Genomic DNA, 922,746 nt, shown 5'->3' with positions numbered 1-922,746 from the left:
AGCTTCCGCGGTAAGAGTGGCGGAATTTGAAGAAGGCATACTGAACCCTATTGTGGCGTTGTTGCCGGCTGCTGCGCATTGAAAATAAGCAACATGATACTTCCTAAAATCCGTGATAAGCGATTTATCACCGTCCGCCGCGGCGGCACGTTATATCCGCAATGCGGACAGGTAATAACAGACTTCAATTGGATAGACGCGGCAGACATAGTTTTACTTTTATTAAAACGTAACCACCTGGCTCGTTATCTCTCTACAAAGATACTATAAGCGAAAAAAATGACAATTTCTTTGGGATATTTGTATTTAATCGTAATATTGCAATAATACAATTGTTTATGGGAGCAACGAAATCGGATTTATTCACCCGGCAACAGAATGAAATAGCGGCTATGGCCAAAGCGCTGGCACATCCGGCGCGTATAGCCATCCTGCAATATCTTGTGAAGAAGAACGCCTGTGTTTGCGGGGATTTGGTGGAGGAATTGGGCCTTGCACAGGCTACTACTTCCCAGCACCTGAAAGAACTGAAAACAGCCGGTATCATACAGGGCTCTATTGAAGGCGCAAGTGTGTGCTATTGTATCAACCCGAAAACCTGGAAACAATACAAGGAGCTTTTCAATGGCTTCTTTAAAGATGTTGATTTACAAAATACCTGCTGTTAGTATTTTTTGCCTGAATATATCGCAATATTGCAATAATACAATAAAAGAAACACCATGGCTACTGATGAACAAATGAAGGAAATCGTAAAACAACAATATAGCGAGATTGCGTTACAGGACAGGGCTACCAACGCCGCTTCCTGTTGCGGGTCTGGTTGTTGTTCTACCGAAGTATATAATATCATGAGTGATGACTATTCCGCATTGGAAGGTTATAACCCTGATGCCGATCTGGGCCTGGGCTGCGGATTGCCAACGCAATTCGCCAACATAAAGCAAGGGGATACCGTGATCGATCTTGGTTCAGGTGCGGGTAACGATTGTTTCATAGCCCGACAAGCGACAGGGGAGACCGGAAAAGTAATCGGCATCGACTTCACACCGGCCATGATAGAAAAAGCCCGCGCTAATGCTGAAAAACTGCATTTCAATAACGTGGAATTCCGTCAGGGTGATATCGAGCGGATGCCTGTCACTGCTAATGTCGCAGATGTGGTAGTCAGCAACTGTGTGCTGAACCTCGTGCCCAACAAAAACGGTGTCATCAGCGAAATATTCCGGGTACTCAAACCCGGCGGACATTTCAGTATTGCTGATATCGTCTTGCAGGGAACATTGCCCGCCGCTATTCAGCAGGCAGCTGAAATGTACGCCGGCTGCGTGTCTGGGGCGGTACAGAAGCACACCTACCTGGAAATGATCCAAAATAACGGCTTCAAAAATATCACCATTCAGAAAGAAAAGACGATCAGCATTCCGGATGATATTCTTGCCAACTACCTGAGCGCGCCTGAAATAGCGGCATTCCGGTCAGACGATACAGGTATTTACAGCATTACCGTATACGCGGAAAAACCGGCTGATGCGGCTTGTTGTCCTCCGGGTTGCTGCTGATCTGGAACCGCAAGTGAGCATTTAAAAAACACACGACTACATCATGCAAAACTGTAATCCGGCCCGGCGTAAACAGCTGGGCTTCCTGGACCGTTACCTGACATTATGGATTTTTGGGGCCATGGCGGCTGGAGTGGCCATGGGATATTTTCTCCCTTCTTCTGCTGAACTGATTCATTCCTTTTCATCGGGCACTACCAACATCCCGTTGGCAATAGGACTTATTCTTATGATGTACCCGCCACTGGCCAAGGTAAAATATGAGAACATGGGAGAAGTGTTCCGGAATACCAAAGTACTGTCCGTCTCCTTGCTGCTGAACTGGGTGATAGGCCCTGTACTCATGTTTGGCCTGGCAGTGTTATTCCTGCATGGTTATCCGGAATATATGACAGGTCTTATTTTAATAGGCCTTGCGCGGTGCATTGCTATGGTGATTGTATGGAATGAACTCGCCGATGGAAATCGCGAGTATGCGGCAGGGTTAGTGGCATTAAACAGCATCTTTCAGGTGTTATTATATAGTGTTTACGCGTATGTTTTTATCACCTGGCTGCCCACCGTTTTCGGCATGAAGGGTATTACTGTGGCGGTGTCCATCAGGGAAATCGCTGCCAGTGTGGGCATCTACCTGGGTATTCCGTTTGCAGCTGGTATCATCAGTCGCTACAGTCTTATCGCCTGGAAAGGGGAGAAGTGGTTCCAGGAGAAGTTCATTCCCATCATATCCCCCGTCACCCTGATAGCCCTGTTGTTCACGATAGTCGTCATGTTCAGCCTTAAAGGTGAACTAATCGTACAGATACCTTTTGATGTGATCAGGATAGCAGTACCGCTGGTCATATATTTCGCCCTTATGTTTCTCGTCAGTTTCCTGCTGGGTAAAGCCATGGGAGCCGATTATTCCCGCAATGCCGCCATTGCCTTCACCGCTGCAGGCAATAACTTTGAACTGGCCATCGCGGTAGCGATCGGGGTTTTTGGTATCAACTCCGGTCAGGCTTTTGTAGGCGTGATCGGTCCATTGGTGGAAGTGCCGGCACTGATTGCCCTGGTGAATGTCGCCTTCTGGCTCCGCAGAAAATGGTACAGTTCTCCCATCACCGGCGTGAAAGCATAGATAACGTCAACATTTTATACCTCCCATCATATGAAAAGAATATTGGTCCTTTGTACCGGCAACAGCTGCCGTAGCCAAATAGCAGAAGGTTATTTAAGATATTTCGCCGGAGACAAGGCGGAAGTTTACAGCGCCGGCGTGGAAACACATGGCGTCAATCCGCGTGCCATCGCCACCATGGCGGAAGATGGTATTGATATCTCCACACATACCTCTAACAATGTTACAGAATACCGGGATATACCCTTCGATTTTGTGATCACTGTTTGTGATAACGCAAAGGAGAGATGTCCGTTTTTCCCCACCACCGCGCAACTGTTCCATGAAAACTTCCCTGACCCGGCGAAAGCCACCGGCAGCGAAGAAGAGATCATGCAGCAGTTCAGAGTGGTAAGGCAGGTGATTAAAGACTACACCCAGTCATTTGTAAAAGCCAATTTATAAAACGAGGCCGCTCCGTACGAAGGAGCGGCCGCAGGAAAGCCTGTTATGCATTGTTCATTCCGGGGACAGCATTGTCATCAGCCGGGAGGAAGATGTCCTCCATGCGGAGGGCGTCATCCAGGAATTCCCCGCCTTCATCAGTGTTGTGCGGAGCTGTATGCAGCGGTACCAGCGAATGATCATCGTGCAGCTTTAGTTTGAACGGATGCAGAAAAGAGAAATGCATGACTGTTCGTGTTAAAGGTGAAACATAGCGTGAGTGTTGTTAAGCCTTGGCCAACTGGCTGCTCAACCAGTTATCGAAATTGATGGCGCCCAGTTTAGCCTGACCCGCAGGCACCAGTGCTGCATAGCTGATTTTTGCGCCGTAGTATTGCAGGTTTTGGTTGGCCTCCACTTTACGGGGATCGGTGGCTGCTTCGAGGTACCGGGTAATCAGTTCCGGCATCGTGAAGCGGCCGGGACCTGCGATTTCCTGTATGCCGTTGACAGGCGCAGACAGCGCTGCTTCGGTCACAAAGGTGGCTACGTCTTCCGCTGCGATAGGCTGAAACTGCAGATCTGAGATATGCACTATGTTGCCTTCCGTAGCCTGGTTGGCGATGCCGCCAATGAACTCGAAGAACTGCGTGCTGCGCATAATAGTATGTGGCACGCCGGATTGTTTGATCAGATCTTCCTGCACTTTCTTAGCGCGCATGTAGCCGCTTTCCTGCATGAGATCTACTCCTACGATGGAAAGTGCCAGGTGATGTTTAACACCCGCCCTGATCTCCGCTGCCAGCAGATTTCGGCCGGCAGTTTGAAAGAACTCCATGACCGCTTTGTCTTCAAAAGAAGGAGAGTTGGCCAGGTCCACCACAACATCTGTATTGGCCAGCGCTTCATCCAATCCTTCTCCGGTGATGGTATTGATACCGGTTGCCGGTGAAGCGGAAATCACCTCATGGCCTGCCTGACTGAGTTTGGCGACTACTTTGCTCCCGATGAGGCCTGAACCTCCAATGACTACGATTTTCATAAGTTGAAGTTTTTAGTTTGAAGTCAAGAAATCTAGTAAAATGCCGGATTTGCAAAATGCTGATAATCAGTGTGAGGAGGGAATTGGTGGGATGTTTTTTTCACTGTATTTCATGAAAGCACGACGACATTCACGATATTAAGTGAGGCTTTAAAGAAAATAGATACCCGGAGCTGATGAAACAGCCTGAAAAACATCGTAGCCCAGGGCTTCAACCCTGGGTGAAATAATCAGCCTTCGTAATGCCCAGTTTTTTCATTTTAGAATGAAGCGTATTGCCGGGGACCTGTAATATTTCTGCGGCGCCACCGATGCCGGAAATCTTTCCGCTGCAACGTTTCAGTACTTCGATAATATAGCTGCGTTCCACTTCTTCCAGTGAACGGTTGGCAAGGTGGGCCGGACTTTGTTGTTCTGATACGTTTTTTGAGGAGAGATAAACATCTTTCAACACACCATCCGGAGACAGCAGCACGCTGCGTTCTATCAGATGCTCCAGTTCCCGCACATTGCCGGGCCAGCTGTAACTGCGCAGTTGCAGCATAGCCTTGGGCGCAATCTGATTGATTTTCCGGCCGGCATTGCGCGCATATTTTTTAACGAAAAAATTGGCGAGCGGCGCTATATCTTCCGGCCGGTCGCGCAACGGCGGCAGCGTAATAGGAAAGACATTCAACCGGTAGTAGAGGTCCTCACGGAACTGTCCCTTCCTGACTGCCTCTTCGAGCTGGCGGTTGGTGGCGGTAATCAGCCGGACATCTACTTTGATGGTTTGTTTACCACCCACTCTTTCCAGCTCCCGTTCCTGAATAACGCGCAACAATTTGGCCTGGGCTTCCAATGGCAGTTCCCCGATTTCATCGAGAAACAACGTGCTTTGGTTGGCCAGTTCAAATTTACCGATATGCCTGTCGGTAGCACCGGTGAAGGCGCCCCGTTCATGGCCAAACAGCTCACTTTCTATCAGGTTGGCCGGCAGCGCTGCGCAATTGACCTTCACCATCAGTTTATCTTTACGAGGTGAGGCGTTGTGAATGGCGCGGGCAATCAGTTCTTTGCCGGTACCGGTTTCTCCCAGCACCAGCACGGTAGTTCCGGACGTGGCCACGAGAGATATCAGGCGGTAGACTTCCTGCATGGCTGCTCCGTTACCAACGATTTCAGAAAAGTTATAGATGGTCCTGATCTGTTCTTTCAGATAATCATTTTCATCTTCCAGTTGTTTTTTATAGGCCAACAGTTTTTCATTGGCCTGTATATTGGCAATGGCAATTGATATCTGGGCACAGATGCCTTTCAGCAGCAACTTGCTAAGCTTATTGGCCAGCAGCCAGATAGTGCCGATGTTCCGGTTGCCCACCCGCAACGGGAAGCTGTACATGTTTTTCAGACCGGTTGTGGCCCATAATTTTGCATAGTCATTACCGCTCCTGATTTCTTCCGCTACATTGAACACCAGTCCTTCTCTGCTGGCCAGCACCTTCGATGTATAAGGTTCTTCCACGGTGATCCGTGTGCCCGACATCTTTTCAAAAGTAGCTTTGGTGCCGCCAAACAACGTCGGATCACACATGAACATCGACAGATGGACCTCATCGTCATCAAGCAGCCTGATCATGGCCAGTTTGGTACCCATAGTCTTATCCAGCACTTTGAAGATAGCTGCCTGCAGGTCCGTCTTAGATCTTACCTGCGCTATTTCATTGCTGAAATCCAACAGGAATGATTTTTCCCTTTCTGTTTTATGGATCTCTTCATTTTTGATGATATTGGACACAGCCCCCGATAACTGGGGAATAATACCATTGATGACACTTCTGAATTCATTGGTGAAGCTTCCGGGCTTGTCGGTATACATATGGATAAAGCCCATGGGCTTGTCTTCCATCATAATTTTAGTCATGAGGATTTCCCTTACGCCTTTTTCATAATTGACCTTTAGGAAAACCGGGCTTTCCGGTTGCTCCATGATGTCTTCCAACAGAAAGGAGATGGGGCCATCTGCCTGCAATACAGTCTGTATAAAAGGCTCGTTCAACCTGAAATGCGCCTGAATTAATTCCGGGTACATCGGATGTTTCCGAATGGGAGAGGACTCATTGTCCAGCAGGAAAGGAGTGTAAGTTCCGCTCTTTTCATCAATGAGGGTGACGATGGTATGTGTGAAATAAAAATAACGTTTGAGCCGCTTGGAGAAAAGGACCAGCAGATCATTTTTATCCCTGACCCTGGTGATATCATTACCCAAATCAAGCAACATCTTCCTTTCCTGCTCCAACACCGCCTGGGAAAGAACAGGCAGCTGTGGCTCCTGAGATTTGTCTCTTTTCATGAAGTCGCATTAAAGTCAGGTCTAAATATAGTGAATAAGCGGTCACCTTGTGTTCACTCAATGTTGTCCCTGTCCGGCGGTGCTGTGCTGCTCCTTTTATCTTTCAAATAAATACAGGATATGGTCGCTGGTGGTTATCACTCATTGTTATTCCTGTCTGGCGGCGTTGCTTTTAGCAAATGCTGTACAAAGAAGTCGTTGCGCCTGCTCCGGCCATAGGGGCCGCCATCGCTGTGTCCCATGCCTGGTATGGGAAGGAAGTCAAAGGTTTTGTTGCATTTGATCAGCGCGTTGATCACACGATAGGTGGACTCCGGCGGCACGTTGGTATCTGCTTCTCCTACTATCAGCAGCAGATCGCCTTTTAGTTTACCGGCGTTGGTGACGTTGGATTGTTCTTCATAATGTTTGCCAACGGGATACCCCATCCATTGTTCATTCCACCATTGTTTATCCACGCGGTTGTCGTGACAGCCACAGGACGCTACTGCTGCCTTGTAAAACTCCGGATGAAAGAGCAGGCCGCAGAGTGCGTTCTGTCCGCCGGCGGAAGTGCCGTACAGACCCACCCTGGTGGCATCCACGAAAGGGTATTTTTCGGCCAGGGCTTTGATCCAGCGGATGCGGTCAGGGAAACCGGCATCGGCCAGGTTTTTCCAGCACACATCGTGAAATGCTTTGGAGCGGTTGGCGGTACCCATACCGTCAATCTGTACTACGATAAAACCCAGGTCTGCCAGGTGTTGCATGTCGATATAGTAGCTCATGAAACTTTTAGGTACAAAAGCATCATGCGGCCCTGCATAGATGTTCTCGATAACAGGATATAACCTGGTGCTGTCATAGTCTGTAGGGCGGCACATGATCCCCCAGATGTCCGTTTTCCCGTCCCTGCCTTTGGCATGGAACGGTACCGGGAAAGGCACGCCGGTAGCCTGCCAGGCGCTGACATCGGCCCGTTCAAGCACGGTGATGAGCTTCCCGTCGGCGGTACGGCGCAGTTCATTCACCGGGGGAACATTTACCTGGGAATACTTATCAATGTAATATTGCCTGTCGGGGGAAAAATATACCTGGTGATTACCTGCTGCAGGCGTGAGTTTTGTTAGCTTGCTACCGTTAAAGCCTATACGATAATAGTGAATAAAATAGGGATCTTCTCCCGGCTCCATGCCTCCGGCACGGAACCATATCTCCCGTTTTTTGGCGTCTACACTATCGATGCCGCGTACCACCCATTCACCCCGGGTGACTTGATTTTTAATGGCACCGGTGAGGGTGTTAACGAGATAGACATGCCGCCAGCCATCTTTTTCGGAGGTCCACAACATTTCATTGGTCTCCGGCAGATAATGCGTATAGAGGCGGGACTCATAAATAAAAGTAGGAGATTGTTCGTCCAGCACGGTGCGGGTAGTACCAGTAAGTGCATCCGCTTCAATGACACGAAAACGCTGATGGCCCCGGTCTGCTTTCTCATACAAAAAGTAACGGGGCTGGTTGTGCCGCCAGTGCAATACCGGCGGACCGAAGAAGTCCAGCGGCTCCGCATCTGTCTGTATCACTTTTTTATCAGCTACGGAAAAAATGTACATCTGATAGACCGGGAAAGGGTCACCGGGCTGCTTGTAAGGCTGTGAATGCAGCTGTCCGCGGGTAGTGCCGGGAACATCTGTCAGGATGTGGTATACCACGGAATCCGTAACCGGACGGGTGAGATAACCGACAATGTACTTGCTGTCCGGCGACCAGGCCAGTGCTTCATAACGGGCCGCCTGCCCGCTGTCGGCGCCGTTGGTGGTCAGCTGCGTCAGCGTGCTGTCTTTGGTGGATTGAATATAGACGTTACCGTTAATAATGCGGGCTATCCATTGTTTGTCAGCTGATACGGAATCGGCTTCAAAGTCCTGCCACCGGGAAGGGCCGCGCTGCGCTACCTGCGATTGCGGTGTGCTGCCGGCTATCAACCGGTTTATCCTGGTGGTATCTTTGATTGTTTCCTTGTGGCCGGTAACGGCATTGACCAGGTAATAGATTTTCGTAGAGTCCTGGCTGTTATTATTAACGGCATACCAGCATTGTTTGCCACCGGGAAGCCAGCTGGCTTCTACGTTGTGCCGGAATACCTTCCTGCGGGTGAGGCTGTCCTGCAGCTGCACTTTATGGTAGCGCTGCATCACTTCTGCATGATCAGGCAGGTAAGGTTGTTGTGCCGAAAGGGTGGTGCCGGAGAGGCAGCACCAGGAAAGCGCTCCCCAAAATAAGCTGTATTTCATAAATCTATCGTGTGCTAGCGCGTAAATATAATGATCGAAAGGTTCCGTTGTTAGCGGTTATTGATGAATTGTACGCGGATTTTGACCTAAAATCGTTGGCTGCAAAAATATCAAGTGCGAGAATTTTTTTTTGAATAATGATTTAATGACTAGCTTAGGTATGTTACTATTTAGTCGTTAATTTTTTAAACCTGTAGCCCAACTACCCAACATCATCGCTGATCTCATATAACCGTTAACCTGTGTGGCAGTACCCCTGTGCGCCTGTTGTTGTGTTGCCCGTATTGTTCTTGCTGTTAAAAAGATGGCTGTCTGTTAACGCTATCCCCATCAATCATTTATTTCTTCATAAAACCCTCGAAATGCCATGAAATCCACCTTCTTGTTTTGTTTCGCTTTCTTTTTCTCTATGTTAGCTCATGCACAGTTGATCGGTGAGACTACGGTATGTCCGGATACGCAGTATCCTTATTCTTATTTCACCCTCAAACCGTATACGCTGATGAACTATACTGTGATTGATGGGAATGGCAGTGTCCAACCGACGGGCACTACCTGCTATATCAGGTTTTCTCACGATCAGCCCAGAAAACCACGTATCCTTACCCGGATTTCGTGGGCAGACGGAACATCTTCGCAGGACACCTCCGCGCCAATTACAGTATTAAGCGTCGGTAACCCGATAGCATATACGACCATGACGAAGTCGTTTCCCTGTTCTTTCCGGGGAATCACCACGATTACCATTGGTGGCGTTCCAAGAGGGGACTCCTACGACGTGACTAATGATGCCGGATGGCCTGTGACCCGGGTAAGCGCCAATCAGTTCACGATGGATATCAATAGTGAAGCCGCAGGCACCGTAACCCTCAGTGCCCGGAATGACAGTTGCAAAAAGACACGGAGCGAGACGGTAACAATTTCCCGTCCGAAACCTGTACTGGGAGCGATCTCCGGTCCCAATGTTGTTTGCAACGACACCGGACGCACATTCAGCGTGCCAGCCTTTCCCGGTGTTGTCTCTTATACATGGACTGCCAGCAACGCCAACATAAGAATTAACGGACAAGCTCCTCCCATTACCATTGCAGGCGCCAGCGGAAACAGTGTTAAGATATCCTCCGCCAGCGGAAACTATCAGGCCGACATCAGTGTATCAGCTGTCGGTGAATGTGGAAACAGTACGCCTGTTACAAAAAATGTGAGTGTGGGTACACAGCCTATTGATTTTATGATGGGATTCCCCTTTGATGGCGTACATTTTGGTGGTGGACAAAGCTATGAGTTCTCTATCATGCTGCCTACCAACAGCGGAACCGTGTTGGATGTTGCCTGGAAGGCAATCGGAGGTAAAATTACCAGCTACAGCAGTGATAAAACAATGGTCTATGTAACGATGAATAACCCCTCCAGGCCGCAATTCCCCGGCGCTATTTCTATATGGGTAAAATGGAAAAATGAATGTGGCTGGAGCGATGATTTCAGTCGCAGTGGTAAGATTGATGCCGGTGGCGGCGCGACGTTCATGGCCAGCCCTAATCCTGCAAATAATTATCTCAGCATAGAAATGTCCGGCACACCTGCCACGATGCAGAAAACCGGTGGGGTACAGGATGCGAGCGACATCATCCTGTATGATATGCACTATAAGGAAATTAAACGAATGAAACTGTCCCATGGTGCTACCAGAGCCGTTATGGACGTACAGAATGTTAGAGAAGGCACTTATATCTTACAGGTAACAAATGGAAGAGAAAAACAAAGTAAGGTGGTGATCATCTCTCACTCCCTGTAATAACTCAATATAATACATACGGCCTGCGTTCAGTTTAATATTGAACGCAGGCCGTCTCATTTTTAGTCTCTCCCTCACCGCAAATATTTCCCCAGACACCGCGAATATAGATCAGCCCCGCTCAAATATCCATCTGCTTCCAACAACATCTTTCTGCGGCCTACTTTTACTTCAGATTTAAAATTCAACGCACATGAAAAAGTTAGAAAAACTGGTTGCCAAAAAGGTAACATCCCCGGAAAGTATCAAGGGTGGCTTGTATCAGCTCTCCATGGAAATGGCAGATGATCAGGAAAGGACCACGCAGAATTCTGCTACCTGGAACGGTCAGCACTATGTAACTGATTGCCGGAATGACCCTAATAAGTAATCAGTGTTCCCCGAAAAAGTATTGTAAACTATTAAAATTGAAAAACATGAACAAACTCACAAAACTGAACGAAAAAAAAATCGAATCCCTGGAAACTATTAAGGGTGGCCTGATGCAGCTCTCCATGGAAATGGAAGATTCTGGCGAATCCGCTGGCACCACTGTTCACACACCTACGCATTACTCAGGTCCTGATGTTTACCTGTGCGACCACAAACGTGATAAATAATCATCTCCTCCCGTCATTCGTATGACTGGAAACAAAGGGCTGCCGGTGTTTTCCGGCAGCCTTTATCTCCGGGAATCAACTACCTGCCATGTCTCAAAAGATCCTCATATTAAGTCAGTCACATCTCGAAAGCACCACCGATCATGTTTGCCTGTGGATGGATTATCTCCGGATACCATTTCTGCGGGTCAATGGGGAGGACTTTTTCCGGTTTGAAAACCTGGGTGATCTTCCCGGTGATACCGCAACAGCAGCCGTTTGGTACCGGCGTAAGATCAACAGTTTCCCGGTGGAATACAGCCTTAAACAGGCAGACTTCCAGACGCAATACACCCTCAAACGTTTTCTGATAGATGAATTCAACGGCGTGTATTCGTTCCTGTTCCACACCATCAGCCGGCACAAATGGCTGAATGACCCGCTCTCAGAAGACAGGCTGAATAAACTGCATGTATTGGCGCTGGCCCGTCAACACGGCATCCCGACGCCCTTTACAGAAGTGGTGACCACCAGGGCGGCAATAGCCGGGCTGCTGGGGCTGTATCAGGAACTGATCGTAAAACCGCTCAGCGAATGCATTTTCGTGGAAGGCGCCGATGGTGAACAATACAAGATGCTGACCAAAACCATCAACAGCGCTAATCTGCGGATGGTACCGGAGAAATTTTTCCCTTCACTGGTACAGGAAAAAATTATCAAGAAGTTCGAAATACGCAGCTTCTACCTGGATGGCGACTGCTATTCCATGGCCATTTTTTCGCAGAATAACCAAAAAACGAAGGAAGATTTTCGGAACTACGATACGCAACGCCCCAACAGAACAGTGCCCTACAAACTGCCAGCTGAGCTGGAACTGAAGCTGGACCAGCTGATGCGGTCACTGGGATTCCGCACGGGTTCCATCGATCTGATGGTGGACATGGAGGGCCATTACCATTTCCTGGAAATCAATCCCGAAGGGCAGTTTGGCATGGTGTCTTATCCCTGCAACTATTACCTGGAGAAGAAATTAGCCCGATTACTCCAACAAAGCATATCCCATGAAGAAGAAATTCACCAGCAGCCTGAAAGAAAAGAAAGGACTGCCGCTGTCACTGTATTTCCTGGAGAAAGATGAACACCAGGCATCCCGGCCCATCCTGAAGTTTGAAAAAGCCCCAAAAATTAACTCAGCAGGTTTCGAGCTCTTTAACTTTTACAAAGTGATATCCAAATTCTGATGGAATATTTAAACATTTATGCAAACTGCCGGATTGTAAAAGGCGCCGGCATGTCGCTGCTATACGACCTGCAGCTGCGCAGGTATTACCATATCCCCAATGATACGGCGGATGTGTACCTGTTCCTCCAACAACACTCCATTGAGGAGTGTGTGGCGCACTATGGTGAAGACAACCGGGAGACAATTGAAGATTACATTGATTTTGTGATCAGCCGGGAGCTGGGATTTAAAGACCAACAGCTGCTGCCTGAACTGACAACGCTGGACCTGAGCTGGGACCGTTACGCTGACATCACCAATGTCATTATCGAATACAATGAGGCGATAGATTATGACGGGCCTTTCTTCCGGGAACTGTTTGCGTTACATGTGCAGGCGCTGGAGATCAGGTACTATCATGCGGTAACATTGGATAAAATCCGCGCATTCGTGGAGCGGTTTAATGGTACCACCCTGAAATATATCAAACTGGTATTGTCGTATGATAAGGTGCTGGACCTGCAGCTACTGGACAAACTGGTGAAACAGTATCCGCGGGTAAAATCGTTGCTGATACATTCTTCCCCGGTCCTCCGGCAGGAAAAAATATTTGACGGTTCCGTGCCGGTCGTGTTCTTCGACAAGCCTATCAATTCCTGTATGGCCTGCGGTGAAATCCGGGCGAATTATTTTGTGTCCAACCTGGAGCTGTTCACCGAAAGCCAGCATTATAATACCTGCCTCAACAGAAAACTGAGCATTAACCTCAACGGATATATTAAAAACTGCCCTTCCATGCAGGAGGACTACGGGCATGTGGCCACCGCTTCGCTGCGGCAGGTATTGGACAACCCGGTATTTCGTCGTTATGGCAGCATTCGTAAAGATGACATAACAGTATGCAGGGACTGTGAGTTCAGGCATGCCTGCACCGATTGCAGGGCCTATGTGGAGAATCCGGAGGATGTTTATTCCAAACCGCTTAAATGCGGTTACGACCCGTACACCAACAAATGGGAGGATTGGACCCAACATCCCATGAAGCAGGCTGCTATTGCCTGTTATGGGTTGAAAGAGACAAACAACTAATATGAAGCTGAAGACATTCCCTTTTTATACGCAGCCGGACAGGAAGGATTGTGGGCCTACCTGCATAAAAATTGTCAGCAAACACTATGGCCGGTTGACAGATATTCAGGCCATCCGGTCGCTGGCGGAAACCACGCGGGAGGGAAGCTCTTTGCTGGGACTGTCCGCCGCTGCTGAGGGACTGGGATTTAAGACGCTGGCAGTAAAGATAGACTTCAACACATTGGTGGAAGAAGCGCCTGTGCCCTGTATTTGTCATTGGGGACAACAGCATTTTGTGGTGGTCTACAAAGTGAAGAAATCAGCAGGGCGTGTATTCGTTTACGTGTCTGACCCGGCTTACGGATTGATAAAGTACACGCAACAGGAATTTATCGATGGTTGGATGGGACGCGGTAAACAGGCCAGCGACGAAGAGGGTATCGCCTTATTGCTGGAGCCTACGCCGGCATTTTATGAGGCAGAGTCGGAAGCCCCGCGTAGCAGGAAGGATTTCTCTTTCCTGTTCAGTTATTTCCTCAGCTATAAAAAACTGATCGTACAGCTGGTAGTTGGCCTGCTGGCCGGTAGCCTGTTGTCGCTCATTTTCCCTTTCCTGACCCAGAGTATCGTAGATATCGGTATTCAGAACCACGATCTGAATTTCATCTACCTGGTGCTGCTGGCGCAGGTGATGTTGTTTATCGGAAGAACGGGCATAGAGATGGTGCGCAGCTGGATTTTGCTGCACCTTTCCAGCCGGATCAATATTTCCATTGTCTCCAATTTTTTCATCAAGATGATGAAGCTCCCTATCAGCTACTTTGATACCCGGATGACTGGTGACATTATGCAGCGGATCAATGATCACCAGCGGATAGAACAACTGCTGACCAACTCGTCGCTCAATACGCTTTTCTCGCTGGTCAACCTGGTTATTTTCGCCATTGTGTTGTTGTTGTACGATTACCGCCTATTCCTGATCTATCTGTTGGGAGCGGGCTTGTCAGTCGGATGGATAGGCTTCTTCCTGAAAAAGAGGAAGGAACTGGATTACAAACGCTTTTCGCAGGTATCCCAGGAACAGAGCAAGGTGATCGAACTGGTGAACGGGATGCAGGAAATCAAGATGCATAACGCTGAGAAGCAGATGCGTTGGGGCTGGGAGTTCATGCAGGTGAAACTGTTCAAAATCCGGCTTAAAGCCTTATCGCTGGAGCAGTGGCAGATGGTGGGCGCTAATTTCATTAACCAGATGAAAGATATTTTCGTCAGTTTCCTCGCCGCCAAACTGGTGCTGGACGGCAATCTGACACTGGGCATGATGCTGTCGGTGCAGTACATCATCGGACAGTTGAACGGTCCGCTGATCCAGCTGATGGATTTTGTGAAACAGACGCAGGATGCCAAAATATCGCTGGAACGGCTGGGAGAGATCCATGATAAAGCGGATGAAGAACAGGCTGGTATGCAGACAGCCATGGACATACCCGAAGAAGACATTGTGCTGAATGATGTGTCCTTCCGATACGTCGGCGCCGGGGCGCCGGTGTTTGAGCACCTGAGCCTGCGCATACCACACCGCAAAACCACCGCCATTGTGGGGGCCAGCGGCAGCGGCAAAACCACCCTGCTGAAGATGTTGATGAAATTTTATGAGCCGGTTGATGGAGATATTAGAATCGGAAACCTGCAACTACAGCATATTTCGCCGCGTCATTGGCGCGATCAGTGTGGGGTAGTGATGCAGGAGGGATACGTGTTCAATGATACCATCGCTAAAAACATCGCCATCGGGGTGGAAGACATCAACCGCCAACAACTCAGGAAGGCGGTGGAGGTAGCATGTATAAAGGATTTCATTGAAACGCTGCCGTTAAGTTATAACTCAAAGATCGGCAATGAGGGGATCGGTATTAGCGGAGGACAGAAACAACGGCTCTTTATCGCCAGGGCTGTCTATAAATCGCCGGAATACATATTCTTCGATGAGGCCACCAGTGCGCTGGATGCCAATACAGAAAAGGCGATCATGCACAACCTCGGGCATTTCTTAAAAGGAAAAACAGCGGTCATCATCGCCCACCGGTTATCGACCGTAAAAAATGCAGATAAGATCATTGTACTGGACAAAGGCAAGGTAGTGGAAGAAGGTAGTCACGATGAACTGGTAGCACTGAGAAGAGAATATTACAGGCTTGTAAAAAATCAATTGGAACTTGGAAACTAAAAAAGACATACTGGAGACCGTCCACCTGCATTCGGAAGGGGTGCAGGATATCCTGGCGCAACCACCGCACTGGATGGTCCGCTGGGGGAATACCACCATATTCCTCATCCTGCTGCTGGTGCTGCTGATGAGTTATCTGATGAAGTACCCGGAGTTTGTGCCCTCCAAAGTCATTATCTCTTCCCAGAACCCGCCGGAGAAGCTGGAGGCGCGCACCAATACCAAGATTGAAGAGATTTTCGTGGAAGATCATCAACAGGTTTCAAAGGACCAGCTACTGATGGTGTTGCAATCAACAGCCGACTACCGGGATGTGGTCCGTCTCAGGAGTTTGATAGACTCACTGAGCAACAGGGGATTGGAACATTTCCCGCTGGGCGTGGTGGCAGGTTTTAAGCTGGGGGAAATTCAGGCCGATTACAACGCCTTTGCCAAAGCGCTGACAGATGAACAGCTGTACGCGCGCCTGCAACCCTATTCGCCGGACTATGCGGCGGCCGACAGAGGCCTGGTGGAATCGCGTAGCAGGATACGTACGCTGCAACAGCAGAAAATGCTGGAGCAGTCTAAGTATGAAGTCTCCAAAAGAGAATGGGAGCGGTACCAGGAACTGTTTAGGGAAAAGGTGGTGTCAGCGGCGGAACTGAGCCAGGAAAAAATAAAGTTCTTGCAGGCAGAGCAGAACCTTGAAACGATCAATATCTCCATCTCACAGCTGCAGGAAGGCATGTTGGGTATGGAAAAAACGAGAAGCGGGGCAGCCATCAGTGCGCAAAAAGACAAAATTAACCTGTCATCGCAAACCGTGCAGCTGTTTGAACAGTTGCGGAAGTCGCTCAATGCGTGGGAACAGAACTACCTGTTGACTTCTTCTGCTAATGGGACGGTAAGTTTCCAGCAGTTTCTCGGAAAGCACCAGTTTGTGAAAACAGGCGACATATTGTTGTCCGTTATGCCGGATGATAAAGATGTGCTCATCGGTCGTTTGCAGGTACCGGCCACCAATTCAGGAAAGGTGAAAGTGGGACAGAAGGTGTTGTTCAAGCTGGAAAACTACCCGTACCAGGAATTTGGCATGGTGGAAGGCAAGGTGAAGTATATCGCCAATGCACCGGACAAGGACGGCAACTATTATGTGAACGTTGTGCTGACCAATGGCCTGCAAACATCCTTTCACAAAACCCTTACCTTTGACAAAGAGCTGAAGGGCAACGCAGAGATAGTGACGCAGGACCTGCGGCTGATAGAGCGTTTCTTTTATCAGCTGCGGAAGCTGCTGCGGGCTGGCCAGTAAGCAGATATAAATTTTAATAGTATGGACCTTCAGTTGTCAGATAAAAATTTCTGCCTGTTTTTATTAGCCCAATTTCCCTTTGCGTCCGATCATACGTTAGAAATGACGCTGACAGACTATCTGCCGGAAAATTTTGAGATGCCGTCAGGCGAATGGCTGGATGAACTGACGGGCCAGGCAGACGTTCCATGGGACGGCTATACCTATGCACACCGACTTAATGACACGGTCACATTTTATGCGGAGTTCCATCCTCATGCAACCGTTTATTTTTTTAACGATACTTATCTGGGTAATACTGGTGGGCATTTTCATCTTTCGCTATTGAGCTGGGAGGAACTGCAGGCTATCGTGAACAATGATAAGACAGACCCGTCACTATTGTTTTGGATGCTGCTTCCTCTCGCGGCCGGAAATGAATCCGAGCAGCCCGGCATTGAGGCAGCCATCGCCAGGCACCTGAAAATGATGGAGCTGGACTTACAGGCGGACCAGTTGAGTATCATCACAAAATTTTTGACGAGTCATCTCGTTTTTTCGGAAGAGGAAAGAAACACCTTTGAGTACAAGACTGGCGTTGGACTGGTTACCCACCGTAACCACTCAGAAAGAAACTGTAATAATGACGCTGAAACGCTTATAAAGGTCAACGAAGTGATCTATTCCGCGATCAGATAATTTTGCTGTTCACCGCATAAGATAACGCCTCCACCATGTTGGTTACATTCAGGCGCTCAAAGATACGCCGGCGGTAGTATTTAACGGTATCCGGCGCCACATGAAGCCGTTTGGCGATCTGGTTGATCGTAAGCCCCTGCGCATGCAGCCGCAATACTGCTGTTTCTCTTTCCGTAAGCGTTGGTTTGTCTGACTTCCGCCAGATGTTATTCGTCAACCCCAAATCCCATACTTCATCAGACCCTTGCTTGTAAATACGGACGTTGCCGGCTGTCTGGTGATGTGAAATGGAGACAATACACATCGCCTTCCATATCTTCCCGTCGCTATTGAGGAAGAGGGGTGTCAGCTTATGGTTGACCAGGATCTGTTTGCCGTCCCGGTTAATCAGGTGAAAGTCATAGGTGATGCTGTACAGCATCTTTTCTTCCACCGGAAGCTGCTGATAGAAGTTAAATCCTGCTTCATTGAGGGTGGTCAGCAGTTCCAGGTCCTCCGGCGGAACGTGCTTAAAATAGAAGTCATATCCTGCCTGAAGGACTTCCGCTGCGGAACAGCCGCATAAAAACAGGGGATTGTCCGAGACATAATCGAAAGACATGTCCGTATAGTCGATCACGTAAAGGCTTTGATACGTCAGTCGGGCAAATGCTTTCACGACTTCGAGGTAATCTTTTGGTTGATCGGTCTCCGGGATATTACCCAGTTTGTTCTTCGTCAGCAGACCGGAATATAGGTTGTTTTTCATTTGTATACCTGAACAAGACAAATTTACACTAAAGTGTAGGCATTCATAATTTTTTTGTCTTGATTTTTGATGTAAAGATTTTTCTCCTGTATCATACCCACCAGGTGCCCGTTGTGATTAGTACAGATGATGCCGGTGTGCTCCGGACAGATCTTACCCGTCAATATGTACTGCTGGCCACCCGTTATCCTTCCCTGCATTATGCGGATATCAAACAAATGATCAGAAACGGTATTCAATATAGTTTTATACAGCCTGCTGCTCTTAAAAGGCAACAGTTGCGTCAACTGGATGCCGCACTGGCAAGGTTTGAATGGCAGGTGCTCCGGGCTCACCGGCCGGTCATAACGAAATAATGGCTACATTGCCATCCGAATGGATAATAGACTGACCGGTTTTTTTGCTGCCATGGAGCAATATGCTCCGCTTTCGGAGGATGCTAAACAGGCATTCGCCGTAGAGCTGCATTTCAGGGAGCTGAAGAAAAAAGAAGTGTATCTCTCGCAGGGAGAAATTCCGAAGAAAATAGCTTATGTCTGTAGCGGATTACTGTCGTACTATACGATACAGGAAAACGGAGATGTGGTGATCAAACGTTTTTTTGCGGAGCACTCGTTTGTGGCCTCTACAGCGGCACTGGTAAAGCAGACACCGGGTTTGTTTGCTATCGAAGCCCTGGAAGACTCCCTGTTGATAGAATTCCGGTTTGAACAGTTCAAACAGCTGATGCACCACTATACAGACATTGCTTTTTTCTGGATCAACTATCTCGAAGAAAACTGGGTAGCCAGGAAAGAAGAGCAGGAAATAACCCTGAAATACCTCACCGCCAGGGAACGTTACCTTAATTTTATTCAAAACAACCCCACGCTGGTAAACCGTCTTCGTCAACATCACATAGCCGCCTTCCTCGGTGTCACACCTACACAATTAAGCCGTATCCGTAAAGAATTGTAAAAAATTCTGCGGGCATCAACATATGTAAATGTTTATGCTGAGCAACCGTTTTAGTTTTGCCCCATGCTTTTGAGAACAGCCGGAGCCATTGCTTCGGGATGTTGTTCAACGGTACTTTTTTTATCTCTTAAAATAGAATATATGAAACACTCCGTCATCGCCCTGTTGCTGGCGTTGGTACTAACGCCTGTTGTGTATGTGAAGGCTGCTACCGTAGACACCCTTGCTGTTTTTAGTAATGCCATGGGCAAACCGGTACGCACGCTGGTAATATCTCCCAAACAATCAAAGGCGGGACAACGGTTTCCTGCGGTGTATGTGCTGCATGGGTATAGCGGCAATCCCGACCGTACTTTAAAGGAAGATATTCCGTCTTTACCCGAACTGGCTGATCAGTATGGAATCGTCTTTATTCTCCCGGACGGCGGGTTTGACAGCTGGTATATCAACAGTTCTGTTAAAAAGAACAGCCAATATGAAACCTTTGTAGGAGAGGAGTTGGTCAGCTATATCGATCAGCATTATCCTACTATCGCAGTCCGCGATCAGCGTGGTCTGATGGGCTGGAGCATGGGTGGTCACGGTGCCTTGTATGTGGGCCTGAAACACGCCGGTAGTTTTGGGGCACTGGGAAGTATGTGCGGCGCGGTGGACTTTGTTCCGTTGGTGACAGATTTCGGTATCGACAAGGTAGTGGGAGCTGACAGCACTAAATGGAAATACTATAATGTGCTGGACAATGCCAAGTATTTTGTATTCAGCCAGCAACAGCTAATGATCAGTTGCGGCGCCGCAGACCCTTTCCTGGCTTACAACCGCAGGCTGCACGAATACCTGGACCAACATCATGTGGCGCATACCTATATGGAAACAGAAGGCGCACACGATCATGCCTATTGGTCGAAAGCCGCTAAGTACCAGGTTTTATGGTTTAATTTGTTCTTTACATCGCCCCGGTAGTAGTCAGACACCAGTTCCCAAACCAGTAAAAGAAAATGCTGGTTTCCCGGTATTGTCCCGGGTGCCCTGCCAGCCTACCTTTGCTGCATTCATTCTAACCTTCAATACACATAAATGGGAACTAAAAAAGCAAAAAACATTGTTTGGGGATTGTGTCTGGCAGCCGTTGCCACTTTTACATTTACCGGTTGCAGCAAAAAAGACGATCCGCCTGCGGCTAATAAGATAACGATCAAATATACAGTTACCGCGACGGGTGTTACCGCTAATGATAACATTGATGTTATGGCGGCTGCGGGTAACCATGATGCCAGTCAATACGGCGCCTCTGTCTGGAAAATTAATGGTGTAGATCAGGGGAATGCAGACGACGTTATGATAGACGAGCAGAAATTTCTTGGAAATACTACAACCTATGTTTTTGAAACGGTGAAACCTTTTGATTTTGGTAAGTTAAGCGTGTCTGTTACGAATATGGATGGCGCTCCGATTATCTTAAGCTATAAGGCTGAAGTAAATGGCACGGTGCAAACAAATCAGCAGAATGTCTCTATTGCGGCAGGATCAGGTGCTTATACCAAGGATTTTACTTACAAAGGCCAGTAATGTTTTTCAGCGGTGTCAGCTGATCTTTATAATCGCAGATAAGTCAAGCGGTGCACGTCTGTGCACCGCTTGGTTATTTTTAGGCCGGTTGTATAGACAGCGCATGATGAAATATATTCAGCGGGTCCCATTTGGCTTTCACCTGTTGCAGCCTGGGGTAGTTGTCTTTGTAGTAAAGCGTATGCCATGGAATACCAGACTGGTTCCATGCGGGGTCGGCAAGGTCAGCGTCCGGGTGGTTGATCATGGCGCCGTCGGTTTGTTCATTAGGTACCGGTACGCCGCCGGAGCCAGGGAAAAGATCTTTATAAAAATTACGCACCCATGCAAGGCTGGGTGCTGCACCTTTCGGGTCTATCCAGCCGGTATTGCAAGCTACGTCCATAATGCAGCTTCGTTGAGCCGTGGCCGTGGCATCGGGTGCAATGGTATTTACTTTGCCGCCATAGGTGGCCATACCTAAACCGCCGCCGATAGGTACTTCTGCGGTGAGGTACCGGTAAGCCGTTGCCACCTGGCTGTCCGTTAGTGGTTGACGGAAGTAAGCATCCTTCACTTTAGCGGCTACACTGTCCAGCCCCGGCTGAAACAGTTCCGGGAACGGGTTGAGTGCAAAACGTAACCACGGACTTTCTTCTGTCTGTAATGAATATGGAACGCCAACAGGTACCGCAATATCTGCGAGGTGATTGTCTATAAGCTGATGGGCATCTGCTCCGGTAACCAGTCCTTTTATCTCCAGTTTGCCAATATTCCGATGGTTCAGGAAGAGTATACTGAACAACGGAAGGCTGGGGGAGTCCGCACCACTGTTCTGCTGACACCAGGTACCGAAGTTTTTCGTGAGACGGTTAAATGCTCCTTCATCAAACTCTTGCCAGTCCCACGATACCCTGAAGGTGGTAATAGATGCCGGTGCTTTGGGCAGCGCGGTGTAAGGGTCGTTGCCGGTGGCATGCGGGGAGCGCAACCAATAACGGGTAACGATGCCGAAGTTACCACCACCGGCGCCGGTATGTGCCCACCAAAGCTCGCGGTTGGGATCATTGGTTTCCCTGGTGGCAATCATAGCATGGGCCTTCCCCGAAGCATCGACCGTCACCACTTCCACACCATACAGGTAATCAGCTGCCAACCCATATTCCCGGCATAGGAAGCCAAACGCGCCGCCCACAACGTGTCCGCCCATGCCTATGCCCGGATGTTCTCCGGCGGGAAGTACCACGCCCCAGCCGAGGAACAGCCTGCGGTACATTTCTCCGACGGTGGCGCCGGCTTCTACCATAAAAGCAGCCCGCCCGGTATCGTAACTGATATGGGTCATCATCGACATGTCGAGCAATACCTGAACGGCGGGGTCTGACACAAAACCTTCGAGACAATGGCCACCACTGCGTACCACCAGCCGCCGCTTGCTACTCACCGCTTCCTGTACTGCTGCTGTCACTTCTGCCGTAGAAGCGGGCAAAACAATGTAATCGGGCTTTCCTGCAAAACGTTTGTTGAATCTTTTGTCTGCGAGATCGGAATAGCGTATATCCCCCGGAGTGATTTTTTCCATAGAATGAGTTTAACAAAGATATGTTTGACGCGGATGATAGCACATGGTACACATGACCATGAAATAAAGATAACAATTGCCCGAAAATTAACAAACCATTTCCCGGATATGCCCGTGACTACCTATTTTCGGGAATACGAATTATATTGCGGTGGAAAACCAATTCAACAATCCAATCGTAAAATCCAGTCTAAACCTACTTCTATGGCAAAAACCGGCGCAGAAAAAGTCGATGCATTTATGGAGAGATCCGAAAAATGGCGCGATGAGTTTGAAAAACTAAGAGAAATCCTGCTTGATTGTCAATTAACAGAAGAATTAAAATGGGGCGTTCCCTGTTACACTTACAACGACCGTAACATCGTTTTAATGCACGGGTTTAAGGAATACTGTGCTATCCTGTTCTTTAAAGGAGCCCTGATGGCCGATCCGGAAGGTATCCTGGTGATACAGTCGGAGAATGTGCAGGCTACCCGCCAGATTCGTTTTACCAATGTGCGCGAGATCGTGAAGATGACGCGTGCCCTGAAATCGTATGTGTATGAAGCGATAGAAGTAGAGAAGGCTGGCTATAGAGTGGAGTATAAAAAGACGGAAGAGTTTAACATGCCGGAAGAGTTCCAGCAGCTGCTGGATAAGAAGCCTGCGCTGAAAAAAGCGTTTGAAGCCTTAACGCCCGGCCGGCAAAGAGGTTATCTGCTGTTTTTCTCAGCCGCCAAACAATCCAAAACAAGAATATCGAGAATCGAAAAATATGTTGATCATATCCTTGATGGAAAAGGATTAAACGACTAAAGCAAAACAGCCTCCTTTATGGAGGCTGTTTTATTATCATCTTATAAGCCGATTATCTGTGTAAATCAAACCGGTCGAGGTTCATCACTTTGTCCCATGCGGCCACGAAGTCTTTCACAAATTTAGCCTGTGAGTCGGCGCTGCCATATACTTCTGCAACGGCTCTCAGTTCAGCGTTGGCGCCGAATACCAGGTCTGCACGGGTGCCTGTCCACTTCACTTTTCCGGTGCTGCGGTCGCTGCCTTCGTAAACTTCCTTGTCTGGACCGGTGGCTTTCCACACTGTTCCCATATCGAGGAGGTTGACGAAGAAGTCGTTCGTCAGCTGGCCAGGACGAGTGGTGAAGACGCCATGTTTCGAACCATCGTAGTTGATCTCCAGTCCACGCAGGCCACCCAGCAGTACGGTCAGTTCCGGAGCTGTGAGGGTGAGCAGCTGCGCTTTGTCGATCAGCAGTTCTTCTGTGGATACCGGAATTTTAGCTTTGCGGTAGTTGCGGAAGCCATCTGCAAGTGGTTCCAGGAAGCCTACTGATTCCACATCGGTTTGTTCCTGGAGAGCGTCCATGCGGCCGGGAGTAAATGGTACGGTGACTGCCTGTCCGGCGTCTTTGGCTGCTTTTTCAATGCCTGCACAACCAGCCAGTACAATGAGGTCGGCCAGCGATACTTTTTTACCGGTACCGTTGAATTCTTTCTGGATAGTTTCCAGTTTACCCAGTACTTTTTCCAGTTGAGACGGATTGTTGACCTGCCAGTACTTCTGTGGAGCCAGGCGGATGCGGGCGCCGTTAGCGCCGCCGCGTTTGTCGGAGCCACGGAAGGTAGAAGCAGAAGCCCATGCTGTAGACACCAGTTCAGATACGGTGAGGCCGGAAGCCAGGATTTTTGTTTTTAAGGCTGCGATATCTTTCTCGTCAATCAGCGGATGGTCCACTTCGGGAATAGGGTCTTGCCAAAGCAGCGCTTCTGCCGGCACATCGGCGCCGAGGTAGCGGCTGCGTGGCCCCATGTCGCGATGGGTCAGTTTAAACCATGCTCTTGCAAAAGCATCGGCCAATTCATCCGGGTGGGCGAGGAAACGCCTGGATATCTTCTCGTAAGCCGGATCAAACCGCAGGGAGAGGTCGGTGGTGAGCATGGTGGGCAGGTGCTTTTTATTGCCGTCATAAGCATCCGGGATGATGCTGTCGGCGTTTTTAGCTACCCACTGATGTGCGCCGGCCGGGCTTTTGGTGAGTTGCCATTCGTAGGCGAACAGGTTCTCCAGGAAGTTATTGCTCCACTGGGTGGGCGTCTTGGTCCATATTACTTCCAGTCCGCTGGTGATAGCGTCTGCACCTTTACCGGTACCATGACTGTTGGCCCAGCCAAGGCCCTGCAATTCCATATCGGCGGCTTCGGGTTCCTTGCCTACGTTGGTGGCAGGAGCGGCGCCGTGGGTTTTACCAAAGCTGTGGCCACCGGCAATCAGGGCAACGGTTTCTTCGTCATCCATCGCCATTCGGCCGAAAGTATCACGGATATCTTTTGCGGCAGCAATCGGGTCGGGGTTGCCATCTGGTCCTTCCGGGTTTACATAGATAAGCCCCATCTGTACGGCTGCCAGCGGTTTTTCGAGGTTACGCGAGTGAACGTCTCCATCGGGTTTTTCGTCTGTTACGGTAACGCCATGGTTCTCTGCCACGCCGGGTGAACCGTGGGCATAACGGATGTCGCCGCCAAGCCAGTTCCTTTCTGAGCCCCAGTATACGGATTCATCCGGCTCCCATGCATCTTCACGTCCGCCGGCAAAACCAAATGTTTTGAAGCCCATAGACTCCAGCGCTACGTTGCCGGTAAGGATCAGGAGGTCGGCCCATGAAAGTTTACGGCCGTATTTCTGTTTGATGGGCCACAGCAGCCTGCGTGCTTTGTCAAGGCTCACATTGTCGGGCCAGCTGTTCAGCGGCGCAAACCGTTGCAGCCCTGCACCCGCACCGCCACGGCCATCACCTACACGATAGGTGCCGGCACTATGCCATGCCATACGAATGAACAATGGACCATAGTGTCCGAAGTCTGCCGGCCACCAATCCTGAGAATCGGTCATCAGCGCATGAAGGTCTTTTTTTACAGCTTCCAGGTCAAGGCTCTTGAAAGCTTCGGCATAGTTGAAATCCTTATCCATCGGATCGGATAAAGCCGAGTTTTGACGAAGTATGCTTACTTTCAACTGATTGGGCCACCAGTCAGGGTTTCTGGTGCCGCCACCGCCAACATTGTGCTTCATTGTGCCATTATGAAATGGGCATTTACTGATGTCTTTTACTTCATTTTCCATTTGTTTCAATTTTGGGTATGGAAGGAATATGTGCTTACACCGGTAAGGGTGTGGTCTGTAAAAGTAAGGGTAACAGGGATATAGAAAAAATCAATTAGTTCTATAATCTAATAGCTAAAAACTATTCGTAGGACAAGCTGTCGGTAATGGACCATCTATATAAAGTGTATATAAACCGCTCAACGCCACGATTTCCGGGTTCTACTTCTAATATACTAAATTTCAGTTTATTCCCCGCTGTTGTAAAGTAAGGCGCTTCCTCTTTTTGATGCAGCAATGGCTGCTGCGCTATAGGTCAGCATCTGATCTTCATAATTTAATAATGTGTCGATTAATGGTAGTCCACTATCGACAGCCTTTTTCAGGTGTGCGGTCAGCGCGGCGGCATCGCGCAACGCTGTATTGGCGCCCAGTCCGGCGGCAGGACTCATAGTATGAATGGCATCGCCCATTACAGTCACCGGAGCATGGCCTGCCCGCCGCCCCTGTACGGAATGCCTTACAGGAACAATAGCACTGGCGGTAACGGCAGCACCGCTGAACAATGGGCTCAACACGGCAGGAAACGTTTTCGTGGCCTGCGCAATAGCTTCCTGCAGCTCAGGAACAGACAACTTCAGTGACTGGTCTTGTTGCATCCCGAAACTGCTGCGCTGCCCAATCAGCGCCCAGTAGAGATAATCTTCCGGCGGCATCACCACGGTATCATAGACCCGGTTGAACGCCATCACATCAATGATGCCCGCTATATTCTCCCCGAAAATAACACTGGTGCCCTGTTGGAGCAGCTGCCGGCGTTGCTCGTCCCACTGCACTTTGCCATAGATGCACACATTGCCGGTATCATGTAAACCGGTGCCGGGGAAACAGCTGATCGTGAGGGCAGAGGCGGCGCCGTTGGCAATGACCAACAAATCTGCCGTAACGGTTTCTCCGTCTGCAAAAATGCACTGTATGCTCTGGTCCGGCAGCAGGCTGTATCCCGTAAGGTCTTTATCAAACACCACATGATCTTCGATGCCGGTGATCAGCACGCACCGTAAGGTGTGACGGTCCGCTTTCAGGTCGGCGGGTATTTCCCGTTCATCTTTAATCCATTGGTCTACCCACTTGTTCTCCAGTGCCTGCATCCGCGTATCCAGGGTATACACCGGCGCGGGTAGCGCAGCGCTGTTTTCAAATGCGGTATACAGATCGGCCGGGAGACAGGCGGACAGCGACTGCTGGCCGGCATAGTCTATCCGGATACGGTAGCCTTGTGTTCTGCTGTTAAAGGCGGCGTCTTTTTCGTATACTGTAAAGTCGATACCGGCTTTCTTTAAGCCTTGTGCCAGGCAAAGGCCTCCGAGGCCGGCTCCTGCAATTATTACTTTCATTGCCATGGTTGTATATTTTGCCTGCAAAGCTCCGGTACAAACCGGTCGCAAAAAATGGACAAACAGGGGGATGCCTGGTACTATTTTCGGGATTGGGCGCGGAACTGCTGTGGGGTGATGCCCGTTTTTTTCCGGAACAACCGGGAGAAGTAGGCGTGGTCTTCATATCCCAGCCCGTGTGCTATTTCTTTGATGGTGTCATCGGTGTGGTACAGGCGGCGCCTGGCTTCCAGCATCAGTTGCTCGTGTATCCAGTGGTTAACGGTAAAGCCGGATTGTGCGGTGACTGTTTCGCTGAGATAGGTGGCTGAAATATGCAGCGCTGCCGCATAGGCCGACGGCGTTCTTAATGTAAGGTAATTGTTCACCAGCAAAGCCCTGAACTGCCGCATGATAGTTTCCGGCCTGCTGCTATGGCTGTTGGTCTGTTTGCTGTCCCTGAAGGCGCCGGTGAAAATGCCGGTACAGATATCGATGCCACCGTTCAGCAGCTGTTGACGGAAAGGCAGGTGGGCCGGTTGTTCCAGTAACCGTTCCAGCAATTGTAACCCTTGCACGAGTATGCCGGTGGCGGATGTATCAGGGGAGAGCGGCTGCTGCATACCATTTACCGCTTCCAGCGCACTGCTGTAAATAGCTGGTATCAGCTCCGGGGCGAGGGATAACGCTGTCGCCTGTACGTGATCTGCATGAATACAGGCATGTACCTGTCCCGGATATACGTAGATAATTTCTCCCTGTCTGATCTCATACTGCTCAAAGTCGATCATAAAGCGGCAACTGCCGCCTTCCACCAGCAGAAAAAGGTAGTGATCATCCCGGTGGGCTTCAGGTTGATAAATATCTCCTGCACTGGCAGCCCGCAACTGCCGTATGGCAATACCTTCCCCATGGGCCGTTTCCAGTGTATGTATGGGTATGACCGTTTTTTTGCGCCCCATCGCCAAACGTTTTACAGGCGCAAGATCTGCTTTTTTTGTTGACTTCCTTTCGGTGTTTTTTCTATATTTACCGGCAATTCCACCATAATACCTCCCGGACGATGAAAAAGTTGATCCTCTTTTGTTCCCTGATTTTCGTGGCCCGATTGACATGGGCGCAAACCGGCATACAATTCTTTAAAGGCTCCTGGAAAGAAGTACAGGAAGCAGCCCGCCAACAGCAGAAGATGATATTTGTGGATGTATATACCGAATGGTGCGGCCCCTGCAAATACATGGACAAGGAAGTTTTTACCGATGCAGCCGTGGCCCGGAAATACGCGGCCCATTTTATTGCCTACAAACTGGACGCTGAAAAAGGAGAGGGCGTAGAGTTGTCCCGGAAGTATAACGTTGGCGCCTATCCGACTTTTCTGTTCCTGAACAGTGGCGGGTATACCGTGCATAAAGTGACTGGCGAAAGAGAGAAGGACCCTTTCATTGGGCTGGCCGACGCTGCGGTACAGGCGGGCGCTGATAAAAACAATCCCGGGAACCAGGAAAAGTTGTTTGCCGAAGGGGACCGTGATCCACGGTTCCTGCTGCGTTATCTCCATCGCCTTGCGGAGGCTGACCTGGATAATAGCGAAGTGCTGGACGCGTATTTTAAAACCATCCCTTCGCATGTGCTGGAAGATGACAGTACTTTACTGTTTTTAGCCCGGCATGTTAATGGAACACGCACCGCGGCCATGGTATACCTGATGGATCACTATAAACAACTCAGTGATACTTCCAAAGAAAAGGTAACCAGCCGTCTCTTTGAAAAACTGGTGAGAAACGGCGCAGGGCTGGCGTTAAAAGAGAAGCGACTGCTGGAATACAATGCCCTGCGGGCATTCGGACGGCAGTTGACCGGCCTTAATGCTGGGCAACAGGCTTTCCTTAACCGCCTCGATCTCCTGTATAGTGGCCTCACGAGAGATGATGACTTGCTGAAGAAAGCCGGGTACATCATGGCAGCGCGGCCTTTTGCCGTTGCCATTGATTCCATTCGTTCGGAAGATAAACGACGCTATGATAGAATTATGCAGCCTTTTTTAAGCGGCGAGAAAGACAGCACTAAAATGCCGGGCTTTGCAGAAGAGAAAAAAATCATCACCCAGGTGTATTCGAGGGAAATCAGTGAACAGCTGTACATCGCCGCGCAAGCTTTTGCTCAATTGCCATCTTCGGAAAACAAAGCATTGGCAGATGCCCTGCTTTGGGCGAAACGCTGTGAGGCATTGATGCCGGGAACAAAACCATTTGTAGATCTGATAAAGGAATTGGAAAAGAAAAAGAGATAAATTTGAAAAACCGTTATTCAATCATACGACCATGCAAAAAGAGTTAACCACACTGGATCAATACCTGTCACAATTAAGACCGGAGCTTTACACCCACCTGAATGCCCCGCTGACGGAAGAAGCGATAGCGGCATTGGAAAAGACATACGCCATTACATTGCCCGAAGACCTTAAGGCCCTTTATCAATGGAAGAACGGGCAACGGGATGACTGCTACGAGACGTTTATCAATAACTCAGGATTCCTGCCGCTGCAGGAGGCACTGGAAGTGGCAAAAGAAATGACCGGCATGATAGGCTATGATTTTGAGGTGGAGAACTGGTGGCATGCCGCCTGGATTCCCATTTTCCATAACGGAGGCGGTGACTATATCTGTTATGATACCGGCGGGCTTTTCACTGGTACGAAAGGGCAACTGCTGGAGTTCTGGCACCGGGACAGCGACCGGAACGTGATCGCTCCCGGCCTGGAGAGCTTTTTACAGGCCATCAATCAATACTACGCAGAAACGGCCCCTGCCTCTTTTGACGAATTCTTTACGTTGGAAAAATATGCAAAAGGTTATCCCAAAAAGTTTTATGTAAAATAGATGAGCGAAGTTATCCTGCACTGTATGATTTAACATTCCATTAAAGGAGTGGTCTTTAACTTGGGTACAAATCCTCGTTTATGCTTGCACGTTTTACCCGCTGCCTGACGCTGTTTTGTTGTCTCTATGTTCCTGCGTTTTCCCAGCAATTTGAGCCGGTAGTGATAGATTCCACCGCTTCTTCCACAGGTTATTATATCGCATTGCGGCCTGGATTTGGTCCGGTTCAGGGCGTCATGGTGCTGATGCCTGGTTTCAATGATCCTCCGGAAGCGGTATTTGCCGCCAGTAAATTACAGAACATCGCATGGACCAATGATATATTGACCATCGCGGTAGGCGGAGGGCCAAACGCTATACTGACGGAGGAGTTACAGCAACGGCTCAACGCTGTTTTGAAAGATGTGGTACAACGGTTTAAGGTAGACCCGGACCGGTTTGTCATTGGTGGATTCTCCGCCGGAGGCTCACTGGCATTACGGTACACGGAATTGTGCAGGGAGAAGCCGACAGCCTTCCCTGTGCAGCCACAGGCGGTTTTTTCGGTAGATGGCCCGGTTGATATCCTTGATCTTTTACAGCGATACGATAAATTCATCAAAAGAGATTTCAGCGCCAGGAGTACTAATGAAGGAAAGATGATTAAAAAAATGCTGGCGGATCAATTAGGCGAACTGCCCGCCAGCTTACCGCGATACGTGGCGGCTTCCCCGTTTTATATGGGCAGCGAAGCGCCGGGCAATGAACGTTTTCTGCAACAGGTGGCTGTCAGGAGTTACCATGACGTGGACATGCAATGGCAAATAAAAGAAAGACGCAACAGTCTTTATGATATCAACGCAGCCGCAGCTTCTGAAATGATCAGCCGCCTGCAGCAACAGGGCAACGAGGAAGCAGAACTGATACAGGCTAAATACGCTGGTCGCAATGCCAACGGAGAGCGTAATCCCCATTCCTGGTCCATCGTGGATGAAACGGAACTGGTGCAGTGGGTAAGGCGTAAACTACGCTTCCTTCCGGAAAATGTTCCGGGCAACTACCAGATGGGAACACCAGCCGGATGGGCCGTGGAAAGGATGAAGTTTCCCATAGATTTTGCGCCGTCCATCCATTACCAGGGATATGAAGACCTGCGCTTTTTGCCGGGCTGGGGAGACCAGAAAAGTGAAGAATACTGGAGCTATTGTTTCCTGTGGTGGCTGGAAGGAAAACCACAGCTGGACAAAGCTACGCTTGAATCTTATTTAAAAGCATATTACGAAGGACTGGTTGGCCGTAATATTGGTCCCCGGAAGATTCCGGCAGATAAAGTAGTGCCGGTGAAAGTGCAGCTGACGCCCATAAAAAGTACTCCCGGAGAAGCACAAACGTTCAATGGAGAAATTGATATGCTGGACTACATGGCGGTACAACCCATACGGCTACACGTCACGCTGCATGTGAAAGACTGTCCGGCAGCTCAACGGAAGGCGCTGTTCGTGGAACTGTCGCCCCGGCCGGCCGGACATGCGGTATGGCAACAGATGGACCAGTTATGGAAGACATTTGAATGCGGTAAATAGCTATTCAAAATCGTAACCACGATGCCGGGACATCAGACGGTGATTCGTCCGCTGCTGGAAAACTGCCTGTACGCCCTGGTTTTCGGGATAAAAAAGGATAGTGAATTGTATGAGGCCCATGCAGATATCCTGATTGTATGCCACAGCGGAGGAGCTGTTACAGCTCGATCAGGCACTGTATGGGCACAGGTTGTTGGGTAAGGCGGCACTCACGGCCACGTATACACCGGTAAAGGAACCATCATCCTGCGATGCAATACCGATACCGGTGATATGGAGAAAATAGGAGATGATATCCTCCGGGCCCTTTACCGGGAATAATAATTTACAGTTCAATATTATATAAAAAATCCAGTTGACGCTTTGTTGTGCCGGCCGGCATGTTGCGCACCATAAAATTCCTGAATGCTACTGCTATGGCCCCTTGCCAGTTGGTGAGCAGTGCCAGCTGCCAGGATATGCGCACAATCTTATGGGCACGTGCCATCCGCCTGGATGCATAGTGCTGGAAGGCGGCTTCAGGTGCGCTGTGACGGGAGAGGCTGTCGGCTAGTGCGTAAGCGTCTTCGATAGCCTGACTGGCACCCTGGCCCAGATTAGGGGTGGTGGCATGAGCGGCGTCGCCCAGTAATACCACACGTCCTTTGTGCCAGTTTTTGGTTGGCGCCAGGTCATAAAGGTCAGAGCGGATCAGTTTTGAAGCATCGATGCGGGCCACTACTTCCTTCATATGTCCGCTGAAGCTGGCCAGTTCCCGTTGTATTAGTGCTAACGCCTCTTCATTAGTCAGTGGCGTGCCTTCCGGAAATCTCCTGGTGAACCAGAAATATACCTGGTCCCCACCTACATGCATAAACGAAGCCCTGACGCCATTGCCCCGGCCGCCCCATACTTCGGAAGTGACTATACGCTCTGCTGCGGGAAGGTCCATGGTAACAGTCGTGCGCCAGCAGGTTTGGCCGGAGTAGCGGTAACCCTGGCTGCCGATATAATGCTCACGTACGGCAGATCGTATGCCGTCGGCTGCAATCAGGATGTCGCCTTTGGCTTCGCTGCCATCATCAAACCGGGCGATGATACCTCCCTGCGTCTCTGTTACGGCAATACACTTTTTCCCGGTTCTGACAGGCTCGTCCAGGTATCCCAGCAATGCGGCCTGAAGGGTAGCCCGGTGTATAGGCACGCTGCGGGAACCATACTGTTGCTGCAGCAGGTTGTTGTCTATCTGTTGCAGGATTTTCCCTTTGTAATCTTTTATATACAGCTGCTCCAGATGCCCGCCCTGTGATGTCAATGCATCTGCTATGCCCAGCTGTTGATATACTTTCATGGCGTTGGCTCCCAACAGGATGCCGGCACCCACCGCTTTGTATTCCGGGGCAGCTTCATATACCTCATATTGCCAGCCCCGTTGCTGCAAGGCAATGGCGGTCGTGAGGCCGCCTATGCCGCCACCGATGATGATTGCTTTCATAAAATGTAAATTTAGGTCAAATGTACTAATTTTTCTGAAAACAATACAAAGATCAAGTCGAAAAGTTGGGGGATGGAGTAAAAACACATTGCCTGGCGACAGAAATGAGAAAGGAGTGTTTTCCTGGATATATCGCCATGGTACATACAGCACGCCTATAGTAACCCAGGGGTAAAGGTGGACTTGATGCGGGAGTGTTCTTTGGATGTATAGTTTTAATGAAATATAACAGGAAGGATGGAGAAGATGCAGGACATGCATGTAAAGGCAGACCGTAGATTAAGCCTGCGGATAATAGGTTGGAGTAGGTAGTTCAAAGGGAGTTCTGTTTATTCATCAGTATACAGTTGGTAGGCAGGAAAATGGCTTATTCCCGCTGAATGACAGGGAGCAGGAGTGGCACTGATGCAGCGGCAGGTATTTTTTCTGACTGCAGTTTTAACCGGTGGAGTTCCGGACAGATCTGTTTGTGCGGGACCTCCGGCAGGGGTTGTGGCGGATCTGCTGCAATAATATCAGCGGCGAAGTATTTCGTGTTGCAGGAAGGAACATGGTCCTGTATACCTCTTACCTGTAGAACAACGATCAATGTTCCTTTACCCGGTACATCCACATTACATGCTGCTCCTTTAAAATCTTCTCCGGTTTTTACTGTGAGTACAGCGCTTTCTGTACCTGCTACCTGGTGTGTAGCGAAATGGATACGGGCAGCGATCACCTTTATTTCCAGGCTGTTGATGCCTTTGTATGCAGGTAATGCCTGTGGCGGAATGTACAGGATACCGTCATGGGAAAGCCTGGGTGCATGGATGAGAAACCTGTCTGTCCCCGTATGCCGGTTGAACCTGAAGCCGGTAATGCTCCTGATGTTATTACCGGTGGCGGGAATGAGTGCGCTGGTTAACCTGTTGATATGCCCGCTATCGCAACCAGCATCCAACCTGCCGGAGAAAGCACTGCGGATGAGCGCTCCTTTTTTGCTGGCCATGCCAAATCGTTGAGCAGCCCTGCGGGTAGCTGCCGTCTGCCGGACGTATGAAGGCATGCTTCGCAGGAAGTGTTTGCCATTACGCCTGTAACCGATCAGGTTGCCGAGCCTGCCGGTGAAGGTGATGATAGAAATCTGTTTTGCCATAACGAATGATACTGATGATAGCTAAAGATAGCATTATCAGCAAAAGCCATTTGATGGCTATACTGAAAATTATCCAATAGTAGGGCCTGGCTGCAGGGAAAATATTCAGGCGGAGTGCATCAGGCATTAGATATCCGTTAAAGCCGGGTAAACCAGGGTTAGAAAATTTTGAAAATACACAACAAGAAAACAGATACACCGCTTTTCGGCCCCCAACTTTTCAACTAAACTGACAGTAAAAGGGGGAGCATGAATTTCATGCTCCCCCTTTTACTACTAACGACACCTGCCTTATTGGATGGCTTTTAAGCGGTAGTACGGTAATTCTTTTGAGATCTCAAAGCCCAGTTGTTGTGCCAGCTTACGTGAACCGGCATTGCTACCGCGACAGGCCCATATGGGCTCGAGGCCTCTATCAAGGCAGTAGTCGATCAATCCGGCACAGGCGTGGTAAGCCAGGCCTTTTCCCCGGAAGGGCGCACAGGTTTCAATGCCTATCTCCAGCACCTCATGGTTGATAAAAGCCGCGAAGGCGAGAGAAGCGAGGGCGTTATCGTAATACACACTGTAACCAATACTTTGGCTGACAAACTCGTCGGCACTATTCCAGAAATGCGCTGGGATAACGGTCCCGGTCATGCTCTCAAAAGCGGTGCGGGTCACCGTTTTGATCTGTATGGGTGCATCTGCGGGCGCCTGTTTGCGGAGCTCGCGATATTTGTCTGCATTGAATTTGAAATTGAGCCGCGTATCCCGTTCCACATGGGCAACAGGCTGCTGTTGTTCATCTCTGAAAAGCGTGTCCAGTACGAAGTCCCAGCTGCCCGGGAATGCCTGTAACCATTCTTCTCCTTGTCGCGCTCCCTGAACATTGGCTGCATAGTCTTTGAGCCGCTGGTGAAAATCCTCATCGCTGCTGTCTCCCCACAACAGTGACATCCCATAGGGATGCACAATGTAAAAAGCGTTGGGATGCGCGGGGTTGTCCGTATATACTTTCCCGTTAACCTTGCCATCTACTACTGCCTGTGCAAAAAGAGTGTTGATGGGAGCGGATTTCAGCGCTGTTGTCAGCTGATGGTACGCGGTTGGGTCTAATGGTGTCATGGCTTCAAAAACTGGTTCATTGCAAGTATACGGATAAATATACCAGCGGCGGTAGTCCGATGCGAGGAAGCAGGGTAGTCCGGTCAATGGGAGAGGGCAGCCTGTATCTGCGTCAGTACGGCGGCTTGTTGTGTTTTAATGGCAGCGGTGATGCTATTGATATTTTCCGTATATCCTTCAAAGTGATGATCAATATCGAAATACCGGATAGCTGTTTGCTGCGCGGAAACCTCCTGTATCAATAGTTTCAACGGTACCTCCATCACCGCAGCGGCATCCTCTTCCCGGAGCGCATGCAGGTAAGAAGGGTGAAAGAAAAACAGTTGCCGCGTACCGGGGATGTGATAGCCGTGTCCTGCCAATATCTGTTGTGGATTGATTTCGTGCAATAACAGCCAGCCATTATCTGTGATGGCTGTTTTGGCGGTCGCCAGCACGGTGTCGAACGGTTGGTCGAGCAGTAGGGTATGGTATTCGTTTTTCATCTCTCTAAAAAATAATTGTAGATAAAATTATTTGTAATGATAGTAATTTTTTCAACTGTTTAACCACAGTTTGATCAGCTCGAATTTTTTTGTTGTCCGGTTCCGGACAACGGTCGTTCAGATGTGGACAGGCATTAGGCCCCGCGAATGCGGGAAAATGGCGGTAACAGCGTATCTTCAGGAAGCGGCAGTATTCTTGTTGCCCGATAGTTCAAATGATCACCGCCATGTTAAGGAATTATTGCAAGATCGCCTGGCGTAACCTGTTACGCAACCCGGGATATTCCTTTATCAATATCTTCGGCCTGGCCACAGGGCTGGCCTGTTTTATCCTGATACTGCTGTTTGTTCAGCACGAATGGTCATTTGACCGTTTCCATGCCAAGGCCGACGGGATTTTCCGCGTGATACAACAACGCCCCATCTCCAAAGGGCAGGACTACTGGTCCACTACTTCTCCGGCGCTGGCGGGAGCACTGCTCCGGGAGTTTCCGGAAGTGAAGGCGGCTACTACAGTGGAACCTGCCTTTAACCCGCTGCTGAGCGTTGGCGACCGGCATTTTAAGGAACAGGGTATTTTCGCAGACACGGCGTTTCTGGATATATTCACTTTCCCATTCTTACAGGGCGATCCCGCAACAGCGCTGAAAATGCCCAACGGTATTGTACTGACGGCATCTATGGCGCGCAGGATATTCGGGGAGCAGGACCCTATGGGAAAAACACTGTTGTATCAGCATGATCAGGCCCATATCGTCACCGGTATCATGGCCGATGTGCCCGAGGCATCCCATCTTCAGTTTCAATATATCCTTCCTGTCACTGCCGATCCTCATTACGTCGATTGCTCCGTGAAAGACCCCTGGATGAACAACGGCATATACACCTATGCCATACTGGCCAATCCGGCGGACGCGCCGCAACTGGAGCAGAAACTGCGCACCTACATCGATGAGCATCTGTCCCGCTGGCGGCCGGAAGACCGCCTCCGCTTCCTGTTGCAGCCGCTGAAAGACATCCATCTGAAATCACAGCACCTCGATACGTTTGAATTTGAAAAAAGCGGCAGTGATAAATCTGTATACCTGTTTCTGGGCATCGGTTTTATTATCCTGCTGCTGGCTTGTGTAAACTATACCAATCTCGCCGTGGCCCGCTCTGCCCGCAGGGCGCAGGAAATAGGAATGCGCAAGGTGGCAGGTGCTATGCGTGGTCAACTAATGGCCCAGTTCCTGGGTGAATCCCTGATCATGACGGTACTGTCGCTGGTACTGGCATTGGGATTGGTGCATCTGTTGCTGCCATTTTTCAGTCAGCTGATGGACCGTTCCCTTCACATGGATTATTTCGGCAATCCCTTCCTGGTACCGGGATTACTGTTGCTTGTACTGCTGGTAAGCTTGTTGTCCGGCAGTTATCCCGCTTTCCTGATGACAGCATTGCGTCCGGCGCAGGTGCTCAAAGGCAAACAGGGTATCCGCACTGGTGGTTTTTCCCTGCAACGGGTATTGATCGTGGGCCAGTATGCTGTTTCCATCATACTGGTGGCCGGGAGTTTCATTATTTACCGGCAGATGCAGCTGGTGCAACATCAAAACCTGGGATACAACAGGGAGCAGGTATTGGCCATCCGGGTAAACGATGAAATGGTGAGCCGTAACTACAGTACGCTTCGCAAAGAGCTGCTCAGTCATCCCGGCATTCTTTCCATGAGTTATTCGCTGTATCTCCCCACCGCATTCATTACCAACCAGAGCATGCTGAACTGGCCCGGCAACAGCGGGGAAAGACTGGCCACCCGTACCACCGGCATCGATTATGATTTTCTGAATGTATATGGACTCAGTACTGTAGCAGGCCGTGGCTTCTCCCGTGATTTCGGTACGGACACGCTCGGTGCACCCATCGCCCTGATCAATGAAACGGCGGTCAAAGCCCTCGGCTGGACACCGGAAGAGGCGCTGGGCAAATCATTCGATTATTCAGACGGCCACGGAAAAAGAACGATTATCGGCGTGGTGCATGACTTCCATTTTAATTCCATTCACCATGTGCCCGGACCGCTGGTGCTTACGCTCGACCAGGCGCCTACAGGATATATTTCTGCACGAGTACGGCCGGAAGACCTGCCACGCACCATCGCGCTTTTTGAGCAGGCTATCAAACGATATACGCCTTATCCGTTTGAATACCAGTTCCTGGATGACAATTTCGATCAGCTTTATAAAAAAGAAACCCGGCTGGGTAAAATGTTTGGCGGGTTCACGTTACTGGCCATTATGATCGCTTCCCTCGGATTATTCGGACTGGCAGCGTACACCACAGAGCAACGCCGTAAGGAAATCGGTGTGCGGAAAGTGCTGGGCGCCACCGTGACCAACATCGTGGGACTGCTAAGTAAAGACTATATCAAACTGGTTTTCTTTGGCTTTATCATCGCGGTGCCGGCGGCCTGGTACATCATGGACAAGTGGCTGGAAGACTTTGTATACCGCATACAAATACAATGGTGGATGCTGGCGCTCGCGGGTTTGCTGGCGTTGATCATCGCACTGCTGACAGTGAGTTATCAGTCTGTGAAAGCCGCTTTGATGAACCCTGTAAAATCACTGAAAGCAGAATAGTCATCACAATATGATAAACATTTTTTCATCACATTAAAATCGCCAAAGTTGGCGGTAATAAGTTATCTTGGCGGAACAATCTGCAGCCATGAACACGCAACCATTCCTTATCACCGCCCTGTCTAATTTTAAAGAGCGTGGCAAATTTTCTTATTCCGCATATATGGACAGAGGTTTGAACCCTTCTGATGATGAAACCCGAGACGGACTTGAAAGATTCTTTAACCATTTCGCTGATCAGCTGATGATGGCAGCCAAACAAGGCGGCACCGAAAAAGATTACAAAAGACTGTTGATGGATGCGCTTAAAATGCTGAATAAAAATGTTTTCGATACGGAAGACCGCGAATTTATCTGCGACACTTTTGATGAACTGGCTGGTATTGTAAGAGTTGACCTTAAAGATGAGTTGAATAAATGGCTCTACGGCAGTTTTTTAGTCAGCATGATGAAAGTGGTTGATTTTATAAAAGGAAAGAAAAAGGAAAAAGTCCTGGAAATCCGGTCAGAGGCCTGTACTGGCTGTAGTCAGCCACTGGAGGCACTTGTGCTGGAGAAACAACAGGGGATACCGGACACGGACTGGTGGATTGTTCAATGCAATTCCTGCCGGGAATATAACCTGTTTTCTATTGGGCCGAATATAAAAGAACTTCGTTTCAACGGTTTTCACCAGGTGGAAAGTTTGCCCCGGCGTGAGTTCACCGAAGAACAAGCATTCATCAGGCTGGAGCAAATTAAATATTTCAGACAACGATGAAGCCAATGCCTCATCGTTGCCTGGTTTTTTCTTCAAAGAGGACTTCGGCTACCTGCCAGGCGAGTTAAAGCGTTGATATATTTTTGTCAGAATTACCCCTTAAGGAAGGCAATTTAGCAGCTGCTGTGGAATGAACAGGATGGATACCTTTGTATCGTTATCTTTATATCAACTCCAAAAACCGATACTATGGAACATGCTGATTTTACGGTTACCATGCTGGTAGACCAGACGCCCCATGAAGTGTTTAATGCCGTCAATAATGTCCGCGGCTGGTGGTCGGAAACGCTGGAAGGCGACACCCATCACGCGCAGGATGAATTTGTTTACCGCTACAAAGATCTCCATTACAGTAAACATCGGTTGACTGAAGTGGTGCCGGATAAAAAAGTAGTGTGGCTGATAACAGACAGCCGGCTGACTTTCCTCAAGGATAACCCCAACGAATGGACTGGCACTACGGTCAGCTTTGACATCACCCCGAAAAATGGTCAGACGGAGCTCCGGTTTATCCACCACGGACTGGTACCGGAAATTGAATGCTATGATGCCTGTTCCAATGCATGGAGCAGGTACCTGAACAGCCTGCATAGCCTGATCACCACCGGCAAAGGACAACCCGATACAAAAGAATAGTATTTGCAGAAGTACAAAAAATACGATATTCGTTCCTGTTTGTTAACAGGAACAAATGTCATTTATGGAAATAACGATCACTGATAACCGCTTCACCCTGAACGGTGTGGAGATGCACTTCCCACTGGATATCGAACAATTAAAAACACTGTTGGGAGAATCCCGGCATGTGGAAAAAAAATACAATCATATCTACACCTGGGATACGCTGGGCGTTCTGGCCTATTCAAAAAACGGCCGTCAAGTGGAAGGGTTCTCCCTCGACTATATATCCGGTTTCCTGGATTTTTCCCCGGCTTCTGTTTTTGTGGACACCTTTACGATCAACGGGATGGACTACCGGGCCTACATTGATAAAAATATAAAATCAGCCAGGAAGGTCAACAAATGGGATGAAGGTGGAACGCTGACCATTGGTGGTTTGGATGTGTGGGTAGATATGGAAGACAATGGGCTGAAGGGTGTTGTTATCAGTCGAAATGAGCCACCAGCGCCTAAAGTGTACTCCGATAAGTACAAATACCAGCCCATTACGGGAGAGAAAATTGAGTTCACGGATTTTAACTTCAAACTGGCTGTGATACAGGAGTTGATGTACAATAAAGAACTGCTGAAGCCTGCATTTGACCTGTATGATTTTGTGGAGAACCATGCCGGCCGGGAGATAGATGTGGAAGAAGAAGGGTACGAATTTATACCAGAGGTCACTGCTTACTTTGAAGCATTGGAGATCGATAAAAAATATGCTACGGAGATTACAGAGATTTCGCAGGATGGTGGAGATGATATATACCTCCACCTGTTGCGGTTCTGGGATGGGGAAGATGATACCTTCAATATCCGGGATTTTGAAGATGTCAGACATTTCCCCAACCTGAAGCGTATGAATATTTTTCATGCCGATAACCTGGCAGACATACAGGCGCAGCTGGCCGAAAAAGGGATCACGGTGGAATCCATTTAAGTCTCCCTGTTAATCCCGCAATGCTTTTACCGGGTTGATGGTAGCGGTTTTGATGGTCTGATAACCTAAGGTCAGGCATTGTACGTTTCCGGGCAGGGAAATCGCTGCTAGTGCTGCGTTGTCCATTGTTTCAGCCGGGCATCCGCATCAAACCGGAAAGGAGCGTCAGCATGTTCCTGCATGAAAGCCTTGCATTCGTTTAATTCGGCTATGATCCATTGCCGCAGGGGCACTGGTTCCTCAGCTGACCAGGGCCGATACTGGTAATCTTTTCCATCATGGCTGATGATAAACTGCATCCGGTCTTCCTTACTTTGCTGCGTATAGCCTTGTACGGTATAATACGGGAAATCCGGTGTAGGCCTGTCCGTTATTTCGAACTGTAACAGGTGATCTTTCCGGGGGCCGTCTTCATAGTGGTTAACGAGGTTGATATCGTTGATCACATCCAGCTGTTGCAGGCTGTCGACGATTTTTTGCTCGGTGGCATTGTACTGGAATGGGTACGGATAGTATTGGTTGTCGTTTTTGTAATCCTTTGCATGCTGCTGTGCACCGGGGTTTACCCGTTCTCCTTTTTTGTTGATCAGGTAGCTGACAGCTTTACCGGATGCTGCCGATATATACCAGTGTTCTCCACCGGCTTCATATTTTTTTTGCCATCCGCCTTCATATACCGTGGCATAACCATAGTTGAATGGAGTAGCAAAGTCCCACTTTGCCGGAATTATCTTGTGGCCGCTTTTATCCGCAAACCCTACTTTGCCATTCTCCACATAACGGCGCAGTCCTTCTTCCCAGTAGTCGGGGCCATTGTCGTACATCAGCGGGTAATAAAGGAATTTTCCCTTCCTGTTAAATACTTCGCCGCACGGAACAGCCGGTGACAGCTTTGGCGTTTTTACAGGAGTAGATACGTCATAGAACTCTACTGTAGGGCCGGTAATGGGCTGCTCAAAGTCGTAATTGATAGCGCCGGAAAATTTAGCCGGAATGATAATCTTTCCCAGATCGTTTTTTACGCCAACATGAGCACTGTCGGTCGTCGGGAAGTAATACAGTTTATTCTGGGCACAAACAGCTACAGTAGCGCATAACAGGCCGAGGGTCACAACACTCTTTCTCATTTTCTTTTTTCTGGTTTTTCAGTTGAAAAAATAAAGAAAAAAGTGCAAGCTACCTTATTTTTTACCTTAAGATTTTTTTTCGGGTTGAATGATCAGGCCAAATACGCCACGGGGAGGCGTTTGCGCGGTCACTGTTTTTTGCACGCTGAAGCCGGATTTATGAAGATGTTGGATGAATGGCAGCCATTTCTTTTTTTGTTATTTGTTCGATGTTTGGGCATCGTAGATCACCTTTCCCTTTCGGATGGTGTAGGCCACTGCAGCGAAGTTTCGGATATCTGTATGAGGATCTGCTTTCAGCAGTACCAGGTCGGCATCCAACCCTTTGACCACACGCCCGCACTGTTGTGACAGGCCGAAGCGCTTTGCCGGCGCGGTCGTGAGCGAAGTGAGTATCTGGTCAAAAGTGAGACCTGCGGCCGCGAGAAAACGGAATTCATCTTCTGTATTAAAATCAGATATATAACCTACATCAGTGCCAAACAGGATCTCACCGCCTGCTTTGGCAAATATGCCTATTTGTTCTATGGCTGTTTTCACCAGCGGATGATCTTCAGGGGAGGCTACTTTGTTTCTCTCCAGTTCCCATTTGTATAGTTTCAGGGTAGGGATGACAGCCACATGATGCTGCCGCAGCATGTCCACATCCGCCTGTTTCCAGGCCACATAGCCATCCGGCGAAACATGCGCCAGTATGTCCACACCACCGGCGACGGCTACACGCATTCCTGTGTCAGAGGTAGGATGCGCGAATACCGACTTCTGATACTGGTGCGCGGTAGTGGTGGCGGCTTTCACGATATCCACGGGCATGGCCACCACGTTGTTGTTGCCTACAGGAGAGGCGGACCATATCTTGATAGCATCGGCGCCGGCATCGAGCTGTTTTTTGACGTAAGCCACGGCGGCCTCCGGAGTACTGATCTCGGGCAGTTTTATCGGGCGAACGTAAAAAGGACTGCCATTAGGTGGTACAAACGGTTCGCCGGCACTGAGGATGGCAGGCCCGTCTACTTCACCGGACCGTACCCGGTCCCGCAAGGCACGGAGATTACGGAAATTGAGCGTGGCCAGGTCAAATGCATGGGTAAACCCGCGACTGGTCAGCATCTCAGTCAGCTGCGCGGTGAGCTGTGCTGCAGGCAGACTGTCCGCATGTTCCCATACCGGGCTCATAAAATGCACATGCGAATTCCAGAAGCCAGCCATTAATACCAGCCCTTTACCATCTATTACACGCAGATTAGTGGGTACTTTCACCTGCTGTTGGCTGCCTACGGCGGCGATCTTGCCGTTTTTGATAAGCACCACACCCTGCTCTATAGGTGGCGCTCCCGGTGACGGATATATACGGGCGCCCACAAGGGCGAGATCAGACTGCGCATGGGCAGACAGGAAAATACAAGAGAGTACCACTAAGAGATACGTTTTCATATGGGAGTGTTGTGGTCAATTAAGGTACGTTTTTATTCTTTGATTTTCTTAGTTTTGAAATCATGGGAAGAAAGGAAACGATAGCGGCATTTTATGACGACAGAGGTATCCTCGGAGAGGGAAGCCGTTTGTTTAACGTGTTTGAAAACGGCGACCACTGCACGGTGCCACATATTTACAACCGGCGCGATTATTATAAGGTATCCCTGTTACAGGGACAAAGCCGCCTGAGCTGGAACGACCAGGAAATACTGATTGACCGGCCGGCCCTGGTATTTTTTAATCCGCATACGCCCTTTGGCTGGGAACCGGTGTCCGCTGAGCAGCCCGGCTTTTTTTGTATGTTTCAGAAAGCCTTCCTGCAAAATGGAGAACGGAATGAAAGCATGCAACAGGCGCCCCTCTTCAAACCCGGCAGCAACCCGGTATTTTTCCTCGGTCCTGCACAGGAGCAACGTATCAGTGGCATCTTCCAGCATATGCTGGAGGAAATGCAGTCAGACTACCTGTACAAATATGACCTGTTACGCAACTATCTCCAGTTGCTGGTACACGAAGCATTAAAAATAACACCGCATACTGTCAGTATCCGTCAGCAGAATGCTGCGGAGCGCATTACAGCCCACTTTTTTGAACGTATGGAGCGTGAGTTCCCGATAGACGCCCCAGGCCGCCAGCTGGAGCTGCGCGCTGCCGGTGACTATGCCAAGGCATTGGCGGTGCATGTCAACCATCTAAACCATGCAGTGAGGGAGGTGACCGGTAAACCCACTTCAGCGCATATTGCCGGCCGGATATTGCAGGAAGCAAAAGCATTGCTGCGCCATACCGATTGGCCGGTGGCCACCATCGCACACAGTCTTGGATTTGAATCCCCTAATTATTTCTCCAGTTTCTTTAAAAAACAAACCGGTCACGCCCCGAGACGCCTACGCACACACGTCCTTTGATTTTTATACTTTTTCCTTTGATGAGATGACCTTTCCTGCTCGTACGGCCGATAATTTTACGGGCTCAAAAATTCTGTTGTATGACGAAAGTTACCGGCTACGCAGCCAATGCGCCTCATGGGAGGCTGGAAAAATTTGTATATGAATTACCGGAGATCGGCCCGGAGCAAGTGGATATCAAAGTGGCCTATTGTGGGCTCTGTCATTCCGATCTGAGCATGATCAACAATGACTGGGGCGTTTCACGATATCCGCTGGTACCCGGCCACGAAATCGTGGGAGAGGTAATTCGCGCAGGCAGTCACGTGAAAGGCATACGGGTAGGCGATAAGGTGGGCCTTAGCTGGTTCTCGGAGTCGTGTATGCATTGCCGGCATTGCCTGGAAGGCAACCAGCAACTATGTGCGGAAGCCGAGCAGGTGGTAATAGACCGCCACGGCGGATTTGCTGATATCGTGCGAGGTCATTGGTCATGGGTCATTCCACTGCCTAAAAATATCAATATGGCAAAGGCGGGGCCACTGCTGTGTGCGGGACTGACAGTCTTCAATCCGCTGTTATTGGAAGGAGTGAAGCCCACCGACAGGGTAGGTGTGATCGGTATCGGCGGCCTCGGGCACCTGGCATTACGTTTCCTGAAGCACTGGGGCTGCGAGGTGGTGGCCTTCAGCTCCAATCCCTCCAAATACGAGGAAATACGAAACATGGGCGCTTCCCGCGTGATCAATTCTACCGATGCTAATGCACTGAAAACCGTGCAGGGCCAGCTGGATTTTATACTGAGCACGGTGAATGTGCCGCTGGACTGGAATATATTCCTGAATTGCCTCGCACCCAAAGGGAAATTGCATGTAGTGGGTATTGTACAGGAGCCTATCGCTGTTCCTGTTTTTGATATGATTGCCGGACAGAAATCTGTTGCGGGAAGCCCAGGCGGCGGTCCTGCGGTGATCCGTGCCATGCTCGATTTCTGTGTGCGCCACAACATTTATCCGATAGTGGAAGAGTTCCCGATGGAACAGGTGAACGAGGCCATCCGTCACCTGGAAGAAGGGAAGGCGCGCTACCGGATTGTGTTGAAGAACAGTTGATTAACAGAAAAGTAGGTGGGTAATGTGTTTAGTTTTCGTAAATTAACGGCATTAACCACATGCTATGTTAAACCAGTCGGCTGCTGCGCGCAAGGAGGAAATGGAACATTTCCGCAAGTTTTTTCTATTGTCCAATGATCTGTTCTGTCTGGTAGGCAGCAGCGGCACCTTTGAGATGGTGAACCCCGCCTTCTCAAAGGTGCTGGGCTGGAAGCCCGAGGAAATACTGGGCCGTCCGGTGTTTGATATCATTCATCCGGAAGATGCCGACAGCTCCGGTGAGCAACTGAAAGGACTAAACGAAGGGATCGATACTGTCAACTTTGTGAACCGTATGCGTAAAACAGACGGTGAATATGTGTGGTTGCAGTGGATGGCATCTCCCGAAATGGCCAACGGCAATATCTTCGCTGTAGGCAGGGATATTACACAGGAAATACAGCAGGAACGCCAGTTACAGGAAAGCGAACACCAGTTCAGGGTGTTTTTTAATAACTCCAGGGGCATGATGTGTATGCATGACCTCGAAGGAAAACTGCTGGCGGTAAACCGCGCCAGCGCTGAAAGCCTCGGCTATCAGCCGGAAGAAATCATTGGCGGAACGCTCTGGGACATCATACCTGCTGCATTTGCGGAAGGGGTGTACGAATATCTCGATGCTGTTAAAAAAGAAAAGCAGGTCAGTGGGATCATGCATACACGCCATCGCGATGGCAGCATACGGATTTGGCTGTACAACAACGTACTGGAATATTCCATCGATGGGACCCCTTACGTGATCGCTAATGCGCTGGATATAACGTTGAGGCATGCACTGGAGAAAGAATTGAAACTGACCACACATATGCTGGAGCGGACCAATAGCGTGGCCCGGATCGGCTTTTGGCAGTTTGATGTAATAAAACAATTACCTTATTGGTCAGATGTGACCCGCCACATTCATGAGGTGGACGACGACTTTGTGCCCTCATTGGAAGGTGCACTGAACTTTTACAAAGGTGCCAACCGCACCGCTATGGAAGATGCTGTCAACAGGGGGATACAATTTCATGAACCATGGGACATAGAACTGGAGATCGTCACGGCTGAAGGCAGAAATATCTGGGTACGTTCTATCGGCAGCACGGAAGTCAGGGACGGCAAATGCGTCCGGTTGTATGGCACCTTTCAGGACATTGACCGGCAAAAGCGGATGGAAGAAGAAATACAACGGGCACGCAAACTGGTGGAAGACATCCTGCAATCAGCCATCGACGTTAGTATTGTCGCTACGGGACTGGATGGCACCATTACCTTGTTCAATAAAGGGGCGGAGAACCTGCTGGGCTATACTTCCCGGGAAATCGTCGGTAAACAAACACCGGCCACTTTTCATGAACCGGCTGAACTCTCTGAAAGGGCCGGGTCCAAAGGTGTTGCGCCCATGGAAATATTTGCGCTGGAAGCCGCCCGTCACCGGCAGGTGGCACAGCAGGAATGGACGTATATCCGTAAAGACGGTTCTGCTGTGAACGTATCACTCGTGATATCGGCCATTCATAATATGGACAACGAACTGACAGGATACCTGCATATCGCTACTGATATTACCGACCGGAAGAAGGCGGAACAACTGTTGCTCGATGAAAAATCCAAGCTCGCCGCATTTGTGGAACATACCCCTGCGGCGGTAGTGATGCTGGATAAGCGGCTTCGTATTATTGCCTGCAGCAATGCCTGGGCAGAAGACAATGGACTGAAAGGGCAGGCACTTTACGGGAAAACAGTCTATGAGTTGTTGCCCAATGTTCCGGAAGGCTTCAAACAGATCTACCGTGATACAGTCGCCGGGAAAACGGAAAGGAATGGAGAATTCATTTGGCGGCCGCCGGGATGGAAACATGACCAGCATCTGCGCTGGGAGATAAGGCCCTGGTTTCATCATGATAGAGAAGTAGGCGGTATCACCATCCTGACAGAAGATATTACAGCCATCGCGCTGCACCAGGAAGAACTGCGGCAGGCCAAACTGCTGGCGGAACAGGCCAGTGTGGCCAAGTCGGAGTTCCTGGCCAATATGAGCCACGAAATCAGAACGCCGCTGAATGGTATCATCGGGTTTACAGACCTCGTACTGAAAACCCGCCTCAATGATGTACAACACCAGTACCTGTCTATCGTGAACCAGAGCGCAGGTACCCTGCTGAATATTATCAACGATATTCTTGACTTCTCGAAGATAGAGGCGGGTAAACTGGAGCTGGATGTTCAGAAACTGGACATCTATGAAGTGAGCTGCCAGGTGAGCGATATGGTGAAGTTTCAGGCCCAGAGTAAAGGCCTGGAAATGATCTATGACATATCTGCTGAATTGCCGCGTTTCATCTGGACCGACCAGCTACGGCTCAAACAGATACTGGTCAACCTCCTCTCCAATGCGGTCAAGTTCACCGAAAAAGGAGAAGTAGGGCTGAAGATATATCCCGTTTCTCCCGCAAATGCGGCATATCACCGCACCATCCGGTTTGAGGTGTCTGACACGGGTATTGGCATCCGGAAGGAGCGACAGGAAAAAATCTTTGAAGCTTTCTCCCAGGAAGATATATCTATCACCAAAAGATATGGCGGCACAGGCCTGGGCCTCACCATCTCCAATAAGCTACTGGCATTGATGAACAGCCGGCTGCAGTTACAGAGCACTCCCGGAGAAGGCAGCACGTTCTTTTTTGAAGTAACAGTCGAAACAGCTGATGGCCCGCCGGTGACATGGCAGCATATTGAAGCGGTGAAAAAAGTATTGGTGACAGATGATAATGAACACAACCGCACCATCCTGCAACAAATGCTGCTACTGAAAGGAATCGAGACCGACATGGCTAAAAGCGGCTTTGAAGCGTTGCAGTTCCTGATGGAAGGGCGGACCTACGACGCGGTATTGATGGACTACCACATGCCGGTGATGGATGGATTGGAAACACTCCGTAAAATGCGGAAGATGGCCGACCAGCTGGGGACCTGGACACCAGTGGTATTGTTGTACAGTTCTTCAGATGATGAAACGGTACAACGGGTTTGTGAAGAACTGAAGGTGGAACAGCGGTTGGTGAAGCCTGTCAAAATGCAGGACCTGTATAATGCGCTGGCGCATCTGTCATTGAAGAACGCTGATCAGCATGGTTCCGCACAGGCGGCGCAGCAAAAGCGGAAACCAGAACGTACCACTTTAAAAGTGCTGCTGGCAGAAGACAATAATGTCAATATGCTCCTGATTAAAACCATTATCTCCCGATCGATACCCACTTCCACCATTATAGAAGCGAGGACCGGACAGGAAGCAGTGACGCTTTACATTGGCGAACAACCGGACCTCGTATTTATGGATATCCAAATGCCGGGAATGAACGGCTATGATGCTACCCGCCGCATCCGGGAACTGTTTCCGGAGAAACATACTCCCGTGATCGCGCTGACTGCCGGCAATGCTAAAGGAGAGCGCGAAAGATGCATGGCCGCCGGTATGGATGATTTTCTGTCGAAACCCTTTGTGGAGGACGAAATTATGGAGCTGGTCAATAAATGGGTAAGCAGCGAAGAACCTGCTACGCCGCCGCCGGCAGACACGAAGCCGTTAGACCTCTCCGTGCTGATGGGCTACCTCGGCAGCGATACTGAGCAAGACCCGCTGCTCCGTGAAACGCTCTCCCTGCTGCTGGACGATTGTAAATCGGTTAGAAAGGAACTGGCCGAAAAAGACATGACCCAATATCCCAAAAGGATAGGGGAGATATGCCACAGTATGCGGAGCGTCACGACCTACGCTGGTTTGAGCGGACTGGAGAAAGTTTTCCGGGACACGGAAAGTAACGGTCCTACAGCGGAACAGTTGCAGGTGCTGGCAACGGAACTGGACAAGGCAATTGTTGCTGTTCAGCTGGCACTGGACCAGTTGTCCTGATATTACTGTACATAAATTTCATCACAACAGATGGCGGGTCGTTTGCTCTCAGGCGCTTCCCGCCATACGGGTATGTCTGCGGGGCAAACACCGGTAACCCGGATATAGCGTACGGCCTTTCCTGTTAGTTTGAAAGATACCGGTGTGTTTTTTACATCGTAGTCTTCGCCTTGTAGCGGAGTAATGACCTGTTCCCCCACATCCGTGAAATGGATGTTGTCGTCTGATATAGCAATACTAACCCGGGATGGATTAAAAATATAATGGCGCGCGTCTTGTAAGAAGTGCATGAACACGGTATTGACCGGTTTGGCAGTGCCCATATCTATTACCGCTACGAGGTCTTTACCATACAGGTACAGCCAGTTGAGACTGAAGTCTCTGCCGCCTTCCAGTCCGTCGGTAAGGGTCTGCGCGCCTTTGCCCGGAAACTCCGGCGGGGGTGGGTTCACCAGTGATACTTTGGCCCTGAAAGCCAGGCTGTTGGTCCATTTGCGGGCAAACAGGCTATCCCATTCCTGTTGGTAGCCATCGGGGCTAACGCCGCCTTCGGCTAATGTGGTCACGCCTGCCGCTTTGCAGCCGGCGGTAAATTTCCGTACCCTTTCCGGCCAGCGCGGATTGACCGTATATTCTTTTCCGTTAGCATCGAGGTAGCCGTGCGGTTCTGTACCGAAGAAGCGGGACTGCTGCAGGACGGTATATTCCAGTGGTAACCGCGCCGCATATACGCGTTTTAGCAACTCAGGCTGTCCTTCAACGGCAGCTTCGGCTTTGTCGAGCAGTTTGCTGTAGGTGTCAATCGCCAGTGGTGACAGGTAGTCCCGGTGATTGTTGACAGGGTTGCCGTAAATATCAAGCGGAGCATGCGTTTGTTTGAGTGTGTTCACCAGCGCGTCCATATACTGCCGCATGTTTTTACCGGCTTTTCCATAGTATCCCTGTAAAAAATCATCCTGTAATTTATCAGCATCTGTTTTGGGATTCCAGAGGTATTTGGCTTGTACATAGGCGTTGAATTCCGCCATGTCGCTATGGGTATCGCCGCTGCCTTGCGAGAATACGCCGCTTACTTTGTGGTCCGACAGGTATTGCAGGTTGGGCCGCAGATTGGCGTAGTCCGGGAAAGGCGCCAGGTAGTTGGTGAACTGGGTCGTATAATCCCATACAAAGATATGTGACGTGACGGTGCCCCAGGCATCCAGGTTTTTGCGGAAAGCGGCAGCTGATGGAATACTGCCCAGTGGCTCCTGCCGCAGGGCATCGATGGAGCTGAGCATGATGATCACATTAGCGGCCGGTTTGGTGCGTTGCGGTGGCCTGGCGGAATACAGATAAGACAGGGTGGTGAACTGCTGCTCCGGAAACTGCGCGGCCACTTTATTTACAAAACGTATCAGCGAACCGGAGGGACCGCCTTCTTCGGCGTCCACTTTGCGGCAAAGGTCGCAGGTACAGTAGCCGCCGCCATCTTCCTGTGAGATGGACCAGTACATAGCATCGGGATTAGCTTTGATGGCCAGGCGCAACGAATCCACTACGAGACGCCATACATTTTCGTTGCTAAGGCATAGCTGCGTAGGCTGCCGGATACCTTTCACCAGGGCAAAGTATTCCGGATGAACGGCAAACCATGCCCGGGGTGGTACCAGCTTAAAGAAAGAGTGGCCCCACAAGCCCCATAGGTCTTCAAAGCGATGCAGCTTGTGCCACTCGAGGTATTCATTGTCGAACGCCGCAGGATAGTAGGTTTCGCGGTAAGTGAAAGCCGGTTCTTGCAGATCGTGCAATTGTGCTGGTACCCGCACGTCTTTAACCGTGGGCACAGTGGCTGGCGCCTGACTGTATTTGCGGCAGCCGAGGTATTGTTCCAGCAGCGTGTATACGCCGTATACCACCCCTTTGCCACTGCCGCCGATAACGTACACGTCGCGCGCATCGGTAGCGAGCATAAAACCTTCCGGTTTTATTTTCCCGGTATTGATATTGGCTGCATGGTCGGTATGGCCAATAAAAATAGCCGGCTGGTTTTTATCCTTTAAGCTATTCTCTTTGACGATGTTCAACGTGGCGCCGGACATCCGTTTTACATAGTCTTTTAACACATCAGCAGCATGTTGGTCGTTCTTCCCCGCGTCAACGGGCAATACGATCACATAGTTGCTTTTACCGCCCGATACCAACGCGATATCACCGCCGGTAAGGGACTGGCAGCCATAACCGAACAACGTCATAATGTAAAGTAGGTATGTCATCTTCCTGCGCATAAAATTGGTTAGAATTTTCGTTGTACCGTTACAAAGATATCATACTGGTTCTGAAAAATGGTGGGGCTGATCTTCTGGTTGATCCAGGTGCCGTAAAGCCCCAGTGTGGTGCGGTACCTGATGGTTTTCTGATAACCGGTGCCTACGCTGCGGGTAAGCAGTCCTGCCAGTTGCGGGAACTGCACCAGCCGGCTGCGGTCATCGGGCGAGGTGCCCAAACCGGCCACCAACAGCAGATAGTCCTGGTCCCGGTTCATATAATACCGGGTGGTCAGGTTAAAGGAGGTATAAAAATGAGGCTGGTCACTGATGAAGTAGGCACGAAGGTTTACATAAAAGTCGTTAAACCTGTTGGCCACCGATACTACGCCGGAATATACATTGGAGGTATCTGCTTTCAGATAACGGGCGCCCAGCTCACCTTCTATGCTTTTACCAAAAGTATGGAAGATAGAGTAAGCCAGTCGCGCGGTAGGGAACACATCTGAATTGGCATAACTGGCAAGGGCATACGAATACGTGCGGCGGGTATGAGTGTAGTATAATTCTGCCTCACCCATTACGCCGGTGCCTTCCGCCCGTCCGCCATAGTTAAGCCTTGCGGCATAGCTGCCGCGCTTCATAAAATGGCGGTACTCCGCGGTGGCGATGTTATACCAGCGGCTGGTGCCGTAGTCATAACTGGAGCGCAGGAAGAACAGCCCAAATTGATTTTTGAGTGTTTTGCTGCGCAGGTAGTCAGCGTAATCGGTATGGACCGAGGTGTTGCTGTAGCGCAATAACGAATCTGCTGCCAGGGAGGCTGCGCTATAATCTTTTTTATTGTCGAGGGTTATGACGCGTTTTTCAAGGAACGCTGGGTTGTCCGGATAATACCGGAGCCCCTGATCAGTGTATAGGAGCGCACTGTCATAGGCACCTTTCCCGTTATACAGGTTGATGGCATATAACAAGGCAGCGGAGTCTTTCCGGTTGATGGCCAGCACCTGGCGGAAAGTTTGCAGCGCGCTGTCCGGCTGCTGATTACGCTGCGCTGTTGTGCCGGCGGCCAGCAGATTGTCCGTATAGGCGTTACGGTATTTAACGGTAAAAGGATATTGCTGCCGGAGGCTGTCGAGGATGGCGCTGGCGGCTGCATACTGATGTTGTGTGCTAAGGATGCCGGCTTTCTTAAACAGCAGTTCCCGGTTATGCGGGTCTTGTTGCAGTGCCTGGTCCAGCCGGGCCAATGCACTGTCGGGCTGTTGCATGGCGCTCTCGGCGTTGATCAGGTATTGCAGTGCCTCGGGTTGTCCGGGTTGTAAGGCCAGCACTGCCTGAAACTGCCTTTTGGCTTGTTCATATTCTTCATTTTGCATGAGTATCCTGCCGGCACTGAGATGGATGTCCTGTAACAGGGATGAGTATTGCGTATTGACCGGATACTGTTGCAGCAATGTTTCCATGATGGCGGTGGCCTGATCATACTGTCCCATGTCGGCCAGTATGTTGGCCTTTTTCAGCAGGAAGCGGGCATTACCGGGATGTTGTAGTAATGCCTGGTCGAGGACCGTCACTGCCTGTGCGGGTTTTTTCTGAAGCAGGTAGGTGTTGACCAGCAGGTTGGGCGCCGTGGTGTCAGCGGGCGTTATGCGAAGGGCGTTTTCGAATGCCGTGAGGGCTTCCGGGTATTGTTGCTGTACCAGGTATTCGCGGCCGCTGGCGGTATAGAGCCGGCCGAGGCGTTCGCGTTCGGTGGTGTTGCCGGGTTGCCGTTGTAGCAGCCTTTCAGCGAGCATGGCGGCTTCTGCGTATTTACGGTCGCTTTCCAGCATGTCTGCTTTCAGGCTGAGCAGCCGGGCGTCATCAGGGTGGTTTTTCAGGCCGAGGTTGATCCAGGTAAGCGCTTCGCGGTATGCGCCGCGGGACACGCTTAGGCCGATCAGCTTCTGCAGGGCATCCTGGTTACCGGGATTTTTTTCGAGTATGCTGGCATAAAGCGCGTAAGGATCGGTGTTGGTATAATAGGCGGCGGCTTCCATGCGTAAAGGCACCTGCTGGCTGCGGGCCCTGGTGTCTCCCGGAAAACGTTTAATAATATTTTCAAGGAGACTGATGGCTTCAGGATAACGGTGCATCTCGTGCAACATCTCCAGTTTGCTCATCAGCAGGTCGTAGGAGTTAGGATGGTTGGCCAGTTCGGCTTCTATCCGTTCCAGTGCGGCGCTGTAGTTATTATCACGTATATCCATGCCCGTAAGTGCCTGCCTGGCTTCCTGGTTGGAAGGGTCGGTCATCAGCGCTTTTTCGTAGTTGTCGCGGGCGAGGTTATGGTAGTTGTTTTTACGGAAGTAGCCGCCTGCCAGCAGGAAATGGCCTGTGACAGCTCTTTGCACGACGGTGTCGGTACCATGCCTGTCCAGCAGGGTATTAGCGTAATTGCTGCCCTGGTAGAACTTGCGGGCTTCATCCATGACACCTAGTTTCTTCAGCATAAATTCACGGTCGCCGTTGAAATACCCCAGCGCCATATCTGCATAACATTCGGCTTCCTCGTATTGTTTTTGGGCCAGTTCAATATTGATGGCATAGAGGTAGGCATCGCGGTAGCGGGGAGCGGTTAACAGCACCTGCCGGATGTATTTCCGGGCGCTGTCGTTTTGCCCGGTGAGCTGATACAGTCTGCCCAGCAGCAGTTGCTGGTCCACGAAATCGGGCTGCAGGTCCAGCGCCTGGCGGGAAAGACGGATAGCTTCCGGATATTGTTTTGCCCGCATGGCTTTTACGGCGTCGTCATAAACCGACTCGGCAGCCCTGCTTTTATTTTTGTTTTGTGCCATACCCGGCAGAACAGCTACGGTAGCGGTTATCAGGAAAACATATTTCAACACGGATGTCCTCATCTATAAAAAAATTAGTACTAAGCGTTTGCGGTTTTCTTTTTGCCAAAGCCCTGTCGCTGCATATTGCCCCAGGAATGTTTTTTACCGGTCAGGAAATAATAATATCCTCTTAAGGCAAAAAAGACGATCAGCGGGTGATAAAACAACGGCTCCAGGAAAGCCATCAGGGCCAGTCCTATCACTTCCCGCCAGGTTTTATAATAATGATAGGTCATGTGGTCCCACCAGATGGCCAGGGTGGTGATCATCACGGAATACAGGTATACAAAAGCCAGTAATATCAGGGCGTAATGCCAGTTGATCTGGCCGGTAATGATCAGGTAGATATAAAACAGGATACCGGTGAACTCGATGATGGGCGCTAAAAACTCAAATAAGAGATTGTAGGGGAGCACGATCAGCCCCAGTTGTTTGTACCGCGGATGAAAGAGCACCCTGCGGTGCATGGTGATGATCTCAGCAAGGCCACGGCCCCAGCGGGTACGTTGCCGGCTGAAGACTTTCAGGGTAGGAGGCCCTTCTGTCCAGCATTGTGAGGTGGGTATATAGCGGATGGCGTATTTCAGTTTGTTGTCGATCATGTAGGTGCACATACGGGTGACGATGTCCATGTCTTCTGCGAAGGACTGGCTGTCATACCCACCGGCCTTGATGGCTATTTCTTTGTCAAACAGCCCAAGGCCGCCGGACACATTGGGCACGCAATTGATCAGGCTCCAGCCCATTTTTCCCAGTACATAGGCACGGATATACTCCATTTCCTGGAAGCGGGGCAGCCATTGGCGCGGCGGTCTCACACGGGTGATCACGCCTTCGTCCACATCGCAGGAATTGGCCAGCCGCAGGGTGGCACCGGAGGCAATTACCCGCACGCTGTCTTCTGCAAAATGCACGTAACCACATTCGGGACACGGTTCACCTACGGCTTTAATGCGCTGGTGCTCTTCGTCCATAAAGGGTTTGATCAAACGTAACAGGGTATCTTTCTCCAGGATACTATCTACATCGGTACAAAGAAAATAATCATAAGCGGCGGCGTTGATACCGGCATTGGAGGCATCCGCTTTGCTTTTGCCATTCACTTTGTCGATGACCAGCAGTTTGTCGTAAACATTATTGACAGACTTAAAGATACGTTTGACAGGCTGGGACTTGATCCGCTCGTTGTAGGCGAAATCCACTTCCTGTAGCTCAAATTCGTTGATCAGTTTCTCAAGGGTGTCATCGGTACTGCCATCGTTGATGATGATCACTTCGTATTTGGGATACACCAGCGTGAGCAGCGAGCGCACGTTGGAGATGATGGTCACGCCTTCGTTGTAGGCCGGCGCAATAACAGAGATGCCTGGCGCCAGGGGAGAGTCCAGCATTTTCGTATAGTCCACATAGCTATGCGTACGCTGGAAGCGCCGGATGCCCCGCAATGATAGCAGGGCGAGCAAGGCATACATCAGCAGCATCGCGCAGCCGAATGCAAATACGAAACCTTCATAGAAATTTTTGAACCATTCCACGATATCGACAATTTAAAATCTGATCAATGGGCAGTTGCCTGTTGTTTGAAACCGCGGCGTTGCATATTGCCCCAGCTGCTCTTTTTCCCGGTGAGGAAATGGAAGTATCCCCGTAATGAAAAAAACACGATCAGCGGATGGTAGATGAACATCTCCATCAGCGGGGTGGCGCAGAGGTATATCACTTCCCGCCAACTCTTGTAGTACCGGAAGGTAAGCTGGTCCCACAGGATGGCAAGCGTGGTGATCATCACGGAATACGTATATATAAATAACAGCAGCAACAGCGCTGTGGGCCAGTTGATAAGTCCCAGCACGGCGCCGGTGATGTAAAATATAATGCCGATAGCTTCCACCAGGGGTGCCAGCAACTCAAAAAAGAAGTTATAGGGGAAGATGATCATGCCCATGCGGCCATAGCCTGGGTTCAGGAACATGCTGAAGTGCGCGTGCATCAGCTGGGCAAGCCCCCTGGCCCAGCGGGTCCGCTGCCGTCCGAAAATACGGACGGTCACCGGTGCTTCGGTCCAGCAGAGTGTTCGGGGAACATACCGGATCGCATAGTCGATCTTGTTGTCGCTGGCATAGCGGCACATGCGGGTCATCAGCTCCATGTCTTCCCCGAAGGAGCTGAAATCATACCCGCCACTGCGGATGGCCACCTCCTTGTCAAACAGCCCGAGGCCGCCGGACACGTTGGGGACGCAGTTGATCAGGCTCCAGCCCATTTTGCCCAGCACAAAGGCGCGGATATATTCCACTTCCTGGAAGCGGGGCAACAGCTGCCGTGGTGGCCGCATCCTGGTCATCACGCCCTCATCAAATTCGCAGGAGTTGGCGATGCGCAGGGTGGCGCCCGTGGCGATCACCCGTTTGTGCGGTTCCTGCATGACAGGCTTAATGAGCTCCATCAACGTATGTTCGTGCAGGATACAGTCTACATCGGTACACACAAAATAGTCGTAGGACGCGGCATTGATGCCGGCGTTAACGGCATCTGCCTTGCTTTTACCGTTTACTTTATCTATGACGGTAAGCAACGCATACGCCGGATTGGAGGATTTATAAATTTTACGCACCGGCTGCGTAGGGATCTTGACGTTATAGGCGAAGTCTACGGGCACCAGCTCAAAGGCTTCGATCAGTTGCTCCAGGCTGTTATCCGTGCTACCGTCGTTGATAACGATGATTTCATAACGGGGATAGACCAACGTCATGAGGGAGCGGACATTATATATAATGGTCAATCCCTCATTATAAGCGGGTGCCAGCACGGTAATACCCGGCGCCAGGGGTGATTTAAGCAGTATGTCCACCTGTTGGGATTCTCCCTTTTTGGCGTAGGAGCGGACGGCGATAATGGAAAACAGCGCTAACAGGGCATAGGTTCCCAATAGTACCGCACCATAAATAAAAGTACCGGCCTCAAATATATTCCTGAGCATTTCCCAGAATGTACTGTCCATCAGCGACTAAAATTTGATTAATGGGTTCATGCAATGTTTCAGGATGAGTTTGTTCTCCCTGGTGGCGGTATCCACCAGTTCCTGGATAAGGCTGCTGGCGGCCCATTGGTTGTTGATCAGCGATTTGGCTGCGTGTTTACGGATTTCAAAATCGGAGGAATGCAAGAACTCCTGCCGCAGAAAATCTACCTGTTTACCACTACTGATACGCCCAAACGCTTTCAGTATTTCTGTGCGGCAATGATGGGGCTGGCTGTCGTACATGCTCATCAATTTGTCTTCCACGCTTTCAATCCTCAGTTTGCCGAGGCAGTTGATGGCATTGGCCCGCAGGTAGTGGTCGCGGGTATCCAACAGCTTTACCACGGCGGGAACGGCGCTCAGCTGCTGGTAATGTTCTACCAGTTTCAGACAGAAAGCGATGATGCTTTTATTGGAGGAGTAAGTGATCCATTGGGCGAAGTTGGGAATAGAGATCCGGTCGGTGGTGGAAATAATGCGGAATAGTTCCACCTGGTCCCAGAGCAGTAACGGTTCGGTGGCCACGTCAAAAAATTTGAAGGGCTCGTTTTTGCTCAGTTTGATGTAGGCATGCCGGGCGGTGGCACGTAACTCACGGTTACGGCTATTTGTTAACGGCAGGATGATCACATCGGCAATGGGAATGTCCATATTGGTCAGTTCGCCGAGGGCCTGGATTTTATGGTCCCAGCGGCTGGACTTCAGCTTCTTCAGGGAGTCTTTGTCCAGCCCCAGTTGTATGTAGAGGCTGCGCAGCTGGTCGCCCATGGCGCCCTGTACGTTGTCGCGGTATTGCATCAACCGTTGGATCAATACCTGCCGGGCCCATTTTTTTTCAAAAATGGGTTTGTCAAAAACCCCCACAGGCACAGTGGCCTCTACCGGTTCATCGGTATATAGCTCCTCGTTCATAAGGATATGTTCGGTGAGCAGCTCATCGATCAACGGGTGGAGGGCTGCCAGCTTTTTCTCCCGCCGGTGGCTCCGGTAGCGATTTAGCAGGATGGAGATATAAGCGATGGCTGTCATCGATACCGCAACAGCAGTAAAGATGACCGCGATCTGTATCACGAGCGGGGCGTAACGGAACTGGTCTACGGTAGCCGAAATAAAAGCCGGTATGGTTTTCATGGTCGCAGGAAATGGTCTATAAAATAACGCGTGGCACAGGAAATAATTACTGGTACTGCATCAGCAACCGTTTCACGCGGATAAGCAGTTCGCCGGGAATGACCGGTTTTTTGAGGAAGTCGTCCGCCCCCAGCTTAAAACCTTCCAGGATCATGTCTTCATTGCCCGCATTGGAAACAATAATAACGGCAATGGGTTTGCCTTCTTTTCTGCTTTTCACCCGGCTGAGGATTTCAAAACCGTTGGCATACGGCATCATGATGTCGGTAATGATCAGGTCGTATCCGTAGTTGGTCTCTTCCAGCTTCTGAATGGCCTCTTTACCATTCACTACGTGGTCCAGTTGATAGTTCTCCTTATGAAGTATCCGTTGAAAAATTTTTGGCATTACTTCGTCGTCTTCAATAACTAGTATTTTATGCATATACGATATTAGCGGTTACTCATGGCTGTTATGGTCTCACAGTTGACTCTTTAATAAAGATAGGCATTATATGTAAATGTCTGCTTTTTTATGCCCTATATTTGCGATGGAAGCATATAGTTATGACCACGAAGTTTAAGATATTATTGGTAGATGACCACAAAACCAACCTTTTAGTATTGCAGCGTATGCTCGAGGCAGAGGGACGGACATTTGTACTGGCCACCTCCGGCCATGAAGCCCTGGACATAGCCAGGGAACAGGATGATATCGGATTGGTACTGCTCGATGTGCAGATGCCGGACATGGACGGCTACGAGGTGGCCCGCCAGCTGAAAGCCAATCCACAGACTAAAGACATCTCCGTGATTTTTGTGACGGCCACCAACAAAGACGAGGAAGATATGCTGAAAGGTTTTGAGAAAGGAGCGGTAGATTACCTCCCCAAACCGCTGCATAAACACCTGACCCGTGCCAAGGTGGATGTTTTTGAAAGGTTATATTATTATCAGCGGGAGCTGAAAATGGCGTTGAAGGCTAAAGAGCAGGTCAACGGACAGTTGGAGCGTTTTATGCACGTGGTGGCACACGACCTGAAATCGCCGCTCTCCGGTATTACCAGCCTGCTGCTGATTTTACGCGAGGAGGAAGAGCTGCAGCAATCTGCTGAGTTGTTGTCTTTTGTGGACATGGCCGTGGATGCCTCCCACAAATTGGCAGATATGATCTCCGCTATCCTGGATTATAGCCGCGAACACCAGGACAATCAGCCGGAAGAAATGGTGGAGGTGAAAGTGCTGCTGGACCAACTGGTGCAGCTGCTATTCCCGCCGGTCAACGTGCATATCCACGTCGCAGATGACCTCCCGGCTTTGTATACCAGCCGCCAGAAACTGCAACAAGTGTTTCAGAACCTGATCTGCAATGCTATTAAATATGTAGACAAGCCACAGGTGAAAATCGGTATCGGAGGCGAAGACAGGGGTGACTACTACGAATTTTACGTGAAAGATAACGGGCCGGGCATCGCTGAAAAAGACAACGAGCGCATTTTCCGTCTATTCGAGAAAGTAGACAATGACGGCGATAATGGCAAGGGCACCGGTATCGGACTGAATATCCTGAAGCTGCTGGTGGAAACACAGGGCGGCAAGGTGTGGGTGGAGTCGGTGAAAGAAGAAGGGAGCTGTTTTTATTTCCAATGGAGAAAGTAAAACGAGTAAGTCTGAAAAATAATACCCCGGGTTTTAGCCCGGGGTATTGAGCTTCCAATTCAGGTCAGTACGGCGTAAACACCCGCCGCGGCCGCAATACCTGCTTTTTTACCCATGGGCCTGCCACTATAACGGTGATCAATACACTTAAACCGATAATCATCCAGGCATAATAATCCATCGATGCACGTAAACCGGTTTGTTCCTGCATCAGGTGCTGGGCAGCCCCTTCCGCCAGCTGCCGCGCAGTGGCCATGTCCTTGCCGCCAGCCAGGAAATGCTGCCGGAACTGCTCCAGTACATCTTCCCGCATGGGATTGATACCCGTGAAACTCTCCCTGAATTTATTATAGTGAATGCTCTTCGCATACAACTGGAAATAGTTGGCGAAAGCGATGCTGCCGCAAAAACCGGCATAACGGGCGGCGATGCCAATGAAAGACACGGTGCCCGCCATGGTTGCGGGAACAGCAGCAACCACGTACATCACAATGGGCACAAACAAGGCGCCTGTGCCAAACCCCTGTATCCACATAGGCAGCAAAAACTGATTGGTATTGGCCTGCCGGGAGAACAGAAAATACATGCATACATGGAACAACAACAGGGATAGAAAACCACAGCCCAGTATCCAGCGTGTATCCGTCTGGTTTAGCACCAGCCGGGAGGCTACCAGCATGCCCATAACAACCCCGGCGATATTGGATGTCCAAACAGGGGTAAGGTTGAGTGGGTCTATCAGTAATACCCCTTGTAAATAGGCGTAAACATGCCCGGTGGTACCTTTGAAAGTATAGTAGGCGATGAGCAGCAATAACCCGTTTCTGAAGGCGGCAAACCGGAACAGCCGCAGCTGCAGCAAGGGACGTTTTAAAGAAAATTGCCGCAGGCTGAAAAGCAGGCCACTGGCAAGCCCAATCAGCAACAACCAGCGTAGCTGCGGACTGGAAAACCAATTGAGCTGCTGGCCATACACCAGTATGTAACCTGCGATACATAACAATATGGTATATAAAATATAGCTGGCCCAATCCAGCTGGTACAATGGGAATTTCTTCCTGAAACGCACATTGTTGGTGATGGCCAGCATTAATATCAGGCCGGGTATTTCTGCCAGAATGACGAAGTAAAACAGGTGGTTGAACTCAAAGTAATGTAATATCCAGCTGCAAAAGAAGGCGCAGGCAGGGATAGATACCTGCAAGGTGCCGTAAAACACCGAATAGCCGATAACCCGCATTCTGTCTGAGCGTAACTGGGAAAAGATCATATGCAGGCAGATGCTGCAGAACAAAGCACACACTGCTCCCTGTACAAAGCGGCAGATCATGAATACAGACAGGTTGCGGGTGCCGGCGCAGACAAAGCAGGTTAGCGTGTTGAGCGCTACTGCAATAAGAAAATAAGGCCGGGGCTTCACATACTTTACCAACCGGTCGTCTATCGGCAGGAACGTGACAAGTGCGGCATACATCAATACCACGGAATACTGCATGTCTGCCGGCTCCATGCCGTAATAACCCGTGGTTTCAGCACCGTTGCTGAAATACAGGGCGAAGACGCCCAACGCGGGCAACAGCATTAGGAGGATGGTTGTACGGATCAGCCATTCCGGTACCCATGGTTTAAAAAGTGGTAAGTTGATTGATGACATAAACGGTTATTTACTGACAGATACATTGGCATTCATACCGGCCACGAGACGGGCCAGCACGGTCGGGCTCTCTACCAGCCGGATACGTACGGGTATCCGCTGGATGATCTTCACAAAATTGCCGGTCGCATTGTCCGGCGGCAACAACGAATAACGGGACCCGGTAGCAGGAGAGAAGGAGGTGATCTCTCCGCGGAAAGTCTCTCCGGGAAAGGCGTCTACGGTAACAGTCACCGGTTGGCCTGCCCGGAATTGTTGTACCTGTGTTTCTTTAAAGTTGGCCACCACCCACTTGGGGGTTTCATCATTGGAGATGAAAGTGAGCGGTTGTCCTGCCTGAATAAGCTGTCCTTCCTGTATGTTCTTACGGCCTACGCGTCCGTTGTAGGGAGCGCGGATAACGGTATAGCCTACACTGAGTTGGTGCTGCTCTGCCACCGCCTGCCGGCGTTTGATTTCTGCGGTCACGGCGGCCGACTGATGGGAGGCTTCTGTAATACGGGCCTCTGCGGACGCATGGTCACGCAGCGCTGCCTGGTATTCGGAAGCGGCGATGTCCAGCGCGGTTTTCACATTATCGAATCGTTGCTGCGTGGTGGATTCTTCGGCCAGCAGATTGGCGAACCGCTTGTATTCCTGCTGCTGATGCTGCATGCGGGCTTTGGCGGCATCGATGCGGGCGGCGGAAACGGCTGCTTCGTTTTTTAAGGTGCTGATCCTGCTTTCCAGCAGCGTGGTCTGCGCCCGTGCGTTTTCCAGCGCGGCTTCTGCTTCGGAAGCCTGGGCCATATAGTCCCGGTTGTCGATCACCACCAGCGTATCACCGGCTTTCACAGTCTGGTTTTCTTCGAAACGTATCTCATGAATATAGCCTGATACACGAGCGCTCACGGGATTGATATAGGCTTCTACCTGTGCGTCATTGGTTTCTTCATAGCGCATCAGGCGAAGGCAGTACCAAACGCCCCAGCAGCAAAGGCCGCCGGCTAAAAGCAGTGCGAATGCCCGCGTGGCATAGAGAATAAACTGGTCGGTAGCGGTCAGTTGTTTGTTCATATTTTTCCTGTTAATCTGAGTAATTGATAATGTTGTACCTGCACTTTTACCATAGCGGTAGTTAGATTGAATTTGGATTGCAGCAGCTGCGTCTCGGCGTCAAGCAGGTCGCTCAGCAGCGATTGCTGATTAAAGTAGGAGCTGCGCAGGATGCGGAGGCTCTCTGTGGCTTGCAGCATGTTGTTACGCGCCACGGTAGTCTGTTGCAGGGCTTCCTGGTAATGCAGGAAAGCGGCATGTATCTCCTGTCGCAGGTTGTCCTGCACGCTGGCGGCGATGGTCAGCTGCTGTTGCCACGCCATGCGCGCCTCGCGTGTTTTATGCCTGTTTTGATAAAAGGAAGAAACAGGAACACTGACGCTGAAGCCTGCCTGACCGCCGGACCACGGCACACGTGAATAGGGGTAGTAAGCAGTCTGCGGATAGGTGTAGCGGTAATCGGCAAAGAAGCCAAGTTTAGGCAGCGGGTTGGCTTTTACCTGGTCCAGCCGTAAGGCACCGAGACTGGTGTTTTTCAGTGCCAGCTTATATTCGATGGCTTCGTGGCTGCTGGTGTCGGGTGCGGGGCCTGCCACCTCAGGCAGTTCCACGATAGGGTAGATGGCCCCGGTGTCCGGCCGCCCCATCAGGTAATGCAGCCGCTGTGTATGGATGGCAATGTTGTTATTGATTTCCGTCAATGATAACCGCTGGTTGGATATCTTCACCTCTTCCCGCAACACATCGCTTTTTAATACCAACCCGTTTTTATACAGCTGCTTTATCTCCGAGAGCTGCAACTCACTGGAACGGATATCCTGTTCCAGCAATGTCCTGAACTGCTGATAGCGGTAAAGGTCCAGAAAATATACGGCTGCCTGATAGCGGATGTCTGCTACCGAACCTTGCAGCTTCGTGGCGGAAATAGACTGTTCTGCTTTGGCCATGGCTATTTCCCGTGTCGTCTTTCCGCCATTGTACAGGTTGAAGTACAGATTGCCGCCGGCGGTATAATGCTCATGTGAAACGGGGAACTGCGTAGGGGCGTGCAGGATACCATCCGTGTAAAGTGGCATGTTGCTCAGTCTGGAATACGAGCCGTCTACATTAACGGAAGGCAGTCTCGTATCGCGGGCCGCCAGTACCTTCTCAGCGCTGCCGGCCAGTTCCTGCTGTTGCAGGCTGATCTGCCGGTTGCCGGCTTCAGCCTGTTCCCATACCGTTGCCAGCGTAATGGCGCCGGCAGGTGGTTGCTGGCCGCAGACGGGCCATGGGAAAACCGTTGCCAGTAGCAGGGATAAACGTAAAAAATAGTATTTCATCATCTACAAAAAAATGGTTGATGCAAAATTCCTGACTCAGGGTAAGTCTTATTTGATATAATAGGCCAAATATTTACTAATTTTGGCCAAGTATGGACGTGTTCAAAAAATTCAGAAATGAAATTGACAGCCATCCGGATTCTATCTATGTATTAAATGAACCGCTGGAGAACCGCTTCCCGATGCACTGTCATGATAAAAGCCAGATTCTGCTGGTGGAAGGTGGCATTGCCTACCTGAATACACACGACAAACAGTACTATATTCCCGCACAGCATTATGTCTGGATTCCACCGCACGTAGACCATAACATCAAGTTCAACAGCTCTTCCCTGGTGATCCATAATATTTATTTTATGGATGAAGATGATACCCGTCATCCTTTTTATGGCCAGTTGAGTATCTACCCGGTAACAGGCGTGGTGAATGAAATCCTGCAACTGTCGGCGTCCTGGAAAGGAGACATCCTGCCGGGCAACTGGCAGCATGAGTTGTTAACAACGTTGAAGCATATACTGCCGCATACGAGCGGTCAGCCCTTTTCCATCCTGTTGCCTACTACAGATGACAGCCGTATACAGGATATTCTGCGATACCTGCAGGATAATGTCAGTGAACCGCTGATGCTGCCGGAAGTAGCGGCCCGCTTCGGGTACAGTGTACGAAACCTGACACGGCTCTTTAAACAAACACTGAATACTTCTTTCCTGCAATATGTAAAAATGCTGAAGATGATAAGGGCCATGGAGCTGTTATTACAAACAGAGATGAATGTGAGTGAAGTGGCCTATGAAGTGGGTTATTCCGGGATAACGGCCTTCAGTAATACTTTCCAGCAAATGATCAATATGCGGCCCAGTGATTTCAGGCTGCTGAAATAAAACAAAGCCCAATGGAGTTACAGGATGCAATACAACTGATCAAAGCGGATTATACCGCCGGTGCCTGGGCCGATCTGGGCTGTGGCAGCGGGTTGTTTACCTATGCGCTGGCCAATCTGTTGCCCGCCGGCAGCACTATTTATGCGATTGACCAGGAGCCGGTACGGCTTACGACCAGGCCTAATCCGGCGGCGCAAAAAATTGTCCCGCTCCAACTGGATTTTGTACGGGAACCGCTGCCGGTAGAAGGGTTGCAAGGCATCCTGATGGCCAATTCCCTGCACTATGTGAAAGATAAACGCGCATTGGTGCGTCGGTTGGCCAAACAGCTGGCTGCCGGTGCGCAATGGGTGATCGTGGAATATGATACAGATGCTGCCAATACATGGGTGCCTTATCCCATCCGGCGGAATGCGCTACAGCAGCTGCTGGCGGATGAAGGATTTCCGCACGTTGCTTTTCTCGGTGAACGGCCATCTGTATATCGTTCAGGTAGCATGTATGCAGTGAAGGCGGAGGTGTAAACATCGGTACTGGTTTACCATGGTTAAATATTACCAGCTGCCTGCGATTGTTGAACCCAATGGGTACCGGTATTTTTGTAGTAGTTTGATAACACCTTGAAAAAAGTGGAGCATTCCAATAAAGATGGTTTGTTGGCGCAAATCACACAGTATGGTAAAAAGAAAAGCATAGCTGCTAGCGCTATGCTTTCTTTTGTTGTAACAAGTCATCGGTTAACCCTTATCTATCCATGCTGATTCGTCGTTTGTTTGTGCTTCGGTTTTTCCAGGTGTGGTATATGATTATTTCGCACCAGCTCTTTCCAGAATACCGGCAATTTCTTTAAATCCACGTTGCCGCGCATGTGCCAGCGGCGTAACCCCGTCTTTGTCTGCCAGGTTCACTTTGCAGCCGGCATCGATCAGCATTTGTACGATCTGTACATGTGCCGGGCCACCGTCACTGAGAATAATGGCTTCCAGCAGGCCGGTCCAGCCGAGGCGGTTCACATGGTCAATAGGAAACGCCTTATCCTGTAACAGGGTGCGTACCACGTCCACATGTCCGCGTTCGCATGCTGGTATGAGCGCCGTGCCGCCATAGCGGTTGTATACTTTGTAATCAGCGCCAGCCTTCAGGCATAATTGTAGAATGTCGAGGTAACCTTCCGCGCCAGCATAAAGGAACGGGCTGTTAAGGATGTCGTCCTGTGCGTTCACATCTGCGCCGGCTGCAATCAACAGGGCCGCTGTCGCTGTGTGGTGGCTATAGGTAGCCAGCATCAGGGCGGTACGCTGTTTGTTGTCCCGCGCTTCGATATCCGTTTTGCCCGCCAGCAGCTGCCTGATGACGGCGGTGTCATTGGTCGCCGCAGCTTTCAGTAAAAGGCTGCTGTTGCTGCCGGAAGGAGTGGGCGTATGTTTGTCCTGTGCGCATCCAGTCATGGCAATCGTCATTGAAAATATCAGTAATAAAATAAAGTGACAGCTTCGCATGCAGGGATTGTTTATGCTGAGTCAAAATTAAGCCGGACTTCCTTCGTGAAATGGTAATAATTATCACTATCATGGTACTTTTCGTTACTAACCGGCAAAGGCTGTTTTGTGATTTGCTTAAACTTGCCTAACATTGCAACAGCCAACACTACCCAATAAATCCTGTCAATAATGAAGCGATTGAAATATATATCGGGCATTGCCCTCATAGCTGCTTTGCTGCCGTCTCTGACGAAAGCGCAGACAAAAGACGAACCGCTGAAGATCAGTCACCTGGCTGGTAACTGTTACGTATATACGACGAAAGGCACACTCGACGATGGCTCCCGTTTCCCATCCAACAGTATGTACGTTATTACCCGCGAAGGGGCCGTGATGATAGACATTCCCTGGGATACCACCCAGCTTGGTCCGCTGCTGAATGCTATCCGGCAACGGCATGGTAAAAAGGTAATTGCCTGTATCGCTACGCACTTCCACGACGACCGTACAGCGGGATTAAACGCACTGGCAGCGAAGGGAATCAAAACTTATTCCACCGCGCAGACATTGGCGCTGTGTAAAAAAGAGCATAATGATCAGGCGCAGTATATCATTCCGGAAGATACCACGTTCCGCTTCGGCGACCGCCGCGTGGAAGTGTTTTTCCCCGGCGCAGGACATAGCCCGGATAACATCGTGATATGGGTGCCGGAAGACAAAGTGTTGTACGGTGGTTGTTTCGTTAAGAGCACGGATTCCCGCGACCTGGGCAATCTGTCGGACGCCAAACCATATGAATGGAAAAATGCCATGCTGCGACTGAAAGCCCGCTACCCGCACCCGGCGGTCACGGTACCAGGCCATGGCGCGCTGGATAACCGCCGCAGCGCCTGTGATTATACGATAGACCTGATTAAGGCCTACGAAGAAAAGCACCCACAGTGAGGACTGGAAACTATACATTGCAGGAGTACATCCGGGAGCTGAACCCGGACAATGACTTCCTGCCGGCCACCACAGGCGTTCGTCAGTTGGCCGTGTTCAAACGGGAGGACCATGAAACGCGGTGTATTCAGCAAACAGCGGTACACCGTCGTGGGTTTTATAAAGTATCGCTGATTACCGGCGGTGGCGGCACATTTACCATTGATGGTCATACGTTTCCCATACAGCCGCCCATGATCGTTGTGTCGAGGCCGGATGCCGTGATGCAGTGGGATTTGGCGGACGGTCAGCAAACAGGTTTCTATGCACTGTTTGCGGCCGACTTCTATGACGTAGGCCTGTTGCCGTTATATCGCCTCGAAAAGATATTGCCGGCTGCCAACTTCTTCTATCAAACGATCGACGCGGCAGATAGCATACTGCCAGCCTTTCAACAGCTGTACCAGCACCGGGAACAGCCGGAACTGGCACGGCATTGCCTGCGCCTGCTCATGGCCGGTATGTTGGAATTATGCCCGCAGGAAACAGCCGTAAATGTCTCCCGAAGGGAAAATATAGTCCGCGATTTTCAATGGCTCATCAAACAAAAACTGGAAGAAGGAGCGCAGACAGATCAGTTTGACTTATTATCAGTGAAAGCATACGCTGCGTGGCTGCATATCGATGAAAACTATCTGAGCATCCTGTGCCGGGAAGTGACAGGTAAAAATGCTACGGCCATTATCCGCGAGAAAGTGGCCGCTGAAGCGGCTTTCCTGTTGTTGGGCTCCGATGCGGCCATCGGTGAAATTGCCCATCGCCTCTGCTTTTACGATGTGGCCCACTTTTCCAACTGGTTCCGGAAAGCCATGCAGCTGTGGGCGCAAGGTGGCATTTGTACGGATCATTGTATTATTTGTACCGGAACTTTGCGCGATAGGCGGAGGGCCCCGTTTTCAACGGCTTGCCCGATTTCCGGCAACTGACGTTGAAAAACAGTATCCGCTATGATTGCGGCATTGTACTGATGCATTATGATCCCCGCTGAAGCACAACGTATAGTGGTAATGGTTATAGGGTTTTCCTGATAGTTAAAAAAATTGAAAATGCAGGTTATTATGTTTAATATTACGGTGTGTCAACCGTAGCATATAAACCTATATCGAATACCTGCAATCTGTCAACTTAAACCCGCTATATACTGTTACTAATGAAAAAACTATCCCTGGTACTTATCATGAGCGCCCTGGCGTTTGCGGCAAAGGCGCAAGACAAAGAAGCTCCCCGTTTCCGGATTGCGGCACACGGCGGCTACAGCTACCGCATAGGCAAGGTCCCGACTTCTTTTTCCGGCGAAGCCCGCGACTACATGAAGAAACTGAAATCCGGTTTTAATGTGGGCGCAGATGTGCAGTACTACTTTAATGATGAATGGGGCGTGGGGGTCAAATACCTGCGGTTCCAGGCGTCCGGAAGCGGCGTAATACCTGCTGAAACCCCGAATGGCCGCATGCGCACCAATGTACTGGACAATATCGCCATCAGTTTTTACGGTGCTGCTTTCTGTGGCCGCGTATATACGAAAAAGGACTACAGCCAGGCTTTTCTGATCAGCGCTTTATTAGGCTACATGCGCTACCGTGATAATGGCGGCGTATATACGTATCCGGTGATGATAAAAGGTGGTGCTTTGGGTACGGGGCTGGATGTGGGTTATGATATCCGGATTGCCCGTAAATTATACGCAGGCGCCCAGCTTTCTTATCTGGCCGGAACATTAGGCCGCGTAACGATTGAGCAGCCTAACATGACGGAGACAAGAGAGCTGAAAGATGATCAAAAGGAAGACCTGTCGCATCTCAGCTTGTCTGTGGGGCTGCGGTTCCATCTCTGATCAGTCTTTCCAGTTGTATTGGGTTAACTGGTTGGTGAGCCGCTGGCTGACAACTTCCAGTTCACTGAATCCATCTGAATGATGTTCTGTAATCAGCATACATCCTTCCGGTAGAATCCCGCTGGGACCGAATTCCAGCTCACTGACCTTCACGGACTGCGTAATGCCGTTGGGATCAGCTTCCTGCCGGAAGGGTTCTCCTGTATGCCCGTAAAAATGATAATGGACAGGCACATGGTCCAGCACATCGCGGATGGCTTTCATGCCGTAACCCCGCTGGCTGCTGTCGTCTTTGTCATGGGTAATGAGGATATCCAGGTGACCGCTGCTTTTGAGCAGCCTTTTGACTTCCCGCTGTTCATATTCCTGGATGAAACGTTTGTCAGTCCTGCCTTTGGCATCGCCGATACGGCCGATGCCCGCCAGGTGTATCACTTCCTGTCCTTTGCGCAGTTCCTGTTTTACACCGGAACGGCAAACAAATACGCGGTGATATACATCTATCGGAAAGCGGGGCTCAGCATTGGCCTGTTCCAGCTTGTCCAGGAAGTCATGATCTTCATGGTTGCCGCGTACACAGACCATATCTATATCAAGGCGGTCCAGCAGTTGCCGGATGTCTTTTTTCTCCTCCATGAAATCATCATGAAATCCCAGCTCATCGCGGTTCTGCCGCGCATGTTTCAATGTGGCCTTGTCCAGGTTGTGAATATCCGGATAGGCGCCCATGTCGCCGCATTGGAGGATAAAATCAATCTTTCTGCCGGTTTGCTGCTGGTAAAGGTCTACCAGTTTAAAGGGTAACAACAGTTTGCCGTGAACATCGGCGAATATGGCTAGTCTCATCGTGAAAACAAACAAATAAGCTGCGAAGCTACGAAAAATACGGTTTAGCTTGCAGAGAGGGTGCTGCCGTAACAAAGGAGACCGGCTTTGCGGGCCGCGCTGCGGGAGGCATGATTACGCCAGGAGGTGCCATAGGGCGCACTGCAAGTTATCCTAATTAATAATTATCTTCCGGGAAATTACCTCTCCCGATGAACAAAGTAATGTACCTGTCAGCATGCGTCTTGCTAACCGTCACTGCTATAACGGCTCAAAACAGGCCCCAGGACAAAATACCCATCAGGCAGGCCGTTCAGCAAATCAACCGTGACAGCGCCCTGAAGCAAGTTACGCTGACCAACGAGGAATGGATGGAACAGATGACTGATGGTGGTGGCAGCCTGACAGGCTATTATAAAAATAAGCAGCTGGTGAAAGCTGTCCGCTGGATAGGATATTCCAGCGGTGTGGAAGTGGTGGAGTTCTATTTCAAAAACAACGAGCTGATATTTGTATATGAGCAGTATGATATTTTCTATTATGACGAAAAAAAGGGAGTCCTTCGAACGGACTCCCTGGAACGGAATTTTGAGGGAAGGTATTACTTTTCAGGTAAAAAAATGATAGATCAAACGACGTTGGGGCATAACCGTTTTGAGGATGATACGCTGGACCCTGAAAAGGTATGGCCGAAAGAAGCAGCCACCTGCAGGCGTTTGCTGGCCCGCAAGGTGGCGCGGTAATTTATAATAGAATATCGATGTCTGCGGAGGTGAAGTACCGGGGTACTTCATGTCCTGAATAAACGGCGCCATATCGCAGTTTCAGCGGCAGGATATATTGAAGTGGTATGCGTGCCCAGCTTTTCATGTTTTCTACATTGACGTTTAACAGTGATGATAACTGTATACCAATGGATGGCACAAAAATAAAAGTAGTACGGCTGCGGGTGAACTGGGCACCGGTTTCTGCATAAGTGTACAGCCCGATGAACCGTTTGTTGCTCACCCAATAGTCGAAGTTGCCCCTGATGCCTACCCTGACCTGCTGTGCGGCCGTGGTGGGTTTCTCTGCGCCATTGTCTTTCAGGTTGGCGAAACTGCCGGATACCGTATAGCCGAGCCAGTAGTCCATTAGTCCTTTTTTGCCGCCATCGCTGTTGTAGTTAAAGTGTTTGACGAAGTTGCCTGCATTGATCCGTATCTCTGGCCCCAGCAGGTAATGGTCGGTGGCGGCAGAGCCGCTGATAAGGCCTATTACCAGGGAATTGCCAACACGGCTGCGCACAAAGTCGCGGTAGCGCAAGGGTGCGTTCGCCTGCCGCATAGCGCTGGTAATGGTACCGCGGTTGTCAAACAGGGCATCCATATCGGAACGATAAGGAATAGGCACCCACGCCAGGCTGGGGATATGAACGATCAGGTAAAGCGGCTGATCGGCGTGGTTATCGGGGATTTTATCCAGAAAAGCGGTGAAGGTTTTGCCTTCGGCTCCCCGTTGGAAAGCATCACTGAGGTCCTGTAGTGACAAAGATACGGCCTGGATGATCCGTTCTGCTTCCGGCGTAAACGTTTTATAATGTATTGCCTTCAGCGTGGAGTCTTTCTGCCAGCTGTGATGCGGATTGTTGAACTGGCCATCGCCATAGGCGTGCCATATCTCTCCTTTACGGTTAACGACGGTGCAGCCGTTGGCGGAGTAGAAATCGTGCAACGATTTGTTGTTGGTGATAGATTCAAAGATGGTGCGGTTTACAACGAGGTGCCCTGCGGAGAACGCGTCTTCCAGGAAGTGATCTGCGAAAGCGTTAAAGAGCATGGCATAAAAGAACAGTTGCCTGGAGGCATCTTCATTTTTCCCGGACAGCTGTCCGCTTTGTTCTGCCAGATCGATGGCCAGCACATGCAGTGTTACGTACATGTTGATGGCATTGGTGCGTCCCAGCTTTTTAAAGATACTGTCTACTAACGCCGGTTTTTCACAAAGGCGGACAGACGCTTTGCTGAAGTGCCGCAACTGTTCACGGAACCCTTTGCGGTATTCATAAAAATGGGACAGGTTCACCGCTGCTTTCAGGGCATAGCTGAAGTCGATCTTTGATAGCTTGCTGTCAGGGGCGGCAGTGTAGCCCATCTCAATGTAGTGGTCATGCAGCTTGATGATCCTTTCCATGACAGAATGCTGGTAATGTAATTGCTCTTCCAGCAAAAGAGGATTGCGCTCATGATCGCCGCTGAGGCCGTTCAAAACGCCATAAGAGATACGGCTCTGGTCCGGGCCGGAAAAGGTACCGAAATAATAACGGCCCTGATCATCTGACCGGATGTCCAGGTAACGCAACAGCTGTGCTTTGTTGTTCTCCGGTAATGATTGCAGAAACCGCAGAAACGCTGCGTCACCAATCAGTTTGTGTTCTCCGTAGTTGTAGGCAAATAAGCGCCCCGAAAAAATGATTAATGTAATGGCAATAATGAGTCGTCCCTTCATATTTTGGGTTGTAGTTCACAGATAGATATTTGCTGAGACAGTTAGAGGGACAAAACTTAAAATAAAGGTATTTTTGGGGGATGGCAATGAAAAACAAACAACATTTTTGATCCTACGGGAAAAATCCCGGTATCACCCTATGCATCATACGGATTAACCCTGAAATATAGTAGCATGAAAAACAAGTTGAGAAGAATGGTTATCAATGACCGGATTTATCTGTATCGTATTCAAACACGCTATGTCCGGCCATCGCATGGCAAGTTGATCCTCAAAGTATTCCTGGAAGGCTGTCGGAATACCCCGTTGGTCGTCGAATGCCTGGTGGCGGAAGACCTGATAACGGGCAACCCGTTATTCGTGGGGACCAGGTTGTTTAATAAGCATACCCGGGAGCTTTGTGATGTGAACCTGAACTATCCCCGTTATATCCGTGAGTTGATTGAATGCGGTTTCGGCCGGGGCTGGACCGGCACTGAAAAAATCGATAAACAGGATGGACTTGTTTATCTGCAGGAGTTGGGCTATGATATTGCATCGCTGCAAAGCTGATACTTCTTCTTTTAACAGGAAATCTCATGGTTGTTATTTGAAAAATTAGTACATTTGACCTAAATTCAAGGTTATGACCGAATATACCACCATGAACAACGAAGAGGAAGAGGATAAGAAGTCCTTTATTCAACGGTTAAGAGACAGCGTGTTGCCGATCAAACCGGAAGATTCCGGGGTGAAGAAAGTAATGAAGCAGATCGGTTTTGCGGCCTTTCTGGGGGTGGCAGGCGTAGTAACAGCCCTGCTGGCCATTGCGGTATCATTTGCCCTGTAACATGAAGCGTTTGTTTTACATATCCGGTATCAGTGGCTTATTATGGCTGATTGTTCATATGGCCCGATGGAGTGGTCACCCGTTGCCCTGGCTGAACGGGCATCTGACAGACCTGATCGTGGTGCCATTGATAGCGCAGGTGTGCCTGGTAGTGGTACAGCGCTGGATTGTACAGCGCAGCGACTATCTGCTGCCACTCGGATATGTATTGTTTATTGCCTGTTATGTGTCTGTTGTATTTGAATGGGTGATGCCACGTTATTCACCCCGTTATACAGGCGACTGGCTGGATGTTGCGGCCTATTTCGCCGGCGCCGTGAGTTACTACGGTTGGCAGCACTGGCCTGCGGCGATGCAGGCAAGGTAACGGTGAGGGATATAGGTAATCATCGCTGTTCCTTGTTCCGCCCTCCGGAACAAGGAACAGCGCGATCTGTGAGTTAGCTGTGCATGCCCACGGCATAACCGCCAGGCACTGTCCGGAAAGCGATGTTCAATTTGTTCCAGGTACCAATCATCGCTACTGACAACGCGATATCGGCAATCTGTTCTTTACTGAAATGTTTGGCCAGTTCATCAAAAATCCCATCTTCCATATGATTGGCATTCAGCGCTTCTGCAAAAGCTAATGCCGCTCTTTCTGCTTCACTGTAATAAGGCGTTTCTCGCCATGCCGGCAGGGAATATAACCTTTGTTCAGTTTCCCCATTGTGAATGGCATCCTTGAAATGCATGTCCAGACAATAAGCGCAACCATTAATCTGAGACATACGGGTGTTGATCAGTTCATGCAGCTTTTGGTCCAGCCCCTGACGGAGATAAGCGCCTGTTTTAAACAGCCCGTCTGCAAATCCTTTGTTAACATCTCCGAAAGAAATTCTTGCTTCCATTTTTTATCGTTTTAATTTTGAATAATATTTGTTTTGATTAGATAACAACCTGGTATTTCTGTTTAGGACATCATTTTTAAATATTTTTTAATTTTATTTGAAATTGATTGTATTTAAATTTGTTAGGTTGTTTTTGAAATTCGTCGGGTAATTAAAACCAATAAATGAAAGCAGTACATACAGATACACAGGAGTTGCTCTTTGGGCTGGACCAGGAGGAATCGGCGGCTTTGTCCCGTCCGGCACAGTTTGCGGAATATGTCGTTTTATTTGTCCCTGCAGGAAAAGGGGTATTTCATGCCGATTTTTCCACGACGGCCTTCGAAGGACCGGTACTGTTGTTTGCTACGCCGTTTCAGTTGCTACGCCTCGAAGCGGATGAAGCGCTGCCTTACTTTCAGCTGCGTTTCCACGGCGATTTTTATTGTATTGAACATCACCGCGCTGAAGTTGCCTGTAATGGATCTCTCTTTAATAATATCTATCAACAACCGTTTATACCACTTTCCCAAGATGAATCCCTTGGTTTTTTCCAGTTGATCACCCAGCTGGAAGCGGAGTTTAAGCAACAAGCCCCTTCGGACATGGTGCTCAAAGCCTATCTGCAGTTGCTGCTGGCCAAGTCCAGCGCTATCAGGCAGAAAACGCAGGAAAGGCGGGAGGACATTCCTTTGCCGGATGATCAGATGGAACGTTTCCGTCAGTTGCTGGACCAGCACTATCTTACACTGCACAAACCAGCTGATTATGCTGAACTGCTGGCCATTTCTCCCAATCATTTCACTAAAAAATGTAACCGCTATTTTGGTAAATCGCCTTCCCGCCTGATCCAGGACCGCCTGGTGCTGGAGGCCAAGAAACAACTGCATCTTACCCGCAAAAGCATCAAGGAAATTGCCTATGCGCTGCGGTTTGATGATGAGTTCTATTTCAGTCGCTTCTTTAAGAAAAATACCGGCGTGTCGCCACAAACGTTCCGTCAGCGGACGGGCATTTCCATCGTGGCTGATTTGTCCATGCAATAACCTTTTCCCTCCATGGCCCGGCCCCGGCGCCCGGTTTACATTTGTATCGTCATTCACGATTTAAAAAACGAACAAATGAAAACCATGAACAAAGTCTTGCATGCAATAGCCAACCTCGATCAGCTGGGAAAAAAAGTCATACGCTGGGGAATCGTCATTGTTTTTGTCTGGATAGGGGCCTTAAAATTCTTTACCTACGAAGCAGACGGCATCGTTCCCTTCGTGGCCAACAGCCCTTTTATGTCTTTCTTTTATAACACGCCCGGTGAGTATAAGACACATATGAACAAGGAAGGGGAACTGATTGAAGCTAATCATACCTGGCACGAAAACAACAATACATACGGCTTCTCCCGCGGACTGGGTGTTTTCCTGATCATATTGGCGGTACTGGTGGCCATATACCGCATCGCTCCGCTGGCCAGTGTGGCGGGCAGTGTGCTGGTGTTTATCATGACACTGGGCACCCTGTCTTTCCTGATCACCACACCGGAATCCTGGGTGCCGCATCTTACAGACCATCAATGGGGATTTCCATATCTCTCCGGCCGCGGCAGACTGGTGATCAAAGATGTGATGATCATGGGTGGGGCACTGATAACCATGAGTGAATCTGCAGGTATTTATCTTCAGCGCAAAGGCATAAAGTAGTGTAGCCCTGACCGTTTTTTTAATATCTTTAGCAGCTGCAAAAAAAGCAACTACTTATGCAACTCCGGATAATTGACGAACATGTGGAAACGATATCCTGGCGCGGAAAAGACCTCGTAGACTGGGCCACTGGCATAAAAATCGACGGTGAAGGCGAGTGGCCTGCCCAACAGATAAGTTACGCTTATAACTTCGATGCTGCCATCACATCTGCGGACGGGCAATATGCGCTGGTTTTTACTAAACAAGGCACCAAAGGCCTGCTGCTGAAAAACGGTAAAATACTCCGGGAAATTAACCGGTCATACTATCAGGCAGAGGTATACGAATACCCGGCAGCATTTTTTGTGGCGCCTAACGGCAGGACCTATCTTGCCCATTGTCCGGTGGCCTACTGTCAACTGGATTTTGAAGATGTGGAAACAGGAGAGGTGGTCACCCGTGTGGAAGGTCGCGAGCCACAGGACTATTTTTATTCCCGCCTGGAAGTGAGCGCCGATAACAAGTGGTTGATCAGTAAAGGCTGGGTATGGCATCCATGGGATATGGTAGTCGCTTTTAATATCGGGGCATGCCTGCAAAACCCTGCGTTGCTGGATAATGTTAAAAAAAGCCCGGACGTTAACGCAGAAGTAGGCGTGGCGGGCTTCATCAGCAATCATGAGGTGCTGATTGGCGCTATCGGCGACGGTGAATTGATGGATGATGAAGCTGAAAATGTGGAGGCCCTGCAGCCGGGTCAACTTGTTGTCTGGAACCTGGAAACGGATGAACTGTCCGCACCGGTAATGGTCAAGGGGTTCTTTGGCAATATCTTTCCTATAGATGATACATATACCTGGGACCTGGCTGGTTGCGCACGCATTATCAATTATCGCACCGGTGAGGTGGTGGACCAGCTGGAGGAATTCCTCGTCAACCCACAGGTGTCCTCTATTATCCATCACATAGAGGCGCCAAAGATTGCCTATAACCGCGAAACGAAAGCCATGGCGGTTATCACGAAAGACCGGAAAGTGGGCCTACTGACCCGCTGACAGCGGTGATCTGTCGATGATGACCTTATACCGGAATGCCCGCCTGTGGTTGAACGGCACGTCCAGGTAACCAGGGACCGACAGCACATAGGTATAACGTTTAGTGGCTAAACGGGATATTCGTTTTATGACTGTTGCAAGTTACTGGTTTCGCTTGATCACTATGAATTATATTTAGGGTAGATAAAAAAAGCAGCTCCGAGGAGCTGCTTTTCTGTTTTATGTATACAGACTGTTATTGTTTGTAGACAATGCGGTAGATAGTGCCCATCTTATCGTCAGACACGTACAGGGAGCCGTCAGGGCCCTGTGCGAGGCCGCAGGGGCGGTGGGCGGCATCACCGGGCGCAGCAATGTTTTCCTTGCCGGCAAAACCTTTGGCGAATACTTCCCATTTACCGGAAGGCGCTCCGTCTTTAAACGGCACAAAAGCCACAAAGAAACCCTGTTGTGGTTCAGGAGCCCTGTTCCAGGAACCATGGAACGCAATGAACGCACCATTTCTGTAACGCTCAGGGAACATATTGCCGGTATAAAACAGCAGGGCATTAGGAGCAAGGTGACCGGGGAAAGTGGCAACCGGGTCATCGTATTTGTCAGTGACAGCCTTCTTGCCATCGCCGCCGTATTCAGGGCAAACGATTTTTTTCTGCTGTATCTGATCGTAGTAAATATAAGGCCAGCCACAGTTGGAGCCGTCATGCAGCTTGTACATGGTTTCGGCGGGCAGCTCGGCAGACTGTTTGGTATCGTACAGCTCAGGGAAAAAGTCATGCAGGTTGTCGCGGCCATGCTGCATCACAAAGAGGGCGTTCGCCTGGTTGTTCCAGTCGAGGCCCACTACATTACGAAGACCGGTAGCATACCGTTTGCCGTTATGATATCCCTGGTTCAGTTCATTGGCTTTGAATACCCAGATACCGCCGGCAGAATCCAGCAGCGGGCATGGCTGCATGCCGGGAGAACCTTTGGTGCGGTCTTTTTCCTGGCATACGTTGGAAGGCGCCCCGATATTCACATAGAGGTTACCGTTATTGTCCAGCGCAATGGATTTTGAATTGTGCTGTCCCCGGTCTATCAGGCCGCTGACAATAGTATCAGGATGCTGCGGGTCTGCTACTTCCTGCTGGTCATTCAGTTTGTAACGGAACACACTGGTGTTGGAAGAGGCATACAGGTAGCCGTCTTTAATAGCGATACCGGTGCCGCCGTAAGGAGCAAACGCGGAACGTTCATCAGCGCGGCCATCGCCGTTTTTATCTTTCAGCACCACAATGGCGTGGCCATTGACCGGGTTTTCCAGTTTAACATACACCACGCCGTTTTTATTCACGGTCAGGTGACGGGCATTACCGGTGCTGTCGGCAAAACGGAGCGCGCCAAATCCCTGTGGCAGTTCCAGTCCAACGTTACCATTGTCGGTGGCCGGCTCTTTGGGACTCTCCTTAGTGGGATTGTTGTTGCAGCTGTGCAGCACCAGCATGGCAGACGGGAATAAAAGGCTCAGGGCCATTGTCCTGAAAACCCGCTTGTCTGACCGGATAGGCCATAATCCTGTTTTCATAGTATTGTGTTTAGTGCAAAATAAATTGACTTTCGGATGTCCATGACCGTTGAAAGCCATAAAAAGTACGAAATTAATGGAAGATGCTGAAAAAAATATGACACACGGAAAGGCCTCCGATTAATAAATAATCAAATGAATAAATGACTAAATAAATATCAGACCGGTGTCTGGAAGCGCGGCAGGTGTGCGGACAGCGCCTGATAGAGTTCGTTGAAGTGCACCGGCTTGGAGATATAAGCACTGGCGCCCGCCTGTAACAGCTCTTCCTTTACAGAAACAAAAGCATCTCCCGAAACAATCAATACCGGGATGTCTTTCAAAAAGCTGTCACGACGCAACTGCCGGAGCAGTTCTTTGCCACTCATGCCAGACATATGCAGGTCGGTGATAACGATATCCGGTTTCTCCAGCCGTATCCGTTGCAGTGCTGCGGTGCCGTCATGGCAAAGTGTTGGAGCAATACCCATATGGACCAGTATTTTGGTGAGCAGCGCGCTGCTCACCAGATCATCTTCGATGATCAGCGCAGTGGCGCCGGGGAACACATCGCGGCGGTAATGCTGCCGGATGGAAGTGGTGCTGTTCTCCCTGGCTGTTTCCAATGGTAGTGTGAAGGTGATGATGGTATGAGTGCTCATCTCATCCGGCTCCATATATATCCTGCCGCCCAGTAAGGTCACCAGGTGTTTGGTGATGGACAGGCCCAGGCCGGTGGCTTCCGTGATCTGGTTATGCTCGGATACAAACGCCTCAAAGATGTGCCTGGCTTTTTCGGGGTGAATAATGCCCTCGTTGATCACCCGGAAAATGATGTGTTGTCCGTAACGTTCACCAGTGACAGACACGGTACTGTTTCCAGTGGCGAACTTTACGGCATTGGACAACAGGTTGTTGATGATTTTGGTGAGAATGATTTTATCACTGTAGATGATGGCCGGTAGTTGTTTGTCAAAACTCTCCCGGATAATGATGCCTCTTGAATGCGCAATATACCGGCTGATGGCGGCGCAATGTCCCACACATTCCCTGAGGTCCAGCGATTCACGGGTAACGGTATTGAACCTGCCCGCATCAATGCGTGACATGTCCAGCACATTGTTGATGATATTGCGTGCAATATAACAGGCGGAATAGAGATCGTCTATCTCTTTGCGCTCTTCGCTATCCTCATCACTCTTGCGCAGCTGCAGTAACTGCGCGATGCCATAAATAGCGTTGAGGGGTGTCCGTAGTTCATGGTACGTTTCCCGGAGGAACGTGCTCTTGGCCATGGATGCTTCTTTGAGCTTCCTTTCCGAGTGCAGCAAGGCATGGATTTTACCAATGTAAAACGACATCACCAGCACCATCATGGTCACAAAACCGGCAGATGTCAGCACATGCATCATATACACCGCATTTTCGGTGAGTGCCAGCGGCACAATGACCGGGTGCCGGTGATTGATGTGTACCAGCGCCATCAGCGAAAGCGTGATGGCCAGCGTGGACAACAGCACTTTCCGTTCCCTGTTGAGGAAAAAAGTATTGCAAAGATGAAAAACAATCACGGCAAGGAAAGCAATCACCAGGTCCGTCGGAATAGCGTCTTCCAGTAAACAGCTCCAGTATACCGCAAAGATGCCATGTATCAGCAACATCACCAGGCTGGCCCGGAAGTATTGCCGGTAGTGGTTAAGCAGGATCACCGATATAAATCCGGCGGCTTCCATCACTACAGGGGCCAGTATGAATGGTGTAGGATGCAATACATAAAAATAAGCGCCGATAACGAGTACCATCAGCGTAACGATAAGGGCCAACGCATTGGCGAGGACCACGGGTCTTCTTTCTTCCGGACTGGTGAGGCCTGCGGTACCGGCAAACAGCGGCGCTCTTAATAATTTGAGGAGGCGGGGTTGGGTTGATGTGTACATGTGACAGCATTAAATAAGATTTTCAATAGTCATTTGAGGGGTGTTTTCATGTTCGTTGTCATTGCGCTACCAGCGCTTCATAAGCATGTTCTGTCGGGCTTTGGTTCAATGATCTGTTGTAAAGTAAATGTAGCAAAAATCACCCTAAAAATAGGTGAGCAGGAGAGAGGTGAAACAGCAGGCAGGGATCTTTTTTAATATTTTTTTAAATAGTCCAATAACCAAATGACTAAATAATTAAATGTTGTGGTTGTTTCAAATTGTTTTAATTTGTTTTCTTTTATAGTTTTTATTTATTATTTTTCTAACTGTATTCAACCAAAAAGGAAAGCAGGCCGCAGTGGGTCAATATGAATTTTACGTTATGAATCGGCCTGTCAATATGATTTTTGTAATACCAGCTATATTTTCGCCCACTTGAAAATTTCAAAACCATATGAAACCTATCTGTCACTTTCTCTTTCTTTTGTCTTTATTGACATGCCTTTTCCTACAGCCATCGGTAGCGCAGACCACACAGGCGTCTATACTGGGGATGATTACGGACGAAAGCAAACAACCGGTGCCCGGTGCTTCGGTGGTGGTCCGCAATGAATCTACCGGTTTTACCAGCCGTACCATTACCAATGCCAAGGGGGAGTTTACCTTCCGGGAAATGCCACTGGGCGGCCCATATACGGTCAATGTGACCTCGCTGGGCTTCCAGGAACAGAAACGTACCGGCTATTCGCTCAACCAGGGCGATGTGGTAAGGGTCAACATCGCGCTGCAATCAGCCGCAGTAAGCATGCAGGAAATAAAAGTGGTAGGCTCCGGCCTGAAGAACAAAACGGAAAACTTCGGCGCCGCTACTACGGTCTCTGCACGGGATATCGCCCGGCTGCCGGTAAACGGCCGTAACTTCACCTCGCTGATCGACCTGTCGCCACTCAGCAGCGGCAACAACCTGGCCGGTCAGTTGGGCTCGTCAACAAATATTACCATCGATGGTACATCTGCCAAGAACCCGACTTCCAGCAGCGGCACCAACACCAGGATTGGCGGCCCTTACGCCATCTCCATGGAAGCCATCCGGGAGTTTAAAGTGGTGACCAACCAATATGATGTGACCTACGGCCGCAGCGGCGGTGGTACCATCAGCACGGTGACCAAGTCCGGTACCAATACTTTCTCCGGTAGCGCGTTCACCTTTATGCGACATGATAAACTGTCCAGCCAGTACAATATGAGCGGCGCTAAACGCCAGAATGAATTCTCTACTTACCAGTACGGCTTTTCTCTCGGCGGCCCCATCATCCGTAACAAAGCACACTTCTTCATTGCGTGGGACCATCAGCAGGATGCCCGCCCACTGCAACTGGCGGATATCAGAACACCGGAAGATGAAAAGAGACTCAACGTTTCACAGACTACGCTGGATAATTTCCTCCAGATTGCCCGCAACAAATATGGAGTCGCAGAAACGCCGCAGTTCGGCTCCTTCAGCAAAAAAAGAGGCACCGACGCTGCCTTTGCCCGCATTGACTGGCAGCTGAATGAACGCAACCTGCTGACCATCCGCAATAACTATGTCAACGACCGCGCTCCACTGGGCCGCGATGACAATACCCTGCTCAATCTTTACGAAGTATATGCCACCGCTAAAGCTGTTAATAACAGCTTGCTGGCCACGCTGCGCACCACCATCAGCCCTAAAATGACCAACGAGCTGAAAGTACAGCACCTGTATACTTTTGAAGAAAGCTCTCCCGGCGCGCAACTGCCAGCACAGAACATTCCCCGCGGCATCGTGGAAAGAGTAAAGTCCAACGTGAATGGCAAAGATGTGTTCACAGATATCCAGCTCGGCGGACAGCGTTACTCCCCGGAGCACTTCTACAATAACGTGTTCCAGCTGGTCAATAACCTGTATTACAATACCAATAAAGCCAGTTTCACTTTTGGTACTGACATCATGTACAGCCATATGAACTCCCTCTATGGCAGCGAAATGAACGGCCGTTTCTTCTTTACAGGAATGGACGCATTCAACAACATGACGCCGTACCGCTATGCCCGCGAAGTAGCACTGGCAGATGATCCCAGCGTAAAACAGAATATCGTGAGCGCTGCCCTCTATGCGCAGATGCAGACTGAACTGTTCAAAGGTTTTGAAATGATCGCCGGTCTGCGTGCAGACTATACCACCTACCTCAACAAGCCCAATTTCAACGAAACGGTTTACCAGGAACTTGGCCTGCGCACGGATAATTCTCTGCGCACCTTCCAGCTGCAGCCTCGTTTGCAGTTCAACTGGGACATCAACGAAAAGCATCGTGATTACCTGCGTTTCGGCGCCGCCATCTTTGGTTCCGATATCAACAACTACGCGATGATCAACAACATGCTGTTTGACGGAACCAAGGTGCTCACCGTGGACGTACAGGGAGCACAGGTGCCCGCGCCTAATTTTGTGGAGTACCGCAAGAACCCGTCTACTGCGCCTGGTAAGGAACTGTTTGATAAACTCGGATTGCCCCGCATCGGTACCATCAATATGAACGGTAAAGATGCCCGTATCCCGGTAGTATACAAAGCCAACCTGTCCTATAACCACTTCTTCACAGACCGGTTCAAGATGGGATTGACATTCTTCGCTACGATGGCCCGCCATAACTATATGTATGTAGACCGCAACATGGTGGACCAGCCTTATTTCCGCCTGGCCAACGAAGGCAACCGTGGTGTGTATGTGCCAGCCAACAGCATTACCCCCGGAAATGGTTATGCCGACTGGCAGAACGGCCGCAAAAGCACGAAGGTTGGCCGTGTGCTGGAACTGAACAGCGATGGTAAGGTGAATCAGTTTGCCTTTGTGGTAGATGGTACCTACCGCTATTTCAGAGACGGCGAGATCTCTTTCAGCTATACCTGGAATGATGCCAAAGACAATACTTCTTACAATGGTGATGTGGCCAATACCGCTACGCTGAACCTGATGGTGAAAGACGATCCGCGTAATCTCAGCGTAATGTCTTATTCCGATAATCAGTTCCGCCATAAGGTGGTCTTTTATGGTACTGCGCCCAGCTTCTGGGGCATCAACGTGGGAGTGCGTTATTCCGGTATAGGCGGTACCCGTTATTCCCTCGCGGTTAAAGGCAACGTGAACGGTGATTTCGTGAGCACCAACGACCTCGCCTATGTGTTTGATATAAATGACCCCAGCGTGCCCGCTGCCATGCGGAACGGCCTGAAAAGCATTCTCGATAACCCGAACATTGATAATAGCATCAAGGATTACCTGCGCAAAAGCAGCGGCACTGTGGCAGAAAGGAATGGGGGCGTGAATGGCTTCTACGGCGTGTGGGATGTTCGTATAGCCAAGAAGTTTATCTTCGCGAAGTCACAATATGTTGAAGTGTCCGGCGATTTCTTTAACGTAGCCAATATGTTCAACAAAGAATGGGGCGCCAGCAAAGTACTGGGTAAACAGAACCTGTACAATCTCGGAGGGTTCGATCCGGCTACATCTACTTTCAAATACGATGTAAACACCAATGCCGGTACCATTGTACCTTCCGGCAATCCCTGGCAGATACAGCTGGGTGTCAGATACGGATTTTAATCATTTGGTTATTTAATCATTTAGCTATTTTCTTATTTATGGGCTGTCTCTTAGAAAGAACCCATAAATAAGAAAATAGCTAAATGATTAAATAACTAAATTCGTATGGAATCAATACCGTTAACATTGGAAACAACAGATGAACAATTACTGGACAATCCCGTCTGGAACGCGCTGACAACCGTGCAGGCGCCGCTGGCGGAAGGTACGCCCCACACAAAAAGATACCGGAGGGAAATCCTTTCCTTCATTGCCTGTGACCATACAGCAGCGCATCAGCTGGAGGACCTACAGCCATGGATAAACGAAGGGGAATCATTTTACCTGGTAGGGGAGTTGCCTCCGCTGCCGGTTAACTGGCAGATAGTGCTTGAATTGCCCTGTGCACAGATGGTCCTGCGTGAAATGGTGGAACTGCCGGCTAAAACGCCGGTGGAAATCTCCGTACTGACAGCCGCTGATAGGGCTGATATGTATGATCTGGTCAACCGGGTGCAGCCTGGCTACTATAACCTGGATACGCCGTTATTGGGCACTTATTACGGTATCCGCCAGGAGGGCCGGCTCGTGGCCATGGCTGGTGAACGTATGCGCATGGCAGGCTTCACTGAGCTGAGCGCCATTGTTACCGATCCGGCCTGTACCGGCAAGGGGTATGCGCAACAGTTGATTACCCGCCTGTGTCAGCAACACGTCGCTGAAGGTATTACTTCCATGCTGCATGTGTCGGTGGCCAACGAAAGGGCTATCCGGCTTTATGAGCATATGGGTTTCGTTACCCGCAGAGAAATCGTGTTTAGAAAAATCACCCAATCGTAGAAACTATTTTTTCCGCTCTTTAGGATACATCCAATCACTCACCTGGTAAGGATAGGGTTCGTATACTTTATTGTCTTCGGTGAACGTATAGCCTTGCCTGAAATCCTCTGAAGCCTTCTGCATGGCCGCCCGTGCTTCATCTTTCCGTTGTAGCCGCGCCAGGCAGAGGGCTTTGTAATAGCCCGCATCGGAAAACTGCTGATACAGCGACAGGCTGTAATTGAAATGCTCCAAAGCCTCGGCATACTTTCCCTGTTCGTATTCGACAATGCCCAGATAAAAAGGATAGAGGCAATGCAACGGGGCTTCAGTGCCGGATTGCCGCCAGCGGTCTACGCATTGCTGAAAGTACGTCCTGGCGCTGTCGTATTGATTTAGCTGGAGATAACAAAGACCGAGATAAAAACTATAGGGATGGTCCATCACCCCACTATGGCCGCTCGACCGCTGCGCTTCCCTGAAGTCAACGATGGCCGCCACATAGGACTTCTGAAAGATACATTTGATAAAAGCGCGGTAGTCGAGGTATTCCGCCGGATCATACGTTACTGCTTTGTCGAGGTACACCATGCCGGCTTCATACTTCCGCTGCTTGAACAGTGGCATGGCCTTCAGCTGCCACATCTGTGCATCGTGCGGCAGCAATACCAGTCCGCTGTCAAGGTATAGGCCCCATTCCGGCGCAAAATAATGATACCGGGAGGCAGCGTTGACGTAATGTTCGCGAATGGAATCCTGCTGATGTTGGGTAAAGGAGGCAGACTGGGCATTGCTCTCCTGCAGGAACAGGAACATGATAAGCAGGGAACAAAGTATGTATTTCATGAGGTAGTTTTCCGATGGTTGACAGCGGAAGTTATGTAATTTTCTTTAGCCCGTATAACAGCATATGAAAAGGCCTGCCCATGCATCTACATCGGCAGGCCTTCTTATTTTGATATATCCGTGCAGGTTACTTAGCACCAACAGGTGCGCCATAAGCGGCTTCTATCGCTTTCAGGTCCAGTTTTTTCATCTGGAAGATAGCGTTCATGACCCGGCTGAGGCGTTCTTTGTCTTTATCGACAAGCATTTCAGCGATCTGCACCGGGGCTACCTGCCAGGACAGGCCGAATTTGTCTTTCAGCCAGCCGCACTGGTCTGCCTTGGGATCGCCGCCGGCACGCAGTTTCTCCCAGTAGTAGTCTATTTCTTCCTGTGTTTCGCAGTTCACCATAAAAGAAATGGCTTCGTTGAATTTGAAAAGCGGGCCGCCATTGAGCGCAATAAAACTTTGTCCGTCGAGGGTAAACTCAACAGTCAGTACAGAGCCGGCCGGCATTCCGTGTATCTCATGACCAGCCTCGGTGTAATGCGAAATTCTGCCGATGGAAGAATTTTTAAAGATCGATGTATAGAACTTAGCCGCTTCTTCGGCCTGGTCCTTAAACCACAAATGCGGTGAAATTCTTTGTGAGGTGATTCTGTTTGCCATAGTTTTTATATTTTAACAGCCAGTGAAATGGAGTTGTTTGATAACAACCCAAAGATAAAATGACCCGTCCGGTCAGCAGGGGGGATGAGGCGACTTTGTGAAGGGGTGTTTGCGACATCGGGGGGAATTCTTTATTTTCGACGGATGAACTGGCTGCCCACTAACCGCTATACCTTATTGAGTAATCTTTCCTCGGAGGAAGTTCTGTCTGCACTGCAGACGAATTTCGCAACATATGATCCCAAGTTTTATTGGTATACCTACGGGGTGTTGAATCCGGATCTTCGTTTCACGGGAGAGGTCAATGGTAATACTTTTGTCATCAGCAGGCTTAGCCAAAAACTCAGTAAAAGAGAATTTGTAAAGATAAAGGGAACGGTCAGCAAATCCTTATATCAGACAGCCATTGACGTACAGGTGAGTATCATGCCGGAACAAACAATGGTGTTTACGATATTCACGCTGCTGTTGGGAGCTGGCGTGGCTGGTGTATTATCGTGGACGCTGTTTGAATGGATAACCACAGGAGATATTCACCTTGGAAAACTGATCTATGCACTGGTGTTGTTGATCGTGTGTGTAGTGATATTTGGCCGCTTCAGCTATGAAGATGATTTGGCCCGAAAATTTATTAAGCGTATTAGTCAAGCACAATAATCATCCATGAAATTATTACCCATAGAACGTTATAGGTTGTTAACCAAACTATCCCCGGAAGAAATAAAAAAACTGCTGGAGGCCAACGTAGCACCTAAAAGCAGAGGGCTTCAAATTAAAATTGGTTGGAATAAACCAGCCTCTGGCAAGCCTTATGAGGGAGTGGTGAAAAGTAACAGCTTTGAGATCAGCCGTATCATCGACTATAGAAACTCTTTCCTGCCGGTGATCACCGGCGACGTCAGCCATGAAATAGTACATACCGTCGTGAAGATCAAGATGACGTTGTCCATTGTAGTGGCGGTGTTTATGACACTTTGGATGGGAGGCGTAGTTGTCGGGTTGGTGGGGTGTGTGATCGCGATAATCAATGGCATCCTTTCGGGAAGCAAGTTTGAGCCGATGCTACTGATACCTTTCGGTATGTTGATATTCGGGTATCTGCTGGTAACGCTTGCTTTTCAAAACGAAGCGTCCAAGTCCAGGAAGTTCCTGCAAGACTTATTAAAGGGATGGGAAGAGGGTAAAGCCTGAGTTGATCACGAAAGCCCTAAGGCCTCCATGATCAACGGTATTTGTACCAGGAGCCGGTATTGAACAGCAATACCTGTTCATCTTCCTGTACCCAGTCCTTTTCAATCAGCTTTATCAGGCCCATATAGGTGGCGCTGCCTTCCGGGGAAAGCAGGATGCCTTCTGCCGCGGCTATTTCAGAGATGCCGGCTTCCATTTCCTCTTCTGTGACGGTCAGCGCTTTGCCGTCGCTTTGCCGGATCACTTCCTGCATCATGTCTTTTGCAAAAGGCTGTGGAACAGCCAGTCCATAAGCTATGGACGGATAACCGCTGAAGTCATCCGGTAGGTTTCCGTTTTCAATGTACTGTACCATGGGAGCACAATTTTGAGATTGAATAATGATCATTCTGGGCAGCTTGCCGGTGATCCAGCCCAACTGCTGCATTTCGCGGAAGGCTTTCCACATGCCTATCAGGCCGGTGCCGCCGCCGGTAGGATAGATGATCACGTCAGGTAACTGCCAGTGCAGCTGCTCGGCGATTTCATATCCCATCGTTTTTTTGCCTTCCAGGCGGTATGGTTCTTTTAAGGTAGACATATCAAAGCCGCCGGTTTCCTGTACCAGCTGCCGTGCCATGCGGCCGCAGCTGTCTATCAGTCCGTCGGTGAGCAGCAGCTCTGCACCATATAAGCGGCATTCTTCCTGCAATGTGGCAGGGGTATGGCGTGGCATGATCACGGTGGCCTTCATACCAGCTTTGGCGCAATAGGCACTTAAGGCGCCGCCTGCGTTACCGGCAGAAGGGATGATGCAATGCGTAACGCCCAGCTCCTGCGCTTTGGACACCGCTACACTGATGCCCCGGGCCTTAAAGGAACCGGTCGGGTTCACACTTTCGTCTTTTAATAATACCTGTACGCCCGTGCGTGCGCTCAGGGTATGCAGGGTGGTCAACGGCGTGCCGCCTTCTCCCAAACTAACAATATGACGGGGATCAGCTACCGGCAGCATCTCACGGTACCGCCAGATGCTGTGGTCTCGTCCTTTTAAAAAATCCGGTGCAGGCAGGTCGTAGGAGTATACAGCTGTCAACGGCTGCTGGCAGCAGGTGGCGTATGACTGCAATACTGTTGCGTCGTATTGTTTTCCACAACGGGGGCACTGCAAAGCAGTGAGGTGCGATATGTTTTTCCGGGTAAGTGTCATTCCTTGTAAATGTAGGCATGACCTATAACAAACGACTGGTCGATTTTGTTATAACCTATAACTATTGGTTATAGATGCTTCTGGCGTAGCGGATCAGTTTTTTATTCAGATCACTGGTCTCGCCTTTCCGCTGGATGAAGTAAAAGCTTCTTTCTATATGTAGCCCTTCAAAAGAAATCTCGGTCAGGTCGCCCTGCTTCAACTCCTTGAAGACGGAGCGTTTGGGCAGAAAACCAATGCAGTCCGATTCTATCAGGAAGTTCTTCAATGCTTCGGTGCCGCCCAACCGCGCTTTTATCTGTAATGCATCAATACCGGTCTTGTGCTTCTGCAAGGCATCTTTTAAGGCCTCCAGGGTGCCGCTGCCACGTTCCCGCAGTGCTACAGGCATCCGCAGCACCTCTTTCAGCGGATAATGCCGCGCCTTTGAAAAACCGCTCTTCCTGCCGCATACAGCTATGACCTGGTCATTGATGAAAGGATGGTACACCACATTGGTGAGCTTTCCCCGGCCTTCAATGATGCCCAGATTGATCTCCTGATTGAGCAGCGCCTCCAATACAATCTCGGCATTACGGTTCAACAGGTTGATCTCTACCTGCGGATATTCCTGCTGAAAAGCGGAAAGCACCTTGGGCAGGATATACAGCGCTACGGTGGTGCTGGCGCCTAGTTTCAGTAATCCTTTGGCCTGGTGTTTGTCACTGAAGGCGGCCATCTCAAACTCCGTTTCTGCCTGTATATTGGCAACCTGCAATAGACGCTTCAGCAAAAAACTGCCGGCATCAGTCAGCGATATCTGGATGCCTTTACGCTCAAACAACCGGGTCCTATAATATTCTTCCAGGTATTTCACATGCTTGCTGATGGCGGGCTGGGAGATAAACAGGGTTTGGCTGGCCTTGGAGAAACTTTTCTCCCGGGCCACTTCAATAAAAACCTGATGGTGGGTAGAAAGCATAACGGATATGAATTACGAATGAGGAATTGAGGGCTGTATTTGTTATAACAATTTACAGGATTAGTTGCCATTTTCTTCGTCTTTTATTATCACTATCGTATCTTTCCGCATCCGGAATGGCTGGATACGCCGGCCCGCTTTGGATGGACGGGCGTTGACCTGTTTTTTGTGCTTAGCGGCTACCTTATAGCGGGACAGCTATTCAGAGAAGTGGCAGACACAGGAACGGTTAAACTGAAACCGTTTTACATCAAACGTTTTTTCCGGATCATCCCGCCGTACTTGCTGGTACTGGCATTGTATGTATTGCTCCCTGTTTTCCGGGAGAAAGAAATGCTGCCTCCCTTGTGGAAATTTCTCACTTTCACGCAGAACTTCGGGCTGGACCTCAAAACGCACGGGACTTTTTCCCATGCCTGGTCGTTATGTGTGGAGGAACAGTTTTACGTCGTGTTTCCCTGTTTACTTGCCTTGTTGTTATTTGTAAAAGCTGGCCGTAAGGCCTTCTGGCTGATACCGGCGCTTTTTGCCGGAGGATTTTTGTGCCGCTGGTGGATATACACGCAGCGGGTGGCGCCGCTGGACGATAGTCCCAACTTTTGGGTGGTGTGGTACCAGGCTATTTATTATCCGGTGTACAACCGCCTGGATGGCTTGCTGGCTGGTGTGTCTATTGCAGCACTGTTCCAGTTCAGGCCGCCGGTGAAGGAATGGGTCAACCGTTATGCCAACCTGATTTTCATTGTGGGCCTGGCATTGCTGACTGCTGCCTGGTTTATAACCGAAGATAGTTTTTCTCTCATAGCCACCGTATATGGTTTTCCGTTAGTATCTGCCGGGTACGGCCTGGTTGTAGCGGCGGCGGTATGCCCGCATTGTTGGCTATACAGAATCAATTCCCGTGTCACCACATCGATTGCCGCGCTTTCCTATGCTATTTACCTGAGCCATAAAGGAGTGATACATGTGACACAGGACCTGCTGGGTTCCCTCGGCCTCGCCAAAAACAGCGGCTGGACGATGCTGATCTGTACCATTACCTGTATACTGGCTGCGTGGTTGATCCGTATCCTGATCGAGATACCGGCGCTGAAAATGCGGGACCGTGTCCTGGGCCGGACACCCATTGCCTATGATACACGGCAGCCGCAAAAGAAAGTAGCCTGACGGGTATTAATGGGCCACTTTGCCATCTACCAGGTGAATAACCTTATCGGAACGTTTGGCAAAATCATCATCGTGGGTAACGGTGAGGATGGTTTGTCCCCGTTCTGAAGACAACTGGCGGAACAGATCGAATACGATGGCGGCATTTTGGCTGTCCAGGTTGCCTGTCGGCTCGTCACCCATTATAATCAGCGGTTCATTGATCAATGCGCGGGCAATGGCCACCCTTTGCTGCTGGCCCCCGGAAAGCAGGGATGCCCGCTTGGTGGCCTGCACATCTACCCCCAGCAATTTTAACAGGTCCATGGCCCGGTGTTCGACTTCAGCGGGGGAATAACGGGCCAGCTTCAACGCAGGCAGCATCACATTGCGGAGCACACTGAATTCAGGTAACAGGTAGTGAAACTGAAACACGAAACCAATATGATGGTTGCGGAAATCCGCCAGCCACCGGTTGCGTTTGCCCTGCATCTCTTCACCGTTGATACGGATACTGCCTTCAAAAGCAGTGTCCATGGTGGATAAGAGATATAGCAGCGTAGATTTGCCACTCCCTGATTTACCGGTGATGGAAACAAAATGGCCTTTCTCTATATCCAGGCTGACGTCTGTCAGCACCTGCATTTGGGTGGGCTGGTAAAAATATTTATTGATATTCCTTACTTCTATCAGGTTCATGGTCATCCTCTTAAAATAGTGATAGGATCTACCCCGGCGGCCTTACGGGAAGGCAGGTAACCGGCAAGGGTAGTGGTGAGAATACCGAAAGTAAAACCGGTAACATAATACACAGCGCTGAAGCTCACTGGCAGATGGTCCAGCGTGATCATTACATCACTTTTATACGGTACTTTGGAAAGACCATAGGCCGCCAGAAAACCGAACAACAGTCCTATCAGCGCACCGGTAATACCGATGATAAGCGCCTGTATGAGGAATATCCAGCGGATGTCTGTATCGGAAAAGCCCATCGCTTTCAGAATGGCAATGTCTTTCATCTTCTCATAGATCATCATCGTGAGAATATTAAAGATGCCAAAACCTGCTACCAGCAAGATCGTCACGGCTACGCCATATACGATCATTTTACGCAGGGCATCGCCTGCCAGTAGCGCGGCGTTGTCCTGTTTCCAGTCAGAACCATGAAAACCGTATTTGGCCTGCAATTCCTCAGACATCGCCGGCGCCAGTTCCATATTATGCAGTTTTATTTTGATGTCGGTGATGTAGGACATCGGCACTTCGAGGAAACGCTGCACGGTGTTGAGACTGGCGTAACTCTGTTGTTTATCGATATCGGTAAGGCCCGTCTTGAAGATACCGACTACCTTTACGGAGAAGTTGTTGCCCTTTTCAGTGGTCACTTCCAGTGGGTCGCCGGTTTTTACGTTAAGGCGTTTGGCCAGCCCAACGCCCACCACGATGCTGTTGGGTAGGGTAGAAAGCTCTCTGAAACTGCCTTCCACCAATTTTGCCTGTAAATTGAACAAGGCATTCTCCTGTTCAAAACGGATACCGTTGATCGTGCCATTGATACTGCTGGAGCCAAGACGGTAAAACACTTGTGTGTTGACGGAGCCTGAAACGGCTGCTACCCGCGGATCTTGTTGAAGCGCCTGCACTATCTGCGGTCCGTCTTTCAGGTTCAGCAGAATATCTTTGGGTTTCACATGGCTGACCATGTTAATGATGCCGGGTTCGGCCCTGTCCAGTATGTTGGATGGGGCGGTCAGTATTTCGTTGTACAATCGCAGGTGCGGCGACTGCTCAAAAGCTACTGCCTGCATGAAATCATTGGAACCCTGGATGAAGCTGACCATAAAAACAAACACCGTGATACCAAAGGTGACGCCCGCGGTGGCAATGATCGTTTGTTTCAACCGGGCACGCATATGCGTGAAGGCAATGGTCGCTGACAGCTTGATATTGGTGAATGTTTTCATCGTCCTTCTTTTATGGCGATTACATCGCCGGCTTTCAGACCGGATTTTACTTCCACCCAGTCGCCATTGCGGATACCGGTGACTATGGCGGTTTTACGAAGTTCTTTGCCCTGTTGCAGGTATACGCTGTCGCCTTTCATCAGGTAATCGGAAGGCACTACCAGTGCGTTGATGCGTTCCCGTATGAGGATATTGGCTTCTACAGATGACTGCGGATAAAAGAGGGCGGTATCCTGTACCGCCGCTTCTACCTGGAAGCTGCGACTTTCTTTTTGCAGCAACGGAATGATTTTATTGATCGTGCCTGCAAACTGTTTGCCTTTGTAGACGTCGGTTTCAAAGTAAACTTTCTGGCCGGTGCGTATCTTGCTGATATCGCGTTCATCGACCAGCAGCTCCAGTTTAAATTGCCCGGGCAGTCCCACCATCACAACGGGATCATTGAGCTGGGCGAGCTCGCCTGTTTTCAGGTAGACTTTATATACCCGCCCGTTGACAGGGCTTTTCAGCACTTTCCCTTCGCGGCTTTGTGTGGTGGCGGTCAACTGTTGTTTGGCCTGCAGCAGTTTGCCGGAAAGGTCGCTTTGCAATGCCTGATACTGGTCTTGCAACGTTTTGTATTCGGTGGCACTGCTGGCCGCCTGTATACGGGCCTGTTCCGCGTCTTTCCCGGATACGGCTTTGCTTTGTGCCAACTCCGTATACCTGTCGGCGTTAAGCGCGTCCTGTTCCTTTTTCGTTTTGGCCAGCGCAATGCGGCTCTTCAGTTCTGTCAGCGCCGCGGAGTGTTCCTGTGCATTGTTGCCGGCCAGCGCCACCTGCCGTTGCAGGATGTCTACCTGCTCCAGTTGACCCGGAGTGCCCAGTACGGCCAGTACTTCATTTTGGTGCACGGTGTCACCTTCTTTCACCAGTACTTTGAGCAGCAGGTCGGCGGAATTGGCTTTCAGAAAGTAATAAGCTTCAGGCATGATTTCTCCGGAAGCATATACCGCTTCGTTTAGCGTGCGGGATTGCACGGTGTAGGTAGCGGTTTTGGATTTGCAGGCAGTGAGCAGTAGCGCCACTCCTGCGATGGAGAGTAATGTTTTCATGCAGATCTTTATTGACGTTGCAGATAGTTGAGTTCTGTGTAGTGTTTGTAAAAGTCGGTGCGCGCGTCGTTGAGTTTGGCCTGTGCGTCGTAGAGGTCCTGTTGTATCTCTTTCAGTTGTATCATGTCAATGATGCCCTTGTTGATCTTCTGTGTGCTGAGGGCTTCATTTTCCTGTGCCAGCGCAATATTTTCCTTTTGTAGCTGTATGTCGCCGGAAGCTTTTTCCAGCAGTAGTTTTTCCTGGCGGTATTTCCTTTCCTGTTCCGATTCGTATTGTTTGAAACGGCTGGAGGCCGCCAGCCATTGGGCTTTCATGCTGCGTGGCTTGGTAGATAAATTAGACCAGGACAGCGGAAAACGCAGTTCTACGCCTGCGAAGCCCACGGTAAACCATGGTGAACGGGTGATGAAGTTCATTTTGTCACCAAATCCCAGTTGCTGGTAGGAACCTTTAAAATGCAGGCTGGGGTAGTAGTTGGCCCGTGTGTTATGGTATTCTTGCGCTGCCACTGCCACTTTCAGTTGTTCTGTTTCATAATCGGGCAACTGCGAAGTGCGGTAATTGTTGATCTCCAGCGGAGGTAACGGATCAGCGGGTTGTGTGGTCAATTGACTGTCCAGCGGAAAACCCATCCAGAATTTAAGATCGAGATATGCTTCCTGCAAAGACACGCCAGCCTGTTGTACCGCTTGCTGCCTGTTTTTCAGCAGTGTGGCAGACTGGTTAAACGCAATTTTATCTGTCAGCCCTTTATCAAATTGTAGTTTGATCAGGTCGTGGATCTGCTGATAATTGCTGTACAGCTGTTGGGCCACCGTGAGATAATCCTGCTGCAGTTGTGCGCTGTAATAGGCCATGCATACGTTTTTCTGCAGGGAGCGTTGTAAGGACCGGTATTCGCTGGCGCCGGCTTGTTGTTGTAACCTGGCCAGTTTGATGGTTTGCCATGTTTTTACGTCTACCAGTGGCAGGTTGGCTTCAGCGCCGTAGTTGCCCATCCATGGGGTACCCATGCGTATGGGCACAAAGGTGCCGGCCGGCTGATTTACCAGTTCACCGGGAAATACCTGTACCGGTATCTTCCAGTAATTGTTCACGGCGGCTGTAACCGAAATGTCCGGGAGCAGTTTGGCGGTGGCGGCTTTGTGGTCCTGTGCCGCGGCTGCGGCGGATTGCGCTTTACTCAACAATTCCTGATTGTGGGTGCCGGCATAGTCGAGGCACTGTTGCAGACTGAGGGCAGTCGTAGGTTGACCGGTGTCTTTTTCAGGCATGGTCTGTCCGTCTGCCACCCGGAAAGGGATCGCCAGCAACAGTAAAATGATACCTGTTTTCATCTTAAATGATTGTTATTCTTTTAGTTCTGAACTTAGAGAACTAATTGTGGCAAAAAAAAGGCCGCTATGGTTGCGCCTTGTTGAGTGCGATGGTCCGTTTCCACCTTTCCATGATTAAAGGTAACTCCACCAGCATCATTTTATACAGCAGGGATACCTCTTCCAGTTCTTGATTTAGCTCGTCTTTCGTCTGGCGGATGGATTTAATTTCGTCAAGAATACCAAAAAACACTTTGAGCCTTTCTGTTATCGTGTGCTCGTTGAAGATGCTGGTCAGATCGGGAGAAAAATAGCGTTTTCTTTGGCCGCCCATGGTTTTAGAGGAAATCATTTTCGTCGATTCCAACATCTTGATGGCGTTGGATACGGCGCTTTTACTGACCTTGAAGTAATCCACGATCTGCTCAAACGTTGCCTGATGGCCTTCACACAGTAGCAGGTAAATATATGTCCGTGATGCCACAGGAGTAAGGCCAAGGCCTTCCATGGCAGCGCTCAGTTTCTCTATCCTGTCTCTGTTTTTTTCCAAGGCTGTTGTTTTTCGTCTCCACAAAATTGAAAAAATAAAGTTGGTTCTCCAAACAAAGAACCAACTTTATTTTCCCGGAGATAAGATCAGATGGCCTCTACACTGGCCAATCCTTTCTCTACGGCAGTTTCCTTGGTGGCAGACATGCCGGCGCCTTCTATACGGTAGGTGGTAATGTCCGTAATGCCTACAAAGCCCAACACATACCGCAGATAGGGCTCAGCGAAGTCAAAAGGCTGCATGGGGCCTTCGGAGTAGATGCCATTGGACGCAATGGCGAGGTACACCTTTTTACCGGTGAGCTGCCCGGCAAACCCTCCGTCTTTATAGTTCACGGTTTTGCCGGGCCTTACGATGTGGTCTATCCATGCCTTGAGCGGGGCCGGCAGGTTAAAATTATAAAGCGGTACGCCGATCACAATAGTATCAGCCTCCTGCAATTGGGTGATAGTAGCGTCAGATGCTTCCAGCAACACCTGCTGCTCAGTGGTGAGCGCTTCTGAAGGCGTTCTGTAGGCATCTACCAGTTCTTTATGTAACCATTGCCAGGATTGTCCGGTTACGTCGTTAATGACAACTTCCTTGTCCGGGTGCCGTTGTTGCAGCCTTTCCACGATACGGTTGCCCAGCAATATGCTATTGGACGCTTCTCCGCGTGCACTCGATATGATATGCAAGATGTTTCCCATGATCTGTTTTTTTAGATACTTTTGTTGTGTTCTGAAAAAGAACTTTTTTGCGGTACAAAAGTACCTGCCTTTAAAAGCTATACTATCAACATAACCTGTAGGTTACTGCTAACCTGTGGGTTAGTAAAACCGGATATATATGGAAACAGCAACACTTACAGAAGTCCGTGATGGCGTTAAATGTATTGAGATGATGCCGGCGGCGGAAGATGCCTTGTATATTATCGCCGGCAAGTGGAAGGTGCGTATCCTGATGGCCCTGGGAATGGGAGACAAACGTTTTAATGAACTACAACGCGCATTGTCGGGAATTTCCGCCAGGGTATTGTCCAATGAACTGAAAGACCTGGAACTAAACGGCCTCGTTACCAAACAGACATTGGCCAATGGTACGATCCTGTATGTGCGGAATGACTATGCAGATTCTCTGCGGGGCGTGATGAGTGAACTGGCCAAATGGGGACTTCTTCACAAACAGAAAATACGAAACCGGGAAATATGACCGGAAAAAAGCAACTATGATCAGACCTGAAATTATTATCGCGGTAAAAGACGTAGAGAAAAGCTCCGCCTGGTACCAGCAGCTGCTGGGCTGTGAAAGCCGGCATGGTGGTGGTACTTTTGAAATCCTCGCTGACCCGGAAGATGATACGGTGGTATTATGCCTGCACAAGTGGGCCGCACATGGACACCCTACTATGACTGATCCCAAGGTGACACCAGGCAACGGATTGATCCTCTTTTTCCGCGTAACCGCTTTCGAAGAAGCCTGGGACAAAGCCCAACAACTGAAAGCGATCGTCGAAGAACCTCCGCATGTTAACGCCAACTCCGGCAGAAATGAATTCTCGCTTAGAGATCCGGATGGATATTATGTGTCTGTTACGGATTAATATACATTACAAACCCACGGAATCCACGGAACCCACGGAACCCAGGGCTGAAGCCCTGGGCTACGATGTTATTCAGGTTCTTTCGAATTTGGGTACTGTTATTTTATGCACAACAATATCCCGGTCATTCAACATAATAGGTCATTCAACATAAACGATTGAATTCTTAATTTGAAAGAAATTGAATAACATCGTAGCCCAGGACTTTAGTCCTGGGATTATTCGGATTCGGATTCGGATTCGTATTCGAATTCGAATTCGAATTTGGATTTGGATTTGGATTCGGAATGGGAATACGAATACGAATACGATTACAGCTGCGATTGACAATATTGACGATATCTCATCAACGCCTCTACGTAATAATAATCTGCATACGACAAGGGTACATTGATCTCCACACCATGGGGCAGGGAACCTACGCTTTTCATCAGGATAAAATTGTTGTTCTCACCTTCTTTAGCGCGGTAGGTATCGGATGAAAGTCCGGTAATAATTTGTTCTGCTGTTTTCCAATAGGTATCTGCTTGTTTACCTTTTACCAGTGTACTGAGTTCCAGCAGCGCAGAGGCCATGACGGCGGCTGCGGAAGCATCGCGGTACGCGTGAGGGATGTCCGGCGCATTAAAGTCCCAGTAAGGGATATGGTCTTTTGGCATTGCAGGATGATGCAACAGGAAACCGGCTACGGCTACTGCCTGCTGCAAATACCGCGGGTTGCGGGTTTCCTGGTACATCATGGTGTAGCCGTACAGTGCCCAGGTCTGCCCTCTGGCCCAGGCCGACGAATCGGCGTTGCCCTGAAAGGTCTTTTTAGCTACGGGTTGACCGGTCAGCGTATCATAGTCAATGACATGCCAGGTGCTGAAGTCCTTGCGGAAATGATGCTGCAGCGTGGTGTTGGCATGTTTTATGGCGATGTGGTAATAAGAGGAATCACCACTTTCCCGGGTGGCCCATGTGAGCAGTTCCAGGTTCATCATATTGTCGATGATAACGGGAAACTGCCAGTTGCCATGGTCCCACGACCGGATGCAGTTCACTTTGTTGTTAAAGCGTGATGCCAGCGAGCGGGCGCTGTTCAACAGCACCTCACGGTAGCCTGCCTGTGGCGCTATGCGCAGCGCGTTGCCATAGCTGTTGTACATCATAAATCCGAGGTCGTGGGTCTGCCGGTTGAATTGTTCTTTTTCCAGCAGCTGCATGCGTTTGTTGGCTTCAGCCAGTATCTGCGGGTCTTTGCTGTATTCATAGAGATACCACAGCGTGCCCGGATAAAAACCGCTGGTCCACCAGCGGGATTCCGCTGTCATCAATGTTCCGTCTTTAGCGGTGGTGCGGGGCAATCTGTCATCAGGCAGCGTGGCGGCCATGTGTTTGTACTGCCGCACCGAAAAGGACAGTGCATCTTCCACGATCTGTTTCATGGCAGGCGTCATCTTCCTTGTTTTCGTTTGTGCCTCACTGTTATAGGACATGATCGCGCAACAGATCATCAGGCACCAGCCCATTTTTCCCATCTTCATATTGTTGTTATTTCAGGTAGTTGTATACGGAGTCCAGTTTAAATTGTTTCTGTGATTCCACGTTGGGCCGCGGTGTTTTGTCGATCTCTGAGAAATAATCTGTATGGTCCCAGATGAGCTTACCGCCGGTAACGCGCGGATCGCCTGTGGCGATGAGGTGCGCCTGCATCCTGGCGGAGAGGGAATCTTTCAGGCGTGCATAGCGTTGATCTGTGGCGAGGTTGTGCAGTTCATCGGGATCGTTTTTAATATCGAATAATTCTTCTGCCGGCCTTTTAGCGAAGCCCAGTTCAAAGAAGGGCTTGATGGCTGCGCTGTCTTTATGGGCCATGATGTAGCATTTGGCCAGTCCCGGATAATGCAGCATGTAAGGGTCTATGTCGCCATACAGCGGAGGATCGCCGGCAGGCCATCTGTCAGGCTCATAGTTACGGATGTAGAGATAGTCCGGGGTGCGGATAGCTCTGCCAGGATAACCCAGTCCATGCTGCCGTACAAACGCATGCCTTTCCCTGCCCAGCACTACATAATCGCGCGCGGGAGCGGTTTGTCCTTTGGTAACGACGGGTAACAGGCTTTTACCGGTCATCTCTTTGGGGATGGCTACCTGTCCCAGCTCCAGGAACGTAGGGGCGAGATCGTTAAGCGTCACCAGGTGATCGGTAGTTTCATTCTCCCTGAACTTGCCGGGCCATGAAATGATGAGTGGCACATGCGTGCCGAAGTCGTACAGGTTGGCAAGGCCGCGTGGCATCTGCCAACCGTTGTCGCTGCACACAATGATGACGGTATTTTCCAGGTCGCCACTTTCCCGGAGCTGTTGGAGGATGCCGCCCAACTCACGGTCAAAGGTTTCTACGGCGGCGTAGTAATCAGCAATGTCGGTACGCACATCTTTACGGTCGGGGAGGTAACCCGGCACATGAACGCTGTCTGCGTGTATGCCTGCCCGTTCTCCGCTGCCTACCTCATAAGGGCGGTGCGGTTCATGGCTGCTCACCCAATAGCACCAGGGGGCGCCTTTACGGGCGGACAGGAAATCGCCGAAGTTGTGGAATTCATTCCCGGCAGGATTCCGCTTGCGTTGGTTGGCGGTAAAACTGCCCGGTCCCCAGCCTTTTCCCTGAAAACCGATTTCATAGCCGGAAGCCTCCAGCAGGTCGGTATAGAGTTTGAATTTTGTAGGAAGAACACCCCAGAGGTTGGCGCCTTCTTCGATACGCCAGATATCCTGGCCGGTGAGCATAGCGGCCCTGGCTGGGGTGCAGGAAGGAGAGCTACAGAAGGCGTTGGTAAACCGGACGCCCTGGTGGGCTATCAAATCCATGTTGGGTGTTCTGACGGTTTTATCTCCATAACAACCGGCATGGTTCCATGACTGGTTGTCGGACATGATCATCAGGATGTTAGGCCTTTTTTTCTTTGGTGAACAGGCGGCGCCGAGCAGACATAACAGCAAGGCGGCCGCCAGATGACGGAAGGTGTTTATGGTCATATTATCGGGTTTTAATGATGGATGGCAGGACGTCGATCGCTTCGGTGGACTGCCCGTTTTCGGTGAGTACGGTGCTGTGCTGGTATTTGTGCTGTCCCTGCCTGAAATTGCCGCTGCCGTAATGGAGGGCGGTGGACTGGTCGTCGTTGAAAATATAGAGCAACGGCGCTTTGCTGTCGTCCAGCTCGGCTATGATATGCCACGGGCCGATATGCCATTCGCCGTTTTGTTGCGTTACGGCGAGTGTGGCGGCGTTAGGTGGTCCTACCTGCATCACAGTCAGCAGACGGGCCTGTTGTTGTGGCGTCGTGGTAACGCCGCAATGCCATTGTTCGGTAAAGGGTACAATGTTGCCATCGTCGTCTGTTTTACCTTTCCAGTTAATGGCGGGTGCATTAAAACGTTGGTGCACCACCGTATTTAATTGCGTATGTGCGTAGACGTATACGCCGGCTTTTACGCCCGGTTCATTGATGGTGAACATGTTGCCGTTACCCTGCCGGATGGTATAGGGGCTATGCGCCTGCCACGTCCATTTGATGGGCTGTTTGGCGGCCAGTTCATCATACAGCACAATAATGTTGCTGTCGAGCATCAGCATATGCCGGCGGTAGCGGGTAACACCGGGATCGCCGAAGCCATTTTGACGATCGGGTTGCAGCTGATTAAGCTCGAGATGCCCTAACCAGAACGGAGCGGTCACAGCACCATAGGCATTGGAAGCATCCCCCAGCGTGTATTGTATCCGTTTACCTGCAATATGACGGGGCATCCAGCCGTAACCATTTTCCCCGATGCGCTGCCCGAGGCTGTCGGCCAGTATGGTGCAGTAAGCGCGGGAGCTACGGTAGTGCAGCAGGTTATGGGCATCACTGAAATTGCTGTAAAAGCCGCTGCCACCAAAGATCAGTTTGCCGCCGTAGTTGATGTTGAATGCGTTTTGGCTGGCATGACCATGACCGGAAGATCCGAATGGATTAGCACTCAGGGAGGCCATCAGGTCTTTACGGGTATCATCTATATGAGAATGCATCATGGTAAGCCCTACGTCCGGGAAAGTGCGGGAGGCGGGCAAAGCCGCGGGAGAAACAACTTTCGGCTGTCCGGTTTCTTTTACGAGCAACCGGAACAATGCAAAATCTTTATCTCTCCGGAAGTAATCGGGAAACTGCTGCTGTATCGTATGTACGTACCAGTTAAAATACGGATTGTTCACCTTGCGAGACAGCGCTTCCGCAAATACGGCCGGTGTCCGGGCGGTGGTGGACAGGTTCTCATGCATGTCGCCCATGGCCACAGAAGCCGATCCCGGAGGATAAGAGTATAGCAGGTAATAAGGCAGGTTTTGCATCCACGGGGTAGCGAAATAATCCACTCCGCTCAGGTCACCAAACAACAGTGACAGGTAGGCGAGCGATACAAAATGAACGCGGAAGTAACCATTGCCTTCATGCCAGCCTCCGTCAGTAGAGCCGAGCACCGGAAAACGTGCGCTCCATACTTCGTAGGCGTACTGTAACCACTGGTTGGCCGGTGGTGCATCGTGTGCCAGCGCTACGGCCGCAATAGAGAAATTGCGCAGGATATGCTGCCATACGTGGTTATCGCACAGCTGCAGCTCGAAGCGGTTGACCAGGTTGCGATAGATACCGCTTCCCCGGCGGAGGATGGCTTGTTGCAACGCATCCCGCTGCGCAGTGGTGAGCCGGTCGTAGGCCATGTCATAAGCCCAGGCCATGCCTTCCATGACGTTGCCGTTGTTGAAATCATCGCGGGTACCGAAACCGGACAGGTCGAGACTGGCCAGGTGCATGGCACGGCGGACGGCCTCTGTAGCGTAACGGTTATCGCCGTTGAGCCAATAGGCGGTGCAAAGCTGACGAATAGGCTGTGCTACCTTTTCACCGAAACCATGATACATGAATTCGATCATTTTTTCCTGCTGCTGTGCGGTCATACCGGTGGTATCACGGGGCCGCGTAGGTTTTTCTTCTGCCAGCGGAGCGTTGATCAGTTTGTCAGCGGAACGCAGCAGTGCAGTGGCTTCTGCGTCGTTACGGTTGTCGCTGCGGAAAGTATTCAACTGTGCCTGCATGTTCCATAAACGGGGATGCGGCTTGCGGGCCTTCTCCATCATCTGCGGCAGTGTAGGCGTTATCGTTGGATCTGCGATGTAGAAGGACCGTAGCGGCGACCAGGCCCACGCATCTTTGTCCTGTGCACGGGAAGCATATTGCCAGTACCATTTGCCGGATTGCAGCGGGGCATGCAAGGCGTACATGGCCCAGGGAAGGGTATCGCTTTGTTGGGTACGTCCGGCCGGGAAGAGGCTGTCCTGGCTGTAACGGACAAGGTAACGGGTATTTTTACCGGCAACAGCCGGCCATAACAGTGCCTGGGGATCAGTAGCGCCATTGGCCGGAAATGGCCAGCTGCGCTCCCGCATATGCAGGAACGGCGCCGTGACAAATTGATTGGCATCAGGCAACTGTTGCGCGGTAACCTTTAGTGTGAACATAATAGCAAAGCATGCCGGCCAGCGATGGAGAAGACGCATCTTATGGTTTTAAAGGGGTGAAAGGATCATCTGTGGAAAGACACCACTGACGCAGGTAGTGCCGGAATTGCTCCTGTATATGCCGGAAACGTTTGTCGGCAGAGAGAGGGTGCATCTCGCCGGGGTCCTGTTGCAGATCGAACAACTGTTCCCGGATAGGGCCTTTGTCATACACAATGTATTTGTAACGGGCGGTGATAACGGCTCTGCCATCAATATCGAGCGACTTTTCATTGTCGGCGAAGGTGGTGGCGATGACCAGGGTATCGCGCCAGGGCTGCCCGTGGCTACTGAGGAGCGGTCGCAGGCTGCGTCCGGCCAGATAGGCAGGCTTAGGAGCGCCTGCATAGTCGCAAAGGGTAGGGATGATATCAGTACCGTTACACACCAGCTGCTCGCTGGTACTGCCGGCGGGGATACCCGGCCCGGCAATGATCAGGGGCACACTGGCGGATTCTTCATAAAGCACCTGCTTCTGGTTCCAGCGATGCGCCGCATAGCCATCACCGTGATCACTGGTGAAGATGACGATGGTATTATCTTCCAGCTTGTATTTGCGGAGGGTCTCCAATACCATGCCTACATACTGGTCTACCTGTTCAGTCAACCGGTTATAGGCCCAGCGGTAAGCTCGCCATTGGTCTGGTCGCCATTGCAGCGTAGGATAGGTACGGTAGTTGGAGTGTTGCTGTTCCCGTACGACGGGCGGCTCCTGCGCCGGAATGTCGAAATTGGCCGGCAGGGCGGGCCAGTGGCTGCTGTCGGGCAATGGTGGCAGTACGTCCATTTTCATGTCATCGCCACGTGCCCATTCGCAGATATCATGTGGGTTCACAAAGGAGGCCACGAGAAAGAATGGCTGCCGGCTGTTTTGTTTGATGAAAGCCGCACAGTCGGCAGGGGTGGAAGCATCCATCCAGTCACGCATCTGTATGTTTTTCATATACTGGAAACCATGACGGGCACTATCGGATGTCAGCAGAGGGATATGCCATTTACCGACATACCCGGTGCGATACCCGGCGGCTTTCATGAGCCGCCCGGCCATCATCACGGTGTCGGGCCAACGGTTTTCTTTGTCGGATGCATTGGTAGTGATCTGCATTTGATGCGGCATGCGTCCGCTGAACATACTGATACGCGACGGCGTGCAGAGCGGCTGTGCGCAATATGCCCGGGTGAAACGTATGCCTCTGGCGGCAAGACGGTCCATAGCCGGCGTATGCAGTTCCTTGTTGCCTGCAACGCTCATGGCCTGCGCGGTCTGCTGGTCGGTGATGATCCACAAGATGTTAGGGCGTGCAGGCGTCACCGTTTGTGCGGTAGTATGCAGGCTCCAGAGAGCCCCGAGGCACCATAACCATGGTCGGAAGATCCTGTTCATTTTTCTGTGGGATTAGTGTCTTTGTATTGCTGCTGTAAAGCCAGCAGCTGTTGTTTCAGGCTGCCGGTTACCTGGGAATAAGCCGGGTTGCCATACTGATTTTTCATCTCATGCGGGTCCTGCTGTAAATCATAGAGTTCCCATTCATCAAGGTCATTGTAAAAATGTATCAGCTTGTAACGTGCTGTACGGATACCGTAATGCCGTTTTACCATGTGCCACGACGGATATTCGTAATAATGATAGTAGGTAGCGGTGCGCCAGCCGGCAGGAGCCTGACCGTTGCCCGCCAGCAAAGGCTTCAATGATTTTCCCTGCATGTCGGTGGGAATGGGTACGCCTGCATAATCCAGCAGGGTAGGCGCAAAATCCACGTTCATGGCAAAAGCATCGCTGGTACTACCCGGACGGATACCTGGCGGGTATCGTACCAGCAGCGGCATACGGTAACATTCTTCATACATCATCCGCTTGTCAAAGAAGCCATGTTCGCCCAGGAAAAAGCCCTGGTCGGAGGTATACACGATGATAGTGTTGTCCAGCTCGCCGGTTTCTTCAAGATATTTCAACAGCCGGCCTACATTGTCATCAACGGCTTTTACACAGGCGAGATAGTCCCGCATATACTGCTGGTACTTCCAGCGTACGAGGTCTGCACCTTTGGGTTTCAGCCGGTTGTATTCGGCCACACGGCCCGCATAGGCTATGTTCCACTGCGCTTTCTGGGCAGGCGTCAGGCGGTTGTATACCTGGAAGAACCGGTGCAGGTCTTCTGCCTTGTTGTTGGCTTGTTTGTAATCATCTCCTTTGGAGTCTTTGAACGTACGGTGCGCGGGACGTTGTTCCATGGCATGCAACGTATCAGCTGCCGCAATTTTCAGGTCCCAGGCGTCCCACATATCTGTGCTGATGTTCATCAACTGCTCTTTGGATGCCCTTCCGCGGTCACTGAAATCGTCGAGCAGATTGGGCGGCTCGGGAAAGGTAACGCTGTCGTATATCCCCAGGTCTCTGATAGCGGGCATCCAGTTGCGGTGCGGCGCTTTATGCTGATAGATCAGCAGATAAGGTTGCTGTTTGTTGCGATGCTCCAGAAATCGTATAGCCTTGTCTGTGATCACATCTGTCACGTAACCCTGCTCCGGAATAGTATCACCGTTTTCAATGAAGCTGGGCTGGTAGTATTCCCCCTGGTTGGGCAAGATGCTGTAGTAATCAAACCCCACCGGCAGCGAGCCCAGATGCCACTTGCCGATCATCGCAGTTTGATAACCTGCCTGGTGCAACAGCTGCGGATATATCACCTGGCTGCTGTCGAAGCTTTTGGCATTGTCAGTCAGCCCATTGATGTGATTGTATTTCCCGGTGAGGATAGTGGCCCGGGAAGGGCCACACACGGCATTGGTGACAAAACAGTTGCGGAACAACATCCCCTCACGGGCCAACCTGTCCAGGTTAGGCGTACGGACCAGTGAGGTATCATAACAGCTCATCGCACGGGTGGTATGGTCGTCTGTCATGATGAAGATGATATTGGGCCGTTTCTCCGGCTTCTTGGGCGCACAACTGCATAACATGGCAAGTCCTGCACAACAGCCCAGGGCGTTGCGGAAGAGCGTTGATCGCATAGGATTCGTTTATGGTTTCAGGTTATATCCCAGTTCGTATGATTGTTGATCTATCGTAACGGTAGCGCTTACACAGCTTTCATCAGCAGCCTTTATGGCCGCCTTAATAGCAGGTGCTTTGCCGGTCACCGGATAGATGACGGTAATAAAACGCTGCGGTTTATTGTCCTTTTTGGTGGATTGGAAAGCATATGCATCCCGTGGCTCTTTCTGCCGGTACTGATAAGATACGTAGCTGTCTTCCTTGACCATGGTAGCGGCTTGCGCCGGGAAACACTGCAACAGCACATTGTTGTGATCGGTGAAGTCCGTGGTAGCTTTGAACGCTTTCAAATCGGCGGTAGTAGGCCCTTCTTTGAAACCGTAATGCAGCGCTACTTCACCGGTGGCATCTCCGATCGCTTCATCAATGATCACAAAGAAACGTTTGTCTACAAAGTAAACAGAGCGGCGATGGGTAAGTCCTTTGTAGCTCGGATTTTCATATACCAGCTGGTCCAGTTTAGGTGAAGTGCTCCATTGAAGCCTTTTCGCGTTGACTTCCATATCGGCGTTGTTCAGCGTCAGGGTATTGTGTACCCTGGTTTGCCTGAACCAGTTGCGTTCTTTCATCACGGCTTCATCACCGCCGTAAACATAACAACCGGCATCGGGAAAGAAATTGCGGCCGTTGATGTACAGTTCAAAAGTACCGTTGTCCGGCTGGCTGTGCCAGAAAGCGGGCGGACTGGCTTTGAGCACCATCATCGTGGCGTCAGGTGTCCAGCCGTTGCGGAAGATATAGATGCCGCCGTCTTTTAAGGCATTGGACTGATGCGCAGGCGGATTGCCTTTTTTGAAGTCTGAGGCGAAATAACGGATCACTTCATTGTTGGGGAATACTTTGGCCCATCCGCGGAAGCTCTTCAGCAGTCCTGATTTTTTTTCCAGCTTGGCATCGCTGAACATGGGATACGTGTAGTCCGGGAAAGAGAATTCGGTAACGGCCATGATCATGTTTTCCACGGTGGCTTTGTAAGAGGCGGGGAACTGGTCTTCAACACCATTGATCTGTAATATTTCCAGTGCCCGGCAGAATATCTGTATGGCGGCAATATGATAGTTGAAAGACAGTTCAAACTGAAGTCCGTCAGGATATACCTGTATGCCTATTTCCTTGTTGAGGATGCTGATGCCGGAAGCCCGCCATGCTGCTGCATCGCGGAATTCGGGGAAAAACGTGCCGGCGGTTACGATACGCTGTGCTTCAAACAACAGATGGTTGCCTTTTTCAGAATAATGATGCACAATGTAGTCAGCATGCGTGTAGTAGTTGCGCAGGAAAGCCAGCAGGAATTCAGGCGTAAAAGCAGGGGAGTGCAGGAAGTACTGGAACTGTGCAGTTTGACTTTCTACCCGGTGACTGATTTCCAATGGTCTCCAGGCAAAGCGGTCATTGTCTTCGGAAAGGCCTATTGGATTTTTGGCGATCCAGTCGAGATACTGGCTGGTCCATGCTTTGGCATACTGTTCTTCTCCGGTGGCGCGGTACATCTGGCCCATGGGTTCCCACCAGTACATCCGGTGCAGCTGCCAGCGCAGTTCATTGTCTTTCACCGGCCATAGTTGCCAGTTGATGTCATCTCCATAGAAATAAGGTGTATAACCTTTATGGGCAAAGAAAACATGGCGCAGGCCATCTTCTGCTTTTTTACGTTCTTCTGTATTGGGCATGGGCACCGCACCGGTGGCTTCCACCTCCGGATGATGTACGTCCTTACGTTGACGGTAGTACGCTAATAGTTGTACAGCTGCCTGGTGGTAGTCTTTCTTCAGCCAGGAAGCTTTTACCTTTTCCATTCCTTTCCGGTCGAGGTCCAGTTGGGAGAATACGCTGGTATCTGACTGTGCCAGCAGGTGCTGCTGCCCTGCCAGGAGCAGGACAGTCAGCAGCGGAAGGAAAGCCTTTAAGAAACGTGCCATGGTTTAGTATTTTGGATTTTGGGTGAGGGAAGGGTTTTCGTCGCGCTCGCGTTGCGGGATAGGGAATAGTTCGTGTTTATTGTCCTGGAAGTTGTCGCCTGCCACATAAGGGAAGGCGGCCCTGTAGGCTTTCAGTGCAGCCTGCGTGGCGCGTATTTTGGCGCCCAGCATGTTCCAGCGGATGAGGTCCCACTTACGGAAGCCTTCGAAACACAGCTCATGCGCTCTTTCATCCACAAGGGCATTAAAGAAGGCCGTTTGTGAAAGACCGGCTGTCAGGTCCGGCAAGCCTGCACGGCGGCGTACTTCGTTGACGGCGTTGTAGGCTACTGCTGTGGGCCCGTTCACTTCATTTTCCGCTTCGGCCTGCATCAGCAGCACATCGGCGTAACGTAACAGCACCCAGTTGATATCAGTGTTGTTAGGGTCTTTGGGAGCGGTGCCCTGCCAGTTGCGGCGCCATTTCCCGGGCGCCCATTTGGCATCATTGGTACCAGTCAGCTGTACGACGCCTCCATTTTTATCGATCTGGAAAGTGGCTACGGCCACGTCTCTACGGAGATCATTTTTTTCGAATGTTTTTTGAAACAGGGGATGGGTCACATAGAAGGAGTTGGCGCGGCCATAAGGGCTGGCGGCGTCACACAACGGGCTGTTCCAGGTGCCTATCACGCCACTGTTGGCAGCCTGTCCGAGCGGATTAAAGAGCGCCACTTCAAACATGCTTTCTTTCGGCTCCAGCTTCAGCGAACAATAATTGCGGAACACCTGCTCGTAGCTGGGATTCAGGAGATGTTCGCCGGAGGCGATAATCGCCTTCGTCTGCGTCAATGCGCTGTCGTAATACTGACGGTAGTTCTCTGGCCGCTTCATGGTGGCATCCTGCCGCAGGGAGTAGCCTCCGCGGTAAAGATATACACGGGCCAGAATACCTTTTACGGCGCCTTTGCTCACCCGCTCATCCTGTGCTTTGGCAGAATTCCAGGGCACCGTGGCGGCAGCCTCTTTCAGGTCGGTGATAATCTGGTCATATACTTTCTCCCGGTCTGTTCGGGGCAACTGTAGCTGCTCGGAAGGCGATTGGGTAGGCGTGGTTTTCAGGGGCACATCTCCCCATAATCTTACCAGGTCAAAGTAATACAGGCCCCGCAGGAATTTGGCTTCACCCAATAAACGGTCCAGTGTTTTTTTCTGATCTTCTGTCCCGTTTTTGTAAAGGTCCATCTCGGGTATTTTCTGGATCACCAGGTTGGCGCGGTCAATGCCGATATACAAACTACGCCATGTTTCCCGCAGCCACGGATGGGTAGGTGATACGCCGTAGTGCGCCAGTATACGTTTTTCGTCATTCAGCACGTTGCCCTGCACCTGCGCAATATCTGTGTCAATGGCGTAGGCTAGGGAGAGGTAAAAACCATAGGTGCTTTGTTCCCCGAGGATGTCATACACGCCCATGGTGGCCATGGTGGCCTGATTCACATTCTTGAAGAAAGTATTGACAGCATAGTAAGAGGAAGGATCTTCTTCCAGTTGTTTTTCACAGGCAACAGACATCATCATCAGACCGGCGGCCGCGAACGGCGTCAGTTTCCGGCATATGGCACTGCCCATGGCAGTCAGTTTATGGTAAGTCATCGGATGAGTGTTTAATGGTTTTAAAATGCAACATTGGCGCCTACAGTATAGGACCGGCTCCTGGGATAAGCGCCGAAATCAACACCGGGCGTAATACCGCCCTGGTTGCGGGTGCTTACTTCCGGGTCATAGCCGCTGTAGGAAGTGAACGTGTAAATGTTATACGCTGTGAAGTAAAGGCGACAGCTGCTCACTTTCACGCGGCCCAACAAGTTCCTGGGAAGATTATAACCCAGGCTGATATTGTTGATACGCAGGAATGAACCGTCTTCCACCATCTGGTCATAGAATTTCAGATCGCGGCCGCTGCCTTCAAGCGACGGGATAGTTTTGCCTTTGTTGACATCCGCCAATTGTGCCGGGTCGGTGATCTTATTACCACTGCCGTCGATGGTGGTCCAACGGTCTTTGATATAGCCGTAAGCGTTACGATAGGCCAGGTAAGTCTGGCTGTTCACCAGTTTGTTGGCATTGTAAATTTTATTACCATACATCCAGTTAATGAAGATGCTCAGGTCAAACCCTTTATAGGAGAAGGTATTGGTGAGGCCGCCGTAATTTTTCGGAGTGGCGTCGCCAATCACGGTACGGTCGTCGGAGGTGATCAGGCCATCTGCTTTGCCATCCGGACCGGAAACGTCTACCAGTTTCAGATAGCCTGGTTTGGGATAGTCGTTGGGGTTATAAGGGATACCTGGTTTCAGGGTATACTTTTGCGTAGCCGGGTTATAGTCGAAATCGCTGACCTGGTACACGCCATCGGATTTATAACCATACATCAGTCCTACAGGTGATCCCACCTTCACCAGGTAATCGCCTTCTTTCAGTGCGCCATAGCCCGATTCACCATAGAAGAAGCTGGGGCCGGCCAATGCTTTCACCTTGTTTTTATTGAAGGAGATGTTGAAGATGGTCCGCCATTCAAACTGTTTTTTGCTGATGTTGACGGTGTTCAACGTCAGTTCCAGTCCCTGGTTGCTGGTTTCGCCGATATTTTTCAGAACAGAAGTGTAGCCGGAGATATAAGGTACCTGTGCATTCAGCAGCAGGTCGCGGGTATTGTTGCGATAGTAGTCTGCTGTCAGTTGTATCCGTTGATCGAGGAAACCGATGTCTGCGCCTATGTTCTGGGAGATAGTGGTTTCCCATTTCAAGGCCGCGTTAGGCAAGGTGGTAGAACCCACGCCAATCACCGGTTGATCGTTTAACGGGTAGTAGTTGGTGCCCAGCAGCGACAGCGAAAGGTAATTATTGATACGGTTGTTACCGGACTGGCCGTAGGTCAGGCGGAATTTCAGATCAGACAACAGGTGTTGCTCTTTCATGAAATTCTCTTCAATGGCGCGCCAGGCCAGCGCCAGCGATGGGAAGTAGCCGAATTTGTTGCCGGAACCGAATTTGGAAGAGCCGTCGGCACGCATGCTGGCGGTGACGAGGTAACGGTCTTTGTAACTGTAATTGGCCCTGCCGAAGAAAGAGATCAGTTTCTCGTCTTCGCGGAAGGAGCGGGGAATGCCGGCCAGTGCGCCTTGTGAAAGGTCGTCGAGGCCAATGTCGCCATTGGGGAATTTGGCGGCGCTGGCTTCCACGAAGCGGGAGGCGGCATACAACTGTTCCTGTCCGATCAATACGTTCAGTTTATGTTTTCTTTTGAAGGTTTTATCAAAAGTCAGTGTGTTGGAATAGTTCCAGCTGCTGCCTTGTGTGATGCCGATGGAACCGTTGGGGCCACCGGTGCGGCGGGCGTTCACGGAGCGGTCGCCGTTGAATAAGTTGGCGTCGCGGTTATTGGTCTTCAGGCCTACCACGCCTTTATAGGTGAGGTTTTTCAGCAGCTTGTATTCCAGTGAGCCATTGAGGTAGAGTGCTTTGAGATCGGTGCTGCGGTATTCTGCGAACGCGTTGGTGCGCGGGTTCTGCATCACGTTGCCGTTGTCGTCCTGCAGGGCAGGGTCTTCGTCGGAATTAACCAGGTCCTGATCATTACCGCTTTTACCGATAGTGGGGCGGTATTGCAGGATGTTCATCAGTTTATTGAACCGGTTTTCCCCTTCGGAGGTGCCGCTGCCATAAATGTTTTGGGTGGTGTAGGTCACGCTGGCGGATGCTTTCAGCCTGTTGTTATCACTATGGTCCACACTGAGTTTGGCCACGTTCTTTTTCGCGCCGCTGTTGACCATGACACCCTGTTCGTTGTTAAAAGAATAAAACATATTGAACCGGGTGTTCTTGTTGCCGCCACTGGCGCCTATTTTATGGTACTGTGTCGTGGCATTGCCGCCGTACATTTGTTGCTGCCAGTCGATGCCCGGTCTGCCTTCATAGAGCGTTTTCAGGTCACTGAAAGCGCCGTAGCGGGTGGTAAATTTCTGTAACAGGTCAGCATCGCCCATACTTCTTTCGTAATCCATCATCACGTAATCGTAGGGAGTCATCAAATCGATCTTGCTGGTCACCTGTTTGGCGCCGTAGTACATATCGTAGGATACCTGTGTACGGCCGGTGACGCCTTTTTTGGTGGTCACCAGTACTACGCCGTTGGCGCCGCGTGCGCCATAGATGGCAGTAGCAGAGGCATCTTTCAGTACTTCGATATTTTCTATGTCGGTAGGATCGAGGAAGCTAAGGCCGTCTGTCTGCGGGAACCCGTCAATTACATAAAGCGGCTCATTGCTTTGGGTGATGGAGCCACCGCCTCTTATTTTAATGGAGATGCCTGCGCCGGGAGAGCCTTCCGCGGCAGACACCTGTACGCCCGCGGCGCGGCCGGCAAGGGCTTGCGCGACGTTCTGTACCGGTACCTTCGCGAGGTCGCTGCCTTTTACTGAAGCGATAGAGCCGGTGAGGTCGCGGCGTTTAACGGTACCGTAGCCTACTACCACTACTTCGTCCAGCCCTTTCACATCTTCCTGCAGGACCATGTTCACGGGGGCATTGTCGGTAATGGTGAGATGCATCTTACGGTATCCCATCAACGAAAATACCAGTACTTCCCCTTTAGGGGCGATTATCTTAAACTGCCCGTTGGCGGCGGAAGTAATTCCTTTGGAGGTGCCTTGTACATGTACCGCTACGCCGGGCAGGGGATTGCCGGCAGCATCAGTGATTTTGCCGGTGACGGTAATACCGGTGTCGATGGCCAGTGGGATCTCTTTGGAGAGCGCTTCCAGTTCTCCGGCAGGAAGATGTTCCAGGTTGGTGATCTTTGCCCGGGGTTTCAAAATAATGTATTGTTTGCCGAGCGGTTCAAACACCACGCCGGCAGGAGCAAGCACTTTCTCCAGTACGGTGCTGAGTTTTTCATTAATAAAAGTGCCGTCCAGCTCCGGGTAGGACTGAAAAAGATTGGTAGTATAGGAAAAACGAAGGCCGGTAAGGTCTGTGATATGTTCCAGCGCCTGCTCTACCGGTTCATGATGCAGGGTGATGCTGATACGTGCGTTCAGCGACTTCTGCGCGCGGGCATCCCTGCCATACAACAGGCCCGCCCCCAGCATCACGATAAGTAAAGGTAGAATGGTAGTACGCATAATTATAAGCAATAGCTTATTTATACAATCATTTAATTGCATAACTTCGTAATGGTTTGGTTAATAAAATGTAGAGACTAAGCCGTTTGCAGGGATGTTGACGCATCCCTGTTTTTGTTTGGTTACATGTTGACGCTGATCATATGTTAGGTTGATAATTTGTTTTTACCGGCAGCCTTCTCCGCTCCAGGTGATGCTTCCGTCCTGTACCTGGTATCTGCCATTGCTGGTGGCTGCAATGAGTTCCAATGATTGTTGTAATGACTGGTCTGTCAGGTCCACGGTAAGGCTACAGCGCTGCAGTCCCTGGCCGTTTATCTGACAGCTGATGTTAAACTTTTCTTCCAGCCGGTGTATGACTTCCGGGAAAGATGTGCTGTGAAAATTCATGTTGTACTGTGTGCCTGCTTCCAGGAGCGACTGTTCCCGGGGCACTACGGCTTTTACGGTAAACTGGCTGCTGTCTGCCACCAGTTTTTGCCGTGCCGCCAGTACGGTGGCTTGTTTTGGTTGTCCGTTGGCATGGCCGGCCACTGCTACTTTGCCGGTGAGCACACTTAGTTCCACGCCTTTGGTGGCTGACAGTACCCGTAGGTTAAAGCTGGTGCCCAGTACTTTGGCGGTATAGCCGCCAGCTTCTACCACAAAAGGCTGGCGGGGCCTCTGGGTCACTTCAAACAACGCTTCGCCTGTCAGCTGTACCTGCCGCATGTCCTCCCGGAAATGAGCAGGGTATTGCAGTTGACTGTTGGGCTTTAGCCATACGATGCTGCTATCGGGCAGTATGACTTTCTGCATGGCCAGACCGCTGTTCACTTCGTGGATAGCAGTAGTAGTGGACCACCAGTGGTAACGTTGCCCTGCCAGTAGCAGGAGCGCGCCGAGACAGGCTGCTGCTGCGAGGCCATACCAGTTATAACGTTTAGGCGCAGGCGTTGGCAAAGATTGTTCGCTCTGCATCCGCGCGGTAAGCTGTTGCAGGATGCGTTCCCGTATAACGGCCGGCGCATCGCTGTCTGCCGGTAGTATCAGTTTTTCATCATCGAACTGGTTGTACCAGTCGTTGAATTCTTCGAGTTCCGCTGCGGAAATAGTGCCTTGCAGCCATTTCTGCGCCAACTCACGGACCCTTGGTGGTGGATGTTGCATTGGTGGATTTATATATAATGACAAATAAAGAAGATAGATGTCCTAGCGGGTCAGCAAAAAAATTATAATTATTCTGAAAAGCTCTGTGAACGTGCCCCGGAGACTTTTTAACGCCCGGGTGAGATGGTTGGCGACAGTTTTTTCTGAAATATCAAGGGTGGAAGCAATCTCTTTGCGGGAGTAACCGCCTTCGCGGCTCAGCCGGTATACCAGCCGGCATTGTTCCGGCAGGGCTTTGATGGTCTGTTGCAACTGGCGTTGCATATCCGCTACCTGCAGCTGTTCCCCGGCCGACTCGTCGGCAGTGGCCCCGGTATAGGCGGTATATTTTTCATAACAACGGAAACGCTTCTGGCGTGCCAGCGTATTCAGTACTTCGTACTTCACCGCGGTAGCCAGGTAAGCAGGAAGCGAAAGGGTCACCGATATGTCGGCCCTTCGCTTCCAGATATTATAAAAGACTTCCTGTACGGCTTCTTCCGCCTCCGCCGGGTTATTCAGGCGGTTGACGGCAATCACGTACATTTTATCCCAATACCGGTTGTATAACTCAGTAAAGGCTGCTTTATCGTTCTGTTTTAGTTTGTCAAGTAATACGGAATCCCCCAGCTCTTTCATACGCATTGAACATCCCCTTAAAGAAGCAAGATTGGTTGATGAATGCTCTAATGTAAGAAAAACCGGTGCATTATGCAAACGTTTGAATTACTTTCCCAGAAACTCTTCCAATATGCGGTTAAACTGCTCCGGACGCTCCATCATCGGGGCATGGCCACATGCGGATAACATGACCAGTTGCACATCGGGCAACAATTGCTGAAACTCGTGCGCTACATCCGGTGGACTGACACGGTCTTCTTCTCCCCAAATTAACAAGGTGGGGGTAGGTATCTCCGGTAAAATGGAAGCTACATAGTTACGCTGCGCCGATTTGGCTGTTTGTACAATGCGGAGGCATTTGATACGGTTCCGGGTGATCTGGAGCACTTCGTCTACCAGGGCATCGGTGGCAATGGCCGGATCATAGAATGTATAGGCTACCCGCTCCCGGATGTATTCATAATTGCCCCGTTTGGGATAATTGCCCATGATGTTGTTTTCGTGTAAACCGGAACTGCCGGTAAGCACCAGCCGGGACACTTTATCAGGGTGCCGGTGAGTAAAGAGAATGGCCACATGGCCTCCGAGGGAATTGCCGATCAGTACAGGTTTTTCCAGTTTATGTTGCTCGATATATTGTTCCAGGAAACGAACGAGGTATTCAAGATTGTCCTGGTTGTGCTGATCATAAATAGGTAGTGACGGAATGTGAATGTCATAGCGTGATCCAAAATGCTGTATAACACCTTCCCAATTGCTAAGCCCGCCGAAAAGTCCGTGTAATAAAATCATGCTTTGCTTCATATATTATTTTTTGAAGCAAAATTATCAGTTCGTGCTTTCTGCGTCTGTGATCTCAATCACAAAAGTTGCGGGACTGGTCCAGCAGGTACAAACGCGCTCTGCTTAAGGCTTCGCGGCTGGTATAAAGATAACGGGCAATGTTGGTGAGGGATATTTTCTGGATAATGGCCGGGCGTCTTTCCAGCAGGAAACGGTACCGTTGTAAAGGTGTTTTCAGCGAAAGGATGTACTGATGTTCCGACTGCTGTTCTGACAACTCCTGGAACAACTGTAGGTTTACATGCAGCAGGTTCATATGCAGATCGTACAAGGGCTGTAACTTCTTGATATTGATACGTAATATCACGGCGTCTTCCATGGCGGTGATACTGACGGCGGACGGCGCTTTTTTATTATAGCTTTCACAGTTGGCCAGGAAATCATCTGCGAAACCGAACCGCACTATTTTTTCATTGCCTTCGTCGTCCAGGATGGAAAACTTGAACATACCGGAGAGGACAAAAGCAGAATAGCGGGCCACTTTACCATAGCGCAGAAAAGAATCTCCTTTGCGGATATGCTTTACGGAGGCTATTGTATCCAGCAGTTGCCATTCTTCCGGCGTCACCACCGGATATTTTTTCATCAGCCGCTGATACCAGGATGGAAGCTCATAAGTTGTCATGGCGTAAAAATAATGGAAAATTATGGGAATTATCAGCTGTTGCTTTTGGCCAGCCGGATGATGTCTTTTCCGTTGATGATCTGCCGCGGGTAATCCAGCAGCGTAGCATTTACCATGGCTTGTCCCAGTTCCCGCAGCGTACAGAAGTAATTGGGCCGGATTACCCTGCCGATGGGGTACAGCCAGTTGATGAAACGGTAAAAAGTATGCGTGTTTTTGAGCCCTTTGGTAGGCCTGATAAAGCCCGGCCGGAAAGCATATACTTTCCCAAATGGCAGCTTCATCAGATCGTTTTCGGTTTTCCCTTTTACACGTGCCCAGGCGCGACTGCCTTTCTCGGAGCTGTCTGTCCCGGCGCCGGACACATAACAGAAAACCATGTCGTTGTTCTGCTCGCTCAACACGCCGGCTACCCGCATGGTGAGGGTATACGTGAGATGATAATAGGCATCCTGACTGATGCCGAGGGAAGATACGCCAAGACAGAAATAGCAGGCGTCATAGCCCCGGAGCTGCTCCGCAATGGGAGACAGCTCCAGGAAATCCTGATGAATAAGCTCTTTCAGTTTGGGATGGCTGATACCACTGGGCTTGCGGCTGATGATCAGCACGCGCTCCACCTGCGGGTGATGCAGGCATTCATAAAGCACTCCTTCACCCACCATACCGCTGGCACCGGTAACAATCACTTTCAGTTGCCGGAGTTCGTTCATGGTGATGTTTTATACATGGTAAGTTAATTGCTTTTGGCCAGTTGCCCAAATCAGAGCGTCACCCATACTACGCGGGCTTCTTTCTTTTTACCTGTCCTCTCAATCATCATCGTGGCAAATGATTTTCCGTCTTTGCTCCGGGTGATCATTTCCAGCTGTGAAAACCGGGAGGTTCCCGCTTGTGGGGCGCCATACAGATATGTTTTAGTGATCTGTCCGTTGTCATAAACAGCACATACCGTATTGGTCCGGCTGAACCATGATATCCGTTCTTTGGAGCGGTAATCTTCCCGTTTATCTTCTATATTGGCAGTTGCATCATTGTAAAGAATATAGTCCTTTCCGCCTGCGTGAAAGAAATCATATGAACCAAACCCGGATAAGTTCAGCCAGTCGCCATTATCACGGAATGTCCATCCGGATTGATTCCGGTGATTAATATGGAAGATGTCCACATTGGCTTGTGCCATCTGATCTTTGGCAATGGCGTAGCTCTCTGTCTCTCTGCCGGCTGTATCCAGCCTGGAGATGCCGATTTCCCCGAGGCGACTGATATAATTTCCGGAAGCGGTGGTATGGAATCCGCCGGTACTGTCGTTGTGGTTGAAGCTGGTATGCTGCGCTGCTTCCACATTCAGTTCCTCAAACAATATTTGCGTAGTGCCGTCGGCGTTAATGTGGAAGTCCTGCGCAACGCCTTCATAGGCATAACGGTATTGCAGGTGTTCCTTGGCATATTTGTTCAGCAAGGGATGCACTACGAAATAGTGTTGTTTTACAGACAGGTTGCGTGGGTCTATGATATTCATCAGCAACGCATAACGTTCGTAGAAACGCTTACGCATAATGAACTCTTCTCCGCTTTTTTTAAGCAGCTTTTCTTCCGCGCTGGTCAACAGGTAAAGCATTCCGCTTTGCGGATGGTACTTCATGGCCACATCTCTTATTTGCAGCCGGGCAGTATGCTCCAGCAGGGCGGTCTGAAAGGACTGTCTGCCACGCGGCAGCGTACCGATAACAAGCCGGGAGTCCCTGTTTTGAAACACCCCTGCATTGTACGCGAAGGCGGCTACGAACACACTGGTGTCACCCTGTACATACATATCGGCGATGTCAATGTACTTAAAGGGACGGTCAGCGAGGTCAAAAGGAGCATCACTCAGCAGCTCGTGCTGCGGGCTATAGTGGCAGACCCTTAGCTGTTGACCAGGGTTCCGTGTGCCCAGATCACTCATGGCTACTGCATAATAATCGCTGGAAGGATCTTTCCGGACCATGAACACGGGCGAATGCTGGTTGTCATGCACCTCCGGCGTCCGGCTGAGCAGGGCCGGACCAGGCAGACTGGCGATCAGCTTTTCCGATAGTAGAGAGCCATTGTTGCTGTCGAAAATAAAACGGTACAAACGTGGCTTCCATTGGATTTGGTTTTCCAGGAAAACGACGGCCTGACCGTTGATTTCGTATATCCCGCGCAGTTCTGAAAAGCGCATGCGCTGGTTTTTCCATGACTCAATATTAGCATGAGTGACAACACGCTCCCGATGATCGGGGCCGTACACCGTGACATCTATTCCACGGCCGGGGGTGAAGTGAAAGAAAAGCGTATGCCCGTTTTGCATAAGCAGGAGGCGGCTGGCGCCATTTTCCGGTTCCTCAAAGGATTGACTTTGTGCGATGATTTGAGGGGAGTTTTGGGCACTGGCATAGAGTACGCTCAGTGCGCATAAGCAGGTTACCATTAATTTACCAGACATAGGAAATGTGAGTTAAGTAGGTTATACAAAACAACATCTATGCCGTGTCGTTATCAAGTTGTCCAGCGCAAAAAACATTTTTTTATACTTCATTTTATACCATTTTTGCACGCATGGAAAATAAACTGGAATTTATTATAGAAAGACTGCTGGGCCGGAAGCTACAGCCGGAAGACGGCGCCAGCACAGCGGGGATAGCAGCAACAGAACAAAAGCTGGGTGTTCAATTGGCGCCTGTATTGCAATCGTTTTACCGGTTAGCCGGAAAAGAAGAAACGGTGATGGATGTCTTCCAGCATTTTACACCGGTGGAGGAACTTTTCATAGAAGGCGACAAACTGGTTTTTCTGGAAGAAAATCAGGGGGTATGCGTGTGGGGGATAGCGTTAAGTGAAACAGGTAATGATCAGGCAGCAGTGTATCAATGCCCGTATCCGGAAGATAAATGGTATGCGGAAGATGATGCGTTAACTACTTTTCTCGAAACAGTGCTGTACTATCAGTTTGCGCAGGGCGGTTACGAATGGCAGGGGGGCCTCTATCCCGGCATGGATGATAAAGAGATAGCGGCTGTACTGGAAGATGCGCAGCATTGGGAAATAGTGGTAAACCAACCAGGCAATCTCATGATCTACTGGTATCAGGATACCTTAATATGGTATTTTCCCGATAAGCAGGGAGGCGTCAGCGAAACACTCATCGCCACCAGCCGCACAGAGGAGGCCTGGGAGTATATGGAAGACCGTTATGACTTTAAGGAGCTATAGATTTCCCGCAATCCTCCCCAGCTGCTGAAGTTTGCGCTGCAACTGCTCCGACCATGGAAGGCCCATTGATAACCGCAGACAGTTGTCAAACTGCTGTTGCAGCGTAAACATCCGGCCAGGTGAAATGCTTATCTTTTGCCGGATGGCCTGCTCGTAAAGCTCCGTTGTATCGATGTCTTTGTGCAGTTCCACCCAGAGCGACAGCCCGCCTTGCGGCCGCGATATGCGGGTCCCTTCGGGGAAATGGGCGGCTATTGTATTCGTATAGTGGATACAGTTAGTATGCAGCGTGTCCCGCAGTTTGCGCAGGTGCAGGTCGTAGCCGCCGTTCTCCAGGAATGTGGCAATGGCTTCCTGCATAAGGGGAGAGGTGGATAACATATGTACGTATTTCATCCGGAGCAACTGCTCTTTATAACGGCCGGGAGAAACCCATCCCACACGATACCCTGGCGCCAGTGTTTTGGAAACAGAACTACACCACAATACATTCCCGGTTTTATCAAAAGCCTTGCAGGAGGAAGGCCGTGAGGCGCCAAAATATAAGTCGCTATACAAGTCATCTTCTATCAATGGAACATGGTGCTGGTCCAGCAGCTGTACTACTGCCTTTTTGTGCTCATCCGGCATGCAACAGCCCAGTGGCGTACTGAAATTGGATACCAGCAAACACAGGTTGATATTTTTAACGACTGCCTTCAATGCCTTTAGGTCGATACCCGTTTGCGGATCGGTAGGAAGCTCCAGCACCCGTAAACCCATACTCTGCGCCAGTTGCAGAATACCGGAAAACAGCGGGCTCTCGGTGGCAATGGTGTCGCCGGGCTTGGTAAGGGCCAGCATACAAAGGCTGATAGCATTCATGCCGCCGTTGGTGGTGATGATGTCGTCGGGAGATAAACTGCCACCCCACATAAAACTGCGCCTGGCTACGGCATGTCGTAGTTTTTCATTACCCGGTAAGGGTTCATAGCCGGTGCTGCTGTCTTTCAGTTCCCGGGACGCTTTCAGCAGGCATTTGTTGAGCTTGGCCACGGGCAACAGTTCCGGGGCTGGTACACCAACAGAGAAGAATGTCACGCCTTTGCGCTCCGTTCCGCCATATATTTTACTGATCAGCTGGTCTGGTATGGACCGGCTGTCTTTCCCTGACGGCTTGCTGGCTGCGGGCAGAGGCAACTGCCGGTGGCCTGCTTTCGTGACGAAGTAACCGGATTGCGGTTTAGCAGTGATCAATGCTTTGCTTTCCAGGTCAAGATAGATACGTTTGGCGGTATTCATACTAATCCCCTGTTCCTGGCAGATGGTACGGATAGAAGGCAGTTTGTCACCCGGTTTTAATACGCCGTTGCGGATCAACTGCGTAATTTTCTGCGCTATCTGCTGATAGATATAATCCTTCTTCATAAATCCCCGGTTTATTAACTGTGTCTATCAAAAATACAAAAATTGTAACTGTGTCCATGTACTGTTTTTTATCATTTTTGTTGAAACATTTTCAGATGATCAGTCAATTGGAGATTAAGACAGGCATAGCGCGGATGGACCTCGCTGCCATACATCAGTTCCTGCAAAACGATTCCTATTGGGCAAAAGGGATCGATTTTGAAATAGTGAAAGCCTCGCTGGAAAACTCTTTTTGTATCGGTGCATTTCTGGACGACAAACAAATTGGTTTTGCCCGTGTCATTACGGACTATCATACTTTCGGGTGGCTGGCAGATGTATTTGTTTTGCCAGCCTATCGCGGAAAGGGTGTTTCCAAAAGTATGATGCGTTTTCTGACAGATCAGCCATGGGTGGGAAAACTGCGCCGGTTCATGTTAAGTACACTGGACGCACATGAGTTGTACCGGGGCTATGGCTTCAAAAGCCTGGGCAATGCGGCATCGATGATGGAAGTGCACCGGCCGGATGTCTATCTGAAACGTATACACGGAGTAACCCAGGGGTAAAGGTGGACTTGATGCGGGGGTGTTCTTTGGATGTATAGTTTTAATGAAATATAACAGGAAGGATGGAGAAGATGCAGGACATGCACGTAAAGGCAGCAGGCTTCAGGTTAAGCCTGCGGGCAGTAGGTTGAAGTATGTAGTTCAAAGGGAGTTATGTTTGTTCATCAGTATACAGTTGCCAGGCAGGAAATGGCTTATTCCCGCTGAATGACAGGGAGCAGGAGTTGCACTGATGCTGCGGCGGGTATTTTTTCTGACTGCAGTTTTAACGGGGGGAGTTCCGAACAGATCTGTTTGTGCGGGACCTCCGGCAGGGGTTGTGGCGGCTCTGCTGCAATAATATCAGCGGCGAAGTATTTCGTGTTGCAGGAAGGAACATGGTCCTGTATACCTCTTACCTGTAGAACAACGATCAATGTTCCTTTACCCGGTACATCCACATTACATGCTGCCCCTTTAAAATCTTCTCCGGTTTTTACTATGAGCACAGCGCTTTCTGTACCTACTACCTGGTGTGTAGCGAAATCGATACGGGCGGCGATCACCTTTATTTCCAGGCTGTCGATGCCTTTGTATGCAGGTAATGCCTGTGGCGAAATGTACAGGATACCATCATGGGAAAGCCTGGGTGCATGGATGAGAAACCTGTCTGTCCCCGTATGCCGGTTGAACCTGAACCCGGTAATGCTCCTGATGTTATTGCCGGTGGCGGGAATGAGTGCGCTGGTTAACCTGTTGATATGTCCGCTATCGCAACCAGCATCCAACCTGCCGGAAAAAGCACTGCGGATGAGCGCTCCTTTTTTGCTGGCCATGCCAAATCGTTGAGCAGCCCTGCGGGTAGCTGCCGTCTGCCGGACGTATGAAGGCATGCTTCGCAGGAAGTGTTTGCCATTGCGCCTGTAACCGATCAGGTTGCCGAGCCTGCCGGTGAAAGTGATGATAGAAATCTGTTTTGCCATAACGAATGATACTGATGATAGCTAAAGATAACATTATCAGCAAAAGCCATTTGATAGCTATACTGAAGATTATTCAATAGTATGGTCTGGCTGCAGGGAAAATATTCAGGCGGAGTGCATCAGGCATTAGATATCCGTTAAAGCCGGGTGAACCAGGTTTAGAAAATTTTGAAAATGCAAAACAAGAAAACAGATACACCGTCTTTCGGCTCCCAACTTTTCAACTTGATCCGAAGAACCCTGCTAGTCCTGGTAAAAAAAATCCGGGGAAACTGGTGATGCACCAATTTCCCCGGATATCCTATGTGATTAATCTGTGGTTAATCTTTACGCAAGGGTATCAGATTACGGATGCTGTTGTCCTGCAGGTATAATCCCGCCCAGGTGAGTATGCCAAAGACTACAGCAAACCAGAACGGCTGTCCCGCACGGATCATAATGGCTACGGCGCCGCCAAGATATGCTGTGATCAGAATGGCGCCCAGTACCGCTGTACGCGGAATGGCGTAAAGAATGGTGGCGATCAGCAGTACAAAACCAATGAACTGTACCTGTGAAGCGGGCCATCCCAGCGCTACAGAGCCCTCCATGGAATATTTATTCTGGATTATTTTCATAATAGCATCAAACAGTGAAAAGAGAATCACCAGGATGCTGATCACTTTACCAGTGATACGTACAGATTTGGTAGGAGCAGTTATCGTTGTCATGAGTGTAATTGTTTAGTTTAGGTTTAAAAAGATAGTGAATCATTTTTTGTCAACAACCCTCAAACCCTTCCGGAAAGCCTTGTGGTGATTGACTGATACAAAAGTACTGTCAATTGTGATAATGTATGTTGTGCAATTCCGACATTCTTGGGGGGTGTTTGCGGCGAAGTGTAAAAAAGATACAGCAGCAGTTGTGCTGCTGCTGTACCGGACAAAAAAGATAAAAGGGGAAACGCTTAACAGTGGCGCTCTGCCAGTACTGCAGCAATATGCTCGCTGGAAAAAGTAATCTCATCTCCCTGCTGTATGGTTTTTACATGCTGCGTAGGAGAGAGCAATATACCTTTGTACTGGTGGGCTTCCACGGCCGTGACTTTTGCCAGCAGCCGCTCTGCCTTGCGGCCGGAAGTACTGAAACCATAAACAAAAAACAGACAAACGGTGTCTCCGTGGGTCAGACGGGACAACTCTTCTGCGGCTGGCTTACTGAATACGCCGGGATTTTCTGCAAGGATCGCGGATACGTTCTCGAACTGTAATGACGCCATATGGTTAAATTGATTATTGGTTGCTGCGACGAGGAATGCTACTAAGATAAAAATAATTTAGGAATTTTTTGATTTACGATTTTTTGATTGAAAGCGACCTGAGCAAGGTCAAATCAAAAAATCGTAAATCAAAAAATTCCCCAATGTATCATCGGTCTACCGGTGTGGAGGTATGAATATAGAAAAGGCCGTCGAAGGTATCCGGCCAGATGCCTTTCACGGGTATAAAGTCAAACAGGGTAGCCTGTTGTTTTTGCCGTAACCAGCCTTTGGCGGTGCGGTAGTCTGTAAAAGCCTGTGCGTAGCCACTGGCGTCGAGTTGTCCCTCTACACTGGCCGGCACTGCTGGTGGTACGTTAGCGGTTTGACCGTTGTTGAAGTCAATATAGGTACCGGTAGTGCCAGAGAAGCCGATAGCATAAGCTGCTTTGCCGAAATGTTTGCTCACCGTGGTTCCCATGGGGACATATGTTTGCAGGAAGGGTATTGGCTTACCGTTGGTGTCTTCCAGCTTACTGGTGTTTTTGGCGATGTGGATGTTATGCGCCCACACGATAATTTTTTTGCCGGGAAATACTTTCTCTGCCAGCCAGATAAAGTTTTCTGCCATCTGCTTGTCCCGCACACTTAGCTCGTTGCCGGTCACCAGGCCCCAGTAGCGCAGCGCTTGCGATTCGATACTTTCGGTCACCTTTAACCAGAAACCGGGCGACGCGGTGAAGTGCGCCGGTTTGTCCTGCTCTTTGGACAACGTGGCCTTGAGTTTATTCAGCACCTTAAAGAAGGTTTCCTGTTCCGCAGCGGTGGGCCGGTACTGGTTGGAGGCGAAAGTCGCCACCGACACCCGTTGGAATAATTGCCAACTGCTGTCTGGCAGGGAAATATGTTTTTGTTGCAGGAACTGTTCAAAATCAGGGAACAGCTTTGTCTTGGCAAATTCGCCGGAATGTTGGCTTTCGAAACCGGTGACGATCAGCGGCGCAGCGCTTTTCACATTCGCCTGGATGTAATCATGCAGCGGCTGCATCTGTTTACTGGTGGCCCACATGAAAAACAGGCTGCCGATTATTTCTTTGGAGTACTGTCCGCCTTTGATGGTGTTGTCCCAGATGCGGGCACAGTCATACAGGCCGCTTTCAAAAGCCAGCACTTCAAATCCCATCTTTTCGTGTAGGAATTTAATGAGCCGTGTTTTAGCGAGAAATGTAGTTGCTTCTCCGTGCGTCTGTTCTCCGAGCATCACCACCCTGGAACGGCCAATGGCGGCGCGCAGCGGCTCCAGGTCTGCATAGCGGTCGTCCGACGGATCTATGGAACGGATCTCAACAGCATTCGGAATATTGGGCGCCTGTGCGGCGGCTGTCTGACTGTAGAAGGCGAAGGCCAGTAGCAATGGCCTGAGGGATTTGCGTGTAAGCATAACTGTTAGTGCATAAAATGATGTACAGGGAAGTCGGCCTGCTTGCTTAAAAGTACCATCGGTCTGACCTCCTTCCCGGTAATTTAATCATTTTCGCCTGATCAGGTATACTCCCTGTAAAGGCAGGTCTTCCAGCTCGTCCTGTTGACCAGTCTGCCGGAAATTATTTTCCTCAAGATAAGGTAACATCGGATTGCCGGCGTACTCGTGCATCCATAGCGCGTCGTAGGATTGCCCAACTACCAGGCACTTTTTCAACAGTGCCGCTGCGCAGCCACTGTCCGCATATTGTTTTAGCACGCCAAAACCAGCCAACCGTTTTACTTTTTTTTCGGTAGGCATATCCGGCCGTTTACCGGCGGAAGTGATCAGGGCATATCCCGCCGGCTCGTTGTCTGCATAGACCATGAGCCATTGATTGGAGAAATTGTTAATGTCTGATGTGAGTTGTTGCGGCGTAAACTTGCTAAGATAGTCGTCCAGCTGAGCGGCGGACAACAACTGTCCGTATTTCTCCCGGGCTAGTCCGGTGATCAGGGAAAACAGTGCCTGTATGCTGGCTTCGTTGACAACTACAAATTTGGTGGTGATGTTCAGTACGGTCTCCATTTCTTTATTCATTGTTTCACGGCAAAGGTAATCCGGTGATCAGCCTTTCCTGTGGTACACATGGTGTAAAAAGAAGTGGTACAGTTTGGTGCGGCTGTTTTAGACAGTCGCATTTTACCACCATTATTGTCGTTTTTGGACGCTGTGCGGGGCGGAAAATCGATATAAGTTTGCATCAACATTAAGCACAAAAAAAATCTAATTATGGCTACAGCTATCTTCGTTAATCTGCCGGTTAAAGACCTTCAGAAAAGCATTCAGTTTTTTACGCAGCTGGGATACAGCTTTAATCCCCAGTTCACAGATGATAAAGCCGGATGTATGGTAATTTCCGATACCATCTATGTGATGCTGCTCACAGAGCCTTTCTTCCAGACTTTTACCAATAATGAGATCTGTGATACCCGCACACATACAGAATGTCTCAACTGTCTTTCTGCCAATAGCAGGGAGGAAGTGGATGCCATTGTGGCCAAAGCGGTGGCTGCTGGCGCTACTGCACCAAGAGCACCGCAAGATCATGGGATTATGTATGGCCATGGTTTCCGTGACCTCGATGGCCATTTCTGGGAGTACATGTTCATGGAACCAACCGCTGTGAAGTAATGACGAATTAAGGGCTTTCTTATGTAGAGGGTACTAAGTACACTTCCCATAAAAGAGCCCTTAATTCGTAATTTGTAATTGATTATTCTACTTCTATTTCTTTGTTGTACCGGTTCCGGTACTGTACCGGCGACATACCGGTGATCTTCTTGAAGGTGATCCTGAAAGCCTTGGGATCGGTATAACCCACGTTGTACATTACTTCGTTGACATTCTCCCGGGATGATTCAAGGCTCTTTTTAGCGGCTTCTATTTTCACCCGCTGAATATACTCGACCACGGTGTTGGACGTAGCTTTCTTAAATCGCCGCTCCAGGTTTCTCCGGCCAAGCGTAAACATATAGGCCAGCTGATCTACCGTGATCTTTTCAGTGAAATTTTTCTCAATGAACTCCTGCGCTTTGCGGATAGGTTCATCTTCATGGTCTTTCTGGCCACGGAACACCATAAAGGGCGATTGGCTGTCACGCTGAATATCTATCTGGAAAGCCTTGGAGCAGAATACAGCGACCTGCCGGTCGCAATATTTTTCTATCAGGTAAAGAATGAGGTTGAGGTAGGAGAAAGCGCCACCACTGGAATAGATACCATATTCGTCGGTGAGGATTTTATCTTCCACCAGGTCTACCTGCGGGTACATTCTTCGGAAATCGTTGGCGGCCATCCAGTGAGTGGCACACCTGCGACCGTTCACCAGCCCGGTAGCTGCCAGCAGGAAAGCGCCTACACAAAGACTGCCCACTTCAGCGCCGCCTTTGTACTGTTGCACAATCCAGGGAAGGAACTCCCTGTTTTGTTCAATGAGCTTAGGCATATCACCATCCAGCGCCGGGATAATGATAAGGTCTGTTTTGGGGATGTCTTTGGTAGTGGCATCCGCGAAAACAGTGTACATACCCCCGCATGCGGGTACCTCTCGGGTGAGCCCTACCAGCTGCACCTTAAACATGGGGGAGTCGCCATTGTTTTGCAACATCTTGTTTACCTCAGTAAACACCTGACGAGGCCCTTCAATACTGCCTAGTACGGCTCCTCTGGGAACCAGGATAGATATGTGTTTCATATGATAAAGGTAAATGGGGTGTTTGTCGGGATCAACCCCTTCGTTTGGCGTAAATACACCCCCTGGGGACGATATATTAACAATTTTCTTTACACGGACGTAACTCCTTGCCAGCAAGGATTGGGATGGTTAAATGACTGTCATGGGGTTGCATTTTACCATTTTCTGTTATATTTGTCCGATTGAAAGGTCTTTCGATCGGGCGTTCCCGGGTAAACAGACAAACAGGATATATGAGCTTTTTAACGGTCTCCAACATCAGTAAAAATCAACTGGGTGTTCCGGTTGTGAAGGATATCAGCTTCACAGTGGATAAATTTCAAAAAGTGGCTATTGCCGGGGAAACAGGTTCCGGTAAAAGTACGCTGCTGAAGATGATCGGCGGGTTTGCACAGCCCGATGCCGGTAAGGTGTCTTTTGAAGACGTAAGGGTAGAAGGGCCGCTGGAGGTGTTGATTCCCGGACAACCTGGTATCGCTTACCTGTCGCAGCACTTTGAATTGCGCAACAACTACCGCGTGGAGGAAATCCTGTCTTACAACAATAAGCTTACAGAAGATTCGGCAACGGAATTATATGAACTGTGCCAGATCTCCCACCTGCTGAAAAGAAAAACAGACCAGTTGTCCGGCGGCGAAAAACAACGTATTGCACTGGCCAGGCTGCTGGTCACGGCGCCTCGCCTGTTACTGCTGGACGAGCCATTTTCCAACCTTGACCTTATCCATAAAAATAAACTGAAGGAAGTCATCCACGATATCTCGGAAAACCTGGATATCACCTGCATGCTCATTTCCCATGACCCGCTGGACATCCTTTCCTGGGCCGATGAAGTGCTGATCATGAAAGACGGTGAAATTGTCCAGAAGGGCACACCCCGGGAGGTATATGGCCGGCCGGTCAACGAATATGTGGCGGGTTTGCTGGGGACGTATAATCTCTTCAGTCCTGCCAAAGCGAAGAAATTCGCCGGGTTGCAGGGGGTGGAAACCAACGGCAAAAATCTTTTCCTTCGCCCCGAAAGCCTCATGCTGGTGCAGGAAAACGAATCAGCTGTCAAAGGAAAAGTAAAACATATACGTTTCTACGGTAGCTTTTATGAAACGGCGGTGACCATCGCTAAAGACACGGTCCTGATCAGGACCGCCAAATCCGATGTGAAAAAAGGGGATACCGTGTTCCTCTCCGTCCATCCCGACGAAGTTTGGTATCTCTAATCCTGATAAGATAAATGAAGTACGGGGCCGTCAGTATTTAAATACTGACGGCCCCGGCTGTTAATTCCTAATTTTTCTTTACCTTCCCTTCAGAAGCAGCTGAAAGCGCTGACCATATCTTTAACCATTTCCTTTTTTTCTCGTCTCAGTTTAATCGTATTGTTTTAATCGTATCAGTAACCATCAGTACTGTAACCTCCTCATTTACTGTATCGTCTCGTTTATTCATCAACCCAACTATACGTTAACATGCGTCGATCACTTAAAGTATTCTTCGTTGTTTTGGCCCTGGCCGCCTTTGCCATTGGCGTGCTGTTTATCTTCGGATATGATGTTCATCAGCGTAGTGCAGGAAAATTGCTGGCATCAGCAGATACGCTGTCCCGCGACAATCCCGGCATACGCACCATGGACAATGCCTTGCTGACCCTCAGCCGCGCGGAAAATAATTTCCGCATGTTCACCATTACCTACAAAAGAAACTATTTGCAACAGTTCTCTGTCCAGTTGGGAGAAGTACTGTCGTCGGTAGACAGGGTGGCAGGCATGCTTGCTCAAACCCCTAATCATCAACAGTTCGACGGACTGGTAGCAAAAAAAACGGAGGTCTCCGAACGGATTGCCCAGATGAAAAAAACAACGGATTCCATGTTGTCTACCTCCCTCACAGATGACCGTATCGATAAGTTGCTCAGCAGCATCCCTTCCTACAAGGTCACACAGATCAAAAAAGATGATGTGACCATGGACACGGTGAGCAACGTGCAGGCGGCACCGGAGAAAAAGAAAGGCTTTTTCAAACGGCTGGGCAACGCTTTCTCCGGTAAAAACAAAGGAGACACCGTAAAAGCCCAGATGGCTGTGCTGGTAAAAACCAAAAGCGGAAAAGTGATCGACAAGGAGACCTATGACGCACAGCGGATGAAAGATATTATCACAGACGTAAACGGATACTACAAGAAGATACTACGCACGCAGCTGTCCAATCGCCTGAAGATAGACGCCGACGAGCAGTCACTCGCCGGTACCAATATCTCCATGCTGGGAGAACTGGACACGCTGCTTGTGGCATTAAGAGAGAACGCTGCCACAGCCCTGGCACAACAAAAGCAACAAGCCAAACAGTCCGTGTACGCTGATGCCAGTACCATGCGTAGCATTGCGGTATGGGGATTCGTTTCCCTCGTGCTGGCGATAGCGACAGCATTAGGCACGTATTGGCTGCTACGCAAAAAAGAATTGCAACTGGAAGCCAGTGAAGGGGCTGCGCGGGAACAGGCCCGGGTGCGGACAGAGTTCCTGGCCAATATGAGCCATGAAATACGGACGCCGCTGAACGCCGTAGTGGGCTTCAGCGAACAACTGTCGCATTCCGAGCTTTCTGCTAATCAGCGCGACCTGCTGCGTTCCGTGGAAACATCTGCGGATATGTTGATGCAGGTGGTCAATGATGTACTGGACTTCTCCAAGCTGGAAAAGGAATACATTTCCATCCTGCACGAACCCTTCTCCCTGTATGATACTTTTGAAGAGGTGATCAATACCACCCGCATTCTGGCGGTACAAAAGAACCTGGAATTCACGGCTGATTTTAAAGGAGAACAACGCCGGGAAGTTCGTGGCGACGCGTTTCGCCTGAAACAAATTCTGCTCAACCTGATCAGTAATGCTGTCAAATACACGCCCAGCGGCAGTGTAACGGTAACGGGCACACTGGAAGTGCATTCCGATACCCATGGTTTGTTCACCTTTATGGTAAAAGATACCGGAGAAGGCATCAGTAAGGAAGCCCAGGCCAACCTGTTTGAACGTTTTTATCAGGTGGCTCCGGCCCGGGTAACCGTCAAAGGTACCGGCCTTGGTTTGGCGATCACGAAGAAGCTGGTAGAAATGCATGGCGGTAGTATCACCTTTACCAGCGAGGTAGGACAAGGCTCGGAGTTCGTATGCCGGATACCGTATGAACTGACCACTACTGAGGGTCATGGAGCGCCAATTGCAGTGGAAGCTGAACAACCGGTAGGAGCGTTTATGGAAGGCCGTTATATACTGGTGGCTGAAGATCAGGAGATGAACCTGTTACTGATGAAGATGATGCTGACCCGCTGGAAATGCCGTTTTGATATGGCCCGCGATGGAGAAACAGCGGTGCGCATGTTCGGTCAGCAGAAGTATGATCTCGTGTTGCTCGATCTGCATATGCCCAAACTCAGCGGACTGGAAGTGGTGGAACGGATACGTAAGGATGCTGATCCTCAGAAGGCTGGGGTAGTGGTGCTGGCGCTGACGGCTGATATCACTGAACAGGACGTGCGCGATTTCAGGCGTGCCGGCTTCAACGACTGGCTGATGAAGCCTTTCCGGGAAATGGACATCTATCGTGTTATCCGCAGGAACCTGCGCCTTGGTGAGAAAATAATACCGGAGCAGAACTAATTCACGAAAGTTTTTTCAATACTTTTTCTATCCTTTTGATTTTAGATGCCTGTTCCATATCGGACAACCGGCTGTTCAGCGTTTTGCGGAACAGGGGAACGTCTGTCGGCCGGATAAGAGGCGCCATCAGCTCAGCATACATAGGGAGCTGATTCACCGGGCATTGCAGCAGTTGTTCGTTGTAAAGCGAGAACACTGTTGCCGCCTGTGCAGCCACCTGGTAGAGGCTTGCCAGGATGCTCATATAACTGTCGCGGGTAATTACTGAGCCCTTATCAGCGATAGCTGCAAGTTTGCCCAACACAGCGTATATGCCATGGGGTGATTCTGGTGCGATGGTTTTGAGCGCTGTCATAGCGCCCCACTGCATGCGGTTGTTGCGGCTGTCGAGCAGTGTCAGAAAATCGTTCAGATAAGGAGCGACCATTTTGGGTTGTACGGTACCAATTTCATAGAGTACTTTGATGGCGTCCTGTTGAATGTTTCTATCAGGATGATGCAGCAAAGCTACCAATTCCTTTACCGCCCCAAGGTCTTTCCTGTTGGCCACATCAGCAGCCAGGTCCTGGTTAGGGCCCTCATCTCTTCTCCCCAGGGACGTCGCCAATTGATCTATTATACCCATATCATAAAAAAATGAAAAACCCGTGTTGCGGGCCCGGTGAAAAACAATCGCAATATAATTGTTTTCCATCGGCAGCAACACGGGGCCTGCGTTAGCCCTTATTGTAGCCCAGGGCTTCAGCCCTGGGAACGGGGAGGTTATTTTCCGCTGATAACGCTTTCGATGGGGCGGCCTACGCAGCCGTTCGGCATTTGGATATGCAGCATGGCAGCCAATGTGGCGGCGATGTCTGTCATATGCGTGATTTCATTGCTGGCGCCATGCTGAACATGCCATCCCATGAATACGAGGGGAAGGTGGATGTCGTACATATTCCAGTTACCATGAGTGGTGCCTTTTTCGAAGCCCTGATACCATCCTGGTTCGGGGATGATCATCACGGAGCCGGTGCGTTTAGGATTGTAGCCGTTGGCGATCATGCTTTTGATCGGCTGTGGAATGGGACTGTCGCCCAGGTTATCGATATCTGCGGCGAACTGTATACCTGGCTGACGCTGGAGGAATTTTACGGTTTCCTTTTTGATGGCGTCGTAGTCCAGTTTATTGGCTTCTATTTTATTGACGTCGTAGTTCACGTGATAGTTCATACCGGAGCGTACGAGGCCTTTCACGCCAAAACGAACAGCCAGCAGGCTGTCGAGGTTGGCCATCATGGGTTTGTCTTTCACGAAACCGGCAGGCATATTGTATTCGTTCATAAAGCCTACAGAGTGGGCAGCGCCGTGGTCTGCGGTGAGGAATACGAGGTAGTTGCCTTTACCTACTTTTTTGTCGAGATAGCTGAAGAAGCCGGCGAGGTCTTTATCGAGACGGAGATAGGTATCTTCCACTTCAATGGAATTAGGCCCGTATTGATGGCCTACATAGTCAGTAGAAGCGCAGTTGATGGTGAGGAAGTCGGTGGCTTCGCCGTTGCCCAGGTTATAACCTTCTACGGCTGCCATGGCGAATTCCAGTGTGAGGGTGTTGCCGGATGGCGTGGTGCGCAGGCTGCCCGGATTTTTTTTGTAGATCTCTTTCATGTTGTGCGGGAACACAGGTGCCTTTTCGCCACCGAAGGTGCCTTCCCAGGATACGTTGTCAGCGGTGCTCTGTACGTAGCTGTTGATCGGATACAATGGCTCCCATGGTTTGGACATGAGCTGCTCCGGCAGTTTCCTGGCATTGAAACGTTTTACCCATTCCGGCAACTCTTTCATGTAGTAGGTGCTGGTGATAAAGCTGCCGTTGGCATCATCCAGCCAGAAAGCGCCGTTAGGCGTATGCCCGGCAGGCAGGATGGAGGCACGGTCTTTGAGGGACACGCCCACTACTTTAGCGCGGAAATTGGTGGCGAAACGTAATTCATCGGTGATGGTGGATGCCAGCAGGTTGCGCGGCGACATCTGTCCGGCTTTGGAAGTACTGCCTACGGATTGTGCGACGGTATCTTCGGTGCAATACCATTTTCTGCCGGTCAACTGATCGGTCCAGTCATTGCCGGTGATGCCATGGATGGCAGGCACTGACCCGGTATATACGGTGCTGTGTCCTACAGCGGTAAAGGACGGGAGATGGCTGATGGTGGTGTTCTCGCAGGAGAAGCCTTCATTCAGCATTCTTTTGAAGCCACCGGATTCATAACGGTCAGCATAACGGTACAGGTAATCCCAACGCATCTGGTCCACTACAATTCCCACTACTAGTTTGGGCCTTTCCGGTGCTTGTGCCATTGCCGATGGTCCCTGCCCGATGGCTAAGGAGCCCATCATCAGCAGGGCGGAGAGTTTTAGTCTGGTCATTTTTTTTAGATTTCTATATAGCTGTAAATAGTTAGCGGTCCTGGTCCCTCAGGCCAGAACCGCTAAGTTTATTCCGTTTCAGCAATTATGCTGCTTTTTTTTGTATGAACGGACAAATAGCTGGATGAATACTAGTATCCCGGATTCTGCTCCAGATTGGGATTCAGGTCCTTCTCTGTTTGCGGGATAGGCCACCAGTAGTCGCGTTTGGGATTGAATACCCTTTTCTCCATCTCTTTGCCGGCGTAGTTATAGATAGGGCCATTCAGCTCTGTCTCTGCTGTTTTCCAGCGACGGATATCATTGTAATATAGCCCTTCGCAGGCAAATTCCACGCGTCTTTCATGTCTTATTTCCTTACGCATATCGTCTTTTGAGAGATTAGGTGTAATGTGAGGCATGCGCACACGGTCACGGATCAGGTTCAGTGCTGCGTAGACAGTGGCATCCGGACCGGCGGCTTCGTTCTGCGCTTCAGCATACATCATCAGGATATCAGCATAACGCAGCACGATGAAGTTGATCTCAGACTGACCGCCTTTCAGGTCTGCATCTGTAGGTGCAGGTACGATGCTGTCATACACGCTGAATTTTTTTACACCATAGCCGGTAATAGCAAAACGTTTGGTGTCTACTACTTTTCCCTGGTAGATGTCTGTCGGGAAAGTGATGGTGCCCTGTAAGCGCGGATCACGGTTCAGATATGGCTTCTGGGCGTCATAACCGGAGGCAGGATCGGTGATAGGCAGGCCGTTTTTCATGTAATAAGCCTGCGCCAGACCGAGCAAAGGCGCATTGGAATTGTATTGTGAGCAGATCAGATCAAAAGAGTTGCCTTGGTTCGGGAACAGGTACTGCACATCAAAGATTACTTCTTTGTTGTTCTCGTATTGTTTCATGAACAGGTTGCGGTAGTTGTCGAACAGGCCATAACCGGTGCCGCCCAGGTCCATGACTGCTTTGGCAGCGGCTGCTGCTGCAGCCCATTTGTTGGCATCATTGGCAGTATTCAGCAGTGGGCTGGCTTCAAACAACAACACACGAGCCTTGAGGCCCATGGCCGCTCCTTTGGTCGCCCTGCCTCTGTCGGCTGCGCCATAGGTCAGCGGCAACAGCGTGGCAGCAGCATCGAGGTCTTTCAGTACCTGTGCAACAACCTCTTCCCGCTTGTTACGCGGAAGGAGACTTTGTGTTTCCTTATTGGGCGGATCAAGAATCAGCGGCACCCCACCATAGTAGTTTTGCAGCTGGAAGTAATATAAGGCGCGCAGGAAATAGGCCTGGCCTTTCATGACTTGTTTCTGTTTGTCATCCATGCCCGGTACTTCATCTACCTTTTTGATAAAGGTATTGCAACGTCCGATACCGCTGTAACAATCGCTGTAACGGGAGCTGATGATCCCGCCGGAGCTGGCCATTTGGGAACCGGAGGCAATGGAATTGAATTTCATCACGTCCGTCTGGGTCCAGGCATTGGGCGAAAGGGTTTCGTCCCATAAAGCGGTGGCGTTGTTGGAGCCTTTACCACCATAGATACCATCGTTGCGCAGCACGGAGTAACAACCGGTAAGGCCCGCATTGGCAGCTTCGGGAGTAGTCCAGAAGGTTTCCTCTGTGTATTTATCATGCGGAGCGGTGTCCAGCAGGCTTTTGTTGCAGGAGGCTGCCATTATTCCGGCAAAGGCCAGTGCAATATATCTTGTTTTCATTGATGTCATGGTTTGGTGCATTAGAAGGTCACGTTTAAGCCGCCGTTAAATGTTTTCAGCATCGGGTAACGGTACAGTGTCGTTTGGTCCAGGATGGATTCCGGATCGAAATCTTTGTAACGGGAGAAAGTCAACAGGTTTTCACCGTTCACGAATACATTCACCTTGTTGATCTTTACTTTGGACAACCATCTTTCCGGCAGGGAATAACCCAGTTGGATATTCTTCATACGGATGTAGGAGTTGTTACGCAGCCAGAAATCGGAGCCACGGAAGTTGTCGCTGCCGCCGGTGGTAACAATAGGCAGGCGGGCATTGGTGTTTTCTGGTGTCCAGGCGTCTGTCAGCCATTCTTTGGTGGCATTGGCGCCATTGTTGAAAGGAATGGCGAGGTTGCCGGTCGGATAAGCTTTTACGCCACCGATGCCTTGGAAGGAGGCATTCAGGGTAATACCCTTGTAACCGAGATTGAAACCGAAACCAAACGTCCATTTAGGCACAGAGGAAGAGCTGTTCAGTACTACACGGTCATCTCCGTTGATAATGCCATCTCCATTGACATCCTTGTACTTGATATAACCGGCCCTGGTTTTGGTGTTCTGGAACGGACTTTTGGCCACTTCTTCATCACTCTGGAAAATCCCGTCGGACAACAATACGTAGTAGGCATCGATAGGAGAGCCTTTCTGGGTGATGGTGTTACCGCTGTAGATTTTTTCTCCTTTCAGGTCTACGACCATGTTCTTGTTGTATGCTATGTTGCCAAATACGCCATAGTCCAGGTTACCGATGTTGTTGCGGTATTGCAGGACTACTTCTATACCGGTGTTGTCCACGGTGCCCACGTTTTGTTTGGGACCGTTCAGATTGCCTACCTGTGAAGGAATGGCAACGGTGCGCAGGATACCGGTAGTGCGTTTTTTGTACGCGTCTACGGTCAGGGCTATACGGCTTTTCCATACATTAATGTCGGCGCCCACATTGTAGGTGGTGGTAGTTTCCCAGCTGATAGATGGGTCTGCATAGTCTTTGGTGGCGCCACCAGAGCTGAGTACACCCCCAAAGCTGTAGTCTTCTTTTAAGACAACAGACGGAGTATAGCTATAGAGGGCTACTGCCTGATTACCCATCTGGCCGGCGGATGCGCGCAGCTTCAGGAGATCGATGAATTTGGACTGGAAGAAAGATTCCCGGTCAATACGCCAGCCGGCAGATACAGACGGGAAGAAACCCCAGCGGTGGCCATTGCCGAAACGGGAGGAACCATCATAGCGGAAAGTGGCTTCCAGCAGGTATTTACCGTCATAATCATAGTTAGCGCGACCGAAATAAGATTCCAGTACATCACGAGTGGTATTACCGGTAGTGGCATTCCATACGGTACCGGCAGACAATGCGTCGAGGGTGGCATCCAGGTAACCATACATGCTGGCATCAAACTGATCACTGTCAAAGGCATCGTAGCTGGCGCCTACCATGGCGCTCACATTATGTTTGCCGGCAAAAGTCCTTTTCCAGTCCAGCGTATTGTAGAAGTGGATGTTCATATCATTGTAATCCGTCTTGTACGAACGCGGAGCGGTAGTTTGGTTGTTCCAGTTGGTAACCTTGTTGGTTTTTGGATCGTAGGTAGACATACGTGGCGTGAACTGTGTCAGCTGGCCATCGTATTTGTCTACACCAAATTTGATGTTATAGGTGATATCAAAAGGTAATTTATACTCTGCAAAAACGGTAGCGAGGAAACGTTGTACAATTTTGGTCTGCAAACCATTGTAGGACAACATACGGGGATGCTCCCAGTTGTTACGCCCTGCTGTTCTCAGCCAGGAGTTGCCATAGCGGCCATCTGCCAGGGTATCAGTCAGAATAGGGAGGGCCCTGGCCAGGTATTCCCATGAGGAGTTGTAGAACGGTTGGGTATAGTTACGGTAATAACCGTCTAAAGTGATACCAGCTTTTAACCGGTTGGTTACCTGCATGGAGGTGTTGAGGCCTACGGAATATTTTTTCTCATGGTTGCCAGGTCCAAACAGGATACCGTTGCGGTCCAGGTAACCAAGAGACAGGCGGTATTGATACTTGTCACCGCTGCCGGCTACGCTCAGGTCGTGTTTTTGAATAACGCCGTTCTTCAGCGCGATCTTGTACCAGTTGTTGGCGGGGTAGAGGATTGGGTCAGTCGCCATGCCTTTTTCATATTCTGCTATCTCTGCATCGGAGTAGTCGAGCTGGGTAACACCGGTGTTCAGGTTGGCCTGGTTTTTCAACTTCATGTATGAAATCGGATTATCGATGATGTCCGGCAGGTAGGTAGCTTTCTGCGAACCACGATAATAGCTGTAGTTGATTTTGGCAGCACCCTTTCCTTTTTTGGTAGTGACAAGGATAACGCCATTGGCTGCACGGGAACCATAGATGGCGGCAGCAGCATCTTTCAGTACGGTAATGGTCTCGATGTCATTCGGATTCAGTTCATCCAGAGAATATTCAATACCATCTACCATTACCAGTGGAGAAGCGCTGCTGAGCGTACCAACGCCGCGTATACGGATAGTGCTGCGATCTACACCGGGCTGGCTGTTGCTCAGGTTGGCAAATACACCCGGAACACCCTGCAATGCGTTGCTGTGATCGGGCGGCCTTCCTGTTCAGCCATAGATACCGTAGTGATAGCGCCGGTCAGCGTAGCTTTTTTCTGTGTGCCATAACCCACTACCACTACGTCGTTGAGCTTCTGTACATCTTCTTCCAGCGTGATGTGCAGTGGATTGGCATTGGTTACCTTGATCTCTTTGGAGAGGTAACCGATAAAAGAGATCTTTAACGTAGAACCTGTAGGCGCGCTCAGCTTGAACTGGCCATCGGCACCGGTACTGGCGCCTTTGGTGGTGCCGGCCACCTGGATACTAACGCCGGGAAGCGGTGTGCCGCCGGTGCCGGTGATTTTACCGGTGATGTTAACGTCCTGTGCATACAGGGAAGTGACAGAGATAAGGATGATTCCGAGGCATAGCAATAGCATACCAGCCGGACGTAATGCCCGGAATCGTGTTCGCAATTTCATAGCTGTTTTGTGTTTTTTTTGGTTGATATTATTTGATCGCTTGTTCCAGCCTGTTGGGATAATCTGTAATGATACCGTCTACGCCCATGGCTTTTAATTGTTTCATTTCTGTAGGCTCCTGCACTGTCCAGGGAACAATCAGCATATGTTGGTCATGACATTTTTTTATCAATTCCGGTGTTACCAGTGGATAAGCAGGGTTGTAGAAGGTTGGTGTAAAGCCCAGCTGTTGCATGTTCTGTTCAAACGTTACGTGTTTGTCGCCGGTGAGGAAACCCAGTCTGATATGCGGATGCGTTTTATGCAGCACCTGCAGCGGGCGCATATCGAAAGACTGGATCAGCAGGCGGTTGCCCAGTGGTTTCAGTTGTTTTACGGCCATCATGATCTTCATGTATTCTTCCGGAGAAGGCTGTTCGGTGCCATCTGTTTTTTCGGAAGACTTTACTTCCAGCAGGTAATAAACCGGAGGCAGGTGATTTTTCTTCGTATAGTTCTCTACGGAGTCGATCATCTCTCCCAGCAGTGGCGCGTAGGAGCGGAGGCGTTCCTGCTCCGGGAAAGCCGGGTACGGTTTTTCCCCGATGATAAAACGACGGATATCGGCATAGTTCATCTGGTAGAAAATGTACTTGTTGCGTTCTGCGGGGGTGATGTCTTTGCCATCCGGCATAGTGGTGTAAGATGGCGTGAAGGAGGCATCGTGATATACCACTACCTGGCCGTCTTTGGTGATGTGTACATCAAATTCAATAGTGTTGGCGCCAGTCTCAATACCTTTATACATGGCCGGGATGGTGTTTTCCGGCATCAGTCCCCGGGTACCGCGGTGGCCGACTTTAAAGAAAGAAGGCAGGTCTTTGTGCTGTACAGTGGTAGTAGACTTTGATGTTTTACAAGCGGTAAAAACAGTGGCGGCAGCTGCCATGGCACAGGCCATCAGCCGGGCATTCATTTGTTTTTTCATTGTTGATGAATTGTTACAGGTTGTAATCATTTTTTTCAAACGTGTGTTCGCATATCCATTATGGTTACTAAAGACGATTTTTATTTCAACAGCAGGTATAGGGCTGCGGCGAGTACGCCGCCAGCCAGCGGACCGGCAACTGGTATCCAGGCATAGCTCCAGTCGCTATGTCCTTTGCCGTTCATCGGCAGGATGGCGTGCATGATACGCGGGCCCAGGTCTCTGGCCGGATTGATGGCATAACCGGTGGTGCCGCCAAGGGAAAGACCGATGGCCCACACGAGAAACGCTACCGGCACGGCGCCGAGGGAACCCAGTCCTACAGGCGTTTTATCGGTACTTACTTCTGCACCGGTAAAATAGAAGATGGTAAACAACAGTACGAATGTGCCGGTCACTTCGCAGATAAAGTTGCGCAGCGGTTTACGTATAGCCGGCTCCGTGCAGAAGCAGGCACGTTGCAGGCCGTTATCGGGCGTGGCATCCAGGTGGTCCTTGTAATTGTACCATACGAGGGAGGTGCCCAGCATGGCGCCTGCCAGTTGCGCAATGGCAAACATGGGCACTTCCGCCCAGTTGAATTTGCCGGCGGCGGCCAGTGCTACGGTCACGGCCGGATTGAGGTGCGCGCCGCTGTATGGGCCGGCTACTACTACGCCTACATATACGGCCAGTGCCCAGCCGGTGGTAATAACAATCCATCCGCCACTGTTGCCCTTGGTTTTGTTGAGCACCACATTGGCGACTACGCCATTGCCCAGCAGGAGCAGTAATGCGGTGCCTATAAATTCTGCTAAAATCGGAGACATAGAGATTGGTGATTTGTTGGTTTTATATTTGGTTGATAATTACTGTTGTGCCCAGTGCCTGGCGGCATCTACGGCCTTGTGCCAGCCACTGATCCAGGTTTCCCGTTGTTGTTGTTCCGGATCTGGCGTAAAGGTTTTCTCCATCTGCCACTGACTGCGGATATCTTCCAGGTTCTGCCAGTAACCGGTGGCCAGTCCTGCGAGGTAGGCGGCCCCCAGGGCGGTGGTTTCGGTGATGCCTGGACGGACTACTTTTGCCTGCAGGATATCGGCCTGGAACTGCATAAGCAGGTTGTTGCCCGTGGCGCCGCCGTCTACGCGCAATTCCTGTATGCTGATGCCAGCATCGGCTTCCATGGCTTTGAGTACGTCCATGGTCTGATAGGCGATGCTTTCGAGTGCTGCCCGGGCGATGTGGGAGGCATTGGTGCCGCGGGTCATGCCTACGAGCGTGCCACGGGCATGCTGGTCCCAGTAAGGCGCGCCCAGTCCGGCGAAGGCAGGCACCAGGTACACGCCGTCATTCTGCACGGCTTTGGCTGCCAGCGCTTCTACTTCGGAAGAGGAACGGATGATGCCCAGGCCGTCACGCAGCCATTGCACAATAGCGCCGGCAATGAAGATGCTGCCTTCAAGGGCGTAATGTGTTTCACCATTCACTTTCCAGGCTACGGTGGTCAGGAGGTTGTTTTTGCTGAGGATAGGCTTCGGACCGATGTTCATCAGCATGAAACAACCGGTGCCATAAGTATTTTTAACCATGCCCGGTTCGGTACACATCTGGCCGAATAAGGCGGCATGCTGGTCGCCGGCAATACCGGAAATAGGTATCTGTTCAGCGAAAACGCCGGGAGCGGTGTGGCCGCATACTTCGCTGGACTCCTTTACATCCGGCAGCATGGAAGCCGGGATGTCCAGCAGTGCCAGCAGTTCTTCATCCCATGTTTGCGTGTGGATGTTGAACAGCATGGTACGGGAGGCATTGGTGATATCGGTGGCATGTACGGCGCCGTGGGTGAGGTTCCATACCAGCCAGGCATCTACGGTGCCAAAGGCCAGTTTGCCCTGAGCGGCTCTTTCGCGTGCACCACTCACATTGTCAAGTATCCATTTCACTTTGGTGCCGGAGAAGTAGGCATCTATAACGAGACCTGTTTTGGTCCTGATCAGTTCTTCTTTGCCGCTGGCTTTGAGGTTGTCGCAGAACGCAGCAGTGCGGCGGTCCTGCCATACGATGGCATTATGCACGGGCCTGCCGGTCTCACGGTCCCATACAATGGTGGTCTCCCGTTGGTTGGTAATGCCGATAGCGGCAATATTACCGCCTTCGAGGCCTACTTTGGCCATGGCTTCTGTGGCTACGCCTATCTGGCTGCTCCATATTTCAGCAGGGTCGTGTTCTACCCATCCTGGTGCGGGAAACAGCTGCGTGAATTCTTTCTGCGCTACAGAAACAATGGCTCCTGTCTTGTCAAAGATGATGGCTCGTGAGCTGGTAGTACCCTGATCCAGCGCCATTACGTATTTGGTCATGTTTTTCTTTTTCTGCGTGGATAATTTAGTTCGCTATTGTTGATGGTGGAATGCAGTTGTTGGCATTAAGCACCGACCGGCAGTTGTTCACGTGTACGGACATTTTTCAGCAGGTAGTTTTGTGCCACTGCAATAAAGGCGTTTACCTGTTGTTGTTGCCATGCTTCGTCCTTGCCCAGTTCTGCGGCCATCAGGGCGGCTACTTCCGGGGCCATGTCAATGGCTGCCTGTGCATCGAGGAACAGCGCCCTTGTCCTTCTGGCCAGGGTGTCTTCTACGGTGCGTGCCATTTCCTGTCTCACAGCCCATATCACCTGTGCTTTGATATAAGGCAGCCGTGGGTGCAGCGTTTTGGCGAATTCCGGTCGCATGGCGGCCAGCGCCTGTACCTGTGCGGCATCGCTGCCGTATACGTCCAGCGGTACCTGGGCCATAGGCTGTTTCTGATACCCATGGATACGTAAACCTTTGGTGTTGCATTTGGCCGGTGTAATGGTACCCCGACGGATAGCCTCGTCCACCGTGTCTTCAGCCATTTTGCGGAAGGTGGTCCATTTACCGCCGGTGATGGTAATGAGGCCGGAGGGCGCTACGATGATCTTGTGGCTGCGGGAAATCTCCTTGGTGCTGTTGGTGTCTTTCTGTGGCGCTGCCAGCGGGCGCAGTCCTGCAAATACGCTGAGCACGTCGGAGCGTGTAGGCGTGCGCGTGAGGTATTGTGCGGCGGTGGCGAGAATGAAATCTATTTCCTGCTCCAGCGCAACCGGCTCCATGCTGTGTGATTCCAGCGGGGTATCGGTGGTGCCCAGCAATACTTTGTTGTGCCAGGGCACGGCAAAGAGTACACGGCCATCGGAGGTTTTAGGAATCATGATGGCGCTGCTGCTTTGCAGGAAAGAAGAGTCGAGCACCAGGTGCACGCCCTGACTGGGACGTACCATCGGACGGGCGCCGGGATTGTCCAGTTGCAGGATCTCGTCTACAAATACGCCGGTAGCATTGATGACGGTGCGGGCGGCCAGCCGGAAGGATTCGCCGCTTTCCAGGTCGGTGGCGGTAACGCCGCTTACTTTACCATTCTCTTTCAGCAGACCGTCTACTTTGCAGTAGTTGAGCAGTACGGCACCATTCTCAACGGCTGTTTGCGCAATGTTGACCGCCAGGCGGGCGTCGTCGAACTGTCCGTCGTGATACACGATGCCGCCTTTCAGTCCATCGGCTTGTATAGTAGGCAGCCGGTGGGTGACTTCATTTTTACCAATGTGTTTGGACTTGCCCAGGCTTAACCGGCCGGCGAGCAGGTCATATACTTTAAGACCGATGGTGTAAAAAGGACCCTGCCACCAGGAGTAATGTGGAATGATAAACTGCTGGTTATGTGCCAGGTGAGGGGCGTTGTTGAGTAATAACCCCCTTTCATATAATGCTTCTCTCACCAGTGCCACATCGCCTTGTGCCAGGTATCTTACGCCGCCATGTACCAGCTTGGTGGCACGACTGGAAGTTCCTTTGGCGAAGTCCGCCTGTTCCAGCAGGAGGGTTTTATATCCTCTGGAAGCGGCGTCCATAGCTATTCCCAGGCCTGTGGCTCCTCCTCCTATAATGATCATGTCCCAGGTACGGGTGGGCATGGATCGGAGGCTTTTGATTGATTCCGGTCTGTTCATATGATTATAATGTTCCTTTTAATTACTTTCAAATTGTTATATTTGAGTGTAAAATAAAAGAAAATAAAACAATTCGAAACCAAAATAGAAAAATAAACGAGAAAGTGAAATATTTTTTGGATGAAAGGGAAAATGGTTGTGAGCAATGGCGGGCTTTTCAATTTCTTCCAAATGAAACTTTTACTGGATGAAAGTGTAATAATAGAAAATAGATCGAAATAGATCTGCCGTTTTAAGCCTTATACTGCATAAGTATCTCTGCGGAAAAGCCCGCCGGAAAAAACTTGCCAATAGGTTTTAATACGTTATTTTTATGTGATATGTCTATGATCAATATAGCTGAACGTCATAAGTTTATACTGGATAAACTGGCAGAAAAAGGATATGTGAATGTGGTCGACCTCTGTAAAGAGCTCGATGTATCGGGAGTGACTATACGTAAAGACCTGAAACTGCTGGAAGATAAAGCATTGTTGTTCCGCTCGCATGGTGGCGCTTCCGTCAACAATCCTTACACCAACGATAAACCGGTGAATGAAAAGGAGAAACTGCGCAGCGAAGAAAAAAACAACATAGGCCTGGCAGCGGCGGCATTGATAGCGCCAAACGATGCCATCATCATCGCATCCGGTACCTCCGTACTGGCACTGGCTAAAAATATCCATCCCAAAGGACATCTGACGGTGATCACCGGCGCACTTAACGTTGCCCTGGAACTGATCCGCATCCCTGATGTAGAGGTGATACAACTCGGCGGCCAGCTGCGTACCAGCTCTTCATCGGTGACCGGTCCCTATGCGGAAAAAATATTGGAAGACTTCTCCTGTAGTAAACTGTTTCTGGGGGTAGATGGCATCGACCTCGAATTTGGTCTCACTACTTCCAACATCATGGAAGCACATCTCAATCAGAAGATGATCGCCACTGTACAGAAAATTATCGTACTGGCGGACTCCACTAAATTCGGCAAAAGAGGCTTCGGCCGTATCTGCGGCCTGGAAGACGTGGATGAAGTGATCACCGACACCGCCATTTCTCCACACCTGGTGAAAGCCATGGAAGACATGGGCATTAAAGTAACGATAGTATAAACACTTTCGTGTTTTTAAATATCTTTACGGCTCATCTATCTTTATTTTATCAGCACATGATTCTCGACACCCTCACCAACGCCCATCGCTATCACTGCCTGGGCCCCAGATTTGTCAAGGCTTTCGAATACCTCGCACAGACGGATTTCCTGACACTGGAAAAAGGAAAATATGAAATAGACGGTACCAACCTATTCGCCATCGTGAATGAATATGATACCGTAGATCCTTCAGGTGAACAAATGGAAGCGCATAAAAAATACATCGATATACAATATATCGTGAAGGGCGCAGAACTGATCGGGCATGATTTCCTGCAACAACAAACACCTTCCAAAGCATACAGCGAAGCGGAAGATTATATGCTGTTCGCTGAAAAGCCGGCATTCTTCACCCGCCTCGATCAACAACATTTTGCCATCTTCTTTCCCACAGACCTGCATATGCCCAATCTCCGGATCGACCAGCCTGCAGCTGTGAAGAAAGTGGTGATCAAACTGGCCGTTTATTGAATAATTTGATTATTTGGATATTTTGATATTTGGGAACCTCCGAAATATTAAAATATCCAAATGACTAAATATCCAAATGAAAAAGGCGTTCGAGTAAAAGTGCCAACAATGCCGCCATCACTGTTCCCACCGCATAACACACGCAATCACTCCACAAAAAGCCATGCCCCAGCAAAATGCCCAGCGGCGTATTACGCAGCTTCACTGCCCACTCGGCCTGATACAGCTGCTGCACTTCAATGGCAATACACACCAGGAAACTGATCAGGGAAACTTTTGCCATTGACTTCAACGGATACAAAAAACGGATGCCGAAAAAAATACAGGTGGCGGAAAAAACATCACCGCCATAAATGCGGACAAGGGTAGGGAAGTACTGTGGGGCCCATCTGGTGGCTAATCCAAGGGGGATATTCAACATGATCAGTACAAAATACAGCCAGCGCTTCTTTGCTTTCATGCGCTAAAAATACGACGGCAAATATTGCTATAAAAGTTTTATCATTACAAAATAAACGATTACCATTAATCCCAAACATATGGCCAGCTTGAAAAAAATAGCATTGTTCACCGCATTGCCACTGGCGGCAATGATCGGTGGTGCACTGTACCTCACCGGGATGCCGGTAAAGAAGTCCGTCCAACAATCACCGGCAGCACAGGCCGGAGACGTGATCTTTCAGGAGTCCATGTCCGATCTCAGTACGGCCATTAAACTGGCCACCCATTCAAAGTACAGCCACTGCGGTATCATTCTTCCGAAAGACGGGGAATTATATGTGTACGAAGCACTGCAACCGGTGCGCTACACGCCGCTGCAACAATGGATTAACCGTGGGCGCAAAGGACATTATGTTATTAAGCGGCTGAAAAACGCAGACAGCGTTGTCACGCAAACCACCGTGCAAAAGATGGTGGACGCCGGTAAAAAGTATAACGGGAAGAATTACGATTTTTATTTCGGCTGGTCAGATGAACGTATCTATTGTTCTGAACTGGTCTGGAAGATTTATAAGGAGTCTACCGGGCTGGAACTGGGTAAACTGGAGCAGTTGAAAGACTTTGACCTGAACAGCCCCGCGGTAAAAGAACAGATGAAACAGATCTACGGTAATAATATCCCAATGACTGAACAGATCATCTCTCCGGTAAGTATGTTTAATTCTCCGTTGCTCAAAACGGTGGAGGAAAAATAAAAAGGTGCAGGGGCTTATTGGCCCTGCACCTGGTTTAATGCTTTCTCCTTTTCGGCCTGCTCTTTTTTCTCACGCTTGGCCTGTTTTCTGAAATATCCTCTCAAGAGGAAGTTGTGTTTCAACGCTTCCATATTTTGGTCCAGTTTGGATGAACTGGATTCCAGGTTAGTAATGATTTTCTTCAGGGCAGCGGCTGACTCCTGATCGTGTAACAATACACCGGCGGGCGACTGGTCACTGGTAAGATTTTGACTTACGGACTCGCTGGCTTTCTTCAGATCGGCTACCATGCCATTCGCTTTCTGGGCGGCAGCTTCCATCTCGGTTACGGTAGAACGCAGGCGGCTGAATACTACTGTGTCGGTAATAAGGTTATTGGTCAGGGAGCCTTTGGACTGTAACTTGCCGGCGTAATCAGCCAGTCTGTCTGTCAGGCGCTGGGTGTTGGCGGCAGTGATTTTCAGGTTGTTCAGCGTAGCCTGTACATTGGTGTACACAGAATCGTCTTTCAGCAGTTTACCGATAGTGCCTTGTCCTTCTGCAATATGTTTGGTGATCGTTTTCAGGTTGCCGGTGATCTCTACCAGGTTTTCATTGTTGACCTGCAGGGTAGCCATGATATTGTCCGGGCTTAAAGCTGCTTCGGCCACGATCACGTCGTTATTGTCTATCGCCGGCACGGTTTCGGTACCACCGGACAATACAACAATTTTGTTGCCTACCAGGCCGTCAGAGCCAACTTTGGCTTTCACATCTTTATGGATAAACTGACGGGAACTTCTTTCTATATTCATCACCACTTCGATCACATCGTGTTGTACAAACGTGATCTTTTTAACGGTACCAACCTTCACGCCGGAATACCAGACGTTGTTGCCGGGGGCCAGGCCGTTGATATCATGAAACATGGCTTTAACACGGATAGAGGATACAAAAGCCTTGCGCTGTCCGCCGAGGAACAGTATCCCTACAGTAAAAATGACCAGTCCAACAAAAATGAAGATACCTACTGTTACTGTTCGTTTGTTGCTTTCTTTAATCATAGCTTACTGTATGAAGTTGTATTGATAAAAACTTTGGATAAGATCATTTTCTTTCCGGAATACGTCATCGAAGGAACCCTGGGCCACAAACTGCCCTTCCTGCATTACCGCAATGCTGTCGCCGGTTTCCTTGGCGCAGGTCAGGTCATGGGTAATGATAATGGAACTGGTATTGAACCGGCGTTGTACTTCGTTGATGAGGTTATTGATTTCTATGCAGGTGATAGGGTCCAGGCCGGCAGTCGGCTCATCATACAGCATGATCTGTGGTTTCAGGATGAGTGTCCGCGCAATGCCGATACGTTTGCGCTGTCCACCGGAGAGTTCAGCAGGCAGCTGGTTGATGGCCTGCGACAGCCCAACGGCGTCCAGTACAATGTCTACCATCCGGCGTACCTGGTCGTTGCTGATTTGTTTATTATTACGGCGCAAGGGAAAGGCCAGGTTTTCACCAACGGTCATACTATCATAAAGGGCGGCGCTCTGGAAGGAGAAACCTACCTGCATGCGCAGCTCGCGCAGGTCTGCTTCTGTCAGGGCGCTGACGTCTTTTCCCAGTACGTTGACGGTTCCGGCATCCGGGTACAGCAAGCCTACAATGATTTTGATCAAAACGGACTTACCGGTGCCGGAACGTCCCAGCACCACTACGTTTTCGCCTTTGTGAACGTCTAAATTGATACCCCGCAACACATGATTGGAACCGAAGGACTTGTAAAGGTCCCTGATCGAAATCACGACGTCGTTCATGTCTATTTCCGGGTTACGTTGTTTCATCCTACCTGATTGAATTTACTACCTGAACAATGATTACTTCTTCTATAAATATCAGGAACATGGAAATCACCACCGAGATATTAGCGGCTTTACCTACGCCCTGTGTACCCTGAGAGGCATTGTATCCCTGGTAACAGCTAACGATGCCAATCGTAAAACCATATGCCATGGCTTTAAAGGTGGAGGCGAACAGGTCGAGGAAGGTGATGTCACTGAAAGCCTTCAGAAAAAAGAAGGTGATGCTGGTCTGTTCGTTTACATGCACATCAAGATAAGAACCTAAAAGACCTACCAAAGCGGTGTAGGCCATGAGGATCGGCAAACATACGGTGGTAGCCAGTACGCGTGTCACCACCAGGTATTTGAACGGATTGATGGCGGATACCTCCATGGCATCAATCTGTTCCGTTACACGCATGGACCCTAATTCAGCACCAATACTGGAACCAACCTTGCCGGCGCATATCAGTGCGGTCACCAGCGGTGCCAGCGCCCTTATCACGGCTATCGCTATCAGTGAAGGAAGCCAGGAGGTGGCGCCAAATTCTGACAAGGATGGCCTTGATTGTTTGGTGAACACCAATCCGGTGATAAATCCTGTTAAGCTAATGAGCGCCAGTGATTTATAACCAACCATATAACATTGCCGTATAAATTCCCGGGTTTCAAAGGGGAACCTGAATAGTTCCCGAAAGAACCGGGCTACGAAAAGAAAGGTGGTATGTACGTTGATGAAAAAGCGATCAACTCCGGGTGATATGACTGGTTTTTCTGGTTGTCCGTTGCTGGAATCCATTTGCCGATTTTTAACTACATGAAACTAAATCTGAGCCCAATAATATTACAAAAAACGGTCTTTTTTGTTATTCCGGCCACAACTTAATACACATATTTTCAGGCCCATAGCGTCATAAATGGGTGGAAACGGGCAGTGGAGCAGGGAGAGGGGGTAACGGGCAACATTATACGTTTGTGGATTTTTTTCCGCTATTTGCCGGAAAGAAGCAGCAGACAAAGGCAATGGCTCCTCTGTCTGCTGCTGAAAAAACTAACTGTGGTAATGGTAAAACACATCGTCTACCATCATCCTCGGGAAAGCGTTGGGCAACTGATCAACCGCTACCTGGTCAAATCCTTTTTTCTCATAAAAGCGGCGGGCGGCGTGAAGGAAATTCACTGTGCCAAGGTAAATGTCCCGGATGCCGCGGGTAGCGGCGTACCCAAGCAACGTGTCCAGCAACGCGGTGGCGATGCCGTATTCCTTCCCCCGGTATTCCTTGCGGACAAACATTTTGCGGAGCGCGCCTCCATCGGCCGCATAAGCAACAAGCGCAATAGTGCCCACCAGCCTGTCGCCGTCAAATGCACCCCAGAAGCCACCACCGTTCTGATGGTAGTACTGCTCGATGTCCAGCAGGTCCTGCTGCTGTGACAGGTCTATTTGTACATTAAATTCCTCCTGCTGTATCGGCAGGATCAGATTGATTACCTCTTCGGAATAATCATTGCCAATTGGTCTATAGGTAATTGCCATGTGATTACTTTTTTACAAAGATATGTAGTTGACTACATAAATTGAAAAAAATTACGGAAAGGGTGTGGTATAGGGTTTAAACCTGAATAAGAGATGGCAATGAAGGCCGGGAGGAAACAACAAAGGGGCGTCATTTAATATAAAAGCCGAAGGAACGTGTTCCCTAAACAAATCGTAGCCCAGGGCTTCAGCCCTGGGACTGATGACGATGAATTTCCTCCGCCCGTTCAAAAAAGCTTTTCTCCCGGAAACGGGCTTCTACTTCATTGATGGCATGCATAATATTATTGGAGGTATTGGTCAGATCGGTGAGGGCAGCTGTGATCAGCTCCCAGACAGGTTTCATTTCTGTCACCAGCTGCTGGCCTTTTTCGGTGAGGCTGATCAGGCGTTTACGCGTGTCGGTCTTATCTTTCCGGGAGCGCACCAGTTTTTGGGCTTCCAGTTCTTTCAGCAGGCTGATGGTGGAAGGGTGGGTGTAGCCGATTTCATGCGCAATTTCCACTACGCTCAGTACTTCATTGGCATGGAGACTGTACACCACGGGAAACCATTTAGGCTCAAAGTCAATGCCATGGGCTTTGTAGATTTGCTGGCCGTCTTTGCGCAACAGCTCGCCCAGGCGTTGCAGGCGCGTGGAAATAGCTAATATGCCGGATTGATCGATCGCATTAATCATACCGCGAAAATAAGCAGTCGCTTTTAAATAGCCACAGAATCTTGTTGTGTATGGAAGCGGAATGACCGGGAGCCGTCTTTCGCGGTAACAATCGTCACCTGCAGCGATTGCCCGGGTGCGGCAGGCAAAGTCTGTATGCTGTAAAATGCCTGTGCACCGATACGGTACCACGTATAGGCCTGACCGTTAATCTCTCCCTGCAGCCTTTCGGTTACAATGCCCCGGATAATGGCCCTGTGTGTAATGCTTTTGAGATAATGCTGGTATCTCCTGATCATAAAACACAAGCCGGCGCCCACGACGATGGCAGGCGGTGTCCATCCCAGCAGCACTGCAGGTGTGCTGAAGTGGTCCGGCATACCGATCACATAAAACAGTACGGAAAGAATAATGGCAAAAACCAGCGCTACAAGACCGGTGTCTTTCAGCAAAGAAGAACGGGCGGCAGTCAGCACCGGTTGCTCCTGTGATACCTCAGGATGTGCTTCATACAACACGTCAGGCAGTAACCAGGTACGTTCCCCGCTGCGGACCGTTTCCAGCCGCACCGGCTGGTGTATCAATCCGGTTGCCTGCGTCAACTGCGGTAAGACAGCAGTACCATGCATGGACAACAACGGGAAGGCCTGTACGAACTGGCCATCTTCAAAATAATAACGAAGGGTATGGTTTTCGGCGAGTTCCAATCTCACCAGATGCCCGCTACAGACAGTTTTTTCATACGTGCCCGGGATAATCTCCAGGTCTTTCAGCAGTTGAGCGTCGGCAGCAGACAACGGAACTTGTTTCTGTTGCATCTGTTCATTGGAAGCGTTAGGTGGACAAATAGGATGTACGTACTTGTTATTAACAACAAAATACGTAAAAATATTATGAAAAAACTGCCTGTGCCCAATGTTATTTTATTTGCACTGCCTGTATATTACCTTGTAATACCCGTTGCGCTTTACTATGATCACCACCTTCCATAATAATGTTGGCACTCTGATCTCCTTCTACCTGTAAAAATGTATGGGCGGCAGACAACAACCGGGTGGCAGTAAATAATACATCCCGGCTGTTGATGAACCGCAGGGCGGTAGCATCGGGATGCCCTTGTATGTTCAACGCCTGAACAGATGCATCGGAAACATTGTCCAATACCAATGCAGGACGCAGGTCCGCTTCCCGGTAGGTTAGCCGTACATTTTGCAACGTGAGCCCCTTTACATTCCGCGCGTACAATCCGTAAGCTGCGGCGCCGGCAGGAGCGGTGCCCCATACCCCAAAATATTCAACGGAAACGGCAGGTACTTCCTTAGCTGCCATGGCAGCGGTGCCTCCACCGGCGGCGATTACCTGCACATCAGTAAAACTGATATTTTCCAGGTAGCTGTTGCCAACGCCATTGAGGGTGATACAGCTGTACTGCTCTCCTTCAAAGGGTTTTACATCAAAGGGAATATCCGGGTGATTCACCGGCTTAGTGACCAGCGATGCCCGGATGTTACTGAATGCAATATTGCGGACAAACGTATCACTATTGTTGCCGGCATTAAAACCTATGCCCACAGGGCCGGTGACGTTCTCCATCACAATGTTGCTGAAGAGGAGGTTCTCTATTTTCGATTTGCCTGCGCCAATCTTAACAGGGCAACCGTATGTGTCGTAAATGATACAGTTGGATATGGTGATGTTTTTCGCTTCGCCGCTGCCAAAGCGGAAGATAGACCAACGCGTGCTGAACGTGCAGTTGGTGACGGTAACAAACTGGTTGCTGCCAAACAGTGCGCAGCCATCATCCTGACAGGCCACATCACAATCGGAGATGTGGACGTGTTGACTGCTGTTGAAGTGAAACCCGTCATTGTTGCGGTTAACGCGATTGTATATACGAATACCGCGGATGTTCACTTCCCGGCACTCAAGAATACGGAAGCAATGATAGGCACTGCGGGTGAAGAATGCATCCTGTACCCCGATATGGCGGCAACGATAAAAAACCACGAGGTGGGGCCGGTCGAAATTACCGCCTTTCTGTCCGCCCGGACCGGTGCCGTCTCCCTTGCCATTGTTGAAATGAATGCCATCACCGTCGATGGTGCCGCTGCCTTCAATACGCACATTTTCAGCATTGGCAGCAAAGATGAAGACAACATTGCCGTTACCGGGCGGTATGCTGGCCGGCGCCTGGTAGTCTTCCCGGCGGGGACTTCCCAGGATACGCCCGCCAACGGCGAGGTGCAGCGTCACATTGCTTTTAAGTTCCAGTGTGCCACACAGGAAGTCTCCTGCGGGCACCAATACAATGCCGCCCCGTTGCTGATGGCATTCGTCAATAGCCCGTTGAATAGCCTTGGTGTCATTGGCGTTGCCATCACCCCGGGCGCCGTACCGCCTTACATCGTGGATGCCGGCGTGATGGTCTTTTGTGGCGTCGGATGCAGCAAGGGCTACGGATGGGAGAGCAGTGGCCCCGGCAACTGCCAGGGCAGGCATGGAAATCTTTTGAAGCCAGGCACGGCGGGTCAGGCCGGAAGCTTCACCGGTAGGGTAGTTCATCATTGTCGTGGTTTTATGCAAACGATTGCATTTTACACTAAAATAATCATTTTTTGGAGAGAGGGGAGAGAATGTTGATGAACGTTTTTGGGGAAAGAAATGTTGGTCTGATTACCCTTTCAGTGCTGGCTTAAGCCGGTAGAGCAACGGTGTAATAGCATCTTTGATCTCTTGTACTTCGGTTGCGGTGATACCCAGACTGTCGGCCAAACGGAGCGGCGTTTCAGCAGCCTGCTGCTCCAGCGCAGTGCCCTGTGCGGTCAGCTGGATATTGACCACACGCTCATCTTCTTTGCTGCGTACCCGCTTGATCAGCTTCTTGGCTTCCAGTCGTTTCAGTAACGGGGTTAACGTACCGGAATCCAGCATCAGTGTTTCTCCGAGTGTTTTTACGTTCATGGACTGATGCTCCCATAGCAGCAACATCACCAGGTATTGTGGATACGTAAGGTCCAGCTCACCCAGGAATGGCTGATAATGGGAGGTGATCAGTCGCGATAAAGCGTATATCGGAAAACAAAGTTGGTTGGAGAATTTGAGCTGTTTCAATGTTCGCAATTTAACAACACAAAACTACGCTAATGTTTCCAGTAAAATACGGGCTACTTCTTCGGAGGACGCCGGGTTCTGGCCGGTGATCAACAGGCCGTCCCGGATGGCATAGGAATGCCAGTCCTTTTCCTTGCTGTAAATGCCACCATTCTTTTTCAATTCATCTTCCACCAGGAAAGGCACGATCTTCGTCAGCTGCACGGCGTCTTCCTCCGTATTGCTGAACCCTGTTACTTCCTTGCCTTTCACCAACGGCTCGCCGTTAGGTGCTTTGACTTTCTTTAACACGCCCGGCGCATGGCAAACGAAGGCCACGGGCTTGTTCTGCTTGTAAAACGTTTCTATCAGCGCTATAGACACCGGGTCATTGGCAAGGTCCCACAACGGCCCATGGCCACCGGGATAAAACACCGCGTCGTAATCGTCAGCTGCTACCTCATTGAGTTTGGCTGTATGCGCCAGTTTGTTTTGCAATGCCTGGTCGTCATTAAACCGTTGCGTAGCGGGCGTCTGAAAATCAGGAAGCGCGCTTTTCGGATCAATAGGAGGCTGCCCGCCCTTCGGCGATGCGATGGTGACTTCCGCCCCCGCATCTGCCAGTGCGTAATAAGGCGCGGCAAATTCTTCTATCCAGAAGCCGGTTTTTTGCCCGGTGTTACCCAATTCATCATGGGAGGTAAGCACAATTAATACTTTCATAAGAAACAGTTTAAATCACTTCAAGGTCAACGGAAATATTTCCCTGGATAGCCAGCGAATAGGGACATACCTGGTGCGCTTTTTCCACCAGTTCCCGGGCCACCTGCTGGTCTGTTCCCGGAATGTGTACCCTCAGCTTTACAGATAACCCGTAACCGCCTGTATTGTTCTTACCCAGACTAACTTCTGCGGTAACACTGGTCGTGCCGGTCTGTACCCGTTGTGTCCGGATCACCAGATTGAGGGCACTGTCAAAACAGGCGGCATAACCGGCGGCAAATAATTGTTCCGGGTTGGTATAGGCGCCACCATGGCCTCCCATGGAGGTGGGCATCCTTACTTCGAGGTCCAGTGCGCCGTCAGAAGTGCTGACGCGTCCGTTCCTGCCGCCTGTGGCGGTTGCTTGCGCTGTATAAATTGTTTCTGTAATCGTCATGAGCTGAATTTTAATAGTGTAAAATTAAATTGTGTACAATTTAAATCCAAATATTTTTTTCTGGAGATGAATATGTTATTTTTAACCATCATTTATCCTTAACCCTATGTCCAAACTATTCCTTTCCATGCTCCTGCTATGGAGCTGCTATGCCTGTAATACGGCAGACAAGCCACGCATACCGCATGCGGATAAACCGCAGCCGGAGCTTTTTTCAGTCAATACTGACCGGGACACGGTCCTGCTTACCGGCAAAGGCGCCCGCATCCACATTCCGGCCAATGCCATCAGGGCAGAAGGCAATCAGGTACAGCTGGAAGTAACAGAAGTATATGATGTAGGAGAGATGCTGGCCTCCGGCATACAAACGGTCAGCGATCACCAACTGCTCAGTAGCGGCGGCATGATCAATATCCGCCCTGCTGGTAACGCCACAGCCCTGATACTGCAGCCGATACGCGTGGAAGTGCCCACTCCTTTCTGGCAGGAAGGCATGATGCATTATACCGGATCAACAGATGAAGAGGGCAACATCAACTGGACGAACCCGGAACCGCTTCCTCAGCAGAAAATACAGGACCAGTTTGACAAGGGGAGGATGCTACTCGAGCAGAATTGTTATAGCTGCCATAGTATCGACAAGAGATTGACAGGACCGGCTTTGTTGCACGTCACTGCCCGTCGCGACTGGAAATGGCTGTATGCTTTTATTCGCAACAGTGAAGCGGTTATTGCCAGTGGAGATCTTGAAGCCAGTTGCTTATATGTGGATTATAACATGGCAGCCATGACAAAGTATCCGGCATTATCGGACAATGATCTGGAAAGCATCTGTCTTTATATAGACCAGGTAAGCAAACAAAAAGACCTGGCTGGTTATTACCGCGTTCAGAAAGCAAGAGATACCTGCCAGCAGTATTTAGCGGTCCGGGGAGCGTTGTTAGCTAAAAGAAATCAGGCGCTGTACCAGGTAATGGATACTACTTTATTCAAGGGAACGCCGCCATCAAATGTACCTTTGTATAACCAAACACCCGGAGATGATGATGCCCGTAATGTCCCCGGTTATTATAATCCTGTTTACTATGACATGGTCATCAGCGCATTTGGTTGGCATAACCTTGACATGCTGCTGAAAAATATGCCCGGCGTTGGAAAAACGCGTTTAACCGTTACCGTTAAAGGTGCTCACCGGAAGGATGTTCAACTGTTCCTGGTGATACCCGAATTACGGGTAACCGTCGAGGGAGCGCCGCTGGACGGAAAGGCCGACACTTATTCTTTCGATTATGGAGATGAGATACGCCTGCCATTAAACAGGCAGGCTTGGATCGTAGCGATGGGAGAAACAGGAGGTAAAACACTCTTTGCAAAAACAGGTTTCAGTATACAGCTGGCACAGCAGCTAATCATCACCCCGGAAGTCAGCAAGCGAGATGTGTTTAACAAGTGGCTCAAAACCCTGGGGATGAAACTTGTGCAAATTCCTGATGAGGAGAGTTTGAATGTTGTGGATGTAAGCCGGAATGACTCTTTATTGCGTAAGCAGGCTGCAAAGCTGATTGAAGGTAACCCTGATACAAAACGGATAGACGCTATGCTTCGGCTGTTACAGGCGTTAAAACCCGTCGGCATGGACTGTGGTTGCGATATGCCCGCAACTATTCCCGACAAATGACAACGTAAAAGACTATACGTATATTTTTGCAGCCCCGGCCCTGATCAGGCCGGGTTTTTTATGTACGATTCTCTCCAAAAGAAAAAAATGTTGTCTGGTAAAATAAAATTGTTTTACTTTGCGTCAGAATGACGTAAACAAAACATCAGCATAGGAAGCAGTACCCCATTGATGCGCTTTCAATCACCTGGTGTATAAACAATGATAGTATGAAAAAACAAACAAGGGCAAAGATTGCCTGGGAAACATTGGATATCCTTTCCAGTGGCAGTTATGTTAATCCCCACGGAAAAACAATAAACATTCAGCCCGCCCTGCAATATGCCGCCAACAACACAGTATTATACCGCCCGGATGATTTTGAAACGGTTTATCTTCAGCGGGACCACCAACCGTCTCAAGAGGAAGGTCGTATTGAGGTGACAGGCGAAAGCACCTATGCAGCTGCTTATCGATTGGTCGTGAAAGAGAAACAAACCAACGTTTGCTGCCTGAATTTTGCTTCCGCTAAAAATCCCGGTGGTGGCTTTCTCAAAGGTGCCCATGCACAGGAAGAAGCACTGTCGCGGGCCAGCGGTTTGTATACCTGCCTGCAACAACAGAGCGGGATGTACCAGATCAACAGGAACAACGGCAGCTGCCTCTATACGGACCATATGATCTATTCCCCGCTGGTGCCGGTATTCCGCAACGATGCTGATCAGCTGCTGGAGGATTATTACACTGTATCTGTTATCACAGCACCAGCTGTGAATGCAGGGGCCGTGAAAGATAATGAACCGGAAAATGTCAGTCGTATCAAACCAGTGATGCTGGCCAGAATGGAGAAGCTGTTGTCTGTAGCGGTGGCACAGCAACAGACTACGCTGATACTCGGCGCCTGGGGCTGTGGCGTATTCCGTAACGATAAAGAAGAAGTGGCCGGATGGTTTGCATCGCTATTGAACAGTGACACTTTCCGTCACCGCTTTTCAAAAGTGGTGTTTGCCGTGTACGACAATACAGAGAAGCAAGACACGATCCGTACATTTAAAAACAAACTAACAAACCATGTCGTATAACAATCAATGGCTGATCGAAAAGTATCAGCGTAAAGATAAAATCAAGTACCTGTTTTTCTGGGGGCATCAGCCTGCGGCCGACGGAACGGTCACCCAGAGCTGCTTTAGCCAGTGGTGGGTAGCACCTTTTAAGGAAAACGGTATTACCTATCCCACGGCAGAACATTGGATGATGGCAGGAAAAGCGCGTCTGTTCAATGACGACGCAACGCTTCAGCGCATCCTGAAAGCAAGAACTCCCGCCGAAGCAAAGAAGCTTGGCAGATTGGTGCAGCGATTCGATCCGGTGGTATGGGATGAAAACAAATCTGCTATTGTGATCGCTGGCAACCTGTTGAAATTTTCCCAGCATCCGGACTTAAAAACATTTTTATTGAACACCAAAGACCGTGTACTGGTAGAAGCCAGTCCGGTAGATTCCATATGGGGCATCGGTATGAAATCCGATAACGAACACGTGGAGAACCCCCTGCGCTGGAAGGGCCAGAACCTGCTGGGTTATGCGCTGATGGCGGTCAGGGATAAACTATTATTATAATGGACCAGAAAAGAAGAAAAAATATCAGCAAATTCATGAGCCTTGTACTCCGGCATAGCCCGGAAACGATTGGTCTGCAACTGGATGACCAGGGCTGGGCCGATGTACAGGAACTGATGGGCAAAGCTGCCCGCAAAGGCCAGCGATTCAGCATGGAAGAACTGCTGATAGTGGTTGCGGAGTGCGAGAAACAACGTTTTGCGCTGAATGAAGACAACACCCGCATCCGGGCTAACCAGGGACATTCCATCAATGTGTCGCTGGACCTTGAAACGGCCACTCCGCCGGAATATCTGTACCATGGCACTGTCGGTAAATTCATGCAGGCGATCCGGCAGGAGGGACTGCTCAAAATGAGCCGTCACCATGTACACCTTTCTGAACAAAAGGATACGGCCACCGCTGTCGGCGCCCGCAGAGGCCTGCCGGTGATACTCACCATCCATAGTGGCCGGATGTTCCGGGATGGCATTACCTTTTTCCGGTCGGCCAACAATGTGTGGCTGACGGACCATGTACCAGTGAAGTATATTGCGTTTTAAGTGGTGACGACCGTCATCACTTTTGACGGTTTGCGATGCTTTCGCTACCTTTATTATGACCAAAAACAGCAGCTATGTCAATTACATCAGAAGCGGAATTACAAGGAATGAAAAGGATCAGCGAAGTAGTGGCCGTTACGTTGAAGGAAATGCGCAACTACGCCAGGCCCGGTATGTCTGCAAAAGAAGTGGATGAATTTGGCGGGGAAGTATTGCAGCGGTATGGCGCTAAATCTGCACCCAAGCTCACCTACGGTTTTCCCGGATGGACCTGCATCAGCATCAACAACGAAATAGCACATGGTATTCCTCATGCTACCAAGATCCTGCAGGAAGGTGATCTGGTGAATATCGACGTGTCTGCAGAGCTGGATGGATTCTGGGCAGATAATGGCGGTTCGTTTGTATTAGGCAATGACCTGCATCAGCACCTGCCGCTGGTCAACGCTTCCCGCGATATCTTGTACAAAGCGCTCAGCCAGATCCGTGGCGGCGTAAAAATCGCTGACATTGGAAAACTGATAGAAAAGGAAGCCGCTAAAGCCGGTTTTACGGTTATCCGTAATCTCGCGGGCCATGGTGTAGGCAGAGGCCTGCATGAGCCCCCGGAAGATATTCTCAACTGCTACGAAAGACGCAATAAGGAACGTTTCCGTAAAAACAGTGTAGTGGCCGTGGAAACGTTTATCTCCACCCGCTCCAACTATGCTAACCAGGCTAATGATGGCTGGACGCTTATCGGCAATAAAGGCGGATTTGTGGCTCAGCACGAACATACCATCGTCATCACGGATGGCGCCCCCATCATCCTCACAGCAGATAACGAAATTTAGATATTTTGGTATTTAGATATTTGGTTATTGAAGGAACCCCTCAATAATCAAATATCTAAATATCTAAATGATCAAATTCCAAAATGGCTACATTTGCCGGATGATGTCTTTATATACAAAGAAAGCACCGGTAACCGTCACCTGTCATAAGCGGTTGACACCTTACCTCGAACAGGAAATAAAAGAACTGGGTTTTACAGTTGAAGAAACTTTTGTAACAGGTGTACGCCTGTTAGCCTCTGTCAATGAATGTATCCGCTTAAATCTCCACCTGCGCTGCGCCAGCCAGGTACTATACAGTCTCCAGCAGTTTGAAGCCTTTAATGCTGATGATATTTACAGGGAACTGAAATCATATCCCTGGGAAACCATACTCCCGGCTGACGGATACTTCTCCATTACCAGCAATGTACAGAATGAAACCATCAATAACAGCATGTTCGCCAACCTGCGGGTGAAAGATGCGGTGATAGACCGTATGCGCGAAAAGACCGGCAAACGCCCTTCTACAGGGGCTGAGCTGAGCGGCGCCGTGGTCCACCTGTTCTGGAAAAACGAACATGCGGAAATATTCATCGACACCTCCGGTGATTCGCTCGGCCGCCACGGCTATCGTAAAATACCCGGAAAAGCACCGATGCTGGAAGGGCTGGCTGCAGCCACTATCCTGGCTAGCCGCTGGGACCGCCGCTCGCCTTTTATCAACCCGATGTGCGGCTCCGGCACCGTTGCCATTGAAGCGGCGTTGATTGCCACCAACAGCCGTCCGGGCCTGTTCCGTGATAACTACGCCTTTATGCACTTGCTGGGATACGATGAAAAGATATACCTCCAGGAACGCGGCCTGCTGGAAAGCCAGATTGTAGATGTGCCGGAATTGAAGATCATCGCTACAGACCTGAGCCCGCTGGCGGTGGAGAATGCCCGGAAAAACGCCCGTGCAGCAGGTGTGGCGGATATGATCACATTTTCCGTCTGCGATTTTGCAGCTACGCCCGTGCCTGCCGAAGGGGGCGGAGTGGTGTATATGAACCCCGAGTATGGCCTGCGCCTGGGAGAAATCACCGAGCTGGAAGAAACCTACGGCCGTATCGGTGATTTTATGAAACAACGTTGTGGTGGTTATACCGGTTACATCTTCACCGGCAACCTCGATCTGGCCAAGAAAATAGGCCTCAAAGCCAAACGCCGGATAGAGTTTTATAACAGTACGCTCGATTGCCGGCTGTTGGAATACGAGCTGTATGCTGGTACCCGCGATGCCCGGAAACTCGCACAGGAATAATGAAGGCCGGTCGGCATACCATCACGTATGCCGACCGGCCTTTGAGGACTGTTACTATTGTTCCCCTTTCTTCAGAAATGTTTTGATCAAGGCGGCTACTTCATCGCCGTATTCCTCCAGTAAAAAGTGTCCTCCGTCAAATAAATGCAACTCCGCTTCGGGCACGTCGCGGAGATAAGCGGTGGCGCCTTCTCCCGGGAAAATATTGTCATTTTTGCCCCATGTGATCAGTGTACGTGGCTGGTGTTGGCGCAGCCATGCCTGCCATGTTGGATATAACGGAAAGTTGGAACCGTAATTATCAAACAGTACCCGTTGTATGGGTTTGTCGATAACGGCAGCGTCAAAAGTCCAGCTGTCCGGCGAAATGCGGGATGGGTCAGCGGCGCCAATCAGGTTGTCTGTGCGCATCCCTTCAAGGGTGAGCATACGGTCCACCGCCGCCGCCAATGCTACAGGATCGCCTGCCTCCCGTAAACGGCCTATCTCTTGTACGTGCGGGCCCAGTCCTTCCGTATAGGCGTTGGCGTTTTGAATCAGCAGGGAGTCCACCCATTCAGGGTGACGGGTAATGATGCGGAAACCAACAGGGCCGCCATAATCCTGCATATACAAATGGAACTTCGTCAGGCCGAGTTGTATAATAAACTGCTCCATAACCGCCGCTACGTTATCGAAGGTGTAGGTAAATACATCCGTTGATGGTTTGCTGCTGTAGCCAAAGCCGGGATAGTCAGGTGCTATCACGTGATAGTCCTCCGCCAGTGCCGGGATCAGGTGGCGGTACATGTGGGAGGAAGACGGAAAACCGTGCAGTAATAGCACCACCGGGGCGTTCGGGTTACCTGCTTCCCGGTAAAAAATCTCCAGATTGTTGACATTGATGGTACGATAAGATGTTGCGCTCATATGATTTCTTTTAAATTGTACTATTTGGTACAAAATTGATGAAAAAAAATGTATTAGAAGATAGGGGAGAGATTCAATTCAATCAACGCGGACAGTCCATCGGCATGAGGATACATCCGGCGGGTGATATTCAGTCCGTTCCACAGGTTCACCAGGTGCCTGGCCAGTGTGGGCGCCGGCGTTTTGGTTTTTAACCGTCCGCTTTTTTGGCCTTTCTCCATGACAGCGGTGAACAGTTGTTCCATCTCCTGCAGGCGGTGGACCGCTTTCCGTTCCAGTGCCGGTTCGGTATGCGTCAGCTCAGCGATCGCGTTGCCCATAAAACAGCCTTTCATATGCACCGCCCGGCTTTCCTGCGCGATATTCCGGAAGAAATCCAGCACAGCGGACACCGGGTCTTCGTCGTTGGCAACAGTCGCTTTCAGGTCTTTAAACGCACGTGTGCTGAACTGTTCCAGCGTCTTTTCAAAAATCTCCTGTTTGCCGCCGGGAAATGCATTGTAAAAACTGCCTTTCCCGATTCCCATGGCTGTCAGCAAATCCTCGGTAGACGTGGCCTCATAGCCCCGTTCCCAAAACACGGCCGTTGCCTTGCGGATCACTTCCTGTTCGTCAAATATGCGGTTTCTTCCTGCCATGATTAAATTGTACTAATTGGTACAAAAATAATAAAAAATTTGAATCCACAAAATTTCCGGAAGGAACAAAAAGGGTTATCAGGGGAGAAGAAGGAGGTCGAAAAAAAGAATGAAGGCGGTAATGCCTTCATTCACTGTTATGATCGTTAACTTATTTCACTGACGTTGACAGGCCGCGAGAAACTTTCTTCCAGCGAAATAATCGTTTCTGTGCGCTCGATGCCCTTGATATGTTGCAGATCGTCCTGTAATATCTTACGCAGCTCTGCGCTGTCCCGGCAAATAATCTCTGCAAACATGCTATAGGCACCGGTTGTGTAATTTAACCGTACAATCTGCGGTATTTTCAGCAACTGCCTGGCCACATTTTCATACAGGGAACTTTTCTCCAGGTAAATACCAATGAAAGCCAATACATCGTATCCAATCGCACGCAGGTTCACCTGCAACCGGGTACCTTTGATCACGCCCATTTCATGCAGCTTCTTAATACGCACATGGATGGTGCCGCCCGATACAAACAGCTTTTTCCCCAATTCGGCGTAAGAGATACCGGCATCTGTTGACATTTCTGAAATGATCTGTAAGTCTAATTTGTCAATATTTAAAGAGTGACTCATTTTCGCAGGGCGATTTAGATTATTTTCTAAAAATATGCATTTTATTGCAATAATCGCAAAAAAATATGAATTCCAAGTTTTCAGGGAGTGTTTTTTGAAGGAATATGTTTTATATCCGCACACCAATGGCCATTTCTGGACACTAATTTATCACTGGTGGTGTGTATTTTGTTGAAAATCAATACTATCTGCATTTGGCATATTTTTGTTTTCTCCAGTAGAAAATTTTACGCCCGATGAAAGCAATATTATCCCTACTGCTGGCATGCCTCCTTACAGTAACTGGCTTTACGCAGTCCATCAAACGCCTCAATAATACCACCATTACGCCGCAAGCGCTTACGGCAAGGATACAGCAGCTCATGGACACTGCACGTGTAACCGGCATGACGGTTACCGTTTTTAATCATGATAAACCTGTTTATGTACGTGCTTTCGGCTTCGCGGACAAAACAACAGGCACACCTATGGACACTGGTACCATTTTCTGGGCCTGCTCTTATAGCAAAGCGGTATTTGCATACTGTGTGATGAAACTGGTAGACCAACACATCATTGATCTGGACACGCCTTTGGTGAAATATCTTCCGAAATCATTACCAGACTATGTGTTCGACAAAAAATCAAGAGGATACCAGGATATCCGGGAAGATCACCGTTATGAAAAAATTACCGCCCGCATGTGCCTCGACCATACCACCGGATTCCCCAACTATCGCGGGTTTGAAGAAGATGTAAAACTGAAGATCAAATCTGACCCCGGCACGTTGTACGGTTATTCCGGCGAAGGAATGTATCTGCTGCAGTTTGTGTTGGAACAACTGACGGGCAAGGGGTATGAAGCTATCGCACAGGAACAGGTATTCAAGCCATTAGGGATGACCCACAGCAGTTATGTCTGGCAAAATACCTTCGATGCCAACCACTGTCTGGGCCATGATACAGCGCAACATGCCTATGAATTTGATGCCAGGACCCGCGCACACGCGGCTGGTTCACTCTATACCAGCATCACCGACTGGAACCGGTTTCTGACCGCCATGCTCACCGGCGAAGGCCTTAGCCGCAAAAGCGCCGCAGCGATGTTCCAGGCCCAGATACCCATCCTCTCTAAAAAGCAGTTTGGCCCCGAAGCCTGGGTATATGATAAGACTCCAGCTACCACCAATATCTTTTACGGATTGGGTGTTGGGCTGCTGAAAACGCCTGTAGGTACAGCTTTCTTTAAAGAAGGTCACAGCGAAGGCTGGGGGCATTACACGATCGCCTTCCCTGAAAAACAGACGGCCATCGCTATCATGACAAACAGTGATAACGGGGAAGATATCTTTAAAGCATTGCTGGAGACGGCTATCGGTGACGTATATACGCCCTGGTACTGGGAGAACTATATTCCTTACAATTACCCGACAGCAAAGTATTGATAATATCATCCTGATTAAGTAAATTGTCTTTCTCCAAAAAAGACACACTATGAAAGAATCTGCCTCGAGTAAAACCGCGCAGTATATGGCACTATTCCGTGCTATGGAAACCACCCGTTCAGAAAATAAAAGAGTATTCAAAGACAAATATGCCCATCTCTTTTTGTCACCTGGTTTAAGGGTGGCTGCATGGTTGAGTCATCTGCGCGCTTTTCGTAAGGTAGCTGAAAACATTATCCGTAAGAGAATTCCCGGCGCTTATACTTCCGGCATCGCCCGTACCCGGTTGATAGACGAGCTGCTGGAAGAAGCTGTCCGTAAAGGCGCCCGGCAGGTCATGATCCTGGGGGCAGGCTTCGATACCCGAGGTCTTCGGCTACCGTTCCTGCATGGTATGCCTGTCATCGAAATTGACCATCCCAATACGGCCAAATACAAGCTGTCAAGGCTCAGCAGGCAACATATCCCCAGGCATATCCGCTATTATCAGATTGATTTCAACCGGCAGAGCCTCGACCAGCTGGGGGCACAGCATCAATTCGATTTTACGGTGCCTACAGCCATCATCTGGGAAGGAGTGACCAACTACCTCACGGCGGAAGCTATTGACAGTACTTTTACTTTTCTGCAACGGTTCCCACCCGGCTCTCACGTCATCTTTACCTATGTGCATCAGGAAGTGCTGGACAATCCGGCGGCCTTTACCGGCGCAGAGAAGCTGTTGAAAGACGTCGCTAACCTGGAAGAGAAATGGACATTCGGCTTTCAGCCCTCCGCATTGGCTGCCTATCTGCAGCGTTTTGGGTTTACCCTCACCAAAGACCTCGGGGCGGAGGAATACCGGGCACTTTATCTGAATGGAAGGGAGAAAGAAGAGGGGTATGAGTTTTACCGGGTAGCTTTCGCCCACCGGACAGCATAGCGGTCAATGTAAAGAAGCGGTGCCTCCCGCTAATACAATCTGCAATAACTTACAGAGCTCGTCAAACCGCGCTGGTTTGGTGATATAGTCTACGGCGCCCATGGAGCGGGCGGTGGAAATTTCCCTGGGCTCATCACTGGTGCTGTAAATGATCACCGGGATATCTTTCAGGTGATCGATGTCCTTGATCCGCTCCAGAAATACGATCCCATTCATCAAAGGCATGTTCAGGTCCAGGAAAATAAGGTCTGGCAGGTAGGCATGGGTACAAAGATTGTCCAGTGCCTCCTGGCCGTTGCCGGCTGTGAGGCATTTCACGGGATGATTCAGTTCCGCCAGCGCAAGTTTAAAAAGCTCCTGGTCATCTGTATCATCGTCCACCAATAGCAGGGTTTTTAACTCCCCATAATCCTTGTATTGCATATAGCGGTCTCCAGGTTATAAATGTACGGTTTATTCTCCTAATAAAAGGTGCGCAAAATACTATATAATTCATTCACGCTCACGCCTATATGCAGCATTTTCGGCCTGAACATTTTGACGCTGTGGATGTTATCCATATAGATCACAACCCCCTTTTCCGGGGATTGTTAAAAAAAATTTTATGCGTACTCCATTTGCATCCTTTAGCCGCCGCTGCCAGGGATATGTTGCCCTGCTGGCGATAGCGCTTTTTATAGCCGCTTGCGGCACTTCTGTCCGTATGACCGGCACCTGGAAAGATCCGGCAGCCAGGGCGGGCGGATATCATAACATTCTGGTGGCAGGTCTGAGCTCGAACCTGACATCCCGTGGAATTGTGGAAAACAAACTGGCTGAGCAACTACAACAACATGGTGTAGTGGCTGGTAAAAGCACGGACCTGTTTCCCCCCAATTTCGATCCGAAAAAAGAAGAATCTGTAAAAGCTGCCTCCGGTAAAATTGAAGCAGCCGGCTACAAAGCGGTGCTGACGGTGACCCTGGTCAACAAAGAATCTGAAACCCGCTATGTACCTGGTTCCATGATGTATTCGCCTTATCCCGCCTATGGGTGGTACGGCCGGTTCTGGGGCTATTATGGCTATATGTACAACTCGGTGTACTCCCCGGGGTATTATACTACCGACAAGGTATATTTCATGGAAAGCAACTTGTATGACCTGACTCAGGACGGGAAACTGGTATGGTCCGGTCAATCGGAAACTTATAATCCCAACAGCCTGGAATCTTTTGCGGCTGCCTACGCCAAAAAGGTGACAGAAGCATTGCAGAACAACGGGCTGTTACAACGATAGGCTGTTAGTTAGATGACTGGTTGTCGTAATAGGTACAGTCCTGGATAATCCTGCCGTTTTCAACGGTAAAAACCACACAAATGGGGAGTTGCCATTTTTTGCCGTCCGGGCCGGTGGCGCTGGAAACAAATTCAACGACAATGTGGTTTTTATCACCGTAGATTTCTTTTATCTCATCCTGTACATCGGGGAACAACTGATGCAGGTCCTGATATTTTTTAGCCAGTTGGGAACGGGTGAGTTTTACCATTTCCGGACCATATTCAGGGTCCAGGAACAGGGCTGTATCAGCGTAACAAGCTGCCATCTTCTGCCAGTCATGCTCATTAAAAGCGGTGAACATTTCCTTTACAACCTGAACATGAGGGTTGGAGAGGCTGATTTTTCCTCCCGGCTGAACACAGGCTGCTACCAGGAAAAGGGATAAAAGCGTACAGTACGTTTTCATAGCAGGATAATTTGGTGCTGAGAGAAATCAAATTACGAAGAAGAACGATAAAAGCCTAACTTGCCCGTTTTATATTTGATTTTATGGAGATGACACAACCGAACCCGGAGATATTGCAACAGCTGGTGACCATGAAGATGCCCTTCGGGAAATATAAGGACATTGTTTTGTGCGATTTGCCGGTAAGTTATCTGGAGTGGTTTCAGCGCAACGGTTTTCCTAAAGGTAAACTGGGCATGATGCTGGAGACCATGCTGGTCATCAAAATGAATGGCCTCGCCCATCTGCTGACGCCCCTGAAAAGATAACAATAGGCTGAAATGCCCGAAAATAAAAGAGGCTGCCTCGTTTCCGGGCAGCCTCTCCAAATAACGTTCAAGTATATACGTTGTTTAGTCAGGACATGGTTAAAACCAACTGGTGGTTTGTTCTTCTTCTTCGTTGGCGGCTGACGCAGCTGGAGTAGTAGCGGCAGCAGAAACAGGAAGGGCTTCTCCCGTCATAGAAGGATGATGTGGCTCTACAGCGGTGGGTGTTTCAATTTTAGGCGTGGGAAGCACATTTTTACGGATGGCCCCTTCCACTACCGCGCCCTCTTCCAGTTCAAGGACAATGGCGTTCACATCTCCCTTGACGAAGGCCTTGTTGCTAATATGTGCTTTGTTGCTGATATACACGTCTCCATACACTTTTCCGTGTACAACGAGGTCGGTTGCGTAAATATGCCCTTTAATGCTGGCAGTTTCACTCACTACCAGTTTGCCGGTCGTTTTTACGTTGCCCTTTACGTTTCCGTCAATCCGTCCTGAAATAGTAGCATCGATGCTGCCATTTACGGATACTTCTTTAGGGATACGAAATGCTCCCGGTACAATGATGTTTCGGAAAAAATGTCTCACACTTATCACACAAAGAAATTAGAGGGTTATGGGATTATTTGCGACTGGTTGATGATCGTCATCGAACGTAGAGATAATAGAACTGGAGTTGCCGAGGTCGAGGCCTACGCTCCGTTGTGGTTTATTGTCTGATATCCGAAGACTGTTATAAAGGTAACCAATACTCATGAGTTTTTCAGGGTCGGGAGCTACTTCTACCGGAATAAAATCACGGAATTCTTCCTGGAAAGCATCCGTTAATTCTTTATAGTAAGCACCGCCGCCCATCAGGTATATTTTTTCACAGCTTTCAAAGTCCAGATCGGTGAAGTAGCTGCGCATCAGCGGAGATACCACCTCTTTGTAATACTGTGTCAGCACGCCTTTGCGCATTTCCCGCAGGTCAATGCGTTTACGGTTGGTGAAGATAGAGCCTTTCATAAAGGCGTCGTCTACCTGGTGCTCGTTTTTCATCTCCAGGTAATGCTTCTGGTTCAGTTCACGGGTCAGGTTATTGATAGCGTAACGGATACCGTGAGAACTGAAACAGGTACGGTGTACCAGCCCGTCGCCGGTGGCCATGCCGCCTTCTATGGTGCCGAAACCAAAGCTGATAGCGATGAAGTTGTCCAACTGCGGTTCGTTGATCGTCTTTTTCAGACCAATGATACCACCAACGATCTCCGGGATCACTTCATATTTTTCGATGTCGAACATCGCCTTTTTGAAAGACCCTTTGGTGTTGTACGTCTGCGTATCGTAGTCGATCAGGAAATGCCGCTTGCTCAGAAACTGTTCCGCTGCGGTTTTGTAGACATTGTAAGTAGAAAAAGGGAAACCCATGGTCAGCGCAATGGGTTGCTGTACTTTGTCGGCGGTATTGAGCAGTGCCGCTTTGAACAGGATTTCATAGTCTTCTTCGGTGGGAGCAGCATTGGTAATCCTTCCGGGATTGATGCCTCCTCGTTTGGCCATATTGCCTACCAGGTACCAGGTTTCATCTTTTTTGAGCTTCAAGCCGTTAAGCAAATCTTTGCTCGAGTTTTCGGTGTTCCCAAAGGCCGTCTCAAAAACGCTGGGGAAACTGGTTGTAGTTACTTTCATAGTGTTGTATTGATAATAACGGTTGTTTTCTCAATTTAGCCGGGATGAGGGTTTCATCATGATACTAAACAGGGCTTAAATATATAAAATATTAGTAAACAAGGGGATGACAATCACTGAATGCAAGTTAAATTTAATACAGGTTCTCTGAATTACAAAATACTGCCTCATACTAAAAGGACTGGATTCCCGTTTTTTTTATAGTAGTGTCCCCATTATCCCTGCCTGTACTCACCTCTTATCTCATTTTTCATGCGATCCATGCGATATGCCTGGCTGCTTTCAGGGCTGCTATGGGCTTGTAACTCCTCTCAGAAAATTTATACCGCTCCTGCCATCGGCGCGGAAGCACAGTTTGATAAAGGGCTGCGCCCCGAAAAACATCCTGCATACCTGTTCGATAAAAAGACCATGAAAGACCTGGAACGACAGGGCGTAGTATCTGACTACACCAATAAAAGGAAAAATACTGCCCCTACGGCGCCGGTTAAAAAATCCGGCGGAGGTGAACATGCTGCCACAGACTCTACTGCACATACAAAAGACAGCACAGGGGCCATCCTGCCTCATCCGGCCGACAGTGCGCACACACAGTCGGACAGCATTCCCCATGGTTAAAATCCCGGATAACGAAATAGGAAACGTGATACATGTAACATAACCAGGAGGCTATTGGTTCACGTTATAGTCCCCGGGTTGATTATTTATGTAAGAAATCTCACAGCTGGTTCCTGAAAAACATTGCAGCCCTGGGCTAAGATGTTGTTCAGGTTATTTCGTTGCGGGGATTCATAGGTGTCGGTATTAACCTACTAGCCTTATATTATCTCTCAGGGGATCCTCCCTGAAAGAATCTGAAAAACAACGTAGCCCAGGGCTTCAGCCCTGGGACTCCCGGATCAGCGAAAATCCCTATTTTTGAAGAACAAGCCCTTCTGTTTGCAGAGGCACTTTACGAATGATGAATGATGTATGATGACAAAGCGTTTTCTTTTTTTACTGTTGCTGGCAGGCTGGCAACAGGCTACAGCACAATCCCTGTTCATGCCCCGGAACATCCGTCAGGCTTATGAGAAACAAACACGGAACGAAAGTGGCGCCCCTGGCCCCCGGTATTGGCAAAACAAAGCCAACTATGATATCCAGGTGAAATTCGAACCCGCCACTAACCTGGTATCTGGCTCTGAAACGATCGTGTATACCAATAACAGCCCGGACACGCTGCGTTTCCTGAACTTTAAGCTGTTTGCCAACCTCTTTCAGCACGGCGCTGTCCGTAATATGGTGGTAACGGCGGAAGACCTGCACAAAGGCGTGGCCGTCAAAAATTTTAAAGTCAACGGGAAAGCCCGCAATGTGCCAACCACCACTGGAACGAATATGCCGGTGAATGTGGATGACCTCGCACCGGGACAGCAAGCACAGATCTCGCTCGACTTCTCCTATGTGCTGAATGAAAACACGCATATCCGCACTGGTTCTGTAGACACCGGCGCCTACTTTATTGCCTACTTCTTCCCAAGAATAGCGGTATATGACGATATCAACGGATGGGACATGGTACCGTACAACGGCGTGACTGAATTCTACAACGACTTCAGCGATTTTCGTGTGGCAGTCACCGTACCCGGTAATTACCAGGTATGGGCCACCGGCGATCTGAAAAACGGACAGGAAGTGTACACCGATACTTACCTGCAAAGGATTGCCCGTGCCGAAAAGAGCAATGAGGTCATCGACATCATTGACAGCACAGATATCCGGAAGGGAAACATCTCTCCCCGGAACGCCACCAATACCTGGCGGTTTGAAGCTTCCAATGTGGTGGATTTCGCTTTTGCTACCAGCAACCACTATTACTGGAAAGCTGCCAGCGTGGAAGTGGACCCGGCCACCAAACGCCGCACCCGGGTGGATGTGGTCTTCAATCCCGCTCATCTGGATTACTTTGAAGTGATTGATTACGCGAAGACGACCGTTGATAAAATGAGCCATCGTTTTCCGAAATGGCCTTTCCCTTATCCGCATATCACCGTATTCGACGGACTGGACCAGATGGAATATCCCATGATGGTGAATGACAACCCGGTGCCTAGCAAAGCGGGCGCCATAGAGCTGACGGACCATGAGATCTTCCATACCATGTTCCCGTTTTATATGGGCACCAATGAAACCATCTACGCCTGGATGGATGAAGGTTGGGCTACCATAGGGGAGTGGCTGATTTCTCCCATGATAGATTCCGCTATCGTGGACAGTTACGGTATGCCCAATTACAACGCTATTGCAGGCCGGTCGCAGGACCTCCCGATCATGACACCGTCCAATCAGCTGACAGACGCCTACATGACCAATTCCTATCCCAAGCCGGCACTGGGCTATCTCTATGTAAAAGACATGTTGGGCGACAGCCTCTTTCTAAAGGCGTTGCATCATTATATCCGTACATGGAACGGCAAACATCCACAGCCTTATGATTTCTTCAACTGCATGAATACCGGCTCCGGTAAGAACCTGAACTGGTTCTGGAAAAGCTGGTTCTTTGATGACGGCTATCCGGACCTGGCCATAGAGAAGGTAATCCGTAACGGGCAACGTTGTGAAGTGACGGTCCTGTCTAAAGGCACCAAGCCCGTACCGGTAGATGTGACGGTGCTGTTCGATGACCAGACCACATTGCAACTGCATAGGAGCATCGAATGCTGGGAAAAAGGCAATAAGACCGTGACACTGAGCTTCACGTCTCCCAAAAAAATCAGTAAAATAATATTGGGCAGCACCTGGGTGGCGGATGTAAATCCATCGGATAATGTGAAGGAGTTTTAACGCAACATGGCCGTAGGGAAGATGGGGATAATTGCATTAAAAAAATCCGGAAACCCAGGGCTGAAGCCCTGGGCTACGTTGTTGTTCAAGTTCTTTCAGGGTTGGCCCCTAAGCGATGATTTAGGGGCCTGGTGCCAAACGCTTGTGAAGCGTGGCTACAAAATAACCTGGAAAACATCTTAGCCCAGGGTTTCAACCCTGGGATTTCAGGCGTTTCACCAGATCGATGTATTCCTGCATGGCAGCCTCTTTGGATTTACCTTTCAGCGCAGCCCAGGCTTCATGTTTGGCTTTAGCCACAAAGTCGAACGGATTAGCCGGAGGGTCTGTGTCCACATCACCGGTGGAACCTTGTTTGTAAAGGCTGTACAATTGCAGCAGTATCTCATTGGACGGTTTCTCAGAAAGGGTTTTGCTTTCAGCAGTAGCTTGTTCAAATTGTGCGGTCAGGTCCATATCATCAGGTTTTAGATCAAATAATACCCCACAGGGGGATTTATATCTAATATATGAAAAATTGACAATCCGCATGTAGCATGTTTATCAAAACATAATCGCCAGAAACCGCTGACTAATGAACTAATTTTAATACCTTTGCGGCCTGAAAAGGCTTAACGCGGCACTTTAGCCGCCACAGGCCAGTAAATCAACATATGAAGAATATTCGCAATTTTTGTATCATTGCCCATATTGACCACGGTAAGAGTACCCTGGCTGACCGATTATTGGAATTTACCAAAACGATCTCTGATCGTGACATGCAGGCACAGGTGCTGGACGACATGGACCTGGAACGTGAGAAAGGCATCACTATCAAGAGCCATGCTATCCAAATGAACTACACCGCCAAAAACGGCGAAAAATATACGTTTAACCTGATCGATACTCCTGGCCACGTAGACTTTTCCTACGAAGTGTCCCGCGCGCTGGCCGCCTGTGAAGGCGCCTTGCTGCTGGTAGACGCTGCACAGGGTATCCAGGCGCAAACCATCTCCAACCTGTACCTCGCACTGGAGAACGATCTGGAAATCATCCCCGTGATCAACAAAATTGATATGCCGGGCGCCATGATCGAAGAGGTGAAAGACCAGATCATTGAACTGATCGGCGTGAAAGATGAAGACATCCTGCTGGCATCCGGTAAAACCGGTATCGGCATCGAAGAGATCCTTGAGTCCATCGTAACCCGCATCCCGGCGCCTACAGGTAGTCTGGATACACCAACACAGGCACTGATCTTCGACAGCGTGTTCAACTCTTTCCGCGGTATCATCGCGTACTTCCGCGTGTACAACGGTTCCATCAAAAAAGGAGACAAAATCAAATTCGTCAATACCGGAGAAGAATATGAAGCCGATGAAGTAGGTATCCTCAAACTGGGACTGGAGCCCCGTAAAGAGGTATTTGCCGGCGACGTGGGCTATATCATCACCGGTATCAAAAGCGCGAAAGAAGTAAAAGTAGGTGATACCATCACCCTGGCCAGCAGACCTTGTGAAGAAGGCATCAAAGGCTTCCAGGAGGTAAAACCCATGGTATTTGCCGGTATCTTCCCGGTAGTGACTGAAGACTTTGAAGAGTTGCGTGACTGCATGGATAAACTCCAGCTCAACGACGCCTCCCTGACTTACGAACTGGAAACATCACAGGCACTTGGCTTCGGCTTCCGTTGCGGCTTCCTGGGCATGCTCCACATGGAGATCATTCAGGAACGTCTCGAAAGGGAGTTTAACCAGACGGTGATCACCACCGTGCCCAACGTAGGGTTCATCGCTCACACCACCAATGAAGGTACTGTGATCGTAAACAATCCGAGCGAAATGCCGGACCCTACTAAACTGGAAAGGATCGAAGAACCTTTTATCCGGGCACAGATCATCACCAAACCGGAATACATCGGTAACATCATGACCCTCTGCCTTGGCAAACGTGGTATCCTGCTCAATCAGAGCTACCTCACCACGACCCGTGTAGAGCTGATGTTTGAATTACCGCTCACCGAGATCGTATTTGACTTCTACGATAAACTGAAGAGCCAGACCCGCGGATACGCCTCTTTCGACTACTCACCGATCGGCTTCCGTGACAGCGACATCGTGAAAATGGACATCCTGCTCAACGGTGATAAAGTGGATGCGCTTAGTGCACTGATCCACCGCAGCAGAGCACAGGACTTCGGCCGCAAGCTCTGCGAAAAGCTGAAAGACCTGCTGCCACGCCAGCAGTTCCTCATCGCCATTCAGGCGGCCGTAGGCGCCAAAATCCTGGCCCGTGAGAACATCAGCGCCATGCGTAAAGACGTTACCGCAAAATGTTATGGCGGTGACATCTCCCGTAAACGTAAACTGCTGGAGAAACAGAAAGAAGGTAAAAAACGTATGCGCCAGATCGGTAACGTGGAAGTGCCGCAGGAAGCTTTCCTGGCTGTACTTAAGCTGGATGATTAAATTTGTAAATTTCAGAATTTATAAATTTTCAAGTTGTAACGGCGAAGGTTCTACGGAATCTTCGCCATTTTTATTTTCCGTAAAAGCGGAAATTTTCGTAAACTGTTTACGTGTTCGTATGTTATACCCTTTAAAACATCCATTACATGCGTAAATGGCTTAAAGTTGTGTTGATTGCCGGAGGAAGCCTCATCGCCCTGATTATTCTGTTGTCTGTTGGACTGACCCTGTACATTAAAGTCAATAAAGCTGCTTTCCTGAAACAGATTACAGACCAGCTCAATGACAACATCAACGGAAAGTTATCTGTGGAAGATATGGAACCCTCCCTCTTCAAAAGCTTCCCCAACGTGTCTATCGCCCTGAAAAAAGTACAGGTACAGGATAGCCTGTGGCAACAACATCATCATGCATTATTGGACCTGGACTACGTTTTCGTACGGGTGAATACGTTATCACTATTACGCAGGCACGTAGAGGTGAAGGAAGTCTCCCTCGAAAAAGGCAATATCTATCTGTATACTGACAGTACCGGTTATACGAACACCTCAGCGTTCACTACCAGCAAGGGGGGCGGGAAAAATGGTTCCTCCCGGGATGCGAATGTCAATAATATCGCGCTTTCGCAGATCACTTTTACCATAGACAACCGGCAGAAGTTCAAACTTTTTGAGCTGGATATCCAGGAGATGGATGGCAGGCTGAAGAGTACCGATTCAGGTATGCACCTCGATATGCGTTCTAAAATACTGGCCCGGAACTTCTCATTCAATACCAACAAAGGCAGTTATCTTAAAGGCAAAACACTGGGGCTTGACCTGTCCCTGTTTTTTAATAAGACCACCAAACAGTTGATTATACCTGAGCAACAGATAAAGATTGACAAGACACCTTTACAGATAGCCGGTGTATTCGATTTCTCTGAGAAGCCGCCACCATTCAGGCTGAAAATCAATGCTAACCAGGTACTGTTGCAGGAGGCCGCTTCGTGGCTGTCGCCCAATATATCCGGTAAACTATCGACTATTCACCTTACAGCCCCGCTGGATGCCGAGGCTAACCTGCAGGGACATATGAAATTCCGGGACACGCCCCATGTGGTCGTTACCTGGAAAACCACGAAAAACACGCTGGTGACAGCCGTCGGGGAATGGAGCAATTGTAGTTTCTCCGGACGATTCAATAATGAGGTGATACCAGACGCCGGTCACAACGATGAAAACTCTGCCGTGAATATTTTCGGCCTGAAGGCTTCCCTTAATGAGGTGCCGCTGGAGGCCGATACCATCCGCGTGGTGAACCTTAAACATCCCTTGTTGCGCGGACATTTCCGGTCGCAGTTCCCGTTGGCGCACCTCAACACCGCTGCCAGCGATATACCACTGTTGTTTGGTGAAGGGACCGCGGCGGCGGACCTGTATTACACCGGGCCGGTATTGAAAACCGATAACACACCTTCCGCGCTCGAAGGCACGGTACAGGTACAGCGGGGAGGGTTTACCTATCTGCCGCGTGACCTTACTTTCCATGATTGTAGCGCCACGCTGCAATTTACCGGGCAGGACCTGCTTGTACGTAATGTGCGCATACAATCCCGGAAAAGCGCGCTTCAGATGGAAGGTACCATCCATAATATCATGAACCTGTATTTCACCGCGCCTGAGAAGATAGAGCTGGACTGGAAGATCAGAAGCGCGTTGGTAGACCTTAATGAATTCAGGAGTTTCCTGACTACCCGTAAAGGAAAGAAGGCTCCCCGCAAGGCGAAAGCCCAGGCAGCAGGCAGGGTGGGCGAACAACTGGACAAAGTACTGGCTTCCAGTAACGTGAAAATGGACGTGGCACTGGACAAGATCGTATTTGAACATTTCACTGCCCAGAACGTGAAAGCGCTCATCGCTATGACGGAAGCCGACTTGTTGCTTAACAAGATTGCTTTCCAGCATGCAGGAGGCACGGCGCAGGCGTCTGGCACTGTGCATCAGCAGGGTACTTCCAATACTTTTAAAATGAACGCGAATATCACTAATGTGCATATCGGGCAACTGTTTTATGCGTTCAACAACTTTGGGCTGGATGGTTTACAATCGAACAACCTGAAAGGAATCGTGTCTGCTAAGGCCGATATAAAGGGGAATGTATCAGATAACGGCGAGCTGGCAAAAAATTCACTGTATGGTACAGTCAACTTTAACCTGCGCAATGGGGCGCTGGTGAATTTCGGGCCGCTGGAAGACATCGGCAATTTTTTATTCCGTCGCAGGCGACTGGACAGTATTACGTTTGAAAACCTCAGCAATACCTTCCAGATACAGGGAAACAAGATCCTGATACCGCCTATGCGCATCGCTTCCAGCGCGGTGAACATAGACGTGAACGGGGTTTACGGCCTTGCAGGCGGCACTAACATCAACCTCGATGTTCCGCTGCGTAATCCGGCCAAAGACTCCGCGATTACAGATAAAGCCGAGAAACGGCGTAGAAGCAGGAAAGGGATTATCCTGCATCTCCACGCCGTTTCAGGAAAAGATGGAAAAGTAAAGATCAAACTGGGCAAGGGCGACTAAGCGCCAAATGCCAGTTTGATATCTTCCTTGATATCGTCAATATGTTCTACGCCCAGGGATATACGCAGCAGGCCCGGTTCCACGCCGGCAGCCCGTTGTTCCTCTTCACTGAGTTGAGAGTGGGTAGTCGTGGCCGGATGAATGATCAGTGTTTTACTGTCGCCCACATTCGCCAAATGGTATATTAACTGTAACGACTGCACGAACTTGTCAGCTGCTTCCTTACCGCCTTTAATTTTGAAGCTGAGCACGCCACCGAAGCCATTTTGCAGGTACTTCTGTGCTAACCCGTGATATTTGTTGCCTGGCAGCCCGGGGTAATTCACATACTCCACCTGCGGTTGTTGTGCCAACCATTGTGCCAGTTGAAGGGCATTGTCTACCGTGCGTTGCACGCGCAGCGACAGGCTTTCCAGCCCTTGCAGGAACAGGAACGCATTCTGTGGCGCCAGGGCGGGGCCCCAGCTGCGAAGGCCGGTCACACGGGCACGGATGATGTAGGCAATATTGCCGAACGGGCTGTGGGAGCCGAATACTTCCCAGAACTTCATACCATGATAAGCGTCATCCGGCTCGCTGAATTGTTTGAACTTCCCGTTGCCCCAGTTGTAATTGCCGCCATCCACGATGATGCCACCGATACTGGTGCCATGTCCACCAATCCATTTGGTAGCCGCTTCTACTACTACGTTGGCCCCATGTTCCAGCGGACGGCACAGGTAGCCGCCAGCGCCAAAAGTATTGTCTACAATCAGCGGCAGATCATGCTTGCGGGCGATGGCGCCGAGTTTTTCAAAGTCAGGAATAGCAAACCCCGGGTTACCAATGGTTTCCACATAAATGGCTTTGGTATTTTCGTCGATCTGTTTTTCAAAGCTCTCCGGGTTATCGAGGTCAGCGAAACGGGCTTCCACGCCTATTCTTTTGAAGCTAACCTTAAACTGGTTATAAGTGCCGCCATACAGATAGGAAGACGTCACGAAGTTATCACCCGGCAGCAGGATGTTGTGCAGCGCAATGAACTGGGCCGCCTGTCCGGATGCTACGGCAAGTGCGCCTACGCCGCCTTCCAGCGCCGCCACTCTTTTTTCAAACACATCGGTGGTGGGGTTCATGATGCGGGTGTAGATGTTACCGAACTGCTTCAGCTCAAACAGGTCCGCCGCATGTTCCGCGCTGTCAAAAGTATAAGAGGTCGTCTGATAAATAGGTACCGCAGCCGATTTGGTGGTAGGGTCGGGGCTATACCCGGCATGTACCTGCAGGGTCTCAAAGTGTAACTTCCTGGACATAATCTTGGTGTTTTTATATTAACGTAGATAAAAGAACTAGTCCACAAATATAGTAGACTAAATTAGATTTCCAAATGATCGGGGTGATATAAAATAATCATTTATCTTCGGATGATCATTTGACGATTGTTTTAGTGAACCTATGTTATTAACGATTACAACTACACGTTACCCCGCTACAGACCTTGGTTATCTGTTGCACAAACATCCGGCTAAGGTGCAAACATTTCCCTTGACAGCCGGTGATGTACACGTTTTTTATCCAGAAGCTACTGAAGAGAAATGTACAGCAGCCTTACTGCTGGACCTTGACCCGGTAAGGCTTACGCGTAAAACTGGCCCGGGAGGCAATGACTTTGCGCTGGAGCTGTATGTCAACGACCGGCCCTATGTGGCCTCTTCTTTTATGAGCGCCGCTATTTCACAGGCATATTCATCGGCCATGAACGGGCGTTGTAAAGACAAGCCTGAACTGGTGGATGTAGCTTTCCCGCTGGAAGTGACCTTGTCCGTGCTGCCTGTTAATGGTGGAGAACCGCTGTTACGCAGCCTCTTTGAACCGCTCGGTTACGAAGTCAGCGTACAGGCTTTTCCGTTAGATACCCAATATGCCGAATGGGGACAAAGCCGATACTACGAAGTGTCTCTGAAGAATACACTGCCGTTATGGATGCTGTTGTCGCAGTTATATGTGCTGATACCGGTGTGCGATAATGACAAACATTATTTTATCGGTAACCATGAGGTTGAAAAGCTCATGGAAAAGGGGCGTGACTGGCTGGAAAACCATCCGGCGAAAGAACTGATTGTTCGCCGTTACATGAAGCACCTCGGCCCGCTCACCCGCCAGGCGCTGGAGCTGATCATGAAAGAGGACGCAGAGCCGGAAGAGACAGAAGATACGCCGGTGCCGGTAGAAAAAATACGGTTGCACGACCTGCGCCTGCAAACGGTACGTGACCTGTTGCTGGAACAACAGGTAACATCCGTGGCTGATCTGGGCTGCGGCGAAGGTAAGCTGCTGCGGCTTCTGGTGGAGAAACCTGCCTTTACCCGTATTCTGGGTATGGACGTCAGTTACCGCTCACTGGAAATAGCAGGGGAGAAACTCAAACTGGACCGTATGCCCGAAAGACAACGGAAACGGCTGGAATTGATACAGGGCTCCCTGTTGTATAAAGATAAACGCCTGTCCGGTTTCGATGCGGCCACGCTGGTGGAGGTGATCGAACACCTGGACCCGCCACGCCTGGCCGTGCTGGAGAAAGTAGTATTTGAATACGCGCGCCCCTCTCTCGTGATTATCACGACGGTTAACGCGGAATATAACATTAAATACGAATCCCTTACTGCCGGCACTTTCCGGCATAACGATCACCGATTTGAGTGGACCCGGCCGGAATTTGAGGCATGGGCCACAGTAGTGGCGGAACGCTTTGGATATACCGTTACCTTCAGGCCGTTGGGCGAATGGGATGACGCCGTCGGCGCTCCCAGTCAACTGGCACTGTTTACAATTGCTGACACATGATGACCTACGATACATTAAAACAACAAAGAGAATATCTGCTGCTGGAATGTATCAGCGGCAGCAGAGCTTATAACCTGCACGTACCAACGTCGGACACAGACCTGAAGGGCATTTTTATAGTGCCGCAGGCCGAGTTGTATGGTATGAGCTTTACCGATCAGGTAGCAAACGACAGCAATGACGAAGTATACTTTGAGATAAAGCGTTTCCTGGAACTGTTGGAGAAAAACAATCCCAATATCCTGGAGCTGCTGAATACGCAGCGCAAGAATTGCCTGTTCCGTCATCCGCTGATGGATCTGATAAAGCCGGAGGATTTCCTCTCGCGTCTTTGTCTGGATACTTTTGCAGGGTATGCTCAAACCCAGATCAAAAGAGCACGCGGCCTCAATAAAAAGATTAACCAGTCATTTCCGGAAACGAGAAAAGACATCCTTGAGTTTTGTTACGTGGTGCAGGGCAGCCAGAGCATCCCCCTGAAACAATGGCTGGAAGCGCGTCAGCTGCAGCAGGAAGATTGTGGCATCTCCAGGATCGATCATTTCCGGGATGCCTACGCCCTGTTTCACCGGTATCAGTTTCCCCGCCCCGTAAGCCTGAAAGGGCTGTTCTCCGGTCCGCAGGCAAACGATGTACAGTTAAGTGCCATTCCCAAAGGCGTAGAGCCCGTGGCTGTGATGCACTTTAACAAGGACGGCTATACGGTGTATTGTAAAGAGTTCGCGTCCTACTGGGACTGGGTGGAGCATCGCAACGAAGCGAGGTATCAGCATAACCAGCAATTAGGCGCGGACTACGATAGCAAACATATGATGCATACCTTCCGGCTGTTGAGCATGGCGGAAGAGATAGCCCGTTATCGTGAAGTACGCGTGTTCCGGGAGGACCGTGATTTCCTGTTGAGTATCCGTAACGGGGAATTTGCCTATGAAACATTGCTGCAGATGGCAGCGGAAAAATTAACCCATATACAGGAACTGTATGCCCAGTCAGATCTGCCGGAACGCCCGGACCCGTCCTTGACACAGCGACTGTTAATTAAGATCAGAGAAGAATTTTATGGCAAGAAGAAATAACCTGTCCCATATATCCATTCCGGAATTGTCGCTGGTACTGCTGGTTGGGCCGTCAGGCGCCGGTAAGTCCACCTTTGCCCGGAAATATTTTAAATCTACGGAAATCATCTCTTCAGATGTGTGCCGTGGGTTGATCAGTGATGATGAAAACAATCAGGTCGTATCAGCCGATGCTTTTGAGCTGGCGCGCTTTATGGCGGCTAAACGCCTCAAACACGGACTGCTGACGGTAATAGACGCTACCAACGTACAATCTGAAAGCCGTAAAGACTGGATAAAGCTGGCCCGGGAATACCATGTGTTACCGGTAGCTATTGTATTAAACCTGCCGGAAGATGTGTGCCGTAAGAGAAACCAGTCCCGCCCAGACCGTAATTTCGGTGGGCACGTGATTCCGCAACAGATCAGCCAGTTGAAGCGCAACCTGCGTCACCTGAAGGAAGAAGGCTTCCGTCAGATATACGAACTGCGCTCCGAAGAAGACGTGACGATGCTGGATACCATCACCCGTACGCCGTTGTATAACAATAAAAAAGATGAACATGGGCCTTTTGATATTATTGGTGACGTACACGGTTGTTATGATGAACTGTGCATACTGCTGGAACAGTTGGGTTATGGAATAGACCGTGAACATGCAGAGCTGATAAGCGCACCGCAGACTACTAACGGGGATGGCTACACGCGTACGCGTAAGCCCGTATTTGTAGGGGACCTGGTGGACAGGGGACCGGCTTCCCCTCAGGTATTGCGCCTTGTGATGAATATGGTGAACAATGGTTCCGCGTTGTGCGTTCCGGGCAATCACGATGCCAAGCTGCTCAAGTGGCTCAATGGTAAACAGGTGCAGCTGAAACATGGTCTGGATAAGACAGTGGAACAGTTGGGCGCCGAAACACCGGAGTTCCTGGAAGCCGTAAAAACATTCATTGACGGATTAATCAGCCACTATGTGCTGGACGACGGTAAGCTGGTGGTAGCACACGCTGGTCTGAAGGAAAGCATGCAGGGCCGTGGCTCCGGCGCCGTCAGAGAATTTTGTATGTATGGTGAAACCACCGGAGAAATTGACGAATTCGGTCTGCCGGTCCGCTATAACTGGGCACTGGAATACAAAGGCAAGGCCATGGTGGTGTATGGGCATACGCCCGTACCGCAGGCACAGTGGCTGAACCGTACCATCGACATAGACACCGGCTGCGTTTTCGGCGGCAGCCTGACCGCACTCCGTTATCCGGAGAAAGAACTGGTATCTGTACCAGCATTGCAGCAATACGCTGTGCCCGCCCGGCCTATCGGTTACAACGCTGACAGCGGCCTGAGTGTGCAGCAGCAATATGATGGCCTGCTGGACATTGCGGACTTCATTGGCAAAAAAATTGTAGACACCCGCTATAGCCGTAATATCACTATCCGCGAGGAAAACAGCATAGCTGCACTGGAAGTGATGAGCCGTTTTGCTATCAATCCCAAATGGATGATTTACCTGCCACCAACGATGTCGCCGGTAGAAACATCTGACTTGCCGGGCCTGCTGGAGCATCCGGAAGGAGGGTTGCATTATTTCCGGGAGACAGGTGTTCAGCAGGTGGTGTGTGAAGAGAAACATATGGGCTCCCGCGCTATTGTGGTGGTATGCCGTAACGAAGCAGTAGCCCGCGATCGTTTTGGGGTAGATGGAGAAGGTATCGGCGTAGTATATACCCGTACAGGGCGTAGTTTCTTTACTGACAAGGTGCTGGAGCAGGCGTTTCTTGCCCGCGTAAATGCGGCACTGGAAACTTCCGGCTTCTATCATGATTACCAAACCGACTGGGTATGCCTGGACTGTGAACTGATGCCCTGGAGCGCCAAGGCGCAGGCGTTGCTGCAACAACAGTATGCCGCCGTGGGAACCGCTGCAAGTCAGGCGTTGCCAGCAGTGACAGCCGCATTGGAACAGGCCGTCCGCAACAATGTGCCTGCTCAGCTGTTATTGGAAAAGTACAACAGCCGTCAGCAACAGGTCACAGACTATGTGGCTGCATACCGTCAGTATTGCTGGCCGGTCCACAAGCTGGAAGATTATAAACTGGCGCCTTTTCATATCATGGCTACGGAAGGCAAGACATATTTCGACAAGGACCATGAATGGCATATGACCAACATCCGCAAAATCTGTGAGGCGGATGCGGAGTTGCTGCTGGCCACCGCATACCAGGTGGTAAACATCGGAAGCCCGGAAAGCGAACAGGCAGCCATCGCATGGTGGGAAAAGCTCACTGCCACCGGAGGCGAAGGAATGGTAATGAAACCATATAACTTCCTGACCAGCGATGCCAAAGGGATCATACAACCAGCCGTGAAAGTACGGGGCAAAAATTATCTTCGTATTATTTATGGACCGGAATATGATGCACCGGAGAACCTGGCGAGACTGCGTTCCAGAGGGCTGGGAGCCAAACGCTCACTGGCTTTACGGGAATTTGCACTGGGACTGGAAGGACTGGAAAGATTTGTCGGTAAGGAGCCACTGCAAATGGTGCATCAGTGCGTTTTCGGTATCTTAGCGCTCGAAAGTGAACCGGTAGACCCCCGGTTGTAATCTGTTACTATTACATTAAACAAAGAAGCATATGAAAGCCATAGCCGTATCTGAATTTAAGGGAACTCCGACTTTGATGGATTTGCCCGTACCTGCCATCAGGCCCGGTACTGTACTGATCAAAGTACAGGCTGCCGGTATGAACCCGTTCGATTGGAAGATGACTGACGGGATTATGAATAATGGAAAAACACCACACCAGTTTCCGCTGATCATGGGTGTGGACGGCGCCGGTGTGATAGAAGAAGTCGGAGAAGGCGTGACACGCTTTAAAAAAGGTGACCTGGTATATGGACAGTTCATTCACATGCCTATAGGTGAAGGCTCTTACGCTGAATATGCTATTGTGCCGGAGAAATCAGGGCTTACCATGGCGCCGATGAGAATACAGCCGGAAGAAGCGGCAGCAGTGCCTACTTCTGGCATGACAGCGCTGCAACTGGTTGATAAACTCAAATTACAAAAAGGAGATGTGATACTGATCAACGGTGCTACTGGCGGCGTAGGCTCTTTCGCCACGCAGATTGCCGCTGCCAAAGGCCTGAAGGTGATCGCCACTGTGGGTGATGAAGCAGCTGCTAAACGCATGCATGAGTTGGGCGCAGCAGTGACTATCAATTACAAAAAAGCACCGCTGACAGACCAGGTGAAATCAAAGTACCCACAGGGCATCGATGGGTTGCTCGATCTGGTCAGTGATAAAGAGAAGTTTGAACAGAACCTGGACCTGGTAAAAGAAGGAGGAGGGGCGTTTACCACGTTGTTCGTGGCTGATGAAGAAGTGCTGAAAGCAAAGAAGTTGCACGGTGGCAACTTTGAAACAGAAGGAGGCCCGGCTGCGCTGGACCAGCTCTCCCGCCTGATAGATCAGGGACAGATCAAAGTACCGGTAGAAAACAAAATTAGGCTGGAGGATGTGCCGGCAGCGGTCATTGCCAGCCGTGAAGGAAAGGCTACGGGCAAGACCGTAATTATTATGTAATTCTTGACTGGTTACAATAAAAAGAAAAAGCAGTGTAGGGTCCTACACTGCTTTTTCTTTTATGAATGAGATGGTAATTTATTTTACCGGTACAGTCGCCTTGAATATTTCCACAGTGTCTGCCGTAGTGATTTCATAGCTTTCACCGTAGGCTGCCATTACACACTGCCCTTTATGAAGGGGCAGTGTATCGGAACCTTTAACGGTAGCGGTACCACTCATGACGATCATGATTTCAGCGGCTTTCGCAGTGTAAGTATACACCTGTCCTGCGCTGAGATTGATTTTGCTTACCACAAAGTCAGGAGCGGGCGTAGGGTAGATTTTTTCCAGTCCACCTGAGATGCTGTCACCGGAGAGTACGTTCGGGTGTACGGCTTCAAAGCGGGTATGCTTCAGTAATTCCGGTACATCGATGTGTTTAGGTGTAAGACCGCCGCGCAGCACGTTGTCTGAATTAGCCATCAGTTCCACGTTCTGGCCTTCCAGGTAAGCGTGCGGGATGCCTGCGTCCTGAAACACGGCTTGTCCGGGTTGTACGTGCACTATATTGAAGAAGTAGATGGAGAAGATGCCTCTGTCGAGGTTGTCGGCACCGTTCGGATCATTGAGGACCGCGCGTGCTGCCCAGAATGCCGGGTCTGATTTGGAGAGGTTGCCGGCTTTGTAGTCTGGTATGAGGCGATCTGTCAGCGGGCGCAGGATAATATTGACCAGTGCCTGTGGCATTTCCATCACACTTTTATACAGACCGAAATAACCTTCGTTTTCGTATATGCCTACCAGTGAGGTAAATTCAGCGGTGTCCAGCAGTATCTGACGCAGTTTATCTTCCGGCAGAAAGCCGTGCAGCAGCCAGAATTCACTGAGGGCCACCATGATTTCCGGTTTATGGTTGGCATCTTTATAGTTACGGTTAGGTGCGTTGAGTGGTATCCCGGCGGCGTTTTCACGGGCAAATCCTTTTTCAGCTTCTTCCTTGGTAGGGTGTACCTGAATAGACAACATGTCTTTTACATCCAGTATTTTGAGGAGATAAGGCAGTTCCTGGAACTGCTGCCATACCTGTGGTCCTACGATGCCTGCCGGATCTTGTTGTATCAGTTCATTCATAGGCACCGGACCATTGCTGGTGGTAATGGTGGACGGTGCGCTCGGATGCGCGCCCATCCAGTATTCGGCACTGGGTTTTTCCGATGGGGCTATTCCCAGCAAAGAGGGGATGTAAGTAGAACCGCCCCAGGCATAATGCTGAATCTTTCCATCCAGTCTGAATAATTTCATAAAAACGATTTACGGGTTTATGGTTTTAACGGTTTGTTCTCAGGCCGCGCTGTTGCAGCAATGCCGGATCAGCGTGTAATGATAACTAACTGCAAATTACTGTCAAATTATTCAGATTTTTAAGCCTCCGGGTGCTAAATAGCTGAAAAACAAGCGGCTGAAGCCGGAAAAATGTATCTTAGTGATCATTGTTTGTTAAACTACTTCCCCATGAACCGACAGTATACGGGGCGTGAAGGTGAAAGGATCGCGCAGGAATATGTGCGCCGCTTTTGCGCTATCCGCCATACGAACTGGAAATACGGCAAAAAAGAGATTGATATTGTTGCTGAAAATGACGGCATCATTTATTTTATCGAAGTCAAAGCCCGTAATGGCAGCCGTTTCGGCTGGCCTGAGGAAGCGGTAAATAATAAGAAGCGGGAACATATACAACTAGTGGCTGCCGCGTACCTTGAGTGTTTTCATCTCTTTCCGGAAGCCATCCGGTTTGATATCATTGCGGTTACTTTTAGTACTGAAGGTCACGAGCTGCTGCATCTGCGGGATGTGTTCTGATGTTACATGGCTGCAGTGGTCCCTGGCCAGGGTATAGGTTTACATCGATTGCAGAAAAACAAAGCACTATCTATGAATAGCATAGCACGACGTCATGCGCATTGGACGTGTTTTAGCAACGTATTACGTTAACCAATACTTAACAAAATAAACACTTATAATCTATGTTTAATAAAAAGATATTTTATATCTTTGCCGTGCAAAAAAAATGACCCCTGTGATTTATCACAAACCCGTTTAAAAGCGGGTCAGCTATCATAATCATCTTCCTGGAAAAACTCCGTACAACGCCTTTAATGGTATTGTTCATCATATAAAACTATTATTATGAACTTATGGAGCTTGATGGTATTTATTCAACAGACAATGGGAGCGATAGCAATCAACAGCAATAGTTTACCATGCAGGATCATTCAGGAGCAACAGTATAGCGGTCGTCTCTTTGTGCAGATGGAAGCTGTGGGAGCGGAGGAGAACCCGGTATTGACAATATTAGACAATCATCACTCACCCGTGCGCATGATTCCTATTGCGCCAAACAGCATATCAGCGGGGCAACTGGTATGTTTGACCGGACTATCCGCCGGAGAATATATTGCCCGTGTAACCGTGGCCGGAAGGGTCGCAGAAAAAAACATCGAAATAAGACAGTAAAGCTGTCTTAATGCTTTCGGGAGTCATATTTGATTTAGGGATTTTCTGATTTAATAGTAAATCAGAAAATCCCTAAATTATTTTACCAGAGGCCGGTGTAGTTGTGCGGCGTAATGGCTTTCAGTTCCTTTTTCAGTGCTGCACTGATTTTCAGTCCATCAATGAATTTATGCATGCTTTTCTGCGTGATATGCTCTCCGCCACGGGTCAGCTCTTTCAGCGCTTCATATGGTTGCGGGTAGTTCTCACGGCGTAATACGGTCTGAATAGCTTCCGCTACTACAGCCCAGTTGTTTTCCAGGTCTTCTTTCAGCTTCGCTTCATTAAGGATCAGTTTATCCAGGCCTTTCTGAATAGACTTGGTGGCCAGCAATGTATGACCGAAAGGCACGCCCACATTACGGAGCACAGTGGAGTCGGTCAGGTCACGCTGCAAACGGGAAATCGGCAGTTTGGCGCTCAGGTGCTCAAACACCGCGTTGGCGATACCCAGATTACCTTCTGCATTTTCGAAGTCGATCGGGTTTACTTTGTGCGGCATCGCAGAAGAACCTACTTCGTTCTTTTTGATTTTCTGTTTGAAGTAGTCCATGGAGATGTAAGTCCATACGTCGCGGCAGAAGTCGATCAGGATATTATTCACCCGTTTGAGGGCATCAAACTGGGCGGCGATGTTATCGTAGTGTTCAATCTGGGTAGTATACTTCATCCTTTGCAGGCCGAGGGTATTGTTCACAAACTTCTCTCCGAATTTCTCCCAGTTGATTTTAGGGAAAGCCACATTGTGGGCGTTGAAGTTGCCGGTAGCGCCACCAAACTTGGCGGCGAACGGAATTTCACCCAGCAGTTTAATCTGTCCTTCGAGGCGTTCTACAAACACCAGTATTTCCTTGCCCAGGATGGTCGGAGATGCCGGTTGACCGTGAGTACGCGCCAGCATCGGTATTTTCATCCAGGATTCTCCCAGCTTTTTCAGCGCCAGGATCATGTTGGCCAGGGTAGGCATGTACACCTGTTCTACGGCGTCTTTCCACAGCAGGGGGGTAGCCGTGTTGTTCACGTCCTGGGAGGTCAGGCCAAAGTGTACCCATTCCAGCTTGTCTTCCAGGCCGAGGTTCTTCAGCTCATTTTTCAGGAAGTACTCCACTGCCTTCACGTCGTGGTTGGTAATTTTTTCGGTGTCTTTGATCAGTTGCGCATTCTCGATGGTAAACTCCTGGTAGATTTTACGCAAGGCAGGAACTTTGGTCTTGGGCAAAGTAAACAGCTTCTGGTCAGCCAGCGCAATAAAATATTCCACCTCTACCATCACACGGTAACGGATCAACGCAAATTCGGAAAAATAGCCCGCAAGCTCGTCTAATTGCTTGCGATAGCGCCCATCCAGCGGGGAAATGGCAGTTAATGGTTGTAGTTGCATAATATATATGTATTCCAGTTTTTACAAAAAAGCCTGCCGGAAAAACAAGTTCTTTTTTACCTCCTGTTTTCAGGGGGAATTCAGGATTTGGAACTTGGTATCCGGGATTTAGTTACTTTTGCAGCTTCAAAATTACTGAAATTGGAACGGAAAGTAAAAGTTGCGGCTGTAAGTTATTTGAATACGAAGCCTTTGTTATACGGATTCAGGAATCATCCGGTAATGGAACAGATGGAATTGTCAGTGGATTATCCTGCTAAAATCGCCCAGCAGCTGATAGATGGAGAGGTGGATGTGGCCCTGGTCCCAGTGGCTATTATCCCTAAACTGAAAGAACATCATATTATAGCGGACTATGGTATTGGCGCGGAAGGCCCGGTTGCCTCCGTATGCCTGTACAGCGATGTCCCCCTGAACGAGATTAAGCGGATTTACCTGGACTACCAGAGCCGTACTTCTGTGGCCCTGCTGAAAATACTGGTTAAAGAACATTGGAAACTGAATGTGGAGCTGGTACCTACTACCGGCGACTATGAAGATAAAATCAAAGGCACCGATGCCGGTCTTGTTATCGGCGACCGTGCCCTGGCACAACGGAAAGTGTCTCCCTTCATTTTTGACCTCGCGGAACACTGGATGCGCTTTACCAGCCTGCCTTTCGTTTTCGCAGCATGGATCAGCAACAAACAACTGCCTGAGGCATTTATCCGCCAGTTCAACGATGCCACCAGCATCGGCATTAAAGATATACCCGCCGTGGTAGCGGAAAATCCGTACGACCTGTACGACCTTACTACCTACTACGTACACAACCTGAGTTATCCCATCACACCGGCCAAACGCCAGGGTATGCAGAAATTCCTGTCATACATCAGGGACTTAGGTATTTGATGATGGGAAAAAATAGCTAAATTCATAGTTCAACAAATGCTCCCGCGGTCATGAAAATCGGTATCCTCGGTAGTGGTCCTGTTGGACTGACGCTTGGCAAAGGCCTTATTCAAACCGGCCACCATATTACGATTGGTACCCGTAACCCGGCCAGGGAGGGGTTGCAGCAGTGGATTAAACAACAAGGGCAACAAGCTGCCGCCGGGACCTTCCGTCAGGCATCCGAATTCGGAGAGCTGATCATCATCTGCACCAGCTGGATAGGCACTAAAAAAGCCATCGAAGCCGCTGGTATCTGGAATTTCAAAGGAAAAACAGTGGTGGATGTCACCAATCCAGTGGATGATAAAGGTCCGGATGAAAAAGGTCGCCTTAACCTGCTCATCGGACATACCAACTCGGCCGGTGAACAGATCCAGGCCTGGCTGCCCCCCGACGCCAAAGTTGTCAAAGCGCTTAGCTGTATTGGATACAAGCATATGCTCTCCCCGAACTTTGAGGAAGGTTCCCCCACGATGTTTATCGCCGGTAATAACCCCGAAGCTAAACAAACGGTAGTAGACCTGCTCAATGAATTCGGTTGGAATGATGTTGCAGACATGGGCAGCATAGAAATGAGCCGCAGCATAGAACCACTGGCCGTTTTATGGACCGCCTATGGTTATTTAAATAACAGCAGCGGGCATGCGTTTAAGTTGCTGAAGAAATAATATGTACATCAATGATAAAAAAAAAGCGGGTAGCACATCAGGCTACCCGCTTTTATTTTATTAAGTGCCGCTGTATCACTTGTTGTCAGTGGCTTCCCTTCTTTTTACATGGATGTAAAAACCTTTGTCCACCTCAAATTTATTGGGATCGGGCAGGCTGATACTGGCGGTGCGCCAGGTGGTAGCAGGATAGATCAGTTTAAAGCCGTTTTCATTCAGCTTAACGCGCACGGGCATATTAAAATCCTTTACACAGTCGATCCAGCGATACTGTACCTGCTGCCCGATGATACGATATTCCAGGGTGGGGATGACCGTGTCCCGCAGATACTGATCGAAGACACGGCCGAGGTCAAAGCCTGCGGCATTGCTCATATAACGCTCTATGTCCTGTGTGGTCACCGTTTGATGATAGAAGGTTTTATTCATGCCTCTTAACATCTGGCGGAAAGCCTCGTCATTATTCATGATCAGCCGGATGTTGTTGATCATGTTGGCGCCTTTGTAGTACATATCGCCGCTGCCTTCGGTATTTACACCATATGGTCCGATAATGGGTACATCATTTTTGATGTTGTGGCGGATGCCGGCAACATATTCCTCACCAGCCTTAAGTCCATACTGGCATTGGGTGAACAACGTTTCGGAGTAGTTAGTGAACGATTCATGTATCCACATATCGGCAATGTCTTTACTGGTAATGTTGTTACCAAACCATTCGTGACCGCTCTCGTGGATAACGAGGAAGTCCCACTTGAGGCCCCAGCCGGTACCAGAAAGGTCACGGCCCATGTAGCCCATCTTGAATTTATTACCATATGCTACGGCGCTTTGGTGTTCCATGCCGAGAAACGGTGATTCCACCAGCTTATAGGAATCTTTATAGAAAGGGTATTTGCCAAACCAGTACTCAAAACATTTGAGCATGGGCTTTACCACTTTGAAATGTTCTGTAGCCTTGTCAACATTGTAGTCCAGTACCCAGTAGCTCAGGTCCAGTTTACCGCCTTCGCCGGAATAGCTGTCTTTTATTTCAGCGTAGTGGCCCACGTTAACGGCCACGTCATAGTTGTTGATCGGATTGCTGACATACCAGGTATAAGTAGCGGTGCCGTCAGGGTTGTCTGTCTTCTTCTTCAGCCGCCCATTAGACACATCGGTCATTTCAGCGGGTACGGTCACATTGATCGTCATGTTCTCCGGCTCGTCGCTTTGATGGTCTTTGTTAGGCCACCATGCACTGGCGCCGAAACCTTGTACTGCGGTAGCTACCCATGGACGTTGTTGTTCATCCCGCGCCCACACCACGCCACCATCCCAGGGGGCGTTTTTAGCTTTATGCGGTTTACCGTTATAGAATACTGTGATACGTTTGATTTTATCTTTTACCTGAGGCGCTTTTATTTTCACAAACCAGGCGTTACCGTCACGGGTAAAAGTCAGTGATTGTTTGTCCTGTAGTATGCTGTCGATCACCATAGGCTCCTGCAGATCGATTTGCATAACAGAGTCGGGTTTCAGTACTTTATAGGTGATGGTGTTAAATCCGCTGAAGGTGCTGTCTTCCAGGTGTACCTGTACATGGAGATCATAGGAAGTCACATCCCACCAGGCTCTTTCCTTTGTGATAGAACCCCGTAGCGTATCTGCTTTGGTGAAGTGTTGCTGGGCGCTGACGGTACCGGCTGTCAGCAGGGCCATATAAAACATGGTGATGCCACGCATAATTAATGATATATTTTATGCGGAAAGATATTAATTTACCGGCAAATGAAAAGTAGTTATTGTCAGGTGGTTATATCCGTTCTATGCCTTGGAGGACTGTGCAGTTTGTTGCTCGGTTCCTGTGGGCATACGGAAAGCCACGATCAGCAGGTATTCCGGTATAACCAGACGGAGGGGATCAGCAGCCTGGACCCGGCTTTTGCCAAAAGTCAGGCCGTTATCTGGGCGGTAAGTCAGTTGTATAACACACTGGTGGCGCCGGATACCAATCTGACCATTCGCCCTTCTCTGGCTAAACAGTGGCATGTATCAGATGATCACCGCACTTATACCTTCGAGCTGCGGACAGACGTGTATTTCCATGACAACGATATTTTCCCCGGTGGAAAAGGACGACGCATGACGGCGCAGGACGTGGTGTACAGCCTGCAGCGGATCACGGATCCCGTTACCGCTTCTCCGGGAGCCTGGATATTCAACGGCCGTATCGCGGCTGACAGCGGATTCCGGGCACTGAACGACTCCACTTTTCAGCTGACGCTGGTTAGGCCTTTCCACCCTATACTGGGTATCCTGAGCATGCAGTACTGCTCGATAGTGCCGCACGAGGCTGTGGAGAAATATGGGAAAGACTTCCGTAGCCACCCCTGTGGCACAGGCCCATTTAAGTTTTTCTTCTGGGATGAAGGCCAGGGGCTCATCTTTCATCGTAACCCGAATTATTTTGAGCGGGACGCCAAAGGCATGCGACTACCTTACCTGGATGCCGTGCAAATCAGCTTTCTTGATAGTAAAGCCTCTGAGTTCCTGATGTTCCGCCAGGGACAGCTGGACTTTATTAATGATATCGATGCTTCCTTTAAAGATGAAATCCTCAGCAAACAGGGCGCACTGAAGCAGGAGTGGAAGGATAAAATGGTGCTTGACAAAAAGCCGTTCCTCAATACTGAGTACCTGGGTTTCCTGGTGGACAGCAACAATGCACTGGTAAAAAATGCACCTACCCGGATAAAGAAAATACGACAGGCTATTAACTACGGTTTCGACCGTACGAAGATGATCACGTACCTGCGCAACGGAAAAGGCACGCCCGCATCGGCAGGTTTTGTGCCGGCCGGACTGCCGTCGTTTGATACTGCCAAAGTAAAAGGATACTTCTATGACCAGAGCAAGGCCCGGCAGTTACTGGCTGAAGCCGGATTCCCCGGTGGAAAAGGGCTGCCTGCCATCAAGCTCCTGTCTATTCCCATCTACGCGGATATGGCAGATTATGTAGCCAACCAGTTGCAGGAAATTGGTATCCGGATACAGGTGGAAGTAGTGCAGAAGAGTTTGCTGCTGGAGCAAACGGCCAAGTCGCAGGCGCTCTTTTTTCGCGGTAGCTGGATAGCCGACTACCCGGATGCAGAGAGTTACCTGGCGATGTTCTACAGCCGTAATCCAGCACCGCCCAACTATACCCGTTACGCCAACCCGGCCTTTGACAAATTATATGAACAGGCGCTGGAGGAAAACAACGATAGCCTTCGTTATGCGCTCTATCAGCAGATGGACCGCCAGATTATCGCCGACGCACCAGTAGTGCCGCTGTTTTATGACCAGGTGGTACGGCTGGTCCAGCCTCATGTGTCCGGTTTGTATAATAATGGGATGAACCTGTTGGAACTCAGGTATGTTCGCAAGAAATAGTTTTTTAACATTTCATTAGCTATACGAATTTATAAAATCGCATGAAAGCCCGGTATTTAAGTATACCTTTGGTGATTATTTGTCAAATTTTAAAGTATTCTAATGACGGCGATCCTGATATTCTTCTGTGTGCACTGGTTCTTGTCACTGTTCTTCCACACGTTTTATCTGCACCGTTATGCATCTCATCAGATGTATACCACCAATAAATTTTGGGAACGTTTCTTTTATTTCTGTACCTGGTTTTTCCAGGGGTCTTCCTATCTCATCCCGCGTGCTTATGGGGTGATGCACCGGATGCACCATGAATTCAGTGATACGGAACACGATCCGCACTCTCCGCACTTCTTTAAGGATGTGTGGAGCATGATGGTGCAGACCCGTAAGATTTACAATGGCTTTGTAAACAACACCAACACCGTGGATCCTAAATTTTTAGAGGAACCACTTCCGGAATGGGAAGCAATGGATAAGGTTGGTGACAGCAACTTCGTTCGTTTAGCCTGGATGGCGCTTTATGTTGCCTTCTACGTAGCCTTTGTACCGGCTGGCATGTGGTATCTTTACCTGTTGCTGCCGATCCACTTCCTGATGGGCCCTGTACAGGGAGCTATCGTGAACTGGTGTGGTCACAAATACGGTTACAGCAACTTTGATAATGGTGACAAATCCAAAAACACTTCTCCCTGGGGTATTATCCTGCTGGGCGAACTGTTCCAGAACAATCACCACAAATTCAAAGACAGTCCTAACTTCGCCAAAAAATGGTATGAGCTGGACCCGAGCTATCAGGTGATGAAACTGCTGAACGTAGTGGGTATCATCAAACTGAAACCGGCGCTGGTAACACCGGCCCGCATGAAAAAAGCGGCTTAATCAACACCGTACAATCAATCTGTTACAATAGAAAAATGTCTCACCGTCAGGGTGGGACATTTTTTTTATGCCCCGGGGGATGATGGGAAAAAGAATAAAATTGTAATTTGGCGCGTCAACTTTACCCTGATCCCCATCATGAAGTATATCAAATTACTCCGGCCTGCACACTGGGCAAAGAATGCCTTCCTGTTTATCCCGCTGTTTTTCGCCGGAGAGATCTTTAATGTTACCAAGCTACTGGACCTGCTGCTGGCTTTTATCGCCTTTAGCATCACCGCCAGCAGTATTTATATCATCAATGATTATCAGGATATTGAGGCGGACCGGAAACATCCGGTGAAATGTAAACGGCCGCTGGCTTCCGGGGAGATATCCCGGCCGGCGGGACTGGCCATGTTCTTACTGTGCATTGCCATCGGTGGTGGTCTGGCGTTGCTGGTGAGCCCCAAGTTTGCCTTTGTTGTAGGGATTTATTTTGTGATGAACCTGCTTTACAGTTTCGGGTTGAAACATATCTCCATCCTGGACATTATCATCCTGGCCATCGGTTTTGTGTTGAGGGTGAAAGCCGGGGGCATTGCTGGCGGTATCGCCATATCTGAATGGCTGATGGTGATGATCTTCCTGCTGGCGCTGTTCATGGCGATCGCCAAACGCCGCGACGATGTACTGATCCGCCTGGATTCCGGACAGGAAATGCGCAAGGCCGCCAAAGGCTACAATCCCGACTTCCTCAATGTGATGCTCTCACTAGTTTCTGCCGTTATCATTGTATGTTACCTGATGTATACCATGGCCCCTGAAACACAGGTTCGGTTCCATACTTACCGCCTCTATTACACAACGCTTTTTGTAATTGGCGGATTATTACGATATTTGCAAATAACCTACGTGGAGAACAATACTGGTTCTCCCACCAAGATCCTATATAAAGACCGTTTTATTCAATTAACCATACTCCTGTGGGTGCTGAGTTTTTATGTGCTGATTTATTGGCCCACTAATAAAGTTTTTTTTGAATAATGCAAAAGCGGTTAGCTAACTGGGGTAATTACCCCGCGATTACATCTGAAGAAAGTGCGTATACGCAGGAAGAGCAACTACGGTCGTTCGTAGCGGCTAATCATGGGTTTATTGCCCGCGGCAATGGCCGTTGTTATGGAGATGCTTCCCTTGGAAAGCACAGTCTGTCGATGCTTAAGTACGACAAGATCCTCTCTTTCGACACCGCCGCTGGCGTACTTGAAACCCAGGCCGGTGTTACGCTGGACCAGATACTGGACATTATTGTTCCCAAAGGATGGTTCCTGCCGGTAACGCCAGGGACCAAGTTCATTACGGTAGGTGGCGCAGTGGCGTCCGATGTGCATGGTAAGAACCATCACATGGAAGGTGCGTTCTCCGGCCATATTACCGAAATGGACGTGATCATTGGCGACGGAACTATGGTCACCTGTTCACCTGACCAACATACGGACCTGTACTGGGCTACCTGTGGAGGGATGGGACTTACCGGGGTGATCACCCGGGTAAAGTTCGGGCTGAAAAAAATAGAGACGGCCTACATCAAACAGAAACAGATCAAAGCCCGTAACCTCGAAGAGGTAATACGGCTGTTTGACGAATATAAACACTATACCTATTCCATGGCATGGATTGACTGCCTGCAGAAAGGAGACTCCTTTGGCCGCAGTATCCTGATCGTGGGAGAACATGCTACCAAAGCGGAGCTGAATGACAAACAAGGTCAGGCCCCGCTGCTATTGCCGTCCAAGCCCCGGTTGACCGTACCATTTAACCTGCCGTCTTTTATCCTGAACACCTTTACGGTTAAGGCCTTCAACTGGTTGTACTACGGAAAGAACTTCAAAAAGGAGATCAACAACGTGGTGCCTTATGAGCCGTTCTTCTATCCGCTGGACGCTATCCTGCATTGGAACCGCGGTTACGGTAAGGCGGGCTTCATACAATACCAGTTTGTATTGTCCCTGGACCAGAAGGAGGGACTGATTGCCATCCTTCGGCGTATCAGTGAAAAAGGATGGGGGTCTTTCCTCGCCGTACTGAAAGTGTTTGGCCAGCAAGACTCACTTATCTCTTTCCCTATGGAAGGTTATACGCTGGCATTGGATTTCCCGGTGCGGAAAGGGCTTTTCGCATTCCTCGATGAGCTGGATGAGATAGTGCTGCAGTATGGAGGCCGCCTGTATCTGTCCAAAGATGCCCGTATGAAACAAGAGGTGTTCTGGAAAAGTTACCCCAACGCGGAACGTTTTGCAGAGATCGTGAAAACATACAATCCCGGGAAGCGGTTTGAATCACTGCAATCAGAAAGATTATTACTGACAAAATAGTTTCCCCTTATTAACCAAACACCTTAAATGCCTACAGTACTTCTTTTAGGCGCAGGCTCGGATATGGCTGTGGCCATAGCGCGCCGGTTTGCCGCCGCTCAATATAATGTACAACTGGCTGGCCGTCAGGCCGCTGCCCTGCAGCCTTTGCAGCAGGACCTTCAGATACGGTATGGCATTGCTGCCACCGTGCATCATTTTGATGCAACTGCTTACGACACCCATGCCGCTTTTTATGCCACGCTGCCTGTGCAGCCGGATATTACCGTGTGTGCTTTCGGTTACCTGGGAGACCAGGAGCAGGCGCAGCACGATTGGCAGGAAGCTTCCCGTATCCTGCATTCAAATTTCACCGGTGCTGTGTCCATATTAAATGTGGTGGCCAATGCTTATGAAGTAAAGAAAGCCGGGGTGATTGTCGGCATCAGTTCTGTGGCTGGTGAAAGAGGACGGCAAAGCAACTATATATATGGTAGTGCCAAGGCTGGTTTCACCGCCTACCTCAGTGGGCTGCGCAATCGTCTTTTTCGTAGCGGCGTTCACGTGATGAGCGTACAGCCGGGGTTCGTGAATACCCGGATGACCCAGCATCTGACCCTGCCGCCGCTGCTGACAGCGCAGCCGGAACAGGTAGCCAACGCGGTGTTTAAAGCCGTGCAACGAAAGAAAAACGTATTGTTCGTAAAATGGCCATGGAAATATATCATGCTGATTATTAAGCTGATACCCGAGGCCATCTTTAAAAAATTAAAACTGTGACAGGCATCGCTTTCTTCGATTTTGACGGCACCATCACCCATAAAGACACAATGTGGGAGATCATCCGTTTCCAGAAGGGAAGTGCTGCCCTGTATAGGGGCATCGCCCGGCTGGCGCCTGGACTGGTCCGCTTTAAGCTGGGTGGACAAACGGCACAGGAAAGCAAAGAGCAGGTACTGCGCCATTTTTTCGGTGGCATGCTGGAGGAGCAGTTTATCGAAAACTGCCGGCGTTTTTGCCGGGAGCGGTTACCGTTGCTTATACGGGAGCCGGCGTTGACAGCTATCCGTAAGCATCAGCAGGAAGGTCGTCAGGTGGTGGTGGTAACAGCTTCAGCCCGCGACTGGGTTGCACCCTGGTGTGAGACACTGGGCATCGGCTGTATCGCCAGCAAGCTGGAAGTACAAGATGGGCTGATCACAGGACGGCTTTCCGGAACAAATTGTAATGGCCAGGAGAAAGTAGTCCGTATACGGCAGCAGTTTAACCTCCACGACTATACGGATATTTACGCCTATGGCGACACCAACGGCGACCGGCCCATGCTGGCGCTGGCACAATACCCCATATACAAACCTTTCAGAAAATAAAGGGTGATACATCCTTATAATAGATACAGTATGTCTACTTCATTTCCCAATGCCCGCAGATGGGCGGTTATAGAAATCATGATCATCGTGCTGTTGGCACTGGTGCCATTGTTTACTACATTTCCCTATCGCGTGAATATTTTCCTGTCCTGGGAAGGGGCCTACAGGCTGTCATCCGGACAAGTACCCTTTAAAGACTATGGTAGTCCGTTGGGCTATGGCTTCTGGATCATCCCTGCATTGTTTTTCAAAATATTCGGGCCGCAGCTGATCACACTGGTAAAAGCGCAGGTGTTCATCAATATTATCGCCGGTCTCTCATTCCGGTCTATCCTGAAAAGCCTGAACGTGACGCCGGGCGTACGGCTCCTGTCGGTGCTGGTGTTCGTGATGTCTTATTCATTCTTTAACTTCTGGCCATGGTACAATCATACGGTGATTGTATATGAACTGGTGGGCCTCAGTTTCCTGATGCGGTCATTCTTTACAGAAGGCAAGGGGCGCAGATACCTGCTGATGGCGCTGGCTGCCTTGTTTGTCTTTTTATCGCTCTTCACCAAACAGGATGGTGGTGGAATGGCGCTGATGCTGTGTTTGGCATTGTTAGCGTACAACTCTCTGGAAACCCGCCGTTGGCTGGATGTACCAGTTTTTCTTGGATTTTTTGCGGTGATCGCCGTGGCTTTCATTGTGCCGCTGATGCCGGGATTTGCCTATTGGTTTAATCATGGCCAGGCGCCCCACAGCTCACGGTTAGCCCTAAACGATTTTACTGACGAGATCATGGGCGCTTCCAATTGGATCAAGATCTATGTCTTGCTGGTAGCGGTTTGTCTGGCTGCCGGTGTAAAACAATGGGGCAGCTGGATACATGAACGCCGGGAGGTATTGTTTGCGCTGCTGACGCTGGGCATTTTAGGCGAAGCGGCCATCTTTCAGGTTACCAGTTACACGCCACCGGACAACAATATTTTCTTTCATAGTTTCGCTTTCGCATTCATTGCCAGCTGGTTATGCCGCTTGTTGTCAATACCGCTCAACACGGGCAGGTCTTTAATAATGGCTACCGCACTGATTTTGTTCTGGTGGTCCGGTATCTGGTGGAAATACATTGGCCGGTATACAGACAGGTTGTTCCCGGTGAAGGAAGCAGCTTACGCGCCCAATGATACCACCCATGAGAATGCGGTGTCCCGCCGGAACTTTATGATCGATACCGACACCACAGATGTACCGGTGTCTAAGTGGACCTTCTCCAGGCTGCCGGTGTTCCACAAGATCTATATGCCACAACCAACGGTAGCCGGTATCGATCGCGTACTGGCGTTACCGGTAGTGCAACAGAAAAAAGATAGTATCCGGGTATTGAATATGACAGAGCTGACGCCGCTGGCGGAAGCGATGCCTTTTAAACTGGAAACCGGACAGGACTATCCGCTGTGGTACCACCTCGGCGTGGGGATGTTCAACCGTCAGCTGGCAGCTTTTAAAGGGAAAATAAGGGACCATCATTATGATATTGTGCTCTACGAGTATGCGCCAACGTTAAACAACTTCTTCCCGTTTGCCGTAAGAGAGGAACTGCAACAGCACTACCAGTTGGTGGACTCTTTCCTGGCGCCGCGCCGGCCTACGAATGCGATGATCGAAGTATATGTGGCAGAAGGTGCGCAACGTCCGTATACGGACGCCCTTCTTCAGAAAGCGGACACTTTAAAATAATGTAGTATATCTTATCGTTTGTATAGAAATGATGTAGAAAGCGGCACCTTCCTTGGTGCCGCTTTTATTTTATCTTTTCGCTATCCGTAACCACGTTACCATGTTTATCAATTATCTGACCGTAGCCTGGCGTAATCTGGTGAAACACCGGCTGTTTACGTTGCTCAATTTAACCGGTTTGTCTACCGGCCTAGCCTGCACGTTATTGATTTGTCTCTGGATAAGAGACGAATGGCGCATGGACCGCTTTCACGAAAACGGCAGCCGGTTATATACCGTCATGGAAAGCAAACCACATGCGAAGGGATTATTGACAACAGTAGAATCACCTGCACAGTTGGCGGACGTTTTAAAACAGGAAATGCCGGAAGTGGAGGCATCGGTGGTGAGCACCCCCCAGGGCTGGTTCCCGGGCTTTACGGTGACGGCAGCAGGTAAACACCTGAAAAGCGAAGGGCTCTTTGCGGGCAAGGACTTCTTTAACATCTTTAGTTATCCTTTGTTGACAGGGGATAAAAAACAGGTGTTGACAGATAATAATGGTGTAGTGATCTCTGAAAGAATGGCCATGCGCTTATTCGGCACCGTTAATAATATAGTGGGCCGGCAGGTGGACTGGCAGATCGATGTATTCAAAAGGCCGGCCGTAGTGGCAGGTGTCTTTAAAGACGTTCCAGGCATCTCTTCGTTACAGTTCGATTTTATTCTTCCTTTCAGCGCCTTCAAATCGTTGATGCGTATCGGTGACAATCTGGAGCCTGGTGGGCCGTTTGTCACCTGGCTCTTACTGAAGGAGGGAACAGCCATACCTTCCTTTAACGCTAAACTGACCCGGTTCATGCAGGAGCATACCGGTAACAAGATGCGGACGTCATTTGTGGCGCCTTATGCTGATAACTATCTGTATGGCACGTACGAAAATGGTCACCAGGCGGGCGGCAGGATTGCCTATGTAAAACTGTTTGGCCTTATAGGATTGTTTATCGTTTTTATTGCGGCAGTCAATTTTATGAACCTCGCGACCGCCCGGGCGAATATCCGGATGAAGGAAGTCGGCGTGCGTAAAACACTGGGTGCCAGTCGCTGGGCATTGATGAAGCAATTTCTGGGAGAGTCACTGCTGCTGGCGATGCTATCATTGTTATTGGCTATAGCGATGGTATGGCTATTACTGGGACCTTTTAACGTCATCACTGGAAAACAACTGCAGCTGCAGTTCAGTTGGCCGCTGGCGGCATTGTTTATCGGCGTCACATTGTTTACAGGACTACTGGCGGGTAGTTATCCGGCTTTTTTCCTGTCAGCCTTTAAACCGGTGCTGGTGCTGAAGGGAAAGATGATCAACAGTGTCAGTGCGCTGTGGGCCAGGAAAGGACTGGTAGTATTTCAGTTCAGCCTTTCTGTGGTACTGATTGTGGCGGTAATAGTAGTAGAACAACAGTTGACGTATATCCGGGACCGTAATCTTGGTTACCAGAAGGACCACGTGGTATATTTTAATGCGGAGGGAAAGGTGCCGGAGCATATGGATGCTTTTCTGGCAGCTGTCCGGGAAATACCGGGCGTCATGAACGCTTCCAGTATGGTAGGTCATGTTTTCGGCGAGGCCAGTCAACCGGTAAACTGGGAAAGACAGGGCCGTACTGAAAACATTCTCTTCAGACCTTTCCAGATGGGAGAAGGGATGCTGGAGACCCTGGGTATCCAGCTGAAAGAAGGAGCTGGTTTTTCCGGCAACTATGCCGCAGATACTTCCCGCATTATTTTCAATGAGGCGGCTGTAGCCGCCATGGGGCTGGAACAACCGGTTGGTAAAACCATCCTGTTTGGAGGCGCCAGACGTGAGATTGTGGGCGTGGTAAAGGACTTTAATTTTCAATCGTTGCATAGCCGTGTACAACCGCTCTTTTTCACCATAGAGCCGAGAGGCGGTACCGTTATGCTGAAAGTCGGCGCGGGAAAAGAACAGGACGTGCTGAAAAGGCTGGATGATTTTTATCGTGCTTATAATCCGGGGTATGTGCTGGAAAGCCGTTTCCTCGATGAAGACTACCAGGCACTGTACATTGCTGAAAAGCGGGTAGGAAGGCTGGCGGGTTATGCAGCCGCGCTGACCATCGTGATTTCCTGCCTGGGTGTTTTTGGCCTTGCAGCGTTTACCGCCGAAACTCGCCGGCGTGAAATAGGCATCCGAAAAGTGCTGGGCGCAAAGACCGCTCAACTTACCTTGTTGTTGTCAAAGGATTTGTTACGGGCTGTAAGTCTCGCCATCAGTATTGGATTACCGCTCGCCTGGTTTATCATGCATCGCTGGCTGGACCAGTTTGCCTACCAGTCACATTTCGGCTGGGAGATTTTGGCGATGGCGGGGGGAGCTACTTTTGTGGTGACTTTCCTGACAGTCAGCGTCCAAACTGTTCGCGCTTCCATGCGCAATCCGGTGGATGCCCTGAAGGCCGAATAAGCCGGGAATATTGCTCAAATCCGGATTTGAGCAGTACTGGCGGGCATTGGTGTTGAAAATGATCCGGACTTTTAAGGGAAAAAAATGCGGCGTTTTTTTCTCTTTGTGCTGGTATTACTGACTGGCCGTGTCATTGCCCAGGAGGCGACATTTTCCCAAAAAGAACTTCAACAGGACCTCGATTCGCTGGCGTCAGCACTCCGGGAACTACATCCCGGATTGTACCGTTATCAATCCCCTGAACAATTTGACAGCACCGTACAGGCCACCCGTATGGCCCTGAGAGAGAACATGCCCCTACGGGATGCCTATGCGGTGTTCTCCCAATTAGTGTCAGGTATCCGGTGTGGGCATACGGTCATTGTTCCGCGGACCAATTGGGCCGACACCCTGAGCAAAGCCAGTTTCTATTTTCCTTTTCAGGTGTTCTTTGTACAAGGAGTTCCTTACCTGACATTTAACCGGTCAGCCAACCAGGAGATACGTCCGGGAGATAAATTGCTGACAATCAATGGCCGCCCCGTGGAGGACATCAGGCGGGAAATTTTCCGGCATCTCTTTTCAGATGGATATAATGAATCATTGAAGTACCGTCAGACCCATGACTACCTGTTTTTCTATTACTACAACTGTTTCATTGAACAGGCAGATTCCTTTCATATTCAATACGAAAACGCCCGTAAAGAAATTAAGACAGCCACCGTGCCTGCTTTGGGTATGCAGGAAATGGCCCGGAATGTTTCTGCCAATCCGGTCAACCGGGCCTTCCTGAAGGCAATACAGCACGAAAGACCGTATACGCATGAACTGTTACTGGATAAGCAGAAAGATGTAGCGATCATCTTCCTGCGGCAGTTTTATGGAGGCCGGGACGGAGAAACGGCCCGCAAGGCATTGACTCATTTTATGGATGACTGTATCTGGAAAATCAAGCGCAGGGGGATTTCCGATGTTATCATAGACATGCGGTACAATCCCGGAGGCTATGATAATCAGGGGCAGGTATTATTATCTTACTTTATCAATGAGCCGGTGTTGTACTATAACAGTATGCATACTATCATGAATAGTTCACCATTGCTGGAGCATTCTTCCTTATCCAAAGAAGATCTGGTGATGATGAGGGACAACCTGGTTAAACAGCCCGACGGCACGTACCGGATACCGCTTTCATTGAATAAAACGCTGGACAGCGTGTGGCCGGCGGCCAACCATTTTAGCGGACATGTTTATTTCCTGGTGAATGGCGGAACAGGGTCAACAGCCGCGGAGTTCACCGCCGTGGCACAGTATCTTCGCGTAGGGCAGTTCATTGGAGAGGAAACTGCCGGTAACTATACCGGGGGAAACGGTGCCGAATTTGTCGGGCTTTTACTTCCCCATACCCGGATGCATGCGACCATCCCACTTGTCTATTATGAAAATGCCGTGGGCACGCCACAACAAAAAGGGCGCGGTACGCTTCCTGATTATCCGGATAATTATACGATTGATGAAGCATTGAGCGGAAGGGATACTGCCCGTGAGCTGGCTTATCGGCTGATTGAAGACCAGCGCGCCAAAGCGAAGGAATAACTGTCAGGGTGCCGGGAAAGTTGATATTTTGTACTTTACAGCCGGAAACCTAAAGTACTTTATCAAGATGCCATCAAAAGCAGAGAAAGAACGGAGGAAACAACTCCTGGCACCCTTGCTGCAACAGGCCGCAGAAACATTTGAAAAGGGCCTGCCCATGCCCCGTGAACGATTTCATCAACTCTTTGACTACCTGGATGAAGTATTGGGCATCCATGGTTGTGATCATTCTCCCGGATTGACACTAAGTTATCTTCATGCAGCAGGTGTTGAGTACCCGGATGCTATTTTGATCTGGCTGCAGGAGCACGGCGGTCATTGTGATTGCGAGATACTGGCCAATGTGGAGGACCTGTTTGAATAGCCACGTATTAGTTAAATATAAATGTTTTAATGTATGAAAATCCTGATGATCGGTACCACCGGCGCTATTGGTGCGAAGGTGAGACAGGCCCTGTTGGAAAAACATGAAGTCATAGCAGCGGGCCGCAATAGCGGAGATGTTCGTGTAGACATCACCGATGAGGCTTCCATTGACCAGCTGTATAAAACGGTAGGCAATATTGATGCGGTAGTGGTAACAGCCGGATCTTCCGGCATGGAAAGTTTCCAGCGGCTTCAGGCTGCGGATGTTATGGAGGCTATCCACTCCAAGCTAATGGGGCAGGTCAATATTGTTTTAAAGGGGCAGCATTATCTGAACAGCAATGGGTCCTTTACGTTGACATCCGGGATACTGGCAGACGAAGCTGCCCGCGATACAGTAACGGGGGCCATCGTCAGTGGCGCGGTGAACAGCTTTGTGATGGGGGCCGCTACTGAATTACAGCGGGGCATCCGTATCAATGCCGTCAGCCCCGGACTGGCAGAAGATTCCGCAGGGGCTATCGGACATTTGTTCCCCGGGTTTAATCCGGTACCCATGAACAAGCTGGTGAATGCCTATTTGAGGAGTATTGAAGGGGTGGTGACCGGGCAGGTATTCCGGGTTCATGAGTAATTGATGGCCGCCAAATGGAGTGGATTTGTATCCAAAAATAATCCACGGGGGTGCTTGGTTTATTCTCGCTTTTGTTGTCATCCTACGACAAATGTCGCCTATGTCAGCCGGGCTGATTCTTAGCAAATAGGTCATTATGACATTACATCATAAACACGGGAGAGAGCAGTAAACTTTCTCCCGTGTTTATTTTTATTATTTATAAATAGTATTTGTATATTTAATAATATAAAATTATTTTGTATTTGTAAATTTATATAGATACTTCGTTTTTTTAGTGTAATATTGCTCCCGCCCGCTTACCTGAAAGCCAGGGGGCGGGTACATTAAAAAATCAACCTTCTCTTCAGCAACATCTGCCTTAAAATACTATTATTGTCACCTGAAAACAGCCACCGACAGCGGCTGTTTTCTTGTTTTTAGTTATTTGATTTTTAATAGATTATATGATTCTTGCTAAGCGGATGGTTTAGGGTGTATATTTTGCCCCTCCATGCTTGTTTTTTATTAACCACCAAAATTAATTTTACTGGTTAATTTAATGCCTTACATTTGTGTAGAGGACTATCTCAAACAACGATTTATGTCTACAGAAAAAAGCATAGCCACTTTGCGGTTTGATGGCGGAATACTCTGTCTTGATTTCGTGAACACGATCAGTAACCGGATGAAATCAGGTTCACATGATTACCTCTCCGGCTTTAAGGAGTTACTGGAATGGTATGGACGCACTGGCGTGATTACTGCCAAAGTGTCTCATACGCTTGAACGTTTGGCGAAGGGGTATCCGCAAAAAGCAGCTGTCGTTTTTGACAAAAGCATCGGGTTGCGGGAGTTGTTGTTAAGGCTTTTTACAGCTGCTATCCATCGGAAAGCACCTGACCCTTCGGACATACATTTGTTCAATACTTATATAGCCGACGCATATGCCAGTATCGAAGTGGCCTGGAAACCTGCGCAACGTCAGGGGGAGTTATTGTTTAATGCGCCGGCGTTGGAGCAGTTGATCTGGTGGCTGGTGAAATCGGCACTGGAGCTTTATACGGGAAACGGTTTACAGCAGGTGCGCCAATGTCCTTCCTGCGGGTGGCTGTTCATGGACAAGAGCCGTAACGGGTCCCGTAAGTGGTGCAGCATGAGCAGTTGTGGTGATATCAATAAGGTACAGCAATTTAATCAGCGTAATAAAAAGAAAGCGAAATGACCATGTCCATAAAACCTGCCAGCTCCGGTTCAAAGACCTTCCTGTATCTGCTGGCGGTATATATTATCTGGGGATCTACCTACCTGGGCATGAAGATCGCCACGGAAACCGTGCCTCCCTTTTTGTTGTCTGCCCTCCGCTTTTTTGCCGCCGGCGGTATCCTGTTGATCATCGGTTATCTGAAAGAGAGGAGCATTCCTACTAAGCGGCAGCTGTTGTCTGCTATTTTCGTTGGGGTGTTGTTGATAGGTATTGGTAATACCACTGTGGCGCTGGCCGTCCACTATATGCCTTCGGGGCTGGTGGCCCTGCTTGTGGCGGCCATGCCTGCCTGGTTTATGGGACTGGATTGGGCTTTCTTCAGCAAAAAGCGTCCCTCGCTGCTGACCACCATAGGGATTGTACTGGGTTTTTTGGGGCTGTTTTTATTGTTTAATCCGTTCTCCGCAGCACATGCATCACGGAGCTTTCCTTTATGGCCTATTATAGTCGTCGTGGCGGGCAATATTTGCTGGGCCATTGGTTCATTGTTCGTGCAACGCCTGCCCATGCCCTCCCAAATGACCAGCACCGCTATCCAGATGTTGGCAGGAGGTACCTTTTCCTTGTTGGCCAGTGGGTTACTGGAACCTGGTGCATGGGATACACTACCGGGGATGTCTCAACGTAGTTGGCTCGCTTATATTTATCTTGTCATGATCGGCTCACTGGTAGGCTACACCTCTTATAGCTGGCTTACCCGGAATGCGCCGCCCCGCCTCACCGCTACCTATGCTTACGTGAACCCGGTTGTGGCCATGTTTCTGGGATGGGCCATCGGGAATGAAGTCATCGACAGCATGGTGGGCGTATCTGCTACTGTTGTCATTGCCGGCGTAGTGTTGATGACGTTAAAAAAGTAATTTGTATTTTGTCGGTATAATCTGGAAACTATGGACAGGATCAACTGGGGCATCATTGGATGCGGCAATGTGACCGAAGTAAAAAGTGGCCCCGGCTTCCGGCTGGCTGCCAACAGCGATGTTACTGCCGTTATGCGCCGTAACCGGGAGCTGGCACAGGACTATGCGAAACGTCATCAGGTGGACCGCTACTATGACAATGCTGATGACCTGTTGCAGGACCCGCATGTAAATGCGGTGTATATCGCCACGCCTCCGGGTAGTCATGAAGCGTATGCCCTGGCAGCCATTGCGCGGGGCTTACCGGTATATATTGAAAAACCGGTAGGTATTGATCTGCCAGCTGCCCGCCGTATCGCCGCAGCTGTTAGCGCAGCGGGCATTCGTGCCTGTGTAGCACATTACCGCCGCCGGTTGCCCGCATTTGTGGCTGTGAAACAATTGTTGGCAGAAGGACGTATTGGTCGGGTGCATCATGTAGACCTGCGCCTATGGAAAGCGGCACCTAAAGAGAATGCCGGATGGCGCCTGGACCCTGCCTTGTCAGGCGGTGGTTACTTTCACGACCTCGCACCGCACCAGCTCGACATCCTCCTGTATTATTTCGGACAACCGTTGAAAGTGTCAGGTATCAGCACCGGAACAGACCCACGTATAGCCGATCAGGTTAGCGGACAGATATTATTCCCTGATGATGTGTTGTTTAACGGAAGCTGGAACTTTGCAGCTCCTTCAGACAGGGAAGAAGATAACTGCGCCATTACCGGAGACGCCGGTACCATCCGCTTTCATTTCTTCCGGGACTTCCACCTGGCAACACTGGAAACGGCTGCCGGGACCGAATCCTTCCGTTTTGATACGCCCGCAAATGTCCAGGCCCCGCTTATCGCTGAAGTGGTGCAGTATTTCCGGGGGCAGGGAGCTAATCCGTCTTCCGTGGAGGATGCCGTTACCGGTATGCAGATGATGGAACAACTGCTCGCCCAATAAATACCCTTTATTTTTATATGTCCTGAAACCCCTGCGTAGCAAGTATTTCGCAGGAAGGGGAGATATTTCCCTTCCTTTTGCCCTTGAAAACCACTATATTGTGAAGATCACACTGTGCAGGAAAACCCGTTATCCCACTCCGGATAAGCCCTGTTGATGAACCACAGCCGCTTTAGCAGCATTATGTTTATTTATATGTATCGGTTCCGCTCTTTTGGGTGTGCTATTTGTTTTGTTGCTGCTCACAGATTAAGTAATTGATAATTAGAGATATAAACTGACTATGCGAAAGACTATTATTGTATCGAACAGGCTACCGGTAAAAATTACAGAGAAAGACGGTGAATTTGCACTGCAAGCCAGTGAAGGTGGATTGGCTACCGGTTTAGGATCTATCTACAGAGAAGGGAATAATGTCTGGCTGGGATGGCCCGGACAGGAAATCAGCGATCCTAAACATCAGGAGAAAGTCACCAAACAGCTCAGGCAGATGAACCTGATGCCCGTTTTTCTCACCCAGGATGAAATCAATAATTTCTACGAAGGATTCTCCAATGAAACGTTATGGCCGGTGTTTCACTATATGTCCGTGTACGCCCGCTATGACCAGGGTTACTGGGATGCCTACTACCAGGTCAACAAAAAATTCCGCGACATCGTGATGCAGGTGGCAGAACAGGGCGATATCATCTGGATACATGATTACCAGTTGTTGCTGCTACCGGGGATGCTGCGGGCAGAGATGCCGGAAGTATCCATTGGCTTTTTTAATCATATTCCTTTCCCTTCCTACGAATTGTTCCGCCTTATCCCGTGGCGCGCGGAGCTGATAGAAGGATTGCTCGGAGCTGATCTGATGGGTTTTCATACATTTGATGATAGCCGCCATTTCCTCAATGCTGCCAGCCGTATTCTGCCAGTCAATACCAGCGCCAATGTGGTTTCCTATAACGACCGTATTACGGTAGTAGAAACATTCCCTATGGGAATCGACTTCAATAAATTCTCTGCTCTTGGGCAGGACCCTGAGGTAAAACACCAGCTACAAAACCTGAAAAATAATTTCCAGCAGGAGAGGATGGTACTCTCTATCGACCGGCTGGATTACAGCAAAGGCATCCTGCAACGCCTGCAGGCCTTTGAGTTGTTGCTCCAGTTACACCCGGAGTATGTCGGCAAAGTTGTCTTGTATATGATTGTGGTGCCCTCCAGGGACACGGTTCCACAATACAAGGAGCTAAGAGATGAAATCGATAAACTGGTAGGTAATATCAACGCCCGGTTCCGCACGCTCAGCTGGCATCCGGTCCAGTACTTTTACCGTTCCTTCCCGGTGGAGGTACTGTCAGCCCTTTATAATTATGCAGATATATGCCTGGTAACACCCATGCGCGATGGCATGAATCTCGTCAGCAAGGAATATGTGGCCAGCCGTAATAATAATGACGGCGTCCTGATTCTCAGTGAAATGGCCGGCGCATCTAAAGAGCTGATGGATGCCATCATTGTTAATCCCAATAACATCGGGGCCATTACCAGGGCTATCGTGGATGCCTTGAACACGCCTTTGCCGGAACAAGAGCGGCGTATGAAGCAGATGCGGCAGGTGGTATCCAAATTTAATATCAATCACTGGGTGAAATTATTTATGACCCGTCTGGAGGAAGTGAATCAGATACAACAGAATATGCTGGCGCGCCGTGTGAACCAGGAAACCGCGATGATGATACGTCAACAGTACAGGCAATCCAAAAAGCGTATCATTTTCCTGGACTATGATGGCACCCTGGTGGGGTTTCAGACCAATATAGATATGGCTGCCCCAGACCCGGACCTGTACCAGCTGTTGCGGGAACTTGCCAGTTTTCCGGGCAATGATGTTGTCATGATCAGCGGCAGGAAACACGAAACACTGGGAGAGTGGTTTGGCCACTTACCGCTGGACCTGATTGCGGAACATGGCGCCTGGCAAAAGACAAAGGAAGGGGAGTGGTACCAGCTTCCAGGGCTTACCGATAAATGGAAACAGGAAATATTTCCGATGCTGGAACAGACGACAGATCGTACCCCAGGATCTTTTATAGAAGAAAAGAGTTACTCGCTGGTGTGGCATTACCGCAAAGTGGAATCCGGTTTGGGAGAACTGCGCGCCAATGAACTTATGAATACCCTGCGTTACTATACACAGGAGAAAGGTCTCCAGGTACTGCCGGGAGACAAGGTGATTGAAGTAAAAAATATTGAGATCAATAAAGGTAAGGCCGCACTGAGCTGGTTAAACCACAAGAAGTATGATTTTATTATGGCGATGGGGGATGATGTGACAGATGAAGATATTTTCAAGGCCCTGCCGCTGAAGGCTATCACCATCAAAGTAGGAAGCCAGGTGTCTGCGGCACAGTATTATCTCAGGAGCCATCATGAAGTCCGGCATCTGTTGCGCACACTGAAAACGGTTCACGCGGAAAGTTAATAAAGTCGATATTGGTGTCTTTTTATTATGGCATTTTAATATATTAATAACTTATATATTAATGACATAATAACCAGACACCAATAAATATCTAAATATCAAAATCCCTAAATGAATATGGGCTTATCCAGTTTCATAGCAATGCGATAGGCAGCATTCATCAGACCTACGTGGCTATACGCCTGTGGAAAATTGCCCCATTGGCTGCCGGTAGCCGATTCTACGTCCTCACTAAAGAGCAGTAGGTGATTGGAATATTGTAACAGTTTACTAAACTCGCGTTGCGCATCATCGAGGCGCCCCACACAGGCGAGTGCTTCCACATACCAGAACGCACATACGAGGAAAGTGGTTTTAGGTAATCCGAAATCATCGGAATGGCGGTAGCGGTAAAACAATCCCTCCGGTGTTTTTAATTCCCTTTCCAGTCCGGCCAGATGATCACGTGCCCGTTCAGAGGCGGGGTCCAGGTAATTCATCATGATCAGCTGTAAGGTGCTGGCATCCAGGTGCTGGCTGCCTGCTGCGTTGGTATATACTTTCCGGACAGGATCGTAGCAGCTCTCAATATGGGCGGCAGCACGGTTTTTCAGCGCAATAGCCCGGTCAATCAGTTCTTCATTGCCAATGGTGCGGGCCATTTTTTCTGCAGCGTTGCAACCAGCCCACTGAAACAGGTTCGTATAACAGTGTACGTTAGCCATGTTCCGGAACTCCCAGATACCTGCATCCTTTTCGTCAATGGTACGTTCTATCTTCTTCAACAGCAGATTGATCCACCGGTCAGAGTCCTTTCTTTCAGAGAAAATAAAACGATGATCAGTATACAGGGGCAACATGGAGATCAGCACCTGTCCATATATATCATTCTGAATATGCTCATATGCCTGGTTGCCTATTCTCACAGGTTGATTGCCCATATAACCATCCAGATGCGGGAGGATGGTTTCTATCAGGTCTTTCTTCCCGGTAATGCCATATAGTGGCTGGTAGCGGAAATCGCCGGAGAAAGAAATATCTGTGATATAGCCGAAGTACTTTTCCATCTCTTCAAAATGCCCGATATGGTTCAGTGCGGTGATCACATAAAAGGTATCACGCATCCAACAGTAGCGGTAGTCCCAGTTACGGCCGCTATCGGGGAATTCTGGCAGGCTGGTCGTACTGGCGGCAATGATGGCGCCGGTATCTTCATTCTGGTGTATTTTGAGTGCCAGCGCAGCACGGATCACATATGGCTGATGGTAATTGGCGATAGAGGAGTGTTTGATCCAGGTGCGCCAGTAGGCGATCGTTTCACGGAAAAACTGTTCGGCTGTGCTGGTCAACGGTGCTTCCAGCGGCTGGCCGTAGGTGAGTATCAGGTACTTGGTTTCATTCAGTACAAAATATTCTTCCTCAAAAACATAGCTGACAGCAATATTGGTGGTCAGCCTCATTTTATCTTCACATCCGGCAAATTCAATATGGTTGCTGCCACGGACAGGGTGCAACAGCGCAGCGCCGTAATCGCAGGTAGGCGTGCATTTCACGCGCACGCGGGGAGAGCCTTCCAGTGGTTCCACTTTCCTGATCAGCATCAACGGCTTGAAAAAGCGCTCGTATTGCAGGAAGCGGGGAGCAAAGTCGGTCACCCGGTAACTGCCTTCATGCGTGGTGATTTCCGTACAGAGAATGTTGGTGTTCTCCATATAATATTGATGGGAATCAAAATCCCCGGTCGGCAGAATGGAAAAAGTACCGCCTTTTTTACGGTCAAGCAGCCCGCCGAAAACGAAGGAGCTGTCCATCCGGGGCCAGCAGAGCCAGTCTACATTTGTGTCTTTGTTGATATGCGCCAGGAACGCGCAATTACCGATAAGTCCAGTCTGATAGGTATGTCTTTCCATTAAAAATCAATTTATTGGTTCTACATTTTTTTCAGAAAATTGTTCAACCAGGGGCAAATGCTGTTCCAATTTGACTATTTTTAGGAGATAAGTTTACGATGTTATGCAGACGATCAAAAAGCAGCACTATTTGCCAAAGTTTGTAGCACCCGTATATGAGCAGGGGGAAGACTTGTATTTGCTGGCAGGCGACCTGGGTGGGACCAAGACCAATCTGGCATTGTTCAGGTTAACCGAAGGTGATCTGGACCTGGTGCGTGAAGACAAATACGCCTCCCGTGACTACGCCAGTTTCTCAGAGATCATTCAGCATTTTATCAGTCAGGGTGAGCAACAGCCGCAGCGTATATGCATTGGCGTGGCCGGACCGGTAGTAAAGGGAAAAGTGGAGCTGACCAATCTGGCCCGTGAACTAAGTGAAGACGAGATCCGGCAGGCTACAGGCATCCGTGCAGTAGCCCTGATCAATGACCTGGAAGCTACCGCCTATGGCCTGGCCACTTTGTCACCCGGACAACTGACCACGCTGCACCGCGGCACTGCCGATAACAGTGGCAATATGGCCATCATTGCACCCGGTACGGGGCTGGGGATGGCTGGACTATATTGGGATGGGCAGTATCATCATCCATTTCCGACAGAAGGTGGTCATGGGGATTTTGCGCCCCGGACAGAGCTGGACATTGCCCTGTTGCGTTATTTGCAGGAAAAATATGAGATCGCCAGCTGGGAGCGCGTGATTTCCGGACCAGGCATTGTGACCATCTACCAGTTTCTGCGGGATGTGAAAGGTATGGAGATGCCGGCGGCCCTGGCAGCTGAAATGGCGGCTGGCGACGATGCGGCCGTGATCAGTAAAGCAGCCATGGATGGGAAAGCGCCTGTTTGTGTGAAGACCATGGAGCTGTTCGTCCGTTATCTGGCCCGTGAGTCCTGTAACCTGGTATTGAAGATGAAATCCACCGGGGGCCTGTTCCTTGGAGGAGGCATTCCGCCGAAAATAACGCGGTTACTGGAGACCGGTGAATTCTATCATCATTATATGCAGGGCGACCGGATGGCCGAGTTGCTGGGCAGTGTTCCCATACATATTGTCAATAATGATAAGTCAGCCCTCTGGGGCGCAGCATATTATGCAGGATTATTAGCAGATTAGTTTTATTTTTGCGGCACAGGAAATGGTGTCTTCCTGCTCAGAACCGTTTCGGGTCCTCCGAAACTGATGGCGCCTACAAAACGAACCTGACGATACGGAAGTGTCGTTGTAAACTGCTGTTTGTAGGACATGAAACAACACACGAATAAACCGGAACAAATAACAGTAGCGTATCAGCTGCTGAGATGGACAGTATTGGTATTGCCCGTTGCCCTGATTGTAGGCAGCCTGGTTGCCCTCTTTTTATGGTTGCTTGACAAGGCAACAAAAATCCGTTTTGAGCATGGCTGGCTGCTGTACCTGTTGCCAGTGGCGGGAGTATTGATTTACTGGTTGTACCGCTTAGGAGGTAAGAATGCCGAGAAAGGGAACAACCTGATCATGGATGAAATACACCAGCCGGGTGGCGGTGTTCCCGCGAGAATGGCGCCATTAGTATTACTGACGACCGTCATCACGCATCTGTTTGGCGGTTCCGCCGGACGGGAAGGCACAGCGGTACAAATAGGCGGCAGTATGGCTGCCTGGATCGGTAAAACGTTGGGACTAACCCACAGGGATATACGCATATTATTAATGACGGGTATTGCAGCGGGTTTCGGAGCCGTATTTGGTACGCCCATCGCAGGCACCGTGTTCGCGCTGGAAGTACTGGCCATCGGCGCCATGCGGTACGACGCCCTGGTACCTTGCCTGATTGCCGCCGTGCTGGCCGATGTAGTCTGTTCCGCCTGGGGTATTTCCCATACTCATTACGAGATATTATATACGGGTACACATCTGACACCTTACGTTCCTTTCCTGAAGGCCGACTTGTTGTTGTTGTTGAAGGTAATTGTTGTGGGCGTAGCTTTTGGGCTGACCAGCTTTTTATTCTCCTGGCTGATACATGCCATCAAACATAACGCTAACACCTATATTAAAATACCCTGGCTGATTCCCGTAGTGGGCGGCCTGATGATCATTGCCATGACTCTCATCGTTGGTACCCGTGATTATTTGGGATTAGGCGTTTATAGTCAATCACCGGATGGCATCAGTATCGTCAACGCCTTCCGTGATACAGGACATATTTCCGACTGGAGCTGGCTGTGGAAGCTCGTTTTCACGGCCGTGACGCTGGGAATGGGGTTTAAAGGAGGGGAGGTGACCCCCCTGTTTTTTATGGGCGCCACACTCGGTCACACCTTGGCGCTATTGCTCGGTGCGCCGGTCGATCTCTTCGCCGGACTGGGATTCATCGCTGTATTTGCCGGAGCCACCAATACCCCGCTTGCCTGCACACTGATGGGCGTCGAACTTTTTGGCGCCGACCATGTACTTTACTTTGCCGTAGCATGTTTTACTGCTTATTATTTCAGCGGACATTCCGGTATTTACGCCTCGCAGAAACTGGAGGTGCCTAAATTTGAACGGTAGAATGGCTATGGTAGCGCATTTGAGCGCTAACAATTTTGTTAGTCCGATACACACATACTTATCGTGCTGTATGTTTGTGGCATGAAGAAGACGAATATTACTGGCATCCATCATCTAGCCATTCAGGCAAATGATTTCGCTGCCACCTGCCGATTTTATGAGGCGCTGGGCCTTACACCATTTCATTCCTGGACACTACCCGAATTTAACATTACACATGCCGCGCTGCTGCAGATTCCGGGCTCAGGATCGTTTATAGAGATCTTCGATAAAGACGCCAATATCGCCACACAGGGCCGCCGGAAAGCGCCTGGAGAGAGTGTTGTGGCGGGTGCATTGCTGCATCTGGCGCTCACTGTAGATGACGTGGAGGTGGCCTATGCGCACGCATTATCCCTCGGTGCTGCGAGCTGTGTGGAACCAGGGGAATTATCGCTGGGTCAGCCGCCGTTGAAAGTACGTAACGCACTGGTGTACGGGCTGGATGGAGAAGTGATTGAATTCATTGCTTTTGTTGCATAATTTTTTTGCCGCCGCCGTATGGGGTAGTCTGATAAGGCGACCGGTAACGGCGGCGTTTTTTTAATGCATTTAAATATAAGGCTTAACGTTTATTTATTGTATATACAAGCACGCCGTTAGGGTCTGTAACTGTTCCGTACATGCAATTTGCTCCCACGCCATTGCAGCCAGAGAGGCTTTCTGCTTCTTGAATAGATTTATGAGTGTAGACACGATTGAAATGAACAAAAGTATACCAATTGAAAAGTGTAGCATTTCTGCGGGACGAATCCTGATGTGTGGCTGCATAAGCGCCACCAATGCCAATAATGGCAGCAAACGTTGCGAGAGCGATTCTGATCTTTTTCATAAAGGTGCTTTTAGTTGTATAAATTAGGGGATACTCGAGGCAGATTGGTTGTATAGGATAGTATAAAGATAATGAAGAACACTGCATCACAGCCTCAAAGCAAATCAACGGGCGAGGGCGGCGAAACGACATCAGCTATCACAGAAAATAGGGGAACCATTTTAGCCGCGTTTTACCACTCAAATTGAACGCGCTGAGAATCGAATAACCGTACATCAGTCCAGGACCAATTCATATAAACGAGCCACAGCGGCTTCGTTTCAGCCGAAATTCCTCCTGATTTAGTAGAAACTTTTTCGCTGAGAGAGATCGGATTCCCGAGCCTCATAATATTCCTATAATAAACATTATGTTAAATAGAAAATAACCATAAAAGATAAGAACTGTTTCTAGTCAAGTCGGTTTAAGCTAGTTTTTGGAAGCTTCCCAGGGGTCCTATATCCTGGTTACCATGGCTCGATTAATGAGGCTCTTAGGCTATAAAATCATTTTGCCGTCGGGTAATGCCGCCATCATGCGTAGCCAGTTTGTTGGGATCGGGACTGGCAGATGCTTCTCTCCTCCTTTTGCTTATTGATTATCTCGATATAGACATCGAGGTCTAGTTGTTTCCTGTTGAAAGTATACAGTTAAACATGTATCATTTCATACAAAACACTCACACGAACTCGTGTGATAAATCAACTGTCAAAGACCCGGAGACAGGTTGACGACGCTACACAACGATGTATAACGCACACGCCCTATCCAGTTAAAAAAGCAAAGGTTAGAAAATGACGTACCTGGAAAGCCTTACAGCACTCATGACGTTTACATTGAAGATATGAAGCCAGTTGGCATCTGTTATTTCCCAAAAATCTTTTACCTCAAATATGCCCGCATTGTTGACGAGAATATCTACTGAAGGTAACCGCTGTAACAGGATTTCCATCTCTTCCGGGATCGCCAGGTCCGCCGAAATGCCCGATACAACAGCCTCCGGGCACAATGCTGTGAGCTTTTGTATGGCCCAATCTACTTTGACTTGTGTTCTTCCATGAAGAATCACTTCGGCACCTTCCTGTGCCATTTGTTGTGCGATCGCAAATCCGATTCCCTGCGTGGAACCACTGATAAAAACACGCTTCGATGCTAATTGTAAATCCATATTTCAATCTGTATATATTTTTGTAATGATCATTACAAAAATTGGTAAAAAATTTTAAGCCAGGATACTGAGCTGTATCCCGATCAGCTCTTTCATCTTTTCCTTATTCGGATGCATCCTTCTGGTCACGTTAAGTCCATTCCAACAAGTGATCAGGTATCTTCCTAAAACAGCAGCATCCGCGGGATTGGTAATAGTGCCTGACCGTTGCGCCTCGCGGATAGTATCGGTAAACATCCGCTCCACATCTTTCAGGATACCCACCGCTTCCGCTTCCAGGTCATTGTCTACAAAAGCCAGGGCTGTCACGGTATTAGCTACGATACACCCTTTCATATGGGTATGCTCATCCGCTTCGGCCAAACTTCTAAAAAAGTCTTTGATCAGCTCAATTGGCGCGGGATGTTGTTTCATCTCTTGCTTAAATGCCAGAAAGGCTTCCCGTCGCTGCTGCAGCGCCTTTGAAAAAAGTTCTTTCTTCCCGCCCCGGAACGTATTGTACAAACTACCGCTCCCCATTTGTGTGGCGGTCTGCAGGTCCTGCAGGGATGTGGCGCTATACCCTTTCTCCCAGAATACTTCCTGGGCTTTTAAGACAACTGCGTCGCTGTCATATGTTGTTGGTCTTCCTCTCATTTTTGTAACGATCGATACAAAAATAAAAAATGTAACCGTTCTGCCAAAATTATTTCTGCTTCTTCCCTGTTATCCGCCGTCTACATATTGCCCGACAAGATAATAACCGGAAAATTTCTATCTTTAGTCCCGCTGATGGACACTAATGAACAACGGAATATCAACGTTATATTTATTGCTCCGGATTCCGCAGAGGCGGCAGCCGCTTATAAGGATTATTACAAGCAGTTGTACAACTATGGCAGGAAACTGACGGACAATAATAGTCTGATAGAGGACGCCATTCATGACGTGTTTGTATCTATGTGGCAGGCCCACAGCCGAAATCCTGCCATGGACGCCAGCAAGAGTTATGTATACAGTAGCTTTCGCCGCAGGCTGTTCCGCTACTATGAGGATGCCATCAGGCGGATGCAACGCGAAGAGCGCGCCAGCCAGGCCGCCACTCCCGAATTTGGCGCTGATCATTTTCTGATTCACCGGGAACAGGACCAGCAGCTGAAAACAGCCATACTACAGGCTTTGCAACAACTTACGCCACGGCAGCGGGAAGCCGTTTACCTTCGCTTCTATGAAAACATGCAGTACGATGAAATTGCTACGGTAATGGATATTTCCGTTAAAGCCACCTACAAGCTCATGGCCCGTGCATTGGATGAGCTGAAACAACTGGTTAACATCCCCTTCTACCTGCTGCTACCTATGCTTCGGTTACTGTTTATCCGGCAGTAACAAAAAAAATTTAAAAAACTTTTGTTTTCATGGGGTAATATCTCCCTGTGCAGACTTATATATATCAGTAAATAGCTTAAACAGGATGCAGCGCGACAAACCGGACAATGAAACATACAGTGTGACCGCTCTTGTGGGTAACCCTTCTTTTGTGAGATGGGTATTACAGAACGATCCCACGGTAGCGGCACAATGGGAAACATGGATAGCCGCCGCTCCGGAACATGCTGTCATGGCGCAAACCGCAAGGCAGCTGCTTTTACAGATACGTTTCGCAGAACATGAGCCAACAGCCGAAACGTTAACAGCATCCTATACCAGGTTCGCCCATTCAATCTCGCGGCTACGCCAGGAACCCACCAAACGTGGACGCCTATACGCTGTGCTGTCATGGCGCAACGCCGCCATCTGGATTGGGCTGCTGGCGGGTGTGGGAGCAGCCAGCTGGTATACCTGGCGACAGAAAACAACCCTGGCAGTGTCTACAACTTTTGGAGAAACCAGGCAGATAGTACTCCCGGACAGTTCCCGGGTTACGCTGCAGGCCAACTCCAGGCTGACATACCGCCGCTCCCTAAATGGACAACTTCGTGAGGCCTGGCTCAACGGCGAAGCGTATTTCCGGGTGAACCAGGATAATAAAGCAGCCGGATTTGTAGTCCATACGCCCGATGCCGACGTTACCGTACTGGGTACCACTTTTGATCTGAAACAACGACACCACCAAACAACCGTATTCCTGCAATCAGGAAAAGTACGCATCGATTTTCATGATCCACAGCAAACAAGCAGAATCCTCTCCCCTGGCGATCTTGTAGAATATGATGCACAGGACAGAAAGGTTTCTGCTTCCAGAACAGACAGCAGCTACAGTAGCTGGGTACAGGGCAAACTCACCCTGGTAGACGCTCCCTTGTCTGATATCATAGACATCCTGGAGAACAACTACGGCGAAAAAGTGGTGGTGAACGATGAAAAAATCAAGCAAAGAAAAATAGAAGGTATTATATATCTGGAGAGCAAAGCAGACATTCTCTTTATTATCTCCAATGTCCTCGACATACAAATCAGCCGCAGGAACGATACCATGTATTTCAGTAACCGAAAATAAAAATTGTAACAAACATCAATCATCCAGTACGGAGCACACCCACCATACGCGCTGACTGTATGCAGAACAAGGACTAGCGACAGCTAACCAAAATCATAAAAACCAACTAACGATGAGGAAAGTCTTATTCTTCCCTATGGGAATGGTATTGCTTTGCCTGAACGCCACTACCCTTTCGCAAAGGGCCATGGCACAGCAAACCGTACCAACCGGTAAACAACGGCAGGAAAAAATGACCGTGGACGCAGCCTTAAAAAAGCTGGAAAAGAAGTACGGCGTCACCTTTGTCTATGACAAAACACTGGCCTCAGAAAAGTACACTTCCTTCAATCCGGAGCATGCCGGCAGTCAAAGCGTGGAAGATCAGCTGAAAGCGATCCTCTATCCTAACGGCCTGTTGTTCCTGTATATTAAAAAGGACTACTATGCCATTACTATCAATAAAGACAAAGGCAACAACATACTGACAGCTGATGGCGCTCAGAAAGGAGAAGACACACCACAGCCACTTCCAATGGTTACGTTATCTCCTGCAAGAGGACGTGTAACCGATGAGAAAGGCACTCCCCTTGAACGGATCAGCGTACAGGTGGCCGGCACTACCAGTGGCGCCTATACGGATGCTGACGGCGTGTTCAATATACCTAATGCGGCCAATAAAAAACTGATGATCAGCGGCGTAGGCTACACCCCACAGGAAGTGCAGACCTCCGGCCCCGCACCGGTAAGTGTAAAGCTCATCAGCTCTTCCAAAGAACTGACAGAAGTGGTGGTAGTGGGTTATGGCGAACAAAAAAGAGCCAAAGTGGTTGGCGCCGTCAGCACTGTTAGCAGTAAAGAAATTACCGAAGCGCCTGTAGCAAGAGTTACCGATGCATTGGCCGGACGTGCGCCCGGCTTATTTGTTTCAAAAGCCAGTGGCGCTCCGGGCAAAGGTTCTACTTTCTATGTACGCGGTATCAGTACCACCAACAACTCCGAACCCCTGGTGGTGATTGACGGTATTCCCAACAGGAACCTGGACGACCTCGCTCCTACTGATGTGGAAACCATTTCCGTACTGAAAGATGCATCCGCCATCGCCGTATACGGCGCCAGAGCGGCCAATGGCGTTATCCTCGTTACCACCAAAGGCGGCCGGTCTGGTAAACCAGTCATCAGTTTCAGTGGCAATATGACTGTTCAGCAACAGACACGCCCACTCAAACCACTGGGTTCCTACGAATATGCCAAACTTTATAATCAGGCCCTCAAAAATGAAAATAGCTTTAACCCCGCTTTAGGCAAGGGTTATACAGATGAAGTGCTCGAAAAATTCAGGACTGGCAACGACCCGGACCGTTATCCAAACACTGACTGGTATAACGATATACTCGCTCCTACTTCTGTACAACAGCGGTACGATCTGTCTGTGAGCGGCGGCAACGAAAAGACCCGCTATTTTGTGTCCGCCGGCTATAACAATGAAGGTGGCTTCTACCCGGTGGTAAATTACAAGCGGTATAACGTCCGCACCAACCTTCAGACAGAGATAGCCAAAGGCCTGTTGTTCGATGTAAAAATGGCGGGCATCATGTCAGACAGCAAAGACACCCGCTCCGGCGGATCTACGATTGTGAAAATGGCCATCTCCAGTCCTCCCTATTATGTTAATCAATTCAGCAACGGGCTATACGGGTTTGTCCCTGCCGCCAGAGGCAATGCCTATCAGCAGTCCAGAGGTGAAGATGGTTACATGCAGAACAACAATAACACCTTTACCGGAACACTCTCCCTACAATACAAGCTACCATTTGTAGAAGGCCTTTCCTTCAAAGGTACCTTTGCATACGACCGGAATGTGCTCAACTCCAGGAGTTTCTCAAAGCCTTATGTATTGTACACGATGGACAATGCGGGCGTAATGAAAAAAGCCAACAACCTACCAGCGGCGCCAGAGTTGTCGGAAGGCACCAGACAAAACTATTATGCCACCAGCGAGTTCTCTGTGAACTATGACCACTCGTTTAAAGACCATCATGTAGGCGGTATGCTGCTCTACACCCAGACAGCTTTTAATGAGCGCTATTTCGGGGCTACCGGCAGAAATTTCGTTTCCCCTGCGCTGGAGATACTGAATGCTGCGGACCCTACCAATGTATCAGTAACGGGAACAGCCCTCCGTCAGTATAGACAAGGGGTTGTTGGTCGATTTACCTATGACTACCAACAGAAATATCTGCTGGAGATGAACTTCCGGTATGATGGTTCCGACATCTTCCCACAGGGCGGCCGCTTTGGCTTCTTCCCTTCTATTGGCGCCGGCTGGGTTGTCTCCAAAGAGAACTTCTTCCCACAAAGAAGTCTTGTTGATTATCTCAAATTACGCGGGTCCTGGGGACAGCTGGGTAATGACCGCGTAGATCCTTACCAGTTCCTCGCCAGCTATAGCCTTGTAGGCGCAGATAAATATGGCGTCAGCCACGGCTACTCTTTTGGTGGCACCAATCCTGTATACTATCAGGGCCTTGAACAGAATGTACTGCCTAACCCCAACTTCACCTGGGAAAAAGCTGTCATGAGCAACATAGGCTTCGATATGCAGTTGTGGGACAACCAGATCAGTGTCTCTGCTGACTATTTCTACAAACGGACCAAAGACATCCTCGCCCCCCGTGCACAGGCCGTACCAGATGTTATTGGTATTAAGCTGCCGGTAGAAAATGCGGGTATTGTAGACAATCGCGGTTTTGAGATCAGTATTGGTTACAACGGTAAGGCAGACAAGTTTACCTACTATGTGAAACCTAATATCACTTTCGCCCGCAACAAAGTTGTGTATTATCCTGAAGCCAGCACCATTCCTGAATGGCAGCGTTTAACCGGCAAGCCTATTTCCATGAAGCCCGCTGGCAGTCCCTATAAACCGAAATTCGTATCAAATGGGCTGTACCAATCACAGGATGAAGTAGAGAAGGGCCCTAAACCACTGTACCCAAGCGTTTCTGCAGGCGACATCAGGTATGTTGATATTGATGGGGATGGCAAAATTACCAACAACGACAAGATCGTAACTGATAACGGCGGTTATCCTGAAATACAATATGGCATTGCTATGGGAGGCCGCTATAAAGGATTTGAGCTCAACCTCCTCTGGCAGGGAAATGGTAACGTAATGGCTTATGTGTATGGAGCCTACTCCTTCCCTTTCACTGCTGACGGACATCCGCAGGAGATACACAAAAACTACTGGACGCCGGATAATCCCAACGCCGCCTTTCCGAGGTTGTCAGTTGCCTACGCCAACAATACAGAGAACTCCGACTACTGGCTGCACAACGCTGCCTTTATCCGCCTGAAGAATGCCGAGCTGGCTTATAACCTGCCTGACCAATGGCTACGCCGCGCAGGCATCAAAGGCGTAAGGGTATACCTCAATGGTAATAACCTGCTCACCTTCAGCCCTCTGAAACAAATAGATCCGGAAATAGATCCGGTGGCAGCTGCCAGTAACATTACCCCCTATCCGATCATACGGAGCTACAATGCCGGCGTCAACGTTCAACTGTAAACAACCAATAACAGTCATCATGAAAAAATATGCATATCTCCTTTTGCTCACCGCTTACTGTCTGACTGCCTGCCAGAAGGGCTTTTTGAACAAAGGCCCATTAGACAGGTTTACTGATGAGCTTATATGGAAGGACAGTAGCCTGGTAAATCTCTACATCGCCAATATCTACTCCGGTATTATCTCTGAGTACGACAGAGGTGGCAGTGACCTGATAATGAGCTATACCGACGAAGGCGAATCCAACCGCCCTTATCTGGATGGTCAACTGGTAAACTTCGCACAATACAATTCCGCCACCGGCGTGTTTATCGATAACTGGAACAACAACTACGCGAGCATCCGTAAGTGTAACACGCTGCTGGAACAACTGCAGTCCGCCCCTTTCAGCGCAGCGCTGCAACAAAGGATGCGCGGCGAGGCCTATTTCCTGCGCGCCTACTTTTACATGGACATCTATACTTATTTCGGTGCATTTCCGATTGTCGACAAAGCACTGGAACTGAATGATGAATTAGCCATCCCCCGTGCTACCAATAAAGAATGCGTCAACTTTATCCTGAAAGACCTGGAAACAGCCGCGACGCTCCTTCCCGCCACCTACACAGACAAGGCACAAACAGGGCGCGCCACAAAAGGCGCCTGCTACGCCATGAAATGCCGGCTGTTGCTCAATGAACTGGATTACCAGGGGGCTGCTGCCGCTGCCAAACAGGTGATGGACCTCAACCAGTACAAGCTGTTTCCCGATTTCAAATCCATGTTCCAACCGGGGAACGACAATAATGTGGAAGTCATTTTCGATAAACAGTTCGGTAGTCTGCAAAGCAAACAAAAACATGATCTGAACGATTATGAGTATCCACGCAACTTCACCGGCTTCGCCAGTGGTGTTAACGATCCTACCCAAAACATCGTAGATGCGTTTATGATGAAAGACGGCAAGCCGTGGAATGAATCTACACTGTATAATCCAGAGCGTCCTTATGAAAACCGCGACCCACGCCTTTATAGCAGCGTATTGTATGACGGCATGATGTTCCGTGGTGAGATACTGGATTTGCAGAAAGGCAGCGCCGCCAATCCATCAGAGCGGGGTACCGCCACCGGCTACTATCTCAAAAAATTCCTGGACACCACCTACGATCTGAAGGGGATATCCAATCCTAATCTGAACAACTGCATCATCATGCGGCTGGGGGAAGTATATCTCAACTACGCTGAGTGTCAGTTGAAACTGGGTAATGCAGAGGAGGCACGCACGTACGTCAACCTGATCCGTGCCCGTGCTGGCATGCCTGCTATCCTCACCGGAGAAATGACCTGGGAAAAATATGAACAGGAAAGGACTGTGGAACTGGCCTTTGAAGGACAACGCTGGTTTGACATACGCCGCTGGAAAAAAGGGCCGGAACTGCTCGGACGATCAGTATATGGCATGGTGATCACCGTAACCAACGGCAAACGTACCTACACCCGTTCCAAGATTGAAGACAGGGTATTTATCGCGCCTAAAATGTACATGTTCCCTATTCCGTTGGATGTGCTGAATAAATATCCCGCAGGGAAAGAATTGAAACAAAACCCGGAATGGGATTAACTTACAGTGCCAACCATTTAATCAGTTAATATGAAAAAAATTACAACCAGCGCCCGTATCCTGCTGCTGTTCACCGCATTAAGCACAGGAGCTTACGCACAACAAAAGACCGTTGTCATTAAAGGAACCGTTGTCGGTGATACCCGCGGCTATGACCGCATAGACATGTACTCCCGTAATCCGGACCGCTACGACTCTATGACGGTCACCAACAAAACCTTCTCCGGTGAAGTACCTTTTGAAGCGCCTTACCGGCAGTTGTTCGCATCGCTGTATGATTCAAAAGTACGTGGCGGTTACGCTCCTCAGGCCATCCTGATCGACAAGCCCGGCACTTATCATGTGGTAGCCCATATAGACAGCACCGGTACCCATTACTCATCCATTGACGGCGCCGCGCAACAGGTATATGCCGCCTTTACTGATGAAATGGATAAAACCTTTGACGGCATCGAAACAACGATGAAGCAGAAATATGGCGCAGATGTTATGAAGAGCCTCTACGGCAAAAATCCCAATGCCGCCGCTGCAGCAGAAATGGAGACCCTGGAGAAAACTATCACCAGTAAACTGGTACAACGTTATGTGAGCAAGAACCCCGGTTCTTACGCATCAGCCGTTATCCTGCAACGCAACAGCGGCTCACTCGATAGTAAAACGCTGACAGCCCTGTACCAGCAACTCACACCAGCCATAAAAGCGCTGCGTGAAGGCGAAGCCATAAAAACAGAAATCGCTGCCCGCAAGCTCAGTGTCAACGGCGCCACGCCGGCGGATTTCACGCTGAAGAACGAAGTGGAAAAAGCCGTTAAGCTTTCCGACTACAAAGGCAAATACGTACTGATAGATTTCTGGGCCAGCTGGTGTGGTCCCTGCCGCGCTGCTTTCCCGCACATGCGCGAGCTGTATGCACAATACAAAGGCAAAAACTTTGAGATACTGAGCATCTCCACCGATCGCGATAAGGCCGCCTGGCTTAAAGCGGTGAAAGATGAAAACAATCCATGGCCACAAGCCCACGATGATAAAGGCGAGGTATCTAAAAATACCTTCAATGTACAAGTACTGCCCACCCTGTTCCTGCTGGACCCGAAAGGCAAAATCATCGCACAAAAACTCGAAGGAGAAGCACTGGATAAAAAACTAAAAGAGCTTTTGCCATAGTAAGCATCAATACCAACCATTTCAAAAAAAGAAAAGACGCAGTTCATGCGTCTTTTCTTTTAATAGCTATATAATAATCAAAATCAGCTGATTATATTTTTCCTCTTCATATAAAGCTAGAATGTAGCCGCAGCGGGCTGTTTGGCTTTCACGTCAATGATCGTACGATTAATGAACGGCGCCATAATGATCAACAGCATCAATCCAAGGATCAGCATCACCACCATCTCATTATAATCCATCGCATATTTCAGGAAGGCCTGTTTCTTAACCGCTTTATCCAATAGCCCTGTAGCCGCACGGGCTGCCATATCGGGCTGCATGCCCCGTGCACCTAAGGCAGATTGATACAGATTAAGCCTTTCCTGCAAACCATTGTCTGCCCGGGAAACATGATCGCTCAAACGCATGGCATGTGTACCGGAATAAAACAACGAGAAATAGTTGATCAACGCGGTACTGATGCCAAAGAAAGCGAAGCGGGTAAATACACCCACAGCTGCCGCCGACTGGCTCAGCTCTGTTGGCACCGAGGAAATGGTGAACAGCAGTATCGGCGTAAACACCATACCAGCACCCATCCCCTGTAACAGCAGCGGTATGATAAAAGTATTCATATCTGCTTCGGAGGCGAACAGGAAATACATCCCTCCATGAAACAATAACAACAGGAAAAAACCGGCCAGCCAGATAAACTGAAGCGGACGTTTTTTGATGATCAGCCTGCCGGAGATAACTGCTCCCAGGATAATCCCCACAATATTATAGATGAGCAGTTCGTACAGATTGATCGGGTCCATGCCCAGTACCGTGGAGAAATAGCTGGTGGTAATGGAAAAGGCTCCCCTGATCAGATACAACATACCGAGCAGAAAAATACCGAACAGAAAGGCCCTCGACTGAAACATCTCCGGGTGTATAAAGGGGCGCTTGCGCGTGAGTTGTCTTGCCACAAATACAATAGCCAGGAAGACAATAGCGATGAGACTCCAGACAATCGTGTCATCCTGAAGCCAATAGTACTGTTGCCCATAGGTGACCACATACCCAATCAAAATGAGCATGGGGCTGTACAGGAAGAAGCTGGCCCAGTCCAGCTGGTACAGCGGTGTTTTCCTGACCAGGTGCACTTTATTCATCAGCAGCAGTAACAATATCCCGCCGGGCACAAAAGTGTAGATGATCATTTTGTACAAGACATTGTATTCGAAATTGTCTACCAGCGGCGCCGTCACCAGGGACGTCAGGGAAGCCGAGCACAGGATCATGGTGTAAAAAATGGCGTATCCTGTTTCCCGGGCGTGTTCTGATTTTAGTCGCCCGAAGAGTAATGTCAGACAGATGCTGGTCACGCCACAATTCACCACCCCTTGCAGAAAGCGGCCTGCAAAGAGGACCGTCAGCGAGCGGGTATGATAACACGCATAGCTGATCAGCACCTGCAATACGAGGCATATCAGAAAATACTCCTTGGTGGACACGCGGCTGAAAAAGCGGCGTTCCAGCGGTGTGAAGCTGGCAAGGGCAGCGTAATACAACAGCATGGAAAATTGGATGTCTGCCGGTTCTACCCCGTAGAATCCTGTTGCCGCGCTGATATTGGCAGTAGACAGCGCAAACAGCATGACGGTAGGAAACAGCACGAGGAAGATCGTCAGTCTGACCAGCCATTCCGGTGCCCATGACCTGAATATGGGATTGCCTTTGCTCATGATCAGTGGCAGGCTTTAGATACAGATACGTTTACACTCATACCGGCGGAAAGCGCTCTCAATTCTTCCGGTGTACCGTTTAGCCGTATCCGTACGGGGATACGTTGAGCTATCTTCACGAAGTTACCGGTAGCATTGTCTGGCGGCAGCAACGAAAACCGGCTGCCTGTAGCGCCTGACAGGGATTCTATTTTTCCGGTGAAAGTTTTTCCCGGGAAAGCGTCTACCACAATGCTGGTTGTTTCTCCGATAAACATGTGGCGGATCTGTGTTTCCTTGAAATTGGCCACCACCCATTTACCGGCTTCCCAGTCCACGATATAGGCCATTGTCTGACCAGCCTGAATCAATTGCCCCGGCTGTATCGTACGACGGCCCATTTTACCGTCGTACGGCGCGGTGATCACGGTATAGGAAACGGTGAGGTCCCTGTTTTTCACGACTGCCTCCCTCCTTTTGATTTCAGCTTCCAGCGCGCTTTGTTGTACACGGGCATCATTGATTTTGGCAAGGGACGCATTGTAAGCGTCTATTGCGGTATTATAGTCTGAGCGGGCCACCGCCAATGCAGCCTCTACTTTTTCCAATTGTTGTTTGGTCGCAGACTCCGCATCGTAGAGTTTTTTATAGCGGTCGTATTCCTGTTCCTGGTTGTGCAGCTTTGCTTTCGCAGCGGCAATCTGGGATTGGTATACTTTAGCCGATTCAGCAGAAGTAGAGACATTGCTCTGGATCACGCCCACCTGTGCTTTTGCATTGAGGAGCGCGGCATCCGCTTCCTGTTGTTGCGCGGCGTATTCGCTATTGTCTATGATTACCAGCGTGTCTCCTTTCTTTACTTCCTGATTTTCTTCATAACGGATAGACTCCACATAGCCGGTAACTTTCGCCACTACCGGGTTGATATACTCATCGACCTGTGCGTCGTTGGTTTCTTCGTATTTCCATTGATGCAACAACGTTCTTACGCCCCATATGGCGAGACATATCACCACAATGGAGGCAACCACGGTAGTGATCCTCGATATAATCCTGTCTGTTTTGTTAGTGTTCGTGTTCGTGTGTGTGTTGCTCATATATTAAAGGTTGCCTGTTGCTTTCAATAATTGATAGTATTGTAATTGTGCTGTTACTTCCGCATTGGTGAGATCGAAGCGGGACTGCAGCAGCTGTGTTTCCGCGTCCAGCAGGTCGGTCAGCAGGGAGAGCTGATTAAAATAGGTATTGTTCACGATCCGGAAGTTTTCCTGTGCCTGCAGGATATTTTCCTGCGCTACGCGGATACGTTCCAGTGCTTCTGTATAACGGAGATAACCGGCCCGTACTTCTTCCCTGACTTTGTCTTTTGTATCGGCGTGTTCTATCTCCTGCCGTTCCAGCGCTATCCTAGCCACTTCTTTTTTGTGTTTGTTCTGATACAGCGCTGATATGGGCAATCCGGCCTTTACCCCTACCTGCCCAAGGCCGTACAGGCTGATAGCGTATGGATAAAACAGGATCTGCGGATAAGCGTAGGAGTATTCTGCAAACAGTCCTACTTTAGGCAGGATATTAGATTTTACTTCTTTGAGTCTGAGCTCACTCAAGGCTGTTTCCTTTTCTGAAATCTTAAAGGGAAAGGCATGTTCATAGGCCTCTGCGAGGTAACCATTGTAATCTTTTTCCGGAACGGAAGCCAGTACCAGTGTGTCCAGCGCCAGGTGGTTGTCGATACTGTCCGACTGCCCGATCATAATATTAAGCCGCTGGTTGGCGATGATCAGGCTGTTCCTGATTTCCAGCAGCGTCATTTTCTGTTTGGAGAGTTTCAGTTCCGCGCGCAACACATCGCTTTTCAGCACCACGCCATTCTTCAGCAATTGTCTGATCTCTTCCAGTTCTTTCTCCCGGTCACGGATATCCTGTAACAATACTTTTTCGTACCTGCGGTACCGGTATATATCAAGATAGTAGGCTGCTGCCTTGTATTTAATTTCCGCGTTGGTCATGTTACGCTGTTCCGCCGCCAGTTCGCTCTCCGTTTGCCTGACGGTGATTTCGCGGGACGTTTTGCCGCCATTGTATACGTTGAGATAAGCATCCGCGCCAACGGAGTACGACTGATGTACGACCGGAAACTGTGTGGGAGTGTTGAAAATGCCCCTTTCATACATCGGCAGATTGGACACCCTTGAATAGGAACCGCTGGCTTTTATCTCCGGCAGCCGCTCGTCCATTGCAGCCTTGACCTGTTGCTGCGCGCCAGCCACCCGCAGCTGTTGCATCTGTAATTGTTTGTTATACACGGCAGCCTTATTCCATACATCCGTTAACGTTAAGGGGCTTTGCTCAGGGTTCTGACAAACGGCTGTTTTGCCGGCAAATAATACAGAGAGCATTATTCCCGCAAGCCATCTATTTCTAATTGAAAACATATTGATTCTGATGAGGATGCAAAGTTCAATTCATCTAGGTTAAATTATTTGTTATAAATTGCCATTAATTTGCTAAATCCGGCCAAATGGAAGAATTTAAACCAGAACTGATCATCGAGCAAGTGGACAGGATACCGGAATCCGCCTACATATGGCACTGGAAAACGGAGCATCACTTTCCCTTCCATAAACATAACAAAGGACAACTCACCTATGTTGAGGGCGGCGTAGCTTTTTTATATACAAGAGATAAGACCTATTTCCTGCCTGCGAGGCACTACATGTGGGTGCCCGCTGGCGTGGAGCACTATTTTGCGCACCGGTATCCGGCCAACTTTGTGCGCACTATCTATTTCTTTAAAGATGAAGATGATGAGCAGGTCCCGTTTTATCGTCAAACGGGGATCTATCCGGTCAACACCCTGCTGCTGGAGATGATACTGTATACCACCAAATGGGACAAAGACGTGCTGCCCGGTTCCAATGGCTATCGTTTTGTAAAAGCCATTAAAAACATCCTGCCGGATATCAGCACCTCCCCGTTGCCGATTAACCTGCCTACTACAGACAATAAACGGCTGCAGCCCGTATTGCGGTATATCAACGAGAACCTGGGCGAACCGCTGACACTTGAAACCATCAGCACAGAGTTCAATATCAGCGAACGCACCCTGACACGGCTTTTCCGGTCTACCATGGACATCTCTTTTTTCCAATACCTTAAACTGGCCCGTATGACCAAAGCTATGGGCTATCTGCTGGAGACAGAAAAGACCATCAGCGAAATTGCCTGGGACACCGGCTACAACAGCGTATCCGCTTTCAGCAATACCTTCTTTAAACTGGTGGGTAAACGTCCTTCCGACTTCCAGCCAAAGGAAACAGGAAAGGGATGACCGGTTTGGATTTCCGGATATTTGGTTATAAATAGCAGCCTACAACAGCTTATCACCAAATATCTGATCTAATTATGAGCGTATTCAACAAGGCCTGGATGCCTTTATTGGTGGCTGGTCTCACCAGCCTGTCATCCGCAGTACAGGCCCAGCAGGCGCCGCCTTCCGGCAAACCGGCGGCTAAAGCAGACATCACCGGTGCCAACCCGGTACTTTCTCTCAGCCCGGACACCGCTGTCACCAGCTACCACGATGTTACCGTTAAAGGACAGAAGATTCCTTATAAAGCAATTGCCGGCACGCAGCCTGTATGGGACCAGGACGGCAAAACAGTCGCCGGACTTTTCTACACCTATTATGAAAGAACAGACGTAAAGGATCGTGCTTCCCGTCCGCTGGTCATATCTTTCAATGGAGGACCCGGTACCCCTTCCGTATGGATGCAGATCGCCTACACCGGCCCCCGCCTGTTGAATATTGATGATGAAGGATATCCCGTGCAGCCTTACGGCATACGGGAAAATCCACAGTCCATTCTCGACATAGCAGACATCGTTTATATTGACCCGGCCAACACCGGCTATTCACGGATTAATAAAGACGCGCCCCGGGAGAAGTTCTTCGGGACTAATGCCGATATAAAATACCTCGCCGAATGGATTAACACGTTCGTTTCGCGCCACAACCGCTGGGCTTCGCCCAAGTACCTCATCGGGGAGAGTTATGGCACCACCAGGGTGTCTGGTCTGGCGCTGGAACTGCAAAATGCGCAATGGATGTACCTCAATGGCGTCATCCTGGTATCGCCTACCGATCTGGGCATTGCACGCAGCGGACCGGTAGATGCAGCACTGTCACTGCCTTATTTCGCCGCTACCGCATGGTACCATAAAGCCCTGGGCGCCGATCTGCAGCAGAAAGACCTGACAGCCGTACTGCCGGAAGTGGAGAACTTCACCATCCAGGAACTGATACCAGCCATCAGCCAGGGCGGCTTCCTCGATGAACAGAAAAGGAAAGACATTGCGGCCCGCATGGCCCGCTATTCCGGTCTCTCTGAAAAAGTGGTGCTGCAACACAACCTCAACATACCGGTGGATTTCTTCTGGAAGGAACTGCTTAGAGATCGTGGTTACACCGTAGGCCGCCTGGATTCACGTTATCTCGGACAGGATAAGGAAGATGCCGGCGCTTCTCCGGATTACAATGCTGAACTGACATCCTGGTTGCATGCTTTTACGCCAGCCATGAACATCTACCTGCGGGATGAGCTGAAATTCAGTACAGACCTTAAATACATGATGTTTGGCCCGGTGCATCCATGGGACCGCAGCAACGACAAAACCGGCGAAAGCCTTCGTCAGGCAATGGCGGCTAATCCCTATCTCCATGTGATGATACAGTCAGGCTACTATGACGGAGCCTGTGATTATTTCAATGCGAAATACAGCATGTGGCAACTTGATCCCGGCGGACGGCTGAAAAACCGGTTATCCTGGAAAGGCTACCGCAGCGGGCATATGATGTATCTCCGGAAAGATGACCTGGCAACGGGCAACGAAGATATCCGGGAGTTTATCCGGAAGTCTCTCCCGAAAGCCGGTCAGCCAGCAAAATATTAGTACCGTATAAAAAAGAAAAGAGCGAAGACAGATGACGTCTTCGCTCTTTTCTTTTTTATCTCTTTATATAGTTAGATTTTATACGCCACTCCCAGTGTCAGGTATATATTGTACAAGGGGAAGTCAAGGCCTTTAAATTCGTTGGCGAATACTGGCCTCAAGCCCCAGTTCAGGTTACCCATCACTTCCAGCTTGTTTCCCACCTTGCGCAGAGCGCCGCCTTGCAGGCCGATGTCAAATTTGCGGACATCTGTTCCGAAATCAAAGGTAGCATGATCGATGACTACTTTTCCGCCGGTAGGTCCGCCGTTGCGGATATAACCATCAGATACGCTACCATAGAAATTGGAACTGAACAGCCAGGCAGCGTAGCCGCCAAGATTGAAGCGCCATTTGTTATCGGGGGTAAAGGTGGCACTAAGCGGGAACACCACATAAGCATTGCGGACCGTGGTTTGGTTTTTACCGGAGAAGTCGCCGGCAAAGGTACCGCCATCTTCGGTAGTGATGATGGTAGGAAAATACAGCACCTGGTCTTTGGTGCCCATTCCTTTATAATCCAGTTTTACACCCACGGAGGCACCCCATTTTGGTGTAATGCGGTAGCCAAGCTCATAACCCAGGGAAGGGCTGAATTCAGGCCAGTAGCTGTTGATTTTCCGGATGGTGTTAGGCAAGCCTACCGGCGCCGTGGCGCCGAAGTTAAATCCAGCCATGATCCGGTGTTCCAGATGAGGCTTAAAGGCTGGTCCTTCTTTATCGCTTTGTTGGGCGGAGAGCTGTCCTGCTGTGAACAACAGGGCGGCCAGCAGTCCTTTCGTTTTTATATTCATGGGTTGATTACGGGTCTTTATTCGTGAACGATTTCGAGGCTGTCAAGTACCAGGCGGCTACCGATAGCGCCTTTGTAGTTGTCGCCGTCTTTACTGGAAGATGCTACGATGGCCATCATCAATTTCTCATTGCCGTCAACTTTTCGCTTCATCATAAAGGGAATGTCGAAGCGGGTCCAGTTTTCCCTGGCGGAACCGTCTGGCAGGTAGGCTGTACCCACAATCCGGTCGGAATTATGGATGTTGGTAGCATTAAGGCGGGTAGTACCGGTGTACAATACCGCGTAAACAGCGCAGGAATCAATCATACCAGGGACAATAGTACCGGCTTTGTCCTGGTATTGGGCTCCCGGCTTGTATTTGTAGTAACCGGTGAAACGGAGCGGTTGTCCTTTATAGGGCTGTCCGAACTCTGTAGCCTCCAGCGGTTTGGCAAATGCGTTCTCAATATTGAACACACCCAGGAACATAGATCCTGCAAACAATTTGATGCCTACCCAACCGGAAAGCACCGTACCTTCACGCGTCACCATCTCTGCTGCATATTTGCCATGGTAGGCGTCGGTAGTGGCGCGAAGCGGATATGCCATCGGGTCTTCATCTACTCCGGAATAGGCGATGCCAGGGTTACCGGAAGACCAGGTAACGGCACTGTCCTCATCGATTGGATATTGGTATTTGAAATCGTCGTTGATCATCCATTTTTCAAAGTCCCATTTCCAGTAGCCTACGTTGACAACTTCCACTTTATAGGTCTTTTTATTCAGACCATTGGCAGAAGTCACCACATACTGGCGTAACCCGGTATCAAAATGAATGGAGTCCCCGGATGCCGGTGTAACGGTGGCTCCGGTGGACAGGCTTAGTTTAGGGGCAATCCCTGTCGCGTAGGCTTCAGGCGTCAGGTAAAGCCTGATGGTGCTATTGGCCTGGTCAATAAATACATCGCTTGTCAGCTGGCTCTTGTCGATGGAGAATGTTTCAATGTCGGCCTCGGGGTTCATCGGTGCATCCTTGATACAGGCTTGCAATGACCCGGCGAGCGCCGCGACGTAGCATAGTTTCCGCAGTTTCATGGTTATCAATTGGTTAACGAAATAGCGGCAAAGGTAGGGAATCTAATTTCAATCCCCTACATATATGTTTAACGGTATATGTAACAAAAATCATAACATTGCGAAATGATGAATAGAACACGTATACAAAGGATATTGATCTATGCCGCCAAATGTATAAGTGGTGTGCTGGTGGTCTTGTTCCTGTCCTGGTTGCTCGATTATCCGGATGTTGTCTGGGTGCTGATCTCAGTGATGCTGGTATTATCTCCTGACGGTTCGGACGCTGTCACCCTGGCGGTTACACGCATCAAGGCCAATGTGATTGGAGCGATATCGGGATTTTTGCTGCTGTTGTTTCATCCCAACCTGCTGATAACCATGAGTGTAGCCGTATGCGTGACGGTGGTGCTGTGTAACCTTTTTAACCTGGAAACCGCTACCCGCACCGCGCTGGCAGCCACCATCATTGTAATGACCCATGAAGCGGGCGCACATTTGTGGGATACCGCCGTAGGAAGGGTCCTTTCTGTACTGGCCGGCTGTGTGCTGGGACTATTGATCACCTTTATTTTCCATAACCGTTATACGAAACAGACTGCGGAGATGATCCTGTCCAAAACAACCGATCGTGGAGGCGAGTAGTACAGAATTCCTCCAGAATTGGCTTTTACTTTTGGTAGGTCAAGGAGTGATGCATGAAAAAGATGATACTTTCCACTGGCCTGGCCCTGGGCGCCATGACCAGCCCTGTAAAGGCCCAGTTACAAACCGATACCCTCGCTACCGCTGTTAAAGATTCTTTTCACCTGGAGATAAAACCTTCACCGGCGCCGGCTTTCCGCACCACGGCCACTGGACTGGTTGTTCCGATAGTGATGATCGGGTATGGTGTGGCAGCATTACAATGGCATCCGCTCTCCGATCTTAATCATAGTACCAATAAAGAAATACAGGAAGACCATGCAGGATTTCATACCTGTGTGGACAGCTACCTGCAGTTTGCGCCCGCAGCAGCCGTTTATGTGCTCAATGCTGCCGGCATACATGGCAAACACAATTTCCGTGACCGCACCATCATCCTGGGTATTTCCGCCGTGTTCACCGCCGGTTCTGTAGAACTGGTAAAACACACGTCCCATGAAACCCGCCCTGATGGCAGCGACAATCTCTCTTTCCCTTCCGGTCATACGGCGACAGCTTTTGCTACGGCAGAATTTCTGCGGCAGGAATACAAGGATGTTTCTCCCTGGTACGGCATAGCCGGTTATGCTGCCGCTACGGCAACAGGCGCCTTAAGAATGTACAATAATAAACATTGGTTCAGTGATGTGGTGGCCGGCGCTGGCTTCGGTATCCTCAGTACCAAAGCAGCGTATTGGGTGTATCCGTGGATACAACGCAAACTCTTCAGGGATACTAACAGGCACGCATCTACGGTTATTTTACCTTACTACAACGCTCAATGGCACAGCGCCGGGCTGAGCATCGCTTTCTTTGGCCGTTAACCCCCATAGCCATTCATGGCTATACAGGCTGAACGCCAGCAATAGCGATACTCTCCCGGCATGCGCTTATTACCTGCACGCATATAGCACGACTGCCGTTTGTGCGGAAGCGGTAACAACCAAATATTCATAAAAATAGGGGTAATACAGACACTTACTAAAACTAAAGACAGCACAAGGTTACAAACACCCTAAAAAAACGTCAGGCAAAATTGGGGGTTTCTTTCTGTTTTTTTTGTGAGTCAATTGTTAATCCCCGCAAAAAAGCAGTGATGTTAATTCTGCATCTGTTATACTGAAAATAATATTATCCGAATAACACCACGTTAACATCAGATTTACATTTGGAGAATCAAGTCGTAGTATATTTGGTCAGTACGACTTAACCTTAACCCTCTTATGTACATTGTACTGACCCTTTATTTTATCATGATCTGTGTTGTAGCATACGCTGTCTACCTGGTCGGCAACTTCGCCACGCCCGTTGTACCTGCGTCGCCTGCACCGCCGGAAGGTGACGATGCCATCGCTGATGTGACCATCACGGGTATTTCCAACAGTGCCTTTACCATCTCCAGGTATCTGCGCAATGTCCGCAACATGTCTTCCCATCGTTTCGTGACAGTAGCCACCCGGCAGATCGTACGTACGCCCATCGGCACTACCAGCAGCATACGCATCATCGAAAATATAGCACCCGGCGATGAAAGACAGCTCGGACACACCGATCATGTGCAGGAAGGCAGCACCTCCATTTATATCGGGCACGAAATCATCTGGGCACGTTATACGCCCGCTCCCCAGTATTACAGGCATACACCTCCCCCTTCGCCACACGTAGGCGGAATAGACACGGCAGAACTGAAACCAGGCCTGCTTTACCAGATACTGCTACAGGAAACCTAAGTCAATTAGCAGGGGCTTTATCTTTTATCAGGGTAATCCATAACATGGTCAACAACACCCCTTCTGTAGCACCGGCCGTAACATCTTCGAGAAAATGCTGGCTCATATACATCCTGGAATACGCAACTATGGCTGCCAGCAGCAGAAATACCAACGACCAGTATTTATTTTTGACATAATAGGAAAGTACAGTGGCCGCTGTAAATGCACATACACTGTGCCCGGAAGGGAAACTCCTGAAATTATCCAGTACCTCTACCCCTGGCACAAAATAGATATCATGCAGCCGCTCTGCGAAAAAACGGCGTGGCCGGGGAAAAGCGACCATAAACTTCAGCGCAAAATTGACCATGGAATTAGACAGGTAGGCCGCTGCCAGCACAACGCCCTGTCGTTTGTTGAAATAAAACAACAGTACTGTCAGCACCACACAAGCGGCCGTGCTTCCCAGTTCAGTGACACGGGGAAACAGCCAGTCGCCCCAACTGGTATGCAAACGGTTTATATAAAAATAAACCTCCTCCCGGCTGTAAATACTGCGGAAAATCAGCACAATGGTCACCAGCCCGATAAATGGCCATATCAGCATCTTCAGCTGCTGGTACACCTGCAGCAGCCGCTGCGCGAATGTTGGCTGTTGCATACACTATTGGGTTAACCGGCGATGATAGTTGATCTGTCCCAGGTGATAATTCAGATGCCCATACAGGTGCACCAGGAAATGATTGGTGGTCATTTCTCCCAACACCCGCTCGGGATAAGTTTTAGCCAGCGTTTCCGGGGTAAGGCCCACTATAACGGTGAGCACTACACGACGGGTAACACCCACGAGTGCCAGCAGTTCCTGCCGCGGCACATTTTTATCGGCAAACTCACGCTCCCTGTTCCTGACGTAACCGCTTTGGCCCAATACAGCGCCAATAAAGTGTTGCAGGTTACCGCACAGGTGCAGGCACAGGTTACCGGCAGAGTTTTTGATACCCTCCTGCACACGCCAGATGGCTTCTTCGGTGTCATAGGCGGCGATTTCATCTTCCAGGCGGCTCAGGTCCCGCTCAAATAAATTGATTAATATTTCTGTAAGCATAACAGCTAAGATAAGGAACTATTGGAAACGACTCACACGCGCCTGCCGTCATTTTCTCCACGGCTAACGCCAACGGGTATACTTTTCTCTAAGTACTCACCACCGTGGGGTACGGTGATATCGCTCCGATTACGCCGCTGGGACAGGCATTCTCTGCGCTGATCATGATTATGGGTTATGCGATTATTGCCGTGCCGACAGGGATTGTGACCGTGGAGATGAGCCGGCTGAAAGACAAGGATGATGTGGACCACAGAATATGTCCGCATTGCATGCGTGAAGGACACAATGCGAATGCGGACTACTGCAAATATTGTGGTACTAAACTGTAAACTAGTTGACGGAGAACAAAGGCTTTACGTCCATCATCGCCTTCTGGTAAGCCGCTTCAAACACTTCCCATTTACCGGTGACGGCCATACGTACGGTAGACCCGTCCAGCAGCTCAAACACCGCCACTTTCTTATTGAAGCCCTGTTTGCCTCTGCTGAAGTTGGTGATGTCCGACAACGGAAATTCTTTGATAACCTTTTTCCGGGCCAACAACCAGCCGATAACGCCAAACAGTATGAATGCTGTCATCGGTTTGCCTTCTACAACGATTCTTTCGTTGGTCAGGCACAGGGCTCCTGGTTTTGCCTGCCATTTGCTTTTGAGGTACGAACCGTCTACTTTGAACAAAACGGTTTCTTGCGGGTTAAGTGCAAACTTTACTTTAATCTGTTTCATTATTAACGAGATATGATTATGACCGCAAAAATATGGTATAATTGTCATATAAAACGCAGATTCTTATGAAGCTGAATTCCATCTTGGACAATGATTTCTACAAGTTCACCATGCAGCACTGCGTGATTAAACTGTTTCCGAAGGCCCGTGCCCGTTATAAATTCATTAATCGTGGCAAACATTCCTTCCCCCCGGGCTTCGACAAACTATTGCGGCTAGCGATAGATGACATGCAATATCTGCAACTCAGCCAGGAGGAAAAAGACTTCCTCGCTGTCACCTGTCCATACCTGGACCCTACCTACCTGGATTTTCTGCAAGGCTACCGGTACAACCCCGCGGAAATACATATCGCCCAGCAGGGCGACCAGCTGGAGGTACATGCTGATGGATACTGGTACCGTACCATCCTCTGGGAGGTGCCGCTCATGTCACTGATCTGCGAGCTGTATTACGAAGCTACCGGCCAGCAACGCGTACCGGATGAGGAAGTCATTGAGATCACCCGCACTAAAATTGAGCGGTATAAAGACCTGAACATTACCATCGCCGACTTCGGTACCCGGCGGCGCCATTCCCTGGCGGTACAGAAACTGGTGGTGCAAACGCTTCGCCAGTATGGCGAAAATACCTTTATCGGCACCAGCAATGTACACCTGGCCATGCGCAATGGCGTAAAACCGGTGGGTACCCACGCCCATGAATGGTTCATGTTCCATGCGGCCAAATATGGTTTTAAAATGGCCAATATGCTGGGGCTGGAACACTGGGTACAGGTGTATCGCGGAGATCTCGGCATCGCGCTTTCTGATACTTACACCACACCCGTTTTCTTTGAACAGTTCGATAAAAAATTCGCGAAACTGTTTGACGGTGTCCGCCATGACAGCGGCGACCCGCTTCAGTTTGCGGACGATACCATTCATCATTACCAGGGAAAAGGCATCAACCCGCTTTCCAAAACCATTATTTTCTCTGATGGCCTCGACTACCAAAAAGTAGCCACCATAGCAGCCCACTGCCGGGGGAAAATCGGTATGTCGTTTGGTATTGGCACCAACTTTACCAATGATGTAGGGCTTACCCCGCTGAATATTGTAGTGAAAATGTATGAAGCCCGGCCGGAAGATGCACCCCGCTGGACACCGGTAGTCAAACTATCGGATGAGAAAGGCAAATACACCGGCGATGAGCACATGATCACGCTGGCAAAAGAAATGCTGGAGTTATAACAAAATAGCCCGGGACTTAAGTCCCGGGCTATTTTGTATTTTATATAATGTTTGGATTATCGTCCTGCTTGTCCCAATCCGATACCGGTATCACCCTGCGAGAGATCACCCGAATCGTATCCTTTTTTGAACCAGAACATCCTTTGCTGAGAGGTACCATGTGTAAAGGCATCTGGTACCACGCGGCCGGTGGCAGCTTCCTGTAATTTATCATCGCCTACAGCGCTGGCTGCATTCAGGCCCGATTCAATGTCCCCTGATTCGAGGATCTTGCGCATCTGTTGTGCATGGTTTGCCCATAATCCCGCGAGAAAGTCGGCCTGCAGCTCCAGTTTCACGGAGAGCTTATTGTATTCCGCTTCGCTCAGCCTGCTCCGTGCAGCCTGTACCTGGCGGCTGATACCGAGCAGGTTCTGTACGTGATGGCCTACTTCATGTGCAATCACATAGGCTTTGGCAAAATCGCCTTTTACCCCGAAGCGGTCTTCCAGTTCCTTAAAGAAAGTGGCATCCAGGTACACCATCCGGTCGGCCGGGCAATAGAACGGGCCCATGGCTGATTCGGCGGAACCGCAACCGGATGTGGTGGCGTCTTCGAACAGGACCATTTTAGGGCGCTCATATTGCATATGGAGCCGCTTAAATTCGTCGGTCCATACATCTTCTGTACTGGCCAGAACTTTGGAAGAAAACAATTCAATAGCAGAAGCATTCTCTTTGCTCAGCTTCTCTACTTTTTCGGTGCCACCGGGTCCCTGCACCTGTTGCAGTACCTGGTTTACCTGGTTGGGGTCTTGTTTAAACAACAGTGCCAGCACAATAACGATGATGCCGCCGATACCGCCGCCAATCAACGTGCGCTTTCCGCCTCCGGAACGCTTCTCGACATTGTCACTTAATCTTTCATCATCCAAACGCATAGACAGTTAGGGTTTAGTGGTTAATTACGGCCCTAAAATACATTATTACCTGATAATTCCCATCAGGTGACTTATATTGAAAAACATCATTAAACAAAAGTTGTTTTTGCCCGTTAAGACAAAATATACCAGTAAACCGGTTTTCATGAAAATACAACAGATCCTTTTGAACGAACGGCCCGAAGGCCTGCCATCTCCCGATACTTTTAAAACGGTGAGCGTGGAACTTCCCGCCCCTGCGGAGGGCGAAGTATTGCTCCAACCGCTTTATTTCTCCGTAGATCCCTATATGCGCGGCCGCATGAACGATGCCCGTTCCTATATCCCCCCTTTCAAAGTGCAGGAACCGATAGAAAGCGGCGGCGTGGCTACCGTAGTGGAAAGCAAAGATGCCCGGTTCTCTGCCGGCGACCTGGTAATGCCCGGCGGCGGTAAAAATTTCTTCCCCTGGGCCACCGGTATCCTTTTCTCCGGTGACCACCTGCGCAAGATAGACAGCAGTATTCCGCCTACCTATTACCTGGGCGTATTGGGCATGCCCGGACTGACCGCCTACTTTGGCCTGATGGACATCGGCAAGCCCAAGTCCGGTGAAACAGTAGTTATTTCTGGTGCTGCCGGCGCGGTGGGACTGGTGGCCGGGCAGATAGCCAAATTACAGGGATGCCGTGTGGTAGGTATCGCCGGGGGTGAGGAAAAAGTAAAGTTGCTCACCAGTGACTTTAATTTCGATGCAGCCATCAACTATAAGGGCAATACCCACCTGGGCACGGCCGTGGCTGCTGCCTGTCCCAACGGCGTAGATATCTACTTCGACAATGTGGGCGGCGATATTTCCGATGCCGTGATGGAACACCTGAACTTCTTCGCCCGCATCCCCGTGTGCGGACAGATTGCCTTATACAACAGTACCGACGTGCCCATGGGCCCCCGGATACAGCCCACGCTCATCAAGTTCAGTGTCCTGATGCAGGGATTTACCATCGGCAACTACGCCCATCGCTACATGGAAGGCATGCAGCAGCTGGGCGAATGGATCCGTGCCGGCAAAATAAAATATACTGAAACCGTTATCGAAGGATTTGACCAGCTACCTACCGCACTGCTGGGATTATTTTCCGGTCAAAACAGTGGTAAGATGATCGTGAAAGTGTAATTTTAAGCATGACTAATGCTGTTGTTCACACCCGTATAAAAAAAGTCACCGCCGCAGGAGAAACTGATACCGAAGATATCCTGGCAGCAGAAGAACCGTTGGAAATAAGACTGGAATATGGTCCTACCCATAACCGCCGGCAACAGAACGTTGCTGTGACCATGCGTACACCGGGGCAGGACGAAGAGCTGGCCACCGGCTTTCTGTTTACCGAAGGTATTATTCCCGGTGCAGCCGCTGTGAAACAAGTAACACTGGCCGAAACGCCCGGTGGCAGCCTGGCTACCGTTGCACTGAAAGAACAGATAGTGCCCTTCCTCGATAAAAGCCAGCGTCATTTTCAGGCCACCGCCGCTTGTGGCATGTGCGGCAAATCTTCCATTGAAAATATTCATACTGGCGTTAACGTTAGTCAGGCTGCCCGGCGTATTCCCGGCAAATGGATTTCACAACTACCGGAACAGCTGCGGGCGCAACAGGCGCTTTTCCAATATACCGGAGGCCTTCATGCCGCCGCACTGGTAGATGACAATGGTCAGATACAGCTGCTGCGTGAAGATATAGGTCGCCATAATGCCGTCGACAAAATCATCGGTGCAGCACTTGTACAAGAACTACCGCTGCAACAAAGCCTGTTGCTCCTGAGTGGCAGGGCTGGTTTTGAACTGATCCAAAAAGCAGCGATGGCCGGTATTCCCATGATCGCCGCCATTGGCGCGCCTTCCAGCATGGCCGTAAAGATGGCCGCTGAATGGAACATCACCCTGATCGGATTTTTGAAGGAAGACCGGTATAATCAGTACACATAGTGCAGGTAAACAAGATAACGGTTGATCCGGCGGAGAACAAAGATAAATACGTAGATTGCCGGATAAATTTATGTGCCTCACCGGGCTAAAAATCATGAAATTATATGGCGTTACATACTGAGTTAACTCCGGTCAGATTCACCGGGCTTAAACTCACTAAACCAGCCACGGTGGCTGCCGGCGTCCCTGGGGTCGTTTCCAGCATGAAACATGTCCTGGAGGCAATGAATGCGTTCAGGGCCGTGAAAGCACTGCTGGAGCTGAACCAGAAGGATGGCTTTGACTGTCCCGGCTGCGCCTGGCCCGACCCCGATGATGAGCGCTCCCCTATTGCTGAATATTGCGAAAACGGCGCCAAAGCCATTGCAGAAGAAGCCACTACCCGCAAACTGGACCCTGCGTTCTTTGCGGCCAACAGTATAGCTTCCCTTGGTGCACTCTCAGACTATGAAATCGGTAAAAAAGGAAGGATAGCACAGCCCATGTACCTCGCTCCCGGCGCTACCCATTATACGCCGGTATCGTGGGAAGAAGCCTATCGCACAATAGCCGGGCAGCTGCAGCAACTGAGCACTCCTGACGAGGCCGTATTTTATACTTCCGGCCGTACCAGCAATGAAGCCGCATTTCTTTACCAGCTGATGGTAAGGGAATATGGTACCAACAACCTTCCCGACTGCTCCAATATGTGCCATGAATCCAGTGGCGTGGCCCTCGGCGAAGCAGTGGGCATCGGTAAGGGGTCTGTTACCCTTGAGGATGTACATCAGGCAGAAGTGATCGTTATCCTGGGCCAGAACCCTGGCACCAATCACCCGCGCATGCTCACCGCCCTGCAAAAAGCCAAAGCCAATGGCGCTACCATCATCGCCGTGAACCCACTGAAGGAAACGGGGTTGCTCAATTTCCTCAATCCGCAGACCGTAAAAGGAATACTGCAGGTAAAAACCCATCTCACCGATATCTTCCTGCAAGTAAAGATCAATGGTGACATGGCCTTGCTGAAAGCACTGGCCCTCCTACTGCTGGAAGAAGAAGAGAAAAATCCGGGTACCGTATTTGACCAATCATTTATCGGCAACAATACCACCGGGTATGACGAGTACATCACGCATCTGCGGCAACACCGGTTGAGCGATCTTTCCGCCGCCTGCGGCATCACGGAAGAACAGCTGCGACAGGCCGCCGCCGCGCTGATGCATAAACAAAAGATCATTGCCTGCTGGGCCATGGGGCTCACCCAACATAAAAATGCTGTTGACACTATCCGGGAGATCGTCAACCTGCTGCTGCTCAAAGGCAGCATCGGCAAGCCCGGCGCCGGCACCTGCCCGGTAAGGGGCCATAGCAACGTACAGGGCGACAGGACCATGGGCATATACGAAAAACCGGCCAACGCCCTGTTGCAAAAACTGGAAACCGTATACGGCTTTAAACCACCTTATAAACATGGCTACGATGTGGTAGATGCCATCCATGCCATGCACCGCGGCGATGCCAAAGTGTTCATCGCCATGGGCGGCAACTTCCTCTCGGCCACACCGGACACCGCATACACCGCACAGGCCCTGCGTAATTGCCGGCTTACCGTGCACGTATCTACGAAACTGAACAGAAGCCATCTCGTTCACGGCCGCGAAGCCCTGATACTGCCGTGCTTCGGCCGCAGCGACAAAGACATACAACAACAGCAGGCGCAGTTTGTGACCTGCGAAAACTCCATGGGCGTAGTGCAGATGTCTAAAGGCAATCTGCATCCTATCTCTGAACATCTGAAAAGCGAACCGGTGATCGTCTGCGAAATGGCGCAGGCCATACTCGGCACACAAAGCAAAGTGCCGTGGCAGCAATACACCCAACATTACGATCATATCCGCGATGCCATAGAAAAAGTCATCCCCGGATTCGATGACTATAACAAACGCGTACGCCACCCCGGCGGATTTTATCTGCCTAATGGCTCCAGGACCGGCCAGTTCAACACCAACACCGGCAAAGCCAATTTTAATGTGGCGCCCGTAACGGAAATGCCGCTTCGCCCGGAAGAATACCTGATGATGACCATCCGCAGCCACGATCAGTTCAATACTACCATCTATGGGCTGGATGACCGCTACCGGGGAGTACATCATGAACGGAGAGTCATTTTCATGAACCAGGAAGATATCGCCCGTGCAGGGTTTACAGCAGGACAGGTAGTAGACCTCTATAACTATCACGGACAAACGGAACGGGTGGCGCCCGGATTTATCATCGTGGCGTATGATATCCCGGCAAGATGCACCGCCACCTACTTCCCCGAAACCAATGTGCTGGTGCCGGTGGGCACAGTGGCCGATAAAAGCAACACGCCCGCATCCAAAAGTGTGATCATCCAGATTAAATCATCCACCATAAAAAGATAATCATGGGACCAGTAGTATGGCAGGCCACCAAATGGCCTGCAACGGAATTTTTAACAGTGACGAAACAGGAACACAACAGCCTGGTCAAAGGGATTATCAATGGCTGCACAGAAGCGGAGCCCTTCTCTATTCAATATGAGATTGAGGTCACGCCGGAATGGAAAGTATCCTCCTTTCACATCATACGGGACGGGCTTCAGCCAACAGCGCTCAAGCTGACCTCAGACCTGAATGGCCACTGGTTTGATAAAGACGGGAATCACATAGAAGCATTTGATGATTGTACAGACATCGATATTTCACTGACACCGTTCACCAATACCTTGCCTATACGGAGATTGAATTTTGACCACGGAGAAAGAAAACTGCTGCACATGCTCTATATCAAACTGCCGGAGTTTGAACTGCAAAAAATACCGCAGTACTATACGAAAATGGATAACCACCTGTATCTCTATGAAAATGGCGATAGTGGCTTCCGCGCAGAGCTGCCGGTAGATGAGAACGGTATCGTGAAAGATTATCCGGGCATTTTTACACGGGTATATTGATTCGGACCCAACACCCGATTTCCCGGATTCTGAATCCCGGTTCCCAGGGCTGAAGCCCTGGGCTAAGATGTTGTTCAATTTCTTTCTTAAAATGAGTTAATTCATTTATGCAGAATAACATCGTAGTCTGGATCTCAGATGAGACATTGCACAAACGAAAAGTACTCATACTCCGAAAGCAACTGAACAACATCTTAGCCCAGGGCTTCAGCCCTGGGGACCTGGGAAATCCACGAATCCGGACAATCCATGAAATCTACGCCCCCTGGGGAATCTGCGGGCCCCTTGTCAATATTTTCTCTGCGGCCATCCGCAGCGCTTCCATGATTTCCGCAGCAGGCAGCGCTTTCGCCATCTGTGCTGCCTGTCCTGCATACATCACGATGAAGGCAGGATCGTCCAGTTCCTTCGCCACCTTACGTACCGCCTGTGTCAGGGCGTCCTGTACCGGATACACATTGAGCGGCAGCCCGGAGGCATCTATTCCATCCATGAGCGCATTTTCAATGCCTCTTGCCCATCGGCCGGAGAAAGCACGGGTAATACGTGTGCCCGTGTCCGTAACAGCAGCCACTTTGTCTTTATGATGAGGCGTAGCTGCACTTTCCGGGCTTCTCAGCAACACGCTGCCGCATTGTACCCCGCTGGCGCCGAGGCAGAAAGCTGCAGCGGCGCTGCGTCCATCGGCAATACCACCGGCAGCAATAACGGGCAGAGTTATCCGATCAGCTATTTGTGGCACCAGTGCCACGGTACCTACCTGCGGCAAGGGGCCCGGTAAAAAAGAGCCACGGTGGCCACCGGCTTCGATACCCTGCGCTACGACTGCATCGCAGCCGGCCTTCTCGAGTGCCACGGCCTCTTCCACTGATGTGGCAGTACCCAGCAGGAGACAACCCTTTTCTTTCAGCAGCGCTATGCTGGATTCGTCCGGTATGCCGAAGGTGAAGCTCACCAGAGACACGTTGGCAGCCAGCAATGCCGGCAATTGTTCGCGGTAGGAATAGGTTTTCACCGCATCAAAGGCTACCGCAGGCACGGCCAGGCCGTTTGCCTTGTACAGCTGTTGCAGGAACTGTTGCATCTGCTCAAACTGCTCCGGCTGGTCTACAGCGGGTATGTCGTACGTAAAAAGATTCACGGCAAAAGGTCTGGACGTGAGCGCTTTCACCTCTGCTATCAGCGCAGCCACCCGCTCAGGTGGTAAACCGCCGACCGGCAGCGATCCCAGCCCGCCGCTGTTGCTCATGGCGGCTACCATCGCCGGAGTGGTGATACCCAGCATGGGCGCCTGTATAAAGGGATACTCAATGCCCAGCAGGGAGGTAAGTCTGTTTTTCCATTCCATATATCTTCGTTTTTCAGTTAACAGTCATCAGAGAAAACTCAGGAAAGCCGGAGCTCTCAGCGCCGATACATCAAACCGGAAATCCACAATGGTGGTGATTTCCAACATACTCTTGGGTTGCAGCACCGGCGCATTCGGGAAATAATACCCCGATACCTTGATGGTATTGAGCGACAAGTTTTCGTTTCTGATCCGGAAACCGCCCCCCACGCCAAGGTAAACAGGATTGCGTAACAGGTTGTCATCTTTGGCGGTGATCATGGAAGCCTGCAGCGAAGCAAAGAAGTTAAATTTAAAGCCAAGGAAACGCAGCGGGCTGTAATACACCGTTTCAGAGCCAAAGTTCAGGCGTTGATAACCATTCAGCTTGGTAGACCGGTATCCCCAGATACCGTTATCGTTGTTGATATTAAGCGGCTTGTAAAAAAACGGATTGGGGCTTTCCAGGTAGTCTAAACTAACAAACTGGCGGAAGCGGGACTTCCTGATGGAAAAAAGGCGGCTGTAGTATTCCGCCCGGGCATGGATAACGGCATCTTCCATGGCCTCACCCTGCCAGAAGCTACTAACGCCCACGGTCGTATTAAAGAGGCCCTGTCTTCTGGTAGTCCAGTATTTCTGGGCTTCGAGGCCGGTGTACAGCCTGCGCCGGTCACGCCATGTCTCCCAGCCGGTGGAGGCTTTGAAATTATATCCCAGCGGAATATCCTCCGTTCTGCCAAAACCGAAGAACTGGTGCGCCTTAAAATAGTCCAGCCGGTATACCTGGAACTCCAGCAGATAGTATCGATGGTCGTTATATACCGGGTCCATTTTAAAAGTATCCTGATCAGGTATTCTGGAGAAATTGAGGTTAAAATGCCGGAACAGCACCGCAAAATTAGGTTTGTGGCTACCGGCGCCGTCACGCTCATAATTGTTGATGAAGTTGTAGCCTGCCCAGCCATCGATAACGGTATAGCGGTAGTCGCGGTAAAGCAGGCTGTCCATGGTCTGTTTCTCCCGTCCCAGGATATTGATAGACCAGTTCTCGGCCAGCGTCAGCCCTCCCACCCATTTGGCGGCGTTACGGTATAATGGCCGGTTAAGGGAGAGGTAGATCGTGCCTTCGTATACATTGGTATCCAGCGGCGTGGTATTGTTCAGTGTTGAATACCCCACGCCTACATCGACGAAGGAACCGAGCACATTATATTTGGTATAACGGGCCTCTGTATTCCAGGTGGGCGTGTAATCGCTGCGCCACTGGAAGCCTAATTGCAGCGCCTGTCCTGCTCCCAGCAAGTTGTTATTGGATACCCGGGCTTTGATATCGGAAGCGCTGAACTGCGATAGGTCCACACCATATTCAAACACATCTTTGGTGATCACCTCCACATCCACTGAATCGGAGTCCGGGTTGGCGTTCCGTACGTGAATACGGGCATCCGAGAAGAAAGGCCTGTTACGCAGGTAACGTTCGTTATCCGCCAGCTCGTAGGGATCCAGCCGGCTACCTTCACGGAAAAACAGCGACTGGCGGACCACCCATTCCCGGGAATCGAAGTGCAGCCGGTTAGCCAGGTGGATCAGCTTCATGCTGGTGGTAAAAGCCGTATCATTGATATTACGGGGACCGAACACCTTTACCTTGCGGTAGTAGATATTCCTGATCACCTTGCCCACAAACGGGGTAAAATATGCCTCACTTTTGGTGATAACGCTGTCCATGTCCACATCGGGCGTCTCCACGTCCTGCTTGGTAATACGGCGTATAAAGGACTGACGGTACTCTTTATTCCGCAGTGAATCCCGGTATTCGCCTATCTTTTTCATGAGACCGTTGCCCCGCTTGGACGCCGTGTCTGCCACGGGATGCTCCTGGGCAAACGCAATCTGGCACCAGCAAAGGAGCCAGCAGGTAACAGAAATAGTAGTTAATATTTTAAGTTCCGTCCTCAAGGGTTATCGAAGGTGGCAAGTATATTAAAAAAAATTGGGATTGCGTGTAATGCAATTATTGTACTCGACCGGAATAATAATTGAATGAATCAGAACAGATAAGAAAGTTTGTTGCAACCAGTATTACATATTGTTCACCTTAAAAACCTTCTGCTATGTTACGTTGGGCGTTAATATTCTTTATTGTGGCCATTGTGGCGGCCGTCTTTGGTTTTGGTGGTATTGCCGCCGGCGCTGCATCCATTGCCAAAATACTGTTTTACATCTTCCTCGTGCTGTTCCTTATTTCGCTATTGTCAGGACTGCTCAGGAAATAAACAAAAAAGCAGGGATGTTGCTATCCCTGCTTTTTCTATTTTACGATGCTGGTTTCCCAGCCGTCATATTCTGCGTTGACTTGTTGTGCCAGCTCCCAGAGGGTCATGACCACACTATCGATAGTGGCCTCACTGGCTTTGTCTGACCGGGAGACACATAACTTAAACGGAAATTCGGGATTGTCGTTCTTCATGTCATGTGCAATCTCGAAACCATTCTCGCGGATATGTTCCCAGTAGGTCGTCTTATCTTCTTCTGTCCGGAAATGTATCCAGTGTTCAATGGGACGTTCCCGCTCAGACATATCACCATGCTGACGGAGCATCCGCAGTACTTTCCTGTTTTGGATACGCTGAAACTCATATACGTCGGGAAACAGAAAGTCGAAGTACAGTTCCCAGTTATTATCTTCCTTTACTCCGTAATCATACCGGTAATCCGGGAACTTGATCATTGCATCCGCAATGAATTTATCATGCAGCAATAGATCGCCTGTATAAAAATAAAAGTCCCGTACACCATTGGAAAAAGTACGGCCCACAAAATGCGCATCCAGATTGGTTGTTAGCTGTTCTACCAGGCTGTCCTCTATCTCGCCCATGATGGCGAATTCGTCGTTCTGTGGAAATCCGTCTTCCCGCGGATTGTTCAGGTATACCGTAATATATATGGCATTCGGCTTCTCCTTCAATGGTGCAAATCGTCTCAGATCAAGGTCAAGGCCTATTACTGCTGGACTTTCTTCAATATGGCACGTGTAAATATCCCAGTCCGGTCGGTAATCCTTATGCATATAAAAAAATTAAAATAACGCAACAGCTGGCTGTAAAGATACGTAGCTATCCGTTATCATCGAAATCATAAAACAATTATCTGCGCTTTTTTATCACCAAAAATTAACGTATGATTTTTGCGTTGATCATCATACCCTTTTTTACATCAGACAGCAGGCTTAACACTAATTAACACTCGTGGATTTTCGGGCACACCATTTGTAAAACCATTGCCTGTAAAGAATCCTGCGCGATTCTGAAGTTCAAACATGTTACTGTAAAGGATTCTGACGCACCTTTCATCCTAAAAAATTGATTTTCTTCCCTCATTAAAACTAAATTTACAGCCGCTATAAATTGTTGGACGCTAGTAAAAGATATTATGAGAAAAGTTGTATTGCTATTGACAGGATGGATGTTCTTGTTTAACCTGGCATTAACGGCACAGCAGCACGGCACCAAACCTCCCGCTGCCAATGCCGGAACGATCTACGGAAAACTGCTCGACGCTCAGACAGGAAAACCGGTAGAATATGCTTCTGTGGCCCTGTTGCGCCCAGACTCTTCCGTGCTTACCGGCATGCTCTCCAAACCCAATGGTGAATTTAACTTTGAGAATCTCCCTATCAGTAAATATATCCTGAAGGTAAACTTCATCGGTTATGAAGCTTTCTTCAAACCCGTACCACTAAACGCTAAAAGCACCAGTGTTGATGCGGGCAATATTAAACTTCACCCTAATGTAAAGTCACTGGCGGCTGTCAACGTGGTAGGCGAGAAACCTGCTTTTACCATGGCCATCGATAAAAGGGTGTTCAACGTAGAGAAGAACCTGGCCAGCATCGGTGGCACGGCCACGGATGTACTGAAACAGGTACCGTCTGTAAACGTGGACATCGACGGTAACGTGACCGTACGCAACGGCGCCCCCACCATCTTCGTGGACGGTCGCCCCACCACCCTCACACTAGACCAAATCCCGGCAGACGCCATCGCCAACATCGAAGTGGTCACCAACCCGTCAGCTAAATATGATGCGGAAGGAATGAGTGGTATCTTAAACATCGTCCTGAAAAAAAATAAAAAGGCAGGTATCAACGGGCAGCTCAGCGCAGGCATCACCTCTCTCGGCAGCACCAATACCGGCATCGATTTTAACCTGCGGCAGGAGAAATTCAACTTCTTCATCAACTACGGTACCCGTAACCGTAAGTCGCCCATGACCAGCCGCATCTCCCGGAAAAATATACTGTCAGACACCACTAATTATACAGACCAGTTGCAGGACGGTGACTTCTACCGTAACTTCCAGACAGGCCGCATCGGCTTCGACTGGTTCATCGACAACCGCAATACCCTCACCATCTCAGAAGGCCTTACCGGCGGTAACTTCAACCGCTACAACGACCAGACCCAGAACGAAATGGACATCAACCGCGAGCTGGTCCGCTATGGCACAGGTGTCAACAATAGTAAAAACGGGTTCCGCAACTATACTACCCAGCTGGGCTATAAACATACCTTCGCACGCGAAGGCGAAGAACTGACGGCCGATTTTACTTACAACTACGCTACCAGTGACAACAGTTCTGCGTATTCCCTACAATATTATAACCTGAAAGGTGATACGATCAACAGCCCGATAAAGCCGCAAAACCGTTATGGGACCGGAGACGGCAAAACCACCTACATCACCGGTCAAGTTGATTATGTGCGCCCGTTCTCCGATAAATCAAAAATTGAAATGGGCCTGCGCACCAATACCCGCAAGTTCGATAACTATACCAATACCTTCGGACAGAACTACCCCAGCGGTAGCTTCACCATCGACTCAGCACTGTCCAACAATTATCACTACCAGGAACAGATCAACGCCGGATATGTAAGCTATACCGGCGCTCAGGGCAACTTCGGCTACCAGGCCGGTTTGAGGGCCGAGCAGTCCAACTACAACGGTGAGACCCGCTTCGGACAAAAAGCTGCTTACAAGATCAACTACCCGATCAGCTTTTTCCCCAGTGTGTTCCTGTCCCAAAAGCTCAAAGGCGATCACGAGTTGCAGCTCAATTACAGCCGCCGCATACGCCGGCCCTGGTTCCGCGATCTGCTGCCTACTATTGACTACAGCGGACAGAGTGCCAGTCGTGGTAACCCCGACCTGCGCCCGGAATTCACAAACTCTTTTGAGCTGTCATACCTGAAAGACTTTGCCCATAAGCATAACATACTGGTATCATTGTACTATCGTAATACTGATAATGCTATCACTGATTTTTATGTAGACACCACCCTTAACCTGAACGGACAAACGCAGAGGGTACTGTTATCTTACCCCATCAACGCCAGCACGCGTAACTCCTATGGCGCTGAATTTACCGTAAGAAGCCAGCTTACCAAAGACTGGGACCTCACGGCCAACGTCAACCTGGCGCAGACAAAAATCAACGCCAGCAACCAGGGTGATAATCTCAGCAACTCAGGCTTTACCTGGTTCGGTAAACTCAACAGCAATACTAAACTACCGTGGAACCTTACCTTGCAGATCACTGGTGAATATGAATCCCGCCAGATCCTTCCGCAGGGCGAACGGAAACCACAATATTCCATTGACGCCGGTATCAAAAAAGATATGCTGAAGAATAAAGCCCTGTCCATCTCCCTTACCCTGAACGACATCTTTAATTCAGACCGTAACCTCAGTTATACCACTACGGCATTCTCTGAAACAGAGAACTACCGCAAACGCCTCAGCCGCGAGCTTCGTCTCAATGCCACCTGGCGTTTCGGGAAAATGGATTACAACCTGTTCAAACGTAAAAACAATAAGTCCGGAAAAGATAGTAACAACGAGATGGGTGGTGGCGACAAAAGCGAATAGTCCTTTACCGGCCCTCTCAGCACAAAGCGCGCAGCGATTTCTTTCTTTCTGAAAAAATCACTGCGCGCTTTTTCTATTTCTGTTTTACATTAGTGCCACAAATCAAATTACATGGACTCTATTTATCACACGATTACCCTGCGTTTCCTGGCTGAACCTTCTGACGTCAACTTTGGCGGCAAAGTACACGGTGGCTCCGTGATGAAGTGGATTGACCAGGCGGGATATACCTGTGCGGCCAATTGGAGCGGACAATATGCGGTGACCGTATATGTGGGCGGTATTCGTTTTTTTAAGCCTATTGCCATCGGTGACCTGGTGGAGATCACCGCCACGATCATCTATACCGGCAATACCAGCATGCATATTTCCATTGATGTTTTCGCCGGTAATCCCCGGCAGCAACATAAGCAGAAGACCACGCACTGTGTTATGGTATTTGCCGCTGTAGATGATAATGGTAAAACCGTACCGGTGCCCAAATGGACACCGCGTACAGCTAATGAGATCAGTATGGAGAGCTATGCTAAAAAACTGATGGACCTCCGGAAAGATATCGATGAAGAGATGAAGCCTTATATGTAGGCTAAAACCCTGGGAAAACGTTAATGGCTGAACTGCATTTCGCTCAGCATGCGGTACAGTCCACCGTCTACACCGATCAACTCAGTATGGGTACCTTGTTCCACGATTTGGCCTTTATCCAGTACAATGATTTTGTCTGCCTGCCGGATAGTGGAGAGACGGTGAGCGATAACGATAGAAGTACGGCCCTCCATCAGTTTGTCTAGTGCGTCCTGCACCAGTCTTTCGGATTCGGAGTCCAGCGCTGATGTGGCCTCGTCCAGGATGAGGATGCGCGGGTTTTTGAGCACCGCCCTCGCAATAGCGATACGCTGGCGCTGTCCGCCTGATAGTTGAATACCGCGTTCTCCCACGATGGTCTCCAGTCCCAGCGGGAAATTCCTGATAAACTCCCAGGCGTTGGCCTTACGGGCGGCGGCCTCTATTTCGTCCTCTGTTGCATCGGGTTTACCATAAGCGATGTTCTCACGGATGGTACCACCGAAAAGGAATACGTCCTGCGGCACCACCGCCATTTGCGAACGGAGTACAGACAGTTGTATGGAAGTACCCGGCTTTCCGTCGTACAGCACACGGCCATCAATAGGATCATAAAGGCGCAGCAACAATGATACGATGGTGCTTTTGCCCGCGCCACTGGGGCCTACCAGCGCCACTTTCTGGTCTTCGTCCACATCAAAGGAGACATCCTTCAGAATGGTCAGGTCTGGCCGGGAAGGATAATGGAAAGATATATTACGGAAGGAGATCTGGCCATCCAGCTGGTCCGCCGGCGCTATATGCGTTACCGGGGTAATGGCTTCTTCCGGTTCATCCAGTATTTCCATGAGGTTCTCGGTGGCGCCGATACTCTTTTGCAGGCTGGTATATATTTCCGCCAGCCCGGCGATAGAACCGCCGATGAATACGGAATAGAGGATAAACGACAGTAGTTGCGGCGTGCCGATACCCATAGACACCCCTCTCCAGATAACTGACACCAGCGCGCCGAAAATACCAAGGATGATGAACGAAGAAAATGCTCCGCGGAACTTACCGCTTTTCATGCCGATGCGGGCCGCCTCATTCGTACGCTGGCGATAGCGGGCTATTTCAAACTGTTCGTTGGCAAAAGCCTTTACATTGATAATCCCCTGCAGGGTTTCTTCCACCACCGTGTTGGCTGCCGCTACCTGGGTCTGCACCTGTTTGGAAAAGCGGCGGATAAACTTACCGAAGAATACCGCTGCCACCATCATGATGGGCAGAATAGCCAGCATAAAGGCGGTCAGCTGCCAGGAGGTGATCAGCAGGATGACCACCCCACCGATGACGATGATCATCTGACGGATAAATTCTGCCAGTGTGGTGGTAAAGGTGTCCTGTAACAGGGTAATATCAGAAGAAATACGGCTGGTCAGCTCTCCCACCCTTCTTTCGAGGAAAAACCGCATTGGCAGTTTGATCATGTGACTGTACACATGTTGCCGCAATGCTGCCAGCGTCTTTTCGGAGACATTTACAAAAAGGACGGTCCGGAAAAAAGAGAAAATGGCCTGTGCCACCAATACCGTCACCAGCATCAGCCCGGCTTTATTGAGGCCATGAAGCAGGTCACCCATGCTTTTAGGATCTACCAGATCACCTAACAAGCGGGGAAATGCCAGGCCCGCAAGGCTGGAAATCAACAGGAACACCATGCCCAGGGCGAACTCACCCCAGTAAGGTTTTACATAACGGAACAAGCGAAAGGTCTTTTTAAGGGACGTCCATGTGAGATTTGGTTTGGGAGCCGGGACGACGGCAGTGGTTTCGTTTTGCATTAGGATATTTACTTTGTTAATGGGGACGAACTACACACAAATATATTGTATTAAGAAATGCCTTACTTCGGATAAAATAATTTTATTCCGTAGTAAGGCATTGTTGCGGGCAACAGGCTTATTGCGATTTGTGCCCCGGGTTTTTGGAGGAATCTCCGGCTCCGGTGCCGAAGCGGGCTGAATCCTCGCCCGGATTAATCGCTCCCGGAGGTGTTTGCGCCGCCGGTGCGGTGTCCGGAATAATGGCGGCCGTGTCTGTGGTGCCACTGCTGTTCAGGTTCATCGAATCCTGGTTGTTGTTTTGTGCGCCATTGCCACAGGCCGTCAGCATGGCAGCCGATATGCCGGCAACCAGCAGCAGATAGGATACTCTCATGGTCCAGTGTTTAAAGGGTGAAGTAAACAGTTACACGGTATAAAAGGGCTTCACCTGGTTAAACTTCTTACTGGCGCGAAGTATCCGGTTTGGTAAGGGCACTGTCCACCGGTATGACGCTGGTGCTGTCTACTTTGGGTATAGAAACCGCAGCGGAATCTCCTTCCCGGGAAACCTCCTTGCTACTGTTACAGGCAAACAAAAGGATACACAAAACTCCTGTAACGCAGGCTACCATAAAAAATTTATATACGAAAGGTACCATATGGCAGGTATTTATTGTCTTAATTGACAACCTGAAGGAAAGAATTGTGCCAACCCTTACATTTGTAAGAAGATATTTCCCCTTTTTCAATATGAAACATGCACTACAAATTATAGAGGATGATCAGATCCTCAAAATATGTGTAGCCTTGCTGATAGGCGCTATACTGGGGCTGGAACGGGAGTATAAGCGGAAGGCGGCCGGTATGCGCACCATGACGCTTATCTGTCTTAGCAGCGCTATCTTCACCATCCTCTCTGCCGAACTGGGTTATCCCAACAGCCCCGACCGCGTGGCTTCCAACATCCTGACCGGCGTAGGTTTCATTGGCGCAGGAGTTATCTTTAAAAACGATTTTACTATCGACGGCATTACTACTGCTGCATCCATCTGGATCGCCGCAGCCCTCGGCATGGCCATTGGCATGAGCCAGTATGTGTTGGCGGTAGGTGGACTGGCAGGCGCTTTGATCGTGCTTATTCTTATGGAGTTCAGCGAAAAAAGCATCGCGGAAATCAATGACAAACGTTACTACACGATATACTTTCATGAAGAGAAATTTCCACAGGTAGATGTGGAACATATCCTCAGCTCTTTTGGTTTAAAATATAAACGGATGTTGATCGTCCGGAAAGAAGATCAGATAGAGGTCAATTACACAGTCCGGGGAAACCGTAGCAAAATGGAACAATTAGATGAATTTTTGCTACAGAACAAACATATCTCACAGTTTCAGGTACAACTAAATCCACTGTAACAACATCATGCCTTCTTATGCAGACATGCCTTTACACTACGGTCACGTACCACCCTGGCTGGCCAAACGGATGGCCCTTCTGGGTGGCGCTATCGTAGAGGCCATTGTGACAGACTACGGAAAAAGTGAAGTAATAAGGCGGCTAAGCGATCCTTGCTGGTTTCAGGCACTGGGATGCGTGCTGGGCATGGACTGGCACTCTTCCGGTATTACCACCAGCGTAATGGGTGCGCTGAAAAAAGCCATCAATCCCCGCTCCGAGGAGCTGGGCATCTATATCTGCGGCGGCAAAGGCCGCCACAGTCGCGAAACACCGGCAGAATTAATGCGCATTGCTGAAAAAACCGGTCTGCCGGGAGAGCAGCTGGTACACAGCAGTAAACTCACCGCCAAAGTTGATAACACTGCTATCCAGGACGGCTTCCAGCTGTACCTGCACTCTTTCATTTTATCGACGGACGGCGACTGGGCCGTGGTGCAACAGGGCATGAACGACGCCAGCAGCATGGCGCGACGATACCACTGGCACTCTACGGCATTCACGTCATACACGGAGGCGCCGCACACTTTTATCTATGGCCGCAACCAGGGTATGATCCTCAATCTTACCGATACGCAGGCGGCTTCCACTAAAAACGGGATACTCCAACTGCTGGAGGAAAAACCCGCACACCTGTTGCCCGAAATACGCAACCTCATCATGCCTTCCCATCATGACGTACGCGCGGAAAATGTCAATCTCAAACGCCTTGGCAGCGTGCTGGCGCTGGCGCATGACGTACACCCCGCCAATTTTGAATCCCTCCTGATGCTGGAAGGCGTAGGCCCGCGAACGTTACAATCCCTTACCCTTGTCAGTGAAGTGATACACGGTACGCCCTCCCGCTTCGAAGACCCGGCACGGTTTTCTTTCGCTCATGGCGGCAAAGACGGACATCCATTCCCCGTACCTACCCGGATCTATGATGAAACCATCGAAACGCTGCGGGATGCGCTGAACAAGGCTAAAATAGGCCATACCGACAAACAGGAGGCCATCCGCAAGCTGTCTGTCCTTGCGCAAAAAATTGAGCAGGATTTTGAGCCCAATGCCAATTTTGAAAAAGTGATAGAACGGGAAAAGCGGGACTCATGGAAGTATGGCGGACGTACCGTATTTGGTAAAGCTACCCCACCGAAAGACGGGGAACAATTATCTTTATTCTGAAGCAACAGCGGAAATTCATGAAAGACTATAACACCCTCACCGTACCCGAAGCCACCCTGCTACAGCAGGAAATGCGCAAAGAAGTGATCACGGCGCCGTTCAACGGAAAAATACAGCTGATCGCCGGGGCAGACATCTCCTTTAATAAATTCAGTACGACGGTATATGCCGGTATTGTATTGATGCGGTTCCCCAGCCTTGAACCGGTGGGTTACAGCCTGGTGGTCAAAGAAGTTACGTTCCCTTATGTGCCGGGCTTTCTGGCTTTCCGGGAAGTACCTGCGCTACTGGATGCGTGGCAGCAACTGCCTCAGAAACCGGACGTGCTGGTGGTGGACGGTCATGGTATTGCGCATCCCCGGCGCATGGGTATCGCTTCTCATTTTGGGGTGCTCACCGGACAGGTGACTGTAGGCAGCGCCAAGAAAAAGCTGTACGGCAACTATGAAGAACCCGGAGAAGAGAAAGGCGCACATACCCCGCTAACGGATAAACAAGGTGCTGTCATCGGCACCGTACTGCGCAGCAAACTAAAAGTTAAACCCATCTTCGTCTCCCCCGGGCACCTGATCGATGTGGCAGGAAGCCTTTCACTGGTGGAACAATGCGTACGGAAACACCGGCTGCCGGAACCTACGCGGCTGGCGCATAACGCGGTCAACCAGTTCCGGCTGGGCGTTCTATCGGAAGGCTACACGCCCGTTTAACACTTAAAATTGTATCCAGGCCACATTGGCTTGCTTTTCTGTGCCTTTACGGCTGATCATCACGGTGGCGTATACACGCTGCACACTATCATAGCTCGATGCTCCCATCATACAATAGTAACCTTTGGTCACCTCAGGCGTTCCAAACAGGAAAAGCCGTTCCATCTTACCATTGTAGAACCGGTAACAAACGAAATTAGCGTCCGTCGCATATTTCAGCGGTTTCTTCACTTTATCCTGTCCGCCGCTGTCGAGGTATTGCAAGTAGTCATTGAAGAGTACAAACGTGGCATTTGGAATATTGACGTAGTCGTAGGAAAGGTAGGTGTTGGTATTCAGCGCGGCTATTTTGTTGCGGAACACCCATTCACTTTTCATTCGGCGATGTAAGGAAAAAGGTTCGCATACGCCGGTAATAGACTGGTACTTGGAAACCGCCATTGTTTCATTCTCCCGGCCAGTAGAATCCAGCAAGGCCACACCGATATCACCCATATTGGTATGCAGTTTATTGATCTGTGTATTGCCTTGTTTGTAGCGGGTAAGGGTTTCCAGCAGCAGGGTACCGCTACCATCCGGCTGCCAGCATATGCGCTGGGGCACGCCTTTATAATCTTCTTTATAACCAAGGTTCATCTGTACGTTCTTTCCCAGCTCCGGAAAAGACAACTGCTGATGTTTACGCAATTTGCCGGATGATAACAACGTGTTCAGGAAGATACCACTGCTGCCATCTGACCGCTGCCCCGGGGCATACAGTAGCAGCTTCACTTCATCGCGGGGAGACAGGTACTGCTGATAACCGGTTACATCGCTGAAGTTGGCCGTATAGTCGAGCACGTGATGCGCAAAGGTGGCGGAGTCGGGCGACAGGGCAGAGAAGATGACTTTAGACCACGGTTCATTGCCTTTCCTTTTAGCATTGAAGCCTACGGTGCTCATGTATACTTTGTCTTTACCGCGCACCGACAGACCGATATAACTGAAATAGTTATACGCCGTATCCGGCAGATAATAAAGCCCCGTGTTGATTAACTCATGTGACGGGGAAAAATGCATCACCCGGATACGTTCCCGGATACTGTCGTTGCGTTGTATTTCTGCGCCATTGAAAAAGGCCACTGCATAATAGTCGCTGTCCGGATCTTTCTCCACATAACAATCGTGCGACGCCAGGTTTTCCTGTACGTATATGCTACGGTGCTGTACGGAGGCCAGTTCCCCGATCTTATCCTCCTTTAGCAGTTTCCCGGTTTGCGGGTCCAGCACCAGCCGGAAGAATACCGGCACATATTTCACCAGTTGCTGGAGAAAGATCACCGGCTGACCATTGATTTCATAGATACCGTCTATTTCGGTAGATTCCAGATCGGCGGCATTCCACAGGCTGCCGGCCACAGAATCGGCGGCTACCTGCTCATGTTTAGGGTTGTATACGGTCACTCTCAACCCCTCTTTTTTGGAAAAATGTAACCAGAAGGTATGACCGTTCTTTAATTGCATCAGCTTGTCCCATCCGTCCAAAGGCTCTTCTACGGCAGGTCCCAGGGTTACAATAGGCACCTGTGCATACAGACTGGCGGGGATAAAAAACAAGCATAACCAAACAACTGATCTGATATAGGACATCATCTTACTAATTATATATTTCAAATATATGTAATTATATATAATTATTTATTTGTCAGATGTATAGTCAGGGTAAAAAAAGCAAAAAATAGATATCTTCATTGGATGAAAACAGTCTTCCCCGCCACTTATTCCACCCTTTGCCCCGATGCCTTATCCTCCTTCCTTTCCGAAAAATACCCGCTTGAAAAGGTTCAATGCAAACTATTGGTCCGTGGTGTAGGCGACACCTACCTGGTGGAAACAGCCGACGACCGTTTTATACTGCGGGTTTACCGTTCATCGCATCGGAGCCTGTCGCAAATAAAAGAGGAAGTAGCCCTGCTCCTGGCGTTGAAAGCGGCAGCAGTGTCTGTATCCTGGCCCATCCCCGATGTTTCAGGAGAAATTATTCAACTATTGGATGCTGTGGAAGGTGAAAGATGTGCTGTATTATTCAGCTATGCGCCCGGCCACGCGGTAAGACTGCCCAATGAAGATCAGCTGCGCCTTTTAGGGAGCGAAATGGCACGTTTTCATAACATATCCTCTACTGTTAACCTGGGAAAAGCCAGATGGGCGTTTAACATTGACTCGATGTTCGTCCACCCGCTGCAAATGCTGAAGACGGCTTTTGCAGACAATCCGGAGGACTATGCCTGGCTGCAACAGGCTGCCAAAGCGGCTATACAAAAACTATCATTGGTGAACGGGTTGTCGATGGGATATTGTCACTTCGATTTCCTCCCGAAAAACATGCACTTCGGGGAAAATACCATCACGCTTTTCGATTTCGATTTTATGGGATATGGCTGGCTGGCGAATGATCTGGCTTCCTTCTGGCAGTATCTCATGCTGGAAGTGTATACCAAAAGAATGACGCAAGAGGCAGCCGACAAACAATACCATGTGCTACTGGAAGCCTACCGGGAGCACCGTCCGCTGAGTAAAGAAGAACTGGAGGTGGTGCCTTATCTCGCTGTGGGATGGTGGTTGTTCTATATGGGATTTCATACTACACATGACCAGTTCCATGCCTTTACGCAACCCGGACAGCTAAAGCTGTTCGCGGGACTGCTAAAACATTTTGCTACCTATTGGGCTTAATCACTTCTTCTTCTCAAAGAAAAAATCGATCGATTTACCATCGCCGGAAATTGTCACTTTCAGCGTGTCTCCCGTTCTGGCATAGACAATCTTCTTTGGGAAATCATGCTCAGGGTCTTCGCAGGTAAAACCATCGGCATCAATCGCAATTACCTTAAACCAGGTGAGGCTTTTGTTTTCTGCTACATCGGCCACATAGTACAGCGCGTTCTCCTTGGTCTGCAATTGCAGTCCTTCTACAAAGAGGGTATCATTCCCTTTCATGGTTACACCAATACCCTTCAGGGAAGACGGTGATAGTTTCTCCCAACGCTCAAACCCTGATCTGTCCGGCCTCGACACTTTTTTCGTCCATGTACCTTCCAACCAGTTTAGCTTTGGGAAATCAACTGCTGTTGGCGTTTGTGCATAGACGGTAGACATCAGCAGTATCAACAACCCGGATAATAGGAATTGTTTCATTGTATGGGGAAATTTATTCCGGAATATACGACAAAAGCCCGGAAGTCCGGGCTTTGTCGTATCAGGTAAAGTGTGCTTAGTGTCCATGCTCTTCCCCGCTGTTCTTCATTTTGGCCAGGAGGTCATATGCTCCTTTAACCACAATCTCTTTGGCTGGTACACCATCAGGAAAGGTGACTTCAGTATATCCCTGCTCACTACTCCCCTGCTGTACTTCCAGCATTTTGAAATGAAAGGTACTGTCGGTACTGGTGGAGTCTTTCACAAACACATAGGCTTTATTTTCGAAGCTCACCACCGCAGCTTCCGGCAACGCCTGTACGTTGGCCGCACCGGCTTCTATCATGGCCTGCAGATACGTGCCGGGCAGTAACTGCGTGTCTTCTTCTTCCAGGTGGCAGTGCACCCTTACCGTCCGGTCAGCGCTTATCTCCCGTCCGATCAGGTGTACCGTAGCGGTACGTTGCCGCGTTTCATTGGCGAGGGTAAACCGTACCGGCTGACCAATCTTCAACCGGGGAATGTCTTTTTCAAATACGGTCAGTTCAGCGTGCAGATGCTCCGTGTTCACAATGCGGAAAAGCACATCTGCGGGATTCACAAACTGGCCGAGGTTCACATTCACCTGTGTTACATATCCGCTGATAGGTGCGTATACACTGATGCTCCGTTGGATAGTTCCTCTTTCCAGCGCAGCCAGGTTAATGTTGATCAGCGTGAGCTTTTCCCGCAATCCCTTTACCCTGGCCAGCAACGACTCATAGGTGGCCTTCGCCTGCTGCACGGTCTTCAACGCATTCACATTCTCTTTGGACAGTTCCTGTTGACGTGTATATTCTGTAGAGGCATATTCCAGCTGACTGCGGGCATCCAGGTAATCCTGCTGCAACTGGATGTAATCCATGTTCTCCAGCACAGCCAGCACCTGTCCTTTCTTCACGGGCATCCCTTGCAACATGGTTGTTTGACGGATAAAGCCGCCCATAGGCACAGACACGCTCACGGCCTGTTGGGGCGGTACGTCCAGCAATCCGTTCACTTTAATGGCACTGCTGATGTCCCGCTTTTCCGGAAGCCCGAAAGTAATACCGGCTGTTTTAAATTGTTCGCCGGTAAGCGTCACGGTATTCTCGGCTTCTTCATGTTCGTGTTCTGGCGTTTCCTTATTTGCCGGTGCTTTTTTACCGCCACAGGATGCCAGGGCAAAGCCGGCCATCAACAGGATAACGGCTACGTATATATGAGATGAACGTTTTTTCATACGAGGTTGGTTTTAAAGTTGATGCCCACTGAGGTAAGCGATATATAATTCAGCTTGTTTGATGTCATGTCGTGTTTGCAGATAACCTTGTCTTACGGCCATTACCTTTTCCAGGTTGAGGAAATATTCGGCATAGCCGATATCTCCCAGTGTAAAGGATTTCACGGTTTGTTGCTGTAGCTGGTCAGCATTAGGCAACGCATTACCGGTGTAATATTCAAGGCTGTTGCGCAGCTTTACAAACTCCTGCACGGCTTGCCTGTATTGGCTTTTCAGCTGCATCACGCTGTTATCATAAAACAGTCCGGCCGCCTGCTGTTGCTTTTCCTCCGCCCGCACACGTGCTTTCATAGGACCAAGCCACAGCGGCAATGCCAGTCCTACCTGGAAGCCCTGGAAACGGTTGCTGCCAGTGGCCAGCGGTGTGCCGGAAGCATTCAGCCCTGTGCCGATGAGTGACTGGTTAAAATAGCCCACGGTGAGGTCCGGCAGTATGCTGTTGCTGATGACTTTCTTCTGTTTTTCCGCGATGGCAATATCCTGCTTGGCAAACTGCAACTGCGGATTGTCTGCAACTGCCTGAGAGTCTTCCTGTATGCCTGCATTGGCCGTGGGAATAGTGGTACCGGCAATCGTCACCGGAGTGGCGCTGCCCAGCAGCGCTTGCAGCCTCGCCATAAAAATGGTTTCATCGGCCTCGTTCTGTCGCAGCAGGTTGCGTATTTCCTGCACACGTACTTCAGCGGCTGTTTTTTCTATCAACCTGCTTTCGCCGGTTTTATAACGTAAGTCGGCGCTGCGCGAAAAGCTGGTGAACAGGCTGTCCTGGCTGTGGAGCAAGGCGCGTTGTTCGCGCAGGAACAACAACTGCACATATACTTGTTTTACCTGGAACACCAGCTCATTCTGCGTGGCTGCTTTCTGCCATACGGCCTTTTCGGTCTGTGCCTGGCCCAGTGCCTTTTTGGCCCCAAACAAAGTGGGGAACGGCATGCTCTGCGACACGCTGATGTTGTTATCGTTGCGCACATAGCTGTTGTATTGCCCATATTGCAGGGCCACACTTGTCTTAGGCACTTCCCCGCTGGTACGGGTCAGGTCTTTGTAATACGCCACGTTGGCGGAGGCTGACTGTAACCCTTTGTTCTGGGCCAGTGCCAGCTGCACCGCCTGTTCCATCGTGAGCGGCTGTGATTGGGAAAATGCCGCTATGGGAAATAGCAGGCATATGATTATACGGAAATTCATGTGTTACGCTTTTGGAATATTTTTTCAGAATAGATGTACAAGCAGGGCAATACCAGCAAGGTGAGCAAGGTAGAGGTGATCAATCCGCCGATCACCACGGTGGCCAGCGGCCGCTGTACTTCCGCGCCCGCACTGGTGGCCAACGCCATCGGCAGGAAGCCCAGCGACGCCACCATGGCGGTCATCAGTACCGGCCGTAAACGTGTGGCCGTACCCTTTAGTACAATTTCCTGCAAGTCTGTAAGGCCATCTTTTTTGAGCCGGTTAAACTCCCCTATCAGTACAATACCATTAAGCACGGCCACGCCAAACAAGGCAATGAAGCCCACGCCGGCGGAGATGCTGAACGGCATGCCACGCAGCAGCAGTGCAAACACGCCGCCGATGGCCGCCATGGGGATAGCCGTAAAAATGAGCAGCGACTGTTTTACGGAGCTAAAAGTGAAATACAGCAGGGCGAAGATGAGCAACAGCGCTATGGGCACGGCAATGGCTAAACGCGCATTGGCCTCACGCAGGTTCTCAAACTGGCCGCCGTAGCGGATAAAGTATCCTGTCGGCAGTTTCACTTCTTTGCCGATCGCGGCTTCTATATCTTTCACTACGCTGGCGATGTCTCGTCCTCTTACGTTGAAACCAACGATGATACGCCGTTTGGCGTCTTCACGCTGTACCTGGTTAGGCCCGGTGGCCATTTCCACGGTGGCCAGCTGTTGCAGCGGCACCTGGTTGCCGGAAGGTGTGGTGATATAAAGCCCCTGTACGTCCCGGATATCCCGGCGGCTTTGCTGGTCCAGCCTCACTACGAGGTCGAACCGCTTTTCGCCTTCATATACCAGTCCGGCGCTCTGCCCTGCGAAAGCCGTGTTGATGGTTTCATTTACGGTGGCAATGTCCAGTCCGTACTGTGCAATCCGGTCTCTGTTGATCGATACAACGATCTGTTGCAGGCCGCCGATCTGTTCCACGTACAGGTCACGCGCGCCATCGGTACGGCTCACAATACCTCCGATTTTTTGCGCGAGAGATGCCAGCGTAGGCAGGTCTTCCCCAAATATTTTGATGCCCACGTCCTGTCGTACGCCGGAGATCAGTTCATTGAAGCGGAGCTGTATGGGTTGTGAGAAGCCAAAGCTCACACCGGGTATGGCTTCCAGTGCTTCCTGCATTTTATTGGCCAGTTCTTCCCGGCTGGAGGCGCTGGTCCATTCTTTCTTGGGTTTCAACAGGATGGTCAGATCGCAGGCTTCCATCGGCATAGGGTCTGTGGGTATTTCCGCAGCACCGATTTTACCGATCACTTCTTTTACCTCCGGGAATTTTTTCATCAGGATGTCTGACGCTTTGCCCACCTTATCGATGGTTTCTGAGAGAGAGCTGCCGGTAAGCAACCTGGTCTCCACCGCAAAATCACCTTCTTCCAGTGTCGGGATAAACTCCCCGCCCATGCGGCCAAACAGTACCAGTGCCACCCCAAACAACGCCACCGCAATGCTGGTCACGATACCTTTACGGGTCAGTGCCCTGCGGATAACGGGATCGTATATACGATGAAAGAACGCCATGATCCTGTCTGCGATGGTAGGTTTGTCAGATATGCGACGGTTCAGGAACAGCGCCGACATCATCGGCACATAGGTCAGCGACAAAATGAAGGCGCCCAGGATGGCGAAAGACACGGTCTGCGCCATCGGACGGAACATCTTGCCTTCTATGCCTACCAGCGCCAGAATGGGCAGGTATACAATGAGAATGATGATCTCTCCGAAAGCCGCCGAGCTACGGATACGGATAGCAGAGGTATATACTTCCTCATCCATTTCCTCCCGGGTAAGCTTCACCGGCCCTTTGCCCTTCACCCGGCTGACAAGGTGATGCAGCGTGGCTTCCACGATGATCACCGCACCATCCACAATGAGCCCGAAGTCAATAGCCCCAAGGCTCATCAGGTTGCCCGACACACCGAACAATTGCATCATGGCAATGGCAAACAACATCGCCAGCGGTATTACTGACGCTACGATCAAACCCGCACGCAGGTTGCCCAGGAAGAGCACCAGCACAAATATCACGATGAGCGCGCCTTCTACCAGGTTCTTCTCCACGGTGCCAATGGCACGGCCCACAAAGTCGCTGCGGTCGAGGAACGGCTCTATCACCACGCCTTCCGGCAGTGTCTTGCGGATCTGCTCCACCCTTTCTTTCACGGCCTTCACCACCTCGTTGGAGTTCTTGCCTTTCAGCATCATGACGATGCCGCCAACAGCCTCTCCGTCGGCATTACGGGTAAGGGCGCCATAACGGTTGGCACTGCCTATTTGCACCGTACCGATGTCACGCATCAGTATGGGCAGCCCGTTGGGAATGTTTTTCACCACGATGCGCTCAATATCCGCGGTGCTGCCTATCAGGCCTTCGCTGCGGATAAAGTAGGCATTGGGTTTTTTATCGATGTAGGCGCCGCCAGTGTTTTCGTTATTCTTTTGCAGCGCGGTAAACACGTCACTGATGCTGAGATTGTAGCTGCGTAATTTATCAGGGTTGAGCGCTACTTCATACTGTTTCAGCAGGCCGCCGAAGCTGTTCACCTCCGCAATGCCGGGCGTACCCAGCAGTTGCCGCCGCACGTACCAGTCCTGTATGGTACGCAGTTCACGGGCGTCATACTTTTTTTCGTAGCCTTTGGCAGGATGGACAACATACTGATAAATTTCACCCAGACCGGAGGATATCGGCGACATCTCCGGCATGCCGATGCCCGGCGGAATATTGGATTTGGCCTCGCCCAGCTTCTCGTTTACCTGCTGGCGGGCCCAATAGATATCTACGTCATCATGAAATACAATGGTGACCACAGACAGGCCAAAGCGGGAAATGGAACGTACTTCTTTCAGCTCCGGTATCACCGCCATGGTCTGTTCAATCGGGAAGGTGATCAGGCGTTCTACTTCCTGCGCCGCCAGTGAGGGCGACAGGGTGATGACCTGCACCTGGTTATTGGTAATGTCCGGCACCGCGTCTACGGGTAGCCGTGTCAGTGAGAAGATACCCCACACGACCAGTGCAAGCGCGAGTATCCCTACAATAAGCTTGTTTCTGATAGAGAAACGAATGATCTTATCCAGCATAAATAGGTTGGTATGTAGTAAAAAGAGGGTATGGTGGCCGTGCCATGCCATAGGGCATCACATCAGCGCATCATCAGACACAATAAGGACGGGAGATTACAACTGGGGCGGTTGCCAGATGGTGGCGTACAACAATGGCAGCGGTGCTTCCGGTAATACCGGGAATACGATCTGCACCTGACGGTGGGTATATGGTAAATGGATGACCGGCGTTGGTGTTACCTGTACGTTACAGCAACTGCACACACACAGCGGAGAACAAAAATCTGCCGCTGCCTCATGCTGATGCGTATCGGTGGAGGTTATTTCGGCCGACTGATATACAGTTGCCGCCTGGGCGTCGTTGCATGGGATGCAGGACAACACCAGGATATATAGGCTCAACATGTATATCAACCATTTCATATTTACAAATGTAAAACTTAAAAAGAAAAATGCTTCAGGAAAAACTGCATCTCTGTTGCGGGCCAGATGATTTTATATTATGATTTGTTCCTAAATTAGCCCCATGAATTGCCTGATAGTAGACGATAATAAGCTCGCCCGCACAGCCATGAAACAGCTGGCCAGCCATGTGGAACAACTGCATGTGACCGGCGAGTGCAGCAGCGCCATGGAGGCCTACAATCTTATCCAGAAGGAAAAAATCGACCTGCTGCTGCTCGACATCGAAATGCCGGGCATGAGCGGCCTTGAACTGACCCGTAACCTGGGCAAAAAACGGCCGGTCATCATTTTTACTACGGTCAACAAAGACTATGCGGTAGAGGCTTTTGAGCTGAATGTGGCCGATTATCTCATCAAACCGGTGAGCCCTGCCCGCTTTATCCAGGCCATCGAAAAAGCCCGGGAAATCATCGACAGCAACAACCGCGAAATCCAGGTGTCCGACACCGAATTCGTCTTCATCCGCGATAATGGCATCCTTAAAAAAATCCGGACGGAAGATATCCTCTTCCTTGAAGCCATGGGCGACTATGTAAAGCTGTATACTGCACAGAAATTTCACGCCATTCATACTACCCTCAAAGCACTGGAGGAAAAACTGCCTGCCAACAAGTTCATGCGCGTACACCGCTCTTATATGGTGGCGCTGGACAAAATAGAAAGCATCGAAGATGGCAATATCATCATCCAAAAGAACGCTATTCCGGTCGCAGATACCTACAAAGCAGCCCTCAACAATAAATTAAACTTTCTTTAACAGTTTAACGACCATTTCTCCGTTTTGACCGATACCTATTGCCCGTTGAACAATAATTTATATACGCGGACCTTTATTATCGTATTTTGAACCGCCTTTCCTTCAATAGCGTTAATAATGTCATGCAGCCGAAAAGAATAAAATATTACCTGTTAGGCCTGTTTATCACAGGGATGATTTTATTCGTGGTACTGCAATTCAATTCAGCCAAGAATATCCGGAAACTCATATCCGGTAACGAACAGCTGCTACAGGAGCTGAACGTAAAAAACGAAATTCAGAAGCTGCAAACATCTCTCGCTAAAACCGACAGCAAAGTGCGGGGAGCCGTTATTTCACAGGACACCACCCATGTTACCGGCATTGAAATAGAAATAGCCATCATCAAATCCGATCTGAAGGAAATCAATAAAATTGTTAAAAACGACAGCACCGAGAAACTGCTCACCCAACTCAATTACCTGGTGGACGAGAAAAACAGTTTTAACCTGCTGATCCTCGATACCTTCTACAGCAGCGGGAAAAGCGCCGCTGAAAAAATGATCAACAATCAGCGGGGCAAAAGGCTGGGAGAAGCCATCACCGGCATTCTTCACCAGCTGGACACCACGCGGCAAACGGAAGTGAACCGCACCACCCGTCTCATCGATACCAGCGGGCAAAAAGCACAGAGCTGGGGCACCGTGCTGGTGCTCTTTGCGTGTCTGACCAGCCTGCTCGCCTTCCTGTATATCACCAGCCGTATCCACCGGCAGGAACAGCTCATCGAAGCGCTGGATGAATCGCAGCGCCAGGAAAAAAACCTGGCAGCCGTGAAAGACCAGTTCCTGGCCAATATGAGCCATGAGATACGCACGCCCATGAATGCCGTGCTCGGCTTCACCCACCTGCTGCAAGCCCAGCCACTGAATGAGAAATCAAAAGAATATGTTAACGCCATCTCCGGCGCCGGGCATAATCTCCTCGAAATCATCAACGATATCCTTGATCTCTCCAAAATAGAATCCGGTATGATGCGCATTGAGGCTACCTCTTTCAGCCTGCGCGGCGTACTGCATTCCATCGATACCCTCTTCCACGCCAAGGCGGAAGAGAAACACCTGCATCTTAATATTACCATACACGAAGAAGTACCCGACATCCTCTACGGCGATGTTATGCGCCTCACGCAGGTGCTGGTCAACCTTACCAGCAACGCCATTAAGTTCACCGCCGAAGGGGAAGTTGATATACACGTGACCAGAACATGGGCCGAGGATAATAATGTTCGTTTACTCTTCACCGTTAGTGACACCGGTATCGGCATTGAGGCCGCTCAGCTGGACAGTATCTTCGACCGGTTTAACCAGGCAGAAGCCTCTACCACCCGCAAATACGGCGGCACCGGCCTCGGACTGACCATCGTCAAACAATTGATTGAACTGCAAAATGGATTCATCTCTGTGGAAAGCACTCCCGGAAAAGGTACTACGTTCAAAGTAGAACTGCCCTACACGCTGGGAGAAATGATGCCGGAAAACGCAGAGACGTTATATACAGAAAAAGACCAGCTTCCTATTCATCCCAATATCTGGCTACTGGTAGCGGAAGACAACCGTATGAACCAGAACCTGCTGCGTCATCTGCTCAGCAGCTGGCAGTTGCAATACCGGGTGGTCAACAATGGCAAAGAAGCGCTACAGGCACTGGAAAAACAAGTGTTCGACCTCGTGCTCATGGACATACAGATGCCGGAAATGGACGGCTATTCCGCCGTTGCCAAAATCCGGAAAGAAATGCATTCCAATATCCCTGTCATTGCCATGACAGCCCACGCGATGGAAGGAGAACGGGAAAAGTGCCTCCAGATGGGCATGAGCGACTACATCTCCAAACCAATAGATGAAAATACGTTGTACCGCATGATCCAGGTATATACCGGCAAGTTTACTTCCCGGGAGATGCTGCCATCGGCTACCCACGTTCTTGAAAACGGACATTCCCATCTGCTCAGCATGCAATACCTGCGAGAACTCTCCAAAGGTGATAAAGGCTTTGAAAAGAACATGCTGCAACAGTTTGTGACACAGTTGCCAGAAGACCTTGCCATGCTTAAAAATGCGATCAGCATCAATGACCCTGTGAGCATCCGGGCCACCGCGCACAACCTCAAAACAACCGTGTCTTTCACCGGGCTGGAAACACACCTCTATCCTATTCTTGATCAGTTTGAACAGACCGACGAAAATAACTACAACGCAGATACGGCCAATGAACTGTTCTACACCCTGAAACAGCTGTGTTTACAGGCAATACAGGAAGCCATTGACATCACGATTTAACCCGGTCATCCCCCGATACGACCGTTCATTTTTCCTTTTTCAACGACAGTAATAACCAGTTCACCGAAACCTCCTCTCCTTGCGTCGTTACCGGCATTATTTTTACATCACAATACTGAACAAAACATCATTAATCATTTAAAAAGACAATCATCATGAAAAAAGTTATCGCTGCTGCACTGGTACTGAGCATTTCTGCTGCTTCTTTCGCACAGGCTCCTGCTGCTAAACCTGCTAAAAAAGAAAAAGCTAAAACTGAAGCTAAAGCAGAAGCTAAACCAGCTGCTGACACAACTAAGAAAGCTCATCACGATCACAAAAAAGCTGAAGCTAAGCCTGCTGCAAAAAAAGCTGCTTAATTCACCATCATACAGCGTTTGAGTTAAAGAATAGCTCCGGGTAGCCCCGGAGCTATTCTTTTTGATATCTATGGGATTCATATTGTTTAATTATGGGATTCACGGTTTAATATGGGGTTCACGCGTTAATATGGGGTTCACGGTTTAATATGGGATTCACGGTTTAATATGGGATTCACGCGAAACCCAGGGCTAAAGCCCTGGGCTACGATGTTATTCAATTTCTTTCTGGTCAAGAGCCCTGTCATTTACCGCAAATGAATCTATTAGCCTAAAGCTAAAGGCTGGACTACAATATTGGGGCTAATGCTGGAATTGTTTATATATTAATGGATTTTGATGTAAATGAGACCTGAAGCACAACGTAGCCCAGGGCTTCAGCCCTGGGAATATCGAAGGTGATGAAAATACCATCAGCTAAGGGTCATATCATCTATTTTCAGATGTTTATATCTAATTGATCTACAGTTTCTTGCCAGGGTATCGTTTTATTCTCGTTTTGGTATCCTTTACCTATCCTTCACTTATCCTTCTCTCAGCGGTGTATCTGATCCGTTATAAACTGGTACTATCTTCTCTTTCATCAATACAAAAAAAGATCCACCGTTACCGGCGGATCTTTTCTCAATTATAATGTATATGCTATTTACTATTTCAGCGCGTCCAGTTTCTTTTTCACTTCTTCTACTTTCGCGTTCTGGTTTTTGATAGCGTAGATTTTCTGCAGGGCATACAGGCAGCTTTCGTAGGTCTGTTTGTCACCGGCATCGAGGTTGGCGGCTTTAGCAGTGAACGCGGCGTCAGCTTTCTCGAAGAAAGGCAATGCCTGGTTCATAAGGCCTTCTACTTTACCTTGCAGTTCTTTTGCTTTAGGGGAAGTCTGTTGTTTGCTGTCCAGTTCATTCAGTTGTTTGTTGTATACAACTGCTTTGTTGAAATACAGCGCGCCCAGCTGGAAGTTAGCAGTGGCGTCGTTAGCATTCAGTTCCAGTACTTTTTTATAGGCGCCTTCAGCTTTACCGATCAGCTCTTCGTAGTTAGCTGGTTTGGGAGCGTCGTTACCTTTTTCGTCGCGGGGATTAGCGAGGTTGTCTACGCGGATAGCGTAGTCCAGTACAGCGGCTTCGTCTTTAGGATTGTCGGCCATTTTCTTTTCCAGCATGGACAGTAACTCGTTGGTTTTACCGGTTTTGCTGTAGAAAGCCATTTCCATATCATTGAAGCGTTTATCCTTAGGGAATAAAGCTTTACCTTGTTCGATGGTTTTGAGCCAGCTAGCCTGGTCGCCTTTTTCTTCATACAGCTGGCCCAGTACTACGTACAGTGCGGGTTCGCCTTTGAACTGCAGGTCAGCGGCTTTTTTCAGGAAGGTGAGCGCATCATCTTTCTTGTTAGCCTGGTTAGCAGCGTAACCGGTGTAGAAAGTCAGTGCGGTATCGGTAGGGATCGTGGTGCCCAGGTTTTTGCTGTTATAGTATTCAGCGATTTCGAAGGCATGTTTGAAATCCACCAGAGAGGAATCCCATTTCTGTTCGTTCAGGAAACCGTAACCGGCGTTGGCTACAGTAGCGTACACGTTGAACATTGGTCCGCTCATCTCCAGGATGGCTTCTTTCATTTTAGGATCAATTTCCAGTGCTTTTTTGAAAGAGGTATAGGCTTCGAGGGCAAGACCAGCGCTTTTTTGTTTGGTGCCCATGGCTTCGAGGATTTTGCCGTTTACCAGCCAGGTCTTTGCATCGTTTTTGGTCTTGTCGTTCTGTAACGCTGCATCGATATCTGCCTTGGCTTTCTCCAGATCTTGTTTCTTCAGGTTCTCATCTGCGCTGCTTACTTTTGCTCTTTGGGCCATCACCGATACGCCGGCCGTACAAAAGAGAAGAGATACCAATAATTTTTTCATGTCTCTAGTTTTTAGTTGCTGATTACAATAAGAGTATGGTGCTCCCAATAATCCAATACAATCGGACCCATCGTTACCACTAAAGCCGGCTGTACTTTTTTTATCAGGTAGGCAGGAGACACCTTTTGAGGGGCATCTCCTGCCATAAGCGGGTTAAATTTTCAGTTTGCTACGAATACTATTCCTGCGGAGTTTCAGGCTCTTCCGCTACAGTATCCTGTTCAGTGTCAGTGTCTGTGTCGGAAGTGCTGTCGTTGGCTACAGTGCTTTCTTCTCCTTCCAGTACATCTGCGGTTTCTTCTTCCTGCTCGTCGAGGCGGGCCACTGCTGCAATTTCATCAGCGTCGTCCAGGCGGATCAGGCGCACACCTTGTGTGGCACGTCCTGCCTCGCGGATATCGGCCACCGCCATACGGATGGTGATGCCGGATTTACAGGTGATCATCAGGTCGTGTTTCTCTGTCACGTCCAGGATGGCGATCAGGTTACCGGTTTTCTCCGTGATATTGATGGTTTTCACCCCTTTACCACCTCTGTTGGTGATACGGTATTCCTCAATGTTGGTCCGTTTACCGAAACCTTTTTCAGACACCACTAATATCGTTCTTGAGTCGTCGTCTTTGTTTACACAAATCATACCAACTACCTCATCTTTCTCGCTGTCCACTTCAATACCTCTTACGCCGATAGCACCGCGACCGGTGTCACGCACGGTATTTTCCGGGAAGCGGATAGCGCGGCCGCTCTGGATGGCCATCATGATCTGGCTGTCGCCGGTGGTCAGTTTGGCTTCCAGCAGCTCGTCTCCTTCGTTGATGGTGATAGCGTTCACACCATTCTGGCGCGGACGGGAGAATTCTTCCAGCAGTGTCTTTTTGATGATACCTTTTTTGGTACAGAGAACGATATAGTGATTGTTGATATAATCTTTGTCGCCCAGGTCTTTGATATCGATGATCGCACGGATCTTATCATCGCCCGGCAGCTGGATCATGTTCTGGATGGCACGTCCTTTACCGCTCTTCTCGCCTTCCGGTATTTCGTATACTTTCAGCCAGTAGCAGCGTCCTTTTTCTGTAAAGAACAGCATGGTATGGTGCGTGGAGGCCACGAACAGGTGTTCGATGTAGTCCTCGTCGCGGGTCCTGCCGCCGATAGCGCCACGGCCGCCGCGTTTCTGCTGACGGTAGTCGTAGGCAGAGGTACGTTTGATATAACCCAGGTGGGAAATGGTGATCACCACGTCTTCTTCCGCGATGATGTCTTCAATTCTCATTTCGCTGGCGAGGTACTGGATTTCAGTTTTACGTTCGTCACCGAATTTCTTTTTCACCTCTTCCAGTTCATCCTTGATGATCTTCATACGGAGACCTTCGTCATTGAGAATGTCTTTCAACCAGGCGATGAGTTTCATCACCTCGTCATATTCCGCGCGGATCTTATCGCGTTCCATGCCGGTCAGACGTTGCAGACGCAGTTCCAGGATGGCTTTGGACTGTATTTCGGAGAGGCCGAACTGGCTCATCAGCCCTTCCCTGGCCACATCCGGTGTATTGGAAGCGCGGATCAGGGCGATCACTTGGTCCAGGTGGTCCAGTGCGATCAGGTAGCCGGCGAGGATGTGCGCTTTCTCTTCCGCTTTGCGGAGGTCGAAACGGGTCCTTTTTACCACCACTTCGTGACGGAAGTCGATGAACTCCGCCAGCATATCTTTCAGGTTGAGGATACGCGGACGGCCTTTCACCAGGGCTACGTTGTTGATACCGTAGGACGTCTGGAGCTCGGAATATTTATAGAGCTGGTTGATGATCACATTGGAGATAGCCTCCTTCTTCAGATCGATTACAAGGCGCATCCCTTCGCGGTCACTCTCGTCACGTACGTCGGTGATGCCTTCAATGATCTTGTCGTTTACCAGCTGTGCAATTTTCTGGTGCAGGACGGCTTTGTTGATCTGGTAAGGCAGTTCATAGATCACCAGTCTTTCGCGGCCGTTTTTAGCCGTTTCCGCGGTGATTTTACCTCTTACCACTACTCTGCCCCTTCCGGTCTCGAAGCCTTGTTTTACGCCTTCAAAACCATATATAGTGCCACCTGTCGGGAAGTCAGGGGCCTTCACGTGTTTGATCAGTTCTTCGATGGTGATTTCCCGGTTGTCGATATAAGCCACGGCGCCGTCCACTACCTCTGCGAGGTTATGGGGCATAATGTTGGTGGCCATCCCTACCGCGATACCGGAAGCGCCGTTGACCAGCAGGTTCGGAATGCGGGTAGGCAACACCGTGGGTTCTTCCAGGGTGTCGTCGAAGTTGTTGGTAAAATCTACCGTTTCTTTTTCGATGTCTTCCAGCATGGCTTCCGCAATGCGTTGAAGACGGATCTCGGTGTAACGCATCGCAGCGGGCATGTCACCGTCTACGGAACCGAAGTTACCCTGGCCGTCCACCATGGGATAGCGCATGCTCCAGGGCTGGGCCAAACGTACAATGGTGTCGTAGATAGAGGCGTCACCGTGTGGGTGATACTTACCCATTACCTCACCCACAACACGCGCTGACTTCTTGTAAGGCTTGTTGCTGTGGTTGCCCAACTCGTTCATTCCAAATAAAACGCGGCGGTGTACAGGCTTTAAACCATCTCTCACATCTGGCAAGGCACGACCCACGATTACAGACATCGAGTAATCGATGTAGGCCGTCTTCATTTGTTCCTCGATATTAATCTGGACAATTCTCCCTTCCTGCGGATTTTCCGTGTGCTCTGTCATTTTGTGTGTTGATTTACAGTTTTTTCTGCTGAAAACAGATAAGGGCAAATATAGCCATTTCGGCCCTTATTATGGCCTAAAATCGAAGAAATGTGAATAAAAACATCATAGTGTTAATCAATTATATAGCGCAATCGATATATGACTGATTTTTTCCATAACCAACAACCATTTTTTACTTTTCTGCGTTAGTATGTGTAATGGTTTAATTTTACTTTATCTAAAATATGTATAAATAGGGAAATATATCGAAAATTAAATATTGGCAAAGTATTTGTTTTTAATAGACTGATAATCAATAGATCGAATCACCCGAGGTTAGCTTTCGGGCGGGATATGCACCGAAATTTACTGTCAGTTCAAACATTAACATCAAAAATGCTGTTATTCCCCTGATTCTTAACCTTTTCTTAACGAGACTATGAAGAATATTCTGTTGTTTGGGGCCGGAAAATCGGCGACCAGCCTGATCGACTATCTGCTGGCCAATGCACCTAGACAAAAATGGCATATCACGGTGGTGGACCATGACCTGATGCTGATCAAATCCAAAACCGGCAAGTCTTACTATGCCACACCGGCCGCCATCGATATAAAAGACCAGGCGGCCCGGCAGCAGCTGGTACAGGAAACAGACCTTGTCATCTCCCTGCTCCCTCCCCACCTGCATATCACCGTGGCAAAAGACTGCCTCCAGTTCCATAAAAACCTCCTCACCGCTTCCTATATCGACCCTGAAGTACGTAAACTCGAAAAAGACATTGAAAAAGCCGGGCTCCTGTTCATGTACGAAATGGGCCTCGATCCGGGCATTGACCATATGTCTGCCATGAAACTCATTCACTCTATTGAGAAAAAAGGCGGACAGATATTTTCGTTCAAGTCCTACTGCGGCGGCCTCATCTCCCCCGAAAGCCTGGACAATCCATGGCAGTACAAAATCTCCTGGAATGCCCGCAACGTAGTGATGGCCGGGGCTTCCGGCGCCATCTACCGCGAAAAAGGCAAAACCCGCGAAGTGGCGTACGAACAACTCTTTGATCATAACAAAACCATCCAGGTGCCCGGACTGGGAAAACTCGCGTACTATCCCAACCGCGATTCCCTCGGGTACATGGCATCCTATAACCTGGAAAATATAGCCACCTTCATGCGCGCCACACTGCGCTTCCCGGATTTCTGCGAAGGCTGGAACGCCCTGATCAAACTGGGCCTCACCGGCGAAAACGGGAAAATACAGACAGACCATCTCACCTGCTTCGACTGGGCCACAAGGCATATCGAAGGGGCCGACAAACAAGCAGGCCATGAAGAAGTGATGGCCAAATTCCTCAGCGTAAGCAGCAAATCAAAAGTGATCCGTCAGCTGAAATTTCTCGGTCTGCTGAATGGCGACCTGATTAATCTCGGCGAAAAAACAGACGCAGAAATCCTGCAACACCTTGTGGAAGACAAACTGAAGATGGAAGCGTCTGACAAGGACATGATCGTGATGATGCATGAAATAGAATTCGAGCGCCGCAACATGGCCACGCGCATGCACAGCTACATGATCACGCAGGGTGAAGACAATGTACGCACAGCCATGGCCAAAACAGTAGGCCTGCCACTGGGCATCCTCGCCAAACTGCTGCTACAGGAGAAAATAACCCTCACCGGCCTGTGCATCCCCGTGATGCCGGAAATATATAACCCGGTTTTAAAAGAGCTGGAAGAATTTGATATCCGTTTTGAAGAAAGTTTTGAGTAGACGATATGGTTATCCTGTGATAAACACTAACGGAGAAGAAAGGACTAGTGAGAGCTCCCCGACAAAGACGGGGAGCTTTTATTTTTTACAAAAGCGTGAGCAGCTCTGCTACGCCGGCCGTAGCCGGTTTTTCGATACTGATGACGTTATCGTATCCTTCCACAGCAGGCAGCTTTTTATCGATCAGGTACACAGCGGCTTCCGGCCTGATGTAGTTCAGCAGGCTGGCGGCAGGATATACCTGCAAAGAGGTGCCGATCACCACGAAAATATCAGCCCACATCACTTCCCGTACGGCCTGCTCTATCATAGGCACTGCTTCTCCAAACCAAACGATGTGCGGGCGCAGCTGGCCGCCATCTTCGGCGAGGTCGCCCAGGCGGATATCTTCCTGTATGTCGAAGATCATTTCTTCATTTTTCACACTGCGCATTTTGAAGATCTCGCCATGCAGGTGCAGCACACGGGAAGAGCCTCCGCGCTCATGCAGGTCATCGATATTCTGTGTGATCACCCTTACATCGTATTTCGCCTCCAGTTGCGCCAGTCCGGTATGGGCCGCATTGGGTTGCGCATTTTTCACGTCACGGCGACGGCTGTTGTAGAAGTCCAGCACCAGCGCGGGGTTACTCTGCCAGCCTTTGGGGGAGGCGACTTCGTATACATCATAACCTTCCCATAAGCCATCGCTGTCACGGAAAGTCCGGAGTCCACTTTCTGCACTGATGCCAGCTCCGGTCAGCACCACTAATCTTGGTTTCATATGTTTTGTGTCGTTTAAGTGAATCAGGCTGTTGCGAGAGATTTGTTCCTGTTTCTCCAACGCCTTCTGATAAATATAAAGAGAAAAACGGCAACCACCATCAAAGGCCACCAGCCTATTGCATCTATCACGAGGCCCAGTATATTGTTCCAGCCGTTGCGGAGTGCCAGTCCCACCCGGGGAAAGAACCCAGGCGCTTCCGGCGCTGACAGGGCCAGTACCTGGTAATATTCAAGGTGGATGGTACTGTAACTCACCTGGCGGTCCATGTACTGCAACCGTCCTTTAGCCGCTTCAATCTCCTCCCGGATGGACTTCAGCTGTGCTTCCACTTCCAGCACCTCTTTCACGGTACGTGCCTGTTTCAGGATGTCGAGATAACGTTGTTCCGTAGCTACCCTTGTCTTCATGCGGGCGTCCAGGTCTACATATTCCGCTGTTACATCCTGTGAATTGATGCTTTTTTCATCCAGCCGGGACACGCCACTGGTCAGCCTGTCCACACAACTGTCGAAAGCAGCCGCAGGAACTTTTATGTCCAGCTGATTGCGTTTTTCCGTACCATCTCCATGTTGTGTTTCCGCTAAAATATATCCACCGGCCTTACTAACGATACCGGCTACACGTTTTTTAGCGGCCGCAAAATCTTCTACGGAATAAATGATACGGGCAGTCTTGATAATCTTTTGTTCAGCAGCAGGCTGGAAGGAATGTTCGTTGGCAGAAGCGGTTTTTTCGTCGGATAAAGAGCCTTCGGCATCCAGTACTGCGGGCGCGGCTTGATCTTTAGCGATGGCCGGGGCTTCATAAGCGATCGTAGCCGCAGGTTCGGGTTTATGACTACAGGCTGCCAGCAGCCAACAAGCGGAGATAAGGGTTATGTACTTCATCGTGATGGAATTTCCGGTATGATGCAAACAATCCGGAAACTCCATAATCATTTGGCTATTTTTTTATTTGATCATTTGAACATTTATTGAGTCCTCTCAATGCTTAAATGATCAAATAAAAAAATAACCAAATAAAAATCTATTTCATGCCTCCCATTTCCATGATCACATCAAACTGATCTTTGGTAACATCGCATACCGACAGGCGGCCCTGGCGGATCAGCGAGAGGTCGGCAAGTCTTTTTTCTGCTTTCATCTCAGCGAGGGTAACGGGTACCTTCAGCTTTTTGACCGGCTTCAGGTCTACCACCACCCAGTTTGGGTCCGGTGTGGTAGGGTCCTGGTAATGTTCTTTGGCCACTTCAGCGATCCCCACTACGGCGAGGCCTTCATTGCTGTGGTAGAACAGTACCTGGTCGCCTTTTTTCATGGCCTTCAGGTTATTGCGGGCCTGATAGTTGCGGACACCGTCCCAGAAGGTCTTTTTATCTTTTACAAACTGGTCCCACGAATACTTGAAAGGTTCCGATTTGACTAACCAATAATTCATGTGTAAGGTTTTTGGTTTACCATCCACTCGCCAGTACGTCGGCGATGTGCATCACTTTAATAGGAGTACCGTGTTTACGGATATAGCCATCGAGGTGCATCAGACAGGAAAGGTCGGTGGAGATGAGGTAATCGGCGCCGCTGTTGACAGCGTTATTTACTTTCTGTTCGCCCATTCCTATGGAGATAGGTTCAAACTTAACCGAGAAAGTACCGCCAAACCCGCAGCATACTTCACAATCATTCATTTCTTTCAGCTCCAGGCCTTTTACTTTTTCCAGCAGTTTGCGGGGCCCTTCCTTGATACCGCATTCGCGCAGTGCGCCGCAGGCGTCGTGATAAGTGCCTACACCGTTGAGCGTAGCGCCGAGATCAGTTACGTGCAATACGTCTGTGAGGAATTCAGTGAATTCGTAGAGGTTTTTGCGTAACAGTTTCACGTCATTATGGGCAGCGGAATTATCAAACAGTTTACTGTAGTAATTGCGGACGAACCCTGTACAGGAGCCGCTGGGGGCCACGATATAATCGAAGGTCTTGAAGTCTTTGACAAATTTGGTGGCTACTGTTCTGCATTCATCCTGGTAACCGGCATTATAGGCAGGCTGGCCACAGCAGGTCTGCTCCGGGTTATACATCACGTTACATCCCAGCTTCTCCAGTACTTTCACCATATTGAAAGCGGTTTCCGGAAACAGCTGGTCTACGAAACATGGTATAAATAACTGTACATTCATCATAAAATCTTTTAGCGGTTGACCGTTGGTTGTGCAGAGGGCCGGTTACGCCGGGGCTACAAGCTAAGGCCGACAACCATTGGTATGGTGCTAAACTCCTCTCGCCAGGTCTCTTTGTAACGCGATCATCTTCAATGCGGTGATAGCAGCTTCCTCGCCTTTGTGGCCGTGTGCGCCGCCCAGTCTGTCGAGCGCCTGCTGCTCATTATCTACCGTCAATATACCGAATATAACGGGAACAGGCAGCTGAAGGTTCAGTTGCAGGATACCTTCTGTAACTGCTTTGCACACATAATCAAAATGCGGGGTTTCGCCACGGATCACGCAACCGAAAGCAATAATAGCGCCAGGTTGCTGACCGGTGCCTTTGGTGTTTTCCCAATATTGTTTGCAGGCATAAGGCAGTTCAAACGCGCCCGGCACTACGATTTTATTGGTTTTGGACACCTTGTATTGTTGCAGTGATCTTTCGCAACCAGCTACCAGTTCGTTGACGATGGCATCATTCCATTCGGTATACACCATAACAACACTGGCATCCTCCAGGTTGAGAATGCCAGTATCATTTAACAAGCTTTTATTGTAATCAGACATACATTCAATTTGGAATTACGAATGACGAATTGAAAGCTGTTTTACAGATGGTCACTAAGTAAATTCTCCATAAAAGAACTTTCAATTCGTAACTCGTAATTGATTTAGTTCTTCACATCTCCCAGTCTCGCCAGGTACTTGTCCATTTCACGGCCTTCGTTGGTGAGGGGGAATTTTTCCTTGATTTCTTTATAGATAGTGATAGCTTCCTGCGCTTTACCTGTTTTTTCCAGGGCCATACCGGCACGGAACAGGTAAACAGGGGCTGTCAGCTCATTATCATTGTAGTGACCGGCTTTTTTATAAGATTCGATACCTTCAGCGGTTTTGTTGAGCTCCATGTAAGCATCACCGATCAGGCCCAGTGCAGTAGGTTGCAGGAGCAGATCGTCTGAGCTAAAGGATTTCAGCATGTCGATACCTTTCTGATATTCGCCCATACGGATGTAACATACACCAGCGCTGTATTTCGCGAGGTTACCGGCTTTGGTGCCGCCGTATTTGTTTACTACCTGTAAGAAACCGTAGTTATTACCATCGCCATTCAGCGCCAGTTTGAAGGAATCCACTGCAAAGTAGTTCTGTGCGTGGAAGATCATTTCCTGGGCTTTGTTTTCGTTGGGTTGTTTAACGAAACGGTTATAGGCGAAGAAACCGCCTACCCCCACTACTGCTGCCAGCACAGCAATAGTAATGACATTTTTATTTTTAACGAAGAAGTCTTCCGCTTTGTGCATGGACTGTTCCAGGTCAAAATTTGTTGCAGGTTGCGGCGTGGTGGCTTTATCTTTAGTTTCTGCCATTTTAAAAGGTAATTGTGATTGCTTGGTTATTTAATAGGTATCAATGAACAACAGTTAGCTTTCTGCCTTTTGAAAAAGGTAAAAAGCTAACTGCTGCGTACTATTAAGCTTTAGTCAACGATGAAAGGATAATCTTCCTGAACATAAACGTCTTTCAGCAGTTCATCGTCAGACGGCCAGGGGGATTCTTCTGCGAACTGAACGCACTCTTCCACTTCCGCTTTAACACGGTCGTTGATGGCTTCAATTTCAGCTTCAGTAGCCCATTTGTTTTTCTCAATAACGTTCAACACCTGTTGAATCGGATCTTTCTGTTTGTACTCTTCCAGTTCCTCTTTAGTGCGGTATTTAGCAGGGTCGCTCATGGAGTGGCCACGGTAGCGGTAAGTTTTGATTTCCAACAGGGTTGGGCCGCCATTTTCGCGGGCACGTTTTACCGCTCTGTCCACACCTTCGTGCACTGCTTCGCAGCTCATACCGTCGATAGAATCGGCCGGCATTTCGTACGCGTCAGCGAGTTTATAGATATCCAATACGTTAGAAGTACGTTCTACGGAAGTACCCATCGCGTACATGTTGTTCTCACAAATAAAGATCACCGGCAGTTTCCAGGTCATCGCCATGTTAAAGGTTTCATGGAGCATACCCTGACGGGCAGCGCCATCACCGAAGAAACACAGCACCACGTTGTCAGTACCCTGGTACTGCTCCGCCAGCGCCAGACCCGCACCGGTACCAATCTGGGCACCTACGATACCATGTCCGCCAAAGAAGTTGTGCTCTTTGGAGAAGAAGTGCATACTACCTCCCTTACCTTTTGAACATCCGGTTGCTTTACCATACATCTCCGCCATACAAGCCTTGGCAGAAATACCCTTGGCAATTGCCAAAGCATGGTCACGGTACGCGGTGATGAATTTATCTTCCGGTTTCGTCGCAGTCATTGCACCAGCAGCAATTGCCTCCTGACCGATGTACAGGTGACAAAAGCCACGGATTTTTTGCATTCCGTACAATTGGCCTGTCTTTTCTTCAAAGCGGCGCAGCAAAAGCATCAATTCATACCAGTACAGATATGTCTCTTTGGTGAATTTCGTCTTCACGTCTGTTTTAGTTTGCACTCTTTCTAAATTTGTTGGCAAATATAACAGGAAAATCCTAAAATGTAAATATCAAATCCAATTAGTATTAAATTATGCAAATTCATCAATTTCAAACAGTTTTGCATTTAATTGCACTTTATTGTCAGATAAAGGCCCACTGATACGGATCTTTATCAGTTATAAATATTGCAGAATTTGCATATTTTTTTATACACATAATTATTTTCTTTGCTACATATCCGGAAAATATCACTCGTACAGTTTAAAAATTACACCCGGCAGGACTTCCGGTTCGACCAACGGGTGGTAGGCATCACCGGCAGAAACGGCTCCGGTAAGACCAACCTGCTCGATGCCATCTACTACCTCTGCTTCACCCGCAGCTATTTTACCAGCAACGAAAGCCAGAACACCCAGTACCAGACCAATGGTTTCCGCCTCGAAGGTGACTTCGACAAACAGGGCCAACCAGCAAAAATTGTCTGTACGGTGAAAGACGGTAAAAAAGAAATAGCCCTTAACGACGAAAAATACGACCGCTTTTCCCGTCATATCGGACAGTTCCCTGCTGTCATCATCGCACCGGACGATGCGGAAATCATCCTCGGCGGCAGCGAGGAACGCCGCAAATGGCTCGACACCCTTCTCTCCCAGCTCTATCCCGACTACCTCGAGCACCTGATCGCTTACCAGAAAATACTGGTGCAGCGTAACACGCTCCTGAAAAATATGACCGGCACCGGCGAAGAACACAGCCTGCTGGACGTGTTTGATGAACAACTGGTCCACCATGGCATCCCCGTCTTCGAACAACGGCGCGCTTTTCTGACAGGCTTTATTCCACAGGTACAACAGCTGTACGACTACATTGCAGGCACCCACGAGGTGGTGAGCATCCGCTATCAATGCACCTTGCAGGAAGAAGACTATGCGGCCCAACTGCGGGCGGCCCGCTTCAAGGACCTTCAGTTGCAACGGACCTCCACCGGCATTCATCGCGATGATCTGCTGTTCCTGCTCAATGAGCATCCCATGAAAAGCAGTGCCTCACAGGGACAACGCAAAAGTTTTCTCTTTGCCCTGAAACTCGCACAGTTCGAAGTGATCAGACAGTTCAAACAATTTGCGCCCCTGCTCCTGCTCGACGATGTATTTGAAAAACTGGACCAGGACCGTGTCAGCCGCCTCATCTCACTGGTGGCCGGTCCCTCCTATGGCCAGGTCTTCATTACAGACACCCACGCAGAACGCTTGCAGCACAGCTTCGAAGGAACAGGTCAAACGATACAGCTCATCAGCATTTAGTTATTTGGTCATTTTGAAATTTGGTTATTTACAGGGTTCTTTAACGGTGAAGTCTTCGTATTTAATGACAGGCATTGACATGTATACATTTCTAATCAGGAAGAAGCCCCACACACTTGAGAATCCCGTAAATAACCAAATTTCAAAATAATCAAATAACAAAATATTCGTAGCTTTGACGCCATGCGCCACGGAACAACCAGTATCGGAGATGCCCTCCGGGAATTTATGAACAAAAGCCGCCTTAAACCCCGTCTTACTGAAGTTCGCATTCAGGAGAACTGGGAGAAGATCATGGGCAAAACCATTGCGCGCTATACACAAGATGTCCAGCTGATTGAGCAGAAACTCATCATTACAACTTCGGTGGCACCTTTAAAACAGGAATTAACTTATTCCAAAGACAAGATCATCAAACTGGTGAATGAAATGCTGGGGGAAAATGTGGTAAAGGAAGTGATGATCCGGTAGTGACAGTTATCAGTTGGAGGCAAACTGATTGATCAGGCGGTTGATATCAGCGATCTTAAGATTCGTTTGCAGGTTGACCATCAGGAATTCATTGTCTTCCTGTATCAGCATCACCACGTTACCCAATTCATCCTCTTTTCCTTTATTCAGTATGTGCACCAGGTTACCTTTGTCACGTACTTCCATCAGGGTTTCAAAATGATCTTTTGTTTGCAGCCTTTGCATCAGCGTTGCTACGTCTTCGTTGCTAACATTGGCCCCCTGCGGGTTTTCAATGGTATGCACCTTAATCTTACGGACATCTTTTAAGATAGGCCGGAGCTTTTTTACATCTTCATCCCCGCTGGAGAATGACATCACAAAACCCGCCAGGCGCAACGGAAAGCTGCCAACTTTAACACTGATCACATCTGCCTTTCCCCGGTATTTATTACGGAATTCACGCAGCGATCTGTCCTGGGCAAGTACGGTGGAAACACTGGCCAGCAGTAAACAACCACCTAACAATAATTTTTTCATGGTTATTTCTTTTTAAGGTTCTTGAGTTTGTCCATCCCCTGGATGTTGACAGCGTTGGCGATCTGTGATATTTCATTCAGATCAATGTCCCCCACCAGGCTCATGGCCAAAAAATCATTGGTACCACCAACGAGCATAATCAGCTCATTAATGTTTCCCCGGCTGTTTTCCTTCACCATAAACTTCAGGTCACTGTCTTTGTCCCTTACGGTCATCAGTTCCTCAAAGTCACCGGTCAGCAACACCGCGGCCTCCTTGTAAAGCCGTTGTCCGTCTTTCGTGTTGTCTTTAGCCAGAATACGCAATCCTTTCAGCTTCTGTACCACCCTCATCAGGTTTTTGGCATCGGGATCGTTCATATCCAGTTTGGAAAACATGGAGAACATTTTGGGTGTGATACTGACCAGGGTAAAATTCCGGTCGTTTTCGTACTTCTGGAAGAAGCGGTCTATGCTACTCTGCGCAAAGAGGTGCATACTGGCAAAAACCGCTACCAGCAATAAAAGTGAACGTTTCATCTTCTTCTGGATTTTATATCAGGTTTTAAAATGGGCGTCGTTTTAATTAGCTCCTGTAATGAGGCCGGTCGCTTCATTGAAGTAAGCCAGCTTCTGCATCTTTTCTGTTCCCTTGTTCAGGTTTTTGGCCAGCAGTTGCAATGCTTTCTTCGTTTCCAGGTAAGCCATTCTTGTTTCCTCTTCCTCTTTCTGCTGCTGTATTTCCGCGATATGGACCTTTATTTCCTGCCGCTGGTGCTGTTTCATGGCATAGCCCATGCCGACAGCCATCAGCAACACTGCTGCATACTTCATCCAATGGCGGAAAGGTGACAGGGGCACTACCTTAGCGGGACTGGTTTCCACCGGTATCTTCGGTTCCGGCAGCAATTCCTCCAACGCCTGTTCTTTTTCCATTTCTTCGCGGAAGAAGCCAAACAAGGGGGCTGCTTCCTGCAATGGTTCCGGCATATCAGGGTGGGACTCGCTGAAAAACCGGCGTAGCAACGCCTCTTCCTCCAGGGTGGTTTCCCCTTCCCAATACCGGTCCAGTAAAGCGATGATGTGATTATAATCCATATACCTGTATGTTTTGAAGTTTCTCCCGCACCGCCTTGCGGGCCCGGTGCAGGTTGACTTTTACGTCGTTCATGTCCAGCTCCAGGATGTCGGCGATTTCCTGATAGGAATAACCGTCCATGTCCCTTAACTGAATGATGGTCCGGTATTTCTCCGGTAGCTCGTGAATGATCCGTCTTACTTTTACCATGACATCATTTTTCTCTGCCATGGTATGTGGACTGTGCTGAGCTGATGGAACTTCCCCTGCCCTGTCCAGTTCATCCGCCAGACGGTATTTCCTTGATTTGATTTTGTCCAGCGCCAGGTTGCGCGTAATCCGCATACACCAGGCCTCCATATTCTGCAACTCCGGCATCTTCTCCTGCTGGCTCCACACCTTCATCAGTGCGTCCTGTGTAATATCCTGCGCGTCTTCTTCATTACCCAGCAAGCGGTATGCAAAGCGGAAAAGCTTTTGCCTGACGGGAACGACCTGGTTAAGAAATAAGTCCAATGACATGCGGGATATTGCGTTTTATAATGAGAAGACGACTCAATAAAGACGATGTTACAACATTTCTAAAAAAAAATTCCCAGGCCTTCCAGCCCGGGAAACAAAGTTATGATAGATGATTGGTTATAAACAGCTTACAATTTAATTCTCGGATCTACCACTGAATACAACATATCAGCCAGGATGTTGACCAGCACAAAGATGCCGGCGGTAAACAGAATAGCGCCCATAACTACCGGGAAGTCAAATTTGTCGAGCGCATCTACCGTGACCTTACCGATCCCCTTCCAGCCAAAGATGTACTCCACAAAGAAAGCTCCCGCCAGCAGTTCGGCAAACCAGCCTGTGATGGCAGTGATCACCGGGTTGAGCGCATTACGCAGCGCATGATGCCAGATCACCACCCGCCGGGACAGCCCTTTGGCGTATGCCGTGCGGATATAGTCCTGATGCAATACATCGAGCATAGCACTGCGGGTGAGCTGCACGATAATAGCCAGCGGACGTATGCCGAGCGTAAGCGCCGGCAGTACCAGGTTGCGCAGGTTCAGCACCCTGCCGCGGAACGGGTCAATGTCAAACAGGCTGCCGGTCATATGCAGACCGGTGTAGCTGCTGAGTACAAATCCTAACAGGTAAGCCAGTACGATACCAGCGAAAAATGAAGGCGCCGAAATACCGATCACACTGGCAAACACCGCACTGGTGTCCATCCAGGTGTTTTGTTTAACGGCAGACAATACGCCCAGCCCGATACCGGCCACCGTCGCAAAAAGCATGGCTGCGGTAGCCAGCAGCAACGTACCCGGCAGTGCCTCCGTCAGGATTTCCCATACCGGCTTCTTGCCCTGATAGGAACGGCGCAGGTAGGGCGTTTTAAGCACCAGTATCTTTTCGCCTGACAGCTGTGCCAGGGTTACATAATGCAGGTTTTCCCGTGCCTCGGCGAGCGGATGCACACCAACGGGCGACAGGTCGTTGAGATAAAGCAGGAACTGCACTCCCACCGGCTGGTCGAGGTGCAGTTCTTTACGGACGTTCTCAAGGGAAGACACATCTGCCCGCTGACCGAGCGTCAGCCGGGCCGGATCACCAGGCAGCACGTTGAACAGGAAAAACACCACCACTACCACGCCCAGCAGTACCAGCAACCCATATCCTGTTTTCCGGAGAAGAAAGCGTAACATAGTGTCTTACGGAATATCGTTATAATGCCATTTACCTTTAATGGTACCTTTTTTCAGTTCGATCAGGCATGGATTGGCCCTGCCGGCTGTTTTAATAGCCACGCCGTCCATCTGTACAAAGGGGAACTCCAGCCCGTGCTGTTGTTTGAATGCAGCGATCTGTTCTTTGGTAGACGCAGAAACACCATAGATCAGTATTTCCTGATTTTTCCATTCCTGTTGCAGGGCTTTCATTTTATTATCCCAACCCTCACCCGCATTCTCTACGTTCTGTACGAGGAACAGAAATACCGGTTTCTCTTCGCTGAGGATTGCCTGGGTTTGATTAACGCCATCGGCATCCGTGAGGATGAAGTCTTTGATAGCCGGTTCAGCGTTTCCTTTTTTGATCAGTTTGTCTTTACGGTCCACAAACTTCCAAGTGCTGTCTGACCAGGGATAGTTATCCGCTGTAAATTCTTTCTTCTGACCATTCTTCTCATAGATGAAGATCATCTCAAACACGTCCGGAGTGGCGCCGGGAGGCAGCTTCATCTTCTCCGGTATATTATTACCTACTTTGTAGGGCAAACAGTCGATAAACGGCAGATGGCGAAGGGTGTACCATTGCACGCCAAACGAAGCAATCGCTGACAATAACAGCACCAGCCCCGCTCCTTTAAACAATGGTTGTACGCTTTTACGATAAAAGTAAATCACCAGTATCATTACCAGCAGCGCCACGTCTTTCCAGAAGGTTTGTTCAGCGGTGAGCTTAATGCAATCACCGAAACAGCCGCATTCGCGGATAGTGCCGCTGAAGAGCGCATAACCGGTGAGGAAAGTAAAGAACAGGATCAGCAGCAACAGCAGCACGGAGAAGATACGCATGCGGTATCCTATCAGCACGGCCACGCCGGCAATGATTTCGAAAGCGTTCATGATCACCGAGAAGGCAAGGGAATAGGGCGACAGAAAAGTAAGGTGCAGCACCTCAAAGAACTCTTCCATCTTATAACTAAGGCCCAATGGATCGTTGGCTTTGATCAGGCCTGAAAAAATAAACAGTACTCCTACAATAATCCGCAATAGGTTCAGGACAACTTTCATAAAATAGTTTAATGGTTAATGAATTCGACATCCCAGGAATCTAAAGTCCTGGGCTACTTTCGCTGATCTTGATCAGCGCAAACAATGCATAGTTGATAATATCTGTATAGTTGGCATCAATCCCTTCCGAGATCAGGGTTTTACCCTGGTTACGGAGGATCTGTTTAATACGCAGTAGTTTGGTCAGAATGAGGTCTACGAAAGATTCCTGGCTCATATCCCTCCAGGCCTCGCCATAGTCGTGGTTCTTATCTTCCATGACCGCTTTCACCTGTTGAATGTATTTGTTATAAAGCTGTTCCACTTCTTCCACGGGCAAATCCGTATAGGGGTTGCCGTTTTGTTCCATCTGAATAAGCCCGATCACCCCGTAGTTGACGATCCCTTTGAATTCTCCTTCGATGTTGTCTTCTACTTTCTGTACGCCTATCTCCTGCAGGTTGCGGATACGCTGCGCTTTGATAAAGATCTGATCTACCACTGAAATGGGACGTAATACCCTCCAGGAAGTACCGTAATCTTTGGTTTTTTTGATAAAAATGTCTTTGCAGCCGGTAACCGCGGCGTCGTATTGTACTAATGTATTCATGGTCCTAAACGTAACAGTGCATTACACCCGAAGGAGCAATCTGATAAAGATCGTAAACAAAACCTACAAATCAAAGTCTCTGATCTTTAACCATTTTGCTGCTTTGCATGTGTAATTCCTTTATTTTGCATTACTTAAATTTGTGAACAGCGATTCAGAGGGCAAAATAAAGAATAAAAACCATTAAATGAGACCACACCATATCAATACCTTACGGGAGCCGACCATCAATTGCCGGGGACAGCTGTTATCGCTGGCCAGGCCGGTAGTGATGGGTATCATCAATGTTACTGACGATTCGTTTTATGAAGGCAGCCGGATGCACGGGCTGCACCAGGTAGTAGAGAAAGCCGGGCAACACCTGCAGGAAGGCGCTGCCATACTGGACCTGGGGGCGCAGAGCACCCGTCCGGGCGCCACCATGCTAGGCCCGGAGGAAGAACTGAACAGGCTCCTGCCAGCCATCCACGCTATTCTGAACCATTACCCCCAAGCCATTATTTCGATTGACACCTGGTATGCCAGCGTTGCGGAAAAGACCATTCATGCCGGTGCCGCCATCATCAATGATATCAGTGCCGGTGACCTGGATAAAGACATGATCCCCGTGGCAGGACGCCTGCAGGTACCCTATATTGCGATGCATATGCAGGGGGAACCCGCCACGATGCAACATAAACCGCAGTATGAAGATGTGGTGCGTGAAGTGCTGGACTATATGACCCATAAGTTGGCCCAGTGCCGTGCTGCGGGCATCCGTGACTTCATCGCTGATCCGGGGTTCGGTTTCGGGAAAACGCTGGAACACAACTACGCGTTGATGAAAGACCTGTCCCTTTTCCATGAGATACTGGGCGTGCCGGTACTGACGGGCATTTCCCGCAAATCAATGATTCACAAATTTTTAGGCATCACGCCCGCGGAGGCGCTGAATGGCACCACCGTACTTAATACCATCGCACTGTTGCATGGCACCCATCTGCTGCGGGTACATGATGTAAAAGCAGCCGTAGAAGCAGTCAGGATCACAGAGAAAATGAAAGGCAATTAAATCTTAGTATTTTTACAACTATGAAGGAAGTAATACAATTTTATGGATATGAGTTTCGCTGGCTGAATGTTTTGGACCTGCTGATCGTAGTTTTTCTGATTATACAGCTATACCGTCTGCTGAAAGGCAGTCTGGCTTTCAATATTTTTGTCGGCCTGCTGATGGTATACGCCGCCTTCTTCCTGGTACGTGCGCTGCAAATGCCCATCCTCACCAGTATTCTGCAAAACTTTATCAATGTCGGCATCATTGCCATCATTATTATATTCCAGCCCGAGATACGAAAATTCCTGCTGGTGCTGGGCAAAAAGACCCCGTTGAGCAAAGACAGCTTTCTGACCAAGCTGTTTCTGCCTGACAAATTCAAAAGCTATAAGGACGAAGAGAATATTATCAATGAAGTGATTGTAGCAGTGAGTCATATGCAGGCCACCTTTACCGGTGCGCTGATTGTGATTGCCACTACCTACCGCCTGAAGTTCGACACGGCTTCCAGCATCACGATCGATGGTAATGTGAGCGCTAAACTCATAGAAAGCATCTTCGACAAACACAGTCCGCTGCACGATGGCGCCCTGATCATCGTGGGCAATAAGATACTGGCTGCCAAGGTGATCCTGCCGGTTTCCGAAAATCCCAACCTGCCTACCCGGGTGGGCCTGCGTCACCGGTCGGCCGTAGGGATCACAGAACACAGCGATAACCTGGCCATTATCGTTTCTGAAGAAAGAGGTACCATCGCTTATGCACAGGACGGTAACCTGGTGACCGATGTTTCACTGGAAGACCTTAAAGTAAAACTGTATGAGGTGCTGATCGATGGTTATGCGTGAGACATTTAACGTAAACGGTACAACGATTTAAATGATGGATGTTATATTATTTGATGGAGTCTGTAACTTCTGTAATGCCAGTATCAATTTTGTGATACGGCATGACCACCGGGGACGTTTCCGGTTTGCCCCGTTGCAGTCTGCCGCCGCAGCTACGCTGGCAGCGAACCATCAAATAGATATCACTCAGCTGGAGTCCTTTATACTGGTTCAAAACGGTAAAGCTTATACGAAAAGTACGGCTGCCCTCCGGGTGGCCCGGCAACTACCCTTCCCGTGGAAACTGCTGTATGCCGGGATAGCGGTCCCCCGTTTTATACGGGATGGCGTATATAACATGATTGCGCGTAACCGTTACCGTTGGTTTGGCAGGAAAGACAGCTGTATGGTTCCCACACCGGAAATCAGGAGCCGTTTCCTTGAATAAAATATGTATTAAATGCTCCGGGGATGCGGGATTCTCGTCCCGGATTCCCCGTCCCGAATTCCCAGGGTTAAAACCCTGGGCTGAGATGTTATTCAATTTCTTTCGGAGTATGAGCTCTCTCGTTCATGCTGTATCTTATTAAAGTCCCAGGCTATGATATTGTTCTGCGTAAATGAATTGGCCCCATATTCAGAAAGAAATTGAATAACATCCCGTCCCAGGGCTTCAGCCCTGGGACGGGATGGGGGAATATGATACCCCCGGCGAAACATGATGCATTCGCGGTAATGGTCCATCCCATGAACAATATATCCCTCCAATTTATTCCCATAAAAAAAGCCTCCCTGTGTGGGAGGCTTTTTTATTGTCACTGCCGAAGCAGGATTATTTTTTAGCAGGAGCTGGCGGTGGCGGTGGTGGCGGAGGAGGTACCGGAGCACCAGCTTTAATGTCTACCAACTGTACATCAAAAACCAGAATAGAGTTAGCAGGAATTGCCGGAGGGCTGCCCTGTAAACCGTAAGCCATTGTAGAAGGGATCAGCAGGGTAGCTTTGGTACCTTTTTTCAGGCCTTTCAGACCGGAGTCCCATCCTTTGATAACGAAGCCCTGACCGATCGGGAATTTGATAGGTTCTAAAGGCATGCCTGGACGCAGGGTAGAATCCTGGCTGGAATCAAATACTTTACCGGAAGTCAGTTTACCAGTGTAGTGTACTACAACGGTATCGCCGGTATTAGGAGTTGCACCGGTACCTTCCTGTTGGATAGCGATGTATATGCCATCAGGATTTTTGGTAGCGTTAATTTTGTTTTTCTCCATGTATTCCTTGATAGCTTTCTCATCTTTGTCTTTCTGGGTAGAAGCAGAGAATTTGTTTTCTACCGCGAAAGTGATTTTCAGCTTATCACCTTTTTTACCGAAGGGAGGACGTTCGTTAACTGGCAATGAATCCCAGGGAATTACGAAGGTAGCACTGTCACCTTCATGCAGGAGCGCCAGTCCTTCCATCAGGTCGAACTTGTTCTGTGGTTTGGAAATCAGAACAGGGATTGCAGCACCAACGATTTTGCGGGACTCGCCCAGAATAGAGTCGTTGATACGCTGCGTCACATTCATCAGGGCAGTATCTCCCAGCTTCAGTTGTGCTCCGCTGCCGGATTTGTGGACGATATATTCAATACCGCCTGGTGTCTTCTTAACGCCGCCACCCGTTCCGCAGCTGGCTATCAGTAAGCCGAACGCTGCAACTAATAACTGATTGTTTCTTTTCATTTGATTGTATTAGTAGTTGATATACTTGTAACAGTTAGACTATTGTAAAAGGGTTTCATTTTCTTCGACAGCCTTGATGAACCGGTTCACTGTTTTCTCGAGGGAGTCAGTACTTCTTCCTCCGGAGGCGTTGAAATGGCCTCCTCCCTCGAAATACCTGCGGGCGAAGGTGTTCACATCAAAATTGCCTTTGGAGCGGAATGACAGCTTCACTTCTGAGTTACGGTCGATGATCAAAGCGGCCATCTTAATACCCTGAATAGACAGCAGGAAGTTGACCAGCCCTTCTGTATCACCGGTCTGAAGGTCGAAACGCTTCAAATCGGAATAAGGAATGGCGAGCATGGCCGTGTTGTACTCATAGAATACCTCCATACGGTTCAACAGGCTATGCCCGAGAAAACGGAGGCGGTTCTCCAGGAAATTGTCATAGATCTCCTGGTGGATGATCTCATGACGCAGTCCTCTGTCCATCAGGTCGGCTACCATCCGGTGTACCCGGGCGGTAGTGGATGCAAAACGGAAGGAACCGGTATCTGTCACCGTACCAGCATATATACACTGGGCAATGTCCAGATTAATGAACTTTTCGTCTCCCAGCTTATAAATCGTTTCGTACACCAGTTGCGCCGTAGAGCTGGCGGAAGTATCACTTACCCCGTACTCAAAATCCGGCTGCGGTTCCAGATGGTGATCGATCAGTATTTTTGTGCATTTAACAGCTTCCAGATGCGGCGCCATATTCTTGGTACGGTACAACGCGTTGAAATCCAGGCAGAAAAGCAGTTCAATGTCTTTCAGTGCCTCCATCGCCTTGTCTGTAGAAGATTCAAAATCAATCACACCCTCCGCTCCTGGCATCCACTTTAAAAAGTCCGGGAAATTAGTAGGAGAAATGACCGTTACCTGGTGGCCTTTCTGAATCAGATAATGGTATAATGCCAGTGAAGACCCCATGGCATCCGCATCTGGTTTCTGATGCATCGTAATCACCATTTTCTTAGGCGCTTCCAGTAATGGTTTAATTTCCTCGATCGGCTTCATTCAAAAACTGTAATGTTAAGACTAATTTCTCGTCACAACCAATAAATTGTGACAGAAAATGAAGTGCGAAGATCTTTATTTGAGCCAGAATTTCAAAATTTTTTACCGCTAAAGAAAATGTAATTACTTTTGCGGCCTAATCTGTAATTCGGAATAAAACAAATATGAACAACAGAACATTTACAATGATCAAGCCTGATGCGGTAGCAAACGGGCATATTGGTGGCATCCTGAACATGATCAATGCCGCAGGTTTCCGCATCGTAGCCATGAAAATGACGCAACTGTCTGCAGCCAAGGCGGGTGAATTTTATGCAGTGCATAAAGAAAGACCTTTCTATGGCGAACTGGTAGAATTCATGAGCAGCGGCCACATTGTAGCAGCTATCCTGGAAAAAGACAATGCAGTAGAAGACTTCCGTAAACTGATCGGCGCTACCAACCCTGCTAACGCAGAAGAAGGTACCATCCGTAAAAAATACGCTGAGTCTATCGGCCGTAACGCTGTTCACGGTTCTGACTCTGATGAGAACGCTACTATCGAAGGAGATTTCTTCTTCAGCGGCCTCGAAAAATTCTAATCTCCGTTCAACGGAAAAGCAAAAAATAACCTGGCCAAGGCCAGGTTATTTTTTTTGTCTGTAACCTAAATATCCTACGATATAATTTATTGATTTTAAATAAATTGATTAACCTATATTAAAGTTACAGTTCCAATAAGCAGACATTTGACAAAAACCAGCCGCCAAATAAGTAAAACCGGTTGATTTTCAACCCTCAAAACGACCCATTCCCATCGCTAAAAGTAGCTTTTCGGACAAAAATACAGTCATAATAGAAAACTGATTTACAATTACTTAAACTAAATCATCTAAAGTAGCTACATCAACAAAAGCCTATTTCTCCATTTCCACCACCAAATCATCCTGTTGGACCATACTTCCCTCCCCTAACAGCACTGCCTTCACCTTTCCGTTTCGGGTAGCCGTTACCGTTGTTTCCATCTTCATTGCCTCGATGATAAACAATGGCATATTAGGTGTTACTGTCGCCCCGGCTTCCACCAACACACGGGACAACCGGCCCGGCAATGGGGCCCCAATTTCCACCGCAGCGTCAGACACCTTCCGGTTCACCACCGCCACACTCTTCACAGCAAGGTCCCTCACCTGTACACGACGGGCATAACCATTCAGCTCAAATACCACCGTCCGCATCCCATGCTCGTCGGCCGGCAACACATACAACAGCTTCACAATAATGGTCTTGCCCTTGCTCAGGGTGATCAATATCTCTTCTCCCTGCTTCAACCCATAGAAAAAAGCAGGCGTGGGAATGGCCTCTACGTTACCAAAGATCATCGCATGCTGATAGTACTCATCGAACACCTTCGGGAACATCTGGTAACTGAGGTAGTCCAGAAACTCCGCATGCGGGTACTTCGCCTGGAAGCCGGCGAAGTCCGCCTCAAAATCCACCGGCGGCAACTGCGCATTGGGATTACCTTCTATCGGCTTTTCTCCTTTCAGCACAATCCGTTGCAGCTCAGCAGGAAAACCACCGAAAGGTACGCCCAGCTCTCCCCGGAAAAACCCTTTCACGGAAGCAGGGAAAGCCAGGTTACGCGAAGCATCCAGCACGTCGCCGGCAGTTAACTGATTGCTGGTCATGAATAAAGCCATATCGCCGACCACCTTCGAACTCGGCGTGACCTTTACGATATCGCCAAAGAGCTGGTTGACCACCGCATAGTTGCGCTTGATCTGTTCCAGTTTATCTCCCAATCCGAGTGACTCTGCCTGCTGCCGCAGGTTGGAATACTGTCCGCCAGGGATCTCATTCTCATATATCTGCGCCGTACCGGCCTTCATGTCCGACTCAAACGGATAGTAGTACTCCCGTACATCTTCCCAATAGTTGCTATACTTATTCAGGGAAGCGAGGTTCATCTTCCGGCCACGTGGGTGCCCATCCATAATGGCTACCAGCGAGTTAAGATTAGGCTGTGAGGTAAGGCCGCTGAGCGAGGCTATCGCCGTGTCCACCACATTCACGCCGGCTTCGATAGCTTTAAGATAAGTGGCCGCCTGTATACCCGCCGTATCGTGTGTATGCAGCACAATGGGCAGCTTCACCGCGTCCCGAAGCGCCCCGATCAGGACTGACGCCGCTTCCGGCTTCAGCAGTCCGGCCATGTCCTTCACTGCCAGCATATGCGCACCGGCATCTTCCAGGCGACGGGCCAGGTCTGTATAATACTGAAGGGTATATTTATTATTGTCCGGCCGCAGCACATCACCGGTGTAACTGATGGCCGCCTGGGCAACAGCGTTGGTGCGTTCCCGTACAAACCGGATACTCGGCGCCATCGCCTCCACCCAGTTGAGCGAGTCGAAAATGCGGAACACATCGATCCCGTTCTCTGCGGCCTTTTCTATAAACGCAGCAATGAGGTTTTCGGGGTATGCCGAGTAGCCGACAGCGTTAGCCCCACGGAAAAGCATCTGCAGCAACATGTTAGGCATAGCTTTGCGCAATAGTTGCAGTCGTCGCCACGGGCACTCATGCAAAAAACGCATCGCTACATCAAAGGTGGCCCCACCCCAAACTTCCATGGAGAATATCTCCGGGTTGTTTTTGGCATACCCTTCAGCTACGGCCAGCATATCCCTGGTACGTACCCGGGTGGCCAGCAAACTCTGGTGCGCATCCCGGAAGGTGGTATCTGTATAATAGACCGGTTTTTCTTCCCGCAGCCAATGCACAAACCCTTCCCGCCCCATTTGCTGCAGACGGTCCTTCATACCGGCCGGATAAGGCTGCAATGATTCATAAGCCGGGATCTCCGGCGTACGGAACGTCTTGTTTTCCACTTTGCCTTTTACATCAGGGTGCCCGTTCACCGTCACATCGGCGAGGTACATCAGCGTCTTGGTGCCTCTGTCCCGTATCTGCGACAATTTAAACAGCTCAGGGTGTTGGTCAATAAAGGCGACGGTACAGTTACCTTTTCTGAAGACATCATTGGTGATCACGTTTTCGAGGAAACGGATATTGGTTTTCACCCCTCTGATGCGAAACTCCCGCAGCGTACGGTGCAGGCGGCTGGAAGCGCCTGACAGTGTGCGGCCCCAGGCCGTCACCTTCACCAGCATAGAATCGAAGAAGGGTGAGATCTTTACACCGGAGTAAGTGCTGCCTTCATCCAGCCGTATCCCAAAACCGCCGGCGTTACGGTAGGCGATCACCGTGCCATAGTCCGGTTTAAAATTGTTTTCCGGATCTTCTGTGGTAATACGGCACTGAATGGCAAAACCATTGAGCCGTACGTCCTCCTGTCCTTTGAGAAATATTTCAGGGTCCGACAGCCGGTGCCCCTCCGCTATTAATATCTGCGAGCGTACAATGTCGATGCCCGTCACCTCTTCGGTAACGGTATGTTCCACCTGGATACGCGGGTTGACTTCTATAAAATAAATATGGTGAGCCCTGTCTACCAGGAACTCCACGGTGCCTACGTTGTCGAATCCCACTTTATGCGCCAGGCGCAAGGCGTACTCATACAGTTTATCACGGGTGTGTTGCGGCAGGTTGGGCGACGGAGCAATCTCCACCACTTTCTGAAACCGCCGTTGCACGGAGCAGTCGCGTTCATAGAGATGTACGATGTTGCCGTGCTGGTCCCCCATCAGTTGCACTTCTATATGTTTGGGATCTTCGATGAATTTCTCGATGAAGATGGTATCGTCACCGAAAGCTTTAGCAGCTTCGCTGCGCGCTTCCAGAAAAGCTCTTTCCAGGGCTGATTCTTCCGCTACCATGCGCATCCCGCGACCGCCTCCGCCGGCAGCGGCCTTCAGCATCACCGGGAAGCCTATACGCTTAGCCTCCTGTAAAACGATGCTTATATCTGTCAGCCGCACCTGGCTGTCCGCGATCAGTGGTACTTCCGCCTCCCGTGCGATCACCTTCGCCGCTACTTTATCGCCCAGCTGCGCCATGATTTCCGGTGAAGGGCCAACGAATATGATGCCTTCTTCCCTGCAGCGGCGGGCAAACTGTACATTTTCACTGAGGAAACCGTAGCCCGGATGGATCGCGTCCACCTGTTGCATCTTCGCCAGGTTGATGATGGCTTCAATGTCCAGATACGGCTTCAGCGGGTCATCATCACGACCTATCTGGTAAGCTTCATCCGCTTTGTAGCGATGTAGTGAATAACGGTCTTCATACGTAAACACGGCAATCGTCCGGATACGTAATTCAGCGGCGGCCCTCAGTACCCGTACAGCGATTTCGCCACGGTTGGCCACAAGCAGCTTGTTTATTTTTCTGAAAACTGGGGCAGACATAAATGAAGGGTTGTTATAAAGACTGGTATCATTAAAAATAGGATAAAACTTTTAACTTGCCTTCAATTATGTGGGAATCATTCCGGAAACTATTTAAAGGCTATATGAAGTTGGAGCGGTCGCTGTCGGACAACTCCGTAGAGGCCTATCTGCGCGACGTAGAGAAACTGGAGCAGTATCTCCAGGCGCATGGTGGAGAGAAACTGCGCCCGCAGGATATCACCCTGTCCGACTTACAGGGCTGTATACAATGGGTGTCCAAACTGGGCATGACACCAGCTTCCCAGGCGCGGACCATCTCCGGCATCAAAGCGTTTTACAAGTTCCTGCTGCTGGAAGACATGACACAGGACGACCCGACACAGTTGCTGGAAGCGCCCAAGCTGCAGCGTAAACTGCCTGACGTGCTGAGCTTTGAAGAGATAGAAAAAATCATTGCACAGGTAGACCTCAGCACAGCCGAAGGCCACCGTAACAAAGCCATTCTCGAAACGATGTACAGCTGCGGCCTGCGTGTAAGCGAGGTCACTAATCTGCAGATCACCCAGCTGCATATGGACGTGGGGTTTATACGGGTGGTAGGCAAGGGCAATAAAGAAAGGATGGTACCGATTGGCCGTGATGCCATGCGGCATATTGATGTTTACCGGCGCAATGTACGTATACACATGCCCGTTAAACACGGTGAAGAAGATACCTTGTTCCTCAACCGCCGCGGCGGGCCACTCAGTCGCGTGATGATTTTCCTGGTGATCAAGGAGCTGACCAAACTGGCAGGCATTGAAAAAAATGTGTCGCCACATACGTTTCGGCATTCTTTTGCCACACACCTGGTGGAAGGCGGGGCGGACCTGCGGGCCGTGCAGCAGATGCTCGGGCATGAAAGCATATCCACCACAGAGATCTATACGCATCTCGACAGGGAATACCTGCGGGACACCCTCTCCCGTTTTCATCCCCGGTTTTAAACAAACAGCCGCCCGAAGGCGGCTGGTACACGATAAAAAAGGGGTCAAACAAAATACTTTTCTATAGGGAGTTAAAACAGTGCGTTGCTCAGGTGCAGCTGCTCGCGTTTCTTTCTGCTTTTACCGGCGATGACTTTCATATCGTTGATCCATCCCTGTATCTGTCCTGATGCCCATTTTACCACAGACGGACGGTATACCAGGTTGACGCAACTGCACGGTGGAAGGTCTTGTCTTTCCGGCGAGGAAGCATGTGATTCATTTTCTGACAATACCAGTTTGTCATTATTATATATACGGAAATATACGTCAGGTCCCATATGCCGGCGCCCTTGCCTGATGGGCTGTAACGTGCCATGGTAAAGGTCTTTCCGGGAAAAACGCAGTGTATAACGGCCATATTCATTCGTAATAGCAGTACCGATCTTTTTACCGGAGAGGGCATTGAACGCCTCCACGCGTAGTGGTGGCTGGTCATTTCCTGTCTCCCGGCGTTGTTTGACAGTACCGGTGATCACCCAGGCGCCGGCTTCTCCCTGGATGGTATTCCAGATGGCGGAAGGAACAACGTAGGCATAGGCCCCGATATAACCGTTAATACTGCGTTTCCAGTGTAGCACGGCTGTACACAGATGAAAATTGCGGGGTTGCTGGATACCGGTTTTGCCGGGGAGTGTATCCAGGCAGAGGTCTAACTCAAGGGGTTCTGTAAAAAGATGCTCCTGTTTCCAGGACAAGGTGAAATTGCCTTGTTCATCCAATGAAGCTTCCGCCAGCAGGCGGTCTGCTTTCATCAATACTTCTTTGGCTGACAATGGTTGCAGATCACTGAATATTCCTTTGGGGTTGGCAGCCGGGTAACGGGTGTCCGGCAGGTAAACACGTATCCGTGCCTGCGCGAGGGGCTCAATGCAGTCGTCACAGATAAGTGCAGAGATGTTTCCAATTAACAGGTAACTCATGGTTTTTAATTTTAAAGGGGGCAATGATAGAAACCCGCTGCATACTAAACTTAAAAACAAACATGGTAGAAAGGCCCTAGTGCTGACTGATCCGATATGTGTAACAGTTCGTTCGATCCGGTTGCAGGTACAAAGATTAACAACATCAGGATGCTAATCAAGCGTTGTAAACCTGAAAAAAATAAATGCGTATAAATACGCATTTTTAAGTGAGTGTTACGCTATTTCAGTGTTCCCTGTTAACCTCTTTTCAGGCGCAATCCTCTTCCATGCTATATTTCCGGTCACAGGGCGGTTTTAGGGGGAAAAGACCCTCTCACACAACCAATCTTGCAAACATGTAATATTGTAATAATTTTACCCCAAAACCTTAAACTACCCACATTTATGAGCGATTCTACTAAACAACCAATTCCTGCCGATGCAGGAGGTTTCATTTCCAGGGAGGAAATGGAAACATTGTGTAAGAACCATGACGACGAGCATGCCCAGCAGAAATCCATGGGCACGCACGTAAAAGCCATGTGTTTCGGTAAGGACAAAGTGATGGAACTGTTGAATCATCCTGACTGCACCGCACTGAGGATTTATTATGGTCTGAAAATCGATACAGACGGTGATGGTATCAAAGAAAAGAAAATGGTGCTGGTAGCCGTTGACAGCGATGGTAACGATATCCTTCCTCCAGGAGGAGACCCTGCCACCGGTTCCGTTGCCAAGAGCATGACTACCGCCCGCATTCTCGACCAAGGCCTTCCCTGCCCGGCTTATTGTTCTGGCGGAGGTACTAAACCACCCACCCAATAAAGGAAAAACGTGAATCTGAATATATTCCTTGGTATATTTTACACGATGATGGGGATCGAAGCTTTAATTTTGATCCCCTTCCTGTTAAAATTCAAAGCGCTGGACGCTGCCAGCAAATGGATGTGCTACTACATCTTTAGCAGCGTGGTTTTTGCGGTGGGATCTGCTATTACAGCCAGAATGGGTATGAACAACATGTGGTTGTTCAGCATGATGAACTTTATACAGTTTCTCCTCCTCTCCTGCTTCTATTGGACCATCATTAAACACCAAACAGTCAAACAACTTATTACCTATTTGCCTATTCTTGTTCTCGGATTGTGTATCGCCGACTTCCTCAAATTTGAAGGCATCCAGTCCTATAACTCCATCAGTGCCGGACTAAAATCCGGTATCATTATCGCCTACGGCGTTATCTTTTTCCTCCAGCTGTTGACTGACCGGGAACTATTGGAAAAAGCCATTTATATCAACACACTCCCTGAATTCTGGTATAGTTCTGGCGTCTTTATCTATTTCTGTAGTTCATTTCTCTTTTCTATCAGCTACAACCTCATCCAGCTACCCAAAGACGCACAGCAAACCATGGTGCTCACTCTCCTCAGTATAAATTATATTGTTGGTATAATTGCCATGATTCTGCTGTATATTGGCCTCACAAAAACTAAAAGGTTAGGGTATGCAGACAATTGATATTATTGTAATTGGTACTACAGTAATGTTAATCCTTGGAGTGATCGTGATTTTGCTCGTGATGTTCCAACAAAAACAGGTTATACAACACAAGCTGCTGATCAGGGACAAAGATCTGCAATTGCAACGGGAACGACTGGTGGCGGTGTTACAGGGGCAGGAACAGGAACGCAAACGTATTGCGGAAGACCTGCACGATGAAGTAGGCGCGCAGTTATCTGTACTGAAACTCAGTATCGGCGGACTGATGCCATTACTGAAAACCGGCAACGGAGAAGCGGAAAGACTGAAAGAAACCAAAGACTTCACAGACCTTATCATACAACAGCTGCGGTTCATCTCCCAAAGCCTGCACCCCCAGGCGCTGGAGAACCTTGGCCTGGCCCATGCGCTGGATTCATTCTGCAGTCTGATGAACAAAAACAAGGCAGTCAAAATCCATTTCCGGGTAACCGACAACCCTCAACCGGTAGACATGGAAAAAGCACTGAACGTATACCGCGTGGTACAGGAACTGATCAACAATATCCTGAAACATGCAGCGGCAACAGAGGTGACCATCACCTACCAGACTACCCCTTCCCTGCTGACAATCACGGTTGCTGACAATGGCAATGGACTACTATTACCTTCACTGGATGCCAACAAAAAGAAAACCGGAAGCCTGGGCCTCAAAAACATCGAGAGCCGTCTCAATATAATCGGCGGAAATATTACCTTCGCCGCGGGCGATCCAATTGGCACACTCGCTACCATTACCGTAGAAAATTATCAGGTTTAGGTACAGAATAGTGAATGGATATGTTGTTTTATTACTAAATTGCCATCCGGTTTTGTTGTACCCATATGTAACAACATGACTCACAGTAATTTATTAACTAAAAAATAATTTATTTCTCTATAAACTGTTCACTATGGCGCACATAAAAGTGGCTATTGCTGACGATCATAAGATCTTCCGCAGTGGAGTGATCAACACGCTGGTACCATATGACAATATCCGCTTTGTATTTGAAGCGGATGACGGCCTGCATCTGTTACAGCATATGGAACAGCAACAACCGGACGTAATTCTGATGGACCTGAAAATGCCCAACATGGACGGCATTGAGGCTACCATTAAAGTAAAGGAGAAGTATCCTGACGTTAAAGTGATTATTCTCACCATGTATGAAGACGACAACTTCATCGTTCACCTCGTGGAAAACGGCGCCAATGCCTATCTGCTGAAAAATGCGGACCCGGAAGAAATTTATGAAGCCATTTGCACCACTTATGAGAAAGGCTTCTATTTTAATGAAAACGTAAACCTGGCCTTATTAAAGAAAGTTCTACACAAGAATAAACAACAATTCAAGCCTACACTTAAAAACGAAATACAGCTCAACGATCGTGAACAGGAAGTGCTGAAACTTATCTGTCAGGAATTGACCACACAGGAAATATCTGAACAGATATTCCTTAGCCCGCGCACTGTAGAAGGCATCCGTCAAAAACTGCTGGAAAAGCTGAACGTCAAAAACAGCGTAGGCCTTGTATTATACGCTTTCCGTAACGGGCTTATTGAATAATACCTTCCCTTTCTTTTGCCACCAATTATACACTATATATGAAAACTGTAAGGAACTTCACCGCATCAGCCGCTGCCATGCTGCTGTTATATGCTGGTGCTTCTGTAGCACAGGGTATTAAGATGCCGGCTCCAAGCCCCGGCCAGACTGTAAAACAAGACTTCGCTCTCTCCAGCGTGGAACTGAACTATTCCCGCCCGGTAAAAAAAGGCAGGGTGATCATGGGCGATATCGTTCCCTACAACAAAGTATGGAGAACCGGCGCGAACTCCCCGACCGTTATCACTTTCGGAGAAGACGTGAGCTTCGGCGGCAAACCGGTAAAAGCCGGCAAATACGGTCTGCTTACCATTCCGGGTGCACAACAATGGACCGTTATCCTCACCAGCAGCCTGGACGTGAACAGCCCGTCTCTGTACAAGCAGGAAAATGACGTAGCCCGCGTACAGGTAAAACCAGTAGCACAAGGCGCACAGGAAAGCTTTACCATCGGTTTTGAAGATGTGAAAGAATCTTCTATGAACCTGGTGATCAGCTGGGACAAAGTAAAAGTACCAGTAGCCATCACTGCTGATATCCAGAACAAAGTCCTGGGTCAGATCGATGCTGCCATGGCCGCTCCCGGCGATAAAAAGCCTTACTTCCAGTCTGCCGTTTATTACCTCGAGCACAACCTGGACATCAACAAAGCTAAAACATGGATAGACGCCGCTGCTGCACAGAGCCCTGATGCATTCTGGGTTTGGCATCAGAAAGCAAAAATCTATGCTAAAGCCAACGACAAAAATGCTGCTAAAGAAGCTGCACTGAAATCCATCGAACTGGCTAAAGCTGCGAAGAACGACGACTACGTAGCACTGAACAACAAACTGCTGGCCACACTGAAATAATTTTAGTTCCGGCTATAAAATATGCGACAAAAAAAGCAGCGGGTATAATTTACCCGCTGCTTTTTTATTTCTCTTATGCTGAAATATTAAACCGTTGTTGCTTTTTGTTTTACAAAGGGCTGTATCATCAGGGCAAATACCACCACCAGTACACATCCGATGGCGTTAAGCCAGAGAAAAGACACCTGTTCCGTTCCATACATCGCCAGTACTACAGCTTCCGCCGCAATGGCACCCCAGAAAGTAGCTGTGCCTCCCAACCGTTTCAGGTAAAAGGCCACCATAAAGATGCCTAATGTTACGCCATAAAACCACGATCCCAGCACATTCACCACTTCGATCAGGCTTCCCAGGCCACTGGCAAACTGCGCCACCACAATACAAAATACACCCCATATCAGTGACCATAACCTGGACACGCGCAGGTAATGCTCCGGAGTGGCGTTACCGTTATACAGGCGCTGGTAGATATCGATCACAGTAGTAGAAGCCAGTGAATTGAGGGCGGCAGCAATGCTTCCCCATGCCGCCAGGAAAATAATCGCGATCAATAATCCCACCAACCCTTTAGGCAGGTTATTGACCACAAAATGCAGGAAGATATAGTTAGTATCATTAGTATCGGCAGCGGGATCAGCCTTCTTCATCAATGACAGCGCCTCAGCCCTTACGGCCTGTGCCTGCTCATCGGTTTGTTTCAACACTTTTTTGGCGGTGGCCGCAGCCGCAGCATCGTCCTGTTCCAGGGCGGCCGCCAGCTGTTTCACCTGCTGCTGTTTCTGTGTGGCCAGTTGTCCGTATTGACTTTCCAGTTGCGCCAAAGCCGGGCCTTGTGCGGTATTCCGCACTCTTGCCAACTGTGCTTCATTGAAGAAAATGGGTGCACGGAAATAGAGATAAAACACAAACACCATAGCGCCAATCAACAGGATGAGGAACTGCATAGGCACTTTCACCAGGCCATTCATGAGCAGCCCCATACGGCTTTCTTTTACCGACTTAGCGGTGAGATAACGTCCCACCTGTGACTGGTCTGTCCCGAAATAGGACAACGCCAGGAAAAAGCCTCCTATCAATCCACTCCAGATATTGTATTTATCGTTCCAGTCAAATTTGGTTACAATCACATTCAGCTTCTCCATTTTACCGGATACCTGTAAGGCCTGTTTGAAGCCGATATCCGCCGGCAGCAGATGTACCACCATCCAGCCGGCCAGGAACATGCCGCCGAAAATAATGGCCAGTTGCAATGTTTGCGTATAAGCCACCGCGCGGGTACCGCCCGCCACGGTGTAAATGATCAACAGGCCGCCCATGATCATGTTCGTCCAGTAGAGGTTCCACCCCAGCAGGGACGACAGGATGATAGACGGTGCACAGATACTGATCCCGGTAGAAAGCCCTCTTTGTATTAAGAACAGCGAAGCGGTCAGTGTTCTGGTTTTCAGATCGAACCGTTTCTCCAGGAACTCATAAGCAGTATACACTTTCAGCTTGTGAAAGATCGGGACAAAAGTGATACATAGCACCACCATCGCCAATGGCAGGCCGAAATAATACTGGACAAAACGCATCCCGTCGGTATAAGCCTGTCCGGGCGCTGAAATAAACGTGATGGCACTGGCCTGTGTGCCGATAATAGACAACAGCACAATATACCAGGGCATAGACTGGTTACCGAGAAAGTAGCTTTCCATGCTTTGCTTCCCCCGGCTCTTCCAGATCCCGTATAATATAATGATGGTGAGAGTGGCAATCAGTACCACCCAGTCTAATGAACTCATGAATATGTTTTGGTGAATAGATAGAAGAGAACGATCAGTAAAACCAGCCAGGCTATCACCAGTGCATACCAGTAACGCCAGGTTGGGAACAGTGGTGGTTTCTCTTCTTCCGGACCTGTAGCCATTTGGATATTTTGATATTTAGAGATTTAAAAATTGATTCAATCGTCTGAACTTTTGGTCCACATGCTTCCAGTCAGCAAACCAAGGCCGATACCAATCAGCAGTCCGATGTGGACCCTCTTTATCTCAAATCCGATGAACAGTCCCAGCAGGATACACAGGATCGCTGCAATCCTTAGCCTGGGACGGTTCTGTGCGTGTTTACCAGCCATGTTGTTTTAGTGTTTCGCAGAAATCAGGTTTACAAACAAACGATAAGCGCCTGGTACGCCGGCGGGCAGCTCGCGGAAAAATGCCAGTCCGGTATATACATACCTGCCTTTGCCATATTGCGCTATAATAGTGGAGCCATCCTGCGGCGATTCGCCTTTATCGTTCATGGTAAATAATTTCTTATATGCTTTATCAATGTTTGCAGGGAAATACAATCCTCTCTCCTGTACCCAGCCGCTGAAGTCCGCACTGGTGATTTCATTGGGATAATGCATTACAGCATCGTCCGGTTGCAGGAAGGTCACCGCTGCGTTTTCATCCGTCACACGGTCACGGGAAAGGCTAAACGGAAATGGTCCGAGGTTATTGGTCACCAGCGGATTGTTCACATTATACTGTACCAGCATTGTACCACCATTGTTGACATAGTTCATCAATTGGCTTTGCCAGTATTTCATGCGGGGGTTGGTATTGTAAGCCCTCACCCCTACAATGATAGCATCATATTGTGACAACTGGTTACCCATGATTTCTTTTTCGCCCAGCTCTGTAACGTCATACCCTACTTGTCGGAGGGAAGCCGCTACCAGGTCACCGGCGCCGGGAATATACCCCAACTTGTTGCCATTATGTTTCAGGTCTACAGTCACCAGTCTGGCAGAAGCTTCGGGGAATAATGTGATCAGCGGAATATGATCATAGCGGATATGCTGGATACTCTGCGTATATTCTTTACCGTTACAGCTTACTACTACTGTGAACGTATCTACGTGATTGGTAGTGGCAGCAGCTACCGGATGAATGGTGAACCGCAGTTCTTGTTCATCTCCTTTTTTCTCCATCCGGAAAGGTTGGCTGTTTTCTTTTACAGCGAAGCCGGCAGGCAGCCGCAGTTGTACGTTGCCCGTCACCCCGTCGGCAGAAGCTGCGAGCTTCACAGGAACTGTTTGCGGTTGGTTGTTGGTGAAGATATATACCTGGTTGTTCAGGTTGGCGACTACCGGCGGCGCTATCACCAGCGGCTCATACAGTTCGCCTTTTACCGGGTCGGTGTATTTGTATTGAAGGGGACGTTCAATGAGGAATTCCTGTCCGGCTATCTCCAGGTAAATACGGGCCACGAGCGGCGGGGTATTCTCCGGATTGCCCACCTGCAGCGGGTCAGGGATGGCATATGTACCTAACGGATGGGATTCTGCCAGCCAGTAAGGTTGTGAAATTTTTGTATCAGCGGGAACAGTCAGTGATTGAGAGATGCTGTTGAATTTATTGTAGTCCAGTTCGCGGGCGCCGGCGGCATCCGGTTTACCGGGGAGGTCCACTTTACGAAGCTTTACGGGGAACTGTCCACGGTTGATCATCTGTACCGTGGCTTCCATGCCATATCCCGGCACTACGGTAGGCGTGGTACTATAAGCTTCAGCCCATAATCCGGCGCAGGCATAGATCAGTTGTTCTGTCTCTTTCAGCTTCAGGTTGCGCCAGTAGCCTTCAGGCAGCGCCTGAACAGCCTTGCGGATATTGAGCAGCGCAGGAACGGAGGCGGCAGGGTCTTCCATGTTATAATCATGGATGGCCTTGTCTACCATAGCACCGATGGCTGCGCCACCGGGAATACGTGACCAGGAAGTGTTTACACCATCGAGTAACTGCTGACGGGGCGCATCCCCTTTGATCGTCATGAAGTACTCCATGCTGGAGCCTCTGCCGGCGGGTACGCCGAAGCCCTGGCTTTTATGCTGGGAACGGCTTTCCGCGGCTATCTCGCCATAACCTTTCCCTAAAAGGTAGTTATAGGCGCCTACATCTATTTTGAACTGGTCCTCCGAAATGGTGTTGGCGGAACCGAAGTTAAAGGTGTTCCACAACAGCCGTGTCGTTTTCCAGGGTTTAACGTATTTCAGTTGTTCAGGATATTGTTTGGGATCTGCGGCGGCAGCAAAGGCTTCTGCGGCCAGCATGGCGGAGGCGGTGTGATGCCCGTGGCCTGCGCGGCTGTCGGCCGGGAAGCGGCAGATGATCACATCCGGCTGGAATTTACGGATCATCCATACCACGTCGCCCAGGATTTTTTTCTTATCCCAGATAGTGAAGGTTTCAGCAGGATTTTTGGAGAAGCCGAAATCCTGTGCCCGGGTGAAGAACTGTTCAGCGCCGTCGGTCCGACGGGCAGCCAGCAGCTCTTGCGTACGGATAAGGCCCAGCAGTTCGGACTGCTCGTTGCCTACCAGGTTCTGGCCACCGTCACCACGGGTGAGGGACAGGTAACCGGTGCGGTACAGTTTTTCTTTGGCCAGGTAAGCCAGCAAACGGGTGTTTTCATCATCAGGATGGGCTGCCAGATACAACACGCTACCCAGCGTGTCCAGCTTTTTCAGCTGAAGCTTAATATCGGCTGCATTCCATACAGGCGACGGCTGCGCCATAGCAGGGATGCCGGCCGTCATTGTGATCAGTAAAGCCAGTGCAGTGCGGATTCTTAGAAACATGTAGTAAAACGTGATTTACAGGTCGCCAAAAATAGGAATAAATTTATGCGAAGGAAGGGATTATTGGTTGAACGGCGAATAAATAAAAAAGGTCCCGGTGTGTAACCGGGACCCTACAAGCAAAAACCAACCAGCTTGCAAAAACCAATTGTCAACAAAGGCGGTTTAGATTAGTTGTATCCTTCGTTTTGCTGGTGGCGTATATTCGGATTGGCATCCAGCTCCCTCTGGGGGATGGGTAAGATTATTTTTGGACCGGGCAGTGCCACGGTGATGGTTCTGTTACTAGCCAGGTATTTTACAAAGGGTGTCCCGGTGCGGGCAAGGTCAAAAAGCCGGTGCCCTTCAAAAGCAAGCTCTTTACGCCTTTCCAGTGCGATGGCATCCAGCAGCGCTTTCCCGCCGGCTGTTACCGGCGCCGTTCCCGGATTGGCCCGCAATACGATGTTATTGAGCGCCTGTCGTGCGTCTTCATCCCTGCCAAGGCGGGCAAGGGCTTCCGCCCGGATCAGGTGCAACTCTGCCAAACGCATCACTTTAATGCTTTCTGCGAAAGTGGTAACGTCTTTATATTTCGTGATGACGTTGGCGGGGTTCTCTCCCCCATTGCCGGCCCGTTTATCTCTCTTCACAAATCCCAGCCGGACATCCTTGTCATTATATATTCCCCGGACATCATCGGTAGCCAGTACATCTCCATAGCCGGTCTGACTGAACATAAAACTCAGTGCGTCCGTACTGCGGTTGTCTACCGGCGTATTGATGATTTCAAAGATCGTTTCGCTGTTGCCGGTCTGATTAAAATCACTCACTACCTTGTCCGTAGCCAGCAGGCTGTATTTGCTGCTGCTGATCACCTGGCTGGCAGCGGCTTCCGCCCCTTCCCAGTCGCCTTTGTAAAGCAGCACCCTGGCGAGCAATGCCCGTGCACTGTACAGGTTGATCCGTCCCGAACTGAAAGTGGTGCTTTTGCTGTCGTTGAAAAGACGGATGGACTGGTTCAGGTCTTTGATGATCTGTGTGTAGGTGTCTTTCACACTGCTGCGGGAAGGCGACTGTACCACCTCCACATCTGTAGTGATGGCCAGCGGAATTCCCATATGCGATGCATCCGGCGTGTAATTGTATGCCTGGGCGTATAACCGGGCGATATCAAAGAACACCAGCCCCCGCACGGCATATGCCTCGGCTATGATCTCCACGGCTTCTGTACTGTCGGTGGCCGATGGCGCCAGTAGTACTGAAGGACCTTTTTGTATGATCATGTTGGCATTGGCTACTACAGCGTATAACTGGTTCCAGCTATCGGTGATATATTGGTCGTTGGCCGTCACGATAAACTGGTCCAGATTACGGTACCTGTTACTGTTGAGAACACTGATGTATTCATTGTCACCCCGCAGGTCGGGCAACAGTAACATGGCACGTCCGTAATAGTTTTCATTTTGCATCAGTGAATACACCCCGTTAATGGCGGCCCTAAGACCAGCCAGATCTTTAATAGCATGGCGTGTTTCCGTTGCTGCCGTTGGGTCCTGATTGAGGAAGTCCTTACTGCAACCGGTAACCAGTACAGTCATCAAAACCCAGGCAATATGTTTATATCGTTGCAACATGCGTAGTTAAAAGTTAACGTCTACTCCAACAAGAAAGGTTTTGAAAATCGGTGGCCGTTGATCATAATCGCCTGTCACAGGCACTTCCGGGTCCATCGTCAATTGCCGGTCTTTTACATACATCCAGAGGTTGTTGCCTCTGAAATATACCCTTGCTTCGGTGAGTCCTGCTTTGGACAACCATAGCTTAGGAAGGTTATAAGCCAGCAGCAGGTCCCTTAAGCGGATAAAGCTGCCGTCGTACAGGAAGCGGGAAGAAGCCTGATTACTGAGGCCTGTCTGTGTGCCGCCAAATACTACTTTAGGGATGCTGGTGATATCTCCCGGTTGTTGCCAGCGGTTTTCGTAAATCCGCCGGGAGAGTTTGGAGGAAGCGCCGAAACCGCCGCTGCCATCCGATTCTGTAAATGATCCCCAGTTGTCATACACTTTGTTGCCCCAGTTATAGAAGAACTGAAAGCTGAGTTCAAAACCTTTATAGCTGAAGTGATTGGTAATGCCTCCATAAAATTTAGGGAGGGCACTGCCCTGATTGAATCGCTGTGCTTCGCCGTATATGTTGGTCGTCGCTGTTTTATCTGCGTTGGTATACCACAGCGCTTCGCCTGTTTGCGGGTCGGCACCGGCATATCCTACGAGATAAAACTGATAGAAATCGCCGCCGACTTCCCGTTTGTAGGTACTGGTCATCGGGTTGTCCAGCCTTGTGATCGTGTTCTTTAAGGTAGAGAAGTTAAAGTCCGTGCGCCATGAAAACGATTCGGGGCTTGCGGGCAATATGTTACGGGTGCTGAGTGACACTTCCCAGCCGCTGTTGCGCATTTCACCGTTATTGCGGAACACCGTCGTGATCCCGTTGGTGGATGATACCGGTACATTCAGTAACAGGCGGGAAGTAACCCGGTTGTAATATTCAACGGTACCGGATATACGATTTTTCAATACGGAGAAATCGATGCCTGCGTTGAAGGGTTTGTTCTGTTCCCATGTAAGAAAGGGATTGGGGTATTGTCCTAACACATACCCCGGTTTCCCATCATAATCATTAGCCGGATTGTACAGCGACAAAGAGGCATAGTTATCAATAGCCTGGTTTCCGTTGCTGCCGTAGCTAGCACGTAATTTCAATTCGTTGATGCCGGGAATATCATGCATAAAGCTTTCCTTATAGATATTCCAGGCGACGCCGACAGACCAGAAATTGGCGCCGCGTTTTTGCGCGCCAAACCGGGAAGATGCATCCCGTCTGATGGAGCCGGAGAGGTAATATTTTTGCTGATAGTCGTATCCTGCGTTGAAGAATACGCCTGTCAGGGAATTAGCGGCGTTGACCGAAGTAATGGATTCGGGCCTGGAGGCATCAGCGAGTTCGCTTTTGCCAGGCAGGAAGTTGGTGGCAGAAGCGCTGTTACCGGTATTCCGGGTGCGCTGTGCTTCAAACCCTGCGAAAGTATTAAGACCGTGTTGGCCCCAGCGGTGCTGGTACCGCAGAATACTGGTAGATACCCAGTTGTTCCACAGATTGTTGTTGACATAAGCCCTGCCATTGGTATTTCTGCCATCACCGAAGGTGGGTGGATAGAAAGAGTTGCTACGGGCATAATTAAGATCGAGGCTTATTTTGGATTCGAGCGACAGGCCGTCAATGATCATGTATTTGGCGCCTGCGCCGGCCAGCAGCCCGTAGATGGAGCCGGTCCTGGTTACTTCGTTGAGTACCGCTACCGGGTTAAAACTGGTGTTGTAACTAAAATCATAAGAGCCGTCAGGGTTGTAGACCTTCAGCCAGGGCTGCATGCGGGCGAGTGACCGTACCGGGTTGGCCAGCAATCCCACATCCCCTACTGCATTAGCTTTCTGATATGCCAATGATAAGTTGACATTAAAGGAGAGCCGTTCCGTAGCCTGGTTGCTGAGATTCAGTTTTCCGGTCATCCGCTGATAGTCTACGCCGCGAAGCGCAGATTTGGAATCATAATAACCACCGGACACATAAAAACGTGTTTTATCTGTACCGCCGGCAGCAGAGAGATTCGCTTGTGTGTAGCTGCCGGAGCGTGTCAGTAAATTCATCCAGTTGGTATTGACGGTGGTGTCGATGCCGCGGGCTTGTAGTTCCCGTATAAAGCCTGCTTCACCGCTGCCGTCATTCTTGTTGTACCATCCTTCCCGCAGCAGTTCTATCATCTCGCGGGTATTAAGCGGATAGTTGCCTTTGGGGATGGTGAGCGTATTGACGCCTTGTTGTGCGCTGACACTGATCCGTGTGCGTCCGGGCCGGCCTGTTTTGGTGGTGATCAGGATCACCCCGTTGGCTGCGCGGGAGCCGTAGATAGAGGCTGCCGCGGCGTCTTTCAGCACGGAAATGGAAGCGATATCAGCGCTGTTGATACCGGCTAATGAATTCACATTAAAATCGGTGAGGTCATCTGTCACTACCGGTACACCGTCCACTACATAAAGCGGAGTGCTGCCGGCAGTGATAGAGCCTATACCACGGATACGGATACTGGGTACCGATCCGGGTTGGCCGGAACCATTCGTAGATTGTAGTCCCGGGACATTTCCTTGTAAACTTTCCTGGAAGCTGCTACGGGGGGCCTTGTCATACAAGGCCGAGTTAACCATAACAGCTGAACCTGTCAAAGAACCTTTTGTTTGAACGCCATAAGCCACTACCACTACTTCATTCAGTCCTCTGGCGTCGTCCTTGAGGACGATATTCAATGTCGATCTGTTACCGATCGTTACTTTCTGTTCCTCGTATCCGATAAACGAGCAAACCAGTGTGCCCGTTGGAGGGGCCATCATCCGGAACTGCCCGTCAGTGCCGGTGGTTGCGCCTTTATTGACGCCGGCAATCCGGATGCTTACCCCTGGCAGCGGGTGACCACTAATGTCGGTCACCTGACCACTGACGACGATATCCGGGATAGCTGCCTGTGCACCGGGTACGATGGCAATAAGGCCATCGGTCAGCGGTTTGTAAGTGAGCCCTGTTCCTTGCAATATATGCCGGAGGGCTTCCTCTGCTGGTTCCTCTTTCAAGTCGATTGTAACCCGGATGTACGCGGGTATCAGATCGTTGCGATATACGAAACGATAATTACTTTTTTTCTCAATCAACTTCAACAGGCGTGTCAGTGGCATCTGATCTGCTTTCACTGATATTCGGTCGCTTTGCCCGAACACGTGGCCCGTTATATGTAGAGAGGTAATCAGAATAATAAAGGATACCAGTTTCATTAGCAGTACAACATTTTCCTTATGTATGTGCAAAAGGATGGCAAAATGTATGTTTTTTTTGCATACATTTAGGTTGTTAAAGGTCAATAAAACGACGACAGTACTACATTGCCAAGTGAAGCTAACTGCCGTTTGATCTGAACAAAAGGGTAAATGTTTGCAGCATTTGCCCTTTTTTTATGCCAATGGTATCTTTTCTTTTTTGTCGAACATAAACGTGCTACTGGTTGATAAATACCTCGTTGCCTTTTATCTCGCAACGGAAAGATGATGTAACCTTCAGCGCCTCCAGAATCTGAGGCAGTGATTCATTTTTGAAAGTACCGGTAAAGCGGTATGCCTTCAGTTTTTTATCCGTCAGATAGACTTTCACACCAAACCAGCGTTCCATTTTCAGTGCTACGGAGCCAAAGTTTTCGTTGTCGAAAACCAGGACATTGTCGCACCAGGCTGTTTCATTGATCAGGTCGTCCTGCCCATTCATCTTCACTTGTTCCATGCTGTAACCCAGTGAAGGTCTGGCATTGCCGTCCTGCGTATGTCTGATAATAAATTTCTGATTGGGCTGCAGTTGTACCCTGCGTTGCTGGTCATCTGCCGGCACTACTTCCACCGATCCGGAGATCAGGGATGTTTCTGTTTGTTCTTCATTGGGATACGCTTTGATATTAAAAGCGGTGCCCAATACATTGACGGCCATGCGGCTGGTCTTTACCACGAACGGGTTCTCCGCATCTTTAGCTACTTTAAAGAAGGCTTCTCCGGAGAGAAACACTTCCCGCTTTTGCTGCGTGTTCATGTCGCGCTGGTAGGTGATGCGGCTACCACCGTTGAGCCATACTTCTGTGCCGTCCGGCAGGGTGGCACGGGAACGGGAACCGTTCCGGGTCTGGATCTCGGCTATTTCTGCCGGCACTTTGTGGGTGGTTTTGCTACTGAGCAGGAAAATACAGTACCCCGCCAGTAATACGACCAGTGTGGACAAGGCCACCAATACACCTGCCCTGCCTTTCCGGTGACGTGTCACACGCTCTGCCGGGAATTCAGTGGTAATAGCCAGGTCATTGCCTAGCCGGACCATGTGTTTTTCCAACGCCAGTTCCGTTTTCTCAGCCCATGCCGGAGCAGCAACCGGTACAGGCATATTACCGAGTACCGAAACCTGGTACCTCAGCTCCGGATATTGCACCAACAGCTCTTCCAGCTCGCGCAATTCAGCCATAGTGGCCTCGCCCGATACCTTTCTTCCCAGCAATAACCAAATTCTTTCCTGTTCCATGTCGTTGTTGCAAAAGCATGATTGTAATAAAAGGACATGCAGATTTCCAAAATCTACTATTCCCTCACAAAGTTTTTTTTTAATTTTTTTTTAGCGGGAGAAATGGAGGTGGATCACCTCACTGATTTTTTTTAATGCCTGTGCCATGTGCACATCAATGGTGTTCACTGAAATATCCAGTATCTGGGCCACTTCCTTGTACTTCAGTCCATCTTCCCGGATCAGTTTAAAGATCATTTTCCTTTTGGGAGGCAGTTGATTAATGGCCGACTCAATCTTTTTGATCATCTCCCCGGATATAAATATTTGCTCCGGTGTGGCATAACCGCCACTGATGTCCACTTCCAGTTCATCGAGACTGAAATGTTGTGTTCTGGAAGCGCGGTTAAGATAGTTCAGGGCGATGTTTTTGGCAGAGACGTACAGGTATACTTTAATGTTCTGCACTTGCAGGAGCCTTTCCCGGTTTCTCCAGATATTGAGAAATACATCGGAGGCCACTTCTTCGGCCGACTCCCATGATTTAACGATAGAGAAAGCAAACTGGCTGAGAGGTTTATAGAATAAACGAAACAAGGCCTTATAGGCCTGCTCATCGCCAAGCGACGCTACGCGCTCCACCAGCAGTTGTATATTCGCTTCCTCCCTCAATTGGATGGCCGGTTATTTTCAGGTTGATTGTGAGATGCAATGGCTAAAGATAATCAGGAATTGTGAAAATCCTGTTATTTTTTGAACATAAAGTACACGGCACCGATCAGAAAAGCAAAAGAGATCAGGTAGTTCCAGCGAAGCGGTTCTTTCAGAAAGAACACCGCAAAAACACTGAAAACAGTGAGGGTGATCACTTCCTGGATGGTTTTAAGTTGAAACCCACTGAATCCTTCCTGGGCACCATACCGGTTGGCCGGCACCATAAAGAGGTATTCAAAAAAAGCGATGCCCCAACTAATCAGGATCACCTTCCACAAGGCGGTATCCTGATGTTTCAGATGCCCGTACCAGGCGAAAGTCATAAAGGTGTTGGAAATAAGTAGCAGGATGACTGTGCGCATAAATTTCGCAATTATAGTCTTTTTTCTTCAGTAACGGAACCGGGTGCAATCAATGGCAAGATGGCATGGTGCAGGAAAGTACCTCTGAAGGTGGCAAACATCACGCCTCTCGCCGTTGATAGTGCTGTACTATGGAGGGTTTCAATGAGATCGTCCGGCATATCCGGCTGACCGTCAGCATTGAGCCGTACCACGTCTGCAAAGTTATTCATGGTGAAGGTACAATTGATGGTGAGGCTTCCCAGTTGCCGGGTAATGTTTTCGTTGTGTACACCGATTTTCACAGTTACCAACACCTGGCTTTTCTCATCCTCTGCTTTGCTGGTGATATGAATATCAAAATGAAAGCTTTCAAATGGCGGATGGTCCCCCGGGTAATGCAGGGAACTGTCCAGCAGGTCTATGGCCAGCAGGACGAGGTGTTGCGGTCCTGTTTTTGCCGGTGATGATCGTTTAGTCATGAGCGTAAATTGGCAATAAATTCGGATTCGGATAAAGCAGTTCCTCCGTTACAGGTAGTGCCGTAAAGTGGAACTGCGCGGCTGCAAATCCGGCATCGGCAACAACAGGGCTTATCAGCGTACGTTTGTCGCCGGCGAAAATGAAGCATGGTTTTCTTGAATGTTTCCGGAGCTGACTGTTAGCCTGACATCCCTGACTACCCGCGGTGGTGCGGGCGTAAAGAAAGTCATGACCGGTACTTCCAGTGCAATGGCTATTTCAGACAGCGTATCAATCGTAAAATTATGTGTACCGCTTAACCAGCGGGAAATCTCAGAAGGGTTTTTACCCATCCGGGCAGCCAGCTCTTTGTTGGACATCCGTTTGCCATCCATAATAGCGGCAATGCGGCCTGCCAGCACAAACCTTGTCTCCACCTGCAGGCTTTCCAGTGGTGTGATGCTGGCCATCACATCGGCAATAATCTTACTGCTGTATTTCCTGGCGCCCTGATGTTTGTTTTCCATCTGTTCTAAATATTAAGTTTCCCCATAGCCGGGCTTCCTGCGCCGACCAATAAATGTCCCCCGTCCGGATTTTGTGGCTGATGTCGCGGGAAATCCACGTCAGCAGCTTTTCGGGAACGACCACTCCACTCCTTCTTCCCGGCCTCGGCGTACCGCCACCGATGATCAGCGCAGCGGTCCCTACCCGGTAACAATACAACCGGAGCTTTTTCTCCGGATGGTCAAACAAAGCACAGACCCCATCGGCAGGCCGGCCCCGTTTCACTTTAAAAAACCTGTTCTGCATCCCGTAGCGGTTACCAATATAAGAAAGATACTGGGTAATGCTCCTTATTTCCGTAGCATGTTCCCGTACATGCGCCTGGACAAAATGATCGAACAAAGTCAGATCGTCGTCAGCTATCATTACAGAATAGATACCAGCCCGCTTCCCGGAGAACTGTTGCAATTCAATAATTTCGTAATTCACGTAGATCAGTTGGGTTTAACGATGTCAGATAATGGTTGATATTGATATGGTGACAGTAAATAGCAATAAATAACTTAAAACGCAACTTTACCAAGCCCAGCTAAATCCGGAATTTTGAAGAAAGAGCCGTTTCCGGCTCTTTTTCTGGGGCTTTAACAAACGGACATGGATAAAATAAAAAATTCACTCAAATACAAATACAGGATCAAATGTAGGAAAGTTTTTTAAACTGCAAAAATATTTATTGATTTATAACTCATTTTTTCAGTTTTAATATTTTATTTACAATACAATAATATACTTATAACACAATAAAACAGGCATAAGAGCTTCATTTATGGGCATAAAAAAAGGGGGGCCGAAAAAGCTCCCCTGAGATCAAACCAAAATGGGTTTCCATTTTAGGATGCTATTGAATTGTTGGATGCTATACGATTTTATTGTTCCAGCTTGATTTCGCCGAGATCGGTAGCTTTACCATCCTGCACTTTTACATCCTTGATAACGGCGCTCTTATAAGGCGCTTTACCAACGATAGTGATGGTGTAAGTACCAGCCTTGGCAGCCGGAATAGCGAAAGCGCCTTGTGAAACGGCACCTTTCAGTTTTTCACTGCCGTTGTCCGCTTCTACTTCAGCAGCGCCGTCGGCAGGTGTAACTTTACCGCTGATGGAACCGCCTTCTACAGTACGGAGAGAATCCATACCTTTTACGGAATCCATACGCAGTGAATCGTTACGGAAGAGCGAGTCCATTTTGGACACAGCATTAACATGGGAGAAGGAATCTACGCGGGCAACGGAATCCAGTCCCATCAGCGAATCTATCCCCATAGACAGGGAGTCAAAACGCGCCACTGAGTCAACAGACATCAGTGAGTCCATCTTAACTGAAGCGCTATCCAAAGACCTAACAGTCGTTGCATCAGCACTTTTAAACGAAGACATCCCTACTACTACTGCAGCAAAAGCGAGCATTCCTGTGATTGTTTTTTTCATGGCATTCAATTTTTTGTATGGTTAAAATTATGATGACAACCGTATAACCAGTTGATTGTGCATGATTTTTGCATTGTTGCACAAATCCAATAACCGGCTGTATACTATCAATACATTCGACAATGCACTTACCATTAGTGAAAGAAATGTTAAAGACAAAAAATTCAATAAATACTGAATGCGAAGTGATTAAAATTTATCTTCGCACTGGCGGAAACAAAAGATCAAAAGCATGTTGCAACTAAGTAACGACGAAATAGTAAAAGGCATCAGAAGCAGGAATAAAGCGGTGTTTGAAGCTGTCTTCAAACAGTTCGCTCCTTCCATGTATAATATTGCCTTTCGCTATGTAAAAGATGAAGATGATGCCAACGATATGGTGCAGGATGTATTCCTCAATTTGTGGAAAGGTGCGGAAAACCTGGATGAAAGGGCCCCCATCAATCATTACCTGGCCCGTGCCACCGTCAACACCTGTCTGAACCGCATCAAAAAAGAACAACGGAAAGAAGTATATGCAAAGGAACAGTTACTGACAGCCTCTCCTGCTGAAACATCCCATTCGAAGCTGGAGCATAAAGAGCTGGAAGCCCAGTACCGGTCGGCCCTCGATAAGCTGCCGGAACAATGCCGCCGCGTGTTTGAGATGAGCCGCCTCAAAGGCCTGTCTCCCGCGGAAATAGCGGAACAACTGAATATCTCCATTAATACTGTATATGCTCACCTGACAACCGCATTGAAAAAGCTGCGGGTGGTACTGATCAATAAAGAATAAAACAACCAGAATTTTTTTCTTTACCACTAATGGTAAACCATTCTCCGATTGTATAGTTAATAAGCAGCCATGAACAAGAAAACCGACATAGATATAGTGATCCGTTACCTGGAAGATCCGGACAACGAGCAGCATAAACAGCAGCTCAATGACTGGATTCAACAGGACACCGCTAATCTGGATATTTTTCTGGATATGAAAGCGATGTGGCAGGGAGATCCGCTCCCGGCAGCATCCGCCTTCGACACCCAGGGCCAGTGGCTGCAACTGAATGCAACCCTGGAAGCCCTGCCCGCTGCCCCCCGCAATACCCGCGTCTTTCAGATGAAAGCCCGCTACTGGTGGGCCGCTGCTGCCGTGCTCGCGATTGGCCTTACCTGGACCTGGCTTGGACCCGGTAGCTATAAAACCATTACCACCGCTCAAAACCTCGATAGCCTCCACCTTCCGGACGGCTCTATGGTATATATTAATGCGCACAGCACCGTCCGCTACTCCCGCGCTTTTGGTAAAGACAACCGTCATATCAAAATAGACAAGGGGGAAGCTTTCTTCGATGTGGTGAAAAACGATGCCCTCCCCTTCACCGTAGATGCTCCCGATGTGGAAGTAGAAGTACTGGGCACCGCTTTCAACGTAAAAGCAGCGAAGTCCGGTGTGAAAGTATTTGTTCAGTCCGGGAAAGTAAGTGCCGCCTATAAAAGCAAAGGCTCCGGGAAAAAAGTCATCCTGACCCCTGGCCAGGAAGCTTCCCTTGCCCCCCATGGCAACACCATCGACACCCGCTTTTATAAGAAAAACAATAACATCCTCGCCTGGAGAACAAGATGCCTGACCTTCGATGACGCACCGCTCACCGATGTGGCAGCCGCCTTGTCCGATTTCTATAATGTACAGGTAAATATCAGCAACCAGCAACTGAACGACAAAAAACTGCTGGCCACCTTCCCCAACATGCCGCTGGAGGAAGTACTGGACATCATGCGGAAAACACTTCAAATCAACATCACCTATAAAGACAACCTGGTAGAAATATACTAACCGGCGCCCGACCCTCTTTGCTTATGCAGCATGCTATGCTACAGGCGCCGCGCTCTAATACCAGGTCCAGGTGCGTGCCTGTTTTCTTTTTATCCTTTGTTATCATCCTGGTTTTTGCCGGCTCCCTGGTAGCCGCTCAGACTCCTGATGCCCAGCCGAAACGAATTTCCCTTCAATATGTTAACGTCAGCCTGAAGACTGTCATTCGGGACATCGAAAAACAAACCCGTTACACCTTCGCTATTTCAACCGACGAACTGGAAACCCGCAAAGGCGTCAGCATCCATGTACACCATGCAGCCCTCACAGACGTACTTCGGCAACTCTTCCCCGTTTCCCGTTATAAAGTGGAAATCAGAGACGGACAAATTATCGTCATACCACAAAATACCGCCCCCACCGACGTTTCCGGCAATACCAACAACCGGCCGGCCAACAATAACCGGTGGCAGGTAACGGGTACTGTTACCGACGGACTGGTACCCCTCAGCGGCGTATCCCTGCGGGAACAAGGCACCTCCAATGGTGCTGCCACCAGTGAAAACGGCAATTTCAAACTGGACCTCGCCTCCGGGCAAGCCGTGCTCACTATATCGCTGATAGGCTTTGAAACCAAGGAAATCGCCGTCCGCGACCGGCACAATTTCTCCGTGACCCTGCAGCCCGACCTGAAAAAGCTCAACGAGCTGGTCGTACTCGGATACGGCCTGCAGAAACGCGCTAACATCACCGGCGCCATTGCCCAGATAGACGGGGCCCGGCTCAAAAGCAGGCCCGTACCCAATGTGATGGCCGCCCTGCAAGGCACCGCCACCGGCCTCGTGGTCACCCGCAGCAACGGACAACCTGGCAAAGAAGGCTTTAATATACAGGTGCGCGGCGTCAACTCCGGCAACAACAACACACCCGTTATCATAGACGGCGTGCCAGGCTCCCTTGCCGTGCTCAATCCTGACGACATCGAATCTGTCTCCATCCTCAAAGACGCTTCCGCCGCCTCCATCTACGGCGCTCGTGGAGCTGGCGGTGTAGTATTGGTCACCACCCGCACGGGTAAACCCGGCAAACTGGCGATCGATTTTAATACCCTGGCAGGTTTCGAAACACCCATCCGCATACCACACCGGCTACCTTCTGCCCAACAGGCCCGTATGGAAAACGAAGCTACCGTCAATGCTGGTGGCATCGCTCCATGGCAACAGGGAGAAATAGACCTGATGCAAAAAGGCAACTATTACGCAGACGACTACACGAAACCAGGATACTACCGCTACTACTATAACTTTGACCAGCTGTCGCTGCTTTCCAAAAAGAAAACCGGCGTACAGAACTATAATCTCTCTATTAAAGGGGGCGACTCCCTGAACCAGTTCTCCGCCTCCTTCGGTTACTTCGGCCGGCAGGGGTTATTTGTAGAAGGGCCTGACAGAACACACCGTGTAAACGCGCGCTTTAACATCAACAATCGTTTCAGCAAACATATCAGTCTCGAAACGCGGCTGTCATACGCACAGACCAACACGTTGTCCCCTTCGCAGCCTGCGGAAGGGCCACAAGGCTTGCTGGCAGGACTTTACAGAGGACCGGGCAATGTTCCTGTTTTTGTGCCGGGCACACAACATTATGCCTTTGGCGCAGCGCCCATCTACGCCCTATTGCACGATGGCGGAACCCGCGAAGAAAAGAATAATTATATCGATGCTGTCTTTACCCTGCGGGCCGACAGCCTTCTGGCCAAAGGCCTTTCCCTCAGGCTCGTGTACAGCCCACAGCAACATACCCTGCATGATAACCTCGGCCGCAACAGTATCCAATTATGGAACAAGCTCTCTCCTGTAGAAACCGTGCAGGAACACAGCCTGCTGCAAAAAAGCAAACTACAGGGCAAAGGAGGCAATCTCCAGCTGCTGGCTGACTATGATACCAAAGCCAATAAACACAACATTCATATACTTGGCGGCTATACGCAGGAAACGTATAACACCGATCAAAATACCGCAGCTTCCTACGACCTTTCGCCGAACAATGTCAACAGCTATTATTTTAATGGTGCCCCACAATACTCCATGACCCAGTTTACCAACGGTACACTGATGTCGTTGTTTGGTAAGATCAATTATAACTATGACAACCGCTATTTGCTCGAAGCCAATTTGATTGGCGGCCGCCTGTCGCAACGCAGCAGCGCTTTTCCGGCGATGGAGCAATGGCAGGCCTTCCCTTCTTTTTCTGCCGGATGGCGGCTGAATAATGAAGAATGGTTTTACCGTGTGTTCCATTTTTTCAATGAATTCAAACTGCGCTGGTCATGGGGCAGACTGGGTAATGTCAACAGCTGGAACAGTATCGACAACGATGAAAGGCTCAGCACTTTCACTTTCGGATATAACAATCCGTTCTCTCCGTTTGTCTACAAAAATCCGATCCCGCAAGCCTCAGGCTGGGAAAATATTTCCACTTACAACTACGGCTGGGACGCCACCTTGTTCCGCGGCAGACTGACGCTCTCCGCCGACTATTTTGTGAAACATAACCGCGACATGCGCATACCGGTACAACTGCCTTCTACCGCCGGCGCATGGCCGCTGCGCTTCAATACCGGGGAAATGAGATCATGGGGCTGGGAACTGAATGCCGGCTGGCGAACCAGCCACGGGCCTTTCACCTGGTACCTCAACGCCAACCTGTTCAACAATCAGACAAAAGTATTGCGCAACGAGGGCGTAACACCACAAGCCGGCTGGAATGTAGGCATCGCCGGATATCCTTACGCATCGTTGTTTGGCTATATCTCCGATGGTTATTTTCAGACAAAGACAGAAGTACAACAACACGCTTTCCAAAGCGCCAATACTGGTCCCGGCGATATCAAATACCGCGATGTCAATGGTGACCATCAGATTGACAACCGCGACCTCGTGTACCTGGGCAGCACCGATCCACAGCTGGCCTATGGCATTGATGCGGGCTTCTCCTGGAAAGGCCTGGAGTTCTCAATTTTCTTCCAGGGTGTCAGCAACCGTAAGGTAATGCCTGATCCCCGCTATAATATTCCCTTCACCAATGGCTGGCAGCAACCGTGGGACATCAACCAGGACTACTGGACACCGGACCGTCCTAACGCACTGTTCCCACGCCTCTATCTGCACGATGAACAGAATACCGTTCCTTCCAGCCACTGGGTGATGAACGGCGCCTACATTCGTCTGAAGAACCTGCAGCTGGGCTACAACCTGCCCGCTGCGTGGTTAAAACGTATCCCTGTTAAAAACCTCCGCCTTTACTTCTCTGGCCAGGACCTCTGGGAAAGCACGAAGATGAAGGTCCGCTACTATGACCCCGAACAGGCTGGTGGTTATATCGGTAACGCCTATCCGTTTTTCAGGTCGTACACGATTGGGTTGAATGCTTCTTTCTAAACTGTAATGACCATGATTATTACTGATTGCGCTGATTAACGGAGATTGACGGAGATCAGTTGACTGAAAATAAACGGGCCGCCTCATTTGAGGCGGCCCGTTTATTTTCAGTCAATATAGTTATGTTATACCAGTTCTTGTTTCTTACCTGCCAACAGGTACAGGGCGGCCATTCTCACTGCCACACCATTTTCCACCTGGTCCAGGATGATGGACTGGCCGGAATCTGCCACATCAGAATCCAGTTCCACGCCACGGTTGATAGGTCCGGGGTGCATGATCAGGATTTCCTTGTTGAGGCTGTCCAGTAGTTGGCGATTGACGCCGTAAGCCAGCGAATATTCACGGAGGGAAGAGAACAGCGGCGTGTTCTGTCTTTCCAGCTGAATACGGAGCACATTGGCCACATCGCACCATTGAAGGGCCTCGCGGATATTGTAGCTCACATTAACGCCGAGGGCGGCTGCCATATGTTTAGGAATGAGTGTGGGCGGACCAACCACCGTTACTTCAGCACCGAGCTTTTTCAGGCAGTAGATATTGGAGAGTGCCACACGGGAGTGCATGATATCACCACAGATGGCTACTTTTTTACCTTCCAGGGTGCCGAGTTTTTCCCGGATAGAGAAAGCATCGAGCAGCGCCTGCGTAGGATGTTCGTTGATACCGTCACCAGCATTCAGGATGGGCACCTGAATATGGCGCGACAGGAAATGCGGCGCCCCGCTGGCGGAGTGACGCATCACCACCACATCCACTTTCATGGACAGGATGTTATTGACCGTATCGATCAGCGTCTCCCCTTTTGACACGGAAGAACCGGAAGCAGAGAAATTGATGGTATCTGCGCCCAGCCTCTTTTCCGCCAGTTCAAAAGAAATGCGGGTACGGGTTGAGTTCTCAAAAAATAAATTGACGATGGTAGTATCGCGCAGCGTGGGAACTTTTTTAATCGGCCTTTGTAAAACCTCCTTAAACTGGTCGGCTGTTTGAAAAATAAGTTCTATATCCTGGCGCTGCAGATCGCGAATTCCGAGTAAGTGTTTTACAGAAAGTGACATTAATGTGCAAATATAAAGGGTGAAATCTGAATTGAAAAATCCGGTTTGTATTAGTCAACCAGAATAACTTCATCTTTCCCATCTCTTTGTTCCCATAATACCCTTACTTTCTGAGAAATAAGAGCATCGATGGTGCGCCCGGTATAATCGGGCTGAATGGGCAGCTGACGGCTGAACCGGCGGTCTATTAACGCCAAAAGTTCCACCGAAGCCGGCCGGCCGAAGTCGAGCATCGCATCCAGTGCCGAACGGATGGTCCGGCCTGTATACAACACGTCGTCTATCAGCACCACCTTTTTATTTTCTATGGAGAAATTAATGTTGGTTTCGCTGGGCACATGTAAAGTTTTGCCCTTGTTATAATCGTCCCTGTAAAAGGTAATATCCAGTTTGCCGTAATGGATAGCGGTGCCGGGCAACAGCTTCTTCAACGTTTCATAAATCCTGTCCCCCAGGTAGATGCCGCGTGGCTGCAACCCTATCAGTACCGTGTTTTCAAACTGTAAATGATTCTCGATCAGCTGATGGCAAAGTCTGTCTATCGTAATAGCCAGCTGCTTACCGTTTAGTATGGTTTTCAAAACAATACGCTTTTAGGTGCCAAAAATACGGATTAATGGCACACATAAAAAGATGAATATCATAAAGTAGCTGGATAAATATCGTCATCTTTCGTTTTTCGGGGTGGAATATTTCGATTAAATAGCAACAAATCTTTATTTAACATCCGCCATTTTATGAAAAAAACTACTATTACTGTACTGGCAGTCGCGGCCTTCCTCAGCTGCAACCAGTTGTTCGCCCAACAAAAGAAAAATTTTATCAGTGCCGGCTTTAATGTCTACAACCAGAAGTATGAGAGTGAGCGAGGCAACGGCAGCGTCAGCAACTCTTCCAACACTTATTTCGACTTCTCCCCCGCGTACGGCTATTATTTCAGGGAGCGTTGGGCTATCGGTATCCAGGGCTTTTACGGCAACCAGGGCAGCAAGCCAGCTGACGAGCCTGAAAGAAAGGGCCGCAATTGGGGAGTCGGGCCGTTTGTACGCTATGAACAACCCATATGGGGCAAGTACCTGTCGGTGTATACCGATGGCCTTCTCATGGCAGCCTTTGTGAAAACCGACGGCTTTATGTCCGGCGGCAACTACTACAACGAAAGAAACATTTCCACCTATTCACTGTCGGTTGTACCGGGCCTGTTGTTCCATGTGACCCCTTCGTTTTCGCTTACTGCCAACCTGGGCAGCGCTTTCTCTGCGAACACCAAAAAGGACAAAGTAGAAGGTACCGGCACCAAAAGTACCGATACAAACGTAGGATTGTTTAAGAATTTTGGACTCAATAATGTGTCATTTGGTATCAACTTTCACTTCTAAAGAAACAGTGGGAAATTAGTTGCACTAATTTCCCACTATCTGTCGTACTTTAGTTGTACCAAACCGTTGGTATGAAAACACTCAAGTTAATCATTGCTATGGCCGCTTTACTTCAATTCTGGGGTACATCTTCACAGGGACAAATCAAAGTTGGAGACAAGATACCGGTCTTCAGTCTGCAGGACCAAAACGGAAAAACCTTCGACGTTAGCACCGTGCTAGGCAAACAGCCGCTTGTCATCTACTTCTATCCGAAAGATGAAACCAGCGTATGTACCAAAGAAGCTTGTTCTTTCCGGGACTCCTATAAGGATTTTCAACACTACGGAGCTATGGTGATCGGTATCAGTTCCGATAATGTAGCCTCTCACAGAAGCTTTGCTACCCATCACAATCTCCCCTTCACCTTACTCAGCGATCCGAAGAATGAGGTGCGCAAACTGTTTGGCGTGCCTAAAACATTCGTCATTCCCGGGCGTGTGACTTACGTAGTAGATAAAAACGGAATCGTGGTACATGAATTCAACAGCCTCCGCGACGGGGAAAAACATGTCACGGAATCACTGGAAGCGTTGAAGAAGATGTAAGCTATCAAAGCCTGCGCAGGTCCTTAAACGAAGAAATCTCTTCTTTCAACTGGAACAACTTTATGCCTTCGATCAGGCCGTCTACCAGCGTAGCAGCGGTGAGGGCCAGAAAAACGGACAGCTGGGCCACATTACCCAGTTTGTTCGCCATCAGTAATATTCTTATCAGGAAAACTGTTGCCAATCCGAGAAGTACCAGCACCTTGATGCCTTTTTTCCTCAGCTGCCGACTGAAATAAGCGTCATACGCTACGCTCGCCTGCAAGGCCGCGTCTTGCGGAGCACAGCCGCCGGCAATCAGTCGCTGCTCCAGATCGGCTACCCGCCACTGTTTATGCCTTTCAGAGAAATACTGTTGTACGATGGTGTTGGCTGCTTCGTTTCCTGTCTCCATGTCTTGTCATTAGTTTCAGTTACAAAATAAGTAAAAGGCGATGAATAAATATTCATCGCCTTTTTTATATCATGAACATTTGATGTTCTTATGCTTCTTTCAGGAACGGGTACCGGTAGTCGGTAGCCGGAACGAAAGTTTCTTTGATGCTTCTGGCACTTAACCAACGGTACAGGTTCAGCATGGAACCGGCTTTGTCGTTGGTACCGGAAGCACGGGAGCCGCCGAAAGGCTGCTGGCCAACCACCGCACCGGTAGGTTTGTCGTTGATGTAGAAGTTACCTGCGCTGTTCACCAGTTTCCTGGTGGCCAGTTCCACTGCGTAACGGTCCTGTGCGATGATAGCGCCGGTGAGCGCGTATTCGGAGGTGCTATCTACCGTGTGGAGGATGTCTTCAAATTTCTCCCCATCGTATACGTGGATCGTTAATACGGGGCCGAAGATTTCTTCGCGCATGGTCACGTAGTTAGGATCGGTGGTTTCGATGACGGTAGGCTCGATGAAGTAACCTTCGGTTTTGTTGTAGTTGCCGCCGGCAATGATCTTAGCTTTAGGATCATTTTTCGCGTTGTCGATGTAGGTAGCGATCTTATCGAAAGAGCGCTCATCAATCACCGCATTGATGAAGTTGCTGAAATCTTCTGTGGTGCCCATTTTCATGGTTTTCAGTTCAGCAACCAGTTTGGATTTTATCTGGTCAGCAAGATTGTTTGGTATGTATGCGCGGGAGGCGGCAGAACATTTCTGGCCCTGGTATTCAAAGGCGCCGCGGGCGAGTGCGGTCACAGCGATGTCGACATCGGCTGATTTATGTATCAGGACGAAGTCTTTACCACCGGTTTCACCTACGATACGCGGATAAGTTTTGTATTTGTGGATGTTTTCACCGATGGTCTTCCACATGGTCTGGAACACGCCGGTGGAACCGGTGAAGTGGATGCCGGCGAAGTGAGGGTCAGCGAAGCAGATATCGCCGATCAGCGGACCGCCAGCGTATACGAGGTTGATAACACCTTCAGGCAGACCAGCTTCGATCATGACTTTCATGAATACGCTGGCTGCGAACACCTGTGTGTTAGCTGGTTTCCATACCACTACGTTACCGCACATGGCAGCAGAGGTAGGCAGGTTACCGGCGATAGCGCTGAAGTTGAAAGGCGTAACAGCCAGTACGAAACCTTCGAGCGGACGGTATTCCACGCGGTTGTGGGTCAGCGGGGCGCTTACTGGTTGTTGGCGGTATATTTCGCTCAGGAAGTGTACGTTGTAGCGGAGAAAGTCGATCAGTTCGCAGGCGCTGTCGATCTCTGCCTGGTAGGGATTTTTACTCTGGCCCAGCATAGTGGCCGCGTTGATATGGAAACGGTATTTGGTAGCCAGCAGGTCGGCAGCGCGCAGGAAGATACCGGCACGTGTTTCCCAATCCATGTTTGCCCATTTCTCCCGTGCTTCCAGTGCGGCAGTGATGGCTGCTTTTACGTGGGAAGCGTCGCCCTGGTGAAAATGACCCAACTTGTGCTTGATTTCATGCGGCGGGCGCAGGTCTACCGTTTTACCGGTACGAACTTCTTTACCACCGATATACATCGGAATATCTGCCTCTTCAGCTTTAAATGCTGCCAATTGTTTCTTCAGCGCAGCTCTTTCCGGGGAACCGGGTGCATAACTCAACACGGGCTCATTAGCAGGTGCTGCGTATTGAAAATATCCTGTATTCATTTCCTCAGATTTTGTTGGTATATCTATTAACAAAAAAAGTTTCCGCTGCAAATTTACGGTCAAATTTGCAGCAGAAACCTATTAATTATTTACCTATAATTATCAATTATTGTCCTCTTCCTTCTGCATCATCAGGTAAGCCTTGATAAATCCGTTCAGCTCACCATCCATCACAGGGCCTACGTTACCTACTTCATAGTCGGTACGGTGGTCCTTGATCATTTTGTAAGGATGGAACACATAAGACCGTATCTGGGAGCCCCATTCGATTTTACGCTTATTCGCATTAGCGGCGTTTTTCAGCTCTTCGCGTTTCCTGAGTTCCTCTTCGTACAGGCGTGATTTCAACATGGTGAGCGCTTTCTCGCGGTTCTCACCCTGTGTACGTGCCTGCTGGCATTCGATGATAATGCCGGAAGGGACGTGTTTCAGGCGCACGGCTGTTTCCACCTTGTTTACGTTCTGTCCGCCTTTACCACCGGAACGATAGAATTCCCATTCCAGGTCGGCAGGATTGACAGCGATTTCAATCGTGTCGTTCACTAACGGGTACACATATACGGAAGCAAAAGAGGTATGCCTGCGGGCGTTCGAATCGAAGGGAGAAATACGTACCAGGCGGTGTACACCGCTTTCCGCTTTCAGGTGCCCGTAGGCGAAATCGCCGTCGAACTCCAGGGTTGCGGATTTGATACCGGCACCATCTCCGTACTGCGTGTCAATTTCTGATACTTTCCATCCCTGCTTTTCACCATACATGCGGTACATGCGAAGCAGCATTTCAGCCCAGTCCTGGCTTTCCGTGCCGCCAGCGCCGGAGTTAATGGTTAATACAGCCGGCATCTCATCTTCCGGCTGGTTCAGGGTGGATTTGAATTCGAGGTCTTCCAAAGCGGTCAACGCAGTGCCGTAAGCCTGCGCCACCTCTTCTTCCGTAGCCTCTCCTTCTCTAAAGAAATCATTGAGCACGCTGCTGTCTTCGATAGAAGTCTGTACGTTATCGTAGAGGTCAACCCAATATTTGTTTACCTTGATTTCCTTCAGGATAGAGGTAGCTCTGGCGTTGTCATCCCAGAAACCGGGGGCCAGGCTCAGTTGTTTGTCATTTTCGATTTTAGCTATTCGGTCAGGGACGTTAAAGAAAACCTCCCAGGACATAAAGACGGTCCCTCATAGCTTTAAGTTGCTCTGCTGTCATAGCGGGCAAATGTAGGTAAAAATGTGGAATTCTGCTAATGTCATCTCAATTCTATATTACGCTACTGCAATCCTTTAACATAGCTTTAGCATAATTTTTGCAGCTGGAGCGGGAATCCACATCGGTAATATTTTTAAATAATATTAAAAAAAGTTCCTATTACAATGATGGCCTCCCATGAAACCCTTCACTATAAAAACAAATCGATATTCAACGCCCTTGCTTTTTTGCTCATGATAGCCACCAATGCGCTGGCATGGCTGCTGCCCATCAATGGCAAACCGATCAGGGAGATATCTGATGAATACGCCCATATCTTTACACCACCGGGCTTCACCTTTTCTATCTGGAGCGTCATCTACCTTTCATTGCTTTGTTTTGTGATCTATCAGCTGTGGCTGGCTTTCTCCGGCAAGCGCCCCGAGGTGCTGGCCCGTGTCATGGGCGCCATGAAAGAGTGGTTTCTCATCAGCTGTGTGGCGAATGCCACCTGGCTGTTTGCCTGGCATTATGAACTGATGCCGGTTACTGTTGGACTGATATTGATTTTGCTCGCGGCGCTTTTTATCATTCATGTGAACTTTGGCATTGGCCTTACTTCACCCAGTGTACCGGAGAGACTGTTCATCCATGTACCTTTCAGTATTTACCTGGGATGGATCAGCATCGCTACCCTCGCCAATATCACTACCCTGCTGGTGTACGCAGGATGGACCGGCAGCGTTGCCTTCCAGGTGTGGTGGACCATCAGCATGATTGCCCTGGGAACGCTGATCAGTGTGCTGATGGTGTTCCGGCGCAACAATATCCTGCATGCCCTCGTGGCGGTATGGGCATTCTATGGTATTCTGATTAAAAGAAGAGAAGCCGGCGTGATAGAACAACAGCCGGTTATTCATTGTTGTGTGATTGCCATTGGTATTATCGCCATCGCTATTTCCTGGCATTTGTACAGGAAACCCCGATCTTAAAAAGTAAAAGATTATTTTTGACGCGCAATTAACTAAAGCTATTATATGTTTCCATCTACCAGTCCAGTGGCCACCAAAGCGTGGCAGGCATTGCTGAAACATGCCGACGAAATGAAAAAGGTACAAATGCGTGCTTTGTTTATGGAAGACCAGGAACGTTTCAAAACGTTTTCGCTTCAACTGGAAGACACCCTGTTCGACTATTCCAAGAACCTGATCACTGAAGATACCCGCAACCTGCTGCTCTCGCTGGCAGATGAATGTGGTGTAAATGCCGCTATCAAGGCCATGTTTGGCGCGGAAAAGATCAACGTTACAGAAAACCGCGCCGTACTGCATACCGCGCTGCGCAACTTCTCCGGCAAACCTGTGATGCTCGATGGCCGTGACGTGATGCCGGACGTATTGGGCGTACTCAACAAAATGGACCACATCTGCCGGCAAATACATTCCGGTGAATGGAAAGGATATACGGGCAAGCCTATACGTTATATCGTCAACATCGGCATCGGTGGCTCCGACCTCGGCCCTGTGATGGTGACAGAAGCGCTGAAGCCTTACTGGAAGCCAGGTATACAGCCTCACTTTGTGTCCAATGTGGATGGCACGCATATCGTGGAAACCCTGAAACAGGTTACGCCCGATGAAACGCTTTTCCTCATCGCGTCCAAAACATTCACCACGCAGGAAACCATGACCAACGCACACACTGCGCGCGACTGGTTCCTCGAACATGCCAAAGACGAAAAATTCGTCGCCAAACATTTCGTGGCGTTATCTACCAACGAGAAAGCGGTGACCGCCTTCGGCATCGATCCCAACAACATGTTTGAGTTCTGGGATTGGGTAGGCGGCCGTTACTCCCTGTGGTCCGCTATCGGTTTGTCCATTGCACTGACCATCGGTTATGAGCATTTCATCGAACTGCTCAATGGCGCACATGCGGCAGACAATCACTTCACGCAAACACCGCTTGACCGCAACATACCGGCTATCATGGCACTGGTAGGCCTTTGGAACGGTAACTTCCTCGGCGCCGCTACAGAAGCCATCCTGCCTTACGACCAGTACATGCACCGCTTCGCTGCCTATTTCCAGCAAGGCAATATGGAAAGCAACGGTAAACATGTGGACCGTAACGGCCAACCTGTTCAGTATGAAACCGGCCCAATTGTTTGGGGTGAACCCGGCACCAACGGTCAGCATGCTTTCTACCAACTGATACATCAGGGCACCCGGCTTATTCCATGCGACTTTATCGCACCGGCCATCAGCCACAACCCTATCGGTGACCATCATGTAAAACTGCTGTCTAACTTCTTCGCACAAACGGAGGCGCTCATGAACGGCAAAACGGAAGCGGAAGTGCTGGCGGAACTGCAGAAAGCCAATACATCAGCAGAAGAGATCAAACGGGTATTGCCTTATAAAGTATTTACCGGCAACCGTCCGTCCAACTCCTTCCTGTTGAAAGAGATCACACCTCGCTCCCTCGGTATGTTGATTGCTTTCTACGAACACAAGATTTTTGTGCAGGGTGTTATCTGGAATATCTACAGCTTCGATCAGTGGGGTGTGGAACTGGGTAAACAACTGGCCGGCAAAATCCTTCCTGAGCTGCAAAACGACGATTACGTCGCTAACCATGACGCCAGTACGAACGGATTGATCAATGCCTTCAAAGCCATGAGGAAACAATAATACGAGGCTATACATAAAAGAGAATCGCCCACTGAATATTCAGTGGGCGATTCTTTTATAACTTAATACGACGGTGATTCCTGCGTTAGTTGTTGGTTATCTTCAGGGGAATCACATTTACCATTTGTCTACCTCGTCAGCGCTATGTGGAGCCGGGGCGGACGCCGCAATCGGAGCAACATCGGCAGCTACTACTTCTGCGGTACGGGGGGTTACCTCAGTGTCGCCGTCTGTTTCTTCCTGGTCTTCCTGCACATAATCGTGATTGTAGGCATCAAAATCAAAATCGGGCATCAACTCAGTTTTAACGTAGTTGATAGTTTCGGTCAGCGCATTCAGGAACTTGTTGAAGTCCTCCTTGTACAGGAATACTTTGTGCCTGTCGTAGCCGTTGTCATTAAAACGTTTCTTACTTTCTGTAATGGTCAGAAAGTAATCATTTCCCCGAGTGGTCTTTACATCAAAGAAGTACGTCCTTCTTTTGCCCGCTTTCAATCGTTTAGAAAAGATGCTATCATTGTTTCTTTCCTGTTGATTGGTGTTTTCGTACGCCACAGTTGATAGATTTAAGTGTTAACGAATCAAATCCTGTTACAATAAGGAACAAATATACTATTGTTTTACAAATATCAAAATATTTTTAAATGATTTTGAAAAATCATAAAACACCGCTGTAACGGGCCGTGGCAGAGCCTATGCAAGAGGGTGATTGTTACTCAGTTACACTTTCTTCATCGCCGGATTGCTGTCTTGCGTACAGTTCAGCATAGTAACCATTCAATGATAATAATTTCTCATGTGTTCCTTCTTCCACAATCTTGCCTTCATCTAACACGATGATCTTGTCAAACTCAAACAGGGAGAAGATCCGGTGGGTAATAATGATAGCAGTTTTATTTTTCAGGTAGGCGTACAGGTTGCCAATGATCTCCTTTTCCGTACGGGCGTCCACGGCAGACAAACAGTCATCAAAAATCATGATATCCGGGTTCTTGATGAGCGCCCTGGCAATGGATATACGTTGTTTCTGCCCACCGCTGAGCGTAACGCCCCGCTCCCCTATCTCCGTATCAAACCCTTCGTTAAATCCGAGGATGTCCTTCTCTACCGAAGCCTGCCGGGCTGCCTGTTGCACTGCCTGCAAATTGGCCGCCGGATCACCAAAGCGGATATTATTGGCGATGGAGTCTGAGAAAAGGAATACGTCCTGCGGCACATAGCTGATCTGGCTACGCAGCTGCTCCAGGTGCATATAACGGACATCATGCTTATCCAGCATCACACGGCCTTTCTGCGGATCGTACATACGTATCAGCAGTTGCGCCAGCGTACTCTTGCCTGAACCGGTACGGCCAATGACCGCTACTTTCTGGCCCGGCGCTATATGCAGATTGATATCTTTCAGTGCGGTAATGCCGGTATGAGGATAGGTAAATGTAACGCCTTCCAGCCACACAGCTCCTTCCAGCTGCACCGTATGCGCAGTTGGCTCATCTTTGATCTCCGGTTCTATTTTCAAAAATTCGTTTATCCGTTGCTGTGAGGCAGCAGCACGCTGTACCATCGTGGCCACCAGGCCGATTGACAGGAACGGGAACATCAGCATATTCACATAAATGACAAACTCCGCGAGGTTACCAACGGTGATATTTCCTTCTATTACCTGATAACCGCCAATGAAAATAGTGAGTATCACGCTCAGCCCGATCATCAGCGCCATGATAGGCTGGAACAGCGCATCTGTTTTGGCGAGGCTGATAGAACTGAGTTTATACGCTTCACTGGCGCTTTCAAAATGCCGTCCGCTGGCATCTTCCTGCACATAGGATTTGATCACCCTGATACCAGAGTAAGATTCCTGCGCGATAGAAGTAATGTTAGACAACTCCGCCTGTATCCTTTCACTTTTACGGTGAATGATTTTGTTGACATAATAAATTGTCAATGCCAGGAAAGGCAGCGGGGACAGTGTGTACAGGGTTAGTAAAGGATTTACCTCCAGCATCAGGTATACGATGATGACGATCAGGAACAGGGTACGTGATGCGTACATGATGGCAGGGCCAACGTACATGCGTACACGGGAAACGTCTTCCGTGATGCGGCTCATCAGGTCACCGGTGCGGTGCATCTTAAAGAAGTTAAGGTCCAGTTTCTGATAGTGCTGGTAAATCTCGTTCTTCAGGTCATACTCAATATGCCGGCTCATTACGATGAGCGTTTGCCGCTGCAGGAAAAGGAAAAAGCCACTCAACAACGCAAAGATCAAAATGCTCACACCGTAAAATGCGAGGATACGGGAGAAGTCGGACCGGAATGCGCTCTTCAAACTGGTGTCACTTAAGAGGCGATATTCGTCGAGATTATGTGACAGCAGGTCAAAGATCTGCCGGACCATGATAGGCTGAAAAACACTGAAGACAATCGATATAGCCGTAAACAACAGCCCAAGAATCAGGCGCCATTTGTTGGCCATGAAGTATTTATTAAGCGCAGCTAGATGTTTCAATCGGAAAGTTTTGACACAAAAGTAAGCCAAAGTAGCTTACGAAAAAGAGCGGAGATCAAAGCTTATGCTCTGACCTCCGCTCTTGCATATTTTAATCGTAATGATTACAGCTGTTTCAGCGCTTCTACGATTTTCGCTTCGGCTGCTTCCGGTGCCACATCTTCTTTCACGAATTTGCGGCCGGTGATGTTCTCAAACAGCTCGATGTAACGCTCGCTCACGCTGGTAATGAACTCGTCGGTCATTTCAGGTACCTGTTGACCGTCTTTGCCCTGGAATCCGTTTTCCATCAGCCACTCACGCACAAACTCCTTGCTCAGTTGTTTCTGCTGTTTACCGGCTTTCTGGTTTTCTTCGTAGCCTTCTGCATAGAAGTAGCGGGAAGAGTCTGGTGTGTGGATTTCGTCGATCACGTAGATGGTGTCGCCGATTTTACCGAACTCATATTTAGTATCTACGAGGATCAGGCCGCGTTCTGTTGCCATTTCTTTACCTCTTGCAAACAGGGCGAGGGTATATTTTTCCAGTTGCTCGTAGTCTTCTTTGCTCACCAGTCCCTGAGCGATGATTTCCTCACGGGAAATATCTTCATCATGACCTTCGTGTGCTTTGGTAGTAGGCGTAATGATAGGCTGAGGGAAGAAATCATTTTCTTTCAGTCCGTCCGGCATAGTAACGCCGCAGAGTACACGCTGACCGGTTTTGTAAGTTCTCCAGGCATGGCCGGTGAGGTTGCCACGCACCACCATTTCCACAGGGAACGTTTCGCATTTCAAACCTATGGTTACATTAGGCAGCGGGGTAGATTTTACCCAGTTAGGCACGATGTCTTTAGTAGCTTCCAGCATGATGGCAGCCACCTGGTTCAGTACCTGTCCTTTGTAAGGAATAGGGCGGGGCAAAACTACATCGAACGCAGAGATACGATCGCTTACTGCCATTACCATGAGCTTGTCCTCAATGGTGTATACATCACGTACTTTCCCTTTGTAAAAGGCGGTCTGACCCGGGAATTTGAAATTTGACTCTAACATGAATTATGAAATTAAAAATGAATTATCGGTGATTTGCGAGCAAAAGTAAATCACGAATCGCATGATTTCAATTTTTTTTCCGCCATTCATTTCGGGGAAGACGCTAACTGTTGCCCATTGCCGGCATACGGCCTCAGTAAACTGATGATGATCTCATTCTCGGGATACTGTGTCAGATGGGGCCTTAACTGTTCGGCATCCATTGTTTGCAGGTGCGTGGGCACGTATCCCATTCCGTAGAAACGGCCTTTCTCCATGAGGATACAGCTTTGTTCTTCACTGTTACGGCCTTTGTCCATGATCACTACGGAAGGCTGTTGCTCCTGCAGGAAAGCAATCGCCGCTTTTACGCGCTGGTTATATGCTTCCGGGACTTCTTCCTTCTCACAGGCGCCATGACAGGTAGCTGCCGTTTTCCCGGCACAGGTGCCACCGCTCTTTTGCAGAAAACACAATTTGGGGCATAGTTCAAACTGCCGGATCAGCGCCCTGAGCAGCCGATGCCCGTCAATCAACAGGTTGAAGGCATGCACCGGATGGCTGAACTTACGCTTTTTCTCGATAGCGAGGCGCAGGTACCCTTCCTGGTCTTCAAAAAGATAAAAACCATAACGGAACTCCACTCTCTTCTGCGCCGCATTAAAAGCAGGCCACAGGCGCTTGATCTCTACCGACTCCAGGATACAGGCCATCAGATCGGTGGCGGTTTCCTGATAGGTGATATTATATACAGTGCGCAGGAAATTCTGCCGTTGACGGCTGGCGCTATGACCTGTAAAGTGGCTGTTGACACGCTTTTTCAGGTCTTTGGCTTTCCCCACGTACACCACTTTCCCTTTTACATCGTGAAAATAATAGACGCCCGGCACTTCCGGCAACAGTTTCACCACCTCCGGTTGCAGGTTCGGCGGCAGGAACTGTTCCTTGGAACCTGCCTTAAGCGCACCGGCAATCGCCTTGTCCTTATCGTGCTGCAATAACAGGGAAAAGAGTTTCGTCGTTGCTTCCGCATCCCCGCCTGCCCGGTGACGGCCATTGATCGGGATTTCCAGATGCCGGCAGAGGTTGCCCAGACTATAAGAAGGCAGTCCGGGGAAGATCTTCCTTCCCAGCCTTACGGTACAGAGCTTTTTACACTGGAGGTCCAGCCCGGTGGCAGCCAGGTGGTGCTTCACAAACGAATAGTCAAAGTTGACGTTATGCGCCACAAAGATTTTATCATGCAACAGCTCATGTATCATCGGCGCCACCGCTTCAAAAGGGGGAGCTTCGGCCACCATGCTGTTGGTGATACCCGTCAGGGACTCTATGTAATAAGGAATGGGCACTCCAGGATTGACCAGCGTCTGGTAATGCTGTGTGATTTCCCGGCCATCAAACAGGTAGATGGCTATCTCGGTTATGCCGTTGGCACTGGCGTGCCCCCCGGTTGTTTCTATATCGACAATTGCGTACACCTTACAAAGATAAAGGTTGTTGCTTTTTGTTCAATCGTTTTAATCCCCATAATGCCAGCAAAAGATAAAACACCCACAACAGCAACAGGTGTACCACCGATCCGGCATGGTCCCGGAGGGTGCCACCGGTTTGTACAATCGACGTGTATACCTTTACGAAAGGCGTTAGCGGCAACAGCGACGACAGCCCCTGCAAGGCCAGCGGCATGGATTCAAAAGGCCACGCATAACCGCATATGAGAAAAAAAGGATATGTAGAGAACGCCATCAGTTGAGCGGCCAGCAACTGGCTCTTAAACAGCGTACCTATCCATACGGCCATCGGAATAAGCGTGAGAATGAACAGGAACAACAAAACCGCCAGATCACGGTAACTGCCCCGGAATGGCAGGTGCAGCACCTGGTAGTTGACCGTCATAAAAAATGCGGCATAAGCCAGGTACAGCAACAGGTAAAAGGCAGCTTTACCATATAACATGCCCGACAATCCCCCTCCCATCTTCACCAGCCGGCCGATTTCATGATTCTCCCGTTCCAGTGCTATACTGCCGGAAAGCCCCAGCAGCAACGTCTGTTGCAGGATAAGCACCAGCAGTACCGGTAGCAGAAAGCCGCCATAGCTGGCCTGTGGGTTATACAGCGGCCGGTAATCTATGTTGACCGGCATCGCTTCCTGCAAGGCCATGGTGGAGTTGAGCCCCATCTTTTCCTGGTATTGCAATCGTACACCGGCGCCGATAGTTAGTCCTAATTGTGTAATGGCGCCAGTCAGTTCACTGGAAGGCAGGAAGCGCGCGCCGTTCACAGCAAGCACCACGTCCGCCTGTTGCAATGACAGTACTTTGCTTTGCATGCCTTTGGGGATATAAAAATACCCCTGCGCTTCTCCCCTATACATCCGCTCCTGTGCATCTTCCAGGGAAGACGCCCGCATCACGGCCACCACCTGCATATTATTCATCTGCTCCACAAACATGCGCGACATCTCGCTCCGGTCATCGTCAGCAACGGCCAGCACCACTTTTTCTTCTACCTTATAACTATAGATGGTACCATAAAAGAAAACATAAAATAACGGCGCCAGCAACAGGGTCAGAAACAGGCTGTGGTTGCCGGCCACCAGCTTTACTTCCCGCAGGAACAGTTGCGCTATGCTGTTTTTCCGGTCAGGCATGTTGCAAAGTTGATTGTTGAAGGGTACGCTGAAAAAGCAGCATAGCCACCGGCAGGCCTATCACGGCAAATAGCAGCATATGCGCCATTTCCAGCCGGACGTAACGCAGCGGCAGGTCCATAAAATACACCTTGAAAAAAGCATCTACAAAGGGCGTCAGCGGCATGATCATCGCATAGTACTGATCATACCAGGGCATGCCCCAGCGTGGAAAAGTAAACCCGCTGAACACAAAAGCCGGCGACGTATAAAAGATGCCTACATCACAGGCCAGCAGCAGGTCTTTGAAGATGGCAGACACCATCATGCCCACACTGATACAAGCCAGCATCAGTAAAGTGAAGATGGTAAACAGCCCCCAGCTGAACAGCTGGGCCCCTGCCGCAAACAACGGATAGATGACCAACGTGATCATGATATAGTCCACCCATGCCACACTGAGGTAAGCGAGCGATTTCCCGATAACGGCATTGGAAGCCGATCCATTACACACTTCGTATAGCTCTCCCAGTGAGTGGGTCTTATGTTCGTAATTCAACGCCAGCGCCACAACCATGATCATCATCATCTGCATGGCCACCGCTATCACGCCCGGCACCAAGTACTGCTGATAGTCGTACCGCGGATTGTATAACGTAAACGACTGTAACTGCACCGGCATCACCAATGCCATCGCCTTTCCTGCAGGCATACCCGTTTTCATCAGCTTTTGCAGTTGTACCCCTGCGGCGGCTGTCAGTAACACCTGCGCGGCGTCTTTGTACAGCAGTTTTGCAGGTACCAGGTAAGATACATTGGTGTAGATCGTAATATAAACTGGTTGTCGGCTTTTGATTTGTTCATCCATCCGGCGTGGGAAATGAATGGCCCCCATCACCTTACCATTGCGCAACATGGCCTGTAATTCCCCTTCGCTCTGTACCTGTTGGGTGATATGGATGCTTTCTGTTTGTTCCAGCATAAAAGTAAACTGCCGCGACAGTGGTGAATTAGCTTCGTCCCAGATAGCTACCGGCAGGTCTTCCGCAAAATGTTTATTATAAATACCGGCATACAACAAACACAACACCGGCGGCAGCACCAGCATGGCCAGGTAATACACCGGAAACGTCAGGATACGTTTCCATTCCCGTAAAGCGACCTTTAGTATGGAACGTATCATGGCATTTTCAGCGAAGCCGTCATGCCGGGGCGCAATCCCTGCACGGCGGACGGGTTAACAGGCTTGAGGTCTACGGTAAAGGTGCGCAGTTCAAATTTTCCTTTTTCCTTCACCGGTATCCAGTTGGCGAACGTCAGCGATGGCGCTACTTTGTATACGACCGCCTCAAATTTTTCCGGGCTGCAGCCGGGAATATCCAGCCGGGCTTTGGTGCCTACCGGCAGCTTGTTCATATCGTCCTGCCGGATATTGAACCGCACATGGTAAGTGTTGGGCTTTTGCAGGGTGATCAGCGGATAACCGATCGAAACGATCTCTCCTTCTTCAATGACCATGGAAGAGATAATGCCGTCTGACGGAGCATGGATATAGGTGTTATCAGATAATGCTTTGGTAAGATTGTAACCTTCCTGCGCCTGTTTGAGGATGGCCGAAGCCGCCTGTAACATCTCCGGACGGGTGCCTTGTTTTAGCATGTCCATGTTCAGTTTGGCTGTCTCCATTTCCTTTTTGGCCGCTTGCAGTTTAAAGTACACGAGGTCTTTTTCCTGTCCGGATATCACTTCATCATGGAAGAGGTTTTCCATCCGCTGATACGTTTTCTGCATCAGCTTATATTGCTCCTGCGTAATATTATAGAGATTATCAGCCGCCTGGATGGCTTCCGGACGGGCGCCTTTTTCCAGCAGCTGCAACTGGCTCTGTGCGGCTTCGATCGCTGCCAATGCCTGATTACGGATAGCGTTGATCTCAGTAGACCGCAGCACACCAAGCAGTTGTCCTTTTTTAACCGTGTCGCCCTGTTGCACCAGCAGGCTGTCCAGCCGGCCGGGAAATTCCGCAGCCACGTCCACATAGTCGGCGTCTACCATGCCGATGACCGTGCTATCCGCAGCAGCGGGCTTCTTCAGGAAAAAAATCAGTGCAATGATCAGTACCACCATGGGTATCAGCAATGCCCAGTAATTTTTAAATACGGCGCTCATGTATATACCCGTTTTAGTTGTTAACGTATGTTGCGAAATATTCCGGTGTGCCTACTATATTCCAGTATTCAGCCAGGGCGAGATAGTAGCCCAGTACCGCGGTATAGTATATTTTATGCATCTCTTCCTCCAGCAGCAAAGCATCGTTGACATCTTTCACAGACGACAGCTGATTTTCCATACGGTCTGTTACCAGCGTGGTGGTAAGACGTGCCTGTTGCCGTGCGCTGTCCAGCGAAGCCACATCATGTTGCAATGCCTTTACTTTGTTGGAGGCTACACGCAGTTGCAATTCAAGCGTAGTTTTGGTATTTTCTGCGGCCATGGCAGCTTCTTCGACCAATATCTTGCTGGCCCTGGTGCGTTTATTACGCTGAAAACCGTCGAACAGTGTCCATTGCAGCTCCACGCCTATCAGCCATGGCGGCACCGTCACCGGCAGGTCTTTCTGATAAAGCGATACATTACCAATTGCGAATAAATTGGGAAGCGATAAAGAGCGTGTAGCCTTCACCGCTACTCTGGCTAGGTCCGTCTTACTTTCCAGCAGGCGGTATGACGGATTGTTGCGCCAGAAGGTGTTCCCCTCTCCCACGTTGACAGTGGCCTGTTCATACCGCAGGGTATCACTGATCACGATGAGCGTATCTATGGGGCGGCCCAGCAGCTGGTTCATTTCCAGCAGGGCGTTTTCTTTTTCCAGTTCCAGGTTGCTATAGCGGTTCGTTGCCTGCGTATAGGATACCCTGGCCCAGTTGAGCAGGTAGGGCGGCAATATCTGGTTATCTTTCAGCGACACGGCGTAGTCCTTGTTTTTACGGAAAGCATCCACGATCACGGCCTCATGTGCCAGGATGGTATTGAGGTACATAATACGCAGGTACTGGGCGCTGATCAGGAAATACAGTCCTTTCTCCACCACCTGTTTATTGAATTGTCCGGCTGTCACCTGTGACCGGGCCAGGTCTTGCGCTGCGGATATTTTCCCGCCGAGATAAATCGGTTGCCTTACCCCGATGCCCGCCACGAAATAGGATTGTTTAGCCAGTTGAGGGTTATAGTTGGGATAAAAAGCATTGATCAGTCCTTTTGTGGCATTGGAGATAACGTCTTGCACATTTTGAGGCAGGGGTTGCCCGGTGATCTGTTGAAAAACAGTATTGGCCGTGTTCGCGCTCTGCGCTGCCGATCCGTTCACAACACCATCTTTTACCTGTTGCAGGTTGATTTCGAGGGGTTTTCCGAGGTAGTTGTAACCGGCCAGCAGGTCTACTTTGGGGAAATATGCACGGTTTTCGGCCTGTAAAGAATATTCCCTCGCCTGCAGGGAGCGTTCTGCCTGTTTTACCAGCGCATTACGCTGCCGGGCCAGTTCATAACAATCTTTTAAAGTTAGCTGTTGTCCTTTCTCCTGACCGTGGGCAAACATCAACGGCAGGAAGAGTGTTAATAACAGGAGATGTCTCATAAGATATCATTTCATCCGGATTTTCCTGAGTATCAACACACTTAAACAATTTTTCATGCCTAATGTTTGTATTATTTAAAAAAAATCACACATAAACTGATCATGAATAAATCCTGATTTATTGTCCTATCTTAAGAAATTCAGGAAAAAAGTGCATCGTTATATTTATTTAATCCATTTTTGTCCACTGTGCTTTAACTGACATTTGCATTAACAAACAACATCATCATATTCATCAAAAAATAAAACACCTTCATCTATGGCAAAACAAAAATGGGTCTCCGACGCCGCGCACAGCGAACTTACTTTTAAGATCAGACACCTGATGATCACCAATGTTACCGGACGGTTCAACAGCTTTCATGTAGAAGCTGAAACAGACGGGGATAATTTTCTCGCTGCTCATGCCTCCGCCTCGGTAGACGTAGACTCTATCACCACTGCCAATACACAGCGCGATGAGCACCTGCGCTCTCCGGATTTCTTCGACGTGAACAAATTCCGCAACATCACCTTCAAAGCCACTAAAACGGAAAGTGTGGATAACGATGGCTCCTATACGTTGTATGGCGATCTGACCATCCGCGATGTCACCAAAAACATCAAACTGGATGTTGAATTCGGTGGTGTGGTAGCAGATCCATGGGGCAATACCAAAGCTGGTTTCACCATTCATGGCAAAATCAACCGCAAGGACTTTGGCCTGAACTGGAACGCCGTAACAGAAGCTGGTGGTGTAATGGTGAGTGATGAAGTAAAAATACAGTGTGAAGTACAACTGTTGAAACAACAATAATCATTTGGGGATTTTCGATTTTTTGATTTACGAATTTAAAAATGCAGCGAAGACCACATAAACAACAAAACATAGTCCTCACTTCTCTTAAATCCGGAAATCGAAAATCCCCAAATCAAAAAATCAAAAAATGATAACAGGGCTGCATCATATTACCGCTATTTCCGGTAATGCTAAGAAGAACTTTGATTTTTATACAAAGACGATGGGATTACGGTTTGTAAAAAAGACCGTGAATTTTGACGACCCGCATACCTACCATTTTTATTACGGCGATAAAACCGGTACACCCGGTACGATCCTGACTTTCTTTCCCTGGCAGGACATCATGACTGGCCGCAGAGGTACGCATATGGCCACTGAGATAGGCTATTCCGTTCCTGAAGGCAGTCTCGATTTCTGGCAGAAACGACTGGATGCCGCCAACATTATCTATAATAAACCTTCCGCCAAGTTCGGTGAAATTTACCTGACTTTCCTGGACCCTGACGGATTGAAAGTGGAGCTGACCGTTCCGGAAAGGACCGATGACCGTGTGCCCTGGGAAACTGCTGACATCAGCGCAGACAATGCCCTGCGTGGATTCCATCACGTAACCCTGACCCTTGACGATATTCAGCCTACGGCTGACCTTCTGGTATCTGTTTTTGGTTACCAGCTTGAAAAAAATCACGCCAACCGTTACCGTTTTAAAAGCCCTGCCGGTGATACCGCCAATTATATTGACCTGGTAGAAGCGAAAGGCGAACAACGCGGACATGTGGCTGGCGGCAGCATACATCACATCGCTTTCCGCATGAAAGACGATGCCATGCAGGAATACTACCGGGAGAAAATCGAAGCACGGGGCCTTCATGCCACACAGCAGCTGGACCGTAAGTACTTCCGCTCCGTGTATTTCCGCGAGCCCGGTGGCGTATTGTTTGAACTGGCCACAGACACGCCCGGCTTTGCCGTTGACGAACCGGTGGACCAGCTGGGCACGCACCTGATGCTGCCCGAACAGTATGAACCACAACGGGCCGAGATAGAACAGAAACTGATAAAACTGGATTAAGATGGATTTTAAACCCATGAAATATATATACCAGCCTGCAGCCAACAAGGACGCTTATACGTTGTTGTTGCTGCACGGGACTGGTGGCGACGAACAGGATATGCTGCCGCTGGCGCCGGAACTGGCGAAGGACTTTCATATATTGAGCCTTCGCGGCAATGTGCAGGAGCACGGTATGCCCCGGTTCTTCCGCCGGCTGGGCATGGGCGTATTCGACGAACCGGACGTGCACTTCAGAACACATGAAATGGTGCATTTTCTGAAAGAGTTGTCGGCTAAAGAAGGATTCGATCTGCAAAAGCTGGTAGCCACCGGTTACTCCAACGGCGCCAATATTGCAGGCGCAGTGTTGATGCTGTATCCCGAACTGCTGGCCGGCGCCATTCTCTTCAGGCCTATGCAGCCGCTGCATGGCATCGAGGACCCGTTTGAAACGAACCGTCAGCAGCCCGTTTTCATGAGTTCCGGCAAAATGGACGGTACCGTAGACCCGGCCGCCACAGCCGCCTATGCCACGCTGCTGACAGCCAACGGTTTTCGCGTAAGCAGCTATGACATCAACACAGGACATAATTTAACTCAACAGGATATTGACCTGGCCGCTGGCTGGGTGCAAGAAAATTTCCGGTAAGCAACACATCATGGACGAAGAAGTAAAAGTAAGTATCGAAGGAATACCGTACCAGGTCTCTATTTCAGCCCGGGACCATCGCTGGCTGGCAGATGAACCAACAGATATCAACGGCGGAGACACGGGGCCCAATCCCGGTGAACTGTTGCTGAGCAGCCTCGGTTCCTGCACCGCCATCACATTGACCATGTACGCGGCACGGAAAAAATGGCCCGTGGAAAAAATAGATATCGCTCTCCGGTTCGACAGCGCGGCCAAGCCGGACCCAGCCACCACCGTGATCGAATGCCTGGTACACATTACCGGCAACCTGGACGAAGCACAACGAAAAAGACTCTTGGAAATAGCCCACGCCTGCCCCATTCATAAACTGCTTACCAACCCCGTTATTATCAATACTAAAGAAGATTGATATGAAAGACATTACCAAAAAATACAGCAACGGTGAAGTCACCATCGTATGGAAGCCGGAAGTATGCAAACACTCTGAAATATGCTTCCATGGCCTTCCCGAAGTATTCGATCCGCAAGCCAAACCTTGGATCAATGCTGATGGCAGCACGACCGACCGGATTGTGCAGCAGGTAAAAAAATGTCCATCCGGCGCACTGACCTTCTATCTGAATGATAAAGCGGAAGAGGCAGCAGAGATCTCCGCCACCAGCCTTGCAGAAATAGTACCTAACGGCCCACGGCTGATTTACGGCAACGTCGTGATTAAAAATACGGCCGGCAAGGAAACACCGTTCCACATGGTAACCGCCATGTGCCGCTGCGGCAGCTCCTCCAATATGCCGTACTGCGACGGTACCCACATCACTATCGGATACAAAGACAATCAATAACTATGGAACTTACCATTCAACAAAACACTGAAAAACACCAGTTTGAAACAACCGTAGACGGACATACCGCTTTTATCGTATACAAACTGTTTCCCGGCGGCATCGCTTACATCCATACAGAAGTGCCACCTGAACTGGAAGGCAAAGGCATCGCCTCTCAAATGGCCAAATATGTGCTGGATTATGCGAGGGAAAACCATCTAAAGGTAAAACCCCTCTGCCCATACGTACATGCCTATATGAAACGGCATCCGGAATACAATGATCTTCTCTGAAACGATAAATAACGAATTTGAGCGCCGCAAAGAGCACTCAAATTCGTTATTCAACATCAGTGATTTATTTAAGGGAAGACAGAATAGCTTTCGCTGAATCCTGGTGTGTTCTCAGTGTGGGCAGTATTTTACCGGCCCAGGACTTTAACTCAGGGTCCTGCAGATTGTTGGCAGCGTTATCAAATTCCTTTACGTCCTTATCGTGGTCATCCACCATCATGTTCATATAATCTTTATCAAACTCCTTCCCGTTTTTCTTACTGAGTTTATCAATATGGTCCTTGGTTTCTGTAGAGAGCTCAGCTGGCAGCGCGATAGTCTTTTTACCAGCTAGTTCTTTCAACTCTTCATTCGCTTTGGAGTGATCATTGACCATCATCGTGGCAAAAGCCTTCACCCTTGGATTCATGGCTTTCTCCTGCGCCAGCTTACCCATTTGTACCTCCATCATACCGCCATTAGCCGCTTTCACGGCAAACTCAGATGAATTATTATCCACTGGTTTCACTATTTCATTGACATCCTGAGCTGAATCTACCGGCTTCTCGCTTTGGGGATTAGGATTGTTGTTGCACGATGACAACATCCACGCTCCCAACACGGCCGTAGCCAATAAGGTTATCTTTTTCATAGTCTCTGAAATTTATTAGGTTTATAAAAGACACACCAGGTGCCTTTTCAATACGTAAACGTATATGTGAAAAGACACCCGAAGTACAAGATCTTCACAGTATCAGTTGCGCAAATTATTGCGCATTCTTAATAGCCCTCGCAGAATCCAGGTGCATCATCACTATTGGCAGCGTTTTTCTGGCCCATTCCCTCATACTGATACTTTCCAGATTACTGGCAGCATTGTTAAAATCCTTCACATCCAGGTCGTGGTTATCCACCATTTCAGCGATGTATTCTTTCTCAAAACGTTTCCCGCTTTTTTGGCTTAGTTTGTCAATAGCTTTCATCCCCGCTGCAGACAGGTCTGACGGAAGTGCAATCTTCCGTTTCTCAGCAATAGCTTTAAGCTCCTCATTGATTTTGGTGCGGTCATTTACGGACATGGTGGCGAAGGCTTTCACACGCGGGTCTGTAGCTTTCTCCAACGCCAGTTTACCCATTGCTACTTCCATCATACCGTCATCGGCAGCATTTACAGCGAAGCTGGCAGACAGGGAGTCAATAGATTTATCCGCTTTATTAATGGCTTCCGCCGATTCAGCCGGGGTTTCACGTTGACGATTATGCTGAGTATTATTTCCGCAGGACGACAGCATCCCAATGCCCAACAGTACCACAACAAAAAAGGTAGTCTTTTTCATATCCATAGAAATTATTGGGTTTAAAACGGAATAACCGCAAAAGGACTGACAAAAAACGTGGGGCAAACACATGCATGAAGATGCAGCATAGCAGTCACACGACAAGGAAGAGGTCACCAAGGGGAAACGGGTGGTGTAAGCGCTGTTGTAGAGGCTTTTCCCCAGTATGTAAAAGAAAACTGCCGGAAGTTTCCGGCAGTAACAACTATTTATGCAGTATCAACTATTTATTGAGCCTGAGCAATGGTATAAAGCACAAATATCACAGCGATGATCAAAACAATCAATCCGACGATCTTAGTCCAGCTGTAAGGCCTGTCCCCGGTAACTTCACCCGTACTCGCGTTAACGACAAAATGATACAGCTTGTTGTTATAACGGTAAGCGCTCAACCAAACCGGCAGCAGGATGTACTTTAATCCGAGTTGGTTATAATTGACGTTATAACTGTCGATCATTTGTTCATCACCACCGATGTCATCGCATATTTCATTCCGGATAACCGGGTCCATTCTCTTTTTGGCGATAGCCAGACCCTGTTCAGCATCGGTCTGATACAGCTCAGCCCGGAAACCGCTCAGATAGCGGCCATCATAGGCTTTGAGCTGGTCCAGATGCCAAGGCTCCAGTATTTCCGCCATTTTACGCGGCAAGGAAGGACTTGCCGTTACCAGCACATCACGGAAGGAATTGTCTACCACCCCGGACGTATCATACCAGGCAGTATGCCGTACCTGGCGGGTACGGGTTTCTGTTCTGCCGTTGACTTCTTCCGTATAGGTTTCTGTGGTGTAATAGTATTCACCACGCCGCCCTCTGTAGGAGGTCACCGTGTCTGTATCGTAGCTCCAGTGGGGTATGTAAATCCCTTTTAGCTGATGAAAGGACGTGTCTTTCACTTTCTTCACCAGGTCTGAAGGCGCAAACCAGAGCTTGCCCATCCATTGCTGGAAGAACTTGCCGGCTTGTTTATCATCCACCACAAAAGGTAATACATAGTGTGGCTGCAGAATAGCCGTGGTGGCCCCCTGCTGCACTACCAGCGGCGACGCACAGAAAGGACATGAGTCCGCCGTCACGTTAGGCAACATGGTAGTTGATGCTCCACAACTGGTACATTTCACCACGACGGCCTGTTCGGTGTCTTCCGTATGACGTTGCAGATCGGTGATGAAAGCATCATAATCAAAGGCGTGGATGCCTTGGGGTGTAGCTTCTTCTTCAATGGTATTGACGGTACCACAATACTCACATTTCAAGCTGTTGGTGCCGGGCGCGTAATGCAGGATAGCACCACAGTTCTGGCATTTCAGCGAGGATACCGTTTCTTTGGTTTTTTCCTCAAAAGACATAGGAATATTATAATGAGTTACGCATGATACCCGGCATTTTTGTCTGTACGGGCATCATGCGTATAAGAAGATTAGTTTCAGGGTAATGGTGGCGGGATGGTAGCCAATACCGGCGCCAGTTCAGGCACAGCAGATGCAGCTGCCCAGGCAGCCATACCTGTTTTCCATACCAGCGTCTGATGCTGCAGTCCACCGGAAGCAGCCAGCTGACGCAGTTGGTCCATGTTGTAAGGACCTGCCTGTTTACCATCAACAGCCACAAAGAAAGGCTCTGTGCCCGGCAATGGCGGAGGTACGCCCGGACCGCCAGCAGCAGGCTGCTGGTTCCCCTGGTTGTTCTGGAACACATTCCCTACCTGGCCCATCATGGCGGCGCCCATACCAGCACCCAGACCGGCTGCTGCCAGTCCGCCGCCGGACGGATTTTCCGCTGCTTTTTCCATGGCGTTGGCTGCCTGGAACTGCGCATAAGCGCCGAGGTTGCCGACAATACCCATGCTGCTGCGTTTGTCCAGTGCCTCTTCCACTTCCGGAGGCAGGGAGATATTTTCAATCAGGAACTTCGTCAGTTCAAGGCCCAGTTCATTGAACTCCGGCCGTATTTTTTCGGTGATCAGCAGGGATACTTCATCGTATTTAGCTGCCAGGTCGAGCACCGGGATTTTAGTTTCCGCAATGGCGTCCATACCACGGGATACGGCAAGGTTGCGCAGTTGCTCGTTGATACCGTCAACAGTATATTCCGGGTTGGTGGCCGCGATTTCTTTCAGGAACTGTGCTGCATCTTTCACGCGGAAAGCGTAGCTGCCGAAAGCGCGCAGGCGCACCGGGCCGAACTCGGCATCGCGCAGCATCACCGGGTTTTTGGTACCCCACTTCTGGTTGGTGAACTGCCGCATGCTGATGAAAAACACATCCGCTTTAAAAGGGCTGTTAAACCCGTATTTCCATCCCTGTAATGTGGTCAGAATAGGCATGTTCTGTGTTGTCAGTGTATACATGCCGGGCTGAAAAACATCCGCTATTTTACCTTCGTTCATAAAAACGGCCACCTGCGATTCTCTCACCGTCAGCTTGGCGTTCATTTTTATTTCATTCTGGTAGCGGGGAAACTTCCATACAATGGTGTCAGCGGACGAGTCGGTCCACTCAATAATGTCAATAAATTCATTCCGGAGTTTATCAAATATTCCCATGTTAACAGGTTTTTAGAAACATCTCCGCCAAATGTATAGAATTATTTACAGGAAATGCTAATAATGAAACGTTATAATTTCAGCAACCTGGCGTTGATAGCTACTATGACGGTACTCACTGTCATCAGTACCGCACCGGCAGCGGGGCTTAGCAGTATCCCCCAATGATAGAGCACTCCGGCCGCCAGCGGCATGGTGATCACGTTATAGCCGGTAGCCCAGGCCAGGTTCTGGATCATTTTGCGGTAGGTGGCTTTACCAAAACGGACCAGGCTTACGATGTCCTGCGGGTTACTGTTGACCAGTACGATACCGGCTGTCTCCGCGGCAATATCAGAGCCGGAGCCAATAGCGATGCCGATATCCGCCTGTGCCAGCGCCGGCGCATCGTTGATACCGTCGCCTGTCATAGCCACAAACTGGCCTGCGTCCTGCAACTTCTTGATAGCTTCCAGTTTCTGGTGCGGCAGCACTTCCGCGATATAGTTATCCAGCTGAAGTTGTTGCGCCACGGCAGCCGCTACTTTTTTATTGTCGCCGGTGAGCAGCACGCTGGCAATATGTTCTTTTTTCAACGCCTGGATAGCAGGCAATGATTCCGGCCTGATTTCATCCGCCAGTACAATGTAACCTGCCGGTTGACCGTCTACGATCACGAAAGACAACGTACCGGTATCAGACTGCTCAACCGCCGCCTGTTGCGGAAACTGTTCTTTCGCATAAGCCGGGCTTACTACCTGCACTTTTTTCCCGTTGACAGTAGCGCTGATGCCTTTACCCGCCATCGCCTGCATATCGCTGGCAGCGGGTATCTGCACGCCTTCCTCACGTGCCTTGTCTACGATGCCGGTGGCAATAGGATGTTCCGACTGTTGCTCCACAGCTGCTGCCAGCATCAGCACTTCCTGTTTGCTGAAACGGTTGTCCAACGTTTCCAGTTGTACTACCTGGAATTTACCTACGGTGAGCGTACCGGTTTTATCGAATACCAGTGTGGTGATTTTACGGGCATTTTCGAAGGCTGTCCTGTTTTTTATCAGTAGTCCGTTTTTGGCCGCCACGGTGGTAGAGCGGGCCACCACTAAGGGTACGGCCAGTCCCAGCGCGTGAGGACAGCAGATCACGATGACCGTCACCATACGTTCCATCGCAAAAGAGATAGACTGTCCGTCGATACGCCAGTAGGCAAAAGTGGCGATACCTGCCACCATAGCGATGATGGTCAGCCACCGCGCCGCCTTGTCCGCCAGCAGTTGTGTATTGGATTTGGCCTGTTGCGCATCGTTGACCAGTTTGATCACCTGTGACAGATAGGAAGATGCCGCGTTATGAGATACTTTTACATGCAATGCCTGATTACCATTGATTGATCCGGCTATAACCCTGTCGCCTGTACTTTTTTTCACCGGTTTGGATTCGCCGGTCAGCATAGATTCATTCAGGTAACTGCTACCTTCTGTTACGGTACCATCAGCAGCTACTTTTTCACCGGGTTTTATCAGCACGATATCACCGGGCTGCAGGCTGTCGGTCTTCACCTCGCGGATATTCCCGCCTTCCACCAGGTGGGCTTCCGCCGGCATAAGCTGTACCAGCAGCTCCAGTTCGCGCGAAGCGCCGGCAACAGATTTCATTTCAATCCAGTGTCCCAGCAACATGATCAGGATCAATGTAGCCAGCTCCCAGAAAAAGTCCATGCCCTGCAAGCCAAAGAGTGTGGCTACACTGTACACAAAAGCTACAGTGATCGCAAAGCCGATGAGCGTCATCATACCGGGGTTACGCATCCGCATCTCAGACCACCAGCCGGAGAGAAATGGCCATCCGCCATAGAAGAAAATCACGGCAGACAAACCGCATAAAATGTAATTATCGCCAGGAAAACTGATATTCAGCCCCATCCAGTGCTGAATCATTTTTGACAACAGCATGACCGGTATGGTGAGCACCAGCACCACATAAAACCGTTGGCGGAAATCACGGATCATGGCATGATGATCGTGCCCGGCATGAGCACCGTGACCAGCATGACCTGTATGTTGATGTTGTGTATGTTGAGAATGGTCCTGATGCTCCGTATGTTCCGTATGCTCATGGACGTGGCCGGCGTGGGCGTGGGCCTCCGGCTCCCGATCGTGATGATCGTGGTCCATGTGCATATGCATGTGTTGGTGTTTTTCCATAGCGATTCCGGTTTTAAATATTACAACTGTGTGTTTTAATTGTTGTAAAGTTGCCGAATATATCGCCGGAAGTTTTATATAATCCGGGAAGAGATTTACAGGATTATGGGATGCTGAGGTGTTGCATCCATTTAGCTGCCAGCGCCGGCCACACTTCCGCGGCACTGTTACCCGGACGAAGACCGTAACCGTGGCCACCTTTGGCATAAAAATGCAGCTCCGCCGCTACACCGGCATCACGCAGGGCACCGGCCATAACAAGTGCGCTGTTGCCGTAGGTATCATCAGCAGTAGCAAAGAGAAACATAGGTGGTGTTTGTTTATCGATCGTCAGTTCCGGTGTCAGTTTACGCCCTTCTCCTTTATCGAGATAAGCAGGATAGATCAGCATTCCAAAGGCTGGCCGGGCAGAAAGTGAATCTGCTTTATCTACCGGCGTATAGGTTTTAACGTTATACTGCGTAGACGCTCTCGCGGTCAGGCTTCCACCGGCTGAAAAGCCCATCATGCCTATTTTTTCAGGGTCCAGTTTCCAATCTTTCGCACGACTGCGTACTATACGCATGGCACGCTGTGCGTCCTGCAATGCTCCTGCCTCTTTTTTCGGCACACGGTATTGCAGCACAAACGCCGTATAGCCCAGCTGATTGAGCCATTTAGCAATTTCATATCCTTCCAGGTTGATCGCCAGGATATTGTAACCACCACCCGGACAAACGACCACGCCTATATTTTTGGCATGAGCCGGGTTGGCCGGATATACTTCCAATATAGGATCTGTCACATCAGTAAGGCGAACAACGCCGCGGCTGGTGTCGGGCGTGGCGATGGCTGCATGACGTACAGCAGTTTCGCCAGGTACGGCGCCAGGCCATAAATGAATGGTTTCTTTGTGTTGGGCCTGTGTCATGGCATATGGTGCAAGCATCAGCATGAAGATAATAAACGGTTTCATAACGGGAATTTCGGGTGTAAGCAAATGTAATAAACCTTCCCCGCAAATAAAAGGGACGGCCTTCCTGAGAAGACTGTCCCACCATCTAATCACCACTGAATTTTTTCCTTATCCTATCTGTTTAAATTGCTTTGAACGTAAGCACGATGGTACGTTGGGCCGGATCATCCTTAAAATGTCCGGTACCGGTTACCTTATAGCTGGTACTACTGATCTTTTCCGCGCGGTAGGTACCTATGAAATCATCATCTCCCCTGCCTTCCATGGTACCATCCTCTTTGAGGTTCCAATTGAAAGTCCGCCGCTGCGGGTTTTCCGCAGAACATTTGGTGGCGCCTTCATCTTCAGCACCGGTGCCATTTGCAAAATATTCCGTGAAATCATCTGTCATGCAGGCGGGCAGGATTGATAAAATATCTGTAATCACATGGCCTTCGCCGTCGTCCATACCGGGATTGGCGGTATACGCGGACATTTGCCATTTTTTGCCAACAAGGAATTCTTTGAAGGAAGGATCTTTGGGATTATCCTGCTTGTTTTTTTTGCACTGGGTGAACAAGAGCATAGCTGCGATGGCACAGAGCGCCATCCCTGTTTTGGGGAACCATTTTTTCATGACTAAGTGTTTGTTTATAATGATGCAAACCTACGATAGCCGGCCTGCCGGGGTTTCAGTAGAAACACTTAATTGAAAAAACAGGGAGTTTATGCAGGTGGAACAGCAGCTGCCCCACCTGCGGATATGATATCTTATTTAACGCATTGAAGCCACGCTTCCGCCATCAGCTGGGCGCCGGCTACGCTCGGATGCACACCGTCCGGTGTCCAGTAGGCCGCTGGCGCTGCCTGAATAGCCTTATCATAGATAGCCTGATAGGGAATAAAAACAGCCTTGTATTTGTCGGCCAGTTCCCGTGCAGCCGCGCGGTATTCATTAAATGTCGGGTACCATTTGTCGTCTACCGCCTTCACGCCTTTTACGGCATAAGGCTCACCGATGATGAGCTGCACATCCGGCAAGGCCTGTTTGGTGCGGTTCAGCAGCTTGTCATAGTCATCGTGGTACACTTTGGAGGTGCCGTTGTAATTACCGTTGAGCGTATGCCAGAAATCATTCACGCCTACCAGGATGCTGAGCACGTCCGGCTTCAGTTGCAGACAATCCGCATCCCAGCGGTCAGCCAGCTGGAATACCTTGTTGCCACTGATCCCTTTGTTGTAAAACTTCAGGTTGTCACCCGGCCGCTTCAGCAGCAGATGGGCCGCTGCCAGGTGCGGATATCCGCCACCCAGTGCAGCGCCGTTATTGGCGTCCATGGCTTCGCGCTTGCGGCCAACATCAGTGATGGAATCACCCTGAAACAGGATAACCCCTTCTTTTTTCAGTGTCACTTTTTTGCTTTTGTCAGCAGACACGGCAGCAGACACGATATGGGGAATACTGATGGCAGCCAGGCTTCCCATGGATACGTTTTTCAGGAAATTTCGACGGTTCGATGAATTCATAACGGATTTTTAAAATAGTAAAGGGCTTCGCCGTAAACCCGGGAAGCCCTTAAATCTATAAAAAGATTCTGATTTTTTTATACAAAAGCGCTGTACCCCGTAATGGCCCTGCCAACAATGAGCGAGTTGATTTCTTTGGTGCCTTCGTAAGAGTAGATCGCTTCCGCATCTGCCACAAACCGCGCCACGTTATACTCCAGCAGGATACCATTGCCGCCCATCACTTCCCGGGCGCCCCGCACCACATCGCGGGTACGCAGCGTACAAAATACTTTGGCCAGGGAAGCATGTTCATCTTTCAAACCACCTTCATCCTGTATCTCCGACAGCCGGTATACCATCGTCTGCATAGCTGTGAGATTAGACAACATCTCCACCAGGTGGCCCTGTATCAGCTGGAACGAGGCGATGGGCTTCCCAAACTGCTCACGGGTACGGGTATACGCCAGTGCATTCTCATACGCGCCACGGGCGCACCCTACTGCTTCCCAGGCCACACTGGCCCGTGTCATGCGGAGCACGCGACTGGTATCCCGGAAGTTGTTCGCCCGCTGTAACCGGTCAGATTCGGCCACGCGGCAGTCTTTCATCGTTATCAGCCCATTCTGTACAATGCGCAAAGCCATTTTATCATGCATCTTTTCTACCGATAGCCCGGGCGTACCTTTCCTGAGCAGGAAACCTTTCACCTGGTTGTCGTCCACATCCCGCGCCCATATCACGATCACATCAGCGAAGGTGGCATTGCCGATCCACTTTTTCTGGCCGTTCAGTACCCAGGTGTCACCTTCCCGTTTAGCCGTGGTAGTGAGACCGCCCGCAGCACCGGAGCCAACTTCCGGTTCTGTCAGCCCGAAAGCGCCGATAGTATTCAGTTGTTGCATGCCCGGCAGCCACTCGTCTTTCTGGGATTCGGACCCCAGCATATAGATGGCGCCCATGGCCAAACCGCTCTGCACCCCGAAGAAGGTAGCGATGGAAGCATCTACCCGCGCCATTTCCATGGCAATGATACCTTCCATCAGGTAGCTGCGGTTAGGACAACCGTAGCCGTCGTACGTTACACCGCAAATATTCAGCTCCCTGAATTTGGGAATGATCTCAAATGGAAATTCGGCCTTGAGCCAGTATTCATTTACAATAGGCTGTATCTCTTTTTCCATGAAGGCACGTACCTTCAGCTGCAGCGCCCGGTCTTCTGCATTCAAACGGCTACTGATATCATAGAAATCTCCATCCACCGGCGGTAGTTTCTTCTTACTCCCTCTGCTGGTCAACATTTTCATCAGGCCGTTCAGCTGGTTATCATCCATTTTAGCGACAGAGGCCATCACCTGCGACAGATCTACTTTCTCCGACAGCTTTGCCAGCATTCTAAAATCGATGCTCTTCAGCAGATGATAGGCGTTCTTCAGTTTTGTGAAAGTTCCGGACATACTACATGGTTTTATGTGAAAATACGAATTGCGGGCCAAAGCAGGAACGATGCATGTATCATTCCCGCTTTGGCCCGCTGCCAAATTGATGTGTTATATATTTTATGGCTTGACGAACTTCCCTTCCGGTGTGACCTGCAACGTAGTAGCCGCCAGCTGAATGGTGACCGGCCCCGTTAAGTTGGTCACAGGATGCGCTTTGTCTTCTCCTGTTTCCATTGGTATCTTCACTGCCTGGTAAGCCGAAGCTTCGGGATAGTTATACAATACGTACCGGTCAAGGACCTTCCTGGTGTCGTCTGTAGTAAACAGTTCCGCCAGCTGTTGTTGATCATGTTGGTAGAAGTGTACCCACACCAGTATACCAAAGGGCATTCGGTCCTGTATACCAAATAATATTTCTGTAATATGCTCCCCTTCTTTTTTAGAGAGTTGTTCTTTGTTGTGCTCAAATATGGCTTTCAGCGCGGGAAGAGAATATGCGGGGACAGCAAAGGTAATACCGCGGATTTCCGGCTGAAACTTCCCTGCCGCGTCCAGGCGATAAGTGATGAGCCGTGTCTCAGTACTTGTTAGTTCCCACGAGGCCATCTCACCATCATTCAGGTTAGATTCTTCTACAGTGATGCTTCCATCCTGCTGAATTTCGGCGTTCCTCCAGTGTCGTTCAATTCCTTCACCTGAAAGTCTTCCATACAGGGTCTTTTGATCGGTGATGCTGCCATCAGGCTTGCAGGCCATCACCTGCACAGCGGTGTCAAGATCAGCTCCATCATCATTTGCAGGGCCATAAGCGTATAGTAGTAACAGTGGTTTCCCCGGAGCGGTGACTTTGCCGTAGTGGTAAATATTCAGCTTGTCGTATCCTATTACTTCCTCATAGGAAAACCAGGGAGAAAGGTGTGATACCTCCCGAAGCTTTGCGAATACAGGGTTACCTACTGCGAGAGGCAGCTGCAAAGCAGGGAAACGGGAAGTATATTCTTCAAACGAACCCTTTTCCATGGGAACCGCCTGGATAGTTCCTTCGGCAGTCAGTACATATTGCCGTACCTGCGATCTGCCTGTCGAGCGCGCTTCCCTTACTTCAATAGTGGTATCATTGAACATCACAGGCCAGCTGCGCAGATCCTCGGATCCCCCGGCCGCTGTTAAACGGAGGGTTCCCACTTCCTGACGGGCAAGTTCTTTTCCATCAGGCGTAAACGTTACCAATAATTGCGATGATAGTACAGGGTTATTGGAATCAAATTCATACGATGCTAATACGGCGACAAACTTTCGGTCACCTGCTAGTTTTCCGGCGGCAAAATGTTCATACTTCCGGTCATTGAATGGGCCAGGAGTTGTCTCACTGGCTACATATAAAGAGCGGTCTTCAGATTTTATGACCGGTAACTTCTCCAGCCATGATTTTATTTCAGCGGTATTGGTACTGCTACTATCAGTTCCTGTTTGCTGTTGCCCCTTCTCAGGAGCACCACAGGCAAACAGGAACAACGAGGTTAACAAAGGCAAATAATGTTTCATGCGGCTGATTATTAGTTACGTACCTCAAACTTTCCCTGCGGGGTGATCACCACCAGCTTATCTTTCAAGCTCATCATAGCAGTACCTTCCAACTTTGGTTGCTTTACCGCTATGTCATCTTTTTCTATTTCACCTTCCACCGAAACATTGTCATGAGCTGATGCTTTCTCGTAAGGTATTTTCTTCAGGTTGTTATAGGCCACATAACGGTCGAGGACCCGCAAATCGGTGCCCACCGTGTAAATTTCCACCAGCTGCTCGCTACCATTATCATAAACGTGCAACCGCACATAAATGGTTTCATCCTGGCGAATGGTAAACATGGACTGATCAAATTCAGTGTCCATGTCCATCGTTCCGTTGTAGTTGTTCCGTCTTGATGCCAGCATTTCTTTCAGGCCAGCCGGCGTAAAGTCGTCAGCAATAAAATTTCTGCCCACCATCTGCCGTTTGAACCTGGCGCCTTCACCCGGTGTGTATTTCATGTCATCTTCCAATCTGTAGGTAAAGAACAGATCGCCTCCAACGCCTTCATCATTGGTCTCTTCCGTCACACTGATGGTACCGTCTGCCGCTATAGCAGCATGGCTGGACGATTCATAATATCCTTCAGAACCGGTATACCCGTTCAGTCTTACGTGGCTGCTTTCTTTCCCGTCCGGCGTATAGTACACCAGCTGTACAGTGGAATCCATTACAGACTCCCCGCTTTCCAGCGGCCCTGCGGTATACAGCAGGTATACCCCTTTTCCGGGAAGATTGATCCTCCCGTAATGGTACAATTTAATTTTCTCGAAATAAATCAGCTCACTGAAATCATAGTAAGGCGTAAGCAAAGACACCGGCTGTAAGCCGATCATGCTCCATTGAACAGTAAAAGGCGTAGTCAATGGCTTAAAGCGGCCGGCATACGTATCAAAGGAAATAGTTTCCTGGGGCACTGCTTCCACCAATCCCTGATCAGTGATCCGGAACTGCTTTATGCGGGCTTTACTTTCTCCGTCAGTAGCGTCTTTCTTCCGGGTATACCAGCTTTCCTTTACCCAAAAAGTGGTGTCGTTGATAAATTCCGGCCATTTATGAACAGCATTGCTTTCTCCGTTTTTGGACTCTTCTTTCTCCATGCCTATCTCCTGCCGGGCAATTTCCTTTCCTTCCGGGCTATAGATCAGCAACAGCATGATGGAGTTCTGGTCGTCTTTCTTGTAGATACATTGTGCTGCAATAGCCACATAGTTTTTATGGCGGGACAAAATACCGGCAGCAACACTGTAAAATCCGCTTTGCGCGAAAGGCCCGAGGGTACTATCAATGTTTTCCAGGCCATAGCTGTACAACGGCATCTCAACGGGCTTCAGATGTTTCAGCCATCCTTTAAAATCAAAAGCAACGGTTTTAACACTGTCGGCAACAGGTTCTTTGGCGGCACCGCTATTATTACATGAAAAGAATGCCATTGCTGGCAACAGGATTAACAGACTCGCTAATCTTCTCATAGGGAGGTTTTTTGGGGTGGCAAGATAATAAATTATGTGATACATCAATCCAAATGGAAACCATGAATCCAATCTAACTGGAAACCCTGAACGAAATTCGCCGGTGGCGGTCCCGTTCAGGGTAAGCCGTTTTATCAGGGGGTGATGGTAAAGCCTTTACGCAGGCGGATGTCTTCCGGGGAACTGCCGATATGTTTGTCCGGCAACGCCAGATGATCAGGATGGAGCATTTTATCTTTGAGCACCCGTACTGATCTGTTTATACATATTTAATACGCCATTCAAGCACCCCTATAGTAACCCAGGGGTAAAGGTGGACTTGATGCGGGAGTGTTCTTTGGAGGTATAGGTTTAATGAAATATAACAGGAAGGATGGAGAAGATGCAGGACATGCACGTAAAGGCAGCAGGCTTCAGGTTAAGCCTGCGGGCAGTAGGTGGGAGCATGTATAGTTCAAAGGGAGCTATGTTTGTTCATCAGTATACAGTTGCCAGGCAGGAAATGGCTTATTCCCGCTGAATGACAGGGAGCAGGAGTGGCACTGAGGCAGCGGCGGGTATTTTTTCTGACAGCAGTTTTAACCCGGGGAGTTCCGGACAGATCTGTTTGTGCAGGACCTCCGGCAGAGGTTGTGGCGGCTCTGCTGCAATAATATCAGCGGCGAAGTATTTCGTGTTGCAGGAAGGAACATGGTCCTGTATACCTCTTACCTGTAGAACAACGATCAATGTTCCTTTGCCCGGTACGTCCACATTACATGCTGCTCCTTTAAAATCTTCTCCGGTTTTTACTGTGAGTACAGCGCTTTCTGTACCTACTACCTGGTGTGTAGCGAAATGGATACGGGCGGCGATCACCTTTATTTCCAGGCTGTTGATGCCTTTGCATGCAGGTAATGCCTGTGGCGAAATGTACAGGATACCATCATGGGAAAGCCTGGGTGCATGGATGAGAAACCTGTCTGTCCCCGTATGCCGGTTGAACCTGAAGCCGGTAATGCTCCTGATGTTATTACCGGTGGCGGGAATGAGTGCGCTGGTCAGCCTGTTGATATGCCCGCTATCGCAACCAGCATCCAACCTGCCGGAGAAAGCACTGCGGATGAGCGCTCCTTTTCTGCTGGCCATGCCAAATCGTTGAGCGGCCCTGCGGGTCGCTGCCGTCTGCCGGACGTATGAAGGCATGCTTCGCAGGAAGTGTTTGCCATTACGCCTGTAACCGATCAGGTTGCCGAGCCTGCCGGTGAAGGTGATGATAGAAAGCTGTTTTGCCATAACGAATGATACTGATGATAGCTAAAGATAGCATTATCAGCAAAAGCCATTTGATGGCTATACTGAAGATTATCCAATAGCAGGGGCTGGCTGCAGGGAAAATATTCAGGCGGAGTGCATCAGGCATTAGATATCCGTTAAAGCCGGGTGAACCAGGTTTAGAAAATTTTGAAAATACACAACAAGAAAACAGATACACCGCTTTTCGGTCCCCAACTTTTTAACTTGATCCTAAATAATGCCGAAAATTGCACCGGTATTGGGTAAGATTATGCAGAAGGCAAAAAAAACGGTTGCATAGAGAATATGCAACCGGTGGTAACTAAAAAAACACAAACTAAAAACTGAAAGGACATTACAGCATATAAGTTAATGGACTATACAGCATATAGGCTTAGGCGTTATATATAACCTATAACGCGGATTTTAACAGAACCCCCTATCGGGAGAAAATAAAAAATTGCCTACATTAGCGGGGATCAATTCACTACTAAACTCTATGAAGGTTAAATGATAACATCACCTTCTTATCAAGCATATAATGAGCTTTTCCATTCTCTATACAGTGAACTGTGCAATTACGCCAGCAGTTTTCTGAATGATGATGCGGCAGCTGAGGATGTAGTACAGGAGACCTTTATCCGGTTGTGGCAGAAACACCGGGAGCTGATCGGGATACCAAATATCAAGGCCTATCTGTATAGGGCAGTACGTAATAATTCTATTTCCGTATTGCGCAAGCGTACCGCCGAAGAAGCGGGCAACAAGGGCTTTGAATGGGTGGCTGATGTCAGCGAAGACCCGGATGCACGCGAAATATCGGAGGCCAAACCGTTCTACGAACAGCTGATCTATGAAGCAATAGCCAATCTCCCGCCCCAGTGCCGGGAGGTGTTCACCTGTTGCCGGCTTCAGGGGATGACCCATCAGCAGACTGCCGACAAACTGGGCCTGTCAGCCAAAACCGTGGAAAACTACATGGGACGCGCACTTAAAATATTGCGTAAGTACTTGGGACAGTACGGGTTACCGGTATTTTTATTTTTCTTGTTAAAATTTATTAACAAATACTAGGGGGTGTAAGCCATTCCTTACGTTTTAATGTCAGAGCACACACTGTATAACATGGATACCTACATATATGAAATAATTGCCAAACAGCTGTCATCCATTTCCACATCTGAGGAGGATGCTATTCTTCAGGAGTGGCGGGAGGCTTCCCCCGAAAATGAAGCTGCTTACGCAAAGTCTGTCCAGATATGGCAAGACGCTCCCCGCAGCCTTAGCCTTTCCGGATCCAAACGGTTTGATACTGCCGCAGCCTGGAATAAGGTAGACCAGGTCTTGCAGCAGCCCGCCACACCTGCTAAAACCATCCGGATGTCTGTGGTTAAGCTCGCTGCCGCCGCAGTCCTGCTTATATCCCTCAGTGTTGGCGCCTGGTGGATCGCCAGCCGTCCTTCCCTGAAAGTACAGGAACTGGCTGCCAACGATGGTAAAATCCGCAGTATTGAACTGGCCGATAAATCAGTGATCACCTTGCGCCCCGGCGCCAGGATTAAATATTCCGAAGGAACCGAGCGTGTAGTGACCCTGGAAGGTGAGGCCTTCTTTGAAGTGGCTACCGACCCCCGCCACCCTTTCCTCGTTAAAACACCCAACCAGTCTGTTGTTGAAGTACTGGGTACTTCTTTCACCGTAAAAACAGCCGACGCCCATACCACCGTGATTGTTTCTTCCGGCAAGGTAAAATTGGGCATGGAAAACGATACTTCTTCTGTAATCCTTACCAGTGGCCAAAAAGGCACTTGGGGAGATGGCCAGTTGAGCGCTGTCAGCAACGACAATCCCAACTTTATGGCATGGAAAACAGGAATTTTGCAATTTAATGATCAATCACTTGTTGAAATATTGCCACAATTAGCCGATTTTTACGGCAAAGTCATCAGGATTGAGGATGGCTATCAGGCTACTGCGGCACAGCAAAAAGCTACGATTAGCTTCCAAGACCAGTCTTGCGACGAGGTTTTGCATGAATTACAACTATTGCTTGGTTTCAACTACAAACAAGAAGGCGATACGATCGTCATCGGCAAGTAGACGGATAAACTACTTTATTACCTGGATATTTAACTGCTTGCTGGTGCTCGCGCCCGCGGCAGTTTTGCGTGCGCAGTCCCAGGAAGCGCCCATCCTGCAGCAATCTTATACGCCTCCCGCCCGGGAAGGTTCCATCCTTTTCTTTATCCAGGACATCCAGCGCCAGACTGGTATTAGTATCTCCTATAGCTCCAGCTTCCTGCATCTCAACAAAAAAGTGCAGCTGACTGGCAACGAACACAGTACCGGCCAGGTACTCAATACCATCCTGCAGGGTACCGGCATACAAGCAGCGGCTATCAACGGAAAAATATTCCTGCTGCGCGAGTCCTCCCAGACCCAGTATTATACCATCAGCGGATTTATCAAGGAAGAAAACAGCAAGGAAGTGATCATCGGCGCGTCGGTTTATGACCCGGTGACCCGCCGCGGCGCTATCAGCAACGCTTACGGCTTCTTCAGCGTGCAGGTGCCCGATAGCTGCACCAGCATTACGTTCTCCCATGTGGGCTATGAGACTTATATGCTGCCACTGCCCCTTTCGGAAGCCCGGCAGATGGAGGTTTATATGAAACCACGCAACCCGCTGCAAACGGTGGTGGTCAATGGAGACCAGGACTCTGTCACCCTTCAGGCGGGCTACATCAAAATGCCTGTCGGGTATGTGTCCAATTTCCCGGCCCTGCTGGGAGAAAAAGATGTGCTTAAATCGCTTCAGCTTTATCCCGGCGCCAGCAGCTCCCTGGAAAGCAGCAGTAACCTGCTGGTCCGTGGTGGCAATGCTGACCAGAACCTTTACCTGCTCGACGGTGTGCCGCTCTATCATACCGGCCACCTCTTCGGCCTGTTTTCTGTTTTTAACGGAGATGCTGTGAAAGACGTGTCCCTGTACAAAGATGCCTTCCCCGCCCGCTACGGTGGCCGCCTCTCCTCCGTGGTGGACATCCGTACCCGTGACGGCAATATGAAGGAATGGCATGGTAAAGCGACACTCAGCCCCGTATCCATCAGCACTGAACTGGAAGGCCCGCTGGTGAAAGATAAAAGCGCCATGTTCCTCTCCTTCCGGCGGTCACTGATTGACGCCTATGGGAGGGAGCTCACCCGTCGATACGGCAAGTACGCGCTTTATGACGTGAATTTTAAGCTTAACCAGCTGATCGACGATAAAAACAGGATCTATCTCAGTTTTTATAAGGGGCAGGACAATATGTTCATCCCCAGAGAGGTGATGGATTTCAACCTGCTGGATGATTACAAATTCGCCTGGAGCAATATTACGGCTGCCCTGAAATGGACACGCGTGATTTCTCCGAAGGTGTTTACTAATACCACCGCCACCTACAGCCGGTTCGTCAACCTCTTCTCACAACGTTCCGACTTCAAGCTTTCCAGTGGCGAGCCTCTTCAGATCAATGGCAAAGGCGTATCCCGTGTCCGTGATATTGCCCTGCACAATGAAACCGAATATACCATCAGTAACATTCAAAAATTGTCTTTCGGCGGAGGCTATACTTATCACAACTTCGCCCCTACTGCCTACAGCACCAATTTAGATGGTGGCGATGCCATAAAGCGCCCGGCGCCTAAATACTACATGTCTGAATTCACGCTTTATGGTGAAGATGAGCTCCGCCTGTTTGACGACCGGCTGACCCTTCGTCCCGGCCTGCATTTCGGCGCCCTTGCCCAGAGCGGCTCTTTTTACAGCAGCCTGCAACCCAGACTGATGGTACGCTGGGACTTGCCCCAACAACAATATGTGCAGGCCTCCTATGCGCACATGACACAGTTCATCCATCAGTTGACCACACCGGTCATCAATCTCCCTACCGACCTGTGGGTACCCAGCACGGAAAACATCAAACCGGAAACCGCATTCTCCTATAGCCTTTCCTATCAAAAACAATGGGGGAACAAATGGCGGTTTAATGTCAATCTGTATTATAAGCTGCTGAAAGATATTGTGACCACCAACACGGTGCTCAACATTTTTGATAACTCAGACCAGTGGGAGAAAAAAGTAATCAGCGGCAATGGATATAATTATGGCAGCGAATTGCTGCTGGAAAAGAATACAGGAAGACTCACCGGTATCTTCAGCTATACCCTTTCATGGGCATGGCGGGAGTTCCGTGGGTTCAACGGCGGGAAAATGTATCCCTTTAAGGAAGACCGGCGGCATAATCTGTCCCTGGCCCTCAAATACCGCCTGAAACCGGGCTGGAACATCTCCGCGTCCTGGAAATTCGCCAGCGGCGCACCATTCACGCTGCCAGCGCAGATTTTCCCGGATTATGACTGGGGCCGTAATATCAATGGTCAACTGGACGGGCGCACCTCTCCCTTTGCCTATACACAACTCAACTATCTGCCTTTTATTACAAGGCTCAACGATTTCCGCCTTAACCCGGTACACCATCTCGACCTGGGCACCACAGTCTACCTCGGTGCCACCCGTTCTATCCGTCATACGCTGACAGGTGGTGTTTACAACGTGTATTCGCGCAGTAATCCCTTTATTGTCAGCTATGACCAGTTTGTAACAAACAATGACAGTGAAATTTATCCATTACAACTATACCAGTACAGCTTATTCAGGACCTTACCTTATATCAGTTATACGCTTAAATTTTAGTGATGAAGTATCTGTTTCAAATATGGTGCATTTTCAGCGTTGCTGCCTTAACAGGGTGTATACATGACTTACCGGTGCCTCCTTCCAGCGGCAAGCCCAGAGCGGTTGTGTACAGCGAGCTGGTGGCAGGCAGAAAAGTCGAAATGCGGGTGGGTAAAAGCAAACCGGTAGGCCCTGACATCAACAACGACTTTCCATCGGTGACCAACGCAGTGGCCCAGCTATTGAGCGCTGACAGCCAGTTACTGGAACAACTGCATTATGTGAAAGACACTTCCAGCAATATGGCTTTTTATAGAGGCAATACCCGAATAGAAGCCAATAAGAGCTACATCGTACAGGTGAAAGTGCCTGACACCAGAGATGTGGTCGCAAAGACCACCATTCCCCCTGGAATAAAAGTAGTTATGCAGGATACCGTGCGGACCACGCTGAACGGACGCCCTGTATTGCGGTTTCATTTCAATATACAGGCGCCTCCTGCCAATGGACGGCAGTTTATCGTGATGGAAGCACTGAAACAGCTGATACAGCTGGACACTATTTTTATCTACCGCAATGCGCGCTACCGTGTACGGGACAAACGGACCTTATACGACCAGGTTAAAAACGAACCTGGCCTGGTTTCCTTCAAAGACACCGTATACCTCAATAGTTACCTGCGCATTCCTGTGTACACGCAGGATGAAAATGCAGACAACAACCAGGTAGGCGGGCTCAATGAAAACTACAATAGTATTCTCTTCACGCAGCGGGTTAAAGCGCTCGATACGCGCCTGTATCTCGACGCCACCGCATTAACTGCAGAGAGCTCCGCGACGCCCCCGATCCCCATTGGCCGGGTACTGGTGAATGTAAAATCAGTAACACCGGAGTATTACGATTTTCTGCTCACTTATGAAAAGGTAAGGCGCAACCCAGGCCTGAACAGCCTGATACAGGCCATCCAGATACGCAGCAATGCCATCGGCGGGCTGGGCGTAATTGGCGGCTGCAATCAGGTCGCATATTACCTGTATTACGATCAGTTATAGTCCCACACCGGCTCCAAGCGGGCAAAGCGCACCAAGTATTCTTTGCGCCTGTTGCGCGCTTTGCGAGAACAATTCCGTATTTTTGGGATATGATACCAGCATTTACGATAAGCGAAAGGACGCAGCATTTTCTAGGATTGGAAGAGCAATATGGCGCACACAACTATCACCCGTTGCCGGTGGTGTTGGAGCGTGGCGAAGGTGTTTTTTTATGGGATGTGGATGGTAAACGTTACTACGATTTTCTCTCCGGATATTCCGCTGTTAACCAGGGACACTGCCATCCCCGGATCATTGCATCACTGATAGAACAGGCGCAGAAACTGACGCTGACCTCGCGGGCATTTCACAGTGACCTGCTGGGCGAATACGCACAGTATATTACCAGCTACTTTGGTTATGATAAAGTACTGCCCATGAATACCGGCGTGGAAGCGGTGGAAACAGCGCTGAAGCTTTGCCGGCACTGGGCTTATATGGTTAAGGGCATTCCAGAAAACAAGGCGAAGATCATTGTCTGCTCCAATAATTTCCATGGCCGTACCCTCAATGTGATTTCCTTCAGTACCGATCCGGTGGCCCGAAATAATTTCGGACCGTTTATGAGCGGTTATGAGGTGATCCCCTACAATAATCTGGCAGCACTGGAACAGGCCCTGCAAGACAAGACCGTAGCCGGTTTCCTGGTGGAGCCTATTCAGGGTGAAGCTGGTGTGGTAGTACCTGACGACGGATATCTGTCCAAAGCCCGTGCTTATTGCCAGGATGCCAATGTGCTGTTCATAGCAGATGAAATCCAGACCGGCCTGGCCCGTACCGGCCGTATGCTGGCCTGTGACCATGAAAATGTACGCCCGGACATCCTGATACTGGGTAAAGCCCTCTCCGGTGGCGTGCTGCCGGTAAGCGCTGTACTGGCAGACGATGAGATCATGCTGACCATCAAACCGGGAGAACATGGTTCTACCTATGGTGGCAACCCACTCGCTTGTAAAGTGGCCATCACAGCGCTTCAGGTGCTGAAAGAGGAAAAAATGACGGAAAATGCAGCTGCTATGGGACAGCTGTTACGCAAGGGACTGCAGGACCTGCAATCTCCTTATATAAAAACCGTGCGCGGAAAAGGACTGCTCAATGCCATCGTGATCAATCATGCCGATCCGGAAGCAGCCTGGGACCTCTGCCTGACTTTAAAAGAAAACGGCCTGCTCGCCAAACCCACCCATGGCGACAAGATCCGATTTGCTCCACCACTGATCATGACTGCAACGCAGGTTTCGGAATGTGTTCAGATCATTCAGAAAAGCATCGAAAAAGCGTTCAGCTAACCGCAACTATGACAGCACCACACAAGGCTATCCGCAGTTCCGGATGGAAAACCGACTTCCTGATCGGCTTTCCGGATGGTTTGTTCCTGCTCTTTTTTGCCACACAGGTTGTACAAATCTTCCCGCTGGAAGTACAGACCTTTTACAATATCCAGCTCTGTATCCTGGCGGCAGGCAGCCTGCTGGTGATGTACAGCGCCTATCAGGCCAATAAAGGCGATGCCCAGCACGACAGCGCCCTCCTCTCCGATGATGAGCGGCGTAAACTGGCTCATCTCGACATCAACGACCATACCATCGCACAAATTGCCGATGAAATGCAGAAAGATGCCGCGCAGTGGGAAACAACCCTGCAGCAGGAACAGGTGGTGGAAACAACGTTTAGCCGTCCACGTGCTATCCTGAGCGCATTGTTTACCGCCTTCTTCTTTTTGTTGGGTGGAATGTTGTCTGTAGGGCCTTATTTATCGAACGAGAATTTTCCGGCTGCTTCGCAAACCAGTATGATGCTGGTTTTCCTGGGGTTGACCGTATTCAGTTTTATAAAAGCGAAAGTAACTAACCAGCGCCCATTACCCATTGTCATCCGGTATTGGCTGATGGGCGCCGGTGTATGGTGTGGGGCCTGGCTACTGCACAAGATTTTCTGACCCCATAGAAATTTTCGAATTTTGTTATTTTCGAATTTTGCTATTTTTTGATGGAGTTGGAGTAAGCAGTACACATACAAATGCTACCGCAGCCGCCACTACCGAAATATACAGTGCAATACCCGGTTGCGGGCAAACACCAGCCTCACAGCGGGAAAACAGCAGCATGTTACGGAAGGACCATGCCAGCAGAAAACCAGCCACAAAAAGGTTCATTCGCATCACCCACTCATTCTTCACCAGGAAAATAATCACTGCCAGTACCGCCAGGAAAATATTAAGTTTTCCCGGTTCTCCATAGCTGGATCCGGCGGTGTTTAATCCCGTAAATACCAGATGCCGGTTTTCGATCACCGCCCATGGGAAAAATGCACAAATAATCACCACCACCGCAGCAATAATTCCGATAACAGAAGTCTTAGACATGTAATTCATTTTAATAAGAAGCGCAAGTTAGAGATTTTTTGATTTTCGATTTTTTGATTTTGGAATTTTGGGGAGAGATTAAAATATGTCCCTCATCTCCCTAAAATCAAAAAATCGAAAATCAAAAAATTTCAACATTTATTTAGCTCCCGGTTCGCAATGTGCGCGCAGGTAGTTGGTATACAGGGTAGACAGATGCGTGAAGGTACCCTCTCCTTCCGAAATACTGTGTGTCCGGTTAGGATAGGCCATGAACTGAATTTGTTTGTTGTATTTGATCAGTTCATTGAGCAGCATCTCCGCGTTTTGATAATGCACGTTGTCATCTCCGGTACCGTGTATGTACAGCAGATTTCCCTGCAGGTTCCTGGCGTAGGAGATCGGCGAACCTTTTATAAAATCTTCGCGGTTCTCTTCCGGTAATCCCATATAACGTTCCTGGTAGATATTATCATAGGTCAGCTGATTGCCTACAGCGGCAATAGCGATACCGGTTTTGTAGATGTCCGGATACTGGAACATCAGGTTGAGCGTCATGGAGCCGCCGCCGCTCCAGCCCCATACAGCCGTACGGGCAGGATCGATGAAGGCGTATTTTTTCATGAGCGCCTGAGCTGCCTGCGCCTGGTCGCGCGCATTGAGCACCCCTACTTTGCGGTAGATGCTTTTGCGCCAGTAGCGACCTTTAGGCAGCGGCGTGCCTCTGTTGTCCATAGAAGCGTAGATATAGCCATCTGCCGCCATGTCACCATCGTAGAGGAAGTTGCGGCCGGTGCCGGCTACGTCGCGGGTGGTAGCGCCGGCAGGTTCGCCGTATACATAAAATACGATCGGGTATTTTTTGGCGGGGTCGAAGTTTTTAGGTTTTCGCATCCAGCCACCGATATTAAACCCGTCGGCTGTTTGTACCTCAAAATACTCCACGCATTTACCTGCGGTAGCGGCCTGTTTCAGCGCCCGGGCAACTTCAGGGCTGCTTTTGTGCGCCGGCAGTTCCACATTCTCGCTGACAGGGTACATGCAGGCGTTGCTGAAGGAATGCACCGCCCAGCTGCTGTAAGGTGAAATATTGTATTCATGTGAACCTGGCTGGTCGGCCGGGGTGATGCGTTCCGCTTTGCCGCCGTTCAGCGGGAGGCGGTAAAGGTATTCCTGTACCGCGTTGTCCGGTGAAGCGGTGAACCAGATCTGGCCACCGGCTTCATCTATTTTAGCGATGGTCATCACGTCGTAGTTACCGGGAGTGAGCAGCGTGGCTTTTCCGCTTTCGGTGGAGATGCTGTACAGATGGCGCCATCCGTCCTGTTCACTTACCCAGATAAAGTCTTTGCCATTGCGGATAAAGTCCCATCCGGCAATATTGTCGTCATCCCAGCGGGATTTCACGTCAATCCAGGCGCTGTCTTTTTCCCCGTACAACGTATGTACCTTGCCGTTAGTTGCGTCGCAGAGCATGATTTTGCTTTCGTTCTGCTTGCGGTTGAGCTGTTGGATGATCAGTTGTTTTTTACCGGGCACCCATTCCATGCGGGGGATATAATGCTGTTGCTGGTCCCCGGGAACGTCCATCCAGCGGGTATCGGCCGTGGCGATGTCCACCACGCCTACACGGCAGGCAGAAGGGCTTTGACCAGCCACGGGATATTCTACCGGCACATTAAAGGAGTAGATGGAATCGGTATTATTGATCATGAGGAAGTCGCGGATTTTGGTCGCGTCTATTTGCCAGTAAGCGATGCTTTTGCTGTCGGGGCTCCAGCGGAAGCCGTCGCGGCAACCGAATTCTTCTTCATATGCCCAGTCGAACGTGCCATTGATAAAACGGCGGGTACCGTTGGTGGTCAGCGCTTTAATGGCGCCGGTGGCCAGGTCTTCCACGTAGAGATTGTGTTCACTCACATAGGCGGCCTTAGTGCCGTCAGGTGATAACTTGGCGAACATCAGCGAAGATGCGGCATGACCTTTGCCTAACTGTTGAAGTTTGCCGGTGGTAAGGTCCAGCAACCAGTAGTCACCGCGGGTTTCATAACGCCATACTTTTTTTGAATTGGTGTAGATCAGCAATTTTTTTTCATCTGCTGAAAAAGAGAAGTCCCGGATAGGTAGTGCTTTGGCGGCGCCTGCGGGAGTATACTTTCCGGCTGGCACCATGACTGTGGGGGCGGCACCTGATAAGGGAGTAGCGACAATGCCCTGCGGTTCGGCCTTTAAAGTGGCCCGACCATCGCGCGACCATCTGATTCCTTTGCCTGGTTGTGCGAACAGGGTGAAACAGCTCACCACCACCAAGGCTACCAATAGTGTTATTTTCTTCATTGTGGATATATAAAACACAATGGTAACCAAATTTTTAAAAGTAAAAAGGAAGATTATGGCCAGTGGAGCTGAAAGCGTGCCGGAAGGTCAACTTTTGAAGATATAACCTTTTTTAATCTTTTTTGCCAAATGTGGATAAAAAAGCTTTCACATAGGAAAAAGTTTATTTCTTTTTTTCTATTTTTATGCAAATATTAATAATTAAATAATGATTATCAGTTTGTTAGTTAACTGATCAACCACTGTAAAAACAATCTCAAATCCTGGAAAAACCATTTGACTATGATACAAGTTACCTTATCTTATAAAGACCGCGAATTTTTTCAATTTGAAGACACTTTTCTGGCCCAGATAGCGGAGAACACCAAAAAGCTGCTCTATGCCCTGCTGGAAGATATATATGACCTCCTGGCGCTTGAAAAAGGCCGTTTCCGTATCAATCTCGATCATCAACCCAAAATTGAAGTAGAAGGCTTCAGCAACGACCTGCGTAACCAGATAGAACGTACCCTGCGCGGCGAATACGACTACGATTATTGATATCCCGCCGGTAGTGCGGATATTCCTGCATACTGATTATCTTAGCGCGAAAATCAGACAGGGGAATGTCACTCACCTACATACAGGGGCTGGAGTTATCCGGCACTTTTGCTTTCGCCGTTTCCGGAGCAACGGCAGCCATCAATAAATCCTACGACGTTATAGGGCTGCTGGCCCTGGCCTTTATCACCGCTATTGGCGGCGGTACTATCCGTGACCTCCTGATCGGCGCTACCCCGGTAGCCTGGATGACCGATGAACTCAGCAACACCGCCATCATTCTTGCGGCTGTTATTGCGGCCGTCTTTTTCTCCTACGTAAAAATACTGCAACGCTGGCTGAACATCTTCGATGCCATCGGCCTCGGCATGTTTACCATCACCGGTATCAATAAAGGTATCGCTGCGGGACTGCCTATTCCGGTATGTGTAGCCCTTGGGGTTATCACCGGTGCTTTCGGCGGGCTGCTCCGCGATGTGATCACCGGCGAACAACCCGTCCTCTTTACCCGCGAAATTTATGCGGTGGCTTCCCTCGCCGGCGGCTCCCTCTTTGTGCTGGCCGGTATTTTCACGCATATACCCGGAGGCGTTATTCAGAGTATATCCGTTACCGTTATAGTGGGCATACGCTTGTTAAGTCTGCGTTACAACTGGCAGTTGCCCCGTATCCGGCAATAAAAAATATTCTTCCGGGAAATTGAACTTTGGGAAATTACGAATTAATAAATTTCCTATATTGAGGTATGATGTCTCTGTTCGATAACTACTTTGCATTTGCCACCACCGTGTTTATGGGATTGCTGGCCATCGTCAATCCGATTTCCGCTATACCGGTTTTCATGGAGCTGACTTCCTACATGGATAAAAAAGCCAAACGCAACATCGCTACCAAATCGGTGCTGGTGGCTTTTTGTATCATCCTTGTTTTCAGCGTGGCAGGCAAACTGATCTTCCATGTGTTCGGGATTACGCTGGCTGCACTGCGGGTTACCGGCGGTATCCTGGTATTTGTGATCGGATATGAGATGGTCAGAAGCAAGGAAGAAGCCGCGCAGGCGCAGAAACTGGGCGACCAACCTGTTAAAGCGGACCAGGGCATCAGCGTGGCCATCACTCCTCTCGCCATGCCATTACTGGCCGGTCCCGGCGCTATCACCACCTCTATGAGCTATTCCGCGGCCAAAGACCTGACCCATCTTGCCATCGTTATGGGCGTATACGCCATTATATGTTACATCACTTATCTCCTCTTCATCGCCGGCGAGCGCATTGTCCGCGTTATCGGCACCAATGTCATGATGGTAGTGACCAAAATGATGGGGCTGATCCTCGCTGTGATAGGCGTTCAAATGCTGGCCCTCGGCATTAAGGAACTGTTCAACCTGTAATTTTTATTTCTTGTCAACAATTTCAAAACGTTTCGTGTTATTTAAACAATGACGCAAGCGAGACAGTCTTATAGTTATTCTGTGATTTGACAAACAGCTATTGGCGTTGACCACTTTGAGTTTATCCACAAAGATCATCCAGGGAATTGTTGACCCGACATGACAAAATATTATTTATTGCAGAGCAGTCTGATTTAACCACTCCTCCATTATCTCAGTTTTACAACGATTCATGTCGAAAGGCATGTCAGGATATCCGTATACCATAAAGTTTTTAGTTGAACAACAGGTAAATATCCGTTATTGATTACTAGGTGGATGTTACCGTTCCCTTTTTTCAATAGGAACAAAAGAAATCAATATAGACGGAACAGTTAGCAAAAAGCCGTCCCGAATCATCGGGACGGCATGTTTTTTTTAGAAAGTCCTGATCAGTGAATGGTAATACCATCCTTGATTTCATCGGTAGCATTCACCATCACCTCATCTCCTGCTTTCAGGTTGCCGAATACTTCTGTAGAATCATTATGATGATTACCTTCCTGCACATCTACCCACTGCGTGCGGTGGTCTTTTACCACGATCACATATTTTTTTTCAGTAGACATCACCACCGCCGATGCCGGTACCACAAGGGCTGCAGCAGAACCGTTGACCGGCATCGTAATTTCTGCATACATGCCTGGCTTCAGTTCACGGGAAGTATTCGCCACGTCCACCTCCACCGCCTCGGAGCGGTAACGGTCATTTAAAGTGCCGGCTTCACGGGAAACGGCGCCTTTAAATACTTTCCCCGGCATAGCATTCACGCTGAAGTTAACCATTGATTGTCCCATCAGCTGGCCGCTATAGATTTCCGGCACCTGTAACACAAGCCTCAGTTTATCTTCCTGTTCCAGCATCAGCATAGGTTTATCTCCCACTTTGGTATCGGGTCCTACCAGTGCGCCGGGATGTATATTTCTCTCCGTGATCACACCATCAAAGGGGGCCGTTACCGTGAGATAGTCCCGCATCGCGCCCCGGGCGCGGAAATTAGCCTGCTCACTGTTCATCAGGGCACTGTCGCCCAACATCCGGGCTTTGGACAACTCCAGGTCGTGGGCGGAAATAGTACCGGGTGTTTCGTCAGCAGTGGCAATGGTGCGCTCGTAGTTGTCTTTACTGGCCGCATACATAGCAGCTGCTTGTATATACTTGGACTTCGCCGCATAAAACTGTTGCGTGATCTCCGGCGCTTCCAGCACCAGTAACACCTGTCCTTTTTTCACACGGGAGCCGCGGTCCACCATAATACGGCTTACGAAACCATTCACGCGGGGATAGATACTTACTTTCTGAAATGCTTCCAGTGTGCCCGGCAGGCGGATGCTGCCCGACAGCGGCTGTTGTACTACTTTGGCAAACTGGTACTGCCTTTCATGCGCCACCGGTTTGTATTCAGGGGCAGCAGCCGAATGACAGGCCGCCAGTGCAACCACCAGGCCCAACATCATCCAATTAGCAGTCATATTTTTCATATATATTTTTTTTATGTTGAATTAAAGATCTGCAGGCATTAAAGAAGGAGATTCAAGGGTGGCTGTTTTCTGCATCCGTGCGTATACCAGCGGCAGTATCAGCAAAGCAGCCAGTGTGGAGGCGATCAGTCCCCCTATCACAGCACGGCCCAGCGGCGCTGTCTGATCACCGGCTTCCCCGAGGCCCGTGGCCATCGGTATCATACCGGCTATCATAGCGAGGCTTGTCATCAGGATGGGCCGTAAACGGATGCCCGCACTCACCACCGCGGCTGTACCCGCATCGTTATAGGACAACCGCAGTTTCTCCGCATTGGTGACAATCAGAATGGCATTGGCCACTGATACGCCGGTAGACATGATCATGCCCATATAGGATTGTAGATTAAGCGTAGCGCCTGTCATCAGCAAAGCCAGTAAAGCACCGGCAATTACCGCAGGCACCGTTACCAGTACCACCGCCGACAGCCTGAAGGACTGATAGTTGGCTGCCAGCAGCAGGAAAATCACCGCTACGGCCATGGCCAACCCGCGTTCCAGGCTTTCCAGCGTGTCCACCAACAGGCTTGATGCACCTTTCAGTTCCACCACGAGTCCCTTGGGCGGCGTGCCGGCGTCGCTCACCACTTTTTGTACCGCCGCGGTAGCAGCGCCCAGATCTTTACCGGTGATATTGGCACTAACGGTCACGAATCTACGTGGACCGGCACGGTCATATTCGCCGGGCATTTCCGTCGTCCGGAAGCTCGCTACGTCCGCCAGCACAGGCCTTGGCTGCCCTGGCACCAGCGGTATCTCTTTTAAGTCATTGATAGCTGTCATGCTGTATTCCGGTACCTGTACCTGCACCTGGTACGTGTAGGCCACTTTCTCATCCAGCCATTGATTTTTTTCCGTAAAGCGGCTGGAAGAAGTGGATGCTGTCACTGACCGGGCCACCTGATAAATATTCAGTCCCATCTGCGCCAGTTTGAGACGGTCAATCTCAATACTGATTACCGGAAAATGCAGCGGCTGCGCTATCTGCACATCCCGCAGGAAAGGTATCTGCCTCAGTTGCGACACCAGCCCTTCCGCATAACCGGCAATCTGTTTCATGTCTTTCCCGGCCACCCGCAGCTCTATGGGCGTGGATGCCCCCTGCGCCATGATCTTCTCAGTGAGGTCTATCGGTTCAAATGACAGGCGGATCTCCGGTATCTTAGCGGTAATATTCGCCCGCAGCTGATCTTTCAGCTTCTCTATATCTGCTTTGTAATCTTCATCCAGGTTCACCTGTAACACCGCTTCGTGCGTGCCACTATTGAAGATGTACAGGTTACTGGTACCATAACTGCTGGGGATCAGGCCTACATAGGCAGAACTGATTGACACATGTCCGTTGACAGTGCTGTCAATGATATGAAGCACTTCATGCAGACTGCCTTCTGTCCGCTCCAGCCGCGTACCATCCGGCATACGCAGCCGCAACTGAAACTGCCCGGCGTTCACATGTGGCATAAGGTCCTTCCCTATCCACCAGTAGCAGCCACCAGCCAGCAACAGCGAACCAACGACATATATCCCGACAATCAACCCGGAACGTTTCATGCTGTTTTCCAGTATGCGGACAAAACGCCCCTTGAAACGTTCAAAGCCATCTTTCTTCACCTCCGGCATCGTTTCCTGGTGCTGCAGATGTTCGTTTACTTCTTTGATCTCCGCATTGTCCAGCGCCAGCCCGGCATGGCTGTGGCCATGACTGAACTTCTCCGCTTTCAGCCACCAGTTGGAGACTACAGGCACCAACGATTGCGCCGCGAAGAACGAAGCAATCATCGCAAAACCGATGGACAGTGATAATGGCAGGAACATCGCGCGAGGCACGCCGGTCATGATAAAAGACGGCGCAAAAACGGCGAGGATACATAACAGGATCAACAACAGCGGGAAAGCTATCTCCTCGCAGGCATCGTAAATAGCGCGCCTGACGGGTTTGCCCATTTCGAGGTGCTGGTGTATGTTCTCGATGGTCACCGTGGCCTGGTCTACCAGGATACCGATAGCCAGTGCCAGTCCGCTGAGCGTCATGAGATTGATGGTTTGTCCAGCCAACTGCAATCCCAGCACCGCACAGAGCACAGCAATTGGAATGGTGACTACTACCACCAGGCAGCTGCGCAGGTCACGCAGGAACAGCAGTACCATGAGGCCTGTGAGCAATGCACCCAGCAAACCTTCTGTGATCAGGCTTTTCACCGCGTTGATCACAAATACAGACTGGTCAAATTCATAGGAGACTTTTACATCGTCTGGCAGGAGGCTTTGCATCTCCGGCAGTTTGGCTTTCAGTTTTTTCACCACGTCCCAGGTAGAAGCATCTGCTGTTTTCACCACCGGGATGTACACCGAGCGTTTGCCATTCACCAGCGCGTAGTCCACCGTTACGTCGGCCGCATCGGCCACGCGGGCCACATCTTTGACGAACACGGTGGCGTTGCCGTTGGTAACAATTGGAATTTCCCCGAAGTCTGTCACTTCTTTTTCGAGGGAGTTGATCGTGGTCACGAACATAGTGTTATTGATGCGGATATTGCCCGAAGGCGTCATCACGTTATTCTTGGCGATCGCTTCCACCACCTGATCGGCCGACAGGTTGAAGCTGCGGAGGCGCTGTGGGTCTACGTTCACCACTACCGAGCGGGAGTTGGCGCCAAAGGGCGGCGGCGCGGACAATCCCGGCACCGAAGCAAACATAGGCCGGATACGGGTTGCCGCGAGATCGTAGATCTCCTTCAGCGATTTATTGGGACTGCTGAAAACCAGCTCCCCTACCGGCAGCGACGACGCGTCGAAGCGCAACACCTGTGGCGGCAGGGCCCCCGGCGGGAAAAACTTCATGGCCCTGTTCACCTGTAAGGCCACCTGGGCTGAGGCTTCCGCCATATCTGTGCTCTCGTAGAAGGTAAGTTTCAATAACGTTAACCCCTGTATGTTTTTGGTGGTGATATTTTTCACGCCGTTCACATACAGGAACTGGTCCTGCAAACGAGTGGCAAAAAAGCCTTCCATCTGTTTCGGTGACATGCCCCCATAGGGTTCTATCACGTAGATAGTGGGCAGGTTCAGTTTGGGAAATATATCGATGGGTATACTGAATATAGCCAGAATAGAAAACAGCAGCAGACCGGCGGTGAGCACCACCACCGTGACCGGTTTTTTCAGGGCTGAAGAGACTAAAGACATAAGCGTTACTTTAAAATGAAAACCGGTATCATTCTCAGAGGCTGTTGATCAGCTGCCCGAGATTATTGTCGGCATAAGCCGCACGGAACAGTGCTTTCCAGGCTTCGTCGTGGGCCTGTACCAGGTCCGTTTCCGCCCGGTTCAGCACAAACAAGGCATTGGTGACTTCGATGATACTGGTAAGACCATGTTTATACAGTGCCATTTTCTGTTTGGCGGCAGCCTGTGCCGCCTGCAGTTGCAGGGGCAGTTCTTTCAGTTTGGCCTGTGCCGTTAGTATGTCGGCCTGTGCCTGCTGATACAGGCTTTGCAGGTTGGTCCGCGAGGTTTCCAGTTCCTGCGCTGCGGCGGCGGATTTCTGCTTTTGTACCGCCATCTTATCACGCGTATGTTTCAGATCGGCCACATTCCAGGTGATGCCCAGCCCGAGCAGGTAGTTGTACCGGCTGTATCCCAGTCCGCTGAAGAGATTTTTATCATACACGTCATTGAAGCTACCGCTGGAGCCGCGCATCCATCCGGCGGCCATCAGGTTCACTTTCGGCAGCAGCTGTCTGCGTACCACCTGTTCCTGTGCCTGCTGGCGCTGGTACAGCGCGTGGTAGTATTCCAGCAACGGATGGCTGTCTGCCGGCCGAAGCGAATCCGGTTGCAGCAGTTGCGGTAAAGTGGCGCCGCTTCCAAATAGCGGCAGCACCTGGGTGGTGTCCAAGCCTGTAAGGGAAGCCAGTTCGATACGTACCTGATTGTACCGGTTGGACACCTCCAGCAGGCTCAAACGAGCTTTAGATAATTCCGCCGCAGCGATGGCGCTGTCCACACCGGGTTTCAGGCCATGTAGCACGATGGCCGTCACGGCACGGGCCATCTCCGCATTACGCCGGATATTGTCTGTCTGTATTTGTTGAAGTTCGTTTAGCCGTAATAGTTCCAGATAATCTCTGACCACCGTCACGGTGAGCTGGTTGGTTGTATTGCTCAGGTCAGCTTCATTCACATGCAAATCCTGGCGGGCGGCCGCTTTTTGCGTGCCGTAGGCGCCAAAGTTATAGATCTCCCACTGCATGGATGCCATCGCGATATTACCGCTCATGAGGGCAGCATTATTGTCTGCCCGGATACCACCAGAGGTGGAAGGGATCATACCCATGGTAAAATAGGACCCATAGATACTGTTGTCAGTACCTGCATCCACCTGCTCATGTAACCTGAGGGCTGGGTACCAGTTGTGTTTCACATCAGTAACGTTGGCCTCTCCTGCTTTCACAAGCGCCTGTTTCGCCTTCACGGCAGGATAATGGGTCAGGGCCAGGTCTACAGCCTGTTTAAGCGAAAGGCTGTCTGCGACCGGTCCGGCGAATAAAGAGGTGAACGGCAGCAGACATAGCAATAGCCCATACCTCTTTTTCGCGGTCATATGTATACGCATAGTTCGCTGAAAAGATTAGTAAAATGATGTACGATTTTTTGATGTACGGATTTTGTGATTTGACGGAGACAAGACTCCCTTTAAATCAACAAGCCGTAAATCAAAAAATTCCTAAATAGAATAAGAGGTTATGGGCGGGCCTCGCCAGCTTCGGAGCGGAACGGGAACGTTGAGATAAGGATTGCAGTGATATCCTGTTCGGGTATCATCTACATAAATAAAATACGGGGGAAGGGAGGTACAGTATATGGAACATACCTGGCTGTGACTGTCGTTGATGCCTACCGGCCGGCGCTTCAACTTTTTGATAGTCGTCTTGTACCGGGGAGTATGTTTCAGCAGATACTGCGTGAAGCTGAAAGTATGCTGGTTATTTTGGGAACGCGCATAACTATCGCCCTGCTCCACTTGCGGGAGCACACAGACAGTAATGAGTACAAGGAATAACAGCCTTAGTATTTTCACATCCAACCAACTTAATGTCCACTAAGATATTGAATGAGACTGGCTTTTAGCAGACCACTCATCACATTTTAATCATATTTTAATACCCGGGAAAATCAGAAAAAGCAGACCAGACAAAGTTCTTCCATCTTCAGCATGGCGTTGGCAAGACGGAAGTCCTGCATGGGGAAACAGGCAAATGACTGGTATTCATCCAGTGCTGGTCCTATGGCGACAATCTTCAGATCAAAAGCTTCCAGTTGTTCATTAAAATGGTCCAGCAGCGCCTTGGCGAAATCTTCCGCGGCTTGTATATCTTCATATTCTTCCGGCGTGGGCGCCTCCAGGATGGCGCCTGTTCTCACCAGCGGGGACAGTTCATTGAGGGCAAACACGCCTTCGTCGGACAAAGTTCTCCATTCAAAATCCGTCAGGTTGCCCGTTTGTTGCAACGACACCTGCAGCTCCTCCCATATCGCGATCACGTTGGCAGGGACATTGTCCGGCAGGTTATTGATCTGTTCTTCTGCTTCGTCTTCTTCAAAAATATCGAGGTAGAGCTGGGATAACAATTCCCGCGCATTACCCTGTGCCTTCAGTTTATCAAACATCTTCAATTCCCTTACCATAGCATTCCAGCGCAAGGTAAGCTCTTCCACATCTTCCGCCAGCAGCTCATCGGTTATCATAACGGCCGCCTCTTCCAGCTTGTAATTGTCCAGCCGGCTTTTTTTCACGATCAGCTCTTCTCCTTCAAACGACAGTTCATAAGTAGCGCAATTCAGAAAGCGCGTACCAATCACTACTTTGTCGGGAAATATTTCGTGAATAACATCTTCTTCCGTGTCGATATGAGAATTACCACCGGGCTGTCCGAATGTATTGGTCAGCCAGTTAAAGTCCGCGAGTGATATACCTGTTGGCATCATCATACAATAAAATTGATCACCAAATGTAGTGAAATTAGCTGAGGACACCGAGAGGCATGCCTACCTTCCCTATCAGTAAAGGCAGATCAGGCACAACGCTTCCAGCTGCCTGTGGAGCTGCGGCAACATCCAGGAAGGGAAACAGGCGAAGGCCTGATAGGGATCAACATTGGGGCCCATTGCCACTATTTTTAGTCCGGTATGCTCCAGTTGCCGGTTCAGCGTAATCATTTGTTCCCGGAGAAAATTATCCTGCTCCATACATTTCTCAAACTCTTCACTGGTCAGCGGCCTTAACCGGATACGGGAATTTGCCAGCGGGGCTAGTTTCTCAAAGATAGTGTTCACACCGGGATGTTCAAATGTAGGCCACATGGTGTAACCGAGATTACCCGCCCGTGTCAGCGCATCTTCAACCAATTTCCATATAGGTCCAATCTCCGGAGGTACCACTGCCTTCAGTTTACTGATCCGCTTCCGGGCATCCTTTTCTTCCAGGATAAGCTCGTAGAGCGCTGCCACCTCGTCTCTCACATTATCCCTGTTTTCAAACCGCTCCTGCTGTTTCAGCTCACGCACCAGCACCTCCCAGCGTACCGATAACTCCACGATATCTTCCGGCAACAGGATGTTTGTAGATCTCTCCTGATTATTGCCTGCCTGTGAATCCCCGACCCACTTTTTGTAGACCGCCAATTGATCTCCATTCAGGGTGAGCTCAAAAATCTCGTCTAAATTGAATCCGGTGTGGAACACAATGCGATCAAGATATATGTGATGTATACGCAAGTGATAGCTTTCGAGGAATTCGCCACCAAGGGGATCACCAAATTTACCGGTCACCCATTTAAATTCTTCTATAGGGATAGTTGTTATCAGCATCAGTACAAAATGAAAAGTTGGTCATTAAAGGTAGTTCATTTAACTAAAGGAACTATTACAAGTGCAACGTATGCATAAATACGTGATGCATTACGGAATCGTGGAATCCCAGGTTCCCAGGGCTTCAGCCCTGGGCTACGATGTTATTCAGTTCCTTACAACGAAAAAGCTGGCTTAAATAGCCAGCTTTTTCGTTGTATAATCTGTAGATTGAAGTCTATATTGATCTTCGCTCATCAGGTAAATCAGCAATAATCATGATCATCACAGTTACAGTTTGATTTTGATGCCTGCGTTGGCGCCTAAACCACCAATATTGATATATGATTTCAGGTCATTGGAAGGTTCATTATCGTTTCGGTAATATACCTTACTACCGATCTGGTTGATGGGCATATTGGAGTTTTTATCCAGCGTAGTAACGTATTTGGTGTGTCTCTCCGCCACACTGAGATCACCGAGGCCGCGTGTCGGTTGACCGGGAACCGGCGCCACCACCGCACCGGTAGAGGCATTCACGATGTTATTGGTTTGGTCAAAGGCAGTCACTTCTTTTTCCTTACTTCTCACCGGCACATTGCGGTATTCCCCTTCCACGAAGATGTCTATACGGCGACTCACGTAGAAGTTTACACCGATAGCGCCCTGAAAGCCCAGGGTGATGTTAGGTTTCACTTCCTCTTTGCGGTGGATAATGGTCTGCACCATGGTACCGGGCGGAATACCGGCCGGGCTGGTGAGCTGGTCCACATCGGTATCAATATGGAGGCGGCCCCATAATGGTATCACGAATCCTACACGGACATATGGATTTACTTTCTCAAATCCCGCGTTCAGCACCAGCGAAGGCGCAAAGTCAATAGCATTTACATACCCGTGCGATTCCACACTGGTCAGTTGTTTACCGCTGCCGGCCAACGTGGTGAGGTTTTTTGTCATCAGGTTTTTCCGGCTGTGGTAGTAGTTAAATGAAGCTTCCACCGCCATATACCTGTTGATATTGTATCCTAAAGCGATCCCTCCTCTCGCGCCTTCGCCGTAGGAGCCTGTGAGCACTTTACGGCTAATGGTGTCCAGTGGATTGGGACGTGTGGGATTATATTCAGTATGCAGGTCCTGCGGTGGAAACGGACCAACATTCGGGAACTGTCCCGGGAAAACACTAAAGAAGTAACCACCGGTTACTTTGAGATAAAATTTTGATTGTTGTGGATGTCTGCCGGTAAGCTCCTGGGCCTGGACGCTTCCTGCGAGGGTTAATGCCAGCATAGTGGCTGAAAACAGGTGCACTTTTTTCATAAACAGTGGTTTTGGTGAGATGGTTTTTCAACCTATCGGAAATTAACGAATTGTTATCATATAACAAGCATCCCACCAAACTGTTTAGAAAGCTTCGGCCAGTGACAGATATAATCCTTTCTGCCTGGACTCGCCGTCTCTCTTCTCCCCAACGGCATAGTCTATACGAATAGTCAGTTTTGCGTTTTCATCGTAGAAGTAGCGGATGCCACCGCCAAAGCTGGGCTTAAAGCCATTGAGTGCAAAATTGTGGTTATTGAACACAGAACCCGCGCCGGCAAAAGCAGCCAAAGCGAACTTCGGCCAGATGTCCACAAACCATATTTTGATATGCATTTGGGGATCAATCAGGTACCGGTATTCCGCCTGCCCTGCCAGATAATTCTGATCACGGTAACGGCCGGTGTAATAGCCGCGCATCATATTATCATTCCCCATTTCGGACAACAGGTAAAAGGGCAGTTTGTCGCCCTGCAGACTGTTGAACACGCCATTCAGTCCCAATGTGCTTTTGGGAGACAGTGAAATAAAATGAGAACCCTGCGCTTCCAGCTTGAACAGTGGTTCCGAGCTGACGAACGCCGGTGCATAGGCAGCATTCAACCGCAGCCACCAACCTTTGCGGGTATAGTTCTGGTTATCGCGGTTATCAAAAATACCAGTCAGGCCGATGAAAGTCACATGACCTCCTTCCTTGCCCACCAATGACATCGTATTGTAGATGCCTTTATCATCTTTGCTGCTGTAGGAATCGTTTTGATATAACAGTGAAGCGCCGGCATAAAAGTGGCCGGTAATGCGGCGTTCTGCTTCCAGCTGCGCTTTATAGCGGGTATTATTTAACAGGGAACGGTCATCATGGCGGGTTTCGTTACCAATACCGAAGAAATACAGCGGAAAATTATGGTACCGCAGATTGCCTTTGTAGTGCCAGGTATTGCCGCGGGTCCAGATATTGGCCTTCAGATCTATTTTGAACTGGCTCTCAGTGGTAACCGCCGGAATCAGGTTAAGGGTGGAGTTACGGGTGGTGATGTCCGGGTTTTTATTGTCTGTATAAAAAGAATACAACATGGCTGCGCCAATTTCCAGTCCTTTTTCCTGGGAATAGCCCAGGACCGGCAACGGGAAGAAACTACGCTTCCGGAATGCAAGACTATCCGCCGGAGTGGGCGTATTACCTTTAGAAACTGTATCCTGTTGCGCCTGGGTACCTATGGCCAATGAAACGAACAACGCCGTGATAGTAAGTGCTTTATACATGGCCGCAAATGTACACTATAAACAATTACGAATAACGAATGATGAATGACGAATGGAGGGTTGTTTATAGCAAGATTACTTAGTACTCGCTCCAACAGGGATTCCATCATTCGTCATTCGCAATTCGTAATTTTTAACGGTCCGAGTGGCCCAGTTGTTTGTCAGGTGCTATCAGATCGCGGACAAGTTGTTTCAGGAATTTTATTTCCGGGAAATGTCCGGCTTCTTTCCGGTCAAAGACCGGTTGCTCGTTCAGGAAGATCGTATAAGTGCCGGCAGTTTCACTGGGACGCAGTGTTACTCCTCCCAGTTCAGCATGGAAGGTAGTCAGCAGTTCCTGCGCCATATAGGCAGCCCGGAGCAGCCAGCCGCACTTGGGGCAATATTCGATGGTAATGACCGGTTTCATAATAAATGACTGATGTTTAGGATTTTAGGGAACGCGGCATGCTCGACAAGTTTATCCGTTACCGGTAGTCGCCCCGTTTGCCGGAAAGATACGACTGTATTCGGATTTCAGCGAACATAACACAAAAATCACACGTCCGGCGCCACAATTTATTGCCTGTTCTTTTGAATCGTCCGCCTTTATCTTTATTTTTATGCCATAATTAAAGCGTACGTCCCCGAATCGCTCTACTATGTCACAGCCAACAATAATACTTTATGCTGCCGGCCATACCTTTGAAAAAATGTATTTTTATTCCCCTATGTTTATTGCTTCTGTCCCCTGCCACCAGAGCGCAACAAAGCGGAATAGACAGCCTGCAGCACAACCTTAATGCGCACCTTCAACGGGACACTGTCAGAGTGGACCTGCTGAACCAACTATCACGCCTATACTTTACCAAAGACGCAGGCATTGCTGCCCGTTTGGGGGAAGAAGCCCTCGATATCAGTAATGAACTGGACTATGTCAAAGGTAAAATATGGGCTACCCGTAACCTTGCCCTCGTAGAAAATACCAAGGGCAACCTGGACAAACAATTGCAGCTCACCTTCACCGCCCTGAAACTCGCAGAGGCGCAGGCTGAACCGCGCACCCTCGGCATCCTGAACAATGATGTGGGCAATATCTTCACGGAACAAAACAGCCCGCGGGACGCATTGATCTATCTGCTTAAGTCCCTCCAGATAAAAGAGCAACTAAAAGAAATCCCCGAGATCAGTAAAACCCTTAACAATATTGGCTCTGCCTACATCGCCCTGAAAGAAACCGATTCCGCCTTACTATATTTAACCAAATCCGAAAAGCTCAAACTGTCACTGCGGGATGAGCGCGGACTGGCCTATACCTATGAGAACATGGGCATTGTGGCCATGTTGGAGCACCGGTATGAAACTGCGTTGCGCTATCATGAGCTATCGGCGCAGTATTACAAGAACACCGATAACCTGCCCGGCATCACCAAGGCCAGCCTGAACCTGGCGGAGGTGCAAACCCTGTTGGGCGACCTGAACAGCGCAGAAAAAAATCTGGATACGGCCCTGGCCATCAACGAGAAGCTGGGCAACGTGAAAAATGAGATGATCTATTATAAGATCCGCTCCAAACTGGACTCCGCACGGCATGATTACGCTTCCGCCCTGAAACACTACCAGGCTTTCAGCGAGCGCAACATCGATTACTTTAATATAGAGAAGATCCGGCAGATCACCCGCTCTACCATGAAATATGAAGCGGAGAAAAAACAACGGGAAAATGTGATGCTCAAAAAGGAACAACAGCTGCATCTGGCCACTATCCAGCAGCAGCGGGTGCTGGTACTGTCCGGCGCCGCCCTGTTCCTTGCCCTGCTGCTGATCACCGCTATGGTGTACCGGCTGTACAAACACCAGCAGGAACTCTACCAGCAGCTGAACAGCAAGAACCAGGAAGTATCCCTGCAAAACCACATCATCCTTGAACAGAACGCTACACTCGAAAATCTCAACCAGGTAAAAGATAAAATATTCTCCGTCATATCCCACGACCTGCGGTCGCCGCTGGCCATTCTCGAAGGACTCTTGTTTCTCCTGAAAGATGAAAAGATTGATGCCCAGCAATTCCGCTTCTATACCGATGAACTGTGGCGCGATGTAAAAAACACCGCGTACATGATGGACAATATGCTGCAGTGGGCCAGCAACCAGATGAAAGGCATCAGCGTAAAAGCCGATGACTTTGACCTGACGCTGCTGCTCAACCAGGAATTTGAGCTGTTGCAAACCATGGCCCGGCAAAAAGATGTAAAGCTTACCCATGAGCTGAAAAGCGCCATCCTCGTATATGCCGACCCCGATATGATTAGGCTGGTGCTGCGTAATCTGATCAATAACGCCATCAAATTTACGCCCGGTGGTGGTGAAATTGTGCTCAAAGCGCAGCTGGAAAAGGGTGAAGCGCAGGTGTCCGTAAAAGACAATGGTACCGGTATCCCTACCGATGATCAGCATCGTATTTTCTCCAATATATACTACTCTACCACCGGCACACGGAATGAGAAAGGCTGCGGCCTTGGACTACATCTGTCCAAAGACTTCGTGGAGCGCAACCATGGCCACATCTGGTTTGAAAGCAAACCCGGAGAGGGCAGCTGTTTCAGTTTCACCGTTCCGCTCTCCGACGAACAGGATATTAACACCCGCGGCTATACGGTTGTGCTGCAGGACAACCCGGTCAGCGGCATGAGCGTATTGCGAAGGTAGTTTACACCAGCCCGAATGCCGTTGTGTGTTTGATCTCCGTCATGACGAAGGAGCTATGCACCTGTGCAATATTTTCAATAGCCGCCAGTTTGTTGGTCAGGAAATGCTGATAACGCCGCATATCGTCTACCACTACCTTCAGCAGGTAGTCGAATGTACCTGCTACGTGGTAACATTCCATTACTTCCTCCATCTGGCTGATGGCCAGTTCAAATTTTTTCAGTAGCGGCTGTGAATGCAGTTGCAGCGACACATTACAGAAGGCTACCAGTGTTTTGCCTATTTTCTCCGGGTGCAGCAGGGTCACATAATTCCGGATAACGCCCATTTTCTCAATTTTTTTCAGCCGTTCGTAGGTCGGGGTAACGCTCAGGCCTATACGGTGTGCTATTTCCTTGGTGTTGAGGCGGGCATTTTCCTGGAGCACTTCCAGGATGCGGCGGTCTGTTTTATCGAGTACGTCCATAGCAGAAGGTTTTATCTGAAAAAGCGGCCGCAGGCAGTCACTTTTAGTCAATTTAAACTACAATAAACATAAAACTAGTATATATTTTCTGATTATTACACAATACTGGTTCATTTCAATGGCATTTACCTAGCTTCGCAGCATCATACACCTGTAATTGCCGATTATGAAAGATCACCCGTTACCTGCCGCCGATGCGGCTATGCTGGACCGTTTGCTGACTGAAGTACAGGGCCATACTCAACATTTCCTGGGCTATCCGGTATCCAAAGATTTTGACTACACCCCTCTTTTTCCTTTTTTACAATATCCGCTCAATAACCTGGGAGATCCTTTTGTGGATTCCACCTATACCGTAGGTTCCCGGGAGATGGAAAGATATGTTGTGGAGTTTTTTGCCCGGCTGTTCCGTGCACCGGCCAACGACTGGTGGGGCTATGTGACCAACGGTGGTTCAGAAGGTAATCTCTATGGGCTGTACCTCGCACGGGAGCTGTATCCCAAGGCGATGGTGTACTATTCCGAAGCCACCCACTACAGCGTGCAAAAGAACCTGCATCTGCTGAACATGCCCAGTATTATGATCCGTACGCTGCCCAACGGGGAGATCGACTATGATGACCTGGAGCAGACCATGGGCATGAACCGGCATATGCCCGTGATCATGCTGGCCAATATTGGCACTACCATGACCGAAGCCAGGGATGATATAGGGCGTATTAAAGACATTCTGAAGCGGCTGGCCATCCGGCATCATTACATTCATGCTGACGGAGCGTTGTCCGGCAGTTATTGCGCATTTTTAGACCCAAGGCCCGCCTTTGACTTTGCAGATGGTGCTGACAGTATCGCCATCAGCGGGCATAAATTTATAGGCTCCCCCATCCCTTGCGGCGTAGTGGTAGCCAAAAAATCCTACCGTGACCGGATTGCCCGTTCTGTTGCCTATATCGGCAGTATGGACACCACCATCACTGGTTCAAGAAACGGCCACAGTCCGTTGTTTCTATGGTACGCGCTGAAAAGCCTTGGCCTTGCCGGCCTGGAAAGAAGGGCCCGGCACAGCCTGTCCGTAGCAGCCTATGCAGTTGACCGTTTGCAGGAAAACGGCATTCAAGCCTGGCGCAACCCCGACTCCATTACGGTGGTATTTCCGGAACCACCCGGAAATATCCGCCGGAAGTGGCAGCTGGCCTCAGAAAACGGCTGGTCGCACATTATCTGTATGCCGAATGTGGAAACGTCCCAGATTGATACATTGCTGGCAGAGATGACTGCTGCTTCGGTGATGGTTTAGCCTTTACCACCTTCCGCGATAGCGATAATTTCCGTATTGAGCGCCCGTTTGATCAGGCGCTCCTTTTCCTTGTCCGGATGTGGCACCAGCAGTTGTACTTTGAACTGTACAAAATCTTTTTTTATCTCCAGGGTTTTGAGGGAGAAACTATCTTCCCGGTAGTAACGCTGATAGGCTTCTATCGACCTGCGCAGGCGCATTTCCAGCTCTTCCGGCGTGAATTTATGTTTGTGGTCCAGTTCAAATTCGAGGCTCAGTTTTTTAATATTCTGTTTGGACTGGTTTACAATGATGCTGGTAAACACCACTGAGTTAGGAATGATAACAATATCGTCGTCATCGTTCTGCAGTACCACATTGATCAGGGTGATATCCATGATGCGGCCTCTGTATTCCCCTATCCTGACCTGATCGCCGAGAGAAAGCTGATCAGAAAACATCACGATCAGCCCATTGATCATATTAGAGATATAATCTTTTGTTAATAATGCGATCGCAGCGGCCACGATGGTGATGCTGGTGATGAGCTGCATCAGGTCTTTTCCGAAAAAGATGGGAATGGCCAGCAGGAAGAAGGCCGTATTCATCACAGAAGTGATGCGGTTAATCCCCAGTATGAAGTTATCTTTCTCCAGTGGTTTGGTGCGGTGGCGGCGGGTATACCATGACAGTATCACCAGCCATGCGATGGAAATGACGATGTTGGCGCCCAGAAAAAATGAAAGGGCGTTGGTGATTTTAAATAACCACTGGAACTTATCGTAGAATGCAGGATGTTCAACATTAAAATATACGATACCGGAGTAGATCAGCAGTTTAATTACAAAGATGATCCGCTCACGGCGGTTGGTGTTTTTATAGGTCTTATCGGTTACCATCATAGTTATGCCACACGCTTTCCCGCAAAAGTACAAAAGGCGCGCGGCTAAAAAAAGCGGCTCATGTGAGGAGGCTTACAGTTCTCCCATTTTGTTCAGTATTTCCGTCCAGATAATGCGGGCTATTTGTTCACTTTCCACAATACGCAGATTGCCTTCCGGAGTGTCTGTATGATCTATCATGAAGGTCTGGGAATGGGGTTGAAAATCGTCCATTACATGTTCGCGGACATCTGGGATTACCTCATAAATGGTTTCAAAAGCGATCCTGTTGATACTAATAGTCAGGCCGTATGGTTTTCCTTTAATCATCACCGTGATGCTGTGTTTTTCCATACAATCTGGTTTTGATCCACCATGAAAAGTGCAAGAGGTATGCCATATAAAAAGACCGGTGACACTCGGTTACCGGTCTTTTTTTGTATATAAACAGAAGGATAAAACGGTCTGTTTCAGGCAGTGGCCATGGCCCGGCGTCTGGTCGTTTTCTTATGTGCGGCGGCCCCTCTTTTGGCGGTAGATTTTTTAACAGATGTTTTACGGTGAATCGTCTTTTTTGCCGCGGTTGCTCTTTTGGCAGTTGTCTTTTTGGCAGCTGTTTTCTTAGCAACAGTACGCTTAGCGGGTGTTCTTTTTGCGGTTGTTTTTTTAGCCGTTATTTTTTTTGCGGCAGCTTTTTTAGGAGCTGCTTTTTTTGCAGCTGCCTTCAGGGGAGTTGTTTTTTTAGCAGCCGCTTTTTTGGGGACTTTAGCACCTTCTTTTCTCGCCTCAGATAATCCGATGGCGATAGCTTGTTTGGAGGTTGTTACTTTTTTACCGCTTCGGCCACTTTTAAGTTTGCCTTTGTGCATCTCATGCATGGATTTTTCCACTTTCTCCTGAGACTTTCTGGAATACTTTACCATGATTTGAAGATTTAAATGGGTTGAAAAAAGAAGTAACAGGTGTAAACGAAACAAATTACACGCCAGCTGATAGCGGTCAATATCAGTCGGAAATATGGGGAAAGGAGGCTAAAACTGTGTTAAAAATTCTATGCATTGTGGAACGAATTGCCCCATCAATGGTTGCAGGGAAACCGTAAAACGCCTGTATACGGCAATTCGGCCGGTGGCATGTATATTGATCGAGTTCTACGCAATATTGTTCACTAAACTATAAAATCCAGGATTATGGAACACATCAGGTATCAACAACTCGCACCGAGTGCCGAGAACCACGAGAAGAGTCCAATAGACAAACCCAAACACAGCAAACGGGGATTTGCATCCATGGACCCTGAACAACAACGTGCTATTTCGAGAGAAGGTGGCAGGGCTGCGCACCAACAAGGTGTTGCCCACAAATTCACCTCCGAAGAAGCCCGGGCGGCCGGTAAAAAAGGTGGCGAGGCTGTAAGCCGCAACCGCGAACACATGGCGGCAATAGGCAGAAAAGGTGGCACCAACCGCGGTAAAAAGAAGAATAATGCGACCACTGAAGAAAATAACTTCTAATGAATTGAGGGATGGCGGAACGTGAATGGGATTCTCAGCTCAAAATTCGCCTTTCGTCATCCGCAATTCGTCATAATTCTTCTTATATTTAGCATAACCATCAAATCGAAGTTATGCTAGTACTGGCCAAGTTCCTGATCGCATTCGTCATGCTGGAACACCTCTACATTATGTGGTTCGAAATGTTTGCCTGGACCACCAAAGGGCCTAAGATTTTCCAGAAATTTCCCAAAGCACTATTCCCTGCCACCAAACCACTCGCTGCCAACCAGGGCCTGTACAACGGCTTTCTGGCTGCAGGACTGTGTTGGTCATTGCTCATTTCGGACCCGGAATGGGCACGGCATACTGCGGTCTTTTTTCTCGGTTGCATAGCAGTAGCCGGGATTTACGGCGCGCTGACAGCCGATAAAAAGATCTTCCTGGTACAGGCGCTTCCTGCACTGGTTACCCTGATATTGCTTCACCTGGCGTAAACTGAGACTCAAATGATCGATGAAGCAGATATCAGGATTGGCAACTATGTGGCTTATTTTGACTATAATATGGAGGAATCAGTTTTTGCAGTGGAAGGGATCCTGGATGGTTATATCTACAATTCCGGGTTGCCCAAAAGCAAAATCTCCTGCGAAAAAGCCAACCCGGTGCTACTGGACCTCTACCAGCTGATTAAATTCGACTTTATCCGCGGCGTGCCCGAGGAAGGAGAAGATGAAAACATCTATTCCCTGAAATATAACCGGCTCAATAGCCTGCATATCCGCTATGAAAACGGCTGTTTTCAACCGGTAACGGAATCCGCCAACGGATTTGTGCCCTACGGCCGCCCGCTGGTGCATGTACATCAGTTGCAAAACCTGTTTCATGCCCTCAGCCGCGATGAACTAACCCTATGATCCCTGTGCCGGTACAAAAACGGCAAGGGCGCGAGGCACCACCTCGGCTGCCACTTCATTTACCTTTCCCATATACTCCCCGTCAATCTGGAATTCCGCCTTTTTAGGCGTATGGATATATACCTTCCTTGCCCGGATGATCTCTGTTTTATGCGGGTTAAACGGGCGGCGGATAAACAACATTTTGAATGTTTCCAGCAGAGAAATTTTCTTTACCAGCACCACCTCAAAAATACCGTCGCTCAGATCACTGACCGGATTAATGCAGGCTCCCGTCCCATATTTGCCGGCATTGGCCAGTACAATCATAAAAGCCTCCCGCGACACCAGGTCAGCTCCGTTGTCTATTTCCACCGCAAACCGCTGCCGGTACCAAAACGTTTTCAGCACCACCCGCGCATAGCCTGCCATGCCCCGCACGCCGGACCGCTGAAAATACTTCACCAGCAAAGCATTCAGCCCAATATCACTCAGGTGGATGGATATTTCACGGCCATTGATGCGTATCACATCTATTTTGCGGACATGCGCCTGTAATATCAGTTCCAGCGCCGCGTCCCAGGATTCGGGGATACACAGGTCCCGCGCCATGCCATTGGCCGAACCCGCCGGCAGGATGCCCAGCGGAATGTCTGTGTTCAACAGGCACGAGGCCACCATCTTTACCGTGCCGTCACCGCCGGCGGCCACCACGCCATCCCACCCGCCTTCGTGCAACAATTGCTGCAAACGGGCTTGGTCACCCGTGGGATTGCCTGTCAGCAACAGCAACTCACCCCGGACGTTCGACTGACGTGCTAAAAAACGTTGGACTACTTCTTGTGGAGCAACTTTCCGGGCAGCTCCCGAAGCGGGATTAATGACAAATAATAATCTTAACTTCTTTTCCATTTCAGTAGCATGACATGATATGCATCCATCCGGCAAATACAAATATGACGCCGCAAAAGACAGCCGCTCCCGGCGATGGTGGGCACGTATTGGAATCAACACCGCCCCGGTGGTAAAAGTTTACCATGGATACGGCCATGAAGGCGAGTTACAGGTATTCGGACATGTACTCTCCCGCAGCCCCGTTACGGAGAGGCGTACCCGTTATCACCTGCTGGCCAATATCTGGGCACTGCTGCGGCTGTTCATGGTAAAACCCAAGCCCCACGCTACCGTACAACTACTATGGCAGGACCGCACCATCCATGCGCAGACAGCAGACGATGGCTTTTTTCACTTTCAATGGAAACCGGAATATCCTACTCCTGCGGGTTGGCACGCTGTAACGGTAACGCATACACAAAACGGGGAGACTATCGCGGAAGGCACCGGCGAGGTGTATATTCCCCATCGTACACAGTTTTGCTGCATCTCTGACATCGATGACACGTTCCTCATCTCCCATTCGGAACAGGTGTTCCGAAAACTGAAAGTGCTCCTTACCCATAATGCTGCCAGCAGACGGCCCTTCGACGGCGCTGTGCGCCACTATCAGTTGCTCAGCCACGGACATACCGTACCACCTATTCCCAATCCATTCTTTTATGTGTCCAGCAGTGAATGGAACCTGTACGATTATATCCGGGAATTTTCGGATACATGGCAGCTGCCGGAGGGCGTTTACCTGCTTAATCAATTAAAACTATTCTCCCAGCTGCTGAAAACAGGCCGGGGGAAACATCATACCAAATTCACCCGTATAGCCCGTATACTGGAAAGTTATCCTCACATGCCCTTTGTCTTGCTGGGAGATGATACCCAGCAAGACCCCTATATTTATGAGGCTATCGCCCGCCACTTCCCCCGCCGCATCATTAGTGTATACCTCCGGCATCTCTCCGATGAAAAAAAACCGGAGGTGCAGGCTGTCATCCACAACCTGGAGGCACAGGGTATTGCGTGCTGTTATTTCAGGCACAGTGAAGAGGCGATCGCGCATTCGCGCCGGATGGGGCTTATTGCTCCCCTGCCGGCATCCTGGTGACAATCGTGCAGGAGAACCGGGCTGTCACTGGCATGGTGCGGACCCTAAACTCGCCGGGAGATAAATACTTTTCTACCATAGGCAGCGACGGCGCATAATGATAACTGCCACCGGGGCGCAATGCCCGCAGGACCTCCATGTATTTGGCGGCATACCGCGCACAATCAGGACTGTTCCGATGATGATGATGCAGAAAATGATTGGAGAAGGAAAGATTAGAAACAATGGTACCCCAGTGGCCCGCTGGCAGAACGAAGTCCAGCCAATCGCCAGCTTTCAGGTAGGCCTCCGGAGCCGCAATAAACCGGTCCACCCCATAGGCAGCCACACCCTGTTGCTGTAACAAACGTACCAGTCTCGCCTCAGCACCGCAGCCGATATCCAGTACCGGCTCCTTCAGTGTGGCCAGGTCCAGTTGTAATACATTCAATTGCAATGCGGCCGCATATTCTGCGCAGACGACCGGCTTCAATTGAGCGTCGGCGTTGGTATAATATGTTTCGAAAAAAGGATGCGTATGTTGCAGCCACTGCTGTAAACGCCTTGTATGGCGGGCGGTCAGCTGTGCTTCACGGAAACTGCCGGATACCGCTGCGGCCACCATATCATCTACCAGGGCAATATATACTTCCCGCAGCGCTGATGTATTGGCGGCAGCCATATCAAAATACTGGTTCACTTCACAGAAAGCACGGCGGGCGCCGGCTGTCAGATAATCCACCACTTCAGTTGTCCTGCCCGCATCACGCAGGGCCAGTATCTCCGGTGCGCCTTCCCTCACCAGGCGGCGGGTAAACGGTGACCAGGCGATCTCATTTCCCGGATAAAAAAAATTATGCCGGGCATGCTGTTGGTACTGGCCATCAATACTATGGCGGATAAGGGCGGATATCATGCTGCAAAGATATGTCAAAAAAAAGCAGTCAGGCTGTGGGGCCTGACTGCTACTAAAACAATTTAACTATAATGTATATACGAAAAGTCAATGCCGGTTGCCATGCATCAATTGGTCCACCACCTGGTGGAAAGACCCGGCATTTGTCACTGCGCCATCATTCACAAAAAATATCTCATCCGCATTTTCGATGGTATTGAGGCGGTGTGCGATAATGACCCGGGTGGTGGTAGCCGGTAAATTATCGAGTATTTCGCTCAACAGTTGTTCTGTCACCGTATCGATATTGGCGGTGGCCTCGTCCAGGATCAGGAGATCGGGCTTGCGCAGTACTGCCCGCATAAAAGCGATCAGCTGCTTTTGTCCAAGGCTTACGCCCTCTCCGGCCGACTGCACCTGGGTTTCCAGTCCTTTCTCAAACAGGCCCAGTAATTTTTCCAGATTGGCCGTACGGATCACCTCCTCCAGTTGATCGTTGGTGTAGTTTTCATATTCCTCGTTGCCATACAGGATATTTTCCCGGACGGTACCGGTAAACAGGATGGGGTCCTGCAGGATGAACCCGATGCGGCGGGTGCGTTCCGCCGGATCAAAGGAGCGAATATCCTTTCCATCGAGCAGTACACGGCCTTTTACCGGGTCGTACAGGCGGGCAATCAGTGAAGCGGTGGTGGTTTTGCCGCCACCGGTTGGGCCCACCAGCGCATAGGTTTTCCCTTTCTCCAGGCTGAGATTGATGTTGTGCAGTATTTCCCGGCCTTCGTCATAACCGAAATGCACCTGCTTCATTTCCAGCAATGGCGCAGCTTCCTGCCTGGTGTGATCGTCGATGGTACCCATATTATTTTCCAGCACCAGTATCTCCGAGATACGTTCCCATCCGGCCATGGCTGTCTGGAAGTTGGCCCACAGCGCCGCCAGCTGCCGCAACGGGCTGTAGAAGTAGTTGGCATAAGCGATGTAGCTGACCAGCAATCCTATGGTAAAGGAACCAGTGCTGATCAGGTGCACGCCATAAACGAGTATCAGCAGTTGTGCCACACTGGACATCAAACTATAAAACGGCAGGAATACATTATTGGCAATCCCCATAGCGGTAGCCGATGTATAGTTTTTTTGGTTGGCTTCATTAAAACGCTGCATGAAATAGTCACGGCGGCCAAAAGCCACTACCACCTTGAAATTGCTGAGGCTTTCCTGAATTTCTGCACTCAGTCCGCCCACTGTTTTCAGGTTCGCCGCATTTTTCTTTTTTACCCAGGGAGACAGCAGCCGGGTAAAAATCAGGGACAACAATGCAGGCAGCAATGCCAATGCGCCCAGCTTTATGTTCAGTGTCAGCAGGAAAATACCAGCGCCGGTCATGGAAATAATGCTACCCACGAACTGCATCAGGGACTGTGAAAAAAACTGGTTGAGTTTATCGGTGTCACTGTTTACCCGGGAGATGAGATCGCCTGCTTTGTTCTGGTTAAAGAAGGCCACCGGTAGCTGCTGCAACTTGTGAAAAACCGCATTGCGCAGGGTGTAGAGCGTACGTTGCCCTACCGTGCCCATGAGTTTTGTTTGCAGGTAGTTAATACCGAAAGCCGCCAGGTAAACCACCAGCAGCACAGCGGAATATACCAGCACCCCGTGATACTGCTTGTGCATCACGTAGGTATCGATGACATAAGCTGTCAGCAAAGGACCCAGGAGGTTCAGGCCTGAGTTGCCGATGGTGGCCAGCAATGCCACTGCCAGTTTGCTTTTTTCGTGGGAAATCAGCTGTAACAGGCCTTTGAAAGCCGCGTAGTTAGACACGCCTTTTCCCGTCACAGGTTTATTAAGATTGTAATTCATAGTTGCTGGTGCTTTGCTGGGAGTTAAAAATCTGTACATAGTCCGGGCTTTTCTCCATGAGTTCTTCATGGGTGCCGGCCGCGATCATTTCGCCCTGCATGAGCAGGATGATCTGATCGTAATGGGTGACAGCCCCGATTTTCTGGGTAACAGACACGAGGGTAAGATCAGGGTAGTTCTGGTGCACATTGGCCAGAATTTTCCGCTCAGTGCGGGTATCCACGCGGGCGGTAAAATCATCCAGCAGCAGTATTTTCGGGTTCAACGCCAGCGCACGGGCCAGCATGAGCCGTTGTTTCTGTCCGCCGGAGAGGCTGGTGCCACGCTCCGATACAATGGTGCTGAGCTTTTCCGGTAGCTGATCGGTAAATTCCTTTACCTCCGCCGTGGTGATCGCTTTTTCCAGCGAGGCATCGGTGACCACATCACTGAAGGCGATATTTTCCCGGACGCTCATATTGAAGACCACGCTGTCCTGGAATACAAACCCCACCTGTTGGTGAAAGGATTCGCTTTCATAAGCCGCGATATCTTCACCATCAATTTTTATGGCCCCTTCATTGGGTTTGGTGAGCCGCATCAACAGGTAGAGCAACTGTGTCTTACCAGCCGCCGTTGGCCCGATGATCGCTATTTTAGACCCGGCTTTCACGGAGAAGGAGATATCTTTCAGAACCGGCTTTTCACCGTAGCTGAGTGACACGTGTTCACAGGAGATACTGCCATCGAGTTTTTTGACGAGGGTGCCGGTTTCCAGCATGTCCGGGGAATTCAATACGCCGCTGATACGTTGGTAGGAAGCCGTTGCCTGCGCAATAACGTTACTCATAAAACCTATTACGAGAACGGGGAATATCAGCAGCGTCAGGTAGCTGTTGAACGCAGCAAAGTCGCCTATGGTCATGCTCCCGTCGATCACAAAGCGGCCGCCCAGTGCGAGAATCGCCAGACCCGTCATATTGGCCGTGAAAACGATGACCGGAATCAGGCCGGCAAACAGCCGCAGGATGGAAAGCCCGAATTCCAGTGCCTTTCCGTTTGCATCGAGGAATTTTTCATACTCCCGTTGCTGTGAGTTCACCACATTGATGAGCGCAGCACCGAGAATACTTTCGTTGATCACCTTGTTAAGCCGGTCCATGACTTCACGGCTCTTCAAAAACAAGGTCCGTACTTTTTTCAGCACGAGGAAAAACGTAATCCCCATGATCGGGATGGCTGCTATTACCACCAGGGCGAGTTTCCAGTCGATAGTCAATAGCAGGATGCTGGCGCCGATAATAATGAAGAACGACGACACCAGTGATACGATGGCCTGGGACACGAACAGTTTGATAGAGTCCACATCCGCAGTGAGATTGGTGAGCAACCGGGATGGATTGGACTGCTCCATCCAGGCATAACTTTGACGGGATATTTTTTCCGCCAATTGTTCACGCAGACTTTTAGCCACCTTTTCCGATGCGTAAGTCTGGATGATGTTTTGAAAATAAGTAAATACGAAGATCAGTAAGGCCGCCAGGCCAAATTTGATGATCAGGGGTTCATAGGCGAAAATGCCATGGGAAAAGTCATCAATACCATGCCCGATGATTTTAGGCAGCCACAGGTTCAGGCTGTTGCCCAGCAGGGCAAACAACACCAACAGGGCTATCAGTCCTTTGTATGGCCGTAACAATCCAAAGATACCTGACGGTTTTTTCTCCTTTACGGAAGGTTGTTTCATATAGTTGGGCGGTGATTAGTGTGTGAGTGCATGGTGAGCGATCATACAAACTTATAAACTTAAAAACACAAAGTCAATATCAAAAAGGACGACGAACAACCTTCAGAAATATTGTAGTTATCAACTTATTATTTTTTGACGACACAAAAATATTGAACAGTGTTCAAATTTTGAAACAATATTATAAAAATCATGAGAAAAACTTTTTCATCAACGATGGAATTTATGGTCCGGCACCGGGGAAAGCAGTGCCACCGGGCAATTCTGCGTACCTGGCAACAACAGCTCGCCATTTTGTGCTGTCAGGACTTCGCCGGTAAAAACGTTTTTCCATTTTAGCGGTGCGTTGGCAGGGAGGGTCAACGGTGCCAGGTCATGTTTGCCCAGATGCGCAGCCGGCAGCAACGGCGCTACCACAATGCACCAGTCCTGCCGGTATTTACGGGCGTAGGCGATCTGGCTGCTCCTCTCCCCGCCTATCAGCGGAATATATTCTCCGTGGATAAACAACGAGGTATGTGCATTCCTGAGTTGCAACGCTTTACTGACCAAATACAGCTTTTCTTTCCCTACTGCGGACTTGGCACCTGCATGTTCTTTCGGCCATCCGGGGGCATGGTCTTCCTCCTGCCATCCTGCCAACAATTTACGCCGCAGGGAATAGTTGACCAGATGGCGGCCATCGTTGCTACCGGCACTAAAATCCCACAACTCACACCCCTGATAAATATCCGGTATACCTGGTGCAGTTATTTTGATCAGTGTTTGCGCCAGCGAAAAAATATGCGCATGTACTCCCAGTTTTTCTGCCAACTGGTGCATGCCTTCCATAAAAGCACTGCCAGGTGACAGTATTTTTTCGATGAACTGCAGACAGGCCAGCTCATAAGCAGTATCCGGCGACAGCCAGCTGCTATGCACTTTCGCTTCCCTCACCACTTTCAGAAAGGTGGCGGTGATATGGGCAACAAAATCCGCATCCGCCTCTGCTGAAACGGGCAGGCAGGCCAGCACGGCCTGATAGAGAAAATATTCATCATTCAGGTCTGGTGCCGGTTGTTCTTCGATCAGTGTGACATAATCGCGGTTCATCGTATGCCAGGCCTGCACCTGTTGAATCCAGATGTCCGGTATAATGGTCAGGGCATTGAGCCGGATGCGGGCATCCTCTCCCCAGCGGGTATCATGGGTGGCGGTAGTATTGAGGGAGAAAGGCGACAGGTACTGCCGCACGGTCATCCGTTCGTGGAAACCGTCGAGCGTGCATTTGTTCTGCACCGGCGAGTCACCGGCTTCGTTATGCGACAACAATGCATTGTAAACGTAGAACAGGGTCTCCTCCACTCCCTCCCGGTACAGCTGTCCTGCGAACTGGGTGATTCTTTTCAGCAGGGTTAGTGCGGCCACGACCTGCTGTTGTTTTTTATCGGTGTCCCAAAAGGAGCGGATCAGTTCCAATGCGGTGCCTGTTGCCGGGTTACGCAGAATGGCTTCTTCCACGGCCTTGTCCAGCTGCTGCGTATCTGTCAGCGACAAAGGCCATCCCTCCGGATAGATACGATTTGCGGGCAGGCACACCATAAAATCACCCATCGCCATTTTGAGCCGGCCTTTGTCTGTTTCAGGCAGCACCAGTTTCAGTCGAAACACTTCTCTCACCAGGTTGTCCCACTCCCCATTCATATGCTTTTCCAACACCAGCTGTTTTTTGCTGCGTGCCAGTTTGGGGTACTGTGAAAGGTTCGGAAAATGTGTACGGTAAAAGCGGCCCAGCTTTTCCATACCTTCCTCATCTGTCAGCAACTGGCTCACACCGGCCAGAAAATCGTAGCCGGTACTCCCCTGCAACGCCCACCGCTCTGGCAATGTTTCATGGCCTGCCAGTATCTTTTCCGCGATGATGTAACAATTATTGCCAAACAGTTCGCGCAGATGATAGATGTATTGTGCCGGGTCCAGCAGCCCATCTATCTGATCAATACGCAGGCCCTGGATAATACCTTCCTGGTACAACCGGTGCAGGAAACCATGGTATTCGTCAAACACCATTTTGTCTTCCATGCGCAGCGCGATGTGTTCATTAACCCCGAGGAAGCGGCGGTAATTGATACGAAAATCCGCTTCACTCCTTGTCGTGAAAGTATAACGTTGCAGTTCCAGCAACTCATACAGCAACGGTGTATTCTCGTTGACCAGATGCAGTAATGGCAGAAAGGCCTGTTTGCGGGGCGGCTTCAGTATAGACTTCATGGCGTCCCAGTCCAGCAGGGAGCGGCGTTGAAGAATATTGGCCTTCATTTCCGTGAGCCATGCTTTCACCGGGTCCATTCCTGCCGGCAGGATGCTTAGCAGCCATTTATAGCTTTGTGCAGACAGCGGCCATGATTGTCCGCCTGCTGCCAGCCCCAGTCCCAGCCTGCTGTAGCTAAGACGGATACCGCCATCGGCCATGGTTTCCCGCAGGCTCTTTTTAAGGAAAGGCATCATCAGTTTCCCATGCAGGTCAGCATCCGGATGGTGCCAGTCGATATCAAAATAGTTGTAATACGGCGAGGCGGTCCCTCTTTCCAATGCATCTGTGAGGCGGGTATTGTTACAATGGAATGCCATGTAATTGGGAACGATGTCCTGTATCCAGCTCATGCCCAGTGAGCGGAGTTTTACATGCAGCTGGCGCATATGCGCGACGGAGCCGATGGTGCTGTTAATTTCACGGGGATTGGTAATATCATAGCCATGCAGGCTTCCGGGCGCTGTTTCGAAAACCGGTGAGGCATAAATAGTGGTGATACCCAGCTGGTGCAGGTAATCGAGCTGTTTCTCCAGGTCAGTAAAGGTAAAGTCCCTGTTAAACTGTATGCGGTAGGTAGCTACCGGGGTAAAGAACTCATTCCTCATGATGCGCCATTTCATATACAACAGCCGAGAGGGGCTGCAGCAAAATCGATTCATTCTCCAATACTTCATCAGCGGCTTTCACACCCGGACCGTTCCACATTTCATGGGCGGAATCAAATATCTTCTTTAATGGTGTTGGGGCCATATGACGATAAGTTTGCACTGCCTTATCAAAATTCAATATTATCAACACCGTATCCTGTCCGCTGGTTCGTTTCACGACCAGTAAAGGCAACTGACCGGCAGGATATATCTGCAGGGCATCATTGGAGATGGCTCGCATAGCGGGGCGGTGTTTTCTGAAGGCGATCAGAAAACGGTAACAGGCCAGCATAGCAGTATTAGCCTCCGTTGTAGTGTCCCACTGTAGCCGGCTGCGCAGGAAGGTGTCTTCCAATTGGGGGTCTGGTATGGACTTGTTCGTATTAAAAAAAGCGGAAAACCAACGGCTCCGGTTCTTTTTCATTTTTTCCACCAAGTCGGGGTCTCCGTGAGCAGTAAAAAACAAAAAGGGGGACTTCTCTCCGTATTCTTCTCCCATAAACAATAAGGGGATAAAGGGAGACAAAATCACTGCTGAGGCTGCCAACTTCAGGGCTTCAAAAGACACCAATGTAGTGAGCCGTTCTCCCAGCATCCGGTTGCCTGTCTGTTCATGATTTTGAGAGAAAACCACGAAATGCCGGGCATCGCTGTCTGTCAATTGACGGCCAAACTTCCTTTTACGAAACGAAGAATATTGCCCGGTATATACGAAAGCGTTGGTAAAAGCACGCGCCAGGTGGGCCACTTGCCCAAAATCTTCATAGTACCCTTGTGTTTCACCGGTCAGCAGGCTATGGAGCGCATGGTGGAATTCATCTGCCCATTGTGCCGTAAAGCCGTATCCACCGGCAGATACGGGATTGGTATAACGGGGATCGTTCAGATCTGTGGAAGCGATAAGCAGCTTTCGCCTGCCGGTTTGCTGTTCCAGCTCCTGCACCGCTGCTGACAATTGCCAGGTGAAGTGCTGTGCGCTGTTATCCTGACAGGCATGCAACGTATCCAGCCGCAGTCCGTCGACATGAAATTCATCCAGCCACATCAGTGCGTTCTGGATATAAAAATCACGTACCGGATCGCACCACGCATCGTCGAGATTGAGGCCGGTACCCCACGGGGTGGTATATTTTTCAGTGAAATAAGGACCGTAATCGGGCTGGTAGTTTCCTTCGGCGCCGGAACGGCAGAAAGGCAGGTCCAGGATAACGGCCATTCCAAGATGGTGGGCTGTATTGACCAGCGCCTTAAAATCGTCGGTAGCACCGTACCGGTTATGCAACGCGAATGGATAAACGCCATCATATCCCCAATTCCGGTCGCCGGGGTATTGGCATACCGGCATCAATTCTATGGCAGTGATGCCCAGGGCTTCCAGGGCAGGCAACCGCTCACGGGCAGCCTGGAAGGTACCTTCCGGGGTAAAGGCGCCTATATGTATTTCATAAATAATCAGGTCTTCCGGCTGGATGCCTTTCCAGCCCTCATCGGTGAAGGCAAAGCTGGCGGGATCTGCCACACAGGAAGCGCGGTGTACGGTACTTTCCTGCCGTCTGGAAGCAGGGTCTGGCCGCTGCAGGTGTTCATCCAGCAAGTAATAATAGTGCATGCCATCTGCGACATCCTGTACCGTGACACTCCAGTAGCCGTTGTCTTCCGGGGTGAGCGCGTAGGCCACTTCTTCCCCACCCAGCAGGAGTAGCGTGACACTCTTCCTGAATGGCGCCCATACACGGAAAACACATTCTCCGTTTTCTTTCAGCAATGCCCCTTGTTGTTGATAACGTGTCATCATCTCACCGGTATTTAAGACAAGGAAATATTTCACGCCAACCCCGTTGAAAGCAAGGCTACTGATACACTACACCAATACCGCAGCGGGTAGTGCGTCGGCAACCTGCTGAGACAGTGTGGCTTGTTTTGCACTGACCGTTTCAAATATCAGCCTTAGTCCGTCACGCAGCGCGTGCAGATTCGAAGGTTTTACCATCCAGTCGGTAGCGCCCATAAATTTCATCCGGGTCATATCCTCCGGATCAAATGATGGGGCGTAAAAAATAACAGGAACATCCTTTAACAGTTGCGACTGCAGTATCTCTTCAAGCTGACGGACACCATCCACCGCCGGCCGGCGGGTATGCAGGAAAATATAATCCGGTTTGCCCGGCTGCCGGGTAGCATAAGACAACGCATGGGCGGCGTTATCAAAGCAAATACAGGCTTGGGTTACCTGTAACAGATCGAGCGCAAGAAAAAACTGGTTTCTGTTATCACGAACATCATCAATCAAAAAGCAGGAAATCTTCTGTTTCATTGTTACGGATAGTTTATTCACATGGTAAATGAAATGGTTAACAACCGGCAGGCCCCAAAAGGAATGCCGGCGCAAAATTACGACATAATCACAACACGATCGCCTGGTTTTTTATGGTGTAGACAAAAATCCCGTTTCGTGTAAAAGGACCTCCACGGTAATAGTTGGAGACCGTCAAAACCGGAAAATAAAAAACCGGCAGTCATTTTTTGGTGACCCCGGTCATATGCGGGATTAAAATTTGTTTAACCCATTGCACTACTATATACGTCTTCTTGTTGTGCCGGATGATGGTTCTGTCCGAATATCTTTTGTTTCGTATGTACATCATCTTCCATAACACCGGCAGAGCGGTCAATCATCCTGTCCCTGCTTTTTTTGACCAAATAGATAATCAACCCTGCGGCCGCAGTACCTACAATGGTGGATGCCAACAATATTTTTTTCATGGTGATGAAGTTTTATTCAGTAGCATTCCGCCAAGAGTTGTGCCACGAAACTGCAGTGTCGCAGATTTAACATTTTGCTGGCATAGGGAAATTTGACCGGCCAATTTTCACCCGCAGCACCAAAAATAAAGAGGCTGCTCCTCTACAGAGCAACCTCGTCATCAATCATTCCTGAAAAATTGTTTGGAACTTATTTAATGTCCGCCCAATAAGTACCATCCTTGTCTTTACCAATAGTCAGTATATTTCCCTTATTCAACTGATCATTACACCATTTGGCAAATTTCAGTCTGTCTTTGGAGGAAAAAGAGTGTTGTCTGACAGCCAGCAGGTCTGTTCCGCTGTTAATGCTGGCAGGAGAGCTAACAATGTAGATCCCTTTGCCCGGTTCTAACGCCAAAGTATAGACGTGTCCCTGGTTCAGCAATGCCTCGTATTGTGCGAGGAACTCTTCTACATCATGAAAATAAACCTGCTGCAGTACAGTTGCGGAGGAAACCGGTCTAATGTGATTAGCCTCCACCGGAGAAATCATCGTACAGTTAACAAAAACGCCTCCTATCAGTAAGGAGAAAAACAGTTTTTTCATATAGGTAACATTTGATTTCCTTAAAAATAAACGTACTTGCTGCCACGGTAACACAGGCCTGTAGCCATATTGCAGCCACTCCTTATTTATTTCCATAACACGTTGCAAGTGTATGGAAAGCTACCTTCGGTTCCCATGGCAACCCCGGGTAAGTTTGTCCCGATTCCTCCTCATACACCTTCACAATACCATAGCTGGCCATGTCCAGGTCATGCTCCGGCTCCTGCCGGTGAGGCAGGTTATACTGGGCGAACGTACACAGGAATACCGCATCGACCTTTTCTGCGGCGAAAATATCGAACAGTTCCTTGATATGCGCTGCCTGCTCTCCCTCGTCCCGGATATGGTTTCCCTTTATTTTACGGGGCCTGGCGTTGGCCCAGTCGATCAGCTCACCGCCATGTGCACCCATATCGGCCCCACCACGCATCGTGACACATCCGAACTCGGTAATGGCCAGCGGCTTTTTCATTTGCATCAGCCGGCGAAGCCCCGGCAGAAAAGCAGGCGCAATATCTGCCGACCGGTACCCTGCATCTGTGGCAATGAAATCGAACAAGTCCCAGTCGATGGCGCTGAACTCCAGCGGTATGGAAGCATAGCTGACCAAGCCACCAAACTTCTCCCTCACCAAGGGCACCAGTTCATCAAAAAAAATACGTATACGGCTTTGTACCGGCGGGATTTCATTTCTTAGTTTTACCGCATCTTTAAAGAGGTCGAGGCGCTCATCCAGGGTAGCAGCGGCGAAAAAGCCGGCGTTGAATAAACTGATCTCAGAGCCGGCCAGAAAGACAACGGCCGCCCCTTCCCTTCTGAGACGTTCTGCCCGCTCAGCACAATCCAACAGGAAGCTGACCAGTTCATCGATGGTCAGTCCACAGGTGAAAGGAGAATACCATACTTCCAGTCCGACGGATGCCGCCAGCCGGGCGGTAATTTCCAGGCGGTCCGCATCGCCGCCGGTAACACGTACGGCATTACAATGCAGCTCACTTTTGATGATCTGCATTTCCTGCATCACTACAGCAGGTTCAAACTTTTCTTTGGTGCTTACTCCGAGGTTAATAAACCCGGTATCATAAGTAATTCCTTTAATCCGCATAGATGGTTTTTTATCTGTGCAAGATAAAGGAGCAATGCGCATCTTATGCGCGTGAAGCGGGTATGTACAAGTTTATCTCAGTTTTGTACAACAACTTGTGTTTCCCTGAATTCCCGACAAATTGGTTTGTAAAATGTAAATTATGTCTGTCTGATAAATATATGCTAAATTGATCCGGATACATTACACATATGATGGAATATACGAACCTCTCTCCTTCATTACAGGCAGCCATAGAGAAGGCAGAAAACATAGCCATTGAGCAAATACAGTCGCAGCGGGACTTTGAACCGTTTATTCTTTGCGGTGAGTTACTCGATGAAATCAAACGCATAAAGACCCGGGACACAGAAGAAATACTCGAAGCAGCGGAAGAAATCATAGAAGATATAGACGATAGTGAAACAGCCGTACTCGTTTATCAGGATAACATCATGCTCAACGACGGCACCTTCGAGGCCATTGTTTGCCAGATTTACAATGTGGATGAAGACTTTGGTTATAGTTTTGGCCAGATATACCGCATCAATGAGGGCAAGATCAGCTTTCTGAACAAACGGGTGTTCCTTGGTGAGGTCAGGAACCTGCTGGTTTTTTGATTTATTGAGCGGAACATGGTAACATTTTTGCGGTTGATTCTTCACACCCAAACAGCTACTGTCATGGTACGAGAATCCCACAAAAGTCTGATCGAAAAAGGCCTGCAACTGGAAAAAGCGGGCGAGCCGGACAAGGCCATTCAACTTTACCTGCAGGTGGTAAAGAAAGACCACTTGAATGCGGCAGCGTATAATCGGTTAATGGTCCTCTACAGAAAGCAGAAAGCACCCCGGAAAGAGATCGCTATCATTAATGAGGCGATAAAAGCCTATGAAGACAATGTAAAGACTGAACAATCTGCCTGGATGAAAAAGAACAGAAAGGCCGCCAGTATCAGCAGGGAGCTGGTAAAAGCACTGGGCCTGGTCGATAAAAAAGGAGTTCCTGTTAATCAACCTACGCAAATCGTTACGTGGAAGAAACGCAAAGAAAACCTGGCTCAAAGGTTGGCCCATCAGTAAACCCATCTTACCGGAGTATGTCAAATGCCCGCATGAAATCATCAAAGTAACGACGGCTGAATAATACGGACCGTCCGTCTTCCAGTACAATTTCATTGTCTACCAGGTTCACTTTTGCCACTTCGCGGATATTGACGATATAATTGCGGTGCACCCTCACGAAGCGGATAGCCGGTAACCTGCCCAGGATAAGCTTTAGCGGTTGTTGTACCAGGTATTTTTCCTTGCTGCATACAATCTTGCTGTATTTACCTTCCACTTCGATATATTGAATATCGTCCAACGATATTTTAGCCAGCATATTTCCTCTTTTAATAAAAAAGATATCCTGCAACATAATGGTACTCTTCTCTTCCATCGCGAAGATGCCCGCAGGCGCACCAGCAAACTTCTCCACCGCCAGTTCGATAGCGTATTGCAGCTCCAGTTCATTGAAGGGCTTCAGCAGATAGCTGAAAGGCGCCGTGAGCCTGGCAGCTTCAAAGGTATTACGGTCGGCGGCGCTGGTCAGAAAGATAAAGGGCTTCCTGGTATCTTCTTCCTCACTGATCTGCGCTGCAAAAGTGATCCCGTCTTTTCTTCCATGTAAAAAAATATCGATGATCACCAGGTCTGGTTGTATAGCATGGAACAGCCGTAACGCTTCCTGCAATGAGTTGGCAATGCCGCCCACCTCGTAGCCGTGGTCCAGTAACATGCCTTCCAGCAGGCTGGCATCCTGCCGGTCATCTTCGATGATCAATATTTTCGCTCCTTTCATGATGCTTCCGTTTGGAGAGAGATAGTTACAGTAGTACCTTTCCCTTGTTGGGCAGAAAACAGCAACCGCGCGCCGTTCTTTTCGGCCAGTGTTTTACAGAGCCAAAGGCCCAGTCCGGTGCTTTGTCTTCCGTCGGTATCTGTTTGGTTTCTCATATGGTTATTCGTCATTATTGTCTGCAATAGGTGTGTATCCATTCCTACTCCTGTATCGCTTATTACCAGTTGACATCCGGTATCCTGTAGGTCGGCCGATATGGTAATGGAGCCTCCTTCCGGTGTGTATTTAATTGCGTTATCGATGATGTTGCGTACCATAATCCTGAACGTGTTCAGGTCAGCACTGAAAAAAGCCGGTTCAGGTATTGACCTGTGAACGGCGATGTTTTTATCTGCTGCCACCGGAAGAAGATCGTAGCAGACCTGGTTGATCACGGTGCGGAGATGCAGCTTCTCCTTGCGGAAGAACAACTGGCCGGTCTGACTGAGCGCCCAATGCAACAAATTATCGAGCAGCGCATAGGTGCTGCCGGCGATCTTTTCGTTGTTGAGTGCCAGCACATCCGCTTCTTCGTGGCGCGCCTGCTGTATCGCTTTACGGAGCCGGCCCAAACTGAGTTTCATCCGGTATACCGGTGACCGCAGGTCATGCGCCACAATAGAGAACAGGCGGTCTTTTGTTTCATTCAGCAGATGCAGCGTTTCTTTCTGTTGCGCAATGATATAGGCGTTTCTTTTCTGCTGCCGGTAAGCATACCACGCGAAAGCTGCCAGTACCATCAGCCCCGCCACTGCCACCAGCAAAGTATTCCGTTGCCACCGCTGTGTGGACAGCGCGGCCAGTTGCAGCCGTGTTTGTTGTTCCAACACGCGGATAGCCAGTTCCCTTTTCTCCACGGCGAGCTTTTTCTCCAGCTTCGCCATCTCCCAGATATGATCACGGTTCCAGATACTATCCTGCAAAGCCTCGTACTGCTTGCGGTATTGTAACGCAGCGCGGTATCTTTTCCTGTTCTCCTCCACCACGGCCATGTTACGATAAGCATTCCTCAGCACGGCCGTATCACCGGATGTCCGGGCGAAGCGCAGACCTGCTTCAAAATAAGGGATCGCTTTACGGTCGAGGTACTGTTCGTAATACAGGTTGCCGATGTCCATACTGGAAATAGCCAGCCCGGTAGTATCTCTCAGCTGCTTTTCCATATCCCTGCTTTGCAGGAGATACTTTTCCGCTTCACTAAACCTTCCCATATGAAAGAAGCAAAGGCCTTTATTGTGGTACACGCTTTTCCTGACTTCCAACGCAGACTGCTGCATAAACTGGCTTTCCCATCTGTTGAAGTATTGCAGTGCTACCGTGAACTGTCTTAATTCAAGGCTGATCTCCGCTACATTGATATAGCAGTTGGACAACAACTGTGTGTCCAGGTCTTTGGCATTCGTAAGCTGAAGGAAATCCTGTAACGCCTCATGATATAATTGTCTGTTATACTGTATGCTGGCACGTAGAAAAAAAGCGTAAGGATAAAGAGGATGTGTTGGCGCGTTGTCAATGTCTTCCAATGTTTTCAGGATGTACCGGTAGGCATTGTCAGGATCCCTGTTCCGCAATGATACATGGCTGTTATGAAAATAAACCAGGTAAGACGTTGGATATTGGTTATCTGCTATCAGCCGTGCAGAATCCGCGGGCGTATGCCGGCAAATACTGCACTGTTGCCGCAGTGTGCTATATATGGCACCAGTTACAGGTCCGGGCGATGCCAACACCTGTGTTGCCCAAAGAAGGGTTACCACAGGAACAGCAAAGAATCGTTTCATGTAACCACTTATGCGGGCCTTTTAACAGTCGTTACCGTCCCCCTGGAAGTTTCCGGATCTCCCACCCGGTACATCACGCGGATAGCCTGTGCCTGCGGCCCATCTATAGCATAATCAATCAATACTTTCCATAATGACCAGGTGCTATTTGCCGATTCACGCTTTTGGTAATCGACGATAATCTGTCGTACCAGCAATACCCCGGCTTCTGTATTCTCTTCTATTATATGATTGAAGTCATCGTTAATGATAGGCTCCTGGCCATCCGGAACGTATAAGCTCATCACAAGGTGATACATGTTAGGATACTCCGCATCGGGGTATACTGCCACCAGCGGTTCGGTAGACAGCCTGGCAGCCAGACCGGACCCGAAGATTTTTTTTTCCAGATTTTTTATGCGAACGGACGAGAGAAGAGCATTTTGGCTCATAGAGGATAGTTTGAAAAAGATGATGGTAATTGAGTTATAACAAATATAAGATTAATCTCCATTCATTTTTTCGCTCATACCGTAAATCCCACCACTTATTCCTTTCGATACTGCGCTTATGCCATCTGCTCCAAACCCAGGCTGTACCCACGCTACCTTTACTTCAGTTCATCACCGGTGATGCACTTCAGGTAACAACATTCACTTTATCCTTTAAACGCTTTTTATGGCAGACATTAAATTAAATCTTATCAACCGGTCCAATGACCGCAACAATTCCAGCATCGTTATTTTCCAACGGAATGAAGCCACTTCTTTTAATGAGCTGGCCGTAGCCTGGCAGGTAGTTAAAAACCTGGGACAAGGTTGGAGCCACCCCTTCGCTTATCCGATGGGAATGGCAGTTGCGGCAAGCGACAGCTGGGGCAACTACAGCCCGCTGAAACCAGCAGAAAACGGTCAGCAGTTCCAGGTAGTGCGCGACCCTTCCGGCGATATCCTGAAATACACCGGTCAGGCCACCAGCCAGAACGAAGTGGAAGTGCTGAATGCACTGGACCAGGGAGCCGTTAACGCCAACGTATACCGTGACGGTAAGCTGCTGGCCACTAAAACCGCTATTGCACCAGGCCAGAAAGCCACTTTCCAGTTCAGGCCCACTATCTGGATAGGCGTGGTTTCCCAGGTGGAAGAAGGTCAGCTGATCAACAGCGCTATCCTTCAGCAGATCAACACAGAGCTGTCACTGTTCGGTATTGCCAGCGCCGATATCGTCATGACAGGCGGCGGCCCGGGCGCCAGCTCCACTCCTTTCGAGTTTACCCTGCAGAATATCCTCTATGCATAACCGTTAGGCCCCATTCCCGCTTCCAACGCCAACGGCCGAGTGAAATGGGGTGGGGCTTTCCTTTCATCTTTTAAACTGTCAGCGATGGTTGAGACAACTATTATCAATAACACGTTTAAGGTGGTATCTGAGCTGCTTGCTCCGGACCAGGAACATCTTCATAAAACAATCACGGCAGTAAAGTACGAGTTCCACTATCCTATAGACGCGCCCGTACCGGTCATCTCCGGGTATATCGATGCCCACCATCGGCGGGAAACGCAATACACAGGATACGACGCGTTCCGGATAAAAGGTCAGCTGACGTTGACAGTCAAAGAAAAGGAAGTCATACTGAACGGCAACCTCTACTATGGACACAACGAGAATCCGGCGCTACAACATCATTTCGATGGTACCCTCGCTTTATTCCGGGAGACACCACCGCCACCACCACGTCCGGATGATAACGACGGCAGCAGTGACGATTTCCCTCCGCAGCTAGCCGTAGATGCTCCTCTTTTCCCTTATATCAATATACAGCCCTGGCCTGACGACACCCCGGCAGACAGCTGGCTTCATTTCTTTACCTACGATCCGGCGCATACCGGCACAGATTCCCTTTACAGCCAATTAGCGGCCATTGCGCCGCAAAAAAACCGGCAGGCGATGGAGCAGTTGGCCATTCAGTTTCTTCAACAGGATGTGCCATTTACCGGTCAGTACTATGGTAGTGTGCAACAGGTACCGCCCCCTTTCAACAGCTTTCCTGCGCTTTATGACGCATGGGTAGCCACTACGCACCTCAGCAGTGACGAAGACGTAAGCGCGGGCGTTGATATCACCTCCTGGCTTCCTGTCATTGACCAGTTGTGGCAGAATTACTTTGCCCTGGCCATCATACCGGGCTTTAATGAATCCTTTGCCATCGCATTGAACAAAATACTGTTGGTGTGCAACCTGCTGCAAACACAGTACAGCACGGAGCCGCCACGGGTAATCACACAGGAAGAGATCCGCAGCCTGCTGCACGCCACCATCATATTACCATCACTGATATTTCCTTTACCATCTTATGCAACAGCCATACCGCTGCTGAAAGATAACAGCCGGATCATGCCTTTTGCCATCGGGCAACTGAAAATGTCACGTTATCGGTTGCTACGTTACCAGCCCGGAGAAATATCCGGTATCCAGAATGTGATGAAAGGAGAACAGAAAAAAACAGTGCAGCGTCAATTGCAGAGCAGCCAGGAAACACAGCAGGAAAGCAGCTCACAGCATAACAACAACACCGGAAGTTATCAGCAGACCAGCAACGATCTGCTGCTGGAAACAAAGAAAACACTGGCCGGTTTTACCCAAAACACTTCCTACGATAATTTCACTACCACCTATGGTCCGCCTACACAGGCAGTACTCAATGGCAGCTGGTCATCATCCCTGAAACCAGACAGCGACGGCAAACAATCCGACAGCGGGTTTATGAGCCGGGTACTGAACAGTACCGTCAACCGCGTCAGCGAACGTATCTCCAGAATAAGGTCCTTCAGTCAATACAGCGAACAGGAAGCGGTGACCAGCAGCCTCTTTGACAACCGCCAGGGCAACGGGCATTTCAGAGGCATCTACCGTTGGCTGAATAAAGTTTACCGCGTTACCGTAGAAAATTACGGTCATCGTTTTTTGCTGGAACTCAGTATTGACCAGCCTTCACAGGACTATATAAAATCACAACGGTCACTTAACGCGATAGACCTGCAAATGCCGCTATCGCCGGCAGAAAAAGGCATCGGCGTGTTTACTGATATCACTGCAGGCAACTATGCGCAGCTACTGGGTTATTACCAGGTGGATGTTATACAGCCACCACCTGAACTGTTCACCTATGCAGCAGCGGTACTGCGTCCGGGGGAAACAGAGAAGTACGCTAACATACCGGAGCACTATACGGCGGAGGAGGCATCCGTGACGGGCATCATCGCCGATGGCGCCCCGGTGCAGGTGATCAAAGGCATCGTTGGCAGCATCATTTTTGAGGTGCCGGCACCAGCATCCGGGCCACTCAGTATGTACGGAGAAACCGGACAGCTACCCGTGTCCGCTATCGGGCCCAATCTGCCGGACGCACCACCCTACAAGCCCAATGATTTCATCATCAATGTCAGGATCAAATGCCGCGTGAGCGAGGAAAAAATGAATGAGTGGAAAGCGGGTGTCTACCGGCAGATCAGCGAAGCTTATCAACAACGTTTGTCCTTATACATTACCACCCTCAGCAGGCTTGCCGGGGAGCATGAACAAAACAACCCTGAGCTGCTGCGCAATACAGAGCGGTCGGCCCTTCAGCGCCGTAGTATAGCCTTACTGATGCAGGTGTTTTACACCAAAGTGGGCAACGCTCCCGATGCCCCCACAGCTGCCGGCTTGCCGGTCAATGAAGTCCGTTATGACCAGTTCTTCCAGGAAGCCCTTGAATGGGATGAAATGACCTGGTCCTTCGATGACAGTCCATCTATTTTCAGCTATGCCTTGCAGGGGCGCAACGATTCACTGAGGCCTTTCCTTCAGGCGCAATGGGCGCGGGTACTGTTGCCCGTTCGGCCAGCCTTCAACTTCCAGTTGTTGTATTATCTCTCTTCGGGGATGATATGGCCGGCGCCCTACCCCTTTGTGCCGGTAAACGAGCCAGACATCCGGATAGCGGACCACCTGAAATCGGAATATAACAGGAACCCATATACGAAAATAGAGCATATATGGGAAATCGTTCTTCCTACAGCCATGCAGGTAGTGCAGGACAGCAGTCAGCTCCCGGAATTCACTTCATCACCTAATACATAAAATCATGATACCAGCACCTTTGCATCCCGGTCACCTGTCGATGATGCCCACCAGTATTCCACCCGGAGCAGTGATGGCTTTCGCCGGAAAAGTAACGGATCAATATGCCGATTTTGAAAGCATGATCAACACCTATGGCTGGATGCTTTGTGACGGACGGACCTTGTCTCAACATGATTATCCCGTATTGTACGCTGTACTAGGCAAACAATACAACACTCCTGAAGTGAAGAACGACGAATTCTGTATTCCGGATTACCGCGGATACTTCCTGCGCATGGCGGATATGGGCAGCGGGCGCGATCCGGACGCCGGCAGCAGAAAGCTGGCCAACGGCAGCACCAGCAGCGAAGTGGGCTCTGTTCAGGAAGACGCTTTGCAAATTCACCAGCATGCCTACCTGAAAACCGGGGATGTAAATAAGCCCCAAGGGAAAAATGAGCAAGACAAACCTGTCCTGACAGGTTCGGCTTTTACCAGCGACCCAGTTGACGGTACAGGTCTTCCGGGCAGTGTGCGGACCAGCACTGAAACAAGACCTAAAAACAGCTACGTCTACTATATCATCAAATTTATCTAACAACTAAAACCTTATCTTATGGCATTTACTGCTTATCATGGCGTCACGCAAACGACCGACAACAGTTGTGGCGCTTTCTCACTGGCCGCGGCCCTGGTGCATCTTGGCGCCGCCAATGTCCCCGATATTCTGAATACCGGTAACCTGACGCAACGTTACACAGCACCAGGCCCGGCAGCGCTTGCACAGCGTATTTACCAGACAACCGGCAACCTGCTGCTCAATCTCCTGGCACCAGCCCCTACCGCAACCTATCAATACGATGAACCGGTAGGAGATTACAATCCGCCTTCAGCGCTGGCTTATGTAGCGAGACAATTTGGACTGACAACCAACAACATCATCGTATATTATAACAATCAAGCAGCGGGACTGCTGCAAAACATACAAGTCACCAATGTTGGCGCAGGCGCAGACCTCCTGGAAACAGAAATTGATCAGATCACTACACAGCCTGCATACGGGCTTGTCAACGGGCCGGTTAATTACACACAAAAGCCTGGTCAGCAGGAAGCACATCTGCTGGTCGTGGAAAACCTGAATCACACGATCGCGCTGAATAATACCGAACTATATGATCCCGGCTACGGATATGTGGGCCCTTATACGCTCAACAACAACGGGCCTTTACCGTTGACGCAAATCAGTTTTACGCTTCCCGGAGGACTGGTTGTTAACTATGACTTCAGCGGTGTATGGATTAAACTAAAGGCATAACAGCAGCTTAAAAAGAAAGCGGTTGATGCTATAATGAATCAACTGCTTTATCATATGATCATCCTACCTTTTTAGGTAGTTAGCATGCGGTAGCGTTACATACCAATATCGATATACTAAACCTTCTACTTCCAACGTTTATACATTGGTTTTTGCGCCCTCAAATAAACTCACGCGATAAGTGAGCCATGCTTTAGAAAAAAATAACAAACTATGAAGCCCGGAAGAATTTTCCTTATTTCCTTTAGTGGGAAATCGCAGGTTGGTGGAGTAGAAAGAATAGTGTATCACCTCGATGAATATTTTCTTAACAAAGGAATAAGGACCAAGCTTATTGACGAAACCTATCTTGTAAAGCACACCCTTTTGGGGCGCCTGTTTAATTTACTGTTCAGGCACCATCATTTCAGAAAGCGCAAGGAGGTATATATGGCACGTTATACAAGTGCCTATCTCTGGCTGCATAAACGACGGAATGATATTGTGATCACCCAGGGGGAGTCAGCCCCATTTTTTCCTGTAGACTTTAATTTCATACACGGCTGTTACCACCTGATGGAAAAGGCTTACTGGCGCAAGGAAGAACACCTGAGCCGTATTTCCAGGCTTCAGCAGCGGAATTGTATGTCGGCCAGGCAGGTGATTGCAGTCTCTTCCAAGGTAAAGCAGGATATCGTCAGATGGTACGAGGTACCGGAAGAGAAGATCAACATATTATATAATTGTGTGGATACGGACAAATTCCGTCCTATTGAAAAAAAATATAGCCGTCAACGCACGGTACTATTTGTAGGCAGGCTGATATCTTATAAAGGATTAGCCGTACTGGAGCAGCTTGCTGCTACCATCGAACAATCCTCCAGCTGGCGCTTGTTGATCGCCTGCAATGAAACACCCGAAACGGCACGCTTTTCCGGCTTTTCCAAGACGATGATTAAAACGGGACTGAACATTGACAATATTGCCAGCGGCGCCTATGCCGCAGGAGATCTGCTGATACTGCCTTCGATGTTTGAAGGCTTTGAGCTGGTAACGCTGGAAGCGTTGTCGACAGGCATTCCCGTCATCGGCACAAAAGTCGGCGCCATCAGCGAACTGTATGATCAGGGCTTCCCCGGAGTGCACCTGTTGCCTGACAATATCAGTTTTACAGATGATGCTATTCTGCAACATTTCGAGCGTCTGTTACAGACTTTTCAGCATACTATCACGCCACAGGCGCTACATGAAAAGATAGCAGCGAGATTTGGCATGGAGCGCTATACCAAGGAACTGGATGAGATCCTGATTTCCAATAACTAATAACTGGCAATAAAAAGGTCGCACTTCATTTGGGTGCGACCTTTTTATTATTTTGTATAGATAACAGGACTATTTCAAAACGTCCAGTATGGGATGATCAATGCCCTGCACCTGGGTTTCAGCGGGTTTAACCAGCTCCAGCACGGTGATTTTGTTCTGACCGGCTTTCAGCCATTCCGCAGGAACATAGAGCGTTTGCTGTGGGCCTACCTGCCAGTAACGGCCCAGATGATGACCATTGATCCATACCACGCCTTTGCCCCATTTGCTCATGTCCAGGTAAGTATCTCCTTTGCTGCCCAACGTAAAACTGCCCTCTTTTAATACAGGAGCGTCAGCTGTTATTGCCGAGGTTTTGATAACCGGCTGCTGTTCAAACGGAAGCTTAAACTGCTGCCACTGCTGAATGACATTACCATTGAACAATACCTGTCCGTCTATTCCTTTCCTGTTTTTCAGGAGATAGGGACCAAAGTTGATGCGTCCCAGGTTTTCGACCAGGATATCCAATGTTACGACGCCTGCAGGGAGCGTGATATCGACACTGTCTTGTTTCAGGCGTCTGTCGAGGATGGCCGCTCTTTTTCCGTTTACGAAAACCAGGCCGTAGTCGCGGAGGTCTTTAATCTTTAAAGTACCGCTACTGCCGCCTTTGATGGTAGTACGATACAATACGAAGCCGTAGGCCTGCTTCAGGTCTTCGAACGTTAACGGCTGTACGCTTTTTACCGCAGCTGGCAGCTGGCTGAACAAGGCACCGCTACGCTCAAAAGTAATTACTGGCGTGGTGATCACCGGTTTTTTCGCCGGCACTTCCGGCAAAGCCGCTCCCGGCGCCAGATGTTTGGCGATTACGTTTCTGAATGCCATAAATTTGGGCGTAGCATTTCCTGCTTCGTCCAGTGGTGCGTCGTAGTCGTAGCTGCTGATCTGTGGCGAATAAGGAGCATCATCGCTGTAGTTGGCACCATTCATATAACCGCGGGTAGTACCCCCGTGGAACATGTACATATTGATGGAAATGCCGGCGGCCAGTACCCTGTCCAAACGGGTAAGGAAATTTTCGTAAGGAACAGTATGGTGCTTTTCTCCCCAGGAGTCAAACCAGGCGGGGTACCATTCTGCAATATAGAAGGGACCTTTACCCTGATGGTTTTCTTTTACCAGTCGTTTTACTTTTTCGGGATCATCCACGCCGTTTACAGCCGGCAGCAAACCTGGCAGGTGCCCTTTGGCCACATCAGCGGCAGGGTCACAGGTATATAACAACCCGTCAAAACCAGCATCCGTAAACATCTTACGGTTGATCTCCAGGTAAGATTTATCGTTGGAATAAGAGCCATATTCATTTTCTATCTGCACCATCAGGATATTGCCTCCATGGTTGATCTGCAAAGGCGCCAGCTGTTTACCGACCGCTTTCATATAGTTATTATAGGCTTTCAGGTATTGCGGTTCTTTACTTCTCACCTCCAGCCCTTTTATTTCCTGCAACCAATATGGATAGCCTCCAAATTCCCACTCAGCGCAGGCGTAAGGACTGGGGCGTAAGATAACCCACATCCCTTCTTCCTGGCATATTTTCACAAAAGCAGCAACGTCGTTGTTGCCGGAAAAATTATAACGTCCCTGCTCCGGTTCATGCATGTTCCAGAACACATACGTGCCGATGGTGTTCAAGCCCATGGCTTTGGCCATCCTGATGCGGTCGCGCCATGATTCGCGGGGCACCCGCAGGTAGTGAATTTCGCCGGAAATCATCTGAAATGGTTTCCCATCCAGCAAAAAGGTAGAATCGCCTAACTGAAAAGTGTGCTGCGCGCTTAGCTGAACACAGTATAACATCATCAGTATTGCTACGCTGATTTTCTTCATTGCTTACTGTTTATTTTAATTGTTGGGTTATTGTGACTACTGAACGCGCCGGGACCACCATCGTACGCCCGTTTACGTTACCCGGCTGTAAGTTTCCTTCGTTATTCGTGGTATAACTGCGCATACTTCCACCGGGAATGCCTTTACCATGTATTTCGATATTAGCAGCCGAAGCGCTGCTGTTGACAACCACCATGGCGAGGGTGTTGTCTGTATTTTTGTAGGCCGACAGATATATGTCTTTTATAGCACGGGCGCCTGTCAGCTGAGCCGTCACCCTTTGCGCGGCAGGCCGTACAAAGCGGCTATAATTACCCAATACCCATAACATTTTAGTATCGTGTATTTGCCCATCCACTTTATTTTTGTCGATATAAATCAATCCGTCTTTGTAATCGTATGGCGATATGGCCAGCCACCACTGCCAGGCCGACGCATTAGCAACAGTGAGGTCCGTATGAATAACCCTCGCCAGGTACAACGCAGCGTCCATGCCCAGGTCCACTTTACTTCCATTCATTTCTCCTGCATTATCGCCCAGTATACAATATTCTGATTGCCAGAAAGGAATACCTTTCAACGCTGTGTGCAGTCTTTGGCGGATAGCCACTGCCGTATCCCGGGGTGAGGTGGTAAAATAACTGTGCCCCGCGACTGCCCGATATATATTGGGGCAATTGCCCAGGTAAGTAGAACGCTGCGGATCAAAAAAAGCCGCTACCTGTGTGCCTTTGGCCGGTTTATCTTCACCGGCGTAGAGGTAGTTGAGCTTGCCGGCTTCTGTAATTAAAATTTGGGTAGAAAGCTGGTGCTGGTGAAAAGTTTGACCTACTGCCTTTACAAGGCCATAAATTTGTTCATTGTTATAGGGGCACCCCTCCTGGCCTCCATCGCTCCAATCCCACTGAGGTTCATTGACGGGGCTTACAAAATCAAGAGTAATACCGGTCACCTGCTTAATGCCCAGTACTACATCTTTCAGGAAGTTGGCTACTGCGGGATATTGTTCAGGAGATAAATTACATTCCCCATGGCTGGCGAATGCTTTACCATTACGGGTAAAGGCTACCGGCGGACTATTCACGAAACCCAGGAACTGCCGGACGCCCCTGGCTTTAGCAGCATTTAAAAACCAGATCTGGCCCACGGGCTGCTGCCAGTGGTACTGATGATCGGCGCCCAGAAAACAGGCAGCACGGCGCCATTCGTCACGGATGCCGCTATCATCGCCCTGTTCGGTACTACCGGCCCCAATGTTAAATCGCCACATCGACAAGCCGATGCCTTTGGGTTGCCCATTGGCAGTGGTGTCGCTGCTAAACAACCAATCAGCCAGCTGGTTTCTTTTACTATCCGGCCAGGTACCGGTAAACTGGCAAGACCACGCATCAGATGCCGCAAAGTTGTGAATAGTTTGTGCCTTCCTGGAAAGGTCGATGTTCACGCTTATCACCGGATTATCCTGAGACATGCCTTGTTGCAGGACCATACAGCCCAGCAGGGCACCCATTATCTTTTTCATGTTCATAGTAAGCGGTTGCACGCAAAGCCGCATGGTATGCAAGACTTCCCGTAATGAGATAAGAAGCACAGTTGCAAGGCTGTAAAGTAGTAAAATAGTTGCTGATTTTTTTCTAAATCCGGTGCAGCTATCTTACTACCTTACAGGTATCCTGCCCCTACTGGTTAATAACCAGGGTTCTGTTTCAGGGTAGCATTAGATGCCAGGATGTCTGCTCTTGGAACAGGCAACCAGTAATTGGCTTCTATAAACAAACGATTGTCCAATGCCACTTTACGGGTATAAGTATAACTGCTGCCGTTCCGTGTAATAGTCATACCGTAAGCTGGTACATTTTCGGTAACGGTGGCAATCTTCCACCTGCGCACATCATAGAAACGGTGTTCTTCATAAGCCAGTTCCACCTGCCTTTCTCTCCTGATAGCATCGCGCATCTGATCTTTTGACAATCCGGGTGTCAACGCTGGTTGCAGCACGCTGGCGCGCTGCCTGATCTGGTTGATAGCGTTGTATACGCTGGCATCCGGACCGACGGCTTCATTTTGCGCTTCCGCATAATTCAACAGTACTTCCGCGTAACGGATGTAAATCCAGGGTTGCAAACCGGCCACATCCCACGGATTATCGATAGGGTTTTTATCATCCATAAATTTGCGCAGGTAATAGCCGGTTTTAGATGCATTCCAGTTGGAAGGCCCGTCCTTACTGTCTTTACCCCCTGGGGTAAAAGTTTGTATGGTTGATCCCCTGTAGGTAGCGCCGTTATAAAGAACGGTAGCATAAAAACGGGCATCCCGGTTCACGTACGGATTTTGAGGATCATATCCTGAAGCCGGGTCAGTGATAGGCTTACCGTTATTCATTTCATAGGCGTCCACCATATTCTGTAAAGGCGTATTACCGGCCCATCCGCCATAGCCATTGGGGCCATTGGAGATCTCAAGGCATACGTGACGGGCGCCGATAGCAAACTGCCGCGCAAAAATGATTTCGTTGTTATTACTGTTCAGGAACAACTGTGTATAATCCGGCGCGATGCTGTATTTGGAAAGCGACATGACTGCTTTGGCTGCATCAGCTGCCGCCTGCCAGGTACCTACATTATAGAGCGGGCTCGCTGCGTACAGCAACAGGCGGGCTTTCAGTGCCAGCGCAGCGCCCTGTGTAGCCCTGCCGGGAAGCCAGTCGGTGCTGTTGTTATCAACGGGAAGGTCAGCTGCTGCTGCCGTCAGCTCGGAAATAACATAGTCCATCGACTGCTGCAACGTAGCCCTGTTGAATAATGCGGGGTCGCTGAGATTATCCTGTAAACTGTATTCCTTATCTCCCATCATGATCACACCGCCGTAGTTGCGGACCAGGTCATGATAACGATAGGCGCGGATAAAACGCAGCTCTGCCCTCAACCGCTTGCGGTGCGCAGTACTCATTACCACGCTGTCAATGTTGTTGAGCCCGTAGTTGCATTCCCGGATACCGCGGTAACTTCTCCCCCAGATAGTACCGGTGATGCCCATGTTTTCCGGCGCCAGTTGCCCCTGCTGGACCACCCAGGTATTATCATCATTATTGTAAATAGATTCGTCTGTGATGGAGCTCCACAGGCCGTATTCAAACCCCCTTCCAAATCCGGGGTTGCTGCCCTCTCCTTCCTTATCCTGTAACCGGATGCTCAGGTAGCGATTAATGACATAGTTTTCAAATAGAGAAGAATCACCTATTACGGCATTTCCCAGTATTTTATCGGTAGGGGTCACATTCAGAAAATCTTTCTGACAGGAGAAAAGGAAACCTGCCGCCACCAAAGCCAGACCGGATAATATATTTGTAGTTTTCATGATTTGATTTTTGTGTTTACAACTTAACATTTACGCCCACGTTCACGATACGCTGTTGCGGATAAAACTGTCCTGTGCTGCTGAAACCTTCCGGATCGTAATCTTTTACCTGGGTGATGGTGAAAAGGTTAAAGGCATTGGCATATACGCGAAGGCCTGCTATCCTGGCGCGTGATAAAACAGATGACTGGATGGTATAACCCAGGGAGATGTTTTTCAAACGAAGAAAAGAGGCATTGTTCAGCCAGAAAGTATTAGGACGAAGGCCCCCATTTACAGAAGAGGAAGCACGTTCATCTACACGGGGATAGGAACCATTAGTGTTGGACGGGCTCCAGCGATTATCGGCCCAGCTGCTGTAGAAGTTGCCAATGGTACCGGATTCAGGAAGTACGTATTGACTTACATGTGCTTGTCCGGCAAACAGCACTGACAGGTCAAAGCCTTTGTAATCTGCAGCCAGGTTGATGCCGTAAGTGATTTCGGGAATGTTGCCATACTTTGTTCTCACCATATCATCTGCGGTGATCTGCTTATCACCATTATAATCCTGGTAAATCAGGTCACCCAGTTTGGCGTTGGGCAGATGTGGATATTTGGCCAGGTCGTCTGCTGTTCTGAAAATACCGATAGCATTGTACAACAGGTAAGTATTCATTGGCCCTCCTGTTTCCCGTTGGTACGGCAAAGTACCTACTGCTTCGTCTTTGAAGATGATTTTATTTTTGGCATAGGTTACGTTACCGGAAACATTATAATGGAAACCGCCGGCGGTATTGTCATATCCCAGTGTGGCTTCAATACCCTGGCTGTTTACCTTACCGATATTTTCTGCCGGCACCAGCGGATTGTTTTTATCAAATGGATTTACAATACCGGAGGTCTGCGCCAGCGAGGTACGCGGCGTTAATATCTTGGTACGGTGCTGTTGGAAATAGATGAATTCCAGGGAGAAATGGTCCAGGAAAGTAGCATTCAGTCCCAGGTCCATCTTTTTTGCTACCTCCCAGGTGATATGAGGATTGGCCAGTTTTACCAGGTCTATCCCACTCTGAATTTGTCCATTGACTACATACTGGTTATAGAATGAGTAGTTGTCGAAATACTGGAACAATCCCACATTATCATTGCCCAGGGTACCATAGGACCCACGGAGCTTCAGGCTATTCATGAATTTCACCGGTTCAAACCAGGATTCTTTGGATACTACCCAACCTGCGGAAACAGAAGGGAAGAATCCATATTGATTCCCTTTCGGGAAAGTGGAGGAACCATCCACACGGGCCTGTACTTCCAGCAGGTATTTTTCCAGGTAGTTGTAGGCAATTCTTCCGAAATAGCTTTTCCGGGTGAAGTTGTAGCTGCTGCCAAAATTACTCCTGTCTGTTGCGGCAGCGCCACCCTGCGACAGTTCCGGGGTGAGTGGCGTCGGAAAGTTGATACGGCCGGCGCTCAGTGTATCTACCATGTTTTTGCTCTGCTCATAACCAATCAAAGCATTGAAATCGTGCGCACCAAAACGGCGGACATAATTCAGTTTTATGTTGGTGGTCAGCAGTGACATATTCCGCTGTTGCTCTACCAGCGACGCTTTGCCATTGGAGCCTCCTACGATCTTAGGAACATAAGTGTTGGATGCCGCATCGAAAGTGTATTCTTTATAAGGAGTGGCGAAGGCCTTGGCGAAGTTCCATGCTTTATCGGCCGACAGGAAACCGTCGAGTGACAGACCTTCCACACCCGGGATAGCATAGGACCCTTTCAGGATACCATTAAACACCTGGACGGGGTTGCGGGAAATACCGCCGATGTCCGTTACCTGCATGACCGGGTTGTTGTTTTCAATGCCGGTAGTAGGCAGGCCATTGGGATATCTGTCCAATACCGTTGGGTAAGCCCTGTAGATACCCCGGAAGATATCTCCCGCAGATGTGGTAGGATACTGGCGGTCTTCCTGGCGACCGGACAAGTACAGGCTTACTTTCAGGCGCTTGGTAACATCGGCGTCAATGTTTGACCTGAAATTGTACTGGTTGTATTTGGTGGCGCCATTTTTATATAAGCCATTTTGCCCGAGCATTCCCAGGGAAACATAATACCGTACGTTTCCCCCTCCGCCATTCACAGAAAGGCTGTGCTGATTCTGGGTGGTGCTTTTTCTCAGGGTCGCTTTTTGCCAGTCGGTATTCGGATAGTTCACCGGGTCGGAACCATCCCTGAACTTCTGCAGTTGCTCTTCGGTATAAAACTGGTTCATCCCACCGGCGGTATTATTATAATACCGGATTTCATTCATGATCTGGGCATAGGTATATGCGTCTGCCATTTTAGGCAACCTGGTTGGAGACGAAAATCCCTGGTTAAAGCTGTAGTTGATAACCGGCTTCCCGGTTTTACCTCTTTTGGTGGTGATCAGCATAACGCCATTAGCGGCCCGGCTGCCATATACGGCGGCGGAAGCGTCTTTCAGTACAGAAATGCTTTCAATATCATTCGGGTCGAGCCGTTCGAGGCCCCCGATTTGTCCGGGCACCCCGTCTACCACGATCAGCACATCGTTGTTGCCGGTGGTGGCCAACCCGCGGATGGTGACGGTGGAGCCGTCGGAGCCTGGCTCACCGGAACGGTTGTTGGCAATAACGCCGGAGAAGCGGCCTGTCAGCGCATTGGATACGTTGGGCTGCGGGCTTTGCACGATGTCAGCGCCCTTCACCACTGAAATAGAGCCGGTGAGGGTAGCTTTCTTCTGGGTACCATATCCTACCACCACGACCTCATTCACCGTTTTACTCAGGGCTGTGAGCACGATCCGCAGGCGCGCCCCTCCTTTTACCGCTACCCGTTGCTCGTTATATGACATATGATTAAATAACAAGGTATCTCCAATGGCAGCGCTGATGCTGAATTTCCCATCGCCATCGGTTAGCGCTCCCCCTGTTTTGTTCTTTACCCGGATAGTTACCCCGGGAACAGGGCTATTGTCGGCGGACACCGTACCGGTTACAACGGTCTGCTGTGCCTGGGCACCGCCGGCGAGTAACAATAACAACAGAAAAAATAAATGGGTAAGAATAGGTTGGCTCCGTAAAGGGACAAAAAATTCACGGTCCGTTCCGGATGGAAGTTTTTTCATAACGCTGTATTTAAATGATTGAATCGGAATGCTGGCGAATTAATTCTGGTTGATTGGACTGTCGCTTTCCAGTCTCTATGACATCCGCAATGTACTATGCTGTACACAGATCATAGAGGGGGTAAATCATTTAAAAACGGGGGTAAAATCGTAAAATATCACAGGGGGTATTTAATCCCCCCCTGTGCACAAAGCGAGTATGGTGGCGGGAGAAAGGGAATTATACCTCTTCCTGGCTTTCCGTGATGTTGAAGTCCCTGTTAAAGGAATGCCGGTATTTTTTCACGTAGCTGGAAGGATTCATGCCGAAAAGTTTGACGAACTGTTCACGGAAATATTTAATATCTCCAATGCCTACCTGCGTGGCGGCCTGGGTAATGGTATAGTTTTCCTTGAGCAATAAAACAGCCGCTTTACGGAGCCGGATCGACCGGATAAAGGAATTGATCGTTTGGCCGGAAATGGATTTTACTTTCTTGTATAAACTGGAGTGGCTCATGCCGATTTCCAGGGTGAACTTTTTAATCGAAAAGGTTTCATCTTCCAGGTTGGATTCTATGATCTCTATACAGCGCTTCAGGAAGTCCTGGTATTCGGCCGGCACCCTGATGTTGCTGTTTTTGAGTGTAATCCGGTCAAAAAAGTACTGTTGCAGCAGGTTCCTGTTCTTGATGATGTTGTTCACCTTGGCCATCAACAGGTCGTTGTCGAAAGGTTTGGTGATATAATCATCCGCCCCGCCTTCCAATCCTTTGAGGCGGGTATCGGAGGCGGAAGACCCGGTGAGCAGGATCACGGGGATATGGCTGATTGTGTCTGTTTGTTTGATCCTGGTACATAACTCTACCCCGTCCATCCCCTCCATCTGGATATCACTGATCACCAGGTCAGGCATGTATTTCTGTACAGCAGAAAAGCCACTGACACCGTTATCAGCTTCGTATACCACAAATTTATCTTTGAACAACTGTTGGAGGTATTGCCTGATTTCATCATGGTCATCGATCAGGAGGATGGATTTCTTTTCCGTAATAGTAGTAGTAGGAGGATCGGCCTCCTGGAAGTCCACCGTAGTGTCCTGAGCCTCCAGGCTGGCATCAGCACTAAGCTCCTTTAAAAAGGCCGATGTATACCCGGCACCCTCCAACAATGGGGTGCCCGCAAGATGAGCATTGCCTTTTTTCAGACAAAGCCGGAAGGCAGTGCCTTCATTTACTTTACTTTCGTAGCTGATAATTCCGTAATGTTTATCTACAAAGTGTTTTACCAGATAAAGCCCAATTCCAAAACCTGTCTGTAACGACTCTTTACGGTCCTGTGCCCGCTGGAACTTTTCAAAAATCCGGTTGCCCACACTGTCTTCAATACCACAGCCACTGTCTTTGATGACAATAGTCACCATCTCCGCATCGGCGCTTACTTTAAAAATAATGGTGCCGTTATCGGGGGTAAACTTAAAGGCATTGGAGAGCAGGTTAAAAATGGCGATTTCCAGCTTCTCACTGTCACCATATATGTCTATCTCCGGTGGCTGAGCCTGGAAAACATATTGAATATTTTTAACTTTTGCCTGCTGGGAAAAGCAGAGATACACCTCGTGACACAGGTTCACGATATCCAGCCGGGCAATCTTCAGCTGGTCACCTTCCTGGTCCGCCTTGCGGAATAGCAGGAGCTGATCTACCAGGCTAAGCAGGCGCCGGGCATTGCGGTACACGATGCCCAGGTCCCGATCGTTTTTATCCTGCAGCAGTTCTTTCAGCGGGTTAATAATGAGTGTGAGCGGTGTCCGGAACTCATGGGAAACATTGGTGAAGAACGACAGTTTCTTCTCATTCAGTTCTTTTTCTTTCTCCTTTTCCAGGTAGGCCAGTTTGATTTCGTATTTCAGCCGCTCTTCCCGCGCCCTATAACGGATATACAGGTAAATGGCGCCCAGGGCCGTACTGATATACAGCAGGTAGGCCCACCAGGTGCGGTACCAGGGAGGCAATACGATCAGGGAAACGGTGCGTATTTCCGGGCCCCAGAAACCATCGGCATTGCTGGCCTTTATCTCAAATGTATAATGTCCTTCCTGCAGGTGGGTGTAGTTGGCTGTCCTGGTTTGACCGACATAGTTCCAATTGTTGTCCCAGCCCCGTAGCCGGTAGGCATAACTGATTTTATCAGGCAGCGTATATTCCAGCGCCACGAAATCGAAAGCAATGGTGGCTTTGTCATAGGGAACGGTGATTTCCTTCACTTCTTTCTCCGGTGTTCTGCCGGATACAAAATTATCCAATTCGGTCACCGGCGTATTGTTGATGTTGATATTGGTTAGCCACACCGGCAGCATGGCGGTATCTGCATATACACTATCAGGGTAAAAGATATTGAACCCTTTAATACCGCCAAAGGCGAGCTCGCCTGAACGCAATGCCAGTGCGGCATTAAAGCTAAATTGATTACTCTGGAGCCCGTCGGAGGCGGAGAAGTTGCGAAACGTTTTCTTTACCGGGTCAAATTTTGAGAGCCCGTTAAAGGTGCTGATCCAGATATTGCCCTTGTTATCTTCCAGCATCCGGAGTATGGAATTGCTCGGCAGCCCTTCGGTCATCGTATACCGGGTATAGGCACCGGTTTGCCGGTTAAAGCGCAACAAGCCGCCTCCGTCAGTACCTACCCAAAAATTACCCTGTTTGTCGTGGTAAATAGACCGGACCGTATAGCCAATATCAAAACGCTGGTGTTTCAGGTGATGTTTATCTATCCTGATGAGAGCAGAATAATTACCTCCCCATAGCTGACCTTCACGGTCCTCAGCCAGGCACTGCATGTTTACCAGGCTGCTGTCGAAAAGGCCAAAACGGTTTTCCCGGGGATCAAAACGATACAATGTACCGTTGTTGGTGGTGCTGGCCCATAGTTGTTGTTGATGATCTTCATACACCATCCATACATTATTTTCTGCTGTACGGGTATATGGATTAAAACAGGTATAGTGCTCAAACTTTCCGGTGGTGGTACTGTAGCGGTTTACCCCACCAAACCATGTTGATATCCATAAGTCATGGTGAACATCATGAATGATGGAGGTAATAAAATTGCTGCTGATACCTTGCGGTTGATGTACATCATGGCTATAGGAAGTAATGGCGCCGGTTTCCCGGTTCCAGTGTTTCAATCCTCCCCCGTCGGTACCTATCCAGATATTTTTGGCATCTTCTTCACAAAAAGAAAAAATAAAATTATCGATGGCCCTGGCATCAGGATTACGATTCAGCACATTTAGCTCAAAAGGGTTACGCCGCGATTCAAGGATATTAATTCCACCCCGCAAGGTGCCTATCCATTTACGGCCCTCCCGGTCTTCATAAATAGAATAAACAGCGTTGCTGCTCAGCTGCGACCGGCTCCCCGGACTGGTAAACGGACGTGCGGGTGCATCAGTACCAGTTATCAGGTAAATGCCGTTCCCATCAGAAGCACACCAGGTCGTCCCTTCCCGGTCAGTATACAGGTGTACGATTTTGCTGTTTTCGGGCAAGGCATTACCGGAAAATTTTCCGGTAGCGGCCATATAACGAAATACGCCGGAATCCGTACCCAGCAATAGATTACCGGCTTTGTCGATATTGAGGTAGTTGGCGCGGGGAATATCCCTGGAAACAATATACAAGGTATGTTGACCAATTTCATACCTGCACAAACCGATGTTTTGCACAAATATCCAGGCAGATTTACCGGTAAATTTTATACCGGTCACCTCGTAATTGGTGAGGATTTTAGCATCCCAGTGTAACGGAATTTGCAGACCGTTATCAAGGTTATTATCAAATACGAGCAAGCCATTTTTTTCAGTGCCTACCAAGACGAGCCCATTTTCATCCGACTTAATGATATGTATGTTCTCATTGGCTTTGCGGAGCGTACGGCTATTCACCGGTCTGTACACCGGCATGAAAAATTTTTCAGTGGCAGGGTTGAAAACACTCACGCCCCGCCGGCCGCCTACCCAAAGCTGGTGATGATTGTCATCGGCCAGGGTATAAATACCATTGTCGGCCAGAGAGGTGCTGTCGCCTACTTTGTTCCGGTAAACTTTAAACCTGTACCCATCGTACCTGCTCAGCCCATCGTAAGTACCAAACCACATAAACCCTTTATGGTCCTGATATACAGAGGTAACCGCATTGTTCGACAATCCGTCTTCTATACCCAGGTACCTGATGGGGTAACCGATGGTAGATGCTGCAGTCGTGACCACCATCAGCAATAAAACAAAACAACATGTCCTCTCAACGCGCATAGGTTTATTTTAACGGCTATAAAGCTATTGAAAAAATAAACTTTTCGCGACAAGCGCCATCATTTTAATGCCAGGTAAGGAATGTGGATTGAAGCAGCCTCACAGGGGAAAATCTTTTTGGTTATCATGGCACAGGAGAGCTATATTCTTCATTTGTGACAGCCTGCAACCATACGGTAGGACCGTTTTGCGTGTTGGTGACAGCGATCTGAACAAACCCGGTGTCGGCGCTTGCCCCATGCCAATGAGGAACATCAGGCGGACATTTTATCACATCTCCTTTCCGGAGAATGACTTTGGGTCGTCCTTTTTCCTGATAATATCCCACACCGCCGGTGGCCAACAGTATTTGACCACCGGGGTGATAATGCCATTTGGTCCTGGCACCTGGCTCAAAGGTTACATTCCCCACCTGCGTATTGTTAAGGCTATCCGGACTTACCAACTGTTGCAGGTAGACATTTCCTACAAAGTTATCATTGGTGATCCTTTCTCCTTTAGGGAAAATAAGGTCTGTATTCTGTGGATGCCGTTCGGGAAACGAGGCACAGGAAGCGGCTAAGATTGCCAGCATTGGAAAGCTGATGTTAAAATGATGCTTCATCTTCATTTCAGGTAGTGCTTAAAGAAATTATCCAGTTTTTTCACTGCCTGTGGCACATATTCCGGTCTGTCGTACATATCAATATGCGATGCACCAGGAACCTCAAACAGTTCTTTGGGAGCTGCCGCCCTGGCAAAGGCTTCATCGCTGAAATAACGGGAGTCAGCTTCCTTGCCAATAATCAGCAAAAGAGGACGAGGTGAAATCATCTCCACATGGTCCAGTGCGGTAAATGCCATCAGCTTATCCAGACTGGTAAATATATACTTGTTCTGCGAATTTGGATGCTGGCCTCTGGGAGTACGGTAATACTCATACCCTTCTCTGTACATACCAGTTGCGCCCGCGGGAATTTCTTCCCGGGTATTAAATACATAGTTCACGTATTTTACCGGCTCCCCGTTCGCTTCCCGTGTCCGTTGTTTACCTACTTCATCCAGGCGTTGCTGCATCTGTGGTTTTAACACACCATTCAGTCCCTCACGGCGAAGCTGACCGAGGTCCACCATGCTGACAGTAGCTACCGCTTTTAAACGGTGTTCCGTCTGCGCTGCCTTGATGGCGAAGCCGCCACCTGCACAGATTCCCAGTACACCAATGCGGTCCGGGTTAACTGATGGATGGTTGCTCAGATAGTCTGTTGCTGCACGGTAGTCCTCTGTACGTACCGCCGGGTCTTCCAGAAACCTGGGCTCACCGCCGCTTTCCCCCTGATAGGAAGCATCAAACGCGAGGGTAACGTACCCCTGCTCCGCTAGTTTCTGCGCATACAATCCCGCTGTCTGTTCCTTCACACCGCCGGCAGGATGCCCCACCAGTATAGCCGGATAGCGTTTATGCCGATCGAAGTGCTGAGGCAGGAACAGATTGCCAACGACCGTAATATTCTGATTGGGAAATGTTACCTTTTCCACAGCAACACCGTTTTGCGTCTTTACCGTGTCGGCGGCCGTGTTGAACATCTCATTCAGCATATTTACCACAGCATTTCCTTCCCTCCATCCTACTTTGGTAGATATCAGGAACGCTATACGCCGCAGCTGCTGCTCCGTAAATCCAACGTTCCGGCCTACATTCAGATGCGCCCGTAATTGTGCCGCTGTGCCGCTCATACCCGCCAGTGCTGAAATAGTCGCTATCTCCCGGCTTTGATAATCCAGGTTGTCCCTGCCGAAAATATCCGCAAACAAGTGTTCCTTTAAAAACGTATCAATAACAGGAACATACTTTTGAGGGGCGCCAATATCAGTTGTACCAGTTAGCTTCGTTTGTACGTCCTTCCCAAATGCAAATTTTGACGGTATGAAGTTGACGGCTGCAGGTGTGTTCCCGGCCACATCATTTATTCCATTTTGTTTCCTGCCGCTCACCACCTTTTCCAGTGTGCCGATAGCGTTCAGACTGCGGGGGAAACCAGCATAGGCATACAACTGGACCAATATTTCCTTTGCCTCATTCATACTCAATCCTGCATCTAATCCGTTATTCAGCGCGTGATTCAAAAGTGACTGGTTGCCTGTGGCCGCATACGCAGCAATAGGAATGATACTTTCCTGCTTACCTGTCAGTATTTTAGCTGTATCCGCCGGCTGTTGGGCATTCGCAGACCCACACATGCCGACAAACGCCATGAACAATGCTATCACAGAAATATCGTTAAATAGTTTCATCTCATCTTTTTTATTTCAACAGATGTTTGCAAGCGCAAATGTTTAATCAAGTCCCTTCTCTTTTAAAAATTTCGACAGCAGGTCGGCAATCTGTACATTGTTTAAGTCCGAAAAAGGGAAATGGGTGTTGCCATGAATACCTATTTCCGGTAAATGGACCAGTGTTACATCGCCACCGTGTTTATTGACTACATCCCTCCATTTCCGGGCAACGGCCAGGAATACCCGCCATTGTTCCTGTCCCGGATTCGTACTGGGGCTGTCGGGAATATTGTCACCATAGTAAATAGCTATGGGAATCTTTGTAAGCTGCCAGAACTCCGGCAGTGGAACAGTAGCCGGTTTGATAACGCGACCGCCTAATACGATGGAGTCCGGCGCCTCTCCTTCCGGAAATACGAAGTCGCCGCCCGGTTCATAGGAAATGATAGCTTTGATCCGGGAATTTTTCAGTGCAGTACGCCATCCCAGTCCGCCACTTTGCGAGTGTGTCAGCAGGATTCCGGCACCGATCTTATTAAACAGTTCAGATACCGCATTCGTATTTACTTCCGGATTATAAGGCCCAATATTGGGGGCTGTCTGCCGGAAAAACTGGTTCAATGCCTCCGGGTCTTTTGAGAACTGAACACCGGGATAAAAGTCGGGCCACACCCCTAAACGAAATATTCCAAACCAAAGTTGATCATCTGCTGTAGGTGCGATGTTGACAGGCTCAGGGCTTTTCCCTCCATGTCCGCGTCTGGGCTGATCGATCAGGTACACCGGAAACCTCCGCCGCAGAAAGATCGTTTGAAACCCTTCCCGCCCATCGGGTGTTGTTTCCCATGTTTTCGTGAACTGCCCATGCCCATGCCAGAATACCAGCGGCAGTTTCCTGGGACGCTCCGGCACCTGGTAGAAAACATAGGCATGATCTACATGGAGTGTTTGCCCTGCGGTGCTGGGGTTGACAGGATTGTATGCTCCGTCTTTGATCGGGTCAAAGGTCCCGGGGTTGGTTACAAGCGTGCCCCCTACCGCAAAGCTGCCTTGCTGCCGCAGTACTAACTGTCCCGCATCGGTGCTTGCTTTGTTGGAAGCACAGCCCGCGACGAATACAGAAGCGATCAACAACACAAAATATATTTTCCTCGGTATCTTACTGATAAGCATAAACGATTAGATATTAAAACGCCAATATTCTTTATATATTCATTTTCCTTTCCCCCAGCCATTTTACCATTGCCGGGTCCCGGTGATCGAAAATACTGCTGGTGGCGGAATCCAGGGCTTTAATAGCATCCATGTCCCCGTCACTAAGTTCAAAGTCGAATATGTTGAAGTTTTCCTGCATTCTTTCTTTCCGAACAGACTTAGGAATAGCGATTACACCGCGTTGAGTAAGCCATCTTAAAATCACCTGCGCAATTGATTTTTTATATTTACCAGCAATGCTGCCCAACAGTTCATTATGGAAAATATTGTTCTTCCCTTCTGCAAACGGTCCCCAGGATTCAATTTGTACATGATTTTCCAGTAAAAATTGCTGCGCAGCAGTTTGCTGGTGGAAAGGATGGGTCTCTATCTGGTTTACGGCAGGTACTACCTCATGATGAATCATCAGGTCCATCAGCCGGTCGGGATGAAAATTACTGACACCAATGGCCCGTATACGGCCTTCTTTATACAGTTCCTCCATTGCTCTCCATTCGCCGTAAACATCGCCATAAGGCTGATGTATCAGGTACAAATCGAGATAATCCAGTTGCAGTCTATGGAGAGAATTCTCAAAAGCCTTCCTGGTACCGGTATAGCCATCAGATTGTATCCATAACTTAGTCGTAATAAACAGCTCCTCCCTGGCAACGCCAGATTTTTTTATAGCGGCGCCTACCGCTTCTTCATTACCATAGGAGGCTGCAGTGTCAATTAACCTGTATCCGCTGGCAATAGCGTCCAGCACTCCTCTTTCGCACTCTGCCAGATCTGTCACCTGAAAAACGCCATATCCAAGAATAGGCATTTGTACTCCGTTGTTCAGCGTTACGTTTTTCATACTTTAGCGTAGTTTACTTTGACTTTACAAAGGTGACTTACATTTTCTGCATCGTTCTTATACCGATTACGGGTCTTTTTACCATTATTACCGAAGTGGGAGACTCAGCCGGGCCGCAGTGTGATTATTCAGTAATTTTAACAAGCAAACACCTATGGTTGTTATGGATAATATATTAAAATTCAATACAATTAGCGATTATAACGCCTTCAATAATAACGAAACACTACACCCTTTGGTGAGCGTGGTGGACCTCTCAAAGGCTAATCCCAGAAGCGGTTCCCGTATGTACTTTGGGTTTTATACCATTTTCCTGAAGGAGGTGAAATGCGGCGATATCACCTATGGCCGGGATACTTACGACTACCAGGAAGGCACGCTGGTCTTTCTGGCGCCTGGACAGGTGGCGGGCGTTAACAGCAACGGGGAGATGTACCAGCCTAAAGGGTACGCACTGGTATTCCATCCGGATTTAATACATGGTACGGCGCTGGGGCGCCGCATTAATGATTATACGTTCTTCACGTATGATACGCGGGAAGCGCTGCATTTATCCGAAAGGGAGCGTCAAATCGTGTTGGACTGTTTCTCAAAAATCAGCTACGAACTGCAACATGCGATTGATAAGCACAGTAAGAAACTGATTGCCTCCAACATTGAATTGTTGCTGGATTATTGTGTGAGATTCTATGACCGGCAATTCATTACACGGGAACACGTTTACAAAGGCGTACTGGAGCGGTTTGAGCAGCTGTTGAATGATTATTTTGAATCCGATAAGTCCCAGCATCTGGGACTGCCGTCAGTTGCATATTGTGCCGGTGAATTGAATCTGTCAGCCAATTACTTTGGCGACCTGGTGAAGAAAGAAACAGGAAAAACTGCACAGGAATATATCCAGACCAAAATAATCAACATCGCCAAAGAAAGAATATTTGATCTGAATAAATCTGTCAGCCAGGTGGCCGGTGAGTTAGGTTTTAAATATCCGGCGCACTTTACCCGTTTGTTTAAACAAAGGGTTGGTATTACGCCGAATGAATACAGGATGCAACATTGACGATAAAATCATACGGTCCTTTACCGTTGTTGTATGATTATGGGCCCGGCGGAGGAATGCTATTAAACATCCTTGCGTCGCACTCTTCAGCTGTTGGAATTCTCCTGAACCACACAGTGGCTTGTAGGCCAACGTTGCTGTCTGATAGTAAGTCTATCAGGAGTGAATTGTTCTGACGATTTAACCTTTGTACTGCTGGTCAGTTACCTTTTCCAACCAATCCACCACTTTGCCGTCCAGGTTCTCCTGAATGGCAATATGTGTCATTCCGGTCGTTGCTGTAGCCCCGTGCCAGTGCTTTTCATTTGGTTCAAACCAAACCACATCGCCCGGGCGTATAGTTTCTACCGGTCCACCTTCCCGTTGAACCCATCCGCATCCTGCAGTTACAATTAATGTTTGTCCAAGTGGATGGGTATGCCATGCTGTTCTCGCCCCCGGCTCAAAGGTGACGCTGGTCGCAGCGCCTCGCCGTGCTTCATTGGCATCAAAGAGCGGATCTACTCTTACCGCCCCAGTAAACCAGTCGTCCGGGCCTTTAAAGGACGGCCTTGATCCTATTCTGGTAATGTCCATATTTCAAATATACCTGTTTATTTCAGGTGGATGTTACGATACCTCCAACGCATTATACTTGGCAACACAACCAGCAGCAATGGTAGCGCCAGTATGAAACCACCAATCACAGCGATCGCCAGCGGCTGATGCAACTGTGCGCCCGTACCAATCCCAAGGGCAATAGGCATCAGCGCAGTGATAGCGCCCAGTGCGGTCATTAATTTGGGTCTCAGGCGGGTGGAGATAGCATATACGATCGCCTCATCCACCTGTTGGGTATGGTGCATTAATTCTTTAAACTGTAAGAAAGTAAAAATGGCATTCTCTCCAATAATCCCTACTATCATAATCAGCCCGGTATAACTACCAACATTCAGCGGTGTGTGCGTGAGATAAAGCGCAATATAACTACCGCCAATACCCAGTACCGATACCATCAGGATGATCAGTGCATCTACGAAATCCTTATACAGGAAAAGGATAACGCCAAATACCAGCAAACTGGCCGTAATCAGGATCAATAATAACTCCCTGAAAGATTGCTGCTGATCGGCATAAGCGCCTCCGTAGGCAATACTATAACCCTGCGGCAGCAATATCTTCGTTCCCACCTCCCGGCTGATTTCCCGCATCACGGCGCCCAAATCGCGGTTATCCAGCCGGGCGGTGACAATACCCATCGACTGCAGGTTTTCCCGTGTAATTTCTGCTTCTCCGGTATTGAAACGCGGAGTGGCCAGATCCGTCAGCGGACGTAGTTTCCCATCCGGTAAAAATACCTGTAGCCGATTAATGGCCGATACATTCAGCGTTCGACTGCCGGGATATACCAGCCGTATGGGTGATAACTGCTCCTTTTCAAATACTGCGCCCGCTACATTACCTTCCAGTGCTGTTTGCAGTTGAAACTGCAAACTGGCAGGCGTGATCCCATACTGCGCCAGTAAACGGCTGTTAACTTCCATACTGATCGAAGGGCCGGCTATCACAATACCATCAAATACGTCTGCGGTGCCGGACACGTTGCTCACCAAAGCCGCCACCTGCCTGGACAATGCTTTCAGCTGTTCCTGATCGTTCCCGAAGACTTTTATTTCCACTGGTTGCACAGAAGTCATCAGATCCCCCAGCATATCCCCTATCACCTGCCCGAAGTCGATGCGCAACGCCGGCTGTGTAGCCGCTACCTGTTTACGGATAGCATCTATGACATCATTGGTCGTCAGCTTACGGTCTTTCTTCAACTGTATCAGATAATCACCTCTGTTGGGTTCCGTTATAAAGAACCCCATCTGGGTACCGGTGCGCCGGGAATATGCCGCCACTTCCGGAATACCGGTGATGATCTTTTCCACCTGCTGCAACATCCGGTCTGTCTCTTCCAGAGAAGTACCCGGCGGAGAGCTATAATCCAGCACAATACTGCCTTCATCCATCTCTGGCAAAAATCCTGTTTCCAGGCGCGGTACAATCAGTGCAATCGCCACAATCAGTCCCACTATGAACAAAATGCTGATCCATGGCCGGGTAATGAACCAGGTTACCCAGCGCTGTTTTTTTACATCATGCCCCTTATGCGCTTGTTTTGCTGCCTTTCGTTCTTTTTTCTGATTGGTCAGCAACAGGTAAATCACCGGCAGCCCTATCCAGGTAACCAGGAAAGAACATACCAGCGTAATGATCATGGTATTGGTCAGTACTTTGAAGTAGGCGCCGGCTACTCCCGTCATCAGCAAAAAAGGCAGGAAGATAACAATCGTACTGAGGGAAGAACCCACCATCGCCGGGAATAAGTAATTAATCGCTTTGGGTATCAGCACAGTGGTCGGTTCATCCGGATGTTCTTCATGTGTACGGTGTATTTGCTCCACTACCACTATGGCGTCATCAATAATCAGCCCTATGGCCGCAGCGATAGCGCCCAGCGTCATGATATTGAAGGTTTGCCCGGTGGCATATAATACAATCAGCGTCAGCAGTAAGGTCACCGGAATGGTGATCAGGATGGTGGCACTGGCTTTCAGTGAACGGAGGAAAATAATCGCCACGATGATGGCCAGCAGTAATCCTATCCATAAACTATCGGTTACACTCTTAATCGCATCTTTTACAAAGTCGGCCTGTATATAGTAAGGAGAGATTTTCACATCCGCAGGCAGGGTCCTTTTCAGTGCAGCGATCTTTGCCGTCATGCGGTCGGACAGGTCTACCAGATTGGCATTGGGCTGCTTGATCACCGCCACCAGTATACCTTCTTTGCCATTCGCATTTACCTTGATGTATTCCTTCGCCTCTCGTATTTCCACCGCCGCAATATCCGCCAGCGTGACTATCCGCTTCCCGTTGTTGCTGACCACCAGGTTATTGAGTTTTTCTTTGGTGTCTACCACCGCATCGGTAACGGTGAGGTATAGTAAACGGTAATCAGACAGGTAACCGTTGGACTTGATAAAGTTGGTCTGGGCCAGCGCGTTGTTAATCAGATCCGGTGTAATACCAAAGGTATTCATCTTCTGCATGTCCAGCTGTACCCAGTATTCCTTGTTTTTCCCACCGATAATACGGATTTCGGAAACACCTTCCACCTGTGATAAAAAGGGTTTGATGGTATAGGTGGCCAGGTATTTCAGATCGATGGGCGACCGATTGTGGCTTTCTATGGTATAACCGCTCACGGGCAATATGGAGGGATTCATCCGTTCCACATTGATCTGCACTTCTGGTGGCAATACATTTTTGATTTCCGCGATCTTTGATTCAATACGTTGCTGGCTGATATTTATATCTGCCTGCCAATCCATGAAGGCGGATATTTCGCAGCTGCCCCTGCTGGTAGTGCTACGGATCATTTTCAGGTCCGGCACCTGCTTTATCGCCAGCTCCAGCGGCCGGGTAACGGTGATCATCATTTTATTGACCGGCTGTTGGCCCGCATCTGCAATGATCTTTATTTTGGGAAAAGTGATTTCCGGGAAAAGTGCCGATTGTATTTTTCCGTAGGCAAACAATCCTCCTGCAATGATAATCACAAGAAGTACCGTCACCGGATTTTTATATGCGAGAAAGAAATTTTTCATACCGGCTGCTTGTTTACAACGGTGACAGTGGCAGTATCGGAAAGGCCGTAGTTACCGCTGGTGAGTACTTTGTCCTGTGTAGTGAGTACAGGAGATAATACCTCTATCCTATTACCGGTTTCCAGCCCTTTCTGAATAATCACTTTTACAGCGGTGGTACTGTCTTTCATTTTCATGATCCAGTATTCGCTTTGTGATTCATTGGAAAGCACAGACTCCCTGGGAACAAACACGGTATTCGCTTTCGTCGATTTAACAAGCCGCACCTTTGCGATGAGGTTTTCCGGAATCAGTTTACCGGGGGCAACCCTGATCACATAATTCTGTGTTTGTGCGATCGAATCCACGGTAGGCAATGGCGCTTCCAATACACCGGGCAGTTTCTGACCATCTGGCAAAGCCACAGTAACACTGCGATTGGCGGGGATAAGAGAGGTTAGTTCGTATGGCAGATTCAAAATAAAAGCGAAACTGTTATCATCAGAAATAGTCGCCAGTTGTTCACCATCCTGTACATAGGTGCCTGCCTGGGTAGCTAACTGCGTAATATAGCCGTTACCGGTAGCCTTAACAGGAATAATACCCGTAAAGCGGAAAGAAGAATCCAGCTTATTGACAATATTCCCTAAATTCTCCGCTTCCTTTGTTTTCAGCAAGAATAACACCTGTCCCCGGCTTACATGTTGCCCGATTTTTATATTGGACGTCTGCAGGAAACCATTGGCAACGGCTTTTACATTTGTTTTCAACAGAAAAGCAGCCGTAGCATTTAGCTCCACAGCATCTTCCATCGTGCCTCTTTCGGGAGAAGCCACTGTAACAGGGGTACCCATCGGTGTTGCCTGTTCTTCAGAGGCCGGAGCCGTATGACTACAGGCAGTTGCCAGGAGGACCCATGTAGTGCTAAGCAGACTTAATAACTTCATAGTTGATATCAATTAGCGCTGTTCCAGTAGTTAATCTGGTTAATCAACTGATATTTATTTACAATATTCTGCGTGATGATATTTTTAGCATTCAGGTAATTATTGATGGCAATCACATAATCTGCTATTCTTGCATCACCATGTACCAATAATGCTCTGTTGGCCTGCATCAGGCCATCAGCATAATTAATTTGTTTGTTTGCCTGCTCAATGAGCTCCAATGTAGATGCCAGCTGCTGCGTAAGTTGTTGTATCTGTTGATAATACTGACGGGAAAAAAAATCCTGATAATTCTTTCTCGTTTCCTCAGAAATGGCCACCTTGTTATGTTGCATTTTTCGTTGCTTACCATCATAAATGGGGATAGCCAGGCTTAATCCGGCGCTGACGCCAAAATTTTTGTAGGGGTCCAGGGATAAGGTAGAATTAAAACCACCATCGGTATACAGATTTATTCTGGGCCGGTATGACAAGTTAATGGCGGCATCTGTATTTCGGAGTTTCAGGCTGTCTATTTCAAATTGGTGATAAAAGACCGTATTCTCCAGGGAAGGGAGATGGTCAATACTCAATGCGGGATCTGCTATGGAGGTAAAGGCAGTATCTATAACGCCGCAAAGATAATTCAGCTGTCCGAAGTCAACCTGGTACTGTGTATGCAATTGTTTTAGCAAAAGCTCCTGTTGTTGCAGGGTGACCAGGAAAGTGAGATAGTCTGTCTGCCGGTAAGTGCCGGTTTGGGTAAGTTTTTTCAGGATCACTTCTTCCTGTTTCAGCAGTTGCAGCACGTTGCTGTTAAAGCGGTATTGCTCCCAATCGCCATAGGCGACGATATACTGCGCCACAATACTTTTTTTCAGGTCCTGTTCTGAGATCCTGGCCGTATTGCGAAGGCCCTGGTTCTGCAAGTCAATACCATACAGTTGATTATTCAGGTTCTTCTTTCCATTCAGCTCTTTGGTGGCAGTTACGAGGGCGCTTACCTGACCTCCGTTCGTAATGGCATTATCGTACCCGTAGCCATGAATGAGCGGGGCGTAGGTGTTGTTGCTCACACCGTTCACCTGAGGGCCATAAGCGGCGCGCAGGCGCAGGCTGTCAATCTGTGCCGCTCTTACCTGATTCTGGTAATCCTTCAGTAGCGGACTATTTTGTTTACCTTTCTCCAGGTAATAACGCAGGTCTTTCTCCTGGGCATGTGCCGTGATGAAAAGGAAAATAAGCAGTAAAGAAATGGCCGTCTGCTTCATTAAACCATTTTTAAAATCTACTACTGAAGGATATGGTAACAGATGGAGGTTAGTGGATCATTCTTTTTCTTCTTTCAGGAATTTCCCCTTGTCATCGAATATAACATCTTTACCGTTTATTTCCGCCTCGTAATTCACCTCTCCGTTCGATTTTACAATTTTAGCGGTTTCCTTTACCCTTGAGCCTTTATAATGACTGGTTATATAAAGCGTCGCTTCCTTGGGCAGTGCTGTGGCAGGAACGGCCGTCTCTGTTTCCATCCAGCCGCCTTTCGCATCAAACACAGCCGAAGTATGCTGGCTGTTCTCTTTAAAGCCCGCTTCATAGTTTCCCTTCTCCATTTCCCATTTAACCCCTGTAGCAGCGGGGAATTTCTTTAAAAAAGCAGTTTTAACAGGTGCAGGCACTTTGGCCTCGCTGATCTTTTGTGCAAATGCAGATGCACTGATCATCATGCATCCCAATAATACATAGATTTTCATGGTCTGTGAATTTAAACTAAAATTACAGGCCAATTCTGGTTAATTTCTGTAGCAGCAAGAAACTCCGGTCCCGGCAGCGATTTCACAAGGGAAAAGCTACACGTATTACCATGGTTATCTCAAAGAAAGTATCCTTCTGACATAAATTTTTCCGCTTTTGATCAAACTTTGTCTTTGGTAGCTATTAATTTCGCGACCATTTTAATATAATCGAACAGGCAAGCTGCCTTGTATTACAGCAATTGGGATTTCCTGCTTGCTGCCAGGTCAGTACAGCTACAACGCTTTTTTATGAGATCAGGCTATATTCTATTGCTTTTATCACTAACTGTCGCCACCAATACTTTCGGACAAGATAGTACCAGGCCAAAGAGGATCACAGATACAACCAGCCAGCTTAAAGGTATCATTGTTACGGCCAGCCGTATAGCGGAGAGCGTTAACGAAGTGCCTTCGTCAGTAACATTAATATCCAGGAAAGAGGTAGAAAAACAAGCACAGATCAACAACAATCTACCCTACATCCTGATGCAGAAAGTTCCGGGAATTTCCCCAAGTGAAGAAGGGCAGAATAATTTTATCGGGAAATTGAGAGGCAGAAATTTCCTGGTCCTTATTGATGGTATCCCGCAGTCCACTCCATTAAGGAACGGCGGGCGTGACCTCAGAACTATTGATGTTAGCGCCATAGACCATATTGAAGTAATAAACGGCGCCTCTTCGATGTATGGCAATGGAGGCGCAGGAGGCATCATTAACTACATCACCATAAGGCCGGAAAAGAATGTCCCTTTCAGCTCTTCTACCTATTTCAATAATAGCCTGAACCTTGTAAAACCTGACGAAACCTACGGTTACAACATTTCCCAGGTATTCAAAGGCCGGACTGGCGGCTTTGATTATGTTCTACAAGGAAAGATGGCACACTCCGGTGTGGTAAGATCCTCCGACGGCGTTGTGGTCAGCCCCTTTTATGGATTGGGAGAAACCAGGACGTACAACGCCCTGGTGAAACTGGGATATGATTTTTCTACTAATCACCGTATTGAGGTAATGGGTAACTATTTTAATAGTATCCAGGACAGTAAATACATTGGTACGAAAGGGAACTTTGGTATTTCTCCTGCAATCGGCGTCAGGGGTGATACCAATATCCTGGGAGGCACCCCATACAATAAGACGATAAACGTAAAATACACCGGTACTTTTGGTAAGACCGAAGCCAATGTAGTAGCGTATTTCAATGATATTAATTCAGTTTTTGAAGCCTATAATCAAATATACTCCGACCACTGGGGAGCCCGTTTCAATATGTCTACCCCCGTTATATTGCCAGGTAATAACCACCTGCAATTGATCTATGGCATAGATTTCCTGAAAGACCATACCGTACAGAAGGATATGGCGGATAAACTAGTGACCCCGGATATGAACATGAACAGTATTGCTCCTTACCTGCAATCCAAGTTCGTGCTGGCCCAAAACTGGATACTCAAAGCCGGCGTACGATATGAGAACCTGCTATTTAAAGTGAGTGACTTTACTAAAGGGAATCAGCTTGTCCCCGGAGCTACCAACACCTATGATGCGTTAGTATTTAATGCTGGTCTGCGATATAATAAATGCTCCTACATTCAGCCATTTGCCAGCTTCTCACAGGGTTTTTCCATCGGGGATGTTGGGTTGGTATTGAGAAACGGTGTTTCATTGAATGCCATAAATCTTGCCCCGGTGAAGGTAAATAATTTTGAACTGGGCGTAAATGGCGATGTTCAACGGTTCCGTTATGAGGTGACCGGTTATTATAACACCAGTAAAAAAGGAACAACATTTAAAGAGATCACCCCGGGTAACTTCGACCTGACCCAATTACCACAACGCATATACGGAGTGGAGGCTGTACTGGGATTCAAAGCTACTGACTGGTTAAGCGTGGGCAGTATATTGAGCTATATGGATGGAAAAGAGGATACCAAGAACGATGGTTCTTACGATGGGAAAATGGACAATTCGATTATCTCGCCAATAAAAGTGGGTGGGAATGTCAACTTCAAATTTACCCGCCAATGGGATTTCTCTGTTCAAATGACTAACATCGGTGGCCGCAATGTGTTCCCGAAAGAAGTGTGGAACTATGGAAAATACCCAATATCCGGATACACCCTGTTTGATATGTACACTTCCTATAAACTCAGGCATGTAACATTCACATTTGCTATTAATAACCTCTTTAATGCTAATTATTACCCCACGCATTCAGAAGTACGTGGTGCTACAACAGAAGGACGCTATTATGTAAAGGCCACCGGAACGGTCGCTAACCTGGGCATAGTGGTCAATTTGTAATATTCCCCGCCTGTATTTACACTGTCTTGTCAGGCAGCCTGCTACCGTAAATCATACCTAACAACACAACTAAAAAAGGGAACCAGCCATAGTGGCTGGTTCCCTTTTTTTTACAGCAGCATCAGCTGCAATTATCGGTATTATCTACGGATGCAATCTGTAGTTCAATCCAATGTTAACTGTTGTAGGGGCTCCGGGAAATTTGCCTCCCCAGAAGTCATACCGGTGTGTAAAATACTTTTCGTTCAGCATATTATTAACCGTGGCACTGACTCCCCAGTGGCTCCATTTATAGTTCACGGCCAGGTTCAGCAGATTGTAGGAAGGAATAGCCCCATTGGACCCATCCGGCGAAGGTTGTTCCGTATTAAGGGCGTCGTTATACTGCCTGCCGGTAAATGTATTATAAATGTTTACGCCCATTGTCCCAATGCCAATAGAACGCTCATATTGCATCCCTGCAGTGAACAGCTGTTTAGGAGCATATGGGAGCAAATTACCTTTATTCGGCCCTTCATTAAAAGTTGCTTTCTGCAATGCCCCTGTTACATACACCCGTAATCCTTTTAAAGGAAATACATTAAGTTCCAATTCCAGCCCCTGATGTAAAGCCTTACCTGCATTGGTAAACCTGCCGCTCTCCTCTATCAGTTTGTGATCGAAATCAAGCACATAACCACTCATACTAATATCCATCCAATTGACCGGGGTTGTACGAATGCCTACCTCATAATTAGTGGACGTTTCCGCACCGAGGTTGTTTCCATTAGCGACTGTTCCAGGATCAAGCGCAGCATACAACACCGGCGGATTGTATCCCTTTGAAACGGTGGAATATACTCTGAACCGCTCAATAGGTTTATATAAAAATCCAAATGAGTAAATCAGAACATCCGTTTTAGTAGAGAGTTTTTGAGCGGTCATGTAGTTGTTCTGGCCGTAGTTGATGGCTGTATAACGCAATCCGGGTGTGAAACTGAACTTATCGGAAAAATGAATCTCATCCTGGATGTATCCTTCGAAAACATTGGTGGGAATGGTCACTGAATAAGTTGTTTTCCCAACGTGTTGTAGAGGGTCAGCACCTAACACCTTTATACTGTTGGTCTGATCTCCAAGATATTTCACGCCAACGATCAGAGAATTTTTCAGGTTAAACAGTTTGTTATTACGGTTATATTCAAGCACGGTACCCCCGGTGAAGATATCTCTCAAATCTCCCAGGATGGACTTCTTATCCCTGTTGGTATCATACCACCAGTTGCGTTTGAAGTAGTTGGCGAAAACTGACAGGGAGATGGTATTGAGGGAATCAATGCTTTTTTTGTATACAGCAGAGGCAGAATAACGATTCGCATAAAACTGATCAAAAGGATTTACGCTCTGTTTGTAATTGTCCTTATATTGCTGCTCTGATAGGCCTCCTGGCGTTTCGGCGTCTTCTGTATAAACATTACCGGAAAAAGTAAATTCGTCCTTGTTGTCCAACTTTGTGCCAATACGGAAAGTAACATCATTCGTACCAAACGCCGATCTGGTTGATCTGAAACCATCTCCTTGCCGGCGATTGTAATTTATGTAGTAGTTAAACTTGCCATTATCGCCAAAAGCCGAAGCAGAGGCGTTGAGATAACCATAGCTTCCCGCCTCGACGCTACCTTCCACATTGGGTTTGCCATATCCCTTTTTGGTGATAAGGTTAATCACACCGCCAATTGAGCCCGCTCCATATAACACGGGAGAGGCCCCTTTAATCACCTCAATCCTTTCTATAGAGGCGATAGGCAGCATGTAATAAGCCCCCAGCTGACCATAACTTTGCCCTAATGGAATTTTACCGTCTACAAGTACCACTACATACCCATTCCGGGAAGGGTCAAGCCCCCGTAAGCCTATTCCGGGTTTTAGTCCACGCCCGTCTTCATCCTGATAGTTAGCCCCTGGGATCAGCCTTATGGCATCTCCCACCGACTGGATACCGAGATCTTTTATTTGTTTGCTATTGACGATATTTACAGTGCTCGACAGATTTTTGATTTTGCTGTTTAGCCCGTTCGATGTGACTGTTACGTCTTCCAGAGATATGCTCCAAAGGCTGTCACGATTATCTTTTCGATTTCCCTTAGGTTCATTTTGTGCGCTGGCGTTTAAAGCTGTAACCAGCAGTGACAGAGAGAAAATGCTGGCGGCCCTCGTTTTTTTCATGATAAATTGTATGTTATAGATATTAGGTGTGTGGTTGTGCGGGATGCAAAACTATAATAGATAGTGCATATAGGTCAATCGAATCGGGAAAATTTTGAACTACAGCATTCGTTGGTTTAAATCGACCGGACCTTCCTACAGACAGCGCCCCTCCGGGAGTGCTTTTCCCGAAAAATATTTATTTGTCACTACTACAATTATAATTAACTTACGGCACAAGGCCCCCATTGAGGCCGGGATAGTATTTTTAGTATGATGCGCATTTTCCTTTTCCTGGCAGTGCTGGCATCACCTCTTCAGGTTTTTGCACAGGTAGCTCCCTCCAATTTTTCAAAGCTGGATATCTATTCCGGCTTATCGCATAACCAGGTGACAGCAATCCTCAAAGACACGGAAGGTTATCTCTGGTTTGGTACGGTATCGGGGCTTAACCGTTACGATGGCCACACCTGCAAGGTGCTCCGCAACCGGCAGAACGACAGTACCTCGCTGGCCGATAACTATGTACTTTCCCTGTATGAGCTTCCGGATGAAAAGATCTGGGTGGCCACGAAAGGTGGTCCATGTATTTATGATACCTATACCGAATGTTTCAGGGCTAACTATAACGACTATCTGAAATCACTTGGTCTGCCCGACGGCACCATATACAACATCACCAAAGGATATAACGGGAGATATTGGTTCCTGTATGAGAATGGCAGCTTGTTTCTCTATGCCAACAAACAGGCGAAAAAAATTACAATCAACCCGGCTAACAAGATCATCGCCATACGTGAGGCTGCTGCCGGCAAATTATGGGCCCTTCATCAGAACGGTGTCTTACAGGAATATGACATTTCCTCCGGTAAGACCATTTTCACCAGCACAGCGCTTCAACAGCAGACCCAGGGCCACCACCCTACCAGCCTTTTCATTGACAGCGACGGCGATGTATGGCTGTGGAGCTTTGCCTACGGCGCCTCCCTTTTTCATCCGCAGGAAAATTCCGTCAGGCTATTCAACGAAAGCTCCGCCCCGTCCAGGCTGCAGTCCAACCTCGTCAGCCAGATCGTACAGGACAACAACGGCATCATATGGATAGCAACTGACCATGGCGGCATCACGCTCATCGATAAAAAGAAGGGGTTTCGTACCAGTTGCCTGCTCAACGATCCCAAAAACCCTCAGAGCCTGAGCCAAAACAGCATCAATGCATTGTATAAAGATGATAGGGGCATCCTGTGGGCCGGCACCTACAAACAGGGTGTGAATTACCTCAACAGCAATATCCTGCGGTTCCCGCACTATCATCACCAGGAGTCAGATCCCAAAAGCCTTCCCTATGATGACGTGAACCGTTTTGTAGAAGATAAACAGGGCAACCTCTGGATAGGTACCAATGGCGGCGGACTTATATACTTCGACCGAAAAAATAATATCTTCCGGCAGTATCAGCACGACCCGAACAATCCCAACAGTATTAGCAACAATGTCATCGTCAGCCTTTGGCTCGATCAACAGAACATACTCTGGATAGGCACCTACTTCGGTGGACTCAATAGCTTCGATGGCAAAAAATTCACCCGCTACCGGCACAACGACCAGGACGCCTCGTCTTTAGCTGATGACAAGGTATGGGAGATCTTTGAAGATAAAGACCAACACCTATGGATAGGCACCTGGGGCTCCGGACTGGACTTGTTTGACCTCAATACAGGCCGCTTTCAGCATTTCTACCGCGAGAAATCCGGTAACCAGGCACCCAATTACATCTCCGCGCTGATGAACGACCGCAAAGGCCATTTATGGACAGGTACCACCAACGGGGTAATGGTTTTCTCCCGTGACCAAAAACTTGTCGCCACCTACCGCCACACCGCCGGCAGAAAAAGCCTGAGCAGTAATAATGTCATCTGTTTTCTGGAAGACAGTAAAGGCAGGATATGGGTAGGCACACACGAAGGACTTAACCTGTTAAATGAACATACAGGCGACTTTGAGCTGTTCACTATGGCTGACGGTCTTCCGGACAATATCATCCTCAATATACTGGAAGATGACAATCAAAGGCTATGGATTTCAACCCCTAGCGGGCTTTGCAGCGCCATGCCGCACCTGAAAGGCAACTGCGTGGTGCTTTCCATTGCTGGCTATGATGAGTCCAACAACCTTCAGAACCGCGAATTCAATGAAAACGCCGCGCTAAAAACCACTACCGGAGAACTGATCTTTGGCGGCCCTTCTGGTTTTAATATCATCAACACCGGCCAGACACAAAAAACGGCTGTTCATTCTAAACTGGTTTTCACCGGCCTACAAATACTGAACACCAATATCAAACCGGGCGAAACGGTCAACGGCCGTGTCGTGTTAGCGCAATCCCTGTCGAAGCTCAAAAGCATCAACCTCGAATACCGGGAGAACGTCTTCTCCATTGAGTTTGCGTCGCTCGACTATGGGCACAAAGCACATTACCGCTACGCCTATACGCTGGAAGGGTTCAACACAGACTGGCTGTATGCAGACGGCGACCAGCGCAAAGCCACCTATACCAACCTGGACCCGGGGAATTACACCTTTAAGGTCAAAGCACTCAATAGCGATGGTTCCTGGAGCGAACCGATATCATTGGAGATCCATGTGGAGCCACCTTTCTGGCGGACACCCCTCGCCTTTGTGATATACCTGCTGTCAGCAGCCGGTCTCCTCCTGCTGGCACGGCGCATTACGCTGGACAGGATACATATGCGGTATGAAGTGAAACAGCAGCGCCGAGAAACAGAAAGGGCCCAGGCCATAGAACAGGTCAAAACAAAATTCTTCACCAATGTCAGCCATGAATTACGCACCCCATTGAGCCTGATTATCTCCCCATTGGACACCATCATCAAAAATACCCACGATGAAGCGCAACAAAAGCAGTTAGGCCTGGTGCTCCGTAATGCCCAAAGGTTACTGAACCTCGTCAATCAGCTGCTCGATTTCAGGAAAATGGAAGTACAGGCCATCCGGCTGCATCTGGCCATGGGCGATATTGTACAGTTCATCCGGGATATCAGCCACTCCTTTACAGACATCGCGGAAAAGAAACAAATCACGTTTCACTTCTCCGCCGCTATTGACCACCTCGAAATATATTTTGATAAAGACAAGATTGAAAAGATCTTATTCAACCTGCTGTCCAACGCTTTCAAATATACGCCTGACAATGGTGCCGTAACCTTGCGGCTTTCCTGCGAACAACCTTCCGGGGATGACGATGATGCGACGCTCGTTATAGCAATACAGGATACCGGCATCGGCATTCCAGACAACCAGCAACAGAAAATATTTGAACGTTTCTTTCAGACAGATGTGCCGGCAGACATGGCCAATCAGGGCACCGGTATAGGACTGGCCATCACAAAGGAGTTCGTAAAACTTCACCATGGCGTGATCACAGTAAAAAGCGCTCCGGGCAATGGCACCTGCTTCACGGTACGGATTCCCGCAAAGAAGATCTACGACCCTGCCATGCGCAGCACCACGCCACTGGTAACGGAAGAAGACGCCTCCCAAATGCTGTCGGAAGAAACGCGAAAAAACGGTAAAATGAAAACCATCCTCGTGGTGGAAGACAATGAAGACCTGCGTTTCTACCTGAAAGATAACCTGAGAGTCCAGTACCATGTTGAAGAAGCCACCAATGGCAAAGAAGGCTGGGAAAAAGTGAAGCAATGTAACCCCGACCTGGTGATCAGTGATATCATGATGCCGCTGTCGGATGGTATCGATCTGGTTAGAAATATCAGAACAGAAACAGAGACCGCGCATGTCCCCGTTATCCTCCTCACCGCCGTAGGTGATGAAGGCAGGCAACTACAGGCTTTTTCAGCCGGTGCAAACGATTATATCACCAAGCCGTTTACTTTTGAGATACTGGATTCGAGAATTAAAAACCTGCTGGCGCAGCAGAAGTTGTTGCAGAAAAGATTCCAGAAGCAGATTGAAGTAAACCCGGCAGAAATAACGGTTACCTCCGTAGATGAGACGTTCCTCCAAAATGCGCTCGACATCATTGAAAAACAAATGGACAATCCTGATTTTTCCGTAGAAGATTTCAGCACAACAATGCACATGAACCGGGTAACGCTTTACCGGAAAATACTGGCGCTTACCGGCAAATCCCCGCTGGAGTTCATCCGCTCCATCCGGCTGAAACGCGCTGCACAGCTGCTGGAGAAAAGCGGTATGACCGTCGCGGAGATTGCCTATAAGGTGGGATTCAATAATCCCAAACAGTTCTCAAAGTTCTTTAAAGAAGAATTTAAAGTGCTCCCGTCACAATATGCCATGCGTAAAAAAGAAGCAGACAGTTAAACATGTCACCCAAAAAACTTCATCATAAAATTCAGTCAGGTTAGCACAAGCAAATTTTATTGTTTGGCAACATAGTTATATACCATCAGGGCCGGCCCATCGCACGATGTTCTCATCACACCCAGCTGCATGGATTTTTCAGTTAATGAAATCAATCGGATATTGCCCCATGCCGCCACGCAGGCGTCGCGGCTGGCATCGTGGATGGGCGTAGCATCCGTCATGGTGAGTTTTTTAGTATTGATATCCAGGTAATAAGTACCGTTTTCCGTGCCCCTGGAAGGAACCTGGGTATGTACCACTTTCACAAACGGGCCGCCTTTCAGACTAAACGTCATGGTACCATAGTCTCCGGCTGGCATCAGCCAGGCATTGTCGGCATATTTGGGCGCCCATGACCAGCAGTCGCCGCCAGTCTTCATACAATCGCCATTCCAGCCGTTGTCTGTGCCATAGAAGAAAAGCGGGCCGTCAAAAACAGTGGTGTTAATGTCCAGCACCCATGTTTTCTCCTGGCCAACACCGCCGGTCAACGCATTCCACAGCGGATCGTTGACATAATTCAAATTGTCGGCGGTGACATGAACGACGATGGAATCCAGTTGCACGACACCGCCGCCGGTCATTGCGGAACGCCTGACTACATAATCACCTTTGAAGGCGAAATGAATGGTGTCTGTCTGACGGCTGGACCTGCCGGTGCCGTAGTCCCACACCGGTATGATCTGGCTGGTATGATTGACCAGGTAAAGTGTATTACCTCCCGGATCTACGGTCAGATCTTGTTTCACTTCCATGTTAATGGCCGACTTATCGGACAGCGGCGGCAAACTATATTCCTTCTTCTTACAGGAAAGTATAGTGGATATAGCGATAAGCAGTAGCAATACCGCCGGCTTCATGTATGACAGCTTGTACATAATTGTATATTTTGTGAGGTGATCACCAGCCTGCATTTTGTTTCAACACACCATTTGACAGGGTCACCTGGGAATAGGGAATTTGTGACAGTCCTTTTGTTTCAGTGATTTTACCAGCCTGTATGGTCTTGGTTGTGTTCACATCGCCGTTTTTTACGGTCGTTGTTTCCGCAATGGCAGCTGCTGCCGCGGCGATACCCTGACGAAGCAGGTCCCAGTAACGAATACCTTCTCCGGCAAATTCCAATCTTCTTTCATTGATAATGTTGGCCTGGTTGACGGGCAACTGCACAAAACCATCGCCGAAAGCGCGTTTGCGTACATTGTCGAAATACTGCTGCGCATTGGGAGAACCCAGTTCTGCCGCCATCAGCAATACGTCCGCATAACGGATGGACACATAATCCTGGTATTGTCCGATCATAAAGTTGGTGCCGCCCATTTTCACCGCGAGGCTGTTGCCCGCGGCATCTACCAACGGGGTGTACTTTTTCATATAATAACCGGTATATTCCCTTTGATCTTTACTATTCGTGAAAGCCAGTCCTTCATCCGCAATGGATATCATAGTTGCCTTTCTCCTGGTATCGTTGGCTGCATAGGCATTCCACAGCCTTGCATTAACAGGGCTGCCGCCCCACCCCATACCATAAGGGAAAACACTCTGACCACGGAGCCCGTTCATCACCAGCCAGTAGTTGCCGTCGGCATTCCCGTTGTAATCACTGGTGTAAGTATATTTGATGGCAAATACGGTTTCCTTGTTATCCTCTCCTACATAATCATCGAGCGATGCCGCCGGCCACAGGCTGGCAAATTTTTCCACCAGCCCGAACCCTCCGTTGGTGATCACATTTTCGAGATAAGCCAATGCCTGTTGTTTGGATACGGCGCCTACGAGATCTGTCTTACCATAATAACCGGTATAATAGAGATACACCCGGCCAATCAGGGATTCCGCCGCCCATTTGGTCACCCGGCCATGGGTGGCGACAGGCTGACCCGGATAATTCACAGCAGGAAGATTGTTGGCAGCAAACACCAGGTCATCTGTAATGAGCTTGTATACGCTATCAGGACTGGCTTGCGGAACATTGTCTGTAGTAGGTTTGGAGAGCAGCGGAATATTGCCCCATAATCTCACCATATCAAAATACAGGTAAGCACGTATAAACCTCGCTTCGGATTCATATACCGGGCGCAAGTTCTCGCTACCTTTCCAGTCCACCTGGTCCAGGTGCGTCAGCAGCATATTGGCACGATAGATGGCTTTGTAATAAGCGCTCCAGTTGTCGCCGTACAGGCTCTGATCGGAAGGAGAACGGAGTTTATCAAATTCATCGATCATCTGGTAACCGAAGCCATCGGAGTTACCGGTACCGCCGAAAGCATTGTCAGATAATATTTCCGATGCTATGGGCAGCGAAACACCGCCGTTCCACACGGTTTGCAGTCCGTCGTATACGCCTACCAGCGCTTTAAAAGCATCGTTAGGCGTTTTATAGAAATTCTGCTCAGTTGCCGTGGTAACGTCTTCCGTATCGAGGAAACTTTTGCTGCAGGCTGCCAGTGACACCAGCACCAGGAGCAATATATATATGCGTAGCTTTTTCATCTTCTTGTTGATTTTGGTTAGAAGCGGAGATTAGCACCTATCATGACTGTTCTGGGCCTTGGATAATAACCGATATCGACGCCGGTGGAGAACCCTTCATTATAGCCAATTTCAGGGTCCATACCGTTGTATTTGGTAAAGGTGAAGGCGTTCAATACGGAAGCGTACACACGCAGTTTGCCCAGGTAGTTGCGGGACACCAGTCTGGAAAAATCATATCCCAGTGTGATAGTGTTGATACGCAGGAAGCTGCCGTCATGGATGTATAGGTCGGAAAACTGTGTCCAGTTCCGGTTGTCTTCCGTTACCCTGGGCATTTTGTTGGAAGAGCCGGGGCCATGCCAGCGATCGAGGATAGCAGTGGAATAGTTGCCCAGCGCACTGGACTGGTTTCTCCATGACTGCACGATTTTATTGCCTGCCACCCCGGACGCTTGCACCTGAAAATCAAATCCCTTATAATCCAGCGCTATGTTGAAACCAAAGGTGAAGTGAGGGTTCGGGTCACCGATCATGGTTTTGTCGTTAGCATCGATAACCCCGTCGCCGTTGAGATCAACGAAACGTACATCACCCGGCTTTGCATCCGGCTGGACCGGTGTGCCTGACTTGCCTTTATTGTCATTCACTTCCGCTTCCGTCTGGAAGATACCGGCGGTTTTCAATCCCCAGAAATAGCCAATGGGCAAACCATTCGCCGCCCTGTAGAATTCGAGGGCATTTTCATAGAGCGTATTGGTATTCCCGTGGATGATATGATCATTGGTGGGGATGTTGCCGATTTTGTTTTTATTGTAGGCGCCGTTGACACCGATGGTATAATTGAAAGATTTACCGATGCTGTTCTGGTAGGAAAGTCCCAGTTCAACACCGGTATTACTCACATCCCCGCCATTGATCAGCGGTGCATCAGCCCCGGCAGTGGCCAGTATCGGTGCACTGATCAGCCAGTCTTTTGTTTTTTTGATATAATAATCGAATGTCACGCTCAGGTTTTTCATCAGCGACGCGTCAAAACCGATATTGGTCTGTTCCGATGTCTCCCATTTCACGTTGGGATTGGCGAGCCTGCTGGGATAGGCACCCTGTGTATTGACACCTTCCACCGGCCCGAAGTTATAAGCCGCATTATTGAAAGCGATAGGCGACAGGTACTGATAGGCCGCTACATTCTGATTGCCCACCTGGCCCCAGCTGGCCCGCAGTTTGAAGAAGTCCAGCCAGTGGATACCCTCCATAAACCCTTCTTTGGAAACCACCCATCCTGCTGATACTGAAGGGAAATAACCCCAGCGGTTTTCAGGCGCGAAGCGGGAAGAGCCATCAGCACGGAATGTAAGGTTTAAGAGATATTTCTCCTGGTAGTTATACTGCAACCGGCCGAAGTAAGACGCCAATGCGTTGGTGAATGGACCGCCATTCAGGCTCATATACGGTGCTCCTCTCGTGACGTTCTGTGCCACGGAAAGATAGGCGTGCCACAAATCGGCAATGCGCAGGTCGCGGTTGTTGCCAGTCATGCTGACGCCGGTGGCTTTCAGCGCTGATGTACCTGCCATTACGCTGAAACTGTGGTTGTTGCCAAGCGTAAAATCATAGCTCAGGGAGTTGTCAAACTGTATGGTCTGACCACTGCCCATGGACTGTGTTACCCTGGAAGTATCGTTGAAGGCATAGATAGAAAGGTGGTATACCGGCGTGAGACCGTGGCTCTGATTGGCGTAGTAGTTCAATCCCAGGCTGGTGCGGAACTTCAGGCCTTTAATGGGTTCTGCCTGTAGGTACACATCACCGAAGAGGCCCTGGCTACTGTTGCGGCTCTGGCTGGAATAATACATCACCGCGTAGGGGTTGGATTCACCGTTGTTCCAGGCACGGTCGGGTTTTCCGGGATACCAGCCGGTTTTATCTGCGGCGAAGAAATTACCGTCGCTGTCATACATGGGCAGGAAAGGGCTGGTAGTGAATGCCGCACGCAGGGAGTTGTTGTACTGGTTCCCTACCCCGATGCCGTAAGTGTTCTGATAATTGAACGTCAGGTGTTCACCTGCTTTGATAATGTCTTTGTATAATTTATGTTCGGAATTGATACGGAAAGTGTAACGTTCCAGGTTGGAAATATTGGCACCGCCCACGATGCCGCCCTGGCTGGTATAACCTAACGACATCGAATATACGGAGCCGGCGCTGCCGCCCTGTATGCCGAGCACGTAGTTCTGGACAGGCACGTTCTTTTTGAACATCTCGTCCATCCAGCTGGTATTTACAGGCAGGTTGTCGATCACATCGTTGGTGAAATACGGCGCTTTGCCCGAATTGACGGCCGCCTCATTCATGATGACCGCATATTCCTTTGCATTAAGCAGTTTCGCTTTGCGGGCCACATTCTGGAGGCCATAAAAAACATCCAGCGTTACCTGCGCTTTCTGATTGGCCTTTCCCGTGCGTGTAGTAACGAGGATAACGCCGTTGGCCGCCTGTGAACCGTAGATAGCAGCGGAAGCAGCATCTTTCAGCACATCGATAGAAGCAATATCTGCGGGATTGAGATAACTAATGTCGCTGGTCTGTACGCCATCGACAATATACAACGGTGCAAAATTGCCCACGGTGCCTTTACCCCTGATGACCACGTTCATAGCGGAACCGGGTTGTCCGGAATAGCTGGTGAGCTGTACGCCGGGGGCCTGTCCCTGTAAGGCCTGTAAAGCGTTGGTGGTGCTTTGTTTCTGAAGGTCATCGCCTTTTACCTGCAGGTTGGCGCCGGTAACGAGTTTCTTCTTTTGCACACCATAACCGATCACTACAAAGTCTTCGATCTGGGTGACTGACTCCTGCAGTTGCACGTTTACTTCATTGCCGGCCACCTTTACTTCCTGTGGTACATAACCGACGGAAGTAACCACCAGCACGGCGCCGGGAGCTGCTTCAATCTTAAAAAATCCGCCATTATCTGTAGCGGTGCCTTTGGTGGTCCCTTTTATGGTAACGGATGCTCCGATCACCGAGGCGGCTGTTTTCCCGGAGGTGATCCGGCCCGTCACCTGGTGCGTTTGCGCAATAACGGAGTGACTTATCAATAATACGACAGTCAGCCATGCGTACAGCAACAACTGTCCTGTATTTTTTTTAGTTTTTTTCATAAAAGTCGGGCATTTGGATTTTGGTAGTTGATAAAACCTGCGCTTATATTTTGATGGTCATTTTTTTCCCTTCATAACGTATTTCCTGATCGGCTTTTTTGTCCGGGTCCAGTGGTTTGGGGGTGGCGGCACTCACCCGGACAACCCGAAATGTGCGTTGCTGCAACATCCCGTTGTATGTTCCCTTACGGTCGCCTATGGTGAGCGTCTTTGTGTTTTCATCATAATCAATTGGAATAACAGTAAACTGTCCTTTCTCGTAGTTGTAAGAACTGCCGTCATCTTCATACAACCGGAAGGTTCCGTTCTTACCGGTGTAGACGTACAGTGTGATCGTATCGGCAGGCTTTTCGGAAGTATATTGCAGTGCCGGGCCTAAAGGAATAATGGCGCCTTCCTTCACATACAGTGGTATACGGCCGAAAGGCGCATCAGCGGTGATCCTTTTACCGCCTGCATTCCAGGTACCGGTGTACAGGTCGTACCAGCCTTGTCCGGCAGGCAGGTACATTTCCCTGTTGCGTTGTTTGTACTGATAAACCGGGTTAACAAGCAAGGAGGGGCCAAACATAAACTGGTCTCCTATGTTCAGCACGGTGGTGTCCTTTGCGAAGTCCATGACCAGTCCGCGCATCACGGTATAATTTTCATGGTACGCAGCACCTGCCAGCGAATAGCTGTAAGGCAGCAGCCGGTACCGGAGTTTATCGTAATACAAAAAGCTTTCGTAAGCGGGGTGGTCCTCCGGTGCGGTGTTAAAGATTTCGCGGTAAGGGAACTGTCCATGTGAGCGGAACAGCGGCACAAATGCGCCGAACTGTGTCCAGCGGGTGCTCAGCTCCCGCCATTCTTCCAGGCTTTCCGCGTCCGGTTTTTCAAATTTAGCCGGCACCACAAATCCGCCGATGTCCATGGTCCAGTAAGGAAGACCGGACAGGGAGAAGTTGATACCAGCGGTGATCTGCATTTGCATGTCCCGCCAGGTGGCTCCGATGTCGCCGCTCCAAATCGCCGCCGCGTACCGCTGTGAACCGCCGAAGCCGGAACGTGTGAGCAGAAACACTCTTTTGTCGGGGTCTGTCTGCCGCTGTCCTTCATAAATGCCTTTGGCGTTTTGCAGCGGATAGGCGTTCACGTATTCGGCCGCCGGTCCCAGCGCGGTAGGCGTCATCTGTTGCTTACGTTTTTCCGGGCTCACGTTGGACAGCACGTCCGGCTCGCTGGCATCCATCCACCAGGCATCGATCCCTTTGGTATACAGCTTTCGGTTGATCAGGTCCCAAAAGCCTTTGCGGGCATCTTCATTAAAAGCATCGTAAAACGTAGAGACATAACCTTTACCAATCCAGTCGCGCTGTTCATCGGCTATATTTCTTTTATAGAGCCATCCTTTTTTGTTGAATTCATCGTACGTGGGAATGTCTTTATAAAACTTGGGCCACACCGATATCATGATCTGCGTGTGGTACTTTTTGTGTAATACATCGATCATGCTGTCGGGCGACGGAAACCTGGCGGCGTCAAACTCCTGGCTTCCCCAGGCAGTTTCTTTCCAGTAGCTCCAGTCAAGCACGATATTGTCCAGCGGTATTTTTCTCTTCCTGAACTGGTCCACCGTGGAGAGAAGCTCCTCCTGCGTTTTGTACCGCTCGCGGCTTTGCCAAAAGCCCATAGCCCATTTAGGAACGATCGGCGCTTTACCGGTAAGCTCCCGGTACCCGGCCACCACGTCATCCATGTTAGCACCATGTACAAAATAATAATCTACCTGATGACCTGCTTCTGAAGAAAAACCAAAACAACGCTGCTCCTCTTTGCTCAGTGGCGCCTGCCATTTCAGCGACAGATAGGACTCAGCGCTTTCGGGCGCCCATTCAATTCTGACAGGTACCTTTACGCCTTTTTCAAAGTTGACCGGCACCAATGCGGGCGCCGGGTTCCATGCCTTGCGCCAGTGGTCCAGTACCAGCTTTCCGTTGAGCCATACTTTCAGCGTGCCACCGAAGGTAAACCGCAGTTGATGCAGCCCCGAAACATGACTGGCGAGGCTTCCCTCCCACGATGCTATACCAGTGGCCGGTGTGAACCCTTGCGGAAGCATGACCTTTGAGTCTCCCAAAAACTCCATGTTGATAGCTGATTCTGCCCGCGTAACAGTAATCTCCTGCGGCTTACGGGCATCGTTGGCATAAGCGGCTGTCAGCCATCCTTCTTCTCCATTTTTGGAAAAAAGCTGTAAAGCAGACAGCGGATGCAGCGGCCGCACATCACCAGCAGTCGTCAGCGAGTAGTTGTCCCAGAGGATACCATAATTTTTACTGGAGACCAGGAATGGAATGCCCACTTCGGTATTGTTCTGGAAAAAAGAGACCTGCTGTCCCTTGTAATTATACACCCCGTCCTGGTGCTGTCCGAGACCATACCAGCCATCGTCCCCGGTGCCTTCAAACTGTTGGGTAAGATGATAATACTGCCGGCCCTCAAATACGGCAGGTCCGAAAGTCCGTCCGCCGGGAGTTTTCTCTTCCAATATTTTTTTGCCTTTGACATCCAGGAAAGAAACAGCGCCTGTTTTTAACCGGACCATCACCGTTAACTTTTGGGTTTTCAGCGTAACAGCTTCATTGGAAGCAGCCAGCTTCCATTCAGGTACCGGCCTGTTAGTGTTGACCGTCATCAGGCTTTGCACTGGCGCCAGTTCTTTTCCTGGCGCGGCCACCACCCTGATAATATCATCGGTGACCACGTACAGCCGGACAATGTTGGAGGTACCGGTTAAAGAGGGGTCTGTATAAACAATGACCCCATCTTTGGTTTGTAAATAAAACGGCGTGCCTGCCAGAGAAACGTGGTAAACAAGCATAAGCAAAAGCCAAGCGACAGTTATCGTCCTTTTCATAACGTGGTGAAAGTCTTACGTGGAATAATGCCGTAAAGTTGGTTAATGTCAGGGAATGTGAGGGATAGCGGATGTTACATTTTAGGGTATCAAATGTTGCAATCCGCTGAGTACCAGGGCTACGACGTTATACACGGAGATTCTGCAGCATAAAAAAAGGCTGACCAAAGAGGTCAGCCTTGTGATTGTTTCCGTTAAATGGTATTTAACGGGTTATTGAAGGACGGGCACAATCGTGGCGGCGAAACCTCCGGAGCGGAGCAGTTTCACTTCCAGGATGCTGCTTTTATCAATTACGTTGTATTGGGTGGTAAGCGCTTTATCGTGGATGCCATCTGCTATTAATGTCAGCTTGTACTTTGTATTTTCTTTCAGGAAGTTGAACCTGATCGTTTTCTTTTTCGCCCATTGCCCTGCACTGATTCCTCCGATATACCAGGTATCCGCCTTACGCCGGGCGATGATCACGTCCTGCCCTGGGTATCCGTCTAGCAGTTTAGTGTCGTCCCAGGCAGCGGGCACCGTTTTTAAAAAGGATTGGGCCGCGCCAGGCAAATCCTGGTAGCCTTCCGGCCTGTCGGCCATATGCTGTATACCGGATTCAAACAATACGCTTAAGGCCAGCTCATGCCCGTATGAGGTGATATGAGGGAATTGTGAATTGGTGAAGGTAACCGGCGTATAGTCCATGGCACCCACCACATTTCTGGTAAAGGGAAGGACCGTATTATGTTCAGGCGCCACCGGGGTCAATTCAGGACTGTTGTTGTACCACTCTGCGCCACGTACCGCTTCGTAAGTCATGAGGTTGGGGTATGTCCTTGCCCAGCCACGCGGAACAATGCAACCATGAAAATATACCATCATTTCAGCGCGGGCGGCATCCTCCAGGATATCCAGGTAGTATTTGATCATATCCTGTTTTTCGCTTTCGAAAAAGTCGATTTTAACGCCCGCCACGCCCAGCTGTTTTAATTTAGCAAATTCCGCTACCCTGCTTTCATGGGTCAGCATCCGGTCGCGCGGCGTGGCGGAAACATCGGTATGCGGCCCGCCGGAATTATACCACATCAGCGGTTTCACTCCTTTTGACAAGGCGTATTTGACAGCATCTTCCAGATTACCACCGTTGCCCATGGCATCCCATTCCCAATCGAACAATGTATAAGGCCAGTTCATTTCAGCAGCAAGGTCTGTGAAGTGGTTGACAATTTTATAGTCTTGGGTGCCGTGGTTGTTTGACCAGTAGTTCCACGATGCTAAACCTGGTTTTATCCAGCCTGTATTTTGGATGACGGAGGGAGATGACACGTCATCCACAAGGGTGGATTCCACGATATCGGGAAGGTCACCCATCATGATCACCCGCCAGGGCGATTTCCATGGCAATGTGATCACCGGTGCAGCAGCCCCTATCCCTTTGCCGTCCTGCAGATCAGGGAAAGTGATTTTGTATCCGGAGGAGTCAGCCGTGTTACTGAGCTTACTGCCGCAGTAGTTGCGGTCTACATCTGCTTCATGCAGCAGGAACCAGCAGGATTTATCTTCCGGCTGGAAAAGCGCCGGGTAGCACCATTCCTGTTTAAGTACCTTGTCATCTTTCATGGCGGTATAAAAGCCTTCGTTGGCCGTGTTCCATTTTTCCATCCAGCGCTTTGTTGCTGATGGAATAGAATAGGTGGTCAATTCGTCTTTTACCGTAAATGTTCCTTTCTTTTCCGGGAATTCGTAGCGGAAGGCGATACCATCATTATATACCCGGATGATCACATTCAATTTTTCCTTCGCAGGATTTTCAAAGGCGGCGGCCACTTCGGTGGCCTGGTTGGTGCAAACCGACTTCTTTCCATGCAACGCGGTATATTTTTCATTGATCAGCAGTGGCATTCCTGTCTTCAGGAGTTTTAGATGCTTTGAGAAATCCTGGTCGTTGCGGACCAGGCCCAGACCAATATGAGGAATGACCACCGATGATTTTCCGTTGGTATTATAAACGGCATTGATGTACCATTCACTACCGTCTGCCGTTTGTTTGGAATAAAGCGCCACGGTTATTTTCCGGTTGGGCGCTTGTATGGTCAATTGCTGCGCATACAACATCCCCGTACTGGTGATGAAGCCCAGCAATAGTAGTGTCCATCTTTTCATTTCAACGGTATTATCTGATTTTTAAAACTGGCTGCATAAGGGAAATGCAGGTTTGTTTTCCGGTAGCAAGTGGTTAAAAAATTTTCTGCAACAGCGTCGCCAGCCTGTAACACCATTCAAGGACCGCTGTTGCAGAAAAATAACCTGTGCATAACGTGGAATTCTATCTGTCTGCAAGAAAACAAAAAAATGTCAATTTTACAATTATTTTTCAGCATTAAAACGGCAGCAGTCATAACGCAGTGTATACCAGTCATGGCAAGCAATTTAACAAACTGGATAAGCAAAACAAATTTCTATTCGCTATCATAAAATAATTTGTCAATTAAACAGTTATTTATTTTTATTTTTAATAAACCTAATCTGTTATCTATGAAATCGGACTTCATCAGCCGGCGAAATTTCCTCGCCCAATCCGGCATGACTGCAGCGGCAGCCCTCATTTCCTCTTCTGCCTTTGCTGCATTGGCCAAACCCCGGTTTAAAATGGGCCTGCAACTGTATACCATCCGCGAAGCCATGGAAAAAGACGTTGCCGGTACGCTTAAAAGAGTAGCGGGCCTGGGATACCAGGATGTGGAAACATATGGATTCGACCCTGCGCAGATCGGTTACTATGGCCGTAGTGCGAAAGACTTTAACCAACTATTGAAGGACAACGGATTAACCACCGCCAGCGGTCACTATGATCTGTTTAAATACCTGAACACGCCAGAAACAGAACTCCTCTCCTATGTTGATCAATGCATTGAAGGTGCCAGGCAGCTGGACCAAAAATATATCACCTGGCCCTGGCTGGCACCGGAAGACAGGAACATTGACAAGTTTAAACTACTGGCATCCAGGCTAAACACCATTGGAGCACGGGTAAAGAAAGCTGGTCTTGGGTTTGCCTATCACAATCATGATTTTGAGTTTATTGACCATGGCGGCATCAACGGCTACCAAATCATCATGCGGGAAACAGATCCTGATCTGGTGAAATTACAAATGGACATGTACTGGATAGTGCGCGCCGCGAAAAAACAGCCTGTTGATTTTTTCAAACAACAGCCGGGTCGTTTTGTGATGTGGCATATTAAAGACATGGACCTTAAAACGGAGGACTATACTGAATTAGGGAGGGGCACTATTGACTATACGAAAATCCTGCCGGACTTCAGTATGGCAGGCATGCAATATTATTTCCTGGAACAGGGCGGCAACTTCCGCACCGGCGACGCCATGGACAGTATCACCGAAAACGCTCATTTCTTTAAGCGCAAACTCCGAAAGTTCTTGTAACTAAGCAACGTTTCCGGTACCACGGGTACCGGAAACGCTTTTTAAATCTTATATAACACCCCGGTAAAAGCGATCATGATCAGGAAGGTAACGACACTTCCCACCAGACAAATACCGAGCGTTTCATTTTTATACCTGCGCAGCAGGTGCTGGTCCGGTCGCTGCTCCATTCTTTTGATATAATGCGCCGCAGCGATATGCGCAAACACCGCTACCAGCGACAAAGTATAATAAGGGATGAAAAACAATTTCTCCGGATAATGATTGGCCACGCCGGCCGCAAAGTAAAAATCGGTGTTCATCTTCCACTGTAATCGCCCCCGCAATACGGCCTGTACGTGATATATCATAAAAAAGGATAAGTACAAACCGCTTAATACCTGAACCACCACATAAAAAGGCTGGCGAACAAATCCCTTTCTGACCACAAAGCTTACTCCGCTGACCACCTGGAAACCTACGCAGAACAGCAACACAAGCTCTACCAGCCAAAACCGGTATATATGTCTTAGTATATTCATGACCGTAATATGCCATTGCGGTCCGCCCAGCGCAAACAGATGATTACCTATATGCAATAACAGAAAAGAGGCGAGAACAATACCGGAGGTATGGTGCAGCCGTTTCAGGGATAGTGACATAACGTGAACGGGTATAGGTTGAATAACCTAGCTGACTAACGCGCGGACGCAGATTTTTCACCTGCACACCCGGTACGAAATTCAGGAAAGAATGTAGGTTAACGTTGTACATTTTCTTATCCACCTTATAATAAAACGCATCAAATATCAATTCAGGATAATGAAAATGTGTAATTGCTCCATATAGATGCCATATAGATGGGGCCGTAGGCAATTGAGCTGACATGGACAGTCCTGTAAAAAGCAGCACCAACAGTTGCACCGCTATGCGCATGCAACAGGGAACGTAGCGTGTAACATTTGTACGTGGCATAATAAAATGGTTAAAGTTTGAGGATATTGTTCAACAGGTTATTCTTTCCAGACAAGTACGCCGCCTGGTTTTATAGTCTTTTCTCCGATCAATATTTTTGCAGGTGAGCTGATGTTCATGGTATAATCATCAGAAGAATAGTTCACTGCCACGTAAAAACCATCCCGCCAATAGGCAAACACACCCGGCGGGTAATTTTCCGTAGTGGCCCCTGCTGCTGTGTAGACATCCCGTAATACGTCCGTTTCCAGTTTGGCGTCGTCGGTGTCTACGCCGATGTAGGTAACGGTGCCTTTACCGAGCTGACGTTTTACCACGGCGGCAGCGCCTTTATAAAACTGATCATTGTAGACAGCCATTACCGCTGTGTTTTTATCCGGCTGTAGCAGGTCGCCCCAGTTATTCCAGTTGTAGTGGCCAGACTTCGTTTGTACGTCTCCGTAATATTGGTCCGGCAGCATATCGAAGGTGTTAATGCGGGCGCCTATCAAGGTTGATAATGGCGCAGCCCAACCGGCTTCCCACAGGTAGCCCGCACGGTTTTTAGCTGCTGTGCGGCAGGTAATGATCAGATGCCCGCCGTTGGCAGCGTATTCCTGCCATTTTTTTATCAGCCCGCTGTCCACCAGTTCATAAGCAGGTACGATCACAAATTTGTATTTCGATAGATCAGCTGTTTCCGAAACCACATCTGCCTGGGCGCCGAAAGATTTGGCTATCTGGAGGAATTTGACAGGATAATTCCAGGAATCCCACTGTCTGGTTTGCCGCTGCTGATCGAAAGACCAGTAGTTCTCCAGATTCCACAGGATAGCGGTGGAACGCTTCGCCAGTTTTTCAGGTAGTGACGCTTCAACATCAGCCTCCTTCCGCAGTGCATTCATTTCCTTCATGAACTGCATATAGTCATATCCGCCCGGCGACGGCGTTACGCCGTCCGTTAGCATAATACCGGAATGATACTGTTCCGCGCTATAGCTGATCTGGCGGAAACGATAAGAGCAGGCCAGCTTTCCACCGGCGGCAAAAATGTGGTACAGCCACATACGTACGGTACCTGGCAACGGTAACGGTGTAAAGTTGCCCCAGTTCACCGTTCCCGGCTGTATTTCCATAGCGCCGCTGACGCCGCCCACTGATTTGTAATATTCTGCAGCAAAGAGGATCACGTTGCTATTGCCCAATCGGAATCCCTGTTTGCCGATGTTATAAGTTCCCCCATTCGGATAGGCAGTGTACGTAGCGAAATCCAGCTGCTTTGTGCGCCGCGGGTCAGCGCCGGGAGATACCGCCGTATAATTGGTGGTAATAAACTGATGTTGTGAAATATTCTTCCGTAAGGTATTGGCCTGAAAGTCGAGGAATTCCGCCTGCGCATCTGCCAGATAGCGTTTGAAATCGAGCACGGCGTGCGGGTTGCTGCCCCACCAGCCAACAAGGTCCACATTCGGAAGGATAATCTGATCAAAGTTGTTATACCACTGGCTCCAGAAAGCGGTACCCCATACGGCGTTCAACGTATCGATAGAATGGTATTTATTTTTCAGCCATTGCCGGAATGCCTCCTGTGAAGAAGGACTGAAATCGGGCTTCGCGTCCGGTTCATTACCCAGCTGCCAGCCGATGATATTTTCGTTTTTCCCATAACGTTGCGCCATTTTAGTCACGATGGTTTCCACAAAGCGGCGGTATACCAGGTTCACAACCGATCCCAGACCTCGGGTACCGTGTTCGCCACGGATATACTGGCTGTTCACCAGGAAAGTTTCCGGGTACTGATGGCGCATCCACGCCGGCGTAGTGGCGGAGGGTGTGCACATCACCACTTTCAGATGATACTTTGAACAGAGGTCCATTATTTTGTTCAGCCAGGCAAAGTCAAACTTGCCTTCCTCCGGTTCCATCTTAAACCATGCAAATTCCGCAAGGTGCACAAACTCGAAGCCCATCTCCGAAATCCTTTTGATATCGCGCTCCCAGAGGTTCGGGTCCCAGTGTTCGGGATAATAATAAATACCCGTTGTGATCAGGCGCTTAGCCGGAAAAAAGGGATGGTCCTGTTGTGAGAATGCCTGCGATACGGTTAGCGTCGCCAATAGCCATAACAGCAAAATACTTTTCTTCATTTACCAGATTTTATAATTAAACTCTAAATACCCTAAAGCAACCGGATGGAAATCCGATTGCATGAATGTTCGAGAATCAGGGGTATTAGTGGTTGTGCAATTTTTCTGATAAATGACGACAGTATAAATAGTATATCCGGTAGTGATAATGCTTTCAATAGTGCAATAAATTGCCTTAGGCCTTTGCGACCGCGGAACAGTTGAAGTTTCATATACGTGGATTAGGTATTGTAAAAATAGGGCGCTATATCCGTATTGATGGTCCCCTATTGTTTCAATCAGCGGGTTGATTTGTTACAAATACCTGATTTCCGCTGGCCGTTCCCGCCTATCCCCGCCTCATTGTTATTAAATTAATTCCGCTGCATGCATTTCAAAATAATGTGCCTCTTCCGGGCAGCTTCACGGAAGGCTTCCCTAATCGAGACTGATCATTGCCTTTACAATGTTCGCATCGGCAATCAGGGCAGGGAATTCCTCCACTATATCGTTAAAGTGTATATGGTGGGTGATGTATTTTTCAGGAGTGATCCTGCCGGCACGGATATGTTCCAGTACCCAATCGAAATCTTTCCGGGTAGCGTTGCGGCTGCTGAGCAGTGTCCCTTCGCGTTTATGGAATTCCGGGTGATTAAAAGTGATGTCACCCTTTTGCAGTCCCACCAACACGTACCGGCCTGCGTGCGACATGAACCGAAAGGCATTGTTGATAGCATCCAGGTTGCCGGTAGCATCTATTACGACGGTGGGCATATCGCCATCTGTGGCATCTCTTAGCCGCTCTTCCAGGTGCTCGTCCAGCGCGTTGAAGGTCGCTTTTACCCCTTCTATCTTTTTCGCCCAGGCCAGCCGGTTATCATTCACGTCGATAGCCAGCACATCAGCCCCTGCAATAGCCGCCATTTCCATTGTTGCCAGCCCGATGGGCCCTGCTCCTACCACCAGCACATTTTCCTGTGACAATACTGCAGCCCGTCTAACACCATGCGCCGCAATAGCAAAAGGCTCCACCAATGCCAGCCGGTCAGGGTCCAGTCCTTCGGCAGACAGTAGCAGGCGTGACGGCACCATCAGTAAATCAGCCATTCCGCCGTCAATATGCACACCAATCACCTGCATATGCTGACAGCAGTTGGTATGTCCACTGCGGCAGGCGATACACCTACCACAGTGCTGATAGGGAATAATGGTGACCATATCCCCTTTGCGCAGGCGCGGCGCATCGCCTTCCACAAATTCGGCCGCCAGCTCATGCCCCAGCACACGGGGATAGCTAAAATAGGGCTGTGTGCCTCCGAAAGCATGGATATCGGTACCGCATATCCCGATACGCCGGATTTTTATGATGGAATAACCGGGTAAACATACCGGCTCCGGAACATCACGGTATTCCAACTTCCCCGGCTTAATACATGAAATTATCCGCATGGACCTCTGTTTAAAAAGCGACATTGTTCCGGGACGGTAGTTGTCGGCATAGATGACTAAAGACATCAGACGAAGACCTACAGGTCAGTCCCTTATTGAAAAATACCGTTTATATTTCTCCCAAAAATACCTATCGTATTACTTTCAGACTTTACTTATATCGATAAAAAATTGTACTTTATCGACATTTCTTATTTTCAGATTTAACGATATGAGCAGAGAACAGGCACCCCCCAACTTCATATTGCTAAACATCGGCCATGCCGTACACCATGCCGACTGGAACTGGCGGAAAGTCTGCAGCCCTTTTATCAGGGTGCACTTTGTAGAAAGCGGTACTGCCAGGCTTATCCGCGAGGATAAAACCTATGACCTGAAAAAGAACCATCTGTACCTTACGCCGGCCTATACCAGTCACGGGTACAAATGCGAAGGACATTTGTCTTTGTATTACATCCACATTTATGAAGAACAGGGTAATCACTCCAGCCTCTTTGATCTGATAGATGTTCCTGTAGAGATAAAAGCCGACCCATTGACCATACAGCTGATCAAACGCCTTGCCTGCATTCATCCTGAGCGGAAACTGCCGCATTTCGATCCCTGGTCTTATGACAACCTTCCCACGCTTGTCCGGAACATAGCCCGCCAAAATGCGGCGCCCCTGGGCTACGAAATGGAGACACAGGGCATCATCAGGCAGATCATATCCAGGTTCCTGATGCAGGCTACTGATAAGAACCTGCATATTGACAAGCGTATCCAGCAATCACTGCATTACATACGCACCCATCTGCACAAGCCTATCAGCGTGGATGCCCTGGCAGAGAACAGCTTCCTTACCAAAGACCATTTTATCCGGCTATTCAAAAGAGATATGGGCTGCACACCGGGAAAATATATTAACGGGCAGAAAATAGAAAAGGCACAACGGATAATGATGACCCGCGACATAGCGATCAAAGACCTGGCTTACGGCCTTGGATTTGAGAACGACGCGTATTTCAACCGTTTCTTTAAAAAACAAACCGGGGAAAATCCAGGAAATTATAAAAAGAGGATCCGGCTTCTTGCAGTAAGCGATGCCCCGAAATGAAAACAGGCATAAGGCAGGATAATACCGTCGTTATATAAAACGCCAAACACAGCATTCCTGCTGTGTTTGGCGTTTTAGCGACAGACATGTTATATATCATGAAGCTGATTTGAATATAATTTATGGCTGCATCGTTATTGACAGTATTAGATACAACTGTTGATAAGATTCTCCAGCCACTCCTGCTTTCCACTGATCTGCGCAGGTGCTCCTCCTGCGAAGGCCAGGTGCCGGAGGTCTTCGAGTGAAAGCTTCCCTTCTTCAAACTCCCTGCCTTTGCCCGTATCAAATGAGGCGTAGCGGTCCTGGCGGAATTTTTTATAGGACGTTTGCGTCAATATTTTTTCTGCAATCACGGCAGCCCGCGCAAAAGTATCTATGCCTCCGATATGCGCATGGAATATGTCCTCCAGGTCTGTTGAATTACGGCGGGTTTTGGCGTCAAAGTTCACGCCTCCACCGGAGAACCCTCCTGCTTCCAGGATGATGAGCATACTTTCAATGAGTTCATTCAGGTTTGTCGGAAACTGGTCTGTATCCCAACCATTCTGCGCATCTCCGCGGTTAGCGTCGATGCTGCCCAGCATACCGGCATCTGCTGCCACCTGCAGCTCATGCTGGAAAGTGTGGCCCGCCAGCGTAGCGTGGTTGACTTCAATATTCAGTTTAAAGTCCTTTTCCAGCCCGTACCGGTGCAGGAAACCGATAACGGTGGCGCTGTCAAAATCATATTGGTGTTTGGTAGGTTCGCAAGGTTTAGGTTCAATAAAGAATGTTCCTTTGAAACCCTGCTTCCGTGCATAATCGCGGGCCATAGACAGGAAGCGTGCCAGATGCTCCTGCTCCCTTTTCATGTCTGTATTCAGCAATGTCATATATCCTTCACGGCCTCCCCAGAAAACATAATTCTCTCCACCCAATGCGATGGTGGCATCCAGTGCATTTTTCACCTGTGTGCCGGCGTAGGTCACCACCGTGAAATCAGGATTGGTAGCGGCGCCGTTCATATACCTTGGATGGCTGAATACGTTGGCCGTACCCCAGAGCAGCTTAACGCCGCTGGCGGCCTGCTTCTGGCGGGCATAGTCCACTATCAGCTGCATACGTTTCTCGTAGGTAGCCAGATCTGCACCTTCATCAATCAGATCTACATCATGAAAGCAGTAGTAGGGCAACCCCAATTTGGTAATGAACTCAAACGCGGCGTCCATCTTGTCTTTGGCGCTTTGTTCAGCATCCGTGGATGCAAGCCAGGGGAAATTTTTGGTGCCTGGTCCGAAGGGATCGGCGCCGGTACCACAGAAGGTATGCCAGTAGCTGACTGCAAAGCGGAAAAGCTCCTTCATGGATTTTCCAGCGATAATCCGGTTTTCATCATACCATTTGTAGGCGAGTGGATTGTCAGACTGCGGTCCTTCGTAGCTGATCTTTCCTATCCCTTTAAAATATTCGTGATTTCCAAGTGTAATGCTCATAAAAGGTGGATTTTAAAATGATATTATAACTTTGAACGTAATTCGGTGAGCCATTTGCCGTAGGCATCATGGTACTGTGCCTGAAGGGCCGCTTCCGGCTCAATGACCATCAGGCGCTCCATTCCCCTGAATGCTTCTTCCATATTCACATATCCTGCGCCTATAGCTGCTCCACGCGCTGCTCCCTGCGCGCCGTCGGTATTATACAGTTCTATCACCGTATTGGCCGTATTGGCAAATATTTCACGGAATAACGGGCTGAGAAACATATTGGCATTGCCTGCCCTCACCCGATGAATTTTAAGGTCCATAGCGGACATGATGTCTAAACCATAGTTAAGGCCAAAAACAATCCCTTCCTGCACAGCCCGCAACATTTGTCTCCGGCCATGCCGGTTGAAATCCAGCTGTCTGACGGAAGCGCCTATATGCCTGCTGCCCAGTATCCTCTCCGCACCGTTGCCAAATGGATATACCAGCAGGCCATCTGCGCCGGGAGCACATGCTGCAGCTTCGCTGTTCATGGCAACATAATCAATATCACCCAGCATATTTTTCAACCAGCTGTTGGCTATCCCTGTCCCGTTGAGACACATCAATACGCCGTCACGGAGATGCTGTTCATCATTACTGACGTGTACGAAGGTGTTAACACGGCTTTGCTGGTCAGCTGCATGTTTGTCATGCACGGCATACACAACGCCCGAAGTACCTGCCGTAGCTGCGGCCTCCCCTGGCTGCAGCACATTGAGCGACAAAGCATTATTCGGCTGATCACCTGCACGGTAAGTAACAGGTATGCCCGCCGGCAGCTGTAACGCCGCTGCTGCGGCGGCGGTAAGTGCCCCTTGTACACCGAAGGCGGGCACTACGGCAGGTACCAGGCTTTCATCTATATTGTAATAGTCCAATAATTTCCTGCTGATGGCATTGGCTTTGAAATCCCATAAGACCCCTTCTGACAGACCAGAAACAGTTGTACGTATATCCCCCGTAAGTTTCATGGCAATGAAATCTCCAGGCAGCATGACCTTATCAATGCGTTCATAGATATGTGGTTCATTTTCATATATCCATCGCAATTTGGAAGCCGTAAAATTTCCAGGGGAATTAAGCAGATGATCGAGGCAGTATTGCTTTCCCAATGCATTGAAAGCCTTATTGCCTATATGCACCGCACGACTGTCGCACCAGATAATGGCCGGGCGCAGCACCTGCTGTTGTTTATCTACACATACCAGCCCATGCATCTGGTAGGCAATACCGATACCACCAATGGTCAGGGAATCAATCCGGACTTGTTGCCTTAGTAAATCTGTGGCAGCGATTATTTCCCGCCACCAGCTTTCCGGCTCCTGTTCTGCCCATCCGCTATATGGCACCTGTATAGGCATCTCCCTGGAAGGACTGATGGCAGATGCCACACATCTGCCGCTATCTGCATCCAGCAATGCAGCTTTTATGGAAGAAGAACCAATATCGTAACCAATAAAATACATGACGGTTAATTTGAATTAAATTTCAATAAAGATACGTGATGGCATTCCCCGCCACCACTCCTATTATCTGAGAAACATAAACTATTATATACCGTGACAATAAAAATCCAATCGACCGGCTGCGGAGAATTCATATCTTAGCAACCACAGATTTCACGTAATACATTATAATATTTTTACTCATAAATGTCATGAAGCCGCTAATAGAGAAACTTACATTATCTGAGAACACTTCCTTTGTAGCCAGAACGTACCGTACACCTAACTTTGAGGTACCCTGGCATCAACATAACGAATATGAACTCATTTTGATTTTGGAAGGTGAAGGGACCGCTTTTGTGGGAGATTACATTGGAGATTTCGGACCAGGCGACATATTCTTCCTTGCGCCCAACCTGCCCCATACCTTTCAAAAGTCCGGAGATGTAATTACCAGCGCAGTGGTTATTCAATTCCCCGGTGACTTTTGGGGTAGCGATCTGATTAATTTGCCTGAAGGAGCGTATGTAAAAAATCTTCTGCAGGCTGCAACAAGGGGATTGAAGATATCCGGTAATCACAGGGAAAAAATGGCTTGTATTATCCGGGACCTGGAAAATCAGCAACGCTTTGCGCGCATCATCAGCCTCTTTCAATGCCTGAATATGATGGCTGAATCAGCAGACTATATAACACTATCCTCACAGGCGCCAGACACTACCTATCGTCTAAAACAGGAAGGAATCGATTTGATACTTCAATACACCAACAGTAACTTCCGGAATAAAATCAGTCTCCGGGAAGTATCGGCGGTAGTAAACATGAGCATACCTGCATTCTGTAAATATTTCCGCAGAAGCACCAAAAAGACCTATATCGATTACCTGAACGAAATCAGGATAGGTTATGCCTGCAAGCTCCTGAAAGACACTAACAAAAGCGTGATTGAAATATGTTTCGAAAGCGGCTTCAATACGCTTGCAAATTTTAATAAACAGTTTTTGAAGTATAAGTCGATCCCCCCATCAGCATTCAGGAAGATGACAAAACATCCATCCATCCAATTTACAGTAGACTATGATTATAGAATATTATCTGAACAATAGAGACATAGCACAGGGTTTTACCCGTTCCAAACAATCATTCCAAATAACCGGAAGCATAAGCAGGATCAATCAATCCTTCACTTTCCATTTCCTTCCAGAATTCACCGGGGATGATGGAATGAGGCAATGCAACATTTTGTGCCACCCTTTTCGCCTGTGTAGTATTTAAAGCGATACTCCTGACCCCAGGCGCCTTCATGCCAAAAATCACGCATGCTGCTACCGGTTTTATATTATAATCGAAACATAACCGGTAGAACTGCTCCCGCCAATCGTACAATGCCTTATCTTTTACCGGATCTTTTAATTGATAATTATAATAAGCAGATCCCGTTAAGAAGCCTCCATTAAAAACAGACGAATTTATAATCGCTATATCCTGGTGCTTCAGCTTTAACATAAACTCCACCAAGGCTGCAGGGTGACTATGGATAGTCATACTATTGGCAATCATCACCCAGTCCAGTTTTACCTCTTCTGCTATTTTCGCTATTATCCGCCAATCCTTTGCTCCTACACCGATGGCTTTGACCTTACCCGCCTTTTTCAATTCATGCAGGGCGCGGTAAGCATCCAGTACATCCTGGTAACGTTGCTGCTGTTCCTGTTCATTTTTCGATGCCGCGAGGTATTCGTCGGGGTCGTGTACTGACACCAGTTCCGCAGGATAATCACCCAATAATTTATTGCCTTGTTCATAACATTCCAGGATGCCCTGATAGCTTATTTTTTGAACGGCATCATGTTCCAGGTTTCGCCATACGCCCGGTTCAAAAGTGGGTTCCGTCGTTTTTAGTTCGGTACGCAACCACCCCAGCTTATTACTGATCAGCACATCCGAAGGGTTGACCTGCAATTGTTTCAAACTCCGGCCCAAAACCTCCAGTGCCAGCCCGGCGCCATATTTACCAGCGGAATCAAATACAACCGGGCCCTGCGAACATTTCAGGCATTCGTTAACAATGGATAGCTTCATGTCATCAGGGAGCGCTACATATAAATTTCCTAACCCGCTGGTGCCAAAAATGACTTCCGGCCATATGAGTTTTTCCATACCAGAATATTCAGACGATCGCACCTTCAATTTTCAAAACAAAAGCTTCTTTACAGGGCGGTTGTTCCGGCAACTGAACCTTCAGGCCTTCGGATGTTTGCTGAAAGCTCAGCCTGTCGTTTCCAAGCAGGCTTACCCGGCTCACTTTTCCTACCTGGTTGTTTGCAGCCAGGGCCTTCACCGATATCGCATTATTTTGTGGCCACCCCAACATGACAGCATACAATGTTTTACCCTTCGTCGTAAAACGAATGTCTTCTGCCACAAATGGTTTGCCTTTCCCTTCATTAAAGCCGTGAACACTTAAAGCAGCTACTGATTCCGTGGCAGGTCCCTCCCCAAATACTTTCCAGGGACGTGTACTGTAGATGGCTTCACTGTTGACCTGCATCCAGGCAGCTACCTGCTCTACCACTGCACGCTCTTCACTATCGATAGTGCCATCCCCACGTACAGGAACATTCAGTAAAAGATTACCATTTTTGCTGACTACATCCACCAGTGTATGTACGACTGTTTTAGCACTTTTATACCTTTTGTTATCGAACAGGCGGCGGTCGTAATGCCAGCCCCCAATACAGGTATCCGTTTGCCAGGGCAGCGGTTCTATCTGGTTGCTCTGTCCACGCTCAATATCCCATATCATACATTGGCGTTGCTGCTCGTTCAACTTTTTCCCGAACAGGGCGGCCTGTAATTTTCCGTGTTTTTTGATACTGGTGTTATAAAGATGCGCAGCTATTTTTAACCCGGCATCACTTATTGGCCAAAGCGGTAACGCATTGTCATCAAAATAAACGAGCTCCGGTCCATATTTATCGATGAGATCAATGGTCCTGTTTAAAAAGTTGTCGCAGTAAGCTTTCCCCGGGACATTGGCACCATTCCCCCAATCCCAATGGTCCGTCATACTATCATCATTCAGACTGTCTTTGCTCAATGCATGACTTTGAGCATATAATTGCTGCGGATCAAATCCTTTCCACCACTTACTACCGCCATCTGTTTTAGTCAGCTTACCATCATAAGGAACGCCGGCATAAGGTCCGCTTTTATCGGAACGCTGTGCCACCTCGTACCAGGTCCAGGCATGGGATGCATGAACGGTAACTCCGAAGGGCAATCCCTGTTCTTTGGCCGCTTTTGCCCAGCCCCCGATGAGATCTTTTTTGGGTCCCAGCTTAGTAGTATTCCATGGATGGTATTTGCTATCGTACAAGTCTAAATTATCGTGGTGATTGGCCATGGCCATAAAATACCTGGCACCGGCCTTTTTGTATAAAGCAACCAGTTCTTCCGGATGCCAGTTCTCCGCCTTCCAATCATTGATGACATCCTTAAAGCCAAACTTAGAAGGATGACCATATTTCTGAAGATGATATTTATACTGATCGCTCCCTTCCTGGTACATGCCGCGGGCATACCAATCGCCACGTTCGGGCTGACATTGTGGTCCCCAGTGGGCCCAGATGCCAAACTTTGCATCACGAAACCAGTCAGGTACCTGATATTGCCCAAGCGAATCCCAGGTAGGTTTAAATGGACCCGGCGCCATACGTGGAATTGACTGGGTCTTTAATAAACTGTGTGCATAGAGATCCGATAAATATAGAGTTGACAGGCCCGCAGCCAGGCCTTTTATCAGCGTTCTTCTTTTCATGGAATTTAATTTTACCGGCTGCTGTTATATGTCGGGAATTACCTGTTTGTACTGGCAATTCCCGGCTTCTAACAGTAAACCATAGTTAACAAATCAAACTTACTCCGAAATACCGGCCCAACATTTAGCTTAATTAGACTTTTTTTTATACAAATCCGACTATTTATCTATCATTGCTTTGGAGAAACGGTAACATTGGGAAATTATGATCCGCATAAATACAGATTGTATCGTATGATTAAAAGAACGCTAAAACAAACATTCACGCTATTGAACGTTGATCACGTAAAGCTCGGCTCCAAATGGAACTACAAAAATGTGATCAGCCCCTATTTCAGGATATATTATATTGATGCCGGAGCTGGAGAAATCCGGGATGCGTCAGCTAAGATCATACTTGAGCCCGGCTTTCTGTATATCATACCAAGCTTCACGTTATGCGACCTGGTATGCACACACTATCTTAGCCAGTATTTCGTTCAGTTTTTTGAAGAGTCTTCAGATGGTATTTCCTTATTCGAAAACAACAGGTCTATTTTGAAGGTAAAGGCGACGGAGATAGATATCCTTAATTTTGAGCGCCTGTTGGAAATTAATCCTGGCAGAGGTATCAATGGTTCCGACAACCCCAGGGTGTACGAAAAAAATACTTTTTACAAAGCCTACCAGGACCTTAACAACCGGCAAAGTATGTCAACATTTACGGAAACCCACGGGATACTTCTCCAATTGGTTTCGCGCTTTCTGACACAAGACGCATTTAAATACAACGATACGCAACAGGTGCCGGCAAAAATTCTAAATGCCATCAGCCATATTCAATTAAACCTACATCGCGATCTGTCGGTAGCCGTTCTGGCAAAAAGGGCCAACCTGCATGCGGATTATTTTTCCCGCCTTTTCCTTCAGCACACCGGGGAAAGGCCTGTAAAATATATACAGGAAAAAAGAATTGAGCGGGCCCAATACCTGATGGTGACAACCCAGATGACTTTTACTGAAATCGCCACACAAACAGGTTTTGAAAATGTATTTTATTTTTCAAAAATTTTTAAACAAATTACTGGCATATCTCCGGGGAATTACAAAAAACAAATGGATATGGTGGGCTTCTAAATGTTGTTGCAGTCCCGGTTTCCAGTCATTCATCTGCATGATTTTCCAGGCCGGCTATTGGCGATTGGCAATAAAGTGTTTGGGTGATTAAATATTAACCGTATAAGTGGCTATTTCAGCGTGAAGGCTAATGTTCCATAGCCCAGTTGATCATAACCACCGCTGTTGGGTCCGTAATTTCCGCCGCCGCCCTCCGGGCGCACTTTCTGTGCAAACCGCGCACAATTTGGTGCCGCCAACCCTTTACGGTTTACATAATGGTTATACACCAGCTCCCAAACAGGTCTGGTATTACCCCGGCTGCCACTGCTGATCACATTCTGGACAACCCCAACACAATTGGTATAGGGCTTAAAGGCAACCGAGTCGCCGAGATTATATGCAGCCACATACTCCGCCCCTTTCAAAAACCGGTTATCGTCGTAACCATACATATCATCGCCCTGGCTCCAGGCCATTTCACAAAATGTGCCCATCAAACCAATGCCTAGTGTAGTATGCCCCTGGTCCCGGCCACTTTCCTGCCATTGGCCCAGGCCGTCGGGATGAATAAAATAAATGGCATTGGCGATAGCGCCGTTTCCTGTGCCATGCTTAAAATAGTTGATAGCCTCATTATAGATATCCCGATCGTCACATAATACGCCGGTAGCCAGGATGGAGTTCATCACGCAAAGGTCCCAGTTTGCATAAAAATGGCTCATACACTTTTCCTTTCTTGTCAGGAAAGCATGATTCATAGGATAAAAAACCTTCAGCATCATTTTCCGGAATCTGGCAAAATCCGCCGGCGCCCAACCATCATAAGTTCTCATTATTTCCGCCGCATTGGCAAACTGATAGCCGTAAATACCCGCCGCCAGATTGGCGTCGTTGTTGCCGCCGATACCCTTTAGCCTAGCTGACCACGCGTTCATGATTTGTATGGACTTTTCGGCGTAACTTTTATCCCCTGATACCTTCCACCTTAATGCCGTAGCATAGGCGGCAGCAATATCGTTATACAGTTGGCCATAATTCTCATGATGAATCCCATCGCTGCCTCGGTAAATGGTATCTGCCGGGTTAGGCTGCCAGCTGAGTGCGCTGTGCGGATTAGTGACCAACTGGTTCCAGCCGGATAGCCACGGCTCCGCTCCTGCACGCACTTTGTTTTTCATGCGGTCGAAATCAGATTGTTTATGCAATAATCCAGGATGCACAAAAACAGTATCATGATTGTTCAATGTCAACTTTTCCGCAGCATTGACCATCTCTTTTCTACAGGATGTTACTACGAAAAATAACAGTATTCCTCCAATGGTGCTTATTCTCATTAATTTCACACGTTTTCCAGTTAGATAAATGTCAAAACGACAATTTTAAATGTACGGTAAATCATTAACGCAGGTTGCCTGAGAATATTTTCTCCGGATGAAGACTTAATATTGGAATGTGTTGCTGTGGATGGTATATTACGTGGGCTCCAAGATTTATTGGAGTCAAACTTATTAATTGACGTGCAAAACGTATAAAGGGTAGCACTCCCGAGAATGCTACCCTTTATAATTCATTGATAATTGGTGACCGCGTCTGGATTCAAACCAGAAACCTTTTGATTCGTAGTCAAATGCTCTATTCAGTTGAGCTACGCAGCCATTTCCCCTTTCGGGATTGCAAAGATAAACAAATATTTTATCTTAACAAATTATTTTTCAACTCTTTACATCTGTCACTTTTTAACAGTGTATTTTTATTGAGCTAAAAAAAACTGCAAAAAGTGTTGCAGTATTTTTAGTAGTGACCCTGTCAGGATTCAAACCTGAAACCTTCTGATCCGTAGTCAGATGCTCTATTCAATTGAGCTACAAGGCCATTTCCCCGTTTGGGATTGCAAATGTAGGATTAGTTTTTATTTAAACAAATTTTTTTGAAATATTTTTTTGGAACACTACCGTCAACCACTATACGCAGTCGTTACAACACCGCCTAAAACGGCTGCCAGTAGTAGTCTCAGCCACTTTATCGGCATTGCTCATTTTTCTACCGGGTAAGGGCCTTCTGTGAAAACAGTGCTGTGGTAACCTTTTGAACCGACCTGTCGTGCCAGCGGACTGAAAACATCCTGGTTATTTTCCAGCGCCTCCAATGCCCTGCCGAAGTCATATTCCGGCTTCCACCCCAGCTCTTTTCTGGCCTTCGTGTTATCATACACCCGGTCCATTACCGGCTGCATCTTCCACTTCAGCCGGTCATACAGCTTTTCAAAACCGGGAAAATAACGGCGTATTACCGCCGGCGCATCATGCTGCAATGCCTGCATATCTTCCCTGGAAAACGGTGTGGTAGCACTGATCACATAACGATCGAAGCCAATGGCCACCGCATTTTCCGCTGCCAGCAAATGTGCAGTCACCACATCAGCCAGGTCCACCCTGCCAAACAACAGTTCATTTACTTTCAGGTTCATATCATCATAGGCCTCCCGCTTCCTACGGTCATCGTCCATCTCAGGGAAAAACCGCGAAGTACGCAATACTACACAGGGCAAGCCTTGCTTACGGTAAAACAACCGGCAGAGATCTTCCGCTGCCACCTTGGTGATACCATAGATATTTTTAGGCATCGGCGCTAATGCCGGCGTAACCCATACTGCCGGTCCACCTGGCGCCGGCTCCATCGCATCCCCAAACACACTGGTAGTGCTGGTAAAAACGAAACGTTTCACACCCGCTGCCACCGCCGCTTCCAGCAAGCGCAACGTACCAGTGATATTGGTATCGATGAACTGTTGCACGGAATGCGTGACCACATGTGGCTTATGCAACGTGGCTGCATGAAACACCACAGACACCTCTTTCATGCACTTCAGGACAAAGTCTGTATCAGTAATGGAGCCGTTATGAGTAGTAAAAGTGCCAACCATCTGATCGATGCCAATCACCTCGTAACGTAAGTCCAGCAATCTGCGCACCAGCGCTTCTCCTAAATGTCCGGAACTGCCTGTAACTAAAACACGCATCATATATTGAGATTTTGATACCCTCAAAGATAACAGGTACCGCCAGCAAGGGATATTGATTTACGAGGTAAAAATAGTGATCTTTGCAGTATGCCATACACGATCAGCGGAGACGCCTATAAAGAGATTGCAGCCAGAAGGTTTTCCGACTGCCGCCGCTTCGATCACTTCGAGCACAGTACCTTTGCCCTACCCCATGTACGGCACCAGGTGCTGCATTCCTTTAACCAGGACTTCGGAATTATACAATTCAGGGCCGATTTTGAGCAGGACATCACGGTGCAGCAGGTAAAAGGAGACATCCCTCACGTAAGCCTTCATTTTCAGCTCAAAGGCAATTCCTGCGCCGATTTCAAAGGACTTGCACCGCAACCGCTGCAAGCCGGGGAGTTCAATTTGTATGCTTCTGACAATTTCCAGTCGGACCTGCATTTCAGAGCCCAGCAAGGATTTGAATACCTCGCCATTACTTTCCGGCAGTCTCTTTTGCAAGATGTGCTGGCACAATTTGCCGTTCCCCCCAGGGATGTTAACCGGCAACTGGCGTCCGGGGCCACTTTCGCGCTCTCTCCCACGGCCATGCCCACCTCACCGGAGATACAACTGGCGCTGCGGTCGTTGGTACACCCTCCGGTGTCCGACAATTTATTGCCTGTGTACCACCACAGCAAAGTAACAGAAATCATTACGCTGGCATTTTCCGGCTTTCGTCCAGAACCACGCCCGGCGTGGCAGCGGGAGATGCAGGAAGTATATCACTATATCCTTGAACACTACCTCGATGTTCAATCCCTCGCTGATGTGGCCCGGCACTTTACATTAACGGAATACCAGATCAAACAGCAATTGCGGCTGCAATATGACACCACGCTCTATGAGCTGGTCCAGGAGCGAAAGATGGCCCATGCCATGCAGCTGTTTTTACAGACCGACATGCACGTCAACGAAGTAGCCTGGCTGATGGGCTACGCCAACGCCAGTAATTTTATCCTGGCGTTTAAAAGAAGGTTTGGTGTAACACCAGGACAGCTGAGCCGTAACCGCTGATAGACATGATTACTGCTGATTTCCCTGATTTGCGGAGGTTCCCCGCAGATGATAACGGAGCGCATTTACTCATATTTTTAAATGCCGTCCGCGAATGTTGATCCACCATGAGCGAATAATAAATATTTATTGTTTGTTTATGTCGATGATCGATTTTTGCACCCATTAACTCACGTTTCTCCAGATGAAGAAAACATTTATCCTGATGGCCTTCGCCATCCTGTTCTGTGCATGGAAGGCCACTGCACAGGAAGCCCGTGTCCCGCAGCTCTATGAAGGCACCATCGATGGCAAGCTGCCGATTACCCTGTACCTGGTGTCTGTACCGCGCGATTGCGGGGGAGATCCTTATTACCAGTGCATTTACCGCTACACCAAAAAAAAAGGCAATGAATGGCTGTCGTTGAATGTGGAGTATAACCAGCAAAATCAGTTCATACTGGTGGAACACCGGTTTTCCGGCGTGATGATACTGCAAAAAAATGCAGAAGGATTTTCCGGCATCTGGATACACCCCAACGGTACGATACAGAAAAAGGTAGTGCTCAGGAAAACACATCTTCCGGAAACTGATATCAAAAAATACGAGGACTACATGGACAAAACATTCTACAACACCGACGATTGTTAAGGAATATAAGGGGGCGCCGTTGTTCCGCCCACTTTCCTGAAAGTAAGGTTAATCCTGGCTTTCATGGGCTTGGTGGCTTTAGCGATACGGTGCTCCCAATATCTTTGCAGATCACCTTTCATCAGCAGCAGTGAGCCATGCTGCAGCCTGATCGAATAACGGCGACGATGATCATCTTTACTGCGGAAATCAAAATTACGCTCCTCTCCCAGGCTCACGGAGGCAACCTCTGTTTTTAATCCCGGTACCGTGTCCTTGTCCGAATGCCAGGCCACAGAATCATTGTTATCCCTGTAATAGTTCAGCAAAACACCATCGAATACAATTCCGGTATGTGCTTCCACCTTCGCTTTCAACTCCAGCAGCGCAGGAGGCCAGGGCAGCACCGGGCGCTGGTCTCCGCTCCGGATAGGTTCACTGCCAAACCAGGCAGACAGCCGCGGTGTCAGCACTTCCTTTTCATACATCATCATTTTGCTTTGTTGCCAGGGAACGGTGTTGAGTAATTGTTCCAGCAACCGATCACTATCTTCCCTACTCAGGAAAGCGGGATGGTATTCTATCAAATCCTCTGGCAGTACCAGCTGGCTATCATCATCAAATAATTTCAGTTGCATGATTCTCTATTTAAAATTTCTGCCCTTAGGAAAAAGTTCTGCCTGTATCATTTTAGGGGCAGGCTTTTGGGTGGCAGGAGGTGTGTTATCACTATAGGGCACGTTCATCAGCTGTTCTTCGTCAGTAGGTACTGACAGCTGGTTCAGGAGCGAATTGCAGTTATAGCATTTTTTAATGACCACATGCGTCACACTTCCTTCCCGCTGCAATTTTCCTTCCACCATCAGCAGCCGGGACGTCACAATTTCTTTCCGGAACCGTTCAAAAATTTTGGCAAAAGCCACGAGGTTGGCGCTACCGGTTTCATCTTCAATGGTAATAAAACAGATGCCGCTGGCGGTTCCCGGCCGTTGGCGTACCAGTACCAGGCCCGCTACTCTCAAAGGCGTTCCATCCGGCCACTGGTCCAGCTCCCGGATAGACAGGACGTTGCGTTTAAACAGCTGCTGGCGTACAAAGCTTACCGGATGGGCTTTGAGTGATAAAGCCATGGTAGCATAATCCTCCACCACATGCTCAGAAGGTGTCATAAGCGGCAGTTTCACCGGCGCTTCGCTGGCACTCTCCGAAGGCTGGCCTTCAAAGAGCGCATGCGGCCGGTCTGCCAATGCCGACACTTCCCACAATGCCCTGCGGCGGTCCATTTTCATAGATCGGAAAGCGTCTGCATCTGCCAGGCGCTCCAGTGTACTTAAATTCACGCCGGCATCCATGATGGAATGTATATTCGCATAAGACGTTGTCCGTCCTGCTATCAGCCGCTCCATCTCTTCCTGCCCCAATCCCTTTACCTGCCGGAATCCCAGTCTGAGCGCCCGGTACTCCCCAGCCTTTTCTTCCAGGGTATTGTCCCAATATGAATGGTTCACATCCACCGGACGTACGACAACCTTGTGATTACGGGCATCCGTCACCAATTGCGAAGGCGCATAAAAGCCCATCGGCTGGCTGTTCAGCAATGCACAGGCAAATACATCCGGGAAATAACATTTGATCCAGCAGGAAACATATACCAGCAAAGCGAAACTAGCTGCATGGCTTTCAGGAAAACCGTACGAACCGAAGCCTTCCAGCTGCTTGAATATACGTTCTGCAAATTCCAATTCGTAGCCGTTATTTAGCATTCCCGTTATCAGTTTTTCACGCCATTTTACCACCTGCCCATGTGCTTTGAAAGTGGCCATACTACGGCGTAAGCCGTCTGCCTCTGCCGCGGTGAAATTAGCAGCGACCATAGCAATTTCCATGGCCTGCTCCTGGAATAAAGGCACCCCCAGCGTGCGCTTAAGAATTGCCTCCAGCTCTGGTTTGGGGTACACAGGTTTTTCTTCCCCGTTCCGTCTGCGTAGATAGGGATGCACCATGTCTCCCTGAATAGGCCCTGGCCTTACGATAGCCACTTCAATCACCAGATCATAAAAATTACGGGGCTTTAATCTCGGTAACATAGACATCTGCGCACGGCTTTCGATCTGAAACACACCAATGGTGTCCGCACGACAAATCATGTCATACACTTTTTCTTTCTGTGGAATATTGGCTAAAGTACAGTGGTAGCCATAATGCTGCCGGATTAAGTCAAACGCTTTACGGATACAGGTGAGCATACCCAGTGCCAGCACATCCACTTTAAGAAACCCCAGCGCTTCAATATCATCCTTGTTCCATTCAATATTGGTACGGCCTTCCATCCTTGCATTGAGAATAGGACAAAGGTCCGTCAGCTGGTGCTGCGTGATCACAAATCCGCCTGTATGTTGCCCCAGCTGCCGCGGGAAACCAATGAACTGTTCCGTCAGTTCCAGCACTTTCATCAGCACCGCGTCTTTTGCTTTAAATCCTTCACTGGTGGCCGTATTACCTTCCATCCACTCCTCCGTGAATTCATAGCCCGATTTCGCCAGATGGTCTACCGCATCCATAGATAAGCCCATAGCTTTTCCTACATCACGCACCGCGCCTTTCCAGTGCAACTGTGTAACGGTGGCCACAATGCCAGCCCTGTCGCGCCCGTATTTTGAGTAGACGTATTGTATCACTTCTTCCCGGCGCTCGTGTTCAAAATCCACATCTATGTCCGGGGCTTCATCTCTTGCGTCCGACATAAAGCGGGCAAACAACAGGTTTACAGTCTGCGGATTAATAGAGGTAATACCCAGGCAATAACATACTACAGAATTGGCCGCAGAGCCGCGTCCCTGGCACAGAATATGCTGACTTCTCGCGAAACGCACCAGGTCGTATACCGTGAGAAAATACGCCGCATAATTTTTCCGGGCCATAAAAGACAATTCCTCCCGGATGGTGTTCTCTACTTTTTCGGGGATACCGTCCGGGAACCGTTCTCCTGCGCCGCGCCAGGTCAACATCTCCAGCTCTTCTTGTGGCGTCCGGCCTTCTGTGGTGATTTCTTCCGGATAAACATATTCCAGGCTGTCCAGCGAAAACTGGCAGGCAGCCGCTATTTCCTGCGCACAGGCCAACGCCTGCGGATAACGCCGGAACAATCGCTGCATCTCCGCGATCGGTTTCAGATAACGTTCCGCATTCTGGTACAGCTTATACCCTGCATTATGGATCGTGCATTTTTCCCGGACGCAGGTCACAATGTCCTGCAGCTCCCGCCGCTCCGGGGCATGATAGTACACGTCATTCGTAGCTGCCATAGCGATATGCAGCTCTTCGCAGCACTGCGCAATACGGTACAGTTTCTTACCATCATTTCCCCGGTAAGACCAGGATGCCGCCATGTATAATTCAGATTTGAAATGCTGCCGGTATTCCCTGGCCGCCCTTTTAAAATCAGCGTCGAAATCAAATTCACCATTTAAAACAGCAGGCGGTATCATCATGAATTTGATACCTTCCGCATATTGATAGACATCTTTTTTATAGAGCTCACATTTACCTTTTTCCGTACGGAGGTTACCGGTAGACAACAGGGCTGACAAACGGCCATAGGCGGCCCTGTCAGTCGGATAAGCCAATAATGGCGGCCCATCCTGTAAGTCCAGCCGGCAGGCAGGGATGATCCGGATATTTTTCCCTCTGGCGGCCGCATGCGCCCGTACAATACCGGCCAGCGTATTGTGATCTGTAATCGCTATGGCCGTATATCCCAGGCTGACAGCCTGTTCCACCAGTTCTTCCGGATGAGATGCTCCCCGTAAAAAACTAAAATTCGTTGTGATCTGTAATTCCGTATATCCCATACCGTTACTATTCACGCAAAGTATCCGTGTATAAACCATTCCGGCTTATGTTCCCCATAATGCCCGGAGCGAAACAACCAATACCTGCCTCCTTCTTCATCCTCCACCTGATAATAGTCCCTTTGTAATCCTTTTTCAATCCACCATTCCCGCTCTATCCTCTCCGGCCCGTCGGCCTTTACCACCTTATGGATTTTACCTTTATGAATAAAAAGCATCGGCGGATAATCCGGGATAGGTGCAGACACTTCGATGCGCACCGGTGCGCCCAACAGGCTTACCGGCCGTATGAGATGTTCCGGCCACGCCACCGCTGCGGCTTCATGTACATCGGTGGTTTGCCTGACGGAACGCTCCGGCCAGTGGTGCTCTTCCGGCAGGTAGCGGTGAATGGCAGCAGCACCGATACGGCTTTCCAGCCGGTCCAGTAATTTTGTCACGGCATCTTTTTTGCCGCAGGTGTCCAGGTCCCACAGCCGTTCCTGTTGTGTGGTCAATCCCTCTACTACCGGCGCTTCCATAACAAACAGCTCGATGCCCAGGTCCGGCTCGATGGTATCGATTTTCAATTCAAAAAGCCGGGACAGGTGTTCCAGGTTACGCACCGGGCTGTTGGTCCCGATCTCAACCTGTTGCAGTCCGCCATCTGTACGGTAACACACCAGCCTTGCTTTGCGCAGTCCTTTCTCTTCCTGTTGCAGCCGTTGACAAATCATTTCCAGCAGTTTCCGGATGGCCAGTTCAATTCCGGGGGCGGTCCGTATCGGGTCGAAGCAGGGAAGCCGCTCCACGTAAGGGTCCGGAGGCTGTACCGGCACCAGTAGTTCCGGTAGGGTGCCGAGCACTTTACCGAGGCGTTCCAGTACCTGTTGACCGAAGCGCCGCCGCAATACAGCCGGAGGCATATCCATAAACAGCCCTGTTTGTGTAAGGCCTAACTTCCGCAGCCGGTCTATCACAGGCATTTCCAGCCGCAGGGCTTCCGGTGGCAGATCGCGCATTACAGCGGCCTGGCCTCCAGGCGCAATCACCGGATGCGTGGTCCCATAGCGGGCCACCGCCCAGGCCGCAGCCATGGTGTCTGCAATGGCCGCCCTTACATGATAGCCGCCGGCTTGCAGCCTGGTAACGATACTTTCAAAGTAAGCTTCCTCTCCTCCCCACAGGTGCGTACAGCCGCTGATATCCAGTATCAGGCCGTCGGGCCCGTCTATCCCGGTGATGGGCGTAAAACGGTAACACCATATGGCAAGGGATGCCAGCAGTTTATCCTGTGAAGGATCTTCATCATAGTATAACAGGTCCGGATATACGGCCCTGGCATCTGCGAGCACTGTTCCCGGCAGGATGCCCAGCTGGCCGGCTTCCCGGCTGACAGACCGGATGACAATTCTTCCCCGTTCCGGCGCTACCAATACAAAAGGCTGCTGACGAAGCCCCGGATAACGCAGCGCCAGCCGGTCAGCCGCCAGATGGCGAAACCAGACAGCCATGTAACGCTTCATACGATTAACCTGCTTTGGTATAAATATTTTGTTCTTCCATTCTTTCCGTACTGCCCAGCTGAAACTGTTGCCCGTCCCATGTTAGCCGCCAGTTGCCCGGCTTTCCGTTACGGACTTTCAACAGCGCCACCTGCCATTGCGGATAACCTACGCCCGGCAAACCTTCGTCCATCAGGCTGGCCACCGGGGTGATCATCCAGCGGGTGGTACAGACGGTATTCTCCACGCTTCGCGGGCGGTGCCGGTGCAACAGACAGGGCACCCCGCTTTTCTCTATAGCCAGTTGCAGACGCCGTAATGCAATAGGGTGAATGTCCGGCACCTCTCCCACCACTGCCGCCAGGGCATTACATTTCAGACACTCTTCCACCACCCAGAGCATCTCCTTCTCCGATACCAGGTCTATAAAAATGATCCTGTCCGGCACAATACAAAATGTTTTCAATCCCGGCGGAAACAGCGTCCGGTGGACGCTCACCCAAACAGCCATCTCCGGGCCTTTCATGATACGGCTCAACAGCCCTGCCATGAACCCCAGCGTAGCAGCTGCCGTTTCACTATTATGACTGATAAATTCATGGGTGCCCCTAAAAGGGAAACAATGCCCCGGAAATGCCATGTTCAAAGGGCCCAGGTCGGGATGATCATTGGAATGGGATGAAAATACAGTCCCCCCTGAAGAAAGAATTTCCCCTCTCAGCCTGGCTATCACCTCATTTCTTTCAGCTGACTGTTTCATATTTCAAAAAGTTGACTTATATTTGGCACTAATAATGCCAATATACCGGCAGTAATAATGCCAAAAAAATATGAAAGAACAAAATAATTTTTGGGCCGCTAACCTGAAATTTCTCCGCAACCGGAAAAAGATGACACAGGATGACCTGGCTACTGCCCTTCAATTTACCCGTACCAAACTGAAGGCATTGGAAACCGGCGCCACCCGGAACCCTCCCCTGGAGGACCAGGTGCTGATATCTGATTTTTTTAAGGTTGACATTGACACTTTTGTACGCCTCGACCTTTCTCAACTGGGAGAACTGCATGTGCGGGAACTGGAAGCCGGGGACATGAGTTATGTGAGCGGGAAAAAGATGCGTGTACTGGCCACCACCATTACGCCGGACAATAAGGAACAAGTGGAAATGGTTTCCCACAGTGTTCAGGCCGGATACACCGCCGGCTATGCCGATCCGGATTATATTTCCAGCCTCCCGGTGTTTCATATGCCGCAACTCCCGGCAGACAGGAAGTTCAGGATGTTTCCCGTTAAAGGTGAGTCCATGCTGCCGGTTCCTGAAGGCGCTTATGTTATCGTAGAATATATCCAGGATTGGTCTACCTTGAAAGACGGTACACCCTGCGTGGTGATCACCAAAAACGAAGGCATTGTGTTCAAGGTGGTCTATAATCTTATTCAGCAAAACGGCCTGTTACACCTGGTTTCACTGAACCCGTTATTCAAACCCTATGATCTTCCGGTAAGTGAAGTACTGGAAATGTGGAAATACCATAGCTACTGGACAAACACAGATTTGTCGCCACAGTCTGATATGGACGCTATTCTACAGGCATTGGGAAAACTGGACGCGAAGGTGGAGAAGTTGGTGGGAAAAAGTCAACTTTAGTATTTAACTTCAGGTTGGTATCCTCCGGCTTTGTTTATCAAGATCAGGCAAATGCGTCAGCAGCAAGTTACCCGACTACCAGCATACCCATTTTAAAATCCCGGACAATTTTTTACCGTGAATAGTAAAGGAAAAAATAACCAGACAATTTATGATCATGCAGGCGGTTGGGACGCGTTATACAAGCACACTTATATATTTTATCACGCATGCCTTGCTGACCCAATACTACAGCCACTCTTTGGACATGAGCAACCAGGTCATGTGGAAAAATTCACGGCTTTCACTGCTGAAACATTTGGCGGACCAGACAAGTTCACCAAAGAGATGGGAGGTTTTATGCATTTGATCGATGCACACAGAGGATTCAATATTACAGAAGAACAGCGGCAACGCTTTGTGGACTTGTATATGGAAGCCGCTGACAAAGCTGGTCTCCCAACAGACAAACCTTTTCGTGATGCGCTTAAATCTCATGTTGACTTTGGCTCGCATGTCGCCAAACAAAACTCAAATGCTACATCTGAAAGCGAATTACATCCACTAAGAGAAGTGCCGAAATGGAATTGGAATCCAAATGAAGAGCATTAACCCGGGACCATTGCATTCAATGCATACCGGTAATCCGCTCATCACTTCAAACGTCTTTACTTGTGCCGTCTCTTCTATTGAGACAGCTTTTTGACTTATCAGGGATTTCCCAAAAAAAAGAGAGTGTTTTTTGAAACACTCTCTTTTACTTTCAGGCTACTGTTCAGATTGCCCGTTGCATCGGTTTACACAACCAAATGCTATTAACATGCCGTAACCGGGCAGGAAACATCTTGTGTCTGGCATACATCCAGCACAGAACAGAAACAGCTTACGAAACAGGTCCTCAGACAAGTTTGCACTCGTACAGTTGCACCTCCTACTATTTTTTCCTGGGACAAATCACTGATTACTTCTTTGTTGAGTGAGAGTTTGGGAAGATTCAATTTCTTCTTTTTCATAACGGAGTTGTTTTTGGGTTATGGGTTAAATAATAGATATATCATCAGTGAATATCATGGACACTTCATTTTAGTATCGCACCACACACTAGTGCCGCACCCCGTGGCACAGGAAATCTCGTTGTTCATTGAAACCTGGCAACCGCAGGTAAGCAAACAGGTTTCAAGACAGGTAACCAGCGGTGCAGACATACCGCCTGCTATCTTTCCCTGAGACAAACAGCTGATCACTTCTTTATTCAGGGAGAGTTTGGGAAGGTTCAGTTTCCTCTTTTTCATAACGGGTTTGTTTAGGCGAGATAATAAATAATTATGGGCACAGCAACGGACTTGTTGGCTGGCAGGTTACAATACAGGAGTTACAGGTATCTCCCTTTGTGAGACAGTTAATTTGGGTACACAGGCAGCTTCCAAAGCATGATTGACGACAGGTTTGCTCAAGGACAGTCGCTCCCCCAACTATCTTTTCCTGTGATAGACTACCAATCACTTCTTTATTCAGAAAGAGTTTGGAAAGATTTACTTTTTTCTTTTTCATAACGAAATGATTTTAGGTGAAATCCCGATAGCTTACTCAACCGGGCACAATGCACTTGGCTGGCATAATACAAGGCAGGAGAGCCTGATCTGTGTTTGAGGCTGACAGTCGAATACACTACAAAGACAGCTTTGAACACATGTTTTAAAACAGGTGTTCGCAGTGGCGCCGCCTGTTACTTTTTCCTGGGATAAACTGCTAATCACTTCTTTGTTGAGTGACAGCTTAGCGAGATTCAGTTTTCTCTTTTTCATAACGGAATATTTTAGGTGAAATATAAAATTCGGGCTTGCACCTGCATAAATTATGCAGTACAGGCTTATTTTACAACGTGAAAGGAGTTTATTTTTCTCCCTGCACATATGCTTCAATGCGCCTGATATGCAGTAGTACCGTATAATAAGAAAACTAACGGCTTGAGCATGGTATTCCACTGTACTCAAGCCGTCTGAATTCAGGCTACTGTTCAGATTGCCCAACGCATCGGTTAACACAACCGAATGTTATCAACATGCTGTAACCGGGCAGGAAACGGCTTGCGTAATGCATTCAATCAACACAGAACACAGGCAGCTTCCTCCACAGGTCCTCAGGCAGGTTTGTTCCCGTATAGTGGCTACTCCACCTACTATTTTGTCCTGGGATAAATCGCTGATTACTTCTTTGTTCAGGGAAAGTTTGGGAAGATTCACTTTTTTCTTTTTCATAACGGAAGGGTTTGGGTTAAATATTGGATTTGCTCTTGTACGTGTTTAAATACAGGCAGGCCATCAGCATACAGTACTGCTATCTTCGAAAATAACCGGCTATGCTATCAGCATACCGTTGTAATACAGGTAAGAACACAGGTAATACCATTTGGATCATCAGTTTTTTCCTTTTCATAACAGATTTGTTTCAGGTTCACATGCAACAACACATGAAAGATCCTGATAGGTGGGAATCGTGCAAGTAAACACAGTTTCAGTACAGCCTCCAATGCAGGTCCTGTAACGGGAAGGCACTCCTCCGGTTATTTTTTCCTGGGATAAATAACTGATCACTTCTTTGTTGAGAGAGAGTTTGGGAAGATTCACTTTTTTCTTTTTCATAACGATTTTTTTTGGTGAAATCTAAATTTCGCTTTTATATCTGCAGAGGGTATGCAGTAATACGCTGCGCCATATCTTCACTGCGCCTACTTTTCGGCGACACGGCTGCTTTTTATACTGAAAAAAGCCTGCAGCGACCACCATGATCTTTGATGCTCATCTAAATCCGGGTTATGAAAAAAGTAAAAACAAGTTCTGCAAAAAAATTGCTGCTGGGGAAAATTAAGATCGCTGCGTTAAGCGACGAACAACAGGCCGCATTGGTTGGCGGTAGTGCAACACTGCCCAGTGACGTTATATGCGCTACACAGGGTAGTGTATGTAATACCAGAACAACCTGTCAAACTGCGAGATGTTAAGTAATCAAAGTGCTACTTCTTATCGTTGAGCATTACCGGGAAGATTAACTGTTCGGTTACATCCAACCCAAAAAACAAAGGTCACCTCTATGTGGTAACCTTTGTTTTTTTGGGGAAAGCTGGTCAGCAATGAAGATTACATCACCTACTTTAACAATCCGATAATCAATATCAACCCACTCCTGCCAGAGTACCTGGCGGATATGGGGGTTATTTCCCAGCAGTGCGAGGAACAAGCCCTGTTGCCTGGTATTATGGATGTTCAGGTAAGTATTGTCATCAGGACTGCTTTTATGGTTATACCAGCCGGGTACCGGCTATCGGTGTCAGCTGGAATGCCAGCGTGGCCAATGCCGCCTCCCGGTCTTCCAGTTTTTTTACTTCTTCCGGCTGATGAACGAATTTGGAAAAGGAGGTAGTGAGTGTACCATCATCAGACATCCAGCCCAGCGCGATCATCTCCCTGAAAGTCTGTTCATCATACACCTCTCCCGCTGCTTTTTCGTTACGGGCCCACAGGTCTTTCTTAAAGTATCCTCTGAGAAACCATCTGTCCATCCCGTTGAACACAGGTGAATAACCGGTCCTGGTATGACAGGTAAGGTAATTATTTAACAATAGTGCATCACCGGATGATATGATGGTACCTACCGTTTTGGATTCAATAAAATCTTCCAGTTCAGCCAACCATTCCACTGCTTTCATATCAATGCAGTCGGTGCCATTGAAGTTGATATGCAGCTGTATGCCGTGCGGTCCATGTTCAATGGGAGGTTTCAAGGCAAAATCAGCAGTCCCCATGGGTATACCGGCTTTTTCCATCTGCACATACAGGTCGGGCGCTTTAAGCCGGAACCATTGGCGGATATCAGCGGAAGCTGTCTGCCATGGAGTACCTTCAAACATACGGGTTGAGAAAACGAGGGTTTGTGCATCTTCAGCGGCTCTAACCCCCAGCAGGATAAGGTAATCAGGTCTTTTCCGATGCCATGCGCTCTCGCAGTGAAAGGGGAAATTGTTATCAAAACCACCGGCCCCTTTCTGTGTCTTCAGTTTATAAACGGGTACAATATTATCGATCAGTGGGGCTTTCCCCTGTCCTTCCTGCCTGAAGTTGAAGGGTTCGGCGCCTGTCAGCTCACCCAGGGCCAGTAGCATAGCTTCAGACACAAATGTCGTTTTATAATCAGGAGGCAACGGTCCTCCTGTCTGCGGGGTAATCGGCAGCTCTTCATCCACCGGGAGCCCTTTTACAAGCACCGCCCCAAAACCGTGTTGTAAATGCTCTTCAATAAATTTACGGGACGATGGCGCAAAAGACCGGGCTATCTCTTTGGCACTTCTTACGAAATCTTCCTGCTCATCCTGCCTATAGGGGTTAAAAGGAATTGCAAGCGCCATATCGCGATAAATGCTTGCCTCTTCCTGAGACAGGGTGAGGATGTATGTCTCCGGCAGCCCGGCAATGCGTGCCCTCTCATAGGACAAGGACTTTACACTACGGTAGTTAATCCAGTTCATAATCTCTGGTTTACGGGTTAAACAAGAATTATTTTTCGGTACGGGCAACAGGCTAATTGCTGTCCACCCTTTGCTGTTCGTTCTCTATACTGTTTTTTCTCTCGCGGGTGGCTACCGCTTTACCAAACCTGTAATTAAATCCGATATTGATAAGATGGGTATCAAACATATTTGAGATAAAGACATGTCCTTCCGGGATATTGATATTCCTGTCTACTACCCAGCTTCTGAATATATCCAGTCCGCTAACGGTGATGGAACCTTTGTTTTTCATCACTTTTTTCTGCACGGCAGCATTCATTTTCCATGCCGGCTCCAGTATGGCTTGTCCTATTACCATCCGGGTCTTGTAAAACCCGCTTACTTCCGCGCTCCATCCACTACCCAACTGTACTTTCGTACTGCCGTTGATCCTGAAGTTGGTACGGCTGTTGTCCAGGTATACATTATTTTCCTGCCAGCCTCTGAAACGGGCATTGACCAATTCCATATAAAGATTCACGCTCCACCATTTTGTAAGGTTATGTGAAACATTGGCAGTAATGCCTGCATTGGTTACCAGTTCCAGGTTATAGGGCTTCGAAATAAAGGCGCTGTCTACCTGGGTATACAACTGTGTGATCGTTCCTTTTACCCGGCTGTAATAAACACCCACCGTATAGCTGCCGTCGTAGCTGTAGTTCAGCTCCAAATTGGTGGCATATTCCGGCGTCAGCAAAGGATTACCCTGGTAGGAGGTGTACTTGTCAAAGAAAAACACAGAAGGGTTCAGCTCCTGATAGCCCGGCCTGGTAATTCTCCTTCCTCCGGCGAGCGTCAGCACATGCAGACCGCTGCTGTCAAATTTATAGGAGAGAGAAACTGTTGGAAATAGATCTGTGTAGTCCTTCCGGAAGGAGGAGTCCTTGCGCAGGTCTACAGTGGATATAGTCCCTTTGGCATTGGTATTCTCCATCCGTAAACCCGCAATCAGCGAAAACCGGTTGAAATCCTTACTGAAATTGACATACAGTGCGTTGATATTTTCATTGTAGCTGAACTTATTATTCAGCTGTGTGGCCGGAGAAGTGGCGTCATTTATACCATTGAAATAGATGCCTTCGCTGTTCCGCCTGGAATAGATGGACTGGGCACCGCCTTCCAGGCTCATGCCATCACCTGCCATATGCACATAGTCAATTTTTCCGCCATAGATTTCTGCATGAAAAGGATTATTGGAATGCAGATTATACCTGTCAGAGATAGCGCTGTCTGGCTGATAAGTGACGCTTTCAGACCGCTGTTGCTGCGAATAGCGGTATTTCAGATAGTCCACGTCCACATTCAACTCCCTCCCTTTTTTGTTGAACTGATGCCGGAAATTGGCATTGCCTGTAAAATTTCTGGAGCTTTCCTCTACGTTGCTATTGATATAGATCGTTGAATCAGTTTTTTCCTGCCGGAGAAAAAGACTGTTATATCTTCCCGTTTCCTTGTAGGGCGACATATGATTATCAGAAAGCACTATTCCGATGGTGGTTTTGTCGCTCACATTATAATCTGCTCCTACCTTATAGTTAAATCCTTGCCGTTTGTTCTTTTCAAAATAGTGTTGCTTCAGGGTATAGTTACGGGCAACATCTTTAAAGCTATAATTCCGGTCACGGTCTGAATTAACGAAGTTGTTTTGCAGCGTGTATCCGGCATTACCGAAGATATTCACTTTATCATTCCGGTAATTGAAGCTGGCGGAGTTATTGGTTTTAGCATACACGCCCTGACTGTAGTTAAGATTAACGCTGCCGTTGAAACCTTTGGATTTTAGCTTTTTCGTCCGGATGTTGATGATTCCTCCGGTACCTTCCGCATTGTAGCGGGCCGGCGGATTGGACATCAGTTCTATTTTATCAATGGTACCCGAAGGGACTGATTTCAGATAGCCGGTCAGTTCTCTGCCGGTAAGATAAGAGGGTTTGCCATCAATGAAAACACGCACGCCATCTTTTCCCTTCAGGCTCGCGTTGCCGCCATCATCCAGCACTACACCAGGAGCATTGTTCAACACATCAAAGGCGGTAGTGCCCGTGTTGCTGATAAGCGCGTCCACATTTACAACAGTTTTATCTACTTGCTGTTCCGTTACCTGTTTAGTAGCGTTGACAACTATCTCCCTAAGATCTTTGGCTTCTTCCCTGTCCAATGTGATGACGCCCAGGTCTGCTTCGGGAATACTATTGCTGATCAGTATACGATGACTGCTATATTTCCGGAACCCTATATAGGTGATGGTCACCTTATAACTGCCGTTTTCCAGACCGGTAAAGGTAAAGCGGCCTTCCCCATCGCTGAGCAAAGATTTTTTATACAACGTATCAGCCATATTCTCCAACAACACAGAGGCTCCTGGTACCTTATCTTTTGATTGTTTTTCCGTGATGACCGCTTTAATACGGCCATCTGCCTTTTGCTGGCCAAAACTATGACCGGTTATAAAAATGAAGATAGTCAAACAAACCAGGGTGCATCTTTTTGCCATAGTAACAATTAATGGTTCTTTTAAAGTTTTATTGAACAATCCGGTCATCTTATTCTCTTAGCTGCAGGGTAAGGCATTCTCCCATCTTACGTGCGCTACGCAGCAACATGTCCGCATGATTTCCCGGAACAGTAAACACTTCCACGTTGCTAAAAAACCTGTCCCATCCCAGCTTCTCTTCAAATGCGGACCAATCTTCATCAGCGCCCTTGATGAGCGTCAGCGGAGCATCCAGCTTTGCATGGTGGATCTTCCGGGACATCAGTGCATTCATCGTTTGTAACCTGAGCAATTGGAACAGCGCCTGTATGGAAAGCTGCCGCCCTGGTAACCTGTCACTTGTATACTGCTCCATGAAAGTTATCATGTGTTCAGCCGACTGAAGCCCGAACAGTTGTTCCCTCAGTTCGCCGATCCAACGGGGATAAGGCTTTCCTATAACACCATAACGTTCCATGATCCTTCCTGCCATCAGCATCAGGAGGTCTATCAGTTCTTCTTCTGATCCCGGGTTTTGTTTTGTTGAAATAGCTTCCACGTCGATAATGGAAAGGAGCTCCAGTTTTTCACCGCATGTTTCCAGCTGCCGGGCCATCTCATAAGCTACATAGCCACCAAAAGAATGGCCTACAATTTTGTATGGGCCAACGGGTTGTATTTCTTTTATCCATTTGATATGAGTAGCGGCCAGATCTTCCAAATCCTGTAAAGGTGTTTCTCCGCGGAACGTTCCCACCATCTGAATACCGTATACTGCGTACCTGGTATGAATGGCGGCAGCCAGGTCTTCATAGGAATCACTGACACCGGTAGAACCGGGTACAATAAACACCGGGGCATCAACACGACCTGTACGCAATAATAACAAATGATTATTTAAAATACCTTCTTTTTGATCAAATATTTCCGTTTTCTGTTGTTGCTGTTCGATGAATGCAGCCTGCTCTTTCACGGTTTGGTAAGTAAACAAATCTTTCAGCGTGACGGACATTCCCGCGAGCCTGTGCAGCAGTTGTATCATAAGGATAGAGTGCCCGCCCAGGGCAAAAAAGTTATCTTCTATGCTGATCTTTTCCACCGACAACAATTCGCTCCATATAGCTGCCAGTTCCTGCTCACGGGCATTACGTGGCGCCAGATAATTGAGCCGTTCTGTCCGGCTTGCCTGCTCACTGGCTGTTAGAAAAGCACGGTCCACTTTCCCGTTTCTTGTAAGCGGCAGTTGTTCCACCGCTATCAACTCTCCGGGGATCATATAATCAGGTATTTTTTGTCCTAAGGATGCCCGCATTTTTTGTTGCAGAAAGGAATTTATTTCCGTGTACATCGGAATATTACTATAGATTTCCAACGGATCATTTTCAACCGGAGCTCTCGCGGCAAGGGAAATATTTTCCCGGGAAATGACCACCTTCATCGCCAGCGGGTCAGCATCCGGAGACAGGACGTATTGATATCCCTGTTGTCGCAGCGTATCCAGCCAGGCCTCTACTGCTGCATATGCTTTGTCCTTTTCATCACAAGACCGCAGCAATTCAGCTACTGTCCCCTGCCGTTCTTCCAGAACGACTTGTAACCGTTTTTCCTTCCACAAACGGGGATTGGGAACGTGCGTCCAACCTACCACTGTGCCTGCAGGCAGTTGTGACCAGTCCTGCTGCCTTTTCCGGACATCAGTCCAGCTGTACCAGGCCGTCGGTTCCTGCCCCTGGTTTCCACCGATATGAAGCGTTACATTATACCGGTAGAGCGTCAGTTCGTTTTCGCACACGCCTTGTTTCCAACGTATATCCACTCCCGTTATACGCGGAATAAGAGATGCCAGTTGATAAAAATAAGCCGGAGATAAGCATAACTCTTCTTCCTTTAATACAGCCTGTTGTATGCTCCATTCAAGTTCCCGGAGGCTTGCGCTGGGTTTCATAGCAGCAGCGCAAAGACGGGCCTTGAAGAGATGGAGCAGACGGCAATCCCGCACGTCACCGATGATGATACGCCCGCCTCCTTTCAGCAGAGCGGCAGCATTGCGGACCACGTCCGTCAGGTAGGCTTCTCCCGGGAAATACTGCACCACGGAATTGATGATAATAGTGTCCACCTCTTCATCACGGGGCAGCGTCACTTCGTGTGCCGCGCAAACCTTCAGACTGGTTTCACAATAGCGTTCCCCTTCTGCCTGTATGTTGGCCTCGATCATCGCAATAGAGGAGGCCGAAAAATCCGTACCCGCATATTTCCTGATCCGGTTTCTGAGCTGGTAGTACAACAGTCCGGAGCCACAGCCTATTTCGAGCACATTGGACGGTTGCCCTGATAAAATCAGGCCGATAATGTCGTCCAGCCATTCTTTCATCTCTTCTGCGGGTATCTCTCCGCCGGTAAAACTATCATTCCAGCCAACGATGTTAAAAGTGGCATTTACCGGCGCTGTTGCTTCAGAAGGCGCATAGGTGGTTTCATATAACTCTCTCCAGCTTCCCACCCTTCTTTGAAAGAAAGTGGCTTCCGTGGACTTAACGGCTTTTCTGTGAGGAACATAATATCCTGTCAAGCGGGCATTCCCCATATTGTCTTTCCTGGCCACCACGCAACAATCCCTGACCGTTTCCATTTGGCTCAGTGCATCTTCCACTTCACCCGGTTCCACCCGATAGCCATTCACTTTTACCTGGTCGTCTATCCTGCCGATAAATTCCAGTACGCCATCCGGCAACCACCGTACAAGGTCTCCCGTCCGGTACAACTTCTCATCCCCAAAAGGACTGTCGACAAATTTTTCTGCTGTCAGCGCAGGCTGATTCAGATAGCCTTTCGCCACCTGTACGCCACCGATGCACAATTCTCCTGCCACACCTATTGGAGAAAGCTCCATCGAACGGTCCACCACAAACAGTTTTACATTATCCAATGGCCGGCCTATCGGAATAACCGTATCAGCCTGTATGTCACCCGCCCTGAACGTGTACACGCAACATCCTACGGTAGCTTCGGTTGGTCCGTATTCATTAACAATTTCCATATCCCTGCCTGCTTCGCCCAACTGCTGCAAATGCCGGTATTGCAGCGCCTCTCCTCCTATCACCAGTCGCCGGGTATGCAGCCTGCTATTCAGGCCGTTTTCCTGTAACAGGTACATATGCGCGGGCGTTAGTTTGACAAACGTATACGGCATAGCTGCATAAAATGCCGGGGCGCTTAATATGTCAGCAGGCGGTATAGCTGCCGGTGCAATATTTACCGGTCTTCCGCATATCAGCGGCACAAAAAAAGTAGTGAGTGAAGCATCAAAAGTATAAGAAAGATGCATGTAGGAACCGTCTGCCGGATCTCCGTCCACATACCGTTTCCGGCAGTTGAGCAGATAGTTCGTAAGACTGTCATGTTGTATCATTACGCCTTTTGGCACGCCGGTGGAACCGGAGGTATAGATCACATAAGCCAGATCTACGGGCATACAACTGTCTTCGGGATTACCTGCCGGCATGCGGTCAATTTCCGGTGCGTCCCTTTTCAGATCAATGATCTCTACTCCGGTCAATAACCGCTCATGTGCAGTAACGGAAACCACTATACGGGCACCTGTATCTTCCAGTATATAGCTGATACGATCTGCCGGGTAACCCGGATCAACAGGCACATAGGCGCCGCCGGCCTTTAATATGCCCCATATAGCGATGAGCATGTCCGCTGACCGGTCAAAACATACCGGCACCATGACTTCCCGCCGTACGCCACGACGGGCAAGGTAGTGGGCCAGCTGATTAACCCTGTTGTTGAGCATCGTATAGGTAAACGTCTCATTACCGGCTATCAGTGCGATTTTATCAGGGTTTATCCTTGCCTGTTCCTCCAGCAGCTGTACTACTGTTTTGCCTGCATCCGCAGCGATGCAGGTGGTATCGTTGAAGCCGTGTAACAACAATTCTCTTTCTGCCGTGGTGAGCAGCGGAATTTCCCCTACCAGTATGGCAGCATTGTTGGTTACCGCCAGCAACAGTTGCCTGTAATGGGCTACCATCCGCTCGATAGTCGCTCTTTCAAAAAGATCGGAACAATACTCCACATGCATCCTGATGATTCCATTGGATTCGCGAAGGTTGAAAGTAATATCAAACTTGGAAGTCACGTTATCAAATGGTACACTATGCAATTCCAATCCTTCCATATCCAGTGCTGTTGCTACCGGTGTGTTTTGTAGAACAAACATCACAGGAAATATGGGCGTATTGCTGGTATCCCTGTCGCCCGCCACCACTTCCACCACTTTTTCAAATGGCGCATCCTGATGATCATAGGCTTCCAGGGTGGCTTGCCTTACCTGTTGCAGCAGCGCCGTAAAAGTGTCCGTCTCGTCTATGTTGGTGCGTATCGCCAGTGCATTGACGAAGAATCCTATCAGGTATTCCAGCTCCTGCTGGGTGCGATTGGCCAGCGTTGTCCCCACGCAGATATCGGATTGACCTGTGTAGCGGAACAACAATGCTTTAAAGGCAGCCAGCAAAGTCATAAAGAGCGTGGTCTTTTCTTTGCGGGACAATTCCTGCAAAGCTGCCGTAAGCGCTGCATCCAATACAGACTCCAGCACCGCGCCCCGGGTACTTTGCAGGGCCGGTCTTGGATGGTCCGTCAACATGCGGAAAGGTGTCACCCCCTCCAGTTTATTCTTCCAGTATCGCAATTGATGTTGCAGCACATCGCCTTCCAGGTACCGTCGTTGCCACAAGGCATAGTCTGCGTACTGAACAGCCAATGGGGGTAGCGACGGAGCATCTTCATCCTGATAAAAGGCTGTCAGCTCATTCACCACCACCGATACCGACCATCCATCACCAGCAATATGATGCAGCAAAACCAATATCAGAAATTCTGCAGGGGTACGTTCTATCACAAACACTTTCAGCATCTGATCAGTCGAGAGCTGATAAGGAGTGGTCATTTGCTGTTTTATAAAGGCATCTGCGGTACTGCCGTCAGCAACAAGCGCTTCTTCGCTGACCTTATACAGTTGCCATTCATCAGCCGGAAGTACATGCTGGTAGCCAGTTCCATTCTCTTCCCGTATTACGGTCCGCAGTACCTCATGCCGGCAGACAATACTCCGGAACGCACGTTCCAGCCGTGATGTGTCCAGCATGCCGTGAACACGCAGTATCCATGGCATATGATACTGTAAGCTTCCCTGAAGTTTGTCAATGAACCAAAGCCGTTCCTGTGCAAAGGATAAGGGAATATTACCGGTCCTTGCCTGTGGGGCCACAGATGGTAATGTATACGGACGTTGCTGTTCCTTCAGGTGGACTGCCAGCGGTGCAATCTCCGGAAAACGGAAAACATCCCGGATAGTTACTTCCGTCTTTAGTTTCTTCCGGATTGCAGACACCATCCTTGTTACGAGCAGCGAATGGCCGCCAAGGGAGAAAAAGTTATCGTAGATGCCTACCTGGTTGATACCCAGCAATGATTGCCATATTTCCGCCAGTACTGCCTCTGTTTGATTGCGTGGAGCCTCGTACACCGCGTTATTCATATGTTCCGTTGATACAGCGGGTAAACGGCGTCTGTCCAGCTTTCCATTAGCGGTTAACGGAAACTCGTCCAGCTGCACCCAGTATACGGGAATCATATAAGCCGGTAATTTCATTTTCAACCGGGCAATGATGGTTTCCCGGTCGAGCACAGTATCCATTACCAGATAGGCGGCCAGCGCTTTTTCCTGGCGATGGTCTTCCCTTACCGCCACTGCTGCTTTTTTCACTTCCGGTATCTCCAGCAGGGCTGTTTCAATTTCGGCAGGTTCAATACGATAGCCCCTTATTTTGATCTGGTCGTCTGTTCTGCCAAGGTAGGCAATGTTACCATCAGGCAGCCATCTGACACTATCGCCGGTATTATACAGCCTCACCGTATGTTCACCCATCTCATAGCTGATATAACTACCGGCTGTATTTTCGGGCAGGTTCAGGTAACCACGGGTAACAAAGGGGCCACCCACATACAATCCGCCGGTAACGCCAACTGGTACAGGCTGAAGATGCCGGTCCAGTACAATACCGTACACATGGTCCAACGGGCTTCCAACAGGTACCAGCCTGTTGACCAGGTTAATGTTTGTTCCGGGGAATTCATACGTAGTGATACCTACAGTCGTTTCCGTAGGGCCGTAATGGTTATACAGGCGGCAGCCGGGTGGCAATAAGGGCAGCACACGGTTGACCAGCTCCCAGGTAAATCCCTCGCCGCCGATGAGCAACTTTTTCAAGGGCATCAAACGTCGTGGTTCCCTGTATGCCAGCAACGACTCCAGTATAGATGGCGTGACTTTAAAACAGTCTACCACTTCCCCGGAAAGATAGTCTTCCATCATACCCAGGTCAGTAATACATGACCGGCTAAAAACATGCAGACTACTGCCGGAACAAAGGGCAGCAAAAATGGCTGTCACCACTCCGTCGGCAGCAAAACTCGCCAGGATCGCGTAACTATCGCAGGTATCCAGTTGCAGTTTGGCATGAACCGCCGAGAGATAACAACTCAGGTTGCGATGCTCCACCAGCACGCCCTTGGGGCGGCCGGAAGAACCGGAAGTATAGATCACATACACCAGGCCTGACGGGGCTAACTCTCTCACAGGTGCTGTGACGCTGTACCCACTGATCATCCTGCTGTCCTGGTCCAGTGCAATTATCTCCGGAGATGTTTTTGTAGTGGACATATCACGGAACCGTTGCACCAGATCGCCCCCTGTCAGGATGACTGTGGCGGAAATATCATGGAGTATATAGTCAATTCTCTCATCCGGAAAATCCGGGTCCACCGGCACATAACACCCACCTGCTTTCAGGATTCCCAGTATGGCCCATATCATTTCGAGCGACCGCTCCATACAAACAGGCACCAGTGCATTGGGCTTTATTCCACGGGATTGCAGATAATGCGCCAGCTGATTGCTTCTTTCATCCAGTTGCCGGTAAGTAAGCCGTTGATGTTCATATACCAGTGCTATCTTATCAGGACCCAGCCTGGCCTGTTGTTCAAACCGTTCGATCACGTCCGGCCCTGATCCTTTACCCGACAGGATTTCCGGCTGACTGGCACCACGAAGCCGGTCGCATATCGCAACGCTCTCCTCAGTAGTCAACATCGGCAGCAACCCACCGGCAACAGACCTATCTGAAAGCACCGATAACAACAGCTGTTCGTAATGCCGCAACATGGCCTCTACAGCCTTCTCAGTAAACAGGTCCGTGCAATAAGTGATCCTCACCTGCATCCCTTCTTCAAAGTCAGTGACATTCATGTACAGGTCGAACTTAGCCGTGGTAACCTGCTGGTGTTGCAGCGACAAGGTCACATCCTGCAATGACAGTGGCGTGGTCCCCGATGCCTGATGCAGTGAAAACATCACCTGGTACAGGGGGTTACGGCTCGTTTCCCCTGCCAGCCCCATGGCTTCCACCACTTTTTCAAAAGGTGTGTCCTGGTGATCAAAAGCCTCCAGCGTAGCAGCTTTCACCTGGTGCAACAATTCCCGGAAAGGCTGGGAAGTGTTCACCTGGTTACGCAATACCAATGTATTGATAAAAAAGCCGGCCAGTTTTTCCAGCTCCTGCCATTGCCGGCCGGCAACAGGCGTGCCCGTACAAATATCCTCCTGCCCGGTATATCGCGCCAGCAACAACTGGAACACTGTCAGTAACAATGTAAACATCGTCACGCCTTCTTCCCGCGCGAGTGCTGACAATGCTTCTTTTATCTTTTTGTCCAGCGATAATGACAACTCGTTGCCGCTGATACCCGGTACCGGCGGACGGTAATAGTCCTGCGGCAGCTCCAATACAGTAACCCCTTCCAGCTTTTTTTTCCAGTATATAAGTTCCTGTTGCAATGTTGTTCCGTTCATCATTTCACGCTGCCATACCGCGTAGTCTGCATATTGCAGTGGTAGCGGCGGTAGCTGCGGAGGTATGCCGGACGCGAAACCATTGTAGGCCGCTGCCAGTTCACCTGCTACGATGGCCATAGAAGCACCATCAAACGCAATGTGATGCAACAGTACCAGGAGCCGGTATTCGTTTGCCCGTTCCCGTACCAGGTATGCTTTGAGCATACAATCCTGTGCAAGATCAAAAGGCGCTACAATACACCGCTCCAGCCATGCGTCTACGGAGCCTGCCTGCTGCACGGCATCTGCTGCTGTTATTTGCATCAACTGCCAACCATCTGCCGGCAGCACCTGCTGCAGCGGGTTACCCTCCTCGTCTTCCCGGATCACCGTCCTGAGTACCTCATGACGCTGCAACACTGTTATGAAGGCGTTCTCCAGCCAGTCGCCCTGCAGGTTCCCGTTGACGCGGAAATGCCAGGGCAAATGATATTGAATACTGCCTTGTAATTTATCGATGAACCATAAACGCTCCTGTGAAAAAGACAACGGAATACCTTTACCATCTCTCATGGCCTTTCCGGCGGTAGGTCCTGCTGCGGCGTTATATGCGCCATCCCGGGTGTACTTCCTGAAATAGTTGATCAGCAAAAGTTTTCCTGCTTTTAGTTCTTCCAGCAGGTTCTTGTCTACAGCCGTCCCTTTCAGCACTTCCAGCACCAGCTGATCATCTTTCAGTGATACTTTTATTCCCGTTTCCCTGGCCTTTTCCAGTAATCTCAACGCCTTCGTCAGGCTAAGTTCAGACATGATCGTTTTCGTTTTGGAGTTATAGGATGAGATTACAACTGAATCATTTCATATTCTTCCTGTGCTGCCGGGCCGCTCTGTTGGCCCATCCGGATGTACCTTGCCAACTCTTCGATGGTCAGCAGCTCGAAAAATGCGCTGAGCGATACATCCGTCTGCATCTTTTTCCGCATCAGGGAGATGAGCCGGATCGCCAGCAATGAGTCTCCGCCCAGTTGGAAAAAATTATCACCGGGAAACACGCTTTCTACCTCGAGCACTTCTTTCCAGATCTCTGCCAGCTGTGTTTCTGTTTCATCCATTTCCCGGCCAGCCTGGCTGCCGCTAACGCTGGCCGGCAGTGCCAGCAGCACCTTACGGTCTGTTTTGCCGTTGGTGGTAACCGGTATGTGGTCCAACAGAAATAGCTGTGTCGGCATCATGTACCCGGGCAGGCGTTGTAACAGCCCATTGCTGATATTAGTGATCATTTCCGTTGGGGAAAGCCAGCCATTACGCTGAAGCGCCTGTTCCGGTACTGGTCCTGTCATATTCCTTTCCAACTCAGGCCGGAAAGCAAAGATGTTATAGAGAATATCGTCACCGGCCAGGGAAGGTTCCTTCTCCACATATATATGAAAGCCTCTGCCTTCCAGGGTGCGGGATATTCTGTCCAGACGGCCTTCCACATCATGCACCTCTATGATCACGCTCTGAATCCTGGACCAGTCAGCATCATCGATGCCTTTTATGACAAACTCTTCTGAATTCTCCACATCTATTTTCAGCAGGTCTACTTTATCGAGCCGCTCCTCCTGTATAATACGGGAGATGGTTTTGGTGCGACAGGTAATCTTCCTGCTGCTCAGTTTTGCATCCAGCAATTCATCTATCGCCTCATTGCTCAACTCATTACCGCCGGAGTTCCTGATGTAGGCCCGCACGAGTTCCCGCGCTTCCACACTGCTTTCATTGATGCCCGACACGATGCTGACTTCAGGATAATAGGAAATATCCAATTGTCCCTCGCTATCAGAAACAGCCAACTGGTAAGCGTTTCCGGGAATACCATAAAGAGACCGGTTCTTACTGAGGTATCCAAAGACTTCCGGGATCGGCTCAAATGAAAAGATCCTGGCACGGTTGTTCAACAGGTGAAAGAATAACGTAGAGAAACCGGCATTAGCCCCTACATCTATTACACAGCTGTCATCATGCAGGTGCAGGCCATTCCGCAGGTAACATTGGTCCATAAATATTTCCTGATAGAGATATCTTACCTCGTTGATGTTAGCGTTCAGGATGGGTAATCCGTTAGGGAGCAAATGCAGCTCTTGCGGCTGAATTTCCCTGCGGTTAAACATGGCCAGGTAATTAGCCAGCAACGGCAGCAACGTAGCGTCCACCTGCGCATAGGCCTGTATTTTTTGCGGTTGATCAGGCTCTTTCGCACTTCCAACAGCAACGATCCTTCCATCTTTGATGCCTTCCACCTGTTTCAATGCACTTTCTATTTCCCCTGTTTCAATCCTGTAACCGTGTATCTTCAACTGTTCGTCTTTCCTGCCATGGTAGAGGATATTTCCATCAGGCAACCAGCTGGCGATATCGCCACTTCTGTACAAGCGCTCACCGGTTACATACGGACTGTCAATAAATCGTTCCGCTGTCAGGGAAGGGCGGTTCAGATAACCACGGGCCACTTGCAGGCCGCCTATCAACAACTCTCCTGGTACGCCCAAAGGCACCGGCTCCAGGTATTTGTCCACGATATACAGCCGGACATGGTTAAACGGTTTGCCAATCGGTACCGGACCATGCGCATCCGGAGAAATATGCTGCGAGGACAATGTATAGGCGCAACAACCGACGGTCGCTTCTGTGGGACCGTATTCGTTGATAATAGTCACCGGTTGTCCTTTCACCAGCATTTGCAGCTGTCCGAAATACAACGCCTCCCCTCCCAATACAATTTTGCCAGGCATTTTCATTCCCATAGCCACTGCATCTTCCAACAACGGCAGATGTGCAGGCGTCAGTTTCAGGAAGTCCAGGTCCGTAGTCCTCAACAGCAGACTGCGGAATGCGTCCAGTGCATTATCTCCGGCCATGAAAACTGTTTTACCCGCCACCAGTGGCAAGAACATGGCGGTTACTGCCGCATCAAAAGTATAAGCCAGGTGTGCCAGGCTACCTGAGCCATCGCCGTTGTACCTGATCAAACTGTTATCGAGATAGGCCGTCAGGTTCCCGTGTTCTACCATCACTCCTTTGGGTTCTCCTGTAGACCCGGATGTATAGAGAATATAAGCCAGGTTGCGGGCAGCAATGGCTGTTGGTATATTTTCAACCGTTTCCGATGTAATAGCCGCATCGGTCATGTGCAACCGGCGGACCTGCTGAAGCCCTTCTTCGGCGGACGGACTGAGTAATTCATCAGTCAAGGCGATAACCGCGGCAGCATCCTTAGCGATAAATGCTATACGGGTGGCAGGATGTTCCGGGTCCAGCGGTAAATAGGCAGCACCGCATTTCATGATTCCCAGCATCGCTGCCAGCATATCCGGATGCCGGCGCATACATACCGGTACCACTTCTTCCTGGCGGACACCCGCTTTACGCAGATAGTGAGCCAGCTGATTAGCATGTTCATTCAATTGACGATAGCTCACAGAGATATTTCCGGACACCACAGCAACCTGCTCCGGTGTGCGTGCAACCTGCTCTTCAAAAAGCGTCACTACTGTCTTGTTCCGCTCATATGGGATAGGTGTAGCAGCACTATTGAATGCAAATAGCAGCTGGTGCCGGTCTTCATCGTTGAGCAGCTGTATGTCCCTGATCAGCAAGCTATCATTCCGGATGATCTGTTGCAGTACTGAGCTGAAATGGGTGCTTATCTGCTGCACATACAGGGGGGCAATCAGCGCGGCATTGTAGAAGAAGCGTACACTGATAACATGGGAAGCGCCTACTGAAATATAGAAAGGATACTCTGCCTGTTCCAGTATTTCGAGATTATCAACCTTCAGCGTTCGGGCCGATGCCGCAATCACATCTGCCACCGGATAATTCTGGAAAGCGAGGATGTTATCAAAAAGTTCTCCTTGTATCCCTCCCCAGCGCTGTATCTCAGAGAGTGATGAATATTGAAAATTACGTGAACGTTGTTGGTCCTGCTGTATATCCTGCAACCAGTTCCCTACCTGTCGTTCATCTCTGACAACAGTGCGCAGCGGCAGGGTATTGATGTACATCCCCACCCTGTGTTCCACGCCAGGCAGGTCTTCCGGCCTGCCGGATGTGACAGCGCCATATACCACGTCTTCTTCGCCGGTATAGCGGCTCAACAGGAAAGCCCAAATACCCTGCATCAGGGTATTGGTGGTGATACGGTTACGCCGGGCATATGCAGCGATATCATTCGTTTGTACTTCACCGATAGACAGCAGTTCTTCACAGTAGGTACCGCTATTTCGCACACGCATGGCAGCCGAAGACACAAAGGGCAGCACGGTTGCCCCTTCTACGCCCGACAGGTACTGCCGCCAGTAGTCTTCGCCCTTCTCATTGTCCTGCTGCGAAACATAGCGGATATAATCTTCATAAAGATCTTCCGGTTTTTCTTCCGGTGTTTGTTTTGTTGCGAGTTCATGGTATGCGGAGAGGAACTCCTCCACGAGAATGGGCAATGACCAGCCATCGAGCAGTATATGATGAGAGCTCCACAGCATACGGTAACGTTTATCGTCCAGCCGTATCAGCACCACCCGCATCAGCGGCGGCTGCCTGAAATCAAACGGTTGCCTGCGGTCCGATTCTTCTTTCGCCTGTACGGCCCGCTGCTGTTCTTCCTGTGGCAGATGGCGATAATCCAGCAGCTCTACCGGTACTTTCACCTCTTTATGCACACACTGTACCGGAATACGGAATACATCATGATGAAAGCTGCTTCGCAATATGCTGTGATGCTTTAGCAGGTATTGCCAGGCATTCATGAAAGCATTTTCATCTACCTCTGATAAGTCACATTTTAACTGATTACGGTATGATTCGCGCTCGCCATCATACAGGTTATGAAACAACATCCCTCCCTGCAATGGCCCAAGGCGGTAACAACGGGAGATAGCTGCTCCCCTGGTATGACCGTCCGGCTGTACTTCTCCCAGGAAAGCATCCAGCTCCTCAGCAGACACTTCACCAGACAGTCCATAATCAGCCGGGGTATATATGGTAACGCCCGTTGCTTTCTGTTCAAGGCAATGCGTAATCAGCTGATGCAGGCATTGTATATATTTTTCTGCTACTGCCGCAACGGATGCTTCATCATAATATTGGTTGTTGTAATCCCAACGGACCACCAGTTTTTCACCAGACAACACACTATTGACAGATAACGGTTCTGATCCCGGATGAGCCACCGGCGCATCCTCGCCGGTTGATTCTGTAGCAGTCCTGAACCATTCATTGTCCGGTAAAGCATTATCTGTGCGGCCAAGATAGTTGAACAGCACGTCCCAGCTGCGGCCTGTCAGACGGGCGTCTTTACAGATGCTACGCAACACCCCGTATCCGATTCCCTTGTCCGGCACCTGGTGCAGGTGCTCTTTCACATTTCTAATCAGCGCACCTACGGTTTCGCCGGTACGCCATGAAAAATGTACCGGATATTTCACGGTAAACCACCCAACCGTGCGGCTCACGTCCGGAGCGCCCGGAATCCCGTTACGCCCGTGGCCTTCCAGGCCTACGACCAACTCGTCACGGCCGCTCCATCCACATAACGCCATCGTTAAAGCAGTCAACAACAGGTCATTGATTTCCGTATGATACACCGGTGAGATATCATGCATCAAATGGGTTGTAGCCTTTTTGTCCAACTCCGTAACATGATATTTTATTTCACCCTGTTGCACCGCAATTGACGCAGACTGCAAGGGCCGGTAAGCATTATGCAGGCAAGTCCACCAGTCCAGCTGGGATTGCAGCCTGCGGCTGCTGCTATACGCCTCCAGGTGGCGATGCCAGCTGCTGTAAGAAGCTGTTTTTTTACCCAGTACCGGTTGCTGCCCTTCGCTCACAGCAGACAATGACACCATCAGGTCTTCCAATAATATCCTCCAGGAGATACCATCTGTCACCAGGTGATGGGCGGTAATAAACAGCCTGTTAAACGTTTCATCTGTTCCGGTTTCCATCAGCAATACCTGCAGCACTTTCCCTGCTTTGATATCCAGCTGTTGCCGGCAGTCGCTGCAATAGCGCGCCACCGTGGCATCCAGCGATGAGGAGGGCGTGCCGGAAAGATCTGCCACAGATACCGTTTCAGCTACCTCTCCGTAAGACTGTTGCCAGTTGCCGTTTTCATCCTGCCGATATACAAAGCGCAGGCCGTCATGATGAGACAGTATCAGCGACATCACTTCAGACAGTTGCCGGGCAGAAACCTGCTTATTGACAGCCAGCAACAGCGACTGGTTATAGCGTGGTGCCACCGGCCATACCTGTTGCAGATAATCCCTTTGAATAGGCAATAATCCACTTTCACCTTCTTCCCGTATATCCGTTCCTGTTAATTCACTTTTCCGTTCCTTCAACACCATTCCTATCCGGGCGATCGTCTGGTAGGTGAAAATATCGTCCACCCGCAGTTCATAACCCAGGCGGCGGGCGCGGCTTACCACCTGGATGGTAATGATGGAGTCGCCGCCAAGATCAAAAAAGTTATCGTGGATACCCACCTTTTCTACATACAACAACTCCTGCCAGATACCTGCCAATGCTTCTTCCATGGCATTGCGCGGTGCCAGGAAACGGGCTTCCGGCAACAGCTCTTCATCCAGCCGGGACAGTTTTTTCCGGTCCACCTTGCCGTTGGCAGTAAGCGGTATTTGCTCCAGCCTTACAATAGCGGCAGGCATCATATATTCCGGGAGCGTATTTTTCAGCTGCGCGGTGGCGTTCCCCTGATCAAAGGCATCATCGGCCACCACATAGGCTATCAGCCGTTTGATGTTATTATTACCGGCGACAATTACTTCACATTGTTTCACTCCCTGTAACTGTTTCAACGCAAAGACGATTTCTCCGGGTTCTATTCTATATCCGCGGATTTTGACCTGATCATCTGCCCTGCCTATGTATTCAATTGTTCCATTCGGCAGCCAGCGGGCCATGTCGCCGGTTTTATACATCTTTTCACCCTCACTGAAAGGGTTATTTACGAAACAGGCAGCGGTATGTTCTTCATTGTTCAGATACCCGCGGGCCACTTGTATACCAGCTATATGCAGTTCCCCGGCTACTCCCGGTGGCAAGGGCTGTCCCGTTTTATCCAGGATATAAAGCCGGTTGAGAGGCATCGGTTTTCCTATCGGCACCACATTCGTGTAGCTGAGGTCGGCCGCTGGGTCATACAGGTATTGTGCCACAGATACCGCAGCTTCGGTAGGTCCGTATTTATTGTAAAAGCTGACGAAAGGCGCCCATTGCGCTGCCAGTTCTTTGCTGCAGGCCTCTCCACCCGATATCATCCTTTTCAGGTGCTGATATCCGCCGGGAGTGAGCGTTTCCAGGAAAGCCGGCGTGGCATGCAGATGTGTTATCTGCTGTGCATCCATATATTGGTCAAACAGTTCCCTGTCGAGCCGTATTGCCTCAGGAGCCAATACCAGTTTAGCTCCGGAGCTAAGTGGAAGAAAAATCTGTTCAACAGAAGCATCAAAAGCATAACTGGCCAACTGCAATATCCTGTCCTCCGCTGTAATATTCAGCGTCGCCTGTTGATGGCGGATATAACTGGCAATACTGCGATGTTCTACCATGACGCCTTTGGGCGCGCCTGTAGAACCAGACGTATAAATAACATAGGCCAGATTTTGCGGAACAGCAGCCGGTCCGTTTCCGGGTAATGGCGCATCATGATGCTGTACGGCAGCCGGATCAACGATAGTGCCCTGATATCCTGTAGCCCGGATACTATGGGTATGAGCGGCACCTGCTATCACTACCTCGGCCGCTGTATCCTGTATAATGTATCCAATCCGGGTTTGCGGATAGGCAGGATCTATCGGCACATATGCGCCACCAGCTTTCAGGATACCTAATATGCTGATGATCATTTCAGGAGAACGCTCCACACATACAGGCACCAGGCGTTCCGGCCCTACGCCCATCCCCCGCAGGCTGACAGCCATTTTCGCTGCCTGTTCGTCCAGTTCCCGGTAGCTCAGCTGCCTGTCTTTATACACCACCGAAATATTGTCCGGCGTCCGCCTTGCCTGTTCTTCAAACAACGTGATCAACGTACTTTCCGGTCCTGCTACTACAGCCATGGCAGGTTCATTGAACCCGTGTAATAACTGTCGCAGCGCCTCATCGTTCAACAACCGGATATCTTTGAACAGCAGCACATCGGTTTTTACCAACTGTTGCAATACCTGTTCAAAGTGTGATTTGATCTGCTGTACATAAACAGCGGCCAGCCATTCTTCCCGGTATATCAGTTGAAGGAGGATATTATTATCGAGTGAAAATCTGACCAGTAACGGATAGTTAGAGCTTTGTTCCAAACCTTTCAGGTTTTCCACCTTCAACCGCCAGTCTGTTGCCGCCACCATCTCGTCTACCGGGTAGTTCTGGAATACCATGATACTGTCAAATAGCTCACCCTGTATGCCCGACCAGCGCTGTATATCAGTGAGGGCAGTATATTGATGCAGGCGTGAACGCTGCTGGTCCTGCTGTATATCCCGCAGCCATTCAGCCACCGTATTATTGTCACTCACTACTGCGCGCAGCGGCAGGGTATTAATATACATGCCTACACGACGTTCCACACCAGGCAGGTCTTCCGGACGACCTGATGTGACCGCACCGAATACGACATCCGGGTTGCCGGTGTACCGGCTCAACAGATAAGCCCATACACCCTGCATGACAGTATTGACAGTAATACGATTTCGTTTCGCATAGGCAGAAACCTGTGCTGTAAGCTGTTCTCCGAATGGGAATACCTCTTCCCTGAAATCACTCACCCCACGGCTTCGTTTTTCCGATACCGGTATAAAGGGAAGCGAAACACCTTCTTCCAACCCTGACAGGTATTGCCGCCAGTAAGCTTCTTCCTGTTCCTTATCGCACTGTTCCAGGTACCGGATATAATCTTCATATCGGTCTTCAGGTTGTTCTGCCGGCGTTTCTCCGGCCGCCAGCAGATTATAGGTGCTCAGGTATTCTTCTATCAGTACAGGCATGGACCAGCCATCCAGCAGTATATGGTGAGAGCTCCACAACATGCGGTAATGATCATCTCCAAGCCGCATCAGTACCACACGCATCAGTGGCGCCTGTTTGAAGTCGAAGCCCTGTTGGCGGTCTGATTCTTCTTTCGCCAGTATGACAGCCTGCTGTTCTTCAGGGGCAAGATGCCGGTAATCCAGTAACTCCACCGGCATTTTCACATCTTCATGAACACACTGCACCGCTATACGAAAGGCATCATGGTGAAAGCTGCTTCGCAGGATGCTATGCTGTTTCAGCAGGTATTGCCAGGCTGCAATAAAGGCCTGCTCATCTACTCCGCGCAGGTCACATCTCAGCTGGTTACGATAAGCACCGTTCTGTTCATCATAGAGGTTATGGAACATCATACCTCCCTGCAGCGGGCTCAGTTTATAGATAGCGGATATATTGCCTGTCTTACTCTTTGAATCAGATAAGTAAGCTATCAACGCTTCTTTATTAGTACGTATATAGTCGATGACCTCACGGTTATTTTTGATTGCATTTACTTCCTCCTCTGTCAGTCTGAACTTGTCTGCTTTCAGTATAAGCCTTGTCCCGTCGACAGTTAAGGAGAAATGGTGTTGCCTGAGATGTTCGATAAATTCTTTGATTTCCATGTTAAAATGTTGACGGGTTAAAAAATCATGATATCATCCTGGTCAGGGTTGTCGGCGCTGGTATCGTTGTTTTTAAGAAACCCTTCCAGTTCTTCCTGCGATACTTTACCGGACAGGCCATAATCGGCAGGCGTATAGGAGGTGATACCGCGGGCCTTCTGGTCCAGACAATGCGTAATAAGCTCCTGCAGACAGTGGATATATTTTTCCGATAGCAATGTTATCAATGTTTCGTCCCAATACTGGCTGTTGTAATTCCAGCACACCACCAGTTGTCCATCCTGTAATCCGTTGTCAATCACAAGTGGCGTTTCTCCGGGATGCAGAGCCTCCATCCGGTCTGTTTCTTCCAGGAACCTGAACAACACATCCCATCCTGATTTGGAGAGACGGGTATCTTTACAGATACTGCGCAACACGCCGTAGCCGATGCCTTTGTCCGGTACCTGATGCAGGTGTTCCTTTACACTCTTCAACAGGACGTCTGCCGGTAGTGTGGCATGCCAGGAAAGACGCACCGGATACTGCACCGCGAAGCACCCCACCGTGCGACTTACATCCGGTGCTCCGGGAATTCCGGTACGGCCGATATCATCCAATCCAATCACCAGCTCATCCCTGTTGCTCCATCCACACAGTGTCATCGCCATGCCTGCAAGCAGGAGGTCCCGGGCATCTATATGATACACCTGTAAGGCATCACCCAGCAAATGGGCTGTCCACGTGCTATCCAGCGCGATGAGATGATGTTTCATCGCTCCTGAATACGTTGTCACTGAAGCTTGTTTCAACGGCAGGTAACGTTCCTTCATAGCAACCCACCAATCTGTCTGCGCCAGTAGCCGGCGACTGCGGCTATATTCTTCCAGATGACGGTACCAGCTGCTATAAGATGCTGTTTTTTTGCCAGGGGACGGCATTTGTTCATCATTGAGGGCAGACAGCAGGAGCGTCAAATCTTCCTGCAATATTTTCTGTGAGATATCGTCTGCCACCAAATAATGTGTAGCGATAAAAAGCCGGTTAGACGTTTCTGTTGCTCCGGTTTCCATCAACAATACCGTCACCACTTTTCCGGTGACGATGTCCAGTTTTTGCCGGCATTCGCCACAATGACGTGCTACAGCTGCTTCCAGCCCGGATAATGGCACAGCGGAAAGATCAGCAACGGTAATTTCAACATCGCCGTCTCCATAGTACTGTTGCCAGCCACCGGAATCATGCTGCCGGTAAGTAAACCGCAGGCTATCGTGATGCGACAACAGCGATGCCATTACCGCTGTTAGCTGCGTTACGGATACTTCCTTGTGAACAGGCACAAGGAGCGACAGTCCATCGCCGGGCGCCACCTTCCATTTATTTTCCAGGTAGTCCAGCTGTACCGGCAGCAACCCGCTTTCTCCTTCCTCCCTGATACCTGCCGCAGAAGCAGAAAGCATGCGCTCATCCAGGGCTGCGGCGATACGCCCGACGGTCTGGTGAATAAACAGATCGCCCACTTCCAGCTCACATCCCATGCGGCGTGCACGGCTTACGACCTGAATGGAAATAATGGAATTTCCTCCCAGTTCAAAGAAGTTATCGTTGATCCCTACCTGCCGGACATTCAGCAATTCCTGCCAGATAGTCGCCAGGATGGTCTCTGTTTCATTACGGGGAGCCACATAGGGTACCTCAAAGCTATAGCCGGAAATATCTGTATGCCGCAGGAGTGTTTTGTCAACTTTTCCATTGGCGGTTACAGGAATCTGTTCTATATCGATAAATACAGCAGGGACCATAAACTCCGGCAAGTGCATTCTAAGGTATCCGGGCAGCTCTTGTTTGTTATAGGGAGCTTCCGCTACAATGAAGCCCACCAGCCGTTTGTGACCGTTGGTATCGTCCTTGTCTATCACTACCGCCTGACGAATAGCAGGCAAAGCATTCAGCAGGTTTTCAATTTCTGTTGTCTCTATTCTGTACCCTGATATTTTAACCTGATCATCCTTTCTTCCCGCCAGGGTGACCGTTCCATCTGTCAACCATTTTGCTTTATCTCCTGTACGGTATATCCGTCCGGTGTGGGTGAAAGGGTCCGGCAGGAACCGATGGTTCTCTGCTGCCGCCGCCCCGGTATACCCCCTGCCTACACCAGCGCCACCGATATACAGCTCCCCTGTCACGCCTATAGGCACTGGTTGTAAAGCCTCGTCCAGCACGTAATACCGGATATTGTCCATTGGCTTTCCTATCGGTACGGTAACCGCTTCCTGCGGTAATATTCCTTCAAAATAAGAAGAGTCGATCGTGGCCTCTGTCACACCATAACTGTTGAGCAACCGGGTATGATCACTACAGAAACGGCGTAACGTTTCATAGTGTACGGTGTTGCATGTGTCCGATCCCACAACAAGCAATTTCAGCTGCTCCATTGGTATCCCTGATGCCATGAATTGTTGTACCAGTTGTAATACCAGCGCCGGCGTAGACTCGAGTATATTGATACCTTCCCTCACCATAAGTGCTTCCAGGTATTGCATGTCCATCCGCTGCTCTTTGTTGACCAGCACGATAGTACCACCGTTGGTCAATGCCCTGCAATAATCACCGGTAAATACATCAAAGGAAATGCTGGCCAGGGACAATAGTATTGGCCTGAACTCATTCAACCGGTACTGTTTACGCCAGCTGTAAATGATATTCAGAAGCTGACCATGTTCTACCATTACGCCTTTAGGGCGCCCTGTAGAACCGGAGGTATAGATCACATAGGCCAGATCGCTGGCAGCGCTTACCGCAGCAGGAACAGTAACCGGCATATGGCTGATAACCTCCCTGTCGGCAGACAGATCTATGATAGTGCCTTTGTAATCCTTTACCGGCAGTGAAGTGCTGTAACGTACTATTAAACGCGCCTGCGTGTCTGTCAACATATAACCGATACGGTCTGCCGGATATTCCGGATCTATTGGCACATAAGCGGCGCCGGCTTTGAGAATGCCCAGTATGCCGATCATCATTTCCACCGAGCGGTCAGCGCACAGCGGCACCAGCATGCCGCGGCCCACACCCTGACTACGCAGGTAATGCGCCAGCTGATTGCTGCGTTCATCCAGTTCCTGGTAACACAACACTGTTTCTCCGTATTTCACCGCGGCTACCAACGGGCTGGCTGCGGCCTGCTGCGCAAACAAATCCAGCAGTGTACTTTCAGGTGATATACTCCATGGTGCTGGATGATTATTAAAGCCATACAACAGGGTTTCCCGTTCTGCCGCTTTCAGCATCGGGAGCTGATCTACCGGTTGGTTACGATCAGACAGAATGCTCTGCAGCAAGGTGGTATAATGTTCCAGCATCCGCTCCATACTGTCCGGCCGGAATAGATCGCGGTTGTATAGTACATGCAGTTGCAGGCCTCCATTGCCCGCACGAACGTTCAGTTCTATATCAAACTTCGCCGGCAGGGTGTTGGCGGATGCCGCTGTCAGGGTAACATCACCGAGGTCCGGCTCACCGCCTTCCAATACATTCTCCAGCGCAAACATCACTTGAAAAACAGCGCCACGGCTCATATCACGTTCCAACCCTAACGTATCAACGATTTTATCAAACGGCACTTCCTGATGTTCAAAGGCCGCCAGCGTGGTAGCCCGCACTGCTGCCAACAGGGTACGGAAACCGGCTGGTCCCTGCACCAGGCTACGCAATGCCAGCGTGTTTACAAAAAAGCCGATCAGTGTTTCCAGCTCTTCATGCTGGCGACCTGCCACCGGCGTGCCCACACAAATATCCTCCTGGCTGCTGTAGCGATATAGCAATACTTTGAATGCCGCCAGTAACGTCATATAGAGCGTCACATTCTCTTCGAGGCTAAGCGCCTGCAGGCCTTCGTATAATGTTGCATCCAGCGTCAGCCAGGTTTCTCCTCCACGGCCGCTCTGTTGCGGCGGACGCACATAATCCAGCGGAAGGTCCAGTACCGCCACGCCTGACAGCTGCTGCTGCCAATATGATAATTTAGATGCCAACACCGCTCCGGAAAGATGGTCCCGCTGCCACGCCGCATAATCCGCATATTGCAACGCCGGCGCCGGCAACGTGATTTCTGCTCCGCCGCCGATGCTGCGGTACAACGCTGCCAGTTCCCCTACCAGCACCGATACAGACCAGCCATCAAAGGCGATATGGTGCAGCATGACCAGCAATGTATGGGAATCCGCATGATGCGCAATGATATGCACCCGCAGCATCATATCTGACGACAAATCATAGGGACGGTCAATGGCGGCAGACAAATAACTGTCCGTATCGCTGCCCGCTTCCATCAGATCGGATTCAGTTATATATTCAGCGGACCATCCTGCCACTGGTTGTACCTCCTGATAGCCTATGCCGTCTTCTTCGCGGATCACGCTGCGAAGCACTTCATGACGCTCCAGTATAGCACGGAAGGCGGCCGTCAATGCTGCGATGTCCAATTCGCCATCCAACCGGAATACCCAGGGCATATGATATTGAAGGCTGCCCTGTAGTTTATCAATAAACCACAGGCGCTCCTGTGCAAAGGATAACGGCGCCGTACCTACGCCGGTGCGACGCGTGATCGCCGGTTGCACAACCGATTCCTGCCGGGCCGACAGATGAGCCGACAAGGCAGTAATCGTGGTATACTGGAACAGTTCCCGTATGCTTACCTCACAGCCTATCCGCCGACGGATAGCGGAAGCGAGGCGCGTTATCAGCAACGAGTGACCACCCAACTCAAAGAAGTTATCGGTAACGCCTACACGCGGCATCCGCAAAAGCTCCTGCCAGATCTCCGCCAGCTGTTCTTCCAGCACTCCCGAAGGCGCCACATAACGCTCCGCTGTAAGACCTCTGAAATCCACCTCCGGCAATGCTTTGCGGTTAACCTTACCAGTGGAAGTCACTGGTAATTGCTCCAGCGGCAGTAATATGGAAGGTACCATATATTCCGGCAGCTGATCAGATAACCACGTCTGTATCGCAACCCGGTCAAAATTCCCTTCCGGTACAATATATCCGATCAGCATACGGGTACCGCTACCATCCTCCCGTGCTACCACGGCGGCCTGTTTTACGCCTGCACAGCGCTGCAACACGCTCTCCACCTCTCCCAGCTCCACCCGGAAACCACGGATCTTTACCTGATCGTCCCGACGTCCCAGGTAATCTATATTGCCATCCGGCAGCCAACGTGCCAGATCACCGGTACGGTACAATCGGTCGCCCGGTACAAAAGGATTAACAATGAATTTTTCTGCTGTCAACTCCGGCCGGTTCAGGTAACCTCGTGCTACCTGTATCCCACCTATGCATAACTCGCCGATAGCCCCCTGCGGTGCAAGCCCACCAGCACCATCCAGGATGTACAACTGTGTGTTGGATACCGGACGGCCAATAGGCACCGCTTTTCGGGCTGATATATCTACATCGGGTAAACAATGATATTCCGACGCTGAAATGGCGGCTTCCGTAGGACCATATTTGTTGTAGAACTCACAAACACCTTTCCAGCGGTTCCACAATTCGATGTTACAGATTTCACCACCGGACACCACGCGTTTCAGCCCGCCATAACTGTCTGCGGCAAGATTGTAGTGGAAACTGGGCGTAGCCTGAAGATGCGTAATTCTTTTCTCCTTCATGAATATCCCGAACTGATGCAGGTCCAATCTCACCGTATCCCTGATCAATACCATCGCCGCGCCACTGATCAAAGGCAGAAATATCTGTTCAGCAGATGCGTCAAAACAATAATTATAAAACTGTAAGATGCGGTCATCTTCTCCAATCCTGAACTCCTTCCATTGATGGAAAAGGAAATTCACCAGCGAGCGATGCTCCAGCAACACCCCTTTGGGTTTGCCCGTAGAACCGGATGTATAGATCGTATATAACAGATGATGGGGGCACAACACCGCTGTAGCAGCTTCCACCGGCGATTGGCCGATCTGTTCCCATTCGCCATCTATTTCCACTACTGTGGCCACCTGTCCTTTTGAGCGCAGCAACGGACCGAACTGTTGCCGGGTGACCACTACACGGGCTGCGGTATCTTCCAGCATGAAAGTGATCCTTTCCTCCGGATAACCCGGATCTATAGGTACGTACGCACCACCTGCCTTTAAAATACCCATGATGCAGACCATCATTTCCAGAGAACGGTCCATGCAAACAGGCACCAGCACTTCCGGTCTTACACCAAGACGGCGCAGGTAACTGCCCAACAGTTCCGCTTTCTCATTCAGTTCAAAGTAAGTCAGCGCATCATTTTCAAACTCTACGGCTACGTTATCCGGTGTACGTGCTACCTGCTCTTCAAACAGCGCCACGATTGTTTTATCCGGAAAAGATACCCTGGTATCATTAAACGTGTATAACAGCAACTGTTCTTCTGCCTCTCCCAGCATCTTCAGCTCGCCCAGCTTACTGTCGGCATTACCAACAACAGCCCATAGCAGGCGTTCATAATGCCCCAGCATCCTTTCAATGGTTTGATGATCGAAAAGATCTGTGCAGTAATTAATATTCAGGTCGATATGACCATCTATATCAGCGACAGTCAGCTTGAGGTCAAACCGGGAGGTGACTTCATTATCAAAACCGTCGGTGATCATCACGTCTTCCAGCTGCAGCCTGGCGGTGTCCATCGTATTCTGCATGACAAACATGACCTGGATCAGCGAGCTGCGGCTCATATCACGGTCTATCCCCAACGTCTCTACGATTTTTTCGAAAGGCACGTCCTGATGTTCATAGGCAGACAAGGTGGTATTTCTCACCTGTTTCAACAATTCACGGAAAGTCATGCAGCCTTCTACCTGGCTGCGTAATGCCAATGTATTGACAAAGAAGCCGATCATGTGCTCCAGTTCCTGCAGCGGGCGACCAGCAACTGGCGTTCCCACACAGATATCTTCCTGGCCGGTGTAGCGGAACAACAATACTTTAAATACAGCCAGCAGTGTCATATACAGCGTAGTACCCTCTGCATGACCCAACGTATGCAGTTGGCCATACAGCGATTCCGGGAGTCTGGAACGTACTTCCGCGCCACGAACACTCTGATGCGGAGGTCTAGGATAGTCCAGCGGTAAGTCCAGCGCAGCTACGCCCGCCAGCTGTTCTCTCCAGTAGTTCAGTTTGTCCTGCAATACATCACCAGACAGGTAAGAGCGCTGCCATGCTGCATAATCAGCATATTGCAATTGCGGCAATGGTAAATCTGCTGTTCCGTTGCCCTTCCTTTCCATATGGTACAATGCTTCCAACTCTTTTACCAAAATAGACACTGACCAGCCATCAAAGGCAATATGGTGTAACATGACCAGTAATGTAAAGGAAGTATCCCGGCGTGTCACCACATGCACCCGCAGCATCATATCCGCAGAAAGGTCGTATGGACGCGCCACTTCTGTCAGCAGGTATTGATGTACGTCTGTCCCCGCCGCCTCCAGCTGGTCTTCATGGACATACACCGGCGCCCAGTCAGCTGCATGCAGTAATTCCTGGTAGCCTACGCCATCTTTTTCCCGGATCACGGTGCGTAACACTTCATGCCTGTCAATTGCCCGGCGGAAAGCTCGCTCGAGTGCAGCCACATCCAATGTTTCCTGTATGTTAAATACCCAGGGCATGTGATATTGAATGCTGCCCTGCAGCTGATCAATAAACCAAAGACGTTCCTGCGCAAATGACAATGCCGGCGCTCCCGTATCTGTCCGGCGCGTGATGTCAGGCATCAGCGGCTTCCCGTCCACTCCTATCATCGCTTTTGACAATGAACTAATAGTGGTATGGACAAACAACGTCTGGATATCCACTTCCAGCTGCAACTGTTTCCGTATGGCCGCCACCATTCTCACCGCCAGCAGCGAATGACCGCCGATTTCAAAGAAACTATCGTGAACGCCTATACGGTTTATTCCCAGCAACTCCTGCCATATAGCTGCCAATTTCAGTTCCATATCAGTTGCTGGTGCCTGATAGTTGCCCGAGTGGCTTGTCTGGCTTCCTTCTTCGTTCTCCTGTAATAACCGGCGATCCGTCTTGCCATTACTTGTCAACGGTAGCCGGGGCAGCGCTGTTAGTTCTCCCGGGACCATATACTCCGGTAATATCATGTGCAGATAAGTACGCAGTACCTGTTGCAGGGACCGCACAATATCCTTGTACAAGGGTATATTACTGCGTTCCGTTGCCGGATAGCCGTCATAGGCCGGTGCAATGAACGGTCCTGCAGCGGTTGAAGAAAACACCAGGTTCATCTTCAACGGATCTTCCGCCGGCGACTGATAACAATAATATCCTTCCAGATGGGCTATCCTCATCAACTCCATTATCACGGCACCCTCCGTATCTTCCCCCATCATTTGATGGCGCAGCATACTAATAGTATCTGTTGTCGTGTCTTCCAAAGCCACCGACAGCATACGCTCCGTTCCGAGACGTGGATTGGGCACCTGGCGCAAGCCGATGGTTTCAGCACCACTATACAACATCGATAATATGCGGGACTTGTCCGCAACACCGCTCCACTGCTGCCACTCCGGTGTCAATAAGGTCACTGTCGGCCCTACATGCAATACAACGGTATAACGGTACAAAGTCAGTTCATTGAGGTAACGGCCTTGTTTGTATTGTATGTCCACATGGGTAATCGCCGGGAATTTTTCCTGCAGGCCGTAGAAATAATCCGGCGACAGGCACAGTTCCTCTTCCTGTATCACCTCCTGTTCCAGGTTCCATTGGAAACGTCGTTTAGACATACTATCCGTCACCTTGTCCAACAGCAGTCTGCCTTTAAAGAACGACTGCAGCCTGTTATCGCGCACATCACCGATAACAATACGGCCCTGGCCATTCAGCATCGGGATACAAGAGGCAATTACCTCCCCGAGATAATCTTCTCCCGGAAAATACTGTATCACCGAGTTGATCACGACTGTATCCACGTTACCGGAAACGACGTTACATACCTCATGCGCAGGGCACTGATGCAAAGTGGTAGGACAATAGGCACGTTCCTGTTGCGCTATCCTGCGTTGTATCTGGCGGATGGAAGAACCGGAAAAATCCGTTCCGGTATAATGGGTGATCCGGCCGGACAATGCGTAGTAGATCAGGCCCATCCCACAACCTATTTCCAGCACATTTTGCGGACGGCAGGCCATGATCACTGCAACAATGTCCTCCAGCCATTCCCGCATTTGTTCTTCCGGTATCATACGACCGGTAAAACTATCGTTCCATCCTACAATATTAAATTCCTCATCTTCCACAGGCGTCTCTTCTGTTTTACCATAGGCGGTTTCATACAATTCCCGCCAGGTATTTACATGCTGATGATAAAGCGCCTGCTCCTGCTGACGCAACAATTGCCGGCCCGGAACATAGTACCCGCAAAGCCGGTTCGTACCCGTCCCATCCTGCTTCACCACCACAGCGCTTCCATTCATTCCTTCATATGCGTTCAGGACATTTTCCACTTCCCCGGGTTCTATCCGGTAGCCGCGGACCTTCACCTGGTCGTCTATACGACCGAGATAAGCGATATTTCCATCCGGCAGCCATTTTACGAGGTCGCCGGTGCGATATAAGCGAGCCTCCTGATCTTCACCGAAGGGATCCGGGATAAACCGCGCGGCCGTCAGCTCCGGTCTGTTGAGATACCCACGGGCGACTCCTGCTCCGCCTATATACAACTCTCCCGGCACACCTGTTGGCACCGGCATCATATCTTCAGATAAAATATACAAGGTTACGTTCGCCAGCTGCCGGCCGATGGGAATACCCTGACCGGTATCAGATATTTCTTTGCTGGTGCGGAAAGTATACACGCAACAACCAACAGTCGTCTCCGTAGGCCCATACTCGTTAACAATTTCCAGGTCCTCTTTTCGGTCCAGCAAATACCGGACATGCGACCACTGAAGCGCTTCACCTCCCAATACCAGCCGCGATGCGCATGACAGTCCCCCCTGAGCTTCCAGTGCATCCTGAAGCAGCGGTAAATGGGAAGGCGTCAGTTTAATGAAATCAAAAGGTGCAGCGTCAGTGAAAGCAGGCGAGCGGAATACCGTCAACGGATCACCACCTGCAGGCACAATGGAACGTCCTGTTATCAGCGGTACAAACAAGCTGGTGAGCGATGCATCGAAGGTAGCCGGCAGATGAAACAATGTGCCGCTAGCGCACTTGTTGTCACTGATGTAGCGATCTCGTACGCTCAACAGATAATTGGACAGATTCCTGTGGGTGATCATCACTCCTTTAGGCGTGCCCGTGGAACCTGAGGTGTAAATAACGTATGCCAGCTGTTCCGGTTGCGGATCTATATCAACCATTGCTGCAACCGGTTCATGGCGTATATCTATGTTTATCGCCACCAGTTGCCGTTGTTCAAAGAGAGAAAGATATTTGCTTTCAGTGATCACCAGTTGTATGGCCGCATCCTCCAGCATAAAAGTGATCCGTTCATCAGGATAACCGGGGTCCAATGGCAGATAGGCACTACCAGCTTTCAACACTCCCAATATAGCAGCTATCATATTCGGAGAACTATCGAGACAAACGGCTATCAATTGTTCCGGCCCGGCACCTTGTTGACGTAACAGACCGGCGATCTTGTCGGTTTCCTCGTTCAACCTGCTGTAAGTCCATGTTTCATCACCAGAGATGATTGCCGGGTTTTCCGCTGTAAGGCCGGCCTGCTCCCTAAACAGGTCCACCACCGTTTTCTGCGGAAAAACAACCCGGGTATCGTTGTAATCTGACAGCAACATTTTTTCTTCCTGCCAGCTGAGCATACGGAGCAGTCCTACCGGCGTGTCCACATTCTCCACGATCGAACGCATCAGCTGCTCATAGTGCCTGAACTGCTGCATAATCGTTTCGTGTGTAAACAGTTCATCGCAGTATTCTATCCGGAACTCAATCCCCTCCTCTTTCTCGCGTAAGTCGTAGGTAAGATCGAATTTAGAAGTGAGGTTACGGGGCAGCTCTCCCGTCAGCTGCACATCACCCAGATCGAACTGTGGTATGTCGGGAGTATTTTGCAAAACAAACATTACCTGTATCAATGGATTACCCACGACCTCCCGTTTTCCTACCACCGCCTCTATCACTTTTTCAAATGGAATATCCTGATGGGTATAGCTTTCCAGGGTAAGCTGTTTAACCTGTTGCAAGTATTCACGGAAACTGCTTTTTCCGGATACCTGGCTCCGCAGTGCCAGGGCATTCACAAAAAATCCTATCAGGGCCTCTGTTTCCTTTTGCGTACGATTAGCAATCGCGGCCCCAATACAAATATCTTCCTGACCCGTATAACGGAAAAGCAACACTTTGAATATGGCTGTCATCAGCATAAACAGGGTGGCGCCTTCCGCTTTCGACACCTGCCGGAGCTGCGTTGTCAACGCCGGGTCCAGGTAACAATAAACCGTTGCGCCATGTGTACTTTGTATGGCCGTGCGCGGATAGTCTGTTGGCAGATACAACGGCCTGACGTCCTGCAGCCGCATTTTCCAATATGCCAATTGTTCATCGAGCACAGCACCCTTCAGATAGCGGTGTTGCCAGATGGCGTAGTCCGTATATTGTATCTCCGGTTCCGGCAATTCAACGGTACGTCCTTCCCGGAAGGCCAGGTAAAGTGTCGTCATTTCTCTCACCATAACGGATACAGACCATCCGTCAAACGCTATATGATGAAACAATACCAGGAGCATATACTCCTGTTCTTCCAACTGCAACAATGTTGCCCGCAGCATATAATCGGCGGAGAGGTCAAACGGCTGATTAAACCACGCACCGGCATACTGATCAAAAGCGGTGGCATCAGCCAGTTCAGGCATGTAGCGGAAAGACAGCCGCCAGTCTGTTTCGTCCATTATCTCCTGGTAAGGGCCATTTTCTCCCTGTTTCAATACAGCGCGCAATACCTGGTGCCTCCGGACAATATTGCGGAAGGCATACTCCAGCGCAGCCATGTCGGGAGTACCTTTCAGGCGGAATATCCATGGCATGTGATATTGTACACTGCCCTGTAATTTATCGATGAACCAAAGGCGTTCCTGGGCGAAGGATAAAGGTATTTCTCCTTCATAGCGCTGGGGCGTAATAGGTGGCAACACCGGCTGCTGACGCAGGTTTTCCAGAGATGCCGCCAGTCGGGAAATAGTAGGATGCGCAAACATCTCCTTCACTTTTATTTCTATTCCCAGCTGCTTTCTGATAGCAGAAACGATCCTCGTTGCCAACAGGGAGTGGCCACCGATCTCGAAAAAATTATCGTGAACGCCTATACGGCTTAATCCCAGCAATTCCTGCCAGATAGCTGCGATACGGATCTCCTGCTCAGTTTCAGGGAGCTGGTAACTATCCGGTCTGCCTGATGGCCGGCCTTCTTCGTACTCCTGCAACAGCCAGCGGTCCGTTTTACCATTACTGGTCAATGGCAGACGGGGCAATGACACCAGCTCTCCGGGGACCATGTACGCTGGCAGTATACCCTGAAGATAGGTACGAAGTTGCTGTTGAAGGGACTGTATCACATCCTTGTATAAGGGAATGTTACTCTGTTCCACCACCGGGTAGCTGTCATATACCCGTGTAAAAAATGGTCCCGTTGCGCTGGAGGAAAATGCTAAGTTCAGTTTCAACGGATCTTCCGCAGGCAGAAAGCTGCATTGATATCCGTGCTGTCTACCCGTTGTAATCAATGCTTGTATGGCCACGCCCGTGCTGTCTTCAGCAGTCATACCGTTGCGCAGCATACCAGCCGTATCTACTGTAGCATCGTCCAAACCTGCCGACAGCAGCCGTTCTGCACCCAGGCGGGGATTAGGCACATTACGCAGGCCGATGAGTGCCGCACCGTTTTGCAACAAGGAAAGGAAGCGGGATGTGCCTGTTTCCACACTCCTCTCCACCCATTCAGGCTGCAACAGTACAGGCGTTGCACCTACATGCAGCACTACGGTATAGCGGTATAAATTCAATTCATTAAGATAGCCGCCCTTTTTATATTGCACGTCCACATGCGTAACAGCAGGGAACTTTTCCTGCAGGCTATAAAAATAATCCGGTGAGAGGCACAGCTCTTCTTCCTGTACCACCTCCTGTTCGAGGCTCCATTGAAACTGCTGCTTCGGTACGCTGACGGCGACCTTATCCAACAGCAGCCTTCCCTTAAAGAGTTTCAGCAGCCGATTGTCACGCACATCCCCGATAATAATACGTCCTTTTCCATTCAGCAATGACACACAGGATGCTATCACTTCCGTCAGGTAATCTTCTCCCGGAAAATATTGCACGATAGAGTTCAACACAATTGTGTCAGTATCATCGATAGCCAGGTTTTTTACTTCATGTGCTGCGCACTGATGTAACACCGTGGGACAGTAAGCCCGCTCGCGCTGTGCTATTCTGCTTTGCATCTGGCGGATGGAGGAAGCAGAAAAGTCTGTTCCGGTATAATGACGAATGTGGTCAGACAAAGCATAATAGATCAACCCTGTACCACTGCCGATTTCCAACATCCTTTCCGGACGGCAGGACATGATCGTGTCAACGATATCATCCAGCCATTCCCGCATCTGCACTGCCGGTATCGGGAGGCCGGTAAAACTGTCGTTCCAGCCTATAATATTAAATTCTTCATCTGCCACAGGAGCCGCTTCGGTTTTACCGTACTCTGTTTCATATAGTTCCTGCCAGGTGCTTACATGCTGATGATAAAGCGATTGTTCCAGCTGACGAAGCAACTGCCGCCCGGGAACATAATATCCGCAAAGCCGGTTCATCCCCAATCCATCCTGCTTCACCACCACGCAACTGTTTCCGATACCAACGTAGCTGTTCAGGGCGTTCTCTACTTCTCCCGGTTCTACACGATATCCGCGGATCTTTACCTGTTTATCCATGCGGCCGAGATAAGCGATATTACCATCCGGCAACCATTTCACCAGGTCGCCGGTGCGATACAGGCGTGCTCCGGGAATTTCCAGGAAAGGGTCTGCAACGAATCGCTCCGCCGTCAACTCCGGCTGGTTGAGATACCCGCGGGCCACGCCGGCTCCCCCTACATACAGCTCTCCCGGCACACCGATAGGGTTCAACCGCTGGTGCGGGTTCAACACATAAGCGGTACGGTCCTGCAAAGGCCTTCCTATTGGGATCATCGCCCCGTCTTCTTCTTTCAACAGATGAGTAAGGGAAAAAGTGGTATTCTCCGTAGGGCCGTAACCGTTCACAATATATATATGCGGAAAAGCCTTCAGCACTTTCCTGACATGTTCCGCAGATAGTTTTTCACCTCCCACCAATATGACCTTCAGGGGACTGAAAAGCTGTATATCCCATTCCACCAGCTGATTGAACCAGCTGGCTGTAAACCACATTTTGGTGACTTTATGGCTAATGATGGCTGCTTTCAGTAATTCATTGGTGAGCAGGGTGCCCCGTGAACACATTACCAGCTGTCCTCCGTTCAACAATATTCCCCAATATTCAAAAGTAGTAGCATCAAAAGACGGTGAACCGGTGGACAACAGCACGTCTTCCTGGCTTAACGCTGCAAAGCCCGTATCTTTTGCCAGGCTGACAATATTCGTATGCGTGACCAGTACCCCCTTAGGATGGCCTGTGGAACCGGAAGTGTACATGATGTAACCCAGGTCCGCGCCTTTGTTGATCCGTTTGGGGTTCTCCCTCCCGCCCTTCGCTATAACAGGCCATTGCTCATTGATATCAATCACAGCTATCTCCTGCAATCCCATCTCCGGCGATAGGTGGTAACCAGCGTCTGTCAGAAAAACAGTAGCAGCGGTATCCTTCAGCATAAATGCGATGCGTTCTCCCGGATAGTCGGGGTCAAGGGGCACATAAGCCCCTCCCGCCTTTAATATGCCTAATATGCTGAGGATAAGCGAGGTTGAGCGATGCATCAGGAGCGGCACCGGCATGTCTGCCCGTATCCCTTTCTGCCGCAGGAAAGCTGCCAGCTGATTAGCTTTCTCATTCAATTCCCGGTAGGTTAAACTCGCTCCTTCAAAGACAACGGCAATCCTGTCTGGTGTCATGTTTACCTGTTCCTCAAAACAGGAGACCACTGTAACATCTTCCAAAGATATTGCCGGCTGACGGTTAAACAATGTGAGCAATGTTGTGCGTTCTTCCGGCGTGGTCAACTCCATATCTGCTATGATACGGTCCGGGTTGGCTAAAAGTATCGTGAGTATCTGCCGGTAATGACGGATGTACCCCCGCATAGTCTGTTCGTCAAACAGGTCTGTACAGTATTGCAGCTTAAGCGACATACCGTGCGGCGTTTCCCGCAGTTCAAACAGCATATCAAAAATCGATGTCTGATCTTCCAGCAGCTCATCTGACAGCTGTAAACCGTCCAACACCGGCTTCGGCAAGGCAGGTGTATTATGCAGGGCAAACACGATATGGAACAACGGATTAGCATCCAGTTCGCGCTTTCCTACGATAGCTTCCACTACTTTCTCAAAAGGAGCGTCCTGGTGTTCATAGGCTTCCAGTGCTACATGCCTTATATGCTGTAGTAATTCCCGGAAAGTACTGGTAGCTTTCACTTCGCTGCGGAGCGCCAACGTATTGACAAAAAACCCGATCAGCGCTTCTGTCTCCTGCTGTTTGCGGCCGGCAATAGGACTACCTACACAAATATTCTCCTGGCCGGTGTAGTGATACAATAATATTTTGAATGCAGACAACAAGGTCATAAACAGGGTGGCGCCCTCCTCCTGCGACAGCCTGCGCAACTGGTCCGTTATTTCGGTGTCCAGGTCATCATATATCGCATGACCACGGGTGCTTTGTACCTGCGGTCTTGGGTAATCTGTAGGGACTTTCAGCGGTTCCACGCCACTCAGCTTTTCTTTCCAGTAAGCCAACTGTTTGTTCAACACAGGACCATCGAGGTAGTTACGTTGCCACAAGGCATAATCTGCATATTGTATCGGCAAGGCTGGCAACTGTGGCATCAACTGCAGCACATGACTGTTGTACAGTATCGTCATTTCATGCAGCAATACCGGCAGCGACCAACCGTCGGAGGCAATATGGTGCATGACAACCAGCAACACATGTGTAGTATCATCCAGCCTGATCAACTCAGCCCGCAAGGTATAGTCAGCAGAGAGATCGAAAGGTATCGCTATCTGCTTTTGCAGATAGGCATGCAACAACACCTGTTCCGACAACGCAGGACTATCTGTGTATTTCAGTTCCCAGGCGTGTTCATCGGTGATCTGTTGGTAAGCGCCTTTTTCATCTTCACGGATCAGGGTGCGTATCACCTCATGACGGCGGATAATATCCCGGAAAGAGGCGGTAATGGCATCTCTTCCTGGCTTACCAGTGAGCCGGAATACCCATGACATATGGTATTGTGTACTGCCCTGTAATTTGTCAATAAACCAAAGCCGTTCCTGCGCAAATGCCAGCGGCAACCTGCCGGTCCTTGCTGCAGGAGTAACAGCCGGCAACAGGTCTTTGCCCTGTTGCTCCTGAATATGTTCTGCCAGTCCCTGTATGGTAGGATATACGAATATATCCCGCACGCTAACTTCCGTTCCCAACTTCTTGCGGATAACAGACACCATCCTCGTCACCAGCAACGAATGCCCGCCCAGCTCAAAGAAATTATCCAGGATGCCGATTTTTTCTACCCCCAATATTTTTCTCCATATGCTCTCCAACTGTTGTTGGAGCAGCGTGGCAGCCGGCACATATTGTTTTTCGCCCGGAAGAGCCACAACGGGCGGCAGACGTTTCTTGTCCACCTTTCCATTGGTCGTCAATGGAATACTGTCGACCATCATCATAAATGAAGGCAGCATGTATTCTGGCAGCAGTACAGCCAGGTACTCCATCACCTCTCTTTTGCTGACATCTCCGGAGGGCACGATATAAGCCACCAGCTGAGTGCTACCAACGCTGTCATTCGTTACCGTTACCACCGCCTGTTTCACGCCAGGCGTATTCTCCAGGGCGCCTTTCACTTCATTCAACTCTATCCTGTAGCCCCGGATTTTGACCTGATCGTCGCGCCGGCCGAGATAGATCATCTCTCCATCCGGCAGCCACCGGACAATATCTCCTGACCGATACAACCGTTCACCGGATTCAAAAGGACTGGGAATAAACCTTTCGGCTGTCAACGTTTCGTTATTCAGATATCCCCTTGCCACACCCCGGCCGCTGACAAACATTTCCCCGGCAATACCCGCTGGTAGCGGTTGCAGGTGATGGTCCAACACATAAACCTTCAGGGAGGGAATAGCGGCTCCGATGTTGCTGACCTTTTCATCTATGTCAGCTGCTGTTATTTTCTTAAAAGTGGCATGCACGGTGATTTCAGTGATACCGTACATATTTACCAGTGTACATGCCGGATAAAGCACCGACCATTCTCTCAACGCAGGCAGGTGTAAGGCTTCTCCGCCAAAGATGACAAAACGCAGATCCAATGATTTTGCCCGCTCCAACAGATATTCCTGCAGAACGTAAAAAGCTGATGGTGTCTGATTCAGCACGGTTACACCTTCCAGCTCCAACAGACCGGCAAAGGCATGACTATCCATCACCGTTTCCTTGTCTGGCAGCACTAGTTTACCGCCGGTGCAAAGTGGCCCGAATATCTCCCATACTGAAAAATCAAAACAAAACGAGTGAAAAACAGTCCATACATCACCATTGTTGAAGTGGAATAATTTCTTCCCGGACTCCAACAGGTTCAGTACACTCTGATGCTCCACCATCACCCCTTTGGGGCGTCCGGTGGAGCCGGAGGTGTAAATGACATAGGCCAGATCCTCAGCGCTGTTCACAGCGACAGGAGCAGTAAGTGGCATGCGGCTGATAGCATCGCTGTCGGCAGACAGGTCTACAACGGTACCTTTGTAATCCGTTACCGGTAAAGTGGCACCGTAACGTACCAGCAACGGCGCCTGTGTATCTGTCAACATATGGCTGATACGGTCAGCCGGATACTCCGGATCTATCGGCACATAGGCGCCGCCGGCTTTCAGAATGCCCAGTATGCCGATCATCATCTCAACAGAACGCTCCGCGCACAGCGGTATCAGCGTGCCCCGGGCCGCTCCCAGGCTACGCAGGTAATGCGCCAGCTGGTTACTGCGTTCGTCCAGTTCCTGGTAACGCAGTACTGTTTCTCCATACTTCACAGCGGCCGACAACGGTGCAGCCGCCGCCTGCTGTGCAAACAAGGCATGCAGGGTATCATCAGGCAGTATATTCCATGATGCCGGATGATCATTAAACGCATGCAACAGGGTTTCCCGTTCCGCTGTTTTGAGCATCGGCAGCTGATCGACCCTCTGGTTGCGATTAACCAGAATGCTCTCCAGCAACGTAGCGTAATGTCCCAGCATCCGTTCCATGCTGTCCTGCCGGAACAGATCGCGATTATACAATACGTGCAGTTGCAGGCCGTCCTTGCCTGCGCGCACATTCAGTTCTATATCAAATTTCACCGGTAAAATGGCGGCCGGTACCGCCGTCAGAGTAACATCGCCCAGGTCGGGCTCTCCGGCATCCGGCACGTTCTCCAGCGTGAACATCACCTGAAAAATTGAGCTGCGGCTCATATCACGTGCTAACCCCAACGACTCTACGACTTTTTCAAACGGTACGTCCTGGTGCTCATAGGCCGCCAAAGTGGTGGAGCGTACTGCTGCCAGCAGCGTTCGGAAACCGGCCGATCCCTGCACCTGGCTGCGTAATGCCAGCGTGTTCACAAAAAAGCCGATCAGTGCTTCCAGCTCTTCATGCTGGCGACCGGCCACCGGTGTGCCTACACAAATATCTTCCTGGCCGCTATAACGGTACAACAAAACCTTGAAGGTCGCCAGCAATGTCATATACAGGGTTACATCCTCTTCCAGGCTCAGCGCCTGCAAGCCTTCGTATAGCTTCGTGTCCAGCGCCAACCGGGCTTCCCCGCCACGGGTGCTCTGCTGCGGCGGACGTCCATAGTCCAGCGGCAAGTCCAGCACCGCCACACCTGACAGTTGCTGCTGCCAATACAATAATTTAGATGCCAGCACGGCTCCGGAAAGATAATTCCGCTGCCACGCTGCATAGTCAGCATATTGCAATACGGGCGCAGGTAACACCAGCGCTGTGCCGGTACGGAAACTGCGGTACGATGCCGCCAGTTCCCGTACCAGCACAGACACTGACCAGCCATCAAAGGCAACGTGGTGCAGCATCACCAGCAGTGTATGGGAGCTTTCATGGTGCGCGATGATATGCACCCGCAGCATTATATCTGATGACAGATCATACGGATGACTGATGACAGTTGACAAATAATGCGCAGTACCGCTACCTTCCCTTAGCAAATCAGATTCATGCACATATTCAGCCGACCATGTGGCAACTGGTTGTACTTCCTGGTAACCTACGCCATCTTCTTCACGGATAACACTGCGAAGTACTTCGTGCCGCTCCAGTATGGCACGGAAGGCTGCCGTCAATGCTGCGATGTCCAGATCACCATCCAACCGGAATACCCAGGGCATATGATATTGCAGGCTACCCTGCAGTTTGTCGATAAACCATAATCGTTCCTGCGCGAAAGATAACGGTGTCGCACCTACGCCAGTACGACGGGCAATGACCGGCACTAAGGCCCCTGAGTCCTGTGCAGACAGAAACGATGCCTGTGAGGATATCGTCACATACCGGAAAAGGTCCCGGATGCCTGCCTCAAGGCCCATCCGGCGACGGATTGCAGAAGCCAGCCGTGTTATCAGTAACGAGTGGCCACCCAATTCAAAGAAATTATCGGTAACGCCTACACGCGGTAAGTACAGGAGCCCCTGCCAGATCTCTGCCAGCTGTTCTTCCAGCAATCCGGAAGGCGCCACATAACGCTTCGCTGTAAGCCCGCTGAAATCTACATCCGGCAATGCTCTGCGGTCTATCTTGCCATTGGAGGTTACCGGCAGCTGTTCCAGTGGCAGCAAGATGGCAGGTACCATGTATTCAGGCAGCTGGCCCGACAACCATGTCTGTATCGTTGTCCGGTCGAAATCCTCTTCCGGCACAATATACCCCACCAGTATCCGGGAACCGCTGCCATCTTCGCGCGCGGTCACTGCTGCTTGTTTTACGCCTTCACAGCGCAGCAACACACTCTCTACCTCTCCCAGCTCTACCCGGAAACCACGCACCTTTACCTGGTCATCATGACGCCCCAGGTAATCTATATTACCGTCTGGCAGCCAGCGTGCCAGATCACCAGTACGATACAAACGATCACCCGGCACATACGGGTTGACGATGAACCTTTCTGCTGTCAGCTCCGGCCGGTTCAGATAACCCCGCGCTACCTGCACACCGCCTATGCACAACTCCCCGATAGCGCCTGACGGCACCAGGCCCCCAGCTTCATCCAGAATATACAACTGTGTATTGGATACCGGCCGGCCAATCGGCACGGTATTGATCGTTGTTAAACGCGGCGCTCTCCAGACAGTTACGTCAATAGCCGCCTCAGTAGGGCCATACAGATTAAACAAGGCGACATGTGGCAGCTTTTCGTTGAAAAATGCCACATGGGAAGGCAAGAGGGCTTCACCGCTACACAGCACCCGGCTCAAGGAAGCAGCATCACCGACAACAATATCTTCCAGGAAAACCTGTAACATGCCAGGCACAAAATGCAATAAGGTGATTTGCTCTTCTTCAATGACGCGTTTCAGATATGTAGTGTCCTTATGTCCTTCCACACTCGCCAATACCAGTCGCGCCCCGGTCATAAGTGGCCATAATAGTTCCCATACTGATACATCAAAACAATAAGTCGTTTTCTGTAATACTGTATCTGATGCTGACAAACTAAAATATTCCTGCGCCCATAAAAGCCTGTTCAAGATAGCCCCATGCTCAGTCAGCACACCTTTGGGCCGACCAGTGGAACCGGAAGTATAGATCACATAAGCCAGGTCATGGGCTTTTATTTCAACATCGGGCGATGTCTCCGGCAGCAGCGCGATCTTCTGCCAGTTTTCCTTCAGGTCCACTATTGTTACACCGTCTGTGACAGCCTGTAACTTATCTTCCTGTAATTGTCGGGTTAACAACAAGCTCACGCCGCTATCCTGTAATATATCGCTAATGCGCGCCGCAGGGTAGGCAGTGTCAAGCGGCACATAAGCCCCGCCGGCCTTCAAAACACCCAATATACCAATCATCATTTCCGGCGACCTGTCCATACAAATGGCTACCAGCGGATGAAGAGGGCCCACGCCCTGCTGTTTCAGCCAGTGAGCCAACTGATTTGCCCTGCTGTTCAACATGCCGTAGGTGAGGCGCTCTCCTTCAAACACCACCGCAATACGGTCCGGATGAGCGATGGCCTGATCCTCTATCAGCGCGGGAATCATAGCACTGGTAGGATATTCAACGGTAGTCCGGTTGTAACCATACAGCAGCTGTTGCTGATCACGGTCAGTGAGCATAGGCAATTGCGCAACAGCAGTATGGCTATTGGCAACGATGGACAGTAACAACTGTTCATAATGTTTTAGCAATTGTGCTGCCCGGTCTTCCTCAAACAGGTCACTGCAATAATTTATTTTAAGAGACAGCTCTTCTCCTTGTTCCGTAACAATGAATTCCAAATCAAACTTGGCACTGTCTGCGATGGTCGCCTCATCCATGGTGAGCCTGACACCTCCCAGGTCAATCTTTCCAACAGCAGATATATTGTTGAAGGTGAACATCACCTGAAAAACAGGCGTCCGGCTCATGTCCCTTTCGATCCTCAACGCTTCCACTACCTTTTCAAAAGGTATATCCTGCGATTTATATGCCATCAGGGTTACCTGTTTTACTTCCTCCAGTAAAGCACTGAATGGCATCGTCGGCGCTACGGTAGTACGCAGTGCCAGCGTATTAACGAAGAAACCGATCAATCCTCCCAGTTCAGGCTGTTTCCTGCCCGCCACGGGTGTTCCCACACAAATATCAGACTGGCCCGTATAGCGGTAAAGCAGCGCTTTGAAAGCGGCCAGCATGGTCATGAACAGGGTGGTTTCCTGTAGACCGGAAAGCTGGCGCAGTGCCTCTCCCAGTGACCGGTCCAGCCGGTGATACAACGTATGGCCGCGGAGGCTCTGCACCGCAGGCCTGGGGTAATCTGTTGGCAACGTCAGTGGTGATACGTTTTTCAGTTGATGTCGCCAATAATCCAGCTGCGAACCAATTTCCGGCCCGTTAAGGTACTCACGTTGCCATAAAGCATAGTCAGTATATTGTATAGGAAGCTCCGGTAAAGTGGACACGGCATTTAAAGAGTATTCCCTGTACAGCGCCATCAGCTCAGATACCAGAACAGGCGCCGACCACCCATCAAATGCGATATGATGTACCAATACCAGCACCGTATGCTGGTCCGTATCATTTTTCATCAACACGACTTTCAGCATGTAGTCTGCTGACAGATCAAAAGGCGAGATTACCTGGTCTCTGATATACGCTGCCATGTCCGGTATGCCAGAGGTAACATATTGCAACTGCCACCCCTCAGCAGGCAACAGCTGTTGTCTGCCTATTCCGTCCCTGTCATGAATGACTGTACGCAGTACCTCATGCCGCCGTACTATCTCTCTGAATGCCCGTTCCAGGGCAGTCACATTCAGCAGGCCTTCCAGCCGGAATACCCAAGGCAGGTGATAATGTACGCTTCCCTGTAGCTGGTCCAGGAACCAAAGCCGCTCCTGTGCAAAAGACAGTGCTGTATCGGAGCGATCTTCCACAACGGATATGGTATAATTTTTATGGGCTTCCAACAGGTTGTTCTCCTGTATAAACGCTTTGATTTCCTTTTTCCATTTATTGATCTCACCAAGCAGATCGGGGGCAATCTCGCTGCCTTTGATGAGCCGCATCCTCAGCTTTCCTTCTTCAATAACAAAAGTGATTCCACGCTGCGTAGCTTCAAGAAGGAGACTCTTTATCGTATCGTTGTGCATATGGTAGTTTAAGGGATTTAAAACACGGAATAGGCACAGGCGCTAAACGCTTGCGGTAGTGCCTTTAAACAACAGGGTATCAGTATGGCAGATAGGATATCAGAATACCATCTCCCGCTCATAGAGCAGTTCTTTTTCCCCATACAATCTTTCCGCCACAATGCCCCTGTCCCGGCATAGCTGTACCAACTTATCGGATTCGACAATCGGGTTGGATTCTGATGTGTACTTGGTACTGGTAATAAATTCAATCCATGGTTCCTGCCCCATCGCATATACATACACTTCCCGCGGGTGGAAAATGTCTACCAGGTACATCCCACGTTCACAATCAGATCCCGATAACCGTCTGCTGTTGTCCTGGTCTCTGGGTACCTTACGGGTAAGTAAGGGGCCATAGAGCCAGGAAAGCGGCGCACCATCGCACTCCATTCCAAGGAAAATAATATCCACATCACCTGTACGGCGTTGAATATGTCTGTATAAAGATGGTTCCATGATCCTGGAATCAGCCATGAACAATAGTCTGAACTCCCCAATCTGTACCAGGTGGCATAGTTTGCAGATAATATTCATATCGCTGTGTTCTCCCGTAAAAGGTATGCCTGTAATGCTGGCATCGGGAAACTGTATCGTCTCCATCTCGCCCAGTTCAATGATATTGTGGAAGCCAACCGTGTTAAACATCAGCTTCAGGTCCGGATCTTCCAACCGGCCTTCTTTAGAACGGGGCACAATAATATTTTTGATCTTATGCCGGAGTGGCAATAATGTTTCGAACAGGATGTGGTCCTGGTGATTATGGGTGATGATAACATAGTCGATTACATCCGGAAGGTCTGCATCAGAAAAGTGTTCTACATCAGAGTGATAACCATAGTAGCTGATGAGCGGGTCTGCCAGTATACAGAGATCTTTTGTTTCTATCAGAATACAGGCGTGACCGAAATAACGCATACGGACTTTATCACCGGTATATCTATCATAAGACCGGTGAGGTGTTTCGGTAAAAAAGGAATGGAACAACGGCGCCTGTTCTTTAGGCACGCCCAGCAGCCGGGTGATTTCTTCCAGTGATCCCGGCTCCCTCTTCATTCTTGCCAGCGCGTCAATACCGGGATGATCAAAGCTGATATCCAACTGCAACACATGTGGCACATCCAGCCGGGGAGTGCTCAGGCAAAACGGACGATGGTCATTGTTCGTTTCCCACAAGGCCAGGCTTTGAGCGGTCTTGTCATAAAAAGGGCTGTTATATAAAAGCGATTCAAAAAAACGGAAAGAAGGATTGCCACTGCGGTCATAGAATAGTTCCACATAACCCTTCAGGATATCAGGCACTTTCTGGTACAACGTTTCTATCCCAAAACCCTTCGCTTCGCTCCACAAAAGCTGGTCCAACTCTTTCACCGCATTAGAGAATTCGATCATCTGCTTTCTTTTCTTCACGGTTTCTTCCCTGAGCTGCAATACTTCTGCTGCCCGCTCACCCGGAATATCCATGAAAGGCCCGCCCAGCAGCTTAGGATTCTTTACCGCCTCTTCATGCACATCCGGCGCAGTCAGGAAGGAGTCGATGATTTTCAGATGCCGGCCCGTTATATTCATGGCGGCCGTAGCAGGCGATATCAGGTGACTCCAGGCGTACCATTTGTCAATCAGTGGTTCAATAACGATGTTCGGTTTGAGGTATACTTGTTGTCCATTCATATAGCAATATTTTTCCGGTGAAAAAAGAGATTTACGATAGGTTTTGGATGGCTGCTATCAGGTAGCCACCTTGTTGTTCTGCCATTCGTTGATAATATTACCCGACCTGAATTTCATGACCCGGTCGGCACACTGGTAATACTCCTCATCGTGCGAGACCACCACTACTGCTTTGCCCATCTTACGGATCATTTCCAGCCATTCGGTATAAAAGAGCTGCTTGTTGACAGTGTCCTGTTCCGCCGCCCATTCGTCCAGTACGATCAGCGGCGTATCCTCCAGCATTGCCAGCAACAAGGCCAGCCGCTTTTGTTGTCCTCTCGACAAATCGGTATTGAGCGTACCTTTTACGAAATCAGGCTTTAACAATCCCTGCAGATTAAACCTTGTTGTCAGTTCTTCCAATAGCGCATTGGCAGACGAAAGATCATGTTCATCATAATTTTCCTTAAACAGGTACTGATTGGTGAATACCACTGCCATGTTGTTCACAAAGTGGCAATAGTCTTCCCATGCCACCTCATGGTCGTCTATAAAAACCTTTCCCTGTTGTGGTTTGTAGAGCCCTGTCAGGAGATTGATAAAGGTGGTTTTTCCGCTACCATTTCCTCCGATGATGAACAATAGTTCTTCCTTCCGGATCACCAATTCTTTTATATCCAGCTGAAACGAACGGGTGACGGTGGGATCATAGGCATACACGATATTTTCGAAGCGGATACTTTCAAATTGCCTTACCGGTGGGTTGAACGGCCTGGTTGCATTATCCACGTGCAGTAATGAATCAATTTTGTTAATGCGGTCAAGCGCTATTCTGAACATCGTGTAGGAAGGAAGGAAAATGATGATCTGGGAAAGCGGGGAAATCATAAACAATACCGCCGTAATGAAGCCGGTAACCTGCATGGCATTGAGTTTCAATAATGCCGGCAGTACAAATATAATAATACCCAACAGTACGTACCAGCTGTAAACACCAGAGAGTTCATTCACCGCATAGCTCCTCGATGCCTTTACGTTCAGGGACTTGCTTTTTCCCCGATTGTTATAAATAAACCTGGTAAAAAGCGTATCGCTTCGTTTTGCAGATATGCGGATTTGCCGGAACCCGTGCAGCAATTCCCGCAGGTAGCTATAATAAACATCCTGCAGGTCCCTCACTTTTTCAAGGTCCTTCGCTATTTTCCTGTCACGGTAAACATATATGGCCAATAACAAGACCATCATACAGAACAGTGCTACGCCGCTTTGCAGGGAAGTATAAAGCAGATAGATCAGTGTACATACCAATGTTACAAAAGCGTTCACCAGGTTAATAAAAACAGTCGGCATCCTGCTTAACACCCGTGCATCGCTGATTGCGGAGTAAATCTTTTCATAGCCTAATTTCTCGAAAGCCTCGTAGGGAGCAGCCCTTACCTTTTCAATCACCGACATCTCTACTCCATAGGTAATTTCGTTGGTAAGGTCTACCATATAACGCTGGAAATAGGCGGAAACGATATAGGAACAGATAATCAACCCGAAATAAAACAAACCCGACCGCAGGTCTGGCCCTGCCTGGCCGGACATACTGTTTACTGCCCTGTTGACGAAAATCAATACGCCAATATTATTCAGGCTGCTCATTAGACTGAGAAAAACGAGGAATACAAGAAACCCTCTCGAATATGACTGAAACAATTTAAAGATACCCATACGATGTGCGCATTTTTCCGTGTTACCAGTAACTAATCCAGCTCTATAAATTCAAATTTGTTCGTTTCCCGCCCACTGATCATCTCCGCCAGCTGCCGAATGGTGGGTGCCCTGAATATCTCTACGATGCTGATACTTATTCCAAATCTGTTTTCAATCTCACCAGCCAGCGTCACGGCGGACAACGAGTGTCCTCCCAGTTCAAAAAAATTGTCGTTTACCCCGAAGGTTACAGTAGGTAATATTTGTTCCCAGATTGCTGCGAGTATTTTCTCGTGACGGGTTTCCGGTGGGATGAGCTGTCCCCGGCTGGTGCCAGGCAGCGTTTGACACAACAACAGCCGCAGGGCAGTGATATCCGGTTTCCCCTGTGTGTTAAGGAGAATACTGTCTACCGCTACAATGCGCAACGGTATCATGTATTCCGGGAGGCGGCTCCGGAGAAAAACGCGCATGGCAGTTACATCGGTCGTGCCGCGGATTACAACAAAAGCAGCCATATATTCTCCGTGCGCAGGGTCCTGCGCCGCCAGTACTACGGCAGCCATAATCCCCTCGTATTGCAGCATGGCATATTCCACCTCCCCTGGTTCTATACGTACTCCCCTTATCTTCAGCTGAAGGTCGTTGCGACCGGTGTACCACAATAAACCAGCTGCATCATACCTGCCGGTATCGCCGGAGCGGTAAAGCCGCTGCTCTGGTAAAAAAGGATGAACGATAAATTTTTCTGCTGTAGCCTGCTCATTATTCAGGTATCCTGCGGCAAGGCCTGCCCCGCCAATATGTATTTCTCCTTCTACGCCTACCGGCAGCAATTGGTCTTCCCGGTCCAGTATATAGATACTGGTATTGGATATAGGCGTCCCTATCGGTAAATGGTCATCACCAGGATTGATCCGGTAGTAAGAAACACAAACAGTACTTTCCGTTGGGCCGTAGGTGTTATACACAGGAATACCTGCAGCAAGAAAGCTGCTTACATAGGCAGGTTCCAGCACATCACCTCCGCTTATCAGCAGTCGCAGGCTGCCATGTACCGGCTGTTCATTCAGCAACCTGATGATCAACGGTGTAGAACTAACAATGGTAATGCCTTCTTCGGCAATGGTACTGTTGATCCGGTGGATATCCCTCCTTTCCTCCAATATATGAACACGGCCACCGGCGCCCAGAACGGGGAAAATTTCTTCCACCGATATGTCAAATCCCACAGAAGCGTGCTGTAATACCACGTCATGGGATCGCAGCATGAAAAACTGCCGGAAGTGGCTGACATAGTTTATAAAGGCACGGTGGGGTATCCCTACCGCTTTAGGCTGTCCAGTGGAACCGGAGGTACAAATAATATAGGCAATATCGTTAGGATAAATAACTGTCGGCAGATAGGAAGTTACTGTTTCACCGGATATCATTTCTTCATAAAACAGTGCTTCTCCTTTTACAACCGCTGCTTCTTCCCACAGGTGTCGGGAGACTATTATCTTCCTGCAGCAGGCACTCTCCAGCAAAAGTGTTATTCTTTCTACTGGTTCACTGGCATCAATCGGCAGATAAGTAACTCCCGCCAGCAAACAGCCTATCATACCGGCGAGAAGATCTGCAGAACGGGGAAGCAGTAAGGCAATTACTTCCTGCCGTGAAAAATCCGGGCATTGCTGCAATGAGCCGGCTACCAGGGAAGCCCGCCTATGCAATTCGCTGTAGGTCAGACTTTGTCCCGCTGATGATACTGCAATATTGTCGGGAAACGAGGTCACTGATTTCTGCCACATGTCGTTAAAATGCTGGTGAGGCCAAACAGCCGCGGGTCCTGCGGAGAACGATAAAATATGTTCTTCTTCAGCCGCAGTAAGCAGTGGTACCTGTTTCAGCATAGTGTTCATCAACAGTGGAAGATCGTCTATCCACCGGGATATGGTGGTGGTCATCCCGCCGATGGTCTCTTCATCAAAATAATCCGGGCTGTAAACAAAACGGATGTCAAAGCCCTGATCATGATAGTCTCTGATATAGATGGAAAGCGGCTCTGTTTCGTGGTGATTGGACAACGCCGTAGCGTAGGCAGCTGCTTTGCCTAATGTTGTGTTAAAGTCGAAGTCCTCGTAAGAAATCCTGAGTTGGTAAGCGGGCTGCCCTTGCCGGTAGGAAGGCAGTTCTTTGAGTAGCTGGCCATATTGATAGCGCTGATGTCGCAGGCATTGCGACATTTTTTTCTTCACCTCCCCCAGCAACATTGCCATAGTCTGCTCGCCCTCTACCAAAAACACGGGGCAGATGAGGTTCATAAATACGCCTGCCGTTTGTTTATATATCTTCCGGGGCCGGTTCAGTACCGGCAGTGCTACAGCGATATTGTTTTCCTGCCTCGTACGCAGGAAAAACACCAGGAACAAGCTTAGCATCAGCTGGAAGACGGATGCTTTATGTTCCGCCGCCACCTTTTCGAGTATTTGCTTGGAGGCGGCACTAACGGTCAGGGTAGCTGCCCCTGCTTCTTTCTTTCCGGTATTGTTGCGGATACGCCGGCATAATTCCGTAGTGCTACGGCTATGCTCCTGTAGCCAGAATTGTTTGTCCTCCGCCGCCTGTTCCGATGCATGATAAGTAGTATCATCGGCTATGTATTCAGTATAACGGCAGTCCGGCAGTCCGGGTGAATTACCCGCTATCAGCTGGTTATAGGCTTCCGCGATCTGCTGGAGCAGTAGCTTGAACGACCATCCGTCTGCGATGATATGATGCAGTTTGGCATAACAATAATGTTGTTCGGGGCCTGCCCGCAATACTTTTATACTGAAAAGGTAATTTTCGTTGTGGATTATCCGGAATGGCACAGCAAAATCAGTTTCCATCCATTGCTGCGCTGCAACAGCCGGATTTGTTGCATCAGCAAAATCAATTACTTCCAGGGAAAAGGCAGCGGCAGCATCGTCTGCATACCAGGTTAAATCGTTGCCATCATCTGCAAATACGGCAGCATAAATTTCCTGCGAACGCAATACTTCCCTGATAGCTTCCTCCAGTTGTTTGACAGACAGTGGCCCTTCTATCAGGGCGTATCCTCCGATGTTGTACCGGCCGGGGTTTCCTGCAATGAGTTGGTCTAACCAAATCAATCGTTGTGTTACTGAGGGATGGTATATTATCTTTTGCTTCATAATGGCATATTCTTAGAGGGCAACAAATATCGTCTTGGCAGTTGTAACCTGATGGTCGTCGCTGTTCACTTACAGGGTAAATAAAAACAATACCAGGGAGGTAATAGCAACACAGTAATGGGGACAAACGTTTCTGTAAACCGGGCTATTGGCCCCGTGGAATATACTGTTGTTTGTTTTACGGAAAACGTTGCCGGCAATGACTAAATCTGTGTCCAGACACGGCGGGTTATACAGTTGCCGGAGTCATCGCAGATAATCAACATCATAACGTTGGCTTACTACAAATACCAAACATATTTTACGGGTTACAGTTTTCATACGACAGCTTATTTCATAAATGGAAAAAACACTTCGACTTATAACAGAAAGACAAACATCAACAGATGAACAATGAACATCGTTGAGCTGCTTACCTGCTGTAAAAGCCAACCACTACTTACGGGAATGGCTGTTCTCGCAGTGTGGTGATCGGGCAACATTAAACAGTGTATTGTGGGTTAGCACTCACAGGGCAACACGTATACCTTTATCCTGGCTTTTCCTGCATTTCAAATCGCCTTACACAGTACTTCTATCAGCGCATATCTAAAGTGGCAGATGGAAGGTTCGATGCTGCCATCCAAATTGTTGGATAGTATATTTCTAAAGTAAACAACAATATTTTACTTTCCAAAATTTTTCTGTCCCTATTTCACAAATATTCTATGGGACCAGCCGTGGTAAAGCAGGAGCTCATCGGCAGCATATTATTGATAACATGAAAGGTCATCCGGTATACTTTCTCCTGCAGGGAAGATGTAAAACAATAAAGGAATCGAAAAAGAAAACTTAACAAGTGGGTGGAGGTATAAAAAAAGCCACTTCTTGATGAAGTGGCTTTTTTCTGTGACCGCGTCAGGATTCAAACCTGAAACCTTCTGATCCGTAGTCAGATGCTCTATTCAGTTGAGCTACGCAGCCAATTATTTGTGATTGGATTGCAAAGGTAGCCCTTTTTTCGAAAATACCAAATTCTTCAGGATTTTTTTCTGCAATTTTCTGATTTACACTTACTTTTACAACTGTTGTTTAATGATTATTACAAGTGAAAATTCAACTCTGGAGCATTGGAAAGGAGCATGATCCCTACATCCGGGAGGGCATGGCCGTATTCCAAAAAAGGTTACAACACTATGTGGATTTTGAAGTCAAGCTGATTCCGACGGTAAAACAGGCCGCCAGTTTATCAGTACCTGAACTGAAAAAACAGGAGGCAAAAATCATCCTCGATCTGCTGCAACCGACCGATTACCTGCTGGCACTCGATGAACGCGGCAAGATGATGACGACCGTACAGTTTTCAGAATTCCTGCAACAGCGTACCAATGCCGGCACGCGACAGCTGATCATTTTGATTGGCGGGGCTTTCGGTATTGACCAGTCGGTACTTCAACGGTCGCAATTACAAATGTCCCTGTCGCCGCTGACTTTTCCGCATCAGCTGGTGCGGCTTATTTTTACCGAACAACTGTATCGTGCCTATACAGTATTAAACCGGGAGAAATATCATCATCAATAGTTACATTTATAGTCTAACATCTGAGCTTATGTCCATCAGTATCATTATTATCATTGTTACCTGCCTGATTTCCTATACCGCGTTGAACAATTATGACCAGCTGGATAAGCTGAGCATGCAGCCATACATGGTAAAAAATCATAACGAATATTACCGGTTCATTACATCCGGGTTTGTGCATGCCGACTATTCGCATCTTATCTTCAATATGCTGACCCTCTTTTTCTTTGGGCCATACGTAGAAGAGGTTTTTATGGCATTGTTTGGCCTGAAGCTGATGTATCCGGTGTATTACCTGCTGGGCATTATCGTGTCTGACATTCCCTCCTTTCTCAAACACCGCAACAACTCCCATTACGCCTCGCTGGGCGCATCAGGAGCTATTTCCGCGGTGCTCTTTACCTTTATCCTGGTAGAGCCCTGGACATCGATCGGCGTGTTCTTTTTCATCAAGATGCCGGCAGTTCTTTACGGGGTATTGTTCCTGTTTCTTTCTGCTTATCTGTCCAGAAAAGGTGGCGGCAACATCAACCATGATGCGCATTTCTGGGGAGCATTGTTCGGGATTTTGTTTCCGTTGGCCTTCCATCCGGAACTGGGCGCCCGCTTCATACAGCTCCTCCTGCATCGCCTGCAATAAGATAATGGTTACCCGGGACTTTAGTCCCGGACAATAAAAAAACCCGGGGCTTAGTCCCGGGTTTTTAATTCTATGGCGAGTATGTTTTCTGTACCTGTTGTGATTTTAACACGATCATCGATGCGCATGCCTACCACCCAGATAATTCTTTTGGCAGATTCTATCACCCACACTTTTTCTTTCTCCGGCAGCGACAGTTTCTGATCTATCAGGAAACGGCTGATCTTTTTCTTTTTAGGCATTCCCAACGGGTAAAAATAGTCGCCCTGCTTCCATCTGCGTAAAATCAACGGGAAGCTAACTTTGGCGGCATCCAGCCAGGCCACTTCCGGCGCCGTAGGTATAGACGCCTGTCCCCGCTCCTGCTGGCGGATATGCAGTTGCCCGTTGTCATACGTGATGTGTGCCGGTGGTGCATCCAACACATGCACCGGCGCGTCCGTCTGCGCCACCGGCGTAATCAGCAACCAGCTGCGGTTACGGATAATACGGTGCGTTGCTGTTTCCACGTACCTGCCGGATTCGCTATGAAGCAGTTGCAGCACCTGTTGCAGTTGTGCTACTGAACAGCCAAAATCTTTGAACAGTTCCCAGGCGATGGTCTGCAGCGGCACTGTCTTCTGCAATTTGAGAACAGGGACCATAAAGGTATTGTCTTTGCAGAAAAGCAGGCGCTTACGGTGCCTGGCCACCGATTCCTGGTACAGCATTTCCGCTTCACGCATCCGCTGGACGGAGTTGTCCATGTTCTTCACCGCTGCCGGAAAAACCTCCTGCATACGGGGAATAATTTGATGGCGGAAGAAATTACGTGTATACTTGTCCGTTATATTTGAACTATCTTCTACAAACTCGATGCGGTGCAGCGCAGCATAGGCGATCAGGACTTCCTTGTCGGCAAACAGCAGCGGGCGCACGATCCGTTCCTGTTTGGGCAGGATACCATGCAGACCGGCAATACCGGTGCCTTTGCAGAAATTCATGAGTGCGGTTTCCACACTGTCCTGCATATGATGCGCCGTGGCGATATAGCTGTACCCTTCTTGCTGACGTATCTCTTCCAACCACTGGTAGCGCAGTTCGCGGGCAGCTACCTGTATGCTGACGTTATGTCTTTTGGTATAGGCATCGGTATCAAAACGGGTGGTGTACAGGGGAAGGTCCAGAGAAGCGGCCAGTTGCTGAACGAACTGTTCATCGCGGACAGACTCATCTCCCCTCAGCTGAAAGTTACAGTGGGCGATCCCCGCGGGTAATCCGGCCTGTTTAAACAGGTGGGCCATCACAACAGAGTCTACCCCACCGCTCACAGCCAGCAGGATACGCTGGGAAGGGTCAAACAACTGTTGCCCGGCAATATGGGCCATAAAATTGGTCAGTAAGTGTTGCGGCATGGATGTGTGTTGAGTAAATTAATATACCAGCTCTTCGTAGGCCGACTGCAGTTCGTTATAGGTATGCCTTTCATTGGCTGCTTTGGCCATGGCCATTCCTTTTTCATATACCGCGATAGCCGCTTCTTTTTCATGCTGCCGTTCCAACAGTTTACCAAGGTGGTAATAAGAACCTGTATATCCCGGTTCATAGGCCAGCAGTTCTTCAAACAGCTGCCGGGCCGCAGTGTCATTGTCTAACTTAATATACTCCAGTGCCAGGGCGTGTTTCAGGAAACTGTCGCTCGGACTTGTTTCCAGCATTTGTTTAATCTGTGCGATTCTGTCCATGTCGTTGGTGTGTTTTTACCGGTGTCAACAAATTATAAATAACATTCATATTTCTGTTGTTTATACTGATTAAAATCATAATATAGCCTTGCGGTTGGCGTACATAAATAAGATATATTTGCTATTACCGCATTTTTTAAACCAAACAGTTTAAGGCATGAAGATTTTAGTTTGTATCAGTAAAACTCCGGACACGACTGCAAAAATAGCTTTCACGGACAATAACACGAAATTCAATGAGGCTGGTGTCCAGTTTATTATTAACCCGTATGATGAATGGTATGCACTGGTAAGAGCACTGGAGCTGAAGGAAACAATCGGAGCCGACGTTCATCTGATCACAGTAGGCGGCGCTGATTGCGACGCTATCATTCGCAAAGCACTGGCACTGGGAGGTGATGAAGCATTCCGTATCAACGCGGATAGTGCGGATAGTTATTATATCGCTGCACAGATAGCAGCACATGCTAAAGAAAAACAATATGATATCATATTTACCGGTAAAGAAACCATTGACTACAACGGTTCCGGTATAGGCGGCATGGTAGCAGAACTGCTGGAACTGCCCTATGTTTCCATCGCGGCCAAATTTGATCTGAACGGTACCGTGGCGACTATCAACCGGGAAATTGAAGGTGGCGAGGAGATCTGTGAAGTATCGCTGCCGGTAGTAGTGTCCTGCCAAAAAGGTATGGCAGAAGCCCGTATCCCGAATATGCGCGGTATTATGGCGGCACGTACCAAACCATTGACCGTAGTAGAGCCTGTTGCAGCCGATACGCTGACCAGCGTGGTAAGTTTTGAACTGCCGCCGGCAAAAGCAGGTGTGAAACTGATCAACCCGGACAACGTAGCTGAGCTGGTGAAGTTGCTGCATGAAGAAGCCAAAGTGATCTAATCACGGCAGCAGGTATCTATTGTTTCATTTCTAATTAACGTATTCATGTCTATATTAATATTTGCCGATCAGGCACACGGAAAGATCAAGAAAGCAGCACTGGAAGCAGTACAATACGGATCAAAGGTAGCCGCCCAGCTGGGCACCACCGCTACGGCGCTGGTACTTGGGCCGGCAGACAATGCTGAACTGGCAACGCTGGGCAACTATGGCGCCACCAAAGTATTGCACGTGGCGGATGCACGTTTGCAGGAAGTGGAAAGCACCGTATATACTAAGATCATTGTGGAAGCCGCTGATAAAGAAGGGGCAGCCGTGATTGTTTTCCCGCATAATTTCGACGGTAAAGCCGTGGCGCCGCGTGTGGCAGCCCGCCTGAAAGCCGGCCTGGTAGCTGGCGCCGTGTCTTATCCGGATACTGCGAATGGTTTTGTAGTGAAAAAGAACGTGTTCTCCGGCAAGGCTTTCGCCAATGTAAACATTACTTCTGAGCGTAAAGTGATTACGCTTACACCGAATACCTACCCTGCTGTAGCCGGCGCAGGCACTGCTACAGTAGAGGCTTTCGCAGCTGCCATCCATGATGCAGACTTCAAAGTGAAAGTAGTGAGAACAGAAACCGTTAGCGGTGATATTCCGTTGACAGAAGCAGAAATCATTGTCAGCGGTGGCCGTGGCCTGAAAGGTCCTGAAAACTGGGGCATCCTGGAAGACCTTGCCAAAGCACTGGGCGCTGCAACCGCCAGTTCCCGCCCGGTAGCCGATGCTGGCTGGCGTCCACACCATGAGCATGTTGGTCAGACCGGTTTAACCGTAAGGCCCAACCTCTATGTGGCGATTGGCATCTCCGGCGCTATCCAGCACCTAGCGGGGGTTAACGGCAGCAAGGTCATCGTGGTGATCAATAAAGACCCTGAGGCTCCTTTCTTCAAAGCCGCAGATTATGGCATAGTTGGTGACGCATTTGAAGTGGTGCCGAAACTGACAGCCGCGGTGAAAGAATTCAAAGGTCAATAACCTTTATCAATTACGAATTACGGATTACGGATTACACATGAAGTCCGCCTATAACAGGGCTCATAAACAGACGTTCTACCAATGGGGACTTCACTCGTAACTCATAATTCGTAATTTGTAACTCGTAATTCGTAATTGAATAAAATGATAGATTTTTTTTAGATAAGGAATATTTTTCTAACTTCACGGTCTTACAAAACATTCAGCGACAACGCAAGACAGATATGAGAAAAATAGAACTGGAAATAGTTGCTTTATCGCACAGCATTACGCAGACTCATTCATATGCCGTGGTATTGGGAGAGGTGAATGGATTACGCCGTTTACCAATCGTAATAGGAGGCTTTGAAGCACAAGCGATAGCCGTAGCGTTAGAAAAAATGCAACCCAGCCGCCCCCTCACACATGACCTGATGAAAAATTTCATGAACGCCTTTAATATAGAGCTCCATGAAGTGGTGATCAGCAATTTACAGGAGGGCATCTTTTACTCCAAACTTATCTGTTCCAGCAACGACGAAACAATTGAGATAGACTCCCGGACTTCCGATGCATTGGCATTGGCCGTTCGTTTCGGATGTCCGATCTATACATTCGAAAATATCCTCAACAGCGCCGGAATATTGCTGGACGATCCTGCCGGTAAAAAGAGCACAAAACCTGTCACCCCTACCATCTCCGAACATGAGAGAGGCGCAGAAGATGATCTCAAAGCCATGAGCCTGGACGACCTCACCCAGCTCCTTCAGGAAGTATTGGAACAGGAAGATTATATCCGCGCTATCGCCATCCGCGACGAAATAAACGCCAGAAAAAGTAAATAACATTTTCAGAACGGACTGCTGCTGCCGGTGGGAATCCCCTGCCGCTGCGGTTTTGCCGTGTTAATACCACAAACATGATCGTTTTTCCCAACTGTAAGATAAACCTGGGCCTGCACATCACTGCCAAAAGAACGGATGGCTTCCATGACCTGGAAACTGTCTTCTATCCCCTGCCGGTAACTGATGCGCTGGAAGTGATCACCCCTGGCACACTGCAATTCGCCAGCAGCGGCATTCCTGTTCCCGGTGATACAGCGGACAACCTGTGCCTCCGGGCTTTTCATTTGTTGCAGCTGGACTATCCGCAGGTGCAACCAGTCAACATTCACCTGCACAAACATATTCCCATTGGGGCCGGTTTGGGCGGCGGCTCCTCTGATGCAGCTTTTATGCTGCAGTTGCTCAACAATAAATTCCAGCTGGGGCTTACATCCGGTCAACTGATTGACTATGCCGCCCAACTGGGGAGCGATTGTCCTTTCTTTATACTCAATCAGCCCTGTTACGCCACTGGCCGGGGAGAAATCATGGAGCCGCTGTCGCTGGACCTTTCGGGCTATTCTTTCTTGCTGGTACATCCGGGGATTCATGTGAATACCGGTTGGGCTTTCCGGCAGATCACACCGCAAGCGCCGGTGCGGGCATTAAAGGAAGTGATACAGTTGCCGGTGACGGAGTGGAAACAGGCGATCAGTAATGATTTTGAGGCGCCGGTGTTTGCAGCGCATCCGGAGTTGGCAGCTATCAAAGCAACGATGTACAGTGAGGGAGCGGTATATGCCACCATGAGTGGCAGCGGGTCTGCTGTGGTGGGCCTTTTCCCTAAAAGTAAAATAGCTGACATCCGTTGGGATGCCAGCTATCTGGTATTTAAAGTTAATTAGCGCTTACTTTACGGAAGCAACCAGTGCTTTAAAGGTTTCTGGTTCGTTCATAGCGAGGTCAGCAAGCACCTTTCTGTTCAGATCGATGTTCTTACCAGCTAATTTGTTCATGAACACAGAATAGGTCAAACCTTCTGCTCTTACCGCAGCGTTGATACGGGCGATCCACAACTGACGATAGTTTCTTTTCTTTAATTTACGACCTACATAGCTGTAAGTGAGTCCTTTTTCGAGGACGTTCTTCGCTACGGTGTAAACGTTTTTCCTTTTACCGTAAAAGCCTTTGGCTTGCTTTAAGATCCTTTTTCTCCGGGCTCTTGAAGCTACGGCGTTAACTGAACGAGGCATTGTCTTGTGTTTTTTCTCAGGTTATAAAATTCGATTGTTTGGACGGATACTAGCGGAGGCCGAGCATTCTCTTAACCAGGTTAAGATTTGCTTCGTGAACCAGCGTGCTTCCTCTCAGGCTACGTTTTCTCTTAGTAGCTTTCTTAGTCAGTAAGTGGCTTTTGAATGCTTTAAACCGCTTAATCTGTCCGTTCCCGCCAACCTTGAAGGTCTTCTTGGCGCGGGAATGTGTTCTTACTTTGGGCATCTTACATCAAATTTGGTCTGCAAAGGTAGGAAAATAATTTCATAAAGCACAGTACCAGATAAATAAATCAGGACAACCGCCAAATGTGGATAACTTTTTTAATATTTTTTTAACCTCCTTTAACCAGTTGAGAATCAATTTTCGTTAACCACCCCCCTCTTCCTATCTAGTGTGAATTCATATTATAAAATTTATCACTTTTTTTATTTCTCTATATTATTTTTAATTTTAATCTTAATATAGTCGCATATTTTAGCCATACAACGATTAAACACCTATTGCCTATGAAAACATTCTACACCTTCCCTCACCCGGACCGGAAAGGGATTTCCGGGTCCAAAGACCCTTGTAAGCGGTTGGAAAACAACAGTTACTGAACAGGCGAAAGCCCTCAGAACTGATACTTTTTTCACTTAACTGTTTTACACCTATGAAACGACTTTTAACCTTTTTATTCCTGTTAACGGGCTTTGTGCTACCGTCACACAAGACGATGGCACAATCAACGGCATTTATCAATGCCCCCGACAGTATCTGCGCAGGAAGTTTCGCCACACTGAACGGCCTGGTATGGTCTGGTGGTTTTACCACAGACCATATGGACTGGAGCGTGTCTCCCGCCCTGGCACCAACGGACTACCAGTTTCTATATACAGAAACCGGCTCCGGTACGGACAAGTGGCTGAACCGAAAGCCCCTCGCCGCCTATCCAAACGTGACGGCGATGACTATCAGACTTAAAACAGTAGGTGAATATACCTTCACTGTGAAGATCTACAATTCCAGTGGTGGCTATATAACTGCTACCCGTAAGATCAAAGTCAAGGACTGTACCATCACTCAATGTGCGGGCACGATCAGCACCATGGCAGGATTTAAAGAGGATTTCGGGGTTTTTAATTCCGGGGCCGCTCCTCGTAAGAACACGATTATTGAAGGCCTTTATGCCGCAAATCCATCACAGACTTACAAATTTGCCTCTAACACCAGCAACTTAGCAGATAATGACTATATAGAATACTATCACACCCAGGGTAAACCGGAATGGGTAAAAGCTTATGACCATACCGGCAACGGAGATGGTACCAATACCTTTGGCGGTATGCTCGTGATCAACTCCGCGATCGAGAAAAAAGCTTTCTATCAAAGAACAATTACCGGCCTCTGTCCCGGCTCTGTCTATAACTTCTCTGCCTGGTTCATGAACGTGAACGGCATGCAGGTATTCGACGATATCTGTGCCAGGGCAACGGATGCCCCCAAGGGTTATCACTACGCAGGAGTTACCTTTATTCTGACAAATCCCACCACGGGAGCTGAACTGGTAAGGTTCAATACGAACGACGTATCCATGAACCTCAAAATTCCGGAATGGCAACAATATGGGGGCAGCTTCAAAATTCCTCCAAACCTAACATCCGTAAAACTTACCGTCTTAAATAATAACTTCGGTGGTTGCGGTAACGATATTGCTATTGACGATATCCAGTTTACCTATTGCAGCCCCGATCTTTTTGCATATGTAGATGGTCTGAAAGATGAAAAAAGAACAAAAGACCAGATCTGCGGTGGCGCTCCGTTAAGCCTGACAGCTTACCTGGAGCCTATTACCTATTTTCAGGACCCTGTTTATCAATGGCAGATCAGCACTGACGGTATTACTTATACCGACATGGCGGATGGCCCGATGAACTCAGGTTCAGTATCCGGCGCCAAAACACCGATCCTGAACTTCACAGCAGGTGCGCTGAAGGGAGACCCACTCGTCTCCAAACTCTATTATTTCAGGGTAGGCATCACGGAACGGGACAACGTCAGTCTCGGTAACTGTGCCGCTCCTTCCCGACCGGTAGAAATCACCATCCTGCCACAACCGCAGATTTCGGTGACCGGTAATGAAATCTGTAACGGTCAACAAGCCCACCTGGAAGTAACAGGGGGATATACCTCTTATATATGGAAGGTAGATCCACTTGTCACCGGTACTACATTGGATGTAAGTCCCAACGTTACCACCACCTATGAAGTGGTCGGTGAAAAAACCTATGGTGATAATAAAGTCTGCCGCGATAGTAACCGCGCAGAAATCGTGGTTTATCAGAAACCTATTGTTAACGTTAAACTGCTGACAGATCCCAGTATCTGTCTTGGTGAACAAGCTAAACTGGAAATCCAGCCGGAGAACGCCAAATACGCTCCGATCACGTGGGCCTACAACGGAGCCGTGATAGCTGGCGCCACAGGTACTACCATCACCCATATACCTACTACTGTCACCAATCCACCGGTAAAAAACATCTACACGGTTACAGTGACCAACGGTAAGTGCGTCATATCGGACCAGACAGAAGTGATCGTCAATTCGATGCCCAACCCCAATGCCGGGACTGACATCAAGCTGTGTACCACCTCTTCCTTTACACTAAACGGTAACCAGCCTCCGGCCGATCAAACCGGGATGTGGAGCTTTAAAAACGGAGATGACCAGGGCGCAACCCTGACTAATCCTACCGCCTACAATGCTACCGTTACCAATCTGGGCGTAGGTAAATCCGTTACACTGGTATGGACTGTTACCAATAAGAACCTGAGCAAGTGTGCTGCGAGCGATGAAGTGGTATTGACTAATATGCCTGTTCCTGTTTCAGCGGCCACTGTAGATATCACCCAGTGCGGCACCAACAAAACGTTTACCATCAGCGGTACACCACCACAAGCCTGGGAAACCGGTTCGTGGAGCGGACCTGCTGGTGTTACTTTTGGTAATGCCACCTTGCCCAATACAACCGCCACACTGACCGGCGCAGCTACTACACAGGATGTCACCGTAACCTGGACACTGAGCAACGGTAAATGTGCTAACGGGACATCAAAAGTGAACCTGCACCTGCGCCCTGCGCCGAAAGTAACAGCTACTGCCCCTGCCGTTTGTCAGACCAGCAACCAGTTTAAAATTAACTTCTCTGCCCTGACCGGTACTGTTACCAAATACACCGTGAAACAAGGTGTCACTGGTAACCCGCTGACTACTTTCCCTGATCAATCAGGTACCTGGCCTGCTACTGGTAGCGTTATCACGGTAGCACTGCCAGCCAACACAGCGCCGGGCACCTATGACTTCATCCTGACCATTCAGAATGATGATAACCTGGGATGTACTTACGACGCGACATTTAAGTTAAGGGTAGATGCACAACCGGATGCCACCATCAGCGGTCCGTCTGACATCTGTCTGGGTACCAGCATTTCACTGAGTGTTGCCGCGTCCAACAGTACCTACACTAAATCATGGACCATCGACGGCGTTACTCAACCTGGTAGCACCCAAACCCTCAACCATACACCTACGCCAGCCGGTACACACACCTACGGTGTTACCATTACCAACCTGACCTGCTCTGATACCAAAACCAAAACAGTGGAGGTAAGAGCAATTCCAGTAGCTGACCCGGGTACTGTAAACCCTCAGTGTGATAAGGGTGACTTCACCCTGAATGCTCCTGCCCTGCCTGTTGATCAGGAAGGTGTATGGACCATCGTTGCTCCGGCTAATGGCGCAGTGATTACAGATCCGACCAATCCGAAAACTACCGTGACCGGATTGCAGGCCGGCACATCTGTTGTACTGACATGGACGGTAAATAATAAATATAACACGACTTGTAAGGCAAGTTCCAATATCACATTAAAGAACACTGAATCACTGACCACCAGCCAGGCCGGTAGTGATATTATCCAGTGCGGTAACAACAAGTTCCAGCTCCACGCCAACCAACCGAAACCTACCGAAACAGGTACATGGTCCGGTACTGGCGTGACCTTCAGCAATGCCACTGATCCGAATGCTGTAGCTACACTGGCTACCGGCACTCCTCAGACGGTAACCGTTACATGGACCATCAGCAATGGCGTATGTACCAACAGTACTTCTTCCATTAAGCTGATCCTCAACGCAGCGCCAACGGTAACGGTGGCAGCTGTTCCTGCGGTATGTAACGCAGACGGTTCTTTTGACCTGGTACTGTCTAACCCGACCGGTAACATTACCAAATATTCTATCAAAGCTGCGGCTACTAACGCCCTGCCTGCCTTCACCGACATCGTGGACGCTCCATGGACCGGTGCTGGTACTATTAAGGTACTCTACCCTGCTGCTACCGCCGCTGGTACGTATGATTTCGTACTGACCGTTCAGGATGGTAGCAACCTGGGTTGCGTATTTACCAAAAACTTCTCTGTGAAAATAGATGGCAAACCTACCGTGAAGATCACCGCTAACCCGGATGAAATCTGCGAAGGCCAGGCCACTACCCTCAGCATCGACAACAGCAATACCGGTTATACCATTAAGTGGACACTTGATGGAACGGCCATCCCTGCTGCTAATAACAAAGTGTCCTTCTCTCACACTCCTACCAAAGTTGGTGACAACGTATATGCAGTAACCGTGACCAACGGCGCTTGTACAGTAACCGACAACGTGACCGTGAAAGTAAGGTCCATGCCGACTGCCGATGCAGGTGTACCAGAGATTAAACAGTGTGACACCAAAGACTTCAACATCGAAGGCAACCAGCCGCTGGCCGACCAGAAAGGCGTTTGGACGTTCAATGGTGCGAACCTTGGTGCACAGATCACTGATCCGAACAATTACAAAACAACTGTCACCGGTGTACCTGCGGGTAAATCCGTAACACTGGTATGGACAGTGACCAACAATTTCAAAGCTTCCTGTACTGCTTCTGATCAGGTTATCCTGACCAACACAGAAGCACTCACGGTAAGCAATGCCGGTACCGATATTACCCAATGCGGTAACAACGTGTTCCAGCTCCACGCCAACCAACCGAAACCCACCGAAACAGGTACATGGTCCGGTACTGGCGTGACCTTCAGCAACGCCACCGATCCAAATGCTGTGGCTACACTGGCTACCGGCACTCCTCAGACGGTTACCGTTACATGGACCATCAGCAATGGCGTATGTACCAACAGTACTTCTTCCATTAAACTGATCCTCAACGCAGCGCCAACTGTAACAGTAGCAGCTGTTCCTGCGGTATGTAACGCAGACGGTTCTTTTGACCTGGTACTGTCTAACCCGACCGGTAACATTACCAAATATTCTATCAAAGCTGCGGCTACTAACGCCCTGCCTGCCTTCACCGATATCGTGGACGCTCCATGGACCGGTGCAGGTACCATCAAGGTACTCTACCCTGCTGCTACCGCCGCTGGTACGTATGACTTCGTACTGACCATTCAGGATGGTAACAACCTGGGTTGCGTATTTACTAAAAACTTCTCTGTAAAAGTAGATGGCAAGCCTACTGTGAAGATCACCGCTAACCCGGATGAAATCTGCGAAGGCCAGGCCACTACCCTCAGCATCGACAACAGCAATACCGGTTATACCATTAAGTGGACACTTGATGGAACGGCCATCCCTGCTGCTAATAACAAAGTGTCCTTCTCTCACACTCCTACCAAAGTTGGTGACAACGTATATGCAGTAACCGTGACCAACGGCGCTTGTACAGTGACCGACAACGTGACCGTGAAAGTAAGGTCTATGCCGACTGCCGATGCAGGTGTACCAGAGATTAAACAGTGTGACACCAAAGACTTCAACATCGAAGGTAACCAGCCGCTGGCCGACCAGAAAGGCGTTTGGACTTTCAATGGTGCGAACCTTGGTGCACAGATCACTGATCCGAACAATTACAAAACAACTGTCACCGGTGTACCTGCGGGTAAATCCGTAACACTGGTATGGACAGTGACCAACAACTTCAAAGCTTCCTGTACTGCTTCTGATCAGGTTATCCTGACCAATACCGAAGCACTCACCGTAAGCAATGCCGGTACCGATATTACCCAGTGCGGTAACAACAAGTTCCAGCTCCACGCCAACCAACCGAAACCGACCGAAACAGGTACATGGTCCGGTACTGGCGTGACCTTCAGCAATGCCACCGACCCGAACGCTGTGGCTACACTGGCTACCAGCACTCCTCAGACGGTAACCGTTACCTGGACCATTAGCAATGGCGTATGTACCAACAGTACTTCTTCCATTAAACTGATCCTCAACGCAGCGCCAACTGTAACAGTAGCAGCTGTTCCTGCGGTATGTAATGCAGATGGTTTCTTCAATCTGGTACTGTCTAACCCGACCGGTAACATTACCAAATACTCTATCAAAGCTGCGGCTACCAACGCCCTGCCTGCCTTCACCGACATCGTGGACGCTCCATGGACAGGTGCAGGTACCATCAAGGTACTCTACCCTGCTGCTACTGCCGCTGGTACGTATGATTTCGTACTGACCGTTCAGGATGGTAACAACCTGGGTTGCGTATTTACCAAAAACTTCTCCGTAAAAGTAGATGGCAAGCCTACTGTGAAGATCACCGCTAACCCGGATGAAATCTGCGAAGGCCAGGCCACTACCCTCAGCATCGACAACAGCAATACCGGTTATACCATTAAGTGGACACTTGATGGAACGGCCATCCCTGCTGCTAATAACAAAGTGTCCTTCTCTCACACTCCTACCAAAGTTGGTGACAACGTATATGCAGTAACCGTGACCAACGGCGCTTGTACAGTAACCGACAACGTGACCGTGAAAGTAAGGTCCATGCCGACTGCCGATGCCGGTAAACCAGAGATTAAACAGTGTGATACCAAAGACTTCAACATCGAAGGCAACCAGCCGCTGGCCGACCAGAAAGGCGTTTGGACTTTCAATGGCGCTAACCTTGGTGCACTGATCACTGATCCGAACAATTACAAAACAACTGTCACCGGTGTACCTGCGGGCAAATCCGTAACACTGGTATGGACAGTGACCAACAACTTCAAAGCTTCCTGTACTGCTTCTGATCAGGTTATCCTGACCAATACCGAAGCACTCACCGTAAGCAATGCCGGTACCGATATTACCCAGTGCGGTAACAACAAGTTCCAGCTCCACGCCAACCAACCGAAACCGACCGAAACAGGTACATGGTCCGGTACTGGCGTGACCTTCAGCAATGCCACCGACCCGAACGCTGTGGCTACACTGGCTACCAGCACTCCTCAGACGGTAACCGTTACCTGGACCATTAGCAATGGCGTATGTACCAACAGTACTTCTTCCATTAAACTGATCCTCAATGCGGCACCAACTGTAGACGCGGCAGCTGTAGCGGATGTATGTAATGCAGACGGTTCCTTCAACCTGGTACTGTCTAACCCGACCGGTACCATTACCAAATACTCCATCAAAGCAGTGGCTCCAAATGCGCTGCCTTCCTTCACCGACATCGTGGACGCTCCATGGACCGGTGCAGGTACTATTAAGGTACTCTACCCTGCTACTACCGCCGCTGGTACGTACAACTTTGTACTGACCGTTCAGGACGCCAATAATGCAGGTTGCGTATTTACCAAAAACTTCTCCGTGAAGATAGATGGCAAGCCTACCGTGAAGATCACCGCTAACCCGGATGAAATCTGCGAAGGCCAGGCCACTACCCTCAGCATCGACAACAGCAATACCGGTTACGCTATCAAGTGGACACTTGATGGCACGGCCCTCCCTGCTGCTGATGGCAAAGTATCCTTCTCTCACACTCCTACCAAAGTTGGTGACAACGTATATGCAGTAACCGTGACCAACGGCGCTTGTACGGTGACCGACAACGTAACGGTGAAAGTAAGGTCCATGCCGACTGCCGATGCAGGTAAACCAGAGATTAAACAGTGTGACACCAAAGACTTCAACATCGAAGGCAACCAACCGCTGGCCGACCAGAAAGGCGTTTGGACTTTCAATGGCGCTAACCTTGGTGCACTGATCACTGATCCAAACAACTACAAAACAACTGTCACCGGTGTACCTGCGGGCAAATCCGTAACACTGGTATGGACAGTGACCAACAACTTCAAAGCTTCCTGTACTGCTTCTGATCAGATCATCCTGACCAATACCGAAGCGCTCACCGTAAGCAATGCCGGTACCGATATTACCCAATGCGGTAACAACGTGTTCCAGCTCCACGCCAACCAACCGAAACCTACCGAAACAGGTACATGGTCCGGTACTGGCGTGACCTTCAGCAATGCCACCGACCCGAACGCTGTCGCTACACTGGCTACCAGCACACCGCAGACAGTTACCGTAACATGGACTATCAGCAATGGCGTATGTACCAACAGTACTTCTTCCATTAAACTGATCCTCAATGCGGCTCCAACTGTAGACGTGGCAGCTGTAGCGGATGTATGTAATGCAGACGGTTCTTTCAACCTGGTACTGTCTAACCCGACCGGTACCATTACCAAATACTCTATCAAAGCAGTGGCTCCGAATGCACTGCCTTCCTTCACCGACATCGTGGACGCTCCATGGACCGGTGCAGGTACCATCAAGGTAACCTACCCTGCTACTACGGCTGCCGGTACGTACAACTTTGTACTGACCGTTCAGGACGCCAATAATGCAGGTTGCGTGTTTACCAAAAACTTCTCTGTAAAAATAGATGGCAAGCCTACCGTGAAGATCACCGCTAACCCGGATGAAATCTGCGAAGGCCAGGCCACTACCCTCAGCATCGACAACAGCAATACCGGTTACACCATTAAGTGGACACTTGATGGCACTGCCCTCCCTGCTGCTGACGGTAAAGTATCCTTCTCTCACACCCCCACCAAAGTTGGTGACAACGTATATGCAGTGACCGTGACCAACGGCGCTTGTACGGTGACTGACAACGTGACCGTGAAAGTAAGGTCCATGCCGACTGCCGATGCAGGTAAACCAGAGATTAAACAGTGTGACACCAAAGACTTCAACATCGAAGGCAACCAACCGCTGGCCGACCAGAAAGGCGTTTGGACTTTCAATGGCGCTAACCTTGGTGCACTGATCACTGATCCAAACAACTACAAAACAACTGTCACCGGTGTACCTGCGGGCAAATCCGTAACACTGGTATGGACAGTGACCAACAACTTCAAAGCTTCCTGTACTGCTTCTGATCAGATCATCCTGACCAATACCGAAGCACTCACCGTAAGCAATGCCGGTACCGATATTACCCAATGCGGTAACAACGTGTTCCAGCTCCACGCCAACCAACCGAAACCTACCGAAACAGGTACATGGTCCGGTACTGGCGTGACCTTCAGCAACGCTAATGATCCGGATGCTGTGGCTACACTGGCTACCAGCACACCGCAGACAGTTACCGTAACATGGACTATCAGCAATGGCGTATGTACCAACAGTACTTCTTCCATTAAACTGATCCTCAATGCGGCACCAACTGTAGACGCGGCAGCTGTAGCGGATGTATGTAATGCAGACGGTTCCTTCAACCTGGTACTGTCTAACCCGACCGGTACCATTACCAAATACTCCATCAAAGCAGTGGCTCCAAATGCGCTGCCTTCCTTCACCGACATCGTGGACGCTCCATGGACCGGTGCAGGTACTATTAAGGTACTCTACCCTGCTACTACCGCCGCTGGTACGTACAACTTTGTACTGACCGTTCAGGACGCCAATAATGCAGGTTGCGTATTTACCAAAAACTTCTCCGTGAAGATAGATGGCAAGCCTACCGTGAAGATCACCGCTAACCCGGATGAAATCTGCGAAGGCCAGGCCACTACCCTCAGCATCGACAACAGCAATACCGGTTACGCTATCAAGTGGACACTTGATGGCACGGCCCTCCCTGCTGCTGATGGCAAAGTATCCTTCTCTCACACTCCTACCAAAGTTGGTGACAACGTATATGCAGTAACCGTGACCAACGGCGCTTGTACGGTGACCGACAACGTGACCGTGAAAGTAAGGTCCATGCCGACTGCCGATGCAGGTAAACCAGAGATTAAACAGTGTGACACCAAAGACTTCAACATCGAAGGTAACCAGCCACTGGCCGACCAGAAAGGCGTTTGGACTTTCAATGGTGCGAACCTTGGGGCACAGATCACTGACCCGAACAATTACAAAACAACTGTCACTGGTGTACCTGCGGGTAAATCCGTAACACTGGTATGGACAGTGACCAACAACTTCAAAGCTTCCTGTACTGCTTCTGATCAGATCATCCTGACCAACACCGAAGCACTCACAGTAAGCAACGCCGGTACCGATATTACCCAGTGCGGTAACAACGTGTTCCAGCTCCACGCCAACCAACCGAAACCTACCGAAACAGGCACATGGTCCGGTACTGGCGTGACCTTCAGCAACGCTAATGATCCGGATGCTGTGGCTACACTGGCTACCAGCACACCGCAGACAGTTACCGTAACATGGACTATCAGCAATGGCGTATGTACCAACAGTACTTCTTCCATTAAACTGATCCTCAATGCGGCTCCAACTGTAGACGCGGCAGCTGTAGCGGATGTATGTAATGCAGACGGTTCCTTCAACCTGGTACTGTCTAACCCGACCGGTACCATTACCAAATACTCCATCAAAGCAGTGGCTCCAAATGCGCTGCCTTCCTTCACCGACATCGTGGACGCTCCATGGACCGGTGCAGGTACCATCAAGGTAACCTACCCTGCTACTACCGCCGCTGGTACGTACAACTTTGTACTGACCGTTCAGGACGCAAATAATGCAGGTTGCGTGTTTACCAAAAACTTCTCCGTGAAGATAGATGGCAAGCCTACCGTGAAGATCACCGCTAACCCGGATGAAATTTGCGAAGGCCAGGCCACTACCCTCAGCATCGACAACAGCAACACTGGTTACACCATTAAGTGGACACTTGATGGCACTGCCCTCCCTGCTGCTGACGGTAAAGTATCCTTCTCTCACACCCCCACCAAAGTTGGTGACAACGTATATGCAGTGACCGTGACCAACGGCGCTTGTACGGTGACTGACAACGTGACCGTGAAAGTAAGGTCTATGCCGACTGCCGATGCAGGTGTACCAGAGATTAAACAGTGTGACACCAAAGACTTCAACATCGAAGGCAACCAGCCGCTGGCCGACCAGAAAGGCGTTTGGACTTTCAATGGCGCGAACCTTGGTGCACAGATCACTGATCCGAACAACTACAAAACAACTGTCACCGGTGTACCTGCGGGTAAATCCGTAACACTGGTATGGACAGTGACCAACAACTTCAAAGCTTCCTGTACTGCTTCTGATCAGATTATCCTGACCAACACAGAAGCACTCACGGTAAGCAATGCCGGTACCGATATTACCCAGTGTGGTAACAACGTGTTCCAGCTCCACGCCAACCAACCGAAACCTACCGAAACAGGTACATGGTCCGGTACTGGCGTGACCTTCAGCAATGCCACCGACCCGAACGCTGTCGCTACACTGGCTACCAGCACACCGCAGACAGTTACCGTAACATGGACTATCAGCAATGGCGTATGTACCAACAGTACTTCTTCCATTAAACTGATCCTCAATGCGGCACCAACTGTAGACGCGGCAGCTGTAGCGGATGTATGTAATGCAGACGGTTCCTTCAACCTGGTACTGTCTAACCCGACCGGTACCATTACCAAATACTCCATCAAAGCAGTGGCTCCAAATGCGCTGCCTTCCTTCACCGACATCGTGGATGCTCCATGGACCGGTGCCGGTACCATCAAGGTAACCTACCCTGCTACTACCGCCGCTGGTACGTACAACTTTGTACTGACCGTTCAGGACGCAAATAATGCAGGTTGCGTATTTACCAAAAACTTCTCCGTGAAAATCATGCAGCCTTCCACACCGCCAACCGGCATCAGTGTGAATGCGGCTGAGATCTGCGACAAAGGAGATGTAGTACTGACCATACAGGGCGGCAGCCTCGGCACAGATGAAAACGGTGCTACCAATGCTACCTGGAAATGGTATATCAACGGTTGCCCGGGAACTGCCGGCAGCACCGCGGTAACACCTGATGCGGTCAGTGCAGACGGCAGAACCGTTACCTTTAAAAATGTATCTACCACCACTACCTGGTTCGTACGTGCTGAAAGCACCGGTGCTTGCGGTAACACTGCCTGCGCTTCTGCCAAAGTAATCGTGTACGAACTGCCTGCCAAAGCGAATGCAGGAGAAGACAAAACCTTCTGTAACGTTAAAACAGACCTGAAGCTGGAAGGTAATGATCCGAAAGCTGCCGGCGCAACCGGTATGTGGACGACCAACAACCCGAAAGCGATCATCCGCAACCCGAACCAGCCGGTAACTGATGTATACCTGCCGATCGGTGAAACCGCAACCTTCACCTGGACCATCACCAACGGTGTCTGCGCAGTGACCAGCGACGATGTAGTCCTGACCAACTACGAAACACCAGTAACCGCCAACGCCGGTGCTGACCAGGAACATTGTGATGATGAAAACTTCACCCTCGACGGTAACGCACCTACGCAGTTTGGCGCTTCCGGTACATGGACTGCCTCTACTGCTACTGGCGTGACCATCAATCAGCCGACCAACGCTAAAACGACGGTGACAGTGAAAGCCGGTACTACTGTAACCTTCACCTGGACCATCACCAACGGTACCTGCGCCGCTACTTCAGACGACGTGGTTGTCACCAACTACGCTACCGCAGCAGATGCCAATGCCGGTCCGGACCAGGAAGCATGTAACCAGGCCAGTGACTTCGTGATGAAAGCCAATGCACCAAGCGTGCCGACTGCAACCGGACTGTGGAAAGACGTCAGCCGCATACCAGGAAGAGCTGTGATCAAACAGCCAACCAATCCGCTGACTGCTGTAACAGTTCCTGTTGGCGACACCGTGGTACTGGAATGGACGATCACCAATGGTGTATGTAAAACCACTTCCAGCAGAGTAACTATTATTAACTACAAAGCTGCTGCTGTGGCCTACGCCGGTGCTGACCAGGAAAAATGTAATACCAACGCCGACTTTGTGATGGACGCCAATCAACCTGGCTCCTCCAGCGCAACCGGTACCTGGACAGACATCAGCCGTGTACCAGGCAGAGCAACTATCTACGAGCCTAACAATCCGGCTACTAAAGTGAAAGTACCGGTAGGCGATACCGTTATCCTTAAATGGACCATCGCTAACGGTAAATGCGCCAGCTCTTCCAGTCAGGTAACACTGATCAACTATGCGAAAGCACTCGATGCCAACGCCGGCCCTGATCAGGAAGCTTGTAACCAGCTGACTGACTTTACCCTCGCTGCTGATGCTCCGAGCGTACCTAGTGCAACAGGCTTCTGGTCTATCATCAAAGGCACTGCTGTCATCAGGTCTATCAACAGCCCGGTTTCAAAAGTGAAAGTAAATCCGGGTGATACCGTAACCCTGCGCTGGACCATCACCAACGGTGTATGTAGCTCCACCTGGGACGATGTAACCCTGATCAACTACCTGACACCAGTAGCCGCCAACGCCGGCCCTGACCAGGAACATTGCAACGACGCTACCTTCACCATGAATGCCAGCGATCCGGGTGTACCAGGCGCTAAAGGCGTATGGGTTGTCACCAGCAGCAATGCCTCCCTGATCGGTATCAGCAACGCTACAGACAGGAAAGCAACGATTACCGTACCTGCCGGTGAAACAGCACAGTTGACATGGGTGGTAAGCAACGGTAAATGTCCTGCTACCAGCTCCAGCGTTACATTGATCAACCGTAAACCAATCCTGGGCAATACTATCCAGGCCGATCAAACAGTGTGTATCACTGAAACACCAACGGCTATACGTGGTAACATCCTCTCCGGTGGTAACGGTACCTACACTTATGTATGGCAACAAAGCACTGCCGGTGCAGCCGGACCGTTCACCAATATTCCGGGTGCTACCAGCGATACCTATCAGCCAGGCCTGCAATCTGCAGATATCTGGTACAGAAGACTGGTATCCTCTGGTGCATGTATCAACAACATCAGCAACGTGGTGAAAATCACTGTTGTCAATAAAGCACCGATAGTAGTGTCTCAACCAGCAGCTATCACCACGGAATGCGTACAGGGTAAAGACTACACTACCCTCTTCGGTAAACCGGTATTCAGCCACGCACCTTATGATGACGTGTCCCTGAATGTGACTTATAATGACGTGACCGTAGTGACTTCACCATGTCTCACTACTATCACCCGTACATGGACGGCCACTGACAGATGCGGTCTGTTTGTCACCGCCTCCCAGACCATCACTGTAGTGGATACCAAAGCTCCGGTGTTCATCACCCCTGCTCCGGCCAACATCACTGTTGACTGTGATAAGGTCCCCGCTAAGGTAGATCTGATCGCGAAAGATGACTGTACCGGCAACATCACGATCCCTGTGGTGGAAGTACGGAAAGACATTCCGGGCGCTTGCGGCAACAACTACCAGCTGATCCGCACCTGGACAGCGAAAGATGCCTGCAACACCGGCGTTACACTCACACAGATCATCACCGTGAAAGACATGACCGCTCCGGTATTCACCATGCAGCCACCAGCTGACGCTACAGTGGATTGCGATAAAGTACCGGCTGGCATCAACCTGACCGCTACCGACAATTGTACTCCAGGCATCATCACCGTTTCCTCCAGAGACTCTGTCGTTCGCAAACCAGGCATGTGCAACAGCAACTACACCATCTTCCGTAAATGGACAGCACTCGATGAATGCGGCAACGGTAGCACTGTACAACAGATCATCCGCGTACAGGATACCACCAGACCAGTATTCTCCATGCCTGCACCAAAAGATACCGTAGTAGATTGTGACAAAGTACCAGCATGGCCAGTGATCACCGCTACCGACAACTGCTCCGGTAACATCCAGGTACTCACCAGCTCCAAAACACAAAGAACACCTGGAGCTTGTGCAGGTAACTACCTGGAAATCCGCACCTGGACAGCTACTGACGATTGCGGCAACAAAGCCACCATGCAGCAGACCATCCGTGTACAGGATACCACTAAACCGGTATTCACCGTATTGCCTCCGAGAGACACCACGGTGAACTGCGACGCCATCCCTGCCCCTGTTACCAATGTAACGGCTACGGATAATTGCAGCACCAACGGCAACGGTCTGACAGTAACACGTCAAACTATTACAGAAACCATTCCGGGTGCATGCGGCAACAACTACCGCATCATCAGGACCTGGACCGCGAAAGACGCTTGCGGTAACATCGCAACGATGAAACAGGTAGTAACCGTACAGGATACCACCAGACCAGTGATCATGCCTGCTCCGGCAGATGTGACCGTATACTGTCAGGACCCGATCCCTGCGCCGGTGACCTTAACTGCCACCGACAACTGTGACCCGGCCTTCCCGAAAAAAGCAGTATACAGTGAAGATCCATTTGTGAAAGACATCTGTAACGGCTATACGATCGTAAGAAGATGGAGCATCACAGACGCTTGCGGTAACAAAGCCAACGATGTTATCCAACGCATCATCATCAAACCTTGTCCGAAACCGCAGCTGAACGCTACCCTGCCAGCCAACTGCTCCGATAACCCGAGAGTAGCCCTGCAACCGGTAGGCAACGTGAACCTGCCCACCTTTACCCTGGTGGCGGTAACTCCTGCCAACGCTGTGACTGGCCTGCCGTTAACACAACGCAGCAACCAGTTCAACCTGAACGGTGCTACTTCTGCCTCCTTCATTATGACGGATGGTAAAACAGGTTGCTCTTCCGACACTATGACTTACCAACTGAAATACATTCAGAAACCGGTAGTCAACCTCGGTAAAGACACCACCATCTGCGGCGGCAACAGCCTCGTACTCGATGCAGGCGCTTCCAACTTTGCCTACACCATCAAGTGGTCTACCGGTGAAACAACTCAACGGATCAAGATCACCCAGGCAGGCACCTACTGGGTAAACGTAAGCAACGATCAGTGTATCACCAGCGATACCATTAAAGTTGGGCTCATCCCCACTCCGCTGGTAAGCATTCCGGACACCACCATCTGCCGTGGCCAATCCGTGAAACTGGACGCTTATGTAGACGGCGCTACTTATCTCTGGAGCAACGGCGCTACTACCTCTTCTATCCTCGTCAGCACACAGGAACAATTCTGGGTGAAAGTGATGAAGAGCGCTTGTATCACCATCGACACCGTGAAAGTGAGCGTAAATCCGCCACCGGATATCACCCTGAGCCGCGACACAGCGATCTGCCCTGATCAGTCCATCATGCTCACCGTTACCTCCAACGGCGGCCGCATCAAATGGCAGACAGGCGAAACCAGCAACTCCATCATCGTCAACAAACCTGGCGGTTACTGGGTAGCGGTAAGCAGAGACAACTGCGTGGTAAAAGATACCGTTAACGTAAGAATGAAACCGGGTATCCAGGTAGACCTCGGCCCTGACAGGAATATCTGCCCTGACGGCACCGTTACCTTCAACGGCACCAACACAGACGCAATATCCTACCTCTGGAATGATGGCGACACCAACCCGGTCAAACAGGTAAGCCAGGCCGGTAAATACAAACTGGCCGTGATGGACCGCTTCTGCCAACGGGTATATCTCGACAGCGTGAACGTAAACATCACCGGTGTACCGAAAATCAACCTGGGCAACGATACCGTGATGTGTATAGGCGAAACCCTGACACTCCGCGCTGAGGGCAACGGCATCACCAGCGTACGCTGGGATAACGGCAGCACCTCGCCCACCCTGCAGGTTACCAACGGTGGCACTTACACAGTGACCGTGTTCAATGATTGCGGCAGCGCAACAGACGACATCAGAGTCAACTTCACACAGTGCGAACCGAAACCGCAGTTCCCGAACGCCTTCTCACCAAATGGTGACGGACGGAACGATGTGTTCAGACCAATAGTACGCGGACCTATGTTCGACTACGAACTGCGGATCTTCAACCGTTGGGGCGAACTGATCTTCATCTCCTCCGACAGCCACAAAGGATGGGACGGTAAGTTCAAGGGCAGCCCGGTAGATATCGGCACCTACGTATGGTGGCTCACCTACAAAAAAGTAGCCGGCGGCGCTTCCAATGTTATCAAAGGCGAAGTGACCGTGGTAAGATAAAAGTGTAATCGAATACTCCTGTTGCAGAAAGCATAAGGCCTCCGGGCTTTATGCTTTCTGCTTTTTAAGATACCCCACCACTCCTTTTTTTGTGATTCTTTCCCTATCATTGTCCTTTAATTTTGTCAAGCTTATGTTCAAGTATTGCGTCAGTGTGTTTTTGTTGACAGCATGCAGTGTGCTGCCAGGGAAAGCACAGTATACCGGTAACCTGGACCTGATTCCGCGGCCCACACAGGTTACAACCGGTACCGGCTTTTTTCATCTCAATGGTCAGGGGCTCATTTTCCCGGGAAAAGATTTCCGGCAGGCTACTCAGCTTCTGAAAGAAATGGGCGCCTTTCCGGCCAGCGGGAAAACCCGCTCCACGATTATCTTCAGACAATCGAACGCCAACACCATACCACATCCCGATGGATACCGCATCCGGATCTCTCCCACAGCGGTAACCATCGACGCCCGCAGCAATGCCGGCGCTATCAACGCCGCACTGGCCATCGTACAACTCAGCTGGTTGCAGCCCGACCGTACGCTGCTGCCCTGCGCAGACATCGCCGATCAGCCACGCTTCGGATACCGTGGCGTTCATCTCGACGTGTCCCGCAACTTTTTCCCGGCTGCCTATGTCAAACGCTTTATCGATCTGATGGCGCTGTACCGAATGAATACCTTCCACTGGCATCTGACCGACGGAGCCGGCTGGCGGCTGGAAATCAAAAAATACCCGGAACTGACGCAACAGGCTGCCTGGCGTACTACCGCCAACTGGAAAGAATGGTGGAAAGGTGACCGGCGCTATGCTCATGAAGGTGATCCTAACGCCTACGGCGGATATTATACACAACAGGAAGCAAAGGAAATTGTAGCTTATGCGGCCACCAGGGGAATCACCGTCATCCCGGAAATAGAAATGCCCGGCCACTCAGAAGAAGTGCTGGCCATGTATCCGAACCTGTCCTGCTCCGGCATCCCTTATAAAAATTCAGAGTTTTGCCTCGGCAACGATTCCTCCTTTTACTTTCTTCAAAATGTGTTGGACGAAGTAATGGCTGTCTTCCCGTCCAAATACATTCATATTGGCGGTGATGAAGCTTCTACCAAAGCGTGGAAACAATGCCCCAAATGCCAGCAGCGCATCCGCACAGAACATCTTAAAGATGAAAAAGAATTGCAGAGTTATGCCATCCGCCGGATGGAAAAATTCCTGATCTCCCGCCACCGCAAACTGCTCGGCTGGGATGAGATACTGGAAGGCGGCCTTGCCCCGGAGGCAACAGTAATGTCATGGCGCGGAGAAAGCGGCGGTATCGCGGCGGCCAAAGCCGGCCACGATGTGGTCATGACGCCCGGCGCTTATTGTTACTTCGACAGCTATCAGGCCGACCCTGTCACACAACCGGAGGCTATCGGTGGATTCCTGCCGCTGGAAAAAGTTTACAGTTATGAACCGGTTCCACGGGAGCTCGACAGCGCCGCAGCGAAACATGTATTGGGCGCACAAGCCAACATCTGGACGGAATACATTCCCAATTCCTACCATCTCGAATACATGACCTATCCCAGAGTGATAGCGCTGTCTGAGGTAGTATGGTCAGATACCCTGCACAAAAAATGGGAAAATTTCCATCAGCGGATACAGTCTCACTATCTCTTACTGCAACGGCTAAACGTAAATTATTACCGTCCTTCCTACGCCGTGAGCATCCACCCGGAAATCAATACCACACAGCATGAGGCGGCCATCACTTTCAGCACGGAACAATATCGTCCACAAATACGTTACACGCTGGACGGCTCTACGCCTACTCCACAGTCAACGCTATACAACGGCCGCTTTATAGTAAAAGGCTCCGCTGTGGTGACTGCGGCCATCTTCCAGGACACGCTGCTGAAAGGCAAACCGGCAGCGCTGGCGGTAGACGATCATATCGCATTAGGCAAAAAAGTGATCTATAACAAACCCTACAACGAAAAGTATGCAGCACAAAGGGAAGCCACTTTGGTAAACGGATACCGGGGTTCACTCACCTATGGAGATGGCCAGTGGCAGGGATTCCTGGGGGATATGGATGTAACGGTGGACCTGGAAAAAGTAACGCAGCTGCATAGCCTGTCCGTCAATTTCATGCAACTGACCGGTCCTGGTGTTTACATACCGGCATGGGTAGAAGTGCAGTTATCGGATGATGGTCAAAACTTCCGTACGGTACAGCAGGTCAACAACGATGTCCCGGTTAGCTTGTCTACACTGGCTTTCAAGGATTTTAAATTTAACCTTGGTCAGCAGCAGGCACGTTATGTACGCATCCATGCCAGGAATGAACAACGTGGATTTATGTTTACCGACGAGATCATTATCTATTAATAAAAAATCCCCGCAAAGCGCTGTCAGTGGCTTTGCGGGGATATATGATATTCATCCTTTTAGTGGCTGCTACGTATAATGCGGCTGCGTTCATAATCCACCATACCATTAAAGCCGTTCACCGGTTTCAATGACGGGATCGCCTGACGCAGATCATTCAATTCAGTGCTGGCCAATCGGGCGCCGGATGTATAACTACCGGTAGTCAGATAATTGACAATCGCTTTCAGGTTATCATCTCTCTGGGTATTTCCCCAAGCTATATTCACATAATCATTGGCGGCAGCATTCACGTCAATACCAGTATAATACCCTCCTTCGCCATTGGCATTTTTTGTCTCAAAGTTAATAGCATACAGGTCTGCCAGGTATTTCTGATTATGGTTCTGATCAAAAACAGAAATATTAAAATCGATAAAGCCAACCGGTTTACCATATGTTTTAGATCCCACCAGCTTTACCGGCATATATGGTTTCAGGTTGTTCAGCGTCAGCTCGCTGGCGGATGCCGTGTTACCAGTAGTAATGAAGAACACATTGTCCAGATTGAGTTTGCTGGTAGCTGCTGCAAATTTGGTGGTGGTAGTCAGTTTAACGTCCGATATATGGGCCATCAACTTGTCATTGAAGATGGTATTGTACATCAGCTGACCGGCCGCGGCAGGCGGAGCGATAGCATTATCGAGATATTCCGCTGTAGACACCGCGCCTCCCCCATTGTAGCGGAAATCCACCACGAGGTTGTTAATGCCCTGCGATGCAAACTTGGCAAACAGCTGGTCCAATACTGTCCGCGTATAGGTATCCTGGCCATTGCTGTTGATGATACTGGCGAAAGTATACATGGAGAAATAGCCCACTTTCTTCGCGATATTATTTTTGTCGACTACCGTAAACACCGTATCAAACACCACCGGGTTGATACTATAGCTGGTAGTAGTAAGCGTTTTAGTGATGGTGCTTCCGTCCAGCCGTTTGAAACCAAGCGTTACCGAAGTGCTGTTGAAGATAGCGTTATACAACGACTGCAGGAAAGTCTGACTGGTGGAGATGTTGCTGTTACCGTTTACCGAAATGATTTCCCATCCGCGGGTAACACCGATTTGTCCGGCAGGACCATTCTTATCGGCATACAATATAAATATGTGGGCATTGTTGCCACCGTCCAGTGCGATGCCGTAATCCAATCCGAAATCTCCGTTGTTGGTGGCAGCAAAAGTCTGTGCCGAAATACCGTTCATCAGTTTATTGGTCAGTACGCCATTACGGTCCAGGAAGCTGTAGTGATCATACGGCTTCGTCGTCACCGGATTGATGGCATATGATTTCATGACAGACAGCAGGCTGTCGGCATTTGCATATTTGGCGTCCAGCGGGTTGATTCCCGGCACCTGGGAATACCAGTAGTAGGTAGGCAACCCGGCAGATGCGTTGCGACCGCCGTCTGCATAGGAAACTTGCATGATCTGATACATCAGGTATTTCAGGGAATCTTCATACGCGGATGCTGGCTTACTGGTGGTATCTATACCCGACGGTGTTGGCTCCGATGTCTTATTGTCTTTGCGGCAGGCCGTCCATAAAAGCACACAGACAATGCCGGCGAGGGCGGTCCTGGCTCCTGAGGTAAACAGATTTGTATGCATAATAACGGTTAAGACTATTTGAAATACTATGGGTGCGTCGCCAATGTCTGTCTCGTCCAGAATTCTGTTGAAAAGAACAACATCATTTTCATACGGGTCTCTTCATCGGGCATCGCCGGGGCGCCGCCGTCCTTGCTCGCTTTAGCTTGTTTTTCCCGCAGAATTTTCTCCTGCTCGCGGCGTTCGGTCGCACTCAGGGAGTTTACTTTAAAACGATAAGCCACCGGTTTATCGTATCCGGCAGGAATGCCTGCCACAGAAAGAGGTACGGCCAATTCGCAAACCAGGTTGCCTGCCGCGTCAAAAGCTGCCGCGGTGCGGATGCCATTGGTATTGTTGACAGGGATATTACCGTCAGTTACGCCGGTAAGCCCTTCCACCTTGATCTGTTTCGCGTTCGCGAGGGCCTGTCGTCTCCATTCTTCAGCCAGCTTCTGGCGGGATTCCTGCGGCACATCGGGGGTATTGTTGATTTCCCCTACCAGCGGAAAAGTGATCATGGCGCCTCCTTTCTTTTTCCCGGTGGGATTGATGGACACGCTCAGCCCGGAGCGCATAATACGTTGCTGACTTATCTTATCCGGCACGCTCACGATCAGGAACAGGGTGTCCTTATTATTGGCGATCGTATAAAAGAGTTTGGTATCGTTGTTATAAAACTGCAGTGGCTTGGGCCATTCAGTTGCCTGGCCGTCGATGTTGATCTTCTCAGGAGCCCATTTATTAGGCTCGCTGTCCTGCGCGTTTACATTTACCTGCCATAGCAGTGTGGCTGCCAATGCTACCCCTGCCATGCGTACGTTGATACTGTTCATGCTTTTGTTTTGATTGCTGTTTACGCTTGCAAGGATAACAAACAAATCTGAAACAATTTACATAAAAAGCGGGGAAGACCGGAAAAAGAATCGATGAAACGGTCAGCCGGGAAGACAGAACCGGTATTTGGGGATTTTAAAGATTTTGTTATTTGATTATTTAAGGATTGTCGTGAAAAGACAACCCATAAATAACCAAATAACAAAATGGCAAAATTTCTAAACTAGTAAAGGAGTCTGGCTTTGATCGTATGTTTCACGTCTTTCAGCAATGCCAGGGCTTCCTGGGACAGCTGACGGTCAACGTCGAGCACCACATAACCAATCTGATCATTGGTTTTAAGATACTGTCCGAGGATATTGATTTTATTTTCAGACAGGGCGGTGTTGATGGCAGACAATACGCCCGGCACGTTCTGGTGTACGTGCAGGATACGATGGGTGTTTTCGATAGGCGGCACACTGATGGCGGGCACAGTATGGGAACCAAAGCTGGCGCCTTTTTCAAGATAGTTGAGCAGTTTGGCGCTCACATCGAGGCCGATGTTATGCTGCGCTTCTTCTGTACTGCCGCCAATATGCGGTGTAAGGATCACGTTGGACAACTTCTGCAGCGGTGTGCTGAAGGCGGCACCATTTTTTTCCGGCTCTACCGGGAACACGTCTACGGCGGCACCAGACAGCTGACCACTTTCCAGGGATTCTTTCAGTGCTTCCAGGTCCACCACTTCTCCCCTTGCATAGTTCAGGAAGATGGCGCCTTTTTTCACGTAGGAAAGGGTTTCCCGGTTGATCATCATCTCGGTGGACCTGTTGGATGGCACGTGGAGGGAGATGATATCTGCCTGTTCAAACAGTTCCTTCAGGGAGCGCTGTTGTACAGCATTGCCCAGCGGCAGTTTGGTCTCCGCATCATAATACATGACGTTCATCCCCATGCCTTCGGCCAGCACGCTCACCTGGCTGCCAATGTTGCCATAACCAACGATACCGAGCGTTTTACCCCTCAGTTCATAGCTGCCTTTGGCTTCTTTCATCCAGATGCCGTTATGGGCAGCCGCATTTTTATCAACAATGCGACGGATCAATACAATTGACAACCCAATCACCAGTTCAGCTACAGAACGGGTATTGGAATAAGGGGCATTGAAAACGGCCACACCATGTTCTGTGGCTGCTTTAAGGTCTACCTGGTTGGTACCGATACAGAAACATCCGATCGCCTGCAGCTTCTTGGCAGCCTCCAGCACTTTACGGGTGACTTGTGTTTTGGAACGGATACCTAATAAATGAACATCCTTGATTTCATTGATCAGATCTGCTTCACTGAGCGCTCCGGCCACTTTGCGCACCGAATAGCCCGCAGTGGTAAATTCTGCCACAGCAGCGTCACTGATATTCTCCAACAATAAAATGCTGATCTTTTCTTTCGGATAACTTGTAGACTTTACCTGTTCCATAATATTATTAAGAATTATATGTATATTTTGTTCTCGCAATTGGCTTAATAATTGCGGTTACGCGGGACAACAAACAAGGCACAAACCTACTCTATGTTGGGGAATAATCAAATACTGCCATAGTCAAATTCGATTTTTATTAAAAAAACAGGTATCTACCCCTCGTTTTTTTGATGTTTTAATAATCAACGGGCTTAAAAATATATTAAAAGCGGGTTGGATGCCTGGTAATATTTGGTACACATTGACAATGGGTATAATTTTAGCGCCTTAAAAATATTGAGAGAGAATAAGCATTAAGTAAGTCAGTGAATCACCTCTAATGAAGCGATTGAAAGCAGTAAGCATCATCTTATCTATCACGGGAATTGCCATTATCTCCAGCTGCCAGGGCAATGCAGCACGCAGGGAAGCTAACAGAAAAAAGGCCATATCAGACAGCACCCTGTATACGCTTAATTTAACAGAAGCACAGCGGGAAGCGATCCTTAAGGCGCCGCGCACCGTACAATTACAACGGGAACTGAATGCATTTTATACCGGTAAACTATTGCGCAGCGGTTTTAACGGCGCTATCCTGGTAGCTAAAAAAGGCGTTATTATTTTTGAACAATACCATGGTTTGGAAAACTACCGGACTAAAATCCCGGTGGTAGACAGTTCCGCTTTTCAACTGGCGTCTGTCTCCAAAACCTTTACCGGCGCAGCGGTACTGTGGCTGGCAGAAAAAAAGAAACTCAGCCTCGAAGATTCCATTCAGAAATTCTTTCCCGAGTTCCCTTATAGAGGAATCAATGTGCGCATGCTGCTTAATCACCGCAGCGGCCTGCCCAACTATCTTTATTTCTGCGACAGCCTCTGGAAAGATCAGGCAGCCTTTATCACCAACGATCAGGTGATCCGGTTGATGGAGCAACACAAACCACCTATCCAGCATTTGCCGGACACACACTTCCAGTATTGCAATACCAACTATCTCCTGCTGGCCTCCATTATAGAAAAAGCCACCGGACAGAAATACGCCGACTTCATGCAGCAAACCTTTTTCAAACCGCTGCAGATGGTCAATACGTTTGTCTACGACCCGGCTTCGACACCGCGGCGTCATCAGACCCAAAGCCATAAATACAACGGTCAGGCTGAACCAGACACCTACTTCGATGGGGTAATGGGCGACAAAGGCATTTACAGTACCGCCCGTGACATGCTCAAATGGGACCAGGCATTGTATTCCGGTCAACTGCTGGATTCTGCCACGCTGAAAGCCGCATATACTCCTTATAGCCATGAAAAACCCGGCATCCGCAACTACGGACTGGGATGGCGTTTGATGGTATACCCCGACAGCGCTAAAAATATTGTATATCACAACGGCTGGTGGCATGGTAACAACACCGTGTTTTACCGCTTCGTGCAAGACACTACTACACTGATCATCCTGGGCAACAAATACAACCGCGGTATCTATCAGGCCGTGAAACCCATCCGGGAAATGATGGGCCATGGTGATGGTGAAGAAGCCGGTGCCGAGTAGTCGCGCAGTGTAAACATCTATTAAACAAAGGGGCGAAGATCAGCTATGACCTTCGCCCTTTTGTTATTTTAGGTGGATAGATATTCGTCGTTTATCCGTGCTTTCTGTTCGGCAACACGTTGTCCCGCGTCCACGTAATTTCTCCGGTGAAAGCATGTTTCCTGACCGGGCAAGCCTCTTTCAGGCAGTAGTGGCAACAGGAAGGTATACAGGGGTCCATATGAATAAAGAACTCTACCTCACTCCCTTCAAACCCTTTATTGACAAGTACTTCCACCCTTTTCATTTCATCATGGGCTTCTGTCAGCGTGAGGTAGTAAGGCATGGTAATATGACAATCGATGTGGTAGTTATTGCCGTATTGCTGCACCCGCATATTGTGGATATCAATCCAGTTGGGCACGCGTTGGCCTGAAAGGATAGCGATCACCTTATCCACCACCTGCATATCCGTTTCATCCATGAGGCCTGAAATAGAGCGGCGCATCAGCTGATATCCTTTAGTGAGGATAAGGATGCCCATCAGCACGGAAACGGCCGGGTCGAGCCAGTTCCAGCCCGTGAAGTGGATGACGCCCAGGGCGATGATCAGGCCCACGCTGCTGTATACGTCTGTCATGATATGCTGACCGTTACCACTCAGCGTGATAGAGCCCAGTGTACGGCCGGAACGGATCAGGTAAAGCCCCAGTAGCAGGTTGGCCGCTGTGGTGGAACCCAGCAGCCATAAGCCGCTGCTCATTTCATGCAACTCCTTCGGTGTAATAAAATACTGTGCAGCTTTGACAAGGATGAGCACTCCCGCAAAGAAAATCATGGCGCCTTCAAAACCGATGGAGAAAAACTCCACTTTGCCATGTCCGTAAGGGTGATTGGCATCTTTGGGCTTGCCCGACAGGTAAATGCTGTAGCTCGCAAAACCGCCGGCCACCACGTTGATGATAGATTCCATCGCATCGGAAAGAATAGCCACTGAATGGGTCAGATAGTAGGCCAGGAACTTGGCCACTGTCAGGATGAAACTAACGATAAGCGACACCAGGATGACGCGTAATTCTCTTCTTAGCAAGTAGATCAGATTGTATGGGTGTGAAAGTACAAAGGTACGGTTATTACGGCATTGCTCCCACTGCGGCCGCAGTGAAAATTAATATTCCCGTAACACAAGCCCGCCAAAATTTTACGAAATTAATAGGCTAAATAATCGCCCCCTAACGTAAACCCATAAACGAAATGAACAGTAGAGAAATCCGGGCCAATGCTGTAGTAGACGAACTTTTTGGTTTATACGAGCAATATGGCCATCATGCCTATGGAGAACAGGTGACCATGCTGATGCACATGATGCAATCCGCCCTCATAGCCGAACAGACCGGTTCCGACGATGAAATGATACTGGCAGCTTTCCTGCACGACATCGGCCACTTTTTTGAAAGTGACGACCAGATGGACATCTACGGCGCCCAGGCACACGATACCGTAGGGTACCGTTATCTCACTTCCTGCGGGTTTCCCCCTAGAATGGGGCAGCTGGTAGCCAGCCATGTTGCCGCCAAAAGATATCTCACCTGGACAGACAGCGCCTACTACGATACGCTCTCAGAAGCCAGCAAGGAAACATTACGGTACCAGGGCGGCCCGATGACAGCCTCCGAAGCAAAAATATTCCGCGCCGATCCATTGTTTGAACAATACATCCAGTTAAGGATTTGGGACGATATGGGGAAAGACCCCGACATGCCGGTACTACAGCCCGATCTGGAAAGGATGCGCACACGCATGCAGCGTTACCTGCTGGCATATGGCCAACTGGGAGATTAATTCTATATTGCTGCGGTATGAAACTCAGAGAAGAAATACTGTCGGCTCATAGCAAAGAACATTCCCTATATGTTGCCAGCTGGATCGGCGGCGATGCCACGCGGTTCCGGCAGCTGATGCAGCTGTTTCTGGAAGATGAATACCGGGTAGTACAACGAAGCGCCTGGATCATCAGCCTGGTGGCCGATAAGCATCCGGAACTGCTGACCCCTCACCTGCCGGAAATGGTTGCCCGTATGGAAACAGGCGGACTGCCTTCGGCTGTAAAACGAAATGTGCTGCGGGTGCTGCAGGACATGACCCTCCCACCTGAGCTGCACGGCCCGGTGATGAACGCCTGCTTCCAGTACCTGGAGGACCCTAAAGAGATGATTGCCATCAAGGCCTTTGCTATGACCATACTATCCAATCTCACACTCACCTATCCGGATATCAAGAATGAAATCCGCATACTGCTGGAAGACCTCCTGGAACATGATCCTTCTCCCGGCATCCGTTCACGGGCAAAAAAGGTAATGAAGGCTATCGGTTGAAATACACTATCGCTCAGGGGCACATAGGGACCACCATCTCATTGCCCCAGGGCTGAAGCCCTGGGCTATGATGTTTTGCAATTTCTTTCGGATGATTGTACCTGCCGTTGATGCTGTGTTTGCGCTGCTGTAGCCCTATTGCTTCAAACCCATAGCAGCACAACAGAGATATTTCATTCAGATGATCACCGCTATAGTTTATGCCTCGTTTGCATTACTGCGGCAACCTTGTTGCTCCAACAAAAAGGTGGCATGGCAAGTAGATATAGATATCTCTTTTGGATGATCACTTATACAGTTTACGCCCTGTCTGCATTGCTGCTGCAGCCTTATTTTTCCAACAAAAAAGCGGCACAGCAGGTAGATGATACCTGCTGGTGCCGCTGTATAAGTTTGATACCAATTAAGCTTTGTCTTCTGGTTTGCTTTCAGCAACGCGAGGTTCCTTTGGCTCCTTTGGCTCTTTTGGTTCTTTAGGTTCTTTTGGTTCCTTTTCTTTTTTCTTGGCAGCTTTTGGTGCAAAGATGGCGATCATGCGTTTACCTTCCATGGTAGGCATGCTTTCCAGGCCACCTACTTCAGCCAGCCTTTCAGCAAACTTCAGCAGGATCAGCTCTCCACGCTCCTTAAACATGATAGCACGACCTTTGAACTGCACGTAGGTTTTCACCTTGTTACCTTCTTTCAGGAAGTTCTCCGCATGTTTAGCTTTAAAGTCAAAGTCATGATCATCGGTGTTAGGCGTAAAGCGGATTTCTTTCACCTCGCTTTTGTGCGCCTTCGCCTTCATTTCCTTTTCCTTCTTTTTCTTTTCGTAAAGGAATTTATTGTAGTCGATGATACGGCATACGGGGGGCGCGGCATTAGGGGATATTTCCACGAGGTCGAGGCTTTGTTCCTCAGCCATACGCAGGGCGTCCTCTGTTCTGTAAACGCCTACCTCCACATTTTCACCTACCAGTCTGACCTCAGGAACACGGATCATTCTGTTGGTCCGGTGTTCTTGTTGTTGTTCCCTGCGGAAATTCGGGTTTCTGCCCCGATTATTACCGCCAAAATTTGGTCTGGGTTTTTGTTGCATTAAAAAAATTAAGATTTATTAATTATTGTTCATAGTCCATGGTCCATATCCCACACATGGACCAAAAACAACTTATACAAAAATAATGGGAAAACTCTGTGCAATTAACATACCTGAATTTAGGAATGTTCATTGTTTTATATACTTCTTTTCCACATTTAAGTATGTTACTCGATTGGCTTGCGGTTGATCACCTCTTCGTTTACCAGTGTGGTAAACTGTTCCAGGGTCATGGTTCCGAGGTCACCTTTGGCTTGCCGGCGAACAGCCACGATATTGTCGGCCGCTTCTTTTTCGCCGAGGACCAGCATATATGGCACTTTGGCGAGTTCTGTGTCGCGGATTTTCTTTCCTATTTTTTCGCTTCTGTCGTCAATCTCAGCGCGAATTTCCGCTTTTTTCAGCAATTCTGCCACTTTTTCTGCATAGGCCTGTGTTTTCTCGCTGATTGGCAGGATTTTCACCTGTGTAGGCGCCAGCCACAACGGGAATTTGCCCGCGCAGTGCTCGATCAGCACGGCGATGAACCTTTCCAGGGAACCGAATGGCGCACGGTGGATCATCACCGGACGGTGACGCTGGTTATCGGCGCCGATGTACTCCAGTTCAAAACGTTCCGGCAGGTTGTAATCCACCTGGATGGTACCCAGCTGCCATTTACGGCCGAGGGCGTCTTTTACCATGAAGTCCAGCTTAGGGCCATAGAAGGCTGCCTCACCGTATTCAATCACGGTATTCAGTCCTTTCTCCGCCGCAGACTCGATGATCGCCTGTTCTGCCAGGTTCCAGTTCTCTTCCGTACCGATATACTTGCTGCGGTCTTCCTTGTCGCGCAGGGAAATCTGAGCGGTATATTCAGTAAAGCTGAGGCTGTTGAACACGTACATCACCAGATCGATCACTTTCTGGAATTCTTCTTTTACCTGGTCGGGACGGCAGAACAGGTGGGCATCGTCCTGAGTAAACCCTCTTACGCGGGTAAGGCCGTGCAGTTCACCGTGCTGCTCGTAGCGGTATACGGTACCGAATTCCGCGAAACGTACCGGCAGGTCTTTGTAGGACTTAGGAGAGCCTTTGTACAGTTCGCAGTGGTGCGGACAGTTCATGGGTTTCAGCATGAACTCCTCGCCTTCTTCCGGTGTATGGATAGGCTGGAAGCTGTCTTTACCATATTTTTCGTAGTGACCGGAAGTCACGTACAGGTTTTTATTACCGATGTGCGGTGTTACCACAGGCAGATAGCCGCTGGCCAGCTGTGCTTCCTGGAGGAAACGTTGCAGGCGTTCACGCAGCATAGCGCCTTTGGGCAGCCACATAGGAAGGCCCAGTCCCACTTTTTCAGAGAACATGAACAATTCCAGTTCCTTGCCCAGTTTGCGGTGGTCGCGTTTTTTCGCTTCCTCGATCAGTGTCAGGTATTCGTCCAGTTCCTTCTGGTTCGGGAACGTGATACCATAGATGCGGGTGAGCATCTTGTTTTTCTCGTTACCGCGCCAGTAAGCACCCGCGATGCTGGTCAGCTTAATGGATTTGATGAAGCTGGTGTTCGGGATGTGCGGGCCACGACACAGATCCGTAAAGCCGCCCTGGGTGTAGAAAGTGATGCTTCCGTCGGGCAGTTCATTGATGGTTTCTATTTTGTAAGGGTCGCCTTTTTCAGTGAAATAAGCCAGTGCATCGGCTTTGCTCACGTCTTTGCGAACATATTCGCTGTTCTTTTTAGACAGCTCCGCCATCTTGGCTTCTACCGCTTTCAGGTCCTCATCGGAGATGGTGCGGTCGCCCAGATCAATATCGTAATAAAAACCGTTTTCAATAGAGGGACCGTAACCCAGTTTCACGCCGGGGTACAGCGCTTCCAGGGCCTCGGCCATCAGGTGCGCGGAAGAGTGCCACATGGTGGATTTACCATCTGTATCCGTCCACGTCAGGAGCTGCAATGTAGCATCCGTTGTAACCGGGCGTGTAGCATCCACTACCTGCCCATTAACTTTTGCAGCCAATACTTTACGTGCCAATCCTTCGCTGATGGATTTGGCAATGTCCAATGCAGTTACTCCTGGTTCATACTGACGAACTGCGCCATCCGGAAAAGTGATATTTATCATACGTTTTACTGTTAGCGTCATACTTTTTCATATGCGCTATATTTCCTTTATAAAATGTTTGCGAAGTTAAGAAATAGTTTGTTAGCTTTTTGCTTAGTCCGCCAGCGAATTCCAAGGAATTTAAAAATAATGGTCCGCGCAGCGGTGGGGTATCAGTCCGGAAAGTCAACAAAGCCTGTAAATATAATGAATTTACCCCACTTTACAAAACTGATGATCGGCGAATTATCAGAAAGTTGACAAAATCGTTATTGCGGATTGGGGTACGGTGAGAATTTGGTTATCATCCGGCGGTGATATTTCTTTTGACGACCCACATCTTCACACAAAGCTACCACGGCCAAATACATTCACTTACACTCCCTCTGGAAGGCACTTTCCCAGCCCTGTTTTTTATCTCCCGAAAACAGGATTTTCAAAAATTGTTGTGCAAAAAATTGGGTCTCGAAACGAGGAGCGATAATTTTGAAATATAATTTAAAATTATTCTTTTTGTACAATTAATAAATAAAACATGAGTTATATTTCAAAACCGGAACGTAAACCCATGCTTGCAGGCGGTAATCTTCGGATCTATAACATTTTAAAAGATGAACTAAAAATGGATGCCTCCAATGCCCGGGAGTTGCTGGCGGAAATGGACAATATCATTAATGATCATTTTCAGGATATAATACAATATGCTGAAACTATAGCCGAAATCAATGAAAGGAATATCAATGAAGGAATAAACCGAATTGAACGTCGAACAGACCAGATAGATAAAACAAATAAGCAAAATCTTGAACTGTTGGAAAAACGAATAGAAAGTACCGTCGACAAGCTGAATCGGATTGAGAAAGAAGTCAGAAACCCTTTCAACCCAGCCTTCATGCATAGGCTCTATTGGTTTCTCGTTGCCTTTGGGTCTGGTCTGATAATATTCCTTGTATTGTTAGCAAGTCGTTAAAAGACCATTTAATTCTCATTTTAACACCTTAACTAAATATATCTAATATGATCACAGGCAATGACGACATCTATAACATTTTCAGAAAAGACCTTCACCTAAGTGAGGAAAAAACCAGGAAACTGGTCTCAAACATGAACACCGCCGTCGAGAAAGCTCAAGCCAACAATTTTGCCACTATGAAAGAAGATTTAAAAGAAGCAAAAACTGAAATGAAAGACTTCAAGAATGAAGTCAAATCTGAACTTAGTGGTTTTAGAACCGAGATGAATACCAAACTGGATGAATTCAAGGCTAAACTGGATGAATCCAGGAATAAAATGAATGAAGTCCAAGTCGGGTTGGCTACGTTCCAAGTAGCGGTTATAACCCAAATGAAAACTGACTCTGAAAAAATCTATTCAAAGATGAGTACAACCGGGCTTTTACAGTATATAGCCATTACAGGCACAATTCTGAGCATTATTGCAACCTGGGCCTTTCTTAAGTTTAAATAACTTTCAAAACCGGAATTACACGTCACCGCGGGAATAATCAGAAGCAAAACACCTGCTTACCCGGGACTTTCAGTGATTCATCCACCACCTTTCCCTCCTGATCATAATAAATGAAATAAGAATTTATCACCATAATAAAAAACATATACTATGCTCGCAAGCAACGACGAAATCTATAATATTTTCAGAAGAGACCTTCATCTCAGTGAAGAAAAAACCAGGAAGTTGGCCGCAGTACTAGACACTTCAATTTGTGATACCCAATCCAGTATTTATGTAACAAAGGTGGAAACATTGGATTTAACAGTCAAGTTGGAAAGGGTAATTATCATACAGGAAAACATGCAAAAAGAACTGGGAGAAGTCAAAGCTGGGGTGACGGGATTAAGTAATGAGATAAAATCTAATTACAAAGACACCATCAAAAGCATATTTGCTGCTGGCTTTATACAATTCATCATTACCATCGGAGGGCTGATTGGCATCATATCATTCATGCTACGGAAATAACCCTCAAAACCGGAAATTATACGTCACTGCGGGAATAATCGGAAACAACGACACCTGCTTGGCCGTGACTTTCAGCGACCCATCCGCCGCCTTTCCCTCCTGATCAAAATAGATGAAATAAGGATTTTTTCTACTGTACACATTATAGATCGAAAAAGCCCAACTGCCCCTGAACCGCCTGTTCTCTCTTTTCGGTTTCGGTGTATAAATAGCGGATAAATCCAGCCGGTTATACGGCGCCATGCGATAAGAATTGATCTTACCATATCCCTGCACCAACGCGCCTTCCATGAAATAGAACTGTTCAGGCATCGTGGTAGTATTGCCGGTGCCATAGATAAACACACCGGAAAAAGTCCACCGTTTATTTAACTCATACATCGCTACTGCCACGAAATCATGCCGCCGGTCATATTTTGCCGGGAAGCGTTTGCCTTCGTTCAACAGCGGGAACTGCCGCCAGGTCCATGCCAGCGTGTATCCCAGCCAGCCGGTCAGCGCGCCTTTCTTCTTATTCACAAACAGCTCCAGTCCATAAGCCTGCCCCTTGCCAAATACAAAATCCAGCTCAGGATCAGACAGGGACGGTGTATAGCCCTCCCGGTACTCTACCTGGTGGTACATCTCCTTATAATACACTTCGGCAGAAGCTTCGTAGGTATTGTTTTTAAAATTGCGGAAATAGCCGGCGGAATATTGCCACGATTCCTGCGGCCTCACCAGGTATGTACTAGGCATCCACACATCGGTAGGTAACGTGGTGCCGGCATTGGACACCAGGTGTATAAACTGGTAATTGCGCGTGAACGACGCCTTGATGGCATTATCATCATTCCAGGAATAACGCAGGATAAGACGTGGCTCAAAGCCACCATAGCGGATTACCGGCCTGCCGCGGCCATATTTAACACTGTCGGTTTTCTGACCGGAAGCATCCCGGATATAACGGGTATAAGGCCCTATCTGCATAAAACCGCTAAAACGCACACCGGCATTGAGTTGCAGATGAGGTGATATTTCCCAGTCATCCATCAGGTAAACCCCCACTTCATGTGCATATTTCTTGTAGGCATTTTCCGGCGGCGCGAACTTCGTAGAGTCCTGCCCTCCACTGACGGTACTGGGCGTAAATACGTGGTAAATATAGTTGCCGCCAAACTTAATATGGTGGCGGGGACTGGCATAATAGTCAAAATCCAGCTTCGCATTGCCGTCGCTGATACCGGATGACAGACGGAGATCAAAATTATTCTGGAGTGCGCTGAACTGGAATTTATAATCATTATAGATAAGGGACAGGTTCGCAAACAGCTTGCTGTTGAACACATGGTTCCAGCGCAAGGTGGCCGTACTGTTGCCCCACGGGATCTTCACCAGGAACTTGCGGTTATTGCTTGAAAAGCTAAAAACATCTCTGCCAAAGTAACCACTGAGATAAAGACGGTCTTTATCCGACAGGATGTAATTCACTTTCATGTTCAGGTCATAAAAATAATAGCCGGTGCCCTTGTGGGAAGAATTGTTGACAATAGGTTTGGTAAGCAGATCGATATAGGTACGGCGGGCGGAGACGATAAAAGAAGCTTTGTCTTTTTTAAGCGGACCCTGCAGGGACAACCGTGATGCGATCAGCCCTATCCCACCCTCTCCCTGGAAGGTTTTGTTATTGCCTTCCTTCATGCTTACATCTACTACGGAAGACAGCCGACCGCCGTAGTTAGCCGGCATCCCGCCTTTGATCAGCGTCGTATTTTTGATGGCATCTGCGTTAAACACCGAGAAAAAGCCAAACAGGTGGCCTGTGTTGTATACCGGCGCTTCGTCCAGCAGGATCAGGTTCTGATCCGGCCCGCCGCCACGCACATAAAAACCCGCATTGCCTTCTCCGGCGGCCTGTACACCGGGCATCAGCTGCAGCGCCTTCAGGATGTCCGTCTCCCCCATCAGTGCCGGGAGCTTTTTTACCTGTTGCGCTGACATTTCGACCCGGCCCATGTCCGTACTTTTCACATGGGCATGTTGCTGCCGGGCCGTCACCACGACTTCCTTCGCCTGATAAGACCGTGGCAGCAGTTCTATATTACGTATAGTATTACCTGTTAGGTTCAGTTCCTGCGATTTGTTTTCATAACCTACAAAAGAAAAAATGATGGTGTAAGTGCCGGGAGACAACGAGAGAGAGTAAAAGCCATAGGCGTTGGTCTGGATGCCGGTGTTGGTGCCCTGTACGTGGACAGTGGCTCCCGGAAGCGATTCTCCGTTAGTGCTGTCCCGTACATATCCACTAACGGTATAATGCTGTGCCTTTGCAGACAAGCATAGAAGGGTCATCAGGAAAGTAACTACATATCTGAAGAATTGCATATTACTGTCTATTGTCTGTAGTGCTCCGGCAATAGACAGTAATTTACAATTTTACTGGTAACTTAAAGTGTCTTTTGTTTCTCCGCAATGCAGCATTTTATTTCCGAAGTAGGGATTTAAAATCTCCGGTTTGTCACTTAGCCAGTAAGCGCCTTTGTCATCAAAGGCCATCGGGCAATACTGGTGATAGATGGTTTTTCCTTTGAGGCCGGTATTTTTTACCAGGTCGAATAACATTTCGGAAACCATCTGGAAAGAAGAACGTTTGCCTTCCAGGTCCTGTTCGCCTTCAAAGCCCGCCAGTTCAGCGCTGATGCTGCCGGTGGTACCGGTAATGATGCTCAGGTGGCTGCTGTCCATCTGGAGGGTGTTGACCGGCAGGCTGTCCATATGCAGCTTCAGGGAGGCCGCCGCGGTGTTGGCTGCAACGCTGTCGGCCTTTACCAGTGCATCTGACAGCTGGTAGTAAGCCTGCATGACCAATTGAAGGGAATCGTAATATCCCTGATTGTAGGGCGCCTGCAACGATGCTGCCGGCCTGGCTGCCGCTTCTTCGCCGGATTTGGTAGATGATTGCTGGCAACTGAACAAAGCGAATGCTATGCATAATGTTCCTACGGGAACGCCTAATCTAAAATTCATGGGCATTTATTTTCTTCGTCCGCAAAAGTAATAATAATCGGCGGGGACAGAAACACTGATCAAAACGTTAAAATTCTAATCTAAATTAAAATATTATAATTCACAAAATACTATTTATCAATCATTAACATATACATTTAATACAAAAGCACAGGAAACATTAAAATGACATAAGTTCTGGTTACCTTTGCACGTTTTTTATCCAATTTTTGAACAATTATGTTAATCGCATTACAGGACATTACATTTGAGTTTGGGTCCAGGGTTATCCTGGAAAATTCCTCCTGGCATATTGAGCCGGGAGACCGCGTTGGCCTTATCGGATTGAATGGAACAGGCAAATCCACCCTGCTGCGTATTATCAACGGCGAATATTCCGTTTCAAAAGGAAGCGTTAATAAGAGCAAAAACCTGACAATCGGGTTTTTCAACCAGGACCTGCTCAGCTTTGAAACCGATGAATCTATCCTCACCGTGGGCATGATGGCCTTCGGCAAAGCGCTGGAACTGGAAAAGGAAATCGACAGGCTTACCAAAGAGCTGGAACACGATCAGACAGAAGAGCTGTTGCATCAGTTCAGCGACGCCCTCCACGAATTCGAAGCGCTGGACGGCTACAACATGAAGCACAAAACGGCACAGGTGCTGGAAGGCCTCGGCTTTACCACTCCCGACCTGGACCGCCCTTATAGTGAGTTCTCCGGTGGATGGCGTATGCGCGTGCTCCTCGCCCGTCTCATTCTCCAGCAGCCAGACGTACTCATGCTTGACGAACCGACGAACCACCTTGACCTTCCGTCCATCGAATGGCTGGAACGTTACCTCGTTGGCTACAACGGCGCCGTGATCATCGTATCGCACGACCGTTACTTCCTCGACCGCATGGTTAACTGCATCGTGGAAGTATACCAGCAGCAACTGCACCACTACTCCGGCTCCTATGCCGACTACGAAGTGGAAAAGGAACTGCGCCGCGAAATGCAGCAACGCGCTTACGAAAATCAGCAGGACTATATCCGCCAGCAGGAAAGATTTATCGAACGTTTTAAGGCCAAAGCCTCTAAAGCCGCTCAGGCACAGAGTATCGCCAAAAGACTGGATAAACTGGAACGCGTGGAACAAGTAGATGGCGGCCCGTCTAAAATCAAGATCAACTTCTCCATAGATAAAACACCCGGTAAAATCCTGTGTACGCTGAATAACATCAGCAAAGCCTTTGGCGATAACCAGATCCTGAAAAACACCAGCGCTGAAATCAACCGTGGCGATAAGATAGCCCTGATTGGTGCCAACGGTAAGGGTAAATCCACCCTGCTGCGCATCATCTTCGGCATGGAACCCATGGAGGGCGAAAGAGTACCAGGCCACAACGTGGTGACCAGCTTCTATGCCCAGCATCAACTGGAATCACTCGATCTCAATAGTGAAATCCTGGACGAGCTGAAAAATTTCGGCTCCGGCCGCACTGAGCTGGAACTGCGCCAGCTACTCGGCTGCTTCCTCTTTACCGGGGACGACGTATTCAAAAAAATCCGCATCCTCTCCGGTGGTGAAAAAGCCAGGGTATCCCTCGCCAAAACCATTATCAGCCAGGCGAACTTCCTCATGCTCGATGAGCCCACGAACCACCTTGACATGAACTCCGTGCAGATGCTGATCGACGCACTGGATAAATATGAAGGCAGCCTTGTACTCGTATCGCACGACCGTTATTTCGTTAGCCAGACAGCCAACAAAATCTGGGAAATCGTGGACGGTGAAATCAAAGAGTTTAAAGGCACCTACACCGAATACGAAGAGTGGAAAAAGAGAATGGCTGCCCAGCAGCAGGCTCCCGCTCCGGCAAAAGCCGCCACAGAAAATAAAAAAGAAAACAAGCAGGCCGCCCCTGCCAGCAATAATAATACCGCCGCCACCAAAGGCGCCATCAATAAAGATGTGCAACGCGAACTGCAAAAACAACAGAAACAGTTTTCACAGGTGGAAGGACAACTGGCCAGCCTTAAGGAACGTAAAGCCCGCCTGGAAGCCAGTTTAGGCGATCCGGCGACCTATAACGACCGAACTAAATTTGCCCAGGTAGAAAGCGAATACCAGGAAGTACAGAAATTCATCGATCGGGCCAACGAACAGTACGAACAGCTCTTCGAGAAAATCATGCAACTGGAAGCCAACCTGGTAACCAATTAGGAATTACGAATGACGAATGACGAATTGAGGACTCACTTTCCGCAAAGTTATTAAGTAGCCGCTCTGTCAGGAAGCCCACAATTCGTCATTCGTCATTCGTAATCCGTAATTTTAAAAGTCCTATATGCAGAAAATACTGGTGGTAGAAGATGAAGTCAAAGTAGCCAATGCCGTTAAAAAAGGCCTTGAAGAAAACGGCTTCGAGGTAGATGTGGCCTATGACGGCCGCATGGGCAAAAGCCTTGCTGCCAGCAATAACTACGACCTTGTCATTCTGGACCTGAACCTCCCCCATCACAACGGTTATGAGCTATGCGAAGTCATCCGCCGCAAAAACAACCGCGTGCCTGTGATCATGCTCACCGCACTGGGTGGCGTGGAAGACAAAATGCAGGCTTTTGAGCTGGGGGCCGACGACTACCTGGTAAAACCATTTGATTTCCGGGAGCTGCTGGCACGTATCCGCGTATTCCTAAAGCGGGCCGGTTCTGAAGCGCCACATAGCACCCAATATAAAATCACCATCGCCGATCTGGAGATAGACAGAGAAAAGAAAGAAGTCACCCGTGGCGGCAAAAAAATTGCCCTCACCGCCAAAGAGTACCAGCTGCTCGATTTCCTGGCGCTCCATAAAGGCAAAGTGATCTCCAAACTCACGATCGCTGAAAAAGTGTGGGACATCGACTTCGATACCGGTACCAACGTGATCGAAGTGTATATGAACTTCCTCCGTAAAAAGATCGACAAAGACTTTGAGCAGAAACTGCTGCATACCAAAACCGGCATGGGATATTACCTCTCCGAAGAGTAATCCTGCATGAAGATCAAATATAAAATAGCACTGTATTATACGCTGTCCGCCTCTCTGATGCTGATCGCCTTCGCCGTGCTGGCTTATTATTTCTCTTCCAAATCCAGACGTGCCGAATACCTGGAAAGACTGGAATACCGCGCCCGTTCCATCGCCAATGTGATCATTGAAGATGGCAATGTAAAAGTAGACCTGCTGCGGAAACTGGACCGTACCACCTTCCAGGACCTCTACAAGGAAACCATTCTCGTATACGATCCCGACTACGACCTGCTTTACAGCAACCTCAAAGATACCACCATCCGCACCCACCGCAGCCTGTTGGATTATATCAAACAAAATAAGTTATATAGTAATATTAAAAGCAGCGGTGAACAGGTAGGCGTTTATTATACAGAAGGTGATGTGTCCGTGATCGTGATCGTCTCGTCTTTTGACAAATACGGCTTCCAGAACCTCCAGAACCTGCGCCAGATACTGTTGATAGAACTGATCACAGCCGTAGCGATACTGGTGGGCGTCGGCTATTTCTTCGCCCGCAAAATGGTGCAGCCCATCGATAAGCTGGTGCAGCAGGTAGACAAGATCAACGCCAGCAATATGCAGGATGCACAGGTAGCGGTTAAAGGCAAAGATGAAATTGCCACGCTGGGCGCCAACTTCAACACCATGTTGCAACGTCTCAGCGATTCGTTCGACCTGCAGAAAAGTTTCGTCAGCAATGCTTCCCATGAGCTGCGCACCCCGCTGGCAGCCATTATCAGCCAGTTGCAGGTAACGCTTTCCAAAGAACGCACCAAAGAAGAATATCAGGCACTGCTGATATCGGTACTGGAAGACGCGGAAAACCTGTCTGACCTGTCGAATGGACTGCTGCAGCTGGCACAGTCAGAACTGAACCAGGAGCAGTTTGTATTCAACAGTGTCCGCATAGATGAGCTGCTGATGGACATGGCCAACCTGATACGGCTGAAACAAAAGACGCCTGGCAAAGTGGATATCCAGTTTGTCAAGGTACCTGATATCGATCTGCTGGTCACCTGTTTCGGTAACGAAAGCCTGTTGAAAGTGCTGTTCCTGAACCTGATTGACAACGCCTGTAAGTTTTCTCCTGACAAGAGCGCGCATGTGTCTATCGATTTCTTCACCCAATACATCACCGTGCAGATCAGGAATCAGGGGCCTGCGATTCCTTCCGGAGAGATCAATAAAATTTTTGAGCCGTTTTACCGGGGCGACAATGCCCACCAAACCCGCGGCCATGGCCTTGGTTTATCGATCTGTAAAAAGATCGTCCAGATACATAACGGCCATATCACGGTAACTTCCACCGCCGAAGAAGGCACCACCTTCACGGTGATACTCCCCCATTTGTAAGCCCTCTTCTTTTCTAATACGATTTTAATCTTGCGCTATTTTAATGTGTTTTTAATACGTCTTAAAGCCGTCTTTAATTTCACTTGGGGAGCTTTGTGTCATAAAAATAGGCATTATGCGAACCAAGACGAGACTGATTCTGTCAGTATGCGTTGCCAGCCTGGGCTTTATTCAACCGATAAAGGCGCAAACTCCGACCCAGACGGTCACTTTACAGGCCGTCGAGGATTCCTTCCTGGTCAGGAACTATGTACTGTTGGCACAACGTTATCAAATCGACGCATCCAAAGCATTGGTGCGTCAGGCAAAAATGTGGAACAATCCCTCCTTCAGCACTGTATTGGGCTTCGGCAGCACCGATAAGTTCAAGCCTTTCAATGTAGGCAAAGGAGGAGAAACACAGTACACTATTGACCAGCTGATACAGCTGGCCGGCAAACGCAACAAAAATGTTCAACTGGCGGCCACCGCCACCAAAATGAACGAGGCCACCTTCGATGAGTTGGTGCGCACCCTCCGCCTGCAATTGCGTGAGAACTTCTACACCCTGTACTATCGCCGCCAAACCGGCAAAGTCCTTAAAGAACAACTGGAGAACCTGCAACGCATCGTTGACGCCTATGTGACCGCCGATAAAAAAGGCAGTGTCGCACATGCCGACCTGGTACGCTTACAGGCCTTACAGGTAGGTATTGAAAACGACTATGCTGACCTGAAACAGGAAGAGCTGGAAGCGCAGAAAAACCTGCAACAGCTGCTGCATAGCCGGGATTTTTATGAAGCGGTCGTAACACCCGCCGACCTCGCCACCTACCGGCTTGATCATATAGAATTATCATCCCTGCTCGACAGTGTGGCCATCAACCGTCCGGACGTACGCATCGCAGCCACTCAATACCAGACCGCAGAACTGAATTACCGCCTGCAAAAAGCGATGGCCGTACCAGATTTGCATGTAGGCGCCACCTATGATAAAAAAGGCAGCTATATCGACAATTTCGTGGGGCTTACGCTGGGAATCGACCTGCCGCTGTGGAACCGCAACCAGGGCAATATCCGGGCAGCACAGCTACAAATCGGCGCCGGCAAACAACAATTGCAACAACAACAGTCCGTTGCACAGACAGAAGTGATCAACGCCTATCAGCGCATCGTAGCACTGGAAAAGCGTTATAAAAGCTTCGACCTGCACCAGTTCCAGGACGAGTTTGACACCCTGATCTCCGAGGTAGCCAAAAACTTCAGCAAGGGCAACATCTCCTTGTTACAGTTCATCGACTATTTCAACAGCTATAGCGACAACGCTAAAAACATCAATAAGTTTTTATCCAACCGGGTAGACGCTTACGAAGAACTCAATTACGCCACAGGACAAGAATTATTTAAAAACTAAGCGCATGAAACAGCCTATATTGATCGTTGGCTTTTCGCTGCTGGCAGCAGTTATCTGGAGTGGATGCAAACACACACAGGCCGAAGATTCCGAGAAGAGCACTTTTGTGCTCAGCGATACCATGTTAAAAAATATCCGCATCGATACCGCTCATATGGTACCCGTGATGAACGAAGTGCGGCTCTCTGGTAAAGTAGCCCCCAATGGTGGCAAGGTACTCAAAGTATACCCGCTGGTGAGTGGTTATGTGGAAGATATCAAAGTGCAGCTGGGCGACTATGTCCAGAAAGGTCAGGTACTGGCCGTGATACACAGTGCCGAGATCGCAGACTATGAAAAACAACTGGCACAAGCCCGTTCCGACCGCGGTGTGGCCGAGAAGAACCTGAAAGTGGCACAGGACCTGTACGACAGCCGCCTGAGCACGGAGAAAGATGTGGTGAACGCCAGAGGGGAAGTACAGAAAAACAATGCGGAAATCACCCGTCTCAACGACCTCTTTAAAATATACCGTAAAGGCAAAGGCGCCACCTACCTGGTTACCGCCCCTATCTCCGGATATATTATTGAAAAGAATATCAATAACAACATGGAGATCCGTACGGACAACAGCGCCAATATCTTCACCATCTCCGAACTGGACGATGTATGGGTAATGGCCAACGTGTTTGAAACAGATATCGCCAAAATCAAGGAAGGCTATGAAGCGGACGTAGTGACTGTAAGTTATCCCGATGAGCCCTTCCATGGCAAGATAGACAAGATCAATAATTTCCTCGACCCTGCCACTAAAACCATGCAGGTACGTATCCGGATCGACAACAAAAACATGTTGCTCAAGCCGGAGATGTTTGCCACCGTATACGTGAAGTACACAGACCACGACGAGAAAATCGCCGTGCCATCTGCCGCTGTCATCTTTGACAACAGCAAAAACTACGTACTGGTATTCAAAGACAAATTCAACATCGCGGTAAGGCGGGTGGAAGTTGCCAAAACCTCCGGTGACCTGACTTACCTCAGCTCCGGCCTGCAGGCAGACGAAAAAGTGATTTCCAAAAATCAGCTGCTGATCTACGACGCACTGAAAGACTAAGTATGTCATGGCATGATACACCAGCCTGGCTCTAAAGAAGAGGAATTATGAATAAATTCATCAGAAACATTGTCGCTTTTTCGCTCAAGAACAAACTCTTTGTTTTTATCGGCGTGATCGTACTGATCATTGCAGGCGTATTTTCGTTCCTGCACACGCCCATCGAAGCGTTTCCCGACGTTACCAATACTCAAATCGTCATCGTTACCAAATGGAACGGCCGCAGCGCCCAGGAAGTGGAGCGTTTTGTGACCCTGCCCATCGAAGTATCAATGAACGCCGTACAACGTAAGACCAGCGTACGTTCCGTAACAATGTTTGGTCTCTCCGTTGTAAAAATCATCTTTGAAGATGATGTAGAAGACTTCTTTGCGCGCCAGCAAGTGAATAATATGCTGGCAGGAATTGGCCTGCCGGAAGGCGCGGAACCGGAAGTACAGCCGCCCTACGGCCCTACCGGGGAAATCTTCCGCTATTATCTTAAGAGCAACAAACGTGACTCACGCGACCTGCTGACCTGGCAGAACTGGGTCATAGACCGGCAGATACGCAGCGTTCCCGGCGTGGCAGACGTGGTTGCCTTCGGCGGACAGGAAAAAATTTATGAAATTTCAGCCGATCCGGTACGCCTCGCCAAATACGACATCACTCCGCTGGAACTCTACCAGGTTGTTACTAAAAGTAACGTGAACGTAGGTGGCGATGTGATCGAGAAAAACGGTCAGGCTTATGTGGTACGTGGTATCGGCCTGCTCAACAGTATCTCCGATATCCAGAATATCATCGTGCAGAACATCAACGGTGTGCCGCTGCTCGTAAAAGACCTCGCCAACGTACATGAGTCCTCCGCCCCGCGTGTAGGACAGGTGGGCCTCAACCAAGCAGACGACCTCGTGGAAGGCATCGTGGTGATGCGTAAAGGAGAAAACCCGTCTGAGGTGCTCAAACGCCTGAAAGATAAACTGAAGGAGCTCAACGAAACCGTGCTGCCGGAAGATATCAAAATGGAAACCTTCTACGACCGTGATAACCTGATGGAGTTCTGTACCCATACGGTGATGCACAACCTGGCAGAGGGGATCATTTTCGTGACCGTGATCGTATTTATCTTCATGGCCGACTGGCGCACCACGGTGATTGTGTCCATCATCATCCCGCTGGCATTACTCTTTGCCTTCATGTGCCTGCGTATTAAAGGCATGAGCGCTAACCTGCTCTCCATGGGCGCCATCGACTTTGGTATCATTATAGACGGCGCAGTGGTAATGGTGGAGGGCATCTTCGTAATGCTGGACCACAAAGCCCATAAATACGGCATGGAGCGGTTCAATAAGATGGCCAAACTGGGATGGATCAAACAGACCGGCGGCGAACTGGCTAAAGCCATCTTCTTCTCCAAACTGATCATCATTATCTCCCTGATACCGATTTTCTCCTTCCAGAAAGTAGAAGGAAAAATGTTCTCTCCACTGGCGTGGACACTGGGTTTCGCACTGATGGGCGCACTGCTGTTCACACTAACGCTGGTGCCAGTACTCTGTTCTATCCTGCTCAACAAAAACGTGAAGGAGAAGAACAACTTTGTGGTAAATTTCTTTGACCGCATTGTCACCAGCGGATTCAACTGGACCTACCGCAACAAACGTCTGAGCCTTATCTGTGCCCTGGCCTTTATGGTGTTGACCTTTATGTCCGCCAAGTTCCTGGGTACGGAGTTCCTGCCACAGCTCAATGAAGGCTCTCTCTGGGTAACCACCGAGCTGCCCATGAGCATGTCGCTTACAGAGAGCACACGCATGGCCCACAGCATCCGTGAGGATTTGGGCGGTTTCCCTGAAGTGAAAAGAGTACTGTCACAGGTTGGTCGCTCCAACGACGGTACCGATCCAAACGGGTTTTATTTTGTGCAATACCAGGTAGACCTGCTGCCCAAAGATGAATGGAAACGCAAGATCACGCAGGATGAACTGATTTCACAGATGGAAGGCCGGCTGAAAAAATACCCGGGCATTATCCTCAACTTCTCCCAGCCTATCAGTGACAACGTATCAGAAGCCGTGGCCGGTTTTAAAGCCGCCAATGGCGTGAAAATATACGGCGCCGACCTGTCTCAACTGGAATCCTTGTCCCAGCAAGTGATTGCCCAGCTGAAAACAGTGCCGGGCATCAAGGACCTTGGTGTGATACGGAATATCGGTCAACCAGAGATGAGCATTGACCTGGACAACAACAAGATGGCCCAGTACGGCGTATCTACCGGTGATGCACAAGCGGTGATTGAAATGGCGATTGGTGGTAAAACCGCAACACAGCTGTATGAAGGCGAGAAAAAATTCGATATCCGTATCCGTTATGATGCCAACTACCGTAAAAACGAGGAAGACCTGGCCAATCTGATGGTGCCAACCATCAATAACAACAAAGTGCCGCTGAAAGAAATTGCGGAGATCAAGACCATTACCGGTCCGGCATTTATTTACCGCGATCTCAACAAACGTTTCATCGGTATTAAATTTTCCGTGCGTGACCGTGACCTCGGTTCCACTATCAGCGAAGCGCAGCAGAAAATTAATAAAGTTATCAAACTGCCCAAAGGGTACAGTGTAGGCTGGACCGGTGAGTTTGAAAACCAGGTGCGCGCCACCCAAAGACTCGGACAGGTAGTGCCTATCAGCCTTGTTGCCATTTTCATGGTGCTGTTTATTATGCTGGGTAGTGTGAAGGATGCCGGACTGGTTTTAATGAATGTTCCTTTCGCACTAATAGGGGGAATTCTCGCTTTGCACGTTACAGGTATGAACTTCGGCATTTCTGCCGGCGTAGGATTTATTGCCCTGTTTGGTATCTGTATCCAGAACGGTGTTATTCTGATCTCAGTATTCCACAAAAACCTGCAGGCGAAAATAGACCTGAATGAGGCTATTAAGCTGGGAGTTCAGAGCCGTATCCGGCCAGTGGTGATGACCGCGTTGATGGCTGCTATAGGCCTTGTGCCCGCAGCGCTTTCACACGGTATTGGTTCTGAAACACAGAAGCCGTTGGCCATTGTGGTGATTGGAGGTTTGATTACTGCAACCGTATTGACATTGCTGGTGTTCCCGATTATTTTTTACCGGGCATACAAAAATAAAACAGCCATATAAAGATATTATATCGCCTTCCGGCGAATGATTGACCGGGAGATGATCAACTTTTAGTTCGCATATAGGTTGATAGAATGGTTATGAAAAAGGAAAAGGCCGGACGACGGTCCGGCCCACACTGATTTTATAATTATATCTACTCCGCCCTGCCGAGAGGAAACAACGCGGGGCGGTTTTTTTTATTTTATTCTTTTCCTGCGGGATTTGTTGAACATAAGTCCTTTGTCGACTCCTTTACGCAGGGCCGCTTTTTCTTCTTCCGGTAACGCATGCACTTCTTTGCAGGCATCACTGCAACAACCATCGTATTTTGCGGCACAGGATTCGCACTGAATAAATAAAAGGTGACAGCCGTCATTTAAACAGTTGGTGTGTGTATCACATGGTTCCCCACATTGATGACATTGGCTAATAATATCCTCACTTATTCTTTCTCCCAGACGGTCATCGAACACAAAATTTTTGCCTTTAAACTTAACGGGTAGTCCTTGTTGTTTGGCTTTGTTCGTATATTCAATAATGCCTCCTTCTAGGTGGAAAACATTTTTAAAACCGTGGTGCAACATATACGCAGATGCTTTCTCACAGCGGATTCCCCCGGTGCAGTACATGATGATATTTTTGTCTTTCTGATCTTTCAGCATGTCTACCGCCATGGGTAGCTGATCGCGGAAAGTATCCGAAGGCACTTCGATGGCACCGTCAAAATGTCCGACTTCATATTCGTAGTGATTACGCATGTCCACGATCACCGTTTCCGGGTCGTCTGTCAGTTTATTAAACGATTGTGCGTCCACGTATTTGCCGCGGTTCGCCATATCAAAGGTGGGATCATCAATACCATCAGCCACGATTTTTTCCCGCACTTTGATTTTGAGTACGAAGAAAGATTTTCCGTCATCGTCCACTGCAACGTTCAGGCGGATGCCATTCAGAAAACTGATGGCATAAAGCGTATCGCGGAACGCTTCAACATGGTGTTCCGGCACGCTGATTTGCGCATTAATCCCTTCATGGGCCACGTAGATACGTCCAAAAACGTCCAGTTTAAAGAGGGATTCGTAAAGTTGATCGCGGAAAGCCTGCGGGTCTTCAATTTTCGCGTACTGATAAAAGGAAATAGTAACGCGCTTAAATGTTTCCAAAAATAGCCGCTTCCTGAGCTCGTCGGCGGAGACTCTGTTGTGTAATACCATTTGTTTGAAATTTTAAGGACACTTGCCTTGTGAACAAAATTTCAATCACTACCCTGGTCCTGCCAGATGGTTGATCGATTCGTCTTAAGAGTATGTCAATGTTGCCTGTTTTTTGTCAGGCAGCGCAAAGATAGACAAATCCGGCGGGAAACGGAGCGGAAACAGATGAAAAACAGCAGGTTGGAGTTAATGGGGCCAACGGGATAATTCCTTTATTTTTTACGCCCGGGGCGCATCCGTCTTCTTATCCCATTCGTATAAACGACGCAACAAAAACCAGGCGACGGCACTGATAATCAATATATAACCGATAAATCCAAATGTTCGTAATTCTACTGCACCGGGTAGGTCATTGATTTCGGTGATGTAGGCAGCAGTAGCTAACAAGATGCCCGCTACCAGGGCTATCCAGGCTATTTTTTTCATTGTATTGGTTTTTCATGGGTAATGGTCAAAATCCCACTTCAGTGTGATAAAATCCACAAAAAGTGTATCTGGTTGAGTATCAATTTTACAACAGATAGTTACTGCCAAATGTTCACAAAGTGTGAAAAATTTAATTAAAGTTTTATAACTATTTGATATTTATTGTATATATCTTTGCTTTTAAGTTACGAACCCCTAATTGGCACCCTTTTTGAAAATATCGTTCTGACAAAAAATTGATTAACCCGAAAATGTTATGTTATGAGTATTTACCTTACTTACTTTATGTACGCTATCGTCGGCATCTGGGTCTACAGACTGTTGGCTTACTTCTTCGATGAACGCAAGGAAATGAGAAGCAAAAAAAGATAGGCTATGAAGAAGACATCGGTAATTTGGTTATTTGGAAATTTGGTTATTTGTTCTCCCCAATAAAAAACCAGTCCAAATAACCAAATATGTTGTCGACGCCCCTACTGGTCCAGCTTAATTAGATTTCCGAACACCCCTCCCAGCCCTACTCTGACACCTATCCGCGTATTATCCTGGCTCTGATAACCAGCCACCACATCTACCCTGAGCACTTTCAGGATGTTCTCCAATCCAAGGAATGCTTCCACATAATTGTTTTTATCATTCACATAAAACGCATTGGAACCAGCTACCAGATTCCATTTCAACCGGTTCAACAAAGGCACCTTGTTGGTCAGCAGGCCATTGAAATGATGTTCCACATTGGCCGTCACAAAAAACGGTGCAGTGGTACTATAGCGGTAATAAGGCGCCAGCTGAAAACTGTTCAGGTATTTGGTATTGTAAAACGTCTGGTTGCCATTGAAATGCTGGAAGTCCGGTATCTGTACATTACGATCATTTAGAAATCCGCCGGCAGTAACGCGGTAACGGAATTCTCCAAACAATTTGAAGTTCATATTGTCAAACACCGATAATTTCCATTTATCGAAATCCACCACACTATTGCCCACATTCGGAATCCCTTTGCTGTAGGCCAGTTCAAAAGTCGGGTACTTGGAGCCCAGCGGCATCTTGCGGTCTGGCAACTCTACAAACTGCTGCCCCGGCTGATAACGGAAGCTCAGGTCCACAATAAACGCCTGGTGCCGCTCAAATGGTATCTGCGCCAAGTCTTCCGGGTGGTTGGGCGTAAACTGCTTTTTATCGTTTTTGAAGATGGTAAAATCAGTGGTGTTCTCTACCGGGATACGGCTTTCATAACGCACGCCGGCAGTTAACCGGTCGTTCGTCTGAAACGTTCTGCTGTAGCGTAATTGGCCGAACCAGTTCTCATACAGCTTCATATAGTTTTCCTTCAGCAGCAGCGTATAAAACTCATTGGCGATATTATCTATCGGGTTATCCTGATTGAACTGGCTGATACGTTTACCACCGCCCAGTGTCCAGTCATTGCGACCATAGCGGTTACGGACACGGCTATTGGCGCTGTAGGTCAGAAACGTATAGGCATTCAGGTGAGTATTGCTCAAACCGTAACGGACATACGGAGATATTCTCAGCTGCTGCTCCTCTCCCAGATTTAGCTGAAGCCGCGGTTCCAGCGCCAGTACCAAACCTTCTACGGTATTGTATTTAAGGGATTTAGCCAGACCGTTTACATATAGGGCATGCGACTCAATGGCGCTATCGCGGCGGAAATACAGCTTGCGGTTAACACCGTTCCACAGCACATCCATCACCTTCACCGGTTTCTGTTTTTTACGCAGGGAATCAAGGGTATTGCCTTGCATAGCCGCCAGCCTGTTGGCCCGGACAGTGCTGTCTTTCTGATGATAGTCGCGGGATTCGGCCTCCTCCAGCGGAACCGGCCGGATGCTGTCCCAGTACACGGCTTCTTTTTTATCAAATGCAGAATCGTACTTCAGGAAAGTATTATCGAAATACTTCGGCCCAAAGTTCGGATGCAGGTTGTAGTCTGAGTATACATTTACGAAGTTGCCGACCATACCGAAGCCGAATTTATCGACCGACATATGCAGCACCTGGTCTTTGATACGCCATACATCACCGGCCACCGGCACATGTGTTTGACGGATACGCAGCGTATCCATCAGCTCCAGCTGGTATTCGCTGGTCAGTATCAGATCGGTGCTGTGAATACGCCAATCTCCATCGGTGATAAAGATATATCCTGAAAACAGCGGCTCCTGCTTCCTTTTAGGGATCACCCGTATTTTATTGACCATACGGCCATCTTCCAGGAATTCTCCTTCGAGGCGGTATTTATAGTAAGACAATGCATTTTGCGAAATAGGTGAGATATAACCTCTGGGGCCCATCTGGGTGATAACAGCAGATACGTTATTATCATAAAAGCTGATGAAAGCCGGGAAACTCATTCCGAAACCACCTCCGCTTTTACGGTCGGAGATCACTTCCAGCTTCAGTTTATCCGGCATACGGGAGGAGATTTTTGTAATTGATTCCGACAGGAACACCATGCCTTTACCGGTACTGTCTACCCCCATATCCTCTTTATCGATTTTTTTACCCAGGAACTTGTTGGGCGTGCCCGTCATGTTGATAGTACCTTTGATATAGGACATACAGGTATATTCCTTTACCTGTTGCTGATAGAAAGCTCTTTTTTTGATCGCTTGCCGGATGATGGCATAGGCGGGGTCTTCCCCTCCTGCCTTCACCACCACCTCTTTGATCTGAAGGTTGACGGGCAACAGCGTGAAATTAACGACCTGGGGAGTTACATCTGCCTGGATCACTTTTTCGGTCTTACGGTAACCGATATACTGACATACGAGGGTATGTTGACCGGATGGGACGTCCAGTTGGTATTGGCCTGCAGCATTGGTAGTAGTACCAATGGTAGTTCCTTTTATCAGGACGGTGGCAAAGGGTAGCGGATTATTTTTGTCATCGGTCACCAGACCTTTGACAACAGTGGCTTCACAGTACGTAGTAAACAGGAGTAAAAACAGGGTCGGTAAGTATTTCATCATATCTCAAAAATAACTACCAGGTATGTACGCAAATGGAGTACCTACCGTTTTACCACAAATTTAACAGCTCATGATAAGCTAGGACACTATCTTTTTCGGAGCGCGGACAAATGCAGCGCTGCTGGCTGCAAAACCAGCCACCAGTCCACCGATGACAGCACTGATCACTCCTAACAGTGGTGCACTGCGTACCTGCAGGATCATTTCGCTCATACGGTTGGCCAGCAGGTGGTCATTGCGAACATCCATATAAAACGCCAGCACCAGCCACAATATAAAGACAGAGAGGAACGCGCTAAAGAAGGACTTGCCCGGAGACAATGGCAGCGCCAATGTAACAACAAAAGCCACCAGGGCTACGCTCCACCAGGGTAACACGGTACCGGCCAGATATGCCAGCACAAGGATCAGCAGAAAATGAGAGAAGGATTTCATAATTCTAATATAACAAAATATCTTAAATATTCATTCGCGTTTTAAACAGCAATAAAATCATGGAAGCGCCATTAAAAAAGTCCTTCCATTTCTTAAGATATCTTAAGATGGAATCCTGTGGCCGTGAATATCTTTGTTATCGTTCTGCATTACTCAACACTATCCATTTAAACAGTTATGAAATTTACAGAAGAAAAAATAACAGCGTGGTTTTTACGTATAGCCCTCAGCGCTGGCTTTTTATCAGCCGTGGCTGACCGGTTTGGTCTTTGGGGAGCCGCACATTCCGCCTGGGGCAACTGGGACAAGTTTCTCCAATACACCGCCACATTGCTGCCCGGGTTCCCGGCGCCGCTGGTTTCCGTGGCGGCAGTCGTAGCAACAGCATTTGAATTGATTTTTGGCATCGCATTATTGTTCAACTTCAGGACGCGGCTGGTAGCACAAGGCAGCGGTATTTTATTGATACTGTTTGCATTGGCGATGGCTTTTTCCAGGAGCATCAAGGCACCGCTCGACTTTTCCGTTTTTTCCGCTGCTGCGGCGGCTTTCGCCTTGGCTGGGTTAAAGAAGCAAAAGGGGTAAGTTATCGAAAGGGGAATAAATGACATTGCCCGGGGCGCAGGCTCCGGGCAATGTTGTATAGATGCGTTAATAGTTACAGGGCGCTTTTTTCCAGTGCCTGTGCTATGTCTGCGAGAATATCATTTACATTTTCCAGTCCAACCGAGATGCGGATCAGGCCGGGCGTGATGCCCACGTTGGCCCTTTCGTCATCGCTCAGTTTAGCATGGGTAGTGCTGGCCGGATGAGAAGCGATGCTGCGGCTGTCGCCCAGGTTGGCTGTCAAAGACAGCAGCTCCAGCGCATTGAGGAAACGCACGCCACTTTCGAGGCCGCCTTTCAGTTCAAAGCATACGATACCACCGCCGCCGCTCATTTGTTTACGGGCGATCTCATGCTGCGGATGGCTGGCCAGGAAAGGATACTTCACACCACTCAGGTGTGGGTTGCCTTCCAGTGACTGCGCCAGTTTCAGCGCGCTGGCAGCATGGCGTTCCATGCGCACGTGCAGTGTTTCCAGGCTTTTGCTCAGCACCCAGGCGTTGAATGGCGACATGGCCGGGCCGGTGCTTCTGCAGAAGGTATGTATTTCTTTGATCAGGTCTTTTTTACCAACGATAGCGCCGCCCAGTACACGTCCCTGACCGTCGATCCATTTGGTGGCGGAGTGGGTAACGATGTGTGCACCTGCTTCGATAGGACGTTGCAGCACCGGCGTGGCAAAACAGTTGTCAACATTGAGGATGACATTGTGTTTATTGGCGATGCCGGCGAGGTAACCTATATCGATGATTTCCAGTCCGGGATTGGAGGGCGTTTCCACGAAGATCATTTTAGTATTCGGTTTGATCATCGCTTCAATGCTGGCGGGATCATTGAGGTCGAAATAAGACCATTCTATCCCCCATTTGGGCAGAAACTTGGTGATAACAGTATGGGTGGAACCGAAGATAGAGCGGGCGCTCAGCAGGTGGTCGCCTGCTTTCAGCAGGGCCATAAAGCTGGCGAAAATGGCGCTCATACCGGAAGCCGTGGCATAACCTGCCTCCGCACCTTCCAGGGCGCACATCTTCTGTACAAACTCATCCACGTTAGGGTTGCTGAAACGGCTGTAGATATTAAAATCTGTTTCATCCGCGAAAGTGGCCCTCATTTCTTCCGCATTATCAAAGCAGAAGCTGGAAGTCAGGAACATTGGTGTGGAGTGTTCCATTTCGTTGGTACGTGCCGTCTGAATTCTTACCGCATTGGTTTCCGGTTGGTATTGCTTGTTATTGCTCATGGACATGGTAATTTCTCCGTATTAAGCGTTCAGTTTCACTTCCCAGGTCAGTTTGGTGTTGGCCTGACGCAGCGTTTCAGCTACGGAGCAATATTTGTTCATCGACAGCTCCACTGCGCGGGCAGCTTTATCAGCGTCGATGTTTCCTGTAAAATGAAATACGATATGGGCAGTTTCCCATAAAGACGGCTCTTTGCCTTTTTCCCTGTCCGCTTCTATTTCAATGCGGAAATCCTTCACTTCCTGACGTTGTTTTTTCAGGATCATCAGCACATCAATGGCAGAGCAGCCTCCAAGGCCCATGATGACCATCTGCATAGGTCTTACTCCGTTGTTCTTCCCCCCGTTTTCCAGGGATGAATCCATCAACACTTTGTGGCCGCCTTCATCAACGGCTTCCATGTTGAAACCGTCGTCTACTCTTTGTAATGCTATTTTCATGATTAGGTGGGTTTCTTGCAACAAAGATAAATAATTCAATTACCAATTCTGTAATATAATACCAATTCGGTTATTGAAGATTTCTATAGGTAGTATGTGCTAAGTACTGGCCCTCAGCTTATAATTCACAATTCGTAATTTGTAATTCCTGATTCGTATTGTAGATTTGCAAAAATTTTGGATTATTGTCTGCACAGGTTTTTTACAGCAAAGCACCATTCCGGCTGGAGTCCGGCCAGGTATTACCTGAATTACAGATCGCCTATCATACTTACGGTACCATGAATGCTGACGGCAGCAATGTGGTATGGGTATGTCATGCATTGACCGCCAACAGCGACGTGGCTGACTGGTGGAGCGGTCTTATCGGCCATGGCCGGGTAATTGATCCGGCGCAGCATTTCATCGTATGTGCCAATATTATCGGTTCCTGCTACGGCAGTTCCGGTCCGCATACGGTAAATCCTGCTACCGGCAAGCCCTGGTACCATACCTTTCCGGCCGTTACCATCCGTGATATGGTGGAGGCGCACCGCCTGCTGCGTGAGCACCTGCAGATACAACAGATAAGCCTGCTCGTAGGCGGTTCCATGGGTGGTTACCAGGTACTGGAATGGGCATTGACAGAACCGGAACGTATTGCACGTTTGTTCCTGCTCTGCACCGGCGCTGCTGAAAGCGCCTGGGGCATTGCTATCCATACTGCGCAACGCCTGTCCATTGAGGCAGATCCCAGCTGGCAGGACCCAGCGCCCCATGCCGGCGCCCGTGGCCTCAAAGCCGCCAGGGCTATCGGTATGGTCACTTATCGCAACTACCAGACCTTTATGCGCACCCAGTCTGATCCTGATAAGGAAAAGACAGACAATTTCCGCGCTTCTTCCTACATCGATTACCAGGGCAATAAACTGGTGAAACGTTTCAATGCCCAGTCATACTGGCTGCTCACCAAGGCCATGGACAGCCACAACATCGCCCGCGGCCGCCATGAAGACATCACCACTTCCCTTTCCCACATACAGCAACCGGTGTTACTCATCGGTATCAGCAGCGATCTGCTCTGTCCTCCGGAAGAACAACGCCTGCTGGCCACTTATCTGCCCAATACCGTTTATCATGAAATAGACTCCTCTTATGGCCATGATGGCTTCCTAATTGAGTTTGAGAAGATCGGGAAGATATTGCAGGATTGGCAATAGTTATCTACGGCAGGAATTATTTTCAGTTTCGCAGTTGTATTTGATTTTTCCTTATATTTAGATATAACCGAGTCTAAATCAAAAACGTCCACTGCGTATGAAAAGCATTCTAAAAGTATGTTTGGGCTCCCTGTTGCTATTGATGTCCTTTTCCCTGGTACTCACAGCGCAAACGCCTACAACTATTACCGGTACTGTAACAGACAAAACATCCGGAAACGGTATGCCTGGAGTTACGGTTGTCGTGAAAGGCGCCACAGCCGGCACTATCACGGGCAACAGCGGTAACTTCCAGCTCAAAACCAGCCATGCACTGCCACTAACCCTTGTTTTTACCTATGTAGGTTATCAAACTACAGAACAGGTGGTCAGCAATGCCAATGAGAAAATCGCCATTACCCTCAGCACGACCGAAATACTCGGGCAGGAAGTGGTAGTAGCCGCCAGCCGCGTACAGGAAAGCATCCTGCAATCACCGGTGTCCATCGAAAAGCTGGATGCCCGCGCCCTGAAAGCATCTCCGGCCCCCTCCTTCTATGATGCCCTCGCCAATCTGAAAGGCGTGGAAATGAGCACCCAGAGCCTCACCTTCAAATCCGTGAACACACGCGGGTTCAACAGCAACGGTAACACCCGTGTGCTGCAACTGAACGACGGTATGGACAACCAGGCCCCCGGCCTCAACTTCTCCGTAGGTAATATGGTGGGCATTCCTGAACTGGACCTCGACAACGTGGAACTGATCCCCGGCGCTGCCTCCGCCCTGTACGGCCCTAATGCGCTCAACGGCATCGTGCTGATGACCAGCAAAAACCCGTTCCAGTACCAGGGCCTCAGCGCTCAGGTGAAAACCGGCTTCCTCAACGATGGCGGCCGCACTTCCGCTACAACCGGCTTCTATGATGTGGCAGTACGTTTCGCCCATGCCTTCAACAACAAATGGGCATTTAAGCTGAACGTAGGTTATGTCAAAGCCGATGACTGGCAGGCCCACGACAACCGCGACCAGAGCCTCGCCAACGGTCATACCCTGCAGGATGGCACCCGTGCCAATAATGAAGGTTATAACGGGGTAAACATATACGGCGATGAAGATCCGCAAAATATGTACAACCTGTTAAAAACAGGCGGTACGCTTAATCCGCAACTGGCACAGATCTCCGCCGCCTTTGGTGGCACTGTAACGCCAGATCAGATCTTTAATGCCGCCATCCCCGCGCCCAATAGAGCCAACATCACCCGTACCGGTTATGCTGAATCAGATGTAGTGGACTACAACACTAAAAACCTGAAACTGAATGGCGCCCTTCACTATAAGATCACCGAAAACCTCGAAGCCCTGATACAAGGCAGTTATGGTTCAGGTACCACGGTTTACACCGGGGCCGACCGCTACTCCCTGAAGGACTTCAACATGGGCCAATACAAAGTGGAATTACGCAGCCCCGACTTCTATGTACGGGCTTATACCACCCAGGAAAGATCAGGTGACAGCTATGCCGGCGGTATCCTTGCCAAAGGTATCAATGAAGCCTGGAAAACCAGTCAGGCCTGGTATGCTGACTACTTTGGCACTTATGCCACGCAGTCCCTCGGCACCTTTGTACAAACCTACAAAGGCGCATTGCAGGGAGGCGCCACTCCCGCTGCCGCCTATACGGCCGCTCAAAATGCCATTGCAGCCGCTATGCCTACTTTCTTCCAGAACGCCCGTGCTAAAGCAGACCAGGGCCGCCTGATTCCTGGTACGCCTGAATTCAACGCGGCAGCAGACCAGGTGAAAGGCAAACCAATTCCCGGCGACGCCAAAGGTGTAGGTGCTAAATTCACCGACAAAACCAATCTGTACCAGCTGGAGTTCATGTACAACTTCCATAAGCTGATCAAATTCGCTGAAATACTGGTGGGCGGTAACTATCGCCGGTATGCGCTGAACTCCGAAAAAACACTGTTCGCCGTAGATGACAATGGCAATGAGTTCCGTATTAACGAGTACGGCGCTTATGTACAAGTCATGAAAAAGCTGATAGACGACCACCTCAAACTGACCGGCTCACTACGATACGATAAAAACATGAATTTCAAAGGCCAGTTCAGCCCCCGGTTGTCTGCCGTATATACCTTCCTGCAAACACATAACCTGCGTGTTTCCTATCAGACAGGCTTCCGCATTCCCCACAACCAGGACCAATACATAGACCTGGTAACGCCACAAGCCCGCCTGATCGGTGGTTTGCCATTCCTGCGTGAACGTTACGGCCTGAATAACGGTCCCGTATATACGATCCAGTCCTTAATGGCAGGTGCTCCCAAACAATACACGTTCCGTGAATTCCTCCCGGAACGCATACAGGCATACGAACTGGGCTACAAAGCTGTCATAGCTAAAAAGCTGATGGTGGATGCCTATATCTACAAAAATGATTTCAAAAACATGAATGGCGCCCAGGTGCTTGCCAAACCAACGACCACCGGCGGATTCCAGTACTTCTCCGTACCGGTAAGTGCCGAAGAAACGGTAAAATCCTGGGGATGGGCACTGGGACTGGATTACAGCCTGCCGCTTAACTTCACAGCAGGCGGTAATATCTCCTACAATGAACTGAGCAACGAAAAAGACCTTGGCACTTTCCTCGCTATGTTCAATACGCCGAAAGTACGGTACAACCTCAACATTGGTAACCGCAACATTGCTAATTCCAATATAGCCGCTAACGTTGTATGGAGATGGCAACAATCCTACGTATGGCAATCTTCATTTGTTGGTCCTAACGTGAATGCAGCCGGCCAAAGCGAAATCCCTGCCTTCGGCACGCTGGACGCCATGGTCAGCAAATTCTTCCCGAAAGCTAAAACCACTGTTAAACTGGGTGGCATGAATATCCTGAACAAATCTTATGTGCAATCATGGGGTAACCCCACTATTGGTTCACAATGGTATGTTTCACTGGGATACAATCTCTGATCCGTTATACGCCACATAAAAAAGAGAAAGCCTGCGCTTCATACGGCGCAGGCTTTCTCTTTTTTATGACTGATGTGTGATCTTGCTATAAAACATCCCACCATGGCTTATCCGGCGTATTAGTAGCCGCCGGCGTCTCTTTTGCGATGGGAATACCTTCCGGATGTTGCGGGGCAGACGGCGTATCAGCAGGTGCGGGCGCATCAGTGGCCGCAGGCGCTGTAGAACCAGTGGTCCAGAGACTGCGGGCTTCCGCTTTGATATCTTCCCTTTGCAGCAGCGCCGCCAGCGTTTCTTTCAGTTTAGTGCCCTGTTCCGGTTTCACCATGTATACATAGTTGGCAAAGCCTTCCATGCTGCTGATAATATTTTTGCTTTTGCCCCAGCGTTTGCCGGCCAGGCCTGTTTTAGAGATCTGATGCAGCAGCGCACGGAATTTACGCAGGGTGTCACGGTCGAGGCTAATTTTTTCATTCACAACGATGCCGGTCACCTCTCTTTTATCACCCTGGCGCATCACCTTCAGTTTATCCGGATGAATAGTGAAGCCTTCTTCCTTTACCACCTGCTTAACAGACCATAACAGTTGTCCTGCTTTATCAGCCGCCTCTCCTTTAGCGGAGAAAGTCATGTCATCTGCATATCGCGTATAGGCGTAACCGTATTTAGCGGCCAGTCCTTCAAAACGGCGGTCCAGTTTAAAGCAGATCAGGTTTGTCAGCGCCGGGCTGGTAGGTGCGCCCTGCGGCAGATGCCTCTCTGTTTTGGCCACGTAGTATTTACGATTGTCGAGCAGGATTTCATCTACTTCCGGTTCTGTACAGATGAGGCCCAGGATGGTAGCCACCTGTTCAGCATATCCCAGTTTACAGAAAAGGCCTTTTACCCTTTTGTAGGGAACAGAAGGGAAAAAGTCCCGCAGATCAATATTGATAACGATGTCCTGTCCTACGTGCGGCGCGGCGTTGGTCACGATAGATTTGCCTGGCACAAAGCCATGGGCAGCATCGCTGTTTTTGATTTTATAGAGAATGTTCTCCAGTATCCAATGTTGTGCAGCTTTCAGTTGCGGCATTGGCGCAGAGATAACGCGGGTGCCGCCTGATTTCTTGGGAATCTGGAAGCGTTGATAGTGGGAAGTGTGTGCCACCTTACGATTAAAAGCCAGGAAGCGCAGTTTACCGAGGGTGATGCCCATGGCGGCAGCCAGCGCAGTGGCATCCTTAAACACCGGCAGGCCGAATTTGGCCAGCTGTGTTTCATCGGGTGCAATTTTATTAAGCCCGGCGGATACTTCTTCACCGAGGTAGATGATATCGAGATGCTTTTTTTCAGTCCAGGCAGCAGCTCGGGCTTTCTTTTTCTCTTCGTTGCGTTTTTTTGTTTCCGCGCGTTTCAGTTTTGCTTTGGCCATGCGTTCTTTACGCATGTCTGCCAGCAGCTTTTCCTTGTTGCGGTACTTTTGTTTTTCGGCCAGCAGTTCATTCAATTCGCGGCGCAGTTCTCCTTCCTTGCGTATCAGTGTTTCCGGTAAGGATGGCTGGGTCGTGTTTCGTGCCCAGAAACCCAGACGGGTCATTTCTTCCAGTATAAATTCCTCTTTGGAGGATGCACGGATTCTGTCGTACAGCTGTTGACGGGTTAAGCCTTCGGCCATAGTGTTGGCGTTTACTTTTTTAATGAATGTTAAGCAGCTAAACTGAAGCGGAGTTAAAAGGTCCGGCTTTGAAGTGGCTGCGGAAGCCATGCCTGACGCGAAGAGAAACAGGATTTTGTAAAGAGGAAAAGGCCTTCGTGCAAGCCATTGACTAAATCAATCAACTCCAGGGAGGGGCGTACCTATGGCGAATTTTAGCCCCCGGGGCTTGTACCGCAAATTCGCTATAGGTACGCCCCTCCCAAAGTAAAGATTGCATTTAGTGAAGCATGTATAGTCATAATACCTGAATGACGAAACATCATTCGTCCCTTTTACGGGCGCAAGTGCAATCAATTCCTCTTTACAAAGATCTGTGTTTATTAACGAGCAGGCAAGTTAGAAAATAATTCTGAAAAACAAAATTTTATTCTGCAGAATTATTTTCAGCATGCGTCATACGCAGTGCCAGCATGTGTTCGCACGGCCCCTTGTATAACTTGTTGGTATTATAAAAACTGCAATCACAGTGTGCATCACTCAGTCTCTCATCATTATCGATGACAATAACGGGATGGTATACACGATGTGAGCTTTTTACATTTCCTTTTAATTGTATGCCGGTACCGGGAATATCCTGGGCAGTGAAAGTCACCCGTTTTTCCTGTACCAGCTGAGACGCTTCTGCTTCCAGCGGATTGGCAAAACGCAGGGATTCCAGCGGCAGCGGGTCGCGGCTCAGTTCCCGCAGACGGTACATGCCACTGTGCAGGTCAAAGATCACTTTGCCGGCTTGTGTATAGATGCCCAGTGCGCCCAGTACCGTGGCTTTGTCCAGCCCGGTGGCGGTGGCAATCGTCTCCGGTTTGGCCATCCAGCGGGTTTGCAGATCGGCAAACACTTTCAGTTTGGCGCTGTCTTCTACGATAGCGCGGGGCGCCATCAGGTCGAACTGACCGGCACGCGACCAGTCATTGGCCGTCCAGCCGGAAAGCCCGAGCGTGAACTGCATATCACCCAGATCTGCTACATAGAAAGAAGGCAGGCCGTTGCCGGTAAGGTGCACGGTGAATTTTTTAGCGATGGGAATCAGGCGTTCTAATATCAACAGCCTTCTTCTGCCCCATATCCTGATTTCGCGGCTTTGACCGCCTTTGTATATCGATCTCGCACAAACGATTTCGTGGTTCCACGGTTCAAACACCGCCCGTATAGGCTTGCCCGGTTCCAGTTTAAAACGGATGGAGCGCGGACCGCTCTTTTCCTTGAAACGGCGCAGCCACAGGCAGAAATTGTATACGTCCATCGGATGCAGATCGAAAGTAGCGGCAGGCAATGTCATCGCAGAACTCACTTGCAAAAAGCCTCTCACCCAGCTGTCCGGCAAATCGATTTTCACCTCATGATACATTTCCTCCTGTGACGTCTGTATCTGGAAGCCTCCCGGATCTACTTTAAAATCAGTTTCCTTATAGTCGCGGATTTTCTGGAACTCGTCATACAAAGCAGCAGAATAGTCGATATTGGTGGTACCGCACTCGAACTCATTCACTTCTTTGAAAACGTTGTAACTAGCGCTCAGCTTACCATAGGTAGATTCATCCTGGCTAAAACATTCGAAGAACATTTCATCCGGATGAACGGTGATCACCGGGTCCAGTACAAACCAGGCATCCCTGTCTTTCTGGTACAGATAGTCAAAATATTGTTTACGGGCTTTATAAAAAGGGCCCATTACTTTATCCTTCTCCGTGCCTACCTGCTTCAAACTTTCTGAGAGCGCAGCGATCCGCTGATTGGCAGCTTCCGCGTCGTAGGCATTCATATATTCCGCCAACCACACAGACTCCTGCTGGGCAGCCCATTCCTTATAGGCCGTTTTATCTTTGGGTTTAAAACGCAGGTCCGACACTACTACATCATGCAGGGCAGATATGGCTTCGCGGAAAGCGATTTTTTTATGGAGTTTTCCAACAAAAAAGGTCGGGTCACGGCGGGTGTCCGGGGCAAAGGAAATACCGGCAGATGTAGCATTGCTGTACACCTGGGAGTTACCGCTATATCTGTAATTGAATAACATAATTTCTAAATGGCTTGGGTTCGTACAGGCATTAACGTTATTGGCAGAGAAATATCGAACTGTTGTTGAATATTCCGCATGATCTGTATGCAACGCGCTTTATCTGCGATGGATACGGTAGCGGATATATGTGCGATGATCTCACCGATATAAGCAGCTGCTTCGGCAGACTTCAACGCTTCATTCTCCAGCAGGTTAAAGATACGCTCTTTGGCCATTCTGGCCTTGTTGACACGGCTCAGCACAGAACGGAAATAATGTTCCATACTGCGCAGATATTCCAGGTTATCCGTGGCATAAGTTGCCAGATAATTGGTAGCAAAAGCCTGCATGGCCACGCTCGGATGCTGGCTCAGTTTCAGCAGATAGGAAGGTCCGTCTGCATCTTTGAAGAAACGCATCAGCATTTCTCGGCCAAAAGCCTGGATATCCGTGCGTACGCTGTCGGCGATAGCCACGAGTGTTTCCGGCGTCCAGTCGTTTTCGGTGAACTGTGTACGGAAGAACTCCTGCGCAAAACGGCGGGTATCGTCCCATTTAGCGTCCAGCAGACCGATAGCCGCTTCGCGTTCATAACGCATGCGGGCAGCGTGCTGATTAAAGAAGCCCCAGCTCCATTCACGCACCGCGAGCAGTTCGTGATTGCCTGCAGCGATCACTTGTTTTACGGTAAGCGCTTCCGCCGGGATATATTTATTTAGTACTACCACACCAAATTCCTGTGCAGCGGGATAGTTGGCATACAATAAACGTAATGCGGTAGCGGTGTCTACATCCTGCAAATACCCTACCAGCTCATGGCTCAGGACAGCGGCGATATCTTCATGGATACCTTCCACAGTTTCTTTGCGCATGAGGCGGGGTACCAGTTCGTTCACCAGGTAAATAGCCAGACGGTTGTCTTTCGCCACCAGTGACGCGATCAGCGGCCGTACTTCTTTTCGTACATCCGCATACGGTGCCAGCACGATATCGAGCAACACCTCTGCCCTTCTCAGCAATTCAGCATCCGGCATTGCTTTCAGGACGGACATACCGGCCATTCTTACGGCTTCATGCCGGCTGGCCATCAGGTTACGCAGCAGCTGATCAGACAGTTCAGCGAAGTTCAGCTGCCCTTCTTTCATCACCATCAGTCGCACGCCAAATGCCTGACAGGCCGGCGCTGCCGAGTTCATGAGGTCTGTGATCACTTTCATGTCCACCTCACGCAATGCATCGGCACAGAACTGTTCCAGGATCTGGCATCCGTCATTGAGGTTTTGATTCACATCATCCGCGGTATTGTTCGATGCCAGCAGCGCGGCAATCGCTTTCCCTACGAGTGCGCGGGCTTTATCGGCAGGCAGATGTTCAGGTGTCAGTTGCTGACGTACGTAGTTACGGACATCCTTATACGGATTAAATATTAACCGCATCAGGAAATCTGTATCACCAAAGCAGGCAGCCTTGTTTTGATCTACCCAGTCGAGACCCTGTACCCTGGCCACTTCCAGAGGGCTCATGGTTACCGCGTACAACAGGAAGAAAGACAGGCTTGCAGGATTATATTTTTCTTTTGCCAGTTCCAGGCCCAAGAGAGCGGGAACATTAAAATGGCTGATCAACAGATGGTAGATCGTTTTCTCATCCATTTTGGCTTTCAGGGCTGCGTATTCAGGGTGCGACTTCAACTGCTCTATGGCAAAGAGATGCACCGCCTCCATTTTGCCGGCAATCAGCAGTTGAACAAAAGCCTGTGGCATCTGACGCCATAATTCCAGGTAAGGCACATCGCTGACCGGCGCCGCAGGAGCGGTTTCCGGCTTATAGGTTGGCGGTACCACACCTGGTGACGGTGTTTGTTTCTCCCCTCCCAGCCAGCCGAACAGCTTCTGTAACAGCGTGCCTTTCTGCTGTGCTTTCACGGTATCAGGATGTTCCCGCAACGTGGTAGCTTCGTGGGTAGGCTCGCCCTTTTCATTTTTGGGCGTTTCGTAATACCATGTCGTGCCGTTGGCGTCTAACCGTAAATTGGGCGTGTTACCGCGCAGAATATAGTTGAGGAACACGGCATGGGCATGGGCCGGAAACTGCCGGTACCAGGTGGTGTAGCGGCCATTCACCCAGCTGTACTGCCTGGTCTGATATTCCTGTTTCGCATCGCGCTGCTCCTCATATTGCAGCAGCAGTGCCGTAGCGAGGCGTACATATTCCATATCGCCTCTTTTGCCGGCAGCACGCAGATTACGGAGCACCCTGCGTTTCAGGTAGCCTCTTGTTTTATTGGAATAAGCGAGGCGGGAGCCTGGCTTTTTAATTTCTCTGGCTATTTTAAAAGACTCCTGTAACTCCGGTACGAACACATTGGGATGATATTCGTTGCCATCATAGTCCAATCGTTTACCTGGGTGATTGAACATAGGCATCTCCCTTTCAAACCTAACGGCCAGCGTACCTACGATTCCCTGATCGTCGCGCAGTTCGGCCTGTTTGAAAATATGGCGTATATGCTGGAAGTAGCTGGGGCGTAAAGGCATGTGGACCAGGAAACCGATGATGGCGTCTCTGACGGCCTTATTGTTATACGCCACGATGTACAGGTCTTCCAGCATCGGGTAATTGAGTTCCGCTTTCACCATGACCAGCTGCTGTACCACGTCGAAGATGGCCTGTGCATTGTCGCCGGCAATGATTTGCTGTAATTGTTCCGGCAGGCGGAGGAAATGGCTTTGTATGTGCGCCTGGCGTTCTTCTTCCGGAAGCGCCATCAGCAGGCCGTTGGCGGCCAGCATCCGAATGTTCTGTGCGTAGGAGCCGTTGTCGGCATAGGAACGCAGTACGGGAACAGCAGCGGGATCGGCGCATCTGCCGAGTGCCCAGAGCGCGGTATAACGCTGCATAGCATCTCCCCTTTCCATCAGTTTGATCAGATAAGGGACCGCTTCTTTGAGCTTGCGTTCTCCTGCTTTCCAGATCACACGGGATGTTTTCCAGACAGTTTTATACGCGGGCTTGTTTTCCAGCGCGCCCTGCAACCTTTTGAGAATAGCGGCATCTTGTGGGTCTGCTACCACGGAAGTATCTACTGGTACAAAAGAAAGGTCCTGTACAGCTTCCTGCTCACCGAGATAACCTTTGCTGCGCTTTTCTTTTTCCAGTGCATCAAAGATAGTGGTGGCTGCTGTTAGGGCTACGGGGCTTACAGTCTTGGTGCCTTCTTTCAGGGTTCCGAAACGTTTTCCGTATCTAAAGTTAACAGTATATTGTTCCGGGCCAACTTCACAAAGGTCTATTTCATATGTTTTGTCCGAGTTTCCTTCCCGGAAAAACAGTTTTACATTCCTGACTAATCGCATGAGCTAACATTAAAATAGTGAGCTAAGCTAATAAATAACTCCAATTTGCCAAGTATATTTTTTTTAGGGAGATGTACTTACGCGATCGCCTACACGTGACCAAAGTCAATATTGACGCTCGTTAGCGGCGGGCACCGCATTATAATGACAGAATGGAACTTGATAAAAATAAAATAAAAAAGAGCGTCTCATTACTGAGACGCTCCCGGTTTTTGTTGTAACCTCCATGCATTCAATATCATGAAAGGACCTTATTGTAACGGAAATGATTACACGTTGAAACGGAAGTGCATCACGTCGCCATCGGCAACGATGTATTCCTTGCCTTCAATCCTCAAACGACCGTTGTCGCGGGCAGAGGATTCAGAGCCGTATTTTACGTAGTCGTCGTAAGCGATTACTTCGGCTTTGATGAAACCTTTTTCAAAGTCGGTGTGGATCACACTGGCCGCCTGTGGTGCTTTCCAGCCCTTGTGGATGGTCCAGGCACGTACTTCCTGCACGCCGGCAGTGAAGTAAGTGATCAGGTCCAGCAGGTTGTAGGCAGAGCGGATCAGGCGGTTGAGGCCTGGTTCGGTGAGACCGTATTCGGAGAGGAACATTTCCTTGTCGCCCGCATCTTCCATTTCGGAGATCTGAGCTTCGATGGTGTTGTTCATCACGATCACTTCGGCATTTTCCGCCTTCACCCCTTCTCTCAGGGCTTCGGAATATTTATTGCCGGTATGCAGAGACGCTTCGTCTACGTTAGCTACGTACAGTACTGGTTTTTCAGTGAGCAGGAAAAGGTCTGCGATAGCTACGCGATCTTCTTTGCTCAGGCCCAGTTCGCGGATATTGCGGCCTTTTTCCAGGTGTTCCTGGCATCTTTTCAGCACTTCAAATTCCGCTTTGGCTTTAGCATCACCACCGGTTTTAGCCATTTTCTCGGTACGGGCAACTTTACGTTCCACGCTTTCGAGGTCTTTCAGCTGTAATTCGGTGTCAATGATTTCCTTGTCGCTCACCGGGTGGATGGCGCCTTCTTCGCGGAGGATGTTCTCATCTTCGAAGCAGCGGATCACGTGCACAATGGCATCCACCTCGCGGATATTGGCCAGGAATTTATTACCGAGACCTTCGCCTTTGCTGGCGCCTTTCACCAGTCCGGCGATGTCCACAAACTCGATAGTGGTAGGCACGACGCGCTGAGGTTGCACCAGCTCGGCCAGTTTGTCCATACGGTTGTCAGGTACGTCCACCTGCCCTACGTTCGGTTCTATGGTACAGAAGCGGTAGTTGCTGGCCTGCGCCTTAGCGCTGTTACTCACCGCGTTAAATAATGTCGATTTCCCTACATTCGGCAATCCTACAATTCCAACTTGCAAAGCCATTTTTTAAAATTTGCGCAAAGATAAGTTTATTTTAGTTTATTTGTTGCCAGAATAAACCAATAATCTAATGGCATTAAACTACGTTTGGCTGGGCTTTTTCCTGATAGCTTTTGTAGTAGCAGTTTTCAAGTCGGTGTTTTTACAGGATACGGCTATTTTTGGCGATATTATGAACGGTATGCTCGCCAGCGCCAAAACCGGGGCGGAAATCTCCATCGGCCTGGCCGGCATCATGACGCTCTGGCTCGGTATTATGAAGGTGGGCGAGGCTGCCGGGATGATCAACCGCTTCTCCAAACTGGTTTATCCCTTTTTCTCCAAACTGTTTCCCCAGGTCCCGAAAGGCCATCCGGCCATGGGTTCTATGATGATGAACTTCTCCGCCAGTATGCTGGGGCTCGATAACGCCGCTACGCCCATGGGCCTCAAAGCCATGAAGGAGCTGCAGGAACTGAACGACAAACCGGACACAGCCAGCAACCCGCAGATCATGTTCCTCGTATTGAATACCGCCGGCGTAGTGCTCATCCCCACTTCCGTGATCGCACTCCGTAAAGCCGCCGGTGCCGCCAATCCTGCGGATATTTTCGTTCCCACACTGATTTCCACCTTTATAGCGTTTATTATAGGTATGTTCACCGTGTCCGCCTACCAGCGCATTAACCTGTTCAAACTCCCGGTACTGGTGTTTCTGAGCGGTTTCGCAGCGGTGGTGACCGGCCTGTATTACTGGGTGAGACATATGCCTGCGGAAAAAATCGGCCCTACCATGAGCAACCTCGGTGGTGGTATCATCTTTTCGATCGTTATCCTCTTCCTGGGAGCAGGTATCATCAAAAAAATTAATGTATATGATAATTTTATAGAGGGGGCCAAAGAAGGGTTTCAGGTATCAGTAAGGATCATCCCTTACCTGGTGGGCATCCTCGTAGCCATCAGTGTATTCCGCACTACCGGCTGTATGGACTATCTCATTAACGCCATCGCCAGCCTGTTTTCCTGGATGGGCTTCAATACTGATTTCGTACCTGCATTACCGGTAGCCCTCATGAAACCACTGAGTGGCGGCGGTGCCAGAGGCCTGATGATTGAAGTGATGACCCGCTACGGCGCGGATTCTTTCCAGGGTAAACTGGCCAGCGTGATACAGGGCACTACGGAAACCACTTTTTATGTACTGGCCGTTTATTTCGGCTCCGTGAATATCAAAAATACCCGCTATGCGTTGACAGCCGGACTGATTGCTGATTTCTTCGGCCTGTTGTCCGCCATCCTCCTCGGGTACCTCTTTTTTCACTAGCATGCAAACGCGCGTATAAGTTATAAACCTATGTTACAACCTAAGAAAATTCATGAAGACTGGATTGCGGTGATCATCGCGTTCCTGACCATCACGCTGGTGGTGGCGGGACTGAAGCCTGCACTGCCTAAATACGGTTGGTCTTCGGGAACTGAATTATGGAGCCAGCTGACGAACACCTCTAACCTGATACATATCGGCACCCTGTTTCTCTGGGTATTGGGAAGCCTGCTGCTGGCGCGGTTTCTGGCGGGCGATTTCAAACCGGCAGCGCTGGTGTCCGGACTGCTGGCCATTGTGCTCATTTCCCTGTTGGCCCAAATCATCACCGCCAATAAAGCCATCAAAGACCTGGGCATTGAAGTAGTGCTCTTCAGCCTGCTGCTCGGCCTTTTCATCAGTAATTTTATCGGCCTGCCGCAATGGGTAAAACCGGCGCTGCAAACAGAACTGTACATCAAGATAGGATTAGTACTGCTGGGCACCAATATTATCTTTGGCGATATTTTACAGGCAGGCATGCTCGGTATCCTGCAGTCGGTGGTAGTAGTGTTTACCGTTTGGTATTTTTCTTTCTGGCTGTGCAAGATGCTGGGACTGGACGATGAATTCCGTATGATGATTTCGAGTGCCGTGTCTATCTGTGGCGTATCAGCGGCTATTGCCACCTCCGGCGCTATTGAAGGTGACAATAAAAAACTCTCCCACGTTATTTCCCTGGTGATGATCGTTGCCATCCCGATGATGTTGTTCATGCCCGGTATTGCGGTATGGGCCGGCATGTCTCCGGCAGTAGCAGGTGCATGGCTGGGCGGCACTATCGACACATCCGGCGCCGTAGTGGCTGCCGGCACCAAACTGGGGGATGAAGCCCTGAAATACGCCACTATCGTGAAGTTCTCACAGAACGTACTGCTCGGACTGGCCGCTTTCATCATCTCCGTCTACTGGTCATACACAAAAAAGAAAGCGAACTACGAAAAGCCCACTGTTCGCACCATCTGGGAAAGGTTCCCCAAATTTGTACTGGGTTTTATCGTGGCCTCTCTCCTGTTTTCCTTCGTATTGCCGTCACCGGTAGTAGCGGCTGCTAAAGGCTCCCTGAAGGAAATTCAAACTTACTGGTTTGCCCTCGCCTTCACCTGTATCGGTCTCGAAACGAAATTCACCGACATCTTTAAGGTGGAAAACGGAAGGCCTGCTATGGCATTTATCATTGCGCAGTTGTTTAATGTATTCTTTACATTGATTGTCGCGTATCTTGTTTTCCGACAGTAACTGTGATGATCATGATTGCTGCTGATTCGCCTGATTCGCGGAGATCAACCAGAACTTATATTTTTTTATAAAGAGAGATGCCTGTTTGATATTTCAGACAGGCATCTCTCTTTATAAAAAATATATACGCTGTGATCTTCGTGCCGATCTTCGCGAATCAGGCGAATCAGCAGCAATCATGATCATCACAGTTTGTCCCACCAGATCTTGTCGGTCAGTGTTACCGATGGCACATTAGCACCATTACGGCTTTTCTCGGAATCGGGATAAGCCACCCTGCGGATGAAAGTCGGCAGCTGCGCATTGACCGGCAAATTAAAATCCTTGTACTGATAATCATAACGACGGGCATCACTCCATGCATCAGGGTGCAGGAACTGCACCACGTACTTCTCTTTCAGTATAAGCGCCAGCGTTAGGTTGGCTGCTCCTACGCCCACGACCGGATTAGCAAGGTAAGCATCCCGAAGGGCTGCGTCCACGCCCAGTTTGTTCATATGGACCGTAATACCCTGCAGATAAGCCTGGTAAGCCTGGGTTTTATCACCGCTGCGGAAGGCCGCTTCCGCCTGTATAAAACGGGCTTCCGCATTGGTGGCCACCAGCAGCGGGGCGCCGGGTTTAGAGTAGCATCCTTTCTGTGACAGGTAACATTCTTCACGGTTGGTACCCGAGCCTACCCTGCCGGCACCGTTGATGGTGCCACGATAGTCGCCAAAACGGGTGGTGTCGGTAATAAGCGGCAGCCGCGGATCAAACACACCGAACGTCTTGCCGTTGAGCGCATTGACAAAATGAGCGCTCAGCCAACCGTCGAGCAGGTTGTTGACGTTATTCACTGCTGCCTGGTTCCAGGGGCTGAGAGACTGGAACCGTACCAGCTGTGCGTCATCTGCATTGTCCGTATAGCCGTTGGCGAGAGCCGCCAGCACAGCAGCCGGGTCATAGTTGGCTTTACGGCTGAGATGGTTCAGCAGCCGGGCTTTGACAGTATAGGCAGTTTTGATCCAGGCAGCGGGCTTACCGCTGTGGACCAGGTCCTTGGTAGCGTCCAGCTCATATTTGGAACTGGTGCTTTTCAAACGGGCGATGCCATCGTCCAGCAGGGCGATGCATTGTAGGAATACGCTGTCATCCGGTGTATAGACCGGTTGCAGGAAGCTGGTATTAAAAGCCTGCGTATAAGGGACTGCGCCCCACATATCATTCAGCATTTCGAGGTTGATGGCCATCATCACTTCAGCTGCACCAACGTGGTAGTCAGCGCCGGCAGAGCGGGCCTGTGCGATCAGGTCGTGCAGGTCGGTCATGTTGTCGTACAGCGCTTTCCAGGTACTGGTGTAGTCTGTCACTTCATAGGTGTCGCTGGCGCCATTGGCATTGGGCGAGGCCAGGTATTGCACAAAGTAGGAAGTGGTGTTGCCCACACGGTATACGTTATACGAAGTAAAATACGTGGTGGATGCCAGCAGCCCGTTCATAGGCGGCACCACCGCCTGATTGGGGTTGTCATTGATATCCAGTTCTTTTTTACAACCGGTGGTCAGCAACGCGAGCAAGACTATATATAATATGGTGTGTATCCTTTTCATGATCGAAGTGGTTTAGAAGTTGACATTCAGAGAGGCCATGTAACTACGTGTAGTCGGGTACGTGAAACCGGCAAAGGCATCTATATTACTGCCGGCGTTCAGTGAGCTGGACTCAGGATCGAAGCCGGTGTATTTGGTGTGCAACCAGAGATTGTTGCCGGTGAATGTCAGGCTGGCCGCCGAAATCAGGTGGGTGCGTGACAGGAAGCGCGAAGGCAGTTGCCAGGATAGGCTCACATTACGCAACCGTATCCAGGAGGCATTTTCCACGAAGTTTTCTGTTACGCCGCGGTAGATGTTACGGTAAAAACCACCGCCATAGTTACGTCCATCCGGGCCTTTGGCCTGTTGCAGGTACACCACCTGGCTGTTGGGCGTGCCGTTGGGCAGTACCCCATCGAAAACTTTGCTGGTAAAGCGGTCGGCTGTAACGGCAGATTCGCCGAAGGCCGCCATGAAGTTGGCCAGCTGGTTGTATTTTTTGGCGCCTTGCCGGGTGTCTATCAATACAGAGAGAGTAAGTGGTCCGTAAGTGAAAGTATTGGTGATGGCCCCAATCCATTTGGGTTGAGAGTTGCCCAGGTATTTCTGGCCGGAGTTGATCATCGGGAAACCCGCCAGGTTGCCGCTCGCCGCAATCTGTATGGGCCGGCTGTAATCAATCAGTATACTGTTGTCGGGCTGGCCACCGGTATATCGCAGGTAGCTGGTGCCGAAGATCGCTCCCACCGGGTAACCGGGGAGGTATTTCATCGTGGCGGTGGAACCGGCATAACCAAACTGGTCTCCAACCACCACTTCAGAAAGACCTTTACCAAGACTCAACACTTCGTTGCGGTTGGCGGAGAAATTAATGCGCATGTCCCACTGGAACTTAGTTTTTTTGATCGGGGTGGCATTAAAAGCTATTTCTACGCCACGGTTACGAATAGATCCTGCGTTGGTGTAAAAGTCTTCATAACCGGTGGCACTGGATAACTTTACAGGAATCAGCAGGTCTGTGCTTTTGGAGGTGTACCAGGCAAAGTCAACGCCTATACGATCATGTAGAAAACGCAGTTCGGCGCCTACTTCAAAGGTGTTAGTGAATTCCGGTTTCAGCTGGGCATCGCCATAGCGGTTGGCGCGGGTCCAGCCGATCACGTTGTTATCGATGGGGCCATCGGTAAGCGGGATATAGCCGGAGCCGGTATTGTAAGGCAATGCGTCTTTGCCCACCCTGGCCCAGGAAGCCCTCACCTTGCCGTAAGACAGTATATTGTCCGGCACCTTCAGGTGTTCGGTAAACAGGTAAGACAGGCTTACAGACGGATAGAAGAACGCCCGGTGGCCAACGGGCAACGAGGAGCTGATATCTGTACGGCCGGAAAGCGTGAGGTAGAGCCAGCGGTCCCATGACAGCGTCCAGTCTCCGAACAACCCGATGAGATAATATTTTTCAATGTATTGGGTGGACACAATTTTCTTAGCGTTCTGCATGATCAGCAGGTCGGGGATATCGAGGGTATCGCCTTCCGTAGCGAGCCGTTTGAGGTGCCGGTCAAACAGGTCATGCCCCAGCTTCAGGTCAGATGTGAGTTTGGGCGTGACCTTGTTTTTAAAGTTCAGGATGAGTGTGGAGCTGAGGGAACGTTGATTGGTCATGTACTCATGCACAAAACCGAAACCGTTGTCGGTATTCACCACCTCTCCGGTGATGCCTTTGGGGCCTGGGCCGGTGTGACGGCGGTTATCGGTATAGAAGTCGGTACCGGCACGGTAGAGGATATCCAGCCATTTGAATGGTGAATAGGTGAAATTGATGTTCCCAATCAGTCGGTTTACATTATCTCCGTAGCGGTTGGTATACAGTGTATAGATCGGGTTGTCTGTAGCGCCATAAGTTTGCTGGGTACCATCCGGCTTGATATAGTTGCGCATATTCCAGCGGGGTGACCAATAGATCATCTGTTCACCATAGCGGTCTGCATTGGCACGGTTACCGCCGGAATTAATATAGTTAAGGGACACGCCCATTTTCACTTTTTCGCTGAAGCGGATATCGCCATTTACCCGCGCGGAGTAGTTTTGATAGTTACTGAAAGGGATCACACCGTTCTGGTTGAACTGCGATAACGATGCCGCATATACGACTTTTTCAGTGCCGCCGCTGATGGCCAGCGTGTTGCGGTACTGGGAGCCGGTGTTGTAGGCCTGTTTGTAATTATTGTACAGCGAAGCCGGATGGTCGGGGTCCAGTTTGCGGGCATCTTCCACTGACGGGCCCCAGGCAGGCCAGAAGCTTTGGTTATCGTATTGACCGTTATTACCCTGGCTGTATTGTAGTTGTACGTCAGGCGTTTTACCCACTTTATCGAATCCGGCTGTAGTGGTGAAGCTCACACGGGTACGGCCGGCTTTACCGGATTTGGTGGTGATGATCACCGCACCGCTGGCAGCGCGGAGGCCGTACAGGGCGGTAGCAGCGCCACCTTTGAGCACGGAGATGCTTTCAATATCATCGGGATTGATGTCTGAAGCACGGTTGCTCATCCCCCGGGTATCGGCGCCGCCGGCGTTACCAATATCTGTATAAGTATTGTTGTCCATTGTAATGCCATCGATTACAAAAAGAGGCTGATTATCGCGGGTAGGGTCCAATGAGTTAATTCCGCGGATCAGGATGCGGGAGCCCTGGCCGGGGGCGCCGCCACCACTTGAGATCTGTACACCGGCCACTTTGCCTTGCAGGGCGTTGACGACGTTGGACTGTTTGGATTGTGTGAGGTCAGCGCCGGATACGTCCTGGATAGCATAGCCGATGGCCCGCTTTTCCTTTTTGATGCCCATGGCGGTGACCACCACCTGTTCCAGGCTGCGGGTATCGGGTTGCAGGGCCACATTGACGATGGCCTGACCTCTCATAGGAACTTCATGCGTCAGATATCCTATAAAACTGAATACGAGGATGCTGGGACCAACAGGTATTTCAATACGAAAGTTACCATCAGGGTCTGTAGTAGTACCGCGACTGGTTCCTTTGACCTGGACCGTTACACCGGGAAGTGCGGTGTTGGTTGCGGCAGCAGTGACGCGGCCTTTTAACATACGGGGTTGGGCGTGCAAATGAGAGAAGGGAATAAATAGGAAAGCGCCCACCACCAACATCAATGTGCAGATTGATTTCATGGTGTTTTAGATTTAGATTTTGGTTTTATGAATGTGATATATAAGATACATCAAGGAAAATCGAAAGTCAATGCGTCTTACCCGCATTTATGTTATTTTAAAATATAAAATTTAATGTTAATTATATGTCAGTGCAAATTAATAATCTACGAATTATTGCTGGCGCCACGTCGAGAGTGAAATACCGTTAAAGGCTATACGAAAAGTAACAAGAGGCATGCAGTGGGAAGATATGGCGGCCCGATAGTAACAGGCTTCCTGGGAATGAATGTCAGGGAGAGAGATTTCGGGAAAGGAATTTCCGGAGGAAGCTTCTGAAAGAGATTTCGGGAAGGAATATCCGGGAGGAGATTCCAGAAAAGCACCAGGTGGGCCCCGGGATAAAACCCCAAAGGGCTGACCGGCCATATTTCGCGGTCAGCCCTATCAACCTAAGCTGTCAGCGCTTGAACGAGCCCGAGACTATCTTCCAGAAGAAGATATTTGGTAATCAGTCCATTCGCAACGGTTATCTGAATGGTGAAAGGACTGTCGAACAACTTACCGGTGCTCAGCATGCGGGAGACCAGGTGGCCGGTTACCACCGCATGATTACCATCATAGAATTTGCCCGTTATATCGAAAGAAACGGCTTCCACATGTACAAACAGTTCCTGAAAGAAAGACACGGCTTCCGCTTTGGTATTACGGTCCCTGATCCAGGGCGCCTTTTCCTTGTTGCCTGGTATGCGCCATTCTACTTCGTCGGCAAACAGGCTGGCATTTGCCTGATAATTTTTGGAGGAAGCATTGTTCCAATATGCTTCTACTACCTCTTTGGTCTTTGTTGTCTGAGAATCCATATGTTTCATTTTTATGTATTTATTTTAAACCGATCATTCCAGAATAAGGCAAAAAAATTATTTACGCAGGGAGCCGATCAAAAAATCGATCATCTCGTTGACTTCCTTTTTGTTGCCGGTGAGAACGTAGCGCATGTAAAAGCTACTGCATGTAGTCAGTATATAACGGGCAAGCATATCCGGAGAAGCCTCATTTTTCAGTTCCCCTTCTGCTTTTGCTTTGATAACCAGCTCTCTGAAAATGGACTCCAGCACTTCTGCATTTTTTTTGATAAACGACGAGATGGCCGGCTCCTCATTGCCGAGTTCAAAAACGGTCCGCACAATCAGACAGGCCTTTTTGTCCTTCATGGTTTGTTCCACCACGTCCCGGATGGTAAAAGACAGCGCTTCAAAAGCCGAAGGCGCGTTTTTGCCGGCGTGGCGATATTGGGTAGCTTTCAGGGCCGCATAGCTTTCAAGACATTTCAGAAACAGCTGTTGTTTGTTACCATAGGAATTGTATACGCTGCTTCTGTTCAGCCCCATCCTGTCCACAATATCGTGGATGGAAGTGGCGTGATACCCTTTTTCCCAGAAAAGGTCACGTGCCTTTTCCAGTTTTTCTTCGTACTCAAATTCCTTATTCCTTGGCATGCAACGAAGGTAATTATTTTAAACCGATTGTTCCAAATCAATTTATCAGGAGATGAAATAGCTATCATTCGGGAGAAGTTTCGATAAAGAGCGTACTACCACCATGGCTGGCCGCCAGGCGGAATGTACGGTAATGCAGTGGTTACGGCACGCTGACAGAGATGGAGAAGGGCGTCAGTTTTTCCTTCAAAGGCTTCAAAGATGGCTTCGATAACAATCATCCTTAAAAATAAAGATTATGCCGTTTCAGGGGAAAAATGTGGCTTTCAGATGGGGAAACCAGCAGACCTGAAGGCGGATACCTTCAGGCCAGCGGCAATTTATTTGGCGACATTGATAATACCATTCATCGTCTTTACAAAGTCTTCTGCAGCGGATGGGCTGATGACCCATTTCCGGGAGTGTGATTCGATCAGGACAAGATTTTCGCGGTTGGTGCACCAGCGCTGGTACTTGCCGATTTCGGCAGAGCGGTAAGTGCCCAGGTAACCGAAAATCCCCCCGATGCCCAGCATACGGCTGCTGGTGCCTAGTTCTTCTTCGGTGATGCTGCGCAGCCGCACAATGTCATCAAAGAGAATCGTGATGGGAAACAGCGCTCTCTGGATCACCAGGCCCTCGGCCGTGATTTTATAATACCGGGGGCTCAGGCAGGCCGCCACCACAATGGCAGGTATCAGTACGATTAAAAGTATACTGGTCTTCACCGCTTCATGGTTCACATCGGTGATCTGCCGGCATAAAATAATCAACGTAATGATGATGGTCAGATTAGTCATGATTTTGGAGTTCCCATCCAATGTTGCGGCATACCTCATAAGTCCTGTCCTTTGGTTTGTCAAGAAAGATAATGAAATTTAATTATATCAGGAATCGTACTTACCGGTTTTTTCTTCTATGGTCACGTCCTGGTCTTTTTTTATCTGCATTTTTATATACACCAATAACTGTGACGCACCAGCCTTAAAACACACTTCCTGTGTCTTACGCACTACTTCCATCAGCTCATCGTAGGTACCTTCCATCACTGTTTCAAATGGGCACACCCTATACTTCACACCAGAATCACGAATCACGGCAATGGCTTCATCCACCACGGCATATACCTGCTCAGAAGGCACAGAAGGCAGGATCTGAAGGGCCAAATTAATCTTGTTGTTCATCTCTCAGTCTTTAATTTTAAATTTGATTATCAGCAATTTATAAGAACCAATTACAATGTAGCTTGAAGCAAAACAAGCACTAAACTAAACAATAATTTGAGGAAGCATCCAAAAATCTATCGGAACAACATCAACTATTCCATTAGACAACATCCACAATCATCTATCTATCAATAAAATATAAAAATCAACATAAAGTAATTATCTAATTAAAACCCTGTTACGCCCAGGATCCTCTACCCTACTTCTTAATGACCTGATAGAGATCATTTCGTATATCCTTCATCGTTTGTACACTGCCAAATGCATGCAGTTCCTTTAACAGCACGAGATCAATATCCACCACTACCACCATCTCCGTATTGGGAGTTGACTCCGCCTTTATCCCCGTTACCGGGAAGTTAAAATCAGACGGTGTAAATACACAAGATTGTGCATACTGCAGGTCCATATTATTAACTTTTGGCAGATTACCCACACACCCCGCAATGGCCACATAACATTCGTTTTCGATGGCCCTGGCCTGTGCGCAGAAACGGACACGGTTATACGCATGTTGGGTATCAGTCATAAACGGCACAAACAAAATCTGCATCCCCTGCTCCGCCAGAATCCGGGAAGGTTCAGGAAATTCCACATCATAACAGATCTGGATGCCTATCTTTCCGCAGTCGGTATCAAACACTTTGATCTCGGAACCACCCTTCATCCCCCAGGCGGAAACTTCCCCCGGCGTAGGATGGATCTTAATATACTGTTCCCACGTACCATCCCGGCGGCACAGGTAAGATATATTATGCAGTACTTCATCAACGACGATGGGCATACTGCCGGAAATGATATTCACATTATAGGATACGGCATGCTCAAGGAACCGGTCGCGAAGCGTTTCGGTATACTTGGCCATTCCCCGGATGGCCCCTGCGGGGTCCAGCTGGTTAAACTCCGCCATCAAGGGTGCATTGAACAGCTCCGGGAACACCACGAAGTCAGACCCGTAATCACTCACCGCATCAATGAAAAACTCCACCTGTTGCATGAACGATTCCATCCCGCCATAATCCCGCATCTGCCACTGCACCAATCCAATCCGGACGGTGGACTTATTATAACGGATCGTGTCGCTGTCTTTCTCGTAGTAAATATTGAACCACTGCAGCAGGGTGGCAAATCCTTTGGATGCCTCATCATTGGGCAGGTAGTTTTTCAATATCTTCTTAACGGTAAAGTCATTGGAAAACTGGAAGGTCAAAGTAGGATCGTAAATCTCCTTGTCCTGTACCTTCTCGATGTACTCCCTCGGCGTCATCTTGTCGGCATACTTTTCATAGTTAGGAATACGGCCACCGGCCACAATCCCTTCGAGGTTCAACTGCTCACAAAGCGTTTTGCGCGCATCATACAACCGGCGCGCCAGCCGCCTTCCCCGGAAATCGGGATGAACAAATACCTCTATGCCATAAAGGATATCCCCTTTCGGGTTATGGGTATTAAAGGTAAAATAACCGGTAATCTGTTCATAGGTGTGCGTGTCACCGAACTTGTCATAATCCACGATGATCGACAAAGCACAACCCACCACCCGGCCATTAACGGTAACGGCTATCTGTCCTTCGGGGAACAATTTGATCAACCGCTGAATGGTAGACTCTCCCCAGTAACTTCCTGCCATATCGGGGTAAGCAGACACCATGGATTCGCGGAGGTCCAGGTAATCAGCGGCAGTGATACTCCTGATTTCAACTGTTTCTGACATGATAGATCCTTTTACCTGTAATATAACCCAATTCAAATAAAAAGCCCCGCGTTCCCTTTACAGAGAAGCAGGGCATAACACCTGTATATTTGTTTATTTCACTATTTGTTCATCACTTCTTCGATATATACAATTTTATTATTCTGCGTTTGCAGAAACGCCTTATTGGCTTTTCCCATATGCAGGAAGGCTTTCAGCTGCCGGAAAAAAAAGAACGGCAGATAAAACAGCGCCTTCACCGTCCGGGAATCTTCACTCATTAACGCCACAATGGCCATAAAAGAAAGCGGGAATGCTGCCAGTACTCCTAACCATGCCCAGGACAGTGCCGGAGCAATCCAGTAGTTGGTCAGACAAAACACCAAAGCCATGAGCACCTGCAAAAACAAGGGTGGCCTTAACAGATTATACCCGAAGAAGACGAGGTTAAAACTGCCACGGCGTAAACCAGTGCCCAGCACATCCCACCCATATTTAAAATATTTAAAGTAAGCGTTGATCCACCGGGTACGCTGCGTTTCCAGCGCATTGCCGTCGTCAATTTTTTCATCGTACACAATCGCATCTTCCGCATAGGCCAACTGAGGAATCAGCTTCACAATATCCGCCTGGATCTTTTTATCAAACCCACCGAAGAAGTTATTATATACCACCTGCCGGTAAAGACTGGTCCTGAGTGCAATGCCCAGTCCCCAGATATTGGCAGAGAGCCCCAGCTCCATCCGCATGCGCCGGTCAATAAAATTACTGAAGTAGTTACCCGCTGCATCCAGCTGTGCATACACCGTATCGTTGTTCTTTGCCAGCATATTAGTCTGCACCGCTTCGTAGCCTTTATTGAAATAACGGTTCAGCGTTTCCAGGTAAAGCGGATGCACCAGGTTGTCTGCGTCCAGGATGACCATCACCTCATGGGGCGTTTCGAAATGCTGGATCGCGTAATCGATGGAACGGATTTTTGCGTTCAGCGGTGTCTCCGGTTTTAACAACTTCACTTTAGCGTGTTCCATGCCCAGGTCGCTGTCCCCGCAATTGTCTGCCACCACATATACCGTATAGTTACCATGCGTCTGCTTCAGCAGGGAGTCCACCAATGGCGGCACCAGTTGCAGGTTCTTATGTGCCGTGATCACCACCGCAAAGGAATAATCATGACTATCGGCAGCAGATATTTTCTTCTCTGATTTAAACAGTTTTATGCAGCCATGCACCAGCAGCAGCAAAAGCGGCTGCAACAGGTAAGTGGCAACGATCACCTGAAAAGCGATCCAGAGATAAAAAAGTATGTTCAACATCATATAATATTATCTGGCTTTTTCCCACACTGAAAAGAATCCGCCTGTAAAGCGGTAAGGCAGCACATCGGCCACTTTACAATCGAGCCACTGAAGCGCCTTTATCCTTTTGGCGAAAAAAGAGAAGGGGAAAACATCTTCGATAAAATTGGCTTTACCAAAGCGGACGATCCTGAAATTATTTTCTGTGGAAAGGGTTTCAAGATCTGACTTTTTGAAAAACTGGATGTGGTCCAGGTTATCGGCTGCCGACTGAACGGTAGTGCCGCTATAGCCCATCGTCTTTTTCGTTTTCAGTACCATTTTCCAGAGCCAGTTGTTTTGTTCCCTCATTTTAAGGACTGGTCTTGTTACCAGCAATTCACGCGGACCGGTACCGTTAGGGACCGTTACGATGAGGATACCTTCTTTCCGCAGTGACTGATAGAGCGTGGCCAGGAGCGCACCAGGTTGTTGGAGGTGTTCGAGCACTTCGCTGCAAACGATCACATCGAAAGTATCCCCTGCCGCCACGAGCTGTTCTGCACTAAGCACTTTGAAATTGACATTGGGGAATGTATTCAGTTCACGCGCCCGGGCGATCGCCTGTTCGCTGACATCTATGCCGAGCACATTAAACCCTAACATGCCGAGGTGACGGCTGATAACACCGTTGCCACAACCCACGTCGAGCACCGTTACCTGGTCGCCTTTCCGTTCTGCTACTGCCGCACTGATAAAGTCCAGCCGCTTCCGGTCAGCAATCCGGTCATATTCATATGTTACAGGCTTGTTGACTGTCATGATCTTCTGTTAATTTCCGGTTTTCAAAATTCGTTCGTATAAAGCGGCCACCTGCTGTGCCATCTGTTGTACAGAATAGCTGCCGGCTACCGTGGCGGCTGCATCCTGTTGCAGTTGTTGCCGGAGGGCGACATCTGCATGGAGCTTCAGCAGCGCTTCCGCTAGTTTTACCGGTTCTTTCACCGGTATGATCAGGCCGTTCTGCTGGTCTTTGACAATCTCACAGGAGCCATCCGCCGCAGTGACCACCACCGCTTTACGCATGGCCATGGCCTCCAGCAACCCGATGGGCATCCCTTCCCAAAGAGAGGGAAGACAGTAGATGTCCACCGCTTTGAGCACGGCCGGCACATCCTGCCGGAAAGGCTGAAACAGCACGCGCCCGGTCAGGTGAAGCGATTGGGCGAGGTCCATCATTTCTTCTTTCATATCGCCATCTCCCACAACCAGCAACGTAATGTCTTTCACTTTTTCCGCCACCTGCGCGAAAGCCTGTATCATGGTCAACGGGTCTTTCTGGTGGGTGATACGGGCGATATAGCCTACCACAATATGATGCTCCGGAATACCGAGTTCGCGGCGCACATCCGGTTGTGCTTTGTCGGGGTTGAAGCGGTCCAGGTCAATACCATTATTAATGACAGTTGACCGGAAGCGCCGGAAGTACCTGACGCCGGTTTCCCTGTTGGAGGCCGACACGGAGATATTGGCCTTTGCGCCGCTGGTCAGCATTTTCTCGGACCAGATGCGCAACTGCTTTTGCAGGAATGGCTGGTCTTCATGAAAAGACCAGCCATGAATAGTATACATCAGGGGACGGCGGGCCAGCCGGGCCGGCAAAAAAAGATTGCTTGCCGCGCGGGAACCATGTGCATGCACAATATCTATCTGCTCTTCTTCCATCAAAGCTTTTACCTTTTTCCAGCAGGACACGTCGAATGCCCTGAGGGATGGTAGTACGATACTGCGGATGCCCATTTCACGGAGACTGGTAATCATGGGGCCATCTGTAAATGACAGGACCAACGATTCGTAACGGTCCCTGTCCAGCGCGCCCACGAGGCTAAGTACATGTGATTCGCCACCACCTATCTGCCCTTGCCGGATTGCCTGTAAAACTTTTATTTTTTTGCTGCCAGGCATTACGCAGTGGTTGAAGTAGCGCCTTCGGGTTTCTTTTCCCAACCCTGTGGAAGCTTTTCATAAATTTCGATGTTCTCGAATTCTTTGCTTTTCCTGGCGCCTACTACCTGTGCCCAGGCAGCCATACGACGGATACCTTCCAGCAGACCGATACCGGAGCCTTCTCCGAATACGCTGTGTGCTTTTGTATGATCAGAGTAAGCGTGCATCACTTCATTTCTCGCCTGCAGGTATTTGATATCTGGTGTTACACCAAAACATTCGCCTACTACATTGGCCAGTTCATTTACTGTGTAAGGTTTGTCGGCACCGATGTTGAACACCTGATTATAAGCAGCCGGCAGGTTGATGCTGTTAGCGATAGGAATCGCCACATCATCGATATAGCTGAATGCACGGGTCTGTTCACCATCACCGAAGATAGTCAGCTGCTGGCCCTGCATGATCTGGTTCATAAAGATGCCGATCACGTTACGGTATTTGTCACCGATGTTCTGGTTTTCGCCGTACACGTTGTGCGGGCGGAACACTACGTAATTCAACCCGAACATTTCATGTGCCGCTTTCAGGTCCATCTCCACGGCATATTTGGAAACGCCATACGGATCTTCCGGCATCGGCACCATGTCTTCACGCATAGGCAGCTGACCGGCACCATACACCGCAATGGAAGAGGTGAACACAAAACATTTCACTTTATGTTTAATGGACTCGTTGATCAGGTTGATGCTGCCTACCAGGTTATTATTATAATTGAAGCGGCGGATAAAATGGGAAAGTCCTTCCGCTGCATAAGCTGCCAGATGATATACGTAGGTAAAACGGTATTCTTCAAAGAGGTTGGCCACCAGTGTTTCATCGTACACAGAACCCTGTACAAAAACAGCTCCTTCCGGAATGTGGTCTTCAAATCCGCCGCTCAGGTCGTCCAGTACCACTACTTCATGACCCATGGCCAGACAATGCTTCACAACGTGTGAGCCAATAAATCCGGCGCCGCCGGTAACAAGAGATCTTATCTTTGACATATTACATAATTTTTAAACGGGTGAATAACTGGATGTAGTCAGGTTCCATGCTACGCCTCTCAGGAAAGACTTCAGGTGAGTGAACTGCCCTTTGACCAAGTAGGTACCGACTGACTTGGGGAATGTGAGGAAACCAAAGAACAACAGAAATGCGGTGAGCTGCATTTTATTGGTGTTCCGGCGCATATAGAGAATGCGGTTGCGCGTGTGGTAATACACTTTGATAGCGCTCTCCTTTCCCATGGTGATGGATTCTTTATGAAAGATCAGGCCATCAGCATTATAATATATTTTAAACCCAGCTTTCAGTATACGGGCCGACCAGTCTGACTCTTCATAATAGATGAAGAACTTATCTGCGAAGCGGCCTACTTTTTCTATCACTTCTCTTTTCACCATCATAGCGGCGCCATGTGCGCACCAGGTAGGGCCGGAGTTATCATGCTGGCCTTTGTCCACTTCTTTGCTGCCTACCGCCCAGGTGCGGCCGGTGAGCAGGTTCATCTGATGGAAGCCGGCGTACTGAATGGTGTCCGGATGGTGATAGAAACGGATCTTGGGGCATACCACACCGATAGCAGGGTCTTTGGCAAAAGGCGCCAGCAGATGGTCCAGCAGATCGGGGGTAACTTCCGTATCATTGTTGACAATAAACAGGTACTCTCCTTTCGCCTGTTCAATACCGAGGTTGTTGCCACCGGTAAACCCAAGGTTGACGGGGCTCAGGATCAGTTTCAGGTTCGGGTAGTTGCCCGCTTCAATTTGTGCTGTGGGGTCAACCGTTGAACCGTTGTCAACCACAATTGTTTCGAAGTTCCGGTAATTGAGTTTTTTCGTTGACTCCAGGAATTCACATGTAACGGTGGTCTGATTATAGTTGAGCGCTATAATGGAAACCAGTGGTGTATCCTTCTTTTGCGTGATGTCCATAATTGATGCTAAACGTTGTCTTTTTGTATCAGTGCATTGGGGGTATTGGCCAGTATCCACATATCGTACAGTACAGAATGGTTTTCTGCATAGCTGATATCGAGGTTGATCCTTTCCTTTACGCTCATATCTTTCTGGCCGCGTTTTTTGATCTGCCACAAACCGGTGATGCCGGCAGGTGCGAGGAAACGTCCTGCATAGTCGTCGGTCGTCAGGGTAGCCGCTTCATATAAAGGCAGCGGTCTGTTTCCTACTATCGACATATGTCCCAGTAATACATTGAGCAGTTGCGGCAGTTCATCCATGCTGCTATTGCGCAGGAAGCCACCGAGGCGTGTTACGCGCGGGTCGTTGCTTACCTTGAAGAATACCGGATCATTTCCGTTGGTATCATATTGATTGAGGTGTGACATCTCGGAAACCAGTTTGTCGGCGTTCACCACCATGGTGCGGAACTTGTAGAAATTAAAGATCTTGTATCCGTTGCCTGCACGATGTGAGATATAAAACACCGGGCCTTTTGACTCGATTTTTATCAGGAGTGCTACCAACAACAGAACGGGGCTTAACAACAGCAGCAGTGTACCTGCCACTGCAATGTCCATGGCGCGCTTAAAGAAATGATTGATATAATATTTCAGGGGTTGACGTTTTGTCTTTGCAGCGCTTTCTGCTTTTTTCGTCAGTTCGCGGAGCCTGCGGGCCATTGACAGTTTCTCCGCAAATATTTCAGGGGTAACGGAAGCTGTCAGCAAATCATCGATGCCGCCGGTTTTCTGTAATTCCCAGCGTACTTCTACTGTGAGAAAATCGGTATAAACAAACAAGGGCACTTCCTCATACTCTTTCGTTTCCTGCAGGAACTCCCGGAGGCTCAACAGATCGACGGTATTGCCGCTGATGTTGCAGATAATAAACTCCGGTTTCAGTTTCATGCGCAGCCGCTCTCTCAGCACTTTTCTGGCCTGCAGAACGGTCTCCACACAAACAACCCACTTGTCTTTGTTTTCTGTCACACGAGAGATACAGTTACTGTCACCTATACACAGTATAAATGTATGGGCAGTACCCTGCAACTCTATCACCTTTCCGCTCTTTCTTTTTTTCTCTACAGTCAAATGAACGGGTAGATTCGAACTCATGTGTCTTCGGTTTATAGTATACAATTAAGTATGGTAAAAACGGTTCCCATATATTATTCAGCTACGATTACTGTTGGTGAGACAGTCAGCTGTTGGTCGATAATTTTCATTAAAACAAGCGGATCAAAAGGCTTGCTTACGAGTTGTACTACGTTGGGGTACAGTGTTACTTCTTCCAGTTGCATAGCCGTCAGCAGGATTACGGGAATGTCGCTATACAGCAGGTTGGCAGAAAGATTTTTGGTCAGCTCTACGCCGTCCATGTTTGGCATTTGTACATCAGATACAATGATATCCGGCACATTTCCGGCGGACAGCCACTTGCAGGCTGTCAGGCCATCAATAGCAGAGTAGACCCTGAATCGTTGTCCAAGCATCGCTTCTAGCAAAAACCTCATTGGCGCGCTGTCGTCTACTATTAAAACTGTTTTTTTCATTTAACTCCGTTTTAGAAAATAAAAGATTTATTCAGCGACCACAATTACCACTTTATCAGTAGTGCATGATCATCTTTTGATCTTCCAGGAGGATAAGGTTATAAAGTCACCATCAGAAAGGGTTTCGTACTTCCACGGACATACGAAGTCCAGGGAACGACGGGGTTCAATCCGGGTGATGGTTTTAGCATTGAGAATTTCAGAGGAGATGGTCGTTGGCTGGGATGAATTTCCGGATAAAATTATCTATTATTCCTGAATAATGCAAAAATAACAAATCAGTCATCTTCGGGCGATCTCAGCTCGGTTTTCAGTGGCTTTTGATCTTCATCCGGTGCAAAAGTATATAAACAATCATTTCTTAATATTTTGAAATTTGTCAGTGATGCAAAATTCCTCGTGAATGATAAAATTTGGTAAGTGAATGATCAGTTCCGTCAGTTACATGTAGTTATAATTAAAAACCGAATTGGAATTGTTAATTAATTTGGCACTCGAAATTAATCCCGGAACGCATGTTTGCAATCAAGTCGATACTGTTCTTCAGCCTCTTTATACTATGCTACAGCTACGTCGGATATGGCGTGCTGGTGTGGACCATACTCCGTTTCAGGAAACGGGCGCCACTACCGCAGGCGGATGCTCCGGAGGAATTCACCCCCGCTGTCACGCTGATCGTGGCAGCCTATAACGAAGCAGACTTCATAGAAGAAAAAATATGGAATACACTGTCGCTGGACTATCCGTCCGACAAACTGGACATCGTTTTCATTACAGACGGTTCTACCGACAGCACGCCGCACCAGGTGCGGAAATATGGCAGGGTAACGTTGTTGCACGAACCGGAGCGGAAAGGCAAGACCGCTGCGCTCAACAGAGCGATGCGGACCGTTACCACACCGTTTGTTGTTTTCTGCGATGCCAATACATTATTAAACCCAGCCGCCATCCGCAATATTATGCAACATTACCGCGATGAGAGGACAGGTGGTGTAGCAGGAGAAAAGCGGGTCTGGCAGGAAGGAGAAGACGGAGCCGCCGCCACAGAAGGTATTTACTGGAAGTACGAGTCTGCGTTGAAGCGACTCGACGACAGGCTGTACTCCGTTGTGGGCGCGGCCGGAGAACTGTTCTCCATCAGAACCGAATTATTTGAACCGGTGGCAGGTCATGTTATCCTCGATGATTTTATCATTTCCCTCAAGATAAATATGCGGGGCTACCGCATCGCGTATGCTCCTGATGCTTATGCTATGGAAACACCTTCCGCTTCGCTGGCAGATGAATACAAGCGGAAGGTGCGCATCAGTGCAGGTGGATTTCAGTCTATCGTGATGCTAAAACAGTTGCTGAACATTTTCCGGCAACCGCTCCTCTCCTTTCAATACATCTCTCACAGGGTATTGAGATGGACATTGTGCCCACTGGCCCTGCCATTGATATTAGGCACCAATATCCTGCTGGTGGCTGAAAATGCGGGCCCGTTTTATTTGTACCTGCTGTATATGCAGCTGTTCTTCTATCTGCTGGCCGTTATTGGTTTTGGACTGGCGTTAGTACGCATCCGGTTCAAGCCTTGTTATGTTCCGTTTTATTTTATCTTTATGAATATAGCCCTCTACCACGGCTTCCTGCGGTTTGTCGGTTCCCGGCAATCTGCCGTATGGGAGAAGGCACAGCGAACTATCAACCTCAGTAACCCCTTATAGGCATGCCAACAACATCTAACACCGGTCGTATATCCAGCATGGATGCATTAAGAGCCCTCGCTATGTTCCTGGGCCTCGTGCTTCACGCCAGCATGGCGTTTATGCAGTCTCCTTTTGAAGGCTTCTATCATGTGCCGGATTACAGCAGCCAGGCGTTTGATGCGGTATTTTTTGGCATTCATATTTTCAGGATGCAGTTGTTTTATGTAATTGCAGGTTTCTTTTTCCGGTTACTTTACTACCGGATTGGTACAACCGCCTTTATGAAACACCGCACCCAGCGGATACTGGTTCCCTTGCTAGTGGGCTTGTTCACCATTCTCCCGCTAACCTATCTGCCGGCAGTATTTTACCGTGTGACCGATGGCGGTACACATTTTACACTGGCTGATTCCAGGTTGATCATACATGATATTTTTATCTGGAGAGGCCCGCTGCACCTGTGGTTCCTTTATTACCTGATGATGTTTTACATCATCGGGCTGGGCATCCGGCAGTGGGGATTGTATATCATACAAAAAATAAAATGGCTGGACAGCTTTGTAAAAAGCCTCTCCAAACCAGCCATCATACTGCCTTTACTGGCATTTGGATCTTTTATCACGTTGCTGCTGTTTTCCACGATAACGGTAGAATATGCGCCAGGACTGATTCCTAAGCCTTCCTTTATGGCGTATTATGGTCTTTTCTTTTTCGCCGGCTGGTTGCTGCATGAGTATATGGGTACGTGGTTTCCGCTGCTCCGCCGGTATTCCCTGCTGTTCGTTATGCTGGGTACAGCGAGCGGCATTTATTTGTTCAGGTTACTACAGGCAGGTAACGATGCTACTACGCCCATGTTATGGCTAAAGGCGTTGGCCACTCTCACCACACTCTCGCTCGTTATTGGTTTGATGGGCGTGTTTTTGAAGTGGGTGAATGCGGAAAATGCCACCGTGCGTTATCTTTCCGACGCTTCCTATTGGGTGTACCTGGTACATGTGGCATTGGTAAACGCCACACAATTGTGCCTCGGACAGCTGTCCATACCTGGTTCGTTAAAATTCATGTTGTGCGTGATAATTCCTTTGGGTATATCATTATTCACGTATCAATGGTTTGTGCGATATACCGTTGTGGGGTATTATCTGCACGGTTCCAGAAAGAAGAAATCAGTAACAGTATAGTGCGGGCTGACACGAAGATTGTATTAAAAAAGGTTTGCAAGAAATGAATTTTTGTATACCTTTACACTCCATAAGGAATTTCCTTTCAACCAATCCTCTTTAAAGCCTCACACATATTTTTAACCGTCCTCCTAGAAAAGCCACTCAGCACTGAGTTGGCAACGAGTTGTTCACTCCTGTAATGTCATGTTAATGCTGGGTAAGTAATCATAATATCGGTTCACAACTGAAACACACTTACCGTATGCGTAAATTTTACTTAATGTGCCTGGCACTTTTTCTGCTTTGGGGCAGTTCTGCTGTCGCACAGGTGTTCGATCCTGGCGATGCGATAGAGAACTACGACCCAAACAATCCTAAGCCGACCCCTGCCTGGGGCACGATCGCCAAATGGGTAAGAACTGTCCGCAATGAAGTAAATTTCACCAACAAAAGTTCTTACAAATGCTACTACCTGAACGGTATGCCATTCAGGTTAAAGTTCCCTAAGACCTACCAGCAAGGCGTAGCTGACGGAAAAACTTACCCCATCATGATCTTCCTTCATGGCAGAGGAGAATCTGGCGGAATTTATGACAACGAATATTCCCTCTATCACGGCGGCGGCAAATTCTGCGCAGCTGTTGACAATGGCAAGTTCGATGGTTTCATCCTTGTGCCGCAAAGTACTACCGGCTTTTTTGGTAACCCGCATTACGATTTTATCAAGCAGATTCTTGACACGCTTATTCAGAGCAACAAACTGGATGAAAACCGGATCTTTGTCAATGGCCTTTCCGCAGGCGGCACGGAAACATGGGAATTCATGTTCCGCTTTCCTAAAACCGTAGCGGGCTTCCTCCCTATCAGCGGATGTTCCATTGCTTATAAAGACCAGGTGGATGTTTTCAAATATATCCCGATGTGGATATTCCAGGGAGGACTGGACAACAATCCTCACCCCAACACCACTGAACAGGTAATGAATGCCGCCTTAGCTGCAGGTGCCAACGTAAAGGAAAAGTTATACCCTGACGCCGGACATGGGGTCTGGAACTACGCATGGGACGAGGCTGACTTCTGGCCTTTCCTCAATCGTCAATTCAAATCCAATCCCTGGACACTTTTCGGTCACAACGAATTTTGCCCGGGCGAAACCGTGAATGCCACACTAGGACTCACAGCAGGTTTCGACGGATATGAATGGAGAAAAGACGGCAACGTTATTGCCGGCGCCAACAGCAACGAACTGCAGGTGACCGAATTCGGCACCTACGATGCCCGTATCAAACGTGGTGACACGTGGTCTGAATGGTCCCGCACACCTGTAGTAGTGAAACAAAAAGCAGCCACCCAAACACCACCTATCACTGTTCCCCCACTGATGAGCAAGGTAATCCCTGCTCCGGACGGTAAAAACTATGTGACGCTTTCACTGCCTGATGGCTATACTTCCTATCTGTGGCAGAAAGTAGGCGACACTACTACTTTAGGCACTGCCAAAACACTGAACGCCGCCACGGCCGGACAGTATCACGCCAAAGTAACAGAACAGTACGGCTGCTCCAGCGAGTTCTCCGCACCATTCACCGTAATACCTGCCAACGGCGCCAATAGCCCTGCTCCTGCAACCGGTGCAACGGCCACGGCTATATCAAAAACAGGCATTACCCTTGACTGGGCCGACAATCCCAATCCGGCTTACAATGAAACCGGATATGAGATTTACCGCTCAGCAGTTGCCGGTGGACCTTACACGCTGGTCTATATCACAGCAACAGACGCCACCACCTGGACTGACGCAGGTTTAACACCTAATTCCAAATACTTCTATGTAATCAGGGCTGTAAACGACAACGGCGCAGCAGCACTGAGCAATGAAGCCACTGCACAAACGCAGGTGGATAGTAATCCTCCCACTCCTCCGGGCAATCTCACTGTTACCGGAACTACCTATTCTTCCGTATCACTTGATTGGACACCCTCCACAGATGATGTAGGCGTCTACAAATACGATATCTATATCAACGGCGTGAAATCCTATACGGTAGATGCCGATGAGACAGATTTTACTGCTTACAACCTCAACAAAGACACCCTGTATACCTTTGTGGTGAAAGCCAGGGACATTGCCGGCAATTCCTCCGCCCGCAGCAACCAGGTAAGCGCAGCCGCTAAAGCCAACGGGCTTAACTACCGCTACTACCTGGGCAGCTGGAGCGCCCTGCCGGACTTCAACACTCTTTCACCGCTGACGATTGGCACTTCCGCCATCCCTGACCTGAGCGTAAGAACACAGGATGTGAACTACGGCTTTGTATGGGAAGGCTATATTCGTATACCCGTTACCGGTAACTATACATTTGTGACCAACTCCGATGACGGCAGCAAACTCTGGATCGACACCAAATACAACGCCGGTGCTACACCGCTGGTGAACAACGACGGCCTCCACGCCCCACAGGATAGAGAAGGCACCGTTTACCTCACCGCAGGCATGCACCAGATAGCCATGGCCTACTTCCAGGCTGGTGGCGGTCAGTCCATGACTGTTTCCTGGAAAAACACCGCCAGCGGTGTAACAAGCCAGCAACAGATCCCTGCTGAGTACTTCACGGACAATTCTTCTTCGTCCTCTACAGGAGCAGTACCCAAAGCACCCGGTAACATCAAGGCCACTACCCTTTCCTACAGCAAGATCAATGTAACCTGGGCTGACAGCAGCAATAACGAAACAGGCTTCGAAGTGTACCGCGCCTCCAGCTCCGCTGGCCCGTACAACATCGTAGCTACCGTTGCTGCCAACCAAACAGCTTACGTTGACAGTAACCTTGTCGCACAAACGACTTACTACTACCGCGTAAAAGCCATCAACAAATCTGGCGACTCCGGTTTCAGCGGAACAGAAAGCGGCGGCTTCGTGTATGGCCTGTATCCAATACCGTCCAGCACCACCACCATGCCTAACTTCGCTGCACTCACGCCAACCAGGACAGGTACTGTTCAAAACGTGACGCTCGACGTAAGGACCCAGGAAACAAATTACGCCCTGAAATTCTCTGGCTATATCAATATCAACACCGCCGGTACCTACACTTTCTATACCGCCTCCGATGATGGCAGCAAGCTGTATATCGGCGACTTTAAAGAAAGCAACCTCGTAGTGAACAACAACTACGTACAGGGCACCACTGAACGCAGCGGTACCAAAACCCTGGCAGTAGGTCGTTATCCTATCCATGTCACCTTCTTCCAGTTAGGTGGTGGCCAGGAACTGACGATCAGATACCAGGGCCCGGGCGGTCTCACCAAACGTGTGATACCTGACAGCGCCTTTATCAACGTGAACGCGCGTGCCACCACACTGGCCATGCCACCGGCACCTTTGGCGCCAACTAACCTGGCCCTTACACCGCTTAGCGCCAATAAAATACAGCTGGCCTGGAAAGACAACGCCAATAACGAAACCAAGTTTGAAGTATACAAGTCCATCAACGACTCTACCCATTTCAAACTGTTGACCACCCTGCCAGCCAACGACACCGCACAAACCGTAGTATATGCCGACACAGCGCTGTTTGCCAATGTGAAATACTACTACAAAGTACGCGCTGTCAATGAAGGTGGTAACTCCGGCTACTCCAATACTGCCGGTGTGAGCACATTGAACACACCGCCGGTACTCACCCAGCTGGTAGACCGCTCCCTGAGATATGACGCTCAGCTGGTGCTCAACATCACTGCTACCGATCCTGACGGAGAAGCTGTTACCCTCACCGCCGCGAACATTCCGGCCTTCGGTACCTTCAACGTGAACGGCAACGGCTCCGCTACCCTCACCTTTACGCCATCCGTGGCCACACAAGGTACGTATCCGAACATCACCGTTACCGCTACTGATCAGCATAGCGGCGTTACGTCCACCACATTCACCCTGACCGTAAATGATAACTACTCTCCTGTTATCAGCAGCGTCAGCAATGTGAGCATGGATGAAAACACGACGAAAGCAGTCAGCCTGACCGTTACCGATGGTAATGCAGGTGACACCTCCATCTGGTCTGTTCAGGGCCTGCCACGCTTTGCAACGCTCGTACCCAACGGCGCCACTGCTCAGCTCAACCTGAACCCGACTTATATAGATGCCGGTACCTACAATGTAACCGTACAGGTAAGCGACGGCCGCGGTGGTATTGACAATAAAACATTCGTGATCACGGTCAATGATATTGACCCGAACCGTATGATCTATGTCAACTTTACCGATGGCTCTTATCCTGCTGCCGCTCCATGGAACAATACCAACAAACAACCGGTACAGAACGATCTGTTCCCCAACCTGAAGGACCAGACCGGTGCCGCTACCACCGTTGGTATCAAGATCGTATCTGCCTGGCAGGCGCTCAGCAACGGCTCCAACTATTACGGTACCAATACCGGCAACAACTCTGGTGTGTATCCCGATAACGTGATGCGTACTGCCTACTGGACCAACACCACCAAACAGACACTGAAACTGTATGGCCTCAATCCTACCAGCAGATATAGCTTCACCTTCTTCGGCGCCCGTGCAGACGTGACCGATAACAGGATGACCAACTACACCATCGGCACCCGCACCGTTTCTTTGCAGACCGCTAAAAACACACAAAACACCGTCTCTATCAACGACGTGTCTCCGGACGCCAACAATGAGATCACCATCGATCTGCAAAATGGTACCGGTTCTGTTTACGGTTACCTGAACGCCATGGTAGTGACCATCAGCTATGATGACGGCAACCCGCCCGCCGCTCCTGCTAACCTGGCTGCTACTACCACACCGGGTGGTGTGAAACTCACCTGGAAAGATGTAGCATTCAATGAAACAGGGTACGAAGTCTATCGCGCAGGTACTACCGCTGGTCCGTTCACACTGTTGAACCCGGCACCTGTTAATGTTAATGCAGTATCCTTCACTGATACTTCTTCCAAAGCCAATCAGCAGTATTACTACGCTGTTCGTGCAATCAATTCACACGGGGCATCTGCGTATACCGACACCATCGGTATCAAAACCGGCAACAACAATCCGAAGCTGGACAGCATCGTGTCCGTAGTGATGAAAAACAACGAAAGCGTAACACTCAACCTGCATGGTACTGACGACGCAGGAGATATCCTTACGCTGAAGGCAACCAACCTTCCTTCCTTTGCCCGTCTGACAGACAACGGCGACGGTACAGGCACTATCAGCATTACCCCTGCCGCGGGCAATGTAGGCAGATACAACAATATCACTGTTACCATCAACGACAACAATGGTGGCAGCGCTACCAGGACTTTCAGCATCTATGTAAGGGATAAGAACATCACTTCCCTGTATGTCAACTTCAACCAGACACCATCTGCTGATGCGCCCTGGAACAACTTCAACAGTTATCCGAGCCTCAATGCCGCTATCAACAACCTGAAAGATGATGCCGGCACCGTTACCGGTGTTAAAATCCAGCTGCTGGACGCCTTCAGTGGTACCAACGCCCTCGGCGCTACCACCGGCAACAACAGCGGCGTATATCCTGACAATGTGATCGCGACCAACTACTACACCAGCGAAAGCACTGCCAGAAGAGTACGCCTGTCCAACCTGCCGGCGAACTATCGCTACAACCTGATCTTCTTCGGCAGCAGGCAAGGCAACGACAACAAAAACACCAACTACACCAGCGGCGCTGTGACCGTAACCCTGAACGCTGCCAACAACAACAGCAACACCGTTCAGATCAACGGTATCGCACCGGACACCAGCGGGAATATTGACTTCACCGTACAACAGGCCACCGGCGCTGCTTACGGCTATATCACCTCCGTTGTGGTGCAGTACTATCTCGACAACGGCAATCCCATGAATCCGGGCAACGCCGTGGCAACAGCCAAATCCAAAACCAGCATTCAGCTGAAATGGATGGACAACTCCACCAATGAAACAGGCTTCGAAATATGGAGGTCCCGCGATAACAGCACCTTCAGCCTGCTCACAACAGTAGGTTCCAACGTAAGCACCTATGCGGACAACGGGCTGACCATGGATTCCCGCTACTACTATAAAGTACGCGCGAAGAAAGACACCAGCTACTCCGACTTCAGCAATGTTACCAGCGCAGCTACTTTCAGAAGCGCCGTGTACATCAACATGAACGTGTTCAACCCGGCCGGATCACCATGGAACAACACCAACTCCGCACCGGCACAGGGACTGGAATTCCCGAACCTGACAGACGACAACGGTGACAACACCGGCATGACCATGATCATCGACAAAGCCTTCTCCGGCGACAATCCGTTTGGTATGAATACCGGTAACAACAGCGGTATCTACCCTGATAATGTTATCAGCAGCACCTACTGGATAGACATCGGACAGGCAGGACAACTGAAGATCAAAGGACTGAACCTGGCCAAACGGTACAACTTCGTATTCTTCGCCAGCCGCGACGGTTCCGGAGACAGGACTTCCAACTACACCATCAATGGTACGACCGTTTCCCTGAATGCTGCTTACAACACCAATCAGACGGTACAGATCAATGATGTGGCACCCGACCAGAACGGTGAAGTGCTGATCAGTGTAACCGCAGGCGGTACTTCCATCTATGGTTACATCGGCGCCCTGGTGATACAATCTTATACACCGGAGTTCAGTTCACTCGACAACTCTCTGCTGATGGCCAACAAAGGCGGTCATGCAGTAGTGCCGACCAAAACTGATGCCGCTACCACTGTTACCGTTGCCAGCGTATATCCGAATCCGTTTGTGAATCAGGTAGCCCTGGAACTGACTAATGCCGGTAAACCCAGTAAGAACCTGCTGATCAGTGTTACTGACATCAATGGCAGAATACTGTACAACCGCGTACTTGGTGCTATGGCCAGCGGAACACAACGCATCACACTGGACCTCGGCGCTGCTCAGATACCTGCCGGCCCGTGCCTGTTGAGAGTGATGGATGGAGATAAACTGATCAAAACAATTAAACTGATCAAGAACAATTAGAAAACAAAAGAACAATAGTAGTTACCGAAAAAATCCGGTGAATACCGGATTTTTTCGGGTTTTTCAAATTAAATTTTATTACACTTTAAAGAATCCGTGCATATGGATCTGATTTATTTGTTTAACTCGCTCCTGAGGCGCAAATGGCTCATCATCACCAGTACCATACTGGCCGTTGTCGCCGCATTTTTGTTGACCTTTAAACAGGAAAAACTGTACAAATCCGTAGCCCAAATTGCCACCGGCTTTACCAGCAACGAACAGGTAAAACTGAAGGATGAAAGTTTCAACATCTATGAAATCGACTCTAAATTCAACAACGTTATCGAGGTATTAAGATCGCCCCGTGTGCTGGGCATGACATCCTATAACCTGATGTTGCATGACCTGCAAAACCCTGCCAAACAATTCCGGAAATTAACAACAGAAGACACCAAAAACCCGGTATATCAATCCATCAATAAAACCAAGGCGATTGAAATACTGACTAAAAAATATAACGAAGAAAATATGCTCAGTTCCTATGATCCGGAAGAAAGGAAAATACTGGAACTGCTTAAAATATATAAGTACGACCTGGAATCATTACGGAAGGTATTATACACCGGTCGTATCCAGCGTACAGACTACATCGATATCCAGTACCGGTCTGTAAACCCCGAACTGTCCGCCTACCTGGTGAATCAGCTCTGCACCGAGTTTATGCGTAACAACGAATCATCCAGAAGCCAGCAAACGGTACAGAACATCGAGACACTGAAAAAATTGGTAGACCAGAAAAAACAAGAGCTGGACAGTAAAATCGGTAACATCAAAGCACTGGGCACCATGGACGTTTCCGTGGAAAGTACCAGCAAACTGGAACAGATCAGCAATTTTGAAAACAGGCTGGTAGATGAAAGAGGCCTCCTTAACAATGCTACCCTGAGCTTACAACAGGTAAACGCAAGACTGGCAGATGCTGAAAAAACTTCTGCCCAGTCCAGCGCAGCCTCTTCTGCCATCACCTCTGAGCTGTCCAGCCTAAGAAAACAGATGAACGATGTATACGCAGAATATGTCAACAAAGGCTCTAACAACCAGGAACTCTATAATAAATACCAGAAACTGAAACAGGACTATAAAGACAAACTGGTGTCCATGGCTTCCTCCTCTCCTGCCGCAGGACCCGGCAACACCAAGGCCGATCTGTTGCAGAAGAAAAGCGACCTGGAATTACAGATCAAAAGCTCTGAGCAAAACATCACGGTATATCAGCAAAAAATCCGTGAACTGAACGGCAGCATCGGCGCCGTTGCCTCCAGAAGCGCCAACAACCTGGCCCTGCAAAAAGAAGTGGAACTGGCCCAACAGGAATACGAAGGCATCAAATCCCGCTACGACGCAGCACAGAATAATAAGATTGCTCCCATGGACGGGTTCCGCCAAATCCTTTACGGACAGCCTGCGGTAGAACCGGAACCATCCAAAAGGATCATCATTATCGGCCTGGCCGGTATGTCCATGTTCATCTTCTGCTGTATCAGCATTATTTTCCTTGAATACATCGATCTGTCCATTAAAACGCCGTCCAACTTTCAGCGTATTACCGACATGAAGCTGCTGGGCATTGTCAATCATATCAACTTAAAAAATGGTAAGATGGACGAAATCATCGCTACAGAGTCAAAAGACTACCAACAGAGCCTGTTCCGTGAACTGCTGCGTAAACTGCGCTATGAAATAGCCAACAGCAACAAACAGGTATTCCTTTTTACCAGTAACAAACCACACGAAGGCAAATCCACCATCATCAAGGCGCTGGCCTATACCTTAAGCCTCAGCCATAAAAAAGTGCTGATCATCGACACCAACTTCCCCGACAATACCCTGACCCGTGAGTTTGAAGCGGCGCCCGCACTGGAAGACTTCCAGCCTAAAGGTACATTCGCTATGGACCAGCTGAAGAGCGTTATCACCAACACCCCTATGCCCGGCGTGGACATCATCGGCTGCCAGGGCGGTGAATACACCCCTTCCGAAGTGCTGCCTGAAGGCAACCTGCTTTCTTATCTTGCCAACATTCGTCAGCATTATGATTACATCCTCCTCGAAGGTGCGCCGCTCAACGAGCGCTCAGACTCCAAGGAACTGATGCAATATGCCGATGCTGTTATCAATATCACCTCTGCCAAATCCTCCATTAAACAGACCGACAAGGAATCCATCCAGTTCCTCAACGGCCTGAATGGAAAATATTACGGGGCCGTATTGAATTTCGTTGACATTAAAAACATCAATATCTAACATGGCCACCACACTTCATCCATCGTCCAACAGGCTGGCCTGGATTGACTATGCTCGCGGGATTGCTATCCTGCTGGTACTTTACCGTCATATTTTTGAAGGCATCACCCGGGCTGGCCTGGGAGAAGGCCAGTTTGACTGGCTGGAGAATGCCAATATTATCTTCTACAGCTTCAGGATGCCGTTGTTCTTCATCCTGTCTGGTGTATTTATTGCCAAAAGCCTCGCTAAAAGAGGGGTCCGCGATCTGATCGTCAATAAATTCAATATACTGCTGTACCCTTATCTGCTCTGGTCTTTCATACAAATTACGATACAGATATTATTGGGCGGATTTGTTAACGCACAACGTGGTTGGGCCGACTATGGCTATGTTTTCGTTTATCCGAGAAGGATAGACCAGTTCTGGTATCTCTACGCTCTGTTCAATGTAACGGTATTGTATATACTCACCCGTGAAAAACTGCGCTTCACCGTATGGCATCAGCTGATTATCGGTACCATCCTGTATTTCATATCCAGCTACGTATCGGTAAAACATATCGACCTCGGCTTTGTATATGACATCTGCCACTTCTATGTATTCTTCGCCATCGGGGAACTGATCTCCGGTGTGATCCTGGACCAGCAGTACCTGCCACGGTTCAGTTCATGGAAGCTGTTTGCCTGGCTGCTGCCGGTTTTTGCTATTGGTCAGTGGTATTTCCTGCAAACCAACCTGGCGCATCAGGACAATCTTTTTGTAGAAGAGCATCAGCCGGCATTGTTTGCCTTGATTGCCTTGGTTGGTTGTGCGTTTATGATCAACATTTCATTCCTGTTGCAACGGTACAACCGCTTTAAGTTATTACGGGTAGCGGGATATCATTCGCTGTATATCTATGTATCGCATGTTTTGGTGGCATCAGCCGTACGCATGTTCCTGGTAAAGGTATTGGGTATTGTTTACCTGCCTGCTTTACTGGCGATCTGCTTATTGTTTGCCGCCGTTGTACCGGTGCTGCTGTACAAACTAGCCATGCGCGCAGGCGCCTGGTGGCTGTACAGCCTGGAAAGGCCGGCATTAAAACCTCAAGTCAACTGAACAACTAATGAGTGAACCGAAATATACCTATTGGTTAAAATCCGGCATCTATAGCGGGATGCAGAAAATGGCCGTATTGCTGTTCGGCATCGGCAGCGTGCTGGTGCTCACCCGTTCGTTGCCTAAATCCGATATGGGCGTATGGAACCTGTTCCTGGTATACACCGGCATTATTGAAATAGTACGGCAATCACTGATTAAAAACGCGGTGATCAAGTACATCAACGGACATCCTGCTTCCGAGCACCCGCTCATCCAGACCGCTGCGCTCTATCTGAATATTGCCATTACCTTGTTGATCGGGATACTGATCAGCAGTTTTATTTACCCCGTCAGCCACCTGTTACAGGCGCCGGACCTCGCTCCCGTCATGTATCTGTTCCTGCCGGGATTATTACTGTTGATACCGTTTTCCCACTTTGAATGGATACAAAATGCCAATGCTGATTTCCGGGGGATATTCTGGGGATACCTCAGCAGACAAGGTATTTCGTTCGGACTGATTATCATTCACCTGCTGATCACCGGACGGGTATCGCTCACCGCGCTGATCCTGTATTACAATGCAGGCCTGCTGGGTGGTACTGTTATCTCTTTCTTTTTTGCACGGAAGTTTTTACACCGTCCGGCTGCGCGTTACCGGGAATGGTTCCTGCAGCTGTGGCATTTCGGGAAGTTTGTGTTTGGCACCAACATCAGTTCATCCATCTTCCGTAATACAGATCAGCTGGTGATCTCCTCTTATATCTCCACCGCAGCGGTAGCGCTTTACGGCGTATGCATGCGTATATCCAACCTGGTAGATGTGCCTTCGCAGGTACTGGGAGATATTCTTTTCCCCCGCAGCGCGAAGATGATGGAGGATGGAAACCTGGGCATGGTGAAGTATTACTACGAAAAGGCAGTCGGCGCTATCCTTGCCATTGCTGTACCTGCGAGCATTGTTATCATGTTATTTCCGAAGCTTATACTGACCATCATTGCCGGCAAAGGGTACCAGGAAGCAGCGCCTGTTTTACAGGTTACCATCTGTTACGGAATATTTCTTCCGTTTATTAAACAGTTTGGCACGATCATGGATTCTATCGGCTCGCCCAAAACGAATTTTTTTGTTATAACGGTAACGGCTATATGCAATATATTCATCTGTATGCTATTAACCCGCCAGATCGGCATTATGGGAGCAGCCTATGGCACCATGATTTCCTACGGCATCTGTTTCATCATCACCCAGGTGATCCTGTACCGCCGGTTAAAAATCAACCTGCTGAATGTATGGCAATACATGATTGAATTTTATCCCGATATGCTCTCCGTAGCACGTCAACGGTTAAACCCTAAATGGAAAGCAAGATGATCAGGAACAGAGATATCATTGTTACCGGCCTTCAGCCATGGGACATAGAGATCGGCAGCAACTGCCGCAATATCGCCATGGAATTGTCGCGCCACAACCGTGTGCTGTATGTGAACAGAGCGCTGGACAGGATCTCTGCCCTGCGGCAACGTCAGGATGCCAAAACACAAACAAGGCTCAACAGCCTCAAAGGCATCACCAACGACCTGCAGCAGGTGGCTGATAACTTATGGACGCTGGACCCAAGGACCATGCTGGAATCCATCAACTGGATGCCCGTAGCCTCCATCTTTGATCGCCTTAATCTTATCAACAATAAACGGCTGGCTAAACAGATCAACCAGGCTGTTCAACGGCTGGAATTTAATACCCCGCTCCTGTTCATCGACAACGATTTTTTCAGGGGGTATTATCTGCCTGAACTGTTGAAAGGTGTCAGTCAAACGATCTATTATATCAGGGACAACCTTACCTGTCTGCCTTACTTCAAAAAACACGGCCAACGGCTGGAACCACAGCTGATGCAACGTGTTTCCATGGTGGCGGCCAATTCCGCCTGGCTGGCGAATTACGCCGCGAAGCACAACCCATCTTCCTTCGACATCGGGCAGGGCTGCGACCTCAGCTGGTTGCGCGTGCCGCCCGCTGCACGGCCAATGGACATAGCGCAGTTGGAAGGACCCGTTATTGGCTACGTAGGGGCGTTACTGTCAGCCCGACTGGATATCGCCTTACTGGAAGAAATCGCCACCCGTAAGCCCGAATGGAATTTTGTGCTGGTAGGGCCGGAAGATGACAACTTCAAAAACAGCCGGCTGCATCAGCTGCCAAACGTACTGTTCACCGGCAACAAACCGTTTGACGCATTGCCTGCATACATCAACAGTTTCGACGTATGTATCAACCCGCAAAGCATCAACCCCATGACCATCGGCAATTATCCCCGTAAGATCGATGAATACCTGGCACTCGGGAAACCGGTGGTGGCTACCGCAACAGCGGCCATGGAAATGTTTGCGCCTTATGTATATCTGTGCGGCGATGCCGCAGGGTATATCCATCGCATCGCCACGGCTTTGCAGGAGCCGCTTGACAGGGACAGGGAGGAAAGAAGAAAAGCGTTTGCCCTTTCCCATACCTGGGAGAACAGTGTTGCCGAAATGGGCCGGCAATTTGAAAATGTTATTCAACCTAAAAAAGCAACCTATGCAGGAAAATAAATTTTCTGATGACAAGCTGCTGTTGATCATGGTGACAGCCTTCATCGCCTTTACCATGATCTTCCTTTATCTCAAAATTTTGTTTTACTGAAACATCATCCATCATGCGTGCTTTAGTGGCAAATATTTTTAAGATCGATTCCTGGTCCCGTATGCCTGACACCATATGGGCCTATATCAGCATGTTCCTCGTTGGGCTGGCCATCAGTTACGCCCTCACCTTCATTGATTACAGGCTGGGCTTTTTGCTGATGGGAGGTATGATAGGCGGTGCTGTGACCCTTGTATGTTTTTTTAATACCAAAGCCGGTTTCTTTATCAGTACCGCGCTGGGCTTTTTTATGTTCTACCTCAAAAGGATGACTGATGACGAAGTGCCTTTTGGGGTGGCGGTGGACGTGCTGATAGCCGTTACTTTCATCGGTTCCTATTATAAAAAGAAACTCGGTGGCACCAGCGCATGGGCACATTTTGCCAACCCGATCACTTATCTCCATCTGATCAACCTCGCCTTTCTGCTGATACAGTTGTTCAATCCTTCCATGTTTTCCGTGGAAGGCTGGTTGTTCACCACCCGTAAGTTTTTCAACTTCGTGATGATCTATTTCACTGCGCTGAATATTTTCAACAGTAAGAAAGACATCATGGACTTTCTGAAGCTGTGGTTGATACTTTCCGCCTTCGCAGGCTTCTATGGTTGCTTTCAGCAATGGCATGGCCTCTTTGGCTTTGAAGAACACTGGGTAACCAGCGACCCCGTACGTTACCGGCTTTATTTCCAGGGCGGCGACATCCGGAAATTCTCCATCCTGTCAGACCCCACTGCATATGGACTGTTGATGGCTACCAGTATCATATTTGCCGTGGTACTGCTGTTGAATACCGGTAATAAAAGACACCGGAAGATGTTGCTGGCCGGCATCCTGTTTATGGCGCTGGGCATGGCCTATTCCGGCACCCGTACGGCTTACATCATGATCCCCGCCGGCCTTGTCCTGTTTGCGATCATGACCATCACCAACCGTAAGACGCTGATGTTTATCATCGGTTTCATGATGTTTTTCAGTGTGCTGATATTCGGGCCTTTCCACAGCAATGGTACGGTGAACCGTATCCGCAGCGCCTTTGAATTTTCTGACGACGAATCGCTGGATGTGCGGGATAAAAACCGGGCATTCATCCAGCCATATATCTGGGACCATCCGCTGGGTGGCGGCGTGAGCACCAGTGGTGTGCAAGGCATTACCTACAATCCCGGTCACCCGCTGGCCGGGTTCCCGCCTGACAGCGGATACCTGCGCTCCGCACTGGAGACGGGATGGGTAGGCCTGGCCCTCACCTGCTTCACCTTCTTTGTATTGCTTTACCTCGGTGTAAAGAACTACTACCAGTCCCGCAACCGGGAAACACGGATTATCTATGTCGGCATCGTTGCCAGCCTGTATGCCTATGTAGTGGCCAACTACGCACAGGTAGCCATCGGACAAACGCCGGGCGCATTTTTCTTCTATGCCGCTGGCGCCATCATTATCCGGCTACGAAATTTCGAAACTGCAAATCCCAATACAGATAACAATAACCTTAAACCAATTTTAAAGTAATCGACACATGAAAAAGAATATGCTCCTTGCCTGCCTGTTTGTTGCAAGCACCAGTGCCTTCGCACAGGCACAGAAACCCGGCACGCCCGTTGCCGCTACATCAGCCAATACCGCTAATGCCCCGTTTGATATCAGAGACCGTCTCGTGGAACTGGCCCTGAAAAACCCCGGCATTAAAGTCAGGGATTTCGAAAGAGATAAAGCAGTGGCGGAACTGAATAAAGCCGGCGCCTCCTGGCTCAACTATGTGACTGTCAGCTCCAACCTGAACGAAGTATCACTGGGTAAATACCGCGGCACCACCGATCCCCGCAACTCCCTTTTCTACCCGCTGTGGAACGTAGGTATCAGCGTGCCACTGGGCAGCCTCGTACAAAAAGGCAGTGATGTGAGAGTAGCCCGCAGGAATCTCGACATCGCCTCCGCCCAGCAGGAAAGCGCCCACCGTCAGATCAAAGCCATGATCCTTTCCAAATACCATGACTATCTGATGAATAAAGAACTGCTGACTATACAGAATGAAGTAGTGGAAGATGATTATGCTATCTTCTCTCAGGCAGAAGCCAAACTGGCCACCGGCAGCATCTCCTATGAAGAGTATAGCTCCGCGTCCAAAAAATATAACGACGATCGTTTCAAGAAAATGAACATTGAAAGGGACCTGAACGTGGTAAAACTGGAAATCGAAGAGATCATCGGTACGAAACTGGACGATGTATTAGCACAGCACTAAGCGTTTTTTTATTCTGTTATTTATGAGAGCAGTGGTTCTGCCTGAAGATGATAATGTCATGAATTACACAAAAAAGACACACACAGCCTTTCTCAGCTTATGCTGTGTGCTTACCTGTTTGTCGCTGTCTGCACAACGCAATATGGACAGCGTCCTTGTTACTACCAGTCAATGGAAAAAAGTAGGTGCTTTGATCCACCTGCCGGAGGATTATTATCTGACGACCAAAGACTATCCTGTGATCATCTGCCTGCATGGAAAGAGTAAAGCAGGGGCAGATCTCAAACGATTAACCCTGGAAGGCGTGCCCTATTGGCTTAACAATGGTGCCCGGATACAGGCTAAAAACCCCGCAGATGGTAAACTCTATAAATTTATCGTAGTAGCCCCACAGGCTTCCAGTTGGGGGCTTAAGCCGGCCGAAATCAACAGCATACTGGATGACGTCGAAAAAAGATACCGGATTGATAAATCCCGTATATACATCACCGGTTACAGTGCCGGCGGATGGGCCACCGTGATGGCCCTGACCGATTCCCGTAAGCTCACCAGCCGCATCGCAGCCGCCGTTCCAATGTCAGTGGCCTCTATCGATAAAAAGAATGAAGGCCAGTTTAAACTGGTGGCCGATGCCAGCGTGCATTGCTGGTATTTTGCCGGTTCAGATGAACTACATTTTCTGGAAGAATGTCAGCGTTATGTAGACAGTACAAACAAATATCAGTCAGGGCTGGCACAGATCAGCGTTATCCCCGACTTCGGGCATCATTCCTGGAAACAATTGTACGATCCTCGTTACAGGAACAACGGCATGAATATCTATGAATGGATGTTGCAATACCGGCAGACAGGAAAGATGACTGCGGGCGGGAAATAACATCAGGCAGCAGGGCTGCCTGATGCATCAATATATTTTAATAAACTTTTTAACTATTTTAAGTGCGTCCCCATCAGTAACATGAAGGAAATATACACCACAGGGCAAAAAGCTAACGTCGAGGCTTCTCTGTAATTCTGATACCTGCCCCAGGTTGATGGTAGACATCACGGCACCATTGCCTGCCAGGATACGCAGTACTGTATAAGCTGGCGAAATCAACGACAGGCGCAGCTGCAACGTATTGTTTACCGGATTGGGGAAGATCGTAAGTTTGTTGGTGCTGTCCGGGTGATCATCGTTTTTTTTGACAGTGATGATGACCACAGCAGAAGCGGTATTGTTATTATCGTCGGTGACGGTCAGCATAAAATAATACACGCCCGGAGCGGTAAAGGTAACAGGCGTTTGTGCTGCGCCGGGGTCCAGTATCTGCACACTGGCAGGGCCCTGTTGCAGTTTCCAGGTGTAGGAAGTGATACTGCCGTACGATACGGAAGAACCGGTACCATCCAGTGTTACGGTACTATCCGGCAATCTTATTTCCTGATTCTTGCCGGCATTGGCAATCAATGTCGCTGCACCACGCGGTTTCACTGTAACCGTGACACGGGCGGCGTCAGTAGCCCCTTTGTTGTCTGTTACCGTTAATTCAAAAACATAAGTGCCTTCCGTAATCAGTCCGCTCACACCGGTTTGCGCCTGATCAGATGCTGCAATATTAGCAGTGGCCGGACCAGAAATCTGTGTCCACTTATAAGCGGCGATGCTGCCGTCCGGATCGTAGGAATCAGACCCATCGAGCGTAGTGGCACTGACAGGCAGGGTGATGGTAATATCGTTGCCCGCACTGGCTACCGGTGGTTTATTGGACGGTGCTGTGCCGGTGTATTCATCTGCACCAATATCCCAGGCTGCGCCGGAAGGCCGTGCATCTCCATCTATATCGGTTTTAAAATAAGCAGAGAGGTCTTTCCCCTTGTCAATGGCCGGCGAGCCTGTCGCCAGGTGAAAATCATTATTCGTGACATCCACAAACTTCGCGGCATTGATATCTGCCAGGGCCACGTTGTTGGTTACCTGTGCATCGATGCCTGTCTGCACATTGAGATAGTCTGCTGTGCCCTGCGGGCTGCCGCAGTTCACGGTCAGGTTGTTGTAGAAGAGATTTCCTTTTGCCACCGTAGAAAAAGAATTCTGCATACGGATACCATCCCTGCCGGCATTCACCACAGTGTTGTTGAATACATAAGCCTGCAACGGCGTGTAGTCTGGCTTGGTAGGCCTGTCGTCGATGAAGATAGCGTCCTGTCCTACTGCTGTACCATCCTTCCCTGCATCTACCACGATGTTATTGTAGATGTAGGACAATCCGGTGCCGAACAGTTCTATACCATTACCGGTACCTTTGATCACCGTGTTATTATATACTTTTCCGTTAGACAGCCCGCCGAGTATGATACCCGCTTGCTGACTGCCTTTATTGGTAGTGCCGTAGTTATATACCTTGTTATTGAAGATCTCTACATTCTCCGGGGCAGAGGCCACCTGGATACCGTCCCATCCTGTATTCTGGGTAGTAACGTTGTATATCTTCAGGTTGTACATGCGGGGCGGCAGCAGGTTGAGCGTATTCCCGTTGCACACCGTTTCAGTTCCGCCGGGTGCAGTATTGCCGATGTACATGCCTTCGCCGATCACATCATGAATGTACAGGTCATGTAATTTCACGTTGCGTATTTCAAAATAAGGGGCCTGGTTTTCGGTTTCACAGTCGGGGTTGACCTTCGCCATCACGCCTACTTCAGAACCGGTAATTTCGAACCTTTCCGCTTCATAGTCCGTACATCCTTTCCCGATAGCCAGGCCGGAGCTGAGTTTTTTGGAGACGCCGTTGACCACAAACCCGTATTTCTGGCTGCTGCCGGAGCCTGTCACTTTAAAATACTTCACGTTATTGAAGACGAGGCCATAGTTGCCACCATTCCCTATTTTTACCTGGCCGCCGCAGTTGATGAACACTATTGGCTTAGCGCCGGTGCCGCTGAAGTTGAAGAACTGTATATAAGCATAGTCTCCTGCCTGTACGCAGACCGTATCACCCGGTTGTACATTGAGATTGTTACCGTTGATATAAGCGCCGCCGTCGGCTCCTTTTGTCACGAGGAACTTACAGCTGCCACAACCTCCGCTGCTGGCGGCTGTCACCTGCACCGTTACTTTGGTGCTGGCTTTTAAACCGGCATTGTCCGTTACCGTGAGGGAGAACACATAGGTACCTGCCTTCAGATTACTGACGGTGGTACGTGCTGTGCCCGGACTGGCGATGGTGGCTGCTGCCGGACCGCTGTCCTGTTTCCATTCGAAGGTGCTGATCGTGCCGTTAGAAGCAGAAGACGTCGAACCATCGAGGGTGGCGGTGCTGACCGGCAACGTTACCGCGATATTGGATGCCGCTACGCGGGCTACCGGCGCGGGAGTGCTTCCCCCCTGCCGGAACTGCAACATCCATTCATAGATGTTGGGGTTCTGATAAGCATGTGTAGCATCGTAAGCGCGGTCCCATACGCCATCATCATGGCCGCCGCCGGAATAGAAGGTAGACAACGGCTTGCTGGACGGATTACAGCTCTGTATGCGGCTGGTATAAGTAGTCTGGTAACCAGCGAAATTATCTGTGCTGCCGCACAGCATCCAGCTTCCCAGGTTAGCCGTGGCAATGTTGCAAAGCCCGCCTAATTTAGGAACGTCTATCGGTGCGGAGGAAACCGGAACGATAGCGGCGAGGTTGGAGGCATAGTTACTGCCGCTGGCCACATAGTTCAATACACCATAGCCTCCGGCGCTTAATCCTGTCAGGTAAATCCGGGAGGCATCTACGCGGTACTTTGCTTTCATGTCGTCTATGACGCTCTGCACCATCTTTTCGTTGGCCCATCCATCCGGTATCTGCGGAGATACTACGATGAACTTATACAACTTCCCGCCTACGGTAAACTGCATATTGGCGCCCTTGCTGATAACACGCGGCACACCATGGGCCAACACCGTATTGAGGGTGCCTCCATCACTTACGCCATGAAGGAAGATCAATAACGGATAATTGTCGGAAGTCCGGGCATAGTCATCAGGAAGGTGCAACCAGGCACCAGTGGTAGCGGAGGGGGCAATCTTGACTGTACTCTGTGACTGGTTTCCCTGCGAAAACACGACATGAGCATAGCAGATCGCACAAAGTATAAGGCAGGTACTGACGATCGACCTGTAGCTGAGTTGGTTCTTCACGATTGGCTAAAAATTAAATAAGGTGCCTACAAATACCTCATAAGATTAGTTAAACTGCAAAACTGATGCAAACAAAAATAGGGTAGAATTATGTTTTTTTATGAAAAAAACAAATATAAATGTTTGAATAATCCAATGAAAAATATTATATATAAAATACTATAAAAGAGCTAGTTGAAAGATTTAAATAGATAATTATATTTTAATATTAATTTCGATGAATATTGTTTTGTCTACATATCTTTTTCAGCCGGCCATAAAGCAGGATACCTTTTACCGCTTGTTCTATCGGTAAGGAAGGTCTTTCACAATTAAAACGGTGCAGAATACGGGGCGAAATATCCTGTCGTTGGTTGCCTGTACCAAACACGAGGTCCATCGGATTTTCTTCCTGGAACAACCGGTCGAAGAAGGTACGGCTTACACCTGCATCACTGTGGGGAAAAGCGAATACACGATAGTCGATACCAAATTGATTGACAAGATATTCCACCGACTCCCGGGTCTGCATCAATTGCTGTTCCAGGGTCAGGTCAGAATAATAAGGATGGTCAACACTATGGCCGCCAATAGCAAATCCGTCAACCAGCAGCGCCTTCACCTCTTCTGTGGTCATAAAGGGCCGTTGCTGCTTCAGATAATCCTCAAAGGAAACCTGCAACAGTGCCGCCACATCATCAGTCAAACCTTTGTTGCTGTAACGGACCGCCTTCAGCGCTGCAGTCAGTCCGCGCTCATCAGGAGGCAGCAACGCTGCCGCTTCCTCCAGCACTGCTGCACTGTAGGACCGGGTTTGCAGGGCTTCTATCAACAAGCTGATTTTAAACTTGTAGAAGAGCGTGCGGTTATCCAGGAAAGCGTTGTTAAGGAAAAACACCGCAGGCACGCCTTTGCGGCGCAACAACGGTACGATGACTTCCGCCACTTCGCGTAGTCCGTCATCAAACGTGAGCAGGAATGCGTTGTGCGGCAGGGTGAGTTGACCGCGCGAAGCCTGTATTACTTCCTGTAGGGTAACTGGCTTAAAATGGCGCAACAGATAGTCAACGTCCTGTTCAAAAAGCCGCTCGTTCTTATAGGGGTACAGATGTTTGATATGGGGTACATCCGTATTGTTAACGAGATGATGATAAGGCAGCAGCAAATGCATAGGTAACGGGTGCTGCAATGTCTTTAACGGGATTAAACCAGCCGCATGGTAAAATGCCTTTTTGGCCAAACTCATACCGGATAATATTATTGTGCTGTAAAGATAACAAAAGGGAAATGGCATCCAAAGCAAAAGGGCTGTTGTATCCTATGACACAACAGCCCCCTGGTAAAAAACGGAGTAATATTAAAGTGCGAAAGCAGCTTTTACTTTATCCACGTAGTCGAGTTTCTCCCACGTGAACAGTTCTACTTCCACAGATTTTTCATTTTTCTTGCCTTTGTTGAACACTTTGGTGATCACCTGCGGATCGCGGCCCATATGACCATAAGCAGCAGTTTCGCTATAGATCGGGTTACGCAGTTTCAGGCGTTGTTCGATAGCATAAGGACGCAGGTCGAAAATTTCTTCTACTTTCTTAGCGATCTCACCATCTTTCAGGTTCACTTTAGCAGTGCCGTAAGTATTTACGTATATGCCGCATGGTTTAGCCACACCGATAGCATAAGATACCTGTACCAGTACTTCGTCGCATACACCGGCAGCCACCAGGTTTTTGGCGATATGACGGGTAGCGTAGGCAGCGGAACGGTCTACTTTGGAAGGATCTTTACCGGAGAAAGCGCCACCACCGTGAGCACCTTTACCACCGTAAGTATCTACGATGATTTTACGGCCGGTCAGACCGGTATCACCGTGAGGGCCACCGATCACAAACTTACCGGTAGGATTGATGTGATGATGAATATCGTAGCCTTCGAACAGTTTTTGCAGCTCTGGTTTCAGTTTCGCTTTCACGCGGGGGATCAGGATATTGATCATGTCCGCTTTGATCTTCGCCAGCATTTCGGTATCGTCAGCGAAATCGTCGTGCTGTGTAGAGATAACGATCGTATCGATACGAACCGGTTTGTTGTCATCGGAGTATTCGATGGTCACCTGTGATTTGGCGTCCGGACGCAGATAAGTGATGTCTTTATTCTCACGGCGCAGGGCAGCCAGTTCCAGGAGGAGTTTGTGGGCCAGGTCCAGTGCCAGCGGCATGTAGTTCTCTGTTTCACGGGTAGCATACCCAAACATCATACCCTGGTCGCCGGCGCCTTGTTCTTCCGGAGAAGAACGGTCCACACCCTGGTTGATATCCGGAGACTGCTCGTGGATAGCGGAGAAGATACCACAAGAATTGGCTTCAAACATATATTCACTCTTGGTATATCCGATTTTACGGATTACTTCACGGGCGATGTCTTGTACATCCAGGTAAGCTTCTGACTTTACCTCTCCCGCCAGTACAACCTGTCCGGTAGTTACCAATGTTTCACAAGCTACTTTGGAAGACGCATCATATGCCAGAAAATGATCGATCAGTGCATCAGAAATCTGATCTGCGACTTTGTCAGGATGTCCTTCTGAAACTGATTCAGACGTAAATAAATAAGGCATAAAAGTATGGATTAGCGATTTTAAGGTTTAGTATAAATGATTCGCAATTTAATGTTATACTGAGACAGATTGCTGCCACCAGCTTTCAGACGGTCAATATCCGCATAACTAGTGCGTGCCACCTGCAGTCGGAAACCAGAGTTGGTTTCTTGTTTTTTAATTAACATCTGCAGGAAGGTCCCGATGTTGAACGAGTACTGGGATACCTGTACACCGCCGAAATTGGTGACCACTACTTTTTTGCCACCGAAATAATCATCGCCGCGAACGGTTTGGTCAATCACTTTTTTGAGGGTGTCGTTAGCGCCTGAATATTGCAACAGGCTAAGTTTAGCTGGTTCCGTAAAGATATTGTTCATGTCGCCGGAGCCGACAGTGATCTGGGTGATCACCAGTTCCGCCTTGTTGATCACAGCGTTGGGGAAATTCTCCAGTCCGGGGATCAACACATTGGTATACAGTCCCGGTGTGCTTTGCAGGAACAACACACTGTCCCCGTTGGCATTGCCGGTATTGATAAATCTGCTGGCTTCCGAACCGTTATAGTTACGCGCAATAAAATTAGCATGACCGCTTCTGCTGCCAAAGCCAAAGGTAGCACGCAGCGAATCATCCACTGAGTTCTTGTAAAAAACGGTCAGCTTGGTGTTGGCGCCGCTCATGTCGAAGAACAACATGTTGCGGTTGGCACCGGAAGTGGTGTCAGGAACAAAAGCAAAACCTTTCAGATAAGCACGAAAAGTAGAGTCGTTAGTAAAAGCGCCATCCGATTTCTGTTGCAGCAGGTCATTACCAAAAGCATTGGACAGCTTAATACGCAGCTGGGCTGTTTCTTTGGTGCCGTATACGCTGACAGAATCACGTATAGTCAACGGCGTTACTGTGGCAGTACCCAGCAATTCACCGGGGTTATATTGTAACGGTTTGTTGTAAGCGTAGTTGGAATCTATCCTGAATCCTTGTTCAGCCATCCTGTAAACGCGGTACGTCTGTGTGGTGGTGGAATCTCCTTTGTAACCCAGATAAGCGAGGGACAATACCACAGAATCGAGGGTTTGCCCCGTACCTGCGAATGTAAAGGCGCTGGAGGGAAGGCCTACCTGCATGAACACAAAAGCATGGGTTTTGCCAAAAACAGGGTCAGTGGTAATGGAGCCAAGCGCTTTCTCGTAAAAGTTGTAACCGTTAAAAAACAGGGAGTCGTACTTGTATATGTTATTTGTGATAACGCCATTGATGGTCGTATCCTTCCCATTCACAAAGTCGCCCGGTGGAATAAGCCCCTTTCCGAGGATAGTAGACTCGTTGCATCCGGAAACACCGTACAACAGCGCAAAAGAAGCGGCTACAAAGCTAAGGTTCCTGAAATTAATCTTCACGCGTTAAGATTGTAAGTTTAAATGAAGTTGGCGAAAATTCACCAAATATAGGTTATTTACCAAGCAGTTGATTGTAAAGTGCCAGGTAATCAGCAAGATCATCATTGTCTTTTTTGTAAGGTAAGATGATTTTGCCTTTTTCCGCCTTCAGTTCATCCACAACTTTTTTCTCCACCTTCTCTCCGGCCAGTACCACTGCGTCAGCATACTTGCCGGCCCCTCTGTTTAACGCTGTATTGGTGCCCTCTTTAAAGAGCTCCAGATCCTTTTCCTTGATCTGGTTGCTGATGGTCGCCTTCTTGATAAAGGAAGCGCCCAGCTTTTCCTTGAAGCTATTGGGGGACAAAGAATAAACAATTTTGGAATGGGCGAAAACCGGCTCCTTCTTGTATGCTGTTTTCAGATACATCGGGATCAGGGAAGTCATCCATCCGCTGCAATGAATAATGTCCGGCGGCCATCCGAATTTTTTAACGGTTTCCAGGGCGCCTTTACAGAAGAATACAGACCTTGCCGCATTGTCATCAAAAAACTCTTCATTTTCATCTGCAAATACGGTCTTCCGCTTGAAATAATCCTCGTTATCCAGGAAATACACCTGCAAACGGGCATTGGGCAGGGAAGCCACCTTGATGATAAGCGGGTAGTCATCCCCATCTATCACAATGTTGATTCCCGACAATCGGACCACCTCATGCAAGCGGTGTCTTCTCTCATTAATAATTCCAAATCTTGGCATGATCACTCTCACCTCCAGGCCAGCCTCATTGGACTTAATTGCCATTTTATTGACCATCGCCGCATAATCACTCAGTTCCAGGTATGGCGACATCTCTTGGGCAATAAAAAGAATTCTTTTCTTTGTGGACATTTAACGCTGATTATTAATGCAGTAATTTTTAATTTGGCTTGCAAAATTACGGATTTTTTACGGAATATTGGCCAATCTGTCAGTTTTAACATCCTTTTAAGCAATGTTTTATGTATCTATTTAAGCGCAGCAATGACCTGAAGAAGCACCTGGACCTGGTAAGAAAAAGCAGCAAAAGCATTGGTTTTGTGCCTACTATGGGAGCCCTCCACAACGGGCACCTGTCACTTATTCAGGAGGCCAAAAAAGAAAATGACGTTGTCGTCTGCAGCATTTTTGTCAATCCGACACAATTCAACGATCCCAAAGATTTTGAAAAATATCCCATTACTATTGAAGAGGATATTAAGAAATTAAACGATGCGTCCACAGATATACTTTTTCTGCCATCTGTTGAGGAAATGTACCCGGAAGGACTGGCAGGTGGTGAACATTATGACTTCGGCGACCTGGAAACCATTCTCGAAGGCAAATTCCGTTCCGGCCACTTCCAGGGGGTAGGTCGTATCGTACACAAATTACTGGATATTGTGCAGCCTCACAAGCTTTTTATGGGACAAAAAGATATGCAGCAATGTTTAATAATACGTAAACTGCTGCAGATCACTAATTCAACGATAGAATTGGTCGTTTGCCCTACCCTGCGCGAACCTTCCGGCCTCGCCATGAGCAGCCGCAACGAACGCCTCTCTCCCGCCGCCCGCAAAAAAGCCGTCGCCATCTACCAGGCACTGCTCAAACTCCGCGACGAATTCGGTAAAGGCCTCTTCCTCCTCGAAGCCGCCCGGGAAGCATTCGACGACCTGAAACAACAAGGCTTTGAACCAGAGTATGTAGACATCCTCCTGCTGAAAGACGGCCACCTCGGCCATATGGACGAACCACCAGGCGATCACACCGTCATCGCCGCCATCGCCGCCTGGCTCGATGGTGTCCGGCTGATCGATAACATGGTCCTGCAAGGAGCGATATAACGTCATCACATAAAAACACAAAGGAGCGAAGGTCTGACCCGACATTCGCTCCTTTGCTTTTATACACAGTGCCCTGCCATCCTTTGTGTCTTTGCGGGAACCCTTTGCCGGAATACTTTTTTTTCCTAGCTTTGCGAACTGCTCATTTAGCAATTATAGTTCAGAACAATCATGCAAATAGAAATATTAAAGTGTAAGATCCACCGTGCGGTTGTAACGGAAGCTAACCTGCAATATGTTGGAAGTATTACAATAGACGAAGACCTGATGGATGCTGCCGGCCTGATCGAATACGAAAAAGTACAGGTGCTGAACGTCAACAATGGTGAAAGACTGGAGACATACGTAATTAAAGGCAAAAGAGGCTCCGGCGTTATCTGCATGAACGGCCCCGCCGCCCGCCTCGTTGCTCCCGGTGATGTTGTGATTATTATTTCCTATGCCACGATGGACTTTGAAGAAGCAAAGAAATATACACCTATTGCCATTTTCCCCAAAGAAGGGAACAAATTATAATCCCTTCACCATAACAGATCGCTAACACCCTAAAATCTTTGGATGATGCCCAAAACGCTTAAGAACGTCATTAAGTTTATATGTTTTTTCGGCATCGGGGTGCTCCTGATATGGCTGGTCACCAAAGACCTTACTCCGGAACAATGGGACCAGATCAACGCCGCTCTCCGCAAAGCCAACTACTGGCTGGCCATCCCCGCTGTGGTCATGGGCCTCGTCAGCCATTGGCTCCGTGCTACCCGCTGGAAGCTGCTCATGAAACCACTGGGACACCAACCCTCCACCCTTAACACCTTCTTTGCCGTCATGGTCGGATATCTCGCCAACCTGGCCGTTCCCAGGCTGGGGGAAGTTACCCGCTGCGGCATCCTGGCACAATATGAGAAAATACCGGCCGATAAGCTCGTTGGCACCATGATCGCGGAAAGAGCAGTCGATATGCTCTGCCTCCTGCTGCTGATCGCCGTTACCATCCTCACACAGATAGATGTACTGGGCGCCTACGTGCACCATGATATCTACCTCCCCATCGCCGCCAAAATAGCCAATGCCAATGGCATGCAGCTCCTGCTACTGGCCGCTGTGGCGATAGCAGTCATCCTCGCCCTCCTCTGGCTCCTGCGCCGGTTTGCCCGCTCTAAAGCGGCCATTACCGTCAAAGCACTGGCCAAAGGCGTCATGGAAGGTATCTTGTCCATTGGTAAAATGGAGAACAAATGGTCCTTCATCCTTCAAAGCATCCTCATATGGGGCTGCTACCTCTCCCAGGTATATATCGGCTTCTATTGCCTCCAGGACACCTCCCACCTGGGCATCAGCGCGGCCCTCGCCGTACTCATGATCGGCAGTATCGGCATGATCGTCACTCCCGGCGGTATCGGCGCCTATCAGGCGCTGGTACAGAAAGCCCTTGAACTCTACGGCATCTCCTACGTGATCGGATACGCCTTCGGCTGGATCATCTGGGTGGTACAAACACTGCTCGTGGTGTTCGTAGGATTCCTCAGTCTCGTGGCGTTGCCTATCCTCAACAAAAAACAAACAGCGGCTCCGGCCAAATCCTGATCAATACTGATAGCAACATCTTACCACCGGCGTATAAGCGCAGGCGTTATTGTTATGGAATATTTCCCGGGCAATCATGTTGTATTCCTGCTTTTTCAGGAAGATGATTGCGGCTTGTTCCCCCAGGGCTAAAGCCCTGGGCCAAGATGTTGAATGCACTTCCTTTTTATACCGATGATTATCTTTTGTTTCCTACTGCGCTGATTTGACCGGTTTTTCTTAACTTTAATTTAATGGCATTACATCCGCGAAAGCAGTATTATCGTGGATTAAACAACGTGAATTTTTGAATGTAAACTTGTTTGTATGAAGATGCCACATACGGAGAATCTCGAAATTATGACACCAACTATAGCACCCACAAAGAAAAATACCAGCAAAAAAAATACGGCCAAAAAGACACCGGCCAAAAAGCTCCCGGTCCCCAAAGTACCGGTGCTCCCCGCCAAAAAACTGATCGCCCGCGATATCAGCTGGCTCTCCTTCAACGCAAGAGTATTACAGGAAGCCGCAGACACCAGCGTACCACTGCGGGAACGTATCCGGTTCCTCGGCATCTTCTCCAATAACCTCGATGAATTTTTCCGCGTCAGGGTAGCCACCCTCAAACGCATGATGTCCATCAATAAGTCCAATAAAATGCACCTCGAGGAAAACCCGGGGAAAATACTGGACGACATACAAGCTACGGTAATAGACCAGCAACGCGAGTTTGACCGTATATGGAAAGACATCGCACAGGAACTGGAAACAATGCATATTTTCCTGCGGACAGAAAAACATCTCAACCGGGAACAACAGAAATTTGTGCTCAACTACTTCAATGAACAGGTGCGCACCAATATCATCCCGCTGATGATTGAAAGTATCCAGCAGTTCCCCATCCTGCGTGATAAATCCATTTATCTCGCCGTGGTACTGGCCCGCCAGGACAACTCCGTACGGCAGAAATTTGCGTTGATTGAATTACCATCCAACGTATTGCCACGGTTTATCATCCTCCCTTCCAAAGAAGGTGAACATGACATCATTCTGTTGGAAGACCTGATACGCTTCTGCCTCCCGCATATCTTCTCCTACTTCGGTTACGATAAGTTCTCTTCCCATATCATCAAGGTGACCCGCGATGCGGAACTGGACATCGACAACGATATATCCGACAGTCTCATTCATCAGATTGAAAAAGGCCTGAAAGACCGGCGGAAAGGCAAACCGGTACGGTTTGTATACGACAAGGACATCGATCCGCTGCTGCTCGAATACCTGATCCGCAGAATGGGGCTCTCCGGCAAAGACAACCTCATTCCCGGCGCCCGTATCCATAATTTCAAAGACTTTATGGATTTCCCGGATTCTATCTTTCCACCACATACCCATCGTAAAACCTTCATCCATCCGCTGTTTGCCGATGCACCCAGCGTGATGCACGTCATACAGCGCCAGGATGTGATGCTGCACTTCCCCTACCACTCTTTCGATACCATCATCGATTTGCTGCGGGAAGCTGCTATCGATCCGAATGTGTCTTCCATTAAAATTACTGCGTACAGGCTTGCCCGTAATTCCAAAATTGTGAATGCACTGGTGAACGCTGCCCGCAACGGAAAACAAGTGACCGTGGTGCTGGAACTGCGCGCCCGCTTTGATGAAGCCGCCAATATCGACTGGAAAACACGTCTCGAAGATGAAGGCGTAAAAGTATTCCTCGGCATTCCCGATATGAAAGTGCACGCCAAACTGTGCGTGATCAAAAAACGGATCGGCACCAAAACCGTGCAATGCGGCTTCGTCAGCACCGGCAACCTCAACGAAAGGACTGCCCAGGTATATGGCGATCATTGCCTGCTGACCGCCAACCGCTCCGTGATTGCGGACATCAACCGTATCTTCTCTTACCTGGAAAGCCCCCGCCACGACATTAAAATTCTGGAAGGCTGTAAAACATTACCGATAAGTCCGCTCAATATGCGCGATACTTACATCCGCCTGATAGACCGCGAGATCAAGAACGCCAAAAACAAAAAGAAAGCCAGCATGGTGTTGAAGATGAACTCCCTCTCCGACCCCATCCTCATTGGCAAACTCTATGAAGCGGCCAAAGCCGGCGTAGATATCAAAATGGTGATCCGCGGCATCTGCTGCGCCTTTACAGAAAATAAAAAATGGAAAAAAGATATCACCGCTGTCAGCATTGTCGATGAATACCTCGAACATGCACGCGTATTTATCTTCCATCATGGCGGCGCCGAAAAAGTGTTCATCGCCTCCTGTGACTGGATGGTGCGCAACCTCGACCACCGCGTGGAAGCAGCCGTGCCTATAACGGACCCGGATATACGTAAAGAACTGGCGGATATCATGAACATCCAGCTCAGTGGTAATGTGAAAGCCCGTATACTGGACAACGAACAAACCAACCACTACAAGAAAGAAGGCGATAAAAAAATCCGTACGCAAATCGAGATTTATAAATATCTGCACGACAAGCAGTACAAATAAGATTTAGTTACTTTGATATTTAGCTATCTATAGTGCCACTACAACACAGCCCTCTAAATAGCTAAATATCAAAATGCTCAAATAACCATATATTCAAATGACCAAATAGCCAAATGAAGTGTTATTTTTGTGTCTCAAAACAGACTGATAATTAATGAAGTTAGCTGCGATTGATATTGGTTCCAATGCCGCCCGGTTGCTGATCTCCGAAGCATCACCCAATAGTGCGGGAACGATGGACTTTACCAAAGTGAACCTGGTAAGAGTGCCGCTGCGGCTCGGTTTCGACGTATTTGACCATGGTTCTATTTCAGAAAAAAGAGCGACACACCTGATAGACACTATCAGGGCCTACAAACTGCTGTTGGACGTTTACGAAGTGAAATACCTGAAAGCATGCGCCACCTCTGCCATGCGGGACGCCTCCAATGGCAACATGATTTTACAGGAAGTGAGGACACAGACCGGTATCGATGTCCATATCATCTCCGGACAGGAAGAAGCATCTTATATTTACGAAAACCATATCGCCGAACATCTCGACAAAACAAAGTCGTATCTCTACATTGATGTAGGCGGCGGCAGCACCGAGCTCACGCTCTTCAGCGGTACCCGCCTCGTTTTCAAGGAATCATTTAATATCGGTACCATCCGCCTGCTGCACCAGCAGGTGCCTGACAGCGCCTGGCAACAGCTGAAAGATTTTCTCAAACAGCAACTCAGGACCATCGGACCGGTGATCGCTATCGGCTCCGGCGGCAACATCAACAAAATATTCTCGCTCTCCAAACGCAAAGAAGGCAAACCGCTTTCACTTGATACACTGAAGGATTATTACAAGGAATTCAGCGCCTTCACCGTGGAAGAACGCATCCACGTATATAACCTGCGGGAAGACCGTGCAGACGTTATCGTTCCAGCCCTTCAGATATACATCAATGTGATGCGCTGGGCCGGCGCCGAAGAAATATATGTGCCCAAGATCGGTCTCGCCGACGGGCTGATACAAGCGCTGTACCGGGAAATAGCCGTTCCGGCAAATGGTTTCCAGTGACCACACATAAAATAATTTTCCTTTTTCCTTTTTATATCATAACCTTTGAGGAATTTTTGGTATAAAACAACATTGCTATGTCTGTGCATAAGGACGTAAAGCGTATCACTACGCATGTTTTACAGAAGATGAAAGTAGACGGAGAAAAAATCTCCATGATCACGGCCTATGATTTTTCCATGGCCAGGATTTTTGACGACGCCGGCATCGACGTTATTCTGGTGGGCGACTCTGCCTCCAACGTGATGGCTGGCCATGAAACAACGCTGCCCATTACGCTCGATCAGATGATCTATCACGCATCGTCTGTTATACGCGCCATCAAACGCTGCTTCGTGGTGGTAGACCTTCCCTTTGGCTCCTATCAGGGCAACTCCAAGGAAGCCCTTAGCTCTGCTATCCGTATCATGAAGGAAACAGGCGCTCATGGCATCAAAATAGAAGGTGGCGAAGAGATCATTGAATCCGTGAAAAGAATCATCTCCGCCGGTGTGCCGGTCATGGGGCATCTCGGCCTCACGCCGCAGTCCATCTATAAATTTGGTACCTATGCCGTACGTGCCACCGAAGAGGCCGAGGCCAAAAAACTGATCGCCGACGCCAAACTGTTGCAGGAAGCCGGTTGCTTCGCCATTGTACTGGAGAAGATCCCTGCTACCCTCGCCAAAGAAGTGGCCGAAGCGGTACATATTCCGATTATCGGTATCGGCGCCGGTAAACATGTAGACGGGCAGGTACTGGTAATGCATGATATGCTGGGCATCAACAAAGAGTTCAAGCCCCGCTTCCTCCGCCGCTACCTCGATCTCTATACAGAGATTTATGGCGCCACTCAGGCCTATATCAAGGATGTAAAAACGAAGGATTTCCCGAACGACAACGAACAATACTAATAACATAACCTGCCGAACATCGCGTCAGCATTGTTTTAGCAGGCAATACCAGCACGCCGCAGGGTGGTTGATCATCTTCCCCTTACAAAGGGAATACCGTCATCCGCCTGCGGCGTGTTTTATTTTTACCCTCCGGAAATCCGCGCCAGTCCGCTTTTCCACCCCCGTCAGCCTTATTTTTATCCAGCCGCAGAAAAACTTTGCCCTGCTTTGTGCCGCTATTCCGCAATTTTTCCCTATATTAGCTCTTTCATTATCATCAATGAACTACCTGTTAAACATACAACTCTCTCTTCTCTCCTATCTGCGGAGCACCTGCTCCCATGTGCCATGAGTTGGAAAGGCAGGTAATATTTTTTCCCTGAACATATTTTTCGTAGGTCCCTCCCTGTTAGGGATTCCTGTTGCGCTGTAACGGCCGCACCAGCATTTATTTTATATAATGCTGATATTATGCCCTGCAAACTTGGTAAATTTTACCAGGTGCTGTCCTCTTGTATAAGAGCGGGCATACTGTGCTTACGTTTCGGCCAGTATCTGTGTATTATTAATAATTCCAATAGATTATGAAACGTGTAATGATTATCGGCGCCGGCAAGATCGGCGAAACAGCAGCATTCCTGTTACAACAGTCCGGTGACTATCAGGTAACGCTGGCAGACAGTAACCAGGCATTGCTGGACAAATGTACTGACGCTAATATCAGTAAAGCCAGGCTGGACGTAAACGACGCTGCTGCGCTGGAAAAAGCCCTGGAACCACAGGACATGGTGCTGAGCGCCTGCCCTTTCTTCCTGAACGTGAAAATCGCTGCGGCCGCTGCCAAAGCGAAAACACACTACTTCGACCTGACCGAGGATGTGGCCACGACCAATGCTATCCGCGAAATTGCACAGAACGCGGAAGTGAGCTTTATGCCACAATGTGGACTGGCACCGGGTTTCATCAGCATCGCTGCTTATGACATCGCCAAACAGTTCGATACCCTCGACTCGGTAAAACTGCGCGTAGGCGCCCTGCCACAGTTCCCGACCAACAGCCTGATGTACAACCTCACCTGGAGCACAGACGGCCTGATCAACGAATACTGCAATCCCTGCGATGCCATCTATGAAGGCGAACGCAAGGAAGTAATGCCGCTCGAAGGTTACGAACGTTTTGCCCTCGACGGCATAGAATACGAAGCCTTTAATACTTCCGGTGGCCTCTCTGCCCTCGCGGAAATACTGGATGGCAAAGTATACAACCTCGATTATAAAACCGTACGGTATCCCGGTCACTGCCAACTGATGAAAATATTGCTCAACGAGCTGAAACTCAATAAAAAACGGGATGTACTGAAGGAAATTATGGAAGATAGCATACCTTTCACCCCACAGGATGTGGTACTGGTATTCGTATCTGTGTCTGGTACCGTTAATGGCCGATCGGTACAGCGCTCCTACTCCCGTAAGATCTATAATCAGGAGATAGGCGGCAAAGACTTTACCGCTATCCAGCTCACCACTGCCGGTGCAGCCTGTGCGGTAATAGACCTCCATGCCAAAGGCCTGCTGCCAGGCAATGGATTTGTAAAACAGGAAGACGTGATTTTCAAAGACCTGATCAGCAACAGGTTTGCTCAATATTATAATTAGCAGTCAGCCACAGGCTGGCCGCAGGAAGCTCAAACAAACGCCATGTTACAAGAAGTATTAAACGGCCTGATGAGCCGTTACCAGGAGCGGGTGCCGGACGTGTCAGCAGTGATCGCTGCCATGGTCAGCAACGGATTAATCGGGAAAGCAGACGATATCGAGAACGATCATATCGCCTTCCGTACCATGGGAGTGCCGCAACTCGGCGTACAGTCGCTGGAGAAGATCTTCCTCCACTACGGCTATACGAAAATGGACCACTACTATTTTGCCTCCAAAAAGCTGGACGCATGGTGGTATGCACCGCCATTGCCGAAGTATCCGCGCATCTTTATCAGTGAGCTGCGGGTGAAAGACCTGAGCCAGACAGCACAGGATATTATCACCAGTTACACCGATGAAGTAAAAGCAGACCCCGTAACGCTCCTGGACCTGGATGACAGCAAAGCCGTAGACACCTTCCTGCACAGTGGGCTCTGGCGTACTCCTACCCTGGCGGATTTCCAGACACTGGCTGCTGAAAGCGAATATGCCGCGTGGGTGATTTATAACCGCTATTACCTGAACCATTTTACGGTGAGCGTACATAACCTGCCCGCAGGATATAACACCGTTGCGGAGTTTAACCAGTTCCTCGAACAAAATGGTTTTATCCTCAATGACGCCGGCGGAAAAATCAAAACCAGTCCGGATGGTAAACTGCTGCAAAGCGCTACCGTAGCGGGCATGATACCGGCCACTTTTGCCGGTGGCGACACCATCAAAATCGCTGGTTCCTATGTGGAATTTGCGGAAAGGAAAGTGCTGCCGGAATTTGCAGGCCTTCCAGCCACTGCCGTCCGTCGCGAACACCGCCGGGAAGGCTTTGAAGCAGGTAATGCCGACAAAATCTTTGAAAGCACGTACTCCACCCAAACGAAAAAAAGTTCCTAATTTAGTTTACTAATACACCCACCATGGCAGATGATATTTTAAAAGCTTTTGGCATCAGCGCGCAACAGAGCGGCGTCAGCACGGGCAAACACTGGCTGGAAGCCGGCGGAGAAGATATTGTGTCCGTATCACCGGTAGACAACAAGACCATTGCCACTGTAAAAAGTGCTGACCGCAGCAACTATGACGCGGTAATTGCCGTAGCACAGGAAGCATTCAAAGAGTGGCGCCAGTGGCCCGCTCCGAGAAGAGGAGAAATTGTGCGCCAGATCGGCGAAGCGCTGCGTGCACATAAAGAACAACTGGGCCGCCTCGTTTCCTACGAAATGGGTAAAAGCCTGCAGGAAGGTTATGGAGAAGTACAGGAAATGATCGATATCTGCGACTTTGCCGTAGGTCTCTCCCGCCAGCTCTATGGCCTGAGCATGCATTCCGAACGCCCCGGCCACCGCATGTATGAGCAATGGCATCCGCTGGGTATTACCGCTATTATTTCCGCCTTTAACTTCCCGGTGGCGGTGTGGAGCTGGAACTCCATGCTGGCATGGGTTTGCGGAAACGTGTGTATTTGGAAGCCTTCCGAAAAAACACCCGTGACCGCGCTGGCGTGTCAACGTATAGTCGAAACCGTATTCGCTGCCAACAATGTACCGGAGGGCGTTTGCTGCCTCGTGACCGGCGGCCGCGAAACGGGCGAATGGATGTCCAACGACCATCGTATTCCGCTGGTATCTGCTACCGGCTCCACCCGCATGGGCAAAAGCGTAGGCGCCGCCGTAGGGGCACGCCTGGGCCGCTCCCTGCTGGAACTGGGCGGTAACAACGCCATCATCGTGTCTAAAGACGCAGACCTGGACATGACCCTCATCGGCGCAGTATTTGGCGCGGTAGGTACTGCCGGTCAGCGCTGCACCTCCACCCGCCGCCTTATCATCCATGAAAGCGTGTACGATGCCTTTACTGCTAAACTGGTAAAAGCATACGCACAGATCCGTATCGGCAATCCGCTGGATGAAAAGAACCACGTAGGGCCGTTGATCGATAAAGATGCTGTCAACGCCTACCTGAACACTATCTCCCAGGTGAAAGAACAAGGCGGCACCTTCCTCGTGGAAGGCGGCGTCCTCGAAGGCGCAGGATATGAATCCGGCTGCTACGTGAAACCCTGTATCGCTGCCGTAGAAAATACCTACGCCATCGTACAGCACGAGACCTTCGCGCCGATCCTCTACGTGATGAAATACCAAACCCTCACCGAAGCCATCGCCATGCAGAACGACGTGCCACAAGGCCTCTCCTCTGCGATCATGACGCTGAACCTCCGCGAAGCAGAACAGTTCCTGTCTGCCGCCGGTTCTGACTGCGGTATCGCCAATGTCAACATCGGTACTTCCGGTGCGGAAATAGGCGGCGCCTTCGGCGGTGAAAAAGAAACAGGTGGTGGCAGAGAAAGCGGCTCCGACGCATGGAAAGCATACATGCGCCGCCAGACCAATACCATCAACTACTCAGACAAGCTGCCGCTGGCACAGGGCATCAAATTCGACCTGTAATCAGCCACAACAAATAACGAAAGGGGGTATCCGAAAGGATACCCCCTTTTTTATGCCCGGCATTCTCCGTCCATCGTATCGCATCCCATCCCAGGGCTGAAGCCCTGGGCTACGTTGTGTTTCAATTTCTTTCGGATGATGGATTCAATCGTTTTATGCGGATCCCCAAAGCCTCGGGCTATATGGGTACTTGCCATAAATAACAGGCCTCAACAGGAAAAGGAACTGAAACACAACGTAGCCCAGGGCTTCAGCCCTGGGAATTAGCGATGGAATTGGATTGGATGCGATTGGATCGGATGGGGTCGGATCAGAACAAAAATAAAGGGCAGACCGCGATGGTCTGCCCTTCTATGATAAATTTTGATAGCAAATTTGTGGTTAAACTTTGGGCTTTTTCCAGCTCCGAGGCTGTGCCCCGGAGCTTTTAATATTCATGTCAGGATGTGCTCCTCCCTGATCAGATTTAAAAGCGGTTGATAAAATTCTGCCTGCAACGCAGGTCCTTCCTCTACATACATCGACTTACACGATCTCCGGATTCAAGTTTTAAAAATAGTAGCGAGGTTAGAGAACCCCGCTTTTCGTTAAACGGAAACCATGCTTATGAGAAAAATATCCGATAGCGGGAAGCCATCAAATATTCTTCCGACTATAAATATTAGACTTTTTTTTGAATATTCATATTCAACTTTTGTGCTACGGCGGTATTATTTCCAAGCACACGAACGATCAAAAACTGACCTGATCCTTTATCGTAAAGGCTTCTGACTGTTTTAGCCCTTACACCAAGGCTTCTAGCCATGGCAGGAATATTTTCCGGATTTCCACAAATCACGATTGTCTTGCCCCTGTTTTGCTTTACAATACAGTCCAATACACAGTCCCGGGTCTCCTGATCTTTCGTTACCCAGTAATAAACAGGGTGCAATTGCCGCAGTTCCGATAGCGGCGTTACTGTTTGTACAGCCTTGTTCACGTAAATGGTATAAATGGCGGCCACGTCAATATGCCGACAGGCATCTGTAAACAAACGGGTCTGGTCCCTCCCTTCATCACTCAGACCGGCGGATGGTGAGGACTCTTCTTCGGCTGCGTTCACGAAAATAACAGTGGTCACTTTTTCAGGGCCGGTGGCAAAAGCGGCATTACCGGCGGCCAGCAGGGTGGCTAGAATAGCAGTTTTCAGCATGACGATAATTTTTAATGATGAGGTAAATACAAAACAGTATAAGGGAGTATTCCCACGAAATGGGCGCCTGTTGGGAAGAGAACGTTATAGAGGAAAAGAAAGGAACCGGCGTAAAGGTAGGTTTTCCACGCGAAACTATAGCAGTAATGTGATGGGTGGATAACCGGGCTGTTTAACACCAGCAACCTGATAAGAAAGCCATTTGTACAATTTTCTCCAATTAACCAACAAATAGCACGCTTATCATTAAAATTAGCCTGTTCTAAGGCTTTTTCTATACCTTTATTCGCATCATGATATTTTAATTATTAATCATAGAACATGAAATTGTTTAGTCGAGAGGTTGCAGTCTTGGCATGTGTTGCATTGACGGCTGCTTTTACAACGAAATCCAGTGCCCAGAGTAAAACCCAGGTGCCTAAAAACTGGCAGTTGCTGAACTACGAGACCGACAGTGTTTACGGCACCAATACTGAAAAAGCCTACAAAGAGATACTGAAAGGGAAAAAAAGCACCCCGGTAATCGTAGCAGTCATTGATTCCGGTATTGATACCCTCCATGAAGACCTGAAAGGCATCCTATGGACCAACCCGGGCGAAATACCCGGCAACGGCAAAGATGATGATGGAAATGGCTACATAGACGATATTCACGGCTGGAACTTCCTCGGCGCTAAAGACGGCAGCAGCCTGAAAGAAGACTCCGACGAAGCTACCCGCGAGTATTACCGCTACAAAAACAAGTACGGTGACCCGGACTCCACACTGGATAAAAACTCCAAAGAATACGCCACTTGGCAGGCTTTAAAACAGAAAATAGAAAAGCCCAGCTCCCAGACCAAGCTCCAGTATAAATCGATGGCCAAACTTCAGGAAAACGTCAGCAAATGCGAAAACATCCTGAAGACATACCTCAATAAAGAAGATTTTACCGTTGGCCAGCTCGACAGCATCCAGACGACCAATCAGGATGTGCTCCTGGCACGTAATTTCATGACCCGGCTGCTGAAAAGCACCGGCGACGAGCCCGCTTCCTTCAGTGAATTCAAAATGGAATTCGATGCCTATATGGGCGACCTGAAAAGAAAAGCAGAAGCCACAGAAGTACCGCCCAATCAAAACCGCGAAAAGATCGTGGGCGACAAATACGACGATATTGCCGACACCAAATACGGCAACAACGATGTAATGGGGAAATTTGGTTTCCACGGGACCCATGTTAGCGGTATCATCGGCGCCCTCCGCAACAACGGCGTAGGTATTGACGGTGTGGCCGACAATGTTCGCATCATGGCAGTAAAAGCAGTGCCAGACGGTGATGAGAGAGATAAAGACGTAGCCCTCGCTATCCGTTATGCGGTAGACAACGGCGCACAGATCATCAATATGAGCTTTGGTAAACCATACTCTCCTCACAAGGATTGGGTGGATGAAGCGGTTAAATACGCGCAAAAGAAAGGTGTGCTGCTGGTACATGCAGCCGGCAACGATGGCGCCAACAACGATTCTGTGCCCAACTACCCTAACCCTGATTTTGCAGACGGCAGCCCCCGCGCTGATAACTTCATCACGGTAGGCGCCAGCAGCAACGGAGTGGGCCCTGATAAGGTAGCAGGCTTCTCTAACTATGGCAAAAAGACCGTAGACCTCTTCGCTCCCGGCGTACAGATCTACTCTACCATTCCTGGCGGCAACAAATACGGCAGCGCCAGCGGCACCAGCATGGCTGCACCGGTAGTAGCCGGCGTGGCAGCCCTTGTGCTCTCTTACTACCCGGAACTGAGTGCCCGCCAGCTGAAATATATCCTCGAAAAGAGCGCTACACCGCTCCCCGACGGTACCAAAGAAGTCAATAAACCTGGTACACAGGACGAAAGGATCAACTTCGCAGACCTCTCTATTAGCGGTGGTGTGGTAAACACTTACGAAGCCTTAAAACTGGCAGCTACCATCAAAGGTGAGAACGTGAAGAAGAAACAACACAAAGCGAAAATGAAACCGGTAAAGAAAAACTAACCGGTCCCACGATACTTCCAACAAAAAAGGCGCGGACATCCGCGCCTTTTTTGTTGGAATATATTTCTGTCTAAAAAATCATTTCACCAGTCTCAGCGAAAACGGATACTTATAGGAAGTTCCTTCATTGGCTTTCACCGCGGCAATAATGCTGAAGATCAGGTTCACCACCCATAACAGGCCATGCAGCCCGCCCCAGCTCCAGCTCCAGCCATTGGAGAAAAAGAAACCGCCGGTCATCCAGCTGCCTAATGACCACAGGCCATTGAAAACACCAGCCAGTATGGAGATCAGTACGCTGACCAGGCTGATGGTGATTTGAAAATTGATGGCTTCTTTGCCCAGATCGTCCACAAAACGGGACTCGTTGCGTTTGATCAGCCATAATACCAGCACGAGAATGACATTACCGGCAGGCCGGAAAATCGCTGAGCCCACGATACCACCAAGGTGAATAAATGTGCCCCAGTTACGTTCGTCTCTTAAGGTCATAAAAAACAGAATTAATAAGGGTGAGAAGATAGGAGGTTTTATTGTAATATCAAAGCAGGGGAAAAGAAAAAGAAAAAAACTACAAACCTGTAAGCCGGATTCTGTCCCCTGGCAAGCCAGGGTTGCTATCATTTATCTGCGGTGACGCTCGCGCGCCCCCTGTATCTGCCTACCCTCGGACATCGGACGAGCAGCCCTCAAGCGTCCGTATACATGGCATTTCAGCACACAAGGTTTACCCGTACAAACAGTTACCTGTCTACACCGTGGGCTCTTACCCCACATTTTCACCCTTACCCCGCCGAAACAGGGCGGTAATTTTCTGTGGCACTCTCTGTCTCCGGCAAGCCGGAGCCCACCCGTTAGGTGGTGTGTTGCTCTACGCTGTCCGGACTTTCCTTCCCTTCAGACAAGCCAAAGGAACGATAGCACGGTTTGTAGTTGGAGCGCAAAGGTACCGCATTTGGGCATTCAGGTGTAAAATATTTTAAACTTAAAACTCTTTAGCACCAAAATATTTAGGTGCTAAAGAGTTTTGAGTATACAGATTTTAACGTTTCAGTTATTTAAACGTGATTTCAGTGGCGCCATAACCATACTTAGCATGGTACTGGTTCACAAAATTCGCCACCTCCGGCGTCTGACGGAGGATCTGATGGATCTCGTCTTTCAGCTTGCCTTTACCCACGCCATGGATCACAATCAGGTTGTGCTGATGGTGGCTGATCGCCAAATCCAGGTAACGCTGAAAAGCATTGAGCTGCACCGCCAGTATGGCGATATTGCTCATCCCCTTCCAGTTTTTTTCGAGGGCTTCAATATGCAGGTCCACCTCATGCTTAGGCTCCAGCGTAGTTTCCGGCTGCAGCTGTATTTTGCTCAGCAGGCTGGCGAAGTTGCCCGAACCGATAGTGGTGGCCGGTTTGGCCTTCTTTGCACTGGGCTGTTCTGCCGGCGCCGGTGGCTCTGGTTCTTTATCCGGGAATTTATCAAACAGCGTGTACGTCAGTGTGGCTTCTGCTTTATTACGCAGCTCTTCCAACTGGGTAAACATCTGTTTGGGCTTGATTTTCCAGGTCTTTTTCACAGAAGTGGCCAGCTTGGGCTGCGGCTCCTTCAGGAAAAAGGTGAACTCAAACCGCGGATTATCATTCAGGGATTCAAATATCAGGTCTGACAGATAAAAATGATTATACGGCTGTATTTCATTCTTTATCTCAAGGTCCATCTGATTATTGAGCCATATCTGAAAGTAAAAGCGCATGGCATGCGGCGTATCATTAAACAGGTGAAACTTCATCAGTTTCACGGTTTCATCATACCCGTCAAATTGATATACCGGCAGCACAGACAGGAACATGCCCTTGTCTGTTTTAAATACTTCGTATTTTTTCCTGTCTACCTTGATCTCATCCCCGGGAATCTGCCGGGGCTTTTCTTTTACCAGCTTTTGCTGGGTAAAACGATGGAAATAGGGGAAGTCTATCTGATCAAGGTATACCGGGAAAGTAGTGCCTTTCACTTCTATCATCACCATATTGTCATTGACAATGTCTACTACTGTGCCTTCTTCTTTTGAGCTTAACAGCAATATCTTGTCTCCAGTTTGATATTTCATATTTGCATTCTTCTGGGCACAAAAATAGAATTTTGACGGGGAAAAAGTGAGGAAGAGACAGGAAGATTTGATTTTGGGAGGAGCCGTACCTCTCCTGCGCCATTAAAATGGTGGTACTCACAGGTACGCCTATATTAAACATCAGGCTTAGAAATCGATGTAGGTATGCTTACGCTTCCTTTCAGGATGCCTCCGCATAAACTCGTCCACCGAGATGCGGCCGCTGCCTGTTATGGTAAAAACGATCAGCAGCACCAGCACCAGCGCAGACAAGCCCAGCACCGGATACACCTGGAACAGCCCTGTCCGTGAGTGCACGAACAACAGGGCCCCGAGCAGTATCGGGATGTTCAGCGCGGCAGCAAACCTGGTTTCCAGGCCCATGGCTATGAACAGTCCGCCTACGATATGCACAAAAACGATGTAGTGTGCAATAAAGAAGGCGAAAGTAACCAGCGCCGGGCTTTGATTGATCATCGTGTCCAGTGCGTCCCTGTTCATGATAAACAGTACACCAGCCCACATCAGGAAAAGTCCCAGCGCCATACGTACAACGCTCAACCATACCGGGTGATGTGTATCACCCCATCGTGCAACTCTTTGTAGCGTGTTCATAAAACAAAATTTTAAAGAACTTGCTATTAAGTTACGAAAAATAAGCCGGATTAGGCTTGACGGAGCTTACTGTGGCGGTAGCTGTAAAGGAAATAAATGCTCAGACCAATGACCAGCCAGATGCTGAATACGATCCAGTTTTTCAGCGCGATCTCTGTCATCAGGTAAAAGCAGCTGAGCAGCCCCAATACCGGGATGAGCGACAGTTTACGTATAGCGGAGAACCAGGTGATCAGCACGGTCACGATCACAAAGAAAAAGAAGGGAATATTGTGTTTCCATACCTCCCAGCCTCCTTCGAAAGATAGCCTCCGGGCGATTTCTCCACGGAAAAGCACGATCAGCCCCAATACCAGCACAGGTACAATGATCTGCCCGCTGATATAAGGCAACCGGAACCGTTTTTCTTCGGTTTTCTCCTGCGGAGGCAACATCAACACACCGCCGCACACGAGGATGAACGCGAACAACGTTCCGATACTGGTGAGGTCTGTTACGATGGTCAGGTTCAGGAAGAGCGCCGGCACACCTACAAGGATACCGGTGATAATGGTAGCAAAGGAAGGTGTTTTAAACCGGGGATGGATTTTAGCGAATTTTTTCGGCAGCAGGCCGTCACGGCTCATGCTCATCCAGATACGAGGCTGGCCGATCTGGAATACGAGCAGTACGCTGGTAGTGGCTACCACGGCACTTACAGAGATGATATAGCTGATACCCGGCAGGTTCACTTCATTGAACACAAACGCCAGCGGGTCGTCTACTTTCAGTTTGTAATAAGGTACCATGCCGGTAAGCACGAATGAAATCAGCACATACAGTACGGTACAGATGATGAGGGAATAAATCATGCCCTTGGGCAGGTCGCGCTGCGGGTTGGCACACTCTTCTGCTGTAGTGCTCACCGCATCGAAACCGATATAGGCAAAAAACACGGCAGATACACCTTTTAAAACACCGGAGAAACCGTTGGGCATAAATGGATTCCAGTTGCCCGGGTTCACGTAAAAGAAACCCAATGCGATCACAAACAGGATCACCAGTATCTTCAGTCCCACCATGAAATTGGCGCTGCGTTTACTTTCCCGGATACCCACATAAGCCAGGTAAGTGATCAGTATCACGATCAGAAACGCCGGCAGGTTCACAATAAAAGGAATCCCGAAAATATGCGGTGCGGCTTCTATGGTAGCTTGTGAAGCACTGTCGTAGTTGCTCGAAAGCCAGTCCGGCAATGCAATTCCCAGTCCGCGTAACAGGTTGTTGCAATAGCCGCTCCAGGAAATGGCCACGGCGATATTACCGATGGCATACTCCAGGATCAGCGCCCAGCCAATTACCCAGGCCGCCAGTTCACCGAAAGTCACATATGAGTAGGTATACGCGCTCCCGGATACCGGTACGCGGGAAGCAAATTCTGCATAACAAAGGGCGGAAAATCCGCAGGTGACAGCAGTAATGATAAACAGCAGGGACACGCCCGGACCGCCATGAAAAGAAGCTTCACCAATAGTAGAGAAAATACCGGCGCCAATTACCGCTGCAATCCCCATCGCTGTAAGGTCTTTCACCTTCAGCACTTTATGCATGCCTACTCCTGTTTCATGGCCGTCACTCATTCCTTCATTGGCATCTTTAATAATAGTGGTCAGGGACTTCTTTCTAAACAGCGAGTTAGACATTGGCGACGGAATTACGTTTTAGTGTAGTCTTTTAATAAAAAAATCTTGCCCAGGACCGGCGGCCGGGAAAATGAATATATGATTATTATATTAAAAAATAATCATTTAAACATTTTTTATCCCTCCGGTCCTGAGAAAGACGCGAATATAATGCGATTTTGAATATAAAAATTACTGCTGGCGGTTTAACAGGAAGTCGGCCAGTTCCATCAGCGGTTTTTTACGGGCAGACAGTACGGCGATATCTTCGAGGTGAGCAAAGGCCTGCTGTTGAAAACGTTCTTTTTCCTTCTCTGCCCATACATCTACTTTGCAGCTGCGGAAAAGGTCCAGTACCCTGGCCACCTTATCATCCGGATTGGTTTCCATCAGTTTTTTCAGCTCTGCTTTTTGAGCAACGTTACACAGCTCCAGTGCCTTCAACAACAGGAATGTCTTTTTATTGACGAGGATGTCCCCACCCTGCTGTTTGCCGAATTTGTCGGGGTCGCCGAAAGCATCGAGGAAGTCGTCCTGTATCTGGAAAGCGATACCGATGTTTTTACCGAAAGCGTACATGCGCTCCTGATTACCTTCGCTGCCTCCGCCGATGATAGCGCCCAGCTGCAGGCTGGCTGCCAGCAGCACAGAGGTTTTCAGGCCGATCATCCGCACATAGTCATCATACTGTACCTGTTCAGGCTCCATCTGTTCAAAGTCCATATCGATCTGCTGGCCCTCACATACTTCCTTCGCCGCTTTGTTGAATACGGTGATGATTTTCTGTTTGTACCTGGACTGTACCTTGTTGAGCATGTCATACACATTGATCAGCATCACGTCGCCGGCCAGGATGGCGGCGGGTTCGCCATAGACCATATGTACGGTCTGATGTCCGCGGCGGATGGGCGCTTTGTCCATGATATCATCATGAATCAGCGTAAAGTTATGGAACAGTTCCACCGCGTTGCCTACCTGAAAGGCATCCTGATGCAGGTCGTCAAACAGTTCGTTGCCCATCAGGCACAGTACCGGGCGGATGCGTTTTCCGCCGATCTGCAGGATATGGGACGCTGCATTGTATAAACGTGTAGGTTCTTCCGGAAAATGCCATTGATCAAACTGCTGGCTGAACTGCGCTATTAACTCTTTAAATGAATGCATTTCAAATAGACGGTGATTTTATTATTTATTTCTTTGTTTTCTTTTTAGCGGCAGCAGCTTTTTTCGGCGTCGCCTTTTTAGCAGTTGCTTTGACAGCGGCCTTTTTAGCAGGTGCCTTGGCAGCAGTTGTTTTCTTAGCAGGAGCCTTGGCTACTGCGGCTTTTTTGGCCGGTGCTTTAACGGCTGCTTTTTTTGCAGGTGCGGCGGTCGCTTTTTTGGTAGCAGCTTTTTTAGCCGGTACGGCAGCCTTTTTAGCAGCAGCTTTCGTAGTAGCAGCCTTAGTGGTGGCAGCTTTTTTTGCAACCGGCGCTTTGGCCACAGGTGCCTTTTTAACAGCGGCTTTGGCCGTAGTTGTTTTTGTGGCCGGAGCGGTTTTCACTGCGGCTTTTTGAGCGGCTTTCTTGCCGGATGCTTTTGGAGCAGCGGCTTTGGCCACTTTTTTCTTTTCAGCCGGAGCAGCTTTGGCAACAGGCTTTTTGGTGGCCTCCTTCGCGGAAGCTTTTGTGGCAACAGCTTTGGCAGCAGTCGTTTTCTTTTCCGTTTTTTTAACAGCCACTGGTGCGGGTTGTTTTTCCGTCACCTGCTGTACAGGCGCCACCACTGCTTTTTTACCGGTATTTGTTTTTATTTTTTCGGGAGATGCAGGAGCGGTTTCCGGTACTACGTTCACTGATACCGGCGCTGGTGCAGCATCCGCCTGGCCGTCTTTTTCGGCTGTTTGTTTTTTTGCGGTTTTCTTTTTCTTCGCAGGCGCTGCTTCAGTTCCCGGCAAAGTTGCAGGTGCTGATGACGGCACGGTCATATCTACCACGTGCGTTTCGACGATCACCTGGTCAACAACCGGTTCCGGTGGTATTTCCAGGGAAACGGCAGGTGCAACAGGTGCTTGCGGCGCGAAGGGTCGTTTTTCCCTTGGCTGCCATGGCTGCTGGCCATGTTTTTGTTTTTTCTTTTTGTGGTCACGGCGGCCTTCGCGGCGTTCGTCACGCTGGCCCGGCCTGAATTCACGACCGGCGGTAGCCAGTTCGCTGTCCAGCTCATAATCCAGCTGCCGTTTGGCGAGATTGGCGGCCACCACACGGATGCTCACTTTCTCTCCTATGCGGAAACGGCGGCCACTGGCCTGCCCTACCAGCGCATATTCTGCTTCGTTAAATGCAAACTCCTCCTTGCGGTTGAGGTTATGGATACTAACGAGTCCTTCACATTTGGTGTCTACCGTTTCTACCCAGAAGCCAAAATGCGCTACGCCACTGATCACGCCTTCAAAAGTGTGACCGATATACTGCTGCATGTATTCTACCTGCTTGTATTTATTGGCGGCCCTTTCAGCTTCCATGGCCTTACGTTCCATTTCGGAATCATGCTTGCACTTGGTCTCCATCTGTTTGTCCGGATGGATTTCACCGGCCAGGCATTCGGCCACTACACGATGTACAAGCACATCGGGGTAACGACGTATGGGAGAAGTAAAGTGACAGTAGTCATCAAAGCCGAGGCCATAGTGACCTACGTTATTGACCGTATAAATGGCTTTGGCCATGGTACGGATACCCAGTGTTTCCAGTACATGCTGTTCAGGTTTGCCCTGTACCAGCTGCAACATCCTGTTAAACGAACGGGCAATGTTTTCAGGTGAACTAACATCGAACTTATAACCGAATTTACTTGCGAAAGCGGCGAACACCTTGAGTTTGTCAGGGTCCGGCGTATCGTGCACCCGGTAAGGGAAAGGCACTGATTGTTTGTTGACTTTGATTTTAGACACATAGGTGGCCACGGTCCTGTTGGCCAGCAACATAAACTCTTCGATCAACTGATGCGCTTCTTTGCTTTCTTTCACGACAATGCCGATTGGCTTGCCTTTTTCATCCAGTTTGAAGCGGACCTCCTGTGAGGAAAAGTTGATGGCGCCATGCGCAAAACGTTCCTGGCGGAGCGTTTGGGCTATTTTATTGAGCAGCAGGATTTCCTTGTTGTAAGGCCCTTCTTTGGTCTCAATCACTTCCTGTGCGTCTTCATAAGTGAAACGATGGTCAGAGTGGATGAGGGTCCGTCCGATCCAGTGGTGTTTCACCTCTCCTTTCTCGTTCATCTGGAAGATAGCAGAGAAAGTGAGTTTATCTTCATGCGGGCGCAGAGAGCACAGTTCATTGGAAATTTTCTCCGGGAGCATGGGCAGTACGCGGTCCGGCAGATACACGGAGGTAGCGCGCCTGTCGGCTTCTTTGTCCAGTTCCGTGCCTGGTACTACATAGTGGCTCACATCGGCGATATGCACCCCGATCTCAAACAGCCCGTTTTTCAGCGGCCGGATGGAGATGGCGTCGTCAAAGTCTTTGGCGTCGATGGGGTCTATCGTGAAAGTGAGGATATTTCTGCAATCCTTGCGTTTCCGTACTTCCGTGTCCGTTATTTCCTCTTTGATTTCGGCCAGTTCAGTCATTACTTCCGTGGGGAAGTTGAGCGGGAAACCGGCTTCGATGAGGATTTCCTTCATGGCGAGGTCGTTGGTGTCGCTGGCGTCGAGGACTTCGATGACTTCTCCCACAGGTTTGCGGGTTTTCTCGCCCCAGGCTACCACTTTCACCACGGCTTTATCGCCGGACTTCCCATTATTGAGGGAGTTGGCGGGGATATAGATGTCCGGCATGAACAGGCCCTTTTCCGTGATCAGGAAGCCGAAGCTTTTGCTCACCTGCAGGGTGCCGGTAAATTCAGTTTTATTACGTTTAAGGATATCAGTTATGATGCCTTCCTGGCGTCCATCGCCACTGGCATGTTTGATCACGTCTACCAGGACCTCATCTTTATCAAGGGCGGTATGCAGGTTTTTCTGCTTAACCATGATGTCTCTGGCCAGGCCCGGCACAATCACGAAGGCCATTCCTGACCTTGTCAATTCCACGACACCTTTGAAGGTTTTCTTCTGGCCGGGGTGTTTCTTATCTTTCTTTTTCTTACTCATGTTTGGTTGTAGTATTATTGACCGAAGGCGGGCAATTGCCGGGCCACGTAGTCAAAAATAAAGTTATTAAATGATTCCGCTTCCCCGAAGAGGAACGAAATTTCCACTGGCATAACAGCAATTTGCAGGTTTTGTTCTGCCAGATCTTTTTGCAGGAGATGCAGCCTTACTGCATCTTTTTCTGTGGTGATGACCATCTTTTGTGTTCCAGGCAGGTCATCTCTTTCCTTTTTAATTTTTGCAATATCTTTTTCTGAATAGTAATAGTGATCGGGAAATGCCAGCAGGTACACCTTCTGATACTGTTGTTGCAGTTTTTCCAGGAGAGGTTCCGGCCGGGCGATGCCGCAGGCGAGCAACACCGAAGCCGATGCAGGAACATTCACGGGCTGCCGGGTTGTCATATCAAATAATGCGCCGTACTGCAAGGTAGTAAAAAACAGCCGCTGACCGGGTAACGGATTAATTTCTTTTTCCAGCGCCGCCTTTTCAGCCAGGCTCATATCCGGCGGGCATTTAGACACGATAATACAATTCGCGCGTTGATAACCGCTTCTTCCCTCACGCAAACGGCCAAAGGGAACCACATGGTCGCGGGTGAACAGCCGACTGTATTCGGTAATCATGATGTTCATGCCGGGCTTCACAGACCGGTGCTGGAAAGCATCGTCCAGCAGGACCACCTGCGTGTCCGGCTCATCGCTCAGCAACTGCGGGATAGCCAGCATCCTTTCTTCGCCCACACACACTTTGATATCCGGGTATTTAGCATGGAACTGCATCGGTTCATCACCGATATCAGCAGCGGAGCTATGTTCATCGGCCAGCAGATAGCCGCTGGTGCGGCGGTTATAGCCGCGGCTGAGGGTGGCCGTTCTGAACTGGTCTTTGAGCAGGCGGATCAGGTACTCCACGTGCGGCGTCTTGCCCGTACCACCTACCGACAGGTTGCCACAGGCAATCACCGGCAGGTCGAATTCCACGGCAGTCAGCAGGCCTTTATCGTAGAAACGGTTACGGACCCACATCACAAGGCCGTAAAGCAGGGAGAAGGGATATAACAGTATTTTCAGGTAGCTCAGTAGTTTCAGCACTGCTAAGGTTGTTTAAAAATGATAAATAAGGTCCGGCGTCACCACCGTCTGCAGGGGCACGTCCCAGGGATCGGCATCGCTGATGCCCTCAATAGGGCCAAACAGCGAAAGCCCTACCGTGCGCACATCCGGGCGGCACAGTTTCAGGAAACGGTCGTACATGCCTTTGCCATAACCCACCCGCTGGCCCTGCTGATCGAAAGCCAGTAAAGGCACCATCACCAGGTCGATGGTTTCCGGCTGTACCTGTTCACCATTTTCCGGCTCCGGGATGCCGAAACGGTTTTTCACCAGTACCGTGTTGCTATGCCACGCATAATGGAGCATATCGCCGGTTTTCATGTCGGCCTTTGACAGCACCAGCTGTATGTCCGGGTGCTGTTGCCGCAGCCATTGGGCCAATAGCCAGGTATCGACTTCTTTTTTTTCCGAGATGGGAAGGAAAAGATGCAGATAACGCACTCCCTGGTAATCCAGCTGGCGGGCATTGGCCAGCAGCCGTTCGTTCAGGTCTGCCGCCGTGGCGTCTGGGAGGTTCAGGCGCTGTTCCAGGAAGTGTTTTCGTATATCCTTTTTGGTGATCATGCCAGTAACGCCTTTAGGGGAGCTGACAAAAGTTGTGCCTGTTGCTGCACAAATGCCATATTGACCTCCACGGCCTGCGGGATACGCCCGATACGGGGATATCCGCTAAGCCGCACCACATCATCTTCATTAGTATGGTAATCGCCGCCAAAAATCCAGCCTATAACGGGAACGCCTGCATGTTGCAGTACCCGGGCCGTCAGCAGGCTGTGATTGATGCTACCGAGATAATTCTGTGCTGCGATAATGACGCCGGCGCCGAGATCGCGGACCAGGTCCAGCGTCAGGATGTCGTCGGTCAGCGGCACCAGCAGTCCACCAGCACCTTCTATCACCAATGGCCGGCGGGCCGGTTGCAGCAGGCCTGCCTGCCTTACAATTTCAGCAGTGTCGATGGTAACGTGTTCCATGCGCGCGGCCAGGTGAGGCGAAGCCGGCTCCTTTAATACATAAGCTTCCGGATGGCAAACCGTGATGCCTTCCGGCACCAGGGCCCTGACAGTCTGCGTGTCAGTCCCCTCTTCAGACCCTGATTGTACAGGCTTCCAGTAGTCGGCCTCCAGGGCGGTGGTCACACAGGCGGATATGATGGTTTTCCCTACACCGGTACCGATACCGGTTACAAATATTCGATTCATCTACGGCAAATATAACGGAGGAATTATGAATTACGAATTACGAATTACGAATGGGGGCTGTTTTCGGGGTGAGCAATCAGGAATGGTGACAGATTTTAACATTTTCTAAATCTTGGATGTTTTCCATCAATTTACGGTTATTATTAAAAATAATTCATCTACCTAAATCATTATCAGAAAAACAAAAAGAAATCAGGGGGTTCTGCCGATAGCCGGTTAACCCCGCTTACAGCAAATTAACGGCAGCGGCCTGTTTGTTTGGGCTTAATTCGTAATTTACAACTGTACACAACCTCATTCATTTTATGAAATACGCAGCAAACATTCTCGAAACGATAGGACATACCCCGCTGGTAAAACTGAACCGCGTAACCGCTACCCTCCCTTGTCCCGTGTTCGCCAAAGTGGAATTTTTCAATCCCGGCAACTCCATTAAAGACCGTATGGCCATTAAGATGGTGGAAGTGGCAGAACAGAAAGGCCTGCTCAAACCCGGCGGCACCATCATTGAAGGTACTTCCGGCAATACCGGTATGGGCCTGGCCCTCGCAGCCGTGATTAAAGGCTACAAATGTATCTTCACCACCACCGATAAACAGTCCAAGGAAAAAGTAGATATCCTTAAGGCCGTAGGTGCAGAAGTGATCGTATGCCCGACCAACGTGGAACCGGAAGATCCCCGCTCCTACTATTCCGTATCCAAAAGACTGGCTACCGAAATACCCAACTCGTTTTACGTTAATCAATATGATAACCTCGCCAACCGCGACGCCCATTACGAGCAGACCGGCCCCGAAATCTGGGAACAGACAGATGGCAAGGTAACACACCTCATCGTGGCCACCGGCACCGGCGGTACTATTACCGGCACCGGCAAATTCCTGAAGGAAAAAAATCCGAACATCAAAGTATGGGCCATCGATAGTTATGGCTCCCTGCTCAAAAAATATTTCGAGACCGGTGAAATAGATATGGGTGAAGTATATCCTTATATCACCGAAGGTATCGGCGAAGACTTCGTGCCGCAGAACTACGATATGAGCGTCATCGACGCCTTCACCAAAGTAACGGACAAAGACGGCGCCGTCATGGCCCGCCGCATCACCAAAGAAGAAGGGATTTTTGTTGGCTACTCCGCCGGATCAGCCGTAGCGGGACTGATGCAGCTCAAAGACACCCTGAAGCCGGACGACGTGGTAGTGGTGATTTTCCACGACCATGGCAGCCGTTACGTAGGTAAAGTTTACAACGACCAGTGGATGATGGAACGTGGCTTCCTCGACGTAAAAACCGTAAAAGACATTGTAGGTGCCCGCCGGAACATGCCGCTGGTCACCATCAATGCAGAAGAGAAAGTAAGCGAAGCCATTGCCAAAATGCGCAAATTCGATATTGAACATATCCCTGTCACCAATGGCAACGACATCATCGGCGCTGTTTCAGAAAATGGGCTGTTCAACAAGCTGATTGATAATCCGCACCTGAAAGACGCTTCCGTACAGGAAGTCATGCACGCTCCGTTCCCGATGGTGAACCAGGATACACCGATAGAAAAGCTGTCCGTTTACATCAATCGTGAAAACGGCGCCGTGATGACAAAAGACGAAAGCGGCGATCATCATATTGTAACCAAATACGACATCATCCAGGCCCTGGGCCGTTAGTTATTATGTTCCGGGATCAACTGAACCGTACCATTCATCTGCCGGAGGCACCTAAGCGGATTATTTCGCTGGTGCCTTCGCAGACAGAACTGTTATATACCCTCGGGCTGGACGAGGAAGTGGTGGGCATCACCAAATTCTGTGTACATCCGGAGTCGTGGTTTCGCAGCAAAACGCGCGTAGGTGGCACCAAAAACGTACGCATGGACGTGATCAGGGAACTGTCTCCCGATCTGATCATCGCCAACAAAGAAGAAAATACAGCCGAAGATGTGAAAGCATTGATGGAACATTATCCTGTATGGGTGAGCAACATACAATCACTCGAAGACGCTTGTGAGATGATCACCGGCATCGGCGCCATTACACGGAAGACCGACGCCGCCACACAGCTGGCAGACACGGTCCGGCAACGTTTCGCGGCACTACGGCCACTCCCCCATCCGGTACCCACCGCCTACTTTATCTGGCGCGATCCATGGATGGCCGCCGGCGGAGATACTTTCATTCACCAGATGTTGCAACATTGCGGTCTGCAGAATGTATTTGCAGACATACCACGTTATCCGGCTATCGACGAAGAACAGCTGGCAGCCAGCGGTTGCAGGCTGGTGCTCTTATCTTCCGAACCGTATCCTTTTAAAGAAAAACATATCCATGAAATACAGGCCATTCTTCCCGACGCGCATGTAATGCTGGTAGACGGCGAATTGTTTTCGTGGTATGGCAGCCGGCTGCTGGAAGCACCGGCGTATTTTCAAACGTTGATATCCGAAATATCCGGGATTTTTGATCTGCCCGCGGTTTCCCAGGGCTGAAGCCCTGGGCTACGTTGTTGTTCAGGTTCTTTTGCAGCGAGGCTGCTTTGGAATATTGAGATGGCTTAGTATATCGATTGCCTGTATCGATTACCGATATCGATTACCGATATCGATTACCGATATCGATTACCTGTATCGATTGCCTGTATCGATTGCGCTGAGCGATAATGTAAATCAGGAGCCGCTATGGAGCGGCTTTTTTGCATTCTTATTATTGACTAAGCAACCGTTTTGTTTTCTTCTCCGTAACAAGTGTATCCACCATTTCATTCACAAAACACTTTTTATGGAAAGAAGGGATTTTGTATCCAACATCGGAATGACACTGGCGCTGGCCTGTGTCGGCGGATTGGCAGCCTGCAGCAAGGGCGGGGACGGTTACGGGTCCTCACCACAACCAACGCCCGGCGGCCCTAACGCGAAATTGTCGCTCAACCTGAGCACAGATCTTCCTAATCCCGGCGACTTTAAAATCTCCAATGGGGTCATCATCATCCGTACCGGTACAGGCAAGACTGCAGCGGATTTCACGGCATTGTCCAGTACCTGTACCCACCAGGGATGTACCGTTGCCACGTTCAACAATACTTCCAGGCTGATAGAATGTAACGCGCCTTGCGGCCATGGCAGCAGGTATACGACCAGTGGCGCGGTGAATACCGGTCCGGCCACAGCACCGTTGACAGCATATACCATTACCGTTAGTGGCAATTCCTTAACTGTTAGTTGAGTACGAATTACAAATAAGAAGTCCGGGTTAGTCAGTAATCTACTGATATCCTGACAACCTTTCCCATGGCGCAAAAATAATATCAACACCACAGAGCAGTATAGCTCCAAAAGGGCCTGAACAACAACATAGCCCAGGGCTTCAGCCCTGGGACCGTAATTGATTTAGTGTTTTATCAGGAAATCCAGCACCCATCCGGCGAAGTAGGGAGAGCGTACCACGCCGTTATGATCGCCGGCCACGGTGCCGTGCATGCCGCGGGGCATCATGGCGGCGAGGGAGCCGCCGGTATCATTATCTTCATCTTTATCTCCTCCGATCACCAGTACCGGCTGTTGTACCTTTGCCAATTCAGCTGGCGTGGTGGCCGGTTGGCCCCATTGCATCAGCGCCAGCGCCCGCTGGTCTAACCCCTTCGCCTGTACGTTTTTGACCATGGCTGCCAGTTCCGGTACATCTTTTCCGGAGAGGGCATCATAAAATTTCAACCGGCGTGGCCATGCAGGGTCGGTGAACCCGGTGCCGATGCCGCCGAGCACAGCGCAGGTCACCTTCGGGTCCAGCACCAGCAAACGTGCCGTGATGATAGATCCGCGGGAATATCCCACTACTTTATACGCTGGCAGTTGCAGATGGCTGGCGAGGCCAATGATATCGCGGGCTTCAGCATCCTGTGCATAAGCCAGGCTATCGTGCGGATGGCCGGAAGCGCCGTTGCCGCGCAGGTCCAGCGTGATCACGCGAAACCCACGTTGCAGCAGGGAGTCGTACAAAGGCGTCGTGGGCCATGAATCGCCACTGCCCATGAAGCCGTGCACCAGTATGACCGGTTCACCATTTCCCTTGACGGTGTAGTGGATACGGGTGCCGTCGAAAGAAGAAAAGTAATTGCTGGAATCGTTTGCATTCCGATCAAACGGGCCAGCGAAGAGTATTTTAAAAGAGAGCAGCAGTAATGCGGAGCTGAGGATTTTACGCATAGCAGTAAGGAATAAGGGGTTAAAATGCATTTTTTCGCCTGTATTTTTCAGCGGAGATAAAAATACATTTCGCTATAAATCTTATTTTTTACTGTGTATATTTGCTTTCCTAAAAAAACAAATACATTTTAAAGTATGGGAAAATACAGAGCTGGCGTATTATTCGGCGAAGAGCTGGATGCGCTGTATAACGATGCCAAAGACAACGGATTTGCTATGCCTGCCGTGAACGTAGTGGGAACCAACTCAGTTAACGCGGTACTGGAAACGGCTGCCAAAGTAAATTCACCGGTCATTATACAGTTTTCCAATGGTGGTGCTCAGTTTTACGCTGGTAAAGGTATGCCGAACGACAAGCTGCAGGCTAACATCGCTGGCGGTATCTCCGGTGCGAAACATGTACACGAAGTAGCGAAATATTATGGTGTTCCGGTTGTGCTCCATACTGACCATGCCGCTAAAAAATGGCTGCCATGGATCGACGGTCTGCTGGACGCTGGTGAAGTTTTCTTCAAACAAACCGGTCAACCGCTGTACAGCTCCCACATGCTGGACCTCTCTGAAGAGCCTATCCAGGAAAACATCGAAATCTCCCATAAATACTTTGAGCGGATGAACAAGCTGGGTATGTCCATCGAAATCGAGCTGGGTGTAACCGGCGGCGAAGAAGACGGTGTAGACAACTCCGGCGTGGACAATTCCAAGCTCTATACGCAGCCTGAAGACGTAGCTTACGCTTACGAGGTACTGTCTAAAGTAGGCAGCCGCTTCACCGTAGCTGCTGCATTCGGTAACGTACACGGTGTGTACAGCCCGGGCAACGTGGAACTGCGCCCTGTGATCCTGCAGAACAGCCAGGAATACATCCAGCAGAAATTCGGTACCAAAGCTAAACCGGTATACTACGTATTCCACGGTGGCAGCGGTTCTCCGAAACACCAGATCGCTGAAGCACTGGGCTACGGCGTTATCAAAATGAACATTGACACCGATATGCAATGGGCATTCTGGGAAGGCGTACACGACTACTACGAGGCGAAGAAAGAGTATCTGCAGGGCCAGCTGGGCAACCCTGAAGGTGCTGACAAGCCTAACAAAAAATACTACGATCCTCGCGTATGGCTGCGCAAAGGTGAAGATACCTTTGTAAAACGTCTGGAAGAGGCGTTCCGCGACCTGAACTGCATCAACAGAAACGCATAACGGTCCCCCGAAAGGATACGCCTTAAAGGCGCCTGCCGGACTGATATCAATATAACCGCCTGAAGCGGAAACAAAGCGAACTTATATTAAAATAATCGCTTTTGTTTCCGCTTCATTTTTAATAGTTAAAATAAAACAATTTCCCTCATTTCCGGGAGGAGATTCTGACAACTGTTTGGTTTTATGCATTAATTCGTATCTTGCACCACTATTTTCTAATCTAATAGTAAAATATGTCAAGCTGGTTTAAGCGAATTAAACAAGGCATCTCCACCTCCACCAGTGAGAAGAAAGAAGCACCGGATGGGTTGTGGCACAAGTGTCCTAACTGTAAGAAAACCACCACTGTTAAGGATCTGAAGGAGCACTACTACGTGTGTGATAAATGTAACTATCACAACCGTATCAACTCTAAAGAGTATTTTGAGATTATTTTCGACGACAATCAGTTCGAAGAACTGTTTTCCAATATTTACCCGACCGATTTCCTGGGCTTTAAAGACCTGAAACCATACTCTGACAGGCTGAAGGACGCACAAAAGAAATCCGGCCTGAAAGATGCCATGACTGTTGGCACCGGTAAGGTAAACGGATTAGACCTGGTAGTGGCCTGTATGGACTTCAACTTCATCGGTGGCTCTATGGGTTCTGTGGTAGGTGAAAAAATCGCCCGTTCCATTGACTACTGCATCGTGCACAAAATGCCATTGATGATCATCTCCAAATCCGGTGGTGCACGTATGATGGAAAGTGCTTTCTCCCTGATGCAAATGGCTAAAACATCGGCTAAACTGACCCAGCTTGCCGATGCCAGACTGCCTTTTGTATCCCTGATGACTGATCCTACTACTGGTGGTGTGACCGCCTCCTTCGCTATGCTGGGAGACGTGAATATTGCCGAACCGGGCGCCCTGATTGGCTTTGCCGGTCCGAGGATCATCAAAGAGACCATCAAAAAAGACCTCCCTGCTGGCTTCCAGAGCGCAGAGTTCCTGTTGGACCACGGCTTCCTGGATTTCATCATGGACCGAAAAGAATTAAAAACCAGACTGACCAACCTGCTCAGTCTCTTCAAAAACTAGATATCATTTTGAAATTTGGTTATTTAATCATTTGGATATTGTAGTTTAACATAACAGCTGTTAACAGTTGGCACAATACTCAAATAATTAAATAACCAAATTCCAAAATATCATAGCCCCATGGCCGAATTAAGAAACAGATCAGCATATTTTGAGTACGCAATAGAAGAAAAATTTATTGCGGGAATGGTATTGACAGGAACAGAGATTAAGTCTATCCGTGCCAGCAGGGTCAGTTTTAATGATTCCTTTTGTTATTTTTCAAAAGGAGAATTGTTTGTTAAAAGCCTGCATATCGCCGAATATTCTCACGGCACCAGCGCCAATCATGATCCCCTGCGCGAAAGAAAATTACTGTTGACTAAACGGGAATTAAAAAAAATCGAGAACAAGATCAAAGAACGGGGCTATACCATCGTTCCGCTTCGTATATTCATTACGGATAAAAGTCTTGCCAAAATGGAAATAGGTGTGGGCAAGGGTAAAAAACTGTACGACAAACGGGAATCTATCAAACAACGCGAGTCTGACAGGGAATTACGCCGCCAGATCAAATAACCACCGCTGCAAGCAACGTCACTGCTTAAATCCTGTCCCTTGAATACGATTAGTCTACCTTTCCGTTCTGCCGGCATACGGGGAATGCTATGCCTGTTAGCCTGCTTCCTGCTATGGGGCTGCCGCTCCGGCGAAAAGCTCTACAACAAAGGCAAATATGACGACGCTGTAGCCGCTTTCATCAAAAAGCTCCACCGCAGGCCACAAGACGCCACTGCCCTGCAACTGCTGCCCGAAGCCTATCGCCAGGCACAAAGACTGCATGACGACCGGGTCAATGGCTTTCTCCGCTCCAACAATCAGCTTAAATGGGAACCTATACGCAATGAGTACCGCGCCATGCAACGGCTATACGATCTCATTCACAGCTCCCCCGCCGCCCTACAGGTGGTGACCCCTAAAGATTATCGCGACGCCATTACCGGCGCCCAGGAAAACGCCGCCGAAAGCCGCTATGATCGCGGCATGGCGCTCATGGAACGGGGCGACAAGGCCAGTGCCCGGAAAGCCTACGAGGAATTCGGTGCCTCACTCAAACTGATCAGCAACTACCGCGATGCCAAAGAACGCATGGAAGAAGCTTTTCAGGCCGGCGTAATACATGTGGTGGTGAGTGAAATAGATGTGCGCTCCCCCTTCTTCCAGTTCAGCGCCGACCAGTTCCGCGACTACCTCGTGCGTACACTGCAACAACGCAGCATCAACCGCTTCGTGGCCTTTTACGATGAACGTTTTGCCCGGAACGAAAACCTCCAACCCGATCAGTATATCGCCTTACGCTTCCAGGACTTCGTGGTAGGCCAGACATTTGTAGACCGCCTTCAGCGCGATGTATCCAAAGAGATCGTTACAGGCACCTCCAAAGACACCTCCGGCAAAATCATCAATATATACACTACCGTTAAAGCCACCCTCTTCATCACCAAAAAAACAGTGGTGTCCAAAGGGCTGCTCGACTATCAGATCACCGATACCAATAACGGCCGGGTACTGCGCACAGACCGCATTCCCGGCAGCTACACCTGGCTCAACCAGTTTGGCACCTACCGCGGTGATTACCGCGCGCTGAGCGATGAAGACAAAAATATGATCGGGGGTCAGGATGTAGCGCCACCGCCGCCGCAGGATTTGTTTATCGAATTTACCAGACCGATATATGATCAGCTGGAAAGGGACTTGAGAAGTTACTACAGCAACATCAACTAACATAAAGAAGGCCATGACCACCGCAGTGATCATGGCCTTCTTCATTATGTCAGCATTATCGTAGTTTACAACAAGGGAGTCAATACGGGTATCAGCTGATGTGCCGGTACCACCCCACTCTGGCGCCATGCCAGCTTCCCGTTTTTAAACAACAACATCGTAGGCACACTGCTGATCTGCCATTGGGCAGCCAGCTGCTGGTTTTTATCGATATCGATTTTAATGATCCGAAGTTTGTCTCCAAATTTGTCCTTCACTTCTTTCAGGATAGGCGGCATCATCTTGCAGGGGCCGCACCAGACAGCAAAACAGTCGATCAGCACCGGGGTGTCTGACTGGAGTATAGATTGCAGGTTTTCCATAGCGCACTGATTTAATTCCGATTGCAAAATAATCTTTTTTAAAGACTTGATAATGGAGGAGTTGGGAAGAACGCCGCCAGAAACACTTGACGGCATTGAAAACATTTCATACATTAGGTATATCTGTAATTTCAACTTAAGCCGCCGATGAACACATTATCCTCTATTATCTACATGATCTGGTTTCTTTCAGAGATATTATTGCACAGGATACTGCGGGGAGGAGCGCCGGACGACAAAAAGAAAAAAGACAAAGGCAGCCTGGTCTATATCTGGATTATTATCCTGATCAGCATCAATGTCGCCGTATACGTGTCTTACCAAACACGGTTTCCTATACTGCAGCAGGGCAGCCTGATGAACTACATCGGGTTATCCGTCATCCTGGCCGGTATGATATTGCGTTTTTACGCCATTGCCTCACTGGGCCGGCTGTTTACCGTAGTGGTGACTATCCGTAAAGATCATCGCATCAAGAAAGACGGCATCTATGGTGTGCTCCGGCATCCCTCCTATGCCGGGTCCCTGTTGTCTTTCCTCGGCTTTGGCCTGTCGCTCAACAACTGGGTGGGGCTGATCATTGCATTTGTCCCTGTATTGGTGGCCTTCATCTATCGCATGGATATCGAAGAAAAAGTGCTGACAGAACAGTTTGGCAGCGAATACACGGATTACATCCAACACACCCGTCGCATCCTTCCTTTTATTTATTAAGAGACATAAAAAAGCCTTCGGAAAAACTTCCGAAGGCTTTTTTATGAAGGGTAAAAACTAGTTGTTGATGTTTGGATTGTTCTGCAATTCGCTGATGGGAATGGCGAACAGATAGTAATTGCTGTTTTTCACAAAAGCACTACCATCAGGCAATTTCAATGTACGATGCCCTACCCCGCGTACTTTCACGATAGAACCATCAGGCTGTGGTACGTTGATAATACTGTCTGCACCGGTGTAAGACTTAAACGGTTTCCTGACTACGGTACCGCCTGTACGAATAATATCCACCAGTGAGAACCCTTCACCCCACAGCTCTTTTCGTCTTTCCAGCAGGATCGTGTCGGTTACAGAACCGCCACCGTTGAAGAGATGGGAGTTACGCGCTGTTCTCAGTACATTGAGCACCTCGGCAGCTTTCGCAGCATTATTGTTGCGGGCGTGCGCTTCCGCTTCAATCAGGTACATCTCTGCAGAACGCATCAGCACAATGTCAGACACCATACCACCCGGGTCACGGAAGCGGAATTTTTTGTACAGCAGTGCGCCGGGACCGCTGGTGCTCCACTGGAACAAACGGAAACGTACGTCTGTGCTGTCAAAATAGCCCTGGAACCATGGGTCGGCCTTATAACTTTTATAATAAGCTACCGGCGTGGACACATCGAGAAAATTAAACGTAGATGCAGCCACGTTCTGGCTTGGTGTCTGCGGCTGGCCCCAGATCCATTCCGGATTACCTACATCGTTGAAGCCTTTGTTATAGTCATCACCAGACATCAGCGGATAACCGTTACGTGCCGCCACAGCAGCGGCGATGGCTTTCGCCGGCTGATTGCTGTAGAGATAAGCGCGCGCCAGTAACCCGTTGGCTACATTACCATCAATTTTGAATTTCTGTGTGGAGCTACGGCTATAGTCTGCCAGTAAAGGCACAGCCGCCTGTAAGTCGGTGATGGCCTGCGCGTACACCTGTGTTACCGTAGATCTGGCCTTACCCGGTGTAGCCGGATTAGCCGGATCAGTGTATATGGGTACTGATTTAGCGCTCGGATCGTTGGTTACACCGAAAGAATAGAATTCCGCCAGTGTCAGGTAGCACCAGCCCCTTAAAGCGGACGCCTGGCCTTTCAACAGCTTGCGTTTGGCATCGTCGCCGGGCACCTGATCTATTTTAGACAGAAAGTTGTTGCAGTTATCGATGGTTTTGTACAAGATGGTCCAGTAAGCACTCACCCTGTTTTTGGTATTGTCCGACATTTCGTTAAATGTGTATGAATCCCTGAAACCATAGGAGGTGGTCAACGCCACATCACTGCCCATAGCGTCGCTGGTAAGGTCCAGCGATTTGATGCCCGGAACGGCGAAAGTGAAGTAGGTTTCAAACATATATGCCCAAATCCCTGTCAGCGCAGTTTCTGCGTTGTCGACAGTGTTAAACACCTGATCGTCGGGTACGGCATTGGTAGGCCGCGTGTCCAGGAAATCCTTGTTGCAGGCTGAAAAGACAGCTGCGGCGAATATAGCGATGAATAATATGTACTTTTTCATGACACAGTTTTTAGAAGCTCAGATTAATACCAGCGGATAAAGATTTTACGGCCGGGTAACGATAGTAGGTAGTACCACCAACGGTCTGTTCAGGGTCCATGCCTTTATGGCCGTACAAGGTGAACAGGTTTTCTCCCTGTACATACACCATGATGTTATTCAGGTGAGCCCTTTCCATTAACGTCTTCGGCAGTGTGTAACTGAGGTTTACGCTTTTCAGCCTGGCATAGGTAGCATCATACAGGAAACGGGTGGAAGTGCCCGTCCAGCTGGCAGCTACGGTATTTACCTGCGGTACGTCTGTATTGCGGTTAGTCGGTGTCCAGGCGTTCAGCACTTCTGTAGACCATGCGCGACCGGCAGAACCACCCAGTCCCATCAGGAAAGTATAGTCGTTGTCCAGTACTTTACCGCCGATGCTATACACGATCAGGAATGACAGCGAGAAGTTTTTGTAAGCGAATGTGTTGGTCAGACCACCATACAGATCAGGCAATGATGATCCGGAATAATACAGGGACGCCTTGCTGTAGTTGCTGGTATCCTTGATGCTGCCATCAGGATTGGTGTATTTCCACTGTGCCACACCGGTATTCGGGTTCACGCCTGCCCATTGACGGATGTAGAAGTCATAGATGGATTTGCCTACCATGAGCTTTTTGGTACCGCTAATGATCTCGTTTTGCGGCAGGCTGGTAACCTTGTTCCTGTAGTGTGTCATATTGAGATCGATATTCCAGCTGAAGTTCGTAGTTCGTATAGGCGTACCATGCAGACTGAGCTCTATACCGGTATTTTTCAGCGCGCCTACGTTCTCATCTACTGAACCGTAGCCGATAGAAGGTGGTTTCGGTCTGGAATACAGCAGGTCCTGTGATTTGCGGACAAAGAATTCCGCGCTGCCGCCGAAACGGTTATCGAACATAGACCAGTCCACACCTACATTGAGGTTGAGGTTAGTTTCCCATTTCAGCTTCTCGTTGAACAGGAATTCGCGGAAAGTACCACCCAATCCGAGGTTGCTGTTAACTGAATACAGCGGCAGATAGTTGTAGTAACGGTCTGTGCCAAGGTTGTCGTTACCTTGCCCGCCGTAGCTGGCGCGCAGCGTCAACAGGTTGAGCCAGGAAGTATTTTTCAGGAAGGTTTCTTCCGTCATTTTCCAGGAAGCGCCTACAGACCAGAAAGTGCCCCAACGGCGGTTCGGTGCGAAGCGGGAAGATCCGTCGCGACGCAGAGAGGTGGAGAAGAAATATTTTCCGGCGTAGTCATATTCCGCTCTTCCGAGGTAGGAATTCTGCCTGTAGTTGTCTGAGTAACCTTCGAAACCGCCAATCAGGGCAGCATCGGAAGGTTCATCGATACCTGGCACAGAGAACCCGGATTTAGACCCCTCGAGGTAAGTATATTTAAATTTATAGGCTTCCTGACCGAGCAACACATTCAGGTGATGTTTCTCATTGAAGGTATTTTCGTAGGTCAGGAGGTTGTTGAAAGTCCAGCTGAAAGTGCGGTAGTTGCCTTTCAGTACAGTACCACCTACCTCAGCGTCGAAGCCGAGGGTGGGGTTGGTATAGTCGTGCTTTATACGGGTGGAGTAGTCAGCGTTGTAGCTGGTTTTAAACTTCAGCCCTTTGTAAAGTGTAGCTTCTGCATAAAAACGGCCGGATACATCATCGCGGGTCACATCGTGTTTATCTATGCCGGAAGTCTGTACCAGGTTGGTACGGGGATTAGCCGGATCGGGACGATAGTCGCCGAAATCGAATATTTTGTTGCCTTTGGCATCGAGGAGATAGGAGCCGGTATTCGGGTCACGCTGATACACCGGGTACATAGGCCCCATCAGACGACCGTAGTTGACATAGTTGTCGCTGCGGCTGTCTTCAGACGGCGGCGCCTGTTGATCGGAATGGGCAGCGCTGAGGTTAAAGCCTACTTTCAGCCATTTGCGGGCGTCTATGTCGAAGTTGGAGCGTACAGTATATCGTTTGAAGCCAGAGCCGAGGTAGATGCCCTGGTCATCGAGGTAACCACCGGAGATGAGGTAACGGGTTTTATCGGTAGCACCGCTGATGGCCACATTGGCTTCAGTACGGTGACCCGTACGTTGCATGGCTTTGCTCCAATCATCGTTCCACAAGGGTTTAGCACCAGCAACCAGTTTACCGTCGGTACCCACCGGCTGAGGGAAGGCGCTGCCATAAGGATTAATCCCCAGCTCCCCTACCAGGTTTTGGCTGGCGTCTCTCGCGGAGCTGATGGAGTCATTGCCATTTGCCAGGCCCTCGTTGAACAAAGCGCGCCAGTACATCGGGAAATACTGATCAACAGACATCCTGTCATAATCTTTCACCGCTCTTTTGGAAAAACCCTGACTAACGCGAACGTCTATATTACTGCCTTTGGCTTTTCCTTTTTTAGTGGTGATAATGATAACACCGTTAGCGCCACGGGAACCATACAATGCTGAGGAGGCTGCGTCTTTCAGTACACTGATGGATTCGATATCATACGGGTTAATCGCGTTGATATTACCACCATAAGGCACCCCGTCCACCACGTAAAGCGGGTCAGCTGAAGCGTTAATAGAACCAACGCCGCGGATACGGATCGTAGCGTCAGAACCAGGTTGCCCGCTCTGGGAAGCGCTCTGTACACCGGGAGCGAGGCCCTGCAGGGCTTTGGTAACGCTGGACACCTGGCGGTTTTCCAGTTCAGCGCCCTTTATTTGTGAAACGGAACCGGTATAGGAACTTTTTTTAGCGGTACCATAAGCGATGACTACTATCTCATCAATATTTTTACCGGCAGATTGTAGCGTGATTGTCAGCGGTGTTGTACTAATAGGTACTTCCTGCGATGTCATGCCTACATATCTGATGACCAATGTTGTAGCCGCCGGATCTGTAACTTCCAGCCGGAAGGAACCGTTAGGCCCTGTCAGCACCCCTTTCGTCGTTCCTTTAATGACGATGGTGGCGCCGGGCAGCGGTTCTTTGTCCTTGCCCGACAGGACAGTACCTGTAACGGTACGTACCTGTGAAAATGCTGCCAGTGGCCCCAGCAGCAAGAGAATCATAAGCAATCGTTGTAACATAAATCTATGGTTGATTTGGTTTGAGAACGAATAAAGGCAGCAAAAACCCATGCCGGCGTAAGCAAATAACACCGGCTAAGCCTCCTCTTATTTTTTTGTACTGTGACAGCAATCTTCCGGAAACAGTCCATGTTGCTGTAACCTGTTGTTTCGAAAGATCTGTTGTGCAGAAAGTGATTCGAATTTAACTACAGCAACAACAACTTTGGTTGATGCATTTAACTGGCTGGTTATTTATTTCCATCATCGGTTTTCTTTGTTGTTTTGTCTTCATCGCAATACTCTATTAATTCTATAGACTAATCGGGGCGCAAAGCTAGGTCGTTTGTATGTAAACAACAAAAGAAATGTTAAAAAAGTTAGAAAAATGGGATACAGCCTTCATTTTTTGTGATGACCGGTTACTTTTTTATATAGATTTTAAAACTCATATATTTATATTACCCCTTGTGCATCAGCAACACGATGATCACACCGGAAGTAGTGAGGGTGATGTTGGCCACCGCATAAGCCACAGTATAACCTAAGGCCGGCACTTTACTGTTGAGCGTATCCTGAACAGCCAGCAACGGCGCCGATTCATCATGCGCACCGGCACAGGCGCCCAAACCAATAGCGGGATGAAATTTGAAGACGTATTTAGACAGGAACAGCGCCACTACCATGGGTAACAGGCTTAACACCAAACCTGCGAGGAACAATGTCAGTCCTTCCTGTTTTAATCCCTGTAAAAAGCCATCGCTGGCAGTAAGCCCTACGATAGCGATAAACACATGCAATCCCAGTTTTGTCAGCACCCACTGAGAAGAAGGTGGTATATATCCGAAACGTGGATTCACGCTGCGCAACCATCCGAAGAAAAGTCCTGCGATCAGTGCGCCCCCGCTGGTACTCAGTTCTATCGGCACATTACCGATGCGTACGCTCATGGCGCCTACCAGCGTACCCAATGCAATGCCGCCTGCCAGGTATGGAATATCCGTTTCTACGCCTGCCCGTTCTTTAAAACCCAGTACAGGCACGGCCTGGTCTAATTCCTCCTGTATGCCCACCAGCTCGGCCACATCGCCTTTTTGCAAAATGGTATTGGCTTCCAACGGTATCTCGATACCGGTACGTGTAATTTTCCGGACACTGATGCCATGCAGCTGCGGCTGGCGCACCAACACTTTGATCGGTTTATTGATGGCGTTGCTCTTATTGATCACCACATTGATAGCCTGCACGGGGAAGGTCAACAGATCAGCATCTGCTACTTCCTTGCCCAGCATAGTACCGGAAGCAATAGCTGCAGAACGTTGCCCGCCAACTGCTATAATATCTCCCTGACGTATCACAAAATCCTGCGGAGTAGCCATCATCTCCCCTTCCCTCCTTACGCGCAACAGATACAACACTCTTTTTTTCCTCCGGAAAAATGCTTCCAGTTCTCCCACAGATTTCCCTTCTTCGCCCACCAGCTCACCATTGACGAGGTAAGCCCTGAAAGCCACGTGATCGTAAGCGTTTTTGATATCTCCGTCTTCTTCAGCATTCGTATCAGTCATCGTTGCTTCGAGCTTGCGGGTTTCTTCTATCAGCTTCTCCCTGCTGCCGGACATGAACCAGGGACCGATGACCGACAGGAACCAGCTGGTGCCTGCTGTTCCAAAGATGTAGGTCACCGCATAGGCTACAGGGATCTGGTTGACCAGCCGCTCCTTGTCTGCGATACTGATGTCCAGCTCGTTGATGGTATTGGAAGCAACGCCGATAATAGCAGAACAGGTGTTGGCACCAGACATCAGTCCGGCGGTGGTACCCGTATCAAATCGCAGGATAGAAGCAATGGCCCAGCAGAAAAAAAGGCTGCTGCAACAAACGATAAAAGAGAATATCGCTATCGGGAGACCATCTTTTTTCAGTCCCTGGAAAAACTGCGGACCGATGCTGTAGCCCGTACCAAACAGGAACAACAGGAAAAAGATGGATTTGGCCGCGCCGGGGATCTGGATATGGATACCGCCAATGACGATACCTACCAGCAGTACGCCAGTGACAGTGCCGAGTGTAAAACCTTTGATGCGTAATTTGCCCAGGAGAAAACCAATGAGCAGGGTTAACATGACGGCTATTTCCGGATATTTCTGGAGGGTTTCTATCAGCCAGGTAAGCATAAACGAAGTTTTTCCGTTTATATTACAATCCGGGCTGTCAGTTGGTTCGGCGACAGTTAATTTCCGCTTTCGAAGCCCTGGTCTATCAGCCAGTTACCGCTATCGGCGGCCTGTGTGGCCAGTTCATCACAACGATTGTTGAACGGGTTGCTGGAGTGGCCTTTCACCCATTGCATTTTGACTTTGTGTCTTCTGTAGAGCGGAATAAAACGGAGCCACAGGTCTTTGTTTTTTTTATCTTTAAAGCCGGTTTTTACCCAGCCCCATATCCAACCTTTTTCGATACTGTCCACCACATATTTACTGTCTGTAAAAATGGTCATTTCCACTCCTTCTTTCTTTAATGCTTCCAGTGCGGTGATCACCGCCAGCAGCTCCATCCGGTTGTTGGTTGTTTTACGATATCCCTGTGATAATTCCTTGCGCACACTTCCCCATAATAATATCACACCGTAACCACCGGGCCCGGGATTGCCGCGGGAGGCGCCATCCGTATATATCTGCAATTCTGCCATAGCGCGCAAATATAACGTTCATTTATAAATTTTGACATTTAGTTATTTTGATATTTAGTCAGATTTCTTCGCAGCAAGGAAGTTCAACTACATATCAAAATAACCAAATGTCAGAATATCAAAATATCTAAACCTGGAACACCCCTACGTTAAACGGCTGTTCAACGGGTGCGTTGTTAGCAGCTTTGATGCTTTCCGAAACATGCCTGCGGGTATCAGCAGGGTCAATGATATCATCCACCCAAAGGCGGGCGGCGGCATAGTAAGGAGTGGTCTGGCTGTTGTATTTATCTGTGATTTCTTTGAGCAGGCGGGCTTCTTCATCCGGGGTGATCTCCTGTCCTTTTGCTTTGAGGGAGGCCACCTGGATCTGTAATAATGTTTTAGCAGCCTGTTCACCGCCCATCACCGCAATCTTAGCAGAGGGCCATGCGAAGATAAAACGGGGATCATAAGCTTTGCCGCACATGGCGTAGTTGCCTGCGCCATAGGAGTTGCCGATGATGATCGTGATTTTGGGCACTACTGAATTGGATACTGCGTTAACCAGTTTAGCCCCGTCTTTGATGATGCCGGCATGTTCGCTGCGGCTGCCTACCATGAAGCCTGTTACGTCCTGCAGGAACACCAGTGGTATTTTTTTCTGGTTACAGTTCATGATGAAGCGGGCAGCCTTATCGGCGCTGTCGTTGTAGATAACACCGCCCATCTGCAATTCGCCTTTGCGGCTTTTCACGATTTTACGCTGGTTGGCCACGATGCCTACCGCCCAGCCATCTATGCGGGCATAACCACAGAGGATGCTTTTGCCGTAGTCCTGTTTATATTGATCAAAAGCGGAATCGTCCACGATGCGGTGAATGATATCGAGCATATCATACGGACGGGAACTGTCGGACGGCAGCACGCTGTGGAGGTCTGCTTCCGGCAGTGCGGGCGCCACCGGCTCGATACGGTCAAAGCCGGCAGAGGGGCCTTGTCCTATTTTGCTGACGATCCGTTTTATCTGATCGAGGCATTCTTCATCTGTTTTGAATTTATAGTCAGCGATGCCGGAAATTTCGGTATGGGTAACGGCGCCGCCTAACGTTTCCGCATCTACGTCTTCGCCAATAGCAGCCTTTACAAGATAAGGGCCGGCGAGGAAGATAGAGCCGTTGCCTTCCACCATCAGTACTTCATCGCTCATAATGGGCAGATAGGCGCCCCCAGCCACACAACTGCCCATTACCGCCGCGATCTGGGTGATGCCCATCGCGCTCATGCGGGCGTTGTTACGGAAGATGCGGCCAAAGTGTTCCTTATCCGGGAATATTTCATCCTGCATGGGCAGGAACACCCCGGCACTGTCCACCAGGTAGATGACCGGGAGATGGTTTTCCATGGCTATTTCCTGGAGGCGCAGGTTCTTTTTGCCGGTCAGGGGAAACCAGGCGCCGGCTTTTACCGTCATATCATTGGCCACGATCATGCATTGGCGGCCGCTTACATAACCGATGCCGCCTACAGTGCCGGCAGCGGGGCAACCACCATATTCGGGGTACATATCATAAGCAGCAAAGGCGCCGATTTCAATAAAGGGGCTGTCTTTGTCTATCAGATATTGAATACGTTCCCTGGCCGTCAGTTTGCCCCGTTGGCGGACCTTTTCCAGGCTTTTTTTCCCGCCACCCTGTTCGATGGTCCCGAGGCGTTGTTTCATGGTGCTGATGGCCAGTCTCATGGCATCTTCGTTCTTATTCGTTTCCAGATCCACTTGGTTCATAACGTTTGGGTTTTACTTTAAAAATACCGACAAATAAGTTAAATTACGAATTATGCAGCTTACAGAACACCTCGCTTCTTCCATAGAAGCATTATACAATGGGAAACCCTGGCTGGATGTAACTTTCAGGGAGCACCTTTCCCGTATAGACGCACGTCAGGCGGTAAAAAGCCTGAACGGCTCCAATAATATCTGGCAGATCGTGAACCATGTTATCTTCTGGCACCAGCGGGTAGAAAGGTACATGCACAACGAAGCGCCGGAAAAAGACGGAGACCTTCCGGACTTTTATATGCCGGAAAACCATGGGGAAGAAAACTGGCAGGCCACCATCCACCGGCTGGAACACTCCTTTGAGCAGATGGCCGCCACTATCAGGAACTTCCCGGAAGCGGCACTGTTTGATACCTTCCCGGGCACCGATAAAAAAGCTGTTTATTATTTACAGGGCCTCGCAGAACACGACGCCTATCATCTGGGGCAGATAGTACTGTTACGCCTATATAACTGACTTTAATTTTTTGATTTACGATTTTTTGATTTTGGGATTTCAGGAATGAACCCAACATCCTGGAAATCCCAAAATCAAAAAATCACATCATCGTAAATCACTGGGTGAGGTCCATATCATACCGTTGTTCATACTGTTGCTGGCCCCACAGCTGCAGGAATTTCTCCCCGGTTTTCCGGAAGCCTGCTTTTTTGTAGATATCGATGGCGGTGTTTTGCAGGCTGGTGGTCATCAAATACACATTCTGATAGTTTTTCTCCCGGCAGAAGGCAATTGCTTCGGCGAAGAGGCGTTTTCCCAGTCCGCGTCCCCTGTAGTCGGGGTGCACAATGAACCAACGCAGCTGGGCAAGGTAACGGGAAGAGCCCAGTATGGCCACCGCCCCTACGATCCGGTTATCCGCCACCGCCAGAAACACCCTGTCCTTATTGGTGTTGTAAGTTGTCAGAAAATCCTGGAACGTTTTACACACATAGGATTCAAATTCAAAATTATAGCCACATTCTTTGGCGTACAGTTCTCCATGCAGGTATATCAGGTAACCGATATCCCCCGGTTGCAGGTCATAACGGATATGGATATCCGAAGTTGGCGCCGGGGTGCTGCCGCCTGACAAGACAGTTTCGATGGTTTTCATGGCACCGGTGACCTGTTGCCGTTGGGGTGCTTCCAGTGGCTCCAGTATCTGCCGGATCTGTTCTGACGATCTTTCATTGAGGCCGGTCATCATCTTCCGTCCTTTAGCCGTGAGTTGCAGGAAAAAGGTACGGCCGTCGGCGGGTGACTGGTGCCGGGTGATCAATCCGGCGGTTTCAAACTTCTTCAGGATGCGACTGAGGTATCCCCCGTCTATCTTCATGACAGTAATCAATTGGCCGGCGGTACATTTTTCCTGTTCCCCGATCTCATATAATACCCTCACTTCAGAAAGCGAATATTTACTTTCCAGGATGTGCTGGTCCAACAGGCCCACTACCCCCGTATAAAAGCGGTTAAAATGGCGGACATCCGCTATCAGTGCATCATTGGATGACATATAAATCTGTATTTCAATCAAAATTACAAAAATACTTGACATCGTCAAGTATTTTATTTGACTAAAGCAAATAATTATGATGGGGGTTAATAGTGTAAAAAACACCCCTGCGGTACACATACACTCAATAGGGTAAGATGTTATATTTGTGATTTAGCACTTTATATTGTGTGCGGTCTTGATTAAAACTCATTTATGTCACCAGGATTATTATTCTCGTTTGTCGTTGCTTACTTTGTCATTCTACTGATTGTCGCCTGGTACACCGGCCGTGGGTCTAACAACGACTCCTTTTTCATCGGAAACCGCAACAGTAACTGGATGCTGGTAGCATTCGGGATGATTGGCACCTCCCTGAGCGGTGTTACTTTTGTGAGTGTTCCGGGCGCAGTTGGCAAAGACGCCTTTACCTATTTCCAGATCACACTGGGTTACTTTATCGGGTACATCACCATTGCTTATGTGCTGATACCGCTTTATTACCGGTTGCAACTGACGTCCATTTACAACTACCTGAACACACGCTTTGGTGTTATGTCGTACAAAACGGGAGCTTCTTTCTTTATCCTGTCGCGTACCCTGGGGGCTACCGCCCGGCTGTACCTGGTGGTACGTATCCTGCAAGACGCCATCCTGTCCAGCTTTGGTGTTCCCTTCTGGCTTACCACCCTTATCATCCTTTTTATGATCCTGGTGTATACCTATGAAGGCGGGGTGAAGACCATCGTGTATACAGACACGCTGCAGACCACCTGTATGCTGGCCGGCCTGATCATCTGCGTATTTTACATTCTGCATGCCATGGACATGAATATGGCCCAGAGTATCAGCGCTATGCAGGAAAAGGGGCTTACGCGGATTTTTGAGTTTGATCCCAACAGTAAACTGTTTTTTGTCAAGCAGATATTGGCCGGGGCATTTATTACCATTACCATGACCGGTCTTGACCAGGAGATGATGCAGAAAAACATCTCTGTTAAAACCCTGCGCGACTCCAAGAAAAACATGGTGTCCCTGGCTTTTATCATGTTGGTGGTGATTGGCCTGTTCCTGTTCCTCGGTGGCCTGTTGAACCTCTACGGTGCGAAACTGCAGGTATCAGCCACCGGTGACGCCCTGTTCCCGGAACTGGCGCTGCGCCATATGCCTCCGGTAATCTCCGTGATCTTCATCATTGCGCTGATCTCTGCCCTGTTCCCCAGTGCCGACGGCGCTATGACGGCCCTCACCTCGTCTATCTGCATAGACATCCTGGATTTACAACGCCGTACCGACTGGGACGAGGCCCAAAAGAAAAAAGTGCGTCAGCGTATCCACCTGATGATGGCATTTATTTTCCTGCTGTTTGTGATGCTGTTTGAATGGGTGAACAACCCCAGTATGATCGGCGTAATCCTGAAAGTGGCCACTTATACTTACGGGCCGCTGCTCGGTCTCTTCGCCTTCGGTATCCTGAGCAAACGGACCGTCAACGACCGGTTGGTGCCGATCGTTTGCGTGGTAGCGCCACTGCTCTGCTATGTGGTAGACACCAATCAGGCTGTACTGTTCAAACAGTTCCAGATTGGACTGGAGCTGCTGATCATCAACGGTGCGTTTACTTACATCGGCCTGCTGATGATTTCCCGTCGAAAGATTTAGGGATTTTTTGATTTACGATTTTTTGATTTTACGGATAAGAAGACCGAAGCGGTAAAAATCCGCTTCGGTCTTCTTTTTTATCGATCCGCGAAATCAAAAAATCGTAACTCAAAAAATCTCTAAATCAGTTCGTTTCCCTGGATTTGTTGAGCAGGTGTAATTCCAGAATGGTGGTCCTGCCGTTTTCACTTTCCCGGTACATGGGAATGAACTTGCGGTTGAACTGTATTTCCTCGTAGGTGTAGGAAGTACGTTGTAATACCGTGTTGGCGTATACATCGTTAAACCCTTTCACCAACACGTAAATCTCCACGTCCGCATTCCGCATGTCGTCGGCCGTAAAGCCCAGCAGCGGGCTGTTTTCATCGATGGGATGCACTACGGTCCAGTTCATGGAAAGGCTCTCCACTTTTCCTCTTTCCAGTGGCAGGGTGTAGAATTTGTATACCGGATTACTGTTCTCCACTACCTGCAAGCCGATGGTTACCGTAACATCTACATTGGTAAGCGTATGATTGTCTTTGTACGAAGCGAAGCGGAACATCAGGCCGGTCATGTCTTTATAGGGACCGATGAGCGCATTGTCGCTGAATACGAGATGTGCCCTGGGTTTGGAAAAACGGCCGTACATCAGACCGGTAGCCACCGCAAAGGACAGGAAGCCCGACATGGCTTCAATAGCAGCCACCATGTTGGCGCCGTCACCAATGGGATTTACGCGGCCATAACCGACAGTGGTAAAGGTTTCCGTACTGAAGAAAAAGATTTCTTTCAACCGCATCCAGGGAGTTTGCCCGATGATACCCTGGAACTGGTCCACGCCCAGCACCCAATAGATACCCGTGTACAAGAGGTTGATCGAGAAATAAAACAAGAGGATCACGCAGGTGAATTTCCAGGCCGGCAGGTTGAGCAGCGTGTGATACACACTAAACCGGTCCCAGAACGGGCGGCCTTCGCGGCGGATGTTAAAAGTACCATCACGGTTAATAAACCGGCCTCCGTACCCGTTGGGATTGGTACCGAAGCCGGTATCGTCATTTTGTTTAGAGAAAGGGTTGATCCTTTTAAGGAGCGACATAAATCAGATAGTTTGAACAACAAAGCTAACAAGATAATGTCATCTCCAGTTTGATCTTAATCACAAGTCCCGTCCATAGCACAAGAAGGACCATCCGTTGTTTCCAGCGTTGTCAATGGCTGTGTTTTGTGCCATTCACCATAAGCCTGTGTCAGCGCTTGTGTAAAGGCTTCTGACGGCTGAGCGCCTGACACGCCATATTTGCGGTCCAGCACAAAGAAAGGTACGCCGCGGGCGCCCAGTTGTGCTGCTTCCCGCACGTCCAGGTTTACCTCACCGGCAAATTCGCCGGACGCCAGCATATCAGCCACCATTTTACGGTCCAGGCCTATTGCCTCTCCGATATTCTTCAGGACTTCGTGGTCCGCGATATCCTTTCCTTCCGTGAAATAAGCGATAAAGAGTTTTTCTTCCGCCACATCACCCAGCTTCTGTGCTTTTGCCATTTGTATCAGCCGGTGAGCATCAAAGGAGTTAGCCACCACTGCCTTGTCGAAATTATAAGTCAGTCCTACTTCTTTGGCCGATTGGGTCACCTGCTGGTGCATGCTTACGGATTGTTCCCGGGAGATGCCTTTATGTTCTGCCAGATAATCATATACATTGGTTCCGGGCATGGACTTCAGATCGGGGTTAAGCTGAAAGCTCTTCCACTCCACTTCTATCTTATCTTTATCAGGAAACTTGTCTAATGCCGCCTCAAACTTACGTTTGCCAATATAACAGAACGGACACATGATGTCTGACCATATTTCTACTTTCATCTTATTCATTTTTATTTTAAGAAACTCCTGCAAAGTTAATATATTTGCTTCCCCGAAGTAAGGCGGTTACTTTTAGGATAGTGCTTTACAAAAGAAACCAGTCATTTGATAAATTCTGTCACTTACAAATCTATTTATTAGAATACTATATATCTATATAATATATAAATGATAGAATATCTAATTAGCAAACTGTATGAGAGCAGATATAGCAGGGGAGCGAGTCCCCGCATTAACAGCGAAGGAAAAATGTATGGAAACAGGTGATCATAAAGACTGCCTGGGCGTGATTATGCCGGTACGGGACGCGCTGGACGTGATCAACGGCAAGTGGAAACTACCGATCATTATTGCTATTTCCCGTGGACATAAACGTTTCCGGGACATCGAAAGAAATATACCCAAGATCACCTCCAAGGTATTGTCCAAAGAGCTGAAAGACCTTGAAGCACATAAGCTGGTCAAACGCAGTGTATTTGATAGTCAGCCTGTGAGCGTGGAGTATACGCTGACACCTTATGCCGCTACGCTCAATCCTGTGATTGATGCGTTGTTTACCTGGGGTACAGAGCATCGGAAGACGATATTTGGGTCATCGGGGTCGAATGGGGCGCATTGATACGATTAATACGATTCACGCGATTAATACGATTCACGCGATTAATGCGATTCACGCGATTCACGCGATTCACGCGATTCACGCGATTCACGCGAATCCCAGGGCTGAAGCCCTGGGCTACGTTGTAGTTCAGGTTCTTTTATAGATATGTCCCTTAGTAATTTGAGGTTCTTTACCCTCTGTGAGGCCCTGGACAGGTGATTTCCTTTCTGGGCAATTCTTATGTAACTATGTAATCATGGCTATAAAACAGCCTGAACTACAACGTAGCCCAGGGCTTCAGCCCTGGGACTGGGATTTATGACGCCACGTTTTTTATTCCTCTATTTTCAGCACGATCTTGCCTCTTCCCGGCCCGCCTAACTGGCTGTAGTCCTGTGCTGCGGCAGCGCCGGATAACGGAGCAAACACCTTCCGGACGTAGGGCCTGATCAGGTCTTTATCCAGCAGTTTAGCTACCTCCTGCATGGCAGGCAACGTTTTGGTCCCTGCCCACACTGCGTGGATACCGGCTGCAGCCGCCCTTTCCGGCGAAGGCTGCTTTACAAGACATAAGAGAATACCGCCGGGCTTCACCAGCTGATAGGAGCGGTCGAGCGTATCACCTCCGACAGTGTCCAGCAGCACATCGACAGGGGCTGTCTGCGATTCAAAAGGCGCCACGGTATAATCAATCACTTCGGAAGCACCGAGCGATTTTACGAATTCCACATTTTCAGTTGAACTGGTTGCGATCACGTAAGCGCCTGCATGATATGCCAATTGCACCGCGAAGTGCCCTACTCCACCGGCACCGGCATGAATAAACACCCGTTGCCCTTTTGTGAGTTTGCCTACATCAAAGAGCGCTCCCCAGGCTGTTTTAGCGCCACCACAGGCGGCAGCTTCCTCAAAGGACAAATGCATCGGTTTGGTGAACAACTGTTCCGAAGGCACCACCGCACAAGCGGCATAAGAACCGTCTACCGCGCCGTATACTGCCTGCCCCACCTTCTTATCGGTCACCCCTTCTCCGAGGGCCACCACCACACCGGAAGCTTCCACTCCCGGGATATAGGGCAATGGCTTTTGCATCAGGCCCTCCCTGATTTTCCAGTCGATGGGATTAACCCCGCTGGCCACTATATTGATTAACACCTCCCCTGGTCCCGGCGCCGGCACGGGCACCTCTTCCAGGCGCAACTGATCTGATCCGCCATAGGCGTGCACGCGTATTGCCTGTACATGTATATCCTTCATACTATTATTTTTTTGCTGGCTTAAATGTAACGAAAAGCTGCCAGGAATCGTGCGGAATGGGCATTTACAGCCACAGGCCAAAAATATTGATTACCTTCGCCGTTCATATTTTGTAGAAACATGACATTTGGGGATTTAAATCTGAACACACCTTTACGCAACGCACTCGACGAACTGGGCTTTGTAAAGCCTACCACCATACAGCAACGGGCCTTTTCCGTGATCATGTCCGGACAGGATGTTTGCGGTATTGCCCAGACCGGTACGGGTAAAACTTTCGCTTATCTGCTGCCTACCCTGCGGCAGTTTAAGTTTACCAAAGAGAAATACCCGCAGGTGCTCATTATGGTGCCTACCCGTGAGCTGGTGGTACAGGTAGTGGAATCGGTGAAAAAACTGACCACTTATATGAGCGTGGAAGTAATGGGCGTTTATGGCGGGGTGAATATGAATCCGCAGATGGCGGCGGTACAGGATAAAGTAGACATCCTGGTGGCCACACCCGGACGCCTATACGATATTATCCTCAGCGGCGCGCTCAAGGTGAAGTCCATCAAAAAACTGATCATCGATGAAGTAGATGAGATGCTGAACCTGGGTTTCCGTACGCAGTTGACCAACATCATGGACCTGCTGCCGCCACGCCGGCAAAACCTGATGTTCTCCGCCACCATCACTGAAGAGGTGGAAGCAATGATACAAAGGCATTTCAACAATCCCATTATGATAGAAGCGGCGCCTACAGGTACGCCGCTGGAAAACATTGACCAGGTACTGTACCGGGTGCCTAATTTCAACACCAAGGTTAATCTGCTGGAGTTGCTGATCACCCGGGATGAGAGCATGGTCAAAACCCTCATTTTTGCCGGCACCAAAAAACTGGCAGACGACCTGTATGAACAGTTACAGGCCAAGTTCCCCGACAAGGTGGGCGTTATCCATTCCAATAAAGAACAAAACCATCGTTTTAATACCGTTAACCAGTTCCAGGCGGGAAACTACCGTTTCCTGATTGCGACCGATATCATTGCCCGCGGGTTGGACATTGCGGAGGTAAGCCATGTGATCAACTTTGACACGCCGGAAGTACCGGAGAACTACATCCATCGTATCGGGAGGACCGGGCGTGCCGACAAAAAAGGGATTGCCATTCTGCTGACCAAAGACCAGGAGACCGAAGAACTGGCCGCCATTGAAACGTTAATGAACTACAGCATCCCGGAAAGGCCGTTACCGGAAGACCTGGTGATTTCTGATGTGCTGACAGAAGACGAGAAGCCGAAAATATTCATGCGCAATACACTGGTGAAGGCGCCCAAGCGTGACGAGGCCGGACCGGCTTTCCACCAGAAGCTGGCGAAAAATATGAAGACGAACCGTAAGGTCAGCCACAAGGATAAAATGATGCTGAAATATGGTAAGCCGAAAAAACGCAAGCCCAAAAAATAATCATTCTCCTGATAAAAATCACCGGTCCCTGTCTTTTTTGAGACAGGGATTTCTTTTTGTTCATTTGTGTATTTTTTTCCACCCTCCCCCGGGCCATTTCCGTCTTCGCCTTCTTTATATCTATTTATAGATCAACACATTGAACTTTTTGTTAACGGTTCGTTAGCGGTTTGGCCATTTCACCCCCGATTAACAATTGATTAACAAATTCATTATCTTCCGAAAAATCCGACGAGCGGGTACAGATCGAATATACCTGAAAATTATGTTTGGAAGGAACAGACACCCAATCAATCATTACACTGTATGATGAAAACCAGCGCGGGACAGTTATTTCCGGGGCTTATACCCTCCCCCGGCAGCCTAACTGCATACAACGCATGAATGTCCATCATGACGATATTGAATTACTGGCGGCCTTAAAGACCGGTAGCGTGGAAGCTTTTGACCATTTCTACCATCTTTACCGTGAATGGTTGTTGGTTACTGCCATGACCATACTCCAGGATGAAGAAGAAGCCCAGGAGCTGGTACAGGAATTCTTTATCGATTTTTGGCAGCATGCTTTATATAAGCGGATAGACCTCATCACCATCACCACGCTGAAGAATTTTCTTTTTGTGAGCATCAAGAACCGTTGCCTGAACAGGATTTCGAAAGATGAAACGCGAAAAAAGCGGCTGGCATGGCTGCAACATCCGCCTTACATACCTCCTGACTGCCGGCTTGAAAAGAATGAGCTGCGTGAGCAGCTGGAAGGCGCCATCAACCACTTGCCCATGAAACAATCGCAGGTATTCCGGCTGGCTTATCAGGAACACAAGACGCGCAAGGAAATCGCCGCTGTGATGGACATCAGCGAAGAAACCGTTAAAAAGCATGTCGCGTCTGCCCTGAAAACGCTTCGTCAATTACTGGAAAAAATCCGCTTTTGAACTACCCCGCCCCGATAATATTTCTGTTATAATGATTGATGAAAAATCTTACGACCATATTTCAGTTAATGACCGAGAAGAAAGCCGGGATTATTTCGGCTGCCGATGAGGCATTACTGGATGCTTATCTGGAAGAAGTACCGGAAGCCCGTGAAATGTGGAAGACGATTGAAAGCGGCAAGCAGTTGCATGACCACGCCCCCTGGCGCAATACCTATAGCATCACTGATGCATCGGTCCGTCCGCCGCTGTTCAAATGGGGTATCGCCGTCTGCATATTCGTGGTAGTATTTGCCGCCTACTGGTATACGTATCACCAAAATGGGGTCTACGTAGCGGCCAACACGGAGTCTATACCGGCGTCGCCTGTTGCCATGCTGACCCTTGCCGATGGGACTGTTCACCAGCTGCCCGCCACACCAGCCACCCTTTCCATTCAGCAGCAGCCATTGGCCGTACAGGCCTGCACGCTGTCCCTGCTAGCTGCAGTTAACCTGCCCTCCGGCATAAACACCCTGACCGTTCCGGACCGCAGCCACTATAAAATAACACTGGCCGATGGCACGGAAATCTGGCTCAATGCCGGCACCAAACTGAAATTCCCGTTCAGCTTCACACAGTCAGTCCGGGAGACTATCCTGAACGGCGAAGCCTACTTCCGGATTGCGGCCAATGCCAATCAGCCCTTTGTGCTGCAACTTCCCAACAGCACCATACAAGTGCTGGGCACCAGTTTTCACGTAAATACCAAAGATCCCCATCATATTCGTATATCCCTTACCGAAGGCTCCCTCCGTATGACCGCCGGCAGACGGCAGGTAGTGCTGCAACCGGGTCAACAGGTCATTTACAACGACAGCGCCCACTCATTTGACGTACAGCGCTTTACAGAACAGGAAGCGGATGCCTGGCGCAAAAAGCAGTTTTATTTTTCCAGCGTAACCCTTGCCGGACTGAAGACAATTGCTTCACGCCATTATGGCCCTCATGGAGTGATAGACACCTCCCGGGCCATTCATAAAATATTCATCGCAAGCCCCGGCGGAGAACCACTTCCGGCCGGCATACTGCTGCCTGGTCCGGCACACCCGGCAGAAGACAGTATGAAGCTGCTTCAATAGGTCCTGATCAAAACCAATTCCAAATGAAATCAACTACCAAAATCCTGTACATCGAAAGGGATGACACGACGTTTACGCCGCACCAGGACATTCCCGCTGTATTCCAGGGGCAGCTCATCCCCTATGCACGGTTTTACTACCACGAAGACAAAGACGGCTCTATCCTTGATCAGAACATCAGGGCTGGTGAGTTCTCCATCTGGGTACACAGCATTCAAATGCGGCCTGGTGTAGAACTCCGCCATTACTCACAGTACCAGGTGATCACCCTCCACGCCTACGACGACGTAGAAAGTATGCGGGGCACCATCAACAACCGGCAGCAGCTGGAGAAAGAAGTCAGCCTCTTCAATGTGATGGCGTCAGCAGAGCCCACCCTTCCCGGGTCTTCGCAACCCCTCAGCTTTCATATCAACATAGAACCTTATGCCCTGAGAGAGCTAGCGCGGGAGTTTCCCCTGCTGAGCGCACTGGCAGCCATTCCTATCTCCAATGTAACAGAACCGCTGCATAAAGCACCATTCCTGTTGAACCCCGTAAGCCGCCTGATACGCGACCGTATCCTGCGGGCCAAACATATTGGCAACAGCGCCTACAGTTTCTTCCGCCGCAATGCGGCCGACTTCTACGGCAATTATACCCGGCGACTGATAGCCCCGGCGCCTATTATGATGAACGAAGCCAAAAGGCAGCAGCTGTACGAGATTTTCCGTTACATCCTGAACCATCTCGATGAACCGCTGACCTACAAAATGCTGCAACAGAAATTTGGCGTGGAAGAAGCGCTGTTACGCCGCCCGTTTGAGCAAGAGTTCCACCTGACCATACCGGAGCTGGTATTACAGGAAAAAATGGCGGTAGCTTTTGAAATGCTGAGCACCCGCAATACACCGGTGACCACTATCATGGACCAGTTGGGATTCACCTGTCTCAGTACATTCCTGACTACTTTTGACAAGTACTTTAAATACGGGGCATTACAGGTGATGGACGCACAGTAAGGGTTACTGCTTTTGTTTTTCTATGCCTTTCAGCAACTCCTTCACAAAGAGATCTGCCGCTTTTTTACGGTAGGTACCTCTCTGCCAAAGAACATAAGCCTTGCGCAGCAAGGCTTTGCCGGCTATGGGTACCGCCACCAGGTTTTTCCAGCCGTTGAGCGCCCGTTCATTCAGCAACGTTACCCAGTGCCCGCTTTCCAGCATCGACAGCAGCGCATGCACATCATTGAGTTCAATTTTTACCGCGGGATATACCTTGTGTTTCTCCAGCACCGTACTGAGGAAATCACGGGAACTAAAGCCCTTGGAGGCTAAGATCATCTCCATGCCATCAAGGCTCTTCAGGTTGATCTCCTTCAGTTGCGCCATGGGATGTTTTTTGGAAACCGCCATCACCACTTTTGAAATAAACAGCTCCTGGCTTTCAAACTCTTTGCCTGGCGTCAGCTGGTGGAACGCCAGGATAAAATCCAGTTCGGACGACCGCAGCTTCCTTTCCAGCTCTTCCGTATTACCATAATGCACAAAGATGCGCAGGCCCGGGTATTTGTCCGGAAACGATGTCAATGCCGGCAGCAGCAACGATGTGAAAGCATAGGTAGCGCCGATGCGCAGTTCACCGGTGAGCAGGTTTTGTAACTCTTCTATCGCCTGTTTACCTTTCTCCACATCGAGGAGGATTTGCCGTGCATGCAGCAGGAACACGCTGCCTGCCTCCGTGAGCTGCACATGTTTTCCCACGCGGTCAAACAGCGGCATGCCCAATTCTGTTTCCAGTGCCTTGATCTGCTGTGACAAGGTGGACTGTGTAATATACATGGCCGCTGCAGCCTCCGTAAAATGCGCTATTTCCGCGGCTTTCACAAAATAAGCCAGTTGACGAAGCTCCATAGATCAATCGGTTTTACTAATGGATATCATTAAAACAATCTATTTTACAAATATATCGATCTGACCGAAATTTGCACCATCAGATTATTAAAAGGAATACCAGCATTCCCGCTTTCATAAATAAATTTTTAATGGATGTATTTCGCTCTTTAAAATCCCGGAACTACCGGCTCTTCTTCTATGGACAATCTATTTCCCTGATTGGTACCTGGATGCAAAAAACAGCTGCGTGCTGGCTGGTGTATCGGTTAACCAATTCCGCCGTATTGTTAGGCGTAGTCAGTTTTGTAAGCCTCATTCCTTCCCTCTTTCTGTCGCCTTATGCAGGCAGTTACATCGACCGTCATAACCGTTACCATCTGATGATCATCACGCAGGTGATTTCCATGGCGCAGGCAGGCGCACTGGCGCTAATGATCCTGCTGCGGTTTTACAGTATCCCCGGCATCATTTTCCTATCGCTCGTGCAGGGCATTATCAACGCATTCGATGTTACCTGCCGGCAGGCGTTGATGATGGAAATGGTAGAACAGAAAGAAGACCTTCCCAACGCCATTGCGCTCAACTCCACTGTGGCCAACTTCGCCCGTATTGCCGGTCCGGCGCTGGCAGGCATTGTGTTGAGTACCTTCGGGGAAGATATCTGTTTTGCCGGTAACTTCCTGAGCTATATACCGGTATTGATTTCTTTGTTTATGATGAAGATGGACCTGCCGGTGATCGTGAAATCAGAACGCAGTATCTGGGCAGAACTGAGGGAGGGATGGCAATATATTTCACATGACAAGGACCTTTCCTCCCTGTTGCTGATGCTCACCGCCAGCAGCCTGCTGGTGATGCCCTTCAATACCTTGATGCCTATTTTCGCCAAGGATATTTTTAATGGCAGCGCGAGGACTTTCAGTTGGTTTGAAAGCGCTGCCGGCGTGGGTTCCATTGCCGCCGCCATCTACATGGCGCAATTAAAAGCCGGTAAAGACCTGGTCAAAATCCTGATCACCTCCAGCCTGATATTTGGTTTGAGCCTTGTGCTGCTTTCCTATGCCGGATGGCTGCCACTGGCCCTGTTGTTTATGATGTTGTCAGGCGTAGGTATGATGGCACAAACATCGGCCATCAATACCTATATCCAGACGCACGCTATTCCGGCCATGCGCGCCAGGGCTATCAGTTATTACATCATGGCTTACCAGGGCATGATTCCCATCGGCAGCTTGTTGACTGGCTTGCTGGCCCAATGGATAGGCCCGCGGGCAACCGTATGCATTGCAGGGCTGACTGGCATTGCCGCTACTATTGTGTTTGTGCAGCATCGCAGAAAAAGCCATCCTACCACCCCTATCTTTCCATCATCCGGCAAGATGATGACCAACAACCGCAACAGCGCCCGCGCCTAACAACTAAAGTTTCAGTGAGGTGACACCTTCTTTGGTCATCACCACCGGGCGGATGGTACCGTCTTCATTAAATTCCATCTTATCGATGCAGGTTTCCCTTTCATTGGCGCCTTTTTTACCCAGCGGGCGGCGGTGATACACGATAAACCACTGATCGTGTTTAGCATTGTGTATCACAGAATGGTGCCCTGCACCGGTAGCAATCGCCGGGTCCTGCTGCAGGATTTTACCGATACGTTTAAAAGGTCCTGCCGGGCCGTCGGCGATAGCATAGGCCACACTGTAATCCGGTCCGCCCCAGCCGCCTTCCGACCACATAAAATAATACTTTCCGTTTCTCACAAACATCGTAGGTCCTTCCACGTATTTCTCTGGTGTTATCTCCCTAAAAACAGTACCATCGGAAAATGGGATGAAGCCTGTGAAATCATCTTTCAGCCGGGCGATGTTACAGTGTCCCCAGCCGCCATAGATCAGGTAATAGGCGCCATCTTTGTCCTGAAACACGTACTGATCGATTGGTTGAGCGCCATGGAAGATACTGTCCACCAGCGGTTTGCCGAGATAATCGCGGTAAGGTCCTTCCGGTTTGTCCGCTACGGCCACGCCTATACCACCCGGTTCGCCATTATGCTGAATATCATTGGCGCCGAAGAAGAAAAAATACTGTTTTCCTTTTTTGACCAGTGCAGGCGCCCACATCGCGCGCTTAGCCCATTTGATGGCCACCGAGTCGAGGATATGCGGATGTTTTTTCCATTGAACGAGGTCATCAGAAGAAAAGGCATCGAAAAACACCTGTTGTTCGTAGGGCGCCGAAAAAGTGGGGAATATCCAGTATTTTTTCCCGAGCACCACGCCTTCGGGGTCGGCATACCATCCCGGGAATACCGGGTTACCGGCGTGGCCCGGCAGTTTCATTTCCTGGGCGTGCAGCGTCAAAGCCAGTGTGGTGGTAGCCAGCAGTGCAGAACATTTTTTCATCATACGGTCAGATTTTCATCATCGCTAAAAATAATAAAGCAACTTTACTTATCCTGTAAAACTTTAACACATCCTCAACATCCGCGCATATACACACCGCGCATATTTTCAATATTTTTACGCATTAGAGTGGCCTTTAACATGAAAGCAGGAAAAAAAATCATCCGTGTGGTGCTGATATCGCTGGCTGCCTTGTTGCTGTTGATCGGCATCGCAGGTGGTATTCTGTACAGTCAGCAACAACGTCTAACCCAACTGGCAGTTGATGAGCTGAACAAACAATTTGCCGGTGAACTGGTGCTGGAGAAAAGCAGCATCTCTCCTTTCAGCAATTTCCCCTATGTATCCATTGCCTTGCACCATGTTCGTTTTTATGCCAACAAACGCATGGACGGGAAACCTTTGTATGAGGTGGAAAAGCTGTATGCCGGTTTCAGTCTCCCTGACCTCTTGCGGGGACGTTACCAGGTGCGCATTGTCGTGGTGGCTAACGGTAACGTACATATTGCCCGCTCCGCCAATGGTGAAGTAGACCTGATCAAGGCACATGCATTTAAATCTGACAGCGTTGCTACCGCCGTTGCCGACAGCGCGGAAGCGCTGAGCCTTGACCTTAAAAAGGTGATCCTGAAAAACATCGACGTGACATACCTGGATGCTGTTTCCGGCTGGAAGATGGTGTCCCATATCGATAAAATCAAAACCTCCTTTAAGATGGAGGCCGATCGTATAGCGCTGGAGTTGGACAGTAAAATGCTGTTCGATTTCACCAGCCGGACCGACAGCACACTGTTCCGCAACCGGAAAGTGGCGCTGGACCTGAAAGGCAACTACGATCTACATAAAAAACAGCTGTTCCTCTCTCCCAGTACTATCAAGCTGGAGAATGCCAGTCTCTCGCTGGCCGGCAATGCTGTGCTGGGCAAGGAAACATGGCTGGACCTGCAGGTAAAAGGCGACCGGCCGGACCTGAACCTCCTTTTTGCGCTGGTGCCGAATGACATCGCCACGATGATGGAAAAGTACCGTCGCGATGGCCGCATCTTTTTCGACGGCACCGTCAAAGGAAAACTGTCTAAAAACGAGCTCCCTGCCATCAGGGTCAATTTTGGCTGTGAAAACGTTTGGTTCCAGAACAAAAATATCGACCGTAAGGTAGATTCACTCGGATTCAAAGGTTACTATACCAACGGCAACGCCCATACGTTGAAAACATCCGAGCTGCATCTGCTGGGGATCAATGCCAAACCGGGACAGGGAGTTTTCAGGGGCAACTTCATCATGAAAGACTTCACTGACCCGCAGATCGTGATGCAGGTATATTCCGAACTGGACCTGAAGTTCGTGGGCGAGTTCCTTGGTATCAAAGACCTCGAACAGCTACAGGGGCAGATCGCTTTGAACATGAATTTCAAGGAACTGGTAGACATCCATCTCCCAGAACAACAGCTGGCTAAATTGAAAGAAGGCGTACAAAGTGAGCTGACCGTCAGCAACCTGGAATTCCGCATTCCCAACTATCCGTTGCCTGTGCGCAGGATGAACCTGCATGCACAACTCCGTAACGGTAGCCTGGTACTCGATTCCGTTGCTTTTCGTATAGGCAATTCCGATATAAAGGCCGGCGGCTCCATCAGCGACCTGCCTGCTATTTTCCACGCGCAACAGAAGCCCATCGCCGTCACCTTCCAGGCTTCCAGCAACGCCATCCATCCCGGAGAACTGATGCTGGCAGACACGACTCATAAGATATTACGCGAGGAAGTGATTTCCGGTTTCCATATTGGTTTGGCACTTGAAACCTCCGTAAAGGAACTGCTTCATCCCAATCCTTTGCCCAGAGGAACTTTCCGGCTGACTAACCTGGGCGCGGCCTTCAAACAGTACCCGCATGCGCTACATGATTTTGGCGCAGACGTCACCATCAACGACACCAGTCTCCTGATACGCAACTTCAGTGGTCATATCGACAGCAGTGGCTTTGCGTTTAAAGCCAGGCTCAATAACTACCCGCTCTGGTTCAACAAAATCAAAAAAGGCCGTACCGAACTGGCGTTTGACCTGAAGTCGGACCGTATCGCTGTCAACGATCTGATTGGCCCACGCGGGCGTAAGTTCATCCCGCAGGGTTATTGGTATGAAGAAGCGGGCAAACTCTGGTTAAGGGCTAAACTCAATATGCGTTATGATACCGTCTTCAAACGGGTAGACGCCCATATCGCCAATATCTCCGGTACGCTCAAACAACATCCGATACAACTGGAAAATATCAAGGGAAGAATCCGTTATGGCACCAATCGTTACCTCGTAGTAGATACGCTCACCGGTAAAATTGGCACCACTGATTTTGATATGAACCTGAAGCTGTACGCCGGGCCTGACAGACAAGGTAAGGAGCGTAACAATTTCTTCAGCCTCAAATCACAATACCTGAATGTGGACGAACTGATGAACTATGACTTTGCAGACCATACCGCGCAGGCTAAAGCTCCGGCCAAACCCACCACTGTCCGGGAAAATGACAGTCTGCATGCTGCAGGGTTCAACATCTTCAAAATCCCTTTCAGCAATTTTGACGCACAGGTCAGTATCGGCAAAATACGCTACCAGCGCCTGTGGATGAAGGAAGTACTGGCCAACGTACATATGCAGAAAGACCAGCGCGTGAAGGTAGATACTATTTCCGTACGGATGGCTGGCGGCCATATCGGGATGCGTGGCATCCTTAATGCCTCCGACCCTGCCAAACTCTATTTCCGCAGCGGTATCCGGCTCGACAGTGTGGACATGACCAAGATGCTGCTGAAGTTTGACAACTTCGGGCAGGACATGGTGCTTAACAACAACCTGAAAGGCAGGCTTTCCGGGCATATCAAAAGCCATGTGCGGCTGCATCCGGATATGACGCCCGTATTAAGTGAAACAGCCGCCCAGATGGACGTGGAAATCCACAACGGCGTGCTGATGGATTTTGGGCCTATGCAGGCCATGTCTTCCTATTTCAAGGATAAAAACCTGCGCATGGTGCGCTTTGACACCCTGCGTAATAAACTGACCTTTAAAAACGGGACATTGGAAATACCCAAAATGAATATCAACTCCTCTCTCGGGTATATAGAAGTTTCGGGCAAACAATCGCTGGACCTTCAAATGAACTATTACCTCCGGGTACCCATGCGGATGGTCACGCAGGTGGGATTCCAGGCTTTATTTGGCCGTAAGCGGGAGGAAGTGGACGCCGATCAGGTAGATGCCATCGAAAGCGTGGACAAAGGCAAAAAGGGCCGTTTTATGCATATTCATATTTCCGGTACGCCGGAGAAATATCGTGTAGGACTTGGCAAAGCCAAAAATATTTGATCATTCAGCTATTTTGATATTTAAAAATTTAGGGGTTGCTTATAATAAGCAACCCCTAAATTTTTAAATGACTAAATAATCAAATATCCTAGTAGCCCGGGTTGCGGGTCAGCTTGGGATTCAGCGCCAGCTCAATTTCCGGTATGGGGAATATGCGGCGGAACACATCATTGTCTTTCTGTTTAAAGCCCCATTGTCCTTCAAATTTACCGAAGCGGATCAGGTCATTCCTTCTCCATCCTTCCCAGGCAAATTCGCGGGCACGCTCCACGAGCATATCGTCGAGGGTAATACCGGCGGCTGGTGTGGTACCGGCACGGCTGCGGATTTTGCTCACCAGTACATCCGGTGTCTGCAATTCACCTTTTACCGCGGTAGGCGCCGCCCCACGGAGGATGGCTTCTGCCTTCATCATCAGCACATCAGAAAGACGGAACAGCGGCATATCGTTGTTCTGGAAGCGGGTGGACGTATTGATGTTTTTGTCGGGATAGAATTTGATAGAACGAACACCTTTGAGTTGTGCCAGGATATCATTACCAACATCCAGTTTTCCTTCGCCACCGGGTTTGAGTTTCATTTCCGGTGTGATGGTCACCCACCAGTCGATTGGCTGATCGGGGCCCTGAGAGGAAGCGTCGAGTGTTTTAGTGCTGGTGCGGACGATATTTTTGGAGCCGTCTTTGTTGTATTGTGGTCCAGCCAACCAGGTGTTGTTACGCACGTCGTTGGGCAGGTTAAAGAAAGCGTAGAAGTCAGCGATGGTGCTGAGCGCCACACTTGGGCCGAAACCGTCCGGCAGGTCGAACTTCGCTTTCAGGTAGGGATGCAGGCCGAAGCGGGTGAAGTGGCAACCGGGAATCAGGTTCGCATCATAAGGAATGGCGAAGATGGTTTCCCTGATCTGCGGGCCGTTGTCCGGTTTGAAGATAGAACTGTAGTCACCATCCAGCGTGTAGGGCGCATTGATCAGGATACTGTCGGCCATGGCCACCGCATCAGCGTAACGAGGGGTACCGGTATAGTATTCCGCGTTGAGGTACATTTTCTGCAACAGGGCGAACGCCATCCATTTCGTAGCGCGGCCATAGGTAGATCCGTCTACTTTTGTTGGCAGATCAGGCAAGGCAGACTTCAGCGAGCTTTCGATGAAGTTGAAGACTTCCTTGCGCGGCTTGGTTTCCGGCAGCGAAGATACCGGGTACGTATCTACGATGGGAATATTACCAAACGAGTCCATCATGAAAAAGTAGAACAGCGAACGCATGGCTTTCAGTTCAGCCATGGCAGTATTTCTGGTTGTTCCTTCCGGCAGGCCTTTAGCGAGGTTCATCGCGTTGTTGGCGATATTGATGCCACCGAAACCCCATTGCCAGGAGCTGATCACAAAAGGCAGATTGCCGGTCCAGGTATGCAAATGCAGGAAACGGTATTTACCGCCATCGTCCCAGTTGCCGTCGCGGGCAGGAATGATGGCCTCATCAGTGCTCAGTTCCTGCAGCATCCAGTAGTCCACACCGTAGCTGAAACCGGTACCATTCATGAAGTAGGTAGCATCGCCGGATTTGGAGTTGGCCAGCTGGGCATATACCGCGCCTACAGCAGCTGCATAGGACGCATTGTTGGTGGGGAAGTTGCCAGGCGTGTAACGGGATTCCACGTCCACATCCAGCTTGCTGCATCCGGACAGGGCCACAGCCGCTGCCAGGGTTATATTCAGTAATTTATGCAGTTTCATATTCATCAGTAGCTTAATGTTCATGATTAAAAAGTAGCGTTCACACCGAAAATGAAGGAGCGGGTTTTCGGATAGTAGTTACGTACGTCGATACCCGGTGTAAGACCGCCGAGATCAATTTCCGGATCAATGCCCCTGTAGTTGGTAATGGTAAATACGTTGTTCACGTTACCGTATACACGAATGGACTGGATATACTGGGTTTTTGTTTTGAAAGTGTAGCCCAGTGTCACGTTTTCCATACGCAGGTAAGAACCGTTTTCCAGGAAGCGGTCAGAGACCAGGAAAGAGTTTTTATCGTTATAAGACTCACCCAGCGTGAATTTGGAGATGTTGGTCATTTTAGCATCGGTAGGCGTATTGATCGCTGCCAACGTAGCATTCAGGATTTTGTTGCCTGACACGCCACGGATGAATATCGTCAGATCGAAACCTTTATACAGGAAAGTGTTGCTCCATCCGTAAGTAACTTTCGGTTGAGCGGAACCGGCCATCATCAGGTCTGCAGTGCTGGGTGAAGTGGTAACGGTGCCATCCGCTTTCTGATAGGTGGAGATACCGTCTTTGTCTTTGCCGAGGTAATGGAACAGGGTGAAAGTACCGATAGGCTGGCCTTCCAGTACTTTCTGGCTCCAGTTGCCTGACTGGCCTTTACCACCAAGGATAGCGGTCGGGATATCTTTCAGGGTAAACTGATCATTTGCCAGAGAGCTGATTTTGTTGGTATTATGGGCAGCATTGATCGTTGTTCTCCAGGTGAAATCTTTTCCCCTGATCACATCCGCATTCAGGACGATCTCCACCCCTTTGTTGCTCACTTTGCCTACGTTTGCCAGCAAGGTGGTAGCAATATACTGGGTAGTAGACACCGGGTAGTTCCAGATGAGGTCAGAAGTTTGTTTATCGTAATAATCGATCGCGCCGCTCAGTCTTCCTTTCAGCAGGGTGAAATCCACGCCCACGTTGAACATGGCGGTACGTTCCCATTTCAGGTCGGGGTTGGCATTTTGCACGGGAGCAATGGCATTGATCAGCTGACCGTTATCGTAGTAGCGGCCTACGGTGCTGTATTGCAGCTGGGCCGTGAGCGGATCGAAGCCGAGGGAGTTACCGGAGATACCGTAGCTGACACGGAGTTTCAGGTCATCCAGTGCGCGTACTGTTTTCAGGAACGATTCCTGGCTGATACGCCATCCCACTGAGGCAGCGGGGAAATAGCCCCACTGATTGTTTTTACCGAAAGCAGAGGAGCCGTCATTACGCAGGGAAGCCTGTACGTAGTATTTATCTGCATACTGGTAGTTGATCCTGCCGTAGTAGGAAATGAGGCGCAGCGTGGTGAGGGTAGTCTGCGCGGAGTTATCGAATACGATGGTACCGGCAGGCGGGTTGCTGAGCGCGAGGTTGTTCCAGGAGAGCGCATCACTGCCGAAGCCCTGGGTGGTTACGCCGAAGCCGTCGCCGCTGCGGTCTTCCTGCCAGGAGTAGCCTGCCAGTACTTTGAAGTTGTGTTTACCAACGGTCTTATCATAGTTAAAATAAGACTCGATGATATTACGTGTATTCGCCCACGATATACGGTTGGCTTTACCGCCGTTGCCTTTGGCAAGTACGGAGAGGCTGTTGTAGTATACGTTGCGGTTGAACTGTTCCCGTTGGGTGGTGAGGCTGGCGGTATAAGTAAGACCGGGCAGGATCTTCACTTCTGCGAGGCCGGTGGCCAGGAAACGGGAAGATTTGGTCTGGTCTTTATTATTGGCAATGAGTGCCACCGGGTTGTTACTGCCCCTGATGTTGCCGGCAAAATCTTCCGTGAAGCTGCCATCAGGACGTGTAACCGCTACCGTAGGCAGGTAGTTGAGCATATTGTACAATACCGCGTCAGGTACGTTATCCTGCTTTGTGGAAGAATTGAACACGGAGAAATCGAGGCGCAAGCGGTCGTTGAAAGCACGCTGGCCAACGTTGGCGCGTATGCTCATACGGTTGAGGGAAGAACCTTTGATGATACCGGGATTGTCAAGGTAGTTCACGCTGAAGCCATACGTAGTAGCTTTAGAACCGCCCATGATAGAGAGGTTATGGTTCTGTGAAACGCCGGTACGCTGTACTTCGTTCTGCCAGTCGGTATTGACCAGGTTCTGTGTGCCCGGAACAGTATCGTTGTTGGCTGGCGCCAGCACCTGCCCGTTATCCGCGAGGTATTTACGGAGCTCATCGCCGGTAAGCACTTCGAGGCGTTTGGCTACTTTTTCAATACCAACGTAAGCGTTGTAGGCGATGCGGAGCTGATCTGTTTTAGGACGGCGGGTGGTGATCATGATTACCCCATTGGCCGCTCTGGCGCCATAGATGGCGGTAGACGCACCGTCTTTCAATACGTCGATGGTGGCGATATCATCCGGCGCCACCAGATCGATGGGTGCACCGGGCACACCATCAATTACATAAAAAGGCTCCTGCGCACCGGAGCGTAAGGTAGAGGGACCTCTCAGTATAACCGTTGGCGATTGGTTAGGATTCCCGCTTTTCGTAACGGTGAGGCCGGGCACCTTTCCCTGCAGCAGCATGGAAGGGCTGCTGATAACACCTTGTGTAAATTCACCGGCGCTGACAGAGGAGATAGAGCCCACCACATTTTTTTTGCTGGTTTTACCGTAACCGGTAATGACCACATCATTGAGTTGGCGAAGTTGTGGTGTTAACGATACATGGATGGTGTGTTGTCCGCCGACTACTACGTCTTTATTGTCATAGCCGAGGAAAGCGATGTGCAGCGTGGCATTGGGGTTGCTTACCTCGAGTTTGTAGACGCCATCAACGTCTGTTACAACACCTGTTTTGGTGCCGGCTTCAGATACACTGACACCGGGAAGCGGTTGTTTTTTTTCATCTGTAATTTTACCCTGGATACTGAATTTTCCCTGGGCGTGCGCATCTTGTGATAAGAAGCAGATGCATAGGACCATGCACGTAAAAGCACAGAAAACCTTTACGTAAAAATTCAGCAGTTGGCTACTGAAATAAAATTTGTTCATAAAAGTGCGCTTTAATTTAGCTAAGTGAAAAGGATGATTGATTACCGGACATGTGTATGCCCGTGAAGAAATTCAAATGACGTGCGTTTCAGTTGTTAATTCGTGGAATCGTACATCTGTAAGGCTTTTCGGTTGATAAAGATGTTGTGACAAATATGTTTTTTTAATCGATTGCCTGAAGGATGATGTACATAAAGATCCACCATGCGAGTGCAAACTGACCGCAGTGACTTTCTCCATTGATAAGCAGGTTTGTAATAAAATTGATTTTGTAAAACTAGAAAGGGGAAACAGGATTTAATAGCGAAACGTGTTACCAGATTATTAATAAATTGAAGTAGCAAAACAACGTCAACCTGGATTATCATCTATCTGAAAAAGAAATAAAAAAAGGTGTGCCCTATATGGACACACCTTTGCAATTATATTTTTGATTCCGCGCTTACGCTTTCTGCGTCTGCATTCTGGCTTTAATCATTTCGCTCACGCGGTACACCATCCAGATACTGACCAGGGTGAGTGCCGTCATCAGATATCCAACAACATTGTAATTTTCCAATGGACTGTTTTTGTCTTTCTGCACGACAATCATACCTGCAATCGCTGCTGCAACTCCGCCTGCAATTTGTTGCAAGGAAGAGTTAATGCTCATAAAAGCACCTCTGTCCTCCATTTGCGGCACAGCACTGATGAGCGCATTACTCGGAATGCTACGGCCCAGGATACCGATCATCAGCAGTACGTTCCATGCAATAACGATCACGAGTGGCGTTGGGCCGAGCCTTGTATAGATGAGTGCAATGATGATCATCCAACTGGCGCCCATGGCAAACAGTTTGAATTTATCAATACGGTCCGCCAGTTTACCAACCAGCGGCAGTATCACCAACGCCACCACGCCGGACACCATGAACAGGAAAGGCAATTGTTCGTTGGTGAGGCCCAGGTTATTGACAGCAAAGGCACTACCGAAAGGCATCATCATAAAACCACCGACAGACACCAGCGCGGTACCGGTATACCCTATCCTGTAATCCTTGTTGGTGAAGGTTTTCCACAGGTGGGCCAAGGGAGACCTGTCTCTTTGCGCTTGCAGGTGTTGGTTCACCGGTTTTAATCCAACCTGTATCAGCACCATCACCAGCAGGGCAAAACCCGCTACCAGCAGGAAGGGCATCCACCATCCATAGCGATTCGCGAAGAAGAGGCCGATAGGCACGCCCAGCACCTGGCTGGCGCCAAAGCCCATCATCAGAAATCCCATCACACGTCCGCGGTGATGAATGTCAAACAGGTCCGTGATGATAGCCATGGAAATAGAAGCGATCACGCCACCGAAAAGGCCGGTAACTACGCGGGCGGCGACCAGCAACGGATACGTATGAGCGAGGCCGCAGAAAACAGTCCCCAGGATAAAACCGCTGTAAAAAAATGTGAGCAGTTTTTTACGGTCAAAGCGGTCGGCAAAACCTGCCGTCATCAGGCCGGAAGCCCCGGCGCTAAAGGCATAGGCGGAAACTGCCAGACCAAATTGCCTGGGATTGAGGTTCATAGATTTCATGAGCAAATCACCCATTGGAGACATGATCATAAAATCAAGGATGACGGTGAACTGGGTAAGCGCCAGTATCAGCACGACAAATTTTTGATACCCAGTGAAGGGCACCTTAGTGGTATCTTTTTGCATGGTCATCGGTAATTGAAAATAAGGGCTAGAGAATTACGGTTTTAAAGCTTTTACAACGACTTCAAATGTTTGCCGGAGCAGTTCGTCTGTTAGTGCAAACGGTTTTTTACTGATACTGCGTCCCTGATAATGAAAGCGCAGCAGATTGTATAGTGGGGCAAATGCTACCGACCACCAGGCTTCCACCTGAAGCGGAACGAGTTCCCCCCTTTTTACCGCGCCTTCCACAAAACGATGCATGGTGTTATGGAACATGTTGCTAATGGCGCCTCCTACTTTTTCACTATAACTGGACATGTGTATCTTTTCGAGGAACGAGGACGACAACGGATTGGCCATCAGGTATTGTGCCCTGCTCTGCCACTGCTGCCAAAGCCCTGTTTCAAAAGACTGGTCCGGATCAAAGTCCTTTAAAATAGCGTTGGTCAACTGGGTTCCTTCCTCTATGGCTACCTGCGCAATCAGGTCGTCTTTGTCTTTGTAATAGATATACAAAGTGGCGACAGAAATGCCGCAGGCCTTCGCCAGACTGTTGACCGAAAAGTTTTCAATACCATTGGCCGCTACCATCTGCATCGTCATGTTTCTGACGAGTTCCATTTTTTCCGTGTTCCGGGTCCGCATGATTTTTCTACAAACGTTTGAGGATTCAAAAATAAGTGAATATTCGCTTACTTATGTTTTTTCTCACAATTTTTTTTCGGGAGATAAGATGGCTGGTTTTCCATCAGCGTACTTTCAGCCACTGCAGCAGGGCATTCAGCATTTGCGACTTATAGTCGGTGGCATCGTGGGGGTCAGCTGTGTTCCGGAAAAAATGATCGACGGGGTATACTTTATAGGTCAGGTTTTTTTTGCCGAGGCGCAGGAACTCCAGCGGCAGGTAATCGAGGCTGTAGATCGGGGAATTGGTATCGTGCATGCCCGCCACCACAAACAAAGGAATATTGAGCTGTGCGAACTGTTGTACCGGCGGTTCCGCGCCGTAACTGGCCCAGCGCTGCCAGGTATTGCTCTCCCACTCCTGCCGGGTATCCTGCGGGTGCTGGTAGATATCTTCAAATAGCCGTAACAGTGAATCAACACGCCGTTGAGCGGCCGCGTAGGAAATATGCCCTTTTACCGCTTCCTGGCGGGCATCTGCAATGAAGTCGTACAGTTGATTGAGGCCACTGCCGAAGATACTGGCGCAATGGGTCACCTTTTTATTGAGCACCGCTACTTTAGGCGCCACCTGCGCTCCTTCCGAATAACCATACACCGCCACCCTGGCGGGATCTACCGGGAACTTCGCACAAATGGCGTCGATCACACGGGCAGCCGCCTGGGCACGCCATTCAAGGCCTCCTTTATGACGATAGATATAGGGCATGGGTAACAACCGGTACACGTCATCTATGGTGACCGTATCCTGCTGCACCTGTATAGTATCACAGAACGGCACACCGGGTTTGCTGATCATCACTACATGAAAGCGGTTGGCCAGCTTCAGCAGATCGGGGTCGAACGTGTTCATCACCTCCATCCGGCGCGGTTCCTTCACCAGCAACGTCAGTGGCAGGTGGCCTGAGCCATCCAGTAGTAACAGCAGTGGTTTTTTGGTGGTAATTCCTTCTGAAGAGATATAGTAACGGATATCCCCCAACGCGGCATCGTGCAGCGTATAAGCGTTCAGGTGATAATCCGCCGGGGTTACGGGTTGTGCGTATAAGCCGGTTGTCAGCCATAACAAAAGCAGACAACCGACCCATCGGTATAAGCGAAACATCATACCCTTAATATACGAAAAGTATTAACGCAACGCCACCACCGGGTTAGCCCTTGCCGCCTTTATTGCCTGGAGGCATATGGTAACGATGGTAATGAGAATTGCCAGGGAGGCCGTGACGGCAAATACCCACCATCCGATACTGATACGGTAGGCAAAATCCTGCAGCCAGCGGTCCATGATCCACCAGGCCAACGGTGACGCCACTACGATAGCAACAGACACCAGCTTCAGGAAGTCACGGGACAGCAGTGCAACGATGCTGGTCACGCTGGCGCCCATCACCTTGCGGATGCTGATCTCCTTGGTACGCTGCTCTGCAGCGTAGGTCACCAGGCCGAATAAACCCAGGCAGGAAATCAGGATAGCGAAGCAGGTAAAAGAAATGAATATCTTGCCCGTACGCTGGTCGGCCGCATACAGGCGACTGAAATCATCGTCCAGGAAGGTATACTGAAAAGGCTGGCCTTCCATACCGGCCACACTATGGTATTTGCCTTCTATTTTACGGATCAGTGCCGGGATATCGCCGGTATGGATGCGGAAGGCCATCATGTCCGGACGCTTAGACAACCGCATTACAATAGGCGGTATTTTAGTATGGAGGGTACCACTGTTGAAGTCTTTTACAATGCCAATGATCCGCAGCGGTTTACGTCCTTCATTATTGGCATACAGGAAACGGTCATTCAGGTCACCATAACCCAACAATTTGGCCGCTGTTTCATTGATTAGCAGGGCACTGCTATCGGTGGGGATATCCGGTGAAAAATCCCGGCCTTTGGCTATCTGCATCCCAAGCGTTTTCACATAGTCTGCGTCCACATTCCATTCAAACAAACCACTTACCTGGCCCGCGCTGCCAGCCGCATCCCGGGAAAAAATGCTGGTGTTCATGATAGTGGATACCGGCAGTACGTCGGTCATGGTACCGGCTTGTACTCCTGGCAGTTTCAGCACCTCCTCTTTGAAGGCTTCGGCATGTATCCAGAGCGACGCTGTATTTTTCAGTACCGCTACCTGGTCCCGGCTATAGCCCAGTTTTTTATTACGGATATAATTCAGCTGACTGTAAATAACCAGCGTACCCACAATCAGCATCACGGCGGTGGAAAACTGGAAAACCACGAGGCTGTTGCGCAGCCATCCTCCCCGGAAACCGGTGGCCAGTTTACCTTTCAGCACCTGCATCGGTTCAAATGACGAGAGGAAGAAAGCCGGGTAACTACCCGCCAGCAACCCCACCACAAAAATGGTGACCAGCATGCCCAGCAGCAGCCATTTATTGAGCAGCATCTCCCACCCGATGGATTTGCCCGCTACCTGGTTGAGATAAGGCAACAGCAGCAAAGCCAGCACGATCGCCACCAACGCAGCGATCAACGTTGTCAGCATAGATTCTGTCAGGAACTGTGTAATGAGATTGATACGTTGCGAGCCCAGTACCTTACGCACGCCTACCTCCCTTGAACGGCCGGCAGAGCGGGCGGTGGAGAGGTTCATAAAATTAACGCAGGCAATCAGCAAAATAAATACGGTGACTACCGCGAATATATATACGTATTGGATATTGCCGCCCGGCTCCACCTCGTTGGTGAATGGGGAATGCAGGTGTATTTTGGTCAGCGGCAATACATCATAGCGAAAATGGCTGCCGCTTCGTTCCAGTTCATCAATACTGCTACCTACCATTTTTTTCAGCGACTCGTCCATATAGTTTTTGGTCAGCGTTTTCAGGTAACTGAGCAGCATGGCTTCACTGATGCCTGGCCTTACCAGCAGGTAAGTGTCGTAGTTATCAGCCATCCAGGCGGTGTTACGGCTGTCTTCCAGACTGGCCATGGATTTGATAAAATCGAAGTGCATGTGCGACGCAGCCGGCATGTTTTGAATAACGCCGGTCACCATGTAATCATCAGTATTATTAACGTGCAAAATCTTACCAATAGCCGCTTCTGTTTTACCGAAATATTTCTCTGCCATCTTTTCGGAGATGACCATTGTATAAGGCCGGGTAAGCGCTGTTTTAGGATCACCGGCAATCATCGGTAGCGTAAAAACATCAAACAGCGTAGAATCAGCGAAGCCTGCATTATGCTCCATGAGGGTTTCATTACCCTTTTTGATCAGAACGGAGCGTTCACCGAAACCACGCAGCCGCACATAATTTTCGATGCCCGGGAAATCTTTCACCATGGTAGCGCCCATCTGCGCCGGTGTATATCGCTCGCGAAAGGCGTTGCCGTTCACGAGAAAGTCCGCATTTACACGGTAGATGCGGTCTGCTTTCTGATTGTACCGGTCATAACTCAACTCGTCCATCACAAAAAGCGTAATCAGCAGACAGGTGGCCAGCGCCACTGCCAGCCCGAAAATATTAATGGCGGCATATCCCTTGCTGCGCGCAAGGTTCCTGACAGCGATTTTAAAGTAGTTCCTGATCATTGAACAATTGGATGTTTACCCTTTGCAGCAAAAAGACAATGCCATGTTTTTACAACCTGATAATCAATTCATTAACTTTCGTATTTCAAGATAAATGTACGGTTTTAAAACAGGCGTTGTCCATTTACGAACACTCTGTCAATTACGGATTAGTGCTCCATGATGCGGTTTTCACGCACATCTTTCAAGTGTGTCATGATACGAGACGGCAGTAATGGACTATCGAAGGGCAGGTCTATCGATGCTTTTTCAAAATCGCGGGCATGATGCACACGGTCGAAAATTTCGTAGAGCGCAATGGGCTCTTCTGTGAAGCTCACGCAGGTGCTGATGAAAGAAAGCTCGTTGACCTGAAAGCCGGGGCGTTTCATTTTATCTTCCACATCTTTCAGCCGGCCCACAAAATGGCGCTGGCGGATGAAAGTAGTACTGTTCATGATGATAAAAAGATAATTGGCAAAAGACGTGATTTTGCCATAATACATGTGGTTGTCGCGGCCGGTGCGCTCCACCAGGTATTCATCGCCTGAGCGGTATATCTCCAGGGAAGAACGCCAGATACGGTCTCCCTCGTCCTGGTCATGCATGGGCAGGTTGCGGTTGTAGCAGTACCAGTAGCCTACGAGGTGCTCCAGCAGCTTATGGTTGACCGGCGCCAGCGGGATATTGATTTTTAGTTCATGGAAAGGAAAACCTTCTGTAGCGGTATTGATAAAATCGATGTAATTCGTATAGCCCAATGCGTTAGCGATAGTATTTAACCGGGAGAAGTTGGGGCTGCTGATAGCTGCCACGGCAGTCCGGCTCTTCCACGGTTTTAGTTTTTTGATGATCAGGTGTTCGTAGAAATAATTGTGCCCGAAAGTAAGGGGCGCCACTGACAGTTTTTTCTGCTTCCGTTGTTTGTCCAACAGGGTATTAAACTCCCCTGCCACATACGCCCACTCTGCTTTGGAGACGTCCTTCCATTCTTTTTTACGGAGGAAATGCCAGGAGATATAATTCATCAGGCGTTCCAGGTTAACCAGCTCTTCCCTAGTCATAATAATACGATTTTAAGACGGAAAAAAGACACTGTAAGATAAACAGAAGATTCCGGTATTATCCCAAAAAGCGAATTTACTTTCAAATAAAAAACGAACATATGACAACCATCACAAGTATCACACCCCGTATCCGCGAAGGGACAACATTCAGACAAGACCCGCTTTGGCAGGGGATTACAGCGTTTCAGTTAGATGATCCCACCGCAGCGCTTCCCTTCTCGCGAAAACTGGCCCGGGAAAACGACTGGAACGAACACTTCACCAGCAGGGCCATTACAGAATACCGGAGATTTGTTTACCTCTGCTGTATCTCCCCCACCGGCGCTTCGCCCTCGTATGTGATTGACCAGGTATGGCACAAACACCTGCTTTACACCGAGAATTACTGGGAAGATTTCTGTACAAAGGTCCTCGGCCGGAAATTACACCATCATCCATCCAAAGGCGGGCCACCGGAACAGGCCAGGCACCACGATTGGTTCCAGGAAACCCTCCGGTTGTATCAGACCGTTTTCGGCGAAAGTCCCCCTACCGACATCTGGCACAATACCCCACGTTCTCCACGAAAAAGTCTCCGCTCCCGTTTCTTTCCACGATTACTGCCTCTTCTTTTACTCCTTAGTCTTCTATTGACGGGCTGTACTCCCGGCGAAACAGTATTTGGGCTCATCGTACTCGCCCTTCTCGCTTATCGTACCACCCGCCAAACCAGCAAAGGCCAAAGCGGCGACGGTTCCTCCGGCAGCTCCTGCAGCAGCGGCAGTTCCTGCGGAAGCAGTTGTGGAAGCAGCTGTGGCGGCGGATGCGGAGGTGGATGCGGAGGTTGCGGCGGCTGAGCCATCACCTGTAAACATTCATTCATGTTAAAACAAATGACTTATGCGGACCATCTCAAAACAAACCAGCTACATCCTACTGGCAGCCAGCGGCGCGGCCATCCTTATCTTCCTGCATTTCTCCTACCACCACCTAAATCCTTTTCACCTGGCAGGAAAACAGTTCCTTGGTTTTTATAGCCTGCTGATACTGGCCACGCTGGGCAACATCCTCCTGCTACGGCGCCAGTATCCCCATCTGGCCAGCCAGGTCAACGTTTTTTGCCTCCTGCTAGGCATAGCACGGCTGATACAGGGCGTGTATCATCACAAACCTGTCGGTTACCTGATATTACTGCTGTTACTCCCTATCATCACAGCGTTCAGGCTACGTGCACGCAGCAACCCTGCCTGACGCCTGATCGCACACTTCCGCTCTCCTTTCATCAACCCCTACAAATAACTCAACCACCATTGCCGGTGTGTGGCCCGATAGCGGTCAAACCAACGGCAAGGCCTATACAACGCCAACACTACTGCAGCCCATACCAGGTATACTCCCGGCAACGCATATCCGAAATCGGCAGGCCTGAACCAGAAAGGTATCTGCACTATCTGTGCCGGATGGTACCCAGCCACGAAAAATGCAATGGCCAACACTATGTGCAGCAGGTAAAAATGTAACACATAATAGAAAAATGGTACCCGCCCATAAATGGCCAGTACGCTGTTCTTTGCCTGTTGCAGCTTTTCAAATGCGGCCAGCGCCAGCAAGGCAGGCCCGAGGGTCATCCCGGCGAATTGCAGGGAAGGCGGGTATTTGCTGGCATCCAGAAACGATAATACGTTGGACCAGAGATCGGGATATATTTTACGGGGAACAGGGTTACCGTATCCATTTGCCCATCGCAGCAATACAAACATGGCTATCAGTGCTGTGCCGGTGATGATCAGCCGTTGTTTTCTTTTCTCTACAGGGAAATCGCGGGTGAACCACCGGCCCATACAATAGCCCAGCAACATGATGCCCGTCCATGGTAAGATAGCGTAGAACGCACCTATCAAATGGGTGGCATTGAGCGGCACGATTCCTCCCCGGGAAGTAAACAGCAGCAACCACATGACAGATGCCGGTCCTTCTGCGGGCAACTTCATATAGTCCACCACGTTATGCCCAAAGAACAGCAGCAAACCGGCTACCAGTACTGCATGCCACGACCACCAGCTGAGCAGTCCCAGTATTACCATGCTCCATCCGATAGCCCATATCACCTGCAGTATCACAAAGTTGAAGAAGGGGTTAAAAGTAAGTCCCAGTGTGATCACCGTCACTTCCACCACTACCAGCCACAGTCCTCTTTTGATCAGAAAGAGGGCCGCTTCCTGCTTTGTTTTCTTCTGCGCCGCCAGGAAAGCGGAAACGCCTGAGAGGAAAACAAAAGTCGGTGCGCAGAAGTGTGTGATCCAACGGGTAAAATACAGCATCGTGGTAGTGGTGGCCGGGTTTAACGGGTCTGCCGTCATGGCCGTACGATGGAAAAAATCGCGGGTATGGTCCAGCGCCATGATCACCATCACCAGGCCACGCAGCACGTCAATGGAAGCTACCCTGTAAGGAGAAGTTGTGTTCATGTGGACAGTTTTAAAAGTATCAGCCCGTTCGGTACGGGTACCAAACGGGCTGACAATATAACGGTTAATGATATACGTTACCTGTTTTCATATGGTGGCAGCGCCGGGGCTTTATATCCCTTTGTCTGCAAGAGTGACTTGATTTCTGTGATGGCACGTTCCAGCTGCGGATCGATGCCTTTGGCCATATCACCGAGGTTCTCATCCACCGGGATGTCCGGGTCTACCCCATGGCCTTCACGGAACCACGTACCATCCGGGTAGAACATACGGAAGGAAGGCGCTGTGATGTCTCCGCCATCGATCAGGGTAGGTGCGCCGGAGTAACCGATAAGGCCGCCCCAGGTGCGGGTACCGATCAGTTTGCCCAGACCTGTTCTGCGGAAATAGTCCGGGAACGCATCACCGCCGGAACCACTCCAGCCATTGATGAGCATCACCTTAGGTCCGAAGTTACCAATTTGCGGTGTAGATATCGGCGCACCGTCGCGGGTAGCGAAATATGCTACCGGCTTGCGGTTGAGGATTTCAATAAAACGATCGGGGATCTGGCCACCGTTATTGAAACGCTCGTCGATGACCAGTGCTGCTTTATTCCATTGTGCCGTAAACTGGCGGACCAGTTCGTCCTGCCCGTCAATACCTGTGCTGGGCACAAAGATATAGCCTACCTGGTTATTTGTGGCTTCAGCAACATGTTTACGGTTGCTTTCTATCCAGGCCAGGTGGCGCAGACGATATTCGCTGCCCATGGCTTTCACCACTGCAGTTTTAGCGCCGTCAAAAGAAGGGCGGCTGTTGTAAGTAAGCTCCACTGCTTTGCCGGACAAGCCCTGAAAAGCATTAAATGGTTCTGCCGCAGTCGTCAGCGGTACTCCATTGACAGCCAGGATATAAGTGCCTTCAGGAATGTTGATGCCCGGTTCATCCAGCGGGGAACGGGCTTCCGCGTCCCAATCAGCCCCACGGACAATACGTTTGATTTTATAGAACTTACCATCTGCTTCCCAGTCAACGCCGAGGTAGCCTACGCTCATCTGGCGCTGTGTTTCGAGGTCGCCGCCGGAGATATACGCATGAGAGGCGTTTAGCTCTGCAATCATTTCACCGATCACAAAATTTACTTCTTCACGGGTGCGGGCGCCTTCGAGGATGCGGCCGTATTTTTCCTTCACCTCATTCCAGTTAACGCCATGCATATGAGGGTCATAGAAGAAATCGCGTTCAATGCGCCATGCGTCGGTAAACAGCTGTTTCCACTCCTGCACCGGATCGAGCTGCATCGTCATTTCGTTGATGCGGAGGTTTTTGTCTGCTTTTTGGTTGGCGCCCAGATCGATGATTGCATACCGCTCACCGGTCACGAGGATTTTTTTGCCATCAGCAGACACCTGGTATTGACCCGCGTCTTTAATGATATCTTTCTCTTCCCTGTTCTCCAGGTCAAAGTATTTAAGCGTAGACGGACCTTCACCAGCACCGGTATTAGGGCCATTGTTATACAATACTTTCCCTTTTACAGCCCAAAGGCGGGAGTAATTACCAGCTTCCATCGGCAACAGGTATAAGCGGGATTCAATATTGTCCACATCTATTTTTACTTCGTTGTTGTTCTTCGCGGTTTCATCCCCTTTCTTTTTATCATCTTTCTTCTTATCCTCTTTTTGGGGAGATGATTGTGCAGAATCTTTACTCACCTTTACTTCATCATTCTGCGTAGACATCACCGGCGGCACATCTTTACGCAGACTGATAGCCGCTACCTTAGTGGTGTTGGCATAGATGAATGTATTTTCCACATCGCTGTAAATGGGCTTGAACGTTCTGTTGGTGAACAGGTACAGGTATTTCCCTTCCGGATCAAATACCGGATCGCTGCTTTCGTAGTAGTCGGCAGTCACCTGATGGCGTTGATTACCTGGAACATTATAGAGGAATGCAGCGTTGTGCATGTTATCGCAGTCACGGCTATACGCCAGCCAGCGGCTATCAGACGACCAGCTGCATTTCCATGTACGCAGAGAGCCTTCAGAATAACGCACAGCTTTGTCCACGTTGGTCACTTTACCGGTAGCCACCTCAACGATGTTGATGCGCATAGCCTGGTCGATGTAAGCGATCTTTTTATTATCGGGCGACCAGTAGGTATGATAACGGAAACCGGGGCCGAGGTGGGTCACCTGTTTGGCAGCTTCTTCTTTACCATTTTCCGCGATCCATAGTTCATAATCGCCGGACTGATCGCTCCACCAGGCGATATGTTTGCCATTGGGAGACCAGGCAGCGTCGCGTTCAGCAGCACCGCTGGTGCGGGTAAGATCTTTCACGAAACCGTTTTCAGCAGGCAGGGAGAAAACTGCTCCACGGGCGCCGATCAGCGCACGTTTACCATCGGGGCTGATATCTGCATACAGGATGTCTTTATCAGCTTTGATGATTCTTGGTTTCAGGGTAGATACGTCTGTAGTGATATTGATTTTTACTTCTTTTGATTGTTGGGCCCCCAGGGAGAAGGTATACAATTTGCCTCCCGCTTCATACACGATATCATCCGGCCCCATGGCAGGTGTATGCACATCATAATCGGTATAATGGGTTACCTGTTCAAAGGTTTTGGTATCTGTTTTATATCTCCAGAGGTTCATTCTTTTTTCCGGTCCGCGGTCAGACAACAGATAAATATCGTTTTTGTACCACATCGGAAATTCATCACCGCCTTCGCTTTTAGCGGAAATATTTTCGGACTGCCCGTTATCGAAATGGAAGATATGAATATCTGCTTTCATACCGCCGCGGTAGCGTTTCCAGGTGCGGAAGCTTTGGGTACGGGTAGTGACAGCGATACTTTTTCCATCAGGGGAATAGCTGCCGAATTCAGCATAGGCCAGCGGCAGTTTGACAGGGGCGCCACCGGTTTCCGGTACAGCATAAAACTGGTTGAACCGGTCTTTGGTGCTTTCTCTTTTGGAAGCAAAAAACACCTGCCTCCCATCCGGCGTCCAGTCCACCATCATATCTGCACCACCGTGCTGCGTAAGTCTGGATGGTACCCCGCCGGTGACCGGCATCACATACACATCGAGGTTACCATCGTAATTGGCGGAGAAAGCAAGCTTGTTGCCATCCGGCGAAAAGCGGGGGAACATTTCCATCCCTGCCGGAGAAGTGATTTTGACAGCCGTGCCACCATCTTTCGGCACCAGCCAGATGTCGTTGGCATAACTGAAAGCAATTTGTGTACGGGAAACGTCCGGGTAGCGGAACAAGCTGGCGCTCACCTGCGCTTGGGATTGGGCTGTCAACAGGCATGACAGGGCCAGCAGAGCATTTTTCATCATAAGCGGTTGATTGTTAAAGGGTCTTCTCCAGAGCTTACATTTTCCGGATAAACGAATGTAGCAAAAACGAAACATTTATATTTAATTATCTATCTTGACGTGTTTCTTAAAAATTATCCATACACCTATGAAAATTTTCTTCAAAGCAGCACTGCTGCTGAAGCGTCTTGGCATTATCATGCGCCTTGCCGGGATTGTGATCTGTCTCGCTTTACTTCACTCGGCGGTCCAGGACCTCCGGTTTTCCATCAGCGTATCAAAAGCGCCTACCCTGACTATCACTGAACTGTCCAAAATGCCGATGGACAACATTCCTCTTTATTTCAAAGTAGAAAAGGCTGCTTTGCTGGGCGACAGTTATGTAGGCGAGTACAAACAGCAAAAGCGCAGTTCCCAAAAAACGTTGAAAGGCATTTATTACCCGGTGTATGACGAACAGGCACTGGCTGCCGACACCTCTGATACCCCTCCCAGTTACCTGGTTGTGCACGACTCCCAGGTAAATGAAAAAACACTGGAAGCCGGCCACTATTTCAACACCGGCAGTTTCTCTGTTGAAGGGCGTTTCAGCCGTTCCTATATTGACAAGGAAACCCGCGACCTGCTTGAGAAAGAGGGCTATCCCCTCGCCACCAACTGTCTTCAGATCGAAAAAGGCAATATGCCCATGAGCCTAACTACATGCCTGGTACTGGGCGTGCTGGGGGTGCTTGGAACACTGCTGCTCGTGGCCACCCTGCTCCCCTCTTCCCTGCTTGACAAACGTAGCGGAGCGCCTGTACCAGCAGAAATCACCATCCTTCACCAACACTAAATCACTTGCTTTTTTTATAAAGACGACTATGCCGCAGAAAAGTTGCTTTCTGCGGCATTTATTTTTTATTCTCCTATTGTTACTCCCGGATATCGATGTCCAGTCCTGCATTCCAGTGTTTGTGCTCCGGTGTGTAATACAAATACACATTGCCCGCCTTGCCTTTGTAGGTACCTGGTATTTCAGCTTTGAGATCAAGATTGACTATTTTGTTTTCGCCCGGGGCAAAGTCCAGCCAGTATAATACCAGGTAGTTATCGAATATCTCATAATGGGTGATCTTTTTCGTTTCGATCAATTCCTTCAGTTGCCATGGCTGCGCCGAGAGGCCTGCGGGGATACCAATTTTAGCTACGGACATAGGTAATCCTTTGTTCGTTTCATTTTTCACTTGCATGTTCATTCTCACCGTTTCTCCGACTTTGGCCTGCGTGCTGCTAAGGGCAGTTTGCAGTTTCAATACAGCAGCAGCGCTGTTGTCCGGTAACAATGTGTTATACATTACTTCCAGGCTATAAGGCCCCATCCCACTGGAGTCTTTGGCCGTAGCCGTAAAAACATTCTCTCCTTCCTTTAGCAGGGTGGCGTCCACCGGCCCCGGGCTCACCTGCGACTGGTTTAATGTGAAGGCGGTGCTATAAGAGGCTTTCGCCCGGCTGACAGCATTGGCGTAAGCAGTCAACAGTTCCAGTGTCAGCACGGTGGATTGAGTAGCACCAAAACCATAGACCGTCCGGTATTTCATGATTTTCTGCATCAGGTGGCTCAATTCCACAATGTTATTGTTATCCTTTACCAGCGCCAGACCGTACCAGGCCATTGTTTCCACATCAAGGGAAGCTCCGGAGGCTCCTACCACGCTGCCTTTATCCAGGGTGTTATTTCTATATCCCTGTTGCAGGAGAATAATGAGCTGACGATAATCCTCCGGCCGTTTCATATAATACGCCGCATTGGCCATCACCGCTAATTCCCAGGCACTGTTGCTTTTCATCGCTGTTTTCAGCGCAGCTTCATATTCCGGCAGGATCTCCAGTCCCATACCGGCTTTGGTCATTGCATATACGATATAAGTATTGGCAACGCTATAGGGAACAGCATGCAGCTGATGACTTTTTGATGCTTCCAGCCGGAAACCGCCCGTTCCATTACGGCGGCCCAGCAGGAATTTTTTCGTGCGTGCCATCATTCCTTCATCTACCGCAATGAACTCCTTCATGTCCGTGAATTCCATGAGGCCGTAGGCGGTCAGCGCCTCCTGAGGCGGCACATGGCCAAACCATTCAAAGCCGCCGGCGGAGGTTTCAAAACTTCTCAACCGGTTATAGCCTCTCTCCAGGTAGTTCATGGCTTTCTTCTTAAGTGCCGGATTCAGTTTCCCTGTTTGCTGTAAATATTTCAGGATGAAAATATTGGGATAGGTAGTGGAAGATGTTTGTTCAAAGCAACCATATGGTTCCCTTAACATGCTGGCAATTACTTCCATGGTCAGCCCTTCCAGCTCTTCGTATAAGCTTAGTTCTGTACGGAGGCTTCCCGGCACTATGTTTTTCAGCGGGAAGTTCCATGATTCCGGTGCAGCGGCAGACAGGCATATGCTTGCCGGAAATCCTTTCTCCGATACTGTAACCGGCAGGGTGATATTTTCCTGGCCTTGCGGCATCTGTACTACGAAGTGGATGTCATCCTCCAACCGGGCGATGGCTTCCACCGGCAACAATATTTTATAGCTGCCGTTGCCTGGTAACAATACCCGGGATTCATAATTGCCCGCTTTCATGCCTTTGGGTAATACCATCGTAATATCCAGTTCCATCTCGTCGGGGGTGTTGTTACTGATCACCATGGGTAACAGTGCTTTATCTCCCACCGTGAGATAAGGCGGTATCTTGACATCCACGCCTACCGGTGCTTTGGACACATAGGCAATTTCAGTACGTCCCGGCTGACCGTTATACCCGATACCTTCCGCGATAGCGCGGAAAGATGTGGTAGCATCAGAATTATAAAAAGAAACCACAGCCTTCCCATGTCTGTCCGTTTGTACCACAGGGTTCCAGTAGATGGTTTCCCGGAAGTCGTTGCGTTCCTTTGTTTTCAGAGAGGTATATACGGGCGCATAGAAGCGGCGTACCGGTGTGATAGCTTCTCCCTGTACGTCTGCCATAGCGAAGGGCAGGTTATAATTCGGAGACAGGTTGACCTTACGGTATTCTCCCCATGTTCCCACGCCGTTAATGACCACCACCCCGTTCACCGCACGGGAGCCGTACAACGCCACTGCAGCAGCATCCTTTAGTACGGTAACAGAACTGATCAATCCCAGATTCCCTGCAATTTCAGCGGACGTTACCGGCACACCATTGTAGATATAAAGTGGTTCATTACTTCCGGATGCGGACCTGGCACCTCTTAACGTAACATTATAATCGTTGCCCTGCGTATTGGGCGTAATTGCTATGCCCGCCACAAAGCCCTGGAGCCCCGTGCTGACACTTTGAAGTCTTTCCATTGATACCGTGGAAACAATAGCACTGGTCATCGATTTTTTCTGCGCAATACTGTATCCTGTCACGACCACTTCCTGTAGTGCCTTGTCACTTTCAGGAAACATAAACATTTCCTTCGGCGCGACTGGTTTTTGAGACGGGTTGCTTTGGGGTGGCAAAGCCTGTTCCTCCTGCCCAGTCGTATAGCCGGCGACGGTATCCGTTAGCGGAGCAGCGAACTTTGATACATCTCCACCTGCAATAAATTTGTTTTCCAGTATGCGGATCACATCGCCGGTTTTTTCCCTGACTTTGCGCTTAGGCACAGCCACCAGCATATAACGATCGGGAGTAAGGCCAGTCATCTTAAAACGGCCTGCCTCATCAGTTTCTATCATCCTTATTTTTTGTCCCGGGACGGTCCCATGCAGGAAATATACTTTCGACGGGACGGGACGCTCGTTTTTATCCATCACTATGCCAGATAAAACGTGTACTGCGTCCGGGCCGTGCAACAGTTGATTGTTCCGTATTACGGCATCTTCATAATCAAAGTACCGGTAGCCGTTGGTCAGCATCAGCAGGTCCTGCGCCGCCGGTGCAGTGGGTTCATCCTGCTTAAAATAAAAAGAGGGTTCTTCTGTTTTGCCGTGTAACTCGGAGCTGAGCAGCAGCCATGACAGGATGTTGTCCTGCCGGTCATCTGCCAACACCCATTTTTTATCATCTACCACTGCCAGGGATAGATTGGCCGGAATGGGCATTCCTTTCTCTCCGGTAGTCGAAATATCCAGCGTCACTTTTTCCCGGGGCTTGTACAGTTGTTTATCGGGGGTTATTTTCACTTGTAAGCACCTTGATGCTCCGAGGAATACAATCCTTTCCGCCAGCGGAATATTGTTTAACTGAGCAATGGTAAAGACCGCAATACCAACCGGAAAATCAGCAGGGTTAACCGATACTACCTGTTCCCCGGCTTGTAACTGAATGACCTGTTTGTAATGTGTGACGTTTCGTGTTTTGCCTTCCAGTGTCACCGTCATCGGTTGTGATGCCTGCAGGACAAACTGCAGCAGGCTGTCTTTCCGCCTTACATTCATGACCACGCCATTGGTAGCGGCAGCCGGCAAAACATATTCACCCCGGGCCCCCGCCGGTGCTGACAAGCGGGCGATGTAATGATGGCCCGGTTGCGGTGTAAACCGGAATGCGCCCATCCCAAAACGCAGGCTTTCAAAAGTCGCCACTTGTTTGCCCTGATCGTCCAGCACTGTTCCTTTCACATCTGCGGGCTTACCGTATTCATTGATGGCCTTAAATGCCATGTTCGTAGCAATACCGTTCACCAGCGTGCCACCTTCCGGCATGAACTGCAAATCGATTTTATTCAGCGTGATAGGGATACTCCTGGAAATGGCTTCTTTGTTATGCTGATAGTCAACTGTAATATTCAGCAGGCCATCGTTGGTATACAGCTTCTCCGGCAACCGGAAGAGGATACGTGCCTTTCCGGCGGTATCGGTGGTAAATGTACCGGTGAATACCGCCTTACCATCTATGGAGACGGTGTATTGTGCCGGGAAACCGACAATAGGCTGCTGCTGGAGGTTTTTCATGCTATACTCCGCCGCCACCTCATCACCGGGACCGTAGCCTTTACGCGGAAAATCGAGCTTCATCAGGACGCGGGGAGAGATTACTTTCAACAGGGTGATTTCCCGGTTAAAGACAGTGCGTGGCTTCTCGTTACGCATCCACAGCGTATAGGCGCGCAGGGTATAGATCCCGCCGGGAGCATCCTTGCCAAAAACAAAGGAACCTTGTGCATATCCTTCAGCCACCTCGTATTGTTGTTTTTCCACCACGCTGCCAGCCGGTGAAATCACTTCCACGAATACACGTTTACTAATCCGGTTGGGCTGCAGGTCTTGTGCATTTACCACATAAATTTTATAAAACAGCTCTTCCCCAGGCGTGAAGAACACGTGGCTGGTATGCAGGTATACTTTCTCTTTGGTATTTTTATAGTCGACCTGTTGCGCATATAACGGTAACGACTGTATGCATAACAGCAGGCAACAGCAGATATTTATCAGATACTTCATAGGTCAGAACTTAATGAGAACGTTACAGCCAAATGTTTTTACAGAAGGTAGATTAAAGAAGTCCAGTCCGGCGCCGTTGGGGTAGTCGAACAGCAGCTGACCGGGGTCTCCCCCTTCGTACGGAGTCCAGAGCAACAGATTATTGACGTATCCCGCCAGGGTCAGCTCCCTGATGAGCTGGCGCTTAAACTTCCATCTATAGGACAGCAGCAGTGAGTGGAGACGCAGGTAATCAGCCCGCTGCACATAATCTTCTGCAACCCCACCGGGACCATACCTCACCCAGCGGTTGGCTCCCAGTGGCTGTGCCGGATCATAGAAGGCGACCGGTTTGGTGTTGGGATGGCCATCTTCGGTCACCCCTTCAAAAACATAACCGGTGGTATTCCGTTCGTTTCCTGTACTTTGAGAGCGGCCATAGTAGTCGAGCATGGCTTGGGTGCCGTTCCACATCTCTCCGCCTTTTTTCCATTCCAACGATGCATCCAGCTGCCAATCACGCCATTCGAACCGGCTGTTGTGCTTCAGCACAAAGTCAGGATTGGGATTGCCGATAATACCTGTTTGTGCAGCCATTGGAAAACCATCAGCGCCTATCACCAGCCGACCGGCTTCATCCCTGCGCCAGGTGCTGCCCACAATTACACCGAAAGGTTTTCCTTTTACCAACGCAGTGTTTACATCATGAAAACCGGCAACAGGCGTGTAATCCATGCCTGGCGCAATCGCTGTCACCTCGTTGCGGTAACTGTTCAGGCTGATGTTACCGAAGTATTCAAATTTCCGTCTGTTCCAGTAGCGCGGGTTCAGGCTCAGTGTCACTTCATAGCCCGTTGTCCGATGATCTGCAACATTTCCCATGACCCATTCCCGGCCAACATACAACGGGAGCTGGTCGTTCTTTATATTTTTAATATATACGCTGCCGCTGAGAGAAAAACGTTGGAGATAGGCTTCTATTCCCGTGTTCCACTCGCGGGTCCGGATGGGCTTTGCCAGATCGTTGGTATGCACCTCTGCCAGCGGGAAATAACCGCTCATATCAAACGAATTATAATTTGCCAGCTGAAGATAGGCCAGCGATTTATCCAGCGCTATCTCGTGACTGGAAGTACTCAATCGGGAAAAGACACAGAACCTGAAGCTGGAATAAGTAGGATTCACCCATAAGGAGAAAGCGGTGGAGGGAAGCCAATATTCCTGCTGACGGACAGTATTGGAAAGATAGGTCCTGTCAGCGATCTCCACTTTTGCTTCAACCCTGTCTGCTATACGAAAGAAAAAAGGGACTTCCAGCAGCAGTTCGTTGACTGTTCGTTGTGAACGGTATTCCCTGTCAGGCGAGGAATAGCTGAAAACATTATCCGCAGCGGAGAGTATATGCCTTACCGTTACATCCGCATGGGTATTGTAACGGCCTATTTTATAAGTCGCGTGGGTATTGATGATATGTTGTTGCAGACGGGTGTTGCGGTTAACGGACACTCCTTCCGGCGGAAACCCGTAAGTACCGGCCGGATAAGCTTCTACAGCCGCCTGCCGGTTGATAGCGCCGCTATACTCTGTCCCGGCCTCCAGTTTATCCCCCCGGTATTTCACAAAAGCAGAGAAACCGTGGTGCTGGGCTGCATACCGGTTGCCATTGTCTTTCAATAATGTCCAGGGGTTACCTGCCTGGCTGCCATAAGGTTTTGTGGTATAGGTATTATCGAAAGAAGCCGGAGTCAGTAGTGATTGTTGCCATGCCCTGTTTAAGAGGCCGTTTCTGTTGTCTGTCGTAAGGTTGGTATTCCGGTATTGATAGCCCGCTCCTATCTGAAAATCCTCCAACCTGATGCTGACATTCGTCACCAGCTTGTTTGTCCGGTTATCGTTGTAACGTATCACTGTTGAGGCATCTTCGCGCTCCAGTCCCAGGCTCAGCCTGATCCACTCCGTTCCATGCTGGTTAACAACACCGTTAAACGTGAAGTAGTTTTTCCATGATACGCCTGTCCGGAAAATGCTGTTATGATAAGCCGTGGCGGGCTTTCCGTTCCCCGAGCCGGCGGGCACCAGTTTACCATTGGGATCGTAAGGGTAAGGACTTCCATCAAACTGCAGCGACCGTAATGCAGGACCGTAGCTGAACATTTCCCCGGTTTCGGGACCGTTCCATTTCAGTACACCACTTTCAGTGCGCCCCTGAGCATACAGCTGTTGCAATGATGGCGTACGGTTGGCCGTTTTCACCTCTACACTCGTTCCCAGCCGGCCCATTAACTGAAGCGTATAACGCGGACTGTAAACCGGGGACACCACGCCCTTACGGACTTTCAGATCGGCCAGGGGCTGCCGGGGCATCAGCCCACCGTACAGGCCGGAACGAAGCGTCTCTATTGGCGTAACGGTACTGTCCCGCGGGTTGTTGGCAGGTTTACGGAGCATTTCCCGGTAATCGGCGGATTCGATGGGTTCAACGGGGCGTTGCTCCTGCGCATGCAGGAAGCCGGGTATTAACAGCAACAGCAGACTATATCTCACAGTATAGGTATTTTGGCTTTCTAAATATACCCTTAATCCCGTGTCGACGTAGTAGCGTTGCCGTTATTTTTCAGGAAATTTGTCTAGTAAGACACTAATTGGCGGAGATGATGCTCCAGGTGCACCACATAATCTTCGATGACAAAGGCCAGTGTAACCGGTCCAGTGCCACCTGCATAGCAGGTACGCTGCAGCAGGTTTTCCGGTATATGACGTGCAATGCCCAGCAGCAGCCGGTTATAGCCTTCCCAGCTGGCAATTAGCTGTTGGCCGGATTGCAGCTGATGGTAGCTGTAGCGGTTCCATTCATTCTGATCATACCCGATTTTCGGGGTTTCTTCAAACTGCACCCGTACAAAGCGCTGATGGTTATTGGCGGCGCTGTCTATCAGATGGCCCAGTATTTCCTTTTTGCTCCATTTGGAAGGCAGCGGTTTAAAGGAGAACGTTTCTTCACTGATATTGTTTAACAAAGCAGGGATGATATCACACAGATATTCCCAACGCTGGAGGCTAGTGGTGATCATACATTATTTTCTAAAGGTCCATAAATTCCCAGGCGCTCTGGTATGCATTCTGCGCCTCCGCATAGGCGATAAAACCGGCGTAGAAAGGCAGCTGTGATAAGGTGGCGCTATCGCCTACCACGACAAGTTTTTTCCTTGCCCTGGTCATGGCTACGTTCATGCGGCGTATATCAGAGAGGAAGCCGATGTTGTTATCGGCGTTGCTGCGTGTCATGCTGATATATACTACATCCCGTTCCTGTCCCTGGAAGCTGTCGATGGTATTGATCGAGATACTGGCAGCATGGGGCCGCAGTTCCGCGGCATGTTGCAGTTGCTCCTGCAGCAGGTATACCTGTTGTTTGTAGGGAGAAATGATCGCTATCTCCGGGAAGGGGCTGTTGTCCTGCTGTGCTTTCAGTGTGGCCACCAACTGCAGCAGGTGACGGAACAGGAAAGAAGCTTCTTCCGGATTGGAGGTGCTGGTACCTTCTGCTTTTTCATCGAAGCCGCAGCCGGCAGTATCTACGAATGCGAGCGGCATATCGTCAGCGAATAAACGGCGGGCAGCCACAGTATGGTGGGCTTTCAGTTTATTATCATAAAAAACAGCCGAAGCATATCCCATGATCATTTCGTTCATGCGATACTGTTCTTCCAGTAGCACCACGGCATCCGGATGGAGCGCCACTGATTTTTCGAGGAGGGTATTGCTAAGCCCCTGCCGTGCCGCATCAGGTGATTTGATGGTTGGCGGCAGCTGGCAATGATCACCGGCGAGGATCACTTTCTGCGCTTTGATGATGGGTATCCAACAGGCAGGTTCCAGCGCCTGGCCGGCTTCGTCGATCACGAGGGTTTTGTAACGTATATTCCGCACGGTATAGTGATTGGCGCCTACGAGCGTAGCCGTGATCACCTGTGCTTTGGCGATGAGATCATCGGTGATGTATTGTTCCGTTTTATCCACCTCTTTCATGATCTTATGTGCTTCATCAAAGAGGGCTTTGCGTTGTTCCCTTTCCGCCTTGCCGAAGTTGCGCTTGTATTTATGCGCCATGTTTTTATACTCGCTGGCTTGTTTTTTCAGGCGCTTCACTTCTTTCATGCTGGCGTGTTCGGACATCTTACTGTCGAGCGTGAGCGATGACAGTCTTTCTGATACCCTCGCAGGATTTCCCACCCGCAGCACGTTGAGCCCTTCGTCTGCCAGTTTTTCGCTGAGCAGGTCCACGGCTGTGTTGCTGGGCGCCACTACCAGTATTTTCTGCTGGTCTTTTTTGATCAGTGCTTTGATAGCCTGTACCAACGTGGTGGTTTTGCCCGTGCCTGGAGGGCCGTGCACAATAGCCAGTTCGTTGGCCGATAAAATTTTATTGACCGCTTCCTGTTGTACGGTGTTCAGTCCGGGCAGTGTCACCGGAAGCGTTTCCGTATCGAAAGTTGGTTTTCTTTCACCGGTGAGGATTTTCACCAGGTGCCCTTCCGGCTTATCCGTCAGGGCAGTGGCCTGTTTCATGGCCTGTTGCATTTCATCGTAGCTGTTGTCGTCGAACATCAGATCAATGCCGAGTTTACCATTGTCGGCCCATTCCGGCAGCTCATCTGTACGCAGCGTCAGTTTCAGGCGGTTGCCCCCCTGGAAGGTGACCGTCCCTTCTATCCTGTCCTGTTGCGCATCATGATTGGAAAACAATACCGCAGACACGCCAAAGCGCAGCTGGTGGGTGATATCCTGATGGGTGGTACGTTCTACTTCTACGGTGAGATAGTCGCCGCGGCCCATTTCCGTGCCTCTGATGGCCACCGGATACCAGGTGAGACCGTTCGCTCTGCGTTCGGCAGCCGATGAACTGGCTGTCAGGCGGAGCCAGGACTGTTTATCCTCTTCCCGCTCCTGGCGAAGCAGTTCGACGAGATGATTGAAATAGGACATCGACTTTGATTATACTGATTATTAACTGATGGCCATGAGTAATCCTACACAGCCTTCAAATTATCTAATATTGAATAAATAAAATTATATGTATCTATATAACATATAATTATATAAATACATATAATACAATCTTATTTAGATTTAAACTTCTAAATATTGAGGGACGCAAGTTAGGTAATGTCCTGATCATTAACATCATAAAAGCATCATATTCAGCCCGTGCGTTATCGCGAACAGACCGAAGCAGGGGCGCGGTATAACCAAACATTATCCTATCCCCACATCAGCGGAATCAACAATAATCATGGCCATCATAGTTACGAGCTATATAATGTCAGATACGTTTTATCAAATATACGGGCGCGCAGCGCTTTTTTCGGCATCATGAACTGTATACAGCCGGCATCCCACCAGCAAAAGCCTATCTTCCTGTCAGAATCGATTTGCAGCAGCAGCATCATATCGTCGATAGCCTCTTCCACTGCCTGCTGATCGCCCTTAAAGTGCTGCAGCAGCGTGGCACGGGCATTTTTCGGGAAATAATCATAAGGCTTGCCTGCCTCCAGGTACATCGCTGCTGCGATATTGTGGTCATCATGCTGCCCATCAGCGTAACCACCGATGCGGCCCACACCTTCTGTGAGGTGCATACAGAGGTCGTCCAGCCCATCCATTTCATCTTCGGAGAGCTGGTCATAGTCTGCATAAGCATAGTTAGGCGGCATGATAGCAGCGGCGGGCGCCAGCCGGTACCCGGTATACCGCACTTCCTTTTCCTGGACGGTGATGCCGGGAGGCGGGGTACGCTGCAGCCCTGTCTTGTCAGCCACATATATCACCTTATGAGCGATGTTACGCGCCTGTTGCATATCTCCCATAAAAAAATACAGGATACCAGTAGGCGGCAACAACTGTTGTGTGTCTTGCGGGTAGACGGATTCCAGGTCCAGTTGCGCAATGAAGCTCATCGGCTCACCTTCATCAGTCAGTGGCCATACGAAACCTGGCGGCAGGTCCGGCTCACCGGCTACACGGGAATTACCAATAAGCTGGTAGTTTTCTTTTTCTGCCAGCGTGAGATTAATAATGGGGCGGGCGGCGGAGACCAGGTAATCTGCCACCTCCGAAAGTTCAAACTCGTGGATTAACTCCTTATACCGTTCAATAGTCAAGGTTACAATATTTACATGGATAACAAAATGGCTACATAATGACATATCGCACCGGAAAGCACCAGCAGGTGCCATAATGCGTGCGTATATTTATACCTGTCCCAGATATAAAAGATCACACCGATGGTATACAAACCGCCACCCACGCACAACATCACCACTACCGACAGTGGCAGATCGGTGAAGAAACGGTTACCGCCAAAGACGAGCATCCAGCCCATAACAAGATAAATGAGCGTAGAGATGATGTCGAACCGGCCGGTGAAAAACACCTTAAACAGAATGCCCACGGCTGTAAGCCCCCAAAGGACCGACAACATCGAGATGCCGAAGGCGTTATTCATATACACCAGCAAAAAAGGCGTATACGTACCCGCAATCAGAAAATAGATGCTGATATGATCAAAGATGAGAAATACTTTTTTGACGGCCGACTCCTGGGAAATATGATAGATCGTCGAAGAGGTGAAAAGCAAAATAAAACAAAAACTGTAGATGCCTGCCCCCACAATTCCCGGTGTATTACCGTGTGTGGCAGCGATGCTAGTCAGTACCGGAAGGCCGCTGATACCGAATACAATACCGATGGCATGTATCAGTCCATTTACGATTTCCTGCTTCCGGGTATAGCCTGTTGGTGAAGCCGTCATTCCCATGATTCAAAACATTTAACGGCTGTAAATGTAGGACAAACCATGAATGTGCCGCGATAGAGATTGTCTATAGGATTATCTTTTTTTGACAAACCCGCCTACCATCTCTCCATTGGTGATATCCAGCGAAGCACCTGCGTCATCATAGAATTTGCAGGTAAAGCGCATCTTCGCTTTCACGCCATAATAGCCGCTGTAGCCGGGCCAGTCTTCTGTGCTGACGATGGTAAAAGTACCATTCGGCTGACCGGTAGTACCATTCAGCGTAGTCCAGGTTTTACCGTTTTCATCGGTCCAGCTCAGCACCACGCCGGTGCCGAAAGTCTGATTGTTCATGATCATGTAACCGTAGTTACCGGGCTGGAAGAAGTTTTTGAAATCCTGGTTGCTGGCCGCGTCAAAACCGGTGAGCATTCCTTTGGACATCAGCAGTTCCGTTTTGCCGGTTGGCACGTTACCACTACCCGCCCAGGTAACACCAGAGCCGAGCAGCACATCGTTGCCACCGGTTGTTTCGGAAGTGAGCATATAATTATTGGTGGTGGTCACCTCCTGCGCATAGTCTTTGCCGTTAGCTGTCAGTTTGTAATAAAAATCTGCCGGAGGAACGGGCACGTCAGGACCATTGCCACTCACCTTTACGGATACACCGCAGGCAGACCCTGTCGTCTTTAACGGGAAAATAAATGTACCTTCCTGTAGAGGCGTACCACTGGCTAACAGTGTGATCGTATATTTGCCGGTGGCGCTGAAGCTTCCGCCGCCTGTAAATTCTATGCCATTGACACTTCCGGTTGTGAGCATCCATACACCGGGTATGGCTACCTGAACGGTTACCTGTATTTTTGCACCCGTGACGGCGGTACCAACTTTAAAAGTACCGGTAACGATAGCATCGGAGCAGCTGGTGCCCTGATGTTCAAGCGCATAGGTGGCCATGTTTGCCGGCGGCACAACAGGATCCCCGCCTCCCTCCCTGGAGAGTTCTTTAGCGCATCCCATCAGGGAGATAACTGCCAGCAGCGTGACGAAGATGTGGGTCCAGTGTATGCGGAAGCGTGAGATCATCATTGTTAAGTTAATAGGGTATAATTACAAATATATTAAGATAAATTAATAACATCTATCTTTAGTCATCCAATTTATTTTTTAACCCAACGGGGAAGATGGAGCGAGCATTTACACAAGAAGAATGGGAGGCCTGTATTAAAGTACTACAGGCCTTATCAAGAGATCCGGACCAGTCGCCGGACAATATGATATTAAAAGGGCTGGTGACGAAGCTGTACAAGCGTGCCAAGAAAGACAACAAAGCAGCCGTGGCGGAAGCCACGCTGGCAGCGGTAGCATCGCCGGCAGTGCGGATGACCTTGCAGCGGTTGCAGCAGATATCGCAGAAACAGGATATCCTGCGGCAGTACGACAAAAAGGAAGTGCTTTCCCAAACACTGCTCTTCAGAAAATATGAGTTGCCCGATACCGGCCTGCCGGCCGATAAAAAAGAAGACCTGACACTGACTACCACGCAACGCTGCTATACCTGTCAGGCTCCTTACCAGAAAGTGCATTTCTTCTATCATATGTTATGTCCTTCCTGTGCAGAGATGAACTACAGCAAGCGGCTGCAGCATGCCGATCTTCGTGGGCGCGTGGCCGTAGTCACCGGCGGGCGTATCAAGATCGGGTACCTCACCACCCTGCGGCTGTTGCGCGACGGCGCCCGTGTGTGGGTCACCACCCGCTTTGCCAAAGACTGCGCATTACGTTTCAGCGAAGAGAAAGATTTTTCAGAATGGGCGCACCGGCTGAAAATAGTGGCGCTGGACCTGCGTAACCTGGGCCAGGTGAACCAGTTCATACAACAGCTGTATGCCGAAGAAACCCACCTGGACATCCTGATACACAATGCCGCACAGACGGTCAAAAGGCCAACGGCCTTCTACCAGCATCTTTTCGCTACCGAAGAAGCGCCGCTGGAAGCCCTGCCGGAAGCGGTGCGGCCCTGCCTGGCCCCTGCCCCGCCCTTCCGTTACCTCGGCGACGCATGGGAACAGCAATTGCTGCCCACCGAAATACACCAGTGTTTTCCTGTAGGACAATACGATAAAGACCGGCAACAGGTAGACCTGCGCGCCAGCAACAGCTGGACGCTGCGGCTGGATGAAGTACCGCCGGGCGAGATGCTGGAGACACAGCTGGTGAATGTGACCGCTCCCTTTATGCTCAACAGCAAACTAAAAGCGCTGCTGAAGCAGTCTCCTTTCCCCCGCCGGTTCATCGTCAACGTGTCGGCCATGGAAGGGCAGTTCAACCGTGGCTCCAAAACGCCGTTCCACCCGCATACCAATATGGCCAAGGCCGCACTGAATATGATGACGCGCACCTCTGCGCAGGACTATGCGCTGGACGGCATCTACATGAACAGTGTGGACACCGGCTGGATCACACAGGAAAATCCACATCCCAAAAAGGAACGGCTATACGAAGAAGATGGATTTGTACCGCCACTGGACGAAACCGATGGCATGGCCCGCATCTACGACCCTGTCGTGTCTGGTCTTGCCAGTCCGGACATCCCGCTGTTCGGGCATTTTCTGAAAGACTACCTGCCCTACGCCTGGTAAGAATTTATGTTGATCATCACCCGTAAAAGAAATTTATATGCAGAATAATACCGTTGTATGTCCCGTTGATAACGTAAAGCAGACGTTTTCTTTCCAACGCAGCGATCTGGACCCGGTGTTGCAGTACCTGGAAAATAATGAGCCGTTGCCCGTTACCAACCTGGTGTTTCCGGTAGGTACCGTTACCACCGACGGCCGGCTGGACATGTGCAAACAACAGCTGGGCGTGGAAGGGGTGCAACTGGTGACAGCCGCCCTGCTGCAGAACACACAGATCAAACATATCCTGATGGGCACCAATGCCTTTGGCAATCCCGGTGCGCAGGCCGTTGCCGATCTTGTGTCTGTAAATAACACCATTGAAACCGTATACCTTGGTTGCAACTATATAGAACAGGCCGGCGCACAGGCGCTCTGTGAAGCCCTTAGCGGTAACCAGTCTGTAAAAAGCATGTGGCTCAAAAGGAATCCCATCGGCAGTCACAGTATGAAAAACATTGTGCAGTTACTGCAACAGAACCCGCACCTGCGTACGCTGGACCTCGTGAATACCTGTGCCGGTGAGGGTTTCCTGACACTACTGGAATACCTGAAAGAGAACACTACGGTAGAAAGACTTTACCTGAGCGGCAACTACCTCACCGCTGACATGATGATACCTGTCAGCGATATGCTGATCGCCAACAAACACCTGAAGTCTCTTTTCCTGAGCGTTAATAATATCGGTGATACGGGCGTGGCACACCTGATGCATGGCCTGAAACAAAATACCACGCTGGAACAGTTGAGCTTGTCCAGCTGCGGTATTGAAGCCGAGGGCATGCAGCTGTTGCACGAACTGCTGAGTACCAGGCCTTACCTGAAATGGGTGGACCTGAGTTATGCCCCGTCCACCAAAGCATTGGGCGCCAAAGGGAATTTGCCGCTGCATCTTTCCGCTATGAAAGATCATCCGGCGGCGGCCGATAACTTTGCGCATCCGGACAGCAAAGCGATTAAAAGCGTGTATCGTTAAAGAGGCGGGAAAAATGTGACAGAACCGGGGAGAATCGAACTCCCACCCTCTGCTTGCAGAGCAGATGCTCTTCCCTTGAGCCACGGTCCGTCACGGGCGCAAACATAGAAATAATTCTCAATATTTTTTTATTGATGCTAAAAAAAGGGGAAGCCTGGTTATCACCAGGCTTCCCCTTTTATCGTACGTTCGTGATAGTTAGCTGTAAAAATGCAATATGGCCGGTGAGAATCGAACTCACGTCTCAAGAGTGACAGTCAGGCATTCTTCCAGCTGAACTACGGCCCATTGCGAAACGAAGATATGCATAAATTCATACATTCGTTCGCGTTAGCCAAAAATGTGGAGGAGCAGGGCTCGAACCTGTATCTCCGGACGAGCAGTCTCGGTGTTTTTCCATTTTAAACTATCCCCCTGGATATCGCAATAAAGCCGGGAAGAATCGAACTTACATCTCACGGTTTGGTGCCGTGTGTTTTTCCATTAAACTACAGCTTATTGCGGGCGCAATATAGTTAAATTACCTATTGGTTCAGCTTTTCTGCTGATGATATCCCTTTTCGTGATAAGGTTGCAGCTCTTCGAGGCATAGCTTGTACAACGCCTGTACTTCTTTTTTATAGTCCACAGCAGGGTCTTTGGTGTCTTCCAGTTCTTCTACGATCTCATAGGCAAAATTATCTTCACCGAGCCGGTTCCAGTCTTCCTGCAACGCTGTATTGGGATGTGTGTTGGACGACAGTTGCACCCTCACGGAGTTCCATGCGCGGTCCAGGTCCATGGTATGATGTATCCATATCCGGTCATCCTGTTTGTTACGCAGGCGGAATACGCCCATGCGGAAAGACATTTGCCGATAAGCATCTTTTAGTTCTTTTTTTGATTTCATGTGGTCATGTCTTTAAGCTGGCTGTCAATAAATGTGTTGGCGGTTTTCAGAAAGGCCGGGTATCCCGAAGGGGTTTGCCGGTTGATATATAACAACAGCAGGCCGGAAAGCCCATACAGCAACGCTACTTTTTTATTGGCCGCAGCAGCGGTAGTCACGGTTTTATTGGCGACGAGGTATTTCCATTCTTCCTCACACAGTTTGTCAAGAAACCCGGTGATCATGGGAGCTGTGTCCGGTTGTTTGTTCAGGTCCGACAACTTCTCCATAAAGAACAGTTCAAAAATGCCGGGGTACTGTACAAAGTATTCGAGGTACGCTAGCAGGATGGCGCGCAGTTTCTTCTCTCCCCTCGCGGCTTTGGCACTGCGTGTGGCCACGTGGGCACTGCATTCCTCCTGGAAATCCTGTACACATAGAAACACCAGGTCTTTTGCGTCCTTAAAGTAGTTGTACAACGTAGCGAAGGAATAACCTGCTTTTTCCGCGATATTGCGGACGCTGACGCTTTTAAGTCCTTCGCTTTTCAGGATTTCTTTCGTCGCGTCAATGAAATACCCTCTGATGCGTTGTTCCTGTAAGGCCTTGTTCTTCATATTTACCTTATCACTTTTTTAATGCCCGCAAAAATAATGAACACTGTTCAAATTTCAAAACAGTATTATACCAGAACATAGCAACAGGCTCAGGCAATGCTGCAACAGGCGTGCAGAGAGATGATTTTTACCGGCGGAATATCGTTACATTTGTTATAGGCGCTCGCACCCCAAACGGCCCGACACCTCACAATAATTTAGATATTTTGTTATTTGGATATTTTGATATTGCAGGGAAGCCGGCAGCTATCAAAATAGCTCAACGATCAATAACCAGGAAAATCATTTAAGCGGGAACAAATACCTCCCCTGGCCTGTTAACTTGTTATACAGCCATGAACAACGAAAAAACAAAAGGCATCATCACCCGGCTACTATCAGCAGCGGGTATCACGGTAAATGGAAACAACCCGTGGGACATCCACGTATACAACGAAGATTTTTATTCCCGTGCATTGTATGAGGGCTCTCTCGGACTGGGGGAATCATACATGGAAGGCTACTGGGACAGTCTTCGGCTCGACGAGTTCTTCTACAAAATACTGCGATCCAACCTCGACAAAAGTGTCCGGAGAAGCCTGCGGCTGAAGATGGACATCCTGCTGGCGCGCGTGTTTAACTTCCAGCGGCCGGCACGTGCCACCCGCAACGGCCAGCGGCACTATGATGCGGGCAACGACCTTTTCCAGAATATGCTGGACAAAAGGCTCACCTATACCTGCGCCTTCTGGGACAACGCCACCACCCTGGATGAAGCACAGGAAAACAAACTGGACCTCTCCTGCCGCAAACTACAGCTGAAGCCTGGCATGCATGTACTTGACATCGGATGCGGATGGGGAAGTTTTGCAAAATTTGCCGCGGAAAAATACGGGGTAACCGTTACCGGAGTGACCATCTCCAAAGAACAGGTAGCCCTTGGGCAGCAGCTGTGTGCCGGCCTGCCCGTCACCCTACGGTTGCAGGACTACCGCCAGCTGAACGAAAAATTCGACGCCATCGTATCACTGGGCATGTTTGAGCACGTAGGTCCGCATAACTACAGCGAATATATGAAAGTAGCAGCCCGCTGCCTGAAAGATAACGGCCTGTTCCTGCTGCATACCATCGGCGGCAACGAGACAGTTGCCTTTACTGATCAATGGCTCAATAAATACATTTTCCCCGGTGCGGTCATCCCCACGATCCGGCAGATAGGCCAGGCCATAGAAGGCGTTTTCGTGATGGAGCACTGGGAGAACTTCAGCGTTAACTATGATAAAACGCTGATGGCCTGGTATGAAAATATCACAGCCAACTGGGACAAGCTCAAAAACCGCTACGACCAGACGTTCTTCCGCATGTGGAAGTATTACCTACTGTCCTGCGCAGCCTCTTTCCGGGCACGGCATAGCCAACTATGGCAAATTGTACTGTCGAAGAACGGCCTGCCGGGCGGTTATCACGTCGCTGCCTCCCGTGAAAACAGCGGCCTTACGTATGTTAACGCCATCAAGCCCTGACGGAGTTTATTCGTTGACCAGGAACCCAGGGCTGAAGCCCTGGGCTAAGATGTTGTTCAAGTTCATCAGTTAGCCAGCATTCAGAACTGGCTCCTATACCGCTAATGGTTTTTGCGCTGCTATCAGTATAAAAATGGGGCGACGGCTTTCGTCTTTCATTTCAGGGTATTTCTCCAGTACAGCCGGTGAAGGTTTCGGCTCTTCCACCCGGGTGATGATGAATCCTGCATCCAGTAAGCCATTGATCAATGTGGCGACAGTACGGTGGTACTTCACCACATCCGTGTCCAGAAAGCGGGTCACCCGATGACCCTCGTCCTGGTAATGATCTACCGGCCAGTGCAGCCGTTGACCGGCCGTATTGTAATACCAGTCCTGCGCCGCGATGGCTGTAAATACGGGGTGCTCTGTAGAGAACACAAAATGGCCGCCGGCTGACAGGCAGTCATATATCTTACGGCAGATGAGATCGTAATGTGCTGTATAATGCAGCACGAGGGAGCTCAGCACCACATCAAAGGAACCGGGTGGGAAATCAATGTCCTCCATCGCTTCACGCAGGTAGGTAATACCGGGGCCATTGTTGCGCAGGCGCGCCTGTTCCAGCATTTTTTCGGAGAGGTCCATTCCTATTACGCTGGCAGCCTGTTGTTCCATCACATAACGGCAATGCCAGCCAAAGCCGCATCCCAGATCGAGTATCCGTTTGTTTTGCAAAGGCGGCAACAGGCTGCGGAATACTTCCCATTCCCCTGCTGCGTTCAGTCCTTCTACGGAGCGCGCCATCCGGCTGTAGTTGTCGAAGAAGCCGGGATCATCATACTTATTTTCTTTCATGGTGGTTTACAGGTTATCCCAGGGTACCGCTTCGTAGGCCCGTTCCAGTATGTCAGACAACGTATCATTGCTGTGTTCAAACATATGTTGGTCTATCTGCGTAATCATCCCCCGATGGTTAACAGAATTGGTATAAAACACGCTTTTATATTCGTGTAACTGTGACAGTGATATGTTCCGGTGGATGACCGCCATCCCGTTGGTCCACAGGCTATCCGAAAGCAGCTGTACCATAATGCCCGGTAATGCAGGCGTAGCAGGCAACACAATACTTTGTCCGTCATAAAAGCCGACGTTCCAGATAGCGCCTTCTGAGATATGTTGCTGCTCATCGATATAGATCACATCATCGAAACCGGCCGCCATAGCCTTACGGCGGTAAGCCAGAATTCCTGAAACGATGCCGCTGTATTTGATTTCCGGCAGCAGGCGTTTAAAGCGGGCAGATTTTACTTTCAGCGGATGTGCTGCCGGTTCCACCGCCGGTGTTTTGGTGATCAGCACCTGCAGGTCTTTTTCCCGGATGACCGGTTGGCCGAAGGCAACCGTAAAAATATTCACCCGCAGCGAACAGGACTCCTGTTCCTGTGTGATCTGATGCAGACAATCGATAATATGTTGTTCCGGCAACTGGCAGCCAAACAGCTGCCGGCTGCTGCTGGCCAGCCTTTCCAGGTGAAGGCGTAATCCTTTCACCTGTCGTTGTCTTACCTGCATAGCCGTAAAATGGCCGTACTGTAGCGCCATCAGTCTGGGCATATCTGCTATAGTGAGTGGTCTGCCGTCTAGTTCCTGTACAAACATATTGTCCATCCTTAAAGCTACTTAAAGTTTGGCAAATGCCCTGAAAGGGCCGGTGTTTGGGTTTTTAAAAAGATTTTGATACTTTAGCGCCCAAACCAGCCATACCAACTATTGTGAGCCAGGGGACATACTTTTAACTGATGAAGGGCAGTCAATATAATGAAAGGGAGATCGTTGCCCGTATAGCCAAAGGTGATGAGTCCGCGTTTGCTGTCTTTTTCCGTCACCATTACCAGAAAATTTACGAAGTAGGACTGATGCTGACGCAGACGGAATCCGTGGCGGAAGAGCTGGTGCAGGATGTTTTCCTGAAAGTATGGAAACAACAGGCGCAGCTGCCTGAAATCATGGACATCCCTTCGTGGTTGTTCATCATTGCCCGTAACGATGCCTACAAAGCCCTGCGGCGCAGTACCCGGCTGAAAGTGATACTGGACACGCTCGAACTTCCGCTGCCTGTTTCCAACGAAACCGATGAGCACATCATTTACCGCAACTACCATGAGTTGGTGAACAAGGCCGTGAGCCAGTTGCCCGTACGGCAGCAGACAGCATGGCGCCTGAGCCGGGAGGAAGGGCTGAAACGCGAGGAGATCGCCGCCCGCATGCAGATCCGTCCGGACACGGTAAAAGAGCATCTTTCCCTGGCCGTTAAAAATATCCGTGGCTTTCTCGAATCCCATGATGCCTTCCTGATCGGGGCAGAGGTGATCTTTATCTGGAGCCTGCATTCCCTTAATTAAATTTTTTTTTGGGGGACACCCCCCACCCACTCTTCTCCCGGGGTCTTTATAGATAACGGGACCGTACCACCTACTATTTACGCCCGCTTACAGCTTATATGGACCAAAATCGACTGGATTATTTATTTAGCAGGTATGCTGCCGGTCAGGCTACGCCCGAGGAGCTCCGGGAGTTTGACACGCTGGTGCAGCAGCCTGAACATGAAACAGCCTTACATACAAAAATCGATCAGTTGTTCCGTACCACCAGCGGAACAGCCACTATGCCAGAGAAAGCCATACAGGCCACTTTACAGCATATTACCGGGAAGCCGGCCTCTTCGTCCGTCGTTCGTTACCTACGCCGCAGCTGGTGGGTCGCAGCCGCGGGGCTGTTGTTATTAGGCAGCAGCACATGGCTGCTCACCCGGCCCCGCCATGAGGTGGTGGCGCCATTGGCCGACAAAGCTCCCGGCAGCAATAAAGCCGTGCTGACGCTGGCCGATGGCAGCACCGTAGCATTGGACAGCAGCGGCCAGCAAGTCATTGGTCAGCAGCAGACCACTATCCGTCAATCCGGCGGGCAGCTGCAATACAGCGTACAGTCGCCCGACGCCGTTACCAGCTATAATACGCTGACCACCCCTCGTGGCGGTCAGTTCCGGGTAATACTGCCCGATGGCACCGTTGTATGGCTCAACACCGCTTCTGCGCTGCGTTATCCCACTGCTTTCAGCGGGACTGACAGGACCGTAGAACTGCAGGGAGAGGCTTATTTTGAAGTGGCTGCCAACGCCACACAGCCTTTCCGGGTAAAAACAACTGCGCAGGAGATTCATGTACTGGGCACCAGTTTCAATATCAATGCCTATGCAGATGAAGCAAATACCGTCACCACATTAGTCAGCGGCCGGGTGAAAGTGAACACACCCGGAAAAGATGCCAGCGTGATGCTGGAGCCGGGCCAGCAGGCCATCGCGGCCCATACCGGCAGCCAGCAACTTAGCGTAACGCGCACTTTTGCGCCCGATGTTATCGCCTGGAAGAACGGGCTGTTCCTATTCGACAACGCCGACCTGGCAACAGTAATGCGTTGCCTGGAACGCTGGTATGACATCGAAGTAAAATATGAAGCGAAGCCCGACATACACTACACCGGGCAGATCGCCAGAAACCAGCCGTTGTCCAAAGTAATACATATGCTGGAACAAACCGGCCAGGCCCGTTTCAGGCTTGTCAGGGCCGGACAGGGACATCAGGCAAAAGATATGATCATCATCCTGGAATAAAAAACGGCAGGGAGGGCCACACCATGATATTAAATTAATACAAACCGCGACCTAAAAACAGCCACCATTAAAAAACCGGAAACGTTGGCGCGTTCCCGGTACATGAAGATCTACATTGCCTGACGCCGGCTCGTATTCCATGGCCAGGCAGGATCATGATTTATTACAAACCATCATCGTAAATCCAAACGACACGAAGATATGAGAGAAAGTTTATTCTCCCAAGGGGGTTTATTGCCCCGTTGTATACCAATACCAACAACCAAAATTCCGTCAGATCCCACCACCAGCCTGTCTGCCCGGAACCGACTAAAAAAAGTGTTATTAATGATGAAACTTACAGGAATGCTGTTGCTCGCCTTTTGCCTGCAAGTAAGCGCCCGGGTATATTCCCAGAAAGTGACATTAACGGAGCGGAATGCCTCCGTACAGCAGCTATTCAGCACCATCCGCCAACAAACCGGCTACCTGTTTCTGTACAGTAACGAAACACTGAAAAACACGCATGCCGTGTCTGCACAGATGACAGACGTACCGCTGAAAGAAGCGCTGGACCATATTACCAGTAACCAGCCTATTACCTACAGCATCGAAGAGAATAATACGATCCTGATCAAACCTAAGCCGGTAGTAGCTGCTGCTCCTGTCCTCCAGCGGATCAACGGTACCGTCCGGGACGAAAAGGGGCTTCCCCTTATTGGCGTAACTGTCAAAATAAAAGGCACCAATGGCGGCACCATCAGCAATGAACAAGGCGCATGGTACATACAGGCCGCCGATGATGCCACCACACTCGTGTTTTCCTTCATTGGTTACAGCAACCACGAAGAGCCGATCAACGGCAGAACAGTGATCAATGTAGTACTCAGACAGCAAGACAAAAGCATGAGTGAGATCGTAGTCACCGGTTACCAGAAAGTGGAACGGCGCTCCCTCACCTCCTCTATCACTTCTCTCAAAACAGAGAATCTCAAAACCATCAATCAGCCTAATATCGACAAGCTGTTGCAGGGCCAGGTGCCCGGTATGGTGGTAATGAGCACTTCCGGCGCTCCCGGCGCCATGCCGCAGATACGTATCCGCGGTACCTCTACCTTAAGTGGTAACACCCAGCCGTTGTGGGTAGTAGATGGTATCATCCTCGATGATCCTATCAACGCCTCTGTTGATGACATCATGACCAACCGCAACCTGATCGCCTCCGGTATTGGTGGTATCAACGTGGAAGACATTGAATCCATCAACGTGCTGAAAGACGCCGCAGCTACAGCTATTTATGGTACCAAGGCCGCCAATGGGGTTATTGTGCTGACCTCCAAAAAAGGAACGGCCGGTAAAACCCGTATCAATTTCAGCAGCTTTGCGACCGTGGGCATGCGTCCCAAAATTGAGGATGCTTATATGATGAACTCTAAAGAGCGGACCGGCGTAAACCTGGAAATGATGCGCCGCGGCGTATTGACCGCCACTTCTCCCCGCGCGGGCGACTATGGCACCGCTACCGATTTCGAGCGTGCCCTGATAGATGTACATGATCATAAAATGAGCTGGGCCGATTTTGAGAAAAGAGTGAATCAGCTGGAACAGGTCAACACCAACTGGTTTGAATACCTCTTCCGTAATTCGTTTACCCATCGCCAGAACCTGAACATCTCCGGAGGTAACGAGAAGACTACTTTCTATCTCTCCGGCAGCTACATGGACGAACAGGCTACCGCGCTGCAGACAGGGATGAAGACCTACACCGGCTCCGTAAAGGTATATACCAAGCTGCATCCTACCCTTCGTGTAGGCGGTATGCTGGACCTCAACCGCCGCGACAACAGCAGCTTCTTTGCCACTGACTCCCGCGAGAACCCGTTTGAATGGGCTATTTATACCACCCGCGCGCAGAATGCCTATGACGAAAAAGGACAGTACAACTATCTCTATTACAACGGTATCAAATACAACTTCCTCGAAAACCGCGACTATGGCTGGCGTAACTCACAAAACTTCAGTATCCGCGGCACGGTAGACATTGAGTGGAAACCTATCAATTCCCTCATCTTCGGCAGCCTTTTTTCTTTCACCAATCAGAATACCACTGACGAAGACGTGAGCACCGAAAACAGCTACTTTGTAAAAAGCAGGCAGCGTGACGTCACCAACATTGTCAACTCTGTTGCAGTACCCCTGTGGAAAGAAGGTGGCTACCGTAAAGGCAGGAACAACAATAACAAATCACTTACGCTCCGTAATCAGGTGTCGTTTATGCCCGTGCTGAACGCCAATCACCGTTTTGATGTGATGGCCGGACAGGAAATACGTACGTCCAAATATGAAGACGAGATGACCGAGATATACGGCTATGTACATGACCGTGGCCGTCAGCAGATGCCGCAGTTTGACCTGATGAAGCAAATGGGCCGGCCATACTGGTCAGAAAGCCTGAACCAGAGTGCGGCGGTTTCTTACTTTGGTACAACAGGGTATACCTACAAAAACCGCTATACTGTTAGCTTCAACGCACGTACCGATGGTTCCAACCGTTTTGGCCTTCGTACGAACCAGCTGTTCCAGCCGCTGTGGGCAGTAGGCGCCAACTACCAGATGAAAGAAGAAGACTTCTTCGCCAACAAAGACTGGTTGAGTTATCTGACGCTTCGCGCTTCCTATGGCAGCCAGGGTAACGTTGCCTCCCAGGCCTATTCTGACCTGGTAGCGACGATCGGCAAACCTGATCTGGCCAACACAGACAACTATCTTGTGATAGACGCACCCAGGAACCCCAACCTGAAATGGGAGAAAAACTATACTGCCAACGTAGCCCTGGAGATAGGATTGTGGAAACGCCGGGTAATGGCCACTGTGGAATGGTACCATAAAAAAGGTGTGGACCTGCTGGGCAGCAAGCGTGTATCACAGGTTTCCGGGTTCAGTACCCTGCAGGTGAACTGGGCATCGATGAAAAATACCGGGCTGGAATTCTCTTTAAGCACGATCAATATCGATACAAAGGATTTTCGTTGGTCTACCAATATCAACGCGGGCTACAATAAAAACGAAGTACTGGACGTATACTCCCTTCCTTCCGTTGATGGCCTGACCAATGCACAACGCTCCAACTATGCCGCTTCAGCCGTTGTGGGCAAACCTGTCAACGGTCTCTGGTCTTACCGTTATGCTGGCCTGAACAAAGATGGCCGTGCCACCTTCTATACAGCCAAACCCGGTGAAACAGTGCTCAACGGTATGCGTAACATCAACGGCCTCGTGTATTCCGGCTCTACCATGCCAACCGTGCAGGGTGGTTTCACCAATACGTTTTCCTATAAAAGATTTACGTTGTCCGCATTGTTCATCGGCAGTTTCGGTAACGTGATCCGCCTGCGTAATATCGGCTCCAACAATACATTCGTCTTCCCGGAAACTACCCAGAACATGTCTTCCGAATGGGTTAACCGCTGGCAGAAACCAGGCGATGAACTGAACACCAACATCCCAAAACTGGAATCAGACAACAGTGTTCCGGGGCTGGCCGATGCATCGCCCTACAATGCTGTTATGTATAACAACAGCGACCTGAGGACTGTCAAAGGTGATTTTGTACGCTTGCAGAACCTTTCACTCAGCTACGACTTATACAATGCACGCCTGCGTAAGAGCGGTATTCAGAACATGCGCTTCATGATACAGGGTAACAACCTGCATGTATGGAAGAACAGTGAACTGAAAGGCCAGGACCCGGAAGCAACCGGCTCGGTGATGAAATATGATCGTACCAGCAATGCCAACGTGTCTTTCGGCAATACTTATCTGCCGCTGCCACGTTCCTATTCTCTTTCATTTTCCTTACAGTTTTAAAAACAGTTGACATCATGAAATTTAGATATCTGACGCCCCTGTTATTGTTTTCCCTGGTCTTCACCAGCTGTAACAAAATGCTGGACATCAAACCGGTCAACCGGATGATGCCGGTAAGCATATCAGACTACGAATCTGTTTTGGTGGGTGGTTATCCCCGTGTGGATTATTTTATGAAAACGGAGTTGATGACCGACAACATGACCGCCAACCTGAACATCGTCGCTTCTCCGCAGAAGGAACTGGAGCTTTGGTTTTCCTGGTCTCCATCCAAACAACCTGATGGCGGAGAATTAGATCCTTACTGGGGGCAGCTGTACACTTCTATCTATTACGCCAATACAGTATTGGACAATTTTAACGACCGTCAGCCGGAGCTCAATGAGAAGGAGTTGTATGAAACGGTGAAGGGAGAAGCCTATGCCTTGCGTGCCTGGTGTTATTTTTACCTGGTAAACTTTTATGCGGAGCCTTACAGTCCCGCTACCACTCAGGCTTACGGTGTGCCGATGCCGCTCAGTGCCAAAGATGTTCACCAGAACACACAAAACAATGTACGCGAACCGTTAGGAAAGGTATACGCACAAATCCTCTCCGACCTTGAGCAAGCCTCCGGATTACTGGCCGGCAAAAAGGCCCGCAATGTTTTCCGCATGGATGCCAGCGCCGTACAGGCTTTGCGGGCACGTGTATACCTCTTTATGGGTGACTATGACAAAGCCATTGCTGCCGCCACCGATGTGATCGTGAACAAGCCTTTGTCTGACATGAATAATATGCAGACCTATATTGAAAGTGAAGGAAATGCCCGCGCATTTGCCCTTAACACAGGTTTTATCGATGCAGGAGACTATAAAAACGAGGTACTGTTTTTTACCGGCGGTACGGCCAATATGAATATCTATTATCATAGCAATGCTGTGTTCAGGCCATCACTGGAGTTGCTGGCATTATGCAACCGTCCCACCGGAGGCAGTGACTACCGCCGTTATATCTTTTCCACTTTTGCAGACCTGAATACCACAGATGGTAAACTGAACGGCCCTACGTTGTACAATATGTACTCCAAACAGGACAAGCCCTGCTATTATATCGGCCTGAAAGTGAGCGAGTGTTATGTAATACGGGCAGAAGCCTATGTGAGGTTAAAGCAGAAAGACAAAGCCATCGCTGATCTCAACACGTTATTGGTACGCCGTATACGGAAAGGGGAATTTGTACCGTTGAAAGCCGCTGACTTTACAGACGAGACTTTATTGAGCCGTGTTCTCGAGGAACGTCGCGTAGAAACGGCCTTTGAAGGTGGTCTTCGCTGGATGGACCTCAGAAGACTGGGTAAACCGGCCCTCTCTCACGTCTATAAAAACGGGCAGATCTACGAGATAAAACAAAATGACAACCGTTATCTCCTGCAATTGCCACTGTCAGAGATCAACAACAGTCCTTCTATCCCTTTAAATCCCTGATCATAACATAAAATGAGACAATACATGAAACCGATATATGTTTCCCTGCTTGCCCTGGCAGCCTGCTGTATGGGATGCTCCAAAGAAGAACAACCAGGTTTTACACCCGAACCTGGCATTCAGCAACAGTTTACACCACCTGCCGACGCCCCCGCCGAAATCAAAGACCTGTACAACAAATACGGTGTTTGGGTACGAACGGACTTTAAGGACTGGAAAGAAGTAACCAACGGCATACTGGCTGCTGATGTCAACAACCGCTGGGGCGCCACCAAAATAGACGCCGATCAGCGCGCCGCTGTGACGACCTATGCGCAAACATTACTCTCCAATGTGTCCGAAAAATTCGCCAAGCGGTATTTCCCGCTGGAGCTCTTCTTTGTAAAGACTTATAGTGCCCCATTTTTCGACATAAATATCAAGGACCTGGGCCGCAGCCGCCTGATCACCTGCTGGCCTAATCATATGTATGGCGCATTACCTGTTACCGATCCTGTTAACCACTATTACCAGGACTCTGTGCTGGCCCGTAGCATATGGGGCTACCTGGGCAACATGTCCGCGTTGCGTTTTGATGCACCGATCACTGAGTTTGTACTGGCCGGTAAGGCCTATGACAACGGTGCGGCCAGGGAACTGGTATTCAAACAATACGAGAAAGACAGAGACCTCGACGCCCGTGACAAGGCCATGGACCAGATAGCCCTTAACGGCGGTTTTATCACCTCTCTCGGTAGTTCATCTTTCGACAATGACTTCGGTGAATGGGTGCGTTTACTGGCCACAGAATCCTATGCCAACATCAAAGCCAAATACCTGGACAACAGTCCGGCCCGTGCCCGTAAGTATGAAGTGATCATCCGTTTCTTCAAAAGTTACGACTGGGACATTCAGGCAACCGGTAACCACTACCGGGAGAAACTGGGCAACTAATACTCCCGTTCATACATCAACATCAGCATAAACCAACGATTACATGAGAACATTAGCATTGACAACTGCCTGTTTACTGCCCGTCCTGGCATTCGCCCAGGAAGGTCCTTACACGATCAATGGCAGCATCAGCAAAGAGAACAAATTCGAGAAAGCTTACCTGTACAGCAGCAACAGCAAAGGCCGGGTTATTGACTCTGTCGCCATCAACAACGGCAGCTTTACTTTTACCGGTAAGACTGATATCCCCGCGAGAGCATTCCTTTTTACCGGCAACACCCTCTCCTCCTCCTTCACCGCCAATCGCCTCGTGTTTTACCTGGAGCAGGGCAATATCCGCGTAGAGAGTGCAGACTCCATCGCTAACGCCACCGTGAAAGGCGGCGCAGCCAATACCGTGCATCAGCAGTATAAAGCCGCTTCCCGCGACGTTAACAAACGCTCCGATGCACTCAGCCAGCAATACTACGCCACGCCGGTAGCCGAACGTGAGCAGGAAGCTTTCAAACAGCAATACCAGGCTGATAACAAAGCGATAGCCGCCGCACAGCAAAAAGTGGTGACCACCTTTATCAAATCACATCCCAATACGGCTGTCAGCCTCGATGCCCTGACCGAATGGGCCGGTTATGATCCGGACCCGGTAGTAGTGGAGCCGGTATTCAAACTGCTGTCACCTGCCGTACGCAAAAGCAAAGCCGGCGAACATTTTGCCGGTCAATTAGAAAGCCAGCGCAGGACCGCCATTGGTGTAGCAGCGCCGGAGTTCACCCAGAACGATACCCTGGGCAATCCGGTAGCACTGAAAGATTTCCGCGGTAAATATGTACTGGTGGACTTCTGGGCCAGCTGGTGCGGTCCCTGCCGCCAGGAGAACCCTAACGTGGTAGCTGCCTTCCATAAATTCAAGGACAAGAACTTCACCATACTGGGCGTATCCCTGGACAATGAAAACGGCAAGTCATTCTGGATGCAGGCCATCCATGACGACAAGCTGCAGTGGACACAGGTATCTGATCTGAAAGGATGGAAAAACGAAGCCGCCAAAATGTACGGTGTACAGGGTATTCCGGCCAACTTCCTGATTGGCCCCGATGGTAAAATCGTCGGTAAAAATCTCCGCGGAGAAGCTTTAGAGAAAAAGCTCGCTTCTTTGTTACAGTAGTATTTTCAGCAGCCGTTCCTATGAAAGGGAACGGCTGTTTTTTATCCCTGATAGCGGTCGGCCTGTAATATCCGGAAAATGTGTTCCTTATAGCTACTACCGATAGGCACCATAAAATTCCCCATTTCGACATCAGTAGTTGTGAAGGCCGTAATGTTAACAATATTGACCATGAAAGAACGGTGTACCCTCAGAAAGCCCTTGTCCCGCCACATATTTTCCATATCACTAATCCTTTGTTTGACCATGATTTGCTGATCTTTGGTATACACACAGAGATAATCTTTCCGGCTTTCCATGTACAGAATTTCATCTGTGTGCAGTTTAAAAAACTTATGTGCTGACTTCAGGTAGACATAATTTTTATCGCTGGAAGCCAATACATCTGACAGTTGTTTTCCTGCAACACGCATGTAACGCTCAATAGCCCGCAAAAAACGATCAAAGGTAATAGGTTTCAGCAGATAGTCTACCACATCCAGATCGTAGCCATCCAGGGCAAACTCACGATAGGCGGTCGTAATGATCACGCTGGGTGCCTGCTTTAAGGTTTTTAATAATGAAAGGCCTGACAATTGCGGCATTTCAATATCCAGGAACAGCAGGTCATACTGCCGGGTCCCCAGCAGTTCCAATGCTTTGACGGCATCGTCACAGGTATCTGTTACCTCAAAGGAATCCAGTTTTTCCAGATGTCTTTGCAGCAATGAGATAGCCAGCGGTTCATCGTCTACCAGCAGACATTTTGTTTTCATCATGCAAGCGTAAGGGTTACCGTAAAAATACCTGACGTGGTGGTTGTCTCCAGGCGATATTTATCAGGATAAATCAACGCCAGTTGTTGCCGCATATTTTGCAGGCCAATGGCATGATGGTTACCGACTCCGGTGATATCGAATGTATTTTGTACCCGGCAGCGCAGTCCTGACAAGGAAGCGGAGATATTGATATCGATCCTTTTCTTTCCGTCCGGCCCTGCCACTCCGTGTTTAAATGCGTTCTCCACCAGCGTCAGCAACAACATGGGGGCCACCTGTACCGGTTCCGTTTCAGTAATCTCGATATTGACTTCCAGCTTTTTATCGTATCGCAGCTGTTGCAATGCAATATAATTTTTTAACAGCATCGTTTCTTCTGATAACAGCACAAATGGCCGGTCACATTTATAAAGGATATAATCGAGCATATCTGACAGCCGGCTGACAGACTCCGCTGTTTTAGGGCTGTTGGCCAATGATAACGCGTAGATGTTATTGAGCGTATTAAAAAGGAAATGTGGTTGCAGCTGATTTTTGAGCACTCGCAGCTCGGCCGCAGCCTTTGCTTTTTCCATCAGCAATGATTGTTGCCGGACAGCCTCATGGTCTTTCAACAGTTTCAGGAAGAGGAACACAATAGCCACCGAAAAGTTGCGAAAAAAATAGACGTGCCATAATTTCGACAGATTGGTCAAAATTTCCACCGGCGTTTCACTGGCCTTGGGAGCCGTGCCGGACAATGGCTCCTGCAGGTAAACCGTGATCCCTCTGGCCAGCACACAGATGACATACATACCCAAAATAAAAAGCGCTCCCGCAGACAGATACTGCCTTTTCAGCAATACCATCGGCATAATGAGATAGGCCAGTAAGTAGGACGTGAGGACCTGCGTGATCAACGTAAGCCCGTTGTAGCAATAGGTTTTAAAAGAGAACCAGTCTTCCCGGTAAAAATAGTTACGTTCGCCGGTAGAGAAAAACAATACCGCCAGCCAGAAGCAAATATGAGCCCACACCTGGTGTTTCCGGTGGAATAGATGAAGCCTTTCCAGAAGATTCATAGGACAACAAGCTACTACAAATTAGGCATAGTCAGCACATCAGTTCCCCAAATGGAGTTTTCTCCTGCCCAACAGGCAAAAACACATGCCTGAAAGTTTACGGTGGTCTTTGATGACTGTACACCTGCAGTCAGGAGCTTTCTGTCGACAGACCGCCTCAGATGCTCATCTTCATCCGAATTTAGTGGTAAACGAACTCCTCATGAGATTACTCCTTTGTATCGCAGGATTGTTAAATGCCTTGATGGCAGACGCACAGGACACCACCCGAACGCGGCTACTGAAAGCGGTGACCATTGAAGCCAGGTTACCACAAATTGAGCACAGACCGGACAAAACCGTCATACAGATAGAAAATACCATCAGCAGCGAAGGCGCCAGTACGCTGGAAGTATTGGAAAAACTGCCGGGCGTACAGATAAGCCGTGACGGTCAGCTCTCTATCCAGGGACGTACCGGGGCAGTTGTGATGATAGATGGTAAAAGTGTAGCGCTGTCATCAGCCGACTTACAGGAATTGCTTCGCAGCATGCCGGCCGCCACGCTACGAAAAATAGAAATTATCTCGCATCCGGGCGCTGCTTACGATGCAGCCGGCAATGGGGGCATCATCAATATCATCCGTAAAACCAACCGCCGGGAGGGCTTTAGTGGCAGTTTCCGTGCCGGACATGGGCAGGCATGGTATCCCCGGTATAACACCGGCATCAACCTCGGCTACCGTGCCAGGTACTGTAATCTTTCTTTTGATTTGGGAGCACAGCGCAACACCGATTTTTACATCAGTGATATTACCACTAACGTATTGTATCCCGATGAAACATTACAAAACACCCAGCATACCCTGAATCGTGCCAGCAGACGCAGCACCAGTCTTACGCCAACGCTGATGGCTGACTTCTACGTATCGCCCCGGTCTACCTTCACGCTGTCAGTGATGACCAGCCGGCAGCGCGGAAACAGCCAGGTCTATTCCCTGCTACGGACAGCCACCGACAGCCAGACCGTCATCAATACCACTGATAACCAGCAGTCCAATAACCTGAGCAGCTTACACTGGCAGCTACGACCTGACAGCAGTGGCCGGCAATTGACAGTAGATGCTGATTTTGCACATTACCTCAGCAGTGCCCTTCGTAACACGGAACCGGATACAGTCCGGCTTACACAGGAAAGACGGCTGCAATTCTGTGCGTTGAAAGCAGACTATATTTTGCCTCAGGGGCCACATAGCTACCTCTCTGCCGGCTTTAAATACAGTAACGTGGATATCCGCAACGACAACGGACATGACAACGGACACGATATCATCCGGAATAAGGAGAACATACTGGCGGGATACCTGGCATACAGCCGGAGCCAAGGGGCGCTAAGGCTGCAGGCTGGCCTGAGAGCAGAGCAAACCCATAGCAACATACAGCAGACCACCTATAGTTATCTCCAACTATTTCCATCGCTGCTGGCAGCATATACATTTAATGAGCGCCATTCGTTGCAATTCAAATGTAACCGACGGATAGACCGTCCCTCCTATGCACAGCTAAATCCTTTCCGCTATCCGTTATCGCCCTTTCTCTATTTTATGGGTAATCCGCAATTGCAACCCCAGACAGCGTTTAACAATGCCCTTACCTACAGTTGGCGCCAGGCAGTTTTTATTACGATTGGTTATGATTTATATCAAAAATACATCACAACGCTTCCCACGCTGGATACAGACCAAAAGACTGTTTTGCGTACCCCTGCAAACATCGCAGGCGCCAGTGCCTGGAATATTGATATCAGCTTTACAAAAGAATGGGCGCCGTGGTGGACCACCGACGGGGAAATGACCATTTACAGCAGGCAGTTTACCAGCGATTTCTCCCAGGCTGGCAGTACTATTTCCCTTGACCTCAGCTGCAACCAGCAGTTCCGGATTACCCACCAGCTACAGGCAGAATGCCAGATACGGATCGTGTCCGGGCAACAGGATGCTACCACCATTAACAGCGGCTATTATCTCGTACATGCCGGTATCCGTCAACAGCTTTTTCGTCAGGCAGGGAGTATAGCGGTACGGCTCTCCAATATCCTTCAAAGTGAAGACGAGGCGGCACGGTATCATTATGACCGTTTGCGTCAATACCGGCAGCTCTCTTTTTTCACCAGGGCCATACAGGTAAACTTCACCTACCGCTTTGGGAAAGGGAAATCGCAGTCCAAAACGACGGCAACTCAGGAAGAACAAAAACGGGCGGAATGATGTCAGTCAACAACCCTGCAACATCCATATTCGTATAGGCCAGATGGTTAATTCATCTTAAAGGTAAATATCTTAAATTTAAGGTACATCAAATCCGTTGTTTATGTCTGGTCCCGGTTTCGATTTTGAGCACGTAGGCAATCAGGTCCCTGTGCTGGAGCACTACAACACCTTCACCACCCATCCTGTGCTGCAACACACGCTGCAGGCCTATGGCGGCGGCTGGGCAGCGCCCCTGGCCACCGAACTGGGGCAGCTGATGGGCAGCCACGAATTCCAGGAGGCCGGTACCCTCGCCAATACTTATTTACCGGTGCTGCATACGCATGACCGTTTCGGCAACCGCCTTGATACCGTGACCTACCACCCCGCCTATCACCAGATGATGACTGCCGCCATCCGGCATCAGGTTCATTCCATTGCATGGACCACGCGGGAAAAAGGCGGCTACGTCGCCCACAGCGTGCTCTCTTACCTGAAACAACAGATAGATGAAGGCAGCAGCTGCCCGTTGACCATGACATTTGCCGTTGTTCCTTCGTTGCAAATATCTCCTGATATCGCCCGTGAATGGCTGCCGCTGGTGCTCTCCACCCGGTACGACGAGCGCCACATTCCCTACACCCAAAAAAATGGCGTCACCTTCGGCATGGCCATGACAGAGCCGCAAGGCGGCAGCGATGTCCGTGCCAACATCACCATAGCGCAATCGGTAGATAATGGCATTTACCGCATCACCGGCCGTAAATGGTTTTGCAGTGCTCCTATGAGCGACGCCTTCCTGGTACTCGCCCAGGCGCCTAAGGGCCTCAGCTGTTTCCTCGTGCCGCGCTTCACGCCCGACGGTACCAAAAACCAGCTGCGGTTCCAACGGCTAAAAGATAAACTCGGCAACCGTTCCAATGCCTCCGGCGAAGTGGAGTTCCACGGCGCCTGGGCCCGTATTATCGGCGAAGAAGGCCGGGGCATCGCCAATATCATGGAGATGGTACGCCACACCCGGCTGGACTGCGCCGTCGGTTCCGCCGCCACGTTGCAGCGCGCTCTTGCCGAAGCGATACATCATTGCAAGCACCGCCATACTTTCGGCAAATCGTTGCTCAGTCACCCGTTGATGCAGAATGTGCTCACCGACCTGGCGCTTGAATCAGCGGCAGCTACCACCTTCGCCATGCGCCTCGCCAAAGGTTTCGATGACGCTAAGACAGACGAGGCAGCGTTGCACTTCACCCGTATCGCTACCGCGGTGGGCAAGTTCTGGAATACCAAACGCGCCGTACTCGCCATGGGTGAAATTGTGGAATGCCTCGGTGGTAATGGCTACGTGGAGACCTCCATCCTGCCCCGCCTCTACCGCGATGTGCCGGTCAATGCCATCTGGGAAGGCTCCGGGAATATCCAGGCACTGGACGTGCTGCGTGCCATGCATAAAGAACCACACAGCATGGAGGCGCTGATGCATTATTTTCAACAAGGCGCGCGTTTACACCCGCTGCTCACACGGCATCTGGAAGGGCTGCAGCAATTGCTTTCCCACCCAGCGGATTATGAGCGCAAAGCAAGGATCATTGTGGAGAAAATAGCTTTAGCGATACAGGCGATTGAGCTGATACAGACTTCTTCTTCTACGATGGCTGAGATGTTCTGTCAGGCACGGTTGCGGCAGGATAGGCAGTTGACATGGGGTGCATTGGAGGAGATGAACGGCTGGGAGGAGGTGGTATCTTCTGTGTACAACGGAGAATAATCAGATACCTAAAGAACCTTGGTAACTTCAACGAATACACGCAATTAATACACATACCATAAAACACAGTACAGTATTAACTTTCAGAAATACATCATAAAAAAGTCTATCTAAACATAAAGGAGAAAAAAGACTACGTTATCTTAGGGAAGAACCTATATTATTTCTTAACCCAAATCAATTAAATCCCCTATGATGACAAACAGTAAGAAAATCCTGTTATTTGTCGCGAGTGCAACGTTCCTTTTCGCCTCTTGTAAGAAAGACACGCAAGACCAGACAGGCTCTGAGCAGTACTACAAATCCCAACTTGAAAAATTAATTCATCTGAAGGAGATACCATCCTCTTCTTCAACCGTCAAAAGCACATCATCATTTAAAACTTACAAAGAGGCCTATGAAGCATTTGCCTTTGTAAGGACCGGAGAGGTTTTCACGGATACGGTGCCAGCTATGAAAGTAGCAGCTCCCAAAGGTAGCCGCAACGACCAGGCCAGGACCGACCTGGTCCAACACTTTTCCTCTTCGCCAAGCGCCTCAACCAGTTGGGGCCTGACATCATCGTTAACGTCCAGGGCTAACATTAACTTTACATGTCAATGGCAGCCCAGCTCTGTTGAAGATGAATGGATACCCAGCTCTGCTATCACCCAGAAGTCGGAACCAACATATTCATATTCTGGCTTTGGCAAGATGACCTCCACCTCTTCTTATTGGACAGGTAATTCATTCAGCGGTGACATACAAGGTGAAACTGTAGTCGCCGGCACTTCTTTTTCATGGAATCTAACAGCAAAAGGTGGTGTAAGCATTAACACGCCTCCCAAACCATGGGGAGACATGCCTACGGTTAACATGTGGCTCCAGGTAATATCTCATTAAAAATGTGCCCGGTGATGTATCGATTTGGATACATTACCGGGCCTTAATCCAATTGCGGGTGGTTTGATTAAAATCCTGGTTGCACAGCTGTTTGGGCGTGACGAAGATGTGTTGCAATTCTGCGTGGTACGATTAAAGCCATTTGGGACATGGATGTGGAGATAAAAAATATGTCTTTCAATTCCATATAGATCAATTAAAACTGGAAGAACGATCCCATTATGAAGAAGGTACCCACTTTCAATTCTTTATAGTACAATTTAAACTCATTACTCAGATGAGCTGCAAGAAAGAAGCTAAAGCCTTTCAATTCTTTATAGTACAATTTAAACCCTCCACCACAAAATCCTTCATCCGCTACCAGTAAACATTTCCCAATCCAAGCAACTCGTTTCCACCAACAAACAGTCGTCGACCTCCAATAGTATGATTTACCCCGGAGATCGACGACTTATTAAAATTAACCATCAATCATACTTATAAGCAGACATCAGCTTCACCAACTTCTCCTCCGCTTTCTCCAGCGCGTCAGCACTTCCCAGCGCGCCAGGCACATAACTCTTCGCCGTAGGTGTCACAAAAAAATCCGCTTTGGCACTTAAGTCAATGACAGGACTCGCCTGCGGTCTTTCGGTATCTACACGAAGATCCCCACGGATAGCGTAGGTAATTTGATTGGCGTTGTCACTGATGGCGATGGCTATAATACCCATCGGATCAAAAGTGCGGGACTGATTGGTGGTGATCCGCCAATTAACAATAGCCTTGGCCAGCGCCGGGATAATCTCTTCGCGCTTGTCTTTCGGGCAAATGAGACAATTACCGAAGACATTTTTTCCTTCTTTCCAGCCTTCATCCCGAAGTTTGGCTTCTATTTCGGGATACAGTTCCGGTTCAAACTTATTGGTAGAAACACAAAACAGCGTACGGAGATCTATCGCCATATCATATACGAAAAGTCCGGATGCACGGGTCTGGTCCTGTATGAAAGCCCTGTTAGGCAATGTGCGGGTATTGGAAGTAAGCCATTCTTTCAGTTCTTCGTCGCTGAGTTCCGGGCCTCTTTCTTTACCGGATGTCCAGTGTACCTTCACTTTGTGATTGCCGGTATGGGAGGTACGGTCAAAGGAGATATTCTCCGTGGGGCTGGCGATACCGCCCAACAGCGGATGCAATGGCCGCATCGGTGAAATAGATAGCGGACTTCTGCGTTTCACGGCCATGATATTGGCCCCTGCCTTCATGTACCCTCCCAGCAATTGATCTGCATAGGTGGGATCGCAGGGTGAATGCGGTTCTTTCTGGTTTGCTTTATTTTCCTTTTTATCCACTTCCCAGTTAAAAGTAATGGCGGCAAAAGGCATATTAAGCCCTTCCAGGATGGCGCGTTTTATTTGTTGACCGCTGGAATAAGCCATGCGCTTGCCTGTCTGAGGATCGAAGTAGAATTTCTGTCCGTCGTTGACAGCAAAAACAGTATGGGACACATGTCTGAGCCCCCTCAGGTAGATAAATGGTGTATCCATATAATTTTAATTTTCGGAGGATCGGTAAGAAAACTGAAAACGGATAAGGCTAAGGAACAATGGGAAATGGTCGGAAGGCATAATGATCGCTTTCTCCACCACCTTCCGGAGCGTATCCCGTACAGCAGGCACGTCATCCAGCAATTCTGTCAGTTTATCGACAAACTGTGTCAGACCCCTGGATTCCCTGATTTCCTTGCTCAGCTGTACTTTAATGGTCCTTCCTTTTTTATCACTTCTGCCAAACTCTATCAGTGCTGCGGCTACTTCATCGGCCAGCGTCAATAATTCGTCTTTGTTTAACATGGCAATCAACCAAATTTTGAATGTATAAAAATAAAATGCAGTGTCTTTTGAGTAAACGAATTCCTTCCCGCCGCCAAAAGGCTTGGGCATATACATGCGGAGCGCCTTTGGTTCCAGTGCTTTCAGGCCAATAACGCCCAGTTTGCAGGCAGCTCTGAAATCATAGTATGTTTCAAGCTTTTCAATCTGAGACGCTTTCAGAAGCGTATCTTCACCAAAGAAAATTTCCTCCCGCCATTCAAACAGCCTGTTTACCTCCGACGGCACCAGCGCGATAAAACCGAGGGTAGTATTCGTTTGCGAAAGATTATAAGCATACATCATCAGCGAGTCCAAATGATGAAACCGCTTTGCCAACTCAAAGGTTATTTGTGCCCATGGCTGCGTTGGAATACTCCATTTCCCCATCACCTTTTCCGGTTCAAACGGCAGCCGGCGGCGGGTCTTGAGGAATTCCGGTCCATGGCACAGCCAGTTTCCATTCCAGGTTTCTATCTGTTTATTTTTTAGTCCATCTCTTTGTTCCAGGTAGCTCCGGTAGTGCTCCCAGCCTTTATATAACAACCACAGTACTTCTTCATCATCGATGAGTATCACATAACCGCCTTTCACCCCTATGCCTAATGCTGCACCAATCCAGGATGCATACATATCTTCCTTATCGATGTTATTACTCATGCCGGTCAGTTGTCCTGATGTGGTGGCATCCATATCTTCCGCAGGTCCGCCCACATAGGTGCCCATATACACCCTGTGCTCCTGGATCCTTTCTTTAAGCGTTACCAACTGGGCTTTTGATTTGCTTCCATGTGAAGCAGCTGCGCCCTTTTCCGGTGCGTAGTGGAACGGAGAGTTCGCCACATGCATGAGGTGACCTTCGTCTTTAAAAAAGATCTTAAAAAACTTATCCTCAAAGAATGCTGCTGCTGTAAAATTTTTCTTTTCACACCGGTTATAATACGCGAGGAACTTTTTACCGATATAACTTGTATACATACACTATTACGGTTTTTCGTCATTTAACATCAGTCCTTTTTTTGCATGGGATGCCTTTGACTGCATTACCACAAAGGGTTTGGAGCCCACCTCCAATTGGGTTGACGCTAACTTATTGGTTTTAACAAGCCACCGGCTGATGGGGATCTCCATCTTGCGCCGTTGTTTCCAGCCCGCTTTTTTGTAGCGAAGCTCATCTTCTTTCAGAATACAGGTAAGACTGTCGATCATCATCATAGACAATATGGGGTTGCGGGTATCTGTCAGTTCACGGATAACATAGCGGCCATTACGGAAAATCAGGTGGTCATCTATTTCCCGGAGATGCAGCGAAGGATATAAAGTATCCAGTTTACACTGAAGATCACGTTCCTCCAGGTCACCATCGGGTAAAAGCTGGTAGCTCTTTTCCACTGTTTCCTTATCGTAAGGCCTGCAATCGCCGGCAGGCGCCAACACATAGACCGGCTTCCGAATCTTGCCGCTATCCACACTCCTTCTGCGATGTATCCTGCCCATCCGCTGTATCAGGCATTCCAACGGAGCGCACGCCGTGACCAATAGGTCAAAACTGATATCCAGACTAACTTCCACCACCTGTGTAGCGATGACAATGCAAGGACCTTCTGCTTTGTCAAGTTTTTCCAGCTTTTGTTCTGCTTTATGCCTGAACATCCAGCTGAACTGCCTGTGTATTAACAACACAGGGATGTCTTTGAAGATTTGCTCATATATTTCATAAGCCTTCTGCGCTGCGTCGACTGTATTAAAAACCAACAGGCATTTCTCTCCATCATCGATCGCTTTTTGTAAGATACCCGGAACGGTCCGGTCATCCTGTAAACGGTGAATAGTGTGACGGTTGTAGCTGTCCAGTACCTCCGCCGGCGCCACCACCTCATACACATTTTCAGTCCCGCCTAAGATTTCCAGTATGGCATCATAAAGGCATCGTGGCATGGTAGCCGTGCCGATATGAATACGACAATTCAGTCGCACCAACGTTTTGACAATTTCCAGGACCATTGCCTGCGAGAACTCTTCGTAGGTGTGAATTTCGTCGAGGATAACATCACATCCTTCCAAATCCAGCATCATGCTTTCAAAGCCGGCAATTCCAAACACGATCGCAGCCACCTGGTGCGGTGTCATTACTTTTACCGCCGCTCCTGCCAGGGAGGGCGCCAGCCTTTCTTCCTTCTCTTGTTCCTTTTTTTTATCTATTATCAATTCGGATGTACCATGCTGAAGATCGACGACAGTTTGCAGCAGCTCCTCCAACCGTTCCTGCATCGCGTTGCAGGAAGCCTGGTAAGGCAGCATATAGAAAATCCTGCCCACACAACGCCGGATCAAAAACTCCGTTTTCCCGCTGCTGGTAGGGTATGATACGATGGTATGAGGCCTTCGATCGTCCACCGGCTGCTTAGACAAGGGATACAGGTCGTTTCCCTGCCGGGAGTTTACCAGGGTCTGGTCCGGCTTTTTAAACAGCCGGTCCAGGCGCCGCTGCGTATTGAAAGTATAGGCAGAGGCGAAATGGTCTGCCGCTTTCAACAGGCCTCGCCAACGAGACCATCCAACTGGCTTTCGTGCACAATACTCTACCACGTAATGCAGGGCTGCTTCCGCTTCTCCCCGGGAGATCACCGGGCAATCATATTTAAAATACCGCAGGATACTTCGGCCATACTCCCGCCATTCTTCCCAATCATGCAAATGCTGGGGTATCCAGTGCCTGTCGTTATTGTCGAGGTCCAGAATCCCCTGGCGTCGCGGGTCATAAACAACTGAACGGTGATGCGCCACCACCATGTCGATCAGCACATCCCATTCTTCACGCGGGAAGGCCGGCAGGAAAGCCAGTGATGACAACTCATGCCGATGGGTATATCCCCAATCCACTTCTTCGACCGCTGTGAGAGATCTCTTCTTTTGCAGTTTACGCCGGAAGTGAGGATGCGCTTTGCCCAAATCATGCAAGACACCACCTTTGCGGGCGAGTTTATGACAGAACTGATGTTGAAATTGCCGGCACATGACATCCAGTGCCCACGTAACATGCTTCAGATGCAGATATAGCTTCACATCTCCGTACTCCTTGCTCTTGGCCTGTATTTTCCGCCAATGAACCTTATCCTTCATTTCGTATAGGATATCCGGTGATTACCAATCTTCCATACATGGAGCGTCCTTCCGCAAAACGATTGTGCCCAACCTTGAAGCCGGTATCAGCATCCGCTGGCTCCAGTTCAAAACCGTTGATACCGTTGAATTCGGCTTCCTGCATTTCTTTCACCTCATCCGGGAAAAGCAGGTCCTCATTGCGGCAAAGGCAGATGGTTTGCTGAGATGCCCTTTCCGCATATGTCCGTTCATCAAAAGCCAGGTATAGATGCGGCATCAGCAGTACCCCTCTTTTGATCGTGCTCTGGTTGGACTTATAAATGCCTTTTTCCTTCGTGTATTTAAAACCACCTTTAGACCAGGTCCTCTCCAGCTGGATGTCTACACCACAGTAATTCAGCCGGTGCCGGCAAATCACCGTCCCTCCGTTTGTTTCTTCCAGTAACTCAGGAAACAATTTCTTTTCCATCCCCTCTACGATAGAAGGTGTAAGGAACTGCTGGCTAAATGTTTCACTATCTCTCACGGCCGTCCATGGCTTTATAAACCCAAAGGGGCCACTGTATTTAACGACATAATATTGCATACTATTCTTATTTCAATGCCCCAAAACCAATACCCGTGCAGTTACCCACACCCACCTCCCAGGCAAATGCGACTTGCTCCGGAGTGCCTTCCACCACCACAGGACACATACTGGCCTTATTGTTAACCGTTTTATAGGTGATCATTTTAGCTTTGGCATTGGGGTATGCTGTGTTAAAGGAGACTGTCACACCTTCGTCGGAAAGACCCGCCTGGCGGAGTTTTCGCTTCAGCACAGTGGTCATATGTTCACCCGCTTCAGGATCATTAAACAGCAGGTGTTTGTCTTTTCGCGGCTCCAGGTACTTCTTTACAAACACCGGACTGGCAGGATAAAACTCTTGTCTGCTCTGAAATACCGGTGTTTCCATGATGGCAATGCCCCGCACTTCAATCCCAAAACAAATGGTCGGATCATCCTGAACTCCCTGGACGATTCTCTTTGCCAGGGTGGTATCATAGGCGGCGATAAAGAAATAGGAATCATCTCTTGTTCTGATTCCATTGGATACAATGTCTACATTTTGAAGCCAGGAAAAGCTGTACAGGCTTAACTTTCCATGGATTTCATTTCTCCTCCCGATCCATTTATGCAGGGCGCCGGTTAAGAAAACCTGGTGTTGATGAAAATAGATGATGTTTTTGCTTCCGCTAACGTTTAGCACTAATCGCATAAAAACGAGGGTTGAATTTGAAGGTTAGAGATTAAAAAATGGGGTTGAGGGATTTCATTACCGGATAAATGTCCGACGGGTAACAATTGGCACCTGTAAAAACCCCGATGGACACCTATTTTCTATTTAATAAATTAACTGTCAAAAAGCTACCAAAGCAGTTTCTAACAATATTGCGTTTGTTTTTCTGACACATAATTTATTATTGGGCATCTATATAAGACACCCATCTGAAATTGGAGTAGTATCTATACACAAAAAATTTTCTCCTGTGAATTATTCACAAACTTCCTTACCCTCAAATTGGCAACTGATATATTTATTGATGAGTGAAAATACTATCAATACCGGATCACATTATTCATTTTTACATGCGTATATCTAATTGACTAACAGTGTTTTGCAGGGGCATTGTTTTGTTCTCGTTTTAGTATCCTTTACCTATCCTTTATCTATCCTGGTGCAAAGTGGTGTCAGACTTGAAGCAACATCAATGTTTTTTTACCTGCCCCGATTAAATACATCACCTCGTCTTATAACACCCATAAGCCTCCTCCAGATCAGAATGATCACATTCCAGCGCTTTACGGTCCCAGTGACTGGTATTGGCTGCCGCTTCATAAGTAGACTGTAAAAAAGCCATCAGGGTGCCTTCGGGGTCATCTGACTGCTGCACAGCCGCATAAGGCAATAAGAATTCACCCATTTCCGGACTGTAAAAGGCTGTTGCCGGTTGTACCGGCTGTGTCGCAAATTCAGGCGCAACCGGATAGGCATAGGAATAAAAGAATGCTTGCGGAAACTGATCGTTGCCTGGCCAGAAGCCGCAGGAGCTGACTTCTTTGGAATAGGCTTCCTGCATCACAACAGCCGGCATATTCGGCATTTCTCCCTGGTGCACCGGTGCATCCCGACCGGAGAAGCGGGTCACAGCCAGATCAAAAGCCCCCCAGAAGAAATGCACGGGGCTGCATTTGCCGGTGAAGCCTGCGCGGAAACGGGTAAATACATTATGCATACGCACCAGCGCCTGCCAGAAATGCTCCATCTGGTGCTGGTCGTATGACTGGTGCAGCTGATCTTTTGTAAAGGGAATAGCATCAGGCATTTCGCTGGGAACGGGATAGATCGTCACATCAATATTCAGCGACTGCAACTTGTCAAACAGGGAGGCGTAAAAATCTGCCACGGTACGCGGCCTCAGGCCCAGCGCCTCTTTCTCCCCCTTGCTGGTGGTGATCACCACCTGATGATGCACAAAATCAAAATCGATCTGGAAGATCCCATGCCGATACGGCATGCTGCCGGTGCTGAGTCCATAGGGATTGACATATAATGTAACATGCCAGGAATGGTTGAGCCACGGCATCTGGCGCAGGCGTATTTTGCCCACTATCTGTGTCCACAGGTGCACGGTGGCAAGGGTGTCTTTCCAGCTGTTATAATCGATAACCGGCCATTGGCCGGATGACAAAGGTGAATGCTGCATGATTGTTCCTGATATTTCTTCAGGATAACAACCAAAACCAGCCGGGGGTTCTACAAATATTTACCGATGATGCTGTTTTTTCTGGCGATGGCCGTCACACCCCAGCTCAGCAGCCAGCTGAACACAAAAGTGATGAGGAACTTGGGCCATGCCGTCAGCGGTACGTCCAGCAGCAGATACTGGCACCATAAAACAAAAATATAATGCACCAGATAGATGCCATAGGCATTGGCGGAAAGGGACTGCCACCAGGCGCTGCTACGGTTCATCAGGCTTTTAAAAATCGTCAGGAAAGCGACACCGCTCAGCGTACAGGACAGTATCCAGACGGAGCGGTATATCAGCGTGGCCTGCATCAGGCTCAGCTCCTGCCGGGCCATCATGGCTGTCAGTGGCGCTTCGCTGCCTTTCAGGAACGCATATACGCCCAGGGCGGCCAATGCCCAGCACCACCAGTAACGCACAAACGCTGAACCGTCGGCGAAAATACTGCGACCAAGACCACGGACCCCGATCAGCATCCCGAGGAAAAAGTAACCGAAATAAAGCAGCACCCGGCTTACCTGGAAATCAAACGGCCCGATGCCTGTCCATTTCCCGGCGTCAATCAATAATACCATGGGGACATACAATATCCAGCTAAAGAGAAACCAGTACAGCAGGAGTTTTCCCGGCTGTTGCTGCCGACCGGCGAGCCATTGGCTCCAACGCTCCACTACTTGTTGCAGGAGCGGAAACAGGGCGGCCACGATCAGGTTAAATACAAACAGCACCCAGATGAACCATGGCGGTCCTACCGGCCATGCTTCTACCGTAAAAAAATCAGCTACATAAGCAAGAACATCATGCTTGCCATGTGCGATATAATAAGGAGGATAATACGCCAGCAACATCAATACGGTAACACCGATAAGAAAAGGAACAAACAAGCGGTAAAAGCGGTCGCGTATAAATTTACCTGTGCCTTTGTTTTGCAGGCTGCGAAACACAAAGATGCCGCTGATCAGGAACATCAGCGACATAAAAAACACGTCGTTAAAATCCTCAAAGATATCAAGCCCCCTGCTCCGGGCTGCATCCACCACCGGGTGAGTGGAGCGGATATAGGCAGTTTTATCAAACCAGGCAAACGTGGTATAGGCCAGTGAAGAATGATGTGCCACCACTAATACGGTAACGAATGAACGCAGATTGTCCACCCAACTTGTTCTGTTGTTCATGCTACAATATATTTCTTTTCAGGTATCCCGTGGTGATTTATGGGACCAGCGGCAATCACCTCCTTAAATTGTCGTAACAAAAAGGGTTGCAGATTTCTCTGCAACCCGTTTTAAATATCTCAGTCATCATCCCCGTGATGTCCATGTCCACGGCCACGTCCGCGCCAGTGGCCTCTTCCCTGATCATCATCATCGTCATCGTCACGATCACGGTAGCGACGGTACCGGTCATCGTGGCAATCACGGATAATGTCCTGGCGACCGTAGCAACCGCGGTACCTGCCATAGCGGTCCCGATAGTAGCCGGCATTCAGATACGGCCTCGGATCGTTGATCACCACTTTATACCCGCGGTACAGGTCATAGTGATAATAACGGGGCAATGCGGGCGCAAACACCCAATCACCTTCATCACGGTCGAAATAAATAAACTGACGGCGGGGAATGTAATAGTAGGCATCAACATCAGGCAGGTAGTAGTATTCAGCGTAGTCGTAACCAACGGGGCCCCAAAGCGGCTGGCTGCCTACGTTTAAGTTGACATTAACACGGACCTGGGCTTGTGTTGTTGGTGCATAGTACATGCCAGCGGCCAACAGGAGGGCCATCACAGCAAGCTTCTTCATAAAAATACGGTTTATACTACCATCCATGCTAATTTAATGCCAGATTCTGCTGACATCGGTTGCACTATGCCCCGCTATAAAATTTATCAGTTAAATGATTGCCGGAAGGCCTGCGGAGAAAGGTTCGTCTTGGTTTTAAACAGTTTACTGAACGACTGCGGATGCTCAAAGCCCAGCTCATAGGCAATTTCACTCACCGACAAGCTGGTGGTGGACAACTTCTCTTTCGCCTTTTCCATGAGTTTGTCGTGGATATGCAGCTGGGTGCTTTTACCGGTCAGCACTTTCAGCAACCCGCTGAGATAATTGGGGGACATGTTGAGCTGATCAGCGATGTACTGCACCGTAGGTAATCCCTTTCGCAGCAGGTCTCCACTGTTGAAATAGGTATCCAGCAAGGATTCCATCCTATCCAGCACCTGGTGGTTCGTTATTTTTCGTGTCAGAAACTGGCGGTGGTAGAACCGTTCCGAATAGGTGAACAACAGCTCCAGCTGGGCAATCATGACGTCATGACTGAACTGGTCCATGTTGCCATGGTATTCCTGCGCGATGTTTTGCATGATAGAAGCGATGGTCGTCTCCTCTTTTTCGGACAGGTGTAGCGCCTCATGCACGGCATAGCTGAAATATTCGTACTGCCGGATCTTTTTGGCCAGCGGGGTATTCCAGAGAAAATCGGGATGGACCAGTAAGAGCCATCCCGTATGTTTATATTCCTCATTCGTTTGAATGGAAAACACCTGACCCGGCGCCATAAAGAACATAGTGCCTTCATCAAAATCATATTGCTGCTGACCATATTTCATTTTCCCGGCGAAGTTCCGTTTCAAAGCTATAGCATAAAACTCCTGCACCAGGAATTTCGGTTCATCGGGCTCCCCTCTTTTAAGGTCCTCGAAGTTGATGACGCTGATCAGCGGATGCTCCGGGCTGGGTAGGCGCCGCAGCTGATGCAATGCGCTGATGGTTTTGAGCTGATAAGGTTGAGTGCCTGCCATGGGTTTAAATTAGTTACTTTTTGCGAATACCGCCGCAAACTCCCTGGCAAAGTCTTCCACCTTTACCTTTCCGCTGGTAGCGGGCGGATTTTGGTAGTAGTCTTCCCCCAGTATGCCGGAGTGGAGACTATCATACAGCTCCACCAGTGCGGCCGCTGTGGCTGCGGGCACGCCGTGCGTATCCAGTTGGCCCCGTACTACCGTGCCCGGAACCACTTGCCATGCCAGGTCCGGCTTACCAATGGCTTTTCCCAATATGGCCGCCACCTCATTGCAGGTGCGTTCATCACTGGTGAGGTAACGTACCTTCGGCGCGTTGCTGGTGCGGACAATCTCCTCCGCTACTACGTCTGCGATATCCGACGGAGATACCCAGAGCACCTTATCCTCTCCCCCGTAGTTGGCGGCAATGAAGCCCAGCTCCCGGATCATGCCGGCGAAGTTGTATAAATTATAATAGAAGCTGGTCGGCCGTATATGCGTCACCGTCAGTTCCGGTACTGCATTCAGTATTTTTTCCGCATAGTGGGAGCCGAGGATCATACCGGTGCCGCGGTCCAGGTGTGCGCCATAGCTACTCAGGTACACCACCCGTTTCACGCCAGCTTTACCAAGGGCCTGTGCGTAGTTAGCTGCAATCCGGCTGTAGTACTCCACCGGTGTCTCCTGCGTGGTGTAGTTGGGCGGGGTCATACAATACACGGCGTCGGCGCCGGTAAAAGTCTTTTCCAGAAATGCCGCATCGGCGAGGGAGCCTATGGCCGCCGTAGCGCCGAGCGCTTCAATGGCAGCCTGCTTGTCGGGGCTGCTGCTGATAACGGTCACGGTATGACCTTTCTCCACTAATTGTTGTGTCAATGGCTTGCTGATGTTTCCCAGGGAACCTGTTACAATGATGTTCATGTTGTATGTTTTTTTGCTGTCACAAAGTTCCTATACCGGTACCGGTCTTACGAAGCCAAATCTACTTTTGTTGTAGCCAAACGTATTATATATCAGCCGGAGGAAGACCGGGATACGGGCAACTAACGAAAAAAGCCTTGCAGAACGTGGTCCTACAAGGCTTTTTCAGCTATTTCAAATCAAAATGACTATTCCTTTTCCGTCAGGACCTGTGTTTTCTTATCGTTCACACGCACCCATACTTTTGTTGGTTTCGCAGCACTTATCCGGTATTTTGTAACGCGTCCGTTTTCCCAGGTGCAATCTACCGTAAATCCTCCCCGGGCTTTCAGGCCCTTAAAAGATCCTTTAGCTGCCCAGCCGGCAGGTATACCTGGCAGCAAATGAATTTCTCCGGCATGGCTTTGTAACAGCATTTCCGCCACCGCACCGCTGATACCAAAATTGCCGTCCAGCTGAAACGGCGGATGACTGGCAAAGAGGTTAGGCAAAGTGTTATAAGTGAGCAATCCGCGCACCATCATGCCCGCTTTTTCCCCTTCCCGTAAACGTGCCCAGAGCGCACAACGCCAGGGCCATGTCCAGGAGCGGCGGCTATCTCCCACAGTTGATTCCACCGTAAAAGGCGTATTGATATTTTTTCCATAGTTCCCACTCCGGCTACGCAGCGAAATAATGGCAGCTTTTGCCAGCTCAGGGGTCTTTACCATGCTGATCTGACGGCCAGGATATACCGCGAACAGGTGCGACGTGTGCCTGTGCTGATCGTCCGGATCATCCCGGTCTTCCTGCCATTCCTGTAACTGCCCCCATTTCCCGGTTTTATTAGGCGCCAGATGTGCCTGCATATCTGCTACCTTCACCTGGTAGTCAGGGTCAATACGCAGTGCCTTTGCAGCTTCCAGGTAATTTTGAAAAAGGTCCCACACCAATTGCTGATCATGCATCACACCATCTTCACGGGGACCATGCTCCGGCGACCAGCCATTGGGAATCATCAGCGTTCCATCCGGCATTTTCTTCAGCCGGTCTTCCCAAAACTGACACACCTCTTTCAGGATGGGATAACCGGTATTTCGTAAATAGTTGTTGTCCATGGTAAAAGCCCAATGCTCAAACACATGCTGGGCATACCATGCGCTGGCCGGGATATTCCATTCCCATCCATTTCCACCAAAAATATTCTGGCTGGTGCGGGCCGTCCAGCCACGTACATGCTGTCCGAATGCTTTTTTAGTGGCCACGCGGCATGGCTCACGGAAAGCGGTAATAAAATCAATCAATGGCACGTGGCAGTCGGATAAATTGGTGGATTCTACCGCCCAGTAATTCATCTGGATATTGATGTTGTTATGATAATCACTGGCCCATGCCGGTGAATTACTGTCGTTCCACAAACCCTGCAAATTTGCCGGCAGGCCCCCTGCGCGGGAACAACTGGCCAATAAATACCTGCCATACTGAAACATGGTTTCTTCCAGGTCCGGATCAACCCCTCCGGCGGCGTATTTTGTTAAACGGACGTCAATGGGCAATGCCAGCAAATCTGCCGTAGTACTCCCTATATCAACCGTAGCAGCACCGGTAAGATGTGTAAGGTCTTTTATATGACGGCTGATTAATGTTTGATAGCTTGTTTTTTGCGCAGCCGCCAACTCCTGCAGTATCCGGGGCATCGGATCGGCGCCCCGCCAGCCGGATGCGTAATCAGGCTTGTAATTGGTACGGGCATCCAGGTAAATAACAATGGTATTGCAATCCTGAAATACCCAGTTATTGCCTTCTACCGAAACCTTTCCACCTTCATGAGTCACCTGCAGTTTAGCGGCATACTTCAGGTGATTGGGCATTTCACCCACAAAGCTCAATCCGTTTGCACCGGCAACACTCACTGCTCCCTGTGCCGATTGCATGCATATTTTACCGGACAATCCCCCTTTCTTATCAGCAGTATACCTGAACACGATGGACTGATCGGGATGACTGGCAAATGCCTCCCTTTTATAATGCACACCATCTATATCAAAAAAAGTAGTGTGTACCCCGGTCCGGATATTCAACGCGCGCTGATAACCAGTAGCCGCGTCAGCGTGATCAAACTGGACGGAGAACTCACCAAAGTTGCGATATGCACCAAATCCATGGTCCCCTGTTTCATAGGCGCCGTCCCAATTGTTGTCCCCACTCCACAAACTTTGTTCGTTAAACTGTATCCTGTCATTTTTAACCCCGCCATACAACATGGCCCCCATTCTGCCGTTGCCAATGGGCAACGCCTCTGCGTCCCATTTCAATGCTGGTTTGGTATACCATAATTCATCCGGGTGTGTCGCTCCCGCGCTGGCAGGCAAGGCGACCATCATCCATAGTAAACCACCTAAATATTTACAGATACTTATTTTCATATATCAATTATTTTCTGCGCGAAAAGCGCAGGACTTATACCTGTTAGTATGACTAAACCAATTCTTTAAAAAGGTATAACATTAGTGGATGTTGATCTTTTGTGTCGCCATTTTTAAGTTTCCCTCACTTGCTGCTGACACTTTTATAACACCGGTAGCGCCTTTCTTTGCGCGGATGATCACCTGTGCCATGCCATTGTATGCCAAACGCTCCGTGCTCTTAAAAGACACGAGCGAGGTAGCATCTCCATTATCAGTAGCTACAATTTCTCCCGGGCCTTCCATGGAAAATTTCACCAAGGGATGGGCACCTGGCACCATCACCTTATTTTTATCCACCACCAGCAGGGTAATATAACACAGGGAGATGCCATCTCCTGATACGGTTTCTGATTCCGGCTTAAGTAACAAAGCACTGGCCTCCCCCGCAGTTTTCACCACATCTGTAGCCCAGTACTTTCCGTTTTTATAAGCCACCACTTTTAATTCTCCGGGCTGATAGATCACGCTGTCCCATACCAGGCGGAAATCAATACCAGGCCGCTTCGCTTTCATACCCAGGCTTTTCCCGTTTAAAAACAGTTCTGCTTTATCACCGGAAGTATATACGTGGACAGGAACCAGGGAGTCTATTCTTCCAGGCCAGTTCCAGTGCGGCATAATATGCGCCATCGGGTATTCCGGCCGCCAATGCGCCTGATAGTTATAAAACCGGTCTTTGGGGAATCCGCACAAATCTACAATACCAAAATAGCTGCTCCTGGATGGTGGATTCTTTCTCCTTATTTCTTCCAGCGCTTTTTCCAGTTCCCGTCTTTTTGCAGTATCCGTTCTGAAATTGAGCAGGTTCGTTTCATCGGAATTAAAAGGTGTAGGTTCTCCCAGGTAATCAAATCCGGTCCATACAAACTCTCCCAACAGGTGTGGATGTTTTGCATTAATACGGAACTGTTCATCCGGAGAACAGCCCCATCCTGGCCATGCCACATCATAGGAAGTCACCTGGTAATTGTGGTAATTTTCCCCAAAAAAATATTCCCCCCGGGAACTTACACAGGAAGAGGTTTCACTGCCCATAGTAGGTTTATTCTTATACCGCTCGTCCTGGTCCCACTTCGACTGCTGGGAGAAGAAATAGTTTACCCCCATCACATCCAATGCCATCGCCGCGCCACTGTTTCTTCCGCCATCCGGATCATTATACGCATTGGAAACGGGCCTGGTAGGATCTTCCCGGTGCACAATATCTGTCAGCTCTTTCGTGATGGCAACATCCTGCTGGTCCATTACCTCATTGCCGATAGACCACATTATAACGGCGGGATGATTACGATCTCTGTGTACCATGGCAACCAGGTCTTTCTCATGCCATTCCGGAAACAACTTATTATAATCATTCTTGCGCTTACCATGCTTCCAGGCATCAAACGACTCGTCCCATACCAGTAATCCCATCTGGTCCGCCAGCTCCAGCAGCTCAGGTGCAGGGGGATTATGAGAAGTACGGATAGCATTACAGCCCATGTTCTTCATAATGGTGAGCTGACGACGCAATGCGGTGATATTGATCGCCGTACCGATGGCGCCCATATCGCTGTGCAGACACACGCCTTTTATGTCGACCCGCTTACCATTCAGGCGGAATCCATCCCGAGGGGTAAACTCCAGTTTGCGGATACCAAAAACAGTGTTATAGCTATCTTTCCGGCCCTCCGGCGTATGCACCGTTGTTTGTGCGATGTAAAGGCCGGGGTGTTCCAGCGACCAAAGTACGGGATGATCTAACGTCAGTTCCGCACTGGCATTCCGGAAGCTGCCAGGAGAAAGTTCAAATGACTGCTCGCTGGTAGCCGCTACCTTCCTGCCTATCTTTTTACCATCCGGCGAAGTATAGATAACGGTATTTACAAAAGCCTTTACCGGCACGTTTCCCTGGTTCTCCACCCTCACATCCAGTTTCACACTGGCTTTGTTCTCAGAAATATTACTGGCAGTAATACAGGTACCCCAATGCGCCGTATGAACAGGCGCCGTCTTCACCAGCCATACGTGCCGGTACAATCCCGCCCCCGGATACCACCTGGAATCCCAGCTATCGGTATCAAGTCTTACCGCTACGACATTCTTTTGGCCGAACTGCAGATAAGGGGTAATATCCATCCGAAAAGAATTATAGCCATACGGCCATGTTCCCACGTAATGACCATTTACCCACACTTTGGCATAAGCCATGGCGCCATCAAAATCCAGGAAGATCTTTTTATCCTTGTCCTGTTCCGGTATCTCAAACTGCTTCCGATACCAACCAATACCTTTCCAGGGCAGTTTGCCCGTATTCCCGCTCAATTCAATTCTAAAAGGCCCTGCAATGGCCCAGTCATGTGGCAGATCCAGCTGCTCCCATCCCCCATCGGCAAATCCGGATTGTTCCATTCCTGTCGTCTCAGCCTTCACCGTACCATCGGCCTGGGTACCAAACCGGGCAAAACGCCAGTTCGCATCAAAAAGAGTTACATCTCCATTTCCTTCCCGCAAAAAGGATGACTGTGCAGAAGCCCTCACTGTACACAATAACCAACACACCAGGGCGAACATTATTCCAGTCCTGTATATCATGATCATACATATTTTCCGGCTACAAACCGGGAATTAAAAAAACAAAAGTCCGTCAATAAACTCATTTCACCTTTTCCAGTAAAACGGGATAAGCGTATATAACCAAAAAATACATGCCTAAATATCCTCATAAATCAAACGCATAAATATCAAACTCTTAAAAGTGAAAAACAAAGTCAAATTTACCATCGAATGGTACTATATTCCCAACAAAGACGCCTGCTCCTTCTACACATGATCTGAAAAACGCTGCATACGGATGAACGTTTCTGCCCAAACCCAATACAAAAGTTTCAAAGAACGCTGATGATTTTATATATATAAAAGAAAAAATTAAACATTGGTTTATTTTATGTGTTAATTCAGAGTAATAAACTATGTTGCAACCATCTGTAGATTAAAAACGTGTTTATCAATGAAAAGCAAGCTGTCATTCCTACTACTTTCGCTATTATTTTACCACTACGCCAATGCACAAACGGCCCCCGGCTTTAAAGAGCTGCTTGACAGTGCCATGGTTCGGGATGCAGACCTCAAAGCCCAACAGACTAGAAACAAACTCACTGTACTGGACCAGCATAAGCTGAAAGATGTTTACCTACCGACCCTGGAAGTCAGCGGTATGGCCAGTTACCTGAATGCCACCGCCCGTGTTATTTCTCCGGAGCTGAACCTGCAACCGTTCCTCAACATCCCCGAAGGCAAGTACAATAACAATATCAATGTATCTGGTTTCTCAGGGCTGGCCAAAGCTGACGCCAAAATGCTGCTGTATTCCGGCGGTAAGGTACGGCAGCTCAACAAAGCACTGGAAGAAAAGCGGCAGTCAGAAAATATCCTGCTGGAAAAAACATCCGATGAAGTGGCGGCAGTCATCTCCCGGGCGTATGACCAGCTGGCCCTGGTGCACCAATCCAAAAAGGTACTGGACGAGGCTAAACGAAGACTGGACGCCAACCGTAAAACAGCCGACAAAGCGCTGGGATATGGACTGATCACCCCTTACGACCATAAAAAGATAGAGCTGGCACAGGCCACCCTCGACTCTAAAATGGCCGAATATGAAGGGAAAAAAGAACTGCTGCTCACGCAGCTCGAAGTGCTGACAGGCATCGATAAGGAAAGACTGCGGCTGATTGAACCGGTATTGGTGCCGGTAGCCCTTCCCGCACCACAGAAAACAATCGATCAACGGGCCGAGATACGTGCACTGGACCACGGCATCAACGCATCCGGCTTTAAAATAAAAGCAGAACAAACCTGGTGGATACCCAAAGTACAGCTGATGGCAGCTTCCTATTATATAGGACTGTATGGCGCGAGGGTCAAGTCGTCTGACAATATCATCCCTCCTATTCCGGCCATCGGCTATCCTGGCCGCAAGCTGGACTGGAAGCCCACCAACCTCAATATCTTCCCGATGCTGACAGCCGGCGTCGGCTTTAAATGGGAGATTTTCGACGGCAGAGAAGGCAAACATGCCATCGAAACAGCCCGCATCGACAGAGAGCTGCTGCAAAATCAGAAGTATGATGCGATGCGCAAGCTGACCCTGAACCAGGCCAACAATCAATCCAATTACAACATCGCCAATTCACAGATAGCCCTGAAGAAAAAAGAGAAAGAGATGGCCAACAACGCACTGGTGCAGGCGGAGAAAGAATTCAGGTATGGTATGTCCAAGTCGACCCAACTGATAGAAGCAGAAAACGACCTTGAAGCAGCGGAACTGGATTATCAGAACGCCATCTTCAATCAGCGCCGTGCAGCCGTTGAAGTGATGCGGTCCACCCAGGAACTGGACATCACCAAGTTGTATTAAGCCATCACCATTACTCAAACTAATTACTGTAAGATGAAAATAACTACACCCATATTATTGATCTGTTCACTGGCACTGGCGAGCTGTTCTTCCAAAAAGACCAACAGCGAGCGTTTCGAGGGCAAAGCCAAAAAAGATGTGGTGTCTTTTGCGCCGAAGGTTACCGGCAGAATCCTGAACATCTATGTAAAAGAAGGACAGACCGTCAGGAAGGGAGATACCCTCGCCTTGCTGGACGTACCAGAGGTTTCCGCCAAAATAGCACAGGCGCAGGGGGCGGTGAATGCCGCCACCGCACAGGAACAAATGGCACGCAACGGTGCTACGGCCGATCAGTTGAAACAGTTGCAGGCGAAATACAAAGGCTTAAAGGAACAATATGAATTTGCCCGGAAATCATATGAAAGGGCCACCAATATGTTCAATGACAGCCTGATGTCCCCACAATCCTACGATGAAATATATGCAAAATACCAGGGCGCCAAAGCGCAGTACGATGCTGTGATCGCAGAGCTGGACGATGTGAAGAGAGGCACCCGCGTGGAAAAAGTGAACATGGCCGCCGGTCAGGCCTCACAGGCCAAAGGCGCTTTACAGGAAGCCAATGTGGCCTACTCCGAGCGTTATGTCATCGCCACCAACGACATGGACATAGAGACGATCAGCCTGAACCCCGGAGAGCTGGCCACTGCCGGCTTTGCACTGTTCAACGGCTATATCCCGGGAAGCACCTGGTTCCGCTTCACCGTGCCGGAAAGTAAAATCTCCGCGTATAAAAAAGGACAGGACGTAAAAATGAAAGTGCTGTACAACAACGAGGAACTGGATGGCAACATCGCTTATATCAAACAGCTGACCCGCTACGCGGACATTACCACTGCCTTCCCCGACTATCAGCCGCAGGACGCGATCTATGAGATCAAAGTACAGCCTAAAGATGCGGGCAAGACTAAAGACATACTGGTAAACGCAAGTGTTATACTGAAATAATCAGGCATGAAAGAATTTTTCCGATTGTTGAAACGGGAGTTTAAGCTGTTCCTTGGCAATTCCACCCTGCGCTCGGTGTTTTTCCTGGCGCCGGTGTTGTATGCCACCCTGATCGGCTTTGTATATAAGGCCGGAAAGGTGGAAAATATACCCGTGATCGTTATTGACAAAGATAATACCCCGCTGTCCGCACAGCTGGTGGAAATGCTGGGCGACAATAAAAGTATTAAAACGCTGAAGTATTTACAGGAGCCGTCCAATGTAAATGATGAAGTGATTAAAAGAGAAGCGGCGGCCGTAGTGATGGTCCCGGCACGGTTTGAGGCCGATATCCTGCAGAAAAAATACCCGGAAGTAAATGTGTATGTGAATACCAGTAATGTGTTGACTGCCAACTTCGCGTCTAAAGCGTTACAGCTGACCATCGGCACTTTCTCTGCCGGTGTTTCCATCAAAGGATTACAGAAGATGGGGATGCCCGCCGTCAGGGCTGCCACGCAGTATGAGCCGTTTAAGACCAACTACATCACGCTTTTCAACACGACCAGCAACTACCTCATATTTATGTGGCCCGCCATGCTGGCGGTCGTATTGCAACAGGTGATACTGCTCGCCATGGCGATCAGCTTTGCCGCGGAGTTTCAGCGGGGCTCATTTGTGACGGAATATGCCGGCATGCGGCGCTGGGCTTTCCCGATCATGCTGATCAAGGTGATCCCTATCTGGACGTTCTCCATTCTCATCGTTTCCATCTATTACGGGATGCATATGTTCTTTAATGTGCCGTTGCCCGAAGGTATTCTCAGCTTCATATGGCTGACAGCATTCTTTGTAGGTTCGGTATCGTTCATGGGCGTATTTGTCAGCATCCTGATACCGGACGCCTTAAAAGCCACGCAGGTACTGATGGTGATTGCTTCGCCGGCATTTATCATCAGCGGCTTTACCTGGCCGCTCAGCGCCATGCCGGCATTTGTGCAGTTTATGGCGAATATCATTCCGCTGACGCCGTTCTTACAGGCATTCAAAATTCTGTTGATACAGAAAGGGTCGGTGGAACTAACGTTCCCCTATATACGGCATTTGGGTATCTTATTGGTGGTATATGCCGTCCTGGGCTGGCTGGCATTGAAGATAAAACTGTGGTACCTGTTCAGAACAGCCAAAGAGGGCAAGTTGTAAGCCGGCTGGCTTACAACTTGCCCAACCCTGTTTTGTTTAAAGTACCTGTGCCATATGATGCACATCCTGCGGCTGCGACAGCGGTTTGTAGCTGGTAATGGCCAGCTGTGGCTGCAGGGCCACCATGAACGTATCATAAGTATCTGGCTGACCGGTCTGTTCGGGAGCCACCAGCAACAGCCGGTCGCCGATGATATGCAGCAACGTAAATGGCGGTGTGATGTAATTCACCGCAACACGGTGCTGGTTACGATCTTCGGTGTCAGACTCGATCAGCTCCAGATGATACAGTTCAAAGGGCAGTTCTTTGCTGCCGAGGCAATCCGTCACCCCCGGAATCCTGTTGCCCAGTTCCTGTAAATACAACCCCACGGCAAAGCCTACTTTATAATGCAACGAATTGGATTTCGGATGATGGGCTTTTAGCTCGGTGAAGGTCCGGAACTGTTTATCAGGATTGTATGCCTGCGACTGCATGAGGAATTCCACATAGGAATCTTCGAATATCTTCTTCTCCAAATCCCCGGTGGAAGCTGCATCTATGATCTGTCTGAAAGACAGGATGATCTGCGCTGGCTGCATCTTCATAAAAAGAAATTAAATCGACTGGTAAGAAATTGGTTGAAAAAATTATCTGATGTTGATCGTGTGATACAGGTTATATCCCCCGCCGGAAGCAGGTGTTACGGTAGCCAGTTCAGTAGCCAGTGAGTCGTTGATGATGGTGTCGAGGTAGTTGGTAGTGGGGTTCTGTCCGTGTGCCGCATACAACGGTGAGGCATACACGGCAGCGTTGACCGCATCCGGGAAAGCGATCTGCGTGGTCAGGTACAGCGTAGTACCGATGAATATCTGTGCATGCAGGTGGGCGCAACGGCCGGGGTACCATCCGGGGTAAATAGACAGGAAATGCACCAGGCCACTGGCGTTGGTATATTGCAATCCTCTGCCGAAAAGACGGCCGATATTGTTTTGTACGCCCAGGTAACCGTTGTTGACATAACCGGAATAATAGCCGTCTTTATCACACTGCCAGATGTCCACCCGCGCATTGGTCACCGGCGCACATCCCCTGCTAACGCTTTGCACTTTGATGTCGATATTCAATGGCACACCGGGTTTGTTGTCAGTGATATTTACCCGGTTGATAGCGGAACCGCGGCTATTGTACAGTGGATACGGCCCGTCCATGTCGGGGTCAGTGAGGCGGCAGGCAGCTTCTGTCTGAGCGCCGGCAGCTTCCGCCGCTTTAGGATCTGTGTTATCCTTCTTACAGGCTTCCAGCAATACAGGGGCAGAGATGGCTGTAACAGCCAGTGATCTGAGAAAATTTTTCCTTTCCATAGATAAAAATTGTTTAGCTAAAGATCAGCTAACGCTATTTTTTTATCAAGCAGGTATCGGTAAAAGCGAGTGATGTACCGATGTATCATTTACCACTCCACTCCCGGATATCCTCAGCATAGGTGCTGCTGACAGGCAAGGTGGTACCGGAATGCAACAGTACCTTTCGGTAGGCAATGGCACAGATACTGCGCACAGCCACGATATAACTGCGGTGGATACGCCGGAAGCGGTCATGCGGCAGCTTCTCCAGCACTTTCTTCAGTGGCATCAGCGTAAGCACGGGGCGGCCGTTTAACAGATGGATGCGGATATAATCTTCCAGGCTTTCTATATACTCTACTTCGTCCAGCCATATCCTCACCTGTTTGTATTCCGCATATACGAAAAAGGACTCCGGCTCCCGCGGCGCTACAGCAGCCTGTTTGTAGTGGTACTGCATCATCGTTTTCTGCATGGTCCTTGAAAACCGCTCCATGCTGATAGGCTTCAGCAGGTAGTCCAGCGCCTCCAGTTCAAACCCCTCATGGGCAAATCGTTTATGCGCCGTCGTGAAAATGACCATGGGCTTTTCTTCCAGTGAACGGACCAGGTCGATGCCGGTGATATCAGGCATATTGATATCGATGAACAGCAGATCTACCGGACGGCAACGGAGGAATTCAGCGCCTGAAAGCGCGTCGTCGAAAGTCTGCAATAGCTGTAAAGCGGGGAACTGCGCGGTGTAGTTCCTGATCAGCTCCAGTGCAAGCGGTTCATCATCTATAGCGATGGCTCTAATCTTCATATAGGTGAATGAAGTAAATGGTTCGTACGGGTTAATCTGTCAGTAATGTCAGTCTGACGGTATATAGGTTGTTATCTGTAGTTATATCCAGTACATGTTTTTGTGGATACAGTAATGCCAGCCGTTGCCTCGTATTGGCAATGCCCACCCCGCAGCTGTTGACCGGCGCGGGTTCCCGGAAGATACGGTTACAGCAAAAAAAATCAATCTGATGGTCCTTAATGCTCAGGCGGATAGTAACCGGTACCGGCAGATGTTTACTGATGCCGTACTTAAACACATTTTCCACGAACGTCATCAGTATCAGCGGGCTTATCAGCTTATGTTCCATCTCCCCGGAGACCTGGTAATCCACCGTTCCCGGCCGAAGACGAAGCTGTTGCAGGGCGATGTAATCACGGATACAGGCCTCTTCCTGCGGAAGCGGCACATAGTCAGCGATCACGTCGTCCGTAATGTAACGCATAATATTCGATAAGCGCAGAATACTGTCCGCAGTGTAATTATTTTTTGTCAGCGCAAGGGTATAAATATTGTTGAGCGTATTATACAGAAAATGCGGATGTACCTGTGCTTTCAGGAAAGACAGCTCCGCCCTGATCTTCTCCCGCTCTGCTGTGAGCGCGCGTTGCTCCGTCAGTTGCCAGCGGCGCGTAGTGGTAATGGCCGCGCCCAGCGCCATGATCATAAAGAAGATAAAGAGGCTGGTGATATCGATGACCGGCGGCACATATACCCACTCCGCTCCTTCCGGCGGCACCGCCCATTTCTGCCGCAGGAGCCGGTCAAACGGTTGCAGGAAAAAGATACCCGTACACAGCGCCACGGCCATGGCTGCATAACCACCATATCTGCCCGGAATAAAGAATCCGGGCATCAGGTAATAGCGATTGAAATAGAACAGGCAGATGTAACAGCTGCAGAACAGCCAATAACTGTAGTGTGTGGCAGGCGCTATCAGTTCGGTATACCCCTTCCCGTTAGACATGAACAACAACGGGAATATCATAAACAACAAGCAACAGACGATGTGAATACAGATTTGAGGGGCTTTCCAGGATAACATATACAAATTAAGGGAAGCAGCAGGGTTATTTTTCATGAGTGTCGATGAAACGGGGAAATGTACCGATCTGTGGATGAAGATATAAAAACCGCTTCCATCAACAAAAAAGGTTGTAAGCTTCTGACTTACAACCTTTTCAATTAGTTTACTGCTATTACACCGTGGCCCAGACCGCCAGTTCATATCCGTCGGGGTCCTGGAAGTGGAACCGCTGGCCGCCGGGAAAGCTGAAGACATCTTTTACGATCTTCCCTCCTGCCGCTATCACCTTTGCTTTGGTCGCCTCCAGGTCATCGAAATACAGCACCACCAGCACCGAGCCTTTTACCGGTTCCCCCGTAGTGAAGCCACCATCTACATAATCTCCTCCGAATGCCGTATAGTCCGGACCATAACCGACGAACTTCCAGCCAAAACTCTTATGATAAAACTCTTTAGCGCGCTCAATGTCTTTCGTAAGAAACTCCAGGTACTGTACCTGTTCGTGTTTTAATTTGTTTGCTGTCATGGATAGAAGTGTTTTTGCAAAAATATATAAAGGGTGATGTTGCCTGTTTGGAAAAAAACGACAAAATGCGGCACAAGACGAGATCTGGTACTGTTGCGGTTTTCGGGTGATCAATCCGTTTTCAAGATACCTAAATTTCCCGATTGGATAAATTATTTTCCCAATCTCGTTACCAGCAGCGTTGATCCGATTTGCATTTTTGCAACTCATATCCCTATTCATGGTGGAGCGCTTATTTCCGGCTTCTTCAAATTGGACAATTAATACTTCATGGATATCAAAACCGCTAAACGATGGTTCAACTGGCATAAATGGAGCAGCCTTATCTGTACCCTGTTCCTGCTGATGCTGTGTGTAACCGGCTTGCCGCTCATCTTTCACGAAGAGCTGGACAAAGTACTGGAAAAACAGGTGGTGGCCGACATTCCACCAGGCGCGCAGCCATTGTCGCTCGATTCTCTGGCAGTTGCCGCTTCCGCACAGTATCCCGGCAATCATATCCGTTATGTTTTCTGGGACGAAGAAGACCGTAACAAGGTGATCTTTGACCTGGCGCCCAAACCAGATGCCCCGCCGGAGCAGAGCAAGTATGCCATGCTGAACCTGTACACCGGCGAAGTGCTGAGCAAACCCTCCACAGACGGCGTTATGGCCGTGATATTGAAGGTCCATACCAATATATTCCTGGGCATCGGCGGCAAGTTGTTTCTTGGGCTGATGGGCATCCTTTTCATGGTGGCCATTATTTCCGGTATCGTGTTGTATGGCCGTATCATGAAGAAGTATGATTTCGGCATGGTACGCAAATACAAGTCCAGGCGGCTGCAATGGCTGGACACGCACAACCTGCTGGGGATCGTTACCCTTGCATGGGCCAGCGTAGTAGGATTTACCGGTATCATTAACACGATGTCTGATGTGGTGTTGTTCATGTGGCAGCAGGGACAGCTGAAAGAGATGGTAGCACCTTATGCGCACCAGCAGCCCTATCAGGGCAAACTGGCCTCGCTGGACAGCGCCATGGTAGTGGCACAAGCCGCAGCGCCGGATATGGAGCCGCGTATCATCACCTATCCGGGCACGATGTTCTCCAGCAAACACCACTATGCCGTGTTCATGAAAGGGAATACAGCCCTTACTTCCCGGCTGCTGACACCTGCATTGGTGGATGCACAGACCGGCAAACTGACCGACCTCCGGAAGATGCCATGGTATGTAAACACGCTGTTCCTGTCGGAGCCGCTGCATTTCGGCGACTATGGCGGTATGCCGCTGAAAATCATCTGGGCGTTGTTTGACTTCGCTACTATCGTTATTCTTATTACTGGTCTGTATTTGTGGTTTGAGCGCAGGAATGCCGCCAGATTACAATGGAACAGACTGGAAAAAATCGCAGCAGAAAATGAATAATTTTTCCAGGTTATGGCTTAAACCGATACTAATAGCTGTTCTTACCCTCTCCGGACTGATTGCGGCGCTGGTAGGCGATGGTATCTGGGATATATATTCCTGGATAGCTTTGGAAATACCGGTGGTACTGATGATCAGGTACTGGTGCTACCCAACAAAAATAAAGGATTAATTAAAGACGGTACTATCGCTTCCATGATAGCCCCACTCGTCTATTCAATAAATTTATTGAATAGACGAGTGCATTTAATATCTTTGCGGTTTAGTGACGGATTATACCCATAACAATCACCGTAGGATCATCATGGACATCAAATTAGGATTAAAGGAAAACTGGCAACAGTTCACCCTGCTGGTGCTGGTCAACATACTGGTAGGCGGGATGGTGGGCCTTGAACGGACAGTGGTACCACTGGTGGGCACAGAAGAATTTAAGATCGGGTCAGACATCGTGGTGTTTTCCTTTATCATCGCTTTTGGGGTGGTGAAAGCATTTACCAATCTTGTTTCCGGCGTGCTGGCCGACAAATACACCCGGAAGCGCGTACTCATTGCCGGCTGGCTCGTAGGGCTGCCGGTACCTTTCCTACTGGCCTGGGGACCGTCGTGGAACTGGATCATTGTGGCCAATGTGCTGTTGGGCGTCAGTCAGGGACTGGCCTGGTCTATGACGGTCAACATGAAAATAGACCTCGTAGGCCCGAAAAAACGTGGACTGGCCATGGGCCTGAACGAAGCAGCCGGTTATGGCGCAGTGGGGCTGACAGCCTTGCTCACAGGGTATCTCGCAGCACACTACGGACTAAGACCAGCGCCTTTTTATATCGGTATTTTTTACACCATCGCCGGACTGATATTATCCATACTGGTGATCAGGGACACGCGGCAGCATGCCCGCCTGGAATCCGCCCTGGTAGCACAACAAAACCTGCCGGGAGAGAAGTTTCACAAACCCGATTTGTTATGGGTGTTCCGGGAAACGTCCATTAAGAACAGGAACCTCTTTGCCGTTTCACAGGCAGGGCTGATCAATAACCTGAACGACGGCATGTCCTGGGGCGTCTTCCCTTTGTTATTCATATCTGCCGGCGTTGGCCTGGAAGGCGTTGGCTGGATAAAAGCCGTATATCCGTTCGTGTGGGGCTTAGGGCAGGTCATCACCGGGCCGCTGGCCGATAAGATTGGCCGCAAGCCGCTGATCGTATGGGGCATGTTTGTACAGGCATTGGGACATGTGGTCATCGGACTGGCATTCTTTCCCCCGCTCACATCCGGGCTGGCAGGTTCTGTACTGCTGGGCATTGGCACAGCAATGGTGTATCCCGCGCTGCTGGCGGCCGTCAGCGATGCGGCACATCCCTCCTGGCGGGCATCATCACTGGGCGTTTATCGTTTCTGGCGGGACATTGGTTACGCAGCAGGCGCGCTGATGGCGGGTATTGTGGCCAACTTCCTCGGACTGGTATGGGCCGTGCATATTGCAGGCATCATTACCTTCCTGTCAGGTGTGGTGGTATTATTCCGCATGAAAGAAAATAATCCCAGACTATAAACCGGATTCATTTACTTTGCGCAGAACAGATTTTTTCGCGCTATTATGAATGATCATCGTTTGAACCACCCATTACAATTGCTCGGTGTTGCCTGCTTGTTTGCCACCAACGTCGCTGCGCAGGCTCCCAAAAGACCATTGGAAGAATTGATCAACACCAAAGAACCCGGTTGGGAACATGTTACCTCCTGGATCGACAGTGCCACCAATAAGGTAGAAGTCCTGCCTGTTACGGAAAACAAAGCCAGGGAAACCTTGTACGAAGCACAGGTGACCACCCGTTCCCCTATGGGCGCCATCATTTTCAACAGTGGCGGCATACTGGTAGATCATGGCTGGATAAGGATTTTAGGCTCGGGGCACACTAAACTAAACAGGACGCTCCAGACCTGGAACGCTGGTAAAACACTGTTCCCCGAGGGCAACACAGGCTTTATCTTAGTGGCAGACGACGCTGCCGGTGGTTTTTTCGCGATTAACGGCGGCGGCCTCGGTAAAGACATGGGTAAGACGTACTACTTCGACCCATCTGCTTTAGCATGGGAACCACTCGATCTGACCTATACCGAATTTCTGCTGTTTTGTTTTGAAGGGGATTTAGCAGAATTCTATCATAACCTTCGCTGGAAAGACTGGCAACAGGAAGTATCCACGCTCGACGGCAATGAAGTCTTTAGTTTCTACCCCATGCTCTGGACGAAAGAAGGTAAAGACATTAATACCGTTCACAGAGGGAAAGTTCCTGTGGAGGAACATTACAGCTTTGTTGTACAAACGATGCACCAGCTGAATGGAGAAAAATAATTAATATAAAAAAGGCCGCACAGTGCGGCCTTTTTTATAGTTCAGCTTCATGGTGTAATATCAGATTAACAGCAATCCCCTTTTTATTTATCCCCTCTCCCATTATTATTCAGGCAAATGATCAGGGTATTTTCCTGTAGCCTGATGCGCCCATCGGAGATCCCGGATTAGGCAGATAATAATTGTTGACATCCACATTGGCTGCAGCCACTGTCAGGAAACGTGTGTTGGCATTAGCCCCGGTACCTTCCGTAGCAGCACCGCCGTTTTCCAGATAGATATAGGCAGAAGGATAAATGACGCCAGTACCACCCGTTCTCGGCTGGATAAAGGCGTTTGCATTCACGATCTGTGCACCTGTCTGACCGGTATAGCCATTGATACGCAGCAGGGAGCCTCCGGACTTGGCGATGGTATTATTGGTAATTTGTACAATGGCATTGTCTGTGCCTCTCATGCTGATACCGCTGTTTTCTGTCTGATTATCCCTGAACAGGTTGTTATGGATAATATGATAGCCACCGCCGGCACCGTAAAACTGGCACATCTCGCCCCATCCGTCATGAACGTAGTTGTCATGCGTATTGGTGTTGGTAGTACGGCCACCGATGAGGATACCGCCGTTATGACCAAAATTTTGTTGCAGCCCCCAATTGGTGACTTCATTGTTATACACTTCCAGCAGATCGATGGCTGATGTCTGGATGCCATCAGCACCGGAGCCGGTTACATAGTTGTTATAGATTTTGACGTTGTACCACTTGATCGGCTGCACGTAGATCTGGCCGGGTGTAAACAGCGTATCATATTTAGGCTGATTGGTGCTCAGGTTCCAGTAGGTGGCGGTATGACCGATGTACATGGACTCGTTCAGTGTACCGCTGATAGTGATATCGTGGATACGCAGGTTGTTCATGGTAGAGTTGGGATACCAGCTGGCGGTGTCAGTCAATGAAGGATCTGTTTTGGCCCAGATGCCGGTACCGCCGTTGTTGATCGTCAGATTGGTGACTTCAATGTTGTCGGTATGATTCCGCAGCACCAGGTCGAAATATGCCTCCCGCAAGGGTTGAGAGGAACCGTTGATAACAAAATCTGATTTACTGTTGCGGCCACCGACTTTGATATAGTGACAGTTGTCAAATATAATTCCCTCTGCCCAGGAACCACCGTTCCAGGAAGGATTACCAATGGTCGTCGCAGCAGATGAGCCATTCCGGATAATAATCGGAGCAGCAGAAGAACCACTGAAATTAGAGAAATTGATACTGGTGAAATTGCCTACCAGATTCAGTATATCCCCTGGTTGATAGTAGTTATTGGCATTATTCACGACCAAATAGCCGTAGGCATCCGGGACAAGGTCAAATTCCCGGCCTGACAGCAGCAGGCCATTCTTGCTTTTGTCTTTCGACAGCACATCGTCTGTCTGATTGTTTTTACGACAGCCCGCGCCGATGAAGCTATAAAATAAGACAACCGCCATGAACACTGCACATGATGGGAGGTTAAACAGTTTGCTTGTTTTCATAAAACGTAATTTGGAAATTTTGGGACATGAAAAAAGGGTTAAGGGAGTCAGGGACTTAGGGGTATATATACGATCGTTAATATAGTACTTCTGTTAGTGCGGGTGCGAACAAAACGCAGCTAGATTAAAATAAGGAACACAACAAATTGATAATCCGTCTGCTGTATTCTGTTGTCAGAAAGAGGATAGTTATCCAGCTCCTGAAAAGGGTGGATGAATCGTATGCCAGCATTTAAACGAAAAAAACAGGCTTATAAGTTCGATACTTACAAGCCTGTTGCCCACCGGAAGTCGCATCTTCCCGGAAGGCGATGGGGTTAAAACATAAAAATTTTAGTATCCCTTTGTTGGTACGAGGTTAGGATTGTTCCTCAACTCTGTACTGGGTATCGGGAACAACAGCTCTCTTTCGGTCAGCACCGGGCCATAAGAAAACTTATGCCCAACGTAGTTATCAAATCCTTTCGTGGTCAGGTTAAATGCTTTCCGTAAGCGCGCCATATCAAACCAGGTAACGTTTTCAAAGCACAGCTCATACCAGCGTTCGCGCCATACGGCCTCGCGGAACTGTTCTTTCGTCAACCCGGACAAAGCCGGCAGCGTTGCCCTCGTCCTGATCTGGTTGACCGCATCATAGGCTTTTGCGCCCGGCCCGCCTACTTCGTTGGATGCTTCCGCATACACTAACAGAATATCAGCATAACGGATCAATGACCAGTTAAGATCGCTGTTGGCCGTGGAAGTCTGCGCTGTCACGTCAAACAGCTTATACAGGAAATAGCCGCCCAGCGCCACTTTCTTGCTTCTGTCGTCCTGATTGGTGAATTCCGTAAAAAAGAACTGTCCTTCTTTTACTCTTAAGTCCGCCGGATCATATGATTTTACAAAAGCCTCTGTAGCATAAATACCGCCGGTTTCGGCAGAGTAAGCGGAGATGTTTTTATTGTAGGGAATGATCAGCGATTGCCAGCTTCCGGGGATGACCTGTGTTTTATACTGGATCATGAAAATGTTCTCTTCCACATTTTTCTTTGCCGGATTGTGCAGGTCATAATAAGTATCGAACAATTTGTATTGTTTTGAGTCCAATACTTCCTCTGCTTTTTTGGCGGCCAGATCGTAGTATGCATTGCCTTTCTGCAACGGGTATCCGGCCATGGTGAGATACACTTTTGCCAGCAATGATTTCACGGCGCCCAGCGAGGCTTTGCCGCTGGCATCTACCCAGGGCAGGCCTGCATTCTCGGCTGTTATCAGGTCATCTACGATCAACTTATAAACCTCTTCTGTAGGCGCCTGTTTAGGACGTATCTGGTCAGATTTTAAATCCACCGGTTCCGTCACCAGCGGAATGTTGGCAAATAGCTGCACTAAATTAAAGTAGTACCATGCCCGCATAAAATGTGCTTCGCCCAGCAGCCTTTTGAGCTCGGTCTGGTCCATATTGATTTTGGGAATCTTGGCGATGGAAAGATTAGCATTGGTGATGCCTTTGTAATAGTTCCGCCAGTAATTTTCCCCATAGCCGTTATCAGCTGTATTGTGCAGGTCTTTGATGTAATAGCTGTTCACCGCCTGTCCCAAATCCGTGGCGGCCTGACCGGTGGCAAATTCGGTCATCGTCCAGGCGGCGCCGCCAAAATCGCCGCTCATCGGGTCACGCAGGGCAGCGTAGATAGCATTCACAGACGCCCGGGCGTGTTCCGGTTTTGTAAAATAGCTGTCTTCAGTATAATTGCTGGGATCTGATTCATCCAGAAATTTCCGGCAACCGGTCAACCATAAGGTACCTGTTGTTAATACCAGCAGTCCATATTTTATTATTGTTGCTTTCATGATTTCTAATTAAAAAATTACACAATACTATAATCCCACGTTCAATCCCAGCATAAACACCCTTGGTTTCGGATAATCGTACAAAGTCAGCCCCTGGTCGAAAGGAGAACTGGAGTTGGACACTTCAGGATCATATCCTTTAAATTTGGTGACCAGGAAAAAGTTCTGCACGGAAGCATATACCCGCAGGCGGCTGAGTTTCATGGCAGACACGGTTTTGGAGGGGAACGTATATCCCAGCAACAGGTTACGGCCACGGATAAACGATCCGTCTGTTACTTTATGGCTGTCGTTGTTGGTAGTGTAATACGCATTGATGGGGCGTATCTGTGCGATAGGCGTATTCTGATTGGCTTCCGTCCACGCGTTCAGCACGGTCTTGTAACTATTGGCAATACCTTGTCTGTCTTCAGCGGAGTGGATGCTTCTGTCAAGAACATCGTTGCCGTACATAAACTGCAGGTCAACGGTCAGTGACCATGCCTTGTACTGGAAGGTGTTCAGGAAAGTGCCATATCCGTCGGGAATACCTTTTCCGATGATGACCCTGTCCAGGTCATTGATGATACCGTCGTTGTTGATGTCTTTGTATTTGATGTCACCCGGCAGCATATTGTATTTCTTCGCCTCGTCTGCTTCTTTGGTGCCCCATGTTCCCAGGCTCTGTCTTCCAAAGAAAGAACCTACGGGCTCGCCTACACGGATAATGCCATTACCGGAATAGATGTCTCCATTGGCCAGCGCCAGCACTTTGTTTTTATTGACAGAAATGTTGAAGGTGGTGCTCCAGGAGAAATTATCTGTTTTGATGTTGGTAGCATTGATGGCAAACTCAAACCCCCTGTTTTCCATACTTCCCACGTTGGAGAAAATCTTATCACGACCAGTGGTATACGGCAAAGGCGCATCCAGCAGCATACCGTCTACCCTTCTGCGGTACAGGTCCAGTTCCAGGTTCAGCCGGTTGGCAAACAATCCCAGCTCCATACCAAAATCGATCTGCTTTGTTTTTTCCCATTGTAATCCGGGGTTGGCGATACGGTCAATACCCACACCGGAGTTGCGTGTACCGCCAAAGACCACGGTATAGTTGCCTAACCCTGCCAGCGCTCTGTAGGCCGGAATTTCAGAGTTACCGGTAGCGCCGTAGCTGGCACGGAGTTTCAGGTTTGAAATAACCGGGATGCTCTTCATGAAGTTCTCTTCCGTTACCCTCCAGGCAAGCGCTGCGGATGGGAAGAAAGCAAACTGGTTGTCCCTGCCGAATTTGGAAGAACCATCCATACGGCCGGTGAAGGTGACTAAATACCTGTTACGATAGCCATAGTTGACACGGCCGAAATAGGAGTTCAGTCCATTGGCCGTGGCTACGGAAGAGGGCGGCTGTGGACTGGAGCCTGCACCAAGATTATTGTATTTATAGTAAGAATCGTTGAACCCTTCCGTATTGGCCTGGTTCTCAAAACGGTCGATATGTTGCCAGGACACACCAGCCATGGCATTCAGGGAATGTACTTTGGCAAACTCCCTGCTATAGGTCAGGTAGTTCTCAAACTGCCATGAGTTGTACCGGTTGTTGTTGACAGCAGCATTTCCGTTATCAGAAATATATTGCATGCCTTTCGCTGCAAAATAGTCTTCCCGCTGGTTGATGATGTTGGTACCCAGGGTTGATTTTAATTCCAGCCCGGGAGCCAGTTGGATATTGGCGTACATATTACCCAGGAAGGTTTGCGTATGCAGGATAGATATCCTGTCGGCGGCTACACGCAGCGGGTTGTCCCCGCCTTCCATGCCCGGATAGTCCCTGTTGCTGGCCCAGGTGCCGTCAGCATATTTCACCGGGATGATAGGCAGTGCTTCCAGTACCTGGCGCATCATGGTGATGCCGCCGCCGTCCAGCTGATCGACCTGTTTTTCCCGCTGATCGGTGTAACTCAGGGTACCACCGACTTTCAGCCAGTCTTTTATTTTGCTGTCGAATACCAGACGGCCGGCATACCTGTCCTGCCAGGAACCCCGTGCCAGCCCTTCCTGGCTGCGATAGTTCAAAAATGCGCCGATGCTTCTTTTCTCATCACCATCGGTAAAGCCCAGCTGGTGGTTTTGTGTAAACGCTTTTTGAAAGCTTTCATCCTGCCAGTCAGTATCGTACAGCGGATTTCCCTGTGAATCGAATAACTTGGGATTGGTGCGTTTCGTTTTGGGATCGGTATATTTTGTTCCGGTAGCCCAACCGACAGGATCATATTTCTGCGCGTTGGCATAAGCCAGGTCTTCTACCGCCAGGAACTCTTTCGCATTCAGCAACTCCAGTTTCCTGGGTAGCACGCCGATGCTGAAATCCGGGTCGTAGGTCACCTTTCCGCCGCCTGCGTTGCCTCTTTTTGTGGTCACAAGGATAACGCCATTGGCGCCACGCGCGCCATAGATGGCTGTGGAAGATGCGTCCTTCAGCACTTCTATGGAAGCGATGTCATTGGGGTTGATATAATCGATGGGGGTACTGCCGTTCCGCAGATCTACCGGGTTCAATATCACCCCGTCAATTACATACAATGGATTATTAGACACGCTCAATGAGCTGGAGCCGCGGATGCGGATGTTGGTACGACCGCCCGGCCTGCCGGAGTTGGACGATACGTTCACCCCGGCCACACGGCCCGATAAGCTCTGATTCAACGAAGATGCAGGCCGCTCCTGGAGCGTTTCTGCTTTAACCGTACCAACTGCGCCGGTCAGGTCCGATTTCTTCGTCGTTCCATAACCCACTACCACCACTTCATCTATCTTCTTCACGTGTGGAACAAGCCTGATCACCATATCCGCCGTGACCGGCACTTCCTGCGTAACATAGCCTATATAGGAAACAATCAGCACAGCATCGTTAGACAGGCCTTTGAGTACAAAGTTGCCGTCCCCGTCTGTTGTTGTCGCCTTGTCGGCGTTTTTCACTTTAATGCTGACGCCAGGCACTCCAACACCATTCTCTTCCAACACCTTGCCTCGCACGTCCATAAGCAGACCGGATGATGCGGCGTGGGCCTGCGTTAATATCCCTATCAGCAGGAATAAAGTGGCATAAATGATTTTCTGGCGTAACGCCATCATTTTAAGATTCACCGTGGAAAACTGTTTCATAGTTAAAAAGTTATCAGGTTAAATTTGATCGTTCTTTGTTTCAGTCACATTCAAAAAAGACGGTTGAGCAGCGGCAATAGCCGGCCACACCGGTGGATGACACCGGAACTGGCAATTACAACTAAAGGGAGATGATTGGCTTACAGTGGTTTTTCTGGTTGATAAATATATACCTCGACTATTGTAATTAGATATCCTAACAATATTAAATATCCAGGCCGGTAGTTCCTTGCAATATTTTCGCTAAGTGAAATAGTAATTAAACAAAAGGATAATTTACTGACGGGCACTTTCGTAGGTGCCCGTCAGTAGGTTCATGGATCATTTCTTTTCCATCGGGTGTTCTTTCAGCAATTGTTCTGGAGAATAGAAGTCTTTTTTGCTTTCTATTTTTTTCCTCACCTGTTTTACTTTCTCCGGAGTAACAGCCGCTCCGCTGTTCCCGAAACTATTCCGGACATATGTCAGTACCGCTGCTATTTCCTCATCTTTCAACAAGTTGCCGAAAGGAGTCATGGGCACCTGGCCCGGGTACTTTTTATTGTTCACCTCTATCGGGCCCAGCATACCTTTCATCACCAGTTTGATAAGCCGCTCCTCGCTGCCTGTCACCCATTGTGAATTGGCAAGCGGAGGGAAGCCTGAATCAGGAAGCCCTTTTCCATCCGGCTGATGACACGTTCTGCAATATCCTTCGATAGCATAGATCTGTTTGCCCTGATTAAACAAAGCCAGTTCGGCGCCTTTCAGTTTTACGTTGCTCCCCTCCTCGTTTTCATCTTTTACATTCTCTCCTTTTAAATGCGCAACGGCTGCATCATAGGCATGGACCATCCATTCGTCCAGGGGCATTTTCTTTGCTTCTGCCAAAATGGGAAGCCCTTTTTCCTTGCCTAGCCAGGAAGCGGCCACAATAGCCATCAGGCGTACACGGCTGTTTTCATCCCTGGCAGCCTGCATCAGCAAATCTGCCTGATCAGGCACCTGATGCCCGGTGTAGCGCACCACCTGCACCGCTGCTGCCCTGGCATGATAGTCCTTCGCTTTCAGCACCTGTTTTAAAAGGTCCTGGTCTACTTTATTCATACCCCAGCTTACCCAGAGCCCTTCGAGCAGATGATGATCATATTTAGGATCGTTTTTATCCAGGTTGGCCACCCATGTTTTTAATTTGGCGAGTACCTGGGAGACATCGCGTCCTCTCAGTTCACGGCGGGTCCTGTAACGGGTCCTGTATTCCGGCAGTTTGAGATTGTCGAGCAGTTCCTCAATGCTGGCCCCGGCTATGTGGGCTGGTTTCACCAGTGGTCTTGATGGATAGGTGATGCGATATATCCTTCCGTGGGAGTGGTCCCGTAACGGATCGCGTGCATTGTGTTGCATGTGCCCGATCAGGATGTTGTGCCAATCGATGACATACAATGAGCCATCGGGCGCAAATTCCAGGTCCACCGGCCTGAAATTGGGATCACCGCTCACGAGCAGGTCCATCCGGTGATGGCTTTTATAGCCTGTTCCATCATCCTGTAAAGTGTGTTCTTTAGTACCGAGGAAACCGATGGTATTGTTGATCAGGAAATCTCCCTGCACCTCATCCGGAAAATGGCGGCTGGACACAAATTCGAGGCCTGATGTAGGCCGTACCTTATGTTTCTCCTCTACCAGTTGTATTGATTTGTGCGTGTGCTGGCCATATCTGGGCAATACGGTGCCGGGGAGCATCCAGCGTACATCCGGGCTGGATGTTTCCGCAAAGAATGGCTGGCCCCAGTCATCGAAGGCAATACCCCATGGATTAGGGATTTCCAGTTGAGCCGTACGTTCCAGTTTACGGCGTTTCGGGTCGTACCTGTAAAAGCCGCCGTTGGTGGCGCGTACCGTGCCATAGGATGTTTCCACATGTGTATGCAGGAAAACGCCTTCCCCGGAATAGATCGCCCCGGAAGGGTCTACCGTAAAGGCGTGGCTGCTATGGTGCGTATCATGGTCATCGAAGCCACTGAGCAGGATTTCCGCTTTGTCTGCCTTATCATCGCCATTGGTATCTACATACAACTTAAGATTTGTGCCCTGGGCCACATACACCCCTTCCGGCGCTATCTCAAAGCCGATGGGCAGATGCAGGCTATCGGCGAAAGTGATTTGTTTATCGGCCTTGCCATCGTTGTCGGTATCTTCCAGGATAATGATTTTATCGTTAGGCTTGGCATCTCCTGGTTTATAGTGCGGATAGCTCGGCATAACGGCCACCCATAAACGTCCTTTATTGTCAAACGACATCTGCATGGGTTTGGCCAGGTCCGGAAACTGTTCTTCCGAGGCAAAAAGCTCTACTTTGTATCCTGGCGGCACTTTCAGCTGGTGGACCGCCTCTTCTCCGCTGAGATACCGGAGACTGCCATTCTTAGCAGGATTGTAGTTGGTTTTAACCGGTGGCAGCACTTTGGTGTGTTTATCCGCAACAGCGATGTCTTTTTTCTGTCCTTTGGATGCTGCCAGCCAAACCACCGAGTCCCTGATAGCCGTCATTTCACGGATCTTCTCTATTTCAGCGGGATAGTTGTCCGGCCCATAAGGATCGTAGCGACGGCCAAATACATGCACGCCATTGGGGATTTTATAATCGTTGAGCCACATCCAGTTTTTTTCCTTCACCGCGTCGTGCACCAGTTGCCTGTTGGCATCTGCCTTCGGAGTGGCTTTCCCGAAAATCTGGTCTACCAGCAGGCTTCCCAGCTTTTTATACCCTTCTTCATTTAGTTGGGAACCGTCGATGGTCAATGGCTCCTTTGTCTCCTCATACCATTTTTGGGAGGGTGTAAAGGCGTCTACAAATAATACATGATTCTCCTTTGCCACCTCTCTCATGGCTTCGGTGTATAACGCCAGGTTTTCATTTTCTTTCTTACCGTTGGGCAGATCATATTTATCAGAGAGGTCTTCAAAGGCGATCGGTGAAACTAGGGCCAGCTGCGGCGCTGCGGTACCGTTGTATTTTTGTTTCAGCGTCCATTTGATAAAGGCGTCCAGTTCTGCCTTGTAATCAGCCAGACCGGTTTTTCCTTCAAATGATTCGCTGTAACCGAAAAAGGCAATGATCACATCTGTTTTGAGCCTGGTCAGCCATTGGTCTGGTGTTTCAAAACGGCCCTGGCTGTGGTTGTCCATGGTCTCTACCTGTTTGGCCAGTTCCGGGCGGAATTTCTCTGCGCCGGGAAAAGCCCAGGGGGAGTTCCTGCCGGAATGAGGCCGGAAGCCGGGCGTTTCACCGCCGTCGCACATATTGCGGATGAACAGGTTATATTCCGGGTAACGGACATAGAGTTCCGTCTCAAAATTATCATAGTTGATCATTCTCGATCCCAGGTTATTACCAATCAGGGAGATATGTGATCCATTGGAAACCGTAAGCGGAGCGTGGCCGCCGGACTTACAGGCATCCAGTATCATTATCGCCAATACCAGGGGCACAAGCGGTACATACATACCGATTTTAGATAGTCTGGACATCGTAAAATAAATTTTAACGGGAATCAGTAAACGTTGAGTACTTATTTCGCCACACGGTAGGGCACGCGGATATCTATTTTGCCTTTCCATTTGCGGGGCACTTTCAGTCCCAGTTCATCGTGGATGGCGTTGATCACGAGCCGCTGGAAAGGCTCCTGCCTGAAATCTTCCGGATGGCCCATCGTTGTCATAAAAACTTTGCCGCCGAAGGAGTTCGTGCCTGTCCAGGCCACGGGATTTTCGATCGCTTCTTTATCCGGGTTGACCGCCTTGCCCATGAGCAGCCAGGTGGAGCCTTTCACGGGATAATCCGGTAATACGCGGTACAGCCAGGAACGGACGTGGAAATTCTTTGCAACGCCTGTCAGTATCGGGTTGTTTGCCTGTGCAGGGATGATACTGACATCCGTGCTGCTTTCATGTCCATAGTGCGTATGTTTGGCAACGCCGCCCCAGCCGGGAGGCGCATTTAAAGCGAATTCACCGAAGGCATTCCATTTTTCGCTGGCATGACCCTCTGGAAAATGGAAGGCATGTGTCGTAGTACGGAAGCCCATCACCGGTTTCCCGCTTTTCAGGTAAGCATCGATATAGGCCAGCTGGTCAGCAGGCAGCAGGCGCCAGCGCAGAAAAAAAACGGCCAGGTCTGCCTGTTTAAGGACCTCCAGGCCGGGAATATTTTCTTCGCTGTTATAATCAGGCGATGCCTTGAGCACAATTGTTTTCATGCCGTAGTTTTTCTCCAGCGCAGCGGCGATGAGCGGCATCGTTTCCTCGCTGCTGTACTCATGATCTCCGGTCACAAACACCACCAGCGGCTTTTTCACCTTCCCGGAAGATTGGGCAGAGAGTACGCCAGCAGTACTGGCGATAAACAATAAACAAAGGAGAATTTTTTTCATTGTACAGCGTTTTATTGACGATCGTTTTTTTTATTGAAGCGCGTGCCGGTTGTATATACTATTCGGATCAGGGCCTTTGCCTGTAAGGGCAGCCACCACATTGTTTATCGTGACCATACATATATGCTTGTACGTAGTAGCGGTAAGACTGCCGGAATGCGGCGTAACAATGACCTTCGGATGATGCACCAGTTCCTGCGACTGCACCGGCGGTTCGTCCGGTAATACGTCCGCCGCATAACCTGATATCCTCTTTTCGTTTAATGCCAGCAGTAATGCGTTATGGTCCACCAACGCGCCTCTTGCCGTGTTGATCAGCAGCGAGCCTGCTTTCATCAGCCCGAGCTGCGCAGCGCCGATAATTCCATTCGTTTCATTGTTGAAAGGGAGATGAAGGCTCACCACATCGGAACGTTGCAACACCGCTTCCATAGGCAGGTACTGATAAGGCAGATCGGTGGCGGACTTGCTCCAGTAGCACACTTCCATCCCGAAAGCCTCTCCCAGCCGGGCTACCCGTTTTCCAATATTTCCCATGCCGAGTATGCCGAGGGTTTTGCCGTTCAGCTCATCACCCGCATATTGATTGCGCCAGGCCCAGTTGTCCTGTTTTACCTGTGCCACTGATTCGTACATGTTGCGCATCAGCATTAGCATCAGCGCCAGCGTATGTTCTGCGATAGTGGCAGCGTTACTGCCCGGTGCATTGATGACCATCACCTTCCTGGCAGTAGCTTCCGCAACATCCACGTTGTCCAGTCCCACGCCACACCTGGCAGCCACCAGCAAATGCGGGCAGGCATCCATCAGTGGTTTATTGATCAGCCCCTTCCCTCTTGTGATGATGGCATGGACATCCTCCTTGTCGAGTGTTTCTTTTAAATCGGTATCGTTGTATCCCGTGAATACGTTCACGTGTTCCCGGAGGACAGCCAATGCCTCATCTGCAATTGTTTCGAGCAGTAGTACGTTTTTTCTCATCTGTCGTGATATAAAGTAGCATCATCTGACCGGTATCCCCTGAAATCATTTCTGTTGGAAACATACAATCCTTCTTCATAAAGCTCGTCCGCAAAAATCCGCGGATCAATGTCAGCACCGGGCGTGGAAGAAATTTCCACCAGGTTGCCGGAAGGGTCGCGGACAAACATCTGCATGGCCCCGTCAGGTAGTTTTCTCACCTTGCCCCAGGGATGGATGTCAATCACGTTCAGTTCCTTCATGCGGAAGAAGAGGCTGTTGAAGTCATCTACCTGTACACAGATATGCCCACGGAAGGATGTTTTATCTTCCCATTCAGAGATATGTAATTGTTGTTCGTCATTAAATTTGAAGAACATCACCGGATAATCAAACCTAAAGGCGGCAAGCGGTGCTAAGCCCAATTCATGCTGATAGAAGGCCCCGGCTTTCTCCAGATTGTCTACGATCAGCGTAACGTGGTTAATTTTAAGTGCTTTAGCCATATATCTTTATTTACACTATACTTTTTGTTTAAAATCCCGTACAAAATCCCAGTCGGGGCTCACTCCCAGTCCCGGTGCCGTAGGCGCCGGAAGATGACCGTCTGTAACCGTAATCTGTTCCTTTACCAGTTCATACATCATGGGGTTTCCGCCGAGGGAGAACTCAATGATCGTAGCCGAGGGTGATGCAAAAGCTACATTCAGTCCGGCCATAAAGGAGAACGCAGATCCCCAGCAATGCGGCGCCAGTTCCAGCTGGTGCACACTCGCCAGGTGCGCCACCCGTACTGCTTCAGAGATACCGCCGATGATGGCAGCATCCGGTTGTATCACATCAATGGCGCGTATGTCCAGCAGTTCATTGATATCAAAGCTGGTGTATTCACTTTCGCCGGCCGCGATAGGAATATGGGTGGATGCCCTTACTTCCGCCGTACCTTTCCTGTTATCAGGACTGATGGGTTCCTCAAACCAGTAGAGGTTGCAGTCCTGCACACCGCGGCAGAATTGTTTGGCTTCCGGCACGCTGAAGGTGCCGTGGGCGTCGGTCATTAGTTTGATGTCGGGCCCTAAGGCAGCCCTGGCGGCTTTTACTCTTTCAACGCTGTTCTGTACGGTCCTATCCATTACGCCTACACGCATTTTAACGCCACCAAAACCTTTATCCACGTAGCCATTCAGTTGCGCGCCGATATTGTCTGCATCTGCCCAGCCACCGCTGGCATAGGCCGGCATTTTATCCCTGCACGCGCCGCCCAGCAGGTCCATTACGGGAACGTTCAGCATTTTTCCTTTCAGGTCCCATAAGGCGGTGTCAATACCGCTCATGGCAGAAACAGTAAGCCCTCTCCTGCCGAGGACGGGGAATTTCCGGCCCCTGGACAACGCGTAATGGTCACGTGTGCCGTTATACATTTCCTCCCAGAGACGGGTGATGTCTTTCACCTGCTTCCCTATCAAAGCAGGTTTCAGTTCATTTTCGATACAATTCACAATCGAGGCGCATACCCCTGAAGATCCCACTGCTGCCTTGGCTTCACCAAATCCCTGAAGACCGTCTTCTGTTGTGATCACTACCAGCGTCATGTCAAAATTGGCCAGTAATCCATAATCTGAAGTATGTTGTTTTTCTTTTGGAACGGGACAGCGCAACCAAAATGCCTCTACATTTGCTATTTTCATCAGTTCTCTAAATAAGTTTTGATAAAGTATTAAATGACCGGGTGGTCAGCATAGTGTAAAACGCTTCTGTGACGGAAGTACTGCCGTGGTCCACGAGAAACTTCGCTTGTTCAGGCGAAAGATTTTCCGGGTCCTCATCAATGGAATCCGGATATGGATTGGCCGGTGTACGGTCCAGCGGTGCACAGAATTCCACCGAAAGCACGCCGTCATAGCCTATCTCCTTCAAAGTGGCAACGATCTTCTCCCAATTGAGATGGCCCATGCCCGGCGCCATCCGGTTGTTGTCTGCCACGTGAAAGCCGGTCAGTTTTCCTTTCGCTTTCCTGATGGATTCATACATGTCCGCCTCTTCAATATTCATGTGGAAAGTATCCAGGCAAACGCCGCAATTGGGTCCTACCGCCGCCGCCAGGGCGAGCGCCTGTTCAGCCCTGTTGATGAAGTAAGTTTCAAACCGGTTGATGGGTTCTATGCCCAGCAATACGCCGGCAGCCTCGCTGTAATCGTAGATTTCCTTCAGTGCGTCCACCGCCCATTTCCATTCTTCTTCCGGTCTGCCATCGGGGACAATTTTGCCCACGGTGCCCGGTACAACAGACACCATATGGCCGTCCAGTTCCTTCACCATCTTTACCACGTCTTTCACGTATTGTACAGATCGCGCCCGCTGTGCTTCATCCCTGGCCAACAGGTTGCGTTCTCCCAGCATCAGCGTTACAGCCCCCCAGCAGGACAGGCCATGGTCCTTCATGAGTTGGTTGATGTGTTTTGTATCATATTGTTCAGGATTTCCGGCAATTTCCAGCCGGGTATATCCGAGCGCGGCCACCCTTTTGATAGTGGTCTCTATCGTTTCGGAGCGCATCCAGTTGTGTATCCCTAGTTCCATAACGCGTGTAGTATATAAGTGATAAAATAATTTTGGTTACCTGCTCCTCCTCTAAGAACAGCTAATAGCAAGGCATTGGTCGTGCATCAACTGGTTGGGTCCATAACGGGAAAAGAATCATTGTCTCACAAACATATTCAGACTACCGTTGAAATAAAAGTACTGCATTTGCAAAATATTGATACTATATTTACCTTAATTCCGATTTCGTTCGTTAGAAAATAAATAGTGTACTAAAAACACCAATTATGAAAGTTGCCTACCGACACATATCTACCCCGGAAGATGCCAGCTTTGTGATCAAGGAATTTTGTCAGCCGCGTTTCACGAACACGTTTCATTTTCATCATGGGCATGAGTTAATTCTGATGGTAAAAAGTTCCGGTAAAGTATATGCGGGCAACAAAGTCATCAACTTCAACGCGGGAGAGATCTACATGTTTGGTCCCGGTCTGGTCCATTGTTTTTGTAACGACAATACGCCCGCCGGCACCGGAGAAGAAGTGGCCCACGCCATCATTGTACAGTTTACAGAAGACTTTCTTGGCAAGGATTTTTTTGATAAACTGGAATTAAGGAAGATAAAAGAGCTTATGCAATTGTCTGAACGCGGCATTCAATTCAGAAAAATACCACCGGTGCTCAGTACGATGTTTTTTCAGTTCCAGGCTAATCAGCAAATGAAAAACCTGATCATATTGCTGCAGCTGCTGGATGGGTTGTCTCAACAAAACAGTGAAAATGTATTGCTACTGACAGATGACCCCAGAAAGATACACTATAAGGATGTAGATTCAAAGAAGCTGGAGTCTATATTTAAGTATGTACTGGAAAATTACCATACACATGTAGACAGTAAATCGGCCGCATCGCTGGCTTGCATGAACGAGGCCGCGTTTTGCCGTTACTTTAAAAGAAGGACCAGTAAAACATTCTCGCAATTTGTAAATGAGACGCGGATCAGTCACGCCACCAAATTATTGATCGGCACAGACCATGGCATCGCTGAAATATGCTATGCCTGTGGGTTTGATAACATATCTTATTTCAACAGGCAGTTTAAGATCTATCAGGGTAAATCTCCCAGGGAATACCGGAAGGAGTTGGTAGAAAGTAATGCGGGTGCGCCCAGTTTCCGGCCAACGGGGGATTGATCAGCACTATCCTCTTTCGAAGAAAATAAAATCAGTCATCACCGGGTCCAGTCCGCTCTGCCTGAATTCGGTCGCTATCTGTGCCCGGTGATAGGTAGAATGGTTGATAATATGGAATAATATCTCAGAGACTTTTTTGCTGAAAGGTTTTCCTTTGATGTTAGCGTGCCGGATGGCGTCATTCAGGTCATACTGCCCGATGATAGATAACGAATGTGCATAGTTTGCTGTATCGATATCCTTGCATTGTAACAAGGTATGTGCATCCCAGATTCCGAGAGCTGCGCCCTTCGCCTCCATCCGGTTGTTCCAGATCTGATGGCCGTTGAGTATATGACAGTACAGCTTTAACGCCTTTTCAGATACCTGGTCTGCATGGGTATTCAGCACATCCCATAATTGCTGATTGACGCCATAATTATATTCAAATAATTCTTTGAAGAACGTTTTCATGGTGGTTACTGTTTTTTTGAAATCAAGGCTTCTATTTCTATTTCGATCATTGCATCGGGCAAACCCAGTTCTTTCACGCCAATCCAGCTGCCCGTCGGGAAATGATGGGTATATATTTTCTGCCGGTAAGCAGCGTTCTTTTGAAGCTCAGCCATACTAGTGGTATAAATGTTTTCGAGGATAACATCATCGAAAGTACAACCATAGTGTTTCAGCACTTTTTCCAGGCTGGCATAACAATTCGTCATTTGTTGGCTATAATCTCCCTTCCCTATTGGATTGCCTTTATCATCAATGCTAATGACGCCACCTACTTTCACGATGTTCCCTACTCTTACCGCCTGCGTGTAGCCGTACATTTTTTCCAGTTCCGGGCGGAGCAGGAAATATTCCGGTTTGGCTGTTTCGTTTTTGAGTGCGCCCGTCTTCGGCATTTCCTGGTTACAACTGTATAACGTGGCGGCTATGATGATCGCTGACAGTGCTTTGCCGTATGCATGAATATCTCTGATCATGGTAGTGATTTTTTTTGCAATAATAGTAAGAAATCTTATTATTGCAACTAAGTCGCAATAATAAAAATGAAAAGAAGGAATACACAGGCCCAGACGGACATACTAAATGTCCTGAAAGCCACGGACAGGGCTTTAAGCCATGAGCAACTGCAGGCGGAACTTGAAGCCAAAGTTGACCGGGCCACGATCTACCGGGTTTTAAACCGGTTCTGTGAGGATGGGCTGGTCCATAAAGTCATGGATGATGATGGCAAGCAGCACTTTGCTTATTGCGCCGGTTGTGATAAACCGAACAATAAGCATCAGCACAATCATTTTCATTTTAAATGCCGGAAATGTGGAACAGTGGAGTGTTTACAACACAAGGTACATATCCCGTTGCCGGAAGGGTATGTGGTCACGGATTTTAACGGGATGATATCGGGGTATTGCAAGAAGTGTGCGGAGGAGCAACAATAACAAGTATAACAACATCATTTGATCGGGAAACTAATTAAATTGGAGATAAAACAACTATTACTTAAATAATTAGGATGGAAGTTTCAATTGAAACTTTTTATGTAAATTAGGATATACTGCTCATGTTTCAGGTTTAATATTAATCATACACACATGATATATGAAATTAAACTTTCTGGTGCAAAAGAAGATGATGGGAAAATAGAACTCCATCGGTTGGCCCATTTGGCTCAATCTATCACAGATATTGCCAGCGGTGCTTTGAGGATCAGATTAACGGGAATAAGTTTTGCAAGCGGCCGAAGAAATGAACGAATTTCGAATGCGATTAAAATACACCTGGCTGATTTAAGGACCGGGTCAACGGTTTTACAATTAGAATGTGAAACATTTAAAGATACCCTCTCAGGACAACAAGGAGACGTTTTTAATCCTGGAATCCTTGAAGTCCTGCCTGATCAAACCCCTATGACATTAGTTATGGAATCTTTCAGACAGGCCATCGACTATAAAGAGGGGATAAATTATTTGGATAAAGGGCTACTGAAGAAACTCAAAAGCTTTGAGAAAATTTTTCTGGAAGAAGATGAATCAGTAACAATTTCTAACCAAGGGAGTATTCAGGAACTAAAATTAAAAAGAAGCGATATTAAGAAAATTCAAAAATTAGAAGAAAGTATTCCTGAACCACAGGAAATTATTATTAACGGAATTGTGGACGAACTGAAATATTCAAAATCAAGAATAAGTATCGCAACCGCTGATGGATCAGTCAATGGAATATTAAGCGATATGCTTGAACCACAGGAGATTTCAAAGTATTGGGGGAAAAACCTGACCATATCAGGCAAGGCACACTATCAGCCTAATGGGGACTTGTCTTTTATTTATATCGAAAAAATATTTGAGCCATCGGAGGCCGATAAATATTTCTCCAGAACTTCGAAGAAAGAAACTGTTGAACAACAGATCTTGCGACAACAAAGACAACTTAAAAACAGCAACCACCTTAATGAAATTGTTGGCCAATGGCCGGGAGAAGAAGATATTGATGAAATATTAAAGGCTCTTGACTAATGAAAAGATATCTATTGGATACAGGCATACTCGTGCACTATGCCCGGCAAAGCGATTTATATAAAGAAATTGAAGCCCAGGAAAAATTAACTGCAGCAGATTGCATACCGATGATTTCTGTTGTTACATATGGAGAGATATTATCTTTCGCTCAACAAAAAAACTGGGTAACAAAGAGAAAACAGGAAATCCAAAAATTAATCAATAGAATTATTATTATTGACATTAACTCCAGCGATTCAAATCTTTTAGATGCCTACTCAACCATCGATGCTTATAGTAAAGGAAAGTTGCCGGGACATCCTCTAGGCAAATCCTCCATTACCATGGGGAAAAACGACATTTGGATTGCAGCTACTGCCCTCGTAGCCAAGGCCAAACTACTTACAGTTGACAATGATTTTGATCATCTGAACGAAAAGTATATCAAGGTGATTAAATTTCAACAAAAGTAGTTATCGGAATACGAATCCAATACCTGTTTTTGCGAAGAAGCTATCTGTTTTATGATTACCGATGCATTATATTGGTTATCTCTCAATAACCCTTATAAACTACTGTTATGAAAACACCTCCGGCAATTGCCACCCTCTTATTGGCCAGCAGCGCCCTGTTCACCCTTACACATTGTACCAAAAACATGAACGGCCCTGATGGTAAAACCGCCATCGCCACCCACAGCAGCACTGTTGCCACAGTAGGTGTACAGTCTCTCCTATTTGACGGCGACGCTGCATTAGGCCCCTCCAACGTGTGGAAAGTGCTCAACGTTGAAGGTTCGGGCACTATCACGGTAGACACAGACCCTGTTTACGGACAGGTATGGAAGTTCTACAAACCTGCCGGCAGCCACCGCACCGAAGGCCACGGCGCTAAAAACTACCAGGCTGCGGAAGGCGACGACATCTATATCGGATGGAGATCGAAACTGGACATCCCTGCCACCCAGAACACCAACGCCGTGTTCCAGTGGAAAGCGTATGGCTCCACCCTCCCCATGACGCAGAACTTTCCTATCGTAGTCAGCACCAACAGCTCCGGCAACCTTCACCTGATGCATTACGCACCTGGCAAGATAGGTACGGAAGTATGGGTTACGCCCCTCTCCCGCAACACCTGGAATGCGATGGTGCTGCACATTAAGGTATCCAGGGACGCCAGCATCGGGTTCATCGAATTCTGGTATAACGGCATCAAACAAACGCTGGTCAACGGTACACAACGATACCCCGCCCGCACCCTCGATGCTGACTATTGCGATCCGAAATTCGGCGTGTACGGCGGCGATCCTGCTGACATCACCAACTATGTACATGCTATCAAAATTGCCTCATCCTATGCAGAGGCGGCACCTGGCGGCAGTGGCAACAACCTGTCGGCAACCCTGTACCAGAATTGCAGTTACGCCGGCTGGTCCGCTGCTTTCGGTATCGGCTCCTATACCGCAGCGGACATCACGGCCAAAGGCGGCGTCAATAATGACGCATCTTCCCTCAAAATTCCCGCAGGCCTGAAAGTGACCCTGTATGACGGTGACAATTTCACCGGCGATTCGCTGGTATTGACCACCGACGGCAGCTGCCTGAAGAACAACAACTTTAATGATAAAGTGTCTTCGCTGAAGGTAACTTCCAACTGATCTATTATACGTATACCCGTTGCTGTTACTAATGCCTGAAGTGCTGCACCGGCGCCGCATGAGCGTTCTTGCTGCTCCCCGCTGCCCCAACAGGCAGACCATTTGCCTCCCGGATCAACTGGAAAATATGGTCCGGCCGCACCAGCACATAATCTGCATTCAGCGAATTAGCGACGTTCTTAAAACTGGTGGGCGTTACATTCTGCCAGGGTTGCGCCTGTATAATGATAAAGCGGGGATTGTTCCTGTTCCAACCGGCAGCGGCAGCAGCGATATGATCTTTCATCGCCTGTTCATTGGTACAATAATTACAGGAAAGTGCCATTCCGGGCAGGCTGTTATTGTAAATCGTCAGTCCGCCGCCGGTGTTCTGCCCCGTCATTCCCAATAGTGACGGGGCTTTTTGTGCAAAAGTTTGTCCGGTATTCTGACTGATACCACCGGTGATGGTATTCCAAATGGTCACCACCCGGAAGCCTGCACGCTGATTATACGATTCCGTTTTGGCTACAAACTGGTTCAGCAGCTGCTGATCAGACCAGCTGTTGGGGTACGTATAGCCGTAACCGGAAGGACCGGATATCAGGTTATCATTATTGGTAGAAGTTTGCCACAGGTAGTTGAGCGCACCGGGCATAGCATCCACCATGGCGGGCGACAATGTCCATCCGATAGGCACCGAGCCGCGGTCCGGATTGCTCCAGAGCTTGCGCATCAGATGCTCTATGTACTGCAGATTATCTCCATCGCTCAGGATGAAGGCGACATAGAGTTTATTTTGCAGCGGCGGTTTAGGCGGCATCGGTTTTACGTTGATCGTTCTGGAGGTACCACTGTGCAGCGTCAGGTTAGAGCACCAGTCACTCGCAATAGTAGGAATACCATAGGTAGAAGCGCGTTCAACGCCCGGGGCTTCTTCTGGCCACCATCCCATAAAGTTGGCGCCCGCCGGCATGGCGCCCAGGAAACTGTTCAGCAACGTACTCTCCGCTGGCACGGCGGGGTCCAGCCATATCACCGCGGCGCCCAGTGCTGCGGCATATTCACGCAGCGCGGCTTTATGTACTTCAGGATTCAGCCCGATCAACAAACGATGGTCGAGGTTAGGCCAATAGGTATTATACAATGCCTGGTACACTTGCAGCTTGCTGGTAAATTGTCCGCGTAAATCCATCACGACGGGGATATTATAAGGTGCAGCAGTTAACCGGGACAGCAATAATGGCGATACGACCAATGCCCGCCGGTCTTTAGCGAGCACCGTTGCCAGGTTGACCGTATGTATCTGTGCCGGATCATATACGATCAGCCCGGATATCTCGCTGCGGTATTTGGTGATCAGGCTCCACTTGTCGGCAGGCTCCGACCAGTTCAAACCCAGGGATTGCAGCCAGGTATATGGCCCTTCTGCAAAAGCATCGCCTTCATAAGAGAAAATACGCGGCTGCGTTCTGTTAACAATACCTTTCAATGAAGCGAACAAATACATTTCGGCAGAAGAGCTGTTCTGCTGAACACCCACCCAGTCCGCTTTTATGTAGGCAGATCCCCGCCAGTATATACGTAGTTCTATCGATTGATTGTCTGCCGGAATGGTAAAAGGCAACGTAAAATTCGTATAGTTGGACGCGATAGGAAACTGCTGCCGGGTAATTGTTTGCGAGGCAAGCACCTGGCCTGTGGTAGCGTTCCTGACGTCAATATCTACCACCGGATCGTTATTGACAGTGTTGTTATCGATCTTCATCCGGAACTCCGCGATATTAGGTCCTGCCGGCAAACTGTTATCATATGGCCCGTAAATCATATGCTGATTGGGAGCGTCAATGCCGGTTTGACACAGCCACCCGTCTGTTTCCAACCGCCCGGTTTTATGGCTGAGCGCCGGGCCTTCCGCTTCCCAGCGGGAGGTGGTTTCACGCAGCATAATTAAATCCTGCGTTTGTGCCGGTGCAGGAAAAGAAGGTAAGACCTGATTGGCCGGCCAGGAAACCTGGGCGTTCAATGGAACGTTCCATAACAGCTGTATGGACAATAACATAATGATGGCCCTGAAAAACAAACGTGTTGGGTTTGACATAGGTTAAAAATTAAAACGATAGTTAACAATGAGGGAATACTGCGATAACGTGGAGAACAGGAAAATCGGGTTTAGGTCAACCTATTTTTATTCGATCTGTTCTGTATAAAAATAATCATTAAAACTTAAAAAGTAGCATATGCAACTCCAAACCATGCTGGAATCTGTTCCCATGACGGATATTTCAGGCAGAAAAAAGGGCCGGTCTCAGGAAGACCGGCCCTGCAGCAGGGATTGAACGGTTAATATCAATATCCTTTATTCTGTGTAAGGTTGGGGTTCCTTGACAATTCTGTTGAGTGGAAAGGCAGATACAAGCGGGTATCGTCCTTCCCTTTTGTGGTGAGGAAAGGAATCGCTGTACCGAAGCGGCGCATGTCCTGCCAGCGGCGGCCTTCTCCCACAAACTCCCGTCTTCTTTCATTTTCCAGCTCTTTCAGGAAAGCCGCGGCACCGGCGAAGTCGCCGTTGCTTTTGGTGCTGGCTTTACGGGCTGTTCTCAGCTGGTTATAGTAAGTCACATCTACCACGCCTTTTCTCGCACTGGCTTCTGCCGCTATCAACAGGGCCTCACTATAACGGATATACGGATAAATGGCATAAGAAGAAGCGGTGGATTGTAAAGTGTCTGTCGAGAACTTCAGCAGATAGGTCACTTCCTGCCCAATAGCAGCGTTGCGCTGGCGGTGCAGCAACTGGTTCCGGATATCTGTAGGTTCGTACAGTTTCACCAGGTCGTCACTCATCCAGCTAAGTCCAGGGCTGTTTCCTTTAAACGGCGCACCAGGGCTGTAAAAGGAATACATACCATAACGATTGAAGTTGTTGCTCAACGGTCCATCTACTCCCCGCCACATCATTTCCTTTGCGGGGCTGCTGAACTGGTAGATCTGTCCATAGTTACTGTTTACCAGGGAGAATTTTCCGGAGTGGATCACCTGTTCCGCCAGATCGCCTGCCTCCTGGTTTTTACCCAGTTGCAGGTAAACCCTTGCCAGCAACAGTTGTGCTGTTTGTTTACAAGCGGCATTTGAAGTAGTAAAATCCTTCAACAGCGGAATCGCTTCGGTAAGATCCGCAACGATGGACGCATACACTGCTGCCTCCGTATTTTTGTCACGACGGATTTTGTTGATATCCGTTTCTGTTTCCAGTGTCAGTATCACGCCACCGTAGGTTTCCACCAGCCGGGTGTACTGGTACGCCCTGATCGTCAGTGCTTCTCCCAGCAGCTGCTGCATGTCGGACAACTTCTTGCTCCTGATATAATTGATGATAAAATTAGCGTTCCCGATGGACTTGTAGGCGCTGCTAATGGTACGGCCATTGCCGAAGCCATCTTCTACCGTAGGGTTGCAGGCATCGTAACCAATCGGGTTAAACTGGGTAGGCGTACCTCCCTGAATGGATACAATATCATCACTGTAGATGTCCCATACCGGGTAGGATTGATAGTATACACCATCCGGCTTGTAAGCGCCCTGCAATAACAGTGGCAGTTGCTGCGGTTGTACATGGTCCAGATCGATGGAAGTATCCGGTTGTGGTTCATCCAGTTTACCGCTGCAACCAGCCAGCGAAAGTGCGGTAACCAATAACAACAGCGTTCTTTTATATGTCAGCATATTATAATCTTTTTAGCAATATGAAATTAGAACCGGGCATTTATACCAATGGAAACAGTACGCGGCATGGGCACAATAGCCATCTGGACGCCATTCTCCAATGCTTGTTCAGGATCTCCCGACTTCAGGCCTTTGTCTTTGATAACAAAAATATTCTGTACTGCTGCGTATAGCCGTAGCTGTTCGAAAGCCTTGTTCTTTACAATTCTTCCAGCTAAATCATAACCCAACGTAAAGTTTTTGAAGCGGAGGAAAGAGCCATTGAAGAGATATAAAGTAGATGGCCTGCTGTTCCAGTCCGTCGTTTTTCCGGCGCCGTGGGCCCCTGCTATTGCACGTGGATAGTGGCTGTTGTCACCTGGTTTGGTCCATCTGTCGAGCACCCAGTCAGGCATATTGTCCATCACACCGGTTTCATCACTCAAACCATAAAAGCGTGCACCCTGATCGCTGAGGTTATACACCTTGTTACCGACGGTATATACGAACTGCGCAGAGGCGCTGAAACCCTTCCAGGAAGCATCAAAATTAAAACCACCGCTAAATTTGGGTTGCGATGTGGGTACATAGATCATATCCGCCTGGTTGATCACGCCATCTTTGTTGACATCTTCGTATATCACATCACCTGTTTGCTGATCGATTCCCAGCGCATTATACAGCTGGAGCATACCTGTAGGCTGTCCCACTACCACAAATCCCATTGGGCCTCCGGGATAATAAGCAGCGTAGTTCATGATGCTGTCGCGCAATTGTGTAATGCGGTTGCGATTGATATTACCTACTGCTCCTACATTCCATTTGAAGCTGTTGGCGCCGGCGGCAGCGCTGCTATAGTTAAGCGCAATGTCCACGCCACGGTTTTCCATAGCGCCCAGGTTCACGCGCTGGCTGGAGAATCCACCGGCAGATGCGGGAATGAAAACAGAAGAAAGCAGCGCGTCCGTTTTTTTGGTGTAATATTCCACGGTGGCACTCAACCGATCATTGAGAAAACGCGCTTCCACACCGATGTCCTGTTGCCGTGTACGTTCCCATTTAAGCGCGGGGTTACCCAGCCTGGAATAGAGCTGCAAGGCGGGAGCATTCAGATAGGTTTGCGTGGCAACCAGGTTGCTGACATCATTTAATCCCAGCGGACGGATATTACCGGTCATGCCATAGCTGGTACGTATTTTCAGGTAACTGATCCATTTTTGTTGTTGCATGAAAGGTTCACTGCTGACAACCCAGCCAGCGGAAACGGCCGGGAACCAGGCATAACGGAAGTCTTTCAGTTTGGAGGAACCATCTCTCCGGATAGACGCGCTGAACAGGTATTTATGGTCCCAGCTCATGTTGGTACGCAGGAAAAATGATTGTGAATTATCCCGGAACTCACGGTTTTTAGACACAAAATTATTGTCAAAGCTGGAGGCATTGCCCGGCTTCCAGAGGCTTGGGGTGGAAGGGAAACCTGTCACGGCAAAACCGGTAACATTATAGTTGTTATCGGTATACTCCTGTCCCAGTACCGCATCGCCTCTCCATTTGTCGAGCTGGAAACGGTAGCTCAATACATTGTTCCAGGTATAACGCAGCCCGTTGACACCTTCATTCTTATATACACCACGCCTGGCCTGCCCGTAGTAACTGATGGGGTTATCGAAAGTCTCGCTGACATCATTGTTTTTGGATGCTGCCAGCATCGTGCGGAAGGAGAAGTTCTTTGGTAAAGTAATTTCCCCGAAAAAGTTACCAACATAATTCCAGGTGCGCGTAGTTTTTGCGTAGCCGTCCCTGGTGGCATAGGGATGTTCCTGCAACCCGTACCAGTAGCCATAAGTACCATCGTCGTTGTACTTAATGGAATCAGGCATATCAGGTCTGGTGAGCATGGCATTATAGAGGGGAGCGTCTATATCTTTATCCAGTACGTTGGATATACTGATATCTGCTCCTGCTTTGAACCAGTTGAATAGTTTTTGGGTAACGGCCAGTTTACCGGAGTAACGGGTGAAACGACCTTTACCGACAGCATTATCTTCTGAATACTGTCCGAAGGAAAGGTAGTAGGTGGTTTTATCAGTACCACCGGCCACACTGGCTTGTATATTCCTGGTGGTGGCCTGCGAAGGCGTTACTTTCTTCAGCCAGTTGTTATCGGCCGTTCCCATTTCCAGGTTATCTATCTGCGCGTTAATGAGGGTCTTTTCGTCATTCAGATTGGCGATCTGTTCGGGCGTAAGGCCGCCGGCAGCTAATTGTTTGTCTATATCGCTGATCCGGTTGTTTCTGGCTTCCCGGAATATCATACCGTACTCCTGGCTGTTCAGCGGCTTGTAGTTGAATACAGATTTTGTAGTGCCCCAATAGGCGTTCACGTTAACCTGCGGTTTGCTGTTGAAATTGCCTTTCTTCGTTGTGATCAATACAACTCCCTGCGCTCCCCTCGCACCGTATATCGCCGAAGAAGCAGCGTCTTTCAGTACCTCAATAGATTCTATATCCTGTGGATTGAGGTTGGCCAGGCTGTAATTGGCGCTGGTACCGTTGGACGCCGCGTCTATCACCAGTCCATCTACTACGATCAACGGGTTGGTACCGCTGCCCGCCTCATTGGTCTGCAATGTTTGTACCCCTCTGATGGTGAATTGCGGAACAGCGCCAGGCCTGGAGTCTCCCTGTTTCACAAACAAGCCCGCCACTCTGCCTTGCAGGCCATTGACCGTATTGGACGACATATTTTGTTCCGGTTGTACGGTAGCTACTTTAGCGATGGAACCAGTGAGGTCTCTCCTTCTGGCGGAGCCATAGCCGATCACCACTTTTTCATCCAGCGCCTGCGGCGCGATTTTCAGGACTACTTTGAGGACAGGCCTGCTACCAACAGCTACTTCCTGGGGCTGATAACCGATGGAAGAAACCACCAGTACAGCGTCAGGTGATACCTCAGGCAGGACAAACTCCCCGCTGGCATTGGTAATGGCTCCCTTGGTGGTGCCTTTTACACCCACTGACACGCCCGGTACCGGTTGCCCGTTCTCATCATAAATGAAGCCCGAAACCCTGATGGGTGGCGGCGGAGGGATGGGGCTCTCCCGGATGATCACCATATTGTCCTGGATGGTATAGGACAGCGGCAGGTTACGCAGACAGCTGTCCAGCGCCTGCACCAGTGTAACATCTTTCAGGTTAAGGGTAACTTTCTCTGTCAGGCGTAGCTGTGATGCAGTATATACGAAGGTATACCCGGATTGCCGGTGTAGTTCACTGAATACCTTACTGACGGTTGCGTCGTTCAGGGAAAGTTGTAATCGTTGCGAATAGCCGGTGGCACTGAGTTGCAAACAGGCCGCCAGCATAAGAACGGCGGATAACTTCATAATCCTCCACGGTTTGGTTGATAAGAAACGGAAATCGGTTCCGGCTTGGTTCCAAGCGGGTAAAATCATACTTTTGATTTTGGGTGATTAATAAATGATCATCAGCGTGATGTTTAAAATTACCCGCAGCACCGGGTGTTAGCAGCACCAGGTGCAGATCCTGTTCATTAGCAGTGAACAGGATTTTTTACGGGGATCACTATACGAATGGTTGGTTCGTCTGTTTATTGAAGGGCACTTTGCCCATGGCATCAGGGATACACGGTCACACGTTGTCCTTCGAGCCGGAAATGTACTTTACCGGTAAGCTCCAGGATCCTTAATGCTTCCGCTGCGTTGGCAAAACGCGGGATCTCCGCATAAAACTGTTCATTCACTTCTCCTGCATACACTACTTCCATATTATACCAGCGGCTTAATTGCCGCATGATTTCTTTCATCGGGGCAGCATTAAAAATGAACCGTCCATTTTTCCAGGCCACCGCTTCATCGATGTTGACCTGCGTGCTTGTCAGCTGTCCCGTACGCCTGTTCAAGGCTGCCTGATGGCCTTTGGTCAGTGGCAGGCTGACATGATTGTGTTTCACCACTACCTTGCCGGTGAGCAGGGTGGCATGCACAAATGCCTCATCCGGATAGGCTGTCACATTAAATGTGGTGCCCAGCACCGTTAGTTCCATGTCGTTCACCTTCACCAAAAATGGTTGCGCGCTGCTGGCAGACACTTCAAAATAGGCTTCACCAGAGAGTTCTACCCTGCGTGTTCCTTCGCTGAACGTGACGGGATAACGCAGGCTACTCATGGCGTTGAGCCATACTTTGGTACCATCCGCCAACATCACCCTGAACTGCCCTCCTCTGGGCACTGTCAGCGTATTATAAGATGGTTTTGCATCCTGTACGGCCAGCTGCTGATAGGTCACCAGTCCGCTGTCCGTTTTCTCGATACGTACCTGATGCCCCACTATTACAGTACTGTTCAGCGTACTGTCCAGCGTGATCACGGAGCCGTCTGCCATGGTCAGCGTAGCCTTATTGCCACCCGGCTTTGGTATATCCTGCTGTACCGCCTTCACCACCGCCGGCGCGGAAGGCGCCTGTAGCCTTGACTTCCAGGCCATATACCCACCAGCCAGCGCCGTGATAGCAATAGCCGCAGCCGCAGCATATCGCAGCAGTTTGCGCATCGGGCGTACCCGGGGGACGGCGGAAGCCGCGTCCTGTCTGCCTAAAATATCTCCAATGATCCGGGAAGAAGCGTCATCTGTGAGCAGTGCTACCGGCTCATAATCGGTCCACACGCGCTCCAGCACCCGCTGCAATGCAGCATCGCCGGCAGATTGTTCTATCCATTGCGCAAGTTCTTCTTTCTCAGCAGGCGTACAGGTCTGCTGAAAAAACTTTGCCGCCAGGTAATCTATTCTCCCTTCGGACATGGAAACAGGTTTAATAATTTAATACAGGGGCTGAAAATGCCCTGTAATACTATAAAGACAATAAAATCGTGGGGTATGTCTAGTGGAATAGAAATTTTTTTTCAGAAGGGGGAATTTTCTGAAGAAGCCAGCAGCAGGAAGAGTACCGGCAACAGGTCCGTATGATTGCCCAAACCCGTACGGAGGGCCTGAAGCGCCTGTACCAGGTGTTTGTTGACCGTAGAAGGGGAAATATTCAGCAACCCGGCAATTTCCTTATGTTTCAGGCCCTGTTCCCTGTTCAGCAGATATACTTTACGTTGCTGGGGAGGCAGGGAATCGATGATTTCGTGCACACGTTCCCGTAATGCCTTGAATTCTATTTCTTCACCGGAAGCTGATGCCGGGGTTGTTTCCGGCCGTCCTGCTTCCTCTATGGGCAACAGTGTGGCCCTGGCCATTTTCCGGAAATCGTTGATGGCCTGATTCTGTGCCATACGAAAAAGATAACTATTGAAATGCGCGATAGTGGCAAGTTTATCACGTTCTTTCCAAAGCCTGAAAAACACCTCCTGAACGATATCTTCCGCCGCTACAGCGGAGCCGTTCAACTGTAGCATAAAGCTGTACAACTTTTGGCGGTACTTCATAAAGAGTGCCTCAAAAGCTGTTTCATCGCCCGTGGCGGCCAACGCCAGCAGGGCTTGTTCATCCTCCTCTCCCGAAATATTCATTATGGTCACTCAATTGTTTCTAAAAATAGCATCTCTCGAAATGGAACTGTAAAAATAGCTAATAACCTGAAAGCATAGGCATCAATATACAAAGCGTTCCGGAAACTAAAAAATGAAGGCCTCGCAGGAGCTTCCTGCGAGGCCTTCATCGCCCGTCACCGTTCCGTTGTTATCAATAATAGATATCTACGATGCCATTAGGCGTACCCTGGGACACTACCGTAGAATGCTGGCCGCAATCTGTAACAGGGTTGGCCACTGACCATGACAGGGGCGCCTGTGCGCCGCCCACTCTCAGGTCGATAGCGCTGAGCCTTGTTTTGGCCGTATTGGGATAGTTGGAGCAGGTAACCACTCCATACGCTTCCATGGATTCCGCCGCCCAGTATAAAGTAGGGATGTTGTTTACGGTAAGGTTAATAGAAGGATAGCCGGTAAAAACAGATGTATAGCTGCGGGTGCTGCCGCTGCCGCCAATGAGGCTCATGATACCCTGCAAGTTGGTGCCCGGGTTCACGCGTATCAAGCTGCTGTATACAGTGTTCGTACCTACGTACCAGTTAGCAATGGCCCAATAGTTGCCTCCGCCGGCGGCAGAAGGTCCCCACTGCAACACCGGCTGCAGGATGTTGTTGGCATTCTGCAAACCGTTGAACAGGAAGATGGTCTGGCCGGAATTCACAGCCGGAGCGGGAGGCACCGTCCAGCTGGTGCTAAAGTAAGAAATCGCGGAAGCCGTGTTATTGGTCCAGTACGTGTAGGTGATCCAACCGGAACCCAGCGGGAATACGCCATTACCGGGCTTTTTGGATTTTTCCGGGTTGAAGGGTATTCTTGCGTTGTCCTGCTCAATGGCGCCGTAATCCGCCATTACCTTGCCGTTGCGGTCGTACCTGCGCAGCCGGTTACCTTCGCCGCTCAGGTATTCGCCTGTTTCAATATGATGTACCTGCGATTTGGCCACCCAGCCTGCAGGCGTCAATACCTGGTCCTGGTGATCGTTTATTTGCACTTTGTCGGCAGGCGCCATTGTATTATTATCAGCTGATGTGCTGTTCTGCTCTTTTTTACAGGCAGAAAATACCATAACGCTCAACAGCAATAAAGAGATGATGTATTTGCTCATAAATAGGGGATTGGGTTAAGAAATATGAGAAAAGGAGAAACGGATAGTTCGGGCTTCTACTAAAATAGGGCAAACCACTGCGAATGGGCAGTATATCACTTCACAGGCATCTCAGGGTTAATACATCAACAACCAACCGGTCCCAGGTAACGTCCGGTTTGTTTCATTATAAAATAACATCACATTTCGAAAAAAAAATCTATCTTAAATAGATAATTGAAAACCTGAATTTTTAAATTTTAACCGATGAGAAAAGCAGTTGTTTTAAGTCTCCTGTCAGCTTTATTTTTTGTACAAAGCTATGCCGCTTCCGCTACGGAAAAACCAGTAAACCCGTTGTCTGTTGCAGAAAAGCCTGCCGACAAGATCACAGCAGCATTTAATGTTCGGATAACCCTGGTGGATATTCATGGGGCGCCTGTAACAGGTGGTTCAGGGCTGCGCGGTTACTGGGCACAGAATGTGGCAACCGGCGAGTATTTTTACCCGGGTGGACAGGAAGATGAAGACAAATTTGAGCACCTCCCCGCCGGTACATACACCTTTGGTGCATACCCCGGTAACTGGGATGGTGCTGTTTCCAGTACCGTAACGCTCAGCAGCGGCAATGTAGGCCCTGATGGCTACATTGTGGTCACCTTAACCTATTGGGTAGAATAGATTACCTGCAAAAGCAAATGAAAAGACTGGCCCATGGCCGGTCTTTTTATTTTCCTGCTTTTTCCGGACGGGCAACTTTCTGCAAGCTAACATTCTCACAAACAGCATAAACTGCATAGAAGAACATCAGTGTAAATATCGTGTATTTGCTGGTGTTAGACCTGTTGACTACCGCATAGATGGTAATACCAGCCAGGCAAAGCATCATTCTGCTGATCATGGCGCCGTATACACGGAGCATAAAAACAGCATTGCTTTCTGCTTGTACGCCTTTGCGGCTCATGTTGTAGGTAAATGCTGACAGTAAAGCTAGTGCAAGGTTTCCGAAGAGCAGCACATTATGGTGTACACCATTGTCCAACATCCAGGTCTTAAATAAAAATAACGCGCCGTTCAGTAAAATAAAAAGGCCAATGACTCTAAAGTAAAATCTATCCCACATTTCTGTTCAAAATTCTGTTCTAAAGTTGTGAATGAGGGCGCAAAGGTAAGATCAAAAAAGATAACTGCAAAATGATGGCAGTAAAAAGAGTGTTAACAAATTGATTATCGCAGCATTTTTTAGTTGATTACAAGTAATTTAAAACACATATATATTAATCTCAAGATAAATTACCGGGCTACTTATTGTTGCCTGATATTAGCCACCGCTTTGAACAGTTGTAACTCAATAATGCTCCAATCTTACCGGAAACTGACCAGTTTTCCGGTAAGATCGGAGCATTTGTTTACGTTAGATATCACCGGATATTATCACTATCGTAAGCCGCTTCGATGATGGCCGTAGCAATGGTACGCTCGCCTTTGTAGGGATAACGGCCATGTGCAGTCAGCATGTTATCGAGAAAAATGATATCCCCTTTCTCATAAGGGAATGCAATGATGTTCTTCTGATAGGCCTGCTTAATTTCATTGTAGGCTGCAGAAGAAATTTCACTGCCATCTCCAAAAAATGTTTCCGAAGTGAGGAATTCGGCAGGAAAAAACTCATGATGTGGTAAGCCCAGTTCTTCATAGCGGGAAAAACGATGAAAGAAAAAAACGTGGTTGAACCATGTTTCTTCCCCGGTAACAGGATGTCTGCTAATGGCATCCTTTACCCATTCAATTACCAGGTGATCTTTTCCCACAAATTCATAATCGATGTTATACTTTTTGCAGGTAGCCTCCATTACCTTCACATCATTTGTCTGAAATACCTCCTGCCATGGCATTCCCAGATCGGGTAATAAATTCCGCCGGTATTTAACTCCCTTTGCCCTGAATTCAGCTGTCAAGGCCGGATCAATATCTTTCAGCACACGCCTGGAATCTGCTATGGGCGTCTGTCCTCCTTCTGCCGCTGGTGTAATACAACAGAAAACAATCTTACGGCCCCATATCCGGCTGTAGGAAGTTTCATTATGCATATTGATGGTACGTTCACTCGGGTAAATCGTGGAAGTGTAAATATTTTTCAGATGATCATCCAATTCCTTCCGGGGAGATGATCTGAACATATATGGCAGTGGCGTTGTATTGAAACACTCCATAAAAGTATTGAAATCCTTTACAGAATTAATATTGAATCCACGCAATAAAATACCACCATGATGCGTCACATCCCGCTCAAATTCTTCCCTATGGGCATTCATCCAGGTTATCAGATCAACCCCATTATGAGCAGGAGTGATCAGTAAAGGTAAAACCTGGTCACTGTTTTTGTTGAAAAGCGCTTTCACAACGGTATGATCATTTACTATGGCGGAGGAGACTGTATTTTCCATATTGCTGGTTTAAATGGTTTAGCTGTTTGTGTTAGGTGCATCAGGACTTTGCAGTGCATGTAACTGTTGCTGTAGTAGCCGGGATAATATCTGCGCATTTTCATTCTCCATTATGGAGCCATGATCTCCTTCCATGGTGATCAACTTTAAATCTGCCGCATGTTCTCTCCAGCCCAGCGTTTCATCATTTTCTTCCCTTTCATTTTCTGTGGCTCTCACCACGGTCAGGGTAGCATTTACTTTACCGGTAATAGTTGTATAATGCATAAACATATTATTCAACCGTAGTTCAAATAATCTGAACATGGATGCAACATGTTTCTTTTCTATCTTATCTTTTATAAAGTCAAGAATAAAATGCAGTACGTCTTTCAATGCTTTTGATTCATTCGCCTTTAACTGTTCCGCCATGGCCCTGAGTGTGGTCACCCATTCCGGATGCGGTTGCGGGATAATATTATAATGCCCGAGTATTCCCAGTACATATTCCAATACTTCCACACCTTCTATATCCCTTTGCATAGATCTGATAGCCGTGTCCACATCTTCTATGGCAGCGCTGGAATCCAGCAGCACTACAAAATCAGCCACCTCTCCCCTTGCTTCGAGCAGCTTTACCATTTCATATACCACCCGCACTCCAAAGGAATGCCCTATTAAACGGTAAGGACCCTGTGCCTGTATCTGTTTTAGCCATGTGATGTTCTGATCTGCGATTGCCTCCAGGTTATCCAGCGGTTTTTCTCCGTCCAGCACACCCTGCATTAACAATCCATACACCTCACCGACATCGTTCAATGCCATCGCCAGTTCTTCATAAGCATCACATACACCTACGGCTCCCGGCACCAGGAATATGGACGTTTCTTTGCTGCCTTTATTCAACAGACGTACATGCGCGTTTTCCTGTTGTGCCGCAGCTTCCTCATCGCTGTCTTTTTTGGCTGCAAGTTCCGCCATCCGCTGCTGTAGTACTACGGACAATGATGCAATGGTCGGATAATTGAATATATCTTTAAATGACACTTCCATCGTCAGCCCTATCCTGATATCCGATACCAACCGCATGACCAGCAAAGAGTGACCACCCAGCGTAAAGAAATTATCGGAGATGCCTATACGTTCCACGCCCAGCAATACCTGCCAGATATCCGCCAGTAGCTGCTCTGTTTCATTGCGGGGCGCTGCATATTCATGGATCAATCCGGCAATATCCGGATCCGGCAACCTCTTCCTGTCTACTTTTCCATTACTGGTGAGCGGCAGTGAGTCCAGTTCAATGATAAGAGAAGGGACCATATATTCCGGCAGTCTTGTATGAAGGAATGCTAATATATCCTGCTGGTCAAATGCGTGCTCCATTACAACATAACCTATCAAACGTTTATTACCATTTGCATCTTCCCTGGCCACCACTGCGCTCTGCATTACACCTGCAACTGCTGACATGGCAGCTGCTATTTCGCCTAATTCTATGCGATACCCGCGTATCTTTACCTGATCATCCAGGCGGCCCAGATACTCCAGGCTTCCATCCGGTAACCATCTGGCGAGATCACCGGTTTTATACAGCCTTGCACCAACATCCCCGCTGAATGGGTCTGTAATAAATCTGTCTTTTGTTAATTGCTCCCTGTTCAGGTATCCACGGGATAAGCCGGCTCCTCCTACATACAACTCTCCTGCTATTCCTGCTGGCTGCAGGTTTCCGTGTGCGTCCAATACATAACAGCTTAGTGTGGGTATAGGCTTACCAATATTGCTGGCCTCTCCATTCAGGGTATCTGCGTCCATTTCCTTATAGGTTACGTGGACGGTTGTTTCCGTAATACCATACATGTTGATCAGTTTACAATCAGGGTATCTTTCTTTCCACACCTTGAGTTTGCCGGGTGTCAGTGCTTCTCCCCCAAATATTACATACCTCATTTGTAAAGGTAATGCTGAGCGGAGCAAACTTTCCTGCAACGCATAGAAGGCAGTAGGTGTCTGATTTAAAACGGTCACTTTTTCCTTTAAAAGTATAGCTCCAAAGGCTCCCGGATCTCTGGCAGTTTCCTTGCTGATTACAATAAGCTTCCCCCCATACAGTAGAGCACCATACATTTCCCATACTGAAAAGTCAAAGCAGAATGAATGGAACATGGTCCAGACATCTTTATTATTAAAGTCATATAACGGCGCGTCCGTTTCAAACAACCTGACCACATTATAATGCTCAATAAGCACACCTTTCGGTTTACCGGTAGAACCGGAAGTATAGATCACATAAGCAAGATGACGGGGAAGAATCAAAAAGGAAGGATCGTCTCCGGAAAACTGGCTGATCTCCTGCCAGTCTTCATCCAGCAATATCAGCTCCGCCGACGCGATGTTATCCAGTACATGCGTACACTCACGGGAACTGATGATCCATTTGGCCGCAGTATCTTCCAGCATAAAGCTGATACGCTCTGCAGGATAATCAGGATCTATGGGAACGTAGGCCCCACCTGCTTTCAGGATACCGAGTATACCCACGATCATGTCAACGGACCGCTCTATACATACCGGCACCAATGTATCCGCCTGCACTCCTTTGCTCCTTAAATAATGCGCCAGCTGATTTGCACGTATATTCAACTCCCGATAGGTAAGTGAAACCTCACCGGCCACAATTGCTGTCGCTTCGGGTGTAAGGGCCACCTGTGCTGCAAATAGGTCTGTAATTGTTTTATCCTTTGGATAGCCCGCTGAAGTATTATTAAGTTCAACCAGTAATTGATGCTCTTCTGCGGATGTCAGCATGGGCAATGCTCCTATACGTGATTCCGGTGACTTTACAACAGCCCGCAACAACTGTTCAAAATGCGCTATCATACGATCTATGGTGGCTGCGCTGAAAAGATCCGCACAATAAATAATGTTTCCGCTTAAACCCGCCGCGCTTTCTTCCATGGAAACAGTGAGATCAAATTGTGCTGTAACATGCCCGGTATTCAACGCAGATAATTGTAAGTCACCCAGTTCCAGCTCCTGTTCATCCGGTGTGTTCTGCATTACAAACATTACCTGAAACAAAGGGCTCCGGCTCAGGTCCCGCTCCTTCACTACAGCTTCCACTACTTTCTCAAAAGGAACTTCCTGATGTTCATAAGCGCTTAAAGTAGTGCGTTTCACCTGCTGCAACAGCGATACAAAAGAGGGCTGATTCCCAAGATCAGTACGCAAAGCCAACGTATTGATGAAGAACCCGATCAGTCCTTCCAGTTCCTGTTGTGTTCTGCCTGCTGCAGGAGTGCCTATACAAATATCGTCCTGACCACTGTACCGGTATAACAACACATTGAAGGCAGTCAGCAGTGTCATAAAAATGGTAACATCCTGTTGACGGGAAAGTACCTGCAATTGTACAGACAACTCCTTATCCAGCCGGAACCTCCTGGAAGCGCCGCGGGTGCTCTGCATCACCGGGCGCGTATAATCTGCGGGCAATTGCAGCTGCGCCACTCCTGTCAGTTTATCTTTCCAATATTGCAGTTTTTTATCCAGCAGGGCGCCTGTTACATATTCCCGCTGCCAGATGGCATAATCAACATACTGGATAGGCAAGGACGCCAGCGGGGTTTTCTGGTTTTCTTCATAAGCGATGTACAGTGCTTTCAGCTCTTTCACCATAATACCATTTGACCACCCGTCGGAAGCTATATGATGCAACGTTACCAACAGTATATATTCGTTATCATCTGCCGAAAGCCGGATCAGCTGTGCACGCAACATATGGTCGGCCCTCAGGTTAAAAGGAGCGGCCACCAGTGACTGCATATAGGACTGTAAGGTGGCATCATCTTTAAATACAATACCTTCTATTACTGATAACTGCCAGAGGTCCTTATCCATTACTTTTTGCCACGGCATACCATCCTGCTCCATCACCACTGTTCTAAGCACTTCATGGCGATTAACGATAGCCCGCAATGCAAAAAACAGCGCATCCCTGTTCAGCTTCCCTTTCAGCTTCAATGCCACCGGTACGTGGTATTGTATACTGCCTTCCAGCTGATCAATAAACCATAATCTTTCCTGGCTGTAGGACAACGGAATAAGTTCCGGCCTGTTGCGACGAATGATAGCCGGAACAACAGCAACGCCTCTGCGGTTTTCCAGTTGAGCTGACAGGGATGCGATCGTAGGGTAATCAAATATATCCCCGATAGACGCTTCTATCTTCAGTTCTTTTCTGATAGCTGACACCAGGCGTATAGCCAGCAAAGAATGGCCTCCCAATTCAAAAAAATCATCGTGTATGCCTACCTGTTCTACTTCCAGCAACGTGGACCAGATAGCTGCAAGCTGATATTCTGTTGCACTGACCGGTGCCGTATACCCCGCTAAATCAGGGCCCTCAGGATCAGGTAATGCTTTCCTGTCTATCTTCCCGTTCGGCAGCATGGGAAATGCATCCAGCGCAACAAATACCGACGGTATCATGTACTCCGGTAAATGCGCCTTCAGATAAGCAACGATGCTTTCGCTGTCAAATACGCCATTACCAATAACATAAGCGGCTAAACGTTTATTGCCGTTGTTATCTTCCACAGCCGTCACCACACACTGGTTCACCTGCTCACATTGCTGCAATACGCGTGCTACTTCTCCCGGCTCTACCCGGTAACCGCGGATCTTTACCTGGTCGTCTGCCCGTCCTATAAATAAAATATTTCCATCCGGCAACCATTTTACAATATCTCCCGTGCGATATATTTTTGCGGTGGTTGTCTGCAAAAACGGATCAGGTATAAAACGGCTATCTGTTAAACCGGGATTATTCAGATAACCCAATGCAATACCATCTCCCCCGATAAATAACTCACCGGGCACCCCTATCGGACATAATTGCCCAAGAGGATCCAACACATAAATACGTGTATTGGAAAATGGCTTTCCGACCGGTATTACCTGACCGTACAATCCATTATCCTGTACCAGGTGCAGCAGTTTTCCAATAGTCGTTTCCGTTGGACCATAGTGATTTACAACTATACAGGAAGAACCGGATAACCGGATACTATTTACCACTTCCGCTGATAATGATTCTCCTCCGAATATGAGTAATTGTTGCGGCAACAATAAACTGCCGGATGCCGACAATGCCTTCCAGTGCGAGGGCACCACCTTGATACAATCCATAGGATGAAGCGAAAAATATTCCTGTAATTTTTCACTATCACTGGCTGTTTCCTTCGAAAACAGGTGGAGCGTCCCCCCTATGGTCAAAGCACTGTACAACACCGTATTCCCCAGATCAGTGGCAATACTTGACAACAATGCGAATGAATGGCAGGCAGCCAGCGGAAGCGCGGCATTTAAGCCATATATATAATCGGTAAGGTTCCTGTGTGTAACCATCACGCCTTTGGGTGTGCCTGTGCTGCCTGATGTATAAATCACGTACACCAGGTCATCCGGAGCAGGAGTAATAGCCACCTGCGGGGCAGGCGCATGACTGATCATTTCCCAATCAGCATCCAATGCCACTACTTTCATGGTTTCACTGACAGGTAAACCGGACCGACAGGCGCGACTGCTTACAATCACCGTTGCCCCTGTATCTTCCAGCATGTAACGAACACGGTCCCCTGATGAGAGATAATCCGGATCAACCGGTACATACGCTGCTCCAGCCTTCAGTATACCCAATATCCCTGTCATCATTTCCAATGAACGTTCCATACAGAGTGGCACCAGCGCACCAGGTGTTACCCCCTGCTGTTGCAGGTAATGTGCCAGTTGATCAGAACGCTCATCCAGCATAGCATATGTCATTTCCTTATCTTCCATCACCAGGGCAATAGCGGCGGCGTCAGCCACTACCTTCTCCCGGAATAAATTTATGACGGTCTTATTATGCGGATATGCTATCTCACAAATATTAAACCCTTCCTGCAACTGCTGCTGTTCTGCTGAGGTAAGTATGGACAAGGACCCTACCGGTTTTTCCACATCAGCAACAACGGCTCCCAACAATTGTTTGTAGTGCTCACCCATTCTCAAAATGGTATCTTCCCGGAACAAATCGGTGCGATACACCACGTTTATATGCAGCACATTATTTTCTTCAACAATAAAGAAGGTAATATCAAACTTGGCACTGACGGCGTTAAATGCTTCTCCGGATAATACCACCTCCCCTAAACGAAGCTCCGGTGCATCAGGAGCCTGCTGCATGACGAACATTGCCTGGAACAGCGGGCTTCTGCTGGCATCTCTGTCTTTTACCACTGCTTCCACCACTTTCTCAAAAGGCACATCCTGGTGCTCATAGGCACCCAGTGTCGTTTCTTTTACCTGTTGTAAGAAGGATAAAAAAGAAGGGTTACCACTCAAGTCACTACGTAGTGCCAGTGTATTTACAAAAAATCCAACCAGCCCTTCCACTTCCTGTTGCTGGCGTGCTGCAGTAGAGCTACCCACACATATATCCGTCTGATTACTGTAACGGTAAAGCAATACCTTAAAGGCCGCCAGCAACGTCATGAACAATGTTGTACCCTGTTCCTGTGATAACTTTCTTACCTGCGCTGATACTTCCTGGTGAAGACTAAACGAAATACTTCCGCCCTGCATACTTTGAACAGCAGGCCGCACATAATCAGCAGGTAACCTGAGTGTTTCCGTTCCGGACAATTTATTTTTCCAGTAATCCAGTTTCCCTTCCAATACCGCCCCGGATAAATAAGTATGCTGCCAGATGGCATAGTCCGCATATTGAACAGGTAACGTCGCTAACGGTGTGATAAGGTTATCTGTATAAGCATTGTATAATGCTATCAACTCTTTTACAATAATACCGGCAGACCACTCATCGGATGCGATATGATGCAGCGTGGCTACCAGTATATGCTCGTCTGCCGACAGGCAGATCAGATGTGCACGCAACATATAATCTGCTGACAAATCAAATGGAGCTGCGATCAGTGAGCTGATGTAAGCCTGCAATCCAGCTTCATCCTCTTTATAAACCGGTTCTTCGGTAACTTCCAGCTGCCACAGATCCTCTTCCATTATCCACTGATAAGTAATACCCCCTTCATCGTCTGATTGACGGATCACCGTACGCAACACCTCATGACGGTTGACAATCGTCCTTAACGAATATGCCAGGCCTTCCCTGCTTAATGCGCCCTTCATTCTTAATACCGCCGGTATATGATATTGCACACTGCCTTCCAGCTGATCAATGAACCACAAACGCTCCTGGCTAAACGATAATGGAATATAGACAGGCCTTGCACCTGCTTCAATAGCAGGCAACTGCAACCCTTCGGGTGTTCCTCTAAGATGGACTGCCAATGAGGCAATGGTAGCATGCAGGAATAATGATCTTATAGATACGGTTTCCTGTAACTGCTGACGCATAGCAGCCAATAAACGCATCGCCAGCAGGGAATGCCCACCCAGTTCAAAGAAATTATCGTATATACCTATACGTTCTATTCCCAGCAACGACTGCCAGATGCCGGCAAGCACCTGTTCCGTTTCAGTACGCGGGGCGGTGTACTCCCTTCGCAACAGCGTTGCGCCTGCAGGGTCGGGCAATGATTGTTTGTCCACCTTGCCATTTGCAGTCAGCGGCAGCTTATCCAGCAGGACCAGTTGTGATGGCACCATGTATACAGGAAGACGGTCCTGCAGCCACGACAGCAACCCTGACCTGTCTATGCTTTCTTCTCCTACCACATAACACACCAGGTGACGGTAACCGCTGTTATCCGTTCTGGTTACTACTACCGACTGTTTCACCCCTGGGTATTGCGATACCACACTTTCTATTTCCCCAGGCTCTACCCGGTAGCCCCGGATTTTTACCTGGTCATCTATCCTGCCAAAATATTCAATCGTCCCATCCGGCAGCCAGCGCGCCTGATCTCCCGTAAAATATAATCTCTCTCCGGGCTTGAACGGATTGAATATGAACTTTTCTTTTGTCAGTTCCGGCCTGTTCAGATAACCACGGGCCACCTGCACACCACCTATACATAGCTGACCTGGAACCCCTACCGGCACGGGTCTTCCCGAACCGTCCAGGATATATGCGGCCGTATTGGACAATGGCTGACCGATGGTGATCTTCTCTTCCAGCTTTAATTCTTTCATGGTGGCCCATATCGTCGTTTCTGTGGGGCCATATACATTCCATACTTTCTGACCGCTTAATTGTACCAGCTTATCTTTCAATGCCACCGGGATCGCTTCCCCCCCTGCCAGTATCGTTATCCCTTCTTTATTTTCCCAGCCTGCTTCCAGTAACATTTGCCATGTGGCCGGCGTGGCCTGCATATGGGACGGCCGGTAATGCGACAGCTGTGACGCCAGCTTAAAACCATCTGCGGCTGTAGATTTTGAAGCGATAATTACTTTGCCACCTGTCAGTAAGGGCAAATACAACTCCAGGTAAGCGATGTCAAAACAGTAGGTGGTGACTGCCAGTAAACTCATTTCTGCAGGGAGGTCCAGCCTGTCTTTCATTGACAACAGGAAATTCAACAGCGACTTATGTTCTATCATTACTCCCTTGGGCGTGCCCGTTGAACCTGAAGTATAGATCACATAAGCAAGATGGTCAGGCCCGGCTGCCGATTTCAATGGGGTAACCGGCTGTTGTGCTATTTCATCTCCCACTCCATCTAATAACACTGGCGTAATACCTGCTGCTTTTATTTTATGCTCATACGCCTGACTGCTTACAACGATACTGCTACCACTGTCTTTCAACATATAGCTGATCCTTTCCAATGGATAATCCGGATCTAGCGGCACATACGCCCCGCCGGCTTTCATAATACCCAACAGGACCACCAGCATATCCGCTGAACGATCTATACAAACCGGAACCAGGCTATCTGCTTTCACCCCAAGGCTGCTCAGGTAATGGGCCACCTGGTTGGAGCGCTCATCCAGCTCACGATAAGTCAAACTATGATCTTCATACACCACCGCTACAGCGCCAGGGCCCTGCAATACCTGCATGGCAAACAGGTCCGCAAATGTCTTATCTTCAGGATAAGCAACTGTTGTGGCATTAAATGAGGTCAGCAATTGCTGTTCTTCAGCGGAAGTAAGCATCGCTAACGTATCTATTCTTGCGCCGGGCGTTCTTACAACAGATAGTAACAACTGTTCAAAGTGCCCTTTCATTCTCATGATGGTGTCTTCCCTGAACAGGTCCATACGATACACAATGTTCACCCGTAAATGGTCTTTTTCCTCCACAACAGAAAAAGCCAGGTCATATTGTGCCGGGGTATTTTCAGCAAAATCACCGGATATCACCACCTCCCCCAAATGGAGCTCCGGCACTTCGGGAGCATTCTCCACGGCAAACATCACCTGGAATAAGGGGCTTCTCCTAAGATCCCTTTCTTTTACCACCGCCTCCACTACTTTCTCAAAGGGCACTTCCTGATGCTCATAAGCACCTAAAGTAGTTTGCTTAACCTGTTGCAATAAAGACACAAAGGACAGGTTAACCTTAATTTCACTACGCAGCGCCAGGGTATTCACAAAACAACCAACCAGCCCTTCCACTTCTTTCTGTGTTCTGCCGGCTATAGGACTTCCCACACAAATATCCTCCTGGCCGCTATAGCGGTATAATAATAGCTTAAAAGCGGCCAGTAATGTCATAAACAAGGTAGCACCCTGTTGTTGCGATAATCTTCTTATCTGTTCAGACAACTCACTGTCAAGACCAAACGAAACAATCCCCCCATTCACACCAGAAACAGCGGGCCGCGTAAAATCAACAGGTAATGCTAAAGTAGCTACACCGGTAAGTTTATCTTTCCAATAAGCCAGCTTATCTGCCAGTACTGCTCCGGACAGATGTTCCCGCTGCCAGATCGCATAGTCTGCATACTGAATAGGCAAAGGTAGCAGCTGTGCCACACGATTTCCTATATAAGCTCCATACAACGCCATCAGCTCTTTTACTATAATGCCGGTAGACCAGCCATCTGATGCGATATGATGCATGGTAACTACCAGTATATGTTCAGCCTCTCCAAGTACAACCAGATGCGCGCGCAGCATATGATCACGTGACAGATCAAAAGGAACAGCGATCAGGGATTGCACATAGGATTCCAATGATGCACCATTTTCCTGATATACCTTTTCCGTTACTGTTTCCAATTGCCAGCAATCCTGGTCCTGTATCTGCTGATAAGCGATACCGGCCTCCTCTATTATCTGTGTTCTGAGTACTTCATGACGATTTACAATGGTTTGCAATGCGTAAGCCAGTCCTTCCGGGTTGAGATGCCCTTTCAACCTTAACACTGCCGGAATATGATACTGCACGCTTCCCTCCAGCTGATCAATGAACCACAATCGTTCCTGGCTATACGATAATGGGATTCTTGCAGGTCTTTCACCGGCTTCAACAGGCGGGAGCTGTAATTGCTTGTTATACCCCTGAAGATGTGCAGCCAACGCAGCTATAGTGGGAAAAGTGAATATCGCCCTGATAGATAGCTCAACCTGCAGAGATTGACGCAAGGCAAATATTAAGCGCATGGCTAGCAATGAATGCCCCCCTAATGAAAAGAAATCATCGTGTATGCCTACCCGTTCCACTCCTAATAACTCCTGCCATCTGCCTGCCAGCATTTGCTCCATATCATTACGTGGCGCCGCATAATTATCTGTTAAAGGTAATCCGGCAGCTGTACCGGATAATGCCTTCAGATCAACTTTCCCGTTGGGCAGCATAGGAAAACTTTCCTGACCTGTCAGTAAGGAAGGTATCATATACACAGGCAGGTGTGTTTTCAGATAATCATAAATGCCGTTTCTGTCAAGCATTCCTTCCGGTATCACATAGGCCGCTAACTGACTTTGACCGAAATTATCTTCCTTTACAACTACTATCCCGTGACGTACATGGCTGCATTGATTGAGCACACGCTCAATCTCCCCTAACTCTACACGATAGCCGTTAATCTTTACCTGGTTATCGCCACGGCCTATAAACACGACATTTCCATCGGGCAGATATTTCACTATGTCTCCTGTACGATACAGTTTCCCCTGAATGCCCGTTATAAAAGGGTTTGTAATGAACCGCTCTCTGGTCAACTCCTCATTGTTCAGATAGCCAACTGCAACCCCACTCCCTCCTATATACAATTCCCCGGGAATACCCGCAGGGCACAACTGCCCATTCCGGTCCAATACATAGATGCAGGTATTGGAGAATGGCTTTCCAACCGGAATCGTCTGCTGATAAACTACGTCCGGCCGAATGATGTGCAACAATTTCCCTATAGTCGTTTCCGTTGGGCCATAGTGATTCACAATCATACAGCCGGCGCCGGATAACCGGATGCTATTGGTGACGGCCGTTGTCAATGCCTCTCCACCGAATATCAGCATCTTTTCGGGTAGCAATAATTTCCCTGTAGCAGACAATGCCTTCCAATGAGAAGGTACAATCTTGATACAGTCTATCTGCTGCTGCGCAAAATAATCATGCAACAGATCGCCATCACTGGCAGCTGCTTTGGAGAACAAATGTAAACACCCGCCTGTCAGCAGGGAACCATATAATACGGTATTCCCCAGATCGGTGGCAATACTTGATAGCAGACCAAATGAACGGCAATCTTGCAGGGGAAGGGCTTCTTTCAAGCCAGACAGATAATCGGCCAGGTTCCCATGTGTGATCATTACCCCTTTGGGGTTACCAGTGCTTCCTGATGTATAGATCACATAAACCAGGTGATTCGGTGCAGCTACTGCTGACGGCCTTGTTTTCGGAAATGCTGCTATTTTGTCCGGATCACCATCCAGCGATAAAACAGATGCAGTAGTAGCAGGGATTTTATCCCGGCAGGCATTACTGCTTACTATCATTGTTGCCTGCGTATCCGTCAGCATATAAGCGATCCTATCAGCAGGAAAATCCGGGTCGATGGGAACATATGCGCCCCCTGCCTTCAATATACCCAGTATGCCAACGATCATATCCAATGAACTTTCCACACAAACCGGCACCGGCATATCCGTTGTCACGCCCTGACTGCGCAGATAATGGGCCAGTTGATTAGCACGGTCGTCCAACGCTTTATAGGTCATTGAATTATTTTCAAACACCAGGGCAACAGCTTCGCGTGTAGCGTCTGTCTGCGCTTCAAACAAATCGACTATTGTCTTCTCCGGCACGGACACCACCTTTTCTGTTCTACCGTCAGCCAGCATTGTAAGTTCCCGCACTTCACCAGGAGTCAGCATCTGCAATGACCCAATCTGCTGTAAAGGATTGCTGACGATGGACCGCAACAACTGCTCAAAGTGAGCTACCATACGATTTATCGTTGCTTCACTGTATAAATCCCTGCTATATTCCACCACCACACGTAAATCATTCTTCTGTTCAATTACCAGGAAGACCATGTCAAACCTCGTGGTCGTGCTTTCGAGCGGCTCTTCGGACAACAGAATGCCACCCAAAGGAAATTCCGGGTCATCAGGCTCCTGTTGCAACACAAACATTATATCAAACAACGGGTTTCTGTTTCCTTCCCGGTCTTTTGCTACTGCTTCCACTACTCTCTCAAAAGACAGGTCCTGGTGCTCATAAGCCCCCAGCGTAGTTTCTTTCACCTGCTGCAATAAGGATACAAAAGAAGGGTTATTGCTCAGATCACTACGCAGGGCAAGCATATTTACAAAGAAACCAATCAGCTCTTCCACCTCCTTTTGCAGGCGTTCTGCGGTGGAACATCCTACACAAATATCATCCTGACCACTGTAGCGGTACAATAATATTTTAAATGCAGCAAGCAGGGTCATAAACAGGGTAGTATCCTGCTGTTGTGAGAGCTGCTTTACCTGTACATACAAATCAGCGTCAAGGTTCAGCGAAACACTTCCTCCGCTTGTGCTTTGTATAGCGGGCCGCATATAATCTGCCGGCAACTGTAAAGTGGCTGTTCCTGATAGCTGCCGCCTCCAGTAATCCAGTTTCCGCTCCAATATGTCGCCTGATAAATAGGCCCGTTGCCAGATCGCATAATCTGCATACTGAATACGCAATGGTGGCAATTCCGGTGTGCGGTTCTCCGCGAAGGCGCTATATAACGATGTCAGTTCCCGTACTATAATACCGAATGACCAGGCATCCGATGCTATATGGTGCAATGTTACCACCAGTATATACTCATCCGCCGACAGCTGGATCAAATGCGCACGCAGCATATGGTCCCCGGATAAATTAAAAGGGGCCGAGATCAGTGATTCCAAACAAGATCGTAACGCCGTTTCATCTTCTTTATACACCGGATCATCTATCACCGCCAATTGCCAGCCATCCTTATCCAGTACCCGCTGATAAGCTACGCCGTCTTTTTCTTCTATCACCGTGCGGAGCACATCATGACGGTTAATAATTGTCTGAAACGACCGGGTAAGTGCAGCTATATGGAGCTGTCCTTTCAATCTTAATACCCGTGGTATATGATACTGCACACTGCCCTCCAACTGATCAACAAACCATAAACGTTGCTGACTATACGATAATGGGATGTCTGTAGTTATTCTTTCCGCAGCAGAAAGGATACTTTCTTTTATTGATATTCCTGAATCATGTTGTGTATGCTCTTTAAAATAGGATATCAGCTGATCTTTATTTTCCTTCAGCTCCCTCAACAGCAATTCATCAATTTTCTTTCCTACGGGTGCTTGTGTTACCAGTTTATTGTCAACAAAAGATATCCTGATCCCATTATCATTGGCTCTTTCCAATAAATCCATTACATCCAGTAACTTCATAACTGTCATATCTGATTTTTTTTAACAGGCGTGAATTCAAACTCTGATTATAATTCTATCATTTCCAGATTTTCATAAGTGGCATCAAGCGTATGCTGATTCAAATTTATTCTTGTATATCTGGCCAGAGCCTCAATAGTGGAAAGCTGAAAAAAGGTCCTGACAGGGATTTTCAGCCCGGTGGCTACATATACAGATGAGATCAACCTGATTGCCATCAGTGAGTTCCCTCCCAACCTGAAGAAATTATCACGTATGCTTACCCGTTCTATACCTAATAACTCCTGCCAGATGTTTGTCAGCATCCGCTCTGTTTCATTACCCGGGCCAACGTATTCATATTCCGGTAGTCCGTCTGCTTCAACCGGATCGGGTAATGCTTGTTTATCAATTTTACCATTGGCCGTTAGGGGAAGTTTATCCAACGCAACCAGTACATACGGTATCATATATTCAGGCAGCTTCTCCTTCAGGTACGTAAGCACCCCAGCTCTGTCAAAACCGCCATTGGGCACTATGTAGCCTGTTAAAGTAGCACTATCATTGCCGTTATCATCAGGAGAACCTGTTCTGACGGTTACGATTGCTTCCTTCACCAGGTCACATTCCAGCAGCGCATTCTCTATCTCACCCAATTCTATTCTCAGTCCACGGATTTTTACCTGATCATCTGTCCTCCCCAGGTATTCAAGATTTCCATCCGGTAGCCAGCGGCCTACGTCACCGGTCCGGTACATGCGTGCAGCAGATTCTTTACTGAAAGGGTCCTTTATAAATTTCTCCGTGGTTAACTGCTCAAGATTCAGGTAGCCACGCGCTACCCCCACGCCCGATACAAAGATCTCACCGGGCACACCTACAGGGCATAACTGCTGCTCATTATTCAATACGTAGATACGCATATTTTGTATCGGTTTACCTACCGGTATATTCGTATAATCCGGTACGTTATTCATCAGATAATGGGTGATATCATCCGATGCTTCCGTAGGACCATAAGCATTCACCACCGGGATGGTCCCATAGTCCTTATGCCCGAACCACTTCATCAGCAGATGCCGGCTGACGGCTTCTCCCGTCACCACCAGGAAGCGGAGATGCTTTAATGCGGCGCTGGTATTTTCCTGTAGCAACGCATTGAGATAAGAAGGGACCAGCTCCAGGATAGTGACCCTGTCGTTATCAATGGCGTTCACTAATTCCGCAGGTTGAAAAATGGTTTCTTCACTGTAAATAATGGTGCGCCCTCCACAAAGCAAGGCAGCAAACATTTGCCATACCGAAATATCAAATGTATAGGCAGCTGTATAAGCCAGGATTGTTCCCTCATCTATTTTCAGGTCATTTACTTTGGCGAACAAATGATTCAACATGCCCTGATGCTCCACCATCACGCCTTTGGGCTTACCGGTTGACCCGGAAGTATAGATAACATAAGCCAGATGATGTGGACCGGGTATTGTCTCCGGTAATGTCTCCGGTTGCTGATCAATCAGTTCCCGGTCAATGTCCAATGCAATGATATTGGTAAAGCCGGCTAATTCAATCTTTTGTTTACCATAGCTGCTGCTTACAACAATGCTGGCCTCGCAATCCTCCAATATATAGCGGATCCGCTCTGCCGGATATTCCAGGTCTACCGGCACATATGCAGCCCCGGCTTTCATGATGCCCAATATACCAATGATCATGTCCGGTGATCGCTCTATACACACGGGTACCAGGGTGTTTGCTTTCACGCCCAGCTTGCGGAGATGATGAGCCAACTGGTTAGCACGCACCGATAGTGTTTTATATGTGAGCGACTCCGCCCCAAATGTTACCGCGATTGCATCAGGTGAACTTTTCGCCTGCTCATCAAACAGGGTGATGAATGTTTTACTTTGGGGGTAATCCACTTGTGTATCATTAAACACATGGAGCAACTGATATTCTTCCGCTGCACTGATCATGAATAATTGGCTTATCTGCACGGTGGGCGTTTTTATAACAGCCCTCAACAATTGTTCGTAATGAGCCATCATACGGTCTAAGGTGGCTTCATTAAACAAATCTGCGCCGTATATTACCAGCACTTCCAAACCATCCGTGCTTTCCCGGATAGAAAAAGTCAGGTCAAATTGTGCGCTGGTATACTTCGTTTCCTCCTGGAATAAATGCAGCCCATTTAAATGGAGTGCCGGCGCCTCGGGTACATTCTGCAATTCAAACATCACCTGGAACAAAGGTGTCCTGTTAAGGTACCTCTCTTCTGCCACTGCTTCGACTACTTTCTCAAAAGGCACTTCCTGATGATCGTACGCATCCAGTGTAGTCTGTTTCACCTGCTCAAGCAGAGATATAAAAGAAGGATCACCATCCAGATGATTACGTAACACCAACGTATTGATAAAAAAACCGACCAGCCCCTCTGCTTCCTGTCGTGTTCTTCCTGCAATCGGGCTCCCAACACAGATATCCGGCTGACCACTGTAACGATACAGCAATACATTAAAAGCTGCCAGCAATGTCATGAACAAGGTACTACCCTGCTGCAGGGAAAGCGCCTGTAACTGATCTGACAATGCCGGATCCAGACGGTACCGCCGCGACGCGCCATGCGTACTTTGTACTATCGGACGAACATAATCAATGGGCAACTCTAATGTGCTGCTCCCCTTCAGTTTCCCCTTCCAGTAATCCAGTTTTTCTTTTAATACTGTTGCTGATAAATTTTCCCGCTGCCATATGGCATAATCCGCATACTGGATAGTAAGCGGCAACAACTGAGCCGGGCGTCCTTCAACAAAAGACTGGTATAACTCCACCAGCTCCGGCACTATAATGCCGGTGGACCAGCCATCAGATGCGATATGATGCAGCGTAACCAATAATACATGTTCATCCGCAGACAGGCAGATGAGATCTGCACGGAGCATATGGTCCTTCTGCAAATCAAAAGGGACTTCAATTAAAGACCGGAGATATTCCTCCAATGCCTTCTCATTTTGCTTATATATCGGATCATCCGTTACTTTAATATTCCATTTCCCTTTATCCAACACCTGCTGATAAGCGACGCCCGCTTCTTCTGTCATGACCGTACGGAGCACTTCATGCCGGTTGACTATTTCCTGGAATGCATATGCCAGCGCCTCTCTGTTAAGCGTTCCCTTCAACCGTAAAATATTGGGTAAATGGTAGGAAATACTACCTTCCAATTGATCAATAAACCATAAACGTTCTTGGCTAAACGACAAAGGAACATGTTTTACTACATTCCTGTCATACGGCTGTATGCCTTTATCAGCGACAGATCTATTTTCTATCGGTGTATGTTTGCTGAAGTATGAAACCAGATGTTCTTTGTTCGCTCTCAGCTTGTTTAAGATATGTTCATCTATTTCCTGTTCATCAGGGGTATGAACAAGTAAATTGTTATTTTCAAAAAACACTTTGATGCCGTAATCATTTGCTTCTTTTAATAACGCAATGATGTCAGTAAGATTAGTTCCGGCCATATTTAAAAGTTTTAAGTATAAAAATTTGAATTATAAAGTGAACGTCTTACCAGTTTCAGATTCAGCAGCCCGTACATCCTGATTAACAGCAATATAATTGGCTAACGCTTCAATGCTGGTAAGCTCGAACAAGGTCCTGACAGCCACACGTATTCCGAATTCCTTATACATCGCCGATGCCAGGCGCATCACCAGCAAAGACTGCATGCCCAGTTCAAACAGGTTATCGTATATACCTATACGTTCTATATTCAATAATTTCTTACAGATCTCCTCCAAAGCCACCTCCGCTCCATTCCGTGGCGCTACATACAAATTTGCTGACGATGGACCAGTCTCTGGATCGGGCAAGGCCTGCTTATCAATTTTACCATTCGCAGTCAACGGAAGTGCCAGCAACAGGGTGAACGATGCCGGTACCATGTATTCCGGCAACCTGCTCTTTAAATGCGCCAATACGCCTGTACGGTCAAAAGTTCCTGATGACACTACATATGCCACCAGTCTTTTAGCCTCATTTTTATCTGTTATGGCAGATACCACCGCCTGGCTGACTGTCTCGCATTCCTGCAGCACACTTTCTATCTCCCCTAACTCTATACGGTAACCATTGATCTTTACCTGTTCGTCTATACGACCCAGATATTCAATAGTACCATCAGGCAACCACCGACCCAGATCTCCTGTCCGGTACATTCTTGTACCCGACTGACGGGCAAACGGGTCTGTAATAAACTTCTCTGCTGTTAATTCCGGTCTTCCCAGGTAACCACGTGCTACGCCAACACCGGATACACATATCTCACCGGCTACACCTACCGGGCATAAGCGCAATCTGTTATCCAGTATATAGATACTGAGATTTTGTATGGGTGAGCCAAGTGGGATATTGGTTTCATCGGGGGTTTTATACATAATATAATGACAGATATCATCAGAGGCTTCCGTAGGCCCATAGGCATTCACTACCGGAATAGCACCATAATCCTTATGCGTGAACCATGCTGCCAGCAAATGCCGGCTGACGGCTTCCCCGGTTACCAGTAAGAATTGCAACGATCTTAATGCAACGCCTGTATTTTCGTGAAGCACAGCCGCCAGATAAGAAGGCACAAATTCCAATATGGTTACTCCATCTGTATCAATGGTATTGATTAAGGCCGCGGGCTGCAAAATAAGTTCCGCTGCATAAATAATTGTTTTCCCACCACATAGCAGGGCCGCAAACATCTGCCAAACAGAAATATCAAAAGTATAGGAGGCGGTATAAGCAATGACGGATGTATGATTAATTTTCAGGTCATTTATTTTAGCCTGTAAATGATTCAACATACCATCATGTTGCACCATCACCCCTTTAGGTTTACCTGTTGAACCGGAAGTATAGATCACATAAGCAAGGTCGTGATGTCCCGGTGAACCTGCCAGTGGAGCGGCGGACCGTTTATTGATTATTTTCCAGTCATTGTCCAGGTCTATGATAGTAATTTCCGCAGATGCCTCTAGTATTTGTTTACCATTACCGCTGCTCACTGCTACTTCAGCCCCAATATCCTGTAGCATATAACGGATCCGTTCTGCCGGATATAATGGATCAACAGGTACATATGCGCCTCCCGCTTTCATAATGCCCAATATGGCAATAATCATATCCAATGACCGTCCTATACAAAGCGGGACCAAAGTATCTGTTTTTACTCCCTTACTCTTCAGGTAACGCGCCAGCTTATTAGAACGTATATCCAGCTCTTCATACGTTAGTTTATTGCCTTCAAATTCCAATGCAATCTCACCCGGCGTTTGTGCTACCTGATCAGCAAATAGCTCCATGAAAGTTTTTCCGGCCTGCACAGGACCACCTTCTGTACCGGTATTATTAAAGGAGACTAACAATTGCTGCTGTTCTTCCTCACTGAGCAATGCGATATCGCTTACTTTGTTTGCACTACCGCTTGTTATCTGCAGCAACACCTGCTCAAAATGCCGCAGGATGGCCATGGCATAAGGCTTACCCAGCAATTCTGTATTATACCTGCACCTTACCCTGGTTTCTCCCGATACTTCTATTAAAATTTCCAAAGGATAATTTGTCTGTTCCTGTATCTGTACATTCTCTACCTGTAAAAGCCATGGCTGCGTGGAAACAGCTTTGCTCACAGGATAATTCTCAAACACCAGTAGACTATCGAACAGCTCGCCGGAGATGTTCATCCATCGTTGTACCTCTTTCAATGAAGTATATTGATGCTCCCGGCTCTGCAATTGTTGTACCTGTAACTCCTGCAGCCATTCGGTTATATCCCGTGATTCATTCACCACTGTATAGAAAGGCAGCGTATTAACATATAAGCCTACACGCCGCTCCATATCCGACAGGTTTTCCGGACGACCCGATACCGTTGCACCATAAATAATATCCGGACGTCCGGTATAACGATATAAAAGGTAAGCCCATATACCCTGCATCAGCGTATTGGGTGTAATGGATTGCTGTTGTGCATAATGTGTGATCCGGGCAGTAATAGCAGTATCCAGGTTTAATGTTTCATCTGCAAAGCTACCAGCGCCTTTTGTACGCCCTCCCGCGGATGTTATAAATGGCAACAGCGTGCCCGTGCTCACACCGGCCAGGTATTTACGCCAGTATGTTTCCTCTTTCTCTTTATACTGCTTATCTATGTAGCGGATATAATCTTCATAGCGGTCTTCCTTCAAAATAGGTAATGTTTTACCTGTTACCACCGCTTCGTATATACGCAACAGCTCTTCCATCAATACCGGCACCGACCATCCGTCGAGCACAATATGGTGATAAGTCCATAGCAGGTAATAGCGATCTTCCTCCAGCTGTATCAGGCAGATACGCATCAGCGGCGCCACGGTGAAATCAAATCCATTGCGACGGTCTGCTGCTTTATACTCCTGCAAAGCGCGCTCCTGCTCCTCTTTATTCATTCGGCGAAAATCCAGCCTGCTAACCGGTATTTTCGCTTCTTTGTATACACATTGCAGCGGAATAGCAAATTCGTTATAACTGAACCCGGTGCGCAATACACTGTGGTGTTGCTGTAACAGGCTCCAGCTATGCAGAAAAGCATCTTCCTGCAACACTGTGAGTTCACAGCCGAACTGCTCTACATAAGCACCTGCCGCTACATCATACAAACCATGAAACAACATTCCTTCCTGCAGGGCGCTCAGTCGATACAGGCTTTCTACCTGGTTACGACGGGGTCCACTTCCATAAGGAGCATCCAAAAAATGATCAAGTTCTTCATGACTCATCACCGCGCTCAAACCATAATCAGCCGGCGTAAAAAATGAAGTACCCAACTCCGTGCAATGGGCTATTATCTGCTCCAGATAAGACAGATAAGCATCTGCCAGATTTGCAATACGGGAGACATCATAATGCCTGCTACTGTAACTCCATTGCAATATCAACTCTCCTCCCTGGACAAAACTATTGACCCATATTTTATCGCGGATGGGGTATCCCTCTCCGATACCTGCACCAGACGATTCCTGTGCCATACCCAGATAGCCTTCCGCATTGAATACATTATCGAGCTGCCCCAGGTAATTGAATACAAAGTCCCAGGGATCTTTAACGGCTGAAAAAGGTGCTTTGCTGAAGTATTTCAGCACACCATAACCCATTCCTTTATCGGGGACCCGGCGCAATTGTTCCTTGATATCTTTCAGTAATGTACCGGTTGATTTATTGCTATCAACTTTCAGCAGCACCGGATACAGGTTGGTGAACCAACCTACCGTACGGCTGACATCTACACCAGGAGCCATATCCTCACGGCCATGGCCTTCCATACCGATGGATATGGCCTTAGCACCGGTCCATCCGGATAACGTTAGCGCCAGCGCTGCCAACAGGATATCATTGATCTCAGTATGGTAAGCTGGTGACGCTTCCTGTATTAAACGCTGTGTTTGTAAACTACCCAGTCTTACCTCATGCTGCCTGACATCAGCAAGGGTAACCTTCCCGTTATACATTTTATCTACCGGTAACGGAAGATAGCTTTCTACGATATGCTGCCAGTACTCCTGCTGATATAATAATGGCTGGCGCTGTCCATATTCAGATAACGCCTGATGCCATTGGCGGTAGGAAGTACTCTTGCGGCCCAATATTTCTGTCGTTGTTCCCGTTTGTTGATTTTTTAGCAACAACTCCAGGTCTTCCAGCAGAATACGCCAGGAAACACCATCTACAACAAGGTGATGGATAACAAACAACAGCCGGTTACACGCCTCACCCTCCGGCATTAATAGCAATACCGCCTGTATTAATACACCACTGCTGATATCCAGCCTCCGCTGATAATCATCCCCATGTTTCCGGATAGCTGCTGCTAAATCTTCTCCTGATAAGGATCCCAGGTCAACAACTTCCAGGACACCTTCATGCATACCATATACTTGTTGCCAACCATGTGCCCCGCTGGAATATACAAAACGCAATGCATCATGATAATGAACCAGTTTCGCTATAGCGGAGGCCAACCTGGTAGCATCTATACCTTTATCAATGGTTAATAATACACTCTGATTAAAATGCGACACCGTGCTATTCTCTGCCTCCAGGTACCACTGCTGAATAGGAAGCAATCCGCAATCACCGGACAACTCTCCCTGTTCTGCGGATACTGTGATATTCTTTTGCGCCGACAAAAATGAAGAAATGCCTGCTATTGTCTGATGCGTAAACAGGTCACGGGGTTGTAGTTCATAACCCAGGCGCCTGGCCCTGCTTACCACCTGAATAGTAATAATGGAATCCCCTCCCAGTGAAAAGAAGTTATCGTATATCCCGACCCGTTCTATACCCAGCAAATCCATCCAGAGATCAGCCAGTGCTTTTTCTGTTTCATTCCGGGGAGCAACAAAATCATTGGTCAACCCCTCCCTTGCATCCATATGAAGCAATGCCTTCTTATCAATTTTACCATTTGCTGTTAAAGGAAATTCATGTAGTAAAATGATCTGTGCCGGGATCATATAGGAGGGTAATACCCTGCCGATATCATCTCTCACCTGCTTCACCAATTCCAGCGGATGTTTCCATTCGGATACACGGGACGAGTAATCTACCTGCGGCACCGGGGCTTGCGTACTTTCGCCTCTGAGGGCAAATAAATTATACAATACATCATCCTTTAAGGAAGCTTCTTTTTCCAGATAGATGCGGTAGCCTTTATCCTGCAACATTTCAGTGATACGATCAAGGCGATTGTCCACATTATGTACTTCAATGATCAGGCTTTTCACTTTATCCCAGTCGCTTTCCAGCATTCCATCCAGCACCAGATGCTCTGAATTTTCCACATCTATTTTAAGCAAATCAATTTGCGTTATTCCTTCTTCCCTGATAATCTGTGAAAGCGTTTTGGCCCGTACACTTACTTTTTTATTTTCTAATTTCACCTCCAGCAAAGCATCTATTTCTTCACGGGACAAATGCTCGTTTTCCGTACTTTCCACATAAGAGCGAACCACCTCTTTTACCTGCTCCTTATCTTCACTGATACCGGATAATATGCTCACCTGAGGATAGTAAGTAAATGATATTTCCTGTTCTTTATCCAGCAATGCAAGTTGATACGCCTTACCACCAACATTATATAATTTTCTGTTTTTACTGAGATAATCAAACACTTCCGGTATCGGCTCAAAAGAATATACTTTGATATTTTTATGCAAAGCATGCAGGAATACCGTAAAGAAACCTATATTGGCGCCCACATCCATTACACAACTATTTTCAGACAATGCAATACCATGTTTCAGATAGTTCTGTTCTTCAAATATTTCCTTATATAGAAATCTTACCTCATTAATATTAGGTCCCAGCATGGGTAATCCATTCGGAAGTATGTGCAGGTCTGATTCACGGATCTGTTTCGTATTTAGCAATTGCTGATAGCTGTTTAACAAAGACAATGTTTCACCATCTACCTGTACATAGGCCTGCAGCTTCTTGCTGTTCCCATCTTCATGCGTTGTTGCCAATACAGCCACATCTTTTACACCTGCCACTGCTGACATGGCAGCTGCTATTTCGCCTAATTCTATGCGATATCCGCGTATCTTCACCTGATCATCCAGGCGGCCCAGATACTCCAGGCTTCCATCCGGCAACCATCTGGCGAGATCACCGGTTTTATACAGCCTTGCACCCACATCCCCGCTGAATGGGTCTGTAATAAATCTGTCTTTTGTTAATTGCTCCCTGTTCAGGTATCCACGGGACAAGCCGGCCCCTCCTACATACAACTCTCCTGCTATTCCTGCTGGCAGCAGGTTTCCGTGTGCGTCCAGTATATAACAGCTTAGTGTGGGTATAGGCTTACCAATATTGCTGGCCTCTCCATTCAGGGTATCCGCGTCCATTTCCTTATAGGTTACATGGACGGTTGTTTCCGTAATACCATACATGTTGACCAGCTTACAATCAGGGTATCTTTCTTTCCACACCTTGAGTTTGCCGGGTGTCAGTGCTTCTCCCCCAAATATTACATACCTTACCTGTAAAGGTATTGCTGAACGAAGCAAACTTTCCTGCAACGCATAGAAGGCAGTAGGTGTCTGATTTAAAACGGTCACCTTTTCCTTTAAAAGTATAGCTCCAAAGGCTACCGGGTCTCTGGCCGCTTCCTTGCTGATTACAATCAGCTTCCCCCCATACAGTAAAGCACCATACATTTCCCATACTGAAAAGTCAAAGCAGAATGAATGGAACATGGTCCAGACATCTTTATTATTAAAATCATATAACGGCGCGTCTGTTTCAAACAACCTGACCACATTATAATGCTCAATAAGCACACCTTTCGGTTTACCGGTAGAACCGGAAGTATAGATCACATAAGCAAGATGATGGGGAAGAATCAAAAAGGAAGGATCGTCTCCGGAAAACTGGCTGATCTCCTGCCAGTCTTCATCCAGCAATATCAGCTCCGCCGACGCGACGTTATCCAGTACATGCGCACATTCACGGGAACTGATGATCCATTTGGCCGCAGTATCTTCCAGCATAAAGCTGATACGCTCCGCAGGATAATCAGGATCTATGGGAACGTAGGCCCCACCCGCTTTCAGGATACCGAGTATACCCACGATCATTTCAACTGACCGTTCTATACATACCGGCACCAATGTATCCGCCTGCACTCCTTTGCTCCTTAAATAATGCGCCAGCTGATTTGCACGTATATTCAACTCCCGATAGGTAAGTGAAACCTCACCGGCCACAATTGCTGTCGCTTCGGGTGTAAGGGCCACCTGTGCTGCAAATAAGTCTGTAATTGTTTTATCCTTGGGATAGCCTGCTGAAGTATTATTAAATTCAACCAGTAATTGATGTTCTTCTGCAGATGTTAGCATAGACAATGCTCCTATGCGCGATTCCGGTGATTTTGCAACCGACCATAGCAACTGTTCAAAATGCGCTATCATTCGGTCTATAGTTGCTGCCCTGAAAAGGTCGGCACAATACACCACGTTTCCATATAACCCCTCCGCGCTTTCCTGGATGAAAACAGTCAGGTCAAATGGAGACGCTTCCTGTTCAACAAACTCACGGGACAACTGTACTGCTCCCAAACGCAGCTCCGGTACTTCCGGTGTATTCTCCATGGCAAACATTACCTGGAATAAGGGGCTCCTGCTCAGATTCCGCTCTTCCACAACCGCTTCCACTACTTTTTCAAAAGGCACTCCTTCATTTTCATACGCACCTAACGTAGTTTGTTTTACCTGTTGCAGCAATGATGTAAAAGCAGGATCATCTGCCAGGTTGCTGCGCAATGCCAGTGAGTTGATAAAGAGACCCACCAACCCTTCCACTTCCTGCTGTGTTCTGCCGGCTATTGCACTTCCCACACAAATATCATCCTGACCACCGTACCGATGCAACAATACTTTAAAAGCGGCCAGCAAGGTCATATACAGGGTGGTATCCTGCATACGCGACAATGCCTGCAACTGATCCGATAATTCCCGGCTAAAGCGGAACCCTCTGGCTGCCCCCCTGGTGCTTTGTATCAACGGCCGCTTATAATCGCAGGGGAGCTGCAGCGTGGCAACGCCTTTGAGTTTTTCTTTCCAATATTGAATCTTCCCCGCCAATATGTCACCTGATAAATACTTTCGCTGCCAGATGGCATAATCCGCATACTGAAGCGGAAGCGCGGCCAATTGCGCGGTACGGTTATCTATACAGGCATTGTACAACGCAATCAGTTCATTTACAATAATACCATTGGACCAGCCATCAGATGCGATATGATGCAATGTAACTACCAGCACATGCTCCCTTTCATCTGCTGACAAACGGATCAGATGCGCACGCAGCATATGATCTGCGGACAAATCAAACGGCGTAGTGATCAGCGACTGAACATAAGTTTGTAATGCAGCCGTATCTTCTTTATATACGGCACCATCAATAATGTTTAATTGCCAGCGATCTTTATCCTGTACATATTGATATGCTACCCCTGCCTTTTCTGTTTGCTGACGAATAACTGTTCTCAGCACTTCATGACGATTAACGATCTCCTGCAACGCCTGCAATAGCGCATCACTATTCAGATCCCCTTTCAATCTTAATACTGTGGGTATGTGATAGTGTGTACTGCCTTCCAGCTGGTCAATAAACCACAAACGCTCCTGGCTATACGATAATGGAATATACACTGGCCTTTCCTCACGGAGGATGGCCGGCGCCACCGGTGTACCTCCACATTCCGTCAGATGAACAGACAACAATGCAATGGTGGGATAGTCAAAAATATCACCAATGGATACCTCCACCGCTAATCTTTTCCTGATAGCTGATACCAAACGTATCGCCAGCAGGGAATGCCCGCCCAGTTCAAAGAAATTATCGTATATACCTACCCGTTCTACTTCCAGTAAAACGGACCAGATACCCGCAAGTGCCTCCTCTGTGGCGGTTGCAGGGGCAACATAAGCCGCTGTTGAAGCCGTCTCGTCAGGATCAGGTAATCCTTTCTTATTTATCTTTCCGTTTGGCAGTACAGGAAATACATCAAGCGCCACCAATACCGACGGAATCATGTATTCCGGCAAATGTTCCTGCAGATAGGCGTTGATGCCTAACCTGTCAAATACGCCATCAGCAATCACATAACCAATCAGTCGTTTATTACCGTGTTGATCTTCCCTTGCTATTACCACACACTGGCTCACCTGCTCACATTGTGATAACACACGTGCTACTTCTCCCGGTTCTACCCGGTAGCCACGAATCTTTACCTGCTCATCAATACGCCCCAGAAATAATATATTGCCATCCGGTAAACATTTCACGAGGTCCCCGGTACGGTATAGCAGTTGTGTAGCCTGGGTATTGGCTCTGAACGGATCTGCTATGAACCGCTGCTCCGTTAACTCCCTATTATTGAGGTAGCCCTGCGCAACACCATCTCCTCCGATATATAATTCACCGGAAATACCTACCGGACATAACTGTCCTTCCGGGCTCAACACATGCACATAAGTATTTGAAAATGGTTTTCCTATAGGAACGCCCTGTTCATACAGCGCTTCTTTATTCACCACATGCAGTAACTTTCCTATTGTCGTTTCCGTGGGCCCATAGTGATTCACCACTGTGCAGGGCGCACCGGATAACCGGATACTATCAATTACGGTTGCATCCAATGCTTCGCCGCCAAAAATCAGCAGCTTTTCCGGTAATAGTAATTTTCCCGGAGTAGATAATGCTTTCCAGTGCGACGGTACAATCTTGATACAATCTATCCGGTGCGAGGAAAAATATTCCTGCAGCCTTTCACTATCGCTTGCTGCAGCCTTTGAAAAGAGATGCAAACTACCGCCGGTACTCAGCGCTCCGTATAATACCGTATTACCCAGGTCTGTCGCAATGCTGGACAACAAACCAAAAGAAGCACAACTGGCTAAAGGAAGCGCCTGTTGCAAACCATCCAGATAATCCATCAGGTTACCATGTGTTACCATCACTCCCTTTGGATGACCCGTACTTCCGGACGTATAGATCACATACACCAGTTGCCCGGCTACCGGATGATCCGGAAGCGCTGACTCCGGATATCTGCTGATGGTATCCCAATCGCCGTCGAGCGTAATGATGCGGAGCGCATCAGTAACAGCCAACATAGACCTGGCAGCTAACGTACTTACTACCACCGCAGCACCCGTATCTTCCAGCATATAGCTGATCCTGTCTGACAGCGGCAGATAATCAGGATCAACCGGGACGTACGCGCCACCTGCCTTTAGTATGCCCAGTATACCTACTATCATTTCCGGTGAACGTTCTATGCAAACCGGCACTAATGTTCCTGCTGCCACGCCCAGGCTCCGCAGATAGTGCGCCAGTCGATTTGATTGCTTATCCAGTGCAGCATATGTTAATACCTTATCTTCAAATAACAGGGCTATTGCTTCCGGATTACGTTTTACCTGCGATGTAAATTCATCTATGATCGTTTTTTGCGGCTCCTGTGATGCGCCTAATAACTGATGTTCCTCAACAGCAGCCAGCATTGGCAATAATCCTACAGGCCGTAAGGGATCTGATACAATAGATAATAATAACTGCTGGTAATGACTGCCCATACGAACAATGGTATCTTCCCGGAACAAATCATTACGATACACTACATTTACCTGCAACTCACTTCCCTCCGCCGTTATAAAAAAGGTGACATCAAACTTTGACATCGTAAACTCAATGGCTTCCGTCGTCAATACGACCTCTCCTAAACGAAGCTCCGGAGCGGCAGGCGCCTGCTGCATCACGAGCATTACCCGGAACAGGTCCCTGTCTGCATTTCCGTCTTTCATGACGGCTTCCACTACTTTTTCGAAAGGCACATCCTGGTGCTCATACGCACCTAGTGTAGTTTCCTTTACCTGTTGCAGGAAAGATAAAAAAGAAGGATTATCACTCAGGTCGCTGCGGAACACCAGCGTATTTACAAAGAAACCAATCAGGCCCTCTGTTTCCTGCGGCTGACGTACCGCTGTAGAGCTGCCTACGGCGATATCGGTCTGACTGGTGTATCGGTACAACAATACCTTAAAGGCCGCCAGTAAGGTCATGTACAAAGAAACGCCCTGTTGTTGGGAAAATCTCCTGATCTGATCTGACAATTCACCAGGAACACTAAACGAAATGCTCCTGCCCTGCACATCTGGTGTAACCGGTCGGGCGTAATCTGTGGGCAATTCCAATGTCGTTATTCCCCACAGCTTATCTTTCCAGTAAGCCAGCTTTCGGTCCAGTACCGCACCGGATAAATAAGTGCGCTGCCAGATGGCATAGTCCGCATACTGAATAGGCAAGGGTGCTAATTGAGCAGGACGGTTTTCTATATATGCATTATATAACGCAACCAGCTCTTTTACTATAATACCGGCAGACCATTCATCGGATGCTATATGATGTATGGTTGCCACCAGTATATGCTCATCTGCCGACAAGCGGACCAGATGTGCGCGCAACGGATGATCGCGCGACAGGTCAAAAGGAGCAACAATCAGGGCTTTCAGATACGCCTGCAAAGCCTGGGCATCCTGCTTATAGATTTCCTCCGCTGTTACGGTTAACTGCCAGCTATCCTTTTCCTGTATCCATTGGTAAGGAGTACCGGTATCTTCCGACTGGCGGAATACCGTACGTAATACTTCATGACGATTGATGATTGTTTGCAAGGCATACAACAATCCTTCCCGGTTCAATTTCCCTTTCAGTCGTAATACTGCCGGCAAATGATACTGCACGCTGCCTTCCAGCTGATCGATGAACCACAAACGCTCCTGGCTAAACGACAATGGAATATGGGCGGGCCTTTCATAACTTACCAGCGCCGGAGCAGAAGATACATCAGCGTAATGGGTTAATTGCGCCGATAAAGAGGCGATAGAGGGATAATCGAAAACATCCCTTACACCCGCTTCGGTACGCAGTTTCCTTTTAATAGCAGCCAGTACGCGAATGGCCAACAGGGAATGCCCACCCAGTTCAAAGAAATTATCGTAAATGCCTATACGTTCTATTCCCAGCAACGACTGCCAGATGCCTGCAAGCACCTGTTCCGTTTCAGTACGCGGCGCGGTGTACTCCCTTCGCAACAGCGCTGCGCCTGCAGGGTCGGGCAATGATTGTTTGTCCACCTTGCCATTTGCCGTCAGCGGCAGCTTATCCAGCAGGACCAGTTGTGACGGCACCATGTATACAGGAAGACGGTCCTGCAGCCACGACAGCAGCCCTGATCTGTCTATGCTTTCTTCTCCTACCACATAACACACCAGGTGACGGTAACCGCTGTTATCTGCTCTGGCTACTACTACCGCCTGGTTCACCCCAGGGTATTGCGATACCACACTTTCTATTTCCCCTGGCTCTACCCGGTAGCCCCGGATTTTTACCTGGTCATCTATCCTGCCAAAATATTCAATCGTCCCATCCGGCAGCCAGCGCGCCTGATCTCCCGTAAAATATAATCTCTCTCCGGGCTTGAACGGATTGAATATGAACTTTTCTTTTGTCAGTTCCGGCCTGTTCAGATAACCACGGGCCACCTGCACACCACCTATACATAGCTGACCTGGAACCCCTACCGGCACGGGTCTTCCCGAACCGTCCAGGATATATGCGGCCGTATTGTACAATGACTGACCGATGGTGATCTTTTCTTCCAGCTTCAATTCTTTAATGGTGGCCCATATCGTCGTTTCTGTGGGGCCGTATACATTCCATACTTTCTGATCGCTTAATTGCACCAGCTTATCTTTCAACGCCACAGGGATCGCTTCCCCTCCTGCCAGTATCGTTATCCCTTCTTTATTTTCCCAGCCTGCTTCCAGTAACATTTGCCATGTGGCCGGGGTGGCCTGCATATGGGACGGGCGGTGATGCGACAGCTGTGACGCCAGCTTAAAACCATCTGCTGCTGCAGATTTTGAAGAGATAATTACTTTGCCACCTGTCAGTAAGGGCAAATACAACTCCAGGTAAGCGATGTCAAAACAGTAGGTAGTGACTGCCAGTAAACTCATTCCTGCCCGGAGGTCCAGCCTGTCTTTCATTGACAACAGGAAATTCAACAGCGACTTATGTTCTATCATTACTCCCTTGGGCGTGCCCGTTGAACCTGAAGTATAGATCACATAAGCAAGATGGTCAGGACCAGCTGTTATTTTCAATGGGGTAACCGGCTGTTGTGCTATTTCATCTCCCACTCCATCTAATAACACCGGCGTAATACCTGCTGCTTTTATTTTATGCTCGTGTACCTGGCTGCTTACAACGATACTGCTACCAATGTCTTTCAACATATAGCTGATCCTTTCCAATGGATAATCCGGATCAAGCGGCACATACGCCCCGCCGGCTTTCATAATACCTAACAGGACTACCAGCATGTCCGCTGAACGATCTATACAAACCGGAACCAGGCTATCTGCTTTCACCCCAAGGCCGCTCAGGTAATGGGCCACCTGGTTTGAGCGCTCATCCAGCTCACGATAAGTCAAACTATGATCTTCATACACCACCGCTACAGCGCCAGGTCCCTGCAATACCTGCATGGCAAACAGGTCTGTAAATATTTTATCTTCAGGATAAGCAACTGTTGTGGCATTAAATGAGGTCAGCAATTGTTCACGTTCTCCTGTTGTCAACAATGCTACATCTTTAAACCGGACAACATTTTTCGTTACCTGTAACAATACTTGTCTGAAATGGTCTGCTATCCGCTGCACATAAGCCGTTTCCAGCAATGCTGTATTGTAGGAGAACCGGATACTGATTTCTTCACCGGCTTCTATCATAATACTCAGCGGATAATTGTTATGTTCTTCCGCTCTTACTTTATCTATCTGTAATTGCCAGGATTGGGCCGTTAATACTTTGCTTACCGGATAGTTCTCAAATATCATCAGGCTATCAAACAAATCGCCACCAACGCCTGTCCAGCGTTGTATATCCTTCAACGCGGTATACTGATACTCCAGGCTTTGCAATTGCACTGACTGCAGCTCCTGCAACCATTCAGATATATTGTGTGATTCATCCAATGTCACATGCAATGGCAATACATTTATATACAAGCCCACCCGTTGTTCTATATCCGGCAAACTATCCGGGCGGCCTGATACCATCACCCCAAAAGTGATATCGTTACCGCCTGTATAGCGATATAACAAATACGACCATACGCCCTGCATCAATGTATTCTGTGTCACCTGGTTACGTTGCGCATATTGCACCAGCCTTTCGGTGGTAGCGGCATCCAGCCGCAGCTCCACTTCTTTATAAGCGCCAATCCCTTTGGTGCGTTCTTCCGTTGTATCTATGAACGGCAACAGGCAACCCGCCTCGATACCTGTCATATAATTGCGCCAGTATTGCTCGTCCTTCTCTTTATCACGACGGTCCACATAACGGATATAATCGTTGTAATGGTCCGTGGCACCTGCTGATATTACCTTTCCTGTTAACAGGCCTTCATAAATATGCAGCAACTCTTCCAGCAATACTGGTAACGACCACCCATCCAGCAAAATATGATGGAAGGTCCACAGCAACCAATAGCGGTTATCTTCCAGTCGTACGAGACTGATGCGCATCAGAGGTGGCTCGCTGAAATCAAATCCTTTATTACGATCAGCAATGGCATATTCCCTGCATGCCTCTTCCTGCGCAGCTTCACTCCTACCACGATAATCCAGCACCGCTGCCGGCAGTGCTACCTCATGGTATACACATTGCACCGGAACCGAAAATTCGTCGTAATAAAACCCGCTGCGTAAAATACTATGACGCTGCAGCAGGTAATCCCAGCTCTGCAGGAATATACCTTCTTCCAGACCTTTTATTTCACAGGAGAACTGATTGGTATATCCACCTGCACGTTTGTCATACAGCCCGTGAAACAATAATCCCTCCTGTAAACTACTCAACCGGCAAAGACCCGCTACCTGGCTACGGCGCTGCATTCCCCTGTAATCAGCATCTAAAAAAGCATCTAATGTTGCATTATCTGTTACTGCACCCAATGCATAATCCGAAGGCGTGAATACGGACGGTAACATTTTCCGTGATACACAATGCGTGATCAACAATTCCAGTTGTGTTAAATAAGCAGCGGCCAGCTTTTCTATCGTAGCAGATTCATAATGTTTAACACTGTATTCCCATTCCAATACCAGCTCTCCACGCTGCACAATACTATTGACAGATATTTTCTGTGCTAACGGATGCCTGTCTCCCACTGTTGCTCCCGGCGATTCAGGTGCCAGCTCCAGGTATCCTTTTCCGTTTGCAATATTGTCCAACTGGCCAAGATAATTAAACACAATGTCCCACGGCTCCTTACCCTGTAAAGCATCTATTTTGCTGATATATTTCAGTATCCCGTAGCCTATTCCCTTATCCGGCACCTGGCGTAACTGCTCTTTTATGTCTTTTAATAAAGCGCCTGCAGCCTTTGTTGCAGGAACTTCCAGCACAACAGGATAGGTATTCGTGAACCAGCCTATGGTATGATGGGTGTTCGTTCCAAGGATAGCATCTTCACGCCCGTGGCCTTCCAGGCCGATGGATACTGTTGAATGCCCGTTCCACGCTGACAAGGAAATTGCCAGCGCACTAAGTAAAACGTCGTTTATTTCCGTGTGATAGGCATGAGGGGCTTCCTGTAACAAGCGGTGTGTTTGCAGCGCGCCTAACTTCACTGTATGCTTACCTGTGTCCGATACCGTTACAACGTCATCATACTGATGATCTGTCTGTAATGGTACATATGCCTGCACTACCCGCTCCCAGTAACTCAGTTGATCAGATAAGCGGCGGCGCTGACTGTAATTCACCAATGCGTCATAAAACGTGCTGTATGCATCGCTCTTTCTTCCCAATACTTCGTCGTTATCCAACGTATTATTTTGTAATAATAACGACAGGTCTTCCAGTAAAATACGCCAGGACACCCCATCTACAGCCAAATGATGAATCACTAATAACAATCGGTTATGTGACGTTTCCTGCGGCGTTAACAACAGCACAGCACGTATCAGCAGACCTTTGCTGATATCCAGGCTTTGCTGATACTGATTTCCATATTGCGTGATGGCCTCTTCCAGTTTTTCAGCCGGCACTGCCTGCAGGTCTACTGTTTCCAGCTCCCCTTCATAACTGCCGTATACCTGCTCCCATCCATCCTCTCCCCTGTTATACACAAATCGGAGTGCATCATGGTAACGAATCAGGGTGGTTATTGCAGAGGATACCGTGGACGGCACTACGCTTTTCTCTATTGATAATAAAATACTCTGGTTATAATGTACCTCCAAAGGATTACCTGTGTTCAGATACCATTGCTGAATGGGTAAAAGGCCGCTGTTACTTATCAGGGTCTGTTCTCCGGATACAGTTTCCTGCTCCGGCACCAACAGGTGAGCAGACAGTTGTGCGATCGTTTGATACTCAAACAGGTCTCCAACCTGTACTTCGTACCCCAATTGCCTCGCACGGCTTACTACCTGAATAGTGATGATAGAATCTCCTCCCAGTGTAAAGAAATTATCGTGTATACCTATCCGTTCTATTCCCAGCAAATCCTCCCATATTTCTGTCATAGCCTGCTCTATCTCATTACGATAACCGGTATAGGCACTCTCTTCTGCTACCGTTTCCACCGCATCCATATCAGGCAAAGCTTTTTTATCGACCTTACCATTTGCGGTGCGCGGAAATTCCTGCAAGGCAATCAATGTAGCCGGCACCATGTATTCCGGCAACCTGTTTTTGAGATAAGCGAGGATACCTTCCCTGTCAAAAGTACCCCTGGGTACTACATACCCCACCAGCTTCCGGGGCCTGTGTTGTTCATGCTCCCCGTCATTGCCAGCATGATCGGCGCCTGCAAGCACCACTGCCTGACTAACCAGGTCGCATTCCTGCAGCACGCTCTCTATCTCACCCAGTTCTATACGATAACCACGGATCTTTACCTGATCATCCACACGTCCCAGGTATTCAATATTTCCGTCCGGCAACCATTTGCCAAGGTCGCCTGACTTATACAACCTGGCTCCTGCTGTTTTACTGAACGGGTCGGCCACAAATTTTTCTACTGTCAGATCGGGGCGGTTCAGATATCCGCGTGATAAACCAACACCTCCAATGCATATCTCTCCTGCCACACCTATCGGACATAGCTGCATTTCACTGTTTAATATAAATACCCGTTTATTAGACCTTGATTTTCCAATGGGAATATTCCTGTTATACGCCGTGGCATTGTTTACTTTAAATAAAGTGGCATTAACCGTTATTTCTGATGGCCCGTATCCATTGTAGAAATCCTTAAAGCCCGCATAATAAAGCGCATCTTCTGCTATGGCTGCTTCTCCGGCAGAAACAATGGTCCGTACACCTGGCAAATCTGCCTTATTAAGAATAGAAAGGAAAGAAGGTGTGATCGTAAACAGGGTTACCTGATGTTTTGCAACAAACGCTATAAAGCTCTCGCTATCTTTCAATACGGTTTTACCTGGTAATATTAAAGATGCCCCACTCAACAATGTGCTGAATATATCCAGTATGGCGCCATCAAAAGCCGGCGACATAAATTGCAGATAGCGGTCGGCCGCTGTCATAGAGAACTCCTTAATGTGGTCCAGGCATACATTTACCAAACCTGCATGCTCTATCATGACGCCTTTAGGCTTACCGGTTGAGCCGGAGGTATATATTACATAAGCCAGGTGGACTGGATGAAGTGAGCGCTGTGGAGCAGTCACAGGTTCCTGCTGAATGCTTTCCAGGTCATTGTCAAGTTCAACAATAATATCCTGTTCTTTTAATGGCAGTCCGTAGCTGTGTATACTGTTACTGACCATTACATAAGCAGCTGTATTCTCTACCATATAGGTCTTCCGGTCATCTGGATAGGCCGGGTCTATCGGAACAAATGCACCGCCGGCTTTCATGATCCCCAATATACCCATGATCATATCCGCACTTCTCTCCAGACAGATAGGCACCAGCGTTTCTTCCTTTACCCCTTTACGCTTTAAGTAATGCGCCAGTTGATTGGCACGCTCATCCAGTTTCCGGTAGGTGTAAAACTCGTCTTCAAATACAACGGCCACTGCGTCCGGTGTTTTTAACACCTGCGTTTCCCATATATCAGCTACTGTCTGATGCGCCGGAAGTGTATCAGCCGTTACGGTATTATTAAAGGTGATCAACAACTGTTGTTCCTCTGCAGCAGTAAGTATGTTCAACGATGCGATCTCTGCATCCGGAGTAGCGATAACGGCACGCAATAACTGTTCAAAATGACCCAGCATGCGCTCCATCCTTTCTTTGCTGAATAAATCTGAGCAATATTCAATATTAGCCACCAGAGATCCATCGGGGCGTTCCACTACAGAAAAATTGATATCAACCGTAGCGGTGGTATGTTCAAATGCTTCTCTTATCAGTTGCACCTCACCTAAGCGATAAGCAGATACATCTGCTGCGTTCTGCACAGAGAAAACGACATCGCACAAAGGATGACGGCTTAGGTCCCTGTTTGTCAATACCTGATCGACTATCTTATCAAAAGGTACTTCCTGGTGATCATATGCTTCGAGTGTTGTTTGTTTTACCTGCTGCAACAGTTGCGCAAATGAAGGCTTATTACCAAGATCACTGCGCAAGGCCAGTGTATTGATAAAAAAGCCGATCAACCCTTCCAATTCCTGCTGCATTCTGCCATCTATAGGTGTACCTATACAAATATCTTCCTGCCCGCTGTAACGATATAATAACACATTGAAAGCAGACAATAACGTCATAAAAAGCGTCACTCCTTGCTGCTGGCTCAGTTGCAGCAATTGTGCCGTCAGTGTACGGTCAATGATAAATCCTTCTATCCGGGCTCCCTTGGTACTTTGAATAATTGGCCGCACATAGTCCGATGGCATATTCAATGGCACCACTCCCTGCAATTTATCTTTCCAGTAAACCAGTTGTTGATCTAACTTTTCTCCCGACAGATGCGCACGTTGCCATATGGCATAATCAGCGTATTGTACAGGGAGAGGGTTCATTTGCGGAGCGCGGCCTGCTGCATAGGCCCCGTATAATGCTACCAGTTCCCCGACGATAATACCGGATGACCAGGCATCTACTGCAATATGATGCATGGTTACTATCAGTAAATGTTCCTGCTCCTGCAGGGGAATCAAGTGTGCGCGCAGCATATGATCTGCAGACAGATCAAACGGTAAAAGGATCAGCTCCTGTATATAGGATTGCAAGGCAGCCTGGTCGTATTGGTATACCGGATCATCTGTCACATTGAGCTGCCATTGATCTTTGTCCAGGACAAACTGGTAAGCGGCTTCTCCTGCGGCCTGGCGGATCACTGTGCGGACCACTTCATGCCGGTTCACTATTTGCCGGAAAGCGTCTTCCAGCGCTTTCCGGTTAAGGGGCCCCTTCAACCGGATCACCTCCGGCATATGAAATTGCGTGCTACCCCGTAACTGATCTATAAACCATAAATTCTCCTGGTTAAATGAAAGCGGGATACGCGAAGGACGCGCATGCACTTCAATAGACGGTGACAAGGTGTCTGTTTGTCCCTGCTGCTGTATATAAGCCGTCAGGTCTGCGATGGTCACATACTGGAATAAATCCTTTACGGACAACTCCACACCCAGTTTTTTGCGTAATGCTACTTTTAGGCGCATCGACAACAAAGAGTGTCCACCCCGTTCAAAAAAGTTATCGTATACCCCTATCTGTTGTACCCCCAATAACTCCTGCCATATCCCGGCCAGGATCTGCTCCATTTCATTCCGCGGCGCTACAAACTCATTCGTTAACAATGCCTCTCCCGATGGTTCGGGCAGGGCTTTCTTATCTACCTTGCCGTTAGCCGTTAAAGGTAACTGTTCCAGCTCCACGAATACCGCCGGCACCATGTATTCGGGTAGTTTACTTTTCAGATAAGCATATACGTTATCCCTGTCAAAAACACCATCAGGCACCACATAGCCAATCAGCCGTTTATTACCCTGATCATCTGCTCCGGCCACTACCACCGACGCTCTTACGGAAACACATTGCTGCAGTACATTTTCTATCTCACCCAACTCTATCCGGTAACCACGGATCTTTACCTGTTCATCCATTCTGCCCAGGTACCCGATAGTACCATCCTGCAACCACTTTCCCAGGTCACCGGTGCGGTACATGCGAACCTGTTCGCCTGTGCGGAACGGGTCATTGATAAATTTTTCTGCTGTTAATGCCGGAAGATTCAGATAACCACGACCGACCCCAACGCCTGACACACATATCTCACCCGGCACTCCCGGAGGACATAATCTTCCTCCACGATCTAATATATAAATAGCAAGATTTTGTACAGGTTTCCCTAAAGGAACACTATTGCCTTCCGGTAAATGATACATCAGGTGATGACAGATATCGTCCGAGGCCTCTGTTGGACCATAGGCGTTCACCACCGGTATGGCGCCATAGTATTTATGACCAAACCACTGGGTTAATAAGTTCTTACTGACCACTTCCCCGGTAAGTAATAAAAATTTCAAATGCTGTAAAGTCACTTCCATTTCTTCCTGCAGTAACGATAACAGGTAAGATGGTACCAGTTCTAAAATTGTTACCTGGTGATCATCAACAGCTTTAATAAGTGCAGCAGGATGATAGATCAGCTCATCCCGGTAAATAATCGTCTGACCTCCGCATAACAATGCAGCAAACATTTGCCATACTGAAATATCGAAGGTAAAAGAGGCTGTTTGAGCGATGATCGAATGTTGATCTATTTTCAGGTCATTTATTTTGGCAAACAGGTGATTCAGCATGCCACGATGTTCTATCATCACTCCTTTTGGAGTTCCCGTTGAGCCGGACGTATAGATCACATAACACAGGTCCCCTGGTGCGGGCTTCGCAACAGGTGCTTCAGTGGGCTGCTGTGCAATGATATCCCGGATACTGTCTGTCACAATAAGATCAACCGCTGCATCAGCAGGGATTTTGTGCCGGCAAACAGTACTGCTGATAACAATTTGTGCGTTACAATCTTTCAGTATGTAGGTCATCCGCGCTGCCGGATACTCCGGATCAATAGGCACATACGCCCCACCGGCCTTCATGATACCTAATATGGCCATCAGCATGTCCGGCGACCTGTCCATACAAACAGGTACCAGCATATCCCTACCCACTCCTTTGCTTTTCAGGTAATTGGCTAATTGACCGGACCGGTCATCCAGTTCCTTATAAGATAATTGGTGATGCCCGTCACTTACGGCTATTGCCCCCGGTGTTAACAATGCCTGCTCTGCAAACAGGCCCGGCATTGTTTTATGCTGCGGCCAGTCTGCGTTGGTATCATTGAACGTTATCAGTAATTCACGCTCTTCTGCCGCACTTAACATGGACAATGTACCTATACGGGCAGCCGGTGTTTGCACCACAGATCGCAACAGTTGTTCAAAGTGGTCCGCCATACGGTTGATGGTTGCTTCACTGAACAGGTCTGCCGCATATTCTATAAACCCGTTCAACCCGTCCGTACCTTTATCAATTGAAAAGGTCAGGTCAAAAGCAGTGGTGGTATGTTTAATCTCCTCCTGCGATATGGCCAGGTTTTTCAGGCTGATATCCGGTGTTTCAGGAGTGTTCTGAAATACAAACATTACCTGAAATAAGGGAGTCCTGCTCAGGGCTCTTTCTTTCACTACCGTTTCCAGTATCTTTTCAAATGGTATTTCCTGATGCCGATAAGCATCCAGCGTGGTATTTTTCACCTGTTGCAAAAGCGAAATGAAAACCGGGTCATTGGCCAGGTTGCTGCGCAAGGCAATCGTATTGATAAAATACCCTACCAGTGCTTCTGTTTCTTCGCGCATCCTCCCGGATACCAGGCTTCCTACACAAATATCTTCCTGCCCGGAATAGCGATATAGCAATACCTTAAAAACTGACAGTAATGTCATGAAAAGTGTGGCGCCATGCTGCCGGGAAAGTGCCTCTAATTGCTGTGTCAGCTCCTCATCCAGCCATATTTTCCGCTTGGCGCCACGCGCGCCCTGAACGGCCGGACGTATATAATCTGTTGGCAGATTCAACGTTGCTGTTCCTTCCAGATTTTCTTTCCAATAACGCAGCGCGTCAGCGAATACCGCATCGGATAAATATTTTCGTTGCCATATGGCATAATCCGCATACTGTACCTCCATTGGGACCAAAGGAGATGAATGGCCTTCCAGGTAAGTATCATACAAAGCCTGCAATTCATCGAATAAGATATAAGCAGACGTTCCGTCAAATGCTATATGATGTATGGTGACAACCAGGATATGCTCGTTTTCCCCGGCTGACAAACGAATCAGCTGTGCGCGTAGCATATGGTCCTTCGACAGGTCGAAAGGGGCATGGACCAAAGAAATGATCAATTCCTCCATTGCTGCCGGGTCTGTACGATATGCTTCACCAGCAATCGTTACCAGCTCCCATTTGTTTTTGTCCAGTACATGCTGATAAGTATCCCCTCCTTCGTCCTCCTGCTGCCGGATAACCGTGCGCAGTACTTCATGGCGATTTACTATATGCTGCAATGCATATATCAGCGCTTCCTTATTAAGCTTCCCTTTTAACCTTAAAATTGCCGGTATGTGATAAGGGACACTTCCTCCCAGCTGATCAATGAACCACAAACGTTCCTGGCTATACGATAATGGGATATGGGAAGGTCTTGATGACATAGCCACAATGGGCGGCAATACCGTATTAACCTGCTCCTTTGCCGATGGAAGTAATGTTTGTGCCGGCAACGCATTACCAACAGGCGCAGCTAAAAATCCCGCTCCCTGCAAATCCCGGATACTTTCTTTAATAGCTGCGGCTATAAAATCTATATCTTCCTCAGTATGTGCAGTAGATAAAAAACAGGTCCTGCCTTCCCATATATATACACCTTTCTCCAGCAGATGATAAAAGAAGAGGTCCATATTAACATGGCTGGAAAAATGAAACAGCGAACCGAAATGATGTACCTGCATAGGCACCTCATTCTGCCGAAAGAAAGCAGCTATATCATTCACCAAACGGGCAGTACGTGCGTTCAACTCTTCCTGCAGCGCAGGTCCACACTGTTTTAATTCGGTCAACAAAGCCAAAGCCGCGGCCATACTTAACGGATGCTTGCAAAAAGTACCGGCAAAATAGGTAGTATCTGCCTGTGGATAAGACTCATCGCCATATTGCCATACACCCCCATCAAGTACATCCATGAACCGGCGTTTACCGGATACTATTCCTATTGGCAAGCCGCCCCCGGCTATTTTTCCATAGGTGGCCATATCCGCTGATATTCCAAAATAAGCCTGCGCGCCTCCCGGGTGAACCCGGAAGCCCGTGATCATCTCATCAAATATCAGTACAATATTTTCTGCCTCCGTCATTGCCCGCAGTTCCTGTAACAATGCCCTGGGCTGATAACCGGGATTTCTGCTCTGTACAGGCTCCACCACTACTGCCGCCAACTCATGCGCATAGGCCTGTATCTGTTTTACTACCTGCGGATTGGTATAATCAAACATCAATACGTCCGCTATCATGTTGTCTAAAATACCCAGCGTTAACGGCACACCATTATGACCGGCCTCCATATCTTCCAGAACGGCCAGGGTCCCATCAAAATGCCCGTGATAGGCGCCTTTGAAAATAGCGATCTTATTCTTCCCTGTAACAGCCCGTGCAGCCCTGACAGCAGTCATCACGGCTTCTGTGCCGGAATTATGAAAACTCACCCTTTCCATATTGGTAAGTGCCGCAATGAGCGTAGCCACTTCGCCCGTTATAGGTGATTGCGGCCCTAACTGCAAACCTTTATGCAATTGCCGTTCTACCGCTGCCGTTACAACTGCAGGACGATGCCCTAACAGGTTAACACCAAACCCCATGGCCAGGTCAATATATTCATTCCCATCTGCGTCGGTTATTTTTGATCCGAAAGAGGATTCCACCTGCAACGGATAATGCATTTCTTTGGTAGAAAAGCGGAACCCCATGGCTACACGGTTATCTGCCAATACCGGCCGGTAATGCTGGGTAAGCGTTTTGGAGGTCTTGGTTTTTTGATTGTACCGGCGTATAAAAGCGTCCAGGTAGTCCTGTTGTTGTTTTGAGAAAGCAGCCTGTCCGTTTTGCTTTTCTATCTTAGGGAAAATGGAGGCATGCTTTTTCGGCGGATGTACCTTACCGTTACCATTCATTAACGCTGGTGAATGATCATGTCCGTTATTATTTACCGGCTGATTTACTGTTGCCTGTTCCTGTATGCTGTATGCTGCCTGCTTGCCTCCGCTCACGCCCTGCACAGTTGTTGTTTTCTGAGACAACAATTGCATCTGGTGCTCGATAATATCCAGATGACGCTGCATCAGCAAATGATCATCGGGAGATATCGCAGATGATATTACGCCATTACTCCTGGTAGGTGCCGTGACTGCGGTTGACGGAGCGGCCACTTCCTGAACGTCGGGTTCTGTAAAGGGCTCCGTTGCTATAACCGGTACCTCCGCTGCAATATGGCCGGCCATCAGCTCCAGTGTTGATATTTCTTCAAATAACTGCCTCACCGACAGCTTCAATCCATAACGCTTCTCCACCCTTCGCATCATACTGACCAGTATTGCTGAATCAGCTCCGAGCTCCAGAAAACGGGTACGTATATTAATATCGTCCGGAGACAACTTCAGGAAATCCCCCAAAATGCCGGACAAGTATGCCAGTATATCGTTATAACTATTCGCTTTCATATTTGCTGATTTATGTCCATTCATACTATTTGAATGTGTTGGTACTGCTGCTGTCTGCTTCTTTTCAACACCGTCCAGCCAATAACGCTGTCGCTGGAATGGATAAAAAGGCAACTGCACCCGCTGATAACCCGGACCGGCATAAAACTGATCCCACTTAACAGGCCATCCTTTGATGTATAAAGCCAATAAACTGTGTAAAAAAGTGTCCCAGGAAGATTGCCCCTGCTGCATGCTTGCCAGCAAATTGTCCTCTTCATAGGGTAATGTTAATTGTAGCAGCGTAAGCAGGTTGGGCTGAGGGCCCAGCTCCAGCAGCACCTCTCCTCCCAATACCTTTATGGTTTCAACGCTTTTTGAGAAAAGCACAGGAGAAAGGATATGTTTACACCAATAAGATGCCTGTGCAATTTCATCGGTCACTACTTCTCCGGTTAAATTGGAAATCAACGGAATCACCGGCAGGTGATAACGGATGCTGGCTGCTACTTCCCGGAACGCAGCTATCATCGGTTCCATCAGGGAAGAATGAAACGCCTGCGAAACCGGAAGCAGCCTGGCATTGATACCTGTCTGCTTCATGGCGTCCAATATGACTGACACAACTTCCGCTTTCCCGGACACCACTGTTAACGCAGGGCCATTAATAGCCGCTATAGATATATCCCTTCCATACGGACGGATCATTTCCGCGACGACTCCCTCCGCTGCAAACACCAATGCCATACTACCTTTTTCTTCGATGGAATGCATCAGGCGGGCCCGCTCTGTCACTAATCGCAGGCCGTCATCCAGGCTAAATACCCCGGCAACACAGGCTGCCGCATATTCCCCCATACTATGGCCGGTAACAATAGCCGGATATACCCCCAATGACTTCCAAACTTCTGCCAATGCACATTCCACCGCAAATAATGCCGGCTGTATATATAACGTTTGCCGCAGCAACGCCTCTCCCTCCTCCCGGCCCATGTCGTAAAGCAGGGATACCAGGGAGATACTCCACCTCGTTTTCAGGAACGCATCACAATGATCTATTACTTTTTTAAATACCCTATTGTGTTCATAGAGCTCTTTCCCCATATTCCAATACTGCGCTCCCTGCCCGGTAAACAACCAAACCAGCTTCCCTGCCGGAATTGTTGCATCTCCCTGCAAAAGCTCCCTGTGCGCGGTTCCATGGATATAAGCCTCCAGGTAATTCCGGGCATCAGCGGTCGTACTACCTGCAAAGGCTAAACGATATGGAAAAACATCCCTGGCAACAGCGCTGCTATAGGCAAATGAACCTAATGATCCGGGTGACTGCTCCAGTAATGTGATATAATGCCCTGCCAGCGCCTGCAATGCAGCAGGCGTTTTTGCAGACAGCAACAGAGGATAAGATGGCAATAAAGGCGCCTGCCTTGTTGTATCAGCTTTCTCTCCCTCTTCCAGTATCACATGTACATTGGTGCCACTCAGGCCAAAAGCACTGACAGCAGCTCTCCTTTTTCCTGTGGCCATCTCCCAGGGCAGCAGGCGGTCTGCTACTTTCACCGCTATATCCTTCCAGGGAATGAATCTGTTAGGAACATGAAAGTGAAGACTTGCCGGAATCTGCTGATGCTGCAGGCATAGTACTGTTTTTATGAGCCCTGCTATACCAGCAGCCGCTTCCAAATGCCCTATATTGGTTTTTAATGCTCCTGCAATCAAAGGCTGCGCTGCGGAACGGGAACGACCGTATACCGCCTGTAATGCCTGTATTTCTATCGGATCGCCCAGGCGTGTGCCCGTACCATGTGTTTCTACATATTGTACCGTATCTGCAGGGACGCCGGCATTCCGTAATGCCTGTTCCATCAATTGCTGCTGTGCCACTCCATTGGGTGCCGTCAGCCCATTGCTTAAGCCATCATGATTCACTGCTGAGCCCTTAATAACAGCCAGAATATTATCGCCATCCGCCACTGCATCACTTAACCGCTTTAATACGACTACACCAGCGCCTTCTCCTCTCACATAACCATCTGCGCTATCGTCAAAAGTTTTGCAGGCGCCTGTTGGTGAAAGCGCCTTCATCCTGCATAATCTAATGGTAGTATCCGGCGTCAGCATGAGGTTTACACCTCCGGCCAATGCCAGGGAGCATTCCCCGTGCAATAGGCTCATGCATGCCTGATGCACACTTAACAAGGAAGAAGAGCAGGCTGTATCCAACTGCATCACCGGACCATGAAAATCAAGCGCATAGGCAATCCTGCCTGCTGCAATACTTCTCTCTACACCAAGCCCCCTGAAGGTATCTTCAAAATATGCCACATCCATCCGGTCAAGAATGAGATGCTGATAATCATCGGTAGCCATGCCCACAAATACACCGCTATTGCTACCTCTCAGTTCCGATGCCCTGATCCCCGCATGTTCCAGCGCCTCCCAGCATACTTCCAGCAATAATCGTTGCTGTGGGTCCATCGCAGCTGCTTCTTTTGGAGAGATGCCAAAAAACAAAGGATCAAACTGATCTACCTGCTTTAAAAAACCACCTTCACGTGTATACATTTTACCTTGCGCATCCTCATGAGCATCAAAATATGCCGCTGTATTCCAGCGATCTGCGGGAATAGCGGAAATACCATTTCCCTGCTCACACAGGAACTTCCAGAATGCGGAAGCGGTATTGATGTCTCCCGGAAAGCGGCAACCCATCCCTATTACAGCGATCTGGTCCCCCTCCTGCTGCTCCTTGCTGCCCGCAGTTTCCTTTTCTCGCCTTTTTTCACGGAGAAGCCCCGCCAGCTGTTTCGCCAGGCTATTTACTGTCGGAAAATTATAAACAATGGTATTGTCTACCGTTACCTGTAAAAAGGTCTCCAGGTCAGCAGCCAGCTTCACTGCCTGCATAGAAGTCATGCCGTGCGCTGCAAAAGGTTTTTCGGTGGCCAGGTCCGATCCGGTCAGATGCAGGTGTTGCCGCAACCATTGCTGTAACCATTCACGGACCTCTCCATAATAAGCATCCTCTACTGAAGCAGCAGCAGTCACCGGTATTGCTTCAGCAGCGGCTATGTTGCCTTCCTGTTCTAATTCTCTTATTATCTCATCGTATATACCACGCTGATATTCTTCAGAAAATAAATACCGCTTTACTTTTCCACTGGTCGTTTTATGAATTTTCCGTACCGGTAGTACATGCTTTATCTGCAGACCTAAATTAGCGGCAACAAATTTTTTCACGGCAGTGGCAACAGGCAAAAATTTCCGGGCCGACGATTTATATACAACAAAAACGACGACAGCTTCTGATCCTGTATCCTCATCAGGTACCCCACAGGCAACCACTTTTCCTGTTTCTATTCCTTCCAGTTGTTCGAGTGTCTGCTCTATATCATGTGGATATACATTTCCCCCATTTACAAAAATGATATCCTTCACTCTTCCTATTACGAACAAACAACCTTTCCATAAAAACCCGGTGTCACCTGTGTTCAACCAGCCATCATTATTGATCACCGCGCTGGTGGCTGCTCTATTGTTGTAATATTGCCGGGTAACAGCGTCTCCGCTGATCCGGATAATCCCTAAATGCCCTTCGGGCAGGTCCACATCCTGCTCATCGGTTATCCTGACAGCCACCCCGCCTATAGTCGCTCCCAGGTTTACCACCTCTATAAGATCACCGTTGCGTTCCTGTTCGGCGAAGTCTTTTGCGATTACATATTGCCCTATCGTTAAGGTACTCCGGCGCACATAAACACTTTCAATGGTAGTACGTATATGCGGGAATGTCACCGCCAGGGTAGCTTCTGCCAGGCCATATCCTGGCCGCATGGACTGTGAACGTAAACCGAATGCTTCCAGTGTAGTCATAAAATGCCGGCATAAGGCTGCCGACACAGGTTCTGCACCATTTAAAATGATCCGTACAGAGGAAAGGTCGAGCCCATTTGCTTTATCCGGCGTAAACTGGTTCAGGTAATATTTATAACCGAAATTGGGAGAGCAAATGATCGTAGCCCGATGCTCTGATACTTTTTGCATCCACAACAATGGGTTTCTGATAAACAGGTCCGTAGGTATAAGATAATGTTGCAAACCCAACCCCAGCGGATACAGGTGAAACCCGATCAGCCCCATATCATGCGTAAGCGGCATCCAGCTTAAATAGCGATCATTCTCCGTACATCCATGCGCCGACAAAGCCGCCTGAATATTACTTAACAGGTTACTATGCGTCAGCACCACGCCTTTCGGATTCCCTGTAGAACCCGATGAAAACTGGATAAACGCAATGGTATCCGGCGTTACAGGATGTAATTTCCCAACAGAAGCCATTTCATGGCTGTCTTCCACAAACAACACCCGATCAAAACGCAATACTTGGCCAGTTTCATCTGTATAGTCGTGCGCACATAATTTCTCATAGTGCGCACGGCTTGTAAACAGATAAGGGCGATTCAAAAATGTCTTTATCTTAAATAATTTCTGTGCATTTTCGCTGTAATGCGTTACCGAAACAGGGACAGGAAGAATACCCCCTAAGATACAGGCCCAGAAAAGCTGAAGGAATGTTCTACTATCTTCTGCCTGCAACACAAGCTCATCACCAGGTTGCATACCATTATCCTGCAAATAGCCAAGCCAGGATAAAGCAGCGGTATACAACTGATAATAGGAAATGAAATCTTCCTTATTCCCCGCCCCGATAAATGTGATGCCTTTTTCCTTTTCTTCTTTGCGCCTTATTAATAAATCCGATAGCGTGGAAGATATAAGTGAATTTTTCATAGAATCAAACTATAATTTCTATAAAGTATTTAATGAATAGTCACTCTTTGTATGATCTTTCTCAGTCAGCATCAAATGCTCATTAAGCCTTACTTCCAGATGCTGGATACTATTAAACAGATCGTCAAAGGAGTTGATAATAAAATATTCCTTCTGCAGTTTGAAAGGATTATAAGGCGTGCGAAATATATGATCCAGATCAAAGGCATATTTGGGAATGGCATCATCGTAAACATTGGCGATTTCATCTTTTGAAGTGATAATAGCGGCCCCATAAGGCTTATTTTCGCCCATTTCATTGATGATGCCCATTTCATAGGTAAACCAGTATAATTGCCCCAGAAAATCAATGGCCCTTTCATGATGCACATATTTTAGTGCAATGCTGCTGTAAGCGGTAAGGAACCGGGTAAACTTTTCATTTGTCAGCAAAGGCAAATGCCCGAACGCATCATGGAATATATCCGGTTGTTCGCTAAAGTCCATCTCCCATGGCTTCCTCATAGAGATATTAACAGGATATTTCTTATTAATAATCATATAAAAAAAATCTCTCGTTGGTATCAACCCTGTTACTGGTGTGATCGTCCATCCGGCTATTTTATGCAGACGCTCACTCATCTCATCCATTTTTATAATCCGGTTTTCATCAAGCTGTATTTTTTCATACCCGTCCAGATATGCTTTTGATATTCTTCCGTTATGCAATTCTATTTGCCTTTTAGCCAATGCGGCCCAGGTTTCATGATCTTCCGGCAGGTAAGCATCATAATGCTGAGAAATAGTTATTAATCCCATAAATATTTTTTTAGTGAATCTTTATAGTTCTCTGATGAAATGTATATGCCCTGTAGAATGCGTGATCAGGAAACACTTAGGTTTCAGACCTCACATTCAGTTTTAAAATTGTCAGAATATTTAAAAGAGATGGATAAGGGGTGGGAAATGGTTTTTAGGATAGGTTTTATGACAACTCCTTCACAGGTTCTTCCTTCTTTTCATACAACAACTCTTTTTCTCCATATAACCGTTCTGCAATGATTCCTTTATCCTTTGAAAGTTGTATCAGTTTATTGGATTGAATAATAGGATTAGATTCGTCTGTATATTTAATACTGCTGATGAATTCCAACCAGGGCTCCATTCCCATGGCATATACATATAGTTCCCTGGGATTGAATATATCTACCAGCGTTTTACCCTTTGCACAATCAGAGCCAGCCAAACGCCGGCTGGCATCCTGTTCCCGGGTTGGCTTTTTTGTCATTAACGGCCCGTAGATCCAGGTTAAAGGCGCGCCGTCACATTCCATTCCCAGAAATAAAACATCTACATCCCCGATTTTGCGATGAATATGTTTATAGAGCGCTGATTCCAATATCCTGGAATCAGCCAGAAACAGCAACTTAAAGCCACTGATCTCTACCAGGTAACAAGACTTGGTCAAAATATTCAGATCGCTGTGCTCGCCGGTAAATGGTATGCCGGTAATAGATGAATCACCAAATTCGATGGTTTCCATTTCATCTATAGCGATGACATTGTTGAAACCAATCTGCTTAAACATTAACGCCAGGTTATGATCTTCCAACTGGCCAGTGCTGCTACGTGGCACAATCAGTTTTTTCACCTTATGCCTTAAGGGCAGTAAAGTTTCAAACAGCACGTGGTCCTGATGGTTGTGTGTAATCAGTACGTAATCAATTGTATCCGGCAGGTCTGCATCTGAAAAGTGCGCTACATCTGACTCATAGCCATAGTAACTGATCAATGGATCAACGAGTATAGTCACGTCCTTTGTTTCTATCAGTATACAGGCATGTCCAAAATATCTCATGCGGATTTTATCGCCTGTATATTTTTTATACACCGGAGGCGGAGTTGTTGTGAAGAATGTTTCAAAAAGGGATGCTTCCGATCCGGCTATTCCCAATAATTTACTGATGTAACTTAAATCCTGCGGCACTCTTTTCATGCGCGCCAGTTCATCAATACCGGGATGATTAAATGGTATTTCCAGGTGAAGCACATGCGGCTCATCCAGCCGGGGAGTACTCAAACAAAAAGGCCGGTGATCATTATCCGTGATCCATAGTGCAATACTTTGAGCGCTATCATTATAGTATTCACTCTGATATAAGAGCGATTCAAAAAACCGGAAATCTGCATTATTGTTACGATCATAAAAGAGCTCTACATAACCCTTCAGCATTTCAGGTACTTTCTGATACAATTCTTCCAGCCCGAATCCTTTGGCCTCTGTGGCCAGCATCAGGTCCAGTTCCTTGATTGCCTTTGCAAAACGGACCAGGTGGGCCTGTGTTGTCAATATCTTTTCTTTTAACGCTTTTACTTCTTCTACCCTTCCACCTCCCAGGTCCATGAAAGGCCCTCCCTTCATTTTAGGATTACGCACGGCCTCGGCATGAATAACAGGTGCGGCCAGATAAGAATCAATGATCACCAGGTGTCTTCCTATAGTGTTCATGGCAGCAGTAGCCGGAAAAATCAAATGACTCCACGCATACCATCTGTCATACAACGGCTCAAATACAACATTTGGTTTAAGGTATACTTTAATTCCACTCATCGGTTTACAAGTTTTGAATAAATAATTCTCAGCTCCGCGATGGATATACGGCAGCAGTATTTAGCAATAAAAAGGCTGGTGGGTGAAGATGAATACTAGTATGGGAGTGAGTTGCAAAGCTATCGCTCTCCTAAGCTACAAGCATAGCAGGAAACATAAAAAATAAATTAAAAGGAAGCAATCTGTATAGCTACGGGGCAAAGCTGTCGCTCTCCTAAGCTACAAGCATAGCAGAAAACATAAAAAATAAATTAAAAGGAAGCAATCTGTATGGCTTCGGGTGCAAAGCTGTTGCTCGGCTAAGCCACAAGTGTAGTAGAAAAAAAATACTGAATTCAATTTGTCCTGGTTCAACAAATCAGATAGGAAAGCCCGTGTGACAGGAGCAATCACCAGTCTTGATCACGTTTCTTTACACGACAGTTTTTCTGGATATTAGCCTGGTTAAATTCCTCAAAAATGTTGCAACCATGTGTTTTTCCTAAATTTCAATAAAGCGGTTTACGTTATAAAAATACTCAAAATATGATTTCTCTCCATGTTAAAACTATCATAAAAATAACATATACGAATATACGAATTTCCCGAAAATGAAGGTAGCCTATCTTTTATCAACACGCACATGCTGCAGCAACTGTTGCTTATCTATTTCTCCGTTGGCGTTCAAAGGCCACTGCTCTACTCTTATCATTTTATAAGGAACCGTATTGCCCGGCAACCTTGATTTCACATAGTCTCTCAGCGTCTTTTCTGTAATATATTCATATGTTCTAAGCGGCGTGACAGGCTTTTTACCATGGGTATCTGATACCTTCTGCGTCCCCTGGTGAGCACTATCGTGTTCAAAATTTATCCGCTCTCCGTTTTTAAATTCAACCCACCCTTTTACATGATAATCCGGATGATAACCGTCCAGGCCTGTAGACCTGGAAAAGGTTAAACAAAGACGATCTCCCTTTTCTACCTCCATACCATTTTCGAACAACGGAAAATAAACCGGTAAATGGTGCGTATGCTGTAAACTATCAATCATCATTAACTCATCTGTATAAGCATTCAACCAAAATACAATACCATGTATTATTCCATCTTTAACAAAAGATAACGTTGTTTTCTGCTCAGCCGATTCATGTAACTCAGATTCATAGGCAATATCTTCCACCGTACGTGTATCTGATATAAGTAACGAGGGTGAAAAATAACGCAGACACATTCTTATGTCAAAAGTATGTCCGTATTTTTTATGGACCTCGCTGATATAATAGGCAGACATGGGGCTCAACCCTTTCTCATAAATCGCTGCAGGCAACTCTACTGCTGCAACCTGCGTTAAATATCGGTTGGGAATAAATTTCACATCGCTCCCAAAATTACCTTTCAGTTCATTGATTAATGGAATGCAACCATCCGAACTGGCAATATTACCGGCCAACGCGGAAACTATATAATCTATCTTCTCCGGTAGCGTTACGTGACGGGCATCCCCCAAAATCAACGTTATTTTATCCTCCAGGCCAAGTTGTGCAATCTTTTCCCGTGCCTGTTTATATGCATGCTCCAGCGCTTCTACAGCATATACCTTTTTTGCTCCGGCGTTAATGCAATGCCTGGCCAGAATCAGTTCCGTTCCTGTACCAGGATCCAGTACCACTTTATCTTTCACCTTATCAGCCAATGCTTCCCGATATCCCCTTACTCTCATATCATCACTGGCCATGGAATTATAAATAAAGATATCATAGATATCGTGTTCACCTAATGATGGCACAAACTCTACATTTTGCACTAATCTGTAAAACAAAAAAAATGATGCTGAATGATATTCCCTTTCGGGTGAAGCTACTACCACACACGATTCCACTTCTCTATGTGTCAGCAAAACCGATTCAATATCCAGCAGTTCCTGATGGTGAGTTTTGTTAAGGTCTATCATAAACATAAGTTCTCCGCAATAAAATATTCGGGACTATCCTCAGATAAATAAACGAATGTTGGCGAATACCAGCTATATACTTTTCGAGAGGCTTATCCTTCACAGGCTGGTATCAGGTGTTTTCAATTATCAATTCTAAATGTTGACAAGGATTTTCTTAACGAGCAAAAACGTAAACAATTATTATGAGGGTTTTATAAGTTTGTTTCCGTGAACTAAAGTAGCAAAAAAATAATAATAATTCCAAATAAATTCTTCACACTTTTTCAGACAATTGATTTAGTACACTTTAGTATTTCAAATTTATTAATCGAGTACATTGCACGTTGCAACATTTTTTATTACACGCCCACATTAAGGTCGCTATGATCAAGCCGGTCTCCTTTTCACTACCAACCATCGCTTCATTAGTCAACCTCCCTGATTGGATATATTCGTTCTTCCGTTTGACACAAAGCTTGAACTCCGGAACATAAGGACAGGCATCCTCCATAATGCGGCATCATCTCATGCCGATCAGTTATTAAAAAATAGCGCAAGCGTATTTCACCATAGTCAGAGAATATTACACCTACGCCCAGGCTTTCAATCAACTTGAAATTGACAATATTTGACTAAATGAAAAAAGGCTTGTAAGCATCAACTTACAAGCCTTTTAATTTAAGTGCCCAGAGTGTACTTTTGTCGAACCACTTTTTAGCTGATTTAGAACGGCTTGCAAGCATTTTGGTTTAAAAACCAGTGCTTGTAGGCCGTTTTTCTATTGTACATAATTATCGTGAACCCGAAAACGCGTATATGAAAAGTTTAATGTGTGCAGAAGCAAAGCAGATTGATCTGGTAGATTACCTAACTTCATTAAACCACTTGACCCAAAAGATAAGAAACCAAGACTATTGGTATCTATCCCCGCTGCGGGATGAAAAAACACCTTCCTTCAAAGTTAACAGGCAGTTAAAACGTCTGGTATGATCATGGAACCGGGAAGGTAGTTGGGTGGACTTTGGAACGCTTTATTTTAATTGTAGTGTTGCCGACTTGCTACAACGCTTATCGCAAAAGCAACCCGCCCGTGTTTCTTTTACTGATGAAAAGAAAGATACCACACCACCACCACAGTCAAAGAGAGAGCCAGCGGATATGTAAGCGGCTTTGACATTCGGGTAGCCAGCTATGTTTGGGTAATACCCAACTACTGTGTTTGCCTCATGCAACCGCATTCGGTTAAATGTTATTCTCAAAATTATTAACGAACAATTTCCTTTAATAGGGCCTACTTTTGAAGTACTTATTATAATAATCCCGGAAGACAATAAACTGATACAGAAGGAAGTTTCAAGCGTTTTTCCTGTTCATATTTTTTAAAGCCTGTGTGTCCGTATACTTTACTTTATAGTTTTACAAATCAAAAAAGGGTTGGTTGAGTCTTATCAGTAGCTTCTTTAAGCTTAAAGAGATTACCTTTTTTCTCCTTAATAGTTTCAATAAAATCTATTTTCTTTAAATAATTATTCATCTTTTGTGTTGTCCAATCTAATTTTAATTTTAAGATTACTTCTTTTGCACTTAATGGCTTACCATTAAATACTGATCGGATTTCAGAAGCAAAAAAGTCAGCATCAGACTCTTGAACGAGTGATATGACATCAAACAATGGGGCATTATACACTTCAGACAATCTCTGCCCATTGATATCAACAGGAATAGCCCCCTTTTGTATTAAAATATTATTGGCATTCTTCTCTCCAGGTTCTGGCTTACGGACAAAAATGCTTCTATTTTTCTTTAGTCCATCCATAACACCAGACCAAGTTCCTCCTTTTTCGGATGATTCAGCTACATAAATTTCATTGGCAAGTCCATAAATAATGGGATTTCTAGCCATCGCCAATTCTGTTCTCCACGGTGCTTTGGGAAAAAATGTGCTTAACACTAGGACATCTCCATCAATAATTTGTTTATAATAATTTTTAAATCCAGAAGCAAAAGTCATAATTCCCTGAGGAAGTACAATGACACTCTGCCCCTTATAAAAAATTGCTGAATCCAATGCTTTCTTGTCAACCCCCTTGGCGAATCCGCTAACAACCACCTTAAACTCTTTACTTGCAAGTTGAGCAATATTATCTGTGAATTCCAAGGCGGTTTCGGAGGCATCACGAGAGCCAACTATAGCGACCGACTTTTCAGAAAGGATCTTACCATTTCCTTTAATATAAAGTACAGCAGGAGCATGAGTGGCTTTTAAATTAGTCTTTAATGTTTTTGAATAATCCTGCGATGTAATTGGAATTATTTCAAAACCTTGACTAAATAATGATTCTGCTAAAAAAGCATTCCCTGGCAACTCTAATTTTGCTTTATTCAAGTCAAAAATTTGTTTCTCATCCAACTGATAAATACCTCGCCAGTCTTTTTCTCCTAATTGAAAAAACTCTTCAATAGAAATCTTATTTTCATGGAAAAATTTAATAATAAGATTATTTATCTTCAAATGGCCCCATTTGGGCAAATGTGCCAATGCTATCCAATATGCGGCTGCTTCTTTTATCATACTAAATCACCTCCTACAGTGCGTGCTATTACAATAGGAACTATTTTACTTGCTCCAAAGTTAGTTAATATTTTACCTATTTCTTTTATTGTTGCCCCGCTATCAAAAATATCATCAATAAGTAGAACACTCTTCCCATTTATTTCATCTGGTGCTGTAAACGTAAATGCTCCATTTACGTTATCCGATTTCAGGAGACTATTTTCAAAAATTTTCTGTTGGTCAGTTTTTCGAATCTTTTGAAGGTTGTGGGAAATCGGAAACTTTAAAACTTGCGAAATCTTAGTTGCAAAGTTCTTCACCAAGTCGCCAGAAGAGGTAGGAGGAACATAGACGATCAAATCAAATTTCTCCTGCCCAAATTTCTTTCTGAAAGCTTTAAGAACCAATTTCAGTAAAAAGTCCGCATAATCCCCTCCCCCTTCATATTTTGAACGATGTAATGCCGCTCCAACATTGGAAACACCATAGTAGGATGCAGCAACACCATTACTCATATTTGAATTTTTCGATTCCACCTCTAATTCCGGGAAATAATTTTCTCTAAAGCTTTGTAACTTTTCAGACCATTCAGGGGTTACTGAAACGCCAATCTTTTGCTCTCCTGTGTTGTCGCAATTATTAAATTGGCGATCTGAATTATCACCTAAATAATCACAAAGAAATTTCATTCTGGATTCCTCAGTCCCGACGTATTGAATCATAGATTCAAGATCATTCAACTTTGAATTACGAAGTTCATCAAAAACTTTAGTATTCAGTGAGGGTGAACCTGGAATAAATTCATATTTTTTACTTTTCCCAATCATCACTTCTCGTATGATCCCTTGTTCTATTAGGTCTGCTTTAATTACCCTGATTTGATTTTGCTTCATATTAGTCACCCTCATTAAATCCCATTCACCTAAAAGATCAGATTTAACTGCAAGAATGACTTTTTCATACTTTTTCAATGACGGTCTACCTCCTTCAATAAAAGCCTCTGGGAGCTTTCTATCTTCTGGATTATAAAAAAGAATAATATTAGCAGAATTACCATCTCTGCCAGCTCTACCAATCTCCTGATAGTAATGTATCGGAGATTGAGGTATCTGACTATGAATAATAAAACGAATATCTGGTTTATCAATTCCCATGCCCAAAGCATTAGTAGAAATAATACATTTCCATTGATTGGTCATCAATCCATTCTCAATTGCTATTCTCGAGTCCGTATCAAGACCTGCATTATACGCAGTAGAAGATATATTCAAATACTCAAACCACTTCGAATAAATTTCGGTATCAAACCTTGTCCCTGTATAAAGAATTCCGGAGCCAGGCAACTTATTCAAATACTGTCCCAACCAAATAAACTTTTCTTCTTCCGAAGCAACTTTAACAACAAAAAGTTTAAAATTATCCCTCATCAAATTACCTCTGATAGTGCTGATACTCCCTCCAATCTGTTGAGCAATATCCCGTTCAACTTTTTGAGTTGCTGTTGCTGTTGTTGCCAACACAGGCAGTCCTTTGGGTAATAGTTTTATGAGATTGATTATTCGTCTGAAGGCTGGACGAAAATCATGGCCCCAGACAGAAATACAATGTGCTTCATCGACAACAACCATAGATATGTTCATTTGGCTTGTTGCCTCCACCCACTCACTATTTTCCTGTCTTTCTGGTGCTATATAAAGTATTTTAACTTGCCCTGTTTTCGCTTCACTAATTATTTGAGAGTTTTCCTCTGGGGTCTGTTCACTATTAATACATCTTGCAGATACTCCTTTTGCATTCAATTTCTTTACCTGATCTCTCATTAAAGCAATAAGTGGAGAAAAAATAATAGTTATTCCTTTGAAAACTGTTGCAGGGAACTGAAAACATAGCGATTTCCCGAATCCCGTTTTCTCAATAAGCAATACGCGTTCACCTTTCAAAACCCGCTCTATGGCAGTCCATTGCTCATCATGGAATTTAGCGATACCAAAAATTCGTAGTAGTATAAGTTCTGCCTCCTGTCTTGTCATTTTATTTTTTTAGACCCGTCAGATTCTTTATCATCCTACCCACAATTTCAAATATACGGAACTTCATCAATTGTAAGTGTTTTTCTCCACAATGGGACTAGTCCAATTATTGGTTCGACTTTCCTCGAAAAACTCGTTTTTGACGGAAGTCATTATCGAACCGCCCAACTCACGAAGCCATCAAGTTAATATACAGTATGGACGCGATTTTTGATAAAAAAAAAGTGGACAAACCGAAGTAAATCTCGATTTGTCCACTTACGTGCCCAGAACTGGATTCGAACCAGCACACCCTTGCAGGCGCTGCGACCTGAACACAGTGCGTCTACCAATTTCGCCATCTGGGCAACTGATATTGTGATCAGGGAGCGCAAAGATAAGCACTCATTTCATTTCTCCAAATTTTTTGCTGAAATATTTTTTCAGTCAACAGTAACAAACAGGCTGAAAACCAGCACTATAAACAATTGCAGCAAAGCACCGGATTGAGGAAGTGATCATCAGACAGATTAGTTCCACTTAAAGAAACGAATGCCGAGGATACCGAATACGGCTGAATATCCGAGCGTGGCCAGCAACGCGTATGTAGCCTGCAGGTTCCAGGTTTCTGGTTGCAGCGCAGTACCAATCATGTGGTTCACCACACCATAGGGCGACCACTGCACCATCTCTTTAACCACATCACCCAACACACCGAAGTTGCCCAGCATCCCCACCATAATAAAGATAAAATATACCAATCGTGTAGTGGAATTCACCGTCTCCGGGTTTTTAATCAGCCCTACGATCAGCTGACCGAGACTGAGGTACAGTGCACCGCCCAATACGGCAGCAAAGAAGCCCGTCAGATAACCCAGCGGCGACAATACAATTTTGTCTACCAGATTGCCAACGGCAAAGATGGCGATGGTCATGGCCATGATAGTGGCTATCTGCACCATGATACGGCTGCACATGATGGTCCACGCGGCCACCGGCCCTACACGCAGGCGCTGGAACACTCCTTTATCGCGGTCACGCGCAATGGAATTGGTATAACCCAGCAGGCCGATACTGATCAGGCCAATGGTGATACCACCGGAGATCACATAAGGGCCGCCCATCATTTTCACCATTCCTTTCCAGGAGATGACGATCACCACAGGCACCAGCAGCACCAGCCGCAGCGAACGACGGTTACGCCACAGGGTGGTAAAATCAGCCCGCAATAAAGCGGACATCACGGAAGAAGTTTGAGGTATTTTGGTTTGCATAAAGTAGGTGTTGAGTTATGAACGGACAGCCCGGCCGGTAAGACCGATAAATACATCTTCGAGGGTGACCTTGCCTTTGCGGCACACAGCAATAACATCGGGGTCGTTGCGATGCGCTGCTATCAGGGCTTCGGGCGTATCAATGGCGATCACCCGGCCATGATCGATGATGGCGATGCGATCACAGACTGCCTCGGCTTCTTCCATGGAATGAGTAGTAAGCAGCACAGCATGACCTTTGGCTTTGATAGCCTCGATGCGGTCCCACAGCTGTCTTCTGGACTGAGGGTCCAGTCCTGTGGTGGGCTCGTCCAGCAGCACCAGCTGCGGATCATGAATAGTGGAAATGACCAGCGATACCCGCTGTTGTTGTCCGCCGGACAACTGACCGAAACGTTTACTGCCTGAATCCTGCAGGTTGATTTCAACGAGTTTCTCTTCTACTTCAGCAGGGGTCATTTCTTTGCCATAGATACCGGCAAACAGCCGGATGATTTCGGCCACGTTGAGTTCTGCCTGAAAACTGGTGGATTGTAATTGTACGCCCATGTTGGCTTTGGCGTAAAGGGGCTGGTCGAGGATACTGAAACCGGCAACGTTGATTTGTCCGCCTTGTGGCCGCAACAATCCTTCAATAGCGCTCAGGGTACTGGTTTTGCCGGCACCGTTTGGCCCCAGTAAACCAAAAATTTCACCTGACTCCACGGCAAAGGATACCTGCCGCACTGCCTGAAAATGGCCATAGGAAACACTCAGCTGGTCTACCTCTAGGATAGCCCTTTGTTGATTACTCATGTGCTGATTCGATTTTGGATGAATGAACAGGTTACAATGATACAAAAACCAACAAAGGGCACATGGGGAAATAAGGTCAACGACCAGTACAGGTCGGTAAAGTGCAGCTTTTAACCGGTAAACCGGGCCACTAGAGGGAAACCAGCTGCCGGCGCAGCGCTTCAAGCACCATACCGGTGCGGCTTTGTACGTTGAGTTTGTGGAAAAGGATTTCGCGGTAACCGTCTACAGTACGTTCAGAAACATTCATCTTCTGCGCGATGGCTTTATAGGTAAGATCACTACAGGCGAGGCTCAGAAACTCTTTCTCCCTTTCGGTGATCGTCTCCTGCTGTTCGGATTGGAGGATCAGCCGGCGATAGTTCACATTAGAGGCATCGTTGTGGTAGTAGCCTGATTCATGTATCTCCCGCAGGGCTTTTTCCAGTTCCACCGGATGGATATCTTTCAGCAGATAAGCACAACAACCGGCTTTGAGCATGGTGATGATGGTATTGTCATTTTCTTTCATGGACAGCGCCGCTATCCGGATGCCCGGATGCTGTTTCTGCAACAGGGCCGTAGCTTTGGGGCCGTCCATAACAGGCATGTTCACGTCGAGCAGTACGATGTCCGGCGGTGCTGGCAGCGCTGTGATTTTGTCCAGCAACTCTTTTCCGTTGACTGCTTCCGCTACAATATTAAAACCGTTAAAGCCCGCTATGAGCAGGCTGAGTGATTTGAGGAATAACTGATGGTCGTCTGCGATGGCAATTTTGATGTTCATAACTGATTTGGTTCAACGGGTAATTTTATCAACACAGCAGTACCTCCTGCATCCGTCTTTTCCCAGTCGATCGTTCCGCCCAATAGCCGGGTGCGGTGTTGCATGTTCCGGATACCCAGTCCGGTGGCGGACATGCCAGCTTTATCAAAGCCGGCGCCGTCATCTGCAATGATCAACAGTAATGCCTTTTCTGCTATACGCATGCTGATATCAATCACTTGCGGACGGGCATGTTTCAGGCAATTTTGCATGGCTTCCTGTATGATACGGAACAAAATGATCTGCGGCTCTGCCTGTAGCGGCAGCTCGGCCAGTTCGTGCGTAAACTTCACCTTGATGGTACGACTGGCATTGATACGGGCCACTTCGCCCTTCAGGTTATCGACCAGGCTGAACTGGTCCAACCACTGACGGCTGAACGATTTGGACAGCGCGCGCAGATGATGAATGGCCGTACTGAGGGTTTCTTCGGCGGTCTTTAACGTCTCCGGTGCATCGGTCAGGTTACGCTGGGTAACATTGATCAATAGTTTGGTACTGGTTAACAATTGGCCGATATCGTCGTGAAGCTCCTGCCCCAGGTGGGCAAAGGTTTCTTCCTGTATCTCGATCTGAGACCACATCAATTGTTTATCATACTCTTCTTTCATTAATTTTAGCTGATGCAGGTAAGCTTGTTGTTTTTTCTTGTAATTAATGATCGCCACAATCACTATCAACCCCATGATGGTAAACAACAAGGTGAGTAATATGACTGCTACGAAGAAATCCTGTTTGACCGGAAGCATACGATGCTTTTTATCAGCATAATATACAACAGGTAATTGGATAATGAGTTCAAAATCGTAAAAAGATGCCTGGCAGACCGTGCATCACCGGCCAATAACAGATTGTAAAAGCCGTTAACACACATGGACCCGGCGAAATAAAAGAAAAACGCAAGGGTCAGCCAGAAATCCGGGTGCCGGAATATAGACGCTTCACTATTGGGGGTAATCGTAAAAAAGGATAAAAGGCACCAGCAAATGACCAGGAAGCTCTCAATGGTAATATTAATGCCCGGGAAATAACGCCAACCGCCATAGGCGAAGCTATGCACGAGTGATATCGCGCCAAACACAAATATTGAAACCCACATCAGCAACCGCCAACGTTCATCCTTGATTCCTGATCGTAAAATAATTGTTATCAGACTATATTCCAGCACCACAAAAAAGTGGTATACAATAAAGAAATGGGAACCACGCTTCCCGATCAATTCCACCATCACCTCCGATAATATGGAGAACCCCAATAACACGGCCAGCTGCTTTACCTGCGTGAATTGCAGGTTAAACAGGCTAATGGCAAAACATGTCACCAGCATCACATAGTATCCATAGATCCATCCGTTCATTCAGCGTAGCAATTTTTTTTTAACAGTGGTTCTCTAAATCAATAGGCGTGACCGCACCAAACGGATGCCCACTGGCTTTCAGCGCAGCAAACAGCTTGGCCATCAAAGGTTCGTCTTCTCCGCCATTGCCTCTTTCTTCAATGCCTGGGTCGCCAGGAACGGGATCCAGTACACCGGACTTGGCTTTTTCCAGCAACACAGGGAACCCGATGTTAACGTGATTGGCATCCAGACCCTCGGCCATCAGGCTAATTTTTTCGTTATTTTCCGGAATAACAAAATGAAAGCGTACAAATTCGCATCCAGGCTGGCCCAGCAACCGGAAAAGGGAAGCCTTGCTGAACTCAATGGAGTACCGGCCCTGGAAAAATTCTTTTACCTCTGGATGTTTGGATAGGTAATTGTAAAAATGGAACAGCATTCCGAAATAAGCACTCACAGTAACAGGCATCCCGTAGGTAGCGGGATCACCGGTGAAAGGCATATGTGAGTCAATAGGGATGGTGGTATTGTCAAGATACCCCTGGTTATTGGCGGTATAACCGCTAACCATCATTTTGTCGCTCATGTTGTTGTGTTTAGTGGAAGCAAATATTCAACATTTTTTTTATGCTTACACCGGGGTTTTCCCCGGGTAGTTACCCGGGATAATTCCTGCTGCCTACTAAAATATATAACTTAGCCAGAATAAAATACATCGCGGGAGGATTTTTCCACCGTTTCCATACAACAAATGGGATTTACTGCAACCCACCGTCCAAAACAAAGCCCTGCTTACCTGATCTATTTATTTATATAAATTGCGCTAAACTAATTGTCATGAGTCAACAGGATGCCCGTATCGATGCTTATATCCTTAAATCGGCCGGCTTTGCCCAGCCTATCCTGGAACATATGCGGGCCCTGGTCCATAAAGCCTGCCCCGAAGTGGAAGAAACCATTAAATGGGGCATGCCCTATTTCACCTGTGAAGGCCAGCTATTCTGCTGCTTTGCCGCTTTTAAGGCCCACTGCTCCTTTATCTTCTGGAAAGGTGCACTCATGGACGATCCGGATAATATCTTTCAGCAACGGGGCGAAAATGGCATGGGCCAACTGGGGAAAATCGCCAGCCTCAAAGACCTCCCATCAGACAAAATCTTTATTAAATACCTGAAGGCCGCGGCTAAACTAAGCACCAGAGACCTCCCTCCTGCTACCAAAAAGGCCACGCCGGTTAAAAAAGAACTGGAAGTCCCGGATTGGCTCCTGTCTGCCATTAAAAAGAATAAAAAAGCATGGGCCACTTTCGAAGCATTCAGTTATAGCAACAAAAAAGAGTACGTAGAGTGGATCACCAGCGCTAAAACGGATGCCACCCGCGACAGCCGCCTCGCCGATGCCCTCGCGTGGATGGCCGAAGGCAAAATCCGGAACTGGAAGTATGTGAAGTAATATTGAGTTGACATCTAAATCACTGTTCTCATAGTGCCAGACTGCATTTACAAGAATTGTTCTGCCTTTATCTATTAAGAATGCAGTAAAGCCTTTTTCAGTAAGAGATTTTCATTTATTATGCTGTATGTAAACCTCGGCAAGTTCTTTTTCTGGGAGTAGCTTCATTACTATCGGAGCATAACAGCCAGTTGCTGTAACCGTTCTTCCTGGTCGCCTCGGTCAAAATATACATACACGTGGTAACGTTCGTAATAGAAATCCTTTTCATCTGCCTCATAGTAGTGGCTATTGGCAGCGCCATGTGGGTTTTCTGTTCCCAGTTTTCCTGCCACGGTGCGGCCGTTGCTCTGTAGCTGGAGACCGAAAGGTAACTGTATAGGATCGGTAGCGCCGGCTTCCGGCGTAAAGAAATCTATCCTTGTTAAATAAAGAGGACCATTACCTACCGGATTTTTGATCCGGTAATCTGCGGGAGAAAAAATGGACAGCCCTTCCGGGTCTGATTTGCTGAGAGCCGCCGCTCTTGCGGGATCATCAAAGTCGAAAGAAAGAGCAAATCCCTGAATAAACCGTGAATGCAGATACTTCCGGACTTTCTTTTCCGGTAACAGTGGGTCAGGCAAGTGTTGCAGGTCGATATGATGGGCCTCCAAAAAGGCTTTAAAATCCGGGTGATCAACACTATAACCTAAAAACTGCAGGAGTTCCTTTCCTTTCATAGTTACACATTTTTCATTTGTTGTTCCATGCAACTTACTGTTTCTTTTGTTTGTCGTACCCACCTTTTTTGTAAAAATAAAATAGGGTCATCCATCTCAATAATATCCTTGATGGCCTGACCGATGCATAGACATAGTTAGTTGCATCAATACCAACATAATTTGGTTCGATATTATTCCAGTTCTGGGAACTGAAGACTTCATAAAATGAAAACGCCGGAGCTTATCTCCGGCGTTTTTATTTTATACTTCCGCTATTTGCCTCAAAGCATACGCGTCATGCGGCAGACCATACGCTCTGAACACTTCAAGAAGATTGACAAAACCAGGGTTCTTCGCCACCACGTCCGCTGCTGTCAGCAAAGCCTTCTTCCTGATCGGCGTCATATCTTCCAGCGCCGTTTCATCGTTGAACAACACAGCGAATATTGTCTGCAGATAGCTGACCTGGTTCAATGTGCTCATAGCGGGCAGTCCATCGATGATGGGCTCTATCTCCTTCTCCAGTACATCGGGCCTGGATTGGCGCAGTACCGCTAAAATATATTCATGTACGTTATAGATATCACCAATGAAGGGCATCATGTTACCGTAGTCATCATCGAGCGCTTCGTGGTTGGCCAATGCATGCAATAAATCCGTCAGCCAGGATTCCTGGGCTTCTGTGCCGGTGAGCAGCACCAACTGTGCAGCCAGGACAAAACGCACAAATGCATCTCCTTCAGTGCCCACTGCGGTAGCGTAGGTTGTCAGCAGTTTATTGCGTTGCTCTCTGACAACATAAAAACCCGACAGGGAATAAATGGCGTATCCTCTTCGGGTACTGCTGTGGTCCGTGTTTTGCCATTCATCTAGCAGGAACTGCTCCGTAGCCTCATTGCCGGAATACATCAGGATGTATTGCGCCATACGTGCCATATCAGCGTTATCGCTTACGGCCCACTGGAGCAGCATAGGCTCCAGCGGCGCAATAGCTCCTATTAGCTCCTTATACAAATCGTTCTGCTCGGTGATATACCTTAAGTCCAGGATGGTATACAGGAATTTTCCCAATCGCTGTGGCACAGCCGGCAGGTGTTGATAGTGAGGTATCATGCGCGCCAGTATCGTTGCTACTTTGTACGTCGACGCATATACGCAGCCCTGCTGTTCAATCTCCGGCCAGAGCATTTTTTCGGCCACATCGGCTACCGCCTCATCTTCCGATAGCATGCCATTGATGCCAATGGGCAGCTCAGCACCACCGCTGCTATGATAAGCATCGATGGTCTCCCAGTCGATGGCGTCCAGCTCTTTTTGCAGGTACGCCGGCACTTCCAGCGCATACAGTTTAACTTTGGCATTAAGCTCATCATAGTTCCGGTTGAACAACATCACCACGCTTTCCCAGTCAGTACGGGCGGTGTTAACTTCATAGCCGCCCCAGGACGGTATGAAGGCATCCCATCTTATCAACTGGAAATGATCATCCGAATCTTCCGTTATGGTAAGGTGCCGTAACACCTGTCCTGCGGCGTCGTACAGGCGCCAGGTACCGGTGCCATCACCATTATTGGTGAAGTCGATGAGCGTACCGCCTCCGGAAGCATAGTAAACAGCACTTTCCGGGAAACTGAATTTATCGTCGGAGAGATGTCCTTCGCAAACCAGTTCACCGTTAAAATATCTTCGTTTATGGACAGGAGACAACTGTTCTCTTCGTACGGAGTAAAGCTCCCGGCCCGTTTTATCAAAATAGATGTTGGTTACGTCTTTTTCCTGGCTGCGGTAGACTATCCGGGTTTTTACTACCGGCGTGGCTGTACCGCTGTAGTAATAGCATGTCTCGGAGTCTTTTGGTACATCTTTATCGTATACATTGGAGCTGCTTAACACGCCGTTGGTATACTTATAATCCTCCAATACACGACCGGAATCGCTGTAAAGTCTTTTTACTACCGGGTTTCCATCCAGGTCCCATTCAAAATATTCACCGATATAATTAGCGATGCGGGTGTCGACAGTGCCCATTACCCAGTTGGTGGCTGAATAGGCGCCTCTGATGAAATGCGCGCGTGCAGGCACATTTTGGGGCCTTGCCGGCAGCGGGTCTCCGTCGGAACTCACTTCATTGTTTTCTTTGTCAAAATAACGCTGGGCATTGTAAATGAATTCATCTACATAGTCAAATTCCGCGGCCCATACATTATCAGCATTATCGGGAGGAAAATATTCAGGTGTAGGATTGTCACTTTTGATCAGGCGCAACGGGCCTACATATTTATCGCCGCCATACCATTCACCATCCTGTGATACAGTACCATCGGGGTGAAAACGTTGGGTCGGGTAAGGAGGGATACCATCCCGGTAATCAATGGCTACCCAGAGGTAGCCTTCTATATGCCATATTTTCCAGGGGCCAACACGTTGGTTGTTTTCATTGGTTTCACCAAACAGCCACTCTTTGTCGGCATCATTATAGACGGCAGCTTCAGGGACAGTAATAGGTCTTTCCATTGCTTTGAGGTATAAATTTTTTCCTCCGCAAGATATTATATTTTTTTTCTGAAGACGATCATTTATGGTAAATAATCGATAGCGTTACAACTTCAGCAACCCTGACCGGTAGAGGGTATTCACCGGTTTATTGTCCCAGAAAAGCTCAAAATCTTCCAGGCCCGCCGCTTCATAACTGTCTTTCAGTTCCTGTAACGTATAGGTCTTCGGGTTAGCCACGGCTACCTGCGCCAGCACACCTGCCAGCCATTCGCCCTGTGGGGGCGGAACGCTGATATTCATCTTTTCTTTTTTATTCTGAAAAGTGAAAGAGGCTACTTCCCAGGTGCTGCCTTTCTTGGATTTGGTGATCACTTCCATCGACGGCTGTTTGCCCAGGAAAACCACCTTGCTTGTGGGTTTGATAGTGCCTGCTTCTTCCTCCATCAGCGCTTGGGTGATGAAATCCGGCGCCACGCTGGTTTTCGGCACCTTGAATTCAAACCACTTTTGCAACGGGTAATCCAGGCAGGTGCCATGCATAAAGTTGAGCAACGATTTTTTCAGGCCGAAGCTAAAACTTTCATGGTCTGCCCCGGTGGGATCGACATGCTGAATATCATTGTTGGCGAAAGTACCGATTACCTCGGTCTCTTTCTGCACCTGGAACTTGGCGGGGTCCAGCCCTACAGGGCTGTGGGCCGTCATGGTAAACTGATGCCAGAAGGCGGATTGCAAAATGCCGGCAGCGAACATCTGCCGTACCATTTCCAGTGCATCGATGGTCTCCTGCGCGGTCTGCGTCGGGAAACCATACATCAGGTAAGCATGCACCATAATGCCCGCTTCCGTGAAATGGCGGTTCACCCTCGCTACCTGCGCCACGGTGATCCCTTTCTGGATAAGGCCCAGCAACCGGTCAGACGCTACTTCCAGTCCGCCCGATACGGCAATGCAACCGGATGCTTTGAGCAACAGACAGAGGTCACGCGTGAAACTTTTCTCAAAACGGATGTTGGTCCACCAGGTGACGGTGAGCTTACGCCGGATGATTTCCAGCGCCAAAGCGCGCATCAACGCGGGTGGCGCGGCTTCGTCCACAAAGTGGAAGCCGTTCTGGCCCGTCTGCGCGATGATGGTCTCCATGCGGTCGCACAGCATAGAGGCGGCTATCGGCTCATACACGCGTATATAATCCAGTGAAATATCACAGAAAGTACATTTTCCCCAGTAGCAGCCATGGGCCATGGTGAGCTTGTTCCAGCGCCCGTCGCTCCAGAGGCTGTGCATAGGGTTCACCACTTCAATGGCCGATATGTACTGGTCCAGCAGCAGGTCGCTGTAGTCGGGCGTTCCAACCTGGCTTTGTTTATAGTCGTGACAGGACGCATTATTAATATAACTCACTTTACCCTCCTGTAACAGGAAAGTACGTTTCAGTTCTTCCATGGATTTCTGCCCGTTGAGGTACTGAAACAGGTTCTCCATCGGGGCTTCGCCGTCATCGAGGGTGATGAAGTCGATGAATTCAAACACTCTCGGATCACTGAGGGAACGCAGCTCTGTATTAGGAAACCCGCCGCCCATGGCTATTTTCACCTGTGGATAGTGTTCCTTGATCCATTGTCCGCAACGGAAAGCGGCGTACAGATTGCCCGGGAAAGGCACCGAAATGGCTACCATCGAGGGTTGCACACTTTCCATGCGGGCTGCGAGCAGGTCTGTCAGGATGTGGTCTATATAGGTATACCCCTCATGCAGGGCATCGTACAGCTCATCAAAGCTATTGGCAGAGCGGCTCAGGCGCTCTGCATACCGGCTGAAGCCAAAATGCGGGTCCACACATTCCATGATCAGGTCCGACAGGTCTTCCAGGTACATGGTAGCCAGGTGTTTAGCCCTGTCCTGTGTGCCCATGGAGCCAAAAGCCCAATGCAGGTCGTCCAGCTGCGCAAAGCGGGAAGCTTCCGGCAGAAAATCACGTTTGCTGATCTGGTGGGCCAATGTGGGGTTGCGGCCCTGTAAAAACAAAATAACCGCGTCGATGGTGTTTACATAGTCATCCTGCAACGCTATGATACGGGCTACATTTTCAGAAAGCTCTGCCGGAGGTTCTGCCGTAATACTGTCGAACAACTGCTGTAAGCCCTGTTTTGAAAATAAAGCCAGCGTTACTTCGATACCCAGGTCAGCCTGGAAAGCGCTGATCCCTTTTGTGTTCAGGAACCCTTTCAGGTAGGCTGTGGCCGGATAGGGCGTGTTCAGCTGCGTAAATGGCGGTGTTATTAAAAAAACAGAATGACTCAAAACCGGTTATTTAAACCGCAAAGGTAGGTCATATTAATGAAAGATAGCAGGGTCGCGGTTGTACGCACGAAAACAATAATAGTCTACAAAAATTATAGACTTTTATTTGGAAATATAAACAGCCCCTCCTATCTTTGTTTTATCACACCTAATTAAGCCCACCGTTAATTAGTTTATGCCACCATTATCAAATTGCGGAGCTATAAAATAATTAGCATGAAACAGTCAGTTTACTTCTTTCGATGTTGTTCTCACCTTATTCAGAAATTTTAAAATTTCGATATGGGCAGGTTTCCTTGTCAGTAATGCCCTGTTGATATCGGGATTTTGGGATTTTGATATTTGCTGATATCCTCATCAGCGATGTCCTTTGGTACTTTTCTTTTTCATTGTTTTTCTTTTTCATTTTTTGCCCTCCGGGCGATGATTGCCTGACTCCTGTATCGTATAGGTGTTACAGTGATCTTGTATCATCATCCTGTGCAGGAACCGCTGTGGGACTTTCTGTCAGTGGCAGGTATTTCCATGCATACCGCGCTCCGGTACCGTCCGGGCACAGCGTCTCCCTGTGCATTGTTCACACAATTTTGCTCAACCAAAAAATAAAACCCATGAAAACACATAAGTCTTTCTTACTCACCGGCCTCTTGTCTGTCTCCCTGCTGGGCAGCGCTGCCGCTACGCCCGACAAACCGTTTGTCCGCGAGGGCATCTGGCGGGGCGTCTTCACCCTCAACGAATCACAGGTGCCTTTTAACTTTGAACTGAAAGGCAAAGACCCCGAACACGCGGTGTTTACGCTGCTCAACGGTACCCGTCGCGATGACTTCCATGTACAACGCATTGGCGCTGATTCGCTGTTCATCAAAATGAATACCTACGACGCCGCACTGGTAGCCAAAATAGAAGATGACGGTAAAATCACCGGTGAATACCGCAGCCTGGTGCCCAATTTCAGGGGCAACGCCCTCCCCTTCGCCGCTGAATACGGCCAGAGCTACCGCTTTGCGCCGCCAGGCACCGAAGCAGCCCCTCAACATGACATCAGCGGCAAATGGGACCTGACCATCTACAGCAAAGAACCCACGCCGAACCGCGTAGGCCTGCTAAAACAACAGGGCAACAAACTTACGGGCGTGATCATGTCGGTAGTTGGTGACAGCCGCGAACTGGAAGGCACCGTGCACGGCGACGAATTTGAGCTGTCCGGCTTTACCGGCCCCAGCCCCATCTACATCAAAGGGAAAATCAATGATGACAAATCCCTGACAGGAGAGCTCAGTCTGGGTATCTACAACAACATCAAATTTGATGGCAGCAAAAATGCAGGAGCAGAACTGCCAGACCCATACAAACTCACGTTCCTGAAGGAAGGCTACAAAAAACTGGACTTCACCCTCCCCGATCTGGACGGTAAAACGGTTTCCCTCAGCGATGAAAAATACAAAGGCAAAGTGGTGATCGTGGAAATCATCGGCACCTGGTGTCCCAACTGTACGGACCAGACATCATTCCTCTCCCCCTGGTACAATAAAAACAAAGACAGGGGCGTAGAAGCGATCGCTATTGGTTTTGAACAGAAAGACGACCTCGAATACGCCCGCTATACGCTGGGTAAACTCAAAGAAAAATACAACATACAATATGATATTCTTTTTGGTGGCATTGCTGATAAGAAAGTGGCGTCAGAGAAATTACCGGCGCTCAACCGCATGATGGCTTTCCCCACCACCATCCTCATAGACCGTAAAGGAGAAGTAAGACAGATACATACCGGTTACACCGGGGAAATCACTGGTCAATATTACCAGGATTACGTAGCCAAATGGAACAAAGATCTGGACGAGCTGATAGCTGAAAAATAATTTAACTTTTTTTTTCCGCTTTGCGCAAATGCTTCTCCGTAAATCAACCTACTTTGCAGCAAATTTAAACACACACATATGCAACGATTAGTATCCTTGGTATTCATGGGAAGCGCCATCATACTGATGTCTTTAACCTCTCCTGCAACTGCCGGCAACAACAAACCTGCAAAAGCTGTCACCAGCACTAAAAAAGCTACTGCCTTCCAGGTAGACAAATCTCAGAGCAAACTGTTCTGGGTGGGCAAAAAAGTAACCGGTCAGCACAGCGGCACCATCAACGTGGCCGACGGCAAACTGGACGTAGAGAACAACGTATTGAAAGGCGGTAATTTCTCCCTGGATACCCGCAGCATCGCGGTTACCGACATCAAAGATGCAGACGGTAACGCCAAACTGGTGGGTCACCTGAAAAGCGAAGACTTCTTCGGCGTAGAGAAATTCCCTGCTGCCAACTTCGTGATCACTAAAGTAGCGTCTAAAGGCAACGGTAAATATGATATTACCGGTAACCTGACTATCAAAGGCATTACCAACGCGATCACTTTCCCTGCCACCGTGGCTGTTGCAGGCAACAAACTGACTGCCAAAGCGGACATTAAGGTAGACCGTACCAAATACAACATCCGTTACGGTTCCAAAAACTTCTTTGAAGGTATAGGCGACAAAGCCATCTACGACGATTTCGATCTGACCGTGGAACTGGTGGCTAACGCCCAGTAATTACCCTCCTCCGTCCATTACTACTTACCCCCATTATAATTCCTGGGGAGAGCAGGCACTATCGCCCGCTCTCCCGGGAATGCCAAAACATTTTTTTATTTGGTTATTTTTTTATTTGGTTATTTTTTGAGGGTGAAGAACTTACTATCTATGCATATAGCCAATAACCAGGTAGATTAACCAACAGGTAATCAACCAACCTTACAGCAACCTACCACAGAACCAAACTGCGCCAGCGCAGCAAACAAAACAACCAGGAGCAACCACTTCTTTACGGCCACCAGTTAAACAGCCCAGGGTAAATATCAAAATAATCAAATATTCAGGGCCCATCAACTAAACAACCCAAACAAAATATCTAAATAACTAACTAAAAAAATGATAAAATTCATTTTAATGGGTGTGCTATGCCTTTGCGTTATCCTCGCCGGTTTCCGCAACGACGCACCTACCGGTGATCCCCCTACTAAAGCTCAACTGGGGGAACAGTTGTTTTTTGAGACCCTGTTATCGAAAGACAAAACGATCAGCTGCGCCTCCTGTCATCAGCCACAGCACGGCTTTGCAGATACCGCCGCTTTAAGTCTGGGTATCCACCGCACCCCCACTAAAAGAAATACGCCCGGCATCACCAATCTCTCCGGACGGCCCAACTACTTCTGGGATGGCCGCGCCGCCACCCTGGAAGCCCAGGCATTACAGCCTATCATCAATCCGGATGAAATGGGGCTGCCCATTGAAGAAGCCGTTCAACGGCTCAATGCCAGTCAGCAGTACCGGCAACTGTTCCAACAAGTGTTCGGCAGTCCGGCTACCGCCGCCAATATCACGCAGGCGCTCGCTGCCTACGAGAAAACGCTCGAAACGGCCAATAGCCCCTACGACCGTTTCATTGCCGGCGATGACAACGCCCTCACGGAACCGGCTAAACGCGGCAGGATATTGTTCATCGGCAAAGCTAATTGCAACAACTGCCACTCGGGGGAAGACTTTACGGCTGACCGTTTCAAAAACATCGGGTTGTACAACGGTAGCACCCTGAATGATGCCGGCCGCTATGATATTACCAAAGACGAACATTACAAGGGCTTTTTCAAAGTGCCGGGCTTGCGCAACGTGGCTGTCACCGCTCCGTATATGCATAACGGTATGTTCCGCACGCTTCGTGAAGTGATTACCTATTATAACAACCCCAATGCCGTTGTGCCGGATGGCATCGGCAGAGACCTGTCACTGAACAAACCACTGAACCTGAGCGAACAGGAGATACAAGACCTGGAAGCCTTCCTGGTGGCATTGACAGACGACCGCTTTACACATCGACCTTAACTATCATCAACCAACGCATGAAAAAAATTATACTCACTGTCACCGCCCCTTTGCTGTTTCACAGCTTGTCGGCACAGGAAAAACACCTGACCGACACCACCCGGCAATTGGGAGAAATACAGATCGTCGGCTCACGCAGCGCCGACCGTACCAAGCTGAACTCTCCCGTACCGGTAGATATCATTGATATTAAATCATTGCAGGAAACGGCCCCCCAGACCAGTATCACCCAGCTCCTGCAGTACATCTCTCCTTCTTTTCACTCCGTTAACGGCAGCAATGCCGGCGATGCCGGTTCAGCCCTCAATCTGGCGCAGCTGCGGGGACTGGGCGTAGATCAGCTGCTGGTGCTGGTCAACGGCAAACGCCGTCACAAAAGCGCCAATGTCAACTGGGGCGGCCTTGGCAACGGCGCCACCGGTTATGACCTTAACGCCATCCCCGTCAGCGCCATTGACCGTATCGAAATACTGCGTGACGGCGCCGCCGCCCAGTATGGCTCTGATGCCATCGCCGGCGTGATCAACGTCGTGTTGAAAAAACAAACCGACCATATCCTTGTGAATACCTCGGCCAGCACACGGCGTAGAGGCGATGGCGTTACCACCCGCACCGGTATCAACTACGGCACGCGGGTAGGGCAACAAGGCGGCTTCTTTAATGTTACCGCCGAATTTGCCACACAGGCCATCGCCCTGCCGCCCGGCCGCGACGATGCAGGCCTGTATATCGGTCCTGTCTTTGGCGGTGGCGCCAATACCAGGGGCTATGATGCCATCTACACCAAAGAAATAGACGATGCCATCCTGAAAAGCCGGGGAATAGACCGCCACCACTTCGATCAGCGTGGCCCCGGTTCCAACAAAGCCAAAGAAGCACTGCTGTTTTTTAATACAGCCATCCCCGTTAGAGAGCAGACAGAGCTATACGCTTTTGGTGGTATCAGTCGCCGCAACTCCCAGTTCACCGCGGTATACCGCCTCCCTGGCTGGACAGAGCGCAACAATACCACCTTGTACCCCGACGGCTTTCTTCCCGCCATGGACAATGGCATCACGGACAAGTCCATCGCCATCGGTGTAAAAACTACCATCAACCAATGGAAAATTGACCTGTCCAACGTATACGGCAGAAACGATTTCAGTAATGTGATCAGTAACTCATTGAATGCAAGTCTGGGTGCCAAAAGCCCCACCACTTTCGATGCCGGCAAATACAACGGCACACAGAACACGGCCAGTCTGGATATCAGCCGTTATTTCAAACAGGCGTTACACGGACTTAACATCGCTTTTGGTGCACAATACCGCACCGAAACCTACCAGATCATAGCCGGTGAAGAAGCTTCCTATATCAAAGGGGACCTGCGCCCCGTTTACCGGGTAGACACCAGCGCCGCCGGCGTACCTTATCTCTCCGATGCTGGCTGGCTGGCGCTCAACGGCCTTTCCCCCGGATCACAGATACATGCCGGCTTCCGGCCTGTCAATGAAGTGAATGTCAGTCGCGCTATTGTAGCTGCCTATGCCGATGTGGAAGCAAAAATCACCCCGCAGTGGCTGATATCCGCTGCCGTACGTGCAGAGAACTTCTCCGATTTTGGTAATGTCACCACCGGGAAAATAGCCTCCCGCTATAGCTTTGCGCCATGGCTAAGCCTTCGCGCCTCCGCCAATACCGGCTTCCGTGCGCCGGACCTTGCGCAGTTTTATTACACCGAAACCTCCACTACCTTTCAGCAGGGCCGCGCGATAGACCTGGTGACGGCTTCCAATAAAAGCGCCGCTACCCGGGCACTTGGCATCCCCTCGCTCACGCCTGAACGTTCTACCGGGTATGCCGCCGGTATTACTTCCCAGCCGGCGCCCAACGCAGAAATCACTGCGGACGCTTATTATGTGGACATCAGAAATCGTGTAGGCAATACCGGTAACTTCTCCGCCAGCGATACCCATTTGCCGGCAGACGTACGCGCACTGCTGTTGCAAACCGGTACTACACAGGCCAAGTTCTTCTACAATGCCTTCAGTACCCGCACCAAAGGCGTAGAGGTAACCGCCAGCTACCGCATCCCGCTGGACCACGGCCAGTTGCAGCTGCTCGCCGGCGGCAACTTTGTGCACAATGAAGTAACGCATATCAATACCCCCAAAGGACTGGAGGAATACCAATATGTGATCTTCAGCGAAGCCGAAAGAGCAAGGGTAACAACCAATATTCCCGGTCAGAAAATAACGCTGCAAGGCACCTGGACCACGTCCCGCTGGTCACTGCTGCTGCGCACCGTATACTTCGGGTCCGTAACCACTGCCACGGCACAAAATGCCACCTTCCCGAAACCGGATTATTATTTCCAGGAGCTCAAACCAATCTGGATTACCGACCTGTCCGCAGGATACCATATCACCCGGTCCATCCAGGTGACAGCAGGGGTTAACAATGTGTTCAATGTGTTGGGAGACTATACCGACGCAGCCATTTCGGGCCTGCGCAACCCGACCGTAGTAGGCATACAAAACGGTAGCGCAGGTATCCAGCCATTTGTAAGGCTCTTTGGCAAATTCTGATCATCGTCCTAAAACAACCGCATATGAAAAAATATTTTCCGCTTATCATATTAGCCCTGAGCGCCTGCACCAAAAGCGATTACCTCGATGTGAACGCCGCAGAACGTCCGCCGCTCAATGCTTACATCAGCTTCGTAAATGCACGGCCCGTGGCCACCGGCATCCAGTTCTGGACATTCACCCAACAGATCACGACCGCGGCCGTCGGGGTAAACCAGGTCTCACCGTACCTGCCCACTACTTTTGGCAACGTGCAGATCAACTTTACAGAAGGAAGCGGCGCCAGCTACAAGGCTTCGCGCCAGTTTGGCAACAGTGCCGCCTATACGGAAACAGGCGGACCTAACGGCCCCATTGCAGGCTACTACCACACGGTAGTGGCCGCAGCTAAAAAGAATGACCGCAGCAAAGACACGCTGGTATTATTTTATGATGACCTGAGCAGCGCCCCTGCCGGCAAGGCTAAACTACGCTTCCTGCACTTCGCTGCCGGTACCGGTGAAGTACAGGTGAAGCTGCAACAGCAGAACAATGAAAAAGTCTGGTTTGAAAAGGTGGGTTATGGCAGCGCCGGCGGGAGTAACCTGTCTGGCGCTGCTTATGACTTGGGGCCGTTCACTAACGTAGACGCAAGTACGATTTCATTGACCGTCAGTGTAAATGGACAGGCATTAAACATACCATCGCTTTCCGGCCTGCAACTGGAAGCGGGCAAAGCTTATACGGTGCTGCTGCACGGTGGCGTAAATGAAAAAGATATTCCGGGTGCGCGTCTTATTGTGCATCCATAACACTGTTATTGCGAAATCTGTTTCATCAGCGCTGCATTGTCCCAGAAAAGCGTTTCCGCCACCATCTTGCCATCTTTCCACTCTCCTACGGTACACATCTGGAGCTTGAATTTTTTGCCGGTGGGCGGCATGGTCTTGCCACCGCCCATAGGCATCGGCCGGGAGAAAGTACCTTCCATTTCCCCTACGACGCAGGTGTATTTTCCAACACCGAATTTAATGGGATGGGCGGTGATCTTTGTATCAGGCGCAAATACAAACATGGGCTTCAGTTCATCAATATGGGTAGGGATGCCCGTTGTCTGATGCCCATCAGGGTAGGTCACCACAATATTATTAGCGTGGCTGATCTGTAAACTATCCCACAACTGATGACTGTAAAAGTTGAAGTCCAACGAATCGAAACGGGTCAGGTAGGTATTCATTTGCTGCTGGTCTTTTTCATACTGGTCCAGCTTAGCCTGCAGGGAATCAGCTTTGGCTTTCCAGTCGCCGCCACCGGGATTTGGATTGGCGCAGGAAATCCATAATAGGGAAGCTAAGGCCCCGATACTTAAAAAGAAGGTGAACTTTTTCATGTCTGGAAGGCTTTAAGTGCGACTTAAATTACATTCCGGACAGAGAAAAAGTTCACCTCTGTATTGTTAAACACGTAGTGTTGTTGCTGTTAGAATTTCACGATACCACCCAGTGTCACCCATCTGCCGGGCATTGGCACGGCGCCGGCTTCCACATAGGTCACGTCCAGCAGGTTGTTCACATCCGCATACACCTGGAAACGGCGTTGCTGGTAAGCGATACGGGCATCTACCACTGTATAATCCATATAGCTGATACGCATATTGTAACGGGCAGTTGCAGACACCATCCAGTGTTGCAGCAGGGATGCCCTTACACCGGCGGTGAACTGATGCCGCAAGCTCTCAATGACGTAGCGGGATATTTTTTTGCTGTTGTCATCTCCCTTAAAAGAAGGCGACAGGTAGTTATAACCGGCGTTGGCGGCAAAACTATTGAACACGCCGGAAGCGAAAGTGGTAGCATAACCGGTTTGCAGCGAGAACCCTTTGGTGTCTGCGCGCTGGAAGTTCTGTGGCTGCCATGGCTGTGGCAGACTGTCTTTCACGTAGTCAATAAAATCAGATATCTGACGGTAGAACACACTGCCGGAATAGGAGAATTTACCGCTGTATTTCCGGAGGCCTGCTTCCATATAAGTAGCTTTCTCCACGCCCAGGTTGGCATTTCCCCGAATGGCCGGGCTCTTGTAATACAGATCCGTATAAGTAGGCAGGCGTTGCGCCGTACCAATATTAGCATACAGTTTCAGATCGGAGGTGATATTAAAACCCGCATCTGCTCCAGGGAAGAACTGCCATCCGTAGGCGGAGTTATAATTCAGGTAACCACCTACTGAGAAGCTGAACCGCCTGTCGGCTTTGCTTTTATACTCGCCGTAGATACCGATGTTGGTACGTTCGTGATTACCCAGGTTGTTACTGTTAATGGCCTCATAACGCGCTTCTGCCCCTGCACCGAATGAACCGATGGCGGTTTCAAAACGGTTGTTAAGCTCTACGTCCACGATGTTATTGTCGTGCAGGTTGGCGCCCGCTTTATTTTGTTTTACGTAGAGATAATTGTCTTCCGTGTAACGGTAACTTACCCGGGGTGTCATCTCCCAGCTTTTGTTGATCTGTATTTTATCGCTGACGGCTGCCAGGAATGTTTTCACAGATTCTTCCGATTCTTTGTCACCGGGGGCGGCGTAGAAACCGTTGGCGCCGTAGCTGTTTTTCACAAACCCTGCCAGTGCCCGGATATCGTGGTTGGCAGCCGGCTGGAAAACGCCCTGGTAAAAGGCCCGGTAGTTATCGTAAGCGGTATTGTAGCGGTAACCGTTGCCGCTATTGGCATTGAGCGACAGCGACTGCCCGGTGTTGCCGGTCATGAGGGTACCGGTAGCACCGATGCCATAACCACTGTACAACTTGTTTTTTTCATCTTTTTTGAAGCTGCTGCCCACGTTGGCGCGAACAACGGCCCCTGTTTCCTTCGGCTGCCGGGTGATGATATTGATGGCGCCATTGAGCGCATTGATACCATAAACCCTGGCGGCAGCGCCACGGAGCACCTCAATATGGTCCACGTCCTCGAGGGAAACGGGTAGGTTCATCATATTATGGCCTGTCTGCGGATCAGTGATTTTAATGCCGTTCAGCAGCACGAGTGTCTGGTCGAAAGTACCGCCATCGATGCCGATATCCGCCTGAACGCCTCCCGGGCCGCGCTGGCGCACGTCCAGACCGGGCACAAAAGCCAATACTTCGTTGATGGAGGTGACAGCCAAAGCGTCTATCTGTTTGCGGCTGATAATGGTAATATTGCGGTTGGCCGCCTTTAAAGGCGCTGCCAGCCTGTTTTCCTGTACAATCACCTCATCAAGGCTATGGGTGGTCATGGCCGTGTCGGGACGCTGTTGCGCAGCTGCCCTGCCACACAGGCCCATCAGCAGAAATATCAGGAGTGTACGGTTATTCGTATAAATACGCATTTTCTTAAAATTGGTCAAAGCGGCGCAAATGTACAGAATTTATTTACAACCGGCTTGCTGCGCGTCCTGTACTGTCCTGTCCGCCGGTCATATTTTCTTTCGCGTATAAACATTAGACACTATCTTACCAGCACTGCTTACCAATAAAAGCATCAACATGAAATTCCACGTATATCCTTTGCTGATCTTACTTTGCTGCGCCTTTCCATTTATAGGGCATAGCCAGCTGCCGCCCAATCCGGCGCTGCTGCAAAACCACTGGACAGCCACCTGGATCAGCTGTCCCGGTATAGCCCAGCGGGCTTATGGCATCTATCATTTCCGGAAGACCGTTGCACTGGCCGCCAAACCATCGAAATTCATCGTGCACCTGAGCGCTGATAACCGATACCGCTTTTTTGTGAATGGCCAGGCCATATGCAGCGGCCCTGCACGCGGTGATCTCTATAACTGGAACTACGAAACTGTTGACATTGCCTCCTACCTGCAGGCAGGTAATAACACCCTGGCGGCTTTGGTCTGGAATATGGGAGAACATGCTCCGGTGGCGCAGGTATCCAATCAAACCGGATGGCTGCTGCAGGGAGATACCGAAACAGAGAAGATCGTCAATACCGACAAGAGCTGGAAAGTATACCACGATACCGCCTATACCCCCTGCTCACTCGACAACGGCGCCAGGATGCGCAGTTACATGGTCATAGGCCCGGGCGACCATGTAAAGGGAACGGTCTTTCCCTGGGGCTGGGAGCAGCCCGGCTTTGACGACAGCGGCTGGAGCGCCGCCAGCGGCGTCACCCACCCAGCTTCCGCCGGTTATGGTACGGATAACCTCTGGACGCTGGTCCCCCGCAGCATTCCGCTGATGGAAGAAGTACCGGAGCGTATGGGCACTGTGCGGCGTTCCAGCGGCATCACACCGGTGGCCGGTTGGCCCAATAAGCCAGGTGCCCTGGAAATACCTGCACATCAAACGGTGAGCATACTGGTGGACCAGGCTTATAACACCTCCGCCTATCCGCAGCTGACCGTTTCCGGCGGCAAGGCTTCCACTATCAAAATGACTTATGCAGAAGCACTGTTCCGCAACCACCAGAAAGCCAACCGCAACCAGGTGGAAGGGATGGAGATCATTGGCAACTATGACATTTTTGAGCCGGACGGCGGCAACCGCCGTACTTTCCGGCCCTTATGGTTCCGCACCTACCGCTACCTCCAGCTGGATATCACCACCGGCAACGAGCCGCTCCGTATAGATGATCTCCATGGCATGCGTACTGGTTACCCTTTTGAAGAAAAAGCCAGTTTCAGTTGTAACGATACCACGCTCACGGACATATGGAAAACCGGGTGGCGCACCGCGCGGCTCTGCGCCGGCGAAACGTATTTCGACTGCCCCTATTACGAACAGCTGCAATACGAAGGCGATACCCGTATCCAGTCGCTCATTTCCCTCTATGTGGCTGGCGATGACCGGTTGATGCGCAAAGCCATCCATGACTTTTACTGCTCCCGTGTGCCGGAAGGCCTTACACAGGGCCGTTATCCGAGCAACCGCATGCAGGTGATCCCTCCTTTTTCGCTTTTTTGGGTGTCTATGCTGCATGATTACTGGATGCACCGGAAAGATGATGTTTTCCTGCAACAGTACCTCATGGCCGCACAGGGCGTGCTGGACTGGTACGAGCGGCATATCGACAGCAGCCGTATGATGCTGGGACCGATGCATTGGTGGGGCTTTACCGACTGGAACACCGCATTCCCCGGTGGTGTGCCCGATGGTGCTACAGATGGCCATTCTGCGGTGATCACCTTACAATATGCGTGTACATTGCATCAGGCAGCCGCTTTGTTCGCCGGTTTCGGAAAACCCGCATTGGCGCAGCATTACAAGGAGGTAGCATAGCGGCTTACCCAAAGCGTGTACCGCCAGTGTTTTGACGCGGGGCGTCAGGCAATGGCCAATACTCCTGAGAAAAAGACTTTCAGTCAGCATGCCGGTATCATGGCCGTGCTGGCCGGTGCTATCCCCGCGAATCAGGAGCAGTCCGTTCTCCGCAGACTGATGACCGATACCACGCTTAGTCAGGCTACATTTTATTATCGCTTTTACCTCAACCAGGCGTTGAAGAAGGCAGGTATGGCCAATCAATATTACGGCCAGCTGCAACCCTGGCGTGATATGCTGGCCATGGGGCTTACCACTTTCGCAGAAAACCCGGAACCTACCCGCTCCGACTGCCATGCCTGGAGCGCCAGTCCCAATTACGATTTTCTGGCCACCATCTGTGGTATCGTGCCCGCCCAACCCGGATTTGCCCGCGTAAAAATTGCGCCCGCACCCGGTGAGCTGCAACAAATAAAAGGCAGCATGCCGCATCCGCTGGGCAATATAACGGTATCGCTCCTACGAAAAGGAGCACATGGCATTACCGCCAGCATTACCTTGCCGGCCGGACTGGATGGGGTATTTGTGTGGGAAGGCAAAGAGAAAGCGTTACACAGCGGTCAACAGGATTTTGATATTGGGGTATTTTGATATTTAGCTAATTGATTTACGGATTTTTTGATTTACGAATTTTGGGATTTCGGGGTTTGATAAATTTTGATAAAATCGAAAATCCATCCGTCAAGATCCCAAAATCCGTAAATCAAAAAATCGAAAATCAAAAAATCGTTTCAAAGTTCCCATCTGCCATTACCTGGTCCAAACGTTGTCCCAGTGCTCGTTTCTGCGCCCAGTACACGCTACCGCCCATGCTGATGCGTTTTACACCGAGCGTGTTCAGCTCATCGATCCCCGGCAGGCCTTTCATGGACATTACATTCACCGGCAGTTTGGTAGCCGATACGACAGCCTGAATATCCGCAGGTTCTTTGATGAATGGAACAAAGAGCCCATCGGCACCAGCCTCTGTGTATAGCCGTGCCCGTACAAAAGTCTCTTCCAGTTTTCCCGGAATGTCTAACAGGAACGTGTCTGTCCGTGCATTGATAAAAAGGTTTTGTCCTTTTGCAGCGAGATGGCTTTTGATAGCGGCGATTTTTTTCACAAAATCATCTGCGGGCAACAATGTCCTGGTACCGGAAGGTGCAGAATCTTCCAGGTTAATGCCCGCCACGCCGGCTTCCACCAGCAGGTCTATATTAGCCAGCAGGCCCTCTATAGAATCGGCGTACCCGGCTTCAATATCAGCAGATACGGGTACTTCCACACATTCCACAATACGGCGGATGATATGCAGCAGTTCACCGAAAGAAATATTTTGTCCGTCGGCATATCCCAGCGTATCCGCGATAGCCGAGCTGGACGTAGCGATGGCTTTGATACCTTTTTCCTGCATCACGCGGGCACTGGCCACATTCCAGGCATTACCCAGCAACAGCAGTGTTTCCTGGTGATGTAATTGTTTGAATTGTTCGTAAACAGACATGGATTCCTTTTATTGATGGTTTACATTAAATGTACCGGAGATAACAGTCACCGCTTCCCCACGGAGTAAAACGCGGTCGCCCTGAAGCTCCACCTCCAGTTCTCCTCCCCTTGCGGAAGCCTGGTAAGCGAGGAAAGTGGTCTTGCCCAGTTTGTCCGCCCAGTAGCGTGCGAGGCAACAATGTGCGGAGCCGGTCACCGGGTCTTCGTTGACACCCAGTGGCACAGCAAAGTAGCGGGATACAAAATCATAGGGACTGTCGCTGTCTCCCGGAGCGGTGATCACCACCGGATAAGACGCCAACAATTGGAAGTCGGGCTCAAACTCCGCCACGGCACCGGCTGACGGCAGCTCCACGATATAACGGTCATGGCTATACACCGCATTGCTGTAGTTGTCCTGGAACAACTGACGCAAAGCAGTAGGTAGTACCACCTGCTCGTAAGTACGTGCGGGGAAATCAAGTTCAATCAGCTGCTCCCTGCCGGCGGCGGTCAGCAGGCCGCTGCGGACGGTATGAAAGCGCAACGGCGTATCACGCGGCTCCAGCCCGTTGCTCCACAGCACATGCGCGCTCGCCAGCGTAGCGTGTCCACAGAGGGCGATCTCCAGTGTGGGCGTAAACCAGCGAAGGCTGTAGCCGTCCGCCTGTTTCAACAGGAAAGCTGTTTCAGGAAGATTGTTTTCTGCGGCGATGGCCAACATCGTTTCATCGGGCAGTGAGGTTTCCAGCAGGCATACACCGGCCGGATTACCGGAGAAGGTTTTATTGGTAAAAGCATCTACCTGGAAGAAACGGATATTCATATCGTGAGGGATTGTTGAATAGCAAAATTGCAACAATTCCTCCGGCTAAAACAGATACAGTTTTCCATTTTTTGACCATATCAGATGAGGCCGTTACATCCGGTAACAAACCGCATTAATGTTCATACCGGCGCCTACAGAGGCAAACACGATCACATCGCCCGGATGCAGGGTATGCTCCGGCAGATCGCCTTTGCGCACCATGTCAAACAAGGTGGGGATCGTGGCCACAGAGCTGTTGCCCAGTTCATGGATGTTCATCGGCATTACGCTGGCCAGGTCCGGTGTCAGATCGTACAATTTGTACAGCGCTTTGATGATGGCCTCATCCAGTTTTTCGTTGGCCTGGTGAATGAATATCTTTTTAATCTGAGAGATGGGTATGCCTGTTGCGTCGATACAGGATTTAATGGCTTCCGGTACATGTTTGAGGGCAAACTCGTACACACGGCGCCCTTGCATTTTTACGTATTTGATGCCGGTGTCTTCTTCCGGGGAATTGGAGACACCGGTGTTGATGTAGTTCAATTCCTGGATGGCGTAGGTTTGTGCGGCGGCAGCGAGGATGCCCGGACCGTCTGCCGTTCCTTCTGCGGCTTCCAGAACCATGGCGCCGGCGCCGTCACTGAAAATCATACTGTCGCGGTCATGGCTGTCGAGCACGCGGCTCAGCACTTCCGCTCCAATGACCAGGCAACGTTTCGCTACACCGGCACGGATAAAGGCGTCTGCCTGTATCACGCCCTGCAGCCAACCCGGGCAGCCGAAGAGGATATCATATGCCACACAGTTGGGATTGCGGATACCCAGTATATTTTTTACGCGGGCAGCCAGTGAAGGCACGGCGCCCGACTGTATGGAGCCTTGTTCTACATCTCCGAAATTGTGCGCCACGATCAACTGATCAATCGTTTCCGGGTCGATGCCGGCATCTTCCAGCGCCTTTTGGGCCGACCATGCAGCTATTTCAGAGGTATGCTGATCATTCGCCACATAACGGCGCTCACAGATACCGGTGATCTGCCGGAACTTGTCGACAATCTCTTCGCCCGGCGTGTTAATCAGCGCCTGCTGGGCATCATAAAAATGGTTAGGAATAAAATCCCGGTTCAGTTTTGCGACTGCGGGAATAAAGCTGCCAGATCCTTTGATAATCGTGTTGGTCGTGTTCAATGTCCGAGTTTAAAATTTTTTGATAAAAGGCAAATAGGTTCATAGCCTGACATGCGTTTAGTATCCGATTGTGGAGCGGATAGCATGTATCTTTTATAACAGATAAGGTGCAGAAAAATCCTACCGGTTTACCGGCGTTTTTGTCTTAGAAAAGCATTTTTATCCCCCTGAAGGTACTTTTTTTGAAGGACAAAAACTAATACGGGCCCAACAATATCTGACCACCATGGGCTAAATGCGGCCCGATTTTTTACTATCTTTAAAAACAAACACTTATAAACCATTGCACTATGACAATCCAGGAAATCGCCAAGCGCCTCGCAGCCTATTGCGGAAAGGAAGACTACGCCGGTGCTCAAAACGAACTGTATGCAGAAGATGCCATCAGCATTGAACCGGAAGCCATGGGCGTCTTTGAAAAAGAAACCAAAGGCCGGCAAAACATCATCCGCAAGGGAGAACTGTTTATGGACATGATAGAGGCCTCCTATGGCGTGAAAGTGTCCGAACCGCTGATAGCCGGTAATGCCATCGCTTTCACGCTCACAATGGACACTAAGTTCAAAGGGAGGGACCGTAGTACCTTCGAAGAAATCTGTGTTTATGTCGTAAAGGATGGTAAAGTGATCTCAGAGCAATTCTTCTTCTAAAACGGGCCATCCCCCTGTTAGAACAAAATAGCCCGGGGCATTGCTCCGGGCTATTTCGCGCTGGTCATATCAAAGCGCCGCTGCCGCCATTTCTTCCTGGTAAGCCTTTTTTACCACCTTAGCGGTTTTATGATCGCCCGTATGGCTCCACCCCGGCGGCATCACGATGTACAGCAACTTGTTGACAATCCCCGGCGCCTTGCGGACATCTTTCCACAGGCAGTACAACTCCCCGAAATACACATCCAACAGGTTGCCCGGATTCATCTCCCGGGTAATACCATATTGTATCTTCACTTCTCCCTTCTCGGGTTGAAATGTACCGAAGACCTTATCCCATATATTAAGCAGGTTACAGAAATTGGTGTCCATATACTCGGGATTTTTAGCGTGATGTACCCGGTGGTACGACGGCGTCAGGATGATACGGTTCAGGAAACCCATTCTGCCATCCTGCAGCATATTCTCCCCCACATGGATAAAAGCCCCCCAGGTGCCATCAATGAACATGATCAGGAACAGCATGGGCGGATTTACGCCGGCCAGTATGCAGATAGAAGTACGGATCACGTCCGCATACGGCCCTTCCAGGAAAAAGTGCGCATAGGTGACAGACAGGTTCATGGCCTGCGGCGCATGATGGGTGGAATGCAGGCACCAGAAAATACGTACTTTATGTCCCAGGTAATGATAGATAAAATGAGCGAACTCCCACACCACATATCCGTAGATAAACCAGTACCAGGTGAACGTGGTCTGAAAGGGCGCTATTTTTTCAAATACGCCGATACAGAAAGCAATAGCGGCGATGGAAATAAACCGTGAGATAAATCGATTAAGCACAAAAATCAAAAAAGGAATTTTGTAGTCTTCTATCTTAAACCGTTTGTAAATCAGTGCCCGGGTGACTTCTATCAGCAACAGGAAAGGTATCACCGGTGAAATAACGGAAAGGATACCCTTGAATGTAAGCAACGAGGAATAATTGCCGGTACGGTACAGTTCCAGAAGGTTTCCGATACCCAGGAAAGAAATCAGCTCCTGGTACAATGTGTGGAGAATGGCCATAACAGGATAATTAAAAAAGATCAGTAACGTGGAAAAAGTTCTCCCGGGAAAATAATATAAATTCGGGAAGATTTTAACCCGAAATGGTTCTTATGAGAAAATTTCCTATCCTGCTGACTTTACTATTGTCTGCAACCCTGTTAAGCTACAGCCAGTCCACCGACTCTATTCGCACCGCCTGGGGCCATCTGTACTATCATCTTTACGGCAAAGGTGAGCCTGTCATTGTATTATCCGGCGGACCAGGCAATTCCTGCCTGCAACAGGCGGAAGTGGCCGCCGAACTGGGAAAAACGCACCAGGCTGTTCTGCTGGAACAAAGAGGCACCGGTTTGTCCATCCCGGTACCAATGGATTCCACTACCATCAACCTGAAAGCAGCTGTGGAAGACGTACGCCTGCTGATGGACCACCTGCATCTCTCCAAAGTGACGATCTACGGCCACTCCTGGGGTGCTATGCTCGCCATGAACTTCGCTGTCACCTACCCACAGCGGGTGAAAAAACTAGTGCTGGCCTGTCCGGGTTATTACAAATTTGACCCTGGCTTTTTTACCACGCATATCAACAACCTGCGGGTAAGAATGGGCCTGCGCGAAATCGGCCGTTATGATTCCCTGGAGAAGAAAATAGCCGCACATCAGGCTATCAAAGCAGATTCCGTGGAATACAACCGCATCATCCGCATGTCGTACATCTACAACAAAACGATGATCGACAGTATGCTGAAAAAAATTGACGTGGCGCCATCCAACACCACCATGCAGATGCTCATGATCCAGGACCTGAACCGTACCCATTACGATCTGAGTAAAACACTGCCCCGCTATAAAGGCCCCATGTACGTGATTGGTGGCGCGCAGGATGCACTTTCGTTCTATACGTATGAACTGAAACAGGTACATCCTTCAGCTGTCCTGTACTGGATACAGGGTTCTGGTCACTTCCCCATGTTTGAACAGCAGAAAGCTTTCTTTGAAACATTGAAAAAGACACTGCAGCCCTGATTCCTAACGGTCCCCAGGGCTGAAGCCCTGGGCTACGTTGTTATTCAGGTTCTTTATCAGTAGATATCTAAAGGACAGGTTCTGACACCTTTTTTTGGAGAGATTAAGTTTCAACCTGATTTTTAGGGGCCGGCTTCTCTAACATCATAGCCCTGGGCTTTACCCCCGGAACATGCCAGCGAAAACTTAAAATATTTACCGATAATGAACTTGAATAACAACGTAGCCCAGGGCTTTGCCCCCCGAAACATGCCAGCGAAAACTTAAAATATTTACCCATAATGAACTTGAATAACAACGTAGCCCAAGGCTTTGCCCCCCGAAACATGCCAGCGAAAACTTAAAATATTTACCGATAATGAACTTGAATAACAACGTAGCCCAGGGCTTCAGCCCTGGGAACTCCGGAACGCGCAAATGTTGCCTGAGTTAATCTAAACCCGTTGTCAAATCCAATAAAAAAAGCACTGGCCCGGCTGATCATCCGGATGTCTGACCGCTTGTCATCCCGCCCGGACAAAGATGCGGTGTTCAAGTCCCTGTCGCAATTGCACGACCGTATCCTGCAAGGGAAAAAGGATAGCGGCTTGTTGGTACCGTTTGACCTGCAACAGGGCCGTTTCATTATCTTTTCTGACCAACACAAAGGTTGCCGTGATGCGGCTGATGATTTCAAAGAGGCAGCCGATGCCTACACCCATGCGCTGGAATATTATTACGACCATGGCTATACGTTGATTAACCTGGGCGACTGTGAAGAGCTATGGGAAAACACACCGGCCGCTGTGATGCAATACAACGAACCACCCCTGCGGGCAGAAGCCCGCTTTCTGCAAAAGAAACGCTACTACCGCATCTTTGGCAACCACGACCTGGAATGGCACTACGCAGTGCCCCGCCGCCAGTTCCTGCGGCCTTTGTTCGGCAAAAAGCTGCGGATATACGAAGGCCTCGTACTGCAAACACAATACAACGGCAACGCCTATAGGGTATTTCTGGCCCACGGCCACCAGGGCGACAAACGCAGTGACGGCAACGCTTTCAGCAAATGGTTCGTGGCCGCCATATGGACACCGGTACAACGTTTTCTCGATATCCATCCCGATACGCTCTCCGAATCGTTTGACCTCGTAGACGCACACAACATTATGATGTACGAATGGAGCCTGCAGACTGCCAATACCCTGTTTATCTCCGGTCACACCCATAAACCTGTCTTTGCTTCACTGGACCATATTGACCGGCTCACTAAACAGCTACAGCGGGCCACGGCTGATGATGACCTGACCGCCGTCACTGCACTGCAAACCGAACTGCACCAACGGCAGGAAGAATATGCCGGTAAACAGCTGGTGAAAACCATGGCGTACCCCACCTATTTTAATACCGGTTGTTGCTGCTTCAGCGATGGAGATATCACCGGCATAGAGATCGCTGACGGCTTCATCCGCCTCATTAAATGGAGTGGCAAAAACAGTCCTGTAACACATCGTAAGGTGCTGGAGGAAGCTCCGCTTTATTATCTCTTTGATCAGCTGCCACGTAGTATTTAAACGGCCCGTTAATTGTGTTTCCTTTTGCAGCTGAAAATAACAATCATGATTATGGTATTGTTAGCTGTATGGTGATGTGTTCCCTTCGGGGGAATATTATTAGTCATGAAAACTTTCATTGATCCTAAAACCCTGCATATGAAAAGGTTAATTGTTCTCATGGCGCTGCCCATGTTCATCGCGCTCTGTGCAGCAAATGCCCAGGACCCTTTGATGGCCCGCGCCGATAAAAAAGAAATCCGTAGGGAAAAACATGCTGAAAGAAAATCCTTGCGCGCATTGAGAGGAAAGGAAGTCAGTTATGCGTCCAAAATGCGCTTCGGACAAGACTTCGGCAATATTTCAGATGTAGTCTGGGAACGGACCACCTACTTTGACAGGGCCTCCTTTACCAGCAAAGAGGGCAAGCCCATGACGGCCTTTTATGACGAGCAGTCCAACCTGGTAGGTACTACTACCCCCGCTAAATTCTCTGACCTGCCGCCGGCTGCACAACGGGATATTGAAAAACACTACAAAAACTACGCGAACGCCAACGTCATATATTTTGACGACAACGAGTTTAATCAAACCAACATGATTATCTATGGGGAAGAGTTTGAGGACGAAGACAATTATTTCCTGGAAGTAAAAGACGACAACAATAAGCTCATTGTGCTACGGGTAACACCAGAAGGGGAAGTGACTTACTTTTCGGATATCAAATAACATGCGGGGGCGTTGAGACTAAAATAAAATCCCCGGGAACAAAAAAATTGTCCCGGGGGAATCAATCATTAGTAGTTCTACTGCAAAATCTTTTGCCTCAGAAAAAATGCGCAGGAATGGAAAATATCTAAATCGACAAAATAATATCGATGGTCTCGTCCTAAAAAAGGTTTACACCCTATAATGAGTGTAAACATGCAAATAATTACCAAAGGAGCCCCCAAAAAGCTGGGGCGGGAGTATAGCCATGACCTGTCGTTTATCCGCCAGGTAGTC

General features: G+C 49.1%; 681 protein-coding genes, 8 tRNA genes, 1 other RNA gene, 5 pseudogenes and 1 riboswitch (1 of these 696 only partly in view). Of the genes and pseudogenes, 286 read left to right on the top strand and 409 right to left on the bottom strand.

The genetic code is table 11. From position 1 onward, the window contains the following. From HHL17_RS20325 to HHL17_RS20300, 6 genes are all read left to right on the top strand, one after another. Positions 1–82: the end of a hypothetical protein gene (locus HHL17_RS20325; RefSeq protein WP_169226624.1), read on the top strand. Its footprint begins 428 nt before the window's first position; the window shows 82 of its 510 coding nt (coding positions 429–510); the start codon falls outside the window, past its left edge; it ends in the stop codon at positions 80–82. Positions 83–93: 11 nt separating this feature from the next. Beyond that, complete coding sequence (locus HHL17_RS20320) at positions 94–270, top strand: hypothetical protein (RefSeq protein ID WP_169226623.1); 177 nt, start codon at positions 94–96, stop codon at positions 268–270. A gap of 68 nt (positions 271–338) precedes the next feature. Beyond that, positions 339–668, top strand: a complete 330-nt coding sequence (locus HHL17_RS20315; protein ID WP_169226622.1) for an ArsR/SmtB family transcription factor — start codon at positions 339–341, stop codon at positions 666–668. Positions 669–722: 54 nt separating this feature from the next. Beyond that, entirely contained in the window at positions 723–1,562 is an 840-nt protein-coding gene (locus HHL17_RS20310) for an arsenite methyltransferase (protein WP_169226621.1), read from the top strand. Between the two features lie 43 nt (positions 1,563–1,605). Beyond that, on the top strand, positions 1,606–2,682 hold the full coding sequence (arsB, locus tag HHL17_RS20305) for an ACR3 family arsenite efflux transporter (RefSeq protein ID WP_169226620.1): 1,077 nt from the start codon (positions 1,606–1,608) through the stop codon (positions 2,680–2,682). A 30-nt stretch (positions 2,683–2,712) separates the two neighbouring features. Beyond that, a complete protein-coding gene (locus tag HHL17_RS20300; protein WP_169226619.1) occupies positions 2,713–3,126 on the top strand; it encodes an arsenate reductase ArsC in 414 nt (137 codons plus the stop codon). A gap of 43 nt (positions 3,127–3,169) precedes the next feature. Here HHL17_RS20300 and HHL17_RS20295 read toward each other — a convergent pair whose 3' ends face one another. The 4 genes from HHL17_RS20295 to HHL17_RS20280 form a co-directional block, all read right to left on the bottom strand. Then, complete coding sequence (locus HHL17_RS20295) at positions 3,170–3,352, bottom strand: hypothetical protein (protein WP_169226618.1); 183 nt, start codon at positions 3,350–3,352, stop codon at positions 3,170–3,172. 39 nt (positions 3,353–3,391) lie between these two features. After that, positions 3,392–4,147, bottom strand: a complete 756-nt coding sequence (locus tag HHL17_RS20290; protein ID WP_169226617.1) for an SDR family oxidoreductase — start codon at positions 4,145–4,147, stop codon at positions 3,392–3,394. Positions 4,148–4,358: 211 nt separating this feature from the next. Then, positions 4,359–6,479 (bottom strand): sigma 54-interacting transcriptional regulator, encoded by a 2,121-nt coding sequence (locus HHL17_RS20285; RefSeq protein WP_169226616.1) that lies wholly within the window; start codon positions 6,477–6,479, stop codon positions 4,359–4,361. Between the two features lie 137 nt (positions 6,480–6,616). Beyond that, on the bottom strand, positions 6,617–8,755 hold the full coding sequence (locus tag HHL17_RS20280) for a S9 family peptidase (RefSeq protein WP_169226615.1): 2,139 nt from the start codon (positions 8,753–8,755) through the stop codon (positions 6,617–6,619). Between the two features lie 367 nt (positions 8,756–9,122). Between HHL17_RS20280 and HHL17_RS20275 the strand changes: the two genes are divergently transcribed. From HHL17_RS20275 to HHL17_RS20240, 8 genes are all read left to right on the top strand, one after another. After that, positions 9,123–10,550 (top strand): T9SS type A sorting domain-containing protein, encoded by a 1,428-nt coding sequence (locus HHL17_RS20275; protein ID WP_169226614.1) that lies wholly within the window; start codon positions 9,123–9,125, stop codon positions 10,548–10,550. 193 nt (positions 10,551–10,743) lie between these two features. Beyond that, complete coding sequence (locus tag HHL17_RS20270) at positions 10,744–10,920, top strand: hypothetical protein (RefSeq protein WP_169226613.1); 177 nt, start codon at positions 10,744–10,746, stop codon at positions 10,918–10,920. 46 nt (positions 10,921–10,966) lie between these two features. Then, positions 10,967–11,149, top strand: a complete 183-nt coding sequence (locus HHL17_RS20265; protein WP_169226612.1) for a hypothetical protein — start codon at positions 10,967–10,969, stop codon at positions 11,147–11,149. Between the two features lie 88 nt (positions 11,150–11,237). Continuing rightward, on the top strand, positions 11,238–12,266 hold the full coding sequence (gene gwsG, locus HHL17_RS20260) for a grasp-with-spasm system ATP-grasp peptide maturase (protein WP_169226611.1): 1,029 nt from the start codon (positions 11,238–11,240) through the stop codon (positions 12,264–12,266). A 102-nt stretch (positions 12,267–12,368) separates the two neighbouring features. Continuing rightward, positions 12,369–13,439: a grasp-with-spasm system SPASM domain peptide maturase gene (gene gwsS, locus HHL17_RS20255; protein ID WP_169226610.1), complete on the top strand. Its 1,071-nt coding sequence runs from the start codon at positions 12,369–12,371 to the stop codon at positions 13,437–13,439. Position 13,440: 1 nt separating this feature from the next. After that, complete coding sequence (locus HHL17_RS20250; RefSeq protein ID WP_206156107.1) at positions 13,441–15,648, top strand: peptidase domain-containing ABC transporter; 2,208 nt, start codon at positions 13,441–13,443, stop codon at positions 15,646–15,648. Beyond that, positions 15,638–16,942 (top strand): HlyD family secretion protein, encoded by a 1,305-nt coding sequence (locus HHL17_RS20245; RefSeq protein ID WP_169226609.1) that lies wholly within the window; start codon positions 15,638–15,640, stop codon positions 16,940–16,942. Before HHL17_RS20250 ends, HHL17_RS20245 begins: the two co-directional genes overlap by 11 nt. A 21-nt stretch (positions 16,943–16,963) precedes the next feature. Then, on the top strand, positions 16,964–17,620 hold the full coding sequence (locus HHL17_RS20240) for an Imm19 family immunity protein (protein ID WP_169226608.1): 657 nt from the start codon (positions 16,964–16,966) through the stop codon (positions 17,618–17,620). Here the strand turns inward: HHL17_RS20240 and HHL17_RS20235 are convergent. After that, positions 17,613–18,368 (bottom strand): response regulator transcription factor, encoded by a 756-nt coding sequence (locus tag HHL17_RS20235; RefSeq protein WP_169226607.1) that lies wholly within the window; start codon positions 18,366–18,368, stop codon positions 17,613–17,615. The two genes, HHL17_RS20240 and HHL17_RS20235, sit on opposite strands and share 8 nt — an antisense overlap. 59 nt (positions 18,369–18,427) lie before the next feature. Between HHL17_RS20235 and HHL17_RS20230 the strand changes: the two genes are divergently transcribed. From HHL17_RS20230 to HHL17_RS20215, 4 genes are all read left to right on the top strand, one after another. Then, positions 18,428–18,724: an amidohydrolase family protein gene (locus HHL17_RS20230; protein ID WP_206156106.1), complete on the top strand. Its 297-nt coding sequence runs from the start codon at positions 18,428–18,430 to the stop codon at positions 18,722–18,724. 19 nt (positions 18,725–18,743) lie between these two features. After that, the gene (locus HHL17_RS20225; RefSeq protein WP_206156105.1) at positions 18,744–19,325 is read left to right on the top strand and encodes a Crp/Fnr family transcriptional regulator; all 582 of its coding nucleotides are present in this window, start codon (positions 18,744–18,746) and stop codon (positions 19,323–19,325) included. Positions 19,326–19,466: 141 nt separating this feature from the next. Then, on the top strand, positions 19,467–20,285 hold the full coding sequence (locus tag HHL17_RS20220) for an alpha/beta hydrolase (protein WP_169226606.1): 819 nt from the start codon (positions 19,467–19,469) through the stop codon (positions 20,283–20,285). A gap of 114 nt (positions 20,286–20,399) precedes the next feature. After that, the gene (locus HHL17_RS20215) at positions 20,400–20,891 is read left to right on the top strand and encodes a hypothetical protein (protein ID WP_169226605.1); all 492 of its coding nucleotides are present in this window, start codon (positions 20,400–20,402) and stop codon (positions 20,889–20,891) included. Positions 20,892–20,970: 79 nt separating this feature from the next. Here HHL17_RS20215 and HHL17_RS20210 read toward each other — a convergent pair whose 3' ends face one another. After that, the gene (locus tag HHL17_RS20210; protein WP_169226604.1) at positions 20,971–22,452 is read right to left on the bottom strand and encodes an FAD-dependent oxidoreductase; all 1,482 of its coding nucleotides are present in this window, start codon (positions 22,450–22,452) and stop codon (positions 20,971–20,973) included. 204 nt (positions 22,453–22,656) lie between these two features. Between HHL17_RS20210 and HHL17_RS20205 the strand changes: the two genes are divergently transcribed. Further along, the gene (locus HHL17_RS20205) at positions 22,657–23,247 is read left to right on the top strand and encodes a YdeI/OmpD-associated family protein (protein WP_169226603.1); all 591 of its coding nucleotides are present in this window, start codon (positions 22,657–22,659) and stop codon (positions 23,245–23,247) included. A 52-nt stretch (positions 23,248–23,299) separates the two neighbouring features. On the opposite strand, the gene katG is transcribed toward HHL17_RS20205, so the two are convergent. The 3 genes from katG to HHL17_RS20190 form a co-directional block, all read right to left on the bottom strand. Continuing rightward, positions 23,300–25,570 carry a catalase/peroxidase HPI gene (gene katG, locus HHL17_RS20200; protein ID WP_169226602.1) on the bottom strand — a complete coding sequence of 757 codons (2,271 nt, stop codon included), beginning with the start codon at positions 25,568–25,570 and terminating at the stop codon, positions 23,300–23,302. A gap of 227 nt (positions 25,571–25,797) precedes the next feature. Continuing rightward, on the bottom strand, positions 25,798–26,952 hold the full coding sequence (locus tag HHL17_RS20195) for an FAD-dependent oxidoreductase (protein ID WP_169226601.1): 1,155 nt from the start codon (positions 26,950–26,952) through the stop codon (positions 25,798–25,800). 74 nt (positions 26,953–27,026) lie between these two features. After that, the gene (locus HHL17_RS20190; protein WP_169226600.1) at positions 27,027–27,887 is read right to left on the bottom strand and encodes a helix-turn-helix domain-containing protein; all 861 of its coding nucleotides are present in this window, start codon (positions 27,885–27,887) and stop codon (positions 27,027–27,029) included. A 101-nt stretch (positions 27,888–27,988) separates the two neighbouring features. Here HHL17_RS20190 and HHL17_RS20185 point away from each other — a divergent pair, with 101 nt between their 5' ends. The 3 genes from HHL17_RS20185 to HHL17_RS20175 all read left to right on the top strand — a co-directional run bounded on the left by HHL17_RS20185 (position 27,989) and on the right by HHL17_RS20175 (position 31,366). Further along, positions 27,989–29,215 carry a thioredoxin family protein gene (locus tag HHL17_RS20185; protein ID WP_169226599.1) on the top strand — a complete coding sequence of 409 codons (1,227 nt, stop codon included), beginning with the start codon at positions 27,989–27,991 and terminating at the stop codon, positions 29,213–29,215. Positions 29,216–29,246: 31 nt separating this feature from the next. Further along, positions 29,247–29,804 (top strand): SMI1/KNR4 family protein, encoded by a 558-nt coding sequence (locus HHL17_RS20180; protein ID WP_169226598.1) that lies wholly within the window; start codon positions 29,247–29,249, stop codon positions 29,802–29,804. Between the two features lie 80 nt (positions 29,805–29,884). Then, positions 29,885–31,366: a dienelactone hydrolase family protein gene (locus tag HHL17_RS20175; protein ID WP_169226597.1), complete on the top strand. Its 1,482-nt coding sequence runs from the start codon at positions 29,885–29,887 to the stop codon at positions 31,364–31,366. 168 nt (positions 31,367–31,534) lie between these two features. Here the strand turns inward: HHL17_RS20175 and HHL17_RS20170 are convergent, their stop codons facing one another. The 5 genes from HHL17_RS20170 to HHL17_RS20150 form a co-directional block, all read right to left on the bottom strand. After that, entirely contained in the window at positions 31,535–31,702 is a 168-nt protein-coding gene (locus HHL17_RS20170) for a hypothetical protein (protein WP_169226596.1), read from the bottom strand. Further along, positions 31,692–32,840 (bottom strand): FAD-dependent monooxygenase, encoded by a 1,149-nt coding sequence (locus tag HHL17_RS20165; protein WP_169226595.1) that lies wholly within the window; start codon positions 32,838–32,840, stop codon positions 31,692–31,694. Before HHL17_RS20165 ends, HHL17_RS20170 begins: the two co-directional genes overlap by 11 nt. Before the next feature lie 367 nt (positions 32,841–33,207). Next, positions 33,208–33,975, bottom strand: a complete 768-nt coding sequence (locus HHL17_RS20160) for a hypothetical protein (RefSeq protein WP_206156104.1) — start codon at positions 33,973–33,975, stop codon at positions 33,208–33,210. Between the two features lie 291 nt (positions 33,976–34,266). Next, complete coding sequence (locus HHL17_RS20155) at positions 34,267–35,082, bottom strand: GNAT family N-acetyltransferase (RefSeq protein WP_169226594.1); 816 nt, start codon at positions 35,080–35,082, stop codon at positions 34,267–34,269. 83 nt (positions 35,083–35,165) lie between these two features. Continuing rightward, complete coding sequence (locus HHL17_RS20150; protein WP_169226593.1) at positions 35,166–35,567, bottom strand: DUF302 domain-containing protein; 402 nt, start codon at positions 35,565–35,567, stop codon at positions 35,166–35,168. A gap of 227 nt (positions 35,568–35,794) precedes the next feature. Here HHL17_RS20150 and HHL17_RS20145 point away from each other — a divergent pair, with 227 nt between their 5' ends. The 4 genes from HHL17_RS20145 (at position 35,795) to HHL17_RS20130 (ending at position 40,551) form a co-directional block, all read left to right on the top strand. Next, on the top strand, positions 35,795–38,191 hold the full coding sequence (locus HHL17_RS20145; protein ID WP_169226592.1) for an ABC transporter permease: 2,397 nt from the start codon (positions 35,795–35,797) through the stop codon (positions 38,189–38,191). Between the two features lie 88 nt (positions 38,192–38,279). Further along, the gene (locus tag HHL17_RS20140) at positions 38,280–38,951 is read left to right on the top strand and encodes a DUF4844 domain-containing protein (RefSeq protein WP_169226591.1); all 672 of its coding nucleotides are present in this window, start codon (positions 38,280–38,282) and stop codon (positions 38,949–38,951) included. 189 nt (positions 38,952–39,140) lie between these two features. Further along, complete coding sequence (locus HHL17_RS20135; protein ID WP_169226590.1) at positions 39,141–39,587, top strand: SRPBCC family protein; 447 nt, start codon at positions 39,141–39,143, stop codon at positions 39,585–39,587. Positions 39,588–39,651: 64 nt separating this feature from the next. Beyond that, a complete protein-coding gene (locus HHL17_RS20130) occupies positions 39,652–40,551 on the top strand; it encodes a DUF6892 domain-containing protein (RefSeq protein ID WP_169226589.1) in 900 nt (299 codons plus the stop codon). Between the two features lie 107 nt (positions 40,552–40,658). On the opposite strand, the gene HHL17_RS20125 is transcribed toward HHL17_RS20130, so the two are convergent. Beyond that, positions 40,659–41,678: a WG repeat-containing protein gene (locus HHL17_RS20125; RefSeq protein ID WP_169226588.1), complete on the bottom strand. Its 1,020-nt coding sequence runs from the start codon at positions 41,676–41,678 to the stop codon at positions 40,659–40,661. A 198-nt stretch (positions 41,679–41,876) separates the two neighbouring features. Continuing rightward, the gene (locus HHL17_RS20120) at positions 41,877–43,112 is read right to left on the bottom strand and encodes an amidohydrolase family protein (RefSeq protein WP_169226587.1); all 1,236 of its coding nucleotides are present in this window, start codon (positions 43,110–43,112) and stop codon (positions 41,877–41,879) included. Between the two features lie 62 nt (positions 43,113–43,174). Here HHL17_RS20120 and HHL17_RS20115 point away from each other — a divergent pair, with 62 nt between their 5' ends. The 3 genes from HHL17_RS20115 to HHL17_RS20105 all read left to right on the top strand — a co-directional run bounded on the left by HHL17_RS20115 (position 43,175) and on the right by HHL17_RS20105 (position 49,087). Continuing rightward, entirely contained in the window at positions 43,175–44,062 is an 888-nt protein-coding gene (locus HHL17_RS20115) for a helix-turn-helix domain-containing protein (RefSeq protein WP_169226586.1), read from the top strand. 80 nt (positions 44,063–44,142) lie between these two features. Beyond that, entirely contained in the window at positions 44,143–45,153 is a 1,011-nt protein-coding gene (gene ahr / locus HHL17_RS20110) for an NADPH-dependent aldehyde reductase Ahr (RefSeq protein ID WP_169226585.1), read from the top strand. 64 nt (positions 45,154–45,217) lie between these two features. Beyond that, positions 45,218–49,087 carry a PAS domain-containing hybrid sensor histidine kinase/response regulator gene (locus HHL17_RS20105; protein WP_169226584.1) on the top strand — a complete coding sequence of 1,290 codons (3,870 nt, stop codon included), beginning with the start codon at positions 45,218–45,220 and terminating at the stop codon, positions 49,085–49,087. A gap of 2 nt (positions 49,088–49,089) precedes the next feature. Here the strand turns inward: HHL17_RS20105 and HHL17_RS20100 are convergent, their stop codons facing one another. The 6 genes from HHL17_RS20100 to HHL17_RS20075 are packed head-to-tail and all read right to left on the bottom strand — an operon-like array spanning position 49,090 to position 58,792. Continuing rightward, positions 49,090–51,342, bottom strand: a complete 2,253-nt coding sequence (locus HHL17_RS20100; RefSeq protein ID WP_169226583.1) for a DUF4838 domain-containing protein — start codon at positions 51,340–51,342, stop codon at positions 49,090–49,092. Positions 51,343–51,362: 20 nt separating this feature from the next. Beyond that, the gene (locus HHL17_RS20095; RefSeq protein ID WP_169226582.1) at positions 51,363–54,236 is read right to left on the bottom strand and encodes a tetratricopeptide repeat protein; all 2,874 of its coding nucleotides are present in this window, start codon (positions 54,234–54,236) and stop codon (positions 51,363–51,365) included. Positions 54,237–54,253: 17 nt separating this feature from the next. Continuing rightward, positions 54,254–55,750 carry a glycosyltransferase family 2 protein gene (locus HHL17_RS20090; RefSeq protein WP_169226581.1) on the bottom strand — a complete coding sequence of 499 codons (1,497 nt, stop codon included), beginning with the start codon at positions 55,748–55,750 and terminating at the stop codon, positions 54,254–54,256. A gap of 23 nt (positions 55,751–55,773) precedes the next feature. Beyond that, positions 55,774–57,216, bottom strand: coding sequence for a glycosyltransferase family 2 protein (locus HHL17_RS20085; protein WP_169226580.1), 1,443 nt, complete (start codon positions 57,214–57,216; stop codon positions 55,774–55,776). A gap of 6 nt (positions 57,217–57,222) precedes the next feature. Further along, positions 57,223–58,368, bottom strand: a complete 1,146-nt coding sequence (locus HHL17_RS20080; protein ID WP_169226579.1) for a HEAT repeat domain-containing protein — start codon at positions 58,366–58,368, stop codon at positions 57,223–57,225. 46 nt (positions 58,369–58,414) lie between these two features. Further along, positions 58,415–58,792, bottom strand: a complete 378-nt coding sequence (locus tag HHL17_RS20075) for a response regulator (RefSeq protein WP_169226578.1) — start codon at positions 58,790–58,792, stop codon at positions 58,415–58,417. Between the two features lie 122 nt (positions 58,793–58,914). Between HHL17_RS20075 and HHL17_RS20070 the strand changes: the two genes are divergently transcribed. After that, positions 58,915–60,006 carry a sensor histidine kinase gene (locus HHL17_RS20070; RefSeq protein WP_169226577.1) on the top strand — a complete coding sequence of 364 codons (1,092 nt, stop codon included), beginning with the start codon at positions 58,915–58,917 and terminating at the stop codon, positions 60,004–60,006. Between the two features lie 64 nt (positions 60,007–60,070). Here HHL17_RS20070 and HHL17_RS20065 read toward each other — a convergent pair whose 3' ends face one another. From HHL17_RS20065 to HHL17_RS20055, 3 genes are read right to left on the bottom strand one after another with little or no spacing between them, the layout of a single operon-like run. Further along, complete coding sequence (locus tag HHL17_RS20065) at positions 60,071–61,660, bottom strand: MFS transporter (RefSeq protein ID WP_169226576.1); 1,590 nt, start codon at positions 61,658–61,660, stop codon at positions 60,071–60,073. Between the two features lie 6 nt (positions 61,661–61,666). Continuing rightward, on the bottom strand, positions 61,667–62,716 hold the full coding sequence (locus HHL17_RS20060; RefSeq protein WP_169226575.1) for an HlyD family secretion protein: 1,050 nt from the start codon (positions 62,714–62,716) through the stop codon (positions 61,667–61,669). Then, positions 62,713–64,020, bottom strand: a complete 1,308-nt coding sequence (locus tag HHL17_RS20055) for a TolC family protein (protein ID WP_169226574.1) — start codon at positions 64,018–64,020, stop codon at positions 62,713–62,715. The genes HHL17_RS20060 and HHL17_RS20055 overlap by 4 nt, the downstream gene beginning before the upstream one ends. An 89-nt stretch (positions 64,021–64,109) precedes the next feature. Between HHL17_RS20055 and HHL17_RS20050 the strand changes: the two genes are divergently transcribed. Both HHL17_RS20050 and HHL17_RS20045 read left to right on the top strand, forming a co-directional pair. Then, positions 64,110–64,898: an AraC family transcriptional regulator gene (locus HHL17_RS20050; RefSeq protein ID WP_169226573.1), complete on the top strand. Its 789-nt coding sequence runs from the start codon at positions 64,110–64,112 to the stop codon at positions 64,896–64,898. Between the two features lie 11 nt (positions 64,899–64,909). Then, positions 64,910–65,422, top strand: a complete 513-nt coding sequence (locus tag HHL17_RS20045; RefSeq protein WP_169226572.1) for a class I SAM-dependent methyltransferase — start codon at positions 64,910–64,912, stop codon at positions 65,420–65,422. 282 nt (positions 65,423–65,704) lie between these two features. On the opposite strand, the gene HHL17_RS20040 is transcribed toward HHL17_RS20045, so the two are convergent. Continuing rightward, positions 65,705–66,397 (bottom strand): ankyrin repeat domain-containing protein, encoded by a 693-nt coding sequence (locus HHL17_RS20040; protein ID WP_206156103.1) that lies wholly within the window; start codon positions 66,395–66,397, stop codon positions 65,705–65,707. Positions 66,398–66,568: 171 nt separating this feature from the next. On the opposite strand from HHL17_RS20040, the gene bla reads away from it, so the two are divergent. From bla to HHL17_RS20025, 3 genes are all read left to right on the top strand, one after another. Beyond that, a complete protein-coding gene (gene bla, locus HHL17_RS20035) occupies positions 66,569–67,324 on the top strand; it encodes a subclass B1 metallo-beta-lactamase (protein ID WP_169226571.1) in 756 nt (251 codons plus the stop codon). Beyond that, positions 67,321–68,289 carry a helix-turn-helix domain-containing protein gene (locus HHL17_RS33850; RefSeq protein WP_169226570.1) on the top strand — a complete coding sequence of 323 codons (969 nt, stop codon included), beginning with the start codon at positions 67,321–67,323 and terminating at the stop codon, positions 68,287–68,289. Before bla ends, HHL17_RS33850 begins: the two co-directional genes overlap by 4 nt. 224 nt (positions 68,290–68,513) lie before the next feature. Then, entirely contained in the window at positions 68,514–69,197 is a 684-nt protein-coding gene (locus HHL17_RS20025; RefSeq protein ID WP_169226569.1) for an outer membrane beta-barrel protein, read from the top strand. On the opposite strand, the gene HHL17_RS20020 is transcribed toward HHL17_RS20025, so the two are convergent. Continuing rightward, positions 69,198–70,043, bottom strand: coding sequence for a metallophosphoesterase family protein (locus HHL17_RS20020; protein WP_169226568.1), 846 nt, complete (start codon positions 70,041–70,043; stop codon positions 69,198–69,200). Positions 70,044–70,234: 191 nt separating this feature from the next. Between HHL17_RS20020 and HHL17_RS20015 the strand changes: the two genes are divergently transcribed. Then, positions 70,235–70,765: a hypothetical protein gene (locus HHL17_RS20015; RefSeq protein ID WP_169226567.1), complete on the top strand. Its 531-nt coding sequence runs from the start codon at positions 70,235–70,237 to the stop codon at positions 70,763–70,765. A gap of 1 nt (position 70,766) precedes the next feature. Here the strand turns inward: HHL17_RS20015 and HHL17_RS20010 are convergent, their stop codons facing one another. Beyond that, positions 70,767–72,509 carry a hypothetical protein gene (locus HHL17_RS20010; protein WP_169226566.1) on the bottom strand — a complete coding sequence of 581 codons (1,743 nt, stop codon included), beginning with the start codon at positions 72,507–72,509 and terminating at the stop codon, positions 70,767–70,769. Positions 72,510–72,683: 174 nt separating this feature from the next. Here HHL17_RS20010 and HHL17_RS20005 point away from each other — a divergent pair, with 174 nt between their 5' ends. The 3 genes from HHL17_RS20005 to HHL17_RS19995 all read left to right on the top strand — a co-directional run bounded on the left by HHL17_RS20005 (position 72,684) and on the right by HHL17_RS19995 (position 73,705). Further along, positions 72,684–73,061 carry a hypothetical protein gene (locus HHL17_RS20005; protein ID WP_169226565.1) on the top strand — a complete coding sequence of 126 codons (378 nt, stop codon included), beginning with the start codon at positions 72,684–72,686 and terminating at the stop codon, positions 73,059–73,061. Between the two features lie 73 nt (positions 73,062–73,134). Next, a complete protein-coding gene (locus HHL17_RS20000) occupies positions 73,135–73,338 on the top strand; it encodes a hypothetical protein (RefSeq protein WP_169226564.1) in 204 nt (67 codons plus the stop codon). A gap of 1 nt (position 73,339) precedes the next feature. Then, positions 73,340–73,705, top strand: coding sequence for a hypothetical protein (locus tag HHL17_RS19995; protein WP_169226563.1), 366 nt, complete (start codon positions 73,340–73,342; stop codon positions 73,703–73,705). 73 nt (positions 73,706–73,778) lie between these two features. Here the strand turns inward: HHL17_RS19995 and HHL17_RS19990 are convergent, their stop codons facing one another. Further along, positions 73,779–74,228 (bottom strand): carboxymuconolactone decarboxylase family protein, encoded by a 450-nt coding sequence (locus HHL17_RS19990; protein ID WP_169226562.1) that lies wholly within the window; start codon positions 74,226–74,228, stop codon positions 73,779–73,781. Between the two features lie 164 nt (positions 74,229–74,392). Here HHL17_RS19990 and HHL17_RS19985 point away from each other — a divergent pair, with 164 nt between their 5' ends. The 3 genes from HHL17_RS19985 to HHL17_RS19975 all read left to right on the top strand — a co-directional run bounded on the left by HHL17_RS19985 (position 74,393) and on the right by HHL17_RS19975 (position 76,941). Beyond that, positions 74,393–75,253, top strand: a complete 861-nt coding sequence (locus HHL17_RS19985; RefSeq protein WP_169226561.1) for a helix-turn-helix domain-containing protein — start codon at positions 74,393–74,395, stop codon at positions 75,251–75,253. Between the two features lie 84 nt (positions 75,254–75,337). Next, positions 75,338–75,904 (top strand): DUF417 family protein, encoded by a 567-nt coding sequence (locus tag HHL17_RS19980; protein WP_169227215.1) that lies wholly within the window; start codon positions 75,338–75,340, stop codon positions 75,902–75,904. Between the two features lie 56 nt (positions 75,905–75,960). Further along, positions 75,961–76,941 carry a hypothetical protein gene (locus HHL17_RS19975; protein WP_169226560.1) on the top strand — a complete coding sequence of 327 codons (981 nt, stop codon included), beginning with the start codon at positions 75,961–75,963 and terminating at the stop codon, positions 76,939–76,941. 235 nt (positions 76,942–77,176) lie between these two features. Here HHL17_RS19975 and HHL17_RS19970 read toward each other — a convergent pair whose 3' ends face one another. Both HHL17_RS19970 and HHL17_RS19965 read right to left on the bottom strand, forming a co-directional pair. After that, positions 77,177–78,505, bottom strand: a complete 1,329-nt coding sequence (locus HHL17_RS19970; protein ID WP_240975923.1) for a PQQ-dependent sugar dehydrogenase — start codon at positions 78,503–78,505, stop codon at positions 77,177–77,179. A gap of 158 nt (positions 78,506–78,663) precedes the next feature. Beyond that, positions 78,664–80,421, bottom strand: a complete 1,758-nt coding sequence (locus HHL17_RS19965; protein WP_169226559.1) for a hybrid sensor histidine kinase/response regulator — start codon at positions 80,419–80,421, stop codon at positions 78,664–78,666. 436 nt (positions 80,422–80,857) lie between these two features. Between HHL17_RS19965 and HHL17_RS19960 the strand changes: the two genes are divergently transcribed. Continuing rightward, positions 80,858–84,028 (top strand): TonB-dependent receptor, encoded by a 3,171-nt coding sequence (locus tag HHL17_RS19960; RefSeq protein WP_169226558.1) that lies wholly within the window; start codon positions 80,858–80,860, stop codon positions 84,026–84,028. A 105-nt stretch (positions 84,029–84,133) separates the two neighbouring features. Next, positions 84,134–84,847, top strand: coding sequence for a GNAT family N-acetyltransferase (locus HHL17_RS19955; protein WP_169226557.1), 714 nt, complete (start codon positions 84,134–84,136; stop codon positions 84,845–84,847). Between the two features lie 3 nt (positions 84,848–84,850). On the opposite strand, the gene HHL17_RS19950 is transcribed toward HHL17_RS19955, so the two are convergent. Both HHL17_RS19950 and HHL17_RS19945 read right to left on the bottom strand, forming a co-directional pair. Further along, positions 84,851–85,672: a tetratricopeptide repeat protein gene (locus tag HHL17_RS19950; RefSeq protein ID WP_169226556.1), complete on the bottom strand. Its 822-nt coding sequence runs from the start codon at positions 85,670–85,672 to the stop codon at positions 84,851–84,853. Positions 85,673–85,799: 127 nt separating this feature from the next. Continuing rightward, a complete protein-coding gene (locus HHL17_RS19945; RefSeq protein ID WP_169226555.1) occupies positions 85,800–86,321 on the bottom strand; it encodes a VOC family protein in 522 nt (173 codons plus the stop codon). 144 nt (positions 86,322–86,465) lie between these two features. On the opposite strand from HHL17_RS19945, the gene HHL17_RS19940 reads away from it, so the two are divergent. Continuing rightward, positions 86,466–86,978 carry a hypothetical protein gene (locus HHL17_RS19940; RefSeq protein ID WP_169226554.1) on the top strand — a complete coding sequence of 171 codons (513 nt, stop codon included), beginning with the start codon at positions 86,466–86,468 and terminating at the stop codon, positions 86,976–86,978. 6 nt (positions 86,979–86,984) lie between these two features. Further along, a complete protein-coding gene (locus HHL17_RS19935; protein ID WP_169226553.1) occupies positions 86,985–87,512 on the top strand; it encodes a hypothetical protein in 528 nt (175 codons plus the stop codon). Positions 87,513–87,543: 31 nt separating this feature from the next. Here HHL17_RS19935 and HHL17_RS19930 read toward each other — a convergent pair whose 3' ends face one another. Continuing rightward, the gene (locus tag HHL17_RS19930; RefSeq protein ID WP_169226552.1) at positions 87,544–88,701 is read right to left on the bottom strand and encodes a threonine synthase; all 1,158 of its coding nucleotides are present in this window, start codon (positions 88,699–88,701) and stop codon (positions 87,544–87,546) included. A gap of 61 nt (positions 88,702–88,762) precedes the next feature. Then, complete coding sequence (locus HHL17_RS19925) at positions 88,763–89,662, bottom strand: LysR family transcriptional regulator (protein WP_169226551.1); 900 nt, start codon at positions 89,660–89,662, stop codon at positions 88,763–88,765. 69 nt (positions 89,663–89,731) lie between these two features. Here HHL17_RS19925 and HHL17_RS19920 point away from each other — a divergent pair, with 69 nt between their 5' ends. Next, positions 89,732–90,829 (top strand): acyltransferase family protein, encoded by a 1,098-nt coding sequence (locus HHL17_RS19920; RefSeq protein ID WP_169227213.1) that lies wholly within the window; start codon positions 89,732–89,734, stop codon positions 90,827–90,829. Between the two features lie 6 nt (positions 90,830–90,835). Here the strand turns inward: HHL17_RS19920 and HHL17_RS19915 are convergent, their stop codons facing one another. The 6 genes from HHL17_RS19915 to HHL17_RS19890 all read right to left on the bottom strand — a co-directional run bounded on the left by HHL17_RS19915 (position 90,836) and on the right by HHL17_RS19890 (position 96,424). Next, positions 90,836–91,507, bottom strand: a complete 672-nt coding sequence (locus HHL17_RS19915; RefSeq protein ID WP_240975922.1) for an ABC transporter ATP-binding protein — start codon at positions 91,505–91,507, stop codon at positions 90,836–90,838. A 2-nt stretch (positions 91,508–91,509) separates the two neighbouring features. After that, positions 91,510–92,772, bottom strand: coding sequence for an ABC transporter permease (locus HHL17_RS19910; protein ID WP_206156102.1), 1,263 nt, complete (start codon positions 92,770–92,772; stop codon positions 91,510–91,512). After that, positions 92,769–93,866, bottom strand: a complete 1,098-nt coding sequence (locus HHL17_RS19905; RefSeq protein WP_169226549.1) for an efflux RND transporter periplasmic adaptor subunit — start codon at positions 93,864–93,866, stop codon at positions 92,769–92,771. Before HHL17_RS19905 ends, HHL17_RS19910 begins: the two co-directional genes overlap by 4 nt. Positions 93,867–93,874: 8 nt before the next feature. Beyond that, the gene (locus HHL17_RS19900) at positions 93,875–95,206 is read right to left on the bottom strand and encodes a TolC family protein (RefSeq protein WP_169226548.1); all 1,332 of its coding nucleotides are present in this window, start codon (positions 95,204–95,206) and stop codon (positions 93,875–93,877) included. A 64-nt stretch (positions 95,207–95,270) separates the two neighbouring features. Further along, on the bottom strand, positions 95,271–95,735 hold the full coding sequence (locus HHL17_RS19895; RefSeq protein ID WP_169226547.1) for a GbsR/MarR family transcriptional regulator: 465 nt from the start codon (positions 95,733–95,735) through the stop codon (positions 95,271–95,273). 86 nt (positions 95,736–95,821) lie between these two features. Then, positions 95,822–96,424: an FMN-dependent NADH-azoreductase gene (locus HHL17_RS19890; RefSeq protein ID WP_169226546.1), complete on the bottom strand. Its 603-nt coding sequence runs from the start codon at positions 96,422–96,424 to the stop codon at positions 95,822–95,824. Positions 96,425–96,563: 139 nt separating this feature from the next. Between HHL17_RS19890 and HHL17_RS19885 the strand changes: the two genes are divergently transcribed. Both HHL17_RS19885 and HHL17_RS19880 read left to right on the top strand, forming a co-directional pair. Next, positions 96,564–96,926, top strand: a complete 363-nt coding sequence (locus HHL17_RS19885) for a winged helix-turn-helix transcriptional regulator (protein WP_169226545.1) — start codon at positions 96,564–96,566, stop codon at positions 96,924–96,926. Positions 96,927–96,942: 16 nt separating this feature from the next. Next, a complete protein-coding gene (locus tag HHL17_RS19880) occupies positions 96,943–97,317 on the top strand; it encodes a VOC family protein (protein ID WP_169226544.1) in 375 nt (124 codons plus the stop codon). 311 nt (positions 97,318–97,628) lie between these two features. Here the strand turns inward: HHL17_RS19880 and HHL17_RS19875 are convergent, their stop codons facing one another. The 14 genes from HHL17_RS19875 to HHL17_RS19810 form a co-directional block, all read right to left on the bottom strand. Next, positions 97,629–98,843, bottom strand: a complete 1,215-nt coding sequence (locus HHL17_RS19875) for a glycoside hydrolase family 88 protein (protein WP_240975921.1) — start codon at positions 98,841–98,843, stop codon at positions 97,629–97,631. A gap of 7 nt (positions 98,844–98,850) precedes the next feature. Next, positions 98,851–100,338, bottom strand: coding sequence for a sulfatase family protein (locus HHL17_RS19870; RefSeq protein WP_169226543.1), 1,488 nt, complete (start codon positions 100,336–100,338; stop codon positions 98,851–98,853). A 1-nt stretch (position 100,339) separates the two neighbouring features. Continuing rightward, a complete protein-coding gene (locus HHL17_RS19865; RefSeq protein ID WP_169226542.1) occupies positions 100,340–102,895 on the bottom strand; it encodes a DUF4962 domain-containing protein in 2,556 nt (851 codons plus the stop codon). Position 102,896: 1 nt separating this feature from the next. Further along, a complete protein-coding gene (locus HHL17_RS19860) occupies positions 102,897–104,279 on the bottom strand; it encodes a sulfatase family protein (protein WP_169226541.1) in 1,383 nt (460 codons plus the stop codon). Next, a complete protein-coding gene (locus tag HHL17_RS19855; RefSeq protein WP_169226540.1) occupies positions 104,276–105,907 on the bottom strand; it encodes a sulfatase family protein in 1,632 nt (543 codons plus the stop codon). Before HHL17_RS19855 ends, HHL17_RS19860 begins: the two co-directional genes overlap by 4 nt. A gap of 9 nt (positions 105,908–105,916) precedes the next feature. Continuing rightward, positions 105,917–107,869, bottom strand: a complete 1,953-nt coding sequence (hepC, locus tag HHL17_RS19850) for a heparin-sulfate lyase HepC (protein ID WP_169226539.1) — start codon at positions 107,867–107,869, stop codon at positions 105,917–105,919. 3 nt (positions 107,870–107,872) lie between these two features. Beyond that, positions 107,873–109,504 (bottom strand): RagB/SusD family nutrient uptake outer membrane protein, encoded by a 1,632-nt coding sequence (locus HHL17_RS19845; RefSeq protein WP_206156101.1) that lies wholly within the window; start codon positions 109,502–109,504, stop codon positions 107,873–107,875. 20 nt (positions 109,505–109,524) lie between these two features. Beyond that, on the bottom strand, positions 109,525–113,034 hold the full coding sequence (locus tag HHL17_RS19840; RefSeq protein ID WP_240975920.1) for a SusC/RagA family TonB-linked outer membrane protein: 3,510 nt from the start codon (positions 113,032–113,034) through the stop codon (positions 109,525–109,527). A gap of 165 nt (positions 113,035–113,199) precedes the next feature. Beyond that, a complete protein-coding gene (locus HHL17_RS19835) occupies positions 113,200–114,183 on the bottom strand; it encodes a FecR family protein (protein ID WP_169226538.1) in 984 nt (327 codons plus the stop codon). 42 nt (positions 114,184–114,225) lie between these two features. Next, positions 114,226–114,807, bottom strand: a complete 582-nt coding sequence (locus HHL17_RS19830; RefSeq protein WP_169226537.1) for an RNA polymerase sigma factor — start codon at positions 114,805–114,807, stop codon at positions 114,226–114,228. Between the two features lie 81 nt (positions 114,808–114,888). Then, positions 114,889–115,587: an alpha/beta fold hydrolase gene (locus HHL17_RS19825; RefSeq protein ID WP_169226536.1), complete on the bottom strand. Its 699-nt coding sequence runs from the start codon at positions 115,585–115,587 to the stop codon at positions 114,889–114,891. A gap of 52 nt (positions 115,588–115,639) precedes the next feature. After that, positions 115,640–116,251, bottom strand: a complete 612-nt coding sequence (locus tag HHL17_RS19820) for a Crp/Fnr family transcriptional regulator (RefSeq protein ID WP_169226535.1) — start codon at positions 116,249–116,251, stop codon at positions 115,640–115,642. Between the two features lie 32 nt (positions 116,252–116,283). Then, positions 116,284–116,964, bottom strand: a complete 681-nt coding sequence (locus tag HHL17_RS19815) for an NAD-dependent epimerase/dehydratase family protein (RefSeq protein ID WP_169226534.1) — start codon at positions 116,962–116,964, stop codon at positions 116,284–116,286. Between the two features lie 50 nt (positions 116,965–117,014). Beyond that, complete coding sequence (locus HHL17_RS19810; RefSeq protein WP_169226533.1) at positions 117,015–118,721, bottom strand: hypothetical protein; 1,707 nt, start codon at positions 118,719–118,721, stop codon at positions 117,015–117,017. Between the two features lie 113 nt (positions 118,722–118,834). On the opposite strand from HHL17_RS19810, the gene HHL17_RS19805 reads away from it, so the two are divergent. Further along, the gene (locus tag HHL17_RS19805; protein WP_169226532.1) at positions 118,835–119,488 is read left to right on the top strand and encodes a hypothetical protein; all 654 of its coding nucleotides are present in this window, start codon (positions 118,835–118,837) and stop codon (positions 119,486–119,488) included. Here the strand turns inward: HHL17_RS19805 and HHL17_RS19800 are convergent. Then, on the bottom strand, positions 119,483–120,895 hold the full coding sequence (locus HHL17_RS19800) for an aminotransferase-like domain-containing protein (protein WP_169226531.1): 1,413 nt from the start codon (positions 120,893–120,895) through the stop codon (positions 119,483–119,485). The two genes, HHL17_RS19805 and HHL17_RS19800, sit on opposite strands and share 6 nt — an antisense overlap. A 95-nt stretch (positions 120,896–120,990) precedes the next feature. Between HHL17_RS19800 and HHL17_RS19795 the strand changes: the two genes are divergently transcribed. Further along, positions 120,991–121,443 (top strand): GNAT family N-acetyltransferase, encoded by a 453-nt coding sequence (locus HHL17_RS19795; RefSeq protein ID WP_206156100.1) that lies wholly within the window; start codon positions 120,991–120,993, stop codon positions 121,441–121,443. 194 nt (positions 121,444–121,637) lie between these two features. On the opposite strand, the gene HHL17_RS19790 is transcribed toward HHL17_RS19795, so the two are convergent. The 5 genes from HHL17_RS19790 to HHL17_RS19770 all read right to left on the bottom strand — a co-directional run bounded on the left by HHL17_RS19790 (position 121,638) and on the right by HHL17_RS19770 (position 125,704). Continuing rightward, a complete protein-coding gene (locus HHL17_RS19790) occupies positions 121,638–122,405 on the bottom strand; it encodes a hypothetical protein (protein WP_169226530.1) in 768 nt (255 codons plus the stop codon). Positions 122,406–122,725: 320 nt separating this feature from the next. After that, positions 122,726–123,115 (bottom strand): DoxX family protein, encoded by a 390-nt coding sequence (locus HHL17_RS19785; RefSeq protein WP_169226529.1) that lies wholly within the window; start codon positions 123,113–123,115, stop codon positions 122,726–122,728. A 236-nt stretch (positions 123,116–123,351) separates the two neighbouring features. After that, positions 123,352–123,663: a hypothetical protein gene (locus HHL17_RS19780; protein WP_169226528.1), complete on the bottom strand. Its 312-nt coding sequence runs from the start codon at positions 123,661–123,663 to the stop codon at positions 123,352–123,354. Between the two features lie 148 nt (positions 123,664–123,811). Next, positions 123,812–125,083: an erythromycin esterase family protein gene (locus tag HHL17_RS19775; RefSeq protein WP_169226527.1), complete on the bottom strand. Its 1,272-nt coding sequence runs from the start codon at positions 125,081–125,083 to the stop codon at positions 123,812–123,814. A gap of 87 nt (positions 125,084–125,170) precedes the next feature. Continuing rightward, entirely contained in the window at positions 125,171–125,704 is a 534-nt protein-coding gene (locus tag HHL17_RS19770) for a GNAT family N-acetyltransferase (RefSeq protein WP_169226526.1), read from the bottom strand. A gap of 192 nt (positions 125,705–125,896) precedes the next feature. On the opposite strand from HHL17_RS19770, the gene HHL17_RS19765 reads away from it, so the two are divergent. Continuing rightward, a complete protein-coding gene (locus HHL17_RS19765; protein WP_169226525.1) occupies positions 125,897–126,298 on the top strand; it encodes a VOC family protein in 402 nt (133 codons plus the stop codon). Between the two features lie 82 nt (positions 126,299–126,380). Here the strand turns inward: HHL17_RS19765 and HHL17_RS19760 are convergent, their stop codons facing one another. Then, the gene (locus HHL17_RS19760) at positions 126,381–127,361 is read right to left on the bottom strand and encodes a GlxA family transcriptional regulator (protein WP_169226524.1); all 981 of its coding nucleotides are present in this window, start codon (positions 127,359–127,361) and stop codon (positions 126,381–126,383) included. A gap of 233 nt (positions 127,362–127,594) precedes the next feature. On the opposite strand from HHL17_RS19760, the gene HHL17_RS19755 reads away from it, so the two are divergent. Then, positions 127,595–128,578 carry an ABC transporter ATP-binding protein gene (locus tag HHL17_RS19755; protein WP_169226523.1) on the top strand — a complete coding sequence of 328 codons (984 nt, stop codon included), beginning with the start codon at positions 127,595–127,597 and terminating at the stop codon, positions 128,576–128,578. Positions 128,579–128,827: 249 nt separating this feature from the next. Next, on the top strand, positions 128,828–131,014 hold the full coding sequence (locus HHL17_RS19750; RefSeq protein ID WP_169226522.1) for an ATP-binding protein: 2,187 nt from the start codon (positions 128,828–128,830) through the stop codon (positions 131,012–131,014). A 1-nt stretch (position 131,015) separates the two neighbouring features. Here HHL17_RS19750 and HHL17_RS19745 read toward each other — a convergent pair whose 3' ends face one another. The 9 genes from HHL17_RS19745 to HHL17_RS19705 all read right to left on the bottom strand — a co-directional run bounded on the left by HHL17_RS19745 (position 131,016) and on the right by HHL17_RS19705 (position 143,136). Continuing rightward, positions 131,016–131,639, bottom strand: coding sequence for a hypothetical protein (locus HHL17_RS19745; protein WP_169226521.1), 624 nt, complete (start codon positions 131,637–131,639; stop codon positions 131,016–131,018). 137 nt (positions 131,640–131,776) lie between these two features. Next, on the bottom strand, positions 131,777–133,420 hold the full coding sequence (gene pafA / locus HHL17_RS19740) for an alkaline phosphatase PafA (RefSeq protein WP_169226520.1): 1,644 nt from the start codon (positions 133,418–133,420) through the stop codon (positions 131,777–131,779). 131 nt (positions 133,421–133,551) lie between these two features. Beyond that, positions 133,552–135,129, bottom strand: a complete 1,578-nt coding sequence (locus HHL17_RS19735; RefSeq protein ID WP_169226519.1) for a RagB/SusD family nutrient uptake outer membrane protein — start codon at positions 135,127–135,129, stop codon at positions 133,552–133,554. A 20-nt stretch (positions 135,130–135,149) separates the two neighbouring features. Continuing rightward, positions 135,150–137,750, bottom strand: a complete 2,601-nt coding sequence (locus tag HHL17_RS19730; RefSeq protein ID WP_169226518.1) for a SusC/RagA family TonB-linked outer membrane protein — start codon at positions 137,748–137,750, stop codon at positions 135,150–135,152. Next, complete coding sequence (locus HHL17_RS19725) at positions 137,717–138,196, bottom strand: carboxypeptidase-like regulatory domain-containing protein (protein ID WP_169226517.1); 480 nt, start codon at positions 138,194–138,196, stop codon at positions 137,717–137,719. Before HHL17_RS19725 ends, HHL17_RS19730 begins: the two co-directional genes overlap by 34 nt. A gap of 28 nt (positions 138,197–138,224) precedes the next feature. Further along, complete coding sequence (locus tag HHL17_RS19720) at positions 138,225–139,163, bottom strand: glycerophosphodiester phosphodiesterase family protein (protein WP_206156099.1); 939 nt, start codon at positions 139,161–139,163, stop codon at positions 138,225–138,227. 80 nt (positions 139,164–139,243) lie between these two features. Beyond that, the gene (locus HHL17_RS19715) at positions 139,244–139,972 is read right to left on the bottom strand and encodes an MIP/aquaporin family protein (RefSeq protein ID WP_169226516.1); all 729 of its coding nucleotides are present in this window, start codon (positions 139,970–139,972) and stop codon (positions 139,244–139,246) included. Positions 139,973–140,011: 39 nt separating this feature from the next. Beyond that, positions 140,012–141,505 carry a glycerol kinase GlpK gene (gene glpK / locus HHL17_RS19710; protein ID WP_169226515.1) on the bottom strand — a complete coding sequence of 498 codons (1,494 nt, stop codon included), beginning with the start codon at positions 141,503–141,505 and terminating at the stop codon, positions 140,012–140,014. 65 nt (positions 141,506–141,570) lie between these two features. Next, on the bottom strand, positions 141,571–143,136 hold the full coding sequence (locus HHL17_RS19705) for a glycerol-3-phosphate dehydrogenase/oxidase (RefSeq protein ID WP_240975919.1): 1,566 nt from the start codon (positions 143,134–143,136) through the stop codon (positions 141,571–141,573). Between the two features lie 356 nt (positions 143,137–143,492). Here HHL17_RS19705 and HHL17_RS19700 point away from each other — a divergent pair, with 356 nt between their 5' ends. Continuing rightward, positions 143,493–144,263 carry a DeoR/GlpR family DNA-binding transcription regulator gene (locus HHL17_RS19700; RefSeq protein ID WP_317166584.1) on the top strand — a complete coding sequence of 257 codons (771 nt, stop codon included), beginning with the start codon at positions 143,493–143,495 and terminating at the stop codon, positions 144,261–144,263. 56 nt (positions 144,264–144,319) lie between these two features. Beyond that, positions 144,320–144,775, top strand: a complete 456-nt coding sequence (locus HHL17_RS19695; protein WP_169226512.1) for a YhcH/YjgK/YiaL family protein — start codon at positions 144,320–144,322, stop codon at positions 144,773–144,775. Positions 144,776–144,839: 64 nt separating this feature from the next. Here HHL17_RS19695 and HHL17_RS19690 read toward each other — a convergent pair whose 3' ends face one another. Beyond that, positions 144,840–145,235, bottom strand: a complete 396-nt coding sequence (locus HHL17_RS19690) for a ribosomal maturation YjgA family protein (protein WP_169226511.1) — start codon at positions 145,233–145,235, stop codon at positions 144,840–144,842. 79 nt (positions 145,236–145,314) lie between these two features. Here HHL17_RS19690 and HHL17_RS19685 point away from each other — a divergent pair, with 79 nt between their 5' ends. Beyond that, the gene (locus tag HHL17_RS19685) at positions 145,315–145,971 is read left to right on the top strand and encodes a YiiX family permuted papain-like enzyme (RefSeq protein WP_169226510.1); all 657 of its coding nucleotides are present in this window, start codon (positions 145,315–145,317) and stop codon (positions 145,969–145,971) included. 14 nt (positions 145,972–145,985) lie between these two features. Here HHL17_RS19685 and HHL17_RS19680 read toward each other — a convergent pair whose 3' ends face one another. From HHL17_RS19680 to HHL17_RS19635, 10 genes are all read right to left on the bottom strand, one after another. Next, a complete protein-coding gene (locus tag HHL17_RS19680; RefSeq protein WP_169226509.1) occupies positions 145,986–147,014 on the bottom strand; it encodes an MlaD family protein in 1,029 nt (342 codons plus the stop codon). Positions 147,015–147,017: 3 nt separating this feature from the next. After that, on the bottom strand, positions 147,018–147,791 hold the full coding sequence (locus HHL17_RS19675; protein ID WP_240975918.1) for an ABC transporter ATP-binding protein: 774 nt from the start codon (positions 147,789–147,791) through the stop codon (positions 147,018–147,020). 1 nt (position 147,792) lies between these two features. Next, positions 147,793–148,587, bottom strand: a complete 795-nt coding sequence (locus HHL17_RS19670) for an MlaE family ABC transporter permease (RefSeq protein ID WP_169226508.1) — start codon at positions 148,585–148,587, stop codon at positions 147,793–147,795. A 252-nt stretch (positions 148,588–148,839) separates the two neighbouring features. Next, positions 148,840–149,325, bottom strand: a complete 486-nt coding sequence (locus HHL17_RS19665; protein ID WP_169226507.1) for a GNAT family N-acetyltransferase — start codon at positions 149,323–149,325, stop codon at positions 148,840–148,842. Positions 149,326–149,512: 187 nt separating this feature from the next. Beyond that, positions 149,513–150,004 carry a MarR family winged helix-turn-helix transcriptional regulator gene (locus tag HHL17_RS19660; RefSeq protein WP_206156098.1) on the bottom strand — a complete coding sequence of 164 codons (492 nt, stop codon included), beginning with the start codon at positions 150,002–150,004 and terminating at the stop codon, positions 149,513–149,515. A gap of 23 nt (positions 150,005–150,027) precedes the next feature. Further along, on the bottom strand, positions 150,028–150,801 hold the full coding sequence (locus HHL17_RS19655; RefSeq protein WP_169226506.1) for a hypothetical protein: 774 nt from the start codon (positions 150,799–150,801) through the stop codon (positions 150,028–150,030). Between the two features lie 100 nt (positions 150,802–150,901). Then, positions 150,902–152,548: a glycoside hydrolase family 28 protein gene (locus HHL17_RS19650; RefSeq protein ID WP_169226505.1), complete on the bottom strand. Its 1,647-nt coding sequence runs from the start codon at positions 152,546–152,548 to the stop codon at positions 150,902–150,904. A 108-nt stretch (positions 152,549–152,656) separates the two neighbouring features. Continuing rightward, the gene (locus HHL17_RS19645; protein ID WP_317166583.1) at positions 152,657–153,094 is read right to left on the bottom strand and encodes a MarR family winged helix-turn-helix transcriptional regulator; all 438 of its coding nucleotides are present in this window, start codon (positions 153,092–153,094) and stop codon (positions 152,657–152,659) included. Positions 153,095–153,118: 24 nt separating this feature from the next. Further along, positions 153,119–153,796 (bottom strand): type 1 glutamine amidotransferase domain-containing protein, encoded by a 678-nt coding sequence (locus HHL17_RS19640; protein WP_169226503.1) that lies wholly within the window; start codon positions 153,794–153,796, stop codon positions 153,119–153,121. A gap of 10 nt (positions 153,797–153,806) precedes the next feature. Beyond that, positions 153,807–154,232, bottom strand: coding sequence for an organic hydroperoxide resistance protein (locus HHL17_RS19635; RefSeq protein ID WP_169226502.1), 426 nt, complete (start codon positions 154,230–154,232; stop codon positions 153,807–153,809). Positions 154,233–154,338: 106 nt separating this feature from the next. Between HHL17_RS19635 and HHL17_RS19630 the strand changes: the two genes are divergently transcribed. The 6 genes from HHL17_RS19630 (at position 154,339) to HHL17_RS19605 (ending at position 160,169) form a co-directional block, all read left to right on the top strand. Continuing rightward, the gene (locus HHL17_RS19630; protein ID WP_169226501.1) at positions 154,339–155,910 is read left to right on the top strand and encodes a c-type cytochrome; all 1,572 of its coding nucleotides are present in this window, start codon (positions 154,339–154,341) and stop codon (positions 155,908–155,910) included. A 209-nt stretch (positions 155,911–156,119) separates the two neighbouring features. Beyond that, positions 156,120–156,971, top strand: coding sequence for a TIGR02452 family protein (locus tag HHL17_RS19625; protein WP_169226500.1), 852 nt, complete (start codon positions 156,120–156,122; stop codon positions 156,969–156,971). Then, positions 156,961–157,509 carry an NADAR family protein gene (locus HHL17_RS19620; RefSeq protein ID WP_169226499.1) on the top strand — a complete coding sequence of 183 codons (549 nt, stop codon included), beginning with the start codon at positions 156,961–156,963 and terminating at the stop codon, positions 157,507–157,509. Before HHL17_RS19625 ends, HHL17_RS19620 begins: the two co-directional genes overlap by 11 nt. After that, a complete protein-coding gene (locus HHL17_RS19615; RefSeq protein ID WP_169226498.1) occupies positions 157,509–158,051 on the top strand; it encodes an RNA 2'-phosphotransferase in 543 nt (180 codons plus the stop codon). Before HHL17_RS19620 ends, HHL17_RS19615 begins: the two co-directional genes overlap by 1 nt. Positions 158,052–158,125: 74 nt before the next feature. After that, positions 158,126–158,884 (top strand): type I methionyl aminopeptidase, encoded by a 759-nt coding sequence (gene map / locus HHL17_RS19610; RefSeq protein ID WP_169226497.1) that lies wholly within the window; start codon positions 158,126–158,128, stop codon positions 158,882–158,884. A 100-nt stretch (positions 158,885–158,984) separates the two neighbouring features. Continuing rightward, a complete protein-coding gene (locus tag HHL17_RS19605; RefSeq protein ID WP_240975917.1) occupies positions 158,985–160,169 on the top strand; it encodes a THUMP domain-containing class I SAM-dependent RNA methyltransferase in 1,185 nt (394 codons plus the stop codon). Positions 160,170–160,223: 54 nt separating this feature from the next. On the opposite strand, the gene HHL17_RS19600 is transcribed toward HHL17_RS19605, so the two are convergent. The 3 genes from HHL17_RS19600 to HHL17_RS19590 form a co-directional block, all read right to left on the bottom strand. Further along, the gene (locus tag HHL17_RS19600) at positions 160,224–161,078 is read right to left on the bottom strand and encodes an alpha/beta fold hydrolase (RefSeq protein ID WP_169226496.1); all 855 of its coding nucleotides are present in this window, start codon (positions 161,076–161,078) and stop codon (positions 160,224–160,226) included. Positions 161,079–161,131: 53 nt separating this feature from the next. Then, positions 161,132–161,716 (bottom strand): TetR/AcrR family transcriptional regulator, encoded by a 585-nt coding sequence (locus HHL17_RS19595; protein ID WP_169226495.1) that lies wholly within the window; start codon positions 161,714–161,716, stop codon positions 161,132–161,134. 146 nt (positions 161,717–161,862) lie between these two features. After that, a complete protein-coding gene (locus tag HHL17_RS19590) occupies positions 161,863–162,336 on the bottom strand; it encodes an Lrp/AsnC ligand binding domain-containing protein (protein WP_078672604.1) in 474 nt (157 codons plus the stop codon). Between the two features lie 236 nt (positions 162,337–162,572). Here HHL17_RS19590 and HHL17_RS19585 point away from each other — a divergent pair, with 236 nt between their 5' ends. Then, the gene (locus tag HHL17_RS19585) at positions 162,573–163,760 is read left to right on the top strand and encodes a serine hydrolase domain-containing protein (RefSeq protein ID WP_169226494.1); all 1,188 of its coding nucleotides are present in this window, start codon (positions 162,573–162,575) and stop codon (positions 163,758–163,760) included. Between the two features lie 49 nt (positions 163,761–163,809). Next, positions 163,810–164,682 (top strand): class I SAM-dependent methyltransferase, encoded by an 873-nt coding sequence (locus HHL17_RS19580; RefSeq protein ID WP_169226493.1) that lies wholly within the window; start codon positions 163,810–163,812, stop codon positions 164,680–164,682. A gap of 3 nt (positions 164,683–164,685) precedes the next feature. Here the strand turns inward: HHL17_RS19580 and HHL17_RS19575 are convergent, their stop codons facing one another. Continuing rightward, the gene (locus HHL17_RS19575) at positions 164,686–165,105 is read right to left on the bottom strand and encodes a response regulator (RefSeq protein ID WP_169226492.1); all 420 of its coding nucleotides are present in this window, start codon (positions 165,103–165,105) and stop codon (positions 164,686–164,688) included. 181 nt (positions 165,106–165,286) lie between these two features. Here HHL17_RS19575 and HHL17_RS19570 point away from each other — a divergent pair, with 181 nt between their 5' ends. Continuing rightward, positions 165,287–165,958 (top strand): Rossmann-fold NAD(P)-binding domain-containing protein, encoded by a 672-nt coding sequence (locus HHL17_RS19570; protein ID WP_169226491.1) that lies wholly within the window; start codon positions 165,287–165,289, stop codon positions 165,956–165,958. Positions 165,959–165,962: 4 nt separating this feature from the next. Here the strand turns inward: HHL17_RS19570 and HHL17_RS19565 are convergent, their stop codons facing one another. Beyond that, positions 165,963–166,406, bottom strand: coding sequence for a nuclear transport factor 2 family protein (locus tag HHL17_RS19565; protein WP_169226490.1), 444 nt, complete (start codon positions 166,404–166,406; stop codon positions 165,963–165,965). Between the two features lie 83 nt (positions 166,407–166,489). On the opposite strand from HHL17_RS19565, the gene HHL17_RS19560 reads away from it, so the two are divergent. Next, the gene (locus HHL17_RS19560) at positions 166,490–166,714 is read left to right on the top strand and encodes a DUF3820 family protein (RefSeq protein WP_206156097.1); all 225 of its coding nucleotides are present in this window, start codon (positions 166,490–166,492) and stop codon (positions 166,712–166,714) included. A 99-nt stretch (positions 166,715–166,813) separates the two neighbouring features. On the opposite strand, the gene HHL17_RS19555 is transcribed toward HHL17_RS19560, so the two are convergent. Both HHL17_RS19555 and HHL17_RS19550 read right to left on the bottom strand, forming a co-directional pair. Continuing rightward, positions 166,814–167,305, bottom strand: a complete 492-nt coding sequence (locus HHL17_RS19555) for a bactofilin family protein (RefSeq protein ID WP_169226489.1) — start codon at positions 167,303–167,305, stop codon at positions 166,814–166,816. 18 nt (positions 167,306–167,323) lie between these two features. Further along, on the bottom strand, positions 167,324–168,388 hold the full coding sequence (locus HHL17_RS19550; RefSeq protein WP_169226488.1) for a ParM/StbA family protein: 1,065 nt from the start codon (positions 168,386–168,388) through the stop codon (positions 167,324–167,326). A gap of 252 nt (positions 168,389–168,640) precedes the next feature. On the opposite strand from HHL17_RS19550, the gene HHL17_RS19545 reads away from it, so the two are divergent. Together HHL17_RS19545 and HHL17_RS19540 are read left to right on the top strand one after the other, a co-directional pair. Next, positions 168,641–169,006, top strand: a complete 366-nt coding sequence (locus HHL17_RS19545; RefSeq protein ID WP_169226487.1) for a hypothetical protein — start codon at positions 168,641–168,643, stop codon at positions 169,004–169,006. Positions 169,007–169,360: 354 nt separating this feature from the next. Beyond that, a complete protein-coding gene (locus HHL17_RS19540; protein ID WP_169226486.1) occupies positions 169,361–171,214 on the top strand; it encodes a M1 family metallopeptidase in 1,854 nt (617 codons plus the stop codon). 192 nt (positions 171,215–171,406) lie between these two features. Here the strand turns inward: HHL17_RS19540 and HHL17_RS19535 are convergent, their stop codons facing one another. Next, positions 171,407–171,670 (bottom strand): acyl-CoA-binding protein, encoded by a 264-nt coding sequence (locus HHL17_RS19535; RefSeq protein ID WP_169226485.1) that lies wholly within the window; start codon positions 171,668–171,670, stop codon positions 171,407–171,409. 197 nt (positions 171,671–171,867) lie between these two features. On the opposite strand from HHL17_RS19535, the gene lepA reads away from it, so the two are divergent. Continuing rightward, a complete protein-coding gene (gene lepA / locus HHL17_RS19530) occupies positions 171,868–173,661 on the top strand; it encodes a translation elongation factor 4 (protein ID WP_169226484.1) in 1,794 nt (597 codons plus the stop codon). A 146-nt stretch (positions 173,662–173,807) separates the two neighbouring features. Further along, positions 173,808–176,228: an AsmA family protein gene (locus HHL17_RS19525; protein WP_169226483.1), complete on the top strand. Its 2,421-nt coding sequence runs from the start codon at positions 173,808–173,810 to the stop codon at positions 176,226–176,228. Here HHL17_RS19525 and HHL17_RS19520 read toward each other — a convergent pair. Further along, positions 176,225–177,520 carry an O-acetylhomoserine aminocarboxypropyltransferase/cysteine synthase family protein gene (locus HHL17_RS19520; protein ID WP_169226482.1) on the bottom strand — a complete coding sequence of 432 codons (1,296 nt, stop codon included), beginning with the start codon at positions 177,518–177,520 and terminating at the stop codon, positions 176,225–176,227. The two genes, HHL17_RS19525 and HHL17_RS19520, sit on opposite strands and share 4 nt — an antisense overlap. 142 nt (positions 177,521–177,662) lie before the next feature. Between HHL17_RS19520 and HHL17_RS19515 the strand changes: the two genes are divergently transcribed. The 4 genes from HHL17_RS19515 to HHL17_RS19500 are packed head-to-tail and all read left to right on the top strand — an operon-like array spanning position 177,663 to position 183,693. Then, complete coding sequence (locus HHL17_RS19515) at positions 177,663–179,051, top strand: 3' terminal RNA ribose 2'-O-methyltransferase Hen1 (RefSeq protein ID WP_169226481.1); 1,389 nt, start codon at positions 177,663–177,665, stop codon at positions 179,049–179,051. Further along, complete coding sequence (locus HHL17_RS19510; protein WP_240975915.1) at positions 179,048–180,127, top strand: DNA polymerase beta superfamily protein; 1,080 nt, start codon at positions 179,048–179,050, stop codon at positions 180,125–180,127. Before HHL17_RS19515 ends, HHL17_RS19510 begins: the two co-directional genes overlap by 4 nt. After that, positions 180,111–182,711 carry a polynucleotide kinase-phosphatase gene (locus tag HHL17_RS19505; protein ID WP_169226480.1) on the top strand — a complete coding sequence of 867 codons (2,601 nt, stop codon included), beginning with the start codon at positions 180,111–180,113 and terminating at the stop codon, positions 182,709–182,711. Before HHL17_RS19510 ends, HHL17_RS19505 begins: the two co-directional genes overlap by 17 nt. A 31-nt stretch (positions 182,712–182,742) precedes the next feature. After that, entirely contained in the window at positions 182,743–183,693 is a 951-nt protein-coding gene (locus HHL17_RS19500) for an NADP-dependent oxidoreductase (protein WP_169226479.1), read from the top strand. Between the two features lie 78 nt (positions 183,694–183,771). Here the strand turns inward: HHL17_RS19500 and manA are convergent, their stop codons facing one another. Next, positions 183,772–184,977, bottom strand: a complete 1,206-nt coding sequence (manA, locus tag HHL17_RS19495) for a mannose-6-phosphate isomerase, class I (protein ID WP_206156096.1) — start codon at positions 184,975–184,977, stop codon at positions 183,772–183,774. A gap of 210 nt (positions 184,978–185,187) precedes the next feature. Between manA and HHL17_RS19490 the strand changes: the two genes are divergently transcribed. Then, positions 185,188–185,535 (top strand): YraN family protein, encoded by a 348-nt coding sequence (locus HHL17_RS19490; RefSeq protein WP_169226478.1) that lies wholly within the window; start codon positions 185,188–185,190, stop codon positions 185,533–185,535. Between the two features lie 327 nt (positions 185,536–185,862). Further along, positions 185,863–186,189: a hypothetical protein gene (locus HHL17_RS19485; protein WP_169226477.1), complete on the top strand. Its 327-nt coding sequence runs from the start codon at positions 185,863–185,865 to the stop codon at positions 186,187–186,189. 82 nt (positions 186,190–186,271) lie between these two features. On the opposite strand, the gene purB is transcribed toward HHL17_RS19485, so the two are convergent. Further along, positions 186,272–187,609, bottom strand: coding sequence for an adenylosuccinate lyase (gene purB / locus HHL17_RS19480; protein WP_169226476.1), 1,338 nt, complete (start codon positions 187,607–187,609; stop codon positions 186,272–186,274). A gap of 87 nt (positions 187,610–187,696) precedes the next feature. On the opposite strand from purB, the gene HHL17_RS19475 reads away from it, so the two are divergent. Further along, on the top strand, positions 187,697–188,500 hold the full coding sequence (locus HHL17_RS19475) for a menaquinone biosynthetic enzyme MqnA/MqnD family protein (protein WP_240975914.1): 804 nt from the start codon (positions 187,697–187,699) through the stop codon (positions 188,498–188,500). Positions 188,501–188,550: 50 nt separating this feature from the next. Beyond that, complete coding sequence (locus HHL17_RS19470) at positions 188,551–189,210, top strand: NADPH-dependent F420 reductase (RefSeq protein WP_169226474.1); 660 nt, start codon at positions 188,551–188,553, stop codon at positions 189,208–189,210. A 75-nt stretch (positions 189,211–189,285) separates the two neighbouring features. On the opposite strand, the gene HHL17_RS19465 is transcribed toward HHL17_RS19470, so the two are convergent. Further along, on the bottom strand, positions 189,286–190,935 hold the full coding sequence (locus HHL17_RS19465) for a M1 family metallopeptidase (protein ID WP_169226473.1): 1,650 nt from the start codon (positions 190,933–190,935) through the stop codon (positions 189,286–189,288). Between the two features lie 45 nt (positions 190,936–190,980). On the opposite strand from HHL17_RS19465, the gene HHL17_RS19460 reads away from it, so the two are divergent. From HHL17_RS19460 to HHL17_RS19390, 15 genes are all read left to right on the top strand, one after another. After that, the gene (locus tag HHL17_RS19460) at positions 190,981–192,624 is read left to right on the top strand and encodes an ABC transporter substrate-binding protein (protein ID WP_169226472.1); all 1,644 of its coding nucleotides are present in this window, start codon (positions 190,981–190,983) and stop codon (positions 192,622–192,624) included. Positions 192,625–192,726: 102 nt separating this feature from the next. Beyond that, a complete protein-coding gene (locus tag HHL17_RS19455) occupies positions 192,727–193,500 on the top strand; it encodes an acyl-CoA desaturase (RefSeq protein ID WP_169226471.1) in 774 nt (257 codons plus the stop codon). 138 nt (positions 193,501–193,638) lie between these two features. Then, entirely contained in the window at positions 193,639–194,526 is an 888-nt protein-coding gene (locus HHL17_RS19450) for a decaprenyl-phosphate phosphoribosyltransferase (protein WP_206156095.1), read from the top strand. Continuing rightward, complete coding sequence (locus HHL17_RS19445; protein ID WP_169226470.1) at positions 194,526–195,857, top strand: FAD-binding oxidoreductase; 1,332 nt, start codon at positions 194,526–194,528, stop codon at positions 195,855–195,857. The genes HHL17_RS19450 and HHL17_RS19445 overlap by 1 nt, the downstream gene beginning before the upstream one ends. Positions 195,858–195,884: 27 nt before the next feature. Continuing rightward, on the top strand, positions 195,885–196,616 hold the full coding sequence (locus tag HHL17_RS19440; RefSeq protein WP_169226469.1) for an SDR family oxidoreductase: 732 nt from the start codon (positions 195,885–195,887) through the stop codon (positions 196,614–196,616). Next, positions 196,613–197,206 (top strand): HAD family hydrolase, encoded by a 594-nt coding sequence (locus HHL17_RS19435; protein ID WP_169226468.1) that lies wholly within the window; start codon positions 196,613–196,615, stop codon positions 197,204–197,206. The genes HHL17_RS19440 and HHL17_RS19435 overlap by 4 nt, the downstream gene beginning before the upstream one ends. A gap of 30 nt (positions 197,207–197,236) precedes the next feature. Next, on the top strand, positions 197,237–198,928 hold the full coding sequence (locus tag HHL17_RS19430) for a hypothetical protein (RefSeq protein WP_169226467.1): 1,692 nt from the start codon (positions 197,237–197,239) through the stop codon (positions 198,926–198,928). A gap of 100 nt (positions 198,929–199,028) precedes the next feature. Further along, positions 199,029–201,392, top strand: a complete 2,364-nt coding sequence (locus tag HHL17_RS19425) for an ABC transporter permease (protein WP_169226466.1) — start codon at positions 199,029–199,031, stop codon at positions 201,390–201,392. Between the two features lie 84 nt (positions 201,393–201,476). Further along, positions 201,477–202,967 (top strand): S41 family peptidase, encoded by a 1,491-nt coding sequence (locus HHL17_RS19420; protein WP_169226465.1) that lies wholly within the window; start codon positions 201,477–201,479, stop codon positions 202,965–202,967. Positions 202,968–203,034: 67 nt separating this feature from the next. Continuing rightward, complete coding sequence (locus tag HHL17_RS19415; RefSeq protein WP_169226464.1) at positions 203,035–203,331, top strand: DUF2695 domain-containing protein; 297 nt, start codon at positions 203,035–203,037, stop codon at positions 203,329–203,331. Between the two features lie 33 nt (positions 203,332–203,364). After that, positions 203,365–203,967: a short chain dehydrogenase gene (locus HHL17_RS19410; protein ID WP_169226463.1), complete on the top strand. Its 603-nt coding sequence runs from the start codon at positions 203,365–203,367 to the stop codon at positions 203,965–203,967. A 583-nt stretch (positions 203,968–204,550) separates the two neighbouring features. Then, positions 204,551–205,171, top strand: coding sequence for a CGNR zinc finger domain-containing protein (locus tag HHL17_RS19405; protein ID WP_169226462.1), 621 nt, complete (start codon positions 204,551–204,553; stop codon positions 205,169–205,171). Further along, positions 205,168–206,073 (top strand): EamA family transporter, encoded by a 906-nt coding sequence (locus tag HHL17_RS19400; RefSeq protein WP_169226461.1) that lies wholly within the window; start codon positions 205,168–205,170, stop codon positions 206,071–206,073. Before HHL17_RS19405 ends, HHL17_RS19400 begins: the two co-directional genes overlap by 4 nt. 30 nt (positions 206,074–206,103) lie before the next feature. Next, the gene (locus HHL17_RS19395; protein WP_169226460.1) at positions 206,104–207,063 is read left to right on the top strand and encodes a Gfo/Idh/MocA family protein; all 960 of its coding nucleotides are present in this window, start codon (positions 206,104–206,106) and stop codon (positions 207,061–207,063) included. Positions 207,064–207,346: 283 nt separating this feature from the next. Further along, positions 207,347–209,536: a bifunctional alpha,alpha-trehalose-phosphate synthase (UDP-forming)/trehalose-phosphatase gene (locus tag HHL17_RS19390; RefSeq protein ID WP_169226459.1), complete on the top strand. Its 2,190-nt coding sequence runs from the start codon at positions 207,347–207,349 to the stop codon at positions 209,534–209,536. 107 nt (positions 209,537–209,643) lie between these two features. Here HHL17_RS19390 and HHL17_RS19385 read toward each other — a convergent pair whose 3' ends face one another. Next, positions 209,644–211,425, bottom strand: coding sequence for a glycoside hydrolase family 15 protein (locus HHL17_RS19385; protein ID WP_169226458.1), 1,782 nt, complete (start codon positions 211,423–211,425; stop codon positions 209,644–209,646). A 103-nt stretch (positions 211,426–211,528) separates the two neighbouring features. Here HHL17_RS19385 and glk point away from each other — a divergent pair, with 103 nt between their 5' ends. From glk to HHL17_RS19370, 3 genes are all read left to right on the top strand, one after another. After that, positions 211,529–212,581, top strand: a complete 1,053-nt coding sequence (gene glk / locus HHL17_RS19380) for a glucokinase (protein WP_169226457.1) — start codon at positions 211,529–211,531, stop codon at positions 212,579–212,581. Positions 212,582–212,590: 9 nt separating this feature from the next. Continuing rightward, positions 212,591–212,664, top strand: a riboswitch (Fluoride riboswitch). A gap of 46 nt (positions 212,665–212,710) precedes the next feature. Continuing rightward, entirely contained in the window at positions 212,711–214,000 is a 1,290-nt protein-coding gene (locus HHL17_RS19375; protein WP_169226456.1) for a voltage-gated chloride channel family protein, read from the top strand. Between the two features lie 81 nt (positions 214,001–214,081). Beyond that, entirely contained in the window at positions 214,082–214,522 is a 441-nt protein-coding gene (locus HHL17_RS19370; RefSeq protein WP_169226455.1) for a VOC family protein, read from the top strand. 82 nt (positions 214,523–214,604) lie between these two features. Here HHL17_RS19370 and HHL17_RS19365 read toward each other — a convergent pair whose 3' ends face one another. The 3 genes from HHL17_RS19365 to HHL17_RS19355 form a co-directional block, all read right to left on the bottom strand. Beyond that, positions 214,605–214,871, bottom strand: a complete 267-nt coding sequence (locus HHL17_RS19365) for a hypothetical protein (protein WP_169226454.1) — start codon at positions 214,869–214,871, stop codon at positions 214,605–214,607. A 766-nt stretch (positions 214,872–215,637) separates the two neighbouring features. After that, complete coding sequence (locus HHL17_RS19360) at positions 215,638–216,018, bottom strand: SDR family NAD(P)-dependent oxidoreductase (RefSeq protein ID WP_169226453.1); 381 nt, start codon at positions 216,016–216,018, stop codon at positions 215,638–215,640. A gap of 54 nt (positions 216,019–216,072) precedes the next feature. Further along, complete coding sequence (locus HHL17_RS19355) at positions 216,073–216,654, bottom strand: TetR/AcrR family transcriptional regulator (protein ID WP_169226452.1); 582 nt, start codon at positions 216,652–216,654, stop codon at positions 216,073–216,075. Positions 216,655–216,789: 135 nt separating this feature from the next. On the opposite strand from HHL17_RS19355, the gene HHL17_RS19350 reads away from it, so the two are divergent. The 5 genes from HHL17_RS19350 to HHL17_RS19330 all read left to right on the top strand — a co-directional run bounded on the left by HHL17_RS19350 (position 216,790) and on the right by HHL17_RS19330 (position 224,811). Then, complete coding sequence (locus HHL17_RS19350; protein ID WP_169226451.1) at positions 216,790–217,386, top strand: RNA polymerase sigma factor; 597 nt, start codon at positions 216,790–216,792, stop codon at positions 217,384–217,386. An 85-nt stretch (positions 217,387–217,471) separates the two neighbouring features. Then, positions 217,472–218,497 carry a FecR family protein gene (locus HHL17_RS19345; protein ID WP_169226450.1) on the top strand — a complete coding sequence of 342 codons (1,026 nt, stop codon included), beginning with the start codon at positions 217,472–217,474 and terminating at the stop codon, positions 218,495–218,497. A 112-nt stretch (positions 218,498–218,609) separates the two neighbouring features. Continuing rightward, the gene (locus HHL17_RS19340; RefSeq protein WP_169226449.1) at positions 218,610–222,047 is read left to right on the top strand and encodes a SusC/RagA family TonB-linked outer membrane protein; all 3,438 of its coding nucleotides are present in this window, start codon (positions 218,610–218,612) and stop codon (positions 222,045–222,047) included. 19 nt (positions 222,048–222,066) lie between these two features. Next, entirely contained in the window at positions 222,067–223,647 is a 1,581-nt protein-coding gene (locus HHL17_RS19335) for a RagB/SusD family nutrient uptake outer membrane protein (protein WP_169226448.1), read from the top strand. A 30-nt stretch (positions 223,648–223,677) separates the two neighbouring features. Then, positions 223,678–224,811: a TlpA family protein disulfide reductase gene (locus HHL17_RS19330; RefSeq protein WP_169226447.1), complete on the top strand. Its 1,134-nt coding sequence runs from the start codon at positions 223,678–223,680 to the stop codon at positions 224,809–224,811. Positions 224,812–224,927: 116 nt separating this feature from the next. Here HHL17_RS19330 and HHL17_RS19325 read toward each other — a convergent pair whose 3' ends face one another. The 3 genes from HHL17_RS19325 to HHL17_RS19315 are packed head-to-tail and all read right to left on the bottom strand — an operon-like array spanning position 224,928 to position 228,901. Next, positions 224,928–226,523: an MFS transporter gene (locus tag HHL17_RS19325; RefSeq protein ID WP_169226446.1), complete on the bottom strand. Its 1,596-nt coding sequence runs from the start codon at positions 226,521–226,523 to the stop codon at positions 224,928–224,930. Positions 226,524–226,525: 2 nt separating this feature from the next. Beyond that, complete coding sequence (locus tag HHL17_RS19320; protein WP_169226445.1) at positions 226,526–227,599, bottom strand: HlyD family secretion protein; 1,074 nt, start codon at positions 227,597–227,599, stop codon at positions 226,526–226,528. A 3-nt stretch (positions 227,600–227,602) separates the two neighbouring features. Beyond that, on the bottom strand, positions 227,603–228,901 hold the full coding sequence (locus tag HHL17_RS19315) for a TolC family protein (protein WP_262889088.1): 1,299 nt from the start codon (positions 228,899–228,901) through the stop codon (positions 227,603–227,605). Between the two features lie 122 nt (positions 228,902–229,023). Between HHL17_RS19315 and HHL17_RS19310 the strand changes: the two genes are divergently transcribed. Continuing rightward, on the top strand, positions 229,024–229,833 hold the full coding sequence (locus HHL17_RS19310; protein WP_169226443.1) for a helix-turn-helix domain-containing protein: 810 nt from the start codon (positions 229,024–229,026) through the stop codon (positions 229,831–229,833). A gap of 74 nt (positions 229,834–229,907) precedes the next feature. Then, positions 229,908–231,455 carry a S10 family peptidase gene (locus HHL17_RS19305; protein ID WP_169226442.1) on the top strand — a complete coding sequence of 516 codons (1,548 nt, stop codon included), beginning with the start codon at positions 229,908–229,910 and terminating at the stop codon, positions 231,453–231,455. Between the two features lie 71 nt (positions 231,456–231,526). Here the strand turns inward: HHL17_RS19305 and HHL17_RS19300 are convergent, their stop codons facing one another. Continuing rightward, complete coding sequence (locus tag HHL17_RS19300) at positions 231,527–232,288, bottom strand: outer membrane beta-barrel protein (protein ID WP_169226441.1); 762 nt, start codon at positions 232,286–232,288, stop codon at positions 231,527–231,529. Positions 232,289–232,305: 17 nt separating this feature from the next. Next, the gene (locus HHL17_RS19295) at positions 232,306–233,364 is read right to left on the bottom strand and encodes a PCMD domain-containing protein (RefSeq protein ID WP_169226440.1); all 1,059 of its coding nucleotides are present in this window, start codon (positions 233,362–233,364) and stop codon (positions 232,306–232,308) included. A 105-nt stretch (positions 233,365–233,469) separates the two neighbouring features. Here HHL17_RS19295 and HHL17_RS19290 point away from each other — a divergent pair, with 105 nt between their 5' ends. From HHL17_RS19290 to HHL17_RS19280, 3 genes are all read left to right on the top strand, one after another. Beyond that, positions 233,470–233,988, top strand: a complete 519-nt coding sequence (locus tag HHL17_RS19290) for an FUSC family protein (protein WP_169226439.1) — start codon at positions 233,470–233,472, stop codon at positions 233,986–233,988. A 53-nt stretch (positions 233,989–234,041) separates the two neighbouring features. Further along, positions 234,042–234,851, top strand: coding sequence for a phosphatase PAP2 family protein (locus HHL17_RS19285; RefSeq protein ID WP_169226438.1), 810 nt, complete (start codon positions 234,042–234,044; stop codon positions 234,849–234,851). A 399-nt stretch (positions 234,852–235,250) separates the two neighbouring features. Further along, positions 235,251–235,757, top strand: a complete 507-nt coding sequence (locus tag HHL17_RS19280; protein WP_169226437.1) for a hypothetical protein — start codon at positions 235,251–235,253, stop codon at positions 235,755–235,757. 1 nt (position 235,758) lies between these two features. Here the strand turns inward: HHL17_RS19280 and HHL17_RS19275 are convergent, their stop codons facing one another. Next, positions 235,759–236,400, bottom strand: coding sequence for a phosphatase PAP2 family protein (locus tag HHL17_RS19275; protein ID WP_169226436.1), 642 nt, complete (start codon positions 236,398–236,400; stop codon positions 235,759–235,761). A gap of 3 nt (positions 236,401–236,403) precedes the next feature. After that, positions 236,404–236,844, bottom strand: a complete 441-nt coding sequence (locus HHL17_RS19270; protein WP_169226435.1) for a DinB family protein — start codon at positions 236,842–236,844, stop codon at positions 236,404–236,406. A gap of 104 nt (positions 236,845–236,948) precedes the next feature. On the opposite strand from HHL17_RS19270, the gene HHL17_RS19265 reads away from it, so the two are divergent. After that, positions 236,949–237,176 carry an ion channel gene (locus HHL17_RS19265; RefSeq protein WP_169226434.1) on the top strand — a complete coding sequence of 76 codons (228 nt, stop codon included), beginning with the start codon at positions 236,949–236,951 and terminating at the stop codon, positions 237,174–237,176. Position 237,177: 1 nt separating this feature from the next. Here the strand turns inward: HHL17_RS19265 and HHL17_RS19260 are convergent, their stop codons facing one another. Continuing rightward, positions 237,178–237,573 (bottom strand): hypothetical protein, encoded by a 396-nt coding sequence (locus tag HHL17_RS19260; RefSeq protein WP_169226433.1) that lies wholly within the window; start codon positions 237,571–237,573, stop codon positions 237,178–237,180. Positions 237,574–237,638: 65 nt separating this feature from the next. Here HHL17_RS19260 and pncB point away from each other — a divergent pair, with 65 nt between their 5' ends. Then, positions 237,639–238,805 carry a nicotinate phosphoribosyltransferase gene (gene pncB, locus HHL17_RS19255; protein WP_169226432.1) on the top strand — a complete coding sequence of 389 codons (1,167 nt, stop codon included), beginning with the start codon at positions 237,639–237,641 and terminating at the stop codon, positions 238,803–238,805. 56 nt (positions 238,806–238,861) lie between these two features. Here pncB and ypfJ read toward each other — a convergent pair whose 3' ends face one another. Then, complete coding sequence (ypfJ, locus tag HHL17_RS19250; RefSeq protein WP_169226431.1) at positions 238,862–239,725, bottom strand: KPN_02809 family neutral zinc metallopeptidase; 864 nt, start codon at positions 239,723–239,725, stop codon at positions 238,862–238,864. A 145-nt stretch (positions 239,726–239,870) separates the two neighbouring features. On the opposite strand from ypfJ, the gene HHL17_RS19245 reads away from it, so the two are divergent. The 4 genes from HHL17_RS19245 to HHL17_RS19230 all read left to right on the top strand — a co-directional run bounded on the left by HHL17_RS19245 (position 239,871) and on the right by HHL17_RS19230 (position 244,646). Then, positions 239,871–240,881, top strand: a complete 1,011-nt coding sequence (locus HHL17_RS19245) for an NADP-dependent oxidoreductase (RefSeq protein ID WP_169226430.1) — start codon at positions 239,871–239,873, stop codon at positions 240,879–240,881. Positions 240,882–240,889: 8 nt separating this feature from the next. After that, positions 240,890–241,690, top strand: a complete 801-nt coding sequence (fdhD, locus tag HHL17_RS19240) for a formate dehydrogenase accessory sulfurtransferase FdhD (protein ID WP_169226429.1) — start codon at positions 240,890–240,892, stop codon at positions 241,688–241,690. Between the two features lie 104 nt (positions 241,691–241,794). Further along, on the top strand, positions 241,795–244,095 hold the full coding sequence (locus HHL17_RS19235; RefSeq protein ID WP_169226428.1) for an FdhF/YdeP family oxidoreductase: 2,301 nt from the start codon (positions 241,795–241,797) through the stop codon (positions 244,093–244,095). Between the two features lie 2 nt (positions 244,096–244,097). Further along, positions 244,098–244,646 (top strand): putative glycolipid-binding domain-containing protein, encoded by a 549-nt coding sequence (locus tag HHL17_RS19230; protein ID WP_169226427.1) that lies wholly within the window; start codon positions 244,098–244,100, stop codon positions 244,644–244,646. 256 nt (positions 244,647–244,902) lie between these two features. On the opposite strand, the gene HHL17_RS19225 is transcribed toward HHL17_RS19230, so the two are convergent. Continuing rightward, positions 244,903–245,994, bottom strand: coding sequence for an NAD(P)H-dependent flavin oxidoreductase (locus HHL17_RS19225; RefSeq protein WP_169226426.1), 1,092 nt, complete (start codon positions 245,992–245,994; stop codon positions 244,903–244,905). Between the two features lie 27 nt (positions 245,995–246,021). Next, positions 246,022–247,935, bottom strand: coding sequence for a BamA/TamA family outer membrane protein (locus tag HHL17_RS19220; protein ID WP_169226425.1), 1,914 nt, complete (start codon positions 247,933–247,935; stop codon positions 246,022–246,024). A 155-nt stretch (positions 247,936–248,090) separates the two neighbouring features. Here HHL17_RS19220 and HHL17_RS19215 point away from each other — a divergent pair, with 155 nt between their 5' ends. Beyond that, the gene (locus HHL17_RS19215; protein WP_169226424.1) at positions 248,091–248,252 is read left to right on the top strand and encodes a DUF1328 domain-containing protein; all 162 of its coding nucleotides are present in this window, start codon (positions 248,091–248,093) and stop codon (positions 248,250–248,252) included. Positions 248,253–248,287: 35 nt separating this feature from the next. On the opposite strand, the gene HHL17_RS19210 is transcribed toward HHL17_RS19215, so the two are convergent. Beyond that, on the bottom strand, positions 248,288–249,046 hold the full coding sequence (locus tag HHL17_RS19210; protein ID WP_169226423.1) for a DUF695 domain-containing protein: 759 nt from the start codon (positions 249,044–249,046) through the stop codon (positions 248,288–248,290). A gap of 362 nt (positions 249,047–249,408) precedes the next feature. On the opposite strand from HHL17_RS19210, the gene HHL17_RS19205 reads away from it, so the two are divergent. Beyond that, positions 249,409–251,904 carry an outer membrane beta-barrel family protein gene (locus HHL17_RS19205; protein WP_169226422.1) on the top strand — a complete coding sequence of 832 codons (2,496 nt, stop codon included), beginning with the start codon at positions 249,409–249,411 and terminating at the stop codon, positions 251,902–251,904. Between the two features lie 111 nt (positions 251,905–252,015). Beyond that, on the top strand, positions 252,016–252,489 hold the full coding sequence (locus tag HHL17_RS19200; protein ID WP_169226421.1) for an acyl-CoA thioesterase: 474 nt from the start codon (positions 252,016–252,018) through the stop codon (positions 252,487–252,489). A gap of 20 nt (positions 252,490–252,509) precedes the next feature. Here the strand turns inward: HHL17_RS19200 and HHL17_RS19195 are convergent, their stop codons facing one another. The 3 genes from HHL17_RS19195 to HHL17_RS19185 form a co-directional block, all read right to left on the bottom strand. Continuing rightward, a complete protein-coding gene (locus HHL17_RS19195) occupies positions 252,510–254,291 on the bottom strand; it encodes an ABC transporter ATP-binding protein (RefSeq protein ID WP_169226420.1) in 1,782 nt (593 codons plus the stop codon). A 118-nt stretch (positions 254,292–254,409) separates the two neighbouring features. Beyond that, a complete protein-coding gene (locus tag HHL17_RS19190; protein WP_169226419.1) occupies positions 254,410–254,667 on the bottom strand; it encodes a hypothetical protein in 258 nt (85 codons plus the stop codon). A 67-nt stretch (positions 254,668–254,734) separates the two neighbouring features. Next, positions 254,735–254,932, bottom strand: coding sequence for a hypothetical protein (locus HHL17_RS19185; protein WP_169226418.1), 198 nt, complete (start codon positions 254,930–254,932; stop codon positions 254,735–254,737). 91 nt (positions 254,933–255,023) lie between these two features. Between HHL17_RS19185 and HHL17_RS19180 the strand changes: the two genes are divergently transcribed. From HHL17_RS19180 to nfi, 3 genes are read left to right on the top strand one after another with little or no spacing between them, the layout of a single operon-like run. Then, complete coding sequence (locus HHL17_RS19180) at positions 255,024–255,689, top strand: MgtC/SapB family protein (RefSeq protein ID WP_169226417.1); 666 nt, start codon at positions 255,024–255,026, stop codon at positions 255,687–255,689. A gap of 7 nt (positions 255,690–255,696) precedes the next feature. After that, positions 255,697–256,896, top strand: coding sequence for a DUF763 domain-containing protein (locus HHL17_RS19175; RefSeq protein WP_169226416.1), 1,200 nt, complete (start codon positions 255,697–255,699; stop codon positions 256,894–256,896). Positions 256,897–256,913: 17 nt separating this feature from the next. After that, positions 256,914–257,603, top strand: a complete 690-nt coding sequence (nfi, locus tag HHL17_RS19170; protein ID WP_169226415.1) for a deoxyribonuclease V — start codon at positions 256,914–256,916, stop codon at positions 257,601–257,603. Positions 257,604–257,606: 3 nt separating this feature from the next. Here the strand turns inward: nfi and HHL17_RS19165 are convergent, their stop codons facing one another. Then, a complete protein-coding gene (locus HHL17_RS19165) occupies positions 257,607–259,235 on the bottom strand; it encodes a hypothetical protein (protein WP_169226414.1) in 1,629 nt (542 codons plus the stop codon). A 102-nt stretch (positions 259,236–259,337) separates the two neighbouring features. Between HHL17_RS19165 and HHL17_RS19160 the strand changes: the two genes are divergently transcribed. Next, positions 259,338–260,318 carry a phosphotransferase enzyme family protein gene (locus HHL17_RS19160; RefSeq protein ID WP_169226413.1) on the top strand — a complete coding sequence of 327 codons (981 nt, stop codon included), beginning with the start codon at positions 259,338–259,340 and terminating at the stop codon, positions 260,316–260,318. Here HHL17_RS19160 and HHL17_RS19155 read toward each other — a convergent pair whose 3' ends face one another. From HHL17_RS19155 to HHL17_RS19140, 5 genes are all read right to left on the bottom strand, one after another. Beyond that, the gene (locus HHL17_RS19155) at positions 260,319–260,780 is read right to left on the bottom strand and encodes a DUF6265 family protein (protein ID WP_169226412.1); all 462 of its coding nucleotides are present in this window, start codon (positions 260,778–260,780) and stop codon (positions 260,319–260,321) included. A 76-nt stretch (positions 260,781–260,856) separates the two neighbouring features. Beyond that, the gene (locus HHL17_RS19150) at positions 260,857–262,041 is read right to left on the bottom strand and encodes an efflux RND transporter periplasmic adaptor subunit (RefSeq protein ID WP_169226411.1); all 1,185 of its coding nucleotides are present in this window, start codon (positions 262,039–262,041) and stop codon (positions 260,857–260,859) included. A 12-nt stretch (positions 262,042–262,053) separates the two neighbouring features. Continuing rightward, positions 262,054–263,289 carry a TolC family protein gene (locus tag HHL17_RS33420; protein WP_206156094.1) on the bottom strand — a complete coding sequence of 412 codons (1,236 nt, stop codon included), beginning with the start codon at positions 263,287–263,289 and terminating at the stop codon, positions 262,054–262,056. Then, positions 263,286–266,417 (bottom strand): efflux RND transporter permease subunit, encoded by a 3,132-nt coding sequence (locus tag HHL17_RS19145; RefSeq protein WP_206156093.1) that lies wholly within the window; start codon positions 266,415–266,417, stop codon positions 263,286–263,288. Before HHL17_RS19145 ends, HHL17_RS33420 begins: the two co-directional genes overlap by 4 nt. A 96-nt stretch (positions 266,418–266,513) precedes the next feature. Continuing rightward, positions 266,514–266,822, bottom strand: coding sequence for a DUF6660 family protein (locus tag HHL17_RS19140; protein ID WP_169226410.1), 309 nt, complete (start codon positions 266,820–266,822; stop codon positions 266,514–266,516). A gap of 103 nt (positions 266,823–266,925) precedes the next feature. Between HHL17_RS19140 and HHL17_RS19135 the strand changes: the two genes are divergently transcribed. From HHL17_RS19135 to HHL17_RS19125, 3 genes are all read left to right on the top strand, one after another. Next, entirely contained in the window at positions 266,926–267,621 is a 696-nt protein-coding gene (locus HHL17_RS19135) for a LytR/AlgR family response regulator transcription factor (RefSeq protein WP_168874242.1), read from the top strand. A 122-nt stretch (positions 267,622–267,743) separates the two neighbouring features. Beyond that, on the top strand, positions 267,744–269,942 hold the full coding sequence (locus HHL17_RS19130; protein WP_169226409.1) for an ATP-binding protein: 2,199 nt from the start codon (positions 267,744–267,746) through the stop codon (positions 269,940–269,942). A 155-nt stretch (positions 269,943–270,097) separates the two neighbouring features. Continuing rightward, positions 270,098–270,301: a hypothetical protein gene (locus HHL17_RS19125; RefSeq protein WP_169226408.1), complete on the top strand. Its 204-nt coding sequence runs from the start codon at positions 270,098–270,100 to the stop codon at positions 270,299–270,301. 649 nt (positions 270,302–270,950) lie between these two features. On the opposite strand, the gene HHL17_RS19120 is transcribed toward HHL17_RS19125, so the two are convergent. After that, positions 270,951–272,204 (bottom strand): tetratricopeptide repeat protein, encoded by a 1,254-nt coding sequence (locus tag HHL17_RS19120; protein WP_169226407.1) that lies wholly within the window; start codon positions 272,202–272,204, stop codon positions 270,951–270,953. 178 nt (positions 272,205–272,382) lie between these two features. Beyond that, positions 272,383–274,971, bottom strand: a complete 2,589-nt coding sequence (gene gyrA / locus HHL17_RS19115; RefSeq protein WP_169226406.1) for a DNA gyrase subunit A — start codon at positions 274,969–274,971, stop codon at positions 272,383–272,385. A gap of 421 nt (positions 274,972–275,392) precedes the next feature. Between gyrA and HHL17_RS19110 the strand changes: the two genes are divergently transcribed. Then, positions 275,393–276,721, top strand: coding sequence for a saccharopine dehydrogenase C-terminal domain-containing protein (locus HHL17_RS19110; RefSeq protein WP_169226405.1), 1,329 nt, complete (start codon positions 275,393–275,395; stop codon positions 276,719–276,721). 85 nt (positions 276,722–276,806) lie between these two features. On the opposite strand, the gene HHL17_RS19105 is transcribed toward HHL17_RS19110, so the two are convergent. The 7 genes from HHL17_RS19105 to pdhA all read right to left on the bottom strand — a co-directional run bounded on the left by HHL17_RS19105 (position 276,807) and on the right by pdhA (position 282,178). Then, complete coding sequence (locus HHL17_RS19105) at positions 276,807–277,484, bottom strand: SIR2 family NAD-dependent protein deacylase (RefSeq protein WP_169226404.1); 678 nt, start codon at positions 277,482–277,484, stop codon at positions 276,807–276,809. A gap of 23 nt (positions 277,485–277,507) precedes the next feature. Then, positions 277,508–278,374: a DUF4349 domain-containing protein gene (locus HHL17_RS19100; protein ID WP_169226403.1), complete on the bottom strand. Its 867-nt coding sequence runs from the start codon at positions 278,372–278,374 to the stop codon at positions 277,508–277,510. Between the two features lie 139 nt (positions 278,375–278,513). Then, on the bottom strand, positions 278,514–278,924 hold the full coding sequence (locus tag HHL17_RS19095; protein WP_169226402.1) for an EVE domain-containing protein: 411 nt from the start codon (positions 278,922–278,924) through the stop codon (positions 278,514–278,516). Positions 278,925–278,940: 16 nt separating this feature from the next. Further along, on the bottom strand, positions 278,941–279,663 hold the full coding sequence (locus HHL17_RS19090; protein WP_240975912.1) for a (Fe-S)-binding protein: 723 nt from the start codon (positions 279,661–279,663) through the stop codon (positions 278,941–278,943). 87 nt (positions 279,664–279,750) lie between these two features. Continuing rightward, entirely contained in the window at positions 279,751–280,254 is a 504-nt protein-coding gene (gene ribH / locus HHL17_RS19085; protein ID WP_169226401.1) for a 6,7-dimethyl-8-ribityllumazine synthase, read from the bottom strand. A 104-nt stretch (positions 280,255–280,358) separates the two neighbouring features. Further along, the gene (locus HHL17_RS19080) at positions 280,359–281,057 is read right to left on the bottom strand and encodes a tetratricopeptide repeat protein (protein ID WP_169226400.1); all 699 of its coding nucleotides are present in this window, start codon (positions 281,055–281,057) and stop codon (positions 280,359–280,361) included. A gap of 110 nt (positions 281,058–281,167) precedes the next feature. Next, complete coding sequence (gene pdhA / locus HHL17_RS19075) at positions 281,168–282,178, bottom strand: pyruvate dehydrogenase (acetyl-transferring) E1 component subunit alpha (RefSeq protein WP_317166580.1); 1,011 nt, start codon at positions 282,176–282,178, stop codon at positions 281,168–281,170. Positions 282,179–282,388: 210 nt separating this feature from the next. On the opposite strand from pdhA, the gene recF reads away from it, so the two are divergent. Continuing rightward, positions 282,389–283,465, top strand: a complete 1,077-nt coding sequence (recF, locus tag HHL17_RS19070; RefSeq protein WP_169226399.1) for a DNA replication/repair protein RecF — start codon at positions 282,389–282,391, stop codon at positions 283,463–283,465. A 183-nt stretch (positions 283,466–283,648) separates the two neighbouring features. After that, the gene (locus HHL17_RS19065; RefSeq protein WP_169226398.1) at positions 283,649–283,936 is read left to right on the top strand and encodes a DUF721 domain-containing protein; all 288 of its coding nucleotides are present in this window, start codon (positions 283,649–283,651) and stop codon (positions 283,934–283,936) included. Positions 283,937–283,945: 9 nt separating this feature from the next. Here HHL17_RS19065 and HHL17_RS19060 read toward each other — a convergent pair whose 3' ends face one another. The 7 genes from HHL17_RS19060 to HHL17_RS19030 form a co-directional block, all read right to left on the bottom strand. Then, positions 283,946–284,455 (bottom strand): DUF4252 domain-containing protein, encoded by a 510-nt coding sequence (locus HHL17_RS19060; protein WP_169226397.1) that lies wholly within the window; start codon positions 284,453–284,455, stop codon positions 283,946–283,948. Between the two features lie 2 nt (positions 284,456–284,457). Next, on the bottom strand, positions 284,458–284,973 hold the full coding sequence (locus HHL17_RS19055; protein WP_169226396.1) for a DUF4252 domain-containing protein: 516 nt from the start codon (positions 284,971–284,973) through the stop codon (positions 284,458–284,460). 42 nt (positions 284,974–285,015) lie between these two features. Continuing rightward, the gene (locus HHL17_RS19050) at positions 285,016–285,531 is read right to left on the bottom strand and encodes a hypothetical protein (protein WP_169226395.1); all 516 of its coding nucleotides are present in this window, start codon (positions 285,529–285,531) and stop codon (positions 285,016–285,018) included. Continuing rightward, positions 285,521–286,033 carry an RNA polymerase sigma factor gene (locus tag HHL17_RS19045; protein WP_169226394.1) on the bottom strand — a complete coding sequence of 171 codons (513 nt, stop codon included), beginning with the start codon at positions 286,031–286,033 and terminating at the stop codon, positions 285,521–285,523. Before HHL17_RS19045 ends, HHL17_RS19050 begins: the two co-directional genes overlap by 11 nt. Before the next feature lie 128 nt (positions 286,034–286,161). Then, entirely contained in the window at positions 286,162–287,214 is a 1,053-nt protein-coding gene (locus HHL17_RS19040) for an ABC transporter permease (protein ID WP_169226393.1), read from the bottom strand. 6 nt (positions 287,215–287,220) lie between these two features. Next, positions 287,221–288,303 (bottom strand): BT_3928 family protein, encoded by a 1,083-nt coding sequence (locus tag HHL17_RS19035; RefSeq protein WP_169226392.1) that lies wholly within the window; start codon positions 288,301–288,303, stop codon positions 287,221–287,223. Between the two features lie 40 nt (positions 288,304–288,343). Then, entirely contained in the window at positions 288,344–288,892 is a 549-nt protein-coding gene (locus HHL17_RS19030) for a DUF1599 domain-containing protein (RefSeq protein ID WP_169226391.1), read from the bottom strand. 187 nt (positions 288,893–289,079) lie between these two features. Here HHL17_RS19030 and folP point away from each other — a divergent pair, with 187 nt between their 5' ends. From folP to HHL17_RS19015, 3 genes are read left to right on the top strand one after another with little or no spacing between them, the layout of a single operon-like run. Next, a complete protein-coding gene (gene folP, locus HHL17_RS19025; protein ID WP_169226390.1) occupies positions 289,080–289,943 on the top strand; it encodes a dihydropteroate synthase in 864 nt (287 codons plus the stop codon). Between the two features lie 20 nt (positions 289,944–289,963). Next, positions 289,964–290,776 (top strand): diadenylate cyclase, encoded by an 813-nt coding sequence (locus tag HHL17_RS19020; protein ID WP_168874263.1) that lies wholly within the window; start codon positions 289,964–289,966, stop codon positions 290,774–290,776. Positions 290,777–290,807: 31 nt separating this feature from the next. After that, positions 290,808–291,203 (top strand): thiol-disulfide oxidoreductase DCC family protein, encoded by a 396-nt coding sequence (locus HHL17_RS19015; RefSeq protein ID WP_169226389.1) that lies wholly within the window; start codon positions 290,808–290,810, stop codon positions 291,201–291,203. A gap of 384 nt (positions 291,204–291,587) precedes the next feature. Here HHL17_RS19015 and HHL17_RS19010 read toward each other — a convergent pair whose 3' ends face one another. Both HHL17_RS19010 and HHL17_RS19005 read right to left on the bottom strand, forming a co-directional pair. Further along, positions 291,588–292,478 carry an FKBP-type peptidyl-prolyl cis-trans isomerase gene (locus HHL17_RS19010; RefSeq protein WP_169226388.1) on the bottom strand — a complete coding sequence of 297 codons (891 nt, stop codon included), beginning with the start codon at positions 292,476–292,478 and terminating at the stop codon, positions 291,588–291,590. Positions 292,479–292,517: 39 nt separating this feature from the next. Continuing rightward, a complete protein-coding gene (locus HHL17_RS19005; protein WP_169226387.1) occupies positions 292,518–293,522 on the bottom strand; it encodes a DHH family phosphoesterase in 1,005 nt (334 codons plus the stop codon). Between the two features lie 164 nt (positions 293,523–293,686). On the opposite strand from HHL17_RS19005, the gene HHL17_RS19000 reads away from it, so the two are divergent. Continuing rightward, positions 293,687–294,103 carry a nucleoside-diphosphate kinase gene (locus HHL17_RS19000; protein WP_169226386.1) on the top strand — a complete coding sequence of 139 codons (417 nt, stop codon included), beginning with the start codon at positions 293,687–293,689 and terminating at the stop codon, positions 294,101–294,103. Positions 294,104–294,418: 315 nt separating this feature from the next. On the opposite strand, the gene HHL17_RS18995 is transcribed toward HHL17_RS19000, so the two are convergent. Beyond that, positions 294,419–297,874 carry a pyruvate carboxylase gene (locus HHL17_RS18995; RefSeq protein WP_169226385.1) on the bottom strand — a complete coding sequence of 1,152 codons (3,456 nt, stop codon included), beginning with the start codon at positions 297,872–297,874 and terminating at the stop codon, positions 294,419–294,421. Positions 297,875–297,930: 56 nt separating this feature from the next. On the opposite strand from HHL17_RS18995, the gene xerD reads away from it, so the two are divergent. Continuing rightward, entirely contained in the window at positions 297,931–298,842 is a 912-nt protein-coding gene (xerD, locus tag HHL17_RS18990; protein WP_240975911.1) for a site-specific tyrosine recombinase XerD, read from the top strand. A 71-nt stretch (positions 298,843–298,913) separates the two neighbouring features. On the opposite strand, the gene HHL17_RS18985 is transcribed toward xerD, so the two are convergent. Next, positions 298,914–299,804 carry a hypothetical protein gene (locus HHL17_RS18985; RefSeq protein ID WP_169226384.1) on the bottom strand — a complete coding sequence of 297 codons (891 nt, stop codon included), beginning with the start codon at positions 299,802–299,804 and terminating at the stop codon, positions 298,914–298,916. 387 nt (positions 299,805–300,191) lie between these two features. On the opposite strand from HHL17_RS18985, the gene HHL17_RS18980 reads away from it, so the two are divergent. The 5 genes from HHL17_RS18980 (at position 300,192) to HHL17_RS18960 (ending at position 303,765) form a co-directional block, all read left to right on the top strand. Beyond that, positions 300,192–300,611 carry a hypothetical protein gene (locus HHL17_RS18980; protein ID WP_169226383.1) on the top strand — a complete coding sequence of 140 codons (420 nt, stop codon included), beginning with the start codon at positions 300,192–300,194 and terminating at the stop codon, positions 300,609–300,611. 9 nt (positions 300,612–300,620) lie between these two features. Continuing rightward, on the top strand, positions 300,621–301,304 hold the full coding sequence (locus HHL17_RS18975; protein WP_169226382.1) for a hypothetical protein: 684 nt from the start codon (positions 300,621–300,623) through the stop codon (positions 301,302–301,304). Further along, complete coding sequence (locus HHL17_RS18970; protein ID WP_169226381.1) at positions 301,291–302,085, top strand: sensor histidine kinase; 795 nt, start codon at positions 301,291–301,293, stop codon at positions 302,083–302,085. Before HHL17_RS18975 ends, HHL17_RS18970 begins: the two co-directional genes overlap by 14 nt. 133 nt (positions 302,086–302,218) lie before the next feature. Further along, on the top strand, positions 302,219–302,875 hold the full coding sequence (locus HHL17_RS18965) for a response regulator transcription factor (RefSeq protein WP_168874273.1): 657 nt from the start codon (positions 302,219–302,221) through the stop codon (positions 302,873–302,875). Between the two features lie 38 nt (positions 302,876–302,913). Beyond that, positions 302,914–303,765, top strand: coding sequence for a DUF2911 domain-containing protein (locus tag HHL17_RS18960; protein WP_169226380.1), 852 nt, complete (start codon positions 302,914–302,916; stop codon positions 303,763–303,765). Positions 303,766–303,851: 86 nt separating this feature from the next. Here the strand turns inward: HHL17_RS18960 and HHL17_RS18955 are convergent, their stop codons facing one another. The 13 genes from HHL17_RS18955 to HHL17_RS18900 form a co-directional block, all read right to left on the bottom strand. After that, the gene (locus HHL17_RS18955; RefSeq protein WP_169226379.1) at positions 303,852–305,549 is read right to left on the bottom strand and encodes a sodium:solute symporter; all 1,698 of its coding nucleotides are present in this window, start codon (positions 305,547–305,549) and stop codon (positions 303,852–303,854) included. After that, positions 305,546–305,674, bottom strand: a complete 129-nt coding sequence (locus HHL17_RS33755) for a hypothetical protein (RefSeq protein ID WP_262889087.1) — start codon at positions 305,672–305,674, stop codon at positions 305,546–305,548. The genes HHL17_RS18955 and HHL17_RS33755 overlap by 4 nt, the downstream gene beginning before the upstream one ends. Before the next feature lie 36 nt (positions 305,675–305,710). After that, positions 305,711–305,884, bottom strand: a complete 174-nt coding sequence (locus HHL17_RS18950) for a hypothetical protein (RefSeq protein WP_169226378.1) — start codon at positions 305,882–305,884, stop codon at positions 305,711–305,713. 6 nt (positions 305,885–305,890) lie between these two features. Next, complete coding sequence (locus tag HHL17_RS18945; protein ID WP_169226377.1) at positions 305,891–308,374, bottom strand: PIG-L family deacetylase; 2,484 nt, start codon at positions 308,372–308,374, stop codon at positions 305,891–305,893. A gap of 170 nt (positions 308,375–308,544) precedes the next feature. After that, entirely contained in the window at positions 308,545–309,954 is a 1,410-nt protein-coding gene (locus HHL17_RS18940; RefSeq protein ID WP_240975947.1) for a RagB/SusD family nutrient uptake outer membrane protein, read from the bottom strand. Between the two features lie 42 nt (positions 309,955–309,996). Beyond that, entirely contained in the window at positions 309,997–313,155 is a 3,159-nt protein-coding gene (locus HHL17_RS18935; RefSeq protein WP_169226375.1) for a SusC/RagA family TonB-linked outer membrane protein, read from the bottom strand. A 301-nt stretch (positions 313,156–313,456) separates the two neighbouring features. After that, entirely contained in the window at positions 313,457–314,515 is a 1,059-nt protein-coding gene (locus tag HHL17_RS18930) for a FecR family protein (protein ID WP_169226374.1), read from the bottom strand. A gap of 90 nt (positions 314,516–314,605) precedes the next feature. After that, on the bottom strand, positions 314,606–315,166 hold the full coding sequence (locus HHL17_RS18925; protein ID WP_206156091.1) for an RNA polymerase sigma-70 factor: 561 nt from the start codon (positions 315,164–315,166) through the stop codon (positions 314,606–314,608). Between the two features lie 74 nt (positions 315,167–315,240). After that, a complete protein-coding gene (locus HHL17_RS18920) occupies positions 315,241–315,570 on the bottom strand; it encodes a DMT family protein (protein WP_169226373.1) in 330 nt (109 codons plus the stop codon). An 11-nt stretch (positions 315,571–315,581) separates the two neighbouring features. After that, positions 315,582–316,031, bottom strand: coding sequence for a hypothetical protein (locus HHL17_RS18915; RefSeq protein WP_169226372.1), 450 nt, complete (start codon positions 316,029–316,031; stop codon positions 315,582–315,584). 114 nt (positions 316,032–316,145) lie between these two features. Next, complete coding sequence (locus HHL17_RS18910; RefSeq protein WP_206156090.1) at positions 316,146–316,538, bottom strand: helix-turn-helix domain-containing protein; 393 nt, start codon at positions 316,536–316,538, stop codon at positions 316,146–316,148. Continuing rightward, positions 316,498–317,007: a hypothetical protein gene (locus HHL17_RS18905; protein WP_169226371.1), complete on the bottom strand. Its 510-nt coding sequence runs from the start codon at positions 317,005–317,007 to the stop codon at positions 316,498–316,500. Before HHL17_RS18905 ends, HHL17_RS18910 begins: the two co-directional genes overlap by 41 nt. A gap of 437 nt (positions 317,008–317,444) precedes the next feature. Next, on the bottom strand, positions 317,445–318,005 hold the full coding sequence (locus HHL17_RS18900) for a carboxypeptidase-like regulatory domain-containing protein (RefSeq protein WP_169226370.1): 561 nt from the start codon (positions 318,003–318,005) through the stop codon (positions 317,445–317,447). A gap of 232 nt (positions 318,006–318,237) precedes the next feature. On the opposite strand from HHL17_RS18900, the gene HHL17_RS18895 reads away from it, so the two are divergent. The 3 genes from HHL17_RS18895 to HHL17_RS18885 all read left to right on the top strand — a co-directional run bounded on the left by HHL17_RS18895 (position 318,238) and on the right by HHL17_RS18885 (position 323,240). After that, a complete protein-coding gene (locus tag HHL17_RS18895; RefSeq protein ID WP_169226369.1) occupies positions 318,238–318,780 on the top strand; it encodes an RNA polymerase sigma-70 factor in 543 nt (180 codons plus the stop codon). 69 nt (positions 318,781–318,849) lie between these two features. Then, complete coding sequence (locus HHL17_RS18890; RefSeq protein ID WP_169226368.1) at positions 318,850–319,821, top strand: FecR family protein; 972 nt, start codon at positions 318,850–318,852, stop codon at positions 319,819–319,821. 23 nt (positions 319,822–319,844) lie between these two features. Beyond that, complete coding sequence (locus HHL17_RS18885; protein ID WP_169226367.1) at positions 319,845–323,240, top strand: TonB-dependent receptor; 3,396 nt, start codon at positions 319,845–319,847, stop codon at positions 323,238–323,240. 125 nt (positions 323,241–323,365) lie between these two features. On the opposite strand, the gene HHL17_RS18880 is transcribed toward HHL17_RS18885, so the two are convergent. Together HHL17_RS18880 and pyrR are read right to left on the bottom strand one after the other, a co-directional pair. Then, positions 323,366–324,301 carry an aspartate carbamoyltransferase catalytic subunit gene (locus HHL17_RS18880; protein WP_169226366.1) on the bottom strand — a complete coding sequence of 312 codons (936 nt, stop codon included), beginning with the start codon at positions 324,299–324,301 and terminating at the stop codon, positions 323,366–323,368. A 50-nt stretch (positions 324,302–324,351) separates the two neighbouring features. Further along, entirely contained in the window at positions 324,352–324,882 is a 531-nt protein-coding gene (gene pyrR, locus HHL17_RS18875; protein ID WP_078672462.1) for a bifunctional pyr operon transcriptional regulator/uracil phosphoribosyltransferase PyrR, read from the bottom strand. 156 nt (positions 324,883–325,038) lie between these two features. On the opposite strand from pyrR, the gene HHL17_RS18870 reads away from it, so the two are divergent. Both HHL17_RS18870 and HHL17_RS18865 read left to right on the top strand, forming a co-directional pair. Then, positions 325,039–325,680 (top strand): hypothetical protein, encoded by a 642-nt coding sequence (locus HHL17_RS18870; protein WP_169226365.1) that lies wholly within the window; start codon positions 325,039–325,041, stop codon positions 325,678–325,680. A gap of 71 nt (positions 325,681–325,751) precedes the next feature. After that, entirely contained in the window at positions 325,752–326,267 is a 516-nt protein-coding gene (locus HHL17_RS18865; protein WP_240975910.1) for a peroxiredoxin, read from the top strand. A 4-nt stretch (positions 326,268–326,271) separates the two neighbouring features. Here HHL17_RS18865 and HHL17_RS18860 read toward each other — a convergent pair whose 3' ends face one another. From HHL17_RS18860 to prfB, 3 genes are all read right to left on the bottom strand, one after another. Further along, positions 326,272–326,661, bottom strand: coding sequence for a hypothetical protein (locus tag HHL17_RS18860; protein ID WP_169226364.1), 390 nt, complete (start codon positions 326,659–326,661; stop codon positions 326,272–326,274). 88 nt (positions 326,662–326,749) lie between these two features. Beyond that, entirely contained in the window at positions 326,750–328,381 is a 1,632-nt protein-coding gene (gene pruA, locus HHL17_RS18855) for an L-glutamate gamma-semialdehyde dehydrogenase (protein WP_169226363.1), read from the bottom strand. A 102-nt stretch (positions 328,382–328,483) separates the two neighbouring features. Continuing rightward, positions 328,484–329,579, bottom strand: a protein-coding gene (prfB, locus tag HHL17_RS18850) for a peptide chain release factor 2 (protein WP_169226362.1) whose coding sequence is annotated in 2 segments (ribosomal slippage) — positions 328,484–329,518 and positions 329,520–329,579 — 1,095 coding nt in all. Because the reading frame shifts where the segments join, the coding sequence is not laid out codon by codon here. 164 nt (positions 329,580–329,743) lie between these two features. Here prfB and HHL17_RS18845 point away from each other — a divergent pair. Next, complete coding sequence (locus tag HHL17_RS18845) at positions 329,744–330,550, top strand: hypothetical protein (protein ID WP_169226361.1); 807 nt, start codon at positions 329,744–329,746, stop codon at positions 330,548–330,550. A 45-nt stretch (positions 330,551–330,595) separates the two neighbouring features. Further along, positions 330,596–332,251 (top strand): glucose-6-phosphate isomerase, encoded by a 1,656-nt coding sequence (pgi, locus tag HHL17_RS18840; RefSeq protein WP_169226360.1) that lies wholly within the window; start codon positions 330,596–330,598, stop codon positions 332,249–332,251. Between the two features lie 117 nt (positions 332,252–332,368). On the opposite strand, the gene HHL17_RS18835 is transcribed toward pgi, so the two are convergent. The 8 genes from HHL17_RS18835 to HHL17_RS18800 all read right to left on the bottom strand — a co-directional run bounded on the left by HHL17_RS18835 (position 332,369) and on the right by HHL17_RS18800 (position 342,041). Continuing rightward, complete coding sequence (locus HHL17_RS18835) at positions 332,369–332,806, bottom strand: DUF3276 family protein (protein WP_169226359.1); 438 nt, start codon at positions 332,804–332,806, stop codon at positions 332,369–332,371. 157 nt (positions 332,807–332,963) lie between these two features. Beyond that, entirely contained in the window at positions 332,964–334,760 is a 1,797-nt protein-coding gene (locus HHL17_RS18830) for an ABC transporter ATP-binding protein (protein WP_169226358.1), read from the bottom strand. A 104-nt stretch (positions 334,761–334,864) separates the two neighbouring features. Then, the gene (locus HHL17_RS18825) at positions 334,865–335,794 is read right to left on the bottom strand and encodes a phosphoribosylaminoimidazolesuccinocarboxamide synthase (protein WP_169226357.1); all 930 of its coding nucleotides are present in this window, start codon (positions 335,792–335,794) and stop codon (positions 334,865–334,867) included. Positions 335,795–335,880: 86 nt separating this feature from the next. Continuing rightward, complete coding sequence (locus HHL17_RS33845; RefSeq protein WP_169226356.1) at positions 335,881–337,251, bottom strand: exonuclease domain-containing protein; 1,371 nt, start codon at positions 337,249–337,251, stop codon at positions 335,881–335,883. Between the two features lies 1 nt (position 337,252). Beyond that, positions 337,253–338,425, bottom strand: coding sequence for an ABC transporter permease (locus HHL17_RS18815; protein ID WP_169226355.1), 1,173 nt, complete (start codon positions 338,423–338,425; stop codon positions 337,253–337,255). Beyond that, the gene (locus HHL17_RS18810) at positions 338,418–339,587 is read right to left on the bottom strand and encodes an ABC transporter permease (protein WP_169226354.1); all 1,170 of its coding nucleotides are present in this window, start codon (positions 339,585–339,587) and stop codon (positions 338,418–338,420) included. The genes HHL17_RS18815 and HHL17_RS18810 overlap by 8 nt, the downstream gene beginning before the upstream one ends. Continuing rightward, positions 339,584–340,573, bottom strand: coding sequence for an HlyD family secretion protein (locus tag HHL17_RS18805; RefSeq protein WP_169226353.1), 990 nt, complete (start codon positions 340,571–340,573; stop codon positions 339,584–339,586). Before HHL17_RS18805 ends, HHL17_RS18810 begins: the two co-directional genes overlap by 4 nt. A gap of 13 nt (positions 340,574–340,586) precedes the next feature. Next, a complete protein-coding gene (locus HHL17_RS18800) occupies positions 340,587–342,041 on the bottom strand; it encodes a TolC family protein (RefSeq protein ID WP_206156089.1) in 1,455 nt (484 codons plus the stop codon). A gap of 259 nt (positions 342,042–342,300) precedes the next feature. Here HHL17_RS18800 and HHL17_RS18795 point away from each other — a divergent pair, with 259 nt between their 5' ends. The 6 genes from HHL17_RS18795 (at position 342,301) to HHL17_RS18770 (ending at position 345,645) form a co-directional block, all read left to right on the top strand. Next, positions 342,301–342,837 (top strand): YceI family protein, encoded by a 537-nt coding sequence (locus HHL17_RS18795; protein ID WP_169226352.1) that lies wholly within the window; start codon positions 342,301–342,303, stop codon positions 342,835–342,837. Between the two features lie 130 nt (positions 342,838–342,967). After that, positions 342,968–343,894, top strand: a complete 927-nt coding sequence (locus tag HHL17_RS18790) for a ring-cleaving dioxygenase (protein WP_169226351.1) — start codon at positions 342,968–342,970, stop codon at positions 343,892–343,894. Between the two features lies 1 nt (position 343,895). Next, positions 343,896–344,525: an alpha/beta hydrolase gene (locus HHL17_RS18785; protein ID WP_206156088.1), complete on the top strand. Its 630-nt coding sequence runs from the start codon at positions 343,896–343,898 to the stop codon at positions 344,523–344,525. Positions 344,526–344,535: 10 nt separating this feature from the next. Next, positions 344,536–344,937, top strand: coding sequence for an OsmC family protein (locus HHL17_RS18780; RefSeq protein ID WP_169226349.1), 402 nt, complete (start codon positions 344,536–344,538; stop codon positions 344,935–344,937). 1 nt (position 344,938) lies between these two features. After that, positions 344,939–345,370: a (4Fe-4S)-binding protein gene (locus HHL17_RS18775; protein ID WP_169226348.1), complete on the top strand. Its 432-nt coding sequence runs from the start codon at positions 344,939–344,941 to the stop codon at positions 345,368–345,370. Between the two features lie 2 nt (positions 345,371–345,372). Next, the gene (locus HHL17_RS18770) at positions 345,373–345,645 is read left to right on the top strand and encodes a GNAT family N-acetyltransferase (RefSeq protein WP_169226347.1); all 273 of its coding nucleotides are present in this window, start codon (positions 345,373–345,375) and stop codon (positions 345,643–345,645) included. A gap of 64 nt (positions 345,646–345,709) precedes the next feature. On the opposite strand, the gene HHL17_RS18765 is transcribed toward HHL17_RS18770, so the two are convergent. The 11 genes from HHL17_RS18765 to HHL17_RS18715 all read right to left on the bottom strand — a co-directional run bounded on the left by HHL17_RS18765 (position 345,710) and on the right by HHL17_RS18715 (position 358,615). After that, entirely contained in the window at positions 345,710–346,276 is a 567-nt protein-coding gene (locus tag HHL17_RS18765) for a DUF4142 domain-containing protein (RefSeq protein ID WP_169226346.1), read from the bottom strand. Between the two features lie 115 nt (positions 346,277–346,391). Then, the gene (locus HHL17_RS18760; protein WP_169226345.1) at positions 346,392–346,961 is read right to left on the bottom strand and encodes a DUF4142 domain-containing protein; all 570 of its coding nucleotides are present in this window, start codon (positions 346,959–346,961) and stop codon (positions 346,392–346,394) included. A gap of 227 nt (positions 346,962–347,188) precedes the next feature. Beyond that, on the bottom strand, positions 347,189–348,313 hold the full coding sequence (locus HHL17_RS18755) for a zinc finger domain-containing protein (protein ID WP_169226344.1): 1,125 nt from the start codon (positions 348,311–348,313) through the stop codon (positions 347,189–347,191). 77 nt (positions 348,314–348,390) lie between these two features. Next, positions 348,391–349,509 carry an SPFH domain-containing protein gene (locus tag HHL17_RS18750; protein WP_169226343.1) on the bottom strand — a complete coding sequence of 373 codons (1,119 nt, stop codon included), beginning with the start codon at positions 349,507–349,509 and terminating at the stop codon, positions 348,391–348,393. Positions 349,510–349,580: 71 nt separating this feature from the next. Then, on the bottom strand, positions 349,581–351,692 hold the full coding sequence (locus HHL17_RS18745) for a copper-translocating P-type ATPase (RefSeq protein ID WP_169226342.1): 2,112 nt from the start codon (positions 351,690–351,692) through the stop codon (positions 349,581–349,583). Positions 351,693–351,795: 103 nt separating this feature from the next. Beyond that, complete coding sequence (locus HHL17_RS18740; protein ID WP_169226341.1) at positions 351,796–352,647, bottom strand: alpha/beta hydrolase; 852 nt, start codon at positions 352,645–352,647, stop codon at positions 351,796–351,798. A 121-nt stretch (positions 352,648–352,768) separates the two neighbouring features. After that, on the bottom strand, positions 352,769–353,263 hold the full coding sequence (locus tag HHL17_RS18735) for a hypothetical protein (protein WP_169226340.1): 495 nt from the start codon (positions 353,261–353,263) through the stop codon (positions 352,769–352,771). Positions 353,264–353,397: 134 nt separating this feature from the next. Continuing rightward, positions 353,398–354,153 carry an SGNH/GDSL hydrolase family protein gene (locus HHL17_RS18730; RefSeq protein WP_169226339.1) on the bottom strand — a complete coding sequence of 252 codons (756 nt, stop codon included), beginning with the start codon at positions 354,151–354,153 and terminating at the stop codon, positions 353,398–353,400. 77 nt (positions 354,154–354,230) lie between these two features. Further along, the gene (locus HHL17_RS18725) at positions 354,231–355,589 is read right to left on the bottom strand and encodes an acyl-CoA dehydrogenase family protein (protein ID WP_169226338.1); all 1,359 of its coding nucleotides are present in this window, start codon (positions 355,587–355,589) and stop codon (positions 354,231–354,233) included. A gap of 102 nt (positions 355,590–355,691) precedes the next feature. After that, positions 355,692–357,119 (bottom strand): hypothetical protein, encoded by a 1,428-nt coding sequence (locus tag HHL17_RS18720; RefSeq protein WP_169226337.1) that lies wholly within the window; start codon positions 357,117–357,119, stop codon positions 355,692–355,694. Positions 357,120–357,130: 11 nt separating this feature from the next. Beyond that, positions 357,131–358,615: a hypothetical protein gene (locus HHL17_RS18715; protein WP_169226336.1), complete on the bottom strand. Its 1,485-nt coding sequence runs from the start codon at positions 358,613–358,615 to the stop codon at positions 357,131–357,133. 373 nt (positions 358,616–358,988) lie between these two features. Between HHL17_RS18715 and HHL17_RS18710 the strand changes: the two genes are divergently transcribed. Continuing rightward, complete coding sequence (locus HHL17_RS18710) at positions 358,989–359,135, top strand: hypothetical protein (RefSeq protein ID WP_169226335.1); 147 nt, start codon at positions 358,989–358,991, stop codon at positions 359,133–359,135. On the opposite strand, the gene HHL17_RS18705 is transcribed toward HHL17_RS18710, so the two are convergent. Next, the gene (locus tag HHL17_RS18705) at positions 359,123–359,890 is read right to left on the bottom strand and encodes a hypothetical protein (RefSeq protein ID WP_169226334.1); all 768 of its coding nucleotides are present in this window, start codon (positions 359,888–359,890) and stop codon (positions 359,123–359,125) included. The two genes, HHL17_RS18710 and HHL17_RS18705, sit on opposite strands and share 13 nt — an antisense overlap. Before the next feature lie 510 nt (positions 359,891–360,400). Here HHL17_RS18705 and HHL17_RS18700 point away from each other — a divergent pair. From HHL17_RS18700 to HHL17_RS18675, 6 genes are all read left to right on the top strand, one after another. Further along, positions 360,401–360,964: an RNA polymerase sigma-70 factor gene (locus HHL17_RS18700; RefSeq protein ID WP_169226333.1), complete on the top strand. Its 564-nt coding sequence runs from the start codon at positions 360,401–360,403 to the stop codon at positions 360,962–360,964. Positions 360,965–361,015: 51 nt separating this feature from the next. Beyond that, positions 361,016–361,990 (top strand): FecR family protein, encoded by a 975-nt coding sequence (locus HHL17_RS18695; RefSeq protein ID WP_169226332.1) that lies wholly within the window; start codon positions 361,016–361,018, stop codon positions 361,988–361,990. A gap of 43 nt (positions 361,991–362,033) precedes the next feature. Next, positions 362,034–364,628 carry a carboxypeptidase-like regulatory domain-containing protein gene (locus tag HHL17_RS18690; protein WP_169226331.1) on the top strand — a complete coding sequence of 865 codons (2,595 nt, stop codon included), beginning with the start codon at positions 362,034–362,036 and terminating at the stop codon, positions 364,626–364,628. 2 nt (positions 364,629–364,630) lie between these two features. Next, positions 364,631–365,662, top strand: a complete 1,032-nt coding sequence (locus HHL17_RS18685) for a DUF4249 family protein (protein ID WP_169226330.1) — start codon at positions 364,631–364,633, stop codon at positions 365,660–365,662. 89 nt (positions 365,663–365,751) lie between these two features. Then, the gene (rocD, locus tag HHL17_RS18680) at positions 365,752–366,990 is read left to right on the top strand and encodes an ornithine--oxo-acid transaminase (protein ID WP_169226329.1); all 1,239 of its coding nucleotides are present in this window, start codon (positions 365,752–365,754) and stop codon (positions 366,988–366,990) included. Positions 366,991–366,998: 8 nt separating this feature from the next. Further along, positions 366,999–367,640 carry a VIT1/CCC1 transporter family protein gene (locus HHL17_RS18675; RefSeq protein WP_169226328.1) on the top strand — a complete coding sequence of 214 codons (642 nt, stop codon included), beginning with the start codon at positions 366,999–367,001 and terminating at the stop codon, positions 367,638–367,640. Positions 367,641–367,664: 24 nt separating this feature from the next. On the opposite strand, the gene HHL17_RS18670 is transcribed toward HHL17_RS18675, so the two are convergent. After that, on the bottom strand, positions 367,665–368,066 hold the full coding sequence (locus HHL17_RS18670) for a hypothetical protein (RefSeq protein ID WP_169226327.1): 402 nt from the start codon (positions 368,064–368,066) through the stop codon (positions 367,665–367,667). 138 nt (positions 368,067–368,204) lie between these two features. Beyond that, the gene (locus HHL17_RS18665; RefSeq protein WP_169226326.1) at positions 368,205–370,382 is read right to left on the bottom strand and encodes a S9 family peptidase; all 2,178 of its coding nucleotides are present in this window, start codon (positions 370,380–370,382) and stop codon (positions 368,205–368,207) included. 282 nt (positions 370,383–370,664) lie between these two features. Between HHL17_RS18665 and HHL17_RS18660 the strand changes: the two genes are divergently transcribed. The 3 genes from HHL17_RS18660 to HHL17_RS18650 all read left to right on the top strand — a co-directional run bounded on the left by HHL17_RS18660 (position 370,665) and on the right by HHL17_RS18650 (position 372,312). Continuing rightward, complete coding sequence (locus tag HHL17_RS18660; RefSeq protein WP_168874326.1) at positions 370,665–370,922, top strand: hypothetical protein; 258 nt, start codon at positions 370,665–370,667, stop codon at positions 370,920–370,922. Positions 370,923–370,987: 65 nt separating this feature from the next. Then, positions 370,988–371,602 (top strand): trimeric intracellular cation channel family protein, encoded by a 615-nt coding sequence (locus tag HHL17_RS18655; protein ID WP_169226325.1) that lies wholly within the window; start codon positions 370,988–370,990, stop codon positions 371,600–371,602. Positions 371,603–371,667: 65 nt separating this feature from the next. Continuing rightward, on the top strand, positions 371,668–372,312 hold the full coding sequence (locus HHL17_RS18650; protein ID WP_206156087.1) for a MarC family protein: 645 nt from the start codon (positions 371,668–371,670) through the stop codon (positions 372,310–372,312). A 431-nt stretch (positions 372,313–372,743) separates the two neighbouring features. On the opposite strand, the gene HHL17_RS18645 is transcribed toward HHL17_RS18650, so the two are convergent. The 9 genes from HHL17_RS18645 to HHL17_RS18605 form a co-directional block, all read right to left on the bottom strand. After that, positions 372,744–373,832 (bottom strand): efflux RND transporter periplasmic adaptor subunit, encoded by a 1,089-nt coding sequence (locus tag HHL17_RS18645; protein WP_169226324.1) that lies wholly within the window; start codon positions 373,830–373,832, stop codon positions 372,744–372,746. Positions 373,833–373,853: 21 nt separating this feature from the next. Then, complete coding sequence (locus HHL17_RS18640; protein WP_169226323.1) at positions 373,854–377,057, bottom strand: efflux RND transporter permease subunit; 3,204 nt, start codon at positions 377,055–377,057, stop codon at positions 373,854–373,856. Positions 377,058–377,091: 34 nt separating this feature from the next. After that, positions 377,092–378,486: a TolC family protein gene (locus HHL17_RS18635; protein ID WP_169226322.1), complete on the bottom strand. Its 1,395-nt coding sequence runs from the start codon at positions 378,484–378,486 to the stop codon at positions 377,092–377,094. A gap of 111 nt (positions 378,487–378,597) precedes the next feature. Next, complete coding sequence (locus HHL17_RS18630) at positions 378,598–378,951, bottom strand: hypothetical protein (RefSeq protein ID WP_169226321.1); 354 nt, start codon at positions 378,949–378,951, stop codon at positions 378,598–378,600. Positions 378,952–379,046: 95 nt separating this feature from the next. Next, a complete protein-coding gene (locus HHL17_RS18625) occupies positions 379,047–379,862 on the bottom strand; it encodes a DUF6630 family protein (protein ID WP_169226320.1) in 816 nt (271 codons plus the stop codon). 69 nt (positions 379,863–379,931) lie between these two features. Beyond that, a complete protein-coding gene (locus tag HHL17_RS18620; protein WP_169226319.1) occupies positions 379,932–380,741 on the bottom strand; it encodes a hypothetical protein in 810 nt (269 codons plus the stop codon). A gap of 270 nt (positions 380,742–381,011) precedes the next feature. After that, positions 381,012–382,040, bottom strand: coding sequence for an outer membrane beta-barrel protein (locus HHL17_RS18615; RefSeq protein ID WP_169226318.1), 1,029 nt, complete (start codon positions 382,038–382,040; stop codon positions 381,012–381,014). Between the two features lie 84 nt (positions 382,041–382,124). Next, the gene (locus HHL17_RS18610; protein WP_169226317.1) at positions 382,125–383,303 is read right to left on the bottom strand and encodes a BamA/TamA family outer membrane protein; all 1,179 of its coding nucleotides are present in this window, start codon (positions 383,301–383,303) and stop codon (positions 382,125–382,127) included. Between the two features lie 133 nt (positions 383,304–383,436). Then, a complete protein-coding gene (locus tag HHL17_RS18605; RefSeq protein ID WP_169226316.1) occupies positions 383,437–383,712 on the bottom strand; it encodes a SelT/SelW/SelH family protein in 276 nt (91 codons plus the stop codon). A gap of 308 nt (positions 383,713–384,020) precedes the next feature. Here HHL17_RS18605 and HHL17_RS18600 point away from each other — a divergent pair, with 308 nt between their 5' ends. Then, entirely contained in the window at positions 384,021–385,991 is a 1,971-nt protein-coding gene (locus HHL17_RS18600) for an ATP-binding protein (protein WP_169226315.1), read from the top strand. A gap of 1 nt (position 385,992) precedes the next feature. Here HHL17_RS18600 and HHL17_RS18595 read toward each other — a convergent pair whose 3' ends face one another. Beyond that, complete coding sequence (locus tag HHL17_RS18595; RefSeq protein ID WP_169226314.1) at positions 385,993–386,457, bottom strand: Lrp/AsnC family transcriptional regulator; 465 nt, start codon at positions 386,455–386,457, stop codon at positions 385,993–385,995. A gap of 166 nt (positions 386,458–386,623) precedes the next feature. Between HHL17_RS18595 and HHL17_RS18590 the strand changes: the two genes are divergently transcribed. After that, positions 386,624–387,754, top strand: coding sequence for a histidine decarboxylase (locus tag HHL17_RS18590; RefSeq protein WP_206156086.1), 1,131 nt, complete (start codon positions 386,624–386,626; stop codon positions 387,752–387,754). Here the strand turns inward: HHL17_RS18590 and HHL17_RS18585 are convergent. The 3 genes from HHL17_RS18585 to HHL17_RS33600 form a co-directional block, all read right to left on the bottom strand. Beyond that, positions 387,751–388,635 carry a mechanosensitive ion channel family protein gene (locus HHL17_RS18585; RefSeq protein ID WP_206156085.1) on the bottom strand — a complete coding sequence of 295 codons (885 nt, stop codon included), beginning with the start codon at positions 388,633–388,635 and terminating at the stop codon, positions 387,751–387,753. The genes HHL17_RS18590 and HHL17_RS18585 overlap by 4 nt on opposite strands. A 72-nt stretch (positions 388,636–388,707) precedes the next feature. Next, the gene (locus HHL17_RS18580) at positions 388,708–388,968 is read right to left on the bottom strand and encodes a hypothetical protein (protein ID WP_169226313.1); all 261 of its coding nucleotides are present in this window, start codon (positions 388,966–388,968) and stop codon (positions 388,708–388,710) included. A 116-nt stretch (positions 388,969–389,084) separates the two neighbouring features. After that, positions 389,085–389,591 (bottom strand): DUF6496 domain-containing protein, encoded by a 507-nt coding sequence (locus HHL17_RS33600; protein WP_240975908.1) that lies wholly within the window; start codon positions 389,589–389,591, stop codon positions 389,085–389,087. 213 nt (positions 389,592–389,804) lie between these two features. On the opposite strand from HHL17_RS33600, the gene HHL17_RS18570 reads away from it, so the two are divergent. The 3 genes from HHL17_RS18570 to HHL17_RS18560 all read left to right on the top strand — a co-directional run bounded on the left by HHL17_RS18570 (position 389,805) and on the right by HHL17_RS18560 (position 391,024). Next, positions 389,805–390,128, top strand: coding sequence for a KGG domain-containing protein (locus HHL17_RS18570; protein WP_169226312.1), 324 nt, complete (start codon positions 389,805–389,807; stop codon positions 390,126–390,128). Positions 390,129–390,241: 113 nt separating this feature from the next. Next, positions 390,242–390,604 (top strand): DUF1304 domain-containing protein, encoded by a 363-nt coding sequence (locus HHL17_RS18565; protein ID WP_169226311.1) that lies wholly within the window; start codon positions 390,242–390,244, stop codon positions 390,602–390,604. A 12-nt stretch (positions 390,605–390,616) separates the two neighbouring features. Next, complete coding sequence (locus tag HHL17_RS18560; protein ID WP_169226310.1) at positions 390,617–391,024, top strand: hypothetical protein; 408 nt, start codon at positions 390,617–390,619, stop codon at positions 391,022–391,024. On the opposite strand, the gene HHL17_RS18555 is transcribed toward HHL17_RS18560, so the two are convergent. Beyond that, positions 391,019–391,915 carry a diacylglycerol/lipid kinase family protein gene (locus tag HHL17_RS18555; RefSeq protein WP_169226309.1) on the bottom strand — a complete coding sequence of 299 codons (897 nt, stop codon included), beginning with the start codon at positions 391,913–391,915 and terminating at the stop codon, positions 391,019–391,021. The genes HHL17_RS18560 and HHL17_RS18555 overlap by 6 nt on opposite strands. A gap of 19 nt (positions 391,916–391,934) precedes the next feature. Between HHL17_RS18555 and HHL17_RS18550 the strand changes: the two genes are divergently transcribed. Next, a complete protein-coding gene (locus HHL17_RS18550) occupies positions 391,935–392,999 on the top strand; it encodes an App1 family protein (protein WP_169226308.1) in 1,065 nt (354 codons plus the stop codon). Here HHL17_RS18550 and HHL17_RS18545 read toward each other — a convergent pair. The 9 genes from HHL17_RS18545 to HHL17_RS18505 all read right to left on the bottom strand — a co-directional run bounded on the left by HHL17_RS18545 (position 392,971) and on the right by HHL17_RS18505 (position 404,859). Then, the gene (locus HHL17_RS18545; protein ID WP_169226307.1) at positions 392,971–393,894 is read right to left on the bottom strand and encodes a class I SAM-dependent methyltransferase; all 924 of its coding nucleotides are present in this window, start codon (positions 393,892–393,894) and stop codon (positions 392,971–392,973) included. The two genes, HHL17_RS18550 and HHL17_RS18545, sit on opposite strands and share 29 nt — an antisense overlap. A gap of 87 nt (positions 393,895–393,981) precedes the next feature. Further along, entirely contained in the window at positions 393,982–395,736 is a 1,755-nt protein-coding gene (locus HHL17_RS18540) for an ABC transporter ATP-binding protein (protein ID WP_169227189.1), read from the bottom strand. Next, entirely contained in the window at positions 395,720–397,462 is a 1,743-nt protein-coding gene (locus HHL17_RS18535; RefSeq protein ID WP_169226306.1) for an ABC transporter ATP-binding protein, read from the bottom strand. The genes HHL17_RS18540 and HHL17_RS18535 overlap by 17 nt, the downstream gene beginning before the upstream one ends. A gap of 210 nt (positions 397,463–397,672) precedes the next feature. After that, positions 397,673–400,360 carry a malto-oligosyltrehalose synthase gene (gene treY, locus HHL17_RS18530; RefSeq protein ID WP_169226305.1) on the bottom strand — a complete coding sequence of 896 codons (2,688 nt, stop codon included), beginning with the start codon at positions 400,358–400,360 and terminating at the stop codon, positions 397,673–397,675. Further along, entirely contained in the window at positions 400,350–402,197 is a 1,848-nt protein-coding gene (treZ, locus tag HHL17_RS18525) for a malto-oligosyltrehalose trehalohydrolase (protein ID WP_169226304.1), read from the bottom strand. Before treZ ends, treY begins: the two co-directional genes overlap by 11 nt. A gap of 66 nt (positions 402,198–402,263) precedes the next feature. Next, positions 402,264–402,716, bottom strand: a complete 453-nt coding sequence (locus HHL17_RS18520) for a response regulator (protein WP_169226303.1) — start codon at positions 402,714–402,716, stop codon at positions 402,264–402,266. Positions 402,717–402,961: 245 nt separating this feature from the next. Then, positions 402,962–403,165: a hypothetical protein gene (locus tag HHL17_RS18515; RefSeq protein ID WP_169226302.1), complete on the bottom strand. Its 204-nt coding sequence runs from the start codon at positions 403,163–403,165 to the stop codon at positions 402,962–402,964. A 190-nt stretch (positions 403,166–403,355) separates the two neighbouring features. Beyond that, entirely contained in the window at positions 403,356–403,754 is a 399-nt protein-coding gene (locus HHL17_RS18510; protein ID WP_169226301.1) for a hypothetical protein, read from the bottom strand. 82 nt (positions 403,755–403,836) lie between these two features. Further along, complete coding sequence (locus HHL17_RS18505) at positions 403,837–404,859, bottom strand: hypothetical protein (protein ID WP_169226300.1); 1,023 nt, start codon at positions 404,857–404,859, stop codon at positions 403,837–403,839. A gap of 191 nt (positions 404,860–405,050) precedes the next feature. Between HHL17_RS18505 and HHL17_RS18500 the strand changes: the two genes are divergently transcribed. Together HHL17_RS18500 and HHL17_RS18495 are read left to right on the top strand one after the other, a co-directional pair. Next, entirely contained in the window at positions 405,051–405,458 is a 408-nt protein-coding gene (locus tag HHL17_RS18500; protein ID WP_169226299.1) for a hypothetical protein, read from the top strand. Positions 405,459–405,521: 63 nt separating this feature from the next. After that, a complete protein-coding gene (locus HHL17_RS18495) occupies positions 405,522–405,920 on the top strand; it encodes a tetratricopeptide repeat protein (RefSeq protein ID WP_169226298.1) in 399 nt (132 codons plus the stop codon). Positions 405,921–405,927: 7 nt separating this feature from the next. On the opposite strand, the gene HHL17_RS18490 is transcribed toward HHL17_RS18495, so the two are convergent. From HHL17_RS18490 to HHL17_RS18480, 3 genes are read right to left on the bottom strand one after another with little or no spacing between them, the layout of a single operon-like run. Continuing rightward, positions 405,928–406,680 (bottom strand): LytR/AlgR family response regulator transcription factor, encoded by a 753-nt coding sequence (locus tag HHL17_RS18490; RefSeq protein WP_169226297.1) that lies wholly within the window; start codon positions 406,678–406,680, stop codon positions 405,928–405,930. Continuing rightward, positions 406,677–408,500: an ATP-binding protein gene (locus HHL17_RS18485; RefSeq protein ID WP_169226296.1), complete on the bottom strand. Its 1,824-nt coding sequence runs from the start codon at positions 408,498–408,500 to the stop codon at positions 406,677–406,679. Before HHL17_RS18485 ends, HHL17_RS18490 begins: the two co-directional genes overlap by 4 nt. A gap of 8 nt (positions 408,501–408,508) precedes the next feature. Continuing rightward, positions 408,509–408,931, bottom strand: a complete 423-nt coding sequence (locus tag HHL17_RS18480; protein ID WP_169226295.1) for a hypothetical protein — start codon at positions 408,929–408,931, stop codon at positions 408,509–408,511. A gap of 226 nt (positions 408,932–409,157) precedes the next feature. On the opposite strand from HHL17_RS18480, the gene HHL17_RS18475 reads away from it, so the two are divergent. The 5 genes from HHL17_RS18475 (at position 409,158) to HHL17_RS18455 (ending at position 415,200) form a co-directional block, all read left to right on the top strand. Beyond that, positions 409,158–409,778: a hypothetical protein gene (locus HHL17_RS18475; protein ID WP_169226294.1), complete on the top strand. Its 621-nt coding sequence runs from the start codon at positions 409,158–409,160 to the stop codon at positions 409,776–409,778. An 84-nt stretch (positions 409,779–409,862) separates the two neighbouring features. Then, positions 409,863–412,601, top strand: coding sequence for a hypothetical protein (locus tag HHL17_RS18470; protein WP_169226293.1), 2,739 nt, complete (start codon positions 409,863–409,865; stop codon positions 412,599–412,601). Positions 412,602–412,605: 4 nt separating this feature from the next. Further along, entirely contained in the window at positions 412,606–413,181 is a 576-nt protein-coding gene (locus HHL17_RS18465) for a tail fiber protein (RefSeq protein WP_206156084.1), read from the top strand. Positions 413,182–413,199: 18 nt separating this feature from the next. Then, complete coding sequence (locus tag HHL17_RS18460) at positions 413,200–413,898, top strand: hypothetical protein (RefSeq protein ID WP_169226292.1); 699 nt, start codon at positions 413,200–413,202, stop codon at positions 413,896–413,898. A gap of 213 nt (positions 413,899–414,111) precedes the next feature. Further along, the gene (locus tag HHL17_RS18455; protein WP_169226291.1) at positions 414,112–415,200 is read left to right on the top strand and encodes a glycosyltransferase family 4 protein; all 1,089 of its coding nucleotides are present in this window, start codon (positions 414,112–414,114) and stop codon (positions 415,198–415,200) included. A 69-nt stretch (positions 415,201–415,269) separates the two neighbouring features. Here the strand turns inward: HHL17_RS18455 and HHL17_RS18450 are convergent, their stop codons facing one another. From HHL17_RS18450 to HHL17_RS18410, 9 genes are all read right to left on the bottom strand, one after another. Next, the gene (locus HHL17_RS18450; protein WP_169226290.1) at positions 415,270–417,075 is read right to left on the bottom strand and encodes a glycoside hydrolase family 35 protein; all 1,806 of its coding nucleotides are present in this window, start codon (positions 417,073–417,075) and stop codon (positions 415,270–415,272) included. A 10-nt stretch (positions 417,076–417,085) separates the two neighbouring features. Further along, on the bottom strand, positions 417,086–418,597 hold the full coding sequence (locus HHL17_RS18445) for a glycoside hydrolase family 30 protein (protein WP_169226289.1): 1,512 nt from the start codon (positions 418,595–418,597) through the stop codon (positions 417,086–417,088). 164 nt (positions 418,598–418,761) lie between these two features. Continuing rightward, entirely contained in the window at positions 418,762–420,435 is a 1,674-nt protein-coding gene (locus tag HHL17_RS18440; RefSeq protein WP_169226288.1) for a RagB/SusD family nutrient uptake outer membrane protein, read from the bottom strand. 16 nt (positions 420,436–420,451) lie between these two features. Then, on the bottom strand, positions 420,452–423,568 hold the full coding sequence (locus tag HHL17_RS18435) for a SusC/RagA family TonB-linked outer membrane protein (RefSeq protein ID WP_169226287.1): 3,117 nt from the start codon (positions 423,566–423,568) through the stop codon (positions 420,452–420,454). A gap of 220 nt (positions 423,569–423,788) precedes the next feature. After that, a complete protein-coding gene (locus HHL17_RS18430; protein ID WP_240975907.1) occupies positions 423,789–427,859 on the bottom strand; it encodes a hybrid sensor histidine kinase/response regulator in 4,071 nt (1,356 codons plus the stop codon). 124 nt (positions 427,860–427,983) lie between these two features. Then, positions 427,984–428,433 carry a cupin domain-containing protein gene (locus HHL17_RS18425; protein WP_240975906.1) on the bottom strand — a complete coding sequence of 150 codons (450 nt, stop codon included), beginning with the start codon at positions 428,431–428,433 and terminating at the stop codon, positions 427,984–427,986. Between the two features lie 32 nt (positions 428,434–428,465). Beyond that, the gene (locus tag HHL17_RS18420) at positions 428,466–430,133 is read right to left on the bottom strand and encodes an alpha/beta fold hydrolase (RefSeq protein WP_169226285.1); all 1,668 of its coding nucleotides are present in this window, start codon (positions 430,131–430,133) and stop codon (positions 428,466–428,468) included. Between the two features lie 42 nt (positions 430,134–430,175). Then, on the bottom strand, positions 430,176–431,288 hold the full coding sequence (locus HHL17_RS18415; RefSeq protein WP_169226284.1) for an alpha/beta hydrolase: 1,113 nt from the start codon (positions 431,286–431,288) through the stop codon (positions 430,176–430,178). Between the two features lie 31 nt (positions 431,289–431,319). Beyond that, positions 431,320–432,171 (bottom strand): aldo/keto reductase, encoded by an 852-nt coding sequence (locus HHL17_RS18410; protein WP_169226283.1) that lies wholly within the window; start codon positions 432,169–432,171, stop codon positions 431,320–431,322. 163 nt (positions 432,172–432,334) lie between these two features. Between HHL17_RS18410 and HHL17_RS18405 the strand changes: the two genes are divergently transcribed. Continuing rightward, complete coding sequence (locus HHL17_RS18405; protein ID WP_169226282.1) at positions 432,335–433,231, top strand: helix-turn-helix domain-containing protein; 897 nt, start codon at positions 432,335–432,337, stop codon at positions 433,229–433,231. Between the two features lie 180 nt (positions 433,232–433,411). Here HHL17_RS18405 and HHL17_RS18400 read toward each other — a convergent pair whose 3' ends face one another. Genes HHL17_RS18400 through HHL17_RS18380 form a run of 5 tightly spaced genes read right to left on the bottom strand, consistent with a single transcriptional unit; the run spans position 433,412 to position 439,525 of the window. Further along, positions 433,412–433,807 (bottom strand): (R)-mandelonitrile lyase, encoded by a 396-nt coding sequence (locus HHL17_RS18400; RefSeq protein ID WP_169226281.1) that lies wholly within the window; start codon positions 433,805–433,807, stop codon positions 433,412–433,414. A 17-nt stretch (positions 433,808–433,824) separates the two neighbouring features. After that, complete coding sequence (locus tag HHL17_RS18395) at positions 433,825–436,866, bottom strand: efflux RND transporter permease subunit (RefSeq protein WP_169226280.1); 3,042 nt, start codon at positions 436,864–436,866, stop codon at positions 433,825–433,827. Then, entirely contained in the window at positions 436,863–437,792 is a 930-nt protein-coding gene (locus HHL17_RS18390; protein WP_169226279.1) for an efflux RND transporter periplasmic adaptor subunit, read from the bottom strand. The genes HHL17_RS18395 and HHL17_RS18390 overlap by 4 nt, the downstream gene beginning before the upstream one ends. 8 nt (positions 437,793–437,800) lie before the next feature. After that, complete coding sequence (locus HHL17_RS18385) at positions 437,801–439,042, bottom strand: TolC family protein (RefSeq protein WP_169226278.1); 1,242 nt, start codon at positions 439,040–439,042, stop codon at positions 437,801–437,803. A gap of 57 nt (positions 439,043–439,099) precedes the next feature. Beyond that, positions 439,100–439,525, bottom strand: a complete 426-nt coding sequence (locus HHL17_RS18380; RefSeq protein WP_169226277.1) for a PepSY-like domain-containing protein — start codon at positions 439,523–439,525, stop codon at positions 439,100–439,102. A 291-nt stretch (positions 439,526–439,816) separates the two neighbouring features. Between HHL17_RS18380 and HHL17_RS18375 the strand changes: the two genes are divergently transcribed. After that, positions 439,817–441,871, top strand: coding sequence for a TonB-dependent receptor (locus tag HHL17_RS18375; RefSeq protein WP_169226276.1), 2,055 nt, complete (start codon positions 439,817–439,819; stop codon positions 441,869–441,871). Between the two features lie 144 nt (positions 441,872–442,015). On the opposite strand, the gene HHL17_RS18370 is transcribed toward HHL17_RS18375, so the two are convergent. Then, entirely contained in the window at positions 442,016–444,076 is a 2,061-nt protein-coding gene (locus tag HHL17_RS18370; RefSeq protein ID WP_169226275.1) for a TonB-dependent receptor family protein, read from the bottom strand. 252 nt (positions 444,077–444,328) lie between these two features. Here HHL17_RS18370 and HHL17_RS18365 point away from each other — a divergent pair, with 252 nt between their 5' ends. Further along, complete coding sequence (locus HHL17_RS18365) at positions 444,329–448,417, top strand: hybrid sensor histidine kinase/response regulator transcription factor (RefSeq protein ID WP_169226274.1); 4,089 nt, start codon at positions 444,329–444,331, stop codon at positions 448,415–448,417. Positions 448,418–448,473: 56 nt separating this feature from the next. On the opposite strand, the gene HHL17_RS18360 is transcribed toward HHL17_RS18365, so the two are convergent. From HHL17_RS18360 to HHL17_RS18340, 5 genes are all read right to left on the bottom strand, one after another. After that, entirely contained in the window at positions 448,474–449,337 is an 864-nt protein-coding gene (locus HHL17_RS18360; RefSeq protein ID WP_169226273.1) for a hypothetical protein, read from the bottom strand. Positions 449,338–449,359: 22 nt separating this feature from the next. Further along, positions 449,360–450,952 (bottom strand): RagB/SusD family nutrient uptake outer membrane protein, encoded by a 1,593-nt coding sequence (locus HHL17_RS18355; protein WP_169226272.1) that lies wholly within the window; start codon positions 450,950–450,952, stop codon positions 449,360–449,362. Between the two features lie 17 nt (positions 450,953–450,969). After that, positions 450,970–454,095, bottom strand: a complete 3,126-nt coding sequence (locus HHL17_RS18350) for a SusC/RagA family TonB-linked outer membrane protein (protein ID WP_169226271.1) — start codon at positions 454,093–454,095, stop codon at positions 450,970–450,972. 43 nt (positions 454,096–454,138) lie between these two features. Beyond that, positions 454,139–456,958, bottom strand: coding sequence for a TIM-barrel domain-containing protein (locus tag HHL17_RS18345; protein ID WP_240975944.1), 2,820 nt, complete (start codon positions 456,956–456,958; stop codon positions 454,139–454,141). Between the two features lie 249 nt (positions 456,959–457,207). Further along, a complete protein-coding gene (locus tag HHL17_RS18340) occupies positions 457,208–459,142 on the bottom strand; it encodes a glycoside hydrolase family 97 protein (protein WP_169226269.1) in 1,935 nt (644 codons plus the stop codon). Positions 459,143–459,514: 372 nt separating this feature from the next. Between HHL17_RS18340 and HHL17_RS18335 the strand changes: the two genes are divergently transcribed. Continuing rightward, positions 459,515–460,426, top strand: coding sequence for a sugar phosphate isomerase/epimerase family protein (locus tag HHL17_RS18335; RefSeq protein ID WP_169226268.1), 912 nt, complete (start codon positions 459,515–459,517; stop codon positions 460,424–460,426). Between the two features lie 41 nt (positions 460,427–460,467). Here HHL17_RS18335 and HHL17_RS18330 read toward each other — a convergent pair whose 3' ends face one another. The 3 genes from HHL17_RS18330 to HHL17_RS18320 all read right to left on the bottom strand — a co-directional run bounded on the left by HHL17_RS18330 (position 460,468) and on the right by HHL17_RS18320 (position 464,934). Next, complete coding sequence (locus HHL17_RS18330; protein WP_169226267.1) at positions 460,468–461,067, bottom strand: hypothetical protein; 600 nt, start codon at positions 461,065–461,067, stop codon at positions 460,468–460,470. A gap of 351 nt (positions 461,068–461,418) precedes the next feature. After that, positions 461,419–463,506: a beta-galactosidase gene (locus HHL17_RS18325; RefSeq protein ID WP_169226266.1), complete on the bottom strand. Its 2,088-nt coding sequence runs from the start codon at positions 463,504–463,506 to the stop codon at positions 461,419–461,421. A gap of 417 nt (positions 463,507–463,923) precedes the next feature. Continuing rightward, positions 463,924–464,934, bottom strand: a complete 1,011-nt coding sequence (locus HHL17_RS18320) for a zinc-binding alcohol dehydrogenase family protein (protein ID WP_169226265.1) — start codon at positions 464,932–464,934, stop codon at positions 463,924–463,926. Between the two features lie 211 nt (positions 464,935–465,145). Here HHL17_RS18320 and HHL17_RS18315 point away from each other — a divergent pair, with 211 nt between their 5' ends. After that, complete coding sequence (locus HHL17_RS18315; RefSeq protein WP_169226264.1) at positions 465,146–466,030, top strand: AraC family transcriptional regulator; 885 nt, start codon at positions 465,146–465,148, stop codon at positions 466,028–466,030. Positions 466,031–466,176: 146 nt separating this feature from the next. Here HHL17_RS18315 and xylA read toward each other — a convergent pair whose 3' ends face one another. Together xylA and HHL17_RS18305 are read right to left on the bottom strand one after the other, a co-directional pair. Further along, entirely contained in the window at positions 466,177–467,505 is a 1,329-nt protein-coding gene (xylA, locus tag HHL17_RS18310) for a xylose isomerase (protein WP_169226263.1), read from the bottom strand. Positions 467,506–467,528: 23 nt separating this feature from the next. Beyond that, positions 467,529–469,004, bottom strand: coding sequence for a xylulokinase (locus HHL17_RS18305; protein WP_169226262.1), 1,476 nt, complete (start codon positions 469,002–469,004; stop codon positions 467,529–467,531). Positions 469,005–469,195: 191 nt separating this feature from the next. On the opposite strand from HHL17_RS18305, the gene HHL17_RS18300 reads away from it, so the two are divergent. Continuing rightward, on the top strand, positions 469,196–470,089 hold the full coding sequence (locus HHL17_RS18300; RefSeq protein WP_169226261.1) for an AraC family transcriptional regulator: 894 nt from the start codon (positions 469,196–469,198) through the stop codon (positions 470,087–470,089). 34 nt (positions 470,090–470,123) lie between these two features. On the opposite strand, the gene HHL17_RS18295 is transcribed toward HHL17_RS18300, so the two are convergent. Together HHL17_RS18295 and HHL17_RS18290 are read right to left on the bottom strand one after the other, a co-directional pair. Then, complete coding sequence (locus tag HHL17_RS18295) at positions 470,124–471,143, bottom strand: aldo/keto reductase (RefSeq protein ID WP_169226260.1); 1,020 nt, start codon at positions 471,141–471,143, stop codon at positions 470,124–470,126. A gap of 10 nt (positions 471,144–471,153) precedes the next feature. Then, positions 471,154–472,803: an alpha-L-fucosidase gene (locus tag HHL17_RS18290; protein WP_169226259.1), complete on the bottom strand. Its 1,650-nt coding sequence runs from the start codon at positions 472,801–472,803 to the stop codon at positions 471,154–471,156. Positions 472,804–473,037: 234 nt separating this feature from the next. Here HHL17_RS18290 and HHL17_RS18285 point away from each other — a divergent pair, with 234 nt between their 5' ends. Further along, on the top strand, positions 473,038–473,919 hold the full coding sequence (locus HHL17_RS18285) for a helix-turn-helix domain-containing protein (RefSeq protein WP_169226258.1): 882 nt from the start codon (positions 473,038–473,040) through the stop codon (positions 473,917–473,919). Between the two features lie 110 nt (positions 473,920–474,029). Here HHL17_RS18285 and HHL17_RS18280 read toward each other — a convergent pair whose 3' ends face one another. The 4 genes from HHL17_RS18280 to HHL17_RS18265 all read right to left on the bottom strand — a co-directional run bounded on the left by HHL17_RS18280 (position 474,030) and on the right by HHL17_RS18265 (position 476,923). Then, complete coding sequence (locus HHL17_RS18280) at positions 474,030–475,079, bottom strand: alginate lyase family protein (RefSeq protein WP_206156083.1); 1,050 nt, start codon at positions 475,077–475,079, stop codon at positions 474,030–474,032. 400 nt (positions 475,080–475,479) lie between these two features. Next, positions 475,480–475,556: transfer RNA gene (locus HHL17_RS18275), tRNA-Arg, on the bottom strand. A gap of 143 nt (positions 475,557–475,699) precedes the next feature. Then, a tRNA-Arg gene (locus HHL17_RS18270) sits at positions 475,700–475,773 on the bottom strand. Between the two features lie 160 nt (positions 475,774–475,933). Beyond that, the gene (locus HHL17_RS18265; protein WP_240975905.1) at positions 475,934–476,923 is read right to left on the bottom strand and encodes an NAD-dependent epimerase/dehydratase family protein; all 990 of its coding nucleotides are present in this window, start codon (positions 476,921–476,923) and stop codon (positions 475,934–475,936) included. 87 nt (positions 476,924–477,010) lie between these two features. Here HHL17_RS18265 and HHL17_RS18260 point away from each other — a divergent pair, with 87 nt between their 5' ends. Beyond that, positions 477,011–477,967, top strand: a complete 957-nt coding sequence (locus HHL17_RS18260) for a helix-turn-helix transcriptional regulator (RefSeq protein WP_169226257.1) — start codon at positions 477,011–477,013, stop codon at positions 477,965–477,967. 184 nt (positions 477,968–478,151) lie between these two features. Continuing rightward, positions 478,152–478,598 (top strand): hypothetical protein, encoded by a 447-nt coding sequence (locus tag HHL17_RS18255; protein WP_169226256.1) that lies wholly within the window; start codon positions 478,152–478,154, stop codon positions 478,596–478,598. Here HHL17_RS18255 and HHL17_RS18250 read toward each other — a convergent pair. Genes HHL17_RS18250 through HHL17_RS18235 form a run of 4 tightly spaced genes read right to left on the bottom strand, consistent with a single transcriptional unit; the run spans position 478,595 to position 484,672 of the window. Next, complete coding sequence (locus tag HHL17_RS18250; RefSeq protein ID WP_169226255.1) at positions 478,595–479,215, bottom strand: alpha-ketoglutarate-dependent dioxygenase AlkB family protein; 621 nt, start codon at positions 479,213–479,215, stop codon at positions 478,595–478,597. The two genes, HHL17_RS18255 and HHL17_RS18250, sit on opposite strands and share 4 nt — an antisense overlap. Positions 479,216–479,221: 6 nt before the next feature. After that, positions 479,222–482,428, bottom strand: coding sequence for an error-prone DNA polymerase (locus HHL17_RS18245; RefSeq protein ID WP_169226254.1), 3,207 nt, complete (start codon positions 482,426–482,428; stop codon positions 479,222–479,224). Positions 482,429–482,439: 11 nt separating this feature from the next. Next, positions 482,440–483,933, bottom strand: coding sequence for a Y-family DNA polymerase (locus HHL17_RS18240; protein ID WP_169226253.1), 1,494 nt, complete (start codon positions 483,931–483,933; stop codon positions 482,440–482,442). Positions 483,934–483,937: 4 nt separating this feature from the next. Beyond that, complete coding sequence (locus HHL17_RS18235; RefSeq protein ID WP_169226252.1) at positions 483,938–484,672, bottom strand: ImuA family protein; 735 nt, start codon at positions 484,670–484,672, stop codon at positions 483,938–483,940. Positions 484,673–484,742: 70 nt separating this feature from the next. Between HHL17_RS18235 and HHL17_RS18230 the strand changes: the two genes are divergently transcribed. Then, entirely contained in the window at positions 484,743–485,561 is an 819-nt protein-coding gene (locus tag HHL17_RS18230) for an XRE family transcriptional regulator (protein ID WP_169226251.1), read from the top strand. A 117-nt stretch (positions 485,562–485,678) separates the two neighbouring features. Further along, a complete protein-coding gene (locus HHL17_RS18225; protein ID WP_169226250.1) occupies positions 485,679–486,152 on the top strand; it encodes a group II truncated hemoglobin in 474 nt (157 codons plus the stop codon). 203 nt (positions 486,153–486,355) lie between these two features. Here HHL17_RS18225 and HHL17_RS33960 read toward each other — a convergent pair whose 3' ends face one another. From HHL17_RS33960 to HHL17_RS18210, 5 genes are all read right to left on the bottom strand, one after another. Beyond that, the gene (locus HHL17_RS33960) at positions 486,356–486,553 is read right to left on the bottom strand and encodes a class I lanthipeptide (RefSeq protein WP_206156082.1); all 198 of its coding nucleotides are present in this window, start codon (positions 486,551–486,553) and stop codon (positions 486,356–486,358) included. A 310-nt stretch (positions 486,554–486,863) separates the two neighbouring features. Continuing rightward, complete coding sequence (locus tag HHL17_RS33955; protein WP_206156081.1) at positions 486,864–487,091, bottom strand: class I lanthipeptide; 228 nt, start codon at positions 487,089–487,091, stop codon at positions 486,864–486,866. Between the two features lie 32 nt (positions 487,092–487,123). Further along, on the bottom strand, positions 487,124–487,345 hold the full coding sequence (locus HHL17_RS18220; protein ID WP_169226249.1) for a class I lanthipeptide: 222 nt from the start codon (positions 487,343–487,345) through the stop codon (positions 487,124–487,126). A gap of 252 nt (positions 487,346–487,597) precedes the next feature. Then, on the bottom strand, positions 487,598–487,798 hold the full coding sequence (locus HHL17_RS18215) for a class I lanthipeptide (RefSeq protein WP_169226248.1): 201 nt from the start codon (positions 487,796–487,798) through the stop codon (positions 487,598–487,600). Positions 487,799–487,972: 174 nt separating this feature from the next. Next, positions 487,973–488,182: a class I lanthipeptide gene (locus tag HHL17_RS18210; protein ID WP_169226247.1), complete on the bottom strand. Its 210-nt coding sequence runs from the start codon at positions 488,180–488,182 to the stop codon at positions 487,973–487,975. A gap of 173 nt (positions 488,183–488,355) precedes the next feature. On the opposite strand from HHL17_RS18210, the gene HHL17_RS33950 reads away from it, so the two are divergent. Further along, positions 488,356–488,541 carry a class I lanthipeptide gene (locus tag HHL17_RS33950; RefSeq protein WP_206156080.1) on the top strand — a complete coding sequence of 62 codons (186 nt, stop codon included), beginning with the start codon at positions 488,356–488,358 and terminating at the stop codon, positions 488,539–488,541. 297 nt (positions 488,542–488,838) lie between these two features. Here HHL17_RS33950 and HHL17_RS18205 read toward each other — a convergent pair whose 3' ends face one another. The 12 genes and pseudogenes from HHL17_RS18205 to HHL17_RS18165 form a co-directional block, all read right to left on the bottom strand. Continuing rightward, the gene (locus HHL17_RS18205; protein WP_169226246.1) at positions 488,839–490,062 is read right to left on the bottom strand and encodes a Fe(II)-2OG oxygenase family protein; all 1,224 of its coding nucleotides are present in this window, start codon (positions 490,060–490,062) and stop codon (positions 488,839–488,841) included. 52 nt (positions 490,063–490,114) lie between these two features. Beyond that, positions 490,115–492,577, bottom strand: coding sequence for a TonB-dependent receptor (locus tag HHL17_RS18200; RefSeq protein WP_169226245.1), 2,463 nt, complete (start codon positions 492,575–492,577; stop codon positions 490,115–490,117). Positions 492,578–492,626: 49 nt separating this feature from the next. Further along, positions 492,627–494,894, bottom strand: a pseudogene (locus HHL17_RS34055) (alpha/beta fold hydrolase); the annotation flags it as partial. Between the two features lie 258 nt (positions 494,895–495,152). After that, positions 495,153–496,385, bottom strand: a pseudogene (locus HHL17_RS34050) (non-ribosomal peptide synthetase); the annotation flags it as partial. Positions 496,386–496,502: 117 nt separating this feature from the next. Then, a pseudogene (locus HHL17_RS34045) lies at positions 496,503–501,032 on the bottom strand (amino acid adenylation domain-containing protein); the annotation flags it as partial. Between the two features lie 269 nt (positions 501,033–501,301). Then, on the bottom strand, positions 501,302–510,151 hold the full coding sequence (locus HHL17_RS18190; RefSeq protein WP_169226243.1) for a non-ribosomal peptide synthetase: 8,850 nt from the start codon (positions 510,149–510,151) through the stop codon (positions 501,302–501,304). A 17-nt stretch (positions 510,152–510,168) separates the two neighbouring features. After that, positions 510,169–517,851 (bottom strand): annotated as a pseudogene (locus tag HHL17_RS34040) (amino acid adenylation domain-containing protein); the annotation flags it as partial. Between the two features lie 60 nt (positions 517,852–517,911). Next, positions 517,912–533,115: pseudogene (locus HHL17_RS34035) on the bottom strand (amino acid adenylation domain-containing protein); the annotation flags it as partial. Positions 533,116–533,298: 183 nt separating this feature from the next. Continuing rightward, on the bottom strand, positions 533,299–534,909 hold the full coding sequence (locus tag HHL17_RS18180) for an MBL fold metallo-hydrolase (protein WP_169226241.1): 1,611 nt from the start codon (positions 534,907–534,909) through the stop codon (positions 533,299–533,301). Between the two features lie 57 nt (positions 534,910–534,966). Next, complete coding sequence (locus HHL17_RS18175; RefSeq protein WP_394353275.1) at positions 534,967–536,607, bottom strand: ATP-binding cassette domain-containing protein; 1,641 nt, start codon at positions 536,605–536,607, stop codon at positions 534,967–534,969. Between the two features lie 32 nt (positions 536,608–536,639). Next, a complete protein-coding gene (locus HHL17_RS18170) occupies positions 536,640–539,768 on the bottom strand; it encodes a non-ribosomal peptide synthetase (RefSeq protein ID WP_169226239.1) in 3,129 nt (1,042 codons plus the stop codon). A gap of 889 nt (positions 539,769–540,657) precedes the next feature. Beyond that, positions 540,658–540,731: transfer RNA gene (locus HHL17_RS18165), tRNA-Arg, on the bottom strand. A 124-nt stretch (positions 540,732–540,855) separates the two neighbouring features. Between HHL17_RS18165 and HHL17_RS18160 the strand changes: the two genes are divergently transcribed. Further along, positions 540,856–541,329 (top strand): 23S rRNA (pseudouridine(1915)-N(3))-methyltransferase RlmH, encoded by a 474-nt coding sequence (locus HHL17_RS18160; protein WP_168874379.1) that lies wholly within the window; start codon positions 540,856–540,858, stop codon positions 541,327–541,329. A 28-nt stretch (positions 541,330–541,357) separates the two neighbouring features. Then, on the top strand, positions 541,358–541,969 hold the full coding sequence (locus HHL17_RS18155) for a rhomboid family intramembrane serine protease (protein WP_169226238.1): 612 nt from the start codon (positions 541,358–541,360) through the stop codon (positions 541,967–541,969). 50 nt (positions 541,970–542,019) lie between these two features. Here the strand turns inward: HHL17_RS18155 and tilS are convergent, their stop codons facing one another. Both tilS and HHL17_RS18145 read right to left on the bottom strand, forming a co-directional pair. Beyond that, positions 542,020–543,363: a tRNA lysidine(34) synthetase TilS gene (gene tilS, locus HHL17_RS18150; protein WP_240975904.1), complete on the bottom strand. Its 1,344-nt coding sequence runs from the start codon at positions 543,361–543,363 to the stop codon at positions 542,020–542,022. 18 nt (positions 543,364–543,381) lie between these two features. Beyond that, on the bottom strand, positions 543,382–543,693 hold the full coding sequence (locus HHL17_RS18145; protein WP_169226237.1) for a hypothetical protein: 312 nt from the start codon (positions 543,691–543,693) through the stop codon (positions 543,382–543,384). 157 nt (positions 543,694–543,850) lie between these two features. On the opposite strand from HHL17_RS18145, the gene HHL17_RS18140 reads away from it, so the two are divergent. The 4 genes from HHL17_RS18140 (at position 543,851) to ispE (ending at position 547,316) form a co-directional block, all read left to right on the top strand. Further along, positions 543,851–544,591 (top strand): electron transfer flavoprotein subunit beta/FixA family protein, encoded by a 741-nt coding sequence (locus HHL17_RS18140; RefSeq protein WP_169226236.1) that lies wholly within the window; start codon positions 543,851–543,853, stop codon positions 544,589–544,591. A 45-nt stretch (positions 544,592–544,636) separates the two neighbouring features. Then, positions 544,637–545,608 carry an electron transfer flavoprotein subunit alpha/FixB family protein gene (locus HHL17_RS18135; RefSeq protein WP_169226235.1) on the top strand — a complete coding sequence of 324 codons (972 nt, stop codon included), beginning with the start codon at positions 544,637–544,639 and terminating at the stop codon, positions 545,606–545,608. Between the two features lie 224 nt (positions 545,609–545,832). Further along, positions 545,833–546,432 carry a bifunctional nuclease family protein gene (locus tag HHL17_RS18130; protein WP_169226234.1) on the top strand — a complete coding sequence of 200 codons (600 nt, stop codon included), beginning with the start codon at positions 545,833–545,835 and terminating at the stop codon, positions 546,430–546,432. 74 nt (positions 546,433–546,506) lie between these two features. Then, positions 546,507–547,316, top strand: a complete 810-nt coding sequence (ispE, locus tag HHL17_RS18125; RefSeq protein WP_169226233.1) for a 4-(cytidine 5'-diphospho)-2-C-methyl-D-erythritol kinase — start codon at positions 546,507–546,509, stop codon at positions 547,314–547,316. A gap of 3 nt (positions 547,317–547,319) precedes the next feature. Here the strand turns inward: ispE and rplT are convergent, their stop codons facing one another. Both rplT and rpmI read right to left on the bottom strand, forming a co-directional pair. Beyond that, positions 547,320–547,664 (bottom strand): 50S ribosomal protein L20, encoded by a 345-nt coding sequence (rplT, locus tag HHL17_RS18120; protein ID WP_078673350.1) that lies wholly within the window; start codon positions 547,662–547,664, stop codon positions 547,320–547,322. A gap of 49 nt (positions 547,665–547,713) precedes the next feature. After that, the gene (gene rpmI / locus HHL17_RS18115) at positions 547,714–547,911 is read right to left on the bottom strand and encodes a 50S ribosomal protein L35 (protein ID WP_078673351.1); all 198 of its coding nucleotides are present in this window, start codon (positions 547,909–547,911) and stop codon (positions 547,714–547,716) included. 430 nt (positions 547,912–548,341) lie between these two features. Here rpmI and HHL17_RS18110 point away from each other — a divergent pair, with 430 nt between their 5' ends. After that, the gene (locus tag HHL17_RS18110) at positions 548,342–564,943 is read left to right on the top strand and encodes a gliding motility-associated C-terminal domain-containing protein (RefSeq protein ID WP_169226232.1); all 16,602 of its coding nucleotides are present in this window, start codon (positions 548,342–548,344) and stop codon (positions 564,941–564,943) included. Between the two features lie 133 nt (positions 564,944–565,076). Then, on the top strand, positions 565,077–567,308 hold the full coding sequence (locus HHL17_RS18105; RefSeq protein WP_169226231.1) for a glycoside hydrolase family 20 protein: 2,232 nt from the start codon (positions 565,077–565,079) through the stop codon (positions 567,306–567,308). 59 nt (positions 567,309–567,367) lie between these two features. On the opposite strand, the gene HHL17_RS18100 is transcribed toward HHL17_RS18105, so the two are convergent. The 3 genes from HHL17_RS18100 to serA form a co-directional block, all read right to left on the bottom strand. Beyond that, a complete protein-coding gene (locus HHL17_RS18100) occupies positions 567,368–568,954 on the bottom strand; it encodes a S41 family peptidase (RefSeq protein WP_169226230.1) in 1,587 nt (528 codons plus the stop codon). A gap of 26 nt (positions 568,955–568,980) precedes the next feature. Next, on the bottom strand, positions 568,981–569,769 hold the full coding sequence (locus tag HHL17_RS18095; protein WP_169226229.1) for a hypothetical protein: 789 nt from the start codon (positions 569,767–569,769) through the stop codon (positions 568,981–568,983). Positions 569,770–569,993: 224 nt separating this feature from the next. Continuing rightward, on the bottom strand, positions 569,994–571,229 hold the full coding sequence (gene serA / locus HHL17_RS18090) for a phosphoglycerate dehydrogenase (protein ID WP_169226228.1): 1,236 nt from the start codon (positions 571,227–571,229) through the stop codon (positions 569,994–569,996). A 322-nt stretch (positions 571,230–571,551) separates the two neighbouring features. Here serA and HHL17_RS18085 point away from each other — a divergent pair, with 322 nt between their 5' ends. Then, positions 571,552–572,763: a serine hydrolase domain-containing protein gene (locus HHL17_RS18085; protein ID WP_240975903.1), complete on the top strand. Its 1,212-nt coding sequence runs from the start codon at positions 571,552–571,554 to the stop codon at positions 572,761–572,763. Between the two features lie 91 nt (positions 572,764–572,854). Here the strand turns inward: HHL17_RS18085 and HHL17_RS18080 are convergent, their stop codons facing one another. Further along, on the bottom strand, positions 572,855–573,832 hold the full coding sequence (locus HHL17_RS18080) for a cation diffusion facilitator family transporter (protein ID WP_169226227.1): 978 nt from the start codon (positions 573,830–573,832) through the stop codon (positions 572,855–572,857). Between the two features lie 164 nt (positions 573,833–573,996). Between HHL17_RS18080 and HHL17_RS18075 the strand changes: the two genes are divergently transcribed. Both HHL17_RS18075 and HHL17_RS18070 read left to right on the top strand, forming a co-directional pair. Continuing rightward, on the top strand, positions 573,997–574,584 hold the full coding sequence (locus HHL17_RS18075; RefSeq protein WP_169226226.1) for an HD domain-containing protein: 588 nt from the start codon (positions 573,997–573,999) through the stop codon (positions 574,582–574,584). A 17-nt stretch (positions 574,585–574,601) separates the two neighbouring features. Next, positions 574,602–575,117 carry a hypothetical protein gene (locus HHL17_RS18070; RefSeq protein ID WP_169226225.1) on the top strand — a complete coding sequence of 172 codons (516 nt, stop codon included), beginning with the start codon at positions 574,602–574,604 and terminating at the stop codon, positions 575,115–575,117. Positions 575,118–575,520: 403 nt separating this feature from the next. Here the strand turns inward: HHL17_RS18070 and infC are convergent, their stop codons facing one another. Continuing rightward, on the bottom strand, positions 575,521–576,198 hold the full coding sequence (gene infC, locus HHL17_RS18065; RefSeq protein ID WP_169226224.1) for a translation initiation factor IF-3: 678 nt from the start codon (positions 576,196–576,198) through the stop codon (positions 575,521–575,523). Between the two features lie 167 nt (positions 576,199–576,365). Beyond that, positions 576,366–578,306, bottom strand: coding sequence for a threonine--tRNA ligase (gene thrS / locus HHL17_RS18060; protein WP_169226223.1), 1,941 nt, complete (start codon positions 578,304–578,306; stop codon positions 576,366–576,368). A 514-nt stretch (positions 578,307–578,820) separates the two neighbouring features. Between thrS and HHL17_RS18055 the strand changes: the two genes are divergently transcribed. The 3 genes from HHL17_RS18055 to HHL17_RS18045 all read left to right on the top strand — a co-directional run bounded on the left by HHL17_RS18055 (position 578,821) and on the right by HHL17_RS18045 (position 580,262). Beyond that, positions 578,821–579,255 (top strand): hypothetical protein, encoded by a 435-nt coding sequence (locus HHL17_RS18055; protein ID WP_169226222.1) that lies wholly within the window; start codon positions 578,821–578,823, stop codon positions 579,253–579,255. Between the two features lie 47 nt (positions 579,256–579,302). Next, entirely contained in the window at positions 579,303–579,752 is a 450-nt protein-coding gene (locus HHL17_RS18050; protein ID WP_169226221.1) for a hypothetical protein, read from the top strand. Between the two features lie 150 nt (positions 579,753–579,902). Beyond that, positions 579,903–580,262 (top strand): hypothetical protein, encoded by a 360-nt coding sequence (locus tag HHL17_RS18045; protein ID WP_169226220.1) that lies wholly within the window; start codon positions 579,903–579,905, stop codon positions 580,260–580,262. Between the two features lie 3 nt (positions 580,263–580,265). Here the strand turns inward: HHL17_RS18045 and HHL17_RS18040 are convergent, their stop codons facing one another. Beyond that, entirely contained in the window at positions 580,266–582,626 is a 2,361-nt protein-coding gene (locus tag HHL17_RS18040) for a TonB-dependent receptor (RefSeq protein ID WP_169226219.1), read from the bottom strand. Positions 582,627–582,677: 51 nt separating this feature from the next. After that, entirely contained in the window at positions 582,678–583,268 is a 591-nt protein-coding gene (locus tag HHL17_RS18035) for a DUF3347 domain-containing protein (protein WP_169226218.1), read from the bottom strand. 219 nt (positions 583,269–583,487) lie between these two features. Between HHL17_RS18035 and HHL17_RS18030 the strand changes: the two genes are divergently transcribed. The 6 genes from HHL17_RS18030 (at position 583,488) to HHL17_RS18005 (ending at position 593,278) form a co-directional block, all read left to right on the top strand. Continuing rightward, positions 583,488–585,458: an ABC-F family ATP-binding cassette domain-containing protein gene (locus HHL17_RS18030; RefSeq protein ID WP_169226217.1), complete on the top strand. Its 1,971-nt coding sequence runs from the start codon at positions 583,488–583,490 to the stop codon at positions 585,456–585,458. 124 nt (positions 585,459–585,582) lie between these two features. After that, positions 585,583–586,269: a response regulator transcription factor gene (locus HHL17_RS18025; protein WP_078673032.1), complete on the top strand. Its 687-nt coding sequence runs from the start codon at positions 585,583–585,585 to the stop codon at positions 586,267–586,269. A 6-nt stretch (positions 586,270–586,275) separates the two neighbouring features. Further along, entirely contained in the window at positions 586,276–587,646 is a 1,371-nt protein-coding gene (locus tag HHL17_RS18020; protein ID WP_169226216.1) for a sensor histidine kinase, read from the top strand. 115 nt (positions 587,647–587,761) lie between these two features. Further along, positions 587,762–589,039 carry a TolC family protein gene (locus HHL17_RS18015; RefSeq protein WP_169226215.1) on the top strand — a complete coding sequence of 426 codons (1,278 nt, stop codon included), beginning with the start codon at positions 587,762–587,764 and terminating at the stop codon, positions 589,037–589,039. 4 nt (positions 589,040–589,043) lie between these two features. Next, on the top strand, positions 589,044–590,135 hold the full coding sequence (locus HHL17_RS18010) for an efflux RND transporter periplasmic adaptor subunit (protein ID WP_169226214.1): 1,092 nt from the start codon (positions 589,044–589,046) through the stop codon (positions 590,133–590,135). A gap of 47 nt (positions 590,136–590,182) precedes the next feature. Next, a complete protein-coding gene (locus HHL17_RS18005; RefSeq protein ID WP_169226213.1) occupies positions 590,183–593,278 on the top strand; it encodes an efflux RND transporter permease subunit in 3,096 nt (1,031 codons plus the stop codon). A 179-nt stretch (positions 593,279–593,457) separates the two neighbouring features. Here HHL17_RS18005 and trhO read toward each other — a convergent pair whose 3' ends face one another. From trhO to HHL17_RS17985, 4 genes are all read right to left on the bottom strand, one after another. After that, the gene (trhO, locus tag HHL17_RS18000; protein WP_169226212.1) at positions 593,458–594,474 is read right to left on the bottom strand and encodes an oxygen-dependent tRNA uridine(34) hydroxylase TrhO; all 1,017 of its coding nucleotides are present in this window, start codon (positions 594,472–594,474) and stop codon (positions 593,458–593,460) included. Positions 594,475–594,693: 219 nt separating this feature from the next. Beyond that, positions 594,694–594,900, bottom strand: a complete 207-nt coding sequence (locus HHL17_RS17995) for a hypothetical protein (protein ID WP_169226211.1) — start codon at positions 594,898–594,900, stop codon at positions 594,694–594,696. 473 nt (positions 594,901–595,373) lie between these two features. Then, positions 595,374–597,893, bottom strand: coding sequence for a DUF5686 family protein (locus tag HHL17_RS17990; RefSeq protein WP_169226210.1), 2,520 nt, complete (start codon positions 597,891–597,893; stop codon positions 595,374–595,376). 78 nt (positions 597,894–597,971) lie between these two features. Next, positions 597,972–598,328, bottom strand: coding sequence for a hypothetical protein (locus HHL17_RS17985; protein WP_169226209.1), 357 nt, complete (start codon positions 598,326–598,328; stop codon positions 597,972–597,974). A 177-nt stretch (positions 598,329–598,505) separates the two neighbouring features. Between HHL17_RS17985 and HHL17_RS17980 the strand changes: the two genes are divergently transcribed. Further along, positions 598,506–598,913 carry a DoxX family membrane protein gene (locus HHL17_RS17980; RefSeq protein ID WP_169226208.1) on the top strand — a complete coding sequence of 136 codons (408 nt, stop codon included), beginning with the start codon at positions 598,506–598,508 and terminating at the stop codon, positions 598,911–598,913. 73 nt (positions 598,914–598,986) lie between these two features. On the opposite strand, the gene HHL17_RS17975 is transcribed toward HHL17_RS17980, so the two are convergent. Next, on the bottom strand, positions 598,987–600,174 hold the full coding sequence (locus tag HHL17_RS17975) for an O-succinylhomoserine sulfhydrylase (protein ID WP_169226207.1): 1,188 nt from the start codon (positions 600,172–600,174) through the stop codon (positions 598,987–598,989). 21 nt (positions 600,175–600,195) lie between these two features. Continuing rightward, a complete protein-coding gene (locus HHL17_RS17970) occupies positions 600,196–600,615 on the bottom strand; it encodes an OsmC family protein (protein WP_169226206.1) in 420 nt (139 codons plus the stop codon). 185 nt (positions 600,616–600,800) lie between these two features. Between HHL17_RS17970 and metX the strand changes: the two genes are divergently transcribed. Then, entirely contained in the window at positions 600,801–601,814 is a 1,014-nt protein-coding gene (gene metX / locus HHL17_RS17965) for a homoserine O-acetyltransferase MetX (RefSeq protein WP_206156079.1), read from the top strand. Positions 601,815–601,911: 97 nt separating this feature from the next. Next, a complete protein-coding gene (locus HHL17_RS17960; RefSeq protein ID WP_169226205.1) occupies positions 601,912–604,779 on the top strand; it encodes a TonB-dependent receptor in 2,868 nt (955 codons plus the stop codon). Between the two features lie 85 nt (positions 604,780–604,864). Here HHL17_RS17960 and HHL17_RS17955 read toward each other — a convergent pair whose 3' ends face one another. From HHL17_RS17955 to ychF, 4 genes are all read right to left on the bottom strand, one after another. After that, positions 604,865–606,436 carry a reverse transcriptase family protein gene (locus HHL17_RS17955; protein ID WP_169226204.1) on the bottom strand — a complete coding sequence of 524 codons (1,572 nt, stop codon included), beginning with the start codon at positions 606,434–606,436 and terminating at the stop codon, positions 604,865–604,867. 406 nt (positions 606,437–606,842) lie between these two features. Then, a complete protein-coding gene (locus HHL17_RS17950; RefSeq protein ID WP_169226203.1) occupies positions 606,843–608,495 on the bottom strand; it encodes an SWIM zinc finger family protein in 1,653 nt (550 codons plus the stop codon). 5 nt (positions 608,496–608,500) lie between these two features. Further along, positions 608,501–611,833, bottom strand: coding sequence for a HEAT repeat domain-containing protein (locus HHL17_RS17945; RefSeq protein WP_169226202.1), 3,333 nt, complete (start codon positions 611,831–611,833; stop codon positions 608,501–608,503). Positions 611,834–612,102: 269 nt separating this feature from the next. Beyond that, a complete protein-coding gene (ychF, locus tag HHL17_RS17940; protein WP_169226201.1) occupies positions 612,103–613,206 on the bottom strand; it encodes a redox-regulated ATPase YchF in 1,104 nt (367 codons plus the stop codon). A gap of 67 nt (positions 613,207–613,273) precedes the next feature. Between ychF and HHL17_RS17935 the strand changes: the two genes are divergently transcribed. Together HHL17_RS17935 and HHL17_RS17930 are read left to right on the top strand one after the other, a co-directional pair. Then, the gene (locus tag HHL17_RS17935) at positions 613,274–614,506 is read left to right on the top strand and encodes a nucleoside recognition domain-containing protein (RefSeq protein WP_169226200.1); all 1,233 of its coding nucleotides are present in this window, start codon (positions 613,274–613,276) and stop codon (positions 614,504–614,506) included. Between the two features lie 30 nt (positions 614,507–614,536). Continuing rightward, the gene (locus HHL17_RS17930) at positions 614,537–615,784 is read left to right on the top strand and encodes a YeiH family protein (protein ID WP_169226199.1); all 1,248 of its coding nucleotides are present in this window, start codon (positions 614,537–614,539) and stop codon (positions 615,782–615,784) included. 185 nt (positions 615,785–615,969) lie between these two features. Here the strand turns inward: HHL17_RS17930 and HHL17_RS17925 are convergent, their stop codons facing one another. From HHL17_RS17925 to HHL17_RS17860, 15 genes are all read right to left on the bottom strand, one after another. Further along, positions 615,970–617,376: a SusD/RagB family nutrient-binding outer membrane lipoprotein gene (locus HHL17_RS17925; protein ID WP_169226198.1), complete on the bottom strand. Its 1,407-nt coding sequence runs from the start codon at positions 617,374–617,376 to the stop codon at positions 615,970–615,972. Positions 617,377–617,388: 12 nt separating this feature from the next. Then, positions 617,389–620,544 (bottom strand): SusC/RagA family TonB-linked outer membrane protein, encoded by a 3,156-nt coding sequence (locus HHL17_RS17920; protein ID WP_169226197.1) that lies wholly within the window; start codon positions 620,542–620,544, stop codon positions 617,389–617,391. Between the two features lie 431 nt (positions 620,545–620,975). Further along, positions 620,976–621,395 carry a nuclear transport factor 2 family protein gene (locus HHL17_RS17915; RefSeq protein ID WP_206156078.1) on the bottom strand — a complete coding sequence of 140 codons (420 nt, stop codon included), beginning with the start codon at positions 621,393–621,395 and terminating at the stop codon, positions 620,976–620,978. Positions 621,396–621,443: 48 nt separating this feature from the next. After that, positions 621,444–622,022: a TetR/AcrR family transcriptional regulator gene (locus HHL17_RS17910; protein ID WP_169226196.1), complete on the bottom strand. Its 579-nt coding sequence runs from the start codon at positions 622,020–622,022 to the stop codon at positions 621,444–621,446. A 95-nt stretch (positions 622,023–622,117) separates the two neighbouring features. Beyond that, a complete protein-coding gene (locus tag HHL17_RS33750; protein ID WP_262889078.1) occupies positions 622,118–622,243 on the bottom strand; it encodes a hypothetical protein in 126 nt (41 codons plus the stop codon). Positions 622,244–622,342: 99 nt separating this feature from the next. After that, positions 622,343–622,840 (bottom strand): PH domain-containing protein, encoded by a 498-nt coding sequence (locus HHL17_RS17905; protein WP_206156077.1) that lies wholly within the window; start codon positions 622,838–622,840, stop codon positions 622,343–622,345. Between the two features lie 48 nt (positions 622,841–622,888). Further along, positions 622,889–623,185: a thiamine-binding protein gene (locus HHL17_RS17900; RefSeq protein WP_078673005.1), complete on the bottom strand. Its 297-nt coding sequence runs from the start codon at positions 623,183–623,185 to the stop codon at positions 622,889–622,891. 241 nt (positions 623,186–623,426) lie between these two features. Beyond that, the gene (locus HHL17_RS17895) at positions 623,427–624,941 is read right to left on the bottom strand and encodes a GNAT family N-acetyltransferase (RefSeq protein ID WP_169226194.1); all 1,515 of its coding nucleotides are present in this window, start codon (positions 624,939–624,941) and stop codon (positions 623,427–623,429) included. Positions 624,942–625,042: 101 nt separating this feature from the next. After that, positions 625,043–626,239: a glycosyltransferase family 2 protein gene (locus tag HHL17_RS17890; RefSeq protein WP_169226193.1), complete on the bottom strand. Its 1,197-nt coding sequence runs from the start codon at positions 626,237–626,239 to the stop codon at positions 625,043–625,045. A gap of 6 nt (positions 626,240–626,245) precedes the next feature. Then, positions 626,246–627,019, bottom strand: a complete 774-nt coding sequence (locus HHL17_RS17885) for a class I SAM-dependent methyltransferase (RefSeq protein ID WP_169226192.1) — start codon at positions 627,017–627,019, stop codon at positions 626,246–626,248. 9 nt (positions 627,020–627,028) lie between these two features. Then, the gene (locus HHL17_RS17880; protein WP_169226191.1) at positions 627,029–628,162 is read right to left on the bottom strand and encodes a glycosyltransferase family 4 protein; all 1,134 of its coding nucleotides are present in this window, start codon (positions 628,160–628,162) and stop codon (positions 627,029–627,031) included. Continuing rightward, positions 628,162–629,190: an NAD-dependent epimerase/dehydratase family protein gene (locus HHL17_RS17875; protein ID WP_169226190.1), complete on the bottom strand. Its 1,029-nt coding sequence runs from the start codon at positions 629,188–629,190 to the stop codon at positions 628,162–628,164. The genes HHL17_RS17880 and HHL17_RS17875 overlap by 1 nt, the downstream gene beginning before the upstream one ends. 12 nt (positions 629,191–629,202) lie before the next feature. Then, a complete protein-coding gene (locus tag HHL17_RS17870; protein ID WP_169226189.1) occupies positions 629,203–630,120 on the bottom strand; it encodes a glycosyltransferase family 2 protein in 918 nt (305 codons plus the stop codon). A gap of 8 nt (positions 630,121–630,128) precedes the next feature. After that, on the bottom strand, positions 630,129–631,262 hold the full coding sequence (locus HHL17_RS17865; protein ID WP_206156076.1) for a sugar transferase: 1,134 nt from the start codon (positions 631,260–631,262) through the stop codon (positions 630,129–630,131). Between the two features lie 53 nt (positions 631,263–631,315). Continuing rightward, the gene (locus tag HHL17_RS17860; RefSeq protein ID WP_169226188.1) at positions 631,316–631,699 is read right to left on the bottom strand and encodes a response regulator; all 384 of its coding nucleotides are present in this window, start codon (positions 631,697–631,699) and stop codon (positions 631,316–631,318) included. Positions 631,700–632,214: 515 nt separating this feature from the next. Between HHL17_RS17860 and HHL17_RS17855 the strand changes: the two genes are divergently transcribed. The 10 genes from HHL17_RS17855 to HHL17_RS17810 all read left to right on the top strand — a co-directional run bounded on the left by HHL17_RS17855 (position 632,215) and on the right by HHL17_RS17810 (position 650,744). Further along, positions 632,215–633,408: a glycosyltransferase family 2 protein gene (locus HHL17_RS17855; protein ID WP_169226187.1), complete on the top strand. Its 1,194-nt coding sequence runs from the start codon at positions 632,215–632,217 to the stop codon at positions 633,406–633,408. A gap of 2 nt (positions 633,409–633,410) precedes the next feature. Continuing rightward, positions 633,411–634,574, top strand: coding sequence for an acyltransferase family protein (locus HHL17_RS17850; RefSeq protein ID WP_169226186.1), 1,164 nt, complete (start codon positions 633,411–633,413; stop codon positions 634,572–634,574). Between the two features lie 244 nt (positions 634,575–634,818). Next, complete coding sequence (locus HHL17_RS17845; protein ID WP_169226185.1) at positions 634,819–641,586, top strand: fibronectin type III domain-containing protein; 6,768 nt, start codon at positions 634,819–634,821, stop codon at positions 641,584–641,586. 102 nt (positions 641,587–641,688) lie between these two features. Further along, a complete protein-coding gene (locus HHL17_RS17840; RefSeq protein WP_169226184.1) occupies positions 641,689–643,872 on the top strand; it encodes an exopolysaccharide transport family protein in 2,184 nt (727 codons plus the stop codon). Between the two features lies 1 nt (position 643,873). Beyond that, entirely contained in the window at positions 643,874–644,956 is a 1,083-nt protein-coding gene (locus HHL17_RS17835; RefSeq protein ID WP_169226183.1) for an acyltransferase family protein, read from the top strand. A gap of 7 nt (positions 644,957–644,963) precedes the next feature. Next, positions 644,964–646,313, top strand: coding sequence for a flippase (locus HHL17_RS17830; RefSeq protein WP_169226182.1), 1,350 nt, complete (start codon positions 644,964–644,966; stop codon positions 646,311–646,313). Then, positions 646,310–647,533, top strand: a complete 1,224-nt coding sequence (locus HHL17_RS17825; protein ID WP_206156075.1) for a glycosyltransferase — start codon at positions 646,310–646,312, stop codon at positions 647,531–647,533. The genes HHL17_RS17830 and HHL17_RS17825 overlap by 4 nt, the downstream gene beginning before the upstream one ends. Positions 647,534–647,637: 104 nt before the next feature. Continuing rightward, positions 647,638–649,134, top strand: a complete 1,497-nt coding sequence (locus HHL17_RS17820; protein ID WP_169226180.1) for an O-antigen ligase family protein — start codon at positions 647,638–647,640, stop codon at positions 649,132–649,134. A 7-nt stretch (positions 649,135–649,141) separates the two neighbouring features. Continuing rightward, a complete protein-coding gene (locus HHL17_RS17815) occupies positions 649,142–649,867 on the top strand; it encodes a TolC family protein (RefSeq protein WP_169226179.1) in 726 nt (241 codons plus the stop codon). 22 nt (positions 649,868–649,889) lie between these two features. After that, complete coding sequence (locus HHL17_RS17810; protein ID WP_169226178.1) at positions 649,890–650,744, top strand: carboxylesterase family protein; 855 nt, start codon at positions 649,890–649,892, stop codon at positions 650,742–650,744. A 27-nt stretch (positions 650,745–650,771) separates the two neighbouring features. On the opposite strand, the gene HHL17_RS33840 is transcribed toward HHL17_RS17810, so the two are convergent. The 5 genes from HHL17_RS33840 to HHL17_RS17785 all read right to left on the bottom strand — a co-directional run bounded on the left by HHL17_RS33840 (position 650,772) and on the right by HHL17_RS17785 (position 658,872). Next, entirely contained in the window at positions 650,772–654,029 is a 3,258-nt protein-coding gene (locus HHL17_RS33840) for a PKD domain-containing protein (protein WP_169226177.1), read from the bottom strand. A gap of 208 nt (positions 654,030–654,237) precedes the next feature. Next, complete coding sequence (locus HHL17_RS17800) at positions 654,238–655,254, bottom strand: polysaccharide deacetylase family protein (protein WP_169226176.1); 1,017 nt, start codon at positions 655,252–655,254, stop codon at positions 654,238–654,240. A gap of 111 nt (positions 655,255–655,365) precedes the next feature. Continuing rightward, positions 655,366–656,622, bottom strand: a complete 1,257-nt coding sequence (gene metK / locus HHL17_RS17795) for a methionine adenosyltransferase (protein WP_169226175.1) — start codon at positions 656,620–656,622, stop codon at positions 655,366–655,368. 20 nt (positions 656,623–656,642) lie between these two features. Next, positions 656,643–658,001, bottom strand: coding sequence for a DUF4270 family protein (locus tag HHL17_RS17790; RefSeq protein ID WP_169226174.1), 1,359 nt, complete (start codon positions 657,999–658,001; stop codon positions 656,643–656,645). Positions 658,002–658,053: 52 nt separating this feature from the next. Then, positions 658,054–658,872 carry a glycogen/starch synthase gene (locus tag HHL17_RS17785; protein WP_169226173.1) on the bottom strand — a complete coding sequence of 273 codons (819 nt, stop codon included), beginning with the start codon at positions 658,870–658,872 and terminating at the stop codon, positions 658,054–658,056. Positions 658,873–658,982: 110 nt separating this feature from the next. Between HHL17_RS17785 and panC the strand changes: the two genes are divergently transcribed. The 9 genes from panC to amaB all read left to right on the top strand — a co-directional run bounded on the left by panC (position 658,983) and on the right by amaB (position 669,996). Beyond that, positions 658,983–659,846, top strand: a complete 864-nt coding sequence (gene panC, locus HHL17_RS17780; RefSeq protein ID WP_169226172.1) for a pantoate--beta-alanine ligase — start codon at positions 658,983–658,985, stop codon at positions 659,844–659,846. A 171-nt stretch (positions 659,847–660,017) separates the two neighbouring features. Then, complete coding sequence (gene panD / locus HHL17_RS17775) at positions 660,018–660,362, top strand: aspartate 1-decarboxylase (RefSeq protein WP_078672978.1); 345 nt, start codon at positions 660,018–660,020, stop codon at positions 660,360–660,362. A gap of 45 nt (positions 660,363–660,407) precedes the next feature. Further along, entirely contained in the window at positions 660,408–661,427 is a 1,020-nt protein-coding gene (locus HHL17_RS17770) for a lysylphosphatidylglycerol synthase transmembrane domain-containing protein (RefSeq protein WP_169226171.1), read from the top strand. Positions 661,428–661,733: 306 nt separating this feature from the next. After that, positions 661,734–663,926: a polyphosphate kinase 1 gene (gene ppk1, locus HHL17_RS17765; RefSeq protein ID WP_240975902.1), complete on the top strand. Its 2,193-nt coding sequence runs from the start codon at positions 661,734–661,736 to the stop codon at positions 663,924–663,926. Positions 663,927–664,080: 154 nt separating this feature from the next. Then, the gene (locus HHL17_RS17760; protein WP_169226170.1) at positions 664,081–664,980 is read left to right on the top strand and encodes a Ppx/GppA phosphatase family protein; all 900 of its coding nucleotides are present in this window, start codon (positions 664,081–664,083) and stop codon (positions 664,978–664,980) included. Positions 664,981–665,057: 77 nt separating this feature from the next. After that, positions 665,058–665,873: a 3-methyl-2-oxobutanoate hydroxymethyltransferase gene (gene panB / locus HHL17_RS17755; RefSeq protein WP_169226169.1), complete on the top strand. Its 816-nt coding sequence runs from the start codon at positions 665,058–665,060 to the stop codon at positions 665,871–665,873. A gap of 566 nt (positions 665,874–666,439) precedes the next feature. Next, positions 666,440–667,510, top strand: coding sequence for a saccharopine dehydrogenase family protein (locus tag HHL17_RS17750; protein ID WP_169226168.1), 1,071 nt, complete (start codon positions 666,440–666,442; stop codon positions 667,508–667,510). 42 nt (positions 667,511–667,552) lie between these two features. Continuing rightward, complete coding sequence (locus HHL17_RS17745) at positions 667,553–668,443, top strand: DUF1338 domain-containing protein (RefSeq protein WP_169226167.1); 891 nt, start codon at positions 667,553–667,555, stop codon at positions 668,441–668,443. Positions 668,444–668,466: 23 nt separating this feature from the next. After that, complete coding sequence (gene amaB / locus HHL17_RS17740) at positions 668,467–669,996, top strand: L-piperidine-6-carboxylate dehydrogenase (RefSeq protein ID WP_169226166.1); 1,530 nt, start codon at positions 668,467–668,469, stop codon at positions 669,994–669,996. A 661-nt stretch (positions 669,997–670,657) separates the two neighbouring features. Here the strand turns inward: amaB and HHL17_RS17735 are convergent. Further along, positions 670,658–671,188, bottom strand: coding sequence for a hypothetical protein (locus HHL17_RS17735; protein WP_169226165.1), 531 nt, complete (start codon positions 671,186–671,188; stop codon positions 670,658–670,660). A gap of 414 nt (positions 671,189–671,602) precedes the next feature. On the opposite strand from HHL17_RS17735, the gene HHL17_RS17730 reads away from it, so the two are divergent. After that, entirely contained in the window at positions 671,603–673,204 is a 1,602-nt protein-coding gene (locus HHL17_RS17730) for a S8 family serine peptidase (RefSeq protein ID WP_206156074.1), read from the top strand. 78 nt (positions 673,205–673,282) lie between these two features. Here HHL17_RS17730 and HHL17_RS17725 read toward each other — a convergent pair whose 3' ends face one another. From HHL17_RS17725 to bioD, 10 genes are all read right to left on the bottom strand, one after another. Next, complete coding sequence (locus tag HHL17_RS17725) at positions 673,283–673,696, bottom strand: DUF4870 domain-containing protein (RefSeq protein WP_169226163.1); 414 nt, start codon at positions 673,694–673,696, stop codon at positions 673,283–673,285. Between the two features lie 74 nt (positions 673,697–673,770). Beyond that, positions 673,771–674,138, bottom strand: an RNA gene (gene rnpB, locus HHL17_RS17720) — RNase P RNA component class A. Positions 674,139–674,258: 120 nt separating this feature from the next. Continuing rightward, on the bottom strand, positions 674,259–675,314 hold the full coding sequence (locus HHL17_RS17715; RefSeq protein WP_169226162.1) for a Smr/MutS family protein: 1,056 nt from the start codon (positions 675,312–675,314) through the stop codon (positions 674,259–674,261). 147 nt (positions 675,315–675,461) lie between these two features. Continuing rightward, the gene (locus tag HHL17_RS17710) at positions 675,462–675,929 is read right to left on the bottom strand and encodes a DoxX family protein (RefSeq protein WP_169226161.1); all 468 of its coding nucleotides are present in this window, start codon (positions 675,927–675,929) and stop codon (positions 675,462–675,464) included. Between the two features lie 50 nt (positions 675,930–675,979). Then, positions 675,980–677,611: an amino acid permease gene (locus tag HHL17_RS17705; protein ID WP_169226160.1), complete on the bottom strand. Its 1,632-nt coding sequence runs from the start codon at positions 677,609–677,611 to the stop codon at positions 675,980–675,982. A 171-nt stretch (positions 677,612–677,782) separates the two neighbouring features. Beyond that, positions 677,783–678,754 carry a polyprenyl synthetase family protein gene (locus HHL17_RS17700; RefSeq protein ID WP_169226159.1) on the bottom strand — a complete coding sequence of 324 codons (972 nt, stop codon included), beginning with the start codon at positions 678,752–678,754 and terminating at the stop codon, positions 677,783–677,785. A gap of 25 nt (positions 678,755–678,779) precedes the next feature. Continuing rightward, positions 678,780–681,722, bottom strand: a complete 2,943-nt coding sequence (gene rnr / locus HHL17_RS17695; protein WP_206156073.1) for a ribonuclease R — start codon at positions 681,720–681,722, stop codon at positions 678,780–678,782. A gap of 14 nt (positions 681,723–681,736) precedes the next feature. Continuing rightward, a complete protein-coding gene (gene lpxK, locus HHL17_RS17690) occupies positions 681,737–682,816 on the bottom strand; it encodes a tetraacyldisaccharide 4'-kinase (protein WP_317166575.1) in 1,080 nt (359 codons plus the stop codon). A gap of 12 nt (positions 682,817–682,828) precedes the next feature. Next, a complete protein-coding gene (locus tag HHL17_RS17685; protein WP_169226158.1) occupies positions 682,829–683,401 on the bottom strand; it encodes a 5-formyltetrahydrofolate cyclo-ligase in 573 nt (190 codons plus the stop codon). Then, the gene (bioD, locus tag HHL17_RS17680; RefSeq protein ID WP_169226157.1) at positions 683,398–684,039 is read right to left on the bottom strand and encodes a dethiobiotin synthase; all 642 of its coding nucleotides are present in this window, start codon (positions 684,037–684,039) and stop codon (positions 683,398–683,400) included. The genes HHL17_RS17685 and bioD overlap by 4 nt, the downstream gene beginning before the upstream one ends. A gap of 305 nt (positions 684,040–684,344) precedes the next feature. Here bioD and HHL17_RS17675 point away from each other — a divergent pair, with 305 nt between their 5' ends. The 3 genes from HHL17_RS17675 (at position 684,345) to HHL17_RS17665 (ending at position 687,254) form a co-directional block, all read left to right on the top strand. After that, entirely contained in the window at positions 684,345–685,703 is a 1,359-nt protein-coding gene (locus HHL17_RS17675; protein WP_169226156.1) for a pyridoxal-phosphate dependent enzyme, read from the top strand. Between the two features lie 5 nt (positions 685,704–685,708). Continuing rightward, on the top strand, positions 685,709–686,521 hold the full coding sequence (locus tag HHL17_RS17670) for a helical backbone metal receptor (protein WP_169226155.1): 813 nt from the start codon (positions 685,709–685,711) through the stop codon (positions 686,519–686,521). Between the two features lie 289 nt (positions 686,522–686,810). Continuing rightward, on the top strand, positions 686,811–687,254 hold the full coding sequence (locus HHL17_RS17665) for a QcrA and Rieske domain-containing protein (RefSeq protein WP_169226154.1): 444 nt from the start codon (positions 686,811–686,813) through the stop codon (positions 687,252–687,254). A gap of 164 nt (positions 687,255–687,418) precedes the next feature. Here the strand turns inward: HHL17_RS17665 and HHL17_RS17660 are convergent, their stop codons facing one another. Continuing rightward, the gene (locus HHL17_RS17660) at positions 687,419–688,234 is read right to left on the bottom strand and encodes an alpha/beta fold hydrolase (RefSeq protein ID WP_169226153.1); all 816 of its coding nucleotides are present in this window, start codon (positions 688,232–688,234) and stop codon (positions 687,419–687,421) included. Between the two features lie 135 nt (positions 688,235–688,369). Between HHL17_RS17660 and fbaA the strand changes: the two genes are divergently transcribed. From fbaA to HHL17_RS17640, 4 genes are all read left to right on the top strand, one after another. After that, on the top strand, positions 688,370–689,437 hold the full coding sequence (fbaA, locus tag HHL17_RS17655) for a class II fructose-bisphosphate aldolase (RefSeq protein WP_169226152.1): 1,068 nt from the start codon (positions 688,370–688,372) through the stop codon (positions 689,435–689,437). A gap of 233 nt (positions 689,438–689,670) precedes the next feature. Further along, positions 689,671–690,519 carry an acetyl-CoA carboxylase, carboxyltransferase subunit beta gene (gene accD / locus HHL17_RS17650; RefSeq protein ID WP_169226151.1) on the top strand — a complete coding sequence of 283 codons (849 nt, stop codon included), beginning with the start codon at positions 689,671–689,673 and terminating at the stop codon, positions 690,517–690,519. Between the two features lie 120 nt (positions 690,520–690,639). Then, complete coding sequence (smpB, locus tag HHL17_RS17645; RefSeq protein ID WP_168875012.1) at positions 690,640–691,077, top strand: SsrA-binding protein SmpB; 438 nt, start codon at positions 690,640–690,642, stop codon at positions 691,075–691,077. A 39-nt stretch (positions 691,078–691,116) separates the two neighbouring features. Then, positions 691,117–692,283 carry a tetratricopeptide repeat protein gene (locus HHL17_RS17640; RefSeq protein ID WP_169226150.1) on the top strand — a complete coding sequence of 389 codons (1,167 nt, stop codon included), beginning with the start codon at positions 691,117–691,119 and terminating at the stop codon, positions 692,281–692,283. 65 nt (positions 692,284–692,348) lie between these two features. On the opposite strand, the gene trxA is transcribed toward HHL17_RS17640, so the two are convergent. Next, positions 692,349–692,645 (bottom strand): thioredoxin, encoded by a 297-nt coding sequence (gene trxA / locus HHL17_RS17635; protein ID WP_168875010.1) that lies wholly within the window; start codon positions 692,643–692,645, stop codon positions 692,349–692,351. A gap of 147 nt (positions 692,646–692,792) precedes the next feature. On the opposite strand from trxA, the gene HHL17_RS17630 reads away from it, so the two are divergent. After that, positions 692,793–693,359, top strand: a complete 567-nt coding sequence (locus HHL17_RS17630; RefSeq protein ID WP_169226149.1) for a methyltransferase family protein — start codon at positions 692,793–692,795, stop codon at positions 693,357–693,359. 57 nt (positions 693,360–693,416) lie between these two features. On the opposite strand, the gene HHL17_RS17625 is transcribed toward HHL17_RS17630, so the two are convergent. The 5 genes from HHL17_RS17625 to HHL17_RS17605 form a co-directional block, all read right to left on the bottom strand. Next, a complete protein-coding gene (locus tag HHL17_RS17625) occupies positions 693,417–694,910 on the bottom strand; it encodes a RagB/SusD family nutrient uptake outer membrane protein (RefSeq protein WP_169226148.1) in 1,494 nt (497 codons plus the stop codon). A gap of 10 nt (positions 694,911–694,920) precedes the next feature. Then, complete coding sequence (locus HHL17_RS17620; RefSeq protein ID WP_240975901.1) at positions 694,921–697,992, bottom strand: SusC/RagA family TonB-linked outer membrane protein; 3,072 nt, start codon at positions 697,990–697,992, stop codon at positions 694,921–694,923. 458 nt (positions 697,993–698,450) lie between these two features. Next, on the bottom strand, positions 698,451–700,166 hold the full coding sequence (gene aspT, locus HHL17_RS17615) for an aspartate-alanine antiporter (protein WP_169226146.1): 1,716 nt from the start codon (positions 700,164–700,166) through the stop codon (positions 698,451–698,453). 56 nt (positions 700,167–700,222) lie between these two features. After that, on the bottom strand, positions 700,223–700,681 hold the full coding sequence (gene rnhA, locus HHL17_RS17610; protein WP_169226145.1) for a ribonuclease HI: 459 nt from the start codon (positions 700,679–700,681) through the stop codon (positions 700,223–700,225). 127 nt (positions 700,682–700,808) lie between these two features. Then, positions 700,809–702,446, bottom strand: a complete 1,638-nt coding sequence (locus HHL17_RS17605; RefSeq protein ID WP_206156072.1) for an acyl-CoA carboxylase subunit beta — start codon at positions 702,444–702,446, stop codon at positions 700,809–700,811. Positions 702,447–702,498: 52 nt separating this feature from the next. Here HHL17_RS17605 and HHL17_RS17600 point away from each other — a divergent pair, with 52 nt between their 5' ends. After that, positions 702,499–702,957, top strand: coding sequence for a DinB family protein (locus HHL17_RS17600; RefSeq protein ID WP_169226144.1), 459 nt, complete (start codon positions 702,499–702,501; stop codon positions 702,955–702,957). A gap of 97 nt (positions 702,958–703,054) precedes the next feature. On the opposite strand, the gene HHL17_RS17595 is transcribed toward HHL17_RS17600, so the two are convergent. Then, complete coding sequence (locus tag HHL17_RS17595; RefSeq protein WP_169226143.1) at positions 703,055–703,993, bottom strand: bifunctional helix-turn-helix transcriptional regulator/GNAT family N-acetyltransferase; 939 nt, start codon at positions 703,991–703,993, stop codon at positions 703,055–703,057. A gap of 195 nt (positions 703,994–704,188) precedes the next feature. Between HHL17_RS17595 and HHL17_RS17590 the strand changes: the two genes are divergently transcribed. Beyond that, positions 704,189–705,634 carry a sodium:solute symporter gene (locus HHL17_RS17590; RefSeq protein ID WP_169226142.1) on the top strand — a complete coding sequence of 482 codons (1,446 nt, stop codon included), beginning with the start codon at positions 704,189–704,191 and terminating at the stop codon, positions 705,632–705,634. A gap of 124 nt (positions 705,635–705,758) precedes the next feature. Here HHL17_RS17590 and HHL17_RS17585 read toward each other — a convergent pair whose 3' ends face one another. Further along, entirely contained in the window at positions 705,759–706,715 is a 957-nt protein-coding gene (locus tag HHL17_RS17585) for an ion channel (RefSeq protein WP_169226141.1), read from the bottom strand. Positions 706,716–706,771: 56 nt separating this feature from the next. Further along, positions 706,772–707,479, bottom strand: coding sequence for a DsbA family oxidoreductase (locus tag HHL17_RS17580; RefSeq protein ID WP_169226140.1), 708 nt, complete (start codon positions 707,477–707,479; stop codon positions 706,772–706,774). Between the two features lie 196 nt (positions 707,480–707,675). Here HHL17_RS17580 and HHL17_RS17575 point away from each other — a divergent pair, with 196 nt between their 5' ends. After that, on the top strand, positions 707,676–708,098 hold the full coding sequence (locus HHL17_RS17575; RefSeq protein WP_240975900.1) for a winged helix-turn-helix transcriptional regulator: 423 nt from the start codon (positions 707,676–707,678) through the stop codon (positions 708,096–708,098). A 315-nt stretch (positions 708,099–708,413) separates the two neighbouring features. On the opposite strand, the gene HHL17_RS17570 is transcribed toward HHL17_RS17575, so the two are convergent. Then, on the bottom strand, positions 708,414–709,337 hold the full coding sequence (locus tag HHL17_RS17570; protein ID WP_169226139.1) for an NADP-dependent oxidoreductase: 924 nt from the start codon (positions 709,335–709,337) through the stop codon (positions 708,414–708,416). 120 nt (positions 709,338–709,457) lie between these two features. Here HHL17_RS17570 and HHL17_RS17565 point away from each other — a divergent pair, with 120 nt between their 5' ends. The 4 genes from HHL17_RS17565 (at position 709,458) to HHL17_RS17550 (ending at position 713,843) form a co-directional block, all read left to right on the top strand. Further along, complete coding sequence (locus HHL17_RS17565) at positions 709,458–710,786, top strand: DEAD/DEAH box helicase (RefSeq protein WP_169226138.1); 1,329 nt, start codon at positions 709,458–709,460, stop codon at positions 710,784–710,786. A 269-nt stretch (positions 710,787–711,055) separates the two neighbouring features. Continuing rightward, a complete protein-coding gene (locus HHL17_RS17560; RefSeq protein WP_169226137.1) occupies positions 711,056–711,721 on the top strand; it encodes an RNA polymerase sigma factor in 666 nt (221 codons plus the stop codon). Between the two features lie 68 nt (positions 711,722–711,789). Then, positions 711,790–712,842 (top strand): FecR family protein, encoded by a 1,053-nt coding sequence (locus HHL17_RS17555; protein ID WP_169226136.1) that lies wholly within the window; start codon positions 711,790–711,792, stop codon positions 712,840–712,842. Positions 712,843–712,865: 23 nt separating this feature from the next. Then, positions 712,866–713,843 carry a helix-turn-helix domain-containing protein gene (locus HHL17_RS17550; protein WP_169226135.1) on the top strand — a complete coding sequence of 326 codons (978 nt, stop codon included), beginning with the start codon at positions 712,866–712,868 and terminating at the stop codon, positions 713,841–713,843. A 3-nt stretch (positions 713,844–713,846) separates the two neighbouring features. Here HHL17_RS17550 and HHL17_RS17545 read toward each other — a convergent pair whose 3' ends face one another. Then, entirely contained in the window at positions 713,847–714,734 is an 888-nt protein-coding gene (locus HHL17_RS17545) for a LysR substrate-binding domain-containing protein (RefSeq protein WP_169226134.1), read from the bottom strand. A gap of 131 nt (positions 714,735–714,865) precedes the next feature. Here HHL17_RS17545 and HHL17_RS17540 point away from each other — a divergent pair, with 131 nt between their 5' ends. Next, positions 714,866–716,131 (top strand): MFS transporter, encoded by a 1,266-nt coding sequence (locus HHL17_RS17540; RefSeq protein ID WP_169226133.1) that lies wholly within the window; start codon positions 714,866–714,868, stop codon positions 716,129–716,131. Positions 716,132–716,134: 3 nt separating this feature from the next. Here HHL17_RS17540 and HHL17_RS17535 read toward each other — a convergent pair whose 3' ends face one another. After that, a complete protein-coding gene (locus tag HHL17_RS17535) occupies positions 716,135–717,118 on the bottom strand; it encodes a glycoside hydrolase family 43 protein (protein WP_240975899.1) in 984 nt (327 codons plus the stop codon). 138 nt (positions 717,119–717,256) lie between these two features. Here HHL17_RS17535 and HHL17_RS17530 point away from each other — a divergent pair, with 138 nt between their 5' ends. Then, the gene (locus HHL17_RS17530) at positions 717,257–720,475 is read left to right on the top strand and encodes an AsmA family protein (RefSeq protein ID WP_169226132.1); all 3,219 of its coding nucleotides are present in this window, start codon (positions 717,257–717,259) and stop codon (positions 720,473–720,475) included. Positions 720,476–720,563: 88 nt separating this feature from the next. Here the strand turns inward: HHL17_RS17530 and HHL17_RS17525 are convergent, their stop codons facing one another. The 7 genes from HHL17_RS17525 to HHL17_RS17495 all read right to left on the bottom strand — a co-directional run bounded on the left by HHL17_RS17525 (position 720,564) and on the right by HHL17_RS17495 (position 732,194). Further along, positions 720,564–722,237, bottom strand: coding sequence for a RagB/SusD family nutrient uptake outer membrane protein (locus tag HHL17_RS17525; RefSeq protein ID WP_240975898.1), 1,674 nt, complete (start codon positions 722,235–722,237; stop codon positions 720,564–720,566). 2 nt (positions 722,238–722,239) lie between these two features. Continuing rightward, positions 722,240–725,251 carry a SusC/RagA family TonB-linked outer membrane protein gene (locus HHL17_RS17520; RefSeq protein ID WP_169226131.1) on the bottom strand — a complete coding sequence of 1,004 codons (3,012 nt, stop codon included), beginning with the start codon at positions 725,249–725,251 and terminating at the stop codon, positions 722,240–722,242. 442 nt (positions 725,252–725,693) lie between these two features. Further along, positions 725,694–726,938, bottom strand: a complete 1,245-nt coding sequence (locus tag HHL17_RS17515) for an MFS transporter (protein WP_169226130.1) — start codon at positions 726,936–726,938, stop codon at positions 725,694–725,696. Positions 726,939–726,971: 33 nt separating this feature from the next. Then, positions 726,972–727,538, bottom strand: coding sequence for a TetR/AcrR family transcriptional regulator (locus HHL17_RS17510; protein ID WP_206156071.1), 567 nt, complete (start codon positions 727,536–727,538; stop codon positions 726,972–726,974). Between the two features lie 127 nt (positions 727,539–727,665). Beyond that, a complete protein-coding gene (locus HHL17_RS17505; protein ID WP_169226128.1) occupies positions 727,666–728,709 on the bottom strand; it encodes an alpha/beta hydrolase family protein in 1,044 nt (347 codons plus the stop codon). 21 nt (positions 728,710–728,730) lie between these two features. Beyond that, entirely contained in the window at positions 728,731–731,151 is a 2,421-nt protein-coding gene (locus tag HHL17_RS17500) for an ABC transporter permease (RefSeq protein WP_169226127.1), read from the bottom strand. 149 nt (positions 731,152–731,300) lie between these two features. Next, complete coding sequence (locus HHL17_RS17495) at positions 731,301–732,194, bottom strand: hypothetical protein (protein WP_169226126.1); 894 nt, start codon at positions 732,192–732,194, stop codon at positions 731,301–731,303. 101 nt (positions 732,195–732,295) lie between these two features. On the opposite strand from HHL17_RS17495, the gene HHL17_RS17490 reads away from it, so the two are divergent. Continuing rightward, positions 732,296–733,033 carry a glycine-rich domain-containing protein gene (locus HHL17_RS17490; protein WP_169226125.1) on the top strand — a complete coding sequence of 246 codons (738 nt, stop codon included), beginning with the start codon at positions 732,296–732,298 and terminating at the stop codon, positions 733,031–733,033. Between the two features lie 43 nt (positions 733,034–733,076). Further along, a complete protein-coding gene (locus HHL17_RS17485) occupies positions 733,077–733,427 on the top strand; it encodes a hypothetical protein (RefSeq protein WP_169226124.1) in 351 nt (116 codons plus the stop codon). Between the two features lie 38 nt (positions 733,428–733,465). Here the strand turns inward: HHL17_RS17485 and HHL17_RS17480 are convergent, their stop codons facing one another. Both HHL17_RS17480 and HHL17_RS17475 read right to left on the bottom strand, forming a co-directional pair. Next, on the bottom strand, positions 733,466–734,644 hold the full coding sequence (locus tag HHL17_RS17480) for a DUF1624 domain-containing protein (protein WP_169226123.1): 1,179 nt from the start codon (positions 734,642–734,644) through the stop codon (positions 733,466–733,468). Between the two features lie 77 nt (positions 734,645–734,721). Continuing rightward, positions 734,722–737,982 (bottom strand): S41 family peptidase, encoded by a 3,261-nt coding sequence (locus tag HHL17_RS17475; protein WP_206156070.1) that lies wholly within the window; start codon positions 737,980–737,982, stop codon positions 734,722–734,724. 127 nt (positions 737,983–738,109) lie between these two features. On the opposite strand from HHL17_RS17475, the gene HHL17_RS17470 reads away from it, so the two are divergent. Further along, positions 738,110–738,796 (top strand): hypothetical protein, encoded by a 687-nt coding sequence (locus HHL17_RS17470; protein ID WP_169226122.1) that lies wholly within the window; start codon positions 738,110–738,112, stop codon positions 738,794–738,796. A gap of 79 nt (positions 738,797–738,875) precedes the next feature. Here HHL17_RS17470 and HHL17_RS17465 read toward each other — a convergent pair whose 3' ends face one another. From HHL17_RS17465 to HHL17_RS17435, 7 genes are all read right to left on the bottom strand, one after another. Beyond that, positions 738,876–743,390, bottom strand: coding sequence for a TonB-dependent receptor plug domain-containing protein (locus HHL17_RS17465; protein ID WP_169226121.1), 4,515 nt, complete (start codon positions 743,388–743,390; stop codon positions 738,876–738,878). A gap of 3 nt (positions 743,391–743,393) precedes the next feature. Beyond that, positions 743,394–745,913 carry a SusC/RagA family TonB-linked outer membrane protein gene (locus tag HHL17_RS17460; RefSeq protein WP_169226120.1) on the bottom strand — a complete coding sequence of 840 codons (2,520 nt, stop codon included), beginning with the start codon at positions 745,911–745,913 and terminating at the stop codon, positions 743,394–743,396. Positions 745,914–745,996: 83 nt separating this feature from the next. Continuing rightward, the gene (locus HHL17_RS17455; protein ID WP_169226119.1) at positions 745,997–746,440 is read right to left on the bottom strand and encodes a DinB family protein; all 444 of its coding nucleotides are present in this window, start codon (positions 746,438–746,440) and stop codon (positions 745,997–745,999) included. A 10-nt stretch (positions 746,441–746,450) separates the two neighbouring features. Further along, positions 746,451–748,355, bottom strand: a complete 1,905-nt coding sequence (locus HHL17_RS17450; protein ID WP_169226118.1) for an AAA domain-containing protein — start codon at positions 748,353–748,355, stop codon at positions 746,451–746,453. Between the two features lie 320 nt (positions 748,356–748,675). Then, positions 748,676–749,530 (bottom strand): YwqG family protein, encoded by an 855-nt coding sequence (locus tag HHL17_RS17445; protein ID WP_169226117.1) that lies wholly within the window; start codon positions 749,528–749,530, stop codon positions 748,676–748,678. 11 nt (positions 749,531–749,541) lie between these two features. Continuing rightward, on the bottom strand, positions 749,542–750,186 hold the full coding sequence (gene trhA, locus HHL17_RS17440; RefSeq protein WP_206156069.1) for a PAQR family membrane homeostasis protein TrhA: 645 nt from the start codon (positions 750,184–750,186) through the stop codon (positions 749,542–749,544). Between the two features lie 72 nt (positions 750,187–750,258). Continuing rightward, positions 750,259–751,254: a hypothetical protein gene (locus HHL17_RS17435; protein ID WP_169226116.1), complete on the bottom strand. Its 996-nt coding sequence runs from the start codon at positions 751,252–751,254 to the stop codon at positions 750,259–750,261. A 95-nt stretch (positions 751,255–751,349) separates the two neighbouring features. Between HHL17_RS17435 and HHL17_RS17430 the strand changes: the two genes are divergently transcribed. Together HHL17_RS17430 and HHL17_RS17425 are read left to right on the top strand one after the other, a co-directional pair. Then, complete coding sequence (locus tag HHL17_RS17430; protein ID WP_169226115.1) at positions 751,350–752,807, top strand: SDR family NAD(P)-dependent oxidoreductase; 1,458 nt, start codon at positions 751,350–751,352, stop codon at positions 752,805–752,807. A gap of 37 nt (positions 752,808–752,844) precedes the next feature. Then, complete coding sequence (locus HHL17_RS17425) at positions 752,845–753,822, top strand: leucine-rich repeat domain-containing protein (RefSeq protein WP_169226114.1); 978 nt, start codon at positions 752,845–752,847, stop codon at positions 753,820–753,822. Between the two features lie 19 nt (positions 753,823–753,841). On the opposite strand, the gene HHL17_RS17420 is transcribed toward HHL17_RS17425, so the two are convergent. From HHL17_RS17420 to HHL17_RS17395, 6 genes are all read right to left on the bottom strand, one after another. After that, a tRNA-Ala gene (locus tag HHL17_RS17420) sits at positions 753,842–753,912 on the bottom strand. 126 nt (positions 753,913–754,038) lie between these two features. Beyond that, a tRNA-Asp gene (locus HHL17_RS17415) sits at positions 754,039–754,111 on the bottom strand. Between the two features lie 54 nt (positions 754,112–754,165). Then, positions 754,166–754,237 (bottom strand) — tRNA-OTHER (locus HHL17_RS17410). A 12-nt stretch (positions 754,238–754,249) separates the two neighbouring features. Next, positions 754,250–754,319: transfer RNA gene (locus HHL17_RS17405), tRNA-Trp, on the bottom strand. A 35-nt stretch (positions 754,320–754,354) separates the two neighbouring features. Beyond that, complete coding sequence (locus tag HHL17_RS17400; RefSeq protein ID WP_169226113.1) at positions 754,355–754,711, bottom strand: GIY-YIG nuclease family protein; 357 nt, start codon at positions 754,709–754,711, stop codon at positions 754,355–754,357. Then, positions 754,708–755,307: a TetR/AcrR family transcriptional regulator gene (locus HHL17_RS17395; protein ID WP_169226112.1), complete on the bottom strand. Its 600-nt coding sequence runs from the start codon at positions 755,305–755,307 to the stop codon at positions 754,708–754,710. Before HHL17_RS17395 ends, HHL17_RS17400 begins: the two co-directional genes overlap by 4 nt. Before the next feature lie 335 nt (positions 755,308–755,642). On the opposite strand from HHL17_RS17395, the gene cfa reads away from it, so the two are divergent. After that, entirely contained in the window at positions 755,643–756,809 is a 1,167-nt protein-coding gene (gene cfa / locus HHL17_RS17390) for a cyclopropane fatty acyl phospholipid synthase (RefSeq protein ID WP_169226111.1), read from the top strand. A gap of 93 nt (positions 756,810–756,902) precedes the next feature. Here the strand turns inward: cfa and HHL17_RS17385 are convergent, their stop codons facing one another. Together HHL17_RS17385 and HHL17_RS17380 are read right to left on the bottom strand one after the other, a co-directional pair. Continuing rightward, positions 756,903–757,646, bottom strand: a complete 744-nt coding sequence (locus HHL17_RS17385) for a class I SAM-dependent methyltransferase (RefSeq protein WP_169226110.1) — start codon at positions 757,644–757,646, stop codon at positions 756,903–756,905. Positions 757,647–757,652: 6 nt separating this feature from the next. Then, entirely contained in the window at positions 757,653–758,459 is an 807-nt protein-coding gene (locus tag HHL17_RS17380; protein ID WP_169226109.1) for an aminotransferase class IV, read from the bottom strand. 131 nt (positions 758,460–758,590) lie between these two features. Here HHL17_RS17380 and HHL17_RS17375 point away from each other — a divergent pair, with 131 nt between their 5' ends. The 6 genes from HHL17_RS17375 to HHL17_RS17350 all read left to right on the top strand — a co-directional run bounded on the left by HHL17_RS17375 (position 758,591) and on the right by HHL17_RS17350 (position 767,871). Further along, the gene (locus tag HHL17_RS17375; RefSeq protein WP_169226108.1) at positions 758,591–759,193 is read left to right on the top strand and encodes an RNA polymerase sigma factor; all 603 of its coding nucleotides are present in this window, start codon (positions 758,591–758,593) and stop codon (positions 759,191–759,193) included. 98 nt (positions 759,194–759,291) lie between these two features. Continuing rightward, the gene (locus HHL17_RS17370; RefSeq protein WP_169226107.1) at positions 759,292–760,461 is read left to right on the top strand and encodes a FecR family protein; all 1,170 of its coding nucleotides are present in this window, start codon (positions 759,292–759,294) and stop codon (positions 760,459–760,461) included. Positions 760,462–760,788: 327 nt separating this feature from the next. After that, positions 760,789–764,307, top strand: coding sequence for a SusC/RagA family TonB-linked outer membrane protein (locus HHL17_RS17365; protein ID WP_169226106.1), 3,519 nt, complete (start codon positions 760,789–760,791; stop codon positions 764,305–764,307). Positions 764,308–764,321: 14 nt separating this feature from the next. After that, a complete protein-coding gene (locus tag HHL17_RS17360; RefSeq protein ID WP_169226105.1) occupies positions 764,322–765,773 on the top strand; it encodes a RagB/SusD family nutrient uptake outer membrane protein in 1,452 nt (483 codons plus the stop codon). A 24-nt stretch (positions 765,774–765,797) separates the two neighbouring features. Next, entirely contained in the window at positions 765,798–766,706 is a 909-nt protein-coding gene (locus tag HHL17_RS17355; protein ID WP_169226104.1) for a hypothetical protein, read from the top strand. Positions 766,707–766,749: 43 nt separating this feature from the next. Then, positions 766,750–767,871 (top strand): TlpA disulfide reductase family protein, encoded by a 1,122-nt coding sequence (locus HHL17_RS17350; RefSeq protein WP_169226103.1) that lies wholly within the window; start codon positions 766,750–766,752, stop codon positions 767,869–767,871. A 41-nt stretch (positions 767,872–767,912) separates the two neighbouring features. On the opposite strand, the gene HHL17_RS17345 is transcribed toward HHL17_RS17350, so the two are convergent. Next, positions 767,913–768,629: a LytR/AlgR family response regulator transcription factor gene (locus tag HHL17_RS17345; RefSeq protein ID WP_206156068.1), complete on the bottom strand. Its 717-nt coding sequence runs from the start codon at positions 768,627–768,629 to the stop codon at positions 767,913–767,915. Further along, positions 768,626–769,690 (bottom strand): sensor histidine kinase, encoded by a 1,065-nt coding sequence (locus HHL17_RS17340; protein ID WP_169226102.1) that lies wholly within the window; start codon positions 769,688–769,690, stop codon positions 768,626–768,628. Before HHL17_RS17340 ends, HHL17_RS17345 begins: the two co-directional genes overlap by 4 nt. 202 nt (positions 769,691–769,892) lie before the next feature. On the opposite strand from HHL17_RS17340, the gene HHL17_RS17335 reads away from it, so the two are divergent. The 3 genes from HHL17_RS17335 (at position 769,893) to HHL17_RS17325 (ending at position 774,564) form a co-directional block, all read left to right on the top strand. Beyond that, positions 769,893–771,935, top strand: coding sequence for an outer membrane beta-barrel protein (locus tag HHL17_RS17335; RefSeq protein ID WP_169226101.1), 2,043 nt, complete (start codon positions 769,893–769,895; stop codon positions 771,933–771,935). A 103-nt stretch (positions 771,936–772,038) separates the two neighbouring features. Further along, positions 772,039–773,682 (top strand): acyl-CoA dehydrogenase family protein, encoded by a 1,644-nt coding sequence (locus HHL17_RS17330; protein ID WP_169226100.1) that lies wholly within the window; start codon positions 772,039–772,041, stop codon positions 773,680–773,682. A 192-nt stretch (positions 773,683–773,874) separates the two neighbouring features. Next, positions 773,875–774,564, top strand: a complete 690-nt coding sequence (locus HHL17_RS17325; protein ID WP_169226099.1) for a hypothetical protein — start codon at positions 773,875–773,877, stop codon at positions 774,562–774,564. Between the two features lie 467 nt (positions 774,565–775,031). On the opposite strand, the gene HHL17_RS17320 is transcribed toward HHL17_RS17325, so the two are convergent. From HHL17_RS17320 to galB, 12 genes are all read right to left on the bottom strand, one after another. Next, a complete protein-coding gene (locus tag HHL17_RS17320) occupies positions 775,032–776,090 on the bottom strand; it encodes a CRISPR-associated protein Cas7 (RefSeq protein ID WP_169226098.1) in 1,059 nt (352 codons plus the stop codon). A gap of 6 nt (positions 776,091–776,096) precedes the next feature. Then, the gene (locus HHL17_RS17315; protein ID WP_169226097.1) at positions 776,097–777,392 is read right to left on the bottom strand and encodes a hypothetical protein; all 1,296 of its coding nucleotides are present in this window, start codon (positions 777,390–777,392) and stop codon (positions 776,097–776,099) included. A gap of 6 nt (positions 777,393–777,398) precedes the next feature. Then, entirely contained in the window at positions 777,399–779,537 is a 2,139-nt protein-coding gene (gene cas3 / locus HHL17_RS17310; protein ID WP_169226096.1) for a CRISPR-associated helicase Cas3', read from the bottom strand. Further along, positions 779,527–780,105, bottom strand: coding sequence for a hypothetical protein (locus tag HHL17_RS17305; protein WP_169226095.1), 579 nt, complete (start codon positions 780,103–780,105; stop codon positions 779,527–779,529). The genes cas3 and HHL17_RS17305 overlap by 11 nt, the downstream gene beginning before the upstream one ends. 7 nt (positions 780,106–780,112) lie before the next feature. Next, positions 780,113–780,778, bottom strand: a complete 666-nt coding sequence (cas6, locus tag HHL17_RS17300) for a CRISPR-associated endoribonuclease Cas6 (protein WP_169226094.1) — start codon at positions 780,776–780,778, stop codon at positions 780,113–780,115. Positions 780,779–781,301: 523 nt separating this feature from the next. Further along, positions 781,302–782,267: a DUF5996 family protein gene (locus tag HHL17_RS17295; RefSeq protein WP_169226093.1), complete on the bottom strand. Its 966-nt coding sequence runs from the start codon at positions 782,265–782,267 to the stop codon at positions 781,302–781,304. Between the two features lie 50 nt (positions 782,268–782,317). After that, positions 782,318–783,487 (bottom strand): acyltransferase family protein, encoded by a 1,170-nt coding sequence (locus HHL17_RS17290; protein WP_169226092.1) that lies wholly within the window; start codon positions 783,485–783,487, stop codon positions 782,318–782,320. A gap of 119 nt (positions 783,488–783,606) precedes the next feature. Beyond that, positions 783,607–784,113: a hypothetical protein gene (locus HHL17_RS17285; RefSeq protein WP_169226091.1), complete on the bottom strand. Its 507-nt coding sequence runs from the start codon at positions 784,111–784,113 to the stop codon at positions 783,607–783,609. A gap of 86 nt (positions 784,114–784,199) precedes the next feature. Then, a complete protein-coding gene (locus HHL17_RS17280) occupies positions 784,200–785,114 on the bottom strand; it encodes a helix-turn-helix domain-containing protein (RefSeq protein WP_169226090.1) in 915 nt (304 codons plus the stop codon). 9 nt (positions 785,115–785,123) lie between these two features. Then, the gene (locus HHL17_RS17275) at positions 785,124–786,017 is read right to left on the bottom strand and encodes an NmrA family NAD(P)-binding protein (protein ID WP_169226089.1); all 894 of its coding nucleotides are present in this window, start codon (positions 786,015–786,017) and stop codon (positions 785,124–785,126) included. A gap of 188 nt (positions 786,018–786,205) precedes the next feature. Beyond that, positions 786,206–788,422, bottom strand: coding sequence for a glycoside hydrolase family 95 protein (locus tag HHL17_RS17270; RefSeq protein ID WP_240975897.1), 2,217 nt, complete (start codon positions 788,420–788,422; stop codon positions 786,206–786,208). An 81-nt stretch (positions 788,423–788,503) separates the two neighbouring features. Then, positions 788,504–791,038: a beta-galactosidase GalB gene (galB, locus tag HHL17_RS17265; protein WP_240975889.1), complete on the bottom strand. Its 2,535-nt coding sequence runs from the start codon at positions 791,036–791,038 to the stop codon at positions 788,504–788,506. Positions 791,039–791,453: 415 nt separating this feature from the next. On the opposite strand from galB, the gene HHL17_RS17260 reads away from it, so the two are divergent. From HHL17_RS17260 to HHL17_RS17250, 3 genes are read left to right on the top strand one after another with little or no spacing between them, the layout of a single operon-like run. Next, a complete protein-coding gene (locus HHL17_RS17260; protein ID WP_169226087.1) occupies positions 791,454–792,860 on the top strand; it encodes a TolC family protein in 1,407 nt (468 codons plus the stop codon). Positions 792,861–792,893: 33 nt separating this feature from the next. Then, positions 792,894–793,850 carry an HlyD family secretion protein gene (locus tag HHL17_RS17255; protein WP_169226086.1) on the top strand — a complete coding sequence of 319 codons (957 nt, stop codon included), beginning with the start codon at positions 792,894–792,896 and terminating at the stop codon, positions 793,848–793,850. A gap of 6 nt (positions 793,851–793,856) precedes the next feature. Next, on the top strand, positions 793,857–795,032 hold the full coding sequence (locus tag HHL17_RS17250; RefSeq protein WP_169226085.1) for an ABC transporter permease: 1,176 nt from the start codon (positions 793,857–793,859) through the stop codon (positions 795,030–795,032). A gap of 36 nt (positions 795,033–795,068) precedes the next feature. Here HHL17_RS17250 and HHL17_RS17245 read toward each other — a convergent pair whose 3' ends face one another. The 5 genes from HHL17_RS17245 to HHL17_RS17225 all read right to left on the bottom strand — a co-directional run bounded on the left by HHL17_RS17245 (position 795,069) and on the right by HHL17_RS17225 (position 798,737). Continuing rightward, positions 795,069–795,620 carry a hypothetical protein gene (locus HHL17_RS17245; protein WP_169226084.1) on the bottom strand — a complete coding sequence of 184 codons (552 nt, stop codon included), beginning with the start codon at positions 795,618–795,620 and terminating at the stop codon, positions 795,069–795,071. Between the two features lie 42 nt (positions 795,621–795,662). Continuing rightward, positions 795,663–796,376 (bottom strand): dioxygenase family protein, encoded by a 714-nt coding sequence (locus tag HHL17_RS17240; RefSeq protein WP_169226083.1) that lies wholly within the window; start codon positions 796,374–796,376, stop codon positions 795,663–795,665. Positions 796,377–796,461: 85 nt separating this feature from the next. Beyond that, a complete protein-coding gene (locus HHL17_RS17235) occupies positions 796,462–797,163 on the bottom strand; it encodes a LytR/AlgR family response regulator transcription factor (protein ID WP_169226082.1) in 702 nt (233 codons plus the stop codon). A 31-nt stretch (positions 797,164–797,194) separates the two neighbouring features. Continuing rightward, positions 797,195–798,151: a sensor histidine kinase gene (locus HHL17_RS17230; RefSeq protein ID WP_169226081.1), complete on the bottom strand. Its 957-nt coding sequence runs from the start codon at positions 798,149–798,151 to the stop codon at positions 797,195–797,197. 232 nt (positions 798,152–798,383) lie between these two features. After that, the gene (locus HHL17_RS17225) at positions 798,384–798,737 is read right to left on the bottom strand and encodes a VOC family protein (RefSeq protein ID WP_169226080.1); all 354 of its coding nucleotides are present in this window, start codon (positions 798,735–798,737) and stop codon (positions 798,384–798,386) included. A 270-nt stretch (positions 798,738–799,007) separates the two neighbouring features. Here HHL17_RS17225 and HHL17_RS17220 point away from each other — a divergent pair, with 270 nt between their 5' ends. The 4 genes from HHL17_RS17220 (at position 799,008) to HHL17_RS17205 (ending at position 802,503) form a co-directional block, all read left to right on the top strand. After that, positions 799,008–800,147 (top strand): PepSY-associated TM helix domain-containing protein, encoded by a 1,140-nt coding sequence (locus tag HHL17_RS17220; RefSeq protein ID WP_169226079.1) that lies wholly within the window; start codon positions 799,008–799,010, stop codon positions 800,145–800,147. Beyond that, entirely contained in the window at positions 800,140–800,319 is a 180-nt protein-coding gene (locus tag HHL17_RS17215; RefSeq protein ID WP_169226078.1) for a hypothetical protein, read from the top strand. Before HHL17_RS17220 ends, HHL17_RS17215 begins: the two co-directional genes overlap by 8 nt. A 132-nt stretch (positions 800,320–800,451) precedes the next feature. Further along, on the top strand, positions 800,452–801,699 hold the full coding sequence (locus HHL17_RS17210) for an MFS transporter (protein ID WP_206156067.1): 1,248 nt from the start codon (positions 800,452–800,454) through the stop codon (positions 801,697–801,699). 60 nt (positions 801,700–801,759) lie between these two features. Continuing rightward, positions 801,760–802,503, top strand: a complete 744-nt coding sequence (locus HHL17_RS17205) for a DUF2625 domain-containing protein (protein ID WP_206156066.1) — start codon at positions 801,760–801,762, stop codon at positions 802,501–802,503. A 121-nt stretch (positions 802,504–802,624) separates the two neighbouring features. On the opposite strand, the gene HHL17_RS17200 is transcribed toward HHL17_RS17205, so the two are convergent. The 9 genes from HHL17_RS17200 to HHL17_RS17160 all read right to left on the bottom strand — a co-directional run bounded on the left by HHL17_RS17200 (position 802,625) and on the right by HHL17_RS17160 (position 816,963). Continuing rightward, positions 802,625–804,034 carry a right-handed parallel beta-helix repeat-containing protein gene (locus HHL17_RS17200; RefSeq protein WP_169226076.1) on the bottom strand — a complete coding sequence of 470 codons (1,410 nt, stop codon included), beginning with the start codon at positions 804,032–804,034 and terminating at the stop codon, positions 802,625–802,627. A 333-nt stretch (positions 804,035–804,367) separates the two neighbouring features. Then, complete coding sequence (locus HHL17_RS17195) at positions 804,368–805,870, bottom strand: RagB/SusD family nutrient uptake outer membrane protein (protein WP_169226075.1); 1,503 nt, start codon at positions 805,868–805,870, stop codon at positions 804,368–804,370. A gap of 27 nt (positions 805,871–805,897) precedes the next feature. Then, positions 805,898–809,011, bottom strand: a complete 3,114-nt coding sequence (locus tag HHL17_RS17190; RefSeq protein WP_169226074.1) for a SusC/RagA family TonB-linked outer membrane protein — start codon at positions 809,009–809,011, stop codon at positions 805,898–805,900. A 321-nt stretch (positions 809,012–809,332) separates the two neighbouring features. Then, complete coding sequence (locus tag HHL17_RS17185) at positions 809,333–812,521, bottom strand: PVC-type heme-binding CxxCH protein (protein ID WP_169226073.1); 3,189 nt, start codon at positions 812,519–812,521, stop codon at positions 809,333–809,335. Positions 812,522–812,562: 41 nt separating this feature from the next. After that, the gene (locus HHL17_RS17180; RefSeq protein ID WP_169226072.1) at positions 812,563–813,423 is read right to left on the bottom strand and encodes a ThuA domain-containing protein; all 861 of its coding nucleotides are present in this window, start codon (positions 813,421–813,423) and stop codon (positions 812,563–812,565) included. 30 nt (positions 813,424–813,453) lie between these two features. Next, entirely contained in the window at positions 813,454–814,404 is a 951-nt protein-coding gene (locus HHL17_RS17175) for a 2-hydroxyacid dehydrogenase (RefSeq protein ID WP_169226071.1), read from the bottom strand. Next, a complete protein-coding gene (locus tag HHL17_RS17170) occupies positions 814,401–814,889 on the bottom strand; it encodes a VOC family protein (RefSeq protein ID WP_169226070.1) in 489 nt (162 codons plus the stop codon). The genes HHL17_RS17175 and HHL17_RS17170 overlap by 4 nt, the downstream gene beginning before the upstream one ends. 15 nt (positions 814,890–814,904) lie before the next feature. Next, positions 814,905–816,071 (bottom strand): mandelate racemase/muconate lactonizing enzyme family protein, encoded by a 1,167-nt coding sequence (locus tag HHL17_RS17165; protein WP_169226069.1) that lies wholly within the window; start codon positions 816,069–816,071, stop codon positions 814,905–814,907. A 7-nt stretch (positions 816,072–816,078) separates the two neighbouring features. After that, positions 816,079–816,963 (bottom strand): sugar phosphate isomerase/epimerase family protein, encoded by an 885-nt coding sequence (locus HHL17_RS17160; RefSeq protein ID WP_169226068.1) that lies wholly within the window; start codon positions 816,961–816,963, stop codon positions 816,079–816,081. A gap of 248 nt (positions 816,964–817,211) precedes the next feature. On the opposite strand from HHL17_RS17160, the gene HHL17_RS17155 reads away from it, so the two are divergent. Next, a complete protein-coding gene (locus HHL17_RS17155; RefSeq protein ID WP_169226067.1) occupies positions 817,212–818,117 on the top strand; it encodes an AraC family transcriptional regulator in 906 nt (301 codons plus the stop codon). A gap of 6 nt (positions 818,118–818,123) precedes the next feature. On the opposite strand, the gene HHL17_RS17150 is transcribed toward HHL17_RS17155, so the two are convergent. Together HHL17_RS17150 and HHL17_RS17145 are read right to left on the bottom strand one after the other, a co-directional pair. After that, on the bottom strand, positions 818,124–818,570 hold the full coding sequence (locus tag HHL17_RS17150; RefSeq protein WP_169226066.1) for a DinB family protein: 447 nt from the start codon (positions 818,568–818,570) through the stop codon (positions 818,124–818,126). A 5-nt stretch (positions 818,571–818,575) separates the two neighbouring features. Then, the gene (locus tag HHL17_RS17145; RefSeq protein ID WP_169226065.1) at positions 818,576–819,085 is read right to left on the bottom strand and encodes a RidA family protein; all 510 of its coding nucleotides are present in this window, start codon (positions 819,083–819,085) and stop codon (positions 818,576–818,578) included. 66 nt (positions 819,086–819,151) lie between these two features. Between HHL17_RS17145 and HHL17_RS17140 the strand changes: the two genes are divergently transcribed. The 4 genes from HHL17_RS17140 to HHL17_RS17125 all read left to right on the top strand — a co-directional run bounded on the left by HHL17_RS17140 (position 819,152) and on the right by HHL17_RS17125 (position 822,260). Then, the gene (locus tag HHL17_RS17140; RefSeq protein WP_169226064.1) at positions 819,152–819,544 is read left to right on the top strand and encodes a Fur family transcriptional regulator; all 393 of its coding nucleotides are present in this window, start codon (positions 819,152–819,154) and stop codon (positions 819,542–819,544) included. A gap of 153 nt (positions 819,545–819,697) precedes the next feature. Next, positions 819,698–820,621 (top strand): hypothetical protein, encoded by a 924-nt coding sequence (locus HHL17_RS17135; RefSeq protein WP_169226063.1) that lies wholly within the window; start codon positions 819,698–819,700, stop codon positions 820,619–820,621. Then, complete coding sequence (locus HHL17_RS17130) at positions 820,621–821,076, top strand: type II toxin-antitoxin system VapC family toxin (protein ID WP_169226062.1); 456 nt, start codon at positions 820,621–820,623, stop codon at positions 821,074–821,076. The genes HHL17_RS17135 and HHL17_RS17130 overlap by 1 nt, the downstream gene beginning before the upstream one ends. Positions 821,077–821,183: 107 nt before the next feature. Further along, positions 821,184–822,260, top strand: coding sequence for a heparin lyase I family protein (locus HHL17_RS17125; protein WP_169226061.1), 1,077 nt, complete (start codon positions 821,184–821,186; stop codon positions 822,258–822,260). A gap of 28 nt (positions 822,261–822,288) precedes the next feature. Here HHL17_RS17125 and HHL17_RS17120 read toward each other — a convergent pair whose 3' ends face one another. From HHL17_RS17120 to HHL17_RS17095, 6 genes are all read right to left on the bottom strand, one after another. Continuing rightward, a complete protein-coding gene (locus tag HHL17_RS17120) occupies positions 822,289–824,340 on the bottom strand; it encodes a GxGYxYP domain-containing protein (RefSeq protein WP_169226060.1) in 2,052 nt (683 codons plus the stop codon). Positions 824,341–824,588: 248 nt separating this feature from the next. After that, positions 824,589–825,965: a RagB/SusD family nutrient uptake outer membrane protein gene (locus HHL17_RS17115; RefSeq protein WP_169226059.1), complete on the bottom strand. Its 1,377-nt coding sequence runs from the start codon at positions 825,963–825,965 to the stop codon at positions 824,589–824,591. Between the two features lie 26 nt (positions 825,966–825,991). After that, entirely contained in the window at positions 825,992–829,330 is a 3,339-nt protein-coding gene (locus HHL17_RS17110) for a TonB-dependent receptor (RefSeq protein WP_169226058.1), read from the bottom strand. Between the two features lie 251 nt (positions 829,331–829,581). After that, complete coding sequence (locus HHL17_RS17105; protein WP_169226057.1) at positions 829,582–830,766, bottom strand: FecR family protein; 1,185 nt, start codon at positions 830,764–830,766, stop codon at positions 829,582–829,584. A gap of 101 nt (positions 830,767–830,867) precedes the next feature. Then, positions 830,868–831,479: an RNA polymerase sigma factor gene (locus tag HHL17_RS17100; RefSeq protein WP_169226056.1), complete on the bottom strand. Its 612-nt coding sequence runs from the start codon at positions 831,477–831,479 to the stop codon at positions 830,868–830,870. A 172-nt stretch (positions 831,480–831,651) separates the two neighbouring features. Further along, positions 831,652–832,605 carry a hypothetical protein gene (locus tag HHL17_RS17095; protein ID WP_169226055.1) on the bottom strand — a complete coding sequence of 318 codons (954 nt, stop codon included), beginning with the start codon at positions 832,603–832,605 and terminating at the stop codon, positions 831,652–831,654. 246 nt (positions 832,606–832,851) lie between these two features. Here HHL17_RS17095 and HHL17_RS17090 point away from each other — a divergent pair, with 246 nt between their 5' ends. Then, the gene (locus tag HHL17_RS17090) at positions 832,852–833,265 is read left to right on the top strand and encodes a hypothetical protein (protein WP_169226054.1); all 414 of its coding nucleotides are present in this window, start codon (positions 832,852–832,854) and stop codon (positions 833,263–833,265) included. 46 nt (positions 833,266–833,311) lie between these two features. Here the strand turns inward: HHL17_RS17090 and HHL17_RS17085 are convergent, their stop codons facing one another. The 17 genes from HHL17_RS17085 to HHL17_RS17005 form a co-directional block, all read right to left on the bottom strand. Beyond that, positions 833,312–833,629: a hypothetical protein gene (locus tag HHL17_RS17085; RefSeq protein ID WP_169226053.1), complete on the bottom strand. Its 318-nt coding sequence runs from the start codon at positions 833,627–833,629 to the stop codon at positions 833,312–833,314. A gap of 376 nt (positions 833,630–834,005) precedes the next feature. After that, a complete protein-coding gene (locus HHL17_RS17080; RefSeq protein ID WP_169226052.1) occupies positions 834,006–835,031 on the bottom strand; it encodes a TauD/TfdA family dioxygenase in 1,026 nt (341 codons plus the stop codon). Between the two features lie 18 nt (positions 835,032–835,049). After that, complete coding sequence (locus HHL17_RS17075) at positions 835,050–848,852, bottom strand: non-ribosomal peptide synthetase (protein ID WP_169226051.1); 13,803 nt, start codon at positions 848,850–848,852, stop codon at positions 835,050–835,052. Between the two features lie 38 nt (positions 848,853–848,890). Further along, entirely contained in the window at positions 848,891–852,343 is a 3,453-nt protein-coding gene (locus tag HHL17_RS17070) for a non-ribosomal peptide synthetase (protein ID WP_169226050.1), read from the bottom strand. 30 nt (positions 852,344–852,373) lie between these two features. Then, complete coding sequence (locus tag HHL17_RS17065) at positions 852,374–882,004, bottom strand: non-ribosomal peptide synthase/polyketide synthase (RefSeq protein WP_169226049.1); 29,631 nt, start codon at positions 882,002–882,004, stop codon at positions 852,374–852,376. A gap of 18 nt (positions 882,005–882,022) precedes the next feature. Then, positions 882,023–882,802: a phenylalanine-4-hydroxylase gene (locus HHL17_RS17060; protein WP_169226048.1), complete on the bottom strand. Its 780-nt coding sequence runs from the start codon at positions 882,800–882,802 to the stop codon at positions 882,023–882,025. Positions 882,803–882,968: 166 nt separating this feature from the next. Then, entirely contained in the window at positions 882,969–884,594 is a 1,626-nt protein-coding gene (locus HHL17_RS17055; protein ID WP_169226047.1) for an MBL fold metallo-hydrolase, read from the bottom strand. Between the two features lie 601 nt (positions 884,595–885,195). Further along, positions 885,196–886,527, bottom strand: coding sequence for an SAM-dependent methyltransferase (locus HHL17_RS17050; protein ID WP_169226046.1), 1,332 nt, complete (start codon positions 886,525–886,527; stop codon positions 885,196–885,198). Between the two features lie 1,405 nt (positions 886,528–887,932). Further along, on the bottom strand, positions 887,933–889,081 hold the full coding sequence (locus HHL17_RS17045) for a DNA-processing protein DprA (RefSeq protein WP_169226045.1): 1,149 nt from the start codon (positions 889,079–889,081) through the stop codon (positions 887,933–887,935). After that, positions 889,078–891,093: a RecQ family ATP-dependent DNA helicase gene (locus tag HHL17_RS17040; RefSeq protein WP_169226044.1), complete on the bottom strand. Its 2,016-nt coding sequence runs from the start codon at positions 891,091–891,093 to the stop codon at positions 889,078–889,080. The genes HHL17_RS17045 and HHL17_RS17040 overlap by 4 nt, the downstream gene beginning before the upstream one ends. Positions 891,094–891,356: 263 nt before the next feature. Next, positions 891,357–891,440 (bottom strand) — tRNA-Leu (locus HHL17_RS17035). Between the two features lie 162 nt (positions 891,441–891,602). Continuing rightward, positions 891,603–892,346 carry an ABC transporter permease gene (locus HHL17_RS17030; protein ID WP_169226043.1) on the bottom strand — a complete coding sequence of 248 codons (744 nt, stop codon included), beginning with the start codon at positions 892,344–892,346 and terminating at the stop codon, positions 891,603–891,605. Positions 892,347–892,361: 15 nt separating this feature from the next. After that, entirely contained in the window at positions 892,362–893,141 is a 780-nt protein-coding gene (locus tag HHL17_RS17025; protein WP_169226042.1) for an ABC transporter ATP-binding protein, read from the bottom strand. A gap of 130 nt (positions 893,142–893,271) precedes the next feature. Continuing rightward, on the bottom strand, positions 893,272–893,907 hold the full coding sequence (locus tag HHL17_RS17020; protein ID WP_169226041.1) for a response regulator transcription factor: 636 nt from the start codon (positions 893,905–893,907) through the stop codon (positions 893,272–893,274). Continuing rightward, the gene (locus tag HHL17_RS17015; protein WP_169226040.1) at positions 893,904–894,695 is read right to left on the bottom strand and encodes a sensor histidine kinase; all 792 of its coding nucleotides are present in this window, start codon (positions 894,693–894,695) and stop codon (positions 893,904–893,906) included. Before HHL17_RS17015 ends, HHL17_RS17020 begins: the two co-directional genes overlap by 4 nt. Beyond that, positions 894,665–895,303 (bottom strand): hypothetical protein, encoded by a 639-nt coding sequence (locus tag HHL17_RS17010; RefSeq protein ID WP_169226039.1) that lies wholly within the window; start codon positions 895,301–895,303, stop codon positions 894,665–894,667. Before HHL17_RS17010 ends, HHL17_RS17015 begins: the two co-directional genes overlap by 31 nt. A 19-nt stretch (positions 895,304–895,322) precedes the next feature. Then, entirely contained in the window at positions 895,323–895,871 is a 549-nt protein-coding gene (locus HHL17_RS17005; RefSeq protein ID WP_169226038.1) for a hypothetical protein, read from the bottom strand. Between the two features lie 251 nt (positions 895,872–896,122). Between HHL17_RS17005 and HHL17_RS17000 the strand changes: the two genes are divergently transcribed. Next, positions 896,123–896,737 carry a YdeI/OmpD-associated family protein gene (locus HHL17_RS17000; protein ID WP_169226037.1) on the top strand — a complete coding sequence of 205 codons (615 nt, stop codon included), beginning with the start codon at positions 896,123–896,125 and terminating at the stop codon, positions 896,735–896,737. Positions 896,738–896,907: 170 nt separating this feature from the next. Here HHL17_RS17000 and HHL17_RS16995 read toward each other — a convergent pair whose 3' ends face one another. The 3 genes from HHL17_RS16995 to HHL17_RS16985 all read right to left on the bottom strand — a co-directional run bounded on the left by HHL17_RS16995 (position 896,908) and on the right by HHL17_RS16985 (position 902,241). Further along, entirely contained in the window at positions 896,908–897,459 is a 552-nt protein-coding gene (locus HHL17_RS16995; RefSeq protein ID WP_169226036.1) for a hypothetical protein, read from the bottom strand. A 243-nt stretch (positions 897,460–897,702) separates the two neighbouring features. Continuing rightward, the gene (locus HHL17_RS16990; protein ID WP_169226035.1) at positions 897,703–899,955 is read right to left on the bottom strand and encodes a toxin-antitoxin system YwqK family antitoxin; all 2,253 of its coding nucleotides are present in this window, start codon (positions 899,953–899,955) and stop codon (positions 897,703–897,705) included. An 84-nt stretch (positions 899,956–900,039) separates the two neighbouring features. Next, entirely contained in the window at positions 900,040–902,241 is a 2,202-nt protein-coding gene (locus HHL17_RS16985; RefSeq protein ID WP_169226034.1) for a B12-binding domain-containing radical SAM protein, read from the bottom strand. Positions 902,242–902,852: 611 nt separating this feature from the next. Here HHL17_RS16985 and HHL17_RS16980 point away from each other — a divergent pair. The 5 genes from HHL17_RS16980 to HHL17_RS16960 all read left to right on the top strand — a co-directional run bounded on the left by HHL17_RS16980 (position 902,853) and on the right by HHL17_RS16960 (position 909,516). Beyond that, positions 902,853–904,106 (top strand): peroxiredoxin family protein, encoded by a 1,254-nt coding sequence (locus tag HHL17_RS16980; protein WP_169226033.1) that lies wholly within the window; start codon positions 902,853–902,855, stop codon positions 904,104–904,106. 78 nt (positions 904,107–904,184) lie between these two features. After that, entirely contained in the window at positions 904,185–904,829 is a 645-nt protein-coding gene (locus HHL17_RS16975; RefSeq protein ID WP_169226032.1) for a YceI family protein, read from the top strand. Between the two features lie 378 nt (positions 904,830–905,207). Then, complete coding sequence (locus tag HHL17_RS16970; protein ID WP_169226031.1) at positions 905,208–906,158, top strand: cytochrome-c peroxidase; 951 nt, start codon at positions 905,208–905,210, stop codon at positions 906,156–906,158. A 17-nt stretch (positions 906,159–906,175) separates the two neighbouring features. Beyond that, complete coding sequence (locus tag HHL17_RS16965) at positions 906,176–908,725, top strand: TonB-dependent receptor plug domain-containing protein (protein WP_169226030.1); 2,550 nt, start codon at positions 906,176–906,178, stop codon at positions 908,723–908,725. 23 nt (positions 908,726–908,748) lie between these two features. Beyond that, entirely contained in the window at positions 908,749–909,516 is a 768-nt protein-coding gene (locus HHL17_RS16960) for a DUF4397 domain-containing protein (RefSeq protein ID WP_169226029.1), read from the top strand. A 5-nt stretch (positions 909,517–909,521) separates the two neighbouring features. Here HHL17_RS16960 and HHL17_RS16955 read toward each other — a convergent pair whose 3' ends face one another. Both HHL17_RS16955 and HHL17_RS16950 read right to left on the bottom strand, forming a co-directional pair. Further along, positions 909,522–910,094: an ester cyclase gene (locus HHL17_RS16955; protein ID WP_169226028.1), complete on the bottom strand. Its 573-nt coding sequence runs from the start codon at positions 910,092–910,094 to the stop codon at positions 909,522–909,524. Between the two features lie 89 nt (positions 910,095–910,183). After that, positions 910,184–912,070 (bottom strand): TonB-dependent receptor plug domain-containing protein, encoded by a 1,887-nt coding sequence (locus HHL17_RS16950; protein WP_169226027.1) that lies wholly within the window; start codon positions 912,068–912,070, stop codon positions 910,184–910,186. A gap of 157 nt (positions 912,071–912,227) precedes the next feature. Between HHL17_RS16950 and HHL17_RS16945 the strand changes: the two genes are divergently transcribed. Together HHL17_RS16945 and HHL17_RS33835 are read left to right on the top strand one after the other, a co-directional pair. Then, positions 912,228–913,976: an alpha-L-rhamnosidase-related protein gene (locus tag HHL17_RS16945; protein WP_206156065.1), complete on the top strand. Its 1,749-nt coding sequence runs from the start codon at positions 912,228–912,230 to the stop codon at positions 913,974–913,976. 15 nt (positions 913,977–913,991) lie between these two features. Continuing rightward, complete coding sequence (locus tag HHL17_RS33835) at positions 913,992–914,609, top strand: alpha-L-rhamnosidase C-terminal domain-containing protein (protein WP_206156064.1); 618 nt, start codon at positions 913,992–913,994, stop codon at positions 914,607–914,609. A gap of 127 nt (positions 914,610–914,736) precedes the next feature. On the opposite strand, the gene HHL17_RS16940 is transcribed toward HHL17_RS33835, so the two are convergent. The 3 genes from HHL17_RS16940 to HHL17_RS16930 all read right to left on the bottom strand — a co-directional run bounded on the left by HHL17_RS16940 (position 914,737) and on the right by HHL17_RS16930 (position 917,484). Beyond that, positions 914,737–915,504, bottom strand: a complete 768-nt coding sequence (locus tag HHL17_RS16940; RefSeq protein WP_169226026.1) for an isocitrate lyase/PEP mutase family protein — start codon at positions 915,502–915,504, stop codon at positions 914,737–914,739. Positions 915,505–915,513: 9 nt separating this feature from the next. Next, positions 915,514–916,311 carry a PhzF family phenazine biosynthesis protein gene (locus HHL17_RS16935; protein WP_169226025.1) on the bottom strand — a complete coding sequence of 266 codons (798 nt, stop codon included), beginning with the start codon at positions 916,309–916,311 and terminating at the stop codon, positions 915,514–915,516. A 93-nt stretch (positions 916,312–916,404) separates the two neighbouring features. Further along, complete coding sequence (locus HHL17_RS16930; protein ID WP_169226024.1) at positions 916,405–917,484, bottom strand: 3-oxoacyl-ACP synthase III family protein; 1,080 nt, start codon at positions 917,482–917,484, stop codon at positions 916,405–916,407. Between the two features lie 290 nt (positions 917,485–917,774). On the opposite strand from HHL17_RS16930, the gene HHL17_RS16925 reads away from it, so the two are divergent. Then, positions 917,775–918,134, top strand: a complete 360-nt coding sequence (locus tag HHL17_RS16925; RefSeq protein ID WP_169226023.1) for a SnoaL-like domain-containing protein — start codon at positions 917,775–917,777, stop codon at positions 918,132–918,134. A 69-nt stretch (positions 918,135–918,203) separates the two neighbouring features. Here HHL17_RS16925 and HHL17_RS16920 read toward each other — a convergent pair whose 3' ends face one another. Beyond that, positions 918,204–919,202, bottom strand: coding sequence for a sterol desaturase family protein (locus HHL17_RS16920; RefSeq protein ID WP_169226022.1), 999 nt, complete (start codon positions 919,200–919,202; stop codon positions 918,204–918,206). A 92-nt stretch (positions 919,203–919,294) separates the two neighbouring features. Here HHL17_RS16920 and HHL17_RS16915 point away from each other — a divergent pair, with 92 nt between their 5' ends. The 3 genes from HHL17_RS16915 (at position 919,295) to HHL17_RS16905 (ending at position 922,470) form a co-directional block, all read left to right on the top strand. Next, positions 919,295–920,209 carry an alpha/beta fold hydrolase gene (locus tag HHL17_RS16915; RefSeq protein ID WP_169226021.1) on the top strand — a complete coding sequence of 305 codons (915 nt, stop codon included), beginning with the start codon at positions 919,295–919,297 and terminating at the stop codon, positions 920,207–920,209. Positions 920,210–920,652: 443 nt separating this feature from the next. After that, positions 920,653–921,762 carry a metallophosphoesterase gene (locus tag HHL17_RS16910; protein WP_240975887.1) on the top strand — a complete coding sequence of 370 codons (1,110 nt, stop codon included), beginning with the start codon at positions 920,653–920,655 and terminating at the stop codon, positions 921,760–921,762. 138 nt (positions 921,763–921,900) lie between these two features. Beyond that, positions 921,901–922,470: a hypothetical protein gene (locus tag HHL17_RS16905; RefSeq protein ID WP_169226020.1), complete on the top strand. Its 570-nt coding sequence runs from the start codon at positions 921,901–921,903 to the stop codon at positions 922,468–922,470. Positions 922,471–922,746: the final 276 nt, after the last annotated feature.

The organism is Chitinophaga fulva, assembly GCF_012927205.1.
Lineage (GTDB): Bacteria > Bacteroidota > Bacteroidia > Chitinophagales > Chitinophagaceae > Chitinophaga > Chitinophaga fulva.
The sequence above is the reverse complement of the archived record's forward strand: the minus strand, read 5'-3'. Positions and strand labels throughout refer to the sequence as shown.

Coding starts and splice junctions, on each gene's coding strand:
- HHL17_RS20320 (WP_169226623.1), top strand. CDS start 94: ATGATACTTCCTAAAATCCGTGATAAGCGATTTATCACCGTCCGCCGC.
- HHL17_RS20315 (WP_169226622.1), top strand. CDS start 339: ATGGGAGCAACGAAATCGGATTTATTCACCCGGCAACAGAATGAAATA.
- HHL17_RS20310 (WP_169226621.1), top strand. CDS start 723: ATGGCTACTGATGAACAAATGAAGGAAATCGTAAAACAACAATATAGC.
- arsB (WP_169226620.1), top strand. CDS start 1,606: ATGCAAAACTGTAATCCGGCCCGGCGTAAACAGCTGGGCTTCCTGGAC.
- HHL17_RS20300 (WP_169226619.1), top strand. CDS start 2,713: ATGAAAAGAATATTGGTCCTTTGTACCGGCAACAGCTGCCGTAGCCAA.
- HHL17_RS20295 (WP_169226618.1), bottom strand. CDS start 3,352: ATGCATTTCTCTTTTCTGCATCCGTTCAAACTAAAGCTGCACGATGAT.
- HHL17_RS20290 (WP_169226617.1), bottom strand. CDS start 4,147: ATGAAAATCGTAGTCATTGGAGGTTCAGGCCTCATCGGGAGCAAAGTA.
- HHL17_RS20285 (WP_169226616.1), bottom strand. CDS start 6,479: ATGAAAAGAGACAAATCTCAGGAGCCACAGCTGCCTGTTCTTTCCCAG.
- HHL17_RS20280 (WP_169226615.1), bottom strand. CDS start 8,755: ATGAAATACAGCTTATTTTGGGGAGCGCTTTCCTGGTGCTGCCTCTCC.
- HHL17_RS20275 (WP_169226614.1), top strand. CDS start 9,123: ATGAAATCCACCTTCTTGTTTTGTTTCGCTTTCTTTTTCTCTATGTTA.
- HHL17_RS20270 (WP_169226613.1), top strand. CDS start 10,744: ATGAAAAAGTTAGAAAAACTGGTTGCCAAAAAGGTAACATCCCCGGAA.
- HHL17_RS20265 (WP_169226612.1), top strand. CDS start 10,967: ATGAACAAACTCACAAAACTGAACGAAAAAAAAATCGAATCCCTGGAA.
- gwsG (WP_169226611.1), top strand. CDS start 11,238: ATGTCTCAAAAGATCCTCATATTAAGTCAGTCACATCTCGAAAGCACC.
- gwsS (WP_169226610.1), top strand. CDS start 12,369: ATGGAATATTTAAACATTTATGCAAACTGCCGGATTGTAAAAGGCGCC.
- HHL17_RS20250 (WP_206156107.1), top strand. CDS start 13,441: ATGAAGCTGAAGACATTCCCTTTTTATACGCAGCCGGACAGGAAGGAT.
- HHL17_RS20240 (WP_169226608.1), top strand. CDS start 16,964: ATGGACCTTCAGTTGTCAGATAAAAATTTCTGCCTGTTTTTATTAGCC.
- HHL17_RS20235 (WP_169226607.1), bottom strand. CDS start 18,368: ATGAAAAACAACCTATATTCCGGTCTGCTGACGAAGAACAAACTGGGT.
- HHL17_RS20225 (WP_206156105.1), top strand. CDS start 18,744: ATGGATAATAGACTGACCGGTTTTTTTGCTGCCATGGAGCAATATGCT.
- HHL17_RS20220 (WP_169226606.1), top strand. CDS start 19,467: ATGAAACACTCCGTCATCGCCCTGTTGCTGGCGTTGGTACTAACGCCT.
- HHL17_RS20215 (WP_169226605.1), top strand. CDS start 20,400: ATGGGAACTAAAAAAGCAAAAAACATTGTTTGGGGATTGTGTCTGGCA.
- HHL17_RS20210 (WP_169226604.1), bottom strand. CDS start 22,452: ATGGAAAAAATCACTCCGGGGGATATACGCTATTCCGATCTCGCAGAC.
- HHL17_RS20205 (WP_169226603.1), top strand. CDS start 22,657: ATGGCAAAAACCGGCGCAGAAAAAGTCGATGCATTTATGGAGAGATCC.
- katG (WP_169226602.1), bottom strand. CDS start 25,570: ATGGAAAATGAAGTAAAAGACATCAGTAAATGCCCATTTCATAATGGC.
- HHL17_RS20195 (WP_169226601.1), bottom strand. CDS start 26,952: ATGGCAATGAAAGTAATAATTGCAGGAGCCGGCCTCGGAGGCCTTTGC.
- HHL17_RS20190 (WP_169226600.1), bottom strand. CDS start 27,887: ATGGGGCGCAAAAAAACGGTCATACCCATACATACACTGGAAACGGCC.
- HHL17_RS20185 (WP_169226599.1), top strand. CDS start 27,989: ATGAAAAAGTTGATCCTCTTTTGTTCCCTGATTTTCGTGGCCCGATTG.
- HHL17_RS20180 (WP_169226598.1), top strand. CDS start 29,247: ATGCAAAAAGAGTTAACCACACTGGATCAATACCTGTCACAATTAAGA.
- HHL17_RS20175 (WP_169226597.1), top strand. CDS start 29,885: ATGCTTGCACGTTTTACCCGCTGCCTGACGCTGTTTTGTTGTCTCTAT.
- HHL17_RS20165 (WP_169226595.1), bottom strand. CDS start 32,840: ATGAAAGCAATCATCATCGGTGGCGGCATAGGCGGCCTCACGACCGCC.
- HHL17_RS20160 (WP_206156104.1), bottom strand. CDS start 33,975: ATGGCAAAACAGATTTCTATCATCACCTTCACCGGCAGGCTCGGCAAC.
- HHL17_RS20155 (WP_169226594.1), bottom strand. CDS start 35,082: ATGACACCATTAGACCCAACCGCGTACCATCAGCTGACAACAGCGCTG.
- HHL17_RS20150 (WP_169226593.1), bottom strand. CDS start 35,567: ATGAAAAACGAATACCATACCCTACTGCTCGACCAACCGTTCGACACC.
- HHL17_RS20145 (WP_169226592.1), top strand. CDS start 35,795: ATGTTAAGGAATTATTGCAAGATCGCCTGGCGTAACCTGTTACGCAAC.
- HHL17_RS20140 (WP_169226591.1), top strand. CDS start 38,280: ATGAACACGCAACCATTCCTTATCACCGCCCTGTCTAATTTTAAAGAG.
- HHL17_RS20135 (WP_169226590.1), top strand. CDS start 39,141: ATGGAACATGCTGATTTTACGGTTACCATGCTGGTAGACCAGACGCCC.
- HHL17_RS20130 (WP_169226589.1), top strand. CDS start 39,652: ATGGAAATAACGATCACTGATAACCGCTTCACCCTGAACGGTGTGGAG.
- HHL17_RS20125 (WP_169226588.1), bottom strand. CDS start 41,678: ATGAGAAAGAGTGTTGTGACCCTCGGCCTGTTATGCGCTACTGTAGCT.
- HHL17_RS20120 (WP_169226587.1), bottom strand. CDS start 43,112: ATGAAAACGTATCTCTTAGTGGTACTCTCTTGTATTTTCCTGTCTGCC.
- HHL17_RS20115 (WP_169226586.1), top strand. CDS start 43,175: ATGGGAAGAAAGGAAACGATAGCGGCATTTTATGACGACAGAGGTATC.
- ahr (WP_169226585.1), top strand. CDS start 44,143: ATGACGAAAGTTACCGGCTACGCAGCCAATGCGCCTCATGGGAGGCTG.
- HHL17_RS20105 (WP_169226584.1), top strand. CDS start 45,218: ATGTTAAACCAGTCGGCTGCTGCGCGCAAGGAGGAAATGGAACATTTC.
- HHL17_RS20100 (WP_169226583.1), bottom strand. CDS start 51,342: ATGACATACCTACTTTACATTATGACGTTGTTCGGTTATGGCTGCCAG.
- HHL17_RS20095 (WP_169226582.1), bottom strand. CDS start 54,236: ATGAGGACATCCGTGTTGAAATATGTTTTCCTGATAACCGCTACCGTA.
- HHL17_RS20085 (WP_169226580.1), bottom strand. CDS start 57,216: ATGGACAGTACATTCTGGGAAATGCTCAGGAATATATTTGAGGCCGGT.
- HHL17_RS20080 (WP_169226579.1), bottom strand. CDS start 58,368: ATGAAAACCATACCGGCTTTTATTTCGGCTACCGTAGACCAGTTCCGT.
- HHL17_RS20075 (WP_169226578.1), bottom strand. CDS start 58,792: ATGCATAAAATACTAGTTATTGAAGACGACGAAGTAATGCCAAAAATT.
- HHL17_RS20070 (WP_169226577.1), top strand. CDS start 58,915: ATGACCACGAAGTTTAAGATATTATTGGTAGATGACCACAAAACCAAC.
- HHL17_RS20065 (WP_169226576.1), bottom strand. CDS start 61,660: ATGTCATCAATCAACTTACCACTTTTTAAACCATGGGTACCGGAATGG.
- HHL17_RS20060 (WP_169226575.1), bottom strand. CDS start 62,716: ATGAACAAACAACTGACCGCTACCGACCAGTTTATTCTCTATGCCACG.
- HHL17_RS20055 (WP_169226574.1), bottom strand. CDS start 64,020: ATGATGAAATACTATTTTTTACGTTTATCCCTGCTACTGGCAACGGTT.
- HHL17_RS20050 (WP_169226573.1), top strand. CDS start 64,110: ATGGACGTGTTCAAAAAATTCAGAAATGAAATTGACAGCCATCCGGAT.
- HHL17_RS20045 (WP_169226572.1), top strand. CDS start 64,910: ATGGAGTTACAGGATGCAATACAACTGATCAAAGCGGATTATACCGCC.
- HHL17_RS20040 (WP_206156103.1), bottom strand. CDS start 66,397: ATGCGAAGCTGTCACTTTATTTTATTACTGATATTTTCAATGACGATT.
- bla (WP_169226571.1), top strand. CDS start 66,569: ATGAAGCGATTGAAATATATATCGGGCATTGCCCTCATAGCTGCTTTG.
- HHL17_RS20025 (WP_169226569.1), top strand. CDS start 68,514: ATGAAAAAACTATCCCTGGTACTTATCATGAGCGCCCTGGCGTTTGCG.
- HHL17_RS20020 (WP_169226568.1), bottom strand. CDS start 70,043: ATGAGACTAGCCATATTCGCCGATGTTCACGGCAAACTGTTGTTACCC.
- HHL17_RS20015 (WP_169226567.1), top strand. CDS start 70,235: ATGAACAAAGTAATGTACCTGTCAGCATGCGTCTTGCTAACCGTCACT.
- HHL17_RS20010 (WP_169226566.1), bottom strand. CDS start 72,509: ATGAAGGGACGACTCATTATTGCCATTACATTAATCATTTTTTCGGGG.
- HHL17_RS20005 (WP_169226565.1), top strand. CDS start 72,684: ATGAAAAACAAGTTGAGAAGAATGGTTATCAATGACCGGATTTATCTG.
- HHL17_RS20000 (WP_169226564.1), top strand. CDS start 73,135: ATGACCGAATATACCACCATGAACAACGAAGAGGAAGAGGATAAGAAG.
- HHL17_RS19995 (WP_169226563.1), top strand. CDS start 73,340: ATGAAGCGTTTGTTTTACATATCCGGTATCAGTGGCTTATTATGGCTG.
- HHL17_RS19990 (WP_169226562.1), bottom strand. CDS start 74,228: ATGGAAGCAAGAATTTCTTTCGGAGATGTTAACAAAGGATTTGCAGAC.
- HHL17_RS19985 (WP_169226561.1), top strand. CDS start 74,393: ATGAAAGCAGTACATACAGATACACAGGAGTTGCTCTTTGGGCTGGAC.
- HHL17_RS19980 (WP_169227215.1), top strand. CDS start 75,338: ATGAACAAAGTCTTGCATGCAATAGCCAACCTCGATCAGCTGGGAAAA.
- HHL17_RS19975 (WP_169226560.1), top strand. CDS start 75,961: ATGCAACTCCGGATAATTGACGAACATGTGGAAACGATATCCTGGCGC.
- HHL17_RS19970 (WP_240975923.1), bottom strand. CDS start 78,505: ATGAAAACAGGATTATGGCCTATCCGGTCAGACAAGCGGGTTTTCAGG.
- HHL17_RS19965 (WP_169226559.1), bottom strand. CDS start 80,421: ATGTACACATCAACCCAACCCCGCCTCCTCAAATTATTAAGAGCGCCG.
- HHL17_RS19960 (WP_169226558.1), top strand. CDS start 80,858: ATGAAACCTATCTGTCACTTTCTCTTTCTTTTGTCTTTATTGACATGC.
- HHL17_RS19955 (WP_169226557.1), top strand. CDS start 84,134: ATGGAATCAATACCGTTAACATTGGAAACAACAGATGAACAATTACTG.
- HHL17_RS19950 (WP_169226556.1), bottom strand. CDS start 85,672: ATGAAATACATACTTTGTTCCCTGCTTATCATGTTCCTGTTCCTGCAG.
- HHL17_RS19945 (WP_169226555.1), bottom strand. CDS start 86,321: ATGGCAAACAGAATCACCTCACAAAGAATTTCACCGCATTTGTGGTTT.
- HHL17_RS19940 (WP_169226554.1), top strand. CDS start 86,466: ATGAACTGGCTGCCCACTAACCGCTATACCTTATTGAGTAATCTTTCC.
- HHL17_RS19935 (WP_169226553.1), top strand. CDS start 86,985: ATGAAATTATTACCCATAGAACGTTATAGGTTGTTAACCAAACTATCC.
- HHL17_RS19930 (WP_169226552.1), bottom strand. CDS start 88,701: ATGACACTTACCCGGAAAAACATATCGCACCTCACTGCTTTGCAGTGC.
- HHL17_RS19925 (WP_169226551.1), bottom strand. CDS start 89,662: ATGCTTTCTACCCACCATCAGGTTTTTATTGAAGTGGCCCGGGAGAAA.
- HHL17_RS19915 (WP_240975922.1), bottom strand. CDS start 91,507: ATGAACCTGATAGAAGTAAGGAATATCAATAAATATTTTTACCAGCCC.
- HHL17_RS19910 (WP_206156102.1), bottom strand. CDS start 92,772: ATGAAAACATTCACCAATATCAAGCTGTCAGCGACCATTGCCTTCACG.
- HHL17_RS19905 (WP_169226549.1), bottom strand. CDS start 93,866: ATGAAAACATTACTCTCCATCGCAGGAGTGGCGCTACTGCTCACTGCC.
- HHL17_RS19900 (WP_169226548.1), bottom strand. CDS start 95,206: ATGAAAACAGGTATCATTTTACTGTTGCTGGCGATCCCTTTCCGGGTG.
- HHL17_RS19890 (WP_169226546.1), bottom strand. CDS start 96,424: ATGGGAAACATCTTGCATATCATATCGAGTGCACGCGGAGAAGCGTCC.
- HHL17_RS19885 (WP_169226545.1), top strand. CDS start 96,564: ATGGAAACAGCAACACTTACAGAAGTCCGTGATGGCGTTAAATGTATT.
- HHL17_RS19880 (WP_169226544.1), top strand. CDS start 96,943: ATGATCAGACCTGAAATTATTATCGCGGTAAAAGACGTAGAGAAAAGC.
- HHL17_RS19875 (WP_240975921.1), bottom strand. CDS start 98,843: ATGAAGATGGGAAAAATGGGCTGGTGCCTGATGATCTGTTGCGCGATC.
- HHL17_RS19870 (WP_169226543.1), bottom strand. CDS start 100,338: ATGACCATAAACACCTTCCGTCATCTGGCGGCCGCCTTGCTGTTATGT.
- HHL17_RS19865 (WP_169226542.1), bottom strand. CDS start 102,895: ATGCGTCTTCTCCATCGCTGGCCGGCATGCTTTGCTATTATGTTCACA.
- HHL17_RS19860 (WP_169226541.1), bottom strand. CDS start 104,279: ATGAACAGGATCTTCCGACCATGGTTATGGTGCCTCGGGGCTCTCTGG.
- HHL17_RS19855 (WP_169226540.1), bottom strand. CDS start 105,907: ATGCGATCAACGCTCTTCCGCAACGCCCTGGGCTGTTGTGCAGGACTT.
- hepC (WP_169226539.1), bottom strand. CDS start 107,869: ATGGCACGTTTCTTAAAGGCTTTCCTTCCGCTGCTGACTGTCCTGCTC.
- HHL17_RS19845 (WP_206156101.1), bottom strand. CDS start 109,504: ATGACTTACCATAAACTGACTGCCATGGGCAGTGCCATATGCCGGAAA.
- HHL17_RS19840 (WP_240975920.1), bottom strand. CDS start 113,034: ATGCGTACTACCATTCTACCTTTACTTATCGTGATGCTGGGGGCGGGC.
- HHL17_RS19835 (WP_169226538.1), bottom strand. CDS start 114,183: ATGCAACATCCACCACCAAGGGTCCGTGAGTTGGCGCAGAAATGGCTG.
- HHL17_RS19830 (WP_169226537.1), bottom strand. CDS start 114,807: ATGCGTATGAAAGAGCTGGGGGATTCCGTATTACTTGACAAACTAAAA.
- HHL17_RS19825 (WP_169226536.1), bottom strand. CDS start 115,587: ATGAAGCAAAGCATGATTTTATTACACGGACTTTTCGGCGGGCTTAGC.
- HHL17_RS19820 (WP_169226535.1), bottom strand. CDS start 116,251: ATGACAACTTATGAGCTTCCATCCTGGTATCAGCGGCTGATGAAAAAA.
- HHL17_RS19815 (WP_169226534.1), bottom strand. CDS start 116,964: ATGAACGAACTCCGGCAACTGAAAGTGATTGTTACCGGTGCCAGCGGT.
- HHL17_RS19810 (WP_169226533.1), bottom strand. CDS start 118,721: ATGTCTGGTAAATTAATGGTAACCTGCTTATGCGCACTGAGCGTACTC.
- HHL17_RS19805 (WP_169226532.1), top strand. CDS start 118,835: ATGGAAAATAAACTGGAATTTATTATAGAAAGACTGCTGGGCCGGAAG.
- HHL17_RS19800 (WP_169226531.1), bottom strand. CDS start 120,895: ATGAAGAAGGATTATATCTATCAGCAGATAGCGCAGAAAATTACGCAG.
- HHL17_RS19795 (WP_206156100.1), top strand. CDS start 120,991: ATGATCAGTCAATTGGAGATTAAGACAGGCATAGCGCGGATGGACCTC.
- HHL17_RS19790 (WP_169226530.1), bottom strand. CDS start 122,405: ATGGCAAAACAGATTTCTATCATCACTTTCACCGGCAGGCTCGGCAAC.
- HHL17_RS19785 (WP_169226529.1), bottom strand. CDS start 123,115: ATGACAACGATAACTGCTCCTACCAAATCTGTACGTATCACTGGTAAA.
- HHL17_RS19780 (WP_169226528.1), bottom strand. CDS start 123,663: ATGGCGTCATTACAGTTCGAGAACGTATCCGCGATCCTTGCAGAAAAT.
- HHL17_RS19775 (WP_169226527.1), bottom strand. CDS start 125,083: ATGCTTACACGCAAATCCCTCAGGCCATTGCTACTGGCCTTCGCCTTC.
- HHL17_RS19770 (WP_169226526.1), bottom strand. CDS start 125,704: ATGAATAAAGAAATGGAGACCGTACTGAACATCACCACCAAATTTGTA.
- HHL17_RS19765 (WP_169226525.1), top strand. CDS start 125,897: ATGGCTACAGCTATCTTCGTTAATCTGCCGGTTAAAGACCTTCAGAAA.
- HHL17_RS19760 (WP_169226524.1), bottom strand. CDS start 127,361: ATGAAACACATATCTATCCTGGTTCCCAGAGGAGCCGTACTAGGCAGT.
- HHL17_RS19755 (WP_169226523.1), top strand. CDS start 127,595: ATGAGCTTTTTAACGGTCTCCAACATCAGTAAAAATCAACTGGGTGTT.
- HHL17_RS19750 (WP_169226522.1), top strand. CDS start 128,828: ATGCGTCGATCACTTAAAGTATTCTTCGTTGTTTTGGCCCTGGCCGCC.
- HHL17_RS19745 (WP_169226521.1), bottom strand. CDS start 131,639: ATGGGTATAATAGATCAATTGGCGACGTCCCTGGGGAGAAGAGATGAG.
- pafA (WP_169226520.1), bottom strand. CDS start 133,420: ATGACCAGACTAAAACTCTCCGCCCTGCTGATGATGGGCTCCTTAGCC.
- HHL17_RS19735 (WP_169226519.1), bottom strand. CDS start 135,129: ATGAAAACAAGATATATTGCACTGGCCTTTGCCGGAATAATGGCAGCC.
- HHL17_RS19725 (WP_169226517.1), bottom strand. CDS start 138,196: ATGAAATTGCGAACACGATTCCGGGCATTACGTCCGGCTGGTATGCTA.
- HHL17_RS19720 (WP_206156099.1), bottom strand. CDS start 139,163: ATGAAAAAACAAATGAATGCCCGGCTGATGGCCTGTGCCATGGCAGCT.
- HHL17_RS19715 (WP_169226516.1), bottom strand. CDS start 139,972: ATGTCTCCGATTTTAGCAGAATTTATAGGCACCGCATTACTGCTCCTG.
- glpK (WP_169226515.1), bottom strand. CDS start 141,505: ATGACCAAATACGTAATGGCGCTGGATCAGGGTACTACCAGCTCACGA.
- HHL17_RS19705 (WP_240975919.1), bottom strand. CDS start 143,136: ATGCCCACCCGTACCTGGGACATGATCATTATAGGAGGAGGAGCCACA.
- HHL17_RS19700 (WP_317166584.1), top strand. CDS start 143,493: ATGTCTATGATCAATATAGCTGAACGTCATAAGTTTATACTGGATAAA.
- HHL17_RS19695 (WP_169226512.1), top strand. CDS start 144,320: ATGATTCTCGACACCCTCACCAACGCCCATCGCTATCACTGCCTGGGC.
- HHL17_RS19690 (WP_169226511.1), bottom strand. CDS start 145,235: ATGAAAGCAAAGAAGCGCTGGCTGTATTTTGTACTGATCATGTTGAAT.
- HHL17_RS19685 (WP_169226510.1), top strand. CDS start 145,315: ATGGCCAGCTTGAAAAAAATAGCATTGTTCACCGCATTGCCACTGGCG.
- HHL17_RS19680 (WP_169226509.1), bottom strand. CDS start 147,014: ATGATTAAAGAAAGCAACAAACGAACAGTAACAGTAGGTATCTTCATT.
- HHL17_RS19675 (WP_240975918.1), bottom strand. CDS start 147,791: ATGAAACAACGTAACCCGGAAATAGACATGAACGACGTCGTGATTTCG.
- HHL17_RS19670 (WP_169226508.1), bottom strand. CDS start 148,587: ATGGATTCCAGCAACGGACAACCAGAAAAACCAGTCATATCACCCGGA.
- HHL17_RS19665 (WP_169226507.1), bottom strand. CDS start 149,325: ATGGCAATTACCTATAGACCAATTGGCAATGATTATTCCGAAGAGGTA.
- HHL17_RS19660 (WP_206156098.1), bottom strand. CDS start 150,004: ATGATTAATGCGATCGATCAATCCGGCATATTAGCTATTTCCACGCGC.
- HHL17_RS19655 (WP_169226506.1), bottom strand. CDS start 150,801: ATGCAACAGAAACAAGTTCCGTTGTCTGCTGCCGACGCTCAACTGCTG.
- HHL17_RS19650 (WP_169226505.1), bottom strand. CDS start 152,548: ATGATGAACTACCCTACCGGTGAAGCTTCCGGCCTGACCCGCCGTGCC.
- HHL17_RS19640 (WP_169226503.1), bottom strand. CDS start 153,796: ATGAAAGTATTAATTGTGCTTACCTCCCATGATGAATTGGGTAACACC.
- HHL17_RS19635 (WP_169226502.1), bottom strand. CDS start 154,232: ATGACGATTACAGAAACAATTTATACAGCGCAAGCAACCGCCACAGGC.
- HHL17_RS19630 (WP_169226501.1), top strand. CDS start 154,339: ATGTCCAAACTATTCCTTTCCATGCTCCTGCTATGGAGCTGCTATGCC.
- HHL17_RS19625 (WP_169226500.1), top strand. CDS start 156,120: ATGAAAAAACAAACAAGGGCAAAGATTGCCTGGGAAACATTGGATATC.
- HHL17_RS19620 (WP_169226499.1), top strand. CDS start 156,961: ATGTCGTATAACAATCAATGGCTGATCGAAAAGTATCAGCGTAAAGAT.
- HHL17_RS19615 (WP_169226498.1), top strand. CDS start 157,509: ATGGACCAGAAAAGAAGAAAAAATATCAGCAAATTCATGAGCCTTGTA.
- map (WP_169226497.1), top strand. CDS start 158,126: ATGTCAATTACATCAGAAGCGGAATTACAAGGAATGAAAAGGATCAGC.
- HHL17_RS19605 (WP_240975917.1), top strand. CDS start 158,985: ATGATGTCTTTATATACAAAGAAAGCACCGGTAACCGTCACCTGTCAT.
- HHL17_RS19600 (WP_169226496.1), bottom strand. CDS start 161,078: ATGAGCGCAACATCTTATCGTACCATCAATGTCAACAATCTGGAGATT.
- HHL17_RS19595 (WP_169226495.1), bottom strand. CDS start 161,716: ATGGCAGGAAGAAACCGCATATTTGACGAACAGGAAGTGATCCGCAAG.
- HHL17_RS19590 (WP_078672604.1), bottom strand. CDS start 162,336: ATGAGTCACTCTTTAAATATTGACAAATTAGACTTACAGATCATTTCA.
- HHL17_RS19585 (WP_169226494.1), top strand. CDS start 162,573: ATGAAAGCAATATTATCCCTACTGCTGGCATGCCTCCTTACAGTAACT.
- HHL17_RS19580 (WP_169226493.1), top strand. CDS start 163,810: ATGAAAGAATCTGCCTCGAGTAAAACCGCGCAGTATATGGCACTATTC.
- HHL17_RS19575 (WP_169226492.1), bottom strand. CDS start 165,105: ATGCAATACAAGGATTATGGGGAGTTAAAAACCCTGCTATTGGTGGAC.
- HHL17_RS19570 (WP_169226491.1), top strand. CDS start 165,287: ATGCGTACTCCATTTGCATCCTTTAGCCGCCGCTGCCAGGGATATGTT.
- HHL17_RS19565 (WP_169226490.1), bottom strand. CDS start 166,406: ATGAAAACGTACTGTACGCTTTTATCCCTTTTCCTGGTAGCAGCCTGT.
- HHL17_RS19560 (WP_206156097.1), top strand. CDS start 166,490: ATGGAGATGACACAACCGAACCCGGAGATATTGCAACAGCTGGTGACC.
- HHL17_RS19550 (WP_169226488.1), bottom strand. CDS start 168,388: ATGAAAGTAACTACAACCAGTTTCCCCAGCGTTTTTGAGACGGCCTTT.
- HHL17_RS19545 (WP_169226487.1), top strand. CDS start 168,641: ATGCGATCCATGCGATATGCCTGGCTGCTTTCAGGGCTGCTATGGGCT.
- HHL17_RS19540 (WP_169226486.1), top strand. CDS start 169,361: ATGATGACAAAGCGTTTTCTTTTTTTACTGTTGCTGGCAGGCTGGCAA.
- HHL17_RS19535 (WP_169226485.1), bottom strand. CDS start 171,670: ATGGACCTGACCGCACAATTTGAACAAGCTACTGCTGAAAGCAAAACC.
- lepA (WP_169226484.1), top strand. CDS start 171,868: ATGAAGAATATTCGCAATTTTTGTATCATTGCCCATATTGACCACGGT.
- HHL17_RS19525 (WP_169226483.1), top strand. CDS start 173,808: ATGCGTAAATGGCTTAAAGTTGTGTTGATTGCCGGAGGAAGCCTCATC.
- HHL17_RS19520 (WP_169226482.1), bottom strand. CDS start 177,520: ATGTCCAGGAAGTTACACTTTGAGACCCTGCAGGTACATGCCGGGTAT.
- HHL17_RS19515 (WP_169226481.1), top strand. CDS start 177,663: ATGTTATTAACGATTACAACTACACGTTACCCCGCTACAGACCTTGGT.
- HHL17_RS19510 (WP_240975915.1), top strand. CDS start 179,048: ATGATGACCTACGATACATTAAAACAACAAAGAGAATATCTGCTGCTG.
- HHL17_RS19505 (WP_169226480.1), top strand. CDS start 180,111: ATGGCAAGAAGAAATAACCTGTCCCATATATCCATTCCGGAATTGTCG.
- HHL17_RS19500 (WP_169226479.1), top strand. CDS start 182,743: ATGAAAGCCATAGCCGTATCTGAATTTAAGGGAACTCCGACTTTGATG.
- manA (WP_206156096.1), bottom strand. CDS start 184,977: ATGAAATTATTCAGACTGGATGGAAAGATTCAGCATTATGCCTGGGGC.
- HHL17_RS19490 (WP_169226478.1), top strand. CDS start 185,188: ATGAACCGACAGTATACGGGGCGTGAAGGTGAAAGGATCGCGCAGGAA.
- HHL17_RS19485 (WP_169226477.1), top strand. CDS start 185,863: ATGAACTTATGGAGCTTGATGGTATTTATTCAACAGACAATGGGAGCG.
- purB (WP_169226476.1), bottom strand. CDS start 187,609: ATGCAACTACAACCATTAACTGCCATTTCCCCGCTGGATGGGCGCTAT.
- HHL17_RS19470 (WP_169226474.1), top strand. CDS start 188,551: ATGAAAATCGGTATCCTCGGTAGTGGTCCTGTTGGACTGACGCTTGGC.
- HHL17_RS19465 (WP_169226473.1), bottom strand. CDS start 190,935: ATGCGTGGCATCACCATGTTTTATATGGCCCTGCTGACAGCCGGTACC.
- HHL17_RS19460 (WP_169226472.1), top strand. CDS start 190,981: ATGAAAAGTAGTTATTGTCAGGTGGTTATATCCGTTCTATGCCTTGGA.
- HHL17_RS19455 (WP_169226471.1), top strand. CDS start 192,727: ATGACGGCGATCCTGATATTCTTCTGTGTGCACTGGTTCTTGTCACTG.
- HHL17_RS19450 (WP_206156095.1), top strand. CDS start 193,639: ATGAAGTATATCAAATTACTCCGGCCTGCACACTGGGCAAAGAATGCC.
- HHL17_RS19445 (WP_169226470.1), top strand. CDS start 194,526: ATGCAAAAGCGGTTAGCTAACTGGGGTAATTACCCCGCGATTACATCT.
- HHL17_RS19440 (WP_169226469.1), top strand. CDS start 195,885: ATGCCTACAGTACTTCTTTTAGGCGCAGGCTCGGATATGGCTGTGGCC.
- HHL17_RS19430 (WP_169226467.1), top strand. CDS start 197,237: ATGTCTACTTCATTTCCCAATGCCCGCAGATGGGCGGTTATAGAAATC.
- HHL17_RS19425 (WP_169226466.1), top strand. CDS start 199,029: ATGTTTATCAATTATCTGACCGTAGCCTGGCGTAATCTGGTGAAACAC.
- HHL17_RS19420 (WP_169226465.1), top strand. CDS start 201,477: ATGCGGCGTTTTTTTCTCTTTGTGCTGGTATTACTGACTGGCCGTGTC.
- HHL17_RS19415 (WP_169226464.1), top strand. CDS start 203,035: ATGCCATCAAAAGCAGAGAAAGAACGGAGGAAACAACTCCTGGCACCC.
- HHL17_RS19410 (WP_169226463.1), top strand. CDS start 203,365: ATGAAAATCCTGATGATCGGTACCACCGGCGCTATTGGTGCGAAGGTG.
- HHL17_RS19405 (WP_169226462.1), top strand. CDS start 204,551: ATGTCTACAGAAAAAAGCATAGCCACTTTGCGGTTTGATGGCGGAATA.
- HHL17_RS19400 (WP_169226461.1), top strand. CDS start 205,168: ATGACCATGTCCATAAAACCTGCCAGCTCCGGTTCAAAGACCTTCCTG.
- HHL17_RS19395 (WP_169226460.1), top strand. CDS start 206,104: ATGGACAGGATCAACTGGGGCATCATTGGATGCGGCAATGTGACCGAA.
- HHL17_RS19390 (WP_169226459.1), top strand. CDS start 207,347: ATGCGAAAGACTATTATTGTATCGAACAGGCTACCGGTAAAAATTACA.
- HHL17_RS19385 (WP_169226458.1), bottom strand. CDS start 211,425: ATGGAAAGACATACCTATCAGACTGGACTTATCGGTAATTGCGCGTTC.
- glk (WP_169226457.1), top strand. CDS start 211,529: ATGCAGACGATCAAAAAGCAGCACTATTTGCCAAAGTTTGTAGCACCC.
- HHL17_RS19375 (WP_169226456.1), top strand. CDS start 212,711: ATGAAACAACACACGAATAAACCGGAACAAATAACAGTAGCGTATCAG.
- HHL17_RS19370 (WP_169226455.1), top strand. CDS start 214,082: ATGAAGAAGACGAATATTACTGGCATCCATCATCTAGCCATTCAGGCA.
- HHL17_RS19365 (WP_169226454.1), bottom strand. CDS start 214,871: ATGAAAAAGATCAGAATCGCTCTCGCAACGTTTGCTGCCATTATTGGC.
- HHL17_RS19360 (WP_169226453.1), bottom strand. CDS start 216,018: ATGGATTTACAATTAGCATCGAAGCGTGTTTTTATCAGTGGTTCCACG.
- HHL17_RS19355 (WP_169226452.1), bottom strand. CDS start 216,654: ATGAGAGGAAGACCAACAACATATGACAGCGACGCAGTTGTCTTAAAA.
- HHL17_RS19350 (WP_169226451.1), top strand. CDS start 216,790: ATGGACACTAATGAACAACGGAATATCAACGTTATATTTATTGCTCCG.
- HHL17_RS19345 (WP_169226450.1), top strand. CDS start 217,472: ATGCAGCGCGACAAACCGGACAATGAAACATACAGTGTGACCGCTCTT.
- HHL17_RS19340 (WP_169226449.1), top strand. CDS start 218,610: ATGAGGAAAGTCTTATTCTTCCCTATGGGAATGGTATTGCTTTGCCTG.
- HHL17_RS19335 (WP_169226448.1), top strand. CDS start 222,067: ATGAAAAAATATGCATATCTCCTTTTGCTCACCGCTTACTGTCTGACT.
- HHL17_RS19330 (WP_169226447.1), top strand. CDS start 223,678: ATGAAAAAAATTACAACCAGCGCCCGTATCCTGCTGCTGTTCACCGCA.
- HHL17_RS19325 (WP_169226446.1), bottom strand. CDS start 226,523: ATGAGCAAAGGCAATCCCATATTCAGGTCATGGGCACCGGAATGGCTG.
- HHL17_RS19320 (WP_169226445.1), bottom strand. CDS start 227,599: ATGAGCAACACACACACGAACACGAACACTAACAAAACAGACAGGATT.
- HHL17_RS19315 (WP_262889088.1), bottom strand. CDS start 228,901: ATGCTCTCTGTATTATTTGCCGGCAAAACAGCCGTTTGTCAGAACCCT.
- HHL17_RS19310 (WP_169226443.1), top strand. CDS start 229,024: ATGGAAGAATTTAAACCAGAACTGATCATCGAGCAAGTGGACAGGATA.
- HHL17_RS19305 (WP_169226442.1), top strand. CDS start 229,908: ATGAGCGTATTCAACAAGGCCTGGATGCCTTTATTGGTGGCTGGTCTC.
- HHL17_RS19300 (WP_169226441.1), bottom strand. CDS start 232,288: ATGAATATAAAAACGAAAGGACTGCTGGCCGCCCTGTTGTTCACAGCA.
- HHL17_RS19295 (WP_169226440.1), bottom strand. CDS start 233,364: ATGAAACTGCGGAAACTATGCTACGTCGCGGCGCTCGCCGGGTCATTG.
- HHL17_RS19290 (WP_169226439.1), top strand. CDS start 233,470: ATGATGAATAGAACACGTATACAAAGGATATTGATCTATGCCGCCAAA.
- HHL17_RS19285 (WP_169226438.1), top strand. CDS start 234,042: ATGAAAAAGATGATACTTTCCACTGGCCTGGCCCTGGGCGCCATGACC.
- HHL17_RS19280 (WP_169226437.1), top strand. CDS start 235,251: ATGTACATTGTACTGACCCTTTATTTTATCATGATCTGTGTTGTAGCA.
- HHL17_RS19275 (WP_169226436.1), bottom strand. CDS start 236,400: ATGCAACAGCCAACATTCGCGCAGCGGCTGCTGCAGGTGTACCAGCAG.
- HHL17_RS19270 (WP_169226435.1), bottom strand. CDS start 236,844: ATGCTTACAGAAATATTAATCAATTTATTTGAGCGGGACCTGAGCCGC.
- HHL17_RS19260 (WP_169226433.1), bottom strand. CDS start 237,573: ATGAAACAGATTAAAGTAAAGTTTGCACTTAACCCGCAAGAAACCGTT.
- pncB (WP_169226432.1), top strand. CDS start 237,639: ATGAAGCTGAATTCCATCTTGGACAATGATTTCTACAAGTTCACCATG.
- ypfJ (WP_169226431.1), bottom strand. CDS start 239,725: ATGCGTTTGGATGATGAAAGATTAAGTGACAATGTCGAGAAGCGTTCC.
- HHL17_RS19245 (WP_169226430.1), top strand. CDS start 239,871: ATGAAAATACAACAGATCCTTTTGAACGAACGGCCCGAAGGCCTGCCA.
- fdhD (WP_169226429.1), top strand. CDS start 240,890: ATGACTAATGCTGTTGTTCACACCCGTATAAAAAAAGTCACCGCCGCA.
- HHL17_RS19235 (WP_169226428.1), top strand. CDS start 241,795: ATGGCGTTACATACTGAGTTAACTCCGGTCAGATTCACCGGGCTTAAA.
- HHL17_RS19230 (WP_169226427.1), top strand. CDS start 244,098: ATGGGACCAGTAGTATGGCAGGCCACCAAATGGCCTGCAACGGAATTT.
- HHL17_RS19225 (WP_169226426.1), bottom strand. CDS start 245,994: ATGGAATGGAAAAACAGACTTACCTCCCTGCTGGGCATTGAGTATCCC.
- HHL17_RS19215 (WP_169226424.1), top strand. CDS start 248,091: ATGTTACGTTGGGCGTTAATATTCTTTATTGTGGCCATTGTGGCGGCC.
- HHL17_RS19210 (WP_169226423.1), bottom strand. CDS start 249,046: ATGCATAAGGATTACCGACCGGACTGGGATATTTACACGTGCCATATT.
- HHL17_RS19205 (WP_169226422.1), top strand. CDS start 249,409: ATGAGAAAAGTTGTATTGCTATTGACAGGATGGATGTTCTTGTTTAAC.
- HHL17_RS19200 (WP_169226421.1), top strand. CDS start 252,016: ATGGACTCTATTTATCACACGATTACCCTGCGTTTCCTGGCTGAACCT.
- HHL17_RS19195 (WP_169226420.1), bottom strand. CDS start 254,291: ATGCAAAACGAAACCACTGCCGTCGTCCCGGCTCCCAAACCAAATCTC.
- HHL17_RS19190 (WP_169226419.1), bottom strand. CDS start 254,667: ATGAGAGTATCCTATCTGCTGCTGGTTGCCGGCATATCGGCTGCCATG.
- HHL17_RS19185 (WP_169226418.1), bottom strand. CDS start 254,932: ATGGTACCTTTCGTATATAAATTTTTTATGGTAGCCTGCGTTACAGGA.
- HHL17_RS19180 (WP_169226417.1), top strand. CDS start 255,024: ATGAAACATGCACTACAAATTATAGAGGATGATCAGATCCTCAAAATA.
- HHL17_RS19175 (WP_169226416.1), top strand. CDS start 255,697: ATGCCTTCTTATGCAGACATGCCTTTACACTACGGTCACGTACCACCC.
- nfi (WP_169226415.1), top strand. CDS start 256,914: ATGAAAGACTATAACACCCTCACCGTACCCGAAGCCACCCTGCTACAG.
- HHL17_RS19165 (WP_169226414.1), bottom strand. CDS start 259,235: ATGATGTCCTATATCAGATCAGTTGTTTGGTTATGCTTGTTTTTTATC.
- HHL17_RS19160 (WP_169226413.1), top strand. CDS start 259,338: ATGAAAACAGTCTTCCCCGCCACTTATTCCACCCTTTGCCCCGATGCC.
- HHL17_RS19155 (WP_169226412.1), bottom strand. CDS start 260,780: ATGAAACAATTCCTATTATCCGGGTTGTTGATACTGCTGATGTCTACC.
- HHL17_RS19150 (WP_169226411.1), bottom strand. CDS start 262,041: ATGAAAAAACGTTCATCTCATATATACGTAGCCGTTATCCTGTTGATG.
- HHL17_RS33420 (WP_206156094.1), bottom strand. CDS start 263,289: ATGAATTTCCGTATAATCATATGCCTGCTATTTCCCATAGCGGCATTT.
- HHL17_RS19145 (WP_206156093.1), bottom strand. CDS start 266,417: ATGCTGGATAAGATCATTCGTTTCTCTATCAGAAACAAGCTTATTGTA.
- HHL17_RS19140 (WP_169226410.1), bottom strand. CDS start 266,822: ATGAAATGGTTGATATACATGTTGAGCCTATATATCCTGGTGTTGTCC.
- HHL17_RS19135 (WP_168874242.1), top strand. CDS start 266,926: ATGAATTGCCTGATAGTAGACGATAATAAGCTCGCCCGCACAGCCATG.
- HHL17_RS19130 (WP_169226409.1), top strand. CDS start 267,744: ATGCAGCCGAAAAGAATAAAATATTACCTGTTAGGCCTGTTTATCACA.
- HHL17_RS19125 (WP_169226408.1), top strand. CDS start 270,098: ATGAAAAAAGTTATCGCTGCTGCACTGGTACTGAGCATTTCTGCTGCT.
- HHL17_RS19120 (WP_169226407.1), bottom strand. CDS start 272,204: ATGAAAAAATTATTGGTATCTCTTCTCTTTTGTACGGCCGGCGTATCG.
- gyrA (WP_169226406.1), bottom strand. CDS start 274,971: ATGACAGAGCACACGGAAAATCCGCAGGAAGGGAGAATTGTCCAGATT.
- HHL17_RS19110 (WP_169226405.1), top strand. CDS start 275,393: ATGAAGAATATTCTGTTGTTTGGGGCCGGAAAATCGGCGACCAGCCTG.
- HHL17_RS19105 (WP_169226404.1), bottom strand. CDS start 277,484: ATGAAACCAAGATTAGTGGTGCTGACCGGAGCTGGCATCAGTGCAGAA.
- HHL17_RS19100 (WP_169226403.1), bottom strand. CDS start 278,374: ATGAAGTACATAACCCTTATCTCCGCTTGTTGGCTGCTGGCAGCCTGT.
- HHL17_RS19095 (WP_169226402.1), bottom strand. CDS start 278,924: ATGAATTATTGGTTAGTCAAATCGGAACCTTTCAAGTATTCGTGGGAC.
- HHL17_RS19090 (WP_240975912.1), bottom strand. CDS start 279,663: ATGATGAATGTACAGTTATTTATACCATGTTTCGTAGACCAGCTGTTT.
- ribH (WP_169226401.1), bottom strand. CDS start 280,254: ATGTCTGATTACAATAAAAGCTTGTTAAATGATACTGGCATTCTCAAC.
- HHL17_RS19080 (WP_169226400.1), bottom strand. CDS start 281,057: ATGGCAGAAACTAAAGATAAAGCCACCACGCCGCAACCTGCAACAAAT.
- HHL17_RS19065 (WP_169226398.1), top strand. CDS start 283,649: ATGCGCCACGGAACAACCAGTATCGGAGATGCCCTCCGGGAATTTATG.
- HHL17_RS19060 (WP_169226397.1), bottom strand. CDS start 284,455: ATGAAAAAATTATTGTTAGGTGGTTGTTTACTGCTGGCCAGTGTTTCC.
- HHL17_RS19055 (WP_169226396.1), bottom strand. CDS start 284,973: ATGAAACGTTCACTTTTATTGCTGGTAGCGGTTTTTGCCAGTATGCAC.
- HHL17_RS19050 (WP_169226395.1), bottom strand. CDS start 285,531: ATGGATTATAATCACATCATCGCTTTACTGGACCGGTATTGGGAAGGG.
- HHL17_RS19045 (WP_169226394.1), bottom strand. CDS start 286,033: ATGTCATTGGACTTATTTCTTAACCAGGTCGTTCCCGTCAGGCAAAAG.
- HHL17_RS19040 (WP_169226393.1), bottom strand. CDS start 287,214: ATGTTACGCTTTCTTCTCCGGAAAACAGGATATGGGTTGCTGGTACTG.
- HHL17_RS19035 (WP_169226392.1), bottom strand. CDS start 288,303: ATGAAAGTTGTCCTGAACCTATTGCGGATTATTGTAGGAGTACTGTTT.
- HHL17_RS19030 (WP_169226391.1), bottom strand. CDS start 288,892: ATGAATACATTAGTACAATACGACGCCGCGGTTACCGGCTGCAAAGAC.
- folP (WP_169226390.1), top strand. CDS start 289,080: ATGAGACCACACCATATCAATACCTTACGGGAGCCGACCATCAATTGC.
- HHL17_RS19020 (WP_168874263.1), top strand. CDS start 289,964: ATGAAGGAAGTAATACAATTTTATGGATATGAGTTTCGCTGGCTGAAT.
- HHL17_RS19015 (WP_169226389.1), top strand. CDS start 290,808: ATGATGGATGTTATATTATTTGATGGAGTCTGTAACTTCTGTAATGCC.
- HHL17_RS19010 (WP_169226388.1), bottom strand. CDS start 292,478: ATGAAAAGAAACAATCAGTTATTAGTTGCAGCGTTCGGCTTACTGATA.
- HHL17_RS19005 (WP_169226387.1), bottom strand. CDS start 293,522: ATGAAGCCGATCGAGGAAATTAAACCATTACTGGAAGCGCCTAAGAAA.
- HHL17_RS19000 (WP_169226386.1), top strand. CDS start 293,687: ATGAACAACAGAACATTTACAATGATCAAGCCTGATGCGGTAGCAAAC.
- HHL17_RS18995 (WP_169226385.1), bottom strand. CDS start 297,874: ATGTCTGCCCCAGTTTTCAGAAAAATAAACAAGCTGCTTGTGGCCAAC.
- HHL17_RS18985 (WP_169226384.1), bottom strand. CDS start 299,804: ATGAGTTACCTGTTAATTGGAAACATCTCTGCACTTATCTGTGACGAC.
- HHL17_RS18980 (WP_169226383.1), top strand. CDS start 300,192: ATGAGCGATTCTACTAAACAACCAATTCCTGCCGATGCAGGAGGTTTC.
- HHL17_RS18970 (WP_169226381.1), top strand. CDS start 301,291: ATGCAGACAATTGATATTATTGTAATTGGTACTACAGTAATGTTAATC.
- HHL17_RS18965 (WP_168874273.1), top strand. CDS start 302,219: ATGGCGCACATAAAAGTGGCTATTGCTGACGATCATAAGATCTTCCGC.
- HHL17_RS18960 (WP_169226380.1), top strand. CDS start 302,914: ATGAAAACTGTAAGGAACTTCACCGCATCAGCCGCTGCCATGCTGCTG.
- HHL17_RS18955 (WP_169226379.1), bottom strand. CDS start 305,549: ATGAGTTCATTAGACTGGGTGGTACTGATTGCCACTCTCACCATCATT.
- HHL17_RS33755 (WP_262889087.1), bottom strand. CDS start 305,674: ATGGCTACAGGTCCGGAAGAAGAGAAACCACCACTGTTCCCAACCTGG.
- HHL17_RS18950 (WP_169226378.1), bottom strand. CDS start 305,884: ATGGCTGGTAAACACGCACAGAACCGTCCCAGGCTAAGGATTGCAGCG.
- HHL17_RS18945 (WP_169226377.1), bottom strand. CDS start 308,374: ATGTTTCTAAGAATCCGCACTGCACTGGCTTTACTGATCACAATGACG.
- HHL17_RS18940 (WP_240975947.1), bottom strand. CDS start 309,954: ATGACTGTACTGGTTACCGGTTGCAGTAAGGACTTCCTCAATCAGGAC.
- HHL17_RS18930 (WP_169226374.1), bottom strand. CDS start 314,515: ATGGAACAGGAAAGAATTTGGTTATTGCTGGGAAGAAAGGTATCGGGC.
- HHL17_RS18920 (WP_169226373.1), bottom strand. CDS start 315,570: ATGCGCACAGTCATCCTGCTACTTATTTCCAACACCTTTATGACTTTC.
- HHL17_RS18915 (WP_169226372.1), bottom strand. CDS start 316,031: ATGACTAAACGATCATCACCGGCAAAAACAGGACCGCAACACCTCGTC.
- HHL17_RS18910 (WP_206156090.1), bottom strand. CDS start 316,538: ATGGAAAACAAACATCAGGGCGCCAGGAAATACAGCAGTAAGATTATT.
- HHL17_RS18900 (WP_169226370.1), bottom strand. CDS start 318,005: ATGAAAAAAACAATCACAGGAATGCTCGCTTTTGCTGCAGTAGTAGTA.
- HHL17_RS18895 (WP_169226369.1), top strand. CDS start 318,238: ATGTTGCAACTAAGTAACGACGAAATAGTAAAAGGCATCAGAAGCAGG.
- HHL17_RS18890 (WP_169226368.1), top strand. CDS start 318,850: ATGAACAAGAAAACCGACATAGATATAGTGATCCGTTACCTGGAAGAT.
- HHL17_RS18885 (WP_169226367.1), top strand. CDS start 319,845: ATGCAGCATGCTATGCTACAGGCGCCGCGCTCTAATACCAGGTCCAGG.
- HHL17_RS18880 (WP_169226366.1), bottom strand. CDS start 324,301: ATGTCACTTTCTGTAAAACACTTACTCGGAATTCGCGATCTGCAGCGC.
- HHL17_RS18870 (WP_169226365.1), top strand. CDS start 325,039: ATGAAAAAAACTACTATTACTGTACTGGCAGTCGCGGCCTTCCTCAGC.
- HHL17_RS18865 (WP_240975910.1), top strand. CDS start 325,752: ATGAAAACACTCAAGTTAATCATTGCTATGGCCGCTTTACTTCAATTC.
- HHL17_RS18860 (WP_169226364.1), bottom strand. CDS start 326,661: ATGGAGACAGGAAACGAAGCAGCCAACACCATCGTACAACAGTATTTC.
- pruA (WP_169226363.1), bottom strand. CDS start 328,381: ATGAATACAGGATATTTTCAATACGCAGCACCTGCTAATGAGCCCGTG.
- HHL17_RS18845 (WP_169226361.1), top strand. CDS start 329,744: ATGATGGCCTCCCATGAAACCCTTCACTATAAAAACAAATCGATATTC.
- pgi (WP_169226360.1), top strand. CDS start 330,596: ATGTTTCCATCTACCAGTCCAGTGGCCACCAAAGCGTGGCAGGCATTG.
- HHL17_RS18825 (WP_169226357.1), bottom strand. CDS start 335,794: ATGTTAGAGTCAAATTTCAAATTCCCGGGTCAGACCGCCTTTTACAAA.
- HHL17_RS18815 (WP_169226355.1), bottom strand. CDS start 338,425: ATGCCTGACCGGAAAAACAGCATAGCGCAACTGTTCCTGCGGGAAGTA.
- HHL17_RS18810 (WP_169226354.1), bottom strand. CDS start 339,587: ATGATACGTTCCATACTAAAGGTCGCTTTACGGGAATGGAAACGTATC.
- HHL17_RS18805 (WP_169226353.1), bottom strand. CDS start 340,573: ATGAGCGCCGTATTTAAAAATTACTGGGCATTGCTGATACCCATGGTG.
- HHL17_RS18800 (WP_206156089.1), bottom strand. CDS start 342,041: ATGAGACATCTCCTGTTATTAACACTCTTCCTGCCGTTGATGTTTGCC.
- HHL17_RS18795 (WP_169226352.1), top strand. CDS start 342,301: ATGGCAAAACAAAAATGGGTCTCCGACGCCGCGCACAGCGAACTTACT.
- HHL17_RS18790 (WP_169226351.1), top strand. CDS start 342,968: ATGATAACAGGGCTGCATCATATTACCGCTATTTCCGGTAATGCTAAG.
- HHL17_RS18785 (WP_206156088.1), top strand. CDS start 343,896: ATGGATTTTAAACCCATGAAATATATATACCAGCCTGCAGCCAACAAG.
- HHL17_RS18780 (WP_169226349.1), top strand. CDS start 344,536: ATGGACGAAGAAGTAAAAGTAAGTATCGAAGGAATACCGTACCAGGTC.
- HHL17_RS18775 (WP_169226348.1), top strand. CDS start 344,939: ATGAAAGACATTACCAAAAAATACAGCAACGGTGAAGTCACCATCGTA.
- HHL17_RS18770 (WP_169226347.1), top strand. CDS start 345,373: ATGGAACTTACCATTCAACAAAACACTGAAAAACACCAGTTTGAAACA.
- HHL17_RS18765 (WP_169226346.1), bottom strand. CDS start 346,276: ATGAAAAAGATAACCTTATTGGCTACGGCCGTGTTGGGAGCGTGGATG.
- HHL17_RS18760 (WP_169226345.1), bottom strand. CDS start 346,961: ATGAAAAAGACTACCTTTTTTGTTGTGGTACTGTTGGGCATTGGGATG.
- HHL17_RS18755 (WP_169226344.1), bottom strand. CDS start 348,313: ATGTCTTTTGAGGAAAAAACCAAAGAAACGGTATCCTCGCTGAAATGC.
- HHL17_RS18750 (WP_169226343.1), bottom strand. CDS start 349,509: ATGGGAATATTTGATAAACTCCGGAATGAATTTATTGACATTATTGAG.
- HHL17_RS18745 (WP_169226342.1), bottom strand. CDS start 351,692: ATGGAAAAACACCAACACATGCATATGCACATGGACCACGATCATCAC.
- HHL17_RS18740 (WP_169226341.1), bottom strand. CDS start 352,647: ATGAAACCGTTTATTATCTTCATGCTGATGCTTGCACCATATGCCATG.
- HHL17_RS18735 (WP_169226340.1), bottom strand. CDS start 353,263: ATGAAAAAATGGTTCCCCAAAACAGGGATGGCGCTCTGTGCCATCGCA.
- HHL17_RS18730 (WP_169226339.1), bottom strand. CDS start 354,153: ATGAATTCATCGAACCGTCGAAATTTCCTGAAAAACGTATCCATGGGA.
- HHL17_RS18725 (WP_169226338.1), bottom strand. CDS start 355,589: ATGTCCGGAACTTTCACAAAACTGAAGAACGCCTATCATCTGCTGAAG.
- HHL17_RS18720 (WP_169226337.1), bottom strand. CDS start 357,119: ATGAAACATTATTTGCCTTTGTTAACCTCGTTGTTCCTGTTTGCCTGT.
- HHL17_RS18715 (WP_169226336.1), bottom strand. CDS start 358,615: ATGAGAAGATTAGCGAGTCTGTTAATCCTGTTGCCAGCAATGGCATTC.
- HHL17_RS18710 (WP_169226335.1), top strand. CDS start 358,989: ATGGAGAAGATGCAGGACATGCACGTAAAGGCAGCAGGCTTCAGGTTA.
- HHL17_RS18705 (WP_169226334.1), bottom strand. CDS start 359,890: ATGGCAAAACAGCTTTCTATCATCACCTTCACCGGCAGGCTCGGCAAC.
- HHL17_RS18700 (WP_169226333.1), top strand. CDS start 360,401: ATGATAACATCACCTTCTTATCAAGCATATAATGAGCTTTTCCATTCT.
- HHL17_RS18695 (WP_169226332.1), top strand. CDS start 361,016: ATGGATACCTACATATATGAAATAATTGCCAAACAGCTGTCATCCATT.
- HHL17_RS18685 (WP_169226330.1), top strand. CDS start 364,631: ATGAAGTATCTGTTTCAAATATGGTGCATTTTCAGCGTTGCTGCCTTA.
- rocD (WP_169226329.1), top strand. CDS start 365,752: ATGATACCAGCATTTACGATAAGCGAAAGGACGCAGCATTTTCTAGGA.
- HHL17_RS18675 (WP_169226328.1), top strand. CDS start 366,999: ATGACAGCACCACACAAGGCTATCCGCAGTTCCGGATGGAAAACCGAC.
- HHL17_RS18670 (WP_169226327.1), bottom strand. CDS start 368,066: ATGTCTAAGACTTCTGTTATCGGAATTATTGCTGCGGTGGTGGTGATT.
- HHL17_RS18665 (WP_169226326.1), bottom strand. CDS start 370,382: ATGAAGAAAATAACACTATTGGTAGCCTTGGTGGTGGTGAGCTGTTTC.
- HHL17_RS18660 (WP_168874326.1), top strand. CDS start 370,665: ATGATACAAGTTACCTTATCTTATAAAGACCGCGAATTTTTTCAATTT.
- HHL17_RS18655 (WP_169226325.1), top strand. CDS start 370,988: ATGTCACTCACCTACATACAGGGGCTGGAGTTATCCGGCACTTTTGCT.
- HHL17_RS18650 (WP_206156087.1), top strand. CDS start 371,668: ATGATGTCTCTGTTCGATAACTACTTTGCATTTGCCACCACCGTGTTT.
- HHL17_RS18645 (WP_169226324.1), bottom strand. CDS start 373,832: ATGAAAAATATGACTGCTAATTGGATGATGTTGGGCCTGGTGGTTGCA.
- HHL17_RS18640 (WP_169226323.1), bottom strand. CDS start 377,057: ATGTCTTTAGTCTCTTCAGCCCTGAAAAAACCGGTCACGGTGGTGGTG.
- HHL17_RS18635 (WP_169226322.1), bottom strand. CDS start 378,486: ATGCGTATACATATGACCGCGAAAAAGAGGTATGGGCTATTGCTATGT.
- HHL17_RS18625 (WP_169226320.1), bottom strand. CDS start 379,862: ATGATGATGCCAACAGGTATATCACTCGCGGACTTTAACTGGCTGACC.
- HHL17_RS18620 (WP_169226319.1), bottom strand. CDS start 380,741: ATGCTGATAACAACTATCCCTATAGAAGAATTTAAATGGGTGACCGGT.
- HHL17_RS18615 (WP_169226318.1), bottom strand. CDS start 382,040: ATGAAAAAAGTGCACCTGTTTTCAGCCACTATGCTGGCATTAACCCTC.
- HHL17_RS18610 (WP_169226317.1), bottom strand. CDS start 383,303: ATGTATAAAGCACTTACTATCACGGCGTTGTTCGTTTCATTGGCCATA.
- HHL17_RS18605 (WP_169226316.1), bottom strand. CDS start 383,712: ATGAAACCGGTCATTACCATCGAATATTGCCCCAAGTGCGGCTGGCTG.
- HHL17_RS18595 (WP_169226314.1), bottom strand. CDS start 386,457: ATGGACGTACTCGATAAAACAGACCGCCGCATCCTGGAAGTGCTCCAG.
- HHL17_RS18590 (WP_206156086.1), top strand. CDS start 386,624: ATGAAAGATCACCCGTTACCTGCCGCCGATGCGGCTATGCTGGACCGT.
- HHL17_RS18585 (WP_206156085.1), bottom strand. CDS start 388,635: ATGATGGTAACCGATAAGACCTATAAAAACACCAACCGCCGTGAGCGG.
- HHL17_RS18580 (WP_169226313.1), bottom strand. CDS start 388,968: ATGGAAAAACACAGCATCACGGTGATGATTAAAGGAAAACCATACGGC.
- HHL17_RS18570 (WP_169226312.1), top strand. CDS start 389,805: ATGGAACACATCAGGTATCAACAACTCGCACCGAGTGCCGAGAACCAC.
- HHL17_RS18565 (WP_169226311.1), top strand. CDS start 390,242: ATGCTAGTACTGGCCAAGTTCCTGATCGCATTCGTCATGCTGGAACAC.
- HHL17_RS18560 (WP_169226310.1), top strand. CDS start 390,617: ATGATCGATGAAGCAGATATCAGGATTGGCAACTATGTGGCTTATTTT.
- HHL17_RS18555 (WP_169226309.1), bottom strand. CDS start 391,915: ATGGAAAAGAAGTTAAGATTATTATTTGTCATTAATCCCGCTTCGGGA.
- HHL17_RS18550 (WP_169226308.1), top strand. CDS start 391,935: ATGCATCCATCCGGCAAATACAAATATGACGCCGCAAAAGACAGCCGC.
- HHL17_RS18545 (WP_169226307.1), bottom strand. CDS start 393,894: ATGATATCCGCCCTTATCCGCCATAGTATTGATGGCCAGTACCAACAG.
- HHL17_RS18540 (WP_169227189.1), bottom strand. CDS start 395,736: ATGAATTACAATCTTAATAAACCTGTGACGGGAAAAGGCGTGTCTAAC.
- HHL17_RS18535 (WP_169226306.1), bottom strand. CDS start 397,462: ATGAAACAACCTTCCGTAAAGGAGAAAAAACCGTCAGGTATCTTTGGA.
- treY (WP_169226305.1), bottom strand. CDS start 400,360: ATGAGGAATGAGTTCTTTACCCCGGTAGCTACCTACCGCATACAGTTT.
- treZ (WP_169226304.1), bottom strand. CDS start 402,197: ATGATGACACGTTATCAACAACAAGGGGCATTGCTGAAAGAAAACGGA.
- HHL17_RS18520 (WP_169226303.1), bottom strand. CDS start 402,716: ATGAAACAGAAGATTTCCTGCTTTTTGATTGATGATGTTCGTGATAAC.
- HHL17_RS18515 (WP_169226302.1), bottom strand. CDS start 403,165: ATGAAAAAAATATTGTTGGCATCCACCATTGTAGGTACTGCGGCCGCA.
- HHL17_RS18510 (WP_169226301.1), bottom strand. CDS start 403,754: ATGAAAAAACTGTTTTTCTCCTTACTGATAGGAGGCGTTTTTGTTAAC.
- HHL17_RS18505 (WP_169226300.1), bottom strand. CDS start 404,859: ATGCGGATTAAAGGAATTACTTATGATACCGGGTTTATTAACCTCGGA.
- HHL17_RS18500 (WP_169226299.1), top strand. CDS start 405,051: ATGATGGAATATACGAACCTCTCTCCTTCATTACAGGCAGCCATAGAG.
- HHL17_RS18495 (WP_169226298.1), top strand. CDS start 405,522: ATGGTACGAGAATCCCACAAAAGTCTGATCGAAAAAGGCCTGCAACTG.
- HHL17_RS18490 (WP_169226297.1), bottom strand. CDS start 406,680: ATGAAAGGAGCGAAAATATTGATCATCGAAGATGACCGGCAGGATGCC.
- HHL17_RS18485 (WP_169226296.1), bottom strand. CDS start 408,500: ATGAAACGATTCTTTGCTGTTCCTGTGGTAACCCTTCTTTGGGCAACA.
- HHL17_RS18480 (WP_169226295.1), bottom strand. CDS start 408,931: ATGAGCCAAAATGCTCTTCTCTCGTCCGTTCGCATAAAAAATCTGGAA.
- HHL17_RS18475 (WP_169226294.1), top strand. CDS start 409,158: ATGGCAGACATTAAATTAAATCTTATCAACCGGTCCAATGACCGCAAC.
- HHL17_RS18470 (WP_169226293.1), top strand. CDS start 409,863: ATGGTTGAGACAACTATTATCAATAACACGTTTAAGGTGGTATCTGAG.
- HHL17_RS18465 (WP_206156084.1), top strand. CDS start 412,606: ATGATACCAGCACCTTTGCATCCCGGTCACCTGTCGATGATGCCCACC.
- HHL17_RS18460 (WP_169226292.1), top strand. CDS start 413,200: ATGGCATTTACTGCTTATCATGGCGTCACGCAAACGACCGACAACAGT.
- HHL17_RS18455 (WP_169226291.1), top strand. CDS start 414,112: ATGAAGCCCGGAAGAATTTTCCTTATTTCCTTTAGTGGGAAATCGCAG.
- HHL17_RS18450 (WP_169226290.1), bottom strand. CDS start 417,075: ATGAAGAAAATCAGCGTAGCAATACTGATGATGTTATACTGTGTTCAG.
- HHL17_RS18445 (WP_169226289.1), bottom strand. CDS start 418,597: ATGAAAAAGATAATGGGTGCCCTGCTGGGCTGTATGGTCCTGCAACAA.
- HHL17_RS18440 (WP_169226288.1), bottom strand. CDS start 420,435: ATGAAAACTACAAATATATTATCCGGTCTGGCTTTGGTGGCGGCAGGT.
- HHL17_RS18435 (WP_169226287.1), bottom strand. CDS start 423,568: ATGAAAAAACTTCCATCCGGAACGGACCGTGAATTTTTTGTCCCTTTA.
- HHL17_RS18430 (WP_240975907.1), bottom strand. CDS start 427,859: ATGCGCGTTGAGAGGACATGTTGTTTTGTTTTATTGCTGATGGTGGTC.
- HHL17_RS18425 (WP_240975906.1), bottom strand. CDS start 428,433: ATGCTGGCAATCTTAGCCGCTTCCTGTGCCTCGTTTCCCGAACGGCAT.
- HHL17_RS18420 (WP_169226285.1), bottom strand. CDS start 430,133: ATGAAACTATTTAACGATATTTCTGTGATAGCATTGTTCATGGCGTTT.
- HHL17_RS18415 (WP_169226284.1), bottom strand. CDS start 431,288: ATGCTTATCAGTAAGATACCGAGGAAAATATATTTTGTGTTGTTGATC.
- HHL17_RS18410 (WP_169226283.1), bottom strand. CDS start 432,171: ATGAAAAACGTAACGCTGAACAACGGAGTACAAATGCCTATTCTTGGA.
- HHL17_RS18405 (WP_169226282.1), top strand. CDS start 432,335: ATGGATAATATATTAAAATTCAATACAATTAGCGATTATAACGCCTTC.
- HHL17_RS18400 (WP_169226281.1), bottom strand. CDS start 433,807: ATGGACATTACCAGAATAGGATCAAGGCCGTCCTTTAAAGGCCCGGAC.
- HHL17_RS18395 (WP_169226280.1), bottom strand. CDS start 436,866: ATGAAAAATTTCTTTCTCGCATATAAAAATCCGGTGACGGTACTTCTT.
- HHL17_RS18390 (WP_169226279.1), bottom strand. CDS start 437,792: ATGAAGTTATTAAGTCTGCTTAGCACTACATGGGTCCTCCTGGCAACT.
- HHL17_RS18385 (WP_169226278.1), bottom strand. CDS start 439,042: ATGAAGCAGACGGCCATTTCTTTACTGCTTATTTTCCTTTTCATCACG.
- HHL17_RS18380 (WP_169226277.1), bottom strand. CDS start 439,525: ATGAAAATCTATGTATTATTGGGATGCATGATGATCAGTGCATCTGCA.
- HHL17_RS18375 (WP_169226276.1), top strand. CDS start 439,817: ATGAGATCAGGCTATATTCTATTGCTTTTATCACTAACTGTCGCCACC.
- HHL17_RS18370 (WP_169226275.1), bottom strand. CDS start 444,076: ATGAAAAAAACGAGGGCCGCCAGCATTTTCTCTCTGTCACTGCTGGTT.
- HHL17_RS18365 (WP_169226274.1), top strand. CDS start 444,329: ATGATGCGCATTTTCCTTTTCCTGGCAGTGCTGGCATCACCTCTTCAG.
- HHL17_RS18360 (WP_169226273.1), bottom strand. CDS start 449,337: ATGTACAAGCTGTCATACATGAAGCCGGCGGTATTGCTACTGCTTATC.
- HHL17_RS18355 (WP_169226272.1), bottom strand. CDS start 450,952: ATGAAAAAGCTACGCATATATATATTGCTCCTGGTGCTGGTGTCACTG.
- HHL17_RS18350 (WP_169226271.1), bottom strand. CDS start 454,095: ATGAAAAAAACTAAAAAAAATACAGGACAGTTGTTGCTGTACGCATGG.
- HHL17_RS18345 (WP_240975944.1), bottom strand. CDS start 456,958: ATGCTTGTTTACCACGTTTCTCTGGCAGGCACGCCGTTTTATTTACAA.
- HHL17_RS18340 (WP_169226269.1), bottom strand. CDS start 459,142: ATGAAAAGATGGACACTACTATTGCTGGGCTTCATCACCAGTACGGGG.
- HHL17_RS18335 (WP_169226268.1), top strand. CDS start 459,515: ATGAAATCGGACTTCATCAGCCGGCGAAATTTCCTCGCCCAATCCGGC.
- HHL17_RS18330 (WP_169226267.1), bottom strand. CDS start 461,067: ATGTCACTATCCCTGAAACGGCTGCACCATACCTCCGGTATTGTTCTC.
- HHL17_RS18325 (WP_169226266.1), bottom strand. CDS start 463,506: ATGAAGAAAAGTATTTTGCTGTTATGGCTATTGGCGACGCTAACCGTA.
- HHL17_RS18320 (WP_169226265.1), bottom strand. CDS start 464,934: ATGCGGATAATTTCATGTATTAAGCCGGGGAAGTTGGAATACCGTGAT.
- HHL17_RS18315 (WP_169226264.1), top strand. CDS start 465,146: ATGAGCAGAGAACAGGCACCCCCCAACTTCATATTGCTAAACATCGGC.
- xylA (WP_169226263.1), bottom strand. CDS start 467,505: ATGAGCATTACACTTGGAAATCACGAATATTTTAAAGGGATAGGAAAG.
- HHL17_RS18305 (WP_169226262.1), bottom strand. CDS start 469,004: ATGTATTTTATTGGTTACGATATTGGTTCTTCTTCCATAAAAGCTGCA.
- HHL17_RS18300 (WP_169226261.1), top strand. CDS start 469,196: ATGAAGCCGCTAATAGAGAAACTTACATTATCTGAGAACACTTCCTTT.
- HHL17_RS18295 (WP_169226260.1), bottom strand. CDS start 471,143: ATGGAAAAACTCATATGGCCGGAAGTCATTTTTGGCACCAGCGGGTTA.
- HHL17_RS18290 (WP_169226259.1), bottom strand. CDS start 472,803: ATGAAAAGAAGAACGCTGATAAAAGGCCTGGCTGCGGGCCTGTCAACT.
- HHL17_RS18285 (WP_169226258.1), top strand. CDS start 473,038: ATGATTAAAAGAACGCTAAAACAAACATTCACGCTATTGAACGTTGAT.
- HHL17_RS18280 (WP_206156083.1), bottom strand. CDS start 475,079: ATGAAAAACAAAGTGCGTGCAGGAGCGGAGCCGTGGCTATCCGGCTGG.
- HHL17_RS18265 (WP_240975905.1), bottom strand. CDS start 476,923: ATGATGCGTGTTTTAGTTACAGGCAGTTCCGGACATTTAGGAGAAGCG.
- HHL17_RS18260 (WP_169226257.1), top strand. CDS start 477,011: ATGCCATACACGATCAGCGGAGACGCCTATAAAGAGATTGCAGCCAGA.
- HHL17_RS18255 (WP_169226256.1), top strand. CDS start 478,152: ATGAAGAAAACATTTATCCTGATGGCCTTCGCCATCCTGTTCTGTGCA.
- HHL17_RS18250 (WP_169226255.1), bottom strand. CDS start 479,215: ATGCAACTGAAATTATTTGATGATGATAGCCAGCTGGTACTGCCAGAG.
- HHL17_RS18245 (WP_169226254.1), bottom strand. CDS start 482,428: ATGGGATATACGGAATTACAGATCACAACGAATTTTAGTTTTTTACGG.
- HHL17_RS18240 (WP_169226253.1), bottom strand. CDS start 483,933: ATGAAGCGTTACATGGCTGTCTGGTTTCGCCATCTGGCGGCTGACCGG.
- HHL17_RS18235 (WP_169226252.1), bottom strand. CDS start 484,672: ATGAAACAGTCAGCTGAAAGAAATGAGGTGATAGCCAGGCTGAGAGGG.
- HHL17_RS18230 (WP_169226251.1), top strand. CDS start 484,743: ATGAAAGAACAAAATAATTTTTGGGCCGCTAACCTGAAATTTCTCCGC.
- HHL17_RS33960 (WP_206156082.1), bottom strand. CDS start 486,553: ATGAAAAAGAAGAAATTGAATCTTCCCAAACTCTCACTCAACAAAGAA.
- HHL17_RS33955 (WP_206156081.1), bottom strand. CDS start 487,091: ATGAAAAAGAAAAAAGTAAATCTTTCCAAACTCTTTCTGAATAAAGAA.
- HHL17_RS18220 (WP_169226249.1), bottom strand. CDS start 487,345: ATGAAAAAGAGAAAACTGAATCTCGCTAAGCTGTCACTCAACAAAGAA.
- HHL17_RS18215 (WP_169226248.1), bottom strand. CDS start 487,798: ATGAAAAAGAAAAAAGTGAATCTTCCCAAACTTTCCCTGAACAAAGAA.
- HHL17_RS18210 (WP_169226247.1), bottom strand. CDS start 488,182: ATGAAAAAGAAAAAAGTGAATCTTCCCAAACTCTCTCTCAACAAAGAA.
- HHL17_RS33950 (WP_206156080.1), top strand. CDS start 488,356: ATGAAAAAAGTAAAAACAAGTTCTGCAAAAAAATTGCTGCTGGGGAAA.
- HHL17_RS18205 (WP_169226246.1), bottom strand. CDS start 490,062: ATGAACTGGATTAACTACCGTAGTGTAAAGTCCTTGTCCTATGAGAGG.
- HHL17_RS18200 (WP_169226245.1), bottom strand. CDS start 492,577: ATGGCAAAAAGATGCACCCTGGTTTGTTTGACTATCTTCATTTTTATA.
- HHL17_RS18190 (WP_169226243.1), bottom strand. CDS start 510,151: ATGGAAATCAAAGAATTTATCGAACATCTCAGGCAACACCATTTCTCC.
- HHL17_RS18180 (WP_169226241.1), bottom strand. CDS start 534,909: ATGAATGGACAACAAGTATACCTCAAACCGAACATCGTTATTGAACCA.
- HHL17_RS18175 (WP_394353275.1), bottom strand. CDS start 536,607: ATGGGTATCTTTAAATTGTTTCAGTCATATTCGAGAGGGTTTCTTGTA.
- HHL17_RS18170 (WP_169226239.1), bottom strand. CDS start 539,768: ATGAAGCAAAAGATAATATACCATCCCTCAGTAACACAACGATTGATT.
- HHL17_RS18155 (WP_169226238.1), top strand. CDS start 541,358: ATGTCCATCAGTATCATTATTATCATTGTTACCTGCCTGATTTCCTAT.
- tilS (WP_240975904.1), bottom strand. CDS start 543,363: ATGCCGCAACACTTACTGACCAATTTTATGGCCCATATTGCCGGGCAA.
- HHL17_RS18145 (WP_169226237.1), bottom strand. CDS start 543,693: ATGGACAGAATCGCACAGATTAAACAAATGCTGGAAACAAGTCCGAGC.
- HHL17_RS18140 (WP_169226236.1), top strand. CDS start 543,851: ATGAAGATTTTAGTTTGTATCAGTAAAACTCCGGACACGACTGCAAAA.
- HHL17_RS18135 (WP_169226235.1), top strand. CDS start 544,637: ATGTCTATATTAATATTTGCCGATCAGGCACACGGAAAGATCAAGAAA.
- HHL17_RS18130 (WP_169226234.1), top strand. CDS start 545,833: ATGAGAAAAATAGAACTGGAAATAGTTGCTTTATCGCACAGCATTACG.
- ispE (WP_169226233.1), top strand. CDS start 546,507: ATGATCGTTTTTCCCAACTGTAAGATAAACCTGGGCCTGCACATCACT.
- rplT (WP_078673350.1), bottom strand. CDS start 547,664: ATGCCTCGTTCAGTTAACGCCGTAGCTTCAAGAGCCCGGAGAAAAAGG.
- rpmI (WP_078673351.1), bottom strand. CDS start 547,911: ATGCCCAAAGTAAGAACACATTCCCGCGCCAAGAAGACCTTCAAGGTT.
- HHL17_RS18110 (WP_169226232.1), top strand. CDS start 548,342: ATGAAACGACTTTTAACCTTTTTATTCCTGTTAACGGGCTTTGTGCTA.
- HHL17_RS18105 (WP_169226231.1), top strand. CDS start 565,077: ATGTTCAAGTATTGCGTCAGTGTGTTTTTGTTGACAGCATGCAGTGTG.
- HHL17_RS18100 (WP_169226230.1), bottom strand. CDS start 568,954: ATGCATACAAATCTGTTTACCTCAGGAGCCAGGACCGCCCTCGCCGGC.
- HHL17_RS18095 (WP_169226229.1), bottom strand. CDS start 569,769: ATGAACAGTATCAACGTACGCATGGCAGGGGTAGCATTGGCAGCCACA.
- serA (WP_169226228.1), bottom strand. CDS start 571,229: ATGGAACAGGTAAAGTCTACAAGTTATCCGAAAGAAAAGATCAGCATT.
- HHL17_RS18085 (WP_240975903.1), top strand. CDS start 571,552: ATGAAGCGATTGAAAGCAGTAAGCATCATCTTATCTATCACGGGAATT.
- HHL17_RS18075 (WP_169226226.1), top strand. CDS start 573,997: ATGAACAGTAGAGAAATCCGGGCCAATGCTGTAGTAGACGAACTTTTT.
- HHL17_RS18070 (WP_169226225.1), top strand. CDS start 574,602: ATGAAACTCAGAGAAGAAATACTGTCGGCTCATAGCAAAGAACATTCC.
- infC (WP_169226224.1), bottom strand. CDS start 576,198: ATGCAACAAAAACCCAGACCAAATTTTGGCGGTAATAATCGGGGCAGA.
- thrS (WP_169226223.1), bottom strand. CDS start 578,306: ATGATAAATATCACTTTTCCGGATGGCGCAGTTCGTCAGTATGAACCA.
- HHL17_RS18055 (WP_169226222.1), top strand. CDS start 578,821: ATGAGTTATATTTCAAAACCGGAACGTAAACCCATGCTTGCAGGCGGT.
- HHL17_RS18050 (WP_169226221.1), top strand. CDS start 579,303: ATGATCACAGGCAATGACGACATCTATAACATTTTCAGAAAAGACCTT.
- HHL17_RS18045 (WP_169226220.1), top strand. CDS start 579,903: ATGCTCGCAAGCAACGACGAAATCTATAATATTTTCAGAAGAGACCTT.
- HHL17_RS18040 (WP_169226219.1), bottom strand. CDS start 582,626: ATGCAATTCTTCAGATATGTAGTTACTTTCCTGATGACCCTTCTATGC.
- HHL17_RS18035 (WP_169226218.1), bottom strand. CDS start 583,268: ATGAATTTTAGATTAGGCGTTCCCGTAGGAACATTATGCATAGCATTC.
- HHL17_RS18030 (WP_169226217.1), top strand. CDS start 583,488: ATGTTAATCGCATTACAGGACATTACATTTGAGTTTGGGTCCAGGGTT.
- HHL17_RS18025 (WP_078673032.1), top strand. CDS start 585,583: ATGCAGAAAATACTGGTGGTAGAAGATGAAGTCAAAGTAGCCAATGCC.
- HHL17_RS18020 (WP_169226216.1), top strand. CDS start 586,276: ATGAAGATCAAATATAAAATAGCACTGTATTATACGCTGTCCGCCTCT.
- HHL17_RS18015 (WP_169226215.1), top strand. CDS start 587,762: ATGCGAACCAAGACGAGACTGATTCTGTCAGTATGCGTTGCCAGCCTG.
- HHL17_RS18010 (WP_169226214.1), top strand. CDS start 589,044: ATGAAACAGCCTATATTGATCGTTGGCTTTTCGCTGCTGGCAGCAGTT.
- HHL17_RS18005 (WP_169226213.1), top strand. CDS start 590,183: ATGAATAAATTCATCAGAAACATTGTCGCTTTTTCGCTCAAGAACAAA.
- trhO (WP_169226212.1), bottom strand. CDS start 594,474: ATGGTATTACACAACAGAGTCTCCGCCGACGAGCTCAGGAAGCGGCTA.
- HHL17_RS17995 (WP_169226211.1), bottom strand. CDS start 594,900: ATGAAAAAAATAGCCTGGATAGCCCTGGTAGCGGGCATCTTGTTAGCT.
- HHL17_RS17990 (WP_169226210.1), bottom strand. CDS start 597,893: ATGATGAAATACTTACCGACCCTGTTTTTACTCCTGTTTACTACGTAC.
- HHL17_RS17985 (WP_169226209.1), bottom strand. CDS start 598,328: ATGAAATCCTTCTCTCATTTTCTGCTGATCCTTGTGCTGGCATATCTG.
- HHL17_RS17980 (WP_169226208.1), top strand. CDS start 598,506: ATGAAATTTACAGAAGAAAAAATAACAGCGTGGTTTTTACGTATAGCC.
- HHL17_RS17975 (WP_169226207.1), bottom strand. CDS start 600,174: ATGAGCAATAACAAGCAATACCAACCGGAAACCAATGCGGTAAGAATT.
- HHL17_RS17970 (WP_169226206.1), bottom strand. CDS start 600,615: ATGAAAATAGCATTACAAAGAGTAGACGACGGTTTCAACATGGAAGCC.
- HHL17_RS17960 (WP_169226205.1), top strand. CDS start 601,912: ATGAAAAGCATTCTAAAAGTATGTTTGGGCTCCCTGTTGCTATTGATG.
- HHL17_RS17955 (WP_169226204.1), bottom strand. CDS start 606,436: ATGGCCGAAGGCTTAACCCGTCAACAGCTGTACGACAGAATCCGTGCA.
- HHL17_RS17950 (WP_169226203.1), bottom strand. CDS start 608,495: ATGTTATTCAATTACAGATATAGCGGTAACTCCCAGGTGTACAGCAAT.
- HHL17_RS17945 (WP_169226202.1), bottom strand. CDS start 611,833: ATGCGATTAGTCAGGAATGTAAAACTGTTTTTCCGGGAAGGAAACTCG.
- ychF (WP_169226201.1), bottom strand. CDS start 613,206: ATGGCTTTGCAAGTTGGAATTGTAGGATTGCCGAATGTAGGGAAATCG.
- HHL17_RS17935 (WP_169226200.1), top strand. CDS start 613,274: ATGGCATTAAACTACGTTTGGCTGGGCTTTTTCCTGATAGCTTTTGTA.
- HHL17_RS17930 (WP_169226199.1), top strand. CDS start 614,537: ATGTTACAACCTAAGAAAATTCATGAAGACTGGATTGCGGTGATCATC.
- HHL17_RS17925 (WP_169226198.1), bottom strand. CDS start 617,376: ATGAAAAGGATACACACCATATTATATATAGTCTTGCTCGCGTTGCTG.
- HHL17_RS17920 (WP_169226197.1), bottom strand. CDS start 620,544: ATGAAATCAATCTGCACATTGATGTTGGTGGTGGGCGCTTTCCTATTT.
- HHL17_RS17915 (WP_206156078.1), bottom strand. CDS start 621,395: ATGAAACATATGGATTCTCAGACAACAAAGACCAAAGAGGTAGTAGAA.
- HHL17_RS17910 (WP_169226196.1), bottom strand. CDS start 622,022: ATGCCAAGGAATAAGGAATTTGAGTACGAAGAAAAACTGGAAAAGGCA.
- HHL17_RS33750 (WP_262889078.1), bottom strand. CDS start 622,243: ATGATTGTTATCGAAGCCATCTTTGAAGCCTTTGAAGGAAAAACTGAC.
- HHL17_RS17905 (WP_206156077.1), bottom strand. CDS start 622,840: ATGAGGTATGCCGCAACATTGGATGGGAACTCCAAAATCATGACTAAT.
- HHL17_RS17900 (WP_078673005.1), bottom strand. CDS start 623,185: ATGAACAACAAGATTAATTTGGCCCTTCAGATCCTGCCTTCTGTGCCT.
- HHL17_RS17895 (WP_169226194.1), bottom strand. CDS start 624,941: ATGTCAGAAACAGTTGAAATCAGGAGTATCACTGCCGCTGATTACCTG.
- HHL17_RS17890 (WP_169226193.1), bottom strand. CDS start 626,239: ATGATGTTGAACATACTTTTTTATCTCTGGATCGCTTTTCAGGTGATC.
- HHL17_RS17885 (WP_169226192.1), bottom strand. CDS start 627,019: ATGACAGTCAACAAGCCTGTAACATATGAATATGACCGGATTGCTGAC.
- HHL17_RS17880 (WP_169226191.1), bottom strand. CDS start 628,162: ATGCCTGGCAGCAAAAAAATAAAAGTTTTACAGGCAATCCGGCAAGGG.
- HHL17_RS17875 (WP_169226190.1), bottom strand. CDS start 629,190: ATGTCAAAGATAAGATCTCTTGTTACCGGCGGCGCCGGATTTATTGGC.
- HHL17_RS17870 (WP_169226189.1), bottom strand. CDS start 630,120: ATGGACATCACGCAAAAGAAGGATACACCACTGGTTTCCATTATAGCG.
- HHL17_RS17865 (WP_206156076.1), bottom strand. CDS start 631,262: ATGAGTTCGAATCTACCCGTTCATTTGACTGTAGAGAAAAAAAGAAAG.
- HHL17_RS17860 (WP_169226188.1), bottom strand. CDS start 631,699: ATGAAAAAAACAGTTTTAATAGTAGACGACAGCGCGCCAATGAGGTTT.
- HHL17_RS17855 (WP_169226187.1), top strand. CDS start 632,215: ATGTTTGCAATCAAGTCGATACTGTTCTTCAGCCTCTTTATACTATGC.
- HHL17_RS17850 (WP_169226186.1), top strand. CDS start 633,411: ATGCCAACAACATCTAACACCGGTCGTATATCCAGCATGGATGCATTA.
- HHL17_RS17845 (WP_169226185.1), top strand. CDS start 634,819: ATGCGTAAATTTTACTTAATGTGCCTGGCACTTTTTCTGCTTTGGGGC.
- HHL17_RS17840 (WP_169226184.1), top strand. CDS start 641,689: ATGGATCTGATTTATTTGTTTAACTCGCTCCTGAGGCGCAAATGGCTC.
- HHL17_RS17835 (WP_169226183.1), top strand. CDS start 643,874: ATGGCCACCACACTTCATCCATCGTCCAACAGGCTGGCCTGGATTGAC.
- HHL17_RS17830 (WP_169226182.1), top strand. CDS start 644,964: ATGAGTGAACCGAAATATACCTATTGGTTAAAATCCGGCATCTATAGC.
- HHL17_RS17825 (WP_206156075.1), top strand. CDS start 646,310: ATGATCAGGAACAGAGATATCATTGTTACCGGCCTTCAGCCATGGGAC.
- HHL17_RS17820 (WP_169226180.1), top strand. CDS start 647,638: ATGCGTGCTTTAGTGGCAAATATTTTTAAGATCGATTCCTGGTCCCGT.
- HHL17_RS17815 (WP_169226179.1), top strand. CDS start 649,142: ATGAAAAAGAATATGCTCCTTGCCTGCCTGTTTGTTGCAAGCACCAGT.
- HHL17_RS17810 (WP_169226178.1), top strand. CDS start 649,890: ATGAGAGCAGTGGTTCTGCCTGAAGATGATAATGTCATGAATTACACA.
- HHL17_RS17800 (WP_169226176.1), bottom strand. CDS start 655,254: ATGAGTTTGGCCAAAAAGGCATTTTACCATGCGGCTGGTTTAATCCCG.
- metK (WP_169226175.1), bottom strand. CDS start 656,622: ATGCCTTATTTATTTACGTCTGAATCAGTTTCAGAAGGACATCCTGAC.
- HHL17_RS17785 (WP_169226173.1), bottom strand. CDS start 658,872: ATGTCCACAAAGAAAAGAATTCTTTTTATTGCCCAAGAGATGTCGCCA.
- panC (WP_169226172.1), top strand. CDS start 658,983: ATGTATCTATTTAAGCGCAGCAATGACCTGAAGAAGCACCTGGACCTG.
- panD (WP_078672978.1), top strand. CDS start 660,018: ATGCAAATAGAAATATTAAAGTGTAAGATCCACCGTGCGGTTGTAACG.
- HHL17_RS17770 (WP_169226171.1), top strand. CDS start 660,408: ATGCCCAAAACGCTTAAGAACGTCATTAAGTTTATATGTTTTTTCGGC.
- ppk1 (WP_240975902.1), top strand. CDS start 661,734: ATGAAGATGCCACATACGGAGAATCTCGAAATTATGACACCAACTATA.
- HHL17_RS17760 (WP_169226170.1), top strand. CDS start 664,081: ATGAAGTTAGCTGCGATTGATATTGGTTCCAATGCCGCCCGGTTGCTG.
- panB (WP_169226169.1), top strand. CDS start 665,058: ATGTCTGTGCATAAGGACGTAAAGCGTATCACTACGCATGTTTTACAG.
- HHL17_RS17750 (WP_169226168.1), top strand. CDS start 666,440: ATGAAACGTGTAATGATTATCGGCGCCGGCAAGATCGGCGAAACAGCA.
- HHL17_RS17745 (WP_169226167.1), top strand. CDS start 667,553: ATGTTACAAGAAGTATTAAACGGCCTGATGAGCCGTTACCAGGAGCGG.
- amaB (WP_169226166.1), top strand. CDS start 668,467: ATGGCAGATGATATTTTAAAAGCTTTTGGCATCAGCGCGCAACAGAGC.
- HHL17_RS17735 (WP_169226165.1), bottom strand. CDS start 671,188: ATGCTGAAAACTGCTATTCTAGCCACCCTGCTGGCCGCCGGTAATGCC.
- HHL17_RS17725 (WP_169226163.1), bottom strand. CDS start 673,696: ATGACCTTAAGAGACGAACGTAACTGGGGCACATTTATTCACCTTGGT.
- HHL17_RS17715 (WP_169226162.1), bottom strand. CDS start 675,314: ATGAAATATCAAACTGGAGACAAGATATTGCTGTTAAGCTCAAAAGAA.
- HHL17_RS17710 (WP_169226161.1), bottom strand. CDS start 675,929: ATGAACACGCTACAAAGAGTTGCACGATGGGGTGATACACATCACCCG.
- HHL17_RS17705 (WP_169226160.1), bottom strand. CDS start 677,611: ATGTCTAACTCGCTGTTTAGAAAGAAGTCCCTGACCACTATTATTAAA.
- HHL17_RS17700 (WP_169226159.1), bottom strand. CDS start 678,754: ATGCATTCATTTAAAGAGTTAATAGCGCAGTTCAGCCAGCAGTTTGAT.
- rnr (WP_206156073.1), bottom strand. CDS start 681,722: ATGAGTAAGAAAAAGAAAGATAAGAAACACCCCGGCCAGAAGAAAACC.
- HHL17_RS17685 (WP_169226158.1), bottom strand. CDS start 683,401: ATGATCACCAAAAAGGATATACGAAAACACTTCCTGGAACAGCGCCTG.
- bioD (WP_169226157.1), bottom strand. CDS start 684,039: ATGAATCGAATATTTGTAACCGGTATCGGTACCGGTGTAGGGAAAACC.
- HHL17_RS17675 (WP_169226156.1), top strand. CDS start 684,345: ATGAAATACGCAGCAAACATTCTCGAAACGATAGGACATACCCCGCTG.
- HHL17_RS17670 (WP_169226155.1), top strand. CDS start 685,709: ATGTTCCGGGATCAACTGAACCGTACCATTCATCTGCCGGAGGCACCT.
- HHL17_RS17665 (WP_169226154.1), top strand. CDS start 686,811: ATGGAAAGAAGGGATTTTGTATCCAACATCGGAATGACACTGGCGCTG.
- HHL17_RS17660 (WP_169226153.1), bottom strand. CDS start 688,234: ATGCGTAAAATCCTCAGCTCCGCATTACTGCTGCTCTCTTTTAAAATA.
- fbaA (WP_169226152.1), top strand. CDS start 688,370: ATGGGAAAATACAGAGCTGGCGTATTATTCGGCGAAGAGCTGGATGCG.
- accD (WP_169226151.1), top strand. CDS start 689,671: ATGTCAAGCTGGTTTAAGCGAATTAAACAAGGCATCTCCACCTCCACC.
- smpB (WP_168875012.1), top strand. CDS start 690,640: ATGGCCGAATTAAGAAACAGATCAGCATATTTTGAGTACGCAATAGAA.
- trxA (WP_168875010.1), bottom strand. CDS start 692,645: ATGGAAAACCTGCAATCTATACTCCAGTCAGACACCCCGGTGCTGATC.
- HHL17_RS17630 (WP_169226149.1), top strand. CDS start 692,793: ATGAACACATTATCCTCTATTATCTACATGATCTGGTTTCTTTCAGAG.
- HHL17_RS17625 (WP_169226148.1), bottom strand. CDS start 694,910: ATGAAAAAGTACATATTATTCATCGCTATATTCGCCGCAGCTGTCTTT.
- HHL17_RS17620 (WP_240975901.1), bottom strand. CDS start 697,992: ATGATTCTCTTGCTGCTGGGGCCACTGGCAGCATTTTCACAGGTACGT.
- aspT (WP_169226146.1), bottom strand. CDS start 700,166: ATGCTTACCTGGCTGATAGAAACCCTCCAGAAATATCCGGAAATAGCC.
- rnhA (WP_169226145.1), bottom strand. CDS start 700,681: ATGGCAGAATTGCAGATATATACGGATGGCGCCTCCCGCGGCAATCCC.
- HHL17_RS17605 (WP_206156072.1), bottom strand. CDS start 702,446: ATGAACCAAGTGGATCTGGAAACGAATAAGAACGAAGATGCCATGAGA.
- HHL17_RS17600 (WP_169226144.1), top strand. CDS start 702,499: ATGCAGCTTACAGAACACCTCGCTTCTTCCATAGAAGCATTATACAAT.
- HHL17_RS17595 (WP_169226143.1), bottom strand. CDS start 703,993: ATGTCATCCAATGATGCACTGATAGCGGATGTCCGCCATTTTAACCGC.
- HHL17_RS17590 (WP_169226142.1), top strand. CDS start 704,189: ATGTCACCAGGATTATTATTCTCGTTTGTCGTTGCTTACTTTGTCATT.
- HHL17_RS17585 (WP_169226141.1), bottom strand. CDS start 706,715: ATGTCGCTCCTTAAAAGGATCAACCCTTTCTCTAAACAAAATGACGAT.
- HHL17_RS17580 (WP_169226140.1), bottom strand. CDS start 707,479: ATGAAAGTAGAAATATGGTCAGACATCATGTGTCCGTTCTGTTATATT.
- HHL17_RS17575 (WP_240975900.1), top strand. CDS start 707,676: ATGAGAGCAGATATAGCAGGGGAGCGAGTCCCCGCATTAACAGCGAAG.
- HHL17_RS17570 (WP_169226139.1), bottom strand. CDS start 709,337: ATGAAGGATATACATGTACAGGCAATACGCGTGCACGCCTATGGCGGA.
- HHL17_RS17565 (WP_169226138.1), top strand. CDS start 709,458: ATGACATTTGGGGATTTAAATCTGAACACACCTTTACGCAACGCACTC.
- HHL17_RS17555 (WP_169226136.1), top strand. CDS start 711,790: ATGACCGAGAAGAAAGCCGGGATTATTTCGGCTGCCGATGAGGCATTA.
- HHL17_RS17550 (WP_169226135.1), top strand. CDS start 712,866: ATGAAATCAACTACCAAAATCCTGTACATCGAAAGGGATGACACGACG.
- HHL17_RS17545 (WP_169226134.1), bottom strand. CDS start 714,734: ATGGAGCTTCGTCAACTGGCTTATTTTGTGAAAGCCGCGGAAATAGCG.
- HHL17_RS17540 (WP_169226133.1), top strand. CDS start 714,866: ATGGATGTATTTCGCTCTTTAAAATCCCGGAACTACCGGCTCTTCTTC.
- HHL17_RS17535 (WP_240975899.1), bottom strand. CDS start 717,118: ATGATGAAAAAATGTTCTGCACTGCTGGCTACCACCACACTGGCTTTG.
- HHL17_RS17530 (WP_169226132.1), top strand. CDS start 717,257: ATGAAAGCAGGAAAAAAAATCATCCGTGTGGTGCTGATATCGCTGGCT.
- HHL17_RS17525 (WP_240975898.1), bottom strand. CDS start 722,237: ATGAACATTAAGCTACTGATGAATATGAAACTGCATAAATTACTGAAT.
- HHL17_RS17520 (WP_169226131.1), bottom strand. CDS start 725,251: ATGAACAAATTTTATTTCAGTAGCCAACTGCTGAATTTTTACGTAAAG.
- HHL17_RS17515 (WP_169226130.1), bottom strand. CDS start 726,938: ATGCAAAAAGATACCACTAAGGTGCCCTTCACTGGGTATCAAAAATTT.
- HHL17_RS17510 (WP_206156071.1), bottom strand. CDS start 727,538: ATGGAACTCGTCAGAAACATGACGATGCAGATGGTAGCGGCCAATGGT.
- HHL17_RS17505 (WP_169226128.1), bottom strand. CDS start 728,709: ATGATGTTTCGCTTATACCGATGGGTCGGTTGTCTGCTTTTGTTATGG.
- HHL17_RS17500 (WP_169226127.1), bottom strand. CDS start 731,151: ATGATCAGGAACTACTTTAAAATCGCTGTCAGGAACCTTGCGCGCAGC.
- HHL17_RS17495 (WP_169226126.1), bottom strand. CDS start 732,194: ATGACTAGGGAAGAGCTGGTTAACCTGGAACGCCTGATGAATTATATC.
- HHL17_RS17490 (WP_169226125.1), top strand. CDS start 732,296: ATGACAACCATCACAAGTATCACACCCCGTATCCGCGAAGGGACAACA.
- HHL17_RS17485 (WP_169226124.1), top strand. CDS start 733,077: ATGCGGACCATCTCAAAACAAACCAGCTACATCCTACTGGCAGCCAGC.
- HHL17_RS17480 (WP_169226123.1), bottom strand. CDS start 734,644: ATGAACACAACTTCTCCTTACAGGGTAGCTTCCATTGACGTGCTGCGT.
- HHL17_RS17475 (WP_206156070.1), bottom strand. CDS start 737,982: ATGATGAAAAATGCTCTGCTGGCCCTGTCATGCCTGTTGACAGCCCAA.
- HHL17_RS17470 (WP_169226122.1), top strand. CDS start 738,110: ATGAAAATTTTCTTCAAAGCAGCACTGCTGCTGAAGCGTCTTGGCATT.
- HHL17_RS17465 (WP_169226121.1), bottom strand. CDS start 743,390: ATGAAGTATCTGATAAATATCTGCTGTTGCCTGCTGTTATGCATACAG.
- HHL17_RS17455 (WP_169226119.1), bottom strand. CDS start 746,440: ATGATCACCACTAGCCTCCAGCGTTGGGAATATCTGTGTGATATCATC.
- HHL17_RS17450 (WP_169226118.1), bottom strand. CDS start 748,355: ATGTCCTATTTCAATCATCTCGTCGAACTGCTTCGCCAGGAGCGGGAA.
- trhA (WP_206156069.1), bottom strand. CDS start 750,186: ATGGGAATGACGGCTTCACCAACAGGCTATACCCGGAAGCAGGAAATC.
- HHL17_RS17435 (WP_169226116.1), bottom strand. CDS start 751,254: ATGATGATCTCACGCTTCCGCATACACTGGACCCACATCTTCGTCACG.
- HHL17_RS17430 (WP_169226115.1), top strand. CDS start 751,350: ATGGAGCGAGCATTTACACAAGAAGAATGGGAGGCCTGTATTAAAGTA.
- HHL17_RS17425 (WP_169226114.1), top strand. CDS start 752,845: ATGCAGAATAATACCGTTGTATGTCCCGTTGATAACGTAAAGCAGACG.
- HHL17_RS17400 (WP_169226113.1), bottom strand. CDS start 754,711: ATGAAATCAAAAAAAGAACTAAAAGATGCTTATCGGCAAATGTCTTTC.
- HHL17_RS17395 (WP_169226112.1), bottom strand. CDS start 755,307: ATGAAGAACAAGGCCTTACAGGAACAACGCATCAGAGGGTATTTCATT.
- cfa (WP_169226111.1), top strand. CDS start 755,643: ATGAACAACGAAAAAACAAAAGGCATCATCACCCGGCTACTATCAGCA.
- HHL17_RS17385 (WP_169226110.1), bottom strand. CDS start 757,646: ATGAAAGAAAATAAGTATGATGATCCCGGCTTCTTCGACAACTACAGC.
- HHL17_RS17380 (WP_169226109.1), bottom strand. CDS start 758,459: ATGGACAATATGTTTGTACAGGAACTAGACGGCAGACCACTCACTATA.
- HHL17_RS17375 (WP_169226108.1), top strand. CDS start 758,591: ATGAAGGGCAGTCAATATAATGAAAGGGAGATCGTTGCCCGTATAGCC.
- HHL17_RS17370 (WP_169226107.1), top strand. CDS start 759,292: ATGGACCAAAATCGACTGGATTATTTATTTAGCAGGTATGCTGCCGGT.
- HHL17_RS17365 (WP_169226106.1), top strand. CDS start 760,789: ATGATGAAACTTACAGGAATGCTGTTGCTCGCCTTTTGCCTGCAAGTA.
- HHL17_RS17360 (WP_169226105.1), top strand. CDS start 764,322: ATGAAATTTAGATATCTGACGCCCCTGTTATTGTTTTCCCTGGTCTTC.
- HHL17_RS17355 (WP_169226104.1), top strand. CDS start 765,798: ATGAAACCGATATATGTTTCCCTGCTTGCCCTGGCAGCCTGCTGTATG.
- HHL17_RS17350 (WP_169226103.1), top strand. CDS start 766,750: ATGAGAACATTAGCATTGACAACTGCCTGTTTACTGCCCGTCCTGGCA.
- HHL17_RS17345 (WP_206156068.1), bottom strand. CDS start 768,629: ATGATGAAAACAAAATGTCTGCTGGTAGACGATGAACCGCTGGCTATC.
- HHL17_RS17340 (WP_169226102.1), bottom strand. CDS start 769,690: ATGAATCTTCTGGAAAGGCTTCATCTATTCCACCGGAAACACCAGGTG.
- HHL17_RS17335 (WP_169226101.1), top strand. CDS start 769,893: ATGAGATTACTCCTTTGTATCGCAGGATTGTTAAATGCCTTGATGGCA.
- HHL17_RS17330 (WP_169226100.1), top strand. CDS start 772,039: ATGTCTGGTCCCGGTTTCGATTTTGAGCACGTAGGCAATCAGGTCCCT.
- HHL17_RS17325 (WP_169226099.1), top strand. CDS start 773,875: ATGATGACAAACAGTAAGAAAATCCTGTTATTTGTCGCGAGTGCAACG.
- HHL17_RS17320 (WP_169226098.1), bottom strand. CDS start 776,090: ATGGATACACCATTTATCTACCTGAGGGGGCTCAGACATGTGTCCCAT.
- HHL17_RS17315 (WP_169226097.1), bottom strand. CDS start 777,392: ATGTATACAAGTTATATCGGTAAAAAGTTCCTCGCGTATTATAACCGG.
- cas3 (WP_169226096.1), bottom strand. CDS start 779,537: ATGAAGGATAAGGTTCATTGGCGGAAAATACAGGCCAAGAGCAAGGAG.
- HHL17_RS17305 (WP_169226095.1), bottom strand. CDS start 780,105: ATGCAATATTATGTCGTTAAATACAGTGGCCCCTTTGGGTTTATAAAG.
- cas6 (WP_169226094.1), bottom strand. CDS start 780,778: ATGCGATTAGTGCTAAACGTTAGCGGAAGCAAAAACATCATCTATTTT.
- HHL17_RS17295 (WP_169226093.1), bottom strand. CDS start 782,267: ATGCAGCATTCACCTTTGTCATCCGGCCAATGGCCGGTTATCGATTAT.
- HHL17_RS17290 (WP_169226092.1), bottom strand. CDS start 783,487: ATGAACAACAGAACAAGTTGGGTGGACAATCTGCGTTCATTCGTTACC.
- HHL17_RS17285 (WP_169226091.1), bottom strand. CDS start 784,113: ATGAAGAAGCTTGCTGTGATGGCCCTCCTGTTGGCCGCTGGCATGTAC.
- HHL17_RS17280 (WP_169226090.1), bottom strand. CDS start 785,114: ATGGCAGGCACTCAACCTTATCAGCTCAAAACCATCAGCGCATTGCAT.
- HHL17_RS17275 (WP_169226089.1), bottom strand. CDS start 786,017: ATGAACATCATTGTAACAGGTTCCCTGGGAAACATCAGCAAGCCATTG.
- HHL17_RS17270 (WP_240975897.1), bottom strand. CDS start 788,422: ATGAAAATAAGTATCTGTAAATATTTAGGTGGTTTACTATGGATGATG.
- galB (WP_240975889.1), bottom strand. CDS start 791,038: ATGATATACAGGACTGGAATAATGTTCGCCCTGGTGTGTTGGTTATTG.
- HHL17_RS17260 (WP_169226087.1), top strand. CDS start 791,454: ATGAAAAGCAAGCTGTCATTCCTACTACTTTCGCTATTATTTTACCAC.
- HHL17_RS17255 (WP_169226086.1), top strand. CDS start 792,894: ATGAAAATAACTACACCCATATTATTGATCTGTTCACTGGCACTGGCG.
- HHL17_RS17250 (WP_169226085.1), top strand. CDS start 793,857: ATGAAAGAATTTTTCCGATTGTTGAAACGGGAGTTTAAGCTGTTCCTT.
- HHL17_RS17245 (WP_169226084.1), bottom strand. CDS start 795,620: ATGAAGATGCAGCCAGCGCAGATCATCCTGTCTTTCAGACAGATCATA.
- HHL17_RS17240 (WP_169226083.1), bottom strand. CDS start 796,376: ATGGAAAGGAAAAATTTTCTCAGATCACTGGCTGTTACAGCCATCTCT.
- HHL17_RS17235 (WP_169226082.1), bottom strand. CDS start 797,163: ATGAAGATTAGAGCCATCGCTATAGATGATGAACCGCTTGCACTGGAG.
- HHL17_RS17230 (WP_169226081.1), bottom strand. CDS start 798,151: ATGTCTAACGGGAAGGGGTATACCGAACTGATAGCGCCTGCCACACAC.
- HHL17_RS17225 (WP_169226080.1), bottom strand. CDS start 798,737: ATGACAGCAAACAAATTAAAACACGAACAGGTACAGTACCTGGAGTTT.
- HHL17_RS17220 (WP_169226079.1), top strand. CDS start 799,008: ATGGATATCAAAACCGCTAAACGATGGTTCAACTGGCATAAATGGAGC.
- HHL17_RS17215 (WP_169226078.1), top strand. CDS start 800,140: ATGAATAATTTTTCCAGGTTATGGCTTAAACCGATACTAATAGCTGTT.
- HHL17_RS17210 (WP_206156067.1), top strand. CDS start 800,452: ATGGACATCAAATTAGGATTAAAGGAAAACTGGCAACAGTTCACCCTG.
- HHL17_RS17200 (WP_169226076.1), bottom strand. CDS start 804,034: ATGAAAACAAGCAAACTGTTTAACCTCCCATCATGTGCAGTGTTCATG.
- HHL17_RS17195 (WP_169226075.1), bottom strand. CDS start 805,870: ATGAAAGCAACAATAATAAAATATGGACTGCTGGTATTAACAACAGGT.
- HHL17_RS17190 (WP_169226074.1), bottom strand. CDS start 809,011: ATGAAACAGTTTTCCACGGTGAATCTTAAAATGATGGCGTTACGCCAG.
- HHL17_RS17185 (WP_169226073.1), bottom strand. CDS start 812,521: ATGTCCAGACTATCTAAAATCGGTATGTATGTACCGCTTGTGCCCCTG.
- HHL17_RS17180 (WP_169226072.1), bottom strand. CDS start 813,423: ATGAAAAAAATTCTCCTTTGTTTATTGTTTATCGCCAGTACTGCTGGC.
- HHL17_RS17175 (WP_169226071.1), bottom strand. CDS start 814,404: ATGAGAAAAAACGTACTACTGCTCGAAACAATTGCAGATGAGGCATTG.
- HHL17_RS17170 (WP_169226070.1), bottom strand. CDS start 814,889: ATGGCTAAAGCACTTAAAATTAACCACGTTACGCTGATCGTAGACAAT.
- HHL17_RS17165 (WP_169226069.1), bottom strand. CDS start 816,071: ATGAAAATAGCAAATGTAGAGGCATTTTGGTTGCGCTGTCCCGTTCCA.
- HHL17_RS17160 (WP_169226068.1), bottom strand. CDS start 816,963: ATGGAACTAGGGATACACAACTGGATGCGCTCCGAAACGATAGAGACC.
- HHL17_RS17155 (WP_169226067.1), top strand. CDS start 817,212: ATGAAAGTTGCCTACCGACACATATCTACCCCGGAAGATGCCAGCTTT.
- HHL17_RS17150 (WP_169226066.1), bottom strand. CDS start 818,570: ATGAAAACGTTCTTCAAAGAATTATTTGAATATAATTATGGCGTCAAT.
- HHL17_RS17145 (WP_169226065.1), bottom strand. CDS start 819,085: ATGATCAGAGATATTCATGCATACGGCAAAGCACTGTCAGCGATCATC.
- HHL17_RS17140 (WP_169226064.1), top strand. CDS start 819,152: ATGAAAAGAAGGAATACACAGGCCCAGACGGACATACTAAATGTCCTG.
- HHL17_RS17135 (WP_169226063.1), top strand. CDS start 819,698: ATGATATATGAAATTAAACTTTCTGGTGCAAAAGAAGATGATGGGAAA.
- HHL17_RS17130 (WP_169226062.1), top strand. CDS start 820,621: ATGAAAAGATATCTATTGGATACAGGCATACTCGTGCACTATGCCCGG.
- HHL17_RS17125 (WP_169226061.1), top strand. CDS start 821,184: ATGAAAACACCTCCGGCAATTGCCACCCTCTTATTGGCCAGCAGCGCC.
- HHL17_RS17120 (WP_169226060.1), bottom strand. CDS start 824,340: ATGTCAAACCCAACACGTTTGTTTTTCAGGGCCATCATTATGTTATTG.
- HHL17_RS17115 (WP_169226059.1), bottom strand. CDS start 825,965: ATGCTGACATATAAAAGAACGCTGTTGTTATTGGTTACCGCACTTTCG.
- HHL17_RS17110 (WP_169226058.1), bottom strand. CDS start 829,330: ATGAAGTTATCCGCCGTTCTTATGCTGGCGGCCTGTTTGCAACTCAGT.
- HHL17_RS17105 (WP_169226057.1), bottom strand. CDS start 830,766: ATGTCCGAAGGGAGAATAGATTACCTGGCGGCAAAGTTTTTTCAGCAG.
- HHL17_RS17100 (WP_169226056.1), bottom strand. CDS start 831,479: ATGAATATTTCGGGAGAGGAGGATGAACAAGCCCTGCTGGCGTTGGCC.
- HHL17_RS17095 (WP_169226055.1), bottom strand. CDS start 832,605: ATGAGCAAATACATCATCTCTTTATTGCTGTTGAGCGTTATGGTATTT.
- HHL17_RS17090 (WP_169226054.1), top strand. CDS start 832,852: ATGAGAAAAGCAGTTGTTTTAAGTCTCCTGTCAGCTTTATTTTTTGTA.
- HHL17_RS17085 (WP_169226053.1), bottom strand. CDS start 833,629: ATGTTGGACAATGGTGTACACCATAATGTGCTGCTCTTCGGAAACCTT.
- HHL17_RS17080 (WP_169226052.1), bottom strand. CDS start 835,031: ATGGAAAATACAGTCTCCTCCGCCATAGTAAATGATCATACCGTTGTG.
- HHL17_RS17075 (WP_169226051.1), bottom strand. CDS start 848,852: ATGACAGTTATGAAGTTACTGGATGTAATGGATTTATTGGAAAGAGCC.
- HHL17_RS17070 (WP_169226050.1), bottom strand. CDS start 852,343: ATGGCCGGAACTAATCTTACTGACATCATTGCGTTATTAAAAGAAGCA.
- HHL17_RS17065 (WP_169226049.1), bottom strand. CDS start 882,004: ATGAAAAATTCACTTATATCTTCCACGCTATCGGATTTATTAATAAGG.
- HHL17_RS17060 (WP_169226048.1), bottom strand. CDS start 882,802: ATGGGATTAATAACTATTTCTCAGCATTATGATGCTTACCTGCCGGAA.
- HHL17_RS17055 (WP_169226047.1), bottom strand. CDS start 884,594: ATGAGTGGAATTAAAGTATACCTTAAACCAAATGTTGTATTTGAGCCG.
- HHL17_RS17050 (WP_169226046.1), bottom strand. CDS start 886,527: ATGATAGACCTTAACAAAACTCACCATCAGGAACTGCTGGATATTGAA.
- HHL17_RS17045 (WP_169226045.1), bottom strand. CDS start 889,081: ATGATAAAAGAAGCAGCCGCATATTGGATAGCATTGGCACATTTGCCC.
- HHL17_RS17040 (WP_169226044.1), bottom strand. CDS start 891,093: ATGACAAGACAGGAGGCAGAACTTATACTACTACGAATTTTTGGTATC.
- HHL17_RS17030 (WP_169226043.1), bottom strand. CDS start 892,346: ATGCAAACCAAAATACCTCAAACTTCTTCCGTGATGTCCGCTTTATTG.
- HHL17_RS17025 (WP_169226042.1), bottom strand. CDS start 893,141: ATGAGTAATCAACAAAGGGCTATCCTAGAGGTAGACCAGCTGAGTGTT.
- HHL17_RS17020 (WP_169226041.1), bottom strand. CDS start 893,907: ATGAACATCAAAATTGCCATCGCAGACGACCATCAGTTATTCCTCAAA.
- HHL17_RS17015 (WP_169226040.1), bottom strand. CDS start 894,695: ATGCTTCCGGTCAAACAGGATTTCTTCGTAGCAGTCATATTACTCACC.
- HHL17_RS17010 (WP_169226039.1), bottom strand. CDS start 895,303: ATGAACGGATGGATCTATGGATACTATGTGATGCTGGTGACATGTTTT.
- HHL17_RS17005 (WP_169226038.1), bottom strand. CDS start 895,871: ATGAGCGACAAAATGATGGTTAGCGGTTATACCGCCAATAACCAGGGG.
- HHL17_RS17000 (WP_169226037.1), top strand. CDS start 896,123: ATGAGTCAACAGGATGCCCGTATCGATGCTTATATCCTTAAATCGGCC.
- HHL17_RS16995 (WP_169226036.1), bottom strand. CDS start 897,459: ATGAAAGGAAAGGAACTCCTGCAGTTTTTAGGTTATAGTGTTGATCAC.
- HHL17_RS16990 (WP_169226035.1), bottom strand. CDS start 899,955: ATGGAAAGACCTATTACTGTCCCTGAAGCTGCCGTCTATAATGATGCC.
- HHL17_RS16980 (WP_169226033.1), top strand. CDS start 902,853: ATGAAAACACATAAGTCTTTCTTACTCACCGGCCTCTTGTCTGTCTCC.
- HHL17_RS16975 (WP_169226032.1), top strand. CDS start 904,185: ATGCAACGATTAGTATCCTTGGTATTCATGGGAAGCGCCATCATACTG.
- HHL17_RS16970 (WP_169226031.1), top strand. CDS start 905,208: ATGATAAAATTCATTTTAATGGGTGTGCTATGCCTTTGCGTTATCCTC.
- HHL17_RS16965 (WP_169226030.1), top strand. CDS start 906,176: ATGAAAAAAATTATACTCACTGTCACCGCCCCTTTGCTGTTTCACAGC.
- HHL17_RS16960 (WP_169226029.1), top strand. CDS start 908,749: ATGAAAAAATATTTTCCGCTTATCATATTAGCCCTGAGCGCCTGCACC.
- HHL17_RS16955 (WP_169226028.1), bottom strand. CDS start 910,094: ATGAAAAAGTTCACCTTCTTTTTAAGTATCGGGGCCTTAGCTTCCCTA.
- HHL17_RS16950 (WP_169226027.1), bottom strand. CDS start 912,070: ATGCGTATTTATACGAATAACCGTACACTCCTGATATTTCTGCTGATG.
- HHL17_RS16945 (WP_206156065.1), top strand. CDS start 912,228: ATGAAATTCCACGTATATCCTTTGCTGATCTTACTTTGCTGCGCCTTT.
- HHL17_RS16940 (WP_169226026.1), bottom strand. CDS start 915,504: ATGTCTGTTTACGAACAATTCAAACAATTACATCACCAGGAAACACTG.
- HHL17_RS16935 (WP_169226025.1), bottom strand. CDS start 916,311: ATGAATATCCGTTTCTTCCAGGTAGATGCTTTTACCAATAAAACCTTC.
- HHL17_RS16925 (WP_169226023.1), top strand. CDS start 917,775: ATGACAATCCAGGAAATCGCCAAGCGCCTCGCAGCCTATTGCGGAAAG.
- HHL17_RS16920 (WP_169226022.1), bottom strand. CDS start 919,202: ATGGCCATTCTCCACACATTGTACCAGGAGCTGATTTCTTTCCTGGGT.
- HHL17_RS16915 (WP_169226021.1), top strand. CDS start 919,295: ATGAGAAAATTTCCTATCCTGCTGACTTTACTATTGTCTGCAACCCTG.
- HHL17_RS16905 (WP_169226020.1), top strand. CDS start 921,901: ATGAAAAGGTTAATTGTTCTCATGGCGCTGCCCATGTTCATCGCGCTC.